The sequence below is a fragment of the Paenibacillus sp. FSL H7-0942 genome, assembly GCF_045040715.1.
GTDB lineage: Bacteria > Bacillota > Bacilli > Paenibacillales > Paenibacillaceae > Paenibacillus > Paenibacillus amylolyticus.
The window spans coordinates 6,228,510-7,011,903 of the sequence record NZ_CP150279.1 but is presented as its reverse complement, the minus strand read 5'-3'; the positions used below and the strand labels follow the sequence as shown (position 1 = coordinate 7,011,903).

638 protein-coding genes, 1 tRNA gene, 7 pseudogenes and 1 riboswitch (1 of these 647 running past the window's edge) are annotated in these 783,394 nt (G+C 46.6%); of the genes and pseudogenes, 483 read left to right on the top strand and 163 right to left on the bottom strand.

What is annotated here, in order from left to right:
• Positions 1-869 precede the first annotated feature (869 nt).
• The 3 genes from gntK (MHI48_RS30615) to MHI48_RS30605 form a co-directional block, all read right to left on the bottom strand.
• Positions 870-2,417 (bottom strand): gluconokinase, encoded by a 1,548-nt coding sequence (gntK, locus tag MHI48_RS30615; RefSeq protein WP_340031562.1) that lies wholly within the window; start codon positions 2,415-2,417, stop codon positions 870-872.
• Positions 2,418-2,483: 66 nt separating this feature from the next.
• Positions 2,484-3,845 (bottom strand): gluconate:H+ symporter, encoded by a 1,362-nt coding sequence (locus MHI48_RS30610; RefSeq protein ID WP_036671886.1) that lies wholly within the window; start codon positions 3,843-3,845, stop codon positions 2,484-2,486.
• A 210-nt stretch (positions 3,846-4,055) separates the two neighbouring features.
• Positions 4,056-4,730 carry a GntR family transcriptional regulator gene (locus MHI48_RS30605; RefSeq protein ID WP_076329294.1) on the bottom strand — a complete coding sequence of 225 codons (675 nt, stop codon included), beginning with the start codon at positions 4,728-4,730 and terminating at the stop codon, positions 4,056-4,058.
• A 576-nt stretch (positions 4,731-5,306) separates the two neighbouring features.
• On the opposite strand from MHI48_RS30605, the gene rpmH reads away from it, so the two are divergent.
• From rpmH to MHI48_RS30545, 12 genes are all read left to right on the top strand, one after another.
• The gene (gene rpmH / locus MHI48_RS30600) at positions 5,307-5,441 is read left to right on the top strand and encodes a 50S ribosomal protein L34 (protein WP_017691413.1); all 135 of its coding nucleotides are present in this window, start codon (positions 5,307-5,309) and stop codon (positions 5,439-5,441) included.
• 358 nt (positions 5,442-5,799) lie between these two features.
• Entirely contained in the window at positions 5,800-6,150 is a 351-nt protein-coding gene (rnpA, locus tag MHI48_RS30595) for a ribonuclease P protein component (protein ID WP_036611981.1), read from the top strand.
• A gap of 75 nt (positions 6,151-6,225) precedes the next feature.
• Positions 6,226-7,104, top strand: coding sequence for a YidC/Oxa1 family membrane protein insertase (locus tag MHI48_RS30590; protein ID WP_036611979.1), 879 nt, complete (start codon positions 6,226-6,228; stop codon positions 7,102-7,104).
• Complete coding sequence (gene jag / locus MHI48_RS30585) at positions 7,101-7,802, top strand: RNA-binding cell elongation regulator Jag/EloR (protein WP_036611977.1); 702 nt, start codon at positions 7,101-7,103, stop codon at positions 7,800-7,802. The genes MHI48_RS30590 and jag overlap by 4 nt, the downstream gene beginning before the upstream one ends.
• Positions 7,803-8,012: 210 nt before the next feature.
• A complete protein-coding gene (mnmE, locus tag MHI48_RS30580; protein WP_036671881.1) occupies positions 8,013-9,389 on the top strand; it encodes a tRNA uridine-5-carboxymethylaminomethyl(34) synthesis GTPase MnmE in 1,377 nt (458 codons plus the stop codon).
• 222 nt (positions 9,390-9,611) lie between these two features.
• Entirely contained in the window at positions 9,612-11,501 is a 1,890-nt protein-coding gene (mnmG, locus tag MHI48_RS30575) for a tRNA uridine-5-carboxymethylaminomethyl(34) synthesis enzyme MnmG (protein ID WP_076329295.1), read from the top strand.
• Positions 11,501-12,223, top strand: coding sequence for a 16S rRNA (guanine(527)-N(7))-methyltransferase RsmG (gene rsmG / locus MHI48_RS30570; protein WP_076329296.1), 723 nt, complete (start codon positions 11,501-11,503; stop codon positions 12,221-12,223). Before mnmG ends, rsmG begins: the two co-directional genes overlap by 1 nt.
• A 515-nt stretch (positions 12,224-12,738) precedes the next feature.
• Positions 12,739-13,557 (top strand): nucleoid occlusion protein, encoded by an 819-nt coding sequence (noc, locus tag MHI48_RS30565; protein WP_036611968.1) that lies wholly within the window; start codon positions 12,739-12,741, stop codon positions 13,555-13,557.
• 189 nt (positions 13,558-13,746) lie between these two features.
• A complete protein-coding gene (locus tag MHI48_RS30560; protein ID WP_036611966.1) occupies positions 13,747-14,508 on the top strand; it encodes a ParA family protein in 762 nt (253 codons plus the stop codon).
• Entirely contained in the window at positions 14,501-15,346 is an 846-nt protein-coding gene (locus MHI48_RS30555) for a ParB/RepB/Spo0J family partition protein (protein WP_036611964.1), read from the top strand. Before MHI48_RS30560 ends, MHI48_RS30555 begins: the two co-directional genes overlap by 8 nt.
• Before the next feature lie 161 nt (positions 15,347-15,507).
• On the top strand, positions 15,508-16,662 hold the full coding sequence (locus tag MHI48_RS30550; RefSeq protein ID WP_076329297.1) for an aminotransferase class V-fold PLP-dependent enzyme: 1,155 nt from the start codon (positions 15,508-15,510) through the stop codon (positions 16,660-16,662).
• A gap of 112 nt (positions 16,663-16,774) precedes the next feature.
• Positions 16,775-17,275: a DUF4446 family protein gene (locus MHI48_RS30545; RefSeq protein ID WP_047841029.1), complete on the top strand. Its 501-nt coding sequence runs from the start codon at positions 16,775-16,777 to the stop codon at positions 17,273-17,275.
• Here MHI48_RS30545 and yyaC read toward each other — a convergent pair.
• On the bottom strand, positions 17,250-17,855 hold the full coding sequence (yyaC, locus tag MHI48_RS30540) for a spore protease YyaC (RefSeq protein WP_036611957.1): 606 nt from the start codon (positions 17,853-17,855) through the stop codon (positions 17,250-17,252). The two genes, MHI48_RS30545 and yyaC, sit on opposite strands and share 26 nt — an antisense overlap.
• A 117-nt stretch (positions 17,856-17,972) precedes the next feature.
• Between yyaC and MHI48_RS30535 the strand changes: the two genes are divergently transcribed.
• The 4 genes from MHI48_RS30535 to MHI48_RS30520 all read left to right on the top strand — a co-directional run bounded on the left by MHI48_RS30535 (position 17,973) and on the right by MHI48_RS30520 (position 19,585).
• Entirely contained in the window at positions 17,973-18,236 is a 264-nt protein-coding gene (locus MHI48_RS30535) for a DUF3343 domain-containing protein (RefSeq protein WP_017691427.1), read from the top strand.
• A gap of 14 nt (positions 18,237-18,250) precedes the next feature.
• Positions 18,251-19,192, top strand: a complete 942-nt coding sequence (locus MHI48_RS30530) for a mechanosensitive ion channel family protein (protein ID WP_143781490.1) — start codon at positions 18,251-18,253, stop codon at positions 19,190-19,192.
• On the top strand, positions 19,182-19,391 hold the full coding sequence (locus tag MHI48_RS30525; RefSeq protein ID WP_076329298.1) for a DUF951 domain-containing protein: 210 nt from the start codon (positions 19,182-19,184) through the stop codon (positions 19,389-19,391). Before MHI48_RS30530 ends, MHI48_RS30525 begins: the two co-directional genes overlap by 11 nt.
• Before the next feature lie 103 nt (positions 19,392-19,494).
• Positions 19,495-19,585, top strand: a tRNA-Ser gene (locus MHI48_RS30520).
• 437 nt (positions 19,586-20,022) lie between these two features.
• Here MHI48_RS30520 and MHI48_RS30515 read toward each other — a convergent pair.
• Positions 20,023-20,217 carry a YjzC family protein gene (locus MHI48_RS30515; RefSeq protein WP_036671877.1) on the bottom strand — a complete coding sequence of 65 codons (195 nt, stop codon included), beginning with the start codon at positions 20,215-20,217 and terminating at the stop codon, positions 20,023-20,025.
• Between the two features lie 202 nt (positions 20,218-20,419).
• Between MHI48_RS30515 and rpsF the strand changes: the two genes are divergently transcribed.
• From rpsF to MHI48_RS30380, 27 genes are all read left to right on the top strand, one after another.
• Complete coding sequence (gene rpsF / locus MHI48_RS30510; RefSeq protein WP_036611944.1) at positions 20,420-20,713, top strand: 30S ribosomal protein S6; 294 nt, start codon at positions 20,420-20,422, stop codon at positions 20,711-20,713.
• Between the two features lie 48 nt (positions 20,714-20,761).
• Positions 20,762-21,247: a single-stranded DNA-binding protein gene (gene ssb / locus MHI48_RS30505; RefSeq protein ID WP_017691432.1), complete on the top strand. Its 486-nt coding sequence runs from the start codon at positions 20,762-20,764 to the stop codon at positions 21,245-21,247.
• 56 nt (positions 21,248-21,303) lie between these two features.
• Positions 21,304-21,576, top strand: coding sequence for a 30S ribosomal protein S18 (gene rpsR / locus MHI48_RS30500; RefSeq protein ID WP_017691433.1), 273 nt, complete (start codon positions 21,304-21,306; stop codon positions 21,574-21,576).
• Positions 21,577-21,805: 229 nt separating this feature from the next.
• Positions 21,806-22,399 (top strand): M15 family metallopeptidase, encoded by a 594-nt coding sequence (locus MHI48_RS30495; protein WP_076320182.1) that lies wholly within the window; start codon positions 21,806-21,808, stop codon positions 22,397-22,399.
• Between the two features lie 727 nt (positions 22,400-23,126).
• On the top strand, positions 23,127-24,116 hold the full coding sequence (locus MHI48_RS30490; RefSeq protein WP_036612047.1) for an ABC transporter ATP-binding protein: 990 nt from the start codon (positions 23,127-23,129) through the stop codon (positions 24,114-24,116).
• A gap of 14 nt (positions 24,117-24,130) precedes the next feature.
• The gene (locus MHI48_RS30485) at positions 24,131-25,063 is read left to right on the top strand and encodes an ABC transporter ATP-binding protein (RefSeq protein WP_047841027.1); all 933 of its coding nucleotides are present in this window, start codon (positions 24,131-24,133) and stop codon (positions 25,061-25,063) included.
• A 7-nt stretch (positions 25,064-25,070) separates the two neighbouring features.
• Positions 25,071-26,033, top strand: a complete 963-nt coding sequence (gene opp4B / locus MHI48_RS30480) for an oligopeptide ABC transporter permease (RefSeq protein WP_036611942.1) — start codon at positions 25,071-25,073, stop codon at positions 26,031-26,033.
• Positions 26,034-26,062: 29 nt separating this feature from the next.
• A complete protein-coding gene (locus MHI48_RS30475) occupies positions 26,063-26,968 on the top strand; it encodes an ABC transporter permease (RefSeq protein ID WP_036611941.1) in 906 nt (301 codons plus the stop codon).
• Positions 26,969-26,987: 19 nt separating this feature from the next.
• Positions 26,988-28,814 (top strand): oligopeptide ABC transporter substrate-binding protein, encoded by a 1,827-nt coding sequence (locus MHI48_RS30470; protein ID WP_047841026.1) that lies wholly within the window; start codon positions 26,988-26,990, stop codon positions 28,812-28,814.
• 251 nt (positions 28,815-29,065) lie between these two features.
• Positions 29,066-29,971 (top strand): D-alanyl-D-alanine carboxypeptidase family protein, encoded by a 906-nt coding sequence (locus tag MHI48_RS30465; RefSeq protein WP_076320181.1) that lies wholly within the window; start codon positions 29,066-29,068, stop codon positions 29,969-29,971.
• Between the two features lie 251 nt (positions 29,972-30,222).
• Positions 30,223-31,809, top strand: a complete 1,587-nt coding sequence (locus MHI48_RS30460; protein ID WP_076329299.1) for an MFS transporter — start codon at positions 30,223-30,225, stop codon at positions 31,807-31,809.
• Between the two features lie 242 nt (positions 31,810-32,051).
• Positions 32,052-33,086: an LCP family protein gene (locus MHI48_RS30455; RefSeq protein WP_036671869.1), complete on the top strand. Its 1,035-nt coding sequence runs from the start codon at positions 32,052-32,054 to the stop codon at positions 33,084-33,086.
• A 184-nt stretch (positions 33,087-33,270) separates the two neighbouring features.
• Positions 33,271-33,696, top strand: a complete 426-nt coding sequence (locus MHI48_RS30450) for a CBS domain-containing protein (RefSeq protein ID WP_017691444.1) — start codon at positions 33,271-33,273, stop codon at positions 33,694-33,696.
• Between the two features lie 265 nt (positions 33,697-33,961).
• Entirely contained in the window at positions 33,962-34,264 is a 303-nt protein-coding gene (locus MHI48_RS30445; protein ID WP_036611930.1) for a MazG-like family protein, read from the top strand.
• Between the two features lie 5 nt (positions 34,265-34,269).
• Positions 34,270-35,181, top strand: a complete 912-nt coding sequence (locus MHI48_RS30440) for a DUF2232 domain-containing protein (RefSeq protein ID WP_036612044.1) — start codon at positions 34,270-34,272, stop codon at positions 35,179-35,181.
• Between the two features lie 11 nt (positions 35,182-35,192).
• Entirely contained in the window at positions 35,193-37,184 is a 1,992-nt protein-coding gene (locus tag MHI48_RS30435; RefSeq protein WP_076216655.1) for a DHH family phosphoesterase, read from the top strand.
• Positions 37,181-37,624, top strand: coding sequence for a 50S ribosomal protein L9 (rplI, locus tag MHI48_RS30430; protein WP_036611925.1), 444 nt, complete (start codon positions 37,181-37,183; stop codon positions 37,622-37,624). Before MHI48_RS30435 ends, rplI begins: the two co-directional genes overlap by 4 nt.
• 1 nt (position 37,625) lies before the next feature.
• Entirely contained in the window at positions 37,626-38,987 is a 1,362-nt protein-coding gene (gene dnaB, locus MHI48_RS30425; RefSeq protein WP_036611922.1) for a replicative DNA helicase, read from the top strand.
• A 445-nt stretch (positions 38,988-39,432) separates the two neighbouring features.
• Complete coding sequence (locus tag MHI48_RS30420; RefSeq protein WP_036671866.1) at positions 39,433-40,719, top strand: adenylosuccinate synthase; 1,287 nt, start codon at positions 39,433-39,435, stop codon at positions 40,717-40,719.
• Positions 40,720-40,941: 222 nt separating this feature from the next.
• On the top strand, positions 40,942-41,709 hold the full coding sequence (locus MHI48_RS30415; protein WP_076329300.1) for a hypothetical protein: 768 nt from the start codon (positions 40,942-40,944) through the stop codon (positions 41,707-41,709).
• 289 nt (positions 41,710-41,998) lie between these two features.
• Entirely contained in the window at positions 41,999-42,808 is an 810-nt protein-coding gene (locus MHI48_RS30410; RefSeq protein ID WP_245838436.1) for a class I SAM-dependent methyltransferase, read from the top strand.
• A 485-nt stretch (positions 42,809-43,293) separates the two neighbouring features.
• Positions 43,294-44,826, top strand: coding sequence for a peptidoglycan DD-metalloendopeptidase family protein (locus MHI48_RS30405; RefSeq protein WP_083677528.1), 1,533 nt, complete (start codon positions 43,294-43,296; stop codon positions 44,824-44,826).
• 247 nt (positions 44,827-45,073) lie between these two features.
• Complete coding sequence (gene yycF, locus MHI48_RS30400; protein WP_017691453.1) at positions 45,074-45,796, top strand: response regulator YycF; 723 nt, start codon at positions 45,074-45,076, stop codon at positions 45,794-45,796.
• Complete coding sequence (gene walK, locus MHI48_RS30395; RefSeq protein WP_036671863.1) at positions 45,796-47,646, top strand: cell wall metabolism sensor histidine kinase WalK; 1,851 nt, start codon at positions 45,796-45,798, stop codon at positions 47,644-47,646. The genes yycF and walK overlap by 1 nt, the downstream gene beginning before the upstream one ends.
• Positions 47,630-48,910 carry a YycH family regulatory protein gene (locus tag MHI48_RS30390; protein WP_047841017.1) on the top strand — a complete coding sequence of 427 codons (1,281 nt, stop codon included), beginning with the start codon at positions 47,630-47,632 and terminating at the stop codon, positions 48,908-48,910. Before walK ends, MHI48_RS30390 begins: the two co-directional genes overlap by 17 nt.
• A gap of 310 nt (positions 48,911-49,220) precedes the next feature.
• Entirely contained in the window at positions 49,221-49,964 is a 744-nt protein-coding gene (gene yycI / locus MHI48_RS30385) for a two-component system regulatory protein YycI (protein WP_036612041.1), read from the top strand.
• Positions 49,965-49,970: 6 nt separating this feature from the next.
• Positions 49,971-50,777 (top strand): MBL fold metallo-hydrolase, encoded by an 807-nt coding sequence (locus MHI48_RS30380; RefSeq protein WP_036671861.1) that lies wholly within the window; start codon positions 49,971-49,973, stop codon positions 50,775-50,777.
• Here MHI48_RS30380 and MHI48_RS30375 read toward each other — a convergent pair.
• Positions 50,746-50,958 (bottom strand): hypothetical protein, encoded by a 213-nt coding sequence (locus MHI48_RS30375; protein WP_036611899.1) that lies wholly within the window; start codon positions 50,956-50,958, stop codon positions 50,746-50,748. The genes MHI48_RS30380 and MHI48_RS30375 overlap by 32 nt on opposite strands.
• A gap of 723 nt (positions 50,959-51,681) precedes the next feature.
• On the opposite strand from MHI48_RS30375, the gene MHI48_RS30370 reads away from it, so the two are divergent.
• The 6 genes from MHI48_RS30370 to rlmH all read left to right on the top strand — a co-directional run bounded on the left by MHI48_RS30370 (position 51,682) and on the right by rlmH (position 56,654).
• On the top strand, positions 51,682-52,959 hold the full coding sequence (locus MHI48_RS30370) for a S1C family serine protease (RefSeq protein WP_076329301.1): 1,278 nt from the start codon (positions 51,682-51,684) through the stop codon (positions 52,957-52,959).
• A gap of 300 nt (positions 52,960-53,259) precedes the next feature.
• Positions 53,260-53,784: a hypothetical protein gene (locus tag MHI48_RS30365; protein WP_245838444.1), complete on the top strand. Its 525-nt coding sequence runs from the start codon at positions 53,260-53,262 to the stop codon at positions 53,782-53,784.
• 372 nt (positions 53,785-54,156) lie between these two features.
• On the top strand, positions 54,157-55,128 hold the full coding sequence (locus tag MHI48_RS30360; RefSeq protein WP_076329302.1) for an MBL fold metallo-hydrolase: 972 nt from the start codon (positions 54,157-54,159) through the stop codon (positions 55,126-55,128).
• A gap of 206 nt (positions 55,129-55,334) precedes the next feature.
• Complete coding sequence (locus MHI48_RS30355) at positions 55,335-55,502, top strand: CxxH/CxxC protein (RefSeq protein ID WP_017691462.1); 168 nt, start codon at positions 55,335-55,337, stop codon at positions 55,500-55,502.
• A 39-nt stretch (positions 55,503-55,541) separates the two neighbouring features.
• Positions 55,542-55,709, top strand: a complete 168-nt coding sequence (locus MHI48_RS30350; RefSeq protein ID WP_405142667.1) for a hypothetical protein — start codon at positions 55,542-55,544, stop codon at positions 55,707-55,709.
• 465 nt (positions 55,710-56,174) lie between these two features.
• Positions 56,175-56,654: a 23S rRNA (pseudouridine(1915)-N(3))-methyltransferase RlmH gene (gene rlmH, locus MHI48_RS30345; protein ID WP_127547510.1), complete on the top strand. Its 480-nt coding sequence runs from the start codon at positions 56,175-56,177 to the stop codon at positions 56,652-56,654.
• Positions 56,655-56,698: 44 nt separating this feature from the next.
• Here the strand turns inward: rlmH and MHI48_RS30340 are convergent, their stop codons facing one another.
• Positions 56,699-57,610 carry a YafY family protein gene (locus MHI48_RS30340; protein ID WP_127547508.1) on the bottom strand — a complete coding sequence of 304 codons (912 nt, stop codon included), beginning with the start codon at positions 57,608-57,610 and terminating at the stop codon, positions 56,699-56,701.
• Positions 57,611-57,709: 99 nt separating this feature from the next.
• Between MHI48_RS30340 and MHI48_RS30335 the strand changes: the two genes are divergently transcribed.
• The 3 genes from MHI48_RS30335 (at position 57,710) to MHI48_RS30325 (ending at position 60,485) form a co-directional block, all read left to right on the top strand.
• Positions 57,710-58,639 (top strand): alpha/beta fold hydrolase, encoded by a 930-nt coding sequence (locus MHI48_RS30335; RefSeq protein ID WP_405142664.1) that lies wholly within the window; start codon positions 57,710-57,712, stop codon positions 58,637-58,639.
• The gene (locus MHI48_RS30330; protein ID WP_405142662.1) at positions 58,627-59,229 is read left to right on the top strand and encodes a YdeI family protein; all 603 of its coding nucleotides are present in this window, start codon (positions 58,627-58,629) and stop codon (positions 59,227-59,229) included. The genes MHI48_RS30335 and MHI48_RS30330 overlap by 13 nt, the downstream gene beginning before the upstream one ends.
• 281 nt (positions 59,230-59,510) lie before the next feature.
• Positions 59,511-60,485 (top strand): phosphotransferase enzyme family protein, encoded by a 975-nt coding sequence (locus MHI48_RS30325; RefSeq protein WP_405142660.1) that lies wholly within the window; start codon positions 59,511-59,513, stop codon positions 60,483-60,485.
• Positions 60,486-60,617: 132 nt separating this feature from the next.
• Here MHI48_RS30325 and MHI48_RS30320 read toward each other — a convergent pair whose 3' ends face one another.
• Positions 60,618-62,642 carry a right-handed parallel beta-helix repeat-containing protein gene (locus tag MHI48_RS30320; protein ID WP_405142658.1) on the bottom strand — a complete coding sequence of 675 codons (2,025 nt, stop codon included), beginning with the start codon at positions 62,640-62,642 and terminating at the stop codon, positions 60,618-60,620.
• A 275-nt stretch (positions 62,643-62,917) separates the two neighbouring features.
• On the opposite strand from MHI48_RS30320, the gene MHI48_RS30315 reads away from it, so the two are divergent.
• Together MHI48_RS30315 and MHI48_RS30310 are read left to right on the top strand one after the other, a co-directional pair.
• Entirely contained in the window at positions 62,918-64,003 is a 1,086-nt protein-coding gene (locus MHI48_RS30315) for a 5-methyltetrahydropteroyltriglutamate--homocysteine S-methyltransferase (RefSeq protein WP_405142656.1), read from the top strand.
• Between the two features lie 28 nt (positions 64,004-64,031).
• Positions 64,032-65,522, top strand: a complete 1,491-nt coding sequence (locus MHI48_RS30310) for an aldehyde dehydrogenase family protein (RefSeq protein ID WP_405142654.1) — start codon at positions 64,032-64,034, stop codon at positions 65,520-65,522.
• Between the two features lie 220 nt (positions 65,523-65,742).
• Here MHI48_RS30310 and MHI48_RS30305 read toward each other — a convergent pair whose 3' ends face one another.
• On the bottom strand, positions 65,743-66,195 hold the full coding sequence (locus MHI48_RS30305) for a HEAT repeat domain-containing protein (RefSeq protein WP_405142652.1): 453 nt from the start codon (positions 66,193-66,195) through the stop codon (positions 65,743-65,745).
• Between the two features lie 91 nt (positions 66,196-66,286).
• Entirely contained in the window at positions 66,287-67,261 is a 975-nt protein-coding gene (locus MHI48_RS30300; RefSeq protein WP_405142650.1) for a YndJ family transporter, read from the bottom strand.
• Between the two features lie 214 nt (positions 67,262-67,475).
• On the opposite strand from MHI48_RS30300, the gene MHI48_RS30295 reads away from it, so the two are divergent.
• Entirely contained in the window at positions 67,476-68,144 is a 669-nt protein-coding gene (locus MHI48_RS30295; RefSeq protein ID WP_405142648.1) for a DNA alkylation repair protein, read from the top strand.
• A gap of 396 nt (positions 68,145-68,540) precedes the next feature.
• Here MHI48_RS30295 and MHI48_RS30290 read toward each other — a convergent pair whose 3' ends face one another.
• Both MHI48_RS30290 and MHI48_RS30285 read right to left on the bottom strand, forming a co-directional pair.
• The gene (locus MHI48_RS30290) at positions 68,541-69,581 is read right to left on the bottom strand and encodes a hypothetical protein (protein WP_051449798.1); all 1,041 of its coding nucleotides are present in this window, start codon (positions 69,579-69,581) and stop codon (positions 68,541-68,543) included.
• Positions 69,582-69,879: 298 nt separating this feature from the next.
• Complete coding sequence (locus tag MHI48_RS30285) at positions 69,880-70,293, bottom strand: DUF6199 family natural product biosynthesis protein (RefSeq protein WP_036671845.1); 414 nt, start codon at positions 70,291-70,293, stop codon at positions 69,880-69,882.
• 344 nt (positions 70,294-70,637) lie between these two features.
• Between MHI48_RS30285 and MHI48_RS30280 the strand changes: the two genes are divergently transcribed.
• The 5 genes from MHI48_RS30280 to MHI48_RS30260 all read left to right on the top strand — a co-directional run bounded on the left by MHI48_RS30280 (position 70,638) and on the right by MHI48_RS30260 (position 83,391).
• Positions 70,638-76,928: an Ig-like domain-containing protein gene (locus MHI48_RS30280; protein WP_405142645.1), complete on the top strand. Its 6,291-nt coding sequence runs from the start codon at positions 70,638-70,640 to the stop codon at positions 76,926-76,928.
• A gap of 200 nt (positions 76,929-77,128) precedes the next feature.
• On the top strand, positions 77,129-77,506 hold the full coding sequence (locus MHI48_RS30275) for an extracellular solute-binding protein (RefSeq protein WP_076320165.1): 378 nt from the start codon (positions 77,129-77,131) through the stop codon (positions 77,504-77,506).
• 475 nt (positions 77,507-77,981) lie between these two features.
• Positions 77,982-80,384: an S-layer homology domain-containing protein gene (locus tag MHI48_RS30270; RefSeq protein ID WP_340983824.1), complete on the top strand. Its 2,403-nt coding sequence runs from the start codon at positions 77,982-77,984 to the stop codon at positions 80,382-80,384.
• A 164-nt stretch (positions 80,385-80,548) separates the two neighbouring features.
• The gene (locus MHI48_RS30265) at positions 80,549-82,279 is read left to right on the top strand and encodes an ATP-binding protein (RefSeq protein WP_405142643.1); all 1,731 of its coding nucleotides are present in this window, start codon (positions 80,549-80,551) and stop codon (positions 82,277-82,279) included.
• The gene (locus tag MHI48_RS30260; protein WP_340027985.1) at positions 82,276-83,391 is read left to right on the top strand and encodes a response regulator; all 1,116 of its coding nucleotides are present in this window, start codon (positions 82,276-82,278) and stop codon (positions 83,389-83,391) included. Before MHI48_RS30265 ends, MHI48_RS30260 begins: the two co-directional genes overlap by 4 nt.
• Positions 83,392-83,446: 55 nt before the next feature.
• On the opposite strand, the gene MHI48_RS30255 is transcribed toward MHI48_RS30260, so the two are convergent.
• Positions 83,447-84,073, bottom strand: a complete 627-nt coding sequence (locus MHI48_RS30255; protein WP_076320161.1) for a hypothetical protein — start codon at positions 84,071-84,073, stop codon at positions 83,447-83,449.
• A 592-nt stretch (positions 84,074-84,665) separates the two neighbouring features.
• Between MHI48_RS30255 and MHI48_RS30250 the strand changes: the two genes are divergently transcribed.
• From MHI48_RS30250 to MHI48_RS30215, 8 genes are all read left to right on the top strand, one after another.
• Entirely contained in the window at positions 84,666-86,789 is a 2,124-nt protein-coding gene (locus tag MHI48_RS30250) for a 5'-nucleotidase C-terminal domain-containing protein (RefSeq protein ID WP_405142640.1), read from the top strand.
• A gap of 387 nt (positions 86,790-87,176) precedes the next feature.
• Positions 87,177-93,257 (top strand): carboxypeptidase regulatory-like domain-containing protein, encoded by a 6,081-nt coding sequence (locus tag MHI48_RS30245; RefSeq protein WP_405142638.1) that lies wholly within the window; start codon positions 87,177-87,179, stop codon positions 93,255-93,257.
• 22 nt (positions 93,258-93,279) lie between these two features.
• A complete protein-coding gene (gene srtB, locus MHI48_RS30240; RefSeq protein ID WP_405142635.1) occupies positions 93,280-94,056 on the top strand; it encodes a class B sortase in 777 nt (258 codons plus the stop codon).
• A gap of 502 nt (positions 94,057-94,558) precedes the next feature.
• Complete coding sequence (locus MHI48_RS30235) at positions 94,559-95,104, top strand: 50S ribosomal protein L25 (protein WP_036611836.1); 546 nt, start codon at positions 94,559-94,561, stop codon at positions 95,102-95,104.
• Positions 95,105-95,439: 335 nt separating this feature from the next.
• Positions 95,440-96,057, top strand: coding sequence for a hypothetical protein (locus tag MHI48_RS30230; RefSeq protein ID WP_405142632.1), 618 nt, complete (start codon positions 95,440-95,442; stop codon positions 96,055-96,057).
• Positions 96,058-96,069: 12 nt separating this feature from the next.
• Positions 96,070-96,348 (top strand): hypothetical protein, encoded by a 279-nt coding sequence (locus tag MHI48_RS30225; RefSeq protein ID WP_100526859.1) that lies wholly within the window; start codon positions 96,070-96,072, stop codon positions 96,346-96,348.
• A 28-nt stretch (positions 96,349-96,376) separates the two neighbouring features.
• Positions 96,377-96,937 (top strand): DUF4303 domain-containing protein, encoded by a 561-nt coding sequence (locus MHI48_RS30220; RefSeq protein ID WP_036671838.1) that lies wholly within the window; start codon positions 96,377-96,379, stop codon positions 96,935-96,937.
• Between the two features lie 277 nt (positions 96,938-97,214).
• Complete coding sequence (locus MHI48_RS30215) at positions 97,215-97,553, top strand: hypothetical protein (RefSeq protein WP_051449797.1); 339 nt, start codon at positions 97,215-97,217, stop codon at positions 97,551-97,553.
• Positions 97,554-97,637: 84 nt separating this feature from the next.
• Here the strand turns inward: MHI48_RS30215 and MHI48_RS30210 are convergent, their stop codons facing one another.
• Positions 97,638-98,360, bottom strand: coding sequence for a YheC/YheD family protein (locus MHI48_RS30210; protein WP_036671837.1), 723 nt, complete (start codon positions 98,358-98,360; stop codon positions 97,638-97,640).
• Positions 98,361-98,813: 453 nt separating this feature from the next.
• Here MHI48_RS30210 and MHI48_RS30205 point away from each other — a divergent pair, with 453 nt between their 5' ends.
• The 5 genes from MHI48_RS30205 to MHI48_RS30185 all read left to right on the top strand — a co-directional run bounded on the left by MHI48_RS30205 (position 98,814) and on the right by MHI48_RS30185 (position 106,771).
• Positions 98,814-99,908, top strand: coding sequence for a bifunctional glycosyltransferase family 2/GtrA family protein (locus tag MHI48_RS30205; protein WP_340018808.1), 1,095 nt, complete (start codon positions 98,814-98,816; stop codon positions 99,906-99,908).
• A complete protein-coding gene (locus MHI48_RS30200; RefSeq protein WP_076329317.1) occupies positions 99,908-102,199 on the top strand; it encodes a glycosyltransferase family 2 protein in 2,292 nt (763 codons plus the stop codon). The genes MHI48_RS30205 and MHI48_RS30200 overlap by 1 nt, the downstream gene beginning before the upstream one ends.
• 11 nt (positions 102,200-102,210) lie before the next feature.
• The gene (locus tag MHI48_RS30195) at positions 102,211-104,064 is read left to right on the top strand and encodes a hypothetical protein (RefSeq protein WP_076329318.1); all 1,854 of its coding nucleotides are present in this window, start codon (positions 102,211-102,213) and stop codon (positions 104,062-104,064) included.
• A gap of 192 nt (positions 104,065-104,256) precedes the next feature.
• Positions 104,257-105,396 carry a 5-methyltetrahydropteroyltriglutamate--homocysteine S-methyltransferase gene (locus tag MHI48_RS30190; protein WP_076329319.1) on the top strand — a complete coding sequence of 380 codons (1,140 nt, stop codon included), beginning with the start codon at positions 104,257-104,259 and terminating at the stop codon, positions 105,394-105,396.
• Between the two features lie 601 nt (positions 105,397-105,997).
• On the top strand, positions 105,998-106,771 hold the full coding sequence (locus tag MHI48_RS30185; protein ID WP_076329320.1) for a leucine-rich repeat domain-containing protein: 774 nt from the start codon (positions 105,998-106,000) through the stop codon (positions 106,769-106,771).
• A gap of 162 nt (positions 106,772-106,933) precedes the next feature.
• Here the strand turns inward: MHI48_RS30185 and MHI48_RS30180 are convergent, their stop codons facing one another.
• Entirely contained in the window at positions 106,934-108,025 is a 1,092-nt protein-coding gene (locus MHI48_RS30180) for a GntR family transcriptional regulator (RefSeq protein WP_076329370.1), read from the bottom strand.
• A 433-nt stretch (positions 108,026-108,458) separates the two neighbouring features.
• Between MHI48_RS30180 and MHI48_RS30175 the strand changes: the two genes are divergently transcribed.
• From MHI48_RS30175 to MHI48_RS30155, 5 genes are all read left to right on the top strand, one after another.
• A complete protein-coding gene (locus MHI48_RS30175; RefSeq protein ID WP_076329321.1) occupies positions 108,459-110,075 on the top strand; it encodes a xylulokinase in 1,617 nt (538 codons plus the stop codon).
• Position 110,076: 1 nt separating this feature from the next.
• Entirely contained in the window at positions 110,077-110,772 is a 696-nt protein-coding gene (locus MHI48_RS30170) for an L-ribulose-5-phosphate 4-epimerase (RefSeq protein WP_047840995.1), read from the top strand.
• Between the two features lie 273 nt (positions 110,773-111,045).
• Positions 111,046-112,464, top strand: coding sequence for an L-arabinose isomerase (araA, locus tag MHI48_RS30165; RefSeq protein WP_017691494.1), 1,419 nt, complete (start codon positions 111,046-111,048; stop codon positions 112,462-112,464).
• A 160-nt stretch (positions 112,465-112,624) separates the two neighbouring features.
• Positions 112,625-113,395 (top strand): AAC(3) family N-acetyltransferase, encoded by a 771-nt coding sequence (locus MHI48_RS30160; RefSeq protein WP_076329322.1) that lies wholly within the window; start codon positions 112,625-112,627, stop codon positions 113,393-113,395.
• A 335-nt stretch (positions 113,396-113,730) separates the two neighbouring features.
• The gene (locus MHI48_RS30155) at positions 113,731-115,425 is read left to right on the top strand and encodes a diguanylate cyclase (protein ID WP_076329323.1); all 1,695 of its coding nucleotides are present in this window, start codon (positions 113,731-113,733) and stop codon (positions 115,423-115,425) included.
• A gap of 244 nt (positions 115,426-115,669) precedes the next feature.
• Here MHI48_RS30155 and MHI48_RS30150 read toward each other — a convergent pair whose 3' ends face one another.
• Together MHI48_RS30150 and MHI48_RS30145 are read right to left on the bottom strand one after the other, a co-directional pair.
• Positions 115,670-117,163 carry a hypothetical protein gene (locus MHI48_RS30150; RefSeq protein ID WP_143781491.1) on the bottom strand — a complete coding sequence of 498 codons (1,494 nt, stop codon included), beginning with the start codon at positions 117,161-117,163 and terminating at the stop codon, positions 115,670-115,672.
• A 258-nt stretch (positions 117,164-117,421) separates the two neighbouring features.
• Positions 117,422-117,763 (bottom strand): helix-turn-helix domain-containing protein, encoded by a 342-nt coding sequence (locus MHI48_RS30145; RefSeq protein WP_076329325.1) that lies wholly within the window; start codon positions 117,761-117,763, stop codon positions 117,422-117,424.
• 219 nt (positions 117,764-117,982) lie between these two features.
• Here MHI48_RS30145 and MHI48_RS30140 point away from each other — a divergent pair, with 219 nt between their 5' ends.
• From MHI48_RS30140 to MHI48_RS30110, 7 genes are all read left to right on the top strand, one after another.
• A complete protein-coding gene (locus MHI48_RS30140; protein WP_083677531.1) occupies positions 117,983-118,786 on the top strand; it encodes a DNA-binding protein in 804 nt (267 codons plus the stop codon).
• Positions 118,787-118,971: 185 nt separating this feature from the next.
• Positions 118,972-120,171 carry a WXG100 family type VII secretion target gene (locus MHI48_RS30135; RefSeq protein ID WP_076329326.1) on the top strand — a complete coding sequence of 400 codons (1,200 nt, stop codon included), beginning with the start codon at positions 118,972-118,974 and terminating at the stop codon, positions 120,169-120,171.
• A 2-nt stretch (positions 120,172-120,173) separates the two neighbouring features.
• Complete coding sequence (locus tag MHI48_RS30130; RefSeq protein ID WP_076329327.1) at positions 120,174-120,584, top strand: hypothetical protein; 411 nt, start codon at positions 120,174-120,176, stop codon at positions 120,582-120,584.
• A gap of 98 nt (positions 120,585-120,682) precedes the next feature.
• Positions 120,683-121,087: a hypothetical protein gene (locus tag MHI48_RS30125; RefSeq protein WP_076329328.1), complete on the top strand. Its 405-nt coding sequence runs from the start codon at positions 120,683-120,685 to the stop codon at positions 121,085-121,087.
• A 118-nt stretch (positions 121,088-121,205) separates the two neighbouring features.
• Entirely contained in the window at positions 121,206-121,688 is a 483-nt protein-coding gene (locus tag MHI48_RS30120; protein WP_076329329.1) for a hypothetical protein, read from the top strand.
• Positions 121,689-121,719: 31 nt separating this feature from the next.
• Complete coding sequence (locus tag MHI48_RS30115) at positions 121,720-122,049, top strand: hypothetical protein (protein ID WP_076329330.1); 330 nt, start codon at positions 121,720-121,722, stop codon at positions 122,047-122,049.
• Positions 122,050-122,128: 79 nt separating this feature from the next.
• Positions 122,129-122,533 (top strand): Imm7 family immunity protein, encoded by a 405-nt coding sequence (locus tag MHI48_RS30110; protein WP_076329331.1) that lies wholly within the window; start codon positions 122,129-122,131, stop codon positions 122,531-122,533.
• A 57-nt stretch (positions 122,534-122,590) separates the two neighbouring features.
• Here MHI48_RS30110 and MHI48_RS30105 read toward each other — a convergent pair whose 3' ends face one another.
• Positions 122,591-123,013: a hypothetical protein gene (locus tag MHI48_RS30105; RefSeq protein ID WP_076329332.1), complete on the bottom strand. Its 423-nt coding sequence runs from the start codon at positions 123,011-123,013 to the stop codon at positions 122,591-122,593.
• A gap of 370 nt (positions 123,014-123,383) precedes the next feature.
• On the opposite strand from MHI48_RS30105, the gene nikA (MHI48_RS30100) reads away from it, so the two are divergent.
• From nikA (MHI48_RS30100) to MHI48_RS30075, 6 genes are all read left to right on the top strand, one after another.
• Positions 123,384-124,934, top strand: a complete 1,551-nt coding sequence (gene nikA, locus MHI48_RS30100; RefSeq protein ID WP_083677532.1) for a nickel ABC transporter substrate-binding protein — start codon at positions 123,384-123,386, stop codon at positions 124,932-124,934.
• Entirely contained in the window at positions 124,934-125,881 is a 948-nt protein-coding gene (nikB, locus tag MHI48_RS30095; protein WP_076329333.1) for a nickel ABC transporter permease, read from the top strand. Before nikA (MHI48_RS30100) ends, nikB (MHI48_RS30095) begins: the two co-directional genes overlap by 1 nt.
• Complete coding sequence (gene nikC, locus MHI48_RS30090) at positions 125,878-126,732, top strand: nickel transporter permease (protein WP_036671814.1); 855 nt, start codon at positions 125,878-125,880, stop codon at positions 126,730-126,732. The genes nikB (MHI48_RS30095) and nikC (MHI48_RS30090) overlap by 4 nt, the downstream gene beginning before the upstream one ends.
• Positions 126,729-127,529, top strand: a complete 801-nt coding sequence (locus MHI48_RS30085) for an ABC transporter ATP-binding protein (protein WP_076329334.1) — start codon at positions 126,729-126,731, stop codon at positions 127,527-127,529. Before nikC (MHI48_RS30090) ends, MHI48_RS30085 begins: the two co-directional genes overlap by 4 nt.
• Complete coding sequence (locus MHI48_RS30080) at positions 127,526-128,497, top strand: dipeptide/oligopeptide/nickel ABC transporter ATP-binding protein (protein WP_083677533.1); 972 nt, start codon at positions 127,526-127,528, stop codon at positions 128,495-128,497. Before MHI48_RS30085 ends, MHI48_RS30080 begins: the two co-directional genes overlap by 4 nt.
• A 378-nt stretch (positions 128,498-128,875) precedes the next feature.
• Positions 128,876-130,381, top strand: coding sequence for a malate:quinone oxidoreductase (locus MHI48_RS30075; RefSeq protein ID WP_036611787.1), 1,506 nt, complete (start codon positions 128,876-128,878; stop codon positions 130,379-130,381).
• A gap of 260 nt (positions 130,382-130,641) precedes the next feature.
• On the opposite strand, the gene MHI48_RS30070 is transcribed toward MHI48_RS30075, so the two are convergent.
• Entirely contained in the window at positions 130,642-133,722 is a 3,081-nt protein-coding gene (locus tag MHI48_RS30070) for an ATP-binding protein (RefSeq protein ID WP_076329375.1), read from the bottom strand.
• Between the two features lie 177 nt (positions 133,723-133,899).
• On the opposite strand from MHI48_RS30070, the gene MHI48_RS30065 reads away from it, so the two are divergent.
• The 6 genes from MHI48_RS30065 to MHI48_RS30040 all read left to right on the top strand — a co-directional run bounded on the left by MHI48_RS30065 (position 133,900) and on the right by MHI48_RS30040 (position 145,646).
• The gene (locus tag MHI48_RS30065) at positions 133,900-135,036 is read left to right on the top strand and encodes a response regulator (protein ID WP_076329335.1); all 1,137 of its coding nucleotides are present in this window, start codon (positions 133,900-133,902) and stop codon (positions 135,034-135,036) included.
• A gap of 178 nt (positions 135,037-135,214) precedes the next feature.
• On the top strand, positions 135,215-139,015 hold the full coding sequence (locus tag MHI48_RS30060) for an S-layer homology domain-containing protein (RefSeq protein WP_076329336.1): 3,801 nt from the start codon (positions 135,215-135,217) through the stop codon (positions 139,013-139,015).
• Between the two features lie 339 nt (positions 139,016-139,354).
• Positions 139,355-141,463: a TerD family protein gene (locus MHI48_RS30055; protein WP_076329337.1), complete on the top strand. Its 2,109-nt coding sequence runs from the start codon at positions 139,355-139,357 to the stop codon at positions 141,461-141,463.
• A 167-nt stretch (positions 141,464-141,630) separates the two neighbouring features.
• Complete coding sequence (locus MHI48_RS30050) at positions 141,631-142,503, top strand: AraC family transcriptional regulator (RefSeq protein ID WP_076329338.1); 873 nt, start codon at positions 141,631-141,633, stop codon at positions 142,501-142,503.
• 352 nt (positions 142,504-142,855) lie between these two features.
• On the top strand, positions 142,856-144,481 hold the full coding sequence (locus MHI48_RS30045; protein WP_036611768.1) for a rhamnogalacturonan lyase B N-terminal domain-containing protein: 1,626 nt from the start codon (positions 142,856-142,858) through the stop codon (positions 144,479-144,481).
• A 214-nt stretch (positions 144,482-144,695) separates the two neighbouring features.
• Positions 144,696-145,646, top strand: a complete 951-nt coding sequence (locus tag MHI48_RS30040; RefSeq protein ID WP_036671802.1) for an SMI1/KNR4 family protein — start codon at positions 144,696-144,698, stop codon at positions 145,644-145,646.
• 138 nt (positions 145,647-145,784) lie between these two features.
• Here MHI48_RS30040 and MHI48_RS30035 read toward each other — a convergent pair whose 3' ends face one another.
• Entirely contained in the window at positions 145,785-146,282 is a 498-nt protein-coding gene (locus MHI48_RS30035) for a DinB family protein (protein ID WP_076329339.1), read from the bottom strand.
• Between the two features lie 175 nt (positions 146,283-146,457).
• On the opposite strand from MHI48_RS30035, the gene MHI48_RS30030 reads away from it, so the two are divergent.
• The 6 genes from MHI48_RS30030 to MHI48_RS30005 all read left to right on the top strand — a co-directional run bounded on the left by MHI48_RS30030 (position 146,458) and on the right by MHI48_RS30005 (position 154,734).
• Positions 146,458-147,615 carry a response regulator gene (locus MHI48_RS30030; protein WP_076329340.1) on the top strand — a complete coding sequence of 386 codons (1,158 nt, stop codon included), beginning with the start codon at positions 146,458-146,460 and terminating at the stop codon, positions 147,613-147,615.
• A 3-nt stretch (positions 147,616-147,618) separates the two neighbouring features.
• Positions 147,619-150,756, top strand: a complete 3,138-nt coding sequence (locus tag MHI48_RS30025; protein WP_076252063.1) for an ATP-binding protein — start codon at positions 147,619-147,621, stop codon at positions 150,754-150,756.
• Between the two features lie 156 nt (positions 150,757-150,912).
• Positions 150,913-152,244 (top strand): sensor histidine kinase, encoded by a 1,332-nt coding sequence (locus MHI48_RS30020; RefSeq protein WP_405142616.1) that lies wholly within the window; start codon positions 150,913-150,915, stop codon positions 152,242-152,244.
• Positions 152,216-153,109 carry a response regulator gene (locus MHI48_RS30015; RefSeq protein ID WP_036611750.1) on the top strand — a complete coding sequence of 298 codons (894 nt, stop codon included), beginning with the start codon at positions 152,216-152,218 and terminating at the stop codon, positions 153,107-153,109. The genes MHI48_RS30020 and MHI48_RS30015 overlap by 29 nt, the downstream gene beginning before the upstream one ends.
• A 67-nt stretch (positions 153,110-153,176) precedes the next feature.
• The gene (locus MHI48_RS30010; RefSeq protein ID WP_036611747.1) at positions 153,177-153,545 is read left to right on the top strand and encodes a DUF4180 domain-containing protein; all 369 of its coding nucleotides are present in this window, start codon (positions 153,177-153,179) and stop codon (positions 153,543-153,545) included.
• A gap of 64 nt (positions 153,546-153,609) precedes the next feature.
• Entirely contained in the window at positions 153,610-154,734 is a 1,125-nt protein-coding gene (locus MHI48_RS30005; protein ID WP_036611744.1) for an SGNH/GDSL hydrolase family protein, read from the top strand.
• Between the two features lie 140 nt (positions 154,735-154,874).
• Here MHI48_RS30005 and MHI48_RS30000 read toward each other — a convergent pair whose 3' ends face one another.
• Positions 154,875-155,441 (bottom strand): dihydrofolate reductase family protein, encoded by a 567-nt coding sequence (locus tag MHI48_RS30000; protein ID WP_405142613.1) that lies wholly within the window; start codon positions 155,439-155,441, stop codon positions 154,875-154,877.
• Between the two features lie 69 nt (positions 155,442-155,510).
• Between MHI48_RS30000 and MHI48_RS29995 the strand changes: the two genes are divergently transcribed.
• The 4 genes from MHI48_RS29995 to MHI48_RS29980 all read left to right on the top strand — a co-directional run bounded on the left by MHI48_RS29995 (position 155,511) and on the right by MHI48_RS29980 (position 158,677).
• Positions 155,511-156,419: a YafY family protein gene (locus MHI48_RS29995; RefSeq protein ID WP_339196157.1), complete on the top strand. Its 909-nt coding sequence runs from the start codon at positions 155,511-155,513 to the stop codon at positions 156,417-156,419.
• Between the two features lie 60 nt (positions 156,420-156,479).
• Positions 156,480-157,406, top strand: a complete 927-nt coding sequence (locus tag MHI48_RS29990) for an oxidoreductase (protein WP_405142611.1) — start codon at positions 156,480-156,482, stop codon at positions 157,404-157,406.
• A 271-nt stretch (positions 157,407-157,677) separates the two neighbouring features.
• Positions 157,678-157,947: a CD3324 family protein gene (locus tag MHI48_RS29985; protein ID WP_036611734.1), complete on the top strand. Its 270-nt coding sequence runs from the start codon at positions 157,678-157,680 to the stop codon at positions 157,945-157,947.
• A gap of 184 nt (positions 157,948-158,131) precedes the next feature.
• On the top strand, positions 158,132-158,677 hold the full coding sequence (locus MHI48_RS29980) for a hypothetical protein (protein ID WP_076329345.1): 546 nt from the start codon (positions 158,132-158,134) through the stop codon (positions 158,675-158,677).
• A 49-nt stretch (positions 158,678-158,726) separates the two neighbouring features.
• Here the strand turns inward: MHI48_RS29980 and MHI48_RS29975 are convergent, their stop codons facing one another.
• Positions 158,727-159,587, bottom strand: coding sequence for a GNAT family N-acetyltransferase (locus tag MHI48_RS29975; protein ID WP_076329346.1), 861 nt, complete (start codon positions 159,585-159,587; stop codon positions 158,727-158,729).
• 321 nt (positions 159,588-159,908) lie between these two features.
• Between MHI48_RS29975 and MHI48_RS29970 the strand changes: the two genes are divergently transcribed.
• The 5 genes from MHI48_RS29970 (at position 159,909) to MHI48_RS29950 (ending at position 171,974) form a co-directional block, all read left to right on the top strand.
• Positions 159,909-160,448: a hypothetical protein gene (locus MHI48_RS29970; protein ID WP_143781492.1), complete on the top strand. Its 540-nt coding sequence runs from the start codon at positions 159,909-159,911 to the stop codon at positions 160,446-160,448.
• A gap of 269 nt (positions 160,449-160,717) precedes the next feature.
• Complete coding sequence (locus MHI48_RS29965; RefSeq protein ID WP_076329347.1) at positions 160,718-162,859, top strand: ATP-binding protein; 2,142 nt, start codon at positions 160,718-160,720, stop codon at positions 162,857-162,859.
• Positions 162,860-162,863: 4 nt separating this feature from the next.
• Positions 162,864-163,562: a response regulator transcription factor gene (locus MHI48_RS29960; protein WP_036671783.1), complete on the top strand. Its 699-nt coding sequence runs from the start codon at positions 162,864-162,866 to the stop codon at positions 163,560-163,562.
• Positions 163,563-163,908: 346 nt separating this feature from the next.
• Positions 163,909-164,778, top strand: coding sequence for a septum site-determining protein MinD (minD, locus tag MHI48_RS29955; RefSeq protein ID WP_405142607.1), 870 nt, complete (start codon positions 163,909-163,911; stop codon positions 164,776-164,778).
• Positions 164,779-165,356: 578 nt separating this feature from the next.
• Positions 165,357-171,974 carry an InlB B-repeat-containing protein gene (locus MHI48_RS29950; RefSeq protein WP_076329349.1) on the top strand — a complete coding sequence of 2,206 codons (6,618 nt, stop codon included), beginning with the start codon at positions 165,357-165,359 and terminating at the stop codon, positions 171,972-171,974.
• Positions 171,975-172,285: 311 nt separating this feature from the next.
• On the opposite strand, the gene MHI48_RS29945 is transcribed toward MHI48_RS29950, so the two are convergent.
• Positions 172,286-172,642, bottom strand: a complete 357-nt coding sequence (locus MHI48_RS29945; protein ID WP_405142605.1) for a winged helix-turn-helix transcriptional regulator — start codon at positions 172,640-172,642, stop codon at positions 172,286-172,288.
• A 152-nt stretch (positions 172,643-172,794) separates the two neighbouring features.
• Between MHI48_RS29945 and MHI48_RS29940 the strand changes: the two genes are divergently transcribed.
• A complete protein-coding gene (locus MHI48_RS29940; protein WP_245838448.1) occupies positions 172,795-173,403 on the top strand; it encodes a flavin reductase family protein in 609 nt (202 codons plus the stop codon).
• Between the two features lie 136 nt (positions 173,404-173,539).
• Here MHI48_RS29940 and MHI48_RS29935 read toward each other — a convergent pair whose 3' ends face one another.
• Positions 173,540-175,408 carry an AbfB domain-containing protein gene (locus tag MHI48_RS29935; RefSeq protein ID WP_076329351.1) on the bottom strand — a complete coding sequence of 623 codons (1,869 nt, stop codon included), beginning with the start codon at positions 175,406-175,408 and terminating at the stop codon, positions 173,540-173,542.
• Between the two features lie 245 nt (positions 175,409-175,653).
• Here MHI48_RS29935 and MHI48_RS29930 point away from each other — a divergent pair, with 245 nt between their 5' ends.
• Positions 175,654-177,066, top strand: coding sequence for a DKNYY domain-containing protein (locus MHI48_RS29930; RefSeq protein ID WP_076329352.1), 1,413 nt, complete (start codon positions 175,654-175,656; stop codon positions 177,064-177,066).
• A gap of 79 nt (positions 177,067-177,145) precedes the next feature.
• Here the strand turns inward: MHI48_RS29930 and MHI48_RS29925 are convergent, their stop codons facing one another.
• Both MHI48_RS29925 and MHI48_RS29920 read right to left on the bottom strand, forming a co-directional pair.
• Positions 177,146-178,591, bottom strand: coding sequence for a DEAD/DEAH box helicase (locus MHI48_RS29925; protein WP_076329353.1), 1,446 nt, complete (start codon positions 178,589-178,591; stop codon positions 177,146-177,148).
• A gap of 223 nt (positions 178,592-178,814) precedes the next feature.
• Positions 178,815-179,171, bottom strand: a complete 357-nt coding sequence (locus MHI48_RS29920) for a DUF3221 domain-containing protein (RefSeq protein WP_076329354.1) — start codon at positions 179,169-179,171, stop codon at positions 178,815-178,817.
• A gap of 437 nt (positions 179,172-179,608) precedes the next feature.
• On the opposite strand from MHI48_RS29920, the gene MHI48_RS29915 reads away from it, so the two are divergent.
• Positions 179,609-180,547, top strand: coding sequence for a macrolide 2'-phosphotransferase (locus MHI48_RS29915; protein WP_076329355.1), 939 nt, complete (start codon positions 179,609-179,611; stop codon positions 180,545-180,547).
• A 172-nt stretch (positions 180,548-180,719) separates the two neighbouring features.
• Here MHI48_RS29915 and MHI48_RS29910 read toward each other — a convergent pair whose 3' ends face one another.
• Complete coding sequence (locus MHI48_RS29910) at positions 180,720-182,849, bottom strand: 5'-nucleotidase C-terminal domain-containing protein (RefSeq protein ID WP_405144760.1); 2,130 nt, start codon at positions 182,847-182,849, stop codon at positions 180,720-180,722.
• A 425-nt stretch (positions 182,850-183,274) separates the two neighbouring features.
• Between MHI48_RS29910 and MHI48_RS29905 the strand changes: the two genes are divergently transcribed.
• Positions 183,275-184,237: an endo-1,4-beta-xylanase gene (locus MHI48_RS29905; RefSeq protein WP_047840948.1), complete on the top strand. Its 963-nt coding sequence runs from the start codon at positions 183,275-183,277 to the stop codon at positions 184,235-184,237.
• Between the two features lie 137 nt (positions 184,238-184,374).
• Here MHI48_RS29905 and MHI48_RS29900 read toward each other — a convergent pair whose 3' ends face one another.
• From MHI48_RS29900 to MHI48_RS29890, 3 genes are all read right to left on the bottom strand, one after another.
• On the bottom strand, positions 184,375-185,535 hold the full coding sequence (locus MHI48_RS29900; protein ID WP_282319850.1) for an MFS transporter: 1,161 nt from the start codon (positions 185,533-185,535) through the stop codon (positions 184,375-184,377).
• A 313-nt stretch (positions 185,536-185,848) separates the two neighbouring features.
• Positions 185,849-187,189: a glycoside hydrolase family 30 protein gene (locus MHI48_RS29895; RefSeq protein ID WP_405142601.1), complete on the bottom strand. Its 1,341-nt coding sequence runs from the start codon at positions 187,187-187,189 to the stop codon at positions 185,849-185,851.
• 310 nt (positions 187,190-187,499) lie between these two features.
• Positions 187,500-189,017 carry a leucine-rich repeat domain-containing protein gene (locus MHI48_RS29890; RefSeq protein WP_405142599.1) on the bottom strand — a complete coding sequence of 506 codons (1,518 nt, stop codon included), beginning with the start codon at positions 189,015-189,017 and terminating at the stop codon, positions 187,500-187,502.
• A gap of 381 nt (positions 189,018-189,398) precedes the next feature.
• Here MHI48_RS29890 and MHI48_RS29885 point away from each other — a divergent pair, with 381 nt between their 5' ends.
• The 7 genes from MHI48_RS29885 to MHI48_RS29855 all read left to right on the top strand — a co-directional run bounded on the left by MHI48_RS29885 (position 189,399) and on the right by MHI48_RS29855 (position 195,468).
• Complete coding sequence (locus MHI48_RS29885) at positions 189,399-190,289, top strand: diacylglycerol/lipid kinase family protein (RefSeq protein ID WP_405144758.1); 891 nt, start codon at positions 189,399-189,401, stop codon at positions 190,287-190,289.
• Positions 190,290-190,436: 147 nt separating this feature from the next.
• Positions 190,437-191,354 carry an aldo/keto reductase family oxidoreductase gene (locus tag MHI48_RS29880; protein WP_076213731.1) on the top strand — a complete coding sequence of 306 codons (918 nt, stop codon included), beginning with the start codon at positions 190,437-190,439 and terminating at the stop codon, positions 191,352-191,354.
• Between the two features lie 273 nt (positions 191,355-191,627).
• A complete protein-coding gene (locus tag MHI48_RS29875) occupies positions 191,628-193,010 on the top strand; it encodes a transcriptional regulator (protein ID WP_341009606.1) in 1,383 nt (460 codons plus the stop codon).
• 240 nt (positions 193,011-193,250) lie between these two features.
• Positions 193,251-193,421: an aspartyl-phosphate phosphatase Spo0E family protein gene (locus tag MHI48_RS29870; protein WP_017691550.1), complete on the top strand. Its 171-nt coding sequence runs from the start codon at positions 193,251-193,253 to the stop codon at positions 193,419-193,421.
• Positions 193,422-193,520: 99 nt separating this feature from the next.
• Positions 193,521-193,901 (top strand): GntR family transcriptional regulator, encoded by a 381-nt coding sequence (locus MHI48_RS29865; protein WP_036611682.1) that lies wholly within the window; start codon positions 193,521-193,523, stop codon positions 193,899-193,901.
• Complete coding sequence (locus MHI48_RS29860) at positions 193,898-194,773, top strand: ATP-binding cassette domain-containing protein (RefSeq protein WP_405142597.1); 876 nt, start codon at positions 193,898-193,900, stop codon at positions 194,771-194,773. The genes MHI48_RS29865 and MHI48_RS29860 overlap by 4 nt, the downstream gene beginning before the upstream one ends.
• Entirely contained in the window at positions 194,770-195,468 is a 699-nt protein-coding gene (locus tag MHI48_RS29855; protein WP_076329361.1) for a hypothetical protein, read from the top strand. The genes MHI48_RS29860 and MHI48_RS29855 overlap by 4 nt, the downstream gene beginning before the upstream one ends.
• A 162-nt stretch (positions 195,469-195,630) precedes the next feature.
• Here the strand turns inward: MHI48_RS29855 and MHI48_RS29850 are convergent, their stop codons facing one another.
• The 3 genes from MHI48_RS29850 to MHI48_RS29840 all read right to left on the bottom strand — a co-directional run bounded on the left by MHI48_RS29850 (position 195,631) and on the right by MHI48_RS29840 (position 198,103).
• Positions 195,631-196,149 carry a hypothetical protein gene (locus MHI48_RS29850; protein ID WP_405142595.1) on the bottom strand — a complete coding sequence of 173 codons (519 nt, stop codon included), beginning with the start codon at positions 196,147-196,149 and terminating at the stop codon, positions 195,631-195,633.
• 50 nt (positions 196,150-196,199) lie between these two features.
• Positions 196,200-196,973: an isocitrate lyase/phosphoenolpyruvate mutase family protein gene (locus tag MHI48_RS29845; protein ID WP_339196130.1), complete on the bottom strand. Its 774-nt coding sequence runs from the start codon at positions 196,971-196,973 to the stop codon at positions 196,200-196,202.
• Between the two features lie 77 nt (positions 196,974-197,050).
• Positions 197,051-198,103: a bifunctional transcriptional activator/DNA repair enzyme AdaA gene (locus MHI48_RS29840; RefSeq protein ID WP_405142593.1), complete on the bottom strand. Its 1,053-nt coding sequence runs from the start codon at positions 198,101-198,103 to the stop codon at positions 197,051-197,053.
• A gap of 304 nt (positions 198,104-198,407) precedes the next feature.
• Between MHI48_RS29840 and MHI48_RS29835 the strand changes: the two genes are divergently transcribed.
• Both MHI48_RS29835 and MHI48_RS29830 read left to right on the top strand, forming a co-directional pair.
• Positions 198,408-198,785, top strand: a complete 378-nt coding sequence (locus tag MHI48_RS29835) for a LysM peptidoglycan-binding domain-containing protein (protein WP_340983888.1) — start codon at positions 198,408-198,410, stop codon at positions 198,783-198,785.
• Positions 198,786-199,152: 367 nt separating this feature from the next.
• A complete protein-coding gene (locus MHI48_RS29830) occupies positions 199,153-199,725 on the top strand; it encodes a hypothetical protein (protein WP_340028054.1) in 573 nt (190 codons plus the stop codon).
• Between the two features lie 109 nt (positions 199,726-199,834).
• On the opposite strand, the gene MHI48_RS29825 is transcribed toward MHI48_RS29830, so the two are convergent.
• Positions 199,835-200,752 carry a phosphatidate cytidylyltransferase gene (locus MHI48_RS29825; protein WP_076252010.1) on the bottom strand — a complete coding sequence of 306 codons (918 nt, stop codon included), beginning with the start codon at positions 200,750-200,752 and terminating at the stop codon, positions 199,835-199,837.
• 96 nt (positions 200,753-200,848) lie between these two features.
• On the opposite strand from MHI48_RS29825, the gene MHI48_RS29820 reads away from it, so the two are divergent.
• A complete protein-coding gene (locus tag MHI48_RS29820; protein WP_076252008.1) occupies positions 200,849-201,403 on the top strand; it encodes a hypothetical protein in 555 nt (184 codons plus the stop codon).
• Positions 201,404-201,494: 91 nt separating this feature from the next.
• Here MHI48_RS29820 and MHI48_RS29815 read toward each other — a convergent pair whose 3' ends face one another.
• Positions 201,495-201,956 carry a VOC family protein gene (locus MHI48_RS29815; RefSeq protein WP_405142590.1) on the bottom strand — a complete coding sequence of 154 codons (462 nt, stop codon included), beginning with the start codon at positions 201,954-201,956 and terminating at the stop codon, positions 201,495-201,497.
• 161 nt (positions 201,957-202,117) lie between these two features.
• On the opposite strand from MHI48_RS29815, the gene MHI48_RS29810 reads away from it, so the two are divergent.
• The 4 genes from MHI48_RS29810 to MHI48_RS29795 all read left to right on the top strand — a co-directional run bounded on the left by MHI48_RS29810 (position 202,118) and on the right by MHI48_RS29795 (position 211,719).
• Positions 202,118-202,552, top strand: a complete 435-nt coding sequence (locus MHI48_RS29810) for an Lrp/AsnC family transcriptional regulator (protein WP_076329364.1) — start codon at positions 202,118-202,120, stop codon at positions 202,550-202,552.
• A gap of 3 nt (positions 202,553-202,555) precedes the next feature.
• Positions 202,556-203,713 (top strand): glycerate kinase, encoded by a 1,158-nt coding sequence (locus MHI48_RS29805; RefSeq protein ID WP_076329365.1) that lies wholly within the window; start codon positions 202,556-202,558, stop codon positions 203,711-203,713.
• Positions 203,714-204,213: 500 nt separating this feature from the next.
• Entirely contained in the window at positions 204,214-207,819 is a 3,606-nt protein-coding gene (locus MHI48_RS29800) for an S-layer homology domain-containing protein (protein WP_405142587.1), read from the top strand.
• 354 nt (positions 207,820-208,173) lie between these two features.
• Positions 208,174-211,719 (top strand): DUF4073 domain-containing protein, encoded by a 3,546-nt coding sequence (locus MHI48_RS29795; protein WP_405142585.1) that lies wholly within the window; start codon positions 208,174-208,176, stop codon positions 211,717-211,719.
• 227 nt (positions 211,720-211,946) lie between these two features.
• On the opposite strand, the gene MHI48_RS29790 is transcribed toward MHI48_RS29795, so the two are convergent.
• Positions 211,947-212,519: a GbsR/MarR family transcriptional regulator gene (locus MHI48_RS29790; RefSeq protein ID WP_076320388.1), complete on the bottom strand. Its 573-nt coding sequence runs from the start codon at positions 212,517-212,519 to the stop codon at positions 211,947-211,949.
• Positions 212,520-212,717: 198 nt separating this feature from the next.
• Here MHI48_RS29790 and MHI48_RS29785 point away from each other — a divergent pair, with 198 nt between their 5' ends.
• The 7 genes from MHI48_RS29785 to MHI48_RS29755 all read left to right on the top strand — a co-directional run bounded on the left by MHI48_RS29785 (position 212,718) and on the right by MHI48_RS29755 (position 220,007).
• On the top strand, positions 212,718-213,593 hold the full coding sequence (locus MHI48_RS29785; protein ID WP_076329203.1) for a carbohydrate ABC transporter permease: 876 nt from the start codon (positions 212,718-212,720) through the stop codon (positions 213,591-213,593).
• 59 nt (positions 213,594-213,652) lie between these two features.
• On the top strand, positions 213,653-214,498 hold the full coding sequence (locus tag MHI48_RS29780) for a carbohydrate ABC transporter permease (RefSeq protein WP_245838417.1): 846 nt from the start codon (positions 213,653-213,655) through the stop codon (positions 214,496-214,498).
• Positions 214,499-214,535: 37 nt separating this feature from the next.
• Complete coding sequence (locus MHI48_RS29775) at positions 214,536-215,909, top strand: ABC transporter substrate-binding protein (RefSeq protein WP_076329204.1); 1,374 nt, start codon at positions 214,536-214,538, stop codon at positions 215,907-215,909.
• 160 nt (positions 215,910-216,069) lie between these two features.
• Positions 216,070-216,840 (top strand): HAD family hydrolase, encoded by a 771-nt coding sequence (locus MHI48_RS29770; protein WP_076329205.1) that lies wholly within the window; start codon positions 216,070-216,072, stop codon positions 216,838-216,840.
• Complete coding sequence (locus MHI48_RS29765; protein ID WP_083677513.1) at positions 216,837-217,175, top strand: multidrug efflux SMR transporter; 339 nt, start codon at positions 216,837-216,839, stop codon at positions 217,173-217,175. Before MHI48_RS29770 ends, MHI48_RS29765 begins: the two co-directional genes overlap by 4 nt.
• Positions 217,175-218,269, top strand: a complete 1,095-nt coding sequence (locus MHI48_RS29760) for a metallophosphoesterase (RefSeq protein WP_076329206.1) — start codon at positions 217,175-217,177, stop codon at positions 218,267-218,269. Before MHI48_RS29765 ends, MHI48_RS29760 begins: the two co-directional genes overlap by 1 nt.
• Before the next feature lie 280 nt (positions 218,270-218,549).
• Positions 218,550-220,007, top strand: coding sequence for a carboxylesterase/lipase family protein (locus MHI48_RS29755; protein WP_405142581.1), 1,458 nt, complete (start codon positions 218,550-218,552; stop codon positions 220,005-220,007).
• A 160-nt stretch (positions 220,008-220,167) separates the two neighbouring features.
• Here the strand turns inward: MHI48_RS29755 and MHI48_RS29750 are convergent, their stop codons facing one another.
• A complete protein-coding gene (locus MHI48_RS29750; protein WP_076329208.1) occupies positions 220,168-221,319 on the bottom strand; it encodes a VanZ family protein in 1,152 nt (383 codons plus the stop codon).
• Between the two features lie 235 nt (positions 221,320-221,554).
• Between MHI48_RS29750 and MHI48_RS29745 the strand changes: the two genes are divergently transcribed.
• The 5 genes from MHI48_RS29745 (at position 221,555) to MHI48_RS29725 (ending at position 224,600) form a co-directional block, all read left to right on the top strand.
• Entirely contained in the window at positions 221,555-221,896 is a 342-nt protein-coding gene (locus MHI48_RS29745; protein WP_036612305.1) for a zinc ribbon domain-containing protein YjdM, read from the top strand.
• A gap of 149 nt (positions 221,897-222,045) precedes the next feature.
• Positions 222,046-222,858, top strand: coding sequence for a bifunctional 2-polyprenyl-6-hydroxyphenol methylase/3-demethylubiquinol 3-O-methyltransferase UbiG (locus tag MHI48_RS29740; protein ID WP_036671731.1), 813 nt, complete (start codon positions 222,046-222,048; stop codon positions 222,856-222,858).
• Positions 222,859-222,967: 109 nt separating this feature from the next.
• Complete coding sequence (locus tag MHI48_RS29735; RefSeq protein ID WP_074092774.1) at positions 222,968-223,225, top strand: hypothetical protein; 258 nt, start codon at positions 222,968-222,970, stop codon at positions 223,223-223,225.
• The gene (locus MHI48_RS29730; protein WP_179086565.1) at positions 223,222-223,383 is read left to right on the top strand and encodes a hypothetical protein; all 162 of its coding nucleotides are present in this window, start codon (positions 223,222-223,224) and stop codon (positions 223,381-223,383) included. Before MHI48_RS29735 ends, MHI48_RS29730 begins: the two co-directional genes overlap by 4 nt.
• A 155-nt stretch (positions 223,384-223,538) precedes the next feature.
• On the top strand, positions 223,539-224,600 hold the full coding sequence (locus tag MHI48_RS29725) for an LLM class flavin-dependent oxidoreductase (RefSeq protein ID WP_017691578.1): 1,062 nt from the start codon (positions 223,539-223,541) through the stop codon (positions 224,598-224,600).
• A gap of 131 nt (positions 224,601-224,731) precedes the next feature.
• Here the strand turns inward: MHI48_RS29725 and MHI48_RS29720 are convergent, their stop codons facing one another.
• The gene (locus MHI48_RS29720) at positions 224,732-225,391 is read right to left on the bottom strand and encodes a TetR/AcrR family transcriptional regulator (RefSeq protein WP_076329209.1); all 660 of its coding nucleotides are present in this window, start codon (positions 225,389-225,391) and stop codon (positions 224,732-224,734) included.
• A 249-nt stretch (positions 225,392-225,640) separates the two neighbouring features.
• Between MHI48_RS29720 and MHI48_RS29715 the strand changes: the two genes are divergently transcribed.
• The gene (locus tag MHI48_RS29715; protein ID WP_074092771.1) at positions 225,641-226,456 is read left to right on the top strand and encodes an SDR family oxidoreductase; all 816 of its coding nucleotides are present in this window, start codon (positions 225,641-225,643) and stop codon (positions 226,454-226,456) included.
• 22 nt (positions 226,457-226,478) lie between these two features.
• Here MHI48_RS29715 and MHI48_RS29710 read toward each other — a convergent pair whose 3' ends face one another.
• A complete protein-coding gene (locus MHI48_RS29710; RefSeq protein WP_076329210.1) occupies positions 226,479-227,786 on the bottom strand; it encodes a VWA domain-containing protein in 1,308 nt (435 codons plus the stop codon).
• 104 nt (positions 227,787-227,890) lie between these two features.
• Positions 227,891-228,355 carry a DUF4385 domain-containing protein gene (locus tag MHI48_RS29705; RefSeq protein ID WP_047840920.1) on the bottom strand — a complete coding sequence of 155 codons (465 nt, stop codon included), beginning with the start codon at positions 228,353-228,355 and terminating at the stop codon, positions 227,891-227,893.
• Positions 228,356-228,451: 96 nt separating this feature from the next.
• Between MHI48_RS29705 and MHI48_RS29700 the strand changes: the two genes are divergently transcribed.
• The 5 genes from MHI48_RS29700 to MHI48_RS29680 all read left to right on the top strand — a co-directional run bounded on the left by MHI48_RS29700 (position 228,452) and on the right by MHI48_RS29680 (position 233,538).
• Complete coding sequence (locus tag MHI48_RS29700; RefSeq protein ID WP_076329211.1) at positions 228,452-228,919, top strand: YfbM family protein; 468 nt, start codon at positions 228,452-228,454, stop codon at positions 228,917-228,919.
• A gap of 136 nt (positions 228,920-229,055) precedes the next feature.
• A complete protein-coding gene (locus MHI48_RS29695) occupies positions 229,056-229,184 on the top strand; it encodes a hypothetical protein (protein WP_017691584.1) in 129 nt (42 codons plus the stop codon).
• Positions 229,185-229,392: 208 nt separating this feature from the next.
• Positions 229,393-230,901: a copper amine oxidase N-terminal domain-containing protein gene (locus MHI48_RS29690; RefSeq protein WP_076329212.1), complete on the top strand. Its 1,509-nt coding sequence runs from the start codon at positions 229,393-229,395 to the stop codon at positions 230,899-230,901.
• 244 nt (positions 230,902-231,145) lie between these two features.
• Positions 231,146-232,609, top strand: a complete 1,464-nt coding sequence (locus tag MHI48_RS29685; protein ID WP_083677514.1) for a GNAT family N-acetyltransferase — start codon at positions 231,146-231,148, stop codon at positions 232,607-232,609.
• Positions 232,610-232,752: 143 nt separating this feature from the next.
• The gene (locus MHI48_RS29680) at positions 232,753-233,538 is read left to right on the top strand and encodes a glucose 1-dehydrogenase (protein ID WP_076251972.1); all 786 of its coding nucleotides are present in this window, start codon (positions 232,753-232,755) and stop codon (positions 233,536-233,538) included.
• A gap of 127 nt (positions 233,539-233,665) precedes the next feature.
• Here MHI48_RS29680 and MHI48_RS29675 read toward each other — a convergent pair whose 3' ends face one another.
• Genes MHI48_RS29675 through MHI48_RS29665 form a run of 3 tightly spaced genes read right to left on the bottom strand, consistent with a single transcriptional unit; the run spans position 233,666 to position 236,505 of the window.
• Positions 233,666-234,124 carry a GNAT family N-acetyltransferase gene (locus tag MHI48_RS29675; protein ID WP_243391265.1) on the bottom strand — a complete coding sequence of 153 codons (459 nt, stop codon included), beginning with the start codon at positions 234,122-234,124 and terminating at the stop codon, positions 233,666-233,668.
• Positions 234,121-235,041, bottom strand: coding sequence for a D-alanine--D-alanine ligase (locus tag MHI48_RS29670; RefSeq protein WP_076320378.1), 921 nt, complete (start codon positions 235,039-235,041; stop codon positions 234,121-234,123). Before MHI48_RS29670 ends, MHI48_RS29675 begins: the two co-directional genes overlap by 4 nt.
• 12 nt (positions 235,042-235,053) lie before the next feature.
• A complete protein-coding gene (locus MHI48_RS29665) occupies positions 235,054-236,505 on the bottom strand; it encodes a PLP-dependent aminotransferase family protein (protein ID WP_076320377.1) in 1,452 nt (483 codons plus the stop codon).
• Between the two features lie 673 nt (positions 236,506-237,178).
• On the opposite strand from MHI48_RS29665, the gene MHI48_RS29660 reads away from it, so the two are divergent.
• The 3 genes from MHI48_RS29660 to MHI48_RS29650 all read left to right on the top strand — a co-directional run bounded on the left by MHI48_RS29660 (position 237,179) and on the right by MHI48_RS29650 (position 238,819).
• On the top strand, positions 237,179-237,535 hold the full coding sequence (locus MHI48_RS29660; protein ID WP_036612270.1) for a nucleotide excision repair endonuclease: 357 nt from the start codon (positions 237,179-237,181) through the stop codon (positions 237,533-237,535).
• Between the two features lie 208 nt (positions 237,536-237,743).
• Positions 237,744-238,490 (top strand): Bax inhibitor-1/YccA family protein, encoded by a 747-nt coding sequence (locus tag MHI48_RS29655; RefSeq protein ID WP_036612268.1) that lies wholly within the window; start codon positions 237,744-237,746, stop codon positions 238,488-238,490.
• Positions 238,491-238,633: 143 nt separating this feature from the next.
• Entirely contained in the window at positions 238,634-238,819 is a 186-nt protein-coding gene (locus tag MHI48_RS29650) for a hypothetical protein (RefSeq protein WP_036612266.1), read from the top strand.
• A 152-nt stretch (positions 238,820-238,971) separates the two neighbouring features.
• Here MHI48_RS29650 and MHI48_RS29645 read toward each other — a convergent pair whose 3' ends face one another.
• From MHI48_RS29645 to MHI48_RS29625, 5 genes are all read right to left on the bottom strand, one after another.
• On the bottom strand, positions 238,972-239,862 hold the full coding sequence (locus tag MHI48_RS29645; protein WP_036612264.1) for a hypothetical protein: 891 nt from the start codon (positions 239,860-239,862) through the stop codon (positions 238,972-238,974).
• A gap of 271 nt (positions 239,863-240,133) precedes the next feature.
• A complete protein-coding gene (locus MHI48_RS29640; RefSeq protein ID WP_076329213.1) occupies positions 240,134-240,760 on the bottom strand; it encodes a hypothetical protein in 627 nt (208 codons plus the stop codon).
• Between the two features lie 53 nt (positions 240,761-240,813).
• Positions 240,814-241,401, bottom strand: a complete 588-nt coding sequence (locus tag MHI48_RS29635) for a matrixin family metalloprotease (protein WP_051447258.1) — start codon at positions 241,399-241,401, stop codon at positions 240,814-240,816.
• Positions 241,402-242,218: 817 nt separating this feature from the next.
• A complete protein-coding gene (locus tag MHI48_RS29630) occupies positions 242,219-242,905 on the bottom strand; it encodes a 4'-phosphopantetheinyl transferase superfamily protein (RefSeq protein ID WP_076329214.1) in 687 nt (228 codons plus the stop codon).
• 160 nt (positions 242,906-243,065) lie between these two features.
• The gene (locus tag MHI48_RS29625; protein WP_076329215.1) at positions 243,066-243,938 is read right to left on the bottom strand and encodes an arylamine N-acetyltransferase; all 873 of its coding nucleotides are present in this window, start codon (positions 243,936-243,938) and stop codon (positions 243,066-243,068) included.
• Positions 243,939-244,227: 289 nt separating this feature from the next.
• On the opposite strand from MHI48_RS29625, the gene greA reads away from it, so the two are divergent.
• From greA to rlmN, 3 genes are all read left to right on the top strand, one after another.
• The gene (gene greA / locus MHI48_RS29620) at positions 244,228-244,704 is read left to right on the top strand and encodes a transcription elongation factor GreA (RefSeq protein WP_036612258.1); all 477 of its coding nucleotides are present in this window, start codon (positions 244,228-244,230) and stop codon (positions 244,702-244,704) included.
• A gap of 283 nt (positions 244,705-244,987) precedes the next feature.
• Entirely contained in the window at positions 244,988-246,343 is a 1,356-nt protein-coding gene (locus MHI48_RS29615; protein ID WP_076329216.1) for a sodium-dependent transporter, read from the top strand.
• Positions 246,344-246,522: 179 nt separating this feature from the next.
• Complete coding sequence (rlmN, locus tag MHI48_RS29610) at positions 246,523-247,617, top strand: 23S rRNA (adenine(2503)-C(2))-methyltransferase RlmN (RefSeq protein ID WP_076329217.1); 1,095 nt, start codon at positions 246,523-246,525, stop codon at positions 247,615-247,617.
• A 158-nt stretch (positions 247,618-247,775) separates the two neighbouring features.
• On the opposite strand, the gene MHI48_RS29605 is transcribed toward rlmN, so the two are convergent.
• Positions 247,776-248,219, bottom strand: coding sequence for a GNAT family N-acetyltransferase (locus tag MHI48_RS29605; RefSeq protein WP_076329218.1), 444 nt, complete (start codon positions 248,217-248,219; stop codon positions 247,776-247,778).
• Positions 248,220-248,431: 212 nt separating this feature from the next.
• Here MHI48_RS29605 and MHI48_RS29600 point away from each other — a divergent pair, with 212 nt between their 5' ends.
• The 5 genes from MHI48_RS29600 to MHI48_RS29580 all read left to right on the top strand — a co-directional run bounded on the left by MHI48_RS29600 (position 248,432) and on the right by MHI48_RS29580 (position 253,402).
• Complete coding sequence (locus tag MHI48_RS29600; RefSeq protein WP_076329280.1) at positions 248,432-248,872, top strand: MarR family winged helix-turn-helix transcriptional regulator; 441 nt, start codon at positions 248,432-248,434, stop codon at positions 248,870-248,872.
• Between the two features lie 101 nt (positions 248,873-248,973).
• Positions 248,974-250,083 carry a glycosyl hydrolase family 8 gene (locus MHI48_RS29595; RefSeq protein WP_076329219.1) on the top strand — a complete coding sequence of 370 codons (1,110 nt, stop codon included), beginning with the start codon at positions 248,974-248,976 and terminating at the stop codon, positions 250,081-250,083.
• Positions 250,084-250,195: 112 nt separating this feature from the next.
• Complete coding sequence (locus MHI48_RS29590; protein WP_036612242.1) at positions 250,196-251,071, top strand: diguanylate cyclase domain-containing protein; 876 nt, start codon at positions 250,196-250,198, stop codon at positions 251,069-251,071.
• A gap of 160 nt (positions 251,072-251,231) precedes the next feature.
• On the top strand, positions 251,232-252,527 hold the full coding sequence (locus MHI48_RS29585; RefSeq protein WP_036612238.1) for a glycosyltransferase family 2 protein: 1,296 nt from the start codon (positions 251,232-251,234) through the stop codon (positions 252,525-252,527).
• A 146-nt stretch (positions 252,528-252,673) separates the two neighbouring features.
• Positions 252,674-253,402 carry a class I SAM-dependent methyltransferase gene (locus MHI48_RS29580; protein WP_076329220.1) on the top strand — a complete coding sequence of 243 codons (729 nt, stop codon included), beginning with the start codon at positions 252,674-252,676 and terminating at the stop codon, positions 253,400-253,402.
• Positions 253,403-253,601: 199 nt separating this feature from the next.
• On the opposite strand, the gene MHI48_RS29575 is transcribed toward MHI48_RS29580, so the two are convergent.
• Positions 253,602-254,384 (bottom strand): ABC transporter ATP-binding protein, encoded by a 783-nt coding sequence (locus MHI48_RS29575; protein WP_076329221.1) that lies wholly within the window; start codon positions 254,382-254,384, stop codon positions 253,602-253,604.
• 78 nt (positions 254,385-254,462) lie between these two features.
• Positions 254,463-255,686, bottom strand: coding sequence for an MFS transporter (locus tag MHI48_RS29570; protein ID WP_076329222.1), 1,224 nt, complete (start codon positions 255,684-255,686; stop codon positions 254,463-254,465).
• 117 nt (positions 255,687-255,803) lie between these two features.
• Here MHI48_RS29570 and MHI48_RS29565 point away from each other — a divergent pair, with 117 nt between their 5' ends.
• From MHI48_RS29565 to MHI48_RS29515, 11 genes and pseudogenes are all read left to right on the top strand, one after another.
• The gene (locus MHI48_RS29565) at positions 255,804-256,607 is read left to right on the top strand and encodes a helix-turn-helix domain-containing protein (protein ID WP_076329223.1); all 804 of its coding nucleotides are present in this window, start codon (positions 255,804-255,806) and stop codon (positions 256,605-256,607) included.
• Positions 256,608-256,963: 356 nt separating this feature from the next.
• Positions 256,964-257,881 (top strand): ABC transporter permease, encoded by a 918-nt coding sequence (locus tag MHI48_RS29560; RefSeq protein ID WP_405142568.1) that lies wholly within the window; start codon positions 256,964-256,966, stop codon positions 257,879-257,881.
• 29 nt (positions 257,882-257,910) lie between these two features.
• The gene (locus MHI48_RS29555) at positions 257,911-258,792 is read left to right on the top strand and encodes a carbohydrate ABC transporter permease (protein WP_036612222.1); all 882 of its coding nucleotides are present in this window, start codon (positions 257,911-257,913) and stop codon (positions 258,790-258,792) included.
• A 68-nt stretch (positions 258,793-258,860) separates the two neighbouring features.
• The gene (locus tag MHI48_RS29550) at positions 258,861-260,456 is read left to right on the top strand and encodes an extracellular solute-binding protein (RefSeq protein WP_036671710.1); all 1,596 of its coding nucleotides are present in this window, start codon (positions 258,861-258,863) and stop codon (positions 260,454-260,456) included.
• A 39-nt stretch (positions 260,457-260,495) separates the two neighbouring features.
• Positions 260,496-261,464: a LacI family DNA-binding transcriptional regulator gene (locus MHI48_RS29545; protein WP_036612334.1), complete on the top strand. Its 969-nt coding sequence runs from the start codon at positions 260,496-260,498 to the stop codon at positions 261,462-261,464.
• 84 nt (positions 261,465-261,548) lie between these two features.
• Positions 261,549-262,661 (top strand): glycoside hydrolase family 105 protein, encoded by a 1,113-nt coding sequence (locus tag MHI48_RS29540; RefSeq protein ID WP_036671709.1) that lies wholly within the window; start codon positions 261,549-261,551, stop codon positions 262,659-262,661.
• Positions 262,658-263,713, top strand: coding sequence for a pectinesterase family protein (locus tag MHI48_RS29535; RefSeq protein ID WP_143781482.1), 1,056 nt, complete (start codon positions 262,658-262,660; stop codon positions 263,711-263,713). The genes MHI48_RS29540 and MHI48_RS29535 overlap by 4 nt, the downstream gene beginning before the upstream one ends.
• Positions 263,714-264,097: 384 nt before the next feature.
• On the top strand, positions 264,098-265,669 hold the full coding sequence (locus MHI48_RS29530; RefSeq protein ID WP_036671708.1) for a chitinase: 1,572 nt from the start codon (positions 264,098-264,100) through the stop codon (positions 265,667-265,669).
• A complete protein-coding gene (locus MHI48_RS29525) occupies positions 265,670-267,769 on the top strand; it encodes a glycosyl hydrolase family 18 protein (protein WP_036671707.1) in 2,100 nt (699 codons plus the stop codon).
• Between the two features lie 152 nt (positions 267,770-267,921).
• Positions 267,922-269,140, top strand: a pseudogene (locus tag MHI48_RS29520) (IS3 family transposase).
• Between the two features lie 228 nt (positions 269,141-269,368).
• On the top strand, positions 269,369-269,683 hold the full coding sequence (locus MHI48_RS29515; protein ID WP_245838418.1) for a pectinesterase family protein: 315 nt from the start codon (positions 269,369-269,371) through the stop codon (positions 269,681-269,683).
• A gap of 753 nt (positions 269,684-270,436) precedes the next feature.
• Here MHI48_RS29515 and MHI48_RS29510 read toward each other — a convergent pair.
• From MHI48_RS29510 to MHI48_RS29495, 4 genes are all read right to left on the bottom strand, one after another.
• Complete coding sequence (locus tag MHI48_RS29510; RefSeq protein ID WP_036612205.1) at positions 270,437-271,054, bottom strand: hypothetical protein; 618 nt, start codon at positions 271,052-271,054, stop codon at positions 270,437-270,439.
• 26 nt (positions 271,055-271,080) lie between these two features.
• Positions 271,081-271,611, bottom strand: a complete 531-nt coding sequence (locus MHI48_RS29505; protein ID WP_051447254.1) for a hypothetical protein — start codon at positions 271,609-271,611, stop codon at positions 271,081-271,083.
• A 617-nt stretch (positions 271,612-272,228) separates the two neighbouring features.
• Positions 272,229-273,086 (bottom strand): aldo/keto reductase, encoded by an 858-nt coding sequence (locus MHI48_RS29500; RefSeq protein ID WP_036671669.1) that lies wholly within the window; start codon positions 273,084-273,086, stop codon positions 272,229-272,231.
• Positions 273,087-273,282: 196 nt separating this feature from the next.
• Positions 273,283-274,497 (bottom strand): MFS transporter, encoded by a 1,215-nt coding sequence (locus MHI48_RS29495; protein ID WP_036671668.1) that lies wholly within the window; start codon positions 274,495-274,497, stop codon positions 273,283-273,285.
• A 164-nt stretch (positions 274,498-274,661) separates the two neighbouring features.
• Between MHI48_RS29495 and MHI48_RS29490 the strand changes: the two genes are divergently transcribed.
• The 3 genes from MHI48_RS29490 to MHI48_RS29480 all read left to right on the top strand — a co-directional run bounded on the left by MHI48_RS29490 (position 274,662) and on the right by MHI48_RS29480 (position 276,327).
• Entirely contained in the window at positions 274,662-275,057 is a 396-nt protein-coding gene (locus MHI48_RS29490; protein ID WP_017691613.1) for a helix-turn-helix domain-containing protein, read from the top strand.
• Complete coding sequence (locus tag MHI48_RS29485; protein WP_017691614.1) at positions 275,054-275,731, top strand: TIGR00266 family protein; 678 nt, start codon at positions 275,054-275,056, stop codon at positions 275,729-275,731. Before MHI48_RS29490 ends, MHI48_RS29485 begins: the two co-directional genes overlap by 4 nt.
• Positions 275,732-275,865: 134 nt before the next feature.
• Entirely contained in the window at positions 275,866-276,327 is a 462-nt protein-coding gene (locus MHI48_RS29480) for a MarR family winged helix-turn-helix transcriptional regulator (RefSeq protein WP_036612197.1), read from the top strand.
• 144 nt (positions 276,328-276,471) lie between these two features.
• On the opposite strand, the gene MHI48_RS29475 is transcribed toward MHI48_RS29480, so the two are convergent.
• A complete protein-coding gene (locus MHI48_RS29475; RefSeq protein WP_036671666.1) occupies positions 276,472-277,446 on the bottom strand; it encodes an aldo/keto reductase in 975 nt (324 codons plus the stop codon).
• 332 nt (positions 277,447-277,778) lie between these two features.
• Between MHI48_RS29475 and MHI48_RS29470 the strand changes: the two genes are divergently transcribed.
• Together MHI48_RS29470 and MHI48_RS29465 are read left to right on the top strand one after the other, a co-directional pair.
• A complete protein-coding gene (locus MHI48_RS29470; RefSeq protein WP_327196801.1) occupies positions 277,779-278,822 on the top strand; it encodes an LCP family protein in 1,044 nt (347 codons plus the stop codon).
• A gap of 189 nt (positions 278,823-279,011) precedes the next feature.
• Positions 279,012-281,600 carry a DUF2339 domain-containing protein gene (locus tag MHI48_RS29465; protein ID WP_076329224.1) on the top strand — a complete coding sequence of 863 codons (2,589 nt, stop codon included), beginning with the start codon at positions 279,012-279,014 and terminating at the stop codon, positions 281,598-281,600.
• 380 nt (positions 281,601-281,980) lie between these two features.
• On the opposite strand, the gene MHI48_RS29460 is transcribed toward MHI48_RS29465, so the two are convergent.
• Positions 281,981-282,136 (bottom strand): hypothetical protein, encoded by a 156-nt coding sequence (locus MHI48_RS29460; RefSeq protein WP_017691624.1) that lies wholly within the window; start codon positions 282,134-282,136, stop codon positions 281,981-281,983.
• A gap of 234 nt (positions 282,137-282,370) precedes the next feature.
• Here MHI48_RS29460 and MHI48_RS29455 point away from each other — a divergent pair, with 234 nt between their 5' ends.
• A complete protein-coding gene (locus MHI48_RS29455; RefSeq protein WP_036612185.1) occupies positions 282,371-283,042 on the top strand; it encodes an FHA domain-containing protein in 672 nt (223 codons plus the stop codon).
• A gap of 25 nt (positions 283,043-283,067) precedes the next feature.
• A complete protein-coding gene (locus MHI48_RS29450) occupies positions 283,068-283,646 on the top strand; it encodes a class I SAM-dependent methyltransferase (protein ID WP_076329225.1) in 579 nt (192 codons plus the stop codon).
• Between the two features lie 229 nt (positions 283,647-283,875).
• On the opposite strand, the gene MHI48_RS29445 is transcribed toward MHI48_RS29450, so the two are convergent.
• Genes MHI48_RS29445 through MHI48_RS29435 form a run of 3 tightly spaced genes read right to left on the bottom strand, consistent with a single transcriptional unit; the run spans position 283,876 to position 287,695 of the window.
• A complete protein-coding gene (locus MHI48_RS29445) occupies positions 283,876-286,176 on the bottom strand; it encodes a carbohydrate-binding domain-containing protein (RefSeq protein WP_405142560.1) in 2,301 nt (766 codons plus the stop codon).
• 27 nt (positions 286,177-286,203) lie between these two features.
• The gene (locus tag MHI48_RS29440) at positions 286,204-286,884 is read right to left on the bottom strand and encodes a DUF4956 domain-containing protein (RefSeq protein WP_221819971.1); all 681 of its coding nucleotides are present in this window, start codon (positions 286,882-286,884) and stop codon (positions 286,204-286,206) included.
• The gene (locus MHI48_RS29435) at positions 286,877-287,695 is read right to left on the bottom strand and encodes a polyphosphate polymerase domain-containing protein (RefSeq protein WP_253504198.1); all 819 of its coding nucleotides are present in this window, start codon (positions 287,693-287,695) and stop codon (positions 286,877-286,879) included. Before MHI48_RS29435 ends, MHI48_RS29440 begins: the two co-directional genes overlap by 8 nt.
• Before the next feature lie 253 nt (positions 287,696-287,948).
• Between MHI48_RS29435 and MHI48_RS29430 the strand changes: the two genes are divergently transcribed.
• The 3 genes from MHI48_RS29430 (at position 287,949) to MHI48_RS29420 (ending at position 290,399) form a co-directional block, all read left to right on the top strand.
• Positions 287,949-288,626, top strand: coding sequence for a response regulator transcription factor (locus MHI48_RS29430; RefSeq protein ID WP_036612327.1), 678 nt, complete (start codon positions 287,949-287,951; stop codon positions 288,624-288,626).
• On the top strand, positions 288,626-289,975 hold the full coding sequence (locus MHI48_RS29425; protein WP_405142558.1) for a sensor histidine kinase: 1,350 nt from the start codon (positions 288,626-288,628) through the stop codon (positions 289,973-289,975). Before MHI48_RS29430 ends, MHI48_RS29425 begins: the two co-directional genes overlap by 1 nt.
• 136 nt (positions 289,976-290,111) lie before the next feature.
• Entirely contained in the window at positions 290,112-290,399 is a 288-nt protein-coding gene (locus MHI48_RS29420; RefSeq protein WP_370511430.1) for a hypothetical protein, read from the top strand.
• Between the two features lie 617 nt (positions 290,400-291,016).
• On the opposite strand, the gene MHI48_RS29415 is transcribed toward MHI48_RS29420, so the two are convergent.
• A complete protein-coding gene (locus tag MHI48_RS29415) occupies positions 291,017-291,784 on the bottom strand; it encodes an SDR family NAD(P)-dependent oxidoreductase (protein WP_036612166.1) in 768 nt (255 codons plus the stop codon).
• A 195-nt stretch (positions 291,785-291,979) separates the two neighbouring features.
• Here MHI48_RS29415 and MHI48_RS29410 point away from each other — a divergent pair, with 195 nt between their 5' ends.
• Positions 291,980-292,618: a TetR/AcrR family transcriptional regulator gene (locus tag MHI48_RS29410; protein WP_076251925.1), complete on the top strand. Its 639-nt coding sequence runs from the start codon at positions 291,980-291,982 to the stop codon at positions 292,616-292,618.
• A gap of 9 nt (positions 292,619-292,627) precedes the next feature.
• Here MHI48_RS29410 and cobA read toward each other — a convergent pair whose 3' ends face one another.
• Genes cobA through nirB form a run of 4 tightly spaced genes read right to left on the bottom strand, consistent with a single transcriptional unit; the run spans position 292,628 to position 297,089 of the window.
• Positions 292,628-293,398 carry a uroporphyrinogen-III C-methyltransferase gene (gene cobA / locus MHI48_RS29405; RefSeq protein WP_076329228.1) on the bottom strand — a complete coding sequence of 257 codons (771 nt, stop codon included), beginning with the start codon at positions 293,396-293,398 and terminating at the stop codon, positions 292,628-292,630.
• Entirely contained in the window at positions 293,395-294,276 is an 882-nt protein-coding gene (locus MHI48_RS29400) for a formate/nitrite transporter family protein (RefSeq protein WP_076329229.1), read from the bottom strand. Before MHI48_RS29400 ends, cobA begins: the two co-directional genes overlap by 4 nt.
• Before the next feature lie 37 nt (positions 294,277-294,313).
• Positions 294,314-294,631: a nitrite reductase small subunit NirD gene (gene nirD / locus MHI48_RS29395; protein ID WP_036612155.1), complete on the bottom strand. Its 318-nt coding sequence runs from the start codon at positions 294,629-294,631 to the stop codon at positions 294,314-294,316.
• Between the two features lie 16 nt (positions 294,632-294,647).
• Positions 294,648-297,089 (bottom strand): nitrite reductase large subunit NirB, encoded by a 2,442-nt coding sequence (nirB, locus tag MHI48_RS29390; protein WP_076329230.1) that lies wholly within the window; start codon positions 297,087-297,089, stop codon positions 294,648-294,650.
• Between the two features lie 590 nt (positions 297,090-297,679).
• Between nirB and MHI48_RS29385 the strand changes: the two genes are divergently transcribed.
• Together MHI48_RS29385 and MHI48_RS29380 are read left to right on the top strand one after the other, a co-directional pair.
• Entirely contained in the window at positions 297,680-298,273 is a 594-nt protein-coding gene (locus MHI48_RS29385; protein WP_076329231.1) for an ANTAR domain-containing response regulator, read from the top strand.
• 18 nt (positions 298,274-298,291) lie between these two features.
• Positions 298,292-299,368 (top strand): anthranilate phosphoribosyltransferase, encoded by a 1,077-nt coding sequence (locus MHI48_RS29380; RefSeq protein ID WP_076329232.1) that lies wholly within the window; start codon positions 298,292-298,294, stop codon positions 299,366-299,368.
• A gap of 41 nt (positions 299,369-299,409) precedes the next feature.
• Here the strand turns inward: MHI48_RS29380 and MHI48_RS29375 are convergent, their stop codons facing one another.
• The 4 genes and pseudogenes from MHI48_RS29375 to MHI48_RS29360 form a co-directional block, all read right to left on the bottom strand.
• Positions 299,410-299,922 carry an acyl-CoA thioesterase gene (locus MHI48_RS29375; protein WP_026081401.1) on the bottom strand — a complete coding sequence of 171 codons (513 nt, stop codon included), beginning with the start codon at positions 299,920-299,922 and terminating at the stop codon, positions 299,410-299,412.
• A 664-nt stretch (positions 299,923-300,586) separates the two neighbouring features.
• Positions 300,587-301,525, bottom strand: a complete 939-nt coding sequence (locus tag MHI48_RS29370) for a DUF6973 domain-containing protein (protein WP_036671642.1) — start codon at positions 301,523-301,525, stop codon at positions 300,587-300,589.
• Positions 301,526-302,176: 651 nt separating this feature from the next.
• Positions 302,177-303,248: pseudogene (locus tag MHI48_RS29365) on the bottom strand (IS3 family transposase); the annotation flags it as partial.
• A 143-nt stretch (positions 303,249-303,391) separates the two neighbouring features.
• Positions 303,392-304,015, bottom strand: coding sequence for an acetate uptake transporter (locus MHI48_RS29360; RefSeq protein ID WP_036671640.1), 624 nt, complete (start codon positions 304,013-304,015; stop codon positions 303,392-303,394).
• A 435-nt stretch (positions 304,016-304,450) separates the two neighbouring features.
• Here MHI48_RS29360 and MHI48_RS29355 point away from each other — a divergent pair, with 435 nt between their 5' ends.
• A complete protein-coding gene (locus tag MHI48_RS29355) occupies positions 304,451-304,627 on the top strand; it encodes an aspartyl-phosphate phosphatase Spo0E family protein (protein ID WP_017691636.1) in 177 nt (58 codons plus the stop codon).
• Between the two features lie 173 nt (positions 304,628-304,800).
• Here the strand turns inward: MHI48_RS29355 and MHI48_RS29350 are convergent, their stop codons facing one another.
• A complete protein-coding gene (locus MHI48_RS29350) occupies positions 304,801-305,730 on the bottom strand; it encodes a response regulator (protein ID WP_076329233.1) in 930 nt (309 codons plus the stop codon).
• 329 nt (positions 305,731-306,059) lie between these two features.
• On the opposite strand from MHI48_RS29350, the gene MHI48_RS29345 reads away from it, so the two are divergent.
• Positions 306,060-307,496, top strand: coding sequence for a sodium:alanine symporter family protein (locus tag MHI48_RS29345; RefSeq protein WP_076329234.1), 1,437 nt, complete (start codon positions 306,060-306,062; stop codon positions 307,494-307,496).
• A 146-nt stretch (positions 307,497-307,642) separates the two neighbouring features.
• Here the strand turns inward: MHI48_RS29345 and MHI48_RS29340 are convergent, their stop codons facing one another.
• Positions 307,643-308,101, bottom strand: coding sequence for a methyl-accepting chemotaxis protein (locus tag MHI48_RS29340; protein WP_223200021.1), 459 nt, complete (start codon positions 308,099-308,101; stop codon positions 307,643-307,645).
• Positions 308,102-308,764: 663 nt separating this feature from the next.
• On the opposite strand from MHI48_RS29340, the gene MHI48_RS29335 reads away from it, so the two are divergent.
• Positions 308,765-309,457 carry a Crp/Fnr family transcriptional regulator gene (locus tag MHI48_RS29335; protein ID WP_036671636.1) on the top strand — a complete coding sequence of 231 codons (693 nt, stop codon included), beginning with the start codon at positions 308,765-308,767 and terminating at the stop codon, positions 309,455-309,457.
• A gap of 136 nt (positions 309,458-309,593) precedes the next feature.
• On the opposite strand, the gene pepT is transcribed toward MHI48_RS29335, so the two are convergent.
• Positions 309,594-310,832: a peptidase T gene (pepT, locus tag MHI48_RS29330; RefSeq protein ID WP_076213957.1), complete on the bottom strand. Its 1,239-nt coding sequence runs from the start codon at positions 310,830-310,832 to the stop codon at positions 309,594-309,596.
• Between the two features lie 444 nt (positions 310,833-311,276).
• On the opposite strand from pepT, the gene MHI48_RS29325 reads away from it, so the two are divergent.
• Positions 311,277-311,468, top strand: a complete 192-nt coding sequence (locus MHI48_RS29325; protein ID WP_017691642.1) for a 2-hydroxymuconate tautomerase family protein — start codon at positions 311,277-311,279, stop codon at positions 311,466-311,468.
• 48 nt (positions 311,469-311,516) lie between these two features.
• On the top strand, positions 311,517-312,551 hold the full coding sequence (locus MHI48_RS29320; RefSeq protein ID WP_076329235.1) for an NADH:flavin oxidoreductase/NADH oxidase: 1,035 nt from the start codon (positions 311,517-311,519) through the stop codon (positions 312,549-312,551).
• A 307-nt stretch (positions 312,552-312,858) separates the two neighbouring features.
• Here MHI48_RS29320 and MHI48_RS29315 read toward each other — a convergent pair whose 3' ends face one another.
• Positions 312,859-313,626 (bottom strand): class I SAM-dependent methyltransferase, encoded by a 768-nt coding sequence (locus MHI48_RS29315; protein ID WP_076329236.1) that lies wholly within the window; start codon positions 313,624-313,626, stop codon positions 312,859-312,861.
• Between the two features lie 227 nt (positions 313,627-313,853).
• Here MHI48_RS29315 and MHI48_RS29310 point away from each other — a divergent pair, with 227 nt between their 5' ends.
• The 8 genes from MHI48_RS29310 (at position 313,854) to MHI48_RS29275 (ending at position 325,772) form a co-directional block, all read left to right on the top strand.
• Entirely contained in the window at positions 313,854-314,282 is a 429-nt protein-coding gene (locus MHI48_RS29310; RefSeq protein WP_076329237.1) for an SRPBCC domain-containing protein, read from the top strand.
• 239 nt (positions 314,283-314,521) lie between these two features.
• Positions 314,522-317,617 (top strand): ATP-binding protein, encoded by a 3,096-nt coding sequence (locus tag MHI48_RS29305; protein WP_076329238.1) that lies wholly within the window; start codon positions 314,522-314,524, stop codon positions 317,615-317,617.
• Positions 317,618-317,712: 95 nt separating this feature from the next.
• The gene (locus MHI48_RS29300) at positions 317,713-318,876 is read left to right on the top strand and encodes a response regulator (protein WP_076329239.1); all 1,164 of its coding nucleotides are present in this window, start codon (positions 317,713-317,715) and stop codon (positions 318,874-318,876) included.
• 35 nt (positions 318,877-318,911) lie between these two features.
• Entirely contained in the window at positions 318,912-320,258 is a 1,347-nt protein-coding gene (locus MHI48_RS29295) for a deoxyribodipyrimidine photo-lyase (protein WP_076329240.1), read from the top strand.
• Between the two features lie 281 nt (positions 320,259-320,539).
• A complete protein-coding gene (locus MHI48_RS29290) occupies positions 320,540-321,715 on the top strand; it encodes an acyltransferase (protein ID WP_076329241.1) in 1,176 nt (391 codons plus the stop codon).
• Between the two features lie 380 nt (positions 321,716-322,095).
• Entirely contained in the window at positions 322,096-323,697 is a 1,602-nt protein-coding gene (locus MHI48_RS29285; RefSeq protein ID WP_405142549.1) for an HNH endonuclease, read from the top strand.
• 268 nt (positions 323,698-323,965) lie between these two features.
• Complete coding sequence (locus MHI48_RS29280) at positions 323,966-324,625, top strand: TVP38/TMEM64 family protein (protein WP_076320116.1); 660 nt, start codon at positions 323,966-323,968, stop codon at positions 324,623-324,625.
• A 67-nt stretch (positions 324,626-324,692) separates the two neighbouring features.
• Complete coding sequence (locus MHI48_RS29275; RefSeq protein WP_076329242.1) at positions 324,693-325,772, top strand: DUF1835 domain-containing protein; 1,080 nt, start codon at positions 324,693-324,695, stop codon at positions 325,770-325,772.
• Positions 325,773-326,049: 277 nt separating this feature from the next.
• Here MHI48_RS29275 and MHI48_RS29270 read toward each other — a convergent pair whose 3' ends face one another.
• Positions 326,050-326,568 (bottom strand): cupin domain-containing protein, encoded by a 519-nt coding sequence (locus tag MHI48_RS29270; protein ID WP_076329243.1) that lies wholly within the window; start codon positions 326,566-326,568, stop codon positions 326,050-326,052.
• Between the two features lie 151 nt (positions 326,569-326,719).
• Between MHI48_RS29270 and MHI48_RS29265 the strand changes: the two are divergent.
• Positions 326,720-327,540, top strand: a pseudogene (locus MHI48_RS29265) (NAD-dependent epimerase/dehydratase family protein); the annotation flags it as partial.
• Between the two features lie 345 nt (positions 327,541-327,885).
• Here MHI48_RS29265 and MHI48_RS29260 read toward each other — a convergent pair.
• Positions 327,886-328,062 (bottom strand): CsbD family protein, encoded by a 177-nt coding sequence (locus MHI48_RS29260; RefSeq protein WP_074092719.1) that lies wholly within the window; start codon positions 328,060-328,062, stop codon positions 327,886-327,888.
• 685 nt (positions 328,063-328,747) lie between these two features.
• Here MHI48_RS29260 and MHI48_RS29255 point away from each other — a divergent pair.
• From MHI48_RS29255 to MHI48_RS29190, 14 genes and pseudogenes are all read left to right on the top strand, one after another.
• Entirely contained in the window at positions 328,748-329,194 is a 447-nt protein-coding gene (locus MHI48_RS29255; RefSeq protein ID WP_017691658.1) for a DUF1641 domain-containing protein, read from the top strand.
• A 24-nt stretch (positions 329,195-329,218) separates the two neighbouring features.
• On the top strand, positions 329,219-330,400 hold the full coding sequence (locus tag MHI48_RS29250; protein WP_036606574.1) for an NAD(P)/FAD-dependent oxidoreductase: 1,182 nt from the start codon (positions 329,219-329,221) through the stop codon (positions 330,398-330,400).
• Between the two features lie 317 nt (positions 330,401-330,717).
• Positions 330,718-331,362, top strand: a complete 645-nt coding sequence (locus MHI48_RS29245) for an SDR family oxidoreductase (RefSeq protein ID WP_036671628.1) — start codon at positions 330,718-330,720, stop codon at positions 331,360-331,362.
• A gap of 55 nt (positions 331,363-331,417) precedes the next feature.
• Positions 331,418-332,171 (top strand): annotated as a pseudogene (locus MHI48_RS29240) (response regulator transcription factor).
• A complete protein-coding gene (locus MHI48_RS29235; protein WP_405142545.1) occupies positions 332,168-332,803 on the top strand; it encodes a hypothetical protein in 636 nt (211 codons plus the stop codon). Before MHI48_RS29240 ends, MHI48_RS29235 begins: the two are co-directional and overlap by 4 nt.
• A gap of 5 nt (positions 332,804-332,808) precedes the next feature.
• Positions 332,809-333,543: a sensor histidine kinase gene (locus tag MHI48_RS29230; RefSeq protein WP_405142543.1), complete on the top strand. Its 735-nt coding sequence runs from the start codon at positions 332,809-332,811 to the stop codon at positions 333,541-333,543.
• Between the two features lie 78 nt (positions 333,544-333,621).
• Positions 333,622-334,422, top strand: coding sequence for a PepSY domain-containing protein (locus MHI48_RS29225; RefSeq protein WP_076329245.1), 801 nt, complete (start codon positions 333,622-333,624; stop codon positions 334,420-334,422).
• Between the two features lie 228 nt (positions 334,423-334,650).
• On the top strand, positions 334,651-335,280 hold the full coding sequence (locus MHI48_RS29220) for a PepSY domain-containing protein (protein ID WP_179086569.1): 630 nt from the start codon (positions 334,651-334,653) through the stop codon (positions 335,278-335,280).
• Positions 335,281-335,420: 140 nt separating this feature from the next.
• Positions 335,421-335,600: a hypothetical protein gene (locus tag MHI48_RS29215; RefSeq protein WP_143781152.1), complete on the top strand. Its 180-nt coding sequence runs from the start codon at positions 335,421-335,423 to the stop codon at positions 335,598-335,600.
• Positions 335,601-335,644: 44 nt separating this feature from the next.
• Positions 335,645-337,151, top strand: a pseudogene (locus MHI48_RS29210) (RICIN domain-containing protein).
• A 234-nt stretch (positions 337,152-337,385) separates the two neighbouring features.
• Positions 337,386-338,169, top strand: a pseudogene (locus MHI48_RS29205) (ABC transporter ATP-binding protein).
• Between the two features lies 1 nt (position 338,170).
• The gene (locus MHI48_RS29200) at positions 338,171-339,838 is read left to right on the top strand and encodes a hypothetical protein (protein WP_036606588.1); all 1,668 of its coding nucleotides are present in this window, start codon (positions 338,171-338,173) and stop codon (positions 339,836-339,838) included.
• A 264-nt stretch (positions 339,839-340,102) separates the two neighbouring features.
• Complete coding sequence (locus tag MHI48_RS29195; RefSeq protein ID WP_405142540.1) at positions 340,103-340,387, top strand: hypothetical protein; 285 nt, start codon at positions 340,103-340,105, stop codon at positions 340,385-340,387.
• Positions 340,324-341,220, top strand: coding sequence for an IS110 family transposase (locus tag MHI48_RS29190; protein ID WP_405142538.1), 897 nt, complete (start codon positions 340,324-340,326; stop codon positions 341,218-341,220). Before MHI48_RS29195 ends, MHI48_RS29190 begins: the two co-directional genes overlap by 64 nt.
• A gap of 534 nt (positions 341,221-341,754) precedes the next feature.
• Here the strand turns inward: MHI48_RS29190 and MHI48_RS29185 are convergent.
• Positions 341,755-342,969, bottom strand: a complete 1,215-nt coding sequence (locus MHI48_RS29185; RefSeq protein ID WP_405142536.1) for a Leu/Phe/Val dehydrogenase — start codon at positions 342,967-342,969, stop codon at positions 341,755-341,757.
• Between the two features lie 346 nt (positions 342,970-343,315).
• Here MHI48_RS29185 and MHI48_RS29180 point away from each other — a divergent pair, with 346 nt between their 5' ends.
• From MHI48_RS29180 to MHI48_RS29170, 3 genes are all read left to right on the top strand, one after another.
• Positions 343,316-343,831 carry a DUF2179 domain-containing protein gene (locus tag MHI48_RS29180; protein ID WP_036606590.1) on the top strand — a complete coding sequence of 172 codons (516 nt, stop codon included), beginning with the start codon at positions 343,316-343,318 and terminating at the stop codon, positions 343,829-343,831.
• 290 nt (positions 343,832-344,121) lie between these two features.
• Entirely contained in the window at positions 344,122-345,549 is a 1,428-nt protein-coding gene (locus MHI48_RS29175; RefSeq protein WP_339190704.1) for a hypothetical protein, read from the top strand.
• Between the two features lie 326 nt (positions 345,550-345,875).
• Positions 345,876-346,553, top strand: a complete 678-nt coding sequence (locus MHI48_RS29170) for a hypothetical protein (protein WP_051447005.1) — start codon at positions 345,876-345,878, stop codon at positions 346,551-346,553.
• A gap of 75 nt (positions 346,554-346,628) precedes the next feature.
• Here the strand turns inward: MHI48_RS29170 and MHI48_RS29165 are convergent, their stop codons facing one another.
• The 3 genes from MHI48_RS29165 to MHI48_RS29155 form a co-directional block, all read right to left on the bottom strand.
• On the bottom strand, positions 346,629-347,705 hold the full coding sequence (locus MHI48_RS29165) for a substrate-binding domain-containing protein (protein WP_036606594.1): 1,077 nt from the start codon (positions 347,703-347,705) through the stop codon (positions 346,629-346,631).
• Positions 347,706-347,845: 140 nt separating this feature from the next.
• Complete coding sequence (locus MHI48_RS29160) at positions 347,846-349,030, bottom strand: glycosidase (protein ID WP_036671619.1); 1,185 nt, start codon at positions 349,028-349,030, stop codon at positions 347,846-347,848.
• The gene (locus MHI48_RS29155; RefSeq protein ID WP_340018732.1) at positions 349,027-350,217 is read right to left on the bottom strand and encodes an AGE family epimerase/isomerase; all 1,191 of its coding nucleotides are present in this window, start codon (positions 350,215-350,217) and stop codon (positions 349,027-349,029) included. Before MHI48_RS29155 ends, MHI48_RS29160 begins: the two co-directional genes overlap by 4 nt.
• 451 nt (positions 350,218-350,668) lie before the next feature.
• Between MHI48_RS29155 and MHI48_RS29150 the strand changes: the two genes are divergently transcribed.
• From MHI48_RS29150 to nikE, 10 genes are all read left to right on the top strand, one after another.
• Entirely contained in the window at positions 350,669-351,982 is a 1,314-nt protein-coding gene (locus MHI48_RS29150) for an ABC transporter substrate-binding protein (protein WP_405142532.1), read from the top strand.
• 195 nt (positions 351,983-352,177) lie between these two features.
• Positions 352,178-353,065: a carbohydrate ABC transporter permease gene (locus MHI48_RS29145; RefSeq protein WP_017691677.1), complete on the top strand. Its 888-nt coding sequence runs from the start codon at positions 352,178-352,180 to the stop codon at positions 353,063-353,065.
• Between the two features lie 2 nt (positions 353,066-353,067).
• Entirely contained in the window at positions 353,068-353,901 is an 834-nt protein-coding gene (locus tag MHI48_RS29140) for a carbohydrate ABC transporter permease (RefSeq protein ID WP_074092703.1), read from the top strand.
• 265 nt (positions 353,902-354,166) lie between these two features.
• The gene (locus tag MHI48_RS29135; RefSeq protein ID WP_036671614.1) at positions 354,167-355,204 is read left to right on the top strand and encodes a glycoside hydrolase family 130 protein; all 1,038 of its coding nucleotides are present in this window, start codon (positions 354,167-354,169) and stop codon (positions 355,202-355,204) included.
• Between the two features lie 5 nt (positions 355,205-355,209).
• Positions 355,210-356,151: a glycoside hydrolase family 113 gene (locus MHI48_RS29130; RefSeq protein WP_076329284.1), complete on the top strand. Its 942-nt coding sequence runs from the start codon at positions 355,210-355,212 to the stop codon at positions 356,149-356,151.
• A gap of 295 nt (positions 356,152-356,446) precedes the next feature.
• Complete coding sequence (nikA, locus tag MHI48_RS29125) at positions 356,447-358,081, top strand: nickel ABC transporter substrate-binding protein (protein ID WP_076329285.1); 1,635 nt, start codon at positions 356,447-356,449, stop codon at positions 358,079-358,081.
• Positions 358,082-358,155: 74 nt separating this feature from the next.
• Positions 358,156-359,100, top strand: coding sequence for a nickel ABC transporter permease subunit NikB (gene nikB / locus MHI48_RS29120; RefSeq protein ID WP_036606609.1), 945 nt, complete (start codon positions 358,156-358,158; stop codon positions 359,098-359,100).
• A complete protein-coding gene (gene nikC / locus MHI48_RS29115; RefSeq protein ID WP_036606611.1) occupies positions 359,097-359,927 on the top strand; it encodes a nickel ABC transporter permease subunit NikC in 831 nt (276 codons plus the stop codon). Before nikB (MHI48_RS29120) ends, nikC (MHI48_RS29115) begins: the two co-directional genes overlap by 4 nt.
• 39 nt (positions 359,928-359,966) lie before the next feature.
• Positions 359,967-360,773 carry an ABC transporter ATP-binding protein gene (locus MHI48_RS29110; RefSeq protein ID WP_036606613.1) on the top strand — a complete coding sequence of 269 codons (807 nt, stop codon included), beginning with the start codon at positions 359,967-359,969 and terminating at the stop codon, positions 360,771-360,773.
• 162 nt (positions 360,774-360,935) lie between these two features.
• Positions 360,936-361,736 carry a nickel import ATP-binding protein NikE gene (gene nikE, locus MHI48_RS29105; protein WP_036606615.1) on the top strand — a complete coding sequence of 267 codons (801 nt, stop codon included), beginning with the start codon at positions 360,936-360,938 and terminating at the stop codon, positions 361,734-361,736.
• A gap of 604 nt (positions 361,737-362,340) precedes the next feature.
• Here nikE and MHI48_RS29100 read toward each other — a convergent pair.
• Positions 362,341-362,919, bottom strand: a complete 579-nt coding sequence (locus MHI48_RS29100; RefSeq protein WP_036606617.1) for an NAD(P)H-dependent oxidoreductase — start codon at positions 362,917-362,919, stop codon at positions 362,341-362,343.
• Positions 362,920-363,231: 312 nt separating this feature from the next.
• Positions 363,232-363,822 carry a TetR/AcrR family transcriptional regulator gene (locus tag MHI48_RS29095; RefSeq protein ID WP_036606709.1) on the bottom strand — a complete coding sequence of 197 codons (591 nt, stop codon included), beginning with the start codon at positions 363,820-363,822 and terminating at the stop codon, positions 363,232-363,234.
• 160 nt (positions 363,823-363,982) lie between these two features.
• Here MHI48_RS29095 and MHI48_RS29090 point away from each other — a divergent pair, with 160 nt between their 5' ends.
• From MHI48_RS29090 to MHI48_RS29045, 10 genes are all read left to right on the top strand, one after another.
• Positions 363,983-364,966, top strand: coding sequence for a phosphotransferase family protein (locus tag MHI48_RS29090; protein WP_051447006.1), 984 nt, complete (start codon positions 363,983-363,985; stop codon positions 364,964-364,966).
• An 18-nt stretch (positions 364,967-364,984) separates the two neighbouring features.
• Positions 364,985-365,983, top strand: a complete 999-nt coding sequence (locus tag MHI48_RS29085; protein ID WP_036606619.1) for a glycosyltransferase — start codon at positions 364,985-364,987, stop codon at positions 365,981-365,983.
• A 53-nt stretch (positions 365,984-366,036) separates the two neighbouring features.
• Positions 366,037-366,321 (top strand): YesK family protein, encoded by a 285-nt coding sequence (locus MHI48_RS29080; protein WP_036606621.1) that lies wholly within the window; start codon positions 366,037-366,039, stop codon positions 366,319-366,321.
• A gap of 113 nt (positions 366,322-366,434) precedes the next feature.
• Positions 366,435-366,596 (top strand): hypothetical protein, encoded by a 162-nt coding sequence (locus MHI48_RS29075; protein ID WP_179086570.1) that lies wholly within the window; start codon positions 366,435-366,437, stop codon positions 366,594-366,596.
• A 98-nt stretch (positions 366,597-366,694) separates the two neighbouring features.
• Positions 366,695-368,776: a ribosomal protection-like ABC-F family protein gene (abc-f, locus tag MHI48_RS29070; RefSeq protein WP_036606623.1), complete on the top strand. Its 2,082-nt coding sequence runs from the start codon at positions 366,695-366,697 to the stop codon at positions 368,774-368,776.
• A gap of 393 nt (positions 368,777-369,169) precedes the next feature.
• Positions 369,170-369,637: a hypothetical protein gene (locus MHI48_RS29065; RefSeq protein WP_081745842.1), complete on the top strand. Its 468-nt coding sequence runs from the start codon at positions 369,170-369,172 to the stop codon at positions 369,635-369,637.
• A complete protein-coding gene (locus tag MHI48_RS29060) occupies positions 369,637-369,921 on the top strand; it encodes a hypothetical protein (RefSeq protein ID WP_036606625.1) in 285 nt (94 codons plus the stop codon). The genes MHI48_RS29065 and MHI48_RS29060 overlap by 1 nt, the downstream gene beginning before the upstream one ends.
• Positions 369,922-369,925: 4 nt before the next feature.
• Positions 369,926-371,329 carry a glutathionylspermidine synthase family protein gene (locus MHI48_RS29055; RefSeq protein ID WP_340031423.1) on the top strand — a complete coding sequence of 468 codons (1,404 nt, stop codon included), beginning with the start codon at positions 369,926-369,928 and terminating at the stop codon, positions 371,327-371,329.
• A complete protein-coding gene (locus tag MHI48_RS29050) occupies positions 371,311-371,715 on the top strand; it encodes a DUF350 domain-containing protein (RefSeq protein ID WP_017691702.1) in 405 nt (134 codons plus the stop codon). Before MHI48_RS29055 ends, MHI48_RS29050 begins: the two co-directional genes overlap by 19 nt.
• 58 nt (positions 371,716-371,773) lie before the next feature.
• On the top strand, positions 371,774-372,721 hold the full coding sequence (locus MHI48_RS29045) for a nucleoside hydrolase (RefSeq protein ID WP_340031422.1): 948 nt from the start codon (positions 371,774-371,776) through the stop codon (positions 372,719-372,721).
• A 78-nt stretch (positions 372,722-372,799) separates the two neighbouring features.
• Here MHI48_RS29045 and MHI48_RS29040 read toward each other — a convergent pair whose 3' ends face one another.
• Positions 372,800-373,327 carry a heme-degrading domain-containing protein gene (locus MHI48_RS29040; RefSeq protein ID WP_081745843.1) on the bottom strand — a complete coding sequence of 176 codons (528 nt, stop codon included), beginning with the start codon at positions 373,325-373,327 and terminating at the stop codon, positions 372,800-372,802.
• Positions 373,328-373,505: 178 nt separating this feature from the next.
• Between MHI48_RS29040 and lspA the strand changes: the two genes are divergently transcribed.
• The 24 genes from lspA (at position 373,506) to MHI48_RS28920 (ending at position 401,137) form a co-directional block, all read left to right on the top strand.
• The gene (lspA, locus tag MHI48_RS29035) at positions 373,506-373,997 is read left to right on the top strand and encodes a signal peptidase II (protein ID WP_036606631.1); all 492 of its coding nucleotides are present in this window, start codon (positions 373,506-373,508) and stop codon (positions 373,995-373,997) included.
• A 497-nt stretch (positions 373,998-374,494) separates the two neighbouring features.
• On the top strand, positions 374,495-375,685 hold the full coding sequence (locus MHI48_RS29030) for an ABC transporter substrate-binding protein (protein ID WP_405144754.1): 1,191 nt from the start codon (positions 374,495-374,497) through the stop codon (positions 375,683-375,685).
• A 24-nt stretch (positions 375,686-375,709) separates the two neighbouring features.
• Positions 375,710-376,576: a carbohydrate ABC transporter permease gene (locus MHI48_RS29025; RefSeq protein ID WP_036606633.1), complete on the top strand. Its 867-nt coding sequence runs from the start codon at positions 375,710-375,712 to the stop codon at positions 376,574-376,576.
• Positions 376,576-377,403 (top strand): carbohydrate ABC transporter permease, encoded by an 828-nt coding sequence (locus MHI48_RS29020; RefSeq protein ID WP_036606635.1) that lies wholly within the window; start codon positions 376,576-376,578, stop codon positions 377,401-377,403. Before MHI48_RS29025 ends, MHI48_RS29020 begins: the two co-directional genes overlap by 1 nt.
• A gap of 566 nt (positions 377,404-377,969) precedes the next feature.
• Entirely contained in the window at positions 377,970-379,727 is a 1,758-nt protein-coding gene (locus MHI48_RS29015) for a sensor histidine kinase (protein ID WP_081745844.1), read from the top strand.
• Positions 379,724-380,506, top strand: a complete 783-nt coding sequence (locus MHI48_RS29010; protein WP_036606639.1) for a response regulator — start codon at positions 379,724-379,726, stop codon at positions 380,504-380,506. The genes MHI48_RS29015 and MHI48_RS29010 overlap by 4 nt, the downstream gene beginning before the upstream one ends.
• A gap of 126 nt (positions 380,507-380,632) precedes the next feature.
• Entirely contained in the window at positions 380,633-381,952 is a 1,320-nt protein-coding gene (locus tag MHI48_RS29005; protein ID WP_036606641.1) for an extracellular solute-binding protein, read from the top strand.
• Positions 381,953-381,990: 38 nt separating this feature from the next.
• Positions 381,991-382,872: a carbohydrate ABC transporter permease gene (locus MHI48_RS29000; protein WP_036606643.1), complete on the top strand. Its 882-nt coding sequence runs from the start codon at positions 381,991-381,993 to the stop codon at positions 382,870-382,872.
• A gap of 193 nt (positions 382,873-383,065) precedes the next feature.
• The gene (locus MHI48_RS28995; RefSeq protein ID WP_405142521.1) at positions 383,066-383,953 is read left to right on the top strand and encodes a carbohydrate ABC transporter permease; all 888 of its coding nucleotides are present in this window, start codon (positions 383,066-383,068) and stop codon (positions 383,951-383,953) included.
• Between the two features lie 236 nt (positions 383,954-384,189).
• Positions 384,190-385,599 carry an MATE family efflux transporter gene (locus MHI48_RS28990; RefSeq protein ID WP_036671595.1) on the top strand — a complete coding sequence of 470 codons (1,410 nt, stop codon included), beginning with the start codon at positions 384,190-384,192 and terminating at the stop codon, positions 385,597-385,599.
• 267 nt (positions 385,600-385,866) lie between these two features.
• A complete protein-coding gene (locus tag MHI48_RS28985; protein ID WP_036671682.1) occupies positions 385,867-386,745 on the top strand; it encodes an AraC family transcriptional regulator in 879 nt (292 codons plus the stop codon).
• An 85-nt stretch (positions 386,746-386,830) separates the two neighbouring features.
• A complete protein-coding gene (locus MHI48_RS28980) occupies positions 386,831-387,670 on the top strand; it encodes an Rpn family recombination-promoting nuclease/putative transposase (protein WP_036671594.1) in 840 nt (279 codons plus the stop codon).
• 213 nt (positions 387,671-387,883) lie between these two features.
• The gene (locus MHI48_RS28975) at positions 387,884-388,594 is read left to right on the top strand and encodes a response regulator transcription factor (RefSeq protein ID WP_036671592.1); all 711 of its coding nucleotides are present in this window, start codon (positions 387,884-387,886) and stop codon (positions 388,592-388,594) included.
• Positions 388,591-390,096 (top strand): ATP-binding protein, encoded by a 1,506-nt coding sequence (locus MHI48_RS28970; protein WP_405142518.1) that lies wholly within the window; start codon positions 388,591-388,593, stop codon positions 390,094-390,096. The genes MHI48_RS28975 and MHI48_RS28970 overlap by 4 nt, the downstream gene beginning before the upstream one ends.
• A 60-nt stretch (positions 390,097-390,156) precedes the next feature.
• Positions 390,157-391,263 (top strand): hypothetical protein, encoded by a 1,107-nt coding sequence (locus MHI48_RS28965; RefSeq protein ID WP_405142516.1) that lies wholly within the window; start codon positions 390,157-390,159, stop codon positions 391,261-391,263.
• Between the two features lie 239 nt (positions 391,264-391,502).
• Positions 391,503-392,390, top strand: coding sequence for a rhodanese-related sulfurtransferase (locus MHI48_RS28960; RefSeq protein ID WP_036606654.1), 888 nt, complete (start codon positions 391,503-391,505; stop codon positions 392,388-392,390).
• Between the two features lie 12 nt (positions 392,391-392,402).
• Positions 392,403-393,050: a metalloregulator ArsR/SmtB family transcription factor gene (locus MHI48_RS28955; protein ID WP_081745846.1), complete on the top strand. Its 648-nt coding sequence runs from the start codon at positions 392,403-392,405 to the stop codon at positions 393,048-393,050.
• A gap of 732 nt (positions 393,051-393,782) precedes the next feature.
• On the top strand, positions 393,783-394,832 hold the full coding sequence (locus MHI48_RS28950; protein ID WP_036671590.1) for an ABC transporter substrate-binding protein: 1,050 nt from the start codon (positions 393,783-393,785) through the stop codon (positions 394,830-394,832).
• A 150-nt stretch (positions 394,833-394,982) separates the two neighbouring features.
• Entirely contained in the window at positions 394,983-395,843 is an 861-nt protein-coding gene (locus tag MHI48_RS28945; protein WP_051154091.1) for an ABC transporter permease, read from the top strand.
• 2 nt (positions 395,844-395,845) lie between these two features.
• Positions 395,846-396,640, top strand: a complete 795-nt coding sequence (locus MHI48_RS28940) for an ABC transporter ATP-binding protein (RefSeq protein ID WP_036606660.1) — start codon at positions 395,846-395,848, stop codon at positions 396,638-396,640.
• A gap of 192 nt (positions 396,641-396,832) precedes the next feature.
• Positions 396,833-398,011: a winged helix-turn-helix domain-containing protein gene (locus MHI48_RS28935; RefSeq protein WP_405142513.1), complete on the top strand. Its 1,179-nt coding sequence runs from the start codon at positions 396,833-396,835 to the stop codon at positions 398,009-398,011.
• 69 nt (positions 398,012-398,080) lie between these two features.
• Entirely contained in the window at positions 398,081-399,427 is a 1,347-nt protein-coding gene (locus tag MHI48_RS28930; protein ID WP_405142511.1) for an MFS transporter, read from the top strand.
• Positions 399,428-400,071: 644 nt separating this feature from the next.
• The gene (locus MHI48_RS28925) at positions 400,072-400,854 is read left to right on the top strand and encodes a hypothetical protein (RefSeq protein ID WP_076320090.1); all 783 of its coding nucleotides are present in this window, start codon (positions 400,072-400,074) and stop codon (positions 400,852-400,854) included.
• Positions 400,855-400,888: 34 nt separating this feature from the next.
• A complete protein-coding gene (locus tag MHI48_RS28920; RefSeq protein WP_221819765.1) occupies positions 400,889-401,137 on the top strand; it encodes a hypothetical protein in 249 nt (82 codons plus the stop codon).
• Positions 401,138-401,564: 427 nt separating this feature from the next.
• Here the strand turns inward: MHI48_RS28920 and MHI48_RS28915 are convergent, their stop codons facing one another.
• Together MHI48_RS28915 and MHI48_RS28910 are read right to left on the bottom strand one after the other, a co-directional pair.
• On the bottom strand, positions 401,565-402,146 hold the full coding sequence (locus tag MHI48_RS28915; RefSeq protein ID WP_100528247.1) for a hypothetical protein: 582 nt from the start codon (positions 402,144-402,146) through the stop codon (positions 401,565-401,567).
• Between the two features lie 30 nt (positions 402,147-402,176).
• Entirely contained in the window at positions 402,177-402,710 is a 534-nt protein-coding gene (locus MHI48_RS28910) for a hypothetical protein (RefSeq protein ID WP_036671587.1), read from the bottom strand.
• A gap of 230 nt (positions 402,711-402,940) precedes the next feature.
• Here MHI48_RS28910 and MHI48_RS28905 point away from each other — a divergent pair, with 230 nt between their 5' ends.
• From MHI48_RS28905 to MHI48_RS28880, 6 genes are all read left to right on the top strand, one after another.
• Entirely contained in the window at positions 402,941-403,438 is a 498-nt protein-coding gene (locus tag MHI48_RS28905) for a DUF6385 domain-containing protein (RefSeq protein WP_405142508.1), read from the top strand.
• 45 nt (positions 403,439-403,483) lie between these two features.
• Entirely contained in the window at positions 403,484-404,890 is a 1,407-nt protein-coding gene (locus MHI48_RS28900) for a DUF6385 domain-containing protein (RefSeq protein ID WP_405142506.1), read from the top strand.
• A gap of 78 nt (positions 404,891-404,968) precedes the next feature.
• Positions 404,969-407,242 carry a glycosyltransferase gene (locus tag MHI48_RS28895; protein WP_405142504.1) on the top strand — a complete coding sequence of 758 codons (2,274 nt, stop codon included), beginning with the start codon at positions 404,969-404,971 and terminating at the stop codon, positions 407,240-407,242.
• Entirely contained in the window at positions 407,199-409,169 is a 1,971-nt protein-coding gene (locus MHI48_RS28890; protein WP_405142502.1) for a glycosyltransferase, read from the top strand. Before MHI48_RS28895 ends, MHI48_RS28890 begins: the two co-directional genes overlap by 44 nt.
• Before the next feature lie 84 nt (positions 409,170-409,253).
• Positions 409,254-410,852, top strand: coding sequence for a glycosyltransferase (locus tag MHI48_RS28885; protein WP_405142500.1), 1,599 nt, complete (start codon positions 409,254-409,256; stop codon positions 410,850-410,852).
• The gene (locus MHI48_RS28880; protein WP_405142498.1) at positions 410,819-411,283 is read left to right on the top strand and encodes a hypothetical protein; all 465 of its coding nucleotides are present in this window, start codon (positions 410,819-410,821) and stop codon (positions 411,281-411,283) included. Before MHI48_RS28885 ends, MHI48_RS28880 begins: the two co-directional genes overlap by 34 nt.
• A 299-nt stretch (positions 411,284-411,582) precedes the next feature.
• Here MHI48_RS28880 and MHI48_RS28875 read toward each other — a convergent pair whose 3' ends face one another.
• From MHI48_RS28875 to MHI48_RS28860, 4 genes are read right to left on the bottom strand one after another with little or no spacing between them, the layout of a single operon-like run.
• Entirely contained in the window at positions 411,583-412,254 is a 672-nt protein-coding gene (locus MHI48_RS28875) for a class I SAM-dependent methyltransferase (RefSeq protein WP_405142496.1), read from the bottom strand.
• Positions 412,251-413,792 carry a glycosyltransferase gene (locus MHI48_RS28870; RefSeq protein WP_405142494.1) on the bottom strand — a complete coding sequence of 514 codons (1,542 nt, stop codon included), beginning with the start codon at positions 413,790-413,792 and terminating at the stop codon, positions 412,251-412,253. The genes MHI48_RS28875 and MHI48_RS28870 overlap by 4 nt, the downstream gene beginning before the upstream one ends.
• A gap of 1 nt (position 413,793) precedes the next feature.
• A complete protein-coding gene (locus tag MHI48_RS28865; RefSeq protein ID WP_405142492.1) occupies positions 413,794-414,789 on the bottom strand; it encodes a glycosyltransferase in 996 nt (331 codons plus the stop codon).
• A complete protein-coding gene (locus MHI48_RS28860; RefSeq protein WP_405142490.1) occupies positions 414,786-416,078 on the bottom strand; it encodes a tetratricopeptide repeat protein in 1,293 nt (430 codons plus the stop codon). The genes MHI48_RS28865 and MHI48_RS28860 overlap by 4 nt, the downstream gene beginning before the upstream one ends.
• Before the next feature lie 382 nt (positions 416,079-416,460).
• On the opposite strand from MHI48_RS28860, the gene MHI48_RS28855 reads away from it, so the two are divergent.
• Genes MHI48_RS28855 through cydC form a run of 4 tightly spaced genes read left to right on the top strand, consistent with a single transcriptional unit; the run spans position 416,461 to position 422,733 of the window.
• The gene (locus tag MHI48_RS28855; protein WP_253503991.1) at positions 416,461-417,876 is read left to right on the top strand and encodes a cytochrome ubiquinol oxidase subunit I; all 1,416 of its coding nucleotides are present in this window, start codon (positions 416,461-416,463) and stop codon (positions 417,874-417,876) included.
• Positions 417,821-418,876: a cytochrome d ubiquinol oxidase subunit II gene (gene cydB, locus MHI48_RS28850; RefSeq protein WP_405142488.1), complete on the top strand. Its 1,056-nt coding sequence runs from the start codon at positions 417,821-417,823 to the stop codon at positions 418,874-418,876. The genes MHI48_RS28855 and cydB overlap by 56 nt, the downstream gene beginning before the upstream one ends.
• A 1-nt stretch (position 418,877) precedes the next feature.
• On the top strand, positions 418,878-420,794 hold the full coding sequence (gene cydD, locus MHI48_RS28845) for a thiol reductant ABC exporter subunit CydD (protein ID WP_076329264.1): 1,917 nt from the start codon (positions 418,878-418,880) through the stop codon (positions 420,792-420,794).
• Between the two features lies 1 nt (position 420,795).
• A complete protein-coding gene (gene cydC, locus MHI48_RS28840; protein WP_405142485.1) occupies positions 420,796-422,733 on the top strand; it encodes a thiol reductant ABC exporter subunit CydC in 1,938 nt (645 codons plus the stop codon).
• A 200-nt stretch (positions 422,734-422,933) separates the two neighbouring features.
• Here cydC and MHI48_RS28835 read toward each other — a convergent pair whose 3' ends face one another.
• Positions 422,934-423,965, bottom strand: a complete 1,032-nt coding sequence (locus MHI48_RS28835; protein ID WP_340031399.1) for a LacI family DNA-binding transcriptional regulator — start codon at positions 423,963-423,965, stop codon at positions 422,934-422,936.
• Positions 423,966-424,454: 489 nt separating this feature from the next.
• Between MHI48_RS28835 and MHI48_RS28830 the strand changes: the two genes are divergently transcribed.
• The 3 genes from MHI48_RS28830 to MHI48_RS28820 all read left to right on the top strand — a co-directional run bounded on the left by MHI48_RS28830 (position 424,455) and on the right by MHI48_RS28820 (position 427,648).
• Positions 424,455-425,798: an ABC transporter substrate-binding protein gene (locus MHI48_RS28830; protein WP_127551443.1), complete on the top strand. Its 1,344-nt coding sequence runs from the start codon at positions 424,455-424,457 to the stop codon at positions 425,796-425,798.
• Positions 425,799-425,936: 138 nt separating this feature from the next.
• Positions 425,937-426,830 (top strand): carbohydrate ABC transporter permease, encoded by an 894-nt coding sequence (locus MHI48_RS28825; protein ID WP_127551445.1) that lies wholly within the window; start codon positions 425,937-425,939, stop codon positions 426,828-426,830.
• Positions 426,830-427,648, top strand: coding sequence for a carbohydrate ABC transporter permease (locus MHI48_RS28820; protein ID WP_036667927.1), 819 nt, complete (start codon positions 426,830-426,832; stop codon positions 427,646-427,648). The genes MHI48_RS28825 and MHI48_RS28820 overlap by 1 nt, the downstream gene beginning before the upstream one ends.
• Positions 427,649-427,769: 121 nt before the next feature.
• Here MHI48_RS28820 and MHI48_RS28815 read toward each other — a convergent pair whose 3' ends face one another.
• The 3 genes from MHI48_RS28815 to MHI48_RS28805 form a co-directional block, all read right to left on the bottom strand.
• Entirely contained in the window at positions 427,770-428,729 is a 960-nt protein-coding gene (locus MHI48_RS28815) for an MraY family glycosyltransferase (protein WP_036613004.1), read from the bottom strand.
• A 118-nt stretch (positions 428,730-428,847) separates the two neighbouring features.
• The gene (locus tag MHI48_RS28810) at positions 428,848-429,663 is read right to left on the bottom strand and encodes a hypothetical protein (protein ID WP_076329267.1); all 816 of its coding nucleotides are present in this window, start codon (positions 429,661-429,663) and stop codon (positions 428,848-428,850) included.
• A gap of 63 nt (positions 429,664-429,726) precedes the next feature.
• A complete protein-coding gene (locus MHI48_RS28805; RefSeq protein ID WP_076329268.1) occupies positions 429,727-430,044 on the bottom strand; it encodes a helix-turn-helix transcriptional regulator in 318 nt (105 codons plus the stop codon).
• A gap of 163 nt (positions 430,045-430,207) precedes the next feature.
• On the opposite strand from MHI48_RS28805, the gene MHI48_RS28800 reads away from it, so the two are divergent.
• The gene (locus tag MHI48_RS28800) at positions 430,208-430,588 is read left to right on the top strand and encodes a nuclear transport factor 2 family protein (protein ID WP_076329269.1); all 381 of its coding nucleotides are present in this window, start codon (positions 430,208-430,210) and stop codon (positions 430,586-430,588) included.
• A gap of 682 nt (positions 430,589-431,270) precedes the next feature.
• Here the strand turns inward: MHI48_RS28800 and gntK (MHI48_RS28795) are convergent.
• The 4 genes from gntK (MHI48_RS28795) to MHI48_RS28780 all read right to left on the bottom strand — a co-directional run bounded on the left by gntK (MHI48_RS28795) (position 431,271) and on the right by MHI48_RS28780 (position 436,060).
• Complete coding sequence (gntK, locus tag MHI48_RS28795) at positions 431,271-432,821, bottom strand: gluconokinase (RefSeq protein WP_076329270.1); 1,551 nt, start codon at positions 432,819-432,821, stop codon at positions 431,271-431,273.
• 121 nt (positions 432,822-432,942) lie between these two features.
• Complete coding sequence (locus MHI48_RS28790) at positions 432,943-433,770, bottom strand: carbohydrate ABC transporter permease (protein ID WP_036612996.1); 828 nt, start codon at positions 433,768-433,770, stop codon at positions 432,943-432,945.
• A 20-nt stretch (positions 433,771-433,790) separates the two neighbouring features.
• A complete protein-coding gene (locus MHI48_RS28785) occupies positions 433,791-434,657 on the bottom strand; it encodes a carbohydrate ABC transporter permease (protein WP_036613110.1) in 867 nt (288 codons plus the stop codon).
• A 128-nt stretch (positions 434,658-434,785) separates the two neighbouring features.
• Positions 434,786-436,060, bottom strand: a complete 1,275-nt coding sequence (locus MHI48_RS28780) for an ABC transporter substrate-binding protein (protein ID WP_076329271.1) — start codon at positions 436,058-436,060, stop codon at positions 434,786-434,788.
• Positions 436,061-436,383: 323 nt separating this feature from the next.
• Between MHI48_RS28780 and MHI48_RS28775 the strand changes: the two genes are divergently transcribed.
• The 5 genes from MHI48_RS28775 to MHI48_RS28755 all read left to right on the top strand — a co-directional run bounded on the left by MHI48_RS28775 (position 436,384) and on the right by MHI48_RS28755 (position 442,562).
• On the top strand, positions 436,384-437,151 hold the full coding sequence (locus MHI48_RS28775; protein WP_076329272.1) for a GTP cyclohydrolase II: 768 nt from the start codon (positions 436,384-436,386) through the stop codon (positions 437,149-437,151).
• Between the two features lie 193 nt (positions 437,152-437,344).
• The gene (locus MHI48_RS28770; protein WP_074092664.1) at positions 437,345-437,914 is read left to right on the top strand and encodes a glycerol-3-phosphate responsive antiterminator; all 570 of its coding nucleotides are present in this window, start codon (positions 437,345-437,347) and stop codon (positions 437,912-437,914) included.
• 28 nt (positions 437,915-437,942) lie between these two features.
• The gene (glpK, locus tag MHI48_RS28765; protein WP_076329273.1) at positions 437,943-439,430 is read left to right on the top strand and encodes a glycerol kinase GlpK; all 1,488 of its coding nucleotides are present in this window, start codon (positions 437,943-437,945) and stop codon (positions 439,428-439,430) included.
• A gap of 400 nt (positions 439,431-439,830) precedes the next feature.
• Complete coding sequence (locus MHI48_RS28760; protein WP_076329274.1) at positions 439,831-441,489, top strand: glycerol-3-phosphate dehydrogenase/oxidase; 1,659 nt, start codon at positions 439,831-439,833, stop codon at positions 441,487-441,489.
• 68 nt (positions 441,490-441,557) lie between these two features.
• On the top strand, positions 441,558-442,562 hold the full coding sequence (locus tag MHI48_RS28755) for a Gfo/Idh/MocA family protein (protein WP_076329275.1): 1,005 nt from the start codon (positions 441,558-441,560) through the stop codon (positions 442,560-442,562).
• Positions 442,563-442,666: 104 nt separating this feature from the next.
• On the opposite strand, the gene MHI48_RS28750 is transcribed toward MHI48_RS28755, so the two are convergent.
• On the bottom strand, positions 442,667-442,966 hold the full coding sequence (locus MHI48_RS28750) for a helix-turn-helix domain-containing protein (RefSeq protein WP_026081419.1): 300 nt from the start codon (positions 442,964-442,966) through the stop codon (positions 442,667-442,669).
• A gap of 423 nt (positions 442,967-443,389) precedes the next feature.
• Here MHI48_RS28750 and MHI48_RS28745 point away from each other — a divergent pair, with 423 nt between their 5' ends.
• A complete protein-coding gene (locus tag MHI48_RS28745) occupies positions 443,390-443,770 on the top strand; it encodes a DoxX family protein (RefSeq protein ID WP_051447288.1) in 381 nt (126 codons plus the stop codon).
• 125 nt (positions 443,771-443,895) lie between these two features.
• On the opposite strand, the gene MHI48_RS28740 is transcribed toward MHI48_RS28745, so the two are convergent.
• The 5 genes from MHI48_RS28740 to MHI48_RS28720 all read right to left on the bottom strand — a co-directional run bounded on the left by MHI48_RS28740 (position 443,896) and on the right by MHI48_RS28720 (position 447,308).
• Positions 443,896-444,735, bottom strand: coding sequence for a DNA alkylation repair protein (locus MHI48_RS28740; RefSeq protein ID WP_405142479.1), 840 nt, complete (start codon positions 444,733-444,735; stop codon positions 443,896-443,898).
• 77 nt (positions 444,736-444,812) lie between these two features.
• Positions 444,813-445,508 (bottom strand): Crp/Fnr family transcriptional regulator, encoded by a 696-nt coding sequence (locus tag MHI48_RS28735; RefSeq protein WP_405142477.1) that lies wholly within the window; start codon positions 445,506-445,508, stop codon positions 444,813-444,815.
• A gap of 127 nt (positions 445,509-445,635) precedes the next feature.
• Entirely contained in the window at positions 445,636-446,154 is a 519-nt protein-coding gene (locus MHI48_RS28730) for an AbrB/MazE/SpoVT family DNA-binding domain-containing protein (protein ID WP_036612972.1), read from the bottom strand.
• A gap of 105 nt (positions 446,155-446,259) precedes the next feature.
• On the bottom strand, positions 446,260-446,940 hold the full coding sequence (locus MHI48_RS28725; RefSeq protein ID WP_076251772.1) for a CidB/LrgB family autolysis modulator: 681 nt from the start codon (positions 446,938-446,940) through the stop codon (positions 446,260-446,262).
• Positions 446,937-447,308, bottom strand: a complete 372-nt coding sequence (locus tag MHI48_RS28720; protein WP_017691758.1) for a CidA/LrgA family protein — start codon at positions 447,306-447,308, stop codon at positions 446,937-446,939. Before MHI48_RS28720 ends, MHI48_RS28725 begins: the two co-directional genes overlap by 4 nt.
• 161 nt (positions 447,309-447,469) lie before the next feature.
• Between MHI48_RS28720 and cidR the strand changes: the two genes are divergently transcribed.
• The 4 genes from cidR (at position 447,470) to MHI48_RS28700 (ending at position 450,971) form a co-directional block, all read left to right on the top strand.
• On the top strand, positions 447,470-448,354 hold the full coding sequence (cidR, locus tag MHI48_RS28715) for a cidABC operon transcriptional activator CidR (RefSeq protein ID WP_036612948.1): 885 nt from the start codon (positions 447,470-447,472) through the stop codon (positions 448,352-448,354).
• Positions 448,355-448,466: 112 nt separating this feature from the next.
• Entirely contained in the window at positions 448,467-449,324 is an 858-nt protein-coding gene (locus MHI48_RS28710) for a carbon-nitrogen hydrolase family protein (protein ID WP_076251768.1), read from the top strand.
• Between the two features lie 254 nt (positions 449,325-449,578).
• Positions 449,579-450,253: a GNAT family N-acetyltransferase gene (locus MHI48_RS28705; RefSeq protein WP_405142474.1), complete on the top strand. Its 675-nt coding sequence runs from the start codon at positions 449,579-449,581 to the stop codon at positions 450,251-450,253.
• Positions 450,254-450,299: 46 nt separating this feature from the next.
• Positions 450,300-450,971, top strand: a complete 672-nt coding sequence (locus MHI48_RS28700; protein ID WP_405142472.1) for a GNAT family N-acetyltransferase — start codon at positions 450,300-450,302, stop codon at positions 450,969-450,971.
• Between the two features lie 159 nt (positions 450,972-451,130).
• Here the strand turns inward: MHI48_RS28700 and MHI48_RS28695 are convergent, their stop codons facing one another.
• Positions 451,131-451,988: an alpha/beta fold hydrolase gene (locus MHI48_RS28695; protein ID WP_036612931.1), complete on the bottom strand. Its 858-nt coding sequence runs from the start codon at positions 451,986-451,988 to the stop codon at positions 451,131-451,133.
• 167 nt (positions 451,989-452,155) lie between these two features.
• Between MHI48_RS28695 and MHI48_RS28690 the strand changes: the two genes are divergently transcribed.
• Positions 452,156-453,049, top strand: a complete 894-nt coding sequence (locus MHI48_RS28690) for a LysR family transcriptional regulator (protein ID WP_405142470.1) — start codon at positions 452,156-452,158, stop codon at positions 453,047-453,049.
• Between the two features lie 184 nt (positions 453,050-453,233).
• On the opposite strand, the gene MHI48_RS28685 is transcribed toward MHI48_RS28690, so the two are convergent.
• The 4 genes from MHI48_RS28685 to MHI48_RS28670 form a co-directional block, all read right to left on the bottom strand.
• Positions 453,234-455,216, bottom strand: coding sequence for an LTA synthase family protein (locus tag MHI48_RS28685; protein WP_405142468.1), 1,983 nt, complete (start codon positions 455,214-455,216; stop codon positions 453,234-453,236).
• A 171-nt stretch (positions 455,217-455,387) separates the two neighbouring features.
• On the bottom strand, positions 455,388-455,885 hold the full coding sequence (locus MHI48_RS28680; RefSeq protein ID WP_036612926.1) for an antibiotic biosynthesis monooxygenase: 498 nt from the start codon (positions 455,883-455,885) through the stop codon (positions 455,388-455,390).
• A gap of 91 nt (positions 455,886-455,976) precedes the next feature.
• Positions 455,977-456,291 (bottom strand): hypothetical protein, encoded by a 315-nt coding sequence (locus MHI48_RS28675; protein ID WP_051449528.1) that lies wholly within the window; start codon positions 456,289-456,291, stop codon positions 455,977-455,979.
• Entirely contained in the window at positions 456,281-456,493 is a 213-nt protein-coding gene (locus tag MHI48_RS28670; protein ID WP_036612923.1) for a helix-turn-helix transcriptional regulator, read from the bottom strand. The genes MHI48_RS28675 and MHI48_RS28670 overlap by 11 nt, the downstream gene beginning before the upstream one ends.
• Before the next feature lie 169 nt (positions 456,494-456,662).
• On the opposite strand from MHI48_RS28670, the gene MHI48_RS28665 reads away from it, so the two are divergent.
• The 3 genes from MHI48_RS28665 to MHI48_RS28655 all read left to right on the top strand — a co-directional run bounded on the left by MHI48_RS28665 (position 456,663) and on the right by MHI48_RS28655 (position 462,034).
• Positions 456,663-458,975 carry a helicase C-terminal domain-containing protein gene (locus tag MHI48_RS28665; RefSeq protein WP_405142465.1) on the top strand — a complete coding sequence of 771 codons (2,313 nt, stop codon included), beginning with the start codon at positions 456,663-456,665 and terminating at the stop codon, positions 458,973-458,975.
• 402 nt (positions 458,976-459,377) lie between these two features.
• Positions 459,378-460,859 carry an alpha-amylase gene (locus MHI48_RS28660; RefSeq protein WP_076328674.1) on the top strand — a complete coding sequence of 494 codons (1,482 nt, stop codon included), beginning with the start codon at positions 459,378-459,380 and terminating at the stop codon, positions 460,857-460,859.
• A gap of 545 nt (positions 460,860-461,404) precedes the next feature.
• The gene (locus tag MHI48_RS28655; protein WP_405142463.1) at positions 461,405-462,034 is read left to right on the top strand and encodes a hypothetical protein; all 630 of its coding nucleotides are present in this window, start codon (positions 461,405-461,407) and stop codon (positions 462,032-462,034) included.
• A 181-nt stretch (positions 462,035-462,215) separates the two neighbouring features.
• Here MHI48_RS28655 and MHI48_RS28650 read toward each other — a convergent pair whose 3' ends face one another.
• Positions 462,216-462,959, bottom strand: coding sequence for an MBL fold metallo-hydrolase (locus MHI48_RS28650; protein ID WP_036612911.1), 744 nt, complete (start codon positions 462,957-462,959; stop codon positions 462,216-462,218).
• 203 nt (positions 462,960-463,162) lie between these two features.
• Between MHI48_RS28650 and uxaC the strand changes: the two genes are divergently transcribed.
• From uxaC to MHI48_RS28630, 4 genes are all read left to right on the top strand, one after another.
• Complete coding sequence (uxaC, locus tag MHI48_RS28645) at positions 463,163-464,605, top strand: glucuronate isomerase (protein WP_036612908.1); 1,443 nt, start codon at positions 463,163-463,165, stop codon at positions 464,603-464,605.
• 400 nt (positions 464,606-465,005) lie between these two features.
• Positions 465,006-465,548, top strand: coding sequence for a MarR family winged helix-turn-helix transcriptional regulator (locus tag MHI48_RS28640; protein WP_036612904.1), 543 nt, complete (start codon positions 465,006-465,008; stop codon positions 465,546-465,548).
• On the top strand, positions 465,545-467,272 hold the full coding sequence (locus MHI48_RS28635) for an ABC transporter ATP-binding protein (protein WP_036667885.1): 1,728 nt from the start codon (positions 465,545-465,547) through the stop codon (positions 467,270-467,272). The genes MHI48_RS28640 and MHI48_RS28635 overlap by 4 nt, the downstream gene beginning before the upstream one ends.
• Entirely contained in the window at positions 467,269-469,146 is a 1,878-nt protein-coding gene (locus MHI48_RS28630; protein WP_405142459.1) for an ABC transporter ATP-binding protein, read from the top strand. The genes MHI48_RS28635 and MHI48_RS28630 overlap by 4 nt, the downstream gene beginning before the upstream one ends.
• Before the next feature lie 457 nt (positions 469,147-469,603).
• On the opposite strand, the gene MHI48_RS28625 is transcribed toward MHI48_RS28630, so the two are convergent.
• A complete protein-coding gene (locus MHI48_RS28625) occupies positions 469,604-469,756 on the bottom strand; it encodes a hypothetical protein (RefSeq protein ID WP_405142457.1) in 153 nt (50 codons plus the stop codon).
• Positions 469,757-469,801: 45 nt separating this feature from the next.
• Positions 469,802-470,395, bottom strand: a complete 594-nt coding sequence (locus MHI48_RS28620; protein WP_036667883.1) for a hypothetical protein — start codon at positions 470,393-470,395, stop codon at positions 469,802-469,804.
• 547 nt (positions 470,396-470,942) lie between these two features.
• On the opposite strand from MHI48_RS28620, the gene MHI48_RS28615 reads away from it, so the two are divergent.
• Positions 470,943-471,839, top strand: coding sequence for a diacylglycerol kinase family protein (locus tag MHI48_RS28615; RefSeq protein WP_076328679.1), 897 nt, complete (start codon positions 470,943-470,945; stop codon positions 471,837-471,839).
• A 40-nt stretch (positions 471,840-471,879) separates the two neighbouring features.
• Here the strand turns inward: MHI48_RS28615 and MHI48_RS28610 are convergent, their stop codons facing one another.
• Entirely contained in the window at positions 471,880-472,470 is a 591-nt protein-coding gene (locus MHI48_RS28610; protein WP_076328680.1) for a GNAT family N-acetyltransferase, read from the bottom strand.
• A gap of 157 nt (positions 472,471-472,627) precedes the next feature.
• On the opposite strand from MHI48_RS28610, the gene MHI48_RS28605 reads away from it, so the two are divergent.
• Positions 472,628-474,094 carry a PLP-dependent aminotransferase family protein gene (locus MHI48_RS28605; RefSeq protein WP_342744270.1) on the top strand — a complete coding sequence of 489 codons (1,467 nt, stop codon included), beginning with the start codon at positions 472,628-472,630 and terminating at the stop codon, positions 474,092-474,094.
• A gap of 2 nt (positions 474,095-474,096) precedes the next feature.
• Here MHI48_RS28605 and MHI48_RS28600 read toward each other — a convergent pair whose 3' ends face one another.
• Positions 474,097-474,723: a TetR/AcrR family transcriptional regulator gene (locus tag MHI48_RS28600; protein ID WP_076328681.1), complete on the bottom strand. Its 627-nt coding sequence runs from the start codon at positions 474,721-474,723 to the stop codon at positions 474,097-474,099.
• A gap of 178 nt (positions 474,724-474,901) precedes the next feature.
• On the opposite strand from MHI48_RS28600, the gene MHI48_RS28595 reads away from it, so the two are divergent.
• Complete coding sequence (locus MHI48_RS28595) at positions 474,902-477,133, top strand: MMPL family transporter (protein ID WP_405142454.1); 2,232 nt, start codon at positions 474,902-474,904, stop codon at positions 477,131-477,133.
• A 269-nt stretch (positions 477,134-477,402) separates the two neighbouring features.
• Positions 477,403-478,356 carry a nucleoside hydrolase gene (locus MHI48_RS28590; RefSeq protein WP_017691781.1) on the top strand — a complete coding sequence of 318 codons (954 nt, stop codon included), beginning with the start codon at positions 477,403-477,405 and terminating at the stop codon, positions 478,354-478,356.
• Positions 478,357-478,581: 225 nt separating this feature from the next.
• Here MHI48_RS28590 and MHI48_RS28585 read toward each other — a convergent pair whose 3' ends face one another.
• The 3 genes from MHI48_RS28585 to MHI48_RS28575 form a co-directional block, all read right to left on the bottom strand.
• Complete coding sequence (locus MHI48_RS28585; protein WP_076328683.1) at positions 478,582-480,300, bottom strand: methyl-accepting chemotaxis protein; 1,719 nt, start codon at positions 480,298-480,300, stop codon at positions 478,582-478,584.
• Between the two features lie 273 nt (positions 480,301-480,573).
• Entirely contained in the window at positions 480,574-481,305 is a 732-nt protein-coding gene (locus MHI48_RS28580; RefSeq protein WP_179086525.1) for a DUF3105 domain-containing protein, read from the bottom strand.
• A gap of 507 nt (positions 481,306-481,812) precedes the next feature.
• The gene (locus MHI48_RS28575) at positions 481,813-482,727 is read right to left on the bottom strand and encodes a zinc ribbon domain-containing protein (RefSeq protein ID WP_076328685.1); all 915 of its coding nucleotides are present in this window, start codon (positions 482,725-482,727) and stop codon (positions 481,813-481,815) included.
• 375 nt (positions 482,728-483,102) lie between these two features.
• Here MHI48_RS28575 and MHI48_RS28570 point away from each other — a divergent pair, with 375 nt between their 5' ends.
• From MHI48_RS28570 to MHI48_RS28540, 7 genes are all read left to right on the top strand, one after another.
• Entirely contained in the window at positions 483,103-483,447 is a 345-nt protein-coding gene (locus tag MHI48_RS28570) for a Na-translocating system protein MpsC family protein (protein WP_017691786.1), read from the top strand.
• 249 nt (positions 483,448-483,696) lie between these two features.
• Complete coding sequence (locus MHI48_RS28565; protein ID WP_036613093.1) at positions 483,697-484,767, top strand: PotD/PotF family extracellular solute-binding protein; 1,071 nt, start codon at positions 483,697-483,699, stop codon at positions 484,765-484,767.
• Between the two features lie 267 nt (positions 484,768-485,034).
• Positions 485,035-485,973, top strand: coding sequence for a nucleoside hydrolase (locus MHI48_RS28560; RefSeq protein ID WP_076328687.1), 939 nt, complete (start codon positions 485,035-485,037; stop codon positions 485,971-485,973).
• A gap of 204 nt (positions 485,974-486,177) precedes the next feature.
• On the top strand, positions 486,178-486,999 hold the full coding sequence (locus tag MHI48_RS28555; RefSeq protein WP_036612869.1) for an ABC transporter permease: 822 nt from the start codon (positions 486,178-486,180) through the stop codon (positions 486,997-486,999).
• 4 nt (positions 487,000-487,003) lie between these two features.
• Positions 487,004-487,795, top strand: a complete 792-nt coding sequence (locus MHI48_RS28550; RefSeq protein WP_017691790.1) for an ABC transporter permease — start codon at positions 487,004-487,006, stop codon at positions 487,793-487,795.
• Between the two features lie 18 nt (positions 487,796-487,813).
• On the top strand, positions 487,814-488,872 hold the full coding sequence (locus tag MHI48_RS28545) for an ABC transporter ATP-binding protein (protein ID WP_036612866.1): 1,059 nt from the start codon (positions 487,814-487,816) through the stop codon (positions 488,870-488,872).
• A 174-nt stretch (positions 488,873-489,046) separates the two neighbouring features.
• Entirely contained in the window at positions 489,047-490,786 is a 1,740-nt protein-coding gene (locus MHI48_RS28540) for an adenine deaminase (RefSeq protein ID WP_076328688.1), read from the top strand.
• Between the two features lie 122 nt (positions 490,787-490,908).
• Here the strand turns inward: MHI48_RS28540 and MHI48_RS28535 are convergent, their stop codons facing one another.
• Positions 490,909-491,094, bottom strand: a complete 186-nt coding sequence (locus MHI48_RS28535) for a hypothetical protein (RefSeq protein WP_047840795.1) — start codon at positions 491,092-491,094, stop codon at positions 490,909-490,911.
• A gap of 229 nt (positions 491,095-491,323) precedes the next feature.
• Here MHI48_RS28535 and MHI48_RS28530 point away from each other — a divergent pair, with 229 nt between their 5' ends.
• Complete coding sequence (locus MHI48_RS28530; RefSeq protein ID WP_076328689.1) at positions 491,324-492,061, top strand: HAD family hydrolase; 738 nt, start codon at positions 491,324-491,326, stop codon at positions 492,059-492,061.
• 71 nt (positions 492,062-492,132) lie between these two features.
• On the opposite strand, the gene MHI48_RS28525 is transcribed toward MHI48_RS28530, so the two are convergent.
• Positions 492,133-492,483, bottom strand: a complete 351-nt coding sequence (locus MHI48_RS28525; protein WP_076328690.1) for a cupin — start codon at positions 492,481-492,483, stop codon at positions 492,133-492,135.
• A gap of 360 nt (positions 492,484-492,843) precedes the next feature.
• On the opposite strand from MHI48_RS28525, the gene MHI48_RS28520 reads away from it, so the two are divergent.
• Both MHI48_RS28520 and MHI48_RS28515 read left to right on the top strand, forming a co-directional pair.
• On the top strand, positions 492,844-493,323 hold the full coding sequence (locus MHI48_RS28520) for a Dps family protein (protein ID WP_076328691.1): 480 nt from the start codon (positions 492,844-492,846) through the stop codon (positions 493,321-493,323).
• A 127-nt stretch (positions 493,324-493,450) separates the two neighbouring features.
• Positions 493,451-494,662: a nitric oxide synthase oxygenase gene (locus tag MHI48_RS28515; protein WP_076328692.1), complete on the top strand. Its 1,212-nt coding sequence runs from the start codon at positions 493,451-493,453 to the stop codon at positions 494,660-494,662.
• Between the two features lie 49 nt (positions 494,663-494,711).
• Here MHI48_RS28515 and MHI48_RS28510 read toward each other — a convergent pair whose 3' ends face one another.
• The gene (locus tag MHI48_RS28510) at positions 494,712-496,073 is read right to left on the bottom strand and encodes an MFS transporter (RefSeq protein ID WP_051449526.1); all 1,362 of its coding nucleotides are present in this window, start codon (positions 496,071-496,073) and stop codon (positions 494,712-494,714) included.
• A 255-nt stretch (positions 496,074-496,328) separates the two neighbouring features.
• Here MHI48_RS28510 and MHI48_RS28505 point away from each other — a divergent pair, with 255 nt between their 5' ends.
• The 4 genes from MHI48_RS28505 to MHI48_RS28490 are packed head-to-tail and all read left to right on the top strand — an operon-like array spanning position 496,329 to position 500,115.
• Complete coding sequence (locus MHI48_RS28505; protein ID WP_036612848.1) at positions 496,329-497,438, top strand: ABC transporter ATP-binding protein; 1,110 nt, start codon at positions 496,329-496,331, stop codon at positions 497,436-497,438.
• Positions 497,428-498,261, top strand: coding sequence for an ABC transporter permease (locus tag MHI48_RS28500; protein ID WP_017691799.1), 834 nt, complete (start codon positions 497,428-497,430; stop codon positions 498,259-498,261). Before MHI48_RS28505 ends, MHI48_RS28500 begins: the two co-directional genes overlap by 11 nt.
• On the top strand, positions 498,236-499,045 hold the full coding sequence (locus tag MHI48_RS28495) for an ABC transporter permease (protein WP_062836831.1): 810 nt from the start codon (positions 498,236-498,238) through the stop codon (positions 499,043-499,045). Before MHI48_RS28500 ends, MHI48_RS28495 begins: the two co-directional genes overlap by 26 nt.
• Complete coding sequence (locus MHI48_RS28490; RefSeq protein ID WP_076328693.1) at positions 499,042-500,115, top strand: PotD/PotF family extracellular solute-binding protein; 1,074 nt, start codon at positions 499,042-499,044, stop codon at positions 500,113-500,115. The genes MHI48_RS28495 and MHI48_RS28490 overlap by 4 nt, the downstream gene beginning before the upstream one ends.
• 372 nt (positions 500,116-500,487) lie before the next feature.
• Here the strand turns inward: MHI48_RS28490 and MHI48_RS28485 are convergent, their stop codons facing one another.
• The 6 genes from MHI48_RS28485 to MHI48_RS28460 all read right to left on the bottom strand — a co-directional run bounded on the left by MHI48_RS28485 (position 500,488) and on the right by MHI48_RS28460 (position 506,025).
• Positions 500,488-500,988: a hypothetical protein gene (locus tag MHI48_RS28485; RefSeq protein WP_036667859.1), complete on the bottom strand. Its 501-nt coding sequence runs from the start codon at positions 500,986-500,988 to the stop codon at positions 500,488-500,490.
• A 252-nt stretch (positions 500,989-501,240) separates the two neighbouring features.
• Positions 501,241-502,137 carry an Abi family protein gene (locus MHI48_RS28480; RefSeq protein ID WP_179086526.1) on the bottom strand — a complete coding sequence of 299 codons (897 nt, stop codon included), beginning with the start codon at positions 502,135-502,137 and terminating at the stop codon, positions 501,241-501,243.
• A 172-nt stretch (positions 502,138-502,309) separates the two neighbouring features.
• Positions 502,310-503,311 carry a cation diffusion facilitator family transporter gene (locus tag MHI48_RS28475; RefSeq protein WP_143781454.1) on the bottom strand — a complete coding sequence of 334 codons (1,002 nt, stop codon included), beginning with the start codon at positions 503,309-503,311 and terminating at the stop codon, positions 502,310-502,312.
• 144 nt (positions 503,312-503,455) lie between these two features.
• Positions 503,456-504,052, bottom strand: a complete 597-nt coding sequence (locus tag MHI48_RS28470; RefSeq protein WP_076328695.1) for an SMI1/KNR4 family protein — start codon at positions 504,050-504,052, stop codon at positions 503,456-503,458.
• A gap of 528 nt (positions 504,053-504,580) precedes the next feature.
• On the bottom strand, positions 504,581-505,351 hold the full coding sequence (locus MHI48_RS28465; RefSeq protein ID WP_076328696.1) for a class III extradiol ring-cleavage dioxygenase: 771 nt from the start codon (positions 505,349-505,351) through the stop codon (positions 504,581-504,583).
• Positions 505,351-506,025, bottom strand: coding sequence for an alpha/beta hydrolase (locus MHI48_RS28460; protein WP_076328697.1), 675 nt, complete (start codon positions 506,023-506,025; stop codon positions 505,351-505,353). Before MHI48_RS28460 ends, MHI48_RS28465 begins: the two co-directional genes overlap by 1 nt.
• A gap of 228 nt (positions 506,026-506,253) precedes the next feature.
• Between MHI48_RS28460 and MHI48_RS28455 the strand changes: the two genes are divergently transcribed.
• Positions 506,254-506,619 (top strand): glyoxalase superfamily protein, encoded by a 366-nt coding sequence (locus tag MHI48_RS28455; protein ID WP_076328698.1) that lies wholly within the window; start codon positions 506,254-506,256, stop codon positions 506,617-506,619.
• Between the two features lie 63 nt (positions 506,620-506,682).
• Positions 506,683-507,222 carry a helix-turn-helix domain-containing protein gene (locus MHI48_RS28450; protein WP_017691808.1) on the top strand — a complete coding sequence of 180 codons (540 nt, stop codon included), beginning with the start codon at positions 506,683-506,685 and terminating at the stop codon, positions 507,220-507,222.
• Between the two features lie 292 nt (positions 507,223-507,514).
• Here MHI48_RS28450 and MHI48_RS28445 read toward each other — a convergent pair whose 3' ends face one another.
• The 5 genes from MHI48_RS28445 to MHI48_RS28425 form a co-directional block, all read right to left on the bottom strand.
• A complete protein-coding gene (locus tag MHI48_RS28445; RefSeq protein ID WP_036612827.1) occupies positions 507,515-508,234 on the bottom strand; it encodes a 3-ketoacyl-ACP reductase in 720 nt (239 codons plus the stop codon).
• Between the two features lie 78 nt (positions 508,235-508,312).
• Entirely contained in the window at positions 508,313-509,212 is a 900-nt protein-coding gene (locus tag MHI48_RS28440) for a DUF4097 family beta strand repeat-containing protein (protein WP_076328699.1), read from the bottom strand.
• Positions 509,209-509,802, bottom strand: coding sequence for a DUF1700 domain-containing protein (locus tag MHI48_RS28435; protein ID WP_076328700.1), 594 nt, complete (start codon positions 509,800-509,802; stop codon positions 509,209-509,211). Before MHI48_RS28435 ends, MHI48_RS28440 begins: the two co-directional genes overlap by 4 nt.
• Complete coding sequence (locus tag MHI48_RS28430; protein ID WP_036612821.1) at positions 509,795-510,124, bottom strand: PadR family transcriptional regulator; 330 nt, start codon at positions 510,122-510,124, stop codon at positions 509,795-509,797. The genes MHI48_RS28435 and MHI48_RS28430 overlap by 8 nt, the downstream gene beginning before the upstream one ends.
• Positions 510,125-510,419: 295 nt before the next feature.
• Positions 510,420-511,964 (bottom strand): FAD-dependent oxidoreductase, encoded by a 1,545-nt coding sequence (locus tag MHI48_RS28425; protein ID WP_076328701.1) that lies wholly within the window; start codon positions 511,962-511,964, stop codon positions 510,420-510,422.
• A 369-nt stretch (positions 511,965-512,333) separates the two neighbouring features.
• Between MHI48_RS28425 and MHI48_RS28420 the strand changes: the two genes are divergently transcribed.
• Positions 512,334-515,156 (top strand): glycoside hydrolase family 3 C-terminal domain-containing protein, encoded by a 2,823-nt coding sequence (locus MHI48_RS28420; RefSeq protein ID WP_405142442.1) that lies wholly within the window; start codon positions 512,334-512,336, stop codon positions 515,154-515,156.
• 152 nt (positions 515,157-515,308) lie between these two features.
• Here the strand turns inward: MHI48_RS28420 and MHI48_RS28415 are convergent, their stop codons facing one another.
• From MHI48_RS28415 to MHI48_RS28405, 3 genes are all read right to left on the bottom strand, one after another.
• Positions 515,309-516,148 (bottom strand): methyl-accepting chemotaxis protein, encoded by an 840-nt coding sequence (locus tag MHI48_RS28415; protein ID WP_036612816.1) that lies wholly within the window; start codon positions 516,146-516,148, stop codon positions 515,309-515,311.
• Between the two features lie 216 nt (positions 516,149-516,364).
• The gene (gene nrdG, locus MHI48_RS28410; protein ID WP_127548895.1) at positions 516,365-516,874 is read right to left on the bottom strand and encodes an anaerobic ribonucleoside-triphosphate reductase activating protein; all 510 of its coding nucleotides are present in this window, start codon (positions 516,872-516,874) and stop codon (positions 516,365-516,367) included.
• Complete coding sequence (locus tag MHI48_RS28405) at positions 516,871-518,832, bottom strand: anaerobic ribonucleoside triphosphate reductase (RefSeq protein WP_405142439.1); 1,962 nt, start codon at positions 518,830-518,832, stop codon at positions 516,871-516,873. Before MHI48_RS28405 ends, nrdG begins: the two co-directional genes overlap by 4 nt.
• 481 nt (positions 518,833-519,313) lie before the next feature.
• On the opposite strand from MHI48_RS28405, the gene MHI48_RS28400 reads away from it, so the two are divergent.
• Positions 519,314-520,951 carry a histidine kinase dimerization/phospho-acceptor domain-containing protein gene (locus MHI48_RS28400; protein ID WP_051447283.1) on the top strand — a complete coding sequence of 546 codons (1,638 nt, stop codon included), beginning with the start codon at positions 519,314-519,316 and terminating at the stop codon, positions 520,949-520,951.
• A gap of 153 nt (positions 520,952-521,104) precedes the next feature.
• Positions 521,105-522,043 carry an aldo/keto reductase family protein gene (locus MHI48_RS28395; RefSeq protein ID WP_036612812.1) on the top strand — a complete coding sequence of 313 codons (939 nt, stop codon included), beginning with the start codon at positions 521,105-521,107 and terminating at the stop codon, positions 522,041-522,043.
• A gap of 138 nt (positions 522,044-522,181) precedes the next feature.
• Here the strand turns inward: MHI48_RS28395 and MHI48_RS28390 are convergent, their stop codons facing one another.
• Positions 522,182-523,294 (bottom strand): GGDEF domain-containing protein, encoded by a 1,113-nt coding sequence (locus MHI48_RS28390; protein ID WP_405142436.1) that lies wholly within the window; start codon positions 523,292-523,294, stop codon positions 522,182-522,184.
• A 272-nt stretch (positions 523,295-523,566) separates the two neighbouring features.
• Here MHI48_RS28390 and MHI48_RS28385 point away from each other — a divergent pair, with 272 nt between their 5' ends.
• From MHI48_RS28385 to MHI48_RS28290, 20 genes and pseudogenes are all read left to right on the top strand, one after another.
• Entirely contained in the window at positions 523,567-523,962 is a 396-nt protein-coding gene (locus MHI48_RS28385; RefSeq protein ID WP_036612807.1) for a Fur family transcriptional regulator, read from the top strand.
• Complete coding sequence (locus MHI48_RS28380) at positions 523,938-524,744, top strand: winged-helix domain-containing protein (RefSeq protein ID WP_036612804.1); 807 nt, start codon at positions 523,938-523,940, stop codon at positions 524,742-524,744. Before MHI48_RS28385 ends, MHI48_RS28380 begins: the two co-directional genes overlap by 25 nt.
• 288 nt (positions 524,745-525,032) lie before the next feature.
• Positions 525,033-526,496, top strand: a complete 1,464-nt coding sequence (locus MHI48_RS28375; protein WP_405144750.1) for a catalase — start codon at positions 525,033-525,035, stop codon at positions 526,494-526,496.
• Between the two features lie 208 nt (positions 526,497-526,704).
• Positions 526,705-527,121: a BlaI/MecI/CopY family transcriptional regulator gene (locus MHI48_RS28370; RefSeq protein WP_017691824.1), complete on the top strand. Its 417-nt coding sequence runs from the start codon at positions 526,705-526,707 to the stop codon at positions 527,119-527,121.
• A 1-nt stretch (position 527,122) separates the two neighbouring features.
• Entirely contained in the window at positions 527,123-527,983 is an 861-nt protein-coding gene (locus MHI48_RS28365) for a M56 family metallopeptidase (protein ID WP_047840779.1), read from the top strand.
• 50 nt (positions 527,984-528,033) lie between these two features.
• Positions 528,034-528,447, top strand: a complete 414-nt coding sequence (locus MHI48_RS28360) for a DoxX family protein (protein ID WP_100528505.1) — start codon at positions 528,034-528,036, stop codon at positions 528,445-528,447.
• Between the two features lie 198 nt (positions 528,448-528,645).
• A complete protein-coding gene (locus MHI48_RS28355; RefSeq protein WP_405142433.1) occupies positions 528,646-529,347 on the top strand; it encodes a pirin family protein in 702 nt (233 codons plus the stop codon).
• Positions 529,348-529,395: 48 nt separating this feature from the next.
• Entirely contained in the window at positions 529,396-529,731 is a 336-nt protein-coding gene (locus MHI48_RS28350) for a hypothetical protein (RefSeq protein WP_036612792.1), read from the top strand.
• 174 nt (positions 529,732-529,905) lie between these two features.
• On the top strand, positions 529,906-531,501 hold the full coding sequence (locus MHI48_RS28345; protein WP_405142431.1) for a spore germination protein: 1,596 nt from the start codon (positions 529,906-529,908) through the stop codon (positions 531,499-531,501).
• Between the two features lie 4 nt (positions 531,502-531,505).
• Positions 531,506-532,705: a Ger(x)C family spore germination protein gene (locus tag MHI48_RS28340; protein WP_076328705.1), complete on the top strand. Its 1,200-nt coding sequence runs from the start codon at positions 531,506-531,508 to the stop codon at positions 532,703-532,705.
• Positions 532,698-532,919 (top strand): hypothetical protein, encoded by a 222-nt coding sequence (locus MHI48_RS28335; protein ID WP_036612790.1) that lies wholly within the window; start codon positions 532,698-532,700, stop codon positions 532,917-532,919. Before MHI48_RS28340 ends, MHI48_RS28335 begins: the two co-directional genes overlap by 8 nt.
• Positions 532,920-532,975: 56 nt before the next feature.
• On the top strand, positions 532,976-534,178 hold the full coding sequence (locus MHI48_RS28330) for an endospore germination permease (RefSeq protein WP_076328706.1): 1,203 nt from the start codon (positions 532,976-532,978) through the stop codon (positions 534,176-534,178).
• A gap of 130 nt (positions 534,179-534,308) precedes the next feature.
• Complete coding sequence (locus MHI48_RS28325) at positions 534,309-535,139, top strand: uroporphyrinogen-III synthase (RefSeq protein WP_076328707.1); 831 nt, start codon at positions 534,309-534,311, stop codon at positions 535,137-535,139.
• A gap of 201 nt (positions 535,140-535,340) precedes the next feature.
• Positions 535,341-536,830 (top strand): annotated as a pseudogene (locus MHI48_RS28320) (cobyrinate a,c-diamide synthase).
• A 178-nt stretch (positions 536,831-537,008) separates the two neighbouring features.
• Complete coding sequence (locus MHI48_RS28315) at positions 537,009-537,731, top strand: SDR family oxidoreductase (RefSeq protein WP_235193706.1); 723 nt, start codon at positions 537,009-537,011, stop codon at positions 537,729-537,731.
• A gap of 43 nt (positions 537,732-537,774) precedes the next feature.
• A complete protein-coding gene (locus tag MHI48_RS28310; RefSeq protein ID WP_036612782.1) occupies positions 537,775-538,413 on the top strand; it encodes a ThuA domain-containing protein in 639 nt (212 codons plus the stop codon).
• 72 nt (positions 538,414-538,485) lie between these two features.
• Positions 538,486-538,866 (top strand): phasin family protein, encoded by a 381-nt coding sequence (locus tag MHI48_RS28305; RefSeq protein WP_036612779.1) that lies wholly within the window; start codon positions 538,486-538,488, stop codon positions 538,864-538,866.
• The gene (locus MHI48_RS28300) at positions 538,867-540,537 is read left to right on the top strand and encodes an AarF/ABC1/UbiB kinase family protein (protein ID WP_076319280.1); all 1,671 of its coding nucleotides are present in this window, start codon (positions 538,867-538,869) and stop codon (positions 540,535-540,537) included.
• A 519-nt stretch (positions 540,538-541,056) separates the two neighbouring features.
• Entirely contained in the window at positions 541,057-542,508 is a 1,452-nt protein-coding gene (locus MHI48_RS28295) for a SulP family inorganic anion transporter (protein ID WP_036612773.1), read from the top strand.
• Between the two features lie 1,418 nt (positions 542,509-543,926).
• Positions 543,927-545,537: a DEAD/DEAH box helicase gene (locus MHI48_RS28290; RefSeq protein ID WP_036612770.1), complete on the top strand. Its 1,611-nt coding sequence runs from the start codon at positions 543,927-543,929 to the stop codon at positions 545,535-545,537.
• Positions 545,538-546,028: 491 nt separating this feature from the next.
• Here the strand turns inward: MHI48_RS28290 and MHI48_RS28285 are convergent, their stop codons facing one another.
• Positions 546,029-546,961 (bottom strand): hypothetical protein, encoded by a 933-nt coding sequence (locus MHI48_RS28285; RefSeq protein ID WP_405142426.1) that lies wholly within the window; start codon positions 546,959-546,961, stop codon positions 546,029-546,031.
• Between the two features lie 408 nt (positions 546,962-547,369).
• On the opposite strand from MHI48_RS28285, the gene MHI48_RS28280 reads away from it, so the two are divergent.
• The 21 genes from MHI48_RS28280 (at position 547,370) to MHI48_RS28180 (ending at position 582,564) form a co-directional block, all read left to right on the top strand.
• Positions 547,370-549,163, top strand: coding sequence for a vWA domain-containing protein (locus tag MHI48_RS28280; RefSeq protein ID WP_405142424.1), 1,794 nt, complete (start codon positions 547,370-547,372; stop codon positions 549,161-549,163).
• A 299-nt stretch (positions 549,164-549,462) separates the two neighbouring features.
• A complete protein-coding gene (locus MHI48_RS28275) occupies positions 549,463-552,852 on the top strand; it encodes a tubulin-like doman-containing protein (protein WP_405142422.1) in 3,390 nt (1,129 codons plus the stop codon).
• Position 552,853: 1 nt separating this feature from the next.
• Positions 552,854-555,301 carry a transcription initiation factor TFIID gene (locus MHI48_RS28270; RefSeq protein WP_405142420.1) on the top strand — a complete coding sequence of 816 codons (2,448 nt, stop codon included), beginning with the start codon at positions 552,854-552,856 and terminating at the stop codon, positions 555,299-555,301.
• An 85-nt stretch (positions 555,302-555,386) separates the two neighbouring features.
• Positions 555,387-556,670, top strand: a complete 1,284-nt coding sequence (locus MHI48_RS28265) for a vWA domain-containing protein (RefSeq protein WP_405142418.1) — start codon at positions 555,387-555,389, stop codon at positions 556,668-556,670.
• Positions 556,671-556,689: 19 nt separating this feature from the next.
• Positions 556,690-557,337 (top strand): beta-mannanase, encoded by a 648-nt coding sequence (locus MHI48_RS28260; RefSeq protein WP_076209731.1) that lies wholly within the window; start codon positions 556,690-556,692, stop codon positions 557,335-557,337.
• A gap of 90 nt (positions 557,338-557,427) precedes the next feature.
• The gene (locus MHI48_RS28255) at positions 557,428-558,687 is read left to right on the top strand and encodes a TRAFAC clade GTPase domain-containing protein (RefSeq protein ID WP_024632789.1); all 1,260 of its coding nucleotides are present in this window, start codon (positions 557,428-557,430) and stop codon (positions 558,685-558,687) included.
• A complete protein-coding gene (locus tag MHI48_RS28250; protein ID WP_405142416.1) occupies positions 558,684-561,890 on the top strand; it encodes a hypothetical protein in 3,207 nt (1,068 codons plus the stop codon). The genes MHI48_RS28255 and MHI48_RS28250 overlap by 4 nt, the downstream gene beginning before the upstream one ends.
• A 488-nt stretch (positions 561,891-562,378) precedes the next feature.
• Positions 562,379-563,263 carry an ABC transporter ATP-binding protein gene (locus MHI48_RS28245; RefSeq protein WP_036612750.1) on the top strand — a complete coding sequence of 295 codons (885 nt, stop codon included), beginning with the start codon at positions 562,379-562,381 and terminating at the stop codon, positions 563,261-563,263.
• A 239-nt stretch (positions 563,264-563,502) separates the two neighbouring features.
• Positions 563,503-563,982 (top strand): glutathione peroxidase, encoded by a 480-nt coding sequence (locus tag MHI48_RS28240; RefSeq protein ID WP_036612747.1) that lies wholly within the window; start codon positions 563,503-563,505, stop codon positions 563,980-563,982.
• Between the two features lie 484 nt (positions 563,983-564,466).
• Entirely contained in the window at positions 564,467-565,828 is a 1,362-nt protein-coding gene (locus tag MHI48_RS28235) for an FAD-dependent oxidoreductase (RefSeq protein ID WP_405142413.1), read from the top strand.
• A 375-nt stretch (positions 565,829-566,203) separates the two neighbouring features.
• Complete coding sequence (locus MHI48_RS28230) at positions 566,204-567,055, top strand: formate/nitrite transporter family protein (protein WP_315370521.1); 852 nt, start codon at positions 566,204-566,206, stop codon at positions 567,053-567,055.
• A 426-nt stretch (positions 567,056-567,481) separates the two neighbouring features.
• On the top strand, positions 567,482-569,545 hold the full coding sequence (locus MHI48_RS28225) for a molybdopterin-dependent oxidoreductase (RefSeq protein ID WP_405142411.1): 2,064 nt from the start codon (positions 567,482-567,484) through the stop codon (positions 569,543-569,545).
• 192 nt (positions 569,546-569,737) lie between these two features.
• A complete protein-coding gene (locus tag MHI48_RS28220) occupies positions 569,738-570,961 on the top strand; it encodes an MFS transporter (protein WP_405144748.1) in 1,224 nt (407 codons plus the stop codon).
• A 205-nt stretch (positions 570,962-571,166) separates the two neighbouring features.
• Positions 571,167-572,081, top strand: a complete 915-nt coding sequence (locus MHI48_RS28215) for a class I SAM-dependent methyltransferase (RefSeq protein ID WP_405142409.1) — start codon at positions 571,167-571,169, stop codon at positions 572,079-572,081.
• 269 nt (positions 572,082-572,350) lie between these two features.
• Positions 572,351-573,898 (top strand): response regulator, encoded by a 1,548-nt coding sequence (locus MHI48_RS28210; protein WP_338707212.1) that lies wholly within the window; start codon positions 572,351-572,353, stop codon positions 573,896-573,898.
• 332 nt (positions 573,899-574,230) lie between these two features.
• Positions 574,231-575,091, top strand: a complete 861-nt coding sequence (locus MHI48_RS28205; RefSeq protein ID WP_235193717.1) for an ABC transporter permease subunit — start codon at positions 574,231-574,233, stop codon at positions 575,089-575,091.
• Positions 575,092-575,106: 15 nt separating this feature from the next.
• Positions 575,107-575,976 (top strand): carbohydrate ABC transporter permease, encoded by an 870-nt coding sequence (locus tag MHI48_RS28200; protein WP_036667808.1) that lies wholly within the window; start codon positions 575,107-575,109, stop codon positions 575,974-575,976.
• A gap of 27 nt (positions 575,977-576,003) precedes the next feature.
• Positions 576,004-577,653, top strand: a complete 1,650-nt coding sequence (locus tag MHI48_RS28195) for an extracellular solute-binding protein (RefSeq protein WP_036667807.1) — start codon at positions 576,004-576,006, stop codon at positions 577,651-577,653.
• A gap of 92 nt (positions 577,654-577,745) precedes the next feature.
• Positions 577,746-579,521: a sensor histidine kinase gene (locus tag MHI48_RS28190; RefSeq protein WP_405142407.1), complete on the top strand. Its 1,776-nt coding sequence runs from the start codon at positions 577,746-577,748 to the stop codon at positions 579,519-579,521.
• Positions 579,500-580,792 carry an ABC transporter substrate-binding protein gene (locus tag MHI48_RS28185; RefSeq protein WP_405142405.1) on the top strand — a complete coding sequence of 431 codons (1,293 nt, stop codon included), beginning with the start codon at positions 579,500-579,502 and terminating at the stop codon, positions 580,790-580,792. The genes MHI48_RS28190 and MHI48_RS28185 overlap by 22 nt, the downstream gene beginning before the upstream one ends.
• Before the next feature lie 197 nt (positions 580,793-580,989).
• Positions 580,990-582,564, top strand: coding sequence for a hypothetical protein (locus MHI48_RS28180; protein WP_405142404.1), 1,575 nt, complete (start codon positions 580,990-580,992; stop codon positions 582,562-582,564).
• 52 nt (positions 582,565-582,616) lie between these two features.
• On the opposite strand, the gene MHI48_RS28175 is transcribed toward MHI48_RS28180, so the two are convergent.
• From MHI48_RS28175 to MHI48_RS28165, 3 genes are all read right to left on the bottom strand, one after another.
• The gene (locus MHI48_RS28175) at positions 582,617-584,329 is read right to left on the bottom strand and encodes an ABC transporter ATP-binding protein (protein ID WP_076319266.1); all 1,713 of its coding nucleotides are present in this window, start codon (positions 584,327-584,329) and stop codon (positions 582,617-582,619) included.
• Between the two features lie 78 nt (positions 584,330-584,407).
• Positions 584,408-585,436: an ABC transporter substrate-binding protein gene (locus MHI48_RS28170; RefSeq protein ID WP_076253663.1), complete on the bottom strand. Its 1,029-nt coding sequence runs from the start codon at positions 585,434-585,436 to the stop codon at positions 584,408-584,410.
• Between the two features lie 110 nt (positions 585,437-585,546).
• A complete protein-coding gene (locus tag MHI48_RS28165) occupies positions 585,547-587,193 on the bottom strand; it encodes an ABC transporter substrate-binding protein (protein WP_405142403.1) in 1,647 nt (548 codons plus the stop codon).
• Between the two features lie 528 nt (positions 587,194-587,721).
• Between MHI48_RS28165 and MHI48_RS28160 the strand changes: the two genes are divergently transcribed.
• Together MHI48_RS28160 and MHI48_RS28155 are read left to right on the top strand one after the other, a co-directional pair.
• On the top strand, positions 587,722-588,711 hold the full coding sequence (locus MHI48_RS28160) for a LacI family DNA-binding transcriptional regulator (protein ID WP_076253661.1): 990 nt from the start codon (positions 587,722-587,724) through the stop codon (positions 588,709-588,711).
• Positions 588,712-588,872: 161 nt separating this feature from the next.
• Complete coding sequence (locus MHI48_RS28155; protein WP_405142401.1) at positions 588,873-592,265, top strand: GH36-type glycosyl hydrolase domain-containing protein; 3,393 nt, start codon at positions 588,873-588,875, stop codon at positions 592,263-592,265.
• A 79-nt stretch (positions 592,266-592,344) separates the two neighbouring features.
• On the opposite strand, the gene MHI48_RS28150 is transcribed toward MHI48_RS28155, so the two are convergent.
• Complete coding sequence (locus tag MHI48_RS28150) at positions 592,345-593,544, bottom strand: methyltransferase domain-containing protein (protein ID WP_405142399.1); 1,200 nt, start codon at positions 593,542-593,544, stop codon at positions 592,345-592,347.
• Positions 593,545-593,812: 268 nt separating this feature from the next.
• On the opposite strand from MHI48_RS28150, the gene MHI48_RS28145 reads away from it, so the two are divergent.
• The gene (locus tag MHI48_RS28145) at positions 593,813-594,313 is read left to right on the top strand and encodes a GNAT family N-acetyltransferase (RefSeq protein WP_405142397.1); all 501 of its coding nucleotides are present in this window, start codon (positions 593,813-593,815) and stop codon (positions 594,311-594,313) included.
• 27 nt (positions 594,314-594,340) lie between these two features.
• Positions 594,341-595,129 (top strand): SDR family oxidoreductase, encoded by a 789-nt coding sequence (locus tag MHI48_RS28140; protein ID WP_047840749.1) that lies wholly within the window; start codon positions 594,341-594,343, stop codon positions 595,127-595,129.
• Positions 595,130-595,247: 118 nt separating this feature from the next.
• Here MHI48_RS28140 and MHI48_RS28135 read toward each other — a convergent pair whose 3' ends face one another.
• Positions 595,248-595,796: a GNAT family N-acetyltransferase gene (locus tag MHI48_RS28135; protein WP_036612698.1), complete on the bottom strand. Its 549-nt coding sequence runs from the start codon at positions 595,794-595,796 to the stop codon at positions 595,248-595,250.
• A gap of 127 nt (positions 595,797-595,923) precedes the next feature.
• Entirely contained in the window at positions 595,924-596,166 is a 243-nt protein-coding gene (locus MHI48_RS28130) for a DUF2164 domain-containing protein (RefSeq protein ID WP_244988428.1), read from the bottom strand.
• Between the two features lie 280 nt (positions 596,167-596,446).
• On the opposite strand from MHI48_RS28130, the gene MHI48_RS28125 reads away from it, so the two are divergent.
• Complete coding sequence (locus MHI48_RS28125; RefSeq protein ID WP_405142395.1) at positions 596,447-598,180, top strand: glutamine--tRNA ligase/YqeY domain fusion protein; 1,734 nt, start codon at positions 596,447-596,449, stop codon at positions 598,178-598,180.
• A 259-nt stretch (positions 598,181-598,439) separates the two neighbouring features.
• Positions 598,440-598,997, top strand: coding sequence for a stalk domain-containing protein (locus MHI48_RS28120; protein ID WP_036612690.1), 558 nt, complete (start codon positions 598,440-598,442; stop codon positions 598,995-598,997).
• Between the two features lie 186 nt (positions 598,998-599,183).
• Here MHI48_RS28120 and MHI48_RS28115 read toward each other — a convergent pair whose 3' ends face one another.
• Positions 599,184-600,377 (bottom strand): MFS transporter, encoded by a 1,194-nt coding sequence (locus tag MHI48_RS28115; RefSeq protein ID WP_405142392.1) that lies wholly within the window; start codon positions 600,375-600,377, stop codon positions 599,184-599,186.
• Positions 600,378-600,540: 163 nt separating this feature from the next.
• Between MHI48_RS28115 and MHI48_RS28110 the strand changes: the two genes are divergently transcribed.
• Positions 600,541-601,170, top strand: coding sequence for a molybdenum cofactor guanylyltransferase (locus MHI48_RS28110; protein ID WP_405142390.1), 630 nt, complete (start codon positions 600,541-600,543; stop codon positions 601,168-601,170).
• Here MHI48_RS28110 and MHI48_RS28105 read toward each other — a convergent pair.
• Positions 601,140-602,114 (bottom strand): helix-turn-helix domain-containing protein, encoded by a 975-nt coding sequence (locus tag MHI48_RS28105; RefSeq protein ID WP_405142388.1) that lies wholly within the window; start codon positions 602,112-602,114, stop codon positions 601,140-601,142. The two genes, MHI48_RS28110 and MHI48_RS28105, sit on opposite strands and share 31 nt — an antisense overlap.
• A gap of 245 nt (positions 602,115-602,359) precedes the next feature.
• Here MHI48_RS28105 and MHI48_RS28100 point away from each other — a divergent pair, with 245 nt between their 5' ends.
• The 6 genes from MHI48_RS28100 (at position 602,360) to MHI48_RS28075 (ending at position 610,923) form a co-directional block, all read left to right on the top strand.
• A complete protein-coding gene (locus MHI48_RS28100) occupies positions 602,360-604,363 on the top strand; it encodes a beta-galactosidase (RefSeq protein WP_405142386.1) in 2,004 nt (667 codons plus the stop codon).
• Positions 604,364-604,710: 347 nt separating this feature from the next.
• Positions 604,711-606,501 (top strand): sensor histidine kinase, encoded by a 1,791-nt coding sequence (locus MHI48_RS28095; protein ID WP_405142384.1) that lies wholly within the window; start codon positions 604,711-604,713, stop codon positions 606,499-606,501.
• Positions 606,498-607,607 (top strand): response regulator, encoded by a 1,110-nt coding sequence (locus tag MHI48_RS28090; protein WP_405142382.1) that lies wholly within the window; start codon positions 606,498-606,500, stop codon positions 607,605-607,607. The genes MHI48_RS28095 and MHI48_RS28090 overlap by 4 nt, the downstream gene beginning before the upstream one ends.
• Positions 607,608-607,754: 147 nt before the next feature.
• Positions 607,755-609,035 carry an ABC transporter substrate-binding protein gene (locus MHI48_RS28085; RefSeq protein WP_405142380.1) on the top strand — a complete coding sequence of 427 codons (1,281 nt, stop codon included), beginning with the start codon at positions 607,755-607,757 and terminating at the stop codon, positions 609,033-609,035.
• 179 nt (positions 609,036-609,214) lie between these two features.
• On the top strand, positions 609,215-610,099 hold the full coding sequence (locus MHI48_RS28080) for a carbohydrate ABC transporter permease (RefSeq protein ID WP_047840741.1): 885 nt from the start codon (positions 609,215-609,217) through the stop codon (positions 610,097-610,099).
• Positions 610,096-610,923 carry a carbohydrate ABC transporter permease gene (locus MHI48_RS28075; protein WP_047840740.1) on the top strand — a complete coding sequence of 276 codons (828 nt, stop codon included), beginning with the start codon at positions 610,096-610,098 and terminating at the stop codon, positions 610,921-610,923. Before MHI48_RS28080 ends, MHI48_RS28075 begins: the two co-directional genes overlap by 4 nt.
• Positions 610,924-611,080: 157 nt before the next feature.
• On the opposite strand, the gene MHI48_RS28070 is transcribed toward MHI48_RS28075, so the two are convergent.
• Positions 611,081-612,574, bottom strand: coding sequence for a PLP-dependent aminotransferase family protein (locus MHI48_RS28070; RefSeq protein ID WP_405142378.1), 1,494 nt, complete (start codon positions 612,572-612,574; stop codon positions 611,081-611,083).
• Between the two features lie 135 nt (positions 612,575-612,709).
• Between MHI48_RS28070 and MHI48_RS28065 the strand changes: the two genes are divergently transcribed.
• Positions 612,710-613,318: a LysE/ArgO family amino acid transporter gene (locus MHI48_RS28065; RefSeq protein ID WP_405142376.1), complete on the top strand. Its 609-nt coding sequence runs from the start codon at positions 612,710-612,712 to the stop codon at positions 613,316-613,318.
• Positions 613,319-613,530: 212 nt separating this feature from the next.
• On the opposite strand, the gene MHI48_RS28060 is transcribed toward MHI48_RS28065, so the two are convergent.
• From MHI48_RS28060 to MHI48_RS28050, 3 genes are all read right to left on the bottom strand, one after another.
• Entirely contained in the window at positions 613,531-614,367 is an 837-nt protein-coding gene (locus MHI48_RS28060; protein ID WP_339180011.1) for a methyl-accepting chemotaxis protein, read from the bottom strand.
• A gap of 376 nt (positions 614,368-614,743) precedes the next feature.
• Complete coding sequence (gene moaA / locus MHI48_RS28055) at positions 614,744-615,745, bottom strand: GTP 3',8-cyclase MoaA (RefSeq protein WP_100528370.1); 1,002 nt, start codon at positions 615,743-615,745, stop codon at positions 614,744-614,746.
• Between the two features lie 119 nt (positions 615,746-615,864).
• Positions 615,865-618,090 carry a methyl-accepting chemotaxis protein gene (locus MHI48_RS28050; protein ID WP_405142373.1) on the bottom strand — a complete coding sequence of 742 codons (2,226 nt, stop codon included), beginning with the start codon at positions 618,088-618,090 and terminating at the stop codon, positions 615,865-615,867.
• A 364-nt stretch (positions 618,091-618,454) separates the two neighbouring features.
• Here MHI48_RS28050 and MHI48_RS28045 point away from each other — a divergent pair, with 364 nt between their 5' ends.
• The 11 genes from MHI48_RS28045 to MHI48_RS27995 all read left to right on the top strand — a co-directional run bounded on the left by MHI48_RS28045 (position 618,455) and on the right by MHI48_RS27995 (position 630,794).
• A complete protein-coding gene (locus MHI48_RS28045) occupies positions 618,455-619,279 on the top strand; it encodes an ABC transporter ATP-binding protein (RefSeq protein ID WP_405142371.1) in 825 nt (274 codons plus the stop codon).
• Positions 619,280-619,313: 34 nt separating this feature from the next.
• The gene (locus tag MHI48_RS28040; RefSeq protein ID WP_405142369.1) at positions 619,314-620,072 is read left to right on the top strand and encodes an ABC transporter permease; all 759 of its coding nucleotides are present in this window, start codon (positions 619,314-619,316) and stop codon (positions 620,070-620,072) included.
• The gene (locus MHI48_RS28035) at positions 620,069-621,007 is read left to right on the top strand and encodes an ABC transporter permease (protein ID WP_405142367.1); all 939 of its coding nucleotides are present in this window, start codon (positions 620,069-620,071) and stop codon (positions 621,005-621,007) included. Before MHI48_RS28040 ends, MHI48_RS28035 begins: the two co-directional genes overlap by 4 nt.
• Before the next feature lie 141 nt (positions 621,008-621,148).
• Positions 621,149-622,213: an ABC transporter substrate-binding protein gene (locus MHI48_RS28030; RefSeq protein ID WP_405142365.1), complete on the top strand. Its 1,065-nt coding sequence runs from the start codon at positions 621,149-621,151 to the stop codon at positions 622,211-622,213.
• Between the two features lie 18 nt (positions 622,214-622,231).
• The gene (locus MHI48_RS28025) at positions 622,232-623,605 is read left to right on the top strand and encodes an aspartate aminotransferase family protein (RefSeq protein ID WP_405142363.1); all 1,374 of its coding nucleotides are present in this window, start codon (positions 622,232-622,234) and stop codon (positions 623,603-623,605) included.
• 98 nt (positions 623,606-623,703) lie between these two features.
• Positions 623,704-624,993, top strand: coding sequence for a M20 family metallo-hydrolase (locus MHI48_RS28020; RefSeq protein WP_405142361.1), 1,290 nt, complete (start codon positions 623,704-623,706; stop codon positions 624,991-624,993).
• Positions 624,994-624,997: 4 nt separating this feature from the next.
• Complete coding sequence (locus tag MHI48_RS28015) at positions 624,998-625,879, top strand: nitrilase-related carbon-nitrogen hydrolase (protein WP_221825454.1); 882 nt, start codon at positions 624,998-625,000, stop codon at positions 625,877-625,879.
• Positions 625,880-625,990: 111 nt separating this feature from the next.
• Complete coding sequence (locus MHI48_RS28010) at positions 625,991-627,358, top strand: NAD(P)-dependent oxidoreductase (RefSeq protein WP_405144746.1); 1,368 nt, start codon at positions 625,991-625,993, stop codon at positions 627,356-627,358.
• Between the two features lie 471 nt (positions 627,359-627,829).
• Positions 627,830-629,125 carry an NAD-dependent dihydropyrimidine dehydrogenase subunit PreA gene (preA, locus tag MHI48_RS28005; RefSeq protein ID WP_076319240.1) on the top strand — a complete coding sequence of 432 codons (1,296 nt, stop codon included), beginning with the start codon at positions 627,830-627,832 and terminating at the stop codon, positions 629,123-629,125.
• Positions 629,122-630,567 carry a dihydropyrimidinase gene (gene hydA, locus MHI48_RS28000; RefSeq protein WP_405142359.1) on the top strand — a complete coding sequence of 482 codons (1,446 nt, stop codon included), beginning with the start codon at positions 629,122-629,124 and terminating at the stop codon, positions 630,565-630,567. The genes preA and hydA overlap by 4 nt, the downstream gene beginning before the upstream one ends.
• Positions 630,567-630,794 (top strand): hypothetical protein, encoded by a 228-nt coding sequence (locus tag MHI48_RS27995; RefSeq protein ID WP_062836929.1) that lies wholly within the window; start codon positions 630,567-630,569, stop codon positions 630,792-630,794. Before hydA ends, MHI48_RS27995 begins: the two co-directional genes overlap by 1 nt.
• A gap of 16 nt (positions 630,795-630,810) precedes the next feature.
• Here MHI48_RS27995 and MHI48_RS27990 read toward each other — a convergent pair whose 3' ends face one another.
• From MHI48_RS27990 to MHI48_RS27955, 8 genes are all read right to left on the bottom strand, one after another.
• The gene (locus tag MHI48_RS27990) at positions 630,811-632,451 is read right to left on the bottom strand and encodes a PucR family transcriptional regulator (RefSeq protein WP_405142357.1); all 1,641 of its coding nucleotides are present in this window, start codon (positions 632,449-632,451) and stop codon (positions 630,811-630,813) included.
• A gap of 498 nt (positions 632,452-632,949) precedes the next feature.
• A complete protein-coding gene (locus MHI48_RS27985) occupies positions 632,950-636,174 on the bottom strand; it encodes an efflux RND transporter permease subunit (RefSeq protein WP_405142355.1) in 3,225 nt (1,074 codons plus the stop codon).
• 33 nt (positions 636,175-636,207) lie between these two features.
• Positions 636,208-637,137: a TetR/AcrR family transcriptional regulator gene (locus tag MHI48_RS27980; protein WP_164783302.1), complete on the bottom strand. Its 930-nt coding sequence runs from the start codon at positions 637,135-637,137 to the stop codon at positions 636,208-636,210.
• Positions 637,138-637,369: 232 nt separating this feature from the next.
• Positions 637,370-637,501, bottom strand: a complete 132-nt coding sequence (locus MHI48_RS27975; protein ID WP_268748587.1) for a hypothetical protein — start codon at positions 637,499-637,501, stop codon at positions 637,370-637,372.
• 271 nt (positions 637,502-637,772) lie between these two features.
• Positions 637,773-638,087 carry a multidrug efflux SMR transporter gene (locus MHI48_RS27970; protein WP_017691901.1) on the bottom strand — a complete coding sequence of 105 codons (315 nt, stop codon included), beginning with the start codon at positions 638,085-638,087 and terminating at the stop codon, positions 637,773-637,775.
• A complete protein-coding gene (locus MHI48_RS27965; protein ID WP_036612625.1) occupies positions 638,087-638,428 on the bottom strand; it encodes a multidrug efflux SMR transporter in 342 nt (113 codons plus the stop codon). The genes MHI48_RS27970 and MHI48_RS27965 overlap by 1 nt, the downstream gene beginning before the upstream one ends.
• Entirely contained in the window at positions 638,425-639,048 is a 624-nt protein-coding gene (locus tag MHI48_RS27960) for a TetR/AcrR family transcriptional regulator (protein WP_036612623.1), read from the bottom strand. Before MHI48_RS27960 ends, MHI48_RS27965 begins: the two co-directional genes overlap by 4 nt.
• A gap of 126 nt (positions 639,049-639,174) precedes the next feature.
• Positions 639,175-640,650: a phospholipase D family protein gene (locus MHI48_RS27955; protein ID WP_036612621.1), complete on the bottom strand. Its 1,476-nt coding sequence runs from the start codon at positions 640,648-640,650 to the stop codon at positions 639,175-639,177.
• A 267-nt stretch (positions 640,651-640,917) separates the two neighbouring features.
• Between MHI48_RS27955 and MHI48_RS27950 the strand changes: the two genes are divergently transcribed.
• From MHI48_RS27950 to MHI48_RS27905, 10 genes are all read left to right on the top strand, one after another.
• Positions 640,918-641,862, top strand: coding sequence for a MerR family transcriptional regulator (locus MHI48_RS27950; protein WP_036612617.1), 945 nt, complete (start codon positions 640,918-640,920; stop codon positions 641,860-641,862).
• 264 nt (positions 641,863-642,126) lie between these two features.
• A complete protein-coding gene (locus tag MHI48_RS27945) occupies positions 642,127-643,677 on the top strand; it encodes an NAD(P)/FAD-dependent oxidoreductase (protein WP_036612615.1) in 1,551 nt (516 codons plus the stop codon).
• Entirely contained in the window at positions 643,674-645,137 is a 1,464-nt protein-coding gene (locus MHI48_RS27940; protein ID WP_017691907.1) for an NAD(P)/FAD-dependent oxidoreductase, read from the top strand. Before MHI48_RS27945 ends, MHI48_RS27940 begins: the two co-directional genes overlap by 4 nt.
• The gene (locus tag MHI48_RS27935) at positions 645,134-646,006 is read left to right on the top strand and encodes a phytoene/squalene synthase family protein (RefSeq protein WP_036612612.1); all 873 of its coding nucleotides are present in this window, start codon (positions 645,134-645,136) and stop codon (positions 646,004-646,006) included. Before MHI48_RS27940 ends, MHI48_RS27935 begins: the two co-directional genes overlap by 4 nt.
• Entirely contained in the window at positions 646,006-646,773 is a 768-nt protein-coding gene (locus MHI48_RS27930) for a carotenoid biosynthesis protein (protein ID WP_036612610.1), read from the top strand. Before MHI48_RS27935 ends, MHI48_RS27930 begins: the two co-directional genes overlap by 1 nt.
• Positions 646,742-647,503: a lysophospholipid acyltransferase family protein gene (locus tag MHI48_RS27925; protein WP_036612609.1), complete on the top strand. Its 762-nt coding sequence runs from the start codon at positions 646,742-646,744 to the stop codon at positions 647,501-647,503. Before MHI48_RS27930 ends, MHI48_RS27925 begins: the two co-directional genes overlap by 32 nt.
• Position 647,504: 1 nt before the next feature.
• Entirely contained in the window at positions 647,505-648,653 is a 1,149-nt protein-coding gene (locus tag MHI48_RS27920) for a glycosyltransferase family 2 protein (RefSeq protein ID WP_340018647.1), read from the top strand.
• Positions 648,650-650,131, top strand: coding sequence for an NAD(P)/FAD-dependent oxidoreductase (locus tag MHI48_RS27915; RefSeq protein ID WP_036667781.1), 1,482 nt, complete (start codon positions 648,650-648,652; stop codon positions 650,129-650,131). Before MHI48_RS27920 ends, MHI48_RS27915 begins: the two co-directional genes overlap by 4 nt.
• Before the next feature lie 332 nt (positions 650,132-650,463).
• Entirely contained in the window at positions 650,464-651,531 is a 1,068-nt protein-coding gene (fni, locus tag MHI48_RS27910) for a type 2 isopentenyl-diphosphate Delta-isomerase (protein ID WP_036667780.1), read from the top strand.
• 684 nt (positions 651,532-652,215) lie between these two features.
• Positions 652,216-655,464 (top strand): S-layer homology domain-containing protein, encoded by a 3,249-nt coding sequence (locus tag MHI48_RS27905; protein WP_405142349.1) that lies wholly within the window; start codon positions 652,216-652,218, stop codon positions 655,462-655,464.
• Positions 655,465-655,592: 128 nt separating this feature from the next.
• Here the strand turns inward: MHI48_RS27905 and MHI48_RS27900 are convergent, their stop codons facing one another.
• The gene (locus MHI48_RS27900) at positions 655,593-656,027 is read right to left on the bottom strand and encodes a hypothetical protein (protein WP_405142347.1); all 435 of its coding nucleotides are present in this window, start codon (positions 656,025-656,027) and stop codon (positions 655,593-655,595) included.
• A gap of 213 nt (positions 656,028-656,240) precedes the next feature.
• Here MHI48_RS27900 and MHI48_RS27895 point away from each other — a divergent pair, with 213 nt between their 5' ends.
• Together MHI48_RS27895 and ychF are read left to right on the top strand one after the other, a co-directional pair.
• Entirely contained in the window at positions 656,241-656,711 is a 471-nt protein-coding gene (locus MHI48_RS27895) for a GNAT family N-acetyltransferase (protein ID WP_405142345.1), read from the top strand.
• A gap of 192 nt (positions 656,712-656,903) precedes the next feature.
• Positions 656,904-658,004, top strand: coding sequence for a redox-regulated ATPase YchF (ychF, locus tag MHI48_RS27890; RefSeq protein WP_017691917.1), 1,101 nt, complete (start codon positions 656,904-656,906; stop codon positions 658,002-658,004).
• Between the two features lie 139 nt (positions 658,005-658,143).
• Here ychF and MHI48_RS27885 read toward each other — a convergent pair whose 3' ends face one another.
• Entirely contained in the window at positions 658,144-658,998 is an 855-nt protein-coding gene (locus tag MHI48_RS27885) for a carbon-nitrogen hydrolase family protein (RefSeq protein WP_051447271.1), read from the bottom strand.
• 521 nt (positions 658,999-659,519) lie between these two features.
• Here MHI48_RS27885 and prfA point away from each other — a divergent pair.
• The 72 genes from prfA (at position 659,520) to MHI48_RS27525 (ending at position 750,785) form a co-directional block, all read left to right on the top strand.
• A complete protein-coding gene (gene prfA / locus MHI48_RS27880) occupies positions 659,520-660,587 on the top strand; it encodes a peptide chain release factor 1 (protein WP_017691918.1) in 1,068 nt (355 codons plus the stop codon).
• Positions 660,588-660,611: 24 nt separating this feature from the next.
• Positions 660,612-661,496 (top strand): peptide chain release factor N(5)-glutamine methyltransferase, encoded by an 885-nt coding sequence (prmC, locus tag MHI48_RS27875; RefSeq protein ID WP_084649989.1) that lies wholly within the window; start codon positions 660,612-660,614, stop codon positions 661,494-661,496.
• 85 nt (positions 661,497-661,581) lie between these two features.
• On the top strand, positions 661,582-662,802 hold the full coding sequence (locus tag MHI48_RS27870) for an FtsW/RodA/SpoVE family cell cycle protein (protein ID WP_076319224.1): 1,221 nt from the start codon (positions 661,582-661,584) through the stop codon (positions 662,800-662,802).
• A gap of 264 nt (positions 662,803-663,066) precedes the next feature.
• Positions 663,067-664,287, top strand: coding sequence for an FtsW/RodA/SpoVE family cell cycle protein (locus MHI48_RS27865; RefSeq protein WP_405142342.1), 1,221 nt, complete (start codon positions 663,067-663,069; stop codon positions 664,285-664,287).
• Between the two features lie 924 nt (positions 664,288-665,211).
• The gene (gene spoIIR / locus MHI48_RS27860; RefSeq protein ID WP_076319222.1) at positions 665,212-665,871 is read left to right on the top strand and encodes a stage II sporulation protein R; all 660 of its coding nucleotides are present in this window, start codon (positions 665,212-665,214) and stop codon (positions 665,869-665,871) included.
• Positions 665,872-666,329: 458 nt separating this feature from the next.
• A complete protein-coding gene (locus tag MHI48_RS27855; RefSeq protein ID WP_405142339.1) occupies positions 666,330-667,502 on the top strand; it encodes an L-threonylcarbamoyladenylate synthase in 1,173 nt (390 codons plus the stop codon).
• A gap of 176 nt (positions 667,503-667,678) precedes the next feature.
• Positions 667,679-668,239, top strand: coding sequence for a manganese efflux pump MntP family protein (locus MHI48_RS27850; protein WP_076209792.1), 561 nt, complete (start codon positions 667,679-667,681; stop codon positions 668,237-668,239).
• A 58-nt stretch (positions 668,240-668,297) separates the two neighbouring features.
• Entirely contained in the window at positions 668,298-668,870 is a 573-nt protein-coding gene (locus MHI48_RS27845) for a low molecular weight protein arginine phosphatase (protein ID WP_405142337.1), read from the top strand.
• A gap of 96 nt (positions 668,871-668,966) precedes the next feature.
• Positions 668,967-669,048: riboswitch (ZMP/ZTP riboswitch) on the top strand.
• A 141-nt stretch (positions 669,049-669,189) separates the two neighbouring features.
• Positions 669,190-669,783 carry a TIGR01440 family protein gene (locus MHI48_RS27840; protein WP_047840701.1) on the top strand — a complete coding sequence of 198 codons (594 nt, stop codon included), beginning with the start codon at positions 669,190-669,192 and terminating at the stop codon, positions 669,781-669,783.
• Positions 669,784-670,001: 218 nt separating this feature from the next.
• The gene (gene glyA, locus MHI48_RS27835; protein WP_164783303.1) at positions 670,002-671,249 is read left to right on the top strand and encodes a serine hydroxymethyltransferase; all 1,248 of its coding nucleotides are present in this window, start codon (positions 670,002-670,004) and stop codon (positions 671,247-671,249) included.
• Between the two features lie 429 nt (positions 671,250-671,678).
• The gene (gene upp / locus MHI48_RS27830; protein ID WP_017691929.1) at positions 671,679-672,308 is read left to right on the top strand and encodes a uracil phosphoribosyltransferase; all 630 of its coding nucleotides are present in this window, start codon (positions 671,679-671,681) and stop codon (positions 672,306-672,308) included.
• Between the two features lie 223 nt (positions 672,309-672,531).
• Entirely contained in the window at positions 672,532-673,689 is a 1,158-nt protein-coding gene (gene wecB / locus MHI48_RS27825) for a non-hydrolyzing UDP-N-acetylglucosamine 2-epimerase (protein WP_036667768.1), read from the top strand.
• A gap of 185 nt (positions 673,690-673,874) precedes the next feature.
• Positions 673,875-674,129 carry an AtpZ/AtpI family protein gene (locus MHI48_RS27820; protein ID WP_017691931.1) on the top strand — a complete coding sequence of 85 codons (255 nt, stop codon included), beginning with the start codon at positions 673,875-673,877 and terminating at the stop codon, positions 674,127-674,129.
• Positions 674,122-674,499, top strand: coding sequence for an ATP synthase subunit I (locus MHI48_RS27815; protein ID WP_017691932.1), 378 nt, complete (start codon positions 674,122-674,124; stop codon positions 674,497-674,499). The genes MHI48_RS27820 and MHI48_RS27815 overlap by 8 nt, the downstream gene beginning before the upstream one ends.
• A 45-nt stretch (positions 674,500-674,544) precedes the next feature.
• Positions 674,545-675,363, top strand: coding sequence for a F0F1 ATP synthase subunit A (atpB, locus tag MHI48_RS27810; RefSeq protein ID WP_017691933.1), 819 nt, complete (start codon positions 674,545-674,547; stop codon positions 675,361-675,363).
• Positions 675,364-675,441: 78 nt separating this feature from the next.
• The gene (gene atpE / locus MHI48_RS27805) at positions 675,442-675,666 is read left to right on the top strand and encodes a F0F1 ATP synthase subunit C (protein WP_017691934.1); all 225 of its coding nucleotides are present in this window, start codon (positions 675,442-675,444) and stop codon (positions 675,664-675,666) included.
• A gap of 113 nt (positions 675,667-675,779) precedes the next feature.
• Positions 675,780-676,268, top strand: coding sequence for a F0F1 ATP synthase subunit B (gene atpF, locus MHI48_RS27800; protein ID WP_036612568.1), 489 nt, complete (start codon positions 675,780-675,782; stop codon positions 676,266-676,268).
• Positions 676,265-676,813, top strand: coding sequence for a F0F1 ATP synthase subunit delta (locus MHI48_RS27795; protein WP_076319220.1), 549 nt, complete (start codon positions 676,265-676,267; stop codon positions 676,811-676,813). The genes atpF and MHI48_RS27795 overlap by 4 nt, the downstream gene beginning before the upstream one ends.
• A 16-nt stretch (positions 676,814-676,829) precedes the next feature.
• Positions 676,830-678,344: a F0F1 ATP synthase subunit alpha gene (gene atpA / locus MHI48_RS27790; protein ID WP_036612563.1), complete on the top strand. Its 1,515-nt coding sequence runs from the start codon at positions 676,830-676,832 to the stop codon at positions 678,342-678,344.
• Between the two features lie 129 nt (positions 678,345-678,473).
• Positions 678,474-679,346: an ATP synthase F1 subunit gamma gene (gene atpG, locus MHI48_RS27785; RefSeq protein ID WP_076319219.1), complete on the top strand. Its 873-nt coding sequence runs from the start codon at positions 678,474-678,476 to the stop codon at positions 679,344-679,346.
• A 93-nt stretch (positions 679,347-679,439) separates the two neighbouring features.
• Positions 679,440-680,843, top strand: a complete 1,404-nt coding sequence (gene atpD / locus MHI48_RS27780) for a F0F1 ATP synthase subunit beta (RefSeq protein ID WP_405142332.1) — start codon at positions 679,440-679,442, stop codon at positions 680,841-680,843.
• Positions 680,844-680,905: 62 nt separating this feature from the next.
• The gene (locus tag MHI48_RS27775; protein ID WP_036612555.1) at positions 680,906-681,310 is read left to right on the top strand and encodes a F0F1 ATP synthase subunit epsilon; all 405 of its coding nucleotides are present in this window, start codon (positions 680,906-680,908) and stop codon (positions 681,308-681,310) included.
• A 606-nt stretch (positions 681,311-681,916) separates the two neighbouring features.
• The gene (locus MHI48_RS27770; RefSeq protein WP_017691941.1) at positions 681,917-682,174 is read left to right on the top strand and encodes a DUF1146 family protein; all 258 of its coding nucleotides are present in this window, start codon (positions 681,917-681,919) and stop codon (positions 682,172-682,174) included.
• A 522-nt stretch (positions 682,175-682,696) separates the two neighbouring features.
• A complete protein-coding gene (gene murA, locus MHI48_RS27765) occupies positions 682,697-684,043 on the top strand; it encodes a UDP-N-acetylglucosamine 1-carboxyvinyltransferase (protein ID WP_017691942.1) in 1,347 nt (448 codons plus the stop codon).
• Positions 684,044-684,510: 467 nt separating this feature from the next.
• Complete coding sequence (gene spoIID, locus MHI48_RS27760) at positions 684,511-685,851, top strand: stage II sporulation protein D (RefSeq protein WP_405142330.1); 1,341 nt, start codon at positions 684,511-684,513, stop codon at positions 685,849-685,851.
• A gap of 1,033 nt (positions 685,852-686,884) precedes the next feature.
• Positions 686,885-687,625 (top strand): M23 family metallopeptidase, encoded by a 741-nt coding sequence (locus MHI48_RS27755; protein WP_036667765.1) that lies wholly within the window; start codon positions 686,885-686,887, stop codon positions 687,623-687,625.
• Between the two features lie 171 nt (positions 687,626-687,796).
• Entirely contained in the window at positions 687,797-688,084 is a 288-nt protein-coding gene (spoIIID, locus tag MHI48_RS27750; RefSeq protein ID WP_024632710.1) for a sporulation transcriptional regulator SpoIIID, read from the top strand.
• Positions 688,085-688,303: 219 nt separating this feature from the next.
• Positions 688,304-689,302, top strand: coding sequence for a rod shape-determining protein (locus MHI48_RS27745; RefSeq protein WP_036612542.1), 999 nt, complete (start codon positions 688,304-688,306; stop codon positions 689,300-689,302).
• A gap of 102 nt (positions 689,303-689,404) precedes the next feature.
• Positions 689,405-690,289, top strand: a complete 885-nt coding sequence (locus tag MHI48_RS27740) for a flagellar hook-basal body protein (protein WP_340018641.1) — start codon at positions 689,405-689,407, stop codon at positions 690,287-690,289.
• A 353-nt stretch (positions 690,290-690,642) separates the two neighbouring features.
• The gene (locus MHI48_RS27735; protein ID WP_076319216.1) at positions 690,643-691,482 is read left to right on the top strand and encodes a flagellar hook-basal body protein; all 840 of its coding nucleotides are present in this window, start codon (positions 690,643-690,645) and stop codon (positions 691,480-691,482) included.
• 12 nt (positions 691,483-691,494) lie between these two features.
• On the top strand, positions 691,495-691,719 hold the full coding sequence (locus MHI48_RS27730) for a DNA-directed RNA polymerase subunit beta (RefSeq protein ID WP_017691949.1): 225 nt from the start codon (positions 691,495-691,497) through the stop codon (positions 691,717-691,719).
• A 484-nt stretch (positions 691,720-692,203) separates the two neighbouring features.
• Positions 692,204-692,635 (top strand): 3-hydroxyacyl-ACP dehydratase FabZ, encoded by a 432-nt coding sequence (fabZ, locus tag MHI48_RS27725; RefSeq protein ID WP_036613058.1) that lies wholly within the window; start codon positions 692,204-692,206, stop codon positions 692,633-692,635.
• A 111-nt stretch (positions 692,636-692,746) separates the two neighbouring features.
• Positions 692,747-694,468, top strand: coding sequence for a phospho-sugar mutase (locus MHI48_RS27720; protein ID WP_036612532.1), 1,722 nt, complete (start codon positions 692,747-692,749; stop codon positions 694,466-694,468).
• A gap of 217 nt (positions 694,469-694,685) precedes the next feature.
• On the top strand, positions 694,686-696,707 hold the full coding sequence (locus tag MHI48_RS27715) for a DUF5693 family protein (RefSeq protein ID WP_405142327.1): 2,022 nt from the start codon (positions 694,686-694,688) through the stop codon (positions 696,705-696,707).
• On the top strand, positions 696,683-697,864 hold the full coding sequence (csaB, locus tag MHI48_RS27710) for a polysaccharide pyruvyl transferase CsaB (RefSeq protein WP_076328737.1): 1,182 nt from the start codon (positions 696,683-696,685) through the stop codon (positions 697,862-697,864). Before MHI48_RS27715 ends, csaB begins: the two co-directional genes overlap by 25 nt.
• Before the next feature lie 7 nt (positions 697,865-697,871).
• Positions 697,872-698,633: a WecB/TagA/CpsF family glycosyltransferase gene (locus tag MHI48_RS27705; protein ID WP_076319213.1), complete on the top strand. Its 762-nt coding sequence runs from the start codon at positions 697,872-697,874 to the stop codon at positions 698,631-698,633.
• Between the two features lie 374 nt (positions 698,634-699,007).
• The gene (locus tag MHI48_RS27700) at positions 699,008-700,135 is read left to right on the top strand and encodes a glycosyltransferase family 4 protein (RefSeq protein ID WP_036667762.1); all 1,128 of its coding nucleotides are present in this window, start codon (positions 699,008-699,010) and stop codon (positions 700,133-700,135) included.
• A gap of 164 nt (positions 700,136-700,299) precedes the next feature.
• Positions 700,300-704,193, top strand: coding sequence for an S-layer homology domain-containing protein (locus tag MHI48_RS27695; protein WP_036667760.1), 3,894 nt, complete (start codon positions 700,300-700,302; stop codon positions 704,191-704,193).
• Between the two features lie 206 nt (positions 704,194-704,399).
• A complete protein-coding gene (locus MHI48_RS27690) occupies positions 704,400-704,741 on the top strand; it encodes a hypothetical protein (protein WP_036612519.1) in 342 nt (113 codons plus the stop codon).
• A 518-nt stretch (positions 704,742-705,259) separates the two neighbouring features.
• Positions 705,260-708,799 (top strand): S-layer homology domain-containing protein, encoded by a 3,540-nt coding sequence (locus MHI48_RS27685; RefSeq protein WP_339195808.1) that lies wholly within the window; start codon positions 705,260-705,262, stop codon positions 708,797-708,799.
• A 136-nt stretch (positions 708,800-708,935) separates the two neighbouring features.
• The gene (locus MHI48_RS27680; RefSeq protein WP_339195806.1) at positions 708,936-711,584 is read left to right on the top strand and encodes a hypothetical protein; all 2,649 of its coding nucleotides are present in this window, start codon (positions 708,936-708,938) and stop codon (positions 711,582-711,584) included.
• Between the two features lie 135 nt (positions 711,585-711,719).
• A complete protein-coding gene (locus MHI48_RS27675; RefSeq protein WP_339195803.1) occupies positions 711,720-712,313 on the top strand; it encodes a hypothetical protein in 594 nt (197 codons plus the stop codon).
• A 148-nt stretch (positions 712,314-712,461) separates the two neighbouring features.
• Positions 712,462-712,734: an alpha/beta-type small acid-soluble spore protein gene (locus MHI48_RS27670; RefSeq protein ID WP_017691962.1), complete on the top strand. Its 273-nt coding sequence runs from the start codon at positions 712,462-712,464 to the stop codon at positions 712,732-712,734.
• Between the two features lie 255 nt (positions 712,735-712,989).
• Positions 712,990-714,192: a methionine adenosyltransferase gene (gene metK, locus MHI48_RS27665; RefSeq protein ID WP_036612510.1), complete on the top strand. Its 1,203-nt coding sequence runs from the start codon at positions 712,990-712,992 to the stop codon at positions 714,190-714,192.
• A 209-nt stretch (positions 714,193-714,401) separates the two neighbouring features.
• A complete protein-coding gene (locus MHI48_RS27660; protein ID WP_076319207.1) occupies positions 714,402-718,184 on the top strand; it encodes an S-layer homology domain-containing protein in 3,783 nt (1,260 codons plus the stop codon).
• Positions 718,185-718,300: 116 nt separating this feature from the next.
• Entirely contained in the window at positions 718,301-719,527 is a 1,227-nt protein-coding gene (locus tag MHI48_RS27655) for a stalk domain-containing protein (protein ID WP_076319206.1), read from the top strand.
• A gap of 231 nt (positions 719,528-719,758) precedes the next feature.
• Entirely contained in the window at positions 719,759-722,482 is a 2,724-nt protein-coding gene (locus tag MHI48_RS27650; RefSeq protein WP_076319205.1) for a stalk domain-containing protein, read from the top strand.
• Between the two features lie 47 nt (positions 722,483-722,529).
• Positions 722,530-723,690, top strand: coding sequence for a sensor histidine kinase (locus tag MHI48_RS27645; RefSeq protein WP_076319204.1), 1,161 nt, complete (start codon positions 722,530-722,532; stop codon positions 723,688-723,690).
• A gap of 7 nt (positions 723,691-723,697) precedes the next feature.
• Positions 723,698-724,420 (top strand): response regulator transcription factor, encoded by a 723-nt coding sequence (locus MHI48_RS27640; RefSeq protein WP_026081439.1) that lies wholly within the window; start codon positions 723,698-723,700, stop codon positions 724,418-724,420.
• Positions 724,421-724,777: 357 nt separating this feature from the next.
• On the top strand, positions 724,778-725,155 hold the full coding sequence (locus MHI48_RS27635) for a hypothetical protein (RefSeq protein ID WP_036612497.1): 378 nt from the start codon (positions 724,778-724,780) through the stop codon (positions 725,153-725,155).
• A gap of 457 nt (positions 725,156-725,612) precedes the next feature.
• The gene (locus MHI48_RS27630) at positions 725,613-726,308 is read left to right on the top strand and encodes a hypothetical protein (protein ID WP_405142322.1); all 696 of its coding nucleotides are present in this window, start codon (positions 725,613-725,615) and stop codon (positions 726,306-726,308) included.
• Positions 726,248-727,504, top strand: a complete 1,257-nt coding sequence (locus MHI48_RS27625; RefSeq protein WP_405142320.1) for a helicase-related protein — start codon at positions 726,248-726,250, stop codon at positions 727,502-727,504. Before MHI48_RS27630 ends, MHI48_RS27625 begins: the two co-directional genes overlap by 61 nt.
• A 65-nt stretch (positions 727,505-727,569) precedes the next feature.
• Complete coding sequence (locus MHI48_RS27620) at positions 727,570-728,466, top strand: ComF family protein (RefSeq protein ID WP_405142318.1); 897 nt, start codon at positions 727,570-727,572, stop codon at positions 728,464-728,466.
• A gap of 376 nt (positions 728,467-728,842) precedes the next feature.
• The gene (locus MHI48_RS27615) at positions 728,843-733,294 is read left to right on the top strand and encodes a fibronectin type III domain-containing protein (RefSeq protein ID WP_405142316.1); all 4,452 of its coding nucleotides are present in this window, start codon (positions 728,843-728,845) and stop codon (positions 733,292-733,294) included.
• 150 nt (positions 733,295-733,444) lie between these two features.
• Positions 733,445-733,852 (top strand): TIGR03826 family flagellar region protein, encoded by a 408-nt coding sequence (locus MHI48_RS27610; RefSeq protein WP_076328744.1) that lies wholly within the window; start codon positions 733,445-733,447, stop codon positions 733,850-733,852.
• A gap of 173 nt (positions 733,853-734,025) precedes the next feature.
• Positions 734,026-734,310: a flagellar biosynthesis anti-sigma factor FlgM gene (flgM, locus tag MHI48_RS27605; protein ID WP_053779526.1), complete on the top strand. Its 285-nt coding sequence runs from the start codon at positions 734,026-734,028 to the stop codon at positions 734,308-734,310.
• Between the two features lie 11 nt (positions 734,311-734,321).
• Positions 734,322-734,825, top strand: a complete 504-nt coding sequence (locus MHI48_RS27600) for a flagellar protein FlgN (RefSeq protein ID WP_076319201.1) — start codon at positions 734,322-734,324, stop codon at positions 734,823-734,825.
• A gap of 19 nt (positions 734,826-734,844) precedes the next feature.
• Positions 734,845-736,398, top strand: coding sequence for a flagellar hook-associated protein FlgK (gene flgK / locus MHI48_RS27595; protein ID WP_036612479.1), 1,554 nt, complete (start codon positions 734,845-734,847; stop codon positions 736,396-736,398).
• A gap of 19 nt (positions 736,399-736,417) precedes the next feature.
• On the top strand, positions 736,418-737,338 hold the full coding sequence (gene flgL / locus MHI48_RS27590) for a flagellar hook-associated protein FlgL (RefSeq protein ID WP_076328747.1): 921 nt from the start codon (positions 736,418-736,420) through the stop codon (positions 737,336-737,338).
• Positions 737,339-737,355: 17 nt separating this feature from the next.
• Positions 737,356-737,925, top strand: a complete 570-nt coding sequence (locus MHI48_RS27585; protein ID WP_076328748.1) for a DUF6470 family protein — start codon at positions 737,356-737,358, stop codon at positions 737,923-737,925.
• Between the two features lie 105 nt (positions 737,926-738,030).
• Positions 738,031-738,459: a flagellar assembly protein FliW gene (locus MHI48_RS27580; protein WP_143781459.1), complete on the top strand. Its 429-nt coding sequence runs from the start codon at positions 738,031-738,033 to the stop codon at positions 738,457-738,459.
• On the top strand, positions 738,460-738,705 hold the full coding sequence (gene csrA / locus MHI48_RS27575; RefSeq protein ID WP_036612471.1) for a carbon storage regulator CsrA: 246 nt from the start codon (positions 738,460-738,462) through the stop codon (positions 738,703-738,705).
• A gap of 144 nt (positions 738,706-738,849) precedes the next feature.
• Positions 738,850-740,487 carry a flagellin gene (locus MHI48_RS27570; protein ID WP_036612468.1) on the top strand — a complete coding sequence of 546 codons (1,638 nt, stop codon included), beginning with the start codon at positions 738,850-738,852 and terminating at the stop codon, positions 740,485-740,487.
• A 130-nt stretch (positions 740,488-740,617) separates the two neighbouring features.
• Positions 740,618-741,007 (top strand): flagellar protein FlaG, encoded by a 390-nt coding sequence (locus tag MHI48_RS27565; RefSeq protein ID WP_036612465.1) that lies wholly within the window; start codon positions 740,618-740,620, stop codon positions 741,005-741,007.
• Between the two features lie 16 nt (positions 741,008-741,023).
• Positions 741,024-742,598, top strand: coding sequence for a flagellar filament capping protein FliD (gene fliD, locus MHI48_RS27560; protein ID WP_405142311.1), 1,575 nt, complete (start codon positions 741,024-741,026; stop codon positions 742,596-742,598).
• 29 nt (positions 742,599-742,627) lie between these two features.
• A complete protein-coding gene (gene fliS / locus MHI48_RS27555; RefSeq protein ID WP_036612461.1) occupies positions 742,628-743,020 on the top strand; it encodes a flagellar export chaperone FliS in 393 nt (130 codons plus the stop codon).
• Positions 743,013-743,348 carry a flagellar protein FliT gene (locus MHI48_RS27550; protein ID WP_036612458.1) on the top strand — a complete coding sequence of 112 codons (336 nt, stop codon included), beginning with the start codon at positions 743,013-743,015 and terminating at the stop codon, positions 743,346-743,348. The genes fliS and MHI48_RS27550 overlap by 8 nt, the downstream gene beginning before the upstream one ends.
• A gap of 566 nt (positions 743,349-743,914) precedes the next feature.
• Positions 743,915-744,112: a cold shock domain-containing protein gene (locus MHI48_RS27545; RefSeq protein WP_017691992.1), complete on the top strand. Its 198-nt coding sequence runs from the start codon at positions 743,915-743,917 to the stop codon at positions 744,110-744,112.
• A gap of 421 nt (positions 744,113-744,533) precedes the next feature.
• Positions 744,534-745,097 (top strand): ribosome hibernation-promoting factor, HPF/YfiA family, encoded by a 564-nt coding sequence (gene hpf / locus MHI48_RS27540; protein ID WP_017691993.1) that lies wholly within the window; start codon positions 744,534-744,536, stop codon positions 745,095-745,097.
• 786 nt (positions 745,098-745,883) lie between these two features.
• Positions 745,884-748,388 carry a preprotein translocase subunit SecA gene (gene secA / locus MHI48_RS27535; protein WP_036667733.1) on the top strand — a complete coding sequence of 835 codons (2,505 nt, stop codon included), beginning with the start codon at positions 745,884-745,886 and terminating at the stop codon, positions 748,386-748,388.
• Between the two features lie 242 nt (positions 748,389-748,630).
• A protein-coding gene (prfB, locus tag MHI48_RS27530) for a peptide chain release factor 2 (protein WP_101313559.1) occupies positions 748,631-749,744 on the top strand; the annotation gives its coding sequence in 2 pieces (ribosomal slippage) (positions 748,631-748,702 and positions 748,704-749,744; 1,113 coding nt in all).
• A gap of 132 nt (positions 749,745-749,876) precedes the next feature.
• Complete coding sequence (locus MHI48_RS27525) at positions 749,877-750,785, top strand: YitT family protein (protein ID WP_076209832.1); 909 nt, start codon at positions 749,877-749,879, stop codon at positions 750,783-750,785.
• A gap of 132 nt (positions 750,786-750,917) precedes the next feature.
• Here the strand turns inward: MHI48_RS27525 and cls are convergent, their stop codons facing one another.
• Positions 750,918-752,366: a cardiolipin synthase gene (cls, locus tag MHI48_RS27520; protein WP_341344221.1), complete on the bottom strand. Its 1,449-nt coding sequence runs from the start codon at positions 752,364-752,366 to the stop codon at positions 750,918-750,920.
• 330 nt (positions 752,367-752,696) lie between these two features.
• On the opposite strand from cls, the gene argC reads away from it, so the two are divergent.
• The 7 genes from argC to argH all read left to right on the top strand — a co-directional run bounded on the left by argC (position 752,697) and on the right by argH (position 761,909).
• On the top strand, positions 752,697-753,746 hold the full coding sequence (argC, locus tag MHI48_RS27515; protein WP_405142307.1) for an N-acetyl-gamma-glutamyl-phosphate reductase: 1,050 nt from the start codon (positions 752,697-752,699) through the stop codon (positions 753,744-753,746).
• Between the two features lie 130 nt (positions 753,747-753,876).
• A complete protein-coding gene (argJ, locus tag MHI48_RS27510; protein ID WP_405142305.1) occupies positions 753,877-755,115 on the top strand; it encodes a bifunctional glutamate N-acetyltransferase/amino-acid acetyltransferase ArgJ in 1,239 nt (412 codons plus the stop codon).
• A 336-nt stretch (positions 755,116-755,451) separates the two neighbouring features.
• Entirely contained in the window at positions 755,452-756,291 is an 840-nt protein-coding gene (gene argB / locus MHI48_RS27505; protein WP_405142303.1) for an acetylglutamate kinase, read from the top strand.
• A 359-nt stretch (positions 756,292-756,650) separates the two neighbouring features.
• Positions 756,651-757,904, top strand: coding sequence for an aspartate aminotransferase family protein (locus MHI48_RS27500; protein WP_076328754.1), 1,254 nt, complete (start codon positions 756,651-756,653; stop codon positions 757,902-757,904).
• 199 nt (positions 757,905-758,103) lie between these two features.
• A complete protein-coding gene (gene argF, locus MHI48_RS27495; RefSeq protein ID WP_076328755.1) occupies positions 758,104-759,069 on the top strand; it encodes an ornithine carbamoyltransferase in 966 nt (321 codons plus the stop codon).
• 93 nt (positions 759,070-759,162) lie between these two features.
• On the top strand, positions 759,163-760,398 hold the full coding sequence (locus MHI48_RS27490; RefSeq protein ID WP_036612433.1) for an argininosuccinate synthase: 1,236 nt from the start codon (positions 759,163-759,165) through the stop codon (positions 760,396-760,398).
• Positions 760,399-760,505: 107 nt separating this feature from the next.
• The gene (gene argH, locus MHI48_RS27485) at positions 760,506-761,909 is read left to right on the top strand and encodes an argininosuccinate lyase (protein ID WP_036612430.1); all 1,404 of its coding nucleotides are present in this window, start codon (positions 760,506-760,508) and stop codon (positions 761,907-761,909) included.
• A 205-nt stretch (positions 761,910-762,114) separates the two neighbouring features.
• Here the strand turns inward: argH and MHI48_RS27480 are convergent, their stop codons facing one another.
• Positions 762,115-762,903: an alpha/beta hydrolase family protein gene (locus MHI48_RS27480; RefSeq protein ID WP_036612428.1), complete on the bottom strand. Its 789-nt coding sequence runs from the start codon at positions 762,901-762,903 to the stop codon at positions 762,115-762,117.
• Positions 762,904-763,177: 274 nt separating this feature from the next.
• On the opposite strand from MHI48_RS27480, the gene MHI48_RS27475 reads away from it, so the two are divergent.
• From MHI48_RS27475 to MHI48_RS27460, 4 genes are all read left to right on the top strand, one after another.
• On the top strand, positions 763,178-763,801 hold the full coding sequence (locus MHI48_RS27475; protein ID WP_036612427.1) for a YhbD family protein: 624 nt from the start codon (positions 763,178-763,180) through the stop codon (positions 763,799-763,801).
• A gap of 14 nt (positions 763,802-763,815) precedes the next feature.
• On the top strand, positions 763,816-764,544 hold the full coding sequence (locus MHI48_RS27470) for a polymer-forming cytoskeletal protein (RefSeq protein WP_036612425.1): 729 nt from the start codon (positions 763,816-763,818) through the stop codon (positions 764,542-764,544).
• Between the two features lie 34 nt (positions 764,545-764,578).
• Positions 764,579-765,262: a hypothetical protein gene (locus MHI48_RS27465; protein WP_036612422.1), complete on the top strand. Its 684-nt coding sequence runs from the start codon at positions 764,579-764,581 to the stop codon at positions 765,260-765,262.
• 72 nt (positions 765,263-765,334) lie between these two features.
• Positions 765,335-766,888 carry an MDR family MFS transporter gene (locus MHI48_RS27460; protein ID WP_405142299.1) on the top strand — a complete coding sequence of 518 codons (1,554 nt, stop codon included), beginning with the start codon at positions 765,335-765,337 and terminating at the stop codon, positions 766,886-766,888.
• A gap of 231 nt (positions 766,889-767,119) precedes the next feature.
• On the opposite strand, the gene MHI48_RS27455 is transcribed toward MHI48_RS27460, so the two are convergent.
• A complete protein-coding gene (locus MHI48_RS27455) occupies positions 767,120-768,553 on the bottom strand; it encodes a VanW family protein (protein WP_405142297.1) in 1,434 nt (477 codons plus the stop codon).
• 254 nt (positions 768,554-768,807) lie between these two features.
• Between MHI48_RS27455 and ftsE the strand changes: the two genes are divergently transcribed.
• The 5 genes from ftsE to MHI48_RS27430 all read left to right on the top strand — a co-directional run bounded on the left by ftsE (position 768,808) and on the right by MHI48_RS27430 (position 774,870).
• Positions 768,808-769,494 (top strand): cell division ATP-binding protein FtsE, encoded by a 687-nt coding sequence (gene ftsE / locus MHI48_RS27450; protein WP_024631580.1) that lies wholly within the window; start codon positions 768,808-768,810, stop codon positions 769,492-769,494.
• The gene (ftsX, locus tag MHI48_RS27445; protein WP_036612410.1) at positions 769,484-770,401 is read left to right on the top strand and encodes a permease-like cell division protein FtsX; all 918 of its coding nucleotides are present in this window, start codon (positions 769,484-769,486) and stop codon (positions 770,399-770,401) included. Before ftsE ends, ftsX begins: the two co-directional genes overlap by 11 nt.
• Positions 770,402-770,588: 187 nt before the next feature.
• Positions 770,589-771,869: a murein hydrolase activator EnvC gene (locus tag MHI48_RS27440; protein ID WP_036612408.1), complete on the top strand. Its 1,281-nt coding sequence runs from the start codon at positions 770,589-770,591 to the stop codon at positions 771,867-771,869.
• Positions 771,870-772,004: 135 nt separating this feature from the next.
• Positions 772,005-773,477, top strand: coding sequence for a S41 family peptidase (locus MHI48_RS27435; protein WP_237177463.1), 1,473 nt, complete (start codon positions 772,005-772,007; stop codon positions 773,475-773,477).
• Between the two features lie 64 nt (positions 773,478-773,541).
• On the top strand, positions 773,542-774,870 hold the full coding sequence (locus tag MHI48_RS27430; protein WP_405142294.1) for a PDZ domain-containing protein: 1,329 nt from the start codon (positions 773,542-773,544) through the stop codon (positions 774,868-774,870).
• Between the two features lie 89 nt (positions 774,871-774,959).
• Here MHI48_RS27430 and MHI48_RS27425 read toward each other — a convergent pair whose 3' ends face one another.
• Both MHI48_RS27425 and MHI48_RS27420 read right to left on the bottom strand, forming a co-directional pair.
• Complete coding sequence (locus tag MHI48_RS27425; protein WP_051449513.1) at positions 774,960-775,649, bottom strand: response regulator transcription factor; 690 nt, start codon at positions 775,647-775,649, stop codon at positions 774,960-774,962.
• Between the two features lie 20 nt (positions 775,650-775,669).
• Positions 775,670-776,881 (bottom strand): sensor histidine kinase, encoded by a 1,212-nt coding sequence (locus tag MHI48_RS27420; protein ID WP_405142292.1) that lies wholly within the window; start codon positions 776,879-776,881, stop codon positions 775,670-775,672.
• Positions 776,882-777,092: 211 nt separating this feature from the next.
• Here MHI48_RS27420 and MHI48_RS27415 point away from each other — a divergent pair, with 211 nt between their 5' ends.
• From MHI48_RS27415 to MHI48_RS27405, 3 genes are read left to right on the top strand one after another with little or no spacing between them, the layout of a single operon-like run.
• The gene (locus MHI48_RS27415; protein ID WP_405142290.1) at positions 777,093-778,028 is read left to right on the top strand and encodes an ABC transporter ATP-binding protein; all 936 of its coding nucleotides are present in this window, start codon (positions 777,093-777,095) and stop codon (positions 778,026-778,028) included.
• Between the two features lie 12 nt (positions 778,029-778,040).
• Positions 778,041-779,237 carry an ABC transporter permease gene (locus MHI48_RS27410; RefSeq protein WP_405142288.1) on the top strand — a complete coding sequence of 399 codons (1,197 nt, stop codon included), beginning with the start codon at positions 778,041-778,043 and terminating at the stop codon, positions 779,235-779,237.
• On the top strand, positions 779,230-780,408 hold the full coding sequence (locus tag MHI48_RS27405) for an ABC transporter permease (RefSeq protein WP_405142286.1): 1,179 nt from the start codon (positions 779,230-779,232) through the stop codon (positions 780,406-780,408). The genes MHI48_RS27410 and MHI48_RS27405 overlap by 8 nt, the downstream gene beginning before the upstream one ends.
• A 100-nt stretch (positions 780,409-780,508) precedes the next feature.
• Here the strand turns inward: MHI48_RS27405 and MHI48_RS27400 are convergent, their stop codons facing one another.
• Positions 780,509-781,351: a flagellar motor protein MotB gene (locus MHI48_RS27400; protein ID WP_340984157.1), complete on the bottom strand. Its 843-nt coding sequence runs from the start codon at positions 781,349-781,351 to the stop codon at positions 780,509-780,511.
• On the bottom strand, positions 781,335-782,132 hold the full coding sequence (locus tag MHI48_RS27395; RefSeq protein ID WP_036612388.1) for a flagellar motor protein: 798 nt from the start codon (positions 782,130-782,132) through the stop codon (positions 781,335-781,337). The genes MHI48_RS27400 and MHI48_RS27395 overlap by 17 nt, the downstream gene beginning before the upstream one ends.
• A 169-nt stretch (positions 782,133-782,301) precedes the next feature.
• On the opposite strand from MHI48_RS27395, the gene uvrB reads away from it, so the two are divergent.
• Positions 782,302-783,394, top strand: partial view of an excinuclease ABC subunit UvrB gene (gene uvrB, locus MHI48_RS27390; RefSeq protein WP_405142284.1) — the 5' portion only. It continues 899 nt past the right edge of the window; only the first 1,093 of its 1,992 coding nucleotides appear in the window; the start codon lies at positions 782,302-782,304; the stop codon falls past the right edge of the window.

Below are 783,394 nucleotides of genomic sequence, written 5' to 3'. Positions count from 1 at the left end.
AGACTGTCACTCCTTTTACATGTTCCAAGTGTGGCTTAAGCCATGATGCAGTGTCGAAATACGAGATATATTGTTGAATTTATCCCCAAACCCCCGCAGGTCGAAAACAAAAAAAGTATGAACAACGGAAAATTGTTCACAACTTTATCCACAGGCTGTTGATAATATTATGGGTCAGATCACATATTCACATCCAAAAGTAATACAATCATAGCAAAAGAAACCCCGCATTTCAACGTATCGCGTGATTTTATCCACAAATTCAATAACTTGTGTATAATTTTTAGTCACAACACAATATATTGTTTATAAACTGTTTAATTTTCGACAGAATGACCCAAAAACCAAAAATGTCTTATACACAGGTTATCCGTCAAATGATGCCAAATTGTGTGTAAAAGTATTCTTCGTTTGTGAATAACCTGTCTGTGGATAACCGTGAAGTGAAAACAAAGCATGATTGAGATCAGAAAAAGAGTGACCTCTCACCCTCGCGTTTTTCTTGCCAATGGGGCGATGATGAAAGCGACGAATTCAGTGTCTGGATGGATATGGAGAGGGGAGTAAACTCATGCTTTTAATTGAACAAGATCAGTGGTGTATTTTCTGAGCAGATGGTAATTCTGTGATGGCAATGTATAAGAATAATGGACATAGATGACTTCATTTTGAGACATATGTAATGAGAATTATGAGGATCAAGGGGTAAGCTGATGATCGAATATGGAGGTTGAAGTGTATGAATGTATAATATGAAATCAAAGGATAGATTATGCGTGTATAGCAAAAGAGGGTGTCCTCTAAAACCGATTTTTGGTTTTAGAGGACACCCTCTTTTTTAATGCAGAGACGAAGTATGGATTGATGATTTAGAGACGGGGAAGGGACATCTTACGCTGGAATTCAGCGATATCTGCGTATTCCTCTTCCAGTTTGCGAGAGATCCGAATAAAGATGGGCAGCAGCTCTTGGTAGAGTACAGCATTCTCTTTGATAGGGGTATGCCGATGCGTTGTACCGACCATGGAAGAAACGGCATGAAGCGATTGGATCCGCCCTGTAGCGTACAAACCAAGCACGACGGCACCCAGACAGGAACTTTCGAAGCTCTCGGGTACAACCACTTCCTGATTGAAGATATCAGACATCATCTGGCGCCAGAGAGGAGAGCGTGCAAACCCACCAGTGGCTTGAATGGAGGTTGGTTGCCCAATCTGTTCTTCCATGGCGAGCAGTACCGTATATAGGTTGAAAATAACCCCTTCCAGGACAGCACGAATCATATGCTCTTTCTGGTGATGGAGTGTTAAGCCAAAAAAGGAGCCACGGGCATCCGGATTCCATAAAGGGGCACGTTCGCCCGAAAGGTACGGATGGAACAGAAGCCCTTCCGATCCCGGCCGGACACGTTCGGCAATTTTGGTCAGTACATCATAGGAATTGATGCCAAGTCGTTTCGCTGTCTCCACTTCAGACGCGGCGAATTCATCCCGCACCCAACGAAACAGCATGCCACCGTTATTCACAGGTCCACCAATGACCCAAAGATTCTCTGTGAGGGCATAACAGAAGGTTCGACCTTTGGGATCGGTAACCGGACGGTCCACGACAGTGCGAATGGCCCCGCTGGTTCCGATGGTTGCTGCGACAACACCAGGTTCAATGGCGTTTACGCCGAGATTGGATAAAACCCCATCACTTGCGCCAATAACAAAGGGCGTAGAGGGGGAGAGAGCCATTTTTTCAGCCAATTCGAGATTCATTCCTTCTAATATATGTGTTGTAGGTACAAGCTTCGAGAGATGGTCGGGTGTAATGCCTGCAACCTCAAGGGCCTCTGCGTCCCAGTCCAGTTGTTCCAGATTGAGCAAACCTGTGCAGGAAGCGATGGAATGGTCGACGACATATTGTCCGAATAGACGGAAGAACAGATATTCTTTAATCGAAATAAATTTGGCGGTACTCTCAAAAAGTTCAGGTTCATCGTGGCGCAGCCACATTAATTTGGTCAGCGGTGACATGGGATGGATCGGTGTACCTGTGCGCAGATAAATGCGATGGCCCAATCCATTCTCTTGCAGCTTGGCAGACCAAGCTGCACTTCGATTATCCGCCCAGGTGATGCAACGGGTTAAGGGTTTATTATCCTGTCCCATGGCAATGACACTATGCATAGCCGAGCTACAGGATACAAACAGGATCTGCTCGGCAGCAACACCACTCTGATCCATAACTCCTCGCACAGAACGGAGGGCTGCTTGCACAATCTCTTCAGGGTCCTGCTCGGCAACATCGGGTGCCGGGGTATACAAAGGGTATTCCTGCGTTGAGGTACTGACGACAGAGCCTTGCTCGGTAAATAATACGGATTTGGTACTGGTGGTACCAATATCGATCCCAATCATATAGTTGTTCATGTATTTAATCCTTCTTTCTCCAGAAAGCGATGAGATTTTAATTTCTTTCTACTATAGATACTCCATTTATACCACTGTACTCAGGAGCAAAATAAAGATCAGTCCCACTACAGATAATAGTGTTTCCATAACGGTCCACGTTTTCAATGTCTGGGAAACGCTCATATTAAAGAATTCTTTGATCATCCAGAATCCCGCATCGTTTACATGAGACAAGATGAGTGACCCCGCACCTGTGGCGAGTACAACCAGCTCAATATTGGCCCCTGGTGTGAGTGCAAGCACTGGAGCGACAATACCGGCGGCTGTTGTCATGGCTACGGTTGCTGAACCGGTAGCTACACGAATGAGACCAGCGACAAGCCAGGCAAACAGGATCACGTTGATGTTGGCATGGGTAGCGACTTCAGCAATCGCGTTACCCACACCACTATTGATCAATACCTGTTTGAAGGCACCGCCTCCACCAATAATGAGAATGATGGTCGCCGTAGGCGCCAGACATTCACTGGTGAAACGGGAAATATCGTGTTTGGTGAATCCACGTGCAAAGCCGAGTGAAAAGAGGGCAAATACAACTGAAATGAGCAAAGCAATGATCTCATGACCGATAAATTCACTGAAAACGGTGAAACCGCTCGTGGCATTTGGGTCAATGATGCTTGCTATGGAACCAATCAGCATCAAAATAACCGGCAGCAATATGGTAAACAGGGTAATACCAAACCCAGGCATGTTGCTGTTTGTTTTGGTTGCGAATTGTTCAGCCAGTTCTGCTGGCGGTTCGGTGTGTATTCTTTTACCAATAAACTTACCAAACAAAGGACCCGCAATAATCGCTGTAGGAATACCAACAATAAGGGAGTACAAAATGGTTTTACCCAGATCCGCGCTGAAGGCTTCAATTGCAATCATTGGCGCTGGATGGGGTGGAACCAAACCGTGTACAGTCGACAGACCCGCCAAAATGGGAATACCAATCTGAAGCAAAGACATGTTGGTTTTGCGTGCAACGGTAAAAATGATGGGGATCATCAAAATCACGCCAACTTCGAAGAAAACGGGAATACCAACGATAAATCCAACAATCATCATGGCCCAGTGCACACGTTTCACACCAAACCGATCAACTAATGTAGTTGCAATGCGCTCGGCACCGCCAGATTCGGCCATCATCTTACCAAGCATCGTACCGAGAGCAATAACAATTGCGATGGTTCCAAGTGTGCCGCCAAGTCCCCCGGTAATGGAAGAGATCACATCGGCAGGTTTCATGCCTGTAAGCAAACCGAGCATTAATGCGGACAACAGTAGGGTGATAAAGGGATTCCATTTATACTTGGAGATCAAAACGATCAGAAAAACGATCGCAATTAACGTCCAAACCAATAATGTTGCGTTGTGGGATAGTCCAAAAAGAGTGCTCATGATGTTGTGTGCTCCTTTATTTCTGATATAGAACGCTTACAAGTGAAATTATCGTCAACAAATAAATGTGTACCAGTATCGCAGAAGGTGTTGGCGAAAAATGTAGTTTTATCATGCCCAAATTTGAAACAAAATCGCATTTTGTATACTTGTCGACAAGTTAAGCCGCAATCATTCACGACGGATATGATTGCAAACGCCTTGCACCTATTAAGAATCAAAGCTTTCGTGCAGGGTTTTGCCAGAATCTTGGAAATACGTGCGGACTCCAGCCTGAATGAGCACCTTGTCACCTGATTCAAGTGCTTCAACGAGCAAAAGGTGTTTCTCAATTACAGCGCTTACTTTCTGCTCACCTTGAACAAATACTCTGCGCGTTGTGAGCAGCATAACGGTCATCACAACATATCGAATACTCTTCCATAGATGTGAAATACGGGAATGCTGAGCAGCTTCAATGATGGTCTCGTGGAAAACGAGATCCTGATAGGCGAATTCGACAGCGTCCTGATGCCGTCCAGCAAGTTGCATTTTGTCGATCACGTTACGCAGCTGGGTGATTAATGATTCTGGGACATCACCAGCAAGTCGCTGCTGCACAAAACTTTCAATCAGGAAACGGACATCATACAATTCTTCGACATCCTTGATTCGTAGTCCAATGACAACGACACCCATACGTTCAAGTCGAATAAGTCCTTCATTGGACAATGTTCGCAACGCTTCACGGACAGGTGAACGACTGCTGTCAAAATCAGCCGCAATTCGGTTTTCCGACAAAATCTCTCCAGGTCGAAGGGTACCGCTGATGATCCGCAGCCTTAATTCGCAGGCAATGGCTTCACCACGGGAAGCCCCTTGAAGCCAGGAAGAAGGAAATAACATATGGCTAACGCTCCTATTAATAAGTAATCAGTTCATTACTGATCATAGCATAACTATTTTGCGGACTGGACATTCAGTTCAATCCATAGTCTGTAGCTACAAGCTAACGGTTAATGTTTTTTTCAAAGGACTACTTGTATACAAGATGTGATTTTTATCCTACACCTTTCTCAAAAGCTTGTAAACCTTAATTGAAGCGGATACAACGGGATTAGAATTTGACGATATTAATAGCCTATAATCATTATCCACATGTGAATAACTTTAAACAGGATGTAATGAAGGAGATAACAGGTATTGGAGGGTGTGGATAACTATAAACGATGAAATAGGGTGATCTGATCAGGGTCTGGGGATAACTTTCAGGACTCTCTTCGGGGCTTGGTAATGGTATTGAAGTGAACGGACTGTGGTCATTACTATGGGTGGGATGGAGAGTGTCTATAAAAGAGGGAGAAGCCTTACGCCATGCAGTTGACTTTTCCAGGTGATCATGGTTAAATATATAAAGGTGTTTTCTGTGAAGATGAAAGTGATTCATCACATAAGTATTTCCTTGTGAGGAGGTGCAATACATTGAGACCTACATTCAAACCGAACGTTAGCAAACGTAAAAAAGTTCATGGTTTCCGGAAAAGAATGAGCACGAGCAACGGCCGTAAAATTTTGGCCGCACGTCGCCTTAAAGGCCGTAAAAACCTGAGTGCTTAATGCATTGAAGACCACCGAGGTGGTCTTTTTTTTCTTAATTAGCTCAAATCAGACTGGATGCTGCTACAGATCAGGTCTGAATGGTCTGCGAAAAAGTGCTGAACACACACGAATGTATGTTGAGTGAGTTTTCCATTTTTCGAAAACTTACCTTATATAATGATGAATCGTTGATAGGTTGAAATGGCCAATCAACATTCATCCCGGATGAATGCGGATCAGTTCAAGTAGCTGATTAACAATCATCCCAAATGAAGTTGTCGCCAAGGCGGTTTACCGTCATTCAAGAAAGCCTATACTAAATCAGTAATGAGGCCTCCGTCAATAACATTGGTGGAGAAGAGCAAGGAGAAGCGCCGTGTATAAAAGACTGCGTCTACGAAACCGGGCGGACTTTAGTCGCGTATACCGGTATGGGAAATCGTTTGCCAATCATCAATTCGTGGTGTATGGCTGTCGCCGTAAAGATACGGAACAATTTCGGGTCGGCGTATCATGCAGCAAGAAAATCGGAAACGCTGTCGTACGCAACCGGATGAGACGCATGATCAAGGAAATTGTTCGTCATCATGAGCATGAAATCGTCACGCAGATGGATCTGATTTTTATCGTCAGAAAAGGTGCACTGGACATGCCCTATAAGGAAATGGAAAAAAGCCTGCTACATGCGATGCGAAAGGGCTCTCTTTTGAAGTCGAGCAAGCGGTAAGCTTCGGTTTATTTGTCCTCCTAATTATGGTATGATTTTACGATGGAATGGATTGGTTAAGAGAGGGGTTATGAAGTGTCGCGATTGAAGACATCAAAGGGGAAGTGGATTCTCCTCATTGCAGTCATTGCAATGGTCACTGTGCTCGCCGGATGTACTCCACAAGGAGCCGGGGTTACTACGGAAGATCTAAAGAATAGTGATTCTTTTTGGCAAGCCAATGTTGTGTACTGGTTCTCACTGGCGCTGGATACATTCGCCAACTGGTTCAAAGGTGAATATGGACTGGCCGTCCTCGTGATGGTGCTTATTGTACGGACATTGATTTTACCACTAACAATGAAACAAGTCCGTAGCTCCAAAGCTATGCAGGCCATTCAGCCGCAGCTGAAGGAGATTCAAGCCAAGTTTAAAGATACACCTGAGAAAGTTCAGCAAGAAACGATGAAGTTGTTCCAGGAGAACAAAGTTAATCCGATGGCCGGTTGTCTGCCACTTATCATTCAGATGCCGATTTACATCGCACTTTATAACTCAATTTACGGAAACTCCAGTCTGAGAACGCATGATTTCTTGTGGCTCCAGCTCGGATCACCCGATCACCTGTTTATTTTGCCAGTGCTGGCTGCCATCACAACATTCATTCAAACATGGATGATGATGCGTATGAACCCTGCACAGCAAGTGGGTCCGATGCAGTTTATGCTGTGGGTGTACCCGATTTTGATCTTCGTGATGTCTTATCAGTTCCCGTCAGCACTTCCGCTGTACTGGTTCTACAGTAACATCTACACGATCGTGCAAAACTATTTCCTTTACCGGAATAATGATAAAATCGTGGCTGAGGTCAACGTGAAGCAGAATAGCTCTTCCAAAAATGGAGCTAAACGCAAAAACGGTGGCAAAGCGACCGTATCTGGAAAAGGGTCGAAAGGGGCCAAAAAATCGAAATGACCAAAGTCATTACGTCAGGAAAAACCGTTGAAGATGCTGTAAACCAAGGATTGACCGAGCTTGGCGTAAGTCGGGACAAGGTCGAGATACAAGTGTTAGAGCAGCCGTCAAAAGGATTCCTGGGTTTGTTCGGGGTGAGGGCGGCCAAAGTTGAAGTGAAATTATTGCCTGTACCGGAAGTTGTTCCACAGCCGATCAAACCAGCTGCATACAAATCTGAAGTAGATGCATTACTCGAGGATGTTGCAGCTAAAAATCCCTATGAAGAAGCGGCTGCTTTCTTGAAAGAGGTCGCAGCAGGTATGGGACTGGATGTTGAAGTGCATATCAAAAAACAGCGGGATGGACATATCTTCAATATTGCCGGCGAAGATCTGGGCATGATTATTGGCAGACGTGGACAGACGCTGGATGCGCTTCAGTATCTAACGAACATTGTAGCGAACCGATATTCGGAAAGCTTCGTTCGAATTGTGCTCGACGCGGAGAATTTCCGTCAACGTCGGCGGAAGACGCTGGAGGATCTGGCTGAACGGTTGGCTGGACAAGCAATCCGTACCGGTAAGGAAGTTGTACTGGAACCAATGCCTCCGCTCGAACGAAAAGTCATCCATGCAAAACTGCAAAATCACCCGCAGATTAAGACGTTAAGTAAGGGCGAGGAGCCTAATCGGCGTGTGGTTATTACGACGAAATAACACGAAATTGAAGACGCAATGGCTTCCTGCCCGGTGCAGAAGCCATTGCTTTTTTCGTACAGAAGCAATTTGATAAGGTGCGTAGAACAAGTAAAGAGTGGACTTAATATAATAAACAACATGTCATATGATATATCATTAATAGATTTGAAAATGGATATGGCGTCCCCAGAGGGACGGCAATTTAAAATAGAGCAAGGAGAGATAACTATGATCAGTGATACGATCACAGCGATATCAACGGCTGTCGGAGAGGCGGGTATCGCCGTGATCCGGGTCAGCGGCCCGGAAGCAGTGTCGGAGACGGAAAAGATTTTTCGCAGCAAAACCCCTTTAACTCAGGCAGCATCTCACACGGTTCATTATGGTCATATCATAGATCCCGTTAATGGGGAAAAGATTGAGGAAGTATTGGTTACGGTCATGCGAGCACCACGCTCGTTCACAACAGAAGATGTGGTGGAGATCAGTGCGCATGGCGGTGTAGTGTCTGTTAAACGGGTCATGGACCTGTTGTTGCAGCTTGATATTCGTCTGGCTGAACCCGGTGAGTTCACGAAGCGTGCTTTCCTTAATGGGCGGATTGACCTGTCTCAGGCGGAAGGAGTCATGGATCTTATTCGTTCCAAGTCGGACCGAGCTTTCTCGGTTGCATTGAAACAGGTTGAAGGCAAGTTGTCCTCCAAATTGCGTGATCTACGATATACATTGGTGGAAACACTGGCTCATATTGAAGTGAATATCGATTATCCCGAGCATGATGTGGAGTCGTTAACGTCTGATTTTATTAAAGAAAAGTCCAGTCAGGTTATGACTGAAATTGATAAATTGCTGACTACAGCAGAGCAAGGTAAGATCCTGCGAGAAGGTATCACGACGGCTATCGTTGGACGACCTAACGTAGGTAAATCCTCATTGATGAATACACTTGCGCAAGACAACCGGGCTATCGTCACGGACATTCCAGGAACAACTCGTGATGTGATCGAGGAGTTCATTACGATCAATAATATCCCGCTCAAGTTGCTTGATACGGCAGGAATACGGGAAACGATGGACGTTGTTGAGAAGATCGGGGTAGAACGCTCTCGTTCTGCAGTAAGTGAAGCCGATCTGATCTTGATGGTTGTGAATGCTGCGGAGCCACTTCATCCCGATGAGATTGAATTATTGGAACAAATCCGCGGTAGACAATCGATAATCATTATGAATAAAATGGACTTAACGCCACAGGTAGAACGTGACGTGTTGCTTCGTTACATTCCGGAAGAACGGCTTGTACCGATGTCGGTGAAAGATGATCTGGGTGTGGATCGACTGGAAGATGCCATCTCTACACTATTCTTCAGTGGTAAACTGGAGTCAGCAGATCTGACCTATGTCAGTAATGTGCGTCATATTGCTTTGCTCAAAAAAGCGAAGCAGTCCCTGGTGGATGCCTATGAAGCAGCAGAGCAGTTCATTCCGATCGATATGATACAGATTGATGTTCGTTTGGCGTGGGAGCATTTGGGCGAGATTGTTGGAGATACAGCACATGATGCATTAATTGATCAGATTTTCTCCCAGTTCTGTCTAGGAAAGTAAAAATAATATACTGCTGATTGAGTTAAATCGTAGTGTATGATGGAGAGGTACAATTTCTGCCTGTTGTCAAAGGATAGAATGATATTGTAGCCATTACGTGTTGGTTTCATATAGATAGGGATGCAAGTTCCGATGAACGGTTAGAAGTAGTTTCATTATTGTAGAACATGATCCGTCTGCGTGAGTTACACCAAATGCAGCGGAATAAGGAGGTAAACGGGAATGACTTTTGATGGCGGCAGTTATGATGTAATCGTCGTTGGTGCAGGGCATGCTGGTGTGGAATCCGCGCTGGCCGCAGCTCGTATGGGGTCCAAAACACTAATGATTACGATCAATCTGGACATGGTGGCTTTTATGCCTTGTAACCCATCTATTGGGGGACCGGCTAAAGGACATGTTGTCCGTGAGATTGATGCACTTGGTGGAGAAATGGGACGGAATATCGATAAAACCTTTATTCAGATGCGGATGCTTAACACGGGGAAAGGGCCTGCTGTTCACGCGCTTCGTGCTCAGGCAGATAAATTCTCCTACCAGCATAAAATGAAGGAAACGATGGAGAATGAACGTAATCTGACAATGCGTCAGGGTATGGTTGATTCACTGATCGTTGAAGACGGAAAATGTGTAGGCGTTGTGACTCAGACCGGAACAGAGTATCGGGCTAAAGCGGTCGTTCTGACAACAGGCACATACTTGCGCGGTAAAGTAATTATGGGCGAGTTGATGTATGAGAGTGGACCGAACAATCAACAACCCTCTCTTAAATTGTCAGAGAATCTGCGTGAACTGGGCTTTGATCTGGTTCGTTTCAAAACGGGTACACCACCACGTGTGCATAAGGATACGATTGATTTTAGCAAAACCGAAATTCAGCCTGGCGATGACAAGCCTAAGTTCTTTTCCTATGAAACAGAATCTTCCGATAATGAGCAGTTGCCTTGCTGGTTGACGTATACATCTGTGGATACACATCAGATTATTAATGATAATCTGCATCGTGCTCCGATGTTCTCGGGGCTTATTGAAGGAACCGGACCACGTTATTGCCCTTCCATTGAAGATAAAATTGTTCGTTTCAGCGACAAGCCGAAACATCAGATATTCCTTGAGCCGGAAGGCAAGAACACATCCGAGTATTACGTACAGGGGTTGTCTACGAGTATGCCAGAAGACGTTCAACTGGCTATGCTGCGTTCCATTCCAGGTATGGAAAAAGTGGAAATGATGCGTAATGGTTATGCGATTGAATACGATGCGATGGTGCCTACACAATTGTGGCCATCACTGGAAACTAAACGTCTACCAGGTCTGTTTACGGCGGGTCAGATTAATGGTACCTCCGGCTATGAAGAAGCAGCAGGACAAGGTGTTATGGCTGGAATCAACGCTGCACTCAAAGTACAGGGGAAAGAGCCGGTAATACTTGATCGTTCCCAAGGTTATATTGGCGTGCTGATTGATGATCTGGTGACAAAGGGTACAAATGAACCGTATCGTCTGTTGACTTCACGCGCTGAGTATCGTCTGTTGCTTCGCCATGATAATGCAGATATGCGTTTGACGGAAATCGGACATGACATTGGCCTGATCCCTGAAGAGCGTTATGCGAAATTCCTGGATAAAAAGGCGAAAGTCGAGCAGGAAGTCGCACGTCTGAAAGTGGCTAAAGCTCGCCCGGTTGAAGTGAATGCCAAGCTGGAAGAGTACGGATCTACACCTATTCAGGATGGCAGTACGTTGCTTACCTTGCTGCGTCGCCCGGAGCTGGGGTATGAACTGATTGAACAGCTCTCACCATCTGAGGTAGAACTGACAGCAGATATGAAAGAACAAGTGGAAATACAAATTAAATATGCGGGTTATATTGAGAAACAATTGATCCACGTGGAACGTTTGCAAAAGATGGAGAAAAAGAAAATTCCGGACACCATCGTATATGATGAGATTCATGGTCTTGCTATGGAAGCCAAACAGAAGCTCGCTACGATTCGTCCAATCTCGATTGGTCAGGCTTCTCGTATTGCTGGAGTTACTCCTGCCGACATCTCCATTCTGCTGGTCTACCTGGAGCATTATAACCGTGTAACCGCAGCAAGGGGACAATAATGGACGATATTCAACAGCAACTGCAGCGGCGCTTAAAGAAACATGGATTAGAGCTGGGCGAACTCCAGTTGGAGCAATTCGAATTGTATTATCAGGAACTGGTATCCTGGAATGAAAAGATGAATCTGACTGGAATTACGGATCGGGAGCAAGTGTATACAAAACATTTCTATGATTCGGTATCGCTGGCTTTTTATACTGACATGACCAAAGTGAATAAGCTTGCTGACATTGGATCAGGAGCGGGTTTTCCGGGATTGCCACTGAAGATCTGTTTCCCACATATTAAGCTTACGATCATTGATTCATTAAATAAACGTATTGGCTTTCTACAGCATGTGGTAGATATCCTTGGTCTGACTGATGTGGAATTGGTCCATGGACGTGCTGAAGAGATTGGACGCAAAGAAGGGTATCGTGACAGCTACGATCTCGTTACGGCGCGTGCAGTAGCCAAGCTGGCTGTGCTGAATGAATTCTGCCTTCCGTTTGTTCGTAAAAGTGGAATATTCGCTGCCATGAAGGGCGGAGACCCGCGTGAAGAAATGAAGGAAGCGGAGTTCAGCTTCAATCAGCTGAAAGGACGGGTTAAGGTTGTTCATCCTTTCCAGCTGCCGGTTGAAGAATCAGAGCGTCACATCATTCTGATTCAGAAATTTGATAAGACACCATATAAGTATCCGCGCAAACCAGGTACTCCAATGAAGACTCCGCTGATATAGTTGCGTGATGGTTTTGAAGTAAGTCAAAACAAAATAGAATTTTAGACATGGATGAAGAGGATGTTTCACGTGAAACATTCTCTTTTTTTTGTTTTCTAAAATGGAGGACTGGATCAACATTACAGATACTTCGTATTACATATCTTTTAAAGAACCTGTATTGATGAATTTTACGCACAGTAATTCATGAACAATTTCATTAATTGAATGTGTGCAAGTCGTCATATTTCCAATATTCACAAAGAAAAAGCAGGATAATTAGTAGAGTTTAAAGAATAGGTAAGCATAGGATTATGATAGAAAAGATGATAGAATAGAAGTATCCGATCCTGGGTCACAACGATCATAGATTATATGTATAGATAGATGGATATGCGTTCGATGTTGCATGACAGAAAGCGTTATGAAAGGCAAAACTTATTCCAAGAACGATGCATGTGAAAGGTCGCTTATTGAATAAGAAGCACCTGCAAAGACTGTGGGAGCTATTACGAAACTAGGTGGTAATCTGCGGAATGAAAGAACAATTTTCGAAGTTGTTTGGTTTGGCGGAGCGCAATAACGGAGATGAGATCAAACAGATTCCGGTTAATGAAATTGTGAGCAGCCCATATCAACCCCGTACTATTTTTGATGATGATAAAATTGATGAGTTGTTGCAGACGATCAAAACACATGGTGTAATTCAGCCTATTGTCGTTCGCGTGCGAAATGGATCATATGAGATTATTGCCGGGGAACGTCGCTGGCGTGCAGTTCGAAAATTGGGTTTGGATACGATTCCGGCTATTGTGCGTGAATTCAACGACTCTCAGGCCGCATCCATTGCACTGATTGAGAACTTGCAGCGTGAAGGATTGACTTCCATTGAGGAAGCTGTCGCTTATCAGAAGCTGATCGACTTGCATCAATTGACACAGGAAAGTCTGGCACAACGACTCGGCAAAAGCCAGTCAACCATCGCGAACAAAATTCGGTTGTTACAGCTTCCGGACGGCATTAAGGCCGCATTGATGGAACGCAAAATTTCTGAACGGCATGCGAGAGCATTACTTTCTCTGGATACGGAAGAACTGCAGATGAAGTTGCTCGGTGAGATTATCGAAAAAGAATTGAATGTGAAACAGACAGAGGCACGTGTTGCCTTCTACAAGGAATCTTCCAAGATTAAAAAATCTAGACGTGTTTCCTTTACCAAGGATGTAAGACTTGCACTTAATACAATTCGCCAATCCATTGATATGGTAACTGGCTCTGGTCTGGACATCAAAACAAAAGAAGCAGACCATGAGGATCATTATGAGATCGTTATCCATATTCCAAAACGCAAATAATTGAAGCTTATGGCGGCAATGGGCCGCTTTTTATGTCTATAAAGCAAGTTAGGTCTGACATGTTTAAAGAACGGTCGGTATATTGATGGAACGGTAGTTGTTGTTTGTGTGGACGATAGCCGCCTGCTTTTTGTTAACAATATCTCACAACCTACAGAAAAGACTCCTATTTTATTTGAGGTGAAGTAATTGTCTAAGATTATGGCCGTAGCAAATCAAAAGGGCGGTGTGGGGAAAACGACGACATCTGTTAACTTGGGTGCAGGACTGGCTTCACTCGGGAAAAGAGTATTGCTTGTCGATATTGACCCTCAGGGGAATACAACCAGCGGAGTCGGAATCAATAAAGCAGATGTGGCTAATTGTATATATGATGTCATTATTAATGAGGTTCCTCCTCAAGAAGCAATTTTGGAGACTCAGATTGAAGGCCTTCATATCATACCTGCAACGATTCAGCTTGCCGGAGCCGAGATCGAATTGGTGTCCACGATATCACGGGAAGTTCGTTTGAAAAAATCACTCGCCATGGTGAAAAAAAACTATGATTACATACTGATCGATTGTCCACCCTCTCTTGGTATGTTAACGATCAATTCGTTGACTGCTTCCGATTCGGTGATCATTCCGATTCAGTGTGAGTATTATGCACTTGAAGGATTAAGTCAGTTGCTCAATACGGTTCGTCTGGTACAGAAACATCTGAATACATCCCTGCAGATTGAAGGGGTATTGCTGACGATGTTTGATGCACGGACCAATCTGGGGATTCAGGTTATTGAAGAAGTGAAAAAGTATTTTCAACAAAAAGTATATCAAACGATTATTCCGCGTAACGTACGGCTTAGTGAAGCACCATCTCATGGTCAATCCATTATTACGTATGACCCTCGTTCAAGAGGGGCGGAAGTGTATTTAGAGCTCGCAAAGGAAGTGATTTCTTATGAGTAAGCGGCTTGGAAAAGGTCTTGATGCCCTCATTCCTTCGCTTTCAATTAATGACGATGATAAAGTCGTAGAAATCCCGATTAGTCAACTGCGGGCTAACCCCTATCAACCACGTAAAGTATTTGATGAGGGCGCAATACATGAACTTGCTGAGTCCATTCGTCAGCATGGTGTCATACAACCCATTATTGTTCGTCCTGTATTACGAGGTTATGAGATTATTGCCGGAGAACGACGGTTCAGAGCTTCGCAATATTGTGGTAATGCCACGGTACCGGCTGTAGTCCGCAACTTCAGTGATCAGCAGGTAATGGAGATTGCGTTGATCGAGAACCTGCAACGGGAGAATCTGAACGCCATGGAAGTTGCAGTTGCTTATCAGGGGTTAATGGATCAATTCGCGTTGACTCAGGAAGAGTTGTCTGTAAAAGTAGGTAAATCACGTTCTCACATTGCTAACTTCTTGCGTCTGTTATCATTGCCCGAAGAAGTAAAAGACCATGTTTCACGTGGAACATTATCTATGGGACATGCACGTGCGATCGTGGGTGTTAAAGACGAGGTTATAGTGAAGCAACTTGCCAAACAGACCATTGATCAGCAATGGAGTGTACGTGAGTTGGAGGAAGCTGTTCAACAACTGGATCGCTCCAAAACAGGTGAGGCTAAAGCCAAATCGAAGTTAAAAAAGAAAGATCCATTCATTGATACATTGGAAGAATCTCTTCGTGAACGTTTCAAAACCACAGTGAAAATCAAGCATAATAAAGATAAAGGTAAAATTGAGCTCAACTACTACAGTCAACAGGATCTGGAACGGCTATTGGAATTGTTACAATAACAGTCGGGTCTATGATTCATTAACAACATGCGGGGCTTACTCATGTCATGACATATCGCCTCTGTACCATGGAGAAACGATATGTCATTCTTTGTTTATAGGGTTATATGTGCAATATGTGCAGGCGAATTATTAATTTATAGGACAGAGGTGGTTGTGAGGTGGAGGGAGTTATCTATCTAGATCATGCAGCAACATCTTGGCCCAAACCACCTACTGTCGGTGATGCGATGTTGAGTGCATTGGAGATTGCCGGAGCCAATCCTGGCAGAGGAAGTCACCGTATGGCTGTTCAGGCAAGTCGTGTATTGTTCGAGGCGAGAAAATCCATATCCAATATCTTTGGAATCAAAAATGCGAATGATATTGCATTCGGATCAAATACGACAGAAGCACTGAATCTGGCGATTCAAGGCTCGCTCAGAGAGGGCGACCATGTGATTGCCACCATGGCTGAACATAACTCAGTCAGACGACCACTAGAGTATATGCGCAGACTCCGAAATGTGGAGATTGATTATGTACCTGTTAATGCTGCGGGAGCCATTGATCTGATGCAAATGGAACGTATGTTTCGTTCCAATACCAGATTGGTGGTATGTACACATAGTTCGAATCTGCTTGGCAGTATTCTTCCTATAGGAGAAATTTCGCTCCTATGTCGTAAACATCAGGCGATCTTATTGGTAGATGCAGCTCAGAGTGCTGGGGTTATGCCTGTGAATGTACAACAATTGGGCATTGATATGTTGGCTTTTCCAGGGCATAAGGGACTGCTTGGTCCTCAGGGTACAGGGGGCTTGTACATTGCTCCAGAGCTCGATATAGAGCCTTTACTTCATGGAGGAACCGGAAGTCAGTCAGAAGCTCTGGAGCAGCCAAAGGTGCGTCCTGATCGGTATGAAGCGGGGACGCCGAATACAGTCGGGATCGCAGGGCTGAATGCGGGTGTGAAACATGTACTTGAGATGACACCCACGTTCATCTACCAACATGAGTGGGAACTGACCCAACATATAATGGATGGGCTATCATCCGTTAAGGGTATACGAATGCTTGGTCCAGAGATTGGACAGCCACGCACTGGATTAGTATCTTTTACTGTAGATGGGTATGATTCAGCACAACTCGCCTTCCGTTTAGATCGGAATTATGGGATTGCGGTTCGCTCCGGTTTTCATTGCACACCCCTTGCACACGAATCTGCTGGTACAACCGCTACCGGAGCAGTAAGGGCCAGTGTGGGATACAATTCAACTAGAGAACATGTGGAAGCACTCGTTAAGGCAGTATTGGAATTGACTGGGGCAGACTAGATTAGAGTTGAAATGATGAACTCATTTGATATCGGGTTGATTTATAATAAATGATAATATTACAGGACAGACGTTAATCTGATCAAAAATATAGAGGGGTAGTTGCAATTACATGGCTGAATTAAACGAGCTGATTCTGGAACAGCTGTTATGGATTATTGGCGGAATGGCATTACTTACGGTGATCTTGCTGATTGTGAGTATTGTTCAAGGGGCAAAGTTACGAAAGTTTAAACGTAAATATGAAGCCATGATGGCTGGCAGTGGAGTAGAGGACCTGGAATCATTGCTGATTAATCTGAAACTTCAGATGGACAGCATTGAGGATGAACACAAACTGCAAACGAATCAGCTGCAAGTTGTCATGCAAAAGCTGACCCGCATTCAAGGTAAAGTTGGCGTGAAAAGGTACAATGCTTATGGAGAGCGTGGCAGTGATCTGAGCTTCTCAATGGCCATGATTAACGATAGCCAGGATGGCATGATTCTTACGGGGATATATAACCGTGACGGTTCTTATGTATATGCCAAACCTCTTAAAGGGGGAGAGTCCACGTATACTCTGTCCCCAGAGGAAAAGGAAGCTATTACTCTGGCACAGCAAGCAGAGTAGAACGTGTATGCCATTCCCGAATGGCCGAGTATAGACTGCTGGAAATAATCTCGGACATGCGCATAACAAGACTGAGCCGTGTGTTCTGTAGAACAAAGTATTCCATAAAGCCGCCGACGTTAACGATACCTGTCAGATGGATATCGCCGACCGGCGGTAATTCTTTATTTACCCCCGCACCCGGCTTGAGTGGACCATTCACAACTTGAATGCATCCCACACTGGATGATTGACCGAGACAGGCGTCAATGCCAATCACATAAGGGTTATGGTGTGTTTTCTGTATGTTGTGGAGTGTATCTTGCAGGTTCATCGCATGGACTGGTTCATCCAAGGTACCATATAGATGGAATAAAGGGCTGTCCCACTTGGAAAGGGCTGATCCGACCAGAGGACCAAGGCAGTCGCCTGTTGAGCGATCTGTGCCGATGCAGACAATCACTACATTTTGCAGAGAATGGGCTTTATAGAGGTGAAACATTAAACGATGGGTAATGGCCGAATGAATACCTGGATCGGTATGGGGGATTTTCAAACTGGTCATGTCTTGTGATGAAAAGGAACGCGAAGTAGGATTCATAGGATCTATCCTTTCCCTTGGAATAGTAGTAACAGTATATGGAAAGGTAGAGCGTTTTATACTTCGAGAGGACAAGCTTTTTCTCTAGGGTTGGACGTATGGTGAAAGGAGCCGAACATGGACGAATGGATTAACGATTGGATGCTGATTGCATTTGATTCAACCCAGCAGGCACTGCGTGCTGAAATGCTGCTGGAGTTTGCTGAGATAGAGATTGATTTGTTCCCTACACCAAAAGAAATTACAGCAGGGTGTGCGTTATGTATTCAGTTTCCAAAAGAGGATCTGGAGCGAGTGCAGAAGATCATTCGTAATGAGTTCGTAGAGATCCGAGGCCTCTATTTCAAAACAGAAGACAGCTATGATAACATACCGATGTAGAGGAGGGATGATGAATGTTGTCATTTCAGTTTGCTCAAGGGACTACAACTAGTGGTGCCGCAACCGCCGTTGGTGAAGCCCTTCGTTGGACGGATAAAGTCTGGAACAAAATTGCTGATCCCGATATGTGGCTTAACATCATGTTCAGCTCAATCCGGATTATCATTATTTTTATCATCACCCGTATTGTCATTAAAGTAGTCTATCGAATTATAGATCGTTCCATGGAACGCAAGCAGGAAGGCAAGATTCGCGTGAATCCGCGCAGGTTCGTAACCGTAGGGGAACTGTTGAAAAATGCGACCTCCATAACATGTAATTTTATTATGATTCTGCTACTGTTATCTGAGATCAATATCCAAGTTGGACCGCTACTCGCGAGTGCCGGTGTGCTCGGGCTTGCCATTGGTTTTGGTGCACAGGGTCTGGTCAAGGATGTTATTACCGGTTTCTTCATTATATTGGAGGACCAGTTCGCTGTGGGGGATGTTATTCAGACAGGAACCTACAAGGGAACGGTTGAAGTGATCGGACTTAGAACTACCAAACTGGTCAGCTGGCAAGGTGAAGTGCACATTATCCCAAACGGGGCGATTGCAAGTGTAACGAACTACTCCATGTCGAATTCGTTGGCTGTAGTGGATATTCCGATGAAGGCGGACTTGAGCCTTGATGAGTCGGTACACCTGGTGAAAAAGTCTTTGGTTGGGATTGAAGAGCGTGACCTAAATATTGTGAAGGTGCCGGATGTGCTCGGTATACAGTCGATGTCTACATCTGAGTATGTGGTGCGAATTGTGGCTGAATGTATGCCTAACTCTCGTGCTTCGGTGGAACGTCAGATTCAGGGCGATGTGAAAAAAACGCTGGAGTATCATGAGATGAGCAATCAAGCCGTATTGGAACAGGCAGTAGCTTTGGAGAAAGATGAGGGGGATGGCACAGGTGGAGCGTAAAAGTTTCCAGCTTGGGGATATCGTGCAGATGAAGAAGCAACATCCCTGTGGCAGCAATGAGATGGAGATCATTCGTATGGGTATGGATATTCGGATTAAGTGTGTCGGATGTAAACACAGCGTGTTGATTCCAAGAGCGAAATTCGAGAAAAACATGAAGAAGGTACTGCGTTCAGCCGAGAATTCCACTGAATCCTGAGCTTGCAATAATTCGGTATGCAGTATGCGTAATAACGTTTACATGCAGGCTCCGTAGGAGTGTTGCGTTCTGTAAATGATCATGCTATAATCAATATTGCTGCGGAAAGGTACCCAAGAGGCCCAAGGGGGCTGACTCGAAATCAGTTAGGCGTGTCACAGCGTGCGTGGGTTCGAATCCCACCCTTTCCGCCACTTCAAATGTAACTTACTCAATACACATTGAGTTTAATAAAAAGATCGATAAGAAGACTTTCCATTAGGAAAGTCTTTTTTGGTATAACGTTTTATTGAATATGTATTGAAATGTATCTATATCAGATGCATCATTGATGACTCAAACGAAAAATAAAGAGCCCCGAAGGGCTCTTTATCCGGCGGTGCATTTGTTTGTTAGGAAACAATCGGTCGTAACAATCAGAAACTTGGTGTACTGCACGTAGCAATACGCGTGCTTCAGACGAAGGGCCTTACTACACATAACCACTTGCTTCTTAAATTACGTGATGAATCTCCAACAGCGAATGATCGGCTTCGTTGTCCAACGGAACCACACCTCTCTCGTGCACCGCCTGATTGTATTATGTGCTTTATTCCGTTTTATATACATGGATCGTAAAAAAGTATTGCGATTAATGGACGCGGGCTTTGGTCAGCTTCTTCCACTTACGATTATGATTGCTTGTTTCGGGAAAAGCTTCACCTTTTTGCAGCGTTACCCGCTTTGGGTTCTGAATTTCCGTGACAAAGCTTTTTTCCCCAACTTCCGTGTACTCTCCATCGTTTGGGGCTTTGTCTCCTGGTTCAAACTCGGTTTTTTCACCCATGATAAAACCTCCTCTGCAGATTATGTTACTTTGTTGCTTCTGTAGTGTGCTCCATAGCCGGGCTGATCATGTGCCAATATGTACAGGGAACGTTTGCTTGCACTTTGACTCGGTATTTGTTATATTAATATAGTTCGAGTTTGTGCTCGTTCCTTGCTCTCAACCTAGATTGAGGGCCAGAGTCCATAAGGAGGTGAAAATTATGCGCAAATATGAAGTGATGTACATTATTCGTCCTGACATTGAGCAAGAAGTTGTTCAAGCTACAGTCGATAAATTCCAAGGCATCATCTCCAACGGCGGTGGTGAAGTTACAGCTCACGACGTTATGGGTAAACGCCGTCTTGCGTATGAGATCAAGAAATTCCGTGATGGTTTTTATGTTCTGGTACATTTCACTGCTGAACCAGCAGTTGTAACTGAACTTGAGCGTCTCATGAAGATTTCTGACGAAGTAATTCGTTATCTCATTACCAACGACGTTAAGTCTGCTTAAGACTACTCGTGATTAACGCACCAATACGCTCTGAAGGAGGGGATTACATTGTTGAACCGTGTCATTCTGATCGGACGGTTAACCCGGGATCCTGAGTTGCGTTACACTCCAGCAGGAGTAGCAGTTACGCAATTTACTTTGGCAGTGGACAGACCGTTTACAAGCCAAGGGGGAGAAAAGGAAGCCGATTTCATTCCGGTCGTAACCTGGAGACAGCTTGCCGAGACCTGTGCGAACTACTTGCGCAAAGGACGCCTGGCTGCAGTCGAAGGACGCATTCAAGTACGGAACTACGAGAATAACGAAGGAAAACGTGTATACGTGACCGAAGTCATTGCCGATAATGTCCGTTTCTTGGAGTCAGCTAACCGTGATAATAGCGGTGGCGGCGGTGGGCAACCAATGCGTGAAGAGCCTTCTTATGGAGGCGGCGGACGCGCGAACAATAACAATAATTCGCGTAGCAACAATCAGGATCCTTTTTCCGATGACGGAAAACCGATTGATATATCGGATGATGATTTGCCATTTTAACATGAACTGATACTCTTAGGAGATATGGGTTACATGATAGGAAAGGACTGAAAAGCATGGGCTTCAAGCAAAGAGAAGGCGGAGACAACGATAAAAGACCGGCACGTCGTGGCGGCCGTAATAAACGTCGTAAAGTGTGCTTCTTCACAGCTAACAAAATTACTCACATCGATTATAAAGATACGGACTTGCTTCGTAAATTTATCAGCGAACGTGGAAAAATTTTGCCACGCCGTGTAACAGGTACTAGCGCTAAATATCAACGCATGCTGACGATTGCAATCAAACGCTCCCGTCAAATCGCATTATTGCCATACACAACTGAGTAGTTTTTACTCAGCTTGCATACGAAGCAGTCGGCTTATAGCCGGCTGCTTTTTTGTATATATCATATAGAAGTAATAGAAGTAACAGATCCACTCTAACAAATGGAAGAATTCAATACTGTGGTGATAGAAGCATTCAAGGCTCAAATGATTTATAATAGAGTCTAATCTACTGAAAAGGTTCAGACAGCAAGAATAGCCGTTTATTTCAGAATAAACATCAGGAGTGGATATGAATACATCAAAACGTAAAGGCAAACAGAGAAAAAAGAGAAGTCTAAAAACCTGGATTATAGCTACTCTTTTACTTTCCATTATATATGTGTGGTTACAGCAAAAAGGTGATATAGATAATATGTGGCCCGGGACAACAATCCAAGAAGCTATGCCAATCACCGGCCTACATCCTGTGATAGCAGAGAATGAGAAATTATTGGTACGTAAGGCAGCGAGACGTGGAATAGAGATTGTTATCACCCACGGTTACCGAAGTTCCGAGGAGCAAGATGCACTATTCAACCAAGGACGCTCAAGTGCAGGCAATATCGTTACTAATGCACGTGGTGGTGAGTCATATCATAACTACGGATTAGCAATTGATTTTGCATTGAGGACGCCTGAGGGTGATGTGGTGTGGGATATGGAACGTGATGATAACGGGAATGGCAATGCAGACTGGATGGAAGTAGTGGACCTCGCCAAAGAGTTAGGTTTCACTTGGGGTGGAGACTGGCCAAACTTTCCGGACTATCCTCACTTGCAGATGGATTTTGGCTTGAGTATCAATGAGTTAAAACGTGGTAAAAGACCACCTGATTCTCAGTAAAGCGTGTTATATATACATTTAAATGAATAAATATTAGACAAGCTCTGCATTTTGCAGGGCTTTTTTCTTTCTTTTGTAAAATAAATGATAAAAGATGACAATTTGGTCTTTACATTAGCAAATAAATAAAACTATACTAGATTAACTAGATTTTTTACTTTGATCGCACATATTATTTCAATTGTAAGCATAACGGCTCCGGTTCAATAAAATTCAGCTATAGGTCGAGATATAATCATCACTCATATATGTAACATTTACCTCACGTAAAATTAAGATTGTCTACTTAAATTAAAGCATACACATACACTAGATGTAACTATTATGTTATGTATATGTTATTTTGACCAATTGCCTATGTTCACCTCACAGCCAAAAACAAGATAACACCTCTCAAATTCCCTGCTATAAGCCTTTATAGTATTACTAATATCCAAATCTGTAGTATAAAAAACATTTATACCAAAAATCTCAAAATAAGCATTGACGTTAGCTAAAATTACACGTATGATTACATTAATTATTTTGATATATAATTCCGCTAGGAATTATCAACATTAATTGACCAATGGTCTAAATATGAGTCTCTTAAACTTGTTTCTCCTAACAATTTGGTATTTTGTATAAGCTATTGTTCGTTATCTTCAAGAACTTGGAAATATACAGTGGATGCATTTCTCTACACACGAATACAATCTACGGAAATTATGGGGTTAGGGTGATTGATTTGAATACAGAGCTATTGGAAGTCAGAAATCTAACAACATCATTCAGAATTGAAGATGACTATTATGCAGCAGTGGATCACGTTAACCTTACGGTGAAGAAAAATGAAGTGTTGGCGATTGTAGGTGAATCCGGGTCAGGTAAAAGTGCTTTTGCATTCTCTCTTATGGGTTTGCATAACAAAGCAAAAATTGAAGGCCAGATTCTCTATAAAGGACAAGATATTGCCAACATCTCCCCAAGCAAGTTAAACAAGCTACGCGGCAAAGAAATGGGCATGATTTTTCAGGACCCATTGTCCGCACTAAATCCTCTAATGATTATTGGTGAACAGATTGAAGAGATTCTCACACTTCATCAGTCCAAGCTGTCTTCCAGAGAGAAGAGAGAAAAGGTAATTCACTTATTGAATCAGGTAGGGATTCCACGTCCCGAACAAATATACAAGCAGTATCCCCACGAACTATCTGGTGGTATGAGACAGAGAATTGTTATTGCCATTGCGATTGCCAACAAACCGGAATTACTCATAGCCGATGAACCAACGACGGCGCTTGACGTTACGATTCAACTACAGATTCTGGAGCTGATCCGTGATCTGAAGAGTGAAATTAACGCAGGCATTATTCTGATTACACATGATCTGGGTGTCGTTGCTGAGATGGCTGATCGCGTAGCAGTTATGTATGCAGGTGAAATTGTTGAAATCGCAGATATCTTCACATTGATGAACGATGCGAAGCATCCATATACCCGCTCATTGTTGAACTCTATTCCCACCCTGTCTGAAGAAAGATCCAAATTACATGTCATCCAAGGCATCGTACCATCACTCAAAAATCTTCCTCGCAAAGGGTGCAGATTCAAAGCCCGAATTCCATGGATTAGTGAATCGGCTCATGAAGAGAACCCACAGATGCATGAAATTGCACCAGGTCACTTTGTACGGTGTACCTGTTACCAGCACTTTCATTTCCCTGACCAAAGCTGAGGAGGAATAACATAATGGCATTACTCGAAGTAGAAGGGCTTAAGATACACTTTCCGATTCGCGGTGGATTGCTTAAACGGGAAATTGGCAGTGTAAAGGCTGTTGATGATGTTAGCTTCTCCATTGAAGAAGGACAGACCTATGGTCTGGTTGGCGAATCAGGTTCAGGAAAAACAACAACAGGCAGAGCCATTATTGGGCTAAACCATGTCACTGACGGAAAGATCCTGTTTAACGGCAAAAATCTGGCTACAGAGCGACGTAAGAACAGGCAGCTCCAGCGGGATGTACAAATGATTTTTCAAGACCCATATTCATCACTGAATCCAAAGAAGCGGGTTATCGATATTATCGCTGAGCCGTTCCGTAACTATGAGCGTCTGACAGCTACCGAGGAAAAAAGACAAGTAAGAGAATTACTTGAAAAGGTTGGCCTGAGTCCGGAATCAATCTACAAATATCCGCATGAATTCTCCGGCGGACAGCGTCAACGGATCGGCATTGCACGGGCTATTGCACTGAAGCCGAAGCTAATTATCGCGGATGAACCTGTATCTGCACTCGATGTGTCGGTACAGGCTCAGGTACTCAACTTCATGCAGGAGATTCAAAAAGAACTAAATCTGACCTATCTGTTCATCAGTCACGATCTCGGCATCATCCGTCATATGTGTGATCAGATTGGAATTATGTATAAAGGTCGATATGTGGAACAGGGCACAACAAATGATATTTTTGAGAATCCGCAACACATCTATACCAAACGTCTCATTGCAGCCATTCCGGATATGGACCCAACCAAACGAGAGGAAATGGTAGCCTTCCGTCAACAGGTCAAATCCGAGTATGAACATTCATACCGAAATTTCTTTGATGAGGAAGGGCTTGCATACTCGCTCAAATCCATTTCCGATACTCACCGAGTAGCTCTACCTCAGAAAGGTTGAAGGCCATATGTGGAAAACGATAGTACGCAGAATTATCATAATGATCCCTCAGATCTTTTTACTTAGTCTTTTGGTCTTTCTGATGGCCAAGGCCATGCCGGGCGATGCACTAACGGGATTGCTTGATCCAAGCGTTGATCCCAAAGCATTGGAAGCCCAGCGAGAGAGATTGGGATTGAATAATCCTTGGTATGTGCAATATTGGGACTGGATCAAAAACGCCATCCAAGGTGATTTTGGGCAATCCTTCCGTTTCAAAATGCCGGTTACCGACTTGATCGGTCAGCGTGTAGCAAATACATTCTGGCTCGCACTGGCGACACTTGTACTGACTTACCTGATCGCTATTCCACTGGGTATCATCAGCGGTCGTTACAACGATACCTGGTCTGATCGGTTGATCACGGGATACACCTATCTGGGGTTTGCCGCACCATTGTTCATCTTCGCACTGGTGATGGTATGGATCTTCGGATTCCACTTCGGCTGGTTCCCGACAGGAGGTAGCGTTGCGCCAGGACTTACACCAGGCACATTCAGCTACGTAATGAGTAAGTTCTATCATCTATTATTGCCGGCACTATCCATGGCACTGATTACAACGGTATCTACGGTTCAATATTTACGTAGTGAAATCATTGATATCAAGCATAAGGAATTCGTTATTACTGCCAGAGCCAAAGGTGCCTCGGAATCTCGGATCTACAACAGGCATATCTTGAGGAATTCACTATTACCTATCGCCGCGTTCTTTGGATATGAGATCACAGGACTTATCGGAGGCACGGTATTTATCGAAAGTATATTCAGTTATCCAGGTATGGGGCAGTTGTTCCTGAGTTCCATCTCATTGCGTGACTTCAGCGTTGTGACTGCACTCGTATTGTTGTATGGCGTAGCTTCCATTCTCGGGGCATTGCTGTCTGACATAATTCTGGGAATTGTAGATCCACGTATACGGATCAAGTAAGAACTTGAAGATTTCGGGGTGAAAACAAGATGAGCAAGGCCAACGAGGTAGTTGTAACTTCACAAAAGGTTGATAAAAGCCCCTCCAGCTTGAGTATTTTATGGAGGGAGCTTGTCAGAGATAAGGTGGCACTAATCTCGCTCATTTTCTTGGGCTTGGTCATGTTGCTGGTATATGGCACGTCTCTCATTCTGAATCAGGATGATATCGTACGCGTGGATCTGTTTGCCTTATATGAACCACCATCCGCGAAATATTGGCTTGGAACGGACTATGGAGGTCGTGATGTATTTGGCCAACTGGTCATCGGTACACGTAACTCCCTGACCATTGGAATTATCGTAACGTTAATGACTGGCTTCATAGGTATCTTAATTGGCCTTTTATCCGGTTATTTCGGTGGAATGATAGACAACCTGTTTATGCGTGTTGTTGATTTCTTCATGATCCTTCCGATGTTGATGATTGTTATCGCGTTTGTTACGGCAGTACCGAAATACAATATCATCTCGTTCTCTCTAATCATGACGGCATTTCTCTGGATGGGTATCGCCAGGTTGATTCGCTCCAAAGCATTACAGGAACGGGAACTGGATTATGTAAAAGCTTCAAAAACATTGGGCTCTTCTCATCTGAAGATTATGCTCTCACAGGTTCTTCCGAATCTGAGCTCCATTATCATCGTAACGATGACATTGAATCTCGCTGCCAACATTGGCCTCGAATCCGGGCTGTCTTTCCTTGGGTTTGGTTTTCCCGAAAGTACGCCTAGTCTTGGAACACTCGTAAGTTATGCACGTAATCCGCAAACCCTGGAATCCAGATGGTGGATATGGCTACCCGCATCGGTACTGATTCTGGTATTGATGTTGAGTATAAATAATGTCGGTCAAGCCCTAAAGCGTGCGACTGATGCAAGACAAAGAAGAGGTTAAAAAAAGGGAGGAAAGGTTCATGAAAAAGGGATTATTTTCACGGGGACTATTTTTCACGATGATGTTGGTCTTTGTATTGGTGCTCGCAGCGTGCTCTGAGAAAGAAGCGGCTACTCCAGCTCCAGCTTCCAACACAGAAGAGGGAAAAACGGAGGAAAAACCTGCTAATGAAGAGGGCGTTTACTCCATTGATGACTTCAACAATGTCAAAACGAATGAGGGTACTGCGATCGAGGGTGGATCGATTACATTCGGACTTGTATCGGATACTGCTTTTGAAGGTACACTGAACTTTAACTTCTATTCCGGTAACCCGGATGCACAGGTTCTTCAATGGTTTGATGAAGGCTTGCTGACTTGGGATAAAGACTATGTGTACACCAATGATGGTGCTGCAACATATGAGACTTCCGAAGATGGCAAAACGTTCACACTAACCATTCGCGACAATGTAAACTGGCATGATGGCAAGCCGGTAACGGCTGAAGATCTGCAGTTTGCTTATGAAGTTATTGGTAACAAAGCGTATGATGGTCCACGTTACGACTCCAACTTCACTAGTGTAGTAGGTATGGACGAGTATCATGCTGGAAAAGCAAAAACAATTTCTGGTATTAAAGTGCTGAGCGACAAACAAATCAGCATTACGTATAAAGAATCCACTCCGTCCCTGCTGACAGGTGGCGTATGGACGTATCCTCTGGCTAAACATATCTTCGGTGATATGGATGTAGCAAAAATGTCTTCTTCCAAAGAAGTACGTGAAAAACCAATTGGTTTTGGTCCATTTAAAGTGGATGTGATCACTCCAGGTGAGTCTGTAACTTTTGTTAAAAACGATGACTACTGGCGTGGAGCTCCAAAACTGGATGGTGTAACTCTGAAAGTTATCAACCCGACAACGGTTGTTCAAGAACTGAAATCTGGCGGGGTAGATCTCGTGGATGCATTCCCGACAGATCAATACAAAGACAATGCTAACCTGTCCAACGTAGAATTCCTGGGCACAATCGATCGTGCTTATACGTACATCGGTTTCAAACTGGGTACGTGGGATGAAGAGAACGGAAAAGTTGTAAGCAATGCCGAAGCAAAAATGGGCGACAAAAACTTGCGTAAAGCCATGTGGATGGCTGTAGATAACGATCAAGTTGGTAAACGTTTCTATAATGGTCTGCGTTGGAATGCAACAACCCTGATTCCACCGTCTCACCCAGAATTCCATGATTCCAACAATCCGGGTGTAGCATATGATCCAGAAGCAGCGAAAGCATTGCTCGACGAAGCTGGTTACAAACTGGATGGTGAATTCCGTACAAATCCGGATGGAACACCACTCGAAATCAACTTTGTATCCATGACTGGTGGCGACACAGCTGAACCTTTGGCTCGTTATTATGTTCAATCATGGGCAGCTATTGGTTTGAAAGTAAACCTGGAAATGGTTGAGTTCAACAGCTTCTATGACCGTGTAGGTAACACAGGTAAAGATGATCCAAACATTGATGTGTATCAAGCAGCATGGGGCGTTGGTATTGACGTAGATCCATCTGGTCTGTATGGCCGCGATGCACTCTACAACTTCTCCAGATTCTCCAGCGAAGAGAATGACAAATTGCTGGCACAAGGTATCTCTGCTGAAGCATTTGATGTAGACAAGCGTAAAGAGATCTACAATCAATGGCAACAATACATGGTAGATGAAGTTCCTGTATTCCCTACACTGTATCGTGCAGTTGTAGCACCCGTTAACAAACGTGTAATGAACTATGCGATTGGTGATGGAACAGGCGTTTACCTGAGCGACCTGCAAGTTAATGCAGACAAAGCAGTTGTAGCTCAGTAAAACATTCTTAAATTAGCAGCTGTAAGGATTGGGGTCCTTTAAGAAGCCGGTTGCTAGTTATTAATGAAGAATTCTCCTGGGAAAATGAATAAAAAGTGTCTTTAAAACATGGATTCTGTACACTCTGGCATGGGTGTATGGGTTCATGTTTTTTTTGTAACCAAAAAATAAAAAAAATTTAACTTTTTTTCAAAAAAGTGCAGACAAAATGCCTCTTTACTTCGTCTATATAGGTAAGAGGTGATCATCTTATGAAAAAATGGTGGAAACGGGCAGGTATGCTGCTAGCTCTCTTGCTTATTATATATTTGGGTGTGAAACCGGACATGCTGGTAGGCAAACCGGGAATTAAAGCTGAATCTGCGGTATTAATGGATATGAACTCTGAACAGATCTTAATGGATTTTAACGGCTCCGAAGAGATTGCTCCGGCAGGCGTCAGTAAGTTGATGACAGAACTGTTAGTAATGGAGGCCGTGATCAATGGTGATATAGGCTGGAATGATCTTGTTAATGTGAGTCTGTATGCCAGCTCCGTGGGGGGCAGTCAACTGACCCTGAAACAGGGAGAGCAATTCACCGTTCAGGAGTTGTTCGAGATCATAGCTGTCTATTCAGCCAATGATGCAGCGGTTGCTCTGGCTGAACATATCAGTGGTACAGAGCAGAAGTTTGTGCAACAGATGAATCAGAAAGCAACTCAGATTGGACTTTCTGAGGATACACAATTCACGAATTCAACGGGCCTCAGTGAAAAGTTGCTTGGTCCTAACCGTCCGATGGAAATACAAGGGCAGACCTTAATGACGGCTATAGATGCATGCAAGCTAGCGCGATATCTGCTGAATAACCATCCCGAGATTTTAAGAATCTCCAGTCAAATGCAAGTATCAATGCACCAAAAAGGGATGTACATGAGCAACACGAACTGGATGTTGTCCTCCATTGGTGGGCCGTATGCTTACGATGGGAATGACGGATTGAAGACCGGGTATGATGAAGATTCCGGATATCATTTTGTGGGGACAGCTGAACGTGATGGCAAAAGACTGATATCAGTTGTATTTGGAACAGATACTCGTGAAGGGCGTTTTGTGGAGACTCGGAAGTTATTCAACTATGGGTTTTCGGGAAACCGAGTCAGACCAGATTATTGAAGCATTACGCAAGCGTTAGTACGTTAGATAAGATATGAGGGCTGTCCGCAGGTTCGACTGAACATGTGGTAGCTCTATGTTATCGAATCGGAGGTAAATTGATCCATATAACCATATTATTAAATTGACATATGGTTTTCTTTTGTTTTAAAATGACCAGTGAGTCATTATTATTCAACTCGGTTTAATATATATGTACCAAACCAACTGTACGATACTGAATTTACGATCTGATCGGGAGGTAATTTGTGATGCAAAAACAAATGAAATGGCCGCTAATCCTGTTCGCCATAGGGGTATTTATGGCTGCGCTGGATAACGGGATCATCACCTCTTCACTGACCACCTTAAATGCATCATTTGGTGTGTCGCCAACATGGGGAGCATGGACGATTACGCTTTACACGCTTGGGCTTGCGGTGAGTGTACCTATTGCGGGCAAACTGTCGGACCGTTATGGTCGCAAGAAGCTATTTTTGATTGAAGTGGCGTTGTTTGGGATCGGGTCTCTGCTCGTTGCGCTGAGCACATCATTTACCTTTTTCCTGATTGCTCGTGTCATTCAAGCTTTGGGCGGTGGTGGGATTTTTATCATTGCCAGCTCATACGTATTAAGCAAGTTCCCGGCGGAGCGACAAGGTACAGCCTTGGGTCTGCTGGGAGGGATGAATGGTGTTGCCGCTATCTTGGGACCCAATGTCGGTGCTTTTATACTGGACCTTACGGGCAACTGGCATTGGTTATTCCTGATCAACGTGCCTATCGCCATACTGCTGTTCATTGCAGGTATTCGATTCATTCAGGAAGAGCAGGAACTGAACCGTGCAGCAGTGGACTGGAGCGGTATTGCTGTCCTAACGTTGGGTGTACTCAGTTTAATGTATAGCTTCAGCAATCTGGACGGTGTGAACATGCTTCAAAGCCTGGGATCACCGATGTTCTACGGTTTCTTCTTGGCAGGTGTAATCATTCTGGTGCTCTTTTACTTCATGGAAAAAAGGCTGGAAGGATCTGAACGTGAACCTGTTGTATCGACACAGCTTCTGGGCATTGCGTCCTTTCGCTGGACGTTGCTAATTGCCTTTTTCTCGGGAGCCATTCTGGCCTCAGTGATCTTTATTCCCGGATTTGTTGAGCAATATCTCGGCGTATCCAATACAGCTTCCGGGTACTGGTTTACTCCACTCGCGCTGGCATCCGGCATCGGGGCAGGTGGAGGTGGATACCTCGTTGACCGCAAAGGGCCGATCTGGACGTTATCGGTTGCGGGGCTGTTATCTGCCATTGGATTCCTGTTGTTCCCGCTATGGGTGGAGCATATCTGGCAATTTGTCATCGCGAGTACACTCGTAGGTATCGGTTTCGGCATGATGCTTGGTGCGCCAGTTAACGTACTTGTCACGGAACAGGCGGGGGAGAACAACAAAGGCATCGCGGTAGCGACCAGTTCGTTATTCCGCCAGATGGCGATGGCTATTGCACCTACGATTTTCGCTGGATTCCTGGCACGTTCTTTCATTAATCTGGGGTCCAACATTCAGGCAGGATTCGCTGACAAAGGAATTCAGGTGCCGCCTGAAATGCTGGAGCAATATGCCTCGGGTGGAGCAGCAGGGAGTGATGTATCCAGTCTGACAGAGGGCCTGTCCCAGATTCCTGATGCAGGTATCCGTGATGTGTTGCTCCAGGCAGTGCATCAAACGACAGGGCAGGGTTATAATGGCCTTTTCTGGTCTGCGGTGGTATTCAGTGTGCTTACGCTGGTAGCTGCGCTTATAACGGGACGTCTGCGTCAAAAAGAGAAGAGCCAACACGTGGAAAGTATATCCACGAACTGATTCGATAACGTTAGAAATGAAGAGAACAGTGTACCTTTTGTAGCTAAAAAGGAGTCGCTGTTCTTTTCAATTTAACCGGATTGTAACTTTTCTTGCTCTCGCAATGATTACAATAGAACGAGCGTAAGCGGTGTCTTGACTCCAGAGAGAGAAAACTTCAGAGAACACCGAGTCACAAGGCATCCCAGACGTTTAATTGGTATTATGGATTATCATTTTGACAGTGAAGAAGGAATCAATGGATGAAAAGCAGAACTAAAGATAAGAAGAAGAAAAGAAGAAAAGGCCTATATATAACGCTCGTTTCACTTGTTGTTTTGTTAATCGGAGGTTATTTGTTCCGTCAGCAACTGGCTGTAGCGGCATTTGATCTGTTTCTCGCCGGTTCGGTAGAAGATCAGCTATCCCGTTCTTATGTACCGCAAGAAGGCAACAACACGCCTGATCCAACGGTATACCGTAAGGAACCTTTCTCCGTATTACTGCTCGGTTCGGACAAACGCGCCTATGAAAAAACGCGTGGACGTTCGGATACCGTCATCTATGCTGTAGTACGTCCGAAGGAATCCCGTGTGCTGTTGGTATCGATCCCACGTGATACGTATGTGCAGATTGTAGGACGGGATGCCAACAAGGACGGCGAAGATGATTATGATAAGCTGGCGCATGCCTATGCTTTTGGTGGGGAGAATATGTCCATCAATACGGTGGAGAAATTCCTTGATGCTGATGTGGGTTATTATGCAACAATCAACTTCGACGGAATCAAAAAAGTGGTTGATGCGCTCGGTGGTGTAAAACTGCCAATTGATGAGGACATTGTGAACAAGAATCCGGATCATGTGCAATTCACGATTGAAGGCGGTAAGCCGATCTATGACGGGCAGGAAGCACTGTATTATGTAAGATACCGTGAGGATAGCGATTTTAATCGTACCAAGCGACAGCAGATTTTCCTGAACGCGATGGCGAATGAGATGCTGAATTTGAATCAAATTGCCAAAATTCCGGAATTGATTCAGATCATGGGAGACAGCTTCCAGACGGATATGCGAGCTTCTTTCATTATTGATCTGGCTAAACAAGTGCTTACTCAGGAGAAACCGCAGATTTCAAGCTTCACCATCCTGGGTGAGGGGATGAAAAAAGACGGTATCTATTATGGTCAGGCTGACGAGAAAGATGTCCAATATGCCAAAGAGCTGATTAACAACTGGATGGATCAATCGACCCCAGCCGGTGAAGTAATGATCCCTGACCGGCAAAAGATTGAATAACCAATTCCATACCAATGATGTGTTGTAGACCACAATCAGCAGTACGTTTATTCGCGGGCTGCTGTTTTTTTTCTTTGTATTGAGAACTATTATCCTTTTGGAACATCCTGCGTTCTGATCCGTATAATATAAGTTGAGCGAGATAAGTTGAACGAAGAAATTCACAAGGAGGATACACAAGGGTATGAACATCGCATTTTTTTTGCTACCCAAACAAGAGGTTACGTGCGTGACGTCGGATTCTACGCTACGGCAAACGTTGGAACGGATGGAATATCATCGTTTTACGGCGGTACCCATTTTGAATAAAGAGGGCAAATATATTGGTACGGTTACCGAAGGCGACTTACTGTGGTATATGAAGAATGCCGAGGGAAAGATTTCATTTGAAAACGCTTCAAAGTTCTTGCTCAAGGATGTTCCACTTCGCTTGGATATTAAACCCGTATCCATTAATGCCAACATGGAGGACCTGATTAATCTGGCTAAAGTTCAGAACTTTGTCCCTGTGGTCGATGATATGGATCGGTTTATTGGTATTGTCAGACGGAGTCAGATTATTGAGTACTGCGAGGGCATTGTAGCCAAAGAATCGATCAAGGCTAAGTAAGGCTGTTACGAATTTAAACATTATTGTGTCATGAGGGATAATCACAGCCGTCCGGTATCATGTTAAACTTAAGAAGTCCTGAACCAGGGGCGCATTCGAAGTTTTTTACAAATATATAGGTCGATAGGATGTACGGAGGACTCCGCATAAGTACCTGACATCAGTTTCGGAGAACTTCTCCGCTTTTTGGGGTAATTTTGCGGGCCCTCTTTTTATGCTATAATCGAGAATAAAGCTTTTTCGGGGGAGAGTGACTTTCGCCAATATGCCTAAAGAACTGGATGTAGCCAAACGCGCTAAAGTGATTGAATGGCTGAAAACCGAAGTGCTTGATCAGGTATCCCGATTATTCAAGGCGTTATGGGAAGGCAGTACAACTCGAATCGGGGACAGTCTTGCCAGTTTGATTATGAGTAGTTACATATTGGGCCGCAGGCTCGGTATTCCTTTCAAGGATCTGGATGCACTGCTAGTTGAGAAGTTGAAAAAGCATAAACAGGAAGGTCACCAGCTTGAAGACTGGTACCAGGATATTTCCTCGCTAGAAGATCATATGCGTAAGAGGTGAATTTGTTGAAATTTAGCTTTAAATCAGCTGTTTGGAGCGCAGTTTATCTGCTCTTGCTACTTTCGCTGTTAACTCCTTTATCGGTACTTGCCATATTTTTTATGATGATTCCGGGAGTTATTTTGTATGCTTCATTATCTTTAAAATCATTTATATGGCATCTCGTGCCCGTAGCCGTTATTTTGGTCGTATTCCACCCCATCTATCTGTTACTATTGCTCATCTTTACCCTGCCTGCGATCGTTATGGGTCACGCGTATAAAACACGCAAATCGGCCCTGTTCGCGCTGATGGCGGGAAGTGGCATGATGTTGGCAGAATACTTGTTGTTGCTCTTGGTCGGCAGTGTCATTTTCCAATTCGACCTGTCCAGTTATATTGAAGATGTAGTCAAATTGACCATTGAACCGTTAACCAATACATCGAATCAGATGATCAACGGGTTTGCATGGACACCTGAGATGACCGAGGATGTTGCCAAACAAACACAGCTTATGATTCCGTTTGCTCTCGTTGTCACATCGATGGTAATGGCCTTTATTACACACGCCATTGCTCGTCCGATTCTGAACGTGATGGGTGTGGTGGTATCGAAGCTTCCACCAGCGAGAGAATGGCGTATGCCACGTGCATTGATCTGGTATTATTTCCTTGCTCTGTTGATCGAAGTGATCTCCAGACAAAGTGATGGCACATACTGGACCATGATTGCCATGAATCTGTCCCCGTTAATTAATCTGGGCTTCATGATTCAAGCGATCGGTTTCTTCTTCTTTCTCTCACATACAAAGAAATGGAATCCGGTTATACCATATTTCCTGGCGGCAGCGGTCTTCTTCATTGGTCCGCTTCGGATTATCGGAATTATCGATCTGGCGTTCCCGCTTCGTGAGGCAATATCGAAATCAAAACGATAGGGTGATGAGTCATGCCTAAATTTCTGAAGAAACGCTGGCACGGCTACTATACCGTATGGGCGTTCATACTGCTGCTGTTGCTCGTTATGTTCGTTACCATTTATAACTGGACGCTTGGTTTGATTAGTCTGATACTGGCTTCGGCGCTGGGAATCGTCATGATTAAGGCGGAGCTCGCGTTCCGCCGTGAGCTTAACGACTACATTAATGGCCTATCTATTCGGATCAAACGGATGGAGGGGGAAGCGGTCAGCATGCTTCCATTCGGAATTGTGCTGTACAGCGAAGATCGTACGGTAGAGTGGCATAACCGCTTTGTCGCGGAGATGTTCCAGGAGAAGACAATGGTGGGTAATCCGCTACTTAATATGTTTCCCAAACTTCCTCAGCCTAAAGAGAAGAAGGATGGGACGAAGGAACATTCATCCAAGGAGTTGCATGATGAATTCCAGTTGGATGATCGGCATTATGGAGTTATTCATAACCCGCAGGAGCGGTATGTATATGTATACGAGATTACGGAGTTAGCCATTCTTCGTGATAAATATGAAAATGAACGCCTTGCATTGGGAATTCTCGTTCTGGATAACCTGGACGAGGCTGCCCAAGGCATGGACGATCAACAGCGTACAGCGCTGATTGCTCGAGTGACCAGCGAAATTACGTCTTGGGCCAAGCGGTACGAAGTGTACCTGCGCCGTCTGTCTTCTGATCGTTATCTGTTGATGCTGAATCATAAGTCTTTGCAGGAACTGGAGCAGAGCCGATTTGTCATTTTGGATGAGGTTCGGGAGATGACTGCTGACCTCAAAGTGCCAATGACACTCAGTGTTGGACTGGCGTTTGGATCGGATAGCATCAGCGAGATGGGAGAACTGGCACAGTCCAGTCTGGACATGGCACTTGGACGTGGTGGTGATCAGGCTGCCGTGAAATCCGGACAACGCCTGTCTTTCTATGGCGGCAAGTCTAACGCAGTGGAGAAACGGACACGGGTAAGAGCCCGCGTTATTGCGCACGCGCTGCGTGATCTCATGCAGGAGAGCGATCGGGTGCTCATCATGGGGCACAAAATTCCGGATATGGACGCGATCGGTGCATCCATCGGAGTGTGGAAAGCGGCCAGTCTGTACAATGTGGAAGCACGAATTGTTCTGGATGGAATTAATCCATCGATTGAACGCATGATGGAGCAAGTGAACAAGGACGAGAAGTTGTCCAAAGCATTTGTATCACCGGAACAGGCAACCCAGATGATGACCGAGCACACGTTGCTGGTGGTGGTGGATACTCATAAGGCCTCCATGACCATGGAACCGAAACTGGTACAGTCTGCTACCCGTGTCGTAGTTGTGGATCACCATCGGCGGGGTGAAGAGTTCATCAATGATGCAGTGTTGATCTATCTGGAACCTTATGCGTCTTCTGCTGCCGAATTGGTAACCGAACTCTTGCAATACATTCATGATAAGGTACAATTCACTCCGCTAGAAGCTACGGCTCTACTTGCCGGGATTACGGTGGATACGAAGCATTTTGCACTGCACACGGGGTCCAGAACGTTCGAAGCGGCAGGCTTCTTGCGCCGTAGCGGTGCGGACACCATTATGATCCAGCGGTTGATGAAAGAGGATCTGTCAGAATATATTGCTAAGGCAGAAATCATAAAGCATGCTAAAATGGTATATGGAAACATTGCGCTGGCGGTCACAGACCCTGGTAGCAAGATTTCACAGATGATGATCGCCCAGGTGGCGGATACATTGCTGAATATGACTGACGTGGTCGCTTCATTTGTGATTAGTGAGCGTCCGGATGGACTGATTGGCATCAGCGCGAGATCGCTGGGGCGCATGAATGTTCAAGTTGTCATGGAACGACTGGGCGGTGGCGGACATTTGACGAATGCTGCCGTGCAGCTTGAAGGAACGCTTGGAGAGGCAGAAAAACGGCTGACGAACGTACTGGCTGAAATCGAAAAGGAAGAGGGGCTGTTCGAATGAAAGTCATTTTTATAAAAGATATGAAGGGTCAAGGCAAGAAAGGGCAAGTGAAAGAAGTATCTGAGGGTTACGCACAGAACTTCTTACTGCCACGGGGAATCGCACGTCTGGCAACAGACGGCAACATGAAGACACTGGACAACCAGAAGGCGGCTGAGGAAAGACTCAAACAGGAAGAGAAAGCTGAAGCGGAAGCACTTGCGAAGAAGCTGGAAGCAGAAGTGACTGAACTGAAAGCCAAGTCCGGCGAAGGCGGTCGTCTGTTTGGCGCCATTACCAGCAAACAGATCGCAGAAGCTTTGTCTAAAAAGGGTCTGAAAGTAGACAAACGTAAAATTGAGCTGGACGAGCCTATTCGTACACTCGGCGTAACACAAGTAACTGTCAAGGTTCACCCTGAAGTGAAGGCAACCTTGAAGGTACAGGTAACGGAAGAGTAAGATGGGCGGAGAAATGTTATTCGACCGGATTCCCCCGCAGAACCTGGAAGCCGAACAGGCTGTGCTGGGTGCAATCCTGTTGCAGGGCGAGGCCCTGATTACAGCGATGGAACGGGTGCAAACCGAGGATTTCTATGATAAGCCCCATCAATTAATCTTTGAAGCGATGATCCAGCTTGGTGAGGGAAATCAACCGATTGACCTCGTGACACTGACTTCGCTTCTGAAGGATAAAGGTGAGCTGGAGGACATCGGGGGCGTTAGTTATCTGGCGAAGCTAGCCCATGGTGTACCTACAGCCGCGAACGTAGACTATTACGCTCAGATTATCGAAGAGAAATCGATGCTGCGTCGCCTGATTCGTACGGCAACACAGATCGTGAGCGAAGGATATACAGGCGGCGAAGATGTTGCAGCGATGCTCGGAGAAGCTGAACGTCGCATTCTGGAGATCTCCAACCGTCGCTCCAGTAGTGGTTTTATAGCCATTCAGGACGTATTGATGGAAGTATTCGATCGTGTGGAAACACTTCATCAGAATAAGGGTACAACAACAGGTATTCCGTCCGGGTTTATCGATCTGGACAAGATGACTGCCGGATTCCAGCGCAGTGACTTGATCATTGTAGCGGCCCGTCCTTCCGTAGGTAAGACGGCCTTTGCCCTGAATATCGCTCAGAACGTTGCCATTCGGGCACAGGAGACGGTAGCCATCTTCAGTCTGGAGATGTCAGCCGCCCAGCTGGTGCAACGTATGATCTGTGCGGAAGCCAACCTGGATGCCAGCGTAATGCGTATGGGTGACTTCAAGGGTGATGAAGACTGGCAGAAGCTGACGATGGGTATTGCAGCTTTGTCAGAAGCCAACATCTTCATAGATGATACGCCAGGGATTACCGTAGCGGATATTCGTGCCAAATGCCGTCGTCTGAAGAAAGAGAAAGGCCTTGGCATGATCCTGATCGACTATCTTCAACTGATTAGTGGACGTGGTAAAGCAGGGGAGAACCGTCAACAAGAGGTATCCGAGATCTCACGTACACTGAAACAGATTGGCCGGGAACTGGAAGTTCCGGTTATTGCCTTGTCCCAGCTGAGCCGGGGTGTAGAGCAACGTCAGGACAAACGTCCGATGATGAGTGACTTGCGGGAATCGGGTTCGATCGAGCAAGATGCCGACATCGTAGCGTTCCTGTACCGGGATGACTACTATAACCAGGAGACCGAGAAGAAAAATATTATCGAGATCATTATCGCTAAACAGCGTAACGGACCGGTAGGTACGGTGGAACTGGTCTTCCTGAAAAACTTTAATAAATTCGTCAATTACGAGAGGGCGCACAATGACGCCTTCGCGATGTAACGGGCAGGTGCTGACGACTTCGATCAAGAAGCGAGAATCGTCTGTCCCGAAGATCAACCATTAGAGCAACTGAACGCAAACATGTGTTATAAATACCAGATATAGATTCACATTGAAATGGGTATCCTTGAACCGGTGATAGCAGTCAAGCAAGCTTGGACTGAAGTCTCCGGTTTTTTGTGTTGAAATAAGGGGTAAATCCCGAACATTATGGTTGTACTATATCTAATTGTTCGCCATTTGATTTGACTTTGAAAAAGGGTACTGGTACACTAATACTGCTGCGTTAAAGCAGCGCAAACCTTCCCTTGAATGTAACGGAAGGACATTTTTACTGTCCGTTAGCACGCTTCTCAGTCGGTTTATTGCGTAACATGCCTGCCGGGATAGAGGACGGACAGACCAATACAAAGGTGCGCAAGGCACCCACGGAGGAATGTTAACTATGTCAACGGTAGTTGTAGTGGGAACGCAATGGGGAGACGAAGGAAAAGGTAAAATCACGGATTATCTGGCGGAGAGCGCTGATGTGGTGGCTCGTTATCAAGGTGGTAACAATGCGGGTCATACAATTCTGATTGATAACAAAAAATATAAACTGACGATGATTCCATCAGGGATTTTCTACACGGATAAAGCGTGTGTTATTGGTAACGGAATGGTTATCAACCCGAAGGCACTCATCGAAGAAATTAACTATATTCATGACAATGATTTTACAACGAAGAACCTGTCCATCAGTGAGCGCGCACATATCATCCTGCCATATCACATGGTACTGGATGCACTCGAAGAAGAGAGCAAAGGCCCGAACAAAATCGGTACGACTGGCAAAGGAATTGGCCCATGTTACATGGACAAATCAGCTCGTATTGGTATTCGGATGGTTGACCTGCTGGATGCTGAAGATTTCGAACTGAAACTGCGTCATCTGGTCAAGGAAAAGAACCGTGTCATCGAGCAAGTCTACGGCGGCCAGCCTGTTGATGTGGAAGAGATTCTGCAAGATTACCTGGGATATGCTGAAATTCTGCGTCCTTACGTACGTGATACATCGGTTGTTCTGAACGAATATATTGATGAGGACAAAAAAGTATTGTTTGAAGGCGCACAAGGCGTTATGTTGGACCTTGATCAAGGAACTTATCCTTTTGTTACATCATCCAATCCGTCCGCAGGTGGCGTATGTATCGGTTCTGGCGTAGGCCCGGCTCGTATTCAGCAAGTCATTGGGGTAGCGAAAGCTTACACAACCCGTGTAGGAGATGGCCCATTCCCTACGGAATTGCATGATGCAATCGGTGACCAAATCCGTGAGACTGGACATGAGTACGGTACGGTAACTGGACGTCCACGTCGTGTAGGTTGGTTCGATAGTGTTGTTGTTCGCCACGCGCGTCGTGTCAGTGGAATCACAGGTCTGTCCCTGAACTCTCTGGATGTAATGACAGGTCTGGAAACCGTAAAAATCTGCACAGGATACAAATTCCGCGGCGAGGTCATCACACACTATCCGGCAAGCCTCAAAATGCTGGCAGAATGTGAAGCGGTATACGAAGAGATGCCAGGCTGGAGCGAAGATATCACTGGAGCTAAGAAACTTGAAGACCTGCCAGTGAACACACAGAATTATGTAAAACGTGTTTCCGAACTGACAGGCATTCCAATTGCCATCTTCTCTGTTGGTCGTAACCGTGAGCAAACAAATCAAGTTCTTCCAATCTACGAGTAATCGAAGAAATAGAGAGATTGTTTCTTGAATTATAAAATAGACTCCTCTGCCGACTTAGGCATGTTAAGCCTCCAGTTGTTGCTTTTATAGCGATGACTGGAGGTTTTTTGTATGTTTATCGGATATAATCCCGAGATTTCCGTCAATACTGGTTAACAGTAGAGTCACAGACCCCGACATGCGCATGTTAGACGGGTGGGATAATCGGAGGGAGAGAACGGAATGAAGTTGCTTGTGTGGTTTGTCAAAATCGTGCTAACCGTGTTGCTGGTCAGTTCACTGACACTGCTCACGACTGGATTAATTGTACAGTCATATGCGAAGTCGCTACTCGCGAGTTTCAATATTCAGTGGGAAGGTCAACCCATGGGGTTAACCGCCATGTTCCAAGGTGCTTTGGGCGGTAAAACCAGCGAGGGGAATAAATCGGGAAATGGGACGACAGATCAGCCGACAGGAGCGGACGAAGAGAAGGTTCCGGAAGATGCTGTTTCAGTTATGGGGAATGGGACGGAGAGCGGTCAATCTGGCGTAGATGCAGGCAATAATGCGTCCCAAGGGAGCGGCTCAGGCGAGGGCGCAGGTGTAGGCTCAGGTACAGATACGACTGGCGGATCAAATTCAGGCACAAGTGCAGGCAATGGGACGGATACGGGCACGGGTAATGACTCAGGAACAGATCAGGGTAATGGTACAGCTTCAGGTAATGGAACCGGAGCGGCCAGCGGAGGTGCTTCTTCAGGCAATGATGCTATTGTCGTATCACCGGATGACATTACAGGAGCGAAGGACAAGCTGCCAGCAGAGGAGAAAGAAAAAATCTTCAGTCTGCTCATGAACAAGCTGCCGCAGAAAGAGATGCAGCAGATCTCAGGTGCCATGGAAGGTGGCCTAACGGAACAGGAATTACGTGAGATTGAACAGGTGATCTCGAAGTACCTGACCAGTGAAGAGTACGACAACCTGATGGAAGTACTGCAGACAGAATAGGATGATAGGCAGGCAGGGAAGACAGGTGTGCTCATAGACGTATCGCCTGATTCATAATGTAATGGACTTGTCGAGGATGATTGAATATAATTTATTTAGATAAATTCTGGAAATGCCTGTAGGAGGGAAAAGTGTATGAAATATAAAGGTAAAGAACACAACATATAAAAACGTTCAGACAACATTGCAGAAACCTCCAGTCCAATTCGTGGACCTCCGTTCATAGGTGCTTTCAAGAGAAGCGATGGACTTGTGTTTACGAATACACTAATTGGAGGTTGTATTGACCATGAACTTATATCATTCTAATTCAGAACCATCAGTAAAAGAGTTTGCCGAGGCGGCGAAAGAGCGATACGAGCAAGGGCTGCAAGAGGCGGACCAGCCGTTTAGTGGCTGGGATTTTAGCTATGTAACAGGGAGTGGGAGACTCCAGAGCGGAATATTGCCTTGGTCATATGGAACGATGGCGCGCCGATTATTGAATCAAACAGAACGAATGCTCGACATGGGGACTGGTGGAGGAGAGATGCTGTCCAGACTCCGTCCCCTTCCTCCATACACATGTGCGACCGAGGGCTATCTCCCCAATATACCTATTGCAGAGGAACGTTTACAGCCGCTCGGTGTGAAGTTGCTTCCAGTGACTGATGATTTGCAACTTCCTTTCGCAGATGGGGAATTTGATCTGATTCTTAATCGGCATGAGTCGTATGATGAGCGGGAAGTTAGGCGGATTCTATCGGTAGGGGGAATGTTTCTAACTCAACAGGTAGGTTGGTCAGATTGCCGGGAGATCAATGATCGGCTCGGCATTCCTATGCCAGCGGATTACGCTGGATGGGAACTGGATCGTGCTGTTCTTCAGCTGGAACAGTCTGGATTCCGTATTCTGGAGCAACGGGAAGCAACCCCTGCACAACGTTTCTATGATATAGGCGCACTGGTATATTATCTAAAGACTATCCCGTGGCAAGTACCTGATTTCAAAGTGGAACATTTCCGTCAGCCGTTAATGGATATTCATATGGAGATGGAGCACAATGGATTCTGGGAAGTACAGCAAAAGCGATTTGTAATTCTTGCAGTCAATGAATAGAGACATAAAAGTTAATTTCTATTGTGGCATGAGATGAAATCCAGTTTAAGATAAACCACAAACAGGTTGTTTACGTAATCCCTTATCAGAGTTGATCTGGTGAGGGATTTTATATGTATTTTTATGAAAAATAAAGTATATTTCACTGGGTCTTAGAACCTAGTCTTAATTTGCGAACAAAAGTACATAGTACAGCGGATGTTGAGGCATAATGGGTGATGGAACAGTCACACTATCTTATGGATAATTCAGGGAAACCAAGCGGGGCGTGGCTTTGCGGTGTGACGTGTAGAGTTGAAATGAGTGTAAAACCTGTGTTAAAGTATACGGGTGTGATAAAAGGTTAAAATTTTGACACTTTTGAGAGCGCAGCTAAAGTCCGATTTTGCGGACAACCAATACAAGTATCAACGAGCATGGGACAGACACGATGGGTGATGTCTTGACAGAAATGCGAACTGAGAAGTGCTGAAAAGGAGAGAATCATGAAAGGTTTCAGAGGCATACGCCAACCGGGCAAAGACCGGGTACACGAACAATCCGGGGAACACCGGACGGCCGAAGACAAAAACAACATGAGCATGTCCACCTTCAGTGTGAATAAGAAGCGCGTTCTGGCCTCGCGCAAATGGATCATTACAGCAGCATGTGGTGTATTCATCGCAGCATCGCTTGGGGTCGCAGGCAAACAATATGTTACTGCAAACACCGTACCGTACTATAAAGTAATGGTTAAAGGTAGCGAGATTGGTACCATTGCAGATGAGGCACAATTACAACAACTATTTACAGACAAAACTGAGGAATATCAACATAAATATCCGGATGCAGAGATGGTGCTGAACACGGATGGCATCACAACCGAAACGGTAAGAGCGTACAAACCTGAAGTGAACAGTGACGAGACGCTGGACAAACTGGGTGACATGCTGACAGCCTACGCCAAAGGTGTGGAGCTTAAGGTAGATGGTGAAGTCATTGGTATTGTGAAGGATCAGGCAACAGCTGATGCAATCCTGGAACAAGTGCAGAGCAAATACATATCGGCATCGGCTGTGCGAAGTTCGCTGAAGACGAAGTCGGTATCGGCTAACTCCCCGAAGAAAGACGAGGGACCAAGCACAACCCTGAAGTCGGTAGGCATCAAGGAAGATGTAGCGACAGATGTGGTGAAGGCTGATCCAAACAAAATATGGGATGTGTCCGAGGCGGTTAAAGCTTTAACCGTTGGTAAAGACGCGCCTGTAACTTATGTGGTTCGTGAAGGAGATACAATCTCTTCGATCGCTGCAAAGTATGAAATAACACAAAGCGAGATTCGCCAGCATAATCCGGGCATCAAGGAAACGTCGCTTCAAATCGGAGACGAACTGACCTTGACCGTTCCGAAACCGGCGGTAACCGTTAAATCGGTTGAGCAGGTTGTTGAACAGATTGAGATCAAACCGCAAGTGGAAGTGCGCAAAAGTGACGAGTTGAAAGCAGGTACAACAAAAGTCGTGCGCCCAGGACAAAGCGGCTTGAAAAGCATGCAGTACCGTATAACCAAAGAAAATGGTGAAGTGGTTCAGGAAGAGTGGCTTGGTCAGGAAGTGATTAAAGCAGCTGTAACTGAAGTAGTCCTTAGCGGAACAAAAGTTGTTGGTGAGGGCACAGGTGAATTTGCTTGGCCGGTATCAAATGCAACGATGAGTAGCAGCTTTGGACAACGTTGGGGTCGCCAGCACAAAGGTGTCGATCTGGTAGGTAACCGCGATGTGAAAGCGTCTGATGAGGGTGTAATTACGTTTGCAGGACAGAAAAGCGGTTATGGTAATGTCATCATTATTAACCACCGTAACGGATACGAAACACTGTATGGACATTTGAACAGCATTGGCGTTAAGGTTGGACAAGTGGTTGAAAAAGGCGAGAGTATCGGCGTTATGGGCAACACGGGTCGTTCGACTGGAACACATCTGCATTTTGAGATTATTAAGAATGGAACGGTAGAAAATCCGTTAACGTATTTGAACTAATATAGAGCTTAAGTGGAGCAAGGTTGGCTATAATGCTGGCCTTGTTTTTTGCTGCTGTAAAAAATTTTCAGATGAAAGACCTTCCAAGCCCCTGATCGGGATGTGACGGTGCTTCAGGTATGTTAAACTAGAGAGTATAAACAACAAACTAGAGAAACAAATCAAGTAGGCTTGGTACAAGCTAAACATAGAAGAGAGATATAAACGCTAATGCGGATTAAGCAGGATATAGGGGTGAACTTAGCCGATGCAGGGGAAGATTTTGGTAGTGGACGATGAACAGCCCATCGCGGACATTCTGAAGTTTAATTTGGAAAAAGAGGGGTACGAGGTCATCTGTGCATTTGATGGCATTCGTGCGGTTGAATTGGCGTTATCCGAGAAACCGGATCTGATGCTGCTGGATCTGATGCTCCCGGGTAAGGACGGTATGGACGTCTGTCGTGAGGTGCGTGCTCATCTGGAGATGCCGATCATTATGCTTACGGCCAAGGATGGCGAGATTGACAAGGTGCTTGGGCTGGAATTGGGTGCGGATGATTACGTGACGAAGCCATTCAGTACGCGTGAGTTGCTTGCACGGGTGAAGGCACAGATGCGCAGACGGCAAAAGCTTGCGATTACGGCAGAAGCGCACGAAGACGAAGAGAAGCAGGTCATGCGGCTATTTGATCTGGCGTTTGATATGGACATGTATACGGCTTATAAAGGCGGAGAACCGCTTGATCTGACCCACCGTGAATACGAACTTCTCTATTATATGGCGAAGCATTCCGGCAAGGTTATGACACGGGAACATCTGCTGCAAGCGGTGTGGGGATATGAATATTTCGGTGATGTACGTACCGTGGATGTCACGATCCGTCGTTTGCGTGAGAAGATTGAGGAGAATCCGAGCAAACCGGAAACGATTCTGACTCGCCGCGGGCTCGGTTATCTCGTGCGCAGTGCCAAAAGCGTGGGGATATAATGGGCCGATTCGCGCGATTTTCGTTCTTTCGAACGATTCAGGCGAAATTGATCATTATCTATGTACTGCTGATTCTGATTGCGATGCAATTGATCGGGGTTTATTTTGTGAGCGCGATGAAGAACTCACTAACGAGCAACTTTACGGAAGACTTGCAGGCGCGTGCGGAGATGCTGTCGGTTCTCGTGGGGGAGACGATGGCTGGTGGAGAAGCAGAGGCTGGCGAGGACAAAACGGAAAATCTGCGTGTGCTGGTGAACAACCTGTTCAACATTAACGGTGCCGAGATTCAGGTGCTGGATGCCAGCGGCAAGGTACTCACGACCTCGCTAAGTTCACATTCGGACTATGTGGGTCGCAAAAACACCCAGACCGTCGTCAGCCGTGCGCTGCAAGGCATTCGGGACAATGAGGAATATATCGTGGACGAGGATAATGTTCGCAAAAAGGTCGTCGCCAAGCCGGTGCTGTCCGGCGGCAAGATCATTGGTGCGGTCTACATCGCGGCATCCATGAACGAGCTGTATTCCACGATGGAGGGAATCAACAAAATCTTTATCTCCGGCATTTTGATTGCCTTGGTGTTAACGGCGGTGCTTGGCGTGATCTTGTCCCATACGATTACGCAGCCGATTAAGGAAGTGACTCGGAGAGCGACAGCGGTCGCAGAAGGTAACTTTGATCAGCAGACACCTGTATTTGGCACGGATGAGATTGGTCAGCTCAGTCGGGCTTTTAACTATATGACCAGCCGGCTTCGGGATGCACTTTCACTGAATGAAGAGGAGAAGGAGAAGTTGACCTCGATTCTGACGAATATGAGTGATGGTGTGGTTGCTACGGATGAGTACGGTAAAGTTATTCTCGTAAACCGTCGTGCCAGCAGCATTCTGGGGATGCATCCTGCTGATATTGAAGGAAGGCACTTCGCTATATTACTCGGCATTGATCCGGAGGATGCGGAAGCTCTCGCAAGTGGTTTCACAGGTTCAACGTTGCTGCAGATTGCACCGGCAGGACAAGAAGAACCTGTGGTCATTCGGATGACGTTTACACCAGTTCATCGACGTGAACGGGGGATCACGGGAACGATTGCCGTACTTCAGGATGTTACGGAGCAGGAAGAGCTTGAGGCATCCCGGCGTGAATTCGTAGCCAATGTATCCCATGAACTGCGTACACCACTGACCACGATCAAGAGTTACGCGGAAGCACTGGATGACGGTGCACTGGAAGATCCGCAGCTTGCCGGTCGTTTCGTTGGTGTTATTCAGAACGAGACGGAGCGAATGATACGACTGGTTACGGATCTGCTGCATCTATCTCGGCTGGATTCCAAAGAGGCTTTGCTACGTAAACAGCCAACCGATATCCTGGAAATGTTGGAGGAAGTGACGGATCGATTCTCGTTTCAGATGCATCAGAAGGATATTCAGCCTGTGTTATCTGTGGAGAATGATATTCCGGCTGTTCCGCTGGATCGTGATCAGATTGATCAGGTGCTGGATAATGTCGTGTCCAATGCGCTGAAATATACATTGGAAGGCGGCACCATTACGATTGCGGCTAGACGAAGTGATGAACATGCACTTGCCATCTCGGTATCGGATACCGGAATGGGTATCCCACAGCGCGATCTGGATCGCATTTTTGAGCGATTTTATCGGGTGGACAAGGCTCGTTCCCGCAGTATGGGAGGCACAGGGTTAGGACTGTCCATTGCCCGGGAAATTGTGAAGGCACATGATGGAAGCATCTCTCTGGAGTCTGAAGTAGATGTGGGAACGACAGTAACGTTCACACTGCCGATGCGTGAGAAAGGGGGTGAGCACCGTGAAGGAACGGATTAAATCCTTGGTGCTTGCTGCCCTTGTTGTAGCCAGTTTGGTTCAGAGTTATTTTCTGATCTACCGTTTGCCCGGAGGCGGGGATTCCATTGTGACGTCAGAAACGAACTATGTGAAGACGGAAAATATGGGTCAGGAACGCAATATTGAAGAATTGATCTTCCCCGATCAGATGATTATTCATCTCGGTGAGGATAAACATACGGTGTTTTACCCTGGCAATACGTTCTATCAGTTAATCTATTCGCGGTTACAGGGGCGGGCGTTCGATGATTTTCAGCGCCGCAGTGTGCAATCGGTGAACTGGGATCAGATTCGCAAGGAGAACCCTGGGTTTGAGCTATCGTTCAAAGAAGGTATTCCCGTAGCATTGTTACAGCGGGTGATGAGGCTTGGGACGGATTCCTTGTTCCAAGGGGAGACCATTAACCGAATCTCGATCTATACGTCCAAAAATGAAACGAAGGCCCATGCGCTGTTCTTCAGCGCCAAGGGAGACGTGGTATACGAAGCAACGCAGGCGGACCTGACAGTACAAGACGTGCAGCAGCATGTTGACTTCGGTACGAACTGGACGCCATATACGCTGATGGATGGCGGGTATTATATCCCGGCCGAAGCTCTGGAGACGATTGAGGCAGATGTGCCGACAGGGCAGTTCACGGTTGAGCAGATGCAGCGTAGTCTGTTTTTCGATCCAAGCATGACCCGGAATATTCGGGAAAAAGACGGATCTGAGATATACACGGACAGTAAACGTAGTTTGCAGGTAAAACAGGAGCAACGCTGGATCAGCTACACCGATCCGGCGGCACCGCCTGCGGGACAGATTGATCCTGCGAAGGATGCGTTGTCTGCAGTTGATTTTGTGAATCAGCATGGTGGCTGGAAAGGCCGTTCGCGCATGATGCTGGAGACAGCTGACAGCAAGACGCAGCTTGAATTCCAGCAGTATTATGGCAGCTATCCGATTATGGATTCCATGCAGTTCCGCTTTGGCACGATCAGCATGGAGATGCAGCAGGAGACGGTATCCAGCTATGAACGATCACTGGAATACCTGAACGAAGGTGCAGAGACGAAGAAATCGGTAAAGTTGCCTGGCGGAGACAAGCTGAAGGCTCTTATTAAAAAGGTAGCAGGTGAGAATCGCCAGGTCGTGGACGTGTACCCGGCGTATCGTCCTTCTTCGATTGAGGACGGACTTAAGCTGATTCCGGTATGGGTGATCCGCTTTGGAAATGGTGAGGAAACTACCGTATCTTGATAGGTTATAGTCTTTGAACCAAAGAGTAGCTGTACTTTATCACTACGCGTGCAGAATAACCTTCCGATCGCTGTTACCCCCAGATTTCTTGAATTCCCTTTTAACACGGGAGAAATCTGGTGGTAGCGTATGCTTTCGAAGTAGCTTTCTTTCAGAAAGCTTTTAGGCGAACGCTCCGCTTCTTCAGGTTATTTCTGCCCTCTCCGTTATCGTATAGCTTTAAGTTCAAAGGCTATAAACGGCCAGTTCCGGTGGAAGGTGTAGGCAACTTGAGAAAGTATTGCAAGCAGCTAAGTTAGGGGGGGATGTTTTGGATTGGGGACGGGCAAAAAATGTGTTGATCTATGCCTTTCTGTTGCTCAATCTGGTGCTGGGATACCAGATCTGGATGGATGCACGAGAGACGGCCGGAGCCAATCTGGACTTCACCTCACTGGCAGATAATACACAGCAGGCGATGGAAGAGAAGGGCATTCAGGTGCTGGCTCCGATTCCAAATGAAACGCCAAAGCTGCCGAAGTTGTCCTATGAGTTCATTGAAGAGGACAAGGCTGGCGTGGATATGGAACTGGAACAGCCTGTAGATAGCAAGTTAATCTTCTCTCAAAGTGAGCTGGAAGATGCATTAGAGCGTGAGATTCCACAGATCGGGACATACCGGCTGGATCAGTTGATGGCCGAGGATGGGGCTTTTGTGCTTCACCCACTGGTCGATGGCAAATGGCCGCTCTTCAATGTGAGTCTGGAGCTATTCTACAGCGACCAGAAAATAACGGGTTACCGTCAGACTCCAGTGCGGATTACAACCGCAGAGGAGAGCGATCAGCAGGTGCTTCCGGCGTCGAAGGCGCTGGGAACGCTGATCGAGAACTTTTTGCCAAATGATGCAATTGTCAAAGATATTCAGCTGGGCTATTACGGCCAGTTGTTCAATTCAGATATACAGGTAGCGATGCCGGCATGGCGGTTCGTGCTGGAAAGTGGCGAAGTGTTGTACGTGCAGGGCATCAGTGGGGATGTATTCAGTCCCAAGACAGACAAACCAGGGGAGTAATGCGTTATGGGGATATATTTTACCGTGTTATCCAGCGGTTCGACAGGTAATGCCACAGTCATACAACATGGGGGTACCTCTCTCATGATTGACGCGGGTCTTAGTGCGAAGCGATTGGATGCACTGTTTCAGGAAAGGGAGATTTCTGGGGCAGAATTGGACGGGATTCTGGTTACACATGAACATTCCGATCACATTAAAGGACTAGGCGCGATGTCTCGGAAATATAATTTACCAATCTACGCGAATCTGAATACGTGGGCGGCACTGGAGAAGTCGGTTGGGGCGATTCCAGAGGAAAACCGGAGGGTATTTGAGACGGGTGAAAAGCATGATTTTGGGTCACTGCGCGTGGAATCCTTCGGGATCTCGCATGATGCGGCTGAGCCGGTAGGGTACACATTCGATGATGGTACGGAGAAGCTGTCTGTTGCAACCGATCTTGGGTACATGAGCGACAAGGTTCGCGATGCGATCTCTGATTCTGACGTGCTGGTGCTGGAGGCGAATCATGATGTCGAATTGCTGCGTATGGGGCGTTATCCATGGAACACCAAGCGCCGGATTTTGAGCGACATTGGGCATTTGTCGAACGAAGCGGCAGGGGCAGCGCTTAGTGAACTGATGAACGGACGCATCAAGCGCACGTATTTGGCACATCTTAGCCGAGATCATAATATGATGGACTTGGCAAAAATGTCGGTGCGCGACGCGATGGAGAGCCGTGGATGCTTTTATCGGGACCATGAGTTCAAACTCTGTGATACGTATTACGACCGTCCTACGCCATGGGATAGGGTGGGTGAGCCATAAAGCTGTCCAGTTCGGCGGCTTTGCGCTCGACTTCCTCGCGGGTTAGGATGCCTTTATCGATAAGCAGTTCAATGATGGTGCTGAGTGCAAGGGTATTGCGATAGTGTTCTTCCTTGAGATCGGCCAGCTTGGCCGCCATATGAACTTCATCCATGGCTGTAAGTGTACGCGTGCGATCCATATATATCCTCCTCTATGAAGCTTCGAATTGTCTTTTACTATTATTGTAGTCAGGCTTGATGGAAAACATTCCTCTTTTTGCCGCTAACATTTGTGTGATGAGACGTGTATGCTGAACCTGTGACTATGCAGGGGTGAAAAAGTTCTTCAAATTTGCCAAAATGGCGCTTAGCGGACCGGATTTTGTGGTGATAGATACTATGGACCTTTATTGTTAAGCGCGTTATAGCGGAAATTTGCTTTAATTTTCGTAAATATGCAACTTTTTGTGATTTGACGTGTTTAGTATATGAGGAGCATTGTGATTTTGGCTGTTTTGCGTGTGAAATGGCATGTCATAGAATGCGAGAGCATGATTGATAGAGTCACTGACAGAATGGCGTGTCCGTTCTGTTGTACATAGACGCTGTATCTTGATTTGATGCCGGGATGCGGCGATATGCAAGACCATTTTTTAAAATTGCAAAAAAGCATGGGAAAACGAGAGGTTATTTACGGTACGCACGTAACGAAAGACACAGAACGAGGCTGAAGAAGCGTAGCGTTCGCCTTTATGAACAAATTTTACCTAGGAAAAAGAAATAAAAAAATTTGTGAGTAACAGCGATCGGAAGCTCGGCTGTGGCTGGAGTGGGGTAACGTAAGAACACCATCGTTGAACCATGCGACAACTTAGGCGGCAGTCAGGGTCTTGATGCGTGACAACGAAGGGGAGAGGATCACGATGGGATTGTTTGGAGACGATTTTTATTCAACCAAAGTATCAAGACGCGCCGAACCTGAACAGAAAGGCAAACTTCAGATCATCCGCCCTGGAGGCAGAGCACGTGGACGTGACCGCTGGAGCAATCCGCGCAGATCGCGTACGGGAATCAGTTCCACAGTGAAGGTAGCTGTGATTAGCTCAGTGATCAGCTCCATCGTGACCGTCATGCTGTTTAGCTTCATCACACAGCCCGCTTCGTTACCGCTGGCTAATGCTACAGGTAACGGTGGTGGAGGCGGTGCACAGACAGCGCAGGCAGCTGATCCATACGACCGGATTATCCAAGCAGCAGCCCATGTTCGTCCTTCCGTGGTAAGCATTGTGAACCATAAAACGGGTAGCAGTCTATCGATGGAAGATTCGGCACTGGGCTCAGGGGTCATTTTCAAGAAGGAAGATGGCAAGGCCTACATCATGACCAACCACCACGTCGTGGAGGGTGCGAGTGATCTGGAGATTGTGACCGTAGATGGGGAGACACACAAAGCGAAGCTGGTCGGTAAAGACCGTGTAAGTGACATTGCTGTATTATCTGCAGAAGATAAAGGGCTGGGTGCAGTCGCGGAAATTGGCGATTCCAGCAAACTTCAGCGCGGTCAAACGGTGCTGGCGATCGGGAATCCGCTCGGTCTGGGCGGTACGCTGACATCCGGTATTGTCAGTTACACGGATCGCATTCTACCGGTATCGATTAATCAGGACGGGGTGTACGACTGGGAGCAAAACGTGATCCAGACGGATGCGGCGATTAATGAAGGTAATAGCGGCGGTGCATTGGTCGATTTGAACGGCAAAGTGGTCGGCATCAACACGATGAAAATCTCGGATACGGGCGTTGAAGGTCTCGGTTTTGCTATTCCGATGAACGAAGTGATGAAAACGGTAGATTCCCTGCTACTGAACGGCAAAGTATCTCGTCCATACCTGGGCGTGTACACGGTCGATCTGAGCAACCCTTATGCACCACTGGATGACGAGCAGCGTAAGGATCTGAAGCTGCCATCTCATGTGGACAGCGGTGTGGTTGTGCTGGAAGCATCCGGTCCGGCATCTGAAGCAGGTATGAAGCTGAATGATGTCATTACTGAATTTGACGGGCAAAAAATTACCTCCACGCTGGATCTGCGGAAATATCTGTACGATTCGAAGAAGATTGGGGACACGATTGAAGTGACCTTCTACCGGGATGGCAAAGTGGAGAAAGTATCGGTGAAGCTGACGGATAAACCGGAGTAAGGGAAGATCAACGAGCGAGCCCACACTGTTGCGTGGATTGAAATAGGGAATGCTAGAAGAGTGATCAGATCAACTGACCACTCTTTTTTAGTTATTATGGGTGGATGTGCTCGTTCGACAGTAAATGAGTAGATTAACCATTTTTATATTCTCATGATCAGTTAGACCCGGAGCCAAAGGAGCAGATACATAAGACTAGGGCTGTGGTAAACTGTTGTCAATATGTTGGAGACGGTCGCTGATGCAATAACATCTGTTTGTCGATCATATTTTTATTTCAGAATGGAAGGGGTATTTTTGATGAAACATTTGAAGAAAAAGATGCTTGGGGGAACGAGTTTGGCGCTGTCACTGTTTGTGCTGTCGGCCTGTGGGTCTGAGGTTGCTACGACAGGAGCATCTGTAGATACAAGTGCTCTGCAAGAGAAGATTGCAGGGCTTGAGAAGAAACTGGTGGAGCAGGGAGCCAAGAGCGTTGAGCAGGAGCAAAAGATCGCAGCACTTGAGACCAAGTTGAATGAGTTGAGTACAAGTGTGATTGCGGTAGGTGAGGCTGGTGGTCAAACGCCTGTAACATCGGGAAATAACGGATCGGCCGGGAAAGGCGATGGGGTCCTGATTACGTTTGCCCAGTATGAGAAGCTTGAGGTTGGCATGTCGGTGGAAGATGTCATCGAGATCCTTGGCGGTGAAGGTGAAGCGCTGAGTGAAGCGGAGAATATGGTGGTTTACAACTATAAAGGCACAGCCGGCAATGGTGCCAATGCGGTTATTGCTTTCCAAGGCGGGAAGCTGTTGACGAAGGCGCAGTCGGGATTGAAGTAAATAGTATTGGACATGAAGAGTCTGAATCTTTGGAATAAAGCGTATTACAGGGTTAGGGGAAGTTAAATGGGGGACCAATCAGAAAATTCTGGTTGGTTTTTTGTTGTTTTTATAAAGTTTGTGAGTAGCGGAAAAGTTATTAGAAGTAGATTTTTTGAATAAATAACTTGACATTCGCAGTTAGTTGTAACTATAATCATTACATTATATAAGTTGTAACTATAGTAGTTACATATAATGATTTGAAGGGGGATTTAGTCGAAGCAATTGTAGAACCAGACTATAGGATGGTTTAAAAAATCAACGAAATTGGCTGCTAGATGCATTGATATGGATGAATGGCAGCGACATAAAGAGAGGGAGATCAATTAAATGTTTATTAAAAAATCATCAATGGGCGTTATGCTCGTTCTATGTTTCATGTTAATTCTGAGTGCTTGTGCGGGTACAGCAAGTAAAACCGAAAATGCGGAAGACTCTTCATCCAATGCTACTAGTGCTGGAAATACAAAGAGCGAGGAAACAAACACACCAGCGGTGGAGCTGAAAGTGACTACCTATAATCCTGGGGAAAACAGCATTTTTGGCGTTTCATCAAATCTGATTGAAGGTCCAACTGAAGTCGTGCTCGTTGATGCGCAGTTCCAAAAGAATGATGCCGAGCAATTGGTCAAAATGATTAAAGATTCGGGTAAAAAACTGACCACCGTATATATCAGCCACAAGGACCCGGACTATTACTTCGGTCTATCGGTAATCCGTGAGGAATTCCCTGATGCAAAAATTGTTGCGACTCCAGCAACGGTGGAAGGAATCAAGGAAACAATTCAAGTGAAGAATGAATATTGGAATCCGATTTTGAAAGAAAATGCACCAACTGCACAGATTGTTCCGAACGTCCTTGAGGGTGCTCAATTGACCGTAGATGGAGAAACCGTAGAGATTATCGGTCTAGATGGTTCCGATCCGTCCCATACGTTCCTGTGGATTCCTTCCATTAAAACTGTTCTGGGTGGCGTTCCTGTCTACGAAAATTCGCATGTCTGGATTGCAGATAACCAAACGCCAGAGAGCCGTGATTACTGGCGCCAACTGCTAGACCAAATTATTGCATTGAATCCAGAGCGAGTGATTCCAGGTCATTACCTGGGTACCAGTGCCGGGGATATATCGAGTGTTACATTCACTCGTGATTATATTGCTAAATTTGAAGCAGAGGCAGAGACAGCCAAAGATTCTAAAGAAATGATTGCAGCCATGGAAAAAGCATATCCGGACTTTACGAATACAGGCGATCTGGAGACGAGCGCTCAGGTAATTAAAGGCGAAATTTCTTGGCCTTAAGTATAACGATGGAATTCTAGAAACGGTATAAGTAAAAGGCAAACATCCTTATCCTGTTAACTGGGAGGGATGTTTTTGCTGTCATTAGGCGTGTAGGGGTTTCTTTTCGGCGGCAGGTGTGATAGAACTGAGAAGTGGCTATCCTGTAATGGGATACGCGGTTGTGAATCGGGAACATAGCTGGTTACAGAAAGGATGCTTAACGGATGTACGTTGTATGCAAAGAACACGTGGACATTGCCATCGACATGTTTGTCGATGAGTATGAGGACGCTCCAGATATCGTTGATCTGAAGGAGACGGAATTTGCCGACTGGGACCCGCCTGCGAAATGCGCTGAGTGCGAGCAGCACGCGGAATTCCTCGTCGTTTAGCGTACTGTAGGACTTAGATGGCCGGAGGCGTGACTTAAGGTGGCGCTTCGGTCTGACTTTCCATCCGGTATGAACATCACAGCAAGAAGCCAAGGAGAGCGTGATGAGCGCTCTTTTTGTCTTTGTGTGGGGAATTGGTGGTGGTTGTTAGGCAGCGTGGAGCTGGGTGGGGACGTAGGGGTTAACGTGGGAGTAGGCCGAGAGTAAGAGAAGATTAAGGTAGGTAGGTTCCGAGTTGGGAGTGGGCTAGGTTGTAGTAAAGGTGCAAGTTGTAGGTAATAGAAATGGAAGCCGCTGAGGCATGGGGGAAAGTGCCGTTGGGTAACAGCGATGTGGGTAGTGACGTGGGTGTAGACTGGCCGAGTAGCTCTAACGAACTCGAGACGCCTTATATGAGGCAAACACCGCCTGGTTGAAATCTAACGAATCGTAGACACGTTATATTGCTGAAATGGCCTCGAAAGTGGTGGGGAGTGCTCGTTTGATGCGAAATAGTGTGTTTCAGATTCGTTAGATTTTAAAAGAGCCGAAATGGGGCTGATTAAGGTGTGTGGAGTTCGTTAGAATTTGGAGAAATGTGTAGTATAGGTATAATACAGTTGGAACGAACGATGCGATGAAGCATCTTACCTATAGAATATCTCGCAAGACAATTTAGGAGGAATGAATTTCATGTTTATTCAGATTATTGGCGTAGGCAAATTGAAGGAAAAATATCTCACGCTGGGCATACAGGAATATGCCAAGCGGCTCGCCCCGTACATCAAGTTTCAGATGATCGAGGTCGCAGACGAAAAGGCGCCCGATACCCTGAGCGAAGCTGAGGTTCGGGCGGTAAAAGAGCGCGAGGGCGAACGCATCCTCGCGCATGTGAGGAGCGAGGCGCACGTTGTCGCGCTCGCTTTGGATGGCCAGCTCTGGAGTTCCGAGGAGCTGGCATTGGAGATCGACAAGCTCGGCACGTATGGGACGAGCCATGTCGTGTTTGTCATCGGAGGAAGCCACGGGCTCTCCGATGAGGTGTTGCGCCGCGCAAAGCAGCGCTTGAGCTTCGGGCGCATGACCCTGCCGCATCAGCTTATGCGGCTGGTATTGGTGGAGCAGATTTATCGCGCTGTGAAAATCAATCGGGGGGAACCGTACCATAAATAGGGCGAAAAGTTGAGTTGAAGGTTGAAGCTTTAATGCTAAATATATCAGGAATAATTCTCCATCATTTGATATAAATAATTTCGAAAGTCTTCAACATAGGACTTGGGCTCTACAACTTTTAGATGAGTGCCGAAGCTTGCTAACAATTGAAATCCCATATGATTTTGTGGGACATAAATAGTTGCTAATAAAGATCCACCATTATGGTCTTCAATACTTCTTCGACCATACCTTTCGATGATTTGATCTTTTATGCTAGGCGATATCCATGCCTTAATCGTGACGAATTGCGGTAGATAACTTGCAACGCGACCTTGCTCTGACCAATCGTCTCTAGGATGAAACCTACGTTCATCCATCGTAATATGATCGATCCGCGATAACTTGAATGTTCGATATCCCTGTCGATGTAAACAGAATCCTTTCAAGTACCAACTCGATTCGTTGAAATGCAGCTCATAGGGCTCGACCATTCTATTCGTTACAGCCCCGTCTTTATCTGTATAATCAAACGAAACCAGCCTTTTTTTAGAAATGGATTCTTGACATATCTTTAAGGTTTCAAGAATCTCGGACCGACCTTCCCAAACATAAAACGACAGTTGAATGGAACGATTCAGAGACAATGGACTAACCATTGCCTCTATTTTTTTTATCGTTCTTTCCACTTCTTCAGTAAGGAGGAGTTGTTCCAATCCGCCGAGCGCAGCCAATATATTCTGTAAATCGGAGCTGCTTAGAAGGCGTTTATCGACCTTGTATTCGTCCATTATGCCGTAGCCGCCTTTGACGCCATTGACAGAGTAGATTGGGATGTTCGATAAGCTCAATGTTTCCATATCGCGAAGGATCGTTCTTTTGGAGACATTGAATAGTTGTGAGAATTCCGTTGTAGAAACAATCTCTTTCCTCAGCAATATCATGATAATCGAAATGAGTCTCTCCACTTTGTCCATAATTGCCCTCTTTTTTTACATGATTTTATAAAGGTGACACTAAGGTGTCACCTTTTATCCATTATACTATATGTATCAAAAGAAGGAGGTTTTAATTCAATGTTTAATCCAACCGATTTTCCCAAGCCCACCCTTATTTCAGTCAACAGTGTGGAACTCGAAGTGTTTGAAGCAGGCCGAGAAAACGCTGGAAAACCTATTGTACTCTGCCACGGCTGGCCAGAGCATGCCTATTCTTGGCGCCATCAGATGGACGCACTTGCCGCAGCAGGCTACCATATCATCGTCCCCAACCAGAGGGGTTACGGCAACTCATCCCGTCCAACCGAAGTAACAGACTATGACATTGAACACTTGTCGGGTGATCTCATCGCGCTTCTCGATCACTATGGATACGAGGATGCTACCTTTGTCGGTCATGACTGGGGTGCATTCGTCGTTTGGGGACTGACCTTGTTGCATCCAAACCGCGTCAATAAAGTGATAAATCTGAGCTTGCCTTATCAAGAGCGCGGAGAAAAACCCTGGATCGAGTTCATGGAAGAAATACTTGGCGGCGATTTCTATTTCGTCCACTTCAATCGACAGCCAGGCGTCGCGGACGCCGTATTCGAAGACAATACATACAGGTTCCTTCGCAACCTGTACCGGAAGAACGAGCCTCTCAGAGCACCTGAGCCAGGTATGGCGTTGATCAATCTCGCCAGAGCAGAAACACCGCTCGGTGAGCCCGTATTGAGCGAAAGCGAGCTGGCCGTTTACGTCTCCGCTTTTGAAACATCAGGGTTCACGGGCAGCATAAATTGGTACAGGAACCTTGACCGCAACTGGCGCTTATTGGCGAAAGTGAACCCAATCATCCAGCAGCCGACCCTCATGATCTACGGCGACCGGGATGTGGTTGCGAAGTCTGAAAACCTGACAAAGTTCGTGCCCAATGTGGAAGTGGTTAATCTGGATTGCGGTCATTGGATCCAGGAAGAAAAGCCGGAAGAAACAAACCAAGCGATATTAAAATGGCTGGAATAATGGGAGATGTAGTTTTTTTCAAAAACCAAGAAGAGTTTAAAGATTGGTTAGAAGAACATCATGCTGAAGCTATTGAAATTTGGGTGGGCTATTTTGGGATAAGTACAGGGCGTGCAAGCCTTACTTGGTCTGCATCAGTAGATGCCGCTCTTTGTTTTGGGTGGATTGACGGTATACGAAAAACCATTGATAAACAAAGCTATAAGATTCGCTTTACTCCGCGCAAAGTAAATAGTGTATGGAGTGCTGTGAACGTAAAGAAGGTAAAAGCACTAATACAGCTTGGAAAGATGAGACCAGAAGGAATGCACGTCTTTAACAACAGAACCGATGCACAAGGCTATTCCTCTGAACAAAGAAACGTGGAACTTGCCAAAGAATATGAAGAACAAATCAAGGCAAATCAAACAGCCTGGTTATTCTTCACTAATTTATCACCATCCTATAAAAGAGATTCTATCTGGTGGGTAATGAGCGCCAAGAAAGAAGAAACACGATTAAGAAGGCTTGGAATGTTGATCGCTTCATCTGAAGAAGGGTTAAAATTTCAACATTGCAAAAAATATTACAGAATAAGGAAATATAAATAACGAAAGAATCGTTAAAAGGGATTTTTGGTACTACATACATCTGGGTCTATTGTTTCCCAGATCTTTAGGAGAGAGGAGCTACTGTATTTCTCAAACAATTAGGGCGAAGGTCTTTCCTACGAAAGTATTGAAGAATCATACACTCAAGAAACATATCTTCATTTGTAAGTCACATCGAGTTTTCCGATGTGACTTTTTGTGTAAAAGTTGATTCTAATCAAATTCTGCATATATCTCATTTGGTACCTCTTGTTACCATAGAAGTAAAGGGGAGAAATTATATGGATAAAAAGATTAAACTACTATTCACAAAAGATATATTGAAAGAGTCCGCACAATGTTTTGGAATACGTGAGAACTCCATTATCGAATTAAATGGGTTTCAAAATTTCGTTTATTCCGGCGTCGTTGAAAATAGAGAAGTCATTTTAAGAATTACGCATGTCACCCATCGAAATGAATTATTAACAAGAGCGGAACTAGATTTCATCATGTTTCTGGCTGATCGCGGAATGAAAGTAGCAAGGCCTATTCAATCTTCATCAGGGGATCTTATTCATATCATTGACGGGTCCTTTATTGTGACAGCTTTTGAGAAAGCACCAGGCAGAAATGCAGTAATCGCTGAGGAGAGCAATACGTTTTATGAAAATATTGGACAAATGGTCGGGAAAATACATAAGTTATCGCTTAATTACTCGACCCAAAACCCACGCCATGAATGGAGTGGTAATACTCTATTAGAATCTTTTAAGAAGTATTGTCCGTTAGAATTACACAGTAACTATGATCGTTTAATTAATGAAATTAGTGCCCTGCCCAAGGAAAAAAATACATATGGTCTTATTCATGGGGATATCAGCCCTGGCAATTATCTTAATGATGGGGATAAAGCCTTTATTATTGACTATGATGAGGTGGAATATAGCTGGTTTGTTTCTGATATTGCTACACCATTATTTTATGAAATCCCAATTCCTTGGGTTGTGTCTGGAGATGTGAGGAAGGAGATTGCAAAACACTACTATTGCAACTTCTTAAATGGCTATTGCAAGGAATACACTGTAAGCCAAAGCCAGTTAAACAAAGTTCCACTATTTATAAATTTAAGGCAAGCTAGAGTTTTAGCTGCGCTCTATAGAAGCAGAGACTTTAACGCTCCTGATTGGACTGAATGGTATGAGCAAGCCCGACGCTTTTACTATGAAAATTTATTAAATAACACACCTTATATTGATATGGACTTTTTGAGTTAACAGGTGAACCCTGCCACAATTAGGGCGAAAGGCTTTTGATGAAAATATGGCTTTATCCCGATTAGCGGAATAGAGGCTTTACACATGATAAAGATCCAATCACCTGAAATGACTGGACCCTCAATCATAAACTTAAATTTCAAAATCAAGAGTACCCGTTTCGGTTAATTCAAACGGACCAGGTGTTACATCTGCATCGGGTCTCTTTGTTCCGAAGAAATCGGAGTCAAAATGATATGGACTACTGTCCGGCTCCTCATACTTCATGTTGGCGTGATAAGTCTTTCCAAGCAGATCCGTGGTAACTAACATTGCAGAGGTTCCCCGAAGAAGTTCGGGCTCATTGATCTGAATGTGCACCTTACCTAGCGCAGGATCAATCTCAACGTTCATACCCTTTTGTGTATATATCTTCGCTTGGGATTCGTGACGGCTTGAAACCGCATCGTTAAGAAATACATTGCCACCCATAGCTACCGGAAGTACGGCATTGCCTATAAAGAAATCCTTTGCGGCATCGCCAAGCTCCATAAGCTCCTCTTTGGTGTATTCCCACCATTTCTTATCTTTCACATCCGGATGTTGATCGTAGCCGCCAAGTCCCACAGCATGCAGATAACATCTGGAGTTGTCCGGGATACCATCCATGACCGTCTTCCCGTCCTCTCCAACTTCATCCCTTGGTTTAAGGGGAATATGCTCAAAGAAGGTGATGGGCACAGGCTCCTTATTAGGATCATTGTCACCTATAAAGATATTGTTGTAGTACCTGTCATCGCCCCCAGTGATATTGGAGTATCCCGCCATGGCCGTCTCGTGAGGGAAATGATATGGCGTAATACGAGTAATTTCGGAACGAACTACAAATCGGCCTGCAAACAAATTATGAGCAAATGCCCCGCCCTGGGCCATATTCCTGAAATTCATCGGAGAGAGAAATAGGTTATGATCGACCATATATGGACCATGGCAAACCTCAACGAAGAGGTCCTCCGAAAGATTGTCAAAAAATACATTACGGCTGATGCGAGTGCCCTGTGCCTGCCAGTCCAACCAAAGCGCACGGTAACAGCTATACATTATATTTTCGCTAATTTGAGTATCCAGGGAAGCATGCAGTTTAATTCCCGCTACTTCGGCACCATGTCTGAGTCGTTTGTGGTGAATATTATAAATACGGTTCTGATAAATGTGGCTGAAGGCTGCTCCCATATGACCCACAATACCTGCCTGTTCACAATCATGAATCACATTACCTCGAACTGTGTGACTGCCGATGTTATCTTTATGCCAGCCGGAGCGTAATGCTTGTAAAATAACCTCCTGCTCGCGTTGAGTACCACCTTTACTATGCTTCTCCAAAGACTTGGTGTGCCCTGTACCGATTTCGGTACCCAGGCTAATACCAACGCATTTGGATTCACTGATTATATTGTTTTCAATAATCCAGCCCTTGCTCCAGTGAGGTCCAATCAAACCTTCCTGGTAGTCTGTAGGCGGTGCCCATTGGGGGGAGGCTTGACGCAGAGTGAAGCCGCTTACAGTGATGTAGTTAATTCCCGGATTCACAGGCCAGAAGCAATAAGGACGTACATTAATTTCTACATTTTCCGTACGAGGATCTTTTCCACCAAAGTTGGCCCAGATTTTTGTTGTTGTAGAACCAGCCTCGGCATACCATTTTAACAATGAATCCTTGGGATACTTGGCTTCGGGCCAAATTTCAGGATTGTGAACGCTTTCAATACTATCGCATTCATACAATGATTTGCCATCCAAATAGACATCGCCGAGATGAATTGGGAAGGGCCCGTCAAACAACCAGTCTCCACTGAGCTCTACCTCATAGGGATTGCGAACGGAAAAGAGGGAATTGGGCACTTCTGTGCTCCAGACATGGTTTCCTTCAGACTTCCAGTTGGTAATCCGCTCAGCTCCTGTAATCACTACTTCTCCGTCTCCTGCGGATCGATATACGATTCTATGCTCCGCTGTTCCCCCATTAGCCGGGTTAACCCACTCTCTGTATACTCCCGCATGAACAATAACTGTATCACCAGCCATGGCATGAGCCGCAGCGCGTGATATGGTACGAAGAGGTTGATCCGCTGTTCCTTTTCCTTGATCATTCCCATGTATGGATACATGATATTCCATAACAACTCTCCTTCTATTTTAAAATGTTTGTTGTATCCCGTTATTATACTAGAAAATAATTATAATGGCAGAGATAGGAAGGCAGTTGTTAGGTTAAATTGATACTGATATAATGTAAACCACATCCACTACCCTATGAGGTTGTGGATTTTTGCGTATTAAAGTCTTGTAGCTATTGTTAAAAGCTATGACTAGCCATGCTTTTTTCATATAACAAGCATTCCTTTCCATCATGCTATACTCATTAGACTAAAAAGTTAGAAGGAGAAATAGTTATGATACCATTTCGTAATGATCATGTAGGTAGCTTTCTACGTCCTGCAGATTTAAGTCAGGCACGTGAACAATATAAATCAAGCAACATCACATATGAGGAATTAAGAGCTGTGGAAGATAAAGAGATTATTCGAATTATTGAAAAGCAAAAGGAAAATGGCGTATTGGCAGTTACGGATGGTGAATTCCGTAGAAGCTGGTGGCATTTTGATTTTCTGGGCGGCTTGGATGGCGTAGAGTTGTATGAGCAAATAGACGGACCGAAATTCCATAACATGCAAACTCGCAAGGGTGGGATTCGTGTTGTTGGTAAAGTTGATTTCTCGAGTCATCCCTTTGTTCAGGATTTTGAGTTTTTGAAAAAGCATGCAGGTGACGCTGTCGCGAAACAGACCATTCCAAGTCCTAACATGCTTCTATATCGATTGGAAAATGACGCTAATATCTATACGGACCGAGAGCAATTCCTTCAGGATACGATTGCGGCGTATCAAAAAGCAATTCAAGCCTTCTATGATGCGGGATGTCGATATCTGCAATTAGATGATACAGCTTGGGCAGACCTATTCTCAGACGCTGGTCACGATAAGCTACGTGCTAAAGGTCTGGAACCGGCGGAAGAGTTGAAAACGATGCAGCGCATGATTAATGAATCCTTGTCTCATAAACCAGCAGATTTAGTTGTGACGATGCATATATGTCGTGGTAACTATAAATCGAACTATTTCTCAACGGGTGGTTATGATTACGCTTCTGAAGTTATCTTTGGAGGCTTAAACGTAGATGGATTATTTTTAGAATTTGATGATGAGCGTTCAGGTGGTTTCGAGCCATTAAAATATGTGAATCGAAAAGATTTGAAAATCGTGCTTGGTTTACTCACATCAAAAACAGGCGAGTTAGAGGATAAAGAACAAATTAAAGCTCGGATTGCAGAGGCGGCAACCTATGTACCACTTGAGCAACTTTGTTTGAGCCCACAATGTGGCTTTTCGTCTACAGAAGAAGGCAATATTTTAACGGAAGAACAACAATGGCGTAAACTTCGTTATGTGAAGGAAATTGCAGAAGAAGTTTGGAATTAATCTATTTAAATAACGGAGGGGATGTAAAATGACAATACAAGCAGACCAAGAGACAATTATAGTTGAAGCATTCATTAATGGTCAAAATGTAAAATCCCTTTCGCAGTTAGCAAAAGAGAATCCGACAAACCCAACTGAGATCGTAGGCTATTTCCCTGTCACTACGAAAGAACAAGCGGTTGAAGCGATTGAAGTGGCGGCAGGGGCTTTTAAAACATGGAAGCAGACCACCATTGATGAACGCATTATTATGATGCGCAAGGCGATCGAGAAGATTAGAGCAGCTGAGAATGAAATTGTGCATTTGCTGTCTAGAGAGCACGGAAAGCCCCTGTATGATGCACATGGTGAAATTTATGTTTCGTTAATGTGGATGGAGTTTGCTTGTAATGAAGCCAAGTCGGCTCTACAGGAAGAGATCAAAGAGCATGAGAATGGTAAAACGATTCTTTCCTATGATCCAATTGGTGTGGTGGCAGCGATTAGTCCATGGAACTATCCCATTGCTTTATCTACGATTAAGATCGCTCCTGCCTTACTTGCGGGCAACACCATTGTGCTTAAACCAAGCCCATTTGCGCCACTGGCGGCAGCGAAGGTGGCAGAGATTATTGCGAGTGAGTTCCCGGCTGGGGTAATCAATGTCGTTCATGGTGATGCGGATGTAGGCGTTGAACTTACTAGTAATCCTCTTGTTACTAAAATCGCCTTTACAGGTGGAACCGCAACAGCTAAGCATATTATTAAAGCGGCTTCGGAAACGATTAAGGATATGACGCTTGAGCTTGGTGGTAATGATGCGGCTATCTTCTTGGAAAGCTTTGATGTTCATGATGAGCGAGCAATGCGCCGGATTGTCATTTCTAATTTCTTGACAGCAGGACAGATCTGTATGATCGCCAAACGTGTGTATGTACACCGTTCTATTTATGATGAGTTTGTGGAAAAATATATAGAGGCGGCTAATCGCTGGATTCGAATTGGTGATCCATTTGATTCGAATACGACAGTAGGTCCGGTTAATAACCTGAAGCAGAAAAATGTCGTGCTTGGTTTGGTTAAAGATGCGCAAAAGCGCGGAGCTAAGGTCATCCCTCTCGGTCAAATTCTGGATCAGAAGCTGTTTGAACAAGGTTACTACCTACAACCTACGCTTGTCTTAGGTTGCGATGTTCATGATCCGATTGTAGTGGAGGAACAGTTTGGTCCTACGGTTCCGATTCTTCCATTTGACGATGAAGAGCAGGTTATTCATCTACACAATGAAAGTATATATGGATTGACGAGTTCTGTGTGGGGGAAAGAAGAGGATGCCATCTCCGTTGCACGTCAACTCGAAGCTGGAACGACTATGATCAACACAGCTGCTGTGCAGGGGCTCGACGTTCGGTTCCCTTTCGGTGGGGTTAAGCAATCCGGTATTGGCCGTGAATACGGCGTGGAAGGTATCCGCACGTATACAGAAAAGCATGTCATCAACGTTCCAAAGACACTGGATCTTCCTTATATACCCGAATAAATCTTATAGAGGTTGTACAAAAAGGCTCTAACTTTGCGCTTTGTTTACTGATCTTTAAGAATCAGTAGACAGGGCGTTTTTTTGTCAGATCAGTTTGACAGTGGTGGCTTTTTTAGAGAAAAAATAACCCCACATCTGATGGAGGTGACGCTGAAGAAATAAAGAAGCCACTCCATTGATGGAGTGGCTTTATATTCAGCTATTTTACGGTGAACGGCGGCTATCTTCTACCTAGTGTCTCCCAAATTCCATGGAGCCAGGCGTCGAACTCAGCATCTTTGTCGCCCTCGTAAGTATCATAAATATCCAGACGTGTCTTTTGCAGTTTTTCCTTGAATTGCTCGAATGTGTGACCTTCAGGAAGGCTTTTTTTAATCCGCAGCAAAATTTTGTTAGTACCTTTAAACAGCTCACCTTTGTTTTTGGCAGGCATTTGTACATCTTCATCCAACTGCTTGAGCTTTTGATATGCGGCTTCGCGCACTTGAAACACTTGATCATTTTTCAAAACATGCTGAAGCAACTTAATGGTAGGGGCTGTATTCCAGTTCCCCAATTCGTTCACCGCATTCAGTCTTTCTCTCCAGCTCGACGTCCGGTTAGCCGCTCGTTTGAGCTCTTCAAAGTTCTCCGGTAGTTCGTTAACTGCTCCAATATCATGGTTGTTCGTCAAAATTCAATCTCCTTAATCATCGCCATCTCGGCAGAATGATGAATGTTATTTATGTGATCACTATTATAGCACGAACCTGACTAAACTACTCCTATGAAGCCGATTGGTTAGCCTTTTCCTTAATGAAGTCCACCATATACACCCAACCAATTAGTCCACATAAGACAAAACCAAACGCATGTAGAGATCCATAAATGGGAATAAAATCGAGTATGGTTAAGGAGTACATATTTTTCAGTAACGGATAGAAAATAGAAAGGACAACAACCGCGTAAAAGGCTAGACAAGATAGGCCTAAAAAGATGGTTGCCTTATTATCCAAAGAGTTCTTCCTCAAGTAAGAAAGGAGATAAGCGGTGTAAACCACAATATTACAGGCGAACAAAGTGACACCGACGTATTCAATTGGCTTGGAGAAAATCATACCAATAGCAATCAAGATTGGTCCGATGATATCGATGGCAACGATCCAAGGATACCAGCTTTTCTTCGTCATGATGCGTCCCAGTGCACCAATAAAAATCGGAACGATCGCAGATGAGAAATGGAAGTGGAGCGAGCTTAACGCGTGCGTTGAAGGATTAGCTTGAAAGAGGGTTAATTGATATTGATATAAGGTAAACCAAATGCCCCCGATAAAAAAATAAACGAGCCCCGCACCAATCGCTATTTCAGCTGCTTTTCCTTTAGAGATTACAATAGTGGTTAAGCCATAGATGCCAAGCAGCAGTGTGAACAGTAGCCATCCAAGAGACAGAATCCCTGGGATTTCCGTACTTTCTAACCCCCACATCTTACTACTCATTACCGAGGCCAGGGTAAGAAGCGCAGCGGGAAATTGAAGCCATTTCATAGCGGCATAAATCATTCGTTGATGTTTATTCTTTTCGTCATGGTTTAAAAGTAAAATCACAAGAGGTACAATGACAAAAGCCGCAAAAAGTAGAAATTTATCAACAAGTTCGAATTGGAAGTAATCAAGGGAAAATATCAGAATGGTTATGATTCCACCGGGAAACACTGGTGCTAATAATGATTTCATTCGTTGCTTCAAGGAACTATTCATGGGGTTTCCTTTCTAACTACGTTTATCGTAATAACTACCCGTATCCAGTTGTGTAGCATTCTTTAGTATAGATCGGCAATTCTTCTTTTAGTAGTCTAACACATTTATTTGTCAATATATGAAAATAAGCTTATCTTACTGCGGTTGATGGAGTCATGGGAAATAGTCCTTCCGCTCTTCAAAGATTTTCACCATAAAGGAGCTGTGGTATCAAATGAATAAGGATAAAAGTATAGAAATGAAATACTCTTCAAAAGCAGGGGACATTCTACAGCAGATCAATAGTAAAACTAAGCTAGGCGAATTACGAAAAATCGCAAAGGATATTAAAAAAGATCACGAACTAGCTATGGAACTTTGGTCGACCGAAGCGTTTTTGCCCAGACTATTAGCTATTTTAATTATGGATAAAAAACTTCTCTCACAAGAATTGCTTAATAAGTTTGATAATGATATGCAGACTCACACTTTTGATGAGCGAAATAACTTAATGGATTGGTTAATGGCTAATCAGCTCACCAAAGACAAGAAGACCATTGTATTGATGGAGTCATGGGAAAAAAGCCCTTCTGCTCTTCAAAGGCGAGCTTTTTGGTATTATCAAGCGCGATTGAGATGGACCGGACAAACGCCTCCTGATAACACCGAGGACTTACTATCTGCAATCGAAGCTAATATTACGCAGGAAGAGTCGGAAGTTCAGTGGGCTATGAATTTCATTGCAGGCTGGATAGGCATTTATGATCAAAAGTATCGTGCACGTTGTATTAAACTTGGTGAGAATACAGGTCTTTATAAAGATGAAATGGTATCAAAGGGTTGTACTCCTAATTATTTGCCAGAGTTCATTGCAATTGAAGTTAACAAACGAAATAAGAATTAGTTATCCCTGAAAAGTTCAATTAAGATGAATTAATTTTGGCGGATCAACCGCTTGGACTTTGAGATAAGTGGTAGTAAAGGGGATTGTGTAGAGAGATTATCGGAGTCTAACAGTTTATGTTGAGCGCATGATTGTCCTCCAGGACGGCGTAAATAGGAATCGATACGTACTATACAATAATTAACAGCACGAACAACATCTCAACGTTTTATGGCATTCGCTGATTTAGCGTCTTCTGCAAAAAAAACGAATAAGAGGTCAATCCACTCTCCTAAATATGATGGTGATCGATCTTTTTTGAATGCATACTTCTATCATCTAAACCAACATGAATTGGTGAGTAAGATAAAAAGGCAGAGAGACTTATAATTAGTCTCCCTGCTTTTCAGTTTGTATTTATTTTGATACTGGGGTGTATTCATTTACTTCAAATGTAATGATTTTATCGAAGATGATATAGTCTTTCCTACTATTGAATTGTCCAATGTTATTTTGAAGTTTATTGATTGCAAACATGATAGGTCCGGTACCAGATGCTTTTTCTTCATACCACTTAATGAAGGCATTTACATCCGTCATAGAGAGATCGTACTCTTTTTCTAAGCCAGTATTAAAGGTGATTTTAAAGATTGCTCTTTCTATCGCTATTTGAGCTTGTGGCGTAGCAGAAACTTGGTTAGAAGGTGCGCTATCCCCATCTTCATTAGCGGCTGTAATCTCGTAATAGTATGTAGTTCCATTGATAACATCAATATCTGTGTACGTAGTTGAAGTTACAGTTGCAATCGTTTCAAATGGGCCACCAGAAGTGAGTGAGCGTTTGACGTTATATGTAACTGCATTACTGACTGAAGTCCACTTAAGATCAACCTTAGCGACCTGAGCTTGTGCACTCAGAGTTGGAGAAGCGATACCTTGATTAATCAAATAACCGGTTTGATCAATATCAATAGCATCTAAAACCCAACGTTTTGTATCAGTGGATTTTATTTGAACAGTATGTTTACCAGATTTTAAATTTTCCACACCGAACACGAGAGCCTTATTAACTGGTGTTGCTGTTCCAGAAGAATTAGCTGGAGAATAATCGACTCCATCAATTGTAACAATCAATTTCGTTGTGTAATCCTGATACATTGTACCAATAATTCTTAATTGAGTACCATAAAATGTGAATGTTACAGATTGAGAAGAATCCGTAGGGTTATTTGGGATGAAATGCAACGTATTACCAAAAAAATTAGGGCCGGTTTCTTCCTTCCACTGACCGCCATTATACGAAATTTTTTTGTCAGCATCGTCTATTCTTTGCCATCCCGACTCAGCAACCGATAATTGCTGACCAACTGTTGCGGCCGATACACTTGAAACGAAAAGTGACGAAACTAAAATAAATAGCGCTATGAAACCTAATGTAACCTTTATTTCCTTAAACATTGAGATACCTCCAAAACTAGTGATTTATTAATAGATGTATAATATCTTGTGTAGAAAATATTGTCTAAACATAACATGGAATATTATGTAAATTTTGATTGTTGTGATTTAAAAGCATAATTTATAAATGAAATTACTCTGCTAGCTACGATAGACTGACCGGCCGTTAACGGAAATTTTCTATTTATTTTGCTGCCTTGATATGTCCCAGTATTAATCAATTTGCGATTCACGTCTGTATATGACAAACAAAAAGAACCTCACCATGGCGAGGTTCTTGAATATTAAAGTGACACTACTAATCACTATAATTGGTGTGAAACCAATTTTTTAACTCTTCACTCATTATCTCATACTCCTTCTCAGTAGCCTTCGGATGCAATTCGATTCCTCCAGAAGGTCCGAAAATAACGATGTCTAGGCTCGTTTCGTCTGTAAATGTAATTTTTCCATCATTGTTCGATCCAAACACATCACCTGCATCAAAAGGTCTAAGTTCTGCATCTTGTATCATTTGGATAACCGTATTTTTTTCTTCCTCGCTTAATATGGTGGGATTAATCATGCCTGAGATCCGTCCAGCACTTAGTGCTAAATCACTTGGCTCCGCATCTTTAAACTTCCATCCCAGTCGTATATACCAAGCAAAGTAAGGCCAAATTGCCATAATTAATCCTATTATTAAGACAAAAACACCTATGATACCTGTCAAACAATCAGATCCTCTATATGTTAAGTATTAGTCTAATATAAAAAACAGTAAGAACACCACTCTAAAAACTAGTCCCCAATTTTATCTAGGAACTATACATAATGCGATTAATTTAATGTATCGAATTCACTGTAATCGAACTGAGTATCAGTCTATTACGTTCTTGTTCAGTTTTTGTTTAGAGTTAATGATTATACTAAAATTCGCAACAAATCTGGAGACGGGAAGAAGGTAATAAATGTTGCTATAGTTCTTTTTGAACAGGGTAGGTTATAGACGAATAAACACAAGAAGTTTGCTGTATTAGGGATATTTACATTTCAATTTTGTACGGAGGACTAGATATGAACAACAATGGCTTTAGAAAATTTATTTCAATTGCGCTTACGGTCTGTCTAATATTTGGGCTTAGTGGTCTTACTCCTTTAGACGGCTCAGTGGCCAATGCGGCAATCGCTCCGACTATGGCGGAGACGAACTACGACCAGTACCAAGTCAAGTTAACTGCCGACCCGGTGACAGATGCGCCACCTAGTGGTTTTGGCACAGCGGCATCAGACGGACGTATTTGGACTGACAAGAGCGTTACAGCAGAGGGTGATGGCAGTTTTAATGTCAAATTGTCAGCGTTAGCACAAGAATATATGACGGCAAATTCGACCAATCCAGGTGTCGGGGGGAGCGGCAATGCTGACGGTCCTGCGGCGGACGTAACCTTTATTTTGGACATGAGTTCGTCTATGGGAAATCTAAATGGGAGAGAAATAGCAGAAACAGCAGGTGGACCTGGTGTGTACTATCGTGTCGAAGCGATGGCCAAGGCAGCCAATGATGCAATCCGCACAGTCATGGATGCGAATCCCAATAACCGCGTTGCGGTTTATTGGTTTGGAGGATCGGCTAGCTCCAACCACCTTGGCACTTTTATGGAACTAGGACACTACGTATTTAGTTCAGGACATGGAACGGAAGATTATTTGAAATATGCAACATCGAACCAAAACATCACATTGAACAGCAATCTAGTCAAGGATGGTACGGCCGTTGGAACGAAGTCGGCAGTCTCGCTAGGGGCAGGTACGCCAACGCAGGACGGTATCATGTATGGTGTCTCCAAGACGATGAGCAGTGTGGGAACTAAGGGCACGGGACCTAAGCGCCAGCCTTACTTGTTCCTTCTATCAGATGGGGCGGCAATTCATGCCAAGAAGGCATGGTATACTTCGCCCAAAGGCAAATCGTTTGAAACTGATTTTCAGAATGCGGTAACCGAAGCTACAACGATTGCAAACTACAATCAGAGTGGCACTGATGGTACCAAATACGTACCAGCTACTGCCGGTACCAGTCTGGCCAATACAGGTGATCCGGAAATTGCTGCGCTGACTATACTCACGGGCGCATATATGAAGGGTCTTTTAGATAATCAGTACACTGCATACAATGGAGGAGAATCCACTAAAGCCAAAGTGTATACAGTGGGACTGGGTTCCACAACGGCAATTAACGGACCGTATAATGGTAACCAGCCAGTCTACGCATGGGCAGGTCTTGACCCGAAAAGAGTCAACGATCATAAGGAAGACAGTAGTTATAACTATGGTACGGCAAAGAATACCTATGACAAGTTGAAAACGTATGCTGCTCAGGGGCCAAATGGTTTTAACTACGCAGACTCTTTTGTTTACAGTAATTATTACACATTCGCTCCAACCTATGACATTGTGAGTTCAGCTTTTGCTGGGTTGGCCAATGATGTAGAAGCTACTACGACCATACTTCCGCTTCTCAATATACCGGAGACTACCGATCTTGGCTCAGAGACAGCCGATATAGCAAGTGCAATTGTTGTTGCAGACGAAATCAGCGAGGACTTTAATGTTGATCTGTCCACGTTGAAAATCGTTGACGCTGTCGCAACGGTGGATGCAACTACAACGATAAATGGCGGTACAGCGTATCAATTCGCTGGATACGGAAGTAAAGCCGTCATTAAGACAGTCGCAGGTGTTACCAGTCTCACTTGGTATATCGACGCAGAAGATATGCAACGGCATATTTATCGCTTCAAGAACCGGACAAGCCCAAAGTCGGGAGAATATAGTGCACCAACAGACGGTTCATTTGCACTCAACTATAAAGTAAAACCTACTTTTCGGGTATCTCCCAATAATGTAGGAAACATATCTCGCTACCTGAATTCAGGTAATGCCATGGATGGGGCCAAAACAGCGGCTTATTTCTTCCCGCCTACGGACAGCCCTTACTATCTTGCTTTAACGAGTAAGCAGACGATCTCCAAATCAGATGGAATTGGTGCAACCTATGTAACCGAGGAGTCACTGAATAATGGAAGAGCGACGATGAAACTTGGAAACAACGGTAAGCTTGATCTGAAGATGGGGATTGACAAGACAGGTCCCGCAACGATTCAGACCAACGGATCTATAAACTACACAGTCACAATCTATAACTATACGAATACAACAAAAACAGGTTTTAGTGTCACCAGTGAGGGCCAAACACAAACGGGAATTGATGTACCCGCGAATAGCAGTAAGGTGCTGAGCTTCACGAAAACGGCTCCAGGTACACCGCAAACTGTGATCAGCGACAATGCTGTAATTTCGGCGATTAATCTTGGCTCTAATACAGTAACTACCAATGTAACGGATGTGACAACAGCTGTAGTCACCACGCATGTCATCGAAGCCATTGGAGGCACGACTGAAGGGGATAACACCTACAATATTGGTGACTCAGCAACAATTAAGGCAAGCGCAGATCAAGGATATGCATTCGTGGGATGGTACGACAACCAAGCAGGCACTGGTACTCCAGTAAGTACAAGTGCAGCATATACGTTTACCGTTCAGACGGATGTAGGCTATTATGCTAAATATGTTGTGCTGCCAGTCGCGGAGAATGACACGTATAGTGTCTTAAGAGGAGATAAGCTCACCGTTTCGGCACTAGAGGGCATCTTGATGAACGATACGGATGCGGAGGGACGCCCACTTACGGCGGGGGCTATCAGCTCTGTCAGCGACCCGAGCAAGGGCACTCTGAATGTAAGTCCTGACGGATCATTCACATTCGTGGCAGATGAGGAAGCGTCCGGTAATGTGACGTTTACCTACCAAGCAGACAATGGCATCGCCCAGTCAAACGTAGCTACGGTGACGATTGCGATTACTCTACCAGTTTCTACGCATGAGCCTATTGCGGAGAATGACACCTATCGCATTAAGAGTGGAGATACACTCACTGTTCCAGTTGAGGCAGGTATACTCACGAACGATACCGATGATGAGAATCATCCGCTTACGGCGATGAATGTCAGCTCAATCAGTGATCCAAGCATGGGCACGCTGAATGTGAGCCCTGACGGATCGTTCACGTTCATTGCGGAGGAGAATGCTTCCGGTAATGTTACGTTTACCTATCAAGCCTTTGACGGAACCGTTTATTCGAGTGTAGCTACGGTGACGATCACAATTACGTTGCCAATCAATACACATGTCATTGGAAATGTCGGGGGCACGACTAATGGTGACGATGCTTATGGGCTTGGCGAATCGGCAACAATTGCGTCTAACCCAAGTCTGGGCTATTCATTCGTGGGATGGTATGAGAACGAAGAAGGCACAGGTATTCCAGTAAGCACGGATGCGTCATACACCTTTACTGTTCAGACAGCCGGAGACTATTATGCAAAATTCAGAGCGGTGCCAGTTGCCGAGAATGACAGCTATCAGGTTGCAAGAGGGGGTAAACTTACCGTCCCGGCAGAAAAAGGAATTTTACTCAACGACACTAGCGTAGGGAATGATACGCTCACAGCAGTGAATATTAGTTCAGTTAGCGAAGCAAGCAAGGGTACGCTGACGGCCAGCTCGGATGGCTCATTCACGTTTGAGGCAAAAGAGGAAGCATCAGGAAGTGTGACGTTCACATATCAAGCTTCTGACGGAACAGGTCAGTCCAACATTGCTACGGTGACGATCACAATTACCAACCCGAGCATTGTTGGAACGGTGACGGATAAGAAAACCGGAGATCCGGTATCCGGGGCGACAGTCATTTTACGTGACCTTGCAGGTAAAGAGAAGGAGCGGTTCACGACAGGTTCAAATGGTAAATACAATTTTGAGAATGTCGTGATCAATAAATATATTCTAGAAGTGGTTAGCGATGAGTACAGCTTTGCTCATCGAGAAATCTCAGTATCCACGATCAACGTTAATACGAATGGAGTTGTCATCCAAGACTTTGAGCTTGTCGAGTTTGAAATGACATTGACGGCCAACCCATCGTCCATACTTGGTAACGGCGCGTCAACATCCGTCTTTAAGGTGGTGGTGACTGATAAAGAGGGTCATCCTCAGGCAGGGGTTCAAGTCGTATTTAAAGTGCCGGATACAACATACGGCCATTTTGCTGGGAACTTGAATATGATAAGCGTCTTGACGGACGCACACGGAATCGCAACTACAACCTTCACGGCGGCTATACTTGGCGGTACGGAATCTACATCTATTCCATTAACGGCAACGGTTGCTGATAGCCCAAGAGATCTCTACGTGAGTGATACGATTCATATTACGATCACCCCTGGTGTTATTACGGGTATCGTCACAGACCAAGCGGGTCACCCCGTAGCAGGCGCTTTGATTAAAGTGAGCAAAGATTTTGATGGTGATGGTATTACTGATTTTCATGCTGTTGCAGTTACAGCGGGCGATGGAGCATACACCCTAGCTATACCGCAGGGTAATGTGACATACGATGTATCCATTACAAAGCAAGTAGAGATTGGTGGACAGAAAAAACCCGTCACGTTTAATCAGAGTGTTCCAGTAAATGCTAGTGTGGATGGTCGATCCTTTGAGGGAAATAAAACAGTCTCTGGTGTTGTCTTGGTAGAAACATCGCAGGGTGGCTCCCTGGCACTCAACGGAACTGTGGGCGGCGGTTACACGGTGTTGATCAATGACGGCAATGGGACTCATACAGGCCAAATTGATTCTAATGGAATATTTAATATCGACAGTGTACTTAAGGGCATCTACACTGCCGATGTCATCTATAACATTCCGCTCCCGGGCGGTGGAACACAACCTGTTGTTGTTGGTCATGCTGATATTGAGATTAGTTCAGAAGGACAAATCAGCATTAGTGAGGTGCTCATTGACCCCTACGGTACAATTACCGATTCCGTGACGGGTCATCCAATATCCGGTGCAATCGTTACGCTTCATTACAGCAACGGAACGGTGGTCAACTTGCCACCGGTGGGCAACTTCCCGCCAGCGGATAACGCGAACCCGCAGACGAGTGATGCGACTGGGCAGTATGCGTTCATGGTATTTCCTCATACGGACTACTACTTAACCGCGACCAAGGCAGGATATAAGGATTTCGACAGCAGAGTTGTCGATACGAAGCAGCCACTAATTCATGTAGGTACGGAGATCGTACTGTATGACTTTAGCATGACGCCACTGCCGTCATCCAACGGAGGGGGATCTCCAGTTGTAACGACTGATCCTGTAGCGCCACCAGTCACAACGACTGAGCCTGCACCACCGAAGACCATAACGACCAAGCCCATTGACTTTGCCACAGCTATCCTTGTGGACAAAATGAAGGGCAGAGAAGATGATATTCTAACCTTCACGGTGATTTACGCCAATAAAACGTTGACTGAGGCTGATGGCTTGTATGTTAAAGCTACGATCCCGGCCGGAATGAGTTTAGTTGATGCTAACGGCGGCGTCGTTACCGGCCAAGAAATAAAATGGAATGTTGGGAAGCTGGCAGGAGACACACGAGGCCAACTGACGTTTAAACTAAAGGTTAACGAAATGACCGAGGGCGAGAACTATGCTTCTGTTACGGCTGTGATCGGCTCAGATCATAAGCTTACGCTTGTGAATACGCAGGACGATACGTCCTTGATTAAAGTGATGTTGTACTCTAACCGTTATGAGCACAAACATGATCGATATATTATGGGGTACCCAGACGGTAATGTGAAACCTGAAAAGCTCATCACTCGTGCAGAGATTGCAGCTATTTTTGCCCGTACACTTCATTTGCAAGATGAGGTTCGACAAATCAAGCTGTACAGCGATGTCGCTACGGATTACTGGGGTGCCAATTATATCGAAGCTGTTGCAAATAAAGGGATATTCAAAGGCTATGCGGATCATACATTCAGACCGGATCAGCCCATTACAAGAGCAGAGCTGGCGACAGCCATTGCGCGTTATCTCGGCGTTGCCAAAGAGCTGAAGATGGACCCTATCTTGAGAATTAGCTCGTTTACAGATATTGAGGGGAACTGGGCAGAGCAGTCTATCGATGAAGTTTTCCGTTTTGGTATCGTATCAGGGTATAAGGATGCTTCTTTCCAACCTGGAAGTCAGATTACCCGAGAGGAAGCCGTTAAGATGATTAATGGGATGCTGTATAGAGGTCCTCTGACTGGAGCAGAACCTTCATATCCGGACAACCGTTTGGACAAATGGTCATATGGACATGTCGAGGAAGCCACAAGAACCCATACGTATAAGATCAATGAAGATGGCTCCGAAACGATGATCAAGTACATCCCGGAAGATCTGTGGTAATCTCGCTCTATCAATACACTCAAGCTTAAAAGTATAAGCAATTTATCTCAAACTAACCTGAGGGACCTAACTAGGTCCCTCAGGTTTTTTTAAAGCTGATGTGAAACGTACTAGGTCTGTCTGGTGAATTCTACAAGGGCTCGCTTTGACCGTTGTTTTTTTGCTCATAAATTTTCTTCCTGCAAGCAGCCAAAAAAGGTATGAAGAATTATAAACCTTTCACGCTTGGTATTGCTTCCGGCCCTGCCGCTAAGGACGGAAAGTCAACAGGGAACGTGTATGTTAATGAGATATTTGCGATTCCAGCAGACGCATCTCATGTTGATGCAGCTTGGGATTTCATCAAATATTTCAATGGAGATGACTACGCTAATGAATACTATAAACCCAAGAACTCGAACAATAGTATCGGTGCGCCTCTATCTCGCATGATTAAGGAGTACTTAGGGTACAAGTTGGATGCATTCTATAAATTAAAACCTAATCTGGATTCATCGATAACAAGTTATGTTCTTATGAACAAGTCACCAAATTTTGAATTGAGATTTCGATCAATTGTATTGAAAGGATTGACATAGGTAGTAAACGGGAAGAAAACATTAGACAAAGCAACTGCAGCTATTCAATCCAACACTCAAGCCGTTGCTGATAAATTGAAGAAGGCTCAGACGGCAAAGTAATAGACTCTCTAGAGATATTTTATTTCCCCGAAATATAGAGAGCGGAATAGTCCATACGATATTTATGTATAGAGGTCAGCCATTTTTACTGGTTGACCTCTTTTTGTTAAGTGGTGAGTCTATCAGCACACCTTGCAGTATGTAAAATTAAAGCTGAACCTTATCACAAATATAGCGAGTTGGTTCCATCATCCTACTTTCTTTCATTATTCTTTCATAGCGCTCTGTTAATATCCATAGAAGGTGATGACTTTCGGATCTGATCAAAAAGTATGCTCTGGCGTTGCCTGAATCAAAGGGATGAAGGAGAGAATACATATTGTTATCGTTTAATTGGAGAAAGATGGATTATCTTGTTATATGCTTCGTATTGTTGTTCAGCACAATCGTTCCATTTGATGTTCGATCGGCTTATGCTGCAGGTCCTGCTTCACCTGTTAAAGTAGAGAAAATAGACGCAGGCGGTCTTGCTTCAATGGCGTTAAAGTCAGATGGGACGTTGGTGGCCTGGGGGAGAAACGACTTTGGTCAACTAAACGTTCCCTTAGGTTTAAGTGAAGTTGTAGCAATCGATGTTGGGTATTTCCATACACTTGCATTGAAATCGGACGGTACTGTTGTCGGCTGGGGTAACAATAGCGTTGGTCAACTAAACGTGCCAGCGGGCTTGAATGATGTGGTGGCTATCGCCACAGGAAGCAACCATTCACTTGCACTGAAGTCAGACAACACGTTGATCGGCTGGGGGAACAATGCCAACGGTCAAACCAATGTACCCGTGGTTGTAGACGGAGTAGTGGCGATTGCTGCTGGTAACCTCCATTCGCTTGCACTGAAGTCAGATGGCACGGTGGTCGCCTTGGGAGGCGATAATGTTGGTCAAACTAATGTGCCTGTAGGCCTAGACGGAGTAGTGGCGGTTGCTGCAGGAGCATCTCACTCACTAGCGCTAAAGTCAGATGGCACGGTGGTTGCCTGGGGAGGTAATAATGGTGGTCAAACCAATGTGCCCGTAGGCTTAGAAGGAGTAGTGGCGATCGCTGCAGGAGAAGCTCATTCACTAGCGCTAAAGTCAGATGGCACGGTGGTCGCCTGGGGGGAAAATATTAGTGGTGAAACCGATGTACCAACCGACTTAGAAGGAGTAGTGGCGGTCGCTGCAGGTCATTTACATTCGCTTGCCTTAAAGTCAGATGGTACCCTAGTTACTTGGGGATATAATCAGGATGGACAAATGAATGTACCTGGGAATGCCAATCTGAGAGATCTTAAGCTAGAGGAAGGGAATTTCACGGAATCCTTTGATCCTGCAGTCATGGACTACACGTATTATTACGACGGTCAATCGCTGTCCAGTGTAGATGTAACGCCGACAATGGCAAGCACGGACCAGACAGTTATGTACGTAAACAATGAGCTGCTGCCGGACGGCAACACCAAGACGATAGATATCTCGGGAGCAACCACGGATACGGTCATTCCTGTTCACGTGAAGCCCTATTTGCTTCCGGGTCAAACGTATACCATTACTGTAGCAATCGATTCAACGTCTCCAGAAGTGCAGTTCGGTACGAATGGTCGTGTTGCCGCGGCGAAAACCGCAGTAAGCCAAGTGAAGGTCAGCGACATACAAAGCGGAATAGATACTGCTTCACTGCAATATGTGTGGACGCAAAGTACCGTCGTTCCGACAGGTGGCTGGTTGCCCTTCAGCAACAGTGATAACTTGAGTCAGACTAGCGGAAATGGCAACTGGTACTTACACATTCGCGCAACAGACAACGTAGGGAATGTTAAGGATGCGATTTCCAATCCTTTTCTACTGGATAACACAATGCCGGTACCAGCACCGAATCCAATAGATCAAGGGGGTAATTCGTCTGCTCCGCCTGCAGTAACCTCATCTCCATCTAACCAGGCAGCTTTAGCTAAAATAAATGTTTATAATTCCGGAAAGGCTTTGGAATTATCTCCTAATTTTACATCCAGGACTATGGATTATACAGTAGAGACAGATGCTGAGCAGGTGGAGTTGGAAGTAACTTCAGTCCATTCCAAGGCGGTTGTTAAGCTAAGGGGAGAACGCATAAGTGAGATGGCGACCGTTCCTTTGGCGATGGGTGCCAATGTGCTGACACTTACGGTTCAAGCCGAGGATGGAACGATCAACACGTATACCGTAACGGTTACCCGTATTACCGATGATGAGGATAATGCGTCATCAGCTCCGGTATGCCGGCTCACGGATATCGAGAATCACTGGGCAACATCCGAAATTTGCGAGGCAGCAGAATTGGGTATTGTGGAGGGGATAGATGCCTACACCTTTGTACCAAGAGGCAACGTAACAAGAACGGAGTTCGCCGTTATGCTGATGCGGACAATTCAGATCCCGATACGTAACGAATCAAGTGAGGTGTCTTTCAGCGATGCAGAGAGCATCCCGGCATGGGCACACCTGACGATCCAGACAGCCGTAGCCGAGGGAATTATGCAAGGATATCCCGATGGAACATTACGGCCGAAGAAAACGGTAAGCCGTGCAGAGATGGCTACGATGGTCTCCAAGGCCATGAAGTGGAATGCTGATCGTACGGCTAACTCTTATTTCTCTGATAATACAAGCATTCCAACATGGGCCAAGGCATATGTCGAAGCTGCTCAGGAGCACGGACTTCTGAAAGGGCAAGCGGGTAATCGATTTGTTCCGGAGGGACGAACAACAAGAGCTGAAGCAGCAGTTGTACTCTTGCGACTTTGGAAATCTATACATTAAGCAATAAAGGACTGACCCCTGATGTCATTAGATGACAACAGGGGTCAGTTTTTGTTGAAGCCTGATAGGAGATATGCTTGTAATCCATAATTCCCTCTACTATTATGGATAGAAAAGGCATAAGGTGTCTATTTTCTTAATTTAAATATAAAGGGACCTGATGTATGAATTCCACTGTAGAACTTATCCTGATGATTGTTTCATTGATCATGACGGGTATCATCTTACTCACTGTGTACGGGTTTAGACGAGAGCGCGGAGTAATCTACCTCGTAGGTTTGATCGTATGCCGAATGATGTACTCAAGCAGTATCATTCTGGAGAGACATAGCGATGTATTTATGACTAAATTAATTTTTCGCAATATTCAGAATACGACCCAAAATGTAATGGTCCCTTTCTTGATCTTATTCGTTTATCACTTAGTCGGTCGAGACAAGCTGCTGAAGACCCGATGGAAGGTCCTATTGTTTGCCGTATTTGTATCGTGGTCGTTGCTTATGTGGCTTGACCCAAACCTTCATATTATATATCTAACGATTGAGCTTTATAATGGCCACCTAGTCACAACAAAAACCCTCTATTCCAGAGCATTCAGCCTCATTTGCTATAGTGCAGTGGTTATATGCCTCTACTATTTATTTCAGTATGTAAGGAATATTAGGAGTGATTATCGTAAGCCGGGAATGTGGGTTCTCCTTCTGGCTACATTACCGTTTGTCCTGGAGATTATCAAATTTGTGAAGCCCGAGTGGTCATCATGGTTACTTCCATTAACAGTTTACTGCGGATCTACAGGGACAATTATGCTGGTGATTATTCTGAGGATTAAGTTCTTCTCTACCGTTCCGATTGCCAGGAATATTGTGCTTGATACGTTGCAGGAGAGTATTGTGATTGTGAATGGTTCGGGAAAGGTCATCGATAGCAACAATCGAGCTTCACAATGGTTCTCAGAGTTGGGCTATACCCATATTTCGGGTCGGAATATATCGGAAATCCTAGCGTCCTGGCCAGAATGGTATAAGCTGAGCAAGTCTATGCAACCGGGCAGGGTAGAGATTGATAAGTGGCTGGATGGAGAAAGAAAAATATACAGTGTAAACGTATATCCATTATATACACTGGGCAAGGCACAGGGTAATATTTCTCTTATTTTTGATATTACAGAGAAACAACGGCATCTGGAGCAGATGGCACAGTTGAACCAGTTGAAGGATCAACTGTTTACAATTATATCGCATGATATTCGCAGTCCGCTAGCGCTGCAGTTTCAACTCGTGGAGTTACTGGAGGCGGACAGGCAATCCTTCGCTGCGGATCATCAGGAGATCATTGAGCAGCTGGGTGACCAGATTCGTAATACACTTGGAATGGCTAATAACTTGTTGGAGTGGTTTCGCAGTCAGGTTGAAGACATGACACTTCGTCCAGAGTTACTGGAGCTTTCGGAGGTTGTTGAGGACTGTTGTCATATGTTACACATTAAAAGTGAGAGTAAACATATCAGCGTGATGAATAAGATTGCTATAGGCACCCATGTATATGCAGACCGGGAAACAGTTGGTTTAATTATTCGTAACTTATTAACCAACGCCATCAAATTTTCCGAATTGGGTGGTTTAATCGAAGTGTACGCTCAGTTGTCAGGAGACATGGTGATCGTGTCCGTTCGTGATAACGGAGTAGGTATGGAAGAGGGGCGAGTTCGTCAGCTATTTAACGAGAAGCAACTCAACTCCATGGCGGGTACATTAGGTGAAAAAGGGGCAGGGCTTGGACTGCTCGTAAGTCGACAGTTCGTACAACTAAGTGGTGGAGATATGTGGGCAGAAAGCACGGTGCAACAAGGAAGCGTATTTCACTTCACTTTGAGAGGCGGAACAGAGAGATGAAAGTACTCATCGTTGATGATGAGCCTGCCATGCTGTTGGCAATGAAGCGGATGCTGTCGAGTATGCAAGATGTGGAGATTGTCGGAAGCTTTCAGAATGCGGCAGAGGCACTCGATTTCGTTAAGAACAGGGAAGTGGATCTCGCATTCCTGGACATCCAGATTGCTACGGACAATGGATTAGAGCTTGCACGCAGCTTGATCTCAGTTTGTAATGATCTTGACATTGTGTTTACCACTTCGCATGCAGAATATGCGATTCACGCTTACGATGTTTATCCGTTGGACTACATGGTTAAGCCGATTTCCAGAATGCGACTGGCTCAGACGCTCACTAGGGCGGCCAGCAGACGCAGATCTTCTTCTAATCTTGCTGACGACATTGCGCCTAATCGGCTGACGGTTTATGGACTGAGTTGCTTCGAGGCTAGCAGCAAACAAGCGGGTGCAGTAAAATGGAAATCCAAAAAAAGCATGGAGCTATTTGCCTATCTGCTTGTTCATCAGGGTCGAAGTGTAGCCAAATCCCGAATCCTGGAGGATCTCTTCCCAGGGAGGCCTCTCAAGCAGGCGGAAGTGTACTTGAATACGATTGTCTATCAGCTTAGAAAGGTGTTATCCGAGCATGGGTTCAAGGAGATGATCCTATCAGCGCAAGAGCAATATCGGGTAGATTTAGATCAAGCCGATGTTGATTTTATTCGATTCGAACAGACCATGTTGGAGTTATTCGAATTCAATATAACTAATGAAAAAGCGGCCATAGCGTTAGAGAAACAGTTCTTAGGCGAGTTGTTTGAGGGTAAATCTTTTGATTGGGCGACAGGGGAACGTGAGAGATTGTTAACTTTGTACGTTTCCTATGCCAAGCGTCTTGCAAGCTGGTTGCTGGAACGGAATCAATATAATGAAGCAGCCCGCATTGCCAGAAGAATTGTATCCCGCAATGAGTTTGAGGAAGAGTCAACATTGCTGTTATTAAGTATATTGGGAGCCATGGGAGATCGAAAATCACTACATAACCACTATGAGCAATATACGCAATTACTGCTTCATGAACTTGGATTACAGCCTTCGCTGTCTATTCAACAGCAATATGAACAATATCAATGATATCTTCCTGATAAACAAAAAAAGAGCCACACAGCATGCGGCTCTCCATCTAATTTTAATGCCCGCCCGTATTGGAAGCCCAGACAGGAATCCAACTGTTCGGATAATTGCTATTGGTCAGGGTTGTGTTATAGAGAACTAAATTCCCATCACTTTGCATGACCAGTGTATCACCTGTTGTGTTAGCCGGTAAGCTGCTCCCGTGATGACCTGGAATCCATGAGGTGGTATTGGGAGACCAAGCAGCTACCTGTACAGAAGTATCGATCATCAAAACTTTATCCCATCCCCAACCGGTGTAATATTCGAATTTACCTGTAGCCGGGTTGAAACCATAACGATAACCATATTGGTAAACGTCTTGATATTTCATGCCATATTTATACATGACAGGTTTCCCGTACTGTGATTCAAAATTGAACGAAAGAGCCCCACTGTTACTAGTTCCGCTACTCCAGAGAGAAGAACCGTTTTGATAGATAACAAAGTTCCCGTCATTTTGCCAGATGGCTGAGAACCTGCCATCTTGGGAGGTGAGATAGTCACCCTTTGCCATGCTTTGGCCGATCGTGAGTTTATCTCCAAGATAGCCAGCAGAAGCTGTTGCTGGTACGGCAAATGCAAGAATCAACAAGCAAGCCATAAGAACTCGAAAAGATCTGGGAAAAAGTCGTTTGTTCATTGGACACGCTCCTATTTTTCTTATAATGGTTAAAGTTAAATGCATAGAACAACAAATCCTTACAGCTATTGCATGTTTCTGCGTTGTATTCAGTCAGGAGCGGTGAGGTAACACGTCCCCATCTGGTGTAAAACGGGAACTAAGATCTAAAATGCTCCCAACGGTCACCTCCTTTAATAGAAGTGTGAAAATCTTTGATACATATTATGTAATGGGATGTGTGTGTTTTAGGAGATGGAAGCTAAGTGTTTTTTAGTAGAGGAGTTATATCATCAAGTGAAAATACATACTTTATTTTCCATTATAGCAACAAAAAATATAAAAGCCATATTTTTCTATATGAAATTTTGAATCTATTACTTACAACCAATGCGTTATAACTTCTCGTCTCCTGAGCTAGAAAAAAACCTATTATTCGCTTGAATAAATTGAAGCTAAACACTAATTTTGGTGCAGCTCGAGACATAGGTATTCATCTCCTCTATCAATCTCCCAACTTTTTTACATCCATTTTATATATTTAATGATTTTTATGAATTGAACTATGGTAAAATATCTCAGGATCTAAAATTGGAGAGGGGTTTTTTCATTCATGTTTTGGAAAAAAGTTTTGGGTAAAAGCACACTGCGTGTAGCTACCGCTGCACTATTACTCACGCAACTATTGGGCGCAGCAGGTGCTGTCTCTGCCGCAGGTAACGATGTAGAAGTACACTTGATTGGAATCAATGATTTCCACGGTCAGTTAGATACCACATCAATCGTGGGTGATAAGAAGGCAGGAACGGCTCCAATTCTAGCAACCTATCTCAAAGAAGCTCAAGCCAAATATGAACACTCCCTACTCTTCCATAATGGAGACTCTGTTGGTGCATCTGCTCCAGCCTCATCTTTGGATCGTGACGAGCCTACCATGGAATGGATGAATATGATGGGCTTCGATGTAGGGTCCTTAGGGAATCACGAATTCGACCAAGGTGTCGCTGCTTTAAAGGCACAGATCTTTGGTGGCCTTGATCCAAAAGAAGGTAAGGTAACGCATGCCGGTGCAAAATTTGATTACGTCAATGCAAACGTGATTGAAACTGCCACAGGAAAAACATTGATTAAGCCGTATGTGATTAAAGAAGTGGGCGGAGTCAAAATTGGATTTATCGGACTAGTGACGAAATCAACACCTGCCAAAGTATCTCCATCTGGGACAGCTGGCGTACGTTTCTTAAGCGCAGAAGAAGAAGTGGAAGCCGTTAATAAATATGCTAAAGAATTGCAAGAACAAGGTGTAGAAACGATCATTGTTTTGGCACATGATCCAGCAACAACCAAAGAAGGCGTAACCACTGGAGAAGCAGCTGATCTGGCAAAAGCTTTACCAGCGAACTCCCCTGTTGACGTTATCGTTGCAGGTGACAATCATGCTTTGGCTAACGGTGAAGTGAATGGAAAGTTGATCGTTCAAGCTTATTCCTATGGTACGGCGTTTGAAGATATCAAGCTGATGATTGACCCTGCTACCGGGGATGTAACTGAAAAATCAGCGACTGTTACAACGACTTTCCAAGAGGGTGTAAAAGAAGACCCTGATTCTTTAGCTATTATTAAAAAATCATTAGACAAGCATCCTGAGCTGACGAAGCCAGTAGGTACAACGGACGGTTCTGTTACCCGTACAGATGCTTATAATAACGAAGCCCCTCTAGGCAACCTCATTGCAGATTCAATGCGTGAAGCAGACTTTGGGGATGAGGCAAGTGCTGCTGACTTTGCATTTATGAATCCAGGCGGTATTCGTGCGGATCTGCCACAAGGCGATGTGACCTTTGCTGATCTTGCCAAAATCCAACCGTTTGGTAATACTCTAGTAAAACTTGAGCTGACTGGCGAACAGGTTAAAACCTTGTTGCAGCAGCAATGGGGTACCAATGCTGACGGTACACCTAATACCAAAACACTCCAAATCTCTGGTTTGAAATACACTGCAGATTTCAATAAGCCGGTCGCAGAACGCGTTACAGGTCTCAGTCTGGAAGATGGAACAACGATTGATCCTGCAAAAACATATACGGCTGTAGTTAACAACTTTATGGCTGCAGGTGGAGATAACTATAAAGTGCTATTGGATGCTAAATCATCCCTGGCAGGTCCTATCGATCTGGATGTATTCTACCAATACATCGTAGACACGTATAAAGGTGGTAGCATCGTAGCTAAAAATGAAGGACGTATCACAAACCTGGCTGCATCTACCGAGCCAACAGAAACACCTGTAACAACAGAAGTCATTTCTCGTGCTGAATTTGTAAGTGCTCTGGTCGACATGTTGAAACTTAACGAAGTAGCTACAGCACCTGCATTCAAGGATGTTGCGGCTAATACTGCATATGCAGATGCGATTGCTGAAGCTATGCATGCTGGATTCATTCAAGGTTATGGTGGAAACTTCTATCCTGATCGGGATATCACGCGTGAAGAAGCTGCTACCATTCTTGCTAAATTGGTAAAAGATCAAGCGACTGATAAAGACGCTGCTACAATTATTGCTAGTTTCGAAGATGGTAAATCCGTGTCTGCCTATGCAATTAAACCTATGGCAAAACTGATTGACAAAGGTATTTTTGCTGGAACAGATCAAAAATCACTTCAACCTAAACATGGTCTTACAACTAACGATGCAAAAGCATTGATTGAAAAGGTTGTTGCAGCAAAAGCTTCATAATGTAGAACTTATTCAAACTTTATATTAAAACAGAGAAACACATCCTATCGGGCGAATGAGCATTCCTCTACGGATAAACCCTCTCATCAAGTAGTTCTTTAATTGGTGAAAAGGGTTTATCCAGGAGAATGCCATACCCCAATTTAGGATGTTTTTTTTATGCTTAAAATCCACGATTCTATGGAGAAATCTATGTCTGAATTGGCTCTATGGTTTGGTTACCGTTTAGTGTTCAGAATTTGGTAAGGGCTCTAAAGTAAAATGGTAAGGCAAGCCATATGAACTTGATGAATTTTATCAGTTTCTGTTGTAAGGATGGAATGGCCAAAGGAAAGGGAAAAAGTTTCTGGTTGCTGCAAAAATTTTAGAAGTGGAGGAGATTTTCGTTTGAAACAAAAACGCAATATAGGTAAACCGTTATTGTCTTTATTTCTGGCAATGTTGCTCGTCTTGCAGACAGTGATATACTCCACCGCCGCATATGCGGAGAGTGTGCCAACCGATTCCGGAATGGAAGCCGTCATTGAATCTGACTCACCGAGTGCCGACGAACCACTTTCGGTACCTGAGGCAGTGAACGACGAACCACTTTCGGTACCTGAGGCAGTGAACGACGAACCGCTTTCGGAACCTGAGGCAGTGAACGACAAACCGAATAATTTCGTAGCGATGGCGGCAGTCCCAATGGACAAAACAGCGGTATTTATGGAATCTAATTCAACCTTTCCGCTGGAAGTGACACAGGGGAATGCTGTTATTAATCCAAACGGTATTATTCAGGGTAGACAGCCCTTTACGCTCAAATCGGAAGGTCTCAAGGTACCAGTGAATGGTGATGACCCAAATCCCACTAATGCAGATCCTGAGAAATACATCCAAAAGGGTGACTGGATCGAGCTGAAAAGAGAAGATTACTTCAAGGAAGTGGTGCTGCCAACAGCTACTAAAACCTTGAATGCACAGACGGAATCAGGTACAAAACAGCTGGGTACCGCCTATTTCACTCCAAATAGCATCAAGATTGTATTTAACGGTGAAGATAATTTTTTCAATGGTGTTGGACGAGGTATTGCCTTCAGCTTTGAATCTACTGCCAATGCAGATATAACGGGACTAGCGTATGGCGATAAAAAGCCGATCAACATCTTTGGTGGTGCATATCAGCTAGAGAACCCAGATGTTACAGCAGAGTATAACATTACTTTAAGCTCGCCTGGAATGATCAGGTGGGATCAGTATGGTTACCGCGGGATTCAGCCAGCGCAATTGGTTGAAGGTGCAATTACTTGGGAGTCAAACGTCTCTGCATTCGATCAGTTTGATAAAACAGTCAAATTGCCGTTAGACGGGAAGACATTCTATACGAATCCAGCCACTTATAATACGGGTTTTGGAAATGTCCGTGGTATCTATAAGGAGGGTTCATTCAAAGTAAACGGCCAAAATGTAACGCCAGTCATTGGGGGCGACGGATCGCTGACTTACATATTTCCGCAGGGAACAGGTCTAGATCCAAAGGTTGAATATAAAACATGGATTCCAAAGGAAGCTTATTATTACGAACATCGGAATCCGCCAAACAATCTTGGTCGCAGCTACCGGGACATGAATGGCAAAGTGGAACTGAGACAGGACAACAACATGTTGGTACAGGCAGGTCAGGAGATTTCTTTTGCTCCCGACTGGATTCAAGCCAGCGCTTCGTATGACCATGCGAATGAAACCATTACATGGAAGATCGCGGTTAACCAATATAATAAAAAAGAGTTAAAGGACTTTACCATCACAAATGTATTACCGGCTGGGCTGGAATTTGAATCGGCTGCATGGCAGACATGGGTAGATGGCGCTGTATCTGAAGAAACGCCAATTACACCAGATTCAAACGGCGTGTATTCCTTCGGGGATATTAACGGAAAAGTCGAATTGTTGATTAAAAGCAAGGCGATAAGTGGTTCCAGCTTCCAAATTGACCCTCGTGCCAACTGGAATTTGGATACACCAGGGGTTATACAGAACAACGATGTAATGACGGGTAAAAGACCTATTGCGGTGACAGATGAGGCAGTCGTCAGCATTGGCGCACACACGTTTACAAAAACAGGCGCAGTATCAACCGAGGATTATAACCTGGGCAGTATCACGTGGACCGTTAATCTAGCACCACAGTATGCCTTACCTAACGCGGTAGTATACGATGTCCTTGTGCATGGCGGTGACTTGAACGTCTTGGACAACGCTGTAGATGAAACCAGCGAGGTGAGTGCGGAGACAATTGCGAAAATTAAAGCAAATATCACTTCTGCGCAGCTTTGGAAGCAGTACAAAGCGGGAACTCTGAAGTCGAATGCAACCGGATTGACGATGAAAGCTATTCCATTAACCGTGGACGGTAAAGTGGTGGCGGATTTGATCAAGGTGACCGGATACACCGAAGAAGCGGCATCCTTCAGCTTCCGTGCACTTGAGACCAACCCGAACATTCTCTTCAGACAGGATATTAACGCAGGGAAAACTGTTTCGAATCGGGCTTTGCTCATTGATGGCGAAACCGTAAAAAAAGCAGATAACAGCGCCAACCTACACCTGCATATGTTGAACAAGGATATGCTCTTTGCTTCGAGGCCATTAAAAGTAGATGGTACTTTTGACAATGTGACGCCGAATAACGTTAGCAGTTACATTAGAAATGATAACAATGAAGCATGGACAATTTCTGGCTATGACAGGACAACCAAAACGGTCACATTCCGTTTAGGGGTAAATATGCCTGGATATAACACAGAAGAAATGGCTAAGGATGGCGGTAATCGAGTCATTAGTAATATTAAGTTAGTGGATACACTTCCCGAAGGCTGGGAATTCGTTCCTTTCTCTGAAACTAAGGACTTTGAGCTTTGGAAAGGATTTTCGGACAATGGTGCAGGAACAGAATATGGTGTTAGAAACGATGCTAGAACTCTAATTGAACCAGGTACCAGTTCTCATGTAGTCCATTTTTCACACATTGGAAACGAGGGTACTTTCACCTTCTCCAAGTTGGAAAGTCCTTATATCATTCTGGTGAAGGCAAGACCTTCCAATGATGCTCTGCAGAAGTATTTAGAGGAATACACCATCAACGGCACGGACAAACAGGTGCTGTATAACAAAGCCGACCTTCATATGACATGGGGTGGAGTGGAGAAGGTTGTCACCGAACAGCGCAAAGTTATTGTACCTATTCAGACCCTTGGAAAGTCGGTAACTAAGCCAGTTCCAGGAGTGCTGGAATGGACGGTGAACTATACCCCGCCATTTAACATGAAGCAGGGTGTTTATTTGCAGGATACCCTGGGTGCAGGCATGAATTTGCGTTATGAAGAAAACGGAAAGCTTGTGCTGACATCACCTAGTATGGCAGTCTATCCTGCTAAATTGACCGCAAGCGGCACTCTTGAACGAGAGGGCGCAGCACTGGACCTCAGCGACCCGAATGCTGAAGTTCAAGTAGAAGCTACACCAGGCACGGGTGGCGCTACGGTTCTAACATTTAAATTGGACGACCCTAATCAGTTTTACCAGTTTGTGTACCAAACAGAAGTTGATCCATCTAAAGCGAAAGCTGGAGACACAATGGGCAACGAGGTAAAACTGGAGGGCGATGACAATCTGAAATCTGTCAGTGCCAGAAGCGAAAGTACGCTGGACAGTTCGGACGTGGCTGGCAGTTCAAGTTCCAATGCTCTGTTGCCTCTGAAAAAGGTAGATCCCAATGGCAATCCGCTAAAAGACGTAGAGTTTACACTCTATAAGAAAGACGGCGGAACTATAATCACCAAAGGAAAAACCGATAGCGGAGGGAAACTTAATCTGCTATTCCCTGATCCAGGGTATTATGAGCTGAAAGAAACTTATATTGACACCAATACTTGGCTGCCAACTACAAGAGTATACCAAGTATATGTAGGGAATACGCCAGGGAAGCCCATTTGGGTTGACGGGGTGAAATTAACCTCTGATAATCCACTGATCGTGCCTACACCGGCCCAAGGCAAGCTGACCATTACCAATAAGGTGGAAGGCAACGGCAGTGATCCGGACAAAGAGTTCGAGTACACCGTGACCATCACCGGCGAAGGTAAGGACAGAGAGTATACCTATAAGAAGTCGGATGATACGTTCGGCACGATCAAGAGCGGAGGCAAGATTACCCTTAAGCACGGGGAATCTGTGACGTTCCCAGCCTTGCCTGCGGATCTGGTCTATACCGTAAACGAGGCTGATTATACATCCGTTGACGGTTATACGACGACACCGGGTACGAGGGAGCTGTCTGGCTCAATCGTGAATAAAGGTGATCACAAGGCGGACTTCATCAATGAACGGACCGTTAACAAGCTGACCATCAGCAATACGGTCATGGGCAACGGCGGCGATAAAACGAAGGAGTTCGAGTACACCGTCAACTTTGAGGATACAGGCAAAGAGGAAAGTTACTCTTACTTGAAGACGGACGGCAGCACAGGTTCGATCAAGTCCGGCGGTACTTTCCGCCTCAAGGATGGAGAGACACTGGATATTTTAGCCCTGCCTAAGAATCTGAAATATACAGTTACCCAACAAGATTACACAACCGATGAATACATGACTACTCCTGAGGAACGGTACTATACCGGAGTCATGAAAGGCATTGATGAAGATGCCCCGTTCACGAACGTGCGAGTCTTGAAGGGCGGCCTATTAATCAGCAACACAGTTAAAGGCAAAGATGAAGACAAGAAGAAGCTGTTTAAGTACACGGTTGCCTTCACCGGCGAGGGATCGGACGAATCCTACGTCTATGAGAAATCAGACGGCAGTAAGGGTATGATCAAGAGCGGTGAGAGCTTTGAGCTTACAGATGGACAGACGCTCATTGTCCAAGGGCTTCCAACCAATCTTCAGTATAAAGTGACCCAAGATGATTATACGGAAGATGGCTATGTGACTGATCCAGAGAGTCTCATTCACATGGGCACTATTCCAGAGAAAAAATTATCTGAAGCACATTTTGCCAATACCCGACCGTATCTGGAAGGCGTGTTGCGTAACAATAACACAGGAGAAGTCATTCCGAATGCACCGATTACGGTAACTGATCTGAAGACAGGCGAAGAGATTCAGACGCAGACGAACGAGAAGGGTGAATATTCAATTCCAGCCGTAGCGGATACCGATTATACGATCAGATATACGAAATTGTATCGGGTAGGCGGTAAGGATGTACCTGTTGAATTTACGCAGAAAGCAAAAGTGAACAGCAGTGTAACGGACGAGACTGTTCCAGCGGACATTACGGCCGTGGGGATCATTCTGTTCAAACAACTGGATGGAACAACAGTGCTATTCAATGATTTGTTGACTAGCCAGATGCATATCTATTTGAAAGACAAGGATGGCAATTATGTTAAGGAAAACGGCCAACCTAAAGCATTCCCTATGGCTACGAATGGAACTTTCTCTGTGGAAGGGCTAAGCGAGCAGAAGTACACAATGGAAGTTCGCTATCAAGCTGAGACAGGCGAGGAATTGCTCCTCAAAGTAGCGCAACTTGACGTTAAAGCTAACGGAGAGCTGAATATTTCAGAGGAGTTAGTCGACCCTTACGGTACGGTCTATGATGAAACGACAGGAGATGCCGTCACTGGCAAGAAAATTGATGGAGCCAAAGTTACACTGTATTATGCGGATACGCAGCGGAATAGAGATAACGGCCGCATTCCGGGTACGAAAGTAACGCTTCCAAAGGTTCCAAATTTCCCACCGTACGACAATGAGAGCCCGGAGCAGAATAGTGATGCAGATGGCTTCTATGCGTACATGGTGTTTCCTGAAGCGGATTACTATCTGATCGTAACGAAGGACGGATACGAAACGCACACAAGTGGTACGATTTCAGTCGATTTTGATATTGTCAGGTACGATGTGCCAATGAAGCCGATTAGTTCTGGTGGCGGCACCGGCGGCAATGGTAACAACGGAGGCGGCACCGTAACACCTGGTCCAGGTACCGTAACACCTGGTCCAGGTACCGTAACGCCAGGTCCAGGCACGGTAACGCCAGATCCGGGCACCGTAACGCCAGATCCGGGCACCATAACGCCAGATCCGGGCACGGTAACGCCAGATCCGGGCACCGTAACGCCAGATCCGGGCACGGTAACGCCTGAACCGGGCACGGTAACGCCTGAACCGGGCACGGTAACGCCTGAACCGGGCACGGTAACGCCTGAACCGGGCACTGTAACGCCTGACCCAGGCATCGTAACGCCTGAACCAAGCAATGGTAACGATCAGCTTAAGAACGATAGCAACGAGTTGGACGATGCTCCGAAAACTGGAGATAACAGCGTATCGCCATTCTTGTATATGGTTTTGGCGCTGATGTCCTTAATGACGATCGGGTTCTGTCTGCTCGGGTACAAGAAGAAAAAGCACATCCAGTAATGGAAGGGAAGGCGGTAAGAAAATGAGCAAAACTAAAAAAATTCTTATCGCTGTTTCCTTGCTTGTGTTGGTATTTTCACTTGTCAGTCTTGCGAGGACTTTCTTGCGAGATTATGCCGAGAAGCAGAAAATCGAAGAGTTAACAAAGGTTTGGAAAGAAGGATCAGAACAAGGTGGAGGGGATGCAATCCCCTCCCTTTTGTTCAATAAAGGCAATGAGCCGGTTATGCTTCCCGAATTTCGAGATCTTTACGAGAGGAACTCAGACATCGTCGGCTGGCTGAAGATTGACGGTACCCGAATTGAGTACCCAGTCATGCAGAGCCCACAGGATTCGGAGTACTATCTCAATCATGATTTTGATAAAAATGAAAACCAAGGCGGTCTTCCTTTTTTGGACGAGTCTAGTACGACCAACCATTCGGACATTTTGCTGATTCATGGTCATCACATGAAAAGTGGTTGGATGTTTAAAGATTTAATGAAGTACAAGAACGAAAGCTTTTATCAAGAACATGCGACGTTCCAGTTCAGCACGCTTTATGAAAAGGAAGAGTATGAAATTGTTGCCGTTATTCTGTCAAAAGTTTATCGCAAATCGGACGACGTGTTTAAATACTACCAGATTGAGAATGTAAATACGCCCGCCGAGTTCGATTCATATGTTCAGAATATCAAACAACGCTCTCTTTATGACACAGGCGTAACAGCACAGTATGGTGACAAGCTTATTGTGCTGTCCACATGCGAGTATTCGACCGAAAACGGTAGGTTAGCGGTGGTGGCCCGAAAGCTTTAATTGACGATGCTGAAACACAAAATTAATCTGCTTTATTTCGCGTTCTCTCCTTAGAGGACGCGATTTTTCTTGTCCCCGAAATAAGGTGCTCATGGACATGTGGCTTGAGGAATTACGCAGATCGATAAATTCTGACGAATCCAACGAGTATCGAGGATGTATACATTTGAGATGAGGACATGAAGGCCACTCCATCGTTGGGGTGGTCTCTATGCTGATCAACGACGCGGACTGGAAGGAGACGCTTTTGATCATATTATGGGGTTAAATCGACAAATCTATGTTTCTATGATAGGGTTGAAGCATCCCATAGGCATTCTACTCTTCGGAGTAGAGTGCCTTCATGTATATTATGGGTGCTTACATTAAATGTATTTTAAAATTAATTGGATCGTATATGGAGGTGGTGATGCTATGTTTCTCTCTTTAGCCCCAACAGGGGATGGTTGGATGAGTATGAAAAATGTGAAAATATCATTTAATAAAGAGGAGCGAACATAGCATGACTACTAGTTTTCAAGCGGAGAACCGCATTCCATTAAATACATCCCGACTTAGGGATTTACGTAAATCCGGGCGTTTGCCAGGTATTGTTTTTGGCAAAAATACGGAGAATGAAATGATTCATATTCCAACAATACAATTTCAAAAATGGTTGAAGCAGGGTACGTCTGGTTTTATCGAACTGCAGTTTGAAGAGAAAGGCTCATTGACTGTATTGTTGGAAGATCTCCAGCGTGATCCAGTTACACGGGATTTACTTCATGTGGATTTTCAGCAGGTGCAGACCAATGAGATCCTGCGTACTAAAATTCCTGTGAAGTTCAACGGCACACCGATTGGCACAAAGCAGGGCGGAGTCGTGCAAGTTCAATTATCTTCTATTGAAGTGGAGGCATTGCCGAGACACTTGCCAACGTCGATTGAATTCGACATTAGTGCTATGGACCTTGGTGAAACGTTACATGTAAGTGATGCTACGTTTGCACCAGATGTGACGGTGATCTCTGAGGGGAATGAGTCTCTTCTCTCTGTAGTTAAACCTTAACAATTTCAAATTCGCAAAGCTGAATAAGTCAAAATTAGCCGTACGGGTGATATTCCGTACGGCTAATTTGTGCTGATTACGAGATGTTGGCGTGCTCCCATCCTTACAAGGCGGGTAGTCTGGAATTCACCTCACGTATGTCTTTTGCTCGCATACAGGCGCAATGATCCTGATATTTCGCTACCTTTTCAAAGTTCATTCGCAAAATTCAAGTGTAAAGTAGGTAGACTCAGGAAAGGTAATCACTATAATGGAAATAAGATACATATATATTGAACCCGAACTGCTAAGGTCATTGGCATAACATTTCTAAACAGGGCGGTGAGCGAAAAGAAATGGACAAATTAAAGAATAGCGGATTCTATAAACTGAGATTCTTCATCACTCCTGAAGAGTTTAAAAGCCTTTTGCAGCTTTTGGAGCATCGGCAAGCGCAATTCCATCGTACCAATGCTGCCCGAACAGAGCATGACTATAATCAGGTGTACGAGGAGTATCAGACGTTCTATCAGTATTTTGTGGCAGGAGAAAAGAGAGATGACATCCATCCCTTCTTTGTTTACTCTATTTCTATTGCATCAGATCAAGAAAGTTCAGGATTTTTTGTAAGAAATGAAGGAGTTTCTTTTCCATACCACGGACAATGGGCAGAGGATGAACTGCCGTGTATCTTGCTTTCATTTCCGAAAGGTTTTCAAGTTAATTTGGAAGATGAAAAAGGAAAGTACTATATATATGAGGATATCCGGGACCATAAGCCGCTAACCTATGCGCTTTTCGATGAAATAAGAGACTCTATCAAAAAAATGACAAAACCCCTTCGCTTCTCAGCCCTTGATGCAGATGCGATGAAGGAGCAAAAGCCCTCTGTGCGTATAAGCCATGATGCAATGCACGACTTGAGCCAATCGTGGATATTCAGTAAATATGGACTTGTGATTCATGGCAAATAGGAGGGGGACGAAATGATGTTCGCCCTAAAGCTTATCTGTACCTGGGTACTGCTAGTCGCCTCATGTTCCGCAGTATGGTGGAGTTTCAGAACAGAAAAGCTTATAACCATCTCATGGCTGGCATTTTTGCTACCGGCTGTCTTCCAGCTTGTTACGGCTTTCCGGATTGGTCCAGGCCAAGCAAAGTCACTCATCGTGTTTGGCTGCATCAATCTAGTGTTTGCTGCCCTTGTGGGTGCAGGTGTCTGGTATCTAGTCCAAATAGCCAATTCATATCGAAGGGGCAAATGATCAACGAATGGAAAGGGGAACTCTATTCATGAAGCCAATGCAAGAAATAGAGACACTGGCCATAGAGATCGCTGCTGCCGCCAGAACGTCTTTTTGTACTCTTTTTGAAAATGGTGAACGTTACTATTATTGTACGTTATACACTACTGGCGAAGGACATGCGCCAAGCATCTCTGCATGGTCGTGGGAAGCTTTGGCGTTGGAATCGGCTAGGCAAGCAGAGGAAAGTGATACACCTGTATCCACGATTGCGGATCTCATCAAATGGTCGTATGCGGATTCGCCCTATTGTTGTTTTGGGGATGATCACTTTGACGATGTCAAACAACGATATAACGAGCGTCCTTTCATTGCGGAACTGGAGAATGATGATTGGAATCGCGAGTTGGATTTGAGGCTGAACGCCATGGAGCTGGCGATGAAAATGCTCGATGATGAAGGCGTGTTTGCCTTAAATCAACCACGAGAGTCCGTATGTGTCCTTGTTGAAGTCATGCCGCCGGATAAGATCAATACCGAAATTGCCTTACGTTTGAATCGGGCAGAATCTACGGCTATGCAAGCATGGTTGGCGGAGGCGGCAGAATAGAAGCATCAGGAGCGTTACTACGATGCTCGCAAGGCATACATACGACTTAATCTCGACAATCTTACTGAATCGGAAAATAGTAGACGATCAAATTTCCCGAACTACCTTTGTACATTAAAGGGTGGTTCTTTTTCGTGTTTGAGCTACGACATCAGAAGCTACCAGTTCCCCCTCTACCACTGTACAAACACACTTTTTCTGCCTTGTCCACATTTATACCTCACCAAAACTATTTAATTGCATCTAATAGATTATCAATAAAAAGGAGGTTTTGAGAATGGGAAATAGAAGACCTGGAGCACCTAGTGGTTATGACCCTGTTCAGATCTATAACTCGACTTCGTTTAATGCGAGTGGAGTAGTGGAGTATGCATCGATTTTTTGTAGCAACGATAGATATAGTGTTCAGCGTGACGAGACTTGGAGATCTTCCGACCGTGGTGTGTGCCTGGTAACTAGAATCACCGCGACGGTTAGAACACCGAGTGGAAATATTGAGGCTGAACCGTATACCTCTTCTGGTACTTCGTACAGCCAGTTCGCCATTATACAGGTAGGGGTAAATCAGTTCCGAGTGACACGTGTTACAAGTGCGATTAGAAAATGCCGGAAATAACCGAAGAGGGTTAATATCGAGATTAGGTACGAAACATGAAGAGACGACTTGCCCGGGCTAGCAGGCAGGTCGTCTTCTTTTGCTTTAATGTTCTTTGTACCATAATATTCTGCGGTGCATCGAGGAATCTTTCAAAAGTCGGAAAGGCCGTAAGGCTGGTTGATAATTGCCTTCTATAATCCAAATTCGCCGTTTCTTGTCGATGGCTATATCGAACCCGACTTGTCTAAGCATAGGGTAATGCTCTCCCAATCGTTTGGCAGCTAATCGTGCAACTTGTTCCGCTCTGACAAGTAAGCGCCGATCTCCAATTCGAGCCAGTCTCAGTGCTTTAAAAACGGGAATGGGGCGGTTATTCACATTGGTGACTTGGTATCCTTGTGCAGCGACTTTAGCATAGGAACCTGTCACGTTCCAAGTGGACGAGGAACTCTTTTTGCGCTGAACCATGATCCGAATGTCGAACGGCCTGTGTTTAATTTGAGCAAGCTGCAGACGCTTTTGGACAATATATTCATCACTTTTGATTGTTTGTTCGAACCATTCCAGTAACTGCTCGTTGTCTCTCATGGTGACTGTGTTATTTTCATTTTGAATACGATAAGCATTTGCACCGCTTCGTTTAATGAACAGGATACCCCTTCCGTAACTGCCATTACGAGGTTTCAGTACAACGCTGGGATACTGAAGAAGCATCTTCGTTAACGTATCCTTCTCAAGCAACTGTGTTTCTGGCAACCGTTCAGCGAGAGAGGGCTCATCGCGCAGAATGCCATACTGCAACCATTTGTCTCTTTCGAATAACATTGGAATCACAGCCTTTTTTTAATCGTCTATGGTAATTCTAATTCAAATTCGTGATTCGCATAAGTGACCATTCGTCCAGATTTGTAAGTCGATGCATGTCCAATCGGTCGATGGAGACAGAAGATGAACTTTTGCGGAAATTACTGCATTCTGGGAAGGCGCTCATTCACGCTTTGAGTGCTTCTGGATACGCAGGCTCACTTCTATCACCACCGTGGATAACGGCATGCCGTGCTGGTACATGTACTGAAACAAGAGCCAAATGTGAAATGGTTTGAGTAGTACTAGACTGACCTTCCACTAGTACTTTTTACCTATAAATTAGCTTATAAAAAAGTGCGACTTTTTTACCAATATATATACAAATTATTCGTTTACTGTATGACTTTTCGATGTTATACTCACAATATTCAAAAAAATTTGTTGAAATATGTCGAATTGAGGCTTATCAGGATGATTATAGGTAAACAAAACGGCGAAGCGATCATCCTCATTCCATCACTTGAACCGGATGAGAGACTTCCAACCTATGTACGGCAATTGCGAGAGTATGGATTGACCAATATTGTTATTGTGGACGACGGATCGGGTGAGGCCTACCAGTCGATTTTCGAGGAGCTTCGTGAGAATGGTTGTGCTCTGCTAACACATGCGGAAAATCAGGGGAAGGGTGCGGCACTCAAGACCGGATTTGAGTATATTGGGAAGCAATTCGACGCATCTTCCTTCGTCGTAACCGCTGATTCAGACGGACAACACGCAGCTGAGGATGTATACCTCATAGCCCAAGAAGCAAGGATTTATCCGGACTCATTGGTGCTCGGGGTAAGAAACTTCAGCGAGGGGAATATACCCCCAAAGTCCCTGTTAGGCAATCGAATGACCTCCTTTATTTTTGCCATGCTCTATGGTAAAAAACTGTCAGATACCCAGACTGGGCTTCGTGCCTTCGGTCCAGGGTTACTTGCGTTTATGCAGGATGTTCGCGGCACTCGATTTGAATATGAGCTGCAGATGCTCATCTCGTGCATTCAGTCTGGCATACCGATTCATACGATGCCAATCCAAGTCATTTATGAAAATGGCAATGCGGGAACTCATTTTAAAGCAATCCAGGATAGTGCCCGAGTAATGGGTGTGTTGTTCTCCAATTTTCTGCGGTTCATTTCATCATCTGTGGCCAGTTCTGTTGTTGATTTGGGTATCGCCTGGTTTTTGATCGACGCGTTGCGGCCCATGTTGGGTGAGCAGCACTATTTAAGAATTCTGCTTGCAACTGTGATTGCGAGAGTGATTTCAATTGTAGTCAACTATGTACTGAACAGACACTTTGTATTTCGCAAAGAGGATAGCCAGGGAAGTCTATGGCGCTATCTAACGTTATGCGGAGTAGTGATCTTGCTGTCCAGTACCGGTGTATATATATTCCATACCGTTCTCTTCGTAGATGAGAAATTGGCGAAATTCGTCTGTGATGCCTTGCTGTTCCTGCTCAGTTTCCAATTGCAGCGAAGATGGGTATTTGCAGCAAGGAGGAAGCAGTTGTAGTGCAAAACGAAAAAAGGCAGAATATCTTTTTTGTCATCACGATGATCCTGATGTCGATTTATTTGGTATGGCGCACGTTCTTTACGTTGCCATGGGGTGAGGGCGTACTGAACGTCATTTTTGGTATGCTGCTGATTGTGGCTGAAACGGTCACCGTACTGACAACCTTTGAATTATTCTTTCAAAAGATGCAAAAAGAACGTACACAGCTCGATTTTCCAATCGTTCCGCCGGAGTATTATCCGGATGTGGATGTATTTATTGCTACGCATAATGAGCCCGTTGATCTGTTATATAAAACCGTTAATGCCTGTACGTTCATGGATTACCCGGACAAGCAGAAGGTTCATATCTATCTCTGTGACGATGGAGCGAGACCAGAGGTGGAGGAGCTTGCCAAACAGTTTGGCGTGGGGTATCTGGGGTTCCCCGGAAACAAGGATGCCAAGTCTGGTAATCTGAACAATGCACTGAGCAAAAGCTCTTCCCCGCTCATTGCAACGTTTGATGCGGATATGATTCCACAGCACACCTTTTTGATGAAAACGGTACCCTATTTCATGCTCTCCACGTTTATTAAGGAGAATGAGGTATGGCGTCCTCGCCGAGAGGACGAGATGGACCCTAAGTTCAAGCTTGGTCTGGTACAGACCCCGCAAAGCTTCTACAATCCGGATCTATTCCAGTTTAACCTGTATGCAGAGCAAGGTATTCCGAATGAACAGGATTTCTTCTCCAGAGAAGTGAACATCCTGCGTAATGCCTCCAATGCGGTAGCCTATACAGGAAGTAATACGATTATTTCCCGCCAAGGTATGGAAGACATCGGAGGTTTTCCGCTCAATACAATCACCGAGGACTTTGAGACAAGCATCCGCTTGCAGCAGGAAGGTTATATTACCTATGCGACTCAAGAGGTTCAAGCTGCCGGGCAGACAACAACAACAGTGAAGAGCATGATTAAACAACGGATTCGTTGGGCACGGGGTATCATTCAGAGCCTGCAGAATACGCGTGCACCCTTATCTGGCAAGCTTCCTTTCTGGACGAGAGTGACCTATTTAAGCAGTTTCTTATACTGGTGGTCCTTCTTTAATCGGTTGATTTTCATTTTGGCACCTATTTTGTTTGCGTTGTTCGACTTCCAGATTGTGAACACAACTTTCTGGCAAATCTTAATATTCTGGCTTCCATCTTATTTCTTCTATAGTGTATCCATGCGATATCTGTCCAGCAATATTCGGAATCAGCGATGGAGTCAGGTTATCGATACCATATTCATGCCTTATCTGATCTGGCCGGTTCTACTGGAGACGCTGGGTATTCGTGAGAAAAAATTCAAAGTCACCAACAAAAGCAGAGCAAGCGGTCGGCAATGGATGTCTGCTCTGTTATATGCACTTCCGCATATCTTCTTGCTGTTGCTTTCCATTGCAGCCGTGATTCGGTATGTGAATGGCAAGTACGGCATTGCGCTGTTCTTCAGCAGTATTATTATTTTCTGGCTGATTCATAACATGATTGCGCTGTGTTACGCCCTGTTCTTCATGGTTGGCCGCCGTGCGTACCGGGAGACAGAACGGATTCGGGCGCAGGAAGATGTCACGATTCACGACCAAGCCAACAATCTGCGTTATCAGGCCAAGACGGTGGATGTATCTGAGCAAGGTATTGCCTTCTATGTCCCATATCCCATTTATTTGGCTGAGCAGAAGATCATCTCTTTGGTTGTCAAAACCGACCGGTATAAGGCCAATCTCGATGCAGTCATCGTTTATGTGAAACAGGATGGAGAGGGCTGGCGTTACTCCGCAACGGTTCAGCCGATTGATGAGAATGATAACCGCCAATACATGCAAATCATCTACGACCGTAAACACTCGTTGCCAGAGCAGATGAATCTGTGGGATACGGCTTATGACGATATGTTACGTAATGTGAAAAAACGGATTGTTCAACCCAGATCGGATCAGCGAAAAATGCCGCGGCTTTCCCTTCAGCTTCCAGTTCATTTCACCAATGATGCTAGCTGTACGCTGCGTAGCTTCAATTATCGTTTCTTCTCCGCGACGGGTTTCCATGGTGATATTGCGGCAGGAGCGGTCGTTACTTTTTATACGAAGAGTAATATTGAAGTCATTTTGCAACATACGGGAAAAACGACAGCTCGTGAGCGCGAAGTGCTTCTCTCGGTGGAGAATATCGATGATATTGTGGAGAAGGGCCTGATCGACCAATTGTTGACTGATTTGATTGAGCCACATTCCGATCGTTCCACCAGAGAGGGTTAGGAGAGATAAAGATGCTCATTGTGCTTCATTTTGTGATGGGAGTTTTATTGATAATCTCCTTTGTTGGTTATATGCAGTTTGTTCGGAAGACATTTGCACTACGGTGGGAGTTTATCCCTGTATTTGTGTTTTCCTCGATTGCCTGCATCGTATATTTTGCTGGCTTGGCAGGTCAGCTCTTTATAGGAAGTATTATCGTGATGATACTCGGCTTGTTTCTTTTTAGAGATACGCTGGTTCGAGCTGTCCGACGAGGGACCAAGCCGAATGTATTGTTCTCGTTATTTCAGTTTTCTTTTCTGGGCGGAACGTTCATCTTTTTGCTGATTCTGTTCCAAAATCAATTGACACACTACGATAATTTCTCGCACTGGGCTATTGTATTGAAGCAGATGTTGAGTACAAATGCCTTTCCGACGCCAGACTCCAATCTGATTGATTTTAAAAACTATCCGCTCGGGACTTCGTCATTTATTTATTATGTCTGTCGCTTCATGGGGCATTCCCAGTCCGTGATGCTTTTGGCACAGGGTCTGCTTATCTTTTCCTGTTTTTATGCCATGTTTGGCATTATTTCGGAGAAGAAACGTTTTCTTCTGTACGCTTTTCTCGGACTCGGGTTATCGACGCTTTCTTTTTTCAATCTGACGATTCGGATCACCAATCTACTCGTGGATTTCTTGCTTCCGATCTACGCACTCGCGATCCTGGCGGTTATTTACCAATATCGGAATGAGATCATGAAGGCATGTATTGTTGTTCTTCCGCTTGCCGGATTGCTGACCATCATCAAAAGCACGGGTATTATTTTCGCCGCGATCGGCCTGATCTTCCTGGTGTATACATGGTTGAGAAATGGGCAACGCTCGAACTGGAAAGTCGGACTGGCTGTGCTTGGTACCATTGGTGGTTCACTACTTCCGTATTTCGGCTGGAGCTGGCGAATGGCGACGGTGTTCCAAGGCATTAATAACAAGTTCGAGGGAACAGCCTCGGTGATCAAAGCGGGCAAGACGGGAGAACAGAAATGGGAGATTCTGACGCTCTTCTTGAAATCAAGCATAGATATCACGTCCAGGCCTGTGCTCGGCATTGTACTTTTTCAACTTATCGCGATCGGAGCTTCGGTATTTGCTATCGTTGTGCTCAAGAAGAAGTGGAACTTATGGAAAGCATTAATTGCTTTGGACGTTGTTCTGTTACTGTACTATGCGGGTATTCTGGCGTTGTATCTCTTCTCCATGCCATTAGATGAAGCCATTGTCCTGGCAGGCTTTGAGCGTTATGCATCGAGTATCGTGGTGCTGTTCGCCGGTGGGCTGGTGTTGTGCGCTGCGATCGACCTGGAGCGATCATTCCACTATCGGATCGGTGAGGTGCCTGATTATCAATCCTTTAAGACGGTCAAGACGAAAGGTCATTATCAAAAAGGCATTATCGGCTGTATGGCGGTTGCGGCGACCATCCTTTTATCGGAATACAACGGGATCGTCTCGATTGCCAAAACCTACGATACAACGCTCCCTTACAAGATTCATGCGGTTACCGGTGATCGGTGGTACCCAGGTGGGCAGGTGGATAATAATAGATATCTCTTCTACGCCTCAGACAGGGACCAGCAGGTCACGAATTATTACATGCAATATGTAGGAAAGTATTTCTTGTATGCTCCACATGTGGACGGGATCGTGTTGTTCTATGAGGATAATATGGATAACCTTCTGAGCGGCTACGATTATCTGGTGGTCGTCGAGACGGATCTCAACGCCAAGTGGTTGCTGAAAAAGCATTATGGCATCGACATGCAAGAGGGGATTTATAAAATCACCCGTTCCGGGGATCAGATCGTTCTTACGTTGACTTGAGATCATAGATGTTGAGATCCTGTTCCGGGTATCCGGTCAGGTTAGATGGAATACATGATTGTATATAGAGTGTCCTTAAATATAGCCCGCTATAGCTAATACCTATAGCGGGCTATAACTCTTTCGTAGAACGGCTATTCCGATCGGATATGTTATATTTAATTCTATAATGATAAACGGGGAGATTAAACTATGAGCATACAAACAGAACCTAAACAACGAACAGTCACTCCATTTCGATATGATATTGTTGGCAGTTTCCTGCGCCCGAGTGCGTTGAAGGATGCCCGATTAAAATACCAGAACGGCGAAATTACCACGGAACAGTTGAATGAAGTGGAGAATGCCGAGATTGTGAAACTTGTACAGAAGCAAAAAGAGGTTGGCCTTCAGGCTGTAACGGACGGCGAATTCCGCCGCTCTTGGTGGCATCTGGACTTCTTCTGGGGACTGGATGGTGTAGAGCGGACAATCATTGAGGAAGGCTACCGATTCAACGGTGCGACATCCAGACCGGAAACAGCTCGTCTGAGTGGAAAAATCAGCTATAGCAGTCATCCATTTGTAGCGCATTATGCCTTCTTGAAAGAAGCGGCTGGGGAAGACGTTGTTGCCCGTCAGTCCATCCCAGCAGCTGCACAGTTCCTATTCGAATTGGACCGGGCAGATAATAAGGAAAGCACACAGGCCATCTATCCGAACCGCCAAGAGCTTCTCTCGGACATTGCCGGGGCGTACAAAGCATCCATCTTGGCCTTTTATGAAGCCGGCTGCCGTAGCATCCAGATTGATGATTGCACGTGGGGTGCACTGTGTGACCAACAGTTCATCACAGTGATGGAGCAGATTGGCGTTAATGTGGAAGAGTACGCAAACGAACTCGCAAAACTGAACGAAGATGTGGTATCTGGCCTGCCGGAAGACCTCGTGGTAACCACTCATGTCTGCCGCGGTAATTATGTTTCGACATTTGCAGGAGTCGGTGGCGGTTATGAGCCGATTGCGCAGACACTTCTGAGCATCGATAACTACTCTGGTTTCTATCTGGAGTTTGATACGGAACGAGCTGGTGACTTCAAGCCGCTTCGTTTCCTGAAGGACAATCAGCAGGTTGTACTTGGCCTCTTCTCTTCCAAATTCGGAGAGTTGGAGAACAAGGAAGATATCCTGAAACGGATTGAGGAAGCTACACAATATGTTGATCTGGATCGAATCTGCCTGAGCCCGCAATGCGGCTTCGCTTCCACGGAAGAAGGCAACCATCTGACCGAGGAACAGCAATGGCGCAAGCTTGCCTTCATTAAGGAAATTGCTGAAGAGCTCTGGAAGTAACTTTTTCAACGTCATTCATCATTCACGCATGTGTTATGTATAAGAAAAAATCGCTAAAAAGCCGTACGGACCATCTTCCGTATGGCTTTTTAGTGTATCCTCACTTTTGAGTGGATGTTTGATCAGAACCCATATCAGCCAAGAGAGTGAAGCCATAGGTAGAGATGAGAATAACGGATCAGGGAAGCGGCATGACTGAGGAAGAGGTGTGGTGGACAAAATAAAATAGCGACAGTTAGGACAAAGGGATCTTTGTCGCGACTGCCGCTATTTGTCTATCTCGCATGAAATCGCCCTTTAGGCACCACCATCGGTGATCCCGAAACGGGGTCTTCTATGACCGTACATTCCAATCCGAAAATGTCTTTGACCTGTGGGGCGGTTATCACCTCTGCGGGCTTACCCTCAGCCACAAGTTTCCCGGTATGAAGCGCAGAGGGTTACATTCCTTGATGAAGTAGTCCATTATCCGTTCTTAACGGAACAGTTATAGGATGAGAGCAGGAGGGGTTCTATTAAATTAGGATGAAAATAATATCCATGTATTACATTCCAGATCATGGTATATTTGTATTATTAAAATAATGTAAGGAGATTCTACATGCATAATCAATTCATCAAAAAGTTGATCGTACTTTGTTTGGTTTTTGTATTATTACCAGCAACGAGCGTTTTGGCTGCGTCGTCACTTATTAAGGACCCGGTCTTGGCCAAAGTTATTCGAGCAGATCTGAAGATGTCGGCTAAGAAGGAAATAAAGGCTGCCGATTTGAAAAAATTAAAATCTCTATATGCTATGGAATTAAAAAGTAAGATTTCTAACCTGCAAGGTCTTGAACATGCCGTTAATATGACGGATTTATTCTTGCCTGGTCAAAATATAAAAAATATTAAGCCACTCTACAAGTTAAAGAAATTGACGTTCTTAGCTGTTGAAGGCAATCAGATTGCAGATATCTCGCCACTTTTAGGTCTGACTAATCTGCAAAATCTGGTTATGGACGATAACAAAATCAAAAGCCTGGCTCCATTAAAAAATATGCATAAGCTGACCAGTTTACTCGCCAGTGGGAATCAGGTGACCGATCTAAGTCCGCTTCAGAAATTAAAGTTGGAATGGGTCATTATGAATGATAATAAAATTCAAGATCTGACACCTTTCAAGAACCATCCAACCTTGGAGTATCTATATGTAGAAGATAATCTCATTGAGGATATTGCAGTGCTCGAAACCATCCCACATCTAACAGAAGTATATTTGGCTAACAATCCGCTGAATGATCGAGCAGAACAGGTTGTGAAAAAGTTGGAGAAGAAAGGCGTCCTTGTAAGTCTGGTAAGCGAAGAAGAAGAAGAAGCGGATCAGGCGAAGTAGTTTTGATTAGAGAAGATGTATATGTATATGTATAGTAAGAAGAAGTAATCCCTCGTCAATAGTGAACAAAAACAAAGAAGGCCGCAGATATTCTGACGGCCTTCTTTAATTATGTTGGACAGAAACGCTCGGTAACAACTTAACGCCCGTCCCACAACAATATTATTCCACTACGATCTCCTTCACCGTCTCTCCCTCAACCAGCACCGGCTGATAGTAGGTGTTTGTTGGCAGATCCTTTTTGCCTTGCAGATTCTTGATCACCCAGTCGGCAGCATCACGGCCCATTTGCTCTTGGGGATGGGTTAGCGTTGTAAGCCTGATGTTGGCGTTCTTGGCGATGTACGAATTGTCCTGCCCAATGATGGATAACTCATCCGGGATCGAGATGCCGAGTTGCCTGCAGGCGTTCACGACCTCCAGTCCCACCTCATCGTTGTAACAGACGATTGCGGTGAGCGAATCCCTGTTTTCGTCCAGATACGTTGCTACATTAGAGGATAAACTCGGTTTCGATGCGGTATCAAAGGAAAGCACTTGCTCAGGATGGAACCTTAACTTCGCTTCACCCAGCGCCTTGATGTACCCCTTCATCCGGTACTTGCCTTGTAGATCATCCATTTTGGCAATAATGCCGATCTGGGTATGGCCTTTGGCGATCAATTCTCGTGTGGCAAGATAGCTGGATTGCACGTCATCCAGGCAGAAGAACGGAACCTCCAGCTCTTCATAGAACGCATTAATCATCGTAAACGGCACATCCTGCTCTTTGAAGGACAGGTAGTATGCAATGTTTGGGTTGTACAGATTACTTTTGGTCGGCTCGACAATCAGGCCATCCACACCATAGGAGAGCATCATTTCGAGGGCTTTTTTCTCCTGCGCTACATCATTATTAGTACTGGCCAGCAGTAACGAGTAGTTGTCCTCATTCAGACGACTCTCAATACCGCGAATGATGGACGGAAAGATGTAATCCGAGATGTATGTCGTGATCACACCAATCGTTTTCTTCGATGTGTTGCCGCCTGATCGAGAGCGATACTGATTGCTAACGTAGGTCCCTGAACCTTTTTCGCTTCGTAAAAATCCTTCATTAGATAACTCCAAAATAGCCTTCCGCACCGTCTGGCGACTTACGTTGTAGCTTTCCTGTAATGCCAACTCGGTGGGGATCTGTTCGCCTATGCTATATGTCCCCGAAAGGATATGACTCTTTATATCATCAATGATGACCTGATATTTTGGCTTCACGTAGTCCACTTCTTTCATCGTTACTCATCTATATCAACGTTGTTGTTCAAATAGTTGTACGTACATATTTTAGCATGATTCAGATAGGATGAAAATAAAACCGAACATTTTTCAAAATAAACCGTACATATCCAGCCTTTTTGAATGGAGGTGTACCTTACAGCATAGACAATTTACAGCCATTTAAGTCCTTTTATTGATCAAATAGAGCACGATATGTGCTCTTTGTAAGTATAACTATTATATATTATTGACAAATGTACGTACAAAAAATATACTAAGGCTGTCAGAAAAGGAAAGCGCATTCTTTGAAAACACAACAGGAGTATTTATACAAAATTCATTATTAGCTACTGCCATAAGTAAAAGCTTCACCTTATATATGCATCCTTTGGGATGTGAAATCGCGACCGGAGAGGGGATACACGTGATTATGAGTCAATTGGACTTGAAAGAAGCCATTACCAAGGGCGCTACTTCGCTCGGAATTGAATTTGGATCAACGCGGATTAAGGCGGTATTGATTGATGATCGTTTTGAGACCATCGCGTCAGGCAGTTATGAATGGGAGAACCTCCTGAAAGATGGATATTGGACGTACAACCAGGAGGATATCATCACAGGTCTGCAAACGGCTTATCGTGAGATGAAGCAAGATGTGGAACAGAAATACGGAATCACGCTGCGCACGGTCGGGTCTATCGGATTCTCGGCCATGATGCACGGATATATCGCGTTGGATAGCGCGGGTGAACTGTTGGTACCTTTCCGCACCTGGCGTAACGCTACGACGGGAGCAGCTGCAAGGGAGCTGACAGAGCTTCTGCAATTCAATATTCCGGAACGCTGGAGCATTGCCCACTTGTATCAAGCGATTTTGAACGAAGAGGTGCATGTACCACAGATCGATTACCTGACAACCTTGGCTGGATACATCCACTGGTTGCTGACGGGCAATAAGGCGATTGGGATCGGCGATGCTTCAGGCATTTTCCCAATTGACGAGTCTACACATAACTATCACCCATCCATGATCCAACAGTTCGACGAACAGATCGCAGGCAAAGGTTATCCGTGGAAAGTTGAGGACCTTCTGCCCAAGGTATATCTCGCGGGTGAGAATGCAGGTGAGCTAACGGAAGCGGGAGCCAAGTTACTCGACCCTTCGCAAGATCTGCAAGCAGGCATTCCGCTCTGCCCGCCAGAAGGCGATGCCGGAACGGGTATGGTGGCAACAAATAGCGTGAGAAAACGTACGGGCAACATCTCCGTTGGCACATCCGTATTTGCGATGATCGTACTGGAGAAGGAATTGTCCAAAGTGTATCCCGAGATCGATATGGTCACCACGCCGGATGGCAGTCCAGTAGGGATGGTGCATGCCAACAACTGTTCCAGTGATATCAACGCATGGGTTGGACTGTTCCGTGAATTCTCTCAAGCAATGGGATATGAAGTGGATAACGCCAAGTTGTTTAGCGTGTTGTTTAACAAGGCTTTGGAGGCAGACCCTGATGGTGGTGGCTTGCTCAGCTACGGTTACTACTCAGGTGAGAACATTACGGGACTTGAGAAAGGCCGTCCATTGTTCGTCCGCTCCCCGGAAAGCAACTTCAATCTGGCAAACTTCATGCGGACACATCTGTTCAGTGCCTTCGGTGCACTCAAGTTGGGTATGGACATTTTGACGGAGGAAGAGAATGTAGCCATTGACAGTATTTTGGCGCATGGTGGCCTGTTCAAGACTCCTGTCGTCGGGCAACGGATTGTAGCTGCTGCGATGAACGTACCGGTGTCGGTAATGTCTACTGCTGGTGAAGGAGGCGCATGGGGTATGGCACTTCTGGCCTCGTACATGATCAACAAGGATCAAGAGGAGAGCCTGGATGTGTTCCTGGAGCAGAAAGTCTTTAACGATGTTGAGGGAGTCGAAGTGGCGCCGGATGCATCGGATGTGAAAGGGTTTGAAGCATTTATCAAACGCTACCGGAGTGGACTTGCGATTGAGCAATCAGCTGTAGATCATCTGGTAGAGAACGGGAGGGAATAACATGTTAGAACAACTGAAAGAAGAGGTATTCCAGGCGAATCTGGAACTGCCAAAGCACGGACTTGTAAAATTCACTTGGGGTAACGTCAGTGCAATTGATCGGGAAAGCGGTCTGTTCGTCATCAAACCAAGTGGCGTCAGCTACGATGTGATGAAAGCAAGCGACATGGTTGTAGTTGATCTGGACGGTAATGTGGTGGAGGGTGAGATGCGACCTTCCTCGGACACCGCAACACATGCAGTACTATATAAGCATTACTCGGAGATTGGTGGCATCGTGCACACACACTCCACATGGGCGACCATCTGGGCGCAAGCCGGACTGGACGTACCCGTTATGGGAACAACACATGCGGACACGTTCTATGGGGCGGTGCCTTGCGCACGTTTCCTGAACCAGGACGAGGTTGATCGCGGATACGAAGCGGAGACAGGACGCGTCATTATTGAAACGTTTGAACAGCGTGGGATTGATGTTATGGCGGTTCCGGCAGTGTTGCTCCATGGTCACGCGCCGTTTACGTGGGGGAAAGATGCCAAGTCTGCGGTGGTGAACAGTGTCGTGCTGGAAGAGGTATGCAAAATGAACCTGTACGCGCGGCAATTGAATAACTTCGCAAAGGAACTGCCACAAGGCATTTTGGATAAACACTATCTGCGAAAACACGGAAAAGACGCGTATTACGGACAGAAGTAATTAGTTTGTGTATCGATAGGATGACACTAATCCAATCGAATAGGTCTTGTGCTACTACTGCCAACGAAGTTGTATAAAACTTTTACACGATAACGGAGAAGACAGAAGAAAGCTGGAGAAGCGGAGCGTTCACCTTTATCCCCGGATTTTCCCTTTAGAAAAGGGAATCAAAAAAATCTGGGGATAACAGTGATCGGAAGATTATTCTGGCTGCGCAGTGGTCCAGTGTAACCCATTTATTCAACTATAAAATAATGAAATGAGGATGATTATATGTCAGCAGCAAAAGAATTCTGGTTTGTGGTCGGTTCACAGCACTTGTACGGAGAAGAAGCACTGGGTGAAGTAAAAGCCAATGCACAGAAAATTACGGATGCCCTTAATGCAAGCGGCGTACTGCCGTACCCGCTCGTATTGCAGGATCTGGCGGTAAGCGCAGATAAAATCACGAGCACGATGAAAGAAGTCAATTACCGCGACGAAGTAGCGGGTGTGATCACATGGATGCATACATTCTCCCCGGCGAAAATGTGGATTCGTGGTACAAAATTGCTGCAAAAACCTTTGCTGCACTTGGCAACCCAATTCAACGAAAGCATTCCTTGGGCAACCATCGATATGGACTTCATGAACTTGAACCAAGCGGCACACGGTGACCGCGAATATGGCTTCATTAATGCCCGTCTGAGAAAACAAAATAAAATCGTTGTTGGTTACTGGGAGCGCCCAGAAGTGCAACAACAGGTTGCTGACTGGATGGACGTAGCGGTAGCTTATAATGAAAGCTTTAACATCAAAGTAGCTCGCTTCGGTGATAACATGCGTAACGTGGGCGTAACCGAAGGTGATAAAGTGGAAGCACAGATCCAATTCGGATGGACGGTTGATTACTTCGGCATTGGCGACCTCGTGCAATACGTGAACGCTGTAACAGAGCAGGAAATCGATGATTTGATTGCTCAGTATGGAGACCTCTACGAATTCGATTATGGCACGAACAGCAAGGAAGCTTGGGAAGCCAGCGTACGTGTGCAAGCGAGTTATGAGATTGCGATCAAACGTTTCCTGGACGAAGGTGGCTACAGCGCCTTTACTACAAACTTCGAAGATCTGCATGGCATGAAGCAGCTTCCGGGTCTTGCAGTACAACGCCTGATGGCTCAAGGGTACGGGTTTGCCGGTGAGGGTGACTGGAAAACAGCTGCGCTGGATCGCTTGCTGAAAATCATGGCTCATAACGAGAACACAGGCTTCATGGAAGACTACACATACGAGATGGCTGCTGGACAAGAAGCGATCCTGCAATCTCACATGCTTGAAGTAGATCCGACGCTTGCCAGCACCAAACCGAGAATCATCGTGTCCCCACTGGGCATTGGCGATCGTGAAGATCCGGCACGTCTTGTATTCGATGGTAAAGCAGGCGAAGGTGTCGTGGTATCCATGGCAGACTTCGGTACACATTACAAACTGCTGATCAATGAAGTATCTGCATTTGAGCCAACCGTTCCAGCACCTAACCTGCCGGTAGCACGTGTTCTGTGGAGCGTGAAGCCTAACTTCCAAGATGGAGTGAAAGCATGGATCGAAAATGGTGGTGGTCACCATACGGTTGTATCCTTGAACCTGACTACAGACCAGATCGTGACTTATGCGAAGCTAGTGAATCTGGAGTACGTTATTATTAAGTAAAAGTTGAGTGGCAGCTACTGCCTGAACTCAACCAATTTTTTTCTCTGTGGCCGGGGGTTAACCCTCGGCCCTTTGTTTGTTATGCTGAGAAGCATGATGTGAAGCTGAGCAAGGATTTGCTTTTTCATCGAAAAGGGATAAGAAATGAAGGAGGAAGGACATGTATACAAAAGAAAGCTTGATGCAGCAACTAGAACAGCTTGGTGTGGATAGGCAAGGCACGTTGCTCATTCACTCTTCCATGAAAAGTATAGGCGAGGTTGAAGGTGGAGCAGACACAGTGTTGGATGCCTTTAGCGATTATATGAAAGAGGGATTGTTGGTGCTTCCCACTCATACGTGGTCTACCATTAATGCGGATAACCCAGTGTTCCACGTGGAAAATTCTACCTGTTGCGTGGGTATTCTGCCTGAACTGTTTCGTCAACGTCCGGGCGTAGTTCGTTCATGGCACCCAACGCACTCGGTAGCAGCACTGGGACGGGATGCAGAGGCGTTTACGAAGGATGATCATCTCTTCGACACACCGTGTGCGAGAGGTTCAGCATGGGGGAAACTGTTAGATCGGAAAGCGACGATCTTGTTAGTAGGCGTTGACTTGAAGCGGAATACATTTATCCACGGGGTCGAAGAGTGGGTGGACATCCCTGGCAGAATGACGGACGAGCATGAAATGCTGTATACAGTTTTACCAGATGGAAGCCAGATTTCAGTACCATCCCGCAGACATTGTGGGTTGCCATGGTCAGAGCATTTCTGGAAAGTAGACGAGGTATTGGTTCGCGAAGGAGCGATGCGTACAGGAAAGCTCGGTGATGCGGTCGTAAGAGTGTGTGATGCGGCTAAGACAGCAGAGGTAATTACGGAGATGCTCAAGCATAACCCCGATCTATTCACGGACAATCTCCCTCTACATGCAGTAACCGAATGATACAAGGGCCGTCCGATAGCCGGATGGCTCAATATCGATCACTTGATGATATCCGAATATCTCCCGAGCAGATGATCTCCTCCCCTGTTTGTACTCTAAACCTTCAAAAGCATTCAAAAATAATCAGAAATAGATCAGCATTTCGATCAGAGGTTGGTCGGACTTCCAGTGTATGGGCTACTCACCCTTATGGTGGTGTGATAAGATATGGTTAAATTAACCAATAAGTTTGGCGTAGCAGAATTGTATAGGTGTTTATTGAAGTTATATATAAGTATCACATAGAATCATGAACAACCACGTTGTCATTGTAGCATCTAAGAAGGAGAAGATTCGTGAACCCTTTAGTATGGTATGATCTCTTTTTATTTGTCCTTTTGTTTGGTGTAGGTGTATATGTGTTTGCTACGGTTAGAATTACGAACTTACATAAAGTGTACTTTTTATTTCACGGGTTGATGATGCTCTGGCCTTTCTGTCAATTTGCGAGTACGCTCACGGACGATTCCGGTCTGCAATTGTTCTACGTTACCTTATCTTTCGTTGCTGTCTCTTTGCTCGGGAGCGGGTGGCTTCTACTGACGATCTTTATTACCGGTTATTCAGAGCGTCTGAGTGCAAAAGGAACCTTCTTGCTATTTGTCCCTGCGGTGATCGGGGCTATAGGTGTGGTCGCTAATCCATGGAACGAGTTCGTCATCCCACTGGAGGGCGGGTACATCGAGCGGGATTACGGCCTTTGGTTCTGGGTTGTGATGACTATTCTGGTGAGCTATTTCTTGACTTCTCTCGTGGTTCTATTCCGGGCGGTGTATTCTTCGCAGACTTCTGCCATGATCAAAAAACAGGTGAGAATCACCCTGTGGGGCATCTTGGTGTTGGCTGTTTTTGCAACGATTGATGCGATTCTGAATGTCGTTCTAGCCCGCTGGTTGCCGATCATTCCTGGCATGACTTCGCTGGGGATCTTTTTGTCGGACCTGTTCTTTGTCTATGTAATCAAAAGATACAATGTGTTCGATCTGGTCTCCATCGCCCATGAGGATGTAATCAATACCATTCCATATGGCATCCTGGTACTGGATGAGAATGAAGTCATTGTTGAAGCGAACAAAGCCTCACGATCCTTTATGGATCTGCATGTGGGGGATTCTTTTGATATGGAAGCCTTTCTGGAGTCTGTTCATGTCGTGGGCAGCTGCCGGGAGTTCGTCAATCATTATAAGAAAAAAGAAAATATCCTCTCTCACATTGAAGTGATCGTGGAGCGGGACAACAATATCCGGCACTATATCCTGCAATCTTCTCCGATTGTGGATTCGGCTCTTGTGCCGATCGGTCATATTCTCACGTTTCAGGATGTCTCACAGGAGCGTTTCTACGTGAAAGAGATGAATCGCCAGAACGTAACGCTTCAGGAGCGAAACCAGGCGCTAGACTTGATCCGTCAGGAGTTGTCCGAGGCCAATCGCAAACTGGAGGAACTCGCCCTGACGGACAGTTTAACCAACTGTTACAACCGTCGTTATCTGACCCAACATCTGAATCACGAGGTTATTACCAATATTCAATACAAAACACCATTCTCACTCCTGCTGCTCGATATCGACTACTTCAAAGCGATTAATGATCGCTATGGGCATGTCATCGGGGATGAAGTGCTCGTTCGCACGGCGGAGGCCGTCAAACAATCCATTCGCAGTACGGATATCCTGACGCGTTATGGCGGGGAAGAGTTCATGATCTACCTTCCGCACACGGAGCATGATCTGGCAAATCAAATCGCGGAGCGCGTAAGAACAGCTGTGGAGTCCAACCACATCATGGTGGATCACGAGAGTACGCAGGTGTCGATTACGATTAGTATTGGAATTCTGGCCTTTGAGGACTTTGAAGTTGTGCATGTGCCGGACAATCCGGAGGGGTATTTGACTCAGCTGTTCGCTGCGGTGGATAAGGCATTGTATCAGGCGAAGCAGAACGGGCGTAACAGAGTGGAGTTTGCGGAGTTTGAGCGGGGGGTTGTATGAAAAGGTTTATTAAAGTGGAAATGTGAAATGAAAGCATAATGAGGTTAATGTGAGTACAGTTATTATTCAGAATTGGACAGGCTTTTTAAAATAAATGTAGTCAAAACCTCTGTGATACTGGGAATAATATACACTGAAATTAGGAAAACACAATAAATAATTATATCCCATTATGCTGCCCTATATTGAATTCTATAAGGCAGCGATGGGATAGAGTATCAAAGAATTCTGAATGATCTTAATTTTAGATGGAAGATCTAAGTTTAATTGTCATAAAAAAGATATTTATCAGTTTTGAAATTAAAAGGAAATCAATAACTAAAGCTAAAAGGAAAACTATAGAAATTATAAAAACAACTCTTCTTTTTAAAATAAGGCGACAACAAAAGTAGAAAAAACTCATGGTAGATATTGAAAATAGATTAAAAAATACTATAAAGGTCATAGTTGTCATAATTTGAATAAACAATACTATCAGGTTCAAGTGCATATTCATAGGAATATAACTGATTTGATTTATAATTAGAAAAACAGAAAATGATGAGATGTTATATATCAAATTGTTAGTGATATTATATTGAAAAGCTATACTTTTTAATATAAGTGGTACTTTTGATAATTCTTTAATAAAAAAGAAAATATATTCTTTAATTTGATCAATAATTCTAATTACCTTTTCTCTTATCTTGTTAAATATTCTTTCCTTAAGACTAGTACGTAATGCTATATCGGCGAACAAGAATGACTTTAGTTCAGAAAACTCTTGTTTGCTCATTATTAGCAACTCATATTGCTCACCACCATAAAAAACTGCCTTTTTAAAGTGCTTAACGGCGACTTTGATTTGTGAATTGTTAAGGTGTTGTAAAGCTTTTATATAATTATCTTTTGCTTCTTTGAGCAGCTTTCTCTCTCTGAATTCTAAAAATATTAATCCAGCAAAGGAACCTATTATATATGGAATCAAGCTAACATTAATGAATTTATCAAATACCTCTTTAGGAGTGCTCCCTCTAGCTATTTTTGAAAATTCTTGATAGTCTTCCATATTAAGGTTTTTTATCAAGACATCAAGAGTAATAGATATATCTTGTGACATAAACAGCAGGAGTAAAATTAATGCGTTAAATATGTAATTTATAAAAGTTAGAGAACTCTTTAATCTGTAAAAAAAGTAAGGCGGAATAATGAAAATTATGAGAACCTGAATTAAAGAGGATAACAACAAATTTGAAATGAAGTACATCTTATCTGATGCTATATAAATTAGTCCTAATCCAAGTTTGATAAAGTTTTCTACAAAAATTTGATAGAAGCCATTAGCTTGAAATTCTAGCCCATTTTCTATAGTGTTTGCAATTAATGATACTGAAAATATGAGTAACATGAGTAATGTAAGTAATAAGGTAACTATAATTATAAAACCAAACACAGTTGAAGAAAGTATTAAGAGTAATGGACTAATCTTGGAGTAACATATTTTTACAATATAAGAAATGAATAAGCCAAAATAAAATAAATAAAGTAATCCTAAGTTTTCATCGCTTAGGATTACATTCAAGGTAAAGGACTCAGTAATTGTTAACATGACAAGTAACATGACAAAGAAACCAAAGGAGAGTTTTAGTAGGTCATTTATAACTAAATTTCTTTGTTTCAAATCATAAGAATAAGTGTTGATATAGAAATCCTGTAACAATTTTAATTTTTTAAAATCAAAATAAAGGTTTTTAGACAAAATAAACATTACATAAATTGAATAGATTAAGATAGCTAATGAAATGAATTTTATAATACCAGATTCATAAGACAACGAAGATAAAATCAAATTGATGCAATTAAGAATAATGATTCCACATATATTAGGTTTCTCTATAAACGTTTTTAGAAAAATGAAATTCCCTCCAATTTCCCCGCAAATTTTTCCCGAAATTCTTCAAATTGTTTAAAGAATTATCGAAACTTAGTAAAGTAAGATTATAGAATTGTATTTTATTTAATGTTTATGGAATAACTTAATAAGTTCCTTAGCTATTTTATCAATAATCTCAATCTGATTAACATCAAATTGATGTAATGAAGTTGTTACCTTATCAATTATAAATTGACGATCATCTTCTTTTTGATTGTTGATGGCAAAGAAATTTGCTAAGGGCATACCTAATGCATGAACTATTTTTTCCAAAGTATCAATTGAAAAATTTCTTTCGCCACGCTCTACTGATCCAATGTACGCATCATCCAGTCCTGAAAGTTCAGCAAGTTGCTGTTGTGTTAAACCTTTCGCCTTACGAATTGCTCTAATCCGTTCTCCTACCGAATTTCGTAATGTTGTCATATTAACCACCTCTCCTAAAGGTTAGGAGAGTATTGAAGTAATTAGCAGGGTTATAAAGGCAGTAAAACATATTGAAAAAACTGCGATTAAGTACTATATTAGATTTATTGTACTACTTCTTTGTAGTTTCTAAAAGAAAATAAATAGGATACTTTATGCAAGGCATAAATGACTTGGTTTAATAGCCTAACGTAACCTATATAGAGGGAGGGCTTCTCTTTGCGTAAATCTATCCTAAAATCACTCAAACCGGACATCATTGTTGAAATGTTGGACATGGCTGTGGCTTTTGAAAATTGGAATAAGGTGATGGAGAGGGCGGACATGTTATATCAATGTGTGCAGTCGATCTATGAAGAGCGGCAGGAGTATCAGTCAAAGGGAATGCTTGCACCACATATACATACCGATCGTCCATTGATCTATTATTATGGTTTCAGTCACTTAATGCGGGGTATGGCTCATCAGAGGATGGGGGAAGCCGATCAGGCGCGGGCATGTATCGATCAATATGCAGAACTGGGATGGATGGAGGATCTGGATGAGGTAGGCATGCAGGCGGTGCAGGAGTTCAGACATAAGGCACAGGTGAATCGGTATGGTCTTGAGATTGAAGCGGGGCAGGTGCAACTGCTGGAGGAGTTTGTGAACTTTTTGCTTGAGCATCCGGAGGAATGGCTGGCAGGTCTGAAGGTGATTACGGAAGCAGCAGTGCGGCATAGGTGGCAGATTGATCGGGTTTTACATGTGTTTGAGGATCAGATACAGGGTATTGGCAGAGAAGTGGATTCTTCAAACAACGATAATATGTACCATTACTGTTATCAGCGGGCTTTGTATGAACAGTGGATGGGAAGACCACAGGAGGCATTGGAGTTCATTTTGCAGGCGATTCGGTTAGCAGATAAGCTTGGGATGGATCGGTATTTTATAAGGTGCACGGCATTGTTGGAATCATTGCGGGAAGAGGCGACAGCGGAGCAGATTGGAAGGTATCGGGTGATGTTGGAGGAAATGAAGTAGGAAAGGTATTTACTGAAACTGGTAGGATATGCCTTGAAGTGGGTATATGCATATAGGACCATAGCACCGATGAGGAGCACAACTTGTGTTTTTACCATGGTGAAATCAGGATGTTAGCCGGATAGTTTACATATTACACTTCTGCTAACATAGGATAATCCTGTTTCGAATGAGCGGAGAAACGTATGAGTACAATCAAAGTTACCCCTGAACAACTACATCACGTATCGAATCAGGTGGATCAAGCCAGACAACAGTTGGAGAGTATACGAAGTGATCTGACGAGACAGATCATGTTCGTTCAGATGATGTGGATGGGGGCAACGCAGGAGCGATTTTACTATGAGTTCGAGCAGTCACGACCTATACTGGATAAAGCGCTGGAGAGTATGGTGAATACATCCAAGGAATTGAAGGATATCGCCACGCGGTTCCAAGATGCAGATGCTCAGAAGGTAAGTCTGGGTGGTGCGTTTGGAGCAGTCGGTGCCGCAGCTATGATGACCAAGTCATCAGGTGGTTCAAGTTCGGATGATAAGGGCTATCGGATGGCGCAAATCAATATGTTCGGTAAGTGGGTATGGATGCCTGTCAACGAGAATGGTGTTGCGGATCAGGCTGCTCTTCAGGCTTATCAGAGGGATCAGGGAAATCTGGACTTTAATCGTATGCAAGCTGTGAACGTTGAACCGCCTGGGGAAGATATTTTTGCGTTACAGATCAAGGCATTTGAGATGGGCATTCATCCTACGACAGGAGAGCCTGTATCAGATAAGTATGCTCAGATGATGGTGACCTCTCTGAAGTTTAGTCAGATATTCATGGCCATACAGATGGTTCGTGGGAGTATGCCGGGACGTTCAGGACCATTTAAAACGTCGTCATCTGGTTTGGCATCTAAGATTCAGAATAATATAAAGAAGGCTGAACAAAATTTAGGAGCTACACATGGAAAAGTGAATTCTAGTTCAACTATTAGTAATAAATTTCCGAATGAAGACTTTCCACATGACGGCAAAGTACTCACATATCATTTAGAAAGTGGAAGAATAAAAGGAATTGATGGTAGAACTGAAGTTGATTTCGTTATCAATAAAAATGGAGAATTAATCATTGGGAAGCGACATCATACATTAGGAGGACGGGAAGAGGTCCTTGCTGCTGGGCAATTAAAGATTAATGGTCAAGGAGAAGTAAGAAAGATTACTAATCAGTCAGGGCATTACCGTCCTTCTCCGGAAGAATCAAGTATGTACGCCGATTTGCTAAAGAACGCAGGTGTAAAGGTGAAGAGCTCTTGGCTTGAACTTTATAAGTTTGAAACGGACAAAGATGGTTATGTTGTAGACTCCAAACCAGTAATAATAAAGAAATTAAAGGAGTGATCATGTTGATCAAATATATGGACTTAGATTCTTTTAAGGAATACTTACTAAAAACTGTAGATGAATTATCCACCTATCATAACGAAGTACTGGGTGAAAACAGTAAATTCATAATTACTCCGATTGAGGAGCGGGGTAAATCTTTAAATTCTACAGACGAATATCTTTACCGGGGAATGTTAAATTCGAATAATTTAGATGGACGCGAGTTCGATATTGATTCTGTAATAAAGATGTTGGGTTGTAGAGTACCCTTGTGCCCCCTTTGGATAAAAGTTTTGCTTAAAGAAGTCAGGGCTGAAGCACCTGTAATTGAACTGCAGACGAGTTTAAGATTTCGTAAACCAAGTTTGTTACAAAACCAAGAAACGGGACATCCTCCGTTCATAGCAGTTCTACAGTCCTTAAATTAAAGCCCTTGTGATTTAATGAATGGAAACTTTACTTAAATGGACATGGAAGGGTTGCCTATTATTTAACTATTGGCATTTAAGCGTTGGAGAGTTGAGCTATGATAGAAGATAAAGTTAATGACTTTTATTATGTTGGTTACGAGGGGCAACCGGAAATATTAATTGTATTTGAAAACTCTGCGGAGAAAAATATCCTAAAGATGTGGAATGGATATTTTGAGACATTATTGGATCTTATGTGCCAGTATGAGTCTACTGACAATGGTATTCTACAAGAATACTATGCCCATGAAGGTTGGTATGAGGAAAGTCCATGGGAAATACAGGACCTTGAGTCAGCTATTCATTTATTTAAGTCCTTCAATGTGAGTAAAGTAACTGGTGAGCAAATAGAGAATGTTAAAAATATTGTTCCTACTCTCCCAGAAGTAGCACATCAGATATCAACATTTTTAGAACTAGGCAAAACGAACGGTTGCAGCGTGTATATTGAATACGACTGATTGAGATTAAAGAACATACTTTAAAACGATAACGCAGTTGCCAGGGCTGCGTTATTTAGTCGTTACCTTGTACGTAACTCTAAATAGGTTTAATAGTTAATCGAGAGGAGAGCAACACATGGGGCAGCTACTAACCAAAGCTATTGAACGTTTATCGTCTATTTCATTTGAGGATACAGAAGATAGCTCACTAGAATCTTCTTCTCATGGTTTGATTAAAGAATACCTTAGACGCGTTAATCAATTATTAAATGAGATGGATGCTTCAATAGATCAATATCCCCTATTTAGTTTTGCTAAAATTCTTGGAAAAGCTATAGATGAAAAGGTATATCGGGCTTGTTCAAAACTGGACACGCTAGGAAAACCTTATGTAAAGGTAATTTGCTACGGTTATTTAGAAGTTTCCGAATTAGCAGATCAAGGAGTGGGTGAAGCAATTCAATACATCGACCTCTACGAACCGATGATAAAACTCTTTGAACGAGGCGAGAGTTTTACCATAAGACAAGGCGAAATGGTTGTAGGTGATTCAGCTTATCCTCTTAAGTATTGGAGACATTTAAATATTTCAGTACAAGATATTAGCGACATCGAATAGGATCATGTAGATCAAACTTGGGGGGATAGTAATGTCCGTAGGCCTATACAGATATAACGGGGATATAGAAGATCGGAACTGTGAACTTACACTCAGTGAGAATATTGCTACTCAGGAATTTTACGATGAGTACTGGGAGGCAGCAATACATGAATTAGGAATAGCCCTGATTCGGGATGGATCTAAAATATATTTTCACCAATTAGAAGCTGCTGAAGTTGAATTAAAACGATTAAGGGAGTGGGCAAAGCAACATTTAAACGGGAGTGAGTTAGATTATATAACGAGTAGAATTGAAAATGTACAAGATATATTACCTAGCGCATTTATTAGTGCAAGTAAAATCCTGTATATATTCTGAGGTTAGTAACGACTATAGAAGATAAATAGTTTTGAAGCACTGTCTACATAGTTTACGGATAAAGGAGCTGTAAAAGGTAATGTACGAATATCATGGCTGGGCAACCATTAGAGAGTGTGCGTCGTTTGAAGAAAATGAGTATCAATATGGTTTAGTTATTCAACATCTTCGGGAATATGTAGAGGAGCTAAATTGGCCTACAGGTGTTTTGGACGTGAGAGCAGTTAATGGTGACTTTCAACTATGGATAGCGGGCCTAGATAATCACAAACCTGTATCAAAGTATGATCCCACCGAAGTGTTTAGAAAAGTAGGTGAAATAGCTCCAGGCTCCTATGGAATTCTTTATGTAAGAGATAGTGATGATACGGAAACCTTCAATCAGTTTAAGGTCTACACTTTAGTCCGAGGTAAAGTAATGGAGAATAATGATCCCTTTCTCTCCCCATTCATACCTAAACTAGAAGATGATTACGAAGGATAATTTCAAATCGAACTTTTCAGCATGTAGTCATTTTGAATACAGGCCACATGAACACTCTTATTCTATGGCATCATAAAGTTCCGACATTCGGTCAGCTAATTCCAACTGCGGCTCTATTGGCTGATGATTCATATCGGTAGGTGTCATGTACAGCACTTCTTTTCCCTGCTCAAACATCGTGACATGGTACAAAACCCCTGTTGAATCTTCTTGATACGGATCAAGTACGATTTCTAAATCGCGTACCTTTTCAATCCATTCCTGAATCAGCACTTGATTTGTGGTTATTTTTTTAGTACCATCACCACTCATTATTTCAATAGAATCAACCTGTGTAATATCGCCAGGATAGAAGGTGTGTAACTCCTTCGGTACTTTACTTACTCCGACTTGATCGGGCTGATTAGAACTTTGGCAGCCGCTAAGAATCAAGGCCATAACAGTAGCAAACATTAAGGCGATAAGTGAATATCTTCTCATCGTACTCCCCCTCTTTAGTCCCTAAACGAATTTTGCATTTGAAATGTTCCGCATAAACTCTATTTTGTTTAATCCTTAAAGTACATCGAGGTTACTGGTCACATTTGCTGGAAGACTACGAAACTGGATTTAACTCTTCTAGAAATTTTTGGATGGTTCTACATCTAAACAATCCCGGATCGTAAAGAAAATACCTACTAATCAAGCCCTCATATGTAACAAAAAACATGAAGAATCCGCTCTCATCCGAGAGTCGGATTTTTTCTCGTTCTAACACCAATATAACTCTTGTCAAAACGTAATCATTACGATATGATAATACTCATTGTTTAGATCATAATGATTACGATTAAGAGAGAGGGGCATTACCTTGAATAAAAAGACGCCACTGCTAGCGCTGGTCTCCTTGGCCTTAAGCGCTGGACTGTTGAGCGCCTGCGGATCATCTGAGTCCAGTCCCGCTGCGCAACCATCCACTGATAATAAAAATGTTCACTTCCTATATAACTTCTCCACCAGTTCCCTAGATCCACATGTGGATTCTAGCTATGTGCCGCTGCGCGCGGGCATTACGGAAACGCTGGTTCGTCTCGATGAAGATAACCTTACGGTTGCTCCATGGCTCGCGGAGAGCTGGGAGAGCGAAGATGGGCAGCATTGGACGATCGACCTGCGAGATGATGTGACCTTCCAGAACGGCAAGCCGATGACGGGTGAGTCCGTTAAGGCATCCCTTGAGCGGGCACTGGAAGAGAATGTAGCCATCCAGAACGCGCTCAAGATCGATACGATTGAAGCCGAGGGCGACAAGCTGGAGATCACCACAACTCAACCGTTCCCGGAGTTCGCTTCGGAACTGGTGAACCCCAACACGGCGATTATCGACGTGAGTGAGCCGGACATTGTGAACAAGCCCATTGGTACGGGCCCGTTCAAGCTGACCTCTTTTACCCCAGGCAGCAAGCTGGAATTGGATCGCTATGATGAATATTGGGACGGAGCATCGCCTCTGGATTCCATCACGTTCTCATTCAATGAAGATGCCAACGCTCGTACACTAGCGCTCAAATCTGGGCAGGTAGATATCGTATACCGTCCGGAAGTCGAAAGCCTCGAATCGCTCAAAGCGCTGGACGGCATGAAGGTTGAGTCCACATCGACATTCCGCGTGCATCAGCTAACGATGAACATGCAGCGGGAGAGTATGAAGGACCTCAATGTTCGTCGTGCGCTGGACGCGCTGATTGACCGTCAGGGTATCGTGGACACGATCCTGCTCGGCTATGGCGAAGCAGCCATTGGGCCGTTCCTGCCATCGCTACCATTCGCACCAACCTATACGGATACAGCAACGGAATCCGGAGCTGATGTCGCTTTAAAATATCTCAACGAAGCAGGGTACACGCAGCAAAACGGCGTGATGACCAAGGATGGCAAACCATTGCAGCTGACGCTGCTGACATATTCAGCCCGTGCTGATCTTCCACTGATTGCTCAAGTGTTCCAATCTGATGCGAAGAAAATTGGTATCGACGTGCAGATTCGCCAGATTGACACGCCGGAAGATTATATGGCATCCAACCGTGACTGGGATATTGCAACGTACAGTAATTTGACAGCTCCTCGTGGGGATGCAGGCTATTACCTGAATGCGACGTACCATCCAAAGGGTGCTCTTAACTTCAGCGGATCGGAAGATCTGGAGTTGACCAAGATCATCGACGAACTGAATCTCACAGTTGCACCGGAGAAGCGCGCAGAGCTTGCCGAGAAGGCAGCCAACTATGTGCATGACAACGTGTTGAATTCATTCGTGCTGCATCCAGGTACGATCGTTGCCTATAACGGCAAGAAGATCAAGAACTGGGTTACCACTCGCAGTGAATATTACATGATTACCAATAAGCTGGATGTGATGTAATGTTTCGCATTTTGCTTCGGAAGTTTCTTGAGGTATTTATCTTTCTATTGTTCATTATGTTTGTGAGCTTCCTGTTCATTCGTCTGGCTCCGGGTGATCCCGTGCTGACGATCCTGAATGTGGACGAACTTTCCGTCAGTCAGGAGCAGGTCGAAGCTGTACGTGAGGAGATGGGTTTCAATGATTCGCTTCCTGTCCAGTTCGGCAACTGGTTGCTCGATTTTGTTCGACTCGACTTCGGTGTATCGTATTCGACAGGCCAGCCCGTCATGCAGACCCTGATGCGTGCGCTGCCGGCTACGGCTGAACTGACGATTGGCGCACTGCTGGTCATGCTCGTCATAGCGATCCCGCTAGGCTCGCTATCAGCGCTCCATCGTGGAAGTTGGATTGACCGCGGCAGCCGGATGCTCTCCATTGTAGGTGCGGCGGTGCCAAGTTTCTGGCTGGGTCTGATCCTGATCGACATGTTCGGCGTACGCTTCGGTAATTTGCCAACCATGGGCCGGGATGGATTTACATCACTTATTCTGCCATCTCTGACGCTGGGACTTGCCATCTCCAGCGTTTATGTGCGTCTTTTGCGTTCCAGCCTGTTAGATTCACTCAGTCAGGAGTTCGTTCGGTCCGCCCGGGCAAGAGGGTTATCCGAAGTCCGGATCTTCATGCTTCACGCATTTCGGCACAGTCTGCCGCCTGTCATTACGGTATTCGGCGTAAGCCTCGGCAGCCTGATTGGTGGAGTTGTTGTGATTGAAGTGTTGTTCGCTTATCCGGGCATCGGCAAGCTTGTCGTTGATGCTATCCGCCAGCGTGATTATCCACTGATCCAGGGTTACATCCTGATCATGGCTATTGTGGTATTCCTCGTGAATACGGCGGTTGATCTGTCGTACCGTTATTTGAATCCCGAAATGAAACTCAAGGAAAAGGAGGCCCACCGATGAAAACCATACCCCTGCCCATTCCAACTACAAAATCTAAAAAACATAGCTGGCAGGCGATCATTGGTCTGCTGTTTGCACTGCTGGTCATCGCGGCCTCCTTGTATGCCTTTTTAGTTCTGAAGCATGATCATACCTTAACCGATCTGCGCGGACGATTGCAGGGCGCAAGTGCTCTTCATCCGTTTGGCACCGATCATCTGGGTCGCGATGTACTGACACGTCTGCTGCTTGGTGGCGGCCAAACGCTGGGTTATAGCTTGCTGGCACTTGGTGCTGCATTGCTGATAGGTATTCCGTTTGGCTTGATTGCGGGTTACAAACGTGGCTGGGTTGATAAGCTGTTCATGCGGATTGCTGATGCCTTTCTTGCTTTCCCTGATACCATCGTGGCGATTGTGCTAAGTGGCTTGCTTGGCGCGGGAATCGGTAATCTGGTATTGGCGATCGTGATCGTAAAGTGGGTCAGCTATGCGCGTCTTGTTCGAAGTACGGTTTTATCGGAGTCCCAAAAGGATTACATTCGCATCGCCCGGACCAACGGACTTTCGGACGGTCGTATCATGAGAAAACATCTGCTTCCGCATATCGCAGGCCATGTGCTTGTGCTGGCCAGTCTTGATCTGGGTAAAATCATTCTACTCATCTCATCATTGTCTTACATTGGCCTTGGCGCACAGCCGCCAACACCTGAATGGGGTGCGATGCTGAATGACTCACGGCCTTATTTCCAGTCTCGGCCAGAGCTGATGATCTATCCGGGTCTTGCCATTGTCTCGGTAGTGCTGCTTGCCAACATGCTGGGCGACTATCTAAGAGACCGGTTTGACGTGAAGAAAGAGGTGCAGCCATGATTCTCTCCATTGAGGAACTGAGCATCTCCAGTCGGGATCGTACGATTGTAGATCAAGTCTCTCTGGCTGTTCGCGAAGGTGAATTCATGGCATTGGTTGGTCAGAGCGGTAGTGGCAAAAGCTTGCTCTCGCAAGCGATTGGTCGTCTGCTGCCGCCCAACCTGCATGCGTCGGGGCGAGTCATGTTCGAAGGCAGTAACCTGCTCGAACGGAAGTCAAAGGAGATGCGCGCCCTGAGGGGAAGCCGCATCTCATATATTTTTCAAGACTATCAGGGAGCATTTACGCCCTTTCGCAGCATTGGTGGGCACTTTGATGAATACCAGAAGGTACATGGAGAAAAGTCTTCTGCCATCCGCAAGAAACGAGCGGAGGAAGCGCTGGAATCGGTTGGCCTTGGCGCTGAATTGCTGCGCCGCTATCCGTTCCAGTTGAGCGGTGGACAGCTTCAGCGGGCCTCGATTGCCACCTCGCTGATGCTGTCTCCTCGTCTGCTAATTGCAGACGAGGCAACGACGGCACTCGATAGTGTATCCGGGCATCGCGTGTTGGAACTGCTGGCACGCAAACAAGTGGAGACGGGATGTGCCATTCTGTTTATCACGCATGATTGGCGCCATGTACGTCGCTATGCCAACCGCTTGGCTGTGATGAAGGAAGGCCAGATCGTCGAATCTGGCGGGAAACATCGCATTCTCGATCATCCCCAGCATGAATATACGCGCCAGCTGATTGATGCGGCTCCCGTTCTGAGTCGTTCGCTGAAGTCGGGATTGAAGGAGGCAGGAACCGAATGAAGACGACCGCAAATGATGAACGCCGTGGACTCGTGCAGTCCGAAGAAGAATCTGGTGTGCGAAGCCACGATTTTGCTAGAGACTTAAACCATGTAGACACAGACAATGTAATCATAGATACTGCGGGTACAGATCATACGGATATAGATGCGGATATAGATATTGCCGGTTCAGACAATGCTTCATCGCTCAGCATCCCTGGCAATCCTATGCTTCACGTGGAACATCTCAGCCGAACGTATGCAGGTGCAGACCGACCGGCTGTGAACGATATTTCCTTCACCCTGAACCACGGCGAATGCCTTGGCCTGGTTGGTGAGAGCGGGTGCGGCAAGAGTACACTCGCCCGCTGTCTGTTGAGGATCGAAGATGCAGATACAGGCTCGATTACACTGGGCGGACAGGATATTGCACGGCTGAGCGGTCGACGGTTGCGACCTCATCGCCGGAAGATTCAGATTGTTTTCCAGAATCCAATGGCAGCACTGAATCCCAAGCTCAAGATTGCCGATTCACTAATCGATCCGTACGAACAACTTGGACGGAACGCCGAGCTGTCCCACTTTACCTACACGTCGAAGGAGGCATACGTCCAAAAGCTGCTTGAAGCGGTCGAGCTTCCAAGCGATTTGGCTGGACGATACCCCCATGAGCTAAGTGGTGGCCAGCGTCAGCGGGTCACGATCGCACGTGCTATTGGCATTGAGCCGGACGTTGTTGTTCTGGATGAACCGACGGCCAGCCTGGACGTGATCTCGCAAGGAGCAGTTTTGCAGTTGCTCACCGATCTCCGCACATCACTTGGTCTTTCATACGTGTTCATCTCTCATGATCTGGCTGCGGTACATCGCATGAGCCAGCGTATCATCGTTATGCGGGAAGGTCAGATCGTTGACCGCTTTGGCGCAGAAGCGTTGTTCGCTGAAGAACGCCATCCGTATACAAAGGAACTGATTTCAATTTTCTGAGTACTCCCGGAGACGCCGGGGGTGGTAATCGTTAATTTATATATGAAGCCGCCTTACGAAGAGATTCGAGAGCGGCTTTTAGTGCATCCATTTGATCACCAAAGTCCCCCTAAAACCGGGTTCCTTTCTTTGTTTTGAACAAATATATCTTTCAGGCCTATAACCGGGCTAACGTTCCGATGTAAACTAGCGTATACTGATGGAATAGCAAATATCTTGAAATTGCATATTTAAATTGCTCTATATTATTGATACACTAGATCAAGGTTATAATCATTCAGAGAAGGTGCGATCCCGTTCAAGAATGGGCTTGCTGCAAATGCCAAATCGATAACGCTTACATCCTTTTGGCAAATATAGGATATAAGGACGGTAGACATGAGCCAGGGACAAACGAGTACAGATGTTATCTTGATTGGTGCCGGAATTATGAGTGCAACTTTGGGAACTTTGCTAAAAGAATTGGCACCAGACTGGAATATTAAGGTTTTCGAAAAGCTAGCCACTGCAGGAGAGGAAAGCTCCAACGAATGGAATAATGCCGGAACCGGGCATGCTGCATTGTGCGAACTTAACTATACCGTTGAACGACCAGACGGAACCGTAGATATTAGCAAAGCGATTAAAGTGAATGAACAATTTCAGATCTCAAAGCAATTTTGGTCCTATCTCGTCAATAGCCGTCTGATTCGTAATCCGCGGGACTTCATTATGCCGATTCCTCATTTGAGTTATGTACATGGAGAGAGCAATGTCCAGTTTTTGAAAAGACGGTATGACTCTTTATCGAATCACCCGCTATTCGCAGGCATGGAATTCTCGGATGACAAGAAAGAGCTGGCAAAATGGATGCCGCTGATGATGAAAGATCGTACCAGTAATGAACCTGTTGCAGCGACCAAAATTGACTCCGGTACGGACGTTAACTTTGGTGCTTTAACGCGTATGCTAATCAAACATTTAAAGGAACAACACGTGGGCATCCACTACCAACATAGCGTGAAGAATATGAAACGCACCAGCGATGGACAATGGGAATTATCCGTGAAAAACCTGAAGAGTGGTGCAGTCGAACGCCATAAGGCAAAATTCGTCTTCATCGGCGCGGGCGGCGGAAGTCTGCATTTGCTCCAGAAGACCGGCATTCCGGAAGGTAAACATATCGGCGGATTCCCGGTCAGTGGGATCTTTATGGTGTGTAAAAATCAAAAAGTCGTGGAACAGCATCACGCCAAAGTATATGGCAAGGCTTCGGTAGGGGCTCCGCCGATGTCGGTTCCACATCTGGATACCCGTTTTATCGACAATAAGAAGTCGCTGTTATTCGGACCGTTTGCCGGGTTCTCGCCGAAGTTCCTGAAGACGGGTTCCAATGCTGATTTAATCACGTCGGTTAAGATGCATAATCTGCTTACGATGCTCGCAGCAGGTGTCAAAGAAATCTCTTTGACCAAATATCTGATCCAACAACTAATGTTATCCAAAGAACAACGTATGGCAGAATTGCGTGACTTTGTTCCGGGTGCGAAGAGCGAGGATTGGGATATGGTTCTGGCGGGCCAGCGTGTGCAGGTGATCAAGGATACCGTTCAAGGTGGCAAGGGTACGCTCCAATTCGGTACAGAAGTGGTCACGTCTGCAGATGGAACGATTGCGGCTCTGCTAGGTGCATCACCGGGTGCATCCACCGCGGTTCAGGTCATGCTTGAGATTCTTCAGCGGTGCTTTCCGCAGCATATGGAGGCATGGGAGCCAAAGATCAAGGAAATGATTCCTTCTTACGGCATATCCCTTGTGGAGAATCTGGATCTCCTCAAAGAGGTTCATTCTTCAACAGCCAAGGCGCTGGGGTTATCGGATGAAAAACATGTCATGCACGTATAACGTTTAGCTTATCGTGTTAGATCATAATGAAGTCATAGAAAAGAGAGCTAAGCCGGGACGAAACCCGTGCTTAGCTCTCTTTTGGTTTATTTGGTATATCAGAACCTGAACTTGAACTCGAGCCTGGGCTTGAACTTGAACTTGAACATGTAAGCTAATATCGTTTTCCCTGTTGACCGTGCACTTCAGCGGACGGATACGGATATGGATCGTACAATATGCCGCTGTAGAGTTATAGAACGATCTTATCGCTCAGGCTCTCAACTGCGGTCCAAAGGGATGACAAAGGAAACTTTCGTACCTTGGCCCGGCGAGCTGACGATGGTCAAACCTTGTCCGTACATCTGGGTCAACCGGCGATGTGTATTAGTTAATCCAATGCCTCCGGTTCCGCCGGGTCCTTTCTTGGGCCACGCGAGTGCCCGTTCGATCTGCTCGGGCTGCATCCCCACACCGTCATCCTCGATCTCAATCAAGGTGGACGCTGTTTGGTTGATGATTCGGATATGCACGGTTCCACCCTCAACTTTGCTGAGAATACCATGTCGAACAGCATTCTCAATGAGCGGTTGAATGGTGAGTGGCGGCAGGGATAGATCAAGATCATCGGGAATATCCCAGATGACGTTCAACCGATTCATGAATCGTTCTTTCTCAATGTAGAGATAGGCGCGGGAGAGATCCAACTCATGAGTGACCTCAACCATTTTCTCCGAATTGACAAAATGAAAGCTGGTCTGAAGGTACTCGATAAAAGCATCGCCCAGTTTCTGCATTCGCTCCGTGTCCATCTCACTAAGAACCATGATTGAATTGAGCGTATTAAAAAGAAAATGGGGCTGAATCTGTGCTTGTAAGTAAGCAGCCTCCATGCGCAGTCGCTCATCAATAGATTGTTTCAGTACGATCAGAGACCCGATGCGATGCCTTAATTCAACGGCATCCACGGGTTTGGTGACATAGTCCGTCGCACCGGCCATGAATCCGGCGTATACATCCGCTGGCTCGTTACGGGCCGTCAGCAACAGGATGGGAAGCTCGGAGACCGAATAACGCTTGCGTACATTCTCGGTCAGTTCATAACCGGACATATGAGGCATCATGACATCGGCAATCAGTAAGTCCCAAGGCTCCTTATCCAATAATTCAAGTGCCTCAAGCGCCGAGGCCGCGGGTTGAATATGATACGGTTCATTCGCAAGCATGGAGATCAGTACTCGCAGGTTTACAGGATCATCATCGACGGCAAGAATTCTTGCGGCAGTCTTATCTTGAGAGACGGTCTGCTGCTGCGGCTCTGCAATCGCAATTTCATCGAAGCTGTGAGCGTCCCATTGCTGTTCAGTCTGGTCCGATAGCGATGCGGTGTCTTCCCGTGGAAGTGAGATCTGGAAGGTCGATCCTTGCCCAGGTACGGATTGCACGGTGAGTTGGCCGCCATGGAGTTCTGTGAGCTGCCTGCTGATATTGAGACCGAGGCCGATTCCTCCGCTTAAACGGGCCTCTGGGGTCCCTTGTTCATACGCCTCGAATATTCGCTGTTGTATCTCCTCACTCATACCAACACCTGTATCTGAAACTTGAATCAAGACGTACTCTCCATGTTCCCGAACGGACACGGTAATGGTACCCTCATCGGTAAATTTGAGCGCATTATGCAACAGGTTGTAGAGCACCTGAACAAGTCTTCTCTCATCGGCTTGAATCAACGGCAGTGATTCTGGAATATCCACCTGCATATGGATGGGCTTGCCCTCTGCCATGAATCGGAACATACCGATCACGCCTGGAATGACCGATGCAAGAGATAAAGGTTTCTTCTGAAGCGTAACACGTTTTTCCTTCAAACGAATGACATCAAGGAGGTCATCCACCAGTTGGGACATGCGTCGGCCGATGGTAACTAACAGCTTCATGTCTTCTGCCTGCTGCCCACCTGATTTACGCCGTTCACGAACCGCGATGCTCTCGGCGATATTGATGATCCCGTGCAGCGGTGTACGCAATTCATGAGCCGTATTCACAAGAAACTGATCCTTCTGGCGATCCTCTTCTTTGAGCTGTTCGTACAACTTCTCGATCTCACTTGAATTGCGGAAGTATTTTCTGAACCAATAGGCGGAGAAGCCAAACATGGCCGCAATCACATCGATCGGATAATACACGTTGGTAATTTCGCTATGTGAGTTCACAATTCCCCATAACACGCTTGATAGGCTGCTAGTAGCCGCAAAGAGCAAAAAGCTTGCGTCCCTTCGTTTCTCGGCTGCCATTCGGAAGAATAGGTACACAGACCAGCCGATGGCAAACAGATAAAGGAAATCAGAGAGCCCAATCTCAAGTACATGATAGATCAGGGTCACTGGTGCGACTAGCAAAAATAAACAGTAAACGCCAAGCACGCTGGCATAGATGCGGAACAGTTTACGCCATTGTAGACTATGGGAGAAACTTTTAGCCATTTGTAAAAGAAAGAATGCGAACAACGGATAGGATAACGCTTTGGCCTTAACGATCCAAGTGAAGTTGAGTGGAATCCAACTCAATAACAGATTGTCATGGTCGGAAGCGACCGTTAGGGCAGCTACCAGCGTTAGCATCGAGAACGTCAGAAGAGCTCGTTCCTTTCGGATAAATAGAAACATGACAAAAGCGTATAGGCTGTGCAAAAGCAGTATAGCGAATGTAATCTTTTGCAAGTCAATGGATAGTCCTCGTTCACTTCCAATGGCTTCTGGAGAACCAAAATAGAGAGAGCGTGTGATCCCTCCGCTATAAGGATCGTCAAAATTGGCTGTCTGCACCAAAAGATTGAGTTCGGTAGAACCGTCAAGCACATAGGAAGTTGTAAATGCAGTCCTTTCTGGTCGATAGGCTTCGGCATGAGTGGCAGGTTGGCCGAATTCGGCAACAATGGTCCCGTTCATCTCGATAATCGATGATGTCTGGATTTTCTGAGCCCAGAGAGAGACTTCCTCCACAGATGGATCTAAAAGTATGCGAAGATGGTATGTCCCATATCCAAACGACGATGAGGATTGTGGTAATGCATCACGCCAGTCACCGGGAACTTGAATCGGTGTGGATGGGTTATCCGCTATTTTCGCGTCACGATTAGAGATTAACGTCTGGGGATAAAACTCCCATTCTCCATCCAGGGATATGGGTGAAGTGTTGGCGAGGTCCCAGCCTCGAAGGTCTAACAAGCCTTCAATGGGTTCAGGATGTGCGGGTATAGTGAAAGTCTCGGACCATATCCAGCGAAAGCCAAGCAAAATAGTCAGGAATAGAATCGACAGCACTACATATCGGGGTATCTTTTTATAGGTTATTGGTTTCATGGCAGACTTTAGTTTTCGACAGTTTACTTCAAATTCCTGCATGCCCTCTGCCAAAGATGAACATTTTTTTGAATACCGGAACATAGATTCTATATTTAAATGATAGCGGTCCCACGTCAGAATTTATGGTAAAATTATAGATTAAAGGGTGATCAGTGAGCCAGAGGAGTTGTGCATATGAGAGTGATTTTGGTAGATGATGAATATCTCGCTCTGAGCAGGTTAAACAAACTGTTGCAAGAGAGAGAGGGTTGCGAAGTTATCGGCTCTTTTCTGACGGCACAGGAAGCCATAGATCAGATCGAAATTCATCTGCCGGAAATCGTCTTCATGGACGTTCAAATGCCGGGGATGAACGGGATCGAGGCGACCGAACGTATCCATGAGGTTTCTCCTGGAACAGAAGTTATTTTCACAACCGCATATAACGAACATGCACTGACAGCCTATGGGCTTGAAGTGCTGGACTATATTATGAAGCCTGTAACGCGTGACCGTTTGGAAAAAACGATGAAGATGTATCAACGCCGAACGGTGTCAGCAAGTCTGAATATAACAGAAGGGCCATCCATGATGATCCGTTGTCTGGGGATGCTCCAAGTCCAAGTGCACCCAAATGAGCCGCCAAAACATATGAAATTCAGAACAACCAAGATTAGAGAGTTATTCGCCTATTTGCTCCACCATCGGAACAAACCGATTAAGCGGGATACGCTACTTGAACTGTTGTGGCCAGAGTTGGATGAGCGGAGAGGTATATCCAATCTGCACAGTGGGATCCATCGCTTACGCAGCATGATGAACGAATTCATGGGTGAGGACAAGATGGTCATTCGTTATCAACAGTTTGGATATCTATTAGAAACGGGTGAATTCAAGATTGACGCGGAAGAATGGGAGAGCCGTCTTACCCGATTACCTCTATTATCTTCGTCTACAATAGCTGAACATCGGCAGACCTCAGATCAATATGAAGGCAAATATTATGGCGAGGACGATTATGTATGGGCTGAGTTGGAGCGCCAGCGATTGCATGCACTCTGGCGTAACCATGCCATGCAACTCGCACAATATTACATCGAACTGGGACAGAATACGGAAGCACTCACGTTATATTACCGGGTACAGCAATTCGAGCCATCATTGGAGGAAGTCGGACTGGCCTTAATGAAGACCTACGATCGATTGGGTAATAAAGATCCTGTGGTCGCTCAATATAATCAGTTGGTTATCGCTTTAGAACAAGAGGCAGGTATACGTCCTGGCCTGGAAGTTGAGTTATGGTACCAACAATGGAAAAATTCGAATAGTTAATTGGAAATATACAGCCTTGCAGCTTCATTTGCAAGGCTGTTTTTTTGTTGTATTTGCTAGTGAAAGGTTTGGTAAGAGTTTGGTAAGAGGCCATGTGTAGAATAAGCAAGATGAGGGTAGATATGATGTTTTGAGTCAGTAAGCAGTCCAAAAATAACATATTAAGTAGGAGGAAACTATGTACACAGCAAAAATCCGGAAGAAACCATGGCAAAGAATTTCCATGCTGGTTCTTTCCTTTATTCTGGCGATTGGAACGTTGCCCATGAGTTTGGCTCAAGCGGAGACGACTAACCAGACTCCTGTTGGTCCGGGCGGAGTTGGATCCCCTTCACTATGGCTACGACCAGAGCGGGTAAACGGAGTTGCCAGCGGCGAAAAGGTGAGTATCTGGGAAGATCAAGGCAGTAAAATAAACAATGCAACCCAAAGTACGGAAGCTAATCAACCGTCCTATTGGGATGATAAAAATCATAATATCAATTTCAATCCGGTATTGGAATATAACGGCACGAGTAGTTTTATGAATCTGGATGTAAGTAAGCTTCCTCAAGGGAAGAGCCCCAGATCGATCATTACCGTTAGTAAAACCAATAAAACTGATGGCATCAATTATATTATTTCATGGGGAGTACAAACGGGTGGTTATACGGGTATGGGGATGCTTCAAGTTGACGCAAGAGGCGGCTTGACAACATTTAACAGTGACAGTAATCAGACTTTATACACTCCCAACAAGTTTATGGAAATTACATTCCCGACCGAGCTATTTGTTACTTGGACAGGTGGGGACACTGGAACGAATATAGCTAGATTGTACAGTAAAATGAAGCAGGTACAGGAACTGGGTGGTTGGGGAAAAGAACTTAATAAGGCGTGGAATACTGGTAACTCGGACGGAGCCGTAGTTGGTAAGCTAATTCCGGCAACTGCGTCCAATAGTGGATATTGGCAGGGTACGATTGAAGAAATCATCGTATTTGACCATGCTCTTACGGACGCAGAACGCCAAAAAGTCAGCACATATCTGGCGATCAAATATGGCTATACGCTTGATCAGACGAAAGCCAATTCATATGTCGATTCAAACATGGCTACGATCTGGGATGCCCAGGAGAACGCAGTCTATACCCATCGCGTTACAAGCATCGGTCGAGATGATCAGAGCGGATTGATGCAGAAACAAGCCAAAGCGCAGGAACAGGGATCTGCGTTGACGATTGCATTGGGCAACAGTGTTGAGGATACCAATTCTGCAAATAAAAATGAATTCTCAAAGGATTCTTCTTTCTTTACGTTTGGTGACAATGGAGCAAGTACTGAATTCAAAACACCGATTACGAAAGATGAGAAAAAAATGCTTGGGATGGAGCGTATCTACAAGGTACAGAAAGCAAACTGGACTGAATCACAGATTACACTTCAGGTAGACGAAACGGGAGCTAACCCGGCGTTGCCTCAATATGTTGTGATCAGCGATGATGCTCAATTTGGTAATCCAAACTCATTACATTTAATTGAGAACGGTCAAGTAACCCTTAATACATCTAGTTTTGGTCCGAACTCGTACTTTACTATTGCAACTGCTGCCAGTCCTTTAGCGGTACCAGACGTTACACTGACCGACGATGAGTTGAAATGGGAAGCAGTTGCACATGCAGATAAATATGAAGTAACAATTGAACTGGAAGACGGCACGAAGCGGACGGTGGAAGTAACCGGAACGGCGCTTAACCTGTCGCAATTGGAACCGCCGTTGGAAGCTGGAACTTACATGGTGACAGTAACAGCGAAGACGAACAATCCAGCCTACTCAGATTCAGAAGCATCAAATACGAAAAGTTATGTTGTTATTGATAAGGCGAAGTTGAAAGCCAAAATCGATGAGATTAAAGATAAGATCGAAACAGGCGAACTGGACGAAGAGGAGTACACACCAGCGAGCTGGACAGTACTTGAAGAGGCAAGGAACGAAGCAAATCGAGTGCTTAATGATCTGACAGCGACTCAAGCGCAGGTAGATAAGGCACTTCAGGATCTGACAGATGCAAGAACGGACCTAATCCCTACAACATCTGTACCAGATGTAGATAAATCAGCTTTGCAAGCGAAAGTAACTGAAATTACAGGTGAAAGCCTGGAAGAGTCAGCGTACACACCAGCGAGTTGGGAAGCACTCAAAGTTGCGATGAATGAAGCAGAGCGAGTGTTGAATGATTTGACAGCGAATCAAGCACAGGTAGACAAGGCACTTTTGGATCTGACTGATGCAAGAACGGGACTTACCAAAGTAATTGGTACAGATGCATCTACGTTGCAGACGCTGGTCCCTTCCGTGGGAAGCTTGTCCCCGGCCTTTGATCCGGCTAAAGAGACGTACACCATCTCTGTGCCGAATAGCGTATATCAATTCCAGCTCACGCCAACGGCACTTGATCCACTTGCGAAGATTGAAATAGCTGTTGGAGATGGAGAATGGAACGAGGTTTCAAGTAGTACTGTAAGTGAGAATCTACCGCTTCAAGTCGGTGGGAATAAGATCGTTGTTAGAGTAACCGATTCACTTGGAAATGTTACGGCGTATAAAATCAACGTGACTAGAGCATCCAGTGACAATGGTAACAATGGTGGAGGCAACAATGGCGGCGGTGGAAATACGGGAGGTAACGGTGGAAGCACACCAGCACCTACACCTGCGCCAGTACCAACGCCAACTCCGGCACCTGTGAAGGATAATTTGGAAACAACACGGGATGGTAGCCATCAACCATTTGCTACATCCAAACCATCTAATAACAAAGAAACATTGGTTCAAGTTGATCCAGCCAAGCTGAATGTTGCCATGTCACAAGGCACAGGCCAGCAGTTCGCCATTCATTCACCGAATGATGGGGATATGAAGGTGGACGGTTTAACCCTGGAAACACTGAAACAATTGGTGGATCAAGGTTCCAAACTAAACATTAGCAATCCGCTGGCAATCTATCCGGTACCTGGCGGTAAAATGGACGTGAATGGTGTGTCCAGACAGCTTGGTAATGCAGCGTTGAATGATATTGATGTCCATGTTGATATCGCACGTTCCTCGGATGCCTTGATTGACAGCGCCGAGACAAGAGCCGCATCCCAAGGATACGAGCTACTTGTCACACCGGTTGATCTGGATCTGACGTTTACGAAAGATGGACAGACCGTGCGATCCGGCCAGCTGAACGGTTATGCACCGAAGTATATTGCACTTCCGGAAGGTATCGATCCGAACCGGATTACTACAGGTGTAATCATTAATCCGGACGGTAGCATCTTCCATGTACCAACGGTTGTCACGAAGATCAGTAGTCGTTACTACGCACTCATTAATGACTTGCGTAGCAGCGGAAGTTACTCGGTTATCTGGAACCCGCAGGATTTTGAAGATGCCAGATCCCATTGGGGCAAAACTGATGTGAACAACATCGCTGCGAGATTAGATCTGCAAGGTAACGGAGATAACACATTCTCACCGAACCGTCAGGTTACTCGTTCTGAGTTTGCCGAGATTGTTGTGCTTGGACTGGGCTTAATGCGTCAGGATGCACCACAGAATCTATTCCCTGACGTTAACGATTCCGCATGGTTCCGCTCTGCGGTAGCCCTTGCAAATGAATTCGGTATCGTTCGCGGTTACGATAATGGGAACTTCAACGGTAATCAGGAGATCACACGTGAGCAAGGATTTGCTATGGTTGCTCGTGCCTACCGTCTGATTGAGCCGGAAGCGGCAATTAGCCCGGATCAGATGAACTCTGAACTGGAACGTTACAGTGATGCAGCGGATGTATCGAATTGGGCCAAAGAAGATGTAGCCCAGTTGATTGCAGCCGGAATCATCCAAGGTAATGGGCCGCAGGTGCTGAGTCCAAAGACCACGATGACTCGTGCCGAGGTTACTGCATTGATTGCAAGAATGTTGAAAGTAACAAACTTGATTGATCAATAAACACAATCTAAAATGAAAAGCCTTTGCTGACATTGGGGGTCGGCAAAGGCTTTTTTCTATTTTCATTAAATTCTTAAATTCATGTCGTAATACTTTCGCCCTGTTGGCAGATCGTGGAATCTGAGATGATGTGTTCACCAGAGGTTCGGGTGACAAACTTTGAACTGCTGGCCTTCAGGCTATTGCGATCCTTCCTTCTACAATCATTGGAGATCATAGGGTCGCAGCTCTCCTGAAGATTTTATTTCAGAGAGGAGGCGTCCAGGCTATCACATTCCTTCCTTCTAACCCTAACCTTTCACGTTATATAGGGGTGTGGCTTTCCTGGACTCTTTTATCATGAACAATACAATCTATTTGCGCAGAGCGAACAAACTCATTATCGAATCAAACGAAGGGGAACAACAGTTGCCGAAGACACATCTGGCGACTGCCCTCAAAAATATTGAAGCACTCGGATACACCTTCTCGGATGAGCTAATGCAGGCGATGCGGCAGCTGTCCAAGGAACAATTTGAAGCAGTATATATTCAACTTGTGGCTGATCTAAGAGTCATGGTCGGCGCACATGTGATGTACACACCGATGTATGCAGGATTCCCAATGCAGGTGATGCAAGCGGATGAGGCCGAGTTATATCTCAATGCGATTATTCATTATCTGACTAACCTGACTGTGGTCTATCCCGATCAACAATCTGTGGAGAGAATGCCTTTGCTGGAGAAGGCGGACTTGAAAGTCATTGGTTTGGGCAACAAACAAGCATTCCAGACGCTTATCCGCCAGATCATTGAAGCCAAGGGTTCCATCTCGGAAACAGACAAGGCAGATATCGATACGGTATTGGAGTATGCAGACCCGGAAGACGTGGATGCGCTATTACCCGGTGAGATTCCGTTCAAAGAAAATGTGGGCTTTGTGGTTGCCTCGCTATTGAAGCATGAAAAAGCGAACATCGACCGGATCGGTCCGTATTTCAAAACGGCAAGTGATGTCCTGCGTCTGGCTGTTGCCTGGTCCAATGGTGATGTCAGCCTGGCTGCGGCTTCTCCCTTCCGAAAATTCAAACGCCGCGAGAGACGCCTTTTGCTCGGATTATTGGAGCAATGTGGCTCCATCACGGAGGATATGCTCCGCTATAAGGATCGCTGGATTCGCCTTGGCGAAATTCTGCATCCTTCGGAATATAAGCTTCGGTATCCGCGATGCGAAGAAGCCTTTGATATTTTGCGTAATAATAAACCTTATTCGACCTTCAACGGAAGTGTGGAGCTTGCCTTCCAATATCGGAATGTATGGAGTCTGATCGATCTGTTGTCACAGCGTCCAGGTGAATTCGCGAGAAGACTGGATCACTTGCTGCGGATGACCGAAGATGAAGCGTATGTACTGCTGGCATTTGGTGAGGTACTGGAGCAAGTATCTACCCCGGTGTTATTGCAGGTAAGACAGCATTATGCCCACCGTAATGAACCGCAGGATTTGCGTGTCTTTTTCCCGAAAGGCAATGTAGCCAAAGCTTTTGCTGTTCCGAATGAGCTGCCAGAGATCGATGAAGCCACGTGTCAGAATGTCGTGCAATTGTGCGAACAGGCATTGGTAGAGCGCTTCGCTGCCCTTGCCCCGCTTGGAAAGACTTATGTCGATCCGCAGCTTCATGATTATCTGGTACCCTTTTCCCAGAGATCGGCGAGCAAGGCTCTGCGTACCATCGTTCGTGGAAGCCGTGTGCCGATGGCAGAGGGTGATACCATTCGTTTCTTCAACTGGTGGAAAGAGGGGGACGTGGATGGAAAGTCTACAGGGCGCGTGGACATTGACTTGTCTGCGGTGATGTACGATAAGGACTGGAACTATGTGGAGCATATTTCTTATACGAATCTGCGATCCTCTAACTATAAGGCTGTCCATAGCGGAGATATCGTGACTGCACCTAATGGAGCAAGTGAGTTTATTGATCTGCATATTCCATCCATCGTGGCTTATGGTGGACGATATGTGGTGGCAACACTGCTTTCGTTCACCAGTCATCCGTATTGTGATCTGCCGGAATGTTTTGTAGGGTGGATGATGCGGAAGAAGCCGGGGTCTGGCGAGATTTTCGAACCGTCTACCGTAGCGAACAAAATCGATATTACCGCGGATACGCAGATTGCGATCCCCGTCATTATGGATCTGGTTGAACGCACCGTCATCTGGACAGACCTGGCGCTGACCAGATATCCGGACTACTACAATAATGTGGAAGGCAATCAAAAAGGTATTGTCCTGATGGGCAAAGCACTAACCAATTTACGCAAACCCGATCTGCATGACTTGTTCATGCTCCATGCCAAAGCTAGAGGAGAACTGGTGGATACAATAGATCAGGCGGATACAATCTATTCGGTGAATCAAGGCGTTACGCCGTATGATATCGAGCAGATTATGGCGGAGTATCTGGTTTGAATTGTTTGACTTGACTACTGGTGATATGTGAATATCAAGGTTAGAAAAGAGTAGCTGATGCTGCTCTTTTTTCTGTTTAGATGCAAAGAGCCTACAGAATGGTGCAGGTAATGTCGGATGCAAAGAGAATGACTTTGCTAAGCTTAAATTAACGTGGGAGGGATGATATGGATACGCTGAGGCGGTTAAATGAAGCCTTGAATTATATTGAGGAGCATCTGATGGATGTCGTGGACATGAAGGAGATTTCCCGAATTGCCTGCTGCTCGGAGTATCACTTTACACGCATGTTCTCTTTTCTTAGTGGTGTAACACTCTCGGAATATATTCGGCGTCGCCGCATGACACTTGCGGCCATGGAGCTAAGCCACAGTGACAGCAAAATCATTGATATTGCGCTGAAATACGGGTATACATCGCCGGATTCTTTCACTAGGGCATTTCAAAGCATGCATGGCACTACGCCCTCCGAAGCGCGAAACCATGGCCCATCCCTTAAAGCCTTTCCACGGATGACATTTCAACTGACCATTCAAGGAGGAAGCGAAATGAACTACCGCATTGAAGATAAAGAGGCGTTTCGAATCGTGGGTATTCGTAAAAGGGTGCCGATTGTATTCAACGGGGTTAATCCGGAGATCGCTGCAATGTACCAGAGTCTTACACCGGAATTGATTGATTCGATCAAGGGGGCATCGAACGTCCAACCTCTGGGCTTAATCAGTGCTTCAGCCCATTTCAGTGAGGGACGTATGGCGGAACAGGGAGAACTGGATCATTACATTGGTGCAGCTACGACAAAAGAGACGCCTGAAGGATTGGAACAGCTGGAGGTTCCTGCTTCGACGTGGGCAGTATTTACCGTCGTGGGCCCGTTTCCAGGCACGCTTCAGGAGGTGTGGGGCCGGATCTACGCGGAGTGGTTTCCTTCATCGGACTATGAGCTGAGTGAGGGTCCGGAAATGTTATGGAATGAGCACAAGGATGTTACTGTAGAGCAATATAGAAGTGAGATATGGATACCTATTCGGAAGAGATGATACTGTCTCTAGCTTGGTATCTGCGGGCGCAGCTTTTTGAAGCTGCGTTTTTTGTTTTCAGAATTTGCTATCGGATATTCGAGCCGTTTTCATTGCAAATTTATGTAATATAATGGTATTATTTTATTGGAATTGTAAGAATACTTGTATGTAGAAGAGTGATTTAAGAAGGGGGTGGCGAGATCAGGTTTACATGAAGTGATGACTCTATTCTATACGCACGCAGACATAACATTTCAGTGATTATGGACAGGCTCACATAGCAGACATATCGATATGAGACGGAAGTGTCAGTTATTATACATTATTATGTAAGCGCTTTATTAAATGAGTTCCAAGGAGGGAATTACTCATGACCAAAAGTATAGTGAGAAAGGCGCTTGGTTTGTTTTTAATCATCGTTATGATCGCAACAGCTGTTGTATACCCTGCATCTACCGGACACGCGGCAACCATTAATGTTACGGATAACGGCTCCAGAATTGAAGTAAACACCGGATCAGGATTAGTCTATGTGGTGAACAAAACCAATGGGGATATTATATCGGCCAAAATGAACGGTACGGAGCTGAACAGCAACAGAGGATCGCATATCGGCTCAGGTTTGGGTTCCTCCGCCAATGTGACGTGGAATACCTCTCCTTCAGGATCAACCGTGTTAATCACGGTATCCACAAGCACACTGACTCACTATTATGCTTCACGTGGTGGGGAGAATATCATATACATGGCCACGCATATCACGGCTCAACCTTCGATCGGGGAGCTGCGATACATTTTCCGTGGTAATGGTAGTGTGTTGACAGGTGTTCCGGCGAATTCAAACAACAGGGGTAACACCGGAGCGATTGAAAGTCAGGATGTGTTCGGGTTTGCAAATGGACAGTCGGCCTCCAAATATTATGGTAATGATCAGGCCAAAGATTTATCCGTTCGTGGAGTTACGGGGAATGGCGTCGGTGTATTTATGGCCTACGGCAATCGGGAAAAAAGCTCTGGTGGTCCATTCTTCCGCGACATCCAGTTCCAAAGTGGAACAGAGACGGAAGTATATAACTATATGAACTCGGGACATGCACAGACGGAGAATTGGCGCCTGGGTCTACATGGGCCGTACGCTTTGATCTTTACAACGGGAGGTACGCCAAGTGTACCCGATTTCAGCTGGATGTCTGGTCTGAATCTGCAGGGTTGGGTATCCAGTCGGGGGAACGTAGTGCTTAATGGCCTCTCCGGGATGGATACAGGATATGCTTACACAATTGGGTTCGCTAATAGCAATGCCCAGTATTGGGTGGGGACGTCTTCAAGTGGGGCGGCCGCCAAATACAGCATGATCCCGGGCACGTACACTATGACAGCTTATAAGGGAGAACTGGCCGTATATACGGAAACGGTTAATGTCACGGCAGGGCAAACGACGACACTGAATACACGTACGATCAACAATGACCCGAGTAAAGCCTCTAACATCTGGCGAATTGGTAATTGGGATGGTACACCACGGGAGCTCCTGAATGGACAGACGATTCCGATCCGTCACCCTTCCGATAGTCGCAACCCAAGCTGGGGACCTGTCACCTATGCTACCGGTAGTGCGACCAATCGATTCCCGGCAATCCAGTTCCGTGGTCAGAATTCTCCAACCACAATAACGTTTAATTTGAATGCATCTCAAGCGGCATCTTCTCATACGCTCAACATCGGTATTACCGCAGCTTACAATAATGGTAGACCGAGTGTAACGGTTAATGGACATGCTTTAACAAATCCTGCTGCCTCTTCACAGCCCAATTCTCGTAGCTTCACCATTGGTACGTATCGTGGGAACAACACAACCTTTAGCTGGAATGTTCCAGCATCCTACTTCGTGAATGGTTCCAATACCATCACGATTACGCCAATCAGCGGTTCAAGTGACTTGGGTAACTGGTTAAGTGCAGGTTGGGTCTACGATTGTGTTGAGTTGCTGAATTGAATGAAGAATTCAATATAGTGGAAGGAATAGAGGAGGTAGCCTGCCTGGTTTTCTTAACCGGGTTCAGGTTACCTCTTTTAGCTTTGTCATCCGAAATGAAAAGATATCGATTCATGATATCCCTAAGGATCTTGCTTTGCTGGAGATGGTGATCCGGATAGTGGTATAATTTTCAATACGTAATCATGAGTGAATGAACGGGGAGGAAAAGAGAATGAGAGACGATCTGTTGGTTCAATTGCAAGAGTGGCATGAAGAAGATGAATTTCAGGAAATTGTAGATGCAATTCAGGCAATTCCTGTGGAAGAAAGAGATTATGAGCTGGTTAACCATTTGGGGCGAGCGCTGAATAACTTGGAACAGTATGAAGAAGCGGTTGAACAATTCCTGACGGTTGCTAAAGAGGGCACAGGTGACCCACTCTGGCATTATCGGATTGGACTGGCTTATTATTATCTGGAGCAATATGCGCATGCGCTGCAGGCGTTTGAAAGAGCGGATGAATTGGACCCTGAAGATGAAGATACGCTGGAGTTTCTGGGATGGATTCGAAGCAAAATGGAGGAGCCGTCCGAATCTGAACCTGAAGTTGAAACGGATCCAGAGGCTGTTGGAGAATTCCATGTACCCGTTGACGTTGTAGCGACCTTTGAAGCGATTCCCAGACCGGAATCCGGCGAATTCTGGAACGATAGTGAGCAGGCACTGGAGCACTATGTGTCCAATCCGCCGAGTGATGGTCTCATTGAGTCTGTGGAGGAGCAATTGGTGTTCCGACTCCCTGCCTCCTACATTGAGATGATGAAGCTGCATAACGGTGGTATTCCGTACAATCGTTATTTCCCTGTAGCCAACACAGATACGGGAGCTACGGATTATGTTGAAATAGAAGGCATACTGGGCATTGGCCGTGAGAAGCCTCGCACACTAGCGGGTATTCAAGGTAGCTGGAATTTGATTGAACGTGAAGGGTATCCGGAGATTGGTGTGGTCATCGCGGTATCTCCTTCGGAGTCGGGGGTTGTCATGCTCGATTATCGTTCATTCGGTAATGATGGAGAACCTGAGGTCGTTTATGTGAAGAGGGAAAATCCCAAAGAGATCATTCCGCTGGCACCGAACTTTGAGACGTTTATCCAAGGGCTGATGACTCCAGAAGTCTAGTATGAATAATATCATTGTGTTGAAGCGCCTCTATACTAGTGCTAACTAAACAATGTAGAGTATGGTAAAAACAATACAAGCCGCGAGGGAGATACATTCCCTTGCGGCTTGCTTTCGTTCTATCGGAATCTTTCCGGTTTACGCCGGATATCCGCCACCTGGAGGCGGCCATGCGCCGTAGAAGCGACGCAGTAGAACAATCTCCCCTAGATGATACGAGTTATGGGATGCGATATTGCGCAGAAGTCCTGCCTTGGTTTCACCCGGGAAATAGAGCAGTGGATCATCTAATTGTGCAGTTTCTGCAATGGCTACGGCTTGATCAACTCCATCCAAGAATGCCTGAATCTCTGCCTTCCACGTCGCTTCGTCCTGTGGACCCTTCTCTTCAGGCCAGCTTTCACTCACGTTAGCAGGGAGCTGTGGCTTGCGTCCTTCCAAGTGTTCGAGCATGAATTGCTGCCAATAATGCATATGCTTCACCAACTGATAGATCGTATATGGCATGGCATCGTGCGTACGAGTAGCAAGTGTGACATCGATATCGGGTAGAGCACGGGCGATGCGGATATGACCGCGTTCCCCCACTAATGATTTGACAAGGGCTTGCCCAAAGCTTTGATTAACATCTGACATATGGTACCTTCCTCTCTTCCAAGACCGGATCTGATAACCTGTCTTCTATTTAGTATTATACAATTAAATTGCTAAAAATTAAAAATGGGTAACGAAGAACGCTAAATACTTAAAATGCCTATGATATAATAGTGAAAATAAATCTCAAGACCTCAGGGTCGAGGAGGAAGCTCCTGTGAAAGTGATATTGGTTGACGACGAACGTCTAGCGTTGATAGGCCTTCAAAAATCACTAGAAAAAGAAGTAAGCGGCATTGAAATTATCGCTACATATATGAATCCAACAGAGGCTGTGGCGGGTATTGTGGAGCACCGTCCTGATGTTGTATTTCTGGATATTCATATGCCGGAGATGGATGGTATGGATCTGGGAAGACAGATTCAGGCGGCAACACCGGGCACCGAAATTATATTTGTGACCAGTTACGATCAATATGCGGTGCATGCTTTCGAATTACAGGCTTTGGACTATGTGATGAAGCCCATCCAAAAGGATCGATTGAAGCAGACGGTGAGCCGCGTAAGAGAGAAACTGAGCGTAAAACGCGAGCAGCGGTCAAAGGATACAAACGTACCTTTAATTTGCTGTTTTAATCAGATTCAGTTTAAGCTTCCAGGCAAGGATGTTCAGGTGGCCAAATGGCGTACAAGCAAGGCGCAGGAGCTGTTTGCATACTTGCTTCACCACCGGAACCAGGTCATCCATCGCAGTGTTCTGCTGGAGCTTCTGTGGCCGGGAATGGAAGAGGAGAAGACGACACATCAACTCTACACTGCAATGTATCATGTCCGCCAAACCCTGAAAACTTGCAATATGGATATGATCACGATTCAGAGCGGGCACCTGGAGGCAGGCTATCGACTCGAATTGGGTGAGGCTCAGTTGGATAGTGAGCAGTGGGAACGGGAAATCAGGCAATGGAAAGTCGTAGACGCAAGTACCGTTCATGCCTATGAGCAAGCGCTTCATCTATATAAGGGTATCTATCTTGGCAATTATGAATACATGTGGGCTGAACCTGAGCGAGAAAGATTACGCTATCTGTGGCTGTATCATATGAGACAACTAAGTCTGTATTACCAGCAGCATGGGCTGGCGGAGAAAGTGGTCGAGAGTACACAACGTATCCAGCATATGCTTCCGGATGAAGAAGAAAGTTATTTTATGCTAATGAAGTTATATGATGAAATGCACAACGATCTCGGTGTGGAGGAGCAGTATCGTCTCTTAACCACCAGAATGGAGCAAGATTTGGAGATACCGATCAGTGAGGACATTACCGAATGGTATCAGGACTGGAAGCTCGGTTTAACCAAAGTCATGAAAAAATAATTAATGAAATTACTTCAAACGAAACGTATGGACCGTTACAGATATTTGTTCATCATGCTAATCATTTTTGGAGTGTTAATTGGCATGCGCTCGGTATGGTCTGAGCTATTCCACACAGTAGATGAGCATCGCGCCGTTAACGGGGTGCTTGATTTGAGAGATGTGGATCTGGATCATTCCCCTGTCATGTACTTGAATGGGGAATGGGAAATTTACCCGGATGAGTTGCTGACCCAACAAGATATTGCGAAGAGGAATGGCGGTGCGAAGAGTGTTCAGGTCCCAGGAGACTGGGGGAGTGGACAGAGTCAGGAACAAGAGGGTTCGTACGGTTACGGAACATATCGCTTGCGTATTTTGACAGATCCACTTCAGACGCCTGTTACCTTTTGGTTCAAGGGGATTCGAAGTTCCTCCGAGATCGAGATGAATGGAGACGCGGACGGGGGCATGGGTGAGATCTCCGTGGATAGCAGTACATATATACCCCGAAGTACTTCGTATACAGCGACCTATGATCAGGAAGGAACAACATCCATTGAGTTATTGATACGCGTGGCCAATTACGACAGCCCTTATATGGGCGGAATTAGCAAACCTGTTCGCTTTGGTTCACAGGCAGCCGTTGATTTTTCGCGTTGGTATTCCATTGGTTTTCAGATGCTCACCTTTCTGGTTCTGCTCCTCCACGGCATGTATGCCTGTATTCTTTACGCATTTAATCGACAGGAACGTTCCTTGTTGGTTGGAGCCGTATTAACTTTATCTGTTGGCATCACGGTTACGATGGGTCATGACAATATATTGATGTTATGGCTTCCTATTAATTATACCTGGGGCATTAAAATTCGATTGATCTCATTGTTGCTGCAAAATGCTTGTATCCTTCTGTTATTCCAGAGATTAACGATGGTTCATGTACGAAAGGCATGGCTACAGTGGCATGTTGTCATGACCTTGATCTATACGGCCGTGATTGTGGTGGTGCCCATTCATATTACCTATGCCATGATCCATTACAACGTTATTAACCTGTTCTTTCTTGTATCCATGATCTGGTTTCTATACATCGTCGGAACGATGATCTTCAGGAAACAGGCGGACCGGGATATTGTTTTTCTGCTGCTTACTGCAGGAGGTATTACATCCAACCTGATATGGAGTGTGGCCGAGACAGCCAAAGATGTGACAACTGTCTATTATCCTATCGACATCATCTTTGCGATTACGGGCTTCTCTGCCTATTGGTTCAAGAAATACTTCAGGAATGTCAGGGAGAATATGAAGCTGAATACAGAGCTGCAGAAGGGCGACAAAATTAAAGATCAATTCTTGGCGAATACATCACATGAACTGCGGACCCCGCTGCACGGGATCATTAACATCGCTCACAACGTGGTCACCCGAGAGAAAAACCGGTTGGATGAACGGAGCCTGGAGGATATGGAGTTGCTGATTACGATCGGTCGACGGATGTCACATCTCCTTGGTGATCTACTGGATGTAGTCCGGCTGAAGGAGCACCGCATTGAGTTACGTCAGGGGCCTCTTTCCATACAGTCGGTTGTGCCCGGCGTTATCGCCATGCTGCAGTTCATGGCAGAACGAAAACCAGTCCGCCTTCATATGGAGATTCCGGAATCGTTCCCTCAGGTCATGGCTGATGAAGAAAGGCTTGTTCAGATTTTGTATAATCTACTGCATAATGCGCTTAAACATACAGAGGAAGGAACGATATCCGTAAGTGCCGAAATTCGTGAAGGACATGCTCTGATTCATGTGACGGATACAGGCATTGGCATGGATGAAGATACACGGATGCGCATTTTCCTCCCGTATGAACAAGGGTCGTATGGAATCAGTGATGGACAAGGCATCGGGCTTGGACTGAACATCTGCAAAGAGCTCGTAGAACTGCACGGTGGGGCACTTACGGTTCGCTCGGAACTCGGAAAGGGCTCGGCATTCAGCTTCGATCTACCACTCGCAGATGAAGCCGCCGATCAGGCTCAGTCACAACTTCCCCTGATATGGGAACAGGCCGCCGAGATGATGGAAGATGCACCTAGCGGATTCCTGTTACCCCGCCAAGGTATGGGGGACGCGGAAGCCTTGGCGACAGCAGAGATGGCTCCGTTGTTAAAAGAGGGGAGAGCTACCATTCTGGCTGTCGATGATGATCCGGTGAATCTGGATGTGTTGGTCAGCATTCTTTCGACGGAACCATATGATATAACTACAGCAGGTTCGGGTCAGGAAGCGATGGAATTGCTCGGCACACGTCAGTGGGATCTGCTCATTACAGATGTGATGATGCCCAATATGTCCGGATATGAGTTAACCCAGAAGGTGAGGGAACAATTCTCGATGTCTGAGCTTCCTGTGCTGCTGTTGACGGCACGAAGTCAGCCGCCAGATATCTACACGGGGTTTGCATCGGGGGCCAATGATTATGTCACGAAGCCTGTAGATGCGGTGGAACTCAAATATCGGATACGTGCATTGACCATGCTAAATCAGTCTATCCAAGAGCGCCTGCGCATGGAGGCCGCTTATTTACAGGCTCAGATTCAGCCTCACTTCCTGTTTAATACGTTGAATTCACTTATGGTTTTAAGTGATATTGATACAGAGCATATGCGGAAGCTTGGCGATGCTTTTTCATCCTATTTACGGATCAGCTTCAACTATCTCAACACAGGGGAACTGGTGAAATTATCATATGAGCTGGAACTCGTTGAAGCCTATCTTTTTATTGAAAAAACACGATTTGAAGATCGATTGTCGGTGGTATTAAACGTAGAGCCGGACCTTCCGTTGCTTCTCCCGCCGCTATCAATTCAGCCTTTGATTGAAAATGCCGTCAGACACGGACTATTAAGCCGCAATGTAGGCGGTACGTTATGCCTATCGATCACTCGTCATGAGGGTTATACCCGTATTGAGGTGAAGGATAATGGCAAAGGCATCGAACCGGAGAAGGTTGCAGAGCTGCTACATGCTACGCCAGGTGGAAAAGGCGGAATAGGCATTGTGAATACAAACCGCAGATTGCTACAACGTTATGGTCAGGGATTATCGATCGTAAGTGAGCCGGGTGAGGGCACGATGGTATCATTTGATATTCCGGATGAGATATAAGGAAAAGGCCGCAGAAGCGAAAACTTCCGGCCTTTTTGTTTTAATTGCGTGTTCATTCCCTAATTTTAATTATTTCTAATGCTTCTTTCATATGTTAGTATATTTAACATTAGAAGCGCGGGTTCCGGCATTGGGCGCTAAACGTTGTTATAGTGGGTGAAGAGATCGATGCGCAATTGGGTCAAAAATGAGAATGTGCAGATGACGGCCATTGCCTTTACCACTGCGGTAGGGGCGCAATTCAAGATAAATCCATTCCGGGAAGATTACTTCCGAATCGGGCTGGGGGTTAGCATCCTTTTATTTCTGCTGATGATCATGCCACACTTGTCTTATGTGAAGACAGGAATCCTGACAGGCATCGCGAATTTGCTGTTCCAGTCGGTAGATCTCATCAATCATGTACAGACGGTGTCTATACTGGAAAGCATGCGGGACAATCTGGGGGCAGGTGTGTATTATGTGGTCTTTGCCTATGGGCTTAGCAAATTCAAGCATCGATTCCATGAGATGCAGCCTCTTCTGCTCGGCGGGTTAATCACATGTATCGATTTCTCCTCTAATCTTGTTGAACTGCTTTTTCGCGGAATGTTAAGCGGGACCAATATCTTTTATATGAAGGAATGGTTGTATTTGCTTGTGGTGGGCGGTCTGCGAAGTTACTTTGTGATTGGGCTATATAACAGCATTGCGGTGAGGCAGATGCGGCTCTTACATGCAGAGCAGGAGAAGCGGATGGAGCAGATGCTGAGTGTGAACTCGGGTCTGTATGGCGAGGTCTTTTACCTGAAGAAAGCGATGAATACGATCGAAGGCATTACAGCAGACAGCTATGATCTATATCGCGATCTCCGGGAGCAGGACTTGAACCAATATAGTCAGCGCACGCTGGGCATCGCTCAGCAGATTCATGAAGTAAAGAAGGATTCACAACGTATTCTAGCGGGTCTGCTGAAGCTGTATGATAATGAAAAAGCGGTCAACATGAGCCTATCTGAAGTACTGAACTTTGCCAGCAAAGCAAACCGAAAATATAGCGAAATGCTTCATAAGCAGGTCGAGATCGATATTGAACAACAGTATGATTGTGAGTCTCCGTATTACATTCCTCTTCTCACGGTAATGAATAACTTGATTGCCAATGCGGTAGAGGCGATTGAGCATGTCGGGACGGTCCGAATTCATGTATATGAGCAAGAAGATGACGTGCATTTCGTCGTGATGGACACTGGAAAAGGCGTACCTGAAGCCAAACGGGATGTTATTTTTGAACCAGGCTATACAACAAAGTTCAATGAAGTTGGCATTGCTGCGACGGGCATTGGCTTGTCCCATGTACGTGATATCGTTCAGTCGTTGGCGGGACAAATTAAGGTAGAGTCGGCGCCTCCGGGAGAGACAGGGACAACATTTGTTATAGCTATTCCCAAAATAAATCTGATCAAGGGGGCCGATGTCGATGACACTTTCTATCATGATCGTGGATGATGATGTGGTAAGTCGGAGCATGCTGCATGATATCATTGAATCCTGTGGTATCGGCGAGCTTGCGGGCATGGCTGAGGGCGGCATAGAAGGAGCACGCATGATCATGGATCTGCGTCCAGATGTGGTGCTGATTGATCTGCTGATGCCGGATCAGGACGGAATTGAGACGGTGGCGAAGCTGAAGCACGGGGGTTATACCGGGAAATTCATCATGATCTCTCAGGTGGAGAACAAAGAGATGGTAGGAGCGGCCTACCAGAACGGCATTGAATTCTTTATTCATAAACCGATTAATCGGGTGGAAGTGGAGCATGTGCTCAGCAAAGTGAATGACCAGTGGAAGTATGAACGATACGTGCTGGAGATCAAGCAGTCGATGGCTCGATTGAATCTGGTGGAAGCGCCGGCCCCTGCCCAAGGTCGTACGGTGCGAGATGCGGCAAGAAGCATTTTAATGGATCTGGGGATCATCGGAGAAAGTGGTAGCAAGGACATCATTGCGCTCATGGAGTATGCGATTGATCAGAAGCAGGTCGCGGAGTGGCCGCCACTGAAGGAGTCCTATGAAGCGGTGGCCCAGACGTACAAGTCCACGCCCAAAGACGTCGAGAAAGAGAGCAAGGCGATGGAACAGCGCATTCGCAGAACGGTAATTGCCGCGTTAACGAACATGGCCTCGATTGGACTCAACGATTATAGCAACCACAAGTTTGAGCATTATGCTCCCCTGTACTTCGACTTCCAGGATGTTCGAATGAAGATGAGAGCCATGGAAGAAGATCAGGCAGGCGACAAAGGCAAGGTTAATATCAAAAAGTTCCTGCATGTGTTCTATATGGAGACGCTTGAAAAGATGAATAATTGAACAACTGAATAACTGAGATATGTTATCTCTTAACCAAAAGCCGATGTCCATAGGAGGAGAAAGTGAAATGAACATAACTATTGATCAACAAGGCAATTCCAAGGTCGCCATTATTGAAAGTGATGGCATCGTCATCAACAATGCTCAAGATGCACTGGATTTGATGGCTTCGGTAAGGTATAGCGATGATGCCGATAAGCTCATTATCGACAAATCGAACATCACGGAAGAGTTCTTCGAACTGAAAACCAAGCTTGCAGGCGAGATTTTGCAGAAATACGTGAACTATCATGTTAAGCTTGCTATTGTGGGAGATTTCGAAGGACATAACAGCAAGAGCCTGAGAGATTTCATCTATGAGTGCAACAATGGCAAGCATGTTTTCTTTTTGAAAAACAAAGAGGAAGCGCTTCAAAAGTTGCATAATATCAGTTAAGCGTACATCCGAGGCATGTAGAGAGCCTGCTTATAATCTGAGCCAAACGTAGGAGGTTTGCACCGTGATATCTAATGAGAATTTAAAGGTATATGCTCTGCCTGAGATCGGAAATCTTAAAGTGCATGGCAGAACAACTGGAGAGCGATCGCCGTTGACGTTATTTTGGACGGGGAGTGCAGTTGAACTCAATGTACAGGGCTCCGAACTATGGGTTGAAGTAGAGTCGCAGTATGACATGTATGAGTCATGGATCAGCATTCTGATCAATGGTGTTTCGGTGAGCAGACAGATGTTAACGGCGGGAAGGTACTGGGTCTGTGTATTCCGAGGTATGAACGCAGATGTGGTGAAGAATGTACGGATCGTCAAAGATGTTCAAGCGATGAGTGGTGACCCGGGTTGTGCCTTGCAGATTCATGCGGTGAAATCGGATGGAGCGTTCCTGCCTGTGCAGGAAAAACCGTACAAGATCGAGTTCATTGGTGACAGTATTACATCTGGCGAAGGTGCGATTGGAGCGAAAGCGGAGGAAGATTGGATTCCGATGTGGTTCAGCGCCATACATAATTATACGTTTATGACAGCAGAGGCATTGAATGCGGAGTATCGGGTCATCTCGCAAAGTGGCTGGGGTGTGCTGACAAGTTGGGATAATAATCCAAAGGGGAATATCCCCAAGTATTACGAACAGGTCTGTGGCTTGCTTACTGGTGAGCGTAACGAAGCGCTAGGCGCAGGAGATCAGCATGATTTTAGTTCCTGGCAGCCGGATGTGGTAGTCGTGAACCTGGGCAGCAATGATGGGGGTGCATTTCAGTCACCGGAGTGGAAAGACCCCGACACGGGCAAGGTGTACAAGCAGCGTTTGAACGAAGATGGTACGTATCATGAAGAGGATCTGACCGCTTTTGAGAAAGCAGTGGAGCAGTTCCTGTTCAAACTTCGGAAAAACAATCCGGATGCACAACTCGTATGGGCTTATGGCATGCTTGGTTTTCCCATGATGCCTGCCATCTACCGCGCGGTTGATGCGTATACAAAGGGGACAGGAGATCGTAAGGTCTCAATCATCCAGCTTCCTGATACAACCGAAGAGACGGTAGGTGCGCGCACCCATCCAGGCGAGTTATCTCACCGTAGGACGGCAGAGGTGTTAGCGGAATATATACGAGGAATGATAGGATAACTTGATACTTGATACTTGATACTTGATACATGGTAATGGAAAGACCACTCTTTCATGAACGGGTAGCCCAATGGTTAGATGGTGTCTAACTTTATGGTGTCCATTTATCACAAGAATGGTCTTTCCCCTTTTCTACTCATCTAGATATTCGAGGGTGTATCCGCTGTGCCGGTGTTCTGTACCTCATAACGAATCGAAATGATCTGTCCGAGCGTCTGGGTTCGGAGCATTTTAAATTGACTTGGCACAGTGCCTGTCGGGAATAAGGGGATGCCTTCACCAAGAATTTTGGGAATGATGGCGATTTCAATCTCATCCAGTAATTTTTTTGCTAACACAGCTTGAACCAATATGCCGCCACCCACAATCCACACGTCTCCATCAGAAGTTTGTTTTAACCGGGGAATGAGCGTATCTACCTCCTCGGTTGTAAACTGTACATGCGGAGCGGGCGGCTGTTCCGAGCGGGAAAGCACATACGTTGGGCGATCCGCATAGGGAAATTCTTCGGAAAGTGTGAGCACCTCTTCATACGTATAACGTCCCATAACAACGCTACCGATTGTTTCATAAAAGGCAGCATACCCGTTGTCTCCACCATCACCCTCCACATCAAATAACCAATCGACCGAACCGTCCAGTCTTGCGATATATCCATCCAAACTCATAGCAATGTACAAAATTGTTTTGTTATCAGACATGTTCATCGCTCCCTTCTAAAATGTATGATACACTTTAACTATGACAAAAGTTGACGTAGTTAGGATGTTGAATTCATGAATCATCGAAAACTGGCTATTATGCGCCTGATGGATTCCAGACAAAAGTTCACCGCCCGGGAACTGGCAGAACGGTTCGACGTTTCGGTTCGTACGATCCAGCGCGATCTGGATGCATTGCAGGCGCTGGGTTTTCCCTTGTACACAGAAGTTGGCGTGAACGGAGGATATCGGGTGTTGCCCAATCGGATTTTGCCACCTCTTCAACTGACACAGCAGGAGGCATTAGGGCTGTTTATGATGCTGGAATATCTACAGCAAGTACCGGATTTTCCGTATGGATCAATGCGTGAACATCTGGCTGAGCAGTATTTTTCTACTTTGCCCGAAGATGTACAGGATCTGATTATGCGAATGAGGGAACACATTGCTTTTGTCCAACATCCAGGTGAGCATGCCGAGCCTTTAACAACAGCGATATTGGGTGCAGCGGTAGAAAAGAGAGAAATCGAATTTATGTATCATGCCCGCAGTGGTCCTAAAAAAGTCCAGGTCTTTCCCTATGGCATCTACTATGAGCAGGGACATTGGTACATGCCAGCCCGGAATAAGGACCGCGTATTATTGTATCGGGTGGATCGCATGCAGCAGTTGACGGTTATGGAATCAGTGGATAAATCTGTTCCAAGTCTAAAGGCATGGTTAGCTGCCAAAGAAGATAGAGCAAGCGTAGAAGTGGTGCTGCATTTCACGGAATTTGGAGCGAGGATTGCTGCGTCAGATGTATTGTTCAAGTCAGTTGAAGGCCATGAGTGGCGCGGACTGATTCCGCCTGAAGAGTTCTCTTTTACAGCACGAAAGTTACTCTCCTATGGGCCGGAAGTGAAGGTGGTGTCTCCGCTCGAACTACAGCAGCAGGTTAGAGGGATGCTGGAACGGAGTTTAAGCCAGTATGGTGGGGGATAAGAGCTTTCAAACGCTGGATATTAGGGTATCAAGGAAGAGATAAGAAAGGTGTGTAGACAAATGAGCAAAGTTTGGACTAAAGATATCATCCCGACTGTATCCGATAAAGTAGTGATTGTGACAGGTTCGAACGGCGGGTTAGGGTATGAAACGGCATTAGCGTTAGCTGAAAAAGGCGCAAAAGTTATCCTTGCAGTTCGTAATCTGGAAAAAGGTGAAAAGGCAGCTAATAAAATAAAGTCGTCTGTGCATGTAGCTGGAGAGGTAATCGTTATGCAGCTCGACCTTAGCGATTTAGCTAGTATTCGTAAGTTCGCAGCCGCTTTTCTTGAGCAATACGATTCTTTGTCCATTCTCGTTAATAATGCAGGAATTATGAACCCTCCATTCCAGTTGACGAAAGATGGCTTTGAATTGCAGTTTGGTAGTAATCATCTAGGCCATTTTGCGCTTACGGGTCTACTATTGCCTCGATTGATCTCTACTCCGAAATCGAGAGTAGTCACTGTAAGTAGTATGGCAGCTCATAATGGTGCGATTGATTTTAATAATTTAGATGGCTCCAAAGGATATAATCCTATGAAGTTCTACAGTCAAAGCAAGCTAGCCAATCTGATGTTTGCGAGAGAGCTGCAGAATAAATTTAATTCCGCCCATATTGATTCCATGAGTATCGCCGCTCATCCAGGAATTTCGCATACCAACCTATTTTCCTTCGGTTCGGGGAAACAGACCAATATATTCATGCGCAGTCTTTTGAAAATCATTAGTCAACCGGCACGTATGGGGGCATTACCTACCTTATATGCTGCAGCAGATCCGACGATCACGGGAGGGGAGTATATTGCTCCCAGCGGTATGGGCGGCACTAAGGGCTATCCCAAGAGCGCTAAGATCATCGAAAAATTATATGACGCTAACATTTCAAACAAGCTATGGAGCGTATCAGAAGAATTAACAGGGGTATATTACAGATTCGACGTGTAGATTTTGCCATTAGGGAAAGTAAACCTTATTATGGTATAGACAGTTAAAAGTTCTTCAGCACGAATAAGATTAACTGAATGGGGGGCTACCATGATTCGTTTCATAAGAAGTTTCACGATCCGCTCTATGCAGAGTCCATGTGATGAACAACGGCGGTTGTTTGCATAGAGCTTGAAATTCTTTTCCGCCATATCATTGTAGTGCATATCCAATGTGTTCATTGTACGACTCTGCTGCCTTAAAGATTTTAACTTTTAAGGAGTGGAGCAACGTGAAATATATTAATGCGGATACAATCTTCCCGGAAGAATTACTCAAAGAAATACAGCGTCATATCTCTGGTGGCTTGATCTATATTCCGAGGCCCAAGGATGCCCACAAGAAGTGGGGCGAGAATTCGGGTGGCAGAAGGATTGTCCGGGAGCGGAACGACGAGATCCGCCAGCTTTTTGCTGCCGGAACAACCATCGATCAGCTTGCGGACCAATACTGTTTATCCATCGATAGCATCAAGAAAATTGTGTATTGCAAAAAGGGATGAAACTATAGAGGCCATGTTCGAGCAATCGAATGTGGCTTTTTCCTGTAAGAATAAAGAATAGTTATTAAAGGTTTTTTACATATTCGAGGTTGTTAACTACGCGTACAATTCATTTGACGGTACAAGGATTTGCGGTAAGAGTTCTTGAATTAACTCCTTAAATCATCTGGTAAGGTTGGTGAATATGAATATAGAAGTGAAATTAACGAATAAAGACGAGGCGTATGTGATTAAAAATATGTACCCGCTATACCTTCATGATCTATCCGGACATTATGGTCTGGGTGGAGAGCATACCCCGAACGAACATGGCATTTTTGAGCCAAGTCCTGATTATATAACTTTGCAGGATCAGTATAACGTCCAGGACATATGGTGGGAAAAACCGGAGTGTCTTTATCCGTTCCTCATGATTGTGGATGGCATACCGGCAGGGTTTGCGTTCATAGCTACTCCGCCATATTGTTCACAAGGCACGAATTTCTTTGTACATGACTTCTTTCTGATGCAGCCGTTTCGAGGTGTAGGCGTTGCTGAATACGCGGCATCGACGATCTTCGGCATGTTTATAGGAAACTGGGAGTTGTTCACCAATCCATCGGAGAAAAATAAGATTGGCCAATCTTTCTGGCGAAAAACAGTGGATAATTATACTAAAGGTAACTATCGGGAGATTTACGGGCAAACGTTCGATGGTTATAAATTGATTTTTCAATTCTCCAATATATAAAAAGAGAGACCGTCTCCCTTTGCGGAAAATGATCTCTCTCTACTGCCTTTTATAAACTACCGTTGAAATAGTGATACTCAGAAATCACTTCAAAACCAACACTGCGGTACAGATTCAAAGCACGTTTGTTCTCGGTAACAACGGATAAGCGGATATCTGTGTAACTTTGTTTCCTTAGGAGATCAACCAGGATGCTAAGCGCAGTGCGCCCCAGTTTCTGTCCCTGATAAGCAGGCAAGATACAGAAGTTATGAATAAATGCGGTTGTTGCATTAATGGAGTTGACCCGTACCAGCCCAACAGGCAGTTGATTCTGCCACGCAATATAGGTGACTCGGCTGGGTTCATTTGTTTGCATAAAGTACTCGCGTGTCCAGTCCTCCGAATCTCCAAAGGCTTGGGAGGAGCAAGTGACCATAAATTCCATATCCTCGGCTTCTGCCACGGACAACGTTAGTTCAGGTGGCTCCACAACCGAAAGGACCTCATTCACAAGTTGCATCGAGTACTCCGCACGATCATAAATGGCTCCGAGGGATTGGGCAGTATGAACACCCGGAGATAAGCCCTGAGGAACGCGATAACTGAGTTGGTTGATTCCCTGTGGTTTCATATCCAGGATGGCCTTGTTCAGTAGGCTGCTGAATACACCTTGGCGGTGAAAATCTGGGTGTACGATGGCATTAATATTCCCGGTTACGGTGTCGGAAGGATACCAACTGAGGAGTCCTACCAAATCACCGTGGCGATAACAGAGGAGTGCATGGTCTCCGTCTTTTTTGCTAATATGGTCAAGGTCTGCTTTCAGATGAATGGAATCAAGCTGTTTACATTGTTGTTCGAGTAAAATAATAGCATCAATCTGTTCCTTGGAATCATAGATCATAGGAACGACTTGATAAGTTGACATAGCTTTCACACCTTCATTGTTGAAGGAAACACGCAGTTATTGGACCCGCAGGCGCTGTCCTTCGAGAGTTGGTCCAGTTGTAATTTTGATCATCATCATTATCTCCTCCAAATCACTTCCCGATGACTATAACACAATCTATGATGAAGATGACACCCAATGGATGTAATTCACTGGGTGTCTGTTCAGATGTTCCTAATAACTGGACATTATATCCTATTGAAGGGATAATTGAGAGTAATACTGACGAGAAAGGAGTTGATCACCTCGCGTAAGTTAGCTTATGTGATGAGTACGTTGTTTCTTTCATCTGTCATGATAATGGGGTGCACCCCATCTGAGTCAGCCGAGAACGTTAAAGAGACCATTCCACCAGCGACGAATCAGCCGAGTATTGTGAGCAATCAGAAGGCGTCAGCCATAGATGAGCAGCAGGCCCTCGAAATGTCGCTGGATTATAAAACAACCGAACTGACTGTTGATTATAAGGACTATGAAGATACGTTAACTGTGGAGGGTCTGCTGGCTAGAGCAGAAGTAATCAGACCATTTTTGACAGAAAGGAATTTCGAATCCAATATAGATGCGCGATTTAACAAGATTCCTTTACGTGTAGCAGACAAAGAGAAGGCTCTGCTGCATCCTGAAAATATACAAACCAAGATCAAAGATAGCAAGAGTGACTGGATTCTTGTGGAATACACGCTCGATTTGAAATTTACGGATAAGGATGGCAAAGAGTTCAAGTCCATTCCGTTATCGGGTGATATCACCTTTTTGCAGGATCAGGGAGAATGGCGCATTCAGGATGACACGTACAACATGAAGCCCTTCACAGAAATCATCAATAATTCACTATAATGCATGAGTCATCTGTGAATCTGGCACATACAGATTGTGCTCGAATTATTCATTGCGAATAAGATCCTTCATATCAGTATGCACTTCAAAGTGTGTACTTTTTTTGTGGCGGCGCACCCAGCTAAGCGCGCGTCGTCAAAAGGGTATCATCGCGATGTTAGCTATCGACACCTGCTAGAAATTTGCAGGGTACATTCTCCTGTATTGATGATATTATTTGGATGATCAACTTACTTATTGCGCTCTTGTAGAATGGGGTTGGGTTCATCATGAGGGAGATTCTCCGAGTCGGTTCTCGTAAGGTTTGGTTGTATATCATTGCTGCTGTTATTGGTTTGGTTACAGGCTATGTCGTCCTCTCTTCGCCGGACTCTCCTAGGCTCCAAAGTGAAGAAGGTATTCTGGATTTAACGCAGGCTCAACTTAGTACGAATCCGCAAAAATTAACAGGGAAGTGGGCGTTCTATTGGCAAGAACTGCTGTCGCCTGAGGATATGCGGGTTCGTTCGGCAAGGGAAGGAAATCAGGACCACTGGATTAACATCCCAAGCTCCTGGCTGGGCTACCCGTTAGAAGGTCAGCGGCTGAGCGGTACAGGCTATGCAACCTTTGGACTGGTCGTTCATCTAAGCGACCAGGATCGCGATGAGATGCTTGCTCTGCGGCTGTCTAGCATTTTTAATGCGTACAAATTATGGGTCAATGGCGAGCTGCTGGAAGAAGTTGGTGAGGTTGGTCAGGACAAGCACAGCATGACCCCGCAATTGGAAACAAAGCTGGTGTATTTTCAGCCTGAAAGCGACACGTTAGAGCTGGTCATGCAAGTATCCAACTTCCAACATCATCGGGGCGGCATTACCAAGGATATCGAGCTGGGTGGCAGTGACGTACTAACGACCAAGACCAATCTGAATCTTGCCAGGGATATGTTCATCACGGCAAGTTTGCTAGTGATCGGTTTGTATAATCTGCTGTTGTTTATGTTGCGACGTAAGGATAAAGCTCCGTTATATTTTGGCCTGTTTACTGTACTGCTTGGTATTCGATCCTTGTTCAACGGCGAGCTTATCTTTACACAATGGTTGCCTCATTTTCCTTGGGAATTGCAGTTCAAGATCGAATATCTGATTCTTTGCCTCAGCGGTTATATCATCACCATGTATTTTGATTGTATTTTTCCGAATTATGTGTCGCGATGGTTTCGCCTTGGCACCCGGATCGTAACTGGGGCATTCTGTATCCTTGTAGTGGTAACCCCTGCAATTATATATACAAAATTTTTGCTGGTAATCGGTGTGATGGTAGTTCTACATATGATTTATCTGATGATCGGGCTGGTTCAGGCGGCTGTGCGACGTATGGAGGGAGCGCTGATCTTCCTGCTGGTGTCGGTGGTTACTTTGGTCACGGTTGTCAACGATTTTTTGTATTTTAACGGATGGTCGCTAGTTGGAAATACATCTCCGCTTGGCTTATTGATATTTACGATCGCGCAGCTGATTCTGCTGTCTTCGCGATCTACGAGGACGGCATCGAACGAAGAGAGAATTACACGTGAATTACAGTACGTTAATGACAAGCTGATTGAAATGAATATGAATCTGGAACAGACCGTTCAGGAGCGAACACAGGCCTTATCTACAGTGCATGATGATCTCCAAACCTCGTATGACCGACTGCTTCACTCCGAGCAAGGGAGGAAGAAGCTACTTGCTTATATTACGCATGATCTGCGTATGCCGTTGTCCAGTATGCTTGGATATGTAGAAGCTATACAGGACAGGGTCAAGCCGGAACGCAATGAACAATATCTGAAGTACATCCGGGAGAACACGATAAGGATTAACCGTATGATCGAGGAGTTGTCCTTCTTGTCTCATTTGGAGACTGGACAAGTCTCGTACCGAATGGAGCCGATTCAGATGATTCCTTTCTTGCATGGTTTTTTTGAACAATATGAGTTGGTAGTGCGCGACGCAGGATTAGACTTCATACTGGATATCGGAGATGCCGAGGATAGACGATCTATTTTGCCAGTTGTCGAGATGGATGCGAAAAGAATAGAGCAGGCTTTATTTAATCTAGTGTCAAATGCCATGAAGTTCACCTCCAGCGGGGGGCTGGTGCGTATTGCACTAGTTGTGGAAGTGGTGAATCATGCTCCCCATGCAGTCATTAGCATACAGGATTCTGGAATGGGGATTCCTCCGGATCAGCTTGAGCAAATCTTCGAACGTAATTACAGATATGATCGGCCGGGAATGGGCATAGAGGGCAGTGGACTGGGGCTGGCAATTTGCAGGGAAATCGTACAAGCGCACGGAGGAATGGTTCGAGCGGAGAGCGACGGCAAGATGGGGGCGACATTCTATGTAACGTTTCCTTGTACGGTGATTGAAGGAAAGGGGTGATGAGATGGACACGCACAAAATCATGATCGTTGATGATGATCCTCATATATGCGAGATTGTGCAGGTGTATTGTGATAGGGAGGGATTTGTCTCCACCTGCAGTCATAGCGGGTCAGAAGCGATGGAGCTGCTTGCATCGTTTGAGCCGGATTTAATTATACTGGATATATTGCTGGCTAATGAAAACGGTATTGACTGGTGCAGGAATGCGCGTAATCTCACCAGTGCGCCGATTGTGTTTCTGAGCAGTCAAGAGGAAGACGAAATAAAAATTAGCGCATTATCCTATGGCGGGGACGATTATGTGACCAAGCCGTTCAGTCCGGGAGTGCTCATGGCCAAGATCAAGGCTCACCTTCGCAGAGTGTCGACGGGTAGAAGGGAACAACTGCTGGAGTTACCGGGTTTGACACTGGATTTCTACACGCAGTCCGTCAACATGGGAAGTACATCTATCTCTTTATCGAAAAAAGAATTCAGTCTGCTGTCCTATATGGCACAAAACGTGAATCGTGTCGTCAGTGTCGATACGTTGTTTCAAATCATCTGGGGAATGGAAAGTCTGGAGGATACGAGAACGGTTGCTGTACATATCAGTAATTTACGCAAAAAAATTGAGTCTGACCCTGCCGACCCCGAGCGAATCATTACGGTTCGGGGGAGTGGATATATGCTGGTTTCTAACAGTACGTCACAAGCATGAATATAGCAGTAAGGGTAGTCTATTATAAATGGGAAAATGGCGTTGGAGCAGTATCTGACGCTATTGGCCCATTTTTTGTTCTTTCCACTAGCTTCGTAATCGACTCAAGATATTGAATCCCTCAACACCAGTCTGCGCTTTTCCATCCTCGTCAAAATGATGTGCCATCTCTCCGAAAAATTAAACGATCCAATACGCACGGATTTAAAGTTTTCTTTAGATTTCTCAAGTAGGATAATCCATCATGATAAAATCACTGTGGTCGATATAACGACATATTTCATCAAATTGCAACTGATTATTAGCTACGAGGACGTTACATTCAAGCCGGATCAAACGATAATACGTGAAGAAATGGTTGTCTTGCTGTCCCGCATTAGTACTTGAAGAGAAGGAAGTGGCTCCGATGGCACGAGTTATATGTATCACATCAGGGAAAGGCGGAGTTGGCAAGACAACGGTCACGGCTAATCTCGGGACTGCCCTTGCCTTATCGGGGAGCAGCGTTTGCCTGATCGACGCTGATTTTGGATTGAGAAATCTGGATATTCCGCTTGGTTTGAGTAATAGGGTAAGGTATCATATTTCTGATTTTCTGACGGGTCGATGTGCTTTACATCAAGTGATCGTCAAAGATAAGCGAATCAGTACCTTGTCCTTTATCTCCTGTAGTAACGACACGGTGCATCATGATGATCCGCAAGTTTTTGGCAAGGTTGTACAGCAAATAGCCCAGGGCTATGATTATGTGCTGATCGATTCGCCGGCAGGCATTGAAAATGGATTCTGGAATGCGGCTTTGGCAGCAGATGAGGCTATTGTCGTTACTACACCTCATCGTACATCGCTTCAGGACGCGGATCGCGTAATCGGATTATTAGAAGATATGATTCCGGCTCCGCCACAGCTCATCATTAATATGGCCGACGGACAGGAAGCCCGTTCGGCAACGGTAAAGATGCAGGATATGATCGATATTCTCAATATCGGTGTGATTGGCGTGATCCATGCCGATGTAGAAATTATACGTTCCGTACATAAGGGCATCCCGATTGCGCTTAATCCCGAGTTTGAAAGCGGGCTGCGCTTCAGGCATATCGCCCACAATGTGGCGAAGAATCAGCAGGAGCCTTTTATCTCATTGAAACCCAAGAGGCATATTAGTGTTTTTTCACTTCCTCAAAGACTGCGTTGGGGGAAGAGCAGTTCGTTATAGTCGCTTCTGGTAGATGAATCGTTGAGAAGAGAATCATCTGGAATGGACTGCAGACGAGCTAAAGAATTCATGAAAGAGTGGTGTGGGAGTTACCTTCCCTACGCCGCTATTTTTTGATGTCATTGATGTTCTCACTTGCGAGTAGTTGCTTACTTAAAGTTTTCTTTATAATTCACAAGCGCCCCTATCTCGCGTGATAAAATACGGAAGAAAAAACGACATAATTTGCTGTGTCGGTGTCACAATTCGACTGCGACTGATCAGAAAGATAGGTGAACGAATTCAATCTGTAAAGTTGACATTATCGTACCTTAAAGCAGTCGGATCTCTTCAGTCGGATGTTTGAGCTGACGTTGATGTGCTGAATGTGCTGAACGCCGCAGCTAGACAATGTCATTTCTGTATGTAAAGTTTTTCCTCGCTTGATCTCGACGTGCCGAGCGAACTGACTCGCAGGAGACCAATGATCCCGATCTGGGTCAGTGGTATCCGCTATTAGTCTGGCTTTGTTGATTAGCTTGATTAGAAACCAATTTTGGAAGGTCTTTTTTAGTTTGATCTATACATAGAAGGGATGAATGAAAGTGAAGAAAGTAAGACAGGGATGGAAGGTAAGCCGGCGGATCCTGATGTGGATGCTGGTGATCAGCTTAATAGTTTCTGCCGTGCCCCTATTATCAGCGCAATCGGCAGTAGCGGCTGAACTGCCGATGCAGATGACAAAAGTAACTACATCCAGTGGATTCCAGGATGTGAGTCCCACCGACTGGTTCTATGATGCAGTCGTCCATGTGCAGGAGAAGGGCATATTCAGCGGAACAAACGCGAGTAGCTTCTCTCCTAAGGGGACAATGACACGTGCCATGTATGTAACGGCACTTGGACGGATGGCCGGAGTCGATGTGGGGGCGTACTCCACTTCGAGCCTTGCCGATGTACAGGCGGGCAGCTGGTATGCGCCATATGTCGAATGGGCGGTTAAGAAGGGAATTACCGATGGCACGGGGGATCGGAAATATTCGCCGGATGCTACCGTATCTCGGGAGCAAATGGCGACGATGACGTTGCGGTATTTCGAAAGCGAACAGATCCCTTATCAGACCGAGAATTCGGTCACGACAGAACCGGGCGATTTCGGGGATGTATCGCCTTGGGCGGCTGATGCGGTCATCAAGCTGTGGCAAGCCGGTGTGTTCACCGGGGACGAAAAGGGGAACTTCAATCCGCGTGCGCAAGCGACTCGCGCGGAAGCAGCGGTTCTCTTCATGCGCAACAACGCGGTTGTAGAGGCGTGGAAAAATCAGAATCAAAAGCCGGTGACACCGACATCGCCAGTGACACCAACACCGACATCGCCGGTGACATCAACGCCAACACAGTCACCCGGCAGTAATAGCGGTGGCGGAACGCCTGGAGACAACGGAAGCAGCCCTGGCGCCGGTTCCACTGTGTATACGCTCACGTTTGAGAGCAACGGAGGCACGGCAGTTGCTGCGCAGACGGTACGAAAAGGCCAGGTCCTAAATAACCTACCTGCTCCAACAAAAGAAGGATATATATTTCAAGGGTGGTTTGTGGATAGTGATCTTTCACTCATCTTCGCAAGTGGCACTACCTTGACTGCGGATACGAAGTTGTATGCGAAGTATACTGATAGCATAGATCGTGCCGTACAGAGCGTACCAAGCTATTCGGTACTGGATGTCGCGCCGAACTTCACCATTAAGGTGCAGGATTCATCGGGCAGTCTAACGGAATCCCAGGTCAAAGAGGGGATGACCTTCGTGGATACGGCGAATCCCGAATTCGAAGGGGTTACCGTCTCTGGCGGGAACGGAGTTTTCACGGTATCGTCAGCAGCCGAAAATGGCAAGTTCGTTGAAGGTAACACATATCAACTTACGTTGACGGATGACAGCTTGTCCTTCCAAGGCCAAGACGCGACGACAAGTATTTATGTATTTAGCGTTGCTAAAAAAGAAGTCATGAATGTTCCACTTAATGCGAGCATGATCTACCTGCCCTTCGCGGATGTCACGGATATGATGCTAGACGGCACGGAGGTGGGTTCACCAGCGTTTTCCGTAGTCGCCACGACAGTGGGTGGCAGCGGAAATGCGTTGGCTGAAGCGAATGCGAGCAGCGGAACGTTCGTATATAGCGGAGACACGGTGATTCAAGTAGGCGATACCGTCGCCATTTATCAAGGGATTAGTCCCAACCTACGCACGTTAGAAACAACCGGTGAGAACGATGGTGATATTGCCTATGTTCAGATTACGGGGGGGAACGGCACGACCTACACCTATGGTCGTGCGGACGCGAATCAGGTGTTGTTCAAGCCGGATGTTCTACCGGTGAGCGTAGAAGCAGACACGGATGGAGATTCCAATAACCACTCTATCACGGTTGAGCATACCGCGATGAACTACAGCGATAGCATGTATGAGCCACTCGGCTTGGATGAGCTGACGACGGTTGATGTGGGCGACTTTATCGGGTTCTATGAGGGTGGATTTGCCCAATCCGATTTTAAGTCCGTCGGTTACGGACGCATCACGTCGATTACGCCTGCGGCGGAGAAGGATATCATCACGTATACCGATGCGGCTATCGAAGATGTCACCAGCGCGTTCGACCTCTATCAGAAGCAAGCGATTGCCGGGGAAGAGTTATTGTCAAAAGAGCAGATCGCGCAGCTCGAAGAACAAATTGAGCAGCAAGCAAGAGACAGCGGATTCGTCAATGAAGCCGCGGATTATCTGTCTGACATCGCCATGGAGACGAAGGAAATTCAGGAGATCAAGGCTCAGTCCTCCCTAGCATCCGGTAAAGGCAGCCGGGTAAGTGTGGAGAAACTGACCGTTGTTGCTTCAATCGGCACGAGGCTGAAGAATATTGACGGCCGGACCTCAGGCGTAAGTGCTACATTACAAGTGGGTGCCGATATTGTTGTCAATATCAATGAAGACAGCGATCTTGTCATCCATATGACCGGTACATTCGTTCAAGAGATAAGCTTGGATCTTGGCGTTAATTCGGATACGAAATGGCATTGGTACAAAATATCGACCTTTTTTGGCGATGTTCCTATTTTCCCAGTCATTGATGATTATGTAATTACGGCGAATCTGGATGCTTATAGCTATACCGGGATGAACATCACGGCAGAGATAGCTCTCGTCGAACACGATAAGCTAAATGATGCACTGAATGACTGGGTGGGCGAGAAGAACGCTGGCAGGTTGGGAAAGGTTCAGGACATTGCGACACAGATTAAAGCGGTAATGGCGGGTGTGCAGGATACTGCCGTAGATGCGGAATCGTTGAAGGAAAAGTATCAAGAGATGTTGGAGCAAGACACGGAGTGGGTTCCGTTAATCAAGAAAGAGCTCTTTGAAAAGAGCGTACGCGTGGCTTTAGGTATTGTGGAAGTCAAATTTGAAGCGGAGTTTGTGGTCAGCGCCCAGGTGAACCTGACGGTGGGGGCAGATTTCTACTATAAGATGGCGAAGCGCTACTCGGTTACCTTACGCGTGATGAGTTTTAGTGGTACGAGCAATACGGTTAGTTTGCCAGGAGACGGAGATTACCAATTCACCTTCTATGTGATGGGTACGATCGGGTTGCGAGCCGGTATTCACATGGAGGTCAAAGCGGGGATTGGCAGCGTCGAGTTGAACAGTATCGGGCTTGCTGTAGAACCCGGTGTGTATGTGAATCTGTGGGGCTACTTCTATTATCAATTAAAAAATACTAGCGGGGTGAAGACCACGAAGTCTTTAGGTGCCCTGTTCGTCGAGATTGGCATCTATTTGGAGGTCGAACTCGGCGCTCAATTAGGTGATGGCGGGCTTTCCGGCGGCGTAGAGCTGGTCGATGAAGAGTGGCCACTGTATACGATAGGGGAAGAAAAGAACGTCTACGACTTCGCCTATCCACAGGATGATGAGCTCGGGTTGCTCTTCAGGGGAGATGCTGACTCTCGCAATTTACCAGAGTCATTTTTCAAGATGGATACTTTAGATTTGAAAACAGGTATAACTACGCAAGAAACATATGATAGTTCACAATTTGATATTCAATTAAGCGGTGATAACTTCAGATTTTTGCTTGATAAAAAAGGGGTACAAGTTAGAAATAAGACGATTCCATCGAGTGCGGCTAAATTAGTTATTACTTGGAAGGGAGCGCCGATGTCATTCACGTCAGCTCCGATTCAGCGTACGATCCCACTGAACTGGATTAAAAGTGCGGATGGTGATCTTACGATCGAATTCGATCCAAGCAATGGAGAACCATCTGAGATTGTAACTGCTGCCTTTAATGCAGCAATTCAAGTGAAAAACAAAGTCCCAGTAAATCCGGGATATACTTTCGATGGCTGGTATACTTCTGCCTATGGTGGTACAAAAGTGGAAATTCCCAATCGGATGCCTACAGGTATTCCAAAACTGTATGCACATTGGATTGTGGGCACAGACACACCGTACAAAGTCAATCATTATTTGATAGATGCAAACTCACAGAAATTATCTGTGCTTACGGATTCCGAAACGCAGACGGGAACAACAAATACAGAGATTCGTATAACCTCTAACAAATATAGGGATCGTGGCTATAATGAAGTTGTAGTAAAAGGTATCTATATTAAGGGCGATGGTTCGACAGTTGTTAATATTTATTACAAACCAATAAGTCGGACATTAACTTTTAATTTAGGTTATGAGGGAGCACCAGAAGGTAAACTAACGGATCTAATTTATAAAAATATCGTTAATCGAATTCCAGTTCCGACAAGAACGGGATATACGTTTGCAGGTTGGTCACCGAATGTCCCAAATGCGATGCCAACAGATAACGCCACCTATACCGCAAACTGGACAGTCAGGGATGATACGCCTTACAAAGTCGTATACTTGCAGCAAAATATAGGGCATCCAACCTATACGGTTGTAGATGAAGAAACGCATCGGGGTATAACCAATACGAGGGCAATCCTGCCTAAAGAATCACTCAGGTCTTATGAAGGATTCACGGTAGATACAGCTCTTCCGGGAACTGTGTTAGATGCCGATATTGCGAGCGATGGTACAACGGTTCTAAGGGTGTACTATACGCGTAATATGTATAAGTTGACCATAGATTACAATGACCTGAATACACCTGCAAAGGAGATCGATGTACAATACGGATCAACGACTTCATTACATTTCGGTGATCCAACTTGGGCAGGTCATGAATTCAAGGGGTGGTCATCTGTCCCAGCGGTAACCATGCCTGCACAAGATATCGAGTATATCGCTCAGTGGGACATAGACCAGCATACTGTCAAATTTAACAGTAATGGTGGAGTGGAAGAAGTTCCTGATCAAACTTTAGCTTATGGAAAAACTGCCATCGAACCAGCAACACCAACGAAGAAAGATCATGCGTTCGGAGGTTGGTACAGCGACAGTGATCTTACAAAAACCTACAATTTTGCAACGTCAGTGACGAGTAACATTACGTTGTATGCGAAGTGGATGCGTGGTTATACGATGAGCATCAACAGTAATGGTGGGACAGAGATATCCGACCAGGCGGTCTACGAAGGAACAAAACCTGCGGCACCTCAACCACCAACGCGTGAGGGATATGTGTTCGGAGGTTGGTTTAGCGACAAAGATTTGACAAAGGCATATAATTTCACAACCGAAATTGTGAAGGGTGATATCACCTTGTATGTGAAATGGGTAGTTGCTCAAAAAACGCAGTATAGAGTTCGCTTCTTTGATGAACAAAAGACTGAGCCAATCGATCAGATGGTAACTGAAGGTGGTGTGGCAGTGGCACCTGAGCCACTAACAAAACCAAATCATACGTTCTTGTTCTGGAGAGATAAAGAGAAGCGGAATGAAGCATTTGATTTCACAACACCAATAATGAGGAATTATGAGATACACACGGCATGGATACTGAATAACTATGAGGTAAGCTTCATAAGCGACGGCAAGAAGTTGAGTGGTCAGTCCGTTAACCATCAAGAATCGGCTAAAGAGCCTTCAAGGCCAACGCGCGCAGGTTATGTGTTTAAAGGATGGTACAGTGACAGTGATCTGACGATACTCTACGATTTCAGGACTCAGGTGACGAGTGAGATTTCGTTGTATGCGAAGTGGATGCCTGAGTTCACCGTGAGATTTGATAGTAAAGGCGGCTCAGCAGTAAACGCCGGGACAGTGGAGTATAATACTAAAATTGCGGTGCCTGCATCTCCGAAGCGGACAGGTTATAAATTCGGCAATTGGTATAGTGATGAAGGTTTGACCAGTGTCTATAATTTTGAGACACCGGTAACGACAAATTTCACGTTGTATGCGAAATGGACACCCGTCTTCACAGTAATCTTCGACCATAAGGATGGTTCAGCGGTGACAGATCAGCAGCCGGTGCTGGAAGGGGAAGTGGTTTCTGCACCTGCCGCACCACAGCGAGAAGGTTATACCTTCATCGGTTGGTATAGCGATGAAGATTTGACCAATGCTTATCATTTTGAAACACCGGTGACGACGAACATCACGCTGTATGCAAAATGGAAGGTCTTATATACAGTATCTTTAAGTTCATCACAGGAATTGATCCGACAGACAGTGGCAGAGGGCGATATGGTTACTAGACCTGAGGCCTTTCCTCCACGAAGTGATGGATGGATAGTCTACTGGTGGTACGTAAAGGGTAAGCCTTGGGCAGATGCTTACAATTTCGAGACGCCAGTGACAGGAAACTTTGAGTTAGACGCATATTATGGACGTCCCTATACGGTGAACTTCGAGTCTAATGGTGGTTCAGCGGTGGCTTCCCAGATCCTTGGAGGTATAGATAAAGTCAAAGTACCTGAACCTCCAGTGAAACCAGGGTTTGTGTTCGAAGGTTGGTATAGAAATAAAATATTTACTACAGCATATGATTTTGAATTGAAGATTTCAGATTTGGGAATCAGTTCTACTACTTTGCCGTTGTATGCAAAGTGGCTGCCTCTCGACAATAATGAGACCATCAATAGTGACATGAATTTTTTAACAGATGATAAGACGGTGGCGGAAGACAGCGTTGTTTCGCTAGCTTTTAAATCAGTAATGGATTCCTATATATATGATGGTTGGTATGCAGACCAAAAGAGAACGATTCCCATGAACTTTATGAAATACCAGTGATGTCAAAGCCCACGATATGCGAGTTTTGGGGTCATACATGATATATCCCGATAGACAAATCAAATCATTCGTCATTAGATCGTATGTTCGAAATTTGTAGAAAATTTTGGTAGCACAGAATGTGAAACAAGACTGTCTTATATGGCAATAAAGAGCAGGTGAAGAAAAACAAATTGTTTTTCTATACCTGCTTTTTTTATTAATAACTCAACCTTTGGTGCGACCAAGCTTAGGTTGCGAAGTCTAGCAGGTGGAAATCCTGCTTGGGAAGCATTGTTCTGGATGAATCCTTCTCAGAAATCATTCATAATTCACTGTAATTCATGCAACGTTTGTGTCTCTGGGACGTTATGCACACCCCATTTGCAGATTTCCTCCAGAATGGGCATTAGACTCTTGCCTCGCGGGGTTAACGAATACTCCACCTTCGGCGGGGTCTGATCGTACTCAACTCGTTTTATCACACCTTCACGTTCCAAATCGTTCAGTTGAGAGGTTAATACCTTGTACGTGATCCCGGGTACACGCCTCTTGAGTTCTCCGTAGCGTGTGACCCCATGAAAGGCGAGTTGGTACATGATCTTCATCTTCCACTTCCCGCCGATAATGGATAGGGTGTAGTTGAATGGAGTTAGTGTTTCCACTAGGATTGTGCTCGGATTATCCATCACAAATAAGCTCCTTATACAGGTACGCACTTCAAAGTGCGTACTTTTTTTGTAGTGAACAAGTGTATATTCTTATACCAATATATGTTTCCCGTGGGGCTTTGTAAACCGAAGGAGCTGCTCAGGGACAGGGTAGAAAGGAGCGAGTGTAATTGGCAAAAGACAATGTATTTGAGTTTGCAAGAGATGATATCACCATCGATGAAATGTATAAATTGATGATCGGTTCCGTGGTACCACAGCCTATTGCCTGGGTTTCTACGCGAAGTATGGAGGGTGTGCTTAACCTCGCTCCATTTAGTTTTTTTACCGTTGCTTCACGCAATCCGGCGACGCTGCTCCTATCCATTGGGCCTGGTGTAGGTGAGAGAGAAGGAACAGTGAAGGATACACTCGTAAATATTCGAGAGACGGGAGAGTTTGTGATCAATGTAGTTCCCGCTGTACTTGCAGCGTCCATGCAGCGTTCGTCAGCAGATGTAGCGTCGGAAGAAGATGAGTTTGAACTGACAGGCGTTACACCCAGAGCGGGCATACGTGTAAATGTACCTTCCGTGCTGGAATCTCCGATTGCTTTTGAACTTACGCTGGATCAGGTCATTCCAGTGGGTACAGATCATCTGGTCCTTGGAAAAGTAGAGCATGTACGAGTGGATGCAGAGGCGTATGCTGGCCGTTATAAAATAGTAATTGAGAGCTGGCAGCCACTAGCCAGTCTGGCTGGAGATTACGCCCTAATGAAACCTGCATTTTCAGTATGAGAGGGAGGTACGAAATGTATATCTGAAAAGGTGTAAAACAGAAAGAGCCGTTTTTTCAGTTAATACTCCTGAAAAAACGGCCTTCTCCAAAATGTACCCGAGATGTAGATGCTAATCTTATCTCCAATTATTTTGCTTAGAAATTGGTTCGCCCAAACGTGGCATCACTCTTCACAGTTGCGCTGCTGGTTGCATTTACAGCATCCAACTGCAAAACATAGTCATAATGCCGGATGTAATATCCGGGCTGACTGTACGATTGAAGGGATACTTTGGTGCTGTCAGCCCAACCAGGGCTGCTTAGGAACGTAGCATCTCCCTTATAGGCAGCGGTGTCGGCGTAGGCTTCAAGTACAATTTTGTTGCTGGCATTACGCTTCAGAAAGTAGCCTGGGAAGTTGATGGACTCCAGTGATATTCCCGTGGAGCTGGCAAGACCCGGTACGACGCGGAACTGTGAATCCAGAATAGGAGAGACGTTGGCATCCACGCGAGCGGTGTAATTGGCATGACGGATGTATCGATCCGGATAGTTGTGTGAACTGAACCGGCTGTAACCTGTGGCTTCAGGTGTTGCAGGGCCCAACATTTTGACCTCGTGCAGAGTTGGGGTATACCAGTTCCCCGGATTATTCCACAAGACGGCGTTCACCATATTAATCCGTACATAACGAGCTGTGAAATGCACAGCATCGGTCGTAAAGCCATAGGTCAGATTGTTGGTGCGATCCAAGGTGGAGTAATTGACTCCATCGTTGCTAATTTCAATTTTGTATTTGTAGTACCCTTCGGAACCTTTATACATAAACCAGGACGTGTCGATCTCGGTGATCGTCTTCGGTGCGCCGAAGTCCACCTGCCACCAGGCAGGCCAGCTATTGGAGGAAGCCACCCATGAAGTCTGGTAGTTGCCATCATTGACGTTGGATGCAGACGAACCGGAGGCTGTGGAGCTGGCGGTAGCTGTTTTGCCTTGTGCATGATTGACGAGAGCAGGCGGTGTTACTACACCTGTTACTGCATCAATATTCCATGTGGTATACCATTCCAGTGATGCTGTTCCGTTCGAATCATTCAAGGTTAGTGGCAGCCAGATATGTTTGTGCTCTCCGAGGTTCATCGGATTCCAGCGATCCGCCATGTAGATGAAGGATGTGGTGTTGCTGCCTGTAATCGTGGCAATATCGTGAATCTGCGAACCAAAGGCAGATGGATTGCCATATGGCGTAAGCGCAGCCCATGGACCCGTCATGGAAGTTGCTGTAGCATAAGCGCCCTGATTCGGATACCAGCCAGCGGCTTGAGAGGTGAAGAGGTAGTAACGGTTTCCTTTTTTCACAACAGTAGGTGCTTCACGGTAGGCGTTCTCGAACAGCCAGCCCTCGAAGGACTGTATTCCGGTGTAACTTGCATTCATTTTAAAAATAGCCATCGTATCATTGGCACCGCCATTTTTGCGTGAAGCAGTAACCAGATAACCTGTGCCATCTGTATCAACAAAGACGGTCATGTCACGGGATTCATAATTCAGCGGGCGGAAGCTGCCCTCATAGGTGAATTTGCCATTCGGGGTATTGCTTGTTGCGACCGCTACACGCCCGAGGTTGTAGTCTGTACCGTTCTCATAGTGTGCCCAGAGCACATACTGATTGGTGGAGGCGTTATAGATGACTTTGGGGCGTTCGATCTTACTGGAGGCCAGCTCGGTTGCGGAATCTTTCGTCAGGATGGCGTTGCTGAAAGTCCAGTTCTTCAGATCGGTGGAGGTGTAGACGTTCACTCTGTCGAACCTGCCACCCACTGCATGTTCACCGTACAGATAATACGTCGAGCCTACCTGCAGAATGTTGCCGCTGTTCGCATGGATGGGGTTGCCTGCGGTATCGAGCCAGTCGGTACCGTTGGTTATCGTGACACTTGCTGCGCTTGTTCGTTCAGGATGAAGTCCAAACAGGGTGAACGTGAGTGCGAAGACCAGAAACCAGAGAGCTTTCCTGTTACCCATTACATACACCTCCCGAAAGATATTAAATTAAATGAAGCGCTCTCATTTATATTTTAGTTGGGTCAGACTCTTTTTCAAGTGAACAATCCATCCATTGCTGAACAAACCGGCATTTCATCGTGGCTGAGCGGTGAGAGCGGAGGAAATGTTCCTAAATATCAAGTACGATGATGTGGAGAGGATCAGGTACACACGTTAAAATAAAGCTAGACTGAATTCACATCATGGTTGGAGGGTGGACCGTCATGAACAAGTTTATTGTAGATGAAGACCTTCAGGTGATATTGCATAATGACGAGGATGGAACGAACACTCCGATTAAGGGAGGCATTACTGCTCAGGATTTTGAAGTCATCTCTACGTATCAAAAGGGATGGTTGACCTTCGCCTATCTGCGTGATCGTCAGGGAATATGGTGGTTCAATGCCCGCAAGAATAAGGCGAGTTTGTTCAGTCGGGATACGGAAGCTTTTCGTGTGATCGATGAAGATTACTGCTGCGACTCTCAGTATGTCTATCTGGAAGATCAGGCCGTGCCTGACTCCAATCCGAGTAGCTTTCGGCTGTTGCCGGATACGCCCTACTTTGCTCAGGACCAACGTTATTTATATGTAAAGAGCAGCGCGCATTTTCATCTGTTTGAGGATATCGATACGAACTCTGTGATTGCTCATCACGACTATTGCACCGACAAGGACCATCTGTTCCATCTGTCCAGTTCTCTTCGCTATGCGAATGGGGAAAAGGATGAGGTGAGGGCATGGCTGCAAGAACATCATCCCGACGTACATGGCTGGTGGCATGCGAATTATGCCCACAGTGCAGAGGGCGCTACACAGATCACAGGTAATTGGGTTGAGACCGCGTCGTCTATTTTTTATAAAACAGAATGGGGCGGTACGTATCGTCGAGAAGCAAAAGCGGTATTTAACCTTGTCCGTGGAGCGGACAGATCTACCTTTGAACCGCTGGATGAGCAGTTTGCACGGGACCGGGAACGGGTTTATTTTCAGTGGCGTACTGTAAAAGGAGCAGACCCGGATACGTTCCAGTCACTAGGTGGACCTTTTGGACGTGATGGCAATCATGTGTATTACAACGGATACCGTGTCGACGAGGCAGATGCTCGGCAATTTGTAGCGTTTGCCGGGACGGAGCATCTTGGACTTTCCAAAGATCAGCAACATGTGTATCGTGCGGAGGTTGTTCGGACAATTCAGCCCTTCGGTCATCCTGACGATGTGCTTCAGATCATTAAGGGGGCTGACGCAGCGACGTTTGAGTTAATAACGCCTTCCAGCAGTTGGGCGGTGGATGCCAATCGTGTGTATCTATGGGGTAAACCGAATAAACATATCGATCGAGCCAGTTTTACACATCTATTTGATGCCGATCCCCAGAGCTTCGCGAAAGACAAGAATGGTCTGTATAATGCCAATGGAAACTGCACAGTGAAGGGCGTTAACGGCAGTACATTTGTCATGCTGAATCAATATTGGGGTAAAGATGAGCGTGTGGTGTTCAGCTTTGTGACGGGTGGGGTTTATAAGTCGGGAGATGCAGCGACGTTTATGGTTACGGATGATATCGGGGGCGCCGAAGATACGCTATTTCGGTATACGGTGGAAGGCGGTACAGTGCGGAAAAAGAAGAGGTAATGAAAAAAGGGATGGTAGACTTAGAAAAGAGTCCACTATCCCTGTTTGAATTTCTAGTTATTTGACCGTGTTTACCAAACTATTTATGACCTTTGCGAACCTTGAGCTGCATCTTTTTGATCGTTGTATTCTGCATAAGCTCCAGTACTAGAGGGCCTTTACCGTTCAGGATCTCTACATCCGTCACATTATCCAGAATCGTAATGATCCCGATGTCGTCTGCGGTTACCCCTTCAAGCTTGGCGATGGTACCTACAAAGTCTACGGCGCGAAGTTTCTTCTTCTTGCCTCCGTTGAAGTTCAGCTTCATGATCTGTTGGTTCAGCTGTTCACGCTTGTCTTTTTTACGTTCAGGAACGATCTTCAATCGTTTCTCAAAATCTTCTCTGCGGCGATCCACAGCTTCTTCAGAAGGTGCTTTCACGACAGGGATTTCGAATCCAATATAGGATTCAATCTCAGCCAGACGTCTGCCATCTTTCGGTGTGATCAACGTAATGGCTTTACCTGTTTTGCCTGCGCGACCCGTACGGCCTGTGCGGTGAACATAGCCCTCTTTTTCCAAAGGAATATCGTAGTTGATGACATGAGTAATATTCGTGATATCGATACCACGTGCGGCCACATCCGTCGCGATCAGATAACGGAATTGTCCCCGTCGGAATGCGTTCATTACTTCGATCCGCTCATCTTGCTCCATACCACCATGGATACGATCTGCTGGGTAGTCAAGGTCAGCCATAACCCGGAACAGTTTATCCACATTCTCCTGCGTACGGCAGAACACGATGCAGCTATCCGGATTTTCTACAATGAACAAGTCTTGAAGCAGTGCCGTTTTGTTCACCTCGGGTACGTTAATCACAGCATGTTCAATCGTGGCTGTTGTCAGTCCACTTGCCTTGATCTCGATCTCTACCGGTTTGTTCATGTATTTGCGTGACAGCTTGGCTACATCTTCAGGGAACGTAGCGGAGAACAACATCGTTACTCGCTCCTGCGGCAGTTTCTGAATGATCGCTTGTACTGTCTCAATAAAGCCCATATTCAACATCTCATCCGCCTCGTCAATAACGAGATAGGCGATCCGTTCGAGTGGCAGCGTGCCACGTTCGATATGATCCAGTACCCGACCTGGTGTACCAACAGCCACGTGGGTTCTTTGTTTTAACTCCGCTTTTTGGATATGAAAAGGGGACTGTCCGTATAGTGCGGTTGCTTTAATACGCTTAAAGCGGCCGATATTCGTAATATCTTCGTTAACCTGCAAAGCCAGTTCCCGGGTTGGGGTAAGAATCAAAGCCTGTGGCTTATTCTCATTCCAATCCACCAGCTCGCAGAGCGGAATGCCGTAGGCAGCTGTTTTACCACTACCGGTCTGTGATTTGACCACAAGATCCTGATTCTCCAGTGCTACCGGAATAACTTTGGTCTGTACCTCGGTTGGTGTCTCATAGCCCAGACTGTCCAGTGCTTTTACGATCTCTTCACCAAGTCCATAATCTTTAAATTGTTGCTTGCTCATCGTTTACCTCTTTTGCGTTAGTTTTTGTACAATTATTGCACCGTACATTTATCGTATACCTCTTCATTATACTCTATATGCAGGCAGGCTAACGGAGTAAATGCTTCAAGTGTGTAAATTGTTTTCATCATTTCCGATTTTAGTAGCAACCACCCGTTGCTATTCGTATGTGTATCATAACGTTCCACGTGAAACGAAATGTATCGGCGTATTTTGCTCGGTGTTAATGAATGACCATTTTTACAGCCTTGGTTTGGGGAGGGTAAGATTGAGCAATAAATCCATTGATCCACACTTCTGCACTTCGACCAACGAGTGTCTCATCCAAAGAGACGGTGACAATCTCTTCTTCGATGATGAGTTCCGCGTCCTTGCTGAGCGAGACCCAAATCGGTCCAGAATCAACACTGTGATCCTCTTTATTCTCGATGAGTACCTGACCTCTTTCTTCCTCAAAATCCGTAATAATTCCTCGCACATGTGGCTTCTCTTTCCCTTGTTCCTCGGACTTCTCTGCGCATCCGAGCGTTAGCAGAAGCAAGATGACTGGTAATAAGGATAATCTTCGTACAATGGACATTGGGTTACTCACCTCTCATCCTTTTTAATACATTTATAACTATGGACGTTACCTGAGGCGACGAAGTTCCTGTATATCAATAAAAAGAACCAAAATCATTCGATTCAGTCTGGAACTGGAATTTGGAATATGTTAGCATATGGGTAACTTACTGAACGGAGGGATACGTGTGCAAAATTTTTCCCGATTGAGATAGTGTGGCGAAAAACGTCTGTTTACGCTTGCTGTTTTCTGCCTGTGTGCAGTTCATCGGGATCGGTTTGCCATTTTACACGTATGCCACTAGTCGTCATGAAAGGATCACTCACTCTTTGAAGTGGTTCTTTGATGTACTACTATTTTTTGCGAGCATTCAGGTATACCAACATCCGAAATGAACTGCACAGCCGAACATGTCTGTGTTTTTTATTTTATCCAGGAAAAGGGGAGTACCTGATATGACAAAACCAAACTTGAATGAAAATTTGGAAATTCATAAGGAACTATTATCTTTAGCAAAACAGAACGGACTTCTTATCGTTGAGGAATCCTTAGAGATCAACGAGTCGGGTATGGATTTTCGTGTAGCATTCGCCACGGATGAAGAAGGCCGCAGATGGGTTCTGCGCCAGCCGCGACGCGAAGACGTATGGGAGCGAGCCGAGAATGAGCACAAGGTGCTGGATGTGGTCCGAGGAAATATACCCGCACAAGTACCGGATTGGAGGATCTTCACGCCAGAGTTGATATCTTATCCTTTACTTGATGGTGATCCGATCGCAGTTGTGGATCCCGCAGGGGGAGGGTATGTATGGCGATTCCCTCAGGAGAGTTTATCGGATACATTCCTGGATTCACTGGCTACGACTCTCGCCACGCTGCATAACATCGATCCCGACAAGGCGAAGAAAGGTGGAGTGCGGATCAAGACACCTATGGAAGCTCGCAAAGAATTTGCAGCCAATATAGAGGAGGTTAAGCAGAATTTTACGGTGCCAACCGAGTTAGTTGAACGCTGGACGGTATGGCTTTCTGTAGGTAGTTATTGGCCTCAGCACTCGGCGTTCATCCATGGTGATCTGCATCCGCCGCATATTATTGTCGATGATGCCCAGCGAGTAACTGGACTTATTGATTGGACGGAAGCGGAGATTGCAGATCCGGGTAAGGACTTTGTCATCTACTACGCACTCTTTCAGGAGGATGGGCTGCGTGAGCTTTTGAGTCGTTATGAGAAGGCAGGGGGAAGAACATGGCCCCAGATGCTGGAGCATATTCGGGAGCAGTGGGCAGCCTATCCTGCGATTGTTGCCAAGTTTGCACTGATTACAGGAAAGGAGTCCGACATGGAGATGGCGAGAGGCATGCTTGCGAACTGGGATGTGAAGAGAGGTTGAGTATCGAAGGTATATATAATTCGTTCACCCGTTATGGCATGTACTCTCGCAAAGCAGTTGCAGCAATACTCATAACGGTTCGTTAACATAACAAAGGGCGATCCCGACCATGAGTTCCATGGGAGAATCGCCCTTTTTCTTTTTCGTTAAGCGTAGTGCGTAACGATTTTACTTATTTCAAAATACTCACGTATTTTCCGTATACAAATGCTACACGTCCATCCAGCTTCACTTTTACCCAGCCATACTTGTCTGTACTGATCACCTCAAGCAGGGTGCCTTTCGGTACGGCAGCAACGACCTTCGCTTTGGATGAAGCGCCAGTGCGTACGTTCAGGTAAGCCGCAGTAACCTTGGCTTGTTTGCCTTTGTTGGCGGTATCCGGTTTACCCGTGCTTGGTGTTGATGGTTTACCAGGTTTCGACGTGCCTGGAGTCGGTGTTGGTTTTGGTTTCGTTGGCGTTGTCGGCTTCTCAGGTGTAGGAGTAGTTGCTCCCTCGCCATTGCCTGCCGCTTTGCGAGCTTTGTTCAGCTGTTGATAGAACGCTCCCTTGGTTTTCACGCCTGCGAATTGTGCCGCACTCACATCTGCTTTGGCAGATAGCGTATCAATCTCTTCCTGAGTCACCGTATCCAAAATGTTAATGGAGGCAATGTTGGTGTACTTGCCATCTTCTGTTGTTGGCACAGACATAATGCCATCGTTAATTAACTCCACTATATCTGCACGCTCCGGTGCAGTCAGGTCTACGCCAGTGATTTTCCAGTTGTGTTGAATCTTCGGTTCGTAGACGCCTTTCATGACATCTTTCAGATAGGCGATGGACAGGTTGCGAATCGTGCCTTGAATCTCACCAAATGCCGAGGCGTCCTTGGAGGACCAGAGTTGCTTGAACTTACGCCCTTCCATGGCGCCACCTTTGGCAATCAGGGCTTCCATTCGATAGGCGTTCATGCCAAGTTTTAACGTATCGTCTTCTTTTACTGTCGTACCGTTGCTGTACTTGAGATTTGTAATCCGACTGCCGTATGGTTTGGTCAGGTCAATCTCATACGTTACGCCGCCGAAGAAATCATCGGTGCTGTATTTGGAAGCACGTCGTTTCGGATCAAAGCTGACGGTCACATCACCCGGGCGTGTGGAGTTGAAGTACCCCGCAGACCACTCCATATAATCCATCAGATCACGTCCGGTTACTTCATATACGGTCACTTCACCAAAGGTGTATTGGTAGTTGAATGCAATATCCTTTTTCTTAATCGGGCCTACATCCAGCTTGGCTTTGTCGTTATCAATCTGATGCGCGACCACATCGGCATCACTGTAATGCAACATCACTTCGGTGAAAAAATCAGACAAAGGTGTTTCCTGGATCTGCACCGCAGGTATACCCTTAATCTCATCAGCAGGGACCAGGTTCGTTCCTTTCAGTTCAGCCACTTCAATGTTGGCATCGGCACGAGCGAACTCGTGGAATGGGTGCAAAGTCTCTTCCAGCGCAGGATCGGAGACTTCATACGTTCCGTCTGCTGCTTTTACAGCGAGTGCTTGAGCTTCTTTGCTTTTCAGCACAACTTTGTCGCCGTCTTTTTCAAATGTCAGATCGATTCGTGAAATATGTGAGCCATATTTATTCGGTTCGGAGATCAATACGCCGTTAACCGTTTGGGATTCAATCAAGGTATGCATGTGTCCGGCAAAAATGGCAGCCAGCTCCGGGTTGGCGTTAGCGATATCCGTCACTCCGGTGCCCGGATTTCCGTTCTCGTTATCCAATCCCATATGCATGAGTCCAACCATGACATCGACTTTGCCTTTCAGCTCAGCAATGGCCTTTTTGGTCTCTTCCACAGGATCTTTGACGAGGATGCCGTCCAGGTGATCGGTCCCTTTTTCAAACTCGGTAATCATAGGTGTGTTCATTCCGATAACACCCACTTTGATTCCGTCTTTCTCGATAATCGTATAGGCAGGCATGTAGCGGTCGCCGTTTTCTTTGAAAATGTTACCTACGAGAGGCTGTCCATTGAATTGGGAAGAGATCTTCTCCAGTACGTCCAGTCCAAAGTTAAACTCATGATTACCCATAACCCATGCGTCATATTTCATCTCGTTCATTGCAACCATCATGGGAGATTGAGGTTGATCATTGAACAACTCAGCCGAGTTATCCTGAATCATGTCTCCTGCATCGAGCAGAATCGTATTGGGATTCTCCGCACGGACTTTTTTCACAATGGTGTAGAGCTGTGTCATGCTCCCGGTTGGGTTTGGACCGTCCAGAGCATAGTCCCACGGCATGAATCGACCATGAATATCCGATGTGCCGAGCAACGTGATCTTGGTTTCCTTGTCTGCCTCAGCAGCCTGAACCGGAGTGGAAGCAAACGGGGCGAACAAAATGGAGGCACATAAGAGGAAAGATAAAGGCCATCCGGCGAAACGTTTCGTTGAAATTTTGCGCATGTTGTAATCTCCCTTGTTATCTAGTGTGTGTAAAGATATGTATCATTTCATACTAGATAAACATCTGGTGAATGTAAACTCCAATGTAAGAGTTATGTTGGATTTAAGAGAGTGAATCTATGAATAACTTCAGAAAAAGCATTTAAATCTATTTTTTTGCAATAAAATACTATAATTTGACAGGTGTTAAAAACCAAAATTATCCAGTAAAATGATGTTTGTAAGCGCTTTACAAAAAACAATACTAAGGAGGAAAATCATTGATTAAGTCTAAGTGGTTCAAAACAGTCGGCTCACTGGCATTGGTAGGGATTCTCGCTGCTTCTGTTGCGGTTGGTAGTGTGAGTGCTGGTTTGGCGAAAGGTAGCAAATTTCTGGGCAATATTATTGCCAACCAGGTTCCTTCGAATTTTAGCCCATATTGGAATCAGGTAACTCCGGAGAACTCAACCAAGTGGGATGCTATTGAAGGCACACGCAACGTAATGAATTGGGGCCAGGCGGACATGGCCTACAACTATGCTAACAACAACGGATTTCCGTTCAAATTCCATACGCTCGTATGGGGAAATCAACAGCCAAATTGGATTAACAGTCTCTCAGCCGCAGATCAGAAGGCTGAAGTGACACAATGGATTAAAGCTGCAGGACAGCGGTATTCGAAGTCTGCCTTCGTTGATGTGGTGAATGAACCTCTGCATGCGAAACCATCCTATCGCAATGCCATTGGTGGAGATGGGGCAACGGGTTGGGATTGGGTTATCTGGTCATTCCAACAGGCGAGACAAGCCTTCCCTAACTCCAAATTGTTAATTAATGAATATGGTATTATCGGTGATCCTGCCAAAGCGGACCAATATATCCAGATTATCAACCTTTTGAAAAACAGAGGTCTAGTTGATGGTATTGGAATCCAGGCGCATTATTTCAATATGGACAACGTTTCTGTGAACACAATGAACACGGTACTGAACAAGCTTGCGGCTACAGGGCTACCAATCTATGTATCCGAGCTGGATATGACAGGTGACGATAATACACAATTGCAGCGTTATCAGCAAAAATTCCCTGTGCTGTGGAAACACTCTGCTGTTAAAGGTGTGACGCTGTGGGGTTACAACCAAAATCAAACTTGGCAGGCAGGCTCCCACTTGGTCAATAGCAACGGTACAGAACGTCCGGCTATGCAATGGCTGAGAAACTACCTGGCGAACAATCCTTAAGCGTGCGTTTTGACGAGTCGGAGCATCCTTTGTAAATCCGGTAATCATATAACACCAAATAGCGCCTGTTCTACATGTTAAGCATGGGAATATGGCGCTATTTGTGTTAGTGCTTTCTCTCAACAGTGTTCGGCAATTTATGGTGCAGGGAAACATTTAATTTTAATCCAAACCAAGACAAAAGCGATCAGTGCAAATATCATTCCACTCCAGATCAATTGATGTATTCCCAGGTTCGCGATGAACCATCCGCCGATGGCTGTACCCAGGGTAATACCGAGATTGGAAAAGGATACATACAAGCTGTTGCCGAATTCAGGCGCGTCCTGCGCTTCAGCGGTTAACCAGGTTTGGCTTACAATTAATCCTCCTGAATGCACGGATGCCCAGAGGATGACTACAATAACCATCCACATGAAGTGGGGACCGGCCCAATAGACGAGTGCGTAAGCTGCTACATACAGCAGGGGGAACATGAGGACAGTGCGGACCACGCTCTTACGCAGAAACTGTCCAAACCCCAAATTTCCGATGATCATGACGACACCAAAGACGGTCAGCATGACACTGATCCATGATCCGCTCATGTGGGTGACCTGTCCAAGATACTCGGCGAAATAGCTGTACACGGAGAACATGGCGGCGAATATAAAAATGACTGCGGCAACATTCAGCCATAATCCAGGTTTGCGCAGAATACCGAGCTGCTTGCCATAGGACATCTTTTCCTTCACGGGCATCGAGGGTAGCCAGATCCATATGCCGATCAAAGCGACCACACTGACCATCGCTCCAAACAGGAAGGCGATTTCGAGGGATAGGCGTTCAGCAAGATACGATGTCAGTGGCACGCCAAAGGCAAAGCCCGCGGTAACTCCGGTGAATACTTTGGCGACGGCCTGACTGCTTTTCTCTGCCGGAACAAGTTGGGCACTGGTGACCAGGGCTACGGAAAAGAAGACGGGATGGAATAACGCGGGAATGATACGGAAGATCAGCATGGTATCAAATGTTGTGGCGTAGGCATAGACCACGTTTGAAATGGCAAACATCAGCACAGCGGCTAAAAGGATAATTTTGCGATTCATCCCGGATGCCAGTAAGGTGAGAAAAGGGCCTGCTATGGCTACAACCAGCGCAAATATACTGACCAGCCAACCTGCCTGTGCAGCCGAGATGCCGAATTTATGCGCAACCTGAGGAAGTACCCCCACAATTCCCATTTCTGTTGTAATAATCCCGAATACCCCGAGTGCCAGCATCAAGATAAGCAGTGGATTGACCTGTTGTGATTTCATGTAAAGCGTACCTCCAATAAATTTAAATATACAGATAAGTAGATATGTTATGCTGAAATGAGCCTGCCTTGCCTCCTATAATATAATGGACATGAGAGTAAGTTCTCTGGATTACATTATATCTAGATTTATAGATTTGTAAATATAAAAGGTGAAACGTCATATCTTTAAGTCGTCTTCTGCTTGTGTTCTACAGGAGTAATTATGCTGACAATAAGCATGGTCTGGCCCATAAAAAAATAGCGCCGGCCCGGGGAATCCTTGGGGGGCTGACGCTATTGATGTCCGCGTTTTTAACGATGTGTTGGATTAGTTATTTCGGTTGAATAACCATGCTGTTGAATGAATCGGCTTCCAACTCCATGTGTAGGGTCTGTCCTTCTTCAAGGGTTAGATACAGGTCACGACGGTCCTGGAATGGATTGTTGATGACAATCACGAGACTGTTATCCGGGTTGCGAAAGGCAACGGATTTCCCGCTCCATGCGCCAGACAGGCCGACTCTTCGAGCACCATGAACAATATGATGCGCGAAGTGTTTCATCACATAATACTCGGGGTTCCGAGTAACCTTCTTATTGTCCGGATCTACAGTGATCATGGAGTTCTGCTCCCAGCCCCATGTGCTGCGGCCTTTGGGTTCCAGAACCATGTTCCAGTAGATGTACGCGTTCACTCCGTTGCTGAAGTAGTGCTGGTAGAGGTTATATACATATTTGGCGTAGTTCCATGAGTTGTTGCCATCGCCGCATTCGTTCTCGGTTTGCATATAACGCAGCTCCGGATAACTCGCTGAGGTACGTTGAATCGCATTTTTACCAGCCCATTGATACCCTACACCTTTGATATAGGAATAGGCTTTTGGATCACTCAGGACAAGGCCGGCGTACTCATCGAAGTCATTTGTTTTTTTCTTGATTAATTCCTCCCATGGATCAGGGGCATTGATCGTCCCCAGCCAGATTTCTGTATCCAGACCGTGTTGGTCAAAAGCGGGGCCCAGATAATCAGCGATAAACTCACGAAGCTGCTCGCCTGTCCACATGCAAGAAGGGAATTTCTGATCTGCAATCACTTCGTTCTGCACATGCACCTGATGGATCGTAATGCCTGCGTCACGGTAAGCCTGTACAAATTTTACGAAATACAGGGCGTAGGCCTCCAGAATATCTTTCTCCCAACGAAGCGTGCCATAGTTATAGGCTTTGGGCGACTTCATCCACGTTGGCGGACTCCATGGGGAGGCGAAGAATTGCAGGTTCGGGTTATAACTTAGAGCTTCCTTGATGTAAGGAATCAGATATTTGAAATCACGATTGATTGAAAAATGTTCCATGACCACGTCGCCATCCACTTCATTGTGGCTGTACCACTGTTCTGCATAATCACTTGCGCCGATCGGCAGGCGACATATGTTAAACTTGTGCTCACCCTCCGGATGGAAGAGAGAGTGAAGTACCTCATGGCGCTGCTCCTCATTTAAGTGGGACAAAGCAATATAACCAAGCTCGTTAAAACATCCGCCAAACCCTTCCACAAGTTGGTGCTGTTCACCCGTTAGTTTTAGGTTAGCGCTTTCATTAGTTGGCACAAAAGATAGCTCTCTCCACGGGCTGTCTTGGGTTGTGGAATAACCAGTGAGTGTGAATGTCATGTGAATTTCCTCCTCGCTTGAACCTCAGTTGTCATATATATTACGTTCAGTATAACAACTCCCACGGCAAAAGAAGATATGCTAAACCGTGTGAAATTTACCCTAATCGAAGATGGAGTATCACGAGTTCGTATTCGCATAGACAGATCGTATGCTGTATTTGCTTGTGATCGGCGATGTCCATATACCATTATCCAATGTCATAATACAACTGTCATGGCACAACAAAATCCCCGCTGATCGTTCAGACGGGGACTTTGGCTATACTTCTCATATTCTCTTATGGCTGAAAATGAACGTGAGACACAACTTAAGGCTGTACACTCTCACCAAGTTGTTTATTTTCAAAAATCAGAATCGTTTTGCTGCTTCCGATGTAACCAACAGAGGTATTGAATTGCTCCGAGATGAAGCGAACCGGTACAAAAGCTTTACCATCTTTCATCAGAAGAGGAGCATCATTGATCGCAAATGTTTCATTCACGACAACTTGTTTGTTACCCACGCTCCAGCGGATAGTCTTGTCATTCTGTGTGATCACAGCTTCGCGCGTACCGCTGTTCCAGTTCACACGGGCATTTAACTGCTCCGAGACAAAACGCAGAGGCACATAGGTCCGGCCTTCATCGATAAAAGGTGCAGCATCCAGTGCGTAAGCACGATCCCCGACATAGGCAGTGGTGGACCCTTCAATCAGACGCTGGAAGCTACCCTGCGGCGTTCGTTTCTGCTCACGCACATTCATCCGATTTAGTAGCTGCATCGTATGACTGCCACTCACAACATCCAGATAATTGTTCTGCACCGTGAGTCCGGCAGGCTCAACCTCTGAGACAGACGTCTGAATACCGGAGGATAACGAGGTAGACGCCGAGATATCCTGTATAACATTTGTCGCTGACTGATCACGGGTAAACGTAAAACCTGCGATCGGTGTCAGATCCCACACCCGGTTGTTGGATAATTTCAACACGTCCAGGCTGGAAAGCTGCCGTAAAGGTTCCAGATCATAGATCTGATTGGACTCTGCATTCAGCTCTGTCAGCCCAGTCAGTTCCTCAAGCCCCTTGAGATGCTGTACTTGGTTACCAGAGATATCAAGTGTCCGAAGGCGTGTCATATGCTCCAGTGGTGTCAGATCCGTGATTTGATTACCTGCCACATTCAGATTCCGCAGTGTATTTGGCAATTCAGCCAGTACGTCCAGCGTCTGAACCTGGTTGTTTGCTACATTGAGTTGTTGGAGCCGGGTTTTACCCATGAGCGGTGTCAGATCGTTAATCGTATTGTTCGAGATCTCAAGCCACTTCAGTGCATCCGCATCCGAGAGGGCCGCAAGACTGGCAATCTGGTTACCGCTGGCGTGGAACGTATGTAATCGGTTGAACCCACGTACAACCTCTATGGAAGAAATGGAATTGTTGCTGATATACAGCCGTCCCAAGTCTTTTAATTCAGTAAGTGCGTCTATGGATGTAATGTAATTATTGCGAACATCGATCTCGCGAAGCTGGGTTAGGTGCGCCAGCGGTGTGAGATCCTCAATCTCATTCCCATATAATCGGAGGTGAGTCAGATTGGTTGCATATTCGAGACCGGACAGGCTGTGAATACCTGCATTGCTCAGATCTACCACCTCAAGCTGCTCCAGATCCGTTGAAGTTAATGGCATATCCAGAGGTTTGTTCAGGATTAACTTCAGTCCGTCCTCCAAAGCGGGATCTTCAATGATTCCCTCGCCCAAGTCCGTAGTTGTGTAAGCCAAGGCTTGCCCCGATGCCCCGAGACTCAGGATGAATACTAGAAATAATAGCGTCATTCTTCTCATTGCATGCATTCCCTCCGATTTTTAGAATTATAAAATAATCCGAACAGATTGAGTTAGTTAAGTATAGTATCTACACGATAACAGCGACCGGAAGGTTGTTCTGCCCAAGGGAGTGTTCAGTGTGAATTGAAGAGTTTAACATATGCAGGTTCGGCTCAAAGCACATCTATAGTTATTAACCCGTCAACGGGAAAAAGGAACAAGGAATTTCGTAATGGGTATTTCTCTACTTCTATTCTATATGAAACAAACCCTGCTCTGCACTCTTCAGAGGCATGTTTATCAAAAAAAATAGAACATCTCCCGCAGACCCTATTCAACCCACCCTTGAAACGGGTAAAGATGAAGTAAAGATGCCATTTTGGAGGGGAAGATGTGAGTATGCGCCAAGCCATGATCATTAGTAATCCATCGTCAGGTAAGGAAGAGGCCGAGCAGTATGTGTCCCAAGTCAGAGAAATTCTGGAGTCACAGCAGTATGAGGTGGCGGTTAATGAGACGGCCGGGGAAGGTGATGCCACCAACTACTGTCTGAGCGCCTGCAAAGACGGCTGTGATCTGGTCATCTCCATCGGAGGCGACGGTACGCTGCATGAGACGATTAACGGCATGATGGATCAGGATCATCGTCCCCGATTAGGCGTTATACCGCTAGGTACGGTGAATGATTTTGCACGTGCGCTGAATATCTCGCTTGACCCGGAAGAAGCCATTAGGCAGTTACGTTCGAATCAGACCCATATCGTGGATCTGGGGAAAATCAATGATCGCCTGTTTGCCAACGTTGTGGCTGCGGGTTCTTTGGCAGAAGCTTTGTTCTCCGTATCCTCGGAAGAAAAGTCGAAGTTGGGATCATTCGCATATCTCAAAGAAGGCTTGAAAGACCTGGTGAATACACCAGCCAATCATCTAACCATCGAATATGACGGACAGCTCTGGGAGGGGGAATCGCCACTTTTTCTGGCGGCGCTGACCAATTCGGTCGGAGGATTCGAGAAGTTATCCCCGGATGCAGAGGTGGACGATGGTCTGATACATTGTTTTGTTGTTCGTAATATCAGTGTGTTCAACAGTCTGACCCTGGGCACTTCCCTGTTATTTGGTAGTCTGAAAGACCATAAGGACGTGGACTATTTTACAGCCAAAGAAGTTCATGTTCGCTCAGACGAAGCCATTCGCACCAATGTAGATGGGGAAGAAGGTCCTGCCCTGCCGATTCATATCCGTGTCCTGCCAAGGCATATTGAGGTTATCATACCGGAAGAAGTATAACTTATTCTTTTGGATCTATAGGCTGGAATGAAGAACCTATCATTTCTCCATATGAAAGTAGGATAAAGCTATTGAAACCGATTGCAGATATATGTCACAATCAAAGGTAAGATACACGATAATATTCGAATATGGAGGGAAAACATCTTGAGAACCATTAAATTGGGCAGCAGTGCACTAGAAGTACCTGTAGTCGCGGTGGGCTGCATGCGGATTAATTCACTAGACGGTAAGGAAGCCGAACATTTTGTTCGTTCTGCAATGGAGGTTGGCGCAAATTTCTTTGACCATGCCGACATTTATGGTACAGGAACATGTGAGGAGATCTTCGCCGAAGCGGTACAGATGAATCCCCAAGTTCGTGAAAATATGATTCTTCAATCCAAATGCGGTATCCGCAAAGGCATGTTTGATTTCTCCAAAGAGCACATCCTGAATTCGGTGGATGGTATCCTTCAACGTCTGAAAACGGAATATCTTGACGTTCTGCTGCTGCACCGTCCTGATGCATTGGTTGAGCCGGAGGAAGTTGCTGAAGCCTTTGATCAACTGGAGCGCGAAGGTAAAGTGCGTCACTTCGGGGTATCCAACCAGAATCCGAACCAGATCGAATTGTTGAAAAAATACGTGAAACAGCCACTGGTAGCCAACCAGTTGCAGATGAGTATTACCAATACCACGATGATTGACAGTGGCATTAATGTGAACATGGAGAACGATGCCGCGGTTAACCGTGACGGTAGCATTCTTGATTACTGTCGTCTGCATGATATCACCATTCAGCCGTGGTCCCCGTTCCAGTACGGATTCTTCGAAGGTGTATTCCTGGGTAGCGACAAGTTCCCGGAGTTGAATGCAAAGATCGACGAGATTGCTGCGAAGTATGACGTGAGCAATACAACGATTGCAATCGCCTGGTTGCTTCGTCACCCTGCACAGATGCAACCTGTGACAGGCACGATGAATATTGAACGTCTGCAAGACTGTGTAAAAGCGGGAGATGTTCATCTCACGCGTCCAGAGTGGTATGAAATTTACCGTGCGGCAGGTAATATACTGCCTTAAATTCAAGTTATAGTGAGCATGATGACTGCTGAGTCAGTTGAGAACACGAGCCCGTAGATGGCTCGTGTTTTTTGTCTATTTTCAGGTTTGATGCCAGACGTGTTTCCGATATAAAATAAGGATAGGATTGTCCGCTTTAAAAAAAGGATTAAAATGGTTTTAATACAAATTAGTTGAAAATATTATATTGACCGATACTTTCTAATTACATATAATTACTTTTGCATACCGATAATCCCGTTTATGTTTTTTATTTTGGAGGGTGGTGTTCGTTTGGAGTCGACAACCACGATACGCGATCACTTGGAAAGTTATCTGAAGCGTGAACAGATGTCCATTAGTCATTTTTCGGAAACGTCAGGGATTAATTCGGGTACGCTCAGCAATATTTTGAATAAAAATCGGCCTATTGCCATGCAGCAGTTGGATCGCATTACTTCCGCCATGAGACTGGAAGAAGGTTACTTCTATGAGTTATACATAGATGAGTGTTTTGTACACGCGACCCCGGACTGGCGAAGACTGGGACCCTTCCTTCATCGCTGTGCCGAGTTGGACAAGTTGGACTGTATTGAAGAGGTTATTCGTCTGATGATGGATAATCTATCCTATATTCCTTTATTATTTGATGTGGCTGAAGAATTCTTCCAAGCGGGTAAATTCAAACCGGCCATTCTTCTATATGAAAATATCGCTGAAAGCGAGAAAATGCAACATTCCGAGCGGCTTGCACTCTGTCAGTATCGACTGTTCCGGTTGGGACTGACTAATGATCAGCACCGGAATCTGATTATTGCATCTCGGTTCGAATATTATGTGGATCGGCTAGATGAACGCTACCAGTTGGATGCGCTTAACGAACTAATTAATGCTTTTGGAGCATTGCATAGATGGGACAAGGTTCAGGAGTTATCTGAAAAATTGAAAATAAAAGCGTCCATCCATTATGAGATGAATGGCCGACGGAAACAAGAAGAGACCAAAAGACCAATTGTTTTCTATATTCTATACTCCGATCTAGCTGCAGGAAGTGCCTGTTATCAATTGAAGGACTACACTGGGGCACTTAAATATGTTTCTTTATATTCGGATAATCGCTGGGTGAGGAACCCGGATAAAGATGAAATCGTAGTTATGAATCAGTTTCAAGAATGGGCTGAAGCTAATCGATATATATATCATTTAATGGGTGGACAGTTTGAGGTATTACCAGATTACCTGGCGTATATCTCGACGAAGGAAAATGAGATATTCCCAGCGCTGTGTGATATTGTAACGGCGGCTAATCGCTATGATAAGGATATTGATCATGTACTCAAACAGTATGAATCCTACTTCACTTATCAGGAACAGAGTAACCGAATTGGTAAAGTAAGCAGACAAGTTACGGATGATCGATATTTACGACTTTTAGCAGATTTGGGTGCATATTATTTAAAGAAAGACGAGTATCATTTAGGTATAGAATTTGTGCTAGATAGTTTAAAATTTTCTATTGAAATTAGCAGTGGACGAGGTATGCTTAGAGGTGTCGGACTGTTCGAGCAATATCGGGAATTTGCATCTGAGACGGCGAAACAGCAATACAAAATGATAATTAGTGAGGTGCAGAAACTCAATGAAGAGAAAGTTGGCTTTGCTGATAGCTACCTGTAGTATCGTTGTATTCATCGTAGCCCCTGCTACGGAACCTGTCCCAGGCAAGGAAATCCCGAACCCCGAAATTATGAGACCCGCTGATCATGGATTTGGAACTTAATGAAAGTAAAGAACGCTTCTGATTTATTCAGAAGCGTTCTTTTTTTTGTGTATCAAGTGGAAGAATAAGTATGTCGTATCTCACATGCGCTTATGATTGGCATAATACACTAAAATATGACAAAAAGGAGGGGTACTATGGATCGCCTGGATTTGATATCACGGATCGAAGATGCCAGACAGTTGTTATATCGCATGCATATGGAATACGGCAGTCTGCTTCATCCTGAAGTGATCCAGCAATCCGTAGTCCTGGACGGTCTTATTAATCAATACAACAGAGCCAAGGTAGGAAAGGCGATGAATTAAGTTCGCCTATTTACATTTGCGTCTTTGTATACTATAGTTAGTTACATGAGTAACTAACCGACTAACTGACTAATGAATACGTATGAAAGTTGGAAGCACATGAAATCGACTTTGGATGAATCTCAGCCTATTTTTCATCAGATTGCTACGATGATTATGGACGATATTGTGGAGGGCAGATTGAAGGTGGAAGAACAGGTTCCCTCAACCAATGAACTGTCACGCTTCTACAATATCAATCCGGCTACAGCCCGCAAAGGACTGCAGGAACTCGTGGACAAGGGGATTATATACAAACAGCGAGGTGTTGGAATGTTTGTTGCAAAGGGAGCAAGAGAAGCATTGCTCGTTGAACGGAAGCAAGATTTTTATGAAGAATACATCAAGCCTTTACTTGAAGAAGCTAGACGGATTCACATGAATGAAGACATGATCATTGATCTGATTCGCGGCAAGAAGGATAAGGAGAGTGAGTTATGATTCATATGGAGCAGGTCAACTACAGCTACCAGAAGACGCCCGTTCTGAACCAGGTTACGCTACATGAGAGTGAGCCAATCATTAGTGCAATTTGGGGAAGAAATGGAGCGGGTAAAACAACCATGATGAGTTTACTTGCAGGGCATAACCGCCCGGACAGTGGAACCGTTCAGATCATGGGTCAAGACCCCTATAATAATCTGGTTGCCCAAGAGCATCTGTGCTACATCCAGGAGAATCATCCCCTGGGGAAAAACTGGACAGTTAGTGATATGGTTCAAATGGGACAATATTTTCATCCGCAGTGGAATCAGGATTTGGCGGAACGTTTAATCGATGTGTTCGAACTACCGGCGAAGAAAAAGATCATTAAATTTTCGAAAGGCATGAAGACTGCTGCCCAGATTATATTGGGTCTTGCCAGTAATGCAAAGATAACCATTCTGGATGAACCTACCAATGGACTCGATGCTGAGAAGCGTAAATTCTTCTATAATGCGCTACTGGAAAGTTATGAAGATAACCCGCGTCTGATTCTCATATCCAGTCATCATATTGAGGAGATTCAGCCTTTATGTGAGTCCCTTATTGTTTTGCAAGCCGGAGAGGTGTTGTTAAATCAATCGATGGAAGAGATGCGCGAAAAAGGAGTTCTTCTAACAGGGGGAATAGATGATATCAACCGAGTCACAGCAGGTGTTAAAGTTATAGAGTCTTCCCAGATGGGATCGACTGTGAAAGTCATGATTGATGAGCCCTACTCGAAAATGTGGAAGGATATCGCTCATTCACAGGGGCTATCCATTGAGAAAGCGACATTACAAGATTATTTGGTTAACAGGACCCGTAATCAAGAGGGGGTTAAACCATGAACGCAGTAAAAGGTACGAACCGACTGATTCGCGATGATATGCGTTTGTTTCTGAGCATATTTTCATCCATCGCTCTAATGCTCGCCGTTGTATATTTGGCCATTGGCTTCATATTTGATGTCTCGTATGCTACGCAACTGTTTGGTCCCATGTACGGAGGGATATGTGCGTTTGCCATCGGGGGAATGATTACACTGTTTCCGGTTGCGATTGGTATGGGCAGTACACGAATTCAATTCATGAAATCCTTCTATATGAACTCGGTATGGATGGTTGCAGGCACCATGGTCATTCTGCATGTGGCGTATTTCCTCATACACCTGCTTCAGGAAAAAGGAATTGTTGACGTAACCCTTTATCAACCAGGCATGTTGTATTCAAACAAATATCATTTTTTATCCTACCTGTGGATCGATCTGATGAGCGGCTTTCTCGTACTGGGAATCTCTGTCTTCCCAACGGTTTGTTGGATGCGCTTGGGGATGCGTAACTTCTTCATTATGTTCTTTGGGGTAGGCCTAATGATCACTCTGATCGTTGTCTTCGCAGATCTTGGGGAGTGGATGAAGTGGTTTGCGAATGTGAATATGATGACACTGTTCACCGTTCTGGGATGTATTGGTGGTGCGCTACTTCTATCTACGTACCCGATGATGAAGAATGCGCCGCTTACCATGAAAACCAAAAAAGACTGACAGGAAACAGTTATAAAGGAACTGGGCAAGGAATCTAAGTGAAATCATTCCGAAATCAGAAAACACGAGTGCGAACACGCCTCGTGTTTTTTGTATCATATTAAATCACTGAATATACCTATTCAACAATCTTTGTGCGGAATTCCAAATGAAGGTGCACCCTTAAGCCTGAGCCTGTGGTTTGAATCCTTCGTCTTTGAGATACTCGCCAGCTTCGCTACGCGTTTCAAAAGCCATATCCAGGTTATCACCGGAATACACATACCACATGTCATCTTCGTATTTTAAAGTCAGCGTATGTCCATCTTCATCGATCCACGTTCCGCCACCCGTAGAGATTGTAGACAATGCAGGAGCAGCAACTTTTACTTGTTCTGGCTCTTGGAATTCAACTGCGTTGGGATTGTGAGACATCGCTTGGATCGTTTCATCTAACAAGGTGCGCAGATCTGCTTCGGAGTAATCACGAATATTGACGAATCCTTTAGCATCGGTCTCATAGTTAGGCAGTAGCCCTGCATAGATATAACCGTTTCCGTTAGGATGAATATGGAGAGCAACAATTTTTTTATCATACGCACTATCCTCGTAGTGGAAATTAACTCGACCGAGAGAAACATCTTTGCGTTGCAGTTGGGGATACGATTGTAGCACTTCTAGCTTTTGTTCCACGTTAAGCATAATTGCCTCCTGTAAATGTTCAATAGAGGTGATTATAACATGCCCTCCTGTTAATTTCCCGATAAAATGTTTCTCCCCAGTTCTTTTAGGTGTTCCATAACTTGCAGATAGGGATATGGCCCGTAACTTACACGTGCTACACCCAGTGTGGCAAGCTGTTTTGGTGAAGGCTCAGGAGACGTAACCATAACGTTAATTGGCAGCGGTGAACGCTCACACAATTCCTGAATCAGTTGGTGATCCTGCAAACCGGGTACAAACAGACCACTGGCTCCTGCATCTGCATAATGGCTCGAACGTATAAGTGCTTCCTCCAGGAGAGAGTGGTTATGGTGTTCAGGTGCATGTTGCAGAAAAATATCTGTGCGGGCGTTAATGAACAACGGGATGCCTGCCTGCTGCGCAGCTTCCCGGGCGGCGGACAATCTCGGGCATTGCTCCTCCACAGTGTACAATCCCAAGCCAGCGGGAAGTTGATCTTCAATGTTGATTCCTACAGCACCATGATCGATGACTTGCAGGATATTTTGCTTCACTTCTGACACAGACCTCCCATACCCTCCCTCTATATCGATCGTTACAGGCAGATCCACGCTCGCTGTAATCCGTGCGAGATTGGCAAGCACCAGATGGAATGACATGGCTTCACCGTCGTGTTCACCGTGGGCCGCAGCAACGGACCAGCTTCCGGTAGCAATGGCCGTTGCTCCAGCGGATTGGATGGCTTGTGCGCTTCCGGCATCCCATACATTGACCAGAACAAGTGGTTTTCCTTTCACATGGTATTGTTGGAACAACGCTGCTTTTTCTTCTAAGGTACTCATATTATGTTGACTCTCCTTTGTTATATCATGCATTCCTTTGGACATTTGATTCTTACTTCATTACTTCATTCTGTTTTTCAGCTACCCTGTTTTTGTTTCTCATGAGTCAAAAGCCAGTTTTTGCGAGTTAATCCCCCGCCATATCCACCCAGTTCACCACTGGCATTGATTACACGGTGACATGGAATCACAATCGCAAGCTGATTGGCTCCATTCGCCTGTGCCACAGCTCGGCAAGCAGTCGGTTTTCCCAGTGCATTTGCAATCTCCTGATATGACCTCGTTTCCCCAGCCGGAATGGCCAGCAACTCGTCCCACACACGCTTTTGGAATAGTGTTCCTAAACAGAACAACGGTGTGTCGAATGCTGTCCGAATACCTTGAAAGTACTCGTTTAGTTCACGCTCAATGGACTGGATGGGAGCTGTAGTGCCGGGTACAATCGCTGATTTGGTTCGTTTGCGCAGACGCTCAACTTCGCGTTCCAGACCTCTGCGGTCCACAAATTCCAGTAAATATAGCGACTCCTCATCTGCAATGGCCATCATCGGGCCGAGGCGGGTGTCAATCCAGGACGCTTTTAGGATATGTCCTTCATCGACTTGTGTAGGGGCGGCACCCATGATCCGTGAAAAGGCATCGCGGAAGCCGCTGCTTGATTCATATCCAGTAGATAATTGGCTATCAATCACGGTGCGGCCGGAGCGAATATTTTTCAGGGCAAGACCCATGCGTCGGGCGCGAGCATATTCGACAAAGGTCATGCCGAACCGCTTCTTGAACTGACGGCGCGCCGTGGATTCATCGATGGAGAGGGCCTTGAAATCCTGTCCTTTCCAGCGTTTCTCCGGATTTTTCTCCACAGCTTCCACTAATATGCGAACGACATCGGATACTTGGTTAGGGTGAGAAAGTGGACGACAGCGCTGGCAAGGGCGATAAGAGGCCAGAAGTGCCTGTTGAGCCGTCTCATAGAATTCGCAGTTTTCGAATTTTGGCTTTCGCGCAGGGCATGTGGGACGACAGAACACACCTGTGGTTCGGACTCCAACATAGAATAAACCCTCGTATTCCGAATCCTTGGCCACAAGCGCCTCGTAATATTGTTCCTTCAGATCAGCAGAAATCATGGGGGCACGTCCTTACTCATTAGAATCTTTATCTATACCTATTATAGAAAAACGTTGCAGCAAGCATCGCCGAAAATCAGGCATGAATATTGGATAGATTAAATCGGATATAACATTGAAATTTGGTTGTTCAGAATTTGTTTAGAGTGAACTGGTAGTATAGACCTATCAGGGTAGGGTGACTTAGGCAAAGATACCTATATAGTGAAAAAGTGAGTTATTGATCATTCATTGTTATAGGAAAAATACATAGGTAAACATGAAATTAAAGATTAGCGGAATGAAAGTCTGGAGGTCGAATAGAATGAGATATTCTACGTACAAAAGTATTTATGAATCCGTTTATACCAAAACGTCCGAGTCTCGCACCATGTATGTTAAAGGTCAATTCATGCAGCGTGTGAAGACGCCAACCTGGCTAATGAAGATCGTCACTATAACTCTAATTATAATCATAGGGTGTAGTGCTGTATTCACTGCATTTGCCGGAGATGAGCAATTGTTGTCAGGGGACCAGATTGTTGTATCTCAGGGAGATACACTGTGGGGCATTTCATTGGTACATAAACCTCAGCAGATGGACACTCGTGTGTATGTAGAAGCTATCAAGAAAGTGAACAAAATTGAGCATAACGCCATTCAGATTGGACAAGTGTTGGTCTTACCTGGGTTCGATCGATAAATTAAACAGTGCATGACGTCATGAACAGAGTTCTTTTTTTACTCATCGAGGTGCAGTTACATACTGAATTTATTAATCATTTACATATAATGGAGCTTCATGTGGGACGATATGGTGTAGTGATTAGTAAGTGGTGTGCTATATAAGTTGAACTAAAGAATATTTACACTGACACTACGATGACAGAATAACCTTCCAATCGCTGTTATCCCCAGATTTTTTGATTCCCTTTTCTTAAAGGGAAAATCCGGGGATAAAGGCGAACGCTTCGCTTTTTCAGGTTTTTTCTGTCCTCTCCGTTATCGTGTAAATGATTAGTTCAACTGATATAGATATATGTGCTGTAGATGAATGAAGGGAGAATTAGATGATGAAAATAAATATAAAGAAATCTGCACTTTGCATGTCTGTGCTCTGTATTTCTCTATTTGTCAGTGCCTGTGGCACTAGTGGTGAATCGGTTCAGGAACATGCCTATCCGGAATCGAAGCAACCCGTAGAGGAAGCTGGAGAAAACTCTGTACCGAATGCGGATGCGAAGAATAACAATAGCCAAGGCAGTGCCAGTGGTGATGAGGGTAAGCCTACGGCTCAATCGGAATCCACTGAACCGTCTGAGCAGATTGATATCGTCATTGACCAGTCGGAGAAACCGAGCGAGGGTAACAGTTTTGATTTTGGAATTAAACAGGTTCCGAAGGGCTATACACTAACGGAGATGCGGTGGACGTCTAACACGGTGACGATTGTGAATTCACTACAGGAAGCCATTGAACATGGTGGAAATGGAGAAGATGGCTTTTACTTTAGCGGTAATGGACAATTCTCCGGCTTTATCTATTCGGATGAGATGAAGGGCGAGCGGGGCAAAGCCACATTTGTCTTCACAAATGATGAGGGGAACGAAATCATGTCCGAAAAAGAAATTACGTTGAAGTAGCGTAGGCATATCATGAAGGCTCCATCTAGAGCCTGTTGAACAGGAAAAGCAGCCACTTGGGCTGCTTTTTTTGACATACATAATTACAAGATCGCCGATCTATCTGTTGCTACATAAAGTCAAAGAAATAACGGACCACGTGGAACATAACCGGCGAGGTATAAGTCAGGCTATCAACCCGGCTCAGGTAGCTTTTTTTGAGCGAATCGAACTTGTTGTCATCCCCGATTAACAGGTCGCGCTTCAGAACAGACACCGTCAGACTGCCAAAGAATCCAGCCAGACTGATCAACACCCCGATGAACAGCGAGAATTTCCAATCAAATGGCGTCAGGTAGGGATGGATGAAATAAGACGTAGCTGTCGTTACAATAAATGCACACGCGAACCCTTCCCAGGTGACAAATGGATTGGCAGTAGGCACCACTTTTCGTTTGCCCAGATAGAGAGAGACCAGATAGTGCACCACATCATTAAGCTGTGTTAACACGACGAGAAACAGCACCAGCTTGGACCCGTACTCCGGTGAGGCAAATGGAAAATAGGCCAGGTGGCTCAGCCCAAACACCATCAGCATTAGTCCCCATTGTGTGGAGCTGACACTGCGCAGGAAACCGACCGTACCTTTGTTAATCAGGCGTGGCAAGGGGAGCACCAGGAACACATATAGTGGAATAAACACGATAAACATGCCATACCATCCAATGTAGATCCAGTAGAACTGAACCGGAATCGCCAGATACGCCCATAGGAACAGCCTACGGTCGGCTTTGCGTGTGCTGCGAATCATGGAGAAGTATTCTTTGAGTGAGAAGAATGCAAGCACCATGAGGGAGATGAGGGACACGATGGGGTTAAAAAGGGTGGCGAGGCAGAAGATCACAAACATACCCCACCAGGTTTTGATTTTTTGGCCGATGCCTGAATAGTCTTTGCTTGGCTGAAGCTTTGCAATAATTTTGTACACGATATGTATCACAAGTAAAGCTGTGAAGATTAACGTTAGTGTAAAGAGTGAACTGCTCACGTACCGATCACCTGCTTATTCAAAGTAAGATTCCATTATAGGGTACCTATGTTATTATGAAGGAATAGTGCCAACTTGATAAGGGGAAATTTTGCTATGACAGATGAACGCTCCATCTATATCCTGCTTACGAATACAGGAACGCTGTTTACCAAGGTTATTCAGAGCTATACCCGAGCGCCATATAATCACGCATCGATCTCATTTGACCGGGAGTTAACCGAGCTGTACAGCTTCGGCCGCAAGCATCCGAGCAATCCGTTGAATGGCGGGTTTGTGAAGGAAAATATTCAGACAGGTACATACAGCAAGTATCCCAATACCACATGTGTCATATACAAGCTTCAGGTGACGGATCGTGAAGTGGAAAAGATGAAACGTGTGCTGCACATCTTCATCCGAAGCCGCCAGAAATATATGTACAATCTGCTCGGCGTGATCGGCATTACACTCAAGGAACCGGTGGAGTTCAGCAACTCCTACTTCTGCTCCCAATTTGTAGCTGAGATTCTGCAGCGTTCGGGAATCAAACTGTGGAACAAGCTGCCTGCGCTGGTGACACCGGATGATTTTCGCCAGAGTGAACGATTGCAACTGGTTTATGAAGGGAAACTAAGTGAGTATACGCTGGGGAATGCAGAGCAAGAGTAGGGTAGGTGTGTGTGCTGGTGCTTGCCAAGCAAATCCAATCATGAAATAGCCTGCTGCCACGGATAACGAGGCAACAGGCTGTTTGTGTACTTCATGTAGATGATGGTGAGGATCGGTCGAAATTAACCTCTTCAAGGAATTCGATCACTTCACCATTCGGACTGTGGACGAGCGCATTTCTAACCCGAAGTGCAGGTTCGCCAAGCGATATCCAATCCGGTTCAACGTAGGCCTTGGCTCCATAGGCGAGCGCTCGCTGATAGATGACTTCTACATCATGCACGTAAAAGGCAAAATGTAATAGTGCGCCGTGCCGGACCGCTTCAGGAGAGGTGGCAGGTTCACCCTCCGCAGGAATGACTGCTTTTGGATCAAATACCTCAATACAGGTGCGCTGATCCGGAGAGATCAGCATACATGCCTCGGTAATGTGGAAGGAAGGCAAACTCCAGGAGTGACCGACCTTGAATCCCAATACTTTTGTATAAAACGCCAGAGTATCTTCGTAATTACGAGCCTGAATGGCTACATGTGCAAGTCCAATAACACTCACATTACATCGCTCCTTCTTCAGATTGTATTCTAAAGTATAGGGTTAATATCGCATTGGAACCATACAATATCAAAGGATATAATGAGATAGAATCTAACTATTTTTAGCTAATTTATTAGAAAAACCTTATTAAATAAGCCGACGACTCGGAGGTCTTACAAATGGAACACATAATAGATGAAATCGATCAGCAGATTATGCGCTTGCTGCAACATCATGCACGTATCCCCGTTGCACAGATAAGCAAAGAAATTAACATGTCCCAACCTTCGGTTAAGGAAAGAATTCTGAAACTGGAGGAGAGAGGTGTAATAATGGGATATTCAACCAGCTATAATCTGGCCCAGTTAAATCGTGGAACCACGACGTTTATTTTGCTCAAAACAGAGCATTGCGACGAGTTGGTTCAGTTCTGTGAACAGGCTATCGAAGTCACGGATGTCTATCGTATTAGCGGTGAGTATAACTACCTGATCAAGGTACAGACGGCGTCCATTGAAGAACTTGCCGAATTTCAGGATTCACTGGTGAAGCTGGGACCCTCCAAATCCCATATCAGCATGAAAAATATTATGGAAAACCGTGTTCTCCTTTAAGATATGAGAGAGACTAGAGAGAAGACATTTGTTCTGGCACCGGATTCGTTCAAAGAAAGCATGACAGCAAAAGAAGTATGTATCGCGATGGAAAAAGGGTTGCGTAAAATATATCCGACGGCACGCTATATTCATGTACCTATGGCAGATGGTGGGGAAGGTACGGTGCAGTCCCTTGTGGACGCTTCCGGCGGCGTCCTTCACCAGCACGAGGTGAGCGGACCATTGGGCCAGACAGTCACTGCGCAGTATGGCATTCTGGGTGGCGGAACAACGGCGGCCATCGAAATGGCGTCGGCCAGCGGCATCCACTTGGTTACCAAGGACACCCGGGACCCGCTCCGGACGACAACCTATGGAACAGGCGAGTTGATTCGCGCATGTCTGGACCTTGGCATACGCAAGATCATCATTGGCATTGGTGGTAGCGCGACCAACGACGGTGGGGCTGGCATGGCTGAAGCACTTGGTGCGAAGTTTCTGGATGCACAGGGTCAGCCGCTTGCGCGTGGGGGCGGGGCTTTGGATCAACTGGCTCAGATTGATGTATCTGGTCTGGATGAGCGTTTGCAGGAAGTGGAGTTCATTGTGGCCTGTGATGTGACCAATCCCCTATGTGGGGAGCATGGCGCATCAAGGGTGTTTGGACCACAAAAAGGGGCTACTCCAGAGATGGTTGAACAGCTGGACGCGAATCTGTCCCATTATGCAGATGTGGTGAAACAGCAACTTCATAAAGATATCCGAGATGAACAAGGAGCCGGAGCGGCTGGTGGATTGGGCGCGGGACTCTTGATTTTTACACAGGCTGTATTACGTAAAGGGATTGAGATTGTCATTGAATATACTGAGTTGCGTAAAAAGTTGATTGCTGCGGATGTGGTATTTACGGGTGAAGGCGGTATCGACTTCCAAACGAAATTTGGCAAGAGCCCCTATGGTGTTGCTCGGGCAGCCAAGGAAGCGGGTAAACCTGTGATTGCCCTTGCAGGCTATGTGGGCGAAGGGATCGACACCCTCTACGCGGAAGGCATCGATGCCATATTTGGTATTGTGCCTGGGGCAGCAGATCTGGATCGACTATTACGAGAAGGCCCGGAGAATGTGGAACGTACCACCGAGAATATTGCCAGGGTGCTGAAGCTGGGGTTACTTTCTTAGGTCAGTGCCCATCCGGATCGTATAGGGTCGGATTGGAATGTGATGTGACAAAGACGAGATGCGGATATGCCTGATATCAGGTGATCTGTTTCTCGTTTTTTTTTTTTTGCTGTGAAGTTCCATTGTATAGTTGTCGTTCAGGTCGCTTCGTTGCGTTATTTTTACCCTTGATGGCACAATGAAGAAATTGCACATACAGTTACGTATCTGATGGCCAATATGTTCACGACGGGCAGCACATTGTATGTGGATGGCGGGTACACCTTGATTTAAGAGCCGGAGTTATATAGGTCCCAAAGAATACTGTTTTAAAATAAAATGATGAATTTTGGCGAAAAAAATTGAGATCCATCCTATTTTTGTACTACAGGATGGATCTTTTTCCTTTTATTTACTCTTTTTGTTTAGATTCTGTTTATCGCAGTGCACTACAATAGGCCTTACGTATCAGATGGATTGAATTTATATGTAAAAAACATGAGATAGGGAGGATCAAGTACATGAATTATAGGAAAATAATTAGTTTGGTGCTCATTATGGTGTTAATAGCTCCGTGGTTGGCACCAGCAGGGAAGGTTAGTGCAGGTGGCTCATATCCTGTACCAGGAAATGATGGGAAAATCACAGTCAAGCTTACTGATGATAATAACATAGAGGTGCGTTGGGGCGCTGGTTTCTCTGACACCACTGAAACTCGTAACCTAAAATATCAGGTCTTTGTTTCTAATACTCCTAATCTGAACAACATGACAGAGATCAGGGACAATCTAGAGTATGGAGATGAGGATTGGGTGTTGGGTTCAACATCTAATGACGATACGTTCTCCAAAATATTTCAAGGTTTAGATACCAGCGAAACGCTCTATTATAATGTGATGGTTGTAGATCAAGATGATATGGAAGCCTCCTATCAGATGAAATCATTCAATCCGAATACACAGCTGAGTCCGTTGGAGCAATTCAACGATGTTAAAGAGAGAAAAGTTTTGGATAATTACACCGATTTTATACCAGAAGTAATGGAGCTGTTTAGTAACAAAGACTTCTTAGCTGATCCCGATTTTGAATCGTTGTCTGAGGATGAGCAATATGAGATTGCAGAGTACATGTTAAAGGAGTCAAGCCCACCAGCATCTAGTAGATATGAGAGTAAGGAACAAGTCCAATATGTAGTGCAATTAGCCTTGCAAGCTCGGAATCTTCCTCGAGAAATTGGTGGACTTGACTCCAGAGAAGTCCTTGATGCATTTTTTAATAAACAAGCAGAGCGACTACAGCTACAATTTCATAACCAGGAAGAAGATAATGAGTACTATGAACGTATCCACTATTATCTTGATTCCTCTGAAATTGAAAGACGTATGGCAGCTTTCAGATATGAGGGTAAACTCACCAGAAATCTTGATATTTCACAAATACTCGATTATACAAAATCTGCATTGGAAGACACCCCTTTTATTAACAAGGTAACAACAGTAGAAGAGATGGTGAACAAGTTAATAAATATGTTAGAAATTCAAGAAGATATTGAATCGTATAATTCCAAAGAAGAAAACCAAGAAAAACCACTTGGAAAATTCCCTTTGGATGTTAGCAAATTGAATGATCTTACTTCCGAAGAACAAGAAGAATTGGCAGAATATATGCTTAGTGAAAGACCACTTGGTGGATATGCAAGTTTTGAAGAAATTCAGACTGCATTTAATAAATTTTTCCCGGATGATAACGAAAGCGATCCATTGACTGTCTTAAATACTGCAAAAACTAATGGTAATATAGCGGCTATGCGTTTAGCTATGGAAGATCCAGATCTGGGTATCACTCTGCCTAACGGATACGGTGCTTTGTCTTTGCAAGTTAGAGATTTCATTGCGGGATTCTTGATTGAATATGTAAATAAAGATTACAAAAATAAAGAACAGGTCCAATATATGATGGAACTTGCTGTTCTGGCCCAATCCGTTTGGGAGCAGAGGGAACTCAGTGTTCTTAGGAATAAGCTGGATCTGCTCGCTCAGCAATTAGTAAATGGACCTAATCACTTTAATGACCAACAGACCTATGTGTTACGTAGCATTGGACAACAACATTTGGAACGTAGCAAAGTAGATAAAGGTGTACTGGCATATAATTACTTGCATCTAGTTGCATTCGAAAGGTTGGAAGGAGTGTCTAAAGGGGATATTGTTGATCCTGAGATTGTCCTGAATCTCCTCTCTATGCCTATCGATTCATTTGAGCAAGCTACTTCTATACCACGAATGGATCAATGGCTTGATAAAGCAATGAAAGATCAGATTAAAGGTGAAGCGTTCTTCAGCAAGTACAAATTTAATCTTAGAGGCGCTCTTGATTTATCCAAAAGAGCAGAACTTAGTCCTGAAGGCCAGAAGGAATTGGCTGAATGGGTCCTAAATGAACAAGACAGGTATGAGGATGTTGGGAATCTACAAAATGTATTTAACCGATTCTTTACGGCTCCTAATGTGAAGGGGAATGACATCAATAACACCCTAACGGGCTTGGACAGCACGATGGAGATATCCTTTGACAATAAGCTGCACTGGATTGATGTTGCCTTCATTCAAAAAATGGACCTTAGCGGTAACAAAACGGTATGGGTTCGTTACAAAGCAATCAGCGATGAACTGCCAGGCCGCGCCGTGAAGTTTGTCTTTACACAGAATGGTGATAGCAGCACAGATAATGGCAATACGCCAACGCCTAACCCGGGTGGTAACACAGGTGGTGGTGGCGGATCATCTACGACTACGCCAGTAACGTCTACACCTGCACCAACAACGAAACAAGAGCAGATCGTGGTTGATGTTAATGGAACAAACGGCACCAACCTGACCAAAACACCAATTACCCGTACAACCGAAACCAACGGCACGATCAAAGATCTGGTGAAAATGACCGAAGCCATTGCCAAGGAATCGGTGGAAAAAGCGAAACAATTGAATATGAACACCGCACGCATTGTTATTCCAGACACTAAAGATTCCGTGTCCGAGACACGTATTGAACTTCCTAAAGCAGCGGTAAAAGAACTAAATGATGGTTCGCTCAAACTTGAAATCTCTACAGAGAATGTAGTGATTTCCGTTCCGACGAATTCCATCGCTGGATTCGATCAAGACTTGTACTTCCGCGTTGTACCTTTGAAAAAGGAATCGGAGCGCAAAGAAGTTGAAGAACGTGCGAAGAAAGAGCAGTTGATTCAACAAGTTGCTCCGAATACGAATGTTCGTGTACTGGCTCGTCCGGTAGAGATCGACACGAATATGCAGAGCCGCGAAGTGACACTCACATTGCCACTGCGTGACAGTCTGCCAACCGATCCGGCTGCTCGTCAGCAAGCATTGGACAACCTGGCGATCTATATCGAACACAGTGACGGCACAAAAGAATTGATCCAAGGCAAATTGGTGAAACTCACGAATAATAGCGAAGGCATCGAATTTACCGTAACAAAATTCAGTACGTTCACCCTCGTTGTTGTGGATGGACTGAAAGCTTCACAAAGTACACATCAACCGTACATCCAAGGTTTTGGTGCAGATTTCCGCCCGGATGCATTCGTAACACGTGCACAGATGGCAGCCATGCTGGCTCGCAATCTTCCAACTGAAGCGGCAGCAGGTTCCGTGAGTAGCTTGAGCTACAAGGATGTATCTGCGACACACTGGGCAACAAGTGAGATTCAAAAAGCGCAATCCGCTGGCATCATGAACGGCATGAGCAACACTCAATTTGCACCGAAAGGTTCGATCACCCGTGCACAGATGGCTACCATTGCTTATCGCTGGATGCAGCAACAAGCGAGTAATACAACAGTGAATGGTACAGCAGTGTCCTTCACAGACGTATCCGCAGACCTGTGGGCAGCAGATGCGATTGCATACGTGCAATCTGCTGGCCTGATGGTTGGTTACAACGATGGTACATTCAAACCGGACAGTAAGCTGACCCGTGCTGAAGCGGTGAAAGTGCTGAATGTATTATTCAACCGCACACCTCTAACTGGTGCAGTTACGCCAACGTTCAGTGATGTACCAGATACACACTGGGCATATGCAGATATTGAAGCTGCAGCGCAGTAATAATATCTTTGCAAGATTAAGAGGCTTACAGCAGGCAGTTTAGTTATGAGCAAGCTAATAAAGTAGAACAAAGAAGGCCACCCCAAATAGGGTGGTCTTCTTTGTTCTACTGAAATTCAGGGAAGTATATTCTAAGATTTGATTAAACTCGCGGTATATATTTTTATAGGTCTTAGATAATATATCTCAAAATAAAAATGTTGAATAATGACGAAAAAAATGAGTATTTTTACTAATTATATCTAAATAAATGGTTTTAAACCCTTTTATTTGCTCTGTTGTTCAGAATCCGTTCAGAGTTGTGTACTACAATAGGCCTATCTTAGAGAAGCGAGATTAGGGAGGAAAGAAAAGATGCAATACAGAAAAATAATGAGCATGTTGCTCATTTTGGTGTTGGTAGCTCCATGGCTGGCACCAGCAGGAAAGGTAAGTGCAGGAGGATATACCAATCCAGGGAACAATGGCCTAATTACAGTGAAAGGTGTAGATGACAACTCGGTTGAAATTAGTTGGACATACGCCTATTCCGATTCTACTTCCCCGCCTGATTTATATTATCGGGTTTTCTTATCTGACGAACCGAATCTAATAGACGCTGCTACAATTAACGGTCACACAACCGATTATTCCTATAACCGTTGGATTCAGGGTTCGGAATCTACAGATGGTACTTTTCACCAACAAATTACGGGTTTAAGCGATGGTGAGACCTATTATTTCAATGTAATTGTTCAGGATAGATACAGTATGGAAACTGCTTATCAGATGCAATCCATTAAATTTACTACACCGCTGAATGGATTCAATAACTCTATTGGTCAAAACTTTGATGCAGCTAAAATAACTGAACTGTTCGAAAATGAAAATTTTATCACTACGACGCCGGATTTTGAATCTCTTCCCCTGGAAGAACAGAATGCACTGGTAACATTAGCGGGACATATGAATGAGCCTGTTAATGCGTATCAGAGTAACAGTGAGGTTCAATTTTTGGTAGATTATATTCAACAAGGCATTTCAGTATCGAAAGTAAATGAATTGTCCGATGTCCAAGAAAGACTGACTGCTTATTACGACAAATCTCTTATTTTTGCAGCGGCGGTTAGTCCTGAATATCTGAATATGATGAAACCGATGCTAGATCGATATCTTCTAGCTTCTGATCTGGAACAGAATGTATTGGCATTCAAAATTAAACTACAACGAATTGCTAATAATTCATCCCTTGAAGAATCAGTTATGAATCTTTCTATGGCATCGAGCCAAATTATCAATTTCACGAATGCCTCAACACAAAGTGAAATGATTAATGCGCTAATGGATTTATATCAGCTACAAGAACAAGCAGAGGCGTTTAAAGGCACAGATAAAGAGACCCTCGTTGGTACATTCCCGCTTGATTTTAGTAAAATGAAAAGCATTTCCTCCAACATGACTGAAATGGAAAAGCTTACTGACTGGATGCTGTTGAAAAAGCCGGGTAATGGCTATTTAACATATAAATCCGCGCAAGAAGCATTTGATGAGTTCTTTGGCACTCCTGAGAAGCAATCGCTGAAGCAGCTGAACGCAGCGATAGTTCTCAAGGATAAAGTTACAGTGTTATCCATATTAAAAAATACAGATCTGCTCAATCATCCTGGAGCGTTTAGTGAGCTAACAGATCAAGAACAAAAGACAGTTGCTGCTACGTTAGTGCAGTTGACTCCGAGATCGGGATCTTACAATGGAGATCAGGTTCAATTTATTGTAGATATAAGTATCAATATCCTTTTGGGGTATCGGTTAGATTACCGAGATATGGCTTCTGCATTAAATAACATTTACGATCAGGTCATTGCAAAGGGTGCTAATCTGTTTTCTGAAGAAGAGTTTGAACAGTTCAAGAGAGCAGCAGATTTTTATCTGAAAGCTAACCAGGCGGATCAGCAGTTAATTGCTTATATTGCGAAGTTCACTTCTGTTGCAATGGACACTGAATCGTCTGTAGGTCTAATGTTTACGCTATCTGAAGAGTTCCCTTCAATTAACCAAGCAGAGACAGCGAGTGAGATATTAAATAACTTGAATTTGTACCAAATGCTTCAAATGCAGTACCAAATACTTTTAGCCAACAATCCAGAATTAAGTCTTCAGGAATCCCCTCTGAAGTTTGACCAGATAGTAACATTATCAACGAATGCGGAACAGCAACAACTCGCAGAGTGGATGCTTAGTGAACGACCTGATGGAGGATATGAAAAAATTAAAGATATTCAAAGAGCATTTGACTTGTTCTTTGCTCCCCCAGCGCCTAAAGTGACTGCTGATGATACAGCCAATGTGGTTATCGGTGCAGATGAAACGATGGAATATTCCAAAGATAATGGGGAGACTTGGAATAAATTTACCAATACAGATCGATTTGAGGGCAACCAAATAATTGTGGTTCGTGTAAGAGCCAAAGGCAACACACCGGCATGGAAATGGACAACACTTACGTTTACATCCAATACTCCAACACCTAATCCTGGCGGAAACACTGGTGGTGGCGGCGGATCTACGGCGCCTGTAACAACTACACCAGTAACCTCTACACCTGCTCCAACAACGAAACAAGAGCAGATCGTGGTTGACGTTAATGGAACAAACGGTACCAACCTGACCAAAACGCCAATTACCCGTACAACCGAAACCAACGGCACGATCAAAGACCTGGTGAAAATGACCGAAGCGATTGCCAAGGAATCTGTTGAAAAAGCGAAGCAATTGAACATGAACACCGCACGCATTGTCATCCCAGACACCAAAGATGCCGTGTCCGAGACACGTATTGAACTGCCTAAGGCAGCGGTGAAAGAACTGAATGATGGTTCACTGAAACTTGAAATCTCCACTGAAAATGTAGTGATCTCCGTTCCGACGAATTCCATCGCAGGATTCGATCAAGATTTGTACTTCCGCGTCGTTCCACTGAAACAGGAATCGGAACGTAAAGAAGTCGAAGAACGTGCGAAGAAAGAACAGTTGATTCAACAAGTTGCTCCGAATACGAATGTTCGTGTATTGGCTCGTCCTGTAGAGATCGACACGAATATGCAGAGCCGCGAAGTGACACTCACGTTGCCACTGCGTGACAGTCTGCCAACCGATCCGGCTGCTCGTCAGCAAGCATTGGACAACCTGGCGATCTATATCGAACACAGTGACGGCACAAAAGAATTGATTCAAGGCAAACTGGTGCAACTCGCGGATAATAGCGAAGGCATCGAATTTACCGTAACAAAATTCAGTACGTTCACCCTCGTTGTTGTGGATGGACTGAAAGCTTCACAAAGTACACATCAACCGTACATCCAAGGATTTGGTGCGGATTTCCGCCCGGATGCATTCGTAACACGTGCACAGATGGCAGCCATGCTAGCTCGCAATCTTCCAACTGAAGCGGCAGCAGGTTCCGTGAATAGCGTGAGCTACAAGGATGTATCTGCAACACACTGGGCAACAAGTGAGATTCAAAAAGCGCAATCCGCTGGCATCATGAACGGCATGAGTAACACCCAATTTGCACCGGAAGGCTCGATCACCCGTGCACAGATGGCAACGATTGCGTATCGCTGGACGCAGCAACAAGCGAGTGCAACAACCGTGAATGGTCCAGCAGTTTCCTTCACAGATGTATCCGCAGACCTGTGGGCAGCAGATGCGATTGCATACGTGCAATCCGCCGGTCTAATGGTGGGATACAACGATGGTACATTCAAACCGGATAGCAAGCTGACACGTGCGGAAGCCGTGAAAGTGTTGAATGTATTGTTCAACCGCACACCACTAACTGGCGAAGTTACGCCAACGTTCAGTGATGTACCTTCATCCCACTGGGCATATGCAGATATCGAAGCTGCAGCGCAAAAGTAATATTTTAAAAAGAAAAAAAGGGGTCATTAATGCAGTAGTATATGGAAAAGAAAACCCCTAAAAACGGATAGGATATGACAATACAATAGATAGAATAAAAAAAGAGCTGTTCCAAAAGCCATACATTGGCTAGGAACAGCTCCTTTTTGCGCTTTAGTGTGACTTAACATTGGTCTAGGTTGGTTAGCGCTTGATCACCCATTAGTTATTCTGTTTACGCAGTTGTACTACTCTTTATCGGGCGTGTGTGAAGCATTCTCGTAAAACTTACCATCCCGCAACTGATCCACGAATCCTTGTAACCAGACGTAGTATTGCTCCGCATGTTGGAGTTTGTGCAGATCACGCAGTGCATCATCTCGATCTTCAGAAGAGGTATGTTCCGAAAGGATCATTGCCGACAGGTCAGGAATGACCTCGCGAATGCCTTCTAACATGACATCTACTTCCCGTTGGAGCTTGGCCCCGAAGAAATTCTGGAACGTACGATAGAAGTCGGTCTCAGCCAGATATTGATCCTGGCGCTCCTTCTTTTCCTCCAGTTTATAGATCATCTGTGATTCTGTAAGCGAACGAACCGCATAGCTCATGTTGCTCTTGCTCATATTCATCGAGTTTTTCATCTCTTCAAGTGTCATCGGTCGATCCTCAAAATACATGATGCCGTACAATTTGCCAAACGTATGATTAACCCCATATAGATCCATCGTATTGGCGATGGCCTCAATGACTCTCTCCCTCAGCGCATGCCGATCAGGTAACGAAGAATGATTCGGGTTCCCGGCGGTTTCTTTTCCCACAATGTCACCTCTGGTTTATGATAGCGTTCCCACTAGCTGCCTCATATTTTACATGACTTGCTCCAATTTTAACATAAGCCGGAATTAGAATTTTCAATACGAGTGTACAATCAATTTTGTACAGAATAAATATAAAGCTGATTATACTCAAAAATTCCCAATCATTAAAGAAAAATTGGACAGTAAGGAGTGGGGGATTTGCGTTTAAAACTATGGAGGGAGTCTGAGGCGGTACTATTCACGCTGCCAGCTCTAATCCCATTGCTGATCTTCTGGCTGGGACCTCTGGGATATATCGTTTATCTCAGTTTCACCGATTGGGACTTCATGAGCCCGGACAAGTTGTTTGTTGGTTTGGACAATTACAGTTATCTGCTGACAAACTCTGAATTCTATCGATCACTGAAAGTAACCTTGTTATTCGGACTGGGGAGTGTAATCCCAACTATTGTGGGCGGATTGGCGCTTGCGATGCTCATGATTAGCAAGATCAAATCATCCGGCATCTTCCGGACATTACTCTTCTCACCTTGGGTCACCCCGACAGTTGCGGTGTCCATTGCGTGGTCCTGGATCTTCGAGCCCGAAGTGGGACTCGCTAATCTGATGCTGGGCTGGGTAGGCGTATCTCCGATCGGCTGGTTGCGTGACGCGGACTGGGCATTGGTTGCTGTTCTGATCGTCACGCTCTGGAAGTCGATTGGGTGGGCGATGGTATTTTATCTCGTTGCACTACGAAATCTACCTTCCGATCTGCTCGAAGCAGCTTCAATCGATGGTGCAAACGGTTGGGATAAGTTCAGAAGTATCACATTGCCGCTGATCTCACCAACGACGTTTTTTCTCTCAATTATTCTTACCATCCAGTCCTTGCAAGCCTATGACCAGATCAATGTCATGACGCAGGGTGGACCGGCGGGATCAACGAGAACGTTGCTGTACATGTATTACCAGTCTGCATTCGAATCCTTTAACGTAGGTGAAGCTTCGTCCATCGCCGTTGTGATCATTCTGATCTGCGTGTTGCTCTCGGGAGTATCCTTCCTGCTTGGCAGACGTCTGGTGCACTACTAATGACAATGACATTGCCCAACAAAAAGTCTAAACGGATGAAGCGCAAGGAGTTGCAGAACGTGTCACAACCGAATTTTAAAATAAGTAAATTAATCCGCTACCTTCTGTTAGCCATTATCGCGCTGGGTACAGCCTTTCCCTTCTATTGGATGGTCATTAGCGGGTTCAAAACCAATGATGAGATCTGGCAGTTCCCGCCGACCTTCTGGCCGGAGACGTTCCTATGGAGCAACTATGTGGATGCCTGGAACGCGGCACCATTTGCCCGTTACATCCTGAACAGTACCGGGGTAGCCTTAGCCATCTGTTTATTTCAGATCGTCAACTCCAGTATGATGGCGTACGCCCTGACACATATGAAATTCCGTATCAAAGGTGCACTGACATCCCTGATTCTGGTGGGTTATATGATACCGAGTACGGCCGTGTATCTGCCTAGTTACCTGGTACTTAGCGAACTTAACCTGCTGGATTCCTACACAGGCTTGATTGTATCCAACTGTGTCAGCGTGTTCTCGATCTTCCTGATCCGGCAGGCGTTCATGCAGGTATCTCATGAATTGGTGGAAGCCGGACAACTGGACGGTGCATCCCACTTCCGGATTCTCTGGACGATTATTACGCCGCTTGTTCGCTCAAGCTTCGCCGTGATGGTGCTGATTACGTTTATTGAACAGTACAACAACTATTTCTGGCCTATGCTCATCACCAAAGACCCTGACTTACAGCTGGTATCGGCGGGTCTGCGCAGCTTCTTTGTAGAAGGTGGGGCATATGGACTTGCTTGGCCACAGATTATGGCTGCGAGTGCCTTCACCATCGCACCCCTACTTATTCTCTTCCTGTTCACCCAGAAGACCATCATGCAGAGCGTGAATATCACGGCTGGTGTGAACAAGAACTGATATGCACTACCATTCACCTAAAACGGGAGGAACAACAATGAATTGGAGTCAGGCAAGCATGACATGGAAAAAGAGATTGAGGTTGAACTGGAAGAGTGGCATGTCGCTGGTACTCGCGACCAGCTTTGCTCTACTGACCGCTTGTGGAACACAAGCACCCGCAGAATCAGGCACGACGGCTGCCGCCAGTGGAACCGAAGCTCAGGCGAAAGATCCGGTGGAGATTGAGTTCTGGTATGGTCTGGGTGGTAATCTGGGCGATAACATGAAAAAGACGATTGATGCGTTCAACGCCTCCCAGAACGAAGTCGTTGTAAAAGGGATTGTACAAGCAGATTACACGGAAACGGAACAGAAGCTGCAAGCAGCAATTGCTTCCAAGAAGGTTCCAGCCGCTGTACTCAGCTCCAATATAGACTGGGCACGCAAAGGATATTATGCACCCATGGATGAGATGATTGCCGCTGATCCGAATTTTAAGAAAGACGATTTCATTCAGACATTCCTGAACCAGGGACAGGTGGATGGAAAGCAATACTTTTTGCCAATGTACGGTACGACTCAAATCATGTATTACCGTATGGATACGTTCAAGGAGAACGGAATCGACCCAGCGAGTCTGACGACTTGGGAGAAGCTGGCTGAGGCGGCAGCGAAGATGAGCAAGCAAGAAAATGGCAAGACCACCTTCTACGGTTGGGAACCAATGTGGGGTAGAGACAATATGATTGATGCCGTGCTGGGTAAGGGCGGACAGATTCTTAGCGACGATGGCAAAACCGTTATGATCGACTCTCCGGAATGGATCGAGACATGGGACCTGTTCCGTAAATGGATCAACGAAGACAAGATTATGGGCATTCATTATGGAGGTCAGGGCTGGGAGTACTGGTACAAAACGATTGATGATGTGATGAAAAATAAAGCAGCAGGTTACACCGGATCTAGTGGTGACCAAGGTGACTTGGATTTTAGCGTAGTCGCTGCAATGCAACAACCAGGCTGGGAAGGTATTGGTGAAGGAAAACCGGTAGCAAGTGCCATTTCGGCAGGTATTCCGTCAGCTGCAACGCCTGAACAACAACAGGCAGCATACAAATGGCTTACGTATTTCTCTGAGACTTCAAACACAGCTTCATGGTCCATGAACACCGGATATATCGCAGTACGTCAATCTGCTCAACAAGATCCAGAGTTCATGAAGTTCAGTGAGGAAAATCCGCAGATCACCGTACCACTGCAACAGGCAGCTCACGCTTCGGCTCCCTTCCAGGATCCAACGGGTGGCAAGATCAATGATGCTTTAAAAGATGCAGCTGATCAGGTACAGATCAATAATATGCCAGCGGAACAAGCGCTGAAGGAAGCGAAAGAGAAAGCACAGAAGGAACTGGATCGTGTAACGAAATAACGATATCGACAAGAACTGTTTCCAAGAGACTCGGTCGTGAACCTGACCAGATTGTAAACATAACGTATCACTAATCACTATAAGTAACTCACGCGGAAAGGGCGGTACATGTTGTACCGTCCTTTCCGTTCATAAAGATTGTAGACAAGGAGTTTGACCAATGCAAGATGAAACGTATGTAGACGGATTACCAAATCCGATTGAAGCCGTTTTGTTCGACAAGGACGGGACATTACTTGATTTTACGGGCATGTGGGGGTTCTGGACTGATTGTGTGTTGAACGATTTCAGAGAACAGTTAGCGACCAGAGGACTCCGTATCGACACAGATGAATTCCCACAGATCTGGGGTACATTCCACGATGACCAAGGCCGAATGAATGGGTATGATGTGCGGGGGCCACTTGCGATGGGCACGATGGATGAAGTGTATGCTGTGCTGACGTGGCATGGATATCGTGCGGGTCTCAGCTGGGCGGAAGCCAAGATTATGGTCCGGGAGTGTTTGGCGCGAGCGGAGGAAGAGATGGAGCAGCATCGTCCGGCACGTCCGTTACCGGGAGTTCAAGAATTCCTTGAACAGTGCCGTAGCGAAGGTGTCGCTATGGGTGTCGTGACGGCAGATGATACACCCAGTGCAATTAAACATTTACAGTGGATGGGACTGGATTCCTTTTTTGACGTGGTGATTGGTACAGATCTGGTGGAGCGGGGCAAACCTTTTCCCGATATGCTACTGCTTGCCTGTGAACGGTTGGGTGTATCCGTGCAGCATACCGTGGTCATTGGAGATACGGACGGAGACATGGAGATGGCACGAACCGCTGGTGCGGGGTACAGGATGGGCATTGGAGAACCGGGAAAAATCCGCTTGGCGGATAGAACGATTCAATCCTTCCATGAATTGCTGAATGGTGGGCTGAATCGATGACAAACAGTCACGCCTACTTGGGCTGGGTACTACTGGCACTGGCCATCGGGCTGGAGCTGAGCGCTACCATTTTGCTGAAAGTATCGGATGGATTCTCGCGGTTATGGCCTTCGGTGTTGATGTTTGTCTGTTATGGCGCAAGTTTTACGTTTCTCAACTTTGCAGTGAAGTATATGCCGCTGGCTGTGGCCTATGCGATCTGGTCTGGCGTGGGCATTACGCTCATTGGTGTCGTAGGGCATTATTTTTTTGGTGAACGTCTGCGGCTCACGTCGATGGTCTGGATCTTTTTTATTCTGATTGGCATTATTGGACTGAAATGGAGTGATTCTTGATGGGAAATGAACATACACCGGAGCAACCTATTGTTAGCTTCCAGGTCATTACGGACACACATGTGCGAGATGAGGCAGACCATATTCATAACCGGCATCTGGACCAAGCATTAGCCGACATAGCTACATTTAGTCAGGGGAGCAGCGGGATTATGCATGTGGGCGATGTGACGGATCGGGGGCTGCCGAGCGAATATCGTGAGTTGCAACGCATATGGAAGCAGCATGCGGAGAGTTTGCCGGACATCCGGTACACGGTAGGTAACCATGATATTGGAGCCGTGGTATGGCAAGATCCGCCGATCGTTTTGCTTGAGATGAAAGAAGGTGAAGTAGCCGAGTTGTTGGAGCAGGAAGCAGATATAGAGCTGGTCACAAAACAAACCGCTGCTGAATCAGCTGCACTAATTGAGAAACTATCCGTCGGGACCTATACGTTGTCTGCTGTAACTTCGGAGCAGGAGGGCCAAGACGGGGGACCGATCTCTTCAGGAGTGAACCCCATTACAGTCGCAGGGTTATGGCAGCGCCGATTAAGTGATTTTGAAGAGACAACAGGCATGAAGGGCTCTTACCACGATCACTGGATTGATGGGTATCATTATATTTTCCTGGGCACCGAGCAACCTCATCCGAAGGATTGCGATATGTCGTTCGAACAATTGGAGTGGCTGGATGCGAAATTGTCTGAGCATGCAACGCCAGATCATCCCATTTTCCTGTTCTTACACCAGCCGCTTATGGATACGGTAGCAGGATCGTCGAAGGAACAGGGATGGTATGGTGTGAATCAGGATGCTGAACTCAAGGCCGTTCTGGCCAATTACCCGCAAGTGATTCTCTTCTCCGGTCATACCCATTGGCAACTGGAAGCACAGCATACGATGTACGATGGTGCAGGCCACATGCCAACCATGTTCAATGCGTCGTCTGTAGGGTATCTATGGACGGATCAGGATGAACATCTGGAGGGCAGTGAAGGGCTTCATGTGGAGGTTTATAAGGATCGAGTGGTTGTAAAGGGGCGGAACTTTGTTACGAGCGAATGGATTGAGGGTGCTGAGTTTACGGTAAGTTATCCTGTAGAAGGGTAGTTATTTGGATGGTAAAAAGGAAAGGGTTACTCTAAGGGTCAATGCCATTAAGACAAGTTAAACTTGATGACATTGCTTAATGGGTGGCCTTTTTGGTGTTCATCTTAAAGATATGTATCAGATCATCCACCCCATAAAGTTCCACGTGAAACGTAGCAGGGGAGGCTAGAGTTGGGTAAAGTTGTAAATGCGTATGATTACAAACTATACTCAAATAAGTACACATGATATGCACATACTCATTAATTCAACCTATTTACGGAGAGGAAGTAGAAGTGGCATGAGAGAACTTCAGGTTCAAACGACATATGGTACCGTTCAAGGCGAACTTTTGCACGACGCAAGTGTATGGAAAGGCATTCCCTATGCGAAACCTCCGGTAGGTGAGCTGCGTTTCAAGGCTCCGGTACAGCCCGAGTCATGGGATGGAATCAGACAGGCCACTCAATTTGGACCTGAGAATATACAACCACGAAATCATCAACCAGAAGGCCAGACAGAAATTCCGAATGAGTCAGAAGATAGTTTATATCTGAACATCTGGGCACCTAAGGGAAAAAGAGCAACACCACTGCCGGTCATGGTATGGATTCACGGCGGTTCCTTCGTGTCAGGTTCGGGTAGCCAGCCGATGTATGATGGTACACAGTTGGCGGTTCGGGGGGACGTCATCGTTGTGACGATCAACTACCGATTAGGACCTTTGGGATTCCTGCATATGGCTCCATTAGGTGATTCATATGTATCCAATGCAGGTCTGCTGGATCAGGTTGCGGCATTACAGTGGGTGAAGGATAATATCTCTGCTTTTGGTGGTAACCCGGATCAAGTTACGGTGTTCGGCGAATCAGCAGGCAGCATGAGTATTGCAGCACTGATGGCGATGCCAGCGGCCAAAGGACTGTTCCAACGTGCCATTATGGAGAGCGGTGCATCCCAGTTCATGCCGGCAGAGCAAGCTTCAGCGTTGCGGGAAGGGATGTTAAAGATTCTTGGGGTGGACCGGGACAACCTGCAGAAGTTAAATACAATTCCTGTAGAGCAGATTATTGCAGCGGGTGAAACGGTCAAACAGCAGAGCGGAGCAGGTATGGCAATGTTGTTCCAACCTGTGTTGGATGGGAATACACTACCACAGATGCCACTTCAGGCAGTGAGTGAAGGCTCAGCGCAGGATATTCCGGTGCTGATTGGTACGACATTACACGAGGGTGCACTGTTCATCCAGCCACATGTGCCTTATTCAAAAGAGATCGATATGGTTCAGGGCGTAGACTTTATGACGCCAGATCTGGAGAACCGGGTAGCCATCGCGGATAGTTATCCAAAAACGGCAGATGGACAAGCCCAAGTCATGACCGATATGTTCTTCTGGCGGTCAGCGTTGCAATATGCTGCGGCACAGCAGAAGTATGCTCCGGTGTGGATGTATCGATTTGATTGGGTGATGCCGAAACATCCCTTGTTAAAAAGAGCGATTCACAGCATCGAAATGTTCTTTGTGTTTAATACACTGCATGTCCTCAAATTCATGAATGCGGAGCCGGATGAAGCCGCGGCGGCACTTGCCCTCAAGGTACAGGATGCCTGGATTTCCTTTGCCAAGAATGGCCAACCTGAAGTTCCAGGTGTGAACTGGCCTGAATATGAGCAGGATCGTGCGACACTAATCTTTAACCATGAGATTGAGGTTGTACATGATCCGGATGCAGCCAAGCGAGAGCTGTTAGGGTTATAATCCAGGCTGATTATTTGAATGGATACTCTGAATAACTGCTATGCGCCCGATCAAAAGAGGACGTTCATCTCATAATGAACGTCCTCTTTTTGTAATCCGGCTGAATAATAAGCAGAACGTAAGCACTGAAGAGGTACATTGTGCCGTTATACTCCAAACATTATTTACGAGAGGCACGTGTGCGGGACACCTCATCGAAGTAGAAGGAACGTTTTCCACGGGAGAAGAGCACGATCAAGACATGAACAAAGAGCACGGCGTAGACTAACATATAGATGCCGAATGTCCCCAGTGAGATCCACATTTGATAAGGCTGAAGCATAACATCCTGATGACCTGAAAAAGCATAAACGTTGACCAAGCGAATGATCGTAACGAGCAGCCATGGAACATAGAGTGCGGCAAATCTTTTGAATAACGATTCACTGGTAGGTGTGCCAGTCTGACGATTCACATAGCGGAATCGCAAGATGGCCGAGCCTGGAGTTACCCCATTTCGCACCCAAGGTATGAAGAACAGTACAATGACCATAGCAATGGATGTACTTAGCGCATCACTGATCACATCAGATGCTGTGAAGATTGATATCAGATTCGAAAGGAAGACAACAACGACTCCATCAATAATTAACGCGAGCAATTGAGGCATAGTATACACTCGGTTTTGCTCCACGATCTGTTCACTCTTCGCCTGAATGCTTGCACGTGATGGGAATAAAGCAAGCAGGATGGGCGCTGTGAAGAATCCAATGACTGCTCCCGAAGTATTCAATAACAGATCATCTACATCGAAGAGGCGGTAAGGACAATTATAATACCCGTAGAATCCGGTGATTTGAGTGATCTCGAAGAATAAGGAGAGCCCGAATCCACCAAGCAGGGCGTACTTCCAGAATGATCTCTTTTGAAAAAAATAACGGATATATACACCCAGCGGCATGAGAAGCAGGACGTTAAACAATACTTGCAGAAAGGCTCTTCCTTGAATCATGCTGAGATAGCTGGAAGGCTGGGTCCATACAATGGGTGTTTCCTTCATGATGTCTTTGACAAAAGTGAATGGAACCAGATTGTAGTAGATCGTGTCAGCGGCTTGCTGCGTACAGGTATCTCGCGTAGTCGGAAACGGGAGAATGACGAGGCAATAGGCGGCCAGAATATAAAAGATAAACGAAAAGCTGATGCCAAACCGTGACCAGCTGAAGAAACCGTCTTTACGATACCCGTAGATCAACCACGGCACCAGCAAAAACATGGCCGCAACAACAAAGATCAAAAAAGCCATTTGCACAGGGAAAACATATGAGGACATGAGTAGTAACTCCTTTGGTTTTAAGTATAATAACATTCATAGAGACATTAAAATTCATGTATGTGTAGTGCGTATCTAATAGTTACATCATAAGTAGTTACCCTTAAAGTGAGGGATGCATGAACCTTAAATTTGGTTTAAATCCATCCATGCAGTGACCAAGCGTATGGAATATACCGTCGAAATCCCGTATACTTGCGGGAATGCCAATCGTAGAATGGAGAGTTTAATACATATGTCTAATTTGCCTAACTGCCCCAAATGTAATTCAGAGTACACGTACGAGGATGGTAACCTGTTGGTTTGCCCAGAGTGCGCGCATGAATGGTCTTTGGAAGCAGACAATGATAACGCAGAGGATACAAAAGTAATCCGCGATGCCAACGGAAATGTACTAAGTGATGGCGATACCGTTACCGTCATTAAAGATCTGAAGGTAAAAGGTAGCTCGCTTGTAGTCAAACAGGGCACGAAGGTGAAGAATATCCGCCTGATTGATGGGGATCATGATATTGATTGCAAGATTGACAGCTTGGGTGCGATGAAGCTGAAGTCTGAGTTTGTGAAAAAGATATAAGATCGAGAAACGTTCAGTTCCGCATTCAATGGGAATTGAACGTTTTTTGTTTGACAGGAAATATTTAGTAGATATATACTGGTTGGAATTTAATTTTTTTGAACATGGATGAGTAGTCTACATATAAGAAAAGGGCAGGTGTCAGAGCGATGAAGAGAGATCACATTATTGAATATTATTCCGGGTTTGATGAGTGGGGCAGACTGGAGCGGGAACCAATTGAATTCATCATTAACATGCATTACATCAGGGAACATCTCCCCGCTACTGGTTGTATTCTGGATAATGGCGCAGGACCAGGGAAGTATGCCATTGAGCTTGCGAAGCTGGGGTACAAGGTCACTTTATCGGATCTGACACCTTCCTCCGTGGATACTGCGAGGCAAAAGGCTCAGGAGTTTGGTTTGACACAGCAATTCGATGGGTTCCATGTTCTCGATGCCACTTCGCTCTCTGGTATGGCTGACGAGACGTACAATGCGTCCCTCATGCTGGGGCCGTTATACCATCTGCAGACAGACGAAGAGCGCACGGCTGCTGTACAGGAGCTGTACCGTGTGACCAAGCGAGGGGGCGTGGTGTTTGTAGCCATGCAGAGCCGAATGCGCATGAGTATCAATTCGCTGCAATCCCCGCAGCATTGGAAGCCGAATGATAACATGGCAGCCATCCGTTCTTTTGTGGAAAATGGTATATTCGATCATCAGGATCAAGGACGATTTACGGGAGCATACTATTTTAATATTCAGGACGTTACACCCTTCATGGAGCAACATGGATTTGAAACCGTTGATTTGATTGGTTCATCCAGCCTTAGAGCGATGTTTACGGACGAGCAGCAGCAATACTGGAAAGAGCGTGGCGAGTATGATGAACTTATGCAATATATGATTGAAGCCGCCAAAGACCCTTCCATATTGGGAATCTCGTCTCATCTGCTGTACATCGGGAGGAAGAAATAATAGACTTACAGGCAATTCTCTAAAAATCTATGTATTTTAGAATTTCAGCCCGTGGAATACTGTTTCCACATGATATAATATTTCTATCTAATGGTCTGGAGATGTCACTATGCAATGGAAGGAAGTTCAGGAGCGATTCCCTAATGAGTGGGTCGTTTTTGAGGCAACCAAGGCGTACTCTAGAGAAGGCCAGCGTTACATTGAAGAGATGGCAGTGATTGATTCATTTGATGATTCTACAAAGGCACTAAAACGTTATGGTGAATTGCATCAGGAAGATCCCAGACGGGAATACTGCTTTTTTCACACTTCACGTCCAGAAGTTGTGGCAAGAGAACGATATGTTGGCATGAGAGGTCCTCGATGAAAATTTCAGAAGGAACAACGATTAATGATTTTCAAGTTGAAATAGGAAATATGGATTATGGTTTGGAGATTGACGGAATTCTGGGATTTAATTTTATGAAACAGACCGGTGTTGTAATTAATGCCAACCTGATGGAACTAAGTATAGATAAGCTGTAATCTATAGAAAATAAACATAAATGTGCCCTCTGGAAACAGGGGGTACTTGTGTTTTTCATTAAAATAGTTCAATATTAAGATACATAACAAAAGGTGATCTACTTACAATAGGTAAGATGAACAACGGATCGCTTCATAACAGGGAGGAACAGACAATGGAAATCGGAATTAGTACATTTGTGGAGACGAATCCGGATGTAAAAACAGGAGAACTTATCAGTCATGCGCAGCGTATTCGGGATGTTGTTGAAGAGATTGTTTTGGCAGATCAGGTGGGTCTGGATGTATATGGCGTGGGAGAACATCATCGTGCTGACTACGCCGCTTCATCACCAGCTGTCATTCTGGCGGCCGCAGCTTCACAGACCAAGAATATTCGCTTGACGAGTGCGGTAACCGTGCTGTCATCGCATGATCCGGTACGGGTATATCAAGATTTCGCGACACTGGACGGCATTTCGAACGGACGTGCAGAGATTATGGCAGGGCGGGGATCATTTATCGAATCGTTCCCATTGTTTGGCTATGATCTGAACGACTACGATGAGTTATTCGATGAGAAACTGGACTTGCTGCTCAAACTGCGTGATTCGGAAAAAGTAACCTGGGAAGGCAAACACCGTCCTTCCTTTAACAATCTGGGCATCTACCCACGCCCGGTACAGGAAAAGCTTCCGGTATGGATTGGCAGTGGCGGTAATCAGGAATCCGTGGTTCGTGCAGGATTGCTCGGTTTGCCACTGGTGCTTGCCATTATCGGTGGCCGTCCGGTGCAATTTGCACCACTGGTGGAACTGTACAAGAAAGCAGCTGCACATGCGGGACATGATGCTTCCAAACTGACCGTTGCTTCTCACTCTCACGGCTTCATTGCCGATACAACAGACGAAGCCGTGGAGAAATTCTTCCCGCCAGCGCAAGCGGTCATGAACATACTGGGTCGTGAACGTGGCTGGGGACACTACAGCCGTGCTACATTTGATGCGGCGCGCAGCCTGGAAGGTGCATTGTATGTAGGTGATGTGGATACCGTAGCTCAGAAAATTATTTACCTACGCAAAGAAGTTGGGATTACACGCTTCATGTTACACACCCCACTCGGAACCATGCCGCACAACGAGGTCATGAGAGCGATCGAACTGCTTGGTAAAGAAGTCGCTCCTATCGTGCGTAAAGAAATTGCACGTTGGGAAGCTGAGAACGAAGAGGCACGTTAATCGACTGAAACCGTTACGGAACTAGATGAGTCAACCAAATAAAGGAGCATGCCCTAGGCGTATTATGCCAATGGGGCTGCTCCTTTTTCGTTTATCTTCTGAAAGTATCTAAAACACCACAGATTTAATGCTTATCCATTCACAGATGTACTCACAAGGGAGTGTATAACCATCGACAACGTATGATCATAAAGGGTTTTGGCAGCTTCTTCGCTCTCAATATGGCCTCCCAAATACAGATGAATAACACCGTGTAAGGGAGCCCAGATCATCCGAACCGCAAGCAGGGGATCTTGCACCTGAAGCATTCCCTGTTCAATCGCTACCTCAACCAAGGCAGACACTTGTTTCAGTGCAGTTGCTGTTCCCTGTAAGGTCTCTCCATCTGGTTTGAATTCGGAAAAAGATCCTCCAAACATCAGCTGATAAAAGCTGGATTGAGAAATGCCGAAGTCCCAGTAGACGTAGGCCAGATCACGGAAATATTGTTCGAACGATGCCTGCCGGGGCATAGCTTCAAAACGCTGGGCCATGAGGGAGCATCCCTCTAGATACAGATGTTTGGCTAACCCTTCTTTTTTTCCGAAGAGGTTATATATGATTTTGGTGGAGCACTCCATGCGTTCAGCTACACGGCGTACCGTGACGGCTTCTGGTCCATGCTCTTGCAGTAAAGCAGCAGCAGCATGCACAATATTTTGCCGCAGATTATCCGAGTGCTGCAGTCTGGCTTCCTGAAAGGTTGTTACCGTATGTGCAGATTCCGTGGAACCCGAATTAAGATCCTTCATTGATTTCATCCTCGTAACCGTATTGTTGTTGAACAGAAACTACGTTTCCTTTTCTTAAGGTCATTCTACTGTTTTACGCCAGATAACGTCAATTTAATCCGAGTTTAGTAAGTAAGCACCCCGTTCTAGATTCAAATTTAACAAATGCATTTGACAGCGTCATGGGTTTTGGTTACGATGATTCTATAAAGAAACAGTGTTTCCTGATGAAAACAAGTGTTCAAATCATATACAGAGGATGGATGAGAGATGATAAAGGAACAGCATCAATGGGTACTTATTACAGGTGCTTCTTCAGGTATTGGGGAAATTTTTGCACTCGAGATGGCTTCTAAGGGTAAAAATATCGTGCTGGTGGCTAGAACAGAGTCCAAACTGAATCAATTGGCAGAACGTATAGAACGTACATATCAAGTAAGGGCTGAGGTAATCGTATCGGATCTTTCCGAAGTAGAGGCACCTCAGAACGTATACGAGGAATGTCAGAATCGGGGAATACACATCGATATGCTGATCAACAATGCGGGATTTGCTACCCATGGATGTTTTGAACAACTGGATGGTTCCCGGCAACAGGAGGAGATTATGTTGAACGTGCTCGCCTTGACGAACATGACGCATCTTTTCTTGCCAGGCATGTTACAGAAGAAAAATGGTGCTGTCATTAATGTATCGTCGACGGCTGCCTTTCAACCTGATCCGTATATGGCTGTGTATGGAGCGACGAAGGCATTTGTACTTTCTTTTACAGAGGCATTATACGAAGAAAACAGGAAGCGTGGCGTTCAGTTTTTGGCACTATGCCCAGGCTCAACCGAGACCTCGTTCTTTGATGTAGTGGGTGCTGATGAAGCCTCGGTGGGCAAACGTGATACACCTGAGCATGTCGTGGCCGTAGCCATGAGGGCACTGGAGTCAGGCAAACCTTATGCTGTGCCAGGGGCCAGGAATTATTGGACAGCACAGTTCACCCGCCTCATACCACGCAAGTCCATGTTGCGAATCGTAGGAAGTATGCTCCGTCCACGTTCCGAGGGTGTTAAACCAGAAAAAGTACAAGCCTGATTAGGGGTATAGGGTAAAAGCTTTAGGCCAAAATGCCTTTGGCCCGAGCTTCCTTTATCCAACCTGGAAATTCAGTGAGGAGACGATCGTACAATTCTTCATCGCTGATCTTGGAAATGTCGTCGAGAGCAAAAAAGTCAGCATTATCGATGAAACGTCCAGTCATGTCATCGAGTTTCTCCAGAATACCGTAATTGGCTTGTCCTAGGCCAACGAATTGCCAGAACAGGTTTTTGGTTGAACTTTCGGTAATAAGCCGCATGATTTTCCCTTTTTGACTGACTCCGCCATCGCTAAAAAAGATAATATACGTTGGAATATTCACATCGGGTTCCTCGATCGTGTATTTGCGAATGACATCCTGCATCACAGGAGGTTCGTTATTGGTACCGCCTTTGCTTCCCAGCGTATATGTGCGTTCAATATAATTCTCGAAATCCCTGGCGGTGACGCTAGGTGCACGCAAGAAGTCTTTGGCGAAGAACCAGACGTCCAACTCACCGTTATCATCAAACGCTGATGCAATTGCCAGGATACGCTCGAAGGCTTCTTGCACGATGCCTTTGCGATACAGATGGTACATGGAGCCTGACGCATCAAATACGACAGCAACACGTGCCTGTATAGGTTCGATCTTTTTCTTTTGCAGAGACAGGGTTACTTTACGCTTGAGGAGATCGATCTTGGTCAGGTTAAGCGGCGGATGATTCGTATTTGGTGCGGCAACAGGTGCCAAGACTTCTGGAGAGGCCGCTGCTACTTCAGCTTGTGCCGTGAGAAGAACTTGTTCGGCTTCCGAGGTGTCGTTACTCTCAATTTCAACACCGAATGACTCTGCCAGCGGCTGCAATCCACCAAAGAAACCTCGTCCAATCGCACGAACTTTGAACCCGTCACGATACTTATAGATTTCAATGAGAATAAGTGCTGTTTCCGCAGTGACCTTTGTGATCTCATAGGTGATCTGCTGGGAACCAGCTTGTACAATCGCCTGACATGCCTGAACATCGGCGAAAGTACCTCCCGCATCCAGAGTAGCCGTAAACACACATTTTTCCACAGGGGCCTGCCGTAATTGATTCGTATCCAGTACAAAAGAGGATTTCAGTTCCTCTGCCTGTTGCAAAAGTACACTTTGATGGGGATCGGCCGTCTGATTATAAAATACAAAGTAGTCGTCAGATGGGACCTTTCCCTCTTCGTTCACTATAAAGCAGCTAACATCCAAGGGAGAAGGAGATGATGTACATTGAATGGTTACCTGAAGTTGGGTGGATTCGTTGATACTGATATTCTGGCCTGTGTTTAAGTGGATGAACGAATCTGTCATAATCGGATGCGCCTCTCTTCTCCAATTTAATGGTTGAAAATGTACAGTAACAAGATCGATTCTGAGACAAATGTTTCCATAAGTCAATCTTTTCACCGTTGATCCTACGCTTCATCAGACTCGTACTTTTCCCGATGCTCCTTCTTCATTTTTACATAGTCTGGATCGGTCTTCGCAATCTCCCATTGTGCTTTGAATATAGCCGCGGCTTCTGCCTTCACCTTATCATTCTGATAGGGCAAGATTGAGCCATCCTCCTTTGAGTATTTGCGTCCTCCTTTGTGATTTGTATACCGTCTGGCCCGTGTATAACCCATCTGGAGAAATTTGCGAGCCATATCCATACCGACGAAATCTCCCTTTTTCTTATACTCCAAAAATAGCTCATAGATCTTCTCCGATGACTCCGTCGCAATCTCGGGTGTTTTGAATCGCCAGTGTGGCAGAATCTCGCCTTTGTACGGCTCTACCATCAGAACACCCTGCTCGCCCCGGCCTACGGTGTACAACTCAGGATGTTTGCGCAGATCCAACTCATCATAATTGAGACTGTAATCAAATTTTTTCATGTATACGCCCTCCTTGATAGGGATTACCCCGATTCTGAACCAACAAGCACGGTTAATGGGGAACAATAGAAGGAATTACACAGGAGGGGTAGCGGTATGGGAATGTCCGGCAGATATCTTGTGGTAACGAAGGAGCTAGTTGAATCCATCAAGTCAGGCGAGGTTAGTGTGCATGATTGTGGAGTGGATCTGGATATTGATAAAACGTGGCAGATGCTTCAATTCACACTGAACGGTAACTTAATAGAAGGGGAGCCGCCCCTGGGATATGTGGTGCCTCTCGCAGGTGAGCAGTACTTGGGAAACTATTCGGACATGGATCTGTTTTTGCTTAGTAACGAGCAGGTGCTGGAAGCCTACATGGCATTGGAGCAACTCACACCGGAAGAATTAAAGCAGCGGTATAGTCTGGACCAGATGATCGCTGAAGGTGTCTATCCTGTCATGGAAGATTGGGACGCGGAAGAGACATTTCAGGAGATCGTTCAGACTGTGGATGATGTCCAGGCCTTGTTTCAGGCCACGGCTGCAAGTGGGAACGGCATCATCTTTTATGTTTTCTAAATGAGCACTAAAATTATGATGGAAAATGTCAGGCCGACACTGAGGCAGGTTTGAACTACGCCTATTCGGGTTATTGATAGACACAAGGCTCAGGCCTTGATGACATGACAATCCGGTAGAAGAGAGGGAATGCGATATGACACAGGATCAGAACGAAGAGAATAAAGCGATTCAAGAGGACGAGCCGGATCAATTCGAGACTCCCGCAACTGCGGAAGATGAAGAAACGGATGAGAAACTTGCAGAAGATCAGGAGCAAGAATAACTCCCAGCATTGCACAATGAAGCAGGATGTTTTATCGAAACATACGATATGCTGAAATATAGATAGACCAGAGGTCGGACATGCTCCGGCCTTTTGGTTTATTTTTTTGCGTATCCGTTTACAAGAATTACCTATACCTTCATAATGGAAATGAACCATATTTTTCTAAGGAGGAGTTCATATTACGAATCGGAAGTTAGTCCAATGGATGGCAGTGCCACTAGTACTTTTAATGGTTGTTCTTACAGGATGTCAGGCTGTGGGTGGAGTAGACGTTGGCAAAGCAATGGCCAATGGCGCGAGTATCAAGTCCGGTGAATCCAGACAATCCATGAATATAAACATAGAACCGGCTAAGGAATTTGCTACAGAAAAAGACCTTGAAATGATCGAACTTATTAACTCCATATCCCTGGATATTGATCAAGCCAAAATGAAAGATGCGAAGACAGCATCGATCAAAGGTACACTGAGCATGGAGGGAACAAAGTTACCTTTCCACGTGTCCATGAATGAGTCCCAATTGGTCATTGATCTGGACGGAGCCCAGAAACCGCTGTACATGTCTCTGGATACGTTCCAGGATGCACAGGCGCTTCCGATGGTAGATACGAAGGCTCTGGAGAAACAACTCGAGGAAATTTCCCCGAGACTGTTCTCTTTTGTCCTGAAGCATCTGTCCAATCCGAAGAACATCTCCGTAACACCGGTACAGGAATCCGTGAATGGCGAAGCACTTAGCCTCTCCAAGCTGCATCTGGAAGTTAGTGGTGAAGAGATGCTTGCCATGGTTAAACCGTTCCTGACGAGTATTTCGAAGGATGAGCAAGGACTGAAAGATCTGATTGGCGATCTGTACGATGTGTTCTACCCTGTACTGGAAGCAGTGAATGAGGTAGAAGGTGGGGGAGACGACACGCTGAATTCGATCGTTCCTGAATCGAAAGATGAAGCCGTTGCGTCTCTGTATGCCATCATCAAAGTAGGACTGGACAGTATGCTGGTCAATTATGATCAGGAGCTGAACAACCTGTTGAATGAGACCCCTGAATTCAAAACGGTCTTTGGCACAGAAACCAAACTGAAATTGGACTTCTATCTCGACAGCAAACTGGATATTCGCAAGCAAAACTTTGAACTGAAAGTAGCGCTGCCTGCTTCTGAGGATCTGCCGGTAAAATCTGTAACCGTAAGTGGAGACAGTGAACAGTGGAATATCGGTGGCACAGTTGCAGTTGATGAAGTGGATGTATCGGGTGGCGTTATGGATCTGATGAAGGATGATATTACGCCTGGACAGATGCTGCGCAATTTTGATTCCAATTCACTCGCATACCAATTGCTGAAAGATGAGGCTGGGATCACGAGTAAAAGTGTAGTGCTCTTCCCGGATGATGAATACGCTGGGGCGATCACTGTGAAGAACACAACATTTGTACCGCTTCGCTACGTGTCTGAAGAATTGGATGCTGAAGTGAAATGGACCAAAGGCTCGAACCAAATCGTTGTCATTGACGACATCACTGGTGATGAGATTGTCCTGACCGTAGGTTCCAAGAAGGCAACCGTTGCTGGTAAAGAAGTAACCATGGTGGAATCCGCTTATGTAGGCAAAGACGGCAAGACGTATGTGCCGCTGCGCTTTATGGCTGAATCCCTTGGAGCTACTGTAGATAAGGAACAAGAAACAGGCTGGATTTACATTGACCGTCCTTAAGTGAGACGTTATAAGTAATCCTTAGTATGAGAGGGGATTTCAGAGTATGCCAGATTTCTCGTAATGATCGTGAAAAGAACACCGCAAAAATTCCGTTAGACCATGAACGGGATACGTGTGTCCTTTTGACCCATTACGAGGAGCTTCGGCGTTTCTGAAATGATGAAACGGATCGGGGAGTGCCTCTATTGGAGGTGCTCCTCTTTGTCGTTTCATCCTAAATAAATCCCCAGAGGTGTTGTATATGAAAAGTCAATTATTCACCCATTCAAACTCCGTTACGTTGCGTCCATTTACGCTTGAAGATCAGGCTGCCGTGTATGCATTAACCCAACAACCTGAAATCACAGATGTCCTGCCAGATTGGAAGATGACCGAGGAGCAGTTGCGCGAATTCTTACAATTTGTCGTTGGCAGTTACGAACAGTTCAACCCGGAAGATGTACGCATCCTGCTTGCTGTTGTACACAATAAAGATCAGCGTATCATTGGTTGGTGTGGCGTATTTCCAAATGAACTGCTGGATCGTGATGACCGTGAAGTGGCCTACGCCATCTCCCGGGATTACCGGAATAAAGGATATATCTCAGAGGCGGTGCATGCCCTAACAGCATATTTATTTGAGCATACCTTGCTGGATCGAATTGTGGGCATTGTGAAGCCCTTCAATCAGCCGTCACGCAAAGTTCTGGAGCATGCGGGTTTTCGTTATATCTCTCGCAGGAAACTTGTGGATCAGGAGAACTACGATTATTTTGAACTGCTCAAAGTAAAGACCGAACCAGTGCAACCGAAGCAGATACATTCTGAAATTCGCTTACGACGAGCACAGCAGGAAGATGCTGTTGTACTTACAGAGATTTGCACTCGTGCTTTTGATCATGTCATAAAAGTCTGGGCGGATAATGAGAAGGATATCGATAACAATCTATGCCCGCCTGATTATTCGTCAGTTCGCATGCATCGTTACGTGATCCGTGAATGGGATTATTATGTTGTAGAATCAGATGGATGCGCTATTGGCGGAGTGAGTGTTAACGTGCTTGGACGAAAACATGCCAGGATCGATAAGATCTATATTGAACCCGTATGCCAGGGCCGTGGCGTGGGAACTCAAGTCATGAGGCTTATTGAGGCTGAATTTCCGCAGATTGAAACCTGGAAGCTGGAGACCTCAGGTCGGCAACTGGATAATCATCATTTTTACGAAAAAATGGGATATGTTTGTATCTATGCATCTGAGGATGAGTTTGTATATGAGAAGAATATGTCCGTTGATTCTTTTGATCCAACATGTGATGAGACATTAGCCAAGGACTCGGGTGAGTCGGTGGTTGAATATGTTCAAGCTAATCTGGACTCAGTCCGATACAGCACCAGTAATCTGACCAATAGTCGGATTACCGACTGCAACCTGAGTGGAAGCAAATTTACCAATTTAAATATGACCAATATATTGCTAGCTGATTTACGCCTAACTGATAGCAAGATTGAATTTTGTGCTTTGAATGGCGTTCAATTCCAGGACACACATCTTGGATCTGACCGTGTACCCATGCAGTGGGCGCATTGTGATCTTGGGGGAAGTCGTTTTATCGATTGCGATCTATCTGGAGTACAGTTGGAACAGTGTCAAGTGAACGGGATGAAGATCAACGGAGTAGAAGTAAGGGAATTACTTGCAGCCTATGAGGCTATGAAGTCCTGAGGACGAATGTCAGGGCCAATACGGAAGCATACTAATCCGGTTGAGATGATGGCTGTAACTGATCCCCGTTAGATTAGAGCAAATGAAGAAATGGGTATTTACGTATGGAGGATGTCAAAACAGCAAAGGGAGGTCTATGGATTATGACTGAACGATTTGCGGGTAAAGTGGTACTGATTACAGGCGGTGGCTCCGGTCTCGGACGGTCGGCTGCTGTGGAAGTTGCACGTGAAGGGGCCAAACTTGCCCTAGTGGATGTGAACATGAAGGCGCTGGAAGAGACCAAGCGTGTGATCTCGGAAGAGGTACAGCATGCCGAATTTCTGTTAATTGAAGGTGACGTATCGGACGAAGAAGCTGTGAAGAAGTATGTTAGTGATACGGTCAATGAATTTGGGCGTATCGATGCATTTTTCAACAATGCAGGCATTGAAGGCAAGCAAAACCTGATCGAGAACTACGAGACGGAGATGTTTAATAAAGTTATCGACATCAATCTGAAGGGTGTATTTTTCGGGTTGAAGCATGTTCTACCTGTGATGAAAAAACAGGGCGAAGGCTACATCGTGAACGCGTCCTCTGTTGGAGGGATTCGCGCCGTGCCAAACCTGGTTGCCTACGGAGCGAGCAAACATGCCGTAGCCGGCATGACCAAAGATGCAGCGATTGAATACGCCGAGCATGGGATCAGCGTTAATGCAATTGCACCCGGAGCCATTCTGACAGATATGGTCATCGGTTCGTTCAAACAGATCAATCCGAATGACTGGGAGTCAGCATCCAAAGAGTTCGTGAAGGACAACCCGGCGAAGCGCTTGGGTGAACCGAAGGAAGTAGGGCGTCTCGTTGCCTTCCTGCTGTCCGGCGAAGCACCGTTTATCAATGGAGCCATTATTCCGATTGATGGTGCGCAGTCAGCCAAATATTGATCCCTTAATCATCAAAAAGTATATCAATGCGGCATAGATATATACCGAAGAACGCCCTTTTTCGCCAATGTGCGGAGTGGGGCGTTCTTTTTGGTGTGAAATTTGAGATAACATATCATCCGGCAGGTTAAGTATGCTGTAGAATCTGCGGCTTTTTGCTAAACCCGGTACTCCCGGCTATAAAGCCCATCTGGCGATAGAATTCATGTGCAGCTTCACGTTCTGGGCGATTGCCACTGTTCAGAGACAAGGAATCCACGTTATGCGTGGCTGCCCATTGCTCAGCTTCAAGAATGAGCTGACGGCCGATGCCTGAGCCCCTGAACTGGTCGTGTACAACCAATGCCAAGATGCGGCAGTGTCTTCCGTTTTTTTCATACATATAAGAAGTCTGTAATCCGATCAGTCCAACTACGCGGCCTCGTGCTTCAGCAACCAGTGTAGTAAAGTTTGCGTCCGCAGAGATATGGGTATAGCGCTCTTCCATCTCGGCGTACGTGGTGGGATAACCAAGTTGGTCCATCAGAATGACCATATCTTGCAGATCGGTAGTGGAGCTATGTCTAATCGTCACATCCAGGCTCATAATGTTGTATCCTCCTTGGGTCTTTCCTTCAACGAAAGTTCAATAATGGTATCCAGCAGCTCTGCAAAAGAAATGCCTGCAGCAGCTGCACTTTTGGGCAGCAGACTGTTACGGGTAAGACCCGGCAGCGTGTTCACTTCAAGCACATACGGCATACCCTCCCGAATCATCATATCCACGCGAGCGTAGACGCTACATTTGAGCACCTGATAACAGGCCAAGGCCGCAGCTTCGACGCGATGGTGAAGGTCCATAGGTAATTGCACAACCTGCTCATCGGCCCCGTGGTCATCATATTTGGAGGCATAATCGAAAAACTCGGCGCTCGAACGAATGGAGATCACCGGCAGCATCTTACCATCCAGAATGGCACAGGTAATCTCCTCACCTTCGATATACTGTTCAATCATGACCGTATCATCCCAGGCGAGGGCAGCCTCTACAGCAGTTGGCAGGGCGGAAGCTTCCTTCACCACTTGGGTACCGATGCTGGAACCGCCTGAATTGGGTTTGACCACCACGGGGTACGTTAATTGTTGAACAGCAGTTGAGGACAGTTCCTCAATATGACTCACTCGTAGCCACTCTCCTGTAAGTACACCTGCATGCTGCATGAGCTGTTTGGACATGTCTTTATCCATACATACACTACTTGCCAGCACACCACAGCCTGTGTAGGGAATACCCAGAGATTCTAATGTGCCTTGGACCGTACCGTCTTCGCCGTATTTGCCATGCAGGGCAAGCAGTGCCACATCGATCCCCGCTGACTTGTCGATTAGATCGCGCTTGGTATTCAGCTCGATGGGTACAACCTCGTATTTGTCTTTATTCAGGTTTGCAATCATCTCCTGTCCGGTGAGCAGGGAAATATCCCGCTCTGAAGATGTACCGCCCATAATCACGCCAACTTTCATGTGAAATCCTCCTTATCTCATTTGAGCTGCTGTCTCGCCAATGATGCGAATGCCTTTACGTATATTCTCATCGCTGACTCTGGAGAAACCCAGACGCATCGTGTTTACACCCTGACCGGGTTCCAGATAAAAGGTATCCCCAGGTGTGAACGTTACACCTTTCACTTTACAGGCTTCCAGCAGTTCACGGGTTCTGTATTCGGACGGGAACTGCACGAACAGATGCAGACCACCCGCACCGGAAATTCGGCACATTGGCAGATACTGTTTCAGGCAACGAACAACCAATTCATATTTTCGCTTATATTCGGTGCGTGCTCGCTTCAAATATTTCTCGAAATTACCGTTGCTCAGATATTGATACAATAACGATTGGTCCAGCGTGGAGGTATGGATGCTGCGTGCCCGTTTCATACTCTCCAGATAATCAATCAGCGCCGCATCCGCAATAATCCAACCTACCCGCAGACCTGGGAACAGGACTTTGGAGAAGCTGCCCAGATACACCAGTCCATTGCCTTTGCCCATGCTGGCGATCAGGGGAGATACGTGGGAACCTGAATATCGCAATTCTTCGTTAAAACCGTCCTCAATGATGGGTACCTGATACTTGTTCATCAACCGGATGATCTCTACCCGTTTCGCAGGGGACGTCACAATCCCGGTTGGATTGTGATAGGATGGCACGAGATACGCCAGATCATATGGACTTGCCTCAAGTTCATGTTCCAGTTGCTTCAAGTCCAAGCCATCCGGCTCCATGTTCACACCGGTCAGGTGGAACTGGTGCAATTTTAGATTTTTGATTGCCGTGTGGTGCGTTGGATTCTCGCAGAGCGCTTTTCCGCTTTTTTTGCGTAACGCTCCAAGCACCAGATCGAAACCTTCCGTGAATCCGTTGGTGATCAGAATGTCCTTGCCACGGAGGTCGACCCCTTTGTTCTCCATATAACGTAGTAAATAATTCATCAGCGGTCTGTATCCTTGCGCATATCCGTAATTCAGCAGTACTTCGCCTTCAAGTGACATGCGATCCAAAAAAGCCCGCTTCACGTTGTGCAGATCAAACAGCTTTTCATCCGGCGCTATGCTAGTAAACGATATCTCACCTCGCTCTGCTCCGGAGCCATGCTTCATCAGATCGTACTGCTCTGCCTGAATTGCGTACTCGCTTACCTCTGTCGTCCAGTCCAGTTCCCAGTTCGCTGCTGCCTCAGGTGTTTCGATGGAGGCACTGACGTAATTGCCCTTGCCTTTGACTGCATAGATCAGACCTTCATCTTCAAGCTCGGCATAAGCGAGCAGGACCGTGCTGCGACTAACCTTCATGAGTGTACTGAGTTCACGGGTCGAGGGCAGCTTTTGTTTGGCTTGCAGGCCGCCTTTGAGCATCAATCGCTTCATATAATCTTTGACTTGTATATATACAGGGCGGTCCTCCGTCAGTTGCAGATCGGAATACATCCCATCACTCCCTCTACTGGTATCTTGCCATATTATAAACCCCGCAGAAAGAACCACGATACCTCTGTTTCCCTGAGCGTGTGGTTGGTTGTTCGCACAAACGCAAAAAAGCCCTGGCAGTATGCCGGGGCCTGGTGGTGAAACTTGATCCATTTTCTATAGTACTGCTGCTATAATTTCTACAGTTGTATTGCATGACTAGTCTCTCTAGGATCGATAGCTATCTGACCTTCTACGTGTGTCTATTAACTTCAGTACGACTATAATTGCAGGCTTTCTAGGTGATACTTAAAATCTACAGTGAATCATGAATCTAGGTCTTTCTAGGTTTGCTTGCTGCAAGGTTCGATTAGATGATGAATCTACAATCTATAAGCTAGGGTTCTTGCTAACTGTACTCTTGTCGTGATCACATAACAGAATTCAGCATGAAAAAGAGTTTCAATCATAGGGTACAATAGACGGAGGTAGATATAAAGACGTATGTCTCAGTGCCCAATTTCTTCCTCATACCCCTATAGTACCACTTTGAATCAGGGAAGTTAACCTTTTTTTTGAAATATTTGTCGTAATAGCGAAAATTGCGTGAATTGTACTTCATATAGATTGAAATGGTGTCCCTTTATAATATGTGATAGGATGTAAACCTATAGATAATGAGGAAGTGAGCCTATTGATTAATATTACCGTGCCAACACCGGATGTAACCATCACAAAGCAGGCTGATCCACAGCTTAGCCACATTTATGGATTTACTGATTTTCACCTGATTACCCGGGAACTAGGCGGGATTTTCATGTTTTACAATGCCGCTGGAGAGTTGTTATTTGTCGGGAAAGCGCGAAAATTAAGACCACGTATCAAAAAGCATTTTGAAGACACAGTATCACCAATTAAGAATCACCGCGAAGAAGTAACAAAGATTGAAGTATGCCTGGTTGAAGATCCGGTAGATCGTGAAATTTACGAGACGTATATCATCAACACGATGCGTGCGAAATACAATGTAGATAAAGTCTTGTACAAATAAGACGCTTAAAAAGCACATGAACATGCAATGTCTGGGACATATGTCCTAAGTGTTGCGCCAGTGGGTAAGGATGTGATCGAAGGATTGCATCCGATTCCTTCTGGTGCTATCCCGATCTTTTTGAGGGAGTAGCTTGTAGAATTTGAAACGTAGTAAACCCAAGCTTAGTATCATAGATATACCAAATACATATGAAGAGGTGATTGTGTTGATCGGTCGTAGCGGTAACCCTACACTTAAAGACAGCACGTTTGAAAACAGAGGATATGGAGAAGATCGGTATCAGAATTACATGACAATCAACGGCACGGTGAACAAAGCGTTTATTACGCTTGTGATTCTGCTGGGCAGTGCGTTTGCAACATGGATGATGTTCTTTAACGGACAACAAGTGATGCCGCTCGCTTATGGTGGATTAATTGTTGGTTTCATTCTGGCACTTGTGATTTCGTTCAAACCAGTAGCGGCACCGTATCTCGTACCGGTCTATGCCGTGGCAGAAGGCCTGTTCCTGGGAGCACTCTCCGCAACCTATGAGTCACTGTATAACGGAATTACATTGCAGGCGGCTCTGTTGACCATGGCTGTATTCATCGCTCTGCTGGTGGCATACAAAACCAGATTGATCAAAGCTACGGAGAACTTCAAGTTGGGCGTTGTTGCTGCAACTGGCGGTATCATGATCATGTATCTGTTGAGCTTTGTACTGGGTTTCTTCGGCATTTCGATTCCTTATCTGCATGATAACAGCTTGATCGGCATTGGTATTTCGGTCGTTATCGTGATTGTGGCTGCCCTCAATCTGGTCCTGGATTTCGACTTCATCGAGGGTGGTGCTGAACGTGGTGCGCCCAAGTATATGGAGTGGTACGGTGCATTTGGATTGATGGTGACATTGGTATGGTTGTACATTGAGATCATCCGTCTGCTGGGCAAATTGCGTAGCCGGGACTAGTTTCATAAAATCCTTCTTCCTCTGACTCAGAATCGCATTCCCCAAAAAGTTGATGGGTGTAGAAATACGCCGTTGGCTTTTTGTTGTTGTCTATGAATGAGTCTAATACCAGATCGAAAGGAGTAGCCTCATGTTACTGGAAAATGAAGTGCACAGAAAATGCCTTCATTCCGATCGAGGCATCCACCACACTCATCTCGATTTTAGAAGAGAGTGAAACGTATGGGGTTGGCAAACTATGTTTAGAAGAGGAATTTGGCGGGGATAACGCTTCACAAGAGTCGTTCTTTGGTCATTTTAAGGATGTAATCTGCAGCATGCTGGACTAAGTCAAAGTATACATGACTTAGAACAACTACAGACACCGGTGGAACTTAAAAATGAATGATCTTTGTTAAATACGGAGATCATCTTCTAGAAGCCGTATAGATATTTTGTAAGAAATGTCCTTTACATAAGGTGTAGTTTATTTTCAAATTTATTATCTATCTTTAATAATTACCCAGCACTTAACCAAATAAAATAGTTCATTATCAAACTGCCAAATCCATTCAGATTCCTTCAGAATATTGCTTTGAGGTATATGATGTAAAATAGACTCAGATGTTACTCGTCCATTAATGACCAATCCCCCTTTTATTAATTCAATTTGACTTTGAATGTTTTCATCCATCATTAAAGCTGGATCGTTTATAACTTTGGTAAGAGGTAGAGGGGAGTTATCTATAGAACCCCACGCATATTGTTCTGAAGATATTATTCCTATACCACCTCGTTTAAGTAAATCCCAAACTTGCTTTACATGTCTGTCAGCGATTATATCTCCTAATTCTTTTGTCATAACTATCACTTCGTCGTTTGAAGAATGATCAGTTATCTTAGATATAGGAAGGATTAACTGACTAGAAACAGTCGAAGAAATAGCTAACGAATATTGAGTTTGAAATATTTTGATTGGACATAATTCAGCACTAAAAAGTTGTTGTAACAATTCCTTAACTGCAACAGAATTTTTGTCTAAGTCCTGAAGATCTAAAATGGAAATTTGCTCAGGATAACCTACTATATCCCTAGTAATTAAATTAACTTTACTTTGCAACTCCGTATCTACTCTATCCTTAGCCTTAATTAAGGTTGCAGAATCTACATCTAGTAAATCAGTTTGTTCATAGTTTTCAACGATTTCATTGAATGGAAGATCGTATAAATTTCCTGCACCAATTATTACGCTGTTATCAAAGTTTTCACCAAAAAACTCGGAAATGCCAATAATCTTTTTTAACTCATTTCGATGTGAGTCCCAAGTTGATGGAAGTTCGAATTGATTAATCTTATTAAAGAACTCTTGAATTATTGCAACATCTTTATTCATAATCAGTTTTGTCATCTCCAATATGTTTATTAACTGTTTACTGAACTTTGTGAAAAGCGATATAATACAATGATTCTTTTTGCAATTTGGAGATTGATTTTGATCATTATAGATAATATTTCTAAAATAAAATCTAACAACCTGCCTCCATATCATTAAAGTGGGCTGGTTGTTAGATTTTTTATATTTTTTGAATTCACCGAAAACATAAAACTATTTAAGTAAAGTAAATTAAAAAATATTAACCTCATTTATATCTTTATCAGATTTCTTACATATTAAACATGTCTAAAATCTCATTCTTAATTCGTTCATGTTCAAAAAGTTCTTCGTTCTTTCCTTCAACTGAAATTATATCAGATGTATTATTCTGTTCAGCGGAGAATGAATTTGGTGTTGAAATCTTATCATTTAAATCAAACACTCCATTTTCCCTATTAATAATACTATAATCTCCAAAAGTGTTTTTCTTTAACGCAATAATGTAAGTGTGCCCTTTCTGCATTTCAACGTAGCCATCACGTGTGATTTTTTGTTTGCCATCCAAACTTTGGACATAAGAGACGGGTTCAATAACTGTTAAAAACTCTTCGTTCCAGTCCCCCTTTAGAATATTCTCCACTCTCAGCTCTGTTTTAGTAGAAAAATCTTGAACTGCTCCGGTTAAATAAGTAGTAACATCATGTTCACGATCATCAAAATCTGCAACAGGACTCGCGATGACAACCAGTTCTGCTGAACTGACCAAACTATCTGCGTTATCATATGATATGTAGGTTGAATCTACATCCACTATTCCACTTTTATAGCTGTTAAATATGAAAAAGTAATAAGCAGCAAAAAGTCCAAGGACTATAGCAAAGCCTGTAATCCACTTTTTCTTATGATTTATCAACATTCTCAAAACCTCCAATTAAATTAGATGATTATTAAAATAAAGGTAATACTGATTTAATTTCCCCATTTACTCTTTAATTCAGCTTTATCATACGTTTGTGGTCCAAAAATAGTCTCTTGAGAATTAGACTTTGGTTTCATTATTGATTTAGAGGCATTGCTACCTGTTGTATGGGCCAAGCCAAGTGCGTGTCCGAATTCGTGCGATACAATTGACTTACGAAGGTCACTAGTATTCATTTTGCCGGCAGATATAGTGTTATGATAAAGCGATATTACAGAGTAATCCCAGTTAAATAGGTCAGGTGGTGCAATAATATTAGCAGGCCAAGATATCATATATGGCATTGCTTGACCCAGAGTCTCAGCGTCTGTAGTAGTTCCAACATAAACTTCATCCGTGCTATTCCCGGTTTTAACAGTAGTTTTACCTATATTAACCTTTGAGGATATCCCGTTCCAGCTTTGTCTACCTGCATCAACAGAGCCCGTATAACCGTATGAACTTACGGAAGAGTCATACCAGGCCGAGTACTTGCCCTCAAGCCTTTTTTTTGAGAAAACATCCGCCGATACAAAACTTGAAAACAATACTACTGAACTTAAAACAGTAAGGGCAACAGCAATTTTTTTTCTTTTCATAATTTTCTTCCTCTCAGTATATTCTATAATTCAAAAAAATCCCTAATTGCTCATGTCTTCAAAAGATAATGAGTATCTTTATTTCTTTGTTAAGAGAATTATTTGGCAGGCACGAATTGAAAATATAAACCACTCATATCTATATTAAAAAAAGAGAGCCTAATGTTACATATCAAAATCCCCTTTCAAAAAGATTAAATCAAAAATTCTAATTATATTTTTAATAACATACCCTGACTATTTCTTTAAAAATTCGGATACTTGAGATAACATATTTTGATTACAATAAATTAATATATCCCATTTAAGTTATAAAAATATATATTTTGATTTTATATTCTTTATAATACATATTTAACCAATGAATATCAATACTCTTTTATTTATTAATTTTAATAAGTTATAAATTAAGTCTAAAAAATAACCAGTGAATTAATATTTTAGCTTATATCATTAAGTTGATTAGTAGAGCGAAATCTAAGATATCTTTCAAATTAAATTGATAGAAATTGAAACACAGGCGCAGTTTCGGTGTGAATATACGAATAAACGTCCTAAGGTAATGTAAAAGGAGATGGTTTTTACTATTCTCACCAAGTCAACTTCAAGATTTGGTATGTTCGTCTAAATAACAGCATAATTTTTTCATAAGAACATTTTTTAGCATTTTTTTTCGCTTGGTTTGCTCTTTACTTTTTTCTTGCCTGCACAAAAAAAACAAACGGCACAGGGTTTTTCCCATGCCGTTATACTTCAATTTTTTTATCCTGGTCTTATCTTTGAGCTTAAATTAATAACATTGGTTTATACCCTGCCTTCATAATAAAACTTGATACATTTCTTCAGTTGTGATGAAATCCGGCTGAGCAGGCAAATCTTCTCCTGCGGAACAAGCTGCCAACATATGTCCGTGATCAAGCCGTAGACTTAGGAATTGATAAGAAGTCGCTTCTGGCGAGTGCCAGTCTCCGTCCACATTACAAATTAGGGCGAAGGAGTCCAATGGTATGGACAACCCCATACCGACTGCCTTGATATAACTTTCCTTCAGCGTCCATAGACGGTAGAAGGTTTCCAGCCGACGATCGTCAGGCTCGGCAGCCAAGAACTGGCTTTCCTTAGGAGAGAAGAAACGCTCTGCAATCTGCATGTCAATTGGAGCTATCTTTTCCACATCCACGCCTAGTTCATCTGTACTGCCGGAGATCAGAGCAATCCAATCACCAGAATGGGAGACGTTGAATTGTACATCCGAATGGTGACTGAGCGAAGGTTTGCCGTAGGAATTACGGGTAAAAGAAAGCTCAGCAGGTCTCAGTCCAGTTAACTTGCTCAAAGTCACACGAGTCAATATCTCTCCCAGCACGGAGCGATACGCGTCAGCCTGACGTACAAAACGCGAAGCCTGAGCACGTCGCTCCGCAGAAACTTGCGATAGCAATTGGTTCCAGTTCGCCTCGGGCAATACTTCTGGAACTTGGAGTACACGAATAGTTATCATCATTAATCACCTGAATACGTATTCGGCGCAGTTCAGTAACTTTCCTTTATATGGAACGTCCCCTCAACTCTTCCTCCCAAATCATCACTATACGGATGCCCCTAACAAGCAAGCCGATTGTCTCGCTTTTCATGTTAAGGCCTCAGGTTTTGCATCTTCCTCTTCATGCTTCCTGTACTCGTTTCCATTCTGTATGCGCAGCCTGTATTCGCTCCCACATATCTTGGCATTCCAGTTCGCTGTAATTCACCAAGGGTTCATAGAATATTTCAGTTAATACGTTACGCCACTCGGTATAATTCCGGATCTCCTTTTTCCGGATTCCTTCCATATCATGTGTTCGAAGCATACATCCACGTAGTTCATGACTGCGGATCTCATTCCGCTGACGAAGCAAAAATACGTTATGCCAAGGTGATTCGACTGCCCGACTGTAGAATTCATGTTTGGGAATGAACTCTTCCAGGCTGGTAATTGCTTCAGGAGCATAGTCCACACCTTCACTTGGCCCATTCGGCTCGTACTCAAGCCGCCATCCCCCAGCCACAACAGATGATGGCATCAATTGGTACGTGAACGGAGCTGAACCATAGGTTCCATAACGAAGTGGCAGAGGTTCAAAGGGCATTCCGCCGAGACCTACATCTACAATCCAGCGTTCAACTGTCGGGTCAGCATCTGGCAGAAGCACAGATAGACCGAGATGGAATGAGTTCACACGGGGTTGTTCCCCATGAGGCTGTACTCCCCCGCGATGCCAATCAACCGTATAACCCAGCGAGCGGAGAAGAACACTAAATGCACCATTTAGATGAAAGCAGTAGCCGCTACGTCCCTGTAATATAAGCTGAATTGAATCTTGAAGACTGATTTCCGCAGGAAGACCTGCAAAAATATCGAGCGTTTGCCAGGATAAATATTGCACATGTGCTCGCTGGAGTTCAAATAAGAATTCCAGTGTAGGTTCCTTTATATCATCTATGCCGATCCGTTTCAGATAGGCCTGTATTTCAGCTGTATTCAATAGTTCAGTCATTCAGATCACCTCACGTCATATAGTGGGCTGCATGTGGTAGTCATAAAACGTCTGCTGCCCTGAGTTCATTGTAAAAGTCAACGGGTGAAAACAACATCATTAGTTGAGAAGATTGTATCGGTACAATTATTGAACAAAGCCTTGAAATTTATCTCAAGAGATGGACATGATTTTGATGTCATTGAAATACAATATATGGATGAGCTATTTCTTTTTCCGGGGTATGCTAACCCTTTGGAGTGGATATAGGTTAGAATATAGATAGATAGCAGGATTAGGAGATGGAAAAATGGCTAATGATGAAGTGATTTTGACACAGGAAGGCTTGGAAAAGCTGGAGGACGAACTGAAGGATTTGAAGACGGTGAAGCGTAAGGAATTGGCAGCTCGTCTGAAACTCGCGATCAGTTACGGTGACCTGAAGGAAAATAGTGAGTATCATTCAGCCAAAGATGATCAGGCCTTTATGGAGACCCGGATTTTGATTCTGGAGAAGATGCTGACAAAAGCAAGAGTCATCTCTTCAGACAATATAGACTCCAACAAAGTGAGCATTGGATCCACGGTGTTGCTTAATGACATTGAGTTCGCCGAGAAGATTGAATATAAAGTGGTTGGCCCTGCCGAGGCCGATGTTGCGGATAATAAAATTTCGTACGAGAGCCCGCTGGGCAAGGAGATAATGGGCAAAGAAGTGGGCAGCGTCATTCATGTCAATGCTCCGATGGGCGTTATCAAGTACGAGTTACTTCAAATTAAAGTGTAATTCAAAAAGAGAGGTGCTCCGCAGTCATCCAAATGGCTGAGGGGACACCTCTTTTTGATTCTATTGGGCTTTGAACAGTTGGGAATACGGATTTGTTGAAATTTCATACGGTTGGACTAACGGACTTTATCACATACTGTGTTTAAGGAACTTATGAGATGAAGATTTCCGTGCGTTTTATATGTAAAAAAATAACATTTCGACAAATTTCGAATTTCGAATGACCTGACAAGGTGAGTAGTATATAATTACGGGAAAACTTTAAAGTGATGGAGTAGATACGATGAATTTTAGTAAGCCTAATCTAGATCAAGACAACGCTGGCAAAGGAGAACGTTTCTCCCAAGCTGGATTTATCCTGGCGGCCATTGGTAGTTCGGTTGGTCTGGGCAACATGTGGAAATTCCCGTACATTACGGGTGAGAACGGAGGGGCTGCGTTTTTCCTGCTCTTCATCGTTTGTTTGCTGCTGATTGGTCTGCCAGTGCTCCTGGCTGAACTTGCAATTGGTCGCAGTGGCAGAGGTAGTGCAGCTACGGCTTTTATCAAAGCAGGTGGACATAAAGGTTGGCTCGCAGCCGGTTTGCTGCAAGTACTGACTCCTTTTATCATCCTCTCTTTTTATGTCATTATTGCAGGGTGGACCTTGCAATATGCAATTACGTCATTCAGTGGAACATTGTTTAACAATCCGGATTATGCCGGACAGTTCGACTCCTTCATAGGTGGTTATATGCCGATTGTATGGCAACTGGTCGCGGTCCTAATTACAGGCTGGATTGTAGCCAAAGGGGTATCTAACGGAATCGAGAAGTTTAACAAGGTACTGATTCCGGCGATGTTGGTACTGCTCATTATCCTGATGATTCGTGCAGTTACATTGCCGGGTGCGGGAGCTGGGGTATCCTTCTTCCTGAATCCGGACTTCTCACAGCTTACAACGGAATCCGCACTGGTAGCGCTTGGACATGCCTTCTTCTCCCTGTCACTGGGGATGGGTATTCTTGTAACCTACGGTTCTTATGTGGATAAAAATCAATCTCTCGGTGCGGCAACCGTCGCCGTTGGTGCAGGTGACCTGATCTATGCATTCATTGCGGGTCTAATCATCTTCCCAACAACATTCTCGTTTGGTATTGCACCGGACCAAGGACCGTCACTGATCTTTGTGGCACTTCCGGCGGCCTTCTCGGCGATGCCACTTGGTTTCTTGTTTGGTGGCCTGTTCTTCATCCTGTTGGCTATTGCGGCATTAACGTCAGCAGTATCCTTGCTGGAAGTTCCAGTGAAATATTTCATGGAACGTTTGTCCTGGAGCCGCAGTCGTGCGGTATGGGTTATATCACTCGCGGTCTTCATCGTGGGACTTCCTTCGGTATTGTCGCTCGGCTTGCTGCCTGAATGGACGATTGGATCGAAGAGTGTGTTCGACTGGATGGACTTTGTAGCATCCAACATCCTGCTGCCTGTAGGTGGACTGCTTGTAACGATTTTTGCCGGATACTTCTGGAAAACGGCTGCGGAAGCTTCCGGCCTGCGTTCCGGATGGTTCCGGGTGTGGCTGTTCATGCTGCGTTACGTGGCTCCGATCCTGGTTCTGCTGGTTCTACTGCACACATCCGGTATCATTCACTTCTAATGGTGAAGACCCGATAGGGTGAAATATGGTCTGTTGTGCAGATTTACCATGGATAAAACCTCTTGGAAGAAATGCAAAAGCCCTTGTTTTCCCTCGTCAATTTTGGGACAATACGGAGTAGAGGTTTTTTGGGTAGGACCGATAAGCCATATGCTTTTTTGCGAAAAGAGGATTATACAATGAACAAATCATCCATATATGGATTAACATTAGAGCAATTACGTTCCTGGCTACCGGAGCATGGGCAGAAAAAATCCCGTGCATCCCGGATCTGGGAATGGTTATATCAAGAGCGTGTACACGATTTCCCCGCGATGTCCGATGTCCGTCAGGAATGTCTGGATGTTCTTTCAGAGCACTTCACAATGAACTCGCTGAGCGAACATGTGAAGCAGGAATCGGCAGATGGTACCGTGAAGTTTCTGCTTCGGATGCAGGACGGCAACCTGATTGAGACCGTATTGATGCGACAGAAATACGGACTTACCGTCTGTGTAACCACACAAGTGGGCTGTAATATTGGCTGTAGCTTCTGTGCGAGCGGTCTGATCAAGAAGAGCCGTGACCTGACCGCTGGAGAGATTGTGGAACAGATTATGCATGTGCAGCGACATCTGGATGCAGCGGGTCAAGACGAACGGGTAACCAACGTGGTTGTGATGGGGATTGGCGAACCATTCGACAACTTCCAGCACATGAGTGATTTCATCGAAGTCATCAAGGATCGCAAAGGACTGGCACTTGCCGCCAAACGGATTACTGTATCCACGAGTGGCCTTCCGGACAAAATCAAGGAATTTGCAGACAGTAGTCTGCAGGTTAACCTGGCGATCTCTCTGCATGCACCGAACAATGAACTGCGTACACACATCATGAAGATCAACCGGGCTTTCCCGATCGAGCAATTGATGGATGCGGTGGATTATTATCTGGCTACAACGAACAAACGCATCATGTTTGAGTACATCCTGCTACGTGATGTTAACGATCAACGTGAGCATGCCGCGGAGCTCGCTGAACTGTTGTCCAGTCGCAGAAGTATGGTCAGTGTGAATCTGATTCCATACAACCCGGTGGATGAGCACAGTCAGTATCAACGGAGTACAGAAGAATCGATTCTGGGCTTCTATGATACGCTCAAAAAGAACAACATCAACTCCACTGTACGTATGGAACATGGTACGGATATCGATGCTGCTTGCGGACAGTTGCGCAGTAAACAAATGAAGAACAACGCTGCCGAATCCGAGCCAGACCGTCTGGCACTGGGATAAGATACAACGCGGAGCTGGCAGGTAAGTTAGGATACTTAGTTTCTCTTATCGGTGCCTCTACGTGCCATCTACCGTTGTTGAGTTCGCGAATGCGTTGCCTTAATGCAAAACGCCTCTGTAATCACTGAGAAGTGATAACGGAGGCGTTTTTTGGAATGTCATGATTTTAGTTTTTTGGTCATCAGCAGATGGGGAATGCCGTCTTCCATAAATACTTCCGAAGCGGGTGCATATCCGAGACGTTCGTAGAACCCGGAAGCTTGTACCTGGGCGTGCAGCTTGGCTTTCTCAAGACCATCAGCAACAGCCATCTGCTCCAGCTTGTCGATCAGCACACGGCCTAGGCCGTGTTTGCGGTAATCAAGCATGACACAGATCCGTTCCAATTTGGCGACCTGTTCCACAATGCGCAGTCTGGAGGAAGCAGCAGGTACACCGTCTACGTAGAGCAGAATGTGGCGTGCCTCCGCGTCTAATGTATCATAAGCATCGAATTCATCCGCTGCGGGCACGCCTTGTTCTTCGACGAAAATAGCAGTACGAATGGCGAAGCAGGCATCGAGCAATTCCTGATTAGTAACTTCAATAATCGTTGTATTCATGAATGTTTCTCCTTTGGACGATAGTAATCATATCCGGGCATGATAAACTGGTATATAGCATAATCATTGCAGCCGTTCCATGTGAGTATCATGGTTAAAATTTAATCCAATTTAACTGTAGTTATATCACTATTTATGTTGTGAATGCAACAATTTTATAAAAGGGCGTGAGCGCATTGTCTGATAAAAAAGAAGTGTTGCGTGAAATTGGCATGATTGCCCGCTGTCTGGATTCGATCAGCAATGTCGAATTTCAACATCTGAACTTGTCCCGAGGCCAATATCTGTATCTTTATCGCATATGTGAGAATCCGGGCATTATTCCTAACCAGCTGGCTGAACTGATCAAAGTAGATCGAACGACAGCGGCCAGAGCGATTAGCAAACTCGAATCCGATGGATTTATTGTCAAACAGTCGGCAATAGACAATAAGAAGAACAAGTTGTTATATCCGACAGAAGCTGGCCTGAAAGCATGGGAATTCATTCGTAAAGAGGGCGAGCATTCAGACCAGGTGACGCTGGACGGCTTTACGGATGAAGAGATAGAGACAACGGTTAAGCTTCTCCGCCGAATGCGCCACAACATCGAGGTAGACTGGAAATTTGTCAAAAAGGGTGGACGGCGACCCTACATGGATACCTCAGAATGAACAATACCTCTATCCTTGACCCCTACAGCCCAGACCCTAGCCGAACCGATCTCAAGGAGCAGAGTCATTATCTCACAACAGCAAAAGTACAGGAGGGAATCATGAAGAGAATGAACCGGAAAACAGTAACGTGGTTGGTCATATTGGTGGTCAGTATTGCAGCAGCGTTCATTATTTTCATGAAGGAGCGGTTCGTGATGAATGAATTATCCCCTACAGTATCCTTTGTCCAAGATCATATGACCAATCCCAATGGTTTACTTGCATCCTATTTGCAGGATGCCACATCCGAAAAAGCGGATATCGTAGCAGGCAGAGAGGTTTTATCTGAATCAATTGGTCTTTGGATGCAATATGCTGTAGCCAAGAACGATCAGGCGTTATTTGAGCAAAGCTATGAGCTGCTGACGACCTATTTCCTCATGCCGCAAAAATATATTGCCTGGAAGCTGGATGCTGAGGGAAAATCTCACGTGACCACCAACGCGCTCGGTGATGATTTCCGAATTGTCGGTGCCTTATTAAAGGCAGCAGATCAATGGCAACAGGGAAGAGAAGCCAAACTGGCAACGGCCTCGGATATTTCCCGTACACTGACGCAGTCGGTTCAGAATAAAGGATATTATGTTGATTTTCACGATTTTGGCAATGGTTACTCCGCGGATATGTTAAGCCTGGTTTATGTGGATCTACCGTCTCTCCAATTAATGGAGAAGCATGAATTGCTGGAGCCGGGCACATATGCCAAATACGAATCCATGTTGAAGAGTATGCCGGATGACGGGATATTTTATCCAAAAACATTCAATGTGGGGACGAAAGAGTATACATATGATGACACAGTGAATCTGATTGATCAGCTGATCGTAGCGAACCATCTAACTGCGACCAGCCGCAAACCGGACAAGCTCATTGCTTTTTTGAAAAAAGAATTCAATACCCGTCATCAGCTGCCGGGACAATATAAGCGTAGTACTCGCACACCTGCGGTATCTTACCAATCTCCATCCGTATATGGACTCGCGATGCTGCTTGCGGTTCAGTCAGGTGATCCAAAATGGGCGAAACAGCTGTATAAGCATATGATCAGCATGCGTAGTCTGGACGCCAGTTATCCAGGCGGATATGTATTTAGTGGAAACACACATATGTTTGATAACCTGTTTCCTTTGCTTGGGGAGACTGAATTACAAAAGTTACTTAAAAAGTAATAAAAATGTCATTTAATATATTCAACAATGTGTTAACATGATGTTTGTCTATTCATGTCATATATTGTTTACTCGAAATATCACTAACCAATCTACTGGAGAGAAGAAACCTATGAGGAATAAAGCACCCATCCTTCGTATTGCATGGGGATATGCGAGTTTGATTGGATTAGCCGTAATCCAGCAGCTCGTTGTCTATCTTAAGATTTATATGAATCAGAGTTATACTACACTGGATGTGGTGTTTAGCATTGTGTCGCTTGGAGCGCTGATCCTGGGTTTTGTGATACCTGTCGGGGTATCTGTCGTCGCCGGATTTATCTATCTGGTCTCTTATTTTGTATGGCTTGTTACCTACGCGGATGTAAGTGTACTTACGTTCTCTTGGTGGCTGCTCATTCCAGCCAATGTGGCTGTGGCTGCTTTTATCAAGGCAAGTCTTGTGCGCAATGCGCGTGTCATGGAGCGTCTGCAGGAGCTTCAGGAGCGTAATCCGGAGATTGATCTGGATACCTCCCTGGGCAATAAGGATGCACTTGCGGATACGCTTGTTAAGCAAAGTAATCTAGCTAGACGTTATTCGGAGCAATATGGATTCAGCATGGCGATGTTCAAGATCGAGTTTTTGCCGTTGGTACTGGAATCACTCGGTTCCGTACGTTATGCACAGTTCCTTCTTGAACTATCCACTACCATACAGAAGCAGATTCGGTTTGAGGATTATAAATTTTTTGTGGATCGAGGACGCTTTGTGATTATCTGTCCAATGACCAATGTGGAGTACTTGCCCATCCTGACACAACGGATCAAAAAAGCCATGATGGATCTGCAAATCATCGATAAAAAGGGAAATGAGTTGCAGACGGTTATTCGATCGGGTGCACTGGTATTCCAGAAGGAACAATTCAGTAAGTATGAGGATATCGATGCTGTTATTGCGGCACTGGAACGGAACACAGAGACAGATCTCATTGGTGAATACATCTAGATGCTATGGGGGAGGAGTATTTCTGTGAATTATTTAACATGGTTTGTTCCATTATGTATTGTAGTTAGCAGTTTCTTTGCCATTACGATTCTTATATTAACCTTTGCGACTCTTCGTTTTCGAGGGAAAATTAACAGGAAATATGATCGGAGGAAATTGAATGGCTGATTTCCTGCTGTTGATGTCCATCCTCAGTATTTGGATATCCGTCACCGAGTCGATTGTCATTATGGCTGGAGCTATTCGTTTCATTAACAAACAAGAAAAAAAGGGAATTCAAATTCCTGAAAGTATGGATGATTACCCCACTGTGACTGTCATGGTGCCTGCGCATAATGAAGGGGTAGTTATCGTGTCTACCGTTGAGCATATATTGCGTCTGAACTACCCTGAGCATAAAGTTCAAGTTATTGTTATTGCAGATAATTGTACAGATAATACAGCAGAGCGCCTGAAGGAACTCAAGGCCAAGACGAGTTATGCAGATCGTGACTTTACCATTCTGGAGCGTACCGGTACAGGTGGGAAGTCGGGAGCTTTGAATGATGGCCTTGAACTGGCGTGGGGAGAATGGATATGTATCTATGACGCAGATGCGGCGCCTGAGCGGAATGCATTGATGTTTTTGACACAAAAAGCATTGGAAAACCCGGAGAAGTATGGTGCTGTATTTGGTCGAAACAAAGCTCGTAATCGGGGTCAGAATTTTCTCTCCCGTTGCATTAATCTGGAACTTGTAACGGTCCAACGTGTTCACCATACGGGGCTATGGGAGTTATTCAAACTGGGCACGATTCCTGGTACGAACTATATTATCAAGGCAGCACTGATCCGTGAGATTGGTGGATGGGACCCTGATGCGATCACGGAAGATACGGCCGTGTCGTTTGATATTCTTACTCGGGGACAGCTTATTGCATTAGCGCCACAAGCAGAGGCTTACCAGCAGGAACCTGAGCAATTATCGGTATATATGAAACAGCGCCAGCGCTGGTCCAAGGGAAATTACCAGGTTGTTATCGACAATGTGAAGCATTTATTTGACCGTACTAGCTGGAGAATTAAACTGCATGTTCTGTACTATGCTGCAAGTTATTTCTGGTTTATGATCGCTATTATTGTATCGGATATTATTTTTGTCTCGAATCTAGTGTATCAGGTTATTGCATTATTTAATCCGAATGTCATTTCTCCCTTCCAGTTCTCAGGGGATGTTTACGTGTATCTCGTAATAGCATGGGCATTAATGTACTACATTTATGTACTACAAATTAATCTCGCACTCTCAGCAGATATTGGGCAAAGCAATACGCAGAATTTTATTGTGGCCTGCCTCTCCTATTTCACATATGCCCAGTTATTTCTGGTCATATCCGTCAAAGCATTTATCTCGCTTATTGGAGATAAGCTATTCCGGAGAGAAACCAAATGGTACAAAACGCAGCGTTTTGGCTGAGAAACATCAACTTATAAATGAAGGGCTGTTTTCTGGATTCGTTCAGAAGGCAGTCTTTTTTACTATGGAAAGATTGGTTGGCATTATGTATACTCTTTCAGGCTGTACATATTGAACGTTGCATAAAGGAAACGGAGGCGTGTGGAATGAGCGACAGGGGACCTGAGTTTTACGATAATGAGGAAAACTTTGAGAAGTATATGGAACGTCGCAAGTGGCAGGAGAATGCCAATGATACGTTAGAGAAACCCGTTATGCTAGAGCTGATCGGAGACGTTGCGGGCAAGAGCATACTGGATCTTGGCTGCGGGGATGCGAGGTTTGGCGTAGAATTGCTCCGTTCTGGTCAAGAGGGTACAACTTACACGGGAGTTGAAGGTTCACTGAATATGGTGCGGGCAGCTAACGAATCGGTTAAAGGCACGAATGCACAGATTGAACAGGCATTCATGGAAGACTGGACCTATCCGGCAGGTACATACGATCTGGTTATATCCCGACTGGCTATTCACTATATTGAGGATGTGGAGAGCCTATTCCACAAGATATATAACACGTTAAATGAAAATGGCACATTCATATTTTCGGTAGAACATCCTGTTATTACATCCACCCTGCAGCCCTCGGGAACCCGAACCAATTGGGTAGTTGATCAGTATTTTGTGGAAGGATTCCGTGAGCAGCAGTGGCTGGGCGGTTCTGTGAAAAAGATGCATCGTTTCATTGAATCCTACTTTATGGCATTGCAGCGGGCAGGGTTCCGTGTAGAACATTTACGTGAGTCAGCACCACAACGTGCTTATTTTGTAAACGAGGAAACCTATCTGCGCAGGCAACGCATTCCGCTATTTCTGTTTTTAGGTGTGCGAAAATAGGTTAGTGGTGAAACGTATAGATAAATAGATGAAACCGTAAAGTTATACTCATAAATTAGAAAGTTCTACACAGAAAACGGTGGATAACACTAGATATAGCAGTTAAAAGCCCAAAATCTATCCACATGTGGATAAGATATTGGGCTTTTACTGTTAAGTTTCTTCACCTATGTTACGTTTGCTGTGTATAACCCCGCAATTATGAATCCGTCGCAGCTCTGACATAGACACGTTCTCCGTGTCGATCCACTTCCACAGGTGCCTCGAAAAAGTTGCTCAGCACTTCCGTGTTCATCAGATCGCCGGTTACTCCGCTATGGACTATTTCACCCCGGCGAAGCAGGAGGCTGTGACTAAAGACAGGCAATATTTCTTCGGTATGATGGGTGACATAGATGAGTGACGGGGTATCTGGACGCTGTGATAATTCACGGATGCTCTCCAGAAGTCGCTCTCTTGAGAACAGATCCAGTCCATTGCAAGGCTCGTCCAGAATAAGTACGCGCGGATTGGCCATCAGTGCTCGGGCAATAAGAAGTTTCTGTTTCTCCCCTTGAGAACAGGTACGATATTCGCGATCCCATAGGTGCTGACAGCCCAGCGTTTGCATCAATTCCTGTGCCTGACCCAGATCATCATCTGACAGCTTGTCATACAGGCCAATGGTGGCGTGTTTGCCGCTGATCACGACATACTGCGTGCGGTCTGTGCCATGCAATTCCTCTTGCAGAGATGAACTGACCCAGCCAATGGATTTGCGAAGCTGTCTCAGATCCACATCCCCATATTCATGGCCTAACACGGATATCTTGCCTTCGGTCGGCCAGAGATATCCGGTGATCATGTTCAGGAGTGTTGTTTTGCCGGAGCCATTCAGGCCAAGTAACGCCCAGTGTTCACCGTCATTAACTTGCCAGCTTACATCGTTCAGCAGGGTCAGTGGTCCCCTTTTCCAAGTGACATGCTGCACATCAATAATCATGCGTTATTCCTTCCTTCTGTTATCCTCAATTCTCCTAGGTGTATTGTAGTCACAAAATCAGTGAGGTTTCAACGGTTATCACGCTGTTCTTGGTTGGTCCTTGCGCAGAAATACAGCACACACACCAAGCAGTGGCAAAAACGAACATAACTTGATAACAAACGAAATGCTGGTCACGTCAATTAAGGAACCTAACACAACCGAGCCAAGTCCAGCCATGCCAAACGACAGGCCAAAAAACAATCCGGATACCGTTCCAATATGACGAGGAAGCAATTCCTGTGCATAAACAATGATGACGCTGAAGCCGGACATCAGGATGAGTCCAATCATTCCGCATAATACCATGGACAAGACGGGTCCTGCATAAGGTAGCAACAGGGAAAACGGTGCAGTGCCTGCAATGGAGAACCAGATCATCGGTTTGCGTCCGTAGCGGTCAGCGAGTGGGCCGCCGAGCAAGGTTCCGACCATACCTGCAAATTGCAAAATAAACAGACAGATCTGTGCCTGGGAGAGAGGTAAGTCATATGCATCGGCGTAATAGAAGGCGTAATACCCGGTCATGCCAGCAATATATACGAATTTGGAGAATAACAGCAGGATGAGAATTCCCATTGTAAAAGCGATGAATCCCCTGCTCACAGGCTGTGTCACTGGCTCTGCGCCGCTTGATTTTAGAGGGCGTTGCTGACGAGTGCGAGTCTCGGCAAGCTTGTCTCTGTACCAACGACTGACCATAGACTGAATGAAGATGCCGATCAGGGCAAAGCCCATCAGCCATAGAAAACTACGCTGCCCATGTGGCAGCAGGATGAAGGCGACCAGTAATGGAGCAATAGCCTGTCCTGTGTTGCCTCCCACCTGGAAGATTGACTGCGCCATTCCGCGTCCACGGCCGGCTGCCATATGAGCCACGCGTGAGGATTCGGGGTGGAGGATGGATGAGCCTATGCCAATCAATGCTGCCGCAACAAGCAACATCCATAACTCGGAAGACAAGGCTAAGCCGAGAACACCGATCAGGGAGAATAGCATACCTCCGGGAAGCAGGATCGGCATGGGCTTGCGGTCTGACATATAACCGACCAGTGGCTGAAGGACGGATGCGGTAATATTCAGGGTGAAGGCAATCCAGCCCATCTGGGCGAAACTTAGCTGCATGGTCTGCTGGAATAACGGGAAAGCAGACGGAACCACTGTCTGCATCGCATCATTCAGCAGATGGGCGAAGCTGACTCCGGCAAGTGCCCAATTGGCGGAGGAGTTGATTTGCATTTTGCTTAAAGTGGCCTGAGCCATGGGAGATCACCTCGAATTATTTTTTTCAATGATAAAAGATGGGGGCAGATCATGTCTTTGTGAAAAGTGCTTGGAAAGTGAGCACGATTTGCTATAATGTCAGCAGGTGAGCAAACGATGGAATTAAACATGACACTAAATGGGTTGGAATTATGGAAAGCTACCGGAGGGTTCGCGAATGAGCCGCATGTACATGACGACTGGTATCAGCTAACGTTGCCAGTCAGAGGCCAATGTCATCTGGTACAGGAACGGCATGCATACCCGCTAAAAGCAGGGATAGGGATTATTGCTCATCCCCAGACTGAGCATTATTTTGAGATAGGGTCGGATTCGGCTGTCATTGTGATCAAGTTCCGTAAACCGCCATTAGGCAGTTTCGAAGGTGCGGAGTTAAGTGGGGGGCGAGCTGAGTTTCGACCTACCCAGACATTTGATCCTGCTGAGATCAGCAGTCTGTTTCGAGGCTGGAATTCCATTTTGTTAGATGATGTGCCCGAAATGCTGCAAGTGCAGGAAACAGAAATGGCGATCGAGACGTATCTAAGACGTATGTTGACGGGGCAGGAAAATGGAAAAAGGACTGTAAATCCCGGTACATTCATGGACCCTCATCTCCAACGAGTGCTGGATTACATTCACAGTGCCTATACAGGCCCAATGGATATTGATTCGATGGCGATGGTCGCACATCAGAGCCGGTATCATTTTATGCGTTCTTTCAAGGCTCTTACGGGAACAACACCGTATCAATATCTGCTGAATTTGCGCGTAGAAGAAGCGTCCAAGAGGCTTCGTCATACAACGGATTCAGTAACCACAATCAGTTATGAACTGGGATTTTCCAGCGTCAGTCAGTTTTACAGAGCCTTTCAGCGAGTGTATGTTATGACACCGATGGAATATCGGAATCATGTGTAGATTTTAACGGGCAGTCTCGCATATGCGAGACTGTAATTTAGTACGTTACAGCATGCCACTGATTTTTTTGTTGCCAAACATTGAAGACTTTGCTAAGATGGGAAAAAGTTTATGTAAGCGTATACATTTAGATTAAAATTACAACGTTGTAATTATGGTTATGGCAAGTATTGAAAAGAAATAAATACGGTGTAAGGAGGATTATTTCTAATTAATTATCTCATTAGTACGAAGAATGATATAGGTTGTTACAAAATGTGAATGAGATGAATAACAAATGTGTCAGTGGAATGACAGTTCCTTTTTATTCAAAAATTCAAACGTTGTAATTATGTAGCGAAGGGGAGTGTTTCACGTTGAAAAAACGCATGTCCACGCTGTTCATCCTGATCAGACGGGATAAATATTTGCTACTGATGTTTTCGCCTATCTTTCTGTATTACCTCATCTTCATGTACCTTCCGATGCCTGGCGTGCTGTTGGCATTTCGTAATTTCTTGCCGGGGCAGGGCATGCTCAGCGGGGAATGGGTGGGACTGCGCTGGTTCGAACAGTTCGTGAATTCTATTTACTTCTGGCGACTGTTGCGTAACACATTTTTGCTCGCCTTCCTGCCACTCTTGTTTGGTTTCTCCATTCCGATTCTATTCGCTGTCTGCATCGTGGAGATCAAGAACCGGACATTCAAGCGATTTGCCCAGACCGTTACGTATCTTCCCCACTTCATCTCCACCGTCGTTGTAGCCGGCATGATAATCAACTTCCTGTCACCAACAGACGGTATCGTGAACACGCTAATCGCCAAGCTCGGCATGGAAAAAGTGAACTTCATGATGGATGCGAGCTGGTTCCGTACCATCTTCACAAGTTCCGACATCTGGCAAAGTTTTGGCTTCAGCTCCATCATCTACATTGCAGCCATTATGGGGATCGACCCCGAGATGTATGATTCCGGCAAAATTGACGGCGTCAACAAATTCCAGGAGTTATGGCACCTGACCCTTCCCAGTATCAAACCAACCATTGTCATTCTTCTGCTTCTGTCGCTTGGCGGCATTATGAGTGTAGGTTTCGAGAAAGTATATCTGCTCTACAACGGAGCCACCTACGAAACGGCTGATGTCTTGTCCACCTATGTATACCGGATGGGGATTGAGGGCCAGAATTACGGCTTCGCCACAGCGGTCGGCCTGTTCAACTCCATCATCACCTTTATCCTTGTTTTTGCTGCCAATTCCATGACCCGCCGCCTGACCAAGATGTCACTCTGGTAAGACTATAACCCGGACCAAAGGAGACCTGTATGCAAAAATCGAGAAGTGACCGTTTGTTCTACGGATGTGTCTACCTGCTGACCATACTGGCGGTTGTTGTCACGTTGTATCCCTTTCTGTACGTCATTAGTATTTCATTCAGCTCGGTGGATGCCATCGACAAACAAAAAGTTGTATTGTGGCCTGTTGGGTTTACCCTGTCAGGTTACCAAATGGTACTGCAATACAAGGAGTTGTGGGTTTCGTTCTACAACACCCTCTGGTACACCGTGGTAGGCACACTGCTGAACATCGTGGCAACATGTCTTGCGGCGTTTCCATTGTCCAGACAGCAGTTTTTCTTACGTCGCAAGCTGAATTTCTTCATCGCCTTCACCATGTATTTCTCGGGTGGACTCATTCCGGTCTACATGCTGATTACCTCGCTTGGGCTGTACAACACCCGCTGGGTTATGGTGCTGCCTGTGCTGGTGATTACGTTTAACGTCATGATCTGCCGCTCAGCTTTCGAAGGTATTCCGAATGAAATTTTCGAAAGTGCCAGTATAGACGGGGCCAACGAGATGACGATGCTTTATCGTTTGGCGGTTCCGATCATTAAGCCAACACTGGCTGTGCTCACGCTGTACTATGCGGTATTCCACTGGAACAACTTTTTCACGGCCCTATTATATCTGGGCAAACAGGATATGCAGCCCTTACAGATGTTCCTGCGAAGAGTGCTGATCATGGCTTCGCCGGAAGTGATGCAGAAGATGGGCGGTACGATGACATCCGGTGCGCTGGCGGTCTCCTCCCTTCAGGTTCGTTATGTATCCATTGTGGTCAGCATTCTGCCTATTGTTACGATCTACCCGTTTATCCAACGGTACTTCGTTAAGGGGATCACCCTCGGAGCCGTGAAAGGATAGCTTTACTTACTTAAGTGTTATGTCATTCAAGGGAGTTCAAAATGGTTCATACCAAGGAGGAATGATGGATGAGATTTAAAGGGGCAGGAAGAAAAAGTGTAATCGCAGCGATACTGGCAATCAGCCTGGCGGGATGTAGCGGCGGAACAGGGGCGGGAACCGATGCGGGGAGCACCCCGTCCAGTTCGGAGCCAGCCTTCAATTATACCGGAGCAGGGCCGGTGACGGATCAACCGGATGCCAAGTTGTCTATTCTCGGCACCAACGCTTGGACGACCAATGTGGACTTGTCCACCGCAGCCATCGTGAAGAAAATTGAGAGCAACGCTGGTGTGACGGTGGATTGGGATCTGATTCCGCCGCAGAACTATGCGGATGCCGTCAATCCGAGGCTGGCTGCTGGTACCGGCTTGCCCGATATCGTGTACCTGCCGGATCAGGATCAGCTGATGAAGTACATTAACAGCGGTCTATTCATTCCGATTAATGAACTGGTAGAGAAATACGGCGTGAATCTCAAAAAAATATATGAAAAGTCACCTTCGGTTAAAGCCAGTTTAACAACGCCAGATGGTAAAATGTATTATATCCCACAGCAGACGTTAACCCGCAACTACATGCCGGTATTTATGGTCAATGTGCGCTGGCTTGATAAACTGGGATTAAGCGAGCCGACCACGCTGGATGAATTCACGGCGATGCTGCGCAAATTCAAGACAGATGACCCGAACGGCAACGGAAAAGCCGATGAGATTCCGCTGTCCATGGAAGCAAAATTTGTGTCAATGGCCTTTGGCCCGGCATTTGGACTTGATCTGTCCAACCAGTTCTACGCAGACGATCAGGGCAAAGTACATTTCAGCTATTATGAGCCTGCCTACAAGGAGTACTTGACCTATCTGAACGGACTGTACAAGGAAGGTCTGCTTGGGGTGGATTATGCGAGTACTACGAGTGATCAGGTCACGTCGCGCATCTCTCAGGATGTGACGGGAGCAACGTTTAATTTTAGCTGGTATATGTCGATGGTCTACAGTCCGTTATTCAAGGATTACAATCCGGAAGAGCCGATCATCAAAGGCATTTTACCACTGAAAGGACCGCATGGGGATCAGTTCTATGTAGGACGTACACCAGTGAGTGGCATCTTTGGCATTACACGTGATAGTAAAAATCCCGAACTTGCTCTCCGTTTCCTGGACTATGCCGTAAGTGAGGAAGCACAGACGTATTATACGTGGGGCATCAAGGATGACACGTATACGGAAGAGAATGGCGTGAAGACATTTACGGATAAAGGCAAGGACAATGAATACATCCAGAAGCTTGGCATTGGTCCGGTGAATCTGCCGAACATCCAATCCACCGATTCTGCTGATTCCGTCGTAGCCCCTTGGCATGCGAAGATGGATAAAGAACTGGAGCCGTATGTGCGCGAACCGTTCCCGTTTGTCTATGCCCTGCCGGATGAAGCGAGTGTGGAAAGCATGGCGATGCCTGACATCACGACATATGTGGAAGAGATGAACTTTAAGTTTATTAGCGGGGACGCCAGTCTGGACCAGTTTGACAGTTATATTGAGACGTTGAAGAAGATGAATATAGAGCAGGTTATTGCGGGCAGACAGGCACAATATGATCGTTATAAATCTGCACAGAAATAAGAAATAGGGCTTCGGGCGTATGAGAGGTGTTGATTGATTTTGATAACCATTAAAGACATTGCCAAACTGGCGGGGGTGAGCTATAGCACGGTATCAAAGGCGCTGAATGATGATCCCCGAATCAAACCGGCAACAAAGCAGAAGGTGCTTGCAGTCGCAGAGAAACATCAATATCGGAAAAACATGCTGGCCCGGCAGCTCTCCACAGGCAGAAGCAACATCATCGGTTTTGTGCTGGATGAGCTGAGCAATCCGTTATTCTCGAACATCTCCGGCCGTCTGCACACCGAGCTGAAGAAGCGGGGATATCAGATGATCTTGGTTGTGGCGGATGATGGAGTGGATGTCTTCAGCCAGCTGCGCGTGGACGGATGTATTCTGTGGGACTATGCACTGGACAATCGGGAGATGTTCTGGAAAAAGTTTGCAACACTCAACATGCCATGTTTTGTGCTGGGTACAGATGAAGCGCCGAACTCTCCTTACATCAAGATCGATCGCAAAGAAGGGCTGTTCAAAGCAGTGGAGCATCTGAAATCGCTGGGCCACAGCCGAATCGGATTCATCGGCAACTCCCAGCACGTCAAGCTGGAGGGATACCGGGAAGCGTTACAGCGTACGGGTCTGGATTTTAACGAAGACCATGTGCTGCCAGCGTATTCCTCCTGGGAAGACGGGTATTTTGCCATACGTAATCATGCGTTTGGGGCGGATTCGCCAACAGCTTTTATTGGACTGAACAACCTGGTCACCCGAGGTGCGCTCCGGGCTTTGCTTGAGGCAGGTTACAGCGTTCCAAGCGATATCTCGTTAATCGGGTATGATGATCTGCCGGATATGCAATATGCCGAAGTGGCCTTGACTACAATTGGCCCGCCTCTGGATGAACTGGCCGTGCAGGCAGCAGAGTTGATTGTCTCGTTGATCCGTGATGAACAGGTCGATGTTCCGGTAGTTATTCAGCCCAAGCTGAACCTTCGCAATTCAACGGCAATGTGCCGGCAATAAGGACAGCAACCTATGAAGAGTGAAGCGGTTATCCTTTAATCATACATGTATTAGGTGAGTACAACATTCAAGGAGGAATTGCTTATGCAGGTACAGACACAGTTATCCTGGTCTGAGCGAATTGCAGCAACGATCATCCAGCAATGTGACGGGGACGGTTATCATGCGTTCCCTTCGGGACGATGGGCATACGTGGAAGGCATGACCTTGATGGCAATGGCACGAACCGGGCAGTATTATGGCAAACAAGAGTATGTTGATTTTATGAAAAAACATATGGACCTGTATATCCAGCCGGACGGCTCTATTGGCACCTATACTTTGGAAGAATATAATCTGGATCAGATTAATCAGGGGAAAAACCTGTTTGCCTTACTGGATGGTGCTGAAGATCAGCGTTACGCAGAAGCGGCTCATCTCTTGGCAGCACAGCTCGCAGGGCAACCCCGCACGTCGGAGGGCGGCTTCTGGCACAAAAAAATCTATCCATTCCAGATGTGGCTGGACGGCCTGTATATGTCCTCTCCCTTTTTGTCCGAGTATGCGAAGACATTTCATCGTCCCGAGTTATGGGATGAAGTTGCACATCAGATTCTGCTGATCGAGCGCCAGACCCGTGATCCGCGGACCGGGCTGCTCTATCATGGCTGGGATGAATCGAAGGAGCAGGTCTGGGCAGATTCATCGACAGGGTGCTCACCACACTTCTGGAGCCGGGCGATGGGCTGGTATGCCATGGCGATTGTAGACAGCGTGGAGCATTTCCCCGTGAATCATCCAAAGCGCGGAACCATCATCGGCATCTTCGAACGGATGTGTCATGCTCTGGTACGCGTGCAGGAGCAGGAGAGCGGGTTATGGTTCCAGGTGCTGGATCAGGGTTTCCGCAAAGGCAACTATCTGGAAGCATCCGGGTCAAGCATGTTTGTATATGCACTTGCGAAGGGTGTGCGACTAATGTATCTGGAGCCGCATTTCAGAGCTGCAGCGGAGAAGGGATGGCAGGGACTGTCCTCCAGATTGGTGGAGGAGACGGCTGACGGCGTTCGGTTAAACGGGATCTGTCATGGCGCAGGACTAAGCCTGGATCGGGATGGCTCGTACAACTACTATGTAACCGAAGCGGTTGTAAGCGATTCCTTTATGGGTGTGGCTCCGCTTCTGCTGGCAGCGCTGGAAATGGAGCGATTGCCATGACGCAGCAGAGATTGCCAAATACAGCATTGGAATCATCAGCTCCCTGTCTGACTGTTGCTTCAGATGGGACAGGGGATTATGTGACGATTCAGGCCGCAGTTGATGCGCTGCCGGAGAATGGCAGCGGAATCGTTCCAATTCGAGTGAAGGCTGGTGTCTATCATGAGAAGCTGCATATGGAGAAGCCGGGCATCCACCTGATTGGTGAGGGGGCGGAGCAGACGATCATTACGTATGATGATCATGCACTCAAGAAGTTCCCGGACGGGTCGCCATATCATACGTTTCATTCCTATACGGCTTTCATTGGTGCTGATGATTTCACGGCAGAGGGAATTTCCTTCGTAAATGCTGCCGGGCCGGGCAAGCAGGTTGGTCAGGCGCTGGCCGTTTATGTGGATGGAGACCGGGCGGTCTTTCGCCGCTGTCGTTTGATCGGTCACCAGGATACGATCTTCACCGGCCCGCTGCCGGAGCAGCCCATGGATCGCAGTTATTTTGGCGGGCCACGCGATGGTGCCGAGCGGCGCAAACTGCGGCAGTATTTCGAGGACTGTTACATCGAAGGTGATATCGATTTTATTTTTGGTTCGGCTACGGTGGTGTTTAAGGGCTGCGAGATCTTTACGAAGAATCGTCTGACTGAAGCGGAGGCTGCGGATGGACAAGTGAACGGTTGGATTACCGCAGCCTCTACGCCGGAGGATGTGCGTTACGGCTATGTATTTCTGGACTGTGATCTGACCAGCAATGCTCCGCCGCAGTCGGTGTATCTGGGTAGACCGTGGCGTCATCATGCCAAAGTCTGTTTTCTGAACTGCTGGATCGGCGCTCATGTGAAGCGGGAGGGATGGCACAACTGGAACAAGACAGATGCAGAGCAGACCGTTCAGTATGCGGAATACAACAGCGCCGGACCTGGTGCCGGATATGCTGCTGATCGTGTGCCTTGGGCCAAAATACTGACCGAACAGGAAACGGCCGAGTACACTGTACCTCTGATTCTGTCCGGCGTGGATGGATGGCAGCCTTTGGAAGGGAGAGGGGAGTAGCGGCGGTAAGATACGCCCTCTTCTCTGCGCAATATCTAACACAGGTTTTCTTTCAAGTCTCCTAAGGAGTTGAAAGAAAACCTTTTTTGTGCGCTATATTACATTTTTCGCCCCCAATAGAACTATTTTATCCCTTATCTCTTTTGCATTTTACTGATTAAATACAGGGTGAGGATCTGTAAATTCCCTGTAAAATTTGGATGGTGCCTGCAAAAAAAGAACACGAGAGGGAAGGTCCATTTTGGCAAGGGAAAGGAGTGAAGTGACACGCAACATCAGATGGCTGAATGAGGCTGGCTCTAATCGATCACAGATCAGATGCAGGTGGACAATTGAAGTTTTGTTTGCAAGGTGAACGTATCCTTAGTACAGGAGGGATTTTGCTTGAATCAAGCTGTTCGATTCCGCCCGGTCATTACATTTGCTTTGACATTTCTTCTACTTATTTCGTGGTTTGCACCGAGAGCCGATGCCGCCGCCCAGTGGCAGGCAGGCACTGCATACAAGAAAGGAGACCTCGTAACATATCAAAATAAAGATTATGAGTGTATTCAGGCCCACACAGCGTTGACCGGATGGGAGCCCTCTGTTGTGCCCGCGTTGTGGAAATACGTCGGGGAAGGTTCAGGAGGGGAAACGCCAACGCCAGATACGGCACCACCTTCTGTTCCTGCGGGTCTGACTTCATCCTCCATCACGGACACCTCCATTAGTCTTTCCTGGAATGCATCCACGGATAATGTGGGCGTAGCGGGGTATGAGGTGTACCGGAACGGCGTTCTTGTGACAAGTACTTCAACTACAACGGCTGTAGTCACGGGACTGACAGCCAGCACGACTTATGCTTTTACGGTAAAAGCCAAAGATGCCGCAGGCAATATATCCGCTGCGAGCACCTCCCTCAGTGTGACAACTTCCAATGGATCATCCAATCCGGGGCCAACCGGCAGCAAATGGCTGATTGGCTACTGGCACAACTTCGATAATGGTTCAACGAATATCAGACTTCGTAACGTATCAACAGCCTATGACGTTATTAATGTCTCCTTTGCCGAACCGATTTCACATGGCAGCGGAACGCTTGCTTTTACTCCATACAATGCGACGGTAGCCGAATTCAAATCCGATATTGCCTATCTGCAAAGCCAGGGGAAAAAAGTACTTCTTTCCATGGGGGGAGCCAACGGTACCATTGAGCTCACCGATGCGACCAAGAGACAGCAGTTCGAAGATTCGTTAAAATCAATCATTTCCACGTATGGTTTCAATGGTCTGGATATCGATCTGGAAGGAAGTTCCCTGTCTCTGAATGCAGGGGATACCGATTTCCGTAGTCCAACTACATCGAAAATTGTTAACCTCATCCAAGGTGTGAAAGCGGTTAAGTCACACTTCGGCGCCAATTTCATCCTGACGGCTGCGCCGGAGACGGCCTATGTACAGGGTGGATATCTGAGCTACGGCGGCCCTTGGGGAGCTTACCTGCCAGTCATCCATGCATTGCGTAATGACCTGACCCTGCTTCATGTGCAACACTATAACACGGGCTCCATGGTGGGGCTGGATGGGCGCTCTTACGTCCAAGGAACAGCTGATTTCCATGTGGCCATGGCGGAGATGTTGCTTCAAGGCTTTCATGTAGGCGGCAGCACAGGCCCTTTCTTTAGTCCCTTACGACCGGATCAGATTGCCATCGGTGTACCGGCTTCCCAGCAGGCTGCTGGAGGTGGTTATACAACGCCAGCCGAGCTGCAAAAGGCACTGAATTACCTAATCAAAGGTGTGTCATACGGCGGTTCCTATACCTTGCTCCAGCCTGCGGGCTATGCGGGGATAAAAGGGATTATGACCTGGTCAATCAACTGGGATGTATATACGAATAACCAGTTTTCGAGCGCACATCGTCCGTTCCTGACCAGGCTGAGTACGCAAACGACAAAGGAGGTTGTATATTAGATGATACATTTAAATAAACACACTGCTGTCAAGAAAACCGCGAAGTTTCTCCTGGGTCTATCCCTGCTCTTATCCGTCATTATTCCTTCTTTTGTGCTCCAACCCGCTACGGCAGCAGCTGCAGATTCTTATAAAATTGTTGGTTACTACCCGTCCTGGGCTGCGTATGGGAGAAACTATAATGTAACGGACATCGACCCAACCAAAGTCACGCATATCAACTATGCGTTTGCCGATATTTGCTGGAACGGTATTCATGGAAATCCGGACCCTTCGGGCCCTAACCCGGTGACCTGGTCGTGTCAGAATGAGAAGAGCCAGACAATCAATGTACCCAATGGAACGATCGTGCTTGGCGATCCATGGATTGATACCGGCAAGACATTTGCAGGGGATACGTGGAATCAGCCCATTGCAGGCAATATCAATCAGCTTAACAAGCTGAAACAGATCAATTCTAATCTGAAGACAATCATCTCCGTGGGAGGATGGACATGGTCCAACCGCTTCTCCGATGTAGCTGCGACTGCTGCAACGAGAGAGGTATTTGCAAACTCTGCCGTCGACTTCCTGCGGAAATACAATTTTGACGGGGTAGATCTGGACTGGGAGTACCCGGTATCAGGCGGACTTGATGGTAACAGCAAACGTCCTGAGGATAAGCAAAATTACACACTGCTTCTGAGCAAAATTCGTGAGAAGCTGGATGCTGCCGGAGCTGTGGACGGCAAGAAGTATCTGCTTACGATTGCAAGCGGTGCATCGACGACCTATGCTGCGAATACTGAGCTTGCCAATATAGCTGCCATCGTCGACTGGATTAATATTATGACATACGATTTTAACGGGGCTTGGCAAAAAGTCAGCGCGCATAACGCGCCGTTGAACTATGACCCTGCGGCTTCGGCTGCTGGGGTGCCGGATGCCAATACATTTAATGTGGCTGCCGGAGCACAAGGGCATTTGAATGCAGGCGTACCAGCCGCTAAACTTGTGCTTGGTGTTCCGTTCTATGGCCGCGGCTGGGATGGATGCGCACAGGCGGGCAATGGTCAGTATCAGACCTGTGCGGGAGGTTCTTCCGTTGGAACATGGGAAGCAGGCTCCTTTGATTTGTATGATCTGGAGACCAACTACATTAACAAAAACGGGTACACGCGTTACTGGAATGACACAGCCAAGGTGCCATATCTCTATAATGCGACCAACAAGCGATTTATTAGCTATGACGATGCGGAGTCTATTGGATATAAAACCGCTTATATCAAAAGCAAAGGACTCGGCGGAGCGATGTTCTGGGAACTTAGCGGTGACCGGAACAAAACACTTCAAAATAAACTGAAAGCCGATCTGCCTATCGGAGGTACAGTGCCTCCAGCAGATACGACGGCGCCAAGCGTACCCGGTAATGCCCGTTTGACAGGCGTGACGGCCAACTCGGTTACGCTAGCTTGGAATGCTTCAACAGATAATGTGGGTGTTACCGGTTATAACGTCTACAATGGTGCCAATCTTGTGACCTCCGTCAACGGGACGACCGCAACAATCAGCGGACTGTCAGCGGGTACATCCTATAGCTTTACGGTAAAAGCAAAGGATGCGGCAGGTAATCTGTCTGCAGCCAGTAATGCTGTAACTGTAAGCACGACAGCTCAGCCGGGTGGAGATACGCAGGCGCCAACTGCGCCAACGAACCTGGCATCAACCGCGCAAACAACATCCAGTATAACGCTGAGCTGGGCGGCATCCACGGATAACGTGGGTGTAACGGGTTATGATGTGTACAATGGAGCGGCTCTGGCGACATCCGTGACCGGAACGACAGCAACGATCAGCGGGCTTGCAGCGGATACCTCGTATACATTTACGGTAAAAGCAAAGGATGCGGCGGGGAATGGTTCTGCTGCGAGCAATGCGGTGACTGTGAAAACGGCAGCAGGAACGACAAATCCGGGCGTTTCCGCCTGGCAGGCGAATACAGCCTATACTGTAGGACAGCTGGTCACCTATAGCGGTAAGACGTATAAATGTTTGCAATCCCACACATCCTTGTCTGGGTGGGAACCATCCAATGTCCCTGCATTGTGGCAGGTTCAATAGTTAAAAAATGGATTACCACATTTTGAATTGAAACATGTAGTTTTAGCGAGGCTTGGTTATAGGGAAGAGAACATAACGAAAAAACACCGGTTTCTGGTTGAACTGCACCCCAATTGTTAGACACAACTACCAATTGGAGGTGCAGTTTTTTTATGACTAAATTCAGTTCAGATGAAAAAATACAAGCCGTTATGCGTTATGAAAAGGGATCAGAAAGCTTGAAAAGCATTGCAAAATCGAGCGGGCTTCACGATTCTGTCTTTTTAAACTGGATTAGACAATATGAGCATCATAGGGAAAAAGCTTTTTATAAAGGGCTATACATCATATCCTACACAGATTAAACTAGACGCCCTTCAACCAAAGAAAAAGGGGCGCCCATACATGAAAAAAGGATATAAAGCACAGAAGGATCTGTAGAGGCTTTACAAGCAGAGGTAGAGCGTTTGAAAATGGAGAATGCTTATTTAAAAAAAAGTTGAATGCCTTAGTTCGAAACAAGGAAAACTCACCAAATAAGACAAAGCGCAAGTAGTCTATGAACTAAGGAACGAATTTTCGGTGAAAGCACTTCTACAACTAGCAGATATTCCTCGTAGCACGTATTATTACGTGGTAAAAGCATTTGGTACGGTAGACAAGAATTAGAGCTAAAAGACATGATACAAGCGATTTATGAGGAGCATAAGGGACGCTATTGTTATCGTCGTAATCGCGATGAGTTAATCAATCGTGGACACCATGTGAATCATAAAAAGGTACAGCGTTTGATGAAAGTATTGGGATTAAAGTATTTGGTACATATGAAGAAATATCGTTCGTATAAAGATTCGATTGGTAAGATTGCACCGAACCTATTAGAACGCAATTTCCGCGCTGAAAGGCCAAACGAGAAGTGGGTTAACGGACATTACAGAGTTTAAATTGTTCGGAGAAAAACTATATTTATCTCCCATACTTGATCTGTATAACGTAGAAATCATTACATATACGATTGGTTCAAGACCGGTCTACTCGCTTGTTTCCACGATGTTAGACCGACCATTTTGCAGTTTAACAAATGAAGATAAACTCCTTATTCATTCGGACCAAGCTGGCACTACTAGATGAGAACATATCGTCATACCCTTAAAGAAGTTGGCATCACGCAAGTATGTCCCGGAAAGGTAACTGTTACGATAACGCCGTCATGGAGAACTTCTTTGGCATCATTAATCCGAGTTCTTGTTTTTAAAGAAATTTGAAAATATCTCACATATTAAACAAGAGCTATCCAAATACATCGATTATTACATCAACAAACGCATCAAGGCAAAACTAAAAGGCATTAGTCCGGTACGGTACCGGACTAATGCCCAACAAGTTGTTTAACGTTATAATCTGTCTAACTTTACGGGGTCACTTCACCTGGTTCGGTGGTTTTTCGTTATGCTATGTCAAACAAAGCAGGCTCCAAAAAGGCTATTCATTAAAAATCGAAGTTGTCCGGATCAGGTCCAATGCATACATCTTCGTTCAGTGCGGCGCAAACTTCGGTAGTATTTCGAGGACTGTTACATCGAAGGTGATATCGATTTTATTCTTGGCTCGGCTACGGTGGTGTTTAAGGGCTACGAGATCGTTACGAAGCATCGCCTGACTGAAGCGGAGGATGCGGATGGACAAGTGAACTGCTGGATCGGCGCTCATGTGAAGCGGGAGGGATGGCACAACTGGAACAAGACAGATGCAGAGCAGACCGTTCAGTATGCGGAATATAACAGTGTCGGGCCTGGGGCGGGAAAAGCGACAACGAGAGTTTCATGGGCAAAAGTGCTGAGCGAACAGGAAGCCGCCGAATATGCGTTGCCGCTTATTTTGTCTGGTGAGGACGGGTGGCAGCCTTTTGGGGAGAGAGGGATTAATCGGCATTAAGCCAAGTATATTTACTTTGCGATATTTATAATGAAAGGTTGTCTTTCGAATCTCTTATGGACTTGGTGGATGGCCTTTTTTGTGGGCTTACATTAACAAAAACTGATACACGGGGTACTGGAACGATACTTGCCAAGGGGCCTTATCGCTGTAACGCCTCCAACGCGATTGTTCTACAGGCGTAACAGTAGACTCGTGACGCTGGCCTGGATTGCTTCAACGTATAATGTAGGCGTTACAGTTATAACGTCTTACATTGGCGCTAAGGTAACACTAGTTGTATTAATCGTAAAAATTTTTGTGGGGGAATTTGAATGTGGAACTGCTTAAAAGTAGTGCCGAAAATGGCATTTTCATATTGAGCATTGATTATACTACCGATCTATTTCTAGAGAGGGGATTCAAGAACGATTCATATAATAATGATTCCAAAATGGAAGTTAGATTTATAGAAGTGTATCTTTCACATCATGGTTTTGTTAAATTGGGGAAATTTGATGTTTAAGGCGTACAGATTTTTAAAGCGTGGCGAAAGTATCTTCCGCCAGATCCATTAGAAACGGTAGCGGAGGTATACCAGTACGTCCAAACTCATTAAGAGCAATATCCGGAAGTTCGCATTATTGCCGATCATGATGATTATAATGTTGTTCAAGCGCTATACGGCATTATTGTTTTTCGAAAAATAATGGCTAGTAGAGGGATAAAAAGAAGGCGCTGAAATTAATCCAGTCAGTGCCTTCTTTCGAGTATTTACTGTTGTTCTAACTTCAACAAATTGTTCATTTCAATTTTGATTTGGTTTTTTTCATTCCCTTTAATCGTACCATCATCTTCTACCGTGTATGAACCTTGAACTGGATTTAACAGTGATGCCGGTGAATTTTCAAACGTCGCTAGGAACATAACGTAGTTTTCATTCGTTTTGAGTTCTTCAGAATCTTCTACCTTAAATGTATGTTCTTGATCCTCTCCCCCTACTTGTTTGACTTGAATGATTTCTTTTTCGGCTGCTTCCCCTTTATAGTTTTTTTGTACTTCAACATCATAGATCGTATATGGAATAGCGGGGCTGTCTGATATATCCCCACCTGGGTTTAATTTTTCATCATTAGGATCAGCAGGTTCTTCTGCGATATTTATAAGTTTAAAAGATGATTTTAAAATCTTTCCTTCAATAATTAAATCCGCCTGGTTAGCCAACTCATCAATGTTGTTGTAAGTTGGAAAAGAGGCATCCATCAGCACCACTTCTTTTTTTGCTGTTTCTGTTGCAGCGGATCCTTCTTTTGATGGCTCTGCTGTTCCACATCCGGCGAGTAACATTGCAGTGATACAAAATGCTGAAGCTACAGATGTAAAATTCTTCATGCTATCTTCCTCCCAATCCTTTTAAATTAGTAAGCAGTATTTACATCGTCAATATCATACTGCCTAGGGGTAGTGACTGTGTTAAAATCATTGCTATATTTCATAATAGACGCCTTAGTTGTATTCGGGTTATCTTTCAAGAAGAAGGAATGCCCAAATTCATGAACGGTCGCTCCTTTAACAAAATTGGAGAAATTAGTGGCGTCTCTGACAATTGTTCTTGAGTTTAATTGAATTGTGTATCTATACTTTGGGGAAAACCACTGTGAATTTAGGCCATACCAGGTATCTGGATAAGAAGCCGCTGTAATTGTGTTGGTTGATGAACTCAAGTATCCAATTGTAACTGGAGTAGGAGTACCGTTCCAAGCAATAATTCCTTCATTGATTGGTGTCTTCCAGGTATCATTCAGGTTATCTGGAGACTTTACGCTAATTCCTGCGTCTGGACTACCGGAGTTAGTAAGTTCTGCGCTTGTTGTAAGGTTAAAACTGAACATAAGTGGTACAGCGAGAGCTAATGTGATAATACCATTTTTTACGTAATTAACCTTCATTCATTATCACCTCATAGTTTTTTTATTCTTGCTTTTGTTTTCTGAGTGGTTTGGAAAATGCTTCCACATATACTTAACGTCATACTTCAACAAAAGGTTGCGATCTACTAGAAAAAAAGGAATAATTTTGAAAATTTTAAACTAAACGAAAAAGTAGATGCTATTTTACTCTTTTAAATACACTAGCAGTCAAACAAAAACATCTTTCGGTTAAAGTGCAAGGAAAAGAATACAACTTCAATTATGAATTTGATCCAGTTCCGGATTATCACGAGCAAGATAGCCTTGGGTTTGGTGGTGTATACATTTATTTTTTTTGGAAAAAATTGAACCTCAGGGGATCTGTTAGCCGGTCTACCACCACATATGTGTGTGAATTCAATGTCACTTATAAATTTGACAATGCGAGAATGAATTTGTTGCGGATCAAATTGAAAGTTAAGCTGATTGATTATAGAGATTGAGGTTTCAGAATTTTAGAAGTGACAATGTCATCTGTTGAGAAACAAAAAACAGTGAAAAACCTCCAACTCTCGTACGTAACGAGAAGTCTGGAGGCTTTTCACTGTTTTATTTTACCTGCAAATCAGCACAGAATAACAGCAATTCGATTCAATTTAGAAATCGAAGTTGTCCGGATCAGGTCCAACGCGTACATCTTCGTTCAGAGCACTGATCTGATCCATCTCTTCATTTGAAAGTTCAAAGTCGAAGATGGAGGAGTTCTCGATAATCCGGTTTTCCTTGGTGGACTTCGGAATGGTAATGACTCCATTTTGCAGATCCCAACGCAGGATTACTTGTGCAACCGATTTGCCTTTGTCTGAAGCAATGGCTGTGAGCACTGGGTTGTCCAACAGCTGACCTTGCATTAGAGGCGACCAAGCTTCAAGCTGGATACCATTTTTCTCACAGAAAGCCTTAAGCTCAACCTGAGTCAGGCGAGGGTGGTATTCCACCTGATTGATCATCGGTTTCACTTTGGCATCCTGCATCAGGTCTTCGAGATGATGAATCTGGAAGTTGCTTACGCCAATAGCTTTAATGCGGCCAGCTGCGTACAGTTCCTCGATTGCTTTCCAGGCTGCTTTGTATTTGCCTGCCTTAGGCCAGTGAATCAGATACAGGTCAAGGTATTCCAGTCCCAGTTTGTTCAAGGTTGTATCAAAAGCCGCAAGTGTCTCTTCATATCCGAGGTCTGCATTCCATACTTTAGATGTAACAAACAGTTCTTCGCGTTTCAGGTTGTTTTCTTGCAAAGCTTCTGCAATCGCTTGACCAACACCGGCTTCATTGCCGTATATTGCAGCAGTATCAATGCTGCGGTATCCATGTTTAATCGCATTTTTCACGGCTTCAATCAGTTCAGATCCTTCTTCTACCTTAAATACACCAAGTCCGAACCAAGGCATAGAAACACCGTTATGCAGAGTTACTGTAGATTGTAAATGTTGTGCGGTTTGAGCAGTTGTCATGAGATTTCCTCCTTAAAGTGTGTAAAAACCAGTCATATTAAGCTGAATTTTTGTTGTTTTATCATACAAAATTAAATCATAGTAGATCAAATTGGGTTCAACGTATTATAGTATAATAAAATACCATATGAAACCGGTTCCCCTCGAAGGCTGGAACTGATATATATAAGAGTGAGACCCATGGGCGGAATGGAAATTAGAACGAAGCTTTCTCCATTTCGACTGATGCATGTTGATCCTTGCTTTCCAGCATTTTAGCCCAAGCGGTCAGGATTACAGCTACGAGAACCATCAAGGCACCGACCCATGTCGTGTGAATCAAACCGATGGAATCATTAATCACTCCACCCAAATAGGCACCTATAGCGATCCCTGCATTAAATGCGGCGATGTTAAAGGCTGAGGCTACATCCTTGGCCTGTGGTGCATATCGTTCAGCCAAGGTTACAACGTACATCTGAAGACCAGGCACATTCATGAAGGCGAGCAGGCCCATACCCATAATGGTGAGCAGTGCTGCCAACTTAAACGGGACGGTGAAGTACATCACGCCGAGAATGATGGTCTGAATGATGAACATGTAGAAGAGCGCCTTGAGCGGGTTGCGATTGGCTGCTCTGCCACCGATGATGTTGCCAATAGCGATGGCTATTCCGTACAACAACAGAATGAACGCTACTGTTTTCTCGGAAAATCCGCTAATATCATGCAACAACGGGGACAGATACGTAAAGACTACAAATGTTCCTCCGTACCCAACAGCAGTGATGGCAAAAGCAAGCAGCAAGCGTCCACCTGTAACGAGCTTCAGCTGATCCCGAAATGCCGTCCGTGTTCCTCGCTTCAACGTGGATGGCACGAGTATCAGGTTCCCGATCATTGCAACGATGCCAACCACAACAATCAGGATAAAGGCAGCGCGCCAGCCCCAATGTTGGCCTATGAGTGTACCGAGAGGTACACCGGTTACTGTGGCAATGGTAAGACCAGAGAACATGATGGCAATAGCACTCGCCCTACGGTTGGCAGGCACCAGATCGGCTGCAATCGTGGAGCCAATGGACATGAACACCCCGTGTGCCAGAGCGGATACTACTCGTGCAATGAGTAACATGGTGATGCCCGTCGATAGTGCAGCCATCGTGTTACCCGCAATGAAGACAATCATAATGGCAAGCAATAGCGTTTTGCGTGATATGGTAGACGTCAGTGAGGTCAGGACAGGAGCCCCAAAGGTAACGCCTAATGCATATAAAGTAACGGTCAGTCCCGCTGTAGTTACGGAAATGCCCAGGTTATCTGCAATGAGGGGCAGTAGCCCAACGCTGATAAATTCTGTGGTACCGATTGCGAATGCACTAATGGCCAGTGCTAGCAGTGCCCACGTGCTGCGTTTTGAATCTTGTAACATTTCTTGCTCCACTCCCCAGAATGTAGATTTACGTACCGGCAAATGCTATTATGAGTTATTCGGTATAGATTGAATAGTACGTACTTTTTAGTACCCTACGTACTTTTTGGTGCCTATACAGCATGCGACGGATGTAATTCAATTCATCAGGGAGGAAGCAAGTTATGGTTAGAAAAAAATATAACATCTCGGTTGAAGCTACCTTAGAGGTGATCGGTGGCAAGTGGAAATGCGTCATTCTCTGTCATCTGACACATGGGAAAAGACGAACCAGTGATCTCAAGCGTATTATGCCCGCAATTACACAAAAAATGTTAACACAGCAACTGAGAGAGCTTGAAAACGACGGAATCGTAAACCGAATCGTATATAATCAGGTTCCTCCCAAAGTAGAATACGAATTGAGTGATTACGGGAGAAGTCTTGAACCGATTCTCAATGCGCTCTGCAATTGGGGAGATCAACATATTGTGAAGGAATACGGAGACAAATCAGCAGTTCTGGAAGATAATGGACTCAATGATTTTAACTCTGACAATAGGGAGCTGGTGCAACCGTGAACTATGAGATTTTATATGATGGTGCTTTTGCGATGCTCAAGGTACATTTGCAGCGGGGAGAGCGGTTCAAGGCCGAGAGTGGTGCGATGGTATCTATGACTCCTACGGTTGAACTGAAGGGTTCAGCAGAAGGTGGGATGTTTGCCGGGTTCGGTCGGATGTTGAGCGGGGAGAAGTTTTTCTTTCAGGAACTGACGGCTGCGGGCGGATCGGCAGAGATTCTGCTCTCACCTTCAAGCATGGGCGATGTAGAAGCTGTTGAATTGGACGGTTCCTATTCACTTTATGTGCAGAAAGACGGATTTCTGGCAGGAACCGAGGGCATTCAGGTGAATACCAAAATGCAAAACCTGAAAAAAGGTCTCTTTTCGGGAGAAGGTTTCTTCATTATTGAGATCAGCGGACGTGGGACTGTATTTCTGTCTTCCTATGGTGCCATCCATGCGATTAATCTGGCAGCAGGTGAGGAAATGATCGTGGATAACGCCCATTTGGTGGCATGGCCTCATTATGTAGATTACCGTATTGAGAAAGCTTCACAGGGCTGGTTATCCAGTGTTACAAGTGGAGAAGGACTGGTATGTAGGTTCCGGGGAGAAGGAACCATTCTTATACAGAGCCGCAATCCGCAAGGATTCGGACAATGGGTGAAGCAGTTTATCCCTGCGCGCTAATTATTTTTTTGAGAAAGAACACACAGAGTTGCAACGGATATGTTTCCATCATCGTTATATGAATAATGGATTTACTTCATTGACTGACGGGTATATATTCTGTTGCATAAGGTCGCACATCATGGAGGTATGAGATGACAAGCTCACGGTATAAAAACGCACAAGAAAGTCCGGGATATCTGTTATGGCAGGTTACAGCCATGTGGCAAAAGGAAGTACGCAGGGTGCTGGAGCCCCTCGAACTGACACAACCTCAATTTGTATTATTGCACGCCTGTTTATGGCTCAATGAACACGATGAGGAAGGCAAGGGAGTGACTCAGGTTCAAATTGCTCAGTTTGCCAAGGTGGATGTTAACGTGACTTCTCAGGTTCTACGTGCGCTTGAAAAAAGGGGATTAATTACCCGCGCTCGTCATCAGACAGATACGCGTGCCAATATTATCACAACAACGGAAGAAGGAACCCGATTGGCTGTGGAGGGAATCCATCTGGTCGAGGAATCGGACAAGGCATTTTTCGAAACTTTGGATGAACGTAAGGGAGAGTATTTGGAGATCATGCAGGAGTTTCTTCGCCAAAAAACGGAGAGTTGATCCGTAATATATCTTTTTTTAATGTATTAAACTACAGAATGTAGTGGAACTGGAAAATTTTATGATTATTAATAATTATTGCACCTTTGTAAAATATAAATAGACCTCCTGACTTCATCTTGTCGGGAGGTCTATTTTGGTTGCTTAATCGATTCGATAGGACGCAAACGGCTCGCGGCGACGGAAAGAGTCACTAATCTGGTCCAGATCGGCCAACAGCTCATCGGGCAGTGACATGTCCATACTAGCCAGATTATGTTCCAGCTGTTCGGTGCGTGTAGCCCCGACAATCACTGTGGATACAGCTGGACGTGTCAGTAGCCATGCGAGCGAGAGCACACTCGGGGAGCAACCATATGAGGCAGCTTTAGCACTCACTTGTTCACTCAGTTGGATATTATGCTCCAGCAGGAAACGGTTGAAGGACGGATCGGTGTCTGCTCTGGAACCAGAAGGCACACGGGTCTGTCCGTTATATTTACCTGTCAGAATACCACCTGCCAGCGGGAAATATGGGATAATGCCTACACCCTGATCGAGACACATCGGCACCAGTTCCAACTCAGGCGTACGGTCTGCCAGGGAGTAGCTGGTTTGGGTGGAGATGAAGCGCACATAACCTTTCTGTTCACTGATGCCCAGAGCTTTCATCAGCTCCCAGGCTGCGTAGTTGGAGGCTCCGATGTAACGGACTTTGCCGGAAGTAACCATATCGTCCAGTGTGCGCAGTGTCTCATCCAGCGGTGTATGCGGATCAAAAGTATGGATCTGGTACAGATCCACATAATCCGTTTGCAGGCGCCGCAGGCTATGTTCCAGCTCTTGTTGCAGATGGTAGCGGGAGGAACCCCGCCCATGAGGACCATCATGCCGGGGTAATCCGGCTTTGGTAGCAAGCACCGCGTTTTCCCGTCGACCTGTGAGGGCCTGTCCAATGATGCGTTCCGATTCCGTGCCTGCGTAGATATTGGCGGTATCGATAAAGTTGATGCCCTGATCCATCGCTACATGAATAATGCGGGTAGAAGCTGCTTCATCCGCGCGTTTGCCAAACGCATTGGTGCCGAGCCCCAGTGCCGACACACGCAAACCACTATGGCCCAAACGTCGATATTCCATCATTCATCGCTCCCTTTATGTACATCTTATAGAGGTAGTTCAAAAAGTCCACTTTTGATTACGAATGATGCCTGGTGGCATCATCAGCATCGAATATGAAATTCAGCCGAATAAGCATATGCTTACGAAGTATGTTTCCTTCGGAAACATTTTAGTTGCTCACGTAGTTTTCCCTACGCTCCGCTACTCCATTTCTAGCTTCATTCCATCTTCTCGGTACTGAAAATCAGACTTTTTGAACATGCATTTGTATAGCAGATTATAACGTAATCTATTGAAAACGTGTTATTAATATAGTTAAATGATTCTAAGAACCCGTTATTAAAGGAGATATGATGGAAAACAGTGCCGCACATTTAACAAGACGGAAGCCGAAGAAACCGAAGAAGAAATGGAAGAAGCCATTAATCATCACCCTAAGTGTGCTGCTTGTGTTGGGAGGACTCGGATTTATTTATCAAAAGCAACTCGTCGTGTTTGCCTTTAATTTGTTTGCTTCAGCTACAGTGAAGGATGCCTTGGATGACTCCTTTGTACCAGCTGGCGATAAGGATGCCCCTGTTGTGGAACATACCGACCCGTTCTCGCTCTTGCTGCTGGGTATTGACCAACGAGATAACGAACCAAGCCGTTCGGATACCATCATCTATTCCGTCGTGCGTCCAGAAGACAATAAAGTACTGCTGCTGTCCATTCCACGTGATTCCTATACCGAGATTGTCGGCCGGGATGTGAAGTCGAAGATTAACTCGGCGTATGCCCACGGTGAAGCCAGGATGGCGATGGATACGGTTGAGAATTTGCTGGGAAACAAAGTGGATTTCTATGCCGCGATTAATTTTAACGGGCTCAAGGATATTGTTGATGCGGTGGGTGGTGTTGAACTGCCAATCAAGAAAAATATTGAGAACAAGCTCAAAATTCATGAGAAGCTGTTTGTTGAAGCGAATAAACCGATCTATAGCGGTGAAGAAGCGCTTGGTTATGTGCGTTACCGGGAAGATTCCGATTTCAATCGGACGATGCGTCACCGGATTTTCCTAAGTGCCTTCATGAATCGTGCACTGGAAGTCAAAAATCTGACCAAGATCCCGGACGTAATCCAGATTGCCGGATCGAATTTTACAACCAATATGACCTCGGACTTTATCGTAAAATTTGCCGAGTCCTTATATATGAAAGATAGCATACCAACGATCAGCAATTACATGTTGAAGGGTGAGGGTGCAACGCGCAGTGGCACATGGTACTACGATCTGTCGGAGGACGATCTGCAATATGTGCGTGGCATGATCGCCAGTTGGCTGGACCCGGATGCGACCGAGATTATTGAACCGGAGTCAACCGAACAATCGGAGACGAGTGATGCGGCATAAGCATCCATTCTTGTGCAAATGCTCATATGAATATAAGTCCGGCGAAGCAGTTGCTTCCCGGCTTTTTTGCGTTTGAGATCCTACGGATGAAATATTGCACAGATATATCTAATGTTTAAACCTCTTTTTATGGCATACATATAGTAAAATATAGGGAAAAGATTAAACATCAACCAACGGAGGAAGCTCATGAAGGAGTTTAAGGATCGGCTTCAACAGGTTCAGGAGCAGCAAAAGCAACTGGCGAAGGAGTATCACGCCCTGCTCCAGGAGTACCAGTCCGATGACCTGATCGTTCAGAATGAACAGTTACAGGAACAGTATGAAGCCCACAAGCTCAAGCTGCAACAGCTTGTACTTCGCTCGCGCAAGATGGAAGAAGAGAATGCACGTCTTCGTATGGCGTTATCTGAACAGATGCTGGATGAGAAGCTGAATCTGATCCGGGTATCCCGGGAGAAGATGGAGACCTATTTTCAAGGGAAAACAGCAGTACATAATGATCGAATTGCATTCCATGAGCATCGAACCAAATCCAATCTAAACGCGCTGTACAACCAGGCAGCACAGGAGTTGCAAGAGGACTCCCACGAGGTGAAGGAGAGGATTGCTTACCTTGCGGCAGAGGTGAATGAGCGCATTGAATCGCACAGACGAGCTGTACGGGATAGAGAAGAGGCTCTGCGTGGGCACATGGAACGTGGATATGAGCATATGGCGGAGGAAGGGTTGAGCGAAGAGACTATTCAACGTCGGATCAAGCAGAATCGCATGGAGATGAAGATTGGACTCAGCTGGATCAACAAGGTAGCCATCCTGCTCCTCATTCTGGGGGTTGGAGCAGCGTTCCAATACTCGTACTCGACCTGGTTCAATGACGAGATGAAGAGTGGAGCCTTTTTCCTGCTCGGTGCACTGATGCTTGCTGGAGGAGAGTGGCTGTTCCGCCGCAAAAGGCAGACGTTTGCGATGGGGCTGCTCGGCGGTGGGATATCCGTGTTGTTCGGCTCCGTCTTCTATAGTTACTTTTTACTGCATATTATCGGGTTATATACGGGACTTGCCCTGTCTGTATTGGTATCGGCAATCTCCGTATTGTTGTCCTTGAGATACCAGTCGAAGACCATCTGTTCACTAGGTTTGGTAGGCGGATATCTTCCGTTATTCTCCTACATGTTCTCGTTCGGGCTTGAGGGCCCTGCTGTCTATGTAGCCATGATCTATCTGCTGCTCTTAAACGGCATTATTGTGTTCATTTCGTTTGGCAAACGGTGGCCGGTGGTGCACTATATCAGTTTCCTGTTCAACACACCATCCATGCTCATCCTCTTATGGCTGTCGCCAAGTGAGAAAATTGGCATGTTGTATTCCATTGTGACGTTTGCATTATATCTGGGCATTACGCTGGCATATCCATTCAAACACCGAATGAAGTTAACCTGGTGGGATTTCGCTCTACTCGCCATGAATACGAGCATCAGCTGTCTGATGTTATACGTATTATTTGATGTTGCGAATTGGAATGATGCTCAGGGTTTGCTGGCGTTAATCTTCTGCTTGGTGTATCTGGGCCTCGCACGATTCGTTCAGCGCCATATGGCTCAGGAGAAACAGACGATTCTGCTCTTTTATGTCACATCCCTGACGTTCGCCATTCTGATTATTCCGTTCCAGTTCGGGGCCAAGTGGTTATCGATGGGCTGGTTGATCGAAGGAGTTTTGTTGGTTACGCTTGGACATCTGAAACGGCTCAAGTCGGTGGAACGTGCCGGATGGGGCATTGTTCTTCTATGTCTAATCACTTTTGTGTACTATGATCTGCTGGCGCTATTCTTCATCGGGGAACGTTCTTACTTCATGTTAAAATACTCCAGTATCACGCTGGGAACCTTGCTTATTACACTGTATTATGCCTGGGCTGTTCACAGCAACTCATCTTCCAGAGAGAGATTCAATTACAGCCCGCTGGAGCTGGGTTTTCTGAACGGATTCAAGTATGTGACACTTGCGAATCTGTGGTTATATGTGCTGTATGAGTCGAATGAATTGTATACCAGAGCTGTCGATGGGACGTTCCTGTTATACATGTTCTACAAGTTGCTCATGTTCGCAGCGCTCACCATTGCATTGGCCTATGGACTGAACAAGGTGAAGCTGCTGCGTGATCGATACGTGCAGGTGTATACCACTTTCTTGCATGCTATTGGCTGCTGTATTGCACTGGCCGTAACCTTAACCATGCCAGCGCTTCAGCCGGAAGTTCAACAGCATACAGCGGCAGAGATTGTTGGTTTGCTGGTGTTAATTATCTTTAACGTAGGGGTATTCTTTGCAGGAAGGGATCTGCTGATTGCAGGCATCCGCGGGCAGTTCAAGAGCATTGAATGGTACCCGGTTATCGCAGGGGTGTATCTGCTCGGTGTCATCACCGTATTCCTGACGATTCAGTTCCAGTGGGGTGATGTGGGGCTGATGTTCAGCCTGATCTATCTGCTGCTCGCGATTCTCTATATTGCCTATGGATTCCGTAGAAAATATGTCATGATTCGGCGTCTCGGCCTTGGCCTAACGTTGTTCGCTACGGGGAAGATGGTGTTCTATGATGTGGGGATGCTTACCTCAGGCAGCAAAATCTTTGCCTATTTCAGCTTCGGCGTACTATTGCTGGGGATCTCTTACCTATATCAGAAGGTGTCCAGCCGGATGGAGGAAGTACAGTCCAGAGAGACAGTGAAGCCTGACGACGAGCCGACTGTGCCGGAGGAAGACCAAGATTGATTTGGGTTTTGAACGACTGTAGTGACCTTTGGGATCATATGGGGAGGGATTCTTAAGATGGGATTCGACCTGAAAGTTATGCTTTGGCAACTGTTATGGCTTGCTGGCCCTGTAGCTCTTGTCGTGCATGGCTGGAGGAAATTCGGCGCGAGAAAGAAGCGGCAATGACGTGAGTGTGGGTGAGATGGCGGGAATGTCCGCTGTCCACTTCACTTCGCTTTGGGAAATAAGTCGTGTAATATAGATTTTTTCAATCCAAAATGAGGCTCCGGGCTGCTGTTACCAGCAATCTGGGGCCTTATTGATGTGAGTCTATGGCTTAGCCTAATATGACATTCGTGAAACGTTTTGCGCAGAGATCACGTTATAATAGAGTAGACTCAGGGCTGGATCTTCATTTGTAACCATGAGGTTTCGGCAGCCGAGGTGCCTTTCAGTGATTCTCCGCCATCATCATTCATACGGGAGAGCACGGTTAATGTCATGGACAGGGCAAAGGCGAGTAGCACGTATATGAAAATGTTTTTTTTGTTCATTAGAAGGTACCTCTCTTGTTGAATGAGCTAAAGTAGACATCCGGCCGTCATGAGAAAAAAAGCACAACGTCTGGTATAGTAGAGTGAGTAGAACCGAACATAAATCGTTCCTGTGTACCACTATATTGAACTATAGCGGTGCAAACAATGGAACAAATCTGATGATCTTATCATTATTGTTGAAGATATGTTTATAGAGATCGAGTGAGTGATCATTGAAGGTGGGAGAATAACATGCGGGAGACGGCAAAAATCGTCATTCGTACGCCAGGACAGGAAAGTGACGGCTCATTTGCTTATGTAAGCCAGGGTCGCTCCATTACGGTGGGACGTTACACAGGTGGCAGTGAATTGGACTTGTCTGTTTATAATCAGATGATATCGAAGCGGCATTGCCGCATTCATTATGATGTACAGCAACAGTTATGGATCGAGGATCTGGATAGCAAAAATGGAACGGAACTGAACGGGCAGCGCCTCATTCCCTATGAGAAATATCCGTTTGGCGAGGGAGACAGCCTGACGTTGGTCAACGGCCTGATCCAGCTTCGCGCTGAAGGGGATCTTGGAGAGACAAGGGAATATCGGGTGTCGGACTTGCTGGGTGAGGGCGTACGTTTACTGGATCACCTGCAAACCGTACAGATCGGCGAAGTGGAGATTCCGCTGTCCAAGAAGGAGTATCAGCTGTTCAAGCTGCTGTATAGTCAACTGGACCACTTTGTGACAAGGGAACAAATTGTGGCTCAGGTGTGGCCGGAGCGTAGTATGCTGGAGAGTGAAGCGGTAGGGATCGACGAGATTAACTCGCTAATCTATCGGACGAATCGCAAGCTGGGTGTACACTTTACCATCAAGTCCGTTTACAAAAAGGGTGTATATATGAAGTCTCATGTGCCGGAATAATGAGTCATAACAAAGGGATGAGTTCATGTTCATCATTTACCTGATTCCATGGCTGATTGCCGTGGTGACATTGATAGGTGTCATATCCATCGTACTTGTCAGTTGGAAAAACGGTATTTCCCCGATGCCCACATCCAGTCGTGTCAGACAGGTGGTCATTCAGGAAGTGAACCGTATTCCAGGGTACGGGGATGTGCTCGAAGCGGGCTCTGGATGGGGCACACTGGGGCTGGATGTTGTAAGGCATTGTCCTGGTAAAAGGCTAACGGGTATTGAGAATTCTATCATACCCTTATGGTCTTCCCAAATAATTGCCTATCTCAGTGTTCGCTTACGTGGAGCCAAGGGAAACAAACACTCTCTCAAGGGCAGGCTGCGCTTCATGCGCGGGGATATCTACACCAGTTCCTATGAACATGCGGATTGTGTGATCTGTTATCTATTCCCGGGAGCCATGACTAAGCTTTTGGACAAGTTCAGTCGAGAGCTTCCGCCGGGTGCCAAGGTGATTAGCGTCTGTTTTGCCCTGCCAGGAAAAGAACCGCTACGCACCATAACATGCCGGGATGCCCTGCGTACCAAGGTGTATGTGTATTCCTTTTAAAGAAAAGAACAGGAAAGTGATCACCAGGTTTGCTCGGCTGGAGTGCTGCAAACCTTCTGCCATAACGTGAATGGATGAAAGAGTGTGCTCCATATCATAGTAATGCAGATACCACGTAAGAACGAGGATGCGAAAAAGGCCCCGAACTCACTATGAAGTGATTCGGGGCCTTTTTGTCTCGGCTTTGAGTTAGGGCAAGAGATTGCTTGATTATTACTTACCGCACGTATTATTTTGCAGAATCGGTAGTGTCTGTGCTGTCGGATGTTGTACCGGATTGCGATCTGTTTCTGCCGCCTCCGAATCCGCCTTGTCCACCGCCGCCACCAGGACCGCCCATACCTGTATTGGCAGTGGTTACACCAGATTCATTCACCCAAGTTACATTACTGGTCGATTGGAATGCAACCACTTGAGTTCCGCCACTATAGGTACCACCTGTGTAGAGTCCATCCACGGCTTTACCTGTAGACGTACCACCAGAGTAGATTACATAGGAGCCATCTTTCGCAAGATCTGGTGAGCTGACAACCACGGTTTGATAATCTTTTGCTGGTGCAAACGTCAGAATGTTGTTGCCTTCGCTGTCTTGTACATGTACAAGTGTTCCAGCTTTTTGCGTTGCAGGGAATGTCATCACAATGGTATTTTGCGTAGACGCATCGGATGTTCCTTGTGCCATACCAGAGCTTCCGGCAGCCACGAGGTATCCACCGCTGATTTCAAATGTACCGTCATAATCCAATGCTCCGTTGCCGCTATCCGTCGGTCCGTTCACAATAACCGTTCCGCCAGTCATGTTAATGGAACCATTGGAATCCAGTCCGTCACCACCTGCGTTCACAGTGAGGGAGCCGCCGTTAATGTGGAACTCGTTATTGCTCGCTGCTGCACCGCCCATACCACCCGGTCCGCGTCCTTGCTGATTAGCAGCTGTACCTTGGGATGCCTGATCGGTAGTCGATGTTGTGCCTGTCGTTTCGGTCACAGAGATGTTGGATGTCGTTGCTGCATCGGTTGTAGTAGTAGTGCTATCTGTACTGGCCGCTGTATTCGCAGCTGTTTCCGTCTCGCCACCTGCAGCGTTTACGCCATCATCGGATGCCGTTACATCTACATCCCCATCGTTCAGGGTGATGATTGCACCTTCAAGTCCTTCATAGCTCTTCGCAATCGTGATGGTTCCGCCGTTAATCGTCAGGGCCTGATCGGCATGGATGCCGTCATCACCGGATTCGATGTTGAATGTTCCGTCGTTGACTGTCACGTTATTGTTGCTGTGCAGGGAATCATCCATGGAATCAATGGTATACGTACCGCCATTAACCGTAAGGTCTGTGCCTGCTTTGAGCGCTTTGGCACTTGTGGACTCCGTTGCTGTTGTAGCTGTGTCCGCATCGGCATTGTTATCCGTTGTTGTTGTTGTTGTTGTTGTTGTGTTGGCAGAGTTGGATGCTGCTGCGCCGTTTGTATTAGCACCTGCATTCGTACCGCTGTTAGTAGGCATCTCCGGCATATCTGCAGGAGGTTCGCCATCCGGTGGTGTGCCGCCACCCCATCCACCGCCACCGCCGCCGCCAAATGGACCTTCTTCTACTTTGGCTGGTGCATTGGCGCTACCGCCACCCGTTACAATGTTGTATGTGCCGCCATCCGCCACGAGTGCGGTTTCGGCTTGAATACCGTCGTTACCACTTTGAATATCAAAGGTACCTCCTGCAATAGCAACGTAGCCCCTGGTGGTATCTGTGTCATTGGTTGATTTAATACCGTCGCCTTCGGCTTCAATGGTAATCGTACCCGCTTGGATAGCGACCATATCTTTACCTTTGATGCCGTCATCGGCCGCTTTGACACGGATGTTACCGCTGATAATCTTCAGATCATCCTTGCTCGTAATACCTTCATTATAGTTACCTGTGACGGTCAATTGACCTGCACCATTGAATGTAAGATCTGCTTTGCTGAAGATTGCAGCATCGGGCTCGTCTGTCGTAGCATCGGCGTACACATATGTTTTACCATCGGATACGGTATTCTTGGTTCCTTTTTCGAGTGTAATCACCGCTTTACCAGCCTTCTGAATGTAGATTGCGGCGCTGTCGTTATCATGAATTGTTGCTCCGTTTAATACGAGATGTACAGTACCCTTATCGGCAACGTTAACCACGATCTGTCCATCCGTTAGCTCACCGCTAAGTACATAAGTACCTGCTTCAGAGATGGTTACCGAACCATTCGCTGCTTTGGCGCCCGAACCGGTTACCGTTGCAGTTGTTCCGTTCAGCTTAATCGCTGTGGAATCTGCCTCACTCCAGCTAATATTGGTATCGTCAGCATCCAGAGAGACCAGATCGGCGTATTTTACAGAAGTTTGCTCGCTGACAGATACCGTTTTGGTTGTTCCTGTCGTTGAAGTTGCGGCATTGGCCGTTGTGCTTGTGGTTGCTGGTGAACTGCATGCTGCGAGTAGGCTGGTAATCATGGCGATGGACCAAAGTTTGCTACCTGTTATCATGTTTTTCTTCATATCAGATCGTTCCCTTCGAATTATAAATTAATATTCCGTTGTTGGACTCATGGTTAATGAGATATCCAGGTTGCCGTTCCGTGTGCGGATCGCATCGAGGAATTCCTTTTGGCTAACACTTTCGTGAATGGTTACACTGTAGACCAGTTCATATAGACTGCCGAGTTCAGTCGTTCTGATTTTTTTCAAATCAAAAGGTACGTTGAATGTATGGAACACTTCATTAAGTGCTTCTTCATAACTCAAGTTCTCGGGAATGGTGACTTTCAGCGTTTTCAGCTGACTTTTCTTGCCGCCGAAGTTGAAGCGACTCAGGACAAACATCAGTACACACAGGATAATGGTGAACAGCACCGCGTATCCAAAAGCACCTACACCGCAGGCAAGACCGGAAGCCATCGTGAACAATACGTAAGCAATGTCTTTTGGATCACCAGGGGCACTTCGGAATCGGATGATCGAGAAGGCACCTGCCAAGCTGAATGCTCGTGCGATGTTGCTGCCGATGAGCAGGATGATGATGGCGACAATGACGGGCAGAACAACCATCGTTAAGGTGAAGCTCTGAGAGTATGTGTTTTGGTTAGTTTTCATGTAGGTAAGGCTGATGACCAATCCCAGAATGATGGCAAGACCAATGGTGATGACTGCGTTGTTAAACGTCAGGTTGGTATCGGTTAGGGCTGAACTGAATAGTGAATCAAGCATATAGGACACGCTCTCTTTCTATAATCGTTTTATCTTGTTCTATGGATGGGTTGAAATCGGTACCTGGCACAAGAATGCGCTCTGTCTGGTAATTCAGGTTGGTTGTTCTCGCGAGATGTCTGAACTCGTTGCCGTATTTAGAGAATCCGGTACGGTACAGTCCATGTTCGGACAGCAGTTGTGACAGCCACATCGGAACGGTTTTCTCGGCTTTCACTTCCATCAGCCATCGACCGTCCTTCACCAGCGGTTCACCGTAATCTCCCTGTTCCAGCTTCAGATCGTATCTGCGGCTGCGGATGTTGGTGTCAAAGGTAATGCGGAGATCGCGGCTGTTCTTGTCGAAAAGCGCTTTGCGTTCATACGCCAGATATACTTTCGGTTCCAGATCGTATACCCGAAGGAAATATTTGATCTCTTCGACAACCTGTTTATTCATGTAATCCGCCAGCTCCGGCGCCTGTCCCGAACGGACGAATTCGTAAGCTTCATCCAGCTTCAAGGCTGTTCTGCGTTTGTTCACCAGGCCAAAGACTTTCTTTTTGATCTCCAGATACACTCTGGCATTCTCTTCAGGGATTCCATAAGCTCGCAGTCTCAGCTTCTCCTTGTATTTTGGTTTGGAGAGACTGGCGCGGATCAGCGAATCTTGTGGAGTGTCGAAGTACAGGTTACTGATGGAGTAATACTCATGTTTCTTGTTGTAGGCATCCAGCTCCATGTATTTCAGCAGGTCATTGTAGAAATGTGCGTACTGCTCATCCGTCAGAAGATATTTGCTCTCATATCGGTTGAATACTTCAATCGCCATGTGGGACTCAGTCCTTTCGTCGGTGGGTTGTATGTTTTGTTGCATCGTGTATTGCTTCCATGTCTGTATCTTAGAGCCCCAACCTTGAATGAATCTTAAATGGTTTTACATTGCCTTAACATTTTTTTACCTTCCTATAATAGTGCGCATACACAAAATGAATTAAGATTGATTCAAGGTTTAATTGATAGAATAAGAACATATAAAACAAGCCCATTGAGAGAAATAATTCAAGCAGAGGAATGAATAGATGATGAGAATATTAATTGCGGAAGATGAGGTTCATTTGGCAGAGGCTGTATCGCAGATTTTGAAAAAGAACAACTACTCCGTGGACATGGTCCACGACGGCAGATCAGGATTGGATTATGCGCAGAGCGGCATCTACGACCTGTTACTACTCGACATCATGATGCCGGAGATGGACGGGATCACCGTCCTGAAGAAACTCCGCAGTGAAGGGAATCATACGCCTGTCATTCTGCTTACTGCCAAGGGTGAACTATCGGACAAAGTCACAGGCCTCGATTATGGTGCCGATGATTATATCGCCAAGCCTTTTGCCACAGAGGAATTGCTGGCCCGGATTCGAGCAGCTTTACGGCGGAAGGGTGAAGTGGTTCCCGAGGATGGACTGAAGTTTGGTGACATTGAGCTGAATACAACTCAACTGAAGCTGAGCGTACAGGGTAAGGAGATTAAGCTGAATCTGAAGGAGAATGAACTGCTGGAGCTGTTGATTGCCCGCAAACAGGCGATTACCTCCAAAGAGCAGATTATTGAGAAGTTATGGGGATTTGATTCGGAAGTGGAGTATAACAATGTGGAAGTATATATCTCTTTTTTACGCAAAAAATTAACCTTCCTGAACTCTGCCGTCCGCATTAACACGATTCGGGGTGTGGGGTATGTACTTGAGGTGACGTCCTGATGTTCAAGAAACTTCGAAATCGATTCTTGATCGTGAATCTGGTGTCCATCTCCATTATGATGCTGGTGGCATTTGCGACGATCTATACAATTACTTATCAGAATGTGCAGCGTGAGACAAATATGGAGTTGTACAAGGTGTCTGATTTCTATCACAGTCCTTATAATTCATCCAAGATGCCGCGCGGGGAAGGGCAGGGTTCCGGTACAGGGGGTAGTACAGGCTCTGGTTCAAGTTCTGGTTCAGATTCGTTTCCTTCCGATACCATGGGTGGTGATAATGGAGGAACGGGAGGTGATCCCAACTCACCTCCGGCACGTTCCGTTTCGTTCATGATTAAGACGGATGATAAGTGGAAGATTACGGATACACATTCCCGATTTGATATGGAAGATACGTTCTACACCGAGGCGTTACAAAAGGTTGACCAGAATAAAGTTGGTGATTCGGAACGGCAGACGGGGCAATTTGCGCTGGATGGAACGGACTGGGCCTATGTGGTTGATCCGAGCGGTGCCGGGCACATGATCGTATTCATTGATGTGACGGCGCAACAAGGTATTCTTACGAATTTGATTTATACCTTTGCTGTTGTCGGACTGGTCATGTTGATTGTGATCTACTTCCTGAGCCGTTATTTTGCCAATCGTTCTATTGCACCGGTCAGGGAAGCGTTTGAGAAGCAAAAACAATTCATCGGGGATGCTTCACATGAGTTGAAGACACCTCTGGCGATTATCAATACCAATGCCGACGTACTGCTTGCGAATCAGGAGGATACTATAGCAAATCAGGCGAAGTGGCTGCACTATATCAAGTCGGAAACAGAGCGCATGACTGGACTTACGAATGATCTGCTCTATCTGACACAGATGGATGACTCACGCTCCACGATGATTCATGCGAAGTTTAATATAAGCGATGCGGTAGAGAGTATTATTTTGCCGATGGAGGCCGTTATTTTTGAGAAAAACATTTCCCTCGACTACAACATTGAGCCGAATCTTACGGTTCATGGGAACAGTGAGCAGATCAAACAGGTCATTCTGATCCTGCTCGATAATGCGGTGAAGTATTCCGGTCCAAAAGGCGCCGTAAACGTCACCCTCCAGAAACAGAATAATGATGTCGTGCTGGCCGTATCCAATACAGGTGAAGGCATTGCACCCGAACATCTGGATCGGATCTTCGATCGATTCTATCGTACGGATTCGTCAAGAGCCCGCAAACATGGTGGGCATGGTCTGGGGCTGGCGATTGCTCGTTCCATTGTGGATCAGCACAAAGGAGAGGTGTATGCTCGAAGTGTAGTCGGAGAGGGTGCTACATTTTACGTGCGGTTGTCGTAAGTGGAGTGATGAGCGGGCTCTACACTAATCCTTCGCTCCCGCTCTATAATTGTTCTTCAGGCATAAGTTCTGCCTGTAATGGGTTAACCTATGCTACAATTGCAACAGTATGTATGAATCAAGGAGATGACTGAACGTGGCAGAAGCAAATGCAATTAATGAACAAGAAATGATGCAGTATATTGCAGATAAAACGAAGGCAAGCCAGGCGAACATCGCTCTTGTGTTGAAGCATGAGCAAGCGTACATCAACAAGGCGCATGAGAATTCCAAAGGTAACGATGTGGATATTGACGGCGATGATCTGGCTGACTACATCCTTAGTCGTAAAGATGTGAAGCTGGATGAGTTGACCGTGGAAAGCATCCTGGATGCGGAGATGGACTACTTGATGGACAAGGGTCACGCGGGATACGTCGATTAAGTTAAGTGTAGGCAAAATCTAACGAATCTCACACGCGCTATTCGGGTATTTCTCGCTCGATTGGGAATGTAACGAATCTCAGACACGTTATTCTATGGATTTTAGGACTTTCCCATGCTGTTAAAGCATTTCCGCGGAATTAGCGTGTCTGAGATTCGTTAGTTCGGGAAATAAGCGCTTTTTGCCGAAATAAGGTGCCCTAGGTTCGTTAGAGTAACTTAGAGTGATCACATGGTGCAACGAGGCGTTAAATGGCTGTTTCAAAAGTGAAATCTCACAGATGCAGCCTAATGCATGGCAAGTGTTGTACTGTCAAAAAGACCTCAACTCCACAATACTGTGGTGTTGAGGCCTTTTTTAGATTGTAGTGACCAGGCATCCCTTCGGGAACACCTGTCGGTATAACTTTTCTAAGAATGGACTTTAAGTTCTATCGGACCTGACCACTATATCGGATCATTTGTCGAGTCTCGCTATGAGTAAAGTTCGATGAGTGTTGACCTATCGGACAACCTTACCGCATCACTCATCTGTTTGCCCTACAGTCGTCCCTATTGGACATCGCTGTAAGGTGAGATTTTTAGGCAATCCCTATCAATCCCACCGTTTATAGCTTCTTATTGACCCACCATACCGCCATCTACGGTGTAAAGGGAAGCTGTTACATAAGATGCTTCTTCGGACAACAGGAAGTTCATTACCGCAGCGACTTCTTCCGGTTCACCGTAACGGCCCATTGGAATGCTGGACACGGTTGCTGATTGATAGTCTTCCACGTTACCGGAATTAGCTTCGATCTGACGCATCATGCGTGTATTGATTGTACCTGGCAATACAGCGTTAACCCGGATATTATAAGGTGCCAGTTCATTTGCAGCGGTACGCGTGAGACCAACTACGGCATGTTTGGACATAATATATGGAGATACAGCAGGTGCACCCATCAGACCCGCGAGGGAAGAGGTATTAAGAATCGCACCGGATTTTTGTTTTTTCATCACTGGAATGACATTTTGCAGACCCAGGAATACTCCACGAATGTTGACGTTATATACGGTGTCGAGTGCTTCAACACTCAGGTCTTCGATCAGCCCTGTTGGACCTTCAATTCCGGCATTATTGGCAAAATAATCGATTCGGCCAAAAGCATCCAATGCTTTTTGCACATAGTTTTTCACGTCTGCTTCTTGGGATACGTTCGCTTTTACGGCGATTACGTGCTCTTTGTCGAGGTTCAGATCAGTAATCGTCTGCTGGATGGCTTCTTCATTCAGGTCCACCAGAACCAAATTGATTTTGCGCTCAGCCAGGCGGCGTGCTAATTCTTTACCAATGCCTCCAGCTGCTCCTGTAATAACGGCTGTATGTGTATAAGATGTACTCATGAACTATCCGCTCCTTATTCATTATTGGCAGGTATTTCTCAAAAAAAGTTTCAACCTGTCGTCTATCTTTCCTGCCTCAATGTTAAGATATACATAGCAATGTGACAATAATCATTGACATCGCATATGTCAGCTATCGGACAGAGGTGTAAGCGGTGTTCATTTATATTACAATAATGAACAAAGGAGGCGAAAATGTTGATTATTGAACATCCACAGGACCGGAGAGCACGAAGAACGCAGGATGCGATCATCGCTGCGGCGGTTTCTTTGATATTAGAGAAGGGAGCGGATGCCCTCACAATCCGGGATATTACGGAACGGGCGGATTACAACCGTGGAACCTTCTATTTACATTTTCCCGGCAAACCGGAGTTGTTGCAGTTCATTCTGGATGATTTCATGCAGGGAGTGGGGCGAGCTTATGCAGAACCATACGTACAGCTTACAGAAGTGGACATGACTGCATTGCTACCATCCACGATGCCTGTATTCGAATATATTGAAGCCCATCAGGATATCTTTCGTGCGTTAATAACAATGCATTCAGATATGAGCTCTCGGCTATGCAATATGTTTAGAACGTATCTAACCGAAGATTTTGTATTGGTGACCGAGGATAGTGAGTGGACGATTAATTACGACATCATGTTAAGTTATCTGGTATCTGCAACGGTAGGTGTAATCATGCATTGGGCGGAGATTGGATTCAAATATTCTGCGCATTATATGGGAGAGCAGCTTACGGCGCTGATTAACATCAAACCGACCCGTCTGCTGATTGAACCAGGGCAGAAGGGTCGGACTATTCACGAGCGTATGCTGTTAGATTAAAGTACCGAATTATCCGGTCATGGAGGCATTAGCGGCCTGTTGCATCTGAAGCAGTTGTTCGCGGATCAGGACGGACTCGCCGATCATGATTAATGCCGGATTATTCACTTGATGCGACTTGGCGAGGGAATGGAGTTCGGCAAGTGTGCCGGTAATAATCCGTTCCTCCGAGGTGGTTCCCCGTTCGATTAAAGCCGCAGGGGTGTGTCCACTTTTGCCATGGTGAAGCAATTCATGTTGAATCTGGGGCAGTTGGCTAATGCCCATGTAGATGACCAGTGTATCCACACTATGGGCAAGCAGATCCCAGCGGACCGAAGATACACTTCCATCACTGCCGGTTCCGGTGACACATGCGAAGGATGAAGCAATCCCGCGATGAGTTAACGGAATAAGGGATGAAGCGGATGTACCTACAGCTGAAGTGATGCCAGGAATGATCTCAAATGCAATCCCTGCTTCCGCCAGCACAAGCGCTTCTTCACCACCACGGCCAAAGATGAACGGATCGCCACCCTTGAGTCTTACGACTTGTTTGCCTTCCGCCGCATGTGCAGCAAGTATCCGTCCAATCATCTCCTGACTCATGGAATGAAGGCCTGGAGCCTTGCCGCAGTAGATGCGGAGTGCTCCTTCGCGAGCCTCAGCGAGCAATTGATCATTCACAAGCCGATCATACATAATGACATCTGCGGACTGAATACGTTTCAGGGCTTTTACCGTAATCAGATCCGGATCTCCAGGACCAGCGCCAACAATACTAACCAGGCCCCGACTCATGATCGTGTCCCCAATTTCGGTGCAGCATCAGAACTTGCCAATCCTGAACGACCACCCTGAATGGATGCCAGTTTGGACGAGAGCTTTACTGGATTTCCCCAGTGGTGGGCGGCATATAGACCGAGGCCTGTAAATACAGCTCCGCCAATGAGATTGCCCAGCAATACCGGAATCTGATTCCACAGCCACCAGTCAGCCATACTGACCTGTGCACCGAGCATCATGCCTGCCGGGATGACAAACATATTTACCACAGCATGCTCAAATCCCTGAGCGAAAAATATGGTAATGGGCAGCCACATCGCTACGATTTTGCCCAGTGTAGAAGTGGACGTCATTGCCATCACTGCCCCGAGTGTGACCATCCAGTTACATAGAATGGCTTTGATGGTGACCAGTACAATGCCAGCCCCACCCAAGTGCTGATATCCCAATGTTTTGGTTTCACTGGTCTGGATCAGCGTTTGAATTAGAGGGTTGCTCAAATCCGTACCCATCTTGGTAATGGTCAGTCCGTATAAGAGAGCATAGAATGCACATCCGAGCAGATGTCCTGTGATCACCCAAAAATAATTTCGGAGCATATCCATCCATGTAATTCTACGTTTCAACACCGCGAGTGGAAGCATCGCAAAGTTTCCTGTCACCAATTCGAGACCCAGCAGAATAATGATGACAAATCCCGCCGGGAATATCAGTGCACCTGCCAAACCAACGGAAGTTTGAGATATAGCGGTATATGCCAGTGTGGTTGCAAAGGCAAGGATAGCCCCCGCCAGAAAACCGCGGATCAGCATCTGTACCCGATTCATTCTGGCTTTGCTCTCACCAGCTTCGATCATCGATTGCAGCACTTCTGCAGGTTTAACAAAATCCATAGCGCACGCCTCCTTGATGTCAGGGTATCTCTAGCCTTTAACCCGCAATTGTGATGAAGATTTCTCCGCTGTTGCCGTCTACTTCTGTTTTGTAGGTATTCAAGCAGCCTTCATCCGGCTCGTGTACCTTACCGTTACGCAGATCAATCTTCCAATCATGCAAAGGACAATGAACTGCTGTCCCGCACACCATGCCTTCCGACAGCTTGCCGCCCTTGTGAGGGCAACGATTCTCGACGGCGTGCAGACTTCCGTCGCTCAGTTTGAAGACTGCAATTTCGGTATCCTGTATCAGGAAGGTCCGTGCTCCCTTTTCATCAATATCTGCAAGGTGTCCAATCCGGAATTTGTTCATCGCTGTTCCTCCTCTTCTAGTGGGTTACCGGCTCGGCACCGGACAGTGGGGTGAAGTTTTTACGTAATTTCTCGTCTTGTATGATTTCTTTCCAAGGATCAACCGTGTGACCCAGTGTAACTTCCAGACGTTCAACCAGAGCGAGACGTACATCCCGATCCGCCAATGCTTCCTTCACATGATCCAGACCAACCCGTTCAATCCAAGCCGCTGTTCTCTCATTCCATTTTGCGTTCTCTCTATAATATTGCAGGTAAGAGTAAGTCCACTCTTCCACTTCCGCATCGGTCTTCACCGTACACAGCAACTCGGCTGCACGAACCTTGACTCCCGCGTTACCGCCAACATGAATCTCCCAAGCGCCATCAATGGCGACAACACCCAGATCCTTGATGGTCGCTTCAGCACAGTTCCGCGGACATCCGGAGACAGCGAGTTTCACTTTGGCCGGAGCCACCATCTTGTCGAGTTTTTTCTCCAGACGAATACCCATCTCAATGGAATCCTGTGTGCCGAATCGGCAGAACGTATTACCTACACAAGTCTTCACCGTACGAAGCGCCTTGCCATAACCAAAACCGGAAGGCATATCGAGTTCCTCCCAGATCTTCGGCAGGTTCTCTTTCTGTACACCGAGCAGATCGAGTCGTTGCCCACCCGTGAATTTCACCAACGGCACATCGTATTTCTCTGCGACAGTTGCAATCTTGATCAATTCCGCCGGGGAAGTGACACCACCATAGATCCGTGGAATAACGGAGTAGGTACCGTCTTTCTGGATATTGGCGTGATAACGTTCATTGGTGAATTTGGATACACGCTCATCTGTGTATTCAGCCGGCCAGATCATCCCGAGATAATAGTTGAGGGAAGGGCGGCACTTGGAGCAACCTTCCGGTTCATTCCAACCGAGAACATTCATGACTTCTTTAACGCTTTTGAGACCCATTTCCTTGATCTGTGCAACAATCTCATCCCGATCATAGGATGTGCAGCCACAGATGCCTTCTTTGGTTTGTTCGCCTACATTATCACCAGCATAATATGTGAGCAGGTTTTCGATAATAGGTTTGCACCCACCGCAAGAAGCGGAAGCTTTGGTACAGGATTTGATTGCACCGAGTGTATTACAGCCTTTATTCAGAACGGCGTCTCCAATGGAAGATTTGGTCACACCGTTACAACCACAGACGATCTCGTCATCCGGCATACTCGCCATTCGTTCTGCGACAGATGGACCCGAGCCTGAACCACCGGAAGGTACACCGAGTAAAATTTCTTTCTCCCGACCACTGATGTTCTCACCACTCTTAATGAGGGAAAACAGCGATGCGCCATCCGTGGTATCACCGAACAATACAGCTCCGATCAGCTGTCCGTCTTTGATCACCATCTTTTTGTACACGCCATCAACGTCATCCTGAATACGAATGCTGCGTGTGTCCGCAGCGTCTTTGAATTGTCCGGCAGAGAATACGTCCACACCGGATACTTTCAGTTTGGTAGAAGTGACTGAACCTTCGTATCCTTCGGTTGCCGCGCCAGCCAGGCGTTTTGCGAGCACCATACCTTGTTCATATAATGGAGCAACCAGTCCGTAGGCAATACCGCGGTGTTCTGCACATTCGCCGACGGCAGATATACTAGGGATGCTGGTATGCATATAATCATCTACAATGACTCCACGATTCACATCGAGGCCGGTATTGCGAGCCAGTTCAATCTGAGGGCGAATCCCGACAGCCATGACAACCAGATCCGCTTCAAGCACCGTTTGATCAGTAAAACGAATGGCTTTTACTCGTTGTTTGCCTGTGATTTCTTCGGTATGTTTGTTCAAAAGGAACTTCATGCCCTGTTCTTCAAGCTCACGCTGGAGCATCAGACCTGCCGGCAAATCTAGGTTCCGGTCCATCAGATGACCGTTAATATGGATGACTGTGACGTCCATGCCCAGATTGAGCAGCCCCCGCGCTGCTTCCAGTCCTAGCAATCCACCTCCAATGACGGCAGCTTTGCGATACTTTTGTGATGCTGCCATCATGGTCTCGCAGTCTTTAATATCGCGGAAACCGATCACGCCTTCCTTGTTAGCTCCGGGAAGAGGGAGGATGAACGCTTGTGAACCGGTTGCCATAATCAGCTCATCATAGGCTGCGCGTACACCATTTTGAGATACAACTTCCTTGTGCTTGGTATCGATCTGAACGACCGGGTCACCCGGGTACACCCGAATGCCGTTATCTTCGTACCAGCTCCACTCATTGATTACGATATCTTCGATGGATGTTCCGCCAGCCAGTACGGAAGATAACATGATCCGGTTGTAGTTGGGATGCGGCTCTGCGCCGAAGACTGTAATTTCATAAGCGTGTGGAGCAAGCTTAAGGATATGTTCGATTGTGCGGATTCCCGCCATGCCATTGCCGACCAGCACCAGTTTTTTCGTTGTACTCATTATGATTAGCCCCCTTAGGTCCATTCTGCAAACTGCCTCAAAACCTTGTCTCTAAAATCGAAAAAGCCTGTTATGCCTCGGAGGACTGCGCATATACATACGCATCCCTTGCTCCGAGATTGCAAAACAGGCTTCATTGCCGTTTCAACCAGCTACGCCGTTGTAACTGTGATCGATTCAAATATGGAGTTGTTATGGCTTAACTATAAAAGATCGATCCAACCATGTCAAGATAGTTAACATAAAAAAGTATTTGAAATTTAAAGTTAATTATGTTTACATGAGTTTATTGGAATATCGAATGGACGACGAAGTTTTACGAGTATATCTTCTTAGTTTAAAGGCTTCTAGATAACGTTAGCACGCTGGATACGATAAATACTGTAGAAAAGGTGCCATGTATAGTGTTTCACCCTTTTTTATTGCAACATGATGAGGCATGAAAAGATCATTCTAATGTTAAAAATAAGACGCATAATCGTCACTACTTAATTTTTGTTAGGTAATGTAACATGTTTATTGCTTTCATGTATTAACGTCTTAAATGATGTGGACTCTGATTATAGCAATAGGGGAGGGATTGATCCATCATGCGATCTTTATTGGTCATCCGTGTTCAACCAACGATAGCTACCTCATCCGATGCAATCCCTCTGACACCGGAGAGGCTACTGGGAGCAAACGGGTACCATGTACAGGTGGCGGGCAGTGAAGCGGAAGCGGTGAAGCTAGCTCGTGCGGCCGAAGCGTCCATTTTGCATCTGTCGCTGGCTGATGTGGAGTATTGGGTGAACTGCCTGGGAAAGGGGAAGTCGGATTCACCGCTGCTTTGGTGGTGCGCGCCAGATACAGCCTCTTCCTCCGCAGAATCTTGCGAGGTCGAAACCTCATTTGATGGAATACTTACACCGTCCATGACTGGGCCCGAGATTCACTGGACTCTTCACTTTGCAGCCCGGCGCTACATGGAACGCAAACAGTGGGAGCAGGAACGGAAGCAGCTGCAATCCAGGCTGGAAGATCGGAAGTGGATTGATATGGCGAAGGCTATCCTTAGTGATCTGAAGCAGATCTCGGAGGCCGAAGCCTATGACCTGTTACGCAAGAAAGCGATGGATGAACGCAAACGGATGGTCGATGTAGCTACAGCGATTGTGAAGGCCCATCAACTGCTCCAGTCTTAATTGGAAGGAGGATTCTCCATGGATATGTCTCAGATACTCCGAGAGGTCGGACGTGGGAAACGAGGCTCGCGTGATCTGAATTATACAGAAGCACTGACTGTAGCAGAGAAAATCCTGAAACAGGAGGTTTCCCCTGCCCAGACGGCTGCGTTTCTAATGGCTGAACGTATGAAAATGGAAAACGTCGAGGAACTGGAAGCTTTTGTTCATGCATGTCGTAACAGTGCGGAACGTTTCTCCATATTTCAGGATGGATTGGACTGTGCGGGTCCCTATGATGGACGAACAAAGTCGTTCATGGCCACGTTTCCGGTTGCGTTTGTACTCGCGGCGGCCGGGTTGCCGGTGACTTTGCATGGGAGTGACCCTTTACCACCCAAATGGGGAGTTACGCTGTCGGTTCTGTTAAAGGAAGCAGGAATTGATACACGTAAAATGGATCGGGAAGATGCACGGAGCGCTGCATTGCGTTCGGGTGTCATGTACGTATCCTCCGAGGATTGGTGCGAACCTCTTCGTAAGCTTCGTCCGTTACGGGAAGAGTTGGGTTTTCGAACGGTGTTTAACACAGCGGAGAAACTGATTGATTATAACCATTCACCGTATTTGGTGTTTGGTGTGTTTCATAATACCTTTCTGGATCGGATTGCGAAGTTGCTCACCCGGTTTAACTATCGGCGTGCTTATGTTGTACAGGGGATGGAAGGTTCTGAGGATCTGTATATTGATCGGCCAACCCGCGTATACGCCGTGGAAGACGGTGATATGAAGCTGGAACTGGTTGATCCTGCAGCCTATGAACTGGATATGCCCGTGCCGGAACTGGTCTGGACGGCTGCGAAGCAGCTTGAAGTGGCGGAAAGTGTGTTAAGTGGTGAGGGTCATATTGCTTTCGTGAATCAGGTTTTGTTAAATGGAGGTTTCCGCTTGTACGCGGCGGGGCGTGTCAATTCCATTGAAGAGGGCATATACACTTGTCAGGGATTACTGGAGAGTGGTGCAGCATATCGTCTCTACCAACAGTGGTGTGTCTCCATGGGTGGCGAACTGCCGGATAGCAGAGCGGTGTCCATCTATCCGGCATCGTCCAGATAATGTAATGCTGGTGTTCAATCTTGTTATTGTTTAGCGTTATTTTATTCCCAAGGATAAGTAACAGTCAGGAAGTCAGCGAATTTCTTGCTCTCTTCCCGCCGTTGTTTCCGCATGGCCGCCCGATCCGGAGCGGTCTCGTATAATTTCTTCTCTTCTTCCGTCTCCGGGATAATGCGGGGTACGATCAGTTTGCGATTATTTTCGTCCAAGGCCACAAAGGTCAGAAATGCAGTCGCTGCAATTTTCTTCTCTCCGGTCTTCAGATCCTCTCGAATCACCTTCACAAAAATCTCCATGGAACTTCGTCCTGTCCAGGACGCGAACGATTCAAGCGTAACCGAATCCGTTGGATTAATCGGGTACAGGAAATCGACAGAGTCGGTTGAAGCCGTTACGGTATTGACCCGGCATAGCTTGGAAGCGGCAATGGATGCAATATCATCGATGTAGGACATCAGCTTGCCGCCGAATAACGTATTATGATTGTTGACATCGGTTGGGAACACCCGTGCCGTCTTGAAACAACGTGTTTCGCGTACATATTTTTTCTCCACCTGATCCATCTCCGTTGGTTTCGGTATCTCTCTCATGCTTTTTTCCTCCTTACAGTATGGCTGCTGTGACATTTTATTTCATGTGTTGTAGGGTCTATTTTTGATCTGTTATCCCTAGGTTACTCCTCTAACGGTAAAGAGGGGAATAATTAAAGCCTGGTTTTGAGAGGGTGGTTTACTGTTAGATAATCATATACTGTTTCGGGTAAAGTGGCTATCCTTGAAGAAATTGAGCGAGGTGACATCGAATATAATTCTGTATGCAGAAAGCACGGAGTGGTACAAGTGATCTTATGGATATAGAAGCATGTAATAAAGTGTTTGTAGAGGGTCTGGAAACCCGTAAGCCTAATAAAAGTTAGAGTGCTCGAACTAAAGCTCAAAATGTTCAGATTTTCTTAAACGGTATAATCAACCAAGTAGCTTGAAAAGCTTATGTGGGGGGAGTAACGGTTGTGATGAAGTAGTATTTTTAATATACTGATACGTTTAAACTACACTTCATTTAAACTAAAAGACCGTTTCCCATTAGAGTGTTGGGAAACGGTCGGAATTATTCGAGAGTCTTTAAACTAATTATGACAAAGAGGGTGAATAAATTTAGGAATGGATAAGTGATGAAAACTATTTGATCAATTACAGGCAAGTTTCACGATTTTTATTTCTAGTATTTGAATGCTCCAGAGTAAATATCATATGCTCTACTTGATAATTTACTAGACGTCCACTGGCTTGGACTAGTAGTTACATGTCCATTTGATTTTGCTGCTGCAAACGCTTCGTAATTGTCTTTATATCCCTTGCTTTCATAAGCCCGGCCAGCTTCATTGTTATTGAAATCCATAAAATTTGAGTTAACAAATAAAGATTTGAATTTACTTGCTGTATTGGTTTCGCCTTTTACTTTATTTGTATAGTAGATCCCCTGTGCGAGTTTTGTAGCTGCAGTAGCAGTAGGAAAATTGTTTTCTGCATATCTAACACCAAAAGCAGAGAATTCATGATTATCAGCTATAAAGGTAGCAGCACCTCTAGTAATCGTAATTGTATCCGTTAAATGATAGTTCCATGAGAAGTGTCTAAAGGCGTCAACTTCATTTTCCTGTGTAGTTGTAAAGCCATATCTGTTTTTGTATACTTGTTGTTCCTCGTTAGCTCGGTCAGTTGCAACATATACTCCAGCAAGGACTACTGCACCATACTTGCTAGTCACAATTGCTCCCTCAATATCTCTCTGTAAATTTGGGTATGTATTATTTACTGCTGCATTAAGAGATGCAGTCGAAGCAGTTTGAGCAGGTGCAATTGAAGATTGAATGGCTTGAAAGTTGGAAGATAGAATTTCCCATTTCTCTACTTCTTCAGGAGTAAAGTACTGGTACTCTTTCACCAGAACAACATTGTTTAGAAATGAAGACAATTCGCTTTCAAATTCATTAATTGTAACATAGTTATTAAAATCTGTTTGAGCTAATTGCTCCACTCTACTTTCTAGCATTTCGGCACTAATATTAGCATCGGAGATTGATGATGCTCCAACAGCAGAAGCAAAAATTGAATAAGCTGTAAAGCTAGAAAGAAGGGCTAGTGAAACTTTTTTCATAATAGATAATCCTCCAGATATTGTAATAGAAACAAGATTATAATATCATTACTATACAGTTTAAACAATGAATTTTTGTAAAAAGGAGGAATATTATGAATAAGCATACTCTTTTCGCTATAATAACCGTTTTATTTTTGTTAGTTGGGTTTCAAATTGGTAGTTTTGCACTCATTTTAATTTCGGGAAATTTGTTTGGACCTTCAATATTCACCCAAACATTTGGCGTGTTGCTTGTTTGGGCAATTATACTTCTATATTTTTATTTAATACCATATCGTATTAATAGATTAAGCTGGAGACTTATTTTACTTTGCCTAATAATCTTTACAATCTTCTCCTATGTATATGACTTTCCTGTGATTGTTCTGGAAGACTAGTGAGACAACAACGTGGTGTTATCCTCTCAAGGTAGATAGTGAAAAAAGAGTTCATATTAATATGAACTTAACACTGGAAATCGGAGAGGATTTTTTGATGCAATCAAATAAACGTAGTAAGAGGGAATCGTCTGTGGGTGGAAGAAGGTTTGACATTTCATTAGTTTGTCAATAGTTTGGGATCAATAAAGGTGGATATATTGTAAAATTTGTAAATTAAAGACTAAATGTAGGTAATTGAGGATCGTTGGGGAAGCTGGATATAGGAGCATTATATGAGTTCCAAAGAAGAAAAAGGAGCCAATCCTGCTGCATGAATCCGGTACCGTACCGGACTCATGTCTTTTAGTTTTGTCTTAATGCGTTTGTTGTTGTAATAATCGATGTATTTGGATAGTTCATGTTTAAAATGTGAGATATTTTCAAATTCCTTTAAATACAAAAACTCGGACTTCATGTTGCCAAAGAAGTTCTCCATGACGGCGTTATCGTAACAGTTACCTTTACGGGACATACTTTGCGAGATGCCACGTTCTTCAAGGGCATGACGATACGATCTCATCTGGTAGTGCCAGCCTTGATCCAAATGAATAAGGAGTTTATCTTTATTTGTTAAACTGCAAAATGCTCGATCTAACATCGTTGAAACAAGGGAGTAGATTGGTCTTGAACCAATCGTATATGTAATGATTTCTACGTTATACAGATCAAGTATGGGAGATAAATATAGTTTTTCTCCGAACAATTTAAACTCTGTAATGTCCGTAAACCTACTTCTCGTTTGGCCTTTCAGCGTGGGAATTGCGTTCTAATAGGTTCGATGCAATCTTGCCAATCGTCCCTTTATACGAACGATATTTCTTCATACGTACCAAACACTTTAATCCCAATACTTTCATCAAACGCTGTACCTTTTTATGATTCACATGGTGTCCATGATTGATTAACTCGTCACGAATACGACGATAACCATAGCATCCCTCATGCTCCTTATAAATCGCTTGTATCATGTCTTTTAGCTCTAATCCTTGTCTAGCGTACCAAACGCTTTTACCACGTAATAATACGCGCTACGAGGGATATCTGCTAGCTGTAGAAGTGCTTTTACCGAAAATTCGTTCCTTAGTTCATAGACTACTTGAGCTTTGTCTTGTTTGGTGATTTTTCCTTGCTTCGAACCGAGGCATTCAACTTTTTAAATCAGGATTCTCCATTTTCAAACGCTCTACCTCTGCTTGTAAAGCCTCTACAGATCCTTCTACTAGCGTTTTATCCTTCTGTGCTTTAGTTCCTTTTTTCATGGATGAGCGCCCCTTTTTCTTTGGTTGAAGGGCGCCTAACCCTTTTCATAACGCATAACAGCTGTACTTTTACATTTGTGCTAAATTTGGTCATAAAAAAAACTGCACCTCCAATTGGTAGTTGTGTCTAACAATTGGGGTGCAGTTCAGCGCGGACCGGCGCGCTGGCGGTTTACTGCTGTATATTAAGCCTTGGGTTTGAAAATGCCGGACGGTTTGCCGATCGGCAAGAACGCATAACCGAAGTGAGCGTTCAGTACCGAAGCACCTGTACCATACAGGGACACAATTCCGATCGCCAGTTCAGCGTATGCTGCAATGGTGTGGAAAATGTGAGGAGCTACGCCGAAAGCGTCAAAGGTCAAGCCAAGGAACAGGAAGTCAATCAGAATGAAGATGATAAGCAATACTTTATTCGCTTCAATAGCACCAATCGTCATGAACAGGGTGAATACGAGGTATCCGGCAAAAGCAAATCCGAGCTGCTTACCATCGGCCTGTTCAGCGAGAGTGGAGCCAAATACGCCCATTTTGATCATCCAGTTGGCAGCCATGGCAAACCAGAAGAATGCGTACGCGCCAAAAGCTGTTGTGCCAAAGGTATTGTTGCGTTTGGAATCTTGAATACATGCGAATAACTGGGCAAAGGCACCCAGGAAGATCGCCCAAGGAATAGCGTAGCTAAGTCCTTCTGTAATGCCAAGCTTTTGGGAAGAAGCGACCAGGGTTACGATAGCCAACCCAAATAATCCCATTGCGCTGGGATCGGCGTTAACAATTTTGACTTTAGTCTGTGAATCGGTCTGCATGGTGATGATAAGCCTCCAATAATATCAAATCAGGATCAATGGCCGTCGTTGGCCGTCCTCTACATTACATCATTTGTATCCGCCGGGTCCGGACACACACATCGCCCTATTGTACCTGAATGACCCCATTATGGAAAGGGATTTTATTACCTTTTGAACCAATAGACTTTTTGTTTTTTCAATATACACATTTACGACACAATCCGTTCTGGCCGTGAATGATGAGGCCAGACGTTAGAATCCAACCCTCGGTGTTACCACTAAAATTGCGTCATATCAGCCATTTTCGGATAAGCTCTAGTGTGATAAAATAATCTTTATCAAAATTTGGAGAAGAATACAAAACATCCTTGTCTCCTATGCCATATGTTAATCCAACTATAGATTGACAGGAAAAACTAAAATGGTTCACAGAATAAGGAGGTATCAGGGGTCATGGTTATGAGTTTGGATTTGAAAAATAAAATAGAGAAGGCCAGACATAACCTTCATATGCTGGTAGAGCATAACAAGGGTGGTCTTGGGCATCCCGATGTGATTCGGCAGTCTATGGCATTGGACGAATTGATTAATGAGTATAACCGAATTAGCCGAAACCATTCACGGGCCTAAACCCAAAGCGATTTTAATTTTATACACGGAACAAATCACATAGATTGTAAAGCTTGATCGTACAGACGGGCATGAATATAGCCGGTATGGACAGCCTCAGTTGAAGAGGCGGTATCCTACCGGTGTAATATTCATGCCCGTTTGTTTTTGCATCTTATCCATTATGCATCTGTTTAATGCAGTAATCGTTTGGCTTCCAAATAAAGGACCTGTACGAATTTTTTCGTATTAATGCGTGTCTGGGACAAGGAAGGCTCCACATTGTTTTGCAGCTCCAGCATTTTCTTGCGAATTTCGGTAAAATCGAAAAATTTGGATGCATAGTTCTCGAACTTGGGATGTGTATAATCTGTTAATCCCAGAGAAACCACATGGCTCAGAGTCTGGAAGATGGCCCTGCGAACACGTTGTTCTGATGCCTTGATCTCCTTGTTCACCTCTGCGAGAGAGGCGTCTTCTCCCAGTTTACGTAACGCTACATTCTGGAAGATGTCTTTGAGGGATGGGAACGTATAGGGGGACAGCTTATGTTCATCTGTCTCTACCTGTTCCAGATATTCCAGCATGTCCAGCAGATCCCTGCTGCCCGCTTCGCCGATCATGCCCATCTCGGACAGCAGGAAATGTCCTGCAGTCGTGATTGTTTTGTCCGGAACCGGAGCCCCAGCACGTTCGGTAGAATTCAAACCGGACAATCCCTGCAATGTCCGTTGGATATCTGCGATGGATTGCTGCATCCGAAGCCTTTCGCTCACCAGCCGCAGAACAGATAGAATCTCCAACCGGTTAATCGGCTTCGTAATATAATATTCAATGCCTAGTGAATAGGCTTCTCCGATCATATTTTTCGACTCGATCTGGGAGATCATGACGATCTTGCCCTCGAACCTTCCTTCAAGCGCTCGCACAGTCTGAATCCCGTCTCGTTGGGGCATCAGCAGATCAATCAGCAGTACATCCACCTTATGCAGTTCCAATAGTTCCGCGTGAATATGTGCTCCGTCCTCAGCTTCCCCGGCAATATCGCCCAGCCCTTCATCCTCAATAATATCCATCAACATGGAACGAACGCCAGGATCATCATCCACGATAAAATAACGCATGTCAGTCATTCCCTTTCTCTGCGAATGGTGTGATTGATAAATCTATGGTAAAGGCGGTTAACGCCGCGATGAACTCTCGTTCCAGTGTAATCGTTCCTTTCCTTCTTGCATAGAACCTGACATGTCAGGTTAAATGACAATGATTGGGCGGTCAAAGCCCATTTTTAAAATAAATGTAGGAATTGCATGTAGGTATTTGTCGTTTTTCGTAGATGTTCTTGTAGTATAAGTAACATCCCGAAGTCCGGGGCTAGTGTTGTGCAGAATGGTACAAACTTATCGCGTAACCATCTCTGTGCTTGAAATACACCATAAAAAGGGGCATACCGATGGAGCAAACAATACAAGATATTGTCGTCATTTTCAATGATTTTCTATGGTCCAAAGTGTTAATTATATTATTGGTAGTATGTGGTATATACTTCACCACCAAGACCCGATTCATGCAATTCCGTATGATTGGAGATATGGTAAAGGTGCTTCGAGAGCCAAAAAGCAAGGAACCAGGCAAAATTTCACCTTTTCAGGCGTTCTGTATTAGTATGGCGGCCCGTGTAGGCACAGGGAATATTACCGGTATTGCACTGGCGATCGCACTGGGGGGACCTGGGGCTATATTCTGGATGTGGATCATTGCAATTATCGGATCAGCCTCCAGTTTTGTGGAGAGTACGCTGGCTCAGATCTATAAAGTGAAGGATAAGGGCGGATTCCGCGGCGGTCCTGCATATTATATGGAACGTGGGTTGGGCAAACGCTGGATGGGGATTTTATTTGCCATTCTCATTACGCTTTCATTTGGTTTGGTCTTTAATGCGGTGCAGTCTAACACGATTACCGTTGCATTTGAGAACTCATTTGGCACGGATCGGTTAACGGTGGGTATCATTATGGCTGTGATATTTGCAGGAATTATCATGGGCGGTGTCAAACGAATTGCAAAAGCATCGGAATACATCGTTGTTGTACTGGCTGTATTGTACATTGGGGTAGCGGCTTTTGTTGTACTGGCGAATATTACCCAGCTTCCGGCCATGATTGCGTTGATCGTCAAAAATGCCTTCGGCATCGAACAGGTTGCTGGCGGAACGTTGGGCGCTGCACTGATGAACGGTGTGAAACGCGGATTGTTCTCCAATGAGGCGGGCATGGGTAGCGCCCCGAATGCTGCTGCAACGGCGGATACAACACATCCGGTGAAACAGGGACTTATTCAGGCGTTTGGCGTGCTGACAGATACGTTAGTGATATGTACAAGCACAGCCATGATTATTTTGCTATCCGGGGTATACAAAGGTTCCAATCTGGGTGGCATTGAATTAACTCAGGCTGCATTAAGTGTACATATTGGTTCATGGGCATCGGGATTCCTGGCGGTTATGGTGTTCCTGTTTGCCTTCAGTACACTAATCGGAAATTATTACTATGGAGAAACTAACATTGAGTTTATCAAATCCAACAAAGTTTGGCTGTGGGTATACCGCATTTGCGTTATCGCGATGGTGGTGTTTGGAGCGGTAGCCAAAGTACAGCTGGTATGGGATTTGGCTGACCTGTTCATGGGGCTCATGGTGGTGGTGAACCTGATTGCAATTCTGATGCTTTCCAAGGTGACTTTCGAAGCGTTGAAGGACTACAAGAAACAGAAGGCTGAAGGCCGTGATCCCGTCTTTACCCGGGACCGGATTCATATTCCGGGTGAAGTGGAATGCTGGGAGTCGGAAGAAGAAGTTATTGGAGATAAATCAATACATGTAGCCAATTAAGGTTTTATCTGAACGTAGTTGGTTATATAAAATGGGCACAACAAAAAACAGGACTTGGATTATCCATCATGGGCAACCCGAGTCCTGTTTGTTGCATATAAAATGTATCTTTGCACTAGCCAAAGTTCATCAAAGATATATTTTGATTAATTTTTAACGGAATAGCTGATCAGTTGTTCAGACAGAGCTTTCATTCGCTCCCCTGTTTCATTAAGCTGCTCAATTACATCCGTAAAGGAGGATACAAGCGTAGCTTGTTCCTGTGAAGAGGCTGCAATCTGGGAGACTTCAACTTCCATCTGTTTGATGACCTGTTGTACATCTCTCAGACTGGTATCGATGTCACTTGTAGCTTGTTTGGCATCCACAGAGAGTTTGCGTACTTCGGAAGCAACCACACCGAAGCCGGCACCAGCTTCACCAACACGAGCGGCTTCAATAGCGGCATTCAGGCCAAGCAAGTTGGTTTGCTCTGAGATTTCACGAATGAACCCGGCTACTTTGTTGATTTGGGAAGAGTTCTGAACAGCAAGTCTGGTATTCTGCAAGATCTGCTCACTGGTTGCTTGCAATTCTTCGGCATGAGCGGCGACATGTTGCACCATATCAACGAGGTTACCATTGATGGTTTGATTTTCTTGTATAATGTCTTCAAGTTGGTTCTGGTTAGATTGGTCGTAAGATACACAGAAAACAGCAACAACTTTCTGGTGATCATCAAAGATCGGAATGTTCAGAATATCCAGTTCGATACCATAAACTTCCTTGGAGAGAGTAGCAAGGGTCGCTTCTCTTCCATTTTTTAAGATGGCAAAGTTTTGATACGATTCCAAGAGTGACATTCCTTTTTCAAAACCAAGATCAAATTTATCTGTCATAATGACATCTAATACTTTTTCGTGATCGTAAAGAGTTAAACTAGCTGGTTCTCTGAGGATCAGGCTGATATAAGGCATTACTTTAAGCAGGGCATCTACAACGTTCATGGAAGAGGACCATCCTTTCAATATTTGAATGTATTATTTTTAACGATCTATGGAATGCTCTATCTTTCATCGGACGGAAATGACTTTTCGTGAACGGCATTTTGCATGAAAGAATGAACATTTTATGATTAAATTTTAAAATATTTCCCATCTAAAATGATTTATTGGATATAAGTGTTAGTTGTAACTATTTTTATATCAAGATATTTGTACGGATGTATATCAAATATAGGACATGTGTCCTTTTGTGTACATTATATAGGGCAACGGAGGGAAGTCGGAATGAAAGAAATTATGGACTTTGGACTTGTGCGGCAACTCGCCCGTGAGAACGGGTTGGATCAGGTGCTGGACGAGCCTGCGCTCGCTGAGTTGCGACTACTTGAGGCTGCGAAGGGCGAGATGATATGTACCAAAGGTGAACGACCCGAGCGGTTGTATTTTCTCGTGCAGGGCAAGCTCAAGATCTATACCACCCTGCCTAACGGCAAGTCTCTGTTGCTTCGTTTCAGTACACCCCTTGCGCTTGTGGGAGATTTGGAACTGGTGAATGGCAAGGAGGCTATGAATACGGTAGAGTCTGTGAGCAAAAGCCTGCTGCTGGGTATCGGCTATCGCGCTCTCCAGAATACGTATGCAGAGAACCCTAAGTTTCTCCACTTTATGCTGAGTCAAGTTACGCACAAATTGTATACCTTTTCCAACCTGTCGAGTCTGAATATGTTATATCCGGTCGAGAGCCGATTTGCCAGCTATCTGTTGTCCACAATGGGCCAGGACGAGTCTTCTTCGGAAGAGATCCAGACCTCCAAGCTCACCGAACTGGCCGATATGCTGGGCACCAGCTATAGACATCTTAATAGAGTTGTTCAAGATCTGTGTAATCGAGATATTATTCGCAAAGTGCAGCGAAAGCTAGTGATCTGTGATCTGGAACAGTTGCGTGTCATCGCAGGAGGCAATATATATGAGTGATGGCATTATAAAGTAAAGACCAAGCCTGCATATCTATGCGACATGACGCGGCACAATAAATTACAATACGGCACAACAAAAAGCACCCTCCCGAATATACCAAGGGGTGCTCTTTTTGCTCTGCACTTCAAGTGGATTAGATATCTCCGTGTTGCTCAAACAATTGAGCGATCTCTACAATGACACGGGTTGCTTTCACCATATTGTCTACCGATACATACTCGAATTTGCCGTGGTAGTTCTCACCACCAGTGAAGATATTTGGTGTTGGCATGCCCATATAGGATAGCTGGGAACCATCTGTTCCTCCCCGGATGGGACGAATAACAGGTTCGATGTCCAGTCGGGTCATGGCTTCATGGGCAATATCGACGATCTGGCGTACGGGTTCAATTTTCTCGCGCATGTTATAGTACTGGTCATTCAATTCAACCGTGATGCTTTTCTCTCCATACTTGGTCTTCAGTTCGTTTGCGATATGGAGCAGATTTGTTTTGCGCTCTTCAAACTTCTCCCGGTCGAAATCACGGATGATGTAACTCATCTTTGTCAGCTCAACGTCACCCTCCAAAGACAATAGATGATAGAAACCATCATAACCGTCCGTGAATTCAGGAGCTTCCTCCACAGGCAGGCGTCGATTCAATTCCATCGCAATTTTCAGAGAGTTCACCATCTTATCCTTCGCTGTTCCGGGATGCACATTGGTGCCTCGTACGGTAATTTTGGCGGCAGCTGCGTTAAAGCTCTCGTATTCCAGCTCACCAAGCGGTCCGCCATCAACTGTGTAAGCATATTTGGCTCCAAAAGCAGCTACGTCAAACTTGTGCGGTCCACGGCCAATCTCTTCATCCGGGGTAAAAGCAACCCGAATCTTACCGTGTTTCACTTCCGGGTGTTCAATCAGATAGGCCATCGCCGTCATGATCTCGGCAATGCCTGCCTTATTGTCTGCACCAAGCAATGTTGTACCGTCGGTTGTGATCAGCGTGTGGCCCTTATACTCGTGCAGTTCTGGGAAATCCTTGTTGGACAGTACGACATCCAGTTCCGAGTTCAACACAATGTCAGCACCATCATAGTTATCGATAACCTGTGGTTTTACATTTTTGCCAGTAAAGTCGGTCGCTGTATCGAGGTGAGCCAGGAAACCAATTACGGGAACATCCTTATCGGTATTGGATGGCAGTGTAGCCATGACATAACCGTTCTCATCCATCGTTACATCTTGCAGACCAATGGATGTACATTCTTCAACGAGCAGTTTGCCCAAGGCCAGTTGGCCGGGTGTGGAAGGGCATGTCTCGCTATTTTCATCGGATTGGGTATCCATCTGAACATAAGTACTCAGTCTTTGAATTAATATATCTTTCATATATAACCTCTCCCTAGCTTGAGTAGTATATAAGTTGAACTACTTGTTTTACACTGATCCACTACGAGGCCAGAATAACCTTCTGATCGCTGTTATCCCCAGATTTTTTTTGATCCACTTTTACAAAGGTGAAAATCTGAGGATAGCGTATGCTTTCGATGCAGCTTTCTTGCAGAAAGCTTTTAGCTCCGCTTCTACAGGTTATTTCTGCCCTCTCCGTTATCGTGTAACCGTTAGTCACAACTTATGTAAATTGGGTATAGTAATTATTGTGGTTCTCTACGGTTATCATATCATGTTTTGCAGTCATTTCCAGAATGGGGCAGATCCGAAATATGAGGATTTCTAGGTATCAAAAAGGGTACTAGGTCACAAAAATGTACGTACTTATATTTCTATAACTGAGGTTCATAATAAATGATGAAGAAAGGATGTGTTCAAGACATGCCGTTTATCACGGTTAAGGTACTGGAAGGCAAGTCGGTCGAGCAGAAACGTCAGTTGATTGAACGTATGACTCAGGTGGCTTGTGAGACATTGGATGTTGATCCGAGCAAAGTCTTTATCTTCATTGAGGATTTGGAGAAGGACAATTACGGCAAGAACGGAAAACTGTTTTCGGATTTAGACAAATAAGTAAGGCTTCATATATATCATGATCATGGAACAGGAGATGCAACATTAATGACTGAACAATTATTTTCCCCTTATCAATTCAAGAGTCTGCAATTAAATAACCGTGTCGTCATGGCACCCATGTGCCAATATTCTGTCACTGCGAAGGACGGCATTCCGAACGATTGGCATCAGGTTCACTATGTGAGCCGTGCGGTTGGAGGAACAGGACTAATTGTAATCGAGATGACCGATGTAGATCCGGATGGACGTATTACTGATAATGACTTGGGGATATGGTCAGATGAGCATGTGCCTGCCTTCACCAAACTTGTAGACGGAATTCATGCCTACGGCTCCAAAGTAGCTATTCAGATCGCACATGCGGGACGAAAAGCAGAGGATGCTCCACAGCCGGTTGCCCCATCGGTAGTTACATTCCCGGGAGAAAAGTACAAGGAACCACGTGCGTTAAGTACGGTAGAAGTAGAAGCTATGGTGCAAAAGTTCGCAGACGGTGTTCGCCGCGCAGTGCAGGCTGGAGTAGATACCATTGAGCTGCACGGTGCACATGGATACCTGATCCACCAGTTCCATTCCCCGCTGATGAACCATCGTGAGGATGTATATGGGCAGGATCTGTCCCGTTTTGGCGTAGAAGTCATTCGTGCAGTGAAAAAAGAAATGCCTGCAGATATGCCGCTGATTTTGCGGATTTCGGCTGTAGAATACGCGGATGGTGGATACGATATCGACCACACCATCAATATCGCTCGTGCCTACCAAGATGCAGGCGTGGACATGTTCCATATCAGTTCAGGTGGCGAAGGACCTTCGGGACAGCGGAAACCGGGGAACTATCCGGGGTATCAGGTACCGTTTGCCCGTCGTTTCCGTGAAGAACTGAACGTTCCTGTAATCGCAGTGGGTATGCTGGAGGATGCAGCATTGGCTCAGGCGGTGATTGGCAACGGCGATGCGGATCTGGTCGCGGTTGGTAGAGGCATGTTGCGTGATCCGTACTGGGCGAACCATGCGGCTCTGGAACTGGGTGTCAGCAAGGATCAAGCAGCCATTGCGGAACAATATTCTCGTGGATACTAACTTGCACTAACATTTACACTTGCCACTCCGATGACAGAATAACCTTCCGATCGCTGTTATCCCCAGATTTTTTGATTCACTTTTTCAAAGGTGAAAATCTGATGATAAAGGCGAAGTGTATGCTTTCGATGTAGCTTTCTTGCAGAAAGCTTGTAGCTTCGCTTCTTCAAGTTATTTCTGTCCTCTTCGTTTTCGTGTAAATGTTAGTGCAAATTTTATATAGTAAAATAGGCCACAGCATGGGTTAAACCTCATGCTGTGGCCTGATTTTGGATATTGAGAATCATATCCATCCGATTACGGATGACTACGCTCTTCGAGTCGCTTCATAGACGAATTTTTGATTGGACTGCGTGGGTGGTTGATCCGGGTTAAAGTCGGCGTATACTTTAATGTCAGAGAAACCAATGTGTTCGAGAATTAGGCGTAACTCTTCTATGCCGTACCAACGTAGGGTAAGTTGTTGCAGCTCCGTAGCAACAAGAGCACCCTGCTGCCATTGTTCGTAGCGAATCAGACTTACTTTATATTGGTGTAGAAGGTTCACTTCAATGGTTTTCACTTCTACCGTGATCGTATCACCATCGGGTAATGAAACGGTTGATGTTTCTACAGAAGAGGGTTGTGTCACATCGGGCAGAAACAGATCAAACACGAGCCTGCCGCCGGGTTCTAAATGCTGAAATAGATTACGTAATGCGTTAATCGACGCCTGTCTGTCTTGGATGAGGAGCAGAGAACCTCCGGGAATGATAATTGCCTCGTATCGATATGGAAGGTCAAGCTTCTCCAGATCGGCAACGAACAGCTCAGGCATGGGTAATGCCCGCTCCATACAACGAGAACGGCAAGAGTCAATCATATCCATTGAATAATCAATTCCATCCACCTTCAAGCCTGCTTCAAGCAAAGGAATGAGCACTCGGCCTGATCCTGACATGGCTTCAAGGATACGTCCATTGCAGCGCTGAAGATAATGGCGATAGAATTCAATGTCTCCTCCCAAGGAGTGTCCCACAGGTTTCGTTAGATCATAAACGGCGGTACATAATGGACCGTAATAACTGAATGACATAGTATAGATGTCCCCCACATTCAAATGTATTAAAATGAAAAAGTGGAAGGGAAGTCAGCAGGATTATCCCTTCCGGCAACGGTTGGAATTGGATTTTTCAGAGCAGACTATCATAGGATTCACGCACCTTTTATGGAATATGTTCCAATTATAGGGTGGGGATAAAGCGGAGGTCAACTTCTATTCGGGTAGTTATACGAAATGAAATGTATAAGGAGGTGATTCGAATGGATTCATCATCAAGTTCATCAAGTGCACTGCCAGATATCCGGCAGGAACTGGTGCTCCATGCACCTGTAGAGAAGGTGTGGGAGATGGTCTCGACCGAGCAGGGACTGAAAACCTGGTTCATGCCAGGCAATCTGGAACCCGTGGAAGGTCACGAGTTTATATTGGAAGCAGGCCCCTTCGGCCAGTCACCATGTCAGGTGACGGAAGTTCTTCCGCTACACAAGCTTTCATTTCGCTGGGGTAAGGACTGGACGTTGACGTTCCAACTGAATGAACAGCCCGAAGGTACGGATTTCACATTGATTCACAGCGGTTGGGATGCGGATAAACTAACCGAGTTTGGACAGGCTCATGCTATCGTACGCGAACGTATGGAACAAGGATGGGCCGGAATCGTTCAGAAGCTTACCCAAGTTGTTAAATAAATCTTCATTCAATCAACCCCAGGCCATTTCGCCCGTTCATTCCGGTGAAATTCGGCTTGGGGTTCCTTGGTGTACCAAGAGCTGGCGGAAAAGATAGAAATCTTTCAAATTATAACGAATTTGACCGATTATGATACGGAAACTATTTCCGTGAGCACCAGAAACGTGTAACATGAATTATAGTAATAAATCGACAAAATTAGACGTCTCTCGCCATTGTGGATGGAAGGAATACATAGATGAGAAAACACTGGATTATGCTGACCATAAGCTTCATATGTATTGTCATTGTTCCACTGGGTTGGATCGCCCAGACGTTAATTAGCGAGCGGATTAACCCCCAGGCTACAGATGGAAAAATTGACCTGACCCAATGGGACTTTGATCACAAGGGTGCAGCGTCTCTAAAGGGTGTCTGGGATTTCTACCCTGGGCAGTTGCTGAGCCCGGCAGATATTGAAGCAAGTGTATCCGGTCGCAAGCCTTTGCCGGATTCGTCGGGCACTCAAGTTCCTGCCCGATGGAACAAATCTTTGGGGCAGGCCCATGGGTATGGAACCTATCATTTGCAAGTCCAGCTTACACCCCGGACGATGAAAAATGATTATGGTATACGCACACAGAATATACGCATGGCCCACCGGGTATTTATCGATGGGAAAGAGATTGGCGGCAAAGGCTTGCCAGGAAAGACCAAGGCAGCAGATATACAATTAAATCTACCCTTTACAGGATTCACGTCCATTGAGGGCAATACGGCTGACATTATCATTCAAGTATCAAATTATAGTTACTCGTCTGGGGGCATTGTAGCGCCCATTTTGTTTGGAGACGAGCATAGTATTCTGAAAAGCCAGCAACAAGGTTGGCTCAAGGATCTGATGGCCTTATTTGGTTTTATCTTGCCAGCCGCCTTTTTTCTACTTCTGTTCAGATTACGACGTACGGAGAAGGAGCTTCGTTTTCTCGGATTATTCAGCCTTTCTGGTGCGGTGTACGCTCTGACACATGGGGAGAAGTTACTGGGTACGTTTGTACCGTTCCTGACCAATAATGAGATACTTCGGATTCAGCTCCTTAGTTCAGCCTTTGCCTATTATTTTTTGCTTCGGTATATGGATGCCCGTGTACCAGGAGCAGTTCATCAGTGGTTTGTTCGTCTGGCTGTAGTGCTAATCGTTACCCAGACTATTGTGGGTCTTACGCTTCCTCCAACGCTTTTCTCGTCTCTTGAGCTTCCCATGTTGCTGATCTCACTTGTTGTCATGTTCTATACGCTGCGAGCCATTTTCTATTGGTTGAAAGGACGGCCGAATGACAGCCACTTTGCACTGGTGAGTATGATGAGCATACTCATGGTTGTTGTGTTATATACGCTTGGTGCGTTCACTACCCTAGACACAGCGTTCTTTGCGCTGATTGAACTTTTATTATTTGTATTTGCCCAGATGATTGTGACCGCAATCCGCTTTGCACAATCATTCCGAGACGTGGAAGCTCTGTCGGAGCGTTTGCTGGCCATCGACAGCCTGAAGGACGAGTTCATGGCGAATACGTCTCATGAGCTACGAACTCCCCTGCATGGCATCATTAATATTGCGCAATCCATGCTGGAAGGGGCGGCTGGAGCAGTCACGCCCAAGCAAGCGAAAAATCTCTCCATGATTACTTCAACCGGCAAGCGCCTTTCACTACTGGTTAACGATATTTTGGATTTTGCCAAATTAAAAAATAGTGAAATCGAGTTAAAACGGGTAGCTGTTGATCTGGAATCCGTTGCTCGTACTGTGGTTGAAGTCTCGGGTTTCACGTTTGAGGACAAGCCGGTTATATTGATTCAACAATGGCCCCAGTCCTTGCCTCTTGTTGAGGCAGACGAAGATCGCCTAAGACAAGTTCTATATAACTTGCTGGGTAACGCCTATAAGTACACTGAGCAGGGTGAGATTCGTTTGTACGCCAGTGTTGAAGGGGATTGGGTGAAGGTATCGGTCGCTGATACAGGGGTAGGCATTGCCTTGGACAAACAGGAGGATATCTTCCAGGCGTATGAGCAGAGTAACGGCACGATTGAGCGATTGAATAATGGAACCGGACTGGGTCTGAGTATCACGCGAAAACTCGTTGAGCTTGGCGGTGGTGAGATCTGGGTTGAATCGGAGCCGGGCCAAGGTTCGACCTTTCATTTCACCCTGCCTGTTATGAAGATGCCACTTTTGCAAACTCATTCGAAACCAGCTGCCGCCCGATATGTTGCTGCACAGGGGGCAGGGGCGAAGGAGCTTGTGACAAGAGAGTCAGATGAGCAGGATGATCTTACGGAAGCGGAGTATACGATTCTGATTGTAGACGATGACCCCGTCAATCGACAGGTATTGCTTAACCTATTGTCGACGGAGCGGTATCGCGTGATTGCAGCGGACAGCGGGTCCACTGCATTGAAACTCCGTGAGGAGTTCCCGTCTATTGATCTTGTTATTACGGACTGGATGATGCCTAAGATGTCCGGGCTTGAGTTATGTCGCAAACTGCGCGAGCACAGTTCCTTGTCGGAGTTACCGATTCTGATGCTGACCGCCCGTGGGTTGCCTGAGGATATCAAACACGGATTCCAAGCGGGAGCCAATGACTTCCTGAGCAAACCGGTGGATGCCGGTGAATTGCGCGCCAGAGTTCGGACGTTAATTGAGATGCGGAGTTCTGTGCAGGAGGCTATTCGGACCGAAATGGCCTTTTTGCAGGCCCAGATCAAGCCACACTTTCTATATAATGCACTCAATGTGATTATCGCAACCTGTGCAGTGAATCCGGACAAAGCAACCGATCTGCTGATTGAATTGAGTCATTACCTGCGCGGAAGTTTTGACTTCCAGAACAGGGAGCAGCTTGTTCCTTTGACCAAAGAGCTGGAATTGGTGGAGTCTTATGTGCATCTGGAACAGGCGAGATTTGAGGAAAGACTGGTGGTTGAGTATGAGGTGGAATCGGACGTACATCTGTATCTGCCACCTCTCAGTATTCAGCCTCTTGTGGAGAACGCCATTCGCCACGGCGTGATGGAGCGGGCAGCCGGCGGGACAGTTCATCTTAGGATTTTCCAAGAGAGCGAGCATGTAGTCGTACAGGTCCAAGATGATGGTGTAGGTATCCCTCCTGAGCGTATGGCTCAGGTCAAGTCTGGGCGTACGGAAGGTCCGGGAGGTGTGGGGCTGCAAAATATAAACCGTCGCCTGATGTCTCTCTATGGTCAGGGGCTGGAGATTCATAGCCATGTGGGTAAAGGCACGCAGATCCGATTCCGTATCCCCGTGCAAAAGATGGATTATTCCAATTAGTGTGCCAAGTGAAGCAATTATGGTTAACAGACTAGGGGGTGCCGATAAAATCGGTATTCCTATTGAATCTTTCATGGCAGGAGGCTGAAAGAACGGTGAGAGCCATTGTGATCGATGATGAGAAGCCAGCGCAGCTTCATCTGGAGCGACTACTACGAACGGACGGACGAATTACACCCGTGCAATGTTTTTCAACAGCTCGTGATGGTCTGCATTTTCTGGCAAAGGAACGTGTAGATGTTGTATTTTTGGACATTGGAATGCCGGAGATGAATGGCCTGGAAGCGGCTGAATATATACAGCAATTGGATCAGAGTATTCGTATCATCTTTGTTACGGCTTATGCGGACCATGCAGTGGAAGCATTCGAGCTGCATGCACTGGATTATGTACTGAAACCGGTAAGTTCCACTCGATTGGCCAAAACCGTTGATCGAATCGCGGGTATAATGTCGCATAATTCTCAAGTTGCAGCCACCGCCGAGGTACAGGAATCGGAACCTGTATCTGTGGAGTTGGATACTGAAGTTCCGGGGCTGCTAACGTTCAAACATCTGGATATCTACAGAAGTTTGGATCAGGGTGCCAAGAAACATAAGTGGCGCACAACCAAATCACAGGAATTGTTTGCTTTTTTGTTTCATCACAGGGAAGAATGGGTAAGCAAGGAGATTCTGCTGGATAAGCTATGGGGTGATGTTTCCCAGGAAAAGGGATTAACCCATCTACATACTTCCGTGTACCAGATTCGAAAGCTACTTAAGGAATGGAACATGACAGGCAAGCTGGAGTACAATATGAACCGTTATCGTCTGTTATCAGGCAATCTGGTAAGTGATGTGGATCAATTTGAAAAATCCATGGTTTACCACGTCATCACATCCGACAATGTCGATGACTTGAGGCATATGATACCGCTCTATCGTGGCGATTATCTGGAAGAGCATGATTATCATTGGGCACAGGCCAAAGCAAGGGAACTCAGACGTAAGTATACAGCGCTGGTTATGGATATCGCAGGATGGGACATGGAGCATGGTCGTGGCAAGGAAGCGATTGAGCAATTAACGATATTACAGGAACGGGAGCCTTATTCGGAAGAGATCTGCCGACTCATGATGGAAGTGTATGCATCCATGGATGATCAGCAAGGCATACTTCGTTTGTATCATTCATTTACATTGACATTAAATGAGGATCTGGGGTATCAGCCCGAGCCCGAAACAAGCAGGTTATATAAGAACCTGACGGACCAATAAACGCATGTAATGTAAGTTCAGACAGGAGGGTGAGCATGAAGCTATTCATACACCGCAAAGATTTGCGTACGGATGATCTGGCCGCATTCGATTATTTGCGGGAACACCAAGAAGAGAGTGTGCATGTTCTCATCTATGATTCATTCCTCCTGCGGCAAGGCCGAGAGAAGGAACACAGCGGTGTGAATTTCAGGCAGCACGCAGCGGAATTAGGCAGACAGTATCTTGAAGCCAAACGAAAACTGCATGTCGCTTACGGCAAACCGGCTGAAGTGGTTGAATTCATCCTGAACGAATTCAAAGGTGAGATTAACGAGATTGTGGTCCATCGGGACATGACGCCATATGCAATCGAGCGGGATAGGGCCATACGCAAAGTCAGTGAGGCGCACGAGGTTACGTTCACACAACTGACGGATCATCTGCTGATGGATCTGAATGGATTTGCCAATTTTACAGGCAAGTCGGAGCCATATAAGGTATTTGCGGCTTTCCATCGGCGGTGGGTGGAATTCATGAATGAACATCCCAACCCTCCTTCGGCAACAACGGTTGCAGCGTTGAAGGTGAGTGATCGTCAGATTGAATGGCCGGATGCAATGCAGGTACCTCCGGAGTTGCTGGAGGGCAGTGGTTCGAATGACGAGGACCCGCATCTGCTGTTGGATCAATTTTTGTCGGATCGAATTGCTGAATACGGGGATCATCGGGATGAATATGAGGCGTACGAGCCGAGTCATCTCAGTTCTTACGTAGCTGTGGGAGCTGTATCCATTCGCAAAATGTATGATGCGGCGAGTCGCACGGCTGAGGCTGGGGAATGGATCAGGCAGTTGTGCTTCCGCGACTTCTATCTGTATCGGGCGGTCTATGAGAGTCACTATTTTACATATGAAAAGGTGTACGATCTCTCGGCTCTTCATGATGATCACTTTGAACGGTGGTGCAAGGCGGAGACAGGCATTCCGATTATTGATGCAGCGATGACGGAACTGAATGAAACCGGACATATGCCAAACCGGCTGCGGATTCTCACGGCGATGTTTCTCACCAAAAACCTGCAATGCCCATTCATCTTGGGCGAAGCTTATTTCAGGCGCAAGCTGCGTGACTATGATAACATTCAAAACCGTGGTAACTGGTTATGGTGTGCCTCGCTTGGTGAGAATGCGGCTCCGTATTTTCGCGTGAACAATCCGGTAACACAATCCGAGAAATATGATCCGCAAGGTGATTATATTCGCAAGTGGTTGCCTGAATTGAAGGATCTGCATAGCAAGGACATCCATCAGCCACGCAAAGATGCCATTGTTGATCTGAAGGCATCGAGACAGGTAGCTATTGACGTGTATAAACAGATTCTGGCGAGTCGTGCGAAGTAGACTCAGTCAGGGCGGGATGCATGCCCAAACCCAAATTTACCATTCTCATCCGGTTGATCCAATATTCATTTGGTTGAGAGCAGGATGTTCCACAGACCGCGTACTCGCGGTCTTTTTTACATATATAGACATGAAAATAGTGTGAAATGTGTTGAAAATTTAGGAATTATTAAGAAATTGGACTACCCATCTTAAGCAATATGGCTTTTAATAGATAGAGAGCTTTATTGTATTAAGTCATATCTGACATATTGACGAACACATTAAGGAGAAACTTTAAAATGAGTGAAACACTGAAAAGAGAGCGAATTCCAGAGCTGAACCTGGTTCGTGCCTTGGCAATTATCGGCGTACTCAGCGTGCATTCTACGTCCTACGCGACGGTGGACATGACGGGCTCAGGCTACTACTGGCTGTACAACTTTATTAATATCTTTATGAAATATGGTACGCCAACCTTTATTTTTATGAGCAGTTTCGTACTGTTCTATAACTATTATTCTCGTCCGCTGGATAAGAAACTTGTGAGTAACTTTTACAAGAAAAGATTTGTGTATATTTTGCTTCCGTACTTCCTGTTTTCATTGATGTATTTTGTTTTGCTACATTTCACGCATTATCAGGGTCGACCTTTCGGCGAATCGGCAGTAAGTTTTATCACGAAATTGTTTACAGGTAAGGCCTATACACATCTGTACTTTGTGTTTATTAACATGCAATTTTATCTGTTATTCCCATTGGTGTTATGGTTGCTTAAGAAATATCCTTCTGTGGTGAAATGGTCTGTTCCGATTGGACTATTGATTCAATGGGCATTCATCGTAAGTAATAAATATGGATTCCAGGTGCCCAACAAGGGAAGCTGGGCGTTTTCGTACTTCTCCTATTTCATGCTAGGTGCTTTTATCGGAGTGTACTTCCCTAAAATCAAGCAATGGTTTGTTATCAGTCGAGCCAATGCAACCAAAGGACGCGTAGCTTCATGGATTCTGCTCTGGGCGGTATGGATCATTGCTGGGCTTGGCCATGTGTATATCTATTACCTGCTGCGTCTGAAGATCGCAACGTATAACACACTGTGGTATGAATTCTTCTGGAATGTGCATACCTTTGCTTGTGCACTGGTGCTTATCCAGATTGCCTATCTGCTCTATCGCAAAGGGCCTTCACTCATCGTCAAGCCGCTGAATCGGCTTGGGGCATTGTCCTTTGGCATCTATCTGATCCATCCCTTCTTCCTGCTGGTGTATCGTGAATTTCCACCGCAAACAGGTGTTTCTTGGTTAGTGCATCTGTGGTATGCCGGAGGATTCGGTGTAGCTCTGATCGCTTCGTGGATCGTCGTTGGATTGACGGCAAGGTTTGTTCCATATGCATGGGTCATCTTTGGCAATCTGCCAAAACCCAAACCACGTCTCGTCCCACAACAGAACTCGGGGCAATTGGACGTTCGTTAAGATGTATTTCCAACACAGGAATAATAAACCGTTTCTTGGTCGACCTTAGGGGAGAGCAGGAAGCGGTTTTTTTGATGTATGCAGATATGTGTAATATGGGGAACGAGTGTTTCTTTTTCATGTAAGAGGGGTAATCATAAGGCGGAACGATAATACATTATGGATAACAGGATTAAGGTGAATATAATGACAACATGCGAAAAATGCGGGAGACCGATGCAGGATATATTGGAATATGTGGAACACATTCTTCACGAATGCAGTGAACAGACACAGGAGTACAACTCGAAAGATTATCAGGCCTATGGCCATGAGGGTGTTCACGAGCAGATGTGATACAATAGAAAGAAACCGGATTCATACGGAACCGAGGTGACAACATGGAGACGGGTCCAGCCCCTTTCCGGCAAGGAAAGACGGAACAAGAAGCGCGACTGAGCAAAACGTGTATGTATTGCGGACAACAGCGGCCGATGTCCGAATTCCGGCGCAGAACCGGAAAGCGGGCAGGTCCCGGAGCCAGGCGTGGAGCCTGCCGCAGCTGTCGCCAACTTGGTGGACAGGCTGACCACGAGTCAGGTTCAAGCGTGAGCGGACGAACGAATGAACGGATCGAGCATCAACGGGATGGCTTGGAGACACGTGCTGTTACTGCCAGACGCTCTGCATCTGCGAGAGATGAGGTAGGTCGTACCTCCCATGGTATGGAGCAAGGATCTGCTACGTTGGCTGAGTCTGACAGAATTCTGGTGTCTCAACCATCAGTAGACTCAAGTTCTTCGAATGACGATGAACGCGCTGAGTTGGTGGCTTCTCCACCCTCTTCTTCGGGTATACGGAAGAAGAGGAGAAGACGGAGGAAGAGCAAGCGATCAGAGAGCATGACGGGCAATGAGCTGAGAGAGACAAGTCTGGAGCATGATGGTTTGGCGGGTGAGGTAGGAGATAAGCCACAGCTAGGTGAGCATTGGCGTGGGGAAGAAGGGCATTCGCAGGGGCATGCTGTTGCGAATGAGAAAGGCAGTGCACAGCGGGCTGGCGCGCGAGCAGCCGCTGCAGTGCAGGCCGCCGAGCAGACTGCGGCGGCAGAGCCCATGGCTGCGGATCAACCGATCGCAGCCAAACGCAAGCGCAAGCGGCGCCGCAAGCGTGCTGCCGCGCTCGCGCCCGGCGCAGGGCAGGCCCGCAGCGTAGCTGCTGAGGCCCATGCGCCGGCCCTGAGCGACCGTGGCGATGCCACCACGGTCGCTGCACCTACGGCGGCGGAGGCACAGCCTGCCGCCACCGGGCGCGAGCCCGTGCAAGCGCCGGGGGCTGCTGCGGAGGCAGGGCCTCCTGCGCCCGTGCGCCAGCCTGGCTCGCCAGGGTCCAAGCCGCGCCAGGCTCGCAAAGAGCGTGCGCCCAAGGCGAGCGGCGAAGACGCTGCCCGCGGTGCATCTGGGCAGCGACCCGCGCATGCCAGCCGCAGCCACGGGGCTGGCACGGATGGCCGTCCCCGCCGCCAGACCCCGTCGGCCCCGGTAGCTATCGACCCGGAAGATCCGGCTTCGCTCCGGACCAACCGTCAAGGCATGGTACGGATGAGGGGGAAGACGGACAAGGGCAGACGCTGGCATCAGGAAGTGGACATGGAGCTTGCGGTCACGCTGGTGAAGGAAAAAGCCGCTGTGGTGGTCAATCGGTACACGATTCGCCGATTGTTTAGCAACAAGGATTTCAAACGGTATATTCTGACCCGGGATCACTACACCTGTTACTTCTGTGGATCGTACGGAGATACGATTGACCATCTGCTGCCGCGTGCCAAAGGTGGACATACCACTCCGCTCAACTGTGTCTGCGCCTGTAATCTGTGCAACCAGTCCAAAGCAGCGATGGATGCCGAAGAGTTCATGCGTTCCGGTATTCCCGAATGGAATGCTGCCCATCAGGCAGAATTGATTGAACTGGCCATGCAGGAAGCGCAGCTGGAAGAAGGATAATATGCCCCTGAAGATGGATCGGGGTTTCGATATGAAGAGCACACCAAGACCACAGAGGTCGAGGTGTGCTTTTTTGATTTAATTTTGATTGGGGTGGGAAGTCAGTTCGCTGTGCAATAATTTCTTCAAATTGACAACGGTGTTCATCGAAGATGTACGTTATACTGGGAGGGAGTTACTAAAGAAGCTTCATCATCCATAGGAATGATGAAATGTATAGTGAACATCAAGCCTAAGAACTTAGACTGTATAGATTGGATGGATGCAGATGACCCCGGCAGCATTGGACATTATGTCATATATTACGGAAGAAAATATTCGTTTCTGGCTGGAGAAGTTTCGCTCCCTGGGCCCGTTACCGGGAATTTTGCTTACGTTTATGAAATCATTTGTACCGCCACTTCCAACGCTGTTGATTGTGGGCGTGAACGGTGCGGTATACGGTCTGTGGGCAGGATTTATATATTCATGGATCGGCATGGTGCTCGGTTGTACCGTTACATTCCTGATCGTACGGGAGATTGGGAAATCCGCTTTTGTAGAGCGATGGGCACGCAAACCTCGTGTGCAACGCAGCATGGTATGGATTCGAAGGAATGCATTCAGTTATGTTTTTCTACTGAGTATCTTCCCGGTAGGTCCGTTTGTCATTATCAACGTGGCGGCAGGTATCGCGCGAATGCGATTATTATCTTTCCTGCTTGCGGTGGGCTGTGGTAAAGCGATCATGATCTTCTCTGTTACGTATATCGGTTCCAATGTGGAACAATTTCTGGAGCACCCAATACGCTGGGTAGGTGTATTGCTGTTCATTGCGGTATCCCTGTGGGCAAGCCGCAAACTGGAGCGACATTTTACCCGTTCATCGTCAGATGGTGAAGATCTACATGATCTGAATCAACCCGCTGGAAAATCGATTTCTTCATGAATAAAAGAATGATCAGTGCGAAGATATAGGATTTCAGTAATCTCGTTAGCTCGAAGGAGGACCCAGCATGAATGATAATATCTATGCATTCAGCCGAACGATAAATCGTATGAGTGAAGATGAACTTCGTTCAGTATTGCGTGTGCTCTATATGAAATCAGCACAAGTGGTCAAGCGGCAGGAAGAGCAAGGCGAAAAGGTGGATTTTGCGGAAGCGGTACAGTCACTGTTTCGGAATATGGATATCCCTTTTGATCTGGGGCGTCTGGAACAACAAGCTCTCTCCGAGGTCGAGAAGCCAAATGAAATTCATATCACGTTTGGAGACTCACCTCTAGGTAGTCTGAAAATGGGGATGAGTACATTACCTGATCAGGAAAAACGGAGTTTTTTTTCTATAGATGATAATTATGCGGTAGGGCCGTTAGGTGATCTGACCCGGCGTGCAGACTTGCAACGCAGGCATCTCTGGCTGACCGAACGAATGTGTCTCAATGACCGTGAGGCATATGGCATGCATGAACTGGAATCATTATTTGAGCTCAACGCCACAATACAGTCCTTTGATTCCAAGACGTCGATCATTATCTGGTATGCGAATAATGCACGGGAGAAGACGGGACTACTCTATGCCATGTATCTATTGCGGAACACCGAGAGTCCCATATATCTTATCGAAACGAGTGGCTTATATAAGCAATTATTTGATAGACCTGACGTTCAATACGATGTGCTCCACACAGGCGAGATTCTTTCGGAAAAGCTTCTGGCGATGTGGCACGTCTGCTCTGAGCAAGAGCCGCTGTCCAAGGGAGAACGCCGCCAACTGGAACAGGATTGGCTGGAACTTTCGGTACAGCCTGGGCTATTACGTATGATGGAGAATGGCGTGATTCGGAGCTTAACTGAAGATGCGTTGGACGAGTACATTATGCAGAAGGTGAGGGAACTGACACCGAACTGGGAGCCAGGCAAGTATATCCGAGCAGCCCGTATTGTGGGTGAAGTGATTGGTACAAGTAGCCAGCATATAAGTGATGCGTTCGTGGAGTACCGTCTACGACAACTGGTGCTGCAAGGCCAACTTGAAATGGATGGAAAGCCACTTGCAATGAGGTATTACAGTATTCGGCTTGCCGAGCGCTGAAAGGGACTAAGGCTGAAACGCACGGATAGAAAAACAAGCGACGAGATAGCGAAGTTTGAAATAAGACGGAAGATTTGAGTAGTTCCTTGCCCATATAGTAAGATGATCACGAAGAGTTCCCGATACCAGCTGTTCAGACTTAACACTTAAATAGACTGTTCCATCGGTGAGTAACTCCTACTTTTCCGGGGAACAGTCTATTTTTTCTCGTTAAGTACCGAACCAGCTTCTCCTGTGCATTGTCCAATAAGATGCTTCTTGATTATCTCCATATCTGTTATAATTTCTTCCCATTCCAGATTTCTAGTAGCGGTCCGTGCTGTCCATAGACCGGATCGGTAACCGGGATCGGAACCTTTCGAATTTCCTGAAGAGCCTTGGCACGGTCGCCTTCCTCACCTGTGCGTGTGTTGTAACTCATGCCGCCCGGATAAGCTCCGGCAATACGAAAATCAGTGCTGGACTCCAGACGTTTATGCCCTGTTCCAGCGGGAAGCACGACAACGTCGCCTGTTTGAAGGTAAACTTTCTGACCGTTTTCTCCGCCTAAAATCAGTTTCACGAATCCACTCACCACAGCAAGAGCCTCATGAGCATTACTATGATAATGATGATAGTTGAACACACCATTCAACCAGCTATTTCCCCATCCGTTACGGTTCAGCAACGATTCTGCGTGAAGGGCCTCTTCAGCCCATACATTCTTATACAAAAGCACAGGCAGGGTCGGATGATTGGGAATTACACCGTCATCCTGAAGGAATAACGTCTCTATGTCCTTTTTCCGTTCATTCATCTCACATCACCTCACTATAAATTACCCGATAAACTCAAGGACGAACAAAAAACAATTGTAAAATGATACAAAATGTATCATTTTAAGGTTATACTCAGTACATATACTCTCTTCATTGCACTCGTTGTATAAATCGCAAGGGGAATCGTGTGTGAACATTGTTATTACAGGGGCTTCTGGATTTGTGGGATTTAATCTTTCACAGTATTTGGCGCAAAAGGGGCATCGAATTACCCTTCTGGATCGGGATGATTATTGTCAGAGGCTTGTTCATATCTCTCCTCTGCATGAGATGCCGTTCATCTGTTGTGACCTTGCATCGGACCGGATTCATCTACCTCCAGGAACAGATTACATTATCCATCTGGCGGCCATGCCACACGTGGATTATTCGTATCATCAGCCAGGGGAAGTCTTCCGCAATAATACACTCAGCACACAGTCTGTCCTGCAATATGCTACGGAACATCATATTCCAGTCTTGCTGGCTTCATCCGTTGAAGTCTATGGCGGCGATTGGGGCAGAGTCTATCACGAATCAGATCCGTATGCACCCGTCTCTCCTTATTCCGCGTCCAAAGTCGCGTGTGAAATGCTGGCTCACTCCTATGCTCAATGTTACCAGCTTCCAGTCAAACTCTTTCGTTTGACCAACCCTATGGTCCATGGCAGTTGCCAGACCGTATTATTCCCCGAAATTTTGGTCGTATGTTGGACGGACTGCCTCTGGATATTCAGGGATCGGCAGTGCGTGATTTCTTGTATGTAGATGATGCCCTCCGGGCCATTGAACAGATCATGCTGAAAGGCAAAGACGGACAGGTCTACAACATATCAACAGGGATTGGAACAACCATGCAGGAGATAGGGGAGATATTGAAACCAATGGATCGATCCGTAGCTGCTGTAGAGATCCGGGAGCAAGAACCAACCCAGTCCAGAGGGTCGAGTCTGGTCGTACATTCAGGCAGATTGCGAGCGGAATTGGGTTGGTTACCGCAAACCACGTTGGAAAAGGGATTGGAAAAAACCTTCCGTTGGTATCAGGAACATCCCGAATGGGTCAGACAGTTCAGCCGTGAATACCATACAACAAGGGAAACGCGCAGTTTCATTATCGATATGGCAAGATACGCAGTTCCAGCAGTATAAAATGAACAAAAAAAGCCAGGGAAGGGTGTATTGAGTAACACCTTCCTTGGCTTTTTTGTGCCTCCGTCTCGTTTTCGGATAGCTTCCGAACACGGACAGTCAGGCTATTTTAAAATAATCTATTGCACGAAATCTTCGTGCTGTTGGACCTCACATTAAAAGGATCTAGTGATGATCTTTTTTAATGTCGGCAATTTTATCCTGTACAGCACCTTTGGCTTTGTCTTTTTTACCCTCAGCCTGAAGGGATCTGTTATTGGTTGCATTACCGATCTGATCCTTCACTTCGCCTTTGGCCTTGTTTACGCCTGCTTTGATTTTATCGCCAGTTGAATTACTCATATCGAACATCTCCTTCGTTTCTGGTGTAGTCCTTATTAACCGGGATGTCCGCATTCTAAACGCAATGGCTTTGTTCCAAGTTTTGCATTCGTGACGCAAGAGGTTCATACTTGAAATAGAAAAGATGTCTCAATGATGGAATAAGGCCGGGCCCAACGCTGCATAATAACGACAGTGACCAATTTCGTTGCATGAAAATTGTGATATTGGAAAACAATTCCTGAACATTTGGATAAACAAATCCTTCCTTGTGTACATATCGCACATCTGGTCATATGTGATCTTGTCTTAATACCACATGTGGTAGGAATACGGATCTTGGACAGGAGGATCGGCGGCGTTAGCTTGCCTGAATGGGTTGACAAAAAAATCGATTTTGTTACAATGTTCACAATATCTTCACAAGTGTAAAAAATTTCTTTTTCATGTTCATGTGTAAGAGGTGTAATATAAGGGTATAGAGTTCGGTTTCGGCCTGCTTGTCGTTTTGTGCGTCAACACATGTTGTCCGCAATAGATCCAAGATACAATGCATGATATGGGAGTGGCCATGAGCTACGCTCATCCTATTGTGTGAAATTTGGTACATTTAAATGTATTCGATGTATTTTGTGGTTCGGCTCTGCTTGACAGGCATCATGAAAGTCGCGGACTTCTATCCCAAAGTAAAGGAGGACTTTCTCTTATGTCACAATCGCCTACTCAACAAGAGGTGCCAGTTACAGAAGGTGCCAACGTTTCCGAGCGCCAGTCCTTGGACGTTCTGGATCAACTGATGAAGCCTGAGGTACAGGAGTCTTTAACCGTTCTGGTGGAGAACCTGCCTAAATTGGCTGAAATGGTTACTGCTATGACAAAAGCTTATGACTTTGCACAAAGTGTAGCAACAGACAAAGTTCTGATCAGCGACACAATGAGCGCAATGGGCGAGTTCGCTAAGCCTGTTGTAGACAAAGCTAAAGGTGTAGCTTCTGCTGCCATCGAAGCCAATGACCGTGCGCAAACAGAGCAAACTTCAGTTGGCTTGTTCGCTATGCTGAAAATGCTTAAAGATCCAAACGTACAACAATCGCTTCGTTTTGCTCAATCTTTCTTGAGCATCTTGAACGAGCGTCAACAACCGAAACGTTAAGACTTAGAAGAACGGAGGATGGATATGTCGAAGCAAATTTTGATCTTGGGTGGAGGATACGGCGGTCTGTTGACTGCATTGACTGCGCGTCAATACTTGTCTCCGGAAGAAGCGACAATTACTGTCGTGAACCGTTACCCTACACACCAAATTATCACGGAACTGCACCGTCTTGCAGCGGGAAGCATTGCTGAACAAGCAGTTGCTCTTCCACTTGAAAAATTGCTGCGTGGCAAAAACGTGAACTTGAAAATCGATACGGTGGATACAATCAAGCCGGATGAGAAAAAAGTTCTGATGACCAGCGGCTCCACATACTCTTACGATGCACTTGTCGTTGCCTTGGGCAGCGAAACGGCATTCTTCGGAATTCCGGGATTGCAAGAGTACAGCTTCACGCTCAAATCGGTTAGCGATGCAAACCGTATTCGTGCTCACGTTGAAGCACGTCTTGATGCTTACAAACAGTCCGGCAACAAAGCAGACGCTACGTTTGTTATTGGTGGCGGCGGCTTGACAGGTATTGAGCTTGTTGGCGAATTCGCTGACCTGCTTCCTGCTGTATGTCAAGAAAAAGGCATCGACTTCAAAGAAGTATCCCTGTACACAGTTGAAGCAGGTCCTTCCATCCTTGCAGGATTCCCGCCAGAGCTGGTTGAACGTGCTAAATCAAGTCTTGAGAAACGTGGCGTTAACTTCATCGTTGGCGTAGCGATTACCGAGATGAAAGAAAACGAAGTTCTGCTGAAAGACGGCAGCTCCATCCCTACGAACACACTCGTATGGACAGGTGGCGTACAAGGCAACGCTGTTGTTGCTAACAGCGGAATTGAAGTGGATCGTGGCCGTGCGAAAGTTACGGAAGTTCTGCAATCTACTTCTCACAAAGACGTGTTTGTTGCTGGTGACAGCGCAGTAGTCTTCCCTAGCGAAGGCGCTCGCCCTTACCCTCCAACAGCACAATTGGCTTGGCAAATGGGTGAGACTATTGGTCACAACTTGGGCGTTATGTTCAAAGGTGGCGCAATGGAATCCTTCACACCAGTATTCTCCGGTACGCTGGGAAGTCTGGGTCGTAAAGATGCTGTCGGCATGATCGGTGGCAACCAGACTCGTCTGAAAGGTCTGCCTGCAACCATGATGAAAGAAGCAAGTAACATCCGTTACCTGGCTCATATTCACGGTTTGTTCGCACTGGCTTACTAATCTTAATGCCATTCAAGGGCGCCCTTTTGGGCGTCCTTTTTGGTTGTCACGATTACAAAGGATAACAGATATTCAGAATGAAAAAAGGTGCGGCAGAAGTGGTCAAATGTGAGGTCGCGTATAAAGTACCTAGGGGATATGGCATATTAATGGGACAACGGAAGACTTCACATTTCTTAGAGGTACTGAACAGGCATGGACATGAAGCCGGCGCTTAGAAGCGCCGGCTTTCGTTTAAATTATAGGATGAGCATCTTTAAATAAAAGGAACGGGGGGCAACAACAAGCCATCCGTTCAACTGAGAGGAGAATGACGTATGAACGTTTTAGTTATAGGAGCAAATGGACAAATCGGAAAGTTTGTGGTGGAGCAGCTGGCACAGGAAGGCAAACATAAAGTAACGGCTATGATCCGCAAACCGGAGCAGGCGGATGCACTGAAGGAACTCGGTGCAGATGTGGTAATTGGTGACCTGGAGGGTAGTGTGGAGGACTTGGCTGAGGCAATGAAGGATCATAATGCCATTGTGTTTACGGCGGGTTCTGGCGGATCTACCGGTCAGGACAAAACACTGCTTATTGATCTTGACGGTGCGGTGAAAACGATGGAAGCCGCAGAGCAGCAAGGAATCTCCAGATATATTCTGGTCAGTGCGTATGGCGCAGATCAACGGGAGAAATGGTCAGAGTCCATCAAGCCTTATTACGTGGCGAAACATTATGCGGATCGTGCATTGTTTGCAAGTGATCTCAATTACACGATTATACGTCCAGGCGGTCTCAAGAATGAACCAGGCACAGGCAAGATTGCAGTTGGAACCGATCTGGAGCCGGGGAGCATCCCACGTGAAGATGTAGCCCGTGTAATCGTGGCTTCTTTGCAGGAAGAGAAGACGTACCGGATGGCCTTTGATCTGGTTGCCGGGGAGCATCCCGTTGAAGATGCCTTGGGCAAATTGTAGATGTTATTGTAAGATAACGGGAGAATGAAATGATGGGGATGAGGGGGAGCGCTGCATGAACGAAGCCGTGCTGGTCATAGAGGATGAGCCCAAAATAGCACGTCTGCTGGAACTGGAACTACAGTATGAGGGATATCAGGTGGGCAAGGCTGGTAGTGGAACAGAAGGACTGGAGAAGTATGCTGAAGGACAGTGGGATCTGATTCTGCTGGATGTGATGTTGCCTGGTCTGAGTGGAATTGAAGTGTTGCGTCGAGTGCGGGCCAAAGATGCTACAGTTCCGATCATTATGCTCACTGCCAAAGATTCTGTAGAAGACAAAGTATCCGGCCTGGATTTAGGAGCCAATGACTACATCACCAAGCCCTTCCAGATTGAAGAGCTGCTTGCCCGTTCGGGCTGCATTGCGGCTTAGTGCAGTGGCGTCTGTTGTTTCTTCCGCTTCTTCTTCTACACCTGCTGATATGGGGAATGACTCTTCTGGGCATCAGGATGAAGTTGAGGCGGGCTGGTTGACGGCTGCCGGGTTGAAACTAAATGAAGGAACGCGAGAGGTATCCCGAGATGGTGTGGCCATTGAGCTTACTCCACGTGAGTTCGACCTGCTCGTGTATCTGCTTCAGAATCAACGTCAGGTGCTCAGTCGTGACCAGATTGTGCAGGCCGTGTGGGGATACGATTATTATGGAGATACCAATGTGGTGGATGTGTACATCCGTTATGTGCGCAAAAAGGTGGATAACGGATTCACACCGCCCTTAATACATACCGTACGGGGCGTAGGATACGTTCTGAAGGAACAGTTATGAGCCTGCGCAGTAAAATCTACGGATATTCGTCTGTATTATTTGCTGTGCTGTTAATCGCGGTGAACCTGTCGGTCTACATCGTGTTTGAACGGATGTCGATTGATAACGAGGTTAATCGGGTGGAAGCGGAAGCGGAGTCTATTGTCAAAGGAGTGCGTCAGTCTGCCGGCTCCATTCCGCCGGATGACTTGTTACGGGCCTACGCGCCTGTGAACGGCATGCTCCGGATTGTTAATGAAGACGGCACCAGTTCCCCGGTGACAACAACAGCAGCTTCCGAGCAGCTGAGCAAGCTGCCTTATAAGTACGAAAGTGAGAAGAAATCGGAGTATACCCAAGTTGAACAGATTGGTTATGTGTGGGTATCAGTCCCGGTCATCTGGCCTGATGGCGAGGTGGTGAATGTACAAGTCACCGAGAGCATTGCAGAGACGGAGAATCGTCTGTCTGTACTGCGAACTGTGCTTGTGGCGGTCACGATTATTGCTCTCATTCCAGCCATTATCTCCAGCCGGATTCTGGCGAATCGAATGACCAGACCGATTCAGCAGATGACACGCACGATGACTGATATCCAGTCCAGGGCCAATTCAAGCGTCTTCCACTGGAGGAAGGGTCTAAGGATGAACTGAAAACGATGGGACAGACGTTCAACCGGATGATGGATCTGCTCGAATCCAACTTTGAGCGACAGGAACGGTTTGTATCCGATGCATCTCATGAGCTCAAAACACCGCTGACCATTATTGAGAGCTACGCCAGTCTGCTACAGCGGCGAGGAAAAGAGCGGCCCGAGGTATTTGATGAAGCGGTAGAAGCGATTCTGTCCGAATCGGTTCGCATGCGAGAGATGACCGAGCAACTGTTACTGCTCGCGAAGCAGCCAGAGCAGTGGAATGTACAGTTGGAGCGTGTGGATATCACGAGACTGGCTACAGACTCCACACGTGCGTTTCGCGAAGCCTATCACCGTGAAGTCCGGTGTGAAGATCCAGGTCCAATCTGGGCGATCAGCGATGAGAGTAAGCTGAAGCAACTGTTGTTTATTTTGCTGGATAATGCCCGGAAGTATAGTGAGGATGCAATTGAAGTCAGGCTGGAAGCCAAGGGACAAGAGTGCCGTATTCGAATCGTGGATACCGGGATTGGTATGCGGGAGGACGAGCTGGAGAAGGTATTTGACCGATTCTACCGGGTTGATCCGGCCAGGACACGCAGCTTAGGCGCAAGCGGTTCAGGTCTGGGATTGTCGCTTGCCAAAGAGCTTGCAGGAGCAGTTGGAGCACGGATCGAACTGACCAGCACCGAGGGTGAAGGCACCGAGGCTTCGATTATTTTGCCTTTATCGGTTCAGAACGGGCCGCTCTCATGAAATTCTCATTCTTCTCTTATATACTGATAAGCATCAGATCAACTGGGGATGATAAGAGAGTGCATAGGGGGAAACGTGATGACAGAGCATGAGCAGCGACCACCGGAGATGAAACGGCATGAACAAGGGAACATTGGATGGGCGAAATCGCGAAGGTCACTCTGGTGGGGTGCTGGGCTTCTCGTTGTGCTGATTGTGGCAGTTGTGGTGTGGTGGAAGCCTTGGCAATCGACTGGTGCGGTACTTACGGCAGATGCGGCAGCACAATCGGTGCTTGATCAATATCCAGGTGAGATTGTGAATTCCACGTTGAAGGACGGGACGTATATCATGCAGCTCCGTTCGGAGACCGGCCTATATGATGTGCAAGTGGATGCCGTTACAGCTGCTGTGAATTCCATTAAACGGCTGGAGTCGAACCCACAAGCGGAAGAGAAGGCGTTATGGAGCCGCGAGCAGATCAAGACGGCGTTGTTAAAACAACAAACAGATAACCAATTGGTCTCGCTTGAACTTGTGGAGCAGCAAGGCAGTCCGGTATACACCGCGGTCGTGAAGGCGAAGGATAACAGCCGTGAAGAACTTACGATCGATCCCTATACGGGAGAGACGATATCTTCCAAAACAATAAAAGCCCCGACAACTGAACCAACCAAGGATGATCCCAAACCTCAGTTTCTGAGCGAGAAACAAGCCAAGCAGAAGGCACTTGCGGAGGTTTCGGGGGAAGTGGACGACATCGAACTGCGTGGAACCAACAGCGGGAATCCATATTATCTGGTTGAAATTGATTTGGCGGATGGCCGGGAGGCTATTGTGCAAGTGAATGCCATCTCAGGAGCAATTCGTTCGGTAACTTGGGATGAGGACGATGATTAACATTTGTACAGGAATCCATTGAATATAGAGTTACACCTTGTTGGATAGATGATTCCTAATTTAGGGGTCATCTTTTTCAATTAGATGGACAATGAATACCTGTTAAATGAGCATTCTCTTCATTTTCTCATCAAATTCTAATCTAACTCTCGCTGATCTCTCATTCCTGCAGGTTATTCTATAAATGTAGACGAGAACGAAACAACAACAACGAGGAGATGAATGATGATGATGAACAAACATAAACTTTGGATTGGTAGCTTGTCAGCAGCAGTATTACTTGGTGGATCGGCCGTAGCGGCTAGCGGGAATGTGAACGGACAATCGGTGCAAACTACACCAACGTCAACAACACAATCTGCAACACAGAATCAGAACAGCACAGGTAAAATGCTGAATGCATCACAAGCGAAAGCGTTGGCGTTAAAAGCAGCCGATGGTAAAGTGGATGACGTGGATCTGGAGCGTAGAAACGGCCAAACGTTCTATGAAGTTGAGATCGACAGAAAAGGAACCAATGATGTTGTTGTTCGTCTGGATGCTTATACAGGCAAAATCCTTGCGGTTGTGAATGATGATGACTACGATGATGACGACGATTATAAAGGTACTGCAACAGGCAACACGTCTAATAACTCTGCTTCCAAGCAGGTCAAATTGACGGCATCCCAAGCTTCAAACATTGCGTTGAAACAAGTTACGGGTGGTAAAGTAACCAAAGTCGAGCTGGATCATGATGATGGTCGCTATGTGTATGAGATCGAGCTGAGAACCGCTCAAGGTGAAGCAGATGTAGATATCGATGCCAACACAGGTAAAGTGTTATCGTTTGACCAGGATTTTGACGACCAAGATTAAGCAATAAGGGCGAGTATATACGCCGAAAAGACACCATATAAAAACCTGCCTATGAACAGCCGCACACAGCTAGAGATCGTTACATCATGGAGGGGCAGGGCAGGTATAGCAGAGGACGCTTCGGGGGAAGCGTCTTTTTGTTGTTGATCGAGAGAGCGGAGTATAAAATTGTACATCTTCCGCCGGATTGTTCACTATTCGAGCAGGAACGTGGCGGATACAATCGGAATCAGGGAGGTGAACGCCCAGCCAGTATTGCCAGGAATTCTAATGCTGAAATGCATCATCGATCGGAGGCAGATGAGACATATCGATTTTAATTTTATGTAAGCGCTTCATAAAAAACATGGAGGTGCATTACGATATGGCTATGAACGATGGATGGTTGAAAAAGAATATACATTCACGTCGCTTTACCCGTCGCCTGAGTTATCTGCTTGCTTTGGTTTTGGCGCTGCAATCCATAGGTATGCTGCTTGCACCCGGACCGAATGCTTCAGCTGCTCCACTTAGTGTAACGAACGGGATACAGTTCAAGGATACCAATGGCAATGTCGTTCATGCTCATGGGGGCGGGATGATTAAGGCAAATGGGTATTATTACTGGTTTGGAGAGAATCGTAATACGAATGGAACGTTCAAGGCAGTGTCCGTGTATCGTTCATCGGATCTGAAGAACTGGGAGTATCGTAATGATGTGCTGACCAGCAGCTCGGCAGCCGAGCTAAATATCTCTAACATTGAACGCCCAAAGGTCATCTACAACAGTGCTACCGGCAAATATGTGCTGTGGATGCACAAGGAGAATGGTCTGGATTATGGCGAGGCCCGAGTGGCGGTAGCTACTTCGAATACGGTGGATGGCAATTACACATATGTGGGCAGTTATCGTCCACTTGGGTATGATTCCAGAGACATGACGGTATACAACGATAACGGAACCGCTTATCTGATCTCTGCGACCCGAGTGAATGCTGATCTGAATATATATAAGCTGACCCCGGATTTTCTGGGTGTGGAATCCCTAGTCACAACGCTGTGGCCTGGACAATATCGTGAAGCACCAGCCCTATTCAAAAAAGACGGCGTCTACTTCCTGATCACATCGGGTGCGACCGGCTGGAATCCAAATCAGGCCAAATATGCGACAGCCTCCAGCATTACAGGCACATGGAGCGGCCTAAGCAATTTTGGAGACAGCACAACGTATGGTTCTCAATCCACCTATGTTGTTCCAGTAGAAGGTTCACAGACCACATCCTATCTCTACATGGGTGATCGCTGGGCTGGTGCATGGAGCGGACCTGTGCAGGATTCCAAGTATGTTTGGCTGCCCCTATCGTTCCCTAGCGCAACTAGTCTGGCGATGAACTGGGCCCAGTATTACGATTGATACAGCAACAGGGACTGTGACCGGAGTGAGTACACCGGATGTCTGGGACCCGAATGTTTCATATCAGCTGATTAGTCGTAAGAGTAACAAATTGCTAAATGTCATTGGGGGTTCTTCCGCCAACGGTGCGGACCTGGAGCAGCGAGCAGATGGGGGGATGACAAGTCAACAGTGGCAGATTACCGATGCGGGTGGCGGTTATGTCAAAATCATCAACCGTTCCAGTGGCAAGCTGATCGGTGTGGAGAATGGTGCCACGACGGATGGGGCTGTCATTGAACAGTGGAATGATGGTGGCTGGGCCAGCCAGCAATGGCAGCTTGTCCATGTAGGTGGTGGTTATTATAAACTGAAGAACCGCAGTACAGGCAAAGTATTGGATATCTCTAGTCAATCCCTGGCAGATGGGGCTGCGGCCATCCAGTGGACGGATAATGGCGGAACGAATCAGCATTTTCAGATTGTTAAGGTGCAGTAAGACTTTTTAGATATTATAAAATAAGTTTCAACATAAAGTGGAAGCCCTTGTCTCTTACCATAAGGTGGGATAGGGGCTTTGTGATGTATTCACGCATGTTACGTGATGCTTTTACTCGAAGGGGATATCCAGTTGATGGCTCATATCGTGACCTATTTCCGATCATTACCATCCCAATCTGTGGTAAACTAGTAGAATTGTAGAAAAAGATAGAGACAGGAGCTGGATAACGAAGTGAGTGAACAACAAGTGCTATCAATTGAAAGCTTGCGTATGAGATACAACGGACGTTATGTGCTGAACGGCATCGATCTGGAAGTAAATCGCGGTGAGATGATTGGATATATTGGTCCAAACGGGGCTGGCAAAAGTACGACGGTTAAGATTTTACTCGGGCTGGTTGAAGGATATGTAGGCACGGTGCGAATCTTTGGTAAAGATATTGCGGATGGCGATGTAGAGTATAAACGCAGAATCGGCTATGTTCCGGAGGTGGCGGAATTGTACGAACAATTAACGCCTGCGGAGTATCTGACTTTTACGGGAGAGTTATACGGTATGTCCTATGAGGATGCGGATTACAAAGCCAAGCTATTGATGGATTGTTTTGGAATGGAAAAAATATCATTCCCGCATTGCCTCTTTTTCCAAAGGTATGCGTCAGAAAGTGCTGTTGATCTCTGCGCTGCTGCATGACCCGGATCTGTTGTTCCTGGATGAACCACTCAGCGGATTGGATGCCAATAGTGTGATGGTGGTCAAAGAGATTTTGTCACAATTGTCAGCCAAAGGCACAACCATCTTCTATTCGTCACACATCATGGATGTGGTGGAGAAGATCAGCAGTCGAATTGTACTGATTGCTGAAGGGCGCGTAGTGGCAGACGGTACATTCAAGCAGCTCCAACAGCAATCCATGGAAGGCACGCTGGAAGAAGTGTTCAATCAATTGACGGGCTTTAATGAACATAAAGCCATTGCGGAGCGTTTTGTATCCATTGTGCAGGAGGTGTACTGATATGGAGGAATCCTCCGACTTCCGCACACTCAAGATTCTGGATCGCTTTCGTCCGCTCATCGCCAGAACAGGGGCGGATTATGATGTGCTGCGCCTGATCTTGCGAGTGAAGTTCCAGATGGATCAACGCAGAGTACCTACTATTTTATCCAACAATTCAGGGAAAAAGGAGCGCAAGGAAGGTAATCAGTTTCTTCGATCCCTGTGGTTGTATGGATTAATGGGACTGATGATGGTTCCCTTCATCGTCTGGGATACGGGGCATTTCATGCTTCAGATGGGACTTGTGTTTGGCATCTTAATGTTTATGATCATGACGTCCATGATCTCGGATTTTTCCTCTGTGCTGCTGGACATCCGGGATCGTAATATTATTATGACCAAGCCCGTTAATGGAAGAACGGTGGGGATGGCCCGAGCCATCCATGCGGGCGTATACCTGCTATTACTGACAGGTTCATTAACCGGTATACCGCTAATTGCCGCGTTAGTAACGCATGGAATCGGATTCTTTCTGATCTTCCTTGTGGAACTGCTTCTGATCAATATGCTGATTCTGGTGACAACGTCTCTGATCTATCTGTTCATGATGAAGTTTCTGGATGGTGAGAAGCTGAAGGATATGATCAATATGGTGCAAATTCTGCTTTCCGTGGGGATTGCGATCGGTTATCAGCTGGTCATTCGTTCGTTCAGTATTATTGACTTTGGTATGGTATTTACCCCGGCTTGGTGGCAGTTGCTGTTACCTCCATTATGGTATGCGGCTGCATATGAATGGTTATTTGCAGGGGGCGGGAATGTGTGGATCTATACGTTCACAGCACTGGCAGTCTTGGTTCCTGTGGTGAGTATGATCGTATATGTGAAGCTTATGCCTTCCTTTGAATTGTATTTGGAGAAAATGGCACATTCGGGCCAGTCCTCCGGACGCAGACGTGGAAGATGGGATCGGTTGATCTCCAAGGTGGTCAGTCGTTCCAGAGAGGAACAGGCTTGCTTCCGTCTGTCAGCCAGCATGATGCGTAATGAACGGGAATTCAAGCTGAAGGTGTATCCATCGCTTGGTTTATCATTTGTTTTACCTTATGTATTTTGGTTTACCGAATTGCAGTCTTCTACCTGGGCGGAGTTTAGGCAAAGTTCGTTTGTATACACTTTTTATATCGTACTAATGCTGGTTGTAACGGTTGTAGTCATGCTGAAATTTTCAGGACAATATAAGGCATTCTGGACTTTTCGCGCTGCACCGATGGCGAATGATAGCGCGTTGTATAAAGGCGCTCTAAAGGCATTCTTATGCAACATGTTCCTGCCTATATTTCTGGCAAATGCCATTTTGTTTACCTGGACATTTGGATCACGGATACTGCCGGATATTGCAATTATTATGCTGACAGCTACGGCGCTTGTCCCACTGGCAGGCAAATTGTTGTTGCGTAAGCCGCCGTTCTCCCAATCCTTCAGTATGGCACAGCAAAGTGATGGCTGGTATGTATTCGCCGCCCTTCCTGTGCTTGCTATGTTATGGGGAGTCCATGTCTTTTTCCGATCAGTGTCGGGGGGCGTGTGGATCTATGGTGCGCTACTGATCGTAGCGAATGTGTTGCTGTGGACGCTGCTGTTTCGAGAGAAGAAGACAGCGAAGAAGAGGTCGGTTGCCGTTTAAGGAGTAGTAGAGTAAGAGAGAGTAAGAGCGCTAAACGATAAGAGAGGGTAAAAGAGCTAACCTGGACACGGATGTCGGGGTTAGCTCTTTTTGATAGGTGATACTCCCCCATAGATACTACCCCAAAGAAACCTTCGCCGCAGCGCTAGCTATGATGAACGTAACCGCAAAAAATAGCCCTCCATATTGCTGCACATCGTAGGTTAAAATGGACAGTAAGAAGACCACCATTTCAGAGCTACACAGCAAAGGAGAGCTATCCCTATGAAGTCTACCACAAAATTCATTGGTTTAGATGTATCCAAAGAAAAAATTTCTGTCGCTATTGCTGACGAGGGTAAAGACAAGCCGCGGTATTACGGTACCATTGCTCATGCGCCTGCTGCCTTACGCAAACTCATCAAAGAGTTGGGTCCGGCAAGCTCCCTCTCGTTTTGTTATGAGCCGGTCCTACAGGATACGAAACCTACCGCTGGATCGAATCCATGGGGGCCCATTGTGTCGTCATTGCTCCTTCACTCATCCCCAAACGCTCCGGCGATCACGTGAAAACCGATCGACGGGATGCCGAGCAACTGGCACGTCTGTTCCGTGCAGGCGAGCTTACGCCGATTTACGTTCCAGCACGTGAAGATGAGGCGCTTCGTGAATTGGTTCGGGCACGCGAATCGGCAAAAGAAGATGCTCACCGGGCTCGTCAACGCGTGCTCAAATTTTTATTGCGTCACCAGATCCATCCGCCTGAACAAATCAAACGTCGCTGGACGAAAAAATATCGCGTATGGCTTGGACAACTGACCTTCCCGAATGCGCCTATGCAGATTGCGTTTACGGAGTACCTTCATGCCATGGACGAGATCGAGCAACGCATCGGTCGACTGGAAAAAGCCTTGATTGAAGAGGCAGCGACCAGTTCCAAAGCCGATTTGATTCAGATTTTACAGTCTCTGCGTGGCATTGGATTTCTCACGGCCGTCACGCTTGCTGCGGAGATCGGTTCCTTTGCCCGGTTCCGTTCTCCTGCTCAGCTCATGGCTTACTTAGGCCTAGTTCCGCGTGAGCATTCGTCTGGAGTCCGTACCCAACGAGGCTCGCTCACCAAAGCGGGAAATGGACGATTGCGTCGCACCTTGATTGAATCGGCATGGAGTTACCGCCATCAGCCTGCGATTAAAGGGGATTTGGCCCGCCGTTTGGAAGGTCTGCCTGCGGACATACAGCTCATTTCCTGGAAAGCCCAGGAACGGCTGCACCGAAAATTCCGTCGTTTAGTTTATGGATTAAACAAACACAAAAATGTCGCGGTCACCGCGGTGGCCAGGGAACTGACCGGGTTCATTTGGGCGATCGCCCGAACGTTGGAGCTACCGAACGCTCAGTAATCTGTTATTCATCTTGAAGAGACGGATGGTTTAAACGGAAAAAGGGGAAAACCCCGGAGCCCTAAGCCCGGGAGTTCATGGAAGGTTCAGGAGAGAATGTGCGAGGTTCGTTTGCACTAGGCTTTTAATGGGCTGAACGTGCGTGGCTAGCTTGTAACAGCTCTCCTTGACGAAGGCATACCATGTGGTAACCAACCCACGGATAGCAGCGTGCCAACCGTCGCTCGCATATGGACTCCCGCGCTTAGGGCTTCGGCGAAAAGCAGCATTTTGTGATGGGCTTGACAAAAACGTTCATAGCAACGAACCTGAGACAACCTATTCAGGGTCAAAATCTGAAATATAAATTCTAACGAACCTCAGGAACGCTATCCTTCGGAAAAGTAGTTATTTAGCTTGAAAAAGGACCAAACTAGGCACAATAACGTGTCTGAGATTCGTTAGATATTAGATCCATGCTAAAAGGGACTAATAACGTGTATCAGGTTCGTTAGAATGAAGTAAAGCAGTGGAGGTTCCCCAGAAGGGAGAACCCTATTTCTTATGGTCTGATCGGAGGATGGATTCCGCTAGCCGATCGGCTGCATCGGCTGTGGAGATCGCAGATTGCGCAGCTTCTGCGTATACTTTGCTTAGCGTGCCTGCAATCCCCGCCACCTTTTGGCGGATCAGGTCAGGCCCGGCTCCTTCCAGCTCGTAGGCGGTGGAGATGATTCCGCCTGCGTTGAGCACATAATCAGGCGCGTACAGGATGCCGCGCGCCTGCATGCGGCCTGCAACCAGCTGTCGTTCACTCAGCTGGTTGTTGGCCGCCCCGGCAACGATGGAGCAGCGCAGCTCCTCCACCGTTGCCGGGGTCAGTACGCCCCCTAGGGCACAGGGGGCGAAGACCTTGCAGTCAGCGGCGTGGATATGGGCCGGATCGGCCGAGATGGCGCCGCTGAACTGCACAAGGGCACGTTGTACACGCTCCGGTACAACGTCTGCCACAATGAGCCGTGCCCCGGCTGCATGCAGGTAACGGCACAGGGCATGCCCGACCTTGCCCAGTCCCTGGACGGCAACGGGAATGCCCTGCAAAGATGCAATGCCTTGCTGGCGCAGCGAGGTCACAATGCCGATGTGTACACCGTAGGCGGTCATCTCGGCAGTGAAGTCATCCTGCGCCCCAAGTGAACCCGTGGTGTCCGTCACATGTACGGTCTCCAGTCGGATCTGGTCCATGTCTGTCGCCGTGGTACCCAGATCAAGACCAGTCACGTACCGTCCGTTAAGCCGCTCCAGACAACGACCCAGTGCGCGAAAGCGCTGCGCCCGCTTGGATACGTCCGTATCCAGGCTCTTATCTATACGATCAGCACCCTCATCGGCGACGACTTTCCGTTCAGCGGCAGCGCCCTTTTGCTGCTCTACCCCTAGATCTCCAGCGACCTGCTCACCACTTTGAGATCCACAACCATCCTCATCCGGTTTTGTATTCTTCACTAAAGGCACATTCCATATGACTACTTTCCCGCCGCCATATGGCAATCCGGAGATTGCATTTTTGTACGTCATGCCTTTGGCAAGCTTTACAGCATCCCGAACAGCTTCTTCCTCGGATGCATACGTCCAGTAGCGGCATCCGCCGAGCGCAGGTCCAAGGACCGTGTTATGAATGGCAATGACCGCCCTCAATCCACTATTTGCATCATGGCAAAAAATGAGTTCCTCCATGCCTTCCCGCTCCATCTCCTGCCATAACTGCATGACGGTACCCCCTTTTTGTTTTGACCCATCCATCCTGGTTCTGACCTGATATCCTGTGCGAGCGTGCTTGGCTTTATGATGATACAGCATATTCAAAGACTCCCATTTTCGCCCCTGGGACCTCCGCCGGGTTGATAATCGGTACAAACGGTTCTATAATTGCAGTTCCGGCATGCCAGAGAGCAGAAAGTGCCTACGGATTTACATTCAACCGTTTAGAATGAGGGCATAACGTCCAATGATGGAGATAGAGCGAACATACAGGAAGCATAGATGAAACGAAATCGTCGAGTATATGCAGCAAAGGGCCAATTCCGTTGCGAAGGCCAGGAAAGAGGGATTGTGATTGTTTAAAATATTGGTATTTATCTTTTTGATCCAGATTGTGTACGTATCCGCTTATACACTCCGGATGATTCTGACACTCAAAGGACAGAAATACATCGCCGCACTGATCAGCATGGGTGAGATTGTGATCTACGTACTCGGTCTGAATCTTGTGCTCCAATACCTGACTCAGCCTTCGGCCCTGATTGTGTACGCGGTGGGTTATGGACTTGGGGTGTTGCTTGGTGCGTGGATTGAAGAGAAGATCGCGCTCGGTTATGTTACCGTTAAAGTCATCTGTAACCAGATGGGCAACAACGTCGCGAATGCTCTGCGAGATAAAGGATATGGTGTTACTGCATGGGTGGGCAGTGGACGTGATGGGGATCGGCTTGTGATGGAGATTCTGGCAAAACGAAAAAACCAGAAACTGCTCTACCAGACAATTCTCGATCTGGACCCCAAAGCATTTGTTATTACCGTGGAGCCCAAACAGTTCCATGGCGGCTTCTGGACACGTTCCATCAAAAAGTAAAATCGAGCAGGTCTGCGGCAGATGCAGTCCTGCTTTTTTAATTTCATCCCATCTGGAATGTTCTTATTACCACGATATATTCCTGAAACCTTACTCCCCAAGTTAACTCTGTACGATTCAAGGTTGCTTACAGTACAAACCCTTACCTTACCAGCCTTTCCTAACTACATGTGAGATAGGGATTATTGTTGTAATCGCTTTCAAAATGTACATTGAGAACATGTCCTTCGTAACACGTCATGGCAGCGATGGGCGAATGTCATCATCATATATTGGGAGGAATGGAATCGATGAAATCTAAATTTCGAAGTTTATGCAGCACAGCCCTGGCTCTAACGTTGGGGTTAACTTTATTGTCCGGCCCGGCAAGTGTGCAGGCAGCGGGTAACGCAGACTACAATCTTACAGGCTTCTCCCAAGGGAACGCGGGCGGCGGCATCATTAGCGAATCAAACACAGCCACGTATAAGAAAGTGTATAATGCGACCGATCTGGCACTGGCTCTGAAAAAGAACTCCGGTGTCAAAGTTGTTGAGATCATGAACGATCTGAATCTGGGATGGAATGAAATTCCGAGCGCAGCGCAGACTGCTCCTTTTGCCAAGCATAATGATGCGTTGACGCATCCCGTATTAAAACAGACCGGTGTCAGCAAGCTCACGATTGACGGTTTCAATGGACTCACGATTTTCTCCGCTAACGGCTCCAAAATCAAACACGCTGCGATCAGCGTGAAACGAAGCTCAAATGTCATTATCCGCAACCTGGAATTTGATGAGTTATGGGAATGGGATGAATCCACCAAAGGTGATTACGACAAGAACGATTGGGATTACATCACCCTGGAGGAGAACAGCAACGTATGGATTGATCACTGCACATTTAATAAAGCCTACGACGGACTCGTCGATTCGAAAAAAGGAACCAGCGGCGTGACCATCTCCTGGTCCCTCTTCAAAGGGGATGACGGCAGCTCGAACAGCTGGGTTACCCAGCAGATTAACGAATTGGAAGCAAACAAGGCTTCCTATCCCATGTATAACTACCTGCGCAGCAGTGCGGTAGGTCTTAGCAAAGCCGATATTATCGCCATCTCAGGACCACAAAAGAAAGGACATCTGGTCGGTTCGACCAGCCTGGAATCGGCTAATGCCAACCTGTCCATGACGCTGCACCATAACTTATACAAGGATATTCAGGACCGGATGCCACGTCTCCGCGGCGGCAACGCACATGCATACAACATCGTGATGGATTCGACAGGGGCACGTGCCGCTAAAGCCAAAATTACAACGGCGATGGCAACAGCGATCGCGTCCAAAGGTTATAAGTTCGATATCATTGGCAATGGGGCAATCTCCACAGAGAGCGGAGCCGTATTGGTCGAGAAATCAGTCATCAAGGACGTTCTGTATCCTGTTCGCAACAATCAGACCGATCCGGCAGATCCAACCTATACCGGCAAAATCAGAGTGACCGATACCATGTATTCTTTGGATGGAAGCTCATTCCGTGGCAACAGTGATACGTCTGGCAGTCCACTGGCGCCAATCCCGGCCGTGGTGAAATCGTTCTCCTGGAACGGCTTCTCGTCACTGCCTTACAGCTATACCACGGATGATCCATCTACGTTGAATGCACGCCTCACGGCTTCCAATGGCGCGGGTTCCGGTAAATTGACCTGGTCCAAGGACAATTGGTTGAAGACAAGTTATTGATATCAAAGTAACCTGTTGCTTTTACGTTCTTCAAATAAGGAAAAGAGTGCTCCTGCAGCTACGATAGCCGGGAGTGCTCTTTTTATATGAATCGGCTCCATAAACAGTTTGGCGGGCCGCTTGAAAAGTGACTCCTTGTTAGGGTGGATCATCTCCAGCTGCAGCATGTGTTAGTCTCGCCGGTGATCGATGTGAATCTTTATTTATCTTCATTACCTTTGTGAGTAATTTATGACAAATTAACCATTTATACAAGTACGCCTTGTAATTTTACTTACCGGTAAATATAATTTATTAGAATTAACCAATAAGGATGGTGAAGCAGCTTGGATGTATGGATATACTCCGTACTTACTCTTGTTTATTTGATACTTGTTGTTTGGATGGCCGTCGATTTAACCCAGAGGAAGCAATGGCTCGCGTATTCCAGTTTTCAGCTATTTGTAGCGTTCAGCTTGGCATATGACAATGGAATTATTGCTATAGGTAATTTGATAGGGGATGGGGAAGTGTTAATGGTCCTCAGTAGCCTTCGATTTTGGCTACATGCCTTTGCTACCCCTACCCTTATTCTTGTTGGCTACCATATCTTGCGCAGCTCAGGTGCCAAGTTTGCCAATAGAAGTATAACGAGTGTGGTGGCATGGCTGATAACTTTAGGTTTGGTTATCTACCAGATTGTAGGTTTTACTTTATCCGAGGTTAAAAATCTCAAGGTGATAGAAGAGTATGGAGTACTGAGATATATGGCAGAAGGTCATGGAGGTCCGCCGATGATGGTGATCATCGTGGGGATTGTTCTGTTATTTGTTAGCCTGGTCGTTCTTTTCAAACATAAATGGGTTTGGCTGTTTGTTGGAACTGCCTTGTTGTTTGTAGGGCAGTTAATCTCCCTGCCAGTGGAAACCGGTACTTTAACCAATGTGTATGAGTTGATCCTCATCCTCTCGATTTGGAGAACGACTACATTTTTGATGGATTCAACAGATCATCGCCGTCGTTAAGCTCCAATGCATCAGAAAAGACTGGCCAGTAAGATAAAGGCCAGTCATCTGTGTTCGTTGATTTCATTTTTTAATTCAGATATCCATAGTATCTGATGAGGCAGACACAGCACTTACCGATTCACGATAGATGATATTGCCTTTAACATGAACACGGCCGAAGCTGCGGTTTGGGTTGTCGATCTTTTTGAGCATCGACTGAACTGCGGTACGCGCCATCTGTTCTACGTCCACTTCGACGGTTGTCAGCTTGGGATCGGAGAGCGTGGCATAGATATCATTATCAAAACCAACAACAGAGCATTGGCCAGGTACCTGAATATCCATGGAAGTCAGTTTCTGAACGAGCAGATGAGCGACCTGATCACAGTTGCATACAAAAGCGGTTGGCAGCTGTTCCGGCAGATCAATCTCAATAAACGTACCCCGTTCATCCCGATCATTCAGAACCAGATCCGGATTCATCGGCAAGCGATGTTCCAGCAAGGATTTGTAGTACCCAAGGAATCGATCCTGGATGCTGCTCGTGGAATACAGGTTCCCTACATAAGCAATGTTACGGTGGCCCTGCTGAACCAGATAGTTCGTCAGCTCATAGGCAGCGTAGAAGTTATCGGTAACAACGGAATCGATGTCCGAATGTTCATCGTAGAAGTCGAGAAACATTTTGGGAACCTCCATCGATCGCACCAGTTCAATATACTCTTTGCTAATCTGTCCGAGCACGATGAAACCATCGACCTTGTTATCGCTGTACAGCTTGGGCAGTGTTAATTCCTCCTCATCCTCCACATTCAGAATGTGCAGAATGCCGTAGTAGCCCTGTTCCTCCAGATGTTTGGTGATGCGCTGGAACACGCGTACATAGAACGACTGCGTAGGCCCGGTAAAACGCTCCGGGATAATTACGCCAATATTATGGGTTAAGCCTTCCTTCATGGAACGGGCAGCAGCATTATACCGATAGCCCATTTCAACAGCAAGCACTTTAATTTTTTCCTTTAATTCGCCACTCACGCCATCTTTATCATTCAATGCTTTCGAGACGGTCACACTGCTGACCCCGAGCCTGTCGGCGATATCCCGCATGGTGATATTGTTCTTCAGTATGGTCGCCTCCTTCAAGCCGGTATAGGCACAATGTGCTGTCATTATGATGAACACTTTCTTCCAACATAATAACAATCCATATCAGTATACATCGTTACCCACTTGGAATAAAGCCATTCTGGCTGTTGTTTCGCTAATTTTCAGCACATTGCAGGTTTCCCTGAGAGGACGCTCTACCGATGTTACGTTAATTGTTTCTGTAAAAGCTTCTCATTCTGTTCAATCAGCTGACCCCGCTGGCTGGCACAGTCCAGGGAACGATACGGATCAGCCGGTGTATTGAACGTATAATCGACCAGTTTCTCCAGAGTCGTTGTTGCCACATGACAGCGGGTATCGCTGGAAGCGTAATAGATAAAGACTTCTTCCTGCTCATTGACCACAGCACCGTTGCAGAAAATAACATTGGACACATCGCCTGCCCGCTCATCGTCATAAGGAGCAATGAAGTGGCCGCCCGGCTTGGCAATAATACGCGCCGGATCATTCAGATCCGTAGCGAAGGTGTATAACACGTAACGCAGGCCTGCTGCGGTGTTCCGAACTCCATGAGCAATGTGAATCCAGCCACGATCCGTCTTGAGCGGAGCAGGGCCTTGACCGTTTTTGACCTCATATACCGTATGATATTGCCGTTCGTCGATAATTGTCTCTTCATGAATGACAGGGTTCAAGATATCCTCACACAGACCAAAGGCGATTCCGCCGCCACTGCCTGTTGAGATGAATCCATCCTGTGGACGGGTGTAGAAGGCATATTTTCCATCCACGAATTCCGGGTGCAATACGACATTGCGTTGTTGAGGGGAATTCGTTGTGATGTTGGGCAACCGTTCCCAGCTTGTGAGATCTCGTGTCCGAACCAGTCCTGCCTGTGCAACTGCGCTGGATGTATCAAATGCAGGAGCCTCAGGGTCTTTGCGTTCCGAGCAATAGATGCCATAGATCCAGCCATCTTCATGTTGAACGAGGCGCATATCATACTGATTGGTTTCATCCGCATCGATATCATCCCAGACCAATGGTTTACCCGTGAAACGGAACCCGTCAATTCCATTGTCGCTCTCGGCGAGCGCAAAGATTGATTTGCGATCCAATCCTTCCGTACGGATGACCATGACGTATTTGCCATTGAAATAGATGGCTCCTGGGTTCAGTGTAGCGTTAATGCCCAGGCGTTCCATGAAATGCGGGTTTGTCGTCTCATCCAGATCGAATCTCCAATGCAGCGGTACATGATGGCGAGTGATTACTGGATATTGGTACCGATCATATATGCCGTTGTAAAAGGAAGAATTGATCTCATTAGGGCGAGTAAGCAGCTGTTCCTGTTTCTCCAGTAACTCCTTGTATTTCGGGTGTATCATTCTGATCCCATCCTCTCCATTAGTTCAATACAGAATCTGCTATTGTGATACGGGCATTTCCACGGTCCAGCAATTTCGCTCTGATCCGGTGTACCGTTGCCGTCAACCGACCAGTACCATTCCCCACCAGCCCGCTGATCAATGATGTTTTCTTTGGTATAGGTCCACAAGCGTTCCACTCTCTCCAGAAACAATGGATCACCTGTACGCTGATATGCATTATAGAAACCGACCATCGCCTCGGCCTGAACCCACCAGATTCGCTTCTCATCGATATGTTCACCTTCTTGTTCATTGAGCAGGGAACCATCCGCATTCACGGCTACATTGGAGATGTTATAGGCGATATCTGTTACCATCGCCGCATACTCCAGATGTTGCTCCATCCCCAGAACTTTCAGTGCTTCGTCGATTAGCCAGCTGGCTTCGATGTCATGTCCGAACGAGCGCAGATCGATGATGGATTCCCACTGTTTGTTGAAAAATACCCCGAGAAACTTGGTGTCTTGGTCATACACCCGTTCATATAGAATTCCGAGCAGGCGTTCCAGCGCCGCCTTCACTTGTTGATCCGGCCACACGCGATAGAGCGTGGTGTAGGCCTCCAGTACATGGATATGCGTATTCATTGTGTAATCCGCAATCACTCCATTTTCGCTCAGCATTTCATTGGGCTGTTCCTTCCATGTGCGATCAAATTGTTCCTTGTAAGCAGGTAGTCCGGCGTCCAGACCTTTGTCCTCGATAAGAGCAAAAAGCGTTTTCGCAAGTTCCAATGCAGAAGCATCCCCGGTAGCACGATAGTACTCACTGAGTGAATACACACCGAATGATTGCGTATACACATGTTTGCTCGTGTCCAGCGCTTCCCCTGTGTAATCTACCATCCAGTACATACCGCTATATTCGGTATCCATCACATGGTCAGCGAGAAAACGATAGGCGTGCTCCGCGTGATCGCGCCATCTTTCGTTTCCGGTAACCCGATAGGCTGCTGCAAAAGACCAGAGTTGTCGTGCCGTGGCGATCCCGCCTTTGGGTGCCTGTGGATTCACCTGAAGATCATTGCCAACCCAACCGTAGAATCCACCGTGGGTTGTATCTTTAAGGTTGGACCAGAAGGGTAAAATCTGCTTCTCCCAATGCGCCTTAATCTCAGATTGAAGTTCGATTGTTTTTGTATTCATAAGTGAGCGCTCCTTCAACGTGTTACATAAATCTTAATATATAAATTGAACTAAAGAATATTTACACTGGCCACTCCGATGACAGAATAACCTTCCGATCGCTGTTATCCCCAGATTTTTTTGATTCCCTTTTTCAAAGGTGAAATTCCGGTGATAGCGTATGCTTCCGATGTAGCTTTCTTTCAGAAAGCTTTTAGGCGAACGCTCCGCTTCTTCAGGTTCTTTCTGTCCTCTACGTTTCGTGTAAATGTTTAATCAATATATATAGTTAAGTTAACGATAACTTTATTAATCAATATTAGTGCTCTGAAAAATAGATGTCAACGAAATGCATCGCAATTTTTATTGTTAAGTTATAAATAATTTAATTGACAGGTAAGCGTTACCATAATAGAATTCATTTTGTAACCTTAACGATAACTTAATTAACTTAAGAGAGGGGTCGAAACAATTGAGAAAAAACAAAGGTTGGATGATGTTGCTGACGATGCTACTCATCACTTCACTACTTGCTGCATGTTCATCCAGAGGTGGATCTTCGCAGGCAGGGGAGGAGATCAGTACAGATCCGGCAGATATCAAAGGTGAAATAACCGTTCTGACGCAACGGACAGATATTGTTGATACCGTATTCAAAGATTACGCAGCAGAATTCAACAAGGAATATCCTGATGTAAAAGTAAACTTTCAGGCGCTGGCCGACTACGAAGGACAAGTGAAAATCCGTATGAGCACCAAAGATTATGGTGACGTACTGATGATCCCGACCAGTGTTCCGATCGCAGATATCCCGGACTTTTTCGAGCCACTCGGCACGTACGATGAATTGAAAGACAAATACACCGCTATTGAAGAACGCATGGTGGATGGTCAGGTCTACGGTATCCCTACCGTGATCACTTTCTCCGGAATCATTTATAACAAACAGGTCTTCAAAGACGCAGGCGTTACCGAATTGCCAAAAACACCGGAGCAATTCCAGGTTGCGCTCCAATTGGTCAAAGACAATACAGATGCGGTTCCGCTCTACACCAACTATGCATCTGGCTGGGCTCTCACCCAATGGGAATCGGATCTGCCAACCGTTGCAGGCAGTGTGGATTACGTTAACGTGGACCAACCGAATACAGATGAGAACTTTGTGCCTGGTCAGCCGCACTATGAACTATATAAAGTGCTCTATGATGCAGCCAAGAACGGTCTAATCGAGAAAGATCCAACAACAACCGACTGGGAAAGCTCCAAAGCGGATCTCGCCAAAGGCAAAATTGCCACGATGGCACTGGGCTCTTGGGCCATCACGCAGATTCAAGGGATGACGGATACACCGGACGACATTGGATTCCTTCCTTTCCCTACGAATGCAAGTGAGGTTGTGGTTCCGCTCTCCGCGGACTATAACATCGGCATGAACGTGAACAGTGAGAACAAACCTGCTGCCAAAGCTTGGATTGACTGGTTCCTGGCGAAATCAAACTACGCGGTTGAACAGGGTGGCGGTATGGATGCAGACAAGAATGCTGAATTACCACCCATTTTGGATCAATATAAAGACGTTAAATTCTCCACGCTTACACCTGCCAAAGAAGGTCAGGAAGGTCTGGTCGACAAGATTGATAACGAAGGCGAAATCGGTCTCTGGCAGCCTGATTTCAAGAAACGCATTATCGAAGCAGGTATTGGGAACCGCAAGGAATCGTATGACGACATCATGAAAGATCTGAACGACAAGTGGGTCAAAGCAAGAGCAGAACTCACAAAATAATTGGATTAACGTAAGTGGATCAGGTGATGAATGGACTGCGGGGATATAGGAAGCCATTTATGAATGGAGTATGGAATATGTGGTATTTGAAAGCATGGTACCCATGCTCTTCCCCGGCAGTTATTCCGCAGGAATTCCATTGGACGGGAGTCTTTCGATATATAGGCGGGAGAACCGCTTGGAGGTGTGGAGAGCATGAAGTACTTAAAACTTTCGAATTGGGGCTACTCAGCGCAACGCATATTTATCATCTGTGCCTTCTCAATTATTCCGCTGGCGTTGCTGTTCACGTTTGCATACTTACCTGTCATCAACATGTTCAAATACAGTTTCACCGATTGGAACGGATACAGTAAAAGGTTTGATTATGTTGGGTTTGAGAACTACACGCGCATATTCAGTGATCCCGAATACTTCAAAGTATTTATTGTCAGCTTGTATTACTTCGTGGCTACGTTCTTACAGATGGGCTTGGCGCTTTACTTTGCCACCATTCTGAGTTTCAAGGTTCGAGGCAAAAACTTTTTCAAAGGCATACTGTTTTTCCCTTATTTGCTGAATGGGGTAGCCATCGGTTTTATCTTCCTCTTTTTCTTCAAACCGGACGGTACACTCGATATGCTCATGCATGCTGTAGGGCTGGGACAATACACGCAGCTCTGGCTCGGTAATCCGAATATTATCAACGTGTCACTCGCAGGTGCATCGGTATGGAGATACATGGGCTTCAACTTTATCATTTTCCTGGGTGCAATCTCCTCCATTCCGAAGGATGTGTATGAAGCATCCGATATTGATGGCGCCAATCGCTGGCAGCAATTCCGCCACATCATCCTGCCAAGCATTACACGTATCCTGCAGCTCAACCTGATCTTGGCGATTAGCGGCGCAATTAGTGCGTTCGATATACCATATATCATGACCGATGGTTCCAACGGCAGTATGACATTTGTAATCCAGACGGTTCATTTGGCGTTTAAATATGGCAAGCTGGGACTGGCATCCGCCATGGCTGTGGTGCTGCTCTTGATCGTTATTCTCGTTACGCTTGTGCAACGCGTCACCATGAAAGGGGAGGAATAAACGTGACACAACTCAAATACACCCTTGCGAGCGTGGTTAAATATGCTTCCCTGGTTATTGCGGCGTTTATCGCGCTTTTGCCCATCGTGGTCATCCTATTTGCATCTCTCAAAACGAATGCGGAATACGCTACCAGCAGCCCGCTTGCTCCACCAGCCAACTGGCTGAACTTTGCGAACTATACGAAGGCTTTTGTGGATGGTAACATGCTGGTCGGTTTCAAAAATACAATTATTATCCTGATCATCTCCATTATAGGAGCGACTTTAACCGGTTCCATGATCGCGTATGTACTGGATCGTTTCAAATTCAAAGGTAAGAAGATTATGGTCGCGGCATTCCTGCTCGCTACCCTGATTCCAAGTGTTACAACGCAGGTCGCCACATTCCAGATCATCAACGCGCTCGACCTGTTCAACACGCGCTGGGCGGCCATCGTGATGTACCTGGGTACAGATATCATCGCGGTTTATATCTTCCTGCAATTCCTGGGCTCCATCTCAAGTGCACTGGATGAATCCGCCATGCTGGACGGCGCGTCGTACTTCACGATCTACTGGAAAATCATTCTGCCACTGCTGAAACCGGCCATTGTAACGGTCATTATCGTGAAGGGTGTGAACATCTATAATGACTTCTACACACCGTTCCTCTACATGCCAAAGACCGATCTACAGGTCATATCCACCGCCTTGTTCAAATTCAAGGGACCGTTCGGATCGCAGTGGGAGGTCATCAGCGCCGGCATCATGATCGCCATTATTCCAACGATGATCATCTTCCTGCTGTTACAGAAGTACATCTACAATGGCTTCGCGCAAGGCTCAGTTAAATAAAAAAACGAAAGGCTATATGAAATGCATATGAGAATACACAGGAACGAAGAGGACAGAAAAAAGCTGGAGAAACGGAGGGGACGCTAAAAGCTTTCTGAAAGAAAGCTCGCTCCGTAAGCATACGCTATAACCGGATTTTCCCTTTTATAAGGGGATCAAAAAAATCTGGGGATAACGGCGATCGGAAGGTTGTTCTGTCATCAAAGTGGTCTAGTGCAATTTTAAGTATTCATTTCATAAAGCCTAACCGAAGGGAGAATGAAAAATGTCAGTTGCTGAAACGAAAAACGTACACATTGTTGGGGATGCTTTGCCGAATATGCCTTGGGAGAACAAACCGGAGGGAACGGAAGGCCCGGTATGGAGACATTCGGCCAACCCGGTGGTTCCGCGTAACCCGGTCAAAGGTGTTGCCCGCATTTTTAACAGTGCCGTTGTACCGTATGAAGGAAAATTCATTGGGGTATTCCGCGCCGAAACCGTTAATGGACGTCCACACCTTCACATGGGCGCAAGCGAAGATGGTCTGGAGTGGACAATTGAAGAGGAACGCATTGCATTTGTAGATGAAAATGGCGATCCGTTTATGCCGAACTATGCGTACGATCCACGTTTGGTCAAAGTCGAGGACACGTATTACATCATCTGGTGTACAGACTTCTACGGCGCAGCACTGGGTCTGGCCAAAACGGATGACTTCAAAACATTTGTCCGCCTCGAAAATCCAATGCTGCCGTTCAACCGGAATGGCGTGTTGTTCCCGCGCAAAATCAACGACAACTATGTGATGTTGTCCAGACCAAGTGACAGTGGACATACGCCATTCGGAGACATTTTCCTGAGCGAAAGCCCGGATCTTGTGTACTGGGGCAAGCACCGTCATGTGATGAGCAAAGGTGGCCAAGGCTGGTGGCAATCGGTCAAAATTGGCGGCGGGCCTGCTCCGATCGAAACGTCCGAAGGCTGGCTGATGTTCTACCATGGCGTCACTGGGACCTGTAACGGATTGGTATATAGCATGGGTGCGGTAATTCTGGATCTGGATGAACCGTCCAAAGTGAAATATCGTTCCTCCAACTTTGTACTGACACCGGAAAAATGGTACGAAGAACAAGGCTTCGTTGATAACGTCATTTTCCCGTGTGCAACACTGCATGATGCCGATACCGGACGTATCGCCATCTATTATGGCGCTGCCGATACGTATGTGGGCGTGGCGTACACGACCATCGAAGAGATCGTGAACTATGTGATCGAGACGGATGAAGTCATCGCCGGAGATCATGAAGAGGGCAAGCTGTAATGCATATGGATTATATCAAGGGATTTACATTTGGCTGGATGAGTGGCAAGGGTGACTTCCGTAAGCCGGAAGCCAAAGAATCCTTGCGCCTGATGGCAGAACGTACAGGCAGTTCTCATGTTATTTTTGCACTGGCGGCACATCAGGATCATCCGCAGGCGGTAGAGGTCAAGTATCGAGGTACACATCTGGTAGAGGATGATGAACTGGTGGACATGATTCGTTATGCCCGTACACTCGGGCTGCGTGTCATTCTGAAACCAACCGTTAACTGTACCGATGGCACATGGCGTGCACACATTAACTTTTTTGATATCGATGTGCCTTGTGAGCCGAAGTGGAAGGATTGGTTCCGCAGTTACACAGCATTTCAGAAGCATTATGCAGCGATTGCAGAGCAGGAAAAGTGTGAGATGTTCATTGTAGGTTGTGAGATGGTGCAATCCGAGCGTCGGGATGAAGAGTGGCGCGAGGTGATCGCCGGTGTGCGTGAAGAGTACACAGGACTGGTGTCATACAACACGGATAAATATCAGGAAGATCATGTGAAATGGTGGGATGCGGTGGATGTCATCTCTTCCAGTGGGTATTATCCCATCGGAGACTGGGAGGCACAACTGGATCGAATCCAGCAGGCGATTGCTCCTTATGGCAAACCCTTTTTCTTCGCAGAAGCAGGCTGTCCCAGCCGCAGTGGATTAGCCCACGTACCAAACGATTGGGGGCTGGAAGGCGAAGTCAGCGCGGAGGAACAGGAGCGTTTCTATGAAGCGATGTTCCGGCATGTCAGTCAGCGTGACTGGGTGCGCGGATTCGGTCTATGGGATTGGAGCGCACATCTGCATGCGGAGAAGGATGCGCTGACCGATGACGGATACGGGGTGTATGGTAAGCCCGCGGAGAAGGTTATTCGTCGGTTCTATGAGGGCATCGCTGTAGAAGTTTAAATGAGAAACAAGAAGGCGTATGAAGATGGATTTCAGTGATATATCTGCATATGTACTTTCGTGATTTCCATGCTGTGAGCAAGGAATAACAGATTATGATGGAGCTTATTTTTGCAGTTGTGATTCATATGCAGGTCGAGAGGCTCTTCCTCCCACAGGAAGGGCTTTTTTTGGCTATTTTAGTAACAACACATACCATGTCGAATTTTGTTGACAAAAGGTGGGCTCCTGCCTATTCTTAATGGATGAATATGATAATCATTATCATAAAATAGAGAAAAGGGGTTCAACATTCATGTCTGTACAACATCGCAAATCTTCGGCCCTCACGTTGGCAACTATGCTCTTGTTGTTATTCGTTATTGTGGGTTGCAGCAATACAGGAAGTGGAGATGAATCCTCATCTGCTGCTTCGGATCAAACATCTACGAAGTCGATTACGATGTCATGGCCACGTGATATCGGTACAATGAATCCGCATACGTACAATCCTTCGCAATTATTTGCCCAATCGATGCTCTATGAGCCACTGATCAGTTACCAGAAGGACGGAAAACTGGAACCTGCTCTGGCAGAATCATGGACCATCTCCGATGACGGCAAAGTATATACATTTAAGCTTCGCCAAGGTGTGAAATTCTCAGATGGTACACCGTTTAATGCTGAGATTGTGAAAAAGAATTTTGATGCTGTAATGAAAAATAAAGATACACATAGCTGGCTGGGCATTGTAGGTGTGCTCGACAAGACGGAGGTTGTGGACGACCATACGTTCCGTATGACACTCACAGAGCCGTACTATCCTGTTCTTCAGGATTTGTCTGTGGTTCGTCCTTTCCGCTTCCTGGGTGAAGCCGGATTCCCGGATGACGGAGATACATCCCAAGGCATCAAAGAGCCAGTTGGAACGGGCCCGTGGATGCTGGCTGATTACAAGCAGGACGAATATGCTGTTTTCAAACGCAACCCGAATTATTGGGGAACCGCACCGAAGGTGGATCAGATTACGGTTAAGATCATCCCTGATGCAGAAACCCGCGTGCTTGCTTTTGAAAAAGGTGATCTCGACCTGATCTATGGTGAAGGTATGATCAGTCTGGATGCGTTCCAACAGCTTCGTGACAACGATAAATATGTGAGTCAGCTGTCTGATCCGGTAGGTACGCGAGATCTGCTGCTGAATTCCTCCAATCCGAAGCTGTCTGATCTCAGAGTACGGATGGCGCTCCAGCAAGGATTTAACAAAAAAGCGATGGTGGAAGGCATCACTCTGGGTCTGGAAGAACCGGCAGATACGGCACTATCCAAAAACTACCCATACACCAATGTTGACCTGAAACCGATCGAATATAACGTGGAACAATCCAAAGCTTTATTGGATGAAGCGGGTTGGAAGATGCCTGCGAATGGTAGCGTTCGTGAGAAAGACGGACAACAGCTTGAATTCGAAATGATTTTTGACAAGACGGACCCGATTCAGAAAGCGATGGCTGAGACCATTCAGGCGGAATGGAGCGAGCTTGGGGTTAAGGTAAACCTCACTGGGCTAGAACTGACGGTACAGATCAAACGTTTGAAAGCCAATGATTTTGACCTGTATTTCTGGTACAACTATGGTGCTCCGTATGATCCACATTCCTTCATTAACGTTGTAGCGAGCCCTGGATTTGGTATCTCTGAGACGCTCAGTGCCTTGCCGATGAAAAAGGAACTGGACGAGCAGGTACATGCCGCACTATCATCAACAGATGAGACGAAACGTCAGGAGCTGTATGGCTCTATCCTGACAACACTTCAGGAACAATCGGCGATTGTCCCCATCTCGTATGTTAAGAAAACGGCGGTATATCAGAAGAAAATTTCCAACTTTATTTTCCCGGCGAACCGTGATGAGAATCCGTTTGTAGGCATTGAATTGGGCAACCAATAAGTTGTATTTACTTTAATTTCGGAGTGGTAAAGCCTTGGCAAGGTCATGTAGCTTGATAAAAGGGAGGAAGTTTGTTGATCAGTTATATCGGGAAACGAATGATCGCGATAATTCCTATCGTTTTTATCGCTACACTCGTTACCTTTGCGCTTATTCATATTTCACCAGTTGATCCGGCCGAGGCTTATCTGACAGCCGCTCATATCTATCCAACACCGGAGCTGCTTGCGCAAAAACGGCATGAGTTCGGTCTGGATCAGCCTTTATTAACCCAGTATGTGCATACGATTCAGAAGATTGCCAAGCTCGACTTTGGCACCTCATATCTCACCAACAAACCCGTATGGGATGAAGTGAAACTAAGGATTCCCGCTACGGCTGAACTAGCCTTCTGGAGTATATTGTTATCGGCTTTGGTGAGTATTCCCTTGGGAATACTGGCGGCGGTGTATAAGAATAGCTGGATTGACATGGTCAGTCGTGCGATTTCCTATTTAGGAGCATCTATTCCGCAATTCTGGCTCGGTTACCTGCTGATCTTCTTTTTCTCAGTGAAATTGGACTGGCTGCCTGTGGAGGGGCGTGGATCGTGGGAGAATCTGGTTCTGCCTACGATTACACTTTCCTTGATTCTTATTGCGGTCTACACCCGATTGTTACGTTCCAGTGTACTGGAGCAATTGCAGGAGACATATGTACAGTATGCGAGAACACGCGGGATTCGCGAAAGAGTGATTATGCTCAAGCATGTCCTGAAAATCGCCATATCGCCCCTTATTACAGGAATGGGGATGAGTATGGGCAAGCTGCTCACAGGCACCATTATTGTAGAGCAGGTGTTTTCCTGGCCTGGGTTCGGACGTTATTTTGTCGATGCGATATTTAATCGGGATATTCCCGTTATTCAATGTTATGTCTTCCTGGCGGCCTGCCTGTTCATCGTATGCAATCTGCTCGTTGATCTGGTGCAGCTCGTTATGGACCCACGGATTTCAGCGAAAGGACGGGCAGAACATTGATAAACAAATGGCGTGCGGTATTTAAAGGGCAGAGAGCCATCCAGATCTGCTCGGTGATCATATTGCTTTTCTTCGTGATCGCGTTATTAGCCCCATGGATTGCTCCTCATGACCCGGTGAAGGTGAATCTGTTGCAGAAGCTGGCGAGTCCATCGCTTGAGCATTGGCTCGGAACGGATCATCTGGGACGCGACAATCTCACTAGGCTGATGTATGGAGCGAGAGTGTCGCTTGGATTTGCTACCCTGATCTTCCTGTCATCTTTGCTCATAGGTGTCATTGTAGGTTCAATCTCCGGTTACCTTGGTGGTTGGGTGGACAGTCTGTTGATGCGCTTGTGTGAAGGCATTATGGCGTTTCCGAATCTGGTGCTGGTGCTCGGTATTGTAGGGATCTTTGGTCCAGGTCTGATGCAGGTGCTTCTAGCACTCATGATGGTACAGTGGGTGTATTATGCACGTATCTGCCGGAACATGGTCGTTAGTCTGAAAGAACGGAACTTCATCGCAGCGGCGCGGATTAGCGGCTCCTCTTCGTGGACGATTATTCGGAAACATATCATCCCCAACGTGCAGCGTCCGATCGTTGTGATGGGTACGCTGGAGATGGGGTGGGCGATTATGGATATATCTGCTCTGTCTTTCCTGGGACTTGGTATTCAACCACCAAATGCAGAATGGGGCGCTATGATTCATGAGGGGACAGGTTATATTCGTAGTCATCCGGAGTTGATGATCTACCCGGGGGCATTGATTCTGCTCGTAGTCATTACGTTCAACATTTTGGGAGAAGCGTTATCCGAGCGTTATGGCATTGCAAAAAGGTAGTGGTTCGGAATCGAAGGCATATGAGGGGTGAACGTAACGATGGATGATGCAGCGAAGGTACTCGAAGTTCGTGGTCTGCAAGTGAATCTAAGAACAGCGGAGGGTTCAGTCCCGTTACTGGATCCCATTGATTTTGAATTAAAAAAAGGTCGTGTCTTCGGTCTCGTCGGTGAGAGTGGCAGTGGTAAGACCGTTACATGTAACGCATTGCTCCATCTGCTTGATCCGCGCAGGATGGAAGTGTCGGGCAGCATCCACCTGAATGGACGGGAGCTTGGCTCGTTGTCAGGTGAGGAGATGCGGCGCATCCGCGGCAAGGAAATCGGATTTATTATGCAGAATCCGATGAATGCTTTTACACCCGTATATACGATTGGATCTCAATTCATTGAAACCTTGCGTACGCATACGGGAATGTCCAAAGCAGCTGCCAGGGAGCGGGCCATTGCTGCCTTGGCAGATATGAACTTACCCGAACCAGCTAAACTGATGAAGCGATATCCCTTCCAACTGAGTGGCGGTATGTTGCAGCGTGTGATGATCGCCATATCGATGTGCCTGCGACCGGCTTTGGTTATTGCTGATGAACCAACGACGGCACTGGATGTCGTGAATCAGTTCAAGGTGCTTCAGGAATTGGATCGGCTACGTACGGAGTATGGCACATCCATCTTGCTCATCTCCCACGATCTGGGTGTGATCTCGCAAATGGCCGATGAAGTCGCGGTTATGCAGAAGGGTCGAATTGTGGAGCAGGCGGATGTGTACCAACTGTTCGATCACCCGCAGCATGAGTATACCCAGATGTTGTTAAATGCGAGACCCAGCATGTCTTTGGGACGATAGCGAATTACAGACGAGTCGAATCGTTCAGTGGAGTGTATGTGTAGAGCGGATATGAACTGTATTTTGAGTGGGTAGTCGTAGGGGTGGAATGGGCATGGTGATGTGTAATTTCAGCCTCTTCAGAGATTACTTCTGCCAATTACAAAAGAGGAGGATGACCTGATGCTTCAGGTACGTGAAGTAAGCCATAGCTATGGCAAACGGAATTGGCTGGATCGTTCGGGAGCGCGTCCTCCTGTGCTGGCGGATATCTCACTTACGATCGAGAAGGGTGTTTGTCTGGGACTGCTGGGTACGAGTGGGGCAGGTAAAAGTACCTTGGGCAAAATCATACTTGGTCTGGAGAAGCCCAGCCAGGGTCAGGTTTCATTTCAAGGTCAGGATATCTACCGATCTAGCAAACCCGTACTTAAGGGATTACGGCGTGATCTGCAGGTCGTGTTCCAGGACTGTTATTCGGCTGTGAATCCGCTTATGACTGCCGCGCAGATCATTGGGGAGCCGCTGGATAATTACGAGCGTTTATCGGCCAAAGAACAACTTCGTGTGGTTGGGCAACTGCTTGAGCAGGTTGGACTTACACCTGAGGATGGGAGCAAGCTTCCGCACCAGTTCAGCGGTGGCCAATTACAGAGGGTCAACATCGCACGAGCTATCGCGCTCAAACCGAAGTTAATCGTACTGGACGAATCAATCAGCAGCCTGGATATGGTGCACCAGACGCAAATATTATCTTTGCTGGCGGAGTTAAGAGCGTCCTACGGGTTATCGTATCTCTTTATCACGCATGATATTCGGGCCGCCATGACGATCTGTGACCGCATTGCGGTAATGGATCAGGGAAAGCTGGTATATAGCGGTGATGCCGGGGATTCGGTGATGCAGTCGGATCATCCAGCTGTGCAGCAGTTGGTATCGTCCATTTTACCTGAGCATCCATCAGGTCGTATTTCGTTTGGGTAATGCGTTGCTTGTATGGTTGTAGATGGCTGTTCTTTGGGGTTGCTTGCCATGGTTGTTTCCATTTCATTACCGTTGGTTGCGAAGTCGACTTTCCAAAGGCGGGCGATTGGCGTATCAAGCTGACCTGTAGTGTGGACTTGTCTCTCTAAGTGCAGGTCGCTAACGAACCGAGTGAGTGTTAAATGGCGATTTAGCGTGGAATGCAAAATGTAACGAACCTCAGTGAAGTTATTCCGGTGCAAACTAGTTTAAAACCTCCAAATGATACACAGATCGAGGAAATAATGCGTCTACGATTCGTTAAACCTCAGACTTATCGGAAATGGCGCTAATAGCGTGTTTACGGTTCGTTAGACCATAATGAATGCTAAAAGGGTTGTCCCCTACGTCTTGTTCAAGACGTAGGGGACAACCCTTTTTTGTAACTGGGAATAGGCACATTTCTGCTCTCTGATATAAGTTAAACTAAGATTACAATTGAGCCACTTGCGGATTACAGGACTATCTTCGAATTGCGCGTATCCCCAGAATTTTGATTTAACTTAAAACGTGAAAATCTGGAGAGAAGCATATACTTCCCATGAGGCTTTTTTGCAGAAATCTTTTACCCCATCTTCCGCCCAAGCTGCTCAATCTTATCAAGCCAATTCTTTCTCTGTTCATCTGACTTTTTACCAACTTGATCTACAGGTGTTATCCGCACAGGTTTGATGCCAGTCAGTGCAAATGTGGAGATCTTCATCATTTTATGTGCGGGCTCACCCTGGAACCATTTGAAATACCAGCTTGGGCCATCCATGGTAGTGATCATGCGAGCGGTGCGGCCTTTGAGCAACTGATCTGGAAAAGGTTTACCTTTTTGATACTTGAAGGCGTAACCTGGCATAAAGATTCGGTCAACGAAACCTTTCAGCAGGGCAGGTGGTCCTCCCCACCAGATTGGGAATACCCATACAAGATGCTCGGCCCACTTGATTGCTTCTTGGGCCTCCAGCAAATCTGGTTCAAGTGGAAGTTTATTACGATATCCTCCCTCCAGATTCATGTTGAATGCCAACTCGTTAAGGGTGATCATGCGGACGTCGGCACCAGCCTGCACCGCACCTTTTCGGTAAGCCTCGGCGATTGCACCGTTGTAACTGGGAGAGACGGGATTGCCTTGAATAATTAATATTTTTTTCATGGAAGATGACACGTCCTGACTATTTTAGTTAATGAACACTAACCTCATGTGCAAAAAGAAAAGGTCACGTATGACCCGGTAATCCATCTGTATATCCTGATGGTATGTTGACGATTCTCTTTTAGAAGTTATTCAACAAGTCCGCCTTTGATTACGAATCATGCCTAGCGGCATAATCCGCATCGAATATGGGATTCAGCCGAAATAAGAGGGGTGCTTACGAAGGTTGTTTCCTTCGGAAACAATGTAGTTGCTCACGTCGTTTTCCCTACACTCCGCTACTCCATTTCTAGCTTCATCCCATCTCCATCGTTACTTCTGAGATAAGTGCCCCAACATTGATGCAAGCCGGTGAACCGTTTCCCCCGTATAAGGTACCAACAGCTCCGGTAGCTCACCTTGCATACTGGAGACCGCCATGCGTGTAATTGCACCGATCACCAGAACGGCTGTGAGCCGTGAATCCTGCTGAGGCAGTTCGCCCCGCATCATTCCCTGATCGATCAGATCCATCAACGCATCCAACGGCTGACGGTAATCCTCGCTGCTTCCGGCTTCAATGAATATTTCATGATTCTGTGAAATCAGTAGCAGTCCGTAGGGATCTTCATCATGCAGATGGAGAACCTCGGTAACCAGTTGCTTGAAGCGTTCCAACACCGGACCTTCCTGTCGAACATACCCGTCAATCAGTGCAGTATAGTCGACACAGTATTGGGTGAAGGCTTCCAGGGCAACGGCATCTTTGTTTTTAAAATGTTTGTAGATCGCCGCATCGGTTACTCCGGCGGCGTCACCGATCTCTTTGACGGATATGCCGTCAACGCCTTTGGTTGCGAACAAGCGCATCGCCGCTTGTAGGATATCTTTCTTTTTGCTATCCACATGAGATTTGTTCTTCATGATTGTATAGTAAGTGATTACTAACCAAAATGCAATAAGCAATTTTGAAACTCTGAATTGAGACACTGAATAAGCTCTTACGACCAAAGCTTGCAGGCTTGTGAGCGGCAACGTATGATGAATAGAAATCAACATCGGAGTAGCAGGGAGAACGAAATGGATGGTGGGTAGCGTGAACGAAGAGTTGGATGCATACAGCTGGGTGACGCCCGAAGGAATGCTGAATGATCACTATATAACAAGCCGCGAGCAGTTGTATAAAGGAATAAACGGACGATATGTGGAGCGATTCACGATTCCTACCGGGGGCAGTTATATTTTCAAACCACTGACGAATCCTGCGCAGCATGGACGGGAACGATGGATGTACGAGCATGTGATGTCTGGCTTACCACCAATCTATCCGCAACTCATTGCAGCGTCGGATCTTACCATTGCTCCAGCACAGAGCTGGATGATCTACGAGGATTTGGGGCAACTGGTGCATGATTCGCAAGAAGCGACGATGCTCGGCGCAGCGGCACATATGGCAGTATGGCATGCGTTGTCTGTCACGGATTGGAGCGAACTGCCTCGCGTGGGCCAGAAACCGCCCATTCACACAATGCTGGATGAGTTACAAATGCACAGACAATCTACGGATGAATTTTTATCCAGGCTGGATATGCAGCTGTCCGAATCCGATTGGGACAAGATCTCCAGGTTGATCCTCATGGCAGAGGAAGAACTTCCAACCGTTTTGTGTCACGGAGACCTGCATCCAGGTAACATGGCGGAGGTGGACGGCAGACTGGTCATCTTGGACTGGGAGCATGCCCATCTGAATGCGCCATTGTGGGATATATTTCACCTAGTTGATCTCTCGCATCCGCTGTTTCCCAGAACGGTTACGCCTGCATTGCGAGAGCGGGTTATGGATGTTTATTTGGACAAACTGGGGAGCCTGGGCATGCAGATTGAACGGGTTTCTTTTGCAGAATGGTACCACGCCTATGCTATTGTATTCTCGCTCTGGATGCTGCGTTTAATTGACGGTGATCTGAGAAGTGAGGAATGTGTGTGGCCGAAGGAACAGCTGCGAAGCCAATGGAATGAGACGGCAGCGACGCTGGAGCAGTGCATGAAGCATATGGGTGAGGAATAGAAATGAGGGGTGAGAAGCTTGCGTAAAGTCGGACTTGTTATGCGTAAAATTCAATTCACGGAAGCTCAGGGGCCGCGCGTATTTGCGGATAGGCTGAAGCAGATTGGTCTGGAGTTGGGCGTGGATATCGTGTTCATCTCGCCGGAGCGTCATGTCAGTGGATACGACTGGTTGCCTGGTTATGAGCATGAGAAAGGTGACCTGGTGAACTACGATATCGTGCTGGACCAGATTCATAGCCATAATATAGAGCATGTTATCTACACCGTATCCGGGTTTACATTTTTGAAGATGTTCTTACCGAAAAGTGTATTGTTCCCGCACAGTTTCCCCGATCCCGCGCTAACGGGATATGAGATGATGAAGCCATTTTATACGATGGTGGATAAAGCAATTGTACAGACGGAGTTTTTAAAAACAGAACTGGGTCGCAATTTCGGTGTACATGACGTGAACGTTATTCCGATTGGCTTTAGCGAAGAGCTGGCGAACCGGCACTATGATCCGAGCCAGGTTGTGCATAATCGGGTGCTCTGGATCGGTCGGGATGAGGCGAACCGTCGCCCGGATCTAGTTTTGGAATACGCTCGGCAGAACCCGGACAAGGAAGTATATATGGTGTTTGGCGGTGTACGCTATAAGGAAACCATGAAGAAGTACGACATTCCTGCCAACGTGAAGCTGAAGTTTGCGCTCACGCAGGATGAGATATTTACGTTGATGAACTCATCCAAGGTGTATTGGAACTGTTCGGCCTTTGATACCTTTGCGATGCCGCTGACGGAAGCGATGGCCATGGGCAAAATGGTCGTGAAACCGGAGCATGCTTGCTACGGTCACATTCGATCCACGCATGCCTTTGCAGGCAACGAGGATAACTGGTTTGAACTGGTGAACATGGCTGCGGCTGCGCCGCGCAGTGTGTCAGAAGACAACCGGAAGTATGCCTTTGGTGCTTTTTCGCGCACGAAAATGAAAGAAGGGTACCGGAACTTTTTCTCAGATTGGTTGAAGTAACGTAAGGTCTGTAACAAAGGGCTTAATCCATCCAGCAACAGGAGGGGAACCTTATGGAAGTACTGATCTTGTGGACATTGGGAATGTGGGCGGTGCTGCTGCTGATTGAATGGCTTATTTACCGATTGCAAGGACGGCGAATGACGTGGGTTCAATATATATTGCCATGTGTGGCCTTGCTCGGCGGTGCCGTTGTAATCATGATCAGCATCGATATTGGCGGGTGGAATGGCATCGGATATGCCCTGCTTGGCGCATCACTGGGTACCTCGGGAATGTTAACACTTATTACGGTGGCGATCAGGGATGTAATGCTTCGGCGACGGGGCAGGAATTAAGCGTAAGAATGAAACTACTGTACAGTATGATTGAATTGGGCGAAGGGATGGTTGCGGAAACGCATTCGTCTGTGATATATTGACATTAATTATGACAAGGGAGGTGAAGACAGGTGAATCACGAGATGCTTAACAACCGTATTAGCCAGCTGCCGATTGCTATGGCTGGCATTGTTCATACTTTTCTGACCAACGGGAGAAGTCTGTCCAATTTTGAATATACGGAAGTTAACATTTGCGAGAAGATGCCTGCCTTGACCTCATTCGGACTATAAGCGATATTGCTTGAATTCTGAAGGGCCGCGGAGCTAACCTCCTGCGGCTCTTTTTGTGTTGCGGTCAGGATCTTCCATACCATAGGAGGAACCTTATTATGATAATGATTAGCGCGCAACAACTGACTCAATACCACGGAGCACATCTGGTGCTGGACGGCATTACGTTTGAAATTATGGAAGGTGACAAGGTCGCCCTGATTGGCCGCAACGGAAGCGGCAAGACCACACTTATGCGCCTGATGGCAAGACTGAACAAGCCGGATGAAGGGCAATTGATGATCAAGAAAGATACACGAATGGGATATGTGGCTCAGGTTCCAGAAGGATTGGATGACCATACCGTACTGGATGTACTGAGTCTTGGATTCAAGGAGCTTATGATATGTCGCACGCAAATGAAGGAAATGGAGCAGCAGATGTCCGATCCGGCATGTGCAGCAGACCCTAATCAATTGGAGCGCCTGCTGAAACGCTACGCGGCACTGCAAGACCAGTTCGAGCGTGAGGGTGGATATGAAATGGATGCCCGGATCGATCAGGTGGCGGACGGTTTGGATATCGCCAAGGCACACTATGGTTGGCGCTTTGGTTCCCTGTCTGGTGGGGAGCAGACTCGGGTGGTGCTGGCTTCACAGCTAATCGTAAGACCCGACCTGTTATTGCTGGATGAGCCGACAAACCATCTTGATCTGGAGCGGGTTGAGTGGCTGGAAGGATTTTTACGAGAATATCCCGGCACCATTGTCCTGATCTCGCATGATCGCTATTTTCTGGATCGGGTCGTGAATCGAACACTGGAGCTGGAGGATGGAGAAGCGGAAACATCTGCTGGCGGTTATACGGAATATATGAAAGTGAAGGAACAACGGCTGTTGCAGCAATTCGAGGAGTTCAAGGAGCAGCAGAAGGTTATCAAAAAAATGAAGGAAACGATCCGCCAGTTAGAGGAGTGGGGTCGTGTGGGTGGCAATGAAAAGTTCTTCCGGCGGGCGGCTTCGATGCGTAAAGCCATCGAGCGGATGGAGCAGGTGAAGCGTCCTGTACTGGAGCGCCGCAATGCCGAGTTCGATGTGCGTCCTACGGATCGAACGGGTAAACGGGTAGCGGTATTGGAACAGGTCGAGAAGAGCTATGGCGAGCGTGAAATCCTGCGCGGAATCTCGGGTCTGTTGGAATATGGGGATAAAATTGCACTCATTGGACGCAATGGCTCCGGCAAGACGACCCTGTTCAAGCTGTTGCTTGGTGACGAGCAGCCCAATGCGGGCAAGCTGGAGTGGGGAGCACGCGTGGATGTAGGGTATCTGGCTCAACAGGAGGAACCCACGAATCCAAAGCTGAACGTACTCGAATACTTCCGTCTGGAAGCAGGCGTGGAAGAGGGAGAGGCTCGCGGAATTCTGGCCCGATACCTGTTCTATGGAGCGGATGTATTCCGCTCTGTCGGGCAATTATCTGGTGGGGAATGGACGCGTCTGCGGCTAGCTCTGCTGGTGCAGCGCAAACCCAATGTACTGTTGCTCGATGAGCCAACCAACCATCTGGATATCGCATCGAGAGAAGCGCTGGAAGAGTCACTGGTTGATTTTGAAGGAACCGTACTTGCCATCTCGCATGATCGGTACTTCGTCAATCGCCTCGCTTCCCGTGTGTGGGAACTGGAGGACGGTCAGATGACCGCTTACCTGGGAGACTATGAGGCGTATCGTGAGAAGAAGCTTGATTTGCAAGCTCGTGCGGCGGCGACAACTCAGGCTACAGCAGGCGTGGGCGTTTCTTCTCGTGGGAACACCAAGTCAGAGATGAAGTCAGGTTTAACGTCCGCGCCCGGCGGGACTGCCAGATCAGGGAAGAAGCCAGGAGCAACCTCGACAATGAACGGATCCACTGTTGTAGCTGCCGGTGGAAGTCATGACCATAAAGCTTCTACTGAATCAGGTAAGGCGTTGACTCCTTCGGCAGCAACTGCATCGAAACATAGAAGTGGCAGTGGCAACCAACAATCTGCGGAGAAGCTGGAACAGACGTTGGCTCGTCTTGAGGCAGAGATTCAGGTGCTGGATCAACAGTTGGAAATGGTGCAGAACAATCCGCTTGAACTGGAACAAATCTGGAATGATCGCGAGCAATTGTCCGCTGAATATAATGATGTATTGGCACAGTGGGCTGAGTTATAAGTCAGAATGGCATGAGCATAAGATTAAAAAAAGTGCGGTCGGAGAGTCTTCTCCGGCCTTTTTGAACTGGATTACATACCAAAAGTAGAAAACAGTATGTTATTTCCTGCTTCGTTAATCGGAGAACGAAGGTAGCCAACATGTTCTTTATTACATGTCATGGTGAATAGAATCAATTTCATAAATCACTAAAAATGGAGTTTTGTAACTAGACATAGACAAATTAAACCATTTTGATCTATGTCTAGCCTTGATTTGAAGCAGCTAAAGGTACTATGAAATTGATTCACTAGTGTAACTTTTTTCCTTCTGATGCGTTAAATACGTTTGTATGAATTGAAACGGCTCACCTAAGAGCTCGCAAAAAGGGAGGTTATCGGTATCTATTATTCATTGACGTATCGGAGTTGGTCGGATGATCGACAGGCGGAGACGGGAGTGCTGGAACAGGCTTCAGTCACACGAGATGAACTGTTCATGCGCAAACTGGTGGATGCCACCTTGGTGAAAAACAAACTCTGGGCGCATCTGTCCAATGAATGCCAGGATGGGCGGGAACATGCAGTATATGTAACGCCATATGACCAACAGATGCCGGACGAGTACGGTGCAGCCATTGCGGATGCTGCGCTGGCGATGTGCAAAATGTCTTCCATGTACAGCCCAGAGTATATGTTGTGGAATGGAAGTTCGTTTCAGGAGTTGGAGCTCATAGCTTCATCCACCTATACAATGGAGCTTGCCGAGCAACTGCTGGACCATTACATGGTTCGCGGTGGCAAGACGTATGAGTTCCTGTATTCCGTGCTGGATGCGGATCGCAAGAAAGTGTTGTTTTATATGAAAGAGGTGGATCTGTAATGAGTGACCAAGAGCGGGGGCAAGCATCGAAACCCGGATCAAAAGCAAAGCTGGTTGCTTTCTCCCTGATGCTGGCGGTTCCTGCCGTGTTATCCGGTTGTGCTAGCAACAATGATGAATGTGACCCGGAGTATGATACCGGATGTGAATATGATTCCAGCAGTGGGCACTATTACTACGGTGGGTCGTCGTATCGAAGCAATAAGGACAGTAACAGCTCCTATAGCAAATCCAAGTCCAAATCAAGCGGCTTCGGTAGCTTCTTCCGCAGCTCGGGAGGATAACCGGATGAGGCAAGTGGTTCAACTGCCGTTAAGTCACGAAGAGGTATTTCAGGGTGAAACGGAACAACAGATTCCATATCATCGAATGTACGGGAAGCAATATTGTGTGCCAGCATTAACGGTCTACTCTCCCTCGGAGGTGCTGGAACTGCATACCGCAGCCGAGGCGGTAGACGGCATTTACTGTAAAGTGATGCGATTTATCCAGCAATATATGCCGGATTCTTTTTTGAAGCATCAGCTCGGTATCCATCCCGGGCTTATCCCGGCGGCACGTATGGAGTTGGTAACTGGAGGCATTACCCGTCAGGACTGGATTATCGGAGAAGCTGGGCCCAAGTGTATTGAAAATAATACGGACACCCCAACGGGTATACCGGAGGCTGCTGCATTGGAAGGTATTCTGGTCGATATTGCTGAGGATGCTACGCTAACTGCACCATCTGCCGAGATGGATACACGTATTCGGGAGTGTTTCAGGATATGGCTCGAATTCTATGCAGAGCAGGGATTAAAGGGTCCGGTGACATTCACTTCTTTTGGCGAACATGTCGAAGATCGAACAAATACGGAATACCTGATGAAACGTTGTCAGGAAGCCGGATATGAAGTCTTCTATGCTCCACTGGAGGAACTGGAGATTGTTCCGGGGGAGGCGCTTTACCATCGGGGGCGGGAGATTAACCTATTGTATCGCCTTTATCCACTGGAGTATCTGATCGATGATCGGGATGAGACGACAGGGGTGGACATTGGTGCTGCACTGCTTGAACTTGTACGTGAAGGACGACTGGGCCTGATGAATCCTGTTCAGCATGTACTGATGCAGAGTAAAGGCTTCATGGCGGCGATCTGGTCGCTCTATGAGCGGAACGAGCAAACCCCGGAGTATTGCGGGTTTACCCTCTTTGATGAAGCAGAGATGGACGTGATTTCCCGATATCTGCTGCCCACCTATTTTTCATCTGAGCCCTTCGAGCTGAACGCCATATCATATGTAGCCAAGAGTTATTGGGGGCGCGAAGGCAGAGGAACTCTTTTGCTGGATGGAGGAACGGACAATGCCTTTGGAAAGCAGGAGATGGAGCATCCTCTTAACGAGGCGCTGGAATCCAATCTTGCATCTGGAGCGACAGAAGAGGATGAAGAGATTACAGCTTATTACGAAAATCAGCCCAAGATCTATCAGCAGCTGGTTCCGATGGAACAGGCCGTGATTGAGACGGAAGATGGAGTGTACAGCGGCTATCTGCTTACAGGGGTGTTTGTTATCGGTGGGCGTTTGGCTGGGATACTACCACGGGTCGGGGAGAAAGTAACCGGAGATATGGCCTATTATTGCGCGGCTACGGTTCGTGAACGGATGAATGATGAGGAGGAGAAGAAGGAATGGAAAACTTGGGATTAAACCTTGTGAATGTGGCGGTGGGTGTAGGCATTCTGCTGGTGGTATTGGTATGTGGATATTTTGCTTTTAGCAAATTGACCCGGTATAACGATAGTGAGGAAATCGCCAAAGGTAACGAGGCGGCAGGCATGTACATGGGCAGCAAATTGCTGGGACTGTGTATTATTGTGGGCATGGTATCTTTCTCGACGCATTCGTGGTTGGATATGCTGCTGTGGTCGGCGTTTGGAATTATTGTGCTGTGCCTGGTCTATATTATATTTGATTTCCTGATTCCAAAAATGCGGGTGTGTGACGAAATCGCACGAGGCAATATGGCGGTAGCACAACTGCTGCGTTCGATTATCATCGGCGTTTCCATCGTCATCGGTACATTTTTGATGTAAAATAAGACATAGTGTTTTATAGAATGTACTATATAAACGGAAGAAGGAGCGCGGCATCATGAGAAGAGTCATCATCGATACAGATACAGCAGGAGACGATACGATTGCGATCCTGACGGCATTGCATCACTTTCAGGTGGAAGGCATCACCATTACGGGCGGTAACGTACAATTCGACCAAGAGGTTGAAAATGCCCTGTACACGGTACAGGTTGCTGGACATGGCGGCAAGGTACCTGTGTATAAAGGTTGCGAACGTCCGCTAATGGCCTACGGTAAAGCTCAGCACCGGACAGTGGAAGATGTGCATGGCGATGATGGTATGGGCGGCGCGCATTTCCCGAAGGCAGATCAGCGTCCCGAGAGCAGGCATGCGGTTGATTTTATCATTGAGAAGGTGCATGCACATCCAGGTGAAATTGAACTTCTGGCGATTGCCCCGCTGACCAATATTGCGATGGCGATCCAGAAAGACCCAACGATTATTCCGAAGATTGCTCACCTGTACATCATGGGCGGAACGAATAATGCACTGGGCAATATTACACCGGCGGCGGAGTATAACTTCTACGTGGACCCGGAAGCAGCGAAAATTGTACTGCATGCAGGCATTCCAATCACGATGGTTGGTTGGGAGATGTGCACGCAATATTCAGTGATGGACGATGACGATCATGCAGAGATTGCGGCTCTGGGTACATCGGGTGCCGATTTCTTCACTGCAATCAACAAAGTGGTTATGCAGTTCAACAAGTCGGTACATAAACTCAATGGCACCACTCATCCCGATACGTTGTTGATGGCTGTAGCCGCGGATGAATCCATCATGACCAAGTCGGGTCAATATTATGTGGACGTGGAAGCGGCAGGAGAACTGACACGTGGATATAGCGTGGTCGATATCAACGGACGTTTTGGCAAAGAGCCGAATGTACGTGTCTGTGAAGCCATCGATCGGCCCAAATTCAAATCTATGCTGCTGGACGTTCTCTCGGCGATCCAATAAACGCAGGAATTTAACTACAGGAAAAAGAAGAAAATCCGTGCCTATCCCAGGTACGGATTTTTTATTGCCCATTTTAATCTAATCTTGCTGCAACAAAAACGAGCGAATGCCTGTCGTGACCAGATCATGGTCTTCCTCATCAGGCAGACCTGATACCGTAATGGTGCCGACTTGTCCCTCATTTTTCAGAATCAGCGGGAAAGCGCCACCGGCTAGGACATAGTCCGATGAAGGCAGATTGAAGTCTTGTTCAAGTGTCTGGTTTTCACTTCTCAACCGCAGAGCCGTGTGCCAAGAGCTGGATGAGAAATGATTCACTACGTTGTTCTTGCGGCGAATCCAGTCTTCGTTGTCGGGATGAGTGCCTTCCATCGCATGCAAAAAGAGGCGATGCCCCTCCAGGGTGATGTCGATGGTCACGGCTTGGGAGCGACGCTTCGCTTCTTCGACCAGATGCTGGCCAAGTTGGAGTGCTGTTTCAGAATCAAATGTGTCAAATACCAAGTCCTTTTCTTCCTGTTGCATTTCCTTTAATTTCTCTGTCGTGGTCAGGTTCAAATTACAGGCATCCCCTTTACGTATATGATTGATGTCTACATTCGACATGGATTGGTGTAGTCCCTTCTGGATGCAGTCTGAACGATGTTAGTGAACGTTATTTGCGTGGTTAAAGACCGTTCATTTGGAGACCGTACATCGGCTGTGTTAAAGTGAAGGGAACCTAATATACATAACTCTTAAAGTTAAAATAAGTTATTGCTACGTAGGCAGGAGGAGAAGCACGATGCTGTTTTATTTTGTAGCACTGCTGGTGACTTTGGTGGACCAGGGAACCAAGATTGCAGTGAGGATGTATATGGAAGTTGGCGACGTCATGAGACTGGGTAACTCGGGCATGCAGTTACAGCATTACGAGAACAGTGGAATGGCTGGCAGCATGTTTCAGGGAAATGCGCGTCTGTTCGGTGTGATTGCTGTTCTGTTCATAGCGGGCATGCTGTATTACCGGAGTAAAGGTGAGATTCGCGGTTTCTGGATGCAAGCTGGCGCGGGTTTTATGGTCGGCGGGGCTTTAGGAAATGCGATCGATCGATTTATCTATGCCCGGGTAACGGATTTCCTCGTATTTCCGTCAGGACGCGGGATTTTGAATCTCGCTGATGTTGCAATTAACATCGGTGTGGTCATGATTATCATCGGCATGTTGATTCGTGCATATCAGAGTTATCGGGCCAAGCGTTTACGTAATGCTTTGCCGAAAGCAGAACGTTCGTAATAGGTTGGATAAAAGCGTTACAGTGGCTGAATATAAGCTTATTAAATGAGGGACATTGGATATTATCCAGTGTCCTTTTTGTTATGCCCAATTCGGGTCATGGGAAGAACTGCCGTGATTCATTTTTACCGAAACCGTTTTAGAAATAATAAAGACCTATATCATCCATTCAGATTGAAGTTAGTTTGGAAGGATTAACCAAATGGTTATTTCACTATTTTTATGGGTAAATCTTTACGTATATAAAGTGAAACTAAGATATACACGAACACGGAGAGTGCAGAACCAAACTGAAGAAGCGCAGCGTGCGTGTTTATCACCGGATTTTCCCTTTGAGGAAGGGAATCAAAAAAATCTGGGGATAACAACGATCGGAAGATGGTACTGCAATCGGAGTGACACTGTGTAAATCACATTAGTTCAATTTATTAAGCTGAGGGAGGTACAACATGAGAACAACGCTTACCAAGGCTCTCGGGACAATGTTGCTGTGTGGAATGATGGCTGTACTTTTATCTTCCTGTACCAGTGGAGATAGCGCGAATGGCAAAGTGCAGATTGAATTTTTCCAGAACAAGCCTGAAGCCAAAACAACCTTTGATGAATTAATTAAAACGTTTAATGCGGAGCATGACGATATCCAAGTGACACAGGTGAATCCGCCCGATGCGGAGACAGTACTGAAGACGCGTGTCGTCAAAAATGATATTCCGGATATTATGGCCATGGGGGCAACCGACACCTATTCCATTCTGGCTCAGAGTGATATTTTCACCGATCTGACGGATAGCACATTACTCCAGACGATTGATCCGAACTACATACAAATGCTGAATGATCTCACAGGCATGGACGAAGTGACAGGTATTCCTTACGCGACTAATGCAGACGGCATCATGTACAACAAAACGTTGTTTAAGGAAATGGGATTGGACGTGCCCAAGACGTGGGATGAACTCATTGCGACCGCCCAAAAGATTAAGGATGCAGGTGAGATTCCATTTTATTTCACATACAAGGATGACTGGCAGACGAGCCTGCCGTTCAATGCACTAGCCTCCAATCTGGTCGGTATTGATTTCTACCAAGAGCGGCGCGATAACAAAATGACGTTCAAGGAGAAGTACCGCGAGGTAGCTGAGAAGCAACTGGAACTCATGAAATACGGTCACGGCGATAACTTTGGTAAAGCTTATTCGGACGGTAACCGTGCCTTCGCTAACGGTGAAGCCTTCATGTACATCCAGGGAACCTGGGCCATCTCGGAGATTCGCAAAGCGAACCCAAATGTTGACATCGGTTTCTTCCCATTCCCTACGGGCAACGATGCAAGCGAGATCAAGCTGGTGAACGGGATCGACTCCCTGTTTACCATTGCGGAGGACACGCCTAATCGCGAGCAGGCAGAGACGTTTATTGCGTTTCTATTAGAGCCTGAAAATATCGGAAGATACATTGACGAACAGACGCTGTTCTCTGCGGTAAAAGGCGTGAAGCAGGATGATCCTGCCGTACAGGAATTGATGCCTTATATCGAGAAGGGCAAGGTTATTGACTTTCCCGATCACTATATTCCGGCTGCCGTGCAGCTGAATTCCATCGTACAGTCCTTTTTGCAGAACCAAAACATCGACAACTATCTAGATACACTCGACAAAGAATGGGACAAGGTTGCTAATCGGCGCTAAGCCTTGTCAGAAGGAGGATGGAGTATGAACAAGCGTATCGCACCCTATTACTGGATGACGGTTCCGGCAGTCGTATTGTTCTTTGTGTTTATGACGCTGCCGGCCCTCCAGGGCATCTATTATTCATTTACGAATTATAACGGTTTCGGGAAAGAATATGATTTTGTTGGTTTTAAAAACTATTTCAACTTGTTCCAAGATGACAATGTAGGCAATGCCTACTGGTTTACGTTCAAATTTGCGATCGTGGTGACGATCCTGACCAATATTCTGAGCTTACTCATTGCACTCGGGCTGAATGCCAAGATCAAGTTCCGTAACTTTTTCCGCGGCATCTACTTCCTGCCCAATATTCTGAGTGTACTGATCGTAGGTTACATATTTAACTACCTGTTCTCCAACGTATTCCCGATCTGGGGACAAAATCTGGGCATCAACGCGCTATCCACGAACATACTTGGTAGCGAGAGCCTGGCTTGGATCGGTATTGTCATTGTTGCAGTATGGCAATCGGTGGCCCTGAATACGATTCTGTATTTGGCTGGTCTGCAAACGATACCAACGACACTATACGAGGCATCCAACCTCGACGGCGCAGGCAAATGGCGTGAATTCTGGAGCATTACTTTCCCGCTTATTGCCCCGTTCTTCACCATTAATATGGTGCTGGCGATGAAAAATTCACTTATGGTCTTCGACCAAATCGTAGCCTTGACCAACGGTGGTCCCGGACGGGCGACGCAGTCCATCTCCCATCTGATCTACACCGGCGGATTTGAAGGCGGCGAATATGCTTATCAATCTGCGAACTCGGTTATTTACTTCATCGTTATTGCGGTGATTTCAATTCTGCAAATCCGGTTCCTGCAAAGAAGGGAGATGGATCTGTAATGAGAAGCCGTACACGAATCAATTGGCTCGTTATGCTGCTTGTTGTGCTGGGTACCCTGTTTATCCTGTTCCCATTGTATATGACCGTTACAATAGCTTTGAAAAATCCGGAACAGATGGCCCAATCGGTCTTTGCCATTCCGACAACACTTCACTGGGAGAATTTCGCGAGAGCCATCGACATGACAAACTTCTTCCAATCGTTCCGTAACAGTGCAATCGTTACCGCATCCACCGTGCTTTTGACGTTGCTCAGTAACTCGATGGTAGCCTATGCGATTGCGCGGAATATGGAGAAACGCAAGTTTTTCAAAGGATTGTATTATTACTTTGTCAGCGCGATGTTCATTCCATTTCCAATCATCATGCTGCCGATTGTTAAGCTGACCGCATCGCTGGAGATGACAAATCTGGTAGGTCTGATCCTGCTTCACACGGTTTATGGCTTGGCATTCAACGTATTTGTATACGTTGGCTACATCCGGTCCATTCCGGTAGCGCTTGAGGAAGCGGCGTTTGTAGATGGGGCGACAACTTGGGGCACGTTCTGGAAAATCATTTTCCCGCTCATGGCACCCATCAGTGCCACGGTTGGTATTCTGACATGCCTATCCACGTACAACGATTTCTTGCTACCACTCATTATTATCAGTGATCCGGGACAGTACACGCTGCCGCTGGTACAGTATGTATTCCAAGGACAGTTTAATACTGAATTTAACCTTGCGTTTGCATCCTACCTGCTCGCGTTGCTACCGATGATTATCATCTACCTGTTTGCACAGAAGTGGATCATCAACGGGGTTACCCAAGGGTCTGTGAAATAACTGAAGATGTGTCACAGAGAAGGATATGTGTGAAGGGATATGAACAAAGAGAGGTGGACTTTAAAAGTCCCCTCTCTTTTTTTGATCCTTGTCATTTAACGTTTGGGAACTATTCGGGAGGATTGATTAACCTGTAAAACTATGCTATTTTTTAGTCGTTAGTTTAATCGGTAAACAAAGACTAAGAGAGAAGAAGAGTAAGGTTCATTTCTGCAAGCGCTTTAACTATATAAATGAACTAAACATTTACACGAGAACGGAGAGGGCAGAAATAACCTGAAAAAGCGGAGCTAAAGGCTTTCTGAAAGAAAGCTGCATCGGAAGCATATGCTTCGCCTTTATCACCGGATTTTCCCCTTTAAAAAGGGAATCAAAAAATCTGGGGATAACAGCGATTGGAAGGTTATTCTGTCATCGTAGTGGCTAGTGTAAATATTCTTTTGTTCATTTTATATAGAAGAACTGAATACGTAGATAATCCGGCATCGTTTGTACCCAGTCTTCAAGAGCACGGGCGTAAGGTGGTGGGTTCTTTTACATGCCAAAAAGAGAGGAGAATGGGGAAGTTGCACGGGAAAAAAGGACATTTTAACTCACTTCGGAATCAGATTTTCATTGGTTTCGTTATGGTGATGCTTGTTGTTCTGCTGCTCGCAGGCATATCGGCTTATGATCGGGTAGCTGCTTTGCTGAAAAGCAATGCGGAGAAACATATTCACCAAACCGCCGTCCAAGCCAGTGGCAGATTGGATGCAATCATTGCACAAGTGAATTCGCTGACCGCCCAGGTGGCGGATGATGCATATGTGCAACGTCTGCTCAGCGATGAGAAGCAGGGCAACCCGGCTACCTTTAATCAGCGGCAAGCTCTCTTGCAGATTGCAGGCAGTTATCAGTCTTTCATCAACGGCGCGCAAAGTATGGAGATATACACTACGGGTTATAACCGCATCTTTCCGATGGATGACCGATCCCTCGATCTCAGAGTGGAGCGCAACTGGATCAACCTGGCGGATGAAGGAAAAGGCAGACTGGTATGGGCAGGTGCTGACCCTGAAGATCCGGGTGTGCTTCTGGCTATTCGACGGATTAACCTGCTGGATCATTCTTTCGAACATGGAGGTTATGTGGTGGTGCGGATGCAGCGCAGTTTTTTTCAACTCAATGATTCGAATGGGGCAGATGGTTCGCAGGACTCTATCATGCTCTTGGATGGGGTGGGCGAAGTGGTGACTTCCGATCTGGAGATCAATCTCGATCCCAAAGCCATATTGGACAGTGGATCAGTCGTGCAGAACGGGGAGGAATCCTATATCGTCGTCCGGCAAAAATCGGAGTTAACGGGATGGACACTTGCTGTCCTGACCCCGCTGCGGGAGACAACGGAAGGTGTATCCATCTTGAGAACGGCGCTGCTCGTTTCGGGAATGATTGGTGTTGTTCTGTTCCTTATCATGTCCTTCTTTCTGTCCACAATGATTACACGTCCGCTCATACGTCTGATGAGGGCCATGCGCAGTGCACAGCCGGGAGCAATGAGACCTAATCTAATGGTTAGCTCTACGATGGAGATCAATGAACTCAACGACGTATATAACCAGATGGTCTACAGGCAGAATGAATTGACCCGTGTGGTTCATGAGAAGGAGGTCATGCAGTCCCGGGCCGAGTTGAAGGCGTTGCAATCTCAGATTAATCCCCATTTTCTATTCAACACGCTGGAAGCGTTCTATTGGTCCCTTGAGGAGAAGGGAGACGAGGAGATGGCACGTATGGTGGTGGCGATGTCCCGATTATTTCGCTACATCATCTCCAGTTCGCAGCAGGATGAATGGGTTACGATTGCCGACGAGCTGGAACACGCCGAGCGTTATCTTCAAATTATGCAGATGCGGTTGGGAGAGAGAATGCAATGGGAGATTCAGCTGAGTGATGCGGTGCGTAAGGTCGCAATACCGAAACTTCTTATACAGCCCTTAGTTGAAAATGCGATTCTTCATGGGGTTGAAAGTAAACTGGGCCCGGGAAAGATAAGCGTCCATGTGGATGCTTCGACCGAGAAAAATCTGGTTCGCATTGAGGTTCGGGATGATGGTCCCGGTATGGATGAATTACGGCTTCAATCTGTCATTCATGCTTTACATGGCGGGCCCGCTGTATCTAACAAGGGTACAGGCGTAGGTCTAATCAACGTACATCGGCGACTGAAGCTTTACTTTGGCAGCCAACTTGGCGAACGTTGCAAGCTTTCTATAACAAGTAAGGTTGGGGAAGGAACTGTCATTTGCTTTGAGATTCCCATGGGAACGGAGGGGTGCATATGATTCATGACAAAACGATTCTTATCGTGGATGATGAGCCGCGTACAAGAGAGGGTATTCGCAAAACACTGGAAGGATGGTCGGCAGGACGAAATCACATTCAGACTGCAGAAAGTGGCGTCGAGGCTGTGGAATGGCTCAAGAAAAAGCCGGCAGATCTGTTAATAACGGATATTCGCATGCCGGAATTCTCTGGCTTGTCTCTGATTGAAGCCATTCAACATTTTTCGAACAAGCCTGTTGTCCTGATTATGTCGGGGCATGCCGATTTTCAATACGCCCAGCAGGCCATTAAGCTGGGTGTTGTGGAGTATATGTTGAAACCGATTGATAAGGAACAATTGCTGCAGACCGTCGAAAAAGCCCTAAAGTTCAGCGAACAACAGAGACGTATTCAAACGATGCAGGAAATGGTTGACCCCAAGCTGCTGGATGTTAAGGAGCGAGGGGAACAGAGGCTCAATAGCCAGATCAGTGAAGCTTTGACCTATGTGGATGCTCATCTGGGTGAACATGTGACCATGCGTGAAATCGCTGATTTACTCCATCTCAACTCCAGTTACTTCAGCGTATTGTTTAAGGAACAGATCGGCATCAATTTTAGTGAATACCTTACCCGCAAACGCATTCAGCGCGCGAAGGAGTTGCTTGTGCAGACAACGATGCCAATCTCGGAGATTGCGGAACAGGTGGGTTATCAGACGGATAAGTATTTTATCACAGTATTTAAAAGTCTTGAGGGGCTTAGTCCAAGCAAATATCGGCATTCCCTATCTGAATGAAATAACAAATAACCTCAAAAAAGTGGAGTTTTTCCAAATTACTCTGGTCTTATAGGTGTGATAGGCCCGTGCTACAATTTGGTTAAAGCGGTTACATTAACCGAAAAAACCAAGGGGGTTGGAATAATGAGCAAAAAGACGATGGCCATTCTTCTGTCATGGACGCTGGTTCTCGCCGTAATTTTATCCGGATGTAACAGTTCAAGTTCGGATGAAGAGGGTGAAACAGGCAGCAACGGCACAGATGGGAAAGTAACCCTCAAATTCATGCACCTCTGGCCAGCAGGCAGTTCCGCACAGCAAAACAAACTGGTCAACGATATCATCAAGCAGTATCAGACGGATCATCCGAATGTAACCATTAAGCAGGAAGTGCTGGAGAATGAACAATATAAGAACAAATTGAAAATTCTGTCGGCATCCAATGAACTTCCCGATGTTGGTGTAACTTGGGCTGCCGGATTTCTGGAGCCTTATGTGAAGGGGAACCTGTTCGCACCGGTCGATGATCTGCTGAGTGACTCTCTGGGCGAGAAATTCATAGCCGGAACAACAGAAGCTTATGCGATAGACGGTAAAACATATGCGCTACCAATTGAGTTGAATATCTCCCCCATTTATTATAACAAAGCCATTTTTGCAAAATATAACTTGCAGCCGCCAGCAACGTACGATGAATTCCTGAGTATGCTGAAGACACTGACAGAGAACGGTGAGGTGCCGATCGCACTGGGCAATAAAGACCGCTGGACTGGCTCACTCTGGTATATGTATCTGGCGAATCGGTTAGGTGGAGATGCACTGGAAAAGGCCATCAATGGCTCTGGCAAGTTTGACGATCCTGCGCTGACTCAAGCTGCTGCCGAGGTACAAAAACTGGTGGATATGAATGCTTTCAACAAAGGCTTCAACGGGTTGTCTAACGATGAGGGCAAATCCGAATTCATGAACGAAAAAGCTGCCATGTATCTGATGGGTACCTGGGAACTGCCAAACTTTACGACCAACCCGGACATCCCGCAGGAATTCAAGGACAAGATCGGATTTTTCAAATTCCCAACAATGGAAGATGGCAAGAGCGATATTAACAGCTGGGTAGGTGGTCCAGGTGTAGGACTGTTCGTGGCCCAGAACTCCAAAGTGAAGGAAGAAGCGCAGAAGTTTGTGCAATACTTTGTGGAAAAATGGGGTGAAAGTTCGGTAACTGAAGCAGGCGTCATCCCGGCAACCAAAGTGGATACAGCTGCAGTACAGCTACCACAGCTTTACATTGACCTTCTCAACGAATTGAATCAGGCCAGCAGCCTTACACTCTTTGCAGACGTACAGATGAAACCGGCAGCCGCTCAGGCACATCTGGACATGATTCAGGCGTTGTTTGGCAAAGCGGTAACACCGGAGGACTTTGTGAAGAATCATCAGGCTGCAATTGATAAAGGCAATTGACGTACACACGTTTGAACGCTTGAAGGGAGGATAATGTGATGGACAAAGTCATGTCCAACCGTCTCGTTGCTGCGTTGTACGTGCTTCCTGCACTGCTTCTGCTGCTGGTCTTGGTCTACATCCCGATCGTGCTCACCGGGTATTATGGGTTGATGCAATGGGACGGGATCGGTGCAATGACCTTTATTGGATTGGATAATTACGCCAGACTTCTTCAAGACGGAACATTCTGGCAGAGTGCGAACCATACTTTTTTGCTTGCTTTGTTCTCTGCGCTGAGTCTGATCGGTTATCTGATGATCGCTTTGGTGCTGTCAGGCAAGATCAAGGGGGCCAATCTGTTCCGCAAAATATATTTGATCCCGATGCTGCTGTCTTCGGTCGCGATCGCCCAGTTATGGCTGAAGATCTATCATCCCAGCAATGGTGTGCTGAACACCTTTCTGGAAGCGATCGGCTTCAGCAATCCGCCAGCCTGGCTGGCGGAGCCATCACTGGTGCTGTATGCACTGTTCGTACCGATTCTATGGCAGTATGCAGGCTTCTATATTTTGATCTATTATGCGGCCCTCAAAAATATTCCGGAATCTCTGGTGGAAGCAGCCCGGATTGATGGGGCAAGTCCTTGGCAGATCGCTTTTCGAATCAAGCTGCCCCTTATTACAGAAGTCATCAAGGTGACTGTGGTACTGGCTGTGGTGGGCTCACTCAAGTATTTTGACCTCATTTACGTGATGACCGATGGCGGACCAAATGGCTCCAGCGAAGTGATGGCCTCCTATATGTATCGTCAGGCGTTCCGTAGCTTCGACTTTGGTTACGGCAGTGCTGTAGGGTTCTTCCTGCTCTTGATCTGTCTGCTTGTTACCTGGCTGCTTCGTAAAGCGACAGCATCCAAAGATACGATCCAGTATTCCTGACGCTAGTTCGTGTCTGAAAACTCGCTGAAGTGCATCCTTTTACCGCCTTTTCGCCCCCTGCTGCGTCACTTTCCCTTGACGTGCCCCGGCACGCCTGCGGAAAATTTCCTTGCTTGGAACGAAAATTCGGCAAAATCTGCCACCTTCGGAGTTTCCAGACACGCCCTAGTGAAATGAAAGGAGGTCCATCCCGGTGAAGACGGATACGGCCGTTAGATTGTCAACTTACCCGGGGACAAGCCGAGGTTCGGCATGGTTAAGGAGATTTGGATATATTCTGCTGTATTTCCTATTGTCCCTGGTAGCTTTACTGCAAATTTTACCTTTGGTATGGCTGCTGTTATTCTCGCTTAAAAATAATCAGGAAGTATTCGACATGGCGCCTTTTTCCCTTCCTGCTACTCCGCGTTGGGAAAACTATGTCAAGGTATGGACAGAGGGAAATATCAGCTTGTACTTCTTCAACAGTGTATGGATTACGGTGGTCTCGGTGGTGATCACCGTGCTGTTCGCCAGTCTGGTGACCTTTGCCATTACACGTATGCGCTGGAAGGGTCGTTCGCTGGTGCTGGGGCTGTTCATGGTGGGTCTGATGATCCCTGTACACTCCACGTTGATCCCGCTGTTCAGCTTGTTCCTGAAGCTTCATCTCACAGATCATCCTTTGTCAGTCATCCTGTCTTATATTGCCTTTAATATGCCAATTACCATTATGATTCTACTTGGATTCTACTACGCTCTCCCCCGGGAAGTGGAAGAAGCCGCAGTGATGGATGGTTGCTCCGTGCATCGGATTTTCTTTCGGATTGTGCTGCCGATGACGTCTTCGGTCATTTCCACAACGGCGATCATTAACATGATCTATAACTGGAATGAATTCATCTTTGTTAATACGTTCATCAGTACAGATTCGTACAAAACCCTGACTGTTGGGGTACAGAACTTTATTGGTCAATACACAACGGATTGGGGAGCCATTGGTGCAACGCTGATGATTAGCATTATGCCAATCCTGATTGCTTTTCTCATCTTGAGTAATCGAATTGTGGAGGGCATTGCTGCGGGTTCTGTTAAAGGTTAAAAGGTTGAGGGTCCAAGGTCCTTCCATTACTTGCTTAAAAGCGAGTTGGGAGGGGCCTTTTTTGTCTTCTGAAACATCTGATAAGCTTACGGAAATGGGGCTTTATGAAAGTGGTGAAAATACCTATTTATGGAATTACAAAAAACTTTCAACTATTTTCGCAAAACTACTGCATTTTCAAACCACCTGTGCTAACATACCCTAAGAATTAAAGCCCACATGGGAAAGGTGAGAAAATGACAGCAATATCCTCAACCAAAGAGTCCCTTCGTTCTGATGCCAAGGATCTGAATCTGATTCGACTTACATGGCCTATTTTCTTGGAACTCTTCTTATTTATGTTGATGGGGAGCGTGGATACGCTCATGCTCAGCTCGGTATCCGATAATGCGGTCTCCGGCGTTGGAGCAGCCAATCAGATTATTTCTATCGCTATCCTTGTATTGGAAGTCATTGGACATGGTGCTGCGATTGTAGTCGCACAATATATCGGATCCAAAAAGTTAAGTGAAGCAGCACAAGTTACGGGTAATGCGATCACACTGAATCTTATCGTAGGTCTGGTCCTGAGCGGAATCTTCCTTCTGTTCGGAGGACATTTGTTATCACTCCTGAACATTCAAGGCGAAATTTATGATTTTGCCCGTTCGTATATAAATATAGTCGGTGGCGGTATCTTCCTTCAGGCGCTCATTAATGCGCTGGCTGCGACGATTCGTACACATGGTTACACCAAAGAAACGATGTATGTTGCTGTATTCATGAACGTGATTCACGTTGTTGGTAACTATGCATTGATCTTTGGCCATTTCGGCCTGCCGAAGCTTGGGGTGGAAGGGGCAGCGATCTCCACGGTGGGAAGCCGTTTTATCTGCCTGCTGATCTTCTTCTGGTTGTTGTATCGTGTGAGCGAGGTGCGGGTGGATTTTGAATACTACATTAAGTTATCCAAGAAATTCATTGGCAAAATTCTGCGGATTGGCATTCCGTCTGCGATGGAATCGATGGTATATCATTCCTGCCAGCTCGTGTTCACGCTGTATGTGACCTATCTGGGCGCAGAAGCTATGGCAACCAAGCAGTATGCGGGTAACATCTCCAGCTATATCTACTTGTTCAGCATGGCAATTGGTATGGGGACATCGATCATTGTAGGTCGGCTTGTGGGTGCGCGGCGTAAAGACGATGCGTACAAACGTGTTTTTGACAGTGTAAAATGGGCCCTTCTGGCCACGGTTATCATTGATGTAATCATCATTTTTTTCCGTGTGCCACTGATGAGCATCTTTACGGATAATCCGGAAATTATCAAGCTGGGGGCTCAAGTGATTCTGCTCAGTCTTTTGCTCGAAACCGGACGTACCTGCAATATAGTGATCATTGGTTCCTTGCGTGCGGCAGGGGATGCAAAATTCCCGGTATACATGGGTTTGATCTCCATGGTCTGCATGAGTCTGCCACTGGGATATCTGCTCATATTCAAGCTTCATCTGGGACTCGCTGGTGTGTGGCTTGCCATTGCGGCGGATGAGTGGACCCGCGCGGTCATTATGTACTTCCGCTGGAAGAGTAGAGCTTGGGAGAAACATGAACTGGTGGAACATGATGACGAAGAGGTTGGTGCACAGCCGGTACCGGCTGTCTGACGAAGAATGATGTGCGGATAAACAAAGCAAAGATATAAATGAACCTGCTGTAGATCAATGAAGTGGCTCTACAGTAGCCACAGGGCAGCAGTTTCCCAGAAGAGTCAATTACGGACAGGATTCCATCCGTGATTGGCTCTTTTTTTCGTTATTGATAGAGGACAACCGAAGTGAAGATAGCAAAAATGATCAAAACGGCGGTTACACCATTCACGTATAGTAAGGATATGGAAGGGGGCTTTACCTCAGTTGAGCCGTTACCGTGCAATGATTCAGCAAAGTTTGTTCTATATTGAGACTCATCTGCATGAGCAGATTGGGCTGGAAGAAGTGGCGTCCGAGGCGTTGTTGTCGCCATATCACTACCATCGGATTTTCCGTAATGAGGTGGGCATGACCGTGGTGGATTATATCCGAAACCGTCGGATGAGTCTGGCGTCCACCACCCTCCGATCGACGGATGCGGGCATTTTGGACATCGCCCTGGCATGTGGTTTTGAGAGTCAGGAAGCCTTCACCCGTGCATTCCGCAAATTATATGGCATGCCACCAGGACGTTTTCGCAAATTGTTTGATCTGAAATTATTCGAAGGAAGAACCAGAGGAGGAGAATTACAGATGAATCAGACGTCAACAATTACAGGTTGGATGTTAACCGGAAGTCACCCGCAGAATTATGAGATGGGTATTGATCCTGCTGAAGTGCATCAGGGGAAAGCTTCAGGATATTTGAAGGCCGTTACGCCGATGGAGCCTAACGAGTTCGCAACAATGATGCAACAGTTCAGAGCGGACAAGTATGTGGGCAAGCGGATGAAGTTATCGGGATTTGTGAAGACCGAGCATGTGGATGCATTCTGCGGATTATGGATGCGTGTGGATAATAACGTGCATGATGTACTTCAATTTGATAACATGCATGATCGGCCAATTACGGGTACGCAGCCATGGAATCAGTATAGTATTGTGCTTGATGTACCGGAGGGCAGTGCGGTCATTTCGTTTGGGGTTATTTTGAACGGCAAAGGAAAAGTGTGGGTCGACAGCTTCCGCTTCGAGGAGGTTGATCTGAACACACCACTGACACATATGGAGACAGAGTACGAGATGTCGGACGAGCCGCTGAATCTGTCATTTGAGGAGTAAATGCAATTTAAGTGCAGATCCATTATCAAGCTGAGGCTATATGGGAATTATGATATAATGCTGGTGAGAATGGAGCTGATGCTGAGTGACGGAATTACTCGATCCACGAGTAGATTTTGTGTTCAAACGCATTTTTGGAAGTGAGCAAAACAAAGATGTTTTGTTAGCTTTTCTGAACAGCACGTTTATAGAGACCGGCGAATCTCCTCTTACGGAGATCACTGTGGTTAACACGTATACAGATAAGGATAGTCCAGAGGATAAACAATCCATTCTGGATATTAAAGCCAAGACGTTAGAAGGCAAACTAATTAACATTGAAATGCAGCTGTTTAACCCGTATAACATGGAGAAAAGGACGTTGTTTTATTGGAGTGAGATGTACTTTCATCAGATAAAAAAGGGTGAAAACTATAGTCTACTCAAAAAATGCGTGACTATTAATATACTCAACTACTCCTGTCTGGATAATGAGCGATATCACAATGTTTTTCATTTACGAGAAGATCATACAGGTATTGGTTTGACGGATGATATCGAAATACATGTGATGGAACTAACCAAATTGGATGAGTATTCTGTTCCGATGGAAAAAGGCGGACTCGTGAATTGGTTATTATTCCTTAAAGGAATAGATACATCAAACTGGGAGGTGCTGGCCATGAATGAACCGATGTTGAAAAAGGCGATGGATACGCTGGAATTTCTGAGTCAGGATGCGTCCACCAGAATGGCCTACGATGCTCGAATGAAAGCATTGAGTGACGAAAAATCAATGATTGAAGGCGCACGAGCTGAAGGAGCGGCTGAAGGCAAGAGAGAAATGGCTCGTGAGTTACTCACACTTGGCGTAGATCTCTCAGCTATAGTTAAAGCATCTGGACTCTCTGAAGATGAAATTAAGAAGTTATTGCCTAAACAGTAACATGAAACGGGAATCTATAGATTAAGGGCTGATCCAATCACGGGTTGGCTCTTTTTGTCGTCATTGGGGTATAAAGAAAGTAGAGCCAAGTCCAAGCTGAGAGGATGAAAGCTTCTCATACAAATTGCAAACTCATCCATAGCTAAATCGCAAAGACCTTGCTAACATAGACCCATAAACTAACTCATGACATAGATAAAGAGGATGAATCCCATGAATAAAAAAGTGCTCGTGGTAGATGACGAATCAAGCATCGTCAGTGCCATTGCTTACGCGCTGCGGCGCGAAGGATATGAAGTAGATACTGCGAGTGACGGCGAAGAGGCCTTGGTCAAGGTCGCATCGTTTCATCCGCAGGTCATGATTTTGGACGTCATGATGCCAAGGCTTGATGGATATGGCGTATGCCGCAGGCTGGAGGACCGCGAGGATATCGGCATTATTTTGCTGACCGTCAAAAATGATATCGTGGACAAAATCGTTGGCCTGGAAATGGGCGCCGATGATTACATGACCAAACCATTCGAGATCCGTGAACTGCTTGCAAGGGTGAAAGCGCTCATGCGCCGTGTCGAGAAAAGCAGTCCACCACCTGACGATTCGAAGAATCAGGCCATCGTGAATGGCACACTGCGTATTCATGTTGCTCACCGCACGGTGACCGTGAATGAGGAGAAGCTGGATCTGACACCAAAAGAGTTCGACCTGCTGACCATTCTCATGTCCAATCCCGAGCGGGTGTATACACGAGACGATCTACTAGATCGAGTGTGGGGCATGGAGTATGCGGGTGGTACACGAACCGTAGACATTCACATCCAGCGTTTGCGTAAAAAAATTGGAGATACGGATCAGCAAAAATTACAGACTGTATACGGGATTGGCTACAAAGCATCTGCACCTGAAACAGGCGGGGCCATATGAGAGTCAGCATCAAGCTGAAGTTCAGTGTTTTTCTGGCTGCATTGCTTATCCTTACCGTGGTGGTGCTTAGTTCACTGGTTCTGCGCGGTATTGAGCGCAATCAGCAGTCACAGATTGAGGGTATTCTGTCCCAACAGACACGGCTGGTCAACTTGAACGTGAGACAAGCCTACTATACGGAGTCCGTTCATCTCGAACAGGACGTTTTTTTACAGCAAAACGGCCGCAGGCTTGCACAGGAACTAGCCAATTCTACCGGATTGCCCATTGCTCTCTATGATATGAAGGGCCAGCAAGTCGGTTCATCGATCAGCTCTGGGGAGAGTGCGATTGTTCAGGATACGCTCAACTATGCACTGCAAAATAAAATTGCCTATCATGAACAAGGGGATACCTTGCTCTACGCCGCACCACTGGACGGTCCGGATGGACAGATGGGTGCTGTATGGATGCAATATCCGGTCCAGAGCTACCATGAATTCTATACTCGCATCCTTCAATTGTTCATATGGGCGGGCATTGTCGTTGTTGCGCTGAGCTTCATATTAGGTTATCTGTTCTACAATCGGTTTGCCGTTGCAATTACCCGACTGAAGAGGTCCGCAGATTCCATTCGCGAAGGGAATTACATTACGGAGTCTCCTTTAAAGCGCAAGGATGAGTTGGGGGAGCTGGGGCAGGGCATTTATTATATGAGTACATCCATTCAGCAAAATATCACAGCCATGCATGCGGAGCAGCAGAAGCTGCAACTGGCGATTGAGAAACTTCAAGCGCTGGAACAGCAGCAGAAACAATATATCGGTAACATCAGCCATGAATTCAAGACACCACTGACATCGATCAAAGCTTATGTGGAGCTGCTCGACATGTATAAGGATGATCCGCAACTGCTTGATGATGCCACGAGTAACATTGGCAAAGAAACGGAGCGGCTGTACGAGATGGTCGAGAAAGTCTTACATTTATCTGCTCTGGAGAAGTATGACTTCGAGAACCAGGCCGAAGATGTAGAGGTCAGCGCTCTACTGAAGGATGCCTGTGGCCGGATGCGTGGGAAAGCGGAGAAGTTTGCGCTGAACATGGAACTGGATCTTGAACCGGCGGTGATCCGCAGCGATCGGGAGAGTCTTATGCATATTTTCATCAACATGCTGGATAATGCCATCAAATATAACGTTCCGGATGGTGTGATCCGGGTGAAGAGTGAACTGCGGATGCAGGAGCGTCAAGCGATCATTCGCATCTATAACTCGGGTACGCCAATTCCGGCAGAGGCGCGGGAGAAGATTTTTGAACCCTTTTACACCGTGAACAAAGACAGAGCCAGAAAAACCGGTGGAACCGGACTGGGGCTATCTCTCGTGAAGCAGTTTGTTGAAAAACAGGGCGGTACAATCACCCTGCTGTCGAGTGATCCAGAAGATGGGGAAGGTGTGACGTTCCAGCTCATGTTCCCTTTGGCTGATTCAAGTTTACAAGTTCGAAACAAGTCTGAATAACTTTGGAAGTATGCGATGTATATGCTTGGTCTATAGCAAGAGAAACCAGGGGGGACCATCATGAATTGGAAACAAGCAGCTTTGGGCACGTTCGGAGCCATTGCCCTGTTAACGACAGCGGCATGTGGGGGAATAACGGAGCCGGGGGGCAACGCACAAGGTGGGAAAACGGGCACGGATATTACGGTAAAAGATAATACCAACACGTCCGTGTACCAGAGCTTCAAGCTGGAGAAGATTGATAAATTGCCGAATATGCGCGGAATTGCATGGCTTAGTGATGATTGGATTGTATCCGACAAGGAGAACAAGTCCTTGAAACCCGTCATGGTTGAAGGCCAGGAAAGATACCCGCACAACTTATATATGTATGATCTGACGAAAGGCACCGACACGCCGCTCAAGGAAAGTGAAGCCAGTCTGGGTGCACCGCTGGTGTCACCGGATGGTCAGTATCTGTTTTACCGGGAACCGGAGGAAAATACGGGTAAAGGCTACTTCCTGAATCTGCATAACGGGGAGACAACCCCTGCTGGCAAGGAGGATGGATTTATCCAAGAGGGCGCGTGGCTGGATAATGAACATGTCGTTTTCCCAAATATGAAGGGTGATCTGATCTCGGCAAGTGTGGACGGTACAACAAAGATACTGGTGGAAACAGGTAATTTCAATGTACGGAGTATCAAGGTGTCAGGCGATATGCTCTATTATATTACGGGCGAGGACGGCCAGTTGAATGCATACGATGCGAAGACGGGTGACGTAAAACAGGTGCTGAAGAGTGTGGAGTGGGTCATCCCATCTAATGATGGAACAAGGCTTGCGATTGTGAAAAGAACGGCGGATACCAAACGGGCGCTGGTGCTCACCGATCTGGAAGGCAATGAGAAGGCCACGCTTGCCAGAGGTACACAGATTTTCGGCACAAGCTGGTCGGGTGATGATTCCAAGATTGCGTATACGATCAATTCCGAGAATGATAATGAGAAAGGGCTGTTTGTCTCCAACACGGAGTCAGCAGAACAGTTCCAGATCTCGGCGGATATGGACAACGCTTCTGACCCACTCGCCTGGAGCCCGAAAGGAAATAAAATCCTGTTATCGCAGGCGGTATTGGAGAATGAATCGTATCACTTTGTAACCTCGGTCATTACGATCTCGGAATAGGGTGAATGGTGCAGAAAGATATGTTCCATATCTTTCATGCCTTTCTATACATTTATATTGACTAAGCTGTTCCGCTTCCGATAAACTAGAATGCAGGAATAAAAGTCGAATGTCAGGCAGCAGTTCGAGACGATGTTTCGGGCGGCTGTTTATTTTCTTTTTAACAGTAAGGGTGCAACGTAGTCGTCTTGCCGGATGATCCGGCTAATAACAACATGGAATAGGAACAGGTGATATACATGTGTAACAGCGCGTACCGCGTGCTTTTATATTATAAGTTCGTGAAGATTGAAGACCCAGAGACGTTTACACAAGAGCATCTGCAATACTGTAAGGACCTGGGTGTGAAAGGCCGTATTCTGATCGCATCCGAAGGCATTAACGGTACGGTATCCGGAACGCCAGAACAGACGGAACAGTACATGAAAGATATGCTGGCTAATCCGCTGTTCAGCGACATGGTGTTCAAGATTGATGATGTCGAGGAGCATGCGTTCAAAAAAATCTTTGTTCGTCACAAAGCAGAGCTGGTAACCTTCCGTGTGGAAGATGAACTTGACCCAAATGTGACTAGCGGCAAACGCCTTTCGCCGAAAGAGTTCCATGAACATCTACAACGTGATGACGTTATCGTTATCGATGGTCGCAATGATTATGAATACGAAATTGGTCACTTCCGTGGGGCCATTCGTCCAGATGTTGAGTCGTTCCGTGAGTTTCCGGAGTGGATCCGTGAGAACCTGGGCGACATGAAGGACAAAACGATTATTACCTATTGCACTGGCGGCATTCGCTGCGAGAAGCTGACTGGGTTCATGATCAATGAAGGATTCCAGGATGTGGCTCAATTGGACGGCGGTATTGTCACGTACGGTAAAGATCCGGAAGTACAAGGCCATCTGTTCGATGGCAAGTGTTACGTGTTTGACGAGCGCATCTCTGTACCGATTAACCGGACAGAAGAGGATATTGTCATTGCTAGCTGTTATCACTGTGGAACGACACATGACCGATATATTAATTGTCCAACCTGCAACCTGCAGCATGTAAGCTGTGAGGATTGCGAAGAGACGCATAACCGCTTTTGCTCGGATGCCTGCCGGGAGGCAGCACCGGTACACGCATAAGCAGGAGAGCAGGTGCTGATCGTGAAGCGCGAAGAGGAACGAACGACGCGTGAACGGATTTTGTTCATGCTGAAGCAGCAAGGTACATTGACCGCAAGGGAAATGACAGCTGATCTGGGTCTGACTGGCATGGCCATTCGTCGTCATCTGACGGCACTGGAGCAGGACGGATGGATCGAGGTTCGGGAGGCCCGGGCTACGGCCGGACGTCCGTCCTCGGTGTACCAGCTGACGGTACGCGGGGACAGCTTTTTTCCAAAATCATATTCGTCCCTTACGCTGGAATTGCTTGAAGAATTGTCTGACTCTGCCGGTAGCGGTGTGGTGGATGCATTGTTCGAGAGTCGCCGGGACAAACTGCTTCGTAGCGGATTGCCACAGATGGAGGGCCAGGATCTGGCCGGACGGGTGGAGGAACTCGCGCGAATCCAGAATGCCAACGGATATATGGCGGATGCGTCCAGAGAAGACGATGGAACCTACGTCATTACGGAAATGAACTGCCCGATTGTGCAAGTCGCGAGTGTCTACAAACAGGCTTGCCGCTGTGAACTGGAACTGTTTCGCTCGCTACTTCAAGCTGAGGTGGAGCGTACCGAATGTTACGCCGATGGCGGCAAAAGGTGCAAGTATGAGATTCGCGAAGCGTCGGGAAATTAACTGGGTGAGAGTTTGAAAAAAAGATAATAAAAGATATTCAAAGTGTAAAGAAGAAGAGATGGTATCGAGTTTCGTCGAGGCCATCTCTTTTTTTATATCCTGCGTTACGTGAAACTGTATGAAAGAAATTTCTCTAACGAACCCTGTAGACGCTATTTTCCTCTCCAAAGATCTTTTCAAAATTTAACGAATCGTAAAGGCGCTATTTTGCTTAATTTGGCCGATTCTCGGTATCGAATTCTAATATTAGAATGAATAACGAGTATGAGGTTCGTTAGGATTTGCATATCGTGATTATTACCCCAATAAGATGTCTCGGGTTCGTTAGCATTGGAGAAAGGACAATTTTATTGTTTGGCGCTAACACGTTGGCTTGGTGCAGCTGGTCAACGTGAAGCGCTAAGCACATTACAGCTTCTTGACGAGCCATTCGCATAACTTGCGGGTTGCTTTTTTTATTTATGTAATGTTTTCTATCACAACCATACGATGAAAGTAAATTGGAAGCGGTTCAACCATTGACGGATATCAGGACGCCCCTTAATATTAGGGGAACAATAAAACACCAACACGGGTCATGGACTTCAGTCGCATGAGAAAAGTCTATATTTGTCTGCTTTTGTCGATCAAAGCAACAATGCGTTGAAGCGTTTGTTTTGTCCCGCCCTATCGTGTCAATGGAATCTCGATAAGGGTAACCACATTTTATAAGATGGAGAGGGGTTCTTACACATGAAAAAGAAATTTTGGATGTCACTGATGATGGTTGCTTCAATGATCGTTGCGGCAGGTTGCGGAAATAACAGCGGTACAGGTACGGAATCCGAAGGATCAGGGACTACAACAGGTGGAGGCAGCGAGGAAAAATCATACCAGATTGCCATCTCGCAGATTGTTGAACATCCATCTCTGGATGCTACACGTGAAGGATTCATCGCAGCCCTGAAGGAAGCGGGCATTGAAGAGAACAAGAACCTCAAAATCGATTACAATAACGCGCAAGGTGATTCGACGAACAACTTGTCCATTGCACAGAAAATCTCGGGTGATTCCAAAAATGATCTCGTACTCGGAATCGCAACACCATCTGCGCTGGCGCTGGCTCAACAAGTGAAGGACAAGCCATTGTTGTTCGCAGCGGTAACAGACCCGTTGGGTGCCAAACTGGTGACCGATATGGATAAGCCGGGCGGCAATGTTACAGGTGCATCCGATACGAATCCGGAGGCTATTGTACAATTGGCTGACTTTATCGCCAAAAATCTGCCGGATGTGAAAACGGTGGGCTTGGTCATTAACGAAGGTGAACCAAATGCGGTGGTTATGGCAGATAACGCTGAAAAAGCGCTCGCAACACATAATATCAAGCTGGTGAAAGCACCAGTTACGAATACATCAGAAGTAAAACAGGCTACGGATTCCCTCGTTGGCAAAGTAGATGCCTTCTACATTACACTGGATAATTCTGTCGTGAGTGCGGTTGATACGATCATCCAAACGGCAAACAGTAATAAAATTCCGTTCTTCTCCAGTGATCGGGATACTGTTGAAAAAGGAGCTTTTGCAACCGTTGGCTTCAAATATTATGACCATGGATATCAGGTTGGTGAGATGGCCGCGGACATTCTGAAAAATGGTACAAAACCTGGTGATATGAAAGTCACCGTTCCGGACAAACTGGATCTGATCCTGAACCTGAAAGCGGCTGAAGCCCAAGGTATCACGGTTACGGATGAGATGAAAGCGGAAGTTAAAGACCAGGAAAACAACATTATTCAATAATCTGACCGGAATGCAATCCGGCAGTATGGATGCGAGGCGGACATGCAACGGGTTCGCCTCATTCTTTTCGATAGACAGGGAGGAAGTAGTGTGAGTATAAGCTGGAATTCAATTGAAGGGGCGATCGAGCTGGGGCTTTTATACGCACTGATGGCACTTGGTGTGTATATTACGTTCCGCATACTCGATTTTCCTGACCTTACCGTAGACGGAAGTTTTACAACAGGAGGCGCAATCGCGGCGGTTATGATCTCCAATGACTTCTCTCCTTGGCTAGCCTGTTTGGCGGCAATGGCTGGCGGCATGGTGGCTGGGGCTTGTACAGGTCTGCTTCATACCAAAGGCAAAATCAACGGATTATTATCCGGGATTTTGATGATGATCGCGCTCTACTCCATTAATATGCGTATTCTTGGCGCACCGAATAAATCCATTATGGGTATGGATAATCCATTCTCAGGTGAGCATGTCATGGTGTTAATTATCATCGTGGTGCTGGTGTTTAAAATCATGCTTGATCTGTTCATGAAAACAGATGTTGGACTGGCACTCCGCGCGACAGGTGATAACAAACGTATGATTCGCAGCTTTGGTGCAAATACGGATGTGACTACCATTGTAGGTGTCAGCTTATCCAATGGATTGGTTGCCCTGTCTGGTGCATTCATTGCACAGCAATCAGGTTTTGCAGACATCACGATGGGCATCGGTATGATCGTTATTGGACTGGCTTCCGTCATTATCGGTGAGGCCATTCTTGGAGCAAGAACGGTATTCTGGGCTACACTTGCAGCGATCGTTGGTTCAATCATTTACCGGATTGTGGTCGCGCTTGCGCTTCAAGTGGAATGGTTTGATACATCTGATCTGAAGTTGATCACCGCGGTGATCGTTATTATTGCTCTTGTATTCCCAACGATGCAACGCTCCATGAAGCAGCGTAGTCTGGCTCGCAAACGAACGGAAGAGTTGATGCGATCCGGGGGTCATCAGGCGAAGGGAGGTATGTGATCATGCTGGAGATTACGCAAGTAACCAAGCTGTTCAACCCAGGTACAACGGATGAGAAGACCGCGCTGGTTGGTGTGAATCTGACAATGAATCCGGGAGACTTTGTGACGGTGATTGGCAGTAACGGAGCGGGTAAATCCACGCTGATGAACATCATTTCGGGTGTGATGAAGCCGGACATGGGTGATGTGCTGATCAATGACCGCTCCATTAAAAACCTGCCGGAGCATAAACGTAGCAGCTGGATTGGCAGAGTATTTCAGGACCCGATGGCAGGAACAGCACCACATATGTCCATTGAAGAGAATATGGCGATGGCATACAAACGTGGCAAAGGACGCGGACTGGGCTTCGGAGTTACCCGTGCCAGACGGGAGATTTTCAACACGCAACTGGAGAAGCTGGGAATTGGACTGGAAAAGCGGCCGAATGCAAAAGTGGGTCTCTTGTCTGGCGGAGAGCGCCAGGCACTTAGCCTGTTAATGGCTACGTTTACCCAGCCGCAAATTTTGCTATTGGATGAGCATACGGCAGCCCTTGACCCATCACGTGCCGAACTGATAACGGAACTAACGGAGACACTTGTGCGTGAGATGAGACTGACTACATTGATGGTGACGCACAATATGGAGCAGGCCATTCGTCTGGGTAACCGTCTGATCATGATGGACAAAGGCCGAATAATTCTGGATGTCAGCGAAGAGCGCAAGCGTACGTTGACTGTCCCTGAGTTGCTTGGTGAATTCGAACGGATTAGCGGCAAAAAAATGGCAGATGATCGTGTCGTGCTGGGTTAAGACAAGGGAACACTTGTTGGAAGAACAGATATACGTACCGTAACCCACAATCTAAGCCATCTATAAGATAGACGATAAAAACCTTTTGCGTTCTCGCAAAGGGTTTTTGTGGTATGTTGAACACGTTGAAAAAATGGAATGAATCTATACGATTTCGGATCAGCGAATTATACATAGTAGGAGGAACCAGGCATGTCTTTGCAATTGGATGAAGGGACATATACGGTAACACGGCGAACGGAATCCATTTGTCTACTCGCCAAGGAATTTGCACTGCTGCATTTCCTGTATGAAAACAAGGAGAAAGCCTTCACCCGCAGTCAACTGCTGGATCGGGTATGGCCGCTTGAATATCCGGTTGAACGCACTGTGGACGATCATATCTATCGCCTGCGCAAGAAATTGAAACGCTGGGATGAGATCCGTCTGGATACAGTAAGGGGCTATGGATATCGGCTTGCTGTGCATGAGAACAAGTCCGCTCTAACCGCTAGCCCCTCTGCTCAGGACCCAGAAATGCAGGAGGTCATTCACGGATTACTTCGTAAATATCACTTGTTTGGGCAGGGAAACGCCATACAGACCTTGGTCCAACAGCAGGAAACACTCGGTATTCAGATTGTCCCGTATTATCAGTTGTATATCCGTTTTATACAGGGAGATCTGGAATGGCTGATTACAACAAAGGAAATTCCCTTTGAGGAGCGTCTATACTGGCTACTGATTTTCGTGCACCCCCTGATCGAGCCAGCGGATAGTATACAGCTGTATGAGAAAGCTTTGAGTTCAGCTGCATTGTCTGCCGATCAGCTTCGCGAACTCCGCATTCTGAACATCGTTGAAGTTTATGTAGAGGTGGGCCAATATCAACGTGCCAAAGAGCAGCTGGAAGAAACATATCGTGTAATAGAGACTGACGAGCTCAAGAATTTCAGACTGCCTGTAGCACTTGCAGCGTTGTATGTGGAACTGTGGGGTGGCAGCGGCGAAGCTGTTGAGGCTCAGATGGCAGTCCTGCGAGCGGGATTGAAGGATGCACCCTATCTGCGAGAGATCGGACGTTTTCAGGTGATGGAAGGATTATGGTTACTTCGGCAGGGACGGATTCGTGAGGCAGAGTTAAGAATGGATGACGGTCTGGATGTATTGAAGATGTCGCTGAACGCACCGGTATATCTGAATGCTGCATATCAGATTCTCCTATTCCTGGGTCATCATCGAATCGAAGGCAGAATTCGCAGTAAGTATCGTCAAGTGTATGCAGAGATCGGCAAAAGTTACGTTGTACCCGCATATGGACAACAAATTGTAGATGAAATACGTAACTTTTTATCTCCTACCTCCCCATCCTCTGATCTTCCTCTGATATAACACCCTTATGATTACAGCCAAGGAACATACAGACCGCTAACGGCTGTAATCAAGGGAGGAAGTACATGTATGACCGTCATTTCAAATGAACCCACATCCAATGAATCCACCGAATCACCCGCCTCATCTGCGGAATCTTCCAAAAGCTTATGGACTAACCTCCAGTTTGTCCGCATGTTTATCGCATACTCACTGGCTACGTTTGGAGATTGGTTCGATGCACTTGCCATCCAGGTGATGGTGGCCTACCGCTGGGGCGCCGATCCGCTGATCATTGCCCTTATTCCTGTATGTATGGCTGTCCCAGGCATACTGCTGGGCTCCTTTGCAGGTGCTCTGGCTGATCGACTGCACAAAGTAAAGATCATGATCTTGTGTGACGTGATCACCGTGGGATTAACAGTTGCTATTTTATTCGCACCAAGCCCGGCTTGGCTGCTTCCACTTCTTGCCCTGCGGGCCATGATGGGAGTGTTCCACGTTCCAGCTCAGCAGGCGTTAACCCGCCAGGTGGTGGCAGAGGAGCATCTGTTTCAGGCATCGTCCCTAAACGGTTTTGTGAGCCAGTGTTCGAAAGTGGCGGGACCACTTCTAGGTGCAGTCATTTTGGCCTTCTTTTCACCACAAATCTGTATTGTCATTAATGCTTGTACCCGATTATTGTCAGGTGCGGTATTATGGCCCTTGCGGCGTTTGATGGAGAAGTCGGAGTCCGTTGAATCAGATGGAAGTGCTGCTAGTGAAAAAGATGGATCGGAATCTTTGTTCTCCCAGTGGAAGCAAGGCTGGCGTTTTATACAGAGCAGTCGCACCGTGCTGAGTACGATTTTGTTCGGCTGTTTTGGACTCATGGCCATTCTGATGATTGATTATCAGTTTACGACTCTGTTTCGGGAGATCAAGCCAGGTAATGAATCACTGCTCGGATGGTTGGGGTCTTCGGCAGGAGCCGGGGCAGTTTTCATCATTTTGTTGTTAAATCGCTTGCCTAGAATTGGGTATGGGTGGGGACTGGGTGGAGGATATCTGTTCGTGGGTGCTGGAATCGCTGCGCTGGGGTGGATCGGCCCACAAACACCCGAAATTTGGGTCATTATCTGGGGCCTCTGCATTGGGCTGGGTAATGGACTCTTTATGGTAACACTGAATTATTTGTTGCAAAAAGAGACCCCTTCTGCCTATGTAGGGCGCGTCTTTGGCATTCAAAACTCGTTATCCAGTGTTGTACTGGTTGTAGCTCCACTTGCAGGTGGAGCGCTCATTCGAGTTGCGGGGCCGAGCCCCACCTTTCAATATATCGGTCTCGCTACGCTGGTAATTGGTCTTGCCGGCATACTGCTACAACGTATCTTATGGGAGAGGAAACAGCCTCTCATAACGGAAGCCAAAGAGAACATTCCGCAGGAATCGGCCTGACAGCTTTGACCCGATTCCTAACATCATTGTATCCACAGTCAGACAACTAGCCGTATTAAAACTTGGGGCTCTCTTAATAGCTAGCTGTTCCTACCATAAAAGAGTGAGGAGATAATCATGGTTTTACCAAAGCCGAGAGAAGCGAACTTACATGTAAATAAGATACGACAAGCGTATCTTCAATATTTTAGGAATTGATGATGCATTACTTGATCCTGATATAGTTCCTTATCCTGAACATGAATAAGAGGAAAGAATCCGTGAATTATAGGTTACTAAACCCTGGAGCAGTGAGGCTCAACTATTTTCTTATAAAATGATTGTAAATTCTAAGGAAGAAAAAGTGAGAGATCAATTCCCAAAACTATTCTTAGATGAAGAGTACGTGTTGTTCTGATTGAGCTTGAATATTCAAAGAAACGGTGATCCTCATCGGTATTTTTTTAGTGATTATATCTTGGATCTGGTGTGGAAACCTATAAATATGGATGTTATTTTCTCATATGGATAATAAATTATTATTTTTTTATAAAATTCCATAACTTTACACTGAGATAAGGTGTTCTTATTATAATCAGATACATTTAATACATTAATTGTATTTGGTTGTACGTAAATAAACCTAAGAGAGGGGAAAGTGAAAAATGAAGTTGAAGTTGAAGTTTCCTGTAATTCTGTCTTTAGTAGTAGCACTGGTAGGAGGTACCAGCTCAGCTGCTTTTGCTGAAACTGAAAATACAGTCTCGGCCGAGTCTAATGTATCAAGAGCATTTATCGTTGAAGATGGGGTGAAAAAAGAGCTTAATACTGAGCAGTATGATCTTTTAATAAAGGAAAATGAGGAAAAACAACAACTTTTAGAGGCACAGAAAAGTATTATGACTAATAGAATTAATATTGGGGATTTAAAGAGTCGTTCTAATGATGATGATTTGATTACACCATTTGCTTTGATTGATCGAAGTAGATACGTTCAGGCTGGCTTCGTACCTACAGTGTATCGGCAAAATTTAGCTCGCAGAATTTCCGTTCCGGTTTATAATTCTGGGACACAAACTGCCACTAGAACTATCTCCTTTGCGGCTTCACAATCCTTTACGAGTAACGTTAGTTTATCCGCTTCTCATACAAAAAAAGCATTTACTGCAGGGGTATCAGTAGGGGCATCGTGGAGCAACTCATACTCTAACACTGATTCAATTGCTCAACCAATACCTCCAAAAAAATACTCATGGATGCAATATACTCCCAACATGAGTAATTCTTTTGGTACAATGTATGAAGAACTATGGAACTTCGATGGTAAGACCAATGTGAAAATAACTGATGAGACATATTTTCTAGACGTTTATATCGCGAAAAAAGGAAATGCAGGATTGCCTGATGGGCTCTATGTAATAATGGAAACTGATACAGTTCCGAATTAAAACAAATCTATTGATACCAAGGAGGAATGATTATATGAATAAACGGGCAGCTGGTATTACCCTCCTTGTCATCTCTGCCATATTGTTTATTTCGAGAAATAGTACACATTTTATTGTTGCGGCAATTATGGGCCGCAAAGATAATGTTTTAGGTGAGGGTATGTTTGAGTACGCTTTGTCAGTTACTAGATCCTTTTCTTTTGTCCCAGAAATAATTGCACTATGTCTAGGAATTATTTATCTAGTATGGGCTGAAATGGACAAAAAGAAAGAAGTGCATTGAATAATAAATCATCGTTTTACTCATTCTTAGAGAGCATCCATACGGGTGCTCTTTTTGATCTTAAATGAATCGATTTTATGTCCGTGAGAATATAACACACTGCAAGCATGAATTTTTACGTGTCGCCGCCACATTAGGTGGCCATTACATTCTCGTAACTACTTAGAAGGTATAAGTGTAGATAACTTATTAAAACCGGAGTGGGAGCAATTCATTATGCTCTGTGCTGAACAATCGGTAGAGGTAACGGATTATGATAGAGTGCTTTTTTGATGGTTCGATCTTCGAAGTACAAATCCATATGCTTTTAGGGAAATAAGAAAGATAGACACTAAAGAGATTAAAACATGGCGAGAACTGGCATATGCCGGTTCTTTTTAATGTCTGTCGGCCGTTTGCTATCCTAGAATGTTATATATTGAACGAATCATACTTCCCACCAAGCAAAATAAGCAGTGGAGGCCATCAGCCCACCAACCGAAAGTGATCCGCTGACAGAGAGGTTAATCGCTTGACCCGGAGGAACCACGTAACGGCCAAATTCATTGGACAGAAACGGCCCTGCTTGAAGGGGCATAGCCATCAATGGCGTCGCTCCTGAAGGTGTAGCAGCAGAGAAGCGTACCGTGGCTACGCTGGTATTGCTGCTGGAAAGATTGCTGTTTACTGGCGTGAGTGTGGTAGGCGATGTCAGTGTTCCATTAGCGCTCAGACTCATGGAACCACTGAAGGAAGATAACAGATTGAGTGATACCGTGATTCCGCCGGAGAGTCGTGATACGTATAGGGTTTTCCCACTCCCTGCTGGATTGGCCAATTGTACGGTGGCGATCACCGTTCCTCCCAGCAACCCCAGTGTTGTGGAGTTGGTGGAACCTGCATTGTACAGATTGCCTGTACTGCCAGCATTATTCTCCGGAGGTGCAACAATGCCGGGAGAAATATACGTGTTGGTGTTGGACGTATAGACGGGCTGGCTTAACGGGTTGAATACATTATTATTTGGCACAGTGTGCACCTCCTTTTATCAGGATCAAACTCAGAATTCCCACCAGAACAGATTAATGGCTGCAGTCTGATTCCCCGTGCCTACGCTAATGGATAATGTTTGTCCCGGTGGAACAATAATTGAGCCATTCAGACCCAGTGAATACATTCCTGCAGTGAGCGGAATACTTGCAATGCTCGTGAAGGTTCCCCCCAGGGTACCGGTATTTTGTCTTGTGGTAACTACACTGGCATTGGTATTTCCAAGTAACGTATTGACGGGCACTGGCGTGCTACCAGCAGTCACGGTTCCTCCTGAATAGATAACAAGAGTAGCTGCCGCTGTTGTGCCTCCTGTGAGGCTGGATATACGTATTGTTCGGCCGCTGCCGGCCGCATTCAGGATCTGTAGAAGAAGACTCTGGTTGGAAGGAATTAAGGTATTGTTGGTCGTCAGGGCAAAAAAACTGCCTGCAGCAGCTGCACCGCTGTCTGGTGACGCTTCAATGCCCGGGGCTGAGAAGGTATTGGTCAGTTGAGTAAACAGGGGACGATTAGATTGGTTGAATACATTATAGTTGGTCATCTCATCCACCTCCCATAGACCAGATTAACTTATAGAGGTTGTTCAAAAAGTCCGCTTTTGATTACGAAGGGTGCCTCTTGATTCGCATTTCATTGTACTTGCAGTGTATGTGAAAAGAAGCAAATGGATTGGGGACTGAGCCGTATATCTGGAAATAACGGCGGTTGCCGTGCCCGTATATCCAATCCGGGCATACGATGCGTAAGCACATTTTTTAAGGGGAAATCGAGATGAGTCGAACAGCGAAGCAAAGCAAGAAGAGAACGAAGCAACCAACTAAATATGTCAGTCGCCGTCGCTCCCGTCATTCCTGCCGCGCTAAATTGCTGAAACCCCCTTGTTCCCGGATTACTCGTCCCCGGTTCAAGCAGGGTGCTTCCTCACGTACGAAACTCCCTGGTGCTATTCATTGTTTTACAGAGCATACGTATGTCGGAGCCGAAACCAGTAGCAGCATGGATTCACTCCCGGCACAAGACACCTCATCACTCAGCATGTGTACCTATGGCGTTGTGAATCGGGGCAAACATCCGGCTATTGTACAGATCCAGATCAGCCCCAATGCCGTGGATTATGCTGTGGACAGCCAGGAGGTGGTCGCGGGAGGCCAGACCAAAGCGCTGGTACCATTGCGATTTTTGCACTATACCCGGCTTGCAATTCGATCCGTTGAACCGGATCAGCCGACCCGGCTCGATGTTTACTTTCAGGCGCAGCGTATGCCATAAGGGAGTATGATCTCACAGATTTGACCAGGGAGGAGGACGAGACACATGCCTAACTTTACAACGTTTAATACGAATCCGGATAATCTGAGAACGTTGATTTTTGGTCAGGATAGTACAGGCACAGCCCAGCCTGTCAGAACGGATACAAGCGGGAACGTGGTTGGTATTATTTTGGACGGAACGATCAGTAACATCTCAGGTCTGACCACGGTTACAATTAACGCCGGAACCATTACCAACATTCTGAACGGAACGATCACGAGTGTACTTGGAGCGACGATCACAGCAGGTACGATTACCAGTGTGCTTGGAGCCACAGTAACAGCAGGTACATTGACGAATTTGCTGAATGGTACGATCACAAGTGTATTAGGAGCAACGATCACGGCGGGAACGATTACAAGTGTACTCGGGGCAACCGTAACAGCAGGAACGCTGACAAACTTGTTGAACGGTACAATCACGAGTGTGCTCGGAGCCACGGTGACCGCCGGAACGCTGACGAACTTGCTGAATGGTACGATTACAAGTGTATTGGGAGCAACGATTACCGCCGGAACGATCACGAGTGTGCTCGGGGCCACGGTGACCGCCGGAACACTGACAAACTTGCTGAATGGTACGATTACAAGTGTATTGGGAGCAACGATTACCGCCGGAACGATCACGAGTGTGCTCGGAGCCACGGTGACCGCAGGAACATTGACAAACTTGCTGAATGGTACGATTACAAGTGTATTGGGAGCGACGATTACGGCGGGAACGATTACGAGTGTGCTCGGAGCCACGATTACAGCAGGTACCATCACAGGTATACTCGGAGCGACAATAACCGCAGGAACACTGACGAACCTGTTGAACGGAACCATTACCAGTGTACTTGGTGCAACGGTAACAGCGGGGACGTTGACGAACTTGCTGAATGGTACGATCACGAGTGTATTGGGAGCAACGATTACCGCCGGAACACTGACAAACTTATTGAACGGAACCATTACAAGCGTACTTGGCGCAACGGTAACTGCGGGGACGTTGACAAACCTGCTAAATGGTACAATCACCAGCGTGCTGGGTGCTACAATTACCGCGGGAACACTTAGCAGTGTGACGTCCATTTCACAGAAGAGTTTTCAGGAGTCCCAACTCATAAGCACCCCGACCGCCAACACCTTCACAGCGCTCCCGGCGGTTACGACCAGTGTATTTGGCACGTATTCTTTCTTTGTATATAACCGGGGGCCGGGTGTAAACCGGGTAGATGCTCTTGTTGAGATTAGCGCCAACGGAACGAACTGGTACACGGATGTAACGACGGTAACGGGCATTTTGTCAGGGTCAGTCGATGTATTGGTACCGCAGCGTTTTCTCAAATACACGCGTCTTTCCTACCGCTCCAGCCTAATCGGCGCACCAAGCACGATTGATGTGTTCTTCAATGGACAAGGCACATAACCCATTTATTTGTCATATAGGTACATGGAGTTCCTTTGGTGGACTTCATGTACTTTTTTGTATTGGAGGTGGTTGCATTTGAAGAACCGTTTACTTGGAATTCATATGATTGTGCAAAATGAAGAACATCACCTGCCCCGCTGTTTCGACAGCTTGAAGTATATCAGCACGGAATGTTTTATCACTGATACCGGCTCATCTGACCGTACACCCGAGATCGCCAGAACGTACGGAGCAACGGTGTTGCACGCCTGCTGGCAAGATGACTTTGCCCATGCACGAAATATCAGTCTGCCTCTGGCGAGCACGGAATGGGTCCTGTGTTTGGATGCGGATGAGTACGTTACGCAGGGATTGGAAGAACTGCTGAATTATTTACCTAAAGTCCATAAAAGCATTTCAAGATTACGTATTACCATAGAGAATCGATACGGTGAAGGGGTGGAAGAGAGGGTAATCTCCCAGCCGGTGAGATTATTCCGTGCTCATCAAGGATATCGATACAAGGGGCGTATTCATGAGCAATTGGTTCGTAGTGGCCCAAGCCAAGAAGTGGCTGGTGATATGGATAAGAGCGAGACCTGTACAGGAGAACAAAGCCAATTGATCGAAACTGAACCGCTTGCTCCACTATGTCTGGTTCATGATGGATATCTGGCTTCAACGATTGCGCAAGAGCATAAGCCAAGACGTAATTTGAAACTGATTGAGCGGGAACTCGCAGATGAGCCTGCACAGCCTTTTCACCTGTACAATCTGGGAGTAACGTATTGCCAGCTTGGTGAGGTCGAAAAGGCAATTGAAGCGTTCAGTGAATCATTACACCTGACAGAGTTGCTCGCACCATATCGACCTACACTGGTTAGAGATTATGCAAAGACCCTTGTGGGATCGGAACGTTACAACGAGGCGCATGCAATTCTGGCTGTGGAAAGACAGCGTTATCCATCTTATGCTGATCTGCACCTGTTGTATGGAGAGACGTTGGAGCTGCAAGGTTTGGAGGAGCGTGCATATCAATCGTATGCTCGAGCAACGGATTGCCGGGAGAGAACGGACCGTGTTGGACAGAGTAATGGCGGTAGCATGTTAGACGCGTCATATGTAACGGAAGCGGGTTCTAACAGTTACAGAGCCTATACTGCGATGGCAAGACTTGCTCAGAAACGGAGATTCTATAAAGAGTCTGCACATCTGTACGGGTTGGCTCTGGACAGCATGTTCACATATGCTCCGGCATGGGCCGGGTTGGCAGATGTGCTGCAACACTCCGGTGAAACGGATGAGAACATAGCAGAAACATTGCTCGCCAGATGCAGAGGAATCGAGAAATCGGGTCACGGTGATTCGATTTGTGGTGAAATGCCCCATTCATATGCAGTGACAAATGAGGATCATCTGGTGAAGGTGATTTATGTTCTAACAGGCTGTGGAGCATATGAACAGGCATTGAAAATACTGGATACAGATGCGTGTACTGCTCGTATCCATGTAGCGGATCAAATACATTGGATGTTGTGTGCGAATAGGGTTTCCGAAGCACTGCAACTGGCAGAAGAACACTGGAGCGTGGGGTGTGTGTATGAAGTCAATCTGCTGGCTGAGCACAGAATGGATTGGGGACTGGCTTGTTGGGCCAACGGATTAAGATTATCCGAGGCGTTCCTCGCAACTACGCTTCCACAAGAAAAGAACGTTTGGAAGGTCATGGATCGACTGCTGGATCAGCTATCGAAAGAGCCGCGAAGCATGGAACCTGCGTCACAAGAACAGAAGCTTATTCAATGGGGTCCGCAGGCAGAAATGGTAGCAGAGAAGGTTGTGCAGCAAGCCGTAAAGACAGGACAGCTCACACTTGCTGAGCAACTGCATGAGTTGCGAGCCATGATGATGTGTGATCATTGGGGAACGACTTTAACTCGAAGGCGAAAGTTTGCAAGTCTGCTGTATCGTCACGGGTATACCATGGTAGCCGCGAACATCCTGATTCAGTACATGACCGAGAGTGAGCTGGATGCCGAAGGGTTATTCTGGCTGGGTGAAACGCTGTATGCCAAAGGCCACAACGATCAAGCGCTGTCTCTGTTCGAGCAGGCTCTGGAGCGGGAGCCTGATATGTGGCAGGCCCGAGTTGGAGCAGCTGTATGTTACATGCGATTGGCAATGGAGGCGATTCGGCAGGAATTGGTTCGATCTCCTTCTTCAGGTGTACTCGCTGCACAACATAATGCACTGGAACAAAGGCTGCGAACGACAGAGGGTATGCCCTGGCGTACGCTTTTCCATGCAAAGGAAAGGAGGAATCAGCTTGCGAGCGGAACGAATTTCCCTATGCATGATCGTGAAGGATGAGGAAGAGTTGCTGCCTCATTGCCTTGCCAGTGTCCAGGGAGCGGTGGACGAAATTATTGTAGTGGACACCGGTTCATCGGATCGCAGCGCGGAGATTGCGCAGCAATATGGCGCGTTGGTTGTGCGATTTGAGTGGTGCGAAGATTTTGCCGCAGCACGGAATGCTGGCCTGGAGCGCGCTTCCGGCGACTGGATTCTCTTTCTTGATGCGGACGAGGCGCTCGATAGGGCTGCGCGGGAGCAGATCAGGAGCTGGACGGCGGTCAGCGGATGTGACGGATTGTTTTTAAACATTCATAACTATACAGGTACGGGTCAGCAGGGGGTCACCGTGAATCCGGTTTTACGTCTCTTCCGTAATGCCCCGGAGCACCGGTTCGAAGGTCGAATTCATGAGCAGATTGCGGCGGCGATTTGCCGTAGTAATTCAGAGGCTGCTTTTCATGTGACGGACATGGTCATCCATCATTATGGGTATCAGACGGCGATTGTGGAGCGCAAAGATAAGGTGAACCGCAATGTTCGCCTGCTGCAACAGGCAGTGGAGGAAGAACCGGATCAGCCGTTCCATCACTATAATCTGGGTGTCGAGTATCTGCGTGTGGGGGAAGCGGAGCGGGCGTTGGAGACGTTTGGTGTGGCTCGGATGGGGATTGATCCTGCGGTGACCAGTTACGCGCATTTGCTGTTCAAATATGAAGTTCGTTGTCTCCAGCATCTGAATCGCTGGCAGGAGGCATTAGATCGCATCGATGCTGCGCTTGAACTCTTTCCAGAGTACACGGATCTGATGCACCATCGCGGGGTATGTGCAGACGCATTGGGTGATGCAGATCGGGCAGAATATTCGCTCCGTGAAGCTGTCCGTATGGGACCACCTCCACCCATATACCATACGGAAGAAGGAATAGGCACCTATCAGACGTGGTATACGTTAGGACGATTACTGGAAGGAAGGGCAGATCTGGAGGGTGCGGTAGATGCTTACGTGGAAGCGGTACGTGCCAAATCGAGTCTGTTACCGCCGCTCTATCGGATATTCCGAATTATGCGAGTCTCCGGGCAGGAACATCAGATTCCAGAGCTGGTGAGGGAGCGCTTTGCACTCAGTTCGGAAGAGGCCACACACAAAGTATTGGGTATTCTGGAGCAATCTCGTTGTTATGATGCGGCTCTGCAATTGTTATCGGGTATATCCTCACAACCCTCTGCAGAGATGAGGGAGCGTTTATCTGTGGCGGAGGCGATGCTCCAAATCCAACAGGGAAGATGGAATAAGGCGCGTCTGAAATTGGAACCTGTGCAGCGGAAAAAAGGGCTGCTCGCGATCTCGTCTGCACGATGGCTCGAACGTTTGGAGTGGATCGAGGGGAAGAAAGCCAACGGAGATGATCCATTGACCTTGTGGTTAAAGCGTAGTTCGCAGGTGGGTGAAGGAACGAATGAGGAATCTGCTGTGCAGACAGGGAGAACGGTTGGTCTGAGAGCGACAAAGAAGAAGGACATGGACTCCAGCATAGACGGAACGGTTGCAGGAACAGAGTATGATGGCTGGCAGGCGCTTGGACTGATGATGGAAGGATGTGTACAGTCAGGGAGATGGAAAGAGCTGCATAGCCTGATTCAGATGTGTCGACAGCAATTGGCTGGAGAAGGGTTATCGGTGGAACAGAGCGTTCGAGTGGGAGAGAAGGAGAAAGAGATGGAAGGGAAAAAGGAAAACGGGAAGGTGAGTGACATTGATTCGTTCCCTGGGGCTTCGGATACCCTGACGGGAACAAGCTGGCTGGTGAAAGGATTGGTCAGTGCTGCGGACCATCATCTGGAGGTGTTCGCTCAGCATACAGATGGACAGCGGCACCGTTGTTGGCCTGTCGTTCAGCATATTCGGCTGGAGTTGCCGGGAGCGGACGGGTTTGAGAGCTGAGAGGGATCAGGTAGCGGGAGTTCAACTTAATTCAGCGGGCTAATTGGTGCGGCTGAACTCCTTTGGTGAGGGGTGGTGATGAATATGGGCATAGGGATTAGCTTGTGTATGATCGTGAAGGATGAAGCCGGGTCACTCCAGCGGTGCTTGAATGCAGTCAGGGATGTTGTGGATGAGATCATCGTTGTGGACACAGGCTCGGTAGACGATACAACTGAAATTGCTCGTCTCCATGGGGCCGTTGTAATTCGTACGGAGTGGAACGGAAATTTCAGTGAAGCCCGTAATCTGTCACTGGCCGCTGCTACGAAACCGTGGATTCTGGTGCTTGATGCGGATGAGGTATGGGTACAGACCCCTCAGATGAAGACAGAACTCATGCGGTTGTTAGCGGCAAGTAGGGATGACGTGTGGGGATACTGGATACAGGTCACAAGTCTGCTGGGTGTGTCCGGTGAAGAGCATGTGACGGATGCGGTGTGTCGTTTGTTCCGAAATGATCCCCGAATTGCCTTTCAGGGCAGAATTCATGAAGAGATTGCTTCTTCCATCATGGCACTGGCTCCGCAAGGTGTGCTTCATTCTGGATTTGAAGTCATTCATTACGGATATCTGGAGCAGGTGATTACCGACAAAAATAAAGGCGCACGGAATATGCAGTTGATTCGTTTCGCGTTGAATCAGGAGGGTGATCAACCGGAGTTGTTATATGCTCTGGCCGCAGAATGGTTTCAGCAAGCGAAGTATGATGAAGCACTCCGTTTGTTACAGCCATTATTGGCACAGCTTAAGCCGGAGTGTGGATATCACTCGGATCTGGTGCTGAAAACGGCTTACGCCTGGCGAGAGATTGGCAGTCCAGAACGGGCGCTTGCTGTGGTGGAAGCATGGGCGCCCGTGTATGAGGATTTCCGGGATTTGTTGGAGCTTGGTGCTGTACTAGAACTGGATCAAGGGAGAGAGGATGTGGCCTTGAACTGGTTAAAACAGGCTAAATCAGCTGCTTCTACAGCCAGCAGGTATACATCAGTCTCTGGTGCTGGAACCTACCGCAGCCTGACACTGGAAGGCATGGCATATGAGCGGGCTAGCCGCTGGGCAGAGGCAGAAGCCGCATACACGGCGGCGTTGGTCCTGCAACCCGGCAGCATGGCTGCATGGCAACGGCTGTTGTTGTTGGCCGCAGCCACAGGGCGGCCGCATGCCATCGCCAGCGTTGCCGCTCGGGTAAGCTTGCCACCTGCGGCATGGCAAGCGTTGATCCCGACCGCGCTTGCCGCGCATCGGCCGGATTGGCTGCTACGCCATGCGGCGGCGCTTGCTGGCCCGCTGCGGGCACAGCCGCTGGCCGCCGGGCTTGCGCTGGCCCAGCTGGGCGAGGACGCCGCGGCTCGGGCGGCTTTGCAGCCCTGGGCGGCGCAGCGCAGCATGGGCCAGAGGCGACCCTGGCGCTGTGGGCGCTGGGCCACAAGCAGCCCGGCGGGCGCAACGCCCGAGCGGCGGCTCGCCAGCAGGCAGCGATGCCCGCCGCGGCCCACGCCGCCGAGGCGCTGCTGCTGCGCGGGGCCACGGCCCGCAGCAGCGGCCTGGCGTGCAGCCCGCCCCGCGGCGCAGCGCCAGGCGGCCCGACCGCGCCTGCGCCGGGCGGCGTGCTCGCGGCTGCGCAAGCGCTCGCCGGCGTAGGCGCCTGGGCCGCATGGCTGCGCCTGCTGCAAGCCCTGCCGCCTCGCGGTGCGCTGGCGTTGCTTGCAGCGCTTCCGCCTGCGGCACGCTGCGGGTTGCTGCGCGCACCCGCGAGCGTCCGCGAAGGGCTGCTTGCGCTATGCGGCACGCCTGACGGCACGCAGCAGCCCCACGCGGACGAAGTGCCCGCCTCGGAGCGCACCGCTCACGCAGTCCTCGCGGGCACGCTCGCGCTGCTCGCCGGGCGGCAGAGCCTGGCGCGTGAATGGGCGAAATCGGCCCAACTCACTGCGCGGCAACCTGCCGCCACAGGTCGCCCGGCGACGACAATCACGCCGGGCCTGCAAACCCTGCTGCGCCTGACAGCACCCAGCGCAGCCTATGCCAAAGAGTACACCAACCAGTGCAACATGTTACTGGTACACCTATAATTTCCTTTAATCTTTAATCTTTAATCTTTAATCTTTAATCTTTAATCTTTAATCTTTAATCTTTAATCTTTAATCACTAATCTCTAATCTCTTATTTCTAGTCTCTAGTCCCGAACCTCCAACCCCTCTACATCCCCATATATTCCCGCACTAGCCCATCCGATTGAAATTGCAAAAGCAACGGAGCTACCGGTAATCGGAGCATTGCCCGAACCGTGTATTGTTCCGTTGCTAATGGGTCGAGCCCTTAAGCCCTCAATTTTCCCCTCTGCATTTAACTCAACGCAACCCAATCAGTCTCAACCTTTGCATATCACCGCTCGAAAACAGCGGATCGGCGTGCCGTACATATCAGACCAGATGGCATCGTCTGGCTCTTTCACATTCAGCTTATCTTCAATGGTTAATCCGGTGACAGCCATGATTGTCTCCAGCAGATCAGGCCGCATCTCGGGCACATCAAAGGTAGCAATTAACTGTCCGTTTGGTTTCAGCACCCGAGCGAATTCACGAAACGCTCGCAGCATCGTGCCTGTATCCAGATGCTCCAGTACAGAGATACAGAACACCCGATCAAACTTACCCGACTCGTACGGAAGCTGGGCCAGATTGGCCTTTGCACGGTGCAATCGCGCGAGAGTTGATTCTGGCAGATTCTGAGCGGCTTGCTCCCCAAAATCAGAAACAATATCCAGTCTTATCGCCTCTTCAGACAAAATACGTTCATCCCAGTCACAAGCGTGAACCTCGCGGCAGTGTTCTGCAAGCCAGAATTTGAACGGATGGGAGATGCCGCAGGCTGCATCAAGGACGACGTCGTCTGGACGTGCAAACCGCCGGGCCCATTCATATTCGTAGGGACGGCTCCACCATGCCGGATGCAGCGGGAAGACCAGTGTGTCCGTTTTAGGGTCACTTTGCCGAATGTATCTTGATTCCATGAATTCCGTTGCCTTGGGCGTATCCATCATCCCCGAATTCCCTCCTTCAATCCTGTCTCTGCCAAAAAAGATTCCAACACCGTGCTCCACCGGCTCCGCCACCTGGCAAGATCATAGGACAGTGCAGTCTCGCGCGCATAGATTCCCAGTCGTTCTCGCTCGGCCCGATCCTGTACAAGTCGTACCAGTGCGGCGGTTAGTTCCTGCTCACCAGGAGGTAACAGGAGTCCATTAAAACCATCCTGAATCAGATCATTCAATCCGCCAACATTGGAGGCAATTACCGGAAGTCCACAGCTCATCGCTTCCAGACAGGCATAGGAGGTGCCTTCCGAGAACACAGTTGGAATCACAGCGATATCTGCCTGATGGTAGGCCTCCCGAATATCCCGGAAATCATACGTGCGCTGGTTAATTCGCTCCGCATGTGGATGAGTACGATGCCAGTAACGAAAGACTCTCCCGACTGTACTGCCTTCAACCAGTTCCCCGGCAAATTCAACCTCCAGATCTGGAAAGGCTCCAAGTAGTTTATCCGCCGCCAACATCATTGGAATAATACCCCGCTCCATGCTGATGCGGCGTGGATAGATAATGCGAATTGGTCGGGGAGAGGTCATACGGGCATCCACAGTTTTCTTTTCAACCTGTCCCTGAATCGGACCATTAACCTGATACTCAGCATCTGCTTCTACCAGAATCTCCGTAGCCCAATCCTTTGAATTCCGGTGATTATGAGCAAACCTATACGTTTCGCCATCTACCTCAGCTTCTTCCAGTTTTGATAACTGCAAATGGAGATCTACCGTTCCTTTCTCCTCTCGTTCTTGATCGCTATCTGTATCCCCACCTCCATCTCCGTTAGCCTTACCACTGTCTGCTTCATCACGACTCGTTCCACCCTTGCCTTCTACAGCTTGCACTCCTGATATAACTGCACCAATATTTTCTTCATGCCTCGCCAGATCATTCTTCCATGCCACAAGCCATTCGTCTTCCTGTTTCTGCTCGAAGGTTCGTGTCGGTGGGGCAGGTGTGAAATAGGACGTATCCACCGCATTGGGAATCAGGACAACCTGCCTTGGATCGGTATAGGTGCACGCAGCCCGGCAAAAGGTCTGGAAATGGGAATCCACGGATACAATGCGCACGAGTCCATCCAGAGCCAGTTGAATATGTTCCGCGACTTGTTGTTTGGTCTCCAGTGGCAGTCCGGGACGGTCCCAGTTAATGCCGTGACAGATGCCAAGACTGCCGGGTTTGTAGGTGATGGGTTGCCACAGACAGCTGGCATAGATCACGGGGCCGCGCGCTGCTGCTGCCATCCGGTCAAAGGCTTCCGGTACATTATCCATGTCGTACGAATAACCAAATACGTCAATCTGCTCCGTCCGAGTCTGGAATGCTTCAAAATAGGACAGTTGATGAATTTCGGGAATATGCCCGAGTCCTCGGATGACACTGCACAGATCCAGAATATATCGCTCCAGTCCACCACCAAATACACGACCGAATTCCCGGTTGTACCCGTCGGTGAAACTATGCGTCAGAATACTCACCACGCCCATCTCACGGTCCCTCCTTCCAGGGAATCAGCCGAGGTTCCGGATCGAGAATAGACTCGTAGTGTGCAAGATTGCCCCACTCACCGCTAGGATCAATGCGCTTGTAACGCAAATATTTACGAACCCGATCCTCCAGGCTGCCTGCCCATCCGAGATGTTGAACCTTCAATTCCGTGCTGACCCCAGGCAATACCGTGCAGGACAAGGGAAGGCGGGGAACATGATGATTCTGTTGTGGATAAAAATAAGGATATCCAGGCATATATCGTACAAGTGAAGCGGTATGCCGTTTGTGCAGAGACCAGAGATCATCTTCCCGGTAGTGGGTCCGGCCACCCCACATGTCGTAGAATCGGAATGCAAACCAGTCCGCATACTCCTGATTAATCAGAGTGCGTATGGCTTTCTTGGCCTCTGAGCTGTACAGCTCATCCGCATCAACCGAGAGCAACCAGTCGGGACATGTTCCCGCAGCCGCTTGCCACAAGGTGTTGCGAAGTCGCCATTCCTCGGCGAACAGTGGTTTCTCCAATACCTCCAGACAGACCACCTTTGGATAGGCTTTGCATATGTCCGGTGTTCCGTCTGTGCTGGCATCGTCCACAATGACGATCTCATCCACGAACTCACTCAGATCATGCAATACTTCTTCAAGGTATCGGCCACGTTCATTGCGAACCTGGAGCATGGCGGTCAGCTTGTTGCCTTTGCTTTTGCGAACCCGACGAATGGAGAAGGGTTCTTTGAATATACTTGTTTCCTCATGTGTTACAGCAGCATTCTGTTCTGCCTGACCTTGTGAATCATTCCAGTGATGCACTTGGCTTCGGATGTCCTGCGTTGGTTGTGTATGATCCGGGGTGTGATCTCCATTTTCCAATGCGTCTGTATGTGTTCGATCGACTGTTTCGGTTGGCGTGTAAGTGGTTTCGGTTCGGATATCCCTGTGCACCATTGGTCCATTCAACTGTTGTCTACGCTTCTTCGGGTCCAGCATCATGGCACCTCCCCAAGCAATTGCTGTACAGCATGATCCAACAGCTCCAGCTCGACAATCCGGGCCAGCGCATCTTCATCCTCCAGTGCTGTCTCAAGGAAATGTCGGACTGCCCCGTGTCGTTCCCCTCGCAGTGCCAGCGCACTGCCGGATAATTGCTGGTAATCCCGGCGACTGGCATCATCCTGAATATCGACTGCATGCACCAGAGCCAGTGCTTCTTCCACACGTCCAGTCTCCTGGTAGATGCGGAATTTCCAATGTCTCGCAGTTTCTCCGCCAAGTTCGTCCAGGATGCGCAGCGCGGTTCCGTAGTCATCGTTCATACGGAGTAGTTCCGCTCGTACAAGTTGATCTTCTCCTGCCTCAAGCCAGCGACATAACTGTTCATAATGATGCCGTTCTTGTTCATCTGCTGCACTAATTCCATACACCCGCAGGGCGTCCTCCAACTGTCCAGCCCGGGCATGGATGGCAGACAGGAATCGATAATGGGAGACCACACAATCACTGCGACCATTCATGACCGCATGGGTGAAGGCCTCTTGCAACGAATGGACGGCCCGCGGATCTTCAAGCAAGTACTCATAGGCTGCCAGCAAAAAGGATATCGTCTCATGTGCACCTGCTTTGGCACGGAGCTGACGGTAGAAGTCGGCACGTACACTGCATTGAAGCAGGGTGACGCTATCTGGAGTGCCTGACAGGATCTGCCGCAGCGCATGCAAGAAGAGCAGTTCGAAGTCCCGGAGAGGGACTTCGAGATCATCCTTTTGCATCGTACCCGCAGGTGCAGGGTCTTCTCCGCCCAGCCAGATAGCACGTACGCCTTGGAATAACAGCTTCATATAACGTGTTTCGGAGGATGTGCCTACCAGATCGGCGATGCCGACCAGTTTGGAAATACTGCTCTCCCATAGCGGAGATTCTGCTTCGTTTCCAGCAGGCTCAGGGAGCAGGGCAATACATAGCTCAGGCTCCAGCGAAGCCGTAGCTATTAGCCAGTAGGGATGGGCGACCACGGCTACGGTGCGAGGTTCCAGCAATAGCTGCTCAGCCTCAGGGAGGGAGATGGCGGTAATGACCGGAGGTACATCTTCTGTTTGCGTCAGGCTGCTGACATAGTAGACCTCTCCCTCGATCGACAGCAGTGCAGCAATATCGGGATAGGGAAAGGATGACCAGCCTCCTTTGCGAGGGAAGAGAACATACCGGACAGGGGGCTGTGTTGTACTGGCCTTATCCAGGCTGGCTTCGGCGTCTTCACCTGGTAGTGGTGCAGGTTTTTCCATGAATAGTTCACCTCACCTTGACTGTAATATGGAGCGTCTTCGCTCTGCATGTGCTTCATGCTTTCACTTCATATGTAAAGCCCTCACGGTACTTCGCATGATATGCCTGAGACTAACATATGGGCATTCCGTCCCAAACATGAGTATCTTCCATGAATAGATGCAGTTGGCATGCTGTGATAATAGGCTGAATTTTATCTTTTGTGTGACCAGGATCACTTTTTTTTGCTCTAGAGACGAAGATTGTGATAATTCTCACATGTATAAAATAGGTAATCTGGCACAATACGTTCATCAACGTATTTGGCGGACAGACAGCGAAGGTGCAGCTTCAATGCCAAATACGCATACTGCGAAGTGAACAGAAAGAAGGGGTAACGGTATGGATCCGATTATGTTATCGCGTATCCAATATGCACTTACAACGATTTTCCATTTCTTTTTTGTCCCGCTATCCATCGGTCTTGTACTGTTGGTTGCAATCATGGAGACGTTGTACGTTGTTAAGGGTAAGGAGATCTACAAAACGATGGCCAAGTTCTGGGGCAAGCTGTTCCTGATTAACTTTGCCGTCGGGGTAGTCACAGGTATTTTGCAAGAGTTCCAGTTTGGTATGAACTGGTCCGAGTACTCCCGATTTGTCGGGGACGTATTCGGTGCGCCACTGGCTATTGAAGCGCTACTGGCGTTTTTTATGGAGTCTACATTTATTGGATTGTGGATATTTGGATGGGATCGTTTGTCCAAAAAAGTGCATCTGGCCTGCATCTGGCTGGTGTTTGTCGGCACATTCCTGTCCGCGCTGTGGATTCTGGCAGCCAATTCATTTATGCAACATCCTGTTGGGTTTGAGATTAACAACGGTCGAGCCGAGATGAATGATTTTTTTGCACTCATCACAAATGGTCAGCTTCTCGTTGAGTTCCCACATACAGTCTTTGGGGCATTGATGACAGGGGCCTTCGTCGTAACCGGGATCAGTGCCTACAAATTGATGAAAAAGCAGGATGTGGAGATTTTCCGCAAATCGTTTAATATTGCGATCATTATCGCTCTTGTTTCTTCATTCGGCGTCGCATTCTCGGGTCACTTCCAGGCGCAATATCTGGTGGAGACACAGCCGATGAAGATGGCAGCAAGTGAGGGCACATGGACAACGACAGAAGATCCGGCGCCATGGACGGTGGTCGCTTTTATTGACCCGGATAAACAGGAGAGTACGGGTGAGATCAAAATCCCTGGATTGCTCAGTTATCTGTCCTACAGCAAGTTCTCCGGTAGTGTCAAAGGTATGAAGGAGCTTCAAGCTGAGTATGAACAGACGTATGGACCGGGGGACTACATCCCGCCGGTACGGACAACATTCTGGAGTTTCCGCATTATGATCGCAGCGGGTGGTTTAATGATTGCATTGGCGCTATACGGTACATTCCTAGCCATGCGTAAGAAGCTAGAGGTCGCTGGAAAGTGGTTTATGCGTCTGATGGTGTTCGCCATCTCCCTGCCGTTTATCGCCAATACGTCAGGTTGGATTATGACCGAGGTTGGAAGACAGCCATGGACAGTATTTGGCTATATGACAACCGAAGCCGGGGTCTCGCCGAACGTATCCGCAGGAATGATCCTGTTCTCGACCATCGCTTTTACCGCTGCGTATACGGTTCTCGGAATCGTGATGGTATACCTGTTCGTACGTGAGATCAAAGCAGGACCGTTTGCGGTCGAGAAGCCAGAAGATCACGATGAATCGGCCGATCCGTTCGGCGTGGATGGAGGTTATTCCGTTGTCACTAAGTGAGTTGTGGTTTTTGCTGATTGCCGTATTGTTTGTTGGTTTCTTCTTTTTGGAAGGTTTTGATTTTGGTGTGGGGATGTCTACAGGCATTATTGCCAAAACAGATCGTGAACGCCGGACCCTGATTAACTCAATCGGTCCGTTCTGGGATGGTAATGAAGTATGGCTGATTACGGCAGGGGGCGCGATGTTTGCTGCTTTCCCGCACTGGTATGCCACGTTGTTCAGTGGTTTTTACCTGCCACTTGTGGTGGTGTTACTCGCCTTGATTGGCCGCGGAGTTGCTTTCGAATTCCGCAGTAAAATGAAACAGCAGCGCTGGCGCAAAACATGGGACATCATCATTGTTGTCTCCAGCGCGCTGTTGCCTTTCCTGTTCGGCGTGGTCTTTGCCACATTGATGAAAGGTCTGCCCATTGATGGGGAGATGCAGTTGCGTGCAGGAGTCCTCGATATTGTTAATCCGTACACCGTGATTGGTGGCTTGAGCGTAACCCTGCTATGTCTGGTTCATGGATTGCTGTTTGCATCACTACGAACAGTAGGTGATCTCAGAGAGCGTGCCTTGAAGACAGCGCAAAAATTGATGCTGCCGCTGGCTGCACTGCTCGCTGTTTACGCGTTAATGACGTATTTCATGACCGATGTGTTCGCCGTACGCGGCTGGGCTCTTTGGATCATGGTTGTACTTGGCGCAGTTTCGCTTGCACTTGCGGCATACTTTGTTCGTCAGAAGCGTGAAGGCTGGGCTTTTGGTATGACAGGGGCAGTGATTGCAATTGCCTTTGCCTCGGTCTTTATCGGACTTTTCCCAAGAGTGATGGTGAGTTCCTTTGGGGCGGCATATGACCTGACTGTATACAATGCCGCATCGGGTGCGTATTCATTGAAAGTAATGACCATTGTAGCTTGCACATTGCTACCGTTTGTTCTTGGCTATCAGATCTGGAGTTATTATATCTTCCGCAAACGTCTGAACGAGCAGCACCACCTGGAGTACTGATATGGGACGGGGGCTGATGAAGCTGCCGGGCATCCGGCCGGTACTTGCGCTGGCCTCAGCGCTGGTACTGTTGCAGGCGATGACGATCATTATGCAAGCCAAATGGCTGGCACAGGCCATCACGGCATTGTTTGAAGGTTCATCCGTAACGGAGCAGTACCCGATACTGCTGCTGTTCCTGGCTGCTTTTGCCGCCCGCTACGCCCTATCCTTCTGGTTACAACTCGTGACTTCGCGATATGCGGAGAGGACAGGGACCGATCTGCGCAGAAAGATGGTGGAGCAGTGGTTCAGACTTGGACCGCGTTATGCGAAGACGGAGGGCACAGGCCATCTGGTCACGCTGGCACGTGAGGGGACAGCTCAATACAAGACGTATCTTGAACTATTCATTCCTCGCATGCTGGGCATAGGATTCACACCTATCGTCATTCTGCTGTATGTGTTCAAGCTGGATCTGATGTCCGGGGTTATTCTGATGCTGACACTCCCGATTCTGATCGTGTTCATGATTCTGATTGGTCTCGCTGCGCAGCGGAAGATAGACGGACAATTCAGATCCTACAAAGCACTCGCTAACCATTTTGTCGATACCCTGCGGGGGCTGGAAACGCTAAAAACATTGGGACAGAGCAAAACACATGAAGGGTCCATTCTGCGGGTCAGTCAGCGGTATCGGAAAGCAACGATGTCTACTCTGCGCATGGCTTTTCTTTCTTCGTTTGCACTCGATTTCTTTACGATGTTGTCCGTTGCTTCCGTAGCAGTTGGTCTGGGATTACGTCTGACAGAAGGGCATATGCTACTTGGCCCTGCGCTGACGGTACTGATCTTGGCACCCGAATATTTCCTGCCTGTACGTATGCTCGGCGCTGATTATCATGCCACATTGGACGGTAAGGAAGCTGGAGCGGCTATCAACCAAGTGATTGAACGGGGGAAAGCTGCTGAACAGAAACAAAAAGAAGCCTATGCAAATGTTGTTGCGCATGCGGACATGGCAGAGGATGGGACGGGATCCGCATCATCATTATCTTTGGGTAAAAGGAAAGTCGCTACTTCGACCATACGTGTCGTGTTGAATGATAAAACGGCTGCGGGGCATCTTGCTCCTGCTTCTGTTTCTGCTTCTGTTTCTACTACTCCTGAGCTTGTTTCTTCCTCAGTGTTCTCTTGGAATGAGCATAGCAGATTGGCTCTAACGGATGTACAGGTACGGCATGATGATGAAGGTCCTTATTCGCTAAAGGATGTCACATTTCAGATCACGGGTCTTGGCAAAATCGGTATTATTGGCACCAGCGGAGCAGGCAAGTCCACGTTGATTGATGTATTGGCTGGATTTCAGCTTCCTACTTCAGGCCAAGTATTAGCCAACGGACAGCCTGTGTCACAGGATATGCTTGAATCCTGGCGAAGACAGACAGCAGCTATCCCGCAGCATCCATATATCTTTAGTGGAAGCCTGGCCGATAACGTTCGTTTCTATATGCCGGAGGCATCGGATGCGGAAGTGGCGAAGGCCGTTAGCGCAGCTGGATTAACCAAGCTTCTGACCTCATTATCCAGTGGGTTGCATGAGCCTATTGGGGCTGGTGGTAGACAGCTCAGTGGTGGGCAGGAGCAACGGGTGGCGCTAGCAAGAGCTTTGCTTAGTAAACGAAACATCCTGCTGCTTGATGAACCGACAGCACATCTGGATGTGGAAACAGAGTATGAACTGAAACAGACGATGCTGCCGCTATTTGAAGGAAAACTTGTATTTTTGGCTACCCATCGTCTGCACTGGATGCCACATATGGATCGAATTATTGTCATGGATGGCGGCACAGTGGCAGAGACGGGAACACATCAGGAGTTACTGGCACGACAAGGCGTATATTATCAGATGATTCAGGCCCAGATGGAGGCGATATAAAATGAAGTCCGGATATGAGCATATGGAGACCGTCCGTAACGGAAAAGAGAAAAATAGCTGGATTGCTCCGTATGTGGCACAGTACCGCTGGAGATTCATCGCAGTTATTGCGCTGGGTACATGTGCTGCCTTGTGTGCGGTACTGCTGCTGTTCACCTCCGGATTTCTGATCTCCAAGTCTGCGCTGCGTCCTGAAAATATTTTGATGGTGTATGTACCTATTGTTGGTGTACGTGCATTTGGGATATTCCGCGCCGTGTTTCGATATATCGAGCGATTGGCAGGACATGATGCCGTACTGCGGGTATTGGCCGATCAGCGGGTGAAGTTATATCGTATTCTGGAGCCACAGGCTCTGTTCCTGCGTTCTCGTATGCAGACCGGGGATGTGCTTGGAGCACTCGCCGATGATGTGGAGCGGCTGCAGGATATCTATCTGCGTACTATTTTTCCCGCCGTTACCGCACTTGTGATGTACGGTGGGGCTGTGATTGCCTTTGGCAGTGTTGATCTGGGATTTGCGTTGTGGATGGGTTTGTATATGTTATTTCTCGTTGCCGTGTTACCTGCGATCTCCCTGAAAGTGACGTGGAAATGGCGTGTACGGCTGAAAAAGGAAAACAGCAGGTTGTATACCCGTCTGACCGACGGTGTACTTGGACTGGGAGATTGGCTTGCAAGTGGACGAGCGGCCGAATTTGTTCAGCAGCAGGAAGAAGCGGAGGAACAGGTCGACGCAGTTCGTCGCAAGTTGCGGCGTTGGACACGCTGGCGTGATCTGATGGCCCAGTCTGTCATTGGCCTGCTGGTGGTATCGGTTACGTTATGGGCCGGAAATGCCGCTTCTATCGGGCAATTGCCTGCCGTGATGATTGCTGCTTTTGTGCTGGTGTTATTTCCACTTACGGAATCACTTCTGCCTGTAGGGGATGCAGTGGAGCATCTTCCACAGTACCAGGAATCACTGGATCGCTTGAAACAGCTCGAAGGGAAAGGGTATCTTCCGTTGCAGAATGGAGTTGGTGATGCGGATGGAACGGGCGAATCGATCTCTGTAGTAAAAAACGGCAACGTGATGGCCGGACAGACATCGGAGTCCTTGCCAGCTGCGAATGTTATCCCAGACAGACGAATTCGTCTTCGCATTCCACCCAAACTCAGAGCAGACATCGAGATTAATCTCGTAAGTTACCGTTATGCAGCGGATGATTCCTACGCCGTACAGGACGTATCTCTTCATCTGCCACAAGGCAAACGATTAGCCATTCTTGGACGAAGCGGCGGCGGAAAATCAACCTTGTTGAAGCTGATTCAGGGGGCATTACTTCCGTCTGCGGGGAAAGTGCTGATCAATAATATGCCTGTGCAGACCTTGGGTGAGAGTGTCACGGATGTCATCGCAGTACTGAATCAGAGCCCACACCTGTTCGACACCACGGTAGCCAATAATTTGCGGATTGGTCGTCCACATGCAACGGATGAGGAGATTCGTCAGGTGGCCGCCCAAGTAGGGTTATCCGGTCTGATCGAATCCTTGCCGCAGGGATATGATACGCCGATGCTGGAGACGGGGCTGCGTTTCTCTGGTGGCGAAAGGCAACGGATTGCTCTGGCCCGGGTACTGCTCCGGGAGACACCCGTTATTATATTGGATGAACCAACCGTAGGGCTTGATCCGGTGACGGAACGAGAGTTGATGCGTACTATCCTGGGTAGCTTGCAAGGCAAAACGATGATCTGGGTGACCCATCACCTGATTGGTGCGGAACAGATGGATGAACTTATTTTTATGGAAAATGGAAAGATTGCCATGCAGGGTTCTCACGAACAATTGCTGGCTGGGGAAGAGCGATACCGCCGTCTCATTGAACTTGATCGGCCGGGGTGGTCTGACTTGCAGACAGTAGAGGGCAAGCTGCCTACTGCCGCTTCCAGATAGCAGGAACTTTCTCGGCAAATGGGAGCGGATAGCGTGTCTCAGGTACATTAAAACAAAATAACACAAACAAGGGATGTCACCTGTCATATTCATGACTTATGGGACATCCCCTTTTCGTTTCTTGATGTGGAGTTTTATGAAAAATCGCTATGTCTATGATGTGAATTGATCTGCAGCAGCCAGTCCCAAGGACTTAACGCTCAGATTTCCTGTGCCAGCAGCATGGCTGTGCCACAGGATTGACGCACAACCAGTTCCGGCTCTACTTTAATGCAACGATTATCCATTTGTTTGTTCATCAGATCAAACAGAATCATGGCAGCAAGGCGTCCGATTTTGTCGGTATCCTGCTTGACGGTTGTGAGCGGTGGATCGGTATAACGGCAGGCTTCGATGTCGTCACAACCTGCCACAGCTATATCTTCTGGAATGCGTAACCCCACTTCCTTAAAGGCGCGAATAGCTCCAAAGGCAAGTAGATCTGTGGCTGCAAACACGGCACGTGGCAGAGTCTTGAAGGCGAGCATTTTCTTGGCCGCTTCGTATCCATCCGCTGCGGCATAATCTTTGCTGTATACAACCCACTCGGGCTTTTCATCAAGACTAAACTGATTTAGTGAACGTTTGAAAGCCATCTCTCTCTGTTGCATCACAAGAGAGGCGCGCTCCAGCCCGATAAAACCAACATCTCGATAACCGTTCATATAAAATTGTTCTACAACTTTGGTTGAGATCTTATCGTTATCGGACATGATGTAACAGGAGCTTTGTCCTGTTAGCTCGATATCTATTCCGATACAAGGAATCGGGCTGGCATCCAGGTCGAATATGCTGCTCTCGACCTCATCCCCCGCAATAATAATACAGCCATCCACTTGAAAATACTTGGATCTCGCCAAGTAGTCCTCACCCTGATCCAGAAACTTCTCATTCGAGAAGAAGAGTAGATCGTATCCAAGCAAGCCAATTTGTTTCTTAAACGCATTGATAACCTGTACGAAGAAAGGGTGGCTGAAATCCACGTTCAGCTTCCCTGCAAACACAACGCCAACGAGGCTGGATTTTTTGGTTGCCAGTGTTTTGGCTGAAGAAGATGGACGATAGCCTGTCTCTTCCATAATTTTAAGCACTCGCTGGCGCGTTTCCTCGCTAATATCTGGATAGTTATTGATAATCTTGGACACCGTGGCTACAGACACGCCGGCTAAACTCGCTATCGTTTTGATATTCATAAACATCCCTCGGATTCCTAAACTGGTTTCGTAAACTGGGGCTGTATCGGTTTTTTCGCTTTCTTGCAAGTATTCTATGCTACATAGACCGGAGAGTCAACAGCAGAGAGAGGGTTTCACACTTGAAATGATATGCATCCATAGGTTTGAAGTGATCAAGGAGGTTTGTCGCGAAAATAAGGACGAATTTTAGCTCGTAATCTTAATTATTTTACAGATTTTGAGTCCATTTAAAGGAATGCCGGGTTGTCTGGGGCTTAAATGAAATTATGTCATGTGCTGTGTTTCGTAACTTTCGTGACTATCGTAAAGGGTACCTTGATTTCAACGTATACAGCAATAAATAAAGCTTTTATCAAGCGTGTTAAAGCATGGAAATCAAAAAAACAAAATGACTATTTACAAAATAAAGATCTGAAGTCATAATAAGGGTGGAATTAACGAAACTGATTTCGTAGATTTAATTCAAAAATTTGGGGGACAACGAAAATGAAGAAAATGACTTTAGCCATTGTACTTGTAACCGCTTTATTATGTGTGCTCGCCGCTTGTAGTAGCAGCTCTTCGGAATCAGAAGGAACTCAGGCTACAGACAGCAGCAAAAAAGTTACCTTGAAGATCATTCACTGGCAGCAAGAGAATATTAACAACTACATCAAAGAGTTTAATACGAAATTTGAAGCGAAATATCCGGACGTAAAGGTGGAGTATACTACCGTTCCGGCAGACGCGACTTACGATCAGTTGATGCAAACACGGATGAACGCCGGAAGTAATGGGGATGTGGATATCATTCCACTCAAATCAAGCTTTGTAGGCGCTCCGCAGGAATGGTCCAGTGGTGCTGCTGATCCGATGTGGAAGCAATGGATCGATGCCGGGTTAATCAGTGATCTGTCTGATCAATCTTTTATCAAAAACTACAATGAATCGGATGTACAGAACGCAATGACGTATAACGATAAGGTGTACGGTGTAAACATGGGCAAGGTGGCATTCACAGGACTGTTCTACAATAAGGAACTCTTCGCAAAATATAATCTGGAAATCCCTACAACCTGGGATGAATTGCAACATGTTATCAAAGTGTTCAAAGACAATGGTGTCGAAGCGCTGGGTCTGGCGGGTAAAGATGTATGGCCAATAGGTCTTGCGGTGCAAGGGCTTCAGGCCTCTATTCATGAAGATCAGCTTGCTTATATCAAAGGTCTATGGACTGGTGAAACCAAGCTGACTGATCCGGTTCAACTTGAAGTCTTGCAGAAATCTCAGGATCTGATGAACAATGCAATGCCTGGTTTCATGGGTATTGACTACGGAACATTGCCCAGTTTGTTCGCTACAGGCAAGGTGGCTATGATTGCTGACGGCACTTGGGATGCAACAACAATTCAAACGGCCAACCCTGATCTGAAGTTTGGATATTTCCCAATTCCAGGTAGCAATGATGCAGCCAAGAACAAAAATCTGGCGGGTAAATACGATATGACCTGGATGGTGGTGGATAACTCACCGAACAAGGATTACGCAATGAAATGGCTTGATATGTTATCGGAGAAAGAGAACTACACGGAATTTGTGAATGCAGCCGGCTTCCTGCCTACACAGCCTGATGTGGAGATGACAAGTGAGTTTATCCAAGGCATTCAGCCTTACCTGGAGGACTTTAAACTATCTTGGGATCAGTTGTTCATTAACCGTCAGAATGTAGGACAGTACATTTCTGAGGCCAGCGTTCACGCAGAGATGCTCAAGCCAGCCGGACCGATTGCAACACCGGAAGAGCTTGCAGGTAAATCCCAAGCGGACTGGGATGCTGCTGCTCCAAAGTAATTCATAATCATTCATATTCATGGCACAAGTTGGCCGCATGCGCCGGAATAGCGCTCGGGTCTGAGCCTTCAGGCCAGACAAGGCTGTTATTCCGGTTTTCTTATGTCTTAGTTTTACCCCATGAAAGGTGTGAGGACGATGTATCCGTTTGGGAAAGGTAAGGCAAGACTTATTCCTTATCTGTATTTGAGCATTCCGTTGTTACTTTATGTCGTGTTTGGCTTCGGTCCATCACTTGTGACGATACTGTTTTCGTTTACAGATGCTACTGGTGTTCGGGGCCAGGAATGGAGCTTTATCGGCTTTGAAAACTATAAAACATTTTTTGGTGCATCCAATGCTGGAGACCGAATGGATGCTATTGGGCGATCCTTATACTTTGCGTTTGCTGTTGTGATCGTACAAAATGCAGTGGGTTTGTTTATAGCGATTTTGATCAATAAAAAGCTTAGAGGCGATAAATTATATCGCGCGGTATTCTTTTTGCCAGTGGTGCTGGGGGTTACTGTGTCTGGACTCATTTGGCAACTCGTTGCAAATCCGCTGGGCGGACCAGCCCAGTCCTTTCTGAATTTCTTGGGTACCAGTTCCAACTTTTTTGGCGATTATAATATTGCCTTCGAATTGATTATTTTTGTTCAAATCTGGATGTACATGGGTTACTCCATGACGATTTTTCTTGCAGGTCTGCAGTCTATTCCGAGCGATCTGTATGAGGCGGGTTACATGGATGGTGCTTCGGGATGGAAAGCATTTACGAACATTACATTCCCCATGATTGCTCCTGCATTCACCGTTAACATGCTCTTGTCTATCATAGGGGCATTGCAAACCTTTGATATTATCTATGTACTTACAGGCGGCAAGTTCAATACAACGACGCTTGCGTTTGATGTTTATGCTACGGCATTTGGCACAGGAACGGCTGATTATGGTTTGGCTTCTGCTGTGGCGATGATTCAGTTCCTCTTTGTATTTACCATATCGATGGTCGCTTTATTTTACCTTCGCAGAAGAGAGGTGGAAGCGTAATGAAACAGAGCCAAACGTCCAGAATGGTCAGCTACGTTATCGTTCTGCTCATGCTTGCGTTGTACGTTTTCCCTCTATTCTATCTGTTCAATGTATCCATGAAGACACAGACAGAGTATCTGCTCGATCCTGTAGCTCTTACTGAAGGGATTCGGCTTGAGAACTTTTCCGAAGCATGGAACAAAGGGAACTTCTCTCAGTATATGTGGAACAGTGTGCTCTATACAGGGATGTCCACCCTGCTGACGTTGATTTTATCTATATTTGCTGCATTCCCGCTCGCACGCAGATATGTTAAATTCAGCACAATCATTTATATTTTCTTTCTAATTTCCATGTACCTTCCCAACCCGCTCATTCCGCAGTTTTCCCTGATCAATAATCTGGGTCTTTACAACACCCAAATCGGGTACATCTTATTGAAGACGACAGGTACGGGCATTGCCTTTCTCATGTTTGTGGGTTATATCAAATCAATATCGCGTGAACTGGATGAGGCGGCAGCCATGGACGGGAGTGGATATACACGTTATCTGTTCACTATCCTTGTTCCGTTAATGAAACCGATCCTGGCAACAGGTATTATTCTTACCGCGATTGGTGTATGGAACGATATTATCGGGCCGACCATTTATTTATCTGATCCGAATTATCAGCCGGTAACCAAAGGACTCTTTACATTTTATGGACAGTACATGAACAACTGGCCGTTGCTCGCCTGTGGCATTCTGATTGTTACCTTGCCACTGGTTGTCCTGTATGTTGCTTTGCAACGTTTCATTGTTGGAGGTGCTATGGCAGGGGCTGTTAAATCGTAAGTTAGAATCACTCCGCTTTAACTGAAACGAAAAAAAGGCAAGCGATCCAAAAAAACATCATAAGAAAGCCACCCTCAACGCAATGAAGGTGGCTTCTATTATTTTCATCGTTATTTTGGTTTTATAACTCCACTAACATCAGAATAATGGAGGATAGACACAGACATGTGCTGACTAGATACAGCACACCCACCACCTGATTTTGATTCAATCCGGCACGCAGCAACCGATAATGAGCTTGACTTGCATCGGCCTGATAGATCGCTTTACCTTGAATGAAACGTTTGATAACGACAAAGATGTTGTCGAAGATCGGTACACCCAGCGCCAGAATCGGAATGAAGATGGACAACATGGTCGCTTGTTTGAATGCACCATCCAGAGCGATAACCGCCAGAATGAAGCCAAGGAACGTAGCGCCTGCATCACCCATGAACACTTTGGCAGGAGCTTTGTTGTACTTCAGATAACCAATCGTTACACCGACCAGAATGATCGACATGAGTGCGGAATCACTTTGACCTTTGGCAAGCGCCACGATGAACAGGGTAATTGCCGAGATGGCCGATAATCCGCCAGCCAGTCCGTCCATGCCGTCCGAGAAGTTGATGACTGTTGTCACCCCGAAGATCCACAGGATCGTGAGAATGAATTGCAGCCAGATTGGAAGCATGACATATTCCGCGTTGAAGGGATTCACGAATCCGGTAAACGCAATGCCAGAAGCAAATACGAGTACTGCAGCAGAGACCTGTACGAGCATTTTGGGCAGGGCAGGAAAATCTTTGCCTTTTGTTTTGTACCAGTCGTCGACGGTACCAATCGTTAGCAGAAGCATACCACCAGCGACCAGAGCCGCTGTTTCCCATGTGATTTCTTTCGTCAGAGCAATGTATGTCAGGAAAAATCCAGTAAATATCGCGTAACTCGCCGTGAGCGGGATAGGTTGCCTGTGTAGCTTACGCTCCACATCTTCCCGAGGCTTGTCCACAAAATCGAGCCGGTGAGCCAATCGACCAAGCGGTGGAATAAGCAGAACCACGACAGCAAAAGACACTATAAAAGCCAGTATGTATACCATAAACTCGCTTGTTTCACTCCCATCTACCAATTTCCCCTTATTATACGAGTTAAACAGGAAATCTGTCGATGTCATTATTGTAACCAGACATACGCAAAGGTGAGCAAAAGTTCAGGTTTTATTGCATGTGAGGAAGATAGGAGCCGAAATAATGTTTTACGGCTTCTGTATGATATCCATCATCACCTTGCCAGGTTGCTGCAAAGACAAAATCACTGGAACCACCTTTGCGTTTTCTCGGTTTATCTCCAGGAGCCAGTATGCCGGCTGCCGCCCAGATTTCCAGCAGGGCATCTCGCTCCTGTTTGCTGGAAGGGAAGAGATCCTTCCACTTCTTCTCAAGTGAGCGAGCACTGTCTTTGGGGTCTTCCGTCTGAGCTGCTTCAAGCAGGTTGACCAGGATGGCTTGGTCTTCAGGAGTTACTTCATAGTTCGCATCGTTGTCCTGAAGCAGTAATTCCAGATCCATCAGGCAATAGATAAGCCAGCCATGACGCACGCCGCCCCACTTGATCCGTTCAAAGTTCAGGACGTTTAAGTCGACGTTGGAATATTCCTTGTCTGACTGCAAACGCAGGAAGTTACAATCTCCACAGGAACTGGTGTTAGGGTGAAGGGCAGGGCGCTCTGCATAGGTGTGTAAAGGCATGTTCGATGTTAAAGCCCAGCTGGATAATGCGCTGCGTAGATAGGCTTTTTTGGTGGACAGACTATGTAGAAATGCCGAAATCACCCGTTCCTTAAACGAGTCCTCCTGATGCATGTCGTACAGACGCTGGACAATCTCGTCATGCGTGATCGTGAGTGGATCGAACATAACACCTTTGCTTTTGGCATATTCAAATTCCTCCCCGGAGAAGGGTAGAGAGGTTGTTTTCCAGCCACCACCTCCCCAGAAGGTGCTCAGCAGTATCTTTGCTGCCTTTTTGTCCATATGGTTAGCCTCCTTTATGGGAATTGCAATTATGATGAATGTGATTCTTTATCTCAGACCTACTTAATGTGCGTATTCCTCGGTTGTATTCAGAATCATGTCGACGAGGCCTGGAAAACGTACGTTTAGTTCTTCCTTTCGTAGGGAATAAAAGTGCTGTTTACCTTCAATGCGTGGCTGGATCACGCCAGCTTCACGTAAAATTTTGATGTGATGGGACAACGTGGATTTGGAAATATGGTCAACTTCGAAGGCGGAGCAGTTTTTCTCGCCAGAACTGGCCAGACAGTGTGCAATTTTCATGCGGATCGGATCGCCCAATGCATTGCAGACCGTGGTCAGCTTCAGTTCCGAAGCCATAGGTATCGTTGGAGTTCTCATATCTATGACGTTAGCATATTCGGCTTTCTCTTTCAATGTTTGAAAAATTTCGAACTATCTCTTGCAGGCAGTATAAGAAGTATGTTACATTTCTTTTCAGTTAGTTCGAAAAAATTCGAATTGAAAGATTGGAAAACGGCTTTTTATTTCAGGAGGAATATAAATGAGTACCACTACACTGTTGAACAACTATTTCCGTTTATTTGATGCTTCACGCACAGATGAGCGCGCCATGCAGGACTTATTGTCCCTGTTTACACCGGACGCAGAGATTGTGCTTAACGGCACCAGCCGAACAGGATTCGATGGTTTTATGAAAGCTTTCTACGAATACAATAAGGATGTAAAACATATGTGGGACGCGTGGGTGCAACAGCCTGACGGCAGCTACCAAACGAACTGGGCGGTATGCGGACAAGCGGTGGACGGAACGGTATATGCCAAGGCAGGCATTGATATCGCGCGTGTGAATGATGCGGGGCAGATCGTGTACCTGGAGAACGTGCAGGCCGACCAGAGTGCGTTCAGCAAGTATAATCAGTAACAGCAGAGTATAAATAGGTAATAATGAAACGTTAGGAAACGAAGCTCTACAGTCTTTCAAGCTGTGGGGCTTTTTTGGTCGCATATTTAGGTGATTTGAACGGCGCTGAGGACGAGGGCTTCATCATTCTGGTAGCACAGTTTCTACAGGTAAATTGGTACACAAAAACTGTACATGAAGATATGTACATGAAAATCTGTTCATGAAAAAGACCCTCCCACATGTTTTAAACATGGCGGACGGTCATCATGAACGTGCATAAGACGTAGTCGCTAGAGCCTTAGGTTATTCTGAGCCAGACGCAGCTTAGGAGATGGTGTCTTGCTGCATGGAAACGATGTTCTTTCAATTCTAACGAATCTGAGACGTGCTATTGGAGGATATTTGGCAAGAGTAATTTTCTAACGAACCACAGACACGTTAGTAGGCTAGATATTAGGTTCTAGAGCAGTTTCGTGCCCCATGTAAGCCAATATAAGGTGGCTCAGGTTCGTTAGATTTCGAAAACATGCTATAAACCTCATATAAGACGTCTACGATTCGTTAGCTATTCCAGGTTCAACGTTTGATCCTCCAACGTGTAACATTCCAGACGTTTAACCCTCAAGTCTCCAACCCTCAAAACCTCGGAACCTAAACCGCCCCATCCTCCGGTTATCCTGCATGCGATCTAACGCCTTCCCTACCCCTGCATCGTCTTATTCTGAAAGGCAGCGATATCCGCATACTCTTCTTCGAATTTGCGGGAGATGCGGATGAAGATCGGCAGCAGTTCACGGTACACGCGGACACTGTCCGGGTCTGGTTGGTGCCGATGCGTTGATCCGATCATGCCGGAGACGGCACTCAGGGAATCGATTCGGCCAAGGGCGTACAAGCCCAGTACGGCTGCGCCGAGACAGGAGCTTTCAATACTTTCGGGGATGATGACATCCTGATCGAAAATATCGGCCATCATCTGGCGCCATAACTCAGAGCGGGCGAAGCCGCCTGTCGCCTGAATTTTTTTCGGACGGCCAATCTTTTCTTCGATAGCCAGCATGACCGTGTACAGGTTAAACAACACACCTTCGAGCGCAGCGCGAATCATATGTTCTTTCTTATGATGCAGCGTCAGGCCGAAAAACGAACCCCGTGCATTGGGATTCCAGAGCGGAGCCCGCTCACCTGTCATATACGGATGGAACAAGAGACCTTCCGAACCCGGAGGTACGTTTTCCGCAACACGAGTGAGCACCTCATACGGATCGATGCCAAGTCGTTTCGCAGTCTCCACCTCGGAAGCTGCAAACTCGTCCCGAATCCAGCGAAAAATAACACCGCCATTGTTCACCGGTCCGCCAATGACCCAGGCATCCTCCGTGAGCGCATAACAGAAGAAGCGTCCTTTGGGATCGGTCACCGGTTTATCTACGACTGTACGAATCGCTCCACTGGTACCAATGGTCACGGCCACGACGCCCGGATCAATGGCGTTCACGCCCAGATTGGAGAGCACACCATCACTTGCACCGATGACAAATGGTGTGGTGACCGCAATGCCCATCTCCTTGGCGTACTCCGGGTGCAACCCATGTTTCAGCACATGTGTGGTTGGGACCAATCGGGACAAGTGTTCCGGCGCAATGCCCGCTACATGCAGCGCTTCAGCATCCCAGTCGAGTTTCTCCAGATTCATGAGTCCGGTTGCGGAGGCCATGGAGTGATCAATGACGTATTCAGAAAATAATTTATAGAAAACATATTCTTTCATGGATATGAATTTGTGCGTCTGTCTGAACAATTCAGGCTGATCCCGGGTGAGCCACATGATCTTGGTGAGAGGGGACATCGGATGAATCGGCGTACCTGTTCTCAGATAGATTTTGTGACCATTCATCTCCGATTTGAGTACTTCCGTCCACTCTGCACTGCGATTATCTGCCCAAGTCATGGCCCGCATCAGCGGTGTGCCCTGTTGATCGACTGGCAGAATGCTGTGCATGGCCGAACTGAAGGATACAAACAGGATGTCCTCTGGCTTCACTCCCGCTTTGGAAGTGGCCTGTTTGACCGATTCGATGACTGCTTTGAAAATATCTTCCGCATCCTGCTCCGCAATCGCAGGTGTGGGGGTGTATAGCGGATAGTCGGCACTGCCTTGAGCCACAATGGTTCCGTTCTGTTCGAACAAGACGGCCTTGGTGGAGGTCGTGCCGATATCTACGCCGATCATATAGGGTGAAGAAGCCATTTTGTCATCCCTCTTTCTTAAATATATAAGGTGGTGCTATTCATCCAACTTATATGGCATCTGTTATTTCATCTATAGATAAGAATATCAGACTTAAGGGATGGATCAAAATGCCATAATCTTAGTCCTTCACTGCTCCTGCGGCAATATCCGAAATAAACTGACGGCTGATGAACAGGAACATAACGATGAGTGGAATGACGGCAAGCAACGTACCAGCGATAACCATGGCATAGTCTGTGTTATATAGTCCGTTTAATTGAGACAACGCAATCTGCAACGTGTATTTGCGTTCATCCGTCAGGACGATCAAAGGCCACAGATAATCATTCCATACGCCGATAAAGGTGAACGCGCCGAGGAAAGCAAAGGCAGGTCGCAGAATTGGCAGCGCTACGTTCCAATATAGTCGGAAGAAATTACAGCCATCGATGCGGCCCGCATCCAGCAGATCGTTCGGAATCGACTCTGTGGCATACTGGCGAATCCAGAAGATACCGAAGGCGTTCACCATGCCTGGAATAATGAGAGCTTTGAAGGAACCGACCCAGCCGAACGTAGCCATGAGCACGAAGGAAGGCACCAGCGACAGCTGGGAAGGTACCATCATGGTAGCAAGCAGCAAGATGAAGAGCCACTTTTTGCCGGGAAATTCAAACTTCGCAAACGCAAACCCCGCCAGTGAGTCAAAAAACAGTACAAGTATGGTCACGAGGCCCGACACAAACAACGTATTCAGAAAAGCTCCCCAGAAGTCAATCTGCTGCAACACCCGCGTGATATTATTCCACAGTTCGCCCCCGAACCAGAGCTGGGGTGGAAACTTGTAGATATCGGACGTTGTCCGGGTAGACATTACAATCAGCCAATAGAACGGGAACATGGATATGAGCATGCCCCCGATAAGACCGGTATACAACACCAGCGATTTGAGGTGTTTGGTCGCCATGTGCGCTCCCCCTTATCACATCAGGATGATTTGCCTTGAACAAGCTTCCAGTTCACAATCGAGAACAGGGCGATAATGAGGAACATGCCCCAACCAACGGCAGCGCCATATCCGAAGTAATTGTTAATGAAGGATTCACGGTAGAGGTACAATACAATCGTCATGCCTGCTGCACCTGCGCCACCATCATTGCCTACCAATACTTGTGGCTCGGTGAACAGTTGCATACCGCCAATCGTTGATGTAATGACCGTAAACAGGATCACAGGACGCAACATCGGAATTGTAATTCGGAAAAAGGACTGTATCGCTGATGCGCCATCAATCTTGGCCGCTTCGTATAATGTCTGCGGAATACTCTGAAGTCCGGCCAGATAGATGACGGCGTTATATCCGGTCCAGCGCCAGACCACCATGGAGGAGATTGCGACTTTAATGCCCCATGGTGCATTAAGCCACTCCACAACCGGTAGTCCGACCGACTGCAACAGATAATTGAGAAAGCCATAATTGTTGGCAAATAAAGCACCGAAGATAATGGCTACCGCCACGATGGATGTGACGTTTGGCAGAAAATAACCGACCCGAAACAGGGTACGAAACTTCACAAATGGTGCATGTAGCAAAAAGGCAATAATCAGGGCGAAAAAGAGCATCGGAATCGTCGAATAGATCCAGATCATGAACGTGTTGCCCACGGCTTGCCAGAACTCGGCATCGGTCAGCATGTATTTGAAATTGTTGAGTCCGTTAAACGTCATGACACCGATGCCATCCCATTTATGAAAAGCCAGATAGAGTGAGAACCCAATCGGGAACAGGCCAAATACCGCAAACAGAATATAAAACGGTGATATCGCGACATAAAGTGCACGATGCTCCCACATCCTGGACCACAGTGACTTCTGCCGATCCAGATCAGGTCTTGCATTTCCGGGATCGGGAGTAAGACGAGGTTCAGTTACAGCCATATGAATTCCTCCTTTGCGGATAACGAAACCACACGTTGTTCAGGTTAACGCTGCAATTCCCGCTCGACGCGGTGTACCGTATCCGTCCAGACCTGCTGTGGATCGGCATTTTGCTTCGCGACATCATTCAGCCGTCGAGTGATAATGTTGTGTACGGATGGGTATCTTTCGCCAAAGAAAGCATCCGGCACATCCTGTGCCGATTCGGCAAATACAGGCCCTGTCGCCTGTCCACCGAAGAAAGGTTCTTTTTCTTTCATGGCAGGATCATCAAACACACCTGGCGCAGAAGGGAACAGGTTCAGTGTCTGATATTGCTCCAGTTGATTTTCGGGACTTTGCAGCCAGCGAACCAGTTCAAAGGCTTCCTGAGGATGTTCACTCGACTTCAGGATGGACAGGAATGATCCCCCGTTGTTGCCATCTCCCCCTGGTGCCCGAGCGACCCGCCATTTCCCGGAGGTATCCGGAGCGGCTTCCTGAAGCACTTGTTTCATCCAGACGGCACCTACAAAAGAGGCGATTTCGCCATTATTCATCGCGGCGTTCCAGCTTGGAGTCCAGCCATCTGCATTGGCAAGCAGTCCCTTCTCTTTGAAAGCAACGGCCGTATCCCAGCTCTTGCCCACAATAGGGGAATCCATGCCGATAAAGGACCCGTCCGGCCGGAAATAACGCTCCGCAGACTGCGATATGACTTGATTGTAAACGGTTGCAATATTGTCGGTTAGAAAAACCTTGCCTCCGAATTTTTCCTTGAGCTGTTCTCCGGCAGCAGCATATGCATCCCAGCTGTTGATCTGGCGTGTAACGTCTTCGGGATCAGATGGCAATCCGGCTTCCTTGAACAGATCTTCTCGGTAGAAGAGGGCTGTTGGTCCGGTATCCATCGGGAATCCAATCATCTGTCCGCTTGGCGTAACGCCTTGCTTCCATTTCCACGGCAGATATTGGTCTTCAATATCTCCTGCACCGAGATCATACAGATTATAGAAACGGTCCTCACTGGGGAATAGCTCCATGATCCAGTCGTTCAATGCTACAATGTCTGGTTCACCTGAGCGTGCAGCGAGTGTTGTTTTGAGTTTTGCTTTGAAATCACCGCCGATTTTCTGAGCTGTCAGTTCGATATTGGGGAACTTTTCCTTAGCCCTGGCAATCAACTTATCGTCGATGGAACGATTCCAGTACCATAATGTAAGCGCTACCTTTTTATTGCTCGCTGAATCGTCCTGTCCGGGCCAGATGGAGCATCCGCTTATGAGCAGGACGCAGACCATCAGTATGGCTGTCCAGCATGTTCTTTTCCGGCGGATCATGTGTATTACCCCCTCATCATTAAGTTCGAGGCATGAAGTGCTTTGGACTACAACATTAGTGTATGAGCAGTTTATAAACTCATACCCAATATTCCTGAAATGAAACACATATTTGTGTCGATTGCGTAACATAAATTGGGTAGTTACTTTAAAAATAAAAGTTACTTGACACATTATAATTTTTATTCTAAACTAACTTACATAAAGTAACTAATGATGATGAGAATAATATAGATACGTACTATATAACATCCAAGTGATCCATTTTCGCTTTGGATGCGAATCAATCAACAGACAAGTTGGCCTAAACAGGAGGAACGACAATGATCAATTCACATATTATTCAACTGCTTGCCCCCAAAATTCAGACTTTTCCGAGTGGAAAAGAGTTCATATACCTGGTGGGGCCAATCAAACTCCCGGTAAACCTCGATGGGGAGACCAAGACATTCCAGTGGTATAGCTGGATGAAGTCAGACAAAGCGATGGAGAGCGGCGAGTTAATCGAATCTCTTGCTGAAGCTGAACTGGCAGAGCGTCAACAATCCAGTGTTCTGGTGTATGGTGACTTTGCCGACGCACAAGAAGCGCTGATTCGGATGCATAGCATCTGTCATACAGGCGACATCTTTGGCAGCAAACGCTGTGATTGCGGCTTCCAATTGGAGCAATCCATGAAAATGATCGCCGCTCACGGAGCGGGTGCACTGTTCTATCTTGCGAACCATGAGGGACGTGGCATTGGTCTGTTCAGCAAAGCCATGGCGTACATTTTGCAAGAAGAAGGTCTGGATACGGTAGATGCGAACTTACAGCTCGGATTCACGGACGATGCTCGTAATTATGACGATGCGATTGCTGTGCTGCGTGCACTTCGCTCCGCACCGGTTACATTGATCACCAACAATCCACGGAAGCTGGCTGCTTTGCAGGAAGCGGGATTGAATGTGGGTGGACGTGTGCCACTATGGGGAGATCGCTCTGCTTTCAACGAGAAGTATCTGCAAACGAAAGTGAATCGTTCCGGTCACTTGGCAGAAAGTGATGGATGGGCCGGGGCAGAGACGCTGCTTCCGCATGCGCAGGCTTAATCTTTATTTATAGACTTATACGATTAGCTGATTAAGCCGTTGTTGTACTCTCTGTTATGGAGAAGTACAACAGCGGCTTTTTACTATGGATGATAGGGTAGCGATCAGGTTTTCCTGATTCACGGAATGGCTTGCCGTTCCCGCAGTGCGGATTATACAATATAGTCATCTGATGAATGCGGGAGGAACCAAGGTGCCATTTGAGGGACAACGTATATTGCCGGCTGCAAAGAGCATGAAGCAGTTTGAAGCGATGATTGAAGGCCCTTATACCTATGGGGTGATGCTGGAAACGCATATTGCACAACTTCAGAGTGTAATGGACGAGGCTCGGCGGTACGACAAAAAGATACTTTTGCATGCAGATCTGGTCCAAGGATTGAAGAATGATGAGTATGCGGCAGAGTATCTGTGTCAGCACATTCGCCCTGCAGGACTGATCTCTACGCGAGCGAGTGTCATTCAGAAGGCAAAGCAGAAAGGCATTACAGCGATTCAACGTATTTTTCTGCTCGATACCCATGCACTGGAGAAAAGTTATCTGCTGCTGGCCAAAACCCAACCGGATTATATTGAAGTATTACCTGGCGTCATTCCGCATATTATTGCGGAAGTATCTGTGCGTACAGGGATACCCATTATTGCAGGGGGATTGATCCGTTCACCGGAAGAGGTTGAACTTGCGCTTGGCGTCGGGGCTACGGCAGTGACCACATCCAACACAGATCTGATCCGACACTTCGAGAAATCGCTTACACCTTAAAAAGAACCCACAACAGGAGGTTGGCTGTATGGAAAAATATATATTGGCTCTGGATCAGGGAACAACAAGCTCCCGAGCTATTCTATTTAACCGTGGCGGGGAGATTGTGCACATTGCACAGCAGGAATTCCCTCAATATTTTCCCAAACCGGGCTGGGTAGAGCAGAATGCCAATGAAATCTGGAGTTCCATTCTTGCCGTGATGGCTTCATGTCTGGCAGAGAGCGGAATTAAGCCTGTCCAGATTGCCGGAATTGGAATTACGAATCAACGTGAGACCGTTGTGGTATGGGACAAAGAAACAGGCAGACCCATCTATAATGCAGTGGTTTGGCAATCCAGACAGACCGCAGATATCTGTGAAGAATTGAAAATGCAGGGTCTCGGGGACCTTTTCCGACGTAAAACAGGATTACTAATCGATCCCTACTTCTCGGGAACAAAGGTGAAGTGGATTCTGGATCATGTCCCTGGTGCCCGGGAGCGCGCAGAGAAGGGTGAATTGCTATTTGGCACGATTGATAGCTGGCTGATCTGGAAACTGAGCGGGGGCACACATGTCACGGATATATCCAATGCCTCACGTACCTTGATCTATAACATCTATGATCTGCAATGGGATGACGAATTGTTGGATATCCTCGACATTCCTAAGGCCATGCTGCCAGAAGTACGAGGTTCATCCGAGGTGTATGCACACACAACAGACTATCATTTCTTCGGTCATCGGATTCCGATTGCGGGAGCGGCAGGTGATCAACAGGCAGCGATGTTTGGTCAGGGCTGTTACACCAAGGGCAGTATGAAAAATACATATGGTACCGGTTGTTTCATGCTTATGAATACGGGAGAGAACCCGGTACAATCCAATCACGGACTGATTACAACGATTGCCTGGGGGATGAATGGCAAGGTTGAATATGCGCTTGAAGGCAGCATTTTTGTTGCAGGTTCAGCGGTTCAGTGGCTGCGTGATGGATTAAGAATGCTTCGCTCTTCAAAAGATAGCGAGGATTACGCCTCACGTGTGCCTTCGACAGACGGCGTTTATATGGTACCTGCATTTGTGGGACTGGGCAGTCCGTATTGGGATAGTGAGGTTAAGGGTGCGGTGTTTGGCCTGACCCGAGGCACGACAAAGGAACACTTTATCCGTGCTACGCTTGAGGCGTTGGCGTATCAGACCAAAGATGTACTGGAGGCAATGGAATCCGACTCGGGTATTCCCGTGCATGCTCTGCGAGTGGATGGAGGAGCGGCGGCCAATGATTTTCTCATGCAGTTCCAGAGTGATATTCTGGGTATTCCTGTCGAACGCCCATCGGTGAATGAAACGACTGCATTGGGTGCGGCTTATCTGGCAGGGTTGGCGGTTGGATATTGGACGAGTGCGGATGAATTGACCGATCATGAAAATACGGAGCGTGTCTTCCAGCCTGTTATGGCTGAGCAACAACGAACAGAACTGTATGCAGGCTGGAAGCGTGCAGTGAACGCAGCAATGGCTTTTAAATAAAAGGAATGAAATGAATATTTCTTGGTGTGGGTATTTGTACTTTTTAACTAAACATATGTTATAAATGATATTTACTGGTGGAAAATGATGCATGATTTACAGGGTTATTCTTCCTGGAGAAGGCAAAATATATATCCACTATAAGGAAAAAAACAAGGTTAGTGGATTCATTTGAAATTCCATCCTTTGGCAGAACAACTTTTTGAATTTTTTTTGAATAATGTGTCATTTCAGGACTTCACGCCGTCAAAAATCTGTGATAGGATAAAGGCACAAGTTAAAAAATGATGTCTGGAGATCGGGAGGGACCACGTGCCGCTCAGCAATTGCTGAGCGAATGACGTGGTCCTTTTTTTGTTTTTTTACGGAAAAATTGAGAAAATCAATAGGAGGTTCAAGAATGACAGAAACGTTCTCGTCAGCACACCGGACCGAATATTTGCAAAGCATGGCGAATGCACATTTTGACGTATTAATTATTGGTGGTGGGATTACAGGCGCAGGGATTGCATTAGATGCGGCTTCGCGTGGGTTGAAGACGGCGCTTGTAGAAATGCAGGATTTTGCAGCAGGTACATCCAGTCGTTCGACCAAACTTGTCCATGGCGGATTACGTTATTTGAAGCAATATGAAGTGAAGATGGTTGCTGAGGTAGGACGGGAGCGGGCTGTAGTTTATGAGAATGGGCCACATGTCACAACACCGGAACCGATGTTGTTACCGATCTATACGGCTGGCACGTTTGGCCGCTTCAGCACATCCATTGGACTGATGGTGTATGACCGGCTCGCCGGGGTGAAGCGCAGTGAACGGCGCCAAATGTTGAATGCTGGAGCGGTGTCAGACAGTGAACCTTTATTACGCAAACAGGGATTGTTGGGTGGTGGACTCTATGTGGAGTACCGGACTGACGATGCCAGGCTCACCATTGAAGTTATGAAAGAAGCTGTCAAACGTGGGGCACAGGCAGTGAACTACGTTAAGGCGAAAGGTTTCCTGAAGGAGAATGGCAAGATTACAGGTATTGAAGCCGTGGATCAGATCGATGGGCAGATCTATACGCTAAAAGCAAGCAAGGTGATCAACGCTTCCGGTCCATGGGTGGACGGTCTGCGGGAATTGGACGGTTCACGCCAGGGGAAAACACTGCAGATGACCAAAGGCATTCATTTGGTCTTTGATGGTGAACGATTCCCATTAAGACAGGCCGTCTATTTTGATACACCAGATGGTCGAATGGTATTTGCTGTCCCACGTGATGGCAAAACCTATGTAGGTACAACCGACACTGTATATCAGGACGATCCTGCACACCCGCAAATTTCCGACGCGGATCGCGATTATGTGATTGATGCAGTTAATGGCATGTTTCCAGATGTACACATTGGTACCGAGGACGTGGAATCCGGATGGGCGGGTGTACGTCCACTAATTCATGAGGAAGGCAAGAATCCTTCCGAAATATCACGTAAAGATGAAGTCTGGGTATCCGAATCCAATCTGATTACGATTGCCGGGGGCAAGTTAACCGGGTACCGTAAAATGGCCGAGATGGTTGTTGATCTGGTCGCACGCCAGATGGAGCAGGAGAGTGGGCATTCCATAGGCCCTTGTGTAACGAAGAAGATGCCCATCTCCGGCGGTGATGTAGGGGGATCGGCTGGATTTGTATCGTATGCGGAGCGCAAGATCAAGGATGGTGTTGCCTTGGGGCTTGCCCGACCGGCTGCGGAGCGGCTGGTTCACACGTATGGTTCCAATGTGGAGGCACTATATGAGCGAATGCCCGATCCACGCACCAAGTCCGAGCTTCATGGCATGCCACAGGAGCTATTGCTGATGCTGCGTTACGCGATTGATGAAGAGATGGCTGTAACCCCATCTGACTTTTTGGTACGAAGAACAGGTGATTTATTCTTCCGTATTGATGAAGTTCGTCGCTATAAAGCAGCAGTTATCTCGTATATGGCAGGTCGTTTGGACTGGTCAGAAGAGGAAGTGGTTAAACATACACAGGAACTGGGTCAGCTGTTGCTGGAAGCATCCGGCAAAATCTAGGGCAGGATTTCAAGATCGAGAGTCGAATGGAACATGTAAGCGTGTAACATAGAGAGGGGATTACATCCATGACATTACAGATCGGAATCATTGGAACAGGCTGGTTCAGTAAGGTACACGCGGATATTCTCGCACGGATGGAAGGTGTTCGTGTTGCGAGTGTCTGTGGAACTTCGCTCGAAAAGGCAGAGGCTATGGCCTTCGTTTATGATGCTGTTGGTTACGGGGAACTTGAACATATGCTGGATGGTGAGAAGCTGGATGCGGTGTATATCTGTGTGCCTCCGATGTCTCACGGATCGATTGAATCCGAATTAATCCGCCGCGGTATTCCATTCCTGGTGGAGAAACCGTTGAGCACCGGAATGGATGTTCCGCGTCAGGTGTTGGATCAGGTGCAAAAGAGTGGATTGTTAACCTCTGTAGGATACCATTTCCGTTATCAGGAGGCTGCGCAGGTCCTGCGGCAATCGATGAAAGAACAGACGGTCGGCATGGCTCTTGGCCGCTGGATGGGCGGAATGCCAGGAGTCGCCTGGTGGCGGCGTCAGGACGGTTCAGGAGGACAATTCGTAGAGCAGACTACACATATTGTAGACTTGCTTCGGTATTGTGCAGGAGAAGTTACGGAGGTATATGCTGTAGCAGCTCAGCGAAGCATGCATGAGAAGCATGAGCATGTGACCGTAGCCGATGTGGCAAATGTGACGCTCAAGCTGGAAAGTGGAGCGATTGCCAGTATCGCCAATACATGTCTGTTGCCAGACGGAGAGGGCGGCGCAGGACTCCAGTTCTACACGGATGCAGGTGTATGGGATTGGACGCCAGAACGTTTGCTTCTGCCAAGTGCCGCAACACATGCGATGGCAGGTCTGGAGATTCCGGCAGGACATAACCCATACGAGCGTGAGAATGAAGCGTTCATTCACGCCCTGCGTACGGGAGACCGTTCACGAATTCTGTCCGATTATGCGGATGCCTGCCGTACACAGGAGATTACGACGGCGGCGCTGGCATCGGCAGATTCCGGTCTGCCGGTACAGCTTCAGCCTTCAAAACATCTCTCTCATTAAAAGGTTGAAGGTAATATAAATACGCCTGAATCAGGGAATGATCCGCAGATCAGCCTGATTCAGGCGTATTTGTGTTGAGTAGAGATTATTAAGTAGCAATTCAACTACTCGGATTTCTGCTGTTTCAACCAGTCGGATGACCAACTGTAGATCTGATCAATGACAGGTTCAATGGCTCTGCCTTTCGGTGTCAATTCATACTCTACACGGGGAGGTATCTCGGGAAACATGTGTCGGGTTACGATACCTTCCGTCTCCATTTCCTTCAATCTCTCCGATAAAAGTCGTCCACTGATCGCCATCTCTGCTTCAAGCTCCGTAAACCGCTTGGGTCCGGACAACAGTTGGTACATGATTAACAGTACCCACTTCTTGCCTATGATGTCTATGGCTTGAGTGATCATACAGGGACTTGGTGATTTTACTTTTTTCAGCTTCAACGTGTTCACCTCGATTCATAATGATTTTCTTCAAAGTTGTATATGAAAGGACATGATTTCTGCCGCTTTAAGAATATAGGACATCCAAGTAAATGAGGGTTACTACAAAATATACTGTAACATACCTTTTGTATGTATTATACATCATACAGTGAAAAATTACTTGAAGAAATTATATTATTATTATATACTAACTTCACAAAAGTAAGTTGGTGATAAATAATACGTATAATATGAACGCGTACTATTCTGAAAATTGAACGGGGCTGAACGCTTGAAAACAGAGTGACCTTTGGGAACTTTTACATAGATTCTTTTTTTTACAATGTGAAGCAAAATAATCATTACCTAGTAGGAACATATAATTTGTTACAGGAGGATATACATATGAACAAGATTTTGGGTTACGTTTTTCTGGTTGTGTTAGCAGGTGTCTTCGTCATGACGGGGTTTAACAAGATTAGTGGAGCAGACATGATGATTCAGACATTCGAAAGTTTCTCTTATCCGACATGGACCATGTATCTGCTGGGTGCCGCGGAGTTGCTTAGTGCAGTAGGTTTGCTGATTCCACGTACTCGCATCCTGGCTTCTGGCATACTGACATTCATTCTGATTGGGGCCGTGGGAAGTCATCTGATCTATGCACAATACGCTGCTGTTCCGTTCCCGGCTGTGTTGTTGGTAGCTAACATAATTGTTTTGGTTGTGGGCATGCGCAGATTGGAAGCGGAAGAAGAAGGCCAGATGGACGCGATTCAGGCGTAAGTTAAAGATAAGAGGGAACGTTATTGGGCTATTTACTGAGGAAAAGGTATTCCTGTCAAAAGGAATGTAAACGCGGATGCCTATGCAGAAGATGACCACTGCCAGTAAGCGGTGGTCATCTTTTTTTATGTAAGACTTCGCGTGGCACGTGTAACGATTCGCCGCGTATGTTTGGTATCCGACTGCTGAGTCCAAGTGGCACAGACCTGCCGCACCCACTCTGGATTGGTCTTGCTGGCGTCGTTCAGCCAGTTACTTACCGAATCCTGCACATACTTATGGGCATCGGATTTCACCGCGTCAAGCAAGGGAAGGGCCATGGCCGGATTTTCTTTTAACTCCTGAATATGCTTGGCCCAGACGCCACGAGGTCTGATTGATTCTATGGCAAAGCGACGGATCAGTGGATCAGGGTCAACGCTCCATGGGATTAACTGCTGCAAGGCTAAGGATAATTCGGCAGAGATGGACTCCCGTACAGCCATCCAGGCGATTTCTCTTACACCAAAGTGATGATCTGCTGCAAAGGGCCGAATATGCTCCAACTTTTCAGTCAGGTTCAGACCGGAATCTAGCCCAATGATATAAGCCGCCCAGCAGCGAACACTGTCTGAACGATGCTCTGCAATGGAACAAAAGAGATTCGTTTTTTCATTGACTGATGGACGTTTCAACAGATCAAGCCATTGCATGGCTATGACCGGGATGATTTTCATGATCCGCTGCTCATCCATCTGTGTTAACTGCTCTGTAATTGCTCTGGTTTCGGCATCCATTCCCCATTCATGGGTAACCTTCTGAAAAAGAGAAACATGATCTACAGCCAGCCATTCGGTCAGATTGACCGATTCGATATGTCCTGCTTGTAGCCAATTGCGGATATGCTCAGGAATTTCCGTTGCTTTACGGGCACCTTTGCGAAGAAAAATGTCTTCAGGGATAAATAGATTTGGCTTAGCATCCAACGGTATACTCCTCCTTGGTTGTATAACATCATAAGTTATACAGTACAACTTGCTGGAGAACAGGGATGTAAGGCATCTTACAAGTGGTCAGTGATTTTCCGAAGGTTAGCGATTTCGTCACGATGAAGGGAGACTGATTTGAATCCGGTACGAATATGGCCAGATTTTGCCAAGTCTTGCATGACAATCGTAACCGATTCCCGTGTGGCTCCCGCCATCCAGGCAATCTCCTGATGGGTAAGCCCGAGTTGAATCCGGCAGTATTCATCTTCTTCGATCCATCCCATCTGTTCAGCCAGCCGGAAGAGATTATGTAACACCTTTTCATGCAGGTTTCCGAGTGCAAGCGTCTGTGTCAACTCGCTCATTCGTTTGATCCGCTCGCTTAGTACGTTCATCAGTCTCATCATAAATTCTGGATGTTCAATCAGAAACTGTTCAAAACGTTGTTTGTTCATCAGGCAAATATCACACTCCTCCATCGTTTCGATATAAACGGCGCGTGTTCCGAGTGAGATTCCGTTCATTTCTCCAAACACGTTACCTTCCGTCAAAATATCGAGAGTGAACTGCTTGCCCTCTGGATTTAATGTATATAAACGAACCTTTCCCCGTTTTACAAAATAGAAACCTTCTGTAAACGTATCGGGTGTCTGGATCTGTCTGTTTTTAGGTATGGTCGTAATAGAAGTCATCCCATCCATTTCAATCAGGTCTGCCTCGGATAAGGAGGACATGAGGTCGAATTGTGATAAATACAGAATTTTATCCATAGAACTCCTTTCCATTACAATATGAATATAAAAAAAAGAAGAACCCACGAAAAACAACGGGTTCTCTTGCAGCGGGACTTCCTGATCGGAGGGTCTTCTGACTATAAATGATCAAATGCCATTTTGATTATAGTAACTTTTTTAATTGAGAGACGCGTCCTTGGCTGATGCCAAGCTTTTCCGCAATTTGCTGTTGAGCCAAACCGGGATTCTGTTCAACAATTTCTTTCATCTGTTGCAGCATACGTGCCGTCTTTGGCCGCAGGTCCGGGTATTCTTGGTTGTCAGCTGTGGTCCCTTCTTCCCTAGCGGGAGATGAGACTGGGGCGGATTTGGAAGCAGGACGCTCCACGGGTGCAGGAGCCTGTTTGTTCTGAGGTACGAACCAGTTGGGAGAGTCATCCGGGTGTTTTAATTGAATTGCACAAGTCCGGCAGATGAATTGTTCTTTGAAATACATTTCCGTATCTACATCACCGCAAAAAATACATAATGTTGATTTGTACTTTCTTAAAATCAACTCTTTTCCTTCAATGAAAAACTCAAGCGGATCGCCGATATGGATTTCCATCGTATCCCGCATTTCTTTGGGAAGGACAATTCGTCCAAGACGGTCCAGAGATCTCTTCATTCCGGTTCTTTTCATCGCATCTCCCCCGCAATATTCACAATTAAAAACCTGTCCTTATTGTAAGGAAGAAAGGGCTTTAATACAACAATAATATTTCAAAAAAGTGGATAATTCCATCCATTATGGGAAAATAAGTTTAGAAAGCACGGGTGCAACCGCTAAAGTGAACAATGCAGCGAGCACCATGGAGATGCTGGAGATGGTACCGGTCAGGGAACTCAGTTCAAACGCCTTGGATGTCCCTGTGCCATGGGCACCGGTTCCAAACAGTGTGCCTCGTGCAATTTCCCCATCGATGCGCAGCATTTTGACGATGGAAGGGCCCATAATTACTCCGAGCAGACCAGTCATAATAACAAAAACAGCTGTCACTGCGGGTATACCACCGATAGTGGCGGATACGTTCATGGCAATTGGGGTGGTAATCGATCTTGGGATCAGACTATGAATGAGACCGGAATCCAGGCGCAACCATTTGGCGAGCAGGGCAGAAGAAAGTACGGCAACGACCGAACCGGTCATGACACTGAAGACAATCTCGGAAATATGTTTTTTGAGTACATGGAAAAAGGTATAGAGCGGTACGGCAAAAGCCACCGTGGCCGGTTGAAGAAGCAGACTCAGCCATTTGCCACCACTGCTATACGTGGCATAATCCGTTCCGGTTGCAAGCAATATGCCAACAACAAGAAGCGGTGTAATGAGCAACGGAGACAGATATACTTTAGGCAGATTGCGATACATTCGTTTGGTAACCCAATAGATACCGACGGTTAACAACAGGCAGAGGAATCCAATCATCCGGTGTGACGCTCCTTTCGTTTGGCAATTCGTGTAGCCACCAGGCCTGTGCAGGACATGACCAGGAATGTACTAAGCAGTACGATGAATAAAATCTGCAATCCGTCATGCTCCAGCATGGGCATATAGTTCATAATGCCAACGGCTGACGGGATAAAAAATAACAGTAGTTCACCGAGCAACCAGGCAGCTCCAACTTCAATCCAGCGCAACTTCACGACACGAGTCTGAAGCAGAATGAATAACACAACCATACCGAGTATTGAACCTGGTACAGGAAGATGGAGAGTACGGGCCAGCAGGTCCATGAGCAGTGAAAAAACCATTAAGAGCGCAACTTGTGCAATACCAAGGCCCCATTTTTTCACTTCAATCCCTCCTTATATAATCAACGTAATCGTTTAAGTTATTATTAAAATGAAAATGATTCATTTGATATCACAAATTTTACATGGCATTCTTTCATGAGTAAAATGCATATTAAGAATGTTTACTATTCCATTTGTCTATGAGAGGTGAGTATCAACCGATGGATATCCGCCATTTGCAATATTTTCTGGAAGTTGCCCGGCAGCAGAGCTTCACAAAAGCCGCCGAAGTCCTGTATATCACCCAGCCCACGATCAGCAAGACGGTCAAGAGTCTTGAAGAGGAATTGGGTATCACTTTACTGGACCGTTATGGGAAGAAAGTTGAACTAACCGATGCAGGCCATGTGTTTTTTCGGCAGGCACTTGAGATTGAAAAATCATTCCGCAGTCTGTCGTCCGAATTGGACGACCTGATGAACTTGAAGAAAGGCCATCTGCGGATTGGCTTGCCGCCAATGGTGGGGTCCAGCTTTTTCCCCATGATCATTGGTGAATTTCACAAAGCCTACCCGCAGGTGACCATTCAACTATTTGAGGATGGTGCCAAAAAAGTAGAGGCCGATGTGATCAGTGGTGCACTGGATATTGGCGTGGCCGTACTGCCAACCGTGGATGAGCTGTTGGATCATTTTGTGTTTGTCAAAGAGAAGTTGAACTTGCTTGTACACCCTTCACATCCGCTTGCAGGGAAAGAGTCAGTTGCGCTGCATGAACTGGAAAATGACGCCTTTGTATTGTTTCGGGAGGATTTTGCGTTGCATGACCGGATTATTGTGGCCTGTCAGCATGCGGGGTTTCAGCCCCGGGTGGTATATGAGAGCTCCCAGTGGGATCTGCTCAGCGCAATGGTTGCCGCCAATCTGGGTGTAGCTCTACTACCGGAAACGATCTGTCGTGAGGTAGACAACATGCGCGTGCGCATTATACCCGTGGTGGAACCGGTGATTCCATGGCAACTCGGCATGATCTGGCGAAAGGACCGTTATCTTTCATTTGCCACGAGAGAGTGGATCGGATTCACACAGTCGATGCTAGGTGAGTAAGGGAAGCGATCGGAAGGTTATTCTGTCATTGTAGTGCCCAGTGTAAATACTCTTTTGTTGACCCCGGATCGTTGTTACAATGGAAGCATAATCATGATGGAGGTGTACGAACATGAAACTGCGGGTATCCGCTGTACAATACCAATTGCACACAATCAGCTCGTTTGAGCAGTTCGCCGCTCAGGCTGAGCATTACATACGGACAGCGAGTGAATACGGAACTGAATTTGTGCTGTTCCCGGAATTTTTCACAACGCAATTAATGTCCATTGGGGACAAACAAGGCAATGCACTGACAATTGAGGATCTGCCGAACTTTACGGAGCAATATGAACAACTATTCACGTCTCTTGCTACCAAGTACGGCATGCACGTCATCGGGGGAACCCACGTCATTCGACGTGAAGGGAAGCTGTATAATACAGCCCACATGTTCTACCCGGATGGTCGCATCGCGCGGCAGGACAAGATTCACATTACACCAACCGAAGTCCAGGAATGGAACATGGCTCCCGGAGAGGGACTTGAGGTGTTCGACACGGACAAAGGCCGTATTGCGATGCTGACCTGTTACGATATTGAATTCCCGGAAATTGTACGGATGGCCAAAGCCAAAGGCGCAGACGTAATTTTCTGTCCTTCCTGTACGGACGATCGTCACGGATTCTACCGTGTGCGTTATACGAGTCATGCCCGCGCGGTAGAGAATCAGGTGTATGTTGTGTTAACCGGAACAGTGGGTAACCTGCCGACCGTTGATTTCATGCGTGCCAACTATGGACAGGCTGCAATTATTACGCCGAATGATATTCCGTTCCCGCCACGTGGCATTCTGGCCGAGGGTGAGATTAACAACGATATGATCGTGACCGCCGATCTGGATCTGGACTTGTTGTATGAGGTACGTGAACGTGGATCGGTAACGACCTGGCGTGACCGCCGTACTGATCTGTATACCGATTGGGAGTAGGCAACCTTATAGAGGTTGTTCAAAAAGCCCGCTTTTGATTACGAAGGATGCCTAGTGGCATCATCAGCATCGAATATGGAATTCAGCCGAAATGTCCGTTGCTCACGTAGTCTTCCCTACGCTCCGCTACTCCATTTCTAGCTTCATCCCATCTTCTCGGTACTGAAAACCGACCTTTTTGAACACATAATTAAAACCGAAGCGAAACAGAGTAGGGAATTCATTTTGTCAGTGGAAAGGGGTGAACCGGCAACATGTATACCAAAGAAATGCTGATTACCGACCCGGAGCGAAGTGGCAAAAGGGTAAAAGCAGTCGTTCGCAATTATGTTACTGCCGACTTTGAGGAACTCATTCGCATTCAGGCGGAGAGTTTCCCTCCTCCTTATCCGGAAGAACTGCTCTGGAGTCACGAGCAGCTCACCAGTCATGTACAGCATAACCCGGAGGGTGCCATCTGTATTGAAGTCGATGGAGAATTGGCTGGCTCAATGACCTCGCTACGGATGCAGTGGGACCCTGCACATCCAGCAAGTCATACCTGGGCCGAAGTAACGGATGACGGTTATATTCGTAACCACCAGCCGGATGGCAACACGCTGTATATTGTTGATCTCTGTGTTCGTCCAAAGTACCGCAAATGGGGACTGGCTCAGCTTATGATGCAGGCGATGTACCACCTTGTCATCGCTCAGGGGATGGATCGGTTACTTGGTGCTGGTAGAATGCCCGGTTATCATTTGGTTGCAGACCAACTGTCTGCGCAGGAATATCTGGATCAGGTAGCAGCGGGAGAGAGGCGTGACCCGGTGATATCGTTCCTGCTTCGCTGTGGCCGCATGCCTGTTGGTGTGACCGCAGACTATCTGGACGATGAGGAATCCTGCAACTATGCAGCCCTGATGGAGTGGCGGAATCCGTTCAGATAAAGAAATGTTAAATGAAATACATTATCAATCGAGGGGGTATTTATTCATGGAATTCATGCGCATTACATCCATTAAAGATCCATTGTTTGCCCAAATGCACAAGTTGATGCAGGAGATTTTCCCGCGGGAAGAAGTGCTGGACTTCTCCCTATGGGAAGAACCGCTGGAAGATCCGGGTATTCGGGTGTTCGTGGCTGTACATGAGGGACAGGTTGTTGGAGCGACGGAGTACCGTTATTACGAGGACTGGAACGTAGCCATGACGGACTTCACGATTATTGGGCGTGAAGGTCTGGGGATCGGCAGTTTCCTGGCGAATCACCGCAAGCGTGATCTGCAAAAGCTGGCTGCAGCAAACGGGAAAGAATTGTTCGGTATGTTTGCCGAAATCTACAACCCTTATCTGAGTCAGGATCACGAGTTTGGCGGCATCAAGCCGATGGACCCGTATGTGCGTCGCGAAGTTCTGTCCCATCTGGGATATCAGCGTCTGGACTTCCCATATGTTCATCCATCTTGGCAAGGTGACGGTGAAGCGGTTGGCGGATTGGATCTGTGTTTCATGCCAGGTGATGAGTCGCTTGGTGAACTGCGAGCAAGCCTGGTGGCTGATTTCCTGAATCGATATTATGCAGTGCTTCCTAACAAACCACAAGAATGGCTTGCCATGGTAGAGCAATTGACTGCTCGCAAGTCGGTTGCGCTACTGCCGTTGTAAACTGGACGGGATAGAACATTAAATCATAGTGGCGTTGCAAGTACCTTGAAGAATGATGACAGATGCAAAAAGCCCGTAGAACAGGCCATTATTGGACCTGCTTTCTACGGGTTTTTTCTATTTAGTTCGAGGTTGAGATTGAGCCAATGTAAGTTGGTTTTAAAATATTTTCTTTAAGAAGTGGTGAATGAGCTCATGGATCTCTGTCACATGTGTTTCGAGAGCAAAATGCCCAGTATCAAGTAAATGCACTTCTGCAGATGGGATATCACGCTTATAAGCTAAAGCTCCAGCAGGAAGAAAAGCAGGATCATTTTTACCCCATACAGCTAGAAGAGGAGGTTGATAATTGCGGAAATAAGCCTGAAATTCAGGATAAAGATCCACGTTTGTTCTATAATCGAGGATTAAATCCAGTTGGATTTCTTCAGCTTCCGGGCGTGACATGTAGGCAATATCCAGTGAATATCCGTCTGGTGAAACAAGGCTAGCATCAGTTCCATGAAGATACTGAAAGTTACGGATAGTTTCGGGGGTTAAGGAATCACGACATGCTTCACGATTTTCAGGTGTTGGAGAGTGCCAATACATCTCCCAAGGTCCCCATGCGTCACTAAACCCTTCGACATATGCGTTGCCATTCTGACTAATAATGGCTTGAACTTGTTCCGGGTGAGCCACTGCCAAGCGATAACCGACAGGTGCCCCATAATCAAACACATACATTACATATTTCTTAAGAGCTAATGCTTCAGTGAAACCTTCAATAACTCGAAACAGGCTGTCAAATGTGAAGTCAAACTGACTGCGCGGTGGAGTTGTTGTGCGACCAAACCCAGCAAGATCAGGGGCAATGACACGGTATTGTTCTGCCAGTTTGGGAATAAGGTCGCGAAACATATGACTAGAGGATGGAAACCCGTGTAATAGTAAAATAACTTGGCCATCCTTAGGCCCGGCTTCACGGTAAAAAACTTCGACATCTCCAACTTTCTGGTGCTGATAACTAATCTTCATTTTTTTACATCTCCTTCTGGATTCATTAAGAAGTCCAATATTATTTCTCTTACTTACTTGTACAACTGGTGATGACGTGTTTTTATTGTATAATTAAACTATTCATTTGAATAACGAATAAATTGAATACTAGCTATTTCAAATCAAAATACAAAAGGGTGAAAGATATGATAAATTCCTTAGAGGGTCGTTTTTTTCAGGCATTTATTGCTTTGCTTGAAGAGAAGAGTTTCAGCCGAGCTGGGGAGCGCTTAGGTTATGTCCAGTCCACAGTAACAACTCATATTCAACAGCTGGAGAAGATCTGCGGACAGAAGTTGTTTCATCGATTTCCACGAGGGGTGGAACCTACGGAAGCTGGAAAAGTATTTTCCAAATATGCTTATCAGTATGTCCACTTAAGTGAATCCCTTAAAGAAAGTATGAATGATATGAATGAGCCGTGCGGAACAATAAATATTAGACTACAGGAATCCTTTTTTCTTACACGCATGCTTCCATTTGTACAGGAATATACGAGAAACTTTCCAAGCGTAAATTTACGTGTTGAACAAGGGGCGCATCAAGATATTCTAAAAAGTGTGCTGGATTATGCCCTGGATTTTGGCATTGTTCCTCAAAACCCTGAGCGACATGACATTCTCTTTTATCCGATTATGGAAGAGACTATTGTTTTTGTTGCATCTGAGGATTTGGTTTGGAAAGTGGAAAGTGTAGGGGCGCAGATTCTAAATGACGAGGTGTTTATCAGTAACGGCACATCTTGTTTGTATCATACGACTGCTGTAGATGTTCTAAAGAATGAAGGGATTGTGGTTAAGGATGCGTTAGAGCTTTCAAGTCTTGAGATGATCAAGGAACTTGTATGCTGTGGTAAAGGTTTTGCCTTGGTCCCTAAAATAGCGATCAAAAACGAACTAAAGATGGGTAGATTAAAAATTCTTCCTTTTACTTCTAAAATAAGCTTTACGCATGGTCTGATTGTTCATAAAAATCGAGAGCGTAGTTTTACTGCTGAAAGTTTCCAATCGGAACTACTGAAATATTTTAAAGAATGTTGATCCATCAGCTCTTGTAGCCTTCTGAAATGGTAAAGGGTTGAATGCCGATTGTGTGTAATTCAAATAACGCACATGTTCATCCTTGCAGGATTGATCATGTGCGTTATAGATGTGTAATCTTGAAGAAACTTCAGTACTTGGTGATTCACTATGAAGCTCTTTTTAGAATATTAGAAAAATAAAATCAGTTCGCGTCCTTTCGATCCGGGAGCTGGCTCAAATAACTGTTGGACAAGTGTGCAAGATCCAATGCTCGATCATATTGTTCCTTGGTTATAAACCGCGAAGGAGACACCTCACTGTTATTGGGTGTGGCGATAGTTGGAGATTCCTCTTCTCCTGAATTCTTCGGCATCTCTTCCGAAGGAACATTCATCTGCTGTTGCCCTTCATCTTGTCTGCCCGCATCAGCTAGGGAATAATGTGTTCCGTCCCCGTATCCTTTCGCCGGAATGAAGAGAGAAGCATCGTTTAGCACTGACCCGGAGGGAAGGTAATAACGTTCGGGTAGCAGATTTCCACCTTCGTGTAACAAATCCTGTCCGAAGTGTAATTGGTCCTTCAGCGATACTCCGGTGAGTCCCGCAATCGTTGGCAGAATGTCTACCTGGCCTCCGATCTGTTCCAGTTGTACACCCGGGGTAACGCCTGGGGCCGAGATAATGAGTGGAATATTAATCATATCTGCTGATGTGTATTCCCGACCATACAACTCTTTCATAAGGACTTTGTCATCCCGATCCAGTGAGTAGATGGGAAGCCCCAGGTGATCCCCGTACAAGACAAACAAGCTATTTTCCCATAATCCCCGTTCTTTCAATCCAGCAATCAACTGTCCAACCGCCTGATCCGCATAATGCTGTGATATCAAATAATCACCGGGCAACGTATCCTTGTAACGCTCTGGCAGCGTCAGCTTCACCTTGTTTTTAGGCAAAGTGTACGGGTGGTGGGCTGACATGGAGATGATATGGGCATAGAAGGGCTTGCCCGAAGAATGCATGGATTCCAGCTTATCCAGTGTTTTGGAATACAGTACTTCATCCGAGGCCGAAAAGGCGATAGAGTCCTGTGTGCCGAAATAATTAATATCATAATACTGGTCGAATCCAAGTGCCTTGTATAACTGATCCCGATTCCAGAAACGAACATCATTTGTATGGAATGTAGCTGTCTGATATCCGTTTGCTGACATCAGCTTGGGTAGACTCGGCAGAGCTTTATCCGCATATACAGTTGTTGCTGCCCCGTTCGGCGGGGTGTAGAACGATGTGTTCACAACAAATTCTGCATCTGATGTATTTCCCTGTCCCACTTGCTGATAGAAGTTCGGAAAATACAGGCTCTGTCTAGCCAATTGATTCAGATTAGGCGTAATCTCCTGTCCATCTACCTCTAATCCAATCAGAAAGTTCTGAAACGATTCCAACTGGAGCATAATCACATTGCGTCCGCTCGCGGCACCCTGCTCCACAATTGCAGGAAGTTCGGTCGTTTGTTTCAGCTGGTCGATGTCAGTCTGATCAATGTGAGCGATGGGCACAGGTTTATCAGGTCGATCCAGGATGGTATACGCCTCGTAACCGAGGATGCCCATCTGTTCTGCTTGTGTAAGCTCACTCATGCTGGCCCGATTGGGATAGATGTTAAGCATGCACAGGATCATGGACAAGGTCAGAATGACCGAGGCAACCCTTCTTCTGGCACGTCGTTCAAGCGGAATGCGGTTCGGACGTTCTGTACTCCCGAGCTTGATCCGACGACGAATGAGTATCCCCCCGATAATCAGAACGTCTGCAAAAATAAACAAATAATAGGGGTCAAGCAAAGAAAACATGCTGCTCTTTACCGAGGTCACCTGATTCACCTGTGCCAACGCATGATAGTTAACGATTACGCCATAGTATTTGTAGTACATGATGGCTGCAAAGAAAATCCCTGAGAGCAGCAAATTCATGGCAAGGTATATCCACATTCGCCGCTTGGCAGCAAACCACTCGATTAGACAGAAGCCGATCCAGATGAGCGGCAATTCGGTCAGCAGTGGTTTCCAGACAGGGATGTCATCGAAGATAACAATCCAGGCCAGTGAACTTTTGATCATCATGATAATGGTAAAGAATATAAACGGTCCGCTTAGAAATCGGGTGAGTGAACTGCGTGACAAGGTACCGCCTTCCCTTCCGAAGTTTCATTTAACAAGTATTATCCTATCTCAGCATGGCTGTGTCAAAAATGAGAGCCTTCTACAATTGACGGCAAAAAACCTCTTCCATGCAGGAAGAGGTTTGAAAAAACATGGGCTACTGCGATAAAAGCCAGATGCGACCCAATTTCGTTATTCTATAGTGTACGTTGTGACGTAAGAAGGTCTGGGGAACATTGTAGGCTTCTGTGCGGTCAGGCCTTCGCTTGTACTGCGGTTACGGTGAGCGTGACTATAAGCTTGGGATTCCTGCCAGCCTTTGAAATGTTCCTCCGACTGCCAGAGTGTAAGTACGACATACGTGTCATCCTTCAGAGGACGAAGCACACGAATACCAACAAAGCCAGGCTCGTCTTCTACCTTGCGGGCACGGTTCTTAAACCGTTCTTCAAAATCGTTACGACCATCCTCTGTGACAGGGATATTGTTGAGAACAGCGTAACCACCGCCAGTCCAGGAGCCTGCGGCATCGAAAGCTTCATATGCGGCTACTTTATCATCAGACTCAATATTCATCAGGCGTTCTGCGGATTCAATAGCCAGACGCACGTGCTCTTCGCTTCGCAAAGTCAGATGCGGGTATGCAGCAAGTGCATCCGGAATCGGTGAAGGAACCAAATAGATATACATAGAAGCTGCCTCCTTATTAAGTACATTCTATCTCAACATAGCATATGGGATTGTGCGAGTCCAATCGGTTCACATGTATCGGACAGGTGGGCTAATTCCGAGCTGAGTAGTATAGGTTTGCCGCAATAGAAGATAAACAATGAATGACAAACACTGCAGTAATAATGAAAAAGGAAAGCGATATTCCGTCTAGCATAACTACGAGGATCCAGGCCAGAGCAAGACTGATAGTGGTCGCATTCCAGGAGAAGGCTTTTGCTCTCGTGATACAATAGAGGTACCGCTCATCCAGTCCGTTGTGCTTTTTTGCAATCAACCTTGTGAAAAAAATAATGAGTATTGCAAATAACAAACCAGCTACAATTCCACCGATCCCGATCATCCGATTCAGTAATTCAGAACTCAATATTCTCATCTCCTTCAAAAATAAATAATTCCTCGATCTGACAGCCAAATAATTGGGCAAGCTTGTGAGCAAGCACAAGAGAAGGTTTGTACTTTCCGGATTCCAACGATATGATGGTCTGCCTGGAGACCTTAAGCCGTTGAGACAGTTCTTCCTGTGTGATGTGCATATGTATTCGTTTGTCTCTGATTAGATTTTGCAAGTATATCCTCCCATAAGTAAAGTTCGCTTTACGTAAAGTTAACTTTACTTATGCGACGATGGGATGTCAATCTCTCTTTATAATATTTTCCACTTCTTCGAGGTGGTGCTGTGTCCAAAAGCATATTTCATGATAAAGTATAATCACTACAAACAGAACGGGTGATCGTATGACAACAACAATTCGGATATCGGTTAGACCTTTGGTGGAGTATGTGTACCGCAGCGGCAGCATACGTCCAGGGTTCCGGACCAATGCCTCGATGCAGGAGGGAACTCGAATTCATCAGCGGGTACAGAAGGAGTACACCGAAGAGGATCTGAAAGAGATTGTGCTCGAAGCTGAGATTCAACATGGGGATCTGACCTATGTGGTGGAGGGACGATGTGATGGCCTGATCCGGTTGGAGGGTCAGTTGACGGTGGATGAGATCAAATCAACTGCGGGCAATCTGGATGATCTGGGAGAAGGTCTTCCCGTACACTGGGCGCAGGCGATGATGTATGCCTACATGTACGCCGATCAGCAAGATGAACCACGCATGCAAGTGCAGCTGACGTACGTGCATTCGGTAACTCATGAAGAAAGACGATTCCGCCGAATGGCAGAACGAGAGGAACTGGAGCAGTTTGCGGCAGAAGTAATTGCCGGTTATGCGCCATATGCAGAGATGATCGCTGCATATGAAGAAAAGCGTGATATCAGTGTGAAAGAGCTGCCGTTTCCTTTTCGCAAATACCGGGAGGGACAGCGGAAGCTGGCAGGAGCCGTGTACAAGACCATTCGTGAAGGCCAGGGATTGATGGCCAAAGCACCAACAGGCATTGGTAAAACGATGTCCGTACTGTTCCCCACGGTCAAAGCGATTGGCGAAGGCGAAGCAAGCCGATTGTTCTATCTGACCGCGAGGACGACGACACGGGTGGCGGCAGAAGAAGCTTTTGCCCGGATGCAATCGGAAGGATTGAAGATGCATGTTATCAGTCTGACCGCGAAGGACAAGATATGTTTTAAAGAAGAAGAAGCTTGTGATACGGGGCAATGCGGCATGTGTGAAGGGTATTATGACCGTATTAACGGTGCTGTGCTGGACATGCTGGAACATGAGACGTTGATGACACGTCCGGTCATCGAGCGGTATGCGCGCAAACATCGGGTGTGTCCGTTTGAGTTTTCACTGGATGCGGCGTATGCAGCCGATGCGGTGATCTGCGATTATAACTATATTTTCGATCCAAGGATCTCTCTGAAAAGAATGTTGGAGGAGCAGAAACGCAAGACGGTGTTATTGGTGGACGAGGCTCATAATCTGGTCGATCGTGGCCGAATGATGTTTTCCGCTGAGCTGGAGAAGGCAGTATTTCTGGATGTGAAAAGAGAGTTCCAGTCGTTGGACAGCAGTGTGCCTGCTGCCAAAGCCATTGTTGACTACACCGGGGCCATTGATAAGTATCTGATTACCCTTCGGAAAAACGGTGGAGAAGAAGGAAAGATCATCCAGCAGGAAGCACCGGAGGAACTGATTGAACGACTGGAGCCTTTTGTCATGGTTGCGGAGCAATGTCTTGTTGAAGGTGGTTCAGGGAATGCCGAGACGGATCAGCTGCTGTTGGATGCCTACTTCACGGCACAGAATTTCCTGCGTATTGCCAAGCTGTATGATGAACGTTTTATTACGTATGCAGAGTGTGTTCGAAGTGAAGTGAGAGTGAAGTTATTTTGTCTCGATCCTTCGGTACTGCTTCGTCAGACGGCCAAAGGATTCCGCTCCCTCATTCATTTCTCGGCCACATTGTCACCCCTTCGCTATTATCGGGATATGCTGGGTGCAGAGGAAGAGGATTATACATTGCAGATTCCATCACCATTTCAGCGGGAACAATTGGATGTAAGGCTTCTGCCCTTATCTGTGCGATATAAGGACCGGGAGCAATCCCGGCGCCCCATTGCAGAGATGCTGCAACAGCTGGTAAGTGAATGGCCGCGCAGCAATCTGATGGTCTTCTTCCCTTCCTACCCTTATATGCGCGAGATATACGAAACCTATGCACAACTTCCGAATGAAGCGGATACGGTCATACAAAAGCAAGGCATGAACGAACTGGAACGGGAGCAGTTTCTGGATGGTTTTCAACCCAATCCTGAACGAACACGCTTGGTGTTTGCCGTCATGGGTGGCGTATTCTCGGAGGGTGTCGATCTGCCGGGAGACCGCTTGAATGGCGTCGTTGTGGTAGGTGCGGGGTTGCCGCAGATTGGTCTGGAGAACAACGTATTACGTGATTACTATGATCGGACAGGACGCAACGGATTCAATTATGCCTATATTTTCCCCGGTATGAACAAGGTGCTGCAGGCGGGTGGACGGCTGATTCGGACAGAGGAAGACAGGGGTGTGCTGGTGCTGGTCGACGATCGTTTTATCCAGGAACCGTATCGTTCCCTGCTGCCAGAGGAGTGGCGGGACTATAAACGAATTTGATGAACGAACTACGAATGAAATGATGCATGTATATAAGTTGAACTAATCATTTACACGATAACGGAGAGGACAGAAAAAACCTGAAAAAGCGAAGCGTTCGCCTAAAAGCTTTCTGAAAGAAAGCTGCATCGGAAGCATACGCTATCCTCGGATTTTCCCCTTCAAAAAAGGGAATCAAAAAATCTGGGGATAACAGCGATTGGAAGGTTATTCTGTCATCGTAGTGTCAGTGTAAATAATCTTTGTTAAGCTTATACAGCATATATTTTTCGATTTTCTTTCCTTTATATGATTGAAGGGTAGGGTGAAAGGGTTATAACTTGGTTAGCAACGAACGAACAACGGCGATTACCCTATCCGTTCCGCGGTCCGCTTCGATAGCAATCAAGGAGGTCGGTTATAATGAAGAGAAATCATACCATGATGCAGTTTTTTGAATGGCACCTGGCTGCAGACGGAGATCATTGGAAGCGACTGGCTGAAATGGCCCCGGAACTGAAAGCCAAAGGCATTGACTCGGTATGGGTGCCACCCGTAACCAAGGCAGTGTCAGCAGAAGATACAGGTTATGGTGTATATGATCTGTACGATCTGGGCGAATTTGATCAAAAGGGTACCGTACGGACCAAATATGGCACCAAGCAGGAACTGGTGGAGGCCATTGCCGAGTGTCAGAAGAACGGAATCGCCGTCTATGTGGATCTGGTCATGAATCACAAGGCCGGAGCAGATGAGACGGAAGTTTTTAAAGTGATTGAGGTTGATCCCAATGATCGAACGAAGGAAATTTCTGAGCCGTTTGAGATTGAGGGCTGGACCAAATTCACATTCCCGGGTCGCGGGGATCAATACTCCTCTTTTAAATGGAACTCTGAACACTTCAACGGCACGGACTTTGATGCCAAGGGAGAACGAACAGGTGTATTCCGCATCGCAGGAGAGAATAAAAAATGGAATGAGAATGTCGATGATGAGTTTGGTAACTATGACTATCTGATGTTCGCCAATATAGATTATAACCACCCGGATGTTCGGCGCGAGATGATCGATTGGGGGAAATGGTTGATCGATACCCTCCAGTGTGGTGGGTTCCGGCTGGATGCGATTAAGCATATCAACCATGAATTCATTAAGGAATTCGCAGCAGAGATGATCCGCAAACGCGGTCAGGATTTCTACATCGTAGGCGAGTTCTGGAATTCAAACCTGGATGCATGTCGTGAATTCCTCGATACGGTAGACTATCAGATCGACCTGTTTGACGTGTCTCTTCACTACAAGTTGCATGAGGCTTCGCTTGCAGGTAGAGACTTTGATCTCTCCAAAATTTTTGATGATACCTTGGTTCAGACACATCCTACCCATGCGGTAACTTTTGTAGATAACCATGACTCCCAACCTCATGAAGCGTTGGAATCATGGATTGGAGACTGGTTTAAGCCGAGCGCCTATGCGTTGACGCTATTACGTCGCGATGGTTATCCGGTTGTATTTTACGGGGATTATTATGGCATTGGTGGTCCTGAACCTGTGGATGGCAAAAAAGAAATTCTGGACATTCTGCTGTCTGCCCGTTGCAACAAAGCGTATGGAGAGCAGGAAGATTACTTCGATCACGCCAATACGATTGGCTGGGTACGTCGTGGCGTAGAGGAAATCGAAGGTTCCGGTTGTGCAGTGGTCATCTCCAACGGGGATGACGGTGAGAAGAGGATGTTCATCGGAGAGCATCGTGCTGGTGAAGTCTGGGTGGATCTGACGAAGAGCTGTGATGATCAGATTACCATTGAGGAAGACGGCTGGGCCACCTTCCATGTGTGCGGTGGAGGCGTCTCGGTATGGGCTCTTCCTGAACAGAATGAGGACTGCGCTGACGCTGAGTAACGGCATGTGCCAGGCAGGATAAGAAAAGGTACACCGACCGCATAAAAACAGTATATAGATAGATCGTTATCGTTAAACCATCTGAACAGGAGAGCGAGTATACCTGTGTCCAGGTGGTTTTTTGCATTTATCTAGGTACAACTAAAACTCCATCCTAACGAACCGAGGGCACCTTATTTGCACTGAATTAGCGTTATTGGAATTCTAACGAATCTCAGTAACCTTATTACTCTCAAAAACGATTGAAATAGCGCCAATTGGAGCAACATCACCAGATTAACGCGTTTGAGATTCGTTAGAATACTGGTAACTCGGATTTCAGCCGAATAAGGCCTCTCAGATTCGTTAGCTTAACGCGGGTTGAGGCTCGCCGCCATATGCAAACGAATCACTGCTATAAGTTATACATGAAATGAGAAAGAAACAGTTCAGTTCCACATCTTAATACATGGTACAATAATCCAAAAATGGAGTATTAGGAAACCAAATGAGAGAACGTACAAAGTGATATTCTTTACAGAGGATTGGAGAAGAGGAGGGATGGCATGAATTCCAAAAGAGAGCTGAACCGTTTCTTCCCGTTAGTCATGTATCTATTTGTAATAGCCGTGTGTCTAGGGGCTTGCAGTTTGGGACCAAACCAGGGGCCAGCGGGTGAACCGAAGCGAACCGATGAGTATACGTTGAATTCGGAGCGAAGAGATTTGAATGAGCGGGTTACGAAGAACCTTGAGTCTTTTCAGATGAACTCGCCAGATGATTATAATTTGACAGCAACGGTGGATATGAGTCATGAATCCGGAGTTGATCGGATTACTTATGAGATTTTGGTGAATGAGGCTCGGGTGCCCATGGTTAATGTCATTCAGTCCTTCACCCTCGATCCCAACATGATAAATCGAATAGATGCCGGAGAGTTATTTCATTCCAATGTGAGTAATACACACGAGATTAGTTTAGGGCCGGACAAGGAACCGCTTGGTTTGAGTCTGAGCAGAAGTTATGTCTTGAAACCAAAGGCGGAGATCGACAGCAATATCCTCCAGCGTTATGCAGATATGTATATCAAAATTTCCTATGGCCCAAATGATCAGCGAACGGAAGATTATTTTCATGTTCAGGCCGAGCCGTCTCCAAGGACGATTGAGTATATGAAGTCATTGGAGAGAGATTAGATTAATAGAAAGGCAGCATCCACCAGTTCCGTATGAGGAATCTGAGTAGACGCTGCCGGTTATCTATTTGAGATAGTAAGGTTATTACTTTTCAAAATACTGATTCATCGTATCCCACATTCGATTGAACTCACTTCGTTCCATTGAAAATGCTCCAGGCTTCTCAGGTTTGTGGTTTTACCTACTCCAGTTCAAATGATTCCAACGTGCCAACCATCCGCAGATTATGCTCGCGGTTGAACTGATCCCGTCTGTCCGCATCCGCGTACTCATCATGATAATGCATCAGTACGGTTTTCTGTCTCACTTCCGCGGGTAACTGCTCCAGATCTTTCAATGAAGTATGGGATTTGATGACCAGATCGTGCATATGGCATTCATGGAAAATCAGCTGCACATCAGCGGCAACTTGCTCCACACGTTCCTGGTCGAGTGTACTGTCAGCACTGTAATAGAAGTAAGGCTTGGCGAGTAGCCCATTGCTGACCATACCGGGAACATGCTGTGTCCGAAACGTCTCAAACGTCACGCCGCCCAGTTCGAATGTGCCTCCATCTGGCAGGGGAACGACATCGTAGTAATCGCTCATGGTACGTTCACCATCCGTTGTGTAGCGCATGCCGGGGGATAGAATGTTCCAGAGCGGATCTACCAATTGTTCGTGTATGAACAGACGGGGTTTGCGGTCGCCTACGATCTGTGCGTAATAACCCAGCATCTGTACACCATTAATATGATCTTCATGTAGATGCGTAATGAACACGTTGTGGATATCGGTCATGGCGAATCCATATTCCTTGAGTGCTTTAGCATTTGATTCTGGAAAATCAATGACAAGATGCGTGTCTCCGAATTCAGCCAACATACTATTGTGGTGCTGCTCCACGCTGAACATATCTCCAGTGCCGAGAAAAGTGATTTTCAATTCATTTCATCTCCTTGTGTGATCTTCAGATCAGCATCCTTGCGTTAAATCCAGTATACCTTGTTCCCGAATATATGCCTAAATCAACCTTTTTTGATAACGCTATCATTTTATATTGAACTTTGATGATAAACAGTGTAGCGTAAAGATGGGAAGTGAACCCATATGAACGTAAACTCACCTAAAGGGAGCGTGCGAGGCGAATGAAATCTTTTCTGGATGAACAATTTTTGCTGCACAATGAAACGGCGATCAAGTTATATGAGGATTATGCCAAAGACATGCCCATTATTGATTATCATTGCCACCTCAGTCCTCAGGAGATCTACGAGAACAAAACCTTTGGCAATCTTACAGAGGCTTGGTTATACGGTGATCACTATAAGTGGCGGCTCATGCGCGCAAACGGAATTGAAGAGCAATATGTGACCGGCGGCGAGGGAGTAACCGATTACGATCGTTTCATGGCTTATGCCAAAACGGTACCGATGATGATTGGTAATCCACTGTACGCCTGGTCTCATCTGGAATTACAGCGATATTTCGGCGTCTACGAAGTATTGAATGAGACAAGCGCACCGGCCATCTGGGAAAAAGTAAATGCCAAACTGAACAGTGACGGATTCGGTGCACGCGATCTGATTACCAAATCCAATGTCACTGTTGTGTGCACAACCGATGATCCAACGGATTCTCTGGAGTATCATCTGAAAATTCAGGAAATCGAAGGCTTTGATACGGCGGTATTACCTTCTTTCCGCCCGGATAAAGGCTTGGAATTGAACCGGGATACCTTCGTGGAATGGGTGGGCAAGCTGTCGCAGGCATCTGGCACTGCCATTTCAGATTATGAATCTTTCCTTGCTGCGCTGGAGTCACGTGTGGAATTTTTCCATTCCGTCGGCGGCAGAGTCTCTGACCATGCACTTGATTATGTTCCTTACGGCGTGGCTACACGCGAAGAAGCAGCTGCCATCTTTGCAAAGGTACTTGCGGGTCAGAAGGTAACTCGTGAGGAAGAGGACAAATACAAGACGGTAACGCTGACGTTCCTTGGCAAACTGTATGCAGATCGGGGCTGGGTGATGCAGTTCCACATTAATGCAGCCCGTAACAACAACACACGGATGTTTGCCAAACTTGGGCCGGATACTGGTTACGATGCCGTGAATGATACGCCGCTTTCCGCAGCGATGATTGGATTGCTCGACGCGTTGGAGCAGCAACAAGCACTGCCCAAAACGATTCTGTATTCTCTGAATCCAAGGGACAACGAAGTGCTCGCGGCGATCATCGGCAGCTTCCAGGGCGGGGGTATTCCGGGCAAAATCCAGCTTGGTGCCGCCTGGTGGTTCAATGATACGAAGGATGGCATGCTCGCTCAGATGAAAGCCCTGGCGAATGTTGGTCTGCTCAGCCGTTTTGTTGGCATGCTGACCGATTCACGCAGCTTCCTGTCCTACACCCGGCATGAGTATTTCCGTCGTCTCGTCTGCAACCTCATCGGTGAATGGGCCGAACAAGGGGAGGCACCGCAGGATATGGAGCTGCTTGGTCAGATCGTACAGGGCATCGCCTACAACAATGCAAAAGAGTATTTCCCGTTTGCCTCAGTGCCTAAAACAGTCTCTGCTTCACAGTCCTGATGAGTAACAAACGCACCTAATCATGCAATTTATACAATAAGAAGATTCTTTTGTGTCTACTTTTCAATCGTAATAAAATGCTCCCCTTCCTTACCTCCGGGCCATCATCCACCGGAGTTATGAACGGGAGTTTCTTTATAAGTTGAATTCATGGAATTGTACATACTAACTATAGTGGGCTCCAATGGAGGCCATATGACAAAACCCATAATCAAGCGCGTGTATGCTCTTGGTTATGGGTTTATGTTGGTTATTTTTAGATGTTTGACAATGGCTTCTTGCGATAATATACTTAGTAAACCTAATTAATTGTGCATCTATTTAATTGTATTACTATTTAATAGATGTCCTATGATGTTGGATGTCTATGGAATGATAAAGAAAGAAGGAGGGACCCATTATGACTGGTATAGATCCGGTCGCTCAGAAGCTTTTGTACTCCATTATGCAGTTTAATAAAGGCAAATGGAGGCAACATAAACCTCATGGGCGCAATCACAATGAAATTATGGTGCTGGGTTGTTTACTCCACGGGATGCATCCGGGAGAACAATTGAACTGGCAGGACAATCCGCCTGATTTCAATGACACGATCGAATCCAATCATCCCGGGATGAAAGTCTCGGAAATCAGCGCATTGCTACGAGTGAAGTCACCGACCATTACACCTGTTATTCGTGGCCTTGAAGATGAGGGGCTGGTCAAACGGACGATGGACCCGGAGGATCGCCGTGCTGTCCGCATCACGATTACTGAAGCAGGTCGTGAAATTATTCGGGCTGCTCACCAAGAACGCATGGAAATATTCAATAAGTTAGTTGAGCATTTGGGTGAGCAAGACAGTACTCAGCTAGCTGAGTTGTTGACAAAGGTATACACCTTTTTTGATACATTAACTTCCTTGCAAAAGGATGATTCGACAAGAGGAGATGATAAGCCATGATGAAACTGTTTCGCATGCTGAAGCCATACCAAATTCCGATTATTTTTATTCTGGTGTTGGTACTGTTTCAGTCGCTTGCTGAATTGTACCTGCCTACGTTAATGGCAGATATTGTGAATGACGGCATCATTAAAGGGGATATCCCGTATATCTGGCAGATTGGTGGATGGATGTTGGTCATCGCGATTGGCGGAACAGCGTGTTCGGTGATTGCCAGTTATCTCTCATCTCGAACAGCGGGTGGATTTGCCAAACAACTGCGTAGCAGAGTATTCCGCCATGTGGAGAACTTCTCTCTCCAAGAGTTCGATAAGATGGGTACTGCTTCGCTGATTACACGTACGACGAATGACATCACACAGGTACAGAATGTACTTACAATGATGCTGCGCATGATGATTATGGCTCCGCTCATGTGTATCGGGGGTATCTTCATGGCGGTATCTCAGGACGCCAAATTATCTACGATTTTCCTGGTCGTGCTTCCGGTACTCGGTGGAGCTATTGCGCTGATTGGTGCCAAGGGTTTACCTTTGTTCAAAACCATTCAGAAAAAGCTGGACCGACTCAACCTGGTGCTGCGTGAGCAGTTAACAGGGATTCGGGTTGTTCGTTCCTTTAACCGTGGGGAGCATGAGAAAGTGCGCTTTAACGGGGCCAACACAGAACTGAGAGATTCATCGATCAAAGTTAATGTGCTCATGGCGACCATCATGCCTGTGATGATGCTGGTTATGAACTTTTCGATGATTGCCATCCTTTATTTTGGTGGAATGCGGATCGACACTGGTAATATGAACATCGGTGCATTGATTGCCTTCATCCAGTATGCAATGCAGATCATGTTCTCACTGATTATGGTTTCGATGATCTTTGTTATGATTCCAAGGGCTTCAGCATCGGCAGAACGGATCAACGAAGTGCTTGATATGCAGCCGGATCTTAGCAATCCCGAGCAGCCTCGTGGTATGAAATCCATGCAGGGTATGATTGAGTTTGACAATGTAACTTTCCGTTATCCGGGCGCAGAGAATCCAGCTTTGTCCAATATCTCCTTCACAGCTCGCTCAGGTGAGACAACAGCCATTATCGGTGGTACGGGTTCTGGGAAATCGACATTGCTCAGCCTTATTCCACGATTTTATGATGTGACCGAAGGCAGTGTTCGGGTAAATGGTACGGATGTGCGTGAAATTCGGCAGGAAGATCTGCGTGCCAAAATTGGCTTTGTACCACAAAAGGCAGTCCTCTTTACGGGTACGATTACGGAGAATATTCGTCACGGGAAAGATGATGCCACAATGGATGAAGTTGTTCATGCGGCCCGCACGGCTCAGGCGGAGAACTTCATTACCGAGATGAAAGAGGGATATGACAGCCTTATCGCTCAAGGTGGTAACAACGTATCTGGTGGACAAAAGCAACGTCTGTCCATCGCTCGCGCACTTGTTCGCCGTCCGGAAGTTTATATCTTTGATGACAGTTTCTCTGCTCTCGATTTCAAAACGGATGCTAAACTTCGTGCTGCACTGAAGTCCGAAACGACAGAAGCAGCTGTGCTGATTGTTGCGCAACGCGTAAGTACAGTAATGGATGCCGATCGCATTCTGGTTATGGATGAGGGCCGAATTGTCGGTTCAGGAACACATAAAGAGCTGCTGGAGCACAATGAAGTGTATCGCGAGATTGTATCCTCCCAGCTGACAGAGGAGGAGATCGCATGAGTGAACGTACAGAACGTAAGTCGCCTCGTCCCCATGGTGGGCCGGGTCCAGGTCCCGGAATGGGCATGCGACCTCCCGCTGAGAAAGCAAAAGATTTTAAAGGCACACTACGGCGCTTGATTCGTTATCTCCAGCCCCATAGTTCTCGTCTGTTAGGTGTGCTGGTTGCAGCCATTTTGAGTACCGTATTCAGCATCATCAGTCCAAAAGTTATGGCCGAAGGAACGGATATTCTCAGTAAAGGCGCCATTGCCATCCTTCAGGGTGTACAGGGAGCCGGGATTGATTTTCCTGCATTGATGAAAGTGTTATACCTGCTTGGCGGACTCTATCTGTTCAGTGCTGCATTTATGTATGTTCAGCAATACCTGATGGCCGGTGTGGCCCAACGTGTTGTGTATGACATGCGTGAGCAGATCAGTGCGAAGGTTGGACGTCTTCCTTTGAAATATTTTGACTCCCGCACAACTGGGGAGACACTTAGCCGTGCCACGAATGACGTGGACAATATCAGTAATACACTTCAGCAAAGTTTGGCACAGTTCATTACGTCTATCGTCACAATTGTCGGTGTAATTATCATGATGCTGACGATTAGTCCATGGATGACGCTGATCACGATTTTGACGTTGCCACTCAGTGTAGTTGTTGTCATGCTGGTTGCATCTCGTTCGCAAAAACACTTTGCGGGTCAACAGAAATCCCTTGGGGAACTGAATGGTCATGTCGAAGAGATGTACACGGGACACAAGGTCGTCAAAGCATTTGGACGCGAAGAACAATCCGTACAGCAATTTGAGAAGGTCAATGAAGAACTGTATGAATCCGGCTGGAAAGCTCAGTTTATCTCCGGTATTATTATGCCGCTCATGAGTTTTGTGGGTAACTTGGGTTATGTACTGATCTGTGTGGTTGGTGGGATTTTCGTTACACGCGGAACTATCTCTATCGGGGATATTCTGGCCTTCACACAGTACTCCCGTCAATTCACACAACCGATTAACCAGATTGCAAATATCTCCAATATTATTCAATCAACGATTGCTTCGGCAGAACGGGTATTCGAGTTGCTGGATGAAGAGGAAGAAGTTCCGGAGTCCAAACAACCCGTGCAATTACAGCAGCCTAAAGGTGCGGTTGCATTCCAAGGTGTTAATTTTGGATATAAAGAAAATGAACTGCTCATTCATAACATGAATATTGATGTAAAACCGGGACAGACGGTAGCCATTGTTGGACCAACGGGAGCCGGTAAAACAACCCTGATCAACCTGTTAATGCGTTTCTACGAAATTCAGGATGGTCGGATTACGATTGACGGTGCAGACATTAAGGACATGGAGCGTGGTAAGCTGCGCAGTCTGTTCGGCATGGTGCTTCAGGATACCTGGTTGTTCAACGGAACGATTCGGGACAACATCGCCTATGGTCGAGAAGGTTCTACGGAAGACGATGTAATCAAGGCAGCCGTTGCGGCACATGCGGATCACTTTATCCGTACACTGCCTGATGGTTATGATACGGTGCTGAATGAAGAGGCGTCGAACATCTCTCAAGGGCAGAAACAGTTGCTGACCATTGCAAGAGCGATTCTGGCGAACCCCGCCATCCTCATTCTGGATGAAGCGACGAGTAGCGTGGATACACGGACCGAAGTATTTATCCAGAAAGCAATGAATGATCTGATGAAGGATCGCACGAGCTTTGTCATTGCACACCGTTTGTCTACCATTCGCGGCGCCGATCTGATCCTGGTTATGGATCATGGTAACGTGATTGAACAGGGCAATCATGATGAATTGATGGCAAGTCAGGGCTTCTACGCCGATCTGTACAATAGTCAGTTTGCGGAGCAACAACCGCAGGCGATCTGATTACACTGTAACTAACTAGAATAGCCGGGAGCACTCTTAGGGGTGCTCCCGGCTATTTGTCGTGTATCCAGAAGAGTGGATTCTAATGTGGAGCAGATTGGATTCGTTTGGATACGATGGATCTATAAGGTATGATGGAACGTTGTCATAGTAATTGGGTTGTGGTGCTCGTCAGCCTTTCAATTGTTTGCGTGAGGTGCAGACAGGATGAGGGTTCATCCTTGGTCCATGCTAACGAATCGTAGACACCTTATATGGAGGATTATCAAGCACTCCCAATTCTAACGAACTTGAGACATGTTATTTCTCTGATAAGCAACACAAAGCGGTAAAATAAACTGCAGAATGCGGAAATAAAGTGTCTATGATTCGTTAGAACGCCGGTATTGTGGAATTGTGCCTATTAGAGTGTGCTGAGTTCGTTAAAATATTCTAGTAAACCTTAGTCATAATTGTCTTACATATGCCATGCTGCAAAAATAAAAATGGGACGAAGCGGTGTAACTACACTGCTTTGTCCCGTTTGTTTATATTTTGAATTCATCGTACACCAATCGAGATACAACCACACGGGCATAAGATCACCGATTGGGACATCCAGATTGGTCATGAGATACTTTGTATGCCTCTGTTTGAACAGGGCATGACCCGCATTTTACTGATCCTTAGAATCGTTCGCAGGTTCATCAGTGTCATTGCTAGAGACTGACTTCACTTCTGCCTTCACGTCGTCGCTGTTAGCTTCCTCCAGCGCAGACGGAGCGGGTTCACCCGGGATTAATTCGCGCTGCTCAATCATGCGTTTGACGACCTCATAACAGTCATCCACATGTTTGTTACCCACATAGCGCATGGCTGTGAAGCTGAGTGCGGCAGCCAATCCCTGTCCTGCAAAGGGGACAAATTTGGCGACGGATTTGGTGGCTACGCGTACGCCGACTCTTTTCAGAACCTGTACCACCAATTCCTTGGTGATCATACGACCAATGACTTTGCTTCCGATGGACATCACGAATCCATAGATCATGGATTTGGTCTCGGGGTCCATGCCGTCCAGCTGTTTTTGTGATAATCCGAATTTATTGTTAATGGCAGGCAACAGCTGCATCAGCATCCCCACATCAGCCAGTACGTCTGTACCGGGTAGCGGAACGAGTGTTGTACCGGCAGATGCGGTAGCTCTTTTGCGAACCATGGTACGGCATTCCTTGCGAACTTGCTCCAATTGTTCCAACGTTGCCGGAATCATAGGGAATCCCTCCATTCGTATATGGTATAGATATAACCGTTTTGACTCAATTTGAATGGGTTCTCACCAGCAAAATTTGCAACCTTATGACATTAAGGTGCCGAGAAACCCTTTTTCTCATGCATACATCTGGTTAAAAAAGGAATTGGCTAGTTAGATAAAAGGGTTATCTATTTAAGTTTAACTATACATTTACACGAGAACGTAGAGGACAGAAATAACCTGAAGAAGCGAAGTGTTGGCCTAAAAGCTTTCTGAAAGAAAGCTACATCGGAAGCATACGCTTATCACCAGATTTTCACCTTTGTAAAAGTAAATCAGAAAAATCTGGGGATAACAGCGATCGGAAGGTTATTCTGGCATCGGAGTGGCATGTGTGAATATTCTTAAGTTGAACTTATATAGCTATTACGAATGAATGAGGATTAGGATGCATACCTGATTGGGAAACCTATTTGGAATCATGATGTGTACTTAGCGAAGGGCTTGTTTACGGCTTCGACCTTTGTGGGTAAAGGGTAACAAGCATTGGAATGGAGGAAGAGGGATGGAGTTTAACAAAGCGTTGTTAATTCATCATCATCATTCGGGCAAGGCCAATCGTGAGAATACAGTGGGCCTTGTGGCTGGTGTGCTGGCTCCCGCTGTCCATGAACTCGTCATTGTGCGTACGGATGAAGCTGGTGAAGGAGAGAAGCTGTGTCGTGAACGCGGGGAGCAATTCGATGTGGTGTTTATCCTGGGTGGGGATGGCACGGTGCATGAATGCGTGAATGGACTGGCCGATCTGCAACATCCTCCGTTGATTGGTATATTGCCTGGAGGCACCTGTAATGACTTTGCCCGTTCACTCGGGATTTCACCGGATGCAGAGATTGCGGCACAAGAAATGCTAGCAGGTCGGGTGGTATCCATTGATGTTGGACGAGCTAATGATCGGGTGTTCACGAACTTTTTTGGCATTGGCTTGATCAGTGATGCTTCGCAGAATATTAACGAGAATCTGAAAGGTGCGCTGGGTAAGCTCAGTTATTTTATCAGTACCTTACAGACAATTAGTCATACGGAACCGTTTCGTTACCAACTGGAGGCGGATGGGAAAGAGATGGAAGGCGAAGCGGTGATGATCTATGCAGCCAACGGTCGTTTTCTAGGAACGAATGCATTACCCTTTGCACCGGATGCGTTGCAGGATGGCGAACTGGACGTGCTCATTATTCATGAGACAGGCATTCCGCTGCTGCGAGAGATTCTGTCGCACAAGCCAGAGGGAGAATGGCAACCTCAGAGTGAGAGTATTTCATACTTCAAGGCATCTACGTTAAAAGTGAAGACCGATGCGCCGATGTCAGCTGACACGGACGGCGAATTGTATATGAAGACACCCGCCGAGCTGTCGGTGCTGACGGGTCATCTGAAGTTTCTAACCGGGGAGGGTTATTAAATCCCCCGGTTTTTTAGTTTGATTTTAGTTGATCGAAAACTTAAACATTCCCTGGCTGATCTCTCATATCACGTTGCCTGAACTCATCCTCAAGCATGCTCATCTGAATGGCATCATGGTATTGATGATTGTAGAACAAGACATCCCGCTTCACACCCTCGCGCTGGAATCCAAGCTTCTCATACGTGCGAATGGCTCGATCGTTGAAGGCGTACACCTCAAGCTCGATTCGATGCAAGTTACAGATGCCGAAGCCGTAGTCCAGCATAAGCAACAACGCCTCGCTACCGTAACCTTTTCCTTGATGCTCCGCCTGATCGATGGCAACCCGGATATGTGCACTGCGATTCTTGGCATGCATGTCCATCAGGACGACATCTCCGATGATCTGGTCATTTTCCTGTAAAGCAATAAGTAGCATGAGTCTGGTGTCATCTTGTGCAGCGCTCTCAACATAACGTTCAACCTGAGCACGTGTGAAACTGTTCTGTGTTCCCGTCAGCCTACGCATCTCGGCGTCAAACAGACCGGGGAAGTATGCATCCACATCTGTAATCTCGAAGGGGCGCAGATATATGCGCGACGTTTCCAGCAGACGTGGGATACGTGGGGAAGGTTTTGAATGTGACATTAGTTGTTCCTCCTATAGGTTCAAGGCGGGACTGATCGAGATGGCCCTGCCTCTTAAAGTTGGCGTTACACATTGATGATGACATGAGTATATCCCAATACTGTATACTTCCAAATATACAGTTTTAATTAATTTTGCAGGACAGATGAGGTGCATCATGATGATTACATTACCGAAGCTAGACGAGAACGATAGTGCGCCAATCTATGTACAGCTCTCGGATCATATCAAAAGGGAAATCATTCACGGGGATTGGGCTGAACATAGTCGATTGCCTTCGGTGCGAAAACTTGCCGAGATGCTTGGAATAAGCACTACTCCGGTGGAATGGGCCTATCAGCAATTGATCGCCGAAGGATATATATACAGTCAGCCGCGTCGTGGCTATCATGTTCGTGCCATGGTGGACAGCGATCATGTCATGCAGATTGGGCAAACAGATAAACAGACAGCCGGACAAGCTCCCGTGGCCCAAACGACGTGGTCAGACCATCAGGCAATACGCCCTGCCCGAGCAGTTCAATATGATTTTCATATGTCACGCAATGATTTCAGCCTGTTTCCAATTGCCAAGTGGCACCAATATGTTAATCGAATCTGGCGGGAAGAAGCGAAGGAGTTGTTGTTCTATGGAGACCCTCAGGGAGAATTGGGACTACGATGTGAGATTTCTGTCTATCTTGCGCAGTTCAGGGGAGTCAGCTGTTCTCCCGAGCAGATTGTTGTGGGTGCTGAACAGCATCTGCTAATGTCTCTATTAGCACAGACCCTTCTTCACAAAGGAGAATCAACGCATTCCATCGGTGTAGAGAATCCTGGATACCGACTGTTACCTGGTACATTCCGCAATTATGGTTATCGGGTTGTCCCGATCTCTCTGGATCCTGATGGCATAAACTTAACGGAGCTGGAACAGGCCGGGGTAAAATTGGCGGGTGTGTCACCCTCTCACCAATTTCCACTAGGTATGACCATGCCGATCACTCGCAGATTGGCGTTGCTCGAATGGGCGGAACGAACAAAGGCATACATTATCGAGGATGATTACGATGGAGAGTTCCGGTATCATGGAAGACCAATCCCATCAATGCAGGGGCTACGCGAGAGAAGTCGCGTAATCTATATGGGTGGTTTCTCGCAGGTGCTCGCACCTGCTCTTTGTATCCATTACATGGTGCTTCCGAGAGAATTAATGGATGATTTTCGCGAAATGTATAAGAATGTTCTATTCGAGCAATCAGCCTCCCGACTCCATCAGCGAACATTGGAGATGTTCATGCGTGAAGGAGAACTGGGCAAGCATGTCCGTAAAATGCGTAATGTCTACAAACGAAAGCATGACCTGATCGTTCAGGCCATTCAGATGCATTTTGGAGATCGGGTTGAAATAAGGGGTCAACATTCCGGATTCCATCTGGTATTGCGAATGGTAACCAAACAGTCAGCCACAGAATTGGTAACCGCAGCGATAGAGGCAGGGATACAGATCAGTTCAACGGAATATTTGTGGGCGAACGGGAGCAGACCAGCAGACGGCAAAAGAGAGTTCATTATCGGTTTTGCCGGAATAGAGCTGGAACGCATTGACCCGGGTATTGCCGCATTGGCTAGAATCTGGAGCTAGCATCAGTTCCGTTTAACCGCTCCATCCAGAAACAGCGCCACCAGTTCCTGCGCAAGTTCCTCGATGCTGCCGCCATTCATGTTGCGTACATCTTCGCGGTTCGCGAGCATGAGCAGTGACGTAAACGCATGGGCAAGCAGCATAGGGTTCCCGACCCGCAAATAACCATTGTCCATCTCCTTCTGAAAATGGGTGGCTAGCACTTCAAATATGCGAACCTCTGCTTCCCGAATCTGGGCGAGTTGCTCCGTGTCCAGATGTTTCTCGGCTTCTCGCATCATGGTCTCCGTTTCAATATGGGAATGCTGCATCTTGGCTTCGGCAACCTTAACCAGCCGTTCTTGCAACGTACCAGGTTCATCCAGACGGAGCGAAGTCTGCTGCATGCCCATCGCCATCATGCGGGTGATGGCAACGGTGAACAGATCAGCTTTGCTGGAGAAGTGATAATAGATTGATGCTTTGGTCACATTACATAACGAAGCGATCTGCTGGAGAGAGACGGGGTCATACCCGTATTCCATAAACAGACGTGACGCGGTCATCAATATGTTGGTTTGAACAGATGCTTGATCCACAGCTGTTTTGGGTCTACCCGGTGAACGGGGAATGTTTGTTTTTTTGCTCATAAGTACATACCTCTTTACGTATTTAATTGCTTGTTAGAAGTGTTCACAAAATTAGGCATTGCAAAATTAACCTTCCGGTATATATAATTAACTCGATTATACTATGACCCGTGGTTCATTACTACAACATCATATATATTAGGGCTTCATAGAAACAGAATAGGGAGATGAAGAGACAATGCAGGAAGGTTCGGGTTACGGCCGCTGGGTTGCCGGCAAACGAAGCAAATGGATTACGCTGTTGGTATGGATCATTATCGCCGTTGTGCTTGGCATGGTATGGCCTGCTGTAGGTGATCGTGAAACCAATAACGCACAGGATCTGAGTGAATCCAAACCATCGGTTCAGGCAGCTGCACTTGCCGAGAAGGAATTCCCTGGTGGTGAAGGATTGCCCGCGCTGATCGTATGGCGTCAAGCCGGCGGTCTGACGGATGAGCAGATTGAGAACATTCAGGCATTAACGGAGCGACTGGATCAAGATCCGGTAGAACAACAACAGTCCGTTGTGCCACTCTATCAATTGCCACCACAGGCATTGAAAGGCCAGCTTTCGGAAGACGGAAGTACTTTGGTTATGCCACTTTTCTTCAATGAAGGTGCCGATTCAGAACAATTGAAGGAAGCTATTGAAGCACTTGAGCAAAAAACACAAGACATCTTCGGGGCAAACCCGTTCGATGTAGCTATAGATGATACCAATACACTGATTGCCCGTGTGACAGGGCCAGTAGGGATATCCATTGATGCGAGCGGGCTATTCTCCTCCGCCGATGTATCCTTGCTGATCGCTACGGTTGTACTGGTATTAGTACTGTTGCTGTTGATCTACCGCTCGCCTGTACTGGCGATTATCCCAATCATTGCCGTTGGATTCGCGTATATGGTGACAAGCCCGATTTTGGGATTCATGGCAGATCAAGGCTGGATTACGGTGGATGCACAGTCCATCTCAATCATGACTGTGTTGTTATTCGGAGCGGGTACGGATTACTGCCTGTTCATGATCTCCAGATACCGCCAGATTCTCTATCATGAGCCGGACAAAAAGAAAGCCATTTTCCAGGCAATTACCGGATCATCTGGCGCTATTGCTATGAGTGGATTCACGGTTGTTGCAGCACTACTTGTGTTGTTGCTGGCTGAATACGGTGCATATCATCGCTTTGCCGTACCATTCAGTCTGTCCATCTTTATTATGTTTATTGCAAGTCTGACGCTGGTTCCGGCTCTCATGGCGATCTTCGGTCGGGGTTCATTCTATCCATTCGTACCACGTACACATGAGATGGAAGTGGAACGTGCGAAGAAAAAAGGCAAACCGGCTCCGGCCCCGCGCAAAATCAAGGAAAGCTGGATTGGCCGTGTTGTAGTAACAAAGCCATGGACCGTTCTTGCAATTACGTTGGTATTGCTGGGAGGACTGGCGGCATTCTCTACTCAGGTTAAATTCACGTATGATCTGTTGTCTTCCTTCCCGGAGGATGTGCCTTCCCGCGAAGGTTTCACCGTCATCGGCGAACAATTCTCCCAAGGTGAGCTGGCTCCAGTCAAAGTGATCGTTGATGCCGAAGGCAAAGAAACTGATCTGAAGCAACGTCTCGAATCGCTGGATTACATTAGTAAAGTAGGCGATGCTCAGCAGGGTGCCGAGAATGCCAACATTACCGCCTTTGATGTGGAATTTAATCTGAATCCATATTCCATGGAGGCAATGCAGCATATTCCAGATCTGCGGGCTACTGCGGAACAGGCGCTTCAAGATGCTGGTGTAGCTAATGTGGACAGTCAAGTCTGGATTGATGGTCAGACGGCTGAACAGTATGACATTGAAGTAACCGGAGAACGGGATGCCAAGATCATTATTCCGGTGGTCATCGGCATGATTACATTGTTACTACTGTTGTACTTGCGTTCAATCGTAGCCACAGCATACCTGATTGCAACTGTTGTTCTGTCGTATTTCTCTGCACTGGGTCTGGGTTGGATCATCATTCACTACGGACTTGGCGCAGATGCCATTCAGGGAGCGATTCCGCTGTATTCCTTTGTATTCCTCGTGGCACTGGGTGAAGACTACAACATCTTCATGATCTCTAGCATCTGGCAGAAACGCAAAACGATGCCGCTTCGTCAAGCGATCAGAGAAGGTGTTGGCGAGACAAGCTCTGTTATTACATCTGCAGGTCTGATCTTGGCAGGAACGTTTGCGGTACTTGCTACATTGCCAATTCAGGTGTTGGTGCAGTTTGGTATAATCACAGCCGTTGGTGTGATGCTGGATACCTTCCTGGTTCGCCCGTTCATGGTACCGGCGATCACCGCATTGCTGGGTAAATGGGCCTTCTGGCCAGGCAAGTATGTTCCGATTGCAGAGAAGAATGAAGAGAAACAGAACCAGTCCATGTAATGCATGGATTGGGTGAGATGGACGGCGGGGCTTCAAGCCTGCTGTCCATTTCTTTATTTTCCGAACGATGATGACCTCTACCAGTTGTCCTCCTGAGATGGAATGGTGGAACTGTAAAATATCCGCAGGATGAGGCGTGATCCTTGTTTTCTTTGCATGGGGAAGGTTTACGTAGCCAAGGGTTATGGGACATAATAGAGAGAGCGTCGGCCTTGAGCAGACGGATGATCAACATCAATGGGACAACCAGGGGAAGGATGAAAGCAAGCATGACGAACCAACTTAATGTGTATTTTAACCATGACGGCGGCGTGGATGACCTCGTATCGCTGTTCATGCTTCTGCAAATGGACAATGTACATGTAACCGGCGTATCGGTTATTCCGGCAGACGGATATCTGGAGCCAGCAACAGATGCCAGCCGTAAAATTATCGATCGTTTCGGTACATATTCCGTAGAGGTATCCAAATCCAACTCCAGAGGGAAAAATCCATTTCCTGCGGCGTGGAGACTGCATTCCTTCTATGTAGATGCACTTCCTGTACTGAACGAGTCCGGCAAAATGGAAGCACCACTCTCTGCCGTTCCGGCACACCAGCATCTGATCGAGAAAGTGCGCAATACCGAAGGCAAAACGTTGCTCCTGTTCACAGGCCCACTGACTGACCTTGCGCGTGCACTGGACGAAGCACCAGACATTGAAGAGAAAATCGACAAGCTGGTATGGATGGGTGGTACATTCGAGCGTGGTAACGTAGAAGAGCCTGAGCATGATGGCACAGCTGAATGGAACGTATTCTGGGACCCGGAAGCGGCTTATCGTGTGTGGCAGAGCGGCATCCAGATCGATCTGGTTGCACTGGAAAGCACGAACAAAGTACCTCTGACTCCAGCCGTTCGTAACCGCTGGGCAGCAGAGCGTCGCTTCGAAGGTGTTGATTTCCTGGGTAACTGTTACGCAGGTTGTCCGCCACTGGTGTACAGTGAGACAAATTCCACATACTATCTGTGGGATGTGCTGACAACGGCTTCCGTTGGACGCGAGGACATCGTGAAGAAAAAAACCGTAAATTGTATTGTTATCCCGGATGGTCCTAGCCAGGGCCGCACGGTGGAGCAAGCAGACGGACGTCCAGTACAACTGGTGTATGATACCGATCCGGAAGCGTTCTTTACGTATATGACGGATTTGGGTAAAAAAGCTGCTCCGCAGCGCTACTAATTCAGGCAGCTGTAAGGCTTGCCAACATTAAAGGACAACAAAAAATAAAGCCGCAGGCAGTGGTCTGGATATGGGGTTGAACCCCATAATCCCGTCCCTGCCGTGCGGCTTTTTGTTTTGGGCTGATTTATATAGATTGATAACAGCGATCGGAAGGTTGTTCTGTCATCGAAGTGGCAAGTGTGAATATTCTTTAGTTCAACTATATAATAATCTAGCTGCCCGCTATATTTTAAATCGACTAATCAATCCGTTTAACTCACTGGACAATACCCGCAGAGATTCGGCGGATGCACTCATCTCATCCATGGATTGCAGCTGGCTACCGGTAGCATGCGATACCTTCTGGATACTTGAAGAGGATTCGCGTGAGATATGTTCCATATCCTCCACAGAAGCGGATACTTCTTCTGCACTGGCAGACAGCTGCTCGGATGCTGCGGATACTTCGTGCAGACGTTCATTCATCGTCTCAATCCCGGTATGAATGGATGTGAATGAACGGCCCGCCTCCTGAACAACAGCGAGACCGGATTGGACTGCTGATGTGCTGGCAGACATATGTTCTGACAACAGGGCAGTCTGGCGTGTCATCTCGGCGATCAGTTCGGTTACATGCTGGGACGATTGCTCTGATTCCCCCGCAAGCTTGCGAACCTCTGAGGCAACCACGGCAAACCCGCTGCCATACTCTCCTGCACGAGCCGCTTCAATACTTGCATTAAGTGCGAGCAGATTGGTCTGTGAAGCGATGCCTTTCATCAGATGTGCTACCGACTCAATTTTACCTGAGTACTGCTCCAGCTGAGAGGTGGAGGCCACCATCTGCACATTTGCTTGATGAATTTTGTCCATGCTGTCCATCGCCGTGTTGATGTTGGCTTGACCTTGCACCGCATTATTGGTCGTTTCCTGTGATACATCGGCGACCATAGAAGAAGAATTCGCAATGTGCTGCATGCTGCGTGTGATCTCTTCCATGGCTACCGTAACTTCACCCGCACGAGCCACCTGTTCAGCAGCTCCACTGGCCGTATGATTGGTATGCTCGGCAATACGCTGGCTAGCTTCGGCAGTTGCCTGTGAATGTTTCGATACTCCTTCTGCAGCTTGTAGCAGAGAATCGGAGCTTTGACGAATGCCAGTCATGACATCACGGGTACCTGTAACCAGATGTTTGAACTCGGAAGCGAGCTGTCCCACCTCGTCCTTGCGACTAAGTTCAACGTTGACGGTCAGATCGCCTTTTCCTACCTGGGTAATTAACTTCTTCAACTTCACCAATGGTCGGGTCAAGTAATGGGCGAATCCATACACCAGCAAGACACTCAGCAGAACAATAGCCAAGGCTGTCCAGATCATGGTCATACGGTTGCGGGACATCAGTTCATAGACTGCAGTAGAGTCCAGATCCGCACCGACCAATCCTAGTACTTTCCCGTCAGCCCCATGGATCGGCACATATGCTGTAATGGTAGCGCCATATTCATCCTGTGTGAGTTCGCCCCGAATAGGCTCATTCTGTTCAAAAGCTTGCAGCATTCCTTCATAATGGGTCTCTTCTGCGGAACCGTAAGGGGAGAAGTCATCCTCTGCCACATCGGCAGCAGCCCCATCCACAACGTAGAAATATGTATTTGTTCCATTTTCTTCGCGTGTACCAAGGGTGTACAGATACTTGAGTCCATTGGCCTCGCGCAGCTGACTGAGCTGCTCACGCAATGTGCCGTAATACGCAGTCTCGGCCTGTCCGGTACTGAGTGGTGCATACAGAGAGGTGTCAATTAATGCAGCTGCCCGTTCACCCACAGCCTGTGCCTGCATCCCCATGGATTGCTCGACCAGTTGGGCCGATGAACGGTACATGGTAATGCCAAGAACCGCACCCGCGGCTAGCATCAGACAGGAAAAAAATAAAAAGATCCTCATAAACAAACTGTTCATTGGTAAAAGTGTTCCCCCTTGATCTGTTGAATCAATCGTCTCTTTGTCTCTTTACTTGGTGTTTGTCGTTCTTCTTTGGTTCGTATGTATTGTATATCAAATATACAGTTTTCTACTTGAAATATCGGCATCCGGTCCATAAAGAATTAGCTCCCGAGTCAATTTGATCCGGGAGCTGGTTTTGTTTCAATCCTATATTGACCATGCTCATCATTGGAACACATCTCATTGTCACTACATAGAGGGGCTTCACATGACTGAGTGATTACGTCATTACATCGTTCCGCCGCCCTGGCGAACAGAGGCAGGAATCTTTTCAGGTCCCTGATTAATATATTTATTGATAAAAGTACCTACTTTGGCATCGTCGAATTGGTCGAGCTTCATCGTTTTGGTCCATGCGGTCACCACGACTTCACTGCCTTCGGGAATATCCTTGTTGGGTACAGCCAGAATACCTGCTCCGGCTTCGCGGAATTTGGCTAGGTATTTCAGATGTTCCTTCAAATCCTCGCTTGCGTTCTCACGATAATAGATGATGATGTCCCCGTGCTCCAGATTGTGTACCAGATAATTATAGCCTGGGAAGTCGGTGTAAAATCCAAACTTGATATCATGCGGATTATGCGGTCCCGATGTTGGAATTGTCATCTCATACTGAATGGGGTCCTCCGTATGGTCTGCCCCGTAATATTTATCGTCCGTCACGTCGATTGTCGCGTTGGAATTCAGATCGGCTACATTATATGTTTTACCTGCCCCTTGCATGAAGAACAGGCCAAACGTAATAATCGATACAGCCATCATTACATGTGCAGCCAGCCGAAGGGATCGACTTTTTTTCTGGATTTCTGCCCGCTCTTTCTTTTTCATGTGGCCCAGAATTTCGGACTGTGTGCGTGATGCCCAGATATAGGTGGCGATGGAGAACAGCAATACAATTACACCTACGATGAGCCACAGGTAGGATGTACCTGCCTCGTGCTCCATTTGCATATGATTCATAAGAGTCATGTCCATAGAGAGTTCCTCTGCTTTCTTTGTAAAATGAGTGATTAATACACTACATAATGTAGTGTTGATGGCAACGAAGAATCCTCACATTACGTAACAGGAGTTTCTGGATTGGTTTATTACGTAAATAAGAACATACCTGTTGCACTACACATTATAGTGTATGATACATGCTCGGCGCAACGCTGCCATAGAAAACCTAAAAAAGGCCTTCCTGGCATGAGCAAGGAAGGCCTTAATATAAATCCAAAGAGTCAGTAAGATTTATATTTATTGAAATAACCATTTACACGAAACGTAGAGGACAGAAAGAACCTGAAGAAGCGGAAGCTAAAAGCTTTCTGCAAGAAAGCTGCTTCGGAAGCATATGCTTCGCCTTTATCTCCAGATTTTCACCTTTGTAAAAGTGAATAAAAAAATCTGGAGATAACAGCGATCGGGAGGTTGTTCTGTCATCGAAGTAACAAGTGTAAATAGCTTTATTCCAACTGAACTATTTTACAGACGACCAAACGGAGAAAGCATCAAGCGGATCAGCCCAATGATAATCTCACCCAACAATCGATACAGAATAAAGAACACGACCACATTGGCGATCAGCACGCTGTACATGCTGTCGATGGCTGCTTTGGTACGATTCAGTGGATATTGGAACAGCACCGAGTTCAGCGCAACAAAGATAATGATATACGAGACAGCAAGCAATGAAATCGCGATGGAATACGAGATGATAATAAACAGATTCGCCAGAACAAGGGATACGACAGCAGGAACAAGCAATGTACCAAACTGGGCAACCAGTGTTTTGGGACGGAAGGTTATTTTTTCAATCTTCAGAATAGCGTACATCAGTGCAATAGAGGCAATCAGGATAATGACGGTGAACAACAGCGGTCTTAAAAATCCACCAATGAACAAGCCGTCCATGCCTATGCGACTAAAGGTAATTAAGAAGTATGTAGAAGATAGAACTGCAATTAGCGCCATCGTTAGCCATCCGTTTAGGGAATGCTGGTCACCAACGGTTTTCATCGTCTGATAAGGACGGGCCAATACACTGAGGAAATAGGATAGATACTGTTTGCTTACTTCTTTGGCTTGCTGAACTTTCTCATTCTGCACAATATTATTCCACTGATTAGAGCTATTGTCTCCTGCAGAAGCATGGTCATTGGTACCTGTTGATTCTCTCGCCTGTTCCTTGTGAATGGAGACGGATGGTGTGTTGGATGGAACGGATGCCTGGGAAGAGGTAGCCTGCGTGCTGGACCAACGGGTATATTCGGGTTCGGAAGCAGCAGATTCCGAGTTCGGTACAGGAGTTGGTGATGAGGTTGTTTGCGTTAGATTAGAGCCGCACCTCTCGCAAAAATGGGCATCTCCATTTTCGTGATTACATACTGGACATTTCATGGTATAAGCCTCCAATTTCTAGAAAATAAAAACATGTCAATATTGTGTCTCATTTTAACGGTTAATGACGAAGTTTGTCTATGTTTCGCAGGAATTAGTACCCATTTAGGGAAAGTTGAAACAAAGGCCTCGAATCCTGTGTATGAAAACGGAGTATAGAAGCAACAATAGTATAGGAATGACATGCAGGCATATTAATGTAAATTCACTGTGGTTTAAGACGAATTGTTTTTGGCTGCTAATGCCTCATCGTTCGCTTTTATGTGTTATTCTCATGTTAACTATATCTTTTGGGTTGCCTATGATCGTATATTTATGTATAATCAATCGTGTTAACACGTCGAATGTACGGTAGTAAGAGATGTGGGTGAGTTCATGGAACTACTGGACAGCAATGAGAGCAAGAAGAAGATGTGCCAGTATTATAACGAAATTTCGAAGGAACTGTTCGGATTTGGCACCACTCTCCTGAGAGTGACCATTGACCAGAATATTGTGACCTTCTACGCGAAGCACCGACGTTCACCGCGCTCTGACGCCCTGGAAGGGGAGGCCCCCGGCTTAAAGCTGGAAGTGGACTTCCGCATGTCTGTCTTATATAAGAAGAAATTCCGGGAGAAGCTCGAGCAACACATGGGTTTGCCAATTGAAGCTATATTGCGGGATTATGATGCGTCCACTCAGTGGGCAATCACAAATGTGATTCTGGAACAGGCCTAAGGATGGATCGGCAGGATTAATTCTTGTTGATGTATACAGAGGTTATGGCCGGATTCATGATCAGGTTCCGTACAATTTCATATGATGGCGTCTGTCTTTGGATTGATTCTGAAGCAGAAACCGATGATGTACCGGCAGCGGGTGTCGCTTTCCTTTGTTTACGAAGAAAAGTGTTCTTGTTTATACAAGAGCACTTTTCTTTTTGTTTTTTCATACACATCACATATATCAGGGGGAATCAGGATCATGATGAAAAAGTGGATTAGCGGTTTGGCAGCAGTGGCAATGACATCGGTATTACTTGCAGGTTGTGGCAGCAGCACGGATGATGCAACAGGCGGATCAGGCAGTGGGGGAACCGCAGCGAACAAATTGGTTATCTCCACTTGGGGCTTCTCTGAAGATTTCTTCAATGAAGAAGTATTTGGTCCATTCGAAAAAGAACATAATGTAGACATCGTGCTCGAAGTCGGCAATAATGCTGAACGTCTGAACAAAATTCGTCAAGGTACATCCAATGTCGATGTTATCTACCTGTCTGATTACTATGCACAACAAGGTATCGATGAAGGTCTGTTTGAGAAAATCGACCGCTCCAAAATTCCAAATGTAAATGACATTTATGATATTGCCAAAGCACCACTTGGTGAAGATTATGGCCCAGCCTACACGGTTGGACAGCTCGGTATCGCTTATAACCCGGATCTCGTATCCAAAGAAGTGACTTCATGGAGTGACCTGTGGGACCCGGCGTTCGAAGGTAACCTGACCATCCCGAATATTACGGCAACAGCAGGCCCAATGGTTGTGGATGCAGCTTCCCGTGTAGCCGGTAACGATACGTTTAATGAAGATGCGGCATTTGCTGAACTGAAAAAACTGAGCGGCAATGTGGTGAAATTCTACAGTCAAACATCCGAATTCGTGAACATGTTCTCCCAAGAAGAGATTGCAGGCGGACCGATCATGGAAATGTATTTCAAAGATCTGAAAGCAGCCGTGCCTAATGCGAAGTTTGTTACACCTAGCGAAGGTGCATATGCCGTAATGAACACAATCAATGTCGTGAAGGGTAGCAAAAACAAAGAGCTGGCTGAAGAGTTCATCAACTGGCAGCTCAGCCAAGATGTACAAGCGAAATCTGCTAAAGCCAAAGTCGATTCCCCGGTTAACACAAAGGTTGAACTGACTGCTGAAGAAGCAGAAGGCGTAACATACGGCGCTGAAGTTGTTGAGAAGCTGAACAAGCTGGATATGGAATTTGTGAATCAACAGGTTAAAGGCTGGACAGATCGCTGGAACCGCGAGATTGCACAATAAAAAACCGAGTTTCTTAAAAGTTATCTCTGATCTATATAGGTTCAACTAAACTTTTTACACGAGAACGGAGAGGACAGAAATAATGTGAAGAAGCGAAGCGTTCGCCTTTATCCCCGGATTTTCCCCTTGAAGAAGGGATCAAAAAAAATCTGGGGATAACAGCGATCGGAAGGTTATTCTGTCATCGGAGTGGTAAGTGTAAATATTCTTTAGTTCAACTTATCATTTGCAGCAAGCAACCAATTACCGTATAGGAGTTGAGAACGGATGAGTGAAGCGCAAAATCGCATCATTCTGGACGTGGACACGGGGATTGACGATGCACTGGCGATTTTGCTGGCCGTCAAAAGTCGGAAGTTGGACATTCTCGGCATCACCACAGTCTGTGGGAACGTATCACTCCAGCAGGCAACAGAGAATACATGCAAAATTCTTGAACTCGCGGGTGCACCAACGATCCCGGTCTTTGCCGGAGCAGCTGGGCCGCTCACTCGCAAGTCTCATTATGAACACCGGGTACATGGACAGGACGGATTGGGCGGTGCGCTGCCTGATCCGGCCGTGTCTAAGAAAGCCGAGGAAGGTTTTGCGCCAGACTTTATCGTGGAGCAAGCCAAGTTGTATCCCGGCGAACTGACCCTGATCATGACCGCACCCTTAACTAACCTGGCACTCGCGCTGATGAAGTGTCCTGAATTGCCTTCTTTATTGAAGGAAGTCATCTTCATGGGTGGCGTAGTTCGTGGACATGGCAACATTACACCAACCGCCGAGTACAACACCTACGCTGATCCAGAGGCCGCACGCATCGTACTGCACGCAGGCATCGAGAAGCTTACTCAAGTCGGACTGGATGTGACGCGTCAAACATTGCTGAATGAAGCAACGATTGAGCGTCTCACTGATCCTGCACTGCGCGCATACGTTGCTCAAAGCACGGAGATTTACATCAACCGTTACGAACAAATGAACGGCGTCCGCGCTTGCGCTTTACATGATCCACTAGCCGTGGGCGTAGCCCTCGCTCCTGAACTGGTAGGACGTAAATCGTATTACGTCGATGTCGAAACCGCCAGCCGCTTGTGCGATGGCCATATGGTATGTGACTTCCAAAACCGTTTGGGCGAGCAGCCCAACACGCTCGTCTGCGAAACTGTAGACGCGGAAGCATTCCTTGAACTGTTTATCAACGCATTAAACGCATAGTTGCTCTGCCCCAATTAGATATTTATACGATTGCGGAGAGTGCAGAACCGATCTGGAGAAGCGAAGCGTTCCCCTTTATCCCCCGATTTTTACCTATGAAAGTGAATCAATAAATCGGGGGATAACAGGGATCGAAGGACGGTACTGCAATCGGAGTATTCAAGTATCAATCTCGAATTAAATTTACAAGTCAGGAGTATCGCGATGAAGAAATCAGTAATCTACTGGCTATTGCTGCCGGGATTCGTGTTTTTGGCGGCATTTATGATCATTCCGATTGTCCTGACGATCGGGTCGACGTTTTTCCAAGAAAACTCCTTCACGTTTGAAGGATACATGCATTTTTTCAGAGACCCATACTTTTTGAAAATATTGCTTACGACGCTGCAAGTCAGCGTGGTCACCACCATCGTCTGTGTGGTGCTCGGATTCCCGACAGCTTATTATATTTCGCAGAAAGCGCCGCGCCGCAAAGGCATTTTGCTGGCACTGGCGATCTTCCCACTGCTGACGAGCCCGGTCGTGCGCTCGTTTAGCTGGATGATTATACTTGGACGCAAAGGGCTGATCAATAACACCCTTGTTGGCCTGGGTATCGTGGACAAGCCGCTGGACATTCTGTACACGCCGGCAGCCATGATGATCGGTCTGACGCATCTGTTCCTGCCACTGATGATTATCTCTCTGGTCGGTGTGCTTGAGAACATTGACGGTGACCTGCTCAAAGCAGCACAAAGTCTGGGTGCATCGCGCATTACGGCATTCCGCCGGGTCGTGTTTCCACTTGCTGTGCCAGGGCTTGTGATCGGAGCCGTGCTTGTCTTTGTCGGAAGCCTGACGGCGTATACTACACCTGCCCTCCTTGGAGGCAAGCAGCGTGTAATTGCTACGTTCCTGTATCAAAACGCCATGACCCTCAACGACTGGTATCTGGCCTCGGTTGTTGCCGCGATTATGATTGTGATTACATTTGTCGTGGTCGGTGTCATGAACAAAATGGCCAAAACTTTAAATCCGAAGGGGTAGACATATGCGGGAGAAACATATCGGGCTGGGCCTGTTCAGTCTGCTGGTCTTTATCTTTCTGCTGGGCCCGCTTCTGATCATATCGGTCACTTCGTTTGAACCGGGAACGGTACTCAAATTTCCGCCGGAAGGGTTCTCCTTCCGCTGGTATGAGAATATTTTCAACACAGGCGGATTCCTCCGCACATTCCAGACGTCCATCATCATTTCCTTACTGGGGAACTTGTTGGCACTGGTGCTCGGAGTACCGGCTGCGTATGCACTTAGTCGTTACGATTTCAAAGGCAAGTCCGTGCTGAACGCACTGTTCCTGTCCCCGGTGTTGATCCCGGGAATCGTGCTTGGTTTTACATTGATGAAATACCTGATCGTAATTTACCATCTGCCGATGTATCTCGGATTGTTGATTGGTCATACGATTATCATGCTTCCATTCATTATTCGGGTTATCGCGTCGAGTCTGTCGAGCTTTGACTTTGCAGTGGAAGAAGCTGCGCTGAGTCTTGGTGCGGGACGGGTAAGAACGTTCTTCACGATCGTGCTGCCTAATATCCGCTCAGGAATTATCGCTGCCGTGCTGATTGCCTTCTTGGAGTCCTTCAACAACGTGGACATCTCGGTGTTCATGACCGGACCAGGGGTAAGCACATTACCGATCCAGATGCTGACGTATGTGGAGAATTATTTTGACCCAACGATTGCAGCGATTTCCGTGCTGTTGATGGTACTGACCGGACTATTAATGTTCGTGATCGAACGGATCATGGGCGGATTTTCATACTTTACTAAACGTTAATTGGAGGCGCAGAACGCTATGGCATTGCTGACATTAGACCACGTATCCGTGGCATACGATAAGCAGACAATCCTGAAGGATTTTCAGTTGGAGCTGGAAAAAGGTAAACTGCTCTCCCTGCTCGGACCGAGCGGTTGCGGCAAAACAACTACGCTGCGCCTCATCGCCGGATTTCTGGAAGCATCACAGGGCAAGTTTATGTTCGGCGGCAAGGATTATACGAAGGTTCCGGCGAACAAGCGGAACTTCGGATTTGTATTTCAGAGTTATGCGTTATTCCCGCATCTATCTGTCTATGACAACGTGGCCTTTGGCCTGCGGATGCGCAAGGTGAAAGACAAGGATATCTCTTCCCGTGTGATGCGAATCCTGGAAGTCGTTAACCTGAATGGATTTGAGAAACGTTTTCCACAAGAACTGTCCGGTGGACAGCGTCAGCGTGTAGCCATTGCTCGTGCATTGGTCATTGAACCTGACCTGCTCTTGTTCGACGAACCGCTCAGTAACCTGGATGCCAACCTGCGCCTCAACATGCGGGTGGAGATTCGCCGCATTCAGCAAGAGCTGGGCATCACAACGCTGTATGTCTCTCATGACCAGGAAGAGTGCTTCTCGATCTCGGATCAGGTAGCGATTATGAACAAAGGCGTGGTTGAGCAGCTCGACCGCCCGGAAACCATTTTCAAATATCCGGCAACGGAGTTTGTAGCACGATTCATCGGGTTCCATAATTTCATTGAATTCGCGGAGCGCAGTGATGCAGGCGAATTAATCACACTGAGCGCAGGTGGACGCACATTTACAGCAACCGCACATCCTGGAACAGCACGTCCTGGTGCACGTAAAGGCGCGATTCGCCCGGATGATTTGATTGTCAGTGGAGATACCTCTGCGGATGTGGTGAACGCCTTGCCGGGCATTATCAAGGTCAGCACGTATCTGGGACGCAGTTATCAATATGTAATCGAGACGGAACTTGGTGACTTTACAGCAAATCAAGAGATGGAAACACCATACCTTAGCGGGCAACGTGTTAGCCTGATCTTCCCACAAGACAAGCTTGTACTGGTGGAGTAGTCGTGAATGTAAGGAACAGTATTAAGAAATAAGAGCAACAAAGAAGGCATTTCATGCGAAGATTCCGGGCGAGGCAGTGGTACGCAATCAAGTGCAGTATAACTGATTAAAGTGCAGGTTCATTGTCCGGTTCGCATCGTGGTGAAATGCTTGTGAAGAAGGAGATTATGCCCCATGCGTGCAGATCAACTGATTGTGAATGTACATGTGTATAACAGTTATTATAAACGGTTTGAAATGAACAACGTCGCTGTATTGGACGGCAGATTTCTATATGTTGGACCCGGCGGACCTGAGATGATTCAGGCAGACGAAGTCATTGATGCGCGGGGAAGATACATGATTCCTGGCTTGATCGATATCCATCTGCATATCGAAAGTACGATGGTGACACCGGAAACCTTTTCTCATGGTCTGATTGGCTGCGGGGTAACATCGATTGTCGCAGAGCCGCATGAGATGGCAAATGTGTTCGGGCTGGAAGGTGTGCAGGAGATGATGGCTGTGAGTCGGGACACCACCGTGGATATGTTCTATGCGATCCCAAGTTCCGTTCCGGCAACCCCGATGGAGACAACAGGCGGTTCAATCGAGATTGAAGATATGGACGTGTTGCTCGCCACTGGCGAGATCATCTGTCTGGGTGAGATCATGAACTATGTCGATGTCATCCGTGATCCGGAGTGCAAGACAAACCAGATTTTACAGCATATTCGCAAAAACTATCCGGATCTTGTGATCGAAGGACATACACCGAAACTGCTTGGACTTGATCTGCATCGACTGATCTACGCAGGTATTGATTCCGATCATACTCATCAGAGCATTGAGGGATTACAGGCTCGGATTGCGGCAGGTATGTTTATTGAAATTCAAGAGAAATCAATGACCCCGGAAGTCATGGAGTACCTGATTCAACATGATGTGGCGCAGCATTTCTGCTTCGTAACAGATGATGTAATGCCGGATTCACTGGTGGAGCGTGGTCATCTGGATCATATCGTACGCAAGGCAATTCAGATGGGGATGCGTCCGGAAGACGCGATTTATGCAGCAACATCAACCCCTGCTTCCCGGATGAAAATGACCGATCGTGGCAGCGTTGCCCCAGGCAAAGTAGCCGATTATGTGTTGTTATCTAACCTGGAGGAGCTCGCTATTGATCAGGTGTACAAAAACGGCCGCAAAGTTTATGACGGTTACGAACCGTATAAGCAGGAACGCATAACCGGGCAGTTCCCACCTCATTTCTATAAGAGTGTACAGTTGGAGAAGCTGGGCGTAGCAGATTTTGCAATTCAGTTGTCAGACCCGAAAGTCAATGGATCAGGTATTGATCTCGCTGGTGAAGGTGAGCACCAGTGCCGTGTCATGATGGTGAAGGATGGTTCTACCTTTGTGGAAGAGCATATTGCACCGGTTCAGTCCTCGGATGGTGAATTACGCTGGGAAGAAAGCGGATATGCGCAGATCGCGACCTTTGAACGTTATGGTGTGAACGGCAATCGTGCACATGGTCTGATCGGTGGAGACACTATCAAACGTGGTGCTATTGCAACGACATATTCACACGACAATCACAACCTGCTGGTTGTAGGACGTAATCGTGAAGATATGATATTGGCAGCTAACACGGTAATTTCGAGCCAAGGTGGTTTCTGTGTGGTGGAAGATGGTAAGGTGCTATCCCATCTGGAACTTCCCGTAGGTGGAATATTGACGGAAGAACCACTCGCAGTAGTATCCCATCAAGTGAAGGAACTAAGAGCAGCGATGTTGTCTCTTGGATATGTGCATTACAACCCGATCATGTCGATTAGCACGCACTCTCTTGCAGTAAGTCCGGCGCTGAAGATTACGGACTATGGCCTGATTGATGTGAATGCAGGTAAGGTTGTATCGTTGATTGTTTAATCTGAGAAAACACCCCTGCTCACAAGTGTGAGCAGGGGTGTTTCTCAATGTATTAAAAATAATCGTCAGCATGTCTTCAATAAAGTGTGCTGCTCTTCATATCGTATATCGTTTGCTTATGATTATAATAATTTCTCTGGATTCTTTACTTTTATTGAAACAACCTCACCGCAATCTAAACAAACCGTAAATACTCTTTCCGAACCTAGTGCCATTTTCTTGTCCAATGGACGAAGATTGATGAAGTCCGAGGCTTGTACGAAAGACGTGCCTCCGCAATCCGTGCATTTCTTTTCAGAAGTATTCATCGCGTATTCCACCTTTTAGTAGTTAGTGTTTAATGTGTTATTAGATAATTGTATTCCATTAAATGGAATGAAGCAATCATCTATATGCCAGCTGAATAATGGGCTAATCCTCCCATGGAATTAATGTATCTCCATAGCATGATGTTTCATGGTTTGGACGAGGCATAGGAATACATATATAGTAAGAAGAGAATGTTTGGATGCAAAAGCAGGAGGATAGACAACCATTATGAATGAAATAAATAATGCTAAAACGATATTTTTCGACGTAGATGATACGTTATATGATCACTTGCAGCCACTTCGTGGCGCTTTGCAGGACGTTCTCGGCCTGCCGGATGATTTCCCTTATGCTGAGGCCTATCATCGTTTTCGTTATTATAGTGACTGGCTGTCTGCACAAGAAGATCTGTCCGCTGTACCAGAAACGGATGGAGTAGAGCGAATGCGCCGTCGGAGGTTTGAGTTGACGATGGAGGAATTTGGACTACCCCTACAATCGGGACAGGCTGAAAAACTGCAAGCACAGTATATGAGCAGACAGTTCGAGATTGTACCTTTTGAAGGAGCGTATGAGTTAATCAGAAGGCTTCAGGCAGAAGGCCATACCGTTGGTCTAATCACCAATGGAGAAGGAGAGCATCAGCGCCGCAAGCTTGAAGCACTGGATGTGCTCAGTCTCGTGGACGAGCATCTGGTCTTTATCTCCGGTACGACTGGTTATGCGAAGCCGGATCGCAGGTTGTTTGAATATGTGAGTAAGCAGTCCGGGACAGATGCCCGTTCCAGCTATTACATCGGAGACTCGTGGCGTAATGATGTGGTAGGTGCAGTGGATGCAGGTTGGACAGTCATCTGGTTTAACCATCGGGAGGCGCTGCCGGAGTCCGATCATCAACCTCATTTTGTAGCATCAAGCTATGAAGAGATCAGTCGTATCCTGACTTTTGAGTGTGTTCAAGCTTAAGGAGATTTATGTTTAAAGGAGCAGTCTTGGTACCGTCTTAGGTGCAGGTCTGCTTTTTTATATTATACCTTCTATAAAGGCATCATTAACGAGGTGTCTAACTCTTCGCTTTCAATTACAATTGCCATGAGTCCAGCTTCTGTTTTGGTTTCGTGCCATTCATGTTTATCCCAGAGAACCGCTTCGCCACAACGAACTTTGATGTATTCATTTGCTTCCCCTCTAACCCAACCCTCTCCACTTACGATTAAAAGGAGTTGAGGAACTACAGCTTGATGATAACCTATGACCCCACCCTCAGTTAAATGCATACATCCAATATGAGCTGCTTTGTTGGTCTGCGTTATACGTGACATTACGAAATTAGAATCGAATTTGGTAATCTTCTTCCCTGACTCTTGTTTAAATTGAAATATCCTCATGTGTACCTCCGCAATAGTGACTAAGTTAACTTCCTATAATGGTAACTATCTTTATGATGGGTATCATCCTATTTCACTAATTTATGGATAATCCGATCAGATGAGTCTATCATAACTCCAATAGGTTGGGGAGAGTTTGCTTAAAATCATCTTTTTTAATTAGCCTGTTCCAACGTTTCTATGAAGCTGTACTTCATGGAATCTTCATTTGAAAGAGTAGTTCAGAGCCTTCCCAAACAGGATATGCGGTGTTATAATTAAAACAAGATTTAGATTAAGTCTAAATTAAAAAGAAGCGAATCAAAGCAATCCATTATAAAATTCAAATTCTATTTTTATATTCGAGAGGGGATAAATTCCATGAGCACAATCCAAACTAGAAACAACACTTTTACTAACAACGCCACAGCACTTCAAGAGGTCCTGAACCGTCAGATCGCAGGTTGGTCCGTGTTGTACACGAAACTGCATAACTTCCACTGGTATGTTCAAGGACCTCATTTCTTCACACTGCATGCCAAATTCGAAGAACTGTACAACTTGGCTACGGCAAATATGGACGAAGTTGCAGAACGTTTGCTTGCTATTGGTGGACGTCCGGTGGCTACAATGGCTGAACAGCTGCGTCTGTCTCCAATTGAAGAGGCACAAGGACAGTTGTCTGCTGAGCGTATGGTAGAGTCGGTAGTTGCTGATCTGCGCACAATGGTGGAAGTGATTCGTCAAGGCATTCACGAAGCAGGAGAAGCGGAAGATAATGCAACAGAAGATATGCTGATTGGATTCACCGCTGCCCTGGATAAAGAGGTCTGGATGTTAACCGCATTTCTGAGCAAATAAGCAAAGTCACCCTACATCCTGACAACGATATGTAGAGTCCGTGAACAAAGTGTCCGTTCGCTTACAAATCCGGTGCGCTTGCCGTATAATGATGGCATTCAAGATGTACAGAATGGTGGAATGAACGATGCGGTCAGACCTGGAACAATTGCAGGAAGAAGCTGAACGGTTTATATATACATGTTATGAAGAGCTGGGCCATTCGCGTGAAGACGCAGAGGCCCGGCTTGTTGCCGTTATGGGAGAGATCGAAGTAACTGGTACTTATGTGCATACCACAGAGGAATTGGAGCAGGGTTGTAAAATGGCATGGCGGAACAGCAACCGCTGCATCGGGCGTCTGTTTTGGGATAAATTGCGGATCGTGGACGCCCGTCACGCTGATACGGCAGGAACGGCAGCGGAAGCTGTGCTGAATCATATCCATGTGGCATCCAACGGTGGCAAAGTAATCCCGATGATTACCATCCTTCCAGCGGATGGGCCGAATGGAACTCCGGTACGCCTCTGGAATCATCAGCTTATTCGTTATGCGGGATATGAGACAGAGCAAGGTATTATCGGAGATCCTGCTTCGGTGGAGCTGACCAAGGCGGCGATGTCACTTGGCTGGCAAGGGGCAGGTAGCCCCTATGATGTGTTACCGCTCATTATTCAGGCACAAGGACAAGCCCCAGAGTGGTATGTTGTGCCAGAAGAAGAGATTGTGGAAGTTCTTATTGAACATCCGGAGCAAGCGGAAATTGCCGAGCTGGGCATGCGCTGGTACGGTGTGCCGATGATTGCTGATATGCGACTGGAGATTGGCGGTATATCTTATCCAGCAGCACCATTCAATGGTTGGTATATGGGTACCGAGATCGGCGCCCGTAATCTGGCGGATACGTTCCGGTATAACAAGCTGCCTGCGGTGGCGGAAGCGTTTGGATTGAATACGTCGAGTGAAACGACGCTGTGGAAGGATCGTGCGTTAGTTGAGCTGAATGTGGCTGTGCTGCATTCGTTCAAAAAAGCAGGTGTGAGCATTGTGGATCACCACACGGCGGCAACGCAGTTCGATTTATTTGAACAGCGGGAAGAGAAGGCTGGGCGTGAACTGACCGGAGATTGGGTGTGGCTGATTCCGCCAGTATCCCCGGCGACAACACATATTTTCCACAGCTCCTATCGTAATGAGATCGTGAAGCCGAACTTTTTCCATCAGGATCAGGCGTATACCCTGAAAGATGGCGTGGCATCTGCCGCAGAACTGCGAAGCAGTGAGCAGCAGAATGCACAGGTAGAGAATCACCAGCCGCAGGCCGGAGATGCACCAATGAAATGCCCGTTTGCACACTAAATTGTGCAGACGGGTTATTTTTTGTGATCCTTTTTTATCAAACGAAGAACTACCCCTCTTTCAATCGATATCGACTGCGCATCACAGCCTGAACTACAATGGCAACAGCAATCAGCACCAGATTAAACACAAACACGGAGTACAGCGAGCCAACTTCCATAAGTAGCGCTGCAACCAGTGGAGACACGATGGAGCCGATCTCGGCAGCAGAGACAATTTTGCCTATGACAGAACTTCGACTCTCGTCCGGGATATGATCACCAATATGAGCAAAGAACGAATCCATGTAACATGCACCGCCAACCCCGCCAATCAACATGCCAACGTAGACCCATAGATGGGAGGACGTGCTTAGAAATACAACAACTTCGATTCCAATCAGGAACATGCCGAGCATGCAAAGCAACAGACGATCGCCTAACCGGTCAGAGAGATGACCAACAAAGGGAGCAGCGGCGAGCGTAGAGATCCCGGAGACGGTGAAGGCGAGACTGGTGGCAAACGGGTCCCAATGCATGATGTGAGCTGCATACAGTGCAAAATAGGTGAGAAATACGGCATAGGCGCTCATCTCCAGAAAATGTACCGTACCGTAGCCAACAAGCTGTTGCCGCCTGGTGAACCCTGTGTATGGGCCAGTTGTTGTTGATTCGGGAGCTTGGTTGGATTGGGAGGTTAAGGAGGTATCCGCAGCTTGCGTATGCAGTGCATCAGATGTTGTTGAAGGTAAAGGAGGGGTGTCATCCGTGTGGAGCACCGGGTGTGCTGAGTTGACCAGAGGTTCCTGCTTAACAACACCCGAAGGACCTTCTAATAGAGGATCACTTAGCGTATCCCCAGACTCATGACTAGCTCTAGCTTGCGCAGTCGTCTTCATCCCCATCGCAGCGACCACGGCCATCAGACAACATACGGTAACGAGTAAAAAAGGCACCGACAATGGCCAGTGCAGCGCGAGCCAGCCACTTATGACCGGTCCGAGCACCATGCCGCCGCCCTCACTACTGCTGATATATCCATTGTACAGGCCGCGGTTGTCTACATTACCCTCATCTCCGATGATGGAACGTACGACCACGGTAAGGCCCGTGGAAGCGAGCCCCTGTAGAAGTCGGAGCAGGCCGAATAACACCGCAGCAGTAGACAGCGCGAAGCCGCCCATACAGACAGCGAGCAGTATCAGCATGAGGATGAGAGCCTTTTTACCACCTAGTTTCTTATAAATTGCCGCTGCAGGAACGCCACCAATTACTTTCCCCACATAAAAAAGCGCAAAAATAACCCCCATCATCCAGCCGGACAGGCCGAATTCTTCAATAAACAAAGGAAATAGGGGCAGGATCATGAATCCGCCCATCTGACTTAAGAAACAAATGGTCATCAGCAAAGGCAGGTTACGACGAATATCCAAGAGCCAAGACTCCTCTCACACATAAAATGGAATCCTAAAATCCTTCATTTACTCCATATGGGTACGTATTATCGACATTACCCGTAATGTATGCAGAATTTTTGAAAATAAGAAGAAATGACACGCGGCGTTTACATCAAAACCATTGCGGATATACCTGAATCATATATAATAGATGGGTTATCTATAAGGATGCATGAACGAAAAGTGTACAGACTTAAGAGGTACCTCAAGTATAAGGGGGCGATGTGAAGCATGTCAGAACAACAACCGATTATCCGCTTCGAAGCGGTGACTCAGCAATACGATCAGGATGAAGCCGTATTGAAGGCGGTCAGCTTTGAGATTGAGCGGGGTAAATTTTATACGCTTCTCGGCCCATCGGGCTGCGGGAAAACAACGATATTGCGGCTGATTGCCGGTTTTGCGGAGCCGACACAGGGCAGTATTTATTTTAACGGTGCGCTCATCAACCGAGTGCCTGCCCACCAACGGCAGGTGAATACCGTATTTCAGGATTACGCGTTATTTCCACATTTGAATGTATTTGAGAACGTGGCTTTTGGTTTGCGGATCAAAAAGATGAAAACGGCTGAAATTCGCAGCAAAGTGTTGGAAGCCCTCAAATTCGTCAATCTATCCGGGTATGAAAACCGGGAAATTGGCGAAATGTCCGGCGGACAACGACAACGTGTCGCGATTGCACGCGCCATTGTGAACGAACCTGAAATTCTGCTGCTGGACGAGCCTTTGTCAGCACTCGATCTGAAGCTGCGGACCGAAATGCAGTATGAACTGCGGGAGCTGCAACAACGACTGGGTATCACGTTCATTTTTGTCACGCATGATCAGGAAGAAGCCTTGGCGATGTCCGACGAGATTTTTGTCCTGAATGGCGGCGTGATTCAACAGAGCGGTACACCGAATGATATCTATGATGAGCCGATTAACCGCTTTGTGGCAGACTTTATCGGGGAATCGAACATTGTATCGGGCAAAATGAAGCAGGACTTTGTGGTGGAATTCGCTGGCGCACAGCACGAGTGTGTTGATCAGGGTCTCCAGCGGGACGAGCCGGTAGAGATTGTCATTCGTCCAGAGGATCTGGAGATTACAACCGAAGACCAAGGCAAGCTGAAAGTCAATGTGGACTCCCAGTTATTCCGCGGGGTGCATTACGAGATATCCACGTACGACGATGCGGGCAATGAGTGGCTTGTTCATTCAACGAAGAAAGCCGTTGTAGGCGCACGGATTGGACTGTATTTTGACCCGGAAGCGGTACACGTCATGCGCTTTAACGAGACCGAAGAAGAGTTTGACAAACGACTCGAAGCCTACCAAGAGGCCGCTCATGCAGACTAAGGCCAGCACACGCAATGCGTATCTGATTCCATATGTATTATGGATGGTGTTGTTTGTTGTGGCGCCGGTTCTGCTGGTCATCTATTATTCATTTTTCGATGTGGAGGGTAACTTCACGTTTGGCAACTACGCCCGGTTCTTTACACCGGTGTACTTGCAGATGACGCTCAGTTCGTTCTGGTATGCATTTCTGATTACGGCGTTCTCACTGCTTATCTCCTACCCGACGGCGTATATGCTGACCCGGACGAAGCACAAGCAGCTATGGTTGCTGCTGATCATTCTGCCAAGCTGGATCAATCTCTTGTTAAAAGCGTATGCCTTTATCGGCCTGTTCGGAACGTACGGTCTGACCAACTCTCTACTTGAAGTAGTGGGTATTGGTACACAGCAGATTTTGTTCACCGATTTCAGCTTTATTTTTGTCTCGGTGTACATCTTCATTCCATTCATGATCCTGCCAATCTTCAATGCGCTGGAAGAGATGAATCCATCGTTGATCTATGCGGCGCGCGATCTGGGAGCCTCATCGTGGCTGACATTCCGCCGGGTTATCTTTCCACTGACGATTAGTGGAGTGAAATCAGGCTGTCAGGCTGTATTTATTCCTGCGCTGTCTCTGTTCATGATTACCCGCCTTATTGCGGGGAACCGTGTAATTACGCTGGGAACAGCGATCGAACAGCATTTTCTCGTCACCCAGGACTGGGGGATGGGTTCAACGATTGCCGTCTTTTTGATTATTGCGATGGCGATTATTATGTTCCTGACTGGATCAGGCAAGAAGGAGGTGCGTAATGGGAAGAAACGGAAAGCTGTCTAACGTCTATCTAGCCGTTGTATTCGCCATCCTGTACGCACCGATTGCGTATCTGATCTTCTACTCCTTCAACAGCGGCGGGCACATGCGCAGCTTCGAAGGATTCACACTCGAATGGTACAGAGAGGTGTTCGCCGATACTCGGCTGCTCATCATTGTGCTGAATACATTTATCATTGCGCTCCTGTCATCAGCAATCTCAACGATTCTTGGTGTAGCAGGGGCACTGGCGATCTACCATGTGCGTCGCAAACGGACCAAGAACACGCTGCTGTCACTCAATAACGTGCTGATCGTGAGTCCGGATGTCATCATTGGTGCGTCATTCCTGATCCTGTTCACCATGATTGGCATCAAACTGGGCTTCACCTCGGTTCTGCTGTCTCATATCGCATTCAGCGTGCCAATTGTTGTAATCATGGTACTGCCGAAGCTGCAGGAGATGAGTCCAACTCTGATGGACGCGGCACGCGATCTGGGTGCTGGTTCATGGCAGATTCTGACGCGTGTGGTGTTGCCATACGTGAAACCGGGTATTTTTGCCGGATTCTTCATGGCATTGACGTACTCGCTCGATGATTTTGCAGTAACATTCTTCGTCACGGGTAATGGATACTCCACACTCTCGGTAGAGATATACTCCAGAGCAAGGCAGGGCGTTTCGTTGTCCATCAATGCTCTGTCCACCCTATTGTTCCTGCTGACCGTGTTGCTAGTTGTTGGATATTACTTCATTAACCGCCGTGCAACACGGATACCACCCGGAGGAAAGGGGCTGCGTCCATGAAGCAACTGGTACGGACATTTGCGATTGTTTTTGTGGCCGCCTTTGCCCTGATGATCCTGGCTTCGTATCTGAATAAGAGTCAGGGGTATTCTGGCGGCAACACGCTGACCATCTATAACTGGGGCGATTATATCGACCCTGATCTGCTCAAGGAGTTTGAGGACGAGACAGGCATTAAGGTTATCTATCAGACGTTTGATTCCAATGAAGCGATGCTGACCAAGATTGAGCAAGGGGGAACCACGTTTGATGTGGCAATTCCTTCTGAATATGCGATTAGCAAAATGAAAGAGGAAGACCTACTCGTTCCACTCGATCATAGCAAATTGACCCACCTGGATAACATTGATCCGCGGTTCATGGACTTGTCCTTTGATGAAGGCAACAAGTACTCCATCCCTTATTTCTGGGGAACGGTGGGGGTTGTGTACAATCCCGAACTGGTGGATGGATTAACGTTTGATAGCTGGAATGACCTGTGGGACCCGCGTCTGAAAAATCAAATCCTGCTCCTTGATGGCGCACGCGAAGTCATTGGGATGGGATTGAACAGTCTCGGGTATTCCTTGAACGATACCAACGAAAATCATCTGCAAGAAGCGCTGAAGAAGCTGTCTACATTGACACCAAACGTCAGAGCAATTGTCGGAGACGAGATCAAAATGTTACTCGCCAATGAGGAAGCAGCAGTTGGACTTGTGTGGTCTGGAGATGCGTCCGAGATTATGGATGAGAACGACAAGCTGGATTACATGGTGCCGGAAGAAGGCTCAAACCTCTGGTTCGATAACATGGTTATTCCGAAGACAGCGAGTAATATTGAAGGGGCTCACCAGTTTATCAACTTCATGTTGGACCCGGATCATGCCGCTCGTAATGCGGAGTATGTCGGGTATTCCACACCGAACGCCGAGGCGCTTAAGCTGCTGCCAGAGGACATCTCGGAGGATGAACGTTTCTACCCGGACGAGACACTGACAGGAAAGCTGGAGGTCTACGATAATCTGGGCAAAAAAATGCTCTCACATTATAACGACCTATTCCTGGAGTTTAAAATGCATAGCAAATAAGAGGTAATAGCATCTGATAACGATTCACCGTGGCTTATTAAGTAGAGTCAATAGCGTGTGAACAGTTCGTTAGATTCTGAAAAAAAACAAAAAGGGTTGCTGCTCGTCATTTCATTTGAATGACAAGCAGCAACCCTTTTTTTACCTACTTCAGAGCAATAGCGCTTGAAGTGCCATATAAGATGAACATTTAAGATCAAACGTTAACGGAGGGGACAGAACAAACGAAGGAAGCGAAGCGGTCGCCTTTATCAACGGATTTTCCCATTGCTAGATGGGATTCAAAAAAATCCGGGGATAACAGCGATCCGAAGTTGTACTGTCACCGAAGTGGCTTAGTTGATCCCACTTATTCATCTTATATAGTTGCCACTACATGCGCTTTTTGCGACCCACCATGATCCATGCCCCACCCATAATCAGCACAATCGCCACGAACGGTTGGATAAAGCTCAAGCTGCTCAGCATCGTGCCAATCGACATCACAGCGAAGAACAGCAGCGATATAACTGTTAGAATGTTGATGGGGATCAGTAACCATTTGTTCCGACCACCGAACCAATACAATTCGAACAAACCAACAGCTACAGCCAGAATGAAGCCCGGCCACATTGTACTCCAGTTGTTGAACAACATGGCGATCTGACAGACGATACCGACGGTGAGCAGCAGTCCACCAGGAACCAGCAGTCCAACCCCTCTGCCAATCATGGAGAAGTACAGCCAGTGGAAGAACAGCCCGAGCGGAATCACGAACAACGTGGGCCAGAATGTAGCGAAGATTGTACCTGGACCGAGTGAACCTCCCTGGTTCAGAATCAGGTACACGCCCAGCAAAATGAGAACAGGCGCAAGGATCGTACGTTTAGCCATAATATCTCTCCTTCTTAATACAAGATCAATTTTCCGAACAGTTGTATGTAGAGCAATTACTTTCGTTATTCACAGCATACCATGAACTGGAAAACTCTATCCTCCGTCTTTGGAGTTAAAATGAACCTAGACCAAAGTCTAGGTTCGAAAGATACTCAGTCGTTTTTTCATGCAAACAATCTGTGCCAAACGGTGGTGAACAAGTTACACAGAAAAATGTGATTTAGGCTTGCATGTTGCAAGAGAGAATTATCATTGCTTTCGTAGCAGATGCTCCCAGTTTGTAGGGAATCCCAAAAGGGATATATCAACTATAGTGTAAGCTTCGATTAATGAGGATAGCTCAGTCACCCAACTATCCCAGATTGTTCTATCCTTTATCAGGTACTTCGCATTGTAGATAGCTCCAAAAAGAAAGGCTTTGTCTAAGCCTAATAATTCATCATTTCGTGTGTATCTTATGGTAACAGGGATTCTATAATTAAAAAGTCTGCTGTAGTGAGCACATCTATTCCTAAAAACAGTTAAGACGTGGAACCAGTTCTCAAGTTCCCTATAACTTATGTTTCGAGAAGGGTAGTATTCTCGATCAATAGATTTTTTGTCAGACGTTTTTAAATTTTTATAGAGTGAGGACATCATAGAAATTGTACTAACTTCAAAGGCCGCCCAGATAGGATATCTATCTTGGTAATTCTCTCTATGATGAGCAATAAGCACTTCTTTGTGCTGTTTTTGAATGCATTTTTGCAAATCCTCCATAAAGCGTTGGTGAAATTGAATTTTAGAAAAATTAGCGGCATTCGTATATCCAAGAGCACCATACTTGTGGGCGAGCTTGTATGAAATTTGTGATCTTAAGGCAATCTCGATGTACTCGACAATCTTCATAAAGTGATTTCTAAGGGCTGCATCAAACAAATAATGCTTATACACTTTGTTGAAAGTCGTTCCTTCAATGTAGTTGTCCGAGGTATCCTGTTTAAAAGTTAAGGCATATGCAGTAAACCTGTAATAGTGAATGCGTTTCAGGATTGTAATTGCTTCTACATCATTTTCAATTGTCATTTTTCGGTTTTTAAACTTTTCGAGCTGTTCTTCATATGTAGTAGGCGCTTTCATTTCACGTAGCTGAACATCATCTGGCAAGGAAAATACCCCCATAACGCAAAAATGTCTCGCCCTGTTCCACATGCATAAGCAGAGGTGCGGGCGAGATCTGTTATTAATAATATACGATTCGTTGACTGTTTAGTCAACAGTTAAACTTAAATTGAGCAACTACTGAATGGTAAAGCTGAGTCATCCAAAACGAAGCTTGTTATTTCACCACATCCGAATGTTTCTTGCCCCAGCTGTTCACACCGTCATCCTCAATAATGGAGATGGCAGCGTCGGCGATGTCGGGGTTTGTCATCAGTTTCTCCTGAATACGGAACTTGATGTCATCCGCATCGGCAAGACTGAGTCCTTTGGTCAACTCAATCAGACCTTCGACATGATAATAACGGCCTTCCTGAATGATACGCATCATCTGAATGTCAGCAACGTGTGTGTCTGCCAGAATGGTTTGGGACACTTTGTCCTCAATATCCTGCGGAGCTGCAACCCCGATCAATCCGATCATATTATCATAACCGACACGGAAGGCTACAGCGATCATCAGACATCCAATAATCGTTGTCACAATGCCATCGAGCAATGCAAAGTTGGTCAAGGCAATCACCACGACGGAAATCAGCGCAAGCAGGGCACCGAGTACAGCGACAACATCTTCGTAGAACACGAGACGGGTTGGCGGTGCAGCACGGCCTACATTTTTAATGGCAGCAGGGACCAAGGCAAATCCGGCGGCTTTGGGTGCGCGTGCTTCTTTTAGAATTTCCTTCATGGCTTTGATCAGAATGGCCCCGTCGATCAGAATGTTCAAGACGAGCACTCCGATGTTAATCCATAGACCACCGGTATGACCAACAGGATGCTGCAACAGATGGATACCTTCATGGATCGTTTCATACGCCATAATGGTAACAACAATCACGGCGATCATGCAGAAAATGTTAATGACCCGTCCGAATCCGGTTGGGAAGCGGCGTGTAGGTTTTTTCTCGGACAACACACTTCCGACAAATACAAATCCTTGGTTAATGGCATCAGCGAGTGAATGCATCGCCGAAGCGAACATGGCACCACTGCCACTGAATAGGAAGGCTCCCCCTTTGCACACAGCAAGTACGGCATTACCTGCCATCGCTACGGCGGAGGATGTGTTTCCTTTTTTGACGAGAGACATAAAGCTCTCAGACTTCGGTTGTTCAGCCACTTCGTATGTTCCTCCCAGATCAATGTATTAGGTGTAGAAAAGGCAGTCTTATCTATACAGCATGTGCATTTCCACTAAATGTTATTATAACCGCTTTGACATATCCCAGCATTATGCAAAAAAGGTCATATCATCATGCGCATTTCAGTACTCAATGGCTTCCAAGGCACGTAAATTGCGGTTGGATTGTTCCAATAGTTCCGTAAACGTCCCAGCGACATAATATACAAAATCCGGGTCATGCACGTACATAATAATCTGTCCAACCGTTCCTTGCTCTGTCGGATCAAAGTCGAACATCAGATACAGTGAGCCACCTCCAAGCATGCCAAACGTGATCCATTTCTTTTGAAAAAGGTAGGGTTTGATTCGGGGATCAAGCTCACGGATCTCTTCTTCGGTAAAATAATCATCCATGCGGTTCTCCACCAGCGTGGACTGCTCCTTTTGAATTTTTTCCAGGGATAACAGGTAAAATGGCTCGGATTCCCGTCCTTCCTCAAGGCTTGGATACAAGACGTGAAAGCCATAACCACTCCCATTTTTACGTTTATAAAATGCACGAAAATCAGCAGGTAATCGAATATCGTGTTCCTGCTCGAATGCGTCGAGCTGCTCATCCGTCACGCCTTCAAACTCGCGATAAGCCTCCAAGAGCTCCCGGTTTTCCTCATCTTGTACCTTCTCCTCCAGCAACATATCCAGTTCATCCATCAATTCATATATACGCTGTTCTGGCATCCAATTCCCTCCGTATGAGCTATTCAGATAATATGGTGAGTGATATGCGAGCAAACTGTGCCTGATTTCACCTCATATTATAGTTATAATCCGGAAAAGCACACAAGAAACCGAAGTCCTTGCTTACATACTACAATGGTCTCATTATTCAAGGACGGTTGTTGCATATCAGCACACTTAGCCCCATCCCAATCGATTACGTACAACCATCATGAAAGTCACTCCTAACAACAAATAAAGCGTGTGTTACAGGGGTAATCCCTGTAACACACGCTACATTTTTTATCTATATCATAAGTAGTACTAATCTTTTACACGAAAACGTAGAGGGCAGAAATAACCTGAAGAAGCGAAGTGTTCGCCTAAAAGCTTTCTGCAAGAAAGCTACATCGGAAGCATACGCTTATCACCAGATTTTCACCTTTATATAAAGTAAATAAAAAAATCTGGGGATAACAGCGATCGGAAGGTTGTTCTGTCATCGGAGTAGCGAGTGTAAATACTTTAGTTCGGTTTACATAGTCCTCTTTAATCAAACTTCCAACAGGACAAGCTCAAATTGCCATACTGATAGGCTTTAAACAGGAGCGATGCACGTTTGTTCTGATCTCCCGCACCCATGGCGAGTAACAGCGGTACAAAATGCTCCGGCGTAGGCACGGCGGCTTGAGCTGAAGGTGCCAGTTTATCATAGGAGAAGAGAGACTCCGTATCCCAACTCACCAGCTTGTCATGCAGCCAGTTGTCGAACTCTGATGCCCACGGGTCAACGCCGTTACTTTCCCAGTTCAATCGACGTAGATTGTGGACGGTTCCTCCGCTGCCAATGACAAGAATGTCTTGCTCACGCAAGGAAGCGAGCGCTTGTCCGACCTGATATTGCTGCTCACCTGTCAGATAGCGATTCACGGACAAGGCAATTACAGGAATATCCGCATCCGGGTAGAGCAGGCGTAGAACGACCCAGGCGCCGTGATCCAGGCCACGAACATCATCCGTTTGTACCGGGATCCCAGCTTCTGCGAATAGGCGCTCCACTTTCGAGGTGGTTTCTGCCTGTCCTTGAGCCGGGTACTTGATCTGATACAGCTCGGGCTGGAAACCGCCGAAATCATAAATGGTCTCATAGTTGGCTACCGAGGATACAAGCTGAGTTGTGGATTCCCAGTGAGCAGAGAATAACACGATTGCTTTGGGTTTCGGCAGTTCCTGTCCAAGTTTTTGCAAAAATTCGGTGTACACATTCTCCTCTAGTGCCAGTGATGGGGCACCGTGAGCAATAAAAAGAGATGGCATCATTATGAATTCAGTCCTTTCGGGTCTTCGGTAGTCAGATTTGCATCCGTCCGAAGCCAGTGTTGAAATTTTTGATATAGATCGGGGGTCACCTGGTGTCCACCGTTGTAAGGTACATATGTGACGTGATTGGTGTGTTGACGGAAGAAATTGGCGTTATCTTCGCCCAGTTGTAACGGGAATAGATGATCTTGATCTCCATGCGAGATGAACACAGACAGCTCCGAATCGGGTTGCAGCTTGTACTCGTCTTTCACAAATTGCGGGATATACCCACTCATCGCTACAATGCCTTTAATCGCATCTCCCATCACCAGCGATAAAGTCATCGCCATAATGGCGCCCTGGCTGAATCCGGCGATATAACGCCGTGTGGGATCAATAGCATATTTGGCGGACAGATCAACAATCAATTGTTGCAGTCCCTGAACGGAGGCATCATACAATTCACGGATGGGGTTGCCAATGCTTTTAATCTGAAAATAAGCATAACCACTACCCTGAACGATAGGTCCACGGATGGCGACGATAATAAAATCAGACTGCATAGGCTCCATCAAACGAAGCATATCTTGCTCATCTGATCCCATGCCATGTAAGGCGAAAATGACAGGATAACGTTGATCTGGATTGTAATGAGACGGTAATCGGACTTCATGTATATAAGGAGAATTCATTAAAAACACCACCTGAAGAGGAATGAGTTAAATATATCGTTCTGACAATAAAGTTCACCAATATGAAATAAATATTCTTATTTATGAACAAAATTTATCATGGTTTCATTGTAGGGTCAATACTTTTTTTGTATGATGAATATATGTTGTTTATAAAAAATCTTGAATGGTTCTACAATAAATGCCGCTGCGAATGGTTTATATCTTATTCCCGAGGACGTGATCAGGATGTTAAAAAGTATCGTGCCTATTTTGAGAATATTTGATGAAAATAAAGCGAGAGAGTTTTACCTTGAATACCTGGGTTTCCAATTGGATTGGGAACATCGATTTGAGCAAGATATGCCCTTATATATGCAGATTTCACTCGATTCCATCGTGATTCATCTCTCCGAACATCATGGAGATTGTACACCTGGAGCTGCCTTGCGCGTGGAGACGGATAACTTGGATACATTCCATGATGCACTTCGTCAGAAAGAGTACAAACATGCGAGACCCGGTATAGAGGAGACCCCTTGGCAATCAAGAGAAATGACCGTGACTGATCCGTTTGGCAACCGAATTATATTTGTTGAGGCAAGCGCCGAATAGATAACCTGAAGAAGCGAAGCGGACGTCTAGTGTTTAAAAATCAATAGAAGGGAGGGACGCGATATGGATATTGGCTTGGCTATTCGTACGATCCGTAAACAGAAACAGATTACGATCATGCAGATGTGTGAGGGAACGGGGTTGTCCAAAGGTTTTATCAGCAACGTAGAAAATAACAAAACGTCACCTTCCATTGCTACGCTGGAAAGTATTGCGGATTATCTGGAAGTGCCACTTCCCTATTTGCTGCTGACACCGGAGCAACGGATGAATGTGGTACGTAAGAACGAGCGCAAGGAAACAACGGCCGGAAGCGGACAGATCAAAGTGCAGCAGCTTACAGCCAAAGGTGCGATGCGTATGTCCATTGTGGAGTTGCCGCCAGGTGCATCGACCGGGGTAAGCAAACATGCGGGAGAAGAGAGCCATCTGGTGTTGCAGGGCAAGATTCGTGCGGAGCAATGCGAAGATGTGGAAGTTCTTGAAGTGGGTGATTCGTTTACCTGGAATGCGATCGTGCCCCATGAAGTGACCAATATCGGTGAGGAGCCTGCGGTGGTGCTCATTGCGGTGTCCAAAGAATTGGGTCTGGATCATTTGTAAAATACAAAAAGGACGGCTCCCAAGTCATGAACATGCGAACCTGCATACATGTACAATGGGAAACGTCCTTTTATATTTCTAACGAACTGAGCGAACCCTATTAGATGATTCTAAGCAGATATCGAGATGTAACGAATCTCAGACGCTTTATTTCACTGCTGTGTGTGTAATTTGGCTACATTCCACAGACTTCTGGCGAAATAACCTCGCAGTGATTCGTTACGTTTCTTATTTCCTGCAAAAGAGTACAATAAGGTGCGAGAGATTCCTTAGAAAGGTCAGAAGCACCTGTCTATTGTGGATTAGTCGTCCAGATGCCTGCTGTTTTAACGAAGACACGGTCGGACAGCTTGAGCGTTGCGAGTGCAAGTTCAGCTACATCTTCCGCTTGCATCATGCGATCTTCGTCGCCAATTTTCAGTCCGGCATTGGTCGCAAGCTCCGTATTAACGGTGCTTGGAGTCAGTGCCGTTACACGAATGTTGGACTTGCGCACTTCCTGCATCAGAGATTCAGTCATACCGAGCAATGCAAACTTGGATGCACAGTATGCCGAACCTGTAGCGAATCCGCGTTCACCTGCAGTGGAAGCAATATTGATAATGCTGCCGCTACTTTCCTTGATCATGCTCGGAAGGACAGCGCGTGTAACGTAATATGTACCCATAACGTTAACATGCAGGATGCGCTCCCACTCTTCCGGCTCCATCTCCATGAACGTCCCGAACTTTCCGATCCCCGCATTATTGATAAGGATATCCACCGCACCGAGTTCCATCTCGATGGCTGCTACAGCGGCTTCGGCCTGCGTGCGATCCGAGATATCTGCTACAGCACTGGTTACTTTCACACCGTATTCTTGACTCAGAGACTGTTGCAGAGCCTGAAGATCGGAAGCGGTACGTGCAATAAGGCCGAGGTGCACTCCTTCTTTGGCAAGAGCTTCAGCGATCGCACGGCCGATACCTTTTCCGGCACCTGTGATGATCGCTGTTTTATTTTTAAGTTCCATGTGAGTAATTCCTCCTTAGAAATGGACTAGCATTCAATTATACTATTATTACCCACAGTTCGGAAATTGGCTTCATCACTATTTGGTAATCTCGATGCTGCCAGAAGAAGTACGGGCCTTGATCACTTCCCGGCTCACCATTGGCGATTCAGGTACATCGACACTTCCGGAAGTAGCCTTAGCGTCGTAGATTCCGTCAAAATCAGGTGCAGCTTGAATGAAAATATCTCCTGATGTTCCAGACGCATTAATCGGGGCGGAATGGGACTGTTCAATATGAATGCTACCCGAAGTGAATTGAACATCAGCTGCGCCGTTTAATTCAGTAATCTCAATATCTCCTGATTTAATCTTACTGTTTACATGACCGGCAATCTGATCTGCCGTAAAACTTCCGGATGTCTGTTTCACGGTCATGTCTCCATTAATCATGGAAGCGTTAATGTCGCCAGAAGTTAGAACCAATTCAATATTGGGCGCCTTGATGTTTTCCAGACGTATGGAACCTGAAGTGTTGTTCAGCTCAAGCTGATTGGCATTTAGACCTGTCAGATCCCATTCACTTGAAGAGGAGTCCAGCTTAACCTCATTTAATTGGTGTCCTTCAGGCAGAGCAACGGTTATTGTGGAGTCTTGATCATTCCAGTACAAGGTGAAAAATTGCAATCGTTCACGTGCTGTCTGAGCCAGTTGGAATGTGCCTTTGGATAAGGTGGCTTGTTCGAAGCTTTTGACTATGGCAGGGTCCCATTTACCATCCACTTCGATATAACCATTCGAATCGGGGCTTATGACAAATTCAATATCTGCACTGAAATTAGCATTCATGATAATGTTCTGCAATTCATCTGCTTTGAAATCCCATCGTTTGGAATAATGCTCCCGTTCATCCCCGAACTGAACGCCATAGATGGATGTCCCGAGCAAACCTATTCCGATACATATCACGGCAAGCGCAAGCCATTTTTTGGTACTCATGCGGAAACATCTCCTTTCATCGTGTTTTTATTCCATCTAATATATTGAAGAGTGACGATTTTGAAGGCTCTAAAGACATACTTCGATGCGATGGCAAACAAAATACCGACCCCGAAAGCGCCAATCCCAACGAAAATTTCCGGTTTATCGAGTTGGCCCAGGAATACAAAGTCCACAACTGCTGCTACAGGAGCCACTACCAGCAAGGAAAGGCTGGCAATAACAAGCCATACCGACCACATCATGAGACCAAGGGGGATGCCAAGGATCAGATTCAGGAACAACAGGCCGATGGCGTTGAAAAATTTGCGAGTGGCGCTGGTGCTGTTTCTGGGTGACCGCATCTCGCGATACGTCGGTGCATAGAACGCATCTGAACCCGGCGTATGCATGTCATAACGATCACCGAGTGCTTCCTTGGCGATTTCTTCCGGCTGTCCGAGTTCCCGAGCGATCTCTTCTTCCAGCTTGCCTTCTCGTAGTCCAAGCTCGAAATGTTGATCATAGTCGGCGAGCAACTCAGCCCGTTCGAATGGGTCCATCGGCCGTAGATGAATTTCCATGGCTTTCATAAATTGTTGTCTATTCATTGGGGATTCCTTCCTCAATCAGATTTGCGACATTGCGCACAAATTCATTCCATTCTGTCGTCAGTGCCGTCATGTAGTCGCGACCTGTATCGGATAGCCGGTAATACTTGCGCGGCGGGCCTTCAGTTGATTCTTGAAGATAGGTGGTGCAGTAACCGTCATTCACAAGCCGGCGAAGCAAGGGATACAGTGCACCTTCAGCAACTTCGATATGTTTGGAGACCGCCTGAGCCAGTTCGTAGCCATACCGATCCTGGCGGTTAATTAATACCAGGACGCACAGCTCCAATACTCCTTTTTTGAACTGGATGTTCACATTCACACAGGTTCCTCCTTAGTAGCTTCATTTAATGCTAGTGTATATTGTTCAGTAGTGGTGAATTCATCATAGCATCCAGTACTGTTTAATGCAAGGTAGTGACTTTAAAATAGTTCCGTATCACGATTGATCGATAATAAGTTCGTTTAATACTGATGATCAGCTGAAGCTGTCTGTTTAGCTATAATTCAGCATACGCAAAAACCGGATCGGTTACTTCCGTCTGGAGGCGGATTCCGATCCGGTCTGTGAGATGAACTTTTGTTTCTTTGGTTACAGGTTAATCGCTAAATGTCGGTTATTCTTGTGCATCCAGGACTTTAAGGTCTTCCACAGCAGGGCCCTCAATGACATGGCCTGCATAATCAAAGCGGGAACCATGGCATGGGCAATCCCACGAACGTTCGCCCTCGTTCCATTCGACTTCGCAACCCAGATGGGTGCAGGTGGTATCCACCAGAAACAGCTTGCCACTGGTGTCCTTGTAGGCGCCAGCACGTTTGCCATTATGACGAACGACGGCTCCTTCGTCTTCACCAATATCGCTAACATTTTTATGCACAATGCCTACTTTACCGGAGATTAATTCCTTGGCTACATTCACATTTTCCACAATAAAGTGTTTCATACCAGGATCGGCCTTGAATCTTGCCGGATCGAATATGGCAGCATGAGGGTTGTCACGTCCAGTGATACGATCTGCAAGAAGGTGTCCTGCCATCGTGCCAGTTGTCATTCCCCATTTGGCAAACCCGGTCGCCACATAGACTCGTTCATGTCTTCCGGTAATCGGTCCGATGTAAGGCACCTTGTCGATGGAGATCAGATCCTGGGCTGACCAGCGAAAAGGGATGTTGCGGATGCCAAATGTCTCCGCTGCGAACTGCTCTAGGCGTTCATAATGACCAAAGGTACAGATGCCTTGTCCAGTTTTGTGGTTCTCACCGCCAAAGAGGATAAGTTCCTTACCATCATGTAAGACGGTACGCAAGGAGCGGTACGGTGTATCGTCCGAGATGTACATGCCACCCGCATAGGCTTTCTCCGGTTCGACTAATACAGCGTAGGATCGTTCGGCGTGTAATCGTGTGAAATAAAATCCGGGATCATAGACGGGAAAATGAGAAGCCACGACAATATGTTCCGCTGTTACGGATGGGCCATCTCCATAAGTTCTGACATGCAGGGAAGCATCCTCCTCCACATCGGTTACGGTGGTGTGCTCATAGATACGCACCCCTTGTTTCACAGCGGAATCGAGCAAGTAGTGCAGGTAGGCCAGCGGATCAAAACGTGCCTGACCCGGCATGCGAATACCTGCCCTTGCGGGAACTGGAATAGGGAGTGGATCTACCCACTCGCCAGGGATATTGAGTTTGCCATAGGCGGTCAGCTCAATCTCCAGTTTTTTAATGTTTTCCTCTGATTGAATGTAGACGTAGGCATCTTCCTCTGCCCACTGGCAATCAATCTGTTTTTCCTTCACCAGATTGCGCATCCACTTGGCGGCATCGGCATTGCCTTCATAGTACATCTGGGCCTGTTCTTGTCCGAAGTGATGCATAATTTCATCAAATATGACGCCGTGCTGTGCAGATACCTTGGCAGTGGTATGACCGGTCGTACCATCCAATACTTTTCCAGCTTCCAGCACGACCACACGCATACCCGTCTGTGCCAGCAAATAGGCTGTAGTGATCCCGGCAATACCGGCACCAATAATCGCTACATCAGCGGTGATATCTTCGGTCAGTTTTGGATAGGCATCGAATTGATGCGTAGCACGCCACAGTGATTCGGGGACCGGGGGCAGACCCGTCTTGGGCTGCTGATTGTCGCTCATTTTTTTTCCTCCTTGATTATCTTCATTCGGTTGAAGCGATTGTCGTTCAGCGCACATCGTTGTACTCTTATTCATGATTGCCAGACTATGCCATGAAAAAACGGTGTTGTTCAGATTTTGCAGAGGGGATGTTCACAATTTCCTGCGCAGAACCTCTGTTTTTTTTGTTAAACATGCTATATGATAAGATTACCGAAATCGTTTTAGGTGTTGAAAAGGAGATCAAGTTTCACACCTGTAAACGTTGATTATAAAAGGATTAATTGATCCATCGGAAGAAATATTTCATCCGAATTAACCCCCGTTTTTACTTGAGATATGTATTCGCTATCATTTTAATTAACTACCGATAACCAGAGGAGATTCTATATGACGACCAACCAAACGAAATATCCGTTTCAAGATACAGCACTAGAATTAGACACCCGGGTGAAGGACCTTGTATCCCGCTTGACGGAAGATGAAAAAATTGAATCCATGCTGCAATATCAGCCGGCAGTAGACCGCCTGGGTGTGCCTGCATACAAACATGGAACAGAAGCGGCACACGGCTTGGCCTGGCTTGGAGAAGCAACATCCTTCCCACAACCGGTGGGGCTTGCATGCACATGGGATGCGGATCTGATGAAAGAGATTGGCTCCGTGCTCGGAGACGAGGCGCGTGTATTTTATAAACGAAATCCGGCAGTGAACGGTCTTACGCTGTGGGCACCTACAGTAGATATGGAACGTGACCCGCGCTGGGGACGGAATGAAGAGGCGTATGGTGAAGATCCGGAACTGACAGCCGAGCTGACAACAGCATTGGTCAAAGGAATTCAGGGCGACCATCCAAAGTATTACAAAGCGGTCGCTACCTTGAAGCATTTCCTCGCCAATAATAACGAAGTGGATCGCGGAAGTGGTTCGTCCAGCATTGATCCACGTAACATGCGTGAATATTATCTGAAGGCGTTTGAGAAGCCATTTAAGGAAGGCGGCGCACAGTCCATGATGACGGCGTACAACTCCATTAATGGTACGCCAGCGTTGTTGCATCCTTTTGTGAACGAGATTGTCAAAGGCGAATGGGGCATGGATGGTTTCATTGTCAGTGATGCAGGCGACGTAATGGGCATCAAGAATGATCATAAATACTATGATTCCCACACACCAGGTACCGTAGAATCCGTGAAGGCCGGAATTGATAGCATCACCGATGATGCTGAGCTGTCCAAACAGGCACTGCGTGAAGGATTGGAACAAGGTACACTCACGATGGATGACATCGATAAGGCGTTGTTCAATACGTTCCGTGTGCGTTTCCGTCTAGGCGAGTTCGATCCGGAAGAAGACAACCCGTACGCTGCTATTGGTGAAGAGTCCATGATGACGGAGAAAGCAAAAGAACTGTCGCTCAGAGCCGCAAGAGAACAAGTGGTATTGCTCAAAAACGACAAAGGCACGCTCCCGCTGGACAAAACAAAAGCTGGTAAAGTGGCTGTGATCGGTCAATTGGGCGGAACCGTCTATCGTGACTGGTATGCAGGCACCATGCCGTATAACGTATCCCCACTTGAGGCGATCCGTGGCAAAGTAGGCAGCGACAAAGTATCGTTCAAGGATGGTAATGACCGTATTACGTTAACTTCCGTAGCCAATGGGAAGAAAATTGGACTGGCAGAAGGTGAGAAATCACCTGTGATTGCTTCGGGAGAAGCGGAGACGTTTATGGTTTCCGACTGGGGCTTCGGAAGTTATACCTTGCAGGCGGAAAGCAACGGCAAATATCTGACCACAGATGAAGAGACCGTAACGGCTTCCGCTGATGAAGTGTACGGCTGGTTCGTGAAGGAAGTATTCCACCTGTTGCCACAACAGGACGGCAGTGTAGGTCTGACCACTTGGAATGGCAAAACGGTGACTGCACCTAATGGTGGAAACGATGCATTAGTAGTGTCCGAAGAACTGAAAACCTTTGGTGCCACAGAGACGTTCAAGCAGGATGTGATTGTGAACGGACTTGAAGAAGCGGTAGCAGCGGCTAAGGCTGCGGAAACGGCGATTGTTTTTGTTGGTAATAATCCGCTTGTAAATGGTAAAGAAGAGATTGACCGTCCAAGTCTGGATCTCGCCGAATCCCAGCAACGTCTGGTTGAGGCGGTCTATGCCGCGAACCCGAACACGGTAGTTGTCATCGTGGGTAGTTATCCGTTCACATCCAACTGGGTTCAGGAGAACATCCCGGCGGTATTGTATACTTCACACGCAGGACAGGAACTGGGTAACGCAGTAGCTGACGTCTTGTATGGCGACTATGCACCAGCAGGCCGTCTGAATATGACATGGGTACAATCGGCAGATCAACTGACCGACATCAAGGATTACGATATCATTCAATCTGGTCGTACGTATCAATATTTTGAAGGTAATGTATTGTATCCGTTTGGACATGGTCTGACGTATGCAACGTTTAAATACAGCAATTTGGAACTTAGCCCAGCTCAAGTGGGTACAGAGGGCAGCGTTACGGTAACTGTAGATGTAACCAATACTGGTTCAATTGCCAGCGACGAGGTTGTACAGTTGTACGTTCGTGCAGGCAAATCCCGGGTGAAACGTCCACTCAAAACGTTAAAAGGATTCCGTCGTCTTCATATCGAAGCGGGAGCTACAGCGAAGGTCAGCTTTACTTTGCCTGTTCAGGAACTGGCGATCTGGGATGTAACTCGTGATCGGTATGTCGTGGAAAGTGGAACTTACTCTATTATGGTTGCCAAGTCATCCTCCGATGTTCAGCTGGTTGCAGACCTGACGGTAGAAGGAGAGACGATCCCTGCCCGTAATCTGGGTGTGGCTACTCGTGCCGAGAATTATGATGCTTACCTGGGTGTTGATCTGGATGAGAGCAAAGAGGGCGGAAGTGCTGTCCGTGTAGTTGGTGAGCAAGGATGGATTGCCTTTAAGGATGCCGATCTGGGTAGTGGGGCAGCAGCAATTGAAGCTCGTGTATCCGCGGAAAAAGCAGGCGCTGTGTTGGAAGTTCGACTCGGTTCACCAGACGGTACGCTCGCAGGACGTGTGGAACTGGCACAAGGTGAAGCCCAGCAGTGGTCTACCGTGAAGGCGGAACTCACAGGTGCATCAGGTGCGCAGGATGTATACATTGTGTTGTCTGCGGGTGTGCGCATCAGTCACTTTGAGATTCGTTAAGTCAAATAACTCATGAAAAAGCCTCCGAACTTATTCGGAGGCTTAGTTTGTTGTTTAATGACCATTTTGCATAAATCCCCTGAGCGGTAGGAAACGAATTATACAAATTTCTATGATATGAACCGTGCTTGTATTGTCCATTAAACGTATTTTTATTTTCCGTCAAACGTAATCATTTTTTGCACAAATTGCTTCAATTGTTTGTTGGTTTCATTCAGTTGCTCAATTGTGCTCATAAAATTGTTTACGAGTTCAGCCTGCTCTTGGGAGCTTGCAGTGATCTCACCAAGTTCATTCTCCATGCCTTGAATGGATTGCCGAACCGAGAGAAGAGAATCTTCAATACGGGCCGTTGCTTCTTTGGTATCGACAGACAGTTTGCGAATTTCTTTGGCAACAACGCCAAAACCTGCACCAGCTTCCCCTACACGGGCAGCTTCTATAGCTGCATTCAAGCCAAGCAGATTGGTTTGCTCGGAGATTTCACGAATGAAACTGGCGACCTGAGTGACATTGCCTGATTTCTGTACGGCTTGTTTGGAATTGTTCCGGATCTCTTCGGTTGTGGCACTGAGTTCCTCGGAGTGTGCAGCTACATGCTGTACACTGTCAATTAACTGGTTAGTCAGATTTTCGGTAGCATCCATGAGCTGTTGCAACTGGTCTTGGTCATCCATACTGTAGAGCAGATTAAACAGGGCGATGACTTCACCTTTTTCATTTTTAATGGGGATAAAAGCCACATCAAAAGGAACACCGAATAAATCTTTAGGGTAGTGATCGAATCGTTTGACTGTACCGCCGTTGAGATCAGCAAAATTTCGATTTCCATCCAATAGAGGGTCGCCGGGTTGATAATTCAGTTGTTTTAACGATTCCCCTGCTGAGAAATATAGGAATTTCTCATGATCAATCACGGAGAGGGTTACATCCTGACGAATCGTATCTCGAAAGAAAGGCATACATGTAATTAATGCTTGAACAATATCCATATAAAAGATGATTCCTCCCTGGTTACCTTATGTAAACGGTTAAATTTTAAATGCTAACTTAATAACTACCTATATTATATATCGTCATGCAATAGAGAAGAAAATAGAGAGAATGGATAAAACCTATTTCTTAAAGAAGACCGCTATACGCCAATAAGACACGAGTCCGCTGGGGATCCGTGCCTTGTTAGTTGGTGAGGGGAATAAAACCAATGTTTACAGCATACTGAGCTGCATTGTAACGATGGTTCGAGTGGCTAGTGTTGCACGGACATCAATCAAACGCTGATTCCGGCTGCCGCGGAAGGGCAAGGAGACATCACGCTCCGCTTCAACGTATCGACCGTCAATAATGACATCGCACAACCGGGCAAGCTCCGCTCTCGCAGAGTCGGTAATCAGTTCTTCATATTCGAATCCCGTGTAGGCCCATACCGTCAGATCAGGACGTGCAGCGCGGAGTTGCTGGACCCAAGACGTACATTCTGCTGCCGAGAAAAAGGGATCACCACCACACAACGTAACTCCATCCAGCAATGGATGGGTCGTCACTTCATGCAGAATCTGCTGCTGCCGCTCCTCTGTAAAGGGCTCACCCGCTCGAAAGCTCCATGAATCCGGACTGAAGCAGCCCGGACAGGCGTGACGACATCCGCTGATGAACAACACGGCACGCAGGCCGGTCCCTTCATTTACCGATTCCGGGATGTAACCATATAGATTCACCGGTGCTTCACCCGATCCCGCACTTCAGCTTGTTTCGCAGCATTGAAGCGTACTTTGTAATCCCCGGTCAGATAGCCAGTTACGCGGCGTAACCGCTGGAAGTGTACATGGTTCTCGTGGGCTTCACAGTTTGGGCATACATTCCCAATGACGCCTTCATAACCACATGCAGGGCAGCGATCAATTGGATGATTAATGGAGAAATAACCGATATCCTGCGCCAGTGCATACTGTACGATCCGCAGGAAAGCTGCGGTGTTGGCCCGAACGTTTCCGTCAAGCTCCACATAGGAGATTGCACCCGCGTTACATAACGTATGGAACGGTGCCTCCAGTTCAATCTTCCGATATGCTGGAAGCGTGTGGTAGACCGGGATATGGAATGAATTCGTATAATACTCCCGATCATTCACTCCGGGAATAATGCCATAACGCTCTCTGTCGATCTTCGTGAATTTGCCGGACAACCCTTCAGCAGGTGTGGCAAACAGTGTGATATTCAAGTTATGCTGCTCGCTCATCCGGTCACAGAACTCTCTCATGGTCCGAATAATGTTGAGCGCTTCGCGATGTACATGAGGGTCCTGTCCATGATGGCGCCCATAGAGAGCTGTCATACATTCCGCGAGTCCGATAAAACCAAGAGATAATGTTCCATGCTTTAAAAGCTCGGCAACCGGCTCGTTCGGGCCAAGCTGTTCTCCACCTTCCCATACACCCTCCCGCATCATGAAGTCCGATGCCTTGGCAGGTTGCAATGTCTGAATTCGGTAGCGGTGCAGCAGGCCGGAAGCGGCATTATGCATAACTGACTCCAAAGCAGTATAGAATCCGGTTCGGTCAGCGACAGCTCTTGCACCTTGGCAAATACCAAACCGGATGCCGAGCTTCACGAGGTTAATGGTGTTGAAGGACAGATTACCTTTACCACTTTGACGATTGCGACCAAACCGGTCAGCCAGTGTACGTGTGCGGCATCCCATGGTTGCGATGATCGTATCCGGATCTTCCGGATGATAGAAGGGCAGATTGAAAGAGGCATCCACATTGACAAAGTTAGGATACATCCGCCGGGATGAACAGGTGACTGCGAGCCGGAACAGATCATAGTTCGGCTCTCCTTGAGCCTGATTGATCCCCTGTTTACATTGGAAAATATGTTGAGGGAACACGGGAGTCTCCCCGTTGCCCAGGCCTCGAATGGTTGCTTCCAGCAACGAGCGTGATACCAACCGTCCTTCCGCAGAAGTACATAATCCATAGTTCAGTGAAGTAAATGGAATCTGACCACCCGCCCGGCTGCTCATCGTATTCAGGTTATGAATCAGTGATTCAGCAGCTTGTCCTGTCTCCAATTCAGTCTCTTCATAGGCGAAGGCATATGCCCGCGGACATTGATTCTTCGCTTCGATGCTATCCAGATGAAGCTGTTCATCCCCGATCAGAACATTTTCACCAAAGAGCCGTTGCCCTTTGCGGTAGTGTTTGCGGAACGATCGCTGTACATAAGGGGCCAGATCCCAGTCAATTTTATTGGCCGATACACCGCCATATTGACTGTTCTGCTGGGATTGGAAGATGATCGCAACCAGAGCCATGGCAGACATGATCGTCTGAGGTGTGCGAACCGATCCGTTACCTGTGTTGAAACCCGCAGCAAGGAGACGGTCAAACGGGATAAAGATACAGTTGGTCGTTCCAAGTGCATACTGATCCAGATCGTGTACATACAGATCCCCATTCTCTACAGCTTGGGCAAGCTCTTCCGGCAACACATGACGCAGAGCATGCCACTTGGCGGTCTCCGAACCGAGCCTGCTCATCTTACCACTGAAGGAATCCCCGTTCAGATTTGCATTTTCCCTCAGCGTATCGGCGTCTTCTGCGCCAATAATTCGTCTTCCCAGGTCGGATAATAGATCGGATGCCGGTGGGGTGGCATACTCAAGCATGTTCATGTAAGGTTCCTCCTAAAATGATTTTGGTTATCATTCAATTCACGTTAAATACTATATGTAGATTCGTCTTATCCATTTATAAACTATATGTGGTTTTTTGGGTGTGATCATGATCACACAGCTTACTGAACAAAATGGACTTTCCTTTAATTGCTGCGGATAAAGGTTCCCAAAGTCTGAGCGGAAGCGTATAATTTCTAGTTATTCTGCAAGTATAATATCCGAAGTCGGACAAGATGGACTTTAATCAAGCTGAAAAGGCGAGTTGCAATGAATTCGCGGTCGTTAAACCATCCGTTTAAGACCTGCTTTTGTCCGCAAATGGGCAATAGGCAGGGAGTATGATTCTCTTATACTTCTACGGTGTTAATCATATAAGTATAGATTGTGACAGCTATTCGGATTTTTGATGACCCCTGTACGTGATTAAACATTCTGAAATACAGATTTGAAAGTGCAGCTAAGATAAGAGGGGTGAATCATGGGGACGGCAGAAGGCATTACAAGAGGCTTCTATGAAGATATAAAGGAAGCTGCGGCCCATATCGTAGACGTATTAAGCGGTATATTGAAGGTCAATACCATCTTTGTTGCCACGAATGACGGGGTGACCAATGTCATTTTGGAGGCCTTTAATCGTACGGAAGAGTTAGTTGTTAAAGGCAGTGCACTTCCATTTACGGATTCATATTGCAGCCTGGTATTAAGAGACAACGGTAACGTGCTTACGATCCCGGATACATGTGAACATCCGATGACACGATCCATGGGCGTTACGAGCGGACTTGGCAATCGCTTCTTCGTGGGCGTGCCTATTATGAGAAGATCGGGCGAAACATTTGGTACCATCTGTCTGATGGATGATCCTGGTTATGTGATCAGCGAAACCGATATGAAGACACTGAAGGCGATGGCTGTATTCCTGGGTTATGTTGTTGATCTGGAAAGCACGTTGCATGTTCAGGAGCAGAAATTGAGTGATTCGGAACAAATGCAAGAACAGCTCCAGGCAGAGAAAGAACGTGCCGAATCTGAGGCTATGACCAAAACACAGATGTTGAAGCTAATGAGTCACGAGATTCGCAATCCTTTGAACGGTATTTTGGGACTGACAGATCTGATGCGCACACCGGATATGCCTGAGGAGCAGTCCGAATATGTGAACATGATTGAGACAAGCGGCAATATTCTGCTTTCCTTGCTGAATAATATGATGAATTTCAACATAAATGAAGCAGGTAAAACGGTTATACATGATGATCCGTTTGATCTGGTAGGTACCATTGAGAATACCGTGTATCTCTATGCCGGGATTGCGACGGGCAAGAACATTGAGCTGGGATTAAATCTTGAACTGAATGTATCTCAAGTGTTCGTTGGTGATGAAGTCAAGATTGGACAGTTGCTTGCACACGTCATTCAATATGCTCTCGATTCAACGCGTGAAGGTTCCGTTCTGATCACAGCAGTGGTGAACGGAGAAGAATTGGAGGAGACCGGTACACTTCAGCTCAAGGTGAAGTACACGGGTCAGATGTTATCGGACAAGAAGAAACCATCCTTTAACAGCCAAGATGAAAAATTGAATATCCAAAAACTGATTGGAAGCAATCTGGGTTTAGCTGTAAGCCAGAATCTTGCCATTCTCATGCATGGCCGTATTCAGGTGAGCAGTGTGAAGGAAAATGAGACGGAATTCAACATTTCACTTCCGTTACGCAGATACTGGGAGTTACCTCAGCTCGCAAGTGTTCAGCAGCGGTTAAAAGGGAAAAAGGTGTTACTTGCCAAGGACCCTGACATTTTGCAAGGTGTCTCTTCCCTGATGCGTAGGTGGGAGATGGATGTACACATGACCTCGGGTTTGACATTAGCGCATGATTGGATCAAGGAAGGATTCATGCCGGATGTAGCCGTTGTGGATATGGGATTAATGGAAGGTGGCGCGGTTGATTTTGTACATGAACTGAAACAGCGACTGGAGAATCTGCCCGTCATTGTTCTTGTTCCTTATGGTATGCACATTGAATTGCATGAAGCAGAGGCCTTTGATGCTGTTCTGACCAAGCCGGTCAGACAGGCTGATCTGTTGAATGCATTGAGCATTACTTTGCCTTAAATCATGATCATAGATCTTTAATCGGCGCACCTTATAGGTGCGCTTTTTTTCGTTTTCCATTTTCTGAGCCAAAGCCCTTTTATTCCGAGCTGGTTACGTTACAATAGAAAGTGAACTTCATCTTTATAACCAATAGAGGAGGATATGCAATCAATGGATTATCGCAGATTAGGTGGAAGCGGACTGAAAGTAAGCGAGATTAGCCTGGGAAGCTGGCTGACGTACGGAGGGTATGTGGAACGTGAGAATGCGGTGAAATCAATTGAAACTGCATTTGATGAAGGCATTAACTTTTTTGATACTGCCAATGTATACGAACGGGGCGCAGCAGAAGAACTGCTTGGGCAGACGCTCAAAGCATATTCCCGTGACTCTTATGTACTTGCAACCAAAGTATTTGGCAAAATGGGTGATGGTCCGAATGACCAGGGGTTATCTCGCAAACATATCAAGGAGCAATGTGAAGCCAGCTTGAAGCGCCTAGGCGTTGAATATGTGGATATCTATTATTGCCATCGTTATCATACCGAAACACCAATTGAAGAAACACTCCGTGCTCTCGATGATCTGGTACGCCAAGGCAAAGTGTTATATGTAGGCGTCAGCCAGTGGACAGCGGCTCAGATGGAAGCTGCGTTGGGTACAGCAGATCGTCTGCTTCTGGATCGTATCGTGGTCAATCAGCCGGTGTACAACATGTTTGACCGTTATATCGAAAATGAAATTATTCCGCTCGGTGAGCGTAAAGGCATCGGACAAGTTGTATACTCCCCGCTTGCTCAAGGTCTATTGACCGGGAAATATACGTCCGTTTCCGATATCCCAGAGAATAGCCGTGCTGCCAAGCTAGGATGGGACGAAGGAAAGATCAATGTGGATCGTATCGGGAAAGTTCGTCAACTGATTGAAGTGGCGGACAAGCTGGATCTGAAGGTTGGCCAACTGGCTCTTGCCTGGATTCTGCGCCAGAACAATGTATCCAGTGCACTTGTAGGGGCGAGTCGTCCCGAGCAGGTAAAAGAGAACGCGGCTGCATCTGGCGTGAAGCTGGATGCTGCCATTGTGGAGGAGATTGAGAGCATCCTTGCTTGATCTCCTGTCAGCAAACAAGCTGAGATGATATGCAATGATCTATAAAGAAAGGGATGTCCTGTGCGCCTGAATAGGCGAACGAGACATCCCTTTTTTGGAGCGTTGAAAGGTTAGATTAATGAAGGGTTAGATCTTACTTTAAAGCGTAAGAGGCAAGGAACGAAAAGTTAAGGCGCACACACGGTTACGCCCTGTATTCTTGGCTTCATATAAAGCACGATCGGCCTGTTCGAAGAAATCGTCATCGTCATGATCATCACAATGATCGGGGTACACGGCTACACCAATGGAGATGGTTAGACGTGTCGTGTGCCCGTCAGGCAGAGCAAAATGGTATTTCTCTACAGCCTGTCGTATAGATTCGGCGGTAGCCACGGCCTGACGGTGTCCACAGTCGAGCAAGAGAATGGCGAATTCTTCCCCACCGTTTCGTGACACGATATCAGCAGAACGTGCATGCTCAACAAGCAGTCGTCCAAGTTGCTTCAGGACCGCATCGCCAGCGGAATGACCATAGGTGTCATTTACCTTTTTGAATCGGTCAATATCAATGGCAAGCAAGGAAAGCTTCTGTTGGTAATCCCGCGCACGCTGAAGTTCCAGTTGAAGTGATTTTTCGAACTGTCGTCGATTGCTCAGGTTGGTAAGATGATCGGTAGAAGCTCTTTTTTCCAATAGAAATAACATTTCATTAGATTTATTAATGAATTCTGCAATGAAATAGATAAATATTCCACCGGCAAAAGAAATGGTCATTTGTAACGGATATATCTTCATTAATGAATTCATGCTGTCTGTATTCAACATAAGGATGATAAAGATTAATGTCATGCCAAGCAGATTCATTGTAATTATTTTGGTCAGTCTGGACCAAGGAGCATAGGCGAAGTATACACCGGACAGTCCGATCAGAGTCATGACAAAACCTGCATCTATGGCAGAGGATGATAAGCCGAACATCAGAATACGAATGACCGAGATCATGAGTCCCGTAACGACCGAAGCCAATCCTCCCATATATACCGCTGCGGTAACGATGGCCAGATGCCGTAGATCTACAATCGTAGTTTCGTTCAGAGGGAAAGAATAGTTCATGAGTACTGTGCCATATATACCGAATAATAAGCCGCCGATCAACTGAACACGTAACGAGGGAAAAGGCAATCGGATACTATAGAACTTTGCGATGATCCCGGACACATACATAAACGTAATCATGACACAGATATTAATGAAAAAAGTGCTAAACAACCGACATTCCCCCTTTTTACGCACATCCCTATATTTTATCTGAAAAGTGGTGCTGTAGCGAACCATAATATCCCAAATTTATGAGGGGATTGCTGGGAAAGATGTTTTATTTGCATATACAGGATGTTAGAGTGATATTGACTTCAATATGCAATGAGATTTATACTTAATCTAAATCAAAATATATTCCTTCTTTTTGGGAAGACCATCATAAGTAGAAGATCAGTGTCTGATTTCATATAAAATGGATCAATAATAAAGGAGAAATGGTTGTGAGAACTTTAAATCTGACGATACAACGACAAGCAGTATATGATGTGGTGCGCCATTCAGAGGATCACCCGACAGCTGCTGATGTCATGAATCGACTCGTGGAACAAGGATATAATCTGGCCTATGGTACGGTGTATAATTCTCTTCGTTATCTGACGGACAAAGAATTGATACGGGAACTTAAACTCGGAGAGACAGCAAGCCGGTACGATGCCCGTATGGATGATCATCAGCATATTATGTGTGAAGTGTGCGGCAAAGTGGACGAGGTGATGACAGAGGTTCCTCCACAATGGATGAAACAGGTAGCTGAAGAAACCGGATATGCAATCGATCATGCTCATGTGGTCTTTGGAGGTGTCTGCGGGGAATGCAGAAACAAACGGATCAAGTAAAAATAAAACTGCCTGGCCGCCGTTTACCCCTAAGGGTTAAACCAGCCTTGTCTGACTCAACACCCCTTGTGGACAATTGTCCGGTTACACGGCGTGTTATTCTGATCAGCCCGATGCCGGGGCAGGTTCATGAACTGGTAAAGGCCTTAACGGATAGCTGCTTTGATGTACTGGTCTTCCATCGCTGGGAACCGGATCTGCATGAGCGTCTTGTCTTTGATCTGTTGATCTATGATCTGTCTGTTGCTGGAACTATCGATGCATTTGCCGGCATTAGCAGCCGATTGAATCGTGAGGCTGAGCACACAACCCCTTGTCTGTATCTGGTCGGTGAGAAGATGATTGGTAGCGCGAGTGGACCGATGCTTCAGGAGGAGTTGCTGGTGTGGCCTGCACGCCCGCAGGAAGCACTTTACCGAGTGCAGCGCATGATTGGCAACAGCCCTGCTCTGCCCAACCGTGGTTTTTTGCCTGAGGAAGGGCACCGTATCGGATTCAAAGATCTGTGGCTCGATCGTGAACGGATGAGTGTACAGCGCGATAATAACCGGATTCATCTAACCAAGACCGAATATGATCTGTTACTCAAACTGATTGATGCTAAAGGTGCAGTCATTTCCCGTGAGGAAATGCTCAGCGATATCTGGGAGACGGACTTTACGGGTGGAAGTAATGTGGTCGATGTTCATATCAAAAGCTTGCGCAAAAAATTGGGCGATAATGCGTCTTCGCCGCAATATATTGTAACAGTAAGAGGAGTGGGCTACCGCCTGGCGGATTAGTCCGCTTTTTTTTGCCCAAATTTTATCTTTCACTTCATGCTTTTTCGGGTACTACCTAATAGAGAGGCAGATCAGAATCATTCCCTTAAAACATGTTCATAGTTCATTCATGAATGTTGAAGAACCTCATCTTAATCTCATGTGAACCTCATGCAAGAGTAGAGTGGGACATGTTAGAATCAATTTAACAGTTAGATCAAGTCTAAATGTATATTTAAACCGAAGCCGAATATGATTTTAATAGTAGATATATAACAGCCGTGAGACCCATTAGAGGAGGACGACATGATGACAGAACGTATGACTACAAATCAGGGAGCACCTGTAGGTGACAACCAGAATTCCCGCACAGCAGGCAGAAGAGGGCCGACACTGCTTGAAGACTACCATCTCATTGAGAAAATAGCCCACTTTGACCGTGAACGTATTCCCGAAAGAGTCGTACATGCGAGAGGTGCCGGAGCTCATGGTGTATTCACGCTGGAGCAGAGTATGAAGGCTTATACAACAGCTGACTTCCTACAAGATCCAGGTACGGAGACGGATGTGCTGGTTCGTTTTTCAACCGTTATTCATGGTACGGGATCACCAGAGACTGCACGAGATCCACGTGGATTTTCCGTCAAATTTTACACACGGGAAGGCAACTATGATATTGTCGGTAATCATCTGCCCGTTTTCTTCATTCGTGATGCGATGAAGTTCCCTGATATGGTGCATTCCTTGAAGCCGGCTCCGGATACAAACATTCAGGAACCTGCCCGATATTGGGACTTTATGACCCTCTCACCGGAATCAACACATATGATGACCTGGTTGTTCTCTGATCTGGGCACACCAGCAAGTTATCGGGAGATGGATGGTTTCAGCGTACATGCTTTCAAATGGATTAATGCACAGGGACAGGTCCACTATGTGAAATACAAATGGGAGTCTGCACAAGGCGTGCGAGGCTTCTCTCGTCAGGAAGCTGCCGAGGTACAGGGGCAAGACTTTAATCATGCTACCCGGGACCTGCATGAACATATCAAGAACGGGCAGTACCCACAGTGGAAGCTTCAGGTACAGCTCTTGAAGCCGGAGCAAATGGATGATTTTGCTTTTGATCCTCTCGATCCAACCAAAACATGGCCTGAAGATGTATTGCCGTTCCATACGGTAGGGACCATGACCCTGAATCGGAATCCACAAAACTTCTTTGCTGAAGTGGAGCAGGCGGCCTTTTCTCCTAGTGCGCTTGTACCCGGAATTGAGCCTTCCGAAGACAAATTGTTGCAAGGACGCCTATTCTCCTATCCAGATACACAGCGTCACCGGCTTGGACCGAACTATTTGCAAATTCCGGTGAATTGCCCGTACGCACCCGTTCGTAATCATCAGCGTGATGGACTCATGAATGTGAATCAGGACCCATCTCCGGTGAACTATGAACCCAACAGTTCAGGAAACAGCCCGCAAGAAGATCTGGCATACCGGGACAGTCAGGTTCCGTTGCAAGGGCATGTTACAAGAGAGAAAATCGAGAAGACGGATGATTATACGCAGTCAGGGGAGCTGTTCCGTTCATTTACTCCTGTAGAGCAGCAGCATTTGCTTGATAATCTGATCAATGACCTTAAGGGCGTATCTGTTGATATTCAAATGCGTGCCCTGTGCCACTTCTTCCGAGCGGATGGACAGCTTGGCGGACGTTTGGCTCATGGACTCGGCGTGGATATTTCTGCACATATGCCGTCACAGGATGGAAAATAAAGTACAGTTTGACCATGTTCTACAACATCATACGGACTAATATTCGTTGAAGACCGGGCAGAACCGCGAACGTGCGGAACTCCCGGTCTTTGGCCTTTTTTACTGAAATGGAAAACAAATTTACAAATCATTTACATAAAATAGCTGACATAGAGGTTGACTTCTCATTTGATGGCACTACAATGGGTAGTGTGAGGGGTGTCAGAAAATGAGAATACACAATTTCAAAGTGGGTGAGCGTGGGCTCAACCGATTTTTTGGTCCGCTGGAGGCCAAGATCATGGACATTTTATGGGCTCGTCCTGGCAGTAGCATCCGTGAAGTGCAGACCGCACTTGAACAAGACAAAGACGTCAATTTTAATACAGTCATGACCGTGATGAACCGGCTCGTAGACAAGGGACTTCTCGGAAAGTCACAAAAGGGCAGAACATCTTTGTACCAACCGGTACAGAGCAAGGAGGAGTTTATGAACGACCAATCCAAGGAACTGTCACATGAGTTGGTGGATGAATTCGGAGCTTTGGCATTGAATCATATGCTGGATGCGCTGGACGAAGCAGATGCGGGTCTGATTGAACGCTTGGAACAGAAGATCAAACAATGGAAAAAGGATAGCGATTAAGATGTGGAAGACCCGCTCGAAACTTTTGTTTACCGTCGGGTTTGGCATTCCGCTACTCGTGTTCATGCAGATGTTCATGTACGCGATGTACAAAATTTTTGGCTGGGATATCCCGTTTAACCTGCTCTGGCTCTGCAATCATTGGATGAGTCGACTGGGATGGTTATCCGTGGGACATTTCCTGCTGGCACTGGTATTGCTGACATTTGCGGGAACAGGTTGGTTGTTAATGGTGCGTATGATGAAAACCAGAGCAGCCGTACGTAAACTTCGCTCCATGGAAGTGCATGCATTGTCTCGTGAACTGGAGTCCAAGTATCACCATCTCGGACAGCCAGGATTCATTGTAGTGGACAAGCATTCTCCGGTTGCATTTACAATTGGTCTATGGAGACCTTGCATCGTACTTTCCACGGGGCTTCTGACGATGCTGGATGCAGAAGAGGAGACTGCAGTTGTGTACCACGAAGTCCATCATCTGTGGCACCGTGACCCACTGAAGACAACACTGTTATCGGTATTTGCAATCATGATGCCGTATATTCCTGTATTGAAGCATACTTCGAAACATTACAATATTGTTAGAGAAATTCTGGCAGACAATGAGGCCATTGAGCGTACAGGCAATGTGGCTGGCATTGGCAGTGCTTTGCTCAAGTTGCTCCGTGCTTGTCCTGAACCTTGGGGGGCCAAAGAACTGACCGTTCAATCCTCATTTGCGGATACGTCGGTGAATGTCCGAATTTCACGTCTGCTGGACCCGGAACAGGACGTGACGCTGAGGTTGCCACGTTATGCTGTTCTGATGTCGGCTACTGTTTTTCTATTGCTGTCTATCTTGTTTGTTTGGTCCATCGGATAGATTAATTGGGCTAAATGTGAAGTCAAATATAATGAGGAAGGAAGATGAACATGAATAATAAAAGTGTAGAGATTGGATTACTTTTCTCAAGGATTATGATCGGTTTGATCTTTGTATTGCACGGCTGGAGTAAATTTGAAGGTGGAATCAGCGGTACGGTAGGTTTTTTCGAAAGCATTGGTATTCCCGGATTTCTTGCATCCGTTGTAGCCATCATTGAGTTGGTAGGTGGTGCAGCGATGATTCTGGGTCTGGGAACACGTGTGTTTGCTGCCCTGTTTGCCATCGTGATGGTTGGCGTTCTGTTTACAGCCAAAGTGGGTGAGCCGTTCCTGAGTGGTACCGAGTTAGATTACCTGCTTCTTGCGGGTTCCCTGACACTGCTCTTCACAGGAAGCCGCCTCCTGGCCGTGGATTATCTGTTCTCCAGACAGGGGAACGCTCGCCAGAATGTGAGTGCTTGATTTGACTAACGATTGCTAAAAATAATGAAGTGCAGGATGAGTCCTGTAACGAGGTTCTTTATTGGCCAGGCCGGTTCGGGAATTGATTTGCGAACCGGGCTGATCAGTAGAGAACTTTTTTCGTTTGGACGACATGCCTGAGGTTTGTTACAATGAGAATAAGTATGCAACTAAGAAAAAATAAGGAGGATGCATTTTATGATTAACGTCATTCCATCCGATGCCCGCTCCAGCTTCGATCGAGGCTGGCTCCGTGGTAGTCACAGCTTTTCTTTCGGAGAATACCAAGACCCGGAGAATACGGCGTTTGGACCGATGCGGGTAGCGAACGACGATGTGATCGCGCCTGGTCGCGGTTTTGGAGCTCACCCGCATAGTGATATGGAGATTGTATCGATCGTACTGAACGGCAAGTTGCGACATGAAGATAATCTGGGCAATGTAGCCGTTACAGGCTTTGGTTGTATCCAGCGGATGTCAGCAGGCAGTGGCATGATTCATACCGAACATAATGCATCCGATACCGAAGAAGTACGTTTGCTTCAGCTCTGGTTCATGCCACAGACAAAAGGGTTGGAGCCCTCCTATGAGACGACATCATTTGATCCAGCGGCATTGGCAGGAGCACTCGTGCCGATTGTATCCCCAGATGGGGGACCAAGAGTTGCGACCATTCATCAGGATATGACGATCTACCTTGGCCGATTAGCCAAAGACGAAACGTTAACCTTCAATCAGGAGGCAGGCCGCCGAATGTACATTTTCTGCATCGAAGGCAAGCTGGGATTGGATGGAGAGTACCTGTTGAACGAAGGCGACACGGCTCGTGTGGGACAGCAGGATTCAATCGAACTGCAAGGAAACGAAGATACGTTCTATATGATTATTGATTTGCCGTAGATGGCTGATGAAATGAATGAACTCCAAGATGAAGGAGGATATACACGTATGGCGCAACAGGAATGGTTTATGGTTAAACATGCGGTGACCGGGCGAGGGTTAGCTAATAGCAAAACAGATTCGCTGTCCTATCGGTTCCAACAGGAGGGTACAAGTTTCATATTTACCGTTACGGGTCTGGACGAGCAGATTGTGGAACAGATTATGGAGCTTAGACAGGAACTGAATGTATTCCGTTTTGTCCAACGCAAGGATCAGCCCCTTTTGAAACACTGGTACTACGTAGATGGTGAACGGGTAGTATACGACAGGGAGAGTCACACGCTAAGCATCTATGCGAAGTCGGAGATTCGTTATGTGCCTGAAGATTATTTTGCGGATTAACTTATAAGTACCTATAGAACTTGGAACATCTCAGAGGTCTCTGTTAAATACAGAGGCCTTTTTGCTGTCTGAAAACTCAGAGAATTTAATCGTAATTTTGCAAAAAAGACCACATAATTCCCTGCTGTCTGGCACAAGCTACCTTGTATAAAAACAAGAACGGAGGGGCGGCATATGGCAGACAAAACATCTGGGAAAGACAAGTCCGGACAACCGGGACGAGCTTCAGAAGAAAAAAAACATATTCCTTTGGGACTGCCGTCCCCGCCTTTTCTTCGGCAGCCAATTAGTGCAGTACATGAAACTCAGATTAAGGCGGTAAAGGAGATATTCTCCGATTGTTCTGATGTGGTTTTTCGCAACGTCATGATTACGCCTGAAGTGAAAGGACTTCTCGTCTATATTGAAGGTATTGTCAATTCGGCTGATATCCAGGAACACATGCTGCGACCGATTATTCAAGGGCTGGTGCAGCAGCGAACAGATGAACCTGATGTTCCACTGGATGATACAACCGTTGAGCTAACACAGGTGAAGCGAGTGGATACCTGGGCTGCTGCGACAGAAGGGGTGCTGGCATCCTCTGCCCTTCTGGTGGTCGACGGAAGTAACAAAGCCTGGATGTTCAATGTCAAAGGTGGAGTCAGACGTGGTGTGGAGGAACCGCAGACAGAATCCGTGATTCGGGGACCGCGGGAGGGATTTACGGAAACGCTCCGTGTGAATACGGCCTTATTGCGGTTCAAGCTGAAAACACCTGCTCTCAAGATGGTGAGTATGACCCTTGGAACAGACACCAAGACAGATATTGTGCTGACCTACCTGGAAGGTATTGCCGATCCAAAAACGATTCAAGATGTTAAGAAACGTCTGGAAAAAATCAATATTGATGGCATCCTGGAGACGGGTTATATCGAGGAATTGATTGAAGATCATCCGTATTCCCCTTTTCCTCAGATGCACTACTCGGAGCGGCCGGATACCGTTGCAGGCAATCTGTTGGAAGGACGCTTTGCCATTATGGTAGATGGAACCCCATTCTCGCTGATTGCTCCAGTCACGATGTGGCAGATGCTGCAAGCCAGCGAGGATTATTACGAGCGATTCTTCATCAGTAATCTGGTGCGGTGGATTCGCTTCCTATTCGTAGCCATCGCTCTGTTCCTGCCAGCCTTGTATATTTCTATTACAACATTTCATCAGGACATGCTGCCAACTACGCTGATTCTAAGTATCGCAGGTGCACGGGAAGCCATTCCTTTTCCAGCTTTGGTTGAGGCGCTCATTATGGAGCTGTCGTTCGAAGCTCTCCGGGAAGCGGGGGTCAGGTTACCCAAAACAGTGGGTCAGGCTGTCAGTATCCTCGGTGCACTTGTGATCGGACAGGCCGCAGTTCAAGCGGGGATTGTATCCGCACCGATGGTTATTATCGTATCCATGACAGGAATAGCTTCCTTCACGATCCCGCGATTTAACTTCGCGATTACGGTGCGTCTACTCCGATTTCCGATCATGTTACTGGCAGGTATGCTTGGACTATATGGCATCGTCATCGGCTTGGTTCTGATCTCGGTACATCTGACACAGATGACTTCGTTCGGTGTCCCATATCTCTCCGGTCTTAGCCCGTACAGTAAAACAGATACCAAAGACATTCTCATTCGTGTGCCATGGTGGAAAATGATCAATCGTCCTTCTACGGTACATCGGGATCAGAAACGGATGACCGAAAAGATCAACGGTTCCCCTGAAGCTGAGGAAGGGTGGTGAACCCATGCAGTTCATATATAAGTACCGGGCAGTGATAGCGCTGTTGTTATGTACCACTTTTATTTCAGGTTGCTGGGATCGTAAGGAGATTAACGATGTTGCCTTTGTGATTGGTATTGCTGTCGATAAGGAGGGAGACAATTACAGATCCAGTCTTCAGATTGCTCTGCCGGGACAATCCGGTTCTTCCGGTAGTGAAGGAGGCGGAGGCGGCACGAGTGGAGATAAATCCTGGTTCATGTTATCCAATACAGCCAAATCATTGCATGGTACGTCTATTGAAGGTCAAAAGGAACTCTCACGAAGAATCTACTATGCGCATCGCCGTACGATGCTTATTGGTGAGGAGCTTGCCCGGGATGGCGTGGCCTCCATGCTTGATCTGTTTACGCGGTATCCGCTGAACCGATTCTCTGCATTGCCAGTGGTCACAAAAGGTGCAGCATATGAAGTCATGGATACGGATGCACCTATAGAGAAGTTTCCATCCGAGATGGTGCGGGAACTGTGTTTCCTCAATATGCGTAATCCACGTTCACTTAAAACATTTATAGATGCCATTCTTAGTGAAGGTGTGGATCCATTCCTGCCGGTCGCTTCGAAAGTGACCAATGTTCCAAAAGGGTGGAAGGACGCCAAAACAAACATCAAGCTGGATGGATTGGCCATCTTCAAGAAAGATAAGTTGGTTGGCATGATTGACAAAGCTCCAGCTGATGCGCTCATTCTTGCTATGGGCGAAGCCAATGCGCCGGAGATTATGGTTAAAGCTCCTGGCGGAGATGGAAATATGTTCATCAAGTTGAACGAGAACAACGCTTCACTACATCCCAGTATCAAGGCTGATAAGGTCACCGTGAATATTGAATTATATGCCAAGGGAGTTCTCGTAGATAACGAATCCAATTATGGTGACCGACGTGAGAATGAGATTCAGAAGATAAATGAAGCCATTCACGAGAAAATAAAATTGGATATCGAGGAAGGTGTCCGGTTGGTTCAGGGGAAATATCATGCGGACATTCTTGGAATCGGTCGATCCATTCATCAACATCTGCCGGCCAAGTGGGACACGATGAAGGATCGCTGGGATGACATATACCCTGAAGTCGAGGTGACGGTTACTCCCCATGTCATTATTGAAAACGTTGGGGTGAGCAATAAACCAATTGGCGTGGGAGAGGATGAAGTTGTACATGATTAAACCACTCTTATTTACCTTCCTGGCCATGGTAATCGTGGTCATTTTGATGGATTTCAGACATTTGAAACAGGCAGCTGCCATTAATCGCTGGCTATCCTATAGTTTGATAGCAGTGGCTACAGGCATTTGGTTCTATGTGACTAATCTAAGCAAAACCTTATTTGTGTCGGTATGGATAAGCCACGTTATCCAGCGCTTACTGCCACTGCCCTAGGTTGTGGACAGGATGCATTAAGTTTGCGAGATCGCGAGAGGGAAAGGAGGTATATCATGAATCAGAGAGTGACACACCGTCAGATGATCCTGCTCGTGCTGCTGCTCAGTATTTCAGGAACGTTAATTCAGCCTCACGCGCAAGCTATCTACTATGCGGAACAACACGCTTATCTCTCGTATATACCTGTAGTCGTAGTGATGCTTGTATCCATGTGGATGTTAAGTCGGGTCCAGCGGAGATTTCCGGATCAGGATCTATTTCAAGCCCTTGCTGGGCGATTCCCCTTTTTGGGAAGGCTCGCAGGATTGATGTACATTTTGTTTTTTTTCTTTGTGTTTGCGAGGGATATCCGGTTAACGGGGGATTATATCAGCATAACTTTGTTAGAGACCACGCCCATCTCCATCATTGTGTTATCTCTGATCGTTATGGGAGTTTTTATCGTCAGAGGTGGGCTCGGCTCCTTAATCGGTATGTCGGAGTTGTATGTGACATTGTTTCTCTTAAACTCCGTGATTGTGCCTTTCATGCTCATTCAACAGATCAATATGGATAATCTGATGCCGTATTTTCACGTTGATGTTACGGGAGTGGGCAAGGGGAGTTGGTACATATTTTCGTTTTACGGAGAGATGATTGCATTACCTTTTGTTATCAAAGGCAGTGATTTTCGATATAAATCGGTTGTGTCAGGTATTATCCTCTCTGCACTCCTGATGATGTTAATCCTTGTGGAGACCATTACCTCCATTGGAGTTCCTATCGCTTCAAGGTTGGTGTATCCCTCCTATGAACTGGCAAGACAATTGCAAATCAGTGATTTCTTGGATCGGTTTGACCTTGCGCTGGCAGCGGCAACCTTGCCTACCATGATCACGAAGATTGCATTTGACCTGTACTTTGTCTGCTGGGGATTGAAGCGAATCATTCCGAACGTATCGGGAAAGGTGTTGACAGGTCCGATTGCCCTCGTCGGATTTGTCTGTGCATTCTGGTTCTTCCGAAATGCCATTCAGCTCAATCGTTTTACTCGGGAATGGACATGGGTTGCCATTGTTTTTGAAGTACTGTTCCCTATTGTGCTGTTTCTTTTCCTTCGTCCTCGCAAAAAGGATAAAAAAGAATCTACCCAACAGAGATCGGGAGACCAGCCAAAGAAAGAGAAGCATGAGCCGGAACAAAAATCGGCTGATTCGGAGAAGGACGGAGAGAAAAGACGGAAAGATTCTCATGGAGGAGAACTCCAGCCTTCCTGATACATTCCATCAAAAATCCTTATAGATGAACGGGCAAAAAGAGGGAAAGTACAGTTTCCCTCCACAGAAGTACCCTGTATACTGTAGTCAGACTGATGAACATTCGGCTGAACTAACGGGGGGAACATGAATGGCTCAACATTTGGCAGGTGTGCGTGTAGCATTGACAGGACCACGAAAATCGAAAGAAATGTCCATACTGGTTGAAAAAATGGGTGGAATCCCGCTTGTGCGACCGGCACAGGGGACCGTATTCCTGGATGATCGGAGTATCAGGGATGGGCTGGTATCCTGGATCTCAGACCCGCCAGACTGGGCGGTGTTAACTACGGGTATGGGATTGGATGCATTATTTGAAATGGCTGAGGATATGGAAGTGGCAGGCCAATTGTTGGATGTGTTATCGGAATCCTCAATTGCGGCAAGGGGATACAAGACGGTGAATGTGCTCAAAAAGCGCAAGTTAACACCGCTGGTACGAGATGATGACGGTAGCACGGACGGGCTCATTCGAGAATTCGCCCCACATGATCTCGCAGGGAAAAAGGTTATGTTGCAGCTTCATGGGGAGACAGCTCCCAAACTCGTTGCATGGTTGGAAGAACAAGGTGCCATCGTCAGACAAGTGCTTCCTTACCGCCATGTACCGCCAGAAGAGGCAGAACTGGAACAGTTATTAAATGAAATTCTAAAGTACGAAGTAGATGCTGTTGCGTTCACAAGTGGACCGCAGGTTAGATTTCTGACGCAATATGCGGCCTCCCAGGACAAGCTTGAGCCGATGCTTGCAGCCTTCAGACAAGGTGTAATTCCTGCGTCTGTAGGTAAAGTTACCGCAAACTCCATGCGTGAAGAAGGCATTGAGGCACTGGTCATTCCGGAGGAAGAGAAGATGGGAGCACTCATCGTTGAGCTTGGACGTTACTTTGCAGCAGGGCGTGCGGCCAAGATTAGAGATTAGTGGCCTGCTTTTAGATCAGTTCGATAAAAAGCTTTTGGCGTCGCTTCATGAATAAAAAAGTGTGCATTAATCTTAACCGCATCGCTATATGATGCGGTTTTGTTTAGATTATAGAATTTATACGTTACAACTAAAATACGAATGTACATCCTTAATAGTGCTTCGATCAGAAGCTTTTCTTATCTCGAAGAAAAGGTGGAAATGACGATGACCATTGCAGATCCTAACGCCAGACCCCGACTGATCATTGCAGGCACCGGAAGTGGTGCAGGGAAAACGACAGTAACCTTGGGGCTGATGAGAGCACTCGCTCAGCGTGGTTTGAGTGTACAAGGGTTCAAATGCGGCCCAGACTATATTGATCCGACCTACCATACCGCTGTTACGGGCAGACCGTCACGCAATTTGGATGCATGGATGACATCGCCTGAGTATGTGAGAGATACGTTCGAGAAGGCATCGGCGGGACATGATATTTCCATTATCGAGGGCGTTATGGGCCTCTACGATGGCAAAGATCCGCTTAACAATACAGGCTCAACTGCAGAGATTGCTCTGGTCACGCAGACCCCTGTGATTCTGGTTGTGGACGTACGCAGCATGGCTCGCAGTGCGGCCGCGATTGTCTTGGGTTTTCAACAACTGGAGCCTGAATTAAATATTGCCGGAGTGATCGTCAACCGGTGTGGAAGTGCGGGTCATTATACCATTGTGCAAAAAGCCATTGAGCAGATGTGCGGCATTCCTGTGGTTGGCTGGCTGAAGCGGGACGAAGACATGTCCATCCCGGAGAGACATCTGGGGCTGGTACCTGCCATTGAGCGCGGTGAACTGGAGCCATTATTTCAGCGGGCTGCCGATGTGCTGATGGAAGGCACTGATCTGGATCTTCTGCTGGGACTGGCGGCAAGCGCCCCGCCGTTAAATGCACCACGACTGCCCACACGGATTCGGCTAATGCTGAATCAGGCTCCAATTACGATTCACAATTCGATTCAGTGATCCGCGTTAATAATCGACATGTATCATATGCGGTACAGCCTGTCATTGCCGTTGCGCGCGATGCCGCATTTAATTTCTATTATCCCGATAATCTGGAATTGCTCGAAGCAGCCGGGGCCCGATTACAATACTTCAGTCCTCTTGCTGGCGAAGGTATTCCAACGGATGTGGATAGCGTCTATTTGGGCGGCGGGTTTCCAGAGGAATTTGCAGCAGAGATTGCCGGTAACCAAGGGTTCTTGGAAGGACTTCGACAGGCAGTACAATCCAACATGCCTTTATTTGCCGAGTGTGGTGGTTACATGGTGCTTGGAGAAACGTTGACCGACCGAGAGGGAGTTACTTTCGACATGGCGGGCATTATCCCCGCACAGGTGCAGATGCAGAAGAAGCGCGCTGCGCTTGGCTACCGTGAAGCGAGTAGCGTTCAGGATTCCTTTTTACTGAAAAAGGGTGAAGTACTTCGAGGTCATGAATTTCATTATTCGACAATGACCTATCGTGATGAAGAAACGATTCCTTATGCGTATGAGACCAAGGGGATGCGTGGCTTGAAGCAAGAGGGATATGCCGCAGGCAACATCGTGGCGGGGTATACGCACGTTCATCTGGGCTCTTACCCGGCAGCCGCTCGAAGATGGGTGGAGCATTGTTTAGCCTATCGGCAGGAGCGAGATATGCAGAGATAATAACAGCTATTTATAGCTCAAATAGATAGCTGAATTCAATAAGCAAAATGGCTCTAATCTCGCTTTTACCTCCTGAGTCTTTGGTCGTGAAGTTGGCAATCCGATTCTGAATTAAAGGTTTTCAGATGAATATGTGGAATGAATAAAAGACAGAATCATTATGCGAGGGAGGGACATCATGATGAGAACCGTATGTGTAACGGGAGCTGCTCGTGGATTGGGATTGGCTTTGACGGCACAGATGCTGAAGAGAGGGTATCTCGTGTATGCGGCCGGTCTGGACGTGGAAGATTCCGAGGGAATTCGTATGCTTGCAGAAGGATATCCTGACCATCTGCGCGCCATCGAACTGGATATCGCGGACGACCTGTCGGTAGCTCTGTTCACGGAGACATTGAAGCTGGATACGAATCATTTGGATATGCTGATCAATAATGCGGCTATACTAGGAAGTATTACGGATCATATCCGCGGGCCGTTGAATATGGCGGAGATGGCTGAAGTATTTAATGTGAACACCTTAGGTACACTGCGTGTGACTCATTCCCTGTTACCCCTCCTTCTTCAAGGACAGGTCAAGCTGATTGTTGATATCTCTTCCGAGGCTGGAAGTATAGAACAATGCAGTCGGGATGGGTGGTATGCCTATTGTATGTCCAAAGCTGCTTTGAACATGCAGGCCCGTCTTGTGCACAATGGTCTGAAGGATGAAGGCGGACAAGTGATGCTTGTGCATCCCGGTTGGGTACAGAGTTATATGAGGGGCGAATTGGATGTTGCTGCGGATCTCACGCCCGAGCAATCTGCACAGCATATCGCAGTACTTATCGACCGCCATGAACAGTTTAAAGGAGATCAGCCCGCATATGTGGACTACAAGGGAGAGAAGCTCCCCTGGTAGTTGGTTTTATACAGTGAGGTGAACAAGAAAGGAGATTAATTGAATGGATCATCGTAAAAAAGCATTACTACTTGGCGATTATACACATCCGGATTGGCACCCGCTTCAGGGGGTGGATGCGGAGATAAGCCGAATTTTCCATGATACTATGACTGTGCAGTGCAGTGAGAATCGGAATATGCTGCTGCAAGAAAATATAACCGGGTTTGATGTATGTATCTCATACATGGACGATTGGAAGGGTAAAGTCTCTCCACAGCAGACAGCAGGTTTGTTGTCCTATGTAAGTAATGGGGGGGGACTGGTCATTATACATAACGGCATTTCGCTCCAAAATCGTTATGAGCTCAAACAGATGATCGGTGCCAAGTTCCTGCATCATCCGGCGTATACACCGCTTGAATTCACTGTAACGGCGGAAAGCCATCCCGTGACGGAGGGCATCTCGAATTTCACAATGGAAGAAGAGCCTTATCAGTTCGAATTTGGTTCTTTTGCCGAAACGAAAATATTGCTTGAATATCAATCCGAAGAAGGACCAAAGCCTGCGGTTTGGGCTCATCGATATGGTGTTGGGCGTATTGTTTATCTGATGCCGGGTCACCATGTGCCGTCTTTTGCACACGAAACGTACCGGAAGTTACTTCTGCAAGCAGGCAAATGGGCTGCGCGTTACGTCTGATCGGACTGACATTTTTGCATGCAGAGTATAAGGGGTATAATATAGAGATCAACGAAGAGGAGGATGACAAAAATGAGCGATTTGTTCAAAAAGGCGATCTCGTTAGGGCTTGGTCTTACTGTCGTAAGCAAAGAAAAAATTGAGAAAACCGTGGATGATTTGGTCAAGCGCGGGGAACTTGCGCCCGGTGAATCCAAAGCTTTGGTTGAACGTCTACTGGAACGGGGCGATGAAGAGCAAGGCCAGTTCAAGAGAGTGATTCAAGAACAGGTCAAGCGTGTGCTTCAGGAAGCTGGTGTGGCATCCGAAAGTGATGTAACCAGTCTGGAACAGCGCGTTGCTGTTCTGGAGAAAAAACTTGCCGAACTGGGCCACTCACCACAGCTTCAACCTGATGAATCCCCAGCTCCACTTGAAGTTCCTCCTCCTCTCAAAGGAAACGAGATCGAGTAGATGGCAGTGCGAATCAAACATGTCGGCAGATACCGTGAAATTGCCATGGCGCTAGTGCGTCATGGCTTCGGTTATATGGTCGAGGAGCTGGGTTTGTTCCAGTTGCTGGCTCTGCCCAGACGGTGGATGTCGCGTGAAGCACACACCACCAAAACGCTGAGTGAACGTATTAGGCTTGTGCTGCAGGAGCTGGGGCCAGCTTTCGTTAAGCTGGGGCAACTCGCAAGCACAAGGGCAGATCTGTTGCCTGAGTCTGTCATTCGTGAGCTGGTGAAGTTACAGGATCAGGTCCCGCCGTTCTCTTCCGAGACGGCACGGGGTATTTTGGAACAGGAATTGGATACACCGCTGGAGGAGATCTTTTCCCGGTTCGAGGATACCCCTGTAGCTGCGGCCAGCATTGGACAGGTGCATCTGGGCAAACTTCAAAGCGGTGAATTGGTAGCCATCAAGATTCAGCGGCCGGGCATATCGCGTATTGTGCAGCGTGACCTGGATATTTTGCGTGAACTGACAGCCATGGCCGAGAAGCGCTGGGACTGGGTGAAGCAATATCAGATTCCGCAAATGGTCGAAGAATATGCTCAGGCGTTGATGGCCGAGCTGGATTATACAGTCGAAGGCCGCAATACGGAAAAGATTGCACAGCAATACCAACAGGACAACAAGGTGAAAATCCCGACAATCTACTGGGATCAGACTTCGTCCCGTGTGCTCACTATGGAGTATATCGAAGGTATCAAGCTCAATGATCGTGAAGAACTGGTCAGACGCGGTCATGATCTGAATAACATTGCCGAGCGGTTGGTGGATTCATTATTAAATCAGATCTTTATTCAGGGATTCTTTCACGCTGACCCACATCCGGGCAATCTAATGGTATTGAAGGATGGACGTCTTGCTTTTATAGACTTCGGTATGGTGGGCAGTCTGAGTGATGAGATGAAACAACAGCTCGCTTCGCTTATTATTGGATTAATGCGCAAAGATACAGACAGTATGATCCGGGCGATTGAGAAGCTCGGCATGATGCCAGATGACATGGACCTGCGTGGTCTTCATGTGGATTTGGACAAGTTGCGTAGCAAATATTACGATATTCCCTTTTCCAAGATTAGTGTGGGTCAGGCATTGAATGATTTATTCGGCGTAGCCCAGAGGCACCGGGTTGTCATGCCTGCCGATATTCTGCTGCTCGGTAAGTCGTTGCTTACAATGGAAGGTGTAATTGAACATCTCGATCCTTCCCTGAGCATTGTAGATATGGCCGAGCCTTTTGGGCGGAAGCTGATCAAGGAACGTTTTAGTGCCGGAAGAATCAAGAATCGGTTGTTCCGCAGTGCGGCCGATATGGCCGAGAGTGTCATTGGTCTGCCAGGGCAGTTAAGGCAATTATCATCCATTATTAGCAAAGGCAAGCTGAGACTGGAGATTAGTGTCCCTGAACTGGATGCACTCATGCGCAGAATGGACCAGATTAGTAATCGGCTGTCTTTCAGTATTGTGTTACTTGCCTTCTGTATCATTATGGTGGGCCTGATTATCGGTTCGTCGATCAGTCATCAGTCCACGATGCTGTGGGATATTCCGGTCATTGAGATTGGTTTCCTGGTGGCGATTTTGATGGTGGCTTTCCTGCTCTATTCGATATTCAAATCGGGAAGGTTCTAGCAACAGCATTACATCACAAGAATACCCGTAAAGAGACTTTCTTCAAAGGATCTTTGCGGGTTATTTTTTTGTGAATAGAGAATTGGTGAGTAAATTATAGAAAGATTAAGATAATAGAAGAAAAGGTTCTGTTTTTTCGCCTTAACTGTATTAGTACATATCCGGTCCTGTGACTATAATAATAGGTCAGTACATTAACGGACCCGGTTTTTCTGAGAGGGGAAAACCTATGGGCGTCAGGATCAGCTCCTGATGTCGCACGAGTAAGACAACTGAGGCAGTAATGGAACACCAGCGGTACACACTGGAACGGAAAAGACATGAGTGCATATTAACCCGTCAAGGCTATATGGATGGTAAATAATGATGCAACTCAGGGATGAGCATAGGTGAATGACGCGGAGAGGAATCCGTTGTTTTGTGCTGTCCTGGGTAGTTGGTTAGTGTGAACGGCTTCCGTTACTCATCAGCAGGATTGTCCATTATAAGGAATACACGTAGGAGGAACGGCAAGAACATATGAATACTTTAAAACAACAATGGTTTGGCAACATTCGCGGAGACGTGCTGGCAGGCATTACGGTAGCGCTGGCGTTAATTCCGGAAGCCATTGCGTTCTCCATCATTGCGGGTGTTGATCCGATGGTCGGATTATACGCTTCGATTACGATTGCGATTGTGATCTCGATTGCTGGTGGAAGACCAGGCATGATCTCGGCGGCAACCGGTGCCATGGCGGTACTGATGGTTGGACTCGTCAAGGATTATGGCGTGGAATATCTTTTTGCGGCGACGATTTTGACGGGCATTATCCAGTTTCTACTGGGCATATTTAAGGTTGGACGGTTTATTACGTTTGTGCCTCATTCGGTACTGACCGGATTCGTTAACGCACTGGCTATACTCATCTTTATGGCGCAGTTAACCCACTTCACGGGAGCGAACTGGATTATGTATGCGATGGTAGCGGGCACGCTGGCGATCGTTTATATTTTGCCACGGTTTTTCAAAGGCATTCCAGCTCCACTGATTGCAATCGTCGTGATGACGATTATTACCGTGGTGTTCCATCTGGACGTAAGAACGGTAGGCAATATGGGAAATATAACGAGCACTCTGCCGATGTTCCACTTGCCAAATATTGCGTGGACTTGGGACACGCTGATTATTCTGTTGCCTTATTCATTCACCATGGCACTGGTTGGTTTGCTGGAATCCCTGCTGACTGCAACCATCGTGGATGAGATGACCGAGACCAAGAGCAGCAAGAATCGTGAAGTGCGTGGTCAGGGTATTGCGAATTTTGTTAACGGTTTGTTTGGCGGCATGGGCGGCTGTGCGATGATTGGGCAGTCGGTCATTAATGTGAAATCTGGTGGACGTGGAAGATTATCCACGTTTACTGCGGGTGCGTTTCTCGCGATTCTGTTGCTGCTGTTTAGCGGTGTGGTGAAACAGGTACCGATGGGTGCGCTCGTTGGTGTGATGTTTATGGTGTGTATCGGAACATTCGACTGGAGTTCTATCAAAAATATAACTCGCGTGCCGCGCGCGGAAGCCTTTGTCATGATCGTGACGGTGGCAATTGTGGTCTATACCCACGATCTGTCGATCGGGGTTATGGTCGGCGTTGTGCTCAGTGTGCTGCATTTTGGCTGGAAACAGACCAAGATTCGCGTACAGGCGAGCCAGGAACAAGGGCAGAAAGTATATCGGGTTCACGGACCATTCTTCTTTGGCTCTTCGTCCCGCTTTGTAGATGAGTTCGATGCAGAGGCCGATCCGAAGGAAATCACGATTGATTTCGGAGGTTCACATATCTGGGATAACACTGCGGTTGTGGCTATCGGCAAATTGAAGTTCAAATACGCGAAGCTAGGCAAAACCGTGCACCTGCGCGGGTTAAACGAGGAAAGCTCCCGTATTCTTGAACGGAGTGGATTTGCTACAGCTGGAGGGCACGGTTCGTAACTTGGTTGCAACGAAGGTTGTTGTCCAAAGGTGCAATGTCTGACTATAGTTACGCGGACAAGGTGAAAAATGAACGGTTTAGTAAATCTGGAATTAAGGATCTAAACAAGTAATGAAGTTATGAGGGCTACTGTCCTAAAGTAGTGGTGAGCAGACATGTGACAGCCCTGTGTAGTAGATAACATAAAAAGATACTTTCTATCAACGGCGCACTTTTTCCTAAAATAAATTGGGGAGAGGGCGTCGTTGTTTTTATTAGAGTGTGTGGTGTGTACAGTGAAGAAGAGAACAGAAAAAGAACGAAGAAGAAGAAGAAATAGTTCTAATGGTGGTAGTGGTAGTTCTAGTAGAAGTTGTAGTAGTAGTTCTAGTAGAAGTATAGGTAGTGCTTGTTGTTGTTGTTGTTGTTGCTGTTCCTAGTTCTAGTATTTGTAGTTGGTGTTCTGGTTCTAGTATATGTTGTTATTGCTGTAGCTGATGTTACTGTGTTGATGCTTGTGTCCTCCCTATGTGTAAACTCTAACGAACCTGGCGCGTCTTATATGGAACTATTTCATGTTTTCGTTATTCTAACGAATCTTAGACATCTTATTTTGCTGATTTCACCTATACTGATGCCGTTTCCCCGGTATTTCCGAGTAATAAGGTGACTGGAGTTCGTTAAAAAATCCAAACGGCTTTAATTGGCGTAATAGGGTGTCCTGGATTCGTTAGAATTAGTGGTAAGTGGGGGGCGATCGTTGGAGCTATTTTCGAACCGCGAGAGATCTTGATCTCAATGTACGGAGTTATGTGAGGTACTCTTTCAATTCCTGAAACTTTTGCAAAATAGCTTCCTTTTGATCTGTTTCAGAATATCCTGTACAACAATTTATAGAATCATAGCAGCTATCTCAATCTCAACGAAATCTCTAAACTATCCAAGGATTATGAACATAACGATCCAATACATCTTTCTCAAGGAGCGCCATCAGACACTGTAGCCCGCATAACCTCCGCCTGACCATGTGCAGTTCAATCCTCAACCCCATTCTACAGAGTCAGGGTCATACTTCGAGCTAGCGCTTTAGCTTACTCCACTCATCATCATTCTCAGAGGGGCTCCTATAGTTACTCTCAAAACCAACCTCACACACTCTCTCATAACCGTCCTCAAACTCACTTGGTCGATACAAGTTACGCTGATCTTGGGGTTTTGTGCTACAAGTTGGGGGTGTAACGCTGTATCCCCTTTTGTTTTGCTTGACTAACGTGTAAACTACAGGGTATGGAGAAGAAGAGCAACGAGTGGATTGCTTTTTAAAAAATTCATTTCATAATCATGATTGATATAAGGAAAACTAGTCTTGATGGCAGATACTGATACTAAGGTCATTATGAAATGGACTTATCTAAATGAATATACAGAGGTGTAACGATTGGCAAACTTTGAACAACTGGGCATTCGCCCGGAATGGTGCGAGATCCTGAAACATCAGGGCATCGCCGTGCCGACTCCGGTACAGGAGCGTTCGATTCCGGTACTGTTGGGTGGACGCGATATTATCGCTGAGGCACAGACAGGGACAGGGAAAACGCTGGCATTTTTGCTGCCGATTATTCAGAAAATTAACGTATCCGACCGTTCTCCGCAAGCGCTGATTATCGCGCCTACGCGTGAGCTTGCGCTGCAAATTACGGAAGAAGCGAAGAAGCTCACGGCAAATGACGATAAACTGCACGTGCTTGCCGTATACGGTGGGCAGGATGTGGATAAACAACTGCGTAAATTGCAGAACGGTACCCAGATCGTTATTGGTACACCGGGTCGTCTGCTGGATCACCTGCGCCGTGGCACGTTGAAGCTGGATAATGTGAAAAAACTGGTGCTGGATGAAGCCGACCAAATGTTGCACATGGGCTTCCTGGACGATGTGGAGACGATTCTTAGTGAGCTGCCACACAAACGTCAGACCATGCTGTTCTCAGCAACGATGCCAAAGGGCATACGCAACCTGGCGAAGACCTACATGAAAGATCCGGAAGATGTGAAGGTATCTTCCCAATCTGTTATCCCGATCAAACAGATTCGCCAGCAGGTGCTGGAATGTACGGATCGCGGCAAGCTTGAAGCGCTTCGCGGCATGATTGATACGTATCGCCCATACTTGGCGATTATTTTCTGCCGGACCAAGCGTCGTGCATCCAAGCTGAACCAAGATCTGCGTGAAGCAGGTTATGCAAGTGATGAACTTCATGGAGATCTGTCCCAATCCAAGCGTGAGAACGTTATGAAAGCGTTCCGCGATGCCAAACTGCAAGTACTCGTTGCTACAGATGTAGCTGCACGTGGACTTGATGTTGAAGGCGTTACGCATGTATTTAACTACGATATGCCGCATGATGCGGAAAGTTATATTCACCGGATTGGTCGTACGGGCCGTGCAGGCGGTACAGGTCTTGCTGTAACGTTTGCAACAGAGCACGACAGACCGGAACTTGCACGTATTGAACAAGGGATCGACCAGAAGCTGTCCCGTATCCAGTGGACGAGCGAAGGTCCAATTGCTTCAACTGGAGCAGCTAGACGTTCAATCAACGGTCAAGGGGATGACGAACGTTCAGGTGGACGCTCTTCCGGAACTGGCAGTGCTCGTCGCGGTGCAGGCCGTAACGATCGCAGAGATGGCGGACGTGGTTCCCGCGGCGGCGAAGGTGGTCGTAGCGGTGGCCGCAGTGGTGACGAGCGCAGCGCAGGCCGTGGTTCCGCACGCACCAGCGACAGCAGTCGCGGTGCAGCAGGCCAAGGTGGACGCGGTGCGGGTCGCAGTGGCGACGAGCGTAGCGCAGGGCGTGGTTCCGCGCGCAGCAGCGACAGCAGTCGCGGTGCAGTGGGCCAAGGCGGACGCGGTGCAGCTAGCAGCGGCTGGGCTGGCCGTAGTGCCGACAAGCGCACCTCCGGGCGCAGCAGCGAAGGCTCTCGCCGTCCGGAATCCGCAGGACGCGGACCGGCGAAGGGCGACCGTCGCGATTCTCGTCGCGGACGGTAAAGCCTTGGCGCAAGCGGCGATGCAGCCGCACTTGCGCAGGCACCATGCCATGCCACAGGGTTTGGCATGGCACATATGAGAGGATTCGGGTACACATGTACCGAACCCTCAGATCAAGGGTCGCGACGGAACCACGTTGCGGCCCTTTTTCAACAGGACAGATGCTCATTTCCGCTTATTCTTTTTGTCATCTTCGAGTGCCTGTTTGCGCGTCTGCTTGATCCATGGAAGATGCCATTTAGGTATTCCCCATCTAGTTTTTCTTTTTGTCCGTGTACTGCGTATAGCACTTGGCAGACTACCATAAAATTCAAAACACCTCATCCTAGACCTAAGGATGGGGTGTTTTTGGATTAATTCTTATATCATTAGAATCATAACCTTCGATCAGTGGTGCTGACTTGCATGCAGGGGTGGATGAAATTGCATTCGTCTATATACACGGAGTGAATTTGCACTAAACTACGTTTTTCTTTCTCAATATATCATCCCTACAGCTGAACATCTGCGTATTGATTCCGATATTTCTCGTTATACACCCGACCTACCGACTCTGCCAATCCCCCTCGTGCCTTGCTCGGATAGCGTTCAATCGTGTGATAAAGTCTCATGAATCGATCCTTGGGCATAAAGCGGGCGTAGCGGGTAATAAGACTAGGGAATAACTCAATATATTTGCTCTTGCGCACGGCAGCAGCAGCTACGGCTGTAAGTATCTGAATTCCATTGTGGAGCTGTAAAATGTTCACTTCATAGGTCGCGATATAACGAATCGCATCTTCACGGATCAAATCCGGCTTAAGCCGTGCAATCTCACCGATATATTCAGCGAGCAGCCGCTCGAAGCTGCGTAAGAGCAAGGGCTTGAGCTGCAGATCCATATCACTGCGTAGGACAAAGGATTGTAACAGCGCAACCTGTTGCAGTCGAATCCGGTCATTGTAGACGAGTGAGCCGATCTCGCGGAGCATCTCATAGGCAAGTGCTTCATCCTGTTTTCGAGCTTCGGCGACCAGAGCCCAGTTGCGGTTAATACCCTGGCGGATGAGTTCCTCGTCCTGTTGCAACGTGCGCTTCAACTCGCGCTGCTGCTCTACCTCGAATGAACGTTTCTGCATGAAGATGAGTAAGGCCAGAAGCAGCAGGGAAACGCTGGCTGCCGCCATGGTCTGATCTATGGTCTCACCAAAATAGGTAGCAGCTGCACCGAACAATACCGTAATGAACAAGTCGCGTGCAATCCGACGTTTCACACGGGAAGTCGCCTTCGCCTGAACGGAATTCAGGGTACCCCGGCCACAGGCCGTGCACTCATCTTCCCAAAGGCAGGTGTACTGTCCACAACGTGAGCAGACTTGCAACTTTTCATAGGCATAGGTCGTTCGTTGAAATGGTCTTATGGATACAACTAGTTTAGTACTCATGCTCAATCACGCTCACCATTCAGAATAGTGTAGAGGGTACGATCCGTGTCTTCGCGGGAAACCGGTTTCCGCCGATGGAGCTGGAGTGCAAAACCCTTTATCATGACAAAAAGAAACAATATGGCGAGGCATCCGTATGTAACCATAATCCGTTCCCTTCTATGGCTTGGTGAACAAGCGCTGTTATATTGCAGTTTGCTGGCAATAACTATATCATATTTCCATAGTTGGTACTTTTGTGCCAGTTCAAGGCATGAAATCGTCGATTTTTGTCAGTCATTACAAAACTGTAACTCAAGATAGGGGTGCTTTTCAGAATTTGTTAGTAGACTGTTAAGATTTCCTTAAGGCTTGACGCCTATAATAAACTATTCCCATTTTAATCTCAAACGTGAAGGAGTACACCCAATGCTGCGGACACGCAAAATACGCTGGCTCAGCGGAACGATGGTTCTGCTGGCAATTCTAACGCTACTGTTACCTCAAGCGTTGCTGCCACAAGCTGCAGCGGCTCAGGCACAGACGAGCGGAATCGATGCGGTACTTGTAGCCGATGTAAGTAATTCGATGAATACAAGTGACCGTGACAAGATCAGTAATGAAGCCATGAAAATGTTTATTGATATGCTGCCCGTCCAGGGGGACAAGGTAGGGATTGTCGCTTATACCGATCAGGTGGAGCGGGAAAAGGCTATGCTGGAGATTCAGTCCGATGCGGACAAGAGCAGCCTGAAAGATTTTATTGATCAGCTCGGCCGGGGGCCATATACCGATGTCTCAGTTGGTGTCGCCGAAGCCGTCAACATACTGAATCATGGTGCAGACCCATCCCACTCGCCGATGATCGTGCTGCTGGCGGATGGCAACAATGACTTTAACAAAACCAAAGGCCGTACACAGGCACAATCCGACGCTGATCTGGCGAAATCCGTGAAGGAAGCACAGGATCAGGGTATCCCGGTATATACGATTGGACTTAACGCCGATGGCAAGCTGAACAAGGATGCACTCGCAGACCTGGCCAAGCAGACCGGAGGCAAGTCATTCATTACCGATACGCCGGATGATCTGCCACAGATTCTGAGTGAGATTTTCGCCGATCATGCCAAACTGAATGTCGTGAAGCTACCCTCTGTAACGGGAAACGGCAGTTATCAGGAAGTTACCGTGAACGTGCCAAACGACAGTGTATTGGAAGCAAACATTTCGATCATGTCTTCGAAGCCGGTGGAAGTGCAATTGACGGACCCTTCCGGACAAGCCGTGGATCTGAACTCGGATGCAGCCAAGCTCTCGACGTCGAAGAGTTATTCACTCGTGAAGCTGTTGAAACCCCAAGAAGGAGACTGGAAACTTCGGGTAAAAGGGGCTCCGAAAGACAGCATCGATATCAACCTGTTGTTCAACTATGATCTTCAGCTCGTTGTGGACCCAATTAAGACCAAGTCCTATACCAAAGGGGATAAGGTTGATCTTGCAGCCAAACTGGAGAATGGAGGTCAGCCGCTTCAGGATAATGACCTGTATAAGGATATGAAGGCGACGCTGGTTGTGAAAGATGTGGATACAGGTAAAAGCGAGGAACAACCGCTGGAAAACACAGGTTCTGGTTTTGCCGGAACGTTTGAAGTACCAGACAATCATAACTATGAATTAGTCATCCGTGCGGAAGAAGACAGCTTCTACCGTGAAAGTGAGCCAATCACGATCAACGCGAGTGGAGCAGCCGGAAGTGGATCTCAACCAACAACGTCAGTCGGTGAACAGGACAAGCCGTTTCCTTGGTTGCCTGTCATCCTGGGTGTTATAGCTCTGATTGTGGTTGGTGTTGGTGCCTGGTTCCTGATGGGCTGGCTGAAACGAAAAAATCGGGGATTTGTAGGTCAGATGGTCGTGGAGATTCGTGATGAGAACACGGGAGACAAGTCCTATCCACAATATAAAAAGTTGGTATCCTTCCGGGGCAGATTCCATCTGCATCAGTTGTTGCAACTGGACCCTGAGCTGAAGGAAACCGAAAAATATGTATTTACGCCCAGCAATGGGGATCGAATTATAATCCGTAACACCGCAGGCGGTACGCTGGAGAAATCCGGTCGTGCAGTCGATGCAAGCTCAGGCGTTGAACTGAAGAACGGTGACCGACTGAGCATCCCGCTGCAACAGGCGGACAAGACCATTTTAATTGAGTATCTGGTGTAAGATGATTGTTTGGTTTAAAAGGAATGAAAATTTGAGTTGGATATAATTGTTTACACGAGAACGGAGAGGACAGAAAAAAGCTGGAGAAGCGAAGCGTTCGCCTAAAAGCTTTCTGAAAGAAAGCTACATCGGAAGCATACGCTATACCCAGATGTTCACCTTTGGAAAATAGAATCAAAAAATCTGGGTATAACAGCGATCGGAAGGTTGTTCTGTCAACGGAGTGGCAAGTGTAAATATTCTTTAGTTTGAATTATATAGATTGAAGCATACGTGCGTTAATCTAAGGAGGACATGGAATGAAACCGATTGTTAGAGAACATATTCAGCAACTGGATGTATCACTTGGCGGAGGTATTGTCAGTGAGAAGATCAGAGTTGATACAATTGATAACCCCATTTTGATTATTGGTCTGGGAGGAACGGGAATTGATGCGTTGCTGCGCCTTAAATATCAGATCAACCGTCGTTTCAAGCTGCCACAGGACCCGGTATCCAAGAAAAAAATGGACAAGCCGGACAATGTGGAGTTTCTGGCTTTTGAGACAAACGAACAGGATCGTGCCAAAAAGTATAAAGGGATCGGACTTGATCCGATCAATGAATTCGTATTGCTGTCCAATGCCGAAATTGGCGGACTTCTACAGAACCGCAGCGTGCTTGAACCGTATATTACGGACTGGCTGTCTCCCGAACTGAGCATTACGGACGGCATGAACGGCGCCGCAGGGGTGCGTCAGGCTGGACGTCTGCTCCTGTTCACCAAGATTAATCAGGTCGTACAGGCTATCGACAAAAAGATCAAAACCTTATCCGTAGGCACCAACAAAAAACTGATGGTGTTCCTGCTGACAGGTCTGTCCGGCGGTACAGGCAGCGGCTGTTTCCTCGATATTTCCTATATCGTGCGCGGCATTATCGAACGTGATCACGGCTCTGCCGGGATTGACCGCGTGAATACGCTGGGATATCTGTTCACGCCAGATGTGAACCTGTCCAACAAAAGCTTGAGTGAACACACTCGTGAATACATTCGTAAAAACGGATATGCTGCGCTCAAAGAGCTGGATTACTGGATGAACGTGGATAGCCGCGGTGAGCGGTTTACACAGAAGTACGGCAATATTTTAACCGTCAACTCACCACTGCCTCCATTTAACCTGTGTCATCTAATCTCTGCGACGAACACCGAAGGCAAACTGCTAGAGAACGCCTACGATTACTGCATGAACGTCACGGCCGAGAACATTACCAACTTCATGGCAAGTGAGGAGAAGCAGTCAGGTGAGGAGTTTGCGATCCATGACTATATCAGCAACATTCGCACCAACATTGCACAGATGAACAAGGTGTACCCGGCTAACTATGATTACAACATCATCGGTGCATCTTCGGCTGTCCTGCCGATCGAAGAGATGACCACTTATCTGGCGTATCGCATGTTCGATAAAATGAACACCATGTTCTCCAAAGCACCAAACCAGGAGGATACCGAGAAGTTTGCCCGCAAGCTGGGCATTGATCTCGAAAGTGTGGTCAAGTCCTTTGAAGCGCGCGTACCAGAGCCACTGCCTGGGTATCAGAACAGCGAGCGTTTATCCTATGGCAATGTGGTGAAATCACAGGTCGTGAATATGGATACCGAGCTGGAGCAGAACTTTCTGGCTCGTGCTCGTGAAGAATATATCAAGGCGAAGAAACAACTGCCTGGTGAGATTGCGGGTCAGTTCACCGAACAGATCCGGCGTATGTTTTTGCATCCCGAACAAGGTCCGTTTTATGTCTCTCGTCTGATTTATACGGAAAAAGGTTTCTGTGTACTGAAGATGATTCAGTCGTACATCGAAACGCTGCGTGAAAATGCCTTCCGCATTCCGCGTGATATTGAAGCAGCTCAGGAGCAGTCCGAAGAGAAACTGGGCGATGCGAAGAGTGCTTTTGTCTCCAAAGAGAAGAAAAAGAATGCTTATATTGAAGCAAAAATTCATGAGTACTGGCTGCACGCCGACGTGGAACGCAACGATCAGATGATCGAGTTCTATGAAGATCTGTATGAGTTGCTGAACCAGGAGAACAGCCGCATTTATAACGTATTTACCGAAACGCTGAATGCCCTTAGCTCGATATTCACGAAGAACGGTGACCTGCTGACACGTGGCGAAGAACAAGCCGATCACAAAGGCAACAAAACATATTACTGGAACGTTGTAAGTGTACCGGATATCGTCAGTGTGGTGGACGGGCTGTTGGATAAGCGTGATACAGATGATCTGATCCGTGACTTCTCTCGTGAATTGCTGGAAAACTCCAGCCAATGGGTGAAAGAAAACGAGATTGATATCGTCAGCTCCATCTCCGACTTCCTGAGTGAGAAATTCGGTGATCTGATTACCCGTTCCATGGAAGATTTCCTGGTGATCAAATACGGTCAGGATGAGTCAGTCGAGAAATTCGTGGAACGTTTCATTGCTGGCAAGTTGGATGATGAGGCTGTTCCGGTGTTCAATCTGAGCAACAGCACAGGCAGTCTGCATTTCCCTTCATGGGGATTTGTATCGGTGCCGGCACAGGCGCCAGGCATTCTGAAAGGGATTCGCAATTATCAGAACAATGCGGTGGGCAAGTCTCATTTTACCGTTAAGGAAAGTGAAGTGCGTAACCGGATATTCTGGCTGAACACCCGCAACGGGGTACCACTCTTTGTGTATACTCCGCTCAAAGTATATGAGGAAAGTTATGAACGTACCATTTTGGACAAAGAAGGCATTGGTCGACACTTGGTACAAACGGAGAAAAACAACTGGACCTATCTGCCGTCTCCGATTCCGGAGAAATCATGGGGAGATGTGTACGAGAACGCCCGCGTGAAGCAGTATAACGCCCGTGTGCGTAACGAATTTGAGCAGGCGCTTGGATACAACATTGTGACAGCCAAATCCATTGATGAGAATACAAGCAATCGGTATGCGATTGTGACAACAGAAGCGTTTGATCTATCTGCCAAACTGGGTGCCTACGACATGCGTCTCACGTCCACAACGCCGAACCTCGGCGAAGTGAAGCGGGCGGTGATCGAGCTAAAACGTCTGCAATCCGAAGGGTTGCCACGTGTGGGAGTTAAGGATATTTTCGGCAGTATTAATGAAGATATGGCCAAAGAAAACATGGTACGCTCTCCGCAGCTGATCGCGCGCGTACGTGAGGAACTAGCAAAGATGAATGCCATCTCGGCAAAAGTCGCCGAACTCGAAGGCATTCTTGCCCAGTACCAGGACGAAGAGCAGTGGTATGACCGCTTCATCGAAGCGTTATATACTGACACCATCGTCAAAAAAGGTGCCCTCTACGTCTATGACCGTGACCCGGAAGAAGACGCATGGGAGCCGTTCGCAAACTTGATGAAGAGCCGTAACTTTGCCGAGTATGAAGTGTTTGGCAACTTCCGCGGTCTGGCAGAGAAGGATCGCAGTACATTGCTGCGCAAAGCCTCCCGCCGCGATAACGATCTTACAGCTTCTGAGGATATCACCCCACTGCTGACAAAGCTGGATGATCTGGCTGCGCTGTTCATGGAATCGCGCGATCGTCTCGAATACGAGCGGGTAGAACTGGCTAACGGAGAAGACATCTATCAGTTCTACAGAACGATGTCGTCCAAGCTGAACGACATTCGCAGAAGGCTGAAGTAAGATGGCGGCCGGGATGGAGTTCAATTCGAACAATACCCTGAAGCGTGATCTGGAGAAGTATGCAGCACAGTATGCAATAGAGCAGGAGCGTCAAGGCAGCCTGGGTGATGGACGCAGCAGTATCCATTACCCGGCTTTGTTCCTATTCGTGGGTGATCTGGTTGCACCTGCCGTGTCTGCCGTACAGGAGATTAATCGGCTGAAATGGGATAATGGAGACGGTGTGGTCTACGTTCAGATTGGTGCAGAAGATCAGAAAGAGCATCCGGTTGAAACGAGGAATGGTAGCTCGTCCGATGATGGGCAGGTGACTCTTCATCGCTTGCCTTTGACCACTGGGCAGACGGAGCGACCGTCCAAAACACGGCGTAAGGATGTACATCGCAGTTTCCACGAATCGGATCAGGCGCTCTTTGACCTGAATCGTACGCTTCGTCGGGTCAGTAACCGAATTGCCGAATATGGACGGTTATACTCGTCATTTGATCGGATTTACGTTACGGTGGTAACCAGGGCGGATGATCCGCTGAATGTATTGTTGCCAGAGCTCACCAAGCTGACGGAGACCATTTTGTCCCAAGCCTTCAAGTCGGTGCAGACGGATCTGCATGTATTGGTCAGCGAGATGGAACAGGTGGATTCTTTCGGGTATGCCAGCGCAGCAGGCCTCGCTTTTCTGCGGGAACTGGATTATATGCAGTCCTTGGACTACACGTTCAGCGGTAAACTGCTGGTGACGGAGGATGGGATCTCCATTCCGGTTACACATCCCGCGTCACCGTTGTTTGATCTGGTATATCTGTTGTCCGACAAAAATGAGCGTGGAACCGGCGTTCCCGGTGGCTGGATCGAAAATGCTGAGATCATCTGCCGGATCTGCCTGCTGAAGAACAGGAAGCAGGATGTAGATCACTCGGGTAGCGTTTCAAGCACGGGAGCGAACACCTACAACAATACATCCTTTAAAAACAATATTCGTACCACCTCTGATCAGCATGGTTATGCCAGCGCGGGTTTTGCCGAGATCAGGCGGCCAAACAAGCCGATTGCACTGGCGGTGTTATATCACCTGTATCGGTATCTGCTCGCACGCATGCGGCAGGAGCCGGATTGGAGCATTAAGGACAAGCTCGCTTTCTTTGGACTGGACGCAGCCTCAGTGGAACGCAAAGTCGAAGGCCTGCTGCCCAATGAAGATCTGGTTAGTGGCATGAGTGGCATCATGACGCATAACGTCAGTTTCTCTGATCTGAAGCCGCTCTCACTTCGTGAAGCGGAGAGAGCGTTGTTTGGACAAGGAGCTGAAGCGTACTTCCGCGATAACGTTGTCCGTCTTGTCGAAGAGCGTGTGCGTGAGCGCAGCTCTGGCGGCTCTCTGCGCCGTCAGGCCGAACAATCCCGCGCGGAGCATCCAGAGGTTGGCTACTTCCAGTGGGCGGCCTGGAGTGACAGTGAGCCTGGCAGTGTACGTGAAGCGCTGCTCGGACTGATTCGGGATAAATCGATGCAGCTTGAATCGGCACGTGCTCTGCTGGAGCAACGTCAGCAAGAGCGAGTGGAAGATCAGTCGTTCAAACGAGCGTTGTTCCGTGATAAACAGAATGTGCGCAATCTGATTGACTGCATGCTGGAGCGAGTGTATGTACCAAAGGTAGAATTACTGCGACTGGAAAATGAATTACATCTGTTGCGTATCTACGATACGGAGATGGAAGAACTTCACCGTTTTAGTCGCCACGTCACAGCAGCACTTGAAGCGCTGGAACGCACACTGCGAGAGACAGCTGCCCAAAGTATCGCTGCTGCCGATGAATACATCGGCCAGAACGTGATGGAGTACTACGGCAAAGTGACGGAAGAGCTAATCATCGACCTGGAAGCCAAACGCGGACGGGATGTATGGTTTGAGGACCGTTACATGGGAGACATGAACCGGCTTGCCACAGAAGGCGATGACCGTCTGTTGAAACGACTGATGGAGGTATGTCACTCGTTGCTGCTTACGGCCGAGCCATTGCGATTGCCATTTGAAGAAGAACTGTTGCAGCGGGCGAATGTCACGATTGCCTACGGAGATAAAGATGTATTAACCCGCGATGATCTGTTCCGCAGGTTGTACCACACGCTGGAGGATCAGGCGGTTGTTCGGGTCCGGGTATTCGATTATACGCAGGAACATCGATATGAAGAGAAGTATTTCTTTGGTGACCATCATAGTTCTTTCATGGACTACGCGGCACATGCCGAAGAGACGTCACGTATCTACAAGTTGGGTGTGGTGTACGAAGAACGAAGTAGTGGCGTGGAGAAGCTGAATCTGATGGGCGGTTTCCATCTGGAGGATCTCATGGTGTATCGGAACGGCAAGGTATATTATGACTCGTACACGGAGAATGGCTATGAACTTCACCCCGCTGGTCTAATGGAAAAGTTGTCACCCATTCGTTAAGACGCCGGCGGTGTCCTGACACCCAGCACCAATCTTGTATTAACTCAGCCTGTTTACGGCTGGTATGGAAAGGATGCATGTAGACATGCAGCGAAAAATCAATCTTCTCCTGATCCTGTTCAGCCTGATTGGCGGGGCAGTGGGCTTTGCGGCAGGAGAAATCATGCTGCGTCAATGGCTTGGGGAGATGCCACGTCTGTTGCTGATGGGATTATACTTTGGCGTACTGGCGCTGAGCGTTGGATTGTTCTGTTTGATCGCAGAGATGATCTCACCCAAGCTGAATGGCGCTTCATGGAAGCTCCGGTATCTGGGACTGTCGTGGAAATTGCTTGTTCCGGCAACACTGGCTCTGTTATTTGTTGTTGGACTCGCCCTGCAATTGTTGTATCAGATCAATCCGGGCGGTGTGAAGCAAGTGAAGGACATCGTACTGATGATCGATAACTCGGGCAGCATGAGCGAGACAGATCCGGATAACGGACGTTTTGAAGCAGCCAAGACACTAATCAGCCAGATGGAGAGTGACAAACAGGTAGCTGTCATTACGTTTGATGACCAACCGCAGTTGTTACAGCCGTTTATTGCGCTGGATAGTGAAGCGGCCAAGAATGAGGTTTATAGCAAAATCGATGGCATTGTCACAACTTCGGGCGGCACCAATTTTGATGCCGTGCTGCGGGAAGGCATGGAGCAGATTCAGGGCAAACAGGACCCGAAACGCGGTACCGTTGTCATCTTGTTATCCGATGGCTTCAGTGAAGCGGACACGACCGATATTTTGTCCCAATATAACAACGAACAGATCTCTATTAATACAGTCGGACTAAGCCTGGTGGACCCATCAGGTACGGATCTGCTACGTAATATTGCTCAGCAAACGGGCGGCATGTACTATGATGTACCAGATTCCGGTGGTCTGAATCTGGCATTCCAGCAGATCTACGATACGATTGATGAACGGACGCTGGTAACGGAGCGTACAGGCATGATGGAGCACAGCGTTTATCTGGCGATTTTCCGTGTAGCAGCAGTGTTACTGATTGGCGTGGCGCTGGGTGTGTCACTCGGACTCGTGTTTGATAACCGTCATCTCGCGCTCAGCTTTGGTATAGGCGGTGCGGTGTCGGGTCTACTGGCAGGGCTTCTGCTGGAGTGGGGACTCGACGGTTCGAACGTGGGGGATACATTCGTACGTCTTGGTGCGATGCTCATTTTGTCTGGCGTATTGACCCTCTTCTCCTGGATTGTTCCGATTAAGGAGAACACGCCGCGGAAGAGCAGGGGTCGTCGTGAAGCTGGTGGCGGAACTTCTTCAGCTGAAGGATTCGGTCAGAGACCAAGAGATACACGCAGCAAAGGATTCTAACGTCGGGAGGTCAATGGAAATGCGGTTTACGGATGCAGACCCTTCGACACCCTTGATTCGAAAACTGACACTTGCGGTGGACGAAGGGCGTTGTACACTTCGCTGGCTCTGGCCGGAACGGGTAGAAGCTGTGTATGTGGAACGGCTGGAGCTGGATATGATGAGCGATGATCGTACCGGGGAAGAGCCTGCACAGGGCAAGCTGAAGCTGTACACGAGAGAGGAATATAAGGCGAGCAATGGTTACACGGATCGGATCACAGGTTTTGGTGCCATCAAGTACACCGTGTATGTGTGTCAGATGGAGGAAGAGGGACCTGTACTAATCCGTCAACGAGACGAGGACAACATGGTGATTGCAAGCGCAGGGAAGGCGGATATCCGCTTTTCCATTCGCTACAAGAGCGGTTTTTTTCAGAAACGAAAAAGTGTATTGATCACCGTCACAGCGGAAGTACCTGTTCCGAAGGAAGCACTCTGTTATGTTCGCAAACAGGGCGGGGTTCCGCTGAATAAGGAAGATGGTACGGTGTATCCTTTTGTGAGTGATTTTGCTCCCGGAAGAAATGAGATGCCGCCCGTTGAAGTTGCCAAGGATGATTATGTACGATTATTCTTCACGGACGGACCAAAATATGGAGCCGCCTATCGGCTTATATCAGACTAGATAGTTGGACTAGCGATTGGAAGGTTACTCTGTCATCGTAGTGCAAGTGTATATCACCTTAGTCTGACTGATCAGGGGAGGGGAGTGGCTATGAGCTTTTTTAGTCGGTTTTTGAAGAGACAACAGCCGGAGGAACGTCCGCTGTTTTACGATATTGTATGCCCTTATTGTTTCAGCAAGTTTTCACCGGAAGAGGTGGTGTTCCGCGCCGCACATCACCGCGATGATGACGAGGACTACGCACTCGGGGAAGATGCGAAGTTGAATCGGTATCGCGAAAGGTTCGGACTCGACACGGTATTTGATATGGAGGCCGTATTGGCTCCGCATGATGTACCGGAGGAACATCGTATTTATTCCGATAACATCGTGATGGGGCTGAACGATCGGTATGGTGTCGTTACACGTCGCCGGTTGTGTCCGCAATGTCATAACGAGCTGCCTGTTACGGCAGGTAAAGCACCGAGCAATATCATTTCCATTATTGGTGCATCCCAGGTGGGGAAATCCGTCTACATGACTTCATTAATTCATACATTGCAGCATTATACGGCCGATCATTTTGACGCGGCTTGCATGCCATTGAATGCGGAGATCAGCCGCCGGTTCCGCGCGGATTATGAAGAACCGTTGTTCGAACGGGGCGACCTGCTGGATTCCACGCAGAAGGAAAAGTTGCAGGAGCCGTTTATCTTCCAGTTTGTGTTCAAGGACGAAGATAAAGCGCCGCTGACACTGGTGTTCTTTGACGTTGCGGGTGAAGGTATGGTGGAGCAGGACTATCTCGGACTTCATGGGCAGCACATCAAGAACTCGGCAGGTATCCTGTTTATGGTGGACCCGCTTCAAATTCGTTCGATTCGGGACAAAATCCGCATTAACCTGGGCAACGAGCCAGGAGAGTGGACACCACGATACGATGAACCGCGAGATGTGGTGCTGACGATGTTTGGAGATTTTATCGCGTACCAGGACAAAGCCAAGACCAATATTCCAACGGCTGTTGTGCTCACCAAAAGCGACATGCTGCATTCCCTCAAGGATGAAGAGGGGGATTATATCAAATCCAACAGCAATGTCTTCCGCAACATGGTGCACCGCGATTGGTTCGACTTAACCGAGTTCGAGAATATCGACGGGGAGATCCGGCGTTTTATAGAGAAGGTGGATCGCCCATTCAAGGGCACGATGGATGTGTACTTCAAGGATACAGCCTATTTCGCAGTCTCTGCGCTGGGTAGCAATCCGGTGGATATGAAATTGCAGGGTGTGGTTAGCCCGATCCGCGTGGATGAACCTTTCCTGTGGCTCCTGTACAAGCTGAAGTACATTGAGGGGAGAGTGGGATGATGCGTTCTTCCGTAACCCCGCCCATTGAACAACAGCTGTATACCCGGGAGCGGCGCGGGGTGTTTCGCACAACAGAGGGGTTTGATACGGTTGCGGCATCGCCGGGACTGGACCCTTCTTTTATTAAAAAAGTGCTTCACCCCTACTGTGTCTATGATGCTCCAGCGGAGCTAGCAGGCCGTAGCGAGAAGGACGAGACGAAGTTTCCGGCTGCCATTCACCTGCTTCATCTGGAGAGTGGGGAGACAATCCTTGGGCAAAATGTGTACCAGTCTGCGGATTTCACCGGGCTGCGCAGTGCCTTTTTTGCACATAATTACGTCTTGTCTCCCGAACGCTCGGAAGAGCAGATGAAACAAGGCGGCTGGCTGGATGCCGTGTTCGCCACGTCCTATGACATCGAACAAGGTACAGTTCTGCCAGCACTTGCTGAATTGCCTATATCACCTAGGAGCGGACAGGGTGGGGTGACCGATGCTGGCGTAGGATCACCCACCCAAGTGCTGAGCACCTTGAAGATGAACGAAGTGCTGTTCAAGCGCCTGCTCTATGCGGTAATGCAGTCTGTAGCGACACGCAGAAAAGTATACATTGCTCTGGACCTTCCCGCAGAGGAAGTGACCGCAGGGGCCAAAGGATTGTTACGTTTGCTGTACACGGCTTTACCATACGCATTCCGGCGGCAGCTGGGATTCATGACGTTTGCCAAGGAGCCACAGGCCAAGAAGGGCATCCACGTCCAGTTTGTTGAGCGAGGAACGTTACGTCCGAAAGACCGGAATACGGAGAAGGATTTCACCTTTGATCTCGTATCAGGCAGAGTGACACATGCGGATGCATCTGTGGCGAAGTTACCTTATGCAGAGTTCGCTTGGGCCTTATTGCAGGAACCTGCGGCGGCGGATGCGTTCTATACGTTTGCGGATGAAATGTTGTCCGGCATGGAACCTGGGCGGGAACTTTCCATTGAAGCCTATGGCGAACTTGCGGTGTTCTACGGTCTTGAACAAGGCATGGAAGACCTGTATCTGGATAACAAAAGTCATGTCCTGAGTGGCTTGCTGACCTATTTGAAGCCGGATGGTGGATTACAGCAACGTTCCCGTCTGAACGAGCTGTTCCTGACCTTGCTCAGCAGGGAACTGGACAGCGTGAAGCGTGAGAACGTACCCGAAGAAGACGTCGCAGCTCGCATTGGCGAATATTTCAGTGTTGCCGCGCCCGTGGTGCAATCCCGGATAGTGGACTATTTTATCTACGGTGTGAATAATGCCCGCGCCCAGAAGCGTATGCGTGCTGTGCAGGAATTGTATGCTGTGCTGGATCGGGATCCGCAGCTGAATCGGGCTTTCTTTGATAAAGTGCTGGCCAATGAATCGCTCACTAAGCTGTTGTTCGAGCCTTATCTGGACAATCAGCTGAAACGCACGGAATCGGCAGCGAACGTTGTGGAAGTGATCCGAAGATGGGTTACGTCCCATCCATCTGCGATCCACTACAGCTTCTTGCAGGAGCGGACAGCCAATGAGCTGCGTGAACGGTTATGTTCTGCGCCTAATCCGGTACAGTCTGCGAATGAAGCCCTCCAGCGTGTTAACATACTGGATCGGGTATCCGCTGATGTCACCTATGATACAGGCATTACGGCACGAATTGGTCAATCTGAAGCTACATCCCGTCCTAATCACAAAGGGGGATCTCCGTCTGCCAGTCAAGATCCGGCATATCAGGAGGAGTTAACCCGCCTTGCAGACAAGCTTGCTTATGTCATTAACCTGTTTATGATTCAGGATCTGGATCTGGAACGGGTTAACCGTGAACAGCTATTAAGCATTGATATTTTGCAGCATGGCAATGAGGTTCGGGATTGGGCGGCACGTCAGGGTTCTGATGTATCTGCTCGAACGAACATGATGCTGGCTGCGAGAGTGTGGCTTAGTGGCGAGGGGAATGAAGAAGAGGCATTGGAGGCACTTTCCCTGGCAGAACGCAATGAACTTCAACGCTGGACGCGTCGCTGGCTTGGAGGAGAGCTGCAGGCTCATCCGGGGATTGCGGCATATGAAGCTTTGCCGATGGCTTTTTATCGGGGAGGAAGCGGCAGTAACCGACTGGATTATCCTGGCCTGATTGAATTCATCCGCACCAATGCAAGTCGTGCTGAAGGGCTGTATCCATTCTTCGAATGGTCAGGAGATCATCGGATGTTTGTCCGGGGTTCCAATGCGCATAAAGGATATGCGGATGCCATCGTGGCGTATTTCAAAGCCCATGACCGTGAAGCTTTCAAGTCGAAGTCAGCTTTCAAACCGTATTACGTGAGAGCCAGCAAGACAATGAAGCCGGTCTATGACCGTGCGAAGACGGAATTGTCCTCTCCACTGGTGCGGATGCTAACGGGTAAAAGGAAAAATCTGTTTGGATTAATCCTCTTGATCCTGGTTCTTGGTATTGCTGGCGGTACATATGCATGGATGAAAGATTCTGTAGAGCCGCCAGCGGCATCCCCTCCATCTACCCAGGAGCCTGTCATACCGGCTGAACCTGAGGTACAGCTCGCGGAGCAGATTGCTTATATGATTCCTGCGAGTGACCAGGAGGGTACGCAATCACAGGCTCAACTGGTGATCCGTTTCAGGAATGATACGGGAAGCACTGAGTTTGAGCAAGGCAAACTTCAATTGACGCTGAAGGATGATAGCACTCAGGAGTTGGATGCTACAGGTAAGTGGGAGAGCTTTAATCGGAATGAGGAGCCAGATAACCAAGTTCCTTCCGATGGTGGTTCAGGAAGTACTTCCGAAGGAAGCACGGATGGTTCTTCAGCGGGAAACATAGAGCAGACGGAGGATGGCGATCAGCAGGCCGATCCTTCAACATCGGGTGATTCCACTTCAGATCCTGCTACTGATACAACAACGGATACAGGGACGAATGCACCGTCTAATGCTGGGAGTGGAGACACGGATCAAGGTACGGATGCCGATCAAGCTACTGGTTCCACATCGCCTGACACATCTGTATCCAATGAACAGGATGCGAACACTCCTGCACAGATGTCTATTGGAGAGGTAGATCGTCTCTATCCGTATGGATTGCAGATCGATCTTCCAGCTAATATGGATGCCGACAGCATTGTCAGTGTGAAGAGTACGCAGGGCAGTATGACGGTGATCCAATTGATGCCTCAGCCGAAGCTGTAAGTTATTTTATATGAGCATGTTGCATAGATTCATTAAGTGTCTTTTGATCCAATAATGAAAAAAGCTGACTTCATACCTTATTAAACGAGCGTATGTGAGATGACCTTGAACTTTAGATTTCAAGGTCATCTTTTTTTTATTTGATATGGCGGATATAGCAAACACATTAAAAAAACTCGCACATTCACAATTCAGACACAAAATTTGCGATTCAAGAGTTTGAAAGACAGTCAGAAGTGATAAAGTGCGCGGAATGAATGAGAAAAGATCTCATGTGTACTTGGGAAAAGAGCAGGATTTCTGCTACAGAAAGACCAAATAAAGCACGAAAAGAGAAGAAAATTTGGTTTTTTATGTTGACAAATGATAATGATTATCAGTATCTTTAGTGTAGAAGATATTTGCGTCGGAAATCACAGAATTACAATTTCGTTTTTGTTGTCATAGCCGGATTACATAACCGGGATAAATGAGAGAGGGATGATCGCATGTTTCGTCTGGAGACGACCAAGCTGGATATCGCTTATGAGGAAAGACTAATTGTAGAGGATCTGAATATTCAGATTCCCCAAGGAAAAATTACAGCACTTGTTGGAGCCAATGGTTCAGGGAAGTCAACCATCCTGAAAACGATGGCACGTATTATGGCTCCAAAAGCAGGTAATGTATTGCTCGACGGGAAGTCCATCCATAAACAGTCCACGCGTGAAGTTGCCAAGCAACTTGCGATTTTGCCACAGAATCCAACAGCCCCTGAAGGTCTTACCGTTACTGAATTGGTATCGTATGGTCGCTTTCCTTATCAAAAAGGATTTGGCTCCATGCGTGCGGAAGACAAACGTATGATTGAATGGGCTATCGAAGTGACAGCCATGACTGAATTCCATGATCGTCCGATTGATCAACTGTCCGGTGGACAGCGTCAACGTGCCTGGATTGCCATGGCACTTGCACAAGAAACAGATATCCTTTTCCTGGACGAGCCGACTACATTCCTGGATATGGCTCACCAGCTCGAAGTATTGCAATTACTGGAGCAACTGAATGCGACAGCCAACCGTACCATTGTTATGGTTGTGCATGACTTGAATCATGCTTCCCGCTACGCACATCACATGATTGGTATCAAAAAAGGTAAAGCCATCGCTCATGGTTCACCTGTGGAAGTTATGAACTCAGATGTACTTCGTGAAGTATTCAACATTGAAGCAGATATCGTGATTGATCCGCGTTCCGGTGTACCGCTCTGCTTGCCTTACGCTCTTGCAGGCGAACGCCAGCAATCGAAGACGCCAGAGCAGCTGGTCATGAACAGTGCGATGGTTCATGCTGGAGGACGGGCAGAACCACGTGTTCAAGCGACAGGAAGTTAACGAAATGGACCATATGTGGTCCTTACATTATAGAATGAAGCCGCTGTGCGCTATCGCACGCGGCTCTTTTGCATTCATGGGGGATTTGCAATGCATGGGAGCAAAGGGGACGGGTAGACCCTGGATTTGGTAATCGCATCGGATCAGGTCTATAATAATAAGACAGGCTGTGAGTTCATTGGTTATGCCAACATGCTCGCAACAGCCCAAACCAACATATGTCATGGGAGGAATCAGTCATGTCCGTATATTCATATCAGGCGGTAACCACCGCGAACCAAGAAGTCTCACTGGATCTGTATCAAGGTAAGGTATTGGTCATTGCCAATACAGCCAGCAAGTGTGGGCTGACCCCGCAATACGGTGAATTGCAAAAGCTTTATGATCGTTATCGTGATCAAGGCTTGGTTGTACTGGGTTTCCCTTGTAACCAGTTTGGAGGGCAGGAGCCAGGTACAAGTGAGGAAGCGGAATCATTTTGCCAGATTAACTATGGTGTGAATTTCCCGGTGTTTGCCAAGGTAGATGTGAATGGTGAGGGCACTCATCCCCTGTTCCAATACCTGAAGGAGCAACAACCAGGCATAGGCGAAACAAGCGACATCCAATGGAACTTCACCAAGTTCCTTGTTAACCGTGAAGGTGAAGTGGTAGGTCGTGTTGAACCGAAAGAATCTCCGGAGACAATGATTGCAGATATCGAGAAATTGCTCGGTTAATACAAGAACGTTTGAGAAGCCTGTCCTTGCATAAGCAAGGATGGGCTTCTTTGATTATTTTATATACGCAGATTTATTCTCTTCACAGGTAGGAGTTGGATCCATGAAATCAACTCTGTAATGAAAATTGAAGCCATTTATTCTTTGTATAAGTCAAACATGAAGGCAGGAGACGCCTCTACTTTATACGTCCACACTGCGTTCATACAGGGATCACGGAAGCCATTACATAGCATAAACCCGCCCAAATCCGGGGACAATGAAATCAATACAATGAAGGGAAGAAAGGCTTAAATACAGGGAAATGACCTCCTTCGACAAATTTTTTTTGCTCAACCTATTGCAATGTGAAAAATATCACATTATAATGAATGTATAAAGTGAAATAAATCACATACACAGTTTCGAACAAGAAGTGAAATGTTTCACAACCATAACAACCTTATATTCAAACTCATTTATATATTTCGAGGAGGAACTTTTAATGAAAATCGCAGTTATCGGATGTACACACGCAGGAACCGCAGCCATCGTAAATACCGCCAAATTGTACCCGGATGCTACCATCACGGTGTATGAGCGCAATGACAATATCTCCTTCCTATCTTGTGGCATTGCGCTCTACGTAGGTGGGGTTGTGAAAGACCCTGACGGTTTGTTCTATTCTTCGCCTAATCAACTGGCAGAGCTTGGTGTTGAAACCAAGATGCTTCATGAAGTAACAGCAGTAGATGCCAAGGGCCATACCCTTCAGGCTAAAAACCTGCAAACCGGGGAAGAATTTGAAGATACGTTTGACAAACTGATCGTGACAACGGGGTCATGGCCTGTCGTTCCGAAGCTTGAAGGCATCGAGATGGACAACATTTTACTTTGCAAAAACTACAATCATTCCAACACGATTATTGAAAAAGCCAAAGATGCCAAACGTGTTACCGTTGTAGGTGCAGGATATATCGGCGTAGAACTGGTTGAGGCTTTCCAGATGAACGGCAAGGAAGTTACCCTGATCGACAGTGTGGACCGTATTTTGAACAAATACTTGGACCCTGAATTCACGGATGCGATTGAAGATACGTTGACTGGACGCGGCATCAAGCTGGCTCTTGGTCAAACGGTACAGAAGTTTACTGGTGAAGATGGCAAAGTAACTAAGGTGATCACGTCCAAAGGAGAGTTCGAAACCGATCTGGTTATTCTGTGCATTGGTTTCCGTCCAAATACCGAACTGCTCAAAGGCCAAGTGGATATGCTGCCAAACGGCGCAATCATCGTGGATAAATATATGCAAACGAGTCAAAAAGACGTCTTTGCTGCGGGTGACAGCTGTGCTATTCATTACAACCCAACAGGCAAAGCATCTTACATTCCACTGGCAACCAACGCGGTGCGGATGGGTACACTTGTAGCCCGTAACCTGGTTCGTCCTACGACACCGTATATGGGTACACAAGGAACATCGGGTATCAAAATTTATGAGCAAAATATCGCGGGTACCGGGATGACGGAAACGTCTGCTGCTGACGAAGGTTTGATTGTTGAATCTGTCGTACTGGAAGACAGCTACCGTCCGGAGTTTATGCCAACGGCTGAGAAACTGTTGCTCAAAGTAGTATATGAGCAGGCTACTCGTCGGATCGTTGGAGCACAGGTGATGTCTCAGGTTGATCTGACTCAATCGATTAATACGATCTCGGTTTGCATCCAAAATAACATGACCGTAGATGAGCTGGCCTTCATCGACTTCTTCTTCCAGCCACATTACAACAAACCGTGGAACTTCCTGAACACGGCGGGTCTGCAAGCACTGCCTCCAATAGAAATAAAAGCACCAGCAATGGTGTAAGGAAGCAGAATAGATGGTTGAACAGAGGGCATGATAAACGCCATACAAATATAACATGCTTATCCGTAAATAAGAGGTGTACGATAACTGCCAAGATTACGAAACAAGGCGGACGATTATAAAGGAAAGAGAAGACTGGCGAGTATATCGTCAGTCTTCTTTTTTGTTGTTTTAGCTACAAAAGGCCTTACTACACTCTTGCTGACTTAACTATTCAAAGACGCTCTGAAAGTATCTTTTTAAATAACATTGTGATAATTTGCACAAAGTTTTGCGCAGTACCAAGATACAATTGAGATATGGTATTCAACGCATAAACAAAGGAATTCAGATGGTTTTATCCAACGATGAACAATGAAGGAGAGGATGAATGATATGGCAGCAAAAACACCTCTTGAGGTTGCACAATATACGGCGCAAACAGGAATGAAGAAGGCTCAATATCCGGTGTCTTCTGTACTGGTGCTTAGTTTTCTGGCAGGGGCTTTTATTGCGCTGGGGTTTCTACTGGATATTCGGGTGATTGCTTCTGCGCCAGCTGAGTGGGGAAGTCTGGTCAATCTGATTGGAGCAGCAGTGTTCCCGGTTGGATTAATCTTGGTACTCATCGGTGGTGGAGAGCTGCTGACAGGTAACATGATGGCAGTTCCACTTGCTACGATTGCAAGAAAATTATCCGTGGGTAGCATGTTGAAAAATCTAACCTTAGTGACGATTGGTAATTTTGTTGGAGCTTTGTTTGTCGCGTACGCGTTTGGACATGTGCTTGGTCTGACCGGAGAGGGTGTATATCTGGCGAAAGTGGTGGATATGGCCGGGCATAAGCTGCATGACGGCTTCCTGCAAGCTTTCATCTCTGGCATCGGCTGTAACTGGCTGGTCGCGCTGGCCGTGTGGTTATCTTATGCTTCGGATACGATGAGTGGCAAGGTACTGGGCATTTGGTTTCCAACGATGGCATTTGTGGCAATTGGATTCCAGCACGTTGTGGCCAATATGTTCCTCATCCCGGCGGCAATCTTTGAAGGACATTATTCGTGGGGTCAATATGTGATGAATTTCATTCCGGTATGGCTCGGGAATCTGACTGGTGGTGCTCTGTTTGTAGCTGCAGCCTATTGGGTGGTGTACCTGCGCCAAGCTGAGCCAAAAGTGAAGCCGGAGATAGCAACGTCGATCGAAGCTGTGGAGACGGAGGCTAGAGTGATGTTGAGCAAACAAGCATAGTGGGCACAGCGAGGTATGGATACACGTGTATTAGAAGTGAAGACGATTCTGATCTTGCTCGGTTCATGGCGAATATGCTGTGACGGAACAGGGCGGGATTGTTTTTTTGTATGGGGTCCTTGTTGGAATTCAACGCAAAATAAATTCGCCATGACAAGGTTCGGGGGAACGAAACCTGTTCATGGCGAATTTCGGGAGTGGTCCATGATATGGCATGAGGAGGAAGTGGGGAAACACTAGCCTAATGCCTTATTTTTAATTTACCCCTGAATTCTGAAGTTGAATCAAACTCAAAAACATTTTTTTTGAAAATATTTTGAAGCCGCTATAGCGGTGAATATGAAGCAAAAACATACTGTTCTCTTTACGCGATAACCTCGAAGAAGATATGATATAGGGATAGCTTTTAAAGAGGGGAGCCTTACGATGATCGATCAGGAGAATGGTGTATTTGCGGCGGTGTGCCCGCTCGACTGTCCGGACACTTGTGGTCTGTTATTACATAAAGAGAACGGTAAAATTGTGAAGGTGGCAGGCAATCCGGATCATCCGATAACCAAGGGTGCCATCTGTAATAAAGTCAGAAATATGACCGAGCGGGTGTATCACCCCGAGCGTCTACAATATCCGATGAAACGTGTAGGAGCCAAAGGTGAAGGCCAGTTTGAACGAATCAGTTGGGATGAAGCGATTCGTGAGATTACGACCAAATTCACTGCATTGTCCGAAACCTACGGCCCGGAGAGCATCCTGCCCTACAGCTTTTACGGTAACATGGGCATTCTCGGCGTAGACGGCATGGACCGACGTTTCTTCAATGCGCTTGGTGCGAGTGTACTGGAGCAGACGATCTGTAACTCCGCTGGAAATACCGGCTGGAAATACACGATGGGCGCCAACCGGGGAACGGTGCCAGAAGATACGGAGCATGCCGATCTCATCCTGGTGTGGGGCGGCAATATCGTCAGTACAAATATGCACCAGGTCGTTTTGGCGGAGAAAGCCCGCAAAAAAGGCGCCAAGATCGTCGTCATCGACGTTCATCGCAATCGCACGGCCCAGTGGGGCGACTGGTTTATTCCGCTGTATCCGGGCACGGACAGTGCACTGGCGCTAGGATTAATGCATGTGCTGTTTGAACGGGGACTAACGGATGAAGCGTTTATGCAAAAGTATACGATAGGTCATGAGGCACTACGTGATCATGTCCGTAGTTACAACCCTGAACGTGTGGCACGCATTACGGGCGTGCCGGAGGAAACCATTGTGGAGCTGGCCGAGCTATACGGCAACGCACAAGCAGCTCATATTCACATCGGCAATGGCCTCCAGCACCATGATAATGGGGGGATGAACGTGCGTAGCGTTGCATGTCTGCCTGCCATTACAGGGCAGTGGCTGAAGCAAGGCGGCGGTGCCGTTCGCACCAACAGCTACGCGAGCACAAATAGCGACGCACTCGAACGTCCGGAGCTGCGGCAGAATCCGGAGCCGCGGGTGGTGAACATGAACCGGATTGGTGAAGCGTTGCTGGAAGCAGAGCAGCCAATCCGGGCTATGATGGTTTACTGCAGCAATCCGCTGGTGGTGGCACCGGATACCGAGCGGGTGGAGCGAGGTTTTGCACGGGAAGATCTGTTCACGGTTGTGCATGATCTGTTCATGACGGATACAGCGAAGTATGCAGATATCGTATTGCCAGCCACATCTTCATTTGAAGCGACGGACCTGTACACCTCTTATTGGCATCAGTACGTTCATCTGCAAGAGCCTGTGATTGCACCGATTGGGGAGAGCAAGAGCAATGTGGAACTGTTCTCACTGCTTGGGCAGGCTATGGGGTACGATCCTGCAATCTTCGGAGAAACACCGGAACAGATGATTGAGGACGCACTTCAGGGCACAGGCAACCCCTACATGAATGGGGTCACGTTGGAAGGACTGAAGGAACATCGATTCGTGAAGCTGGATATGACGCCACATGCTACATATCTGGATCAGCTGCCCACACCTTCAGGCAAAATTGAATTGTATTCCGAGACGATGGAACAGAGAGGGCTTCCGCCGCTCCCTACCTATAGTGCTCTGGTTGAAGGATATGATGGGGAGCATCCGGCTGGACCTGCCGATACGTATCCGTTGATGTTCCTGTCGCCGCCAAACCATAATTTCCTGAACTCCACCTTTGGTAATTCAGCCAAACATCAGCGTTTGGAAAAGATGCCTTTATTGCAGATACACCCCGAGGATGCCATCCGTAGAAATGTGGAGGATGGCGATGCAGTAGTCGTATGGAATGATCGTGGGCGCATTGAACTTACCGCCAAAGTAAGTGAAGCCATGCTGCCGGGAACAGTGATTAGCCAAGGCTTATGGTGGGATGGTGACGGGAAGAAGCAGCGGGCGAATTCACTGACGTCCAATCGGTTGTCGGACATGGGGAACGGGGCTACCTTCTTCTCGGCCACTGTTGAAGTGAAGCGTCAATGAGTGTGCTTGCGGCGTAATTTTTTTGAGGTAAGATGAACAAAGGCTAGAATTTGAGCAGGATTAAAGAGCAATTGATGAAACACTTCATAAAACCTTCGCTCTGGCGGGTTATGGTTATGCCGTCAGGGCAAAGGTCTATTTTTCATGGCCATTTGTTTGTGCAGAGGTACTAAGGAGAATGAATTAACGATGATGAGATGGCTGGATAACTATCCAAAAGAAGTGAGAATATTTTTATTAGCAAGTCTGGTTAACGCAACCGGCAGTGCATTGATGTGGCCGCTGACCACCATGTATGTGTTTGATGAGCTTGGACGAACGATGGCCAACGCCGGTTTTGTGATCCTCATTCAGTCCCTGGGTGGCATCTTTGGACAATTGCTTGGTGGTTCGTTGTACCATCGGGTGGGCGTGAAGAAGCTGATCATTGGTTCACTGGCGCTTAATGCGTTAGGTTTGTTTGCGCTACCGTGGATTAGTGCGTATTGGGTCGTATTTATATGTGCTATGGGCTGGATTGGGCTGTTCAGTTCATTGTCGCTGCCAGCGATTCAGGCCTTTATTGGCTTCCGGTTTGCGGAGCGACGCGGTGAATTATTCAATATTATCTATGTGGCGAACAATATCGGGGTGGCGATTGGTACGGCGCTGAGTGGTTTTCTGGCTGACTTTTCCTATCACCTCAGCTTTGTTCTAAACGGGGTGACCTCAGCCGGGTTTGCAATTTTCTTCTGGTATTATCTGTCGCGGGTTGAACCGGATCAGGGGGAAGTACATCTGACCAAACGGAAAACCGTCCCCGATGGGCCGGGCGTCTGGGCATTGCTGGGTAATACCCGACTATATCTGTTTATGAGCTTGGGCGTACTCTTCCTGTTATTCGGCAACTCCATCTGGAACACAGGTGTTTCCCCGTATATCATCTCTGAGGGTATGGAAAAAAGAGTGTACGGTCTGCTCTGGACCCTGAACGGGGTGCTGATCTTTGTGGGCCAACCTTTTACCAGCTGGGTGAAACGGACCATGGCCCGTACCTCCACTGCCCAGATGACGGCGAGTGCGGTATTCTATGGCATGGCCTACATTGTGATGATTACCATGTACAGCTATCCAGGCATGGTGCTTGCAATGGTACTTGCCACGTTTGGAGAGATGTTGATCTCCCCTGCAACACCTGCGTTTATCTCGGAGCATGCGGGCAGGGCGGCGCCTTTTTACATCGGGATATCGGGTGGGATCGGTGCGGTTGGACGGGTTGTCGGCCCCTATGCGATGGGGGTCATGTATGACAAACAGGGACTTATTCCGGTAGCGTGGCTGGCAACAGGCACAGCAGCTATTGCGGTACTTGGTTTTGTGTTGCATGCGGTGTTGAACCGTAATCGTGAAGTGAAGGAGTATGGAATGGACGCCTAACAGATCTCATCGGGTTGGATAGGATGCGGAAGGAAGAACGAGTTGAAGTGGACGGTAAATCCACTGTAAACTGTCTGTTCATCCGTAAATTATGGTTGACAAAAAAATGTATTTATGCTATAATTTACATATAAAAATATTCCGTATATAATAAGATTCTCCTGGCCAGGGGAATCTTATTTTTGTTTGTACGGGAGGAATAAGTATGAAGCAAAATGAATCCAGTATCACATCATTGATTTCGACTTTTGGCCGAGCCTATCACAGCCAACATGACACACCCCTCATTTTCGATGATTTTATGGCGAAATTGCTGATCTCTCCTCAAGAGTTTTCAGATATCAGCAATAACATGGTTAGAGGCATTCATTTTTTCAACCCGGATATGGCTCACGAGCTCAAGGACGACCCGGAAAAGGTTCTAAAATGGATTACCCAGGTACAGTTATCTCCAATAACTCTGGCTCGGGACGCTTACTGTGAGCATGTACTTTTGCATGAAGTCGCGTTGGGATTGAAGCAGGTAGTCATTCTTGGCGCCGGGATGGATACGTTTGCTTTGAGGCATCCGGAATTGGAGGACACGCTGGATATCATTGAAGTGGATTATCCGGCTACACAGCAATTCAAAAAGGAGCGGCTGAATCAGGCCGAGCTGACTATCCCGGACAATCTTCACTTTGTACCCATGGATTTTACGCGTAAGCTTTCGAATGACAGCTTGACTCTTGAAGGGTTGAAGAAACGGAAGACGGTGGCTAGTCTCTTGGGTGTTTCGTATTATTTGCCCCAGAATGATCTGTTTAACGTGATTCGTCATGTGTTTGCGAACCTGCCAACCGGAAGCTCTATAGTTCTGGATTATGCAGATGAGCATCTTTTTGAGGAAAAAGGAATGTTTAATCGGGTTGAAAATATGGTTAAATTGGCTGCAATGGGTGGTGAGCCGATGCAATCCGGCTATGCATATGTGGAGATGGAGGCCTTGCTTGATGAAGTTGGGCTACTTATTTATGAGCATCTGACTCCCGAGGCGATTCAGGAACAGTTTTTCCAGGATCGAATCGATCATCTAAGGGCATTTGAAACGATACATTTCATTCACGCAGTAAAAAAATAAATCGATCCGGGCATGTAAGTCACCTATATAGCCCGCATTTGCATAGCAGCGGCAAACCTTCACCCTGTGGCAGGGTGAAGGTTGTTTGGTTTGATCAAAGGAACAGCACAAACCATGATTCTGTAGCCAATAACATCACACGTGATACAAATGTTCAACAATCAGACTTGTTAGGGTGCAATTCCATGTCATTCAATGTCCTCCCCTCTATTTGTGCATAATGCCCATATAATAGAATGGAACTGGTTAAAGGCAGGAGGATGCATACGATGTACAAGGTTTTGCTGGTTGATGATGAATTTATGATCTCGGACGGGATCTCCAGTGTGGTGAACTGGTCCAGATTAGGAACAGAACTGATCGGCATTGCTCAAGATGGATTGGAAGCGCTTGCTTCAATTGAGCGGCAACGCCCGGATATCATCATCTCGGACATCCGCATGCCGGGAATGGATGGGTTACAGCTGGTTGAAGCTGTGGCAGAGAAGTATCAGCATATCTCGTTTATCATGCTCACGGGTTTTACGGAGTTCGAATATGCGAAAACGGCCATGCAGTATGGGGTGAAGCACTATTTGCTTAAGCCCTGCAGCGAGGAGCATCTTGTACAGGCTATCAGTGAATTGGTCAGTGAGAAGCGAGAGTTAACCGATCAGGAGCGTTTTGTGCAGTCGATCCAATATAATCTGGAGCGTGTACTGCCGCATGCCAAGGAATATTTTCTGAAAGAGCTAGTCACGAACAGAACATACGGGGTCAAGGAATGGAAGTATTTCGAGGAATTATTCGATGTACAGTTTCAGGATCAGCGTGTGCGGTTGCTACTGGTAGAGATTGAGGGGGATCATGAGTATTTGCACTTGTTCGCGGTGAAGAACATTGCCGAAGATATTTTTCACAATCCAATATTAAGTGCCACGGTTGGAAGGCATGTGCTACTAATCATGGAGGACAAGTTGTCTGAAACGCAGTTGTTCCATAATATCGATGAGATTCGCGCCACATTTACCCGATATTATCATGATGATCTCACGATAGCACTAAGCGAGCCAGGAGACCTCTCGCAGGCACGCCATTTGTACATGCAGACGCTGGTTTATCTCAATTACCGCTTTTACCTCGGTGAGGGCAGTCTCATTATGGAACGGGATATTTACTCTCCCGGAGAACGCATTCTTCCTGAATTCGAATACGATCCGGAGCGGATGGTTACTGCAATCAAGGCGGGACACTGGCAGGAAGTGGGATCAGAGCTGAACCGGATGTTTCAGCTGCTTGCCAGCTTGCGATACGATATATCCCAAACGAAGTCCTATCTTATTCAGATGTTTATGGAGATGATTCGACTCAGTGGTTCTGCCGAGATGAAAAGGTATATGGACCAGTTGCCAGGCATGATTGAATCCAGCACCCTGCATTCTTTTCAACAGTTTCTGCTTGCCGTCGCCCAAGAAATCACCTTGCGCCGCTATGATCAACATCGCTCCAGACAATCGCAGATGGTAGGCAGTGTGAAACAGTTGGTAGAGAAACGCTACAAGGACGAGACATTAACACTCCAGTCCATCGCTGGGGAAATATACATGAATCCAGACTACATCGGCAAAATGTTCAAAAAAGAAACGGGTGAGAAATTTACGAACTATGTGTTAAGCTACCGCATCCGTAAAGCGTTGGAGCTTCTGGAGCAGGACGGGAACTGCACTGTATCCTCGCTTGCCGAACAGACAGGCTTTGGTGCCAACTGGCCGTATTTCAGCAAAATGTTCAAGAAATACACGGGTTTCTCCCCCTCCGAGTATAAAAAAGTACCCTAAGACAGCGTTGCTGTCGCTTCTACATAGCTAATCTTTATATCCGATCTACATCTAATCTGTGATCGGGCCCTGTACGCCATTCATCGGCAGCAGGGTCTTTTTTTGTCGGACGGAACTCGGTTTTGAACATCCATTTATCGGAAATGAGCATGGGAAGAAAAGGCGCTCGCTTCTATCATTAGAAGTGTCATGTTAGTGAATGAACATCGAGAGTGGAGGTTGAGTGGATGGAGCTGAATCGAAGCCGGGGGATTGAACCTGGGCGTTTGAAGCCAGCTGGCAAATGGAGTTCGGTGAAAAAGGAACTTGTCCGCAACAGATACGTTTATCTGATGCTCGTTCCTGTGGTAGCCTACTATCTGATTTTCAGCTATGGGCCAATGTACGGGCTACTGATGGCATTTCAGGAATCCTACAACCCGATCAAAGGAATCTTGGCAGGCGAATGGGTCGGATTTGACAATTTCACCATGTTTTTTGAAAGTTATTATTTCTGGCGACTGATTAAGAACACACTGATTTTGAGTTTTTACAGTATTGTGTTTGGTTTCCCGGCTCCGATTCTACTAGCACTGCTGCTGAATGAAGTCCGGAAGAAGTGGTTCAGAGGTGCAGTACAGACCATCAGTTATATGCCACATTTTATTTCGGTTGTCGTTGTGGTTGGAATGTTGAAAACGTTCTCATCTCTGGACGGTGGGTTATTTAACGTCATTCGTGACTTTTTCGATCTGCAGCCAATTATGTTTTTGGCGGAAAAAGATATGTTCCGTCCGATGTACATCCTGTCCAACATATGGCAGGGCGCAGGCTGGGCCTCGATTATCTTTTTGGCAGCGCTCAGTGGTATTGATCCTCAATTGTATGAGGCTTCCAAAATTGACGGTGCAGGCCGCTGGAGACAGCTGTTACATATTACACTGCCGGGCATCATGCCAACGATAGTAATCATGTTAATTCTGCGTATGGGTGCAGTCATGAACGCGGATTTTCAGAAAATATTGCTGATGCAAACGGCACCGACCTATGAGACATCGGATGTCATATCCACCTTTGTTTATCGATCCGGTATTTTGGAGGGGAACTATACGTATTCAACCGCCATCGGACTATTTAACGGCGTCATTAATTTCGCGCTGCTCATTATCGCAAACGCGATCAGCAGAAAGCTTAACTCAACCAGTCTATGGTAATCGGAAGGTGAAGCGATGAAACAGTCTATAGGGGAACGACTTTTTGATGTATTTAATACACTGCTGCTCTTGGTGATCATGGTTTTATGCTTGTACCCGATGCTGTACGTGTTCAATTCTTCAATCAGCGACCCGGACCAGATGTTGCGTTCCCGTTCACTGATGCTCATTCCTGAAGGTTTTCAGCTGGGAGCGTACAAGTCGGTATTTCAGGATACTCGCATCTATACGGGATATATGAACACCTTGTTCTATGTTGTGGTGGGTACCGCCATTAATCTGCTCATGACTTCACTGGCTGCATATGGGCTGTCACGCGGTGATCTGATGGGCAGAAAAACGCTGATGAAATTAATTACGTTCACGATGTTCTTCGGTGGGGGTATGATTCCGACTTTTCTGCTGATTCAGAATCTGGGCATGGTGGATACCCGTTTTGCGCTTATTATTCCGGGTGCCATCAGCACATTCTATTTCCTTATTATGAAAACAAACTTTGAGGGCATTCCGATCAGTCTGATCGAATCGGCGAAGCTTGATGGCGCCAATGACTTTCTGATTTTGTTCCGAATTGTACTGCCTTTGTCAAAGCCAATCCTGGCGGTCATGATGCTGTATTATGCGGTTGACCATTGGAATGATTATGTCGGACCGATGCTCTACCTGCGCAGTCAGGAGTTGTATCCGATCCAGATTATTATGCGTGATATTCTGATCAGCAGCAGTACAGAGGCCATGGGCGCTGGCGCCGATACCGGATTTGCCATTGGGGAGAACATCAAATATGCGACTATTATTATCTCCACGCTGCCGATTATGCTGGTATATCCGTTCATCCAACGTTATTTTGTTCAGGGCGCTCTAATCGGTGCTGTGAAACAATAAAAAATGTAATCTATGGAGGCGAATTACGTGAAAAAAAGAATGGGGTCCATCCTGTTGTCATCGCTACTTACCATATCTTTACTGGCGGGCTGTACGGGGGATAATGAACCAGGTACCGCAGAGCCAGCAGAAGGAACAGAACCTGCGGTTCAGGCGTTGACCGAGATTCCGCTACCGATTACAAGTGAGCCATTTACCATTGACTATTGGCGCGCCAATGATGCCAAACTGACAGCTTCCTTGAACAATTTTGGCGATATGGCGGCTTATAAGGAAAAGGAGAAGCTGACAGGCATCAAAGTGAAGTTTACACATCCTCCGCTTGGACAACAGCGTGACCAATTCAATCTGTTGATCTCCACGAAAGAGCTACCGGATGTCATTTATTATAACTGGGCGGATGCCGTTGGCGGACCGGAAAAAATGATCAAGGACGGCCGGATCATCCGGTTGAATGAATTGATCGACAGTTATGCACCAAACTTAAAGCGGATTATTGAATCCGATCCGGATGTGAAAAAGCAGATTGCGCTCGACGATGGAACGATCTATATGTTCCCGCTGCTGAAGCTGGATGCATTGAAGCTGAATGCCACTTCAGGTTTAATTATGCGCCAGGACTGGCTTGATAAATTAAATCTCAAAGTACCTACCAACATTGATGAGTGGTATACGGTGCTTAAGGCATTTAAGGAACAGGACCCTAACGGCAACGGCAAGCCAGATGAGCTACCATTCACCGGAAACTGGGGACCGGGTAACCTGACCAAGCTCCATGATTTTGCCGCGGCATTTGGTGTAATTGGTGGTTTCCAGATGAATGGAGACAAGGTGGAGTTTGGACCGATTCAGCCGGGCTACCGTGATTTCTTGGAGACCATGGCCAAGTGGTACAAAGAAGGGCTGATTGATCCCGAGATCATGACCAATGACGGTAAAGCTTTCGATTACAAGGTCACCAGCAATCTGGCAGGCGCATATCAGGGTGGTGTGTTCAGCGGCATGGGGAAATACTTCAATCTGATGAGAGATACGGATCCGAACTTTAACGTGACGGGTGTACCATGGCCTGTATCTCCGGATGGAACTTCGTATGCGACATTTAATCTGGACGCTAAAGTGTTGTCTTATGGTGAGGCTATTACGGCTTCCGCAGACGAAGACAAATTGAAATATATTGTTCAGTGGATGGACTACAACTATAGCGAAGAGGGTAGTGATCTGTTCAACTTTGGTATCGAAAATGACAGCTATGTTCGTGACGGGGAAGGTGTCAAATTCACAGATACCATCATTGATAATCCGAACGGTCTAACGTATGACCAGGCACTGGCTTCCTATGCCTTATCCATTATGGACGGTCCAATCAATCAGGATAGTCGTTATCTGGATGCATTATTATTTGACGATGGACAGCGTGCGGCAAATGCGGAATGGATGAAAGCAAGCTCAGCATTAACGCTTCCTCCAATTCGTTTGTCAACAGATGAGGTGACCACAAGTACATCCATCATGAGTCAGGTGAATACGTATTTGAATGAGACGATGACTGCCATTATTAGCGGACAGAAGCCGATCACCGAATTTGACAAGATGGCCGAAACAATCAAGAGCATGGATATTGACCGGGCGATTGAGGTTCATCAGGCTGCGTATGATCGATATCAGTCCAAATAATACGTGAGAAATCGAGCGCTAAAACTTTGGGGAAACCTTTCTGTATGTGATATACCTAGTAGTATCACGTGGTTCAAAGGAGCGCTTTGGTCATGACAGCCTACCGCAAACTCAGCATCAAAATGAAAATGTTTCTGATGATTATGTTCATGATGGCGTTTATCATCATCCTGGCGTTTGGGTCCTTGTACTATACGTACTCGGTGTATGACAAACAGCTGTTTGATAAGTCGTCCCGACTTCTGAACCTTTCTTCGTCTACAGTGGATGTTGAACTTCAGAAGTTGGAAGCGTTATCATTAAACATGATCTCCGATACGCAGATTCAAAGAGCTTTGAAGTCGTTGTTGGATGACAATAGCGCATATTCAAGTTTTATTGAACGAAAAAAGATCACGGATCGGTTATGGGAGCATATCAGTGGGGCTGCACGATATGTGCAGTCCGTTCATCTGATTGATTCCAGGGGAAGAGTGAATAAATATGGCGAGACACTAACCGTATCCCAGGAAAAATATGATCGGATGATTGCGGCTGCGGAGCAGGCCAATGGTGCAGTGCGCTGGTTATACCCGGATGACGATGACCCGATGCTGGTTATGGTCCGTCAGGTGCGAGCCTACGAACCGATGACTCTGGAACCGGTAGGCATACTGTTTCTGCGTATTAATATCGAGCGACTCGTTGAGGAGTATGCGGGCATCGATAGCCAGGACAGTGACATTATTTTAAAAGCAGGCAGTGATGTGGTGTATCCTTATCGCCAGCTTCCAGAAGCGGTGTCCGCCGGACTGAATCCACTTCCAGGCAGTGGGGGATATGAGATCAAGAATCTGGATGGGAGGGAGATATTTCTTTCCCAGAAGAAATCCGCATACACCGGCTGGGTTTACTACAATATGGCCTCTTATGATGAAATTTTTGAGCGTATTATATGGTTGAAAAATATACTGATCGTCGTTTATCTTATCGCCATTCTGGTTGTTCTCGCGCTTGGTATGGTGTTCGCACGCAGTCTGACAAGGCCGATTAGGCAGCTCATCAGTCAGATGAAGGAAGTGCAGTATGGGGATCTGGAGAACATAGACGCCAATCTGTCCATTCCAACGCACCAGCACATGGATGAACTGGGATTGTTACAACGTACGTACCGACTGATGATTACACATATTAATACATTGATCAAAGAAAATTATGCAAGCCAACTGGTCATTAAGGAAACAGAGTTCAAGGCATTACAGGCGCAGATCAATCCCCACTTTCTGTATAATGCGCTGGATTCGATCCATTGGCTCGCCAAAAAGAACAGGCAGGAGCAAATATCCAGTATGGTGTTATCACTCGGATATTTGCTGCGTTCCTCCATCAGCTTCAAACAAAATATCATTACCATTGCCGAAGAGCTGGAGATCGTCAATCATTACATCACCATTCAGACCTACCGTTTCCGGCAACGGCTGGATTTCCGTATGGATGTGCCCGCTCCTTATCTGGAGTGTGCCATTCCCAAGTTGACCCTACAGCCACTACTGGAGAATGCCATTCAATACGGTTTGGAACCACAGGTTGGATCATGTCTGATTCGAGTGTATGCCGAGATATCAGCTGGCAAGCTGGCTCTTATCGTGGAGGATCACGGTCCCGGCATGGAACCCGAATATGTGGAACAGGTGCTGCGCGGTGAAGTGAAAACCAGAGGCACAGGTATTGGTCTACTGAATATCAGGGAGCGGGTACGTCTGGCTTTTGGCGAAGAATATGATGTTCTGCTGGAGAGCAGGCCGGGGCTTGGAACGAGAGTAACGGTGCTGCTGCCACCCCCATCACCAGGTAAGGAGGAGAAGTTATGGGAAGATGGATGCGAATGATAGGCATGCTCTGCCTTATGCTGACTCTTCCTGGCTGCGTGAACCAGTTGGATCAAAGGCCAGGCATGATTGTGGAAGAAGAGCCGATAACGCTGCGAATCGCTTGGTGGGGTGGAGAGTTCCGCAACAATGCAACGATTGCCGTTATCGACCTGTATGAGAAGTTGAATCCACATGTGAACATTGAATACGAATATAGCAGTTTCAACGAATACTGGAGAAAACTTGCCCCACATGCAGCAGGCAATGCGTTGCCCGACATTATCCAGATGGACATCTCCTATCTGTCCCAGTACAGCTCGCTGCAACTGTTGGAGGATATGACGCCGTACATGCAGAGCGGACTGATTGACGCGACAGATATTGAGAAGGAACAGCTGGAGAGTGGTAGCCTGAATGGAAAAACCTATGGTCTCAGTTTGGGGGTTAACGCCATGCTCAGCATCTATGATCCGGAAGTGTTAAAGGCCAATGATATTGAATTGCCAACGGATACGTGGACATGGGCGGATTTTGACCGGATGGGCGAGCAATTGCTCGGGAAAGGCATCTATCTGGGAACCTATTTTACGCCGGAACAGTTTTTCGCGTATTACTTGAGACAGTATGGTTCCAAGCTATACGCCGAGGATGGCAAGAGATTGGGATATGAGGATGATGGGCTGTTTATTGAGTACTTTGGCAGGATGCAGCAGCTCGCAGAGAAGAAGCTTATTTTTGCACCGGATATCTGGACATCAGATATTGGTCAGCCTGATAACGACCCGTTTTATCTGGGAGAGGCTTTGTTTAGCTGGGGGTATTCCAACCAATTTATCAGCACCGCTCAGCGTTATGGCAAACCCTTAACCATCTCCCCAATGCCTGGGCCAAACAGCCAGGATGGATTGTTCTTGAAGCCAGGCATGTTTTTCTCCATGGCGGGTAATTCCAGACATAAGGAGGAAGCTGCCAAGTTCATCAGCTTTTTTGTGAATGATTTGGATGCCAATCTGCTGCTCAAAGGGGAGCGGGGTGTGCCCGTCTCATCCAGTGTCAAAGAGCGGATGAAGCTGGTGGTTGAACCGGAGCTGGCGCAGGTGTTTGATTATATCGATTGGGTTGCGGATAACAGCACTCAAATGGACTCGCCTGATCCTGTAGGTGCGCCAGAGGTCACTGCGGTATTACGTGAGTTGTATGATCTGCTGCTGTTTGGCAAAATTACGCCTGAGCAGGCGGCGAAGGATTTCCGTGAGCGGGCGAACGCCATTCTGGGTGGGAAGTTATAAGAATGGACTAGATCATATATGTATTTAATGGACTTGGGGCTGTTGTCGTTCACAAGCTCAACCTTCATTCTACTCGGGTGAGGGTTTTTGTTATGGAATGGTGTATATTTCCTCTAGTATAATGAAAATGGGTAGTTGTCCTATCTGTAGATTAGATAGATTCTATCCATATATTAATGGATGAGGAGTGTCAGGACATGTCCATACATCAGATAGGTCAGAAGGTGTCTTTTGCTGATATCAAAACGAAGTTGCCTCAGGAAAGTTGGATGTACACTCAGAATGAAGCGCACAACGGTGAATTTGAAGCCGAGGAAGTATGGTTACATTCTGGTGATCTTCATATCAGTGAACTGTTGTTGGATGAAGGACCCTTTTTGATCTTGGTTGAAGGAAATCTGACAGTGGATCGTTATATTGGAAATACAAGTTCCGACGCGGCCAGTTCAAATCTGGTTGTACTTGGGGATCTCATAACGCCCTATATGATCGTGGGTGGGCAGGAAATATATATTACAGGTAATCTCTATGTGGAGGATATGTTCTGGGGGGATTATAACCATGGAGAATTGACAGTGAGAGGGAATGTAGAAGGTGGATTGCTGGTAAGTACCGAGCAATATATGATTCAGGTTCAAGGACAGCGTAATGTGAAGCGTCAGCTTGAAGAATGGGAGGATCTCGGACCATGGCGGGGCTTTGACATGTTGGCGTTATTGGTTCCTGAATGTGTGATTGATGAAGATACAGAGCCGTTTCCTTGGCGAGAAGAAATGTTAAAGAGGCTGCAACAAGGACAACCTGTAATCAACCGAAAGTACATTCATGCTGATGAATCAGAGCCAGATGCGCCGGATTGGTTCGAAGATCATCGGATTACCGCTGAGAACATAGAGCGTCTTACTCATCCATCTTTGTTACCTGTAAGAGAGGAGGATGAGTTACTGAACAGCTATGAATTTTGGTTGGACGAGCAATTTTGCCGAGTATCGGTCTATGGAGATGAGCATACGGAGGGGTATTTCCGTAGTCTGTATTTTCAGGATGACCACAATTGTGCATTGTTGCTTAAGATGGAGCCATCAGATCAAGGTTCCAACTCTCCTGATAAACATATCGTACAACCGGGTGAACCTGTCTGGATGATCTCAGGAGCATATCGTTATCTAAACAATGAGAAGTCGGAATGGAACGTATTTTCGGAGAACTCACCTGCTGATATTCAGCAGTTAAGCGAGCAAGGATGGAGCACCTTGTTGCAGTCTGTATCGAATTATCAGTATGCCCGTTCCTTAATTTCGCACCAACTGATCCACGATTTATTAGCACTGCCTGTCGTGGAGCCATATGACGATTATTATGATGATGATCGGCACGGGCTGTGGATTGGAGAGTTATATTATGCATTTCGACAAGCAGGTCAGATGTCTGATGGTGTTCCCCAGCCAGCTATGCTACGTATTGGAAGAGAGTATGTGGATGCTCAAGGGGAGACGCAGGTGGAGAAATACTATTATACCCTGCATCAACATGCGGACGGCTCGGAAAGTGTGTTGATCGAATACTCGGCTCAGGATGACGAGGAAGAAGATCCATTGTTGCTTGAACTTCATTACATCGGCGGCTCTCAGTTACTGCATGCCGTTCACTTGCTGGAACATGGACGCAAAGTGCTCATTCAAGCGAATGAGGATTTACTGAATGGGGAGCTGCCTTACGCTGCTGAATCATTTGCAAAACGATTTTGGAAATCCAAAGGATACCTGAAATGAACAAAACAACCTTCACCTCTATTCAAGAGGGAGGGTTGTTCTGTCATTGCATTTAACCAAACTGGGCTTGATGCAGTCGGCTGTACGAGCCTTTACGCGCGAGCAGTTCTTCATGACTTCCTTGTTCAGCAACGCTGCCATTCTCCACCACCACGATGCGATCGGCGTGTCTAATGGTCGCCAGTCGATGGGCAATCACCAATGTCGTACGGCCCTGAGCCAGCTCGGACAAGGCCAGTTGAATGGCAGCTTCCGTCTCGGTATCGAGCGCGGAAGTGGCTTCATCCAAAATGAGAATAGGTGGGTTTTTCAGGATCATTCTGGCGATAGACAGACGTTGCTTCTGTCCGCCGGACAATTTCACGCCACGTTCACCGATCATGGTATCGAGTCCATCTGGCTGGGACTGTACCAGCTCTTCCAGTTGGGCCCGGCGAATGGCTTGCCAGATTTCCTCATCGGAAGCATTCAGTTTGCCGTATGCAATATTTTCTCGAATCGTTCCATCAAACAGGAAAATATCCTGCTGCACAATCCCGATATGGGAGCGCAGTGATTCCAGTGTCATGTCCTTCACGGGAATGCCATCAATGGAGATATGTCCTGCATCCACATCGTAGAAACGTGGGATCAGACTGCATAGCGTAGTTTTTCCCCCGCCGGAAGGTCCAACCAGAGCAACCGTCTGGCCTGCCTGGATATCCAGATTGACCTCAGACAGCGTAGGTTTGTGTTCTCCATAAGAGAAGGTAACGTTATGGAAAGCAATATCTCCTTTGACATCCGGAATCGGTTTCGCTTGTGGTGTATCTTCTACATCCGGTACAGCTTCAAGAAGCTCCAGGTAACGTCTGAATCCGGCGATGCCTTTGGGATACGTCTCGATGACAGAGTTAATCTTCTCGATCGGTCCGAGGAATACATTGGAGAGCATCACAAAAGCGATGAATTCCCCGTAGGTCATACTGCCTTGAATGACAAACCAGGTTCCACATACCAGTACAAACAGCGATACAAATTTCATCAGGATAAAACTAAGTGAAGAGTTCCAGGCCATAATACGGTAGGTGATTAGTTTTGTAAGCCGGAAACGTTCATTGTTCTCAACGAAACGTCCTACTTCATGTTTTTCATTGGCAAAAGCCTGTACCACACGGATGCCGCTCACATTGTTCTCTACTCGTGCGTTATAATCGGCGATATCCGCAAACATGCGCTTGAACGCCTTGGACATTTTGCGACTGAAATACAGCGACAGGTAGATCATCAGCGGCACAATGATGAACGTCATCACAGCCAACTGCCAGTTGATCCCCAGCATAATCCCGAAAGCTCCAGCGAGTGTCATGAGGGCAATGAATAGATCCTCGGGTCCATGATGCGCGATCTCACCAATATCCATCAGATCGTTGGTCATGCGGGAGACCAGATGCCCGGTCTTATTGTTATCGAAGAAGCGGAAGGACTGTTTCTGTACACGCTGGAACAGTTCACGCCGCATATCGGATTCGATGTTAATACCGAGCTTGTGGCCCCAATAGGTCACTGCATAATGGAAAAAGGAACTGAGCAGGTAGATACCGAGCAACCCGACACACGCCGCTAAGATCATGGACCAATTGCCAGCCGGAAGCAGTTGATCGACCACCCGGTTAACGGCGAGTGGAAAGGCCAACTCCAGCAGAGCGGCAGCGATGGCACAGGAGAAGTCCAATATAAAGAGCCTTTTGTAAGGACGATAATAAGACATAAAACGGCGAAGCATATGTAAGTCCTCCTCAAAATGACATAAATGCCCGAGCAGGCTCATTAGCCTGTCCGGACACCTGTATTCATGCTTATGTTATTTACGGTTTTGCTCGGCACGTTCTACGATCATATCGGCGAATTCCTCAGCCTGACCTTGAATCGCAATCGGGTCGAAGTACCAGTAACGGTCTTCCAGCAACTCATACACCTGATTGTTTTTCACAGCCGGCAGGGATTGCCAGATGGAATCGCCTTGGTAATTTTTATTGTTCTCTCCAACGGTTAAGAAGATATGATCCCCTGCATAATCACCAACAACTTCACGCGAAATTTCTTTCCATTGGGTATCACCCATCAGTTCTTTTTTGGTGATTTCGAGTGGGGCAAGTTGCAAAGCACTGTAGACCGCTTGTCCTCCTCGACCAAAATTGTCTCCATATCCATAATAACTTTTGTCGGATACTTCAAGGATGGAGAAGGTTTCCTCCGGTTTAATGACTGTTTTCACCTTAGCGCGAGCGGCTTCAATCCGTTCATCGTACGTTTTCAGCCAAGCTTCGGCTGCTTCGGATTTGTTCATCAGCTCTCCGAATCCCCGGATTTCGTCGTGTACATTGGTGAAAGTACCATACGGAATGACCACGGTCGGTGCGATTTTTTGATAACTCTCAATTTCGCTGGCCTGATCAGAGTAGGTAATGATCAGATCCGGGTTCAAGGCAACAACCTTCTCCATGGATACCGCCGCCCGATCACCAATACTCTCTATGCCCGCTACCTGATCTGCATAGAACGGGTTTTCCAAATAATATTGAACAGCACCAACGGGTTTCACACCCAGTGCGAGCAGATCACTTACGTACATATCGGTAACGATTCGTTTCGGTTCAGCCGGAATTTCAACATCTCCGCTTAATGACTTGTAGATCCGTGTAGCATTTGAATTGTCTGAACCGGACGACGTGTCTGTGTTCGTCTCGGAAGAGGCTGTTGTTGTTTCGGTTCCCGCTGCCGAAGTCTGTTCAGTGGCAGTCGAGCCTGTTCCGCTGCTACATGCAGCCAGAATCATAATGATGGCGAGCATAAGCAGCAAGCCGGAAAAGCGTTTTTTTGCAGCAAACATATTTTTGTTCCCCCTGTGCATAATCAATAATGATTATTATTCTCATTAATAACATAGAGGAAGATGTGATATTTGTACATGGACAACTATGATCACTACTGCATGGACAATTATGATGTGAGGTGACGCATGATATGCTGCAACTGCTCCATAACGGACAAGGGATCAAATCCATAGAACATGTCGGCATCAATCTCGTATACACGTCCTTCACGAACGGCGGATAGGGTGCCCCAGGATTCCTGATTCAGCAGGTTATCCAGCATTTCTCGTTCGGCAGGTTCCTCAGGGAAGGCGACAAACATGTGATCTGCGGCATACAAGTGAATCTCGGACAACGGAACATGAACGTACCCCGTAAGTAACTGCCCATCCTGCTCCATACGTGACGGCGGAGTGAAGCTCAGCGATTGATACAGCACATGAGAAGCTCTGCCCCAGCCATGACCATAGATATAAGCGCCGTCCTCTCCAATCATAAACATGCAAACGGCGGACCCTCGTGTTCCTTCCATCTGTTGGTCTAACGTATGATTGGCTTCTTGCTCAAGTTGATGATATTGATCTAACAACGCCTGTGCATTGGACTCAAGCCCGGTAATTCGGCCCAAAAGAAGAAGCTGCTCCTGCCAATCAATTTCCTCAAAGGGCATCAGAATGGTTGGTGCGATCAGACGTAGTTCATCAGAAGCGGGATGTGGTGCATACCCGATAATGACATCGGGCTGAGCGTTTGCAATCAGATCCGTATGTTTAACAAGCTCATATTCGGAATGCTGCTCAAATTGCTCATGACCATCATGAACATGTTCACCACGTTTTTCTTCCATCCAGCTGGCGACGGCACCCATGTGGGGAGTGTGACCCAATGCCAGAAGTGAAGCCGTATAGTTGTAAGTCAAAGAAACAATCTTTTTGGGCATTTTCCGGTAGTGTGTTGGTGCTGATCCAACCATCTGTTTGAATTTGCGGCTCAGATAAAAGGTGTCCCTGTAGCCTGTCAGTTGTGCAATCTCCTGTAGCGTAGGGTTCGCGAACAACAGATGTTCCTGAGCCATCCTGATTCTGAGACGAGTTACATATTCAACAAACGTAAGACCTGTATGTTTCTTGAACTCCCGTGAGAAATGCTCAGGACTCACATTTGCATCCCGTGCCAATTGTTCGCGGGTTAACGGATGGGTATACATCTGATGGATATGTCTGAGCACGGCATCGAGCCAGGAGTGATCTTCATGAGCAGAATGAGCCGCATGATCCCGCAAAATATCCAGTAACTCATAGAAAAGCATATGTGGCCTGAAGGGGCTGGAATCACGGCCTGCCGTACTGGCTTGAACCAGCTCTACTGCCCTGTCGGTGAGAGTGCGACTTCCAATGGGAACTGGTATCCCGAACGGCCAGAACAGCTGTTCATTTTCAGTGGAATCAAAAGCAATAGCAATGCCCTGTACTGGCGACAGGGAGCCGCGCTTGTTCTCGTGCTGAAGCAGGCTTCCAGCTTGCCGAACGAATGCACAGCCTGCATTTAATGTCAGTTTACCCTCTGTACTGATCAGCCTGGCCTGGCCAGCAGTAATGACGTATAACACATGAAGTGTGCTCCACATCTCATCTGTACGGGAGAACGCCTCACGGTCATGAAGTTGCACCAGATGGCGCAGCTTGAACAGGGCAGCGGGGATGGACTGAATCTTCTGCAAGGAAACGGAGCGGGACAGCGATTTTTTATGGTAAATAGGCTTGGAAATATTCATTTGATAACTGTCTCCTTACATAAGTCAGCAGGGACAGTATTCGTCTCATGCCCCTGGTGTACTGGCGTAATTCTCGGATCTCGACTATTATGCAGTATATACTATAAACGGAGTGACGTGGATGGACAGATTGAACAAATCAACTTTTTATTTGAAAAATAGATAAAGTGGTTGAAATCGCTATCAACACCGACTATAATGAAAATGTCGAAACGTTTCAATCTGGCGTTTACTGCCAGTTTCATTGTATTAGGCACGAACTGTTTATAGAGCGCCAGATTGAAAGACGTGTCATGACCATCACTAATGGTAGGGATTGGAACGGGAAGCATTCAACCGTGGCCCCATAAGGATGGGAACGAGGATTTTTTTGAGAACACCTCGAAACGTTTCGATTGACATCCATCCCTATGATATGTATAAAGATTAATAAACGATAATGAAGGATTTAGTGGTTGTTCTAACCATGTATCGTATAAAATGTAGATAACCTTGAATTTGTTTTAGTTTAGAAGGAGCGAACGTGGAATGGCAACGATTAAGGATGTGGCAAAGCTGGCAGGTGTAGCACTCTCGACTGCTTCCTATGCGCTGAGCGGGGATAGCAAGGTTAGTGCCAAGACCAAGGCTAAAGTGCTTGAGGCAGCACGAGAACTGAATTACCGCAAGAACGGCTTTGCCATGGACCTGAAACGGAGCCGGACAAACACGATCGCTTTGATCCTGACCGATCTGTCGGGCCCGTATTACTCGGAGTTGATCCGTAGTGTACAGGATGTAGCCCTCGCGAACGGGTATGACCTGATTGCTTGCAGCTCCATGGGTGGACGGGATTCAACGGCAGTGCGATTTTTGCGTGAAAAAAGAGTAGATGGAGCCATCATCCTGGCGCATAACATTCATGATGATATTCTGGTAGAATCTGCCGGTCATCGTTTTCCGATCATTGTGATGGATCGTCAGCTGTCGAGTGACCATCTGGTCAACGTGCTGGTGGATGGAGAGCAGGGTGGTTACCTTGCAACCCGCCACTTGATCCAGGCTGGACATCAGAAGATTGCTTATATCAGTGGCCCATCCAACTCGTATGACAACGCGCTCCGTTACCAAGGGTATCTGCGAGCGATGCGGGAAGCGGGACTTGAAGAAAAGTCCAAATGGCGTCTGAACGGTAATTTTGTACGTGAGGGCGGATACAGTGCAACCAAAATGATGATCATGCAGGGCGATCTTCCCTCAGCGGTATTTTACGGTAACGATGAGATGGCGATTGGTGGCCTGAAGGCATTGGAAGAGCGTGGTGTATCGGTGCCGGATGACATTTCCGTGATCGGTTTTGATGATATTCAGTTGTCCGAATATGTGCATCCACCGCTGACAACGATACGCCAGCCGAAGCATGAAGCCGGGTCGCTCGCCGGACATCTGTTATTCCAGATGCTCAATGGCGAAGCGGTTGACCCTTCATATACGCTAACGATTAATATGATCGAGCGCAGCTCTGTACGTTCGATTTAGACCAAGTCTGAACAATAAAGAACTGTCTGCATGCTGAAGTAAAAGTTTAATGATGGGGTTATCGTCCGGACGGGCTGTAAAAAGCCGGTTTGAAGAGGCCCCTATTCTTTTTCAGATTTATCGAAACGTTTCGATTTTAACTAATTCAAGGAGTGAACCTTATGACAACGATGATTAATGAACCGATCCGGTTAAGTGCCGGAGAGTTATCCTTTACCTTTTTGAACAGTGGCGACCTATACCAAGCTACATCCGGCACAACGATGTTAAACCAGTTGCTCAGCAACCAGATTGATGGATCTTTGAACAACCTGTACCTGCGTGTACACGAGGGAGAGAATATCAGCTCGTTCCCGTTGCTCGGTGTACGTTCGAACAGCAAGGTGATTACAAGCAAGGCACAATCCAGCAACCAGTTGATCTGGGAGGGCACAGTCCAGCTGGAAGGTAGCGAAAAAGGCATTGGCTATCAGGTCGTATTTACAGCTACACCTCAAGGTGTATGGTTCTGGGATGTGAAGCTCACAGGACAACAACATAACGTAGATGTGGTATACGGACAGGATGTTGGGCTTGCAGATCCAGGTGCGGTACGTAGTAATGAGGCTTATCTGTCACAATACATTGACCATACGGTGTTTGAAGATGAGGCGAAAGGCTATGTCGTTTGTTCCCGTCAAAACCAGCCTCAGGGCGGTGCATTTCCATATATGCAACAAGGTTCCCTGACGAAAGCAGTTGGTTACTCCACAGATGGATTCCAATTCTTCGGTCTGTCGTACAAGGAAACGAATCAACCAGAGAGCTTGAATCGCCCAACGCTGGCAAATGAGACATATCAGTATGAATTTGCCTATACGGCATTGCAATCTGAACTGCTGAATCTGAACGGAGAAGCTCAGGTGGTCTTTTATGGACTGGCGAAGCCTAATCATGCCGAAGGGATCTCTGCACTGGAATTCGGAGATGAAGTTACAGCAGCATGGAATGAAGTACAGGCTCTGACTGTGGAAAATGGTGACACGTTGGAACAGGTAAAACTGTCCTCCTTCCTTGGTGAACCACTGGTTACGCTTGACCTGACGCAAGATGAGATTCATGATCTGTTCCCTGATCGTCATCAGGAAGAGCACAGCGGTGAGGAACTGTTATCCTTCTTCACAGGCAGCTATGAGCATATCGTTCTGAAAGCAAAAGAATTGCTCGTAGAGCGTCCACACGGTCACATTCTGATGAGTGGTGGCAACGTGCAACTTGGAGCACAGGTTATTACGACAACATCGTATATGTACGGTATTTTCAACTCACAACTCGTTATTGGTAACACCAATTTTAATAAAATGATCAGTAATGCTCGCAATGCATTAAACGTGCCGAAAACGGCGGGACAACGCATTTATGTGGAAATGGACGGACAATATCGTCTGCTGACGATGCCTTCCCTGTTCGAGATTGGCTTCAACTATGTACGTTGGATCTACAAAACGGAATCCGATACGATCATCGTGACGAACTATACAGGGGCACATACTACCGAAGTGAGCATGAACGTACGCTCCACAAGTGGCACAGCATACCGTTACCTGGTAACAAACCAAATTACGATGAATGTGAATGAATACGAGTATCCGCTGCATATGACGCAGGATGGCGATACAATGATCTTCAAGGCTGATCCACAAGCGATTAGTGCAGGAACGTACCCAGATCTGCAATACCGCATGTCGGTGGATGGCGCAGCTGTGAATGTAGGGGACGAAACGTTGCTGGCAAGTGGTATCCGCAGTGGTTCCGCATCACTGGTTACACTTAGTCTGGAAGCAAGTGCTGAATGGACGCTGAAGGTACAAGGGGTATTGGAAGGCCAAGCGGACAGCGGAGTGGTAGCAGGTTCAAGCCTGACGTTTGAAGAGGAGGTGCAGGCATACCGCGAGTTCTTCGCAGGTGTGATGAACGGGTTCCGTTTGTCCCGTGGCGAAGGTCAGAGTGCTGAGGATCTGTTCAAAGTAAATGCGCTGGCTTGGTGGTACACCCACAATATGCTGGTTCACTACTCCGTGCCTCACGGTTTGGAGCAGTATGGCGGCGCGGCTTGGGGTACACGGGATGTGTGCCAAGGTCCGGTGGAGTACTTTATGGCAACGCAAAAATATGAGCAAGTTCGCGATATCATCAAAATGGTTTATACCCACCAATATGAAGATGATGGCAACTGGCCGCAATGGTTCATGTTTGATAAATACTTTGCGATTCAACAGGAAGAGAGTCATGGCGACATCATCGTATGGCCGTTGAAAGTGCTGGCCGACTACCTGACAGCGACTCGCGACTATGCAATCCTGGATGAGAAAGTACCTTATACCGTTAAACATAGCTTCGGGTTCACGGAAGAGACGGCAACGGTACTGGATCACGCGAAAAAAGAGATTGAATATATCCGTTCGCACTTCCTGCACGATACGTTCCTGTCTTCCTACGGAGATGGCGACTGGGATGATACGCTCCAACCAGCCAATGCACAGCTGAAGCAATACATGGTAAGCAGTTGGACGGTGGCATTGACGTATCAGTCCGTGAATGTGCTCTCGCAAGCGCTGAAATTCAAGGATGCGGACTTTGCACAGGAGCTTGACGTGCTGGCTCAAGGCATCCGTGAGGACTTTAACCGTTACATGCTGGGCACAGATGTGATTCCAGGCTTTGTATACATGGAAGAAGCGGACCAAGCGAAGCTGATGCTTCATCCAACAGACACAGAGACAGGCATTCAATATCGCCTGTTGCCGATGACGCGCAGCATGATTGGTGAGTTGCTGAATGCGGAGCAAGCAGAGTCTCATTACGCATTGATCCGTGAACAGTTCCTGTGCCCGGATGGCGTGCGTCTGATGAATCGTCCAGCTCAATATGCTGGTGGTGTAAGCACACACTTCAAGCGTGCAGAGCAAGCGTCTAACTTCGGACGTGAGATTGGTTTGCAATATGTGCACGCCCATATCCGTTACGTGGAAGCGATGGCGAAGCTGGGTAAGACAGATCAGGTGTGGAATGGTCTCGCGATGATCAACCCGGTTGGTATTGGCGAGGTTGTACCTAACGCGGAGATTCGCCAAGCGAACTCGTACTTCAGTAGTTCGGACGGCAAGTTTAATACGCGTTATGAGGCACAGGAGCATTTTGACCAGCTTCGTAAAGGCACTGTACAGGTGAAAGGCGGATGGAGAATCTACTCCAGCGGCCCTGGAATCTACATGAACCAACTGATCTCCAATGCACTTGGCATTCGTCAAGAGGGCGGCGATCTGGTCATTGACCCGGTATTGCCAGCTGAGCTGAACGGCATGCAATTCGAATTTGAGTATGCAGGTGAGCCAGTGACGTTCATTTATCACTTGAACGAAGGTGCTGTGAGCCGTGTAGCGGTGAATGGCAAAGACATTCGTACTGAGCGTACAGCGAACCGTTACCGTCAAGGCGGAGTAAGCATCTCACTGGATGAGTTCAGACAAGCACGCAGTGCAACTGAGCGTACGGTTGTTGATATCTATATGTAATTTCATAGCATGATGTACACCAAGGTCATCCTCCTTTAATCAAGGCGGGATGGCCTTTTTGGCATATGCTCATAATCCACTAGCGCAGCGGGACCGCCAGCAACGTGTACAACAGCTCATTATGCCGCACATGCTTGGTTACATAGCCCTGTTGTTCCAGCCAGCTGCATAGCTCACCCAGCCGAGGGAAGTGACGCTCGCGTAAGGCGCGCAGCTGTTCCTCGTGTCCTGTGGTTTCTGCCTGCCGAATATAGGAATCACGGTGAGTCGCATCAACAAACATCAGATCGGTTAGGCCGATACGTCCGCGCGAGGTTAATACCCGCTGCATCTCCTGTAAGGCCAATAGTTGCTGATCTGGACTCAGATGATGGAAAGCAAAGCTGGATACAACAAAGTCGAAGGAATGATCGGTAAAAGGCAACGCCATAAAATTACCAAGTTTCACATGCATCTCGGGATATTTGGTACGACATCTGCGTAGCATCTCCCGGGATTGGTCGATTGCAGTCATGTCTGCGCCGCGCTGTAGCAGTTTCCCAGCCAAATTACCTGTGCCGGTACCAATATCGAGTCCTTTCTCACCAAGGGCGGGAGAGATCCAATGAGCTGTCTGTTCGAGCGCTTCGTCATAGTTGTGATACAGATAAAAGGAAGACTGTACCGTATCATTGGAGTCGCTCTGCGTGGAATGATCTGCATCCTGGTGTGGATGTGCAACTTCATTCTCATCGCTTATAGGTGAGGCGTTGGCCGAATGATGCCTGCCCTCTGAATTGGAGTGTTCAGTACTGACTCTGCCTTCCGCCTGCACTCGCTGATCATGGATGGCTGCCTGCGTGTCATAATTCCACCGATCATGCCAGTTCTGCCGTGCTTCGCGCAGGCGACGGGCATTGTCCGCGAGATCGTGCAGATGGCTGACATCCAACGGACCATCCTGACGATTCAGATCAATCATGCGCTGGGTTGTATCCATCATACGTTTGAGCTCAATCCACTGGGCATACATGACGGCCTGTTGCAGTTCCAGATATTCTTCCAGCCGCTGCTGATTCCCTTGATCAATCTCTCCTAGCGCATGTGTAATATCCTGTAGCGACATGCCAATCTCACGCAGTGCAGCAATGGTCTGAAGCCGCCAGATATCATTCTCCGTATAGGTACGATACCCGTTACTGGACTGTTTGGCGGGGAGAATTAATCCTTTTTCCTCATAAAAACGAATGGCTCTCGCCGATATACCAAGCCTGCTTGCTGCCTCTTTGATGTTCATCATGCATCCCCCTCCTTATCGAATCAGTATAAACCATGACGTTACGGCAAGGTTAAGTGTTTATTTCATTTTGCGAAAAGGTTCAATACCGAGTGGAATTTTAGTCAAAGCTGAGGCTATGCTACAATATATAGAACAAAAAAACTTAAATAGTGGAGTAAACGAACAATGTCTTCCTATTCCTAAGTTTCTCAACGTTCTTAACTCTCTTAACTTTCCCGACGTTGTAGCGCACAGCGTTGTCGACTATAGCACGAAAGGTTGAATCATTATGCTTACCAGCCATACATTTACGATTCGTCCATCCGAGATTAAAGATGCAGCCCAGCTAATGGAGTTGGATACCCTGGTATGGGACAAATACACCTCTCCTGCACCGATGCAATGGCGTTCCAGGCAACAATATCTGCAACATTGCCCGCCAGGCAGTCAATTGATTGCGGTGCAGGGAGAGCGGGTATGTGGTTATGTGGGCTTTAATCCAGCCACAGGTATGCCCGTCAACCGTCATGTCTACGAGATTCATATTGCGGTTCATCCTCATGATCGGCGTTGTGGCATTGCCACAGCTTTGATGGATGCCATTAAGCAGCATGCGGCCCAACAAGGCGTTCGCAAGCTCAGGCTACGTGTACTTTCCAGCAATCCGGGAGCCATCACGTTTTATACACAGTGTGGATTTGTGACGGAAGGCAGGTTGGTTTCCGAGTTTTATATCGGAGGCAAATATGTGGACGATATTCTTATGGGTTATTTTATCCAGACCAAATAGAAACATAGCTGAGGAGGAGGAACAACGATGGACATGGGACTTCAAGGTAAAAAAGCACTGGTGCTGGCTTCCAGTCGAGGACTGGGCAAAGCGGTAGCCGCTCAATTGGCAGCAGAAGGTGCTGACGTCATGCTTGCCAGCCGGAGCGAAGAAAAGCTCGCAGCAGTGAAGCAGGAGCTTCTAGCGCTTGGTGGTGGCGGACGTGTGGAATATTGTGCAACCGATGTGACACGCAAGGAAGATATTGAGGCTCTTATTCACAAGACAGCGGAGCTGTTTGGACAGATTGATATTCTGGTGAACAATTCGGGTGGCCCGCCATCGGGTTCATTTGAGTCACTGACGGATGAAGATTGGGAACGTGCATTTGAATTAAATGTGCTCAGTTATGTAAGGCTGATTCGTGGCGCTCTTCCTTATATGAAAGAAAGCGGAGGACACATTGTCAATATCGCTTCAACTTCGGTGAAACAGCCCATTCCGGGTCTGGTGCTGTCCAACACGTTCCGTACTGGCGTGTTTGGATTGGCGAAGACGTTATCCCAGGAGCTGGCTCCATACGGAATTTTGATCAACACGGTGGCGCCAGGACGTATTGCAACAGACCGTATACGTGAGCTGGATGCAGCACGGGCTGAGCAGAACGGAATCAGTGAGGAGGAGGTATCTGACCAATTCCGTAAAGAGATTCCACTGGGCCGTTATGGTCAACCAGAGGAGTTTGCCAAAGCGGTGGTGTTCCTGTTATCCGGGGCCAATACGTACATTACCGGAACCTCATTGATTGTGGATGGTGGCATGGTCCGAGCACTCTAAAAGTCATGGATACAATAAAATAAATACCCTCTGTCCACCACATTCCGTGGAGATCGAGGGTATTCGTGTTGATCTATTATGTTGGGAGAGATTACTCCCGATTCATTATGTAGGCGAATTAGCGCAAGAGTTCCCATTCATGCTGAAGCATACCGTATACTGCATGGTTCACGTAACCTTTAGGCAGTTTCTCTGCCTGACGAATGACACCCTCGAGAACAAATCCGAGTCTTTCAGGGATAGCGCGACTCCGTTTGTTATTCGTTGCCGAGCGAATCTCGACGCGATTCAGATCCAGGGTCACCAGAGCATAATCAACCAGAACGCGACAAGCGCTTGTCATCAAGCCTTGACCCTCAAAGCCTTTTCCAAGCCAATATCCGATGCTTACCGAGCGGTTGGTCCAGTTAATCTCGTGGAATCCGATGACGCCGGCTAGATCTCCTTTTGACCATACCCCAGCGGTGAAGCCGCCATTCTCGGCACCTTGTTTTAACGCGTTGGTAATGAAGTTCGAGGTGTGTTCCACTTCTGTCACATGATCCACCCACGGCAACCAATGTCTCAATTGATCCCGCGAACGATCCGTCAGTTCGAACAGCGGTTTGGTATGTTCCATGGCCAGTGGCCGGAGTTCGGTATATTCATCCAATGAATAGGTAAACATGAATGCAACCTTCTTTCTTTGTATAGTGTTGTTCAAAAAAGTCCACTTTTGATTACGAATTATGCCTAGCGGCATGATCAGCATCGAATATTAAAACCAGATTTTTTGAACACGTATTTGTAGTGGATTAACGTGAGGTCTTGGGTAACTTTTGCTCCAGTGCAAACAGGTCTTCTTCCATTGAGGCCATGCGTTGATTGACTGTTGTGCGTGCGTCACGGAGTGCCTGATTATATATGTAGGGAGCGAGCTGTGTCATGAACAGGTCGAGGACACCCCAAGCGGCCAAATCGCCGAGTTCTTCGCCACGTTCCTCTTCGAAATAAGACTGGATGGTGCGAATGGCTTCATCCTGCTGTTCTTTGGTCAGTTTAAGCGAGTTCGATGGAATGGGAAACCCTCCCTTTAATTTGTTTTTACTATCATGCTACATGATTCGAGCCAACCCGTCAAAATGGTTTAGGGCCTATTTATGCACGGCTTATCCTGACTTTGGTGCCGTTCTTTATTGAACTCCTCCCCCGTTAAAGGTATATTTAAATGAAACGCGTACGAAACTTTCCAAGAAAATAGATTTTTTCAGGAAATGACTTCGTTATTAAGGAATTATAGCCGGAATTGCTGCAATTCCCTAAGGCTCCAATCCATTCATGAAAGGTTTGATACCTGTGGACAATCGTACAACCCCACCTAACTTTATCAAAAATATTATTACCGAAGATCTCCGGTCTGGGAAAGTCCAGGAAGTTATTACCCGTTTTCCTCCGGAACCGAACGGTTATCTGCATATCGGCCATGCCAAGGCGATCTGGATTAACTTTACGCTGGGCGGCGAATTTGGCGGCAAAACGAATCTGCGCTTTGATGACACAAACCCGGTCAAGGAAGATGTAGAGTACGTTCAATCGATTCAGGAAGACGTGAAATGGCTCGGATACGAGTGGAACGAGAAACGTTTTGCCTCCGATTATTTTGATGAGATGTACAACCGTGCTGTCTTGTTGATTAAAAAAGGAAAAGCCTACATCGACGACCAAAGCGCCGACGAAATCCGTGAAATGCGCGGAACGCTGACGGAGCCTGGTAAGAACAGCCCGTACCGTGATCGTTCGGTGGAAGAGAATCTCGACCTGTTCACACGTATGCGTGCAGGTGAATTCAAGAACGGGGAGAAAGTGCTGCGTGCCAAGATCGATATGTCTGCACCTAATATCAATCTGCGCGATCCTGTTATTTACCGGATCTCACATGCACACCATCATAACACGGGCGACAAATGGTGTATCTATCCAATGTACGCCTTTGCTCACCCGCTTGAAGATGCAATTGAAGGTATAACGCATTCCCTCTGCTCCTTGGAGTTCGAGGATCAGCGCCCGTTCTATGACTGGGTTATTGCCGAGTGTGAGATGGAGAACCAACCACGTCAATACGAATTTGGTCGCCTGAACCTGTCCCAGATGGTGACAAGCAAGCGGAAGCTGAAACTGCTCGTAGACGAAGGCCATGTGGATGGATGGGATGATCCGCGCATGCCAACGATTTCGGGTCTGCGCCGCCGGGGTTATACACCGGAAGCTATTCGTGATTTTGTATATGAGACAGGCATTTCCAAAAACTATGGAGTTATCGATCTGCAAACGCTGGAGCACTTTGTACGTGAAGACTTGAAACTGAAAGCTCCACGCACGATGGCTGTTCTGCACCCACTCAAAGTGGTCATCACCAACTATCCTGAAGGACAAGTGGAATGGCTTGAAGCAGAGAACAATGTGGAGAACCCAGAGATGGGTAATCGCCAAATTCCGTTCTCCCGTGAGATTTATATCGAACAAGACGATTTCATGGAAAATCCGCCGAACAAATATTTCCGTTTGTTCCCTGGCAACGAAGTTCGTCTGAAACATGCATACTTCATTAAATGTAACGATGTGATCAAAGATGCAGCAGGCAATGTGACCGAGATTCATTGTACCTATGATGTAGAGACGAAGAGCGGCAGTGGCTTCACTGGCCGTAAAGTCAAAGGAACAATCCACTGGGTAGAAGCGACTCAAGCGGTACCTGCTGAATTCCGTCTGTATGAGCCGTTGATCCTGGATGAAGCACCAGAAGCAGAGGTCGAAGTGACAGTAGCTGGGGCTGAAACTGAGGTTGTGGAAGAGCAACCGGAGAAAACGTTCCTGGATCAATTGAACCCGAACTCCCTTGAGATTGTTAATGGGTATGTGGAACAAGAGATGAAAGAAGCGAATGCTCAGGATAAATTCCAATTCTTCCGTCACGGTTACTTTAGTGTAGATCCGAAACATTCCGAGCCAGGACGTCCGGTATTTAACCGGGTCGTATCCCTGAAAAGCTCGTTCCAACTGCCGAAGGCGTAATGTGAACATAGGTAGGACGATAGGTTAGCAGTAAACTTAAATCTATGAACGTAAAAGGCGTCTCCAGGGCAATAAGCCAATGGAGACGCCTTTTTCTTGTGCGCCTGCAATTGATTAAAGAAGGTTGTACTAATACAAGTCCTGGTTCTGCGTGGATACACAAAAAATAATTATTAATACAACGGGATACTTAAATGAACATTTTTCCAACTTTCGACGTTTAAGTTAATGTGAACAATAATTTCAAGGAGGAATCAAGATGAAGCGATTTGTTTCTTTATTGTTGATGTTAACTTTAGCTGTCTGTGTAGGCTCTGTTGCCTCTGCTGCTTTGGACCAATCCCTAATGGATCTACCTTTTAAGGAACGTGCGGCGAATGTGTACAATTCATCACTAAAAAAAGTTGAACTAAGTGTCATAAAGGATGGAAAGGCAACAAAAACAACTTATAAATCCATTTATATCCCAGTGAAAGATGTTTTTAAACGATCTGGAGCAACGTTTAAATGGGATGGAAAGAAAAAAATCACCACGATTAAAAATGAAGGACAAGAACTGATTCTTAATTTCTCTGGCAAAGAAATCACAGCGGGTAACAATCAAGTTGTGCTCCCTCAAGAGTGGGTACAATTGAAAAACGGGGTCTCGAGTATGGATGCATTTGTCTTAGCATATATTTTTGAACTCTCGACTGATGACTCCGATCAAGAAAGAGTAGACTGGAAAGAGAAACTGAATTTCTTGGATATCAAAGGTACAACCGGTTTTCCAGGATTAGATAAGTATATGCATGTGTTTGTTCAGTTTAATGATTAGTTAAAATCTATAGAGAAACTAGCATCATATTCATATTATGATAGAACGAACTACAGCTCCGCTTTATCCCCGGATTTTACCCTTGAAGAAAGGGAATCAAGAAAATCAGGGGATAACAGCGATCGAAAGATTGTTCTGTCCTCGTAGTGCTCCAGTGGAAATCTTTCAACTTTTTCAAACAAAAGATTATCTGTCCTCATCCATATTACCCATCTCCGTCAATACAACCGGCTGATAGCCGTTACGTCGATTCGATAACCACATGATGCTGAATCCAACAGCGCCGATGAGCGAGAAGAATACGCCAATGCTATACATGATTTCTGCACCGAAGCTCTGGAACAACCAGCCGCCGAACAGACCGGCAATGACGCCGGAGAGACCGCCCCAGGCCATCGTGTAGACAGCTTGACCGGAAGAACGATAAGGTCTTGGGATAAACAGCATGGTCAGTTGCGTACCTACATAGAAGTACCCACCAAACGTAATGGAGTGCATCAACTGAATGAATACAATCTCCAGCGGGTTGTTAGCCAGTGCCATGAGCTGCCAGCGAAGTGCAAACAGCACACTGATCAGGATAAGGGATGCCAGGAGCATGCTCATTTTGCGTTTGAGCAAGCGATCTAGCAGCAGGAATACGCCGACTTCGAGAATGGATGAGGTGAAGATGGCCCAGCCGACCATCTGTTTGTCGCCACCCATTTCTACAATATATAGTGACATAAACGTACTGTTCATCGCATTAGGCACCGATACGAGTACACCCAGGCCGATAAATGCCATAAAATACGGATTGAACATGACTTTGCCAAACCGCCGAAAAGTAACCACAGGTGTATCCGAAGCGATCGGCTGTCTGGGCAGAAATACGGATAATATAAAGGCGGTGGCAATCATGCACGCAAATATAATGGATACACTGCCGATGCCAAAACGGTCAATGAGCGGTCCGGCAGCGACAGCAGTCAGCGCCCAACCGAGTGAACCCCAGAGCCGGAATGACCCAAATTTTTGGGTTGTCCCATCGATATATCCGAGAATCAGACTGTTCGTTTGGGCGAATAATGGACTTTGAAAAAAATAAAAGAAAATCATAGCTACATAGATCCATGTATAAGTGGGCGCATAGAATACACCCTGGGCGAGCACAAATGTGCCTCCCATCATAATCATCAGAATGATGCGAATGTTGCGAGATTTATCGCTCCAGAAACCCCAGAACGGGTTGGCAAACAAGGATACAAAGGGTCCAATCGCCATCAGACTGCCAATCTCCAGTTTGGTCATACCAATCTCTTGCAGATACAACTGCAGGAATCCGGCAAAGATCGAGATGGCTCCATATATGAAAAAGTTATATAGTTTCAGAGAAACCAATGAGGGATTGCCTCTTGAAGGTGCAGGTCTGTCCAATTAAGCCATTCCTTTCAAATGCATATTGTTCAATGTATCATTTGTTGAAAGGGGATTCAATGCATAGCGAACGTTTTGAAATTGATGTAGTCAAACACATATCGTTACCAGGAGGGAGGATAACAACATGAACACGCGTGAATGGACAGGCATCATATTGGCAGGAGGATTATCCAGTCGCATGGGGACCAACAAGGCCATGCTGGAACTGAATGGTTCCGTTGTACTGCAACATGTCACAAAGGCCATGAGACCCGCCGTATCCCGTATCATCGTGGCTGCCGGACCCAATGTGACAACCTACGGTACAATGGGCTACGAATGCGTTCAGGATCACTATCCGGGGAAGGGGCCACTCGCCGGTCTTCACGCGGCGCTGGAAGCTTCCGATACAGACTGGAATCTGGTATGCGCCTGCGATATGCCGCTCCTGCAAACGTCTTTCTTTGATGGGATAAAAAAGCTGGCCGAATCGCATGACTCTTATTCTGCTATCGTTCCACGCGTGGATGGACATGTCCACCCTCTTGCAGGGGCTTACCACATACGAGTGCTCCCTGATCTGGAGCAGCGTCTGATACAGGATCATCTTCGAGTTATGCGATGGCTTGAAGAGATCGGGTGCTGTTATGTCGAAGCGGAAGAGCTTGAGAGAGCTGGTGTCCATCAAGTAGCGATGCAAATGAGTAATATGAACACGCCGGAAGAGTACAAACGTATCCGTAATCAAGATTCTGGACTCGATTCCGATCTGTAGGATACAGGATCACCTGATGCATCTGCATGATGATTGCGATATTGAAGCGGGCTTTGGCCTGTCCAACGTTTGAATTGTCTGCTGAAATGGGACAGATGGGTGTAACCGAGCTTCCACGCAATTTCCCCGAGCGACAGCTCTGGCTGTTCGATCAGCACTTTGGCCTCCTGCAACTTCAAGCTGGACAGGTAAGCCCTGGGGGAACGCCCGTACACCTTGCGAAAGACCTGCAAACCATATCCCGGGCTGATGCCAAACGAGGATATAATCTGCTCTACTTTGACCGTGGTTACACTGCTTTCCTTGGTTCGAAGCTGGGCATGGAATGCCTGCTTGATCGCCTCCGCTATAGCTCCCGCATAATGCATGGCTGTTGGCGCTGGTGCATGTGAAGCAGCAACGGAAGTGGTGGACTCCGGTTCATTGTCAGCAGCTTGGGACAACAGGGCGAACAGTTCAAACATGCGTGCCTGCATGATCATTTTATCAGTGGACGTGTAGGCTTCAGATACGTTAATCATGTCCATCCAACTCTCCAGCACAACGCGAATCTTCTTATTATCTGCCGTACCTGCTGCGTAGATTCGGCTGTGCTGTGACATCAGCTTCAGGGTGAAGACGGGATCATCCACATTAAAGTGAGCGCTAAAATAAGTCATGCCTTCCGTGGATACACATTGATTTGTATGTTTGAACCCGGGAGGAATGAGAAGAATGGAACCTTCCTCCACGGTATAGGTATACCCGTGAATCACACTCTCCTGCGTACCTTCGATGATCAACATAATCTCAAAGCCCGGATGTGATTCCTCCGGCATCGCCCATCCATAGGGTACTTGTTGGCTGTGCGCACCATAGAATTTGATGTTACTGTCGATAATAGGCAGCCAGTGGGCCAGCGTATGGTGAGGCATTTCTCGGAGCTGTGATCGGATATCCATCATATTCACCTCGGAAAAGGGTAAAAACAACTTGCCTTATACAATCGGCACCCGTAGTATACTTCATTATAATCAGTTTAACGTGAGGATGGTTAATCCATTTAACATATCAGCGTTTGAAGTGGTTGCTGAACAATCCAAGTTCTTCAACCGACATTAATGTAAACGCTACCATTACGGATTGGAATATGTCAACTCTTGCACACGTCAAGATCATTATATTTTCCACCTAAAAAGGAGATTAAATCATGGACAAATTATTATATGGCGTAGCTTACTATGATGAATATATGCCCTACGAAAGATTGGACAAGGACATTCAGATGATGAAGGATGCAGGGATCAACGTGGTCCGTATTGCAGAATCAACCTGGAGTACCCATGAACCACAGAATGGCGTATTTGACTTCTCTTCCGTAGACCGTGTGCTCAATGCCATGCATGAGGCAGGGATTCAGGTTATCGTTGGCACACCAACGTATGCTGTTCCTACATGGATGGTCAAGGAACATCCGGACGTGCTGGCTACCACCTCACAGGGACCTGGCAAATACGGCGCAAGACAGATCATGGATATTACACACCCAACCTATCTATTCTATGCTGAACGGATCATCCGCAAGCTGATCTCTCGGGTAAGCACACATCCAGCGGTCATAGGTTATCAGACAGATAACGAGACGAAGCATTACAATACGGCCGGAGATAATGTACAACTGCAATTCGTCAAATACATGCGGAACAAGTTCAGTTCTCTGGATGAACTCAACAAGGAATTTGGCCTCGACTACTGGAGCAATCGAATCAATAGCTGGGAAGACTTCCCGTCTGTTGTAGGAACGATCAACGGTAGTCTTGGCGCTGAATTTGCCAAGTTCCAGCGGCAGCTGGTAACCAACTTTTTGGCTTGGCAAGTGGGGATCGTGAATGAATACAAACAGGAAGGACAGTTTGTTACCCAGAATTTTGACTTTGATTGGCGTGGATATTCCTACGGCATTCAAGGGGATGTGGACCATTTTGCCGCATCGAAACCTTTTGACATCACCAGTGTGGACATCTACCATCCTTCCCAGGATGATCTGACGGGCATTGAAATTTCATTCGGCGGGGATGTGGCACGTTCAACCAAACAATCGAACTATCTGGTGCTGGAGACCGAAGCGCAGGCGTTCTGGCATTGGGTTCCCTATCCGGGGCAGCTGCGCTTGCAGGCATTCAGTCATCTGGCATCAGGAGCGAACATGGTCGCCTACTGGCACTGGCATTCGTTGCACAATTCGTTTGAGACGTATTGGAAAGGATTGCTCAGTCATGATTTCGAACCGAATCCGGTGTACAACGAAGCAAAGACCATTGGCAGGGATTTTGCCCGTCTCAGTCCAAAGCTCGTGAATCTGAAGAAAACGAATCGGGTAGCCGTGCTGTTCAGTAATGAGGCACTGACATCCATCAAGTGGTTTGGTTTTAACTTCACCAGTGATAAGAACTACAATGATGTGGTGCGCTGGATGTACGATGAATTGTACAAGATGAACATTGGCTGTGACCTCATCGACCCATCGGTTGAGAGTTATGCGGAGTATGACGTACTCGTTGTACCTGCTCTGTATGCTGCTTCGGATGCACTGTTGGAAAAATTAAATCAATTCGTACAGGATGGCGGACATATCGTCTATTCGTTCAAAAGCGGATTTGCAAATGAGCATATCAAGGTACGTTCTACCCGCCAGCCCGGGCTAATTAGTGAGGCATGCGGGATCAGCTATAACCTTTTTGTAGAGCCAAAACATGTTTCGCTGCGCGATGATCCATTCAAGGTTGGTGAGGAGCAGAACCAGGTTCACACCTGGATGGAACTGATTACGCCGACAACGGCTGAAGTACTCGCTTGGTATGATCATCCACATTGGGGTGAATATGCGGCAATTACCCAGAATGCCTATGGAAAAGGGAAAGCAACCTATGTCGGCTGTTTCACCAGTTCTGCGGTGATCCGTAAGGTGTTGGAACGTGTCATGAAGGAAGCGGGCGTATGGGGAGCTGATCAGGAGCTGGCTTTTCCTATCATTGTGAAGACAGGTGTGAACGATCAGGGGAACACGATTCGCTACTATTTCAATTATGCAGATGAGGCAACATCCTTCGTGAATGCTTATGGGGAAGGGACGGAACTTTTGGCAGGAACCCCGATTGCTGCGGGAGAGAAGATCGAGTTGGAGCCTTGGGGCATACGGATTGTCGAACAATAATAGGAAATAATAAATATAGGTATATAAGTTGAATTCAACATGTACACGTTAACGGAGAGGGCAGAAGAAACCTGAGGAAGCGGAGCTAAAAGCTTTCTGAAAGAAAGCTGCATCGGAAGCATATACCTCGCCTTTATCAACGGATTTTCCCCTTAGAAAAGGGAATCAAAAAAATCCGGGGATAACAGCGATCAGAAGGTTGTTCTGACCTCGTAGTGATCTCGTGTAACCATTCATTCTATTGTATAACGTGATATTTTAACATTTCCAAACGAATATAAAGACCAAAGCGCCCTCAGCTTCCATGCTGGGGCGTTTGTCTATTTTAGCTCAGGAGTGGATGCGCTGTGTTTACCGAATGTTATCGGAAGCTGATAGATCCTTTCAAACGTAGCATTCGCAATAAATTGATTCTTACCATGACGCTGCTGGCCGTTCTGCCCGTCATTGCCATGACCGCTATGGCTGCTGAGAATACCCGCTCTTCCATGGAAGAGGAGATTATGGAGACCAACCGAGCCAATATGAACTGGGCCTCCATCTATCTGGGTGAACAGTTCGCGCGCATGAACAACATTATCTATTCGATTCAGATCAGTGACGAATTGCATCAATATCTGGCGTTGAACGAGGAAGCGCCGGCGGCCAGTCGATTCGATGAACAGAAGGCCATGTTCAATATGCTGAACAGTGTATACTATTCTGCTGGCAATTATGTATTTGGCGTTGAACTGTACCTGAAGGAATTGGACACCTTGTTCACCTTCAACTCGATGGATTCTCGCATCAAAGCGGTATCGGAAATACCGGAAGGATATCATGAGCTTTTTGCACAACATAAAGATTTTACGATTATCAATGATCCGGACGATCCGCAAAAGTTTCACATGACCCGTAGTATGAACCGCTTCGAGGATCAGGCACAGATCGGGGCCATCAGTCTGGAGGTCAAGTGGGCTGAGTTCAACCAGACCCTGGAGCTGCTGGATAGCCGGGGAGACTATGCGGTATACATTGCTGATAGCGCGGGTAGTCCGGTCTATCAACCAAACCAAGAGATTCAGCCGTCTGCGGAAGCAATGGAGAAATTGGCAAGCACGAAAGAAAGTTCGGGCTTCATACGGACAGCCAAAGAATATGTATTCTTTCACTCCATCGAGCCGTCAGGATTGCGTGTGATCAAGATTGTACCTGCCCATGTCGTTAACGAAAGTGCTTTGGACACGATGAAATACGGACTGGTTGTGGGTGGCCTGGCAACCGTCATATCTGTGGGACTGGCTGCGCTCGTGGCCTGGCGTACATCAAAGCCCATTGTCAGACTGGCAAATTCCATGAAGGGTATTCAGCTGATCAAGGACAGGGAAGTGGTACGAAGCGGCCGGGTAGATGAGATTGGTCTGCTGGAGAAAAATCTGCACGGCATGGCTAGTCGTATTCGGGAACATATTCGCGACAACTACCTAATGAATCTTGAGAAGCAGACGGCCGAGCTCAAAGCACTGCAATCCCAGATCCATCCGCATTTCCTGCAAAATACGTTGCAGATGATTGGCGGCATGGTCTACTCGCAAAAACCGGCAGACAGTTACAAAGTCATTCGAGCCTTAAGCGAGATGTTTCGTTATATTGTGCGCGCGCCGGATGGACTTGTCCCTCTACAGTCTGAACTCGATCAGTTGGAGCATTATATGCTGATTCAGAAGCAACGTTTTGCCGGCAGGCTTGAATATACCCTGGAGATTACCGGGGAACTTCGGGCATGTTATATTCCCAAGTTGTCTTTGCAACCCATTGTGGAGAACGCATTTTTACATGCATTGGAGAAGAAACCGGGCGAGTGGAAGCTGGGCATTGAAGTCGTCTGTGAACCTACAGATGTAACCATTCGAATTCGTGATAACGGCGTGGGTATGGATGCTGAGAAACTAACGGAGATGCAATCCAGACTGGAGCGGCTTACCTTGCAGGCAGATCGGGTGTGGAGTTCAGGTACAAGTATTGGACTGGTCAATGCTGCCTCACGAATTATAATGCATTTTGGACCTGAATATGGGATGAGCATGGAAAGTGAATACGGACAGGGGACGAGCGTTACGGTACGAATCCCCTGCAATACAGGAGGCGAAGCCTTGTGAACAAAGAACTGTACAGAGTGCTGCTAGTGGACGATGAACCGTGGAACCGGGATATTTTGCGCAACCTGGGAGATTGGAATGAACTCGGCATGACCGTTGCAGGTGAGGCAGAGGATGGTGAGCAGGCCATTCAACTGGTCAAGCAGCATCAGCCTCACATTATCATTACGGACATGCGCATGCCCGGCACAGACGGTGTGGAGCTGTTGCAGACGCTTAGCGGACAATACCCACAGATCAAGGTGATCGTGGTGAGCGGATTTGATGACTTCAATTATGCAAAACATGCGATCCGGCATCGGGCTGCAGATTATCTGCTCAAACCGGTGAATCCGGATGAACTGAATGGTGTACTTGCTAAATGTGCAAAGGAGTTGGAAAAGGTTGAATCAGCACCTGAATCGTGGGAATCGTACCCATCTTCGTTCGCAGGTGAGTTCTCCCTGTTTCAGCAACAGGCCCGCCTGCGGTTTAATGACCTGAACGTTCAGAGTCTGCGGGAGTGGTTCCAGCAATTACAGCAGAAGCTGGAACGATGCGAGATTAACAGACCTCGGCAGCTTGGAAGGGTGGCTCATGAATTACAGGCTTTGCTGGACGAACTGTGCGTCTCCAATGGCTTGTACGAGCGGCCCGAAGCAACGGCGCTACCTCCTGCGGCTGCGCTGGCTTCCATCGAATCCACGATCACATGGATTTCGACTCCGTACTATCAGGCTTTGGAGCAGCTGATTGCGCAGCGTAAGTTCAAGAATAAGCTGAACCTGGACGAGGTGAAACAATACATTGAGCAACACTGTATGGAGATGATTACGCTGGAGCAGCTCGCCCAGATCTTTTTTGTTAGCAAGGAATATCTCAGCAAGGTATTCAAGAAAGAGTATGAGGTGAATGTGACCGACTATGTTGTCCAATTACGTATGACGAGAGCGAAAGAATGGGTGATGGATGAACAGATTCCGTTCAAGCATATTGCCGAGATGGCGGGTTATGAGGATGTGTCCTACTTCTATCGAGTGTTTAAGAAGCATTTCGGAATATCTCCAGGGGAGATGCGGAAGGGACAGGCTCGTATATCAGGTAAATCAGGCAGTAGTACGGAATGAGACGTTTGAGAGAGCATTTGCGGCAGGATTAAGGTTTAAAATAATCCAATACACAAGTCTAATTTTGTCCAATGAAGCGCTTTCATTTTCTGATATATAATGAGCCTATGAAAGACAAACCAGTTACACACCGGGAGGTCATAAGAGATGAAAGTATGGAAAAGCGTAGCAAGTGCGGTACTGGTCAGTGTTCTGCTCGCAGGTTGCGGTTCCAATGCAGGAACGGACAATGGGCAGGAGGAATCGGCATCAGGCAGCACGGTATCACTCAAAGTATTCGTTGCACAACCTCGGCTGAAAGAACACTACGACAAATATATAGAACAGTTCAAAGCTAAGGAGAAAGCAGAGAAAAACATTGAAGTGAACGTGCAACTGGAGATGCCGCCTGCGGATAATGCACCTCAGATTCTGAAGACACGACTCGCCTCCAATGATGCACCGGATGTGTTCGCCTTGCATGCGGTCAATGAGATTCCACCGTTCAGCAAAGCTGGATATCTGGAAGACCTGTCGGGCCAACCTTTTGTCGATAAGCTGCTGGATTCGGTTAAACCCTCCATAACGGATGCGGAGGGCAAAGTCGTAGCCGTTCCATTGGAAACAGTATCATGGGGCTATCTGTACAATAAAGATATTTTTGAAGAGCAAGGGCTGGAAGTGCCAACGACGTTAACAGAAATGAAAGCGGTCGTGGAGAAACTCAAAGCAGCCAACATTACACCGTTTGAACTGTCCTACAAAGAAGCCTGGATTCCGCAATTATTCCTGCCACTTACTGTGGGTGCATTAACTCAATCTGAGCACAAAGATTTCGTGGAGAAGATGAATCAGGATCAGGGCTCCTTCTCCGATATGAAAGCATTGTTTGATATCTTTGATCTCGTCAATGCCAATGGAACGGACAAAGCGCTGGAAGTGGGCGGAGATGATGGTTCAGCAGCCTTCGCATCAGGAAGCGCCGCGATGTGGATTCAGGGACCATGGTTTGCCGAAACCATTCTGAAGTCCAACCCGGACTTGAACTTTGGTGTAGCACCAATGCCGATCAATGACAACCCGAATGATACCAAAATCAATCTGAGCACCTCCACTTCACTGGCAGTATCGTCATCTAGCAAAAACAAAGAAGTGGCACTCGATTTCGTGAACTACATTCTCGATGACAAGGATTCAAGTGCATTCTTCGAAGCGCTCAAATTCAATCCGATTGCCAAGATCCATGACTTTAAGAGCTTCCCGTGGGTAGACGATGCCCAGAAATATGTGAGTGAAGGTAAAGCTTATGAGGACCCATCCCTCCCTCAAGCGGTGAAAGACGAGTCAGGCAAAGCGTTGCAAGGCTACTACTCTGGGCAATTAAATCAACAGCAGGTTATCGATGCGCTCGACAAGGCGTGGAAATCCTACAACAAAGTCAACAAGTAAGGAGTTGCGAGGAATGGAGTATCCGCTTTTGTTGGCAAATCTCAACGGTCTGAGAGTTTTGTCAACAAATGAGCGGTACTTTGTTTCGTCACAGTCTCCAAGCAGATGATACGGCAGGCAGAACGTTCTTTGTTCCCTCGTTTACAATCATCCGCTTCGAGTGAAAAGGGGGAGAACCAATGGCTACGAATGTGTTCAAGAAGTATCTGTCACTGCTCGCGTTCACTGCGCCTGCCTTTGTCATCTATGCGATTTTCCTGCTGTATCCCACGTTTAGTGGCATGTTCTATAGTCTGACGGATTGGAACGGACTTAATCAGGATTACAGCTTTATCGGTCTGGGCAATTTTGTGGAATTGTTCAAAGAAGATCCTGACTTTCTGAACTCTCTGTGGTTCACGATGAAATATGTAATATTTATGCTGATTCTGCAAAATGGAATTGCCTTGCTGCTCGCTGTGTTGATTGAGTCACGAACGCGCAGCAAAGGGCTTTTCCGGACGCTGTTCTTCATGCCTAACATGATCAGTACAATCATCAGTGCTTTCATGTGGACCTTCATCTTCTCTCAGGTGCTGCCACAGCTCGCAGAGAAACTGGCTTTTTCGTTCCTCGACCAGCAATGGCTGGGTGATCCGAAGTTTTCATTTTACTCCATTCTGATCGTATCGCTCTGGAACGGTGTAGGGTATATGATGATCATCTATCTGGCTGCTCTCCAGGGTGTGCCGAAAAGTCTCAAAGAAGCGGCTGTTATTGATGGGGCCAACGCATTCCAGGTACTGCGCAATGTGGTGTTGCCAATGATTACTCATGCCGTGACCATCTGTTTCTTCCTGACGCTGAACGGAGCATTCAAAGTGTTCGAAGTGGTGTATGGACTGACTGGTGGCGGACCGGGTCGGGCCACGCAGGTGATCACGATGAACATCTATGAAGAAGCATTCTCCAACAACTTCAGATACGGCTATGCGAGTGCCAAATCGGTTGTGCTGTTCATCATCGTACTCATCTTTACACTCATCCAGATCACCGTCATGAAGAAGAAAGAGGTGGAGGCATGAGGATGCAACGACTGAACAGTTATCTGATTCGACTGCTGCTGATTCTGGGTTCTCTCGTCGCCATGCTGCCGATCTACATGGCGGTTGTGAACTCTTTCAAAACACAGGGTGAGATGTTCCAATCTTTTCTCGCGCTGCCAACAACGTTGCACTGGGAGAATTATTCGGACGCGTTTAACAAAATCAATCTGTTGGGCAGTTCCATGAACTCGGCAATTGTATCCTTTCTGGGGATTGGGGGAATCGTCTTCTGTGCCTCACTTGCGGGATACAAGCTGTCACGTACCTCCGGACGTTTGAGCAACCTGATCTTCTTCCTGTTTGTTGCATCCATGCTGGTACCGTTCCACTCGATCATGATTCCGCTGACACGGGTAGCCAAAGGCATGGGGGTGCAAGGAAGCACGTACGGATTGGCCCTGATCTATATCGGACTTGGCGTGAACATGGCAATATTCCTCTATCACGGGTTTGTGAAGTCCATTCCGCGTGAATTGGAAGAATCAGCTCAGATGGACGGATGTAATGAGTTCCAGACATTCTTCCAGATTATCTTCCCACTCTTGCTGCCGATCACAGTCACCATCGCGATTCTGGACTTCCTGTGGATCTGGAATGACTTCTTGTTGCCACTGCTCATGCTGACCGATGTGAATCGTTATACGCTGATACTGTCCACGAACATGCTGTTTGGTGAATATAACAAGGAATGGCCGTTGATTCTGTCCTCCCTGGTACTGACTGCGATTCCGGTTATCCTGATCTATGCGTTCTTCCAGAAGTTCATCATGGAGGGTATTGCGGAGGGTGCGGTAAAAGGGTAAAACATTCGAGGCAATCTCGCAGCGAAGCTGGTATCTGCTCGTTTTTGGTATTCGACCAATCTTACAAAACTTACACTAACAGCCTTGATCTGAAGGACATGGTCCTTTCAGGTCAAGGCTGTTTTTTGGTTGTGAAATCAGGAACCAACATTCGAAGTCAGGAGCCAGAATCCATGAGCCTGTGGACAGCTTCTGCGAGGCATTTTAACCCATGTTCCATCTCATCAGGTGAAGCATACGCGTATGAGAGCCGAATGTGACTCGCATCTAACCGGTCATACAGATAGCCCGGGTGGATAAGTACATTTTGCTCCAGACAGGTATGGAACAATTGGCGGATAGAAAGAGGGGAGACAGTGAATTGCAACCAGATGTAAAACCCGCCAGCGGGTATCTTCCACTCCGCAATCCCATGGAAGTGACGTTGAAGCAGCTCCAGCATGAAGTCTCTGCGTTTGCGAAGTTCAGGACGAAGGCGTTCCATATGTCCAGCGTGATGTCCTTCTGCGAACCACAGGGCAGCAGCTTCTTGGGCGAGTGAACTGGTACCATAATCGGTCTGCATCTTGATATCTGCGAGACGACGAATGACCGGCTCTGGCCCAACCAGCCATCCGAGGCGCAGTCCAGGACTGACTGCCTTTGACAGGGTACCCATATGCAGCACCCGTCCTTCCTGGTCACGCGCCTTCAGCGATGACGGAGGAGGTGTATCCAGCCACAGATCACTATAGGCGGCATCCTCCAGTATGGAGATGCCTAGTGTTCGAGCGGTGGTCATCAGCTCTTCCCGACGGTGATCACTCATCACAGAGCCGGTGGGATTGTGAAAGCTCGGGATCGTATAGAGAAGCGAGATGTGATCTTGATCTTTGACATGCTGCGCCGCGTCCTCCAGACGTGCAATGTGTACGCCTTCGTTATCCATCGGGATACCACTCATTTTCAACCCTGCTGACTGAAAGGCGTGAATCGAATAGAGATACGACGGTTTTTCCAGCAGAACCGCTGATCCGCGAGGGAGCAGTCCGACCGAAATCAAATGCAGTGCCTGAAGAGAGCCGGATACGATTAGTATGGAATCTGGAGAGGCCTGAATGCCGGTAGTCTGCAAATGGACGGATAAAGCCTCGCGAAGCTCCAAGCTTCCTTGAGGTTCCAGATAGTTGAGTGTACGAGAACGATGGGACAGGGAGTACAGAATGTCGTTGAAAGCATCCTGAGGCATCAGCTCCGGGGCAAGCTCCCCTGTGCCAAGACGTATGATGCCGGGCCGAAATTCAGCCTGATTAATCTGCTGGATCTCGGGCAGGTTGGGATAATACCAGCCCTCCTCAATGGCTTCATTCCAGTTGGGCATCGCTTCGTGAGCCATACCATGCCAACCGGAGCCGGAAATATAGGTTCCCCCGCCATGTCTGCCTTCAAGTAGACCCGCGGCGGCCAGATTATCCAGGGCGGTGACCAATGTACTGCGGTTTACGCCCATGGACTTAGCCCATAATCGCTGTGAGGGGAGACGATATCCTGCGGACCATTCGCCCGTTGTGATTTTCTGCCGGATATAGGCTTCAATCTGGCGATATAAGGGCAAGTCGAGAGAAGGGTTCGGCTTCCACCCCATGCTTAGCCGAGAATCAGAACGTTCCATAACTGGCAGAATCACCTCCGGTTTTCTTTGTAACAAACAATATATCATTTGGTTGGGTCTGATGCCATCCAAGTGGTTGGTTACGTCAGCCATCATCTGCCCTACTATGGAATACAGAGATAAGGGGGAAGCGCGATGGAGGTTGTTATTCACGCAGTGGTTCTGGCGTTTGGCCTGATCTTGCCACTGGGTGTGCAGAATGTATTTATTTTTAACCAAGGCATGAGCCAGAGGCGTTATATACATGCCCTGCCTGCTGTAATAACGGCAGGGGTCAGTGATACGTTGTTGATCGGGGCAGCCGTTGGAGGGGTGTCGCTCATTTTGTTGCAATGGCCATTGCTAGCGAATGTGATGTATGCAGTAGGAAGCTTGTTTCTGCTATATATGGCATGGAGTATTTGGAGGTCGTCCGAATCTGTGGAAGGTTCGCAGACGGTAATGTCAGCAGGGAGACAGATTGCGTTCGCCGCATCCGTATCTTTACTCAATCCCCATGCTCTGCTGGACACGGTTGCCGTGATTGGCACCAGTTCACTTCAGTATGAAGGGGTGGAGCGCATTTATTTTGCCCTAACAGCCGCGGCTGTATCGTGGATATGGTTCTTGGGACTTGCAGGCGCAGGCAGGGTGATTGGCAGAACGGATCGAACTGGACGCATCAGTCTGGTGTTTAATCGGTTGTCCGCTGTGGTCATGGTTGGTTTGGCGGTTATGATGCTGTGGAAGCTCATCTATGCATAGAAGGACCGTGATGTAGCGGGCTCATTTTATTTAAAATAAAAAAACTCCCCGTGACGTCTATCGCGCAGGGAGTTCAATGTGGATGCTGAATGTGATTATCAGCATGCCTGGTGATCAAGTTATTGAGTTGGAACTGTAGTGCTCGATAACGCTTTGGTGTTGTGTCTCTTATATATGGTTGGTCATTTGAATTAGGGTAATCGTAATCGGATCTATTCCGCCTTCAGCAACATGGATTCAATAAACACTTTCAGATCACGGCTTACACTGTTCAACTGATCAATGACCTCGCTGAACTCGGTTACCAGCACCGCTTGTTGGTTGCTAGACTGTGAGATGGATGTGATCTCCTGCTCCATCTGCTGAATGGAATGCTGAACATCTTTCAAGGAACGTTCGATATTCACCGTAGCTTCTTTGGTACCTGTAGAAAGTTTACGCACTTCAGATGCAACGACGCTGAATCCTGCGCCTGCTTCACCTGCTCGGGCCGCTTCGATGGCTGCATTCAGGCCGAGCAGATTGGTCTGTTCTGAGATTTCACGGATGAATGCGGCGACTTTGTTCACTTCGCCTGAGTTCTGCACAGCCATGCGGGTATTATCCATAATCTGCGTGGAAGATGCCGTCAATTGCTCGGATTGGGCGGCTACCGTCTGCACCATATCTGTTAATTTTCCGCTGATACCGCCGATCAATTCAGTGAAGTACTCCAGTTTTTCCTCGTTCTGAAGAGAGAAACCAATGGCAAGTGTGCCCACGATATTTCCTTGTTCATCTCGAAGTGGGGTGGCCGCCGAGTTGATGGATGTACCATAGAATTTTGCATCAATACGGTTCGCTGAAGTTTCCCCATGTATAAGTGCCCGGCGGAGTGTAGGGTCATCGAGGGAAACGGGGTCTCCTGCCTTGATGCCCAGATCGAGTTCGTTGCTGGGAACATAATACCAGAACTTCTCCGTGTCGGTTACTGCAATCATGATATCGTGTTCTTTCAGCATAATTTTAAAATATGGACTTGCTGCAACGAGTGCTTCAACGATGTTCAATAAGGTTCAGCTCCTATAATGTATGTGTATCATCTAGATGTATTGTATACATCGTCAGAATGAGGTTGATCTTGAAGGCCTGATAAGGGCATAACGTATATTAATTAAATTTTCAACAAATGAAACAGGAGAATTGATAATTTTCAGGAATTTATGAAAATATAACGAAAAAGCAGACAAGAACATCATGTTCTTGTCTGCTTTGGCTATCCACCTATGCCTTATGACACGCTCCACTTCACGTTATGAAAGCTGATTTACGTAAGGGGTCACCGCGCCAGCGTTACCTCATCCGTTGTGTGAAGAGGTCATCCTGACGGTAAAGATATATATCCATATGCAGGAATACGCGGTTGAGTTATATTGCGTACTGTTGCTATCCGCCAATCTGGGACATGCGCCGTACCGTCGGCGTGTGAGATTGCATTTTTTGTTCCAAAGCCAGAGCCATCTCATGATTCTTTGGTTTCGTACCCAGCGCTTTGAGGAAAAGTGCCGCCATGGCATTCGGATCATCCACGAAGCGGCGAACATTATACTCATCTGACCAGTAGAGGCAAGCTTTGATATGTCCATCAGCGGTCAACCGAAGTCGGTTGCAATTGTCACAGAAATGATCGCTCACGGGATGAATCAATCCAAATGTGCCTTCGGAGCCCGCAATTTTCATATTGCGTGATGGGCCATTGCCCGCAGGGCCTGTTGTATTCTCTACCGTCCAGCCTGCTTCAGCACATACATCTGTCACGGCTTCCAGCGGCAAATAAGATTTGCGCCATGAATCCGAAGCCTGTCCAATCGGCATATATTCAATAAAACGCACATGAAGAGGTTGATCAATCGTCATAGCAATAAAATCCTTGATCTCATCATCGTTGATACCCTTCATCAGCACAACATTCAGCTTGATTGGAGCAAGGCCAGCGGCAGTTGCAGCTTCAATGCCTTTCAGCACCTTGTTCACATCTCCGCCGCGGGTAATCATGGAGAAGCGATCAGCGCGCAGGGAATCCAGACTGATGTTAATCCGGTTCAACCCAGCATCTTTCAACGCCTGGGCTTGTTTATCCAGCAGAAGAGCGTTGGTAGTCAGGGCAATATCGTCAATCCCGTCAATTGCCGAGATCATGCTGACGAGCTTATGCAGATCCTTGCGTACCAACGGTTCGCCCCCGGTGAGTCGGACTTTGCGCATGCCCATCGGGGCAAGTACCTTCAGCACCTGTGCTATTTCTTCGTAGCTCATAATCTCATCATGTGGAGCAAACTCCATACCCTCTGCGGGCATGCAATACACACAGCGTAAATTACAGCGGTCCGTAACAGAAATACGGATGTAGTCATGTATCCGGCCAAATGAATCCTGAAGCAGTTCCATGCAGACCACCCTTTCATCGGTTCAGATTGGAAATCTTCTATTATAAATGATACGACAATTTCAAAAGGAACAGTTGCATCAAATTTTAGCTATTTCTCCAATCCGCGTCAACGATGACGTCAGATGACAGCATTTTTGGCGGGGTGATTCAGATGGAATTGTCCCACGAGTTGTTGCAGGAAAACCGTAATGGCTTCCACGTTATGCGAAGAATGCTGAACCTGCAACATATCACGGATCAGCTCCATCATCTCTGCTTCTACCTCAGCAGAAGTCGCCCGATTTTGATGGCTGATTGCAGCAATATTCTCCATCAGCATGACCACTTGATCCACGACTTGTGTGCGCTCAGGTTCTTCGGCGGTAGCATTTTGCAGAAGTTGTGAAGCAGCCTGAACCAGTGTTGTTCCTTCAGCCAGCACCTGATCTCCCTCTGTGATTAATTGGGATGCAGCTCCTGCTGCCGTTGAGATTCGGTCCAGAATCTGATGAATATTTTCAGTGGAAGAGCGGGATAACTCGGCCAGCTTGCGAATTTCCCCTGCCACGACCGAGAACCCTTGGCCATGTTCGCCCACGCGAGCGGCTTCAATAGTAGCATTCAGAGCCAGCAGGTTCGTCTGAGCTGAAATTTCATCAATAACAGCCAGAGCACGGTAAATCTCTTTCATGGTATCCATGAAGGACAGGATGGTACGGTTGGTATCGGATACCGCTCCTGAGATTTGGGTCATTTTGTCGCCGATTCGTTCCACTTCCTGCTGGGCCACGCTGATCTGTTCGGTAGCAGAGGTCTCCAGTTGTTGTAGCGTTATGCGCATGTGATCAGCAGCGATCTTGGCCTGGTCGAGATCTTCCAGTTGGGTGCGAATGGCCTGAATCATCGAACCAAGCTTGTAGTTCACACGCTCAGTCGTACCTTGGGTTGTCTCTGTTGAAGTTCGCATCTGATACTGATTATCGATAACGTCTACCGTGGCAAGTTGTACCTTCAGCATAATGCCTTCCAGAGAATCAATCATGTTGTTCATCCACTTCGCCAGTTCACCTGATTCATCTTGGGCAAAAGCAGACGTGTCCAGGCGCTGGGTCAGATCACCCCTGCCTTCGGCGTTAATTCGAATAAATCGGCTGATGCGACGCAAGTCTTCATGAACTCGTTGATATTGGCTACGATGCAGCTGTAGTGCAGTGAAGAATCCAAATAACACGTTAAAAGCGGCCATTGCTACCGCGCTCCAACCACTACCAGTGAAGGCATAGACAAGGGCGGCTCCTGCAACGCCTGACAAAAGCGTGAAGAGACTGTGCTGCTTGAACTGGCGCCAGCCGATGCTTCGTATCCGATACACTTCCTCCAGATCTCCTTCACACATCATGCCCCAGCGATCAGGACAGTGTGGCAGCTGGAAGGTGATGCCTTTGCCAATCACAGAAATATGGCGATAATCCGAGTAGCCGGGAAAAGCTACAAACAGATTGGAACCATTCTGAATGGTGTTTGCTACTCCGGGGTGTAGTTCTCCGGTCGATGGATCAGTGAACATGAGTTCCAGTTCGGTATGCTCCTTAACGGAAACGATACCCCATTCGGTGGTGAGACCATCTTTGAGATTTTCCCCATGTGTAAAAGTACGATCCTCGAAGCGGCTTCGGGACAAGGCGGTGCCTGGTTGCAGATGGGGCCGTAATATCGACTCAGCCATAAAGAGGTAATTGTCACCGGAATCGGGATAGATATGACCTGATTCTCGTTGGATCAGGTCACCAAGTACATCCCCGGGAACACGGCTGCATAATGAACCGACATATCGACCTTCCTGCAGGATTGGGGAGATAAACAGCAAGGTGACATCATCGTGAAAAGCGGACGAGCGGGGACCAATATCCAACGTCAGTGGATCAGAATATGGACCATACAAGCATTTTTTGCCATGACGATCTGCTCTGGAGTATTTCAATCCTGGTCCAATTAAAGCTTCGTAATCTTCATAGATCTGTCCAATATGTTTCTTATATGTAGAGAATACCACCTGATTCTGTTCGTTCAGCATAAATAGCTCCGTACTGTCTACGGCTCGAATATAACTGGATTGAAACCATGTATCTAGTTTACTTCGTTGCTGTGAACCTTGTAATACATCTTGTAATCGGACCGACTGTATCTGTTGAAGCAAACGATCCAGGTGATTCCATTGTTCATCTGCCCAGTCCATCATAAGCTGCCGTCTCGTTTCGGCAATTCCCTCAAAAATCTGTTCCACATCTTCCTTCATATGTGCGTTCAACCGATACGATCGCCACAGCGGCAATCCTTTTCTCCATCCCAGCCAATCAAACATCATGACCACCCCGATTTCTGGATTCTCTATTCAATCTTTATACAAGAAAACGAGCAAGAATACGAGGGGATATGTCATATTTTCCGAATATTTAATCAATAAATACAAATGATCGTGCGCTTGTTGTTAGGTGAAATGTATGTTAGCTATCTACGAAGAAAACTCACATGTATGTATATGAGAATCCGTCTCATTTTACATTGTGTAACATGAACAGGCCCATACTCAAAACACACTGTATAATGTAATCCCCGCCCAAAGCGATATAGTATTATCTAACAAGCAAAACCTGTTACGTTTGTGTATATAAACCTCCCATTCAGCCTTGGTGTGTAATGAAAATAACTTCCCACAAAGGAGAATGCCCATGTCCTCCGCACCCTCAGCCACAGTCCCCGAAGCCTGCCATATTGATGTAGATCATGTGTCCGTTGTTTTTGGAACAGGTACACAACAAGTCACTGCCTTATCGGATGTTACATTCCAGATCCAGTCTAATGAGTTTGTCTCTCTGCTGGGCCCTTCCGGCTGTGGCAAGTCGACCTTGCTCCGGCTGGTGGGTGATTTACTTCAACCTACCTCAGGCACCGTACGCATTGCAGGCCAGGAGCCTGAGCGGGCTCGGCTACAGCGGCAGTTCGGCATTGTCTTCCAGACCCCCGCCTTGTTCGATTGGCGCACCGTTCGACACAATGTGGAATTGCCCTTGGAACTGCTGGGTACCCGCCGTAAGGAGTGCCGCCGCATTAGCAGTGAACTGCTTGAAATGGTAGGGTTAACTCGCTTCGCCGACCATTATCCATGGCAGCTTAGTGGCGGGATGCAGCAACGTGTATCCATTGCACGTGCACTTGCGCTTGATCCACCATTGCTGCTCATGGATGAACCCTTCTCTGCCTTGGACGAATTCACGAAAGAAAAACTTCAATTGGAGCTGCTTGAGATCAAGCGCTCAACAGGCAAGACCTTCCTCTTTGTCACACACAGCATCCCCGAAGCCGTATTTCTGTCCGACCGGATCATCGTGCTCTCGGCACATCCGGGGCAAGTACATTCCATTCATTCCGTAAATCTGCCTTCCGAACGTCATAGTGAACTGAGAGAAACGGAAGCCTTCTATCATATGATCGCAACCATTCGCAACTGCTTCTACGAGGAGCGTGATGAATCTCATGTCCCTGCGGTTCTTTAAAACGGGATATCGATCCTGGGTTGTCATCTGGATTATGGCCATATTGGTGCTATGGGAAGGAATCGCCTGGATGCTCCAACTGTTCCTGTCACCTCAGCAGGCGGCGTCTCGCCTTCCTTATCTGCACGAAGTCCTTGCAGCCTTGTTTCGTTACTCGAGTACGCTCGCAGAGCAGGGGGCTGTCACGTTTGGCAATGCAGCCATTGGTTTTGGAGGGGGAACGTTGCTTGGTCTGGGTCTGGCTCTACTCATGAGCGGGGCTGTCTGGCTAGAGCGCACGTTATCTCCATATGTTGTCTCCTCACAGATGGTTCCGGTTATTGGTCTCGCACCAATTGTGTACGGGATCATCCACAACGCGGAGTGGGCGCGGATTGTTATGGCTGCGTATGTCACTTTCTTCCCGATCATCATCCATACGTTGAAAGGATTGAAAAGTCCAGCACCAGAGCATCTGGAGCTTATGCGTTCCTATGGAGCTTCACTGACTGCACGATATATCAAATGTCTGCTGCCCTCAGCACTTCCGGGACTATTTTCTGGTATGAAAATAGCCGCTCCGCTGGCGGTGACCTCCTCCATCGTTGTGGAATTGATGGGCGCCCCCGACGGGCTCGGCGTCCTGATGGTCAGTTCGTTATACTACGGCCATGCCCAAGTTGGCATGTTCTGGGCCACCATCATGCTTAGCATTGGCATTGGCCTGATCTCGTATCTGGCCATCAGTCTGGCTGAACGTTGGCTGACACCCTGGCAGCCTGAATTCAGGGCCAAAGGAGGCGATGCCACATGAGTGAAGGTAGAGTTTTGCAACGGAAGCGTGATGAAGGTGTGGCTATTGCTGCTGTAACTGGCGCGGCTACGCCCCTCACGGGTTCACAGATAACATCTGCTCCAGGATCAGAAATTCACGGACAACAGGGACAAGCCGAAAAGGCCAGATTGGGTACCAGCGTTCGCAGGCGCTCCATTGTACTGAGCATGCTTCCTTGGGGTGCGGGTTTGTTGTTTCTCACCCTCTGGCAGCTCAGGTTGTTTCATTGGATATTCTCGCTGGAAAGCTACCAACTGCCTGTGCCTTCCGCGATTGCGGCATCCATTCAGGAAAATGCCAATATGCTCTTTCGATACGCGATGTATAGCGGAACCGAAATGCTGGGAGGTTTTTTGCTCGGTTCATTGTTGGGTGCTCTGGCAGCGGCAGGTGCATCATTCTTTCCAACAAGCGGCAGGGCGGCAGTTACGGTTTTGTCGGCACTGAACGCAGTTCCGATTGTGGCCCTTGCCCCGATTATGAACAATTGGTTCGGAGACGGGATCTGGTCGCGTATTGCTGTTGTCACGGTGATTACAATGGCCGCCATGGCCGTCAGCCTGTTCAAAGGCCTGACTTCCATTCAGCCGCAGTACAGTGATTTGCTGAGTGGCCTTGCCGCGAGCAGGATGCAGTTTTTTTGGAAACTGAGACTGCCTCACGCGCTGCCTTCCCTATTCGCCGGTCTGAAGATCAACATGTCGACCAGTATTATCGGGGCCATTGTGGGTGAATTTTTCATCGCCTCTCAGGGGCTCGGGTACTTGCTCTCGGATCAGATTCGACTGGCGAACATGCCTTTGGCTTGGTCCTGCATTGTCATCGCAGCCGCGCTCGGCATTGTGTTGTATGAAGCGGTTGTCCTGGCAGAAAAACGACTCATTCCGTGGAATCGTGCACGCACAGATCACTAACATACATCAGGGTATCAACCATCCATAGATCGTAATACCTGATAGAGGTTGTTCAAAAAGTCCACGGTACTGAAAAGCAGACTTTTTGAACACGGACTGATGCTTGATAAATCGTATATAAACAGGGGGGTTGTTCTGTACATGTACAAAACGTTGAAGCCGGGTTTGCTGGTATTGGTCCTGTTGGTTGTTACGATGTTGGGCGCATGTTCTACGAAGTCCGAGCCGGCGGCTGAGCCTGTTGCTGCGAGTTCAGGAGGGGCGGGCGAAGCAGATCAACCCTTAACCAAAGTGAAAATTCAACTGAAATGGGTGCCGCAGGCGCAATTTGCCGGGATTTATGCAGCGAAGGAGAAAGGTTTTTTTGCAGATGAAGGCATTGATGCCGAGATTATTCCAGGTGGGCCGGATATCGTGATTGAGCAGCAGGTGGTCAATGGCGCGGCCGATGTAGGGATCACCGGAGTGGACAGTTTACTGGTCAGCCGGGATAACGGTCTGCCGCTCGTCTCGCTCGCCCAGATCTCACAGAAGAGCAGTTATCGCTTGATTGCCAAGAAGTCCCTCGGTATTACCGATCCCGCTCAGATGAAAGGCAAAAAGGTCAGTACCTGGTTTGGCAGTCAGCAGTTTCAGGTGCTCGCGTTTATGGAGAAGAATGGACTCGATCCGAAGAAAGATATTGAACTGGTGAAGCAAGGGTTCACAATGGATCAGTTTTTCAACGATCAGGTGGATGTAGCTACGGCGACGATCTATAACGAATACCACGTTGTGCTGGAAAGTGGAACGAAAGAATCCGATCTGGATGTGTTCAACATTGAAGATGCCGGTGTTGGCATGTTGGAGGATACGCTAATTGCCAAGAAGGATTGGGTAGACAACAACCGTGAGCTTGCGGTCAAAGTGACCCGTGCCATTTTGAAAGGCTGGAACTACGCCATTGATCAACAGGATGAGACGGTGGATATCGTGATGAGCAATGTGACGGATGGCAGTACCACTCGTGAGCATCAGGTCACGATGCTGGAAGAGATCGCAAAGCTGATCCGCCCGGAAGGATTTACGGAGCAGCAAGTCGGCAGCTTTGTGGATGAGTCATTTACCCGAACTGCGGATATTGCACTGAACTATGGCTTGATCAAAAAAGCCGCCAACCTGGATGAAGCGCTGGAGAAGAGTATCTATGAAGAAGCTGTGAAATAAGCGTGAGGAGGATGACGAATGAGTTCTGTGGATCAGCAGCCGCAGCCGCTTGGCGGTACGAAGGAAGAATGGCTGGAGAAGGATCGCAAATACGTATGGCATCACATCTCGCCTCATAACGATCATCCAATGATTGCAGTAAGTGGGGAGGGCAGTTGGATCACCGATCAGGATGGTACGCGTTATCTGGATGCGATGTCGGGACTGTGGTGTGTGAATGTGGGGCATGGCCGTGAGGAGATTGCGAGAAGTGCCTACGAACAGATGAAAGCACTCGCTTATGTACCGATGACGCAGAGTCACGAACCGGCGATTTTGCTGGCGGAGAAGCTGAATGACTGGTTGGAGGGGGAGTATCGAATATTTTTCTCCAACTCAGGTTCAGATGCGAATGAGGTGGCTTTCAAAATAGCCCGTCAGTACCACCATCAGAATGGTGAGCCTACTCGTCACAAATTCATTTCCCGTCACCGTGCGTATCACGGTAACTCCATGGGCGCGCTGGGCGCCACCGGGCAAGCCGCCCGTAAGATCAAATACGAGCCGCTCGGCGTAGGTTTCTCTCATGTTCCACCACCGTATTGTTACCGCTGTCCGTTTGGACGAAACAAGGATGGATGCGGACTCGAATGCGCAACCATCTATGAAGAGGTGATTCGTTGGGAAGGTCCTGAGACGGTTGCCGCAGTCATTATGGAGCCGGTGATCACAGGGGGCGGCATGATTGTCCCGCCGCCAGATTATATGCGTACCGTGCAAGAGATCTGTCAGCGCTATGGCGTGCTGCTCATTGTCGATGAGGTCATCTGCGGTTTTGGCCGCTCTGGGCAGAAGTTTGGTCATCAGAATTATGGCGTACAGCCAGATATTGTGACGATGGCAAAAGGCATGACCAGTGCCTATTCGCCGCTATCGGCAACGGCTGTACGAGCCGATCTGTATGAGACGTTCCGGGAGCCCGGACCGGATGCCCATTTTCGCCATGTGAATACCTTTGGCGGAAATCCCGTATCCTGCCGGGTGGCACTGGCGAATCTGGAAATTCTGGAACGAGAGAATCTGGTCAGCCGTGCGGAGGAACTGGGATACCTGCTTCGTGAGAAGCTGGAACCTTTGCTGGAGCTGTCCATTGTGGGGGATATCCGTTCATTCGGATTCGCCTGTGGCATTGAATTGATTGAAGCAGACGGATCTCCTGCGGAGGCGGACAAAGTAATGAAGGTACTCGCCAGTTGTAAAAGGGACGGCATTCTGATTGGCAAGAACGGCGATACCGTGCCGGGGTTTGCAAACATTTTGACGATCTCTCCGCCGTTTGTTACCACCGAGGATGAGTTGGATCTGATCGCTGGAAGTTTGCTCGTTGCGCTACGTAGCCTGGACGCAGGTTAGTTGCCATACACAGGTACGACAGGCGTTTACGGTTTAGCAAGCGAGATGGAGATTTTCATATCATTACGCGATAAATAAGCGCAAGGAGGCGAGGAAGGATGCAGACCACAACAGGCAAACTCATTAATCAGCTTCGGCTGAATGAGCGAATTGAGCAGTTGTCACGCATTGGACGAATCGCAGAGACGGGTGTATGCCGACTTGCCCTGACCCCGGAAGATATGGATGGCATCATACAGGTTCGTCACTGGATGGAAAGTGCCGGTCTTACGACACGGCTCGATCCCTTCGGCAATCTGATTGGTCGTCTGGAAGGGGCGGATCAGGCCCTGCCGATCCTCATGATTGGTTCCCACATCGACTCTCAGCCGTATGGCGGTCGATATGATGGAGCGATTGGTGTGCTCGGTGCACTCGAAGCCGTGCAATGCCTGATCGAAAATGGCATTCAGCCCCTTATGCCGATTGAGGTGATTGCTTTTTGCGATGAAGAGGGTTCCCGTTTTAACAAAGGCCTGTTCGGCTCACGTGGTATAACCGGTCAGTTGGAAGAGGGCGAACTGGAGCGGCGGGATAAAAATGGAGTGACCCGCCGGGAGGCGCTGGAAGCCTTCGGCTGTTCTCCTTCGGATTTTGATGAGGCGATCTATCCGCCAGGTTCCATAGGCAGTTATCTGGAGTTGCACATTGAGCAGGGGCCGGTGCTGGAAGCGATGAATGCACCAGTAGGTCTGGTGACGGGCATCTCGGGCCCGTTGTGGCTTACGGTGACGATGAAAGGCATGGCGGGTCATACCGGCTCCGTTCCGATGGGAATGCGGCATGATGCTTTGGTAGGCAGCGCCAAAGTCATTGCGGCTTTTGACGATATGGTGAGAGAAGACCCGGAAGCACCAACCGTAGGTACGGTGGGAAGTCTAAGGGTGTTTCCAGACTCCCGGAACATCATTCCGGAGGAAGTCAGCTTCACCGTTGATTTACGAGACATGGAGATGGAGCGCAGGAACCGGCTTGAAGCCCGATTGATGAACATTTTGGATGACGTGAGTTTTCGATATGGTCTAACTTACTCGCTGACAGAGGATACGAATAGTGAGCCGCGGTATTGTGCAGAGCCAATCAAGTCGGTGATTCGTTCATCCGCGGAAGAGATTGGGGTTACTTTGCCAGAACTGATGAGTGGTCCGTTCCATGATGCGTTGGCCCTTTCGCTTGTGTGTGATTATGGCATGATCTTTGTCCGCAGCAAAGACGGCATCAGTCATCATCCCAGCGAATATTCCTCCCCGGAGGATATTGGACTCGGCACGGAAGTGTTATATCGCACCATTCGGAGGATGTGTAGTGGAGTGAACCAACCAATCATTTTACCTGAGGAGGCGTTGTGACGTTATGAGCAAAATCAGCATCGGATTAATCCAGGCTTCTCATGAAATTGAAGGTTCGGCTCCCGTTGAGGTACACAAAGAAGCTGCGGTTCAGAAACACATAACTCTGGTCCGTGAAGCTGCTGCAAGAGGCGCCAAGATCATCGGGTTGCAGGAAGTATTCTATGGACCGTACTTTTGCACAGAGCAGAATCCCAAATGGTATGCATCCGCTGAACCGGTGCCGGAAGGGCCAACGACCAGACGTTTTCAGGAGCTGGCAAAGGAGCTTGCGGTGGTGATTATTTTACCTGTGTATGAGGTGGAGGGCATTGCTTCGTATTACAATACGGCAGCCGTTATAGATGCGGATGGTACGTATCTGGGCAAATACCGCAAACATCATATCCCGCATGTGGAAGCAGGTGAGGGCACGAATGGTTTCTGGGAAAAGTATTATTTCAAACCAGGTAACCTCGGGTTTCCGGTATTTGATACGGCCTACGCCAGAGTCGGCGTGTACATCTGTTATGATCGTCATTTTCCGGAAGGCGCACGATTGCTCGGGTTGGCGGGGGCAGAGATTGTTTTCAATCCGTCCGCTACGGTTGCGGGTACATCGGAATATCTGTGGAAACTGGAACAGCCTGCTCACGCGGTAGCTAACGGCTATTATGTAGCGGCCATCAACCGGGTTGGCGTGGAAGCACCATGGAATATGGGTGAATTTTATGGACAGTCGTACTTGGTGGACCCGCGAGGCAGAATGGTAGCGATCGGCAGCCGGGATCAGGATGAGGTCGTCATTGGCGAGATGGATACGGAGATGATTCGTGAGGTGCGTAATGTGTGGCAGTTCTACCGCGATCGCAGGCCGGAAACGTACGAACATCTGGTTAGTCTGTAGGAAGCAGCAACGAGTGATCGGTAAGTGATTCTGTCAGCGGGGTGGCATGTGTAATGCACGTAAGATTGTTTTAGATAGCGTAGATCATTCTCCAGGAGGTGCATGACATTGATGAACAGCTCAGGAACAACGTTATCCGATTATGGGTGGGAGAGTCGTTTTGCCGAGATGAAACCCGCCATGACAGGCAAGGAAGCGATGGAGGAATCAAACCGCTGTCTGTACTGTTACGATGCACCTTGTATCAAAGCCTGTCCAACCGACATCAATATCCCTTCTTTTATTGGCAAAATATCAACAGGGCACCTGAAAGGATCGGCCCGCACCATCATGGATGCAAATCCGGTTGGAGCCAGCTGCGCACGTGTCTGTCCCACAGAGGAATTGTGTGAAGGTGCATGTGTTCTGAACGAATCGTCGAAGCCGATTCGCATTGGTGACTTGCAGCGTTACGCCACCGACTGGGCGCGGGCGAAGAATGAGCCGTTATTCCAGGCAGCACCTGCCAATGGGAGAACCGTTGCTGTTGTGGGAGCGGGGCCAGCAGGACTGTCGGCAGCACGTGAACTGGGGCGTGCAGGATATGAGGTGACGATCTATGAAGCAAAACCCAAAGGCGGCGGGCTGAACACGTACGGCATCGTATCCTTCCGTTTGCCCGAATCGGTTGCGCTATGGGAAGTGGAGCAGGTGGAGGCACTTGGTGTACAGATCCGTTATGGGGTGCGTATCGGTGTGGATATCCCTGCTTCGGAGTTGCTGGAGCAGCATGAAGCGGTCATTCTGGCCTGTGGCATGGGTTCGGTTCCCATGCTGGGTATTGAAGGGGAGACACTGGAAGGTGTCTATGATGCGATTGAACTGGTGGAGTCTACCAAGCAGGGTGTTCCGCCCGCATTGAATGGTCTGAAGGTCGCCGTTATTGGCGCGGGCAATACGGCGGTAGATGCAGCAACCTGTTCGGTACGCCTTGGTGCCGAGCGGGTGCAGATGTTATATCGGCGTGGTGAAAGCCAGATGACGGCGTATGCGTTTGAATATACTTTTGCCAAGCAGGAGGGTGTGGAGTTCCGCTGGTTTACGTTGCCGCAGCGTATCATTGGAGACGAGAACGGTCGGGTTCAGGCTGTGGAATGTGTGAAAATGGAGTTAATTACCCCGCCTGGTGGTGGGCGTGCCTTGCCCGTACCTGTGGAAGGATCGGAGTTCATGATTGAATGTGATACGGTCATCCGGGCGATTGGACAGCATCGGTTATTACCATTAATCGAAGCGTTTGGGCTGCGTCACCAATGGGGCGTCGTTGAGATCGAACCGCATACGTACCGTACCTCGCATCCTCAGATTTATGCGGCAGGAGATGTCGTTTTTGGTCAGGGTCAGGGTGAGGCGATGGTTGTCTCGGCTGCACAGCAGGGTAAGCTGGCTGCCGCCGCAGTCATGAAGGCACTACCTGGGCAGGTGGAAGAGACGGCGTGAGTTGTGAGCGAGACAAGGAAAAGTGGAGAGTACACGGAAAGCGTGAAATGAAAGCATGCAAGGAGAGAGTATGGGGGGGAGGGCGTAAGGGACTGCTAGAGTGATAGAGGTGTAGATCAGATCTGAGCAAGAAGTGTGGTACATCAATTCTTCGTGTCCCTGACGCGCTAACGAACCCAGCACACCTTATAGTGGCAATTATGGAGGATTGGAAAATCTAACGAATCTCACACGTCTTATTTTGACGAATACCTGTTGAAATGAAGCCGAAATGAGCTATTACAGCAATATAAGCTTTCTACGATTCGTTAGATTTTGAAAGTGCCGCAAATGAGCCCAATAAGAGCTCTACGGTTCGTTAGGATTTAGGTACGTATTATCCAGAAACACCATTACTACGCAGAGGTCCTGAGCACGACCAAATATTCCAGTGTAACTAATATGTTCAAACAACACCAAGGAGGGATCGTTATGGCTGACTTATCCATTAATCTGGCAGGTATTCGATCACCCAATCCATTCTGGCTGGCTTCTGCACCACCGACCAATACGGGATATCAGGTTCAGCGTGCGTTCGAGGCGGGCTGGGGTGGTGCGGTGTGGAAGACGCTGGGTGAGCCAATTATCAATACATCCTCCCGTTTCGCGGCGGTCCATTTTGGTGGGCAGCGGGTGGCGGGGTTTAATAATATTGAATTGATATCCGATCGTCCGCTGGAAGTGAATCTGCGGGAGATCGCCGAGACCAAGAAACGCTTCCCGGACCGTGCGGTTATCGCTTCACTGATGGTGGAACCTACGCGGGAGAAGTGGCATGAGATTGTGAAAAAGGTGGAGGCTGTCGGCGTCGATGGCCTGGAGCTGAACTTTGGTTGCCCGCATGGCATGGCCGAACGTGGTATGGGAGCCGCCTCTGGTCAGCAACCTGACCTGGTCGAACTCCAGACGATGTGGGTGAAGGAAGTGGCGACCACACCGGTGATCGTGAAACTCACGCCGAATATCACGGATATTACGGCGACTGCCCGGGCAGCTGTCCGCGGTGGCGCAGATGCGATCTCCCTGATCAATACGATTAACTCCCTGGCAGGTGTGGATCTGGATTCGTGGAATACCGTGCCGCATGTGGGCGGCAAAGGAGCGCACGGTGGATATTGTGGCCCAGCTGTAAAGCCCATCGCACTGAACATGGTTGCGGAGTGTGCCCGTAATCCGGAGGTAGGTGTTCCAATCTCAGGGATTGGTGGCATATCTGATTGGCGGGATACGGCAGAGTTTTTGCTCATGGGCGCTACAGGGGTTCAGGTATGTACCGCAGCGATGCATCATGGATTCCGCATTGTGGAGGACATGATTGATGGGCTGAATGATTATTTGGATGAAAAGGGTCTAAGCAGTGTAGCAGAACTGGTAGGTCAGACGGTTCCGCGTTACTCCGATTGGGGCAATCTCGATCTGAACTACAAAGTGGTCGCCCGCATCAACCGCGATGTCTGCATCAATTGCAACAAATGCCATATTGCTTGTGAGGACACCTCGCATCAGTGTATTGATATGTTGACCGACCCGTCCGGCTCCTATCTGGAAGTGGTGGAAGAGGACTGTGTTGGCTGTAATCTGTGTTCGATCGTTTGCCCGGTGGATGGGGCGATTGAGATGGTTGAACTTGTACCTGAGCAGGAACCTGTAACCTGGAATGAACGGCAGTCTGCGATTGCGATGTTGCAATCCGTTAGAGATCAATCAACCAAGGAGGCGATATCATGAGTACCCGCAAATTGATTCGTAATGGTGTGTTGGTCACGGCGTCGGATACCTTTGAAGCAGATATTTTGATCGAAAAGGGTAAAATCACACAGATTGGCATCGGACTGGTGCCAGACGAACAAATGGAGGTTGTAGATGCAGCGGGCTGTTACGTCATTCCGGGCGGGATCGACCCGCATACGCATCTGGATATGCCCTTCGGTGGAACGGTAACGGCGGATGATTTTGCGACGGGAACGACAGCGGCAGCTTTTGGCGGTACAACAACGATCATTGATTTTTGTCTGACACAAAAAGGCCGTCCATTAATCGAATCTCTCCAGGAGTGGCATGCCAAGGCCGAGGGTAAAGCCGCCATCGACTACGGTTTCCATCTCATGATCGGCGAGATGAATGATCAGGTGCTAGAAGAGCTGCCGCAGATCATTGAAGAAGAGGGTGTATCATCTTTCAAGGTGTTCATGGCATATAAAAACCAGTTTCAGGCCGATGACGGGATTCTCTTCCAGACGTTGCAAAAGGCAAAAGAGTACGGCGCACTCGTCATGGTTCATGCCGAGAACGGGGATGTCATTGACCTGCTGGTTCGACAGGCGCTCGCCGAAGGGCGCACGGAGCCGATTCATCATGCGCTGACTCGTCCATCCATGCTGGAGGGAGAAGCAACAGGGCGTGCGGCGCGTCTGGCTGCACTTGCGGATTCACAGCTGTATGTGGTGCACGTGACCTGTGCGGAAGCAGTGGAGCAAATTGCGCGTATGCGTGAAATGGGCTACCGGATCTGGGGGGAGACCTGTCCTCAGTATTTGACACTGGATCAATCGATCATGGATCAGCCGGACTTTGAGGGTGCAAAGTATGTCTGGTCACCTCCGCTGCGGGAAGTAGCGCATCAGGAAGTGTTGTGGAATGCATTGAAAAGTGGTCAGTTGCAGACGATTGGCTCCGATCATTGCTCGTTTAATTTCAAGGGGCAGAAGGACTTGGGCAAGGATGATTTTAGCAAAATTCCTAACGGGGGGCCTGTCATCGAAGATCGTCTCAGCATTCTGTATTCCGAAGGTGTAGTCAAAGGAAGGATCACACTGAATCAGTGGGTTGATCTATGTTCGACAAGAGCGAGCAAGTTATTTGGACTATTTCCGCAGAAAGGGACTCTCGCTGTCGGGACAGACGCGGATATCGTTATTTTTGACCCCTCTGTAAACAGGGTGATCTCGGCAGATACGCATCATATGAACGTGGATTACAGTGCATTTGAAGGTATGCAGGTACAGGGATGTCCGGTGACGGTGTTGTGCCGCGGGGAGTATGTCATTCGAGATCGGCAGTATACCGGAACAGCAGGGGCAGGCCAATATGTGAAGCGCAACAAGTATGATGCAGGCGCGCCCATACCGATGAAACAGCCTGTGACGGCAGTGAATGGAGGGAGAAGTTGATGTCGGATCATGATGTGTTTGAGGCCGAGAGGATCGCCATAGAGCGAATGGTTGCACAGGGTTATCGGATCTATGCGGTACGGGAACATCTGGAGGGTGCTCACGTCATATGGGGGCACCCGGATCTTCCCGAAGAGAAACAAGAGCAATACGTAGGCACGGCGTCTGGACGGAAGTGGTTCAGTCACATTTTGATTCGCCAGCTTCAGGAACAACGGGGAGCCTAGACCATGCTGAAGCTCTTCATGCGATCGGGCCGTGTACGTACTCATAGGCGTAGATGGCAAGTTCGATCGCGACCCTTTTCTCGGGGAGGATGTAGTCTTCTCCCAAAAGGGCTTCGATTTTGTCCAAACGGTGATACAGTGTCTGTCTGACGATATATAGAGCGGTGGCCGTCTCTTGCTTGGAGCAGCACAGGATCAGATATTGCTTGAGCGTGCGGAGCAGCTGACCTCCTTTCTCTACATCGTAACGAATGAGCGGTCCCAAATATTCTTCGATGAAATCATCCAGATTACCACTCTGCTTCATACTGGCGATGATGCGGTAACAATGAAGATTACTGAAAAAGGGCTGCTGCATCACACCGATGTCCTTCTGAATTCGCAGTGTCTCCTTCGCGGATTCCAGACTATCCTTGAGACGGGAGAGGTCTGTGCAGTTATGACTGATACCGATCAAGCCTGAGAAGAGGCAGTGGGTCTGTTCCTGCTCGTGTTGCTGCAGCTGTTCGATGCAGCGCCAGAGACTGCTTTTGCGCTGAGATCCAGGTAGTGGGTCGAGAATGATAAGAATGATCTGGTGATTCAGAATGGTGCTGTAGAGGGTGAAATTCTCCCGAGCGAACATGGAACGGGCAACGATGTTGCGTTGGATCAACAACTTCTGAAGTCTGAGGCTATCTGTGTATGCGGGGTTACTGTCGAATAAGATTATGGTAGCTGTGCTCGTTGCGAGAGGGGGATTAACGGTAGATATATATTCATGGATTTCCTTCGTGGAGTGGTGTCCGTTAAGCCAATCAATGACCCACATATCTTCTTTGTAGCGGCGTTTCTCTTCCATGTATTTGGTTCGCATCCAGTCCTGGGCAATCGCGGCCGCGCATCGTTCCAGTGCCTGAATGACGAATTCATCCGAAGGTTTGATCGGTATGCTTGAATCTTGATCCGTCAGCTTTTGATGCATCAGCACAAGGTCGGCAAAGGTGTAGTCCAACGCCTGAACAGGCATGCTGATCACATCCAATGTGTTATCTGACAGCTGCATTAAATTCGGAATATCCTCCCCCGCCAAATGTTCCCGCTGCAAAAACCAATCCTGCCGACGAGTCTCCAGCTGCTCTGGAGGGCAGTAGGGAACGGCACTTGCTTCCCCTTCAAGTGGATATAACGCCACGGCACATCCGGTTGTTCGTGACAATAATCGAAGCAGAGGTTGTACGCCATCTCCATTCAGAAGAAGTTGGTTAAAGGAGGTGGTGAGACTATCGAGTTCAGCGATCATCCGCTGATGACTGCGAATCAGGGTGAAATGCAGGTCTTGCGTAATATCGATATAACGGACTTGTTCGTGAAACCAGATCAACGGAAAATCCGCTGCTACTGCAATTTCCTTCATAGCACCGAGCTGCGACTTGGTGTGATCCCCCAGTTCCATACAGAGTCCGGCAGCCCCGCGTGCAATTAACTGACGCAAAAAAGACAGACCATGCTGCTCACCGTCCTGCCAGCCAATGCCTGTCGTCAGCACCAATTCCCCGCCATTGAGCAAGTCCCCTACCTCGGGAACTTCCATGATATGAACCCAGCGAACATACCGCTCCAGCGCGCGATCACTGGCCAGAACTTCCGCCTTGCGAAATACGGGACGTTTTAGCATGTCTCTGATCTGAATATGAAGCGTTGTCTCCCCCACACAACCACTGTCCTTCCCCAATTACATGTGATCTATCTGGAGTCTGGAATCCGTCAACTTGCATAATTAATCCATATTATAAGTCTATTTACAGCCTATGAGCTGAAATCTAACGTTCATTTGTTTCAAATGACAAATGGAACTGTACTTTTTGTGATTTTGACTAAAATGAAGAATTTATATGTCAGTCTATGTCTCGTGTGAATTTTCATCAGCATTTTGCATAATTCGATTCCAATCGCTCACGGGTACAAGATATAGACGAATAGAATCATTTCGATCTATATCTTGCTGATTGGAAGACGCTCATGGGATTTATGCAAAATGCTTAAATAAAAAAAAGCCCCTTATCATCACATCGGAATTCAACCATTCCAATATGCGCTAAGGGGCGAGAAGCTAATGTTATAGTCTACATTTAAGTTGTACTCGAACCGTTACATGAGTACAATCAACGACTTCTTAATCTTCGATTCTTTTCTTTTTAAATTTCATCAGGAACTCATACACAATCGGTACGATAACCAGCGTGAGCAGCGTGGAGCTGATCAGACCACCGATTACGGTAATTCCTAATCCTTTCGAGATGATCCCCGCACTTTCTTCGAGGCCCGTAACCAGTGGCAACAGGGCACCGATAGTTGCGAGAGCGGTCATCAGGATTGGACGCAGACGAGTTGCACCGGCTTCCAGCAAGGCTTCACGGGTAGGCGTACCCTCTTTTTCCTTGTGAATAACACGGTCGATCAACACGATAGCGTTGGTGACCACGATACCGATGAGCATCAGTCCACCCATCATGGCGGAGACGTCGAGCGTACCACCAGCGATGAACAGACCTACCATAATACCAATGACCGTAAATGGCAGGGAGAACAGGATTGCGAATGGTGCCAATCCGCCGCCGAATGTAACAACGAGCACGAAGTATACAATGGCGATGGCCGCCAGCATGGCGAGACCCAGTTGAGTAAAGGTATCATTAATCTGTTCGGTTGTACCGCCGAACTTCACTTCAACGCCATCAGGCAGATCCAGTTTGTCGATCTCAGCCTGTAGGTTACTCGAAGCTTTCGTTACATCCGAAGCCAGGATGTTGGCTGTAACTTGTACAACAACTTTACCATCAATTTGCATAATGGAGTTCGGGGACGTACCTTCTTCCACTTTGGCAACATCTTTGATTGGTACTTCAATGCCAAGCGGTGAAGTGACGGTTTCATCCTCAATCTCTTTAATGCTGCTGAATGATTTGTTGTCTGTCTCTACATATACTTTGTACGTTTTGTTATCAATATCGACTTCCGTAAGCACAGGACGTTCCCGTGCCGGGCTCAGCGTCATCGCCAGTTGGCCTGCAGTCAGGCCCAGGGAACTTAATTTCTCCTGATCCGCCACGAGCGTATACTGCCCGTAGGTGTCAGCAAGTGTTGTATCTGCTTTTTCAAAATTATCCTTATCCGCTTCAACCAGTTTCAGAATTTCATCCGATACAGGTTTGAGTTGCTCTACATTATCGCCATAGATGGAGAGACTCAGGCCGCTACCACCCAGACCGCCGGACATGTCGAGCTCATTCCAGGTACCTACGGTAACTTCTTTCTTCAGACCTTCTACAAGCTGTTCCTTCACTTTGGTAAAGTCTTTCGTGTCTTCGTTATATTCAATATAGAATAGAGCCGAGTTGGAACCACCGCCACCCATGCTGCTCAGTGGATTACTTCCGCCGATGGAATATTGCATTTTCTCCAGACCTGGTTGTTCCAGCAACCACTTCTCGGCAACGAGTGCTTCTTTTTCGACATCTTCACGCAAAGCTCCGGTTTGTGGGCTGTACGTAATAGTCACGTATTTATCCTGTTGTTCTGGCAAGAAGCTTGCACCGATGAACGGGTACAGGAACAAACTGCCGACCAGCAAGATCACTGCAATACTGACTGTGATGAGTTTGTGTGACAGGGTCCAGTTCAGCAGGCGTTTGTAACCTTCCGCCATTTTGCCTGGTTTTTCTTCGTGATTCTGTTTGTTCTTCAACCCTCCACGGAACAGGGTGTGCGCAAGCATCGGCACAATGGTAATGGCAACGATCAGGGATGCCAGCAAAGCGAATACCATGGTCAGTGCAAATGGCGTGAATAACTCACCGACCATACCGCTTACCAATGCCAGTGGCAGGAATACCGCAATAGTTACGATCGTGGAAGAAAGGATTGGCACAAACATCTCGCGAGTTGCTTCGCGGACTAGTTCACGGCCTTTTAATCTCTCACCTTTGAGTGTTAATCTGCGGTAGATGTTCTCGATAACAACGATGGAGTCATCGACAACCCGTCCGATGGCAACCGTCATCGCACCCAGCGTCATCATGTTCAAAGTAATATCCATCATATTGAGAGCAGTCAATGCCATGAGCAAGGAGAGCGGGATCGAGATAATGGAGATAATGGTTGAACGAATATTACGCAGGAAGAGCAGGATGATCAGGATGGCAAACAAGGCGCCAAAAACGGCTTTGCCCAACATCGTGTTCACCGAGTCCTGAATCGGCTTACCTTGGTCAAGCAATACAGTCAAATCAGCATTTTTGAACTGCGATTGCAACTCTTCAGCTTTATCTTTGACTGCGTTAACGACATCAACCGTGTTGGCATCGTTGGATTTTACAATGGAAATACCAATCGATTCCTTGCCGTCTGTCCGGGAAATGGATTCCGCTTGACCGATGACTTCGATCTTGGCAATTTCACTTAATTTTACTGTCGGGATACCAGCTGCGTTGGCAGCAGCTGAAGGGCTACCTACACCGGCATTACCACCAGCGGCTTGGTCCGTTCCTTGTGAAGCACCTGGAGCGGTACCTTGACCAGCTTCACCAGTTGGTGCTCCAGAGCCTTGTGGGGCTGCGTTTGAACCATTGCCTGCGGAAGCACCGGCACCGCCGGGTACAACTGGAATGGCAAGGTTTTTCAGATCATCGATGTCGATGATGTTGCCATCTACAACAACGGCTTTCTGGGATTTATCCAGTTCAAACAGTCCAAGGGGCACACGAATGGATGAACCTTGAACAATGCCGTTTACCGTATCTTCCGTTAGGCCCAGCTCGGCCATTTTGGCTTGGTCAAACTTCAATTGAACTTCTTTTACATATTGACCGGACACCTGAACCTGAGCTACACCGTCAATGTCTTCGAGTGCAGGCTGAATATCCGATTCAACCAGTCGTGTCAATTGTTCCAGGTCACCGCCGTCCTTGTCGGACAGGCTCAGAGATACAACCGGGAAAGAGTTAATGCTGAACTTGGAAATGGTCGGCTTCTGCACACTGTCAGGCAGTTGAACTTCATTCAGTGCCTCACGAACGGTTGCAGTTGCGTTGGTCAGATCTGTTCCATAATCAAATTCGAGTGTGATCGATGCTGCGTTCTCCATAGAAGTGGAGGTCACCGTCTTCACGCCATCTACATTGCGTAGTTTTACTTCCAGCGGCTTCGTGACATCCTCAACAATTCCCTCCGGTGCAGCCCCCGGATCAATGGCAGTGACATTCAGAAACGGTACGTTGATGTTCGGGATTGTCTCTTGTTTCATCGTCAATCCGCTGTACAAACCTGCGAAAGAGATGATAATCGTCAGAATCCAAATCGCAAACTTGTTGTTCAGTGAAAAATTAATAATACCTTTCATACGATGGTTTCTTCTCCTCTCTGTTTCTCCTGTTTATGTGTGTGACGAGTCAGCTTGGATGAACCGGCTATACATGGCATCCAGAATATGCTGAAGCTCGGAGTGCAAAGATTGAATGGCAGTTACGTTCTCCAGATTGTGCATCATGCCCAGAATAATGGCACGCCGCGGTGTGAATTCCATCATCTCCTGCCGGAGAATGGCAATGGTCTCAAGTACATCATTCTTTGGTTGCCCAGCAGGCAATTCGGAGGCAGCAATATCCTGCATTTGCTTGATAATATGAATAGGATGCCGCATCACCGTGGAATCCGGATGGGGTTCGGTAATCCATGCAGGCCAGTCCTCCAAAGGAATCAAAGGCAAAGGTCGCTGCTTAAGGAATCCGTGCGCTGCATAGTCCATCATTTGCAGTAAATTTGTTGCCATCTTGGTAACAGTAAGGGAAGGCATCTCCGTAAACCAGATCTTGACGTAGGAGAGGAACAGTCCCTGTGTCAGCAAAATAAGGTCAATCGTATAAGGTTCAATCTCCGATCCGTACTGCTCCTCCAGCTTATCCTTAAACCAATGTAAGGTACGTACCTCCAGATCTCTTTGCAGCGGATGGCATTGTTCCTTGCGTTGCTGTTCATCATCCATCATCATGCTGCGCATCTGTACTCGCAAAAACTCCTTAAGTTCGGCAACATGGATGAGCAGTGTCTCAATCTGCTTGTGCAGACGTTCACGTGAGGTAAGGCTGGTTTCATGCTCGATCTGTGTCATCTCGTCCATGAGCGTGTACATGCAGTACTCCAGAGTACTGGCTTCTAATTCCTCTTTGGATTTGAACATGATGTAGAGGCTGCCTTTGGACATCCCGCATAATTCTGCAATCTCTTGCATGGATGTTGCAGCACTGCCTTTGGATGAGAATAACTTGAGTGCTGTAGTAATGATGAGCTTTTTCTTCTCATTCATCTCATGTATAGGGTTCATTAACGATGCATTCACCTCATCAGGGAACTTGTGAGTTCTTGAATTGACTTTAAGGTCAAAATAAGTATAAACGATCTGGTTAAAGGAATTCAAATGGGAGTAAATTGGGAAAATGTATATGGGGAAAAGTGGCTGATCAAAGGGAAGGAGAGACGGCAAGTAACAAGGTGCAGCTTGTATGTACGATAGGGATAAGGTATCAAGAACGTTTAAGTTAGTTTCCTCCAGTGAAGGCGTACAAGGCGAGTATAATAATAGCGATTAGAGCGATGAGATAGAAAATGGCCATGGCGATCAGAAGGGTATACCCGGTAAAAGAGCCCATGTGTGCCAATAATTTTCTCATGAATACGACATCCTTTCTTACGTGGCAAAGTATAAAGAGGTTCCCTATTTATATCATTCCCCAAAAAAGACGACTTCCTGATCGAAGTCGTCTTTTTTATATTACAGAATTTAATAGATATCATAATGGAAGCTAAGAATTACACGATAACGGAGATTGCAGAACCAACTTGAAGAGACGAAATGTTCGCCTTAAAGCTTTCTGTAAGAAAGCTTCTTCGGAAGCATATGCTATCACCGGAGATATAAAGTATAACTTCATTTCACTTTCGTTACGTGATCAGTTTCAGACCAACGGCTGCCACCAAAATCATCGCGATAAACAGGATACGCTTCGCTTCTTTCCGTTCACCGAACAGGAACATGCCTGTTAACGTACTGCCGACCGTCCCGATCCCCGTCCACACGGCATACGCTGTGCCCATGGGAATGGACGTCATGGCATAGGACAACAGCGAGAAGCTGAACACAAACGACACCAGCATAAGTACGATGTATGGCCATCCTTTCTTGGTGGAAGCACCATTAATACCGATTACGCCGAAAATTTCACATATCCCTGCACCTACAATTGCCATCCAAGCCATTATACTGCACCTCCTTTGGCTTCTTGCTGATCCGTAACCAGCTTCAGTCCAATTACGCCGCAGAGCAGCAGCCCGATGAGCAATACTTTGGCCAAGCGGAACGGTTCACCGAACAATACCATTTCCGTAAGGACGGTACCCGCCGTACCAATTCCCGTAAAGACGGCATACACCGTACCCACAGGCAATCTTTTAGAAGCGGCAATGATCAGTCCAAAGCTGATCACGATGGCAATCCCCGTTAAAGTCCACTCCCAGGCATTCGAGGCATGTTTCAGCCCGCTTACCCAGACAATCTCAATAACTCCACCGATAAATACATATAACCAGTTGCGGTTCATGTTGTTAAATCTCCTTCCGGCACAACGCTGTGTGCCTCGTCGTTCAGATGATGAATGCCATGCCAAAATACAGGCCAGGCTGCTTCCAACCGTCTCTTGTACCGACGGGAACTTCCATAGATAATTTCCACGGTAATACCGTCGAGAAACGTCATAAATGCAATGGCGGCTTGTTCCGCGGGAAGGGGCGGTATATCTTCATTACGCATTGCCCTTTGCAGCAGACGAGTCAGTGCACGTTCCATACCATCGATAAACGGATACACTTGATCCATCACTTCGCCATACAGAGAAAGTGGGGGGTAAAAACAATTACGCAACATCAAACGAGCCGAAGCATGGGCATTGTATTCTTGTTCGAACCAGATCAACAAGCCTTTCAGCCTCTGCTCCAATGGCAGATCCGCATGATCACGGAAATATTCCAGTGTGTGCCGTGTTACCTCGTGAAATGCAAAGTCCAGTGTGTGTAAAAACAAGTCATCCTTGCAGCTGAAATGCGCATATATGGACGGTTTTTTAATCCCGACTTCATCAGCAATAGCTCTTAGAGAAGCTCCCTCATATCCATCTCTGGCAAAATGGAACAGGGCTGCATCCCGAATGGATTGTGCAGTCATTCAATCACCTTCCTAACGGTCGTTAGGTAATTATATTTCCATACTTTACATCACCTGTCAAGATGAAAATATCCGCCTGCACAGTAGAGTACAGGCGGATATAACAGGTATGGATGTGGTTTCTGATCAAAAGGTCGTAAGACCCAGAATCAGTTGCAACTTATATAGGATACCTTTCAAAAACGTAGTCTTCTCCTGGAACTCATCCAGGTCTAACGTGAACTCGGCATCATTATTATTCCAAATACGCTCAAAATAATTCGCGATATCAAGCGTGAACTTATTGTCTGGAGGTGCAGCAACCCATAGATCATTCTCCAGATTGTAGTCATTCATGTTTCGTGGTGTAAAGTTGGTTGAACCCCCTAGGACAATATGATCTCCGGTTGCTTTGGCAAGATAGATCATCTTGGTATGGTATTGCTCCTTGGTGGTGTTATACCAGCGGATCTGTATTTTACCGTCGGATTTATCATGCAATTCAGCGGCGACAGGACGGTTCGGAATCCCGATCTTTTCCTGACCAAAAGCATTTTCATTTGGATCTAGTACAAGCCGGATCTCGGTTCCTCGTTTTGCCGCTTCCAGCAGGGCTTCCAATACTTTCGGAGAGGCCACATAGAACATGCCCATCCATAAGGTGTCACCTTTGCCAGCTTGATTGATCTCATGGAGTACAGCGTCATTCACTTTGCCTTCAGTTAAATAGCGTATTCGCAAATCTCCCGTGTTTGAATTGGAGGAAGGAGCTGTGTAGGCAGGAACCTTGCCTCCGCCTGAGATGTCGAGAACAGCTTGCTCGGACTGAAGAATATCGCCAATGATTGGACCTGTTACTTCAAATGCAATATTCGAGTGGTAGGCACTCGCATCATGGATATTGCCAGAAGAGACAATCGCTGTCTTCTCACTAACAACAACTTTACGATGATTGGCCTTCACATTGAGCAGCTTGAGATAGGAACGCACAGTGACATCCGGACCATCCGTGGCCATCAGGTTCTTGATCCAGCCATCTCCAGATTGGCCAAACCATTGGAAGAAGGTCCGCCAGACCGCAGAGTATACTGGAGTTGAATCACGCAAAGGGTCCACATCCGTGATGACCACATGAATGCCTGCTTGTTTCATTTGTTCCAGCAACGGATTGGGTGCTGAGTTATAGTTGGTATTTACTTCATCTGTAATGAACCAAATGTCCATGTCCGGGTGCTGATTTTTTTTGGCGACCAGCGCTTCGGTGAATTCAGTACTAACGGGAGGAAAGTTTTGTCCCTTGTGCTGATAATTATTGAACAGGAACATATCCACCAGGACAAACTGCTCTGCTTCCTCCACAATCTGCATCATGCGCTGGAAAATCTGCTGCTCGTGCTCCATCTGTCCGTCGGAGGAAGGATAAGTGAGGTCATGCAGGAACTCGACTTGATCCACACGATACTCCGGACTTTCGTAGGAAATGCCCGTTGGTAATGGTTTGTAGGTCTGATAGAGCATGACGGCGATGAGCCATAGGACCAATAGGACGAGTCCTGTTCGTATGTATGGAAATTTGCCGCGTGAAGACTTGCGGTCTGATGTATGGCGGCGTAATGAGGCCAACGGTGGACTCCCCCTTCTGTACTTGCTGACTTCTATTACCACACGGATGATAACGTTGACGCAGAAGAACCCGCTAGCATAACGAATGTAGTGGTAAAATGCATATGGCAAAATTGGCAGTATGCAATCGACAGGTGTCTGAGCGTTGTGTATAATGAGTGTATTATTTTTGTAGAATGTTAGGGTTTTCATATGCCTGACAAGGACGGGGAACCAATGATATAACCTTTGAAATCTGGACATTTAGGAAAGAAAGTGGGTAATAAGGTGTATTCCATCAAACAAGTCGCTGCCATGCTCGGTATCCCGACGGTGACGCTCCGGGCTTGGGAGAATCGATATAGTGCGGTCACCCCTGAGCGGACGGAATCGGGTTATCGAATGTATACCGAAGAGAATGTTGCGGATCTGCGCTGGTTGAAAGAACAGGTTGAGCTACATCAGACCAATATTTCGGAAGCGGTACGGATGTTGAAAGTAAACAAATTAAATCCGCCCGAGGCTGTGCCCACGCCGATCATGGCTCCGGTGCCTACGATGGAAGAAGCCTACGCACGCATGGCAGATCAGATCTATGACTCGCTCTACAACTTTCAGGGTGAACGTGCCAATGGTTTGATTGATTTTGGGTTCACCATGTATGGGTATGACTCGATGTTCTATCATGTGTTGGTGCCCATTCTGGTTCGGGTTGGAGATGCATGGGAGCAAGGCAGGGCTTCGGTGGCTCAGGAACACTTCATGACACAGCTGATATCACAGCGCTTTTATCAGTTTTTCCATCTGTTCCCGATCTATCCGCATCTGCCCAAAGTTCTGGCGTTGTGTCCGGAAGGGGAGCACCATCAGGTCGGATTGCTGCTGTTCTCTCTTTTTATGCGCAAAAATGGAGCGGAAGTACTGTATCTCGGTGCGAACACGCCAGAAGAAGGTATCTTCCCGATTATCCGGGAGCAGAAGATCAAGTTGGTCTGCCTGTCGATCACAAGTCCAGGGCTTCTTGTTAAATGTGATCAACTCGTCGAGCGGATTAAAAACGAGTTCCCGCATATTCGCTTTGTACTTGGTGGAAAGGGCTATGAGCGTGCAGAGCATGCGCGTTATCCGCAATGGATTATGCCGGAGAGTTCTGCGGACTGGCAGTCGTGGATGGAGCGTGAATATCTCTCCGAGCGGTCACCTGGTGCACGGTTTGGACAGGCCAATAATTAAACATAATCTCAAATGATATGAATAGGTTAGTGTATAAAGGACATCCTTTGACGAAAGTGATCAAAGGGTGTTTTTTGTGTTTATAAATGGATTACCAGGTATTTTGACCGACGGGTCATTTTTTGGTTTACAAGCTCGTATAATATTTGTATTATATTTGTATAATGTTTTTGCTAGTTACCGCTTAAAGTGTTCTTGGGCGGTTTAATAATAGGTTAGGGGCTAGAGAACTATAGGAATTCCCTACATAGAAAGGTGAGTGGCATGATACCGAATCAACAACGCAAACGTGCAGCTGTCATTGGCGCAGGTCCGGGTGGACTTGCAGCAGCGATGTTATTGTCCGGTCAGGGGTACGAGGTAGATGTGTATGAGAAACAGCCAGTCATCGGGGGGCGTTCTGCCAGATTGGAACTGGGTGAATATCGATTCGACCGGGGTGCTACATTTTTGATGATGCCACAGCTGATCGAAGAGATGTTCGATGTGGTGGGACGCAAATTATCCGATTATGTGGATATGAAAGAGCTAACTCCGCTGTACGCACTGAACTTTGGTGATAAGGTGTTCACGCCTTCTCGTAATCGGGAAGATACAGCTGCACAGATTAAGGAATTGTTTCCGGGCAATGAAGACAATTACCTTCGGTTCATGCAAGAAGAAGAAGTGAAGTTTGGCAAAGTCATGCCTCTGCTCCGTCGTCCTTTTGGCAAGCTGACTGACTATCTACGCAAGGATGCGGTAACAGCTCTACCTAAGCTTGATGTCCACAATACAGTCTATGGAATCTTGTCCCGCTATTTTACAGACGAGCGTCTGCGCTGGGCATTTACATTTCAATCCAAATACCTTGGCATGTCTGCCTGGGATTGTCCGGGTACCTTTACCATATTATCGTTTATTGAGCATCACTACGGATTGTTCCACCCCATTGGCGGCGTGAATCGGATCTTCCAAGCCATGGCCGATGTCGTGGAAGAATACGGAGGACGCATACATACTTCCACCCCGGTGAAACAGGTCATCGTTCGCAATGGTCGTGCAGAAGGTGTGTTGCTTGAGAACGGTGAACGCATCGAAGCAGACCATGTGGTGGTGAACGCCGACTTTGCACATGCGGTTAACCATCTGTTTGAACCAGGCGTGCTTAAGAAGTATACCCCGGAGAAAATGAAACGCAAAAAGTATTCCTGCTCTACAGCAATGCTGTATCTGGGCGTGGATGGTGATGTGGACCTGCCGCATCACTCGATCTATTTTCCCGAGGACTACCGGTTAAACGTTGATGAGATTACAAAGCATAAAATGTTATCAGCCGATCCATCTCTATATATTCATAACCCTTCCAGACTTGATTCGACGCTGGCACCGGAAGGGAAATCCGCTTTGTATGTTCTTATGCCTACGCCTAACCTTACCGCAGACATTGATTGGGAGGCAGAACGGGAGAATGTGCAGGAGGCCATGATGAAACGCATGGAAGGCATTCCTGAGCTGGCAGACATACGCAGCCGTATTGAAGAATGTATGCTGTTCACTCCACTTGATTGGGAGACTGAACTGGATGTGTATCGCGGAGCAACGTTTAATATGGCACACAATCTGGGTCAGATGATGTATCTGCGTCCCCATAACCAGTTTGAAGAGTTGAAAAGTGTATGGCTGGTAGGCGGCGGAACACATCCGGGCAGCGGGTTGCCCACGATTTTCGAATCGGCACGGATCAGTGTCAGACTGATTCAGGAAGAGGACGCACGCACACGTTCCAAGCCATCCTCTTATGTGAAGACGGCAGAAGCCAGAGGGCATTCATGAAGCGGGCCGCTATTGTAGGCGCAGGGATTGGCGGACTCACTTCGGCACTGTTATTGAACCGTCAAGGCTGGGATGTCACCGTGTATGAACGGGGTTCCCGCGTTGGCGGACGCATTGGATATGAGCAGGAAGGCGAGTATCGGATCGATCAGGGGCCAACGATCGTACTGCTGCCGGAGATGTTACTTGGCATCATGGAGGAGGCAGGCGTAGATCGTTCGAAGATTGAGTTACTTCGCTGTGATCCGTTATACAGAGTGCATTACCACAGTGGTCGTGTCATGACCAAGATGACCTCACGTGAAGAGCAGACGGCGGAGATTGAACGTTTGTTCCCGGGAGAGAGCCGGGGATTCACACGATTCATGAAAGATATGGACACGTTGTTTCCGGCAGGCCGGGCAGCTTTTCTGGAAAGGGCTTTTCCACGCAAAAGGGATTTCTTCACCCCTTCGCTCATGTCCCTCATGGGCAGATTGCGTGCACACAAAAGTGTCCGGAAAGCGGTAGGCGATTATTTTGAGCATGAGGAACTGCTCGATGCATACTCACTGCAAAGTTTATACATTGGTGGATCACCGTTTGGGACGCCAGGTATCTATTCCCTTTTACCTTACGCAGAGCATGAATATGGCATCTGGATGGTCAAAGGTGGATATGCAGCATTGCCGGCCATTCTGGAACAGGAACTGATATCACGTGGTGGACGTGTCGTGCTGAATTCGGAAGTGACCGGACTCAAGATTAAAAATGGTGTGTGTGAAGGTATAGAAACGGCAGCAGGCGCAGAAAATGTGGATGCAGTTATCTACAATGGTGATTTCCCCCATCTATCAGGTTTGCTTGGGCAATCACCAGAGGTAGCACGTAAAAGAAAACCGTATCGTCCCTCTTCCGGATGTGTATTGCTCTATGTGGGCGTGGACAAAACCTGGGAAGATGCAACGACGCACCAGTTCTTCCTGCCACCGAGTCTTGAAGGCAGTTTGCAGGAAGTGTTCAATCAGCGACGCATTCCGGCAAAGTCCTCATTTTACGTATTTAATCCGGTCGCATTGGATGAAACTGCAGCGCCTCAAGGACAGAGTGTATTATATTTCCTCATTCCCGTACCAGATGCCGAAGGTGTCGACTGGGATCAGGAGAGTGAAGCATTGGCAGAACGGGTACTGGAAGAAGCGGAGCAACGTGGATTCCCGGGACTTCGTGCAGCGATCAAGTGGAAAAAGGTACGTACACCCGCTGACGCAGAGCGAGACGGGCTCTATGGGGGCGGAAGCTTTGGTATAGCACCTGTATTGTTCCAGTCCGGTGTATACCGACCGCAACCCAAACCATTCCCTAATATAAAGGGATTATATGCCGCAGGAGCATCTGTACATCCAGGTGGCGGAGTGCCGATTGTAATGCAGAGTGCACGGATGGCCGTCAATCAACTCATGAAGGAGATGGGAACATGAATGAAGCGATTTTGAGCAGGTGTGAAGAGTTGATGCAAAAGGGTTCTTCCTCTTTTTATCAGGCCTTTAGAGGGCTGCCAAGTCCACGTCGGGAAGCGGTATATGTCATTTATGCCTTCTGCCGCATGATTGATGACAGTGTAGACGAGCCGGAACATTCGCCCTATACGATTCACGAGATCCATGATTTGTTTGATCAGTTGGACGACGCGGAAGGACATTTTATCTGGCCAGCACTGAGATGGTTGTTCAACAGTTTTCCTCATCTGGATAAGGGGCCATTTTTCCGTCAGATGGAAGGGCAACTCACGGATCTTAAAGTAACACATTATACAACGATGCAGGAACTGGAGCATTATTGTTATCTGGTGGCCGGAACCGTAGGCGAGATGTTGTTGCCTGTATTGAGAGATGATAACGGCGCAGAAGTAGCGATGAACGGGATTGCTTTGGGTAAAGGGATGCAGATCGTTAATATTATTCGGGATGTTGGTGAAGATCGGGCCAGAGTGCGTCGGTATGTTCCGCTGGAAATCATGGAGAAGCATGGTTACACCGAGCAGGACTTTGAAGACGGGGTTGTGGACGAACGTTTTATTGCCATTGTTCATGAATTAAAAGCTGCAGCATTGAACTGGTTCCGTATTGGCATGGATCGTCTGGATACGTACCCAACGGAAAGTGCGTTTTCCATCGAGCTGGCAGCAGCCTTTTACTCCACCATTCTACACGCCGTTGAACGCAACGACTATGACGTATATACCAAGCGGGCATATGTTAGCGATGAATTGAAACTGGAGATGCTGGGTGCGATTGTGAAACGTTACCCGATGCTGGCCTATCAAGCCTCCCGAACGGCGGTATCCTGATGATCCAGTGGCTTTACTGGGCGTGGTATGTCATTGGAGCAACCTTGATGCTAACGATCGGTGTGCCTGACGTATTATCTTTTTCAAATGGTTTATTTCTAATCTTCTACGCATTGTATGTGCTGGATCTGATCTATCAAGGGCGTAATCGGACAGGCCTGTCCGACCAGTCAGTCATCTGGCTGAAACCCGGACTCTGGATATCCTCTGTGATTATCTGGCTTGGAGGTATGGGCGTAGAGTGGGTAGGCGTTCATACGCATTGGCCCTTTGGTGAGTATGCTTACTCAGACTTCTTCGGGATTCATCTGTTCAGTGTGCCAGTTACGCTGGGTTTCGCCTGGATCGCAGTGGTGGGTAACTCGGCGCTGTTAAGTGGCGGTGGTTCAACGTGGACTGGCAAATTTCTTCGAGCAGTGAAGACCGGGTTCTGGGCGATTGTACTTGATCTGGTGCTCGACCCTGTTGCGCATGCAAGAGGATTCTGGGAGTGGCAAGCCCCAGGTGGATTCTACGGTGTTCCGTGGACCAATTACATAAGCTGGTTTATCATGGGTGCATTCTTATCCCTTTTCCTTCCGGCCATGCCTAATGACCGTAGCTCATTGCTGCGTGCAAAATGGTTGTATCAGCTGTTTATTCTTCTGTTCGGCCTGCTTGCTCTAAAGGAAGGGATTACGGGCAGCTTTATCATCGCCATTGCTGGTGTGCTTCTTGCCGAAGGGAGCTGGCTCTATGATTCGCGCCGTAAAATCAAAACCGTTTAATCGTATTTTTGCCTTATACAATCACTATTATCTGCTACGTCGGCGCTTCCGCTCCTTCACGCTCACAGGGTCACTGGACCCACAGGTGGACATCAGGGACAACTCCCCGATTGAAGCGACTCGTCCGGTGATCTATTTCATGAATCACAGCTCATGGTGGGATGGTCTGCTGCTCTATCATGCGGCCAGGCAGACATCGCGGGGTGATCATTATGTGATGATGGAGGAGCAACAGCTTCAGCAATATGCTTTTTTTCGTAAATTGGGTGCGTATTCGATCAATAAGGAGAGTGCGTCCGGTATTCGGACCTCTCTACAGTACACCAGTGAATTATTGGATTCAGGTAAAAGGGTCTGGATTTTTCCCCAAGGAGAAATATTGCATCAGGAGGCCAGACCAATTCAGTTCCGTCCAGGCATCGGATTGTTGCTTCGTCGTTCTCCGAATGCCATCGCCGTACCGGTAACCTTGTGCCATGGGATGGTCCAGCATGATCTACCGGAAATATCGATGCAGGCGGGCCCAGCTGTGATGGAAGACTGGAAGGCGTTGAAGAGTGAAGAGATTGCCGCCAGACTCGGCCATGTGCTGGAACAGCAGTTAGACGATCATAGATCAGAGCTTATACGGATGGGGCAGGGAAGTTTGCCAGATGCGATTCCACTGATTCGTCATGTACGTTCGACAAGTGAAAAATACGATGCGGCACGAAAGCGGGTGAACCGTTAGCATGAATGCATCTGAAATCTTCTGGATTGTGCTTACCTGCATATTGGGCATACAGTTGCTGTTCGCTCTATGGAACGTCTCCTGTCTGCCCAAAGTGCGTTCATTCCGAGCAGATCGAATACAACCGCCAGATCTGCTGGTCTCGGTGCTGATTCCAGCCAGAAATGAAAGACTACATATCGAAGGATGTCTTGAAAGTGTACTCGCAAGCGATACGTCAGGATTCCGGATGGAAGTATTGGTGCTGGATGATCGCTCCGAAGATGAGACAGCGGCCATGGTACAAGCGATTGCGGATCGCGATGCACGTGTGCGTTTGCTGCATGGCGTTGATCTTCCCGAAGGCTGGATGGGGAAATCCCATGCGTGTCACAGGCTGGTTCAGGAGGCCAAGGGAGAATGGTATATGTTCGTGGATGCGGATGTGCGTCTGGAGCCAAGTGCCATTCGGCAGACGCTTGCGGCAGGGTGTGAGCAGAGCGGGGGGCTGGTAACCGGTTTTCCTTATCAGGTAACAAAGACGTGGATGGAAAAGCTTGTTGTGCCCATGATGGTCTTCACCATCATCAGTCATCTACCCATTTTTATGATACGCAGATCATCCAGTCCGATGTTTGTGGCCGCTACGGGGGCTTTTTTGCTGATTCATCGCTCCAGTTACGAGGCTTCCGGTGGTCATGCTGCCATTCAGGCACATCTGGTGGATGACATGAGTCTTGCCAAAGCAGTCAAGCGTGCAGGTCATCCGGTTATGCTGACAGACGTGCATGACGTAACAAATACCCGCATGTATCAGAACGGTGCAGAAGTATGGAACGGATATAAGAAAAACATGTACGAAGGTATGGGGCGCAAAGACGTGCTGCTGCTTGGCACGATGTTAATGTATACACTGATGTATATTGTGCCTCCACTAGGATTGATTATTGGACTCCTTATGGGCAGTTCGATGTTCATTCTGTATGGATTGATAGGAACTTTATTAGGTATGGCTGTGAAAAGAGTAGCGGATCATGCTGGCGGACAACCCTGGTGGCTTGCCCTTCTGCAACCGGTCAGCATGGCCTGTGTCATTGCCATCGGACTTGCTTCCTGGCAGGCAGGCCGCTCCGGCAAGGGGTATGTATGGAAAGGTAGGCGGTACAGTTGAGAGGTAACGTCATTATAATCGGTGCAGGATTTGGAGGTCTGTCGTGTGCAATACGACTGGCTTCACAAGGTGTGCAGGTGACCATTCTGGAACGGCAGAAGCACGTAGGTGGCAAGCTGCAGCAGATTGAGCGGGACGGGTATCATTTTGACCGGGGACCGAGCACAATCACGATGCCATCGACCTTTCGTTCAGTCTTCGACCATGCGGGTGTAGCAATGGAAGATTACGTACAGTTATATGAGTTAGAGCCGCGCACACGTAATATTTTCGCAGATGGCACAGTGGTAGATTTGTCAGGTAATCGTGGGTGGATGAAGGAGCAGATCGCAGCGTACAGTCCGGAGGATGCGGCTCGTTATGATGCATTTATGGATGAGTCTGCTGCGCTATATGCGGAAGCCAATCGTCATTTTCTCGGTAAGTTGCTGCTGTCTCCTTCTGACAAATACAATCTTCAGATGCTGCGCAGCCTGCTCCGCGTGCGGCCAACGGTGAAGCTGGATAAGTTGCTGCGTTCGTATTTTCAACATCCACATACGCTGGCTATGTTCGGACGGTACGCGACCTATGTGGGATCATCACCGTATCAATCGCCTTCCATTTTTGCCATGATGGGGCATGTGGAAGCAGAAGTCGGCATCTACGGGGTCAAAGGTGGAACCTATCAACTGATCGAAGGAATGACCCGGCTGGCTCGGGAAAAAGGTGTACAGATCATTACCGGCACAGAGGTCCGGCAGATTGTTGTTCGGAATGGTAAAGTGGCAGGTGTAGACACGGATCAAGGCTTTCGGGAAGCCGAACAGGTCGTTGCCAATGGAGATGTGCTTAGCGTGAATCGACTGCTGCTCGCACCGGAACATCGGAAAGAGATGAGCAATGCGCGCATACGGAAGTATGAGCCGTCCATTTCGGGATTTGTGACGCTAGCGGGTGTGCGAAGGCAATATGATGCGTTGTTACACCATACGGTCTTTTTCCCGGAACGGTATGAACCGGAGTTTGACCATATTTTCCGTGATCGTAAAATGCCTGTCGATCCCACGATCTACATCTGTTATTCCGGTTATTCGGAAGCAGGCATGGCCCCGGCGGGAGCCAGTAACCTATTCATTCTGGTCAATGCCCCCTACTTGTCGGATTCGTGGAATTGGGAGCAGCAGACGGAACGTTACGGTGCGTTTGTACTGGAACAATTGGCGGCGCGGGGAATTACCGGGTTGAACCAATCCGATGTGCTTATCCGGTACACACCGCAAGATATCGAACGGGATACCTTGGCGCATCAAGGGTCGATCTATGGCATCTCGTCCAACTCTGTGAAGCAGACCTTCATGCGACCGGGCAATCGAAGTAAAGATGTACAAGGACTCTGGTACGTCGGCGGAACGACACATCCAGGCGGTGGAACCCCGATTGTAACGTTGTCCGGACAGCTTGTTGGTGAGCAGTTGGCATCTGAAATCTTGAGATAGTTCGTTGTGCAGGATGATGGAGTGAAATGTGTTCTGTTGATCCATGTGCGTGTGCATCGTCCGTGCTAACCAGCTTTGAAGGTGCGACAGATGATCCGTGCTTTTGAGTAGGATGAGATAGTGGTGCTCCGGGATTTAAGTGAGACATTTGGTGTCGGGGCATCCTTTCAATAGCCGGTTTGGAACGTTATACTGGATAGAGTTAAACTGCTGAGCTGCAATGCTTATAGGATTAATGTTTTTGTCTTTTGCAAAAGACGTATATACATAGAAGTAAGGAACGGGCAGGTTATCCTGTCGATCCGCGCGATTCTCACATAGGAGGTCTCATCATGAATGAACAAGAGCGAGCCGGCGAACGGCTGCTTCCCGAAGTGGCTACGGGAGAACGGAAGCTAGAGCACGTGCGCCTCTGTCTTGAGGAGAATGTGGCAGGAGAAGGGGTAACCAGCGGTATGGAGCGGTTTGCGTTTCGCCATCACCCACTGCCGGAACTGGATTTTGAAGAGGTGCATCTGGAAACTTCGTTTATTGGCAAAAAAGTACGTACACCCTTGCTCATCAGTTCGATGACGGGTGGAAGCAAAACAACGGGCGCCATCAATGAGCGCCTCGCCCGAGTAGCAAACGCCAGAGGCTGGGCGCTCGGCGTAGGTTCGATCCGGGCTGCCGTGGAACAGCCGGAACTGGCGAGTACCTTCGATGTGCGGCGCTGGGCACCGGACATCCCGGTCATTGCCAACCTTGGCGCGGTGCAGCTGAACTATGGCTTTACCACGGCTGATTTCCAGCGCGCCGTAGATATTGCGGGTGCGGACATGCTCGTGCTTCACCTGAACACCTTGCAGGAAGTTTTCCAGCCGGAAGGTAACACCAACTTCAGTGGATTATTTCAACGGATTGAAAACTTGTGTCGTGAGCTAGACGTACCTGTTGGTGTGAAAGAAGTAGGTTTTGGCATCGATGGCGTGACGGCTCAACGCCTATATGAAGCGGGTGTCGCGTTCATTGATGTAGCCGGAGCAGGGGGCACAAGCTGGGTGCAGGTAGAGAAGTACCGCAACAATAACCCGGTACGCCGGGCAGCTGCTGAAGCTTTTGCCGACTGGGGCATTCCCACAGCGGAGTGTATACAGGAAGTACGAGCGCTGAATCCTACTGGTGCCCTGATTGGCAGCGGTGGACTGTACACTGGCGTGGATGCGGCCAAAGCCCTCGCGCTCGGTGCGGATCTGGCTGGTTTTGGTCGATCTCTTCTCGAATCCGCAGTAGCTTCCGATGATGCGCTGAATGAGCGGTTGGAACAGGTTGAGTTTGAACTTCGTACTGTCATGTTTGGCATTGGTGCAGGTCGGATTGAGGATCTGAAGCAGACATCACGTCTGGTGGAACGGCGTTAGATAAAACCAGAGGTGAAGTCTTGCTGAACAGTTTTGACTTGTGAGAGTATGCGCTGGGCCCGATGGAGCAACTTCCGCTAACGAACCTGCAACACCTTATTTGGCAATATAGGCGTTAGTTGGGAATCTAACGAATCTCACACACGCTAATGGGTTAGAAAACTGCGATTTGCAGCGGATGACGCCAAAGAAAGAGTAAATAACGAGTCTATAGTTCGTTAGATTTTCAAAACGCAGGAAAAATGCTGAATAGTGTCTCTCGGGTTCGTTAGAATGTGAGGGAAACGTGGAACGGTTCATGGACCGAACTTGGCACTTCAACTGTAGACTGCGACAAGTCAATTGATTAATATTGGTGTATTACTTTTAGCATGTCGATAATCAACGGCATGCTTTTTTGTAATGTATAACAAGATGAAGATTTAATTCAAAGTAAAATTTTTTATTGTTTGTTAATACATTACACTTTATGATTGATGAGTCTTAAGGAATGGTTTTTAATAATTTTATAGGCACGAAGACTCACTTGAAATTAAGGAAAGGATGGATTGATTCAAGACTAGAAGTTAAAATTTCGAAATTATAAGTATATATTTAAGTTTTAGATATCCAAAGTAATAATGCAGGTTTTTTAAGATCATACATATGAGGCATTAAACACAATTTCTAAGAGGTGATACATACATGAAGTTCAAGAACGTATTAATTTTCATGCTAGTTATTAATTTATTGTTGGTTAATCTACTGATTTCAGGAGCAGGGACAGAAGTAGCTCATGCAAATTATGAGCCTCGTACAGATAAAATAACTACGGAGTCTTCCAAGTCGAGTGATAACTTTATAGACTCGTATAATACCAACACGACTAATACGTCTGCATCAATTGAAACAATAAGTGACACTATTACTAAGTCATATTTGCCGAAACCTAACGTAACGGTAACGACAACGGAAAACTCCATAACGGTGTCTTGGGATGAAGTTCCCGGAGCAACTAAATATGCTGTTACTGTCAATCGAGAAGTTGCTATGGATAAAAATATAAGAACGTACACAATAACAAGAGTTGCACCAGATGAAACATATAGGATCGGAGTTCTCGCTTATGACGGGGAAAAATACGGAGAACAAGAGTTACTCTTCGTTAGATTGAAGGGACCTGCGCCAATCTACGATGATGCGGGTAGAATTGATTTTACGGGGAAAATTTCAGGTGAATTAGAGATTGTTAATGGTGGCTTCGCTTATGTAAACTGGGGGCTTGTGAATGGCAATGCGATCAGTCTGTTTTACAAGCAAGATGCCAATGTACTGGCTGAGGTGTACGTCAATGACGTGAAAAATACTGATCTGAACAGCCAATCCAGCTCAAGTGCTCTCATTAATGGTTTGAAACAAGGTGAGAAAAATGTGATCAAGTTAGCTTGGACGAATTCTACAGACTCCACTCAAGACTCAGTCGAGTTTATTATTACGCCTCCTGCAAAGGATGCTTATACTTTAGGAGTTTCCAAGGCGGGGTTTGGATCAGTCGTTGATCTTAAGCAATACGGTAAATGGTACCTCGTGGATAATCAAACCTTAATCTCTCAGAATACCGTTTCTAAATACATTGATACACAAGGTGATAGTGCTAGATGGAGAGTAGACCTGTATTCCAAGTTCGCAGATAGTGTGGGCTATGAACTAAATAAAATTAAAGAAGACAAGCAGTCTCCTTTTAACACGCTATGGTGGAATGTCAATGCGTTTGATACAGGGGAGTACGTTCATGGCTATTCATCTCCTGTAGGGATCGTTACCAAGGAGGATTTAGAGAAATATACAGGGGTTGTTCTAAATGATCCTAATCGTCCGAATCAGATGATATCCAGTCTGGCTTTGGCTAATCCTAATACATATGAAAATGCAAAACATGGTAATAAGGGGCCTGTTTTTACGGAGATAGCCACTGGATCTGATGCATTCCCAAATAATCATATAAACTCTGTTGCAGCAGGCAGCGCGGTACAAAACTTCAAATATAAAGCCTTCTTAAAAAATAATGTGGAATTTAAAGGACAGGGGACTCCTGAAGATCCTTACGTTATTCCGACGCTAGCTGATGGGGAACCTGTGATCACGAAACTAGATAGTCCTAGATACTCCCAGTCGAGTGCTGTGGGTAATAATGCGATTCGGTTGCAGTGGCATGCAGTGGAAGGTGCTGAACAATATATTCTCAAGAGTGGTTCTGAAATTCTATATGAGGGTCCGCTTTTAGAATATGTGCATGAAGGTGTGAATTTTAATTCGATCACTAAGTATACATTAGTAGCTCGCAAAGGCGATGTTTACAGTGAAGAAGCGAAATTTACAATCGGAATTAGAAATTTTATTACATATCCACCAGATTTCCGAGCTGAAGCGCTGGATTCCACCAAAGTTAGACTTACGTGGAGCAAGGTAGACCATGCAGTAGAGTATGTGATCACCCGTAATGATCAGCCTTTGGCGGTAACCAAGTCAACTTTATACGAGGATGTAAATGTAACACCTGACACCACATACATCTATAAAGTGTTTGGCAGGGACGGAGACAACGAAGGTTCAGCTGCAGTTAAAAGTGTGAAAATTCCTAAATTGACTGAGGACGAGGCACCGAAAGGCCAAATTAACATAAGAGTCAATCGAGTGTACGATAATAGAGTGGACCTACAATGGAATCTGGTGGAGGGAGCAACCCATTATGAGATTTACCAGGATCAAGTGAGTAAAGTATGGTCAGGTCATTCAAATACGATGATAGCGTACACGCTCCAGCCAGGAAGAACATATACCTATCGGGTTGTAGCGAGTAACAAATACGGAAAGGTTGAATCTAGTACAATCGAAGTGCAGACGGCGGGCATACCTCAACCAATGAATGTGGCTCCAATGAATGCCTCGAACGCAACGATTGCCTTTGAATATCAACCTATTGAAGGAGCAGTTCATTACGTTGAACGTAATCCACAAACGAAGTACGAACCTCTAGGAAACGGTGTTTATCGTAAGACGTATTTGAATACTGCCACTGGAGAAACACGTGATGAGGGTATGGTGACTGCTGTGAACGGTAAGTTGCAGTTTAGTGAAGTGGGCGTCGAACGAAATAAATATTATGAGTATAATGTCATCGCTGTTCGTGTCAGACCTGATGGATCAGAAGAGGTCATTGGCAAGCAGACGGTTGCTGTAACAACTCCAGCAGATGGAAGTGGTGCAACGGTATATGGATATAATTATCCTATTCCTCCTTACCATAATGTTAATAATATCCCTTTCCCTAGTGCGGTTACGGGGAAAAACGACAGCATTACAATTGATACTCAAGTTGTGGGTTCAAATGGAGAAGTGAAAAATCCAGCAAGTGTTACTTTTAGAGATATAGAAAAGAGTTATGCGAAGGAGGCTATTATTTACTTGGCACAGAAGGGAATTGTCAAAGGCTATTCCGATGGTTCGTTTGGTGGACATCAAAAAGTGACGAGAGCCGAATTTGCAATCTTCTTAAAACGAGCCCTTGGATATAATTCTGTGGTTCCTTATATTAATGAATTCAACGATGTTCAATCTAACTCTTGGTACTATTCGGAGATAACTCCTGCATTACAACAAGGTATACTTAAAGGATTCAGTGATGGTTCGCTTAGACCGAATGTGGACGTTACGAGAGAAGAAGCATCAAGTATGATTGAGAACGTAATGAAAAAACAAGGTTATGTATTATCATCATTCACACTTTACGATGACAACCAAATGATCTCCAATTGGGCTAGAAATAGTATCAGTCTTGTAACTCAAGAATCTGTTATGAAAGGATACCCCGATCGGAAGTTTATGCCTAAAAAGCAGCTAACCCGACAGGAGGCTGCAATGATAATCTATAACCTATTGCATAGCAAGAAGTAAAAGGCCCGTAAAGTTCTTTTTACTAACTTTTAACGGTGATAAACGATGTTGAAATAAAATAGGACCCTAACATGCAATCTTCCTAAAGGGAGATTGCATGTTTATTTGATGATTGACTGATCTACCTTTTACATACATTCTTCTTTCACGGTGACATTCTCATTGGTTACAGTGACGTAGGAATTGCCGGACAAGTATTCCGTATAACCGCAAACCGTTTTATTATAGGTTTTTCCGCGACTGTCCGTGAACGCCAAGAAGACGACCCCCTCCCCGGAAAGTTTCAGTTGCGGGGCGAATTTCACGTTTGCTCCGCTGGGAATATCTTTTTTGAATACGTAGATGGAGCCACTCTCATTGTTGTTAAATGAGTTGTCGCCTTGAACTAGGCTAGCCTGAAGATTGGTGAGGTCATAGTCGGACTGATTGTGGATCGTGATTCTTAAGTGGCGAAAGGGATCGATTGCATTCAGAAAGCTCTTAAAGGCGACGATGGCGATTCCGAGTATGATAACAGACAAGATAATCATTTTCTTTTTGGAGAATCGGCGACGTGTGTTCAATAAGATCCACTCCTTTCCTATGAGGTATAAACGATGGGATGAGATCAAAAGTTTTGATTAAAATGGATAAATATGAAAATTGAAAACCGAATCGTCAGAATAACTTTATGCGCTAAGCGGAAGAACAGGATACAATAAGATACTAGTAGTGCAAAAAGGACTGCACAGAGATGATACATAATTAAGATCACTCGAAATAAGGAGGTAAACAACATGGAACTTTCCCCAATGAATCAGGAAGATTATGCGAGTTTTCGCATTCGATCGATTAAGGATTTTGCACAGGAAAAAGTAGAAGCGGGTACCTGGGCTGAGGAAGAGGCGCAGCGACTGGCGGAGGAATCTTATGAACGTTATCTGCCAGAAGGCTTGAACACACCCGGAGCATATCTCTACAATCTGGTGCATCCTGTGGACGGAAATGTAGGGTATATCTGGTTTAATATCACGGATAATCGTCGTGGAAAAGATGCTTTTTTGCTGGATATCGTGGTTGAAGAAGCGCACCGTGGTAAGGGATACGGAACAGAGACAATGCAGGCGCTTGAACAGACGGCCTTGAGTCTTGGCGTGGATCGCATTGGTTTGCATGTGTTTGGACATAATGTGCGGGCGAGCAGCCTGTATCGCAAGATGGGATATGAGGTAACGGATCTAACCATGTACAAGGAAATCAAAGGGTAAACCTAATAGGGGATATTCTAGGCAAAACTTAAGATCTGCGCAAAACGAATTATCTGCATTAACCGGGGATTTCGGGAAGCGGATGGGACTCTGGTCGAATTGGCGAAGTTCCTTGATGCCTTGAGGTTTGTCATATATAATGTATAGGATTATCCATACCGAACAAGTAATCAATGAGGAGTTGTCATATACATGGCTTTGAAAGCAGGAATTGTAGGGCTTCCGAACGTCGGAAAATCTACGTTGTTTAACGCAATCACACAAGCAGGTGCCGAATCGGCAAACTATCCGTTCTGTACAATTGACCCTAACGTGGGGATCGTTGAAGTACCCGATGAGCGTTTGGACAAACTGACAGAACTCGTTGTACCTAAGAAAACAGTACCAACGGCGTTTGAGTTTGTAGATATCGCTGGTCTTGTTCGCGGTGCGAGCAAAGGCGAAGGTCTTGGTAACAAGTTCCTTGCCCACATCCGTGAAGTAGACGCGATTGTACACGTGGTACGTTGCTTTGTAGATGAGAACATTACACACGTCGATGGCAAAATTGACCCGGTAAGCGACATCCAGACAATCAATCTGGAGCTGATCCTGGCCGATATCGAGAGTGTTGAGAAGAAAATCGATCGCTCCAAGAAAAACATGAAGGGCGGCAACAAGACTGCCTCTCAAGAAGTAGAAGTATTGGAGAGAGTGAAGGCTGTTCTGTACGATGACAAGCCGGCACGCAGCATGGAACTTACGGATGATGAGCTTCTGATCGTGCGCGATCTGCACTTGCTTACCCTGAAGCCTGTTCTGTACGCAGCCAATGTAGCTGAGGACGAAATCGGCGACGTGGCGAACAATGCTTACGTGCAAAAAGTAAGAGAATTCGCAGCTGCTGAGAACGCAGAAGTGGTGCCGATCAGTGCGAAGGTTGAAGAAGAGATTTCTGAGCTGGAAGGCGAAGATAAACAAATGTTCCTGGAAGAACTCGGTATCGAGGATTCCGGTCTGAACCTGTTGATCAAAGCGGCTTACAAATTGCTCGGTCTGTACACATACTTCACAGCAGGTGTACAGGAAGTTCGTGCGTGGACAATCCGCAAAGGTACCAAAGCGCCTGGTGCAGCGGGTGTCATTCACACCGACTTCGAACGTGGATTCATCCGTGCAGAAGTGGTTTCCTACGACGATCTGGTTGCAGCGGGTTCCATGAACGGTGCCAAAGAGCGCGGACAACTTCGTCTTGAAGGTAAAGAGTACGTTGTAAATGACGGCGACGTTATGCACTTCCGTTTCAACGTATAAGTTGTTACTCGTTTATATTTAGATTCAATAACCAAAACCCTACGATCTTCTTGTGAAGATTGTAGGGTTTTTAGTATCGATGTAAGGGGCCACCTCAATCGTAATGTACTTATGTACGCTCAATTCATACGAGGTTTGCTTAGTTACCAACAATAGTCTTGAAAGAATAGTGTTCTTTATTTATATCAAACGAATCCGCAAGCATTCTTTCGCCATTTCTAGCTTGATTAAGAAGATCGGGGTCTAATTCAGCTATGAGCAACTCAACGTTGTCTTGCGAGGCATCAATTATATTATCACCTAGAGGGTTCCATACACCGCTATGTCCACACGTATCCCAGACTCCGGTTGTTCCAACGTGATTACACATCGCTGTAAATATCGTATTATCCAGAGCGCGGGCAGGAAACCATACTCGTGACTCTTTGTACCCCATTCCTTTACTAAAAAGAGAGCTACCCATATATAAATGACAGCCATTTTGTGCTAAAAGACGAGAATGTTCAGGGAAACCTGCGTCATAACAGATGGCCATCCCAATATTCCAGCCCTTTAATTTAATGATGACCTGCTCATTATTGGTTGAGAACATTTCTTTCTCCGTTTGAAATAAATGAGACTTGTCATAAACACCCACTTCATGTCCATTGGAATCTATTATAACTGAAGAGATGAACACATCCTCGCCTCTTATTACAGGGGTTCCGATGATTGACCAAATGCCGTACTTTTTGCATGCTTGACGCAACTTATCAATCCTCGCATCATTAATGGAGAGTGTATATTCAGTTACATTGGATTCTACGATTTCTGGCACATATCCCGTCAGATATTTTTCTGGAAACATGATAATATCGGCGTGCTCTTTTCCAGCTTCTTCAATCATCTCATAAGCCCTATTAACGTTCTCTTCAATATTTCCGTCGATCGAAGAACATTGTGCCAAAGCAATCTTTAATTTTTCTGTTGGAAAAACAGCTGGTGTTAAGTTCATAGCATCCATTCCCTCCTAAACTAAAATATCAAAACTATGAATTATAGAGCCCTTGTATATATTTTACAACATCAGAAATAAACTTGAATGATCTATTTGTTACAAACATTCTCGGTAGGCGAATCCATCAGCGGAATGACAACGAGTGAAAGTTGAGAAAATTGAATTATAAAAATTAGTTCATCCGCATGCGGAACAGTTACTATTCAGAACCATAAGAATATGCTATAATTAAGAGTCGTATACCACGTTAAAATTCGCGCTTGAACAGATGAGCTTAAGCGAGTTTCATACAGGGTACGCGATTTCTTGATTTCACTTTAAAAGTAAAGGATTTGATGACGTTGTAGCGATGTTATACGTCGATCATACAGGAATGTGAATACATGCTGCGGTCAGGGGATTCGGTGTGAATCCTGTGCGTTGTGGAATATAGATTATAGATGTTATGAATAATGAAACCGAAATAATTATTAAAAACGATATTTGCATGGACAAAATAATGTGTGAGGTGACTATACATGTTGGATAAATTACAGGCGTTAGCCGACCGTTATGACAAGTTGAGCGAACTTTTGTGTGACCCGGATGTGGCAAGTGACAACAAAAAGTTGCGGGAATACTCCAAAGAACAATCCGATCTGCAACCAACTTATGAAGCGTACAATGAATACAAACAGGTAAGTCAGGATCTCGAAGCTGCAAAGGAAATGCAGGGTGAGAAACTGGATGATGAGATGCGCGAAATGGTCAAAATGGAAATTGACGAACTGAGCACTCGCCAGAAGGAACTGGACGAATTGATTCGTGTACTCATGCTGCCAAAAGATCCGAATGACGACAAAAACGTTATTGTTGAGATTCGCGGAGCAGCTGGTGGAGATGAAGCAGCGTTGTTTGCAGCAGATCTGTATCGGATGTACACACGTTATGCAGATGCACAAGGCTGGCGTGTAGAGCTGATGGACGTTAACACAAATGATCTCGGTGGATTCAAAGAGGTTGTTTTCCTGATCAACGGACGTGGCGCATACAGCAAAATGAAATACGAAAGCGGCGCACACCGTGTACAGCGTATTCCGACAACCGAATCCGGCGGACGAATTCATACGTCAACTTCAACGGTTGCGGTTATGCCTGAAGCCGAAGATTTTGATATCGAAATTCATGATAAAGACATCCGTGTTGATACGTTCTGTTCCAGTGGTGCAGGTGGACAATCGGTTAATACCACGAAATCCGCAGTACGGGTAACGCACGTTCCAACGGGAATTGTGGCGACATGTCAGGATGGAAAATCACAGAACTCCAACAAGGAAAAAGCGTTGCAGGTTCTGCGTACACGTATCTTCGATATGAAACGTATGGAAGAGGAAGCGAAGATCTCTGTTGAGCGGAAGAGCAAAGTGGGAACGGGCGACCGTAGTGAGCGTATTCGTACGTACAACTTCCCGCAAAGCCGTGTGACGGATCACCGTATCGGTCTGACGATGCACAAGCTGGATCAGATCATGAACGGGGAGATTGAAGATATCTTGTCTGCACTGACGATTGCTCAGCAGACCGAGTTGATGGATAGAGGAGAATAATCTGTGACCCGCGCGCAGTTTGTCATGACGCCGGAACAGAGCTGTCGGGAAGCCTTCGTGGAGGCTTCCTCTTTTTTGGAGAAGTGCGGCGTGTACGAGCCGCAAAACAATGCCCGGCTGCTGCTGGAACATGTACTCGGCGTTTATGGCGCCGCGTACTACATGATGCAGCCGGAGCCTTTTCCCAGCGAGCATCGCAGCCGCTGGGAGAACGCCGTCACGCGCAAGGCTGCGGGTGAGCCGGCGCAATACATTATCGGCAGCCAGGAATTCTATGGGCTGCCGTTCGAGGTCACGCCGGCCGTGCTGATTCCGCGGCCGGAGACTGAGCTGTTGGTCGAGGCTGTGCTGCGCGAAGCCGACCGCGTGTTTCCTGACGGCGCTCCGCTCGCCGTCGATATTGGCACGGGCAGTGGCGCCATCGCGGTGACGATGGCTTCACTGCGCCCGCGCTGGCAGGTCGGCGCCGGAGATCTCTCGGCGGCTGCCCTGCAAGTGGCCGCGCGGAATGCGGCCGCGAACGGGGTACAGATCGACTTCCGTGAAGGCGATCTGCTGGCCCCGTTCGCCGGGGCCCGGGTGGACATCCTGGTGTCCAACCCGCCATACATCCCGGCGGCTGATATCGCCGGGTTACAGCAAGAGGTGCGCGATCATGAGCCGCGCATGGCATTGGACGGCGGTCCGGACGGGCTTGCACCGTACCGTATCATGCTGGAGCAGTTGGCGCTGTTGCCTACGCCGCCGCAGATCATTGGTTTTGAGCTGGGCCAAGGGCAGGCTCGCGACATCGCAGCTTTGCTTGAAACGGCGGGACATTGGCCGGAAATTATCATTGTACCGGACCTTGCCGGAATCGAGCGGCATGTCCTGGGTGTTCGTACTTCGGAACAGGTGACGAAAATGTAAGGTTCCGCGGGTTTTCTTTTTGCCGTGAAATCCTCTACAATGAGATATACCGAAGATTTCTGAATGCTTGGGGGAACATAATTACATGCTGCACAAATTTAAAAAGATAGACTATTCTATTGTCTTTATACTCGTTATTCTGATGGGTATCAGTATTTTATCGATTTACAGTACAACGTTTGGTCGTCCGAGATGGGAATCCTACCCTCAAAAGGCAGGGATTTTCTATATTATAGGTTTCATCGTATTCTTCGGAATGTCCATGATTAACTATAAAGTGATCATCAAAAACTATTTATATATCTACGGTGTGGGCTTACTGCTACTCGTTATCGTTAACTTTTTCGGTGTTACGTATTATGGAGCCCAAGGCTGGTTATCTATATTTGGCCTGAGTTTGCAGCCTGCGGAATTATTTAAGCTGTGTTTAATCGTTTTCCTGTCTGCTCTGCTTGCGAGAAAGAAAAACAGACCCTTATTCTTCGGGCGTGATGTCATTCCGATCGCACTGTGCGTTTTGCCTCCTTTGTTGTTGGTTCTGCTTCAAAATGACTTGGGGAATGCTTTGAGTTATGTAGTCATTCTTGTCGGTCTGTTGTGGATTGGCAATGTGAAATTCAGCCATGCACTGATTGGTTTTGTGATTGCTGTTGCTGCCTTTATTGGTGGAACACAGGCCTATATTCATTATCATGATGAAGTTGCCAATTTCCTCAAAGATATTGGACGTGCTCACTGGGCTGAGCGGTTTGACCCTTGGCTCGTGCCAGAACAGACATCCAGAGATGTATTGTGGCAGACCTATAATGCCAAGTTAGCCATCGGTTCCGGAGGAATCAGTGGTAAGGGGTATCTCGAAGGTACGACAATCCAGTCCAATCGAGTACCGCTCGCATATGCGGATTCCATCTTTGTGCAGATTGGTGAAGAATTCGGTTTTGTTGGAGCATCGGTATTGTTACTGCTCTACTTTATTCTGATTCACAGGCTGGTGTTGATCGCACTGGAGTGCAAAGATCGGGCTGGGCCGTACCTGATTGTAGGTATTATTTCGATGCTTCTCTATCAGATTTTTGTTAATATTGGTCCATTTATCGGTCTGATGCCATTAACAGGGATCACACTTCCATTTATCAGTTTCGGCGGTACCTCTCTTGTGCTCAACATGCTTAGTATGGGTGTTGTCATGAGTATTAAAGTTCATACGGAAGAAAATGAAGATATCCTGGGTTCGTCAGAACAACTCAGTATCACTGAGATGGTCATGAAGTTGTTCAGACGGAAGCAGTCGCAGCAAGAGCAATAACTCTCGTGAACAGAACGTAAGATATATGTGTATAAGCGTAAATAACGATATAACTATTAAACCCTGGAACAGATCAGCCCAAGTTGGGATGGATGTTTTAGGGTTTTTTTATTGTTTTTATGGTGTAATTCAGGCCGTTGAATAGTTCGTTTTTTAACCTGAAACGACCCTGATTTCCATTTTATTATCCAATTATATACAATGGTAATATTGAGTTCAATTGGAAATGATAGAATGCTAGATTTCAGGGGGATGGACAGCGTCATGTTGAGAATGTTGAAAAAGATGGACGGTGTGATTCTTTTTGTAATGCTGTTGCTCATGATTATTAGTGTATTTGCGATTTATAGCGGAACGCAGACAGATGCCAAACTGGCGAATCATCATGTCAAAACGATTTATTTCTATGTGGCGGGGTTCATTGCGGTGCTTGTGATCGGGCTTGTGAATTACAAGTTATACGTGAAATATGCGTTTTATTTGTATGGCTTGGGAATTATATTGCTGATCCTGGCCAATGTCCTGGGAAGTTCAATCAATAACGCGAACGGTTGGCTGAAGCTGGGCGAAAACTTTTCTTTTCAACCGGCAGAGTTGTTCAAGATGATTCTGATTTTGTTCCTCGCCCATTTGGTCGTGAAGAGACAACGAGGCACGCTGAAATTTTGGAGAGATATTGTGCCGATTGGCTGCTGGGCGTTTATTCCGTTTGCCCTTGTTATGGCTCAGAATGATTTGGGGAATGCGCTGGGGTATGTAGTAATTTTGGCTGCGGTATTCTGGATCGGAAATATGAGGCTGAAGCACGCATTGATTGCACTGGCGATCATGGGGGTAGCGTTCTTTGGTTTTGTCAAAGCCTATACCTTCTATCATGATGAAGTATTCACTTTTCTTGAGAAGATAAAACGTGAGCATTGGGCGGAGCGGATTGATCCCTGGCTTGTACCGGAGAAGGCTACCTCCAAGGCTTCCTGGCATACGAAAAATGCAGGTTTAGCCATCGGTTCTGGGGGCATCATCGGCAAAGGTTATCTGCAAGGAACATCCGTTCAGAGTGGACGAGTCCCCTATACGTATTCTGATTCCATTTTTGTTGTGATCGCAGAGGAGTTTGGGTTTGTTGGTGCATCCGTACTGATTCTGTTGTACTTTATCCTGATCCACCGCATGGTGCTGATTGCTCTGGCATGCAGAGATCGCGCGGGACCCGTCATCATTGTAGGTATTATCGGAATGTTATTGTATCAGGTGTTTGAGAACGTGGGGGCGTTCCTCGGACTGATGCCACTCACAGGTATTACGTTACCGTTCATCAGTTACGGCGGCACCTCTTTGCTTATAAATATGGCTTGCATCGGTGTAGTCATGAGCATTAAGTTGTACGGGCAAGAAGAGGATGATGAACTTCTGATGGGGGAGCAGCAACCTCGGTTGTCGGAACGTTTATGGAATATGCTCAAGAAAGAGAAAAGTGCTGTGTAACTGTTGAGTCGGTGTAAGTGAAAAGTAAAGCGGTGGGATGTATAACGTGATCGTTTATAGGAATAAATAGGTTGATTTGCCCTGGGGGCGGATCAGCCTTTTTAACATGATGGGTGAGAAAGTGTGAATGAGAGATGAAAGAAGCAATGCATAGGTGTCTTCGAGCCTGCTGTAGGCTGAGGCGAACCTGAAAGAATCTGGAGCAGCGTATATGGGCATGATGTGAAGCTTCAAGTGCTAGCTGTTAGGGGTTAGGAGTTAAGAGTTAGGTGGTGCTAGGAGCTAACGAACCACACACGTCTTATTCGGGGATTTGAAGTGTCCGGAGAAAGCTAATGAATCTGAGACACGTTATATCAACATAAACAGCCTTTTGTAGCGTGTTGATTAGATGATTTTGGGAAATATCGTGCCTCATGTTCCTTACAATTTCAAAAGAAGACCTGAAGGGCAAATAAGACGTCCTCGGTTCCTTAGAGCATCGACTGGTCATTCGAGAGAGTCATTCGCCTAGGGTCAGCCAGTACAATCTTTAAGGCTTTTTGACGCTGACATTTGTCATCGTATAACTTGCCTAGGTTTAAACACACATTCTAGTAGTGCGTGTTCAAAAAGTTGGGTTTTCAGTACTGAGAAGATGGGATGAGGCTAGAAATGGAGTAGTGGAGCGTAGGATAAACTACGTGAGCAATCAAAATGGTTCCTTGGGAAACAACCTTCGTAAGCCTCTCGCTATTTCGGCTGAATTTCATATTCGACGTTGATGATGTAGCTAGGTATCCTTTGTAATTAATAGCGGATTTTTTGAACAACCTCTAGTAGATTTATTGCAAATGCTAGGTTTACTTCCGTCTCTACCGGGCATACTGATAGACATGAGAGAGTTGCAGGTAGCGTGATCAGAGAGCCGAGGGGGAGAACGGAATGAGCAGAAGAATTGTAAAGCAAATTGGACTTATTATTGTATGTCTTATGATGATTATCATGATGTGGGAAGGTCAGAAAACGGATGCAGCTGTGGCGGCCACAGCAATTCCGGAACAATCGATTCGCTTGCGTATTCTAGCAAACTCGGATGCACCGGGAGATCAATTGGTGAAACGCGAGATTCGGGATGCTGTCGTTGCTCAGATGGGCGAGTGGGTAGCCGAACTGGAGAATCCGCAAAGTCTGGATGAAGCGCGCAAGGTTATTCGTGAGCATTTGTCCGAGATTGAGAATAGAGTAGGAGAAGAGTTGGCCAGTCGCGGTTTAAATTATGAGTATCAGGTGGAGCTGGGTTCCGTTCCGTTCCCGACCAAACTATATGGTGGCACTGTGTATCCTGCCGGAGATTATGAAGCGGTTCGGATTACGCTGGGCGAAGGAAAAGGTCAGAACTGGTGGTGTGTGTTGTTCCCGCCGTTGTGTTTCATTGATGCAGGGACCGGGGATGCACTGGCGAAACCTTCAACGGTATCAGCCGCAGCGGCTGAACCAGGAGATGCAGAAGCATCTGTGCAGGGAGACACACCGGAAGCGAGATTCTTTCTGTGGGATATGGCTGTGAAACTATGGAGTTGGGTGACTAGTTTGTTCTCATAACAACGTATTTATAATACAGTAGAGGGCGACTTCGATTCAGGGAGCTGCCCTTTTAATATGAATTAGTGGTGAAATTCCGAGCGAAGTATGAAGGGCATCCGAGTTGGGACAGGTATGTTATAATTACTTATAGTGCGTGTTCAAAAAGTCTGGTTTTTCAGTACCAAGAAGATGGAATGGAGTAGCGGAGCGTAGGAAAATTACGTGAGCAACCAAAATGTTTTCTTCGGAAAAATACTTCGTAAGCCTACCGCTTATTTCGGCTGAATTTCATATTCGACGTTGATGATGCCGCTAGGCATCTATCGTAATCAAAAGCGTACTTTTTGAACAACCTCTTATATTGAATATGGATATGAACTAACCTACTTGAAGTTTAGGAATGATGATATATGAGCAGAGAAAACGAACCAGTGCAACACACCTCTGAGATGAGGGATGGTAGAGAAGAACGTGATATGAAAGCTCCGGGAGAGCTGGTCACTGAGATGTGGGATGTACGCGTCTTGGTGAGCGCTGAGAACGATCACGGATTGGGTAATATTGAAATGTTGGATGTGAAAAAGGGGAGCGCCGATCAACAGGCGCTCGCCGACTTGCAGGCTGCCGCAGCCTGCATTCGTCAAGGTCAGACGGTGGCCTTTCCGACCGAGACGGTCTATGGCTTGGGTGCTGATGCGCGTAGCACAGCAGCCGTGGAGGCTGTATTTGTCGCTAAAGGCCGACCTTCCGACAATCCACTGATTGTGCATATCGCGCACCGTGACCAGTTGGATACGCTGGTCACGGAAGTGAATGAAACGGCGGAAGCGCTGATGGCGGCCTTCTGGCCAGGACCACTGACGCTGGTGCTGCCGGTTAGGCCGGGTGCGGTATCCCCGCGTGTCACCGCCGGTCTGGACACGGTGGCCGTGCGCATGCCGGACCATCCGGTGGCCTTGCAGTTGATCGCGGCGGCGGCATGCCCTGTGGCTGCGCCAAGCGCCAACCGCTCCGGGCGGCCAAGCCCGACACTCGCGTCTCATGTACGCGAGGATCTGGATGGCCGCATCGGCGGCATTGTGGACGGCGGCCCCACCGGGGTGGGCGTCGAGTCCACGGTTGTGCAGGTCGGTGACGACGGTACCGTCACCATCCTGCGCCCTGGCGGCATTACGGCGGAACAACTGTCCGCCGTTGCCGCCCGTGTCGCCACGGACCCCGCGCTACTCGCAGAGGGGGCCGATGGCGTGGGCAGCCCGGCGCCGCGCTCGCCGGGCATGAAGTACACGCACTACGCACCCGCAGGGGCGCTGTGCGTGGTGGAGGGGCCGCCCGCAGCGGTGGCGGCCTGGATCAGCGCCGCCCTCGCAGAGGCGGCGCAGCGCGGGGAGCGCACCGCTGTGCTGGCGTTCGCCGAGCACGCGGAGCAGTACCGCGCCGATGCCGTGTTCTCGCTGGGAGACGCCAGCGAGCTGGAAGAAGCAGCGCGCCGGCTATACGCCGCGCTGCGCAGCTGCGATGAGCAAGGCGCCACATATATTGTGGCTGAAGCCTGCTCACGCGAAGGGCTGGGAGCAGCCGTCATGAATCGGCTGCTCAAGGCTGCGGGGAACCAACTCATACAAGTTGGCAACCAGCAACCCTCATAACCTCTCCTGATCATACAGTCAGGAGAGGTGCTCACTCTTTTTCCAAAACAAAATCAAGATTCTATAAAGCCGGCATCTGACCAGAGATCCGTCCCCGTTTGCCTTTCATCGGTCATGTTTAGGTCCTTGTCCGCATATCGTGTACAAGAACCTTTACGTGACTTGGGGGTATGGGGATGTGGGATGTGTCTGCCCATGTGGGGCAGTTGGTAACCATTTTGATCATGGCTATTGCGCTTGGCCTCGATGCGTTCTCACTCGGGATCGGAATTGGCATGAAGGGCATTCGGCTGCGGGATGTATTGCGAATCAGTATTGTAACGGCTCTATTTCATATCATCATGCCCCTCATCGGCATGTATATGGGCAAATACGTCAGCTCCCTGCTCGGTGACATTACGACGTATGCGGCAGGTGGATTGCTTGTTTTGCTGGGTGCTCATATGATTCTGAATGCATTCCGTGAAGGCGATACAAAGCTGGTGGACCACCGTTCCCTGCTCGGCGTTGTTTTGTTCTCTCTCAGCGTAAGTGTGGATTCATTCTCCGTTGGCGTATCCTTAGGGATGTTCAGCAGTGATCTGATCTTAACTGTACTTGCTTTCGGTGTGTGTGGCGGGGTGATGTCGGTTATGGGTCTGCTATTAGGCCGGCGGGTAAGCCAGAATCTCGGGGATTACGGCGAAGCAATTGGTGGCGCAATCTTGCTTGCGTTTGGACTTTTGTTTATATTTTAGAATAAAACTTGAGATATCATATCATTCGCATCATATGTAAAATGGGGAGGCTAACACAATGAAACATATTTTATTCGTATGTACAGGAAATACGTGCCGCAGCCCCATGGCAGAGGGGCTTTTGCGAAAACTGGCATCGGAGCGTGGCATTCAGGTAGAGGTTCGCTCCGCAGGTGTGGCAGCAACGTCGGGTATGCCGATCTCTCGTCATGCTGAAGCGGTTTTGAGAGATCATAACGTTGAAGGTCCACCTCATTCCACACAGCTTAGCTCTAACCTGGTAGGTTGGGCCGATCTGGTTCTTACATTAACACGGAGTCATAAGCAGCATGTCATGCAGGTTTTTCCCGATTCAGTCCACAAAACCTATACATTGAAAGAATATGTGGAGGATGATGAACAGGTATTAAGTGATGTTCAGGAGTTGGACAGCCTGTTTGCAACGCTGGAGATGAAACGTGCCCTTGGCCAAGAGATCCTGGCATCGGAGCGTGAGCGAGCCATTGAGATTAGACAACGAATTCCAAGTTTCGACATCTCCGATCCGTTTGGGGGAAGTCGTGATGATTACAATATGGCTGCAGCTGAGATTCGGACGGCATTGGACCGGCTTTTGGATAAGCTGGGATAATTCTGATCCTGCGAGGCAGGTTATAGAAATAGGACACGTGATGTAAATTAACCGTTGATTTTAGCCGCGGGTTGTTTTATGATGAAGGGGAAAACAGGGATCCGGTGTAACTGGCGACGAAGTGGGCATAACCACGATGGAGCACCGGAACAAACGGCCGGTCGCCTGGGCAAAAGAGCAATTCTGCGTTACCCGCAGACTGCTCTTTTTTTCGTCTTTCATCTGATTATTCGCTATAATAGTACCTGAGATGCCGTGCAAGAATACGAAGGACAACCAAGAGACAGCGGGCATGATTTTATCGGGAGGCGATGATAGGATGACTATAGAGTTAGATTCGGAACAACCCGGATTGCAGGAACAGACCGCGTCTATTCTGCATGAACTGGCGCTTGCCGGACAGCTTGGACCTGGACAGATCGTTGTGATCGGTACAAGCACAAGTGAAGTCGCAGGCGCTCGGATTGGTACGAGTGGTGCCATTGAAGTGGCGCAGCAGCTTCTTGCGGGTATACGCGAGGTGCAGGAGGAATTCGGTTTTGACACGGTATTCCAATGTTGTGAGCATCTGAATCGTGCGCTGGTAATGGAACGTTCTGTGCTTACTCGTCTTGGATTGACCGAGGTTGGTGCTATACCCGTGCCCAAGGCCGGAGGTTCAATGGCATCCGCAGCATATCGTTCGCTGACCGATCCATGCCTGGCTGAACATGTGCAGGCCCATGCTGGCCTGGACATTGGGGAGACGATGATTGGGATGCATCTCCGGCATGTAGCCGTACCTTATCGTACAGCGCTTCGCTATGTTGGAGATGCTCGTGTTACCACAGCGTTGACCCGTCCGAAGTTGATTGGCGGCGAACGCGCGGTGTATCGTATGGAAGAACAACCAGATTCAACATTTTGTGACTAACATATAAAGCGAGACTAATTGGGTTACACTCCTGACTTTGATTGCATCACTATCTTCCGATCGCTGTTATCCCCAGATTTTTTAATTCCCTATTTAAAGGGGAAGTCCGGTGATAAAGGCGACCACTTCGTTTCTTCAGATTGGTGTTGCACTCGCCGTTTTCGTGTAAACATTAGTTTCACTTTATAACTTCACTTATACCTGGGAGGAATTTAATCATGGAACAATTGCGCAAGAATGACCCGGCAGTACTGGAAGCGATGAATCTTGAACTGAAACGTCAACAGAACAATATCGAACTGATCGCATCCGAGAACATCGTAAGTGAAGCAGTAATCGAAGCAATGGGATCTGTTCTGACCAACAAGTACGCTGAAGGATATCCAGGTAAACGTTACTATGGCGGTTGTGAGCATGTGGACATCGTTGAAGACATCGCGCGTGATCGTGCAAAAGAATTGTTCGGAGCAGAACACGTGAATGTTCAACCTCACTCCGGTGCACAAGCGAACATGGCAGTTTATCTTGCAGCGTTGAAACCTGGTGATACTGTACTTGGTATGAACCTTGCCCATGGTGGACACCTCACACACGGTAGCCCGGTTAACGCATCTGGTTTGCTGTACAACTTTGTAGCATACGGCGTACAGGAAGATACATTCCTGATTGATTATGATGAAGTACGCAAAGCGGCTTTCAAACACCGCCCTCGTCTGATCGTTGCAGGTGCAAGTGCATATCCGCGTACCATTGATTTTGAAAAGCTGGCTTCCATCGCCAATGATGTAGGCGCTTTGTTCATGGTGGACATGGCTCACATCGCAGGACTGGTTGCTGCTGGTTTGCATCCAAACCCGGTTCCACATGCGCATTTCGTAACAACAACTACACACAAAACGCTGCGTGGACCTCGTGGTGGTATGATTCTGTGCCGCAAAGCGTGGGCAGCAGCGATTGATAAAGCCGTATTCCCAGGTTCCCAAGGTGGACCTTTGATGCACGTGATCGCTTCCAAAGCGGTAGCATTCGGTGAAGCTTTGCAACCATCGTTCAAAACGTATGCTGAGAATGTCGTGAAAAACGCACAGGTTCTGGCTGAAACACTGATCGCTGAAGGATTGAACATCGTATCTGGTGGTACAGATAACCACTTGATGCTGATCGACACACGCAGTGTGAACATCACAGGTAAGGAAGCTGAGCATGTGCTTGATTCCATCGGTATTACCGTGAACAAAAATGCCATTCCATTCGACCCTACAAGCCCGTTTGTAACGAGTGGTATTCGAATTGGTACACCTGCTGCAACTTCCCGTGGCATGAACGAAGAAGCGATGGTAGCGATCGGTAAGATCATTGCCAAAACGCTGAAAAATCCAAAAGATACAGCGAAGCTGGATGAAGCTCGTGCAGAAGTGACTGCACTGACAGACCAATTCCCGCTCTATACAGATCTTAAATACTAAAAAACTTTGCTCATGCTGTTTGTATTTGAGATGTTCTTAAAATGGGATACAAAAAAACGAAGCAGACAGAATGAGACCGCAGAAGCGAAGCGTTCGCCTTTATCCCCGGATTTTTCCCTTGTTAAAAGGAGAATAAAAAAAATCTGGGGATAACAGCGATCGAAGGATCATTCTGTAGGCGGAGTGCCATTGTATTCATCATTTTCATTTTCTTAACGACATAACAGCAGGAGCAAAACAGGACCGGATGGATCATTTTCCGGTCCTGTTTTTTATAGGATTCGGTAATCTGTAATGATTGGGTGCCCTTTGATGGTGTAATTCGTTGTTGGTGATGATATAATATACAGGATTTATCGAGCCCATGAATGGCGGCTAGGTATATTTGGAAATGCTGAACATGAAGAACTTACCGGAGGGACAAATTAGATGGGAAAATTAGTAATATGTGATCACCCTTTGATTCAACACAAACTGACGTTTATACGCGACATGCGTACGAATACGAAAGATTTTCGTGAATTGGTGGATGAAGTAGCAACGTTGATGGCTTATGAGATTACAAGAGATGTTGAACTGGAAACGATTGATGTACAGACACCTGTAGCTGCAACACAAGGTAAAGTCATCTCTGGACGTATGCTCGGACTGGTGCCGATTCTGCGCGCAGGACTCGGAATGCTGGATGGCGTTGTGAAATTGTTGCCAGCGGCAAAAGTTGGACATGTGGGTCTGTTCCGTGACCCGGAAACACTGCAACCGGTAGAATACTACACCAAACTGCCTACAGACGTAACAGAGCGTCAATTGATTGTAATTGATCCGATGCTGGCAACCGGTGGTTCGGCAATTGCAGCTATTGACGTGCTCAAAAAACGTGGCTGTACCCAAATCAAGATGATGAACCTGGTTGCGGCACCGGAAGGCGTAAAAGCTGTGCAAGATGCACATCCCGATGTGGACATCTATGTAGCAGCATTGGACGACCGTCTGGATGATCATGGTTATATCGTTCCAGGGCTTGGAGATGCAGGAGACCGTCTTTACGGCACTAAATAAGCATATCGCATGCTTTGTAAGAGGTTGTTCAAAAAGTCCAATTTTGATTACGAAGGATGCCCAAGGGCATCATCGGCATCGAATATGAAATTCAGCCGAAATGTCCGTGGCTCACGTAGTTTTCCCTACGCTCCGCTACTCCATTTCTACCTTCATTCCATATTCTTGGTACTGAAAACCGGACTTTTTGAACATGAACTTATAGAAAAGGGGCTTTGCTCGAATGTCCAACAAAATTAAAGTCATGACGATCTTCGGGGTGCGTCCGGAAGCCATCAAGATGGCTCCGCTTATTTTGGAATTGCAGAAACACCCCGAATCTATTGAATCTATTGTTTGCGTAACTGCGCAGCATCGCCAGATGTTGGATCAGGTACTTGAAGTTTTCGACATTCATCCCGATTATGATCTGGATGTGATGAAGGACCGTCAGACATTGAATGAAATCACAATTCGTGTGCTTGGCGGTCTGGAGCCGGTGTTAGCTGAAGCTAAGCCGGATATTGTACTGGTTCACGGGGATACATTAACTACCTTTGTAGCGAGCTATGCAGCATTCTTGCAACAGATTCAGGTAGGACATGTGGAAGCGGGGCTGCGGACGTGGAACAAGCTGTCTCCATATCCGGAAGAGATGAACCGTCAGCTGACGGGAGTACTGGCTGATCTACACTTTGCGCCTACGGATTGGTCTTCTTCCAATCTTGCCAAAGAAAATAAATCGGAGTCTAGTACGTACGTCACAGGCAACACGGTAACAGATGTGTTTCAATATACTGTACGGGAGGACTACACACACCCGGTACTTGATTGGGCCCAAGGCAAACGTCTTGTGCTGATGACAGCTCATCGCCGTGAATCTCAAGGCGAGCCTCACCGCAACATTTTCCAGGCCGTCAAACGGATTGCCGACGAATTCGAAGATATTGCCATCGTGTACCCGGTGCATCCAAGTCCTGCTGTGAAGGAGCCGGCTCACGCGATCTTGGGGAATCATCCCCGTATTCAATTAATTGATCCACTAGACGTGGTGGATTTGCATAACTTTTACCCGCACACTCACTTGATTTTGACCGATTCAGGCGGTTTGCAGGAAGAAGCACCTTCGTTTGGTGTGCCTGTGCTCGTATTGCGCGATACAACAGAACGCCCGGAAGGTATTGAAGCCGGAACGCTGGAATTGGTAGGTACCGAAGAGGAACGTGTGTATGAACGGACCAAAGCTCTGCTTACAGACAAAACCCTGTATGCAAGCATGAGCCAGGCTGCTAATCCATACGGTGATGGACATGCTTCGGAAAGAATTGTCAATGCGATTTTGCATCATTTCGGTGTAAATAGTGAGCGTCCGGAATCATTTCACAGAAAATTCAAAAAATAATACATTTTTTCTGACGGATTTATAAAGGGCAAGCATACAGTTAAACTGTACGGTTTACGCGGGTTTATGGGCTTTGAGGGTCTGTATTCCCGTCGTTTCCCCCTTTAAAACGCTAAAATCATTCAATTGACAAAGGCTCTCATCATTCAGTAAAATTAACTGGGATTGCAAGGGTGGCGTGGAAAATGGCCGATTCGAACAAACCAAATTCATCCCGTAACCATGACGATAATGTATGGAAAGCAATGGGACTCGTGACAGCTTTTGGGATCGAGATTGCCATTCTCGCTGTTGCCGGGTATTACGCTGGCTCCTGGTTGGACAAGACCATCGGAGGTAACGGAATATGGATCGCCGTAAGCGTTCTCTTTTTTCTTGCGGCAGGCGGTGTAAGCATCTACTTTATCGCGAAAAAAATCATGGGGGAAAGTGATGAGTGAACTAACCAGATACCGCAGATCGATGACTGTTTTCGTCATGTACTTTCTTATGATTTGTTTTCTCGCAGCGGCCTTTATGCCACGTGTGGAGACAATTGCTTTGGGACTGGCCCTGGGTACAGGAGTTAGCTGGATCAATGCATTTTACCTGGGCTACAAAGTAAGGAAAATGTCTGATGATGCGGCAGAAGGTAACTTGAAGCGTGTCAACTTGGGATTTTTGACAAGAGCGGCATTCGCTGTGCTCGGTATATTCATATCGATGCGCTTTCCGCAGTACTTCAATACATATGCGGTTGCAGGCGGTCTCGTCATTGCACAATATTCCTTATTGATTATAGGGATTGTCTATTCCCGCAGAGCAGAATGATGTTAAGGGCTGCAGCTTTCAAGTCGAGAAAGGGGTGAGAAAAATATGCATGAAGCTCCAATTATTATGCTTGGCGGATTTCGACTGGATCTATCGGTTCTGTTGATGCTGGTAGTTACAGGTGCAATTGTTTTTATTTTTGCTGTACTGGCAACACGGAGATTATCCGTTGAAAATCCCGGCAAGCTGCAAAATTTTATGGAGTGGGCAGTAGAATTCGTCCGCAATCTGATTTCCAGTACAATGGATATGAAGAAAGGTAAACATTTTATCTCTCTCGCTCTTTCCATGATTATGTTCATTTTTGTAGGGAACATGCTCGGCCTTCCGCTCGTGGCTGTATCTGAGGTAACAGATGTTAATCAGGCACAGGTATTCGGTAAGCCGATTGTTACAGCGGTGGAGGCGTTTGAAAAAGCGCATGCCAAGGACCCTGAAGCCCACCCACACGTTGAACTGGCCTGGTGGAAATCACCAACAGCCGACTTGTCTGTAACGATGGGACTTGCTCTCGTAGCGTTCCTTGTATCTCATGGACTTGGATTGTTCCGTAACACAAAAGGATATCTCCAGCATTACTTCAAGCCATTCGCCTTGTTCTTGCCAATCAACTTGATTGAGACGGCATCCAAGCTGTTGACACACGGTATGCGTCTATTCGCGAATATCTTCGCGGGTGAGGTACTGATCGCAACGATCCTGAAACTGACCACATTCAAAGTGTTTGGTGCTATTGCAGCGATTCCGCTACTTATGGTGTGGCAAGGCTTTAGTATCTTTATCGGCGCGATCCAGGCATTTGTGTTTGTTATCTTGATGATGGTGTACATTTCACAGAGCATCGAGACGCATGACGAGCATTAAGTTTCAAGCCCTACGAAGATTTCTTCACCAGGCTGAACAATAAAAAATTCGATTTATCATTTTAAGGAGGATATACAAATGGGAGCAATGGCATTAATCGCAGCAGCAATTGTTGCAGGACTGGGCGCGTTTGGCGCAGGTATTGGTAACGGTATGGTAATCAGCAAAACGGTGGAAGGTATTGCCCGTCAACCGGAAGCAAAATCCACTCTTCAAACAACAATGTTTATCGGTGTAGGTTTGATCGAGGTATTGCCGATCATCGGTGTGGTACTCGCGTTCATGTTCTACGGTATGGCTTAATCAAATTTTAAAGGTTTGGCGGGGAAGGCCATAGCCATCCGCGCCTTCTTTTTAGGTAATGTCCGTTCTAACGGATGACGTTTCAAGGATACCTCCAGGAAGGAGTGAACAGATTGAGTTTCATATGGGAAAATACGCTTCTTGCGATTGTTGCATTTGCAATTTTATATTGGCTGCTTAGCCGTTATGCCTTCGGGCCTTTGTTCTCCATTATGGAAAAACGTCGTGAACTCGTGATGACGCAGATGAATGAGGCTGCACAGACTCGGGAACAGGCCATTGCCTATGTGGAGGAACAAAAACAAGCTCTTGAACAAGCACGTCAAGATGCTTACGACATCATTGAACAGTCCAAACAAACAGGTGGCAAACAAGCTGAATCGATTTTGGCTGATGCAAAAGCTGAAGCTAATCGTCTGAAAGACGATGCAGTACGCGAAATCGAGAGCGAGAAGAACAAAGCAGTCGCAGCACTTCGCAGCGAACTGGGTACAGCTTCCGTTCAGATTGCATCCAAGTTGATCAAAAAAGAAGTTGAGAACGGTCCTGCACAAGAAGAGCTTGTGAACCAATACCTCAATGAGGTAGGAGGCCGACAATGAGCCGCGATACGATTGTTGCCAAGCGTTATGCGAAAGCATTGTTCGAAGTTGCTCTTCAGCAACAGCAGGTACTTGAGGTTGAACAGGAACTGGTTGCGGTAGTCAGTGCATTGACCGGAGATGCAGATATCGAGAAATTTATCGTATCTCCTAATATCTCTGATGAAGTCAAGCAGAACGTGCTTCACTCAAGTCTTGATGGTAAGGTATCCGAACCTGTCCTTCGTACAGTCTTGTTGTTAATTGAACGCGGACGCGTTGAATTGCTGGGAGACTTGTTGAATGATTATCGGAAGATCCAAGGTGAGTCGCTGGGCATCGCTGATGCACGTGTCTACTCCACTTATGCGTTGAATGATGAAGAAAAAGAAGCGGTAGCCCGTCAATTCGGTGGCCGTGTGAATAAAAAGATTCGTATCGAGAACATTGTTGATCCGACTCTGCTGGGCGGATTGAAAGTCGCCATTGGCGATACGATCTATGACGGCAGCTTGGCTGGCAAGCTCGAACGTCTTGAGCAGTCTTTTAACAGACGAGTACAGTAGATTGGGGTGAGGACACTTGAGTATCAAACCAGAAGAAATCAGTACATTAATTAAGAGCCAAATCGAACAATACAAGACCGATATCGATGTAGTCGAAGTTGGAACGGTTATCGAGGTTGGTGATGGTATCGCTCGTGTTTACGGACTTGAGAACGTCATGTCCAACGAGTTGGTTGAATTCCCAAGCGGTGTTATGGGACTCGCCATGAACGTCGAAGAAAGCAATGTCGGTGTCGTTATCCTGGGACCTTACTACGATATTCGTGAAGGTGACCAAGTGAAACGTACTGGTCAAATCATGCAAGTGCCTGTAGGCGAAGCATTGATTGGACGCGTTGTGAACCCGCTCGGTATTCCTGTAGATGGCAAAGGGCCAATCGCTACAACGGAATTCCGTCCGGTTGAAGGTAAAGCACCAGGCGTAATGGATCGTAAATCGGTTCATGAGCCGATGCAAACAGGGATCAAAGCCATTGATGCAATGGTTCCAATCGGTCGTGGACAACGTGAGTTGATCATCGGTGACCGTCAAACAGGTAAAACATCCATCGCAATTGATGCGATCCTGAACCAAAAAGGTAGCGGCATGAAGTGTATCTATGTGGCTATTGGTCAGAAACAGTCTACGGTTGCTCAAGTTGTGGAAACTCTTCGTCGTAAAGGCGCAATGGAGTACACAATCGTTGTAACTGCAGCAGCTTCCGATCCATCACCACTCTTGTACATCGCACCGTATTCCGGATGTTCGATGGGTGAGTACTTCATGTACAAAGGCGAGCACGTTCTGGTTATCTATGATGACTTGACCAAACAAGCCTCTGCATATCGTGAGCTTTCCTTGTTGCTTCGTCGTCCACCGGGCCGTGAGGCTTATCCGGGTGACGTCTTCTACCTGCACTCCCGTTTGCTGGAGCGTGCTGCGAAGCTGAATGATGAACTGGGTGGTGGTTCTTTAACCGCACTGCCGTTCATTGAAACACAAGCCTCCGACGTATCAGCATACATTCCAACGAACGTAATCTCCATCACGGACGGACAAATCTTCCTGGAAGCTGACTTGTTCAATGCTGGACAACGCCCGGCAATCAACGTAGGTATTTCCGTATCTCGTGTCGGTGGTTCTGCTCAGATCAAAGCGATGAAAAAGGTTGCAGGTTCCCTGCGTCTCGACCTCGCTCAATATCGTGAGCTTCAAGCGTTCTCCCAGTTTGGTTCCGATCTGGACAAAGCGACTCAGGCTCGCCTGAATCGTGGTGCACGTATGATGGAAATCCTGAAGCAAGGTGTAAACCAGCCTCTGGCCGTAGAACAACAGGTGGTCAGCTTGTACACAGCCGTTAAAGGATTCCTGGATGAAATTCCTACAGGTGATGTGACTCGTTTCGAAGGTGAGTTCCTTGCCTTCATGGAGAGCAGTCATCCGGAAATTCTTGCATCCATCCGTGATACTAAAGAATTGACTGCAGACAACGAAAACGCACTGAAAGGTGCAATTGAGAAGTTCAGAAAGAGCTTTGCTGTCTCTGTCTAAATAAATGACTGCAGGTGCGGAGTTGTCTAACCGATTCCGCATGTCTGCATGTAATACTTTGACTCTGTCAAAAAAGATGATGCTTACGAAGTAACTTTGGCTTTGCCAAAGTTTTGAGGTGGTGAAATCATGGCAAAAGGCATGCGCGAAATTAAGCGGCAAATTAAAAGCGTACAAAGCACCAAGCAGATCACCAAAGCAATGGAGATGGTAGCTGCTGCAAAACTGCGTAAAGCGCAGGAAAAAGCGGAAGCAGCCCGTCCTTATTCGGAGAAACTGAAAGAAGTTGTAGCTAGTATTGCATCAAGCACGCAAGGTATACAGCATCCGATGCTGGAGAGCCGTCCGGTCAAAAAGACAGCTTACCTGATCATTACATCGGACCGTGGGCTTGCAGGTGGATACAATGCGAACGTTTTGCGTCAGGTTAATCAGACGCTCAAAGAGCGCCACAACTCTCAGGATGACTACGAATTGTTCGTCATTGGACGTAAAGGACGCGATTACTTCAGACGTCGTGAAATGGCGATGGCATCCACAACAACGGATCTGTCGGATTCGCCTTCATTTGCAGATATCAAATCCATCGCACACGAGGCTGTTCATGGGTTTGAACTGGCTGAATTTGATGAATTGTACATTTGTTATAACCGCTTTGTGAATGCGTTGACCCAGATTCCTACGGTAGAAAAACTTCTTCCGATGGAAACACCTGAGGTAACTGCTGCGGAAGGACCAACGGCAAGCTACGAATACGAGCCGTCTGCTGAGGCTGTACTGGAGGTTTTGCTTCCGCGTTACGCGGAGACGCTGATCTATGGTGCGCTTTTGAACGGTAAGGCGAGTGAGCTAGGCGCGAAAATGACGGCGATGGGTAATGCAACCAAAAATGCATCCAAAATGATTAACGAATTGTCATTGACCTATAACCGTGCCCGTCAAGCGGCGATTACGCAGGAGATTACGGAAATTGTGGCAGGTGCCAACGCAGCACAAGGCTAACTGTTTTTATTAATGAAGGCTTGCAGAGCAAAGATAAAAGAACGGTACATTATTTTTGCAAAAGTAGCAGGCTTGTAGGAGGGGAACGTTAAGATGAACAAAGGACGCGTTGTGAGCATCATGGGTCCGGTTGTTGACGTCGAGTTTGATCGCGGCGGTCTGCCGGAAATCCTCAATGCCATTACGATCACTACAGTAAGTGAGAGCGGCGTAAGTGTGAACCTTACACTCGAAGCTTCGAGACATCTGGGTGACAACCGTGTACGTTGTATTGCGATGTCCTCCACGGATGGACTTGTACGTGGTATGGAAGCATTAGATACAGGAGCTCCAATCTCTGTACCTGTCGGAGAAGCGACACTGGGTCGGGTATTTAACGTACTCGGCGAAGCCATTGATACTGGCGGTGCTGTAGCTACTGAACGGAAGAACCCGATTCACCGTTCAGCGCCTGCATTTGATGAACTGACTACCCAAGCAGAAATGCTGGAGACAGGAATCAAAGTTATTGATTTGCTCGCTCCTTATGCCAAAGGTGGTAAAATCGGTCTCTTCGGTGGTGCCGGTGTAGGTAAAACGGTAACGATTCAGGAATTGATCAACAACATCGCACAAGAGCACGGCGGTATCTCCGTATTTGCGGGTGTTGGTGAGCGTACACGTGAAGGTAATGACTTGTATCACGAGATGAGTGATTCCGGCGTTATCAACAAAACAGCAATGGTCTTCGGACAAATGAACGAGCCTCCAGGCGCACGTCTTCGTGTAGCCCTCACAGGTCTGACGATGGCGGAATACTTCCGTGATGAAGAAGGCCGTGACGTGTTGCTCTTTATCGATAATATCTTCCGTTTCACCCAAGCGGGTTCAGAAGTATCTGCCTTGCTTGGACGTATGCCTTCCGCGGTAGGTTACCAACCTACGCTGGCAACAGAAATGGGTCAACTGCAAGAACGTATCACATCAACGAAAAAAGGTTCTGTAACATCCATCCAGGCCATCTACGTGCCTGCGGATGACTACACTGACCCGGCTCCTGCAACGACGTTTGCCCACTTGGATGCAACGACGAATCTGGAGCGTAAAATTTCCGAGATGGGTATCTACCCTGCGGTAGATCCGCTGGCATCCAGCTCCCGGATCTTGTCCCCTGAAGTTGTAGGTGAAGAACACTATAACGTAGCTCAAGGCGTTAAACGTATCTTGGCGCGTTACAATGAACTGCAAGATATCATTGCGATCCTGGGTATGGACGAGTTGAGTGAGGAAGACAGAGCGCTTGTATACCGTGCTCGTAAAATCCAACGTTTCTTGTCCCAGCCTTTCCACGTTGCTGAAGCATTTAACGGTATTCCAGGTAAATACGTTCCGGTTAAAGAAACGGTGCGTAGCTTTAAAGAGATTCTCGAAGGTAAGTATGATGATCTTCCGGAAGCAGCTTTCCTCTTTGTTGGTACAATTGAAGAGGCAGTGGAGAAAGCCAAAACACTGGTTTAGTCTGAATCCAGGATTGTCCTTATGAAGCGGGCTATCCTTCGGATATTTCAGGAGGGATGGAATTGAGCACCTTTTTGTTGGAAATCGTAACACCCGAGCGTTTGGTCTATTCAGAACAGGTGAATAGCATTACGGCTCGTGGTATTGAAGGGGAACTGGGCATTCTGCCAGGTCATATTCCTATGGTTACACCTTTGCAGATTGCACCAATCTATATCCATAACGGAAAAGAAAATAAACGAGTTGCTATCGGTGGCGGGTTTATCGAAGTTCGTAAAGATAAGGTTGTTGTACTCGCAGAGAGTGCTGAATTCCCGGAAAGCATTGATGTGGATCGTGCGCGTGCGGCGAAAGAGCGGGCAGAACGTCGGCTTGCAAGCCAAAGCAATCAGGACCACTTTGATCACCGTCGTGCAGAGATTGCGCTGCAAAAAGCGGTTAACCGGATTAATGTGTTCGGCAAATAAACGATTCTTTGAAGCCTGGCGGCTTAGTCTGCCGGGCTTTTTTGAGTTTGTTTGATAGAATTGTTTTATCGAATATATCAAAAGGGCTGACCATAAATCCATCCTCTCCCTTCAGTAAACAGAAGTATTTTAAGCAAAATATTCACCGATTATGATTATTTGAATAGAATGTAGGACTAAAGTAGTGGGCGCATTTACCACTAAGAGAACCATTTTTTTCATGAGTAAATTTAAATTATTTCCGAGGAAATGACAGAATCGATATCGAAATAGCGCTCTTTTATGTCGTTTTAGTCACAAAATCCCGGCATTTTAAAATTAAAATATTTTAGAAGTGGAAATCAATGTAATTGACAATGTATGATGAAAGAGCCTATATTCCATAGAGTCAGCAGAAGCAGGAAGCTGCGTAGTAGATTCCATAGTCATGCACAGCCGCATTGTTGCTGCTCGGTGATTGGGCATCAGGAGATTCCTGCCTGGCAGGAGTAAATCTGACAGTACGCTCAGTATGTTGTGCTTAAGACATTCCAGTATACTAACAAGTTATGGGTGCCGGGCATATGATATGCTGATCGCTGCAACAAATGTGGAGGTAAAGAATATATGGATACTGATCTGACGAATCAGGTGAACCAAGCATTAAGCACCAATGGCTTGGTCTCAATCATCGTCTCCCTGTTATGTATTGCGTTGTCTTGGTGGGCTTTGACAAATCTCAAACTGGATTTAATCATCAGGCAGCCACGAGGTGCTCAGGGAAGACTGTTGCATTTGTTGCTCGCCATCATTTTGGGGCATGCCGTTGCTGGCTTTGTCATTGACTACTTGTCCTGGACTCAAATGTTGCGTAATTTGTTTTAATGTTGAGATGGTTGGTTAATCATCTGTTAGGTTCTTCAAGCTGCTCATTGTCGAATAACATCGATTAATTGTGTTAACAATTAGAGTATGAGTTGTCGGTAAAGAAATTAAGAAAAAAATGTGACGTAAAATTGGATGAATTTGAGATGTTTTATGTAAAAATGCTTGTATCGTACAATTCAACAATGTTATGATGGAAGTTAGGGAATTCACAATTGTTCACTTATTTTGTAGTTATAAACGGGATATCCGGTTCATGCCGGCTAATAACCATCCCACTCTGTCTGTTCTGATGCTCTGCTGGCTTGTAAGACACTGATTTTTACATGCTGAATAGCAAGATGCACGGCACATGGTATCATTGATATGGATTATAAAAACCAATTCTTTTCTGAACAGACATCTGTGGCAATATGCCAGAATATGTCGAAATTCCACACACAGCAACAGTCCTTTCTAGCATAGTGGGGCTTACGTATTCCGGAATGAAGAAAAGGGAATAAAAGCGCGGAGGGAACCATGATGAGCAAATTTATCGTCCGCGGTGGCAAAAGGTTGACCGGAAGTGTCAAAGTTAGCGGCGCTAAAAATTCTGTTCTTCCGATCATCGCTGCCTCTCTCTTAGGGGAAGAAGGACAAAGCGTTATTATTGACGCGCCTCCTCTAGACGATGTGATGACGATTAACAAGGTGTTGGAATCGCTGGGAGCGGGAGTTACATACCGGGACGAAGTGATTACCGTAAATGCGGAGAAACTTACTTCCTGTGAAGCCCCGTATGAATGGGTAAGTAAAATGCGGGCGTCTTTCCTGGTCATGGGGCCTTTGTTGACTCGTATGGGTCATACAAGAATCTCACTTCCTGGTGGATGTGCCATCGGTACACGGCCTATTGATCAGCATTTGAAAGGTTTTGAAGCCATGGGCGCAGAGATCAGCTTGGGCCAAGGTTATATCGAAGCTCGTAGCCAAGGTCGGTTGCGTGGCGCGAAAATTTATCTGGATGTGGCTTCCGTAGGTGCCACTCAAAATATTATGATGGCTGCAACATTGGCCGAAGGTGTAACTGTTCTGGAGAACGCGGCAAAAGAACCTGAGATTGTGGATCTTGCCAACTTCCTGAATGGAATGGGTGCCATCGTACGTGGTGCTGGTACTGGAGTGATCCGCATCGAAGGTGTGGAGAAACTGACAGGCGTAACACACACCGTTATTCCGGATCGAGTAGAAGCTGGTACGTATATGGCTGCTGCTGCAATTTCGGGTGGTGACGTGTACATTGAAGGTGCAATCTCTGATCATTTAGGCTCCGTTATCGCGAAGCTTGAAGAGATGGGTGTTACAATCCAACCGGATGAGAATGGCGTGCGTGTAATCGCAGATCGCCCTCTTAAGGCTGTGGATGTGAAAACATTACCATACCCAGGATTCCCGACCGATATGCAATCCCAGATGATGGCACTTTTGCTTGCATCTGAAGGAACAAGTGTTGTGACAGAGACTGTTTTTGAAAACCGATTCATGCATGTGGATGAATTCCAATTGATGAATGCGGAGATCAAAGTTGAAGGACGTTCGTCCATCGTCACAGGTAATGCCAAACTGAAGGGTGCCAAAGTAACGGCTACCGATCTGCGTGCGGGTGCCGCACTCATTATTGCAGGTCTTGTTGCTGAAGGTACAACGGAAGTGGGCGGTGTTCATCACATCGACCGTGGCTATGTACATCTCGCTGAGAAGCTTAACGGACTTGGCGCTGACATCTATCGGATCTCGGTTGATGAGCCTAAGCTGGAAGCAACCAAAGCACCTAGTGAAAAAGTGGAGAAAGAAGTACCGATGTTTAAGGTACAACCAACTTTGGCTTAACACTGGATTGAATAGAAAAAATATGGCCCTCTATTATGAGTCACACGGTTGTGTGGATTATGAATGCGATGGAACGTATATTGTAAAAAATGATAAAGCTAAGCCATCTGGCTTGGCTTTTTTTGTGTTTACTTTTAAGAAGACAACGAGATATTTGATACCTGATTCTATTAATAGCTGGTCCTAACTTGTATAGCATAACATCGTATTCTGTATCGATTCTGAACCAAATGAAAGAGCATACTTTATATGGGTGTCGGATCCAGCTAAACACCGGTATACAGCGACAGATCAACGTTTCTATGATGTACATAGCAAAAGAAAACAAGAAATTGAACAGAACGAAAAGGGCCTCGTTTCTCTCAAATCAGGTTCTATCAGATCAAGCCAGCTCATAACCTAAACTATGGATTTGAACAACACGACCGGCACATGACCGGCCATAGATAACGGAGGGTTATATTCGAATGAAAGAAGCTCGTGTACAGGTAAAGGTACCCCTTGTCCCTCGTCCAGGTATGCAAGAGCCAGAGGGAAATACCGTTTCTGGAGTGGAAAAAGACAAGCCTGCCCCATTGAACCTGAGGACTGTTCCATCACAGCCTGCAAGATTATCCAATCCAGGACGGGTGTCGGCAGATGAACTGAACCGAAAGACAACCGAGCATATTCATATACCTGTTATTGAGCTGGACCAGTTCCGCCGAGTGAAGCGTCGCCGAATGCGGACATTTGGACGAAAACCCCGATGGGGACGTAATACGACGCGATGGCAACCTGCTGCCGCTGTATCTGCCTTATTGGCAATGGCGTTACTGATTCCGGTAATTCTGGTATGGCCGCGGACAAGCGAATCACCAAAACCGATCCCTGCTCCAACAGATTCAAGCAGTACAAGAACCCCAGCCCCTGCGCCAGCCGTTCCTGTTACGTACCCTGAACCTAAAGTGCGCGTATACCTGTCTGCAACGGGCACAACGATGAATCTGCCATTGGAAGACTATGTTACCGGGGTTGTGGCAGCTGAGATGCCAGCGGAATTCAGACTGGAGGCGTTAAAGGCGCAGGCAATAGCTGCTCGTACATTTATCGTGCGTAGGTTAGCTGCGAGTGATACAAGCGGTGTGCCATCAGGTGCGGCGGATGTGACGGATACGGTCAGCCATCAGGTGTTTATTCCGCCAGATCAGGTGAAAGCGGATTGGACGCGTCTAGGGAAGGCGAAGGAATGGGAGAAGCTGCAACAGGCTGTGCGCGAAAGTCGAGATACGGTGATGACATATCAGGGCAAGGCAATCACCGCATCCTTTTTTTCCACAAGTAATGGGTATACCGAGAATGCCGAGGATGTATGGGGGAACGCCGTGCCGTATCTGCAAAGTGTAGACAGTCCGTGGGACAAAAACCTGGCACCAGGATTCAAGCAGACCGTTACCATGAAGCGTAACGAGATTCTGCAGAAGTTAAACCTGGATGCCATTCCGGTTACCGCCCAGAAGGGTGGATCGTGGATGGAAGTATTGTCTACAACCAAAGGACATCGGATTAAGGAAATGCAGATCGCAGGTGAGACATTCAGCGGACCCGAGGTTCGTAAACTGCTTGGATTAAGATCCAGCCAGTTCAGTTGGAAGACCACAGGTGACGAAATCCAGATTACAACGTACGGTTACGGTCATGGGGTTGGCATGAGCCAATGGGGAGCAAACGGCATGGCGCAGGAGGGACACACGGCCACCCAAATTCTCAAACACTACTATACCGGCATTTCATTCGGACAGGCATCCAAGATGCTTGCATCGAAGTAGGAGAGATGAACACGGATGGATAAAGCGAAATAATTCGAATGAGTAGGAGTATGTGCGAATGTATACAAATGTATGTGAATGAGAGCAGTTTTGGTTTGGAACTCATCAGACTCTCCGTATATCATTGCGCGCTAACGAATCTGAGAGACCTTATTGGTTGTTATCACAACGAATGAAAATTCTAACGAATCTCAGACACGTTATATCACGACATACTACGATATTGATCCGATAATAGCGCCCAAAAGAGTGATTAGCGTGTCTACGGTTCGTTAGAATTCCTAAGCCACGATTTCCCCGCCAATAAGGCCGCCTGAGTTCGTTAGAAATATTTTATTATCTAATCATTAGGAAAATTGAGGGTGTTGTCATTCACTACATGCTCATTCCGCAATAAGCAAGCCGAACCAGAATCAAAATGTTGAAATCAAGTTTCCAAGCCCTTGGGTTAAAAAATTGATTTATGTTCCCTGTTTACCAAGCAACTTCTAACTATACTGTAACCATTCATGATCCAGTTTCTTTTAAATCTAGATGTTGTATTGAACAGTTATTATTGATGTGGCATCGCCAAATCTCTAATCTCACATCTCACTTTAACGAACCTAGAGCACCTTACATCTGTATTATCCAGTCACATCCTATATCATTTCGCTCTCACCGATAAATGCACTTCATAGAAGGATTGGCCCCTACAGCCAATTCAGACCAGTCTACCAACACCCTTTCCGGAGCTTTCGAGATTTGGCTATATATGCGGAGAGTGCTAGCCGTATGGGGAGCGCAGGGGACAGAAAAGACCTGTAGAAACAAAGTGTCCGCCTTTACTACCGGATTTCACCTTTGAAGAAGGTGATAGAAGAAATCTGGTAGTAACCAGCGGTCGAAAGGTTTTCTGGCCCCGAAGCGGCGCACGCACTAACCACTCACCCCTCACATATATAGCACTCTCTGAAACCTCCGTGAAAATAATTAGAGTCGCGCGTGTATAAAAGAGTTGCACCCGGTAACACTTGTTACTGAGGTGATTAACATGAATGAACAAAACAAAAAAACAAACCAAGAAGAAACTCCTAAAACAACTCAAGGAGTACCGGCTAGTCAGCCCTCTTCATGGAAAAGAGCAATGTCCAAACGCTGGGTCTTCCCGGCAGCCTACATCGCAGCAGCAGGCATTATACTAACCTTAGTGTGGGTCTATCAGGGCACAGGCGACAAAACGCTAAACTCGGACCCTGCTAGCGGGGTAGTAGAAACAGGTGCATCGGCGGGTACAGAAGGAACAGCAGTAGGTGGAGAAGAAGAAAGTGTGGAAGTTGTTGCAAAGTCGGAGAATTTTGTATGGCCGGTAGCGGTACCGTCCGAAATTTCGGTAGTGAAACCTTTCTATGATAGCGAAGCTTCAACCGAGGAACATGAAGCGGCAATGGTGCAGTACAATGATACATTCATCCCGAACACGGGTGTGGATCTGGCACGTGGGGATAACAAAACGTTTGAAGTCAAAGCAGCACTCGCCGGTAAAGTTACCCGGGTGGAGCAAAATCCGCTCACAGGTCAGGTTGTGGAAATCACACATAGCGATAACCTGAAGACGGTGTACCAAAGCTTGGCAGACGTCAAAGTGAAACAGGACGACGAAGTGAAACAGGGAGATGCGATTGCATCCGCTGGCGTCAATGAATTGGGTAAAACGCTTGGCAACCATCTTCACTTTGAAGTGTACGAAGACGGACAGCCGGTTAACCCTCAAGGATATCTTCCGGAAAAATAAATGAATTTTACCGCAGCAACATGACGGGCAGGGGGGTTAAACCTCTGCTCTTTTTGTGCTTTTCAGAAAATAATGGGACCTTCGAAGCTTGTCACACCTCTAAACCGCGAATATATAGGCATGCTCCTCATATAATGTACCAAACTATCCACACAGTAGGGAGGCGGGAGCGTGCACGATTACATCAAGGAACGGACCATCAAAATTGGTCGCTGCATTGTTGAGACGAGGAATACGGTCCGTACCATAGCCAAAGAATTCGGCGTGTCAAAGAGTACTGTGCATAAGGATCTGACGGAGCGTCTGCCGGAAATCAACCCTGATCTTGCTGACCAGGTGAAACACATTTTGGAGTATCACAAGTCGATCCGCCATTTGCGGGGCGGTGAAGCGACCAAAATTAAATACAAAAAAACGAGTGGCAAGAAACGTGAGGTGTTGGCTTCCGCCAAATCGTAAGCATCTTCACAAAGACGTAGGCCAAAAAGCTCACACATGCATTGAATCCCTCCCCTGAAGTATGATATGTTAAATGCTGGTACAGGATCGAATTATGACATCTTATCAGCCCGATTTTTACATATATATGTTGCACTTTGTCGAACGAGCGGTGACGTGATAAGGGACTCTTTTTCACAGGATACGCTGACCAAATAATATCACTTTGGGGGCTCTTTTATGTTTAGCAAGGATATCGGTATTGATCTTGGCACGGCCAACGTGCTTATTCACGTGAAAGGAAGTGGGGTTGTCCTCGATGAACCTTCCGTCGTGACCATTGAAAGAGATACGAAGCGTGTCCTTGCTGTTGGGGAAGAAGCGCGTCGTATGGTGGGGCGTACTCCAGGTAACATTGTTGCCATTAGACCGCTGCGTGACGGCGTTATTGCGGACTTCGAGATTACAGAAGCGATGCTCAGACATTTCATTAATCGTGTGGGTGCAAGAAGCTGGTACAGCCACCCTCGGATTTTGATTTGTGCACCAACGAACATTACTTCCGTGGAGCAGAAGGCCATCCGTGAGGCGGCAGAACGCAGCGGTGCCAAAGAAGTGTTTCTGGAAGAAGAGCCGAAAGCGGCAGCGATCGGTGCGGGAATGGATATTTTTCAGCCGAGCGGCAATATGGTCGTGGATATCGGCGGCGGTACGACTGACGTTGCAGTCCTTTCTATGGGCGACGTGGTCACCGCCTCTTCTATTAAAGTCGCAGGGGACAAGTTCGACGAAGCCATTATCAAGTTTATCAAAGCCAAGTATAAGCTCATGATCGGTGAACGGACCGCTGAAGATATCAAAATTGCGATTGGTACCGTACATCCGGGTGGACATCAAACAGAGATGGACATTCGCGGACGCGATATGGTATCCGGCCTTCCTGTTACCGTAACGATATCGGGAAATGAAGTACAGGAAGCACTTTGGGATTCCGTGCAATCCATCATCGTGGCAGCCAAATCGGTATTGGAACGTACACCGCCTGAATTGTCAGCGGACATTATCGACCGTGGTGTTGTATTGACTGGTGGAGGTGCATTGCTGAACGGACTGGACGAGCTTTTGTCCAATGAATTGCATGTACCGGTATGGGTGGCGGAAGATCCAATGCACTGTGTCGTGAAGGGGACAGGCATAATGCTTAATAATTTGGATCAGGTGGTTAAGAAAAAGTTCTAATCTGCCGATATAAATAGCAAAGGTTCGCCATGCTCGGAAAGCAGAACGGACAAGCAGCCAACCTGTGATGCAGGTCAAGCGCTTGAGGAGAGGGGTTAATTCATGTTAAGAGGTCTGTACACCGCTACTGCGGGAATGATTACGCAACAACGCCGCCATGACACAGCAACACAGAATATCGTAAATATGAACACCACGGGATACAAACAGGTGAACAGCGTAAGCCGTTCCTTCCCGGAAATGCTCATTACTTTGGTAGGCGGAGATGCAAATCTTCCAACAAAGCGGCTGGGCAAGCTGAACACGGGGGTGTTCGCGGAAGAGAGTTTGTCCATGAATTTGCAGGGGACCATTATGGAGACTGGGCAGAAAAATGATTTTTCCATTTCATCCAATATGACGGTCAATGATCCGCAGACTGGACAACCTGTCCCGTTTGACGCATCAGGCAAGTTTGTACGGGCCGATGGCACGGTGACTTACCAGCCTCAGGCGTATTTTACAGTTCAGGATGCAGAAGGTAACACCGGATATACACGCGATGGTCACTTCGAGATCACTGGAACGGGACAATTGCTGAGTTCAACAGGTTCACAAGTGTTGGATAATAATGGACAACCTGTAGTGTTGACAGGTTCTGTGGAGCAATTTAAAGTGGATGAGCAAGGCCGTTTGGTAGATGCAGCAACGGGTACACCAACAGGGGTTACTCTTGGCATTAGTGTCATTGACCAGCCGAATCAACTGGTTCGTCAAGGTAATGGCAATTTCAGTCTCAGCGATGCAAACGGGGCAACGTCCCGGATGATGGCTGCTGGTGATAATGTGCAGATCCGTCAGGGATACCTGGAAGGTTCCAATGTGGATGCCTCACAGGCAACGGTTGATATGAACGCTGCATACCGTGCGTATGAAGCAAACCAGAAGATCGTACAATTCTACGACCGCAGTCTGGATAAAGCCGTCAATGAAGTCGGGCGTGTATAACGCCGACGTTTAAATATAACCGCGCAGCGGAGAGCCTATGCGAGGAATGCGTAGCAGTACCTGAGCGAAGCGACGGTCACGACAGCCCTTTGCGGAGCAAAGCAGGGAAGAGACCCCGCGGAGCTACACGCCGCATAAAGAGCGTGCCGTGCTATGATTCAGCCATGTGAAACGATGGCGGGAATCATAGTCGGGCAGTCGCGGCGCACATACACCACCGCCACTTAGCAAGATCGTACCCCACTTACCTAATCCGCCTGTTTCGGGAGTCCAGAGGGCAGCGCCATCTGGGGCCCTCCCTACTAGGGAGGGTTTGGGAGGGTGGACAGGACACAAGGGAGGGTATACCACCAATGAATAATTCCATGATTAGTGCCAAGGTGTCCATGACTGCGATACAGCAGCGTCTGGATGTCATTTCCGATAATATTGCCAACGTGAATACGGCAGGCTATAAGAGCAAGCAAGCGGCCTTCGAGGATGTGCTGACCCGGGTTCAACAACAACCGGACAAGTACAAACTGGATGGACGTTCCACACCGATGGGATATAACCTCGGTTTTGGTGCTCGTTTGGCAGATGTAACGAAGGATATGTCTCAAGGCCCCTTGAACGAGACTGGCCTTCCGACCGATCTGGCCATTGAAGGAAATGCGATGTTTGCAGTTGAAGCGAATGGGGAGAAAATGTGGACACGTCAGGGTGCATTTCATTTTGTACCTGATACAAGACCTAAGCCTACTCCGAATTCACCTGATATGATGGTGATGGTCAATGGCGAAGGCCACTTTGCCCTGGATCGTCAAGGCAATCGTATTACGGCACCAAATAATAGCAAAGTTGCTTTTGATGAAAATGGCAACCTGTTAATCCGACGCGGTAATGCGGCAAACGCAACCATTGGAGCACAGCTGCAAGTGGTAGACATTGAACGTCCTGAGGGGCTGGTGCAGTTTGCGGATAACCTGTTTGGTCTGGATGCGGGATTAACCGAAGATGATGTATTTGGCGCTAATGCAGCTACACGTCAAGCAGCGGCCTTGATCCGTCCAGGATTTCTGGAGCAATCCAATGTTGATCTGACACAGGAGATGTCTTTGCTTATGCAAGGACAGCGGACATATCAGCTGGCGGCAAAGGCGCTAACTTCAAGTGATTCCATGTTGGGTCTTGCCAACAATATGAGAGCGTAAAAGGTGAATGTGATGACAGAAACACAGCAGCAGAACAGTAAGCCGGAGAAAAAGGAAGTCAAGAAGAAGAAGAGTGGATGGCGCATCGCAAGATGGTTCCTGGTTCCGGTCCTGCTTGTTCTTGCCCTCGCTGGCGGAATGGTAGCTGGATATGTGGTACTGGGCAAACAAGATATCGGTTCCGTATGGCAATGGAGTACATGGGAACATGTATATAATCTGGTATTCGCTCCATAATGTAACGAGTTAAGCGAAAACTCCTGCGCAGGCAGGAGTTTTCTTTTTGACGTTGAAAACAGTATAATGATGGATGACGTTTGACGTCACAAAAGAGGCCTCCCCTGCGAAAGACATTCGTCATCGCGAAGAGAGACCCCTTATCTTAACCTTCACTACTGCAGTCATGAAGGATATAACTAGTGTTAACCGAAAATATGCTTTCCATACAAAATTTAAATTAAAAACCTTTTATATGAGCTTCGACTTGATCATGTGGGGGTTGACCTTGCAGCACCGAAGTAAGTGGAGGGAACGGAATCGTTCAGAAGAAGCGAAGCGCTCGCCTTTGTCACCGAATTTTGACCTCTCTGAGGTTGATCAAAAAAATTCGGAGACAACAGCGATCAGAGGGACGATCCGTAACCGTAACGACCACCGTAACGCTAAGAGTCAATCCATGATGAAGAACGCTCATATAAACATCCCGAGAGGAGATTACACTGTGCTCGATATCAAACAGATTCAAGAAATCATCCCGCACCGCCCCCCGTTTCTGCTGGTGGACAAGATTCTAGAGATTGAGGATGGCAAACGTGCCGTTGGTTTGAAAAACGTAACCATTAACGAACCTTTCTTCATTGGTCATTTCCCAGAGTATCCGGTAATGCCGGGTGTACTGATTACAGAAGCGCTGGCGCAAGTTGGTGCAGTAGCCATTCTGAATTTGGAAGGCAACAAAGGAAAAATCGGCTTTTTGGCGGGACTGGACAACTTCCGATTCCGTGGACAAGTTGTGCCCGGAGATACGTTGATTCTGGAAGTGGAGATTACACGTCTCAAGGGTTCTATTGGTAAAGGTAAAGCAACTGCCCGAGTGAACGACAAAGTGGTCGCTGAAGGCGAGATCATGTTTGCACTGTCTGACCCAAGCTGATTACATACGTGAGCATTGACATCATGCAGGAACGTAGACGGACCGAATGATGCAAGATGCTGAAGTAACTCAGCACACCTGAATTTATATAGACGGAAGGGGTTTATCGGAATGGAACAGTTAAGCACAGCAGCAGCAGAGACGTTGCAGCAATGGTTGGAGGATGCTTCGATTGATGAAGCAACGAAACAGGAGCTTCGTGACTTGCAGGATCAGCCGAAAGAGCTGGAGGAACGTTTTTACAGAAACCTGGAGTTTGGTACAGGGGGATTGCGCGGAGTCATTGGTGCCGGAAGCAACCGGATGAACCGTTACACCGTAGGTCGGGCAACGCAAGGATTTGCGCGTTATTTGCTTGAGCAACATGGTGACCAAGAAGGCAAACCTTCTGTTGTCATTGCTCATGATTCCCGTCATTTCTCACCTGAATTCACACTGGATGCTGCGCTTGTACTGGCTGGAAACGGCATTGTAGCCAAGCTGTTCCCATCCCTTCGTTCAACTCCTGAGTTGTCATTCGCAGTGCGTCACCAGAAGGCAACTGGAGGGATCGTTGTAACAGCGAGCCATAACCCACCGGAATATAACGGATATAAAGTCTACAATCATGAGGGCGGTCAATTGGTACCGAATGAAGCGGAAAAGGTCATTCAGTACATTCAGGAAGTGCCTTCCCTTGCTGACGTGAAGAAACTGACGCAGGAAGAAGCAGAAGCTCAGGGGCTCCTGATCTGGTTGGGTGAAGACCAAGATCAAGCGTTTGTGGATACCGTAGCGAGTCGCAGCTTGAGCCGCGAACTGATTCAATCCGGCATAGGCCGTGATTTCAAAATCGTTTACACACCACTTCACGGGACAGGTAACATTCCTGTACGTCGCGTGCTGGAGCAGATCGGATTCGAGCAAGTGCATATTGTAGCCGAACAAGAACAGCCGGATGCTGAGTTCTCTACAGTGAAATCCCCTAACCCGGAAGAACGCGAAGCGTTTACGCTTGCAATGAAGCTGGGAGAATCCGTGGGCGCTGATATTCTGATCGGAACAGATCCGGATGCAGACCGTATGGGTGCTGTGGTGAAAGACAACGATGGCAAATATTTCGTCTTGTCCGGTAACCAGTCTGGTGCCATTATGGTACATTACCTGCTCAGTCGCCTGCAAGAGACAGGTACACTGCCAAGCAATGGTGCGGTTGTCAAAACAATCGTAACAAGTGAGATGGGTGCTGTTATTGCTGAACATTACGGTGCAGAAGTGATGAACACACTGACGGGCTTCAAATATATTGGTGAAAAAATGAACCAGTTCGAAGCAACAGGCAGTCATACATTCTTGTTCGGATATGAAGAGAGTTACGGCTACCTTTCCGGTAACTATGCCCGTGACAAGGATGCTGTCCTTGCCTCGATGCTGATTGCTGAAGCAGCTGCGTATTATAAGAGCCAAGGCAAGACGTTGTATGATGTCTTGCAAGAGCTGTACAACCAATTCGGATATTTCCTGGAGAAGCTGGAGTCCCGTACGCTGAAAGGCAAAGACGGCGTGGCTCAGATTCAAGCCAAAATGACGGACTGGCGCTCCAATCCGCCACAAGAAGTAGCGGGAATTGCTGTACAAGATGTACTGGACTACTCCCTTGGTCTGGACGGTCTTCCGAAGGCGGACGTACTGAAGTTCATTTTGGCAGACGGTTCATGGTTCTGCTTGCGCCCTTCAGGAACAGAACCGAAGATCAAAGTATACTTCGCCGTTCGTGGAGAGAATTTGGAAGATGCGGAAAGCTGGATCGAGCGTCTGGTGACTACAGTGATGTCGCGTGTAGACGCACAATAATACGAATGCAACAATGAGCAAGAACATGAGAAGGCCTCTCCGCACCGTAAGGTTGGTTGGCGGAGGGGTTTTTCTTTGAAATAAAAGTGTAGATGGTTCTAGCATATAAGGGGGCTTGTTGACACAAGCTGTTTGTAACCTATTGTATGAATGTTAAATGAACGAATTACTTGAGCTGAACGTGCATTTGGTTCCAACACTTGAGGAGGTACATGTAGTGCGTCAAAAATGGCTTTATTGGAATAACGCTTCTCGGAAGTGGTTGTGGCTCGTCGTTATCATCGGTCTGGTTGCGTCCATCCCTGTAATCAGTGATCGGGTGCAGACAGAATCTTCTGCCAAAAAGGTGGAACTTGTTTTCAACTATCGAGGACTGCTGGATATCTCAGCGTATCAGGCACATCCGCAAGATTTCATGAATGAACAATTGACTCGTCTAAAAGACGCAGGCGTAACAACGATGGCTGTGTTCGAAAGTACATTGGACGAGCTGAGAAAGACACGCCGACTAATGGTATATAACGGCCAGGATCTCGCGAACCTGACCAAAGATGTGATCCCTTCTAATGCCAATTACACGTATGTGTTATTTACATCGGAGGAAAACGCACAGACGTATACCCCTATTATTGAACAAACGTTCGCTGATCGGCAGATTCCGGTAGTACCATGGGAATATGAAGGTCGTAGCGGCTTAATATTGCAGACTCCTCCGGAGAATGCCAACATGCAGCCTTTGCAGCCCGATCCGGTTGCCGTGAAGATGCTGCGTGATAAAGGTTTCTACATTTTGCCGCGGATCTCGGACAGTGTGCCATACAGCCAAGAATCGATGGAGCGCTTGCTTACCTTCTTCGAACAGAATGGCGTAACGCGCATCTTGTTTGATGGTGATGCTGTGAAAGGGTACAATGATAATGCAGAGATGAAAAGTCTCGACCAATTTGCACAGTTGCTGAACAAGCACAATATTGGTCTTGCAGCCATTGAGAACTTGAAGAAACCGCAGTCTGGATTCCAGACCCTTGCATATAAAACGGATTACAACGTTACGCGTCTGTACTCGCTTAGTGATGGAGATGCCAATCTGGACGTAGACACGATTGCTGACCGTTTTGTTCTCGCAACCAAGGATCGCAATATTCGTATGCTCTATATGAATGCATCGCCAAGCCGGAATACAGCAAAGGCCATGATTACAGATCCAATTGAGAATCTGATCAACAGCCTGGGTGAGCCGGGTCATGCCGTAGAACGCATGGCGAAGCATGGATTCGAGCTAGGACAAGCTGAAGCATTTACAGTTAAGGATTCTTCGATTCAGCGTTATGCCAAGCTGGTTGCTCTTGTTGGTGCAATTGCCATGATTGCACTTATGGTTTCTTATTTTATCCCCCTACTGACTTTGATCGCATTTGTGGTCGCTTTGGTGGGCAGTGCAGGATTGTTCCTCTTGAAACCAACGCTGCTGGAGCAAGGAATCGCCTTGCTTGTGGCAATCGCCGCGCCGACCATAGCGATGGTGCTGGCCGTTCGTACAGTGAACTATCAGCAACAGCGTCAACCCGACGCATCTGCGGGTCGTCGTTTGAAACAAACGTTGGTGTTATATGTAAGAACTTCGATTCTGTCATTCCTGGCGGTACCTTTTGTCATCGCATTGCTTAACAGTATTACGTACAGTCTGGTGATTAACCAGTTCCGCGGCGTGAGTCTGTTGCACTTTGCACCTATGGCACTGGTAGCGATATATATTGTGTTTTATCGTGGGTCGGGTTCATTCTCTATTAAGAAAATTAAAGAAATGCTTCGTATGCCAATTAATGTGTTAATGGTTGTTTTGGCGCTTGTTGCTGCCGTTGTTGGGTACTATTACTTGAGCCGTACAGGCAACTCGGGATCAGTAACACCATTTGAGATGTTCCTTCGTACCACGTTGGAAGATACGTTCGGTGTACGTCCGAGATTCAAAGAATTTATGCTGGGACACCCGCTATTTATCGTTGGCGTGTTCGCCGCTTTAAAATATCGTAAAGTCATCTTTGTGCTCATTATTGCAGCGATTGGACAGTTGTCCATGGTGGATACGTTCGCGCATATCCATACGCCGGCTGTATTGTCACTCATTCGTGGAGTGATGGGATTGGGACTTGGCTTAATCTTCGGTATCATTGCTGTGGGTGTGTGGCAAGTAGCGGAAGGATGTTGGAAAAAATGGTCACCACTTCTCAAAAGTTAGTCATCTCGGGGTATTACGGATTCCGCAATAGCGGAGACGAAGCGGTGCTAAAGTCGATTTTGACAGCGCTGGAAGAGGAAAGCCAAAGGTCGAACATAACCATTGAACCGATTGTTCTCTCGGGTGATCCCGAGTCGACAACCGCCATGTACGGTGTGCGCTCCGTGCATCGTATGAAATTGAAGGAAGTCCGTGAAGCACTCAAGGAGAGCGACGGGTTAATCAGTGGCGGAGGAAGTCTACTGCAGGATGCAACTGGACTGAAATCCATTCCTTATTATCTGGGTGTAATCAAGCTGGCCCAGTGGCTGAAAAAACCAACGTTTATCTATGCACAGGGGATTGGCCCTGTGAATCGTAAAATTTTTAATCCGATGATCAAATCGGTTTTTAAGGCCTGCACCTATGTATCCGTTCGGGATGAACAATCTGCAGACTACCTGCGTGGGCTCGGGTTACAGTGGAATCAGATCCATGTTGTACCTGACCCCGTAATGGGTTTGCCATTACCTGAAACAAAAGTTGAGAGGGGCGCAGGTGCTGTCTCAGCAAATGCTGCTACTCAAGCTAATCGAGTGGAACCTTCAACTGGAGGACATACCAAGCTTCCTGTGATCGGCGTATCGGTACGTTTCTGGGAGTCAGACCGGAAGGAACTTACGGCTATTGCCGCCGGATTGAAAAAGCTGTGCTCCAAAAGAGCGGTGCACTTGCGTTTTCTACCATTTCATCTGCCAGTGGATGAACAGGCATCACGATTCCTTATTGAAATGCTAGGTGATGTGACCAGCAAAGGCAGCGAGATTAGCATCACAGAAGATCTGACCGACCCTCAGCTTATGCTGGAGGAAGTCAGCAAGTGTGATCTCGTCATCGGTATGCGTCTGCACAGTCTGATCTATGCGGCTTCGCAATATGTGCCTCCGGTGGGTATCTCGTATGATCCGAAAATTGATCAATTCCTGCTTCGTCTGGACAGTGAACCAGCAGGCAATACGGATACACTCGATGGCGACAAACTCGCCAAGACTGTTGTTGGACTGCTGGATCAACGTTCACAGTGGTTGAAGGAACATGAAGAAGGCATCACCCAACTGAAGCAGGAAGCCAGAGTGCCTGCACAGCAGATTATTAACTATTTAGGCCGCAAAGGATGAGATAAAGATGAGTCAGACCGGATCAATACCTACCGTTTCAATCTACGGCATTCCTTTTTCCAAACTGACGATGAAAGAAACGGTAAAGGTTCTCCAGGAAGCTGTGCTGTCCAAGCAGACACCACATCAGGTCATCACAGCCAACCCCATTATGGTTATGGCCGCATTGGAAAATCCCGCAATCATGGAAGTCATGCAAGCTGCGGAATTGATTGTTCCTGATGGAACAGGTGTCGTATGGGCTGCAAACTATTGTGGAGATCCTGTAGCTGAGCGAGTGCCGGGTTTTGAGCTTTTACATGAATTGCTGCGTGTTGGAGAAAACTATCGATGGGGCGTATATCTGCTTGGTTCCACCCCTGAGGTGATTCAAGAAACGGCAGTTCGGTTACAACAGCAATATCCGGCGATTCGAATTGTGGGTTATCGCGACGGTTATTTTGGTCCGGCTGAGGATGAACAGGTCATCGCTTCTATTCGGGAAGCGGCACCTGATCTGTTGTTTGTAGCACGTGGGGCGGACACCCAAGAACCGTGGATTCACAAGCACAAAGATGCACTACAGGTTCCTGTAACCATGGGCGTTGGCGGCAGCTTTGATGTGATTTCGGGCAAAACCAAACGTGCGCCTATGCTGTTCCAAAAGTTAAGACTGGAGTGGTTCTATCGCTTATTGCGTGAACCAAGCCGGGCTGGACGGATGCTTGCGCTTCCGAAATTCGCTGTTAAGGTGATGCGTGACAAAGAAAACGTGACGAAAGTCCGTTAAAAACAGGTAATTGCGAGATAAATGCGTGTTTTTGCTAGAAATTGAGGATGGCTTTTCGGGTGTGATGAGCGTATAATTCATTCCGGATTACATGTGTGCCACTCCATGAAAACAGAAGCGTTACACTTGGCACTACGATTGCAAGGCAACCTGTCGATCGCCGTTATCCCCAGATTTCCTTTTATCCTTTTCCAAAGGATGAAATCCGGTGATAAATGCGAACGTTACACTTCTCTAGTTTTCCTTGCACTCTCCGTTATCGTGTAACAAAATTTTTCATCAAAAGTGACTAACAAATAATTTTTTATATATAAAAAGAGATCAGGGGATTTATAATTTCGTACAGGTATTATAATTGGGGGTCGAATGTTCAAATGGTAGCGATCTTTATCATTGGATTTATCGTGTCAATGGGACTGGCTCTTGCCCTGACACCACTTGTCAAAAAGTTCGCAGTCCGCATTGGCGCAATGGATACGCCGAATGCACGTAAAGTACACACACGGATCATGCCTCGTCTTGGTGGTCTGGGGATATTCCTGGCCTTTATTATTACAGTTGCTGCATTGCTTCCGTTTGTATCGGCATGGTTCACGACTCGGGATATGAGTTTTGTCAGCGCGTTTCTGATTGGCGGAACAATTATCGTGCTGATCGGCGCACTCGATGATCGGTTTGAACTGTCAGCCAAAGTGAAGTTGCTTGGTCAGATCGTTGCTGCTTCTGTCGTTGTATTTGGATTTAATATCCGGGTAGATTTCGTTAACATTCCGTTTCAGGATTCCTACTCTTCACTCGAAGCTTGGGTATCTATTCCGCTGACGATCTTCTGGATCGTTGGTGTAACCAATGCGATTAACCTGATTGATGGTCTGGATGGTCTGGCTGCCGGTGTATCTGGTATTGCAATTGGTACCATTGCCGTGATGTCCTTCCTGATGGGTAACATGATGATTGCCTTGATGTGTCTTGTATTGCTGGGTAGTATTATCGGATTCCTATTCTTCAACTTCCACCCGGCCAAGATCTTCATGGGGGATACCGGATCACTATTCCTTGGTTTCTCTCTGGCGATGCTGTCCATGCTGGGATTCAAACAAATTGCTATCGTGTCCTTTATTACACCGCTGATCATTATCGGTGTGCCGCTCTCGGATACCTTCTTCGCGATTATCCGTCGTGCGGTACAGCGGAAACCGATTTTCGCACCGGACAAAGGTCACCTGCATCACTGCTTGCGTGAACTTGGATTCAGTCACCGTCAGACGGTGCTGATCATATACGGAATTGCCGCGTTCTTCGGAGTTCTGGCGATTATCCAATCTTCCGCTGCCATGTTTGAAGCGAACTGGGTAACATTTGTGGTCATCTGTATCATGATGTTCTTCCTCCAGGTGGGAGCAGAAGTCATCGGGCTTGTTAGCAAAACGAGAAGACCGGTTATTAACTTCCTGATGCGCATGCGCGTCAAGCTGAATCCGGAGACCCGTTCGAAATCATAAATAGATAAATGTAATGGTTATAGCTATTCTTGAATATTATTCCAGACCCAACCTTATCCCTTGTGGATAAGGTTTTTTGTTTATTTTGAGATTTTTACTAAATAATTGGATCTTTTTGCCGATATATAAAGGTAACTGACTTAAAAGAGGAGAGATGATATTTAATGCTGCGTATGAAAAAGCCAATTGTTTGGCTAATGCTGATAGCGCTGGTAGTAACTCTGATTCCTGCTGGCTATGCACCAGTTGCATCGGCGGCGGGACAGACAAGTTACTTTACTCCTGACAATGCTGGGAATGTCCAATTGAAAGATACAGTAGGACTGAAGTTGAGCGGAAACAGTGCCAATGCGGATGTGTTGTCTCGTACATCAGCTTTTGTTGTTACAGGAAAGGAACAGGTTTTAACAGGAACATTCACGAATGTTACAGGTTCAACACTCGGTGTGAATGTTCAGCTGATGAATCTCAAAGGTGACACTTGGACTCCTGATAGTACACGTGTTGCACCAGGGGTAGTAACTGTTGATCCTAATCGACCGGATAATCGGTTTAGATCAACCATTACACTGTTCCCAGGGATGAATAAAATTACGTTTACAGGTTCCCAAGGACCAAGTGAACGCTCTGAGAGTTTTTATATTTTATACGATTCCGTCCCATACATTGAGAAGTTGCAAGTCCTTGGTGGAGCGGATAACCTCAACTTGAATGAGGGATCTCAGGTTGTGGTTAACACCGGCGAAGTTACAATTCAAGGTGTTGCGCAGAACTCATCCAAAGTAACGATATCGTTGAATGGTGGCTCGGAGCTGCCTACATCACTATTGCAGGATGGTACATTCTTCTCTCCGGTACTGACACTAAAATCAGGTGAGAATACCCTAAGAATGACGATTGAGAGTGGCGTCGATAAGAAAGTATTTAATTATTCTTTGTTATATTATGATGAAACAAAACCATTCACTCAGTTGGATTTAATTGAAGGTGCAAACGGGCTGCCGCAGAGTATGCTTTCATCAGCTAGACCAACCTATGGAGGCACTCCTGCTAGTGCCAATGTGAAAGCACAGTTATTGCTTCCGGGAGCTGATGTTACTGAAATTCCGGTCATTGATGTCGATGGAAATGGGAACACGGGTGTAAGTAATGTAAATGTGGAACATATCCCTAGCGTGGGACAAAACACACCGGCTTATGTCCTAATTTCCTTTGATATTAACCCGATCACATTCAACGGAGCTCCTGACCGATTACAGAATCATAGTCTATCGGTAGACTATGGGGCTAAAAAAGTTACAACAAGTATGAATTTTGAATATGTACAAGATGCAGTTGTAATTACAGGATTGAAGTATCTTAGAGACTACAATGGGTCTGGTACTGTTCCAGATGGAATACCTCTTGATGGTGCCAGTGTGAGTGGATCGAACTTTTATATTTTAGTGGAGACTAGCAGAGCACCGAGTGATCCAAAAACTTTGGTTGCGGACTATCTGCCTAGAGGAACAAGCACAATTATCGTGAACCATGTAGGTCCGCTTAGTGCAACAGATACTACAAAAAATATTTACGAGATTAAAGGGTTCAAAACGGGAAATCAAGTTGTTCAATTTAAGTATTCCGGATCGACCACAGGTCGGAATGCAACGATTTCATTCGCTTCAAAGAGCTTTATCTCTGTAGAAAATCTTACTGATGGTCAAACTCATGATTTGAAAGACAATGCCACAGGAGTTTCAATCCTGGGTCAGTACATTGGATTTGATACGCTTAGCAGTCCATATTTTGTAGCTGAAATTTTTGCCAACGGTACAAAAGCATATTCTACTGAGGGTAGCGGAAATACGGATTTCCCACGCAAGTTGAACCTGGGGGCAGATGGAACAATTAATAACGTGATCATTCCTATTGGAGAACCCGATGGCTTGTTATTTTTCGGTGAGAACCGAATTGTGCTGACAGGAACAACTAAGGATGAGAACGGACAACTTAAAGAGGTATCTAAGGAACTTCGAATCTATATTAATGATAATAATATTTCGAACATTCGAAACTTCCAACCTGCAATTACGAAAGGTCGACCAGAATTTATTGAACCATTAGACCAGGATGCACAATGGGTCAAAGATGCGTTCAATATGTCACCAGAGTTTGTGTATGCTGATAATAAAATCACCACCAGCTTGAAGAACTTTGATATTGTCATTCGCGGAGCAGGTGCGACACGGATGAGTTTGAGCATGGGGACTCAGAAGATATTCGATCAGGATATTCCAGATGGAAACACGGCAAGTTGGGACAATGCCAAGATTGATCCTCAGTATGCACTGGATAATGGTACTGTTACAGTTGACAGAGCAGGTCGCCAACAGGACTTTGTTATTCGTCTGCGTAATCTCAAAATGGATACACCAGGAACGTATATCTATACACTAGACCTCTTCAATCGGACGGGAGCGAAGACCAGTCAGAAACTTGAAATTGTTAAAGAAGTAACTGGATACCGTATTTTATCACCTAAACCGACTTCAGGTGATCGTGTAGTTGTAAATAAGAACTTTGTTCATTTTGACATCGAAGCAGAAGGTGCAACAGGGGTTATCATTGATAAAGAACCTGCACAGAAGCTGCAAGGTGTAGAGACAGATCGCTTTGTCCTGGATTATGTAGGGTTGAAGCCGGACAAATCTAATAAAATTAAACTAACCATTAACCGTGATGGTGTAACAACCACCGACACTATTGATGTATTCTACACAACAAGTCCAGGTATAGATTCCCAATACATGGCTCCGAAAGTAGCTAATAAGTATTCAGCCTTTAATAAAAAGCTGGAATTGAGTTTCCCGAAAGGTACAGTTATGGAAAGTACTGATATTCGCGGAATCAAGAAATTTTATCCAGACAATAAACTTCTCTTTGGTATCGCAGATCCCAATAATGGTATTGTAGAGCGTCGCAATGATTATGGTACTGTCATGGGCGTAGGTGCAGAGAGAGGTGAGGGTGACCCAGTCAACTTCGATGTACAAGAAGAATACTTCAGAAGATTTTCTGCCATTGTAGGAGATACATTGAACTTCAGTCCAATTTCTGATATTTATTGGGTCAGCGGTGGTCTGGGCGAATATGGTTCAAGAGATTCAACAACGTATAAAGCGCCGACGAATGGTATCGGACCGTATACACCTGACGCTCTATACGGAGATGTTAAGGTACCAGCGGAGCGTACAATCAAGCCTTCACAGCGTGGAACATTGACACTGACCTATGATTCAAATGTAGTAGATGATGCTGGAACGACTATTTCCGTCTTCTATTACACACCAGGACGCGAGTGGAAACGAATTGGTGGAGAAGTGGATTCCAAGAAACACACAGTTACTGTGCCATTTGATCAGTTCGGATATTATAAAGTCATGAAATTAAGAAGAAGTTACAACGACATCACGAATCATGGATGGGCTAGAAATATTCTGAATGCACTGTATGCCAAAGGTTTCATGCAACCGATTCGTTTCGAACAATTCGGAACAGATGATCGTGCATCCCGTGGCGAATTTGCTACCATTCTCGTGAAAGGATTGAACTTGCCGATTACTTCGGATAATAAACCTACATTTACAGATGTAGGCGCAGGGACAAGTTCATTTACGTGGGACTATGCAAGTATTGAAACGGCAGCCAGAGCAGGTATTGTATCAGGACTTACGGACGGAAACTTTGGTCCAGATCAACCTCTTACACGTGAGCAAGCAGCTGTAATGATCGCAAGAGCTCTTGAGTTAAAGTTAGCAAGCAATGATAGTAAGTTAACTAGTGCATTGGCCAAATCCTTTATTGACTCAGGAAGCATGGAAGCTTATTCAAGACCAGCGATACAAGCGGTTACGAAGGCTAAAATTATGGAGGGATCTCCAGTCACAGTAGCAGGTCAGAGCAAGCAACAGTTTGCATTCAACCCGAAAGGAAATCTGACACGTGCAGAAGCGGGTAAAATTGCAGTAGAATTGCTCAAGAAGAGCACAAAAGTATTCCCTAAAACCTTGAGTTAATTCATTTGATACATCGATGCAATTTAGGAAGGACCTGTCCCTTACTCTAAAGGGGCAGGTCCTTTTCATGGCTGTCAATGAATTGACATAGAGTACTTTTATAATAGAAGAAACAGAATTATTACCAATAACTATTTTTGTAATTTGCTAGAGTTTAAGATACAATAACGGTAAATACACAATGATCTAGAGGGTGAAGTTAGCTAATGAAACCGATTTATTCGAAAGCCCAGCTGGGCTACATGAAGGCAAAGACACAGTTTGAGAAGCAGGCAGTCATTCTGGAGAAAAAGTTGGAAGATACACGCAAGACTCAGGAGATCTCTCAGGAAGTTATGGAAGGGCTTGTACAGTCCACTGGCTTCCATGATGCGTATAACAATCTGGTTCTGGCTGAGAATGAGTTGATTGAATGGTCTCACACAACGATGAAGCATGAGAAAACGTACCGTGAGAACAGACAACCAATTGACGATATGTATCTGAGATTGAATAGTGATCCAAATATGCGTGCTCAAATCATTGAACTCGCGATGAAGATTAAATAACTTATATTTCCAGAAATGCAGGAAAAGCATCCCAATAGGGGTGCTTTTTTATTTTATTTTTTGTGAATTTTGTCGCTTCATGGGCTGAAGTTGCGGGTATAAATAAACGTTGGTAGCACAGGTAAACCAGAGATCACAATTCCAGATTCACTGCTGTATCAACGGTTTGAAAAGGTTTTGAATGGCTTCAATACCCGCACTGTACCTATACATAAAAAAAATCAAAACTTTTTTTGTGCAATCCGCAACTTTTTGAAATCTACTGCGTTTAAAGTGTAGAGTCGAAAACATTGGGCCTGTTACCAAGAATGACCTCGTGAAGAATCTTGTCTATTTTTTAGAAAAAATTGCTTTACGGCACGAGAGACCCATTGTATAATACGTAAGGTAGGATTAGGAAACTACTCTATTTACGTGTGATTCTGATTTACAAACTAGTTTACAAGTTTCTGTGATATGCTCACAGACATCATTTATATTAACTTGCTCACAACTCTGGAAAGGGGGTGCAACAATATATGAGGAATACGAGCGACCCTATTAAAAAAGAAAATTCAAATGTTATGAACGCCCAAGGAGGAGAAAAAAAGGTTATGAAGAAAATTTTATCCGTAGCATTGTCTACAGCAATGGCATTCTCAATGTTTGCATCTGTAGCATTCGGTGACACAGCAGTTTCCCCGCAACAACAGTTTGATGCATTGAAAGCAAAAGGTATCTTCAACGGTTATCCGGATGGTACAGCAGGTCTTGACAAAGACATGACTCGCGCTGAGTTTGCAAAAGTTATCACTAAATTGCTGGGTCTGAAAGAGATCACTGGAACTCTTTCTTACACTGACAAAAACTACACAGCTAAAAACTGGGCTGTACCTTACATCGAAGCAGTAACTGCTGCTGGTATCATGGAAGGTAAAAACGTTGAGAAGAAAATCTTCGACTTCAACGGTAAAGTGACTGTGTCCGAGATGGCTACAATCCTGACTCGTGCATTGGATCTTGAAATCCCAGCTGAAACAAACAACACTGCTCCAGCTTGGGCTAAAGGTTATGTGCAAGCAGCAATCAACGCTGGTTTGGTTGATGCAAACACTAACTTCACAGCTAACGCTTCCCGTGAATTGCTTGTAGGCGCTGCTTACTCAATTGACCAAGCGCAAAGCTTGAAAGTATCTTCTTACACAGTAACTGAAGGTGGAAAAGTTGTTGAATTCAAAATCAGCGACGGCGAAACTGTAAAAGTTACTTTGGATAAAGCTCTTGAAGCTAACAAAGAAACTGAAGTGAAATTTACTTACAAAGAAAAATCTTTCACTGAAAAAGTTACTTATGTTGTAGAAGCTGCAACTAAAGTACAATCCGCTTCTTCCACTAACCTGAAAGAAGTTGACGTTGCTTTCGACGGTAAAGTAGATAAAGCTACTGCAACTGACAAAGCTAACTACACTGTAGATGCTGGTTCCAGAGCGGTTAAATCAGTAACTCTGTTGGAAGATGGTAAAACAGTTCGTGTACTTTTGGATACAACTTCCAAAGGTCGTTTCTCCCAAGGTACTACTTATAAAGTACTTGTGAAAAACGTGAAATCTTCTACAGGTACAGTAGTGCCACAAGGTGAAGTTTCCTTCACATCTGCTGACAACACTTTGCCTACAGTAACAGAAGTTAAAGCTCTGGGAACTAAAGTTATCAAAGTAACTTTCTCTGAGCCAATCAAAACTCCAACAAGCAGCAACTTCCAATTGGATGACAAAGCTTATGTTGGATCTGTAACTCTGGGTGCTAACGAAAGAGAAGTAATTCTTCGTGACTACACAGGCACAATCGCTGAAGGAGCTCACAAGCTGACAACTTCTTTGGTTGAAGATTACGCTGGTCTGAAATCTTTGTCTGCAACTACTGATTTTACAGCAGCAGTTGATACTGAAGGTCCTAAAGTGACTGAAATCACTGCAACTTTGGAAAAAGTAACTGTAACATTTGACGAAGAAATCGATCCACAAGCTTTGACAAGTGAAAGCTTCTACTGGTTGTCTGGTACTACTAAGAAAACTGGTAAGGCAACACAAATCTCTGGTAACGTATACGAAGTGGACTTCACTGAAAACCGTCTGCCAGGATATGAAACTACACTTTATGTTGATGTTAAAGACTACTCAGGTAACGTTAACTCTACAAAAGAGCATAAAGTTACTGCAAGTGTAGACTTGGTTCAACCTAAATTAATTGATGTTTCTTACGGAACAGAAGTTGCTAACCAATTGACTGTACGTTTTGACAAATCAGTTGATGCTGCTGATATCAAACACTTCACAGTTAATAAAGGTAGCGATGTAATTCCAGTTAAAAACGTTACAGTAGCTCCTGGATCTGATAACAAAGTATTTAATTTGGAATTCTATTCTAACCTCAGCGGAACTTACACACTTAAAGTTTCTGGAGTTCAAGATAGAACTGCTTTGAAAAATACTATGGTTAACTACGAAGGTACTTTCGTAGCAAGTGATAGTGCTGCACCTGCGTTGAATACTACTTATGGAATTGATGTAAATAACGCAAACAGAACTGTTGCACTTACATTTGATAGAGAAATCGATCTTGCAACATTGAATAACAAAGCAAACTACTACATTGGCTTCAAGAAAACAGCTGCTGGAGTAGTACAAAATATTTCCCTTCCTTCTGATGTTGGTGTTAATGTATCCAACAATGGTAAAACTGTAGTTCTGGTATTCCCAGAAACAATTGAAGGTACAAACGTATCCTTCCCAACTTCTGTTGATTCTGTAAGTATCGCAGGTTTGAAATCTAAAACTGGTCAAGCAACAGGATGGGTTACAACTAACTCTATCGCTACTGCTGATCTAAATAACCTGAGTGTTAACTCTGGAACACGTAAAGATGCTAGAACAATTGAAGTTGTATTCAACAAAACAATTGCTAATGCATCTGCTAGTGACTTCAGTGTTGCAGGAACTTCAGTATCTTCAGTATCCATTGATGGTAACAAGGTTACATTGAAAACTAATTCTGATATTGCTGCTGGAAGTGCAGTGAATATCCTTGCTGGCAACGGAATTCAAACATTTGCTGGTAAGAGAATTGCTGCAACACCTGTAACTGCTGTTGGAAATGTTAGCCCGGCAGTTGATGAGAGCCTATTGCCTAGCAATAAAGTTCTGAATCAAGTTAACAGAAAAGTTGTAATTCCATTCACAACTACTTTGGATGATACTAACGAAGCAGACGTTGCAACTAACTTGCTCGTTAAGAGAGCTGATAAACCTAATTCTGGTGATGAGCTTAAACCAAAACAGGATTACACTACAGTAGTTGAAGATAATACTGTTGTTGTTACATTCCTCGATGATAATGATGATGATGTTGTTTATATCGTTAGCGTGAAAGATAATGCAACATTCATCCGTAATGCAGCTGATACTTCTAAAGTAGCAGGTAAATCTGCTGAGTACAGAACATCAGGTAACTCTGTTGCATCTGATACTGTAACTGGTACAGCAGCTGTAACAACTGCTCCTGTAGCTGCTATCAAAGCATCTAATACTGTAGGTGGTCTGAAATTGGAAGCTAAAACAGCTGGGGCAGCAGGTAACGCAATTGCTGTTGAAATTGATAATACTGGTTTAGTAGGTTCTCCAATTGTAGTAACAGCTAACAAGATTACTTTTGACGCTGCTGCTGCTGTAACAGTAGATGATATTATCGCTGCTGTTAATGCAAAAGCTACTGATGCTTCTATCCCTTACGCTGCGGCTACAAAAGTAAATGAAACTGTACCTACAGCAGACTTTGCACTTGCTAATGGTGCCAATGCAACTGAAGGTGAAGTTACAATCACATTGAACAAAGCTATCACTTCTATTACAGAAGTAAAAATTGGTGGAGCGCCTTACACAGCTAACTTCGCTGGTACTAGCAAATCAACAATTCTTGTTGATATTGATACTGATTCTGTAGCTGGTAAAACAGCAGTTGTTACTGGTACTGATGCTAACAACTTGCCAATTACTGTGAGTTCCATCGTTGCAGCAAACTAAGATTAAATTTTTAAAAACAAGCCAGAGACGAATCTCTGGCTTGTTTTTTGTTATAAATACCAACAACATCGTAACTTTCTCTCCATCCCAAACGTTTATACTATAAAGCAACAAGCAACTTATGGGAGGTTTGGAAGTGGATCATAAAAAGGTCATAACGACTTTGATAACTAGTATGTTATTCATCAGTTCAAGTGGAGGCTTAGTAGCTGCCGCAAGTACACCAGCTAACTCAGGTAAACCTGCTACCAATAACAGCACTACAACAAAGAAGCAACAGACAACAACCACGAACAAAGTCGTACATACCCTGGCTAAGGTACCTGCGGTCAAAGTAACTGCGCGGAGTACCGTGAAGCTAACCGACGTTAATATCTTGTCCCAAGACGACGGGAATACAGTGACGTATACACTGACGTATAAAAATAATGACAGTACACCGATGATGATGCTCGATTATTGGAGCAAAGTGAAAACAAAAGGTGGAACAAGCTTCTCTCCAAAGCTGATCGCTAAGGATCAAGAGAAGAAGACGGTATCACCGGGTTCCACGGTGGATCTCACATACGTTATGAAGGTTGGACGTGAAGTGAAATTAAGTGATCTGAACTTCCTGATTGTAAAATGGGATTTCAGTAAACCGAATTATGAAAGCACGCTGGGGAAATTCAATGTTCCCGCATCATATAGCATTACTACACCTGTAGGCAAAACGAAGACGGTTCGTCTGAGTGATTCAGCCGTCAAGGTTAAAGTCTCTGGTATTAAAGTGTATCCAGGGGAGAATAAAAAACAATACGTCAAAGTTGGCGTGAACCTGAATAATATCAGCTATAAGCTATTGGATAATCCAAACATCAAGTGGATTCTACGTACACCAGGTGGTACGAATTATCCATTGACCCCGGATAAAGATAGTGCAGGTGTCAGTATTCAGGCACAGGCCAACAAAATGTTAAATTTAATGGCTTCATTGCCTACAGCGTTGAAACTGGAAAAGTCAGAATTATTGCTAGTGGAAGAACAAGGTGAAGAGAAGACTGCTCTGCCAGTTGCAGCACTACAGCTTCCTGAAGCTAGCCAAACGAATGTAAACGTAGTAGCGAATCAACCGAACATTATCTCGATTGATGGACAACCTGTATCGACTCTTCTGGAATCTGCTCGTGTCCGTGGTGAGGATGAAGAGTTTGATCTAACGATGCAGTGGGTCATTAAGAACCAAGGGAAAAAAGAAGTTAAGGTTCCCAAATACGCATTAGAGATCCGTACAGAAGATGGTACTTCTTATCCGATCGAGACGAAGGCATTAGATGATCTGAAGTTGAAGCCAGGTGCGACTAAAACGATCAAACTGAACTCTACGATCCAAGGGAATGGGGATACCAGCAAAATCAAATTATATGCGATGACACCTACAACCAAAGATGAGAGCAAAGAAGGGGAAACGTCTGGTGGAGGTACAAGTGGCTTTGAGTTCTCCTATCCGGTTGGCATCTATGCTATTCCTGAATCCGTAACAAGTGGAGATGGACTTACGACAGAAACGGTAATTAAAAATAGTAAAGGTACATTCGGTGTATCTGTAGGCTCCTTGCAACGGCTCCCATGGACAGACAGTGATATTATTGCTGCCAAGGTCACCATCCGTAATGCATCGACCAAAACGGTTCAATTGCCTGAGCTGGAAGCGATGTTCACAATCGATTCTGCACGTATTGATGGAGATACGAAGCTGATTCGTGCAGAAGGTGGCAAGTTACTAGGTTCTGGTATGGTCACCGAAGCTTATCTCTTGACGAAGATTCCATCTGAACTCAATATGAGCCGTCTGGAATTAACTTTGCAGGAGAAAGTAAGTGAAGAAGAAAAGAACGATTGGATTACTCTTAGTACGTCCGGTTTAATTCAGCCCCTCTCTTATGTAGGCGAAGGGAAAACCTATACTCAAGGAACTGCAGATAAAGAAACAGAGCTGGGCATACGCAGAACATATGTATATCCGGGATCTTCGTCCGATATTGTATACACCGAATTCGAGATGACGAATAAGTCTCTGCGTCAGAGTGGCCTTGCGAAGTTGGTAGGATACTACAAAACAGCAGATGGTCAATATTACAAAGCAACAGCTAAGCAGGCAAACCGTGTACCGGGACCAGGTCAGAAGAGTATCGTTACGTTCTGGGCCAAAGTGCCGAAGAGTGTAAAAACATTATCTGATATGCGTCTGATTGTAGGTGAAGGAGTTGCTGATAACAAGTTTGTAACCGGTGAAGGTGATGCAACGGCTTATGTTAATGCCATGTCATTTGAAGTACAGCCGAAATCATTATCTGTTCTATCTTCTCTGAATGATATCGACTTGTATCCGTTCAAATTCTCGGGCAGCAATATTAAAGCTTACCTTACAGGTGGAACGGCAGTACAGATCGAGATGATCTACTCCTTAACACAGGAGGAAGCTGTGGATAGTGGAGAGTATGGACACAAGCTGATTCTATCTATAACTGATGGGTCAGGAAAAGTGTTTGATAAAGAGCTCACACCAGGAACTGATCTGAAGACAGGTATTAATCAGACGCTTAACTGGAGTATTGATGATACGGTATTTGATAAAATACGTGGTGGCTCATATCGTGTTGCCTTGTATGATGTTTTCGAAGGTCAACGAATTCGTCTTGCAGAACAAGGCTATAGTTACGATGTATCCAAACTGCCTAAAGAAGAACCGATCATCCCGGAGTTCCCGGAAGAGGGTTCTAATAATCCCAATAATAATCGGTAATTTGTACGAAAACTAAGATATTTTAAAGTTAAGACCTCGCTTCCACATCTACGGAAGTGAGGTTTTGCTTGTCGCATGTCTATTTATTCTCTATAGTTAAAGTTAATAGATTACCAGAGGAGGAAAATGATTCACATGAAACCTTATATGAAAGTATCCCTCGCTGCGCTCGCCATTGGTGTTGGCGTCTGGGTTGGGTCGGTATACAGTAATACAGCCATCGGTGCAGGTACAAGCCAGCCAGGAACAGCAGATGATCCGGTTGTAACAAAGAGTTATGTAGATCAGCAGATCCAACAGGCTTTGGGCGGTAAGATTCCGACTGGAAACGGTAGTACCAATACAGGAACAGACAGCAATGCAGGAAATGGTAACAACTCTGGCCCTACAGGGTCCGGGAACTCCGGTAGCACAGGTGGAGACACATCACTTCCTCCACTGGTCTCAGGCGCTTCTGATGCCGTTGAGATCGTAACGGTGAAGCCGGGTCAACAGCTGATCGGTAAGTCTGGTGCGGAGTTCATTGTACGTAGCGGCAAAGCTGTGATCGTCAGTGAAGGTACGAATGGCGTAGCTGATCTGACGGACGGGATTGACCTGACGAATGGACAGGCAGCGCCCACCAATCACCTGCTCTCTTTTCCAAGGGATGGACGGGGGATCACGGTATTGGAAGGAAACAAATACAGCTTAACTGTAATGGTTCGTGGTGGATATACTCTGAAATAGTTTTTGTAGCTGTAAAAGGAATTATTCATTAGTCTTACTTTTCATTTGCTCAGATTACCCATTTCTAACAAACATTAATACGGCTAGCCAGCCTTGTTCCTGCTCACTCTATAACTGTTGACAATCAATTAATGGAGGTGCAGGAATCATGGCTAGAAGCAATCGCAAAGTGGTACCCGAAAGTCGTCAAATGCTGGATCAGATGAAGTATGAGATTGCTGCAGAGTTTGGTCTCAATGTAGGTTATGGTGGCAGAGGTTTAGCTGGTGCGGATACAGAATTTGGATCTGAACTGGGTGAAGTGAGTGATCACTCCTATGGGCAATACAAAGGGTGGGGACATCTGACTTCCCGCGAGAATGGATCGGTTGGTGGAGAGATCACCAAAAGGCTAATTCGCCAGGCAGAACAGCACTTATAGGGCATTTTCCTTACCCCATTTCGTTTGACACGTCTTGACAAATACGTTAAGATGGCACTTGAGGTATGCAACCTTTTCCACTAGGGAAAGGTTGATTTTCGTTTGAGGCAATTACCTGAAAAATCCTTATCTTCGGTACTGCGGACTCTGCGTCCTTATTCCATTTTGGAAAGCTTCGAGGGTACAGTGAACGAATCGCTGTCATGTTTTGTTCGGGCAATCGCCATACTACTAGTTATGGGAGGTTGAAACTTCATGTCTGTTAAAGGCCGGCATCTATTTACATCGGAGTCTGTAACTGAAGGACATCCGGATAAAATCTGCGATCAGATCTCAGACGCCGTATTGGACGCGTTCCTGGCGAACGATCCCAATGCTCGCGTAGCTTGCGAAGTTTCCGTAGCCACAGGCTTAGTGCTGGTCATCGGTGAAATCAGTTCAGCTTCTGAATACGTGGACATTCCGTCCATCGTTCGTAATACAATTAAGGATATTGGCTACACACGTGCCAAGTTCGGTTTTGATTATAACACTTGTGCAGTTCTGACTTCTCTGAATGAGCAGTCCGCTGATATTGCCCAAGGCGTGAACGCAGCGCTTGAGAACCGTGACCCGGAACAAGTCGCTCGTGAAACAGAGAACATTGGTGCAGGTGACCAAGGTCTGATGTTCGGTTTTGCAACGAACGAAACACCAGAACTCATGCCTTTGCCAATCGCTCTGTCCCACCGTATCGCACGCCGTCTGGCGGAAGTGCGTAAGAACGGTACATTGGAATATCTTCGTCCGGATGGTAAAACGCAAGTAACGATTGAATACGACGGTGACAAACCGGTACGTGTGGATACAATCGTTGTGTCTACTCAGCACGCTGAGGAGACTACGCTGGAGCAGATCCAAAAAGACATCAAAGAACATGTAATCTTGCCTGTCGTTCCAGCTGGATTGCTGGATGAGCAGACTAAATATTTCATCAACCCAACAGGACGCTTCGTTATTGGCGGACCTCAGGGAGATGCAGGCCTTACTGGACGTAAAATCATCGTAGATACTTACGGCGGTTATGCACGTCATGGCGGTGGTGCGTTCTCTGGTAAAGATCCGACAAAAGTGGACCGCTCCGCAGCATATGCGGCACGTTACGTAGCGAAAAACCTTGTAGCTGCAGGTCTTGCAGACAAAGTTGAAATCCAGCTCGCTTACGCGATTGGTGTAGCCAACCCGGTATCGATCAACGTGGATACATACGGAACTGGCAAAGTCAGCGAAGAGAAATTGGTTGAGCTTGTGCGTAACAACTTTGATCTTCGTCCGGCTGGCATTATTCGTATGCTGGATCTGCGTCGCCCAATCTACAAACAAACGGCTGCTTATGGTCACTTCGGCCGTACAGATCTGGATGTACCTTGGGAACAAGTGGATAAAGTAGACCTTTTGAAAACTCAAGCAGGTCTGTAATTTAGGTGTAATAGTAATGAAGCCCTTGATTCCGTTAAGGAATTAAGGGCTTTTTTGTGCTTCCATCGATTTAACTGCCTTGTCATGGACAAAGGAAAAATTATGGAATAAATCCCCAAATAACTAAATGAAATCCCTTCTCTAACCGAAATACATAATGAGGTCTGTACATCAGACAGGAGAAGAAATGCAGATAAGGGGGAAGATCAGTGGAATTGAAGAGAATTGCAAGAAAAGGCATGCTCGGAATCTTAATTGTTATGCTGACGGCTCAAGGTTGGCTTACGGGTTGGAGTGGAGTCGAGCAGGGAGCATATGCGGCCAATGAATTAAGTGCAAATGGAATAACGAACACTGTTCCTGCCGTGAAAGGAACGAATGTGGATAGTTCAGTACCATTCGTTATTGATTTTGATAAATCTGTTCAGAAGGCACCGGGTACACAAAGTTCAATCTTGATTAAGCGTTTGGATGATAATACAACGATGGGTTCGGTGCTGGTATCCAGTGACCAAGTTGTAATTGATCCCACACCACCGATTACAGACCCAACGACACCGGATGCGGGAGACAATACGCCAGTACCAGCTATTGGCCTACGAGTGACGATTACACTGGGCAAGACTCTACCGGGAGCAACATACTACGTAGAGATAGATAATAAATCATTTGTTTACGCGGACAATACTCCATTTCCGGGACTGACTAACAAAGAGTGGACCTTCAGCACACTGGGGCTAGGCTCAACTTCCCTTGTGAGTAGAATTCCTGATAACGCAGCAATGGTATCCCCTTCAACTACGGTAGTGATGACATTTGATAAGCCGGTAACTGCAGGTAGAGGGAATCTCATTATTTATCAGGGAAGAGTTGGTGGTACTGTATTTGAGCAGATTCCAGTAAATGCAGGAACACCTCGAATTACAGGTTTTGGAACCAATACGATTACGATCGTTCCCACGAATAACTGGAACAACAACACTACATATTACATCGTAATGCCAGAAGGTTTTTTGAGGGATAGAAATGAGAATGATATCAGTGCAATTAGTGGGAATGTTTGGGGATTCAATGTCATATCCGATCCGACGTCCCTAATGGTATCTACTGTATCTCCCGCAAACGGTACAACCAATGCACCTTTAACGGGAAATTTAACAGTTACGTTCAACAAAGAACTTGATCCGAATTACATTCAGAATGTAACGCTCAAAAAAACAAATGGAGCAACTGTTTCATCTAAGACAGTCATTAATAGTGCAAACAATAGACAATTGCTTATTACACCTACGAACGCATTGGATAGCAACACAAATTACGTGGTAGACATTCCAGCCAATACGTTTCGTGATAAAGCAGGAAATACATTTACAGGTCTTAATGGGTCTACATCATGGGCCTTTAAAACATTAAGTGCAGATACAACTGCACCTGTGTTGAAAAATGCTAAGATGCATAGCAATAACACCATTCGCCTGACGTATGATGAGTGGCTGTACAGCACTAATTCGCTGAGTAGTACTTATGCTGTAACTGTAAATGGTGAAAAGAGGAATGTCAGCTCCACTTATATCTCAGGTGACAGTGTATATGTTGTCTTGGATACGGGTGTAGCGGTAGGACAAGTTGTGCGGATTTCATATACACCCGGTACTACAGGTAATCGTCTTACAGATCAATCTTCCAATGCTGCGGCTGCTTTTGGCGCAAGAGATGTGGAGAACGGTTTAGATTCTGTTATGTCCAAGCCGCGAGAAGGTAACGTGTATTACAGTACAATGACGTTGTACTATCCTGAGACGGTATATATCACTTCAAGTGATGCAGCAAGACAATTCAGTGTAACTGCGGATCAATATGCTGTAGGCATCAATAGCATATCGATCAATGGCAGCTCTGTGGTGACGTTGAATCTTAGTCGATCCATTACGGATGGTGAAGTCGTGCGGGTCGCATACACGCCAGGTTCATGGCCTGTAAAAGATACACGTGGACAGGCTCTTGCTGGATTCAGCGGCTTCTATGTCCGCAATTCAATTGATACCAAACCACCTGAGTTTAAGAGTGCTGAGGTGAGTGGTAACAAGTTATGGATGCGTTACAATGAACCACTGAACACGACGAATAAACCGCTCAACAGCCAATATTCTGTTCTGGTCGATGGTAAGCCAGTCTTCGTTAATGATTCTGAGATCGAAAATGATCTGGTTACGTTAACGCTGGCTTCAGCGGTGAAGGATACACAAAATATATCGTTATCATATGTACCTGGAGCATTGCGATTAACGGATCTGAACAATAACCCAGCAGGATATCTCAATCTGACTCCAGTAACGTACACATATGGAAATGGCAAAATCCTGTCGGCTACGCTTCAGGGAGACACGGTTCAGATTAATTTCCGTGATTCAATCCAGTCCCAGGCTGCACTAACAGCATCTCAGTTCAGTGTAGTGATTGGTAATTCAACCACAACTGTATTGTCTGCTTCAGCTTCTGGCTCTGTGGTGACGTTGAAAGTGGATACTTCAGCAGTAACATCGACAGCTACTCAGACGGGAACGGTGAGTTATGTACCTGGGGCAGTGCCGTTACGGGATGCGTCGAATGTCACGATAACAGCATTTGGTCCACTTACGTTACAACAGACGAATAATAGTTCGAACAATAATCAGTCGGGAAACCGTCCTTCCTGGTTGTCGGAATTGGATGCAACGAGCTATGGTCAGTCTTTACTTGTGATGAATAACACTACGGCTTCTGCTGTATCTGCGATGTCCCACTATAATCGCCCGACTCGTCAATTCAACGTGGATGCAACCAAGTTGATTCAGTCCTTTGAATACGCTGGAGCAAACGGGAAATTGACTCAGCCGGTGGTATTCGAGATTCCGGACAGTGAATCGGCTGCGTATGTTGGATTCCCATTCAATGCACTGACTCAGATTGCTGCAAGTTATCGAACAGGTACTATTGGTGTGAAATATGGCGATCTTCTCTGGACGATGCCACTGTCTAATTTAGATATGGCGGCTATGAGTCGGAGTGTAGGAACGTCAAACACAAGTACAACGACAGGAGCAGCAGTTCCATCCTTATACGTTCAGTTAGAGACGGTACCAGTGTCTTCATCGGGGACGATGGAAGGCTTGATTGCAGGTGCAGGAGCGCAGAAACTTGCGAATTATACGGATGTGTACCTGTTTGCAAGTAATGGTACGACCGATCAACGTGTGGAGCAGAAAGTGAAAAGTCAGTTATCCATGCAATTACCAGTAGGTACTTCTACAGTAACATCTGGATTCACTTATATTGATCCAGTTACCTTCATGTTATCAAACGTACCTAGCTCGTTTAAAAATACACCAGGAAGTGTAGTTGTCCAAGGACAACTGAATGGGAATCAATCGGTAGTTCCGGTCAACCATATTGTTAATTATCCGGACACCACATCACACTGGGCTAGTGCAGTTATTAAGGAACTCTCTGCCAAATGGATTATTAATGCACCAAATGGTTCTTACTATCGACCAAATGAGAATATATCACGTGCAGAATTCGCTGAATTGGTCGCCAGAGGTCTGGGTTTAAATGGAGAACCAACTGCAGCGAGTCGTTTCAGGGACGTTCGCAGTGGAAGTATGACAAGTGCCTATATCGGGGCTGCCGCTGAAGCGGGGATCATTACGGGGAATACCGATGGCACGTTTAAGCCGGATCGCCCCATTACGCGTGAGCAGATGGCGCTTATGATGGTACGTGCGATGAACTACGGTGGGAAAACAGTCTCTCTTCAATCTTCGGCTACTGCCACTCTATCCAAGTTCAAGGACAGCAACAAAATTCAGTCCAAGGATTCTGTTGCCAAAGCGGTGCAAGAGGGAATCATTCAAGGCATGACAGCCAGAACATTTGAACCTCAGGGAAATGCAACTCGTGCACAGGCAGCAGTCATGTTGAAACGTGTCCTGGATAAGTTAGGATATCTGTAATAGTAATTAGCTCTTTATCTTAGTGAAGCGAAATCGATCAGGGGAATAAGTTCAACTGGTTGGTTTCGCTTCTTTATATTATAAAGTCATAAATTTCATGGATAGAGGGTGTAAATTTGCTTAAAAAAATGCTAGTTTTTGTCCTCGTTCTGGGGTTAATATCTATACCATCACTGGCGTATGCTCAAGATAATAAAGAATCCATACAACTGTACGTAAATGAAAAGCCAACAAATATTAAACTGATGACAAAATCAGGAACGGTGTATGTTCCGTTTCGAGAGTTTATTCAACTAATGGGGTACCAAGCGGATTACTCAGTGGTAGATCGAGAGATTTCAGTTAAGATCGGGAAATCAAAATTTATCTTTCTACCGGACGATGGTTACATTAGTGGATCGGGAGATTACTACGAATTACAAAGGCCAGGTATTCAGATTGATGGAAAATTCTTTTTACCTATCCGTTATGCCGCCTGGTTAACCAAGCATGCGGTTAAGTATGATAAAAAGTCGAATACGGCGTGGATGGTGCAGTATGGGTATGGTCAAGAGAAAGAGATACTTGATTTGATAACAACATATGATAGAGCTTTCACTGTAAAGCTCCTTGCTTCAGATCATATGCAGAGATCCTATCTGACGGATAGTAAGATTGCACCCCAAGTGAGCGAAATCCCTGATCGAATCTACAATGTTGATATAACAAGCATTACATACGAATCTGCGAATCAGGCATTATTGTACGTTACTTATATTCATAATAGTCAGGTAATAAACGACCAACATGAAGTCGTGTTTCGAATTATAAAGGAGAACAATCAGTGGAAAATACTTCAGGATCGATATCTTTCCAGCAATACTACGCTTCCAGAAGATATCGATAAATCTGTACATACGATAAAAGAGAATTTTAATGAGAAGCAACAAAATGTCCTATCTGACCTCAGGCAATATTATAGAGCGTTTAATCAGAAAGACTTTGATTTAACGTATAAATATACTTCGCCATTTGATATTGAACGAATGAACGCAAATGCAGTTGATGAATGGAGAACATGGGAGCACATTACAAGAGCTTCCTTTGAGTATGGAGACACTACGTATCATATGTCTAATGAACGAGTCGTGTTTCTTGGGGAGAACCAAGCTGTTGTTCATGCAACCTTGGAATGGAGCTACATCTCAGAGAACATAGAGCAGAACCATTCTATATATGAAGCGCTGATCTACCTCGATTACGCCAATGGGCACTGGAATTATAGTTATGATCATGACATTAGTGAGAACGAAGAGGACCCCAATCGAATGTTACCCGAAATTCATTTCCCAGAGTTAAATTGAAAATATAACGAATATCAGTATACAGATAAATTCCCATGTATGAGTAGCTAATTGCATACATGGGTTTCTTTTTGCCAAGAATCCCCTCAAAGTTAGCTGGGGGCGTAACTTTTTCCACAAAAAGCAGTCTATTAATAGAAGAGTATACTAGAGATCTCGCTATCGGCTGCCTACTTGGCAGTGTTCGTGATGTCTAAGATTGATATACAAGATGGGAGAGACGTTTCAGACATGCTGGGGAAACATGAGAAACAGCTGGAAGACGTTAAGGGCAGTAAGGTGAAGAAATGGGCAATTGTGACGCTGGCGGGTGTAATCTGGATTGCACCGGTGATGAGCGCAGGCGGGCAGATGTGGTCAGGCACTTCGTGGAAATCGGTGGCCGCAGCAGCATCTACAAATACAAGCAAGTTGAGTGAAGAAATTCTGACTTCGGGTGCGAAGCTCATGAAATACAGATATACAACAACACGTTCCGGTTCCAAGGTCAACGTACTGGCGGATGTAGTCCAGGTGGATCTGCAGAACCCGTATGTGAAGCTGGATGTAATGACAGGCAAGGGCGGTAATCTGAACAGTAAACAGAGCACAGGTGCCATGGCCAAGGAAAACGGTGCAGTAGCTGCTGTAAATGGCGATTACTTCAATGTATCCGGCGAGCTCGCACCCATTGGTGGACAGGTCTCCGATGGCGTGCTGGTCTCCACACCTTCTGAGCTGTCAGGCATGTATGCCCTGACGGTGACCAAGGATGGTAAACCGATGATCGACGAGTATTCCTTTGACGGAACAGTGAAGGCACAGGATGGTTCAACTTTTGCTTTGCGTGGGATAAATAAAGAGGATTATACGGTAGAGTCGGGTGCGGTGAAGTATAGTCATGCCAACTCGATGTATATTTATACACCGGCATGGACATCGAGCAAACGACCAAATGATCCTTCCACAACGCCAACAGAGGTTCTCGTGCAGAACGGAGTAATTACCCAAATCTCGGATAAAAAAGCGTTAAACATGACGGTGCCGAAGGATGGGTACATTTTGCGTGCGCATGGAACAGCGGCGACATGGATCATGAGCCATCTATCCGTTGGGCAAACCTTGGATGCGGATTACAAGCTAAAAGCCAAAACAACCGGGCAATCGGTTGATCCTAGTAACCTGGAGATGATGATTGGCGGTCATACCATTTTGGTGAACGGTGGAAAGGCAGCTTCCTTTTCCCGTGATATCGCATCTTCCGGCATTGGTGGCATTCGTGCCAGAACGGCAGTAGGATACTCCCAGGATGGTCGGTATGTCTACATCATCGCAGCGGAGAAAAACAGTAACAGCAGCGGGATGTCGCTGACGGAACTGCAATCCTTTATGACCAGTGTGGGTGTCTGGAAAGGCATGAACCTGGATGGAGGCGGCTCCACAACCATGGTAACACGTCCGTTGGGTGAGCAAACCGCTGGTCTGACGTTCAACACAGAGTATGGCACCGAGCAACGTCAGGTTGTAAACACGCTAGGTGTGTTCTCTACGGCTCCTGTAGGTAAACTGAAGGGCTTTGCCGTGAGTGGTAGCCAAACGTTGCTGGTGGGTCAAGAGGGCAAGTACACAGCCAAAGGATATGACACCTACTACAACCCGATCGCAACAGGCGATATCAGCATGTCCTGGAAGTCCAGCAACAACAGCATCGTGAGTGTCAGCAACGGTACAATCAAAGGCGTGAAGCCAGGCACAGCAACGCTGACGGCAACGAGCAATGGAGCTTCATCCTCGATTAAAGTATCGGTATTGGGTGGAAGTGAATTGGCTTCCCTGACAGCAGGATCGGGTCTCGGTTCGCTCCAAGCAGGCACAACGATGTCCATTCCTGTAACGGCAACAACGAAGAGCGGACAAAGTGTGACGGTTCCGGCAGACTCGCTGACATGGGAATTTATCGGGTTCAAAGGTAAAGTTACTGCTGACCAATTAACGGTATCTTCCGTTAATTCTGGTGCACAAGTAGGATATGCGATTGGTCGTTATGATGGTTACAGCACAGTCGTAGTACTCTCGGCTTCTGCAAGTGAAACGATCTGGGAGAACTTCGAAAACGTGAATTATCCGATTAACTTCACAACGAACGCAGCGGGTGTAACTGGTACGGCAACAGTCACAGCAGGAACTGGTGAAAAAGCCGGCTCCAATGTACTGCAACTCGGTTATGATATGACTGCTGGAACAGGCAAAATGTACGCTTATGCACAACTGAATGGTTCTACTGGCAGAGAGGTATCTGCAGCGGCTACGTCGATGTCGATGGATGTTATGGGAGATAAGAGCCTGAACTGGTTACGTGCCGAATTCACAGATGCCAATGGCAAAACGGTATATGCCGATCTCGCCAAGGCGATTGACTGGAACGGGTGGAAGAAGCTGAGCGTGGACCTAAACGGACTGAACATCGCCTATCCGGCGAAGCTGAAGCGGGTCTATGTGGTGAACGTGGAAGAAGGTCAGGATGAGCGTGCGAAATCAGGTACGGTTGCTTTTGACAATATCGCATTCACGATGCCTTCCAAGTCCAGTGAAGTCGGATTGCCTACGGGTACAGCTTCGCTTGTGCTTGGACAGAAATCGATGACGGTGAACGGAACGAAAAAAGTGATTGATGCAGCACCGGTCCTGAAAAATGGTACAACGTATGTGCCAATCAAACATGTTTTGGACGCTTTTGGTGGTCAGGCAAGCTGGGATAGCAAAAATCAGCGGATCACGGTATTACGTGGTGGCAAGCTGATTGATCTGGTTGTAGGGCAGAAAGAATTCATTCTGAATGGTAAAAGACAGAGCGCAACTGTTGCACCATACGTAACGGGTGGTAGGACTTTAGTCCCGCTCAGACTCGTTTCCGAGCAACTTGGTCTCACTGTAAAATGGGAACAGAAAACGAAGACCGTTACCATCTCATCGTGATATGGTATGATATATACCGGAAACGATAGAAATGGAGTCGAACAAACGTGGATTTACAAGCCGATGCCATAGACCGCGTCATTAAAAACGCCATACAAGTCATGGAAAACAGCAAATATCAAATGTTCGAAATCATGGACTCGACTCGCGATGAGCTGAAAACACTCAACGAGGAGTTGAAGTCGGTGTTGAAGGAGACGGCGGAAACGATCGAGAAAGTAGATCAGTTGGAGCTGAACTACCGCCGTTCCCGGATCCGGCTGACTGAGGTTAGCCGCGACTTTGTCCGTTATTCCGAGCATGATATCAAGCAGGCATATGAGAAAGCAACACAGCTGCAGCTGGATCTGATGATTTATCGTGAGAAGGAAATGTATCTGAAGGCCCGTCGGGATGACCTACAGAAGCGTGCCAAAAATGTGGAAGCTTCTGTGGAGCGTGCCGAGACCATCGGTTCGCAGATGGGTGTTGTACTCGAATACCTGTCAGGTGAACTAGGTCAAGTGACCCGGATCATTGAAAATGCCAAAAATCGACAAATGATTGGTTTGAAAATAATTTTGGCCCAGGAAGAAGAGCGGAAACGTATTGCTCGTGAAATTCATGACGGGCCTGCCCAGATGCTCGCCAATCTAGTGCTTAGGACGGAAATTGTAGAAAGAATGCTCATTAAGCAGGATTTTAAGATGGTCCAGGCCGAAATAGTAGATTTGAAAGGCCAGGTTCGTTCCAGTCTTGAAGAAATGAGAAAAGTTATTTTCAATCTGCGTCCTATGGCACTGGATGATCTGGGACTGATTCCAACGCTTCGGAAGTATGTGCAGGATTTTGAGGTAAAAACGAAAATCCGGTCGCTTTTTGAAACAAGAGGTAAGGAACATCGTTTATCTTCAGCCATGGAGGCTGCAATCTACCGCCTCGTGCAGGAAGGTCTGTCGAATGCTGCAAAGCATGCTTATCCCACTTATGTTGTAGTGGAAATTACATACCAGGCTCAGCTCGTCAAAATTGTCGTTCAGGACAATGGGCTTGGGTTCAAACCGGAGCTTCTTGCCAAGAAAAGCAAGGATCATACCCACTTCGGTCTGATTGGGATGAGAGAACGGGTTGAACTGTTAGAAGGAAGAATAGAGATTGAATCCGCAGAAAATCAAGGAACCAAAATAGTGATTCATATCCCGACAAACGTGGATAAGGGAAAGGAGTAGCAGGATGATGGAAAACCGTGATACTGGTAAAGCATCGATTAAAGTTCTTTTGGCTGATGATCATCAGCTGTTCCGTGAGGGACTGAAACGCATTTTAAATATGGAGGACGACATTGAGGTCATCGGTGAATGCGGCGATGGTATTCAAGTGCTCGAATTCTGCAATCAGGATAAACCTGATATCGTATTGATGGATATCAACATGCCGATCGAAAACGGGGTTGAGGCAACGGAGAAATTACGTGAGCTGTTCCCTGATGTCAAAGTAATTATCTTGTCCATTCATGATGATGAAAGTTATGTATTTGAGACGCTTCGTAAAGGGGCTAACGGATACTTGCTGAAGGATATGGAGGCAGAGTCTCTGATCAATGCGATTCGTTCCGTGCATGAAGGACATGCGTTCATACATCCGAAAGTAACAGGCAAACTGATCATGCAGCTGCGTCGTATGACGTATCTTAATGAAACAGGGGCAATGAGTGAAGGAGCTTCGAAGGAAGCCGGTGTTAAATTTGTCGCTGGCGACAATAACCCGCTCACACGTCGTGAGGCTGAAGTGCTTCGCTTGATGGCAGAAGGTAAGAGCAATAAAATGATTGGTGAATTCCTGTTCATCAGTGAAAAAACAGTAAAAAACCATGTCAGCAGTATTCTGCAGAAGATGGAAGTGGACGACCGTACGCAAGCTGTTATCAATTCGATCAAATATGGTTGGGTTACGCTCTAATACCTTATGTTTTTCGTAAAGCAGTATTCTTACGGTAAGTCAGTCCATTGGTTGATTAAACCTTGACGAAGTATAGATTGGTGTTCACTCGCGCCCTTTCCAGAATGTTGGATTGGTCTGCGGGTTAATGGACTTTATCACTGCAAATGAGCAAAGCGTAAGGCTGTGCGGAACATATGTTCAAGCTTAGGCGTGAATGAATGACCTGGCCTGTCTTTCTTCGTCCGGTGTCGATCAGCGTGGAATATGAGTGATAGGAAATGCGAGTGTAACCCTTCAGGAAGTACAGCATATACTTGTTGTATACAGGGATGTTCGCCATGGGTGAGCATGACCTTCCGAGGAGGTGCAGTTGCCATGGTTGCTCATCTGACTATGATTCTGCTCATATACTTCCTGGCGGCAATGGCCGTTCATGCCATGCACCAGCGCCATCTTTCCCGTCCCGAATCTGAAGGTTTCGAGCAGATCCTGCTCATCCCTTCCAATCAGGCAGGGCGGATCGAAGGCATTGTAAGAGAACTTTGCCGGGAATTATTATACCGTGGTAAGAGCTTCAGATTAACCGTTGTTGCTGATCGTACAGAAGCGGAAACGATTACGATTATTGAAAAGCTTATGCAAAGGCAAGGCATGGAGACATCTTATCTGCCTGCTGTCCCTGCTGATATTGAACGGGTAGCACAGACCGATCACACGTTTCGCCTGATTGATTTGCGTGAGTCAGAGCAATAAATCATCATGTGAACGGAAATGGGATTAACATTGCACAGATCTACAGTGAAAAGATTACAGCAGAAGCTGTAGTCTTTTTTTGTAATTGTAGCCAAGTCTGCTTTTAAATTAAAAATGGGTTTTTATGCAATCTATGGTTATTGTCTGGGTTTTGACGAGTTCAAGAGTATTAAAATAAACTTTTCGAAGTCAGAACTCTTAATTTAAAAGTATAGACGATTCAGATTGGAAAAAGTTTCGCAATTTTAAAGAAAGATTCTGGTTATTAGCAGAATTGTATGATGGAATCATGTTGTGTAACTAACCTTGTGATGTAAAGGTTCAATTGGTATAGTGATAAGTAAGATTGATCATACGAAGATGGAATATGGACATGAAGCACATGCTCCGGCGAACAGCCGGATTGGCATGTGCTTTTTTTGCGTTCAGGAGAAAGTACGATGGGGGAGGAGAGTAAATGAAGGTTGCTTTGTATATGTGCCGTGTAGGGGAAGGGTGGAACATGATGTTATCACTCGATATTCGAGTGGATGTGGTTTGGTGGCTAGAGGAAGGAAGTGGGCGACATGTGCTGCGCTGGTTGCTGTTAGATACGGCGTTGCCGTTAAGTCAGGCATCCTGGTTGGTTGAACATTTTGAGATGGAGCGAGGTATGGATCAGTGGGGCCAGCACGAATGGCAGAGTTATCTTGCACGGAAGCTGGATGTGTATGAATTGGCCTCTGGGGAAACAGAGGCCAGAAAAGGTATAGCAGGCAAAGCGGGGAGTGCCGCTGCGCGTGGTGCGTTGGTAGGCGGGATGCCAGAGCCGTATCCCGCCGTGCAGTGGGCTCAGCTGGAGCGGGACGCGGCCCTGCTGGCTGAGCGGATCAGCGGCCGCCAATTACTGGCGGCCGAGGCGGAGGCGTTGCTGGCGGATACCGCCCAGCCGCCAGAGGATTGGCGCGCGGCTGCGCAGCTCGCGCGCTTGCACGGGCGGCTGAGTATCACAGCCGCCCTCGAAGGGCCTGCCACGCGCCGTCGGCACGCGTGGCTTGGACGCGCGCGAGCGCGCCCCGCTGCCACCGTTGTGGCAGCAAAGCCAGGCAGCGCGTGCCCTGCGCTGCCTGCGGATTGGCGGCGTGCGCCTACTGCGAGGCTTGCCTCGCGCTAGGGCGCAGCCGTGCTTGTGCGCTGCTGCTACGCAGTGCAGCGCAAGGGGCCGTGCCACGACGCGGCGAAGCACCGCGTCGTGGCACGGTTTTGGCCCCCACCGGCGGCGGGCTCGCCCGGTGGGGGCTAAGCGCAGCGCAGAGCGCGGCAGCAGCCGCGGCGCTTGCGTTTTTGGCCCGCCCACCCGCAGGGGATGGGCCGGGTCGGTTTTTGCTGTGGGCCGTGACCGGGGCCGGCAAGACCGAGATGATATTCCCACTGCTCCAACATACATTGGATCGTGGCGGACGAGCTTTGGTCGCTACGCCGCGCAGGGATGTGGTGCTGGAACTAGCTCCGCGTCTGGCCAAAGCTTTTCCGGACACCTCGCTCGCTACCCTTTACGGAGGCAGTGACGAACGCTGGAAAGACGCTCAGCTCACGCTTGCGACCACACACCAACTGATGCGTTTTTATCAGGGATTTGATCTCGTCATCATCGACGAACTAGATGCTTTCCCTTATCACAACGATCCCATGCTCGCTCACGCGGCGGCATCCTCCTGTAAACCAGACGGGAATTTCGTATATCTATCTGCTACACCGCCAGCTCGGCTGCAGAGGGAAGCAGCGCAGGGAAAACTCACTCATGCCAAAGTTCCAGTACGTTTCCACCGACATCCTTTGCCTGTCCCGCGCTTAGTCAAAATGGTTACCGTTGCTGAATGTATTAAGAAACGAAATCTTCCTTCTGCCTTGAGGACTAACATCCAAATCTCATTGGAGCGTGACGCCCAGGTATTTTTGTTTGTGACACGCATTGCCCAGATTGAGACGTTTGTTAACCTGATGCGTCGTACTTTTCCCGGAATCCATATTGAAGGAACTTCATCTCAAGACCCCGATCGCGCTAGCAAAGTTACAGCCTTTCGTGATCGCGACATTCGTCTGCTCGTAACGACAACGATTTTAGAGCGTGGCGTGACCATTCCGCGCAGTGATGTTTTTATATTGGATGCAGACAATAGTCTCTTTGATGAAGCTTCACTGGTCCAGATGGCGGGTAGAGCAGGGCGTTCCATGGATGACCCGGCGGGTAGAGTGGTTTTTGCATCATCTCGTCGGACACGTTCACAGGTGAAGGCCGTTGCCCAGATTCGGAAAATGAACACCATCGCTCGTCGCAAAGGCTACCTGCATCCATCATCCCAGACATAATTGTCATCTGCCCAGTTCGTATCCACATATCACAATACATTCCCGAGACTGGAGGTATGCCCCCTATGTTCAACTGGCTCAGCAACATAACCGATCACGCACAACACCTGACCCAGCGTCTCCATCACCTGCTCGCCCCACCGGGAGCGACTTGTCTGACATGCGGCACTCAAGCGATCCTGTCTCCAATCTATCCGGGTATATGCCCACGTTGTATGAAGCAGATTCCATGGATTCGTTCCATCCGTTGCCTGCGTTGTGGTCGGGGAGTCGGTTGCCCGGACTGTGCTCGTCCACACTTGCAAAACCGTTCTTTTATCCTCAACCGCAGTGCCGTACAATACAACACTTTAATGAAAGAATGGATCGGCATGTACAAATTCAGAGGCCATGAACGATACGCGCCGCTCTTAACCGCGCTGTTGATTCAAGCCTTTCAAGCGATGAGAGATGAACAGAATTCTACTTTGGCAAAAGAACCCCCAGCCCCCGTGGCTTATTCCGCCACACTTGCTCAACAAAAGAAGCCGCAATGGCGGCCTGACGCGGTCACCTATGTCCCGGTGAGCAGCGAGCGTCTGGCCGAGCGTGGCTTCAATCAGGCGGAGCGGTTGGCTGCTGGACTTGCCACCGCCTGCCGCCTACCCATCGTGGATCTGTTGCAGCGCCAGATTAACACCACCAAACAAAGCTTCAAATCACGCGGTGAGCGTATTGAAACGATGAAGGACGCTTTTTCCATCAACCCGGATGGCACGAAGTTAATTGAAGAGCTATACAAGGGATCTCATCTGCCAACACATATGGGCATATCGCGTGCCAAACCCATACAGTTACTGCTGATTGATGATATCTATACAACAGGCAGCACCTTGGACGCTTGTGGCCGGGTTATTCTTAATGCTGGCTTCCACATGGAGATTCCGGTCGATATTTACACACTGACATTGGCGAGATCGTGATCGGCAAATCAGTATACTGAGCTACTGTTTAATATTCTTCAAGTCTGCCTGTATACACAACCTACGCTTTACCTTCTAGTAGACAGGAAAATATGTTCCTTTATTAATCATTGGTACGTTAATGCGTGTCTCCATTCCATTTATTCCGTTTGAAATATAGTTGTTTGATGAAATTATTAATGAAAGCGTAATAAGAAATTTTTTACATGTAAAAAAGAGGAATTGGTTTTCTCGCGCAGAATAGATAGTTTTGCCGTTCACCACAGGTGACAGTATAGGGAGTGGCACAACATATCTGTTGAAGGGGAGAACAAAAGTGGTTGCAGGAAAAAGAAAAAATGGATTTTACTTATGGACCGTCCGTCTACTAGTATTCATGCTGGTATTCGGACAGTTTGGCGTGTATGGGGGGAATCGGGCACATGCAGCGGTAGGAAGTGGAGTAATTTCATCAAGCAATGATTATCAATATGTAATGACCAACGACAACGGCCAACTACAAGTGAACCAAAAATCAGTTAAACTGAGTTGGGCGAGATCCTACAATATTTCATCAACAGGTTATTCGTTCACCAGAATGCAGTCTATCCTGGGTTTCACAAGTGATATTACTAATATAAGTTTTGGATCGTATACTTCAAAATATTCTGGACAGATCGACAATGCTTTTCTTATCGATCTGAGCAAAATTCGTGAGATTGCTACTGAGATGACGTACAGACAACCGTATAACCAAGTTGGCGAGTGGACGATCACACACTATAATGTGCTAGGTCAACTAACGCCAATTGATGTACACGATTATGATGTTAGACAATTGAGTCTGGTTGTGAACGCAGATACGGGAGAAGTTGTAGACTTTTACTCTGAACTTAATCCGTATTATACACGTAAAGCTGAACCCGCTTCTTTTACCAAACAGGAGGTAAATCCGTTACCGATTAATAACGTACCATCTGTGCCTTCGAATATAACGGGTAACTCAAGTGAAAACACGACTCATATTCGCTGGGATCATGCACAGGAAGCTGTACAGTATGAAATTGAGCGTGATGGTATTTTAATGGGGCCTTATTATGGTACGAGCTTGGATGATGCCGTACTCATTCCTAACAAAAATTACTCTTACAAAATACGTGCTATGAATTCTATAGGGAAAAGTGATTGGAGTAGTGTCTTTAATATCAAAACACTGCTTAACGAACCTGTTATCTCCACGAGCTCTGAGCAAGGGAAAAATATAATAGAGTGGACTGCAATTAATCATGCCGATGGATATCAACTCCAGATTGATGGTGGAGCCCCAATTGATCTAGGTAAAGTAACTACTTATGAACACGTTGGTTTGGAGGCGAATTCCAGTCATACCTATGCATTAAAAGCAGTATCTTCAGATAATGAGAGCAACTGGAGTAGAACGGCTACACAACTTGTTGTACCTGACTCAGCAAGTGGTTTGAAAATTACAGAAAATACATTTAATAAAATCTCTTTAAGTTGGACTGCAATTAAAGGTTCTAGTGGATATGACATGGAGGTTGATGGAGTCGTCGTTCCGGTCTCTGGAACAACATACAGCAAGACAGCTCTTACGCCCAATACCGAGCACACATTTCGATTGAGATCTAAAAATGCAGGCGGTGTAGGTAAGTGGACTGACATGCTAACTGTTTCGACACTTCTAAGTACGCCTGTTATTAAAGCGATTTCTTCCCAAGAAGATATGATTTTGGCATGGCCTGTAATTGAGGGGGCTACCTCTTATGAGGTTGAAGCTGATGGAGTTAACGTAGGAATTGTTGTAGATCCGGCTTATACACACACTGACCTATCACCAGGGACACTTCATAAATATCGTGTACGAGCTTTGAATGATACGAATACAAGTGCATGGACTACAATGTTGTCCCAAAGTACACTCCCTGGTCCTGTTTCGAATCTCACTATAAACTCGGTCACTAATGCAGCTATTGGTCTGAAATGGACAGCAGTGACAGGAGCGACAGGATATGATTTGGAGATTGACGGTGCAATTGTACCTGTCACTGGCGTAGCCTACACAAAGAGTAGCCTTGCAGCGAATACAGAACACACCTTCCGTATTCGTTCGAAAAATGCTGCAGGTGTGGGTGAATGGAGTAATCCGCTCAGTACAACGACACTGTTGAATACACCTGTATTAAAGGCGGCATCAGAAGAAACGAATATCAACCTGACTTGGGCTGATGTAGCAGATGCGACTACATACGAGATTGAGGCGGACGGAGCAGTAGTGGCAACGGTAGAAGAGCCTAACTATAACCATATAGCGCTGCTGCCAGGAACTGCCCATAAGTATCGTATTCGTGCGTTGACGGATACGAATACTAGTGCATGGACAGCAATCCTGACGCAAAGTACGATACCTGCTTCAGTTACAGGATTAACAGTAAGCTCGGTTACGAATGTAGCCATTGCATTGAAATGGACAGCGGTAACTGGAGCAACAGGATACGATCTGGAGATCGATGGAACGGTTGTCCCAGTGACGGGGGTAGCCTATACGAAGAGTGGTCTTGTGGCCAATACAGATCATACCTTCCGAATCCGTTCCAAGAACGCCGCAGGTGTAGGGGCATGGAGTGAGTTGATCAGTGGAACAACACTTCTAAATACACCGGTATTAAAAGCAACATCAGAAGAAACTGCAATCAATTTGACATGGGCAGCCATTACTGATGCAACGAAGTATGAGATTGAAGCCGATGGAGCAGTAGTAGCAACAGTAAGGGAACCTAGCTTTATCCATACAACACTGCTTCCAGGAACAGCCCATAAATATCGCATTCGTGCGTTAGCTGAGACCAATACAAGTGCATGGACAGCAATTATGACGCAAAGCACGATTCCTGCTTCAGTGACAGGATTGACCATTAGTTCAATAACGAACGTGGCTATTGCATTGAAGTGGACAGCAGTTACAGGTGCAACGGGATATGATCTGGAGATCGACGGTACCGTTGTCCCAGTAACGGGAGTAGCGTATACGAAGAGCGGTCTTGCAACAAACACAGATCATATCTTCCGTATTCGCTCGAAAAATGCCGCCGGTGTAGGTACATGGAGTGATCTGATCAGTGGAACAACGCAGTTGAACACACCCGTTTTGAAAGTAGCATCGGAAGAGACTGCAATCAACCTCACATGGGCTGAGGTAGCAGACGCAACCACTTATGAAATTGAAGCAGATGGTGCAGTGATTGCCACAGTTAGTGATCCGGCATACTCACATAATGGATTGTTACCAGGAACTGCACACAAGTATCGTATACGTGCTCTAACGAATACCAATACGAGTGTATGGACTGCTATGCTGACTCAAAGTACGATACCAGCTTCAGTTGCAGGACTTAATATTAGTTCTGTTACGAATGTGGGTATCACTCTAAAGTGGACAGCAGTAACCGGAGCCACGGGATATGACCTAGAAATTGATGGTGCAGTTGTCCCGGTGACGGGAGTGGCATATACGAAGAGTGGTCTTGCTGCGAATACTGAGCACACCTTCCGTATTCGTTCAAAGAACGCCGCAGGAGTGGGAGCCTGGAGCGATCTGATCAGTGGTATGACGCTTTTAAACACACCTGTATTAAAGGCAACCTCGGACGAAACTACGATCAATCTATCATGGGCGGATGTAGCGGATATGACCGCGTATGAAGTTGAGGCTGATGGTACCATCGTTGGAATAGTTAGTGATCCAGTATACACACACGATGGTTTATTGCCTGGAACGGCTCACAAGTATAGAATTCGCGCGTTAAAGGGTGAAAACACAAGTGCATGGACAGCAGTGCTGACGCAAAGCACCTTACCTGCTACAGTTAATGGTTTCATGTTAAATACAGCTACACCTGTTGCTATTTCATTGAAATGGAGCCCAGTTACAGGCGCCACTGCTTACGATTTGGAAATTGACGGTGTTGTAATTTCTGTGAGTGGATCTGCTTATACGAAAAGTGGTCTTCTAGCCAATACAGATCATACCTTCCGCATTCGTGCCAAAAATGCTGCTGGCATGGGTAGCTGGAGTGAGATCGTAACCGCCTCGACCCAATTAAATGTACCAACGACGCTGAAAGCTGTACCTGAAGAAACCGCAGTTACGCTGACATGGAATGAAGTTGTTGGTGCAACAAAATATGAGATTGAAGCAGATGGCATAGTGATTGCTACAGTAAGTGATCTCTTGTATGTGCATAATGGAGTACTTGGTGGAACAATTCATAAATATCGTATTCGTGCCCTGACTGACACTAATGTGAGTGCATGGACAGCACTATTGTCCCAAACTACGTTACCTGCCAGTGTCTCAGGTGTAAGTATTAACTCAGCAACCACAGTGGCTATTGCGCTGAGATGGACTGCTGTAACTGGAGCTACCGGGTATGATCTGGAGATTGATGGTACGGTGGTTGCCGTGAGTGGAGTTGCTTATACGAAGAGCGGACTTGCACCAAATACGGAGCATACCTTCCGGATTCGTGCCAAAAATGCTTCTGGTGCGGGAGCTTGGAGTGAGATCATAACAGGAGTGACTCAATTAACTACACCTGTGCTGAAGGGAACTTCGGACAGAACAAACGTTATTCTGACTTGGGATGCGGCTATCGGTGCTTCGTCTTACGAAATTGAAGCCGATGGGCAAATTGTGGCGACTGTCAGTGATACAACGTTTATTCATTCTGACCTGTTACCGTTCAGTTCGCATAAATATCGTATTCGGGCATTCAATGATCAGAACACAAGCATATGGTCTTCTGTACTAAGTATTAGAACATTGAATTAGGGATATAAAATTTGGGAGCAGGGTTGCGTGTATGTGCATCCTGCTCCCTTCTTTTGTTTTGCAAATAGACTATGGCTTCATCAGAGAAAATAAGGTAATCTATAGTTATTATCTATTCGGAAATGGAAGTTTGAGAGGGGCGTTTTAGCGATGAATCTGGGTAATTGTCCTCGCTGTGGTAAATTATATGCGTTGAATTTTCGAGATGTATGCTCGAATTGTATTAAAGAAATGGAACAGGAATATCAGATATGTGTAGATTATTTGCGCGAAAACAAAGGCACTAATATCCAGGAACTATCTGATGCAACAGAAGTTTCGATCAAAACCATTACCAAGTTCATCCGTGAGGGACGGATTTCCATCGAAAATGCCCCGAATATGATGTATCCTTGTGAAGTATGCGGAACATTGATTCGTGAAGGTCATATGTGTGACTCTTGTCGTCATCGCTTGACGAAAGACTTGGCTAGTGCAGCTCGTGATGTAGGTCAGAAGGATAACGGCAATATAGGCGGACGAACCTACAATGCTGTCGACAAACTACGCGATTCATAGGAACGAGGTCTTAAATACAGATCTTGCTATAACAAATGTTTTGAAACGTACCGATAAACTTATTAAAGATTATCGGTTTTTTTTATTATCCTAATCATTTCGATAACATAAAGATAAAGTAAGAAAAACGCATATCAATGTAAAATTCTAACGTGGAAGGAAGTGTAGTTCATATGAAAATCAATGAACCGAGTAGAATTGGCGCCATCAATTCATATCAAAGGAACGTTGAATCCAATCAGCAGGCTGATGCCAAGAAGAGCCGCCGTAAGGACGAGGTATCCATTTCTCCGGAGGCGATGAAGATGCTTGAGGAACAAGGGCGTACACAAGATGCAGGACGCATACAGCGGATACAGGAACTGAAAGAACAGGTCAGTTCGGGAACGTATCAGGTAGACAGCAGCAAGCTTGCTGACAAATTGCTACCGTATTTTAAGTCTTTTGATAAGGAATAGGTGATCACGTAATGGCAGCACTGGATAGATTAATTGCAGTTTTGCAGCAAATGGAACAAAGTCACCGCGATATGCTGGCACTCAGCGAGGTCAAGAGACAGGTCATTGTCAAAAACGATGTGGATGAACTCATTGCCGTTCTGAACAAAGAATCCCGTTTCATGAAACAACAGGAGCCATTGGAGATTGAACGGCAGAGCGCAGTTCACGAATTGCTTCAGGAGCGTGGTATCAAGTCCATGCTGAACCTGAACATTACGGAGATCTCGAAGCTGATTTTTGATCCGGCTGACAAACTGCGATTGCTTGAAGTCCAGAAGAAGCTGGCGGGAACACTACAGGAGTTAAAGGAAATCAATCAACTGAATCAAAAGCTGATCGAGCAATCGTTGATGTTTATTGATCTTTCAATGGATATCTTTGCTTCTCGGCCAGAACAGGATGCCACATATCAGCATCCTGCTGATAAGAACGGCAATCCAGGGCGAATCGGTCTGTTTGACACGCGTGCCTGATTAATTAGGGGGAAACCAGGTGACATCTACATTTCATTCAATCGAAACGGCTAAACGCAGTTTGTTCACACAGACGACAGCTCTTAGCACAACAGGCCATAACGTAGCCAATGCCAACACAGAAGGGTACTCACGCCAAAAGGTAAACATGCAGGCATCCATTCCAATGGAGCCATTTGCATTTCTGCATAGCACAACACCAGGACAGCTCGGTACAGGGGTGGAGTTCGACTCCATTACCCGTGTGCGCGAGAAATTCTTGGACGACCAATATCGTAATGAAAATACCAACTTCGGGAGTTGGTCCATTCAACGAGACACACTTGAGAAACTCGAAGCTATTGTAAATGAACCATCGGACACCGGATTCCGAACCGTTATGGATAATTTCTACAAATCATGGTCAGATCTGAGTAAGAATCCTGAGGACGTTACGGCACGCCGGATTGTCAAAGAAACAACTCTAGCTCTTACGGATGCGATGAATCAGATTAGCCGCCAATTGGATGCGCTTAGTCAGGATTTGGATAGTAACATCGCTGTGAAAAGTAATGAGATCCAGGGTTACCTGGGTAACATTGCAAACCTCAATAGTGCCATTGTGAAAGTAGAGTCTCTTGGCGACAATGCCAACGATTTGCGTGACCAACGTGATCTGATGACGGATAAGCTCTCCAAAATCATGAATATTACGGTCACTGATTCTCAACAAGGCTACCAGATTCAGATGAACGGACAGGCACTCGTTACAGGCGGGGCAGTACAAGTGGCGGTAGATTCTGCTTTTCTGAATGATGCATATACTGCGGGCACACTCACCAATGGTGAAGTTCATGGCATGATTAAGTCCAGAGATACATTGGTAAGTGATTACCGGAAACAAATGGATGACTTAGCTAATACGCTTGCCAACGGTGATATTGAGATTACTCTTCCTGCGGGTTCTGTCTTGCCGGATAATACTATCCTGGATGGTGTTACATACACGGGTGCAGCACGGACACTAGCTACAGATCTCAAGGTTACGGTCAAAGGTCTGAACGGACTACATCAGCTTGGATACAGCATGGATGGAACTAATTCTGGGGGAGTCCCATTCTTTACAGCAGCGGGTGGTGGAACAGCCATTACAGCTGGCAATATTTCATTGAACGCAGAGATCCTGGCTGATCCTAATAAGATTGCGACTTCGCTCCGTACATCCGATGCTTCTGGTACAGAGACTGTAATCAAAGGTAACAATACACTTGCTATCTTGCTGGCGAATCTGAAAGATACACCGATGAAATCAGCGGACGGTTTACGTAATGCAACGATCGGTGCACAATTCAGTGCCATTGTGGGACAACTGGGGGTACAATCTCAGGAAGCTGCACGTCAGACATCCAACTCGGAGTTCCTGGTGGAGCAAGTGGACACCCGTCGTCAATCTGTAAGTGGTGTATCTTTGGATGAAGAAATGTCAAATATGATCAAGTTCCAGCATGCATATAACGCATCTGCGCGATTTATGACCACATATGATGAATTACTCGATAAGTTGATTAACTCTACTGGGACAGTAGGTAGATAATGGAAAGGAGTGACAGACCATGAGAATAACGAATAACATGCTCAGTTCACAGCTACTTTTGAATTTGAACCGGAACGCGCAGCAGATGAACAACACCCAGACCCAACTGGCAACAGGTCGCAAGATCAACAAACCTTCGGACGATCCGGTAGGGATCACTTACTCCCTTCGTTATCGTGCAGAACTTTCATCGAACGATCAATATCAGAAAAACGTAGATAGTGCTATATCATGGCTTGAGTTTAATGATACGGTTATGAATCAGGCGGGTAACGCCATACAGCGCCTGCGCGAGTTAACGGTACAAGCTTCGACAGGAACGAATCCGCAGTCAGCGCTGGACAGTATCAATGAAGAGGTCAAACAGTTGAAAGAGCAGCTGGTTGATATCTCAAACAGTAAACTTAACGGAAAATATATTTTTAATGGCGAGACGTATGATGTTAAACCGTATGATTTCCCGTCTAATCAAGACGGTACTTTAGATACAACGAATGCTACTTCTGTTGTGACGGATAAAGGGAAGATTAACTTCATCGTAGGTGAAAGTGTTCAGTTGCCTATTAATGTGAGTGGTAATGAAGTGTTTGGCACAGAGACGGAAGAAGATAACTTGTTCAACCTCGTGAACAACATCATGAAAGCTCTCACAGAGGGAAATCAAAAAGAGTTATCCAATCAGTTGGACAATATTGATAGCCGTACCGACAAGATGCTTGCGATCCGTTCTGAGATTGGTGCCAAAACGAACCGGGTTGATCTGATGATGGGACGTTTGGATGATCTCGGCATTAACCTGACAGATCTTCAATCCAAAGTCGAGGATGCGGATTATGCGGAACTGGCGATGCAATCCAAGATTCAGGAAAATATCTATAACGCTTCCTTGTCTGCAGGTGCCAAAATTATTTCGCCATCTTTGGTGGACTTCTTAAGATAAAAAGGAGGAGTTAACTTTTGAGTACTCTTCCCGTTCTTCAGATTAGGACAACGCCTACTCTATTAAGTATTGATGCTGATCCAGGACAGTTCTCCATTCGTCAACCCAAAGCTGAGGTTCAGTTGAATACCAGACCTGCCAAGCTAACGGTGGAGAGTCATCCGATGAGACTGAGTGTAGATCAGAGCAAAGCATTCTCTGCTTACACGGGCGGCAACATGATTGATATGAATGCACGGATCTATTCAGGCATTCAACAGATATTTCTGCAAAATATGGCTGAACGAGTTCAGCAGGGTAATGAATTGGCTGCAATTCATAAGCCAGGAAATACTATTGCAAATATTATTGGCTCAGACTGGCAGGCGAGGCCATTCCCGGAAACGCGGACACCCGCTTCTTCTGGGAATGTTGAGACTCGTGTCTATGCACAGGCGCCGGATATTAACTTTACTCCAGCCGTCTCGGAAATGAATGTTATTGTGAATAGACCGGAGATTGAGTATAATCGGGGCAAGCTTGATATCTATGTGAAGCAGTATGCATCGATTCAGTACACGCCACCTGCCATAGATATCGGATTCTAGTTATTATAAAGTTGAGCTATAGACGGTCTTGATCTTAGACATCTATGGCTCTTTTTGCATAAAACTTTCGCCAGGGAGGCGTTTATTATTCATATTCAGACAAGCATGTGGGGATCATTAGAGGTTAAAACAGAATATGTATATCAATTTCCTAAAGGTTTACCCGGATTTGAAGAGGAAACCGAGTTTGCCTTGGTTCCTTGGGAAGATACACCTTTCAGTTATTTGCAATCTACAAGAGAGCCGGGACTGGCGTTCCTCTTGGTAAGTCCGTTTACTTTTGTACCGGATTATAGTTTTGAATTGGGAGAGGTAGATAAGGAAGAATTGGAGATTGCAGAGCAAGTGTCCGTATATTCTATGGTCACCATTCATTCACAGGCGAATAAATCAACAATGAACCTGCTTGCACCCGTAGTTCTTAATCCCGAGCAACATTTAGGTAAACAAGTCGTGCTCCATCAGTCTTCTTACGATACACGCCATCTGATCTGGGCAGAAGAAGATGCCAAATCAGTGAAAGGTGGAGTGTAAATGCTGGTATTATCACGTAAAAAAGGCGAGTCTATTATCATTCAGGATCAGATTGAGGTGACTGTACTCGCTGTTGAGGGAGATACAGTACGTATTGGAATCTCCGCACCCAAGCATATTGATATATTCAGACAGGAAATATATGCATCCATTCAAGAGGCTAATCGGGAGTCTGCTACGCCTCTTGCAGCCAATATTGAAGCCTTTATGGAACGTCTGCGAAATACAGATATCAAAAAAGATTAAAAATATTCCAATTTGCTATAAACAGTTGCTCACCTTCCGTCGATATATAATTTAGACGCTGCTTCGGCAGGGCGGCCGACCTTAATGTCGCGGCGTTTACCACAAGGATGTGGAACTAATTTATCTTCAGGGAGGAAATATCAAATGATTATCAACCATAATATTACGGCGTTGAACACTCACCGCCAACTGTCCACTAACTCTGCTGCAACTAGCAAAAACATCGAGAAATTGTCTTCTGGTCTTCGTATCAACCGTGCTGGTGACGATGCTGCAGGCTTGGCAATCTCCGAAAAAATGCGCGGTCAAATCCGCGGTTTGGATATGGCTTCCAAAAATGCTCAAGATGGTATCTCTTTGATTCAAACAGCTGAGGGCGCATTGAGCGAAACTCACTCCATCCTGCAACGTGTACGTGAACTTTCCGTTCAATCCGCTAACGGTACGAACACTGAAGAAGATCGTAAAGCATTGCAAAGCGAAGTTTCCCAATTGAAATCAGAAATCGACCGTATCGGTGATACTACGGAGTTCAATACTAAGAAATTGTTGAACGGCGCTTTGAAAACGGATGGCGCAGTGGTAGGAACTGATTCTACTAACGGTGCTAAAGTTCTGAACCAAACTGCTGCTAAAGTTGTTGGTGCAACAAACTTTAACGCTGTTGATGGTAGTGGGTTGGATTTAACTGTAAAAGACAAAATTAAAGTTGATACAGTTGAAGTAGAAATTGATTGGGATAAAGGTTTGTCCGATGCCGAGAAAACCCTAATTAAGGGCAACTATGGCACAACAAATATGACAGATTCCCAAAAATCTGACATCAAATCAGCAATGGAACGCGTTATCAACCAAGCAATTACAGATCACAATGCTGCTAATGGAACAAATGTGGCTAACGTTAAATTGTTTGAAGCTGGTGGTAAATTGACAGCTGAAAGTGGTACTGCTGGACAAAAATCCGGTTTAGATATCTCTGGAGCTGCTGTTCTTGCTAATTTTGTTGACGCTGCGGCACCAGCGGATGCAAGCACAGGACAAGATCAACTTGCTAAAGCAGTTACTGCTGACACCCTTTCTTTCGAAATTGGCGGAGTTAAATTGCAAACTGCAGCTTTGGCTACAGCAACTGCTAACTCTGATGCAACTGTAGTTGCGACAGATATGCAAACAAAAATTAGAGCAGCTATTGACACATACAACACTAGTGCTGGACTTACAAAAGGACAAGATGGATTTATTGACAAAGATGCTGTATTTGTTGAAGCGAAAGATGGACGTTTCTCTATCACAAGTGCAAACGGACCGGTAACTTTCAAAGAAGCTGAAGGTAAATCTCTTGTTAAAGATTTGGGTCTGAGCCAAGCTCAAACTGATGCTTCAGGCAACGGTGGAATGACATTCCAAATTGGTGCCAACAAAGGTCAAAGCATCACTTTCGGTGTGAATGACATGCGTTCATCTGCACTGGGAATCTCTAGCGTAGATATTTCTACAACAGCTGGTGCTTCTGCTTCCATCACTTCTTTGGATAAAGCGATCAGCTCCGTTTCCAGCGAGCGCGCTAAATTGGGTGCGGTTCAAAACCGTTTGGAACACACAATCAACAACTTGAACACATCTTCCGAGAACCTGACTGCAGCTGAGTCCCGTGTACGTGACGTAGACATGGCTAAAGAAATGATGGAACAAACGAAGAATAATATCCTTGCACAAGCTGCACAAGCGATGTTGGCTCAAGCGAACCAACAACCACAAGGCGTTCTGCAATTGCTTCGTTAAGATTCACTTCAATACCGAAAGCTCCGGATTATTCCGGGGCTTTTTTTTGTTTTGCTAGGCATTCCCTAAAATAACGATGACCAATGACCGATATATATAATAAATCAAGCGTTCTTGGAGGATAGAGCACATGAATGTACAGTTTTCCTTCTCGGCATCCGGCGCATCTAACGGACAGCCCCGATCAGAAGTAGCTCCTGTTCAAAGTGCAAGTGAATCAATATCTTCAGCGTCAGCTATTAAAAATTATAAAGATTTAAGTACAAAAGAAATTCAAGGTGCCAAAATATCGATTGCCGACGAACACTTGATTAAAACAATTGAACGTGCAGTGCAATCTTTGCAGGGCCCCGAGACCACATTGGAAATCAGTGTACATGAGAAGACCCATGACATCATGGTGAAAGTGATGAACAAAGATACTGGAGAACTTATCCGTGAGATTCCACCAGAAAAAACGCTAGACTTAGTTGCCAAGATGATGGAGATTGCAGGTATATTGGTAGACGAGAAAATATAATTATAGGAGGGGTTTCATGGTAACTCGTATTAACGGCTTTTCCGGTATGGACGTAGATAGCATGGTTAAAAGTATGATGGTTGCAAAACGAATTCCGCTGGATAAACTAAATCAGGATAAGCAAATCCTAGAATGGAAACGGGACAGCTATAGAGAAATTAATAGTAAACTCGTAGACTTTCGTACGAATAAACTCATTGATAAGTACGGCAAGAGTGCAGCTTTAAATACACAAAAAGCTGTAGTGAGTGGTAACACAGATGCCCTTAAAGCAGAAGCTTCAGCTACTGCCAATGGGATCGATATGAAAGTTAGTGTCACTCAAGTAGCTACCAAAAAGACAGTAGAGACCTTCGGTCTTGCTGCACCTGTAGCTAGTAATAAAACCTTGGCTGATTTGCAGATTATGAGAGATGGTACAGATCCAGCTACATTGACAGAGGCAGATCGGACTGCCCTCAACGCTGAAGAGTTTAAATTTACTATTAATGGTGTTAGTTTTACAGATAGTAATGGTAAGTCGTTATTCACCGGATCTACGTCTATCGCTACGATGGTCGCTACGATTAATGGTAATACCAATGCTAATGTTACTGCAAAGTATGATGAGATAAGCGGGAAATTGATTATCAGCTCAAAAACAAGTGGTACGGATGGTAAGGCAGACCTTGTGGCAACTGATGATAATAGTTTGCTTGATCTTTTCAACCCTCAAAATAGTACTGATCAGTATAAAACCACTGATGCCAAAAATGCTTTTATATTCGTTAATGACAGAATGTATGAGAGTCAAAGTAACACGATTACAATAAATGGTATCCAGCTAACTGTCGAGAAAACAACGGTAAACCAGACAGACCCTAAAGTGAATCCTACCACTGGTGATACCCCGGTAACAATTAAGACATCGAGTGATACTGAAACTGCTTTGCAAACCATTAAGAGCTTCGTAGAGGACTATAACTCGTTAATAACGTTGTTAAATACGAAGTTAGACGAGAACAAATATCGTGACTTTAAACCTCTAACAGACGAGCAAAAGACTGCGATGAAAGATACGGATATCACGAATTGGACGGACAAAGCAAAAAGCGGTTTGTTAAAGAATGATGATTTATTAAGATCAGCTCTTTCTAATATGAGAGGCATTATATCGGGGCAAGTCGTCGCTTTGTCTGAGATGGGAATTACAATGGGGTCCTACAACTCAGGCGGCAAAATTGTTCTGGATGAAGTCGTCTTGAAAAAAGCTTTGACTGAGAATCCTCAAAAAGCAGTTGATCTGTTCCAGGGCACAGGTAGTGAGGCGAATAATGGTATTTTTGACAAGTTGGCAGACAAAATATCAGGTTCGTTGGATAGTCTCGTTACACGTGTCGGAACCAGTAAATTCTCAGCTGATCTCACAGTCAGTTACAAAGAAGAAAGTGCTATGGGTAGGAAACTCAAAGAGTACAATAATAGAATCACCAACATGCTTACAATTTTGGAAAACACAGAGACTCGTTATTATAAACAGTTCACTGCGATGGAAACAGCAATGAACAAACTCAGTTCACAGTCGTCCAGTCTATTCTCTACCACAAGCTAAGAGAAATTTTATAATAGAGGGTGACCTAATTGATTAAATCTCCTTATGAAAAATATCGTCAATCTTCTGTTCAGACTTCAACGCCAGCTCAATTGGTTATTATGCTGTATGATGGGGCAATCCGATTTGTAAAAGTTGGACTTGAGGGCCTGAATAACCAGGATATTGAGAAAGCAAATCTTAATCTGGGTAAAGCTCAGACTATTATTAGTGAACTTATGTCTACATTGGACCAATCATATGATGTATCCAAAAACTTATTTGCTCTGTATGAGTATACGAATTATCTTTTAATCGAAGCTAACATTCGTAAAAGTCCAGAAAAAGCGGAAGAAGCCATTGGATATTTGACTGACTTGCGTGAGACTTGGATGCAAGCCTCTAAACTAGCCTCTACGCAGACTGAAAGTGCTCATGGATAATCTTATTGAACGCTTGTCTACTATGACTCAGGTAGTTATTGAACGGATTGAGGAGACCTCCTATGAGGAACTGGAAACCTTCATAGAAGATCGACAACATATTGTTGATGCTATAATTAAAGAGAGTGAGAGTTTTCCTCTGGATGTAAAACAAAAAGGGGAAGTTCATCGGATTTTGGCCTATGATAAAACTTTACTTGATCGCATGAACACACTTCGGATTGAGGCTCAAGATTGGTTGCATAAGCGCAATCAAGCAAAAATGCAGCGGAATGTATATGAGACTACCTATGCGTCGGATAGTATGCTAATGGATAGAAGAAAATGATATATTAAAAACAGGGTAGATCTAAGATCTACCCTGTTTTATTTTAAGCTTAGTCTGTTAGCTCGTCTTATCTATGGAAATGAAGATTGTTTTACTAAATAATTTGATTGCTCATATAAATATGATTTAATAGATTTAAGCAGACAGTGCCATGTTTTTAGTGATCTACTACTTTTTAGTACAGGTCAATTTTCTGCTTGTCCTAAAATAACCTCATATACTAATTAACTTTAATAGTAAATTATGAAATGTTTAACTTTAATAGTAAATTATGAAATGTTTAACTTTCGTAAATTTTGTTATTCACTCGTTATCTGAACAGTAGACTCTCATCCAAGCTTCTATCATTAATACATCAAAAATAGACTTACCAACCCGCCAATTAACTGATATATTCAAGATATCCCACCTTTCAACACAAACCCCAATTAATCTACAAAAAATTCCAAGAAAACATTTACTTTTCCAATTGACAATGGATAACTTTGGATGGTATTATCTGAATTGTGGGCAGAGGTTAAGGCCGAAAGCTTCACTTCATTTGATGACGAAGGGAATGTTAGTGCATGCAAGGTAAAGTAAAATGGTTCAACGCAGAAAAAGGTTACGGTTTCATTGAGACTGAAGATGGCGGCGACGTATTCGTACATTTCTCCGCAATTCAAACCGAAGGATTCAAAACTTTGGAAGAAGGTCAATCCGTAGAATTCGACATCGTCGAAGGCGCGCGTGGACCGCAAGCAGCTAACGTAATCAAATTATAATCATCCGGACAATCCGACCTACATATATGGTTAGATGGTTACCAAATTGAATTATCGCTAGCATCAGACTCCGGCACTTTCCGGGGTCTTTTTTTGTTCTAATAGATTCGAGATTTGAGGATCATCCTAGACACATTATTTTATTGAATTTAATAGATTCAAGAGATAGATTGAAGTTCATTTTACATATTAGATTGAGGTAGCTCAAAAACGGTTAATTACATCATCAAGCGCCTAATAAGACATACCATGTAAATATACGATTAGGGCTGAATATGATGAAATATCGCGAAATATGGCGTTATGCCTACGTTGGCAGATGTGGCTTGAACAGATGTCATTATTCGGTCACCGGGAGTTTTTACATGGCGCTTACATTCGTGTTATAATGAAGTGGCAAAGGAAAAAGGAGGAGTGCCCTATGAATTTAAGTATTCGAGGTCAACAAATCGAGGTTACTGATGCTTTGAAGGATTATGTCGACAAAAAGTTGAGTAGACTCGAGAAGTATTTCGATGCACCCCTTAACTCTGACGGTGCTGTTACATTGAGCACGACGAGAGGTTTGCATACGGTAGAGGTGACGATCCCTTTGAAAGGCATTGTGCTCCGCGCTGAGGATGAGAGCGACGATATGTACGCATCTATTGACTCCGTGGTGGACAAGCTGGAACGTCAGATCCGCAAACACAAAACAAAAATTAACCGTAAGTTCCGCCAGGAAGGCAGCCTGAAAACACTCTTCGTTGAAGATCCAACAGGTACTGTAGCTACAGCTGAACTGGATGCGGACACGGATGACGATGATTTTGAAGTCGTACGGACGAAACGCTTTATGTTGAAACCAATGGACGTGGAAGAGGCCATCCTCCAAATGAACATGGTTGGTCACAATTTCTTCGTATTCTCCAACATTGACAGTGAGGAAGTTAGCGTTGTTTACAAACGTAACGATGGTAAGTACGGATTGATCGAACAAGGTTAATCTTAACTTACAGGATCATCGGATCGGATTTGCGTATGAATATCTAATAATAATGAAGACAGGGACTGTAGTTTCCTGGATTAGACTAACAAGAGCTTCCATCCCTTAGGGGATGGGGCTCTTTTGTGCGTACAGAAGCTGGGAAATCACCGTTGGAAATAAAATGGTGAAACTATTCCCTTTGCTGCTGCGTCTAATAGATAGTAAGAAGAAGCACAAACTGTAAAAGTTTACTGCCAGATTCCGATGCTTACGAAAATATTCGTACGCCTACATTCGAGAACTGGATATGAGATTTCCATCCAAATTTACCATCAAAATTCGTTGACAGAGCTGTCTAGCCTGCAAAACGAAACATGACAATCGGACGCTTCCGCTAACGACTATGATTTTTTGCACTTAAACTCCATTTGATATGTCTCAGAAGTTCAAAGAAGTGTGCCGTGGCGTGTTGCGGCGGCTCTTACAAACTGTTACAATTTATGCAAAGAGAATCATTGTCCTGATGAGGAATTGTCAACGAATGATCGCTAATCATAATCAATGACAGGCACAGCACCATGAACATGATTCGCAAGGCTCGGGCTTCGGCTACTTTTTAATAACCGAATCCGTTTGAATACCGAATCAGCTTCATGAGGAACCCTTGGCAAGCCTGGAGTTGATTCATCTATATTACTTTTTATATTGTTTGTCACCCCCGGGCAAGTGGATGCAACATCCATCCGATGGTGTCGCGTGGCGGCAACAGGGGGTCTATTCTGTTTTGCACGAAAGGGGTATACCATGCTAGGACTTGTCAAAAAGATCTTCGGCGACATGAATGAACGTGATGTTAAACGTCTGATGAAGACGGTCGATGTGATCAATAAACTGGAACCACAATTTCAGGCGTTGTCTGATGAACAACTGAAAGGTAAAACGGACGAATACCGTGCTCGTATTGAAAAGGGAGAAACAACAGATGAGCTTCTTCCAGAGGCATTTGCAACCGTACGTGAGGCATCACGTCGTGTACTGGGCAAACGTCACTACGATGTACAGATGCTGGGCGGTATCGCTCTGCATGAAGGCCGTATTTCCGAGATGAAAACGGGTGAAGGTAAAACGCTGGTAGGAACACTTCCGGTATATCTGAACGCGTTAATGTCCAAAGGTGTACACGTGGTCACGGTCAATGACTACTTGGCACAACGGGATAGCCAGGAAATGGGACAAATCTATGAGTTCATGGGCATGACGGTTGGGGTTAACCTCAGCGGTATGGACCATGCGTTGAAACAACATGCATATGCATGTGATATTACGTACGGAACGAACAATGAGTTTGGTTTTGACTATCTGCGTGACAACATGGTGCTTTACAAAGAGCAAATGGTACAACGTCCATTGTTCTTCTGTATCATTGATGAAGTAGACTCCATCTTGGTCGATGAGGCGCGTACGCCACTCATTATCTCTGGACAAGCTCAGAAGTCGACGGATATGTACTATGCAGCAGATCGTTTTGTGAAACGTTTGGTGCCGGAAGAAGACTTTACTGTAGACATTAAGGTGAAATCCGTAGCGTTGACTGAGGCGGGCGTGGCAAAAGCAGAGAAAGCATTTGGTATCGAGAACTTGTATGATCATGCCAATGTAACTCTCAACCATCACATTGTACAGGGCTTGAAAGCTAATGCAATCATGCGTCGTGACGTGGATTATGTTGTCAGTGATGAGGAAGTCATGATCGTTGATGAATTCACAGGTCGTCTGATGTCTGGACGTCGTTACAGTGATGGATTGCACCAAGCGATTGAAGCCAAAGAAGGCATTGAAGTACAAAATGAGAGCATGACGCTTGCTACGATTACCTTCCAGAACTATTTCCGGATGTACCGTAAACTTGCGGGTATGACGGGTACAGCGAAAACCGAGGAAGAAGAGTTTAAAAAAATCTACGGTCTCGAAGTACTGCAAATTCCAACCAACCGCCCAAACAAGCGGGATGACATGGCAGATGTCGTGTACAAGAGCATCGATGGCAAGTTCAATGCCGTTGTAGAAGAGATCGTGGCACGCCACAGTAAGAATCAACCGATTCTGGTAGGTACAGTGTCCATTGAGAACTCTGAACGCCTGTCTGACATGCTTAAACGCCGTGGTGTCAAACACCAGGTACTGAACGCCAAGTACCACGCGGAAGAAGCAGAGATCATCTCAGGAGCTGGTCAAGCGGGTGCAGTAACGATTGCAACCAACATGGCAGGACGGGGTACAGATATTATCTTGGGTGATGGTGTAGCTGAAGTAGGCGGCCTTCATATCATCGGTACAGAGCGTCACGAATCACGCCGGATTGATAATCAGCTACGTGGCCGTGCGGGACGTCAAGGTGACCCGGGTTCAACACAATTCTACCTGTCACTGGGTGATGAATTGATGAGACGTTTCGGTGCAGACAATGTATTGAACATGATGGAGCGTCTTGGTTTTGAAGAAGACCAACCGATCGAGAGCCGGATGATTACCCGTGCAGTAGAATCAGCGCAGAAGCGTGTTGAAGGTAACAACTTTGACGTGCGTAAAGTCGTTCTCCAATATGATGATGTAATGAACCAACAACGTGAAATTATATATAAACAGCGCCGCGAGGTACTGGAGTCCGAAAATATCAAACAAATCGTTATGGATATGATCAAGCCTTCCATTGAACGTATCGTTGAAGCACATTGTAGTGACGATATCCCGGAAAACTGGGAGCTTCAGGAAGTTGCTGATTACATGAACAGCAAATTGCTGGACGATGGTTCCATAACTAAAGATGATCTGTGGGGTAAGGAAGCAGAAGAGATCATCGAGTTCCTGTTCACGAAAGTTCAGAACAAGTACAATGCACGTGAAGAGCGAATTGGCGAAGAGATGGTTCGTGAGTTCGAGAAAGTGGTTGTGCTCCGTGCAGTAGACAGCAAGTGGATGGATCATATTGATGCAATGGATCAATTGCGTCAAGGTATCCACCTTCGTGCCTACGGCGGTACAGATCCACTACGTGAGTACCAGTTCGAAGGCTTCGAGATGTTCCATCAAATGATCGCTTCGATTCAAGAAGAAGTAGCGACTTATGTGATGAGAGCACAGATCGAGAGCAATCAGGAGCGTCAAGCGGTTGTTGAGGAAAGTCAGATCTCGACAAGCGGTGAACCTGCTGAGAAACGTCCAGTGAAGGTTTCTGACCAAATCGGACGTAACGATCCATGCCCATGCGGTAGTGGTAAGAAGTTCAAACACTGCCACGGTCAAGAGTAGTTGAAGGGTTCATTTATACACGAATGACATGAATGGCTCCTTGCAGCCGGGTATTCCATAGGATGAAGTGAAGGATGCAAAACCGATTAATGGTGCATAGTTATAATAATATGACCATGATCACGGGGAAGAGATATACTGATACAACAGTAGTCTCAACACCAGGGTAACGCATCGGATACTTGATCTGGAGGAATGCCCTGGATGCGGGGAGCTTATCTTAATGAAAAGAGGAATTGCACATGATCGATCCAAACGTGAAGCATGACCTGCGTGAAATAGGCAAGAAACTAACCAACCTTAGGGGGTCTCTTTGACTTAGATCTGAAGCAAGAGATGATCGGCAACTTCGAAGTGAAGATGTCTGCTCCGGATTTCTGGGATGATAGTGACAAGGCGCAATCCGTAATCGCTGAGCTAAATGCGGTGAAGGGATCTGTGGATCAATACACCAAACTCCAACAGGACTATGATGATGCGGTGATGATGGTAGAACTGGCTGACGAGGAAGGCGACGAAGACCTCGCTGCAGAGATCGGTAGAAGCGTCACAGCGATCGTGAGCAAGGTGGCAGAGTTCGAACTTCAGCTGCTCCTGAACCAGCCGTATGATAAGATGGATGCCATTCTAGAGCTTCATCCGGGGGCAGGTGGTACAGAGTCACAGGACTGGGGACAGATGTTACTCCGGATGTACACACGTTGGTCCGAGAAGCGTGGCTTCAAGGTTGAGGTGCTGGATTATCTGCCAGGAGATGAGGCGGGGATCAAGAGTGTCACGCTATCGATCAAGGGGCACAATGCTTATGGTTATCTGAAAGCCGAGAAGGGTGTACACCGACTGGTGCGGATCTCTCCTTTTGACTCATCGGGCCGTAGACATACGTCCTTCGTATCATGTGATGTGGTTCCTGAGATTGATGATACGATTGAATTGGACATTCGAACAGAGGATCTCAAGATTGATACCTACCGTGCGAGTGGCGCGGGTGGACAGCATATCAATACCACCGACTCAGCCGTGCGGATTACCCACCTTCCGACAGGTGTAGTTGTAACGTGTCAGAATGAACGTTCACAGATCAAGAACCGTGAGCGGGCGATGAAGATGCTTCGTTCGAAATTGTATGAGCGTAAAATTGAAGAGCAAAAACAACAGCTGGATGAAATCCGAGGAGATCAGTCGGATATTTCATGGGGTAGCCAGATTCGCTCCTATGTGTTCCATCCCTATAGTATGGTAAAGGATCACCGTACAAGCGTAGAGACTGGAAACACAGGGGCAGTAATGGACGGCGACCTCGATGCATTCATCGATGGTTATTTGCGTAGCCAGATTAAAGTAGAAACCGATTAATATAAGTTCCTGTATGGACCCATACGTGTAGGCGTATGCTGGTGTATACGGGAGCTTTTTTTTGAATAATTTTATAGGATAGAAAAAATGAGCGAACAACTGATCAGTCACATAAAAGGAGAGCACGAGAACATGCAACAACGATCACAACTTCACAATAATCGCAAAAAGAGGATAACTAGCCTCATTCCACTCAATGGTCCATGGAGAAACGTCGTGGATACGGTATCTATCATTTTAGGTTCGTTTTTAATTGCCGTGGCCTTTAATTTATTTTTATTACCGAATCAGATTGCTTCGGGTGGGGTGTCCGGGTTATCGATCCTGGGCAAGGAGTGGCTTAATTGGGAGCCGGCATATACCCAATGGGCAATTAATATCCCACTTTTGATCGCTGGTTTCCTGCTTATTGGTAAGCAGTATGGTGTTCGCTCCGTATTGGGCAGTATTGTCCTGCCACTGTTAGTTTATCTGACGAAGGATTGGGCCATTCCAACAACGAATCCACTACTTGGTTCACTGTATGGTGGGATTGGCGTTGGTTTAGGGATTGGAATTGTATATAGAGGTAGAGGGTCAACAGGTGGCATGAGCATTCTTGCCAGAATCGTACAGAAATACAGTGGACTGAGTTACTCATTGTGTGTAGTCATCATGGATGCTACGGTTATTATTATGGCTGCATTTGTGCTGTCATTGGAGCAGTCTCTCTATGCGCTGATTGGGTTGTATGTTACCGGTAAAGTGATCGATGCCGTTGAGATGGGCCTAGGCTTTTCCAAGGTGGCGTATATTATCTCCAACCAGACGGAAGCGATTAGCAAAGTGATTCTGGATGATCTGGATCGCGGATTAACGAAGTTGGAAGCCAAAGGCGGTTACACTGACGATCAACGAACAGTACTGATGGTAGTCGTTGGGCAAAATGAGGTGCCAAGACTCAAAGCGTTGATCCGGTCTGTGGACCCGGGAGCGTTTGTCATTATCAGTAACGCGCACGAAGTGCTTGGAGAAGGTTTTAAGCGGGGAGAACATGTGTGAACGGGTTGAAAACTAATGAGTGAGCCGCGTATGCTCATAAGTTTGGAAGTTCAAGACAAGAAAAAAACAGGTACATCTTTCTCCGAAATGACGGGAGAGGATGTGCCTGTTTTTTTACTATAAATATTGACGCTACAAAATCGGAGATAGCAGACGGGAAATGGCTTCTTTGAAGCGGATAATGAGACTACGTTTTTGGTATTCATCGAGCGTCATTTCTCGCGATACATGCAGGTCGTGCTCAAAGGTTTGTACAAGTGCTGTCGCAATCGCTTCATCGTACATAAAAGCATTAACCTCAAAGTTCAACCGGAAACTGCGGTAGTCAATATTGGCGGTTCCCACGGATGCAACCAAACTGTCAATGATAAGTGTTTTGGCATGAATGAAGCCATTATCATATATAAATACTTTGGCGCCCACTTTTAGCAACTCACCAATATAAGATAGCGTAGCCCAATATACAAAGGCGTGGTCGGGCTTATTTGGAATCATAATGCGAACATCTATGCCGGACAGACACGCGAGACGAATAGCTTCGAATACACTGGCATCCGGGATAAAATAAGGCGTTTGAATCAGAATCGATTGTTTGGCCCCGTTAATCATCTTAAGATAACTGTTCTTGATATGTTCAGTCTCTGCATCCGGTCCACTGGAGACAATCTGCATGGCAATCTTTCCTGTACCCTCAATATGAGGGAAATGCGCCGGAACATAAGGTGTGTCGTGTTGCTTGGACGCTTCATTCCAATCTAGGAGAAAACGGGTCTGCAGCGCATGAACGGCATTCCCCTGAATACGCAGATGTGTGTCACGCCAATAACCGAATTTGGAGTTCAAGCCAAGATACTCATCTCCAACGTTAAACCCGCCTGTGTACCCCAGGTTACCATCGATGATGACAATCTTACGGTGGTTCCGGTAGTTCATACGCAAGTTGATCAGACTGAATTTGGAGGGGAAAAAGACTTCAACCAAACCGCCTGCTTCGCGCAATTCTTTGAAAAAGCGTTTGGATACCCGCCGCGATCCGAGCGCGTCATACAGCAAACGAACTTTGATGCCTTCCCGCGCTTTGCGGATAAGTGCATCCCGAATTCTTTTGCCCAGACGGTCGCCTCTATAAATGTAGTATTGTACGTGCACGTGATCCTTGGCCGCTTCGATGTCATCCAAGAGCCGCTGGAATTTATCTGTTCCATCCGTAATGATCTCGACCGCATTATCTTCCGTCACCAGAGCACCGTTCTGCTTCAGGTTCATATAGATCATGTCCTGGCTAGTCTCGGTTGCTTGGTTGCGGAAAGGTGTGCGATTATCGTGCAACTGCGTGAGCTGGGCTTCAATACGTTCCTCTAGCCCGAGCTTCTTACGTTCTTTCCACTGGAAAAGCCGGTATCGGGTCAGGTTCTGACCGGTTAAAAGATAAAGTAAAAACCCAAACACCGGAATAAAGTTCAAGACGAGCAGCCAAGCCCAGGAAGCGCTGGCATCCTTCCGTTCGAAGAAAACGACTGCTGCGGCAAAAATAATATTCAGGCCAAGGAGTACAATAAGTAAAATGGATTCGATATGCACTATAGTCCCCCACGTCTCATAATGACCATCATGAATCTATTCATATGTCCTTGGTAGCAGGTTAGTTATGAATGAGACCCTGATTGTAATGTTTCCTACTAATACGTATTTTAACAGATGTATACCTATTCGTCCCGGATGAGAAAAAAAGATATGTTCGGATTGGATGAAAATCCATGTAAAATTGATGATAGAGTGTTGTATTTATATAACCAGAGTCGTATAATAATACACAAATATGCATATAAGCGACGGAATTGCTGTGTTCAAGTATCCTTCAGGCAAGGACATAGCACAAGTAGCGCATACATCGAGATTGGGGGAGCGAGAGTGAATAACAAATTAAAAGTAGCAATCGTCGGTTCCACCGGCTACGGCGGGGTGGAGCTGATTCGTTTTTTCCAGAACCATCCGCTGGTTGAAATCACATCGGTGATCTCATCATCGAGCAGTGGTGAGTCCATCGCAGATGGATTTCCGCATTTGACGGGCGTGATTCACAGGCCACTCGACGGTGTAGATCCGGCTGAAATTGCGAGTCGTGCGGATCTGGTATTCACAGCGACCCCGTCCGGCGTAAGTGCTAAGCTCGTACCAAGCCTGCTGGCAGCAGGACTTAAAGTGATTGACCTGTCTGGCGATTTCAGACTTAAGGATGGAACAGTGTACGAAGAGTGGTACAAACATCCGGCGCCTTCAGCTGATTTGCTGGAACAAGCGGTATACGGCATGGCTGAGGTGTATGGCGAAGAAGTGAAGGGACAGCATTTTATATCCAACCCAGGTTGTTATCCAACGGCTACACTTCTTGGACTGATCCCTGCTGTAGAGGCAGGCTGGATTGATCCTTCTACTATTATTATTGATGCCAAATCAGGCGTATCCGGAGCGGGACGTGGAACAAGTCTGACAAATCATTATGCAGAGATGAATGAGAATCTCAAAGCCTACAAACTGAATAAACATCAACATATTCCCGAGATCGAACAAGTGCTTGGCAGTATAACGGGAACGCCTGTTACGGTTACTTTCACAACACATCTGGTGCCAATGACACGTGGAATTATGAGTACGATGTATGCAAACCTCGTTGGGGAACACAGCGACCGGGAGATCGTGGATTTGTACCGCAAATATTATGAGAACCGACCTTTCGTACGTGTACGTGAACCGGGCATCTGGCCTTCTACCAAAGAAGTCTACGGATCCAACTATTGTGATATCGGATTTGCGGTAGATCCTCGCACAGGGCGTTTGACGATTATTTCGGTCATTGACAACCTGGTGAAGGGTGCTTCCGGGCAAGCGATTCAAAATATGAACCTGATGATGGGATGGGAGGAGAACCTCGGGCTGAACATGACACCGGTATATCCATAAGGGATTGGAATTCAGGAGGAGTGCTGGAACATTCGGTGTAAAGTGCTTTCTCGGAGTCAACTTAGGGAGAACGGATCAGGTTAAGCAGGCGATCATCAGCATATAGCTGAACGCATACGGGGGATATGATATGGGAACGAATGTGGAGCAACATACTTTTACCGTGGTTGAGAACGGAACAATTGTAACCCCTGGGGGATTCACTGCTGGTGGACTTCACTGCGGATTGAAAAAGACATCTCGTAATGACATCGGAGCGATCCGCTGTGATGTACCGGCTACATCTGCTGCTGTATACACAACGAACGTGTTTCAGGCGGCACCACTCAAAGTAACGCGCGAAAGCTTGAGCAACGGACGCCTTCAGGCTGTTATCGTTAACAGTGGTAATGCCAATGCATGTACAGGGCAACAAGGGGAAGAAGATGCTTATGCGATGCGTTCGGCGGCTGCGCGTGAGTTGGGTGTGGCAGAAGAAGACGTGGCTGTGGCATCCACAGGTGTCATTGGTGAATTGCTCAAGATGGATGCTGTACATTCAGGCATTACTGGTCTTCCAGCGCATATGGGCAAGGAGTCGAATGAGGCGGAGCAATTTTCACAAGCGATTCTGACAACGGATTTGGTAAAAAAGGAAGCTTGCGTCTCCGTTATAGTTAACGGTAAGACGGTTACGATTGCGGGAGCCGCCAAAGGCTCGGGAATGATCCATCCGAATATGGCGACAATGCTCGCTTTCATGACCTCTGACGCGGTCATTGGTGCAGAAGCGTTGCAGAGCCTGTTGCGCCAGGCAACCAATCATACATTTAACATGATTACCGTAGATGGAGATACGAGTACAAACGACATGCTGGTAGCTATGTCCAGTGGATATGCAGGCAATGAAGAGCTGACGATGGAGCACCCGGACTGGGATGCTTTTGCAGCTGGATTCACCTATGTATGCCAAGTGCTGGCCAAAGCCATTGCTCGCGATGGTGAAGGAGCAACCAAACTGGTCGAGGTAGAAGTTACAGGAGCAGTAAGTGATGAGTCCGCGCAAGCAATCGCGAAAACTGTCATCGGTTCGAGTCTTGTGAAATCCGCCATGTTTGGCGCAGACGCCAACTGGGGACGGATTATTGCAGCCGTAGGGCGTGCAGGACAGCCGGTGAACCCGGATACCGTAGATATCCGTTTGGGAGATATCTCTGTACTTGCGCAGTCCCGCCCAGTCGTGTTTGACGAAGAAGCGGCATTGGCCTATTTGCAGACTGATACAGTTCGCATCGTGGTGGATTTGCACCACGGCGAAGGAACAGCAACAGCCTGGGGCTGCGACCTGACGTATGACTATGTCCGAATTAACGCCGCATACCGCACGTAATAAACCTTTGGGGTAAAGGTTTTGCGAAACAGCTGTCTTCTATTGTGAAGCTGTTTCGTGAGATGTTTCAAAAATTATCAATGAAATTTAAACTTGTTGTTTGGTGTTGGACATATAGCGATAGTAATGGAGAAGACGGAATTGATTCTGCAGAAGCGGAGCGGTCGCCTTTGTCTCCGGGTGTTCCCCTATATAGGGATAATTCAAGAAACCTGGAGACAACAGCGATCAAAAGAACAATCCGAATTCGGAATGGACTCCTACCAGCCTTTGTGACCTTATAAAAGTGTTATATTTTTTTGAATATAATTTTTACTATGATAGGAGCTTGCCCTCATGAATTCAACAATGCCAAACGAGAGTACCGCAACGGAAGCGAGCACAGAGAAACAGATGTTTGTCATGAAATGTGGAGGCAGCACGTTGGCGGCATTGCCGGAGTCTTTCTTTGCGGATCTGCGTGATTTGCAGTCTCAGGGCACACAGCCGGTAATCGTGCATGGTGGAGGTCCTGCGATCTCAGATAACTTGGCGAAGCTTGGTATCGAAACCGAATTCGTTAATGGCCTGCGCAAAACAACTGAACCTGTGCTGGACGTAGTGGAGATGGTGCTCGCTGGAAGTATCAACAAACAAATCGTACGTTTGATTCAACGTGTGGGCGGTCGTGCACTAGGCTTGTCCGGCGTCGATGGAGGTCTGATTCAGGCGAAGCCCGTATCGAACCACGCAGAGATCGGTTGGGTAGGCGATGTCATTGGTGTGAACGCAGAGATTATCCAAGGCGTCGTGAACATGGGTTATATGCCAGTTATCGCACCAGTTGGTGTAGATGCAACTGGACAACGCTATAACATAAATGCAGATACAGCTGCCGGTGCAGTGGCGTCTCATCTCGGCGTGAGTCGGATGATTGTCGTGACCGACGTTCCAGGCATCATGAAAAACGTAGGCGGCGAGAAAAAAGTACTGCCATCCGTACCTGTACAAGAGATTGAGGACATGATCCAGACCGGAGAAATCTATGGCGGTATGATTCCCAAAGTACGTGCAGCAATTGCATGTATTCATGGCCAAGTACGTGAGGTCGTCATCGTAGACGGCAGCGAACCTCAGATCCTGAGCCGTGTGCTCAGCGGAGAAATCATCGGAACAAGAATCATCCGTATGCAATAATTTGCTCTCGATGCGCTGGGGTCTTAATAGCCTTATATTATATATAAAAATATGTGCACGATTTTTTTGTGAATCTGGGCATAACGCGATAACGGAAGAGTGCAGACCAATCTGAAGAAAAGACGCAAGAACGGAGAGGACAGAAATAACCTGAAGAAGCGAAGCGTGCGCCTTTATCCCCGGATTTCCACCTTTAAACAATTAATCAAAGAAATCCGGGGATAACAGCGATCGGAAGGTTGTTCTGTCATCGAAGTGGAAGTATGCATACGTTCGGAAGATGGACTGCAATCGAAGAGGTTTAGTGTTATGTGTTATTCACCTTAGGCGTGCACCAACCAATAAGGAGTGATAGGGTCATGGCAAAAGGCAACGAACAGCCAGGTTCTGGCACAGCGGTAGCGGGCGCAACAGCAACAGGTGCAGCCGCACAGACGGAAAGCTCGCTTTTCCAAACGTATGCGCGTTATCCAATCAGTCTGGTCAAAGGTAAAGGCAGCTGGTTGTGGGATGACCAGGGCAACCGTTATCTCGATTTTATGTGCGGACTCGCTGTAACTAGCCTGGGCCATGCACCGGAGAAAGTTGGAGCCAAGCTGAAAGCTCAGATTGATGAGTTGTGGCATGTGTCCAACCTGTTCCAGATTCCAGGCCAGGAGAAGGCAGCAGCATTGCTGACAGCCAATACGTGCGCTGATGCAGTGTTCTTCTGCAACAGTGGTGCCGAAGCGAATGAAGCAGCTATCAAAGTTGCACGTCGTTATCACCAAAAGGTGAAAGGTACAGATCGCTATGAAGTAATCACATTTGCCCAGTCCTTCCATGGACGGACACTCGCAACGCTGACAGCAACCGGACAGGATAAGGTGAAAGAAGGATTTTTACCATTGCCAGCCGGATTTGTAACTGTACCTTTGCATGATATCCCTGCCCTTGAAGCGGCAATTGGACCCAACACAGCAGCAATTATGCTGGAGATGGTTCAAGCCGAGGGTGGTGTATATCCGGTCGAACCGGAATTCGTCAAACATGTACGGAAATTGTGTGACGAGCATGGGTTACTGTTGATAGTTGATGAAGTTCAAACGGGAATGGGACGTACGGGTAAATTGTTTGCGCACGAACATTATGGCATTGAGCCAGACGTGTTCACCGTTGCCAAAGGTATCGGCAGTGGTTTCCCTGTAGGCGCGATGTTGGGTAAAGGTTTCCTGCGGGATGCGTTCACGCCAGGTAGCCATGCGACGACATTTGGTGGAACACCACTAGCTTCATCCGTTGTAATCGCAACAATTGAAACGATGCTGGAAGATCGTTTGCCAGAGCGTGCAGCGGAGATGGGCGAATACCTGATGAGCTCCCTACGGGATCGTTTGGCGGGTAATTCCTTTGTGAAGGAAGTTCGTGGTTTGGGATTGTTGGTCGGCATAGAATGTGCTGAGCCGGTAGGTGATATTGTACTTGCTGGGCAAAAGCGCGGTATCTTGTTTGTCTCTGCAGGACCAAATGTGATTCGTTTGCTTCCGAACCTGTATGTGAGCAAAGAAGAGATCGACGAGGCGGTATCCTTGGTAGCCACATTGATCGAAGAGCACGTAGCGGCGAAAGCCTAACATAAAAATGAGAACCTTTCTGTCTCGGGGCCATTACCGGCCTCGAAGCAGAGCGAGATGATGAATCCCTGTAGCCGCGCGGTGAACTTGCAGAAGGTGGAAATGAATAAACTTGAGAAGCACCAAGACAAAGTGTCAATGTTGCTCTCTCTTCTGCCCATGCGGGTGCAGGGAACCGGAAATAAGGAGGACATTATACATGACAGCACAACAGACGGAAAAGATTCAGAAGATTGATCTGAGAGGCCGAGATTTTATCGAATTCACGGACTACACGGCCGAGGAGATTCGTTATCTGCTTGATCTCGCGATTGAGATTAAAGGCAAGCAAAAAAGCGGTGTACCTTTTCAACCGTTGAAAGGTAAAACGATCGGACTTATTTTTGAAAAATCATCCACACGTACGCGTGTATCCTTTGAAGTGGGCATGTTTCAATTGGGCGGACACGCACTTTTCCTGAGCAAAAATGATATCCAGCTGGGTCGTGGGGAAACAACACATGATACAGCCAAAGTATTGTCCCGTTACCTGGACGGCATCATGATCCGTACCTTTGGACACCATAATGTAACTGAACTGGCAGAGCATGCGGATGTTCCAGTCATTAACGGCCTGAGCGATGCAGCGCATCCTTGTCAGGTACTGGCAGACTTCCAAACGGTGCTGGAGCACAAAGGCAAGCTGGCAGGTCTGAAAATGGCCTACATCGGAGATGGCAACAACATGGCGCACTCCCTGATGCTCGGTGCAGCGAAGATGGGAATGCATGTTGCTGTAGCAACGCCAGAAGGTTATGAGCCGGATAGTGCAGTTGTGGAGCAGGCGCGCATTATCGCACAGGAGAGCGGTTCTGAAGTGACTGTAACGTACAGTGCACAGGAAGCAGCCAAAGATGCAGATATCGTGTATACGGATGTATGGGCAAGCATGGGCTTTGAGGAAGAGCAGAAGATTCGTGAGCAGGCATTTGCCGCATATCAAGTGGACGAGGAACTGATGAAAGGCGCGAAGCCGGACTACATGTTCTTGCACTGTCTGCCAGCACACCGCGGCGAAGAAGTGAGTGCCGGTGTAATTGACGGACCGAACTCCCTGATCTTTGATCAGGCGGAGAATCGCTTGCATGCACAGAAAGCATTAATGGCTGCATTAATGAGAGAATAGCTGCTATTTCATTGAATGGGTTGATTTTAGGCGCAGATTTCGCGATGATAGATAAAAGTTTATAGCAACTGATCTTGGGGAGGACCATTGAACATGGCTAAGGAAAAAATTGTACTCGCGTATTCAGGCGGGTTGGACACATCTGTAATTTTGAAATGGTTGAAAGAAACATATGATGCAGAGATTATCGCTTTCACAGCGGATATTGGACAAAAGGATGAATTGGACGGTTTGGAGGAAAAAGCACTGGCAACAGGCGCTTCCAAAGTATACATCGACGATCTACGCGATGAATTCGCAAAAGATTTCATCTATCCGATGTTCCAGGCAGGTGCCCTCTATGAAGGACAATACCTGCTTGGCACAAGTATTGCTCGTCCACTGATCGCTAAACGTATGGTGGACATCGCTCGTGCAGAAGGTGCTACAGCCATCGCTCACGGCGCTACAGGTAAAGGAAATGACCAAGTTCGGTTTGAGTTGAACGCGGCTGCACTGACACCAGACATTAACGTAATTGCACCTTGGCGTCTGGAAGAATTCCGTAACCAATTCCCGGGACGTGCCGAGATGATCGCGTACGCTGAGAAACATGGTATTCCGGTAACCGCTTCTGCGGCTAAACCATACTCCACAGACCGTAACTTGCTGCATATCAGCTATGAGAGCGGTGTGCTCGAAGATCCTTGGTTCGATCCAAGCGTGGACGAGAACAAAGACATGTTCCTGCTGAGCAGTGCACCTGAAGATGCACCAGATCAAGCGGAATATGTTGAACTGGAATTCGAACAAGGTGACTGTGTTGCACTGAACGGTGAGCGCTTGAGCCCACTGCAAGTGATGGAGCAACTGAACGAGTTGGGTGGCAAACATGGTATTGGCCGTGTAGATATGGTTGAGAACCGTTTTGTTGGTATGAAGAGCCGTGGCGTATACGAAACACCAGGTGGAACAATCTTGTTCACCGCACATCGCAAAATGGAGTCCATCACGATGGACCGTGAAGTGATGAACCTGCGTGACAGCCTGATCACACGTTACAGCACACTCGTTTACAACGGCTTCTGGTTCGCACCGGAACGTCTGGCGCTGCAAGCGCTGGTGACTGAAAGCCAGAAGAACGTTACAGGTACAGTTCGTGTGAAACTGTACAAAGGCAACATCATCGGCGCAGGCGTGAAAAGTCCTGTCAGCCTCTACAATCCGGACATCGCAACGATGGAAGCTGATCCAACGCAAGCCTACGATCAAGGTGATGCAACAGGCTTTATCCGCCTGAATGCACTGCGTTTGAAAGTAAACTCCGGCGTGGAGCAAAACAAAAACTAATTTCAACCTGCATCTATAGAGCTATATCAATATAAATGACAAGGCAGGCCGTTCTTGCACATCTGGCAGGAGCGGCTTTGTCCATGAGCGAAAGGGGAGTACTCACTGTGAGCAAGTTGTGGGGAGGACGTTTTACAAAACAAACCAATCATTTGGTTGAGGAATATACGGCATCGATCAATTTTGACAAGGCTTTGGCTGAGGAAGATATTCAGGGCAGTCTGGCCCATGTGACGATGCTGGGCAAATGCGGCATTCTGCCGGCGGAAGATGTAGAGACGATCAAAGAAGGATTGATCACCGTTCTGCACAAAATCCGTGCGGGCGAAGTGGAATTCTCCGTATCGGACGAAGACATCCACATGAATATTGAGAAAAACCTGATCGAGACGATTGGTCCTGTAGGCGGTAAATTACATACAGGCCGTAGCCGGAACGATCAAGTTGCAACAGATATGCACCTATACCTGCGCGAACGCGTGGTTGGATTTGTAGGCATGCTGCATTCCTTGCAGGAAGCACTGATTGGACAAGCAAAAGATAACCTAGATACCATCGTACCGGGTTATACGCATCTTCAACGGGCACAGCCAATTCTGTTCGCACATCACCTGATGGCGTATGTATCCATGTTCCAACGGGATGCGGAGCGTCTGATGGACAGCTACAAACGCATTAACATCCTGCCACTGGGCGCAGGTGCGCTCGCGGGCACAACATTCCCGATTGACCGTCATTTTGTCGCGGAACAACTGGGCTTTGATGGCGTGTACGAGAACAGTCTGGACGCAGTAAGTGACCGTGACTTTATCGTTGAGTTCTTGGCGGCGGCTTCGCTGATCATGACTCACTTGTCCCGTCTGAGTGAAGAGCTGGTATTGTGGAGCAGCACGGAGTTTGGTTTTGTGGAATTGGACGACGCATTCTGCACAGGCAGCAGCATCATGCCACAGAAGAAAAACCCGGACGTTCCTGAACTCGTGCGTGGTAAAACAGGACGTGTGTACGGCAACCTGATCGGTTTGCTGACGGTACTGAAATCTCTTCCACTGGCATACAACAAAGACATGCAGGAAGACAAAGAAGGTATGTTTGACACAGTAGCGACGCTGGAGGGTGCACTGCAACTGTTTGCTCCAATGATCGCGACAATGACAGTGAACAAGGATCGGATGCGTCAAGCGGTCAACCAGGATTTCTCCAACGCTACGGATATTGCCGACTTCCTCGTGGGAGAAGGCTTGCCTTTCCGTCAGGCGCATGAAGTGATTGGTAAAACGGTGCTGTACTGCATCCAGAACAGCAAGTATTTGCTGGATCTGACGATTGATGAATTCCGTCAGTTCTCACCACTGTTTGATGACCGGATCTATGATGTGTTGCAACCGGAAGCGGTAGTGAACGCTCGTAATGTTTACGGCGGGACAGCTTCGGGTCAAGTTGCTGAAGCGATTGGACGCAGTGAGAAGGTACTGGAGATCACCGAGCAATGGATTACGAACCGCGGTTAATACCACCGCTACTATAAGGTACCCTTACAGATACAACAGTACAACAAAGAAGCAGGCCAGAGAACTTGTTCTCAACGGCCTGCTTCTTTGTGTTGTACAGCGATGTGCTCTAGATATATTGAACTCAACCGCGAACGGAAGGTAGGTTGTTCTACTATCGGAGTACCAGTTTAGTTACTCGCGGTAGCTCCATTGTAATTCTCCACTAATCGCGCTTTTGTAAAGGCAACCATTTCAATACATCCTGAATCTTGGTATCCCAGTAGCCCCACTCATGTTCACCAGGCCCTTCCTCGTATGTCAGTTCGAAGTTCGTCTGTTCACAGGCTTGACGGAAGGTTTGATTATCCTCATACAGGAAATCTTCCGTTCCGCAGCATTGGTAGAGCAAAGGCCGAGGACTTTCGCTAGATTGTCTTTCTTTTAACAGATGAATCAGATCATTCTCGGTGCCTGCCACCTCTGGTCCGAAAATACGTTGTAACTCCGTCTGTTGCAATGCTGAGGATGCGTTTCTATCCATATGTGCAGACATATCGAGTGCTCCAGACAAACTGGCAGCTGCAGCATATTGATCTGGTTTACGAAGGGCCAGCTTGAACGCCCCATAGCCACCCATGGATAATCCGGCAACGAAATTGTCCTCCCGTTGGTCTGAGAGTGGGAAGAAAGAACGAGCAAGTGCCGGCAGTTCTTCACTGATAAAGCTCCAATAACGTCCGCCTTCTACCATATCTGTATAGAAGCTGCGGTGAACCTGTGGCATAACAACGGCGATCCCGAGGTTGGCCACATAACGTTCGATGGAAGTCCGACGCAGCCAGATGGAATCATCATCAGACAGACCGTGCAGCAGGTACAGGGTTGGGTGCAGTCCTTTGCCAGTCACATTCTCCATACCGATCTGATTGTGGGTTTGTTGCGGCAGAATGACATGCATGCTGGTGCTAAGCCCGAGCGTATCCGAGTAAAAATCACATTTAATAAGTGCCATGAGTATAAGAAACCCCTTTCATAAGTTCGTTAACCACGTGTTCTGACATGAGACGATGGGATGGAAATTGGATGCCTAGGCCTCCAAAGTGTTTATATGTAACAGGTTATACGCATTACGCTTCCATTGCAATAACAAGATCTACAGTAGAAAACAAAGAATTTCACACCAGTGGTTAAAGTGGAAAACTGTAATCTGATCATCGATTTTTCAATCTGGTTTACAACGTAACAATGTTATGTTACACTCATTTCAATAAAAAGGGGGACCATATATGACGGATGATTTGATCTCCAAGAAAGAATTGTTGGACCTGACAGGAATCTCATACGGCCAGTTATACCGCTGGAAGCGGAAAAATCTCATTCCGGAAGAATGGTTCATTCGGAAGTCGTCCTACACCGGACAAGAGACCTTTTTTCCCAAACAACAGATTTTACTGCGCATTGACAAGATTCTCAATATGAAAGACGGATTATCGCTGGATGAGCTGGCAGACGTGTTCTCACCTACGTTGGGTGAAGTAGAGATGTCTGCACAGCAACTATTAGAGCGAAACATTGTTTCACAAATCTCGCTGGATCTGTTAAAAGAAGCAGGTCGAGAACAACCGCTGTATGCTTTGGAGCAGATTATGATGCTCTACGTCCTTGATAAGCTGTTAATGAGCGGAGATATTACTCGGCAAGAGGGTGCGTTGCTGATCGAAGTGATGTCCGAACATTATTATCGTTTTACAGGCAAACCCAGCGAACTCGTGCTTATTCGTAAGATGGGTGTTCCTTCATTCATGCTGGTAACAGCAGGAACGGAGTTTTATTTTGACAATGGTGTGAAAGTGGTTCTTAGGCAGCCGATGGGAACATTTATGGAAGAATTAAAACTCAAATTGGGATAAGGAGAGGATCATCTATGGAAGAGCGGAATAAGCGGAATGATCTGAATGTGGCAGGCATAAGTCAAACGGCAGGCGGGAATTTTCACCGTGTATCTATTGATGGCATGGCTAAGGTGAACGGCAACCTGGACTGCACCTCTATGGAAGTGAATGGAACATTGAAGATGCACGGCGCTTTGACCTCCGAGAGTGCAGCGATTAACGGCATGTGCACGTTGAATGGACCTCTGACCAGTTCTCGTGTTCGGGTGGATGGCATGACGACGATTAACGGAGATCTCCATAGCCCTGAACTTGAAGTGAACGGAAAGTGTACCGTACGTGGAAGAGTAGATGGGGAACGAATTGATATTGGCGGTGTGATCGATATTGAAGGGGATGTCCAATGTGAGTCCCTGAATGTACGGGGCAATATTAAGATCAGCGGTTTACTGAATGCGGGAACAGTGGAGATCAGGCTGCATACATCTTCTTCGGCTAAAGAGATTGGCGGAGAGCGTATCGATATTCGTCGCAAGGAACAACAGAATGGCTTTTGGAAAAGTATTGGTCTGGGCGGGACCCCTTCATTTAAGACATCCTTAATTGAGGGTGATGAGATTGTGCTGGAAGATACCGAAGCTGACGTTGTTCGGGGGAGTAACATTTTTATCGGTCGCGGCTGTAACATCAGACTGGTTGAGTATTCAGGTGAACTTGAGGTAGATCAGGATGCCAAGGTGGGCAGCAGTCAGCGAATTTAAAGTTTGGATATGGAGAGAAAGGGATGGGATCGACATGAATAACAATCCGGGGCGTTCATTGGACAAAAAAATGGATATCAGCATCGTTGGTGATGGCAGTTCTTCTGGTGGCGTGTACGGCAAGATCAAGGTCGTAGGGGACGCGTCCTTTAACGACAATCTATCTTGTGATCGATTCAAATGTACGGGTACATCGGTCATATACGGATCGCTTGAATCCACAGATATTAAAATTACCGGAACCCTGACTCTGACAGAGCGAGAGGCCAGCAACGGTGGTGAGGATGGAATCCAGGCATCTGGCCTGCATGCCAAAGCTGAGCATATAAAAGTGGTCGGTGAACTTCATCTGTCAGGGGATTGTCAGGCGGAAAATATCAAGCTGAACGGCCGTTTGACGATAGCGGGAATGCTCAGCGCTGAACACATCATACTCAAAATCATGGGTCCATCCGAGGTCAAGGAAATGGGTGGTTCCATCATCTCGGTGAAGAGTGGCCGTTTGAATGACTTGTTTACGGGGAATAAATCAATTCTCAAGGCACAGATTATCGAAGGTGATGACATTGAATTAGAGAATACGGAGGCCGAGATTGTCCGTGGCGATAAAATAAAAATCGGTCCTGGCTGCCGGATTGGTACAGTGGAATACCGTTCATCTCTGCAAATTCATCCGCAATCGGAAGTTTTGCTGCAAAGCAATCGGTCCTTGGACTGATTAACGCAGACTTCTTTTCGGATATACTAATGCAGTCATATGAATAGAGCGTGAATGGAGAGATTGAGTACAATGGCTGCACGTAAAAACAGTATTGGATTGGTGCTGGCAGGGTTACTGCTCAGCATACTAATGGCTTCGATGGATAATACCATCGTGGCAACAGCTATGGGGGATATTGTCGGGAAGCTGGGTGGGCTCGACAAGTTCGTCTGGGTTACCTCCGCGTACATGGTGGCTGAGATGGCAGGGATGCCGATCTTCGGTAAGTTATCCGATATGTATGGACGGAAGAAGTTTTTTGTATTTGGTATTATTGTGTTTATGCTTGGCTCAGCGCTGTGCGGAACGGCAACGTCTATTGTGGAATTGACGATGTACAGAGCGATTCAAGGTATTGGTGCGGGGGCCCTGGTGCCGATTGCCTTTACGATCATGTTTGATGTCGTTGCACCAGAATCTCGTGGTAAATTGGGTGGATTGTTTGGAGCCGTCTTTGGCCTCTCCAGCGTATTCGGACCTCTGCTCGGTGCTTACATTACCCAGTATGCGACATGGGAATGGGTATTCTATATCAACCTGCCGCTAGGCTTGATTGCATTTGTGTTCATTGCGTTCTTTTATAAAGAATCCCATCAGCATCAATCCCAACAGATCGACTGGCTGGGTGCTGTAACACTGATCGGTGCTGTTGTGTGCCTGATCTTTGGTCTGGAACTGGGCGGCAAAACATTTGCCTGGGGTTCGTGGCAGATTCTTGGCTTGTTTGCCGGATTTGTAGCATTAGCGCTGCTCTTCCTTTTTGCAGAAACCAAAGCCAAAGAACCAATCATCTCTTTCAGCATGTTCCGCAACCGGGTCTACTGGTCCAGTAACGTTATTGGTATGTTCAGTGGTGCGGCGTTCATTACAGCATCCGTGTACATTCCGATCTTCATACAGGGGGTACTCGGTGGTAAAGCGACCAACTCCGGTCTTGTGCTGCTGCCCATGATGCTTGGGTCTGTTGTGACGGCGTCCCTGGGCGGGGTGCTGATGACCAAAATCAAGTATCGCAATATCATGATCCCTACGTTAGCTTTACTTGTCATTGGACTTGGATTGCTGACCACACTGGATGAGAATTCTTCCCTTTGGACGATACGTATCTACATGGTGATGGTTGGTCTGGGTGTCGGTGCGTCGTTCTCTGTACTTAGCAATGCAGCCATGAACGCATTTGAACCGCAAAGGCGCGGAGCAGCAAGCTCCACACTTAACTTTTTGCGGTCCCTCGGCATGACGATGGGCATTACGATCTTTGGTATCGTACAGAGCCAGGTATTTACGCGTAAAATGAACGATGCTCTCGCTGGTTCGGCTGCGGAAGCAGGCGGTGCTTCAGCGGGTGGCATGCCGCAGGGAGTGGATCTGACAGATCCACATGCGTTGCTCTCACCAGAACTCAGACAGGCGATTCCGCCTCAGGTGCTGGATACCATCACACATGCCCTGTCCTCTTCCATCGTACAGTTATTTGCCTGGGCTGTAATTCCGGCTGCACTCGCGTTGGTCGCTTCCTTCTTCATGGGAAGAGAGAAGATGGTTGTAGGCGAAGAGCAAGGCGAATACACCGGCGGTCACTAAACCGTAATGCAGTAAACTGTAAGTTACGGTAGTAAAGCTGATTGTAGCTTGATAAAACTCGAATAACTTATCTTTGAAAATGTAGAGACACACTTCTCGCTTATCCCCAAAAGGGACGTGAAGTGTGTCTTTTTGTTTTCGTGTGATCAGCTTATGTTTATCCATGAATTACGGCAGGACCTTGTTTGTACCATTCCGTGGTCTGTAAGTTGTCGGTTGCTTTGAAAAAAATTAAGGTTGTTTCGTATCGCTAATCCCGTCCTCGACCACAGAAGGCCCTTGCGGGTCAGGCAGGCTGCTATGACCGGAGCGGGCAATCAGGCGATTCTGAGCTTTGTACGTATCCCTTGTAATCGTTTTGGATTCGACCACGTTGCCGTCCAGCCTCTTGGTTCTTACCGTCTCCACAATATATCCAGGCTGTCCGTCTTGCAGCACCTGCTGTGCACCATCAGGCAGTACCGTACTGGACACATACTTTACCGGAACACTTAATGTTTCAATGGTGCGAGATTCAAGTGCATAGCTGACATTCTCCGGGAATGTGCCGAAAAATTTCACCATCAATTGATGGTTCTTCACCTCTGCATGAATGAGTAAGGATTTTCCTGTATTGTTCTTGAAGCGAAAGTTGATGGCTCCCGAGGCAAAGGTGGCATCCAGTCCTTTGGGCAAATATTTGACCGGCAGGGAATGGTTGCGACGCTCAATAATATCAAGACCCGTCAACAGTGCTGCATTATACACCGTACTGGATACCTGGCAGATTCCCCCGCCAATTCCGGGGGTGAGTCTTCCATTAACAATGACCGGGGCCTCACGAAACCCATACTCCTTTTCAGCTTGACGGACGACCTTCTCATAATCGAATGTGGCATCCGGTGGTAAAATCATGCCGTTAATCGCTTCCGCCGCTGCGCTGACATTATGTATCCGGCCTTCACTACTATTGCCCAGACCCGTGGAGAACTGGATGATCTTTCGGTCAATGCCTTCCTGGCGCAGCGAATCAAGAGTTACTTCAGGTTTCAGTGTATAAAGTGGTACCTGGATCAGCAATGGGGCGGGTTTCTCATCCGGGTTGAGTACACTGAAATCTCGGTGCAGCTTCGTCTGAATGAGACTTGTGAGTGTATTCCAATCAATCCGGCGGACGCCCTTTTCCGGGATATACTGGACTTTGTCACTTGTGGTAATGCGGCGAACAGCGTCCGCAGGTGTACCGAAGGTTTCTTTTTCCCAGGCAGGGCTGAGATGTTCTTGGAGTGGTCTTGAGTTATAGGTCATATTGAGAGAGAACTCTTTCGGAAAATGATAACGTGCATAAGCGCGTTCCCACAGGTTACCTTCCTCCAGCTGCTGTATCGCGGACTCCAAGCTGTTAACGTTGTAACTCACCCCCACCTGAGCTGCGGTATACGACATCGTCTGGGGGTTGGGTTCAGTCACTTCAAAGGTGACAGGCCAGTCCTCCAGCTTTTGGATCTGTTCATCCAATTCATGCAATACGTTCTTGCGATTCTTCCCCTCCACCAGCATCTCGCCAACATGAACGTTTTTGGGCAGGGCAGGCTGATTCACGTACATATACAACAATCCATAGGACGCGGAGCTGATCAAGAGGATGGAGAATAGAACAATGACCGTCAAATGTATTTTTTTCATAACCGTACGCTCCTTTATACTTCGGTTGTTCCCGACTTTGTAACACTTTCTATATATATGATCCAATGCAGGAAAACTTTCGGGTACTCAATAGGTAACAAATTTGTTACAATAAACTTCATATGCATCCATGCTTCACCATTGAAACAGGAACGAAGTGGATTTTTTCCTGATGAAATTCAGGTCTTTTTAAAGGAAATGCCGGGATTGTGTCGAAATTATAATGGCTAACTATGCGAGCAGGAAGTGATGATGTGATAGAAATGCAGGACGTGTGGAAGACCTACGCCAATGGGACCCACGCATTACAAGGGGTGTCGGTGAAGATCGACCGCAATGAATTTGTCTATATCGTCGGTCCGTCCGGCGCAGGTAAATCAACATTTATGAAATTGATGTACAGAGAAGAAGTTCCGACCAAAGGACAAATATCCATTAACGGATTTAATATTGGTAAGTTAAAGCCAAGAAAGATTCCTTATGTGCGTCGTAACATCGGCGTTGTGTTCCAGGATTTTCGTCTGCTGCCACGGATGACAGCATTTGAGAATGTGGCATTTGCCATGGAAGTTATTGAAGCACCGAAGCGTCATATCAAAAAACGAGTGATGGAAGTGCTCGACTTGGTGGGACTGCGGAGCAAGGCAAATCGCGAACCTTCACAGCTCTCGGGTGGAGAACAGCAGCGTATTGCTATTGCACGGGCTATCGTCAATAACCCATCGGTTATTATCGCGGATGAGCCTACAGGTAACCTCGATCCGGAGACGTCGTGGGGCATTATGCAACTATTGGATGAGATTAATTTCCGGGGAACAACCATTGTTATGGCAACCCACAACAAAGATATCGTGAATACGATGCGTAAGCGGGTAATTGCGATTGAACGTGGACAGATTGTACGGGATCAGATGAGAGGGGAATACGGTTATGAATTTTAGTACTCTCTTGCGCCATCTGCGGGAGGGATTCAAAAACGTATTCCGCAACGGCTGGATGTCTGTGGCCTCCATCATGTCCATCATTGTGTCGCTATTGATTCTTGGTGTGTTTATGTTACTGGTCCTCAATGTGAACTCCATGGCGAATCAAGTTGATAGCCAGGTGGAGATCAGCACGTTCCTCGAACTGAATGTGGACGAGAACCTGCGTAACACACTGGAGCAAGAAATCAGTGCGATGCCTGAAGTAAGTGAGATTCGTTTTGTTTCCAAGGAAGAAGGACTCAAGGAGTTCCGTGAGCGTCTTGGAGAGAGCGCAGATAACGTGCTTAGCGGTTTCGATGTGGACAACAACCCACTGCCGGAGACCATTGAAGTTGAGGTCATTGAACCGGAAACCGTCACTTTTGTGGCGCAAAAAATCGAAGCTTTGAACGAAAAACACCCGGAGAAGCCGATCATGAAAGTGAACTACGGCAAGGAAACGGTGGAAGTGTTGTTCAAATTTACGAAGCTTGTTCGTAACATCGGATTTATTTTTGTCGGGGGACTGGGTCTCATGTCCATGTTCCTGATCTCGAATACGATTCGCGTAACGATTCTGGCACGTCGCCGGGAGATCGGAATTATGAAGCTGGTTGGTGCAACCAATACCTTTATTCGCTGGCCTTTCTTTATTGAAGGTGCACTCATTGGATTTATTGGCTCGGTCATTACGGTTGGTGTGCTGTTTGTTGGATACAGCCAGTTGATGAAGACGATTGGTCAGGATGTCTTCATGCAGATGCTTAACTTGATTCCGCTCGGCGAAATCTGGGGGCTGTTTGGAACACTGTTGATCGGACTTGGTGTGCTGGTAGGTATTTTGGGAAGTACACTGTCCATTCGGAAATCACTCAACGTTTAATTTTGTTTTCAACGATCGAATTGCAGAATATGTCGAAAAGAATGGTAAAGCAGGTTCATTAATGGACGCTGTTTGACGATATGTAGGAAAGACGGAGTCTTTTAAGATTGAAGAAAGCAAAGAACATGCTGTTCACCACCTGTGCAGGTTGCTTTCTTGTGAAATCATAGGATGGGGGATCATCATTTTGAAAAAAACCGCTTCGCTGCTGGCCTTTACGTTATTGGCCAGTTTGACGCTTCAACCTTCTGACGGATATGCCAAGAGTAGCATCAGCGATATTGACCAACAGATTCAGCAACTGGAGAGCAAGGCGGCTTCTGCCAAGCAGGAGCAAAAAAAAGCGGCTTCCAACAAAAAGGAAGCACAGCATTACAAGAACAAAACCAACGCTTATCTGAAGGTTGTCATGGAACAGATCAATGTCGTTAGTGATGAACTGGCCAGTGTATCCTTGCAGATCGAGAACACGGAGGAAGATCTCCGTACAACAAAAAAAGATCTGCAAGCGGCAGAAGAACGCATTGTTGCAAGGGAAAAATTGTTGGAGTCACGTGTACGCCTGATGTATACGGACGGTGCTGTATCCTATCTGGATGTATTGTTGTCCTCTACTAGCTTCACTGACTTCCTGACCCGTGCGGATTCACTCAAAACGATTGTGGATCAGGACCAGCATCTGCTGGATGAGCACAAAGCGGACAAGCAACTGGTTGTGGACAAAAAGGCAGAATTGGATGTGCAATATGCGGAAGCCAAGAGCCTGTATGCACAGAAGAAACAGCGCAAGTCCCAATTGAATGAAAAAGAAGCGGAAAAGCAAGTGCTTCTCGCTTCATATGATGCTAAAATTGAAGAGTCAGAAGAGCTGACACAAGAGCAGGAAGATGTATTAATGCAGATTGCCAGCAAACGTTCAGCGCTTCTTCAAGAGAAAAATAAATTGCGTGAACAGCAGGCAGCCGCCGCAGCCAAAGCAAAAGCCGCAGCAGCGGCTCGGGCGAAAGCTGCAGCCAAGGCGCCTACTAGAGTGAGTTCGGATAGTAGCAGTGAGGTCACGTATTCATCCGGTAATGGTATCTTCTCAAGACCGGTATCTGGAGGACGTATTTCTTCTGGATTCGGCCCCCGTACCCATCCAATTACGGGCGTAGTGGGTAAAATGCATGCCGGTGTCGATTTTGCTGTTCCTCAGGGAACTTCGGTTCACGCTGCTTCTGGCGGAATCGTGATCATGGCTGAATGGTATAGCGGTTATGGTTATACGGTTATTGTGGACCACGGCGGTGGACTATGGACGTTATATGGTCACTTGCGCGAAGGTGGATTCAAAGTCAGCAAGGGAGACACAGTAAGCAAAGGGGATACCATTGCTGAGTCAGGAAATACAGGGAACTCTACTGGACCTCACTTGCACTTTGAAGTGAGAGACAACGGTACCGCTGTAAATCCGATGAACTATTTGTAATTATTGCTCCATCGTTCGAATGGAAAAAACATATTCCGTACAAGCTAGACATATAATAAGCTGGCATGTTCAGGGAATGGATTCTGGCAACAATGGAATCGGACACGCTTCAAAACTAAAGGCGGTGACAAACGGATGATGAAGAAAAGATCGGCGCTACTGCTTGTCATTGTGGGTCTCCTGGGTGGTAGTTTGCTAACCCTGGTACTAATGACTTACCCGGGAATCGCAAACCAGACCACAGCGGGCGAAGGTTTGCTGGCTAGTGTAACCGGCAATACACAGCAGAAGAACGATTTGAAAAAGATTGAAACTGCGATGGACTTGATCTCCAGCAACTATTATAAAGATGTGGATCAGACCAAATTGATTGACGGTGCGATCAACGGCATGATGGAATCCCTTGGTGATCCGTACTCCAACTATATGGGGCAGGAAACAGCTGCTCAGTTTGAAGAGTCGATCGAAGGTTCATTTACCGGTATTGGCGCAGAGGTATCCTCACAGGATGGAAACGTTGTTGTTGTTTCCCCAATCAAAGGATCTCCTGCCGAGAAAGCGGGTATTCGTGCAAAAGACATGATTATGTCGGTCAACGGCGAATCCTTGCAAGGTTTGGAACTGAACAAGGCTGTTAACAAAATCAGAGGTCCCAAGGGCAGTGAAGCGAAGGTACAAGTTAAACGTGCTGGATCTTCCGAGCTGATTGAATTTGTCATTGTACGTGATGATATTGATCTGGAGACCGTATATGCTCACATGGAGGATGGCGGAATTGGCGTTATTGCCATTACTCAATTCTCTTTGAATACAGGCGATCGCTTTAAGGAAGAGTTGGCGAAGCTTGAGAAGCAGAACATGAAAGGTCTGGTCATCGACGTACGGAATGACCCAGGCGGTGTATTGCAAGTTGTTATTGATATTGCTGAACAGTTTGTTCCCAAAGGCAAGGTTATTGTGCAGGTTGAAGACAAGAACGGCAAAAAGGAACAAAGCAAGTCCAATGGATCAGCCAAAGCTTACCCAGTCACAGTCCTGATGAACAAAGGCAGTGCGAGTGCGTCGGAGATTTTGGCCGGTGCATTACAACAGTCAGCAGGTGCTAAGTTGATTGGTGAAAACTCCTTTGGTAAAGGAACCGTCCAGACGAGTTATGACAAGCAGATGGGTGATGGCAGCTTGCTGAAGATCACTATTGCCAAGTGGCTCACTCCGAACGGAGACTGGATTCATGAAAAAGGAATCAAACCGGATATTGCGGTAGACCAGCCGGATTATTTCTCGGTGGCACCGATTAACAAAGAGAAGTTACCACTGAAATATGACAGCAATAGCTCGGATGTGAAAAGTGCGCAGACGATGCTGAGAGGACTCGATTTCAAACCGGATCGTGTGGATGGATACTACGACCAGAAGACGGAAGAAGCGGTCAAGGCATTCCAGAAGCAAAAAGGCATTCAGGCTACAGGCCAGATTGACGAGAAAACCGCTGAATCACTGGAAGCGGCTCTGATTGAACGTATTGCTAATCCTCAATATGATGCACAGCTGAAACGCGCGATCGAAAATGTCTCGAAGGATATTTCGTCCGCTGTGTCGAAGCCATAAAGAAGGCTGATTTTCAGCCTTCTTTTTTTCTGAACCGGCTGAAAGAGAGGGGTGACCGACCACAATGGAATGGGTATGGCCGTGGTTAACTACATTAGGGGAAGCTTTGTTGCAGTTGTTTATTCAGCCGTTTTATTATATTGCGGTGATCCTGATTGCGCTGATCTATCATCGTCAATTACTGCAGGAGCGTAAATTGTTCCATGTTCGTTTGCAAAGCTCGATAACACAGACGATTCGGGCGGTGCTCGGAGGCATTCTCATTGGTACCATCGTCTCGATTGTGTCCCTATTCCTCGGTGCACATCTTACACTGGGAAGCCTGATATGCATATGGGCTGCAACATTAATTCTATCCTTATTCCGTATCCGGTATCTGTGCTTTGCTTATGCGGCCGGGTTACTGGGTGTGTTGCAATTTGGTTTGAATCTGGCTTCAGGTTGGCAACCATCGGGTTGGATGGGCACTATCACGGAAACGCTACGTACCCTGGATATGCCTGCACTGCTTGTCCTGGCTGCCCTTCTACATATGGGTGAAGCCTTGTTGGTACGCATGCAGGGGGTATCGATGGCATCACCACTTCTCTTCGAGGGAAAACGCGGGAAACTGGTTGGGGGATATCAACTGCAGCAGTTCTGGGCCATTCCTCTACTGATTCTTGTTCCAGTCACAGGAGGTGGCGCGGAGCTGGCATGGAATCCACTGATGAATGCAGGTCATAGTTACATGCTGGTTGCGTTGCCGATTATGCTCGGATTTGGTGAGATAACGCAGAGTATGCTTCCGGGACAAAAGGTACAGATCTCATCAAAGCGGTTGATGATATACGGGGCAACTTTGCTTGTGTTCAGTTTGCTTGCTGCATGGTGGTCTCCACTCATGGTGGTTGCTGCGCTGATTGCATTTATTGGACATGAATTTCTGGTATGGTACAGCGCGTTTGAAGAGCAAAACCGCAGTCCGGTATTTGTCCATCCGCAGCATGGGTTGAAGGTATTGGCTGTTATTCCGGAGAGTCCTGCTGCAGATTTGGGGATTGAAGCAGGTGAGACATTGTACAAGGTGAATGGTAAGTTGGTTCATTCACCAGAAGAGTTGCATCGTGCTCTGCGGATGAACCCGGCTTTTTGCAAACTTGAGGTTCGCAATCACCAGGGTGAAAGCAAGTTCATGCAACGAGCGATCTATGAAGGGGAGCATCATCAGCTTGGGGTCATTATGGCACCGGACAATCACGAGGTTTGGGCGATTCGGTTACGTCCACTGACGTTGTTCCATATCATCAACCTCAAATTGTTTGCCCGTCTGAAAAAACCACAAAGGGACGAAGCTCCCTTGGCGTTACCGCCAGCCCCGGTGGCCAGTGATAAAGGGTCCGTGGAGATGTAACTAGCATACGTGATGAAGTATGTTGCATAAATCGAGCAATGAAAAAGGTATTTCCGAACGCCGTCGCAGGCAAGGGAAATACCTTTTTGTTATTTTTTTAACATAAAGATAGCGATTTGAGTCCGATCACGCAAGCTCAGCTTGCCGAGAATATCCGTGACGTAGTTTTTGACTGTGCCTTCACTGAGGAACAATTTGGCGGCAATTTCCTTATTGGACAACCCCTCCGATATGGCCTCGGCAACCGCCAGCTCCATACGTGTCAGTCCATAGGCGTCGATTGGATTCTGTGTCAGGGGAATTGCAGCGGGACGAAGAAGGCCTGCCAATTTGCGGGCAATATCCGGATGAATTAACATATCACCGTTATGTACGGTCTTGATGCCTTGAATGATCCGCTCGGGTGGAACATTTTTGAGCAAATAACCGCTTGCTCCATTCTGTAATGCCTGAATAATATACTCATCGTCGTCAAACGTAGTTAGCATGAGCACCTGGATTTCAGGAAAACGTGCCTTGATGCGTCTGGTACCTTCAACTCCGTCACATTCCGGCATCCGAATATCCATCAACACCACGTCCGCAGGCGTCCCTGCTTCAAGCAATGCCAACGCTTCCTGTCCATTTGAGGCTGTGCCTGTAACGCGAATGCCGGAGCCGAGTCCGAGAAGCACTTTCAGGCTCTCACGAATGAAGTAATCATCGTCTGCGAGAATCAGCCGAATAAGCGGAGAGTGGGCTGAATCATTCTTGTTGTTTACATCATTCCGTTCGGACATGAGAACATTCACTTCCTTTTTCAGAGTATATCCATCTGGTTCGTTAATGGAATGCGTGTAATCACTGTATACGGATAAGCGGATTGAATCTCCAGGACTCCTCCCACCATTTGTGTGCGCAGAAGCATACCTTCCTGTCCTATGCCATTTCGCTTGGAAGAATGAGAATTGATTTTGCCATCATTACTTACACTCATACAGACTTCCTGATCCCCGAATACCAGCTCCACTGTGATAGAAGAAGCATTTCCATGTCGCAGGGCATTGGTCAGGGCTTCTTTGGCATTTTTGTATAAAACAATTTGTATGCTGGGATACAGCACATGGGATGGGCCATGAACTTCATAATGTGTCTTCACGCCGGTATCTCTGCCCACTTCCTCTAGGAGACGATCCAGGGCGTAGGCTTCGGATGCATAGGAATTAGGTTGCAGTTTGTGTAGTGTGCTGCGCATATCATCCATACTATCGGCCAATTGATCGCGAATCTGTCTCACCATTTCCGTTCCTTGTTCCATACTCAGGGGGAGGGTCAGCAGGGCGGCTTCCGACATCATTTTAGTGCGAATCAGTCGATGACCGATATCGTCATGAAGCTGTCTGGAGATACGGGTACGTTCCTCTGCCTGAGCCACTCCTTCAAGTTGCTTTGTAAATAACAGCAGCTGCGCACGAGTTTCTTGTAGCTCGTAATGTTTGCTGCGAAGTTCGTCATAGACTTGTTCCAGTTGTCCACGGCTGCTCGCCGTTCTTGATCCCTGCCAAGACAGAGCTGCTGTGATGAGCAGAAGCAGGTTGCCAAGAACCATCGCAGTTGTCTCTGCGGAGAGTAATGTAGGGGCGGTTGTATTTAGTGTGGTTAACCCTGGTTGAGGTGCCTGTGGGACAGAATAATGCCAATGCAAAGCGACATTGTTAGCGACAAGTTGAATTGCAAACATCAACCATCTCCGACTTCCCTCCAGTCTGTATATATACACGTAGAGCACGGATAGAGAGAGAAAAAACATAAATGGTCCATATATTGCAATCAGCCAGCAGCTCCAGAGTATTTCGGTCAGAAGCAACAGCCACTGCTGTGTACTTGAACGATTGAAATCTTTCCACACGGAGAGTCCAAGTGCAATGATGATATACAGGGTGTAGACAGCTTCATTTTCCAAGGGCAGCATCAACATGTACAGTACTGCTGGAACGATAATTAATCCATATTGCAGAAACCGCATTGGCATATGTAAATGACATCCTTTATATAAAAAGTGGAGTAGAAAATCTCTTGGTAATGCGCCCTTGATTATACCATAAGCAGCATTCGAATCAGGAGATGACTTAAGTCACCTTCGATTCATGACTTTTTGTACCTTCGCTACAGATTGCGATCCGTTACAATAAAATTATGAAATCCAGCGGCGAAGGCCGAAACGGAAAAGGGGCGTAAAAGGGATGGGCATACTTGAAGTAGATCATGTAGTAAAACGATATGGCAGCAAGCTGTCCGTGGATCATTTGAACCTTAGTATTGGCAAAGGCGAGATTTTTGGATTGCTTGGTCCCAATGGAGCAGGAAAAAGTACCACCATCAGCATGATTGCAGGGCTCCTGAATATGGATCAGGGTGAAATCAGATTAGATGGGATCTCGGTCAAGGAGCGACCGCTTGAAGTAAAGCGCAAGATTGGACTCGTTCCGCAGGATCTGGCTTTATACGAAACCATGTCTGCTGCGGAGAATGTGACCTTTTTTGCCAGACTGTATGGACTGCGTGGAAAATTGCTTAAGGAAAGAGTGCAGGAGTCGCTTGAATTTGTAGGGTTGCAGGATAAAGCAAAGGATGCCCCCTCGACCTTCTCTGGCGGTATGAAACGCAGGTTAAACATCGCATGTGCGATTACACATCGCCCGGATCTCATTATTATGGATGAACCTACAGTTGGCATTGATCCGCAATCTCGAAATCATATTCTTGAATCGGTACGCACACTCAACAAGATGGGTTCAACGATCATATATACAAGTCATTACATGGAGGAAGTGGCTGCGATTAGTCACCGGGTTGCGATTATGGATCAGGGGCGAATTATTGCCTGTGGGACTGAAGCAGAGCTGAGAGAACGGGTAGCATCGGAGGAAAAAGTAGTGCTTTCCACTTCCGGTATCGGTACCGACGTCGTGGAAGAACTGAAACTTCACCCCCGTGTACGGATGGTAGACGTTTCAGAGAATACACTGACCATTACGCTGCCTTCGGCACAGCAGGATCTCCAGGATCTGCTCTTCATTTGCAGCAAACATGAAGTATCCATTCAGTCGCTCAAGGTCGAAGAGCCGGATCTGGAAACGTTGTTCCTCAATCTGACCGGGCGTACGCTTCGGGACTAGGGGGAGCAAGAGATGAATATATGGCATATTTGCATCTTTGAATTAAGGCGTATTCTTAAGATTCGATCTGTAGTGTTAAACCTCTTTATTTTGCCGTTGTTACTGATTTTTATATTGGGCACGGCACTTTCCAGTAAGATGGGTACGGCGGATGATGTTATTCCGGATACTGTACGTGTGGGAATCATCCAATTGAGTACTGAATCTGGCGGAGGATCAAGTACGGTTAATCAAGCGCTGGATACATTCGTTCATTCCCCGGAAGTAGCTGAGATGGTCAAGGTGCAGAACTTTACGACTGAAGAAGAGGCCGTTCATTCGCTGCGTACCGGCAAGCTGGACTTTGCTGTAATGATTCCTTCAGATTTTGAGCAAAACGTGATGATGGGGAAAGAGGCCAGGTTACAGTGGATACGAGGAAAGAACAACACACTTAATACCTTGGGTGAAACTTTGTTCACACGTTTTACGGATGAATGGAACCGACAGATGGCGATTACCAAAGTGTTCGGTCCGGAAGTAATTGCTGCCATGGCCTCTGCTTCGGAGTCTGGTACGGCGAATTCCACCTCCATTGCTGTCACTAATCCCGGTAAGGCAGGTACGGCGTATAGTGCCTCCCAATACTATGCAGCTTCCATGCTGGCAATGTTCATGTTGTACTCAGGCATGACTACCAGTACCAGCCTTTTTGGAGAGCGTGATAACAAAACGTTAATTCGCCTTCAGGCTGCGCCGATAGGTAATGGAGTTATTTTCGCTGGCAAAATTGCAGGTAATAGTCTACTCGCTTTCTTACAAGCAACAACGATCATACTTATGACATACTGGCTCTACGGTGTGGATTGGGGAACCCATCCTTGGTATATTGTGCTGACTTGTGTATGTATAACATTGGCCTCCATGACTCTTGGCGTGATCGTCGCACTGGTATGCAAAAGCACAGCATCGGCCAGTGCAACCTTACAAGGTATCATCGTTGCCATGACATTCATCAGCGGTGGGTTCATGCCCATTCCGATTGATTTTGTACAACGGCTTAGCCAATTTACGGTTAACCACTGGGCGCTCCAAAGTTTTCTGAGAATGATGCTGGATGCACCTGTAGCTGAGATCCTGTATAACATTCTAATGTTAGGCGTAGTATGCGCTGTATTACTGCTCATCTCAGGATTGATCTATAGAAAGGCAGGATACCGATATGAATAGTCTACACATCGCCTGGTTGATGATTAGACGTACACTTGGCCGTAAAATGGGCTTCATTACGTTTCTGCTTCTGCCTTGCCTGGTGGTTACAGGAGCAGTTGCTCTTTTTGGAAGCGAGCAGATTACACGTACTGTTATTCCCTATGTGAATGAGGATGGAGGGGGGGCGGGGACATGGATGATTCATGAACTTGCTGACAAAGAGGAGTATCTGCTCAAGCCGATGACAAACGAAGCAGAAGTGAAGGAAGCTATCGCTCAGCAAAAAGGAAGTTCTGGCATTATCATTCCCGCACATTATACGGAGGATCTGTTACAAGGAAAGCCAACCGAAATTCAATTGGTGGAACTGCGTATAAGTGAAAGTTCCTATACCCTACGAGCAGCAGTTGAAGGTTTGACGAGCGGATTGTTACAATCTGCTTCAGCTGTTAAGGTGGCAGCAGGTCCTGTCTCAAGTGAGACTGATATACTATCGAGTATACAGAAGCCATTTGAACAGCTTTTACAGGAGATAGGAAAACATCAAGTCGCTGGTGAAGTCACCGATCTGCAGATCTATCCCAAGCCAGGCCTGAACAATGTGACTGGATTTACAATCATGTTTATGATGGGGCTGTTGACCAGTGCAGTGGCTGTGATAATGGAAGATCGCAGGAAACGTACGATGGCCAGAGTATATACGGCACCCGTCCGTGCATATGAGATTGCGCTTGGTAACTTCCTCGGTAGCTTTGTCATTGGCATGATTCAGATTGTTCTCGTTTTGGGAGTCAGCAGGTGGCTACTGCATTATGATGCCGGTATTCCTTTTGGCATTCATTTCATCATCTTGGCTGCATTCATGCTGGTCTCCATGGGGATCGCAAGTACCGTGGCAGGATTAATCCGTAATCCCAAAAATGCCAATATGCTGAATTCACTTGTCATTATGCCAACCTGTATGATAGGTGGTTGTTTCTGGCCGATCTCGTTGATGCCGGATTATATGCAAAAGCTCGCCAACTTTGTTCCACAGAAATGGGCGATTCAGGCGGTGGAGACGATCTCTGCTGGCGGTACATTGTCGGATATCACATTGCCACTATTGATTCTGTTTGGCATGGCTGCCATTTTACTGACTGTTGGCTCTGCGATTCTACGCCCTAGCCAGCCAGGAGTAGAGGCATAAGGTAATACGACATAAAAGAAAGCACGCTCTGCTGAATTGAATTCAGTTAGAGCGTGCTTTCTTTGCATAAGGAATGATGCATTATGTGAGATATTGATGATTAAGGTTGGAGTTGACGCAGGACCGTTATTTCAACCCGACGGTTCTTTTGTCTTCCGGCCGCTGTGGTGTTGTCACCCGTTGGGCGAGTATCAGCATATCCGGCATACTGGAATCCGTCCGGGTTAAGTTTCTCTGTATCCAAAAAGAATCGTAATACAGACAGTGCACGTTCTCCAGAAAGTTCCCAGTTGTCTTTGTACGTGGAGTTGGCCCCGACCGGAATATTGTCCGTATGTCCTTCGATGCTGACAACGGTATTCAGATCCCGAAACAGACTTGCCAGCTTGGTTAGTGTGGGTGCAGCATCCCCTTTGAGGGCAGCTTGCCCCTGATCAAACAGGAAGCGGTCACTAAGTGTAATGGATAGGCCCTGTGGCTTGTCCGCAACAAAAATCTGATTTTCCAGTTTATTATCCTCGATATATTGGGTAATCACATTGAACAGATTTTGCAATTCCTGCTCCTGTGATCTGAACTGTTCTTCCCGTTCTGTGAGGGGCTTGTTGTCATTATCTGGTGTTGCAGTCCCGGAATCGGAAGGGTTTCCTTCACCATCTGAAGGATCTTCACCCTGCACCTCGGATGGTGGAGTCTCTGTAATCGTTTGACCGGGTTTCTCACCGAGTCCCTCACCAAGCTCAAGGATTGAGTCGGACGCATTAAATGTATTTTGTAACGATTGAGTAACGACGTCATATTTACCGGAATCCAGATTGCTCATGGCATACATGATGACAAAAAAGATCAAAAGCAGAGTTATGAGATCGGCATAAGTAATCATCCAGCGATCCCGATGATCGATAGTTTCACGTTTTCCGCGCCGTTTACTGCGCCGACTCATCCAATCCCTCCTTTGCTAGGGGGCGTATATGCTGACGATGCGTGAGGGTGAAGGACTCCAGTCTTTTGCGTACAAGCTGGGGATTCTCACCGTTCTGAATGGCAAGTACACCTTCGAGAAGCATTTCCATGGTCTGTACTTCATCGGCACCTCTGGATTTGATCTTGGAGGCAATGGGCAAAAAGATAAGATTGGCACTGGCGACCCCATACAGGGTTGCGGTAAAGGCAACAGCAATGGCAGGTCCGAGTCCGGTTGGATCGGTCAAACTGCCAAGGACCTGAATGAGTCCCATCACGGTTCCGATGATGCCCATGGTTGGGGCGTAACCACCAGCGGATTCGAATATTTTGGCGTAACCCTCATGTTTTTGTTCAATAGAATCGATCTCCATCTCCAGGATCTGGCGAACCACATCCTGATCGGTACCATCAACAACCATCTGAATACCGTCTTGCAAAAATGGATGCGGATGATCCATAACCTTGCGTTCCAATGCAAGTACACCTGAGCGACGTGCGATTGAAGACATCTCCACCAGTTCTTCAACCCACAAGCCTGAATCATTATTGTTACGTCCAAAAGCCATACGCAGGGCAGCTGGAATCGTACGAAGGCGATGCGCCGGGAAACTGGCAACCACAGCAGCAATCGTTCCACCGAATACAATTAAAGCAGCCGTTTTTTGCAGGAGACCAGACAATTGGCCGCCTTCCCACAAAAAACCGCTAATGACTGCGGCAATTCCGGCAATAATACCGATAAGTGTCGCAATATCCATAAATTAACCCACTCCTATCTTCATTTCACGTTTGCATCACTAAAACGAACGAGGTATAATTAAACGGGAACAAATATTCCTATTACTATAAGTTTTCCCATATGAAAATTCGGGGAACTTCGACAATATATAGTGACTATTATTTTAGACGATAGGGTGAGATACGGCAATGAGCGATATTATAATGAGCGACAAAACGTTCGAAATCGAGTCAGAGTTTTCTCCCCAAGGTGATCAGCCTGCAGCCATCATAGAATTGGTGAAGGGTGTTCAGGAGGGGAAGAGGTACCAGACACTGCTGGGTGCAACGGGTACGGGTAAGACGTTTACGATAGCCCAGACGATAGCCCAACTGCAACGTCCGACGCTGATTATTGCACACAATAAAACGTTGGCAGCGCAGCTTGCAAGTGAGTTCAAAGATTTTTTTCCTAATAACATGGTTGAGTATTTCGTCAGTTATTACGATTATTTTCAGCCAGAAGCATATATCCCGTCCTCCGATACGTATATCGAGAAGGATTCAAGTATTAATGAAGAGATCGACAAACTGCGGCACGCAGCGACAAGTTCGTTGTTTGAGCGCAGGGACGTCATCATTGTAGCGAGTGTTTCCTGCATTTATGGTTTGGGTTCACCGCACTCGTATTCAAGCATGTTGCTCTCACTTCGGGTAGGCATGGAGAAACCGCGCAATCAGATTTTGTCCCGTCTGGTAGAGATCCAGTATCAACGTAACGATATTAACTTTGTGCGGGGTACGTTCCGTGTTCGTGGGGATGTTGTTGAGATTTTCCCTGCCTCCAAGGGTGAACATGCAATTCGGGTTGAATTGTTCGGTGATGAGATCGAGAAAATTACGGAGATTGATGTGTTAACCGGAGAACTGATTGGTGAACGTGAACATATTGCCATCTTCCCGGCGTCTCACTTCGTAACGCAAGAAGAGACGATGAAGGTTGCGCTGGTGAACATTGAGCGTGAACTGGAGGAGCGTCTTGAAGTGTTGCGTGAACAGGGGAAATTGCTGGAGGCTCAGCGACTGGAGCAGCGCACACGGTATGATATCGAGATGATGAAGGAAGTTGGATTCTGTTCGGGGATTGAGAACTATTCCGGTCCACTGACTTTCCGCGAACGCGGCGATACCCCATACACACTGATGGATTACTTCCCGGATGACTTGTTGATCGTGGTCGATGAGTCTCACGTGACTCTGCCACAGATCCGTGCGATGTACAATGGTGACCAGGCGCGGAAGA

Excerpts from the sequence above, each read along its gene's own strand:
- gntK (WP_340031562.1), bottom strand. The coding sequence starts at position 2,417 with ATGAACAACTATATGATTGGGATCGATATTGGTACCACCAGTACCAAA.
- MHI48_RS30610 (WP_036671886.1), bottom strand. The coding sequence starts at position 3,845 with ATGAGCACTCTTTTTGGACTATCCCACAACGCAACATTATTGGTTTGG.
- MHI48_RS30605 (WP_076329294.1), bottom strand. The coding sequence starts at position 4,730 with ATGTTATTTCCTTCTTCCTGGCTTCAAGGGGCTTCCCGTGGTGAAGCC.
- jag (WP_036611977.1), top strand. The coding sequence starts at position 7,101 with ATGACCAAAGTCATTACGTCAGGAAAAACCGTTGAAGATGCTGTAAAC.
- mnmE (WP_036671881.1), top strand. The coding sequence starts at position 8,013 with ATGATCAGTGATACGATCACAGCGATATCAACGGCTGTCGGAGAGGCG.
- mnmG (WP_076329295.1), top strand. The coding sequence starts at position 9,612 with ATGACTTTTGATGGCGGCAGTTATGATGTAATCGTCGTTGGTGCAGGG.
- rsmG (WP_076329296.1), top strand. The coding sequence starts at position 11,501 with ATGGACGATATTCAACAGCAACTGCAGCGGCGCTTAAAGAAACATGGA.
- noc (WP_036611968.1), top strand. The coding sequence starts at position 12,739 with ATGAAAGAACAATTTTCGAAGTTGTTTGGTTTGGCGGAGCGCAATAAC.
- MHI48_RS30555 (WP_036611964.1), top strand. The coding sequence starts at position 14,501 with ATGAGTAAGCGGCTTGGAAAAGGTCTTGATGCCCTCATTCCTTCGCTT.
- MHI48_RS30545 (WP_047841029.1), top strand. The coding sequence starts at position 16,775 with ATGGCTGAATTAAACGAGCTGATTCTGGAACAGCTGTTATGGATTATT.
- yyaC (WP_036611957.1), bottom strand. The coding sequence starts at position 17,855 with ATGAATCCTACTTCGCGTTCCTTTTCATCACAAGACATGACCAGTTTG.
- MHI48_RS30535 (WP_017691427.1), top strand. The coding sequence starts at position 17,973 with ATGGACGAATGGATTAACGATTGGATGCTGATTGCATTTGATTCAACC.
- MHI48_RS30530 (WP_143781490.1), top strand. The coding sequence starts at position 18,251 with ATGTTGTCATTTCAGTTTGCTCAAGGGACTACAACTAGTGGTGCCGCA.
- MHI48_RS30515 (WP_036671877.1), bottom strand. The coding sequence starts at position 20,217 with ATGGGTGAAAAAACCGAGTTTGAACCAGGAGACAAAGCCCCAAACGAT.
- rpsF (WP_036611944.1), top strand. The coding sequence starts at position 20,420 with ATGCGCAAATATGAAGTGATGTACATTATTCGTCCTGACATTGAGCAA.
- rpsR (WP_017691433.1), top strand. The coding sequence starts at position 21,304 with ATGGGCTTCAAGCAAAGAGAAGGCGGAGACAACGATAAAAGACCGGCA.
- MHI48_RS30495 (WP_076320182.1), top strand. The coding sequence starts at position 21,806 with ATGAATACATCAAAACGTAAAGGCAAACAGAGAAAAAAGAGAAGTCTA.
- MHI48_RS30485 (WP_047841027.1), top strand. The coding sequence starts at position 24,131 with ATGGCATTACTCGAAGTAGAAGGGCTTAAGATACACTTTCCGATTCGC.
- opp4B (WP_036611942.1), top strand. The coding sequence starts at position 25,071 with ATGTGGAAAACGATAGTACGCAGAATTATCATAATGATCCCTCAGATC.
- MHI48_RS30475 (WP_036611941.1), top strand. The coding sequence starts at position 26,063 with ATGAGCAAGGCCAACGAGGTAGTTGTAACTTCACAAAAGGTTGATAAA.
- MHI48_RS30470 (WP_047841026.1), top strand. The coding sequence starts at position 26,988 with ATGAAAAAGGGATTATTTTCACGGGGACTATTTTTCACGATGATGTTG.
- MHI48_RS30465 (WP_076320181.1), top strand. The coding sequence starts at position 29,066 with ATGAAAAAATGGTGGAAACGGGCAGGTATGCTGCTAGCTCTCTTGCTT.
- MHI48_RS30460 (WP_076329299.1), top strand. The coding sequence starts at position 30,223 with ATGCAAAAACAAATGAAATGGCCGCTAATCCTGTTCGCCATAGGGGTA.
- MHI48_RS30455 (WP_036671869.1), top strand. The coding sequence starts at position 32,052 with ATGAAAAGCAGAACTAAAGATAAGAAGAAGAAAAGAAGAAAAGGCCTA.
- MHI48_RS30450 (WP_017691444.1), top strand. The coding sequence starts at position 33,271 with ATGAACATCGCATTTTTTTTGCTACCCAAACAAGAGGTTACGTGCGTG.
- MHI48_RS30445 (WP_036611930.1), top strand. The coding sequence starts at position 33,962 with ATGCCTAAAGAACTGGATGTAGCCAAACGCGCTAAAGTGATTGAATGG.
- MHI48_RS30435 (WP_076216655.1), top strand. The coding sequence starts at position 35,193 with ATGCCTAAATTTCTGAAGAAACGCTGGCACGGCTACTATACCGTATGG.
- rplI (WP_036611925.1), top strand. The coding sequence starts at position 37,181 with ATGAAAGTCATTTTTATAAAAGATATGAAGGGTCAAGGCAAGAAAGGG.
- dnaB (WP_036611922.1), top strand. The coding sequence starts at position 37,626 with ATGGGCGGAGAAATGTTATTCGACCGGATTCCCCCGCAGAACCTGGAA.
- MHI48_RS30420 (WP_036671866.1), top strand. The coding sequence starts at position 39,433 with ATGTCAACGGTAGTTGTAGTGGGAACGCAATGGGGAGACGAAGGAAAA.
- MHI48_RS30415 (WP_076329300.1), top strand. The coding sequence starts at position 40,942 with ATGAAGTTGCTTGTGTGGTTTGTCAAAATCGTGCTAACCGTGTTGCTG.
- MHI48_RS30410 (WP_245838436.1), top strand. The coding sequence starts at position 41,999 with ATGAACTTATATCATTCTAATTCAGAACCATCAGTAAAAGAGTTTGCC.
- MHI48_RS30405 (WP_083677528.1), top strand. The coding sequence starts at position 43,294 with ATGAAAGGTTTCAGAGGCATACGCCAACCGGGCAAAGACCGGGTACAC.
- yycF (WP_017691453.1), top strand. The coding sequence starts at position 45,074 with ATGCAGGGGAAGATTTTGGTAGTGGACGATGAACAGCCCATCGCGGAC.
- walK (WP_036671863.1), top strand. The coding sequence starts at position 45,796 with ATGGGCCGATTCGCGCGATTTTCGTTCTTTCGAACGATTCAGGCGAAA.
- MHI48_RS30380 (WP_036671861.1), top strand. The coding sequence starts at position 49,971 with ATGGGGATATATTTTACCGTGTTATCCAGCGGTTCGACAGGTAATGCC.
- MHI48_RS30375 (WP_036611899.1), bottom strand. The coding sequence starts at position 50,958 with ATGGATCGCACGCGTACACTTACAGCCATGGATGAAGTTCATATGGCG.
- MHI48_RS30370 (WP_076329301.1), top strand. The coding sequence starts at position 51,682 with ATGGGATTGTTTGGAGACGATTTTTATTCAACCAAAGTATCAAGACGC.
- MHI48_RS30365 (WP_245838444.1), top strand. The coding sequence starts at position 53,260 with ATGAAACATTTGAAGAAAAAGATGCTTGGGGGAACGAGTTTGGCGCTG.
- MHI48_RS30360 (WP_076329302.1), top strand. The coding sequence starts at position 54,157 with ATGTTTATTAAAAAATCATCAATGGGCGTTATGCTCGTTCTATGTTTC.
- MHI48_RS30355 (WP_017691462.1), top strand. The coding sequence starts at position 55,335 with ATGTACGTTGTATGCAAAGAACACGTGGACATTGCCATCGACATGTTT.
- rlmH (WP_127547510.1), top strand. The coding sequence starts at position 56,175 with ATGTTTATTCAGATTATTGGCGTAGGCAAATTGAAGGAAAAATATCTC.
- MHI48_RS30340 (WP_127547508.1), bottom strand. The coding sequence starts at position 57,610 with ATGGACAAAGTGGAGAGACTCATTTCGATTATCATGATATTGCTGAGG.
- MHI48_RS30335 (WP_405142664.1), top strand. The coding sequence starts at position 57,710 with ATGTTTAATCCAACCGATTTTCCCAAGCCCACCCTTATTTCAGTCAAC.
- MHI48_RS30330 (WP_405142662.1), top strand. The coding sequence starts at position 58,627 with ATGGCTGGAATAATGGGAGATGTAGTTTTTTTCAAAAACCAAGAAGAG.
- MHI48_RS30325 (WP_405142660.1), top strand. The coding sequence starts at position 59,511 with ATGGATAAAAAGATTAAACTACTATTCACAAAAGATATATTGAAAGAG.
- MHI48_RS30320 (WP_405142658.1), bottom strand. The coding sequence starts at position 62,642 with ATGGAATATCATGTATCCATACATGGGAATGATCAAGGAAAAGGAACA.
- MHI48_RS30315 (WP_405142656.1), top strand. The coding sequence starts at position 62,918 with ATGATACCATTTCGTAATGATCATGTAGGTAGCTTTCTACGTCCTGCA.
- MHI48_RS30310 (WP_405142654.1), top strand. The coding sequence starts at position 64,032 with ATGACAATACAAGCAGACCAAGAGACAATTATAGTTGAAGCATTCATT.
- MHI48_RS30300 (WP_405142650.1), bottom strand. The coding sequence starts at position 67,261 with ATGAATAGTTCCTTGAAGCAACGAATGAAATCATTATTAGCACCAGTG.
- MHI48_RS30295 (WP_405142648.1), top strand. The coding sequence starts at position 67,476 with ATGAATAAGGATAAAAGTATAGAAATGAAATACTCTTCAAAAGCAGGG.
- MHI48_RS30290 (WP_051449798.1), bottom strand. The coding sequence starts at position 69,581 with ATGTTTAAGGAAATAAAGGTTACATTAGGTTTCATAGCGCTATTTATT.
- MHI48_RS30280 (WP_405142645.1), top strand. The coding sequence starts at position 70,638 with ATGAACAACAATGGCTTTAGAAAATTTATTTCAATTGCGCTTACGGTC.
- MHI48_RS30275 (WP_076320165.1), top strand. The coding sequence starts at position 77,129 with ATGAAGAATTATAAACCTTTCACGCTTGGTATTGCTTCCGGCCCTGCC.
- MHI48_RS30265 (WP_405142643.1), top strand. The coding sequence starts at position 80,549 with ATGAATTCCACTGTAGAACTTATCCTGATGATTGTTTCATTGATCATG.
- MHI48_RS30260 (WP_340027985.1), top strand. The coding sequence starts at position 82,276 with ATGAAAGTACTCATCGTTGATGATGAGCCTGCCATGCTGTTGGCAATG.
- MHI48_RS30255 (WP_076320161.1), bottom strand. The coding sequence starts at position 84,073 with ATGAACAAACGACTTTTTCCCAGATCTTTTCGAGTTCTTATGGCTTGC.
- MHI48_RS30250 (WP_405142640.1), top strand. The coding sequence starts at position 84,666 with ATGTTTTGGAAAAAAGTTTTGGGTAAAAGCACACTGCGTGTAGCTACC.
- srtB (WP_405142635.1), top strand. The coding sequence starts at position 93,280 with ATGAGCAAAACTAAAAAAATTCTTATCGCTGTTTCCTTGCTTGTGTTG.
- MHI48_RS30235 (WP_036611836.1), top strand. The coding sequence starts at position 94,559 with ATGACTACTAGTTTTCAAGCGGAGAACCGCATTCCATTAAATACATCC.
- MHI48_RS30230 (WP_405142632.1), top strand. The coding sequence starts at position 95,440 with ATGGACAAATTAAAGAATAGCGGATTCTATAAACTGAGATTCTTCATC.
- MHI48_RS30225 (WP_100526859.1), top strand. The coding sequence starts at position 96,070 with ATGATGTTCGCCCTAAAGCTTATCTGTACCTGGGTACTGCTAGTCGCC.
- MHI48_RS30220 (WP_036671838.1), top strand. The coding sequence starts at position 96,377 with ATGAAGCCAATGCAAGAAATAGAGACACTGGCCATAGAGATCGCTGCT.
- MHI48_RS30215 (WP_051449797.1), top strand. The coding sequence starts at position 97,215 with ATGGGAAATAGAAGACCTGGAGCACCTAGTGGTTATGACCCTGTTCAG.
- MHI48_RS30210 (WP_036671837.1), bottom strand. The coding sequence starts at position 98,360 with ATGTTATTCGAAAGAGACAAATGGTTGCAGTATGGCATTCTGCGCGAT.
- MHI48_RS30205 (WP_340018808.1), top strand. The coding sequence starts at position 98,814 with ATGATTATAGGTAAACAAAACGGCGAAGCGATCATCCTCATTCCATCA.
- MHI48_RS30195 (WP_076329318.1), top strand. The coding sequence starts at position 102,211 with ATGCTCATTGTGCTTCATTTTGTGATGGGAGTTTTATTGATAATCTCC.
- MHI48_RS30190 (WP_076329319.1), top strand. The coding sequence starts at position 104,257 with ATGAGCATACAAACAGAACCTAAACAACGAACAGTCACTCCATTTCGA.
- MHI48_RS30185 (WP_076329320.1), top strand. The coding sequence starts at position 105,998 with ATGCATAATCAATTCATCAAAAAGTTGATCGTACTTTGTTTGGTTTTT.
- MHI48_RS30175 (WP_076329321.1), top strand. The coding sequence starts at position 108,459 with ATGAGTCAATTGGACTTGAAAGAAGCCATTACCAAGGGCGCTACTTCG.
- MHI48_RS30170 (WP_047840995.1), top strand. The coding sequence starts at position 110,077 with ATGTTAGAACAACTGAAAGAAGAGGTATTCCAGGCGAATCTGGAACTG.
- araA (WP_017691494.1), top strand. The coding sequence starts at position 111,046 with ATGTCAGCAGCAAAAGAATTCTGGTTTGTGGTCGGTTCACAGCACTTG.
- MHI48_RS30160 (WP_076329322.1), top strand. The coding sequence starts at position 112,625 with ATGTATACAAAAGAAAGCTTGATGCAGCAACTAGAACAGCTTGGTGTG.
- MHI48_RS30145 (WP_076329325.1), bottom strand. The coding sequence starts at position 117,763 with ATGACAACATTACGAAATTCGGTAGGAGAACGGATTAGAGCAATTCGT.
- MHI48_RS30135 (WP_076329326.1), top strand. The coding sequence starts at position 118,972 with ATGAGTACAATCAAAGTTACCCCTGAACAACTACATCACGTATCGAAT.
- MHI48_RS30130 (WP_076329327.1), top strand. The coding sequence starts at position 120,174 with ATGTTGATCAAATATATGGACTTAGATTCTTTTAAGGAATACTTACTA.
- MHI48_RS30125 (WP_076329328.1), top strand. The coding sequence starts at position 120,683 with ATGATAGAAGATAAAGTTAATGACTTTTATTATGTTGGTTACGAGGGG.
- MHI48_RS30120 (WP_076329329.1), top strand. The coding sequence starts at position 121,206 with ATGGGGCAGCTACTAACCAAAGCTATTGAACGTTTATCGTCTATTTCA.
- MHI48_RS30115 (WP_076329330.1), top strand. The coding sequence starts at position 121,720 with ATGTCCGTAGGCCTATACAGATATAACGGGGATATAGAAGATCGGAAC.
- MHI48_RS30110 (WP_076329331.1), top strand. The coding sequence starts at position 122,129 with ATGTACGAATATCATGGCTGGGCAACCATTAGAGAGTGTGCGTCGTTT.
- MHI48_RS30105 (WP_076329332.1), bottom strand. The coding sequence starts at position 123,013 with ATGAGAAGATATTCACTTATCGCCTTAATGTTTGCTACTGTTATGGCC.
- nikB (WP_076329333.1), top strand. The coding sequence starts at position 124,934 with ATGTTTCGCATTTTGCTTCGGAAGTTTCTTGAGGTATTTATCTTTCTA.
- nikC (WP_036671814.1), top strand. The coding sequence starts at position 125,878 with ATGAAAACCATACCCCTGCCCATTCCAACTACAAAATCTAAAAAACAT.
- MHI48_RS30085 (WP_076329334.1), top strand. The coding sequence starts at position 126,729 with ATGATTCTCTCCATTGAGGAACTGAGCATCTCCAGTCGGGATCGTACG.
- MHI48_RS30080 (WP_083677533.1), top strand. The coding sequence starts at position 127,526 with ATGAAGACGACCGCAAATGATGAACGCCGTGGACTCGTGCAGTCCGAA.
- MHI48_RS30075 (WP_036611787.1), top strand. The coding sequence starts at position 128,876 with ATGAGCCAGGGACAAACGAGTACAGATGTTATCTTGATTGGTGCCGGA.
- MHI48_RS30070 (WP_076329375.1), bottom strand. The coding sequence starts at position 133,722 with ATGAAACCAATAACCTATAAAAAGATACCCCGATATGTAGTGCTGTCG.
- MHI48_RS30065 (WP_076329335.1), top strand. The coding sequence starts at position 133,900 with ATGAGAGTGATTTTGGTAGATGATGAATATCTCGCTCTGAGCAGGTTA.
- MHI48_RS30060 (WP_076329336.1), top strand. The coding sequence starts at position 135,215 with ATGTACACAGCAAAAATCCGGAAGAAACCATGGCAAAGAATTTCCATG.
- MHI48_RS30055 (WP_076329337.1), top strand. The coding sequence starts at position 139,355 with ATGAACAATACAATCTATTTGCGCAGAGCGAACAAACTCATTATCGAA.
- MHI48_RS30050 (WP_076329338.1), top strand. The coding sequence starts at position 141,631 with ATGGATACGCTGAGGCGGTTAAATGAAGCCTTGAATTATATTGAGGAG.
- MHI48_RS30045 (WP_036611768.1), top strand. The coding sequence starts at position 142,856 with ATGACCAAAAGTATAGTGAGAAAGGCGCTTGGTTTGTTTTTAATCATC.
- MHI48_RS30040 (WP_036671802.1), top strand. The coding sequence starts at position 144,696 with ATGAGAGACGATCTGTTGGTTCAATTGCAAGAGTGGCATGAAGAAGAT.
- MHI48_RS30035 (WP_076329339.1), bottom strand. The coding sequence starts at position 146,282 with ATGTCAGATGTTAATCAAAGCTTTGGGCAAGCCCTTGTCAAATCATTA.
- MHI48_RS30025 (WP_076252063.1), top strand. The coding sequence starts at position 147,619 with ATGAAATTACTTCAAACGAAACGTATGGACCGTTACAGATATTTGTTC.
- MHI48_RS30015 (WP_036611750.1), top strand. The coding sequence starts at position 152,216 with ATGACACTTTCTATCATGATCGTGGATGATGATGTGGTAAGTCGGAGC.
- MHI48_RS30010 (WP_036611747.1), top strand. The coding sequence starts at position 153,177 with ATGAACATAACTATTGATCAACAAGGCAATTCCAAGGTCGCCATTATT.
- MHI48_RS30000 (WP_405142613.1), bottom strand. The coding sequence starts at position 155,441 with ATGAACATGTCTGATAACAAAACAATTTTGTACATTGCTATGAGTTTG.
- MHI48_RS29995 (WP_339196157.1), top strand. The coding sequence starts at position 155,511 with ATGAATCATCGAAAACTGGCTATTATGCGCCTGATGGATTCCAGACAA.
- MHI48_RS29990 (WP_405142611.1), top strand. The coding sequence starts at position 156,480 with ATGAGCAAAGTTTGGACTAAAGATATCATCCCGACTGTATCCGATAAA.
- MHI48_RS29980 (WP_076329345.1), top strand. The coding sequence starts at position 158,132 with ATGAATATAGAAGTGAAATTAACGAATAAAGACGAGGCGTATGTGATT.
- MHI48_RS29975 (WP_076329346.1), bottom strand. The coding sequence starts at position 159,587 with ATGTCAACTTATCAAGTCGTTCCTATGATCTATGATTCCAAGGAACAG.
- MHI48_RS29970 (WP_143781492.1), top strand. The coding sequence starts at position 159,909 with ATGGGGTGCACCCCATCTGAGTCAGCCGAGAACGTTAAAGAGACCATT.
- MHI48_RS29965 (WP_076329347.1), top strand. The coding sequence starts at position 160,718 with ATGAGGGAGATTCTCCGAGTCGGTTCTCGTAAGGTTTGGTTGTATATC.
- MHI48_RS29960 (WP_036671783.1), top strand. The coding sequence starts at position 162,864 with ATGGACACGCACAAAATCATGATCGTTGATGATGATCCTCATATATGC.
- MHI48_RS29950 (WP_076329349.1), top strand. The coding sequence starts at position 165,357 with ATGAAAGTGAAGAAAGTAAGACAGGGATGGAAGGTAAGCCGGCGGATC.
- MHI48_RS29945 (WP_405142605.1), bottom strand. The coding sequence starts at position 172,642 with ATGGATAATCCGAGCACAATCCTAGTGGAAACACTAACTCCATTCAAC.
- MHI48_RS29935 (WP_076329351.1), bottom strand. The coding sequence starts at position 175,408 with ATGGGTAACAGGAAAGCTCTCTGGTTTCTGGTCTTCGCACTCACGTTC.
- MHI48_RS29930 (WP_076329352.1), top strand. The coding sequence starts at position 175,654 with ATGAACAAGTTTATTGTAGATGAAGACCTTCAGGTGATATTGCATAAT.
- MHI48_RS29925 (WP_076329353.1), bottom strand. The coding sequence starts at position 178,591 with ATGAGCAAGCAACAATTTAAAGATTATGGACTTGGTGAAGAGATCGTA.
- MHI48_RS29920 (WP_076329354.1), bottom strand. The coding sequence starts at position 179,171 with ATGTCCATTGTACGAAGATTATCCTTATTACCAGTCATCTTGCTTCTG.
- MHI48_RS29915 (WP_076329355.1), top strand. The coding sequence starts at position 179,609 with ATGACAAAACCAAACTTGAATGAAAATTTGGAAATTCATAAGGAACTA.
- MHI48_RS29910 (WP_405144760.1), bottom strand. The coding sequence starts at position 182,849 with ATGCCGTGGGACTATGCTCTGGACGGTCCAAACCCAACCGGGAGCATG.
- MHI48_RS29900 (WP_282319850.1), bottom strand. The coding sequence starts at position 185,535 with ATGAAATCACAACAGGTCAATCCACTGCTTATCTTGATGCTGGCACTC.
- MHI48_RS29895 (WP_405142601.1), bottom strand. The coding sequence starts at position 187,189 with ATGACATTCACACTCACTGGTTATTCCACAACCCAAGACAGCCCGTGG.
- MHI48_RS29890 (WP_405142599.1), bottom strand. The coding sequence starts at position 189,017 with ATGAGAAGAATGACGCTATTATTTCTAGTATTCATCCTGAGTCTCGGG.
- MHI48_RS29885 (WP_405144758.1), top strand. The coding sequence starts at position 189,399 with ATGCGCCAAGCCATGATCATTAGTAATCCATCGTCAGGTAAGGAAGAG.
- MHI48_RS29870 (WP_017691550.1), top strand. The coding sequence starts at position 193,251 with ATGGATCGCCTGGATTTGATATCACGGATCGAAGATGCCAGACAGTTG.
- MHI48_RS29865 (WP_036611682.1), top strand. The coding sequence starts at position 193,521 with ATGAAATCGACTTTGGATGAATCTCAGCCTATTTTTCATCAGATTGCT.
- MHI48_RS29860 (WP_405142597.1), top strand. The coding sequence starts at position 193,898 with ATGATTCATATGGAGCAGGTCAACTACAGCTACCAGAAGACGCCCGTT.
- MHI48_RS29855 (WP_076329361.1), top strand. The coding sequence starts at position 194,770 with ATGAACGCAGTAAAAGGTACGAACCGACTGATTCGCGATGATATGCGT.
- MHI48_RS29850 (WP_405142595.1), bottom strand. The coding sequence starts at position 196,149 with ATGCTTAACGTGGAACAAAAGCTAGAAGTGCTACAATCGTATCCCCAA.
- MHI48_RS29845 (WP_339196130.1), bottom strand. The coding sequence starts at position 196,973 with ATGAGTACCTTAGAAGAAAAAGCAGCGTTGTTCCAACAATACCATGTG.
- MHI48_RS29840 (WP_405142593.1), bottom strand. The coding sequence starts at position 198,103 with ATGATTTCTGCTGATCTGAAGGAACAATATTACGAGGCGCTTGTGGCC.
- MHI48_RS29835 (WP_340983888.1), top strand. The coding sequence starts at position 198,408 with ATGAGATATTCTACGTACAAAAGTATTTATGAATCCGTTTATACCAAA.
- MHI48_RS29830 (WP_340028054.1), top strand. The coding sequence starts at position 199,153 with ATGATGAAAATAAATATAAAGAAATCTGCACTTTGCATGTCTGTGCTC.
- MHI48_RS29820 (WP_076252008.1), top strand. The coding sequence starts at position 200,849 with ATGACAGATGAACGCTCCATCTATATCCTGCTTACGAATACAGGAACG.
- MHI48_RS29810 (WP_076329364.1), top strand. The coding sequence starts at position 202,118 with ATGGAACACATAATAGATGAAATCGATCAGCAGATTATGCGCTTGCTG.
- MHI48_RS29805 (WP_076329365.1), top strand. The coding sequence starts at position 202,556 with ATGAGAGAGACTAGAGAGAAGACATTTGTTCTGGCACCGGATTCGTTC.
- MHI48_RS29800 (WP_405142587.1), top strand. The coding sequence starts at position 204,214 with ATGAATTATAGGAAAATAATTAGTTTGGTGCTCATTATGGTGTTAATA.
- MHI48_RS29795 (WP_405142585.1), top strand. The coding sequence starts at position 208,174 with ATGCAATACAGAAAAATAATGAGCATGTTGCTCATTTTGGTGTTGGTA.
- MHI48_RS29775 (WP_076329204.1), top strand. The coding sequence starts at position 214,536 with ATGAATTGGAGTCAGGCAAGCATGACATGGAAAAAGAGATTGAGGTTG.
- MHI48_RS29770 (WP_076329205.1), top strand. The coding sequence starts at position 216,070 with ATGCAAGATGAAACGTATGTAGACGGATTACCAAATCCGATTGAAGCC.
- MHI48_RS29765 (WP_083677513.1), top strand. The coding sequence starts at position 216,837 with ATGACAAACAGTCACGCCTACTTGGGCTGGGTACTACTGGCACTGGCC.
- MHI48_RS29760 (WP_076329206.1), top strand. The coding sequence starts at position 217,175 with ATGGGAAATGAACATACACCGGAGCAACCTATTGTTAGCTTCCAGGTC.
- MHI48_RS29755 (WP_405142581.1), top strand. The coding sequence starts at position 218,550 with ATGAGAGAACTTCAGGTTCAAACGACATATGGTACCGTTCAAGGCGAA.
- MHI48_RS29750 (WP_076329208.1), bottom strand. The coding sequence starts at position 221,319 with ATGTCCTCATATGTTTTCCCTGTGCAAATGGCTTTTTTGATCTTTGTT.
- MHI48_RS29745 (WP_036612305.1), top strand. The coding sequence starts at position 221,555 with ATGTCTAATTTGCCTAACTGCCCCAAATGTAATTCAGAGTACACGTAC.
- MHI48_RS29740 (WP_036671731.1), top strand. The coding sequence starts at position 222,046 with ATGAAGAGAGATCACATTATTGAATATTATTCCGGGTTTGATGAGTGG.
- MHI48_RS29735 (WP_074092774.1), top strand. The coding sequence starts at position 222,968 with ATGCAATGGAAGGAAGTTCAGGAGCGATTCCCTAATGAGTGGGTCGTT.
- MHI48_RS29730 (WP_179086565.1), top strand. The coding sequence starts at position 223,222 with ATGAAAATTTCAGAAGGAACAACGATTAATGATTTTCAAGTTGAAATA.
- MHI48_RS29725 (WP_017691578.1), top strand. The coding sequence starts at position 223,539 with ATGGAAATCGGAATTAGTACATTTGTGGAGACGAATCCGGATGTAAAA.
- MHI48_RS29720 (WP_076329209.1), bottom strand. The coding sequence starts at position 225,391 with ATGAAGGATCTTAATTCGGGTTCCACGGAATCTGCACATACGGTAACA.
- MHI48_RS29715 (WP_074092771.1), top strand. The coding sequence starts at position 225,641 with ATGATAAAGGAACAGCATCAATGGGTACTTATTACAGGTGCTTCTTCA.
- MHI48_RS29710 (WP_076329210.1), bottom strand. The coding sequence starts at position 227,786 with ATGACAGATTCGTTCATCCACTTAAACACAGGCCAGAATATCAGTATC.
- MHI48_RS29705 (WP_047840920.1), bottom strand. The coding sequence starts at position 228,355 with ATGAAAAAATTTGATTACAGTCTCAATTATGATGAGTTGGATCTGCGC.
- MHI48_RS29700 (WP_076329211.1), top strand. The coding sequence starts at position 228,452 with ATGGGAATGTCCGGCAGATATCTTGTGGTAACGAAGGAGCTAGTTGAA.
- MHI48_RS29695 (WP_017691584.1), top strand. The coding sequence starts at position 229,056 with ATGACACAGGATCAGAACGAAGAGAATAAAGCGATTCAAGAGGACGAG.
- MHI48_RS29690 (WP_076329212.1), top strand. The coding sequence starts at position 229,393 with ATGGCAGTGCCACTAGTACTTTTAATGGTTGTTCTTACAGGATGTCAG.
- MHI48_RS29685 (WP_083677514.1), top strand. The coding sequence starts at position 231,146 with ATGAAAAGTCAATTATTCACCCATTCAAACTCCGTTACGTTGCGTCCA.
- MHI48_RS29680 (WP_076251972.1), top strand. The coding sequence starts at position 232,753 with ATGACTGAACGATTTGCGGGTAAAGTGGTACTGATTACAGGCGGTGGC.
- MHI48_RS29675 (WP_243391265.1), bottom strand. The coding sequence starts at position 234,124 with ATGAGCCTGGATGTGACGATTAGACATAGCTCCACTACCGATCTGCAA.
- MHI48_RS29670 (WP_076320378.1), bottom strand. The coding sequence starts at position 235,041 with ATGAAAGTTGGCGTGATTATGGGCGGTACATCTTCAGAGCGGGATATT.
- MHI48_RS29665 (WP_076320377.1), bottom strand. The coding sequence starts at position 236,505 with ATGTATTCCGATCTGCAACTGACGGAGGACCGCCCTGTATATATACAA.
- MHI48_RS29650 (WP_036612266.1), top strand. The coding sequence starts at position 238,634 with ATGAAGTGCACAGAAAATGCCTTCATTCCGATCGAGGCATCCACCACA.
- MHI48_RS29645 (WP_036612264.1), bottom strand. The coding sequence starts at position 239,862 with ATGAATAAAGATGTTGCAATAATTCAAGAGTTCTTTAATAAGATTAAT.
- MHI48_RS29640 (WP_076329213.1), bottom strand. The coding sequence starts at position 240,760 with ATGTTGATAAATCATAAGAAAAAGTGGATTACAGGCTTTGCTATAGTC.
- MHI48_RS29635 (WP_051447258.1), bottom strand. The coding sequence starts at position 241,401 with ATGAAAAGAAAAAAAATTGCTGTTGCCCTTACTGTTTTAAGTTCAGTA.
- MHI48_RS29630 (WP_076329214.1), bottom strand. The coding sequence starts at position 242,905 with ATGATGATAACTATTCGTGTACTCCAAGTTCCAGAAGTATTGCCCGAG.
- MHI48_RS29625 (WP_076329215.1), bottom strand. The coding sequence starts at position 243,938 with ATGACTGAACTATTGAATACAGCTGAAATACAGGCCTATCTGAAACGG.
- greA (WP_036612258.1), top strand. The coding sequence starts at position 244,228 with ATGGCTAATGATGAAGTGATTTTGACACAGGAAGGCTTGGAAAAGCTG.
- MHI48_RS29615 (WP_076329216.1), top strand. The coding sequence starts at position 244,988 with ATGAATTTTAGTAAGCCTAATCTAGATCAAGACAACGCTGGCAAAGGA.
- rlmN (WP_076329217.1), top strand. The coding sequence starts at position 246,523 with ATGAACAAATCATCCATATATGGATTAACATTAGAGCAATTACGTTCC.
- MHI48_RS29605 (WP_076329218.1), bottom strand. The coding sequence starts at position 248,219 with ATGAATACAACGATTATTGAAGTTACTAATCAGGAATTGCTCGATGCC.
- MHI48_RS29600 (WP_076329280.1), top strand. The coding sequence starts at position 248,432 with ATGATTGCCCGCTGTCTGGATTCGATCAGCAATGTCGAATTTCAACAT.
- MHI48_RS29595 (WP_076329219.1), top strand. The coding sequence starts at position 248,974 with ATGAAGAGAATGAACCGGAAAACAGTAACGTGGTTGGTCATATTGGTG.
- MHI48_RS29590 (WP_036612242.1), top strand. The coding sequence starts at position 250,196 with ATGAGGAATAAAGCACCCATCCTTCGTATTGCATGGGGATATGCGAGT.
- MHI48_RS29585 (WP_036612238.1), top strand. The coding sequence starts at position 251,232 with ATGGCTGATTTCCTGCTGTTGATGTCCATCCTCAGTATTTGGATATCC.
- MHI48_RS29580 (WP_076329220.1), top strand. The coding sequence starts at position 252,674 with ATGAGCGACAGGGGACCTGAGTTTTACGATAATGAGGAAAACTTTGAG.
- MHI48_RS29575 (WP_076329221.1), bottom strand. The coding sequence starts at position 254,384 with ATGATTATTGATGTGCAGCATGTCACTTGGAAAAGGGGACCACTGACC.
- MHI48_RS29570 (WP_076329222.1), bottom strand. The coding sequence starts at position 255,686 with ATGGCTCAGGCCACTTTAAGCAAAATGCAAATCAACTCCTCCGCCAAT.
- MHI48_RS29565 (WP_076329223.1), top strand. The coding sequence starts at position 255,804 with ATGGAATTAAACATGACACTAAATGGGTTGGAATTATGGAAAGCTACC.
- MHI48_RS29555 (WP_036612222.1), top strand. The coding sequence starts at position 257,911 with ATGCAAAAATCGAGAAGTGACCGTTTGTTCTACGGATGTGTCTACCTG.
- MHI48_RS29550 (WP_036671710.1), top strand. The coding sequence starts at position 258,861 with ATGAGATTTAAAGGGGCAGGAAGAAAAAGTGTAATCGCAGCGATACTG.
- MHI48_RS29540 (WP_036671709.1), top strand. The coding sequence starts at position 261,549 with ATGCAGGTACAGACACAGTTATCCTGGTCTGAGCGAATTGCAGCAACG.
- MHI48_RS29535 (WP_143781482.1), top strand. The coding sequence starts at position 262,658 with ATGACGCAGCAGAGATTGCCAAATACAGCATTGGAATCATCAGCTCCC.
- MHI48_RS29525 (WP_036671707.1), top strand. The coding sequence starts at position 265,670 with ATGATACATTTAAATAAACACACTGCTGTCAAGAAAACCGCGAAGTTT.
- MHI48_RS29510 (WP_036612205.1), bottom strand. The coding sequence starts at position 271,054 with ATGAAGAATTTTACATCTGTAGCTTCAGCATTTTGTATCACTGCAATG.
- MHI48_RS29505 (WP_051447254.1), bottom strand. The coding sequence starts at position 271,611 with ATGAAGGTTAATTACGTAAAAAATGGTATTATCACATTAGCTCTCGCT.
- MHI48_RS29500 (WP_036671669.1), bottom strand. The coding sequence starts at position 273,086 with ATGACAACTGCTCAAACCGCACAACATTTACAATCTACAGTAACTCTG.
- MHI48_RS29495 (WP_036671668.1), bottom strand. The coding sequence starts at position 274,497 with ATGTTACAAGATTCAAAACGCAGCACGTGGGCACTGCTAGCACTGGCC.
- MHI48_RS29490 (WP_017691613.1), top strand. The coding sequence starts at position 274,662 with ATGGTTAGAAAAAAATATAACATCTCGGTTGAAGCTACCTTAGAGGTG.
- MHI48_RS29480 (WP_036612197.1), top strand. The coding sequence starts at position 275,866 with ATGACAAGCTCACGGTATAAAAACGCACAAGAAAGTCCGGGATATCTG.
- MHI48_RS29475 (WP_036671666.1), bottom strand. The coding sequence starts at position 277,446 with ATGGAATATCGACGTTTGGGCCATAGTGGTTTGCGTGTGTCGGCACTG.
- MHI48_RS29470 (WP_327196801.1), top strand. The coding sequence starts at position 277,779 with ATGATGGAAAACAGTGCCGCACATTTAACAAGACGGAAGCCGAAGAAA.
- MHI48_RS29465 (WP_076329224.1), top strand. The coding sequence starts at position 279,012 with ATGAAGGAGTTTAAGGATCGGCTTCAACAGGTTCAGGAGCAGCAAAAG.
- MHI48_RS29460 (WP_017691624.1), bottom strand. The coding sequence starts at position 282,136 with ATGAACAAAAAAAACATTTTCATATACGTGCTACTCGCCTTTGCCCTG.
- MHI48_RS29455 (WP_036612185.1), top strand. The coding sequence starts at position 282,371 with ATGCGGGAGACGGCAAAAATCGTCATTCGTACGCCAGGACAGGAAAGT.
- MHI48_RS29450 (WP_076329225.1), top strand. The coding sequence starts at position 283,068 with ATGTTCATCATTTACCTGATTCCATGGCTGATTGCCGTGGTGACATTG.
- MHI48_RS29445 (WP_405142560.1), bottom strand. The coding sequence starts at position 286,176 with ATGAAGAAAAACATGATAACAGGTAGCAAACTTTGGTCCATCGCCATG.
- MHI48_RS29440 (WP_221819971.1), bottom strand. The coding sequence starts at position 286,884 with ATGCTTGATTCACTATTCAGTTCAGCCCTAACCGATACCAACCTGACG.
- MHI48_RS29435 (WP_253504198.1), bottom strand. The coding sequence starts at position 287,695 with ATGGCGATTGAAGTATTCAACCGATATGAGAGCAAATATCTTCTGACG.
- MHI48_RS29430 (WP_036612327.1), top strand. The coding sequence starts at position 287,949 with ATGAGAATATTAATTGCGGAAGATGAGGTTCATTTGGCAGAGGCTGTA.
- MHI48_RS29425 (WP_405142558.1), top strand. The coding sequence starts at position 288,626 with ATGTTCAAGAAACTTCGAAATCGATTCTTGATCGTGAATCTGGTGTCC.
- MHI48_RS29415 (WP_036612166.1), bottom strand. The coding sequence starts at position 291,784 with ATGAGTACATCTTATACACATACAGCCGTTATTACAGGAGCAGCTGGA.
- MHI48_RS29410 (WP_076251925.1), top strand. The coding sequence starts at position 291,980 with ATGTTGATTATTGAACATCCACAGGACCGGAGAGCACGAAGAACGCAG.
- cobA (WP_076329228.1), bottom strand. The coding sequence starts at position 293,398 with ATGAGTCGGGGCCTGGTTAGTATTGTTGGCGCTGGTCCTGGAGATCCG.
- MHI48_RS29400 (WP_076329229.1), bottom strand. The coding sequence starts at position 294,276 with ATGGATTTTGTTAAACCTGCAGAAGTGCTGCAATCGATGATCGAAGCT.
- nirD (WP_036612155.1), bottom strand. The coding sequence starts at position 294,631 with ATGAACAAATTCCGGATTGGACACCTTGCAGATATTGATGAAAAGGGA.
- nirB (WP_076329230.1), bottom strand. The coding sequence starts at position 297,089 with ATGAGTACAACGAAAAAACTGGTGCTGGTCGGCAATGGCATGGCGGGA.
- MHI48_RS29385 (WP_076329231.1), top strand. The coding sequence starts at position 297,680 with ATGCGATCTTTATTGGTCATCCGTGTTCAACCAACGATAGCTACCTCA.
- MHI48_RS29380 (WP_076329232.1), top strand. The coding sequence starts at position 298,292 with ATGGATATGTCTCAGATACTCCGAGAGGTCGGACGTGGGAAACGAGGC.
- MHI48_RS29370 (WP_036671642.1), bottom strand. The coding sequence starts at position 301,525 with ATGAAAAAAGTTTCACTAGCCCTTCTTTCTAGCTTTACAGCTTATTCA.
- MHI48_RS29360 (WP_036671640.1), bottom strand. The coding sequence starts at position 304,015 with ATGCAGACCGATTCACAGACTAAAGTCAAAATTGTTAACGCCGATCCC.
- MHI48_RS29355 (WP_017691636.1), top strand. The coding sequence starts at position 304,451 with ATGGTTATGAGTTTGGATTTGAAAAATAAAATAGAGAAGGCCAGACAT.
- MHI48_RS29350 (WP_076329233.1), bottom strand. The coding sequence starts at position 305,730 with ATGCGTTATTTTATCGTGGATGATGATCCTGGCGTTCGTTCCATGTTG.
- MHI48_RS29345 (WP_076329234.1), top strand. The coding sequence starts at position 306,060 with ATGGAGCAAACAATACAAGATATTGTCGTCATTTTCAATGATTTTCTA.
- MHI48_RS29340 (WP_223200021.1), bottom strand. The coding sequence starts at position 308,101 with ATGGTGCAACATGTCGCCGCTCATGCCGAAGAATTGCAAGCAACCAGT.
- MHI48_RS29335 (WP_036671636.1), top strand. The coding sequence starts at position 308,765 with ATGAAAGAAATTATGGACTTTGGACTTGTGCGGCAACTCGCCCGTGAG.
- pepT (WP_076213957.1), bottom strand. The coding sequence starts at position 310,832 with ATGAAAGATATATTAATTCAAAGACTGAGTACTTATGTTCAGATGGAT.
- MHI48_RS29325 (WP_017691642.1), top strand. The coding sequence starts at position 311,277 with ATGCCGTTTATCACGGTTAAGGTACTGGAAGGCAAGTCGGTCGAGCAG.
- MHI48_RS29320 (WP_076329235.1), top strand. The coding sequence starts at position 311,517 with ATGACTGAACAATTATTTTCCCCTTATCAATTCAAGAGTCTGCAATTA.
- MHI48_RS29315 (WP_076329236.1), bottom strand. The coding sequence starts at position 313,626 with ATGTCATTCAGTTATTACGGTCCATTATGTACCGCCGTTTATGATCTA.
- MHI48_RS29310 (WP_076329237.1), top strand. The coding sequence starts at position 313,854 with ATGGATTCATCATCAAGTTCATCAAGTGCACTGCCAGATATCCGGCAG.
- MHI48_RS29305 (WP_076329238.1), top strand. The coding sequence starts at position 314,522 with ATGAGAAAACACTGGATTATGCTGACCATAAGCTTCATATGTATTGTC.
- MHI48_RS29295 (WP_076329240.1), top strand. The coding sequence starts at position 318,912 with ATGAAGCTATTCATACACCGCAAAGATTTGCGTACGGATGATCTGGCC.
- MHI48_RS29290 (WP_076329241.1), top strand. The coding sequence starts at position 320,540 with ATGAGTGAAACACTGAAAAGAGAGCGAATTCCAGAGCTGAACCTGGTT.
- MHI48_RS29285 (WP_405142549.1), top strand. The coding sequence starts at position 322,096 with ATGGAGACGGGTCCAGCCCCTTTCCGGCAAGGAAAGACGGAACAAGAA.
- MHI48_RS29280 (WP_076320116.1), top strand. The coding sequence starts at position 323,966 with ATGACCCCGGCAGCATTGGACATTATGTCATATATTACGGAAGAAAAT.
- MHI48_RS29275 (WP_076329242.1), top strand. The coding sequence starts at position 324,693 with ATGAATGATAATATCTATGCATTCAGCCGAACGATAAATCGTATGAGT.
- MHI48_RS29270 (WP_076329243.1), bottom strand. The coding sequence starts at position 326,568 with ATGAATGAACGGAAAAAGGACATAGAGACGTTATTCCTTCAGGATGAC.
- MHI48_RS29260 (WP_074092719.1), bottom strand. The coding sequence starts at position 328,062 with ATGAGTAATTCAACTGGCGATAAAATCAAAGCAGGCGTAAACAAGGCC.
- MHI48_RS29255 (WP_017691658.1), top strand. The coding sequence starts at position 328,748 with ATGTCACAATCGCCTACTCAACAAGAGGTGCCAGTTACAGAAGGTGCC.
- MHI48_RS29250 (WP_036606574.1), top strand. The coding sequence starts at position 329,219 with ATGTCGAAGCAAATTTTGATCTTGGGTGGAGGATACGGCGGTCTGTTG.
- MHI48_RS29245 (WP_036671628.1), top strand. The coding sequence starts at position 330,718 with ATGAACGTTTTAGTTATAGGAGCAAATGGACAAATCGGAAAGTTTGTG.
- MHI48_RS29235 (WP_405142545.1), top strand. The coding sequence starts at position 332,168 with ATGAGCCTGCGCAGTAAAATCTACGGATATTCGTCTGTATTATTTGCT.
- MHI48_RS29230 (WP_405142543.1), top strand. The coding sequence starts at position 332,809 with ATGGGACAGACGTTCAACCGGATGATGGATCTGCTCGAATCCAACTTT.
- MHI48_RS29225 (WP_076329245.1), top strand. The coding sequence starts at position 333,622 with ATGACAGAGCATGAGCAGCGACCACCGGAGATGAAACGGCATGAACAA.
- MHI48_RS29220 (WP_179086569.1), top strand. The coding sequence starts at position 334,651 with ATGATGAACAAACATAAACTTTGGATTGGTAGCTTGTCAGCAGCAGTA.
- MHI48_RS29200 (WP_036606588.1), top strand. The coding sequence starts at position 338,171 with ATGGAGGAATCCTCCGACTTCCGCACACTCAAGATTCTGGATCGCTTT.
- MHI48_RS29195 (WP_405142540.1), top strand. The coding sequence starts at position 340,103 with ATGAAGTCTACCACAAAATTCATTGGTTTAGATGTATCCAAAGAAAAA.
- MHI48_RS29190 (WP_405142538.1), top strand. The coding sequence starts at position 340,324 with ATGGGGGCCCATTGTGTCGTCATTGCTCCTTCACTCATCCCCAAACGC.
- MHI48_RS29185 (WP_405142536.1), bottom strand. The coding sequence starts at position 342,969 with ATGCAGTTATGGCAGGAGATGGAGCGGGAAGGCATGGAGGAACTCATT.
- MHI48_RS29175 (WP_339190704.1), top strand. The coding sequence starts at position 344,122 with ATGAAATCTAAATTTCGAAGTTTATGCAGCACAGCCCTGGCTCTAACG.
- MHI48_RS29165 (WP_036606594.1), bottom strand. The coding sequence starts at position 347,705 with ATGACAGCACATTGTGCCTATACCGGCTTGAAGGAGGCGACCATACTG.
- MHI48_RS29160 (WP_036671619.1), bottom strand. The coding sequence starts at position 349,030 with ATGATACACCCGAAATACAAGGAGTTACTGGAGAAACAGGAACAGCTG.
- MHI48_RS29155 (WP_340018732.1), bottom strand. The coding sequence starts at position 350,217 with ATGAATACAAAAACAATCGAACTTCAATCTGAGATTAAGGCGCATTGG.
- MHI48_RS29145 (WP_017691677.1), top strand. The coding sequence starts at position 352,178 with ATGAAGTACTTAAAACTTTCGAATTGGGGCTACTCAGCGCAACGCATA.
- MHI48_RS29135 (WP_036671614.1), top strand. The coding sequence starts at position 354,167 with ATGTCAGTTGCTGAAACGAAAAACGTACACATTGTTGGGGATGCTTTG.
- MHI48_RS29130 (WP_076329284.1), top strand. The coding sequence starts at position 355,210 with ATGGATTATATCAAGGGATTTACATTTGGCTGGATGAGTGGCAAGGGT.
- nikA (WP_076329285.1), top strand. The coding sequence starts at position 356,447 with ATGTCTGTACAACATCGCAAATCTTCGGCCCTCACGTTGGCAACTATG.
- MHI48_RS29110 (WP_036606613.1), top strand. The coding sequence starts at position 359,967 with ATGGATGATGCAGCGAAGGTACTCGAAGTTCGTGGTCTGCAAGTGAAT.
- nikE (WP_036606615.1), top strand. The coding sequence starts at position 360,936 with ATGCTTCAGGTACGTGAAGTAAGCCATAGCTATGGCAAACGGAATTGG.
- MHI48_RS29100 (WP_036606617.1), bottom strand. The coding sequence starts at position 362,919 with ATGAAAAAAATATTAATTATTCAAGGCAATCCCGTCTCTCCCAGTTAC.
- MHI48_RS29095 (WP_036606709.1), bottom strand. The coding sequence starts at position 363,822 with ATGAAGAACAAATCTCATGTGGATAGCAAAAAGAAAGATATCCTACAA.
- MHI48_RS29090 (WP_051447006.1), top strand. The coding sequence starts at position 363,983 with ATGGTGGGTAGCGTGAACGAAGAGTTGGATGCATACAGCTGGGTGACG.
- MHI48_RS29080 (WP_036606621.1), top strand. The coding sequence starts at position 366,037 with ATGGAAGTACTGATCTTGTGGACATTGGGAATGTGGGCGGTGCTGCTG.
- abc-f (WP_036606623.1), top strand. The coding sequence starts at position 366,695 with ATGATAATGATTAGCGCGCAACAACTGACTCAATACCACGGAGCACAT.
- MHI48_RS29060 (WP_036606625.1), top strand. The coding sequence starts at position 369,637 with ATGAGTGACCAAGAGCGGGGGCAAGCATCGAAACCCGGATCAAAAGCA.
- MHI48_RS29055 (WP_340031423.1), top strand. The coding sequence starts at position 369,926 with ATGAGGCAAGTGGTTCAACTGCCGTTAAGTCACGAAGAGGTATTTCAG.
- MHI48_RS29050 (WP_017691702.1), top strand. The coding sequence starts at position 371,311 with ATGGAAAACTTGGGATTAAACCTTGTGAATGTGGCGGTGGGTGTAGGC.
- MHI48_RS29045 (WP_340031422.1), top strand. The coding sequence starts at position 371,774 with ATGAGAAGAGTCATCATCGATACAGATACAGCAGGAGACGATACGATT.
- MHI48_RS29040 (WP_081745843.1), bottom strand. The coding sequence starts at position 373,327 with ATGTCGAATGTAGACATCAATCATATACGTAAAGGGGATGCCTGTAAT.
- lspA (WP_036606631.1), top strand. The coding sequence starts at position 373,506 with ATGCTGTTTTATTTTGTAGCACTGCTGGTGACTTTGGTGGACCAGGGA.
- MHI48_RS29030 (WP_405144754.1), top strand. The coding sequence starts at position 374,495 with ATGATGGCTGTACTTTTATCTTCCTGTACCAGTGGAGATAGCGCGAAT.
- MHI48_RS29025 (WP_036606633.1), top strand. The coding sequence starts at position 375,710 with ATGAACAAGCGTATCGCACCCTATTACTGGATGACGGTTCCGGCAGTC.
- MHI48_RS29020 (WP_036606635.1), top strand. The coding sequence starts at position 376,576 with ATGAGAAGCCGTACACGAATCAATTGGCTCGTTATGCTGCTTGTTGTG.
- MHI48_RS29010 (WP_036606639.1), top strand. The coding sequence starts at position 379,724 with ATGATTCATGACAAAACGATTCTTATCGTGGATGATGAGCCGCGTACA.
- MHI48_RS29005 (WP_036606641.1), top strand. The coding sequence starts at position 380,633 with ATGAGCAAAAAGACGATGGCCATTCTTCTGTCATGGACGCTGGTTCTC.
- MHI48_RS29000 (WP_036606643.1), top strand. The coding sequence starts at position 381,991 with ATGGACAAAGTCATGTCCAACCGTCTCGTTGCTGCGTTGTACGTGCTT.
- MHI48_RS28990 (WP_036671595.1), top strand. The coding sequence starts at position 384,190 with ATGACAGCAATATCCTCAACCAAAGAGTCCCTTCGTTCTGATGCCAAG.
- MHI48_RS28985 (WP_036671682.1), top strand. The coding sequence starts at position 385,867 with ATGATTCAGCAAAGTTTGTTCTATATTGAGACTCATCTGCATGAGCAG.
- MHI48_RS28975 (WP_036671592.1), top strand. The coding sequence starts at position 387,884 with ATGAATAAAAAAGTGCTCGTGGTAGATGACGAATCAAGCATCGTCAGT.
- MHI48_RS28970 (WP_405142518.1), top strand. The coding sequence starts at position 388,591 with ATGAGAGTCAGCATCAAGCTGAAGTTCAGTGTTTTTCTGGCTGCATTG.
- MHI48_RS28965 (WP_405142516.1), top strand. The coding sequence starts at position 390,157 with ATGAATTGGAAACAAGCAGCTTTGGGCACGTTCGGAGCCATTGCCCTG.
- MHI48_RS28960 (WP_036606654.1), top strand. The coding sequence starts at position 391,503 with ATGTGTAACAGCGCGTACCGCGTGCTTTTATATTATAAGTTCGTGAAG.
- MHI48_RS28950 (WP_036671590.1), top strand. The coding sequence starts at position 393,783 with ATGAAAAAGAAATTTTGGATGTCACTGATGATGGTTGCTTCAATGATC.
- MHI48_RS28945 (WP_051154091.1), top strand. The coding sequence starts at position 394,983 with ATGGCACTTGGTGTGTATATTACGTTCCGCATACTCGATTTTCCTGAC.
- MHI48_RS28940 (WP_036606660.1), top strand. The coding sequence starts at position 395,846 with ATGCTGGAGATTACGCAAGTAACCAAGCTGTTCAACCCAGGTACAACG.
- MHI48_RS28935 (WP_405142513.1), top strand. The coding sequence starts at position 396,833 with ATGTCTTTGCAATTGGATGAAGGGACATATACGGTAACACGGCGAACG.
- MHI48_RS28930 (WP_405142511.1), top strand. The coding sequence starts at position 398,081 with ATGACCGTCATTTCAAATGAACCCACATCCAATGAATCCACCGAATCA.
- MHI48_RS28925 (WP_076320090.1), top strand. The coding sequence starts at position 400,072 with ATGAAGTTGAAGTTGAAGTTTCCTGTAATTCTGTCTTTAGTAGTAGCA.
- MHI48_RS28920 (WP_221819765.1), top strand. The coding sequence starts at position 400,889 with ATGAATAAACGGGCAGCTGGTATTACCCTCCTTGTCATCTCTGCCATA.
- MHI48_RS28910 (WP_036671587.1), bottom strand. The coding sequence starts at position 402,710 with ATGACCAACTATAATGTATTCAACCAATCTAATCGTCCCCTGTTTACT.
- MHI48_RS28905 (WP_405142508.1), top strand. The coding sequence starts at position 402,941 with ATGAGTCGAACAGCGAAGCAAAGCAAGAAGAGAACGAAGCAACCAACT.
- MHI48_RS28900 (WP_405142506.1), top strand. The coding sequence starts at position 403,484 with ATGCCTAACTTTACAACGTTTAATACGAATCCGGATAATCTGAGAACG.
- MHI48_RS28885 (WP_405142500.1), top strand. The coding sequence starts at position 409,254 with ATGGGCATAGGGATTAGCTTGTGTATGATCGTGAAGGATGAAGCCGGG.
- MHI48_RS28875 (WP_405142496.1), bottom strand. The coding sequence starts at position 412,254 with ATGATGGATACGCCCAAGGCAACGGAATTCATGGAATCAAGATACATT.
- MHI48_RS28870 (WP_405142494.1), bottom strand. The coding sequence starts at position 413,792 with ATGGGCGTGGTGAGTATTCTGACGCATAGTTTCACCGACGGGTACAAC.
- MHI48_RS28865 (WP_405142492.1), bottom strand. The coding sequence starts at position 414,789 with ATGATGCTGGACCCGAAGAAGCGTAGACAACAGTTGAATGGACCAATG.
- MHI48_RS28860 (WP_405142490.1), bottom strand. The coding sequence starts at position 416,078 with ATGGAAAAACCTGCACCACTACCAGGTGAAGACGCCGAAGCCAGCCTG.
- MHI48_RS28855 (WP_253503991.1), top strand. The coding sequence starts at position 416,461 with ATGGATCCGATTATGTTATCGCGTATCCAATATGCACTTACAACGATT.
- cydB (WP_405142488.1), top strand. The coding sequence starts at position 417,821 with ATGAATCGGCCGATCCGTTCGGCGTGGATGGAGGTTATTCCGTTGTCA.
- cydD (WP_076329264.1), top strand. The coding sequence starts at position 418,878 with ATGGGACGGGGGCTGATGAAGCTGCCGGGCATCCGGCCGGTACTTGCG.
- cydC (WP_405142485.1), top strand. The coding sequence starts at position 420,796 with ATGAAGTCCGGATATGAGCATATGGAGACCGTCCGTAACGGAAAAGAG.
- MHI48_RS28835 (WP_340031399.1), bottom strand. The coding sequence starts at position 423,965 with ATGAATATCAAAACGATAGCGAGTTTAGCCGGCGTGTCTGTAGCCACG.
- MHI48_RS28830 (WP_127551443.1), top strand. The coding sequence starts at position 424,455 with ATGAAGAAAATGACTTTAGCCATTGTACTTGTAACCGCTTTATTATGT.
- MHI48_RS28825 (WP_127551445.1), top strand. The coding sequence starts at position 425,937 with ATGTATCCGTTTGGGAAAGGTAAGGCAAGACTTATTCCTTATCTGTAT.
- MHI48_RS28820 (WP_036667927.1), top strand. The coding sequence starts at position 426,830 with ATGAAACAGAGCCAAACGTCCAGAATGGTCAGCTACGTTATCGTTCTG.
- MHI48_RS28815 (WP_036613004.1), bottom strand. The coding sequence starts at position 428,729 with ATGGTATACATACTGGCTTTTATAGTGTCTTTTGCTGTCGTGGTTCTG.
- MHI48_RS28810 (WP_076329267.1), bottom strand. The coding sequence starts at position 429,663 with ATGGACAAAAAGGCAGCAAAGATACTGCTGAGCACCTTCTGGGGAGGT.
- MHI48_RS28805 (WP_076329268.1), bottom strand. The coding sequence starts at position 430,044 with ATGAGAACTCCAACGATACCTATGGCTTCGGAACTGAAGCTGACCACG.
- MHI48_RS28800 (WP_076329269.1), top strand. The coding sequence starts at position 430,208 with ATGAGTACCACTACACTGTTGAACAACTATTTCCGTTTATTTGATGCT.
- gntK (WP_076329270.1), bottom strand. The coding sequence starts at position 432,821 with ATGGCTTCTTCACCCTATATGATCGGCGTAGATATCGGCACGACCTCC.
- MHI48_RS28790 (WP_036612996.1), bottom strand. The coding sequence starts at position 433,770 with ATGGCGACCAAACACCTCAAATCGCTGGTGTTGTATACCGGTCTTATC.
- MHI48_RS28785 (WP_036613110.1), bottom strand. The coding sequence starts at position 434,657 with ATGTGGGAGCATCGTGCACTTTATGTCGCGATATCACCGTTTTATATT.
- MHI48_RS28780 (WP_076329271.1), bottom strand. The coding sequence starts at position 436,060 with ATGATCCGCCGGAAAAGAACATGCTGGACAGCCATACTGATGGTCTGC.
- MHI48_RS28775 (WP_076329272.1), top strand. The coding sequence starts at position 436,384 with ATGATCAATTCACATATTATTCAACTGCTTGCCCCCAAAATTCAGACT.
- glpK (WP_076329273.1), top strand. The coding sequence starts at position 437,943 with ATGGAAAAATATATATTGGCTCTGGATCAGGGAACAACAAGCTCCCGA.
- MHI48_RS28760 (WP_076329274.1), top strand. The coding sequence starts at position 439,831 with ATGACAGAAACGTTCTCGTCAGCACACCGGACCGAATATTTGCAAAGC.
- MHI48_RS28755 (WP_076329275.1), top strand. The coding sequence starts at position 441,558 with ATGACATTACAGATCGGAATCATTGGAACAGGCTGGTTCAGTAAGGTA.
- MHI48_RS28750 (WP_026081419.1), bottom strand. The coding sequence starts at position 442,966 with ATGATCACTCAAGCCATAGACATCATAGGCAAGAAGTGGGTACTGTTA.
- MHI48_RS28745 (WP_051447288.1), top strand. The coding sequence starts at position 443,390 with ATGAACAAGATTTTGGGTTACGTTTTTCTGGTTGTGTTAGCAGGTGTC.
- MHI48_RS28735 (WP_405142477.1), bottom strand. The coding sequence starts at position 445,508 with ATGGATAAAATTCTGTATTTATCACAATTCGACCTCATGTCCTCCTTA.
- MHI48_RS28730 (WP_036612972.1), bottom strand. The coding sequence starts at position 446,154 with ATGAAAAGAACCGGAATGAAGAGATCTCTGGACCGTCTTGGACGAATT.
- MHI48_RS28725 (WP_076251772.1), bottom strand. The coding sequence starts at position 446,940 with ATGATTGGATTCCTCTGCCTGTTGTTAACCGTCGGTATCTATTGGGTT.
- cidR (WP_036612948.1), top strand. The coding sequence starts at position 447,470 with ATGGATATCCGCCATTTGCAATATTTTCTGGAAGTTGCCCGGCAGCAG.
- MHI48_RS28710 (WP_076251768.1), top strand. The coding sequence starts at position 448,467 with ATGAAACTGCGGGTATCCGCTGTACAATACCAATTGCACACAATCAGC.
- MHI48_RS28705 (WP_405142474.1), top strand. The coding sequence starts at position 449,579 with ATGTATACCAAAGAAATGCTGATTACCGACCCGGAGCGAAGTGGCAAA.
- MHI48_RS28700 (WP_405142472.1), top strand. The coding sequence starts at position 450,300 with ATGGAATTCATGCGCATTACATCCATTAAAGATCCATTGTTTGCCCAA.
- MHI48_RS28695 (WP_036612931.1), bottom strand. The coding sequence starts at position 451,988 with ATGAAGATTAGTTATCAGCACCAGAAAGTTGGAGATGTCGAAGTTTTT.
- MHI48_RS28690 (WP_405142470.1), top strand. The coding sequence starts at position 452,156 with ATGATAAATTCCTTAGAGGGTCGTTTTTTTCAGGCATTTATTGCTTTG.
- MHI48_RS28680 (WP_036612926.1), bottom strand. The coding sequence starts at position 455,885 with ATGTATATCTATTTGGTTCCTTCACCGATTCCGGATGCACTTGCTGCA.
- MHI48_RS28665 (WP_405142465.1), top strand. The coding sequence starts at position 456,663 with ATGACAACAACAATTCGGATATCGGTTAGACCTTTGGTGGAGTATGTG.
- MHI48_RS28660 (WP_076328674.1), top strand. The coding sequence starts at position 459,378 with ATGAAGAGAAATCATACCATGATGCAGTTTTTTGAATGGCACCTGGCT.
- MHI48_RS28655 (WP_405142463.1), top strand. The coding sequence starts at position 461,405 with ATGAATTCCAAAAGAGAGCTGAACCGTTTCTTCCCGTTAGTCATGTAT.
- uxaC (WP_036612908.1), top strand. The coding sequence starts at position 463,163 with ATGAAATCTTTTCTGGATGAACAATTTTTGCTGCACAATGAAACGGCG.
- MHI48_RS28640 (WP_036612904.1), top strand. The coding sequence starts at position 465,006 with ATGACTGGTATAGATCCGGTCGCTCAGAAGCTTTTGTACTCCATTATG.
- MHI48_RS28635 (WP_036667885.1), top strand. The coding sequence starts at position 465,545 with ATGATGAAACTGTTTCGCATGCTGAAGCCATACCAAATTCCGATTATT.
- MHI48_RS28630 (WP_405142459.1), top strand. The coding sequence starts at position 467,269 with ATGAGTGAACGTACAGAACGTAAGTCGCCTCGTCCCCATGGTGGGCCG.
- MHI48_RS28625 (WP_405142457.1), bottom strand. The coding sequence starts at position 469,756 with ATGACCAATCTGGATGTCCCAATCGGTGATCTTATGCCCGTGTGGTTG.
- MHI48_RS28620 (WP_036667883.1), bottom strand. The coding sequence starts at position 470,395 with ATGATTCCGGCAACGTTGGAACAATTGGAGCAAGTTCGCAAGGAATGC.
- MHI48_RS28615 (WP_076328679.1), top strand. The coding sequence starts at position 470,943 with ATGGAGTTTAACAAAGCGTTGTTAATTCATCATCATCATTCGGGCAAG.
- MHI48_RS28610 (WP_076328680.1), bottom strand. The coding sequence starts at position 472,470 with ATGTCACATTCAAAACCTTCCCCACGTATCCCACGTCTGCTGGAAACG.
- MHI48_RS28605 (WP_342744270.1), top strand. The coding sequence starts at position 472,628 with ATGATGATTACATTACCGAAGCTAGACGAGAACGATAGTGCGCCAATC.
- MHI48_RS28600 (WP_076328681.1), bottom strand. The coding sequence starts at position 474,723 with ATGAGCAAAAAAACAAACATTCCCCGTTCACCGGGTAGACCCAAAACA.
- MHI48_RS28595 (WP_405142454.1), top strand. The coding sequence starts at position 474,902 with ATGCAGGAAGGTTCGGGTTACGGCCGCTGGGTTGCCGGCAAACGAAGC.
- MHI48_RS28590 (WP_017691781.1), top strand. The coding sequence starts at position 477,403 with ATGACGAACCAACTTAATGTGTATTTTAACCATGACGGCGGCGTGGAT.
- MHI48_RS28585 (WP_076328683.1), bottom strand. The coding sequence starts at position 480,300 with ATGAACAGTTTGTTTATGAGGATCTTTTTATTTTTTTCCTGTCTGATG.
- MHI48_RS28580 (WP_179086525.1), bottom strand. The coding sequence starts at position 481,305 with ATGAATCATATGCAAATGGAGCACGAGGCAGGTACATCCTACCTGTGG.
- MHI48_RS28575 (WP_076328685.1), bottom strand. The coding sequence starts at position 482,727 with ATGAAATGTCCAGTATGTAATCACGAAAATGGAGATGCCCATTTTTGC.
- MHI48_RS28570 (WP_017691786.1), top strand. The coding sequence starts at position 483,103 with ATGGAACTACTGGACAGCAATGAGAGCAAGAAGAAGATGTGCCAGTAT.
- MHI48_RS28565 (WP_036613093.1), top strand. The coding sequence starts at position 483,697 with ATGAAAAAGTGGATTAGCGGTTTGGCAGCAGTGGCAATGACATCGGTA.
- MHI48_RS28560 (WP_076328687.1), top strand. The coding sequence starts at position 485,035 with ATGAGTGAAGCGCAAAATCGCATCATTCTGGACGTGGACACGGGGATT.
- MHI48_RS28555 (WP_036612869.1), top strand. The coding sequence starts at position 486,178 with ATGAAGAAATCAGTAATCTACTGGCTATTGCTGCCGGGATTCGTGTTT.
- MHI48_RS28550 (WP_017691790.1), top strand. The coding sequence starts at position 487,004 with ATGCGGGAGAAACATATCGGGCTGGGCCTGTTCAGTCTGCTGGTCTTT.
- MHI48_RS28545 (WP_036612866.1), top strand. The coding sequence starts at position 487,814 with ATGGCATTGCTGACATTAGACCACGTATCCGTGGCATACGATAAGCAG.
- MHI48_RS28540 (WP_076328688.1), top strand. The coding sequence starts at position 489,047 with ATGCGTGCAGATCAACTGATTGTGAATGTACATGTGTATAACAGTTAT.
- MHI48_RS28535 (WP_047840795.1), bottom strand. The coding sequence starts at position 491,094 with ATGAATACTTCTGAAAAGAAATGCACGGATTGCGGAGGCACGTCTTTC.
- MHI48_RS28530 (WP_076328689.1), top strand. The coding sequence starts at position 491,324 with ATGAATGAAATAAATAATGCTAAAACGATATTTTTCGACGTAGATGAT.
- MHI48_RS28525 (WP_076328690.1), bottom strand. The coding sequence starts at position 492,483 with ATGAGGATATTTCAATTTAAACAAGAGTCAGGGAAGAAGATTACCAAA.
- MHI48_RS28520 (WP_076328691.1), top strand. The coding sequence starts at position 492,844 with ATGAGCACAATCCAAACTAGAAACAACACTTTTACTAACAACGCCACA.
- MHI48_RS28515 (WP_076328692.1), top strand. The coding sequence starts at position 493,451 with ATGCGGTCAGACCTGGAACAATTGCAGGAAGAAGCTGAACGGTTTATA.
- MHI48_RS28505 (WP_036612848.1), top strand. The coding sequence starts at position 496,329 with ATGTCAGAACAACAACCGATTATCCGCTTCGAAGCGGTGACTCAGCAA.
- MHI48_RS28500 (WP_017691799.1), top strand. The coding sequence starts at position 497,428 with ATGCAGACTAAGGCCAGCACACGCAATGCGTATCTGATTCCATATGTA.
- MHI48_RS28495 (WP_062836831.1), top strand. The coding sequence starts at position 498,236 with ATGGGAAGAAACGGAAAGCTGTCTAACGTCTATCTAGCCGTTGTATTC.
- MHI48_RS28490 (WP_076328693.1), top strand. The coding sequence starts at position 499,042 with ATGAAGCAACTGGTACGGACATTTGCGATTGTTTTTGTGGCCGCCTTT.
- MHI48_RS28485 (WP_036667859.1), bottom strand. The coding sequence starts at position 500,988 with ATGGCTAAACGTACGATCCTTGCGCCTGTTCTCATTTTGCTGGGCGTG.
- MHI48_RS28470 (WP_076328695.1), bottom strand. The coding sequence starts at position 504,052 with ATGCCAGAACAGCGTATATATGAATTGATGGATGAACTGGATATGTTG.
- MHI48_RS28465 (WP_076328696.1), bottom strand. The coding sequence starts at position 505,351 with ATGATGCCATCTCTTTTTATTGCTCACGGTGCCCCATCACTGGCACTA.
- MHI48_RS28460 (WP_076328697.1), bottom strand. The coding sequence starts at position 506,025 with ATGAATTCTCCTTATATACATGAAGTCCGATTACCGTCTCATTACAAT.
- MHI48_RS28455 (WP_076328698.1), top strand. The coding sequence starts at position 506,254 with ATGTTAAAAAGTATCGTGCCTATTTTGAGAATATTTGATGAAAATAAA.
- MHI48_RS28450 (WP_017691808.1), top strand. The coding sequence starts at position 506,683 with ATGGATATTGGCTTGGCTATTCGTACGATCCGTAAACAGAAACAGATT.
- MHI48_RS28445 (WP_036612827.1), bottom strand. The coding sequence starts at position 508,234 with ATGGAACTTAAAAATAAAACAGCGATCATCACAGGTGCCGGAAAAGGT.
- MHI48_RS28440 (WP_076328699.1), bottom strand. The coding sequence starts at position 509,212 with ATGAGTACCAAAAAATGGCTTGCGCTTGCCGTGATATGTATCGGAATA.
- MHI48_RS28435 (WP_076328700.1), bottom strand. The coding sequence starts at position 509,802 with ATGAATAGACAACAATTTATGAAAGCCATGGAAATTCATCTACGGCCG.
- MHI48_RS28425 (WP_076328701.1), bottom strand. The coding sequence starts at position 511,964 with ATGAGCGACAATCAGCAGCCCAAGACGGGTCTGCCCCCGGTCCCCGAA.
- MHI48_RS28420 (WP_405142442.1), top strand. The coding sequence starts at position 512,334 with ATGACGACCAACCAAACGAAATATCCGTTTCAAGATACAGCACTAGAA.
- MHI48_RS28415 (WP_036612816.1), bottom strand. The coding sequence starts at position 516,148 with ATGGATATTGTTCAAGCATTAATTACATGTATGCCTTTCTTTCGAGAT.
- MHI48_RS28405 (WP_405142439.1), bottom strand. The coding sequence starts at position 518,832 with ATGAACATGCTTGAGTATGCCACCCCACCGGCATCCGATCTATTATCC.
- MHI48_RS28400 (WP_051447283.1), top strand. The coding sequence starts at position 519,314 with ATGGGGACGGCAGAAGGCATTACAAGAGGCTTCTATGAAGATATAAAG.
- MHI48_RS28395 (WP_036612812.1), top strand. The coding sequence starts at position 521,105 with ATGGATTATCGCAGATTAGGTGGAAGCGGACTGAAAGTAAGCGAGATT.
- MHI48_RS28380 (WP_036612804.1), top strand. The coding sequence starts at position 523,938 with ATGCAGAAACAAACGGATCAAGTAAAAATAAAACTGCCTGGCCGCCGT.
- MHI48_RS28375 (WP_405144750.1), top strand. The coding sequence starts at position 525,033 with ATGACAGAACGTATGACTACAAATCAGGGAGCACCTGTAGGTGACAAC.
- MHI48_RS28370 (WP_017691824.1), top strand. The coding sequence starts at position 526,705 with ATGAGAATACACAATTTCAAAGTGGGTGAGCGTGGGCTCAACCGATTT.
- MHI48_RS28365 (WP_047840779.1), top strand. The coding sequence starts at position 527,123 with ATGTGGAAGACCCGCTCGAAACTTTTGTTTACCGTCGGGTTTGGCATT.
- MHI48_RS28360 (WP_100528505.1), top strand. The coding sequence starts at position 528,034 with ATGAATAATAAAAGTGTAGAGATTGGATTACTTTTCTCAAGGATTATG.
- MHI48_RS28355 (WP_405142433.1), top strand. The coding sequence starts at position 528,646 with ATGATTAACGTCATTCCATCCGATGCCCGCTCCAGCTTCGATCGAGGC.
- MHI48_RS28350 (WP_036612792.1), top strand. The coding sequence starts at position 529,396 with ATGGCGCAACAGGAATGGTTTATGGTTAAACATGCGGTGACCGGGCGA.
- MHI48_RS28345 (WP_405142431.1), top strand. The coding sequence starts at position 529,906 with ATGGCAGACAAAACATCTGGGAAAGACAAGTCCGGACAACCGGGACGA.
- MHI48_RS28340 (WP_076328705.1), top strand. The coding sequence starts at position 531,506 with ATGCAGTTCATATATAAGTACCGGGCAGTGATAGCGCTGTTGTTATGT.
- MHI48_RS28335 (WP_036612790.1), top strand. The coding sequence starts at position 532,698 with ATGATTAAACCACTCTTATTTACCTTCCTGGCCATGGTAATCGTGGTC.
- MHI48_RS28330 (WP_076328706.1), top strand. The coding sequence starts at position 532,976 with ATGAATCAGAGAGTGACACACCGTCAGATGATCCTGCTCGTGCTGCTG.
- MHI48_RS28325 (WP_076328707.1), top strand. The coding sequence starts at position 534,309 with ATGGCTCAACATTTGGCAGGTGTGCGTGTAGCATTGACAGGACCACGA.
- MHI48_RS28315 (WP_235193706.1), top strand. The coding sequence starts at position 537,009 with ATGATGAGAACCGTATGTGTAACGGGAGCTGCTCGTGGATTGGGATTG.
- MHI48_RS28310 (WP_036612782.1), top strand. The coding sequence starts at position 537,775 with ATGGATCATCGTAAAAAAGCATTACTACTTGGCGATTATACACATCCG.
- MHI48_RS28305 (WP_036612779.1), top strand. The coding sequence starts at position 538,486 with ATGAGCGATTTGTTCAAAAAGGCGATCTCGTTAGGGCTTGGTCTTACT.
- MHI48_RS28300 (WP_076319280.1), top strand. The coding sequence starts at position 538,867 with ATGGCAGTGCGAATCAAACATGTCGGCAGATACCGTGAAATTGCCATG.
- MHI48_RS28295 (WP_036612773.1), top strand. The coding sequence starts at position 541,057 with ATGAATACTTTAAAACAACAATGGTTTGGCAACATTCGCGGAGACGTG.
- MHI48_RS28285 (WP_405142426.1), bottom strand. The coding sequence starts at position 546,961 with ATGAGTACTAAACTAGTTGTATCCATAAGACCATTTCAACGAACGACC.
- MHI48_RS28280 (WP_405142424.1), top strand. The coding sequence starts at position 547,370 with ATGCTGCGGACACGCAAAATACGCTGGCTCAGCGGAACGATGGTTCTG.
- MHI48_RS28275 (WP_405142422.1), top strand. The coding sequence starts at position 549,463 with ATGAAACCGATTGTTAGAGAACATATTCAGCAACTGGATGTATCACTT.
- MHI48_RS28270 (WP_405142420.1), top strand. The coding sequence starts at position 552,854 with ATGGCGGCCGGGATGGAGTTCAATTCGAACAATACCCTGAAGCGTGAT.
- MHI48_RS28265 (WP_405142418.1), top strand. The coding sequence starts at position 555,387 with ATGCAGCGAAAAATCAATCTTCTCCTGATCCTGTTCAGCCTGATTGGC.
- MHI48_RS28260 (WP_076209731.1), top strand. The coding sequence starts at position 556,690 with ATGCGGTTTACGGATGCAGACCCTTCGACACCCTTGATTCGAAAACTG.
- MHI48_RS28255 (WP_024632789.1), top strand. The coding sequence starts at position 557,428 with ATGAGCTTTTTTAGTCGGTTTTTGAAGAGACAACAGCCGGAGGAACGT.
- MHI48_RS28250 (WP_405142416.1), top strand. The coding sequence starts at position 558,684 with ATGATGCGTTCTTCCGTAACCCCGCCCATTGAACAACAGCTGTATACC.
- MHI48_RS28245 (WP_036612750.1), top strand. The coding sequence starts at position 562,379 with ATGTTTCGTCTGGAGACGACCAAGCTGGATATCGCTTATGAGGAAAGA.
- MHI48_RS28240 (WP_036612747.1), top strand. The coding sequence starts at position 563,503 with ATGTCCGTATATTCATATCAGGCGGTAACCACCGCGAACCAAGAAGTC.
- MHI48_RS28235 (WP_405142413.1), top strand. The coding sequence starts at position 564,467 with ATGAAAATCGCAGTTATCGGATGTACACACGCAGGAACCGCAGCCATC.
- MHI48_RS28230 (WP_315370521.1), top strand. The coding sequence starts at position 566,204 with ATGGCAGCAAAAACACCTCTTGAGGTTGCACAATATACGGCGCAAACA.
- MHI48_RS28225 (WP_405142411.1), top strand. The coding sequence starts at position 567,482 with ATGATCGATCAGGAGAATGGTGTATTTGCGGCGGTGTGCCCGCTCGAC.
- MHI48_RS28220 (WP_405144748.1), top strand. The coding sequence starts at position 569,738 with ATGAGATGGCTGGATAACTATCCAAAAGAAGTGAGAATATTTTTATTA.
- MHI48_RS28215 (WP_405142409.1), top strand. The coding sequence starts at position 571,167 with ATGAAGCAAAATGAATCCAGTATCACATCATTGATTTCGACTTTTGGC.
- MHI48_RS28210 (WP_338707212.1), top strand. The coding sequence starts at position 572,351 with ATGTACAAGGTTTTGCTGGTTGATGATGAATTTATGATCTCGGACGGG.
- MHI48_RS28205 (WP_235193717.1), top strand. The coding sequence starts at position 574,231 with ATGCTCGTTCCTGTGGTAGCCTACTATCTGATTTTCAGCTATGGGCCA.
- MHI48_RS28200 (WP_036667808.1), top strand. The coding sequence starts at position 575,107 with ATGAAACAGTCTATAGGGGAACGACTTTTTGATGTATTTAATACACTG.
- MHI48_RS28190 (WP_405142407.1), top strand. The coding sequence starts at position 577,746 with ATGACAGCCTACCGCAAACTCAGCATCAAAATGAAAATGTTTCTGATG.
- MHI48_RS28185 (WP_405142405.1), top strand. The coding sequence starts at position 579,500 with ATGGGAAGATGGATGCGAATGATAGGCATGCTCTGCCTTATGCTGACT.
- MHI48_RS28180 (WP_405142404.1), top strand. The coding sequence starts at position 580,990 with ATGTCCATACATCAGATAGGTCAGAAGGTGTCTTTTGCTGATATCAAA.
- MHI48_RS28175 (WP_076319266.1), bottom strand. The coding sequence starts at position 584,329 with ATGCTTCGCCGTTTTATGTCTTATTATCGTCCTTACAAAAGGCTCTTT.
- MHI48_RS28170 (WP_076253663.1), bottom strand. The coding sequence starts at position 585,436 with ATGTTTGCTGCAAAAAAACGCTTTTCCGGCTTGCTGCTTATGCTCGCC.
- MHI48_RS28165 (WP_405142403.1), bottom strand. The coding sequence starts at position 587,193 with ATGAATATTTCCAAGCCTATTTACCATAAAAAATCGCTGTCCCGCTCC.
- MHI48_RS28160 (WP_076253661.1), top strand. The coding sequence starts at position 587,722 with ATGGCAACGATTAAGGATGTGGCAAAGCTGGCAGGTGTAGCACTCTCG.
- MHI48_RS28155 (WP_405142401.1), top strand. The coding sequence starts at position 588,873 with ATGACAACGATGATTAATGAACCGATCCGGTTAAGTGCCGGAGAGTTA.
- MHI48_RS28150 (WP_405142399.1), bottom strand. The coding sequence starts at position 593,544 with ATGATGAACATCAAAGAGGCAGCAAGCAGGCTTGGTATATCGGCGAGA.
- MHI48_RS28145 (WP_405142397.1), top strand. The coding sequence starts at position 593,813 with ATGCTTACCAGCCATACATTTACGATTCGTCCATCCGAGATTAAAGAT.
- MHI48_RS28140 (WP_047840749.1), top strand. The coding sequence starts at position 594,341 with ATGGACATGGGACTTCAAGGTAAAAAAGCACTGGTGCTGGCTTCCAGT.
- MHI48_RS28135 (WP_036612698.1), bottom strand. The coding sequence starts at position 595,796 with ATGTTTACCTATTCATTGGATGAATATACCGAACTCCGGCCACTGGCC.
- MHI48_RS28125 (WP_405142395.1), top strand. The coding sequence starts at position 596,447 with ATGAAAGGTTTGATACCTGTGGACAATCGTACAACCCCACCTAACTTT.
- MHI48_RS28120 (WP_036612690.1), top strand. The coding sequence starts at position 598,440 with ATGAAGCGATTTGTTTCTTTATTGTTGATGTTAACTTTAGCTGTCTGT.
- MHI48_RS28110 (WP_405142390.1), top strand. The coding sequence starts at position 600,541 with ATGAACACGCGTGAATGGACAGGCATCATATTGGCAGGAGGATTATCC.
- MHI48_RS28105 (WP_405142388.1), bottom strand. The coding sequence starts at position 602,114 with ATGATGGATATCCGATCACAGCTCCGAGAAATGCCTCACCATACGCTG.
- MHI48_RS28100 (WP_405142386.1), top strand. The coding sequence starts at position 602,360 with ATGGACAAATTATTATATGGCGTAGCTTACTATGATGAATATATGCCC.
- MHI48_RS28085 (WP_405142380.1), top strand. The coding sequence starts at position 607,755 with ATGAAAGTATGGAAAAGCGTAGCAAGTGCGGTACTGGTCAGTGTTCTG.
- MHI48_RS28080 (WP_047840741.1), top strand. The coding sequence starts at position 609,215 with ATGGCTACGAATGTGTTCAAGAAGTATCTGTCACTGCTCGCGTTCACT.
- MHI48_RS28075 (WP_047840740.1), top strand. The coding sequence starts at position 610,096 with ATGAGGATGCAACGACTGAACAGTTATCTGATTCGACTGCTGCTGATT.
- MHI48_RS28070 (WP_405142378.1), bottom strand. The coding sequence starts at position 612,574 with ATGGAACGTTCTGATTCTCGGCTAAGCATGGGGTGGAAGCCGAACCCT.
- MHI48_RS28065 (WP_405142376.1), top strand. The coding sequence starts at position 612,710 with ATGGAGGTTGTTATTCACGCAGTGGTTCTGGCGTTTGGCCTGATCTTG.
- moaA (WP_100528370.1), bottom strand. The coding sequence starts at position 615,745 with ATGGAACTGCTTCAGGATTCATTTGGCCGGATACATGACTACATCCGT.
- MHI48_RS28050 (WP_405142373.1), bottom strand. The coding sequence starts at position 618,090 with ATGATGTTTGATTGGCTGGGATGGAGAAAAGGATTGCCGCTGTGGCGA.
- MHI48_RS28045 (WP_405142371.1), top strand. The coding sequence starts at position 618,455 with ATGTCCTCCGCACCCTCAGCCACAGTCCCCGAAGCCTGCCATATTGAT.
- MHI48_RS28040 (WP_405142369.1), top strand. The coding sequence starts at position 619,314 with ATGGCCATATTGGTGCTATGGGAAGGAATCGCCTGGATGCTCCAACTG.
- MHI48_RS28035 (WP_405142367.1), top strand. The coding sequence starts at position 620,069 with ATGAGTGAAGGTAGAGTTTTGCAACGGAAGCGTGATGAAGGTGTGGCT.
- MHI48_RS28030 (WP_405142365.1), top strand. The coding sequence starts at position 621,149 with ATGTACAAAACGTTGAAGCCGGGTTTGCTGGTATTGGTCCTGTTGGTT.
- MHI48_RS28025 (WP_405142363.1), top strand. The coding sequence starts at position 622,232 with ATGAGTTCTGTGGATCAGCAGCCGCAGCCGCTTGGCGGTACGAAGGAA.
- MHI48_RS28020 (WP_405142361.1), top strand. The coding sequence starts at position 623,704 with ATGCAGACCACAACAGGCAAACTCATTAATCAGCTTCGGCTGAATGAG.
- MHI48_RS28015 (WP_221825454.1), top strand. The coding sequence starts at position 624,998 with ATGAGCAAAATCAGCATCGGATTAATCCAGGCTTCTCATGAAATTGAA.
- MHI48_RS28010 (WP_405144746.1), top strand. The coding sequence starts at position 625,991 with ATGAACAGCTCAGGAACAACGTTATCCGATTATGGGTGGGAGAGTCGT.
- preA (WP_076319240.1), top strand. The coding sequence starts at position 627,830 with ATGGCTGACTTATCCATTAATCTGGCAGGTATTCGATCACCCAATCCA.
- hydA (WP_405142359.1), top strand. The coding sequence starts at position 629,122 with ATGAGTACCCGCAAATTGATTCGTAATGGTGTGTTGGTCACGGCGTCG.
- MHI48_RS27995 (WP_062836929.1), top strand. The coding sequence starts at position 630,567 with ATGTCGGATCATGATGTGTTTGAGGCCGAGAGGATCGCCATAGAGCGA.
- MHI48_RS27990 (WP_405142357.1), bottom strand. The coding sequence starts at position 632,451 with ATGCTAAAACGTCCCGTATTTCGCAAGGCGGAAGTTCTGGCCAGTGAT.
- MHI48_RS27985 (WP_405142355.1), bottom strand. The coding sequence starts at position 636,174 with ATGAAAGGTATTATTAATTTTTCACTGAACAACAAGTTTGCGATTTGG.
- MHI48_RS27980 (WP_164783302.1), bottom strand. The coding sequence starts at position 637,137 with ATGAATGAGAAGAAAAAGCTCATCATTACTACAGCACTCAAGTTATTC.
- MHI48_RS27975 (WP_268748587.1), bottom strand. The coding sequence starts at position 637,501 with ATGAGAAAATTATTGGCACACATGGGCTCTTTTACCGGGTATACCCTT.
- MHI48_RS27970 (WP_017691901.1), bottom strand. The coding sequence starts at position 638,087 with ATGGCTTGGATGGCAATTGTAGGTGCAGGGATATGTGAAATTTTCGGC.
- MHI48_RS27965 (WP_036612625.1), bottom strand. The coding sequence starts at position 638,428 with ATGAACCGCAACTGGTTATATGTATTTATCGGTGGAGTTATTGAGATT.
- MHI48_RS27960 (WP_036612623.1), bottom strand. The coding sequence starts at position 639,048 with ATGACTGCACAATCCATTCGGGATGCAGCCCTGTTCCATTTTGCCAGA.
- MHI48_RS27945 (WP_036612615.1), top strand. The coding sequence starts at position 642,127 with ATGATACCGAATCAACAACGCAAACGTGCAGCTGTCATTGGCGCAGGT.
- MHI48_RS27940 (WP_017691907.1), top strand. The coding sequence starts at position 643,674 with ATGAAGCGGGCCGCTATTGTAGGCGCAGGGATTGGCGGACTCACTTCG.
- MHI48_RS27935 (WP_036612612.1), top strand. The coding sequence starts at position 645,134 with ATGAATGAAGCGATTTTGAGCAGGTGTGAAGAGTTGATGCAAAAGGGT.
- MHI48_RS27930 (WP_036612610.1), top strand. The coding sequence starts at position 646,006 with ATGATCCAGTGGCTTTACTGGGCGTGGTATGTCATTGGAGCAACCTTG.
- MHI48_RS27925 (WP_036612609.1), top strand. The coding sequence starts at position 646,742 with ATGATTCGCGCCGTAAAATCAAAACCGTTTAATCGTATTTTTGCCTTA.
- MHI48_RS27920 (WP_340018647.1), top strand. The coding sequence starts at position 647,505 with ATGAATGCATCTGAAATCTTCTGGATTGTGCTTACCTGCATATTGGGC.
- fni (WP_036667780.1), top strand. The coding sequence starts at position 650,464 with ATGAATGAACAAGAGCGAGCCGGCGAACGGCTGCTTCCCGAAGTGGCT.
- MHI48_RS27905 (WP_405142349.1), top strand. The coding sequence starts at position 652,216 with ATGAAGTTCAAGAACGTATTAATTTTCATGCTAGTTATTAATTTATTG.
- MHI48_RS27895 (WP_405142345.1), top strand. The coding sequence starts at position 656,241 with ATGGAACTTTCCCCAATGAATCAGGAAGATTATGCGAGTTTTCGCATT.
- ychF (WP_017691917.1), top strand. The coding sequence starts at position 656,904 with ATGGCTTTGAAAGCAGGAATTGTAGGGCTTCCGAACGTCGGAAAATCT.
- MHI48_RS27885 (WP_051447271.1), bottom strand. The coding sequence starts at position 658,998 with ATGAACTTAACACCAGCTGTTTTTCCAACAGAAAAATTAAAGATTGCT.
- prfA (WP_017691918.1), top strand. The coding sequence starts at position 659,520 with ATGTTGGATAAATTACAGGCGTTAGCCGACCGTTATGACAAGTTGAGC.
- prmC (WP_084649989.1), top strand. The coding sequence starts at position 660,612 with ATGACGCCGGAACAGAGCTGTCGGGAAGCCTTCGTGGAGGCTTCCTCT.
- MHI48_RS27870 (WP_076319224.1), top strand. The coding sequence starts at position 661,582 with ATGCTGCACAAATTTAAAAAGATAGACTATTCTATTGTCTTTATACTC.
- MHI48_RS27865 (WP_405142342.1), top strand. The coding sequence starts at position 663,067 with ATGTTGAGAATGTTGAAAAAGATGGACGGTGTGATTCTTTTTGTAATG.
- spoIIR (WP_076319222.1), top strand. The coding sequence starts at position 665,212 with ATGAGCAGAAGAATTGTAAAGCAAATTGGACTTATTATTGTATGTCTT.
- MHI48_RS27855 (WP_405142339.1), top strand. The coding sequence starts at position 666,330 with ATGAAAGCTCCGGGAGAGCTGGTCACTGAGATGTGGGATGTACGCGTC.
- MHI48_RS27850 (WP_076209792.1), top strand. The coding sequence starts at position 667,679 with ATGTGGGATGTGTCTGCCCATGTGGGGCAGTTGGTAACCATTTTGATC.
- MHI48_RS27845 (WP_405142337.1), top strand. The coding sequence starts at position 668,298 with ATGAAACATATTTTATTCGTATGTACAGGAAATACGTGCCGCAGCCCC.
- MHI48_RS27840 (WP_047840701.1), top strand. The coding sequence starts at position 669,190 with ATGACTATAGAGTTAGATTCGGAACAACCCGGATTGCAGGAACAGACC.
- glyA (WP_164783303.1), top strand. The coding sequence starts at position 670,002 with ATGGAACAATTGCGCAAGAATGACCCGGCAGTACTGGAAGCGATGAAT.
- upp (WP_017691929.1), top strand. The coding sequence starts at position 671,679 with ATGGGAAAATTAGTAATATGTGATCACCCTTTGATTCAACACAAACTG.
- wecB (WP_036667768.1), top strand. The coding sequence starts at position 672,532 with ATGTCCAACAAAATTAAAGTCATGACGATCTTCGGGGTGCGTCCGGAA.
- MHI48_RS27820 (WP_017691931.1), top strand. The coding sequence starts at position 673,875 with ATGGCCGATTCGAACAAACCAAATTCATCCCGTAACCATGACGATAAT.
- MHI48_RS27815 (WP_017691932.1), top strand. The coding sequence starts at position 674,122 with ATGAGTGAACTAACCAGATACCGCAGATCGATGACTGTTTTCGTCATG.
- atpB (WP_017691933.1), top strand. The coding sequence starts at position 674,545 with ATGCATGAAGCTCCAATTATTATGCTTGGCGGATTTCGACTGGATCTA.
- atpE (WP_017691934.1), top strand. The coding sequence starts at position 675,442 with ATGGGAGCAATGGCATTAATCGCAGCAGCAATTGTTGCAGGACTGGGC.
- MHI48_RS27795 (WP_076319220.1), top strand. The coding sequence starts at position 676,265 with ATGAGCCGCGATACGATTGTTGCCAAGCGTTATGCGAAAGCATTGTTC.
- atpG (WP_076319219.1), top strand. The coding sequence starts at position 678,474 with ATGGCAAAAGGCATGCGCGAAATTAAGCGGCAAATTAAAAGCGTACAA.
- atpD (WP_405142332.1), top strand. The coding sequence starts at position 679,440 with ATGAACAAAGGACGCGTTGTGAGCATCATGGGTCCGGTTGTTGACGTC.
- MHI48_RS27770 (WP_017691941.1), top strand. The coding sequence starts at position 681,917 with ATGGATACTGATCTGACGAATCAGGTGAACCAAGCATTAAGCACCAAT.
- murA (WP_017691942.1), top strand. The coding sequence starts at position 682,697 with ATGAGCAAATTTATCGTCCGCGGTGGCAAAAGGTTGACCGGAAGTGTC.
- spoIID (WP_405142330.1), top strand. The coding sequence starts at position 684,511 with ATGAAAGAAGCTCGTGTACAGGTAAAGGTACCCCTTGTCCCTCGTCCA.
- MHI48_RS27755 (WP_036667765.1), top strand. The coding sequence starts at position 686,885 with ATGAATGAACAAAACAAAAAAACAAACCAAGAAGAAACTCCTAAAACA.
- MHI48_RS27745 (WP_036612542.1), top strand. The coding sequence starts at position 688,304 with ATGTTTAGCAAGGATATCGGTATTGATCTTGGCACGGCCAACGTGCTT.
- MHI48_RS27740 (WP_340018641.1), top strand. The coding sequence starts at position 689,405 with ATGTTAAGAGGTCTGTACACCGCTACTGCGGGAATGATTACGCAACAA.
- MHI48_RS27735 (WP_076319216.1), top strand. The coding sequence starts at position 690,643 with ATGAATAATTCCATGATTAGTGCCAAGGTGTCCATGACTGCGATACAG.
- MHI48_RS27730 (WP_017691949.1), top strand. The coding sequence starts at position 691,495 with ATGACAGAAACACAGCAGCAGAACAGTAAGCCGGAGAAAAAGGAAGTC.
- MHI48_RS27720 (WP_036612532.1), top strand. The coding sequence starts at position 692,747 with ATGGAACAGTTAAGCACAGCAGCAGCAGAGACGTTGCAGCAATGGTTG.
- csaB (WP_076328737.1), top strand. The coding sequence starts at position 696,683 with ATGGTCACCACTTCTCAAAAGTTAGTCATCTCGGGGTATTACGGATTC.
- MHI48_RS27705 (WP_076319213.1), top strand. The coding sequence starts at position 697,872 with ATGAGTCAGACCGGATCAATACCTACCGTTTCAATCTACGGCATTCCT.
- MHI48_RS27700 (WP_036667762.1), top strand. The coding sequence starts at position 699,008 with ATGGTAGCGATCTTTATCATTGGATTTATCGTGTCAATGGGACTGGCT.
- MHI48_RS27695 (WP_036667760.1), top strand. The coding sequence starts at position 700,300 with ATGCTGCGTATGAAAAAGCCAATTGTTTGGCTAATGCTGATAGCGCTG.
- MHI48_RS27690 (WP_036612519.1), top strand. The coding sequence starts at position 704,400 with ATGAAACCGATTTATTCGAAAGCCCAGCTGGGCTACATGAAGGCAAAG.
- MHI48_RS27685 (WP_339195808.1), top strand. The coding sequence starts at position 705,260 with ATGAGGAATACGAGCGACCCTATTAAAAAAGAAAATTCAAATGTTATG.
- MHI48_RS27675 (WP_339195803.1), top strand. The coding sequence starts at position 711,720 with ATGAAACCTTATATGAAAGTATCCCTCGCTGCGCTCGCCATTGGTGTT.
- MHI48_RS27670 (WP_017691962.1), top strand. The coding sequence starts at position 712,462 with ATGGCTAGAAGCAATCGCAAAGTGGTACCCGAAAGTCGTCAAATGCTG.
- metK (WP_036612510.1), top strand. The coding sequence starts at position 712,990 with ATGTCTGTTAAAGGCCGGCATCTATTTACATCGGAGTCTGTAACTGAA.
- MHI48_RS27650 (WP_076319205.1), top strand. The coding sequence starts at position 719,759 with ATGCTGGGGAAACATGAGAAACAGCTGGAAGACGTTAAGGGCAGTAAG.
- MHI48_RS27640 (WP_026081439.1), top strand. The coding sequence starts at position 723,698 with ATGGAAAACCGTGATACTGGTAAAGCATCGATTAAAGTTCTTTTGGCT.
- MHI48_RS27635 (WP_036612497.1), top strand. The coding sequence starts at position 724,778 with ATGGTTGCTCATCTGACTATGATTCTGCTCATATACTTCCTGGCGGCA.
- MHI48_RS27630 (WP_405142322.1), top strand. The coding sequence starts at position 725,613 with ATGAAGGTTGCTTTGTATATGTGCCGTGTAGGGGAAGGGTGGAACATG.
- MHI48_RS27620 (WP_405142318.1), top strand. The coding sequence starts at position 727,570 with ATGTTCAACTGGCTCAGCAACATAACCGATCACGCACAACACCTGACC.
- MHI48_RS27615 (WP_405142316.1), top strand. The coding sequence starts at position 728,843 with ATGCTGGTATTCGGACAGTTTGGCGTGTATGGGGGGAATCGGGCACAT.
- MHI48_RS27610 (WP_076328744.1), top strand. The coding sequence starts at position 733,445 with ATGAATCTGGGTAATTGTCCTCGCTGTGGTAAATTATATGCGTTGAAT.
- flgM (WP_053779526.1), top strand. The coding sequence starts at position 734,026 with ATGAAAATCAATGAACCGAGTAGAATTGGCGCCATCAATTCATATCAA.
- MHI48_RS27600 (WP_076319201.1), top strand. The coding sequence starts at position 734,322 with ATGGCAGCACTGGATAGATTAATTGCAGTTTTGCAGCAAATGGAACAA.
- flgL (WP_076328747.1), top strand. The coding sequence starts at position 736,418 with ATGAGAATAACGAATAACATGCTCAGTTCACAGCTACTTTTGAATTTG.
- MHI48_RS27580 (WP_143781459.1), top strand. The coding sequence starts at position 738,031 with ATGTGGGGATCATTAGAGGTTAAAACAGAATATGTATATCAATTTCCT.
- csrA (WP_036612471.1), top strand. The coding sequence starts at position 738,460 with ATGCTGGTATTATCACGTAAAAAAGGCGAGTCTATTATCATTCAGGAT.
- MHI48_RS27570 (WP_036612468.1), top strand. The coding sequence starts at position 738,850 with ATGATTATCAACCATAATATTACGGCGTTGAACACTCACCGCCAACTG.
- MHI48_RS27565 (WP_036612465.1), top strand. The coding sequence starts at position 740,618 with ATGAATGTACAGTTTTCCTTCTCGGCATCCGGCGCATCTAACGGACAG.
- fliD (WP_405142311.1), top strand. The coding sequence starts at position 741,024 with ATGGTAACTCGTATTAACGGCTTTTCCGGTATGGACGTAGATAGCATG.
- MHI48_RS27550 (WP_036612458.1), top strand. The coding sequence starts at position 743,013 with ATGGATAATCTTATTGAACGCTTGTCTACTATGACTCAGGTAGTTATT.
- MHI48_RS27545 (WP_017691992.1), top strand. The coding sequence starts at position 743,915 with ATGCAAGGTAAAGTAAAATGGTTCAACGCAGAAAAAGGTTACGGTTTC.
- hpf (WP_017691993.1), top strand. The coding sequence starts at position 744,534 with ATGAATTTAAGTATTCGAGGTCAACAAATCGAGGTTACTGATGCTTTG.
- secA (WP_036667733.1), top strand. The coding sequence starts at position 745,884 with ATGCTAGGACTTGTCAAAAAGATCTTCGGCGACATGAATGAACGTGAT.
- MHI48_RS27525 (WP_076209832.1), top strand. The coding sequence starts at position 749,877 with ATGCAACAACGATCACAACTTCACAATAATCGCAAAAAGAGGATAACT.
- argJ (WP_405142305.1), top strand. The coding sequence starts at position 753,877 with ATGGGAACGAATGTGGAGCAACATACTTTTACCGTGGTTGAGAACGGA.
- argB (WP_405142303.1), top strand. The coding sequence starts at position 755,452 with ATGAATTCAACAATGCCAAACGAGAGTACCGCAACGGAAGCGAGCACA.
- MHI48_RS27500 (WP_076328754.1), top strand. The coding sequence starts at position 756,651 with ATGGCAAAAGGCAACGAACAGCCAGGTTCTGGCACAGCGGTAGCGGGC.
- argF (WP_076328755.1), top strand. The coding sequence starts at position 758,104 with ATGACAGCACAACAGACGGAAAAGATTCAGAAGATTGATCTGAGAGGC.
- MHI48_RS27490 (WP_036612433.1), top strand. The coding sequence starts at position 759,163 with ATGGCTAAGGAAAAAATTGTACTCGCGTATTCAGGCGGGTTGGACACA.
- MHI48_RS27480 (WP_036612428.1), bottom strand. The coding sequence starts at position 762,903 with ATGGCACTTATTAAATGTGATTTTTACTCGGATACGCTCGGGCTTAGC.
- MHI48_RS27475 (WP_036612427.1), top strand. The coding sequence starts at position 763,178 with ATGACGGATGATTTGATCTCCAAGAAAGAATTGTTGGACCTGACAGGA.
- MHI48_RS27470 (WP_036612425.1), top strand. The coding sequence starts at position 763,816 with ATGGAAGAGCGGAATAAGCGGAATGATCTGAATGTGGCAGGCATAAGT.
- MHI48_RS27465 (WP_036612422.1), top strand. The coding sequence starts at position 764,579 with ATGAATAACAATCCGGGGCGTTCATTGGACAAAAAAATGGATATCAGC.
- MHI48_RS27460 (WP_405142299.1), top strand. The coding sequence starts at position 765,335 with ATGGCTGCACGTAAAAACAGTATTGGATTGGTGCTGGCAGGGTTACTG.
- MHI48_RS27455 (WP_405142297.1), bottom strand. The coding sequence starts at position 768,553 with ATGAAAAAAATACATTTGACGGTCATTGTTCTATTCTCCATCCTCTTG.
- ftsX (WP_036612410.1), top strand. The coding sequence starts at position 769,484 with ATGAATTTTAGTACTCTCTTGCGCCATCTGCGGGAGGGATTCAAAAAC.
- MHI48_RS27435 (WP_237177463.1), top strand. The coding sequence starts at position 772,005 with ATGATGAAGAAAAGATCGGCGCTACTGCTTGTCATTGTGGGTCTCCTG.
- MHI48_RS27430 (WP_405142294.1), top strand. The coding sequence starts at position 773,542 with ATGGAATGGGTATGGCCGTGGTTAACTACATTAGGGGAAGCTTTGTTG.
- MHI48_RS27425 (WP_051449513.1), bottom strand. The coding sequence starts at position 775,649 with ATGTCCGAACGGAATGATGTAAACAACAAGAATGATTCAGCCCACTCT.
- MHI48_RS27420 (WP_405142292.1), bottom strand. The coding sequence starts at position 776,881 with ATGCCAATGCGGTTTCTGCAATATGGATTAATTATCGTTCCAGCAGTA.
- MHI48_RS27415 (WP_405142290.1), top strand. The coding sequence starts at position 777,093 with ATGGGCATACTTGAAGTAGATCATGTAGTAAAACGATATGGCAGCAAG.
- MHI48_RS27410 (WP_405142288.1), top strand. The coding sequence starts at position 778,041 with ATGAATATATGGCATATTTGCATCTTTGAATTAAGGCGTATTCTTAAG.
- MHI48_RS27405 (WP_405142286.1), top strand. The coding sequence starts at position 779,230 with ATGAATAGTCTACACATCGCCTGGTTGATGATTAGACGTACACTTGGC.
- MHI48_RS27400 (WP_340984157.1), bottom strand. The coding sequence starts at position 781,351 with ATGAGTCGGCGCAGTAAACGGCGCGGAAAACGTGAAACTATCGATCAT.
- MHI48_RS27395 (WP_036612388.1), bottom strand. The coding sequence starts at position 782,132 with ATGGATATTGCGACACTTATCGGTATTATTGCCGGAATTGCCGCAGTC.